Source organism: Nocardioides convexus (assembly GCF_011090295.1).
In genome coordinates this window covers 1,408,057-2,263,184 of record NZ_JAAMYA010000001.1, presented here as the reverse complement: position 1 = coordinate 2,263,184, position 855,128 = coordinate 1,408,057, and the positions used below count along the sequence as shown (strand labels likewise).

Genomic DNA, 855,128 nt, shown 5'->3' with positions numbered 1-855,128 from the left:
GTCGGCAAGGTCGCGCACCCGGTGTGGATCGGGCTGTCCGCGAGCCTGCTCGCCGCCTGGCTGGTCGCCTGCCGGCTGATGGTCCGCCGCGAGCGCGCGTCGCGCGTCGCCGCGGTCCGCAAGCGCCGTCGTACCCTCGCCGAGGAGGAGATCGAGGCCGAGGACGTCGCCTCCGACGTCGCCGAGGAGCCGGTGGCCCTCAGCGACGACACCGACGAGATCCCCGTCGTGGTCGCGGAGGTGGTCGACGAGGTGCCCGTCGTCGGCCCGGCCGTCGAGGGCTGGACGCCGGTCCCGGTCACCCTGCCGACCTACGTCGCCAAGGCGCCCGCCGGCCGCACCGTGCGCACCATCGACCTCGACTCCACCGGCGTGTGGAGCTCGGGTCGCAACGACGCCGACAGCCAGGCTCGCCCGCGAGGCCGACGCCCAGCGCGCCCAGGCCGACGCGGACGCCGACGTCGAGCGACGCGCCTCCGGCTCCTGACCCGGCTGGCGTCGTACCGGTCGGGTAACGCCCGGCCATGACCGAAGAGAGCGCAGCCGACCGGCAGGCCGCCCAGCAGGCCCGCGAGCAGGAGAAGAGGTACGGCGACTCCGCGACCGCCGTCTCGCCCGACACCCAGCGTGCCGACCCCACCACCGCGGCCGACGGCGACACCGCCAGCGGCGAGTCCGCGCGTGGGGAGTCCACCGTCTTCGAGGAGCCCGGCGAGGACGCCGAGCCACCCACGGCCGGCTACGGCGAGCGGCCCGAGACCGTCGACGACAGCGGGTCGTGACCCACGACCCGGATTCGGTGCCGCCGAGACGCTGGTGCTAACGTTTCCCCTCGCTTGGGGCTGTGGCGCAGTTGGTAGCGCGTCTCGTTCGCAATGAGAAGGTCAGGGGTTCGAATCCCCTCAGGCTCCACCAATGAAGAAGAGTTCAAACCCGTGACCGGTTCAACGCCCGGAACGGGCTGGCTCAACGAAAGCAGGGCTTCCTCGATGAGGGAGCCCTGTTTCGTTTCCTGTCCGTCGTTCGTCGGGACGCGAGTTGCGGTGCAGTCTACGAAGTTGCAGCCACGTGCTGTGGATAGCGCGGAGTTCGACGAACGGGCTGGTCCAGGTGGCGTCGTCAATCTCTGCTTGCTCGTCGAGGTACAGCGCGGTGAAGAACGCCTGGTTGATGTGTCCGCGTGAGGTGTCGTCTGCGGCCTTGTAGAGGCTGTGGGGATCGTGGGCGAGGTTGAGGCTGCGCTGGAGGAGTTCAGCGCCAGCGGCGAGGTCAGCGGTCACGGCTTCCAGACGCTCAGCCAAGGCTGGCTCGCTTGCGCTGCAGGCTGGCGAGGCGCTCGTGAATCTTCTCGACGGGAAAGGTGCCGTCCTGGACGAGGTCGAGGAGTCGGTCTTGTTGCTCGGAGACCTTCTTGGTCTCGGATTCGAGCCTGGGTGGCCAGGTCGCGCTCGGTTCGCTGCTGGTCGGCCAGCGCGTCCTCGATGGCCGTTTGAAACTCAGCGACGTAGTTGGGCGTGAGGGCGACCTGCGTGTAGAAGTCGACGATCTTCTGCTCAACCTTGCCCACCGGCAGGTGCGGAAGGTCGCACTGGCCGGTCTGCTTGGCGCGGCACTTGTAGTAGCCGTAGGTGCCGCCGTTGCCCTTGACCTCGGTGTAGATCAGGCGGGAGGTGCGCCCCGTGCGCTGGCATCGTCCGCAGGAGAGGATGCCCTTGAGGTAGTGGGTCGGACTTCTGCTCGTGGACGGCCGGGCTTGATCGCAGGCTCGAGGATGCGTTGTACCCGGTCGAAGAGGTCGTGGCTGACGATGGCGTCATGGCGGCCATCGAACTGCTCGCCGTCGTACATCGTGTAGCCGGCGTAGTAGGGATCGCCGAGGATGCGGTGCACCGTGTTGCGTGAGAGCGGTCGTCCGGCCTTCCACTGGCTCGATGGCCGGGCGCGGAGACCCATGTCCTCTGCAGCCTCCACCAGGTCGGTCAGGGTGTAGTCGCCGGTGGAGTAGAGCCGAAGAGAGTGCGGACGAGGTGGGCTCGCGCAGGGTCGAGGTCGACGGTGTTGACCTGCTTGCCGTCGATGTCTTTGCGGACGTTGAGGTAGCCGATCGGGGCTCGTCCGATGGTGCCGCCGTTCCTCGCCTTGTGGGCCATCTTGAGCCTTGATGTCTTGGCCGTTCTTCTTGTTCTGCAGGTCGTTCATCGAGTCGGAGATTGTCTCCATGAACTCGGCTTCGAGGCTGTCGCCGAAGTCTTCCTTGGTGCTGATGATCTTCACTCCCAGACCGCGCAGGTGCTTGCGGGTCAGGATGGCGTCTTCGATGTTGCGGAAGGCTCGTGAGCGTGAGTAGACGAAGACGTAGCCGACCTCAGGGTGCTCGGCGAGGTAGGCCAGGAGGCGCCTGAACTCGGGCCGCTTGTCGATGGTCTGAGCACTCTTCCCCGGCTCGACGAAGACCTGCTGCACCGGCACGTCCATCGCCCGAGCTTTCGCATCGCACTCCTCGCGCTGCGTCTCGATCGAGTTGCCGTCGCCGCCGGCGTCGGCCGCGGTGTGCGTCTGCCGGACGCCGCTGACCCGGAGGTAGTGGACACCGACCTTGGTCTCCGTCACCTTCGAGGCGACGGCCTTGGCGCGCGAGGTTGCCGTCTGGGTGGCTCGACGTCGACTGCTCATAGGTTGCTCCGATCTATTGGGCTCTGAGAAATCTCGGACGCGGTTGATTGCTATTGGCGATAGTGCGCGAATATGAGAAAATGGATACGTATGACAAATGACGAGCTTCTAGAAGATTTGAAACAGTTTGTGCGAGATTCTGTTTCTGGCCCGGCCGCACAAACAGATGTGAACGCAAGGTTTGATGCCCTCCACACCGAGATGCGTGACCTTCATAGCGAGGTCGTCGATGGCATGAGCCAGCAAACCGAAACCATCGTGGCTTCGATCGAGACGCTTGACCGCCGGCATACAGCGCGTCTCGAAGACCATGAGGGGCGGATCTCAACCCTGGAGCGGCACGCCGCATGACACGGGACCGAGCATGACTATGACTCGCAAAGAGATCCTGCGCGAACTGGCCTACGTCAAGGCTGCTCTTGAGATTGTGCGGAAGCGAAGCGACGCCATGGTCCTGGCGCTTGAAGAGGATGCCATGCGTCCGTCGGGGCCTGACGGAGAAACCGATGTTGATCCGTTCCTGGTTGGCGAAGAATCGGATATCGCTGAGGCTGCTCGACGGTATGGCGAGGCTGAGGTGTCGCTTACCTCGTTGGCCCAGGAGGCTCGGGCTGAGCGTCAAGGAGATGAAGAAGGCGCTCGCACGGAGTGGCGTGAACGTCTCGCGACACCCCAACGACATAGATCAGAAGGAAATGCGCAGGCGCTTCGAGGCCGGTGAGTCGCTGGCACGGATTGGTCGCGAACTGGGGTTCAGCCGTTCGGTCGCGGAGTCGAGCTTGGTGCTTCAGGGAGTGGACGTCCAGAACGCCGAGCAAGTTGAAGAGGATGAGGACGAGAGCGCGGATGGGCATGGAGATGCCCGTGCCGTTCGTCGCTGGGCACTCGATGCCGGGTACGAAGTTGGTGTCCGTGGGCGCATTGCTGCCGACGTGCGTCAGGCGTATCAGGCGGCGCATCCCGGTGCGTAAACTTCGATTGTTGCGTATGAGGATCCGCCGCGCGACGCGCGAGCCGGGTCTGAGTGGCCCAGGATCCCGTGATCACGCGGCGCGCTCGATTGTTGCGGCGCCGGCGTCGGTGATGAGGTTGTACGGGAATGAGGCACTAGAGAGCCTCTTCGAACACCTGGCGTCGGAGTGCGTCGAGCAGGTCGAACTCGGCGGCCAGCGCGCCGTGGTCGTAGACGATGTCGCTGGGCCGTGTGGTTTGACAGCAGTTCGTGACAGCAACAAGGCCAAGAATGTACGTGTTCGTGCGTGTGCGTAGGTGCTGGATTACAGAGGCGCCAGGGGCCACCAGGGGTGTCTGAGCGCACCTCTTAAGCAGGGTGTCGAGGGTTCGAGCCCCTCCTGGCCCTCCAGAGGTCAGAGCAGCGATTTCGCTGCCTTGACCTGTGGAAAATTCACCGTTGACAGCACTTCTGACAGCAATACCGGCTGCCGGACGCTGTTGTGTGCCGCCGTCATGCGCCTGTGCGAGCAGCGTCATCGCTTGGCGTTGACCGTCTTGATCGCCGTGTTGGTAGATCTGCTGGGTCGTGGTGATGTGGGCGTGGCCGAGAATGAGTTGAGCGTCTTTGGGATTCAGCCCAGCGTTCTTCATGCCGGTAGGCTGCGGTGTGACGGGTGTCGTGGAACCGGATCCATCGCAGGCCGGCCTTCTCGCGGATCTGGTGGAAGACGCGGCCGAAGTTCCGCGGCTCGACGGGTGTGCCGACCTGGCTGACGAAGATGAGGTTGTGACCGGTCCGGTCAGGCAGGAAGCGCCGCACACCGCCCAAGGCGTCGGCGACGTAGCCGACGAGAGCGATGCTTCGCTGAGACGCCTCGGTCTTGAGCGGAACCAGGCTGGAGGCTGCCGCGGATGCGTTGGGCCTGGCGTTCGAGGGTGATCAGGTTGCGCGTGCGGTCGAGGTCGTCCCAGGACAGGCCCAGGACCTCGCCGCGGCGTAACCCGACACGTAGTACGAGCACGAAGGCGGCGTACCAGCGATGGCTCTTTGCGGCCTCGAGGAAGCGGTTGGTCTCCTCGCTGTCCCATGGCGTCACCGGGCGAGGTTGCGAGGCGGTGATCTGGACGAGCTGGCGACGTTGCGCAGCACCAGTTCTTCGCGTTCGGCGTGGGAGAGCACAGCACGCAGCAGGGACCTGGCTGCTTCGACGGTCCGTTCCCCGGTCCCGTTGGTCGCCATGGTGTTGAAGTGCCGCTGGAGGCGCGGCACGGTCAGACTTCGGCAACGGGATCTGTGCGAGGTCGGCGAGATGGTTGCGTGCCAGGCCGCGGTAGTTGTCGATGGTGTTGGGCCGGTTCTTCTCGCCGACGACGTCGGTGAGCCAGTACTCGATGTAGGCGCCGATGGTCCAGGTTCGAGCGGGGGTTGGTACGCCGCGTCGTTCGCGGCGGATCAGTTCGGAAAGGGCGTCGTGGGCTTCGGCTCGAGTCTTGCGGTAGACGTGGACGCGTTTGCGGGTACCGGCCGTGGTGTCGACGAAGACCGAACCCGCCCATCTGCCGTCCTTGCGGCGGTAGATGCTGCCTTCACCGCGGGCGTTGCGACTCATGACAGCGCCCCGTAAGCGGTGCTGTTGCGACGCTGTGCGAGGTAGGTCTCGATGGCTTCGAGTGGGATGAGGCGACGTCGACCGATCTTGATCGAACCGAGTCTCGCGCTTGTTGATTAGCCTGGTAGACCTGCCACCTGCTGACGCGAAGCATCGCGCAGGTCTCAGGCACCGTGCACAGTTGTAGCGCTGTCGCACCGAGTCGCTGGGCGTGGGTGCCGCCAGGGATCCCTGAGCCCTCGTTGGTAGAAGCCCAGTTCAACGGGACGCCGCTCACGCCAAACTCCAGGTCCTGCGGTGCGCCGGCACGAATCGCTGCGGCTCAGTGCGTGGCGTTCGGATCGGGCGGGCGCATCGGGTCGTCGGTCGGACGTCCGGGTCTCGGTCGATGGCCCGGCTGAGGCCGGTTTGGTCCAGTCGGATGCGCATGGCTTCGGGGCTGACGCCGAAGTGGTCTGCGAGGGCAGTCTGCCTTCTGCAGGCCACTTCCCCAGGCTGACTTGAGTTCGCGCCTCGGCATCAGGACGCAGGCGGCGAAGTAGTCGGCCGCGCGTTCGATGAACTCTTCACGCGGCGTTCCCTGCTGGTGTGGCCGGATTCTGTGGTTGTGGCCGTGCCAGATGACATGTCCCAGGCTCGTGCAGCAGGGTGTACCGCTGCCTGGTGAGGCTGTCGCCCGAGTTGAGGCTGATGACCCACTCGCGGCCGTTCCAGTGGCTGCTGCCAGAGGTGGCCATTGGCTCGTGGACGACGTTGATCCGGGGGAGGGAGGCGATGTGGGCCTCGGTGAGGTCGGTCGTATTGAGCAGACTGCGCAGTCTGGTGGCCTGAAGGTCAACGATGCGCCGTACCTCGTCGTGGCTGAGGTCGCTGCGGTGAGGGATCAGGCGACGGAGTTCAGTGAGTACCGACGTTGATCGGGCCGACGTCTTTCTGGCGTGACGTCCGTCGTGCGGTGGCACCCATGTGGGGGATTGGTTTGCTCGAGCGTAGGTCGGCGCTGCCGCTGTCCGAGCTCGGTGGGTGGTTGATGTGTTCATGGGTGCCTCCTTTCGTTAGGGCTGATGTTGGGGTTGGGGGGTTTGCTAGGGCTGTTCGTCTTCTCCTGGTCGGGGGCCGTGTTCGTCGTAGCCGTACTTCTTGGTGATCCGTTCGACGGATGCTTCGATCTCGCTGCGGGCCTGGGCGGGAAGGTGTCGGTACTTGCTCCGTAGGTACGGCGCGAAGGTTGGGAGGCTCTTCTTTGGGGATCCACTCGGCGGTGACGAACAGGTCGCTGGTCGGGATCCTGAGCACACCTCCGATAGCCCGTAGGGTGTCAGCGCTGGGTCGGGCGATCTCTGCCTTCTCGATCCGGGTCACGGTCGATGTCGTTACGCCGGCGAGCCTCGCGACGTCCCGGGCATCGAGCCCAGCCGCGAGGCGTCGTTCGCGGATAAGGCGACCGAGGCTATGTATATCTGATATCTGCATTCAATTTGACTCCCAATTACTATTCAATTCTCTACCTCCCATTTTCGCTCCCTATTTGCATAAATGCAAGAGGAAAGTACAATTCCGCAACATATTTTGGGCCTGCTGGACCATCTTTCGAAATTGAGAGCCAAGGGATTTGTTTGCCCAGTTGGGGCGCGGCTCGCTCGGCTGGTTTGCCGAGGAGCACGCGCTCCAACTGGGGCTAGCGGATGGGGCTGGACGTCTGCGGCTACTTGCCGGAGGTCCGGGACGACCGCCGCGAGGAAGTCGCCTTCTTGGCGGGGGTCGTCGCCGTCGACTCATCAGCGTCGGCATCTCCGGTGGCGGTGCCGCTGACGGTGCTCTCCTCGGCATCGTCCGGGGCTTCCGGGCCGGCAGCGTCGGTCAGGTCGGTTCGAGGCTCGTCCCGGCCGTTGTCGCTGAACTCCCCGACGGGGCCGTCGACGTCGGCGTCCGTGCCGTCGAGGCCGGTCGCAGCGTCGGGTTCCCCGATGCCGAACATGGCGTTGACGGCAGCCTGGCGGGCATCGGCTTCCTTGCGGATCTCGGCGACGTGGTCGTCCACGCGCGCCCGAACCTCGGGGTCGACCGACGAACTCGTCGAGCAGTCGGATGGTGCCCTCGCGGACGATGTCCGTGGCCGACCGGTTCGTGGTACTGCGCGAGCAGATCGAGCCGCTCACGCTGAACCGGGTCGAACCTGACCGGGAACGGTCGGAGGTCGCCACTGGTGGTGATGGACATGATGGTCCCTTCCTTCTGAGGGTTTCGCCTCGCCTCTGGTGCCCTCGATCCCTGCGAAAGGATCGAGAACGGGCGAGCCACCTCCTCGGGGTGGTGCACCACACGAACCTTTGATGGTTCCTGTCGGCGCAGGCTCCCGAGGGGCAGAACTCGGCTCAGATGGCAGTGCTCGGATCGAGCGGCGGCATCTGGGTGAAGTCGAACCCGAGTGTGTGCTTCTGGTGCTTCTCGCACTGCCACTCGATGCCGTTGTTGGTCTCGACCAGGTGCATGAAGCCGGCGCGACCTTCCGGGCAGAAGGGGCAGAGGCTGATCGGCTTCGTCAGCCAGATCGCCCGCCTGTCGCCACGTTCCAGCGCGCCGAGGCCGAGAGGCAGAAGTGCGAATCCATGGCGAGCCACGGCTTGCGATGCCTGGGCCAACAAGATCGCGATGCAGGCGAACGCGAGCGAGATCCCCGCGACCGCCAGCATGGGGTAGAGCGGCAGGTCGAGGCGGGTGATGCCGAAGAGCCCGCCAACGGAGATGAGCGCCGACAGCACCGAAAGCACGTCGGGTGGGAAGACCAGCCGTCGCAGACTGGTCCGCTCGTGCGGAATCCGAACGCGCTGATCCCACGTTGTGGGCGAGTTGTAGGTGACCGTGGAGCCTGGACTGCCGGCAATGTTGATGCCTCCCTTGTTCTTGCTCTGATCGATCGTGGTGGGCCCGCTGAGCCTGCTGACCGCAGTTGGAGCAGAACTTCGCGTCCGCGGGAACCGCAGCGCCACAGGTGCAGGAATTCATTGGTGTGCTGGTCATGATCTTCGCCAATCTGTCGTTGGCCCCGAGATGGTTTAGGGGCGCGGTGCGAAGAAGGTAAATGAGCGGTCCGACACCATTGCAAGTTTGATTCGCGACCGTTGGAACATTCCGTCGATATTTCTGTCCTGTCTCCGTCAATTCTGAGCGCTACTTCATAGGCGGGGTATTTGTGTCGGACCCCCGGTGCAGACTTCTGGCGGAGGTGATGGCACAGGTCGTTGCCCGGAGACGAAGGGATTGCAGTGAACAAGAACGAGAAGCCCCTGCTGGGGCTCGCAGGCGGGCTGGCACTAACGGTGGTGGCGCGACAGGTGGTCTTCGCCAGCGGCCGCGGGCTCGGGCTGACGCCGCCGCAGATCGGCGGTCTGGTCGTGACCGCCGGCGTGATGGGCCCGCACCTGATCGCGAAGGGTGGCCGGCGATGAGCCTCTTCATCACGGCGGTGCACATGGAGCCGACGTACGGTAGCGGCCACGAGCACATCGCTCTGGTGCGTTGGGTGGACACCGCCGCTGATGCCACCGACACCTCTACGCGGCAGCAGATGGTCGATTTCCTCAACAGGGGTGGTCAGGCGTGGGTTGCTGACGCGCAGGGCTCGGTCCAGGTTGGCGTGGTGAATGCCAACCCGCCGTACCTCCGAACCTTCGCTGATGGCCGGTACACGGACAATCTGCTGTCGCTGCCGCGCTTCTGACATCAACGGGGTCATACGTCTTCGCTCCCTGACTCCGGCAGGTCGCTCGGCACGGGATAGCCGTCGAGCCTGGATGTCGGAGTCGATCTGGTTGCCCCAGACCGACCAGTCCGCGTTGCTCGGTGGTCGACGCCTGGCGAAGAGTTCGAGATATGGCCCGGGGAGACCCGCTCGATGATCGCGAACTGCTCTTCGGGCTTGTGGCTGTGCTCTTGCAGCGGACCGGTGAACCAGGTGGGCTGACCCTTGAACTGGACGGGTGCCTTGCCTCTGGTGGCGAACAACAGGTGCTCGGTGGAGTTGCGGAGGTAGACGCCGAGACCGAGTCGCCATTTGACCCAGGTCAGGGGCGAGCGGACTTGGAAGCCCCAGGCTTCAGCGACCTCGTAGCCCTGGCGCAGGGTGCCGTTGGTGACCCACAGCCATAGATGAGCGTCATCGGCGATGAACGGTGCTAGCGCCTTCCCCATGCCTTTGATGCGATCCAGTGTCATGAGGTCGTAGTGCCTTGCGGCACCAAAATTGCCGCGCTGCAAGATGTCCCATGGGCAGTCAGCAAGGATGGTCCGGACCTTCCGCGGAGTCGTTGACCCGGCGGTCGGCGGCCTTGGAGCCGCTGGCGGGCTCAGTAGAGGCGTCATCGGTCGACTCCTTGAGGTGCGGCCTCGTGATCCGGGCCGTCGTCGGTGCCGCTGAGGTGGCTCGTGAGACCGTCGAGCGTGGTGATCTGGAACAGGCTCGTTCGGCAGAGCAGAGCGAGTGATGGTGTCGCGGAGTCGATCGGCTTGCCCGGCCTCGTCCATGACCCAGAGCACGATCGGCATGACGCCTTCGGTGTCGCTCGGGTTGGTGTGGCTGTTGGCTCCGTGGGTGTTGTCGGTGATCTGCCAAGCGCCGGAGTTGTAGTAGTCGACGTACACCTGGCACTTCTTTAGGAGCGTCGAGAGAGACTCCGTGCCGCGGTCGACCTCGAGGAAGTATTCGTCGTGGTAGGAGCCGTGCTCGTCGCTGGCCTGGATAGCCGCCGACAGGTCGGGCTTCAGCGTCAGACGCTCGCCGGCAACGCCGTGGTAGGCTGCGCCAGGAGTGTGGTTCGACCGTGATGTCGATGCTGGTCGCCTGAATGCTGGCGGCGTAGCCGATGAGCCTGCAGGTGGGCTTCGGCGACCGCGACGGAGTGCAGCAGGTGTCGCAGACTGGGGGTGCGGCGTCGGTAGCCAGCGGTCTGGCTGCTGAGGAAGCGTGCGCCGCCGGGGGAGAGGTGCCAGGTGGTTGGAGCGCTGCCGCCGAGTAGGCCGCCTTGGCGTCGTCGGAGGCTCCCGATGAGCCCGGCTTGTTCGAGCCGACCGAGTACTCGTCGGGTGATGCGTCCGGCGGTGTCATCGGAGGCGTGGTCGGTGAAGACGAAGCGCTGGACCTGGTCGGTGGTCAGGTAGCCGTGCTGGCCGATCCGCTGCAGGATCTGGTGCTCCCGTTGGGGGAGTTCTTCGCGAAGCCTGGCGAGCCGGGACTGGCTGAGCCGCTGCACACGGGTGGGCTCGGTCGCTTGTCCCTTCGACCGTTTGGTCGGTCCCTTACCGGTCGACGGGCGCTCGGCTACTACGGCTTCCACGCCAGGCCGTTGGCCCGCCTGCGGGCCGGGCTGGCGCCCGTTCGCTGCAAGGCCGGTCGAGCCCCCAGCGGCCCCCTGAGCGGCCTGGGTGGCCGCTGTGGCGGGCATGGCGGCCGGTCGAGTGCAGAGGGAGGAGCCGGGGGAGACGCGCACCGAAGGTGCAGCGTCTTTCGGGTCCCTTATGGGGAAGAGGAGCCGGTTGACCTGCCAGAACGGGTGGTGGAGACGATTGGCGACCGGGTAGGCGGACGGGTAGGCAAGTAGCAGTGGTTGGGGGTGCAGGTGCAAGCCAACGTGCCTGCCATGGCGCACGGCGGGGGAGGCGGGGTCGCGGTCGACTGGAGACCTGAGGGAGAGATCTGAAGTCATTGGTGTGATGTTGGGTTCGGGATGTGGTCGGTTGGTCATGGCTGGCCTCCTTTCGGCGTGCGGTTGATAGATGTGGTGCTCGTTGACGGTCGGTGCTGTGGTGCGTCCGCTCGGGTGGTGGCCGGTGGCGACTCAGCAACGGACGGCTCGAAGACTCCAGGCGCGACGGCTTTGTCGGAGGGCTCTGCTGGTTCTCTTGGATCCGTGTGGCCGGATGCGTCGGGTGTCGTATGGCGTCTCCCGATCCGGCTCGGTCCGCCTGAGGTGCTGGACGGCCCGGGTGGTGTGGTCAGGGCGATGAGTTCGTCGTCGATCTCCTCTCTGGGTCGGCCGTAGCGCTGGCTGGAAGCGAGGCGCAGGGCCTGTCCGTCGTGGCGTCGCGGGGGGAGCGGGCGAGTGCGGATGGAGCACCACGGTGCAGTGGTGCCGTCGGCCAGGATCCGGGCGTAGGCGTGGAAGGCGGGCAGGCTGCGGAAGTCGTCAGCATCGAGCAGCGGCGTGGTGGCAGCCATCTCGCGGGCGTCAGCGTCGCTGAGGGCGAACATGACCTTGGTCTGGGTGTTCGCAGCGACCGCCTCGCGGAGCCTGCCTCGGTGCCTGCGAAAAATGCTGCTGGGCAATGGTGAGCGACACGCCGAGTCCGCGAGCCTTGGGCCAGGGCGTCGCCAAGGTCGGTGCCGAGCCGGAGGACATCGACGAACTCATCGACGATGACGTGCACCGGGTGACGCTGGTTGGCGGGCAGGGCACTACGTCCGAGCGCGGTCTGCCAGAGCAGCCCGATCAGGACGGAGCCAAGCAGCGAGGCGGCCTCTGGCCCCAGGGTGCCTTTGCTGAGCGGGACAAACAGGATGCGCCTCTTCGTGAAGACGTCGCTCAGGCTGAAGCGCGGTTCGGACTGCCCGAAGACAGCGCGTAGCCCGGGGCGCATCAGGATGGGGCGGAGACGGCGTAGTAGCGGCGCGATCGTCTGCTGCTTCTGGGGCTCGGAGAGAGCCTCGAAACTGGCCCAGAAGCCACCGACACCGAGGGGATCAGCGGCGCGAATCGGGCCAACGATCTGGCGTCTGACGGCCGGACTTGCCAGCAGGCTCGGCACCATCGCCAGCGTGCTGTTGCCGCGACGGGCCAAGGTGACCAGCGCGGCGTGCAGGACGTCGGCAGTCATCGGGCCGAAGGCGTCGGGGTACAGGCCCTTGATGATGCCGAGCATGACCTCAGCCGAGAGGTCGGCTTCCTCAAGCGTGCGGCCACCAAGCGCCTGCAAGCCGATGACCTGATCCGCCAGTGGGTCCAGGACGACCACGTCATCGCGCCGATGCTCAGGGATCCGAGCCAGGATGTCGCTGACGAGATCGGATTTCGGGTCAACGATGACGACGCCATGGCCGGCCTCGATGTCTTGCAAAGCCAGGTTGGCGAGCAGGGTGGACTTTCCGGTGCCGGGTGGCCCAACGATGTGGCTGTGCCGGAGGGTGTCGACGGGCTTGGTAGCGACTGGCCGCTGGGGTGCGGCAGCGTCGCCGAGCACTCGCCCGGTCTTCGAGATCCGCGGTGAGGCGGGAAGCAGACGCGGATGCGTTGGCGCTACCGACGGGAGGTCGGCGCGTGCGTCTCTGGAGAGCGGCCACGACAAGAGGGCGGCTACCTCGGCCGTGGTCAGTTCCAAGGCTCCACCAGAGCGGCGTGCGAGCGTCGCGGAGCCTTGCGCGGCTTCTCGCGTCGAAGGGTCAGGCGGATGCCAGGGACTTCGAGTCCACGGAGTGCGGAGATGACGCCTTCGATGAGACGACTTGCTCGCGCCTGCGCCTGGATCTGGAGTTCCACCTGATGGCCGGCTGGCCCGGTCGCGGGCGTCCGCGCTGAGCGCCCGGTCGTGCTGGCTGCTGGTAGGTCGACGCCGATACGGACGATGCAAGCGAAGCGATGGTGGTCGTACTTGCTCTGTGCCCGCGCGAGGTCGGTGTGCTCGGGGAACTGACTGGCCTGAGCAATGCGTGGGCCGTCATGCGGGCCGAGGATGAGCCTGCAGCCGAAGCGTCTCGCCAGGTCGGGTCATGCCGAGCGCAGTCAGCAGTCGACGGGTGACGGGTTCGATCCGGTCGACGTCGAGCCTGTTGCTGTCGGTGCCCGCGAATGCGAAGTCGCCTCGCGAGTTGGGTCGTCGAAGGCTTCGACGCTTGCACCGTCAGTGGCCGCTACGGGGTTCGGCGAAGGAGCGCCCACGGTGGCGACTGTGGTGTCGCCACCGCTATCTGTGTCCTTTGCGGCGTCGGCTGGGGGAGTGGTGGCCAGCAGGCCAGGCACATGAGCGCGGATTGCGGCCAGTACGCGCCGGATGTCGCTACGCCGGCAGCCCAGCCACCAGGTGACCTGGCCGGCTGATCCTCGGGATTCGAGCACCAGTCGCGGGTGGTGCGACAGCCCGGCCAGCGCTTGGACCGCGTCGATGGCGGCGTCCGGGGCGGTCGGGATCGGGAGCCTGCAGCTGGAGCCACGTCATGTCGTCGGCAAGACGGTCTCGGGGGAAGAGCGGGCGAAGATCAGGCACGGTTGCCCTTCAGCGCGTTCGCGGTCTCGACGTTCGCGTTGCTCTGGCCGTTCGTCGGCTCCTGCTGATCGAGCGCCATGTGGATGACGGCTCGGGCGATCTTGGAGACGTCCGGGGAATCGCGGAGCCTGGCCGCGTACGACGAGGTTCAGATCGCGGCGGCGACTGCGCTGCACCGCGCCCGAACGACGCTGCCTGCCGTTCTTCGGCGGACGCGTGCTTGACGCGTTCCCCGGGGACTTCTGGGTCCTCGGCGCCTGGTTGCGTCGGACTCTCGCTGCTTGCCGCTCTCGACGTTCGCTCTTAAGGCCGCTGTGCTTGAGCTCAAACTCCTCTGATGCTCCGATAGCCGGACGACCGGTCTTGTGAATAGGTGTATCCATAACGTGCCTCCTTTTTGGTTAGATGCTTTGGTGCCTGCGCCTGCTTTTGCGTGTGCGCAAATGACTGCATCTACTTATGACTTGCATGAATGCAAATGGCAATGCCATACGTGATATCTACAACGGCGGCCGGTACTAGGCGACCGAGGAGCAAAACTCGCGGGTTTTCCTGACAACATTCCGGCCGCGCCGCACTCGAAATGAGGCGCGCGCGCCGATGGGTTGACTGCTGCCAAACGTCGGCCTAGAGACCGTCTCGGTGGATCCAAAGCCACCAGCCGAGCCTTGGACAGGGCGTAGATCGTGAAGCCGATCACGAGCCAGACCCAGACGGCCTTGAGGAGCAGCGCCGCTCCGTAGAGCAGAAGGCAGGCGAAGAAGATCGTGATGGCGGTCTGCAGGAAACGCCGGCTGCCGCTAGGGGGAAGTCATCCATCACGAGGCCCGCTCCTCGGCGACGGCGCCCGCGATCCTGACTGTGGGGGAGAGCGGCGACGGCGTGCTGGGCGTAGGGTTGAACATGGACATGGGTGATCCTCCTTGTTGCTGGTGCTTCTCTTGGCGGAGTGGTGCAGGCGAACGGTGGGACGGCCGATCCGAGCGGCCTGGCCGGAGCGTTACAGCGCCCCGACCAGGCCCACCTAGACGATTGAGTTGGGGTACCGCGGCGGCTCTACCTGCGCGGCCCGGTCTTCTTCGTCGTCTTCGGTTTGGGCCAGACGATGGCCCCCGCGTGCTCGGAGTGAGCCCCGGCCTGGCGAGGCGGGAAACGTCGGCCGCAAGCGACGCACAGTGGACGTCGCTTCCGGCGCATGTCGGTGAAAGGCTGCATGTAAGGCTCCTTGAGTGGGTCGGATGAGGGATCGCGCGTGATTGCTACTTCCGGGGACTGGCCTTCTTGGGCGTGGGCCAGACGATGGCCCTGGCGTGCACGGAGTGCGCCCGAGCCTGGGCCGGCGTGAGGAACCGGCAGCACGGCACACAGAACGGCTGCCGCTTCTTGTAGAGGTCGGTGAGAGATGCCATGGGGTCTCCTTCGAAGGGTCGGGTGGGGATGCGCGAACGAACGGCAATCGCGTTGGGCGGCGCTCGAGCTCGCCGACGTACTGCCGTCACGAGACCTTCTTCAAGTCGCGCTTGAGGTCGCGCATGATCTGCCGATGCAGCCGGGCGACGACGGCGAGCGCGGCAAGCACGCTGAAGAACTCGATGACCTCCTTGTGGTAGATCACGAGGTAGGCGGCAGCGATGAGCAGCAACAACAGCCAGGCAGTCACGAGGGCCTACTTGAGCCTTCAGCGGACGAGCGATGCGTCGGTAGGCCGTATTGACCGCTAGGTCATATTGGGCCATGTACTGTCCGGCGCGGCCGGCCAGCAACTGGTCGCCATCCGGGTTGATGGCCCGAGTCTGCCTCCTCCTGAGCGGCCGCGTGCCGGATCGCCATCTGGGTCAGCACGTGCGCCCCGTTGGCTGAGATCCGGGCCAGCGTCGTATCGCGAACGACATCGAGGGTGCCCTTCTCGACCATCTGCGGTCCGTCGGGCTCCCGCGGTGGGTTGATCGGGACGATGATCGGGGCCGGCGCGGGCACCGACACCTGGGTGGACTTGGACATGGGGGTGTTCCTTCCGTTGGGTCGCTCAGTCGACGGTGATGGCATCAAGGTGGTCGCGGAGCCTGCTCGATCCACTCCTCGATGTCCTGGCGGTGCAGCCCGTGGCTGTTGACGGGCTGGGCCAACAGGCGGCGGACCTCGCCGAGCATGTAGTCGGCGGCGAGAAGGTGGTCGAGGAGCAGGGTCTTCATGGCTCGTGGCCTCCCGTGATCGGCGGTGGGGCGCCACCGAATCACGGACGCAACCGACGCAGGGTCGTCATGACAGGCGGCTTTCGTCACGCGCTGTCACGGGCTGTCAGGGCGTGAAAACCCGCTTCTCGTCAGAGAAGCGGGCATGGGTTGGCCCCGTTTGATAGGTGTACATCCGGGCCCGAGTCGGGCCGGAGGGTGCTACTGCTCGGTCGGCCTTGTTGGCGAAGCCTGGATCATCGCGTGCCGCTCTTGGGACTGCTGCCGAGCGCTGACGACGTCCCACAAGGTCCGACTCAGCGCGGGGTGTGTCAGCAGGCCATCCCAGCCTGTACTCCTCGTCGCAGAACTGCGTGACGTCACCTGGCTCGCGCCAGAAGTAGCGGTGGTCCGCCAGTCCGCGCATCGGACTGTATTGCCACTGCTCGGAGATGATGATGACGGCGAGAAGGAACATCTCGTACGATCCGCAGGTATGCGTCGCGTCGCCTTCGGTCACCCAGAGCCGATGAGATCCATCAGCGTGGGCGGCTCCGCTTCATCCCAGAACGGCCGAAGACTGGGGCCGTTGAGCAGACGTACGTGCTCTTGCTCGAGGAAGTTGTCGAAGCCGACCGCCAGCCAGGCGGTTGCGTCATTGATTCCGGTATGGGCCATGAGTCGGCCTCCCTTCATGGTGGGGGCCAACCCAATAAGCATATTGTAGCAGAATATAGTTGATGTGTCAACTATCTCGGATCGGTTTGACCCACATAGTGCGCTGCTACTGGCGCAATTGGACGAGCTCCCTCACTGCTCGTGGGCGCGTCGCCAGATCGACGGAGCCTGTGTCCCGAACTCGACAGGCAACTCGCGCGAGTGCTCGATCTGGAAAGCCGCCAGGAGCCCAGTCGGGCAGCCTTGGCGCCTTCTAGAGTTGGCGGTACTCGACGCGGAGGCGCGTCCGAATCTCGATGAGAACCCACTCTTGGCTGGGCGTTACTTGCTGGCTCTCGGCGACCTGCCAAAGTCCAGAAGCGAACGAGTGCACGTAGCGAAGGACAATGGCCCGAGGCAGGTCGGTGAGGTTCTCAAGCGCGGCGGAGCCGGAGATGCAGCGCCCAACTTGATCGAGACACTGACGCATCGATTTGCTCTGGCGGCGACGGCCTACTCCGCGTGGGGGTCGCGAACGAGCCTGGTACGGGAATGCGCCGCTGCGTGCGCTGACGATAGAGGGCGTAGCGCGGCGGATGGCGGAGCTCGTCGAGGACGAGAACGTGATCGCCGAGCTCCGGCGGATCGATCTCACGCAGTCGCCCGCTTCGAAACTGGGGGATGGGTTGCGGCGACGTCGAGGCGGTGGTCCGGGGCCGGGAACCGCAGGCTACGGCGCTGGAGCAGGGATCGAGCCGTTCGGCGACGAGTCGCGCACAGACCTAACTAGGGCCGAGCCTTCGCTGGGGAAAGTCGACCGACCGGCGGAGACAACTGCGGTTGCCAATCGGAACCAAGGTAAGTCTCCGCCTGAGTCCACGCGCGACATCGAGCAAGCCGCCGAGGCAGCAAAACCTCATCGCGTGGAAAAGGGTGCGGATGACTCTGATCGCGCGGCGATTCGTGCGCGACTCGCAAGGGACCGTGCAGAGGAGCGAGTACGGCGACGCAAGAAGCGGTGGAGGATCCTCGTTCGCGACTCGCCGTTCTACCTTCTCGTCGGCGTCGTTGTGGTGGTCGCCGGTTGGCTCGAACTGCGGTCGCCGACTGGTGGCGGAACGGAGCCGACCTCGTCACCCTTGCCCATCAAGATTGACTCGGTTCAGACCGACGCGCGCCCCAAAGACGTGCCACCCGGGTGGAACGAACGAGGCCCCGGTGTCGGCGAGAGTGTCCGGTTTATCGTCAAGTTGAAGAACCCAGGACGCAAGAGCCTAGAGATGGCCTACCTCGCCGCGAATATCTACCGCGACAAGGACTATGAACCAGGCTCGATGGGCCATTCTCCGTTCTACGTCGTGTTCACCTTGGCGGATGCCCAGGGCTGGCTTGAACGTCCAGAGAAGGGATCGACTGAGCCCCTGGCGGAATCCCACTCCACCTTCGTCTCAGTCCTCTACGACGACCGGTGCGCGGAGTCGGCCAAACCTCGCATTGAGAAGATGACCGAGTCTCGACTCGACGACGGCAAGACGAACGCTCGGGCGATCAGCGCTGATAAGTTTCGCCCAACTCAATGGTCGGCGAGGATGCCCTATCTACCGCAGGCATGATCATGCGTGGATGGGACGACGAGGTCCGGACGTTCGCTGTCGACGTCGACCTGCGTCCAGGCGAGGTCGCGGAGGTCTCGGATCTCCAGAGGGGTAGCGACGTGCTATCTGTTGCGCAGGGCAGGGGAGTGCCCGGCCCCACGGCAGTTGCCGGCCGCGGCGACGAAGTCGTGGTCACCCTGCGTCTCGAGGACAGGTCGTGCAGTGCGGAGTCGACCGGCATGTCGCCAGTCGTCCGAGTCGGCCAGGCTCCCGACAAGACGACACGCAGCGTACGGCTAACAGCAATGGCCATAGACTCAAAGGCACCTAGTGCGAGTCCGCTGGAACTCGGCGCCGCCGCGGTGAACTATTCAGATTCCAACCCCTACAGGCTGGCCGTGGTGCCGGGCAGCACCGACCTTCTCGCTCCTGACCAGAGGAGCCTGCGAGAAACTGACTCGGCTTCGCACCCTGCCCGACGGAATCCTCCAGGCAGGTATCTCTGTAGGTCCGGTCTTCGGCTACGTGCCGCGTGACCAATGCGACGGCACTGGCTCGCAACGATGGGTTCGCTTTCGAGTGCGGGTCGTTCCCTGATGACGAGGCGTCCTTTGAAGCCTGCCCGTGATCCCGCCGGGCGATCTCCGGCTGAAGCACAAAGTCTTCGTGATCGCTTTGGCGCCTGACGAGTACGAGGGACTGACCGAAATCCAGTATCGCGGGAAGTTCTCGGTCACTGTTCCCGCGTCGGCGGGAACGGCCGGTCAAGGTCGTTGGGCGATCATCGTTCAGCGCGAAGGCCGCAAGCGGACTATCACGCATCTCGGCTTTGCCCGATCGACCGGGCGGGTGTCATCGATCGACCGTCGCATCACCGTGGAACCGATCGAAGGCTCTCGCAGGCTCCGGTCCCGCTCGACTCATTGCAGCCGAACATGGCCGCTATTCACTTCGGTTCGCTGCGACGAGGGTCGAACGCGCGAGGTGCGGAACTGACAGCCAACGCGAGCCGGGATCTGATCCGAGCTCTGACGGAGTACGTCTCTGAAGGGCTCTGGCTCTCGATGCTGCCTACCGGCGGTCGACCTACCGATATCGAGACGATTCATGCACAGTACGACGCCCTCGGCACCGGCCTCGCGATCGCCGGCATCGATCCAGGCATCCTGCAAGACAGGGCCTACCGAGGCATCGAGTACTCGGTCCTCGAGATCATCCGCCCCTCTCCGACTGAACCCGACCTGATCGCCCAAGACATGCAGCACTTTGGTTGGACGCGCTCCCGCGAGGTGAACGAACACGTCCGCCGAATCGAGGACAACGGACGCATCCTCGACGTCGTGAACCTCAACGCCACTAAGCAAGAGGCGGCAACGGGCGTTGACCTCCTCTACTACAACGAGACATTCGAGAGCCTTCATCGGCGTTCAATACAAGGTCGGCCGATGCGCACGGCGACAGGCTCTCGGGAGTCGATGAGCGGATGACGTCACAGATCGCGCGGATGCTTCGCGTCGAATCCTTGGGTCGAGCTCCGGTTTCACCGACCGAGCATCGCCTCGGCGGGTCCTTGATGATGTTCATGAAGTTCGCTAGGCCCGCTGACGTACGTGTCCAAGTCTCGGGCATGGCCAAGGGCTGGTACGTGCCCGCGGTCTACGCGGACGCACTCATTGAAGCCGGCCGTGCCATCGGATCCCGTGGCGGCGCGACCTTTACCCTGAAGAATCTCGACCGCTGGCTCAGCAACGAACAGTTCACCCACCTGGCGCGGGATGGCTGGATCGGCAGTGTCGGGGTCCGCGCTGCGGCTCTTCGCGACTACATCGACACCGCACTCGCCGAGCGGCGCTCGGTCATGCTTATGGAGTCGTCGACGACTTACCCGACCTGACGCGCAACGGTGAGCCCGTCGACTGCGGGCACCCAGGTCACTAGCCGGTCACGTGGACTCCGGAAGGGGACTAGTTTGACGGGCAACCCATTGACCAACTCACCCGGCTCAACCCCGAGCCCAGCGGCCACCTTCAAGATGTTGTCCAACCGGATGCTGCGCTGGCCGCGTTCGACCTGGCCGAGGAACGTCCAGTGCACGCCGCACCGATCGGCCAACATCTCCTGGGATAGCCCCTGCGCCTCCCGGTGCTGGCGAACCCGCTTCCCGAACTCGACCGTGGCGGGGGATGGGGGTTGTTTGGGCGGGGGCATGGGCCCAACCCCATCCGCCTCATGCGCAAGTATCCAGAGAACTATCGCCCCATGCGTAATCGTCCTGTAGGGTCCGTGCGCACCCGGCTGGCCCAAAGCGGCGGCCAGCCCTACGTCCCTGGGGGATAGATGCGCACGGTTCTCGGTCGTCTCCATTGTCTGGCGGTACCCCTTGCCGCTGGCCCACTCCTACTCGCCGGCTGCAGCAATACGTCTGCAGACGACCCACCCGCTTCGGTTCCATCTGGTGCGGAGTCCTTCGACATGGACACCCCGAGCTTCTCGGCCTCGGAGTCATCGTCCTTTCTGCCGCCTCCGCCCCTGGAAGGTCAGCAGGACTACGTCGGCATCCAAGAAGACAGCCAAGGCTTCAAGATGCGCGCCAACATCACCGTCTACGACGCCATCCCGGGTGCCGACACCGAAGCCATCCAGGCCGGCTGGGAGGAGGTTGGCGGCACCGGGGAACCTCCCTGCCTCGATGCCGATCTGGGTGGTGGCGACACCATCGACACCCAGACGGCTGCCTATGCCTTCGGCACCGTAGAGATCTCCAACCAGACCACTGACTTCGCTTCACCCAAGATGTGGTGGAACTTCAGTGTCCGCCGAGTCTGCTGGTGCCGCTATGGGTGTCGGTTTCACCGATGGGGCTGACTGCGGCGAGATGGAGTACCGCCTCCAGCCGGACATGACCACCATCACCGACAACACCTGGGGACCCGTGCCAGTGGTGTTCGCCTACGACGACGTCTACACCCCCAACCACCCCGAAGGCGACACCAGTCAGATCGAGGCGTTCCCGATCTACGTGGGCGGGCTGTCGGTCCCGGTCGACCTGACCAACAGCACCGGTGAGGAGATCGAGACACTCCCGATCCGCCTCGCGCCGCTGCGGGGGCTTTCGTCATGAGCAGACTTGACCTCGAGGCGATCCAGGCTGGTGGCTGGGGGAGTGCTTGCCCTGGCTCTGCTGGCTGGTGGCTGCGGCGGCAGCAGCGACGAAGGGTCGTCATCGTCATCTGATGACGACCGGGCCGGCTACCGACGGCCGGGCAGCGATCTCGACCTGAGTCAGTTCGACAAGCCGTGCCCGCTCCTCCTCCCTGACCCCGTGGTCGAGTTCTTGGACAGTGACGTCTATGTCGAGCACATGGGGCCAGACCTCTGTCGGCTCTATGACTCCGACAACGAGGACTACGTCAGCGTGTGGCTGGGCTTCCTGGTCGGTGACGAAGGAACCCCCGCACAAGCCTTCACAGAGATGCAGGCCCGGGTGGCCAAGCCGGAGGACTTGGAGGGCATCGGCGATGCAGCCATCTACGTGCCTTACGACTTCGGCGAGGGCGACGGTGGCCCCTTCGCCGCAGCGCTCGTCGGTGAGGTCATCGTGAAGATAAAGACCAGCAAGGGCACGCGGGACTCACCCGAAGCCAAGGCGATGCTCATCGAAGAGCCTGAAGCACGCGGCGAAAGCGGCACCGACCTTGGGCTACTAGGCAGCCCTATGGTGAGCGGCAGAACTCCGCCAAAAGATCGCGCCAACACAAACTGTCAGATATGTACATACTCCACTTGACAACCCAATCGCCGCCAGTGACGATCAGCACCCTTGTGGTCGCGCTCGGAGATGGCCGCAACAACGAAAGGCACATAGATGAAGTACTCCTTCGACCGCAAAGCTCATCGCGGCTGCGGTTCTCTGCGGCGCCGGTCTGGCGATCGTTCCGGCCGCGGACGCCCTGGCGTTCTCGGAGAACTGGTACAGCAGGACCAACCCGCTCAAGGCAGACGGTGACGGTCAGGCCGCCGCCTACGGCACCGTCTACACCAAGGACGGCTACGTCAAGAACCACACCTACTACCGCGACCTCGCACCGGGCGGCAACGGCGTCTACACCCAGACCGGTTACAAGTACCTGGTGATCGGTTCGGGGGGAACGCCCGTCTGGGCCACCCGCGTATACACGGACCAGAGCGCGCGCACGACCAGCAGCACCTGGCAGGACCAGTACGACGCGGACGACTACACCTCGCGTACCCACGAGGGCAAGGTCCGCGTCCACTACAAGGTCTGCGAGGACCAGTCGCTGGAGCCCGACGCCTGTAGCCGCAACCCCTACATTCTGGTCAGCCCGATCTGATCGCCGTCTCACCTAAGATCCCACAAGTGACTCTCTCGGCGGTCAGCCTTCGATGCCGTTATTCCGGCTCCTCTAGCGACGCGGTGCACATCGAGGATCTGACAATCGGGGCCGGTACCACCGGTCTCGTCGGCGTCAACGGCGCCGGCAAGTCAACCCTGCTCGCCACTCTGGCTGGTGCACGCCGGCCAGAGGGCGGGCAGGTCACGCTCAACGAGCAGAACCTGTACGGTCGCGGGCGAGACTCGGGTGCTGCCGCAGGTCGGCTACATGCCGCAGGCCTTGCACCTTCCCGCAGAGATGACCGCCGTAGATGCGCTGACCTACTACGCATGGTTGCGCGGAATATCCGCCCGCGATGCAGCGAAGCGTGCGGCCTCGCTCCTTGATCAGGTTGAGTTTCAGCAGTCGACAGAAGGACCGCGTCGGACGACTATCTGGCGGAATGCAGCGCCGGCTGGCTTTCGCGGCCAGCCTGGTCACTGACCCCACGGTGCTGCTGCTCGACGAGCCGACCACCGGCCTCGATCCCGAACAGCGAGCCAACCTGCGCCGCCTCGTCCAGGAACTGCCCGCGAGTGCCAGCGTCTTCATCAGCAGCCACGTCATGGAGGACGTCGAGAAGATGACCGACCAGATCGTGGTGCTTGCCGAGGGGCAGGTACTTCACCACGGTCCGACTCGCGCGTTCGTAGAGGACCACGGAGGACCGGAGCAGTCCGCCGAGTCTGGCATTCCTCAGCACGGTCTCGCGAGGCGCCCGGTGATCGCACGCTTCTTCGCCTGGCTCGGCCGGCCGCCCGTCGTGGCGTTGCAGTTCCTGGTCCTGTTGGCGGCAGCGAGTGTTGCGGCCGCCGCACGTGGCACTGAGTGGACTGGTTCGTGGAAGATGGCGCTCGACTGGGGCACCTTCAGCGTCGCCTTGGTCGGTCCCGTGGTCGCGGGCATGGCCTGCGCGGCATATGTGCGGATGACCAATGCTGGTGTGGCATCAGCGACGCTGACAAGCAGCCGTCCACTGCGCGCGTGGCTGCAGCCGGCGATCGCCGTTTGGTTCCTGGGGTCGGCGGCCGTCGTGGTCACCTGTTTCGTCACAACCTCGACCGCCGGTATCGCGGGGGCGCACGCCTTCCCGTCAACCTATTGGGTGATCGTGCCTGCGATCTGTCTCGTCGCGGCCAACGTGGCGGTTGGCGTGTTCGTCGGCAGTGTGGGAAAGCGTCGGTGGCTCGTACCGGTCGCCGCCGCGGTTTCGTTCGCGCTCGGCGTCTTGTCGGCCACCGGTGCAGTCCCTGAGGTGTTTCGAATCGGCGGGGTGACCGGACCGCTGGTCGGCGAGACCTTCGCCGTGTGGCCCCTCGTCCTCGAGGCCGTTGCGGCGCTCGGTACCGCCGTTGTGCTGTGCTGGGCTGCCAACCTGCCGTGGGCGCGCACCTCAACTGCCGCTCAAGTTGTTGGGCTCGCGGTCGTATTGCCAGCCGTGGTCGCCGTCGTCGCGCTCACTGTTGGCGATCAGGAACGGTATGAGGCAGTCGACGGGGATCTTCGGCTGGACTGTGCCGGATCGGCGCCACAGGTCTGCATGGCAACCGAGACCAGTCGCGGCCTCGACGAACTCGCTCCTCGCGTCGACCGGCAAGCCGCGCTTCTCGAGTCAGCAGGGGTGAGCCTGCCGAACCGCTTTGTTCAGTTGGTGCCGGTGCGGACTGCGGAGTACCTCGAATCGTCTGACGGCATCATTGACCTGCCGACAGAGCAGTTGTTGGCCGGTGACGTCAATGACGGCACTGCTACCCAAGCCCTCACGATGCCGCGGCTATGCAAGCAGTTCATGGGAAACGCCGGCCCACCCGATGCGTGGTTCGACGTGCGCCGGCAGATCGGCCGATGGCTACTGCAACGCGACGGCAGTTTGACCGTCAAGCAGACCGATGCTGATGCAGGCTTGGCTTTCTCTGCCGGTCTCCGAGCAGCGAAAGTGGCTGATCACCACCTACGCCCAGGCTCAGGAACTGCGAGATCGACGAGGTCAAGTTGCCCTGGTGAACACCTACCGGACCTGCTTGGCCATCTCGCGAGCCTGGGGGTTGCCGCGCAGCCTGCTGTTCGCGGGCCTATTGGCAGCCTGCGGTCTTTTTGCTTTCTGGGGAGACTGTGCCGCTGCCCGCGTTCGAGCAGGCGGTCATCTTGACGAACCTGGCGCCCCCGCTGACTGCGCTTCTGCTCGGCCACGCCTTGATCGACTCCACCGAAGATCTGAACCGGTTGTCGCAGCGCCCCGTGGTCTGGCTTCGCACCGCGCGCTACGTCCTGATCCAGATCGCCGCCATACCGGCGGCCGTCACACTGAGCGCCGCAGTCGACAGCGCGCTCTACGCCACGGTTCCACTGTTCGTCGCCGCTGCAGCCGTACTCGTGGTGCTGCTCGGCGACTGGTACTGGCCACCCATTCTGATCGGCATCTACGGCTGGCTTCGTTTCACGCAAGCGGAGGCGTTCCTGACCGCTGTCGATGTCGGCCCGATCCTGCTGGCCGGCGCCGTCCTGTTAGGCGGCGTGGCCTACGTGTTCGGTGAGCGCCTTCGGTCCCAGTTGTGAGCCCGATCTGGGCGGAACGGAAAACGTCCCTGAACGGTCTGACGGCCGGCGCACTGCCGTGTAAGTAGTGTGCCCCACCATCGCGACTCACCGACTCTTGAGGCGACCGGCGTGCACGCGCAGCCTGCAAGGCTCGATGTATGCGATCCGCGGCGAGTCGGTGAAGCACACCCGACCCTCGTCGCAACGCTCCACGACGACAGCCGCCGGGCAAGTACCGTCGACGCCGATCTTCCGATGGTCGACCCACCTTACCGACTTCTTTGACCCGTCGAGCCCGAACGCAACTACTGTTTGTGAGGGTTGATGTACGGCTAGTCGCGTACGCCGACCTTCTCGTGGATTTCGACGCTTAGCCCCTCAGCGATCGGGTTCTGCGGGTCAATCATTTGGGCGTTGGCGGTCGCAAAGATCGACGCGTACAGACTTCGCCAAGCCTGCGGTAGCGGCATCGGGGTGAACCGAGTACTTCAGGGCATAGCCAGCCCAGTGCTGGACCCACAACCGGCGAAGTTCGAGGGAGGGGCCGCGGCCGGCCAAGCCTGCACCTGAGTTTTCCGCATTGACGCTCGCGTTGATGGCCGCCAGTCGGAACCTTGCACCTGGCGGGAGGTCCTTGGGGACGTTGTCACCGGTCCGGATGGTCGCCTCGCTGAGGTGGGCGTCGTTGTCCAGGCTCAGCGAGTTCGAGGAGCCGTAGGGACACCCACTGCGAAACCGAGCGTTGCCGCACATCTGCAAGACGGTCAACGGCTGCGGCGAGTCCGGGATCGCGCGAGTTGAGTGGCGTGGATTCGAGAGAGTCGATGATGACGGAGGGCGGCTTGGGTACGACTGGCACGAAGGTCTGCTCACCGTCGAGCATCGGCTCCGCGAGGGCGACGTCGGTGAACTCGCAGGCCATTGCGATCCCGCTTGAGATGGGATCTGCTATGACGTCTTCTATGTGGTTTGTGGCCCAGTTCCGGAGGGCCTTCGGCAAGGTCGCGGTATCCTCCTCGCACCAGCCGCTGAGGTCGACCTGACCGCATTTCTTGCGCTCTGCGTATGCAAAGAAGACTGCGCCGTGGATGTTCCAGTGGACGCTGGCGCTGCGGCCCCCTCGGCGAGCCTGAGCAAGGTCGACGAGAACCTCTGGTCTGCTTCCTTGGTAGCCGCCGTTGGGTTCGGCCGCGATTGCCCCGCCGTCCATTGCGGCCTGAAGCACCGCTACCTGCTCTGTGGCGCCAAGAGGGGAGCCGGCCTCCGGCTCCAAAATCGCCCCGAAGGCGTGGAGAACCGAGGCACTGTCGTTCCGCTTGACGAAGGAGACGCAGCCCCCGCCTGCTAGGGGCGGCCAGGAGGTCAACCAAGAGAATCGGTCCGACAGGCTTGACGACGCAGTCATCAGAACCCCGGCGGCAGGTCTTCGTTCATGAGTTCACTCTCAAGAGCTTGATCGCGCTCCAGGCAGGGAGTGGCGTCCGCCCGCTGAAACGTGACTGCAGCGACGGATTCGGCGCGCGCCGCGCCGGGCGTGAGTGAACGAGCGAGTCTCGTCGCCGGCGTAGATGCGAGGAGACGCTGCGGGAGGGCCTACCAACCAAGCGGCCGTGCCGCTGTCGTAGCGAGCAACTACCCAGGCCCATTGCGGGTTCGTATCCGCGACGCGGGCGGCCTGAACCGGCACTGCAGCCTTGCTTGGCTTCACGATCGATCGGAATCGTTTAAGCCGCAGCGGCTCACACACCACGGCCGCGACCCTGACATCGTCGGCGCCTGCGCTAAATGGGGTTCCCGGTGTGCCCGTCGGCCGCGAGACTCGTGTCGGCTGCAGTACTTTGCTCGGCAGAGCGCGTGGCTTTCGAGGGCTCATTGCCGCAGGCGGAGACGCCGATCAGTAAGGCAGCGGCCGCAACCGGGATCATGGGGCTTCTCTTCATCACGGAACAATCCTTACCCAGTATGCGTCGCCGTCGAGAACTCGGAATGGCCTATAGAGCAACAAGTTCAATTGTCGTCCGCCAGCCTTGTTGTCTTCGAGGTCGATTCGGTCGACACTGCAGGTCATGAAGTAGCAGCCCTGGTAGGTCGAGGCGAAAGCGTACTCGTCACATGAACCCGACTTCTTCATTGCGCGACACTTGCGTCGCATTTCTCGCCGGTTCAAGTTCGGCTGGTTGCGCGGCCAGTACTTGCGAACTAACGGGTAGCCGGTTCCGCTCGCATTTCGCCGACCAGGATTGTTCCACAACTTGGACTGGGCCCGCTGGATGTGAGCAGCGGTCTCAGGAGCATCTCCGGTAAGTGACATCGTCAGGGTGGGCCTGTAACCAGGCAACACGCATCCCGCGCTGGAGGTCTGAAGGTAATGCAGGTAATCGCACCTCACGACGTTGTAGGTCGGCACGCTGGAAACAGGGGGAAGAATTTGGCAACTGGACGCGCCGCACACTCGTTGTTTAAACAGCAATCTCGGCTTAAAACCTGGTTCGGCCGAATGTCGATGTCAATGTCTTCGAAGTAGAAGTCTGGACTTCTTCGACGTAGAGGTGAGCACAGGACCGATTTGCCAGCCTGCGAGTGTCCGGGGCGCATCCGTCGGTGCACGTCATGTCATGGGTGATCCCGAAGGCTCGTTCCCGTGCCCCATGACTTATCGCTCCGGACGTACCGCACAGCCATGGTGACACGTGGCGTGAGCCAGTATGTCCTGAGCAATCGCTGCACCGTGAAGTAGGCGACCCCCGTGGTCCGAGAGTTTCGCCCGACCGTGCGGAAGATGTTCGCCCAATACTCGAATCTGCAGCCCGTAAACCGTGTTTTCGACACCCACCGGCTCGAATTTTCGAAGCACTTCGTGCCGACCGCCTGCGCGAACCGTGGGTCGACACGCCCGGTGACGTCAGACGTCGGCGGGTCACTCAGAGTCGCTTTGGTGGCTGCAATATCTTCGGCTGTCGGGGATACAGGTACAAGGCTCGCTGGAACAGGCAGCGTTGGGGTCGCCGTCCTCCGGGCAGGCCCAAGTCTGAGTTGCGGCCGGGGCTCCGTGACCGCAGCCTCTTCAGCCTGGACCATTGATTCGCGGCTCGAGTTCGTGACGAGTTTGGTCGTTGCCTCCACGTCCTCGTAGTCGGACGGGTCGTTCTCGATGGCGGTCTCAGCGGCGGCATCGTCAACGGAGTCCTCGGCGGCGTCGAGAGCAGCGTCGGTTGCCGTATCGATCGGCACCACGGCATTCAGAACCAGTCGGACACGAGCGCTGGCGTCGCCGTTGTTAGCGATCGTGATGGCGTCTGCGTCGTAGGAGGGGTAGACCTCAGCGGTGCCGGTGACCGGCGAATCGGTGCCGTACGCGAATGACGCTGGGTCCGTGGCGGCGTAGTCCGCATCTGCGATCGTGACTGACCCGGCCGCGCTCCAGTCGCTGATGGTTGCCGTTGTCTGAACTCTGTCGACGGCGCCTTGCTCGTAACCGGGTACCACGACGGCCACCGCCCTCGTCGTCCTAGCCGGCACTACCTCATCAAAGAGCACTTGATCAGCGACCGCGGTGCATGGTGCTGTGCACGTCGGCGCGGGGATGCTGGTTAACGCCGGCTTGACTTGGAAGGTTGACCGCGGAGAGACCGAGGAACTCAGTGACCCGTCGCTGGCCTGCGCATCGAAGGAGAACGTGGCATTGGCGGAGAGTACGTCTTCGGGAACCGTGACGGCTGCTGTTTCCCCGCTCGCAACCGGGTCCGACTCCAAGGTGGTGAGCAACTGGTCGGCGTCATTGAAGATCCGGAACTTCGCTGTGATCTGGTCGGAGTCGGTGTCGGTAACCGTGGCGCGCAACGCCGGCGTCCCAGTCGCCGTCACCTTGCCCCGAGACGGAGTGACATTCAGGCCCGAGGGAACGCCGGGCCGGAGTCGATAGGTGATTACCAACTTGGGGTGGTACGAAGTGTCAGTGGGGCTGAGTTCGGAGGAGCGGAACTCCCGGTAGCTCGCCGTTCCAGGTGGGAGTAGCCGCAGAAAGCCTGGAAGCCGTACTGTCCGGCGCCCGCCTGCCACGCTTGAACGGCCGACGTCACGTCCCACGATGCCCAGCCATGCGCCTCGCAGGCTCGAACCTACGGGCCCACCGTGTGGCAGGGAGTACTGAGGTGGTGAAGAGTTGGCCGCGACCGTCGGCATGTTCGACCACGTAATCGTTGACGGTGACCACGACTCGGTCAGGCGGTGCGCGACTGTTGAGCCGTTCGTGCACGACAACGACTTCACCACGCGCGTCTTGAGGGCGGCGTCGTCCACCACCCACGCGGACAGGGCAGATTGCGCAATCGTGTTGAACCGAACGAAAGTTCGCGCGATGTGGTCCCCAGAGTCTTGCGTGCCGACGCGAAGAGTCGACCAGTTGTCAACCGTTCCACCCGAGGTGTAGGCTCCCAGCGTTCTGCACGAAGGTGTCGGCAGCGGGTGACGGAATCGTGAAAGTTGGGTCGATCGTTACGGGGTAGGTCGTCGCAGGAGAGGCGAGGACGGCCGGGTCGGGACGCAGCATCAGGACGGCGTCGGCTCCGGCGACTGATGCGTCGGCAGGGTCGTGTTCGATCGTGACGTCGACAGGGCGAACATTCTCCGGAAGGCCCGCGGCATCGTTCTCGGAGTCCCACATCACCGGCCGGGGCGCGGTCAGCGCCGTGTCCCCGGGGTTACTGATGCGAACGCCGCCGGACGCCGTCTCCTGAATTTTTCGTTCCGTCCAGGTTCACCGGGATAGGCACCTCGAACCGCTGCCCCTGCGGGGGGCGCCTTCCTTAACACGACAGAGTGCGTGAAACCCGTAGGCTAAGGCGGTCACCACCAGGTCACCGGATGGAAGGGCGTCCCGGTATGTCAGAGTTGCGCCGTCGACGGTCGGTTCTGGGAGGTCGCTCGGCCATGCCAGCGATACAGAATCGCCACCCTCGCGCTCCAACGCAGCGAAAGGGTCATCCCCCCCCATCGGAGAACCGAAGGCTCAAGCGGGGACGCCTTCGGTACCCAAGCACCATCGCGGTGGACGAGCGTGGTGTCGATGTCTTGCCAGGTGCCGCCTTCGAGGAACCGCACCGGCCCAGGCTTCAAGGCTCGGTCGTGAGGCTGCCGTCGGGGTTCTGATAGGTGATGCTGTCGGCTGTGGTCTCGACCGGCACAGGGGAGCCCTGGTCGGCAACGGGTACCTCGCCCTCATTCGCATCAGGCTCCCGGCGAAATCGCTAGGCCACCGCCGGTGGCAGCAAGCACGAAAGCCACAAAACCGATCGCATGACGCCGAACAATCATCTGGATCCTCACCCAAACCCACTTACCCGGACAGCGCGGATGCGCTGCCTTCCGGTTTCCCTCCCGGATCGTGATGCGGCGCTCCTTCGAGGCACATCGACGCGGAGTCTAGGCAGGAGTAACCCCACGGCGGGGCTCTTTGCGGGAAAAAGCGGTGTCGACGGTTCGTGCCGGACAAGTTTCCGTCACCGTCTCGGGAGGCGTCATGGACCGTCCAATGGAACTCCCGACGCCTTGGCGCTGCCCCTCACGCGCCCCTTCGTCGCTGCAGGATTGCACCTACAATGACCCAGTGACAACCCGCGACACAGGCAGCCTGCCATTCTCATTTGAGGAGTTCACCAGCCTGGTACGAGGTCTACTCGCGGGCGGCGCTCGAGCCAGCAAGGCAGACGCTCTGCCGGATTCTCGTCGACCTAACGTCGAGGATCGAGGCAGAGTATGGGACGGGACGCTTTCGTCCTCCACAGAGCCGGATCAAGGATCCGGTCCGGCTTTGGACCAAGATGAACTCGTCTCGCTATGTTGAGACGATCGGGTCGGTCGCCGCGGTCCCTGACGTCATTGACGATCTCGTGGGGGTTCGGGTCGTGTGCACCAACAAGTCCGACGTGCGCCGACTACAGGCCCAGTTGAACAGCCGTCTCGAAAAGTCGAGTCTGGAACCAAGAGTCGCATCAATTTGGCGTTGCCTTCGAAACGGGGTCGGAGCGTGACTACGTCACGACGCCGAAACCGTCGGGCTACCGGGCCTACCACGCCAACCTCGTCGCAGAGGTCCCCGGCATCGGCGGCAGCAGCAACGTCCGCGGCGAGCTCCAGGTTCGGACCCTGCTGCAGGAAGGTTGGGGCGAACTCACCCACGAGGACACCTACAAGCCCGGCCAGGACGTCCCTCCGCTCGTTGACGTGCTGTCGCTACGCATGGGCGAATTGCTCGGCACGGTCGACGACATCGCAGAAGACATTCAAATAGAACTTGCTCGCGCAAGCCAGGTAGACGCCGGCTTTGCGCCCGAGGAAGCCAATCTGCGTCAACAGGAAGAGAAGCGGCCGGCCTCGGTGTCGCCTGAGATCATCAGGGCGGAGACGAGGCGAATCGTCGATGAGTTGCACAAGCCGACGTCGCTGGCCACTATCGCGGCGAGGCTACGTTCGACGTTTGGCCAAGATAATGTGACCGGCTGGTTGGGCCATCCCTCTTTCAAGGCTTTCCTCGTGGACGCTGTTCCTGGGATAAGAATCGTCCATGTAGGCCCGAGTTTACGTCGTCCCGGCTGCTATCGAACCGGATGAATCGTGGCCGCAATCACTGCTCGATGCCTTGCAGCAAGGAGAGTCGGACTGCTGACCGCGCAGTGCGTACCGTCACGTTGCACGTCATAGATTGCCAAAATGAACTTGTTAGTGCGAGGCTCGGCCGCATGGCTCAGAAGATCATCACCCTGCTCGAAGACGACCTTGACGGCGGTGAAGCAACCGAGACGGTTTCCTTCAGCCTTGACGGCTCGAACTACGAGATCGATCTGAACGACAAGAACGCCGAGAAGGCTCCGTAAGGCGCTGTCCTCTTACGTCGAGCGCGCTCGCCGCGTTGCTTCATCTCAGCGCCGTGGAAAGCGGGCCCCCCAAGCCGGCCCCTCAGCCAGCGACATCCGTGAGTGGGCGACCAAGCAGGGTCTCGACGTCCCGGCGCGTGGTCGCATTCCCGCTAGTGTGCGCACGGCCTACGACGCCGCGCGTTGACCGCGGAATACTCGAGGCGACTTCGTTCGCGCCCTAGCCGGTGTGGCCACAGTTCTACCGCAGACTCCTTCGCGGGATTAGGCCAGTTGCAGGACCCTCACGGTTGCCCTCGCGGAGTCCGCCCTCACCTTCAGGCGCCGAGAGCGGACAAGAGTTCGTCGTACTTCTGCGGCTCTACCCACGCATCTTTCAGCCCGAGCATTTCTTGCGCCGAAGCAAACTTGCGCCGCGCCGCCTCGACCTCGGTGCTTGCGTCAACAAGAAGCCTCCAGTTCGACGAACGCTCCGGACTGGTCTACGACGTCAAGCGTGAGCGTGACTCCGTCAAGATGTGCAGTCCTGCGGAGTTTCGAGACATGCACCACGCGGTGCCAACCGATCAGTTCAAGGAGGTTATGAGCCTTCCTCCTCCGAGGAGACTCCAAGGTCAAGTTCGTTTGAGGCGCCTTCAGGGATCCGCTGCTTAGCCGTCATGGTGACAGAGTCGCCTTCGGACCGAAGGCGAAGGACCGGCGAACCAGCAACGAACTCGCCGAAGGACTCTACTTCGAGATAGACCGCGTCTACTTGCCGAATTGGTGCCGACCATTCAAGTTCTACACGCTTTTCCAACTCCCTGCGAAGATCCGGTGTGATGCGAAACTTCTGTTCGACCTCAATCATGCCAACTCGCTTGCCGGGGGAGTGCGGATGTTGCCAGGAGCCAGTCCTCGCTCGCGGTCGGTGATCGCCCACGAGTCCCCTTGCACGGCCTTGGGAGCGCCTACCTCGTCCCAGCCGCTCTGGATGATAGTGCCGACGCAACTACGTGCGTGCGACCGGAGAAAGTCATGAAACTTTGTTGGCGCCCCGTTCAACTGATCAAGTTCGACTATTACGTCAGCATTCTCAAGTGCCCAAATCCACCCCTGTGCTAGCCAATGGGCCTGCAAACTGTCGCCAGAATCGAACGCGAGCGTGGGAACGATTGGCGCCATGCGGAGGCGAAGAATCCAATCGCGAAGCCACCCATCGTACTTCGCGTCGGGAAGTGCGTGAAGTGCTACTCCGACCTTCTTGGGCTCCTCTGCGGCTAGTTTCTCGCATAGAGCAAGCACTTCGGGAAGGTCATCCTGTAGCGCGCTGCGCAAGTCTTGGATCGAGACATCAACGCGCACCGGCGCGGCGTGGTCGCCCGCGACTACCCGCCCGATATCAACAAAAGAGACCAAGTTTCGTCGCCCGGCAATCGCAGAACGAATCGCATGCCAGACGACTTCGACCAAAACGCCTTCTGCCATGGATGACCATGCCGGGCTGCAAGGATCTTGATCGGTATAGACCCAAACTTCATCGGCTTTACCAAGGAGCGCGACGTCGTACCGGAGCACGTTCTCCTTCGTAGCAAGGTGAACAACGGCGTCCTTGTATCCCAAACAGGATTCTGGGTTGATGGGAATATTCCCGGTCGAGAACACGTGGCGGGCCATAGCGTCTGTGAAATAGAAGAGATCACCGTCGAAAGCGGTGTAGATGGCTGCGCAGCGGCGACGAGAGGCTAGGGCGAAGGCCCCTTCTACTGTTGCGATCCCGAGATCGGAGAGAAGAAGGCCGAACGCCTTCCTGACGGTCGATGATTTCACCGCGTATATCCCTCTCGCTGTGTCTCCGACAACTCGTCAGCGTGCCGCTTCTTCAATCCTTCCAACTCGTCGATCGCCATATCAACAGTATAATTGCTGTTGAATCCCAAGGCAATTGAATCAACCCATCGAACAATATATGCAGGCGTTAGTCCGTCAAGTTTGTTGATCAAAGAGGTCCGCCGGGCGATGTCCTCCCAAAGTTGGTCCCAGTTGTTGCCGTGTCCGACCGCATTGATCGGAAGGACGTGCTTAGCGACGGTTCGCGATATGTTCAAGGCTATTTGGAGAGCCGCCTTGCCATCGGGAGGTCCAACCTCGATATGCTCATCAATGCGCCCGGGGCGGTATGCCGCCGGGTCAATGGCGCGACGGTCGTTGGTGGCGATAATGAAGACGATGCGTTCGGAGTCTCTGAGGTGGTGAAGACGAGGTAGCATCGAGGTCGTAAGGAAGCGACTCATGTCGGTGACGCTGCTCGCCCGTTTGAGGAATACACCTTCAAACTCATCAAACAGCACGACGACATTGCGGAGGTGCGGGAGCAACTCGAAGAGGTTTTCGGCTTCGGTGGCGATCCCATCGACACCTGACGACAGTAGCCTTGACGGATCCAACTTTAGAAGCGGCCATTGCAACTCTGCGGCGATTCGTTCTGCGATGGTCGTCTTGGCGGTGCCGGGCGGGCCATAGAGCAGTAGGGACATCGACGCCAGGCTGCGGCGGCCGTCTCGGATTGGCTTAATCGTTTTGGTTTGGATGCGCTCGGCAACCGCCGCGGGCAATTCTCTAGTTCGGTTTAGCGATGGCGGATCTCCAAGTTTCAGGGCGACCCCGGCGCGAGCAAACTCGGATGTCTTCCCAAGTTGCGCTGTACTCGATAAGGAGTGCGATCGACGAGACACAATCGAAAACAGAGCGCCGGCTGGGCGAGTCCTTCGCGTCCACACCCCAGCCACGGAGACCGGAGGCGCGCTCGCTCGTTAGACGAACTGCGGGGACGAACGCAATCGCGCAACTTTCGTCAAGGACATCGGTGGCTGCGCTGAGCAGCAGACTCGCCGAGTTCTGCGGACGAAATGACGACTTGAGTGTGGTTGCTGTCGACGAGGGGCGCGGACTTGGGAACAAAGGTTCCGTCGCGATGCAAGTAGTCGGACAGGAGCACCGATATCCCGCGGCGGGCCATAGCCTTGGTTTGAAGATCGACTGCCTTCAGTGCCTTGGCGGCGCGGAGAAGAGTCGCGGTGCACGTGGCGAGGTCGAGAGCGTCAAACATCCCACCCATACTCGATTCCTGCAGTGCGAGCATGCGAGCGACGCCGAGCATCGCACCTGAGTGCGCTGGTCTCAGTGCATCGCGTAGTTGCCCAGCAAGGGGCTCGTCCAGCGTTTCGTCGTGCTCTAGCCAAGCAGCGAGCGAGTCGACCAGCAAGTAGGTGAGATACCAGTTGACGCGGCCGTCAACGAGCGCAGTCGCGCCGTCGGGATGAGGCTCGACATCTGCTTCGTAGGTATCGGTCGCCGTCATGAATCCGCGGGCTCGCAAGATTCTGGCAAGTTGTGCGGCGACGGTGCGACCGGGCCGTACGCCGTCATCTGTTGCAGTCATCGCGAGGGCACTGGACAAGCCACGAAGATGCAGTGAGACGGTGTAAATCGGGCTGGCCGACTGTTTATCCGCCAAGCGTTGATCGTCGTGCTTCTGAGGGATCGGTGAGCCTGCCGTACCAAGAGTTGAAGTCGGCGACGAAGCCGCGAGCAAGGGAGGCCCAGTTCACAGCCTCCGGGAGGGGAAAGTCGTGCCAGGTGCCGGTTTGCGTGGTTCGACCATGGGTGAGTGCCCGTTCCACCCTGGAGAGGCAGAACGCAGTGGTGGTCATTCCCTCCGTCTCGTCCTCGCCGTTGGGGCGGGCACGATCGATTTCAAGAACACCGGAGTTCCAGACTCGCGGACTCCGATGTAGTGCGACAGCGCGCTTCGCTGACGATCGATGGTTTGGCCGGCCCGGAAGGCAGCACGATCGGCGGGTCGCCGGGGGTCGGGGTGATCAACGCTGGCCGCCGCCTGACTTGGAGTCACGGCTCGTAGGCTAGCGCCGATTTGTTTCTGACGGCGCGTGTTGCTATCGAGTGTGGCTTGCCAGGTTGCAACTTGTGATCAACCAGCAAGTCGGCTGCTGGCGTGGCTTTCGCTAGAGGCGAAGGTGGAGCGGGACGGTGGGTGGTCGGCGCCGGTGACATTCACTGCCGCGGCACCACCGCGGAGTCGCTCCTCAGCCACCCACGCTCGGATCGGCAGAGCGCCGCCGAGCAGTCACAGGCGCGCAATCTAGGAGATCTCGTGGCTCGCTGTAGGCTTCAGGCATGGGCGCGGACGAGTGGTCGGCGGCGCTCGGCGCCAGTTGCGCGCAGGCGGCGAGGCTAATCGCCGGTCCTAACGAGGCGCTTCTTCCTGGCCTTCTTGGCGCGCTCAGGCTCGTGCCTTCGCTTCAGCCTCGACCATCGCCCCTGGCCGAGCATCTCCGATCAGCCTGTAGGTGTTCCGCACTCGTTCCCGGCTGAAGGTCGGCGATGTCGAACTGGTGACGGACTCCTTGCGGACGTCGACCAGAAACCGCAACTCGGTTCTCAGTTGTCCCTTGTGACCGGATTGCCGGCGAGAGGTTGAAGAGGCTCGGGAACCGTTCGGTGCTCCACCAGGTGCGCCGCCCGTCAACGTTCCGCTCCGCGAGCAGGACTAGAAGCATGGCGAGCGCGGCGGCGGACATGGACTGTATGTGGCCCTCGGTCCACAAGCTTCAAAGGGATCTTGAAGTACAGGTGAGGGGCGGCTTGCTCCGGGCCGCTTGCCTTGGCGTAGGCGGTTGACGGCAACGTGTACCTCGCGTTCAGGCCAGACTCCTCGCGCAGTGTGATCAGCGTCGACTCGCCCCTGCGCTTCTCCAACTTGACCAGTCGCAGATCTTCGAGAACGTCGAGGGCCCGAGTGACTCGCCGAGCACCGAGGGTGTTGGGCTCGTCGAGGCCGAGAAGGGCAGCCCATTGCCGGGCGAGGATGTCTGTCGTGAAGGGCTCACCCGAGCAGCGCCAGATAAGCGCGAGATAGAGCCTTGAGTGGTACCTGCCCGCCGCGTCCGCCGGCTGAAATGAGGCGCGCGAGCGGCGGCTCGACGCTTGGGTCATTGTTCCGCACGAACGATCGACGCAAGGGGATCTCATCGCGCCGTCCGGACTCGCTGGCCAGCAGTTTTGCGGTTCTCGATGGACCAAGGAGGAGCGCTCGCGAGGATGACTTTTGCCTCAGCCACTGACTCGGATCCTTTCGCTTCCTACCCGCAACTGCATGGAGTCCTACATTGTTCTACGCACAGCGACGGTTGTGCTTTGCGCTACCGGGTGAGTCTAGCGTGCAGAAAAGTGTTGGTGTCTATCTGGCTACAACTAGGCTTTTTCGACGCCTCGCCATCGTCGCCGCAGGTCAATGCTATGCGCGGCCTGGTGAGGAGGGGTACGCTCGCTGCAAGTTCTTCAGCAAGGCGTCAGGGGTACAGGAACTAGGGCTCGGCAGCCAGTCGAGATCCCGGGTTGTTGGCCCGCTGGGCACGGAGGAGTGATCCGAACAGCCAGTTCGGACCGAGACTGGCCCGAGCCTGGCGCGTCACGAGAAGGACCAGCCTGTGAACCGCGATGCTGATTCCGCAAGCAGCACGCTACCTCAGTACCCGATGGTGACGCTTGGTCATCGGAGGGGCTCAGGCCTGAGGGGTTCCGGTGGCGTGGGGCCGCGCTGGAACCGCGGCCCCACGCTTCTTCATCGGCGCCGACGTCTTCGGCGTACCCACCCCTGAAGCGAGAGGAGCAACCAACTGTGGAAGACGATGTCGAGGATGACGGTGGCGTTCGCCTTCGAGATCTCACCCAGGAGGGCGAGGTTGGCAAACTCATCGATCGTGAAGTCGAGCAGGAAACGGCAGCGCTGAATCGGAAGGTTGACGCCTACAGGGAAGCGGCTATCGATCGGCAGATGCAGGCTCGAAGAGCGGCGAGCGGCCGAGGAAGACATCGACGCTGAGGCCGCAAGGCGGTCAAGGCGTCACCTGCGGTCGGTTGGACAGGACTGAGGATCTGGGGTTGGTGTTGCGCACTCTTTCCGGGTGACAGTTATCGCTTAATGCGCCCTGCGGTCCGCAGACGTCTCGAAAGCCAACGTGCCTGGCGCGTTACGCTATTCGCGGAGAGCCTACAATCCGGGATCGCCGGCCACCGTCAGCGAGCCGGACTACATCATTGTCACCGACCTGGCTGCAACGCTCTTGCGCAGTGAAGCGTGCCTCACAGATCGGCTGGTCCTGTGAGCGAGAGTCGGCCGCAGACATCTGGCCACGGGGTTGCGGGTTCCGGCCCCGTGGCCGCTTGCCGGTCGAATGTGCGTGAGGTTTGCGGCGCTCCGCCCTGGTCTAGGCCTAGTGGTCGACGACCCGCGCCGCGCTGATCCTCGCGGTCGTATGCTCAGAGGGCAATGGCGGACTCATGGGCATCGAGCGAGGCGATCCGCCGGACGATGGAGGGGAACCGCGGACGCGATACCACGGCTGAGTTGGCGGTTCGGCGTCTGGTCCATGCGCGGGGTCTGCGGTACCGCATCAACTACCGACCGGAGCCGACGCTCAGGCGGACGGGTGATTTGGTGTTCACCAAGGCACGCGTTGTTGTCTTCATCGACGGGTGCTACTGGCACGGATGCCCAGAGCACTTCGTCATGCCGGTACGGAATCGGGAGTTCTGGGAGTCGAAGATCCGACGAAATCAGGAGCGGGACGCTGAGACCACGTCTGCCCTTCGGCAGTGCGGTTGGACGGTGCTTCGGTTCTGGGAACACGAGTCGCCGGAAGCTTGTCGCGGATGGCGTCTGTGCGGCCGTAGTCGGTCCCAAGCAGCGCCGCTGAGCGTTGCTTGGAAGTTGACTGGTCTGTGTCCCATATTGGCGAGTTTCTGTCGCCTAGGTCGCTCAGAAGTCAGTAGTGTCTACAGAACGTTTGCCGGGCACGAGCGCGGGCGCAAAACGTGTCCCGACGGTGTAGCGAAGGAGCGGTGGAGTGGCGGCGTACGGCGTGCCCCTGAAGCGATCAGATCGGCTGGTCCTCCCGACGCACCCTGACGCGCCCAGCGAAGAAAGCCTTCGTGGAGTGGTGTAGGAGCGAGAAGGCGGCCGGGCGCCTGCTGGCGATCGATCTTTTTCTCGGGGGCAGGAGGGCTCGGTGCTGGCGTAGAGTCCGCCGGTTGGACCGTTGTCGCTGCTGTGGATCACGACAGTCGAGCGCTGGAGACCCACCGTGCGAACTTCAGAGGTCTCGCGTTGGACGTTGACATGTCTGACGGCGATGCCGTCAAGGACCTCATCGCTCTGATCGCGCCAGCCGGCATCGACCTCGTCGTTGGCGGTCCTCCCTGCCAGCCGTTCAGCCGAGCGGGCCGCGCCAAGATCCGAAGCCTTGTGGATGACGGAGTCCGCGAGGAAGTGGATGCCCGAAAGGAGTTGTGGCGCTCATTCATCGAGGTCGTTCGGGCGATACGCCCGCGGGCGGTGATCATGGAGAATGTCCCTGACATGGCGATCGGGGACGACTTGGTCGTTGTGCGTGAGCTCGCGGACATCCTTGAGTCACAGGGCTACGCCGTGGACTATCGGCTTCTGGACGCGTGGCGGTACGGCGTTCCGCAACACCGCAAGCGTTTCATCCTCCAAGCGAGGAATGACGGTAGCGCTCCACTCTGGCCGGCGGCGAGCAGTGAGCGTCCGACCGTTCGCCATGCAATTGAGGACTTGCCCCAGTTGGGTGACACCACCGGCGAGCGTGAACTCGTCTACAAGGGTTCGCCGGAGCACTCCCTTGCACGCCATCTGCGGGGGGCAGCCTCGTCGAAGGTCATCCACGATCACATGACGCGAGCAGTGCGTGAGGATGACCGGGAGGCGTTCGGTTTGATGACGTCTACGACGCTCTACTCGGACCTCCCGAAGCATCTGCAGCGGTACCGGACGGATTCGTTCAACGACAAGTACAAGCGGCTGGACTGGGACGATCTTTCCCGGACCATCACGGCACATATCGCGAAGGACGGCTACTGGTACATCCACCCGTCAGAAGCCCGAACGCTGACCGTACGCGAGGCTGCTCGCATCCAGACCTTCCCCGACTCCTTCCGGTTCGCGGGCACTCGAAGCGATGCCTTCCGGCAGATCGGGAACGCCGTGCCGCCCCTTCTTGGGCGAGACTGTAGCGACTGTGGCAGCGCCGGATCAGGTTGGTGCGCCAGGTACCACGGGACTGCTTCGAGCAGCGCTGGACGACTGGGCGATGCAAGCGCGCGCCGACCGCTGGTGGCTGTTCCCGGGACCAGACATGACCCCTGTGGCGGCAATCATCGCGGCGGCACTGGACCTGCACCGACTTCCGCAGGACGCAGCCGGAAACATCATGGAGTCGGTACGCGGGGCAACAGTGCTGCGAGGTGCGCTGGAGGTGCCGACGCAGTACCTCAGTGCGTCGCGTCGGCGGGCGCTGGAGGAACTTGAGCCGCTGCGTTCAGAGGCGGGGCGGGATCATGTCGTCGCCTCGGCAGCGGCGCTGTCGCCGGCCCAGCAACGGCTGTTCCGCCTTCTCGCGGGACACAGCCAGTTGCTTGTGAGCAGCCGGGTCGCGCAGATCGTGAGTCGTCTGTTGGACCTTCCAGACCACCATCAGGGTCTTGGGACTGATATCAAGGTGGGGCTCGCGCAGGCTGGTCGGCGTTGGTGACAGGGCGGCTCTGCGTATGGCGGCCATTCGGACCATGCCGCTCGAGTCAGTCGATGGTCTCTGTCAGCGACTTGAGTCGGCTGATTCTCCTAGTGATCGTAAGGTGTCGTAGCCCACCACTTCTCCAAGTAGTGTTAATGCACCGCAGACACTGAACGGAGCAGAGCGATTGGCTAAGTCTGATTCGGAGGGCGAGCGCTTCCGCCCGCGAGCCCGCCTGCTCCAACTCCTCGGCGACCAGCCTGATCGGTAGCCCACGCCTCGCGATCTTCGAGTTGGTGAAGAACGCCTACGACGCCGACGCATCCATCGTCACGGTGACGATGGCGCGCCTCGACAAGCCTGACGCTTGGATCCGCGTCGAGGACGACGGACTTGGCATGTCGTACGAGACGATCCGCGACATCTGGCTGGTTCCCGGACACGACCACAAGGCGAAGAACCGCAAGGCAGGCAAGCGCTCACCGAAGGGTCGCCTGCCGCTCGGTGAGAAGGGCGTCGGGCGCTTCGCGGTTCACAAGGCTCGGCGGCGTCGTCGAGGTCGTATCGCGCGAGCCTGGCGGCGCCGAAGTCGTCCTGTCGGTCGACTGGGAGGAGGTCGCTCGTTCTGAGTACCTCGAGGATGCTCGGGTCGAGATCATCACTCGAGAGCCCGAAGTCTTCACTGGACGGCGCAAGGGCACTCGTGTCACCGTCACCTCGCTACGGGGGACACCTTGGACCCGAGGAGAGGTTCGACGGCTCTACCGGCAGATTACCTCAATCTCCTCGCCCTTCTCAGAGCGATCGGACAAGTTCAAGACAATTCTAAAACTGCCGAACCAGCGCTCTTGGTTGAAGGACTTGCCCAACGCTGAGACTCTTCTTGCGAGCGCACCGTGGGAGTTCTCGTTCGAGCCTAGAGAACAACAAGGCTCAGTTGGAGTTACCATTTTCGTGGGTTCAGGGGAATCCCAATCGCCCCGCGCCTCGTCAGTGATGATCGAGACGGCGTGTTGCTGGACCCAAAGGACCTTCCAGAAGCCGATTTCTCGGCTCTTAAAGAGACCAAGAAGCCGCCCCGCGCCGTCAAGAGTCTGCGCAAGTACCAAGACGGAATTGGAAAAATCACAGGTCGTTTCCTCGTGTATGACCGCGACAGAGACGTCATCGCGAAGATCGGCCACAGTGCTTCGCTGCAGGAATTCCTCAACGAGAGCGGTGGAGTCCGTGTCTACCGCGACGGCATCCGCGTCTACAACTACGGTGAGCCGAACAACGACTGGTTAGGGCTCGACCTTCGGCGCATCAACTCTCCGTCGAAGCGAATCAGCAACAACATTGTGGTGGGCGCCGTTGATCTTTCCCTCGAAGAAAGCAACGGCCTTGAGGAGAAGACCAACCGCGAGGGCTTTGTTGAGGGCATCGAGCTCGAGCGACTTCGTGCGCTGATCATTGGCGCCATTTCTGTATTCGAAGCCGAGCGGAACAAGGACAAGGCGAACCTTCGAAAGTTGCTTTCGAAGAAGCGCGACTCACTCGGCGGGGGTATCGAGAAGCCGCTGCTCAGCATCAAGAAGGTCGGCAAAGAAGCACGGTCTATCGGACAAGATCGACCCGCTGATCGTGAAGGCGCAGAAGGCCTACGACGACATGCGCGAGATCATGCTGAGAGCCTGGCACCTCGAGCATGTCCCTGGTGATCGTCTACCACGAGGTAGACCACGGGGTGCGGCTGCTGAACGCGGCGCTCCGTGGTGGCGCCGACCCGGAGGTGGTCTTAAGTCAGGCACGCGACCTCGTGGGCGTCCTAGACAGGCTTTGGGGATCTCCTACGCCGTGGCGAGTCCAAAGATCACGATGTCCGTCGTCTCGCTGAGCGCGCCGCAGAACTGAACGCCGTCAGGCTCTCGAACCACGACATTGCCTTGGAACTCCGGGTCGATCACGGGCCCAGCGCAGACCCGGTTCCGTCGCACTTTCCACTGGGTCTCGTTCTAGGTGCCGTCACAAACCTGATCGACAACAGCGTGTACTGGTTATCGTCCCGATGGCCAGAGGTCGAATCTGACACATCGCGGCGGCTACTGATGGCCGTAGACTCGGAATCTTTCGATGGACCAGCGCTGATCATCGCCGACAATGGTCCTGGATTTTTCCGACGAACTCGAGGACATGACCGAGCCCTTCTTTACGCGGCGGCCTGACGGCATCGGGGTTGGTCTGTACTATGTGAACCTGATCATGCAAGCCATCGGTGGCTCGCTTCAGATGATTGATCCTGATCTTGTTCCGCTCGGCGAGGACTACGATGGCGCAGCCCTTGCCTTGGTTTTCCCAAGGGGATGAATGTTCACGCCTCCGCGCTTCGTTGTGGTAGACGACGATCTAAGTGACCTACACCAGATTGCGGATGCGATCCAGGGACTCGGAACATCGTGCGCACGCGTGCACTACAGTTCGGAACAGGATCCAGCCAAGGAACTTTTCGTCAATTCGCGTGCGATCTTCATGGATCTTCACTCATCGAGGGCGTGGCGGCGAGCCAGTTCAATAAGCACTACGTCGAGATCCAGCGGCTGCTGACCAACTTGATTGATCCGACGAACGGCCCCTTCCTGCTTGTCCTCTGGACGGATGCAACGGAGCGGGTAGAGGAACTGCAGCAGTACCTGACAGACCACGCATACGAGGGTCGTCCTCACCTGCGACCAGTTTCCATCCTGCCGCTCTCGAAGAACGACTTCATGAACGGTGCTGGCGATCTTGTCGGCGCAGTCCGCGAGTGTCTCGCTGGCTCGCCGGCGCTGGCCGCGCTCCTTGACTGGGAGGTCGACGTTGCCGGCGCGGCAGCGCGGGTGATTTCCGGCGCACTCGCTTTAGCCACCTCGCCCCGAGTGACGGACGCCGAGGCTGGGCCGACCGGAAATCTGGCGACCTTGCTCAAGAAGATCTCCACCGAGGCGGTTGGCAAGGAAAACCTCGACGCACATCCGCGCTTGGCGATCCATGCCGCATTCCTGCCGCTCCTCCAAGATCATCTGCAGCACATTGCTCACTCTGACGGCAACATATGGAGTGAGGCGTTCAGCGAGGTAGTCGAGCCCATGCAAGAGACTCAGCAAGGCGCAGGTGGCAGACCTCAATACTCGTCTGCACGTGATGTCCGGCGATATGTTGGAATCGATCTCTCCGACAGACTGGGGAGCCATCTGCGAGGTTGAAGAAGGTTTTACATGGGAGGAGTTTGGCGTCAATTCGCAGGATGACTTCTTCGCGCACATCGAGAAGGTCGTCAAAATCAACTGGGGTAAGCACGCCGTTGGCGCTCGAGCCGTACAGATCCGGATTGGCGCCGCATGCGATTATGCTCAGAAGAGCTCGGGCCCTGTGCCGTATTTGTTTGCTGCGATGCTGCCTTCTCGAACGGATAAGGACGACGCTTACAGCCTGACGCCACGTTCCACAGGCTGGATATCCCCAGAACTCATCATTGACGGCAGTCCGGTCCAACTCTGCGCCGATCCTCGGTTTGTTCGGGTTCGTGGAGCCGCTCAGACGTCGAGTTTCAAGGTCCTTGGTCGAATCAGAGAACAACTCTTGATGGAGTTGGTCTCGTCCGTCAGCCAGCACGGTTCGCGGCCAGGGATCGTTCAGTTCCGGGCGAAGTGAAGATCCGACGCCAAAACTTTAGATAAACAAGCCAAAATGGTCCGAAGCTCGAACTCATGTGCGATCTTCTGAGGTGCGCTGCCTGTTTTGCCGTTCGAGAGACGGCAAGCGCTCCAATGAACACGTGTTCCGACGCGCGTTTAAAGAGACATACCCTCATTCGGCTGGATTAACGTTCTCACATCGGACGGCTGATGGACTGGTCGTCGAGGAGCGTCCGATATCCCAATTTGATATGACAATCAATAGGGTCTGTCGAGACTGTAATCAGGGGTGGCTCAACGACCTCGAGGAATCTGCTTACTCGGTGATCCATGAACTGACTGCAGGTAACGAGCGTGCACGTCTCTCTCGTGCGGAGGTCATCGATCTCGGCTTCTGGGCGTACATTCGGGCTCTACTGCGTACGTACGTGAGCCCAGCGGGTCGTGCTCCCGAGCAGGCTCTTCGCTGACGCCTACAGCACGCGGTCGGTTCCTGCCGGGTGTCACGTGGCTCTAGGTGGGTCGCGCAACTACGTACTTGAGGTCGGCGCGCATCAGTCCCTCCGGCTCGGTCGCGGCCGGAACTATCTGGGCTTCGTCGCGTTCGGGTTGGGAGGTCTTGTCTTTTTGGTGGGGATCTCCGATTCCTCGCCAGAGGCGGCAGAGCGTGCTCGAGACGTTGTTGAGCAACCAAGACTCTGGTTTCCGGGACGGTTCCGAAATCTGGCCCCAGTCGAGCCTGCCGGCCGGCGGTCTGCGGCTGCTCACTTCCGACCAGGCCCGAGCCGCGGCCGTGAGCCTGCTGCTACGGGTCGGTGCGTGGGATGCCGTCGACCACAAAGGGGAACGATTCGACCCGCTCGAAGTCATACCGATTCGATTCCATGACTCATTGGCATGGTCGGATCTGTCTGTCCGCGTCTCGAGCAAGTAGCCGACCCACCCGGCGCGATCCTAAGCGGTAGGCACCGCCGCGTCCCATCCGCGAAGATTCGCGCGGGGCTCAGTCCGGGCGGGGCGTGGCGCTCGGACTCGCTTGCCTGCGACCTCATTGCCGTCCTCTGACGTAGAGACAGCATCACCGGGGGCATCGTCCGACATATCCGGTTCTCCGGCGGTCTTAATCACTGGTCACTGAGCAACGGTCCGCACCAGCGCCGGCACTCCAAGTGAGCATGCATCAGCGAGCCTGTGGTCTGCGCCGTTGAATGCCTGCCCCTATAAGCGCGTTCCTGACCGTCGCGGCGTCGCAACTCAGTGCGTCGCCGACTGCGGCGAGCGACTGTCCCGATCGGTAGAGATCGACTGCGTGCTCCTTGTCTCGCGGCGTCAGGCGTGTGTTGCGGCGCGGGAGTTCGGAGTCAGCGGCCAATCGGTTCACGGCATTCCTGCTGATGGCGAACCGCGCGGCGATCGCGTTGGCCGGTTCTCCGGAGCGGTAGGCATCCAGGATCTCGTCGACTGCGGCTGCGCCGAGTCGATCCTTGAGCCGGTGCACGCGCGGTTGGCGCGGTGGCTCCTGAGCGCGAGCGGAAGGCTTGGCTGCTCGGCGAAGGGCGCTGAGTCGGTCGCGCTGGTTTGAACACCGTGCGATGAGCTCCACCATCACGAGAACCCGTGACCGGCACCGCCGGTCACGGGTTCTTCTCGTTCCGGGACGTCGACCCGGCACCGGCTCCCGGGGGCGTGGAGGGGCTGCGCCGCTGAATCGAATCTGGACAGTCGTCAAGAAAAACCTTGACAACTGTCCAGGGACCGGTAGCGTCCGAAGCCCAGCACGGACGGGGCCGGGGCGAGCACCGACCCGGCGGCGGGCCCGCCTCCTCGGTGCAGACCGCCCGTCCCCACGACAGACACGAAGGTGTGAGCATGATCGTCGCCTCTCTTCCCGCCACCCGCGCCGCCGCGGCGCCGGACGCGCCGGCGCTGCGCGACGACGAGCTCGAGCTCGACAACGCCGGCCTCGACGCCGCCGTCACGGCGGCCGCTGCCCGCCTCCGCGACGCCGGCGTCGGCCGGGGGGACGTCGTCGGCCTGCTGCTCCCCAACCGTGCGGCGCTGATCATCGCGCTGCTCGCGTCGTGGCGCCTGGGCGCGGCCGTGACCCCGATCAACCCCGTGCTCACCGGCGCCGAGGTCACCCACCAGGCGACCGACGCCGGCGCCAAGGTGCTCGTCACCGGCGACGGCGGCTCGCCGGTCGGCGGCATCGCGGGGATCGGCGTCGACGAGCTCGGCATCGGCGGCCCGGCCCCGGCCGACCCGCCGCCTGCCGTCGACGTGGCGCCCACCGACCTCGCCCTGCTGATCTACACCGCCGGCACGACCGGCAAGCCCAAGGGCGTGATGACCACGCACGGCAACATCGACGCGATGACGGGGTCGTTCATCGAGCACTTCTCCTTCACCGCCGAGGACCACAGCCTGCTGGTGCTGCCGCTCTTCCACGCCAACGGCGTCGTGCTCGGCACGCTCACCCCGCTCCGCGCGGGCGGGCAGGCGACCATCGTGGGCCGGTTCAAGGCCGACACCTTCTTCGCCGCGGTCGAGAAGCACCGGCCGACCTACTTCTCGGCGGTGCCGGCGATCTACGCCATGCTCACCGCCCTGCCCGCCGACGTGCAGCCGGACACCAGGCTCGCTGCGGCTGGTCATCTGCGGGGCGGCGCCGATGCCGGCGGAGCTCATCGCCAGGTTCGAGCACCGGTACGGCGTACCGCTGGTCGAGGGCTACGGCCTCTCCGAGACCACCACCGCCTCGTCGATCAACCCGGTCGAGGGCCCGCGCAAGCCGGGGACGGTGGGCACGGTGCTGCCCGGCCAGGAGATCAGGATCGTCGCCGAGAACGGTGCCGACGCCGCCCAGGGCGAGCCGGGCGAGGTGCTGATCAAGGGCCCGGTGGTCATGCAGGGCTACCTCAACCGGCCCGAGGACACCGCCAGGGTGCTGGTCGACGGGTGGCTGCACACCGGCGACGTGGGCCGGTTCGACGAGGACGGCTACCTGGTGCTGGTCGACCGGGTGAAGGACATGATCATCCGCGGTGGGGAGAACATCTACCCCAAGGAGATCGAGGCCGCGATCTACGAGAACCCCGACGTCTTCGAGGCGGCCGTGGTCGCCCGGCCGCACGACGTCTTCGGTGAGGTGCCGCTGGCGTACGTCGCCCTCAACGAGGGCGCCACGACGACCCCGGAGAGCCTGCTGGAGGAGCCTGACCGGCAAGGCTCGGTAGGTTCAAGGCGCCCGTCGAGATCCTGGTGCTCGAGGAGATCCCGAAGAACCCGGTCGGCAAGATCGACAAGCCGACCCTGCGCCGGCTGCCGCAGACCGCGGGCTGACCCCGCGCCGGTGCCCCGCGGCGTCGGTCCCGGATCCGATAACGCTGTCCATGGTGTGGATGCCGCGGGGGGTGTCCAATGGGGAGGACGGCTCGGGGCTGTGCGATCGCGCACGCGCCGACGCTCACCGGGTGGCGTGGGGCGTCGCCCAGGTGGAGCATGACGAAGGTGGAGCGGGGACAGTTGGACGGTCGTGGAGTCGGGCCGCAGGGGGCGCGTGCCCAGTTCCTGTGGACCGTGGTGAAGGACGCTGTCGATCGGCGCGAGGAGTTCCGCGCTGCCCGCCCGGACTGGCCGTGGGCACAGATCCTGCCGCCGCCCGACGGCGCCGCCGAGGTGCGGGGCGAGTGGGTCCGTCTCCGTGACAGCGCGGTCGTCTGCAACCTGGCGAGCCTGGCCGTCGCCCCACGACCCGAGGACTACGACGTCCTGGAGGAGCCTGGTCGCCCAGACTCGGGGGGATGGCGGTCGCCAAGATCCAGCACGACCGGACCTTCCCGCTCGAGCCGGACCCGGACCTCCCGATCGGGACCGCCTTCACCCTCGCCCTGACGCCGGCCGTCTACCGGTCGCTGTCCGCGAGCGCGGACCAGGACCTCGCCGAGCCTGTGTGCCTGCGCCTCCATGCGGTTCCTCCTGCAGGGGATGGACGACGTCGAGCCGGCACCGCCGATCGAGACGGTCGAGGAGTTCCTGCACTGCTTCGAGACCGGGTCCCTGGCGGAGTGGCGCCGCCAGGCTCATGCACTACGCGCTGGAGCCGTGGTCGCCCTACACCCGAGAGCCTGGTCGAGCCTCGCCGAGCAGGCCGGCCACCAGGACTACCTCGACGGGATGCGCCTGTTCCTCGACGCCCTGCGCGAGGAGACGAACCAGGGGGAACGGCAGACGATCGCGGCCGAGGTGCGGCGCCTCGTCGACGAGTCCGGCCTGAGCCGGCGCGAGTTCGCGCGACGGGTGGGGACCTCGGCGTCCCGGCTGTCGTCGTACGCCGTCGGTGGGACCACGCCCTCTGCGGCGATGTTCCTCCGGATCCGCCGCGCCGCCTCGCAGCCTGCGCGCGGAGGCCGCCGGCCGGCCGGCCGGCACCCCGGTGCCGCCGTCGCGCCGGCAGACCGGCTAGCCCGGCAGCCGCACCGTCACCTGCAGGCCTCCGCCCGGACGTGGCGCGAGGACCAGGCTTCGCCGTCGTGCGCCTCCGCGATGCTGCGCACGATCGCGAGACCGAGGCCCACGCCGGAGTGGTCGGTGCGGATCCGCCCGGTGCCGCGCTGGAACGGCTCGACGAGCGTGCCGACCAGACTCGGGGGAGAGCGGCGGCCCGGTGTTCGCGACCGTCAGCACCGCGCCGCCCGGCCCGGCCGCCGTGGCCACCTCGACCCGACCGCCCTCGGGCAGGTTGTGCACGATCGCGTTGTGCACCAGGTTCGTCGTCAGCCTGCAGGAGCAGCGCGGGTGAGCCCGCGGCGGTGACCGGGTCGCCGGTGACCTCGACGGTCGTGCCGCGCTTCTCGGCCAGCGGCAGCAGGGTCTCGGCGGCCTCCTCGGCGAGCAGCGAGAGGTCGACCGGCGTACGGACGAAGGCGCGGCGGTCCGCCTTGCTCAGCAGGAGCAGGGCCTCGGTGAGGTCGATGGCACGCTGGTTGACCGCGTACAGGCGCTCGACCAGGCTCGCCGTCGTCGTGGCCGGGATCCGTGCGGGCGACCTCCAGCAGGGTCTGGGTGACCGCGAGCGGTGTCCGCAGGCTCGTGCGAGGCGTTGGCCGCGAAGCGCTGCTGCTCGGCGACCTGGGCCTCGATCTGCCCGAGCATGGTGTCGAAGGCGTCGGCGAGTCTCGCGGAACTCGTCCTGCCGGCCCTCCAGGTGGATCCGGTGCCCGAGCGCGCCGGCCCCGGCGCGGCGGGTGGCGTCGGTGATCCGGTTCAGCGGGGCCAGCATCCGGCCGGCAAGCCACCAGCCGCCGACCAGGCCGAGCACCAGCACGACGCCCAGCATCATCGCGGCCTTCGGGGCGAAGGCGTCGATCAGGTCGGTCCGGTTCGGGGTGTGCGGCCACGGCCGGCCGTCCTCGGGCCCGATGATCTGGCCGTCCGGAACGTAGCGCAGCAGGAACGCCCACACCACGGCCAGCAACAGGAAGGCCGCCAGCATCAGGAAGCCGGCGTAGGCTGAGCGTGAGCCGGGCGCGGACGCTCAGACCCGGCCTCCTACCCATCACCGCCCTCCGGTACGTCGATCCGGTAGCCGACCCCCGGCACGGTCGCGATCAGCCCCGGCTCGCCCAGTCGCTTGCGCAGGGCCGAGACGGTGATCCGCACGGCGTTCGTGAACGGGTCGGCGTTCTCGTCCCAGGCCCTCTCCAGCAGGCTCCTCGGCGCTCACCACCCCGCCCTGGGCGGCGACCAGGACCTCCAGCACCGCGAACTGCTTGCGGGTCAGGGCGACGTACCGGTCCGCGCGGTAGACCTCGCGGCGGAACGGGTCGACGCGCAGCCCGGCGATCTCCCACACCGGCGGGCGGTTGTGGGCGCGCCGGCGGTCCAGGGCGCGCAGCCGGAGCACCAGGCTCGCGCAGACTCGAAGGGCTTGGTGAGGTAGTCGTCGGCGCCGATCTCGAAGCCGGACTCCTTGTCGTCGAGGCGGTCCGCTGCGGTGAGCATGATGATCGGCGTCGCGGTGCCCGAGGCGACGATCCGGCGGGCGACCTCGTCGCCGGACGGCCCGGGGATGTCGCGGTCCAGCACGGCGATGTCGTAGGCGTTGACGCTCAGCAGACCCAGTGCGGTGTCGCCGTCGCCGGCGATGTCCGCGGCGATCGCCTCCAGGCGCAGGCCGTCGCGGATGGCCTCGGCCAGGTAGGGCTCGTCCTCGACGATCAGCACGCGCATAGCAGTCCCGATGCTAGGGCGTGGGGGTGTATCGCCGGCGTATCGAAAAGTGCATACGCCGTGGCAACGCCGTTCTTCCTTGACTGGGCACATGTCCACCAGCACCGCTGTCCGCACCCTCGGCGCGCTCGTCCTCGCGGCGCTCGCGCTGTCCCTCCTCGTCGCCTGGTCCGGACCCTCCTCCGCCGACCTCGACGACGGTGAGCCTGCCCGACGGGGCCACCGCCTTCGACGACGACGCGGGCATCACCCGGCTCGACCCGGACCTGCTCGACGCGCTGCGCCGGGCCGGCCGCGACGCCGCCGCCGACGGGGTCGAGCCTGGGCGTCAACAGCGGCTGGCGATCGCGCGCCTACCAGGAGCGGCTCCTGCACGAGGCCGTCGCCGAGCACGGCTCGCGGGAGGAGGCCGCGCGCTGGGTCGCCACCCCCGACACCTCCCCGCACGTGCGCGGCCAGGCGGTCGACGTCGGTGGCGCCGGGGCGAGGTCGTGGCTGGCGGCGCACGGTGCGTCCTACGGGCTGTGCCGGATCTACGACAACGAGCCGTGGCACTACGAGCTGCGGCCGGCGGCGGTGCGCCGCGGCTGCCCGCAGCGGTACGCCGACCCCACCCACGACCCGCGGACCCGGCGATGAGCGCGGTCACCGTCTTCGGCTGCGACGCCGACGAGGCCGCGCTGGCGCGCCGGTTGGCGCCCCGGCTGGGGGTGCACGTCACGGTCACCACCGCACCCGTCTCCGCCGCGACCGTCGCGCTCGCGGCCGGGCGGCGGTGCATCAGCGTCGACCACCGCGCCCCGGTGGACGCGGCCGCCCTCGACGCCCTCGCGGCGGTCGGCGTGCGGCTGGTCTCGACCCGGAGCATCGGCACCGACCACATCGACGTCGCGCACGCCGCGCGGGCCGGGATCGAGGTCGCGAACGTGGAGTACGCGCCGGACGGGGTCGCCGACTACACCGTGATGCTGATCCTGATGGCGGTCCGGCACGCCGGGGCCACGCTGCGCCGTACCGACACCCACGACTACCGGCCGGGCGCGCGTGGGCGCGAGCCTGCGCGACCTCACCGTGGGCGTCGTCGGCACCGGTCGGATCGGGTCGGCGGTCCTCGCGCGGCTGCGCGGCTTCGGCTGCCGGGTGCTGACGTTCGATCGCGCCGACCCGGCCGGCCGGCTCGACGAGCCTGCTGCGGAGCAGCGACGTGGTCACCCTGCACACCCCCTGGTGCGCGAGCACCCACCACCTGCTGGACGCGCGGCGGATCGGGCTGCTCCGGCCGGGTGCCTGTCTCGTCAACACCGGTCGCGGGCCGCTCGTCGACACCTCCGCCCTGCTCGCCGCGCTCGAGTCCGGCCGCCTCGGCGGCGCGGCGCTGGACGTCGTCGAGGGCGAGGAGCACGTCTTCTACACCGCCCACGACGACCCGCCCGGCGACACCTGGGCACGCCTGCAGCGGCTGCCGAACGTCGTGGTCACCCCCCACACCGCCTACGCCACCGACCGGGTCCTGCGCGCCACGGTCGAGCACTCCCCTCATCCACTGCGCAGAGCTCGCGAAGGAGGCGGCATGGACCGGCTGAAGGTCGGGATCCTCTTCGGAGGACCCTCGGAGGAGCACCCGATCGCGGTGAAGTCCGCGTTGCAGGTGGTGGGACACCTCGACCCGGACCGGTACGAACCGGTCCTGGTCGCGATCACCCCGGACGGACGCTGGCGCCGGGTCGACCACCTGGCGGCGGATCCTGGGTCCGCGCCGCCGGCCGTGCTCTCCCCGGACCGCTCCGTGCACGGTCTGCTGGTGCTCGGGCCGACGGGCGTCGAGGAGGTGCGTCTCGACGTGGTGCTGCCCGTGCTGCACGGTCGCTGCGGCGAGGACGGCGCGATCCAGGGGCTGCTCGAGCTCGCCGGGATCCCCTACGCCGGCTGCGGCATCGCGGCCTCCGCCCTGGCCATGGACAAGTCGCTCACCTACCTCGTCGCGGGTGCGGCGGGGATCCGCACGCCGTCGTACCGGGTGGTGGAGGCGGGGGAGGAGCCGGATCCCGCGTCGTTCGCCTACCCCGTCTTCGTCAAGCCGGCCCGCTCCGGCTCGTCCTTCGGGGTCAGCAAGGTCGTCGCGCCTGCCGGCCTGGCCGCGGCGATCGCCACCGCCCGGCGGTACGACGCGAAGGTGCTCGTCGAGGACGCCGTACCGGGTGCGGAGGTGGGTTGCGCGATCCTCGGCGCCGGCGACGACCTGACCCTCGGCGAGGCTCGACCGGATCGGGCTCTCCGGCGGGTTCTTCCGGATCCACCAGGAGGACGCGCCCGAGCAGGGCTCGGACAACGCCACCGTGACGGTGCCGGCGGACATCTCCGAGGTGGCGCGGCAGTGCGTCCGGGAGACCGCGCGGGCGACGTACCGGGCTCTGGGGTGCGGGGGCCTGGCCCGCGTGGACCTCTTCCTGCTGGCCGACGACACCGTCGTGCTCAACGAGGTCAACACCTTCCCCGGGCTGACGTCGTACAGCCGCTACCCGCGGATGATGCAGGCCGCCGGCATCCCGCTGTCCGTCGTGCTCGACCGCTTGATCGCGGAGGCTCTCGCGCGATGAGGGACGGTTTCGCCTTCGTCGACGAGCCTGGTGCCGGGGATCCGCTGGGATGCGAAGTACGCCACCTGGGACAACTTCGTCGGCCGGCCGGTCGACGGCTACCTGGTCAACCGCATCGTCGGCACGCGGGCGCTGTGCACCGCCCTGGCGCGGGCGCAGCGCGCGGCCGCCGTACGCGGCTTCGGGCTGGTGCTGTGGGACGCCTACCGGCCGCAGCGCGCCGTCGACCACTTCCTGCGCTGGTCGGCGGAGTGGGAGGACGGGCGCACCAAGCCCCGCCACTACCCACACCTGGGCCGGGTGCAGATGTTCCAGCGCGGGTACGTCGCGACCCGCTCCGGTCACAGCCGCGGGAGCACCGTCGACCTGACCCTCTACGACCTCGCCTCCGGCGAGCTCGTGCCGATGGGCGGCGGCCACGACCTGATGGACCCGGTCTCCCACCACGACGCCCCGGGGCTGGACCCGGTCGCCGCCGAGAACCGCCGTCACCTGAGGGACGTCATGGCGGCGGCGCGGTTCCGCGCCCACCAACGCGAGTGGTGGCACTACACGCTCCTCGACGAGCCCTACCCGCGCACCTACTTCGACTTCCCGATCGCCCAGAGCCCCTCGGTGCCCTGGCCCGAGTGCTGACCTCCCGACACCGCTCCACCTGAAGGCCCCGGTCGACGACCGGGGTCTTCGTCATCTCTGCCCTCGGCGACGCGATCCGCCCACGCTCCCGAGTATCAGAAATGACTCGTCCTGACGCCTCATTGGCATCAGAAGACAACAAAACTGCCATTCCCGCGATTTCCGGACATGTCGATCCATTGCTTCGTATGGCAACACATCTGCCCAGGTGTGTCTGCCAACGAAGGAGATTGTCATGCTCAACAAGAAGTTCGCGGTTCGGATCGGTGCCCTCGTCCTCGCAGCCGTCACGGTCACAGGGCTGGCTTCTGTCGAGGCCGGTTCCGCTGGCGGCTCGATCGGGGCCGACCGGTCCGTCTGTTGCTGAAGGCCGCCGGACGCGACAGGGCGGCCGGCTCGATGCCGGCCGCCCTGCGCCGCGATGGCGTCGTCGCGTCGGCTCTTGTGCAGTGCCGCACTGGGGCGGACCGGCAGGCTGAAGTCCAGTCGAAGCCCCGGCGCTGCGGAAGGCCTGCACGGCGCCTTCGTGGTCCCCGACCTCGGCCAGCAGGTCGGCGAGCTCGAACCAGAGCCTGGGCGGCCCCCCGGTCCGAGCCCGCACCGCTGAGGGCGTGCACGCCGGCCTGGAACAGGCGCCGGGCCTCGTCGCGATCGCCGCCGGCGAAGGCCACGCGGCCATGGAGCACGTGGGCCTGCGCCTCGAGGGTGGGGGCCCCGGTCGGACGCGTCGCGATGACCTTCTGCGCGTAGTCGCGAGCAAGGTCGTGCTCGCCGCGCAGGTAGTGGGCGCGGCCGCGCAGCAGGTTGAGATAGGCGATGTCCCACGCCGAGGCGCCGGACCAGCCTGAGCCTCCTGCTCGTGGCTCTCGAGGAGGGCGAGGGCGGCCTCGGGATCCGGCGGGTCCTGGACCAGGTGAAGATTCGCCACCTCGGAGCGGAGGCGGGCGAGATTCCGGCTGTCGTCACTCTGCTCGAACAGGGCTAGGGCCTTCTGGGCCGACTCGAAGGCCGACAGGTGGGCGCCGCGCGTCGACTCGACGATGCTCGCGTTCCAGTAGGCGGAGGCCTTGCCGATGACGGAGTCGTACTTCTCGGCGGCCTCGAGCGCGCGCATGCACGTGCGCATGGCCTGGCCCGTGTCGCCCTGGAAGATGTAGGCGCCGGCCGTCGTGACAGTGGTCTGGATCGCCTCGGCGAGGCCACCGATGCCCAGACTCGTCGATGATGGTCTGCGCCTCTTCGCCCACCGCGATAGCGCGCGCGTGCTCACCGCTGTCGCGGTAGCAGCGGCTCAGTGCGATGAGTGCCTTGAGCCAGTTCGCGTCCGGCGAGGGCTGTGCGGTGAGCCTCCTCGAGCAGCACGATCGCCGCGTCCAGGTCGCCGGTGACCTCGAGGGCGCCGGCCCGCACCAGCCTGGGCCGCCCGCAGCACCGGGGGCACGTTGGCGGTCGCCTCGTCGGCGAGGACCTTGTCGATCGCCTTGAGCGCGCCGGCGCCGTCGCCGGAGACCAGCGAGAGACTCGGCGTAGTCCACGGCGAGCCGGAGTTCTTGGACGCGGTCCCGGGGGACGGTGAGGAGCAGGTCCTCGAGGGAGACGCCCATCCGGCCGGCCATCCGCTCGAGCAGTCCGGCCTCGGGGCGGCGCTGGCCGTCCTCGATCCGGGAGAGGTAGGCGGCGGAGACGTCCTCGGCGGCCACCTGGGCCTGGGTCATCCCGGCCGCGACGCGGGCGGTCCGGATCCGTCGCCCGGACCCGGCGGCGTCGATACTGCGGCTCAATTCGGCTAGATACAGGTCCACCTGACCCATTGTGCCTCCCTGGGGGTTGTCATGGTCAGCGGTGGGGGGTGCGTGTCGGGGGTCGCGCTGGCGAGCAGTCTGCTCGACGCGATCGTTGCCGTCGCCGATCTCGGCGAGCGCCAGCGCCATCGACGCCAGCCTGTACGGCGGCCGGGGTCGCGCCGCCCACCGCTGCCTCCGCCGTGCTCGCGCGCCAGTACGACGCCGCGCGGTCCAGCTCCGAGGGCGCGCTCGCGTAGGCGCTCAGCGCCTCGCGGCAGACCCGCTCGGCGGTGCCCAGGCTGCCGCAGCGCAGGTGGGCGTCGGCGACCGCAGCGGCCAGGCGGAGGGTCTCGGCGAGCCCGTCGGCGCGCAGGTCGCGCATCTGGCGCTGGGCCACCTCACCGATCGCGATCGCGCGACCGGGCTCGCCGCGGGCGCCGTAGCAACTGCACAGGGTGATGAGGGAGCGCAGGGTGTTCATGTCCGGGTTGGGTCCGGCGACGAGCTTCTCCAGGATCTCGATGGCCTCGTCGAGACGGCCGAGGGCCAGCAGGGCCTCGGCGCGGACTCGCAGGGCGGTGGCGTGCAGCGCGTCGTCGCGGTAGGTGACCACGACCGCGAGCACGGCGTCGGCCGTCGACAGCGCCCTCTCGGCGTCGCCGAGGGTGAGGGCGATCGCCGCGTGCTCGATCTGCGGCTCCAGCGAGCGGGCCTCGTGGGTGGAGAAGCCGGTCAGCAGGCTGGTGGCCGGTGGTGCCCATCCGCGCGGCGAGCGCCTCGAGCAGGTTGGCCGCGGGACGGCGCTGGCCGCGCTCGATCCGGGAGACGTACGCGGCGGTCACGGTGCCGTCGGCGAGCTCGGACTGCGTGAGCCCGGCCGCGACGCGCGAGGCGCGGATCCGGCGGCCGAGCTCGGCCGGGTCGATGGTGCGGCTCAGGCCCGCGAGATCTACGTCCACCCACACGAGTATGCCCTGAGACTGAATATGGTGACAGATATAGCGATGATTCACAGGCAATTTCCAGATTCGGTCACGGTGGCCGAGAGTGGGAGTTGACTCGGATATGAAGTGTCGTAGTAATCTACGACCACAATCATCTGAGTTTGGAGGCGGACATGCGGATCGTGATCTTCGGGGCCGGGCTGATCGGGAGCAGGCTGGCAGCACACCTCGCCGAGCGGGGGTACGACGCCGTCGCGCTCGGTCGCGGCGACGGGATCGACGTCACCACGGGGCAGGGCGTGGCGGCGGCCGTCGCCGGGGCCGAGGTGGTCGTCGATGTGACGAACTCGCCCACCTGGGCGGACGAGGAGGTGCTCGCCTTCTTCCGCGACTCGACTGCGCACCTGGTCGCCGCGGGCGCGGCGGCGGGGGTCAAGCACCACGTGATCCTGTCCATCGTCGGCCTCGACCGGCTCACCGACGCGGGTTACATGCGGGCCAAAGGCTGGCCCAGGAGGCGGGCGTCGAGGCGGGGGAGGTGCCGTTCACGATCGTGCGGGCCACCCAGTTCCACGAGTTCGTGGCGGGCATCGCCGACGCCAGCACCCGGGGTGACACCGTCCACGCGACCCCCGGCAAAGCCTGCAGACCATCGCCGCCGACGACGTCGTGGCTCGTCTCGCCGAGGTCGTCACCGGCCCGCCCGTCGGCGGCGTCGTCGAGATCGCCGGGCCCGACGTGCTGGGCATCGACGGTTCGGTCCGCCGCCTGTTCGCAGCCACCGGGGACCCGCGCCGCGTGGTCACCGATCCGGAGGCGGGCTACTTCGGCGCGGCGCTGGACGACACCGCGCTCATCGCCACGCCGGGTGCGGGGGCCTGGATCGCCCCCACGTCGTACGACGCGTGGCTGGCCACGCACTAGGGTCCGTGACGTGAAGCCTGAGCGCCGGGGTCGAGTGGGCGGTGCACTGCTGCGTCGTGCTCAGCCAGGCGAGCCGGCCGGTGCCGGCCGCCCGGCTGGCGGACCTGCACGGCGTCTCCCGCTCCTACCTCGCCAAGCACCTGCTGGCGCTGGCCAAGGCGGACATCGTGCGCGCTGTGGAGGGCCGCGACGGTGGGTACGTCCTCACCCGGCCCGCCGCCGAGATCAGCGTGCACGAGGTGGTCCGCGCGGTGGACGGGCCGGAGCCGGCGTTCCGGTGCACCGAGATCCGTCAGCAGGGCGAGCCTGGCCGCGCCCCCGGAGCAGTGCCGCACACCCTGCGGGATCGCCCGGGTGATGGCGGAGGCGGAGCGGGCCTGGCGCCGCACCCTGGCCGGTACCTCGGTCGCGGACCTCGCCGCGGGCTTCGACACCTCCCGGATCATCGAGCCTGGTCGGAGATGCGCCCGGCGGTGCTGCTGCGGACTGAGTCCCCGCACCCGCTTGAACGCCGCGCTCAGCGCGAACCCGCTGCCGTAGCCGACCTGGCGGGCGACCACCTCGATCGCGTCGTCGGAGGCGACGAGCAGGTCCGCGGCCAGCGCGAGCCGCCAGGAGGTGAGGTAGGTCATCGGCGGCTCCCCGACGAGCTTCGCCGAAGCGGCGGGCCAGGGCGGCGCGGGAGACGCCCACCTCGGCGGCGAGCGAGGCGATCGTCCAGCCGCGCTCGGGATGGTGGTGCATCAACCGCAACGCCTCGCCGACGACCGGGTCGGTGGTCGCGAGCCCGCGGGTGACCTGCTCCTCGCCGGCCAGCCAGTCGCGCAGCACGGTCACCAGGACGAGGTCGAGGAGCCGGTCGAGGACGACCTCCTGGCCGGGCTCCTCGCGGGTGATCTCCTCGGCGAGCACGCCCAGCAGGGGCGAGGTGGAGCGGCGTTGGACGATGAGACGCGGCATCGCCGCCAGCAGTGGACGGCCGGCCTCGGTCTCGGCCTCCCACGTGCCGACCAGCAGCACGTCGGAGCCGTCGCGGCTGTTGCCCCAGGTGCGCACGCCGAGCGCCATGGGCTGGGCGAGCAACCGGCCGTCCGGGTCCACGCACACGTTCCCCCGGGCGATCGTGATGCCTGGCCGTGTGCCGGGGTGGTCGGCGACGGAGTACACCGGTCCGCCGCGGATCACCGCGACGTCGCCCTCGCGCAGGCTCCCGCGGCGGCCCGAGCTCACCGGTGATCCACACCGACCCGCGGGCCACGGCGACCAGCGTCAGGGCCGGGTCGTCCTCGATCCGCACGCCCCAGGGCGGCTCCATCACCATCCGCAGGGCGAAGGCCTGACGCGCGCGGGGGCCGGAGAGGAGGTGCCCGATGCCGTCCATCGCGCCACTGTGCTGGACGATGGCACATGGAATCAAGACCTCTGGCCATGGAGAGTCTCGCTGGGTCGCGATGAGGTGGGGTCATGAGCAGCCACCCCCTCGTCCTGGTCGGCACCGCCGGCACCGGCCTCGTCGCCGGGATCTTCCTCGCCTTCGCCACCGCGGTCATGCCGGGGCTGGCGCGCGGCGACGACCGCACGTTCGTCGCGGCGATGCAGCAGGTCAACCTCGCGATCGTGAACCCGCTCTTCGTGAGCCTGTTCGTCACACCTCTGCTGGTGCTCGGCACCGCGTTCTTCACCGCTCCTGCCCGCTGGTGGGTGCTCGCCGCGCTCCTCCTGTACGTCGCCACCGTGCTCCTCACCGGGGCCGGCAACATCCCGCTCAACGACGCCCTGGCGGCGGCCGGCTCGAGCGACCCCAGTACGGCGCGGGCAGCCTTCGAGGACCCGTGGAACCGGCTGCACCTCGTGCGCACGGTCGCCGTCCTGGCGTCCTTCGGCTGCTGCCTGGTCGCGCTGGTGCGTGGGGCGTGATCGGATGCGGCGTGTGACGTGGGCCACAGGAAGCAGTTCGCCCGGAGTGCTTGCGCGCGCTAGCGGCGTACCTACTGTCGGTATCCGCAACTGCTAGTTGCACATAGACGTCGCACCAGCGTCGGTGCGCGGAATCGAGGTCACCATGCTCGCCCACGAACGCATCGGCTCCGGAGAGCCGCTGGTCCTCGTCCACGGGATCGGCCACCGCCGCCAGGCGTGGTACCCGGTCGTCGACCGGCTGGCCGAGCACCGCGAGGTGGTCCTCATCGACCTGCCCGGCCACGGCGAGTCGCCGGCGCTGGTCCCCGACGAGCGGCCGATCAAGGAGCACCTGCGCGACGTCCTCGAGGAGACCTTCGCCGCCCTCGACCTCGACCGCCCGCACATCGCCGGCAACTCCCTCGGCGGCCGGATCGCCCTGGAGGCGGCCGCCGACAACCTCGTCAGCAGCGCCACCACCCTGGCCCCGGCCGGCTTCTGGCGCGGCAGCCTGGACTTCCTCTACATCCGCGCGGTCTTCGTCGCCCTGACCGGCGCGGCGACCCTCGCCCAGCCGATCGCCCCGGCCCTGCTCAGGACCGCGCCCGGACGTGCCGCCGCGATGGGCCTGCTGATGACCCACGGCGGGCGCCTGGCTCCCGAGCTCGCGCTCGGCGACCTGCGCGGCCTGGTCGCCGCGAAGCCCGCCCTGCGCACGATCATGGACGGCGGCGAGCCCTTCGACCGGACGATCGACCCCTCGATCCCGGTCACCGTCGCGTGGGGCACCCGCGACCTCGTCCTGCTGCCCTACCAGGCCGGTCGCGCCCGCAAGGCGCTCCCGCACGCCGCGCACGTCAGCCTGCCCAAGTGCGGCCACGTGCCGATGATCGACGACGTCGACCTCGTCGTGGACGTGCTGCTCGAGGGCTCCAACCACCCCCGCCTCGGCCAGCCCCGGTACGACGTGGCCTGAGGCCCACTACGGTGAGGCTCGTGAGCCCCACCGAGGAGATGACCGCCCACGTCCGCCGGATGATCCCGATCTTCGGCGCGATGGAGCCTGGAGGTCGTCGAGGCCGGGCGGACCGCCGTGGCCGCGCGGATCCCGGCGGGTCCCAACGGCAACCACTTCGGTGCGACGTACGCCGGCTGCCTGTTCTCGGTCGCCGAGGTGCTCGGCGGCATCTTCGCCAGCACCTCCCTGGTCCTGGAGGGCGCCGTGCCGCTGGTCAAGCAGGTGACCATCGACTTCCTGCGCCCGGCGACGACCGCGGTGACCGCCCGAGCGAGCCTCACCGAGGAGACCATCGCGCGGGTGCTCACCGAGACCGCGGAGCGCGGCAAGGCGGACTTCCTGCTCGAGACCGAGGTCAGCGACGAGCAGGGCACGGTCGTCGCGCGGACCTCCGGCACCTACCAGCCTGCGTCGTCTCTGACTCCCTCCCCACGATGGGGCCTGGGTACCTCGTCCCGACTTCTCAGGTCCTTGGTCCCGGTGCCGATCGGGTTGCCGGGTACCGCTGGAAGGTGAAGGGATAGCCTGAGGGCCCACCGATCGCTCGGGAGGGGGACGACGCGGATGCACCTGGAGTCTGCCGCCGGAGGCGCACGCGCTGCTGGACGCGGTGGTCGCGATCGGGTCCGACCTCGACCTGCGCGGTGTGCTGTCGCGGATCGTCGAGGCCTCGTGCCGTCTCACCGACGCCGAGTACGGCGTCCTGGGCATCGTCGACGAGCACGGCCACTTCACCGACCTGGTCCCCAACGACGCGGCGTCCGGCCAGTTCGACCGGATCGGGATGATGCCGCAGGGCCACGGCCTGCTCGGGCTGGTGCCGCGAGAGCGGCGCGCGATCCGCGTCGACCACGTGGCCGAGCACCCGGTGTCGACCGGCGCCTTCCCGCACGAGCACCCCACGATCGACAGACTTCCTCGGCGCTCCCGTGCTGGTCGGCGAGCAGGCCTTCGGGCACCTCTACCTCGGCAACAAGCGCGACGGGGCGGAGTTCACCCCCACCGACCAGGCGCTGGTCGAGGCGCTCGCCCGCGCGGCTGGCGTGATGATCGACAACGCGCGCGCCTACGAGCAGGTCGAGTGGCGCCGCCGCTGGCTCGCCAGCACCGCCGAGGTCGGCAGCGACGTCTCCGGGACGCTGCGGGTGCAGGAGGCGCTCGACGAGCCTGGTCGTGTCGCTGCGCGAGCCTGTGCGGCGCCCAGGCTGGTCGCCTACGTCCGCCGCGACGGCGACCTGATGGAGATCCGCCAGGTCGCCGGCGACGGTGACGCGGGGGAGGTCGTCGAGCGGCTGACCGAGGAGATCCGCGAGGTGGACCGCACCCACCAGGCCGTGCGGCTGCCGCACGAGCACGGTCGCGCCACGCTCGTCGTCCCCGTGCACACCCGGCTCGCCGGATCCGGTGTCATCGTCGTCGACCAGGCCGAGGAGACGCCCTCGCTGCGCGGGATCATGCTCGACCTGGTCGCCGTCACCGCGGTGCAGGTGGCGCTGATCCTGGACCGCGACCAGGCGTTGCGCGACCGGGCCCAGCCTGCTCGTCGCCAAGGACCGCGACCGGATCGCCCGCGACCTCCACGACCTCGTCATCCAGCGGCTCTTCGCCACCGGCATGCAGCCTGCAGGGCGCCCGGGGGCTGGACGTCGCCGCTCTGCGCACCCGCGTCGACGACGCCGTCTCCGACCTCGACGTCGCCATCAAGGAGCCTGCGCGCCGCCATCTTCGAGCCTGGGCACCGGCAGCGGCCGTCCGCTGCTCGACGAGGTGCGCACCCTGCTGGGGGAGTACTCCGCGCTGCTCGGCTTCCAGCCGCTGCTGCGCGTCGCCGGGCCGGTCGATCGGGCGCTCGTCCCCGAGGCGGGCACCCACGTGCTGCTGACCCTGCGCGAGGCGCTGTCCAACGTCGTGCGGCACGCCCGCGCCGCGTCCGTGACCGTCGAGCCTGACGGCGTCCTCGGCGTGGTTCCGGATCCGGGTGTCCGACGACGGTCGGGGCTTCGACCCGGCCACCGTCCAGCCGGGCAGCGGCACCGGCAACCTGCGCACCCGCGCCGGCGACCTCGGCGGCCACGTCTCGGTCGTCTCCGCCCCGGGTGAGGGCACCACCCTCGAGTGGGTCATTCCGGCGGTGGGCTGAGGCTCCGTCTCGGTCTCCGCCTCCGGCGCCGACGCCGACGCCGGCGCCGGCGCCGGCGCGACCACCGGCCACAGCGCGCGCAGCATCCCGGTGACCGCCGCGCAGGCCAGCAGCACCAGCCCGAACCGGGTCAGCGCCTGGTCGAGGGTGAGCAGCCCCTGGGAGGCGCGGTACGCCGCGGGGGAGGCCATCACCGCCGCCACCAGGATCACCCGCACGTCGATGAGCGCGGGGGTGTCCGGCGCGGGGCGCCGCTTGCGGGCCATCAGGCACCCGCTCCGGCGAGGGCCGGGCGAGCGCCGGCGGCGCCGACCACCCCGGCCGAGCGGACCTCACGGGCCGCACCCAGGCTCGGAGTAGGCCAGCACGGGGAGGCGTTCGACGGCCGGGGCCACCAGGCGTCGTACGGCGGCGCGGATCTGGGGCGCGCAGACGAGCACCGGCCGCACGCCGGTGTTCTCGGCGGCCTGGGCGGACTGGACCAGCCCGAGCAGCACCTGTTGCGCGACGTCCGGGTCCAGCACGATGATCGCGCCCTGCTCGGTGGGTCGCAGCCCCTCCAGCATCTGCTGCTCCAGCAGCGGCTCGAGGCTGATCGCGTGCAGGGCGCCGTCCGCGACGTAGGGCGCGGCGAGGGAGGGCTCCAGCGCCGCCCGGGCCGCGTCGACGAGCCCGTCGTGCTCCTTGGAGACGGTCGCGCGCACCGAGAGCGCCTCGAAGATCGAGACCAGGTCGCGGATCGGGACCCGCTCCTCCAGCAGCGCGCGGAGCACCCGCTGCACCTCGCCGAGCGGCAGCCTGGGCCGGGGTGAGCTCCTCGATCACGACCGGGTGGCTGCGCTTGACGATGTCGGTGAGCAGGCGGACGTCCTCGCGGCCGAGCAGGCGACCGGCGTGCTGGTGCACGACCTCGGAGAGGTGCGTGGTGACGACCGAGGCGCGGTCCACCACGGTGGCGCCGCCGATCTCGGCCTGGTGCCGCAGACTCGGCCGGGATCCACTTGGCCTCCAGGCCGAACACCGGCTCCTGGGTGGGTGTCCCGGGCAGCGAGCCGAGGAAGTCGCCGATCGCGAGCACGGTGCCGCGCGGCGCCTCGCCGCGGGCGACCTCGGCGCCGAAGAGGGTGATGGCGTAGGTGTTCGGCGGCGACTCCAGGTTGTCCCGGGTGCGGACCGGCGGGATCACGATGCCCAGGCTCGCCGGCCACCTTGCGGCGCAGCGCCTTGACCCGGTCGAGCAGGTCGCCGCCCGTACGGGTGTCGACGAGGTCGATGAGGTCGGCCGACGACTCCAGCCCGAGCGGGTCGACCCGGATCTCGGCGACCAGCGCCTCGGGGGAGTCGGGGGACTCGACGAGCTCGGCGGCGGCCGCGGACTCGGTGGCCTCCTTCGCCGTCCCGTCCTCGATCCGGCTGGCGGCCATCAGCATGGCGCCGCCCGCGACGAGGAAGGGCGACTTCGGCAGACCCGGGATCACGCACAGCGCGAGGGCGCCGAATCCGGCGACGCGCAGCGGCATCTTGCGGGCGAACATCTGGCCGACGATGTCGGAGCCCATGTCGGAGTCGGCGACCGAGCGGGTGACGATGAGGCCGGTGGCGACCGAGAGCAGCAGGGCCGGGATCTGCGAGACCAGGCCGTCGCCGATGGACAGCAGCGAGTAGGTGCTGATCGCATCGCCGAAGGGCATGCCGTACTGCGCGACGCCGATCGCGAAGCCGCCGAGCAGGTTGACCAGGGTGATCACGATGGCTGCGATCGCGTCGCCCTTGACGAACTTCGAGGCGCCGTCCATCGCGCCGTGGAAGTCCGCCTCGGCGTGGACCTCGGCCCGGCGCCGGCGGGCCTCCTCCTCGTCGATGAGGCCGGAGTTCAGGTCGGCGTCGATCGCCATCTGCTTGCCCGGCATCGCGTCGAGGGTGAACCGGGCGCCGACCTCGGCGACCCGGCCGGCGCCGTTGGTGATGACGACGAACTGGATGACGAGCAGGATGGCGAAGACGATCAGGCCGACGATGAGGGAGCCACCGACGACGAAGTGGCCGAAGGTGTCGATCACCTTGCCGGCGTACCCGTCGAGGAGGACCAGGCGGGTCGCGCTGACGTTGAGGGCCGGGCGGAACAGGGTCATCACCAGGATGACGGACGGGAAGGCCGCGAACTCCAGCGGCTTGTGGATGAACATCGCCGTCATCAGCACGAGCAGCGCACCGGTGATGTTGAGCGCGATGAGCAGGTCCAGCACCATCGCCGGCAGCGGGACCACGAGCATCACGACGATGAACACGATGCCCAGGGGGACACCGAGCTTTGGTCAGCGACTTCACGGGCATGCGGCGGTCGGCCTCTCGGAGCGAGGGAGCGCCGTCCGTGGCGCTGCGGGTGGCGCCGTCCTGTCGCCGTGCCTCTGATCGGCGGCGTCCGGCGCGACCTGAGCGGTCACGTGGCGGCTCGCCGCCGCCGGGCGTGCGCGAGGACCTCCGGCGACTCGTCGGTACGACGCGGGGTGCGGTGCTCCCCACCGTGGTGGCCGGCGTTGCGGCGGCTCAGCACGAAGGCAAGGACCTGCGCGACGGCCGCCCACAGGCTCGCGCGGGATCTCCTGGCCGACCTGGCAGTGGCGGTAGATCGCCCGTGCCAGGGGGACGTCCTGCACCAGCGGGACCCGCTCCTCGGCGGCCCGCTCGCGGATCTTCGCGGCGATCGCGCCGGCGCCGCGGGCGACGACGCGGGGCGCCCCCTGCTCGGGGTCGTAGCGCAGCGCGACGGCCACGTGCGTGGGGTTGACCAGCAGCACGTCGGCCTCGGCGACGTCGGCGAGCATCCGGTTGCGTGCGGTGGCGAGCCTGGCGGCTGCGGATCGCGCTCTTGACCATCGGGTCGCCCTCGGCCTGCTTGTGCTCCTGCTTGATCTCGCTGTGGCTCATCCGGGTCTGCTTGCCGATCCGGCGGCGCATCATCGCGTAGTCCGCGGCAGCCATCCCCAGCCCGGCGATCGAGACGGTCAGCATCAGGTGGGAGACCTCGGAGGTCGCCGTCCGCAGGACGGTGTCGATCGGCAGCAGGCCGCCGACGAGCGGCATGATCGAGCGGATCCCGGACCACGCCAGCAGCGCGACGACGGAGCTCTTGCCGAGCACTTTCACGCCCTCCCACAGGGCGTGTGGGCCGAAGAGCCGCTTGGCGCCCTGCAGCGGGTTGAGCTTCTTGGGGTCGGGCTTGGCGAGCTTGGGCGAGAGGTAGAAGCCGCCCTGCGCCAGGGCCGAGAGCACGCCGACGACGAGCACCATCGAGCCGAGCAGGACCAGGGTGAGCAGGACGTGCCGCGCGCCGTCGCCCAGCATGGTCAGCGCCAGCGGGACCGACGGGTGCTCCGCGGCGCGCAGGTGGGTGCTCATCATGGTGCGTAGCGCGTCACCCTCGTGGTCGAGCAGCGGACCCATCGCGAGGGTTACCACGAGCAGGGCCAGCCAGCCGCCGAGCTCGGGGGTGCGCGGGACCTGGCCGTCCTTGCGGGCCTGCTTCTTCCGCTTCGGGGTGGGCTTCTCGGTCTTCTCCTGGTCCGCCATCAGCCGGCGCCCGTCATCGTGGCCATCGCCTGGTTGGAGAGCGAGACGAGCCGCTCGACGGCGCCCGGCAGCATCGGGAAGGACATCCCGAGCAGGAGCAGGGTCAGCCCGACCTTGGCCGGGAACATCACGTTGAGCGCGTTGGCCTGCGGCGCCACCTTCGTCAGCAGGGCGAGCGCGAGGTCGGCCACGAAGAGCACCGCGATCATCGGCAGCGCCATCTGAACCGCGACGGTGAAGAACATCGAGAACGCCGTCACCAGCACCTTGTCCCAGCCGGAGACCTGCGGCGTGCCGGTCAGCGGGAGGTACTTGAAGGTGCTCAGCAGGCCGCCGATCACCAGCAGGTGCCCGCCGGACACGAGCAGCAGCACGGTCGCGAGCATCTGGTGGAAGCGTCCAAAGACAGTGTTCATGTTCATGCCGAGCGGGTCCCAGGCCGAGGCCAGTGCGAAGCCGCCGAAGAGGTCGATCAGCGAGCCGGCCGCGCCCACGGCGGAGAACAGCAGCATCGTCACGTAGCCCATCGCGACCCCGACGAAGGCCTGGGTCGCGGTCGCCATGAGCATCCCGGGCGTCGTACCGGGCAGGGCCTGGGTGGCCAGCGTCGGTGCCATCGCCATCGAGAGGCCGAGCGCGAGGACCACCTTGGCCATCGACGGGATGCCCCGGGTCGCGAACGGCGGTACGACGGCCAGCCACGCGACGACGCGCACCGACGCGAGGAGCAGAGCGGTCAGCCTGCGCACCGTCGACGGACAGGACCACGATGCCGCCTAAACCAGCAGGCCGGGCAGGCGCGCGAACAGACTCGTTCGTGAAGGACATCAGGGTGTGCAGCATCCAGTTGCCGCAGACGAGCAGCGCGACGCCGACGCCCACCAGACTTGGGGACGAAGGACAGCGTGAACTCCTGGATCTGCGTCATCGACTGGAAGAGCGAGATCGTGAAGCCGATGACGAGCGAGGTCGCCAGGATCGGCGCCGACAGACTTCAGCGCCACCAGCATCGTCTTGAGGGCGATCTCGATGATCGCGGTGTCGGTCATCGCTAGCCCCCTCCGTACGACGCGACGAGGGACTTGATCACCAGGGCCCACCCGTCGACCATCACGAAGAGCAGCAGGCTTGAACGGCAGGGACACCATCACCGGCGGCATCATCATCATGCCGAGACTCATCAACGCCCCGCTGACGACGATGTCGATCACCAGGAACGGGATGAAGATGATGAACCCGATGATGAAGGCGTCCTTGAGCTCCGACAGCACGAACGCCGGGATCAGGGTGGCGGTCGAGACGTCCTCGCGGTTGTCGGGGAGGCTTTCGGTCGGCGACGTTGGTGAGCAGCATCGACTCGTCGTCGTCGGTGTTGTCGAGCATGAACCCGCGCAGCGGCTCCATCCCGTCGTGGAAGGCCTGCGCGTTTGTCTTGGTGCCGTCGAGGTAGGGCTGCACGCCCGCGTCGTTGATGCTGCTCAGCACCGGCGCCATGATGAAGAGGCTGAGGAAGAGCGCGAGCCCGGCGAGCACCTGGTTGTTCGGCGTCTGCTGCAGGCCGAGCGCGTTGCGGGTCAGGCCGAGCACGACGAGCACCTTGGTGAAGCCTGGTGCAGGTCAGCATGATCGCGGGCAGCAGGCTGAGCAGGGTCAGCGCGAGGAAGACGACCAGGCTGTGGCTGGGCTTGTCGGTGAGGCCGGACAGGTCGATCTGCACGCTGCCGCCGCCGTCGGGGCCGTTCGGGCCGGCGGGGCCGCCGGGCTTCGCGAGCACCAGGGCCACCTGGGGGAGCCTGGGAGAGGAGGTTCACGACGCTCGCTTCCCGGTGACGGCCGCGAGGGTCTGCTTCCAGGTCTGCGCCGAGAGCACGGAGCCGGCGAGCGGGCCGGCGGGCGCCGGCGCCGTACGGGCGGGGCGTCGGTCCTCGTCCTGGTCGTCGTTCTCGTCGTCGCTCGGCACCGGGCCGAGGCCGCCGTCGTCGAGCACGTCGAGGCCGACCTCGTCGGGCTCCACCTCGGTGAGCAGGGTGACCTGCTGCTCGGTGGTCCCGAGCACGAGCACCCGGGTGCCGACGGAGACGACCGCGACGCTCTGCCCGCGGCCGAGCGCCCGGCGGTGCACGACCTGGATGGCGGCCCCGGCGGGCGCCTTGAAGCGGCGGTTGACGCCGCGGGCGATGAGCAGGAGCAGTCCGACGACGACCGCGAGCGAGCCGAGCAGGCGGAAGGCCAGCGCGCCGAGGCTCGGGTCCGAGGCGGACAGGGCGATCATCGGCGTCAGGCCGTGGCCGCGGCGTCGAGGATCTCGGTGACGCGCAGTCCGAAGTCCTCGTCCACGACGACGACCTCGCCGCGCGCGACCAGCCGCCCGTTGACGAGCAGGTCGGCCGGGCTGCCGGCGGCGCGGTCCAGGCTCCAGCACGGCACCCGGGGTGAGCGCGAGCAGGTCGCGCACGGTCATCCGGGTGCGGCCCAGGCTCGACGGTCACCTCCATGTCGACGCCGTGGAGCAGGCTCCAGGCCCCGCGGCACGACGGGGGTGGGCGCGCTCGCGAAGGCGGGCACGAAGGGCTCGTCCGCGGCCGCCAGGTCGACCGGTTCCTCGGCGGTGATCGGCTCGCGGGCACCCGCCAGGGTCGCTTCCGGCACCAGCACCGCACCGGCGATCCCGGTGCCGATGAGCGGCACGGTGGTGAACTGCCCGCCGAGCAGGGCGGTGATGTCGAAGTCGTCGGCGCCGAGCTCGAGCGTGCTCGCGCTGCGGGCCCGGGCACCGAGCCGGTGCGCGGCGGCGTCGAGCGCAGGCTGCACGGCGGCGGCCACCTCGAGCGCGCCGATCGGGCTGGCGGCCGGGGCGTCGACGAGCCTCCTTGCCGACGAGCACCGCCACGACACCGGGTACGCCGCCGTCGAGTACCGGCGACCGCGCCGCCTGCGAAGGCGGCGGCCACGTGCGGCGAGCCGGGCTGGGCCGGCCCGAGCACGAGCGGGCTCACCGACGGCAGGACGGCCGCGGCGGCCTCGGCGACCGCCTCGGCGAGGGTCGGGGTGGCGTCGGTCATGAGTTCTCCTCGGGCGTGGTGACGATGAGCGCGGCCGGGCGCTGGCCGCGGGCTCCGGGGGTGGCGTGGGCGAAGGTGTTGCCGTCGACGGTGACGTCGAGGGGCGCGGACGCGGGGTGGCTCAGCCGCACCACGGAGCCGGGCTTCAGGTCGGCGAGCAGGCCGGGATCCAGGGTGATCGGGCGGAAGCGCACCGACACCGCCACCGGCACCCGGTGGAACTGCTCGTGCAGCAGCACGGCCGACTCCGCGCGCTGGGCCCGCTCGCGGTCGGACATGGCGCCGCTGCCGGAGGCGTTGGCGAGGTGGGGGAGCAGCCCGCTGAACGGCAGGCACACCGACATCGGGTGTGCGCGCTCGCCGATGCGCAGACCCAGGGTGACCACGACCATCACGTCGGCGGCCGCGGCGACCTGGGCGAACTGGGGGCTGTACTCGATCCCGGTGACCGTCGGCTCGAGCGCGACCAGGCCCTCCAGGGAGTAGCGCATCTCGCCGAGCAGGCGCTCGACCAGCCCGCGGAAGACGCCATCCTCGATCTCGGTGAGCGGGCGGTCCGGCTGCTCGTCGGAGCCCGGCCCGCCGAGCATGTGGTCGAGGCAGGACATCGTCGCGAAGAGCGGGATCTCCAGCACGCCGGTGCCCGGCATCGGGTCGGCGGAGAACAGCGTCATGTACGTCGACGGGCCGAGGCTGTCGACGTACTCGGCGTAGGTGCGCTGCTCGATGCCCGCCAGCGTCACCGTGCACACGGTGCGCAGCGAGACTGGTGAAGACGGTCGTCGCCTGCCGCGCGAAGCCGTCGAAGCCCAGCCTGCAGCGTGCGCTGGTGCTCGCGGCTGAGCCTGGATGGGCCGCCGGAAGTCGTACGGCGTCGGCTCGGTCGTCCGGGGACGACGCCGCGGCCGGTGCGGGGCGAGGGTCACGCAACGCCCCATCGTCGGCGCACGGGAGGACCTGAGAGGTCGTCCCGCCACCGGACGGTCAGGGTCCCGTAGTACCGATGGACTACGGAGGGTCCCGAGGACGGTCCCAGGTGGGTGCTCCGGCGGAGCGCCCCTACTGCGTGACGAACTCGGTGAAGAGCACCTCCATGACGTCACCGTGGTAGCGGTGGTCGAGGCTCCTTCTGCAGGCTCCTGGCGCAGACTTCTCGCGGGTCGCGGGGGCGGTCACCTGACCCACCGGCAGGCCGCTGAACACACCGATCGCTGCGTCCAGCGCCTGGCTCCCGTCGGTCTCCGTGGCGCCCTCGACCAGCCTGCAGGGCCATCCCGAGGCGGAGGTAGTGGCCACCGGCGAGGTTGACCTGGATCGCCTCCAGGGTCAGCACGTCGCCGGGCTTGGGAGCCGTGTCGCCCTTGGGCTTGAGGACGAGGAACCAGGCGGCGCCGGCGGCGAGGGCGAGGACGACGACGGCGATCAGGATCTTCTTGCCCTTGCCGCCCTTCGCGGGTGCCGCGGTCTCGGCGGAGGCCGGGCTCGGGGCGATCGTGGTGCTCACGGGAGGTCCTCTCGGGTGGTGACGTGGCGGCCGGAGGCACTGGCGTGCGGGTCGCTCGGGCTGGTCGGGGTGGTCGGGGTGGTCGGGGTGGTCGGGCTGGTGCCGGAGGCGTCGAGGCCGGCCTGGCGGCGTACCTCGTCGTAGGCGTCGTCCATCAGCGCCCGGGTCTCGGCGGGGGCCTGGCTCAGGACCACGATGTCGACGCGCTTGTTGATGTTCTGCGACCCGGCGCGGGCCGGGTCGACGAGCGGCTTGGTGTGACCGAAGCCGGTGGCGCGCAACCGGCCGGCGGCGATGCCGTGCACCTCCTCGAGCCGGCGCAGCACGTGCGCGGCGCGGGCCAGCGACAGGCTCCCAGTCGGTCGGGTAGTACCTCGGCTTCACCTTCTCCTGGTTGGTGTGCCCGTCGAGTCTCGATCGGCTCGGTGAGCGCCTTCAGCACCGGTGCCATGGTGTCGACGACCTGCTGCCCGCGGGCCGTCAGCACCGCCACGTCCGGCTCGAAGACGACGTGCTGGGAGACCAGGCTGACCACGAGCCCGCGGTCGTCGATGGTCGCCCGCACGTCGTCGCGCAGGCCCTTGCTGCGCAGCGCCCGGTCGATCTTCTGCCAGACCTTCAGCAGCCGCTCGACCTCGACCCGGGCCTCGCCCGCGGCCCGCTCGTTCTTGAGCCGGTCGGACTCCTGCAGGATCTTGGTGACCGTCGCGCGCTGCGGCTCGGGGACCTGCGCGAGCAGCATCTGGTACGACGCCTCGCCCGGGTCGCTCGCGCCCTTGTGGTTGCTCACCGGACTCGCGCCGTCGAGGATCGACTGCTCGCGGCCGAAGCCGACGGCGAGTCCCTCCTTGAGTCTGCTCGTACTTCTTCTCGTCCACCGTCGACATCGCGAACATCACGATGAACAGCACCATCAGCAGGGTCACCATGTCGGCGTAGGTGACCAGCCAGCGCTCGTCGGCGTGCGCCTCGTCGTGCTCCTCGTCGTGGTGACGCTTGCGCGGCGGATGGCCCTTGTTCCCGCCGGCGGACATCACGCGGCCTCCTGCTCGGGCGCGCCGGTCGGCAGCAGCGAGCGCAGGCTTTCTCCGCCACCAGGCGGGGGTTGGCGCCGGCCTGGATGGCGGCGACGCCCTCGATGGCGACCTCCATCCGGGCGCACTCCAGGCTCGCCCAGCCGCTTGAGCCGGCTCGACAGGGGCAGCCAGATCACGTTCGCGGACATCACGCCCCACAGCGTCGCGACGAAGGCGCCGGCGATCAGGTGGCCCAGGCTCCTCGGGGGTGGCGAGGTTCTCCAGCACGTGCACCAGGCCCATGACGGTGCCGATGATGCCGATCGTGGGGGCATAGCCGCCGGCGTCGCTGAAGAACTTCGCGGCCTGCTTGTCGTCGCGCTTCTTCGCGCGCAGGCTCGGCCTCGAGGATGTCGCGCACGTCCTCGGGATCGGTGCCGTCGATCGCCATCGTGACGCCCTTGACGAGGAACGGGTCGTCGATCTCGCGCAGGCTGTCCTCCAACGCCAGCAGCCCTTCGCGGCGGGCCCGCTCGGCCAGGCTCACCACCTGGGGCACCAGCGTGTCGGCCGGCTCCACGGAGCCGGAGATCGCCCGCTTGATGTTGCCGACCGCGGACTTCGCGTCGGCCATCGTGCCGCCGGCGACGGTGACCATGATCGTCGTACCGAGCACCAGCAGGATGGGCGGCAGGAGCAGCAGGCTCATCGGGTTGCCGCCCTCGAGCACGTTGGCCGCGACGATGATCACCAGGCCGAGGACGATCCCGACCGGGGTGGCGATGTCCTTCACGGCGTTACTCCTCGCTGGCGATCGGCGCGCGGTACGGCGGCCAGGCGGGTCGGGCGCGGGCGCACCGGCGGCAGGCTGGCCGCGTCGGGCAGGGCGGCGCGGGCGACGATGGAGGCGCGGTAGTCGACGACCGCGGCGAGCACCTCGTCGAGGGACTCCGACACCAGGTACTTCGTGCCGTCCACCAGCGTCACCACGGTGTCGGGTGTGCAGTCCACACGTTCGACGAGGTCCGCGTTCAGCAGGAACGTGGTCCCCGAGAGTCGGGTCAACGAGATCACCGCGGCACCTCCATGTGCGTGGTTCGTGCGGTCGTGCCGTCCGTGGCACTCCGCCGCTCCCATCGGCCGGGGAGGTGGTCCCTGACGAAAAGCACTGATTTACCGCGTGTCGGCGTGCTTTTCGTCAGGGCCACCGCCCGGAGACGGTCAGCGCTTGATGTTCACGGTTCCTCGAGCACCTGGTCGCTCGTGGTGATGACGCGCGAGCCTGGCCTGGAAGCCCCGCTGCGCGAGGATCAGGTTGGTGAACTCGGCCGACAGGTCGACGTTCGACATCTCCAGGGCGCCGGCCATGATCTGGCCGCGCTGGCCCTGGCCGGCGACGCCGAGCCTGCACGGCGCCGGAGTTGGCGGACTCGCGGAAGGCGGTGTCGCCGATCTTCTCCAGGCCCATCGGGTTGGTGAAGTCCGCCACGGCCAGCCTGGCAGATGTCGCGCTGCACGCCGTCGGAGAAGACGCCGCGGACCTTGCCGTCCGCCGCGATGGAGTACGACGTGAGTCTCGGTCCCCGCGGGCAGCGAGCCGTCGATCATGTGCAGGTCGACGTCGGTGGCCCCGCCGGTGGGCAGGCCGGCAGCGTCGAGGGCGTAGCCCTGCACCCGCATGCCGTTGGGCGCGACGAGCACGCCGGTCTGGTCGAAGGTGAAGGCGCCCGCGCGGGAGTAGACGTTCTCCGCGCCGTCGCGCAGCACGAAGAAGCCGTCGCCCTGCAGCATGATGTCGGTCGGCCGGCCGGTGAGCCTGCGCCGAGCCCTGCCCGAAGTTGGTGGACGTCGCCGCGAGCCTGGACGCCCAGGCCGATCTGGATCGGGTTGGTGCCGCCGCGCTCGGCGTTGCCGCCCGACGCCGCGGTGAGCATCTGGCTGAGGGTGTCGGAGAAGACGGTGGTGCTCGCCTTGAAGCCGGTGGTGTTGGCGTTGGCGATGTTGTTGCCGGTGACGTCGAGCATGGTCTGGTTGACCCGGAGGCCGGAGATTCCGGCGAACAGCGAACGAAGCATGGTGGTTCCCCTTCGGTGGTGGTGCTGGTGGTCAGGCGGATGCTGATCAGGTGGTCGTGCTGGGCGTCCCGCTCGGCGGGACGTAGGTGCTGCCGGAGCCGCCCGTGGCGGGGGCCGGGATCGTGGGTGCGTCGCCGACGCTGAGCACGTCGGTGATCGGCACCTTCTTGCCGTCGACGCTGAGCACCGGCCCCGAGGCGAGGTACGTCGTGCCCTGCACCTTCCCGCTCTGCTCGACGCCCTTCTCGTCGTACCAGCGCACGGTCTGGCCGATCATCGAGCCTGGCGCCGAAGGCGAAGCCTGGGTGCTCAGGATCATCGCGTTCTGGTCGGCGATCGAGCCGAGCTTCTCCAGCGAGGTGAACTGCGCGGTCTGCGCGAGCATCTGCGAGGAGTCGGTCGGGTTGAGCGGGTCCTGGTACTTCATCTGGGTCACCATCAGGCTCGAGGAACATGTTCTTGTCCTCGGCGGGGGCGGCCTTCGTCGTACCGTTGCTGGCGGTGCCGGTGACGCCGTAGCCGACGCCTTCGGTGGATCCGATGGACATGGGTGCCTCCTCAGACGGTCCGGTCGAGGCGACCGGTGGCCGGGGTCGGTTCGGTGAGGTACGACGGCTGCCGCGGCTCCTGGCGCCGGGGCTCCTCACGGGTGGGCTGCTCGCGCGGGGCCTGCTCGCGCGGCTGGCCCTCACGGGCCTGCGCGTCCGGGCCGGTGTGCAGGCCGGGCTGGGCCGAGCTCGTGGTGCCGGGGACGCTCGTCGCAGACGCCGGGCTGGACGGGAGCAGGGGCGCGAACGGGTCGCGCACGCTGACCCGGGCCTCGGCCCCGGTGCGCTCCAGCAACCGCTGCGAACTCGGGCGCGCCGCCCGCCAGCGCGCGGTGCACCGCGGCGCCCTCGACCCCGTCGCCACCGGCGAGCCGGACGTGGACCGAGCCGTCGCGGACCACGAGCGTCACCCGGACCTCGCCGAGTCTGCTCGGGCTGCAGGGTGAGGGTGATCCGGTGGGTGCCGTTCGTGGCGGTGCTCGCCATCCGGCTCACCTCCGGGAACACCTGCTGCACGACCGCCCTCCCCACCGCCGAGCCTGGGGCTTCCCCCGTCGAGTTGGGGGTTCCCACCGTCGAGTTGGGGTTTGCCACCGTCGAGTTGGGGTTTCCGCCCGTCGAGTCGGCACTTTCCACCGTGGGCGGGCTCGGAAGGGGTGCGTCCGTGGCGCGGTCGGCGGGCCGAGAGCCATCCGTCGGCCGCGCCGGTACGGCGAGGTCGACCGGGCCGGGCGCTGCCGCCGGCGACGGGCTGGCCACCGCCGGTGCGGTCGTGGAGGTCGGAAGTGCCCACTCGACGGGGGAAAGTCCCGACTCGAGGGGGGAAAGTCCCAAGTCGCGGGTGGGAAGTCCCAAGTCGCGGGTGGGAAGTCCCCAGTCGACGGGCGGGGAGGTCGGAGCGGGCGCCGCTACCCCGGCCTGCCCGGTGCTCGGCTCCTCCGCCTTCGGCGGTGAGGGTGCGGCGACGGCGGCGACCGAGGTCAGCACCGGCAGCGGCGCGGTGGGCACGGCGAGGGCTCCGGCGAGGGCGGCCGCGAAGGCGTCCCCGAAGCCGGGCTGACCCTCGGCGTCGCCGTCGGTCGCCTGGCCGGTCGCCTGGCCGGTCGCCTGGCCCTCGGCCGGAACGAGTGCCGGAAGTCCCGGCAGGAAGGGCGCGATGCTCAACTCAGGCTCCTCACCATCGCCATGATGTTGCGGACGTAGTTCTGGGTCTCCCGGTACGGCGGGATGCCGTCGTAGCGCGTGACCGCGCCCGGCCCGGCGTTGTACGCCGCGAGGGCGAGATCGGTGCGGCCGAACTTGTCGAGCAGCGAGCGCAGCAGCCGCGCCCCGCCGTCGATCGCCTGCGCCGGGTCGAGCGGGTTCTCGACGCCGAGGCCGAGGGCGGTGCCGGGCATGAGCCTGCATCAGCCCCTGCGCACCGGCCGGGCTGACTGCTCGCGGGTTGAAGCCGGACTCCTGCTTGGCGACCGCGGCGAGCAGACTCGCCGGGGACGCCCGTGCGGGCGGCGGCGGCGTTGATCAGGTCGGCGTACGGCGTGGAGGCGGAGACCCGTGCGGAGATCCCCGCGGTGGCGGCGGTTCCCGAGGTGGGCGACGCGGAGCCTGGGGATGATCCGGCGGATCATGTCCGGCTCCGACGGGACGTCCACGATGCGCACCTTGAGCCCGGTGCGCGGCGCCTCGATCATCTTGCCGTCGCCGATGTAGATCGCGATGTGGTCGGCGCCGTTGTTGCGGCTGGAGTTGTCCCAGGCGATCAGGTCGCCGGGCTGCGCCTCGGCGAGGCTCTTGACCGGCGTGCCGGAGCGGGCCTGGTCGGCGGAGAGTCGCGGCAGGTCGTAGCCCAGGGTCTTGTAGACCGACTGCACCAGGCCGGAGCAGTCGACGCCCTTCTCCTTGCTGGTGCCGCCCCAGACATAGGGGAGACCGAGGTACTTCTTGGCCTCCTCGACCACGGCCTGGCCCGCGGTGCCGCTGCTCGTGGTCGTCGTCCCGGCGGCGCTGAGCGCCTCGGAGAAGGCGGTGCCCGAGGTGGCGGTCGCCGCGGTGGTGGCGAACTGTGCGAGCTGGGCCTGGATCTGGCCGATCCGTGCGGTGACGACGTCGATGCTCATCGCGTCCCCCTCGCCCAGCGCTGGGCGGCCAGGTCGTCGGCCTCGCGGGCCTCCCGCCGCGCCGCGTCGGTACGACGCCGCTCGGCACGTGCCGCGAGCAGGTGCTCGACCGCGGCGAGCCGGGCCTTGTCGGCGCCCCAGCGCGTCCGGGCCTCGGCCGCGACGACCTCGGTGGTGACGACCGCGGTGCGGGTCTCGGCGACCAGCACACCGGCGCTCGCCAGGGCGGCCCGCTGCGCGACCAGCGCGCCGGGCGTGCTCGCGGCAGGCACGGTCGCGCCGGCGAGGACGCCGGTCAGACCGTCGAGCCGCGCGGTGAGCGCGGCCTGCTCGGCGAGCACCTGCTGCAGGCCGATCCGGCTGTCGGTCTCCCGGACCTCGCGGACCCGTACGACGGCGGCCAGGCCGCGGTCGGCGCGGTGGCCGCGCCGGTTCGTGGGGGCGCTCACGAGGCCACCAGTCCGGCGAGCCGGTCCCAGGTCTCGGCCGGCGGGGTCAGGCTCGTCCATGCCCTGGCGCAGGAACGCCTCGATGCGGGGCAGCCGCACCAGGGCGGCGTCGGCGTGCTCGTCGGCCCCGGCGACGTACGCGCCGATCTCGACGGCTCCTTGACCGAGCGGTGCGCGGCGAGCATCCGGCGCAGCCGGGCGGCGTCGCCCTGCTGGTCGAGCGTGGTCACGGCGCGGTGCACGCGGGAGATGGACTCCAGCACGTCGATCGCGGGGAAGTGCCCGGCGGTGGCGAGCCTCCCGGGTGAGCACGACGTGGCCGTCGAGGATCGAGCGGGCGGTGTCGCCGATCGGGTCCTGGAGGTCGTCGCCCTCGACGAGGACGGTGTAGAGCCCGGTGATGGATCCGTGGGCGGAGGTGCCCGCGCGCTCGAGGAGGCGGGGGAGGAGACCGAACACGCTGGGCGGGTAGCCGCGGGTTGCGGGCGGCTCGCCCGCGGACAGGCCGATCTCGCGCTGGGCCATCGCGACCCGGGTGAGGGAGTCCATCATCAGCAGCACGTCACGACCGGAGTCGCGGAACCACTCCGCGATCCGGGTCGCGGTGAACGCCGCGCGCAGCCGCTCGACCGCAGGTGCGTCGGAGGTCGCGACGACGACCACCGAGCGGGCCAGGCCCTCGGGACCGAGGTCGCCGTCGATGAACTCGCGCACCTCGCGGCCACGCTCGCCGACGAGCGCGATCACGTTGACCTCCGCGTCGGTGCCGCGCGCGATCATCGACAGCAGCGAGGACTTGCCGACGCCGGAGCCCGCCATGATGCCGAGGCGCTGGCCGCGGCCGGCGGGGACCAGTGCGTCGAGGGCCCGTACGCCGAGCCCGAGCGGCTCGGTGATCCGTGGGCGGGACAGGGCGTTCGGTGCGGCGTGCTCGGTCGAGACCGTGTGCAGTCCCTCGAGCGGTGCACCGCCGTCGATCGGGCGGCCGAGGCCGTCGAGCACCCGGCCGCGCAGTGCGTCGCCGACGTGGATGCGCAGCGGACCCCCGGTGGCGTGGACGTGGTCGCCGACGCGGACCCCCGTCGTCGTACCGAGCGGGAGGCAGACGGCCGCACCGTCGCGCAGGGCGGCGACCTCGGCGAGCAGCGGTCCACCGGCGGTGCGGATCTCCACCAGGTCGCCGGCGGCCGCCGACGGCAGGCCGCGGACCTCCAGGTGCAGGCCGACCAGCCCGGCCACGGTGCCCAGCCGCAACGGACGGGCCGCGGCGACGGCACGGTCGAGCACGGGTGCGGTGATCCTCACGACAGCACCTCCCGGACCCGCTCCATCGCGGCGTCGATGCGCAGGTCGGTGACCGAGCCGTCCGGCGACTCGACCAGCGCGTCCGCGCGGCCGAGCGAGGGGTCGGCGAGGACCTCCACGCCCCGGGCAGCGAGGTCGCGCGCCGCCTCGGCCGTCACCACGGCGGGGTGCAGCCGCACCCGGCCGACCGGTACGGCGGGCAGCACCTGCAGCACGCGCGCGACCACGTCCGCGGACGCCACCTGCGCCCCCAGGATCTCGGCGGTGAGCGCGCAGGCGAGTCTCGCTCGCCTGCTGCTCGACCGCGGCGGAGAGGTCGTCGAGCAGCCCCCTGACCTGCTCGGCGGCCCTGCCCAGCGCGGCCACGGCGTCGTCGTGCTCCGCCTGCCGGCGGGACTCGGCAGCCTGGTGCCGGGCGGTGCGCCCGGCCTCCTCGGCGGCCGCCTCCTCGGCAGCCGCGCGGCGGCCCTCGGCCCACCCCACGGCGTACCCCTGCGCCCGGGCGGCCTCGCGCGCCTTGCTCGCGAGCCCGTCCAGCATCGTCTCGGTGACGGCGTCGCCGAGCACCGACGAGCCGCCGAGGCGGGTCCACCGACCCACCCGCAGGCTCCGGCGTCGCGACGCCGCCGCGCGGCTCAGACGACGAACTCATCGTCGCTCCCTCGGCGGACCATGATCTGGCCCTGCTCCTCGAGCCTGGCGGATGGTGCGGATGACGCCCTGCTGGGCCTCCTCGACCTGGGCGAGGCGCACGGCGCCGAGCATCTCGACCTCGTCGAGGAGGTTCTCCGCGGCCCGCTCGGACAGGTTGCCGGTGATCTTCGTGCGGACCGCGTCGCTGACGCCCTTGAGCGCGAGCGCCAGGTCGGCGGTGTCGACCTGGCGCAGCACCTGCTGCACCGAGCGGTCGTCGAGGCCGACGATGTCCTCGAACATGAACATCCGGCTCTTGACCTCGTCGGCCAGCGAGGGGTCGAGGCCCTCGAGGCCTTCGACGATCTGCCGCTCCGTGGGGCGGTCCGAGCGGTTGATGATGTTGACGAGCGGGTCCACACCGCCGACCCGGGAGACCTCCGCGGGCTGGAGCATCGAGGAGAGCTTTGCGCTCCAAGATGGCCTCGACGGTGCGCACGATCTCCGGCGACGTGCGGTCCATCACCGCGATCCGGTGCGCGACCACGGCCTGCTGGTGGGCGGGCAGGCCGCTCAGCAGCAGGGACGCCTTGTCGGCGGCCATGTGGGCCAGCACCAGGGCGATCACCTGCGGGTGCTCGTCGGCGATGAAGGACCGCAGCCTGCGCGGGATCCGCGCGGTGCAGGAACTGGAAGGGCATCTGCACGGCCGCTGCGTGCAGCCGCTCCATGATCTCCTTCGCGCGCTCCGGGCCGAGCGACTGCTCCAGCAGGCTGCTGGGCGAAGCCGAAGCCGCCCTGGGTGACGTGCGCGTGCGCCGTCGCCAGGTCGTGGAACTCGCTGAGCACCTGGGTGGTCTCGTCCGCGGTCACCGCGTCGAGCCGGGCGATCTCGGCGGAGATCGCCTCGACCTCGGCGTCGGAGAGGTGCGCCATCACCTGCGCGGCGCGCTCCTTGCCGAGTCTGGATGAGGAGGACGGCGGCCTTGCGCACGCCCAGGCTGGGCGATCGCCGAGGTGGCGCCGGTGGTCATGATCGTCATTTGCGCGGCTCCACCAGCCAGCCGCGCAGCAGCGCGGCCACGTCGTCGGGCTGCTTGTCGACGAGCGCGATGAGCTCCTCACGCATCGACTCGTCCTCGTCGGCCTCCGCGGCCTCCAGCGCCGCCAGCGCGGGCGACTCCAGGGCCGGGGTGCGGTTGGCCGCGTCCAGGCGGAGCCTGCTCGACGACGTACGACGTCGCCTCGTCGCGGGCCTTGGCCCGGCGCCGGGCCTGCCACCAGGCCATCAGCGCCACCAGCATCACGCCGCCGCCGATGCCGAGGTTGCGCAGCAGCGCGTTCTTGCGGTCCGCTGCCTCGGCGGCCTTGGCCGCGGCGAGCCTCCTTGGCGTTGGCGTCCGCCACGCTGCGGTCGAAGGGCAGCACCGAGACCTCGATCGTGTCCCCGCGGGTCGGCTCGATGCCGGCCGCGCTGCTGATCTGGTCCTTGATGACCTGCGGCTGGATCTTCGCGGCGGCCGTCGCGTCGAGGGCCACGCCCACCGTGAGCCGCTTGATCGAGCCGGGCGCGGTCTCCCGGGTCTCCACGACCTCGTCGAGGGTGTTGTCGCGGGTGGTGCTGGTGTTCTCGTACGCCGAGTCTGCCGTTGCCTGCCGCCGCCGACGGGTCCATCTGGCCGTCCGGGCCGACCACGCCGCCGGCGCCGTTGGTGCCGGAGCCCGCCGGACCGTTGTACTTCTCGGTCGTCGTGGTCTCCGACAGCGGCGGGTTCTTCTTGTCGTTGGTGTACTTGCGGCTCTTGACCACGGCCTTGTCGAAGTCGAGGTCCGCGGTGACCGTGGCGGTGGAGTTGCCCGGGCCGACCCACTTGTCGAGCGCGGCCTGGATCTTGGCCTGCATCGAGTCCTCGAAGGAGGTGACCTCCTTGGCCCGCGTCGAGGCGGCGCCCGTGCCGGACTCGGTGCCGCCGGCGGTGAGCAAGCTTGCCGGAGGCGTCGGAGATGGTGACGTTCTTCGGGTCCAGCCCGTCGATGCTGCGCGCGACCAGGCTGACCATCGACTGGACCTGCTCGTCGTCCAGGCCTTCGCGCCGGGCGCGGTCTCGACGAGCACCGAGGCCGTGGTCGGCTTCTGCTCGTCGCTGAAGACCTGCTGCTCCGGCATCGCCAGGTGGACGATCGCGGTGTCGACGCCGTCCATCGCCTCCAGCGTCTTGGCGACCTCGCCCTCCATGGCGCGCTTGAAGTTCGTGCGCTCCTGGGACTCCGAGGTGGACAGGCTCTGGCCGTCGAGCCTGCTCGTAGCCGCCGGTGCCGGAGTCGCCCGGCAGCCCCTTGCCCTGCAGACTTCACCCGGTTGGCGTACACGTCGTTGCGCGGCACCATGATCGTGCTGCCGCCGTCGGTGAGCCTGGTACTGCACGCCCTCGGAGTCGAGCTCGTCGACGATCGCGCTGGCGTCCTTCCCCGAGAGGTTGGAGTACAGCGGGGCGTAGGCTGGGCGCGGACACCCAGCGGAAGACCAGGAAGGCCGCGATGAGGAGGGCCGCCGTGCCGATGACGGCGACGGCCTTCTGCCCGGCGGTGAACGCCGCGAAGGTGTCGCGGGCGCGGGCGAGTGCGTTGGAGAGTCGTTGCTGCATCGTTCAGTCCCTCAGACCTGCATCCGCATGATCTCGTTGAACGCCTCGATGCCCTTGTTGCGCAGGGCGACCGTCAGGCTGGCTGGCGACCGAGGCCTCGCTCGCGGCGATCGTGTAGTCGTGGATGTTCTCGAGCTTTGCCGGTGGCGGCCTGCACGGCGAGCCCGTCGGCCTTGTCCGTCAGGCCCTCCAGCCGGTCGAGCCCGTCGAGCACCATCGAGCCGAACTCGGTGTCCGTGCCGGCCGGTGCCTGGACCGCCGCGGGCGGCGTGATCGAGGTGGCCGGGTTGATGCTCGCCGCACCGGAGAGCGACGGGAAGCCTGAGCGGTACGACGTCCATCACCGCGCCCCGATCTGCAGCGCCGCGGTGTAGGTGTCCTGCGCGGTCTTCGTGACCTGGACCGAGGCCTGGTAGCCGCGCTGGGCCATGACCAGGCTGGCTCATCTGGGAGGACATGTCGGTGTCGGGCATCCGGACGTAGCCGTCGGCGTCCGCGAGCGGGCTGTCCGGTGAGACTCACCAAGCGGCCCTCGGCGCTGGACCGGGCGAAGCCCTCGACGTCGACACCCCCGTCCTCGCGCGGGTCCAGGACGACGTACGTCGCCCGGAAGGCCTCCTGGTCGGTGGAGCGCACCGTGTTGACGTTGGCGATGTTGTCGGCGAGCGCGTCGAGCCAGACCTGGTGGGCGCCGAGCGAGGTGTTCGCAATGCGCAGCGTGTCGAAGGCGCCCATCACGCACCGCCGCCGATCATCGCGCTCAGGCGGGACTGCCGGTCGCTGATCGCGCGGCCCATGATCTGGTACTGGTACTGGGTCTGCACCGCGGCGATCGACTCCTTGCGGAGGTCGACGTTGTTGTCGTTGGCACCGACCGGGGTGTTCGTGGCCTCGGTGGTCGCAGCCAGCGCTCCGGGGCCGGCGGTGCGCGCCGTGCCGCGCTCGATCGCCTTCTCCAGCGCGGACTCGAACTCCACGCTGCGGGCCCGGAAGCCGGGGGTGTCGACGTTGGCGATGTTGTCGGCGATCACGTTCTGCCGCGTGGACAGTCCGGTGATCGCGGTGTGCAACACGAAGTCGACGCCGTCGGACGCTGCGAAGGACACGAGCGAACTCCTCGGGGAGCACCGACCGGGGTCGGTGCATGCGGTGCCGGTCCTTCGGCGGGGGTGAGCAATCCGTCGCTCACGGGGCCTGATCGGTCTCCTGCTCGACGACCTGAGCCGGGACGGGTGGGACTTGGTCCCGAGTAGTTCGCCCGATCGGCGCTCCCTGGGCTCCGGGCGCGCGTCGTCCCTGACGCAACGGTGGGCAAGCAGGCGCTCCGGCGACCGATGCGTCAGGGACGACGGTGGCCGGAGCGGCGTCTGCCCGGGTCCACGACCCCGGCGTCACCAGCCGCTCAGAGCAGCACGATCGAGAGCACGCCGTCGCCGTACCCGGCGATGGAGACGGCGAGGTCCTCGCGCCGGCCGAGCGTCAGCGTGCTGATCCGCAGCTGGGGGTCGAGCGGCGGGCCGGCGGGGTGGAGGGCGTGCAGGCTTGAGGTGGTCGGCGCCCACGACGTTGAACATGGACGCGGCGATGTTCAGCACCTCGTAGAGGTTCTCGGCGAGGGTGTCGGTGAGCTTGCCGTCCTCGATGGCCGCCTCGGCGCCGCCGACGGGCACGAGGCCGATCGCCGCGCCGGCATGGGCGGAGAAGGTCAGGTCGCACGCGATCAGGGCGCGCATGTGGAGCCTGGTCGTCGACGTAGACGGCGACGGAGGCGGGGGTGTCCGGCCCGGGGGCGTACGGCGCGCCCGGGGACAGGGTGACCTCCCGGCCGAGCAGGTCGGTGAGCAGGTCGCGGACCTGCTTGGGCTGGGGGAGGTGGACGACCACAGCGAGCCTCAGAGCACGCTGCGGAGGGCGTCGTCGAACGCCTCCGGGGTGAACGGCTTGGCGATGAGGAAGGCGGCACCGGCCGACGCGGCGCGCTGACGCATCTCCTCGGAGCCCTCGGAGGTGACGAAGCCGAAGGCGACCTCGGAGCCGGAGGCGCGCAGCGCGGCGAGGCAGTCGATGCCGTTCATCTCCGGCATGTTCCAGTCCGAGAGGACAAGGTCGGGCGACTCGGCCCGCACCATCTCCAGCGCTTCGCGGCCGTTCTCGGCCTCGACGATGTCGTGGCCGCCGTGGCCCGCCTGGCGCAGGGTGCGGATGACGATCTGCCGCATCACGCGGCTGTCGTCGGCGATCAGGATCTTCATCGGGAGCCTCCGGAGGAGCCTGGGCTGGGGGACGTGGACGCACACGCGGACCGGGCCGCCGCGCCACGCGAGGTCGAGGCGGCAGACCTCGGCGACATCGCTGGCGAAGACCGCGCGACCGGCGGCCACGACGGGCAGCGACAGCACGCTGGGGCCGGGCATCAGGCTCTTGAGGTTGCCGCCGACCATGTTGACGAGTCTCACCGACCGCGTCGGCGACGTCGGCGTCGGCGACGTCGGCCGCGGGCAGGTCGAGCATGCCCGCGCCGAGCAGCCGGGCGGCGTCCTCGTCCAGGCTCGACGGTGACGACGCCCTGCCAGCCGCCGCTGACCGTGACGGCGGCGGACCAGGTGCCGGACGCGTCGAACGGCGAGCCCGGCGGCACCGGCCGCGGCAGGAGCACCTCCTCCTCGCCGAGCAGGGAGAGCCAGACGTCCTCGGTGACGGCGCGGACGTCGTCCTCGGCCGGGGCCTCGACCTCGTCGGCGAGCACGCTCATGCCGGCACCCCCTGGTCACCCGCCGGCACCAGGCCGAGCAGCGAGAGCCTTCTCGACGATCGCGTCCGGTGTGAAGGGCTTGATGACGTACTCGTGCGCGCCGGCGGCGAGCGCCCGCACGATGTTGCGCTGCTCGCTCTCGGTCGTGACCATCATCAGCGTCACGTCGCGCCACTCCGGGTTCGACCGGACCTCGGTGATGAACGTGTAGCCGTCCATCACCGGCATGTTCCAGTCCACCAGGCACACGTCGGGCACGACGCCCGCCCGCATCTGGTCGAGGGCGGCCTGGCCGTGCTCGGCCTCGGTGGTCTCGAAGTCGAGACCCGCGACGATGCGGCGCAGGATGCTGCGCATCGCCCGGGAGTCGTCGATGATCATGGCTCGCACGATCAGGCTCCTGTCCTGGAGAGGGTCATGGCGGTCGCGCGCCGGTACGCCGGCACCCGCCCGATCTGGTCGCGCCGCCAGGAGGCGGCGAGGTCGGCCGGCATGTCGAGGGTGGTCTCCGACGAGCCGAGCAGCAGGAATCCGTCGACGGCGAGCATCGGCAGCATCCGGCGCAGGATGTCGGCCTTGGTCTCGGCGTCGAAGTAGATGAGCACGTTGCGCAGCCAGATCACGTCGAAGGCTGCCCAGCATCGGGAACGGCGCCGCGAGGTTCATGTGCCTGACGCTCACCCGCTCGCGCAGCCGCTCGGCGATCTCCCACTCGCGGCCGACCCGGGTGAAGTAGCGCACGAGGCTGGTCGCGGGCAGCCCGCGGTTGACCTCGACCTGGCTGTAGCGCCCGGCGCGCACCCGCTCCAGCATCTGGGTGGAGATGTCGGTGCAGACGATCTCGTACTCCCAGCCGGCCGGCAGGTGCTGGTCGAGCAGCATCGCGATGGAGTAGGCCTCCTGGCCGCTGGAGCAGGCCGCGCTCCAGATCCGCAGCCGGCGGGTCATCGCCCGTTCCTCCAGCAGCGGCGGGAGCATGGCGTCGGTGAAGGCCTGGTAGGGCGTGTGGTCGCGGAAGAAGTCTGGTCTCGTTGATGGTCAGCGCGTCGACCACCTTGCGGCGCTCGTCGGCGTCGAAGGCCAGCCGGGCGACGTACTGCTCGAGGTCCAGGCCCTTGGCGTTCGCCAGCGGGGTGAGCCGGGCCTCGACGAGGTACTCCTTGCCCTCGTCGTACACCATCGACGTCTCTCGGCGTACCAGCGCCGAGACGGACGCGAAGGCGGTGGGGGCGGTCATGCCGCTTCCTTCGGCGCTCCTGGGGGCTTCCTGAGGCCTCAGACAGGTGAAGAATCGGCCGATGGGCGGGCCGTGACCAAGATCAGGGTTCTCGTCGTCGACGACTCGGCACTCGTACGACGCCTGGTGACCACCGCGCTGAGCGGAGCCTGCCGACATCGAGGTGGCCGGCGTGGCCCGGGACGGCCTGGAGGCCGTGCGGATGGTCGATGAGCCTGCGGCCCGACGTGGTCACCCTCGACATCGAGATGCCGAACCTGGACGGCCTGGGCGCGCTCACCCGGATCCGGGACAAGCACGCGCGGCTGCCGGTCATCATGTTCTCCACGTTGACCGAGCGCGGTGCCACCGCGACCCTCGACGCCCTCTCCCGTGGGGCGTCGGACTACGTCACGAAGCCCTCCAACACCGGCCAGATCGCCGACGGCATCGCCGCCGTGCGAGACCAGGCTGGTGCCGCGGATCCGCGCCCTGGCGGGCCTGCGCAAGCTGACGCCTGGCGCGGGTGGGCCGGTCGTGCGCCGCGCGCGTCCGGCCTCGGCACCGCCGGCCGGGCCGGTGAGCGCGCTGCTCATCGGCTGCTCGACGGGCGGGCCGGACGCGCTGGCCCGGCTGCTGCCGCGCCTGCCCGGCGACCTCGGCGTGCCGGTGCTCGTGGTGCAGCACATGCCGCCGGTGTTCACCGCGATGCTCGCCCAGCGTCTCGACAAGGTCTCCCAGGCTCTCCGTCCGCGAGGCCGCCGACGGAGACGAGGTGCGCCCGGGCGAGGTGCTGATCGCGCCCGGCGACTTCCACCTGCGGGTACGACGCGGCGCGGGCGCCGTGCGCGTCGTCCTCGACCAGGGCCCGCAGGAGAACTTCTGCCGGCCCGCCGTGGACGTGATGTTCCGCTCCGCGCTGGAGGTCTGGGGCGGTTCGGCGCTGGCGACGGTGCTCACCGGGATGGGCCAGGACGGCCTCGCCGGAGCGCGGCTGCTGGCGAGCGCCGGTGCGCGGGTCCTCGCCCAGGACGAGGACTCCTCGGTGGTGTGGGGGATGCCGGGCGCGGTGGCGAGCGCCGGGATCGCGGACGACGTACTGCCGCTGGAGGCGCTGGCCGACCGCATCGTCGGCACGGTCCGCCGCTCGCACGCCGCCTGAGGCCGGGGGTTACGGCTGCCGACGGCATCGGAAGCGAGGATTGAGACGGACCCGCGGCGGGGCGTTCCATGGACGGACCATCCGTCTCCTGGAGGCCTCCCTTGTCCCGTCATCGCTCCCTCCGGCGCTCTCCTCGCGTCCTCACCCGCCTGGGCTCGGCCGGGCTGCTCGTCGCCGGCGCGGCACTCGTCGCGACGACGGCGTCGCCACCGATCGCCCACGCTGCCGGGCAGTCGATCTCGACGACGACCAACGTCGGCGCCTCCACGGGGAACGGCACCTGCCTGCACCCGAACGCAGCGACCGACCCGACCAACTGCAACGCCTACACCTCGCGTGAGGACGTCTGGCTCAGCAACCTGCCGCAGGGCCTCCCCCGACGGCGACTACTTCTTCGCGGTCTCGGTTCCCGGCGCCCAGTCGGACCCGAACGACGGAGCGGCCGGCCTGCTGTCGACGGACAGCCACGCCGACCGCTCCTTCCGGGTCGCCGGCGGCACGGTGACCGCCCTCGGCACGCACCTGGTCGAGAACCAGCGTCTCCAGGTGTTCCCCTTCGACGAGACGACGAACGGCGGCGGTGTCTACATCGCCAGCGTGTGCAGTCTCGCGGACTACCCGGTGAGCGGTTCGGACTGCACGCACGACGCCTTCAAGGTCGGCCCGGACGACCCGGCGGTGGCCTTCCCGCCGACCGTGCTCAAGGACGCCGCCGGTGACTACACCCGCACCTTCGCCTGGAGCGTGGACAAGGCGGCCGACCAGACCACGGTGCAGGGCACGGGCGGCAGCGCGACGGTGAACTACACCGTGAGCGTGGGCCATGACGCGGGCACGGTCTCCGGCGTCGTGGTCGGTGGCACCATCACCGCTTTCAACCCGAACGCCGACCCGGTGGTCGCCGACGTGACCGACCAGGCTTCTCCGACGGCACCGTCTGCACCGTGACCGGTGGCGCGTCGGCCGTGCTGCAGCCCGGTGGCAACGACTTCGCCTACACCTGCGCGCTGGCCGCGCTTCCGCAGGCGCAGACTCGACAATACCGCGACCGCCACCTGGGCCGACCAGTCCGTCGGCGGCGCGCAGGCTCGCGGCCGGGAGCACGGACTTCCTGTTCAGCGACGTGTCCTTCACCGCGGCCCTGGTCGACGACTGCGCGGCGGTGACCGACAGCGCGGTGGGTGCGCTCGGCACCGTGTGCGTGGGCGACGCCAACCCGACGGCGTACCACTACGCCCGGATCTTCCCGTTCGACACCCCCGGCTGCGTCGTGCACCCGAACACCGCGACGGCCACCGCGGACGACAGCGGTACGACGAGCGGGGACAGCGCCGACGTGACGGTCTGCAAGGTCCCGCTGGCCACCGGTGCCCACACGATCGGCTTCTGGTCCAACAAGAACGGCCAGGGCGTGATCAAGGGCGGGGCGGCGCCGGGCGGCGTGTGCGCCTCGGGCGCCTACCTGCGCACCTTCGCGCCGTTCAAGGACCTGGCGGCCAACGCGAGCCTGCGCCACCGTGGCGTCGTACGTCTCGGGGGTGATCGCCAAGGCCACGGCCAGCACGATGAACCCGATGCTCAAGGCGCAGATGCTCGCGACCGCGCTGGACGTGTGGTTCACCGGGCCGGGCAGCACCGTGGCGAGCCGGCAGTTCCTGCCGCACAGCATCCTCGGTGGCGTCGTCATCGACCTCACCCACGTCAAGGGCACCAACGTCAGCAGCGCCTTCGGCGGTGCGACCAGCCTGACGGTGAGCCAGATGCTGACCTACGCGGCCTCGCAGTCGAACACCGGCGGCAGCGTCTGGTACGCCAACGTCAAGGCGACCCAGACCAAGGCCAAGGACGCCTTCGACGCGATCAACAACCAGGTGGCCTACGGCCCCTGAGATCCGTCAGGCGGTGATGTCGAGGTAGACCGGAGTGGTCGGCGCGGTCGTCGCGCCGGCCACCCGGTCGGCCACCTGGCGCTGCTGGTGCTTGTCGGAGAGCATCGCCGGGATCGCCTCGATCAACGCCTGCTGCCGGGCGAGCAGGCTGACGGGCCCGCGGCACGAACTCGTCGGGGATCGGGCCCAGGTCGGTCGGCGGCAGCCAGGGCGCGTCGCCGGGGTCGGCCTCGCCACCGATCATCTCCTCGGCGCGCTCGGCGTGCGCCTCCAGGCGGTCCAGCGCCTCGCGCCAGGACAGCGGCCGGCGCGGGGCGATGCCGTCGGGGACGGGCGGGGGCAGGGGTGCGGAGGTCATCCCGTCACCGCCGCCGCCATCGCGGCCTCGCGCCAGGTGTCGCACAGGCTGGCGCGACAGGTCGAGGGCCTGGCGGGTGGTCTCCGGGTCGCGCTTGACGTTGGCGTCGACGTAGCAGCCGCGGAGGTACTGGTAGAGCGCGGCGAGTCTGCTTGCCCGCGGGCATCTTCTCGACGTCGAGGCTCGACTCCAGACTCGATCACGATGTCCTGCGCGTGCAGCAGGTGCCGGTGCGCCTCGGTCCAGGCGCCCGCCTCCTGGGCGGCGAGCGCGCGCTCGCCGTCGAGGACGAGCCGCTCCACGAGCATCACGAGCAGCCGGGCCGGGGAGGCCGTGGCCACTGCGTTCTCGCGGTAGGCGGACTGGGCGTTGTGCACCGTTCGGGTGGCATACATCGGGGTCAGGTCCTCACTGGGTGGATGCGGACAGGGAGTCGAGGCTGGCTGGTGAGCCACGATGACTGGCTGTTCAGCCTGCGAGAGCGCGGTCTCGAGCGCGGTGTACTGCCGCTCGAGGGTCTTCCGGCGCAGGCTCCAGCCGGTCGTCCCAGTCCGCGATGCTCGCGTTCAGGCGGGTGATCGTGGTGGTGTGGCTGGTGATGGCGTTGGTGACGGAGCCGGAGTACTTGTCGCTGGCGTCGTTGGCGGCCTTCTGCACCCGCGCCGCGAAGCCGGTGGTGCCGGTGAACGCCGCTGCGACGGCGTCCGGGTCCTCGGCGTACGCCGCGGCAAAGCCTTGTCGGCGTCGAAGGTGAGACTTTGCCGTAGCGGTCGATCTGGACGCCGAACTTCGCCATCGAGGTGCCGTCGCCGGGGTAGATCGCGTCCTGCAGGGCACTCGCGACGCGGCGCAGCGTGCTGTCGCCGGCGAGCGTGCCCTTGGCGTCGGTCGTGTTGGTGGTCAGCGCGGCGATCGAGGTGAGGGCCGCGTTCACCTGGTCCACGAAGGACTTCACCGCGTCGGACCGGCCCTGTGCGTCGCGGCTGAGGGTGAGGTCGGCCGAGCCGGTGGCGTTGGTCCCGAGCGTCACCGTCACGCCCGGTACGACGTTCGCGAAGGTGTTGCTCGTCGAGGTCGCCGTGATCCCGCCGATCTCGATGCTCGCGTCCCGGCCGGCCCGGACGCTGCCGCCGCCGAGCAGAGGTGCGCTCGTGCTGTCGGTGGACTCGAAGGCCTGCGCCTCACCGGTCGCGGTGGACTCGACGAGGAGCCGGTACTGGTCGGTGCCGCCGCTCGTGCCGGTACGCACCAGGGTGGCCCGGACGCCGGCGTTCGCACCGTTGATCGCGGTGGCGAGCTCCTCCAGGGTGCCGTTCGCGGTGCTGATGGCCACGTCCGGCTGACCGTCGCGCTTGAGCAGCACGCCGGTCGTCGTACCGGTGACGCTGTCGGACTTGGCGTGCGCCTCGGTGAAGACGACCTGGTGGCTGAGCGCGGTCTGGCCGACGGTGACGGTGAAGCCGCCGGGCGCGGCGGCGGAGGTGGCGGACACGGACACGCCGGTGTTGCTGGAGGTGGCCTTGAGCGTCGACCAGCCTGCCGGTCGTCGGCTTGGCCATGGCGGCGGAGGCGGTGGCGAGGGACTGCAGCGCGGTGTTGAGCTTCTGCAGCGCGCTGACCTTGGACTGCTCGGTCGTGACCTGCGACTTCAGCCTTGGTCTGCGACTGGGACTCCAGGGTCATCAGGCTGCTCGATGATGCTGGAGGTGTTGAGGCCGCTGGCGAGGCCGCCGACGCTGGTGGTGCCTGCCATGTCGTCCTCCGTGGGTGAGCCTGGTCGGGAAACACGTGAGTGCCGGTGGGCCGGTCGGGCCCACCGGCACTCAGCCTGTGTGCGGATGCCGCGGGATCAGCCGCGGAGCAGCCTGCAGCACGCCGTTCGGGGCCGAGTTGGCCTGGGCGAGCATGGCGGTGCCGGCCTGGGAGAGGATCTGCGAGCGGGTGAGGCTCATCATCTCCTGGGCCATGTCGGTGTCGCGGATCCGCGACTCGGAGGCGGACAGGTTCTCGATCGCGACGTTGACGTTGTTGATCGTGTGCTCGAACCGGTTCTGCACCGCACCGAGTCTCGGCACGCTGGGTGGAGACCTCGGTCACCGCGGCCTGCAGCGTGTTGCTGTCGGTGATGTCGATCGCCGACACCGCGGCACCCGCGGTGAAGTCGGCGAGCGCGGTGGCGGAGATCGCGATCGTGTCGGCGTTGTCGTAGCCGACCTGGAAGGTCTGCGCGGTGCCGCCGAACAGGGCCACACCGTTGAACTTGGTGTTGTCCTTGATCCGGGTGATCTCGGTGTTGAGCGCGTCGAACTCCGCCTGCAGAGCGGCCTGCGACTCGGTGTTCTGGGTGCCGTTGTTGTACTGCACCGAGAGGTCGTTCATGCGCTGCAGCATGGAGTGGACCTCGGTGAGCGCACCTTCAGCGGTCTGCGCGACCGAGACGCCGTCCTGGGCGTTGCGGACCGCGACCTTCAGGCCACCGACCTGCGAGCGCAGGCCCTCGGAGATCGCGAGACCGGCGGCGTCGTCGGCGGCCCGGTTGATCCGGAAGCCGGACGACAGCTTTCTCCATCGACTTCGAGAGCCTGACCCTGCGTGACCGACAGGTTGCGGTACGAGTTGGTGGCCTCGATGTTCTGGTTGATGCGAAGACCCATGATATTTCCCTCCTGGAATCAGGTGTCATTGGTGGTTCTCGGGTGACCGTCCGTGGTCTCCCGTCGCGGTGGTGATCGGTACGCCGGCCGCGAGCCTGAGAGGTTTTCTCAGCAGTTTCGGGGGAGATTCAGCCGACCGCGTCCAGCGGGGCGACCGTCCCGCGACGCGCGCCGTCCGCGTGCCGGGCGGCGACGGCGGCGAAGTAGGACTCGCGGCGGCGCTGGGCGACGCCGCCGGCCTTGCCGGTGCTCTGCACCAGCGCGGGCTCCAGGGCGTGGTTGAGCGCGTCGCGCAGCAGGGTGAGCGCCTCGGCCCGCATCTGCGAGATCCGCGAGTCGGTCACGCCGAGTTCGGCGGCGATCTCCGCCATCGGCCGCTCGGCGAAGAAGTAGTCGCGAACGACGACGCGCAGCCGCTCGGGCAGGCTCCTCGATCGCCTCGCGCAGGTAGGTCAGCCGCTCGGCGTGCTCGACGAGGTCCTCCGGCGAGGGGGCGCGGGTCGGGACCAGGCTCCTCGATCGGGGTGGTGGCCGAGCCCTGCAGGGAGAGCACCTGCGCCCGCGAGACGTCGTCGTCGTTGGCGGCGACCTCGTCGGGGGACATGCCGGCCGCCTGGGCGACCTCGGCGACGCTGGGGGTGCGGCCGAGCACGTTCGCGAGCCGGCTGCGGGTCTCGGCGAGGTCGCGGGCCCGGCGCCGCACGGAGCGGGAGGCCCAGTCGACCGAGCGGAGCTCGTCCAGCAGCGCGCCGCGGATCCGGGTGGCGGCGTACCGGTCGAAGGGGACACCGCGCTCGGCGTCGTACGCCCGGGCGGCGAGGACGAGCGCGGTGAGACCGGCGGAGGTGAGGTCGTCGCGACTGACGTGCGAGGGGACCCGGCCCATCGTCTCCCGGACGATGTGGCCGACCAGAGGCATGTGGGTGGTGATCGGCTCGTCCGTCTCGCCGGCGACGGTGCCCTCGTACTCGTTCACGTCCACGAGATTCCTGGTTTCCGTCGGCGTGTCGCAGAGAAATGCGGTCCGACTGACCGCTCGGTCGGCCAATACAGGACCGAGGTCCCGGTTCTGCCTGGTCCCAAGGAGCGTCCGGACACGGGCCTTTGGGCGGAACTCCTCAGGTCCGCCCCGTCGCGAACGATGGGCGAGGTCACGAACCCCGCACCTCGGGGGCTAGGGAGAGACCGGAGAACACGATCGACATGGACAGGCTTTCGCAGATCCTGTGGCGCGAGCGCGAGTCTGCTCGAGACCCTCGCCTACAAGGCTCGACGTCGAGCGGATGGTGCTCGCCTCCGGGCGCACCCGCTGGCTCGTCAACGCGACTCGCGAGGTCGAGTCGGTCCTGGAGGACATCCGCGCCACCGAGGTGCTGCGCGCCACCGCCGCCGACGAGGCCGCCGAGGCGCTCGGCCTGACGCCCAACCCGTCGCTGGGCGCCCTCGCCGAGTCCGCGCCGGACCCGTGGCGGGGCATCCTGCTGGACCACCGCGACGCGATGGTCGCCCTGGCCCGGGAGATCGCCGAGACCTCCGAGGACGCCAAGGGCCTGATCACCGCGGGCTACCGCTCCGCGCGCGAGACCCTGCTCGCCCTGGGCAGCACGACGACCGCGAGTCTACACCCCGTCCGGCGACGCCGTCGTCGAGCCGGCCGCGCCGCGCCTGGTCGACCGGAGCCTGTGATGGCGGGGTCCTTCGGCGGGATCTCTGCCGCCAGCGCGGCCCTGCGCTTCCAGCAGGTCGCCCTCGACGTCGCCGGCAGCAACATCTCCAACGCGAGCACCGACGGCTACGTCCGGCGCCGCGTCGTCGGGGAGACGATCAGCACCAACGTCCCGGCCGTGTGGTCCCGCTCGGACAGACTTCGGCGGCACCGTCGGCATCGGCGAGGTGCGCCGGATGGTCGACCCCCTGCTCGACACCCGGGTACGCCGCGAGCACGCCACGCTCTCGGGCCTGCAGACCACCCAGACGATCCTCTCCCGGGTCGAGGAGGGCATCGGCGAGCCGGGCAAGAACGGCGTCTACGCCGCCCTGCTCGACTTCCGCAACGCCTGGCAGGACCTCTCGACCAACCCCGGCGGTGACGCCGCGCGCCAGCAGGTGCTCGGCAGCGCGGAGACGCTGGCCCAGGCGCTGCGGATCCAGGTCGGCAACGTCGCCGGCGAGGAGGCCGACCAGCGGGTGCACGTCAACAACGTGGTCTCCGAGGTCAACACGGCCGCCGCCGGCATCGCCGAGCTCAACCACAACATCCTCGTCACCGAGCAGAACGGCACCGACGCGGGCACCCTGCGCGACCAGCGGGACCAGGCTCGCGCTGCGCCTCGCCGAGTCTCACCGGTGCGGTCACCACGGTCCGTGCCGACGGGCAGTTCGACGTCTCCGTCGGCGGCGAGCCCCTGGTCTCCGGCAAGGAGGCGGGCGCCTTCGTCGTGGCCTCCGGCATCACCGCCGCCGGCGACGCCGACGGTTCGCCGATCACCTTCCGCATCGACGCCGGCTGGGGGAGCACGGTGCTGCCCACCGGCGCCGCCGGCGCCGGCGGTGAGCTGGGCGCGGTCACCGACGTGCTCACGACCGTGCTCCCGTCGTACCGGGCGGGACTGGACGCGATCGCCGCCGACCTGGCCACGGCCGTCAACACCCAGCACGCCCTCGGGTACGACGCGAGCGGTGCCCCGGGCGGGACGTTCTTCTCCTACGACCCGACCGTCGGCGCGGCCAGCCTGCAGGTCGCGATCACCGACCCGGCGCTGGTCGCCGCGTCCTCGGTGACCGGTGGCGCGCGCGACGGCGCCAACGCCGACGCGCTGAGCCGGGCCGGCGACGCCGCGAACGCCTACCAGCGCCTGGTCAACGGCTTCGGCACCAAGGTGGCCTCGCTCGACCGCCAGGTCGCCAACCAGAGCGCCCTCGCGGGCTCCCTCGACGACGCGTGGGAGCAGCAGGCGGGGGTCAACCTCGACGAGGAGACCGTCAACATGATGACCGCCCAGCGTTCGTACGAGGCCGCGGCGCGCCTGCTCACCACCCTCGACGAGGTGCTGGACACGCTGATCAACCGGACCGGGCTGGTGGGTCGCTGATGAGCATCGGACGTGTCACCCAGCGGATGCTCACGCAGAGCTCGCTGTCGAACCTGCAGACTCGGCCTCGGCCGGCTCGCCAAGGTCCAGGAGCAGCCTGTCCACCGGCCGCGTGATCAACCGGCCCTCCGACAACCCGACCGGGACGACCGCGTCGATGCGGCTGCGCAGACTCCCTGGCCGACCAGGCGCAGTACTCCCGCAACGCCCAGGACGGCATCGGCTGGCTCACCCAGGTCGACTCCGCCCTCGACTCGGTCACCACCTCGGTCAAGCGTGCTCGCGATCTCGCCCTGCAGGGCGCGAACGCCTCGGCCTCGGGCCCGGTCGCCCGCGAGGCGCTGGCCACCGAGGTCGACGGCATCAAGGCCGAGTCTGCTGTCCCGGGCCAACACCAAGTACCTCGACAGCCCGGTGTTCGGCGGGGTCACCGCCGGCAACCAGGCCTACGACGCCACCGGCGCCTACGTCGGCACGCTCGGTGACGTGAACCGCCGGGTCGCCGACGGCGTCCTGGTCAAGGTCGACGTCGACGGTCCCAGCGTCTTCGGCAACGGCGCCACGTCGGCGTTCGCCGAGCCTGGACGCGCTGGCGACCGCCCTGCGGGCCGGTGACCAGACCGGGATCAGCAACGCGATCAACACGCTCAACAGCCGGATCGACACCGTCACCAGCGCCCGCACCGCCGCCGGTACCCGGTACCAGCGCCTCGAGCAGGCCGACCAGACCGCCTCGGACGCCGGGATCTCGCTCGACAAGCAGCTGAGCACCATCGAGAACGCCGACCTCGCCAAGACCACCGTCGACCTCAAGGCTCCAGGAGGTCGCCTACCAGGCGGCGCTCGGGGCCACCTCACGGGTGATGCAGCCGAGCCTGCTCGACTTCCTGCGATGAGCGCCACTGCCACAATGACCCGCATGGACATCCCCGTCATCGAGTCTCGCCCACCCGATGCCCGGCTTCCCCGACGACGCCCGGTTCGCGCTGGTGCGTCTCGACGAGGACGGCCTGCTGCTCGGGTTCCGCTCGCTCGACAGCGCGGACCTGCAGTTCGTGGTGGTCCCGCCCGCGCCGTTCTACCCCGACTACGCACCGGAGATCGGTGACGACGTGGTGAGCGAGCTCGGCATCGAGGAGGCGGCAGCGGACGACGTCCTGGTGCTGCTGGTGGTGCACGCCGGCGCCACCCTCGCCGAGACCACCGTCAACCTGCGCGCCCCGCTCGTGGTCAACCCGGCCACCCGCAGGGCCAGCCAGGTGATCCTGGACGACACGGACCTGCCACTCGCCGCCCCACTGGTCGCCTGAGGCACTAGCCTGCTGCTGTGCTGGTTCTCTCCCGACGTGTGGGCGAAAGCGTCGTCATCGGCGACGGATCGCCCGAGGCCGTGACCGTCACCGTGCTCGAGGTGCGCGGCGACGTCGTACGGATCGGGATCGACGCGCCCCGCTCGGTCGCGGTCCACCGCGCCGAGTCTGCTGGCCGAGCTCGCCGACGCCAACGCCGAGGCCGCCTCACCCGCGCCCGACGCCGTGGCGTCGCTCTCCGAGGCCCTGCGCACCCGCAAGTAGCCACCCTCGACGGCTCCGGGGTTGCGGCGCAACTACCGAATTTGTCGTGAATCCGCGCCCGCGACGACAATTTCGGTAGTTGCGACGAGCGCCGGAGCGCCCCCCGATCCACCCGTCGGGACGGGTCTGCCGGGATCGTGTCCCGACTGTCTTTACCCGGCTCATCCGACCCCCGCCCGCGCCGATGGACTGCGCGGAAGGGAGGGACGATGGACGACGACGCAGAGATCATCGCCGAGTTCCTCGTGGAGTCCCACGAGAACCTCGACCAGGCCTGGACCGCGACCTGGTCGAGCTCGAGCAGCAGCCCGACTCGCGGGAGCGGCTCTCGAGCATCTTCCGCACGATCCACACCATCAAGGGCACCAGCGGCTTCCTGGCGTTCAACCGCCTGGAGCAGACTGACCCACGTGGGGGAGACCCTGCTGTCGCGGCTGCGCGACGGCGAGGCGGTGATGACCCCGGCGATCGCCGAGGCGCTGCTGTCGATGGTCGACACCGTCCGTGCCCTCCTCGACGTGATCGAGCGGACCAGCAGCGACACCGACCCCGCGGTCGACGTGGCGCCGGTGGTCGCCGTCATCGAAGGCCTGCTGACCGGGTCCGGTGAGGTCGCGGAGGAGCCGGTCGTGTCCCCGGCGGTCTCCTCCGTGCCCTCGCCGGCCGAGCCGGAGCCCGCGCCCGAGCCGGTCGCCGAGACCGAGCCGGAGCCGGAGCCGGTGCGCGTGGAGTCCCGGGTCGAGTCCTCGGTCCGTGTCGACGTGGACCTGCTCGACGACCTCGTCGACCTGGTCGGCGAGCCTGGTGCTCACCCGCAACCAGATCCTGCAGCGCACCGGCGGTGCCGAGGACATCGAGTCTGGTCCGCGCCAGCCAGCGCCTCGACCCGGTGGCCAGCGAGCCTGCAGGAGTCGGTGATGAAGACCCGCATGCAACCGATCGGCCAGGTCTGGTCGAAGATGCCGCGCGTCGTGCGCGACCTGTCCCACCAGGCTCGGTCGCGAGGTCGAGTCTGGTCATGGACGGCCACGAGACCGAGACTCGATCGCAGCCTGCTGGAGGCGGTCAAGGACCCGCTGACCCACCTGGTGCGCAACTCCCTCGACCACGGGATCGAGCCCCCCCGGCGTCCGTACGGCGGCCGGCAAGCCGGGCAAGGGAATACTCAGCCTGCGGGCGTACCACGAGTCCGGGCAGGTGGTCGTCGAGATCGCCGACGACGGCAAGGGCATCGACCCCGAGCGGATCGCCGCGGTGGCGCTGGAGCGCGGCGTCGTGACCCGCGAGCAAACTTGTCCCGGATGGATGCCCGCGAGGTGCTGGGGCTGATCTTCCGGCCCGGTTTCTCCACCGCGGCGGCGGTCTCCAACATCTCCGGCCGTGGCGTCGGCATGGACGTCGTGCGCACCAACATCGAGCGGATCGGCGGCAGCGTCGACGTCGCCTCCGAGCCCGGGCGCGGTACGACGACACGGGTCCGCATCCCGCTGACGCTCGCCATCATCCCGGCGCTGGTCGTGGGCGAGGGCGTCGAACGCTACGCCATCCCGCAGGCCAACCTGGTCGAGCTCGTCCGGATCGAGGGCGAGGACCTGCAGCGCCGGGTCGAGGACCTGGCCGGCGCCCCGGTGCTGCGGCTGCGCGGCAAGCCTGCTGCCGCTGGTCTCGCTGTCCGGCGTCCTGACCGGTGACCAACCGGCGAACGGCGAGCCGCTGACGGTCGTCGTGCTGCAGTCCGACGACGTCCGCTTCGGGCTGTGCGTCTCGACGGTGCACGACACCCAGGAGATCGTCGTCAAGCCGGTCGGCCGCCGACTCAAGAGCCTGGCCGTCTACGCCGGCGCCACGATCATGGGCGACGGGCGGGTCGCGCTCATCCTCGATGTCGCGGGCATCGCCGCGACCGCGGGCGTGGGCGCCGCGCAGGCCGAGACCGCCGACCAGCGCACCACCGCCACCGATGACCGCACCGCCCTGCTGGTGCTCGAGGTCGCCGACGGCCGCCGCGCAGCCCTCCCGCTCGCGGCGGTCGCTCGGCTCGAGGAGTTCGAGCGGGACCGGATCGAGCGCAGCGGCACGGCCGAGGTCGTGCAGTACCGCGAGGGGATCCTGCCCCTGGTGCGCCTCGCGACCGCGATCGGGCTGCCCGACACCAGCGACCGCAGCGAGCAGGTCAGCGTCGTCGTCCACGAGACGGGCGACGCCGGGGGAGCGGTCGGGATCGTCATCGACCGGGTCCTCGACGTGGTCGAGGTCGCGGTGAGCGCGAGCCGGGTGGGGCGTCGTACCGGCGTCACGGGCAGTGCCGTCGTGCAGGACCGGGTCACCGACCTGGTCGACCTCGAGGCCGTCGTCGCCTGGTCGGGGGTCGGCGCATGAGTGCCACCGCCACCCGCACCGCCGAGCAGTACTGCACCTTCTGGGTCGCCGACCTCTTCTTCGGGGTCGCCGTCGACGAGGTGCAGGAGGTGCTGCGCCACCAGCCGATGACGCCGGTGCCGCGCGCCGACGAGGCCGTGACCGGCCTCATCAACCTGCGGGGCCAGATCGTCACCGCCGTCGACCTGCGGGTGCGTCTCGGGCTCCCGCCCCGGGCCGCCGAGCAGGTCCCCATGAACGTGATCGTCCGCAGTCGCGGCGAGGTGGTCAGCCTCCTCGTCGACGACATCGGGGACGTGATCGACCCCGGCCGGATGGGTGGCGTGGATGCCCAGCCGGTCCCCTCGAACATGCCGCGAGGCGTGCAGGACGTCGTCCGCGGGGTCCGCCCGCTGCCCGACGCCATCTTGCTCGTCCTCGACGCAGACCGCGCGGTCGACGTAGCGACCGCGCCCGACAACCCCGGAGGAAACCCGTGACCGAGATCCTGGACGCGCCGGTGAACGGCACCGGTCCCGCCAAGAGCACCCGCACCGCCCGGCCGCGCGCCGCCGCGCCCGCCGTCGACGCGGCGCCCGCGCCCGTCGCGACCGAGGCCGACACGGCGTCGTTCGCGCTGTCGATGATGGAGAACAGCCCGACGAACATGATGTTCGCCGACCTCGACTTCGTCATCCGCTACATGAACCCGGCCTCGCTGCGGACCCTGCGCGGCCTCGAGTCCGCGCTTCCCGTCAACGCCGACCAGGTGGTGGGCTCCAGCCTGGACATCTTCCACAAGAACCCGGCGTACCAGCGCGGGCTGCTGGAGACCGCCGAGCACCTGCCCCGCCGCGCCGACATCAAGGTCGGTGAGGAGACCCTCGACCTGCTGGTCAGCGCGATCACCGACGCCGAGGGCCGCTACGTCGGCGCGATGGCGACCTGGGAGGTCATCACCGAGCGGCTGCGCTTCGAGCGCGAGCGGACCGAGGCGGAGGCCGACACCACGGCGGTCAACAAGCTCCTGTCGACCCTGAGCGCCGCGACCGACGTCGAGCAGGCCGTGCAGACCGCACTCGACACGGTGCGGGGCGAGTTCGGCTGGGCCTACGGCTCGTTCTGGAAGATCGACCCGGCCGACCGGACGCTGAAGTTCGACCGCGAGTCCGGCGACGCCGGACCGGAGTTCCGCCGGGTCACGCTGCAGGCGTCGTTCGCCGAGGGCGTCGGCCTGTCCGGCCGGGCGTGGGCGCAGCGCGACCTCTACTTCACCCCCGACATCGGCGAGATGACCGACTGCGTCCGCGCGCCGGTCGCCCAGCAGGTGGGCGTGAAGTCGGGCGTCTGCTTCCCGATCATCGTCTCCGGCGAGGTCGTCGGCACGATGGACTTCTTCGCGACCGAGACCCTCCAGCCGAGCAACCAGCGGCTCGAGGCGCTGCGCAACGTCGGCCGCCTGGTCTCCCAGGCGATCGCCCGGATCGAGCGCGAGAGCGCCGAGCGGGAGGCGGCCGCGGTGATCGCCGCCAAGGTCGCGCAGATCCTCGACGTCGTCTCCGCGGCCGCCGCCGGAGACCTCACCCGGGAGCCTGGACATCGACGGCGACGACGCCGTCGGCCAGGTGGCCTCCGGCCTGCGCACCCTGCTCGGCACGCTGCGCGAGTCGATGGGCAACATCGGCGGCACGGCCGAGTCGCTCGCCGCGGCCGCCGACCAGGCTCACCTCCCTGTCCGAGGGGATGGGCGAGGGCGCCTCGACGACCTCCGACCGCGCGGCCTCCGCCTCGAGCGCGTCGGTGCAGGTGTCCGCCTCGATCCAGACCGTCGCCACGGCGGCGGAGGAGATGACCGCCTCGATCCGCGAGATCGCCAAGAACGCGACCGAGGCGGCGACCGTCGCCACCGACGCGGTCACCGTGGCCTCGGAGGCGCAGGGCACCGTCGCCTCGTTGGGTGAGTCCTCCGCGGAGATCGGACAGGTCATCAAGGTGATCACCTCGATCGCGCAGCAGACCAACCTGCTGGCCCTCAACGCGACCATCGAGGCCGCCCGTGCCGGGGACGCTGGCAAGGGCTTCGCGGTCGTCGCCAACGAGGTCAAGGAGCCCGCGAAGGAGACCGCCAAGGCCACCGAGGAGATCGGCCAGAAGATCGAGGCGATCCAGAGCGACACCCAGGGCGCGGTCTCCGCGATCAGCCGGATCGCCGACGTCATCGCCAAGATCAACGACATCCAGTCCACGATCGCCTCGGCCGTGGAGGAGCAGACCGCCACGACCAACGAGATCGCCCGCTCGGTCACCGAGGCCGCCGCCGGCGCCAACGGCATCGCCGAGGACGTCACCCAGGTCGCCACCGCGGCGGCCGACACCCGTGAGGGTGCGCAGAACACGCTCACCTCGGCCACCGCACTGACCGGCATGGCCGGCGAGACTGCGGGACCTCGTGGGGCGCTTCGCCCTCTGAGCGGGCTGCAGGAATCCCCGCTTACCGGGGGATTCCTGCGGTTCCCGCCCGTTGCAACGGTCAAGAACCGCGAGAAGACATCAAGAACCCCTGAGGGCCTCCGCCGCCGGCGGAGGCCCTCAGGGTGCTCTCGCTTCGTCGGCCGCGTCCCCGGTGCGGCCCCGAAGCGAGGAGTGGGCTCAGCCGACCTGACGGGCCGGCATCGGCGCGGCCGTGTCCCCGCCCCGCAGCCGTACGGCGAGCAGGGCCGCCTGGGTGCGGTGCTGGAGACCGAGGCGCGAGAGCAGCCCGGTGACGTGGTTCTTCACGGTCTTCTCGGCGAGGTAGAGGCTCCTCGGCGATCTGCCGGTTGGTCATGCCCTCGGCGATGAGGAAGAAGATCTTGCGCTGCTGCGGGGTGAGACTCGCAGATGACGTCGAGCGACTTGCGCTGCATCTCCATCTGCTCCACGACCCGGCTGGCGACCGTCGGGTCGATGAGCGAGTGGCCGCCGGCGACGAGCTGATGCCGCTGAGCAGCGAGTTGCCCTCGATCCGCTTGAGCACGTAGCCCGAGGCGCCGGCGAGGATCGCGGCGGAGATCGCGTCCGGGTCGTCGTACGTCGTGAGGATGAGCCCCTTGATGTCGGGGTCCACCGAGCGCATCTCCCGGCAGATGTCGACGCCGGTGCCATCGGCGAGGTGGGCGTCGAGGATCGCGACGTCGGGGCGCAGGCTCGAGGATCTCGCGCAGCGCGACGGTGGCGCTGCCGGACTGGCCGACCACCTCGATGGTGTCGTCGGTCGCAAGGAGGGCGGCCACCCCCCGCCGGACTACTTCGTGGTCGTCGACGAGATACACGCGGATCGGGCTCTGCTCAGTCACCTAGCGATTGTCGGGCGCACCGGACCCGGAAACGGGCACTTCTACCCAGGACCGTCCGGAGGATCTGCGGGCATGGCCCGTTGGGACCAGACCCTGCCGGCCGATCGGAGGAGCCTGCGCTCAGCGGGCCCGCAGACTCGGCCAGGGCGGTGGAGATGTCGCGCTCGCTGCGGCGCGACCCGGCGAGCAGGGCGACGATCTCACCGGTGGTGAGGTGGCCGCTGTCGCCGGAGGGCTCCAGCCACTCGTCCGCCTCGGCCGCGGTGATCCGCCCCCCGACCTCGAGCCGGTACGACGTGTCGGTCAGGTCGAACTCGACGTCCGCCACGACCGCGCTGAAGTGCTCGTCGGCGACGGGGTCGTGCAGCACGACGTGCTCACCGGGCTCCAGGCCGCGGATCAGGCCCTGCTCGACGTGGCTGACGGCCAACGATCGGCTGCGCCGGGTGAACGGGCTCAGCGGGACGACGATCTGCTCCATGGGAACTCCTGCACTTGCGGTGGCGGCACCGTGCCGACATCATCAACAACACCCCGGCAGGCGGAGTGTTATGGCTGGCCCGGTCCTCTCGACCCTAGTCAATTGGGACTAGCCAACCTGATCATTTCGGCTAAGATGTGTATGCAACGTCTCCGCTCGGGTAGAGGCGTTTCACAGATGAAGTCACGTGGCCAAGCCCACCGCCACAGCACTCTCGTTCACGGGAGTAGTCAAAGTGTCCATCGTTCTTGAAGTACCCACCATCCCGACCACGCACACCGTTCGGCGTACCGCATCCTCTTCCGGGGATGACCCGCTGACCTTGAGCCCGGAGGAGCGGAAGTCCCGTACTTCCGACCTGCTCGACCGGGCCACCCGGGAGACCGGAGCCGCACGCGAGGTCCTGCTCGAGCAGGTCATCGTGATGAACATCCCGGTCGCCCGCTCGCTGGCCTCGCGCTACCGCAACCGCGGACAGAGCCAGGAGGAGCTCGAGCAGGTCGCCTGCCTCGCGCTCACGCGGGCGGTCCAGGGGTTCGATCCCGAGCGGGGTGACGACCTCCTGGTCTTCGCGGTCCCGACCATCCTCGGCGAGCCTGAAGCGGCACTTCCGCTCGGCGAGTCTGGGCGGTGCGTCCGCCGCGCCGGGTCCAGGAGATCCGTCCGCGGCTCGCGGCCGCGGAGGAGGAGCTCGCCCAGTCGCTGGGCCGGCCGCCGACGGCGACCGAGCCTGGCGGCCGAGGTCGACGCTCCGGTGGACGAGGTCGAGGAGGCGCTGTCCTGCGGCGACCTCGCGCACGCCTCGTCGCTCGACGAGCCGGTCTCGGAGACGGGGAGCACGCTCGCCGAGCCTGCTGCCCACCGCCGACGCGGGCTTCGAGCACAGCGAGGCCGTCGTCCTGCTCGGTCCCGCGTGCCGCAAGGCTCAAGCCGCGCGACCGCTGGATCCTGCGGATGCGCTTCTACGAGCAGATGACCCAGCAGCAGATCGCCGACGAGACTCGGCGTGACGCAGGTGCAGGTCTCGCGGCTGCTGCAGCGCATCTTCACCGACCTCCGCCGTGCGGTCGCTGGCTCCGCCAGCAGCAGCGCGGCCTGAGGGATACCCGCCGCCGGGCGACCGGCGGCGACTCGTGATCAGGCGGACCGCCCGAACCCACCCCCCGGGTGGTCCGCCGTCACGACGACGGTCCACCGATATAGATCTGGCCGACACGCTCGCCGGATCGAGTCGGTGGACCGCTGTCGTGCGTCGCGACCGAGGCGCCGACCGACGACTGGTCACGGGTGGAAGAGCACCTTGACCATGCCGTCGCGCTTGTCCCGGAAGTCGGCGTACGCCGCGGGGGCGTCCGCCAGCGGCAGGTGGTGGGTCGCGAAGGACTCCACGCCCAGGTGGTCCTCGGGCTCCATCAGCAGGTCGAGGATCTCGTCGCTCCAGTGCCGCACGTTGGCCTGGCCCATCCGGATCTGGACCTGCTTGTCGAACAGACTCCATCAACGGCATCGGGTCCATCGCTCCGCCGTAGACCCCGACGACGGAGATGACGCCGCCGCGACGCACCGCGTCGATCGCCAGGTGCAGTGCGGCCAGCCGGTCCACACCGGCCGAGCGCATGAGCGGCTGGGACATCCGGTCCGGCAGCAGGCCGACCACCTTGGCCATGCCCTCCGCGATCGGCGAGCCGTGCGCCTCCATGCCGACCGCGTCGATGACCGCGTCCGCGCCGCGGCCCTTGGTGGCTGCTGGACCTGCAGCAGGGCGTCGTCGTCGAGCGGGATCACCTCGGCGCCGTAGGACGCCACGCGGGCCCGGCGCTCCGGCACCGGGTCCACGACGAGCACTCGGTGACCGCGGTGGATCGCGATCCGGGCGGCCATGTCCCCGATCGGCCCTGCGCCGAGCACCAGCACCGTGTCGCCGGGGCGTAGGGCGGCGTACTCCACGGCCTGCCAGGCGGTCGGCAGCACGTCGGAGAGGAAGACGAACCGGTCGTCGCTCGGTCCCTCGGGAACCTTGATGGGCAGCGTGTCGGCGAACGGGACGCGCAGGTACTCCGCCTGCGCCCCGGGGACCTGCCCGTAGAGCCTTGCTGTAGCCGAACAGGCTGGCGCCGGTGCCGTGCTCGCGGTTCTGGGTGGTCTCGCACTGGCTGTGCAATCCGCGCGAGCACATCCAGCAGCCTGCCGCAGGCTGAGGTTGAACGGCACGACCACCCGGTCGCCGGCCCTCAGCGTGGAGACTCCCCGTCCCACCTCCTCGACGATCCCGATCGGCTCGTGGCCGACCACGTCGCCCTCCTCCATGTACGGCGCGAGGGGGTCGTAGAGGTGCAGGTCGGACCCGCACAGTCCGGTCGAGGTGACGCGCACGACGATGTCGTCCGGTCGCTGGATGGTCGGGTCCGGCACCTCCTCGACCGACATCGTGCCCTTGCCCTGCCAGGTCACTGCCTTCATGGGGTGTCCCGCCTCCTCGGCGTCATCGCTCCTGGTCGGTCTGCTTCTTCTTCCTCTTGCGCGGCGCACGGTGGCTGCTGTCGCACCACGGCAGCCGCTCTGAGCGGCCGCAGCGGCACAGCGCGACCACCGCGTGGTCCACGGGCGTGGGCTCGCCGTCGATGCCCACGACCTCGTCGGCACCACGCACGAGCAGCGGCCCGCCCGGGCACTCCGTGACGGTGACCCGGCGCCCGCTCATCCGGCGGCCCGCGTCGTCGGGTCGTGCCGGCGGTGCGAGCGGCGGCCTCCGCGCCACCGCTCCAGGAGCACCTGCCCGGCCAGCCCGTCGAGGGTCAGGCACGCCGTCGCGCCGAACAGCACGTCGTCGGCCAGCGCGGGCTCGTCGGTCACCAGCGCCCCGCAGATGGTGCGGATCGCCAGCTTGCTCGTGCACCGCGTCGGCGAGCACGTGCTCCTCGTAGTAGTCGGCCACCTCGTCGGGGAGGCCGAGCCGCCGTGCGCCCTTCGCGATCCGGTCGCAGGGCAGCGAGCTGGTCGCCTCGAAGGCCGCGAGGTGACCCAGCGCCGCCCCGCGCAGCCGGCGGTTCAGCGCGAACAGCGACATCACGTTCACCGAGGCGAGGGTCTCCCCGCCCGCCCGCTCGGCGTACGTCGCGACGTCGTCGGGCATCTCCAGGGACCGCAGCCCGCGGGCGAACAGGCTCCTGGTGCAGCCGGTCGGGCTGTCCGGAGCCGTACTCGTCGTACTGAAGGCTCCGCGAGGCCGACCTTGGCGGCGCCGTCGAGGCGCGGCAGCAGGAAGCCTGTGCGGGTCGGACTCGCGCAGGTGGTGCACGGCGCGCTCGGTGAGGTAGTCGCGGAACTCCTCCTCGCTCGCGTGGCGCTCCAGGAAGCGGGTGACCTCGGAGGGCCCCTCGGAGACCGTCATCCGGCGCAGCGCGTTGATCACCCGCTCGGCCGGGTCGTCGCCGAGATGGCCGAGGTCGTCGGCGGGCGCTGCGTCGCGCAGCAGGCTCGCGCAGGGCGTGCTCGAAGGTGCGCTCCAGAGCGGCCCGGCTCACGATGAGCAGCGGGTCCCACTCGGCGTCGGGGTCGACGCCGTCGAAGCCGCGGTAGTGCAGGCTCGTAGAGGGTCCACAGCGCGAGCCTGGAAGTCGCGATCGGTGAGCGGGTCGAGGTCGCTCACCGCGTGCGGCAGTCCGACCGGCTGGGGGCCGGTGGGCTCGGCGGTGAGAGCCCGGACGACACCCTCGCTGAGGGGGCCGCACGGCTGGGGGATCCGCATCGGCGGTTGCCTTCCTGTCGGGGGGGATGAGGGGGACCTGTGTTGTGTCCCTCGGTGGCGGTCCGAGATACTTCTGCTTGCAGACGAACGGTTCCGCCGCTGCCGCCTCGTGTGGTTGCGGAGTACCCGGACGCGCTGTGGGCACACGGGATCCCGCGGGTGACGCGGACGTTCGTTGGTGGAGGGCAGATGGAGCAGGTGGGTCCCCTGGACCTGGCTGAGGGTCACCAGACCGGGCGTTTCGTCTACGACGTCAAGGCCGGCACCTGGGAGTGGGACGACGACGTCTACGCCCTCCACGGCTACCGCCCGGGTGAGGTGCAGGTCACCACGGAGCCTGGTGCTGCGGCACAAGCACGAGCAGGACCGCGACCGGGTCGAGTCCCGGCTCCGGGAGGCGATGGCGGACGGCGCGCCGTTCAACATCTACTACCGGATCCTGGTCGGCGGTGACGTACGACGCGTGGTGCTGGTCGGCGAGGGGGAGCACGACCAGGAGGACGCCCCGCCGGGCGCCCCGGTCGACCGCCTGGTGGGCTACTACCTCGACCTGAGCCCCGAGCCTGGAGGCCGAGACCAGCGCTGCCGCCTCGGCGGCGGTCGCCGCGTCGGCCGCGGCCCGGGACACCATCGAGCAGGCCAAGGGCATCTTGATGCTGGGCTACGGGCTCGACGCCGACGCGGCCTTCGCGATGCTCAAGTGGTGGTCGCGCAACCGCAACGTCAAGGTGCGCGACGTCGCCGACCGGCTGATCCAGGTCGCCCGCGAGGGCCACGTCAGCCACCCCGGTCTGCGCCGCCTGCTCGACAGCCTGCTCGACGACCTCACCGCCCGGCGGATCACCGAGGGCTGAGCCGGGTACCACCCGGCCATGACCGACAATGGATTCCCCCGCCCAGCAGCAGACCCCGCCGGGACTGACCGGCGCGATGGACCCCGAGCCCGACCACGGTGAGCGCTCCTACGTCGGGCACGCTCGCCTGGAGGGCCAGGTCGCCCTGGTCACCGGAGGTGACTCCGGCATCGGCCGGGCGGTCGCCCTCGCCTACGCCCGGGAGGGCGCGGACGTGGCGTTCACCTACCTGCCCGAGGAGCAGCCCGACGCAGAGGCGACTGCCGCGCTCGTCGCCGACGCCGGCCGCCGGGCGCTGCCGATGGCGCTGGACCTGACCGAGCGCGAGGGGTGCGACGAGGCGGTACGCCGCACGGTCGAGGAGCCTGGGGGCGCTCGACGTGCTGGTCAACAACGCGGGGTTCCAGATGGCCCGTGACCACGCCCTCGAGGACCTCAGCGACGACCGGATCGACCGCACCTTCAAGACCAACCTCTACGCCCTGATGTGGCTCACCCGCGCGGCCGTCCCGCACCTGCGGAAGCGCCCCGGCTGCGTCGTCAACAACACCTCCATCCAGGCCTTCGAGCCGTCCACGACGCTGCTCGACTACGCCGCCACGAAGGCCGCGATCAACAACCTCACCGTCAACCTGGCGGCCTCGCTCGGCCCGGACGGGATCCGGGTCAACGCGGTCGCGCCGGGCCCGATCTGGACGCCCCTGCAGCCGGCCACCCAGGAGACGGAGAAGATCGAGCAGTTCGGCAGCGACACCCCGCTCGGACGGGCCGGGCAGCCGGCCGAGGTCGCGCCGGCGTTCGTGTTCCTCGCCTCGCCGGCCGAGGCGTCGTACGTGTCGGGGACGGTGCTCGGCGTGACCGGCGGCAAGCCCGTCTTCTAGGCCGAATGGCCCCTCGGGACCGGGGTACCGCCAGCGCATGGTTGACGAAGCGGAAGAGAACGAAGGCCAGCTTGTCCGAGGTCGCCAGCCGCAAGAGCGCGGGCGAGGTGACGCCCGGCGACGCGGTCGCGGGGCATCCCAGCGACCGCGGCGTGCAGGAGGGCTCGACCGGGCCCAACGCACGCACGGGCGACGACTACGACCCAGCCGACGTGGACCGCGAGGCCGTGGTCGACGAGACGGCCGACGACGAGCCCGAGATCGCGGAGGAGGCCGACCAGGACCAGTACCCCCGCGTGGAGGACGTGGAGGAGGACCGGGCGTGAGAACGCCGCCGGCGCTGCATGAGCGACCGCGACCTGCGGAGCAGATCACGCGCAACCTCGCCGAGTCTCCTGCAGGAGCCTGCGGGTCATGCAGACCGGCGTCCAGATCCTCACCGGCTTCCTGCTGACGGTGCCGTTCACCGAGCGGTTCCGCAGCCTGACGGACGCCCAGCAGAGCCTCTACCTCTGCGTCCTGATCGGCGCCGTGCTGACGACCCTCGTCATCGTGGCGCCGGTCTGCTACCACCGCCTGCTCTTCCGTCAGGGGGAGCGGCCCTGGCTGGTGACCGCGGCGCACGTGTGCTGCCTCGCCGGACTGGTCGGCCTCGGCGTGGTCTCCGCCGCCGTCGTGTACCTCGTCTTCGACGTGGTCCTCGGCGGACCGGCGGCACCGATCGCCGCGGCGGCGGTCGCGCTGGCCTTCATCACACTGTGGGCCGTGGTCCCTCTTACCCTCCGGGACCACGAGTGATGAGCGGAGCCTGGCGTACGACCGTCGTCGCGGTCTCCCTGACCGCGACGCTGACCGGCTGCTCGCTGGTCTCCCAGCCGGACGCGACCTCCTGGGACGACCAGGCCACGCAGGCGCTCAGCGACGCCGCCGGGCAGGTCGGCACGGCGCGGATGGCGCTGGACTCCGCCCGCAAGGGACGCACCTGGTCGTCGTACACCGTCGTGCTGGTGGCACAGGCCGAGGAGGCCATGGGCACCACGCAGGACAAGGTCTCCACGTTGCAGGTCCCGGCCGGCCGGGAGAAGAGGGCGGCGCACGTCGAGCAGCCTGCTCGACGACGCGGGCAGGGCCGTGCAGGACGCGCGCGCCGACGCCGTCGCCGGGCGGTACGACGACCCGGGGCTGCGCCGGCAGCCTGACCGACCTCGGCGACCGGCTGGAGAGCGAGGCCGGCCGGTGAAGCGCTACCTGGCCGTCCTGCTGGGCGTCCTGACCGCCATCGGCGGCTTCGTCGACATCGGCGACCTGGTCACCAACGCCCAGGTGGGTGCGCGGTTCGGGCTCGGCATGGTGTGGGTGGTGGTCGTCGGCGTCGTGGGGATCTGCCTGTTCGCCGAGATGTCCGGGCGGATCGCCGCGGTCAGCCACCGAGCCACCTTCGACCTGGTCCGCGAGCGGCTGGGGCCCCGGATGGGACTGCTCAACCTGGTCGGCTCGATGCTGGTGACCCTGCTGACCTTCATCGCCGAGATCGGCGGCGTCGCGCTGGCGCTGCAGGCTGGTCAGGCTCGGTGAACCACGTGCTGATCGTGCCCTTCGTCGCGGTCGCGGTGTGGCTGGTGCTGTGGCGTGCGAAGTTCTCCGCGATCGAGAACGTGCTCGGCCTGATGGGCCTGGCGCTGATCGCGTTCGCGGTGGCGCTGTGGCAGGCTCGGCCCGGACTGGGGCGACCTGGCCCGCACCCTGTCGCCCGGGGAGAAGCCCGCGCACGAGAGCCTGGGCGACCTACGCCTACTTCACCGTCGCGCTGTTCGGTGCCGCGATGACGCCGTACGAGGTGTTCTTCTTCTCCAGCGGCGGGGTCGAGGAGCGCTGGAGCGAGAAGGACATCGGAGTGATGCGCGCCAACGTGCTCGTCGGCTTCCCGCTCGGCGGGCTGCTCTCGGTCGCGATCGCGGCCTGCGCCGCGGTGGTCTACCTGCCGCAGGGCATCAGCGTGGACACCCTGGGCCAGGTCGGTCTCCCGGTGGGGATGGCGCTGGGCAAGATCGGGCTGGCGATCCTGGTCCTCGGCTTCTTCGCCGCGACCTTCGGTGCCGCGTGCGAGACCGGGCTGTCGACCGGCTACAGCCTGGCGCAGTACGGCGGCTTCCAGTGGGGCAAGTACGTCAAGGCCCGCGACGCCGCCGGCTTCCACGTGGTGATCCTGCTCGCCACGGTGATCGCCGCCGGGGTGCTGCTGACCGGCGTGGACCCCGTCCTGGTCACCGAGATGTCGGTGGTCTTCTCGGCGATCGCGCTGCCGCTGACCTACTTCCCGATCCTTGTGGTCGCCAACGACCCGGACTACCTCGGCGAGCACGTCAACGGACCGGTCGCCAACGCCCTCGGCCTGGCCTACCTCGTCGTCATCGTGGTCTCCGCGGTCGCGGCGATCCCGCTGATGATCATCACCAAGATGGGACAGGGCTGATGGACCTCGAGGGCTACGTCCCGCCGCCGCACCGCTCGCCCCGCTTCCACGGCTGGCCCGACGTCGAGTACGACGCCGCACTGCACCTGCTCGACCGCCGGTCGTCGACGTCGCCGGCCGCCAGGTCGCCAAGGTCGACGACGTCGAGCCTGACCCTGGACCTCGACGGCGACCTGGTGCCGACCGGGCTGCTCGTCGGCCTCCCGGCCCTGCTTCCGCGCCTCGGTCCGCGGCTCGGCGCGCTGCTGACCCGCACCCACGCCCAGGTGTACGACGCCCAGGCCGACCGGTCGCGCCCGGACGTGATCGACATGGGGCTGGTCGCCGACGTCAGCAGCGAGCCTGCACCTCTCCGTCCCGCGCGCCGGTCTGCTGCGTCCTCGCGAGGAGGTCGAGCCGCACGCCGAGAGGTGGCGGCTCGGCACGCTGCTGGGCATGCCGGTGGTCGCCTCGCCCGAGACCGGCGTCGTGGCGCGCAGCCGGCTGCTCGACGTACGGCTGGTACCGACCGACGACGGCCGTCGCCACGTGGTCGGTGCTCTCATCGTCGGCCCCGGCCGGCCGGGTGCACTGCTCGGCTACGACCGCCACGACCACCCCGGGCCGTGGGCCCTCGCGCACCTGGTGCGCTGGCTGCACCGCCACGCCCGGGTCGTGGAGACGGGCCCGGCTGTGCACATCGACCACTACGCCGGGGAGCCTGCGGATCGACCGCGAGGCGTCTTGCACGCCCCTGGCCGGGTAGTTCCCGGGTACCGATTCCCACCTCAGGAAGGGGAGCCACCATGCCCGCCAAGAAGCACGGTCCCGGCATCAAGAACCCGGACGTCTACGAGGAGCCTGCGTGACGACGGCGCCAGCAAGGAGAAGGCCGCCCGGATCTCCAACGCGATGAAGTCCGAGGGCGCCTCCACGGTCGGTCGTCGCGGCGGGAAGGCCGGGGACTACGAGGACTGGACGGTCGAGGAGCCTGCGCAAGCGGGCGGCGGAGATCGGCATCGACGGCCGCTCCGAGATGCGCAAGAGCGAGCCTGATCGACGCCCTGCGCAACCACTGAGCCGAGTTGGGGTTTCCCACCGTCGAGTCGGGGTTTCCCACCGTCGAGTTGGGGGTTTGCGCCGTTGAGTCGGGGGTTTGCGCCGTCGAGTTGGGGGTTTGCGCCGCCGGCGACAAGTGCCAACTCACGGGTGGGAAACCCCAACTCGCGGGTGGGAAACCCCAAGCCGCGGGTGGGAAACCCCAACTCGCGGGTGGGAAACCCCAACTCGCGGGTGGGAAACCCCAAGTCGCGGGTCAGACCCAGCGGGAGAACCAGATCCGGTTCAGCCACTCGCCCTTGGTCAGCAAGCTTGGTTGGTCCAGATCGGCCAGAACCACGCGAAGTTCATCGCGACCAGGATGAAGAACGCGCCGGCCACGATCACCCCCGTCGTACGACGGGTGGAGGGTTGTCGTGAGGGCCCGATCAGCGTGCCCATCGCCAAGGTGAGGGCGATGATGGTGAACGGCAGGATCGCGATCGCGTAGAAGATGAAGATCGGCCGGTCGTCGTACTGGAACCAGGGCAGCCACGTCGAGAGCGCTCCCACCACCGCGAGCCCGTAGCGCCAGTCCCGGGCGCCGATCCACATCACCACGGAGAACAGCAGCGCCACCAGCCCGCCCCACCACAGCACCGGCGTCGGCAGCAGCAGCACCTGCTTGATGCAGGTGCTGCCCTTGGCCGCGTCGCAGCCGTCGGTGCCGGGCTGGATGTCGTTGGTGACGGCGACGCCGACCGGGCGGTTGACGAGCAGCCGACTCGACGGCTTGGACTGGTAGAAGTGCGTCGAGCAGTTCAGGAAGTGGGAGTGGAAGGTGTAGACGTCCTGGTGGTAGTAGTACAGCGAGCGCATTGACTGCCACACCTCGCCGAGGCCGGTGGCGTCCTTCTCGTCCGCGGTCGGCCACTTCTTGGTGGTGTCGAGGTTGTCGGCGACGTAGGAGTCGTCCTTGCAGTGGCCCTGGCCGGTGTACTGCCGGTACTGCGTCGAGCCTGAGGTGCTCCTCGTACTCCTTGGCGTGGACCAGCCAGCCGCCCCAGGTGGCGACGTAGACCAGGCCGGCGACGACGACGAGGTGCACGAAGGCGGGGATGCCGTCGGCGATCGCGCCCTTGACGACCGCCCACCGGATGCCGAGCATCCGCCGGGCCCCGGCGCTCCAGAACCAGCACAGCAGGCCGAAGACGCCGAGGGCGGGGAGCGCGGTCCACTTCGTGCCGATCGCGAGACCGAAGCAGACCCCGCCGGCGAGCAGCCAGGGGCGGAACAGGATCCGTCCGCCCCAGCCGGTCAGCGTGCCGTCCTCGCTCGCCGCGGCGCGCCCGGCCAGCCGGGCCCGGAGCCACTGGCGGTCGGCGACGATGCAGTGCACCCCGCAGAGCAGGAAGAGCGCGAGGAAGATGTCGAGCAGGGCCAGCCGGGAGAGCACGAAGTGCAGGCCGTCGAGCATGAGCAGCAGGCCCGCGACGCAGCCGAGCAGGGTGGAGCCGGTCAGGCGTCGTACCAGTCGGCACATGACGAGGACCATCAGCGCCCCGGCGACGACCGAGGCGATCCGCCAGCCGACGGGGTCCATCCCGAAGGCCTTCTCGCCGAGCGCGATCAGCCACTTGCCGACGTCGGGGTGGACGGCCAGCGAGGGCTCGCCGGTCCACACGTTCTGGGTGTGCCCGGCCAGGATGTCGGCGTTGATGTCGGTCTTGGCGTTGCCGTCGACGTCGGTCAGGTAGGTCTCGATGTAGCCGTTGTTCAGCAGCGACCACGCGTCCTTGGCGTAGTACGTCTCGTCGAAGGAGAAGCGCCGCGGGTTGCCGAGCCCGATCAGCCGCAGGCCCAGCGCGAGCAGGCTGACCGCGATCGGGCCGAGCCAGCCGACCAGCCGCTCCCGCCCGCGCAGCCGGTGCAGCGGGCCGAGGGCGCGGGTGATCGCGTGCGGGACGCGGCGCCCGGTCGCCGTGGTGGAGAGCGTCGTCAGGTTGCGGGGTGCCGCGGTGGCGCGGGTCTCCTCGTCGACGGCGGTCACGGATCGGAAGCCTACGCGGAGGCCGTGCGAGGATCGTGGCGTGACTGGAGTCCTCGTGCTCGCGGGTACGCCGATCGGGCAGGCCGGCGACGCCCCGCCCCGGCTCGCCGCGGAGCCTGGCCGGTGCCGACGTGGTCGCCGCGGAGGACACCCGCCGGCTGCGGCGGCTGACCACCGACCTCGGCATCGAGCCTGACCGGGCGGGTGGTGTCCTACTTCGAGGGCAACGAGTCCGCGCGGACGCCGGCGCTGGTCGAGGCGCTGACCGGCGGTGAGCGGGTCGTGCTGGTGACCGACGCCGGGATGCCGAGCGTCTCGGACCCGGGCTACCGGCTGGTGGCGGCGGCCGTCGAGGCGGGGATCCGGGTGACCGCCGTACCAGGGCCGTCTGCGGTGCTCACCGCGCTCGCGGTCTCGGGCCTGCCGGTGGACCGGTTCTGCTTCGAGGGATTCCTGCCGCGCAAGGCCGGCGAGCGCGCCCGCCGGCTTGCCGACCTCGGCGCCGAGCAGCGCACGATGGTGTTCTTCGAGGCGCCGCACCGCACGGAGGCCGCGCTAGCGGCGATGCGCGACGTCTTCGGCGCCGACCGCGCGGCCGCCGTGTGCCGCGAGCCTGACCAAGACCCACGAGGAGGTACGCCGCGGCCCCCTCGCCGAGTCTCACCGGCTGGGCCGCCGAGGGCATCCGCGGCGAGGTCACCATCGTCGTCAGCGGTGCCGGCCCCGATGCGGCCGTGGCCGCCGACCCCGACAGCCTCCGCGCCGCCGTGGCCGAGCCTGGAGGAGTCCGGCATGCGGCGCAAGGACGCGATCGCAGCGGTCGCCGTCCAGGCGGGGGTCCCCAAGCGCGACGTCTACCAGGTGGTGCACATCGATGGCTGAGACGACGACCCGGATCACCAGCGTCACCCGCGACGGGCTCGTGCTCGACGTACGCGACGAGGGGCCGGTGGACGGCGAGGTCGTCGTGCTCCTGCACGGCTTCCCCGAGCGCGCCACCTGCTGGCGCTACGTCGCGCCGATCCTGCACCAGGCGGGCTACCGCACCCTGGCGATGGACCAGCGCGGCTACGCCCCGGGTGCCCGCCCGCGCGGCCGTCGCGCCTACCGGATGCGCGAGTCTGCTCGGCGACGCCCGGGTCCTCGCCGAGGCCGCGGGCGGAGGGGTGCACGTCGTCGGGCACGACTGGGGTGCGATGCCGGCGTGGCTGCTCGCCGCGCACCACCCCGAGTCTGGTCCGCACCCTGACGGCCGTCTCCGTGCCGCACCCGATGGCCTTCCTGACCGCGATGGTGCGCTCCTCGCAGGCTGCTCCACTCCTGGTACATGGGCCTCTTCCAGCTGCCCGTGCTGCCCGAGCGCCTGCTGAGCAGCCGGGGCCGGGTCGCGGACCGCCTGATCGCCGGCTTCGGGATGACCGAGGAGGACGTGGACCGCTTCCGGGCGGAGGTCGTCGACGACGGTGCCCTGCCGACGGCGCTGGGCTGGTACCGCGCGATGGCCCTGGAGGACCCGCGCCTGCTGCGGGTCAAGGTCACCGTGCCGACGACGATGGTGTGGAGCGACGGGGACGTCGCGGTCGAGGGCTGGGGCCCGCGGAGCTCCGGGCGCTGGGTCGAGGGCCCGTTCCGCTTCGTGCCGCTCGCCGGCGTCTCGCACTGGATCCCCACGCACGCCCCGGACGCGCTGGCCGCGGCGATCCTGGACCGGGTCCGCACGGCATGAGCGGCGCGAGCGAGGAGCGACCGCCTGTCCCGGAGCCGCTGCCGCACCCGGTCGTCGACAACCACTGCCACCTCGACATCGGCCGCGGCGGGGAGCCGTGGGCGACCGAGGAAGCGCTCGCGGCAGCCGCCGCGGTCGGCGTACGACGCATCGTGCAGATCGGCTGCGACCTGCCCGGCGCGCGCTGGGCGGTGGCCGCGGCGGCCGAGCACGACGCACTGGTGGCCGGGGTCGCGCTGCACCCCAACGAGGCGCCCCGGATCCACGCCGAGGGCGGCCGGCCCGCGCTGGAGGCCGCGTGGGAGGAGATCGAGCAGGCTCGCCGGCGCGCACGCCAAGGTGCGCGCGGTGGGGGAGACCGGGCTGGACGCCTTCCGCACCGGCGAGGAGGGCCGGGCCGTGCAGGTGGAGTCCTTCGCCCGGCACGTCGACATCGCCAAGCGGCTCGGCAAGACCCTGGTCATCCATGACCGGGACACCCACGACGAGGTGCTGGAGGTGCTCGACGCCGAGGGCGCGCCCGAGCGCTGGGTGATGCACTGCTTCTCCGGCGACGCGGACTTCGCCCGCGCCTGCCTGGACCGCGGGGCGTACCTCTCCTTCGCCGGCACGGTCACCTTCAAGAACGCCGCGCCCCTGCGCGAGGCGCTGCGGCTCGTTCCGCTCGACCGGGTGCTGGTGGAGACCGATGCGCCGTACCTGACGCCGAGCCCCTACCGGGGGCGGACCAATGCGTCGTACCTCGTGCCGGTGACGGTGCGCGCCATGGCTGCCGAGCGCGGTGACGACCTCACCGCGCTGTGCGCGGCGATCGAGGCGAACACCGAGCGCGCGTTCGGGGGGACGTGGTGAGTGCTTGCTCCAGCAAGCACAACCGTGTGACGCATGTGACGGATGTGACGATCATCGGGTGAGCCCGCTCACGCGCCCAGGCGGGGAACGGCGTTGCGAGTTTGCAATCGGGCGCTTGCTCTTGTTCTGGTAGGGGACATCGGCCGGGATCGGGAAGCACCGTCACGGCCAGTCCTCACGGGGTCTGAGGCCGCACGTCGTACGCGCGCGGGCTGAGGTCGGACTGGTCGCCCGAGGCCCGGGGACCACGACGTTCGGAGCACCGTGCGACTTGCGCACCTTTCCCTCACCCAGTCCCTCCGGGGAGCCGTCCAGAAGGCTGATCCAGAGCCGGATCGCCCTCGTCGCCACCGTCGCCGGGGTCCTCCTCGCCGTCTCCGCGGTGACCTTCGGCTACTCCTCGCTCACGACCGAGGTCACCTTGACGGTCGACGGCAAGGACCGCACCGTCAGCACCATGGGCGACACCGTCCAGGACGTGCTCGACGCCGAGGGCATCAAGGTGTCCGCCCGCGACGTGCTGCAGCCCGGACCGGACGAGAAGATCGAGGGTGGGGACCACATCTCGGTGCGCTACAGCCGCCCGGTGGAGCCTGACCGTCGACGGCAAGGAGAGCACCCACTGGGTGACCGCGACCGACGTCGACGGCGCGCTCACCCAGATCGGCGTCCTGTACGCCGACAGCCGGCTCTCCACGAGCCGCAGCGCGGACATCGACCGCGGCGGCGCCTCGATCGAGGTGATCACGCCCAAGACGCTGACCTTCCGGTTGGCTGGCCGCAAGCCGATCACCCGGACCGTGCCCGCCCTGACCGTGCAGGACGCGCTCGCCCAGGCTCGGCGTCCAGGTCGACGCCCTGGACCAGGTGCGCCCGGCGCGGACCGCCGCCGTGACCGACGGCGACAAGATCGTCTTCACCGACATCGTGCACCGCCAGAAGTCCGTCACCGGCGAGACCGTGCCCGCGCCGGTCAAGAAGGTCGAGGACGACTCGATGTACGACGGCGAGACCAAGGTCGTCACCGAGGGCGTCGACGGGAAGCGCAACGTGGTCTACCGGGTGATCGTCCGCAACGGCGACGTCGTGCGCCGCGTGGTGATCAGCCAGGACGTGACCCAGGCGCCGCGCACGGAGGTCGTGCACGTCGGCACCAAGACCGTCGAGGCCAACTACGCCGGCGGGAGCTCGGTGTGGGACAAGGCTCGCGCAGTGCGAGTCCGGTGGCAACTGGGCGACCAACACCGGCAACGGCTACTACGGCGGCCTGCAGTTCAACGCCAGCACCTGGCACTCCTACGGCGGCAGCGGCCTCCCGCACCAGGCCTCCCGTGAGACCCAGATCGCGATCGCGACCAAGGTCCGCGACGCCTCCGGCGGGTACGGCGCCTGGCCGGCCTGCGCCGCGTCGCTCGGCCTGCCGCGCTGACCGCGCGCGCCGCCGCTGCCACTAGGCTGGGTGGCGTGCCTGAGACGTCTGCCGTGCGACTGCTGGGTCCCGCGGAGGTCCGGGCGCTCGCGGCGCGCCTGGACCTGCGGCCCACCAAGCAGCGCGGGCAGAACTTCGTCATCGACGCCAACACGGTGCGCCGGATCGTCCGCGAGTCCGGTGTCACCGCCGACGACGTGGTGCTGGAGGTCGGCCCCGGCCTCGGCTCGCTGACCCTGGCGCTGCTCGAGGTGGGCGCCACCGTCACCGCGATCGAGGTGGACCCGGTGCTCGCCGGCGAGCCTGCCCGCGACCATCGAGGCCCACGCCCCCGGGCAGGCCGCGCGCTTCTCGGTGGTGCTCGACGACGCGCTCGCCGTCACCGAGGTCCCCGGCCCGGCGCCGACGGCCCTGGTCGCGAACCTGCCCTACAACATCTCGGTCCCCGTCCTGCTGCACCTGATGGCGCTGCTGCCCTCGCTGCGGCACGGGCTGGTGATGGTGCAGGCCGAGGTCGCCGACCGGCTGGCCGCGCCGCCGGGGTCGAAGACCTACGGCGTGCCCTCGGCGAAGGCCGCCTGGTTCGCCGACGTACGACGGGCGGGGGCGATCGGGCGCAACGTCTTCTGGCCCGCACCCAACGTCGACTCCGGGCTGGTCGCCTGGACCTCGCACGAGCCGCCGACCGACCGGGTCACCCGGCAGCAGGTGTTCGCCGTCATCGACGCCTCCTTCGCCCAGCGGCGCAAGGCGCTGCGCGGTGCGCTGCGCACCCTCGCCGGGAGGCTCGGAGGCGGCCGAGGCCGCCCTGCGCGCGGCCGGCATCGACCCGCTGACCCGCGGCGAGGCGCTGGGCATCGACGAGTTCATCGCGCTGACCGTCGCCCTCCACGAGGGCGGTGCTGCATGAGCGAGGCCATGGTGGAGCCGGTCCCGCGGGTCACTGTCCGCGCCCCCGCGAAGATCAACCTGCACCTCGGGGTCGGCTCGCCGCGCCCGGACGGGATGCACCCGCTGGCGACCGTCTACCAGGCCGTCGGTCTCTACGACGACGTCACGGTGACCGACGCCCCGGCCTGGTCGGTCGGGCTGACCTCGCCCATCGACGGCGTACCGCTCGACGGGTCGAACATCGCCGTCCGGGCCGGTCGTGCGCTGGTCGCCCACCACGGCATCGACCTCGCCGCCCGGATCACCATCGCCAAGGGCATCCCGGTGATGGGCGGGATGGCCGGTGGCTCGGCCGACGCCGCCGCGACCCTGCTCGCCCTCGACCGGCTGTGGGACCTGCAGACCAGCGACGAGGACCTGCTGCGGATCGCGGGCACGCTCGGCAGCGACGTACCGTTCGCGTTGCTCGGGGGCACCGCCCTCGGCACCGGCCGCGGCGAGTCTCGTCACGCCGCTGGAGGACCGCTCGTCGGTGTGGTGGGTCGTCGTCCTCTCCGACGAGGGGCTGTCCACGCCCTCGGTCTACCAGCGCTTCGACGTCCTCGCGCCCGACGCCGCCGCCGAGCCGGCGCTGCCGGACGCGCTGATCGCGGCCCTCGCCGAGGGGTACGCCGACGAGGTCGGCGCCCTGCTCCACAACGACCTGTGGCCGGCGGCCCGCGACCTGCGCCCGGACCTGGTCGACACCGAGGAGCAGCTGCGGCTCCTCGGCCCCGACGGGGTCCTGCTGTCCGGCTCCGGGCCGACGCTGCTGATGCTGCACGAGGACGTCGAGGAGGCGCGCAACGCGGTGGCCGAGCCTGACCGAGCGCGGGCTGCGCTGCACGATCGCCCCCGGGCCGGTCGCCGGCGCGCACGTGGTGACCTATGCCTGAGGCCGGCCGCAGCCTGCTCAACCTGGAGCGGGTCTCGAAGTCCTACGGCGTCCGCCCGCTGCTCACCGACGTCTCGCTCGGCATCGCGGCCGGCGAGCGGATCGGCATCGTCGGGCGCAACGGCGACGGCAAGACCACCCTGCTGCGGATCATGACCGGTGCCGAGGAGCCCGACACCGGCCGGGTCTCGCGCCAGCGCGGCCTCCTGATCGGGGTGCTCAGCCAGCAGGACGACTTCGACGACGCCCACACCGTGCGCGAGGTGGTCCTGCAGGGCATGGCCGACCACGAGTGGGCGGCCGACGCCCGGCTGCGCGAGATCGTCGACGTCCTGCTCGCGGGGGTGGACCTCGACCGCGCCGTCCACGGGCTTTCCGGTGGCGAGCGCCGGCGCTGCGCCCTCGCCGGCCTGCTGCTCGGCGAGCACGACCTGGTCATCCTCGACGAGCCGACCAACCACCTCGACGTCGAGGCCGTGGCCTGGCTCGCCGCGCACCTCGCCGCCCGGCCCTCCGCACTCGTCGTGGTCACCCACGACCGCTGGTTCCTCGACGCGGTCTGCCAGCAGACCTGGGAGGTGCACGACGGCATGGTGGACGGCTACGAGGGCGGCTACGCCGCCTTCGTGCTCGCCAAGGCCGAGCGCACCCGCCAGGCGGCCGCCTCCGAGGCGCGCCGCCAGAACCTGGTCCGCAAGGAGCTCGCCTGGCTGCGCCGCGGCGCCCCGGCCCGTACCTCCAAACCGAAGTTCCGCATCGACGCCGCCAACGCCCTCATCGAGGACGTGCCCCCGCCCCGCGACCGGATGGAGGCTCCAGCGCTTCGCCGCCCAGCGGCTCGGCAAGGACGTGATCGACGTCGAGGACGTCGACTTCTCGCGGGGCACGCGCTCGCTGCTCTCGCACGCCACCTGGCGGCTCGGGCCCGGCGACCGGGTCGGCCTGGTCGGCGTCAACGGCGCCGGGAAGACCTCGGTCCTCTCGCTGCTCGCGGGCGAGGCGGCACCGCAGGTCGGCCGGGTCCGCCACGGCCGCACCGTCGCCCTCCAGCACCTCTCCCAGGACGTCGACTTCGAGGACCCGGAGGCGCGCGTGCTCGCCACGGTGGAAGGCATCCGCCGGGTCACCAAGACCGTCGACGGCGAGATCTCCGCGACCTCCATGCTGGAGCGCTTCGGCTTCACCGGCGACAAGGCTCACCGCGCGCCTCGGTGACCTCTCCGGCGGCGAGCGGCGCCGCTTCCAAGCTGCTCCGGCTGCTGCTCACCGAGCCGAACGTGCTGCTCCTCGACGAGCCCACCAACGACCTCGACATCGAGACCCTCAACGTCCTCGAGGACTTCCTCGACGGCTGGCCCGGCACGCTCGTGGTCGTCTCCCACGACCGGTACTTCCTCGAGCGTGTCACCGACTCCGTCTGGGCGCTGCTCGGCGACGGCCGGTCGTCATGCTCCCGCGCGGGGTCGACGAGTACCTCGAGCGCCGTCGTGCCTCGCTGCGCGCCGCCTCCGCCGCTCCGGCGTCGTCGCCGGCGCCGTCGAGCGCCCCGTCCGCCACCGCCGCCCCCGCCGCGCCCAAGGCCAAGACCGGCTCGGCCGAGGAGCGCTCCGCCCGCAAGACGCTGGCCCGCCTCGACAAGGTCCTCGAGCGTCTCGCCGAGCGCGAGGCCGAGTCGACCACCGCGCTCACCGAGCACGCCACCGACCCGGACCGGCTGGCCACCATCGCCGCCGACCTGACCGCGCTGCAGGAGGAGAAGGAGAGCGCCGAGTCTGGAGTGGCTGGAGGCCGCCGAGATCCTCGGCTGACCACGTCGCCGTGCCTCGGGGGAGGGGAGCGCATGAGCCTGGATCGCGATGCTGGACCCGCGCCGTCTGCGGACGCCCGGGCAGTGGACCGCCGCCGTCGTCCTGGTGGTGGGGTTGACGGTCGCGCTGGTCGCATGGGGACTCGGTCACCGTGTGCGAGTCGCCGAGTCTGGAGGCGCTCGACGTGTGCGCGGAGGCCGCGACGTCGAGCCCGGACTGCCTGACCCCCGTCGTCGGGCGCTTTGCCCGGCACGCCTCGCGGGGGCGCCACCACCAGTCGTTCCAGCGCGACCCCGAGGGCTCCGTGACCGGCCTGTTCCGGGACGGCCACTACGTCGGCTACCTCGGCAGGCTCGGGGACGCGCCACTACGACGACGAGATCGACGACATCCCCGCTGCCTACCTCGCGGTGAGCATCGCCGGCCTGGTCGGCTTCGGCCTCGCGATGCCGGTGCTGGGCTACCTGGTGCGGCGCGACCGCACCGCACGGCGCCCGATCATTCGGCGAACGGGACCAGCAGACGACGCAGCAGGTCCGCCAGGTCCCGCTGGTCCTTCGCCGACAGGCCCGTGAGCAGGTCCCGCTCGGCGTCGAGCAGGGCCGCGAACGCGCCGTCCACCGCGTCCTTGCCCTCCGGGGTGAGCCGGACCAGGACGCCCCGCCGGTCACTCGGGTCGGGGTGTCGCTCGACGAGGCCGCGCGTCGTCAGCCGGTCGACCCGGTTGGTCATCGTCCCGCTCGTCACCAGGGTCTCGCGCAGGAGCCGACCGGGGAGAGGCTCGTAGGGCTCGCCGGCCCGGCGCAGGGCCGCCAGCACGTCGAACTCCCACGACTCGATCTCGTGGGTCGTGAACGCGTGGCGCCGGGCGCGGTCGACGTGGTGGGCGAGCCGGGCGATCCGGCTGAACACCGCCACCGGGCCGAGGTCGAGGTCGCTGCGCTCGCGCGCCCACGCCTCGACCAGACTCGTCCACCTCGTCCCGCATGAGACTCACCTTATCGGACCAGTCGAGAATCTTGACGTCAAGATAAATCGGTCGTACGCTCGGCTCCGACCGCCGACAGACTGGAGACTCCTCGATGAGCACCGTGTGGGACCCCGAGCGCTACCTCGCCTTCGCCGGAGAGCGGGGACGCCCCTTCGTCGACCTGGTCGCGCTCATCGACACGACCAACCCGCGGGTCGTGGTCGATCTCGGCTGTGGTCCCGGCAACCTCACCGCCCTCCTCGCCGACCGCTGGCCGGGTGCCGCGATCACGGGAGTCGACTCCAGTGCGGACATGGTGCGCGCGACGTCCGGCACGAAGGCCGCGGAGCGGATCGCGTTCCGTCAGGCCGACCTGCGCGACTGGCTGCGCGAGGCCGGTCCCGGCTCTGTCGACGTCCTCGTCTCGAACGCCACGCTGCAGTGGCTGCCCGAGCACCTCGACCTGCTCCCCGCGCTGGTGGCGGCGGTCGCCCCCGGTGGCCGGCTGGCCTTCCAGGTGCCCGGCAACCACCGCGCGCCGAGCCACACGATCCTCGCGGACCTGGCGGCGCAGCCGCCCTACGCCGAGCACGCCGCGGGAGCCGCCCGGGTGAGCTCGTACGACGCGGCGACGTACCTGCGCGCGTTGCAGGCCCTGGGGTGCACGGTCGACGCGTGGGAGACGACCTACCTGCACGTGCTCCACGGCGCGGACCCGGTGTTCACCTGGGTGTCGGGCACCGGCGCGCGGCCGACCCTGCAGGCCCTGCCGGGCGACCTCCGCCCGCGCTTCGAGGAGGAGTACAAGGCGCGCCTGCGGGCGGCGTACCCGGACGAGCGGCATGGGGTCGTGCTGCCGTTCCGCCGGATCTTCGTGGTGGCCGAGGTGGCGTAGCGCACCTTGCCGGGCTTGTTACTCGCGAGTAATGTCCTCGCCATGACCCAGGTCCAGAACCTCTGGAAGACGACCACCGGCCTGCCCGTCGTGGGCGGCACGATCGGCAAGCGCGTCTTCTCGCTCGCCTTCGCGCAGAAGGCGCCGTACTTCGCCACGATCCACCCGCGGGTGGTGGACCTGCGGCCGAACTACGCCGAGGTCGTGATCCCCAAGCGGCGCAGCGTGCAGAACCACATCGGCACCGTGCACGCCATCGCGCTGTGCAACGGCCTGGAGATGGCCATGGGCGGCCTGGCCGAGTCCACCCTCCCGAAGGGCAAGCGCTGGATCCCCAAGGGGATGACGGTCAGCCTACACCGCCAAGGCGACCGGCGACGTCACCTGCATCGCGGAGACCGACCAGGAGCAGTGGGACACCGCCGAGGGCGACCTGCCCGTGCGGGTGCGCGGGCAGGCTCGCCGACGGCACGGTCGTCATCGAGGGCGTCATCAACCTCTGGGTGACCTCGAAGAGGTGAGCCCGGCCTCCTGAGGCCTCAGGAGGCGCGGGACTCGGCGTCGATGCCGGCCGCGGCCGCCACCACGTCGATCTTGTTCTCCCCGACGTAGCGGCGCTGGACCCAGGTGGCGAGCGCGGTGAGCAGCAGGTTGAGCCCGACGTACAGGACGGCCATCACGATCGCGGCCTGCACCTGGTTGTGGAACTCCTTGTAGATCTGCTGGCCCACCTTGGTGAGGCCGGGCGCCGCGACGGCGAAGCCCAGGCTGGTGTCCTTCAGCGCGACGACCATCTGGCTGATCATCGCGGGCAGCATCACCTTCACCGCCTGCGGCAGCAGGATGATGCGCATCACCTGGGACTTGCTCATGCCGACGGCGTACGCCGCCTCGGCCTGGCCCTTCGGCACCGCGTTGACGCCGGCGCGAACCACCTCGGCGAGCACCGCCCCGTTGTAGCAGGCCAGGGCGATGACGACGGTCAGGAACCCGCCGCGGTCGTCGATCCACAGGAAGCCGCCACCCCGTGAGACGAACCACGCGAAGAACACGAAGATCATCAGCAGCAGGACCGGCATCGCGCGGAAGAACTCGACCACGACCCAGGCCGGCCAGCGGATGAAGGCGTGGTCGGACATCTTGGCGACGCCGAACACGAACCCGAAGATCACCGCGCCGATGATGGCGAAGACCGCCATCGTCACCGTGACGAGCAGCCCGTCGACGAGCAGGGCCCGGATGTACTCGGGAGTCACGAAGGGCTCCCACAGGCGGTACTCGAACTGCCCGTCGTCGTTCGAGCTTCCACAGCACGTAGGCGATCGCGGCGACGATGGCCGCCGCGGCCAGCACGGAGTAGATCCGGTGCCGGCGCCGGGTGGCGGGGCCGGGGGCGTCGAAGAGGACACTGGCACTCATCAGGCGGTCCTCCAACGGCGCTCGAGCGTGAGCGAGATCAGGGACACGACCTCGACGATGACGATGTAGCCGATGGCGAAGCAGAGGAAGATGCCGAAGCGCTGGCTGGCGTTGTCGTTGGTCAGCCCGCGCATGACGGCCAGGGCCTCGGCGAGGAAGAAGACGCCGGCCACCGAGGTGTTCTTGACCATCGCGATGAGGGCGCTGGCGACCGGCGGCACGGACGCGCGGATCGCCTGGGGGAGCACGACCTGGGTCATCACCCCGCCGAACGGGAGCCCGATGGCGCGGGCCGCCTCCGCCTGGCCGAGGGGAACGGCGTTCACCCCGGAGCGCAGGCCCTCGCAGACGAAGCAGGCGGTGTAGAGGCTGAGCGCGACGAAGGCCGTCGCGAACGCGGAGGTGAAGTCGAAGCCGCCGACGTGGATCTGCACCCACCGGAAGTTGATGCCGAGGATCGGGGCCGCGAAGTGGAAGAAGATGAAGATCAGGATCAGCGGGGTGTTGCGGACGACGGACACGTAGACCGCGGCCAGCGACCGCAGGATCGCGATCGGCCCGACGCGCATCGCGACCAGGATCGTGCCGAGGACCAGCGAGGCGACGGCGCACACGAGGAACAGGAAGATCGTGTAGCTGAATCCCTTGAGGACCTCGTCGAGGTTGTCGAGAACCGCCTGCAACGGCGTCCCCTCTCCATCCGGGGGAGCCGGGGCCTGTCGTACGACGGACCCCGGCTCCGCGGTCGTGTGTGGACTACTTGCAGGGCTGCAGCGCCGGCGGCTCGGGCGTCTTCACGCCGGACGGCCCGAGGGTGAGGTCGAATGCCTTGGCCCACGACCCGTCCTTGAACGCGTCGGTCAGCACGCCGTCGATCCACTGGCACAGACTCGGGGTGGTCCTTGCCGTAGCCGACACCGATGTTCTCGGTCGAGAACTGGTCGCCCACGACCTTCAGGCTCGCCCTCGTTCTGCGCGGCCAGGCCGGCGAGGATCGTGCCGTCGGTCGACATGGCCGGGTAGGTGCCGTCGAGCACCTTCTCGGCACACTCGGAGTAGGAGTCGGCGCCGACGCCCTTGGCGCCCTTCGCCTTGACGTTCTCCAGCGAGGTGGACCCGGTCACCGAGCACACCTCCTTGCCCTTGAGGTCGTCGATGCTCTTGACGCTGCTGTCCGACTTCACCAGGATCTGCTGGCCGGTGACCATGTAGGGACCGGCCTGGCCGACCACCTTCTGGCGGTCGTCGGTGATGGAGTACGACGCGAGGACCAGGTCGACCCGGCCCGCCTGCAGGTAGGGCTCGCGGTTGTCGGAGATGGTCTCCTCCCACTTCACGTCGTCGCTCGCCGGGTCGATGCACAGGTCGGCGATCAGCGAGCTTCGCGACCTCGATGTCGAAACCGCTCGGCACCTTGTCGGTCGCGCCCTGGAAGCCGACGCCCGGCTGATCGGTCTTGTGGCCGATGGTGATCTTGCCCGCCTTGGCGAGCTCGGCCATCCGGGTGCCGTCCTTGAACTTGCCGTCGCAGTCCTTCTTGGCCTCGACCTTCACGCCTTCCTTGTCGCCGCCCGCGTCGCCGCACGCGGCGAGTCCGGCTGCCACGGCGATGGCGGTGGCCGTGACGGCCAGCGTCTTCCTGAGTCGCATCTACTGCTCCTTTGTTCTCAGCCCGAGTTGACGAGCGGTCAGTGGCGGAGGATCTTGCCGAGGAAGTCCTTGGCGCGATCGCTCTGGGGGTTGGTGAAGAAGGACTCCGGGTCGGACGTCTCGACGATCCGGCCGTCGGCCATGAACACGACGCGGTTGGCGGCAGTGCGGGCGAAGCCCATCTCGTGGGTGACCACGATCATCGTCATGCCGCGCTCCGCGAGGTCGACCATGACCTCGAGGACCTCCGAGATCATCTCGGGGTCGAGGGCGGAGGTGGGCTCGTCGAAGAGCATCACCTTCGGCTCCATCGCGAGCGCACGGGCGATCGCCACCCGCTGCTGCTGGCCGCCGGAGAGCCTGGGCGGGGTACTTCGCCGCCTGGTGACCCACGCCGACCCGGTCGAGCAGGCTCCTGGGCGCGCTTCTCCGCCTCGGCCTTCGACTGCTTGCGGACCTTGATCGGGCCGAGGGTGACGTTCTCGAGGATCGTCTTGTGGGCGAACAGGTTGAAGGCTCTGGAACACCATCCCGACGTCCGCGCGGTGCGCCGCGAGCGCCTTGCCCTCCTCGGGGAGCGGGGCACCGTCGACGCGGATCTCGCCCTTGTCGACGGTCTCGAGGCGGTTGATGGTGCGGCACAGGGTGGACTTGCCGGACCCGGAGGGCCCGATCACCACGACCACCTCACCCCGCCCGACGGTGGAACTCGATGTCCTGGAGAACGTGGAGGTCGCCGTACCACTTCTGGACGCCGTGCAGACTCGACCAGGGGATCGCCGGGTCGCCCAGCGGGCTTCCCGACCGCAGCATCATCGGTGACGGTCATGCAGCGGGACGCTAGTCGCGACAGGTGCGGTCCGGCTAGTGCCGCGTCGCGCCGAGACCAATTCGTGACGCAAGAACCACTCAGAAGATGGCGGGTACGACGCTCAGGGCCAGCCCCACCACGATCGCCCCCACCGCCACCGGTACGGCGAGCCGGCCGCTCTGCTCCGGGGTCTCCTCCTCGTCCGCGGAGATCCCCATCTGTCGCCGCCAGTCGGCCTCCTCCTGCTCCCACTGGGCGTCCGGGGTGATCGCGCGCAGGCTGCGCCCGATCACCTGCAGCAGCAGCGTGAAGGTGCCTCCGGCGATGGTGAGCACGGTCAGGATCGCGCGCACGCCCCGGGTGTCGGTGCCGAACATCAGCCCCGCGCCCAGCAGGACCGCCACGACGAGGGCGGCGATGCTCAGGACGCTGCCGACGACCTCGTTGTTGCGGGCGACGAATCCGGTCGAGGCGGGCTCAGGCATGGGTCGAGCCTAGGTGATTGCGATTCGGGCGGGGGACGCCGCCGCCGTACCCTGGACCGGTCATGAGCACCGCATCCCAGCCCCAGCAGCACAGGACCTACGAGGTCCGCACCTACGGGTGCCAGATGAACGTGCACGACTCCGAGCGCCTCTCGGGGCTGCTCGAGGACGCGGGCTACGTCCCCTTTGTCGCCGCCCCCGAGGGCGAGCAGGCCAGTCACCCGGACGTGGTCGTCTTCAACACCTGCGCCGTGCGGGAGAACGCCGACAACCGGCTCTACGGCAACCTCGGCCACCTCGCGCCGGTCAAGGCGAGCCGGCCGGGGATGCAGATCGCGGTCGGCGGGTGCATGGCGCAGAAGGACCGCGACACGGTGGTGAAGAGGGCGCCGTGGGTGGACGTCGTCTTCGGCACGCACAACATCGGCTCGCTGCCTGCGCTGCTGGACCGCGCGCGCGTCCAGCAGGAGGCGCAGGTCGAGATCCTCGAGTCGCTCGACGTCTTCCCCTCGACGCTGCCGACCAAGCGCGAGTCGGCGTACGCCGCATGGGTGTCAGTGAGTGTGGGGTGCAACAACACCTGCACGTTCTGCATCGTGCCGAGCCTGCGGGGCAAGGAGAAGGACCGCCGGCCCGGCGAGATCCTCGCCGAGATCGAGGCGCTGGTCGCCGAAGGCGTCTCCGAGGTCACCCTGCTGGGCCAGAACGTCAACGCCTACGGCGTGGAGTTCGGCGACCGGCAGGCGTTCTCGAAGCTCGCTGCGCGCGTGCGGGGAGATCGAGGGACTGGAGCGGGTGCGCTTCACCAGCCCGCACCCGGCGGAGTTCACCGACGACGTGATCGAGGCGATGGCCGAGACGCCGAACGTGATGCCGAGCCTGCACATGCCGCTGCAGTCGGGCTCCTCGAAGGTGCTCAAGGACATGCGCCGCTCCTACCGCCAGGAGAAGTTCCTCGGCATCATCGAGCGGGTGCGTGCGGCCCTGCCGGACGCGGCGATCACCACCGACATCATCGTGGGCTTCCCCGGCGAGACCGAGGAGGACTTCCAGGAGACCCTCAAGGTCGTGCGGGAGGCCCGGTTCTCCGGGGCGTTCACCTTCCAGTACTCCAAGCGGCCCGGTACGCCGGCCGCCGAGCTCGAGAACCAGGTTCCTCAGGCCGACGTCACCGACCGCTACAACCGGCTCGTCGACCTCGTCAACGAGATCACCTGGGACGAGAACAAGCGCCTCGTGGGCCGCGAGCTGGGTCGATGGTCGCCGAGGGCGAGGGCCGCAAGGACGCCGAGACGCGGCGCCTGTCGGGACGCGCGCCCGACAACCGGCTGGTGCACTTCGAGGCCGACTTCTCCCAGGTGGACGGGGAGCCCCGGCCCGGCGACATGGTCACCGTCGAGGTCACCTACGCCGCCCCACACCACCTGGTGGCGGACGGGCCGGTGCGCGCGGTGCGTCGTACCCGCTCGGGGGACGCGTGGGAGCGCCGCGTCGCCGGACCGGCCGACGACAAGCCCACGGTGGGCCTGGGGATGCCGGGCGTCGGCGTACCGGCACCGCTGCCCGACGCCCCCGTCTGCGGCTGAGGCGGCACGACGTGCCCGCCGACGCGCCGACCATCCTCGCCACCTCGGGCGGGGTCGTCGCGAGCCCGCGCAACAAGTGGTCCGTCGGTCCGCTGACCCGCTACGCCGTGGACCTGGCCGGCGTCGAGGGTCGCGCCCCGCGGGTGAGCCTTCCTGGCGACCGCGTGCGGCGACCAGCCGGCGGTGATCCGCGACTTCTACGACATGGCGCAGGAGGCGGGGTTCCACGGCAACCACCTCTCGCTGTTCACCATGCCCAACGTCGACGACATCCGCGAGCACCTGCTCGGCCAGGACGTGATCTGGGTCTGGGGCGGAAGCGTCGCGGGCCTGCTGGCGATGTGGGAGCCTGCACGGCGTGGGCGAGGTGATGCGCGAGGCGTGGCAGGCGGGTGTCGTCCTCACCGGGGTCTCGGCGGGCTCGATCTGCTGGCACACCAGCGGCACGACGGACTCCTTCGGTCCCGATCTGCGCCCGGTCACCAACGGCCTCGGCCTGGTGCCGTGGTCCAACGGCGTGCACTACGACTCCGAGGAGCAGCGCCGCCCGCTGTTCCAGGAGCCTGATCGGGGACGGGACGCTGCCGCCGGGCTACGCCACCGACGACGGCGTGGGCGTTCTCTACCGCGGAGCGGAGTACGCCGGTGCCTTCTCCGAGGTGCCCGGCAAGGCGGCGTACTTCGTCGAGCGTGCGGCGGACGGCGGGGTCGTGGAGACCCCGCTGGACACCGAGCTCGCTGCGCTGAGCGACCGGGCTCAAAGGGGACTCAGGCGGGGGACTCCGCCTCGGGCGGCACCTCGGGGTTGTCCTTGGTCGCCTCGGTGTCGGTGTCCTCGCCGGTCGTCGTCTCCTCCGGGAGGTCGTCCGTGGCGGGGTTGTCCGCGGGGTTCGGGTCGCGCGGCTCGGTCGTGTAGGCGCCGTCGCCACCCACACCCTCCAGCCGGTTCGGGCCGCCCGGCGGCGGCGCCTGGGGCTCGGAATGGGGCTCGGGCTGCGGAGGCAACGATTCGCTCATCCCGCTGCGGTATCCCGTGCCGGGCGAATCATCCGGGCTCAGAAGCCGAACGAGGTGAGAGCCGGCAGCCCGCCGGTGCGCAGCCCGTCGAGCACGAACCGCTCGTGGGGCACGACCGGGTCGGGCAGGGCCTCGAGGGCGAACCAGCGCAGGTCTGCGCACTTGGCCGGCTCCACGATGCGCGGCTCGCCGCTCCAGGAGCGGGCGGTGAAGAAGAAGTCGACGCGCTCGTCGATGGGCAGGTCGTGGGCGGTGCGCTGCATCGCGGTGACGAAGGTGAGTGCCAGGTCGTCGACCGCCACCTCCTCACGCACCTCGCGGCGCGCGGCCTGCTCGGCGGTCTCGCCGCGCTCGACGTGCCCGGCGGCGGCGGCCCAGTGGCCGTCCATGTAGCCGGTGCCCTGCCGCAATTGCAGGAGCACCTCGGTGCCCGCCGCGCCCTCCCGCAGGAGGTAGACGTACGACGCGGGGACCACTGCGAAGCGGGTCTTGCCGGTCGCGGGGTCCTGGACGGTCACCGAGGTGCTCGAGGCTGACGTTCGCGGAACGTCAGTTGATGTCGTCGTCCTGGCCGTCGAGACCGTCGAGCGCGTCCTTGGCCTTGTCCACGCCGGTCTCGATCTTGTCGTCGAACTTGCCGCCGGTCTTGTCGGAGGCGAAGTCGGCGGCCTTGTCCAGACCGTCGCTGATCTTGTCGCCCTGGCTGTCGACCGCGTCGGTCAGGCTTGTTCTTGGCGTCGTCGAGAAAGCCCACGAGAAACCCCCATTGCTTGATGGACGCGACCCCGACCGGGCCGCGCGGAACACCTTGCCACACTAGTCCCATGCCTGTGAGCCCCTCCGCGTCCGCGCTGCCGGTGGTGGCCATCGTGGGGCCGACGGCGAGCGGGAAGACGGCGCTCTCCCTCGACCTGGCCGAGACACTGGGCGGCGAGATCGTCAACACCGATGCGATGCAGGTCTACCGCGGCATGGACATCGGTACGGCGAAGCTCCCGGCCGCCGAGCGCCGCGGCATCCCGCACCACCTGCTCGACACCCGCTCGGTGCGCGAGGTCGCGACCGTCGCGGACTTCCAGGCCTGGGCGCGCGCCGCCATCGGCGAGATCCGCGGGCGGGGCCGGATCCCCGTCCTGGTGGGCGGTTCCGCGCTCTACACCCGCGCGATCCTGGACCGCTTCGAGTTCCCCGGCACCGACGCCGAGGTCCGCGCGCGGCTGGAGGCGGAGCCGACGCCGTCGGCTCGCCGGCCCTCCACCGGCGGCTGGCCGGGCTGGACCCGGCGGCCGCGGAGCGGATCGAGCCGGAGAACGGCCGTCGCGTCGTACGCGCGCTGGAGGTGATCGAGTCGACCGGCGAGCCGTTCAGCGCCACCCTGCCCGTCCGGGAGTACGCCGACCCGGCCACCGTGCAGGTCGGCGTCGCCATCGAGCGCGACGTGCTGGAGGAGCGGATCCGGCAGCGGGTGCGGCAGATGTTCGACGAGGGCCTGCTCGACGAGGTCGCCGCGCTGCTGGCCGACGGCCTGGCCGAGGGCCGCACGGCCGCCGCCGCGATCGGCTACCGCCAGGCAGCGGCGGTGCTCGCCGGTGAGCCTGTCCGTGGAGGAGGCGATCGAGCGGACGGTCATCGCAACCCGGAGGTTCGCGCGCCGCCAGATGGCGTGGTGGAAGGACGACCCACGCATCACCTGGGTGCGCTACGACGACCCGGATCGGGTCGCCCACGCGCTGGCAGCGGTTGCTCAGCGCACGTAGACGCGGACCGTGGTGCGGGTGGGCGCCGCCCGGGTCGAGCCGGTGTAGGTCAGGACGAGCGTCTTCCAGCCCCGCCGCAGCCCGCGGTAGGTCCAGGTCGCCGACCGCGGCGTGCTGCCGATCGCGATCCTCTTCACCGCACGACCGCCGTCGCTGATCGTCACCGTCCCGGCCGGCCGGGACGCGCCAGGCGTGGTCAGGCTGCAGGGAGACCACCGCTCGGTGGCGGTAGCCCGTCGCACGGGCCCGCAGCGAGGAACGGGCGACGACCGCCGGGCTGGCGACGGTCGTGCTGGTCGCGGTCGCGCCCTCCTGCGCACGGTAGGCGGTGAGTCGCACCGCCATGCGGTGGCCCACGTCGGCCGTGGTCGCGACGTACGACGCCGCCGTGGCTCCGCGTACCGGCGAGCCGTCGCGCAGCCACTGGTAGACTCACTCGGCTCGGCGCGAGGTTCCACGTCACGCCCGCGGGCGCCATCCGCTGACCCGCTACGGCAGCCCGGACGGATCCGGGGGTGAGGGCGCGCAGCGACCGGACGGTGACCGGTGCCGAGACAGCGACGCTGCTCGCGTAGCCGTCGAGGGTGGAGGTCTGCTGGACCGACACCTGGCACCCGTCGAGGTAGTCGGCGAGGTAGAGGCGAGGGCCCTTGGTGCCGAGGAGCGAGCTCCCGCAGCGCCACTGGAACTCGACCTTCCCGGGAGCGGGGACGACCGTGCCCGGGGCCGCCTCCATCCAGGTGCTGACGAAGCCGGAGCCGGTGACGGTCGGAGGCGCGGAGGTCTGCAGCCGGTAGGCGGCGTCGTGCTCCACGCGCTGACGCGGCCAGGTGGTGGCGTTCACGGTCGCTGCCTGCGCCTGGTCGGGCTGATCTCCGGACCACACGGTGGTGAGGTGCTCCCCGCTGTAGCGCAGCGTCAGCGGCCCCGTCTCTCCTTCGCCGATGCCGGGGATCGCGTAGCGGCCGTCAGCAGTGCTGATAGCGGTCCCCAGGATCTCGCTCGTACGGCTGCGGAAAGTTCGTGACGGTGACGCCCGGGACCGGGAGCCCGTTGCCGTCCACGACGACGCCACGGGTCGGGTTGCCGCCTGGCACGACCAGGTCGCCGGCTGCGTACGACTCCCCGGGGGCGAGCGTGAGCGTGGTCGGCGCGGACGGGTCCGCGGTCCCGCCGAGCCAGGTGACGCCGAAACCGCCGGTGCCACTGGTGGCGACCGAGACGGGAGCACCGGCAGGAGCACGCGTGCTGAACTCGCCGTCGCCCGACCAGGTGGCGCCGGTGACCCGCACCCATTCCCCGTCCTCGCGCACGACGGTGCGCACGCCCGCCTTGATCAAGAAGCCCGCGGTGGTGAGGGTCCGGCCGGTGATGGTCGCCCACTCGGGGAAGTCGATGTGCGCGTCGACGACCTCGCCACTGTCGACCTGGACCGGGGTGGAGTGCTCGACGGCGTACTTCTGCCCGAGCCAGATCTGCGGAATGCTGCGCCCCGACGGCTTCAGGCCGATGAGGAGCGGGGCCTCGGTCGTCATCCAGAGCCGCACCCGCTGGTCCTCGCGTTCAACCGGGACCGTGGTCATGGTCGTCGGGGACACCCTGACTTCGACGCTGACGCTCGTCGCGCCCGCGTAGGTGATCACCACCTGGCCCGCCGGCTTGACCACCGGGTCGAGGTGGAGGTCCTGGCTGACCGGCACCACCACGGCCGAGGCTCTTGGACTCCCCGCCGCCGTACCAACGGCTCACGGTGCGGTCGGAATCGGTCTCGAACAGGTAGGAGCCGGCCGGGAGCCCGGTGATCTCGTAGCGGCCGTCGGAGCTCGTCGTTGCGCTCCAGCCTGCCGGTGATGGTGCCGAGGGCGAGGACCCGGGCGTCGGCAACCGGCGTGCCGTCCGGCAACGTGACGATGCCGCTCACCGTGACCGTGGCGGCCTGCGCCGGCGCGACGAGGGCAGGCGTGGCGAGGAGGGCGAGGACGAGGGCGCACCAGGCGGCGCGCCACCCCGAGAGTCGAGTCACCCGCGGATGTTAACCCGAGGCAAGCCGTTTCAGTGCAGGCTTCGGCTGCATGGAATCCGCCCATACCGTGCACGCCTGCGCCGGGCGGGGTCGCCGCCGAGCACAGGTAGACCCCGGCCACGCCGAGGGAGTAGGGATTCAGCGCCGGCCGGGGGCGGAAGGCCGTCTGCAGCGCGGTGTTGGCGCCGGCCGCGATGTCGCCGCCGACGTAGTTGGGGTTGTAGGCCTCCCAGTCGCCGGGCCGCCTGGTGGAGACCGCCAGGACCCGGTCGCGGAAGCCGGGGGCGAAGCGCTCGACCTGCCCGATGACGGCGTCGGTGGCGTCGCCGTCGTAGCCGCGGGGGACGTGGGCGTAGGCGTAGACCGGGTTCGCGGCGGCGGAGGAACGCGACGGGTCGGCGAGGTACTGCTGGCCGAGCAGCACGTAGGGCTGCTCCGGCATCCGGCCCCGGGTGGTCGCGAGACTCGACGGCGGCGACCTGCTCCGCCGTACCGCCGAGGTGGACGGTGCCGGCGCGGCGGACGTCCGGGTTGGTCCAGGGGATGTCCCCCTCGATGGCGAGGTCGACCTTGAACGCTGCGGGGCCGTAGGAGTAGCGCTCCAGCGCGCGGCGCACCCGCCCGGGCAGCCGGTCGCCGACGATCTCGAGGGCGCCCGCCGGTGCCGTGTCGAGCAGCACGACGTCCGGCGCTCCGCCCGCGTGCTCGCGCAGGCTCCTCCAGCGAGCGGACGTGGATGCCCGTGCGGACGGTGCCGCCGTGCTCGGCGAGCTCGGCAAGCAGGGCCCGGGTGATCGACTCCGAGCCGCCCTCGGCGACCGGCCAGCCCACGGCGTGGGCGGTGCCGGTGAGCATCAGCCCGACGGCGCTGCTGAGCGGGGTGTCGAGACGGTGGAAGGCGTGCGCGGCGACCCCGGTGAAGAGCGCGCGTGCGGGGGCGTCGTGGAACCGGGCCGCGCCCCAGGTGGCGGGCAGCAGTGCCTTCATGCCGAAGCGGCCGAGCACGAGGGGGTGCCGGGGGACGTGCACCACGGGTTGGAGGACCTCGGCCATCAGGCTCGTCGAAGCGGCGTACGACGGGTGCGAAGATCCGCTCCCAGTGCGGGCCGTCTCTCCCCAGGGACGCGACGGTGGCGGCCATGTCGCGGGTGGCGATGCCGGCCCGGCCGTCGTCGAGCGGGTGGGCGAGGTCGACCTCCGGCCAGCGCCAGCGCAGGCCGTGCCGCTCCAGGCCGAGGGCGGTGAACCACGGCGAGGCGACCCCGGTCGGGTGGAAGGCGGCGCAGTCGTCGTGCAGCACGCCGGGCAGGGTGAGCTCGCTGGTGCGGGTCCCCCCGCCGGGCCGGTCGTGTGCCTCGAGGACGGTCACCTCGAGCCCGGCGCGGGCGAGGCGGATGGCCCCGGCCAGTCCGTTGGGGCCGCTGCCGACGACGACGGCGGTGGTCACGCCAGCGACGTTACCCCGCAGGCCGAGTCCTCAGCGCCCTCAGCGCTCGACCTGGGTGGACCACAGGCTCCCTCGTGTACGGCGGCCCGCCGCCCTCCTGCGACGGCAGGTTGACGTCCGGGCTGAAGATCACCAGGAGCCTGGTGGCCCTCGGTGGGGTTCCAGCCCACCCAGCGCACGTCGAGGTCCTCCTCGGGATAGGGCGCCGCTTCGCTGGCCACGCGGAAGGGTGCGCGCAGCGCGCTGTCGGTGAAGGAGCGTGCCCACAGGCTCGTCGGAGTCGTCGGCCGGCTCGCCCGGGCTCACCCGGGCGTTGACCTTCCACAGGACGATCCCGTGCCCCCGGGCGTCCATCGCGGGGTGGACGTCGATCAGGCTGCCCAGCGCGAGGACGCCCCCGGCGCGTGGGCGCACGACCTGGGTCCAAGCAGCGCTCGCGCCGCGGCTCCCGCGGACCTGCCAGGTGAGCCGGAGCCGGCCGCCGCCGACGGCCGCTCTCGCGACCACAGCGGTGCGGCGCCACACCGTGCGCAGGCTGCCGCCGACCGTCTCCTGGCGCAGCACGCGGGCCTCGGCGCCGGTGTTGACGACGAGGGTCTGCCGGCCGGTCCGCTCGACGAGGTAGGTCCAGGTGGTGGGTGCGGCGGGCAGCACGACGGCGGGGGAGAGTGCCCGTCCGGGCCGCTTGATGCGGCGCACGGTCGTGGTCGCTCGGGTGCGTCCGTAGTCGCGCACCACGTAGACCGCGCCGGTCGCGTCCATGGCCGCGCTGAACCCGCCCACGACCGGACCGATCGTGGTGGTGCGCCACCGGTCGCCGCGCAGCCGGACGGCGGCGTACAGCGTCGGTCGTGACACGCCGCTGCGGGCGTACACGACGGCGTAGTCGCCGTCGTCGTTGCCGAGCACGCGCTCGGTCCAGCCGGCGCGGGGGATGGCTGTGGTCAACGGGTGCGGCGCGGACCAGGTCCGGTCGGGAGCGCGGACCTGGACGACGAGGCGGTTCGGGCCGTCCATCGGTGCGGAGAGGTAGGCCGCGAGCGCGGTGCCGGGGCGTCCGGCGGCCACCTGCACGGCCGCGGGGCTCTGGCTGCGAGGGATCTTGCGAGGCGCGCTCCAGGAACCGCCGGCCCTGCTTTCCCGGATCTCGCCGTCGAAGGATGTCGCGATCCGCGTGCCGGCGGCATCGACCGCGACCACCGCAGGATCGACGCTGTCGAACTGCGTGCCGACGCGGGTCAGCGGTGCGCCGGGTGCGGGCACCGGGTCGGCGATCGCGGGTGCGCCGCTGAGCGCGAGCGCCCCGGCCAGCGGCAGGGTGAGCAGTCCGAGACGTCGCATGGGTTCCTCCCTCGATGGACCTTCCTGACCGTAGGACGGGTTGAGAGGCCAAGAAGGGTCAAGCCGGATCCGGACGAATCGCGCGAGGATGACGGCATGACCGGCCGTGACCGCCTTCGCGAGCCTCCTCGACGCGGTGCTCGACGAGGACAACCGGACGCTCGACGCCATGGCACGCGGGGCGTTCGCCTCGCCGTACCACCTGAGCCGGGTGCTCTCCCGCGATGCCGGCGAGGCACCGGTGGCGTTACGGCGGCGGGTGCTGCTGGAGCGCGCGGCTTGGCGGTTGCGGGAGGGCACGAGCGTGACGGATGCCGCCTGGGAGGCGGGTTATGAGTCCCTCGAGGGCTTCAGCCGGGCGTTCAGCCGGGTCTACGGTCACCCCCGAGCGAGACCGCCGGCCGGGTCGGCGGCACGTGGCTGCCGGCCGCGAACGGCATCCACTTCCACCCGCCCACCAGCCTGTGGGTGCACAGCACGGAGCACACCATGAACCCGCTGACCGACCAGACTCGTCCGCCACGACCTCGACGACACCCGGGTCCTGCTGGACCTCGCGAAGGGGCTGCCCGAGGACGCCTTCCAGGCCGCCCGGCTGCCGGGGCACGAGGTGACCTCGTGGGAAGGCCCCGAGGAGTCGGTGGCCGCGGTGCTGGAGCACCAGGTCGGCACCAAGGAGGTCTGGCTCGCCGCCATCGAGGGCGGCGACGTCCCGTCCCGGCCGCCGGCCTTCACCGCGGCCGACCTCCTCGTGCGGCACGACGCGGTGGCCCCGCGCTGGCTGGCGTTCGTGCGCGACGTGGACCGTCGCGGCGGGTGGGACGACCTGCTGGTCGACGCGCTCTGCGAGCCCCCGGAGAGCCTTCCGAACCGGCAGCGTCATCACCCATGTCCTGACCTACGCCGCGCACCGGCGCCGACTCGCCCGGCACCTGCTCCGGCTGGCCGGAGTGAGCGCCGACGACGGCGACCCGATCAACTGGCTGCGCGCCGAGGGAGAGGCCCGATGACCACGACGTACTACACAGCGACCACGCTGGACGGCTTCATCGCCGACCCCGACGACTCGTTGGCCTGGCTCCTGCGCCAGCCGCAGGACAAGGGCGGCGCGCAGGACTACGACGCCTTCTACCGCGGCATCGGCGCGCTGGTCATGGGCTCGACGACCTACGAGTGGGTGCTCGCGCACCTCCGCGAGACCGGAGCGGCCTGGTTCTACGACGTGCCGACCTGGGTGCTGAGCACCCGCACCCTCCCGTCGTACGACGGGGCGGACGTCCGCTTCGCGAGCGGCCCGGTTGCCGGCCTCCACCCCGCCCTCACCGCCGCGGCGGGGGAACGGGGCGTGTGGGTGGTCGGGGGAGGCGACCTCGCGGGTCAGTTCGCGGACGCGGGCCTGCTCGACGAGGTGGTGGTCTCGATCGCGCCCCTCACCCTCGGTGCGGGCCGCCCGTTGCTGCCCCGCCGCCTGGAGCCTGCGGCTGCTGGAGACCGCGCCCAACGGCGCCTTCGTGACCGCGCGCTATGCCGTCGACGGGCCGCTTCTGGAGGATCGAACGGCTTGACAGGGGGTACAGGGTGGAGGAATCGGACTGTCTCGGGAGGACATCGTGCGCCGTACCCTCACCCTCGTCCTGGTCGCCTCGACCGCCACCGCGCTGAGCGCCGCGCCCGCCCCGGCGAAGCCCTCGCCGCACGCGCCGCGGCCGCCGGCCAAGACCGCGACCGCGACCGGATACGGCGGTGCGGTCAGGCTCCGTCGACGCCGACGCCACCGCGGTGGGCCTGGAGGTGCTGCGCCGCGGCGGCAACGCCGTGGACGCGGCGGTCGCGACGGGTGCCGCCCTGGGCGTGACCGAGCCCTACAGCGCGGGCGTGGGTGGAGGCGGCTACTTCGTCGTCTACGACGCCCGCACCCGCAAGGTCAGCACCATCGACGGCCGCGAGACCGCACCGGCCGGCATCGAGCCCGACGCCTTCGTCGACCCGGCGACCGGCAAGCCCTACCCGTTCACGCCGGACCTGGTCACCAGCGGCGTCTCGGTCGGCGTCCCCGGCACACCGGCGACCTGGGAGACCGCGCTCGACCGCTGGGGCACCCTCTCGCTCGCCCAGGCGCTGCGCCCGGCCGCGCAGGCTGGCCCAGCGCGGCTTCCGCGTCGACGACACCTTCGCGCTGCAGACGCGGGAGAACGCCGAGCGCTTCCGCACCTTCACCAGGCTCCGCGGACCTGTTCCTGCGCGGCGGCGTGCCGGCCGTCGGCAGCACCTTCCGCAACCCCGACCTCGCCCGCACCTACCGTCAGGCTCGGCGCCCGCGGCACCGACTGGCTCTACCGCGGCCGGCTCGGTGCGGAGGTCGCCGCCACCGTGCAGCACCCGCCGGTGAGCGGCGCCACCGACCTGCCGGTGCCCGTCGGCAGCATGACCACCGCCGACCTGGCCCGCTACCGCGCGCTGCTGCAGAAGCCCACCCGCACCGGCTACCGCGGATACGACGTCTACGGAATGGCGCCCTCCTCCTCCGGCGGCACGACCGTGGGGGAGTCCCTCAACATCCTCGAGCAGTCTGCCCGCGCCGGCCACCCCGGTCGCCGCGCTGCACCAGTACCTCGAGGCCTCCGCGCTCGCCTTCGCCGACCGTGCCAAGTACGTCGGCGACCCCGCCTTCACCGCTGTGCCCACGGGGACGTTGCTCGACGACACCTTTGCCAAGGAGCGGGCCTGCCGGGTCGACCCCGCGAGGGCCGCGTCCAAGCCGGTGGCGGCCGGTGACGTCTCGTCGTACGACGGGCGCTGCGACGCCGCTCCCGCGCCCGGGAAGGCCGACACCGACACCGAGAACCTCTCGACCACCCACCTGACGACGGCCGACCGCTGGGGCAACGTGGTGTCCTACACGCTGACCATCGAGCAGACCGGGGGATCGGGCATCGTCGTGCCGGACCGGGGGTTCCTGCTCAACAACGAGCTCACCGACTTCACCACGGTCTACGACCCGGCCGACCCGAACCGGATCCAACCCGGCAAGCGCCCGCGCAGACTCGATGTCACCGACGATCCTGCTGCGCGGCGGCAAGCCGGTGCTGGCGCTCGGCTCGCCCGGCGGCTCCACGATCATCACCACCGTGCTGCAGGTGCTGCGCAACCGGCTCGACGGTGGGATGTCCCTGCCCGCCGCGGTCGCCGCTCCGCGGGCCTCGCAGCGCAACACCGCGGCGGTGACGGCGGAGCAGTCCTTCATCGACCGCTACGGCGCCGCGCTGGCGGCGTATGGACACACGTTCTCCCCGGCCGGGGCGCCCGGCACCAGCGCGGCCGAGATCGGTGCCGTGGAGGCGATCGAGCCTGGGGCCGGACGGGCGGCTCACGGCAGTGGCGGAGCCCACGCGCCGCGGGGGCGGCGCGGCCGGGGTGGTGCGGCCTACCCTGGGCAGGTGACCTGGACCGAGATCGCCGACGAGGAGACCCTGACCGCGCTGCTCGGGGAGCCGACGGCCGCGGCATCCGGCAAGGAGCGCGCCGCGCTCACGGACGTGGACCGCGACTGGCTCGCCGCCTCGCCGTTCTGCTTCCTCGGGACCGCCGACGCGGACGGGCGCTGCGACGTCTCCCCGAAGGGAGACCCGGCCGGGCACCTGGTCCACGTGGTCGACGAGCACACCGTCGCGATCGCCGAGCGGCCGGGCAACCGCCGTGCCGACGGCTACCGCAACATCCTCGCCAACCCGCACGTCGGGCTGAACTTCCTCATCCCCGGCCGCGGCGACACCCTGCGCATCAACGGCCGCGCCCGGCTGGTCAGCGAGGCGCCCTTCTTCGACGCGATGGTCGTCAAGGGGCACCGCCCGATCCTGGCGGTGGTCGTCGAGATCGAGACGATCTTCTTCCACTGCGCGAAGGCCTTCCTGCGCTCGCAGCCTGTGGCAGCCGGAGACCTGGGACCCCGACGGCAACGTCCCGCGCCGGGCGGTGCTGGCCCACCGGCTCGAGCGGCCGGAGACCCCGGTCGAGGAGCCTGGACGCCTACTACGGCCCGTCCTACGCCGAGCACCTCTACGGCTGAGCCGCGAGGAAGGCCCGCAGCGCCGGACCGGGGTCGGCGACGGTGGTGATGTTGGCGTAGGTCACCACCAGCAGCACCACGGCAGCCGTCGCGGGCACCCAGCGCCGGGTCCGCACCGCCACCACCGCGAGGCCCAGCGCGGCGATCCCGGCGAGCACCACCATCGCCAGGTGGTACGTCGCGAAGTCGTCCACCAGCCCCGCGAACCCGGGCGTCCCGTCGGTCGCGAGCACGGTGCGCGCCGCGTCGCCCGGCAGCATCGAGAGCAGCGACGAGACGGGCGCGACCATGCCCTGCAGGTTGGCGAGCACGACCACGAGCGCGAGCCCCGCGAGCCCGACGACCGCCCCGCGCGCCACGCCCCGGCTGCGCCGCAGCGCCGCGACGAGGACGACCAGGAGGAGTGCGGCGAGCGCGGCCTTGGTCCCGTGGAAGGCCGCCCACCAGTCGGCCGATCGGTCCAGCGTGCCGTCGGCGGCGAAGGCGCCGGGCAGGCCGTCGCGCAGGGCCCCCACCCCGTCGTACCCGGGGACCAGGAGGCGCGCCACCAGGCTCGGCGCGAGGAGGACGGCGGCGATCAGGGCGGCCGTGGCGGCGGTGAGGCGGGCGTTCGAGGTCATGGCTCGACGCTAGGCGCGCCCGGCCGCGGAGGCGTCCACCGGCGGGCTGATCCGTCCGTCCGCCCGCAGGCGGATGCGTAGGCTGGGAGCGTGTACCCCTTCCTCAAGGGCCACGGCACCGAGAACGACTTCGTGCTGCTGCCCGACCACGACGGCACGGTCCACGGCAACCTCGCCGCCGACCGGGTGCGCGCGCTGTGCGAGCGTCGCGCGGGCGTCGGTGCCGACGGCGTCCTCCGGGTGGTCCGCACCGCCGTCATGGGCGAGGCCGGCTCCGGCCAGGACGCGGAGTGGTTCATGGACTACCGCAACGCCGACGGCTCGATCTCGGAGATGTGCGGCAACGGCATCCGGGTCTTCGGCCGCCACCTCGCGCAGCAGGGCCTCGTCGACCCGGCGGTTCCGGTGCCCGTCGCCACTCGTGCCGGGGTGAAGGTGCTGACCTTCGCCGGGGGCGCCGTGGACGGCGAGGTCACCGTCGACATGGGCATCCCGAAGGTCCTGGAGCAGACCGAGGTCGCGGTGGGGGAGCGGTCCTGGCCGGCCCTGCACGTGGACATGGGCAACCCGCACGCCGTCGCCTTCGTCGACGACCTCGCCGACGCCGGGCACCTCTACGACGCGCCGGCCCACGACCCGGCGGTCTACCCGCAGGGGGTCAACGTCGAGTTCGTCGTACGACGCGGGCCGCGCCACGTCGCGATGCGGGTCCACGAGCGCGGCTCCGGCGAGACCCGCTCCTGCGGCACGGGCGCCTGCGCGGTGATGGTTGCCAGCGCGCTGGCGGACGGCGCGGCGCGGGACACCGAGTACCGCATCGACCTGCCGGGCGGCACCCTGCGGATCACCTGGACGACCGACGACCGGATCCTGATGGCCGGGCCCGCCGTGGTCGTCGCGGAGGGCACCACGGATCTCTGAGGGCTCAGTCGGCCGCGGTCGGGTCCCACAGGTGGGCCGGCTCGCCGGTGGCGAGGTACTCGCGGTAGCGGTCGACCTTCGAGGTGACCTGTGCGAGCGCCTGGTCGAGTCTCGGCCGGCTGATGACGGATCCGCCGCTGGTGGCGGACCAGCAGCGCGAGCCGTTCGGGCTCGGTGCCGGCGCCCGCGCGGATCAGGCCGGCGAACTCACGGATCTCCTCCAGCGGCATCCGCGACTCGCGTAAGCTTTGGTGCACAGCCCGATCCACTCCAGGTCGGCAGCGCTGTAGCGCCGCCGACCGGCGCCGTCGCGGGCGATCTCCCCGAGCAGCAGGCGCTCGCGCTCGTAGAAGCGGAGCGTGTGGTGGCTCAGCCCGGTCTGCTCGACCACCTCGCCGATGGGATGGGTGGCAGCGGTCATGTCTTCCTCCCGAGCGCTTGACCTCGACCTCACTCTAGGCTCCTAGCGTCGGCGCCATGACCTCCTCCACCAGCACCCAGCAGACCCCGATCGGCTCCGGATTCGGCGCGAGCACCACCGCCGAGGAGGTGATCGCCGGCCACGACCTGCACGGCCGCACGGCGGTGGTGACGGGCGGCTACTCGGGACTCGGCCTGGAGACCGTGCGGCACCTGGTCGCCGCGGGAGCGCGGGTGATCGTCCCCGCGCGGCGTCCCGACCTCGCCGAGGCGAACCTGGCCGCGCTCACCGGCGTCGAGGTGGTCGCGTGTGACCTCGCCGATCTCGCGAGCATCGCCCGCGCGGGCGAGGCGGTGGCCGCCCTGACCGCGCGCGTCGACCTGTTCTTCGCCACCGCCGGAGTGATGGCTTCCCCCCTGTTCCGGGTCGGCCCGGGCTGGGAGGGCCAGGCTCGGAGTCAACCACCTCGGCCACGTCGCCCTCACTCGCCGGCTCGAGCCGCTGCTGCGCGCGCAGGGCGCGCGCGTGGTGGTCTTCTCCTCCGCCGGCCACTTCTTGTCGCCGATCCGGTGGGAGGACCCGGACTTCGCCGTCGAGTACGACAAGTGGGCGGCGTACGGCCAGTCGAAGACGGCGAACGTTCTCTTCGCCTTGGAGCCTGGACCGGCGGTGGAGCGCGGACGGCGTCCGGGCGTTCTCGCTGCACCCGGGCGCGATCATGACGCCGCTCCAGCGCCACCTCCCGCTCGCTGAGATGGTGGCGCTGGGCTGGGCCGACGAGGACGGGAACCCCGTCGACCCGGCGGCGCTCAAGAGCCTCAGCCAGGGTGCCGCGACCGGCCTGTGGGCCGCCGTCGCGCCCGAGCTCGCCGACCGGGGCGGTCTCTACCTGCAAGACGTCGACGTCGCCCCGCTGGTGACCACCGATCCCGACATGGCGATCGGCGGGGTCCGCGACTACGCGGTCGACACCGACCAGGCCGTCCGGCTCTGGGAGGAGTCCGCGCGCCGGATCGGCTGGACCACGGGCTGAAACGGGTTCCACAGGTCGCTACAGTCCGACGCATGGAACTCACCGGATCCTCCGCCATCGTCACCGGCGCCGCCTCGGGCATCGGCGCCGCCGTGGCCCGCCAGCTCGCCGCCCAGGGCGCGACCGTCGTCGTCGCCGACCTCCAGGCCGACAAGGGCGAGGCCCTCGCCGCCGAGATCAACGGCGTCTTCGCCCAGGTCGACGTCACCAACACCGAGCAGATCGCCGGGGCCGTCAAGGCCGCCGCCGAGATCGCCCCGCTGCGTGCGGTCGTCAACTCCGCCGGCATCGGCTGGGCCCAGCGCACGATCGGCCGCGACGGCCGACTCGAGTCCGCGCACTCGCTGGAGGCCTTCACCAAGGTGATCGCGATCAACCTGATCGGCACCTTCGACGTGGTCCGCCAGGCCGCCACGGTGATGAGCCAGAACGAGCCCGACGAGGACGGCGCACGCGGTGCCATCGTCAACCTCGCCAGCGTCGCCGCCTTCGACGGCCAGATCGGCCAGGCGTCGTACTCCGCGTCCAAGGGTGGCGTCGTCGGCATGACCCTCCCGGTCGCCCGCGACCTGTCCGCCTCCGGCATCCGCCTCAACACCGTCGCGCCCGGCCTGATCGACACCCCGATCTACGGCGAGGGCGAGGCGTCGGAGGCGTTCAAGGCCAACCTCGGTCAGAACGTGCTCTTCCCCAAGCGCCTCGGCACCGGTGCGGAGCTGGCCTCGATGGTCATCGAGTGCCTGACGAACTCCTACATGAACGGCGAGGTCATCCGCGTCGACGGCGGCATCCGGATGCCCCCGAAGTAGGCACCGAACTCGTCGCGATCGGTTCATCCGCGCGTCGACCGGCGATCCCTCGCCCGTCGGCGCGCGGCGCTTTTCTGGCTCTGTGACGCTGCTCTGGGACGACCAGACCCGGCTCGGTGAGCTCCGCGTGGGCCGCCGCTCCACCATCGTCGCCGGCCTGGCCGGCGCCTCGATCCCGGCGCTCGGGGTGATGCGCGGGTTCCCCGGCCTCGTGGAGAACCGCCGGGACCTGACCACCGGGGTGCGCAGCGGGGAGGTGACGACCAGGCTCGGCGATCCTGTGGTCGCGCGCCGTCGTACCGAGCCGGATGATGGTGCGCCTGCGCACCGGCGCGCGCCAGCAGGTCCTGCGCGGACGGTGGACCGACCCGCGCACCGACCTCACCGCCCGGATGCAGCCTGACCGGCCTCGGACCCGGGCGCGAGTACGCCGCCGAGGTCTGGTTCGAGACCCCCGAGGGCGAGCGCAGCGCACCGCAGGGCCTCACCTTCCGCACCGCGCCGATCCACGCCGCCGCGCAGTCGATCGTGTGGTCCGGAGACGTCAACGGCCAGGGTTGGGGGATCGACCGCTCCCGGGGCGGGATGGCGGCGTTCCGCACCATGCTGGACCTGCGCCCGGACCTGTTCGTCCACGTCGGCGACACGATCTACGCCGACGAGCCGATGCCCGAGACCCACCGGGTCGTCGAGGACGGCTCGCTGTGGCGCAACGAGCTCGACCGAGGACGTCGTCGTGCCCGCCGAGACCCTCGCGAACTTCCGCGGCCGGCACCGCTACTCGCTGCGCGACGACAGCGTGCGCGACTTCCACGCCGCCGTTCCGTCCGTCGTGCAGTGGGACGACCACGAGACCTGCAACAACTGGTACCCCGGCGAGATCGTCGACGACGACCACTACAGCGGGCAGTCGGCCGACGTGCTGGCGGTGCGTGGACGGCGGGCTTGGCAGGAGTACCAGCCGGTGCCGGTGAAGCGCCTGGTCCCCGCCGACGGCGACGGCTTCGCGCCGCGCCGGATCTACCGCAAGGTCCCGCGCGGGCAGCACCTCGACCTCTTCCTCATGGACATGCGCAGGCTGGCGCGGGCCCAACCCGGACGCCGATCCCGCGCGGCACAAGGGCGAGGCCGGGCTGCTCGGGCCCACCCAGGAGGCCTGGCTGATCGAGGGCCTGCGTCGCTCGAGGGCGACCTGGAAGGTGATCTCCATCGACCAGCCGCTGTCCGCGCCGGCCAGCCGGACCTACGACCTCGACGGCGTCTCGAACGGCGACGACGGGCCGCCGCTGGGCCGCGAGCCGGAGATCGCCCGGGTGCTGTCGGCGATCAAGCGCCACGGCATCCGCAACGTCGTGTGGATCACCGCCGACGTGCACTACACCGCGGCGAACCACTACTCCCCGGAGCGGGCGTCGTTCACCGACTTCGAGCCGTTCTGGGAGTTCATCTCCGGGCCGCTGCACTGCTCGCCGTTCACCGCCAAGCCGACCGAGCCTGGACCGGACCTTCGGCCCGCTGGTGCACTTCACCCACGGCAAGGACGAGCCGCTGCCGGTCAAGATCGCCCCGCGGCCCGACAACCAGCACATCGGCCAGGCTCGACATCGCCGCCACCGGCCAGGCTCACCGTGCGCCTCTACGACGGCGGCGGCACCGTGCTGTGGCAGAAGACCCTCGACCCCGACGAGGTCGCCGTCTAGCCCGTGCGACGCGTCCCGCTCAGCCCTGGCACCACATCGCCCCCTGCGGCCCGATGATCGTGCGTCGTTCCGTCTCGCGGCCGCCGACCGTGATCACGCAGGTGACCTTCACCCCGGGCCAGAACGCCTGGACGAACACCGCGGCGTAGTCGGGCCTGCCCCAGACCCGGGTGGTGTGCGACCACGTGCTCCCGACACCGTCGTCCTGGCCGTAGCGCTGGTCGTCGCTGGTCGGGATGATGTACGACACCCGGTAGAGCGGCTGCGTGGAGAAGACCCGGATCTTCAAGGTGGTGCGCGGCAGCGAGCGGCCGCTGCCGCTGCCACCGAGGCCGGCGGGCAGGGCGACGCCGGCCGGCAGGCTCAGGGCGGAGGCGTCGGGCTGGGTCGCGTCGACCGGCTCGGCGGTGGCCGACGGCTCCTGCGCGGGGCGCTTGCTCGGCCGCGGGCTGGGCGTCGGCATGGCGGTCGCGTCCGGACGGGCCGTCGTGTCCGTGGCGGATTCTGGGGAGGGGCCGGGGCGGGTGACGAAGGCGAAGATGCCCAACCCGACCGCGACGATCGTGATGATCCAGATCCACCGGCTCTCGCCCCCGGCTTACGAGCACGCATGCCCTCTCAACGACGCCAGAGGGCCCGGGGCTATCCCTCGGGCTGAAAACGGGAAGCATCGGGCGGGCCCGGTGGTTAGGCTGGACGACGCTTATGACGAACTCTGCTGAGAACTTCTCCCTCGCTGACGCCCTTCGTGCCACCGAGGGGTGGGACGACCCCGACGACCTGGTCGACGACCTCGACGAGCCGGACGACGCTGCCGACGACGGCTTCGTGTCCGGGTACGCCGACACCGACCCCACCACCGGCGACCTCGACCTGGTCGAGCGCCACGAGCCTGCGCCGCGTCGCCGGCCTGCGCACCGGACTCGAGGACATCACCGAGGTCGAGTACCGCCAGGCTCCGCCCGGAGCGCGTGGTCCTCGTCGGGGTGTGGACCGAGGGCACGCAGCAGGACGTCGAGAACGCCATGGCCGAGCCTGGCCCTGCTCGCCGAGACGGCCGGCTCGGAGGTGCTCGACGCGATCTACCAGCGCCGCCAGTCGCCCGACCCGGCGACGTACATCGGCCGTGGCAAGGTGGAGGGCCTGCGCGAGATCGTGCAGGCGACCGGCGCCGACACCGTCATCTGCGACGGTGAGTCTCGCGCCCAGCCAGCCTGCGCAACCTGGAGGACCGGGTCAAGGTCAAGGTGGTCGACCGGACCGCGCTGATCCTCGACATCTTCGCCCAGCACGCGAAGTCCAAGGAGGGCCAGGCGCAGGTCGAGCCTGGCCCAGACCAACTACATGAAGCAGCGCCTGCGCGGCTGGGGCGGCAACCTCTCCCGGCAGGCCGGTGGCCGGGTCGGCGCGGACGGCGGCGGCATCGGTGGCCGTGGTCCCGGTGAGACCAAGATCGAGACCGACCGGCGCCGGATCAACGACAAGATCGCCAAGTGCGCCGCGAGCTCAAGGCGATGAAGGGCACTCGCGACACCAAGCGCCAGGAGCGCCGCCGCAACGAGGTGCCCTCGGTCGCGATCGCCGGCTACACCAACGCCGGCAAGTCCTCGCTGCTCAACCGGCTCACCGGTGCGGGCGTGCTCGTCGAGGACGCGCTGTTCGCGACGCTGGACCCCACCACGCGTCGTACCCAGACCCCGGACGGGCGCGTCTACACGATGAGCGACACCGTCGGCTTCGTCCGGCACCTGCCGCACCAGACTCGTCGAGGCGTTCCGCTCCACCCTGGAGGAGGTCGCCGACGCCGACCTGATCGTGCACGTCGTGGACGGCTCGCACCCCGACCCCGAGGGCCAGCCTGACCGCCGTGCGCGAGGTGCTGGCCGACGTCGATGCCGCGGGCATCCCCGAGCTGGTCGTCATCAACAAGGTCGACGCCGCCGACCCGCTCGTGGTCGACCGGGTGCTGCGCCGTGAGCCACACTCCGTCGCGGTCTCCGCGCGCACCGGCGAGGGCATCGCCGCAGCGCTGGCCGCGATCGAGGCCGACCTGCCGCGCCCGCGGGTGGAGTTCACCGTGCTGGTGCCCTACGCCCGCGGCGACCTGATCGACCGGATCCACAAGGACGGCGAGATCAACACCCTCGAGCACACCGCCGAGGGCACCCACGTCACCGGACGCGCCACCGAGGCCCTGGCGGGCGACCTCGCGGCGTACGCCGTGTGAGTTCCGCGGTTTTTCGGCGAATTCTCTCCTGAGGACGGATGATCTCCCCGTGACTCGGCACCGCCTCGTTCTCGCTGTGCTCGTCGTGCTCCTCGCCGCCACGGTGACGGGCACGGTCTGGGCGCGTGCCGGCGCCCGTCCCGACCGCTGCGGGCTCACCGCCGAGCGCGCCGACGCCCGCGCCGCGCTGGTCACCGGCAAGGGCCCCGAGGTGCTCGTCGTGGGCGACTCCTACTCCGTCGGCGCCGGCCTGCCCTACGCCGACTCCTGGCCCACCCGGCTGCCCGGCCGGGTCCGGGTGGACGGGTTCTCCGGCAGCGGGTTCAGCGTCGGAGCGAGCGCCTGCGGCGACCGCTCGTACGCCACCCGCCTCCCGCGCTCGCTGCGCCCCGGCACCCGGCTCGTCGTGGTCGAGGGTGGTCTCAACGACTTCGACCAGCCGCAGGCCGACATCGAGGCGGGCTTCACCCGGTTGCTCGCCGCGCTCGGCGACACCCCGGTCCTCGTGGTCGGCCCGCCCGAGGTCCCGCACCGCCCGGCCGGCACGGTCCGCGCGGTCGACGCGACGCTGTCCCGGCTCGCGACCGAGCACCACACGCCGTACCTGTCGATGGTGGGGGTGGACCTCACCCTCCTCGACGACGGCGTGCACCCCGACGCGGCGGGCCAGCGGGTCTTCGGCGACGTGGTCGCGGCGAGAGTGCGGAGCCTGCTCGCGGCTTCGTGAGGGGCACCACGGGCGTGCCTGTGGAGGGGCGCCGCGGAGCGTCGGACCCGGCGTCTAGGGTTTCCCGGTGACCACCGAAGCCGCCGCCGACTCCACGCCCGTCCGCGACCTGCTCGCGGCCGCGGTGGCCGCGCTCGGCGGCCAGGAGCGCGCCGGTCAGGTCGCGATGGCCGAGGCGGTCGCGCAGGCCTTCGCCGACCGCGAGCACCTGCTGGTCCAGGCGGGCACGGGCACCGGCAAGTCGCTGGGCTACCTCGTGCCGGCGCTGCTGCACGACAAGCGGGTCGTGGTCGCCACCGCGACCCTCGCGCTCCAGCACCAAGCTCGTCGAGCGAGACCTGCCCCGCCTGGTCAAGGCGGTCGGTACGACGCCCGGGCTCGACGCGTCGTACGCCGTGCTCAAGGGGCGTTCCAACTACGCCTGCCTCCACCGCATCCGCGAGGGCGCGCCGGACGAGCAGGGCGAGCCTGATCCAGGTCCCCGAGGGCTCGATGGGGGCCAAGGTGATCGAGCCTGCGCAAGTGGGCCGAGTCGGCCGCCGAGGACGCCGGCAGCGGTGAGCGTGACGACGCCCCGCGCCACACCGAGAAGGAGTGGCGCCAGGTCAGCGTCTCCGCCCGGGAGTGCCTCGGCGCGAGCAAGTGCCGCTTCGGCCAGGAGTGCTTCGCCGAGCGGGCGAAGGAGAAGGCGCACAAGTCGCACCTCATCGTCACCAACCACTCGCTGCTCGCGATCGACGCGATCGAGGGCATCCCCATGATCCCGGAGTACGACGCCGTCGTCATCGACGAGGCCCACGAGCTCGCCGCGCGGGTCACCCAGGCCGCGACCGACGAGTCCGTGGGCCGCCGAGGTCGAGCGGGCCGCCCGGCGCAGCGTGCGCCACGTCGAGGGCAACGAGGCCGACGACCTCGCCGACGCCGGCGACGCCCTGCGGGCCGCGGTCGCCGACGCCCCGGCCGGGCGCTTCGAGCGGTTGCCCGAGGACCTCGCCGACGCGCTGGCCCTGGTCCGTGACGCGGCTCGCGCCTGCATCTCGGCCTTCCCCAAGGGTGAGGCCAAGTCCGGCCAGGAGCCGGACCCGGCGATGACCCAGGCCAAGGGCATGGTGCAGGAGGTCTTCGCGACCGCCGAGCGGATGGCCGCCAACTCCGAGCACGACGTGCTGTGGCGCACCGAGGGCAGCGACCGGATGCCGCCGACGTTGGCGATCGCCCCGCTGCAGGTGTGGGGGCAGGTGCGCGACAAAGCTGCTCGCCGACAACACCGTGGTGATGACCTCGGCCACCCTCATGCTCGGCGGCGACTTCAACGCCGTGGCCCGCACCGTCGGGCTCAAGCCGATGCCCGACCCCGAGCAGCCCTGGCGGGGCATCGACGTCGGCAGCCCCTTCGACTACGGCAAGCAGGGCATCCTCTACGTCGCCCGGCACCTGCCCCCGCCGGGCCGCGACGGCCTCGGGCCGGCCCAGCTCGACGAGATCGCCGAGCCTGGTCGATGCCGCCGACGGCCGGACCCTCGGGCTCTTCTCCAGCCGCCGCGCCGCCGAGGCGGCCGCCGAGCACGTGCGCAAGGCTCTGCCGCACCTGACCACGCTCGCCCAGGGCGAGGCGCAGGCTGCCCGAGCCTGGCCCGGCAGTTCGTCGAGGACCCGCACACCTGCCTGTTCGGCACCCTCGGGCTCTGGCAGGGGCTCGACGTCCCCGGCGACACCTGCCGGCTGGTGCTGATCGACCGGATCCCGTTCCCGCGGCCCGACGACCCGTTGATGAGCGCCCGCCAGAAGGCCGCCGACCAGGCGGGCGGCAACGGCTTCATGCAGGTCGCCGCGACCCACTCGGCGCTCCTGCTCGCACAGGGCGCCGGGCGGCTGATCCGCACGACGAGCGACCGGGGCGTCGTCGCCGTGCTGGACCCGCGGCTGGCGACCGCCCGCTACGGCTCGTTCCTGAAGGCCAGCCTGCCGCCCATGTGGACGACGACCGACCCCCAGGTCGTCCGGCAGGCGCTGAGCCGGCTCAGCCAGTCGCCTTCGCGGTGATCACCTGGCGCAGCGAGTCTCGCCACCGGCGTGCCCTGGCAGGTCTGCAGGTAGGTCCCGCCCAGCCAGCAGCGGTAGCGGGTGTCGCCGTTGACCACGCTGACCTCGATCCACTGGGTGGTGCTGCCGAAGGCGTAGCTGAGCGTGTTGTCGCCGTTGGCGTTCAGCGCGACGTACGTCGAGGTGGGGTTGCGGTTCTTGCGCTTGATCGTGACGATCGCGGCGCCACCGATCGCCTTGCTGTTGACGTTGATGCCGAAGGTGATCTTCGAGCCGGCGCCTTGGCCGCGGGTCCAGCGGTAGGTGCCCGCCGACAGCCGCGGCAGCGAGAAGACCGCGTTCGCGGCCCGCGTCGACGAGCCTGAGGGTGAAGGAGCGTCGCACGGGAGCCCGCCGGTAGGCCGCGCCCTCCTCGTAGACCCCGGGGCGCCGGTTCCACACCGCGAACCAGGCGAGCCTGCGCGGTGATGTTGGTGCCGCGTGCCGCCAGCGCCCCCTGGAGGCCCTGCAGCGAGTACACGTTGCCGGCGTCGGTGGACCCGCCGGAGCCGAGCCGGCGCCAGATGTCGAGCACGACCGTCGGCAGGCCCGCCGTCGAGGCCGGGAAGCGCTCGCTGAGGTAGCGGAAGAAGATCCACGCACCGTAGGGCTCCGCGCCGCCGTCGCTGAACGCGTCGAGCGCCTGCGAGGGCCGGCCGAGCGGACCGTAGGGCAGGTAGGAGCGGTTGTCGTTGATGCCGTCGTACATCTCGTCCTCGACCCAGCCTGGCCGTGGCCTCCATGATCCAGGCGTCCTCGTTGACGTCGTAGGCGAACTGGACGGCGTGGAAGTACTCGTGCGCCGCGGTCACCCGCAGGGCCGAGCGCGGGGAGATGCCGAACTCGGCGTAGTTGTTGTCGAGCACGCAGTAGGCCGGCGCCGCGACATGGCCCTTGATCTCGCGGTCCGTCGTGCAGTAGCCGTAGACGCCGGCGTTGCCCACGTTGCCGAGGTAGACGTCGGGCAGCGACGAGCCGCCGGCGGTGCCGTCGGAGACCGGCTTCTTGTAGCCGGCCCGGGCGTAGGTGACCGCGATCTGGGTCATCGTCGTCAAGGTGAACTCGACGTAGTCCGGCAGCCCGCCGCGGGTGCCGGGGAACAGGCCGCCGGGACCGTCGTTCTCGGTGGGGATCGCGTTGGTGCCGCTGGTCACCCAGTGCACGCAGACGAAGGCGTTGCAGGTCTTCTTCGTGGTGTGCGTGCCGTAGCAGGCGAGGTCGCCGTCACTGAAGCACTCGCTGGCCGAGTCGTCCGGGCGCGCGAGCAGCCGGGAGGCGACCTTGCGCTGGGACTTGGGCAGGTCGCGCTGGGCAGCGGCGAGGTCACGCAGCGCCAGGGTCAGGTCCTTGCCCTGCACGGGGCTCTCCGGCGTCGGGTCGGCCGGCGTGGCCGGGGCCTCCACCAGGTCCTGCACGGTCTCCAGCGCCTGCTGCGCGAGCTCGCGCGCGCTGCTGGGGTCGGGGTCCGGGTCGCCGCCGACCGCCTGGGCGGGCACGGCGAGCGCGGGCACCACCAGCACGGCGGCGAGCAGGGAGAGGAACAGCGCGGCCCAGCGGGCGCGGCGTGACGTCATGGGGAAGCCCTTACGAACGATCGGTGGGGGGCGAACCCTCCGACCATACGACAGACCCCCGACGAATCCCTCAGACCCGGCGCAGGACGGCGGTGACCTTGCCGAGGATCGTCGCGTGGGTGCCGTCGATCGGCTCGAACGCCGGGTTGTGCGGCAGCAGCCAGATCCGGCCGTCCTTGCGCTGGAAGGTCTTCACCGTGGCCTCGCCGTCGATCATGGCCGCGACGATCTCGCCGTTCTCGGCGGTCGGCTGCTGGCGGATCACGACGTAGTCGCCGTTGCAGATCGCGGCGTCGATCATCGACTCGCCGCTGACCTCGAGCAGGAACAAGCTGGCCGTCGCCGACCAGGCTGGCGGGGGAGCGGGAAGACGTCCTCGACCCGCTCCTCGGCGAGGATCGGGCCACCGGCGGCGATCCGGCCGACGACCGGCACGTTGGCCGGGACGGGAGCGGCGTCGCCGATGCCCGTCTCGTCGTAGGTGCTCTCCTCGGCGGAGCCCATCGCCTTGCGCGCGGCCATCACCTCGGGCAGGAAGACCTCCAGGGCGCGCGGGCGGTTGGGGTCGCGCTTGAGGTAGCCCTTCTCCTCCAGCACGCGCAGACTGGTGGGCCACGCTCGAGGTGCTGGTGAGGCCGACCGCCTGGCCGATCTCGCGCATGCTCGGCGGGTAGCCGCGCTTCTCGATGCTGTCCTTGATGTGGGCCAGCACCCGCTGCTGGCGGGGGGTCAGGCCGGTCGCGTCCGGGGGACCGTCCGGCGACTCGGTGACGCCGCGGCCTGCCTTGCGCTCCGTCATGGGGATGCCTCCAGGCTCTCTGCGGATCGCGGCCCGTCTCCGTCCGGTGGAGGTCCGAGCCCGTGGCCCGACGCTAACCGATCGTCTCCCGCTGTTTCAAACATCTGTTCGAACGGCGTGTCGCCGACACGCCGTCGAACAGGATTTCGAACCGGTGCTGGATTTGTTCGAACACCTGATCTAGTCTCGTACACATGTTCGATCGAACGTCTGGTCGAACCCTTTGTGTCGGACCCCCTCGATAGACAACTCCTCGACAGGATCCGCCCCCTTCCCCTCGGAGGTCACCATGAGCACGATCAGCATCGCCCCGCACCGCGTCGCCGCCCCCCGCGCCACCGCGCGTCCGGCCGCCACGCCAGCCCGGCGTTCTGGTTCGGTCCGGCTCACCCGCCGGGGCCGGGCGGTCGTGTTCCTCCTCGCCTCCGTGGCGGTCGCCGCGGTCGCCATCTGGCTGGCCGCCGGCTCCGCGGCCACCCGCGACGCCGGTGACGCCGGCGCGGTCACCGTGGTCACCGTCGCCCCGGGCGAGACGCTGTGGGACATCGCCAGCGACGTCGCCGCGAGCACCGACGACGACGTGCGCGGCGCGATGGACCGGATCCAGGACCTCAACACCCTCGACGGCAGCGTGGTCTACGCCGGCCAGGAGCTCCGGGTGCCCACCGCCACCGACTGATCCGTCGCCGACGGATGTCGGCCCACCAGCCTCTCCGCCGCTTCGACCCCGGCGGAGTGGGGAAGACGGAGGGCGGGATCCGGCTCAGTGCCGGCTCCCGCCCTTCGCGCTTTCCGGAGGCGAGCGCTTCGGCAGTGCGACCGGTGCAGCCGGTGTGGCCGGAGCAGCAGTGCGGCCCGTGTGGTCGGGCTCAGCGTGCGGCGCGCTTGCCGCCCTTCGGAGCGTCCGGGTCGCGCTTCGGCTTGGGCTCGGGGGCGGCGGTGAGGCCGATCGCCCGGGAGAGCCGGACGGCCAGCATGAACGCGAGGAAGAGGCACAGCATGCCGCCGACGGCCGCGATCGCCAGGAACGCCCAGGCGCTGGTCTTGCCGTCGTGGCGGGCGGTGGCGCCGAAGTCGATGGCGGCGAGGACGAGGTACCCCCACGCCACGAGGGCGAAGGTGATGCCGACGGCGAGGCCGAGCAGATCAGGGCGGAATCGCGCCCTGGTGCGGTCGCCTGCGCGCTTTCCTCCTGTCACGGCGGTCATTGTGGCTGATGGCTGGTTGCGACGCGCCGGCAACCCGGGAAACCGCCCGCGACGACGATCTCCGACCGCCTCCCGGAAGGTCTCGACACGCCGCGTTGTTGAACTCTCCGGGAGGACTTTCGGGCCGTTGACCTGCGCAAACGCGACAGGAGTGGGACCTTCCGAGATCTGCCCCGATCCCGGTCTTGCACCTGTGGTGGTCGCGGCGTACGGTTACCACTACATCTAGTAGTTACAAGGATGTAGTTCTCCACATCTAGTCCACAAGACGGGGTGTGGGGTTGCACAGATCACGCCCGTTTCCCCACAGCCGGACGCCGGTTGTGCACAGCGGAACCGCCCCGGGAGGAGGAGCCATGCACTGTCCGTACTGCAAGCACAACGACACGAAGGTCCTGGACTCCCGGGTCTCCGAGGACGGATGTTCGATCCGCCGCCGTCGGGTGTGCCAGTCGGCCGCCTGCGAGAAGCGTTTCACCACCGTCGAGCCTGATGCGACTCACGGTGCTCAAGCGTTCCGGGGCGACCGAGCCGTTCACCCGTGAGAAGGCCGTGTCCGGCGTGCGGAAGGCCTGCAAGGGCCGCCCCGTCGACGAGGACGACCTGGCCCGGCTGGGCCAGGAGGTCGAGGACCAGGCTCCGGCTGGCCGGTAGCCCCGAGATCGCCGCCCACGAGGTGGGCCTGGCGATCCTCCCGCCCCTGCGACGCCTCGACGAGGTCGCCTACCTCCGCTTCGCCTCGGTCTACCGCGGGTTCGACTCCGCGGCGGACTTCGAGAACGAGATCGCTCTCCTGCGCGCCGAGCGCCAGCCTGCAGAGCGAGCCGGCCCCGACGGGCTGACCACAGACGCCCGGCAGGTAGTGGGGAAGCCTGCCTGCCGGGCCACCAACCTTCCCCTGCACGCTGCGGCGTGCGTCGTACCCACCACCGACATCCGCACCGCACCGACACCAGGAGAGTCATGACCGAGACGGCCAGCAACCCGACGGCCACGCAGAAGGGGCTGAAGATCGAGCGCATCTTCAGCACCGAGGGCGTGCACCCCTACGACGAGATCACCTGGGAGCGGCGCGACGTCGTCCAGACCAACTGGAAGACCGGCGAGACCGTCTTCGAGCAAACTCGGCGTGGAGTTCCCGGACTTCTGGTCGCTGAACGCCTCCACCATCGTCACCACCAAGTACTTCCGCGGCGCCGTCGGTACGCCCGAGCGGGAGACCGGCCTGCGCCAGGCTCATCGACCGGGTGGTCTCGCGCTACGTCCAGGCGGGCATCGACAACGACTACTTCGCGACCTCGGTGGACGCGGAGGTCTTCGAGCAGGAGCCTGACCTGGCTGCTGGCCCACCAGTACTTCTCGTTCAACTCCCCGGTGTGGTTCAACGTCGGCACGCAGTCCCCGCAGCAGGTGTCGGCCTGCTTCATCCTGTCGGTGGATGACTCGATGGACTCGATCCTCAACTGGTACAAGGAGGAGGGCTTCATCTTCAAGGGCGGCTCCGGTGCCGGTCTGAACCTCTCCCGCATCCGCTCCTCCAAGGAGCCTGCTGTCCTCCGGTGGCACCGCGTCGGGCCCGGTCTCCTTCATGCGCGGCGCGGACGCCTCCGCCGGCACCATCAAGTCCGGTGGCGCCACCCGTCGCGCGGCCAAGATGGTCGTCCTCGACGTCGACCACCCCGACATCGAGGAGTTCGTCGAGACCAAGTGGCGCGAGGAGGACAAGATCCGCGCCCTGCGCGACGCCGGCTTCGACATGGACCTCGGCGGCAAGGACATCACCTCGGTCCAGTACCAGAACGCCAACAACTCGGTCCGCGTCAACGACGAGTTCATGAAGGCCGTCGAGAACGGCACCGAGTTCGGCCTGCGCTCGCGCAAGGACGGCTCGGTCATCGAGACCGTCGACGCCCGCAGCCTGTTCCGCAAGATCAGCGAGGCCGCCTGGGCCTGCGCCGACCCGGGCCTGCAGTACGACGACACGATCAACGACTGGCACACCAACCCCGAGACCGGCCGGATCACCGCGTCCAACCCGTGCTCGGAGTACATGTCGCTCGACAACTCCTCGTGCAACCTCGCCTCGCTCAACCTGCTCAAGTTCCTGCGCGAGGACGACACCTTCGACGCGCCGCTGTTCGCCAAGGCCGTCGAGCCTGATCATCACCGCGATGGACATCTCGATCTGCTTCGCCGACTTCCCGACCGAGCCGATCGGCCAGACCACCCGCGACTACCGCCAGGCTCGGCATCGGCTACGCCAACCTGGGCGCGCTGCTCATGGCGATGGGCCTGGGCTACGACTCCGACGGCGGTCGTGCGATGGCGGCCACCATCACCTCGCTGATGACCGGCACGTCGTACCGTCGCTCGGCGGAGCCTGGCCTCGATCGTCGGCCCGTACGCCGGCTACGCCCGCAACGCCGAGGCGCACAACCGGGTGATGCGCAAGCACCAGGCCGCCAACGACGACGTGCGTCCGCTGCACATCGCCGACGCCGAGGTGCATAAGGCTGGCGACCGAGGAGTGGGCCAAGGTCGTCGACCTCGGCAAGACCAACGGCTTCCGCAACGCGCAGGCCTCGGTGCTCGCGCCGACCGGCACCATCGGCTTCATGATGGACTGCGACACCACCGGCATCGAGCCTGACTTCTCCCTGGTGAAGTTCAAGAAGGCTCGTCGGCGGCGGCTCGCTGCAGATCGTCAACCAGACCATCCCGCGGGCGCTGAAGAAGCTCGGCTACGACTCCGAGAAGGTCGAGGCGATCGTCGCCTACATCGGCGAGCACGGCCACGTCGTCGACGCCCCCGGCCTCAAGCCGGAGCACTACGAGGTCTTCGACACCGCCATGGGCGAGCGTGCGCTCAAGCCGATGGGCCACGTCAAGATGATGGCCGCCTGCCAGCCGTTCCTCTCCGGCGCCATCTCCAAGACCGTCAACCTGCCGGAGTCGGCGACGGTCGAGGAGATCGAGCAGATCTACCTGGAGTCGTGGAAGGCTCGGCCTCAAGGCCACCGCGATCTACCGCGACAACTGCAAGGTCGGCCAGCCGCTCGCCGACGGTGGCGGCAAGGCCAAGAAGGACGCCGCTGCCGCGGACGCCGCGGCTGCCGAGGCCGAGACCAAGGTCGTCGAGAAGGTCGTGGAGAAGGTCGTCTACGCCCCGACCCGCAAGCGTCTGCCGAAGTCCCGCCTGGCCCGCACCACCTCCTTCACGGTGGCCGGCGCCGAGGGCTACATGACCTCCGGTGCGCACGACGACCAGACCCTCGGCGAGATCTTCCTCAAGACTCGGCAAGCAGGGCTCGACCCTCGCCGGCGTGATGGACGCCTTCTCGATCGCGGTCTCGATCGGCCTGCAGTACGGCGTCCCGCTGGAGACCTACGTCTCGAAGTTCACCAACCTGCGCTTCGAGCCCGCCGGCCTCACCGACGACCCGGACGTCCGGATGGCGCAGTCGATCATGGACTACGTCTTCCGCCGCCCGGCGCTGGACTACCTGTCCTTCGACGAGCGCTCCGCCCTCGGCATCTACTCCGCCGAGGAGCGCCAGCGCCACCTCGAGACCGGCTCCTACGAGCCCGTCGAGGAGACCGGCTCGGCCTCCGAGCTCGTCGACGCCCCCGTCGCGAAGGCCACCCCGGCCGTCGAGGACGTCGTCGAGGCCGAGGTCGACGAGGACCCGCTCGCCGGTGCCCCCGTCGTCGAGGCCAAGACCGCCAAGACCACGGCCGAGGCTCCTCGAGCAGATCACCGGCCACGCGGTCGACAGCCCGCTGTGCATGACCTGCGGCACGAAGATGCGCCCCGCCGGGTCGTGCTACGTGTGCGAGGGCTGCGGCAGCACCAGCGGCTGCAAATGACCGAGAACCCACGGCAAGGGCGGGTCGCGACGCGGCCCGCCCTTTGTCCACAACACGCCGTACCACGTTGCTTCCCCCTGGCTCGATTGGCGTAGATTTCGAACATGAGACCGAGCTCTGAAGCCTCGTTCACCTTCTCAGACCTCTTCGCCGGCATCGGCGGTTTCCACGCGGCGCTGCACGCTGCTGGCGGACGCTGGGCGTTCGCCAGCGAGATCGACGGCGACGCCGCGCGCGTCTACGACCACAACTGGCTGCGCCCCCTGCGCGAGTCCGGTGCACCGCTCCCGCCAGGCGTCTCGGAGTTCAAGGTCAACGGCGACATCGTTGCGCTGACCGATCCCGAGGTGACCGTCCCGCACGCGGACGTGCTCGCCGCAGGCTTCCCTTGCCAGCCCTTCTCCAAGAGCGGCTTCCAGCGGGGCATGGACGAGACGCGCGGCACCCTGTTCTGGAACATCGCCCGGATCCTGGCCGAGCCGTCGGTCCGGCCCTCGGTCGTGCTCCTGGAGAACGTGCGCAACCTTGCCGGGCCACGGCACCGCGACACCACGTTCCGCACGATCGTCCGGACGTTGCGAGAGCTCGGCTACCGCACTGCGGACGAGCCCGCCATCTTCTCGCCGCACCTGCTGCCTCCCACGCTGGGGGGCCGGCCTCAGGTGCGCGAGCGCGTGTTCATCCTCGCTCACTACGTGGGACCCGAGTCGGCTCAGGACCCGGCGAGCCCTCGACGACCCGATCGTGTCGCCCAAGGGGCTCGACCTGGGCTGGTCGAAGGTGCAGTGGGACCTCGGTCGACACCTGCCTCTCGAGAAGGACAGCGAGGTGGACGGCAAGTATCTTCTCGAATCCGCCGAGTCTCAAGATGATCGACACCTGGGACCGATTGCTGACGGACGTGGCCGATCGCCTCGCACCGGGCGAGCGCTTGCCAGGCTTCCCGATCTGGTACGACGAGTTTCGCTCACTCGCCGACGCGGAGGACATCATTGAGGCCGCCTCGTTGGGGGGCGCCCCGATCCCACGGTGGAAGCAGGACTTCCTCCGCAAGAACGCTATCTTCTGGCAGCGTCACCGAGAGGTCATCGCGCGCTACGAACACCTGCTCGACGCCTTTCCGCCCTCTCGCCGCAAGTTCGAGTGGCAGGCGGGAGAGCACCGGCCGCTCGCCGAGACGATCATGCACTTCCGGCCCTCGGGGATTCGAGCGAAGCGGCCTGACTACGTCCCTGCGCTGGTGGCCATCACTCAGACCTCGATCCTGGGCAACCGCCGACGGCTCACGCCGCGGGAGACCGCCCGCCTTCAGGGCCTCCCCGACACCTTCGAGTTCCGGCGGTCCGTGCCGGGCTCCAAGGATGGCGAGCCGCAGAAGGACGCGGCCTCCTACAAGCAGATGGGCAACGGGGTGAATGTCGGCGCGGCGTACCACGTGTTCCAGAAGTACGTGCGGGAGCACGCGGAAGAGATCGCAGCGGTCGCGCCCCAGGTCGTGCGCGCGGTGGAGCGATCCCCGGACAACCCCGATGACTCGTTCGCCTGAGGTCTCCGGCGCATCACAGACCGCATCGGGAGCGGTGCTGGTCCAGTGCATCCTTCGACGGGCAGTCGGCGGCCGCGGTCGGGCGACGAAATCGAGCTCCCGCTAGCGCTCTTCCCGACACGGTGTCGCGAATGCTCGCGTGCACGAGCACGGTCCAGGTCTCGGTGTTGATCGCGATCAGACCGAGGTCGAACAGGGTGTGGAGATCGGAGCGCAGCAAGACTCCGTTGGTGGTTTCCATGGAGCCGCCCGCGGCGTGTGCATGGATGTGGCACGCGTCGAGTGCGCCACTGATGTCGTCGCCGGTGATGGCGCAACGCCCGCCGTACGCCCGGAGCAACCGGTTGCGGAATGCCGGTTGTCCTTGGCGAAGGCGGATGTTGCGATAGGCCCAGACCAGGCTCGCCGGGCAAGGCTCTCGTCCCGGCCGGCCAGGTGGTCGCCGCCGGGCTGGGCCGCCCCGCCCTCGGCGATGCCTCCCGGTCGGGTCAGGTAGTCCCAGAGATCCTCGAAGGCCTCACGGCGCACGTTGCCGCCCGGAATCTTCCCGGTGCCCTTCGAGTCTGTGTCGACCCTCGTTCCAGACCCCGCCGGCGGCGGTGATGATCGCCTCCATCGCGCGAATGCGCTCACCCGGATAGTCGATGCCGAGGTAGTCGCACAACGCATGGAACCAGGCGAGATCAGTTGTGTCGCCCGTGGAGTGCCACGGGCCGCCCTTGCCCATGATCGCGGGAATCCCCAGCGCGTCCGTGATGTGGGCGGGCCACTCGGTCTTCTTCAGCTTGTGGTGCCACGTCACTCCACCCCGGTCAGCCTTGTTGACTGCCGCCCGGTACTGGTCGTCGTCGAGCGCACCCGAGTCCTTCAGCGAGCGAAGGTCGCGCAGGCTGGGTGACGAGCGAGACGTCCTGCCGTGCCGCTGCGTCGGCGAACATGGTGCGCAGTCGAGGGAAGTTCACGTTGTCGACCAGGAGGCTTGACGGCTTCCAACGCGGGGTCGCGGACGGTGGCACCTGGGTTGACGGGCATCTGGAGCGGGATGACGCACTCGGGGCGTTCCGCAGCGTGATGGACGATCGCCGCCTTCGCCAGGCTTGGTGGAGTCACGCGCGACCTCGACGAGGGCCACCATGTCGGGGTGGATCGCCGGGTCGACCAGGACGATGCCCGGCAGGCTCGGGTGACAGGAAGATGGTGGACACCACCAGCCCCGCGCCTGGGCCGCCCTGTCCGTTGGTGATGGTGAACTTGCCGCCCGGCTTATACGAGGTCTTGACCGACCACAGCCCACGAGCCTGGCTCAGCAGGTCGACGGTGTCGTGACCGTCAGCGTTGTGACCGTCGGGCAGGGTAACGATGCCGGCCCGGTAGGCGGCCAACGTGACGATCCACTCGCCAATGCCGCCCGTGATGAATCGCAGGCCCCGGTCGGAGGGGTTGTACGTCTCGACCGCGAGCCGGTACGCCCACTCCGTCTCCTGCCGCAAGCCGGCGTCGCGGTGGAAAGTGCCGCGGAGCCGGTCGAACTGCGCGAGGCTGTCCGAGTAGGTCGCCGGGGCGGGCGGGCTGGCTGCGGGCGCGCTGCCAGGCTCGGCCGCACCAGCGGGCGCCACGCTGAACAAGCCGTCCTCGGTCACGACGGGTTCGCCTTTCTCGCCTCTTGGCAGTTGCCGACAAGTAGTAGCACGCTGCTGCCGTGGTCGTCCCCGGTACGGGAGTTCAGGGAGCGGGTAGCAACTGCTCGCGCGCACGCGCGACGGCATCGGCAGCCTCGTCGACAGGAACATGCTCCCAGAGCCGTAGGACGTACCAATCGGCGTCACGGAGAGCCGATTCGGTGTCGGCGTCTCGGGCCTGGTTGCGGCTGATCTTCCACTGCCACCACTCCGCGTTGGTTCGCGGAGGGTGGTAGTGCTCAGGGCAACCGTGCCAGAAACACCCGTCGACGTAGACCGCGAGCCGGACCCGGGTGAACGCGATGTCGATCGTCCGGCGGTTGTTCCCGGGGACCTTGAACTGGACACGGAAGCGCAACCCGCGGCGGTGCAGGCTCGTGACGGAGAGCCATCTCGGGAGCAGTGCCCCTGCGAGCCAAGGTGGACATCTTCTCAGAGAGTGCACCCCCAGGACTTGTGCGGGACGGCTCCTTCTTCATGTTCCGCCCACCCTAACAAGCGCTACTTTTTCTTGCGTCGGGGCGCAGTAATGCTGACCCCCGATCCTCCCGAGAACTCACCGCGCCGACGCGTCTCGTCGATTTCCTCGGCTACGAAAGCCGCGAGCCTGTCCCACTCAGGCCACGTGGTCGGGTCCTCGTGCTGCAGGACACTAAGGAGACGACCGCGATCCAACGGCAGGTGGGCCACGTCCACTACGTCCTGCCACCAGATGTCACCCTGCTCGACACTGAAGGGGATTGCGAATCCGATCATGGGAGCGGCGCCGATGTCGAGCCACTTGGCCCACTGGTGGGGGCGGACGTCCCGGGGCTTTCGCGAGTACGTCAACTGAACGGTGTTCTGAGCGAGCACGATTTGGAAGCCCGACTTTCCGTCGGGGAACGGGCGCCACATGACCACATCGACGCCGCCATCCGTGTAGTGGTCTGGGACAAGTCTGCACCTGTGGCGGGTACGCCCATCAGATTGGCCACCCACGTTATGGCTTCGTCGAACTTAGTCGGACGCCCATCGCGGGCAGGATGAGCAAAGACCACTGCACGGGCATCCATTCCTCCCCAGGCCCGAAAGGCTTCCCTGCAGATCGCATCGAATAGGACGTCTGAACGAGGGAAGGTGCGGTCCACTCTTACGGGCGTGCCGCGAAGGCTCATGATGGCGAGGAATTGGTAAAGCGCGCTGTGAGATCCACGCTCGAAGTAAACGCCTCGCTGGTCGGCCAGAAAGGGATACATTGGCCCGAAGACCGTAGTGCGTCGCTCAATCTCTTGCAGAGCGAAGGAAAACTGGTCGTCGGTTGGCTGCCGACCAGAAGAAAACAATCCCCGCAACTCAGAGATAGAGAAGTACTCGTCCTCCGAGAATGTCGCTTCTGCTTCGATGAAGTCGGCCAGTTGATTGGGCGAGAACTCGCCCGGCGGCTCAATCCAGGTCATCGCTTGCCGCCCTCCAGAATATCGACCAATCGCTGGATCCTCCGCAGGTGCTCGAGGGTGGTTTCGTCCAGGCTCGTCGATGTCGAGCGCGATCGCTTTCTCCAGTTGTTGGCGCGCCGACCTAACCGCTCGACGTAGTTGATCGGTCGGATCTGACGCGGCATCGAGGGCATCGTCGAGATCTTGGGTCTTCTTCAGTACGGCAACAGACTCGGCCGCTAGGTTCGGCGAGGACTGAAGCCAAGCGACCGATCTGACGCGAATCTGAGATGACTCGTCCCTCGCCTTTCGTGTTTCCAAAAGCATGATGAGCAAGTCTGCAAGTTTCGTCCGAAATTCATCGGGGATCGGCCACACGTCGGGATCGACGTTCCGCGGGTCGGGTGCACCGATGAATCCGCGAATCGCGGTTCGACCCATGGCATTGCTGAAGACGCCGAAGGAACCGCGGGCGCGCGCCGTGGAGATGCGAAACACGGTGTCGACTTTGTTCTAGAATGTCGTGATCCCTATATCGAGACTTGATCTCCGTTGGAGTGCGACCCACGAGATCTGCTATCTCATTCAGGGTTCTGCCGGTGTCGTGAACGAGCCGCGCAATATACCTGGCTTGGGCGTAGGGATCCCAAGGTTCGATGCCTGAGATGTGCCGAAATCCAAGGAGCGGCGCAACAACCTCCGGATTTTTCCACCACGACCACGGGGAGTGTTTCTGGCAATTGTGCGTGCGGAAGTCTTCGCCACCCGCTGTTCTCATTGGCAAATTCTTGCCGCAGGCTAGGGTCGTCGAGTCCCATCAAGGCCGTCAGCCTTCGATTTCCCTCAACGGCCGTGTAATCCCCATTGCCGGAGGGCACGGCAATCAAGGCTTCGCTCTCGAAGAAACCATGCTCGGCGATTGACTCTGCGATCTTCAGTGGATCGTAATGCTGATTGATGTAGAGTGCGATGTCTCGCTGGCTGTGTCCACCGCCCTGCATTTCGGGCGGGAGGCGAGGATTGTCGGGATCAAGGCGCAGATCCGCAAGAGGGATTCGCTGGATCTGTCCGCTGCTAGTGGTCGACACGGGCCGAACATTAACAGTACATGTCAGAGCCCTGTGTCAGTTTGAAGGAACGCCTACGCGCGTGAGTCAGGAAGCGCTATCTTTGACGCGACGTGCCCCGACCCCACCGCCTTCACTGCCCAGTCCAAAGCGAGACTCGCCTAGGTGTGATGTCCGGGGAGGTTGGTCAGCCGGGTGACCGGTGGGCGACCTCCAATGGCGGAGTGGGTGCGGTGGTGATTGTAGAAGTGGAGCCAGGCGGGCAGCGCGGCGTTGCGTTGCTCGGTTGACTCATTGAGCCGGGCGTAGGCCCATCCGTCGGCGAGGGTTCGGTGGAAACGCTCGATCTTCCCGTTGGTCTGGGGCCGGTAGGGCCGGGTCCGCTTGTGGATGATGGCTAGGCTCAGCGCACGCGTCGCGCCAGGCGTAGGACCAGTAGGCCGGGCCGTTGTCGGATAGGACTCGTTCGATGGTGACGCCGTGATCGGCGAACCAGGCCACCGCACGCTGTAGGACACCGATCGCGGTGGCGGCCTTCTCGTCGGTACAGATCTCGGCGTAGGCGATGCGTGAGTGGTCGTCGATGACGGTGTGCACGAACGCGGTCCCGATCAATGGTCGATAGTGCTTCCCACGTTCGCCTGTGCGGAGTGCTGTCGCGATGCCGTTGGCTCGACTCTGTTGGCGGCTGAGGAACTTGTGCCCGCCGCCGTTGGGGATGTTGCCGAACTTGGTGACGTCGACGTGGATCAGCGAGCCGGGGTGCGGATGCTCGTAGCGTCGCAGCGGCTCGCCGGTAACGCGGTCGATGTGGGAGAGCCGGTTGATCCGGCAGCGGACGAGCACGGCGTGCACGGTCGAGGCCTGCATGCCGAGCCTGGCCGGCGATCTGGACCGGACCGAGTCGCTGGCGCCATCGCAGTCGCACGATCTGGCGCACCACCTCCGGCCTGGTCCTGTTCGGACACGTCTTCGGTCGTGAGCCTGCGGTCGACCATCCCGCCCGGGCCTTCGGTGCGGTAGCGGTCGGCCCACTTCTTCGCGGTGCGTGGGGCGACCGTGAACATCTTGGCCGCTGCAGCGTAGGTCCAGCCGCGGTCGACGACGAGCCTGGGCGAGCCGCAAACGGGCACGTGGGGTCAGAGCAGCGTTAGCGTGGGACACGAGGGCCTCCGGTCAGTGAAGCGTTGAACTAGACAGACTCCACTTCACAACCGGAGGCCTTCGCCTGTCAGACAGGCTCACCGGTGCCGGGCGGTACAACCTCCCTGGACATCACAACTAGGGCGACTCGGCGTAGGTCAACTCCTCGGTTCGCCCGCGGTCACGGCCCACTCCGTTCTGCTGCGTGCCGCCGTTGGCTCAGGGGGTGACGGTGATGCCGCGCGCGGCGAACGCGTCCCGGACGACCTTCGCGGCAGCGGCGCCGTCCCGCGTGAGTGCCTTGCGGTAGATCGCCGTGGCGGCGGCGTCGAAGGAGGTGTCCGGTGCGAAGTCGAACTGGGCGTCGATGACGGTGGTGTCGAAGGCGCGGGAGGACAGGCCGAGGGCCTCGTAGCCCGCGCGGGCGTCCCACAGGCCCCCGCTCCAGATCTGGCCGTCGAAGTGGACCTCGCCCTCGCGGTCGGCGACCGTCAGGTCGGTGTCGAGACGGCGCAGGCAGTGCACCGGACCGGCGGTGTACGCCGTGGAGTCCCAGTCCATGACGCACGCCTCGGGCGCCTTGACCGGCCAGCCGTACTGCTGCGCCGCGTCGAGGCCGACCGAGACGGCGAGGTAGTCACCCCAGGCCTCGCCGATCGAGCCGGCGTCCAGCGAGCCTGCCGTAGCCCGGCACCTGGGAGGCGTGGACGGCGTGGCCGTACTCGTGCACGATCACCTCGGCGTCCTCGGCGTCGTCGACCCCGCCCTTGCCCAGACGGATCCGGTAGGGCTTGTCGGTCTGGTAGCTCGTTGTCGCCGCCGTACTGGTCGATCTTGACGCTGAACGACTGCTTCACGACCGGGCGCAGCGTCGAGCCGAAGCCGAGCGACTGGATGTACTCCTGCGCCTGGTTGACCCAGAAGTAGGCCATCACCTGCTCGAACTGGTCGTCCTTGCGGTTGTAGTTGAACACCCCGGAGGCCGAGTACGCCGGCGTGCCGGTTGCGGAGTCGACGGTGACCCACCGTCCGCGCAGGTAGCCCGAGCCGTCGAGGTTGCGCAGCGGAACGGTGGCGTACTCGCCGGCCGGGACCGCGCTCGCGGAGTCCTTGGCGTCGACGAGTGACTGGTCGCCGCTGGACTGCACCGGGTTGACCTTGAAGACCAGTCCGCTCCCGGTCGTCACACCACCTCCGGGCTTGGCGCCGGCCGGGGCGGCCGACGCGGTGATCGCAAGGACGACGGCGACAGCGGCGTGAGCCGGACGAATCTGCATGCTCGGGACACTAACACCGCACGACCTTCGAGTGGAGGCCCCGAATGGGCGCATCCAAGTCGCTGACCCATCGTCGGATCGACTCAGTTTGTCCGAACTCCTGCGCACCGTGGCAAGACGTCCTAGTGTCCGTGGCATGCAGGCAAGCGCTCGTCGTCTCGTGGCTGTCGTCCTCGGAGTCCTCGTCGTCGTGGCGGGCATCGGTCTCCTCGTTCCGCAGGCCGGAGCCTCGCCCGGACGCGTCGTCAAGGACCTCGACTGCGGCGACTTCGGCTCGCAGGCCTCGGCCCAGGACTACTTCCTCAGCATCGGTGGCCCCTACAGCGACCCGGACAACCTGGACTCCGACGGCGACGGCATCGCCTGCGAGAGCCTGCCGTGCCCGTGCAGCGACGCCACGGGTGGCGGCGGTGGGGGCGGCGGTACGACGACGCCCCCGCCTCCGGCGGCACCCACGACTCTTCGCACCACGGCGCGCATCATCTCCGTCATCGACGGCGACACGGTCCTGGTGAGGGCGAGCGGCGTGAAGCGGCGGGTGCGGCTGATCGGCGTCGCGGCGCCGGCGCTGAGCCCGCGCCAGTGCGGTGGTCCGGCGGCGACCAGACTCGGCACGCAAGATGCTCCCGCGCGGCACCCGCGTGACCCTGGTGTCGGACCCCACCCAACCGCGCAAGGACGGCAGCGGCCGTCTCCTTCGCTACGTGATCAAGGGGTCGAGCGACATCGGCTACGTCCAGGTCCTGCGAGGCTGGGCGAAGGTCCAGCCCACTCGCAAGCCGTTCAAGCGGGTGACCCGCTACCGCAACGCCCAGGCCTCGGCCCAGGCCGCGCCGCGTGGGATCTGGCGCGCCTGCTGATCAGCGGCCGAGCGCGGCGCCGACCGCCTCCACCGCCGGTACGTCGGCGGGAGCCCAGTCCAGGCTCACCCAGGCTCGCCCGGCGCGACCCAGCGCAGGCTCGGCGTGCTCGGTGAGCCTGAGGGGTGCCGGAGGCGAGGGTGCACCAGTAGGTCGTGAGCACGACGACGACCCGGCCGTCGTCGTACCGGGTGGTGGCGACGCGCTCGCCGACCTCGACGACGCAGTGCAGGCTCCTCGGCGATCTCCCTCTCCAGGGCCGCGACGGGCGCCTCCCCGGGCTCCACCTTGCCGCCGGGGAACTCCCACCTGCCGGCGAGCGAGCCACCGGGGCCGCGCTGGGCGCACAGGACGAGTCCCTCGCGCAGGACGACGGCGCCGACCACCTCGATCTCCACGGCGTGATCCTGCCACCGGTGGCGGTTGCTAGCGTCGGTGCCGTGCCAGCCACCGCCCGCGCCGACGTCGTACGACGCGCCAAGGAGCCTGCTCGGACGCACGGTCGTCGGCCACGGGGTGACGGTGCGGATCACCGAGGTCGAGGCGTACGGCGGCCAGGAGGACCCGGCGTCGCACGCGTTCACCCGGACGGCGCGCTCGGAGATCATGTACGGCCCGGCGTACCGGCTCTACGTGTACCGCTCCTACGGCATCCACTTCTGCGCGAACGTCGTCACCGGGCCGGCCGAGATCGGGGCGGCGGTGCTGCTGCGTTCCGGTGAGGTGGTCGAGGGCATCGACCTGGCCCGGCTCCGCCGCAACCACCCGGCCAATGACGTGCAGGCTCGCGCGCGGACCGGGAAACCTGGCGCAGGCGCTGGGGATCACGCTCGCCGACCTCGGCGCCGACCTGCTGGCCGAGCACCCGCCGGGCGAGGACTTCACCGGGGTCCGCCTCGGTCCGGAGCGTCGTACCCGTCCGCGGATCGCGGCCGGGCCGAGGGTCGGGGTGTCGAAGGCGGCGGACGTGCCCTGGCGGTTCTGGGTGGTCGGGGACCCGGCCGTCTCGGCGTACCGGCGCAGCCCGCGGGCACCGGCGCCCGGCACTACGCTTCCGGCCCGTGAGCACTGAGCCGACGAACGAGCCGACGAACGAGCCGACGTTCGAGAACGTCACCCTGGACCCGCGCGCCAACGTCTACTTCGACGGTGCCTGCGTGAGCCACACCTTCTTCCTCGCCGACGGCACGCGGAAGTCGGCGGGCGTGATCTTCCCGGCGCGCCTGACCTTCGGAACCGCCGCTCCCGAGGTGATGGAGACCAACGCGGGCGCGTGCCGGATCAGGCTCGCGGGCTCGGAAGAGTGGGCGTCGTACGCCGCGGGGGAGTCGTTCAGGGTCCCGGGCGAGTCGTCCTTCGAGATCGAGGTGACCGAGACCCTCGGGTACGTCTGCCACTACGGCTGACGCACCCGAGGGCCATCGGGGTTGCGGGCTCAGGCCACGCCGGCCAGGCTCCGGCTCGACCTCGGCGAGGGCGGGGTCCGGCGCCCGACGGGTGCGCCGCTCCCACACCAGCCCGGCGATCGCCGCGACCGCGCCGAGCGCGGACGCCGCGGTCGCGAAGCCCAGGCCCGGCCGGAAGCCGTCGAGCAGCGCCGCCGGTGTGGTCGCCTCCGCCGTACCGGAGCCTGATGATCGCGGTGGTGATCGCCAGGACGATCGCCGCACCGACCTGCATCGAGGTCTGCAGCACGCCGGCAGCCAGCCCCTGCTCGTCGTCCTCGATCCCGCTCGTGGCCTGGATGTTGATGGCCGGGAAGCCGACCCAGCCGATGCCGATGAGGACCAGGGCGGGCAGCACCATCCCGAGGTACGACGGATCGGTGCTCAGCGTGAGCGTGAAGAGCAGGTAGCCCAGGGCCATCACCGTGGTGGTCACCGCGATGATCGGCCCGGTGCCGACGCGGTCCACCAGGCTTTGTCGGAGAAGATCGCCGAGGTGGTGACCATCAGGCCGATGGGCAGCAGGGCGAGGGCCGGTGCAGCGGCGACCAGCCGAGGCCGTCCTGCAGGAAGAGGGTCACGATGAACTGCCAGGCTGAAGTAGGAGCCGGCGAGCGCGACGATCACGATGCTGGCGCGAACCAGGCTGGCCTTGCGCAGGATGCCGAGCCGGACCAGCGGGTGCGCGATCCGGCGCTCGATCGCGACGAAGGCGGCGAACAGCGCGGCCACGCCGACGAAGGAGAGCACCGTGCGTGCCGAGCCCAGCCGGCCTCGGGTGCGGAGACGACGGTGTAGACGAGCAGCAGCATCGCGGCCCCGGAGGTCAGCGCACCGAGCAGGTCGTGACCGCCCTCCTCGGCCGGCTCGTCGCGGGGGACCAGGGCCCAGGCGGCGACCAGCGCGAGCAGCGCGATCGGGACGGGCAGCAGGAAGGTCCAGCGCCAGCCGACGCCGGTCATCAGGCCACCGAAGAGCAGGCCGGAGGAGTAGCCGCCCGCGCCGAAGACCGTGTAGATCGACAGCGCCTTGTTGCGCGCCGGACCCTCGGCGAAGTTCGTGGTGATGATGGACAGCCCGGTCGGCGCGGTGAACGCGGCGGCGAGGCCCTTGATGAAGCGGGTCGCGATGAGCAGCGGGCCCGAGCCTGACCAGGCCGCCCAGCAGGGAGGCGACGGCGAAGACCGCGAGCGCGATCAGGAAGACCCGGCGGCGCCCCAGGAGGTCGGCGGTGCGTCCGCCGACGAGCAGCAGGCCGCCGTAGCCGAGGACGTAGCCGCTGATCAGCCACTGCAGCGAGGAGGTGGACAGGTCGAGACTCGGCACCGATCGAGGGCAGCGCCACGCCGATCATCGAGACGTCGAGGCCATCGAGGAAGAGGACCACGCACAGCGTGATCAGCAGGCCCCAGGTGCGAGCGGACCAGGTAGCGGAGGAGAGGGACATGACGGCTACAGTTCCATGCGCGTGCATTCAATGCAAGAGCAAATAATGCGTTTGCATGAAATTCACGTGACGGCTAGGATGCGAGTGTGTCGAAGGCTCCCGTGTCCGCCCCGCTGGTCGCCGAGTGGCGCCAGCCTGCTGGACCGGCACGCCGCCGTGAGCCTGCGCTCTGGAGAAGGCGCTGCAGGACGAGCACGGCCTGGGCCTGAGCGAGTTCGAGACGCTCGACCGGATCGTCGACGCCAACTGCGGCAAGTACCGCATGGCCGAGGCTGGCCGGCGACATCCACCTCAGCCAGAGCGCGCTCTCCCGCGCGATCACCCGGCTGGAGAAGGACGGCCTCGTCGAGCGCTCCTCGTGCGAGTCCGACCGGCGCAGCGTCTTCGTCTGCCTGACCCCGCGGGGCCGCGCGGCCTACGACGCGGCGCTGCCCACGCACCGCGCGGTGCTCGAGGGCACCTGGGGCGCGTAAGGCCCGCTAGCCCGAGGTCAGCCCACCGGGGTCGTCCGGTACGTCGACGGAGTGCTCCCGGAGCAGGCTCGAGCGGGATCAGGCTCCAGGGCCCGCTCGTTGGTCGAGGCGAGCACGACCGGGGCGGCCGCCCCCTCGGCGTACGACTGCAGCCAGCGCGCCGCCACCACGCACCACCGGTCACCGGGGTGCAGGCCGGGAAAGGCCCACTCCGGGCGGGGAGTGGACAGGTCGTTGCCGACCGAGCGCTGGTGGGCGAGGAACTCCTCGGTCATCACCGCGCAGATCGCGTGCAGCCCGACGTCCTGCGGGCCGCACGAGCAGACTGCCGTCGCGCAAGAAGCCGGTGAGCGGGTCCGTGCCGCACGGCTGCAGCACGTCACCGAGGACGTTGCGCTCGCCCGGGCCGTCCGTGGCAGGCATGCTCAGGCCTCGTCGCGGAGCAGGACCCGGGCGAAGCGGGTCCGGTTGGCGGCCGCGTTGACGAGCAGGATCACCGCGAGCCCGATCAGGGCGTAGAGGCCGAGGACGACGAAGGCGCCGCCGGTCGCCGCATCGGGGAAGTACATCGCGTCCCGGGCGACCGTCGCGCCGGCACCCGGCGGCAGCAAGCTGGCCGATCGCGTGTCCCGCCTTCGGCAGCATCTCCGGGGCGATCGAGGAGCCGGAGATGATGAGCCCGACGGTGAAGTACAGCGCGCCGATCAGCGAGCCCGCGGGGCCGATCAGGGCGACGAACGCCGCGGTCGAGGCCGTGACCGCGAGCGAGATCAGCGCCAGTCCCCAGAAGAGCGTGAAGTGGTCGGCGCCGTCGCCGACGCCGAAGAGCGACATCGCCAGCAGGGCGACCGCGGAGGACGCCACGGCGTAGACGACGAGCAGTGCGGCGTGCCCGAGGCCGCGCAGCGCGGAGCGCTCGGTGAGCCCGCGCAGCCGGCCTAGCGCGAGCGAGGCGATCGAGCCGCCGAGGCAGAGCGCCTGGATGACGAAGCCGAGGGAGTCTGCCGGCGCTGTCGTCCTTCGGCAGGGGTACGACGTCGGTGACCGGTGGCGGGGTCGTGAGTGCCGCGACGGTCGCCACCGGCACGGGCTGCTTCGCCGCGGTGGTCTGCTGGACCTGCTGCTGCACCTGCTGCTGGTAGACCTTCGTGTACTCCGCCTTGAACAGGTTGGCCACCGCCGGCGAGGCCGCGCTCGCGACGTACAGGGTGGGTGCCTGGCCCTCGAAGGCGACGCCGCCGTAGGCCTTGCGCTCGCGGATCGCCTGCTGCAGGGCGGCCGCGTCGTCGTACGGCTCGACCTTGAACTCGCCGTCCTTCTCCAGGCTTGCTTCGCCTGCGTCTGCTGCTCGGCGCTGCCCACGACGCCGACGGACAGGTCGTGCGGGGAGGGGGAGTGCGCCATCGCCAGGTAGTAGACCGCCAGCACGAGCTGGATCAGCGCGCCGGCGACGGCGATCGCGAGGCCGAGCTTCGACAGCGTGCGCATCCCGAGGGGAGCGGAGGTGGAGTCGCTCATGGACTCAGCATCGCACCGGTGGGCGCCCGAGGGCGGGTCGACGCGTGCGTCACCCGTGTCACAGGATCGACCGGTCGCCCGGCGAGCCGATCCTCAGCCGCAGTTGTCGCAGATCCCGGTCGCGGGGATCGCCATGAAGCAGGTCGGGCAGACCGCGACGACCGGCTCGGGCTTGGCCGGCTTGGCGGGCGCCTTGGGTGCGCGCGGCGCGGCGACCCGCTTGGGCTTGGCCGCCGCGACCGTCGACTCGCGGACGACCGGCGCCTCGACGACGGGCGGCACCCAGCCGGGCGGCGGCGCGTCGGCGATCCCGAAGCGCTCGAGCAGGTCGCGTGCGGCCTGGGTCGGCTGGTGCTTGGGGCGGGTGACGATGTCGAACGGCGAGGAGGCGCCCTCGAGGAAGGTCTGCGCGTCCGGTCGGAGCGTCGCCGGGAGGGTGCGGTGCCGCCAGCGCTGCGGGGTCGCGCCCTTCTGGGTGATGGTCACCAGGTCCGGTCGGCTCCACGCGACGAGCGCCCAGTCGTCGTGATGGCTGGTCGCCCAGACCGCGACGGCGAGGTCGCCGGCGTCGGCCGCGGCGCGCAGCGCGATCCGCTCCGGGTTGGAGAAGCGGCCGCGGACGTGGAGGACACCGGGAAGGGGCTCGGTGACGTCGTACTCCTCGCCCTGGAGCCGGTCGATCAGGGGGCTGGTCTCAGGCGTGATGTCCATCGTCAACCGAGCGTAGTCGAGTCCTCCGCGACGGCATCGGTCGCCTCCGCGATGATCGCGCCCATCGCGGCGCGTGCGGCACCCGCGTCGCCGGAGCGTACGGCGCGGGCCACCTCGACGTGCAGGTCGACGGCCTCCTGCTTGGGGTGCGCCGGCATCAGGTCGTGGTGGGTGCGCCCGGCCAGCACCTCCGCGACGACCTCGTCGAGCGCGGCCAGCATCTCGTTGCCGGAGGACTCCAGCAACACCCGGTGGAAGGCGACGTCGGCGGCCAGGAAGGACTCCAGGTCGCCCGATCGCGCGTGCACCACCATGTCGTTGACGGCGGCGGTGAGGGCCGCGCACTGCTCGGGGGTCGCCCGCTGGGCCGCGAGCCCGGCGGCCACCGGCTCGAAGCCGCTGCGCAGGCTCGCCGAGCGAGCGCAGGCTGGGCCGCGCGGTCCGCGGAGTCCAGGCGCCACCGGATCAGCCGTGGGTCGAAGACGTGCCAGGTCGCCCGCGGCTGCACCGTCACCCCGACCCGGCGCCGTGAGGTGACCATGCCCATCGACTCCAGCACCCGCACCGCCTCGCGCGAGACCGATCGGCTGACGTCGTGCTCGGTGTCGATGGCGTCGAGGGTGAGCACCGCGCCGGCCGCGAGCGCGCCGTCCACGATCCGTCGCCCGAGCGCCTCGAGCACGTCGTCGTGAAGCGCGGTGCGGGCCACGAGAGCCTCCAAAGATCAGATTTATCGGGTGAAAGGGTTGTTAAAAGCAGATTAATACTTGCAGACTGTGATGGCCACCACAGCAGCAGGAGGATCCATGAGCAGCACGATGCCGTACGACGGGGGCGCGCCCCTGCTCGTCGTCATGGGCGTGTCGGGCTCCGGCAAGTCGACGGTCGGCGCGGCGCTCGCGCAACGCCTCGGCGTTCCCTTCGCCGATGCCGACGACTTCCACCCGCCCGCCAACATCGCCAAGATGACGGCCGGCCACCCGCTCGACGACGAGGACCGCCGGCCCTGGCTGGAGGCGATCGGGGAGTGGCTCGCGGCCCAGGACCGGCGAGGCGGCGTGATCAGCCTGCTCGGCGCTCAAGCACTCCTACCGCGACCGGATCCGGGCGCACGCGCCGCGGGCCTTCTTCGTCCACCTGCACGGAACCCGCGAGGTCATCGCCCGCCGTCAGGCCAGCCGTCCCGGCCACTTCATGCCCGCCTCGCTGCTCGACTCGCAGTTCGCCACGCTCGAGCCGCTCGCCGAGGACGAGGCCGGTGTCGTCCTCGACGTCGACCAGTCGGTCGACGCCATCGTCCAGCAGTACGCCGATCTCTCCGCCTGAGGAGCACCCCGACATGTCCGCACAGGCTCGTCCTCGCCGGCACCGACCTGGTGAAGCCGGTCGCCTCCGAAGGCCGCCTCGTCCTCGCCGCCCTGCTGGGCATCGGCGTCATCGTCGCGCTCATCATCGGCGCACGGCTGCATCCCTTCCTCGCCCTCACCGCGGGCGCGCTGACCGTCGGCGTCACCGCCGGGGTCAGCGTGGAGACCGCGCTCACCAGCCTACACCACCGGCTTCGGCACGACCGCAGCCGGAGTCGGCATCCTGATCGCGCTGGGAGCGATGTTCGGCAAAGCTTGCTCGCCGACAGCGGCGGTGCCGACCAGATCGTCGACACCATCATCGGCGCCGCCTCACCGCGGATGCTGCCGTGGGCGATGGCGGTCGTCGGCGCGATCATCGGACTGCCGATGTTCTTCGAGATCGGCCTGGTGCTGCTGATGCCGGTGATCTACCTGGTCGCGCGCCGCTCCGGGCAGTCCCTGGTCACCATCGGGATCCCCGCCCTGGCGGGCCTCTCGGCCATGCACGGCCTGGTGCCGCCGCACCCGGGCCCGCTGACCGCGATCGACTACCTCGGTGCGGACCTCGGCACCACGCTCGCCCTCGGCGTCGCCGTCGCGATCCCGACCGTGATCATCGCCGGCCCGGTGTTCGGCCTCGTCGGACGGTACGTCGCCGTGCCGGTCCCCGACCGCTTCGAGGGCGCCGGCGACGAGGACACCTCCCGGCGGCCGTCCTTCGCGATCACCCTCGCCTCGGTGCTCCTGCCGGTGGTGCTGATGATGGGCAAGGCGCTCGCCGACATCTTCGTCGACGACGAGGGGGACCCGCTGCGTCGTACCCTCGACATCCTCGGCACCCCGCTCATCGCGCTGCTCATCGCCGTCGTGGTCGGCATGTTCACCCTGGGGCACGGCATGGGCCGCGACGGGGTCGCAAAGTCCCTGGAGTCCTCGCTGCCCGGTGTCGCGGGCATCCTGCTCATCGTGTCCGCGGGCGGCGGCTTCAAGCAGTCCCTCGTCGACACCGGCATCGGCACGATCGTCGCCGAGCGGGTGGCGGACTCGAACATCTCGGTCCTGCTGCTCGCCTGGTTCGTCGCGGTCCTCATCCGACTCGCCACCGGGTCCGCGACGGTCGCGACCGTCACCGCCTCCGGCCTGCTCGCGCCGCTCACCGACCAGGCTCTCCAGCGGTGAGGTCTCGCTGATGGTGCTCGCGATCGGCGCCGGCTCGGTGTTCTTCTCGCACGTCAACGACGCCGGCTTCTGGCTCGTCAAGGAGTACTTCGGGATGACGGTCGGCCAGACCCTCAAGACCTGGTCGGCGATGGAGACGCTGCTCTCGGTGACCGGCCTGGTCTTCGTGATGGCGCTGAACCTGGTGATCTGACCCGCGGGTCACATCGCTCAGTCGGCGTCGATCGTCACCCGGTCGGGGTAGAAGGCCAGGTGCCCGGCGATCGGCGCCACTGCGTCGTACGGCTGCTCGTAGGACCACACCGCGTCGGTCAGGCTCCTCGCCCTCGCCGCGGATGGACAGGTACGACGCATCGCCCTTGTAGGGGCAGTAGGTCTGCGTCGTGCTGGCGGTGAACGCCTCGGCGTCGGCGTCCTCGCGGGGCACGTAGAGCACCGGCGGGTACGACGCCTCGCGCAGGCTCCAGGGCCCGCTCGGTGTCGACGAGCACCCGCTCCCCGAGGCGGACGGTGACGCGCCCTTCGTGGGGCGTGACGGTGATCGGGTGGTCGGGGCCGGGGGTCAGGCTGCGGGCGGGCCATGGTTTTCACGCTACGCGCGTGGGGTCCGCGGTGCCAGACTTGCCGCCATGAACGCCCCGGCGCCCGTGATCCTGCTGGTCTCCGCCGACGAGATCGCCACCCTGACCGACCAGTTCCGCCGATACGAGCACGACTACGACGTGCGCCCGGCGACCAGCGCCGCCGAGGCGACCGCGATCCTCAAGCAGGCACGCACGCTCGGACAGCCGGTCGCGATGATCGTGACGGACTCGCTGCTGCCCGACGAGAACGTGCTGCTCGCCATGCACGACTGGCGCACCCTGGTGCCGACCGCGCGCCGGATCGTGGCGATCCCGATCAGCCGCTTCGCCGAGGAGACCGCGGCGCTGCGGCCCTACCTGGCCAAGGGCAAGTTCGACACCTACCTCGTGCTGCCGCAGGGCCGCCGCGACGAGGAGTTCCACTACGCCGTGGTCGAGTCTGCTCAGCGACTGGGGCGCCACCGTCGCCTCGTCGGTCATCGACACGGTCCGCATCATCACGCCCGGCGCCACGCCGCTGTCGCTGGCGGTGCGCGACTTCCTGGACCGGATCGGCTTCCCGCACCGCACCTACGCACCCGACTCGCCGCAGGGGGAGGAGGCGATCGCCCTGCACGCCGAGCGGGTGGGCGGCGCGGCGACGTACCCCTTGGTGCACCTGACGTCCAAGCCCTTCGCGGACCGGCCGATCGTCGCGCCCACCTCGGTGCGCGACCTGTCGGCGCTGATGTACGGCCGGCCCTCGGACGTCGACGTGGACACCGTCGTCGACCTCGCGGTCGTCGGCGCCGGCCCGGCAGGTCTCGCCGCCGCCGTGTACGGCGCCTCCGAGGGCTTGAACACGGTCGTGCTCGAGTCCGAGGTGATCGGCGGACAGGCCGGCACCAGACTCGATGATCCGCAACTACCTCGGCTTCCCGCGCGGTATCTCGGGGATGCGCCTGGGCCAGCGTGCGCGGACCCAGGCGATCCGCTTCGGCGCCCGCTTCTTCACCGGCTGGTCCGTGGTGGAGCCTGCGGCCCGGCACCGACGGCGCACCGCACGTGCTGGTCACCGAGGGCGGCGAGGTGCACGCCCGCTCGGTGCTCGTCGCCTCCGGCGTGGCCTACCGCCGGCTCGGCGTCCAGGCGTTGGAGGACCTGGTCGGCGCCGGGGTGAACTACGGCGCCGCGATGACGGCCGCGCGCGAGATGGAGGACCGTGACGTCTACGTCGTCGGCGGCGGCAACTCCGCCGGCCAGGCGGCCGTGCACCTGGCCCGCTTCGCGCGCTCGGTCACCCTCCTGATCCGGCGCGAGGACCTGGCAGCCACCATGTCGAAGTACCTCATCGACGAGATCTCGTGGAACCCGCGGATCACCGTCCGTCCGTGCACGGAGATCATCGACGGCGGAGCCGACGAGAGCGGGCAGGCTGGGCTGGCTGCAGGCTGTGCGACGTACGGACCCGCGAGGAGGAGCGGGTCCTGGCCGGTGGGCTGTTCCTGCTCATCGGTGCCGCGCCGCACTGCGACTGGCTCGGTGAGGACGTGCTGCGCGACGAGCGCGGCTTCGTGCTGACCGGGCGCGACGTACCGACAGAGTGCTGGGTCGACGGCCTCCCGCCGGAGAACCTCGCCACCTGCGTGCCGGGGGTCTTCGCCGCCGGGGACATCCGGGCGGGCTCGATGAAGCGGGTCGCGGCGGCCAGCGGGGAGGGCGCCTCGGCGGTCTCGCTCGTCCACGGTTACCTGGAGACGCAGCGGGTATCGGCGACCTCATGACGACTGGAATCGACCTGGGCCGGCCCACCTCGGGTGACGTCATCGACCTGATCACCGACGACCACCGCCGCTTCGAGCACCTGCTCGCCCAGGCGCGGCTCGCCACGGCCGACCGGGACAACGTGCGCCGCGCCTTCGCGGACGTGCTGATCGCGCACGGGCAGGCGGAGGAGGAGGCTCGTCTACTCCGTGCTGCGACGTACGGCCGAGGACGTGGACGGCCACGACGTCGAGCACGGCAAGGAGGAGCACGCCGAGGGCAACCAGGCGCTGCTGGCCGTGCTGGAGCTCAAGGGCACCGACACCCAGGCCTTCACCGATGCCGTCGAGAAGGCTGAGCAACCTGATCTCCCACCACATCGCCGAGGAGGAGCCTGAGCATCCTCGAGCCGGCGCGGACCGAGACCTCGATCCGGGTGCGCTTCGACCTCGGCGCGAAGTGGGCGGCGCGCCGCAACGAGGCGATCGACCAGGGCTGTGGCTCGCTGGAGAACGTGCGCCGCGTCGTCGCCGAGGCCGAGTCCGAGGGGCTGCTCGACGACGAGGAGTGACCTCCACCTCATCGGGTGGACGCGGGTACGACGGGGGAGTAGACCCGGTGCATGGCGCATCCCCGAGCCGCAGCCGCGCGTGAGGTCTGGACCCTGGCCGAGCCGTTGCACGCGATCACCTACTTCTCGCCGGAGCCACTCGGGGCGTTGAGGGAGGCGGGCTACCGCGGCTTCTGGATGGGCTACTTCGCCGGCCGGGCCGCACCCCTCGGCGCTGCCGCGCCGGACCTGGTGCACGCCCTGTTCCACAACTTCGCCTACCCGCAGGTGGCCCGCGCCCTCCCGGACGCCTGGTCCTTCGCCGGTCCCGCGGCGGCCCTCGACGCCCGGCTGGGCGGCTCCGTGGCGACCCTGCGCCGGCTGCTCGGCGACGCCGATGTCGCTCGCGCCGCCGAGGCTCGCCACCCGCGCCGCCACCACCGCGCCTCTCGAGGGCCGGGCGCTGTTCGCCGCCAACCGCGCCCTCCCTGTCCCCGACGAGCCCCTCGCCCGGCTGTGGCACGCCGCGACCCTGCTGCGCGAGCACCGTGGTGACGGGCACGTCGCCGCACTGACCGTCGCCGGAATCGGTGGCCGCGAGGCGCACGTGCTGCACGCCCTCGCGACCGGCACGCCTGCCGCTCTCTACGAGACCGCGCGCAGGCTTCACCGCCGAGGAGTGGGCCGCGGTGCTCGACGGCTTCCACGCCCGCGGCCTGGCCGACGCCGCCGGTGCCGCCGGGGCGCTGACCAAGACCGGACGGCACCTCAAGCGCACCGTCGAGAAGCAGACCGACGACCTCGCCGCCGCCGCCCTCGACGCGCTCGCCGACGACGAGATCGCCGAGTCGGTGGGGCTCCTGCGCCCGCTCGCGGCTGCGGTCGTCGCGTCCGGGGAGATCCCCGCGCAGTCACCGATGGGCCTGGACCTGACGGAGGTCAGCCCCGCGCCGCCACCAGCGTGACCAGCGCGCAGGCTCCTACGAGGAAGCCGATGGCCGCCGGCAGCGGAAGCAGGTTCGCCGCGGCCAGACCGATGCCGAGCACCCCCAGCACCAGACCGGTACGACGGCTGCGGGTCGTCCGATGGGCCGCGGCGCGGACCAGGCCGAGCGCCGTCGCGATCCGTCCGACGTCGAGGTCGGTGAGCCGGATTCCCCGCACCTGCGGGGATTCGGGCGCCGAGGCGGAGAAGGTGAGGTCTGCCGAGGCACTGCCCGAGGGGCTGGCGACGGCGACGACCCGGCCTCGGCCGCGGTAGTCGGAGACGAGTCGCTCGCGAGCGTCGAGGGGGGACTCGGCGTACCACCGATCGATGCCGCAGGTCTCCGCCAGCCTGCCGGGTGTTGCGCTCGGTGTCCTCGGAGACGAGGACCGGCTCGACGCCGTCGGCCAGCAGGCGTCGTACGCCGTCGGCAGCGGTGGGCCGCACGTCGTCGGCCACGGTGATGTAGCCGATCGGGCGGGCATCGACCTGGACCCCGACGGTGACGCCGACGTCGTCGCGCGCGGCCATGCCGAGCCAGTCCGGCCGGCCGACCCGGACCGGGTGCCGGTCGACCGAGCCGCTGATGCCGCCGTCCGCGTGCTGCTGCACCTGGCTGAGCTTTGCCGCGCGCGGAGAGCCGGGCGATGGCCCGGCTGACCGGATCGTCGGCGGCGTGGCCGAGCGCGCCGGCGAACCACCGCAGGTTGCGCTCGTGATCGGGCTCGACGGGCTCGACGTTGACGACGCGGAGCCTGCCCGGTCGTGACGGTGCCCCAGCGGTCGAGCAGGACGGTGTCGACCCGGGGACCGACGGTGAGCGCGGTGCGGTCGTCGAGGAACACCCCGGCCGCCCGCGCCCGCGCGCGGGTGAACCACAAGGAGAGCGGCGTTGCGTAGGCGAAGAGGGCCGGGAGCGCGGCGATCAGCACGCAGACGACGGTCTCCGGCGACATCAACCAGCCTCCTGCTCTCGATAGCGCTGGAAGTCGCTCTGGTCGCCGGCGATCCACAGCGGCACGCTCGCCTTGAGCAGCAGGGTGAGTCTGGATGACGAAGTCCGGGTCGTGCAGGGACTCCCCGAACAGGCTCGTTGATCCGCTTCCACCGGTAGCGGACCGTCTGCGGGTGCACGCCGAGCTTGGCCGCGATCGCCGGCGCGCTGTCACGCGTCTCCAGCCACACGAGCAGCGTCTCGGACAGGATCTCGCGGGAGTTCTCGGTCTCCCCGAACAGCGGCTGCAGCAGGCTCCTGCGCGAGCCTGGCGGCGCAGCACCGGCTCCGCGTGCAGCCAGATCTCGGTGCGGAAGCGGACGCAGTCGATGACCGGGCGGGCCGGGATCACCTTGGCGGTGACCAGGTCGAGCGCGCGGTTGGCCCAGGTCCACGCGACCGGTGCGTCCGCGCGGGGGACCGGCCAGCAGACCGCGATCCGGGTCTTGGGCACGGCGGCCCGGATCGCCGCCACGACGTCGTCGGCGTCCGCGGTGGCGCACACCACCGGCTGCGGCTCGCGGCCGGGCCGGGTCAGCGCCTCCGGACCGAGTGCCTCCGCCGTCAGCGGCTCGTCGGAGCGTGACTCGACGGCGATCACCGTCACCGAGTCGGGCACCTCCCAGCCGGCGATCGCCGCCTGGGTCTCGACCTCGTCGTCCGCCCCGCCGTTCAGCAGGGCGGTGATCAGCCGCGCCCGGGCCAGCCCGGTGTCGGTGCTGCGCGCCTCGGCACCGGCGCGGTAGCCGACACCGATCTGCGAGGTCAGGTGGCCGACGAAGGCGGCCACCGCCTCGTTGATGGCGTTGAGCGCCCCGGCGGAGAGACTCGTTCTCCGCGGCACGCGCGCCGAGCTCGTTGGAGAGCGCGGCGACGGCGACCGTCATCCCCTGGTCGATCAGGCTCCTGGTCGCGCCCGCGCACGCCGACGCGGTACCCGACCTTGCGGAACATGTCCTCCACGGGCATGTACGAGACCTCGCGGCCCAGCGCCTCGTCGACGAACAGGTGCATGGCGTTGTGGATCGCGGTGAAGACGAGTCTGCCGCAGGCGGCCGTCACCGGGCGCGTCGAGCTCGGGCACGGCAGTACGCACCTGCTCGCTCACCCGCTCGGCGACCGGCCGCACCTCGCTCTCGAGGCTGCTGATCATCCACTGGGCAGAGCCCGGCAGGGACACCCGCGTCGGAGCCGGTGCCCTGCTCATGTCGTTCTGTCCTGCCTCGTCGCTGGCGCGCCCACCTCGCTGCGTCCGGGTCACCGCCTCGAGACTCGTCGTGAATGTGATGCCCACGTGTCCCACGTGCATCGTGAATCCCTCCCCTCACCGGCACACCGGTGTGAGGTGGAACATACCGCCGGAGCGGGAACAACGGGGAAATTGTCACCCAGGTGATAAGTACCGCGCTCTCCGGTGACGACCGGGGCGGGTGGCTGCGGTCCATGGCCGCCCGCTCGCGACCACCCCGGACCCCGTTGTCACCCGGCTGACAAGGCAGCACCGGTTTTGGTCACGCCTGCCCGAATCCTCTTGCGACACGTCGTCACGCTGTGAGGTCTTTGTGTGGCGGCCGTCACTATCGGCTGCTCAGGGAGGGAGGTCGTGGTGCTCGTGAGCGCGATCCGCGGGTGGGCAGGCATCGCCGACGGCGATGCCCTGGTCGCCGAGCCTGTGCCGCGACCTCGACGCCGCCGCCGTGCTCCCTCCCGCCGTCGCCCACTCGGTGCTGGTCGCGACCCGCGCCTTCGTCTCGGCCGAGGGGCGCACCGACGACGCCGCCCGCCAGGCGGGGCCGACCCTGATGCGCCTGGGCCGTCGCGCCGCCGTCCGTGGCCACAGCGCCGGCAAAGCTCGACCCGACCTGCAGCGCGTCCTCGAGGACCGCGCCCGGCTCGCGGACCCCGTCATCGCGCGGGTGCGGCCGGCCGAGCAGCGCGACGCGATCCGATGTCGGCTGCGCCAGTTCCTGCACCAGATCCACCACGCCGCGCTCGCGGGACACCGTCAGGCGCACACCATGATGGCGCTCGCGCCGAAGGCGCGCCGGGACATGGTCTCCCGGGCGCTCTTCGCCTCCGAGTCCGTTCCCGAGGAGCCTGCTCGCCCTCGCCGGTGTCGAGGCGGACGCCCGCTACACGCCGGTGGTCTGGGTCGACGGGAGCGCCGCGCGAGCGGTGAGCGACCTCCCCGACGTGCTCGTCGACGGGGCCGGGCGGATCGCGCTGGTGCCCACCGACCGCCTGCCCGACCTGGTGCTGACGCCGGAGGAGCGCGCGATCAGCGGGCCCTCCCGGCCGGCGTACGACGTCGGGGACGCGCTGGCGCTGTGCCGCCAGGCCGCAGCCGCCGTCCGGGCGGGGATCATCTCGACCGACGTACCCCTCACCTCGTGCGCGGACGTCGCCGGCGAGCCTGCTGCTGGCCGGGCGTCCCGCGTTGACCGAGCCTGCTCGTCGACAAGTACCTCGCCGCGCTGCGCGACCTGCGGCCCACGCGGAGGGTTGAGGTCGGCGAGGTGCTGCTGACCTGGCTGGAGTCGCGCGAGCCGTTGTCGGTCATCGCGCAGCGCCACCACGTCGCGCGGCAGACCGCGCACGATCGGCTCCGCGTCGGCAAGCGGCTTGCTCGGCGAGGCGCTCGACGAGCCCGCCGCGCACGCCGCGATCGTCGTCGCACTGCACGCCAGCCTCCCTGGCTGGCGCGAGGAGGTGGCTGCTCGTGCGGCCCGCTCCTAACTCCGGTTCTCCGGACGGACGTCCGGATTTCGGGCTTCTGCCCGGCTCTTCCGTTGACCCTGGAAGTCGCTCGCTTCCACGGTGGCGGTGATCACAACACGACGGCTCGGGACAGTCGCGGTTCGCGCCACGACGCCATCCGTCCCCACCCCCAGGAGGCACTGTGAACATCCTTTCCAAGACGCGCCGGAGGTCCGCGCTGGTGCTGAGCGCCTTCGCGCTCGTCGCCGGTTCTGCCGCCGCCGTGCAGCCGGCCGCCAACGCCGTCGACACCGACCCCAACCACCTGACCGTCATCTACGACGCCGAGGGCACCACCCACGTCGGCAACCAGGTCGACGCCGACATGCCGATCGGCCCCACCACGATCTCCGTCACGATCGACACGATCGCGCCGCTGCCGACGCCGATCATCGACGGCACGATGGTGATCCCGGCGAAGACCATCAACTTCGACATCCTCGGCATCCCGGCCCGGGCCAAGGTCACCATGACCCAGGTCGGCAAGATCACCGGCACCCTGACGAAGTCTGCCCTCGCCGCGCCAGGCGCTCGACCTCAAGTCGCAGGTCAAGTACGACATCAAGGCTCAGCAACGTCGAGGCCCGCGTCTTCGGCGTGTGGTGGCCGCTCGCCGTCGGCAGCAACTGCCACACCGTCAACCCGGTCACGATCAACGCCGACAGCGTGATCGACAACAGCACCACCCCGCCGACCGGCTACTTCACCATCAACGGCGGCGGCACGCTCAAGGACACCTACACCATCGGGAACTTCACCGGCTGCACGCCGCTGAACTTCTTCGACATCCCCGGCTTCTTCCCGACCTTCGGCTCGATCCCGATCAACGCCCTGGTGCCGGGCAGCGACAACACCCTGTCGCTGACCCTCAGCAACCCGCGCGCGCCGGAGTGACCCGCACACCGGTTCACCCGCCGACCCGCAGACCTGCTCTCACCTCAACCCGCAACACCCCAACCCCCATGAAGGAGATTCGAATGAACAAGCGCATCAACCGTCTCACCGGTGGTCTCATCGCGACGGCTGCTGCCGGCGCCGCTGTGGTGTCGATGACGACGACGGCTGCCCACGCGGCCACGACGTTCACCCCCTCGGGTGGTCCGAACGCCAACTTCGTGGCGTCCCGCACGGTCGGCACCAGCACCGTCACCGGTGCGAAGTTCACCGACATCCCGGCCGGCCAGGCGCTGACCTGCACCGGCTTCGGGGTGAGCGGCTCGATCGTCAACCCCGGCGTCAGCCGCCTCTACGGCGCGAACGCCGGCAACCTCTCGTCGCTCTCCGCCACCGGTTGCACCAACCCGCTCGCGGGTGCGACCACGGTCACCCCGGTCGGCACCTGGGGCGTCACCGTGACCGGCGACGCCGTGAGTGGCCTGTGGCCCGCCAAGCCTGACGAACGTCAAGGCCAACCTGGCCGCGGCGAACTGCACCTTCTCCATCGAGGGTGTCGTCAACGGCAAGTTCTCCAACACCACGCAGCGCTTCACCCCCAACAGCACCACCGCCGCGTCGGGCCTGGTCGTGTCCGCCAGCCCCGCCCCGACCGGCTCGATGTGCGTCACGCTGGACATCCAGCCCGGCGACGACATCGCCATCGACGGCTACTTCACCAACACGCCGCCGTCCGGCAGCACCAACCTGACCGTCGCCAACCCGTGACAGTCTGACCGCACCGGTGGGGCGGAGCGCACGACGCGTCCCGTCCCACCGGTGGGGTCGAACCCCGCAGCACCCGTCGTCACCCATCCTGCTCGGAGGCCAGCAGTCCATGCGAACGCGTTCCCTGCGTCCCGCTCTCACGATCAAGCGCGTGCTCACCGTGGCGTGCTTGGTCGCTGTCGTGTCGGCGCTGCTCTCGACCTCGAGCAGCAGCGCTCCGGGCGACCCGCCGGGATCGGACGACCTGCTTCCTCCCGGGAAGTACAGCCTCACCCAAGGAGTCACGAGCCTCACCCAGGGCACGGTGGTACGGCGCTCCAAGATGTACATCACCATCAACTCCAACGCCCCGATGTGGGCGGCCATCTACCCGTACCTCTACAACACACCGGTTGACAACCCGACGAGCCTACGGGGCTGGCTGCACGCGCGGTCGTCCCTGCATCCCGAATCCGTTCTACCAGCCGCCGTGCGCCACCGATGACCTCAGCACCCAGCGCCGCGGCCAGTACTCCCGCAACCCGATCTACCCGATGACCCCGCTCAAGAGCGGTGGGGTCGAGATGGGCCTCCTTGCGAAGGTTCGCGTCAACCTGATCGCGTTCGGCTCGATCCCAGCGAGTGCGACCTTGACCCTGCGGGTTCCCCGTGTCAACGGCAAGATCCAGCCACTGATGGCCCACATCTGGTTGCGGACCGAAGGAGCTTTCGGATGCGACGCGGACTACGACAGGACCGTCCCGGAGGTGGATGCCTATGTCGAGGGCAAGGTCCAGATCTCGCTGAGCGACCTGAAGGTCGACGGCGTGCCCGTTGCGCTCGGCCCTGACTGCCGGACGGAGCGTCCCGCGAACGTGGCGATGTGGGGGAGACGGCCAACGGTGGCTACTTCCCGGCCGACGGCGGTTACCTGGGTGCCTACGACGGACTGCACGCCGGATCGATCAAGGCGCTGGATTCCCCGTATTACTCAGAGCCTGCAAGGTCGGGTCATCCCGCCCTCGACTGGCCTCACGGTCCCGCCCTTCACCGGCTGCGGCGTGGCGGAGGACCTCAGCCCCTTGGTCACCGCCATGGCGTCCGGTCCGAACAATCCGGTGCGTGTGGGACAGGGCCAGCCTGGCCTTCCGCGACGACGGCATCGACCTCAACAACCTCAAGCCCTGCGACCCCAACGGCCACTGTCCGCTCCCTGCCCCGGACATCTCGGACATGCCGCCGCTGCCGAAGGGTGACCGGTGACGCGCCGCTGCTCTGCGGGCGACACGGTCGCCCTCGACGGATCCTTCGTCAACACTCCACCCGCGGGCGGCTCCGGGCTCGTGATCGCCAATCCGTGACCGGCCGGAAGGAGAGCCACATGGCAACCAGCGCTGTCCGACTCATCGTGAGTCTCGTGCTCGCGTGCGGCCTCGTCACCGCGGGCGCCGTCGAGGCTCGAGCCGGTACGACCTTTACCCCCTCAGGAGGTCCGGCCGTCAATCTGGTGGGAACGAACGTCGTCTTCCACTTCGACGAGATCGGTCAGGACTTCAGGTGTTCGCCGTTCAACATCGCCGGGCAGGTGACGTCGCCGGGAACTGGGCGAGCGTTCGGTAGCGAGGCGGTCGACCTCGGTGGGCTCACCGACACTTGCTCCAACCCGATCTGGGGGCTGACCGACTTCTCGGCCGACCCCGCGTGGCGACTCACCGTGACGGGCGCTGCCACCGGTCCGACGTGGCCGGTCCGGCTCGAGCAGATGGCCATGAGCCTCAGCGCCCTCAACTGCACCGTCAAGTTCGGCGGAGCCGTGGACGGCACCTTCGACACCTCGACGCAGAGGTTCACCCCCAGCACCTCGGCCCTGCTCGTCTCGTCGGTGACGGGATCGATGTGCGTGATGCTCGACTTCCAGGTCGGCGACCACGCGTTGCTGCAGGGCTACTTCACCAACCTCCCTCCTGCGGGCAGCGGCCCGCTCTCCATCTCCTGAGGAGACGACCATGAGACTCGGCTCGACCCGCCTGCTTGCCATCGCCGTCCTCGCACTGGGACTCGTCGGATCAGCGTCCGGCGCGGACGCGACCCAGGCGACCGTCAGTGACTACACGCCCAGCGGTGGTCCGAGCCTGAACCTGATTGGCACGAACGTCGCGGTCTGGTTCGAGGGCGGACAAGCCATCAACTGCGCGGACTTCGACCCGTCCGGCACGCTCACCAACCCCGGTGCGGCGCGGCCGGTCGGCGCACCTGCCGGCTCCATCGTCTCCCTCGCGAGCGCGTGCACCACCGACACCGGCGCGAGCCTCACGTTCATCAGCGGCACGTGGTCCTTCGAGGTCACCGGCCTCGCCACCGGGACCGCGTGGCCCGCGCGGTTCACGGGCGTCGAGCCTGGACTGGAACGCTGGCGGCTGCCAGGTGGACATGGCGGGCGACCTGGGAGGCGTGTTCGACACCGCGACCCAGCGCTTCATGCCGACGAGCTCGACGATCACTCCGACCTCCGTGGTCGGTGCAGGCTGCGCCAGCCTCGGCATCTCACCGGGCGACACCACCGAGTTCGGTGGCTACCTCACCAACACCCCGTCCGCCGGCAGCACTGCGCTGTCGCTCTCCTGAGGCGATGACGATGGGACGCCTTGTCCGCCTGCTCGCCACGACCGCGCTCGCCCTGGGTCTGGTGGCGACCGCTGCCGTCGAGGCCCGGGCCGGCACGACGTACACGCCGGCGGGCGGTCCGTCGGTGCGTCTGGTGGGCACGAGTATCTCCATCACCGACGTGCCAGCGGGGCAGACCATCACCTGCAACCAGTTCGACATCGCGGGAACGGTCGAGAGCCCCGGCTCGGTCCGTACCTTCGGCAGCGCGGCCGTCGATCTCGGTGCGCTCACGTACTTCCGGTGCACGAATCCCGTCATGGGCCCGATGCCGGTCACCGTCGATCCCGCGTGGAGCCTGGACATCACCGGCCCGGCGACGGGAACCACGTGGCCGGCCGTGGTGAACCACGTCAACATGCGCCTCGCGATGGCGAACTGCGACCTGCGGCTGGCCGGCACGATGCCCGGCGTCTTCGACACCGCGACCCAACGGTTCACGCCGACGTACGCCGCCTCGACCCTGGTGCTGACCTCGGTCGTCGGGTCGATGTGCGTGACGCTGGACTGGCAGGTGGGCGACCAGATGTCCTTCGGCGGCTACCTCACCAACGTCCCACCCGCGGGCAGCACGCCGCTGTCCCTCACCTGACCCCCATGAATCGGAGCCGCCGGTCCCGTCGGGGACCGGCGGCTCCACCCTTTCCCGGGTACGACGCCAGGCGCACCTTGTCACGCGGTTGACAACGCCCCGAGGGCACTCTCGGACGGGTGCCCGGCCCGAGGGGGAGGGGGAGGACGAAGTCCCGAAAAGTTGTCACCCGCATCACAACATCTGTGTGGCCCCCTGATGAATTGCCCCGGACCACTAGCCGCGACAGCGCGTCCCGCATTGACTGTGCGCGGAGTCATGTGACCGTAGTCACGGGAGGGAGGAAGGCCATGTCTCGGGGAGGACGGTCGATCCGCGGGCGGCACGTCGCCGTGGTGCTCGCGGGCGTCACGCTCGCAGCGGCCGGCGTGGCCGGGGGAGCGGCGCAGGTGATGCACCTGGCTGCCTCCGACACCGCGCCACCGGCGCCCGAGCGCACCGAGGAGACCTCGGCGGCCGCTCCGCTCACCACGGCTGCGGTGCCCGTCGTGGCACCCGATCCCGCGGTCGCCGTACGACGCCAGCAGGTCGGGGGACCGAGCGACTTCCCGGGGTCGCTCGGCTCCACCCCGGTCGTGGTGGTGGCGTCCTACCAGCGCGCGGCGACGATCATGACGACCGCCTCGACGTGCGGGATCCAGTGGACGACGCTGGCCGCGATCGGGCGGGTGGAGTCCAACCACAACCGCGGGCCGGCGCTGCTGGCGCCGCTGGACGGCAAGGGCGGGCGTGGCGAGCTGCCCGACACCGACCTCGGCAAGGTCGACGGCAACCTCACCTGGGACGCCCCGGTGGGACCGATGGCGCTGCTGCCGAGCACCTGGAGCGCGGTCGCGGTCGACGCGGACGCCGACGGCAGGCGCAACCCCCACGACATCGACGACGCGGCCCTCGCGGCGGCGGTGCTGCTGTGCTCCAAGGGCGACCTGACCAAGCCCGCGACACTGCGCGCCGCGCTCACGTCGTACCACCGGGCGCCGGGCTTCGTGCCCACCGTCCTGGCGCTCGCGAAGCGCTACGAGCGGCAGGCCGCGCAGGTGCCGCCGCCCCCGGCGATCACCGGCCCGCTGCCGGTCCTGCCCGACCTGTGCCGCTGCGCGGCCCGACCGGTGCTGGGCGCGAGCGCGACGCCGTCCTTCGGCACCGCACCGGGTGGCCGACCTTCTCTCGTCCCGCCGGCGGCTTCTGCGACCGCCGGCGGGACGAGCCCCACGCCCGGTCGTACGCCGAGCGCGACCCCCAGCACGACACCAAGCGCCACCCCGAGCGCCACCCCGAGCGCCACGGGGACGCCGACACCGAGCCCGTCCGGCTCGGCGACGGCGACCGAGACCCCGACCGACGCCACCAGCGCCACGGCGACCCCCACCGGCACGCCTGACGCATCGGCGCAGGAAACCCCATGAGCATGTGCAGTACCAGCGAGAGGCAGGAGGTCCGCCATGGGCGGCACCGTTGAGGTCACCGGACTCACCAAGAGCCTTCGGCTCCCAGAACATCTGGAGCGACGTCACCCTGACGTTGGCCCCCGGTGAGATCACCGCGCTCCTCGGGCCGTCCGGCACGGGCAAGTCGGTCTTCCTCAAGTCCCTGATGGGCCTGCTCCGCCCGGAGGCCGGGAGCCTGCCTGGTCAACGGCGTCGACATGGTGACGGCGAAGGAGTCGCACCGCCTGGAGTCTGCGCAAGAAGTTCGGCGTGCTCTTCCAGGACGGCGCGCTCTTCGGATCGATGAGCGTCTACGACAACGTCGCCTTCCCGCTGCGCGCGCACACCAAGAAGGGCGAGACCGAGGTCCGCGAGATCGCCATGCAGAAGCTCGACATGGTCGGGCTGCTCGGCCAGGAGCACAAGGCTGCCCGGCGAGATCTCCGGCGGCATGCGCAAGCGCGCCGGCCTGGCCCGCTCGCTGGTCACCGAGCCGGAGATCATCCTGTGCGACGAGCCGGACTCCGGCCTCGACCCGGTGCGCACGGCGAACCTCGCCCAGCCTGCTCCTCGACGTGAACGCGCAGACCGACGCCACGATGCTCGTCGTCACCCACAACATCGAGCTGGCGCGCACTCTGCCCGACAACCTCGGCATGCTCTACCGCCGCCAGGCTGGTGATGTACGGACCGCGCGAGCAGTTCCTGCTCACCGACCACCCGGTCGTCTCGCAGTTCATGGCCGGCGACCCGGTCGGCCCGATCGGGATGAGCGAGGAGGTCGACCACTCCAGCAACGCCCCGGTGCTCGACGACTACGGCTACCCCGTCGACGCGGTCGGCGCACCGACGATGGTCCGTGCCGGTGCTCGCGCGATCGAGGTCCTGCCGCGCCAGCCTGCTGCCCGCCAGCGGACTGCCGCGGCCCGCGACCGACCGGCACGCCCGTCGGGTGGCGAGCGGCGAGTCATCGCTGTACGTCGCCGACGACGAGGAGGCAGACCGACCACCTGTCGTAGCCAAGCCGGACCCCCTCACCCGCGCCCTCGACCAGACCGGCGCCTTCTTCGCCCTCGGCATGGACACGATCCGTGCCACCTTCCGCCGCCCGTTCGCGGCGCGGGAGTCTGCTCGACCAGTTCTGGTTCGTCACCAGCGTCTCGTGGATCCCCGCGATGCTCATCGCGATCCCCTTCGGCGCCGTGATCGCCCTCCGACTCGGCACCCTGACCGTCCAGGTCGGTGCGCAGTCCTTCACCGGCGCCGCCTCGGTGCTCGCCGTCGTGCAGCAGGCCGCACCGATCGTGACCACGCTGGTGATCGCGGGAGCAGGCGGTGCGGCCATCTGCGCCGACCTCGGCTCGCGGACCATCCGCGACGAGATCGACGCGACCCGGGTGATGGGTGTCGACCCGGTCCAGCAAACTCGTCGTCCCCCGCGTGATCGCCTGTGTCATCGCCGCCGTCCTGCTCAACGGGCTGGTCTCGGTGGTCGGCGTCCTCGGTGGCTACTTCTTCAACGTCGTCGTCCAGGGCGGTACGCCGGGTGCCTACCTCGCCAGGCTTCACCGCCCTCGCCCAGATCTCCGACCTGATCGTCGGCGAGACTCAAGGCCGTGGTCTTCGGCTTCCTCGCGGGCACCGTCGCGGCGTACCGCGGGCTCAACACCAAGCCCGGCCCGAAGGGTGTGGGCGAGGCGGTCAACCAGTCGGTGGTCGTGACCTTCCTGCTGCTCTTCTTCGTCAACTTCGTCGTCACCACGCTGTACCTGCAGGCTGGTGCCTGGAAAGGGGGCCTGATGAGCACCGTCGCCGGCGAGCACACCGCCCCGCGTCCGCCCAAGCCCCGACCGCCGCACCCGGTCGTCGTCAAGCGCCCGTGGTGGGACCGCCAGCCTGGACCGCGTCGTCCAGGCCGGGCGGGACATCCGGTTCTACGGCCGCGTCCTGGCCGGCATCCCGACCGCGATCCGCCTCTACCCCAAGGAGATCTGGCGGGTCCTGTCCGAGGTCGAGCTTCGGCACCGGCGCGCTCGCCGTGATCGGCGGCACCGTCGGCGTGATGACCGGGATGAGCCTGTTCGTCGGCACGGTCGTCGGCCTGCAGGGGTACGCCGCGCTCGACCAGATCGGCACCGCGGCCCTCAACGGCTTCATCTCCGCCTACTTCAACACCCGTGAGATCGCCCCGCTGGTGGCGGCGCTCGCGATGTCCGCGACCGTCGGCGCCGGGTTCACCGCGCAGGCTCGGCGCGATGCGGATCAGCGAGGAGATCGACGCGGTGAAGGTGATCGGCCTCGACGCCGTGCCCTTCCTCGTCTCCACCCGGGTGGTGGCGGGCTTCGTCGCGATCATCCCGCTCTACGTCATCGGCCTGCTCACGTCGTACTTCGGCAGCAGGCTGGTCACCGTGCAGACTGCGCGGTCAGTCCGCGGGCACCTACGACCACTACTTCCAGGCTCTTCCTGCCACCGGTCGACATCCTCCTGTCGTTCGGCAAGGTGCTCGTCTTCGCGGTGCTGATCATCCTGATCCACTGCCGCCTCGGCTTCTTCGCCAAGGGCGGGCCGGCGGGCGTGGGCCTGGCCGTGGGTCGTTCGGTACGACGCACGCTGGTCGTCGTCGCGCTGCTCGACCTGGCGCTGTCGATGGGCATGTGGGGCACCACCGTGACCGTGCGGATCGCCGGATGAGCGGGGGCATGGGCCGGCTGCGCGACGCCCTCCTCGGGGTCGGCTACGGCGTGCTGGTGCTCGCCATCGGCCTGGGCACGTGGCTCGCCTACAACCAGGTCTTCACCGACCGCAGCGACATCACCCTGACCACCGGCACCCTCGGCAACGCCCTGCAGAAGGGCTCCGACGTCAAGGCTCAACGGCGTGCCGGTCGGCAAGGTGAGCGAGATCGAGCCCCGCGACGGCGGCGCGCGGCTGACCCTGGCGCTGCAGCCCGACGTGCTCGACAAGTTCGCCGAAGACCACCACGGCGCGGCTGCTGCCGAAGACGCTCTTCGGCGAGCGGTACGTCGCCCTGGTGCTGCCCGGCTCGGGCGGACCGACCCTGGACGCCGGCGACACCATCCGGCAGGACGCCTCGGCCTCCGCGGTCGAGCCTGGAGGAGGTCTTCGACCAGCCTGCTGCCGGTGCTCAAGGCGATCAAGCCGGACAAGGCTCTCCGCGACGCTCGGCGAGCCTGGCCCTGGCCCTGCGCGGCAACGGCGCGGACATCGGCGAGGCGATGGCGTCGTGGGGCGACTACCTCACCAAGATCAACCCGCTGACCCCGAAGGCGGCCGACGACCTGGCCTCCTTCGGCCGGGTGGCGAACACCTACGCCGACGCGGCGCCGGACCTGCTCGACGCGCTCGACAGCATGACCGTCACCTCGAAGACACTGGTCGACCAGCAGAGCCAGGTGAACGCGCTGTTCGCCTCGGTGATCGCGGCCGCGGACGAGACGAACTCCTGGCTGATCGCCAACTCCGACACGATCATCACGCTGTCGAAGCAGAGCCGGCGGGCGCTGGCCGCGGTGGCGCCGTACGCCACCGAGTTCCCGTGCCTGTTCCGCTCGCTGCGCGACTTCATCCCGGTGATGGACAAGACCCTGGGCAAGGGCACGAAGGAGCCGGGCGTGCACGTCGTCCTCAACGTCACCCCGAGCCGGGGCAAGTACGTCATCGGCCGGGACGACCCGAAGTTCGCGACCAAGGGCGCGCCGCGCTGTCCCTACCAGGACGGCAGCGTCCGGCCGGCGCGGGCCACGGGCGAGGACGACGAGCCGGAGCGGATCCTGCCGCCGCCGTCGGACCGGACCCGGGCGATGTTCGCCGAGAACAACGGCCTGGGCGAGGCGAACTCCCCGGCCGAGAACCAGGCTGATCGCGGAGCCTGATGGCGCCGGAGGCGGGGATCTCCCCGTCGGCGTACCCGGCCTGGGGCAGCCTGCTGGTCGGCCCCCTCCTGCGCGGTGCGGAGGTGGAGGTCCGATGAGCAGCACGACCACGACGCGTGGGGTCGTCGTCACCCTGACCAAGTCGCTGGTGTTCGCCCTGGCCACGGTCCTCGCGACGCTCGCGCTGGCCGGCACGATCCGCAACAGCAGCGAGGGTGCGCGTGACGAGTACGTCGCCTACTTCAGCGACGTCACCAGCCTCAACAAGGGCGACGACGTCCGGATGGCCGGCGTCAAGGTCGGCACGGTCAGGCTCGGTCGAGGTGAGCCGCAAGCGGCTGGCCAAGGTGACCTTCACGGTCAGCGAGAACGCTCCGCTGGGCCAGGGTGCGCGGGCCGAGCCTGTTCTTCCGCAACCTCGTCGGACAGCGCTACATCGCGCTGGAGCCCGGCGACGTCACCGGCACCCGGTTGAAGCCGGGCTATGTCTTCGATCTCGACCACACGCAGGCCGCGCTCGACCTGACGGTGCTCTTCAACGGCTTCCAGCCGCTGTTCCGCCTGCTCGACCCGGCCGACATCAACGAGTCTGAGCGCCCAGATCGTCGCGGTCTTCCAGGGCGAGGGCCCGACGGTGGAGGGCCTGCTCAAGAGCACGGCCAGCCTGACCTCGACCCTCGCGGACCGCGACCAGGTGATCGGCGACCTGATCACGAACCTCAGGCTCCGTGCTGGGCGTGGTCAACGAGCGCTCCGACCAGACTCGACACGACGCTGGTGACCCTGCAGCAGGCTCGTGAGCGGGCTGTCCGCGGACCGCACCACCATCGGCAACACGATCGAGGGCCTGGGCGACCTGTCCCAGAGCGTGGCCTCGCTGCTGGAGGAGGGCCGGGCGCCGCTCAAGGCTTCCATCAAGTCCCTCGGCGACCTCTCGGGCATCCTCGCCGACAACGAGGACGTGATCTCCCGGTCGCTGCGGATCCTGCCGACGAAGGCTCGAGCGGTTGGCCAAGACCGCCAGCCTACGGCTCCTGGGTGAACTTCTACGTCTGCTCGATCAACGGCCGGATCCCGGACCCCGTCGGCTACTACGGCGACCGTGGCGTCAAGCCGGTCGCAGGGAGGTGCAAGTGATGGCCGGACGGGCCAGGCGCTACCCCACCGCGTTCGCCGAGCGCAACCGGGTGATCATCGCGCTGATCGGCATCGCCGCCCTGGTGGGCGTCTTCTTCGCTACCTTCTACGCCGACGACCTGCCGGTGGTCGGTGGTGGGGAGAAGCACGAGGCCTACATCGCCGAGACCGCCGGCCTGCGGGCCGGCGACGAGGTCCGCGTGGCGGGTGTGAAGGTCGGCAAGGTGACCTCCATCGGGTCTCGACGGCAACAAGGTGCTCGTCGGCTTCCGGGTCAAGGGCGTCAGTCTCGGCAAGGAGACGACGGCCGCGGTGAAGATCAAGACGCTGCTCGGCAAGAAGTACCTCTCCGTCGACCCGCTGGGCGCCGGCGAGCCTGGACGGGCCGATCGCGCTCGACCACACCACCACGCCGTACGACGTCCAGGCGGCCTTCTCCGACCTGTCCTCCACGCTCACCGAGATCGACACCGACCAGGCTCGAGAAGAGCCTGGCCACGATGTCCGCGGTCTTCAAGAACACCCCGGAGTCCGTGCGCGGGCTGGTCGACGGGCTGAGCCGGCTCTCGCGCACGATCTCCAGCCGCGACGACGAGCTGGCCTCGCTCTTCAAGTCCACGAGCAAGGTCACCGGCACGCTGTCGGCGCGCAACGAGGAGCTCGGCAAGGCTGGTCGACGACGGCAACGCGTTGCTCACCGAGCCTGGCGAACCGGCGCGAGTCGATCCGGCAGGCTCCTGCGCAGCACGACGTCCCTGGGCCGTGGTACGCAGGGCCTGGTGCGCGACAACGAGAAGCAGCCTGCGCCCGGCACTGCTGAAGGCTCGACCGGGTGGCGACCCTGCTGCAGAAGAACCAGCGCCACCTCAACGACGCCATCTCCGTCCTCGGCCCCTACTACCGGATGCTGACCGCCGCCATGGGCAACGGCCGCTGGATCGACTCCTACATCTGTGGGCTCTTCGACCCCAAGGACGCACCGGAGCCTGCACAACGACGTGGTCCGCGACTGCCGACCTGGAGGTGGGCGATGAAGTCCCCGACGATGCGCTTCCTCGCGATCGTGCTCGGCCTGGCCCTGGTGCTCGGCGGCATCGTGACCGGGATGAAGGCTGCTGCGCGACCCGGTCACCTTCACCGCCGAGTTCGACTCCGCGGTCGGGCTCTACGCCGGCTCCGACGTGCAGGTGCTCGGCGTCCCGGTCGGCAGGGTCACCAAGGTCGAGCCGGTCGGCGAGAAGGTCCGGGTCAGCATGGAGCTCGACAAGGGTGAGAAGGTCGCGGCCGACACCGGCGCGGTCATCGTGGCGCCCACCCTGGTCAGCGACCGCTACGTCCAGACTCACCGAGCCGTGGACCCGCGGCCCGGAGCCTGAAGAGCGGCGCGAAGATCACCACGACCGCCGTACCGGTGGAGATCGACGAGATGTACAAGAGCCTGGTCGACGTGGGCCAGCAGACTCGGCCCCAACGGTGCCAACAAGAACGGCGCGCTCTCGGACTTCCTCAAGACGCTGGCCGCCAACCTGGACGGCCAGGGCGCCGACCTCAACCAGATGATCAGCAAGTTCTCCGACGCCTCGGCGACCGTGTCCGGCTTCGACAAGGACTTCTTCCAGACCATCAAGAACCTCGACACCCTCAACAGCACGCTGCTGGAGCACGACAGCGGGGTCGCCGGTGCCAACAAGCAGTCTCGCCGTCGTGGCGCGCTACCTGTCGGAGGACCGGGAGAACCTCTCCTCGGCGATCACCGAGACTCGGTGACGCGCTGGCCCTGCTGGAGGGATTCATCAAGGACAACCGCAACGCCCTCAAGCACAGCGTGGACGGCCTTCGCGGGCCCACCCAGGTGCTGGTGAAGCAGCGCAAGTCGCTGGAGGAGGCCGTGCGCACGATCCCGCTGGCGCTGCAGAACTTCATCAAGGCCTACGACCCGTCCAGCAACACGATCAGCGGTCGCGGCAACCTCAACGAGTCTCACCATCTGGAGCAACGACGGCAACCGGGCCCGTACCTCGCCCGACGCGCCGCCGGTGCTGCTCCCCGGTCAGGACGGAGGGCAGTGATGGCGATCCGGCGTGCGGTCGCGGCCGGTCTGGTCGCGGCGAGCCTCGGCCTCAGCGGCTGCGGCATCCTCTCCGGCGGGGTGTACGACGCCCCGCTGCCCGGCGGCGCGGACGTGGGCGACGACCCCATCACCGTGACCGCCGACTTCACCGACGTGCTGGACCTGGTGCCCCAGTCGAGCGTCAAGGTCGACAACGTGCCGGTCGGGCGGGTCACCGACATCACCCTGTCCAAGGACGGCCGCACGGCCGAGGTGGAGATGCTGGTGCGCGGCGACCTCGACCTGCCGCGCGACACCGAGGCTCGGTTGCAGCAGACCTCGTTGCTCGGTGAGAAGTACGTCGCCCTGATCCGCCCGCAGGGCTCCACCGCGCCGGTCGCGAGCGGACGGCTCGCCGACGGCGCGGAGTTCTCGACCGGCTCGACCGACGCGGCCGCGACGGCCGAGCAGGTGCTCGGTGCGCTCTCGCTGGTCCTCAACGGCGGCGGCATCGCGCAGTTCCAGGAGATCTCCCGCGAGCCCAGCAGGTCGGCAGCGGCCGGACCGAGGAGATCCGCGGGTTCCTGGTCCAGGCTCAACCGCTTCGTCAGCGTGCTCGACCGCAAGCGCGGCGCGATCACCGGCGCCATCGACGGTCTGGCCCGGCTGGGCAAGACCCTCGACGGGGACCGCGACCAGATCGCGAAGGTCCTCGACAAGGCTCTCACCCGGCCTCAAGGTGCTGGCCGAGCAGCGTCCTCAGGCTGACCAAGATGCTGACCTCGCTGGACCGGCTCTCCCGGGTCACCGTGCGCACGCTGAATGCCTCCCAGGCCGACATGGTGCGCGACTTCCAGCCTGCTCGACCCGATCCTCACCCAGGCTCGCCAAGGCCGGCTCGGCGCTCCCGCGCTCGATGGAGATCCTGCTGACCTACCCGTTCCCGGACTCGGTGCTGGGCGCGATCAAGGGCGACTACCTCAATGTCTTCATGCTCACCAACTTCCGCACCCTCCCAGCCTGACAATCCGTGCGCGGTGGGCATCGAAGAGAAGGATAAGTGCACGTGGCCGCAACCCACGGGCACTGATGTGGCGTCGGGGCGCACCTCTCCCCGCATCCCGGCGCCACCCCTTCTCCCTCCGGCGGACAGCGGAACGACGGGCATCCCCTCGCCCAGCGTGACCGGCCCGTCGATCCTTCCCAGTGACCGGGCGAGCAGGCTCCTCGTCCGCCTCGTCCTCGCCGTCCGGCACGCCGAGCGGGACGCCGTCGGGCTCCGGCTCCACCGCCACGCCCGAGTCGTCCGGCAGCGCCAGCACCGCAGGGGGTCAGTGATGCAGCAGGCTCACTCGCAGCGTCCACACCAAGCTCGGCCTGTTCGCGCTGGTGGCCCTGCTGGGCACCAGCCTACCTCGGCGCGTCGTACGTCGGGATCACACCGTTCAGCAGCGGCTACGAGGTCAAGGTGTCCCTGCCGGACGCCGGCGGCCTGTTCGTGAACTCCGAGGTGACCTACCGCGGGGTGCAGGTCGGCGAGGTGACCGACATGGACGCCACGGCCAAGGGTGTGGACGTGACCGTGGAGATCAAGTCCGGCGCGCCGGACATCCCCGCCGACTCGACGGTCCAGGTGCGCAACCGCTCGGCGATCGGCGAGCAGTACCTCGACCTCCAGGGCAACGACTCCAAGGACCTGCTCGCCGACGGCGACCGCCTGCACGGCGGTGAGGACGCGCTGCCGCAGGAGTCTGTCCGAGGTGCTGCGCACCGGCCGGGACTTCGTGGCCTCGGTGCCCTCCGACGCGCTCAACACCGTGATCGACGAGTCCTACGACCTGTCGAAGGGCCTCAGTGGCGACGTGAGCCGCCTGGTGCGCACGTCGCTGGAGTTCCAGAAGGCCGCCGACGACAACTTCCTCGTCACCGCCTCGCTGATCCGCAACTCCCGCCAGGTGCTGCAGACCCAGGAGGACTCGGCGAGTGCGATCACGGCGTACAGCAACGACCTCGCGCTGTTCTCCCAGACCCTCGCCGACTCCGACGCCGACCTGCGCACGCTGATCGGCGCGACGCCCGGCGCGGCCCGCGAACTCGGTGTGCTGATCAAGGACGTCGGCCAGCCGCTGGCGATCTTGATGAACAACCTGGTCTCGACCGCCACGATCTTCGGCGTCAACGCCTACGGCGTGCGCGACGCGCTGATCAAGGCTCCCCGAGGCCGTCAGCATCGGCTGGGCGACCACGAGCGCCCGCGGGATCGACCTGGGCCTGGTGCCCACCTTCTTCGACCCGCTGCCCTGCACGTCCGGCTACAGTGGCACGACCCGTCACCGGGGGACCGACCTCACCGACGGTCCGCTCAACCGGAAGGCGGGCTGTACCGCCCCGCGCAGCCAGGGCAACGTGCGTGGACCGCAGGCGGTCCCGTCGAAGCCTGGCGCGGCCGGCGGTGCCCGGGGTGGCCGACATCGACGCGGCCGACGACCTCGGGGACCTGATGGGAGGCGCCCGGTGATCGGGCAGGACGTGGAGGAGAGGGCCATCGACAGTCAGGAGCCGGAGCCGGCCGAGGACACCCCCAGCGAGAGCGCGCCGCCCGAGGATGGGTCCGCTGACGACGAGGGGACGCGGGGCGGCGAGCCTGGGCCGGGTGCTCGAGCTCGCGGTGCTGCTCCTCGCCGTGGTGTTGCTGGCCTGGGGAACGGTCTCGTGGGTCCGCGCCAGCGGCCACGACGACGCCGACGTCGCCCGCGCCGAGTCTGCGTGACAAGGTGCTGATCACCGCGCGCAGCCACGTCGAGACGCTCAACACCCTCGACTCCCGCGACCTCGCCGGTGGACTGGCGAAGTGGGAGGCGGTCTCGACCGGCACCTTCAAGGACCAGACTCGCGGCCACCACCAAGGAGACCCGCGACCTGCTGGCCAGCCAGGGCAAGAGCAGCACCGCGAAGGTCGTCGACGCCGGCGTGATCGACCTCAAGGACGACTCCGCCACGGTGATCGCCGTGGCCGAGGTGAGCGTCGCCGATGCCGAGGACCCCTCGGTCAAGCCGACCGTCAAGCGCAACCGGTTCACCGTCGACCTGACCAAGGTGGGCGGCAAGTGGCTCGTCGAGTCGCTGATCTTCGTCGGGGTGGACGTCCAGTGAGCGCCGTACGACGCCACGGGGCGCTGCTCCTGGCCGTGCTGCTGCTCGCCGGCGCGGGCGTCGCCTTCTGGCAGGCCCACCGCGAGCGGGACACCGACAACGTCGGCAACTTCGCGCAGGTGGACGACGTCGGCACGGAGAAGGTGGTCGCTGCGGTCTCGACGGCGCTGGTGCGCTCGTTCAGGCTTCGACTACAGCAACCCCGACGCGACCGAGCAGGCCGCCGACGAGGTGCTGCGCGGCAAGGCGCGCAAGGACTACGACGTGCTCTTCGCGACGCTGCGCAAGAAGGCCCCCGGTCAGCAGGCTGGTGCTCTCCGCGAAGGTCCAGGTCGCCTCGGTCCAGGGAGCTCGAGGGCGACCACGCACGGCTGCTCGTCTTCATGGACCAGGCCTCGCAGCGGGTCTCCGACAAGGCGGCGTCGTACTACGCCGCGCAGGCTCTCGATCGAGGCGCAGAAGATCGACGGCGACTGGCGGGTCATCGGGATGCGTACCCTCTGACCAGGCGAGACTCGGGGAAGCGCCGCTTTGTAGGCTGCGCGCATGGCGAGGAAGAGGCGGTGGAGCCGCTACCAGCCGCCGGCCGAGCGTCGTACCGAGGCCGGGCACCCGCTCGACCCGCCGGCGACCGTGCCGGTGCCGAAGGCCAAGCCCAAGCCGAAGCCGAAGCCCAAGCCGAAGCCGGGTGGGTCCGGCCGCTCCAAGCCCTGGGTCGTGCTGGGCATCGTGGTGGCGGTGGTGGTCGCCATCGTGCTCGCGGTCCGGGCCGGCGACGACGGTGACGACGGCTCCGGCGAGGTGGAGCGCAAGGCTCGCTCGACGAGTCCTTCGTCCGCAAGGGTCTCGCCGACGCCGCGGCCGAGCCTGCCCGGACAGCAGCCGGTGGCGGTGCGCCTCGACGAGTACAGCCTGACCGTGGAGTTCTACGACCCCAACGCCGACGTGACGCGCTACGCCGAGCGCAACAGATCTACTCCGACGACCTCACCATCCGGGTGTCGAAGAACCGCTACACCGAGTACAAGCCGGTGCCCTTCGCGCTGTCCGAGGTCGACCCGGCCCGGATGGTCGCCGCAGCCGAGCAGGCCATCGACCGGGCCCAGGACCCCTACACCTGGGACGTGGTGATCCGGGTCGAGCAGGGTGAGGACCACCCGCAGATGGTCGCCCACGCGGGCGGCAAGGAGAGCGTCGACATCACGGGCGCGCCGTGAGCGAGGGGCGCGGCAGCAGGGGGCAGCGGTTCTTCGCGCGCTGGTACCCCTCGGTGATGGGCCGTGCCGAGGAGGCCGGGCAGTCCGCGATCCGGGCGCGGCACCTGGCCCGGGCCGGCGGCCGCACCCTCGACCTCGGCACGGGCAACGGCTTCTCCGTGCCGCACTACCCGCCCGCCGTCACCGAGCCTGGTGATGGTCGAGCCGAACCCGGCGCTGCGTGCGCAGTCTGCACCGCCGGACGGCGGACGTGCGGGCGCGCGCCTGGCGCATCGTCGACGGCGACGCCTACGCCCTGCCGTTCGAGGACGCCACCTTCGACACCGTCGCCGCGTCGCTGGTCTTCTGCTCCCTGGACCGGCCCGAGGCGGCGCTGGCCGAGCCTGGCCCGCGTGCTGCGTCCGGGCGGCAGCCTTCCTGTTCCACGAGCACGTCCGCGGGACCGGGCTGCGCCGGGTGCTGCAGGAGGTCGCGACCCCGGTGCAGGTGCGCGTCGCCGACGGGTGCCACCCGAACCGGGACTTCCTCGGCGCGCTGTGGCGCTCGCCGTTCACCGTGACCGAGGTCGAGCACCTGCGGATGCCCGGGGGAGCGGCGACCGTCGTACCGATGGTCGTGGGTCGCGCTCAGACGATCCCCGCCGCGACACCGACCTCGCGGTAGGCCGCGGCCAGCGACTCGACGGTCTCGTGGGCGTTGAGGCCGCTCGGGTTGGGGACGACCCACGACTCGGATCCCGACCACAGGTCGTCGAGTGTCTCCGGCTGACGGCCCGGCTTCGCCTTCGGCAGGCCGAAGGCCGCCCGGTAGGCGGTGATCCCGGCGATCGCGACCACGCGGGGCCGCTCCCGCGCGACCAGCGCGGTGAGTTCGGCGCCGCCGGCCTTGAGCTCGGCGTCGCTCAGACTCGGAGGCCTTGGCGGTCGCGCGGTGCACGACGTTGGTGATGCCGATGCCCCGCTCGCGCAGCACGTCGCGCTGGGCGTCGTCCATCCCGTCGGCAGGGTCGATCGGCCGGGTGATCACGCCGGCGCGCAGCAGCGCGGGGTAGAAGCGGTTGCCCGGGTGCGCGAAGTGGGTGCTGGTCGCGGCGGTCCACAGCCCGGGGTTGATGCCGACGAACAGCAGGCGCAGCCGCTGGCCGGGCTTCGTCGGCAGGAGGTCGGGGACGACGGCGTCGCGGAAGGACTCGAGCTCGGCCCGGGTGAAGGTACGGCGTGCCACCCTCCGAGCCTGTCACGATGAGCGCGTGAGTGCCGAGCCAGCACCGTGGAACACCTTCGTCGAGGGCGACAACCTCGACGTCCTGGCCACCCTGCCCGCCGGCTCGGCGGACCTGGTCTACATCGACCCGCCGTACAACACCGGCAACGACTTCGCCTACCGCGACGACTTCCGCGGCAAGCGCGGTGCCGGCGCCCGCGGGCGGCACGCGGCCTGGGTGGAGTTCATGCGCCCGCGGCTGGAGGCCGGGCACCGGGTGCTCGCCGAGACCGGCGCGCTCTTCGTCAGCATCGACGACCACGAGGTGGCGCACCTGCGGCTGCTGCTGGACGAGGTGCACGGCGAGGACGCCTTCCTGGCGCAGGTCGTCGTCAACCTCAACGCCAAGGGACGCCAGGCTGGGCAAGGGTTTCGCCACCTCCCACGAGTACGTCCTCGTCTACGCCAAGGACCCCGCGCGCTGCGTGCTCGACGCCACCACCGCGACGACCGTGGTCGAGGCGGACTTCCCGCTCGTGGCCGAGGACGGACGCCGCTACCGTCGCCTGCCGCTGCGCAACACCAACAAGAGGTTCAACCCGCTGACCGCGCCCACCCTGCACTTCCCGGTGTACGGCGACCCGGAGTCCGGCCGCGTCGCGACCGCGCCCTTCGCCGGCTCGGTGGAGGTCAAGCCGGTCTTCGGAGACGGAGCGCCCGCGGTCTGGCGCTGGTCGCGGCCGCGGATGGACGAGCGGCGCGACGACCTGGAGTGCCGGCTGGTGCGCGGGCCCGGTGGCGAGCGGGTGGACGTCTTCCAGCGCGACTGGCGGCACCCGGTGGGCGGGCGCCGCAAGAAGCCTGCGCACCATCTGGCTCGCCGAGGAGGTCGGCTCGACCGACACCGCGGTCGCCGGTTCAAGGACCTGCTCGGGCACGTCTTCGAGTCGCCGAAGCCGACCGGTCTGCTCCGCCGGATCCTGGAGACCATGCCCGCGGACGTGCGGGTCCTCGACTACTTCGCGGGCAGCGGGACCACCGGTCACGCGGTGGCACTGGCGAACGCCGCCGACGGCGGGCGTCGTACCTGCCTCTCGGTGAACGCCCCCGAGCCCACCCGGGTCGGCTCGAACGCCGAGCGGGCGGGCTACGCCACGGTCTCGGCGATCACCCGGGCGCGGCTGCAGGCCGTCGCCGAGCGGGTCGGCGGCGGCTTCCGCGAGCTCAGCCTGACGCCGGCCGCGCGCTCCAGGGCTGCGAGTCTCGCCGTCGAGGAAGGTGAGCAGGCGCTGCAGGTGCGGGACGGTGCGGCGGCAGCCGGTCAGCCCGAAGCCCATGTTGCCGGCGTACGACGTGCAGGTGATGTTGAGTGCCTGGCCGTTGATCGGGATGGAGACGGGGTAGTTGCCGACGAGCCTGCGCGCCGTTCCAGTAGTGCGGCACCCGGGGCCCGGGCACGTTGCTGATGATCAGGTTGAACGGAGGGCGCACCATGCCCTGCATCCCCAGCGCCGGTACGACGATCGAGGGCGCCATCCCGATGGCGCTCATCGCGACGATCTGGGTCGGCGTCATCGAGGACAGCGCCTCCTTGCCGTCCTTCATCGACCGGTTGATCGTGCGCAGCCGCTCGGCGGGGTCGGCCAGGTCGGTGGCGAGACGGACCATCACCGCGCCGATCGCGTTGCCGCCCGCGGCCGAGGCGGTACCGGCCTGCTTGGCGTTGAGGCCGACCGGGACCATCGAGACGAGGGACTTCTCGGGCAGCGCGTCCAGACTCGGCCAGGTAGGTCCGCATCGCACCGCTGCACATGGCGAGCACGACGTCGTTGATCGTCGTACCGGTCGCCTTGCCCACGCCGCGCAGCCGCTCGACCGGCCAGTCCTGGGCGGCGAAGCGGCGGGCGCCGGTGATGGACTGGTTGAAGATCGTGCGCGGCGCGGACAGGGACACCGCCGAGGTCTCGTTCCTGATGCCCTTGCGCAGCGTCTTGACCAGCGCGAGCGGCATCCCGGCGGCCTCGGCGCTGATGCTGAGCGCCCCGCGCAGGGCGTCGGCGGGCAGGTCGGCCAGCGTGCGGGCCGCGGTGGTGGCGGCGTCGACGGCAGCCGCTGGGAGCGAGTCTGCCGCCGGCTCCTCGGTACGCCGCCTCCGGGCGGCTCCCTCGGCGAAGGGCGCCGGCATGTTGCGGCGCTCGGGGTCGGAGGACAGCACGCTCGCCATCAGCCGCATCGCCGAGATGCCGTCGACGAGGGAGTGGTGGAGCTTGGTGTACATCGCCACCCGGCCGTCGGCGAGGCCCTCGATGACGTGGGTCTCCCACAGCGGGCGCTCCCAGGCCAGGCGGGTGGAGTGCAGCCGCCCGACCAGGCTCCAGCAGACTCGCGGACCCGGCCCGGCTGCGGCAGCGCGCTGTGCCGGACGTGGTGCTCGATGTCGAACTGCTCGTCGTCGCGCCACACCAGCGTGCCGCCGGTCTTCACCGAGCGGTGCGGGTGCTTGAGGAAGAGCGGGGCGATCCGCTCGGTGTCGCGCATCGACTCGAACATCTCCCGGACGTAGCCCGGACCGGCGTCCGCCGGCGGCTCGAAGAGTTCGCAGCCCGCCCACGTGCATCGGCTGGCTGCGGTTCTCGGCGAGCAGGAACGCCGCGGAGGTCGGATCGATCGGACGGAAACCGGGTACGGACACCACGCGGAGCCACCTTTCGTCGCCGGAGCCTGATCCTTGCGCGTCGTGACGCTCCTCACAAGCCGATCGCGCGTTTCGGCACCCCCACTTCCGGGGGAAGAAGGTCTGGAATGCTCCTCATGGTGGAAAGGACGCGGGCGTGAGCGATTTCTCGACCCCGGCCGGGTGGTACCCCGACGGCGACGGATGGGAGCGTCGTTGGGACGGCACCGGCTGGACCGACGAGCGACGCCGGATGGCCGAGCCCACGCAGGTCCGGCCCCCGCAGCCGCCCGCGGCTCCTCCCGCCGCCCCGCCGGCCGGCCCCCCGCCGCAGGCGCCGCAGCAGTTCTCCCCGCAGCCTCCCCAGCAGCACTGGTCCCCGCAGCCGCCGCCGGGCTATGGTCACATCCCCTCGGGCGGCGTGCCGCAGCACGCGGCGCCGCAGCACGGCTACGGCGGCTATCCGCCGGCCACCAGCCCGCCCCGCAAGAGCCGGCTCGGGCTCTGGATCGGTCTCGCCGTCGTGCTGCTGCTGGTGGCGGGCACCGCGATCACCCTGGTCGCGCTCAAGCCGTGGGACGACGGGAGCACGAGCGCCGACGACCCGAAGGACCCCGGTGGCGGCGGCTCGTCGAAGGCCGCGATCCAGGGCGACATCGACGGCGACGGCAAGGGCGACGCGCGCTACTACGTCTACCAGGACTACGACGACGTCAAGAAGGTCCGGGCGCTGAGCACCGGCAACGGCTTCAAGGCTGAGCGAGGTCGCCGTCGACCCCTACAAGGAGCCGAAGGACCTCTACTTCGACTGGGACGGTGACGGCGTCAACGAGCACCTCACCTGGGCGTTCGTGGCCTCCGGCAAGCAGATCACGCTGTCCTCCGACGACAAGGACTTCCCCGAGCAGCAGAACTTCACGCTGTCCGTCTCCAGCCTGCGCAAGTACGGCGACCCCGACATCCAGGCTCGTCGCGGGCGACTTCGACGGCGACGGTGACCAGGACCTCGCGGTCGCCGGGCCGAACGACCGCGTCGTCGACATCTCGGTGCTCGCCAACGACGGCAAGGGCACCTTCTCCGACCCCACCCTGTGGGTCTCGATCCCCAACGCGGTGATCGACGTGGTGCGGCTCTACCCCGGCGACTTCGACAAGGACGGCGACACCGACCTGTGGGCCCAGCCTGCCCGCCGAGCGCCTGGACGACAAGGCCTACAGCAGCCTACTACGCCGGTGACCGCGGCTACGCCCTGCTCACGTCCAGCGGCAAGAACTTCGAGGCCGGTGCGGTCGCCAAGTCCAGCGACTACTTCGAGGCCCTGCTCGTCGGCGACGTCACCGGTGACGGCACCGCCCACCTGGTCGGGGTGAAGACCAACTCCTACGACCAGGAGACCACCGCCCAGGTCTACGACGTCTCCAGCGGCCGTCTGCAGCCGGTCTCCGGCTTCACCGGCACCTCCAAGATCGGCCAGCGCAGCCTGCAGGGCGCGGTCCTGAGCGACGTGGACGGCGACGGCAAGGGCGACCTGGTGTTCGTGGTGAAGGCCTACAAGGAGGCCAAGTTCACCGGCGTGCAGGTGATGAAGTCGACCGGTGCGGTGCTCGACCCCGCCCTGGTGTGGGCCGAGACGCCCGCGTGCAAGGACGACGACTGCCGGATCGAGTTCATCGGCTCCCGGCGCTACTAGCCTCCTCCGGCCGAGCGCGTCGTCGGCGCGCCGGTCGGCAGGATGCTGCTCAGGACTCCAGGTCCGCCCGCAGACTCGGTGACCACGGAGTCCACCACGGCGACCAGGTCGCCGCCGGTGCGCTCGGCGACCGCCCGCTGGCGGGTGTACGACGCCCCGCGGACCGGGATGTCGAGCACCGAGGCCAGGCTCGGCCTCGCAGCCGAGGCGGCGTGCGGTGGGCAGGAGGCTGCTCGACCAGGTCGGCGAGGTCGTCGGTGACGAGCCGCTCGTTGGACTCCGCGTCCAGGATCACGATCGCGTCGACGCCGTAGCGGGCGGCGCGCCACTTGTTCTCCTGCACGTGCCACGGCGGCATCGTGGGGAGGCTTCTCGCCCGCCGCGGCGCGGCCGTCGAGCCAGACCACGAGGCAGTGCATGAGGGCGACCAGCGCGGCCATGTCGGTCAGGGTGGAGACGCCGTCGCAGATGCGGTTCTCGAGGGTGCCGTGCTTGACGGCGGGGCGCAGGTCCCAGCGGATCTCGCTGAGGTCGTCGATCACGCCGGTGGTGACCTGGTCGTGGGCGAAGGCCTCGAACTCCTCCCACCGCTCGAACTGGAAGGGCAGGCCGGCGGTGGGGAGCCTGCTGGAACATCAGCGCCCGGTTCGAGGCGTACCCGGTGTCCACGCCCATCCAGATCGGCGAGGAGGCCGAGAGCGCCTGCAGGTGCGGGTAGTAGGTCAGCAGTGCGGAGAGTACCGGCATGACCCGGCTCTGCTCGGGCAGGCCGACGTGCACGTGCACGCCCCAGATCAGCATCTGGCGGCCCCACCACTGGGTGCGGTTGATCAGGCTCCTCGTAGCGGTGGCCCTCGGTGAGCCTGCTGGCCGGTCCAGTCGGCGAAGGGGTGCGTCCCGGCGCCGTACAGGTCGATGTCGAGTCTCGTCGGCCGCGGCGGTGACGTAGCGCAGCGTCGTGCGCAGGTCGTCCATCGCGGCGGCGACGGTCGGGTTGATCCCGGTGACCACCTCGACGGTGTTGCGCAGCAGGCTCCTTGTGCAGACTTTGCCGGGGTCGGGCATCCGCGGCTTGGCCCGGGCGAAGAGGTGGGCGGCCTCGTTGCGGAGGTCGCGAGTCCGCCGGTCCACCAGCGCGAACTCCCACTCCACCCCGATCGTCGGCTCCTGCGAGCCGTGGAAGTCGATGCGCACGCGTTCAGCGTAGGGCGTGGGACCACCCTGGGCACCCTCACCGCGCACCTGCCAGCATGAGCGGATGGACGACCCGCGGACCCTCAACCGCACGCTCGACCTGTGCCTGCGCGTCGGCGAGGTGCTGCTGTCCTCCGGTGCGGGAGCCGCCGACGTGGTCGCCACGATGCGCGCGCTGGCCCGGGCGCTCGGCGTGCGCCACTCGCAGGTGGACGTCACCTTCACCTCGCTGGCGATGAGCGTGCAGCAGGGGGCCGACGAGCCGCCGGTGGTGCAGATCCGGCAGGTCACCCAGCGCGAGATCGACTACGAGGACCTGACCCGGGTCGACCACCTCGTCCGTGCCGTCGTGGGCGGCACGGCGGACCTGGAGGGCGCGCGCACCGAGCCTGGCCCAGATCGTCTCCTCCGGCCACGCGCGCCCGCGCTGGGCGGCGACCCTCGGCGTGGGTGCGATGTGCGCGGGCGTGGCGCTGCGTACCGGTGGTGGCCCGATCGTGGTGCTCGTCGCGCTGCTCGCCGCGGTGTGCATCGACCGGCTGCAGTCTGCTGATGACCCGCCGCCGCCTGCCGGGGTTCTACCAGCAGGTCGCCGGCGGTGTGGTCGCCACCGTGCTCGCGGCGCTCGGCACCCGGCTGGCCGAGCCGTGGGTGCACCTCAACGCCTCGCTCGTCGTCACCGCGAACATCGTCATGCTGCTGGCGGGCATCGGCTTCATGGGTGCCATCCAGGACGCCCTCTCCGGCTTCTTCGTCACCGGCGGCGCTCGCGTGCTGGAGGCGGTGCTGGCGACCGCCGGCATCCTCGCCGGGGTCAGCGGCGGGCTCTCGCTGTGCTCGCGGGTCGGCCTGGAGATCCCGCGACTGGTGCTGCCCCGCTTCGACCTGGTCGGGGTGAGACTCGGCCGCGCTCGGTGCCGCGATCGCTGCGGCCGCCTTCGCCTTCTCCTCCTACGCACCCAAGCGCACGCTGCTGCCGGTCGCCGTGCTCGGGGGCGGGGCGATCGCCGCCACCGAGCCTGATCGCGCAGGCGGGCTTCGGCCGGCCCTGGGCGGTCGGGGTCGCGGCGTTCGGGATCGGCCTGTTCGGCTACACCGTGGGCCGCCGGTTCCGGGTGCCGCCGCTCGTGGTCGTGGTCTCGGCCGTCGTACCGCTGCTGCCGGGGCTCACGATCTACCGCGGCCTCTTCCTGCTCGGCGAGCAGGGCGGGCAGCAGGCCGCGCAGGGGCTGCTCGCGATGGTCACCGCGGCGTCGGTCGCGATCGCGCTGGCCTCCGGGGTGATCCTCGGCGAGTACGTCGCCCAGCCGGTCATGCGCGAGGCCCGACGGGTCGAGGCGCGGCTCGCCGGCCCGCGCCTGGTCGGCGTCACGCGGTCGGTCCGCAAGCGACGGGGGAGCCGCGAGCCCGAGGGCTGAGACGGAGGGTTTCGCGAGATGGTCCTGGGGAAGTCTCACCAACCGTTCGTCCCCACTGACTCAGGAGCACCCCCATGAAGAAGACCACGCTCGGCCTCGCCAGCATCGCCCTGGCTGCCGTGTTCTCGCTGACCGCCTGCGGCGCCGACGAGGACAAGGCTGGCCAAGGAGTTCTGCGACCTCAACAAGGACCTCACCGCCGCGACCAAGTCCGGCGACGCGGACAAGGTGAACAAGGCGTCCAAGGCGCTCACCGACTGGGCCGACAAGAACAAGGACGTCAAGGGCGACGAGGACAAGTTCACCGACGCCGTCAAGAAGGAGTGCGGCGACGACGTGCCCACCCTGCCCTGATCGCTTCAGGTCTCCACGAGCCGGGTCCCCGCACGGGGGCCCGGCTCGTGGTGTCTCACGGGAGCGTGTCGATGATCGCCGGCAGCGCCGAGGTGATCACCACGACCAGGTCCTCGCGGGTCAGGCCCGCGGGATGGGCGCACCAGGTGAGCACCAGGTCCTCGACCATGGCCTGCCAGGCGTGGATGACCAGCCGGACGGCGGGGGTGTCGGGCAGGCTCGAGGGTGCCGGTCTCCTCGGTGAAGAACCGGTCGGCGAGAGCGCGGAAGGTCGCCTCGTAGATCGCACGCAGCGCCTCGTTGCTGCCCGCGGCGGTCTTGAGCAGGGAGCGGTAGGCGTCCTGGTTCTCGATGACGTAGTCGACGTAGCCGGTGATGGAGCCGAGCAGGCGCTCCAGCGGCTCGCCGTCGGACGGGGGAGCGGTGCGCCGGTAGAGGTCGTCGGCCGCGTGCTGGACGACGGCCTCGAAGTAGCCCTGCTTGCCGCCGAAGTAGTGGTAGAGCAGGCCGCGCGAGATGCCGGCCTCCTCGGCCAGGGTGTCGATCGACAGGCTCCTCCAGGGAGCGGTTGGTCAGCAGCCGGATGCCCAGGCTCGAGGAGCCTGCTGGCGCCGCTCGTCCGGCGCGAGCCGGGTGCGCGGGGAGGGGGTGGTGGCCGTCACGTGACCCACTCTATTGACAGATGTTCAATAGCGCCAATAGCGTCCTTCCCATGAGCGTTACTCCCGGTCGCACCAACGTGGACCACCTCGTCGTGGGCGCCGGCTTCGCCGGTCTCGCCGCCGCGATCAAGCTCGACGAGGCCGCCGAGCGCGACTTCGTGGTGATCGAGAAGGACAGCGACGTCGGCGGCACGTGGCACATCAACACCTACCCGGGTGCGGAGTGCGACGTCCCGAGCCAGGCTCTACTCCTACTCCTTCGCGCTCAACCCGGACTGGTCCAAGGTCTACTCCCCGCAGCAGGAGATCTGGGCCTACACCCGCAAGGTCGCCGAGCGCTCCGGCACGCTGGACCGCTTCGTGTTCGACACCGCCGTGCTCGACGCCGCCTGGGACGAGGACGCGCAGCGCTGGATCGTGCGCACCGAGGGCCCCGACGGCACCAAGGAGTACGCCGCCCGCACCGTCATCTCCGGCTCCGGCGGGCTCTCGGAGCCCCGGCTGCCCGAGATCGAGGGCATCGAGGACTTCCAGGGCGAGATCTTCCACTCCGCGCGGTGGGACCACGACGTCGACCTCGCCGGCAAGCGCGTCGCCGTGATCGGCACCGGCGCCTCCGCCGTCCAGGCTCGTCCCCGAGCCTGCAGCAGGTCGCCGGCCACGTGGACGTCTACCAGCGCACCCCGAACTGGATCATCCCCCGCAACGAGCGCGCCTTCAGCGGCCTGGAGAAGGCCGTCTTCAAGCACGTCCCCGGCGTCCAGCGCGCGCTGCGCGGTCTCGTCTACGGCACGCTCGAGGCGCGGGTCCCGGCGTTCGCCCGGTTCCCGCAGACTGATGCGCGCGGTCGAGCCTGCAGGGCAAGCGCAACATCGCCAAGGGCATCACCGACCCGGCGCTGCGGGCGAAGGTCACCCCGGACTACCGGGCCGGCTGCAAGCGGATCCTGATCTCCAACAAGTGGTACCCCGCGCTCGACGCCGACAACGTCGACCTGGTCACCGACCCGATTGCCAAGGTCACCGGCGACGCGGTCGTCACCGCGGACGGCGTGGAGCGGCCGATCGACGTGCTCGTGGTCGCCACCGGCTTCTACGTCACCGAGCCGCCGATCGCCCAGCACATCACCGGCCGGGAGGGCCGCACGCTGGCCGACGTCTGGGACGAGGGCGGCATGGCGGCGTACAAGGGGACGACCATCCACGGCTTCCCCAACCTGTTCCAGATCGTCGGGCCGAACACCGCGCTCGGTCACAGCAGCATGATCTTCATCATCGAGTCCCAGGTCCGCTACGTCGTCGAGGCAGCCAAGGCGATGCGCCGCGAGGGCCTCGCGGTGCTCGAGCCGACGCAGGCCGCGCAGGACGCGTGGACCGCCCAGATCCGCCGCAAGATGAAGCCCACCGTGTGGCAGACCGGCGGCTGCGCGAGCCTGGTACCTCGACAAGTTCGGCAACAACACCACGCTCTGGCCGGGACAGACGTTCACGTTCCGGCAGCACCTGTCCCAGTTCGACATCGACAAGTACGACGTCCGGGCGGCCCACCCCGCCCCGTCGGCACCCGCCAAGGAGAAGGTCAGGCTCGTGAAGAACCTCAGCAACAAGGTCGTCGTCATCACCGGAGCCGGCTCCGGCATCGGCCGCGCCCTCGCCGTGAACCTCGCCGGGAAGGGCGCCCGCCCGGCGCTCTCCGACGTCAACGAGGCCGGTCTCGGCGAGACCGTCGAGCTCGCGGTCAAGGCCGGCTCGCCGGACGTGCACACCGCGCGGCTCGACGTGGCGGACAAGGCGGCCTTCGCGTCGTACGCGACCGAGGTGGCCGAGCACTTCGGCCAGGTCAACGTGGTCATCAACAACGCGGGCGTCGCGCTCGCCGGTGACGCGGTGGACCTGACCTACGAGGACATGGAGTGGATCGTCGGGATCAACTTCTGGGGAGTCGTCTACGGCACCAAGGAGTTCCTGCCGCACCTGATCGCCTCCGGCGACGGGCACGTCGTCAACCTGTCCTCGCTGTTCGGCCTGCTCGCGATGCCCGGCCAGAGCGCCTACAACGCCACCAAGTTCGCGGTGCGCGGCTTCACCGAGGCGCTCCGCGAGGAGATGCTGATCGCCGGTCACAAGGTCGGCGTCACCTCGGTGCACCCCGGCGGCATCAAGACCGCGATCGCGCGCAGCGCCCGGGTCTCCGACAAGGAGGACCAGGCCGCGACGGCGAAGTCTGTTCGACGAGAAGCTCGCGCGGATGACCCCGGACCGCGCCGCCGAGATCATCGTCAAGGGCATCACCAAGAACCAGGCCCGCGTCCTGGTCGGCCTCGACGCGCACGCGCTGCACAACTTCCAGAAGTTCACCGGCTCGCGCTACGAGGACATCGTCGCGGTGCTCTCGAAGCGGGTGCTCCCGACCAAGGTGGTCTGAGCCCACTAGTCTCGCCTCCGTGGAGGCGTCGCTCGATCGGATGTGGTCGCGCAGCCGCCTGTCGCTGCGCGGCCGCATCGAGCGCTGGAAGTCCAAGCGCTACGTCGTGCTCCAGTGCGCCGTCGCCGCGGCGGTCGCCTGGTTCGTCGCCGCCGACCTGATCGGTCACCAGCGCCCGTTCTTCGCGCCCATCGCCGCGGTGGTCTCCCTCGGCACGTCGTACGGCCAGCGGCTGCGGCGCGTCGCCGAGGTCACCATCGGCGTCGCGATCGGGGTCTTCGTCGCGGACGTGCTCGTCGCCGGCATCGGCTCGGGCGCCTGGCAGGCTCGGGCTGATCGTCTTCCTCGCGATGTCGACGGCGCTGCTGCTCGACGCCGGCATCCTCTTCGTCACCCAGGCCGCGGTGCAGTCCATCGTCGTCGCCTCGCTGCTGCCCGGTGCCAACGGCGCCTTCCTGCGCTGGACCGACGCCCTCATCGGCGGCGCCGTGGCCCTCGTCGCCGCCATGGTCGTGCCGGCCGCGCCGCTGCGGCGTCCGCGGGAGCAGGCCGCCGCCGTCGCTCGCAAGATCGCCGAGCCTGCTCCGGGCGGCCTCCGACCTGATGGTCGACGGCGAGGTCACCCCCGCGCTCGAGTCTGCTCGCCGACGCCCGCGCCACCGACCGGATGATCCGCGAGCCTGCAGGCCGCCGCCGAGGAGGGCATGTCGGTCGTCAGGCTCCTCGCCCTTCCGGGTGCGCCACCGCGAGCCGCTGCGCCGGATGGTCGAGACTCGTCGACCCGCTCGACCGCGCCCTGCGCAGCACCCGCGTGCTGGTGCGGCAGACCTCGATCGCGGCCTACCGCCGCCGGCCCGTCCCCGCGTCGTACGCCGTGCTGGCGGCCGACCTCGCCGACGCCGCCGACGCGGTGGCCGACGAGCCTGGCCGCCGACCGGCTGGCCGCCACCGCCCGCGACGACGTGCTCGCCGTCGGTGCGGCGACCGGGGTGGTCGAGCGCAGCGAGGTGCTCACCGCCGAGGCGATCCTGGCCCAGCCTGCGCGCGATCGTCGCCGACCTGCTGATGGTCACCGGGATGGGCCAGGCTGGAGGCGACGGACGCGCTCCCGCCGCCGCGTTGAGAGGATGCTCGCGTGAGCAACGTCGTGGAGCACAGTGTCGAGATCGACGCGCCCGTCAGCAAGGTGTTCGCCTACGTCGACGACTTCACCCACACCAAGGACTGGATGTACGGGCTGTCCCGGATCGACCCGGTCACCGACCAGGCTCACCGGCGTCGGCGCCCAGTACGACGGGACGATGAAGGTCGGGGTGCCGCTCAAGGCGCGCATCGAGTGCACCGGCTGGGAGCGGGACCGGCTGATCGAGCCTGACCTCGGTCAAGGGCATCCAGACCACCCAGCGCTGGTCGTTCACCGACCTCGGCGACGACCGGACCCGCGTGGCGGCGTGGATCGACCACACGCTGCCGGGCGGGCCGGCGGGCCGGACCATCGCGAGCGCCGTGAGGCCCGTGGTGGGCGTCGCGGTCCGGCACACCAGCGACGCGCTGGTGCGCAACGTGCTCGCGTTGCCCTAGACCTGGGCCGCGTAGAGCGCGTAGGGGTCGTGCAGCGCGCGCCCGAGGGCGTCCTGCAGCCACGCCGCGTCACGAGCGGCCGCGCGCTGGGCCGCGTCGACCGCACCGTCGGAGGTGAGGTTCGAGGCGAAGATGCCGGCGGCGGACTTCGGCAGGAAGTCCTCGTAGACGATCGGCTGGAGCAGCCCGTCGGCGTCCCGTCGGTAGTAGGCCAGCCCCGCGTCGTGCAGGCCCTGCTCGGTGCCGGGGAAGGCGTCGATGCCCTGGGCGTCGTACAGCGCGCGGCCCTCGGGGGTCAGCGCGACCCCGCGTGCCTCGACCTCGCCGAAGCGGACGCTCAGGCTCACCGCGCACGACCGACCCGTCGGCCTCGCGGAAGGCACGCGGCTCGGCGAGCGCGCGGAAGGACGTCTGGCGCAGCAGCACGGCGGGCTTCGTGGTGAGCGGAGGGCCCTGGATCCGGTCGATCATGGTGATCCCGCGCTCGGTCATCCGGCGGTAGAGGTCGTCGATGTCGAGCACCCGCGGGGTCAGGTGGTTGATGTGGGTCGAGGCGACGCCACCGATGTCCGCGGCGACCGAGGAGATCGCCTGCAGGCGGTCGTACCAGGCCCGGTCGACCGGCTCGGGCGAGAGCGCGAAGGCCCCGGTGGCCAGGCTCCAGGAACCGGTCGGCGTCGGCGTCCTCGAGGCCACCGGCCTTCTCCGCGAGGTCGGCCAGGTCGAGCAGACTCGGCGGGGAAGAGCCGCCTCGCGCCGAGGAACTCCTCGAGCCTGTGCTTGGGTGGCGGCGTCGAAGAAGCGCCGGTCGTCCACCACGAGCAGCGAGGTGAACACCCGGAACGGGTTGGCCGCCAGGCTCCGCGCCGTCGATCGGGCGGAACGCCGTGGAGACCACCGGGATGGGCGGGCTCGCCTCGCGCAGGTCGTAGAACCCGACGGGGTACATCCCGCAGGCACCGAAGATCCGGCCCACCTGCGCGAGACTCGTCCGGCGTACCGACCCGGATGGCGCCGTGCCGCTCCGCCGTCACCCGCGCGATGGAGCCGAGGCGCTCGGCCTCGGGCCCCATCGCGGCGAGGACGTCGGTGTTCACGGCCTCGGAGACCTCCACCAGCGTGGTGTACGCCGGGACCTCCGAGCCGTAGAGCGCCGAGAGCGAGCGGGCGAACCGCGCCCGCAAGCTCGGTCGCGCCGATCATCCGAACTCGACCCCCTGCGCCAGCGGCGACTCGGTGGAGTAGTTGATCGTGTTGGTCGTGCGGCGCATGTAGGACTTCCACGCGTCCGAGCCGGACTCGCGCCCGCCGCCGGTCTCCTTCTCGCCGCCGAAGGCGCCGCCGATCTCCGCGCCGGACGTACCGATGTTGACGTTGGCGATGCCGCAGTCGGAGCCGGTCGCGGAGGTGAAGGTCTCGGCCTCGCGCACGTCGAGGGTGAAGATCGCCGAGGACAGCCCCTGGGCGACCTCGTTGTGCAGCGCGATCGCCTCGTCCAGGCTCGCGGTAGGTCAGCACGTAGAGCAGGGGAGCGAAGGTCTCCTGCTTGACGATGTCGGTCTGCGCCGGCATGTCCACGACGGCGGGTACGACGTACTGCCCACCGGTCACGCCGTCGGCACGCATGCCTCCGGTGACCAGGCGGCCACCGTCGGCCTGGGCCTGCTCGACCGCGGCCAGGAAGCCCTTCGTCGCCGCCTCGTCGACGAGCGGGCCGACGAGCGTCGATGGCTCCAGCGGCGAGCCGATGGACAGCGTGCCGTAGGCCTTGGAGAGCCGGTCGACCAGACTCGTCGTGGATCGACTCGTGCACGATCACCCGGCGCAGCGAGGTGCAGCGCTGGCCGGCGGTGCCCACGGCGGAGAACACGATGCCGCGCACGGCGAGATCGAGGTCGGCCGAGGGCGCGATCACGGCGGCGTTGTTGCCACCGAGCTCGAGCAGGCAGCGGCCCAGGCGGGCGGCGACCCGCGGGGCGACCAGGCTTGCCCATCCGGGTCGAGCCGGTGGCCGAGACGAGCGGCACGCGCGGGTCGTCGACCAGCACCTCGCCGACCGCGCTCCCGCCCAGGACCACCTGGGACAGCGCCTGCGGCGCCCCCACACGGCGGGCAGCCTCCGCGGCCAGGGCCTGGCACGCGAGCGCGGTCAGCAGGGTCTTCTCCGAGGGCTTCCAGACCACGGCGTCGCCCGCGACGAGCGCGAGGGCGGCGTTCCAGGACCAGACCGCGACGGGGAAGTTGAAGGCCGAGATGACGCCGACGACACCGAGCGGGTGCCACTGCTCCATCATCCGGTGGCCCGGGCGCTCGGAAGCGATGGTCAGGCCGTGCAGGCTGGCGGGAGAGGCCCACCGCGAACTCGCAGATGTCGATCATCTCCTCGGACCTCGCCGAGGCCCTCGGAGCGGATCTTGCCGGCCTCGATGGAGACCAGGCTCGCCGAGCACCTCCTTGTGCTCGCGCAGCGCTCGCCGAGCTCGCGGACCAGGTGGCCGCGGACCGGCGCGGGCACCGTGCGCCACTCCTCGAAGGCAGCCTGGGCAGTGCCGATCGCGGCGGTCACCTCGTCGGGGGTGTGGGAGGTCAGCCGGCCCAGACTCGGAGCCGTCGACGGGCGAGGTGGCGACCAGGTCGCCACCGTCGGCGAACGGGTCGGCCGCGCCGAGCTCGGCGAGGATCTGGCGGGCGCGGGCGGACAGGTCGGTCGTGGTGCTCATCAGGCGATCTTTCCGTAGTCGGCGAAACGGCGACCGGAGTGGGTCGCGTACAGGTCCTCCAGGGCGATGTCCTCCTGGCGCACGAAGCCCTCCTGGGGCAGCTTTGCCCTCGGCGACCAGGCTCCACCACGGCGACCGCGGAGGCCGCGGTCGTCCAGGAGATGGCCCGCCAGGTGCGATCGGTGCCCTCAGCATCGGTGAGCGTGATCGGGAGGTAGCCGCGCACGTGGTTCTCGCGGAACGGCATGCCGTTCTTGACGCCCTCGACGGCGGCGTGGAGGTAGACGATGTCGTCGTTGACCGGCGGCTTGGCCTCGACCAGGATCCGGCCCACCTCCTCGCGCCGCTCGCGCAGGCCGAGTCTCGTCGAAGAGGAAGTGCATCTGCTCGAAGTGGCCGGGGTAGCGCATGGTCTTGTAGTCGAGGCGCTGCACACGGCCCTCGTAGGTCTGGCACATCGTGCCGAGGCCGCCGGAGGTCAGCGCCGCCTCCAGACTCGATGCCGCCGATGACGACGCGCTCCTTCTCCTCCATGGCCGGCACCATCTGGCGGCGACCGGAGCGGAGCACCTCGCAGTCGTTGAGGTACTCGTTGACGACGCCCTCCGCGGACCAGTTGAAGGCGTAGCCCAGCAGCCCGGTGGGGTTCTGCGGCAGCGCGCCGACCTTGAGACCGATCGAGCGGATCGTCTCGAAGCCCTTGGCCAACGAGGCGCCGACGATGCCGATCAGGCCCGGGGCCAGGCCGCACTGCGGCACGAACGCGACGCCCGGGTGCTCCTGGGCGAGACTCGACCACGCGCTGCGTGGTGGGCACGTCCTCGGTGAGGTCGAAGTAGTGGCAGCCGACGCTGGCGGCCGCCTCGGCGACGTCGATGTTCTTGTCGTAGGGCAGGCAGGACACGACGGCGTCCACCCCGCGCAGCGCCTCGCGCAGGGCGTGGGCGTCGCTGACGTCCAGACTCGGTGGTCTCGAAGCGCAGGCCGGGGCGGGCCTGGGCGTCGTACCCGCTGACCTTGAAGCCGGCGTCGGTCAGCAGCCCGGCGACGAGCTCGCCGACCTTGCCGAGTCCGATCACGCCGACCTGGTTGATGCTTCGCTTCATCGCAGTGTCTCCTCGAGCCTGGTCCAGTCCCCGGTGCAGGTCGTCGGCCGAGATGACCAGCGGCGGGGCGAGCCGGATGGTCGAGCCGTGGGTGTCCTTGGCGAGCACGCCGCGCGCCAAGAGCCGCTCGCAGACCTCGCGGCCGGTGCCGAGCGCGGGGTCGATGTCGACCCCGGCCCACAGGCCGCGCGAGCGGAAGGAGACGACGCCGTTGCCGACCATCGCTCCGAGTCGATCGGCCAGGACGGCGCCGAGCGCGTCCGCGTGCCGCTGGTGCTCGCCGGTCGCGAGCATGGTGACGACCTCCAGGCCCACCGCGCACGCGAGCGGGTTGCCGCCGAAGGTCGAGCCGTGCTGGCCCGGGTGCAGGACGCCGAGCACGTCGCGGTCGCCGACCACGGCCGAGACCGGGACGACGCCGCCGCCGAGTGCCTTGCCGAGCACGTAGAGGTCGGGCACGACGTCCTCGTGGTCGCACGCGAACGTCCGCCCGGTCCGCCCCAGACCCGCCTGGATCTCGTCGGCGACGAAGAGCACGCTCTCGCGGGTGCACGCCTCGCGCACCCCGCGCAGGTAGCCCTCGGGCGGGATGACCACGCCGCCCTCGCCCTGGATCGGCTCGATCAGCACCGCCACCGTGCTCGGCGTGATCGCCGCCTCCAGGGCCGCCAGGTCGCCGTAGGGGACCAGGTCGAAGCCGGGGGTGAACGGACCGAAGCCACCGCGGGCGTCGGGGTCGTCGGAGAAGCCGACGATGGTCGTCGTCCGGCCGTGGAAGTTGCCGGCCGCCACGACGATCCGAGCGGTCTCGGCGGGGACCCCCTTGACGTCGTAGCCCCACTTGCGGGCGACCTTGACCGCCGTCTCGACCGCCTCGGCGCCGGTGTTCATCGGCAGCACCATGTCCTTGCCGCACAGGTCGCCGAGCGCGGCGCAGAAGTCCGCGAACCGGTCGTGCACGAAAGCCCGGCTGGTCAGCGTCAGCCGGTCCAGGCTGGGCGTGCGCCGCAGCGAGCAGGCGCGGGTTGCCGTGGCCGAAGTTGAGGGCGGAGTAGCCGGCGAGGAAGTCGAGGAAGCGGCGCCCGTCGACATCGGTCAGCCAGGCTCCCTCCGCCTCGCTGAGGACCACCGGCAGCGGGTGGTAGTTGTGGGCGGTGCGCTCCTCGGCGCGGGCCACCTCCGCGGCGGTGCGCTGCGGCGTGACATCGGGTCGCTCGGTCGCGAGACTCATGCTGTACCTCCTCTGAGGCAGGAAGATTTCCGGTGAGACCGGCTTTTGTCCGACAATCCTTCTCCACTGTAACCCAGGACACACCCCCCTCTGTCAAGCCGACGACGCGGCACGCCGCGCCCGATCGAGCGCCGGGCCCAACCGATCCGGCGCCCGTTGCGTCATCTCGGTGAAGGATGACGACGAGGAGGCGGTCGATGGCCCGGCGCGACGAGGCGTTCGCGACGTACGTCGCCCAGCGACGCCCGCAGGCTGTTCCGGACGGCATGGCTGCTGTGCGGTGACCCGCATCGCGCCGAGGACGTGGTCCAGGCCGCCCTCACCCGGTTGTACGTCGCCTGGCCGCGTGTGCAGCGCGCGGACTCCGTCGACGCCTACGTGCGGCGCGCGGTGGTCAACGCGCATCTCGACGAGCGCCGGCGACCCTGGCGGCGCGAGTCGGCGGCGGGGGACGACCTGCCCGAGCGGGTGGCGCCGGAGCCGGCGGAGCACGGGGACCTGTGGGCGGCGCTGCGGGCGCTGCCGCCGGGCCAGCGCCGGGTGGTGGTGCTGCGGCACTGGTGGGGGGCTCAGCGTGGAGGAGACCGCCGCCGACCTCGGCATCAGCCCAGGGACCGTGAAGAGCCAGACGTCCGCCGCCCTCGCGGCGCTGCGGACCAGCCTGCAAGGAGAGAACGCATGATCGAGATCGAGGAGCGGCTCGCCGCGCTCGCCCAGGACGCGCCGCTGCCCGGTGGAGCAGTCGCCGACGACGTACGACGGGGCCGGCAGCGGCTGCGGGCGCGGCGCCTCGCCGTCACCGGCGGAGTGGTCGCGGCGGCGGTGGTCGCCGGGCTCGCCTGGAGCGGTCCGGCAAGCGAGCCGGCCGACCGGCAGGCCGTCGAGCCGCCCCCGGCCACGAAGCCGGCGCTCGCGGCCGTGGTCGACGGACTGACCCGTGCCGCCGACGACGACGGCGACGGGTCGGTGGACGCGAGCGAGATGATCGCGCTGGCCCAGCGCAGCCAGCCCGGCCGCAAGGGCGGGACGGTGTTCCGCTTCGACACCGGCACGCAGTGGGCGACGGTGGTCGGCAGGCCCTGCCCGCCCGGCTGGACCTGCGGTCCGGCGACGCTGCCGGGTGCGGACCGCGCGGCCGTCGCGGTGTCGCGGGACTTCACCCAGGTCGCCGCCGCGTACGGCGACGACGTCTACGTGATCACCCTGCTCGAACGGGACTCGCTCACCCTGGAGCAGGTACGCCGCGCCGTGCTCGCCTACGTGGTGCCACGCTCCTGACCCGAATCCGATTGCGCCGGGCTGGCCCTGACCCGGGACAATGGTCGGGCTGTGAAGATCACCTACCCGCCCGGCCTGCCGGTCAGCGCCCGCCGCGACGACATCGCCGCCGCGATCCGCGACCACCAGGTCGTCATCGTCGCCGGCGAGACGGGCTCGGGGAAGACCACCCAGCTGCCGAAGATCTGCCTGGAGTCTGGGACGCGGCACACCCGACGAACGCGGCCGCCCGCGGATGATCGGCCACACCCAGCCGCGCCGGATCGCGGCCCGGTCGGTGGCGGAGCGGATCGCGGAGGAGCCTGGGGACCGAGCCTGGGGGACCTGGTCGGCTACCAGGTGCGATTCACCGACAAGACCTCGAAGCAGAGCCGGGTCAAGGCTGATGACCGACGGCATCCTGCTCGCGGAGCCTGCAGCGTGACCGGATGCTGCGCCGCTACGACACGATCATCATCGACGAGGCTCACGAGCGCAGTCTCAACATCGACTTCCTGCTGGGCTACCTGCGCCAGCCTGCTGCCCAAGCGGCCGGACCTCAAGGCTGGTCATCACCTCCGCGACCATCGACGTCGAGCGCTTCGCGAAGCACTTCGACGCGCCCGTGGTGGAGGTGAGCGGGCGGACCTACCCGGTCGAGGTGCGGTACCGGCCGCTGGTCGACCATGCGGGCCTGGCGGAGGACGACAGCGTCGACGGAGAAGGCGAGCCGATCGTCCGGGACCAGACCGAGGCGATCGTGGAGGCGGTCCAGGAGCTCGCGGCGGAGGGCCCGGGCGACGTGCTGGTGTTCCTTCCGGGGGAGCGGGAGATCCGCGACACCGCGGAGGCGCTCGCGCCGCTGGCCGAAGGCATCCGGGGCATCGACGTGCTGCCGCTGTTCTCGCGGTTGTCCGCGGCTGAGCAGCACCGGGTGTTCGCCCCCGCCCACGGCTCGCGGCGCCGGGTGGTGCTGGCGACCAATGTCGCCGAGACCTCGCTGACCGTCCCCGGCATCCGGTACGTCGTGGACACCGGCGTCGCCCGGATCTCCCGCTACTCCGCACGCACCAAGGTGCAGCGGCTCCCGATCGAGCCGATCAGCCGGGCCTCGGCCAACCAGCGCTCGGGCCGCTGCGGACGGGTCGCCGCCGGCATCGCGATCCGGCTCTACTCCGAGGAGGACTTCGAGGCGCGCCCGGAGTTCACCGACCCGGAGATCCTGCGGACCAACCTGGCGTCGGTGATCCTCCAGATGACCTCGCTGGGGCTCGGCGACATCGCCCGCTTCCCGTTCGTGGAGCCGCCGGACCGCCGCAACGTGCAGGCCGGCGTCCAGGCTGCTCGAGGAGACCCGGGGCGGTGTCGGGGAAGCAGGAGCTCACCAAGACCGGCCGCCGCCTGGCCCGGCTCCCGATCGACCCCCGGCTGGGCCGGATGCTGCTGGAGGCCGAGCAGGCTGGGCTGCGTGCGCGACGTGCTGGTCATCGTGGCCGCCCTCTCGCTGCAGGACCCGCGCGAGCGGCCCGGCGCCGAGCAGCCCAAGGAGCGCGCCCACGCCGACCAGCCTGCATGCCCGCTTCAAGGCCGAGGGCTCGGACTTCCTCACCCTGCTCAACCTGATGAACCACCTGCGCCAGCAGCAGAAGGAGGCTCTCCGGCAGCGCCTTCCGCCGGATGTGCAAGCGGGAGCACCTCAACTACGTGCGGGTGCGCGAGTGGCAGGAGCCTGGTCTCCCAGGCTGCGCCAGGTCACCAAGGAGATGGGCCTGCGGCTGGAGGCGCCCACCGACACCCCCGACGCCGACGGCATCCACCAGGCACTCCTGTCCGGCCTGCTCTCGCACGTCGGCGTGCTGGAGGAGCGGGAGAAGCCCAAGCCGGGTGCGCGCAAGGACGGCCGGCGCCCCGGCCCGCGGGAGTACCTCGGCGCGCGCGGCGCCAAGTTCGCGATCTTCCCCGGCAGCGGCCTGGCCCGGCAGAACCCGCCCTTCGTGATGGCCGGCGAGGCTGGTCGAGACCGGCCGGCTGTGGGCCCGGCAGAACGCCGCGATCCAGCCGCAGTGGGCCGAGCGGCTCGGCGCGCACCTGGTCAAGCGGACCTACTCCGAGCCGCACTGGTCGCGCAGGCGGCAGGCGGTGATGGCGAAGGAACGGGTCACCCTCTACGGCGTACCGCTCGCCAGCGACCGCTCGGTCAACTACGCGAAGATCGACCCCGAGCTCTCCCGGGAGTCTGTTCATCCGGCACGCGCTGGTCTACGGCGAGTGGGACACCCGCCACCACTTCTTCCGCGACAACCGCCGGCTGCTGGAGCAGGCCGAGGAGGCTCGAGCACCGCGCCCGTCGGCGCGACCTGGTCGTCGACGAGCACACCCTCTTCGACTTCTACGACGCGCGCGTCCCCGCGACCGCCGTCAGCGGCGCGCACTTCGACCGCTGGTGGCGCGACGAGCGCCGCAAGCAGCCCGGCCTGCTCACCTTCGACCCCGCGATGCTCACCCACGACGCGGCCGAGGAGGTCACCGAGACCGACTACCCGGAGCAGTGGTCGGTGTCCGGTGGGCTCACCTTCCCGATCAGCCTACCACTTCGAGCCGGGCGCGAAGGACGACGGGCTGACGATCGACATCCCGGTCTCCACGCTCAACCGCGTGGACGACGACGACTTCTCCTGGATCGTGCCCGGGCTGCGCGAGGAGGCTGGTGGTCGAGGCTGATCCGCGGGCTGCCGAAGCGGCTGCGGGTGAGACTTCGTGCCGGCGCCCAACACGGCGCGGGAGTTCCTGGCCGCCGTACCGCCGGGGGAGGAGGCGCTGCTGCCCGCCCTGGAGCGCTACCTGCGCTCCACGACGGGCGTGCACGTGCCGCGCGAGGAGTGGGACCTGGCCGCGCTGCCCGCGCACCTCACCCCGACCTACCGCGTGGTGGACGAGGCGGGGAAGGTGCAGGGCCGCGGCAAGTCGCTGGCCGCTCTCAAGGAGCCGCTGCAGCCACAGACTCGACCGGGCCCTTGCGGCGGTCGCCAGCGACTCCGGCGTCGCCCGCACCGGCGAGACCGACTGGGTCTTCGACGAGATCCCCGCCGCCGCGACCTGGACCCGGGCCGGGCACGAGGTCGAGGCCTTCCCCGGCCTGGTCGACGAGGGGACGACGGTGGGCCTCCAGGTCGCCGGCTCCGCCGACGAGCGCGACGCCCGGCACCGCCTCGGCGTCGTCCGGCTGCTGCTGCTCGCGCTCGGCGACGCGCCCGTCAAGGGCATCGCCGAGGGGCTGTCGAACGCCGACAAAGCTCGGCCTCTCCGGGACGCCCTACGCCGGTGTACCGGCGCTGTTGGCGGACTGCCTGCGCGCCGTCGTCGTCGACGCGGTGGACGCGCGCGAGCCCGTCCGCACCCGGGAGCAGCACGACGCCCTGCTCGCCGCCCTGCGCGGCACCGCCGCCACCGAGGTGCGCACCACGCTGGCCGAGTCTGCTGCGGGTGCTCGCCGAGTGGCGCGAGGTCGAGCGGCTGCTGAGCGGTCGCGCCGACCTGCCGCTGCTGCCGGCGCTCACCGACCTGCAGGCCCAGACTCGGGCGGCTGGTGCACGACGGCTTCGTCGGTGAGGCGGGCGCCGCCCGGCTGCGCCGCTACCGCACCTACCTGCACGCGATGCGCGAGCGTCGTACCGCGCTGGGGACCGGCGGCCCGGCCGCGCTCGCCAAGGACCGGCAGCGGCTCGACCAGCCTGCAGCCGCTGCAGGACGCCTACCTCGACCGGGTCGCGGCGCTGCCGCAGGGCCGGCCGCCGGGCGCGGGGCTGCGCGCGATCCGCTGGATGCTGGAGGAGTACCGGGTCTCGCTGTGGGCCCAGCGAACCGGTGTCGACGGACCCGTCTCCGACGTACGCCTGCGCAAGGCGTTCGACGGGCTAGCCTGAACGGATGGCCGATCGCCCCCACCACAAGCCCGTGCCGCGGGAGGCCGCCTTCTTCGACGAGCAGCAGGACGGCGTCGACCCGGCGCTGGTGACCGAGGCCGCCGAGCGGGCGGCGGTGCTCCTGGTGCGCGGCGCGCACGACAGCGCCGACGCGGGCGTCGCCGAGCGACTGGTCCACCTCGCCGACACCGAGGGCATCGAGGCGATCGCCCAGGTCTGGTCGCACGCCGCGGCCGACTCGCTCGCCGGCTGCCTGTGGCGGCTCTACCTGCTCCGGTCGTGGGTGTACGCCGACCCGGCCGGCGTCGCGCGCCAGTTCGAGGCCGGACGGGGCCGGGCGGAGTTCGCCCGGGTGGTCGCCGGGGTCGCCGACCCGCCGGGGCCCGATGAGCTTCGTCACATGGTCGACGAGGTGCTGCGGGGGATCGCCACGAGCGAGTTCGCCGACGTGCTCCTGCGCGCCGCCGCGTTCGCGCGGGTGGTGGCGGCCGGCCGCGCCGCGTCGAGCGAGGTCCCCGACGCCGACGTACGCCGGATGCTGGTCCTGGCGGAGCAGCCTGGAGGCCGCCGGTCACCTCGAGCCTGTCCCGCGGACTCGGGTGAGACCCGTACACTAGGAACCAGGAGCACGCCGGGTCGCGGCAGCCCCGGGTCCCAAAACAAGCCGCTACGAGCGGCCCTGCGCCGTGAGGCGCTCCCGGCCCGGCGTGCTCCCTCTTCCCGGGTAGGGTGACGGGGTTCCGCCGTCGGGCGGGGGAAGCGAGGGTGACGCGCGTGGCTCGGATGGGCTGGCGGACCGGTGCGGTCGTCGTCGTGGTGGCGGTGAGCGTCCTGGTCGGCATGATGGTGCTGGCCCGCGGGGCGGAGGAGGACAAGCCGCACCCCAAGCCGCCCGCGAAGCCGACGCTCACCGAGCTCGACTTCGCCGTGTGGGGCAGCAAGGAGGAGATCGCCGCCTACCAGTCGGTGGTCGACGACTACAACGCCGCCAGCAAGGACACCCGGGTCAAGGTCTCGTCCCGGCCGAGTGCGGAGTCCATGCTCGCCGACGTGCGCGCCGGCAAGGCCAAGCCCGACCTGTACCTGCTCCCGCGCTCGGAGTCTGGCCGCCACGATGGCGGAGAAGCGCAACCAGCCGCTCCTGGACCTCGTCAACGAGCGGGAGATCCCGATCGGCGACGACTTCGCCCGGGAGGCCGTCGCGGCGTTCTCGGTCGACGACGACCTGCAGTGCATGCCGTACACGGTCTCGCCGATGGTCATCTACTACAACAAGGCGCTCGTCGACTTCGACGCGATGAAGGCCCAGGACCTGCCGGTCCCGAAGCCGGACCACTCGGGGTGGAACTTCAGCGAGTTCCGGGCCGCGGCGGAGTTCGCCAGCCGGCCGCGCGCCGGCACCCGCGGGGTCTACATCGAGCCCACCCTGCGCGGCCTCGCGCCGTTCATCTACTCCGGCGGCGGCGAGGTCTTCGACGACGACACCCAGCCGACCAGTCTCGCGCTCGGCGAGGACGGCTCGACCGACGCGCTGCGCCAGACCCTGGAGTCTGCTGCGCGACCCGCGGCTGACGCTGTCGTCCAAGCAGGCTCGCCGCCCGTACGCCGCTGTCGTGGTTCAAGCGCGGCAAAGCTCGCCATGATCGCCGGCTTCCGGGGGCTGACCCCGGAGCTGCGCGCCGCCGGCATCGACTTCGACGTGATGCCGATGCCCTCGCTCGGCGCGGCCAAGACGGTCGGCGAGACCAGCGGCGTCTGCCTCGCCCCCGGGCGGCCCAGCCGCGCGGAGGCCTCGGCGAACTTCCTCAGCCTACCTCGTCGACGACGACTCGGTGCGCACCCTGGTGCAGACCGGCTACATCCAGCCGACCCGGCTCACCGTCGCACTGACCGATGCCTTCCTGCAGCCCGACCAGGCGCCCGAGCACGCCACGGTCTTCACCCAGGGCGTGCGATCCATCGTGCTGCCGCCGCTGATGACGAAGAACCACGAGCTCGCGACGCTGGTGACCCCGGACATCCGGGCGCTGGTGCTGACCCTGCCCGACGTACCGGACCTGCAGGCGGCGCTCGCGGCGATCGACGAGAAGTCGCGCTCGTTGCTCGACCCGGACTACGAGCCCTCGGAGTCCCCGTCCGGCTCGGCCACGCCCTCCGGCTCGGCGTCGCCCTCCGGCTCGGTGTCGCCCTCCGGCTCGGCCACCGACGACCGCAAGCGCGACTGACGCTTCGCGGTCTGCTCGGCCTCCAGGATCGCGCGGCTGAGCGCGGGGGCGGTGAGCCCCACCTGCCAGCCTGCGCGCGCCCAGGGCGTGCAGGCTGGTCGATGACCGCCTCCAGCAGACTCGACCGGCTCGCGGGTCGACGGCGGGGTCCACATCGTGCGGCGCAGGGTGTCGGGGGTGAGCAGGTTCTCGAGCGGGACCTGGTGCTCCTCGGCGAGCTCGCCGACGGCCGCCCGGGCGAGCTCGAGCCGCCGGGCCGCGACCGGGTCCTTGTCGGCCCAGGCGCGCGGGGCGGGCGGGCCGTCGCCGTGCGAGACCCGGGTCGGCAGGCTCCTCCTCGGGCATCTCGGCGGCGGTGCGGACCGCCGCCAGCCACTCGTTGGCGTAGCGGGAGGCGCCGCGCCCGTGGAAGCCCGGGGTGGACATGAGCGCACCGCGGCTGGCCGGCATCGCGGTGGCCGCCGCGACCAGGGCGGAGTCCGGGATCAGCCGGCCGGGCGTCACGTCGCGCTCCTGGGCGATCCGGTCGCGGGTCTCCCACAGGGAGCGCACCGCACCGAGGGTACGACGCCCACGGACCTTGTGCAGGCCCGACGTCCGCCGCCACGCGTCCACCCGGACCGTCGGCTCGAAGCCGCGCAGGTTCTCGAACTCCTGGCGCGCCCAGTCGGCCTTGCCCGCCTCGTCCAGGCCTGGGCAGCCAGCAGGTTGCGCAGGCTCCACCAGCACCTCGACGTCGAGGGCGGCGTACTCCAGCCACGGTTCGGGCAGCGGCCGGGTGGACCAGTCCACGGCGGAGTGCTCCTTGAGCAGCCTGCCGCTCCAGCAGGACCTCGACCAGGGTCGCGAGCCCGACGCGCGGGTAGTTCAGCAGCCGGCCCGCCGAACCGGTGTCGAAGAGCGCCGCGGGGCGCAGGCCGACCTCGGCCAGGCACGGCAGGTCCTGGGTGGCGGCGTGCAGGATCCACTCGCTGTCGCCGATCGCCTCGGCGAGGGGGGAGAGGTCCTCGAACGGGATCGGGTCGATCAGCCCGATGCCGGCGCCCTCGCGCTTGACCTGGATCAGGTAGGCGCGGTTGGAGTAGCGGTAGCCGGAGGCGCGCTCGGCGTCGATGGCGACCGGGCCGGAGCCCGCGGCGATCGCCGCGCAGTACGCCGCGAGCGCGTCCGGGGTGTCGATGACCGGCGGCAGCCCGCCGGCGAGGGTCAGCAGACTCGACGGGGGAGTCTCCTCCGCCTCGGTTCCCTGCTCGTCCGGCTGGTCCACCATCAGCCGGCGCCGCCCCGCTGGCCACGGCGCGACGGCATCACGGCCACCCCGTCCGGCACCGGCTCCAGGCCCCCGGCGGTGCACATCAGGCTCACCCCACGCCTCGGCGTGGGAGGACAGGTCGGCGCTGTCGACCGGCGTCCAGGACGCCCGGATCTCCAGCCTGCGCGTTGCCGGGCTCACCCTCCATCGAGCCGTAGGCTCTCGGTGGCCACCCGCGTCACGGTGCCCGACTCGGCGACGTACTCGGCCCCGTGGGCGGCGAGCGCGTCGGTCAGCCACGTCCAGCCCACGTCGGTCAGCAGCGGGTCGGTCGCCAGGTCGCTGTCGATCTCGGCGCGGCAGTAGGCCACGCAGCGGAAGGTGCCGGCCCACGCGTCGTTGCCGGCGGGGTCGTGCAGCACCACCAGGCGCCCGGTCGCGACCTCCTCGTCGTCGACGGTGACGTCGGCCGACAGGGCGGTGGCGTACGGCGCGATGCGCTGCGGCGCGGGCATCTCCTCGCAGAAGACCTCCGGGCGGAAGGTCGCCGCGCGCAGGCTGTCCACTGCCTGGGTGAACTCCCGCGGGGTCCCGGCAGCGCCGGACCCCGGGTGCGTCTCTTGCCGAGCGACCATGAGGTCACCCTAGGCCTGCGAGGGCGGATCGATGTGCGTCCCACGCCGGTCACCTGAGACCCTTGCTCCGTGACGACCGCGCCCGCCGACTCCTCCCTCAGCAACAGCGCCTTCCTGAAGGCCGCTCGCGGGGAGGCCGTGCCGCACACGCCCGTTTGGTTCATGCGCCAGGCGGGCCGCTCGCTGCCGGAGTACCTCAAGGTGCGCGAGGGCGTCGGCATGCTCGAGTCCTGCATGAACGCCGAGTCGATCACCGAGATCACGCTCCAGCCCGTGCGCCGTTACGGCGTGGACGCGGCGATCTTCTTCTCCGACATCGTGCTGCCGCTCAAGGCCGTCGGGGTCGACCTCGACATCGTGCCCGGTGTCGGTCCGGTGGTCGCGAACCCGGTCCGCACGCTCGACGACGTCGCCGCGATCCCGGACCTGACCCCGGAGCAGATCCCGTTCATCACCGAGGCGGTCCGAGCGCTGACCGGTGAGACTCGCCGGGATCAACGGGGGCACCCCGCTGATCGGGTTCGCGGGCGCGCCGTTCACCGTGGCGTCGTACCTCGTCGAGGGCGGGCCGTCGAAGGAGCACGCCAAGACCAAGGCGCTGATGTTCGGCGCGCCGGAGGTCTGGGACGCGCTGATGAGGAAGATCGCCGACATCGCGGCGGTCTTCCTGGAGACCCAGGTGGCGGCGGGCGCGTCCGCGATCCAGGCTCTTCGACTCCTGGGCCGGCGCGCTCACGCCCGCCGACTACGTCCGACACGTCCAACAGCACTCCGCCCGGGTGCTCGCCCGTGTCGGCGAGCCTGGGTGTGCCGAGGATCCACTTCGGCGTCGGTACGACGAACCTGCTCGACCTGATGGGGGAGGCCGGTGCCGACGTGGTCGGCGTCGACTGGCGCACCCCGCTGGACCGGGCGATCCCGGTCGTCGGCGACCGCGCCGTGCAGGGGAACCTCGACCCGACCCTCGTCTTCGCGCCGACCGAGGTGATGACCGCCCGCGCCGCCGAGGTGATCGAGGCCGGCCGGGCCGCCCGTGGGCACGTGTTCAACCTGGGCCACGGGGTGATCCCGAGCACCGACCCCGATCAGGCTCGCGCGGCTGACGGAGTTCGTGCAGACCTACCCGCTGGGCTGAGTCGCGGGCTCCACAGGGAGCCCACAGCCGCCCGACAGGGCGGTCCCACAGACGGCTCCGACACTGGGGCCATGGACGAGAAGAACCCCACTCCCGAGACCGAGCCGCTGCGTGCCGGTGCCTCCGGCAACCGCTGGGAGCAGCCCGAGGACACCGCGGCCGAGACGCCCGCCCCACCTGCGGCCCCCGCCGACGTACCCCCGCCGCCGGAGACCGGCGCCTACCCGGTCCTCGCCGCGCCCGTCGCGAAGCGGCGCCGGGCCCGGGCGGCCGCTGCCGTCGCGGCCGCCGCGGTCGTCGCCGGGGTGGCCGGCGCGGGCGGCTTCGCGATCGGCCACGTCACGGCCGGGGACGATGCCCAGAGCACCGGGCAGGACGCCGGACAGGACGGCGGGCGCTTCGGCGACCACCGGTTCGGCGACGGCGACCGGCCCGCGCCGCCGGGTGGTCAGCAGGGCGGCGTGCTCCCCGGCCAGCAGCAGGACCAGCAGCAGGACCAGCAGGCGCCCGACCAGGGCTCTGGCGCGGCGACCTCATGACCACGGCCGCGCCCGGCTGGGCTCCCGCGACCGGCCTGCCGGCCCGGCCCCGCGCGGCGAGCCTCGATGCCGGGATCCGGCTCGGCGCGGGGCTCGCCCTGTGGGCGGGCCTGCTGCTCGTCACCTACTGGTGGGTCGCCGACGGCGGCCTGTCCGCCCTCAACAGCGCCGGTGCCCTGCTCACCGGGCTGGGCCAGGCTCTCCGGCCTCGCCGGCTCGGTCCTGCTGCTCGCGCAGGTGGTGCTGATGGCCCGGGTGCCGGTCCTGGAGCGGGCCTTCGGCCAGGACCGGCTCACCGCGCTGCACCGGACGGTCGGCTTCACCTCGTTCAACCTGGTGCTGGTGCACGTCCTCACCGTCACGTGGGGGTACGCCGCGGGCTCGCTCGCCGCCGTGCCGCGCACCGCGTGGAGGCTGACCTGGGACGAGCCGGGCATGCTGCTGGCGCTCGCGGGCCTCGTCTGCCTGGTTCTCGTCGTGGTGACCAGCGTGCGGGCGGCCCGGCGCCGGCTGCGCTACGCCTCCTGGCACCTGATGCACCTCTACGCCTACCTCGGCGTCGGGCTGGCCCTGCCGCACCAGGCTCTGGACCGGTCAGCAGGCTCGCGACCTCTGCCTCGCGCACCGTCTTCTGGTGGGGCGCGTGGGGGCTCGCGGTGGCCGCCGTGCTGCTCTGGCGGGTCGGGCTGCCGGTGCTCGTCAACGTCCGGCACCGGTTGCGGGTCACCTCGGTCGCCGTCGAGGCGCCCGGCGTCTGGTCGGTCTACCTGACCGGCCGCCGCCTGGACAAGCCTGCGGATCGAGCCGGGCCAGTTCCTCGGCTGGCGCTTCCTCGGCGTGCCGGGGCAGTCGCGCTCCCACCCGTACTCCCTCTCCGCCGCCCCCGACGGCCGCTCCCTGCGGATCACCGTCGCCGGCGCCGGTGTCGACAGCCGCGCGGTCGCCGGGCTGCGGCCAGGCACGCGCGCCCTCGTGGAGGGGCCCTACGGCCGGCTCACCCCGCGCGCCCGGGTGGCCCGCCGGGTCGCCTTCCTCGGCGCGGGCGTCGGTGTCACGCCGCTGCGCGCCCTGCTGGAGGGCATGGCCTACGCGCCCGGCGAGGCGGTGTACGTCGAGCGCCACCAGCAGCACCCCCTCTTCGCCGCCGAGGTCGACCGGATCGCCCGCGAGCGCGGCGTCCAGGTGCTCCGGCTGCCCGGCCCGCGCCGTGCCGACGACTCCTGGCTGCCGCACCTGTCCGCCCCGGTGGACGACGTGAGCGCGCTCCGCGGCTGGATCCCCGACATCGCCGAGCGCGACGTCTACCTCTGCGGGCCTCCGGGCTGGACCGCCCTGGTCCGTTCCGCTGCCGTCGCAGCCGGCGTCCCCGACGACCAGCCTGCACATCGAGACCTTCGAGTGGTGACCTCCATGCGCCGTATCGCCCTCTGGGCCGCCAGCACCGTCTCGGTGCTCGTGCTGCTCCTCGGCTACCACACCTCGACCAGCGGCCCGAGCGACCTCGCCGCCGGTGACCGTACGACGGTCGCGGGCTCGCTCCCGGTCGCCGGGAGCGGAACGACGGGCTCCTCCGGCTCGACCGGCTCCTCCGGGTCCTCCGGCTCCTCCGGCTCCTCCGGCTCGTCCGTCACGGGAGACAGCGTGGACACCCGCTGGGGCCCGGTCCAGGTCGCGCTCACCGTGTCCGGTGGGAGGATCACCGCGGTGGACGTGCCGGTCTACCCCTCGGGCAACGGGCGGGACCTGGAGATCAACTCCTCCGCCCTGCCGATCCTGGTCCAGGAGACGCTGGACGCGCAGAGCGCCTCGATCGACATGGTCAGCGGCGCGACGGTGACCAGCGAGGGCTACCGCGAGTCCCTGCAGAGCGCGCTCGACGCGGCGGGCCTGTGACCACCCGCCGCCGCGCCGTGGAGGTGATGGGCACCGTCGTCAGCCTGGCCGTCCGCGGCCCGGTGACCGACGACGCGCTCGACGCCGCCTGGGCGGAGGCGGTCGCCGGGCTGCGCCGGGCCGACGAGGTGTTCAGCACCTACCGGCCGGACTCGGTGATCAACCGCTGGGGGAGGGGCGAGCCTGGCGCTCGCGGACGCTCCGCCCGAGGTGGCCGAGGTGCTCGCCCTGGCCGAGGACGCGCGGCTCGCCTCCGGCGGTGCCTTCGACATCGCCGCCGTCCGGTCGTCGTACGGCGGCGGGCCGGACCCGTCCGGGGTGGTGAAGGGCTGGGCGGTGGCCCGGGCGGCCGCGGTCCTCGACGCCCTCCCGGGCATCGACTACTGCCTGTCCGCCGGGGGCGACCTGGTCGGCCGGACCCGGGTGCCGGGGGCGGCGCCGTGGCGGATCGGCATCGAGGACCCGCGGGACGTGACGCGGGTGCTGGCCGTCGTACCGGTGGGGGAGGGGGCGGTCGCGACGTCGGGCACGGTGCACCGCGGCCCGCACATCCTCGACCCGCGCACCGGACGGCCCGCGACGGCGCTGCGCCAGGTGAGCGTGCTCGCGCCGGACGTGGTGAGTGCGGACATCGAGGCGACCACCGCCTTCGTGCTCGGCGCGGACGCCGCCGGGTGGCTGGCCGCGCGCGGGCGGACCGCGCTCCTCGTCGACGCGGCAGGCGCTACTTCTTGGGTGCGGCCTTCTTCGCCGGCGCCTTCTTCTTGGGCGCGGCCTTCCTCGCCGGCGGCTCGTCCGGCACCTTGCCCTTGAGGCCCACCCGGGTGCTGCCGCCGCTGCCGGCCGTCGTCAGATAGGCCTGCGCCTCGACCAGCGGCAGCAGCCGCGGGAAGCCGTAGAGCCGCGGGTCGAAGGCCGGGCTCGCCGTGCGCAGGTAGTTGCTCAGCGTCCCCAGCGGGATCCACCCCTCGTCGTCGGAGGCGTTGTTGACGGCGCGGGTGAGCAGGCTCTGCAGGTTCGGCAGGGTGGCCGGCTCGGCGGTGCGCTCGTCGTCGGTCCCGGCGGACTCCTCGGGGGAGGGGTCGAGCAGACTCGAGCCGGATGAACCGGTCGCACGCCTCCTGCAGCGCGATCGGGGTGTTGGAGCGCCCGACGGCGTACACCGTCTTGCCGGACTCGCGCAGCCGCGTCGCCAGCCGGGTGAAGTCGCTGTCGCTGGACACGATCGCGAAGGCGTCGACGTTGCCGGAGTAGAGCAGGTCCATCGCGTCGATGATCAGCGCCGAGTCGGTGGAGTTCTTGCCGACGGTGTAGGCGAAGGTCTGCTCCGGGCTGATCGCGTGCCGGTTGAGCTTGGCCTTCCAGCCGCGCAGCCCGTCGGCGGTCCAGTCGCCGTAGGCACGCTTGACGGTCGGCCGGCCGTACTTCGCCAGGCTCGGCGAGCAGGTCGCCGACGTAGCGGTGGGAGGTGTTGTCGGCGTCGATGAGCACGGCGAGGCGGTCGGTCACCGCCCCATTCTCACCGACGTCGCTCAGGACGCCGCGCTGGCGCTGGTCCCCGCGGTCGAGGCGCGGTACTCCGCGGCGCGCGCGGCCAGCGCGTTCTGCGTACTCGCGCACGGGGAGCGGCTGCTGCAGCGTCTTGCGCTGGCGCAGGCTGCAGGGTGACGAAGGTCTGGTTGCCGGCGATCGGGCGGGACTCGATCATCCCGACCCGGTGCAGCGGGCAGCCGATGACGGAGTAGTCGGGCAGGATCGTCACGCCGACGCCCTCGGCGACCAGGGCCTTGCCCATCTCCGCGCCGTCGGTGCTGTGGGCGGCGGGCGGCACCTCGGGCCCGAAGGCGCGATGGACGTAGCGGTGCATGACGTAGCCGGCGCGCATCATCACGAAGCGCTCCAGGCGCAGGCTCGTCGATCGTCACCTGCGGGCGGGCGGTGAGCGCGTGGCCCGCCGGCAGCACGGCCACCGGCCGGCCGTGCAGGAGGTCGGTCCCGTCGAGGCCGATCGGCGCGTCGTCCCCGTCGAGCACGTTGACGAGGCCGAGGTCGAGGGTGCCCTCGGCGAGCCTGCTCGTCGATCTGCGCCTGCTGGAGGGTGAGCACCTCGACGGTGGTGCCGGGGTGCCGCTCCTGGAAGTTGCGCACGGCGGGCACGAGCAGGGTCGAGGTCGCGGCGTGCACGGTGCCGACCCGGATCACCCGGGTGTCGACGCGCTGGTCGCCCGCGGCGGTGCGCAGCCGGTCGACGGCGGCGAGCACCTCGGTCATGTAGGGCAGCAGACTCACGGCCCTCGCGGCTGATCCGGGCGCCGGAGCGGCGCCGGTCGAGCAGGGTGACCCGGAGCTCGCGCTCGAGCCTTGGTGATCGCCTCGCTCAGGGCGGGCTGGGACAGGTGCAGGCTTTCTCGCTGGCGCGGCGGAGCGAGCCGTGCTGCGTCACCGCGGCGAGGTACTCCAGGCTGTTCGATCCGCATGTCGTGCTCCTGATTCCTGGCCCTGAGTGCTCCGGCCGATACCGCGATCGGCGAATCCTGCCGCGGCAGGGGTTGTCGCTCCCGCTAAGTCAAGTAAGTCTGTAGACAAACAGTAACACGAACCCGGACCTGAGGAGAGATCGTCCATGACCGCAGACCTGACTGCTCCCCGCGGCACCGCCGCCGGCGGCTGGACCGAACGCCCGAGCCTCCCCCGAGGAGTGGGTCGAGCGCGCCCGCCAGGTGGCCACCACGCTGGCGGCCGACGCGGTCGAGCGCGACCGCGCGCTCGCCGTACCGACCGCGGAGGTGCGGCTGCTCAAGGAGTCCGGCCTGGTGACCCTGCTCGGCCCGGCCGAGCACGGCGGGGGCGGTCAGGACTGGACGACCGCGCTGCGGGTCATCCGTGCGGTCAGCGCCGGTGACGGCTCGATCGGCCAGGCTGCTGGGCTACCACCTGCTGTGGTTCTGGGCCGTGCGCCTGGTCGGCACGCCGGAGCAGATCGCCGCGGTCGAGGAGCAGGCGACCAAGGAGCAGTGGTTCTTCGGCGGCGCGGTCAACCCGCGCGACGCGGACCTGCTCATCACCGACGAGGGCGAGGAGATCGTCTTCCGCGGCGAGAAGTCCTTCTCCACCGGCGGCCGGATCTCGGACGTCACCGTGCTGGAGGGTGTGCTGGAGGGCGCTGGTCACGAGGGCAAGCACGTCTTCGCGATCGTCCCGACCGACCAGGAGGCGATCCGCTTCAAGGGCGACTGGGACACCCTGGGCCAGCGCCTCACCGAGAGCGGCGGGGTCGTGATCGACGGCGTCCGGGTGCCCTGGGAGGCCGCCGCGGGCTACGTGCGGACCGACGCCGGCTGGGAGTTCCAGCCGCGGGTCTACAACACCCTCAACGTGCCGCTGATCCAGTCTCATCTTCGCCAACATCTACCTCGGCATCGCCGAGGGTGCGCTGGCGACCGCCGCGACGTACACCCGGGAGAAGACCCGGCCCTGGCCCTACACGCCGGACCTCAAGGAGTCGGCGACCCAGGAGTTCTACATCCTGGAGACCTACGGCGACCTGCGCTCCAAGGCTCTGGGCCGCCGAGGCGCTGGCCGAACGGGCCGCCACCTTGATCGAGGCGATCAACGCGCACGCCGACACCGTCACCGAGGCCGAGCGCGGCGAGGCGGAGGTCGTCATCGCCGCGGCCAAGCAGGTCGCGATCGACACCGGCCTGGAGATCGGCACCCGGGTCTACGACGTCACCGGGGCCCGGGCGACCGCGAGCTCGGTCGGCCTCGACATCTTCTGGCGCAACATCCGCACGCACAGCCTGCACGACCCGGTCGCGCACAAGCGCGCGGAGGTGGGCCGCTACGCGCTGCTCGGCGAGTCTGCCCGAGCCGACCTGGTACACGTGAGGAGGCGGCGATGAGCATCACGGACTCCCGCACCCTGCTCGAGGAGCCTCCGCGCGTCGTACGGGCCGGTGTTCGAGGAGATCGGCCTCGGCACGCTGCAGCGCGAGACCGACGACGTGCTGCCCGACCAGGAGGTGCGCCGGCTCAAGGAGCGCGGCTTCGGGGCGCTGCGCGTCCCGACCCAGTACGGCGGCCGCGGGGTGACGGTGCCCGAGCTCACGCAGGCTCTGGATCGACCTCGCGGCCGCGGACAGCAACCTGCCGCAGGCGCTGCGCGGGCACGCCGCCCTGGTCGAGGACCGGCTCTGGCAGCACGCCCGGGGCCGCGACCAGCGGGCCTGGTTCGAGCGCTTCGCGGACGGCGAGATCGCCGGCAACGCGTGGTCGGAGGTCGGCGCCACCTCGATCGACACCCAGTCGACGGTGCTCTCCGCGCAGCCGGACGGCTCCTACCGGCTGACGGGCAGCAAGTTCTACACGACCGGCACGATCTACGCCGAGTGGGCCGACGTGTACGCGAAGCGGGAGCGGCCCGGGCAGGAGCCCGACTTCGCGATCGCGCTGGTGGACACCCGCGAGCCGGAGGTCACCGTCACCGACGACTGGGACGGTTTCGGCCAGCGCGGCACGGGCAGCGGCACGACGAGCTTCGACGCCGCGATCGTGCCGGCGGAGCACGTGCTGGCCTTCGGCGAGCGCTTCCCGTACCAGACCGCGCTCTACCAGCCTGAACCTGCTGGCGGTGCTGACCGGCATCGGCAAGGCCGCGCTCGCGGACTTCGTCGAGCACGTGCGCAACCGGGAGCGGAACTACTCCCACGCCAACGCCGCGCGGGTCCGCGACGACCCGCAGGTGCTGGCCCGGATCGGTGAGGCCTCCGCCGCGGTGTTCGCCGCCGAGGCGGCCACCCTGCGGGTGGCGGGGACGATCCAGGAGGTCGCCGACCTGGCCCCGCTCGCGGAGGGACTGCCCGAGCAGGTGGCGGCCGCCAACGAGCGCGCCGAGATCGAGTCCTCGGCCGCCCAGGTCGTCGTCACCCAGGCTCGTCCTGGACCTGACGACCGACCTGTTCGACACCCTCGGCGCGTCGGGCACGGCGCTGTCGAAGGGCCTGGACCGGCACTGGCGCAACGCCCGCACGGTCTCCTCGCACAACCCGCGCATCCTCAAGGCGCGGGTGGTGGGCGGCCATCTCGTCAACGGCACCCCGCCGCCGTACGCATGGGCGATCGGGCGCACCGCAGGGTGAAAGGTCCCGCCTTTCACGGGGTCGTCGGTTCCACGGGGCCGGCGACCCCTCTGCGTCTTGCCAGACGCCGATCTTCCAGTAATGTCTATTGAACTACTCGACTTATGCTCGACCGATTCCCTGGAGACGCACCATGACCGAGATCTTCGACCGCGAGGCCTTCGCGCAGCCGCTCAAGTTCGCCTACTGGGTCCCCAACGTCAGCGGGGGGCTGGTGGTCAGCAAGATCGAGCAGCGCACCGACTGGGTTTACGACTACAACGTCCAGGCTCGCCCGTCTCGCCGAGAACAACGGCTTCGAGTACGCCCTCTCCCAGGTGCGCTACATCGCGTCGTACGGCGCGGCGTACCAGCACGAGTCGACCAGGCTTCAGCCTCGCGCTGCTGCTCGCCACCGAGCGGCTCAAGGTCATCGCCGCGGTCCACCCGGGTCTGTGGCAGCCCGGCGTGCTCGCCAAGTTCATCGCCACCGCCGACCAGATCTCGGGTGGCCGGGCGGCGATCAACGTCGTCAGCGGCTGGTTCAAGGACGAGTTCACCAGCTCCGGCGAGCCGTGGCTCGAGCACGGCGAGCGCTACCGCCGCGCGGAGGAGTTCATCCGCTACGTGCGCGAGATCTGGACCTCCGAGCACGCCGGTACTCAACGGCGACTTCTACCGCCTGCACGACTTCGACCTGAAGCCGAAGCCGCTCAGGCTCGCCGGACCGGCCGCACCCGGAGATCTTCCAGGGCGGCAACTCCACCGACGCCCGCGGCATGGCCGGCCGGGTCTCGGACTGGTACTTCGCCAACGGCAACACCCCCGAGGGCATCTCCGAGCAGATCAACGACGTCACCGACGTCGCCACCGTGCACGGGCGCAAGGTGCGCTTCGGCCTCAACGGGTTCTTCATCGGCCGCGACACCGAGACCGAGGCCCGCGACGTGCTGCGCGAGATCGTCGACAAGGCCGACCGCGAGGCCGTCGAGGGCTTCGGTGCCGCCGTCAAGCAGGCCGGCCAGAGCACCGGTGACAAGAAGGGCATGTGGCAGGACTCGGAGTTCGCCGACCTGGTGCAGTACAACGACGGCTTCCGCACCGGCCTGATCGGCACGCCCGAGCAGATCGCCACCCGGATCATCGAGTACAAGAAGCGCGGCGTGAACCTGTTCCTGCTGGGCTTCCTGCACTACCTGGAGGACGTGGAGTACTTCGGCCGCGAGGTGCTGCCGCTCGTGCGCGAGCCTGGAGGCCGCGGAGCCTGGAGCGGGTCTGATGACCGTCGAGGCACCCCCTCGCCACACCGCCGAGTCCGCCGTCGCTGCCGCCGCCGGGCTGGCGGAGCGCTTTGCGGAGGAGTCGGCGCTGCGCGACCGGGAGCGCCGGCTGCCGGTCGCCGAGGTCGAGGCGCTCTCCGCCTCCGGCCTGCTGGCGATCACCGTCCCGGTCGCGTACGGCGGTCCCGGGCTCGGTGCCGCGGTGCTCACCGAGGTGGTGCGGCTGGTCGCGACCGGCGACCCGAACGTCGCGCAGATCCCGCACAGCCACTGGGTCTACGTCAACGCGCTCGTCGAGCAGGGCACCGAGGAGCAGAAGTCCTTCCTGCTCGGGGAGGTGCTCGCCGGCAAGAGGTTCGGCAACGCGCAGTCGGAGGTCAAGAGCGCCCACGTGCGCGAGCACGCCACCACCCTGCGACCCGACCCCGAGCGTGCCGGCAGGCTGGCTGCTGGACGGCGAGAAGGGCTACGCGACGGGCGCCTACCTCGCGCACTGGATCCCCGTGCTGGCCCACCAGGGCGAGGGCGGTCCGCTCGTCGTCGCCTGGGTCGAGCGCGATGCCGACGGGGTGACGGTGATCGACGACTGGGACGGCCTCGGCCAGCGCACGACGGCCAGCGGCACGGTCCGCCTCGAGCGGGTCCGGGTCGCGGGGGAGCGCGTCACGCCGTACCACCTGACGTTCGAGCGGCCCCAGGTCTACGGCGCCTTCGCCCAGGCTCCTGCACGCCGCGATCGATGCCGGCATCGCCCGCGCCGCGCTGCGGGACGCGGCATCCTTCGTCACCACGAGGAGCCGGCCCTACCCGGACGCGCTGGCGCTCTACGACACCGACGGTGCCGCCGGCGACCCGCTCGTCGTGCAGGCCTTCGGCGAGGTCGGTCTGCAGGTGCGTGCCGCCGAGGCGCTGCTCGCCGAGGCCGGTCGCGCGGTCGACCGGGCCCGGGCGGACCTCACCGCGGCCACCGCTGCGGAGGCCAGCCTGGCCGTCGCGGCCGCCCGTGCGTCCACGACCGCCGCCTCGCTCGAGGCCTCCAGCCGGCTGTTCGAGGTCGCGGGCACCCGCTCGGCGCTGCGCTCCCTCGACCTCGACCGGCACTGGCGCAACGCGCGCACGCACACCCTGCACGACCCCGCCGGCTGGAAGGTGCACCACCTCGGTCGCTTCGCCATCGACGGCACCCCGCCCCCCAACCACGGCCAGATCTGAGCCAGACCCGAGAAAGATCGCGATGTCCCTGAAGTTCCACTGGTTCCTGCCCACCAACGGCGGCGACGGTCGCCACGTCGTCGGCGGCGGCCACGGCGTCAACACCGGCACCGCCGGACGCCCGGCCGACGTCGCCTACCTGACCCAGGTCGCCCGGGCCGCCGAGGACAACGGCTTCGAGGCGGCGCTGACACCCACCGGCGCCTGGTGCGAGGACGCCTGGCTGAGCACGGCCATGCTCAGCCAGACCAGCGAGCGGCTCAAGTTCCTGGTCGCCTTCCGGCCGGGGATCGTCGCGCCGTACCTCGCGGCGCAGATGGCGGGCACCTTCCAGAACCTCACCAACGGGCGACTGCTGCTCAACGTCGTCACCGGCGGCGAGAGTCACGAGCAGCGCATGTTCGGCGACTTCCTGGACAAGCAGGAGCGCTACGAGCGCTGCGGGGAGTTCCTGGAGATCGTGCGCCGGCTGTGGACCGGTGAGACCGTCGACTTCACCGGCAAGCACCTCTCGGTCGAGTCGGCCAGGCTCGGCCAGGCTCCCGGACCCGGTGCCGGACATCTACTTCGGCGGCTCCTCGCCCGCGGCCGGCAAGGTCGCGGCCGAGCACGCCGACGTCTACCTCACCTGGGGCGAGCCGCCGCAGGCCGTCGCGGAGAAGATCGCGTGGATCCGCGAGCTCGCCGCCGCCGAGGGCCGCGGCCCCGACCACCGGCCGATCCGCTTCGGGATCCGGATGCACGTCATCACCCGGGACACCTCCGAGGAGGCGTGGGCCGAGGCCGACCGGCTGCTGAAGGGCATCGACCCGGAGACCATCAAGCAGGTGCAGGACGGGCTGCGGCGCAGCGAGTCCGAGGGCCAGCGCCGGATGCTCGACCTGCACAGCGGGCGGACCGACGACCTGGAGATCTACCCCAACGTCTGGGCCGGCGTCGGCCTGGTCCGCGGCGGGGCGGGCACTGCGCTCGTCGGCAGCCACGAGGAGGTCGCCGACCGGATCCAGGAGTACGCCGCGCTCGGCCTGGACGAGTTCGTGCTGTCGGCCTACCCGCACCTGGAGGGCGCCTACTGGTTCGGCGAGGGCGTGCTGCCGATCCTCGCCGAGCGCGGGCTGTGGAAGGACGAGCGCCCGCAGCGGCACCACTCCTCCTCCGTTCCGTTCGCCAGCGTCGGGCGGGCCGCCAGGTGAGCGCGATCAGCACCGCCGTCGTCGTCGGCAACCCCAAGCCGGCCAGCCGCACCCTGGCGGCGGCGCTGCACCTGCACGGCGCGCTCGTGGACCGCGAGCCGGACCTCGTCGTCGACATCGCCACGCTCGGCGCCGGCCTGGTCGACTGGAGCGACCCGAGCATCGACGAGCCTGGTCACGCAGGTCGGCCGGGCGGACCTCGTCGTGGTCGCGTGCCCGACCTACAAGGCGACGTACACCGGGCTGTTGAAGGCTCTTCCTCGACCGTTTCGCGGCCGGCCAGGCTCACCGGGATCGCGGTGCCGCTCATGCTCGGCGGCGGTCCGGGTCACGCGCTGGCGCCGGAGCACGGCCTGGTGCCCCTGCTCAGCCACCTCGGCGCGGTCGTGCCGGGCGCCCCGCTCTACGTCCTCGACAAGCAGCACGACGACCCGGCGGCGTACGACGCGTGGCTGCAGCGCAGCCGGCCGGTCGTGGACAAGCCTGCTGCGGCCTGTCGCCTGATGACCGGCCCCGCGGCCGGTCCCAGCCCCCGTCGCGTCGCGGTCGCGGCGGCGGTCGGCGCGACCATCGAGTGGTACGACTTCTTCCTCTACGGCACCGCGGCCGGGCTGGTCTTCGACAAGGCTCTACTTCAACGGCCTCAGCGGCTCGGCCGCGACCTTCGCCGCCTTCGGCACCTTCGCGGTCGGCTTCCTCGCCCGGCCGGTCGGCGGACTGGTCTTCGGCCACTTCGGCGACCGGGTCGGCCGCAAGGCGATGCTGATCTGGACCCTCGTCATCATGGGGGCCGGTACGGCGCTGATCGGTCTGCTCCCGTCGTACGACTCGATCGGGGTGGCCGCGCCCATCCTGCTCGTCGTGCTGCGGGTGCTGCAGGGCATCGGCGTGGGCGGGGAGTACGGCGGCGCGGTGCTCCTCGCCGTCGAGTTCGCCCCGCCCGAGCGACGCGGCTTCTTCGGCTCCTTCGCGCACATCGGGGTCCCCGGCGGGCTCTTCCTCGCCTCCGGCGCCTTCGCGATCGCCAGCCGGCTGCCGGACGAGCAGTTCCTCGCATGGGGCTGGCGGGCCTGCTTCCTGCTCAGCATCGTGCTGCTCGCGATCGGCGCCTGGATCCGGCTCTCGGTGATGGAGACGCCCGCCTTCCGCGAGGTGCAGCAGCGCAAGGAGGTCAGGCTCGGTCCCGGTGCGCGAGCTTGTTCCAGCGTCAGCCGCGCACCCTGCTGCTGGGGATGGGCACCCGCTTCATCGAGGGCTTCACCTTCAACCTCTACTCCGTCTTCCTGCTCGCCTACGCCGTCAACACCGTCGGCGTCGCGAAGTCGCTCGTGCTCAACGCGATCATGGTCGGCGCGGTGCTCGGCGTGGTGCTCACGCTGGCGGCCGGCGCGCTGAGCGACCGCTTCGGCCGGCGACCGGTCTACCGGGTCGGTGCGATCGCGGGCCTGGTCCTCGCCTTCCCCGTCGCCGCGGCCGTGCAGTCGGGCGGCGGGCTCGCCGTCAGCGCCGCCTTCATCGGCGGGCTGGGCCTGGTCTACGGCACGGTCTACGGGCCGCTCGCGGCCTTCTGGAGCGAAGTCTGTTCGACACCCGCTACCGCTACTCCGCGCTCAGCGCGCTCTACCAGGCTCTCCGGCATCGTGGCCTCCGGGCTGACCCCGCTCATCGCCGCCTGGCTGGTGGAGTCTGGGCGACGACTCGCTGTGGCTCGTTGCGTCGTACAACGTCGCGGTGGCGGTGCTCAGCCTGGTCTGCATGGCCCTGCTCCCGGAGACCCGCGGGCGGGACCTCACGGCGTCGCCGGAGTCACCGGACCGGGGGCAGCCGGCCGGCGGGCGGCACGCCGCCGCAGCGCCCACCACAGCGGGACGCCCAACGCCGCAACGAGGATGAGCCAGGGCAGGGCGAAGCCGAGCACGGTCAGGGTCACCACGACCCCGCCGGTGAACGCGTCCCACCCGTCGCGCAGGCCGCCGAGGAAGCCGCCCGCGGTGTCGTCGTCCTTCGTCGTACCGTCCCGGTCGGCCTGCTCGATGGACACCGTGATCGTCGACAGGCTGGTCTTGTCGGCGAGGTCGCGCTGGCGCGCGACGAGGGCGTCGAGGTTCGCCTGACGGTCGGCGAGCCTGACGCTCGATCGAGACCACCTCGGCGAGGTTCTGCGCCCGGTCGAGCAGCGCCTCGATCCGCTCCACGCTGGCCCGCTGCGCCCGCACCCGGGCGGCGACGTCGACGACCTGCGCCGAGACGTCCTCCTCCGAGGAGCCTGGAGTCGGTCAGCGTGCCGACCTCCTCCAGCGCGTCCTTGGTCGCCTGGAAGCGGGCGCTCGGCACCCGGACGACGAGCCGGGCCGCGTCGACCTCGCCCTCGTCGTCGGTGCTGGTCTCCTGCGAGGTCAGCCGGCCCTGCTGCAGGTCCACGACCCTGCGGACGTCTCGTTGCGCCTTCGTCACGTCCTCCGCCTCCAGCGCGACGGTGCCGGTGGCGATGATCGCGACGTCCGGCTCCGATGCGGGGGCCCCCTGCGCCGTGCGCGCGCCGGCCTCGTCGGCGACGCCCAGCGCGGCGGGCGCCGACGACTCCGCCTTCAGGCTCGGCCGAGCCGGCCGAGTCGGCCGAGGTGCGGGCCGGGGTGGAGGAGCCGGACGAGCCGGAGGAGCAGCCGGTCAGCGCGACCAGGGCGGCGGCTCCGGCGAGGGACAGGGCGAGGCGGGTGCGGGTCGGGTGCATGCCGGTGCGACGCGGGGGCGCGCGGATCGGTTCCCGGGCTCTGGCAGGCTGGTGCCGTGGGTCGAGCAGTCGTGGTGGGTGCCGGGATCGCCGGGCTGACGGCCGCGCGCGACCTCGCCGAGTCCGGCGCCGACCTCCTCGTCCTGGAGGGCACCGACCGGGCCGGCGGCAAGCCTGCGTGGCGGCGAGGTCGCCGGGGTCACCGTCGACGTGGGCGCCGAGGCGATGCTGCACCGCCGGCCCGAGGGCAGCGCCCTCGCCACCGCGCTCGGCCTGCCGCTGACCCACCCGACGCGCGCCACCTCGCGGATCTGGACGCACGGCGCCCTGCGCCCGCTGCCGCGCTCGGTCATGGGGGCACCGCTCGACCTCGACCAGGCTCGAGTCCAGCGGCATCCTCACCGCCGACGGACTGGCCCGGGCCCGTGCGGGGCGGCCGGTGGACGCCGCCGCGGACGCCTCGGTGGGTGACCTCGTCGCCGCCCGCTTCGGCGAGGAGGTCGTGGACCGGTTGGTCGAGCCGCTCCTCGGGGGTGTGTACGCCGGACAGGCCCGCCGGATCTCGGTCCGCTCCGCCGTCCCGCAGGCTCGCTGGCCTGCTCGCCCAGCCCGCCTTCACCGCCCCGGCCCCGGCCGCCGACGCACCGCCGGTCTTCGCCGGGGTCGACGGGGGCATGTGGCGGCTGGCCGCCGCGCTCGCCGACGACCTGGCGGGGCGCCCCCGCGCCGAGGTCCGCTACGACGCGGCGGTGACCGCGATCCGCCGTACCGGCGCGGGTTTCGTCGTCACCACCCCCACCGGCGAGGAGATCGCGGACCAGGTCGTGCTCGCCACCCCGGCCGCCCCGAGCGCGCGGCTGCTGCACGAGTCGGCCCCCGCCGCGGCGAGCGAGACTCGCGGAGATCGCCTACGCCTCGGTCGCGCTGGTGACCCTCGCCTTCCGCGCCGAGGACGCCGCCGAGGCGCTCGACCGCGGCGCCGCGGGCTTCCTCGTCCCGCCCGTGGACGGGCGCCGGATCAAGGCCTCGACCTTCTCCTTCGCCAAGTGGGACTGGGTCCGCGCCGCCGGCGACGGGCTGCTCGTGCTCCGCACCTCCCTGGGCCGGTACGGCGAGGAGGCCAGCCTCCGGGTCCCCGACGCCGCCCTCGTGGAGGCCTCCCTGGCCGACCTCGCCGCGGCCACCGGCCTGTCCGCACGCCCGGTCGAGGCCGTCGTGCAGCGCTGGGGCGGGGGACTGCCGCAGTACTGGGTCGGCCACGCCGACCGGGTCGCCCGGGTCCGGGCCGCGGTCGCGGCGGTCCCGGGGCTCGCGGTCTGCGGGGCGTCGTACGACGGCGTGGGCATCCCGGCCACGATCGGCTCGGCCCACCGCGCGGTCGCCGACCTGCTCGACGGCACAATGGGGGCATGACCGATCCCCAGGCGCACCTGAAGACCAACGCGGCGAAGATCAACGGAACCAACGACACGATCCGCTTCACCATGTGGTCGGTCTTCAAGCCTGGACCGGCCGCTCGGTGCCGACGAGGTGGTCCGCAAGGGCGAGACTCGACGAGTCTGGAGGCGCTCGCCGCCGGTACTCGCGGAGCAGGACGTCGTCATCCGCGGCGTCTACGACGTCGCCGGGCTCCGCGCCGACGCCGACGTGATGGTCTGGTGGCACGCCGTGAGCAGCGACCAGCCTGCAGGACGCCTACCACCGGCTGCGTCGTACCGCCTTCGGTGCGCGGCTGGCACCGGTCTGGTCGCAGATGGCGCTGCACCGCCCGGCGGAGTTCAACCGCAGCCACCTGCCGGCCTTCCTGGCCGAGGAGCGCGCGCACGACTACGTCGCGGTCTACCCCTTCATCCGCTCCTACGAGTGGTACCTCCCGGAGGACGCCGAGCGCCGCCGCCTGCTCGCCGAGCACGGCCAGATGGCGCGCGACTACCCCGACGTGCGGGCCAACACGGTGCCCAGGCTTCGCGCTCGGCGACTACGAGTGGATCCTCGCCTTCGAGGCCGACGACCTCACCCGGATCGTCGACCTGATGCGGCACCTGCGCGGCTCGGAGACCCGGCGCCACGTGCGCGAGGAGGTCCCGTTCTACACCGGCCGTCGGGTCTCGCTGGCCGAGCCTGGTGTCCCGGCTGCCCTGATCGCGGCTGTCGATCAGCAGCAACCAGGACGGCGCCGCGGCCAGCCACAGAGCGGTCAGCGAGACGCTCAGCCGCTGCACGAGGCCCAGTCCGACGGCGTCGCCGTGCAGGAGCAGGGTGGCGGTGAGCACGGCGTCGACCGCACCGGCGACGGCGGCCACCACGCCGACGGTGAGCAGCACCCGGCGCCACCGCGGCGCGGCACCGGCCCGGCGGAGCGCGAGCGTGCAGGTCACCAGCGCCACCAGGAAGGCGACGGTCTCCACGAAGCTCGCCACCCCGTGCGGCTCGGTCACCTTGGCCCACCAGGAGCCGGTGCCGGGCGGCGGCAGGTCGGCGTCGAAGGTGTAGGAGCCCGACAGCGGTGCCGCCGTCTCGAAGACCGCGCACGCGGCGAGCAGGACCAGCGGCCCCCACACCGAGGTGTCGCGCCGTGCGAGCACCCACCCGAAGGCCACGCCCAGGCCGAGCAGGATCGCCGCGACCAGGTCGGAGATCCGGAACACGTCGGCATAGGGCTGGCCGGCCGCGGACAAGCTCGCTGATGAAGTCTGGTGCTGATGTCGGCGCGGACCGGCAGGACGAGCCTGGAGCACCCAGTCGGCGTACCCCAGCCCACCGAGGACGATCAGGGCCACCGCGACCCAGCGCAGACGGCGGCTCACTCGGCACACCCCGAGCTCTCCGGGCGCACCATCGGGAACGCGATCGTGGAGCGGATCGGGTCGCCCGACAGCAGCATCAGCAGCCGGTCCACGCCCAGGCCGAGACCGCCGGTCGGCGGCATGCCGAGCTCCAGGGCCTGCAGGAACTGCTCGTCCACGACCATCGCCTCCGGGTCGCCGCCGGCGGCCAGCAGGGACTGGTGCTCGAGGCGGCGGCGCTGCTCGACCGGGTCGGTCAGGCTCGCTGTACGCCGTCGCGAGCTCCATCCCGAACGCCACGAGGTCCCAGCGCTCCGCCAGTGCGGGCACGTCCTCGCGAGCCCGGGTCAGCGGGCAGACCGAGGTGGGGAAGTCGACGTAGAAGGTGGGCACGACGGTGGCCGGCTCGACCAGGCTCCTCGTAGAGGCTCGAGCACGAGCCTGGTCCGCGCTCAGGCTCGGCGCCGGTGATGCCGTGGGCGTCGGCGATCTCGCGCAGCCGTTCGCGCGGGGTGTCCCAGGCGACGGGTACGCCGACCGCGGCCGCCACCGCGTCGTGGACCGCGACCACCGGCCACTCGCCGCCGACGGCGACCCGCTCCTCGGTGCCGTCCTCGCCGCGTCGTACCAGCGTGGGCTCGCCGTGGACGGCCCTCGCCGCGTCCACCACGAGCGCCCGGCACAGGTGCCGCATGGAGGTGTAGTCGCCGAACGCGGCGTAGGCCTCCAGCGCGGTGAACTCCGGGTTGTGGGTGCGGTCGACGCCCTCGTTGCGGAAGACACGGCCGAGCTCGTAGACCCGCTCGACGCCGCCGACGCAGAGCCGCTTGAGGTAGAGACTCGGGAGCGATCCGCAGCGACAGCGGCAGGTCGTAGGCGTTGCTGTGGGTGACGAACGGGCGGGCGTTCGCGCCGCCGTGGACGGTGTGCAGGACCGGCGTCTCCACCTCCAGGAAGCCTTGGCGGTGCAGCGACTCGCGGATCTCGCGCAGCACCAGGCCGCGCCGGCGCAGGTGGTCGCGGGCGGTGTCGCTCATGGCGAGGTCGAGCTCGCGCTGGCGCACCCGCAGACTCCGGGGCGAGCGCGCCGTTGACCCGGCCGGGCAGCGGGTGCAGGCACTTGGCGAGCATCCGCCACGAGGTCGCGACCACCGAGCGTTCACCGGCCCGGCTGCGGCCCAGCGCGCCACTGACCTCGACGAGGTCGCCGAGGTCGCACAGGCTCCACGAAGTCGTCGAGGTCCGCCCCCAGGTCGTCGACCTGCAGGAGGCACTGCACCGTGCCGTCCCAGTCGCGGACGTCGGCGAAGACCACCCCGCCGTGGTCACGGATCGCGACCAGCCGGCCCGCGACGCTGACCGCGGTGCCGTCCTCGGCCGCCAGGGCGGCGGCGGTGCGCACCGGAGGCTCCCCGCTGCCCGGGTACGGCGGGTGGCCGGCCTCGGCGAGTGCGTTCATCCGCTCCATCCGGATCCGCACCTGCTCGGGCCGGCGGCGGCCGCGGGCCACCTGCTCCTGGTGGGCGCGGACGGCCGCCACGATCTCGTCCGCGCGCTGCTCGGGCAGGTGCTGGGGGTGCAGCGGGCGCCGGGTGCGGATCCACTCGGGGACGTCGAGGTAGCCCTCGGCGATGCCGGCGGCGATGCCGATCCGGAGCACCATCCGGGCGTCGTCGTAGCACATGAAGCGGGGGAACCAGATCGGCTCGAACTTCACGTTAGAGCGGTACAGCGCCTCCAGCCTGCCACCACCGGGAGAGCACCAGCAGCACCCGTCGCCAGCCGCGCAGCACCGGCCCGGCGCCGATCCGGCCGCCCTCCTCGAAGACCGAGCGGAGCACCGCGAAGTTGAGCGAGATCCGCGAGATCCGGTGCTCGGCACCGCGCTCGGCGAGCATGCTGACGATCAGGCTCGATGACGCCGTTGGGCGCGGCCGGGTCGCGGCGCATCAGGTCCAGCGAGATGCCGGAGCGGCCCCACGGCACGAAGGACAGCAGCGCCAGCACCGTGCCGTCGGGCGCGAGGGCCTCGGCGAGCAGGCAGTCGGCGTCGGCGGGGTCGCCGAGCCGGCCCAGGGCCATGGAGAAACCGCGCTCGGGCTCGTCGCCGCGCCACTCCTCGGCGAGCCGCTGGACCCGCGCCATGTCCTCGGCGCTGATCTGGCCGTGGCGGCGGATCCGGACGGTGATCCCCAGCCGCTGGGTACGGCGCACCGCGCGCTGGATCGGGCGCAGCCGGGGCCGGCGCCGGTGGAAGTCGGCGACGTCGATGATCGCCTCGTCGCCGAGCCTGCAGGGCGTTGAGCCCGGCGCGCTCGAAGGCGTGCGCGCCTCGCTCGCTCGCGCCGAGCACCGCCTGGGACCAGCCGTGCTCCTCGGCGTACTCCTGCCAGCCTGGCGATCGCGCTGTCCCACGAGCCCGGGTCGCCGATCGGGTCGCCGCTGACGAGGCAGACGCCGGCCTCGACCCGGAAGAGCACCACCGCTCGGCCGTTGTCGGAGAAGATCGCGGTCTTGTCGCGGCGGGTGGCGAAGTAGCCGAGGGAGTCGTGGCGGCCGTACTCCTCCAGGAGCGCGCGCACCGCCCGCTCCTCGGGCGCCGAGAGCGCCGAGCGCAGCGCCTGGGACTGGAAGACGACGGCGAAGGAGCCGAGCAGGGAGACCGCGCCGAGGAAGCCGATCAGGTCGCTGACCCAGTCCTCGGGACGGCCGCCGAAGGCGCGCGGTCCGATCACGCCGCCGGTGGCGCGGTTGACCGACCAGAGCAGCCGCTCGTTCATCGGCAGGGTGCCGTGGAAGACCTGGAGCAGGCCGAACCCGATCGCGATGCTCACCAGCAGGCAGGGGAGGAGGATCGCGATCGCCTTGACGACCGAGCGGGAGCGGACCCGGGTGGTGAACCCGCCCCGGGCCATCACCACGACCCACAGCAGCACGAGTGCGACGACGACCGCGACGTGGCTGCGCGGCCGGGTGGTCAGGCTCGCCCGCGGCGTCGGCGAGGTTGACGAGCAGGACGATGACCAGGATCCGCCAGCCGGCGCGCTTGCGGGCGCTCAGCGCGGCGGCGAGCAGACCCAGGAAGGTGGCGTAGGCGAGGTTCGGCAGGATCAGCAGGACGTTCTCACCGATGCCGATGAACAGCGGGGCGAGTCTCGTGACGCAGGGGCCGGACCAGGGCGATGAGGGCGCACAGGGCAGCCCAGCAGCCGACGACGGTGGCCGCGATGGACGGCACCCGACGCTCCAAGACCTCGATCGCGCGTCCCACGCCACCGGTGACCAGGGGTCCGGAGGGGTTCGACACCCCGGAACCCTAACCGGGCAGCACTCGGCACTCACGGATTGAACGTTTGCAATCTCTATCGACTTAGTGCACTATGGCGTCATGACTCCTCGCACTCCCGGCTCGCGCGGCGCGCTCCGCTCCGGCGAGCCTGTGTCGTCCCTGCTGTTGATCTCCCGCCACCCGATCCAGCCCGACACCTTCGAGGAATCCCCGATGACCCAGGCTCGCCGTCCTGCCCCTGCTCGAGGCCGTGCGCAACCACGCCGCCGACCCCGACCTGCTCCACCTGCTCGACCCCGCTCCCGAGGAGCGCTCCTGGATCCGCCTGCTCCGCACCGACGACTACGAGCTCTGGCTGATCTCGTGGCCCGCCGGTGCCGCGACCGACTGGCACGACCACGGCTCCTCCTCCGGCGCGTTCACCGTCCTGCGCGGCACGCTCACCGAGCACCGCTTCGACGGTGGCCTCCAGGCTCACCGACCTCGGCGTCGGCGACGGCAAGGCCTTCGGCGCGGGCTACGCCCACGACGTCCGCAACCCCACCGACCAGCCCGCGCTCTCGCTGCACGCCTACTCGCCGCGGCTGTCCACCATGACCCGCTTCCGGTTCCGTGGCGACCGCCTCGAGGCGCTCGGCGTGGAGCGGGCGGGGGAGGAGTGGTGAGCGCGCTCGCTACTGTCGTGCCCATGCACCGCCCCCGCTACGACGGCGTCGACGCCCTGCTCGCCGACGCCCGCTCCCGGCTGGACCGGGTCTCCGCCCCGGCCGCCTTCCAGGAGCCTGGTCGCCGGCGAAGCCGTGATCGTCGACATCCGTCCCGCCGCCCAGCGTGCCGCCGAGGGCGAGGTCGCCTCCTGGCTGCCGCTGCTGGTCATCGAGCGCAACGTGCTCGAGTGGCGCTTCGACCCGCGCAGCGAGGCCCGCATCCCCGAGGCGTCGTACGACGCCCGGGTGATCGTGCTGTGCCAGGAGGGCTACACCTCCTCGCTGGCCGCCGATGCGCTGCAGAGCATCGGCATCCCCGGCGCCACCGACGTCGTCGGCGGGTTCGCCGCTTGGCGCGAGGCCGGACTGCCGGTCGCCGACGACGCTGCCTGAGCCCGAGGTGACGCGAACGGCAGGTGCGCCGGGGGTTCGCCCCTGCCGTTCGTGTCACCGTGCTGTGGAACGCTGAGTAGGCTCGGAGACATGGCATACGAGGTCGAGAAGACGGAGGAGGAGTGGCGCTCCGAGTCTCACTCCCGAGGAGTACCAGGTGCTCCGCCAGGCCGGCACCGAGCGGGCCTTCACCGGCGAGTACACCGACACCGAGACCACCGGCGTCTACCGCTGCAAGGCCTGCCAGGCCAAGGCTCTTCGAGTCCGACACGAAGTTCCACTCCGGCTGCGGCTGGCCGAGCTTCTACCAGCCGATCTCGGACACCATCGAGTACCTCGAGGACGACTCGCACGGGATGAAGCGCACCGAGGTGCGCTGCGCGAACTGCGGTTCGCACCTGGGCCACGTCTTCCCCGACGGCTACGGCACGCCGACCGGCGACCGCTACTGCATCAACTCGATCAGCCTCACCCTGGAGCCGAAGGCCGGCTGATCGCCCGAGCGGTGAGTGCCGAGGGTCCTCGGCGCTAGGGTCGGGCCATGGCGAAGACCGCTGCGGCGATGGTGCAGGCCGGCGAGCGCGAGGTCCGGGTGTCCAGCCCGGACCGGGTGATCTACGAGGCCACCGAGCGCACGCCCGAGGTGACCAAGGCTGATGGTCGCGGAGTACGTCGCCGCGGTCGGCCCCGGTCTGATGCGCGCTCTCGGCGAGCGGCCCACCGCGCTGGAGCGCTGGCCGTCGGGGGTCCGCGAGGGCTTCCGGCTGGCCACCGGGCCGCGCGACAACGACGCCGAGGCGTTCTACCAGAAGCGGGTCCCCAAGGGCGCTCCCGACTACCTGGAGTCGGTCGCGATCACCTTCCCGTCGGGGCGCACCGCCGACGAGATCTGCCCGACCGAGATCGCCGTACCCGTGTGGTGCGCGCAGATGGGCACGCTGACCTTCCACCCCTGGCCGGTACGCCGCGTGGACGTCGACCACCCCGACGAGCTCCGCATCGACTTCGACCCCCAGCCCGGCACCACGTTCACCGACGCGGTGCGGGTCGCGGGGGTCGCGCGGGAGCCTGCTGGAGGAGCCTGGGCCTGAAGGGCTACCCGAAGACCTCGGGGAACCGCGGGGTGCACGTCTACGTGCGGATCGAGCCGCGTTGGGAGTTCACCGACGTGCGGCACGCCGCGATCGCGTTCGGCCGCGAGACTCGCTGTGCGCGACGACCAGGTCACCACGGCGTGGTGGAAGGAGGAGCGCGGCGAGCGCATCTTCATCGACTACAACCAGAACAACCGGGACCGGACCATCGCCTCGGCGTACTCCCTGCGGCCGCTGCCGGGCGCCCCGGTCTCGACGCCGATGACCTGGGCGGAGCCTGGCCGGGGTCACCGACCCGAAGGAGTTCAACCTCTTCACCGTCCCCGATCGCGTCGCCGACGGCGACCCGTGGGCGGACATCGACGAGGAGGCGTTCTCGCTGCAGCCGCTGCTGGACCTGTGGGACGCCCAGGCTCGCCGAGGGGGCGGGGGAGCTCAACTTCCCGCCGGACTACCCCAAGATGCCGGGGGAGCCGCCGCGGGTGCAGCCGAGCAAGAAGGTCGCCGAGCACTGGGACGACCAGGGCAACCGGATCGAGTAGGGCTCAGAGGCCCTTCACCACGGCGACCTCGCAGAGTCGCGCGAGGTCGCTGCGCACCCGCGGGTCGAGGCCCGGTACGCCGTCGGCGAGCAGCAGGTGCGCGCCGCAGCGCGCGGCCTGGCCGGGATGCCCGAGGTCCAGGTCCGGCACCATCGCCACGATGCTCTCGCACAGGTCGATCGCGCGGTCCCGCTCGGCCGGGGACAGGCGCGTGCCCGCGAGCGCCTCGAAGAGGCGGACGTCGAGGGTGTGCAGGGCCGACATGACCGCTCAACGACCGGGCGCTCCCGGCTGTTACGGCTCAGACGCCGGTGACGCCCTCGCCGCCGCCGGCCGACTGCTCCTCGAGCGACTCGTGCTCGAGCAGGTGCAGGACGGGGACGCCGAGCTTTGCGGCGCGCCCGCGAGGTCCAGTCGACGTGGAAGAACTCCGCCACCAGGTGCGGCCGGGTCAAGATGATGGCCTCGCGGCCGTCGACCTCCTTGACCTTGCGGGCCAGCGCGTCGACCGGCGGATCGGTCACGACGGCGCTGCTGCCCACGTGCGCACCGCTCGCGGTGAGCGCCTCGGCGGTCGCCCGCACGTCGTGGTCGGCCTGCTCGCGGTTCTGCTCGCGCAGGCTGTCGATCTCGTCCGGTGAGGGCGTGATCGGCGCCGCGATCAGGTCCGCCCCGCCGATGACCCCGAGCGAGGCCTCGACCGCCGCGGCGGCATCCGCCATCGGCAGCAGGACGTGGTAGACGACCTCGATCGTCGGGTCGTCGTCGAGCTCGACGTGCAGGTTCCGGACCTGGGCGGCGTCGGCGGGGGTCAGCGCCTGCTCGACGAGGAGAATGACGTCGTACGGCTCCTCGCGAGGAGCGGGGTCGGTGCTCATGGCACCATCCTGCCCCCACCCTCCCCGGCGGTCGAGGCTCACCCCCCGAGCACGTCCGCCAGGTCGTACTTCACGGGCTGCTCGAGCCTGGTCGTAGCCGCACGAGGCGGGGTCGCGATCCTCGCGCCAGCGCTTGAAGTGCGCGGTGTGCCGGAAGCGCCGGCCCTCCATCGCGTCGTACTTGACCTCGATGACGCGCTCGGGGCGCAGCGGCGTGAACGACAGGTCCTTGCCCGCGCTCCACCGGCTCTGCGTGCCCGGCTGGCGCCCCGGGTTGGCGACGAGGAACTCCTGCCACCGGCCCCACGGGTGCTCCTCGATCGGGACGACGAGGGCCTGCAGGCTCCTGCCACAGGCTCGGCCCGGCGCGCGGCGGTGAACGACGCGCTGACCCCGACGTGCTGGAGCTCGCCGCCGTCGTACAGGCCGAGGAGGAGGCTGCCGATCAGCGGCTTCTCCGGCGTGCTGGTCTTGTGCTCGCGGTAGCCCGCCAGCACCACGTCCGCGGTCCGCTCGTGCTTGATCTTCAGCATCGTGCGGGCGTTCTCGGCGTACGGCGCGCTCAGCGGCTTCGCCACCACCCCGTCGAGCCCGGCGCCCTCGAACTGGTGGAACCACTCCGCGGCGACGGCCGGGTCGGTGCTCGTGCGGGTCAGGTGGCAGCGTCCCGCGTCGGCGGACAGGCCGGCCAGCGCCTCCTCCAGGGCCGCGCGCCGATCGGCGAACGGCCGCTCGACGTACGACTCGTCGCCGAGTGCGAGCAGGTCGAAGGCCACGAAGTCCGCGGGGGTCTGCTCGGCCAGCAGGCTCGATCCGTGAGGCCGCCGGGTGGATCCGCTCCTGCAGCACCTCGAACTGCAGCCGCCCCTTGCCGTCGCTGCCGTCCTGCGCCACGAAGATCTCCCCGTCGAGCACGCACCGCTCGGGCAGGCTCGGCCCGGGCGGCCTCCACCAGGCTCGGGGAAGTAGCGGGTCAGCGGCTTGGTGTTGCGGCTCGCCAGGCTCCACCTCGTCGCCGTCCTTGAACAGGATGCAGCGGAAGCCGTCCCACTTGGGCTCGAAGGCTCAGGCCGAGCGGGTCGTGCTTGGCCGGGTCGGGCACGCCGGACACCGCCTTGGCGAGCATCGGCTGGACGGGTGGCATCACCGGAAGGTCCACGGCGCCCATCCTAGGAGCGAGCACCGACCCTCCGGGGCCGGCGCGAGGAGGGCAGGCCCTCAGGGCGCCGGGACGCCGGCAGTCGCCCGCACCCAGGCCTCGATGCCGTCGGCGTCGATGGGCAGCGCGGCGGAGAGCACCTCGCTTCCCGTGGAGGTGACGAGCAGGTCGTCCTCCGGGCGCACGCCGACGCCGCGCAGGCTCGGGCGGGACGGTGAGGTCGTGGGCGTGGAAGTACAGCCCCGGCTCGACGGTGAGGGCCATGCCGGGGGCGAGCGTGCCGTCGGCGTGCGCCTCGCGCGGCGTGCCGAGGCAGTCGTGGACGTCGAGCCCGAGGTGGTGCCCGACGCCGCAGGCCAGGTAGCGGCGGTGGTGCTGGCCGGTGGGGGAGAGCGCCTCGTCGACGGAGACCGGCAGCAGGCCCCAGTCGCTCAGGCCCGTCGCGACCACCTCCATCGAGGCGTGGTGGAAGTCGGAGAAGGAGACGCCGGGACGCACGGCGGCCAGGCCGGCGCGGTGCGCGCGCTCGACCAGGTCGTGCACCGCGCGCTGAACGGGGCTGAACCGGCCCGACGGTGGGACGGTGCGCGTCACGTCGGCCGTGTAGAGGCTGTCGACCTCGACGCCGAGGTCCAGCAGGAGTGCCTGGCCGGGGAGGATCGGCCCGTCGCAGCGGGTCCAGTGCAGGGTCGGTGCGTGCGGCCCGGACGCGACGATGCTGGCGTAGCCGGGGCCGTTGCCGAGGGTGCGGGCGTGCCGGTCGAAGGTGCCCTGCAGCCAGCGCTCGCCCCGCGCGTGGGTCATCGCGGCCGGCACCTCGGCGACCACGGCGTGGAAGCCCGCCAGGGTCGCCTCGACCGCGGCGCGCAGCTGCGCGACCTCCCACGCGTCCTTGACCATCCGCAGACTCGGCGAGGACAGCGCGCAGGCTCGGGACCGTCGGTGGGCGCGAGAGTCAGGCTCGGCGAGCGGGCGGACCGTCAGGTCGAGGGCGGCCGACCACGCGGCCAGGCCCGGCTGTGGCCCGATCCAGAGCTCGCCGTGGTCGGGATCGGCGAAGAACCCGGCCTCGCCGGGTCCTGCCGGCGGCGGCAGGTAGAGGGTGGCCTCGTGGCCCGTCGCGGTCGGCTCCAGCACGACGACGGCGCTCTCCGCGGCGCACCCGGTCAGCCAGAAGACGTCGCTGTCGGCCCGGAACTCATACGACGTGTCGCCGCTGCGGCGCGGGGCGGTCCCCGAGGCAAGGACGACCCGCTGGCCCGGCAGCCGCGCGCCCAGCGCCGCGCGGTGCCCGGCGGCGGCCGCGGCCGCACCCGGGACCACGGGCACCGGGGCGTCGGCGTCGGCCCAGTCGGAGGCGATCGCGGCGCGGAAGGCGGGGACGTCGGCGAGGCGGGGTGGGCGGCCGTGGCGCAGGGTGCGGGTCATCGATTTCCTTCGCGGGGGTGCTTGCGTGATCAGTACAATGTCACATACTATCACCAGGTGAGCGACCTCGAGAGCACCACCGACCGACCCTGGCGCGGGATCCACGTGGCGACCGCCCTGCCCTTCCGTGACGACCTCTCGGTCGACTACGACGCCTTCGCCGAGCACGTGCGGTGGCTCGCGGACAGTGGCATGGACGGGGTCACCCCCAACGGCTCCCTCGGTGAGTACCACACGCTCACCGACGAGGAGCGCGCCCGCGTGGTGGAGGTCGCCGTCGAGGCCTCGCCCGAGGGCTTCGGCGTGATGCCGGGCGTCGCGGCGTACGGGTCCCAGGAGACGGTGCGCTGGATCGAGCAGGCCGGCGAGGCGGGCGCGCAGTCGGTGCTGCTGCTGCCGCCCAACGCCTACCGCGCCGACCGCGAGACCGTCGTCGAGCACTACCGCGCCGCCGCGAGCGTCGGCGTGCCGGTGGTGGCCTACAACAACCCCTACGACACCAAGGTCGACCTGACCCCCGACCTCCTCGCCGAGTCTGTACGACGAGGGCCTCGTCGTCGCCGTCAAGGAGTTCACCGGGGACGTCCGCCGGGCCTACGAGATCCGCGAGCAGGCGCCCGGCCTGGACCTGCTGATCGGCTCCGACGACGTGCTCCTCGAGCTCGGCCTGGCCGGCGCGGTGGGCTGGATCGCGGGATACCCGAACGCCGTGCCGGAGGTGTGCCGTCGGCTCTACGACCTCGCCACCTCCGGCAGGGTCACCGACATCGCCGAGGCGCTGCCGCTCTACCGCGACCTGCACCCGCTGCTGCGCTGGGACTCCAAGACCGAGTTCGTGCAGGCGATCAAGCTCTCGATGGACGTGCTCGGCCGGCCCGGCGGCGCGTGCCGCCCGCCGCGCCGGCCGCTGTCGCCGGAGATCGCGGAGCGGGTCGGCGCGGACACCAAGCGGGTGCTCGCGCAGGGCTACCGCTGAGCCGGCTCGGTCACCATGACTGCGAGGAGGACGCGATGACATCCGTGGGCACCGAGACGGTGACCGACCTGGTGACCGCCGCGGTGGACGCCGGCTGGGTCTGGGCGGCCCTGCTGGGCACCGAGCGTGCCCGCGTGCTCGCCGCGGTGGCCGACGCGCTGGACGCCGAGGCCGACCGGCTGGTCCCGCTCGCGCAGGCCGAGACCCGGCTGCCGGAGGCCCGGCTGCGCGGTGAGCCTGACCCGCACCACCTTCCAGCTGCGCCTGCTCGGGGAGACGGTGGCGGAGGGCGCCCACCTGGGCGTGCGGATCGACCATGCCGACCCCGACTGGCCGATGGGTGCGCCGCGACCGGACCTGCGGCGCAGCGCCGTGCCGGTGGGACCGGTGCTGGTCTTCGCGGCGTCGAACTTCCCCTTCGCCTTCAGCGTCGCGGGCGGGGACACCGCCTCCGCGCTGGCCGCCGGCTGCCCCGTGCTCGTCAAGGTCCACGAGGGCCACCCCGAGCTCTCGGCCGCCGTCGGCGAGGTCGTCGCGACCGCGCTGGCCGCGGCCGGTGCCCCGCGCGGCGTCTTCGCGCTGGTCCACGACCGGGCGGACGCCCGCGCCCTCCTCGTCCACCCCGGCATCCGGGCCGCCGCCTTCACCGGGTCGGTCCCGGCCGGCCGCGCGCTCTTCGACCTCGCCCAGTCGCGGCCGGACCCGATCCCCTTCTTCGGCGAGACTCGGCAGCGTCAACCCCGTCTTCGTGACCGAGCGCGCCGCGGCGGCCCGCGCCGAGGAGATCGCCGACGGCTTCATCGCCTCCTTCACCCTGGGCGCCGGCCAGTTCTGCACCAAGCCGGGTGTGCTGCTCGCGCCGGCGGGCTCCGCGCTCACCGCACGTCTGGCCACTGCCGAGTCGCCCGGTCCGGTGCCGCTGCTCAACGACCGGATCGCGGAGGGTCACCGACGTTCCCGGGCTGCCCTGGCCGACCGCCCGGGCGTGGCGGTGCTGGGCGCGCCGGAGGCGCCGGGCGACGTACCGACGCTGCTCGTGACGACCGCCGCGACCCTGCTCGCCGACCTCGAGGGGCTGTTCGTGGAGTGCTTCGGACCCACCGCTCTCGTCGCGACGTACGCCGACGAGCGGGAGCTGGTCGATGTCGCCGAGGCCATCGACGGCCGACTCACCGCCACCTTGCAGGCCGAGCCCGACGACGTGGTCGTGCCGGTGCTGACCGAGGTGCTGGCGCACAAGGCCGGGCGCCTGCTGTGGAACCATTGGCCCACCGGTGTCTCGGTGACCGCCGCCCAGCAGCACGGCGGTCCCTACCCCGCGAGCACCGCCCCGGGCACCACCTCGGTCGGCACGGCCGCGATCGAGAGGTTCGTCCGGCCGGTTGCCTGGCAGGGCTTCCCCGACCACCTGCTGCCCCCCGAGCTGCGCGAGGAGCCCGCCCGATGAGGAGCAACCGGCTGATCCAGACGGTCGAGTCGCACACCGAGGGCATGCCCACCCGGGTGGTGACCGGCGGGGTCGGAGTCTTCCCGGGTGCCACGATGGCCGAGCGCCGCGAGTGGTTCATCGCGCACAGCGACCACCTGCGCACGTTCTTGATGTGCGAGCCGCGCGGGCACGCCGCGATGAGCGGCGCCATCCTGCAGCCGCCGACCCGGCCGGACGCCGACGTGGGCGTGCTCTTCATCGAGGTGTCCGGCGTGCTGCCGATGTGCGGGCACGGCACCATCGGCGTCGCGACCGTCCTCGTCGAGACGGGCTTGGTGCCGGTCGTGGAGCCGGTCACGACGATCCGGCTGGACACCCCGGCCGGGCTGGTCGTCGTGGACGTTCAGGTCGACGACGGACGGGCACTCGCGGTGACCCTGCGCAACGTGCCGTCCTTCGTGCTCGGGCTCGATCGCGTCGTCGACGTACCAGGGCTGGGGGAGGTGGCCTACGACCTCGCCTTCGGCGGCAACTTCTACGCGATCGTCGACCTGGAGCGCCTCGGTCTGCCCTTCGAGCGGGCCGCGAAGCAGCAAGCTGCTCGACGCGGGTCTGGCGATCATGGCCGCGATCGACGAGGACGACGAGCCGCGGCACCCGTTGCGCGAGGACATCCGCGGCTGCCATCACGTCTACCTGAAGGCCCCGGGCTCCACCGCGCGGCACTCCCGGCACGCGATGGCCATCCACCCCGGGTGGTTCGACCGCTCGCCGTGCGGCACCGGCACCAGCGCGCGGATGGCCCAGTCTGCACGCGCGCGGCGAGCTCCCGCTGGACACCGACTTCGTCAACGAGTCCTTCATCGGCACCACCTTCACCGGCCGGCTGGTCGAGCGCACCGAGGTCGCCGGGTACGACGCCGTCGTGCCCACCCTCACCGGCCGGGCCTGGGTCACCGGCACCGCGCAGTTCCAGCTCGACCCCCGGGACCCGTTCCCGGCAGGCTTCGAGTCGTGACCCGGGCGCCCGACGTCGTCGTGGTCGGTGCCGGCGCACTGGGCGCCGCCACCGCGTGGTTCGCCACGCGCGCCGGGCTCCGGGTCGAGGTCGTCGAGCGCGGCCAGGTCGTCAGTGGCACGACCAGCGCGTGCGAGGGCAACCTCCTGGTCTCCGACAAGGAGGCCGGTCCCGAGCCTGGACCTCGCCCTGCTCTCCCACCGGATCTGGCAGGAGGACCTCGGCGAGCACGGTCACCTCTGGGAGCCTGGAGCACAAGGGCGGGCTCGTCGTCGCGTCCTCGGCCGAGGGCGCCCGGGGGCTGCTGGAGCTGACCGAGCGCCAGCGCGCCGCCGGGATCGACGTCAGCCCGGTGGCCGCCGACCGGATCGCCGAGTCTGGAGCCGCACCTGCGGCCGGACCTGGCGGGAGCCTGCGTTCTACCCGCAGGACTGCCAGGTGCAGCCGATGCTGATGGCCGCGCACCTGCTCCGGCTCGCGCGCGAGCGCGGGGCGCGCGTGCGTACGGGCACCACGGTCACCGGCTTCCTCCGCGACGGCGAGCGGGTCGTCGGCGTCCGCACGGACCGCGGCGACATCGCCGCAGGCCACGTCGTCAACGCCGCCGGCACCTGGGCCGGTGAGACCGCCGCCCTCGCCGGGGTGCACGTGCCGATCCTGCCGCGGCGCGGCTTCATCCTCGTCACCGAGCCGCTGCCGCCCACCGTCTTCCACAAGGTCTACGCCGGCGAGTACGTCGCGAGCACGCAGAGCGCCGACGAGGGACTGCAGACCTCCACCGTCATCGAGGGCACCCCGGCCGGCACGATCCTGATCGGGTCCTCACGCGAGCGGGTCGGCTTCGACCGGACCGTCGCGCTCCCGGTGCTGCGCGAGACTCGCCCGCAAGGCGCTGGCCCTCTACCCCTCGCTCGACAAGGTCGCCGTGCTGCGCTCCTACCTCGGCTTCCGGCCCTACTGCCCCGACCACCTGCCGGTCATCGGCCCCGATCCGCGCGCCCCCGGCCTGTGGCACGCGGCGGGCCACGAGGGTGCCGGGATCGGCCTGTCGGTGGGCACCGCCAAGGTGCTCGTCCAGACGATGACGGGCGAGGTGCCGGAGCTCGACCTGGCGCCGTTCGCGCCCGCGCGGTTCGCGAAGGCGTCATGAGACTGACCCTCGACGGTGTCCCGCTCCCGGCCGAGCCCGGCCAGAGCGTCGGCGCAGCCCTCACCGCAGCCGGCATCCGCTCGTGGCGCACCACCCGCACCGGGGGCCGCCCGCGGGGTCTGTTCTGCGGGATCGGGGTGTGCTTCGACTGCCTCGTCACCGTCGACGGACGGCCGAACCAGCGCGCCTGCCTGACGCCCGTGCGTGACGGGATGGTGCTGGAGAGCGGAGGATCCGATGGCTGAGCCCGATCTCGCCGTGGTCGGCGCCGGGCCCGCGGGCCTGGCCGCCGCCGTCACCGCGGCCGAGCACGGCCTGCGGGTGTCCCTCGTCGACGGCGCCGCCCGCCCCGGTGGGCAGTACTGGCGCCATGCCGACGACACGGTCTCCCTCGGCCGCCGCTACGACGACCTGCGCGAGCGGCTCCGCGCGGTCGAGTCGGCGGGCAGGCTGGAGCGCGTGAACAGGCACCAGGTGTGGTTCGTCGAGCCCGGCGAGATCCCCGCGCTGCACCTCACCCCGCGCCGGGAGCCGGTCCGGGCGCGGGCGCTGGTGCTGGCGCCCGGCGGCTACGACCGGCGAGCTTCCCGTTCCCGGCTGGGACCTGCCCGGTGTGCTCGCCGCGGGCGGCGCGCAGGCGCTGCTCAAGGGCAGCCAGGTCGTCCCGGGGCGTCGTGCGGTCGTCGCCGGGACCGGGCCCTTCCTGCTGCCCGTCGCCACCGGTCTCGCCGAGGCCGGCGTCGAGGTGGTCGCGGTCTGCGAGGCCGGCTCGCTCGGCGGTTGGGCCCGCTCGCCCCTGGGCACGGCCGCCGTGCCGTCGAAGAGCGTCGAGGCGGCCCGGTACGCCGCCGCGCTCGCCCGCCACCGGATCCCGTTCCACACCCGCACCGCCGTCACCGAGGTCCACGGCGACGACGCGGTCAGTGCGGTCACCCTGTCCCGGCTCGACCGTGCGGGCCGGGTCCGGGCCGGCGTACGGCCCCGCCGCGTGGAGGCCGACGTCGTCGCGCTCGGCTGGGGCTTCACCCCCTCCCTCGACCTGTTCACCACGCTCGGTGCGCGGCTGAGGGTCGACACCGACGAGTCGCTCGTGGTCGAGGTCGACGCCGGGCAGCGCACCGACGTCCCCGGTGTGTACGCCGCCGGAGAGGTCACCGGGGTCGGCGGCGCCCTGCTGGCCTTGGCCGAGGGCGAAGCTCGCCGCGCTCAGCGTGGTGTCCGACGCGGGACGCCCGGTCGCCGAGCGCCGGGTGCGCGCCCTGCGCCGCACGGTGGGGCGCGGGCGCCGGTTCGCCGGAGCGATGCACCGGGCGCACCCCGTGCCCCCGTCCTGGGAGACCTGGCTGCGCCCCGGCACGGTCGTCTGCCGCTGCGAGGAGGTCACCTACGCCACCTTGTGCGCGGCGCGCGACGAGCTCGGTGCGGCCGACGCCCGCACGCTCAAGCCTGCTCGCCCGTCCCGGCATGGGCTGGTGCCAGGGCCGGGTCTGCGGCTTCGCGACCGCCCGGCTCGCCGCCGGCGATCGGCCGCTCACCGTGGACGACCTGGCCTCGACCTGCCGGCGCAACATCGCCGTACCCGTGCCGCTGGGGGAGCCTGGCCGACTCCTGACGGTGCCATGGCACGAGCACTAGACTCGCCGCGTGCGAGGGTCCCCGTGAGCAGCATCAGGAGCATCCGGCCGGTCGAGAAGACCAGCCTGCGCGAGCGCGTCTCGCACGGGCTGCGCGCGGCGATCGTCTCCGGCGAGCCTGGAGCCCGGGGTCGTCTACTCGGCACCCGCGCTGGGCGAGCGCTTCGGTGTCTCCGCCACGCCGGTGCGGGAGGCGATGCTCGACCTGGTGCGGGAGAAGCTCGTCGAGACCGTGCCCAACAAGGGTTACCGGGTCACCGAGATCGACGAGTCGGACCTCGACGAGATCACCGAGCTGCGCCTGCTCCTCGAGCCGCGCCTGGTCGCACAGGTGACCCCCGAGATCCCGGATGCCGACCTGCCGCGGCTGCGCGCGATGGCACAGGCGATCGTGGACGGCGCCCTCGCCGGTGACCTGATCGCCTACACCGACACCGACCGGGCCTTCCACCTGCGCCTGCTCGCCTACGCCGGCAACCGGCGGATCAGCGCCCTGGTCGAGGAGCCTGCGCGCGCACACCCGGCTCTACGGCCTGGCCTCGCTGCTGGAGCGGGGCGAGCCTGGTCGGCTGTGCGGAGGAGCACCACACGATCCTGGACGCGATCGAGGCGCGCGACGCCGTGCTGGTCGAGCGCCTGCTCGTCAGCCACATCCAGCAGGCCCGCGGTCGCTGGGCCCACCCCGCCGCCGACTGAGCGCGACCGCGCCGGGACCCGGGACGGCGGAGCCGGTGACAGGATTCGAACCCGCGACATCCTCTTTACAAGAGAGGCGCTCTACCAACTGAGTTTACACCGGCGCGCGCCCGGCGGCCCGAGCGCGCGCCCATCGTAGTCAGCGCAGGCTGCCGCACCTCGAACCGCTCGTCCGGTACGGCGATCGCCTCCTGCGCCGCGATCAGTCGCAGGCTCGCGCTCGCCCGACTCGAGCGTGGCCTTCAGCACGTCGTACACCGAGGCGACGGTGCGGCCCAGCGCGAGGGCGGGGGAGCCGGTGTCGTGGAGGTGGGCGGTGAAGAGAGCCGCGGTGATGTCGCCGGAGCCGTTGGCCTTCATCGGCAGGCGCGGGGTCTGCACGATCCAGGCCCCGTCGCCGGTGACGGCGACCATCTCGATCACGTCGGCGGGGGCGTCGTCGCGCTCCACGGAGGTGACCAGGACGGTGGAGGGACCCATCGCCCGGACCTCGTCGGCGGCGGCGAGGACGTCGGCGATGGGCGAGGGCCCGCCGAGGGCGTCGTGGCCGGTGATGAAGCCGAGCTCGAACTGGTTCGGGGTGAGGATGTCGGCGACCGGGACCACCTCGGTGCGGATGATCGGCGGGATCTCCGGGTTCACGAAGCAGCCGGACTTGGCGTTGCCCATCACCGGGTCGCAGGTGTACGTCGCCGCGGGGTTCGCGGCCTTGACCTTGCGCACCGCCTCCACGATCACCGAGGCGACCGCGGGGGAGCCCTGGTAGCCCGAGAGCACCGCGTCACAGGTCGGCAGGACGCCGCGGTCCTCGATCCCCGCGATCACCTCGGCGACGTCGGCGGGGTCGAGCAGCGGGCCGCGCCAGGCGCCGTAGCCGGTGTGGTTGGAGAAGTGCACCGTGAACACGGGCCACACCTCGTGGCCGAGGCGCTGGAGGGGGAAGACGGCGGCCGAGTTGCCGACGTGGCCGTAGGCGACCGAGGACTGGATGGACAGGATCCGCACGGAGCCATTCTCTCACCGACGAAACATGAAACCCTTTCGTGACGAAACTAGAACGCGTTACAGTGAGCCCGCCGGGCCGCCGTATGACCCCGGTCACTCGATCGAAGGATGGGAAGCGCGCATGGCGAAGCGTCCGGCAGGCAACAACTCGCGCAGCAACGAGGCCGACTACGTGGTGGTGGGATCCGGGAGGCTCGGGGGCGATCGTCGCCGGCCGGCTCGCCCAGTCCGGTGCGAGCGTGATCCTGCTCGAGGCCGGCAAGTCCGACGACAAGGGCATGCACCGCTACTTCACCAAGAAGCCCGGGATGATCGGCCCGATGCACTCCGAGCCGAAGCTCGAGCGGCTCTTCGACTGGGGCTACCGCTCGGTGCCGCAGGCGGGACTCGACGGGCGGCGGATGCCCGCGCCGCGCGGCAAGGTCGGCGGCGGCTCCAGACTCGGTCAACGGGATGGTCTACGTGCGGGGCAATCGCGCGAACTACGACTCCTGGGCGGCCGAGGGCAACGCCGGGTGGGGTGCCGACGACGTCAACGCGGCCTTCAAGCGCTTCGAGGACTTCGAGGACGGCGAGAACGCCTACCGCGGCGCCGGCGGCCCGATCCGGATCTCCCGCAAGGACAAGCCGCAGGAGGCCACCCTCCAGTTCATCCAGGCCACCGCCGACACCCTCGGCGTGAAGATCCTCGACGACTACAACGCCGCCGAGCAGGAGGGCATCGCGCGGATGCAGCAGAACGCCGCCGACGGCGTGCGCTACTCCTCCACCCGCGGCTACGTGCACAGCCTCGCTCCGCGCACGCTGGAGTTCCAGACCGAGGTGCACGCCGCCAAGATCGTCATCGAGAACGGCCGCGCGACCGGCGTCGAGGTCATCGACCAGGGCAAGGGCGGGGGCACCCGTCGTTTCATCAAGGCCGGCAAGGAGGTCATCGTCTCCGCCGGCTTCGCCAACAGCCCGCAGCCTGCTCATGCTCTCCGGCATCGGCCACGCCGAGCACCTCGCCAGCGTCGGCATCGACTGCGTCGCGGACCTGCCGGTCGGCGACAACCTGCACGACCACCTCTTCCACCCGCTGTCCTTCCACGTCCCGAGCGTCACCTTCCGCGGCAACCCGTGGACCTTCCTCAAGGGCATGGCCCGCGACCTGACCTTCGGCGGCTCCTTCCTCGACCACTCGGTCTTCGAGTCGGTCGGCTTCGTGCGCACCTCGCACGCCACCGACGTACCGGACCTGCAGCTGCACGCCCTGCCGTGGACCTATCCGAGCCCCAACCAGGACGAGCCGGTCCGGCACATGCCCGACCCGCGTCCGGGGCTCACGGTGTTCTCGACGCTGATCTACCCCAAGAGCCGCGGGACCCTGCGTCTGGCCTCGGCCGACCCGACGGCCGCGCCGCTCATCGACTACGGCTTCTTCACCGACCCGAACGACGTCGAGGTGCTCGCCGAGGGCACCGAGATGATCCGCGAGATCATGGCCTCCGCCGCGTTCGGTGGTGGCGTGAAGGCCGAGATCCACCCCGGCCCCGGAATCCCCAACGGCCCGGAGCCTGCGGCACGCGCTGCGCGAGCGCTCGACGTCGGTCTACCACGGCGTCGGCACCTGCCGGATGGGCGTGGACGACCGTGCGGTCGTCGGCCCGGACCTGAAGGTCCGCGGCATCGAGGGCCTGCGCGTCGCCGACGCCTCGATCATGCCGAGCATCACCGGCGGCAACACCAACGCGCCGTGCTACATGATCGGCGAGAAGGCCGCCGAGCCTGATCCTGGGCGGTGTGCGGTGACGACGAGCCGGCCCGCCTCGGTCACCGACGCCCTGCTGGAGCAGTCTGGTCGCCCGGGTGCCGGGCCGCACCGGCGCCACCTGGAGGCTGACCGAGGTCTACACGGGCGAGGTCCTCGTCGAGCCTGCCGCAGTCCACGCCCGAGGACATCGAGCAGGCCTTCGCCGAGGCCCGTGCGGCGCAGGCGCTGTGGGCGCAGTGGCCGGTCGCGAAGCGGCTGGAGGTCTTCGAGCGGGCGCACACGCTGCTCATCGACAACGCCCACACCACCGCGGACCTGATCCAGGTCGAGAGCGGCAAGAACCGGCGGATGGCGATCGAGGAGACCTGCGACCCGCCGATGGTGATGTCGTACTACCTCAAGCGCGCCAAGAAGGCTGCTCGCGCCCGCCAAGCACGGCGGCCCGATCCCGTTCCTGTCCAGGCTCGACCGAGGTCCGCGTCCCCAAGGGCGTCGTCGGGATCATCGCGCCCTGGAACTTCCCCTTCGCCACCGGTCTCTCCGACGCGATCCCGGCGCTCATCGCCGGCAACGCGGTCGTGGTCAAGCCCGACAACAAGACCGCGCTGTCGCCGCTCTACGGCATCTCGTTGCTGGAGGAGGCGGGCCTGCCGAAGGGCCTGTTCCAGGTCGTGTGCGGGGAGGGCCCCGACATCGGCCCGACGCTGATCGACAACGCGGACTACGTGATGTTCACCGGCTCCACGGCCACCGGCCGGGTGATCGGCGAGCGCGCCGGGCGCAACCTGATCGGCTGCTGCCTGGTTCCGGCGGCAAGAACCCGATGGTCGTGCTCGACGACGTGGACGCCGCGGAGTGGGTGGAGGGCGCGATGTTCGGCGTCTTCGGCAACACCGGCCAGATCTGCATGCACATCGAGCGGATCTACCTCCCCGAGAGCCGGTACGACGAGCTCAGGGCCGCGTTCGTGGAGCGGGCCGAGCGGCTGAGCATCGGGGCGTCGTACGACTTCGGGCCGGAGCCTGGGATCCCTCGTCAGCGTCGAGCACCGCGACCGGGTCGCCTCCCACGTCGAGGACGCCGTCGCGAAGGGCGCGACCGTGCTGACCGGTGGTCGCGCACGCCCGGACATCGGCCCGGCGTTCTTCGAGCCGACCGTGCTGGAAGGCGTCACCAAGGAGATGCTCGCCGGCGCGACGGAGACCTTCGGCCCGGTGGTCGGGCTCTACCCGTACCGCACGGTGGACGAGGCCGTCGCCCTCGCCAACGACACCGACTACGGCCTCAACGCCTCGGTGTGGAGTGCCGACATCGCACGCGCGGAGGCGGTCGCGGCGCGGATCGAGTCGGGCAACGTCAACATCAACGACTCCCTCGCCACGGCGTACGCCTCGAAGGCCTCGCCGTCGGGCGGGGTGAAGCAGTCCGGGGTGGGCGCACGGCACGGCGACCAGGGCCTGTTGAAGTACACCGACGCCAAGAACGTCGCGGTGCTCAAGAAGCAGGTGATGGGCGCGCGGCCGGGCCAGGACTACGACGCCTACGTCAAGCAGATGCTGTCGTCGCTGAAGGCTGATGCGCAGGCTCCGCGTCCGCTGAGCGTGTCCGCGGACGCGGAGCCTGCGGCGTCTGAGGGCCTCAGGCCTCGATCGCCTCGGTGCGGTCGGCGCCGCCGACCTGGATCTTGCGCGGCTTGGCCTTCTCCGCGACCGGGATCACCAGCCGCAGCACGCCGTTGTCGTACGACGCGTCGATCCGCTCCAGGTCGAGGTTGTCGCCGAGGACGAGCCTGGCGCGAGAACTGGCCGTGGGTGCGCTCGGAGGCGAGCCGCTGCCAGTCGCCGTTCTGCGGCAGGCGCTCGGCGCGGATCGTGAGCACGTTGCGCTCGACGTCGATGTCGATGCTCTCGCGGCTCACGCCGGGCAGGTCGAGCTCGAGGACGAACTCCTCGCCCCGGCGCCAGGCGTCCATGGGCATCGCGGCGGGGCGGTTGGTGGTGCCCACGCCGGACCCGAGGAGCCTGGGCGGTCAGCCGGTCGAAGTCGCGGAACGGGTCGGTGGTGCGCAGCAACATGACATGTCTCCCTTCGGATCCGCCGGCGGGATGCCGGGCGTTCGGTAGATCTGCAACACCCGTTATAGATAATCTGATCCCATGAATCAAGAGGACGGCGGCCGCGGAGTCTTCGCGATCTCGGTCGCGGCCGACCTGACCTCGTTGGCGATCCAGAACATCCGGGTCTACGAGCGCCGGGGACTGCTCGCGCCCGCCCGCAGCGAGGGCGGCACCCGGCTCTACAGCCGCGCCGACATCGAGACCCTGCACCGCATCCGTGACCTGCTCGCCGAGGGACTCAACCTCGCCGGTATCGCGCGGGTGCTGGAGCCTGGAGGCCGAGGTGGCCCACCTGCGCGCGCGTCTGCGTGCCTAGCACATTTCCGGGCGTTATCAGGTGTGAAAACAGACAGGAGGGGAATCGTCTGCGGTAACCCCCGAGGAAGGAGGTCCCCATGATCCTCGACACCGTGCTCCTCGCACTGAGCGCCGTGGGTCTCCTGAGTGCGGCCCTGGCCGGTTGCTTCGTGGTGGCGATGGCTCTGCGGGGCCGCCAGCACGTGAGCGACGTGTGGGTCGCCCCGCGGAGCGTCAGGCGACCTGCAATGACCGCTTCGACAGGCCCATCCAGAATCCGTCGATGACCTGCTGACCGGGCGCGCCCGGGTCGCTGGCCGCGCCGAGGGTGACGAACAGCGGGCTGTAGTGCTCCACCGTCGGGTGGGCGAAGGGCATCCCCGGCGCCTTGTCCTTGAACGACGCCAGGCTCGTCGACGTCGCCGCGCGCCATCGCCTCGCCGGCCCAGGCGTCGAAGTCGCTCGACCAGCCCGGCGCCTCGGCGTCGATCTGCCACGAGGTGAGGAACGGCAGGCCGTGGGTGAGGAAGCCGGAGCCGATGATCAGCACGCCCTCGTCGCGCAGCGGCCGGAGCCGGCGGCCGATCTCCATCAACCGTCCGGGGTCGGAGGTCGGCAGCGACATCTGCAGGACCGGTACGTCGGCCGCGGGGTACATGATCCTCAGTGGCACCCAGGCGCCGTGGTCGAGGCCGCGGGAGGTGTGCTGGTGGACCGGCTCGGTGCGCGGCATCATGGCCGCGACCCGGGCCGCGAGCGCCGTGGCGTCGGGCGTCTCGTAGGTCATCGCGTAGTACTTGGGCGCGAACCCGCCGAAGTCGTAGACCAGCGGAGCGCCGCTGGCGGTGAGCGAGAGCGGTGCGGACTCCCAGTGCGCACTGACGATCAGGATCGCCTTCGGTCGCGGCAGGTCGCGCGCCCAGGCGGCGAGCCTGCCCGGACCAGACCGGGTCGTCGAGGAGCGGCGGGGCGCCGTGGCCGATGTAGAGGGCCGGCATCCGTCCGGTGCTGCTGTCAGTGCTCATGTCCACCTCAACTAGTTGAGGTTTCAACTTTATTCCGGATGGGTCAGTCCAGCAAGGCCCAGTCGATCGGCTCCGCGCCGCGCTCGGTGAGCAAGCTGGTTCACCTGGCTGAACGGGCGCGAGCCGAAGAAGCCGCGCGAGGCCGAGAGCGGCGAGGGGTGCGGCGACTCCACGGCGGGGATCGGCCCGAGGTGCGCCTTGAGCGAGCGGGCGGCATTGCCCCACAGCACGGCGACGATCGGGGCACCCGACTCCGCGCGTCGTACGACGGCCTGGATCGCCGCCGCCGTGACGTGCTCCCAGCCCTGGTTCTTGTGCGAGTCCGAGGCGCCGGGGCGCACGGTCAGCACCCGGTTGAGCAGCATCACGCCCTGCTCGGTCCAGGCGCCGAGGTCCCCGTGGGCGGGCGGGACGACGCCGACGTCGTTCGCCAGGCTCCTGGTAGATGTTGCGCAGGCTGGCCGGCAGCGGCCGCACGTGCCGCTCGACGGCGAAGCACAGGCCGATCGGGTGCCCGGGCGTGGGATAGGGGTCCTGGCCGACGATCAGCACGCGGACCTCGGCGAGCGGGCGCTGGAAGGCGCGGAAGACCTGCTCCCCGGCGGGCTGGTAGCCGCGGCCCGCGGCGACCTCCTCGCGCAGGAACTGCCCGAGCGCGGCGACCCGGTCCTCGACGGGAGCGAGGGCCTCCGCCCAGTCGGCGGCCATCAGGCCCTGGTCGACGAGTCCGGCGAGCGCTCCCACGGCACGACCCTAACGGCGTGCCGGGGTTTCGCCCGGTGCCGAGGGTGGCACAACGGTGACGCGAGCCCCCCAGAGAAGCACCGACGCGAGGAGACGACATGAGCAGGACAGGTGAGACGCTCGGAGGCGACCTGGCCCTGATCTACCAGACCGGGGCGCAGCTTGCTGCCCCACCTGGCGGACCAGTTCGAGCAGGCGGAGGACGTGATCGGGCCGATCAGCGACGAGCAGTGGGCCTGGCAGCGTCACGCGGACTTCGGGCAGGGCGACTTCGGCTCCCACGTCCAGTTCAACGCCTACTGCGACGCCATCGTGGCTCACCTCAAGACGACCGCGGCCAACCTCGACGACACCGGCGCGGCGCTGTGCTACGCCGCGACCGACTACGCCGCGACCGACGCAGCCGCGCGGGCGGCGTTCGACAAGCACAAGAACGACGTGGTGCTCTGATGAGCGATGTCGTGGCCAAGGCCAACCACCTGCGCGACCGCTGCAAGGACGTGATGCTGGCGCTGGAGCAGACCGACGGCGCCCCACGGCCCAACGGCGGCACCTTCGACAAGCTTACTTCGACGAGATCCCCGGCTGGTTCCGGCCCTTCAACACCATGCCCGACACTGCACGGCTGCGGATGCGCGCGGACCGGTTGGTGCAGGAGGCCGCGAAGTACCTCAACCGCGACTGGCCGGCGCCCGCGGGCTACGAGGGCGGGCTGGCCAACGTCAACCCCGAGCCTGGCCGTCATCGACACCATCAAGGACAACCTCGCCGGGTGGGAGGGACTGGCCGCGCGCAACTTCCGGACCAACTACGCGGAGAAGTTCGAGGGCTACACCCGCAACCTCTACACCGCGACCTACGTCGGCTACCAGTCGGTCGCCGCGGTCGCGAAGGCTGTGGGAGACCGCGGACAAGGACGTCAACAAAGGCTGCTGGACGACGCCACCAAGGCCGTCGACGCGATCATCGGGATCAGCCTGGGCACGAGCCTGGAGATCGTGCTGACCCTGCTCCCGTCGGTCATCTCCATCGGCACGGCCAAGGCGGGCGAGACCGGGCTGACCGTCATCAAGGAGGCTCGCGGGAGCCGGCAAGACGGCCGTGCAGACGAGCCAGAAGATCCTGACGCCGGTCCAGGTCGTCCAGCCGCTCAAGACGGCCGTCGACAAGGCTCAAGGCGGACGTGAAGGCGAAGGAGGACGAGATCGCCCGGACGATGTCGGCGAACCTCACCTACCTCAACGCGCACCCCGACGAGTACGCCGCGCGACCGGTCGCCTGGAACCTCGCGGCGAGCGACCCGGGCACCGACCAGCAGGGACACCCGACCGACGGGCAGTCGGGCCACGACACCCTCGGCGCCGACGAGCGCACCGCATGAGCACCGAGACCTCGCCCGACGCGCAGATCCCCGACCTGCACGGCCCGATCGCCGAGTCTGGAGACCGAGGCGGTGGTCGCCGGGGGCAACGTCGTGCTGACCCTGCGCGGCCTGCGCGAGCTCACCGTCTGGGTCGCCGACGGCTACTACCGCGGGACCGAGCCCGCCGTCCTCGGCGCCGACCTCGCCCGGGCGATCCGCTTGCTGCTCGCGCGGCGGCACGACGCGCTCGTCTCGATCGGCGCCCTCGGTCCGCCGGCCATCGCGGGCTCCCGACTGGCGCGCGAGCTCGATGACTTCAACGCCGTGCAGGACACCTTCGAGGCCGAGGCGAGCACGGCGGACGGCGCGATCCGGCTGCGCACCGTGGGGATGCGGGAGTTCGTGGTCGACCTCGTTCCCGACCTCCAGCGCAGGTACGACGCGGCGGGGTTCTGCGCGGCGGCGCGCCAGGTGGGTCTCCAGGCTCGTGGGCCAGCGGGTCCAGTCGAGCCTGCGCACCCGGATGGAGCCTGTTCCGTCAGGAGCAGGCCGAGGGCGGCAGCCCGTGGTGAAGGCCGTCAGCAGGATCTTCGCCGGGCTGGGCCTGGTCCTCCTCGCCATGGCGATCACGAGCGCGGTCGCCGCGACCTTCGTCGGGCCACTGACCACGGCGGGCGACACCGGCGACGTCATCGCGGTCGGTCATCGACTGACCAGCCTCGCCGAGCGTGGCTTCGGATGGCTGGCGGTGGTCCTGCTGGCCGGCTCGCTCGCGTCGTTCCTCTTCGCGGCCATCTCGCGGCAGGACCCGACGGCCGGCTGAGCGGTGACACCCTCCCGTGGCGCCCCTCTCCCTCCCAGGGGCGCCACGCGGTGGTGCTGGCTCCGACGCGGATCTCGAGCCTTCTGGTCCTCCGGGGGCACACACCCATCGGGGTGCTCGCCCGGCGGGGCTCCCTCCAGCGCGCTGCGAGGTCCGCGTCGGTACCGAGAAAACTACGCAGCGCGCCGGCCCGGGGAATCGGGAACGCGGCCGAGGTGCGCTAGTCCTTTGGTACTAGAGGTCACCGGCGATCGACGCCGGGGCGGGCCGCGCCAGCCGGTCGAGGAAGGCGACGAGAACGGCCTCGCGCAGCCGCGGCGGAGCGACGTCGAGCAGGGCGTTGACCGGCGCCATCCGCTCCGGCAAGCCGAGTTCCGCCGCCATCGCCGGCGAGCCCGCCGGCGGCCAGCAGCAGGTCGAACTCCGCATCGCCCAGGCTCGCCGGGTCGAGGGTGCGCAGCAGGTCGGCGACGCCCGGGTCGACCGGCACCGGGCCGGCGGCGCGGGCCACGGCGACGGACTCGCCGAGCGCGGCGAGGAAGCCCACCGGGTCGGTCGTGGCGCTGACCGCCAGGTGCAGCGAGGGCGGCTGGTCGTCGTAGGAGAGCCTGCGGCTGGACGAACCAGTCGCGGGCCGCCATCTCGTCGCAGACCGTGAACACGTCGAGACCGGCGTCCGCGGTCGCCGCGACGAGCGTCGAGTCGGGCAGCGCGACCAGGCTCAGCCCGGCCAGGGCGTCGATGCCGGCGGCGATCGCGTCGGTCGCCTCCAGCGCACGCCGGACCAGGTCGAGGTAGCCGTCGTCCCCGATCGCCTGCACGGTCGCCCAGGCGCCCGCGACGGGGCCGCCGGAGCGGGTGGACTGGAGGGTGGCGTTGAGCATCGTGTAGCCGGGCCAGCCGGCGTGCGCGAAGTACTGCGGGCGGCGCAGGCTCCGGCGTGCGGTGCAGCAGCAGCGAGGCACCCTTGGGGGCGTAGGCGTACTTGTGCAGGTCGGTCGAGATCGACGTGACGCCCTCGACGGCGAAGGTCCACGGGCTGACCGCGCGGCCCAGCCGGGCGGCGTACGGCAGCACCCAGCCGCCGATGCAGGCGTCCACGTGGCAGCGCACGCCGCGCTCGCCGGCCGCGGCGGCGATCTCGGTGACGGGGTCCACCACGCCGTGGGCGTACGACGGCGCGCTGGCCACCACCAGCACGGTGCTCGCATCGATCGCGGCCGCCATGGCCGCGGCGTCCGCGCGGTGGCCGGGACCGGCCGGCACCACCCGTGCCTCCACCCCGAAGTAGTGCGCCGCCTTGTGGAAGGCCGCGTGCACGGTGTCGGCGACCACGATGTTCGGGCGCTCCACGCCGGGGTGCGCGTCGCGCGCGCCCTGGACGGCGAGCAGGCAGGACTCGGTGCCACCGGAGGTGAGCGTGCCGACCATCGTCTCCGGGCCGTCGAGGAGGTCGCGGGCGAACCCGACGAGGTCGTTCTCCATCGTCAGCAGGCTCGGGAAGGCCGTCGGGTCGAGGCCGTTGCTGCCGGCGAAGGCGGCGACGGCCTCCCGGGCGAGCGCGTCGACCTCGGCCAGGCCGCCGTCGTAGACGTAGGCCAGGGTGCGGCCGCCGTGGACCGGCAGGTCGTCGGCCTGCAGCGCCGCCAGCCGGGCGCGGATCTCATCGGGCGTCACGATCGACCTCCGTCTCGTCCAGGGTGTAGCCGCGCAGCCACCACAGGCTGAGCAGCACCAGCGCGGCGGGCAGCAGCGAGAAGCCGAGCGTGATCGCGGTGACCGCCGAGTCCGGCTGGAGCACGTCACCGGAGTCGCTCGAACGGTAGCCGCCCAGCGCGAGCACCACCGCGAACAGGCCCGGGCCGAGCGCCGGGCCGAGGGTCTCGCCCGCGGTCCAGACGCCGGTGTAGACACCCACCCTGGAGGAGCCGGTGCGACGCGCGTCCACGGCCGCCGCGTCAGGGAGCATCGCGAGCGGGAAGACCTGCACGCCGGCGTACCCGACCCCGACGAGCGCCACCGCGGCGAACACCACCGCGCTGGGGGCGTGCCCGGCGAGCACCGCGAGCGCGGCGCCGAGCGCGAGGACGAGGGAAGCGGCGACGTAGCCCTGCCTCTTGCCGATGCGCCGTCCGGCGGCCGCCCACGCCGGCGTCAGCAGCAGGGCCGGGCCGACGAAGCACACGAAGAGGATCGTGGCCGCGCCGTCGCGCTCCAGCACGTCGCCGGCGAGGTAGTCGACGCCGGCGAGCATGCAGCCGGTCGCGAGCGCCTGCACCACGAAGGTCGCCAGCAGCACACGGAAGTCGCGGGCCCCGGCGACCAGGCGCAGGCTGGTCGCGCAGGGCCGCCGGCGCCGGGGGAGATGTCGCCGACGGGTGCGTCCCGGGTGCCGCGGTAGGCGAGCAGTGCGCCGGCGAGGATGACCAGCGCCATCGCCGCGCCCATCGCCCGGTAGCCCTCGCGGCCACCGATCGCGTCGCGGATCGCGGGTGCGCTCGCGCCGGCCAGCAGGATCGTGAACGCCAGGATCGCGACCCGCCAGGTCATCAGTCGGGTGCGCTCGGCGTAGGAGTCGGTGATCTCGGCGGGCATGGCGACGTAGGGCACCTGGAAGAAGGCGTACGCCGTCGCGCAGGCGAGGAACGCCACCAGCACCCACGCGGCGTTCGCCGCCTGCGTGCCCAGGTCGGGCGCGGCGAAGAGCAGCGCGAAGCACACCGCCAGCGCGATCCCCGCCCGAAGCAGCCACGGGCGGCGCGGCCCGCGCGGGTCCACCGAGCGGTCGCTGATCCGGCCGGCGAGCGGGTTGAGGACGACGTCCCACGCCTTCGGCAGGAAGACGATCGCGCCGGCCGCCAGCGCGGGGACGGCGAGGGTGTCGGTGAGGTACGGCAGCAGCATCAGCCCCGGCACGGTGCCGAACGCGCCGGTGGCGACCGACCCGGCGCCGTACCCGGCGCGGGTGCGGGGACCCAGGCTCACTTCGCCAGCGAGCGCGAGGCCGCCGACGACGTACGACGCTTGCGGTTGGTGCCGATCGGCACGACCGGCTTGTTGTCGGTGGACCACTCGGTGATCCACTCGTCCATCGCGATCCAGGTGGTGGTGCGCGCGGCGCGGCCGGTGAGCATGCCGAGGTGGCCGCCCGGCACGACCTCGAAGCGGACCTCCTCCGCGTTCTGCAGCAGCGGGACGACGGCCCGCACCGCCGGCACCGGCGCGATCCCGTCGGTGGCGCCGCCGAAGACCAGCACGGGCACGGTGATGTCGGCCGGGTCGATGGTCCGGTCGTCGAGCTCGAAGGTGCCGGTCGCGAGCCTGGTTGCCCTTGGCGAAGCGGTGGTAGAGCCTGACCGAAGGTGCGGCCGGGGTAGGCGATCATGTTGGCGGTGAAGTGGTCGACCGCCTCGATCTGCGCCAGGAACTCCCGGTCGTCGACGTGGGTCGCGAGCGCGATCGGCTTGGTGACGAGCTTCTGGAAGGCGCTGAGCCTGGAAGGCCCACTTCACCAGCGGCTTCGGCGCCCCGCCGAGCACCTGGTAGCCCTTGGTGATCGGTCCGTTGCCGTTGAACAGGTTGAGCAGCGGGCGGAAGGGCGCGAGCAGCGGCACCAGCGAGATGTCGATGGGGGAGCCGACGACGGTGAGCGAGGCGACGGGCAGACTCACCCGAGCGCTTGTCGGCCAGCGAGAGCAGGGAGAAGATCCCGCCGAGGCTCCACCCGATGACGTGCACCGGCCGGCCGCCGGCGTGCTCGGAGACCTCGCGGATCGCGGTCGGGACGACCTCGTCGATCCAGTGCTCCATGCCGAGGTTGCGGTCGCGGAAGGAGACCTCGCCGTACTCCACGAGGTAGGTGGGGCGCCCCTCCGTCACGAAGTGCTCCACCAGCGAGCACCCCCGGCGCAGGTCGTAGCGACTCGAGGGAGCCGCGAGCGGGGTCACGAGCAGGACCGGGTCGCCCTTCTCCTGCACGTGCCCCGAGGGCCGGTAGTGGTAGACCTCGCGCAGCACGCCGTCGTCGATGAGCGTGCGCGGCATCGGACGCAGGTCGGCGATGCCGCCGTAGAGCAGGCTTTCTGCGCGACGTTGCTCGCCGCGGCGACGACCTGGTCGGGACCCGGCAGCAGGCTCACCCCGGGGACCGAGCGCAGGGGCACCAGTTCCATGGCCGCACTCTACGGCGCCGCGGGGCTCCTCGGGTGCCTCGTCCGGTGGGGGAGCGGGCTCAGGATCGCTCGGCGGGGCGCAGGGCCTTGGTGTGGCCGTCGTGCGACTCGTCCTCCAGGCTCGGTCATGAAGTCTGTCGGCCCAGGCCTTCACGTCGTGCTGGGCGATCTGCTTGCGCATCGCCCTCATCCGGCGGGTGAGCTCCTTGGGCTCGGCCTGGTAGGCCTCCAGCAGGGCGCCCTTCATGCCGTTCATGTCGTAGGGGTTGACCAGCCAGGCCTGGCGCAGGCTCGTCGGCCGCCCCGGCGAACTCCGAGAGCACCGGGGCGCCGTCGTCCTCGATCCGGCAGGCGACGTACTCCTTGGCGACGAGGTTCATCCCGTCGCGGTACGGCGTCACGACCATCACGTCCGCAGCGCGGTAGAGCGCGGCCATCTCCTCGCGGGGGTAGGACGTGTGCAGGTAGGCGATCGCCGGGCGGCCGATCCGGCCGAGGTCGCCGTTGAGGCGGCCGACGAGCCGCTCGATGTCGTCGCGCAGGTTGCGGTAGTGCTCGACACGCTCGCGGGAGGGCACGGCCACCTGGACGAAGACGGCGTCCTCGACGGTGAGCCGGCCGTCGCTGATCAGGCTCGCCGAAGGCGCGCAGCCGGGCGTAGATGCCCTTGGTGTAGTCGAGCCGGTCGATGCCGAGGAAGATCTTCTTCGGGTTGCCCAGCGCCTCGCGGATCGCGGCCGCGCGCTCGACGACGGCCTCCGAGCCGGCCAGGCTCCTCGAAGCCGGCGGCGTCGATCGAGATCGGGAAGGCGGCGGCTCGCACGGTGCGCCCGTCGGGCAGGTAGACCAGGTCGCGGTGCGTCTTGTGGCCCACCCGCTGGCGGACCAGGCGGATGAAGTTCTGCGCGGCGCCGGGCGGCTGGAAGCCGACCAGGTCCGCGCCGAGCAGGCCCTCCAGGATCTGGCGGCGCCACGGGAGCCTGCTGGAAGAGCTCGGCCGGCGGGAACGGGATGTGCAGGTAGAAGCCGATCCGCAGGTCCGGGCGCAGGCTCGCGCAGCATCTGCGGGACCAGCTGGAGTCGGTAGTCGTGCACCCACACGGTCGCGCCCTTGGCCGCCAGGCCCGCGGCCTTCTCGGCGAAGCGGCGGTTGACCTTGACGTAGGTGTCCCACCACTCGCGGTGGAACTCCGGCTTCGCGACGACGTCGTGGTAGAGCGGCCACAGGGTGCCGTTGGAGAAGCCCTCGTAGTGCTCCTCGATCTCCTCCGCGCTCATCGAGAGCGGGACCAGCGACAGCCCGTCGTCCTTGAAGGCCCGCAGCCGCTGCTCGGTGCCGCCGGGCCAGCCGACCCACACCCCGTCGTGGGCGCGCATCACGGGCTCGATCGCGGAGACCAGGCCGCCGGGGGAGCGGCGCCAGGACGGCTTCCCGTCCGGCCCGGTCACGCGGTCGACGGGCAGGCGGTTGGCGACGATCACCAGGTCGTGGGCCACGTCGTCACCCTAGCGGTGGGGGTGGTGGTCGGGCTGGCCCGACAACCGTTGTCCTGCTGGCAGGATTCCGGGTACGACGCCCGGCGACCAGGCTGGACGTCATGACCGAGAGCCTGACCGAGACCCTGCTGATGAGCCCGAGCCCGCCGCCCGATCCCGCCGTGGACCTCGATGCCGTCGCCGACGACAGCGCGCCGCGGCCCGTGCGCCGCGGGCTGGTGGCGCGCACCCTCCACGACTCCGGGTACGCACTGTCGGCCTTCCCGCTCGCCCTCGTTGCTCACGTCGTCGTCATTACCCTGCTCGCCCTCGGAGCAGCCCTGTCGATCCTGATCGGGGGCGTCCTCGTGGTCGTCGTGGCGGCGCTCGTGGCGCGGGCCTTCGCCGTGCTGGAGCGGGTCCGGCTGCGCGCCCTGCGCGGGCAGGAGGTGCCGGCGCCGGCGTACCTGCGGGCGGGGGAGGGTGACCGGTTCTGGCGGCGCACGCTCACCCCGCTGCGCGACCCGCAGTCCTGGCTCGACGTGGTGTGGTCGCTGGTCGGCCTGCTGACCGGCACGATCGCGTTCGGGATCGCGCTGGTGTGGTGGGCCGCGGTGGGCACCGGGGCGTCGTACTGGTTCTGGGAGCGCTTCCTGCCGCGCGACAGCGACCAGCAGGGCCTCGCCGACCTGGTCGGCCTCGGGGACAGCCGGTCCACCGACGTCTGGTTCAACACCGCCATCGGGCTGGTCGCGCTGCTGACCCTGCCGCTGGCCGTGCGCCTCGCGGCCGTGCTGCACAGCAGCCTGGCGTCCGTGCTGCTCACCAGCCGTGCCGAGTCTGCAGGGCCGGGTCGCCCGGGTCGAGCAGAGCCGCGAGTCCGCGCACCGGGCCGAGGCGGAGTCGCTGCGCCGCCTGGAGCGCGACATCCACGACGGCCCGCAGCAGCGCCTGATCCGGCTCGGCATGGACCTGGGCCGCGCCCGGATCCAGGCTCTCCCAGGACCCCGACCACGCCGCCCGCACGCTGGACGCCGCCGTCGCGCAGACCCGGGCCGCGGTCGAGGAGCCTGCGCGCCCTCTCCCGCGGCATCGCCCCGCCGCTGCTGGTCGACCGCGGCCTCGCCGCCGCGGTGGGGGAGATGGCCGACGGCCAGCCGGTGCCGGTGCGGGTCGTGGCCGACGTACCGAGGGGACTGCCGCTGGCGGTCGAGACCGCGGCCTACTTCGTGGTCGCCGAGGCGCTCACCAACGTGGTCAAGCACAGCGGTGCCAGCCGGGCCGATGTCACCCTGGTCGTCGTGGACGGCGCGCTGCAGGTGACGATCGACGACGACGGACGTGGCGGTGCGTCCGCGCGCCCCGGCCACGGCCTGTCCGGGCTCCAGGAGCGGCTCGACGGCGTGGACGGACGACTGCTGCTCGCCTCGCCCGAGGGCGGGCCGACCCGGCTGCGAGCGGAGGTGCCGCTGCGTTGAGGATCGTGGTAGCCGACGACTCGGTGCTGCTGCGTGAAGGCCTCCAGACTGTTGCTGGCGGAGGCCGGTCACGAGGTGGTCGCCGCCGTCGGCGACGGCCCGGCCCTCGTCGAGGCGGTGCTGGAGCACCGTCCGGACCTCGCGCTGGTCGACGTCCGGATGCCGCCGAGCCACACCGACGAGGGCCTGCGCGCCGCGGTCGCGGTCCGGACCCGGTGGCCCGGTGCGCGGGTGCTCGTGCTGTCGCAGTACGTCGTCGCGTCGTACGCCGACGGTCTGCTCGCCACCGGCGAGGGCGGCGTGGGCTACCTGCTCAAGGACCGGGTCAGCGAGGTCGCGGAGTTCCTCGACGCGCTGGAGAGCGTGCGCTCGGGTGGGACGGTGCTCGACCCGCTGGTCGTGCGGCACCTCATGGGCCGGCGCCGGGACCCGCTGGAGGAGCCTGACCCCGCGCGAGCGCGAGGTGCTGGCACTGATGGCCGAGGGGCGCTCCAACGCCGCGGTCGCCGACGCGCTGGTCGTCTCGCTGGCGGGCGTGGAGAAGCACACCCAGCGGATCTTCGCCAAGGCTCGGTCTCTCACCCGACGACGACCAGTCGCACCGGCGGGTGCTGGCGGTGGTGCGCTACCTCAGCGCGGGTCAGGCCGGGTCGTCCGGGTAGCGGATCCCGGTGCTCGCGCGCAGCGCGTCCATCTGCCGCAGGACGGTGAGGGTCTGCGCGTGCGGCACCAGCGGGCTCTCCCGCAAGCCGGCGGCCAGGCAGCCCTGCACCTCCAGGATCTCGTTGCCGTATCCGCGTCCGACCACCGGCTCGGTCCCGGCGAGGGTGACGGCGTCCTCGGGCCGGCCGACCGGGGTGAAGACGGCGGCGGTGGGGTGGTGGAAGTCGCCCTGCGACTCGATCCGGCCCAGGTCGGTGGCGATCGCGGCGCCGCGCGAGGACCAGGACGTCATCGAGGCGTTCAGCGTGGCGAGCGCACCTCCCGGGTAGCGTCCGGCGATCGCGATGTCCAGGTCGATCCCGCTCGGCGCCAGGCTCGCGGTCGCGGTCAGGCTCCTCGGCCTCGCCGAGCATCAGGTGGGCGAAGGTCAGCGGGTAGATGCCCATGTCCAGCAGCGCCCCACCGCCGGACTCGGGGGCGAACATCCGGTCCGCGGGTCCGGCGTCCACCCGGAAGCCCAGACTCGGCTGCCACGTGGCGGGGCGTGCCGAAGCGGCCGCTCGCCAGGCTCCGTGCGCAGGCTCGCGGATCACCGGGTGGCAGGCCATCCACATCGCCTCCATCAGGAAGCGGTCGTGCTCCTGGGCCAGCCGGACCATCTCCTCGGCGTCCGGGGCCCGCAGCGTCAGCGCCTTCTCGCACAGCACGTGCTTGCCGGCGGCGAAGGCCGCGCGGACGTTCTCCAGGTGCAGGGCGTGCGGCGTGGCGACGTAGACGACGTCGACGTCGGGGTCGGCCAGCAGGGCGTCGTAGGCTGCCGTGCGCCCGGGTCTGCGGCGTGCCGTGCTCGGCCACGAACGCCTCCGCACCGTCGGCCGAGCGGGAGCCGACCGCCGCCAGCCGGGCGCCCGGCACCAGGGCCAGGTCCGTCGCGAAGGAGCGGGCGATCTTGCCGGTCGCCAGGATGCCCCAGCCGGTGGTCTCGCTGTTCGCCATGGCCTCGAGCCTACGGGGCGGCGCGCGGAGGCCCGAGCGAATGACATCCGTGTGATTCGCGGGTTACAGTGGCGTCGTCCACCTGTCGAGAGTGTCGAGGAGACCTCATGAGCGCCGAGCGCAGCCACCAGGACGCCACCCCGGCCGTTCCGGGTGACCTCAGCGAGCGGGACCGCGGGATCCTCGAGTTCGAGCGCCAGTGGTGGAAGTACGCCGGCGCCAAGGAGACCGCGGTGCGCGAGCAGTTCGACATGAGCGCCACCCGCTACTACCAGGTGCTCAACGCCCTCATCGACCGCCCCGAGGCCCTCGCGCACGACCCGCTGCTCGTGCGCCGGCTGCGTCGCCTGCGCTCTCAGCGCCAGCGCCAGCGCTCCGCCCGGCGCCTCGGCTTCGAGATCTGACCCACGCCACGAGAGAGGCGGCCATGACCTTCCCCACCTGGCCTGCTCGCCCCACCCGCCCCGGTGACCAGCGCGGTGCCGTGCTGCCCTCGCCCGTCGTACTGCTGAGCGTGGTGGCGGTCGTCCTCGCCGTCGTCGCCTTCGTCGCGACCCGCGGTGACAAGCCCGCCGAGCGCGACATCTCCGCGACCACCGCCGCCAGCACCCCGGACCCCACCGACACCGCCTCCTCCGGCGGCTCGTCGTCCGCCTCGCCGACGCAGAAGGCCTCGGACAAGCCCAAGCCGAAGCCGGTCAACCGCGCGAACCAGCCGGTCGTGGTCTTCAACAACACCGCGATCAAGGGCCTCGCCGGCCGGGTCTCGGAGAAGGTCAAGGAGGCCGGCTGGCCGGTCGCCGCCGCCGACAACTGGTACGGCACCGTCCCGGCGACCACGGTCTACTACCCGCAGGGCAAGAAGGCCGCGGCCCAGGCTGCTCGCGCTCGACCTGGGCATCGCCCGGATCAAGCCCGCCGACACCGGCTCCGACATGTCGGACAAGAACCTCACGCTCATCCTCACCGGCGAGACTGGACTGAGTCTGTCTGGGCCGAGCGCGTCGCTCCTTCGTCGCGCCGCGCTGCCGGCCTCGCTGTTGGCTCGCGTAGGTCCGCCTCCGCCCGGCGGCAAGCCTGCCGGCGCGCGGAACGGCGCCTCCCTGCGCCTGCGGTCGCTCGTTCCTCGCTTCCTCCGGTTCCGGGCCGGCTTCGTCCCGCGCTGCCGGCACCTTTGGCTGGCCGGCGGGCGGGGTGAGGGTCACAGGGTTGAGTTTTCACCTGGCGGACACCGTCGTCATGTGGAGACGTGGTGGGATGGGGCAGTGAGGTTCACGACGGCCGAGGGTGAGCAGCGGTACGACACCGTGGTCGGTGTCGCTTCCCGGACGGTGGTCGGGCTCGACTTCGACGGCACGCTGGCCCCGATCGTCGACGACCCGGCGAAGGCGCACATCCACCCCGATGCCGCTGCTGCGCTGGTGGACCTCGCCTCCGAGGTGGCGGCGATCGCGGTGATCACCGGTCGCCCGGCCCGGCAGGCGCTGGACCTGGGCGGGCTGGAGGAGGTCGGCGACGCGCTGCAGGCGGCCGGCAAGGAGCCTGTTCGTGTTCGGCCAGTACGGCAACGAGCGGTGGAGGCTCGGGCCGGCGCCGGATCCTGGGAGCGCGGCCGCCGCGTGGGCTGGCGACCTTCGAGCGGGACCTGCCACGCACCTTGCGCCTGGCCGGTGCCGACGACGCCTTCGTGGAGGACAAGGGACTCGCGGTGGCGGTGCACACGCGCCGGCTGCCGGACCCCGAGGCGGCCTTCGACCGGCTGCTGCCGCCGATGCGGGAGACTCGCCCGCCAGCACGGACTGGTGCTGGAGCCGGGGCGGTCGGTGATCGAGGTCCGCTCGGCGGGCTCGCACAAGGGCCTGGTCGTGGACCGGCTGGCGGCCGTGCTCGACGCGCAGGGCTTCGTCTTCGCCGGTGACGACCTCGGCGACGTGGAGGCCTTCGAGGCGGTCGAGGAGCCTGGCCAATCAGGGCGTCGCGCCGCTGCGGGTGTGCTCGGCCTCGGACGAGCAGAGCGCGCTCGTGGAGGCTCTCCGACGTCGTCGTCCGAGGGCCGGAGGGCGTGATCGCGCTGCTCAGCCGGCTGGCCGCCGACGCGCGTGCGCGCCGCTGAGCGTCGTACCGTCTCGAATCCTGGACGACAGTCTCGCCATCCGGGATCTCGATTCGTAGTGGGTGACCTGTCACCCGTACGCTGATCCTGCTCATCCAGAGGGACTGAGGGAACGGCCCGAAGAAGTCCCGGCAACCGCCGCGAACTCCCGGACGCGCCAGCGCAAGTGACGCGGACGTCGCGGAAAACGGTGCCAAATCCGACCCGGCGAAAGTCGCACGGGACAGATGAGAAGGAGGAATCCATGAGCGCCGTTGTGACCGAGCGGGACACGACCACCGAGACGACGACCGGCTTGCGTGAGGGCGCCTTCGGGCACGCCACCGCCCTGTCCTGTCGCGAGTGCGGCCACCGGGTCGACCTGGGCCCGTTCTACGCGTGCCCGGAGTGCTTCGGCCCGCTGGAGATCGCCTACGACTTCCCGCAGGTGACCCGCGAGGAGATCGAGGCCGGACCGCGCAACATCTGGCGCTACAAGGCGCTGCTGCCGGTGCCAGCGGACATCGAGTCCAGCCCCAACACCGAGCCCGGCTTCACCCGGCTGCTCGACGCCAAGAACCTCGCCGCCGGAACTCGGTGTCGCGAAGATCTGGGTCAAGGACGACTCGACCAACCCGACGAACTCCTTCAAGGACCGGGTCGTCGCCTGCGCGCTGAGCGCCGCTCGCGAGCTCGGTGCCACCACCTTCGCCTGCCCCTCCACCGGCAACCTCGCCAACGCCGTGGCCGCCGCCGGTGCCCGCGCCGGGATCAAGACCGTGGTCTTCATCCCGAGCAACCTGGAGCAGCCCAAGCAGGTCAACTCGGCGATCTTCACCGAGAACCTGGTCGCCGTCGACGGCAACTACGACGACGTCAACAAGGCTCGCCTCCGAGATCGCCGGCGAGGAGGAGGGCTGGGCGTTCGTCAACGTCAACGTGCGGCCCTACTACGCCGAGGGTTCGAAGACCCTGGGCTACGAGATCGCCGAGCAGGCTCGGCTGGCGCCTGCCCGACCAGGTCGTCATCCCGGTCGCCTCCGGCTCGCAGGTCGACCAAGGTCGACAAGGCCTTCCAGGAGCCTGATCAAGGCTCGGCCTCGTCGAGGACAAGCCGTACCGGATCTTCGGTGCGCAGGCCGAGGGCTGCGGCCCGGTCGCCACCGCCTACAAGGCCGGCACCGACGCGATCCGCCCGGTCAAGCCCGACACGATCGCCAAGAGCCTGGCGATCGGCAACCCGGCGGACGGGATCTACGTGCTCGACATCGCCCGTCGTACCGGCGGTGCGGTCGAGGAGGTCACCGACGAGGAGATCCGCGCCGGGATCGTCCTGCTCGCGCGCACCGAGGGCATCTTCACCGAGACCGCCGGCGGTACGACGCTCGCCGTCACCAAGAAGCTCGTCGAGACCGGCCAGGCTCGACCCCACGCTCGAGACCGTCGTCATCAACACCGGCCACGGCCTGAAGACCCTCGACGCGGTCTCCGGCCAGGTCGGCGCCGCCGCGACCATCGCCCCGACCTACGCCGCCTTCAAGGCCACGGGTCTCTGATCAACCCCTCCCGCACCCGCAGCACTCGCAGAATCGAAGGAACTCCCATGGCAGTCAGCGTCCGGATCCCGACCATCCTCCGCACCTACACCGGCGGTGACTCCGAGGTGAGCGCGACCGGCGCCACCCTCGCGGAGATCCTCGACGACCTCGACGCGCGCTTCGCCGGGATCAAGGGCCGGATCGTCGACGAGGACGGCAAAGCTGCGCCGGTTCGTCAACGTCTACGTCAACAACGACGACGTCCGCTTCGAGCAGGACCTCGCCACCCCGACGCCCGACGGCGCCGAGGTGTCGGTGATCCCGGCCGTCGCGGGGGGTTGCTGAGGCGAGAGGTCTCAGCCGACGGGGGCCGGGAAGACGATCCGGCCCTCGACGTCGACGGTCGCACCGTCGCTGAGCTCCGAGCCGAGCGTCCCCTTCACCGTCAGGCTCGACCGTGACCGGGTCGCACGAGGCGCGCACGACCGTCAGCGCCCCGCTCGACTCCTCCTCGCTGGTGGCGGTCTCCACGTCGGGCCGGACGGCGACGAAGAGGTAGAGGTTCTTCGGGCCGACCTCCTGGTCACCGGTCTCGATGGGCAGGCTCGAAGGCACGACCGCCGTCGACGTCGTCCGGGAGGATCTCCCCGATGAGCCGTGCGCCGCCCACGGTGCCCCGCAGCTGCAGCATCTCGGTGTCGGGGTACTCCTCGCTGGGGCCGCAGGTGGCGGTGATGTCGTCGAGCACGACCTCGCTGCCGTCGGCCTTGGTCACCACGAGCCGGGTGGGCCCGGCCGAGCGCTCGTCCTCCGGCGCGTCCGTGTCGTCCCCGCACCCGGCGGCGAGCACGAGCAGCGGGAGCAGGAGAACGGCGGCGCGCCTCACAGGTCCCGCCAGACCCACTTGTCGATGCGGACGCCGACCCAGTCGACGCGACCCGTCCTCGCGAAGGTGCCGGTCCACAGCACCCGGAAGCGCACGGTCCCGTCCGGGCGGATCAGGCTCGGGGGGACCTGGAAGCCGAGGTAGCCGGGACCGCCCTCGTCGTAGATGTCGAGGTTGCGGACCTTGCCGCCCGGGGCGACGACCTCCAGGTCGACGTCGCTGTACTTCCAGCGACCGCGGATGATCAGCAGCGCCCGCGAGCCTGGGATGCGATCGCGGGGGATCCGTACGCCGTGCGCCGTGCGGACGAGCGAGGTCTTGCGCCAGTTGGAGGTGGTCCGGCGGTAGCGCAGGCTGCCGTCCACCACCCGCATGCGGGCGTGCCGCCGGGTCAGGGTCGCGGACCGGGTCGCGTTGGCCCGCTGGACGCTCGTGCGCTGGCTGAAGACCCGGTAGGCGCGGGAGACCCCGAACGGCTCTGACAGGGGCCCGTCCTTGGGCCCCTGGTCGTCGTCGACCGTGAGGCGCATGCGGTAGACGCCCGGAGCGACCGTGTCGCCGTTGGAGTCTCTGCCGTTCCAGCGCAGGAACGGGTCCCGGGCGTCGACGTTCCAAGGCCCGTAGACGGCGCCTCCAGGGCCGACCACCTCGAACCGGATCCCGCCCCAGGCGAGGGTGGTGGCATCGAGACCGTGCCGGAAGGCGATCTCCTGCGCGACACCGGGGTTGAGGTCGTTGGGGAAGATGACGGTCGCGCTCCGCGCCATGGAGGTCAGTGGGCGCGCCGTGCTGACATGGATGTCGGTGGCCCGGGTCGTGGGGGCCTGGTCGGCGGCGGTGGCCGTCACGGTGAACCGGTAGGTGCCGGCGGCGAGCGTCGCACCGGTGGTCAGCGAGACCACCGCGATCTCCGCGGGATGGCCCACGTGGGCGGCCTCGAGCCTGCTCGTCGGTGAGATCGCCCTCCGCGACGGTCTTGCCCAGGCCGGCGAGGACCCAGTGTGCGGAGTCGGCGTTGGTGCTCACGTGCACGGTGGCCGACTCCCAGTAGCCGTCACCGTTCTCGCTCAGCAGCGCGCCGCCGTTGACGTACAACCAGAGCGGCGCGGCCGAGGCCGGCTGGGCGCCGAGCACGGTCAGGCCCAGCGCCGCAGCGCAGAGCAGGATCAGGAAGCGACGCACGAGTCCCCCGGAGAGCGATGGGCGCGGACTCCCGCCACGCCGGTCAGCGGATCTTATGTTGCCTAGACCTGCCCTGTCGACAACAGGGTGGCCGCGAGCGCGGCGCTGGCGGGGTAGTCGACCTTGCTGACCGGCGTGCGCGGCACCTCGTCCACGAAGAACACGGTCTTGGGCACCTTGTAGTTCGAGATCAGCGCCCGGCAGTGGGCGCGCACGCCCTCCTCGTCGAGCGTCGAGCCCTCGCGGCGCTGGACGAGCGCGGTGACCTGCTGGCCCCAACGCTCGTGCGGCGTTCCGACGACGACGGCGTCGAACACCTCGTCGTGGCGCAGCAGCACCGCCTCGACCTCCTCGGGGTGCACCTTCTCGCCGCCGGTGTTGATGCAGACCGAGCCGCGCCCGAGCACGGTGACCGAGCCGTCCTCCTCGCGGCGGGCGAAGTCGCCCGGGATCGCCCAGCGCACGCCGTCGATCTCCTTGAACGTCGCGGCGGACTTCACCGGGTCCTTGTAGTAGCCCAGCGGCACCGCGCCGCGCCGGCCGAGCAGGCCCTCCACGCCGACCGGGCAGGGCGTCAGGTCGGGGGCGAACACCTCCACCTTGTCGTCCACGGTGAACCGGGGCGCGCCGGTGGGTGCCTCGGAGCCGTCGTCGATGCGGGATCCTGCGGCGCCCGACTCGGAGGCGCCGTAGGTGTCCAGGACGAAGCGGCCGGGCAGGGCCCGCCGGATCTCCTCCCGTACGCCGTCCGAGAGCGGTGCCGCGCCGTTGGACACCGCCGCGAGGCTGCTCAGGTCCCACCGGTCCGGCTCGGCGAGGATCGCCTCGGCGACCGGGCGGCCCATCGCGTCGCCGAGGAAGGTCAGGGAGACGACCCGGGCCTGCTCGACCAGGTCGAGCACACCCTCGGCGCTGAACGTCGGCTCGGTGTAGAGCGCGACGGTCTGGCCGGCGACGTGGCCGTTGCCGAGGATCCACTGACTGCCGCCGTGCATCATCGGCCCGCACGCGAGCAGCACCATCGGCGCCTCGACGGCGAGCGCCTCCTCCACGGGTCTGCTCGACCGAGTCGAGCGGTGCGCCGTAGCGGGCGGCGTTGAGGGCGGCGCGCATCAGGTCCTCGTTGCGCCACACCACGCCCTTGGGGTTGCCGGTGGTGCCGCCGGTGTAGAGCACGTAGTGGTCGTCGGCGCTGCGTCCGTTGACCGGGCGCTCGGGGGAGGCGGCGGCGAGCGCGGCGTCGTAGCCCTCGCCGAGGACGACCAGGCTCCCGCAGGCTCGGTACGTCGAGCGCGCGCACCGCCTCGACGTACTCGGGGGCGATGATCGCGGCGACGCAGTCGGCGTTGTCGTAGAGGTAGGCCAGGCTCGTCGCGCAGGTACTTGTAGTTGATGTTGATCGGCACCGCCCGCGCCTTGAGGCAGCCGTAGAGCGCGTCCACCCACTCGATCCGGTTGGTCGCGTGCACCGCGACGTGCTCGCCGGGACGGACGCCGAGACCGATCAGGTGGTTGGCCAGCCGGGTCGAGCGGTCGTCGATCTCGGCGAAGGTCCACGCCCGGTCGCGGGTGAAGATGGCGACGCGGTCGGGCAGGGCGTCGGCCATCGCCTCGAGCACGTCGGCCAGGTTGAGCGGGCGCTGCACGGTCGCTGTGGTGGGGGTCACACCGGACAGACTGCCAAACTAGAACGCGTTCTCGCTACAGAATGGGTCGAGTGACCGATCACCACTACGCGCTCGACCTGGTCTGGCAGGGCAACCGGGGCAGCGGTACGACGGGCTACCGCGACTACGGCCGCGACGTCCTGCTCACCGCCGCCGGAAAGCCCGACCTCGCCGGCTCGGCCGATCCCACCTTCCGCGGCGACGCGACCCGCTGGAACCCCGAGGAGCTGCTGCTGGCCGCGCTCGCCCAGTGCCACCTGCTGTCCTACCTGCACAGCGCGGTCACGCACGGCGTCGTCGTCACGGCCTACGACGACAGCCCGGTCGGCACGATGGCCCAGGCCGGTCAGGGTGGGCACTTCACCGAGGTGGTGCTGCGACCGCGGGTCACCGTCGCCGATCCCGCGCACGTGCAGGCTGGCCCGGGAGATCCACCACGAGGCGAGCGAGAACTGCTTCATCGCCGCGTCGGTGAACTTCCCCGTGCGCCACGAGCCGGTGATCGAGGTCGCGGGCTCCTGACACCGACCCGCCACCGCAGGGCCACCGTCCGTTCAGGGGGCTCTGGTTCAAAGCAGGCATGAGCCGCACCCGCAGGACCCTGGTCGCCGTCGGCGTCGCCCTCGCGGGCGTCGGGGTCACCACCGGCGGGGGACGCGAGTCTGCTGCGCCGCCAGGCCGCGATCGCCCGGGCCCGGATCGGCAAGCCGCTGGGGGAGCAGGCGGTCCCGGCCGACAAGACGTGGAAGAAGAAGTACGCCGGCGTACCGCTGGACCTGCTGGTGCTGGGCGACTCGATCGCCGCGGGCCTGGGCGCCGAGCGCCCGAAGGACACCCTCGGCGCGCGCGTCGCCCGCGGCCTCGCGGGCGAGCCTGCACCGCCCGGTCCGGCTGCGCACCGCCGCGATCGTCGGCTCGGAGACCTCGGCGCTGGCGGGCCAGGCTCGACGGGCTCCCGCCGGGGTACCGCGCGGACGTGGCGGTCATCGTGGTCGGCGGCAACGACGTGACCCACCGGATCCCGGTGGCGACCTCCGCGGCGCAGGCCTGGAGGAGGCGGTGGTCCGGCTGCGGGAGCAGGGGACCGAGGTCGTCGTCGGCACCTGCCCGGACCTGGGCGCGCTGCGGCCGGTGCCACAGCCGCTGCGCTCGCTGGGCTCGCGGATGTCGCGCCAGGCTCGCCGGTGCCCAGGCCGAGGTGACGGTGCGCAACGGCGCGCACGCGGTCTCGCTGGCCCGGGTGGTGGGGCCCTTCTTCATCACCAACCCCGACGAGATGTTCAGCCTCGACCGCTTCCACCCCAGTGCGCTGGGCTACAAGCGCACGGCGAAGGCGCTGCTGCCCTCGGTGCTCCTGGCGCTGGGTCATGCCCAGGACGTCCCCTTCGGGCACCACGCGCCGGCGCCGGGCGGAGGCTCGCCGGAGCGCCGAGGCCCCGCCGGTTAGCCTCGCGGGCGTGACCACGGTGCTGCTCGCGACCTACGACCTGATGCCCGACGGCGAGCCGGGCGGCGACCTGCTCGTCGAGGCCTTCGCCGAGCGCGGGGTGGACGCGCGCTGGGCGCGCTGGGACGACCCGTCCGTCGACTGGGCGGGCGCCGACCTCGTCGCGGCCCGGTCGGTGTGGGACTACCACCGCCGCCTGCCGGAGTTCCTCGCCTGGGCGTCCCGCGTCGAGGCCACGACCCCGCTGCTCAACGGAGCCGAGGTGTTCGGCTGGAACGCCGACAAGATCTACCTGGCCGAGACTCGCGGACGTCGTGCCCATGGTCCCGACGGCGCCCCTCGACGACACCGAGCTGGCCCTCGGCCTGCGCGCCGGCCTGGAGCGGTGGGGGAGCGTGGTGATCAAGCCGCGCACCGGCGCCGGCGGCAACGGGCTCGTCGTGGCGGAGAGCCTTCACCGACTACCGGCTCGAGGGCCTGGCCCGTGGGCCCTGGATCATCCAGCCGGTCGTGGAGACGGTGCGCACGGTCGGGGAGTCCTCGGTCTACGTCCTCGGCGGCGCCGCGGTGAGCCAGGTGGACAAGTCTGCCGGCCGGCGGGGCGAGCGGCGAGGTCCGCGTCCACGAGCCTGTACGGCGGCAGCACCCGCCCGGTCCCGCTCGACCCGATCCGGGCCGGTGTCGCGGTGGAGGCGGTGCGTGCCGTGGAGCGGCGCACCGGCGCCGACCTGGCCTATGCGCGGATCGACCTGATGGTCTGGCGCGACGCCTGGGTGGTCAGCGAGCCTGGAGTCGATCGAGCCGGGCCTCTACCTCGACGTCGAGCCGGCGAACGCCGCGCACTTCGCCGAGGCCGTCGTACGGCGGCTGAGCCGAGGCTGAGAAGAGCACCCCGCTCCTTGCACTCGCCATGGTCGAGTGCTAAACATGATGCTGGCACTCTCGCCTTGAGAGTGATAACGGACATCGCGAAGGAATCGCAGGAGTTATGTCGAAGGCTGATTGCTTTCAACGAGGAGGCCCGGCGTGGCCTCGAGCGTGGCATGAACACGCTCGCCGACGCCGTCAAGGTCACCCTTGGCCCCAAGGGCCGCAACGTCGTCCTGGAGAAGAAGTGGGGCGCCCCCACGATCACCAACGACGGTGTCTCCATCGCCAAGGAGATCGAGCTCGAGGACCCCTACGAGAAGATCGGCGCCGAGGCTGGTCAAGGAGGTCGCCAAGAAGACCGACGACGTCGCCGGTGACGGTACGACGACCGCCACGGTCCTCGCCCAGGCGCTCGTCAAGGAGGGCCTGCGCAACGTGGCCGCCGGCGCGAACCCGATGGGTCTCAAGCGCGGCATCGAGGCGGCCGTGAGCGCCGTCTCCGAGCAGGCTCCTCGGCCCGGCCAAGGACGTCGAGACCCGCGAGCAGATCGCCGCCACCGCCACCATCTCCGCCGGCGGCGACGCCACCGTCGGCGACGCCATCGCCGAGGCGATGGACAAGGTCGGCAAGGAGGGCGTGATCACGGTCGAGGAGTCGAACACCTTCGGCATCGACCTGGAGCTCACCGAGGGCATGCGCTTCGACAAGGGCTACATCTCGGCGTACTTCGTCACCGACCCCGAGCGCATGGAGACCGTCCTCGAGGACGCCTACGTGCTCATCGCCAACTCCAAGATCAGCAACGTCAAGGACCTGCTGCCGCTGCTGGAGAAGGTCATGCAGTCGGGCAAGCCGCTCGTCATCCTCGCCGAGGACGTCGACGGCGAGGCGCTGTCGACCCTGGTCGTCAACAAGATCCGCGGCACGTTCAAGTCGGTCGCCGTCAAGGCCCCCGGCTTCGGCGACCGCCGCAAGGCCATGCTGCAGGACATCGCGATCCTGACCGGCGGCCAGGTCATCTCCGAGGAGGTCGGCCTCAGCTCGGAGTCGGCCGGCATCGAGTTCGCTCGGCCAGGCCCGCAAGGTCGTCATCACCAAGGACGAGACCACCATCGTCGAGGGTGCCGGCGACCAGGCCCAGATCGAGGGCCGGGTCAACCAGATCCGCGCCGAGATCGAGAACAGCGACTCCGACTACGACCGCGAGAAGCCTGCAGGAGCGCCTCGCCAAGGCTGGCCGGCGGCGTGGCCGTCATCAAGGTCGGCGCGGCCACCGAGGTCGAGCCTCAAGGAGCGCAAGCACCGCATCGAGGACGCCGTCCGCAACGCGAAGGCTGCCGTCGAGGAGGGCATCCTGCCCGGTGGTGGCGTCGCGCTCGTCCAGGCCGGTGCCACGGCCTTCGACAAGGCTCGAGCTCGAGGGCGACGAGGCCACCGGTGCCAACATCGTCAAGGTGGCGCTGTCCGCTCCGCTCAAGCAGATCGCGATCAACGCCGGTCTCGAGGGTGGCGTCGTGGCGGAGAAGGTCGCGAACCTTCCCGCCGGCCAGGGCCTCAACGCCGCGACCGGTGAGTACGTCGACCTGCTGGCCAACGGCATCATCGACCCGGCCAAGGTGACCCGCTCTGCGCTGCAGAACGCCGCGTCGATCGCCGCGCTGTTCCTCACCACCGAGGCCGTCGTGGCCGACAAGCCGGAGAAGGCCGCCCCCGCGGGCGACCCGACCGGCGGCATGGGCGGCATGGACTTCTGAGTCCCGCCGCTCGACCGAGCACAGCCCACAGGGCCCCCGCGCACCGCGCGGGGGCCCTGTGGCATGTTCGGGGCATGAGCGTGACCGGGCTCCTCCTCGCCGCCGGCGCCGGCTCCCGGATGGGCATGCCCAAGGCACTGGTGCACGACGAGCACGGGTCGTGGCTGGTCCGCGCGGTGCGGGTGCTGCGCGAGGGTGGCTGCCCGCGGGTGGTGGTCGTGCTCGGCGCGGGCGCCGACGAGGCGGAGCCACTGGTCGCCGGACTCTCGGGCGTCACGGTCGTGCGCAGTGACGACTGGGCCAGCGGGATGGGCGCCTCGCTCGCGACCGGGCTGGCCGCGGCCGAGGGGGAAGCCGCGCTGGTCCACCTCGTCGACCTGCCCGACGTCACCTCGGCGGTGGTGGCCCGGGTCCTCGCACCCGGAGCGGAGGCGAGCACGCTCGCCCGGGCGTCGTACGACGGGCGGCCGGGGCATCCCGTCCTGCTCGGCCGGGACCACTGGGCCGGCGTCGCGGCCAGTGCGACCGGCGACCGTGGTGCGCGGGAGTACCTCGCCCGCCACGACCCCGTGCTGGTCGAGTGCGGCGACCTGGCGCAGGGTCACGACGTCGACACCCGCTGATTCGGCAACAGTTGCCAACCTCGGACCAACGGCGGCGGCCTAGCCTTGGTGCATGGACACCCGTGTCGCCGACCTCGCGCGCCGGCTGGGCGAGACCGGGTACCTCTGCGACGACGACCTCGCCACCGTGCTGTTCCTCTCCCTGGAGATGGGCCGCCCGCTGCTGCTGGAGGGCGAGCCCGGCACCGGCAAGACGGCCCTCGCCGAGGCGGTCGCGGTGGCGCTGGACCGGCCGCTGATCCGGCTGCAGTGCTACGAGGGGATCGATGCCACCCAGGCGCTCTACGACTGGGACTTCCCGCGCCAGATCCTGCACCTGCGGGCGCTGGAGGCACTCTCCGGCGGAGAGCGGGGTGACCTGGCCGAGGCCGAGAAGAGCCTGTACGACGAGCGGTTCCTGCTCGCGCGCCCGGTGCTCGCCGCGCTGCAGCAGTCCCCGGTCGTGCTGCTCATCGACGAGGTGGACCGCGCGGACGACGAGTTCGAGGCGTTCCTGCTGGAGGTGCTGTCCACCTTCCAGGTGACCATCCCCGAGCTCGGCACGATCCAGGCGAGCACCCCGCCGACCGTCGTGCTGACCTCCAACCGGACCCGCGAGCCTGCACGACGCGCTCAAGCGGCGCTGCCTCTACCACTGGATCGACCACCCGGGCCTGGACCGCGAGATCGCCGTGGTCCGCTCCCGGGCGCCCGAGGTCAGCGAGGCGCTCGCCCGCCAGGTCGTGGGCGTCGTCCAGCAGGCTGCGCGCCGGCAACGACCTGCTCAAGCCGCCGGGCGTCGCGGAGACCCTGGACTGGGCGCGCGCCCTGCAGCACCTCGGCACCGTCGAGTCCGAGGTGGAGACCGCGGCGCGCACGCTCGGCGCGCTGGTGAAGTACCGCGACGACGCCGAGCGCGTCCGCGCCGCCCTCGACCGGATGTTGGCCCGATGACGACGCTGCACGCCGCCGACGAGATCCTGCTCGGCTTCGCCACCGCGCTCCGCGCCGCCGGGGTCGGGGTCACCCCGGACCGGGCGCAGGCCTACCTCGACGCCGTCTCCCTGGTCGGCCTCGGCGACCGCGCGGCCACCCGCACTGCCGGGCGGGCCACGCTGTGCGCGACCCGCGACGACCTGGAGCGGCACGACCGGGTGTTCGAGGAGTGGTTCAGCCGCGACCTCGCCGCCCCGGTACGACGCCAGCGGGTCGAGCAGCCCCGTCCCGCGGCCAGCCTGCTCCCCGACGACCACGGGGGTGGCGCGGGCGAGGCCGAGGAGGACCCGGTCCGTGCGGCGGCCAGCGCCGCGGAGGTGCTGCGGCACCGCGATGTCGCCGCGCTCGACCCGGCGGAGCGGGCCCGGCTCGCGGGCATGTTCGCCGGGCTGCCGGTCCGGTTGCCGACCCGAACCGCCGCGCGTCGTACGCCGCACCGGCGGGGGGCCGTCGACGCCTCCCGCACCCTGCGCGCCAGCCTGCGCCGGATGGGCGAGCCGGCACGGATCCACCGCCGGGAGCGCGCGACCCGCAGCCGCCGGGTGGTGCTGCTGGTCGACGTGTCCGGCTCGATGAGCGGGTACGCCGACGCGCTGCTGCGCCTCGCGCACCGGATCACCGCGGCGGGCGGCGACGTGGAGACCTTCACCCTCGGCACCCGGCTGACCCGGATCACCCGGCCGCTGCGGCTGCGGGACGCGGAGCGGGCGATCGCTGCGGCGGGCCAGGCCGTGCCCGACTGGTCGGGCGGGACCCGGCTCGGGGAGACCCTGCAGGCCTTCCTCGACCGGCACGGCCAGCGCGGGATGGCGCGCGGCGCCGTCGTGGTCGTGCTCAGCGACGGCTGGGAGCGCGGCGACACCACCCTGCTCGGCGAGCAGGTCGCCCGGCTGCACCGGCTCGCGCACCGCGTCGTGTGGGTCAACCCGCACCGCGGCAAGGGAGGGCTACGCCCCGGTCCAGCAGGGGATCGTCGCGGTGCTGCCGTACGTCGACGCCTTCCTCGCCGGCCACTCGCTGGCGACCTTCGCCGCCCTGACCGAGGTGCTGGCCGATGCGTGAGGTGCTGCCCCAGTCTGCTCGCCTGGTGGGAGGCCGGCGAGAGCGTCGGCATGGGCACGGTCGTCGCGACCTTCCGCTCCGCTCCGCGCCCGCCCGGAGCCTCGATGCTCGTCGGGCCGGACGCCTCCGCGGTCGGCTCGGTCTCCGGCGGCTGTGTCGAGGGCGCGGTCTACGACCTCGCCCAGTCCGTCGTCGCGACCGACGAGCCGACCCTCCAGCGCTACGGCGTCTCCGACGACGACGCCTTCGCCGTCGGACTCACCTGCGGCGGCATCCTCGACGTGTACGTCGAGAAGGTCAGCAAGCAGACCTTCCCCGAGCCCGGCGAGATCGCCGCCGACATCGACGCGGGCCGCCCGGTCGCGGTCGCGACCGTCGTGGACCACCCCGACCCCGCGTTCGTCGGACGCCGCGTGGTGATCCGCCCCGACACCCCCACCAGTGCCAGCCTCGGGAGCCCGCGGATCGACGACGCGGTGCGCGACGACGCGCTCGGGCTGCTCGCCGCCGGCCACCACGGCACCCTGTCCTACGGGCCCGACGGCGAGCGTCGGGGGGAGGGGATGCGCGTGTTCGTGTGGGCCTTCGCGCCGGCCGCCCGGCTGCTGGTCTTCGGCGCGATCGACTTCGCCGCCGCGGTCGCCCGGGTCGGCGGCTTCCTCGGCTACCGGGTCACCGTGTGCGACGCGCGCCCGGTCTTCGCCACCGCGAGCCGGTTCCCCGGCGCCGACGAGGTGGTCGTCGACTGGCCGCACCGCTACCTCACCGCCGAGGCGGAGGCCGGCCGGATCGACCGCCGGACCGTGATCTGCGTGCTGACGCACGACCCGAAGTTCGACGTACCGCTGCTGGAGGTGGCGCTGCGCCTGCCGGAGGTCGGCTACGTCGGGGCGATGGGCTCGCGTCGTACCCACGACGACCGGCTGGCCCGCCTGCGCGAGGCGGGCGTCACCGAGGACGAGCCTGGCCCGGCTGCGCAGCCCGATCGGGCTCGACCTCGGCGCCCGGACGCCGGAGGAGACCGCGATCAGCATCGCCGCCGAGATCGTCGCCGGGCGCTGGGGCGGCTCGGGCGAGCCGCTGGCCGCACGGGAGGGCCGCATCCACGCGTGACGGCGGTCACACCCACGGGGGTAGGGTGCGGTCATGGGTGAGTCTCGCCGAGCGCCGCCGCGCCGCGCTGTCCGCATGGACGACCTTCGTCGAGGAGGGCGACCGGGCCGCGTCGCTGGTGCGTCCCGAGATCCTGGACAGCCTGGACCCGCTCGGGCGCCTCGCTGAGCCACGACGTCGTCGAGGCGCCGCTGGCCGACGAGTCCGAGACCCGCTCGTTCTGGCAGGGCTCGGCGCTGCAGGTCGCCGTCGAGCGCGTCGAGGAGGAGCCTGCGTCGTACCGCCGAGGACGGGGACCTCGTGCTCGCCGTCACCGACCCGGACACCCGCGTGCTGTGGACCTACGGCGGCCGGGTGATGCGCCGCAAGGCCGAGACGGTGAACTTCGTGCCCGGCGGCCGCTGGGACGACGCCTCGGTCGGCACCAACGCGCTGGACCTCGCCAACCGGCTGGACCGGCCCTCGATGGTGTTCAGCGCCGAGCACTACGCCCCCTTCGTGCACAGGCTGGGTGTGCTGGGCCGCGCCCCTGCACGACCCGGTCAGCGGCGCCAAGCTCGGCGTCCTCGACATCTCCACGACCTGGGAGCGCACCCACCCGATCGGGCTCGCGACCGCCCGGGTGCTGGCCCGGCTGGTCGAGCAGGCCCTGCCGCGCACCGCCGAGCACCAGCGGCCCCCGGCCGTGGAGGACCTCGTCGAGCCCGGCCTCGTGCTCAGCCTCCTCGGCACCGCAGAGGCGCGCGTCGACGGCCAGCGGCTGCTGCTCAACCGCCGCCAGACCGAGATCCTCGCGCTGCTCGCCCTGCACCCCGACGGGCTCTCGCTCGACCAGCCTGCACGCCCTGCTCTACGGCGACCACGCCGTCACCTTCTCCACCCTCAAGGCCGAGGTCTCGCACCTGCGCCACGCCCTCGCCGGCCAGGCTCGCCTCGCGTCCCTACCGCCTGCTGATGCCGATCGCCACCGACGTCGACCACGTCCTCGGCCTGCTGCGCGGGGGCAACGTCGCTGCAGCCGTCGACGCCTACGGCGGCGACCTGCTCCCCGGCACCGAGAGCCCGGCCCTGGTCGAGATGGGGGAGTACGTCGCCGTCGCCGTCCGCGAGGCCCTGCTCGCCGACCCCCAGCCCGACGCCGTCCTGCGCTACGTCGAGTCTCGCCCCCTACGACACGGCTGTCGTGGAGGCCTGCCTGCTGCGGTTGGGCCGAGACGGCCGGGCCGGGCACCCCGCCGTACCGCTGCTGAAGGCGCGGCTCGCGGTCGCGGACTAGTCCCGCAGCCGGAAACCCGGGTGGGCGTCGTCGGTCAGCCACTCCTCGTCGATCGGCACGCCGGTGAGCCGCTCGAGCAGCGTGAAGGACGCGGCCCACGTGTCGTTCTCGAGGTCGAGCCCCTTCTCCTGCGGCAGCGGCCCGCCGGGGGCGTAGACGTCACCGGTGAAGGGGTCGAAGCTGCGCACGACCCTGCCGTCGCGGACGACGAGGACGTGGTCGTCCCCCTCCACCGTGTTCGAGTACGACGCCGCGAGGCGCCCGCCGCGGCTCAGCGCCCGCACGGAGCGGTCCGCCACGAACCACGTCGTGAACAGCACGACACCCTCGGGGCGCTCGATGACGGCGACCCGCTCGTACTCCTCCGACGTAGCGCCCCGCACCGGCCGTAACGCCTGGATCGCCTGGTCGGCGGTGATTCCGGGGACCACGACGACCTGGTAGCCCTCGGGGAGGGCGCCGTCGACCCAGGCGTAGGGGCGGCCGGGATCCTGGGGCGCCTCGTGCGCCCGGGTGAAGGGGAGCCGGGCGTTGAGGGCGGCGAGCGTGCGCGGGTCGAGGATCCAGCCGTCCGACTCCGACATCGTGTAGTCCGGCTGGCCCGACGACACCGTCACCGAGATCGAAGCGGTGCCCTCGCAGCGGGCGATCGGTGCGTAGTAGTCGTCCTCGTCCTCGTGGGGGCCGTTGATGAGGAGGGTCGCCTCGGCATCGGACGAGCGGCCGGGACGGACCACGACGACGTCCCCCGCCATGTATCCGACGGTCGTCGACCCGGAGCAGTGCGACTCCAGGTCCGGCAGCGCGAGGGGCTTGTCGCCCTGGTTCTCCACGTGCATCGTCGCCGACAGCCACGGACCGTCCTCGTCGCCACCGACCTCGCCGGCCCGCACGCTCACGCGCAGGCCGCCGACGTCGATCGGCCGGCCGATCGGTTGCAGCGAGGTGCCGGGGGAGGCGGTGGTGCCCGTGGATGCGCCGTCGTACGCCCCTGCGGTCGAGGGGTCGTTCACCTCGCCGCACGCGGTCGGGACCAGCAGCACGATCCCCAGCAGCCAGGTCCCTCGCCTCATGAGGCGAGACGGTAGTCGTGGCGCCGCCGTCTCGGGTGACAACCACCGACCAACCTTCGCTGCCTAGCGTGAGCCAGGTCACAGCCACCTCGTCCCAGGGAGCGTCATGGCCCGGATCAACCTCACCGTCGACGGGCAGCGGGTGTCCGACGACGTCGAACCGCGGATGCTGCTGGTGCAGTACCTCCGCGAGAAGCTCGGCAAGACCGGCACCGTGGTCGGCTGCGACACCAGCAGGCTGCGGTGCCTGCACGGTCCACCTCGGCGGCCGCAGCGTGAAGTCCTGCAACGTGCTGGCGGTCCAGGCCGACGGCCGGAGGTCACCACGGTCGAGGGGCTGGCGGGCGAGGACGGCACGCTGCACCCGGTGCAGGAGGCCTTCCGGGAGTGCCACGGCCTGCAGTGCGGGTTCTGCACGCCGGGGATGATCATGCAGACCGTCGACCTGCTCGCGGAGAACCCGAGCCCGTCGGAGGAGGCCATCCGGCTCGGCCTGGAGGGCAACCTGTGCCGGTGCACGGGCTACCACAACATCGTGCGCGCGGTTCAGCACGCCGCCGGGGTCTCGACAGGCTCGACCAACGAGGGGGCGTCGGCATGACCGCCACCCAGGAGCCGACGACCCAGCACGAGATCGGCCGGGACCGCCGCCGCAAGGAGGACCAGCGCCTCATCACCGGTCGCACCCGGTGGACCGACAACATCACCCTGCCGGGGATGCTGCACCTGGCGATGGTGCGCAGCCCGTTCCCGCACGCCCGGATCACCGGCATCGAGACCAGCGAGGCGAAGAACGCCCCCAACGTGGTCGCCGTGCTCACCGGTGCCGACCTCGGCGAGGGCCGGGCGCGTGCATCAACGCCTGGCCGGTCGTGGAGGACCAGGTCACCCCCGCGCACGTGCCGATGCCGACCGACCGGGTCGCCTTCGCCGGCGAGACCGTAGCCGTGGTCGTGGCCCGCAGCGCGGCCGAGGCCCGCGACGCCGCCGAGCTGGTCGAGGTGGACTACGAGGAGCCTGCCGGCGGCGCTCGACCTCAAGGAGGCCGCGGCCGCCCACGAGAACGGCGGGACGATCGCGCACCCCGACCTCGGCACCAACGTCAGCGCGGTGTGGCGCTTCGACTCCGCGGAGGCCGGCACGGGCGGCGACGTCGAGGCGGCCATCGCCGAGGCGCGCAGCAACGGGATCGTGATCGAGCGGGAGTACCGCCAGCAGCGGCTGATCCCGGCGTTCATGGAGCCGCGCAGCGTGGTGGTCGACCCGACCGGCGAGCAGATCACCATGTGGTCGGCGACCCAGGTGCCGCACATCCTGCGCTTCGCGCTGGCGGCCACGACCGGCGTACCGGAGTCCAAGATCCGGGTGATCGCCCCCGACGTGGGCGGCGGCTTCGGCGGCAAGCTGCAGCAGACGCCGGAGGAGATGATCGCCTTCGCGGTCGCCCGCCGGCTCGGCAAGCCGGTGAAGTTCACCGAGACCCGCAGCGAGTCCCTGCTCACCGCCCACCACGGCCGCGACCAGTGGCAGCGGCTCACCCTGGCCGCCACCAAGGACGGCACGGTCACCGGCCTCAAGGTGGACCTGCTCGCCGACCTCGGCGCCTACGTCGCGATCGTCGGCGGGGGTGTGCCGGTGCTCGGGGCGTTCATGTTCAACGCGATCTACAAGTTCCCGGCGTACCAGTTCCAGACCACCAACGTGCTGACCAACAAGACCTGGACCGACGCCTACCGCGGCGCCGGCCGGCCGGAGGCGACGTTCGCGATCGAGCGGCTGATGGACGAGTCTCGCGGTCGAGGTCGGCGTGGACCCGCTGGTGATCCGGGAGAAGAACTGGATCACCCACGAGGAGTTCCCGTTCACCACGGTCGCCGGCCTGGAGTACGACTCCGGGAACTACGAGGCCGCCACGGCGCGCGCCAAGGAGATGTTCGGCTACGACGAGCTGCGCGCTGAGCAGGCCGAGCGCCGCGCCCGCGGCGACAAGGTCCAGACTCGGCCTGGGGGTCTCGACCTTCACCGAGATGTGCGGACTGGCGCCGTCGCGGGTGCTCGGGTCCCTCAACTACGGCGCCGGCGGCTGGGAGCACGCCGAGGTGCGGATGCTCGCGACCGGCAAGGTCGAGGTCGTGACCGGGGCGTCGGCGCACGGGCAGGGGCACGAGACGGCGTTCAGCCAGATCGTGGCCGACCGCCTCGGCGTGCCGTTCGAGGACGTCGAGGTGCTGCACGGCGACACGCAGATCTCCCACAAGGGCCTGGACACCTACGGCTCCCGCAGTCTGGTCGTCGGCGGTGAGGCCCTGGTGCGGGCCGTCGACAAGGTCATCGAGAAGGCCAAGCCGATCGCGGCGCACCTGCTCGAGGCCTCCGCCGACGACCTCGAGTTCGCCGACGGGCGGTTCACCGTCCGCGGCACCGACCAGGGGATGGCGGTCACCGAGATCGCGACCGCCGTCTTCGCCGCCCACAACCTCCCCGACGGGGTGGAGCCCTCGCTGGACTCCGAGGCGACGTACGACCCGGTGAACTTCAACTACCCTCACGGCACGCACCTGTGCGCCGTCGAGGTGGACACCGAGACCGGGCAGGTCAAGCTTGCGCAAGTACGTCTGCTGCGACGACATCGGCGTGGTCATCAACCCGCTCATCGTCGCCGGCCAGGTGCACGGCGGGCTGGTGCAGGGCATCGCGCAGGCGCTGTGGGAGGAGGCGGTGTACGACGAGAACGGCACCCTGGTGACCGGCTCGTTCGTGGACTACCTGCTGCCGACGGCGGCCGACACGATCAGGCTTCGAGATCGACCACACCACCTCGCCCGCGACCACCAACTCGCTCGGCACCAAGGGAGTCGGCGAGGCCGGCACCATCGCCTCCACACCGGCCGTCGTGAACGCCGTCGTCGACGCGGTGCGCCACCTGGGCGTCGACGACATCACCATGCCGTGCACCCCCGAGCGGGTGTGGCGCGCGATCAACGAGGGCACCTCCGGCGGCACGACCACGGAGGCCGCGATGCCCCACTTCGACGAGACGGAAGGAGGGGACCGGTGATCCCCGCAGCCTTCGAGTACGTCGCACCGGCCTCCGTCGAGGAGGCGCTCGCCGCGCTGGCCGAGCACGGTGACGACGCCAAGATCATCGCCGGCGGGCAGAGCCTGCTCCCGGTGCTCCGGATGCGCCTCAACGCCCCCGAGTGGGTGATCGACCTGGGCCGGATCGAGAGCCTGCGCGGCGTGCGCGACGGCGGGGACCACCTCGTCATCGGTGCGATGACCACCCACCACGACGTCGGCCAGGACCCGCTCGTGCACGAGCACGCCCTGCTGATCAGCAAGGCGATCACGCACCTGGCCGACGCGCAGGTGCGGCACCGCGGCACCTTCGGCGGGGCGCTCGCCCATGCCGACCCGGCCGGCGACCTGGGGGCGCCGGCCCGGGCGCTGGGCGCGACCTTCGTGGTCCAGGGCCCGGGCGGGACCCGCGAGGTGCCGGCGGAGGAGTTCTTCGTCGACCTGTTCGAGACGGCGATCTCCGACGACGAGATCCTGGTGGAGGTGCGGGTGCCGAAGCACGACGGCTGGGGGGCGTCGTACGAGAAGTTCGTGCGGATCGCCCACCAGTGGCCGATCGTGGCGGTCGCCGCGAGCGTGCGGATGGACGGCGACACCATCGCCGAGGCGCGGGTGGGGCTGACCAACATGGGTTCCACCCCGCTGCGCGCGCACTCGGTGGAGGAGGCGCTCGTGGGCCGGCCGGCGACGGAGGAGGCGGTGGCCGGTGCCGCCGCGCTCGTCTCCGACGGCACCAACCCGCCGAGCGACCTCAACGGCGACGCCGACTACCGCCGTCACCTCGCGACCGTGCTCACCCGGCGCGCGGTGCTCGCGGCCGCGGGGCGGAGCCTGAGCCCGTGGACCTCACCCACTCCTTCACCGTCCCGATCGGCGTCGAGGCAACCTGGGAGCACTTCCAGGACATCGGCGCGCTCGCGGAGTGCTTCCCCGGCGCGCAGGTCAGCGCCGTCGGGGAGGACGCCGAGGGCAACCCGACCTTCGAGGGGACCTGCAAGGTCAAGGCTCGGCCCGATCGCCCTGGTGTACGCCGGCGCCGGATCCTTCGTCGAGAGCGACCCTGCCGCCCACCGCTTCGTCGTGGACGCCAAGGGCCGGGACAAGCGGGGCAACGGCACCGCCGGTGCCAAGGTCGTCGTCTCGATGGCGGCCGACGGGGAGAGCACCCGCGTCGAGGTGGTCACCGACCTCGCCATCACCGGCAAGCCGGCGCAGTTCGGCCGTGGGGTGATGCAGGACGTCTCGGACAAGTCTGCTCGGCCAGTTCGTCGCCTGCCTGGAGCAGCGGCTTGCCGTGGAGGCGCCGGCTCCGGTGGCTGCGGTTCAACGACCGAATTCGTCGTCGGAAGGGCCGGTCGACGACAAATTCGGTAGTGACGACGCCCGCCCGGAGCCCCCGAGACCGTCCCCGACACCTCCCGCACCCCCGGCCGACGACGCGCTGGACCTCGGCTCGGCGGTGCTGCCGGTGCTGCTCAAGACCTACGGCAAGCAGGCGGCCCTCGTGCTCGGCGTGCTCGCCGGGGTGCTCCTGCTGCGCCGCTGGCGCCGCCGCTGAGGGACTCAGGAGCGCAGGAAGCCGGTGTCGGCGTACTCCTCGACGAGGGAGGACAGCGTCGCGATCCGCTCCTTGCCGGCCTCGACCAGCCGCTCGCCGGCCGCGGCCCAGCGCTCGGTGTCGGGACACATCGGCGGGATGTCGGCGAGGATCGCCGCGCTCTCGGCCAGGGTCAGCCCGACGCCCTGCGCGGCGACGGCGAGCTGATCCGGCAGATCGCGTCGATGCCGAAGCGGCGCGCGTTGCCGGAGGTCCGCTCGCTGGTGACCACGCCGTAGCGCTCGTAGTGGCGCACGGCGTTGGCCGACACGTTCGCCCGGCGCGCGACCTCGCCGATGCCCAGGCCCGTGCGCTGCTCGCTCACCGCGCCTGCTCCACCAGGATGCGAGCGGGCGCCGGTCGGGCGAGCCGGACGGCCAGTGCGAGTGCCATGACGACGACGGTAGCCCCCACCGTGATCCGGTACGCCGACATCGGGTCCGTGTGCGCGCCCAGGCCCGCCCACAGCGCGCCCACCGACGCGGTGCCGATCGCGGTCGCGATCGTGCTGAGGATCGGCAGCAGCGCGCTCCCCGAGGCGAGGTCCGCGCCGTGCAGGTCGCGCCCGGCGCTGGCGATCGTCGGCAGCATCACCGCGCCGGTCCCGGCACCCTGGAGCAGGGCCAGCGCCGCCACCACCGGGTACGGCGTGTCCAGGCGCAGCACCGTCGCCAGCACCACGCCCTGCGCGATCGCCACGGCCAGCCCGGTGCCGACGACGCGGCGCGCGCCGTGGCGCTCCAGCAGCCGCGCGGCGACCTGGATGGTCAGCCCCATGCCGAGCGCGCTCGGCACCATCAGGCCCGCACTGACCAGCGGGCTGTCGCCACGGAGCACCTGGACGTAGGTCGGCAGCAGGATCATCGCGCCGAAGTACGGCGCGGCGTAGCAGACCAGCACGGCCGCGTTGCGGGCGAAGACGGGGTCGGCCAGGAGCCGCACGCGCAGCAGCGGCTCCGGCCGCGACCACGAGCGCCGCACGAAGGCCGCGACGAGCACCATGCCCGCCGTGGCCAGCGCCGCGCGGGCCACCGCTGCGAGCTCGTGACCCCCGATCCCGAGGGTCGCCCCCACGACCCCGGGCGTCAGCAGCAGCGCGCCGAGCACGTCGAGGGGTGGGCGGTGACCGGCCGGTGGGTCGGCGGGGATCCAGCGCAGCGCACCGGCGACGGCGAGCAGCGCGGGTGGGACGGTGACGAAGAACAGAGCACGCCACGAGCCCGCGTCGAGCAGCAGCCCGCCGGCCAGCGGACCGGCGATCGGGCCGAGCAGCAGGGGTAGTCCGGTCACTGCGGTCACCCGGGCCCGCCGTTCCGGCGCGGTCGTGCCGAACCCGATCGCCATCCCGATCGGGTTGACCAGGCCACCGGCGATGCCCTGCACGGCCCGGGCCGCGATCAGCCCACCGAGGCTGCCGGTGACCCCGGCCGCGACCGAGGCGAGCGCGAACAGGACCAGCGCCCCGACGTACGAGCGCCGGGGGCCCCAGCGCGCCGCGGCCGCCGGAGCCAGCGGGAGCGCCGCCACCATCCCGAGCGCGTACGCCGTCACGATCCACTGCGCCGAGCCGAGCGGTACGTCGAAGGCGCTCATGAAGCGCGGCAGGGCGACCGCCACGATGGTGGTGTCGAGCACGGCCAGCAGGCCGCCGAGGGCCACCACGGAGGCGACGCGCAGGCTCGGTGCCGGTGAGCGTGCTCACGACGCGCCCGCCCGGGCCGTCTGCAGGGCGCGCGCCCACCAGGAGAGGCTCGGCGGCGGTGGCCTCCAGCGCGGCCTCCTCGCCGGTGGACGGCTGGAAGCCGCCGTCGGCGGCGAGCGACTCCCACGGCTGGCTGAGCAGGACGGCCTCGCGCACGGTCGTCGCCCGCAGGCTCCGGGAAGACCTGGCGCAGGCTGCTCGACGGCGCGAGCACCGCCGGCCCCGGCGCCGTAGCCCACGAAGGCGACGGGCTTGCGCGCCCACTCGGTGAAGTGCCAGTCGATGGCGTGCTTGAGGGCGGCCGGGAAGGCTGTGGTTGTACTCCGGGGTCAGCACCACGAAGCCGTCCGCCGCGGCCAGCCGGTCGCTCACCGGGCTCGGCGCGCCGCCGGGCCGGATGCCGTGCGCGGGCAGGTCGACCTCGGCGAGGTCGACGACATCAAGGGTCCAGCCGGGCACGGCGGACAGCCGTACCCGCAGCCAGGCGGTCAGTGCGTCGGCCAGTCGGGGCTGCCGGACACTGCCGACGACGAGAGCGATCCGGAGCGAGGAGAGGGTCATGCCGGCGACGCTAGGAGGCTCGCCTATGGGCGAGTCTCAAGTCACCAGGTCTCGGGCTGGGTGTAGTCGTCGTCGCCGAGCAGGTCCTGGTCCTCGCCGCGCTGGTCGGCACCGCGCTCGTTGTTGCGCTCCAGCCGCTCCTTGCGGGGATCGTCGTCGCCAGGCTTCTGCTCGGGCGGCTGCTGCGGCTCCTGCTGCTGCGGCGGCGGGTCCTGCTGCTGTTGCTGTTGCTGCTGGGACTGCTGCCTCTTGTCCCGCAGCCGCTTCTCGACGCCCGCCGCGTCCTTGCTCTGCTCCTCGCCACGGCCCGCGTCGGAGGGGCAGTCGCCCTCCTGCAGCACGTCGATGCCCTTCTGCCAGGCCTCCATCGCGCCGTCGTGGTCCTGGGCCGCCTCCCGCTCGTCGCCGACCGCCTCGTGCGCGAGCGCGAGGTCGATCCGCACGGTGCACTCCTCCCGGTCCGGTACGACGCGCAGCGCGGCGCCGTAGGCCGCGATCGCCTCGTCCAGGGAGCCCTGGGCGTGCAGCGCGGTGCCCTGGTCGAAGGGCGCGATCCAGGGCTCGAACCAGTTCAGGCTGCGCGTGTCGAAGAACTCGGCGGCGGCGCCGTCGTAGTCGCCGCGCTCGAAGGCATCCCGCCCGGCGGCGTTGTGGTGCAGCATCAGGCCGACCTTGACGGTGAAGGCCACCACGAGGAGGGCGGGCAGCAGGCCGCCGACCATGAGGGCCAGCCGCAGGCGGGCGCGCGGGTTCACCGGGCAGCCTCCTTCCGCGGCGTCTTCCGGGGGGCCAGCACGTCGGGCGTGCGCCACAGCGCCCGCCAACCCTCGCGCAGGCTCCAGCAGGAGGAGTCCGAGCAGGATCAGGCCGAAGACCCACGTCAGGTCGTGCTTCGCGGGCGGGCCGTCGCCGCGCTCGCCGTCGACGTACGACGCCCGGAAGGACTTCACCACCTGGTCCATCCCGCCGCTGCTCGTGCGGTGCAGGAACTCGACGTCGAGGTCGCCGGCGATCTCGCGCAGGTGGTCGAGGTCGGCCCGGGAGACGGCGCTCTCGCCGGTCTCGGGGTCCTCGACGTACCCGGCGTCGAGGGACAGGTCGTTCGCCGCGGGCATCCGGGCGCCGTCCTCGGTGCCGTAGCCGAGGACCGCCCCGCCGACCACGTGGTCGGCCACCTCGCCGAAGTCGGAGTCGGACCCGCCGGAGGTGGTGTCCTCGCCGTCGCCGACGTAGACGACGACCCGGCGGCGCTCGGGGTGCTGCTCCTCGGCGCGCTCCAGCACGCTCAGCACCTCCTCGACCGGCCGGTCCGCCCGTGAGCCGTCGCCCTGCCGCGGCAGACTCCAGGTCGAGGGTGTCGACGGCGGAGCGGAAGGCTGTCGCGTCGGTGCTGAACGGCAGCATCAGCCGGGCCTGCGCGCCGAAGCCGAGCATCGCGAACCGTGCCCCGGGCAGGTCATCGGCGAGCGCGGCCGGTCGTCGCGCACGCCCTCGATCCGGGGCTTGTTCCCGGCGTAGTCGAGTGCCGCCATCGAGCGGGTCCGGTCGACGACCACGAGCACGTCGATGTCGCTGAGCTGGGTGGTGACGTCGGCCTGGCCCACGCCGGGGCGCAGCAGGATGATCACGAAGGTGAGCGCGATCGCCACCCGTCGTACGACGACCAGGGTGGTGCGCCGGCTCATCGCCCCGCCTCCTGACGCGCGCGCAGCGCCAGCAGGGCCTGGAGCAGCCAGATCACGCCGAGCCCGCCGAGGCCGACGCCCGCGAGGAGCGTGCCGAGGTGCGGCCGGTCGTAGACCTGCACCACCGGAGGCCGCTCGATCCGCTTGGCCTCCAGGGCCCCGATCGCGTCGACGACCTTGCCCGCGCTGCCGTCGGCGCCGAGGACCGCGAAGGTGCCGCCGGTGCTGGTCACCGCCTCCTGGAACTGGCGTGCGGCGCTGGGCCGGGTCGCGGTCGCCGGGGCGGCGATGCCGTGCACGACCACGTGGTCCTGGCGGGCCAGGCTCCGCGGCGCCGGGCAGGTCGTAGATCCCGGTTCCGATCGGCTCGTTGTCCGAGGCCAGCACCACGGCGCGGCTGCGGTCCTCGTCCTTGTGGTCGAAGCGCTGCACGCACGACGCCAGCCCGTCGCCGGTCTGGGACTGCACCTCCCAGTCGACGACCGTGCCGGCGGTGTACGTCGCGTAGTCGTCGTCGAGCACCGCGCCGGAGGCGAACGCCTTCTCCGCCTCGTGCAGTCTGCTCCAGCACGAAGTCGTAGTCGTCGGTCAGCGGGAAGATCGTGATCGCCACCCCGCTCCAGATCGTCAGCCCGACCCGCTCGCCGCGCAGTCCGCCGACGATGGTGCGGAACTCGCGGACCACCTCGGCGTCCACCTCGGCCATCGAGCCCGAGGCGTCGAGGCAGAGCACGATGTCGCGGCTGCGCTCGTCGGCCGTCAGCGTCTGCCGCTCCTGGACCCGGCCGCCGAGCACGATCGCGCCGGCGCACGCGACCAGCGCGGCCAGGCTCAGGCAGGCGCCGATCGCGACCTGGCGGCGGACCAGGGCACGGTAGCGGGGGAGCGCGCGCAGGCGGGCCGCGTGCGCGACGAGCGCGCCGCCGCTCGTCGTCGCGCGGCCACGGGTCAGCGCCCACAGCACGAGCAGCACCAGCACGCCGAGCGCCAGCAGCACCACGACCCACGGCCAGTGGAAGCCGGTCGCTCCGCCGTTCCAGGTCAGGTCCATGCGCCCACCAGCCTCCGCGAGGCCGTGAGCGCCTCGTCGAACCGGTCGGCCGTGTCGGTCTCCGGCGCGAACTCCGGCGGGTACATCAGGGCGATCGCCTCGACCAGGCTCCGCCGGGGCCCGCTGCTGCAGGTCGGCGAGCGTCATGGTGCGGGCGGGCAGCGTGGTCACCTCGGCGACGTAGGAGCGGACCAGGTCGCTCAGGCTGCTGGTGGCCCACCCGTGGGGTGGTCCGTCCGCTGTGGACGTCCTCGGCGAGCGCGTCGATCCGGGCCAGGTGCGCCCGCCGGACATCGGGTACGTCGACCACGGCCGCCGTCACGACCGACGGCCTCGGCCTCCGGGTGAACCACCACGCGGCCAGGTAGTAGAGGACCACCAGGACCGGGAGCGCGACCGCGATCCACAGCCACCGGTCGGCGTACCCGACCGGCCCGGTGAACTCCTCCGGCATCCCCGGGACGGGCTCACCTGCGGCGCGCATGGCGTTGCCTCTCCAGCAGGCGGAAGACCGCGGTGACGGCGGAGTCGAGGTCGCGCACCCGCTCGTGGACCACCCCGAGCCTGGTCGAGGCGGCGGCGCATCCGCCGCTCCTCCTCGCCGACGAGCGCGGCCAGGCTCCTCGCGCAGCTGCCGGTCCTGGCGCAACCAGCCGGGGACCTCCTCCGCGGCGTCGACATCGACGACGTCGCGCCCGGCCAGGTCGGGCAGGGTCGGGTCGAGATCGCTGACACTCAGCAGCAGCACCTCGTGCTGGACCGTCAGCCGGCGCAGCAGGTCCGCGCTCTCCTCGGGCACGAAGGTGTCGTCGCAGACCACGACGAGGATCGTGCGGCGCCGGACCGTGCGGATGACGTAGCGCAGCAGGGCGGTGAGGTCGGCCGGCGCCCCGCTCGGGGTGATGGCGTCGTGGACGGTGCCCAGCAGCCGCTCCAGGTGCAGGCTCGCCGCCGCGCGGGCGCTCGGCGTGCTGGGCTGCCGCGTCGCCGTGGACCAGGCTCACCAGGTCGCCGTGCTGCACCGCGAGCAGGCCCATCAGCCCGCTGACGAGCACCGCGAGACTCGCGCTTGGAGACGGCCGCGTCGTTGAGCGCCGCCATGCTGCGCCCGGTCGAGACGCAGAGCAGCACGGTGTGCTTGCGCTCGGCGACGTACCTCTTGACGAGGAGCCTGGCGGCTGCGGGCCGAGGCCTTCCAGTCGATGTCCTTCACGTCGTCCCCGCGGACGTACTCCCGCAGGTCGTTGAAGTCGATCCCGCGCCCGACGTGGACCGCGGCGTACTCGCCCTCGAGCAGCCCGCGCACCTTGCGGTGGGCGTGGATCGAGAGGCGGGCCTTGATCCGGGGGAGGTGGGCGGGCATCGCAGGCGGGTCCGGCCGGTCAGGGGGTGGGGACGGCGCGGAAGACGGCGTCGATCACGGTCTCCGGGCGGACCCGGTCGGCGAGTGCCTCGAAGGCTGAGGTGGATCCGGTGCCGGAGCACGCTGTGCCGCAGGCTCGCGCACGTCCTCCGGGATGACGTAGTGACGGCCCTGGACGACAGCCATCGCGCGGGCGGCCTGGAAGAAGGCGATCGAGCCGCGGGGGCTGGCGCCGATCTCGACGTACCCGCCCAGGCTCGGGGCCGAGCAGACTCGGTGGCGTGGCGGGTGGCCCGGACCAGGCCGACGACGTAGCGGCGGATCGCCGGGTCGACGTACACACGGCGGACCAGGCCCTGCAGACTCGACCACGTCGGCGGTGCTGGCGACCGCGGCGACGCCGGTCATGTGCTGGCCCAGGGTGCCGTCGTCGATGCGCTCGAGGACCATCAGGCTCGTCGTCCTCGCTCGGGTAGTCGACGACCTCCTTGAGGAGGAACCGGTCCATCTGGGCGTGCGGGAGGACGTAGGTGCCCTCCTCCTCGATGGGGTTCTGCGTGGCCAGCACGAGGAAGGGGTCGGGCAGCGGGTGCACCGTGCCGGCGATCGAGGTCTGCCGCTCCTGCATCGCCTCCAGCAGCGCGGACTGGGTCTTGGCGCTGGCGCGGTTGATCTCGTCGAGGAGCACGAAGTTGGCGTGCACCGGGCCGAGCCTGGGTCTCGAACTCGTGACGGCGCGGGTCGTAGACCTGGGTGCCGATGATGTCGTTGGGCAGCAGGTCCGGCGTGCACTGGATCCGTGCGAAGCGGGCGTCCACGGCCTGCGCCAGGGTCGAGGCGGCCAGCGTCTTGGCCAGGCCCGGCACGCTCTCCAGCAGCACGTGCCCCTCGGCGAGCAGGGTGACCAGCAGCGCCGTACGGACGCGGTGCTGGCCCACGACCCGGCTGGAGAAGGCGGTCGAGATCCGCTCGATGCGCTCGCGCGCGGCGTCCAGGCTCGCCCTCGCTCAGCGGGACGGTCGAGTCGACGGGCGCGCGGCGCAGGCTCGGTCATGCGAGCCAACCTACCCAGCAGGCGGGCGGGCTATCCCTGACTTCAGGCTCAGCGGTCGAGCAGCCGGGTGCGCAGCGCGTCGTCGCGCTGCAGCCGCTCCAGGTCGCGCCGGCGCCGCTCGGCGACGACCGCCATCAGGACGTACTCCGGGGGAGCGTCGGCCGGGGGAGCCGGGGCCACGTGCGGGAGCACGTCGGCCAGCAGCCCGCGCGCCACCCGGTCCCGCGACACCGGGTCCAGGGTGGGCAGCCGGCCGAGGAACTGACGGACCGCGAGCGCCGTACCTGTCGGGAGTGCTGTCAGGTCGGTACGTCGCGCCCACCCCGCCAGCGGCACGGGCACCTCCGGCGGCACCGGGAGCCGCAGCGGCACCCGGTCGCGCACGACGTAGGTCCCGGCGGCGTAGTCGCCCAGCCGCTTGCCCTTGCTGCTCAGCAGGATCGAGAAGAAGGCCGGCGCACCGCTGAACCCGTAGATCTCCACGATCCCGATCAGGGAGCGGACCAGCGCGTGGTGGAAGGAGATGGCGCCGCCGTCGTCGCGCACCGTGCGCAGGCCCAGGGCGAGCTTTGCCGAGCGAGCGACCGCGCGAGAGCGTCTCGACCGTCGTCGGGATGACCAGGAACGCCAGGATCGTCGCCAGCACGATGCCCGCCCCGATCGCGGCCTCGTCGCCGATGAGCAGTCCCGAGATCACGAAGAGGAGGTAGAGCAGGACCATCGACACGAGCGTGACGAGCACGTCGATCAGGCCGCTCGCCAGCCGCAGGCCGAGCGAGGCGGCGGGCAGGTCGAGCGCGACGCCCTCGCCGGTGACGAGGTCGTCGGCGGTGACGGTGGCGAAGTCGGGCGTGGACATCGGGGACAGCCTAGGCGCTCGTCGTAGGGTGAGCGGCGTGCCGCGCATCGACCTCGACGCCTACGTGGCGGCCCACGCGCACTCGTGGGCCCGCCTCGAGCAGGCTGGTGCGCCAGCGGCGCCGTACCGGTGCGGAGGCGGACGAGCTCGTCGACCGCTACCAGCAGGTCGCCACCCACCTCTCGGTCGTGCGGACCTCGGCGCCCGACGCCGAGACTCATCGCCCACCTCTCCTCGCTGCTCGGCCGTGCCCGGATCTCGATGCTCGCCGCGCGGGTCCCGGCCTGGCGCGGTGTCGCGCACTTCTTCACCGACCGCTTCCCCGCCGCGCTCTACCGGATGCGCTGGTGGTGGATCGGCTGCCTCGCCGGAAACGTCGCGGTCACCGGCATCATGATGTGGTGGCTCGCCGGGCACCCGGAGGTCGAGCAGAACCTGCTCGACCCGCAGGCGGTGGACCAGGCTCGTCAAGAGCGACTTCGAGAGCCTACTACAGCGAGAACGCCGCCAGCGCCTTCGCCACCCACGTCTGGCTCAACAACACCTGGGTCTCGGGGCTCTGCATCGCGCTCGGGATCCTGGGCCTGCCCGTGCTGTGGCTGCTCTTCCAGAACATCGCCAACCTCGCCATCGTCGGCTCGATCATGATGCGCCACGACCGCGGCGAGGTCTTCTGGGGCCTGATCCTCCCGCACGGACTGCTGGAGCTGACCTGCGTCTTCGTCGCCGGCGGGGTCGGGATCCGGCTCTTCTGGTCGTGGGTCGAACCCGGCTCGCTCTCGCGCGCCTCCGCCCTCGCCCAGGCCGGCCGGACCGCCGTCACCGTCGCCCTCGGGCTCGGGGTGGTGCTCGCGATCAGCGGCGTGATCGAGGCCTTCGTGACACCCTCCCCGCTGCCCACCTGGGCGCGGATCGCGATCGGCGTGCTGGCCGAGCCTGACCTTCCTGGCCTACGTCTTCGTGATCGGGCGGCAGGCCGTCGCCCGGGGCGCGACCGGCGACATCGGCGCCGAGCTCCTCGAGGATCGAGTCGCGACCCAGGCTTGATGGCGCGAGCGCGACTCCGCGTGCCGACGGGCTCGCGCCATCAGAGCAGGCCTTGGGCCTTGAGGTGGAGGTAGTGGTCGGCGAGGGCCGGGGGCAGGCGCTCGGCGTCGGCGTCCACGACGTCCACGCCGAGCTTCGCGATCACCTCCCGCATCCGGGTACGACGGTCCAGGCTCGTGCTCGGCCGCGGCGGCGTCGTACACCGCATCGGCGGTGGGCCGCTCGGTGCTGCCGGCGTCGGCGAGCCGGCCCAGGCTCGGGGTCGCGGACCGAGGCGAGCACCACCCGGTGGTGGCGGGTCAGCGCGGGGAGCACGGGGAGCAGGCCGTCGGCGATCGCGGAGGGCTCGAGCGCGGTGAGCAGGACGACCAGCGCGCGCTGGCGGCCGAAGCCCTGGACGGCACCGGCGAGGGCGTCCCAGTCGGCCTCGACGAGGACCGGGTCGAGATCGGCCATCTGCTCCTGCAGCCGCGCGGCGACGTCGCGCACCCCGTGGATCCGCTGGCGGGCCCGGACCCGGCGGTCGCCGGCGAGGAAGTCGATCCGGTCACCGGCCCGGGAGGCCAGCGCGCCGAGCAGGAGAGCGGCGTCCATGGCGGCGTCGAGGCGCGGCATCCCGTCGGCGGCGTCCTCGCCCGGGGTACGGGCGACCCGCCCGGCCGAGGTGCGCGAGGTGTCGAGGACCAGGACGACCCGGCGGTCCCGCTCGGGCTGCCACGTGCGGACCACGACATGCGCGGTGCGGGCCGAGGCGCGCCAGTCGATCGAGCGCACGTCGTCGCCGCGCACGTACTCCCGCAGCGAGTCGAACTCGGTGCCCTGCCCCCGCACCCGTACGGCGGCGCGCCCGTCCAGGTCACGCAGCCGCGCCAGTCGCGAGGGCAGGTGCTTGCGCGACTCGAAGGGCGGCAGCGCGCGCACGGTGCCGGGGACGTCGTACGTGCGCTGACGGGCGGCGAAGCCGAGCGGGCCCCAGGAGCGCACTGTCACGCCGGCGGCGCGCAGGTCGCCGCGCCGACGGGGGAGCAGCACGGTGGACAGGGCTCGGGAGTCACCGCCGCGCAGCCGGAGGCGGTGCCGGTTGTCGCTGGCGCCGGCGGAGGGCTGCCAGGCGTCGCGCACCTGGAGGTGCACGCCGCGCGTCGCCTCGACGAGCAGCCCGCCGGTCGCCGGGTCACCGAGGCGGACCGTGCCGGGCGCGCGCCGGGTCAGGCGGATCGTGCCGGGTGCGGGCGCCACGGCCAGGTCGATGCCGACCAGGACGATCACCCCGAGCAGCCACAGCAGCACCGTGCTGGCCTCCGGGCGCAGCACGACGCCCACGAGGCCCAGCAGGAGCAGCAGCGGTACCCGCCCGGAGATCGCCACGAGGACTACCGCGGGACCGGGACCGAGGCGATGGCCGACTGCAGCACCTGCGCGACGTCGACGCCCTCCAGGCTCCGCCTCCGGCCGCAGCCCGAGCCGGTGCACCAGCGCGGCCTGCGCGAGCGCCTTGACGTCGTCGGGGGTGACGAAGTCACGCCCCGAGAGCCACGCCCACGCCCGGGCGGCGCGCAGCAGGGCGGTCGCTCCACGTGGGCTGACGCCCAGCGACAGGCTCGGCGACTGGCGGGTGGCCCGCGCGACGTCGACGATGTACGCCGCCACCTCGGGCGCGACCTGCACCCGCTTGACCGCCGCCTGGCCGGCCTCGATGTCGGCACCCGTCGCCACCGCCGAGACGCCCGCGGCGGCCACGTCGCGCGGGTCGAAGCCCGCGGCGTGCCGGGACAGGATGGTCACCTCGTCCTCGCGCGGGGGCACCGGCAGCACGACCTTGAGCAGGAAGCGGTCCAGGCTGGGCCTCGGGCAGCGGGTAGGTGCCCTCGAACTCGACCGGGTTCTGCGTCGCGGCGACCAGGAAGGGCCGGGGGAGCGTCCGGGTGACGCCGTCGGCGGAGACCTGGCCCTCCTCCATCGCCTCCAGCAGCGCGGACTGCGTCTTCGGCGGTGTCCGGTTGATCTCGTCGGCCAGCAGCAGGTTGGTGAAGATCGGGCCCTCGCGGAAGGACAGGCTGCCCCGCGCTGGAGTCGATCACCATCGAGCCGGTGATGTCGCCGGGCATCAGGTCGGGCGTGAACTGCACCCGCCGGGTCTCCACCGACAGGCTGGACGCCAGGGTGCGCACCAGCAGGGTCTTGGCCGTGCCGGGCACCCCCTCCATCAGCACGTGGCCGCCGCACAGCAGCGCGACGAGCAGGCCGGACACGGCGGCGTCCTGGCCCACGACGGCCTTCGCCACCTCCTGGCGCACGGCGAGCAGGCGCTCGCGCAGGGCCGCATCGTCCGGTGCGGGTGGGGTTGTCTGGGTCATCCTCGTCGTACCTCTCTCCTGAGCCGGGCGAGGCTCCTGGGCGAGCCGGACCAGGTCCTGGTCGGTCGCGGGTGGGTGGGCGTCGTCGAGCAGGGGGCCGACCTGCTCGACGGGAGTCTCCAGGTGCCGCGCGGCGGCCTGGGCCACCTCGTCGGTCCCGGCACGGCGGTCGAGGCCGAGGCGCGCGGCCAGGTCGGTGCGGGCGGCGCGACGCAGGGCCCGGGCGGCGTGCACCCGGTCGCCGCTCTTGCGGTACATCCGGCCGCGGCTGCGTGCGGTCTCCACCGCGCGGACCACGACGGGCAGCGGCTCGGTCGACAGCGGCCCGAGCCGCCGGGCACGCCAGAGCACGAGCGCCAGCAGCGCGAGGACGCCGACCCACAGGCCCGGGCCGATCCAGCGCGGCAGCAGGGAGGAGAGGGTGACCGCCTCGTCGGCGCTCGCGTCGGCGGGGTCCGGGACGTACCAGACCAGCCGCTTGCCGGCGCCCGCCAGCCGCAGTGCCACCGCCGCGTTGTCCGCGCGCAGCACCTGGTCGTTGGTCAGCGCCTGGCCGGCGCCGAAGAGCACCACGTCGGCGGCGTCGGACTCGGCCAGCACCGCACCACCGCTGTCGGCGAAGCAGCGCGCACCGTCGAGGGTGTCGTCGGGGTCTGCTGAACACGGTGACCTGGTCGGCCTCGATCCGCAGGTCGCCGAGGTCGATCCCGGCCGCGCCGTCGCCGCGCTGGCAGGAGGCCGCGAGCGCGTCGGGGAACACCGTGGTCGCGCGCAGGTTGCTGTCCACCTCCTGCACCAGGGCGTACGACGGCTCGACCAGCACCAGCCGCCCGGGCCGCGCGTGCCGGCGCAGCCGGTCGAGCGTCTTGGGGGAGAGGGCGTCGGTGCGGGTGACCAGCACGGTCGTGCGGGCGTCGACCTTCGTGTCCTCCAGCGCATCGGCCGAGCGCACCACGTCGACGTCGACACCCTGGTCGCCGAGCACCTCGGCCAGGGCCTGCGCGCCGTCGGGGCCGGGGTTGCGGGGGTCGAGCGGCTCGGGGTACTGCTCGGAGCCGGCGGTCGTCCACACGGCCAGTGCGAGCGCGGCCGCGAGGGCCAGCCCGATCGCCAGCCAGGTGCGGCTCGGGCGGAAGCGGCTCATCGGCGGGCCGCCCGTCCGGCGAGGGTGTCGTCGAGCGCCAGCAGGCTCACGGGCCTGCTCGTAGGTGGCCACCCGCTCGCCGTACAGGGTCTGGTCGAAGAGGTCGGCGCCGTGGTGGATCGCGGTGGTGTGCTGCACGAACGCCGCAGCCAGGGCACGCGCGAGCTCGTGCGCCGTCGCCTGCGGGACGTCCTCGATCCGCCCGCGCTCGACCTGGCGCACGGCCGCGGCGCGGTAGGCGTCGACGAGGGCCGCCGACGCGTCGCCGCCGGCCAGCGCGGCCTCCGCCCGGGCGCGCAGGCTCGTCGGCGCTGATCACCTCGCCGGTCAGTGCGGCGGGTCCGGGCCGCTCCGCACGGGCGGTACGACGCGCCCGGGACAGCACCAGCGCCAGCGCCGCGACCAGCCCGAGCACCACCACCGTCAGCGCCAGCCAGGACACCGCGCCGGAGCCGGAGGCACCCTCGACGGTCTTGTCGATCAAGCGCTGCAGCCAGTCCATGAGCCGCTGGACGAGGTTGTCCTGGTAGTACTTCGGGTCGGCCAGGCTCACGCCGCATCAGCCGGCGCCCCTCGTCGCCGCTGGGGTCCAGCGGCGGGTCGAGACGTCCGGCGAGCAGGGCGAGGGCCGAGGGCGTCATTCGCTGATGATCCCCGCCTCACGCAACAGGCTCCACGTCGTAGGCCTCCTTGCGCATGCGCAGGTCGAGGTACTGCATGGAGGTCACGGTCGCGAGGAAGGGGGCGGTGAAGGCGTTCTGGATCACCGAGTCGACCGCCTGGGTGAGCACGAGCAGGAGCACGGCGTACTGCGGGGCGGCCAGGACCGAGACCTGGCCCACGATCGAGAACGGAGCCGACAGCATGCTGCCGGCGATGCTGCCGATGAGCAGGGTCAGCAGCCCGATCCCGAAGGTGCGCCAGAACGCCCGGCGGGTCAGCGTCCAGGCTCCGCTCGATCGCGGCGAAGACACCGATCCCCTCGAGCATGAGCGGCGGGACGGCGAGGTAGTAGAGCCGGGTGTAGAGCCAGCACACCAGCGCGATGAACGCCGGCACCGTCACGATGCCCCACAGCACGATCGGGCCCGCGCCGGGGGAGACGACGACGACCAGCACCCACAGGACGACGTAGACGGCGAGCAGGACCGTGAACGCCAGGTAGTAGAGCGTCACCAGTCCGAGCAGGCGCCAGCGCCGCCCGTGCGTCGCCGCCCAGGCCTCGGCCAGGGTGAGCTTTGCGCCCGACCGCGGCGGCGCGGGTGACGTGCACGACCATCCCGGTCACCAGGGTGATCCCGATCTGGGCCAGCACCAGCGATGCGAACAGCGAGCCGTACGCCGCCAGCAGGGCCAGCGCGTCGCCGGTGCTCAGGTCCTGCTCGACGTCGCCGGAGGCGTCCATCGCCAGGCCGACGGTGAAGGCTGAGGACCGCCGTGATGAGCAGCGGGATCAGCATCGCGGCGGCGGTGACCAGCACGGCTGCCCCGACCGTCGCCCTCGGGTTAAAGCGGATGATCCGGAAGGCGCCGTCGTACATGTCGCCGAGGCCGAGGGGGCGCAGCGCGAACGCGCCCGGCTTGTGGGCCGCCCCGAGCACCATCCCGGGCCGGGGGCCGCCGGGCGTGGTCGGGTAGGGCGCCCAGCCGGGGGGCGCCGTCGTGCCGAAGGGGGGAAGGGCGGGCGTGCCCGGCGGCGCCGCTCCGGGTGCGGGGTGACCCGAGCCGGCCGCCGGCTCCTGCGGCGGCGGCGCGCCCGGAGGTGGGTACATCGGCCCCTCGCTCATCGATCCCCCTTGTCGGTCGCGCTCGGTCGGTGGCGGGTGCGCACATCCTTGCATCCAGGTCCGATTCATCCTGGATTTGGCGGAGGCCCCGATCTCTGCGAAGATCGTCCGGTTGCCCCGAGAAGGTTCGTCGGGGTGCGCCACACCTTGACTACTGAATCGTGTCTCCCACGCGGAGCCTGGCAAACCGGGTTTCCGGGGCGTCCGCAGCCGTGGCGAGCGTGCCGGTGGTCGACGTTTGGTCGCACCGCGCCGAGACCCGATGCAGCCGAGAAGAACAGGCTCCACTTCCCCTGCGGGAGACGTGTGTGCCTGGAACCAGGTGCGACACGCCCGACCTCGGGGGTCGGGGAGCCTGGCCCAGAGAACGAGCCAACACGGCACGGTCGTACGACGAGTAAGGACGAGAGAGACCTATGGCGGGACAGAAGATCCGCATCAGGCTCAAGGCCTATGACCACGAGGTGATCGACACCTCGGCGCGCAAGATCGTGGACACGGTCACCCGGACGGGTGCCAAGGTCGCCGGCCCGGTGCCGCTGCCGACCGAGAAGAACGTCTTCTGTGTCATCCGCTCGCCGCACAAGTACAAGGACTCGCGCGAGCACTTCGAGATGCGCACCCACAAGCGACTCATCGACATCATCGACCCCACGCCGAAGACCGTCGACAGCCTGATGCGCCTCGACCTGCCGGCCGGTGTCGACATCGAGATCAGGCTCTGAGGTTTGCCGACATGACTATTGAGCGCAACGTGAAGGGCCTGCTGGGCACCAAAGCTCGGCATGACCCAGGCTGTGGGACGAGAACAACCGCGTCGTCCCGGTGACCGTGGTCGCCGCTGGCACCAATGTCGTCACCCAGGTCCGCCAGCCCGAGCCGGACGGCTACAACGCCATCCAGATCGGCTTCGGCGAGATCGAGGGCCGCAAGGTCAACAAGCCGCAGGCGGGCCACTTCGCCAAGGCCGGCACGACGCCGCGCCGCCACGTGGTCGAGATCCGCACCGCGGACGCCTCCGAGTACACCGTGGGCCAGGAGGCTGGCCGTCGACACGTTCGAGGCCGGCCAGGCCATCGACGTGACCGGCACCAGCAAGGGCAAGGGCTTCGCCGGTGTCATGAAGCGTCACGGCTTCGCCGGCGTGAGCGCCTCGCACGGTGCCCACCGCAACCACCGCAAGCCCGGCTCGATCGGCGCCTGCGCCACCCCGGGCCGCGTCTTCAAGGGTCTGCGGATGGCCGGCCGGATGGGCTCGGACACCGTCACCACCCAGAACGTCACCGTCCACGCCGTCGACGTCGAGAAGGGCCTGGTCCTGATCAAGGGCGCCGTTCCCGGCCCCAAGGGCGGCCTCGTCGTCCTGCGCACGGCTGCGAAGAAGGGCTGATTCCACCATGGCCAAGACTGTTTCCGTTGAGTTCCCCGCTGCGATCTTCGACGCCGAGGTCAGCATTCCGCTGATCCACCAGGTCGTCGTCGCGCAGCAGGCGGCCGCTCGCCAGGGCACGCACGCGACCAAGCGTCGCGGCGAGGTCCGGGGTGGCGGCAAGAAGCCGTACAAGCAGAAGGGCACCGGCCGCGCGCGCCAGGGCTCGACCCGCGCGCCGCAGTTCGCCGGCGGTGGCATCGTGCACGGCCCGCAGCCGCGTGACTACTCGCAGCGCACCCCCAAGAAGATGAAGGCCGCCGCCCTGCGCGGTGCCCTCACCGACCGGGCGCGCAACGAGCGGGTCCACGTCGTCGAGGGTCTGGTCGAGGGCGGCAAGCCGTCCACCAAGGCCGCGCTCGCCTCGCTCTTCGAGTCGACCACCCGCCGCAAGTTCCTCCTGGTGCTGGAGCGCGCCGACAGCCTCACCTGGCTCTCGCTGCGCAACGCGCCCGAGGTGCACATCGTGGCCGTCGACCAGGCTCAACACCTACGACGTGCTCGCGAGCGACGACGTGGTGTTCAGCAAGGCCGCGTTCGACGCGCTCGTCTCCGGCACCACCGGGACCAGCGAGGCCACCGCGCCCGCTGCCCTGGCGGAGGTGCCGGTGGCCGCCGAGTCGCCCGCGGGTGCGAAGGCGCCGCTGAAGAGCGGTGGCGCGCCGAAGGGCTACGAGGTCAAGGGCAACGCCGACTCGGGCCTCTACCACGAGCCCGACGGCCAGTGGTACGACGCCACGGTCGCCGAGTTCTACTTCAAGTCCGCCGAGGACGCCGAGGCCGCTGGCTTCAAGCGTGCCGGCTCGAAGGAGGCCTGAGCATGAGCACCCTGCACAAGGACCACCGCGACATCCTGATCGCGCCGGTCGTGTCGGAGAAGAGCCTACAGCCTTCTCGACAACAACAAGTACACGTTCCTGGTGCGCCCCGACGCCAACAAGACCGAGATCAAGATCGCGGTCGAGAAGGTCTTCGGCGTGAAGGTCACCTCGGTCAACACCCTCAACCGGCCTGGCAAGGTCCGCCGTACCCGCAACGGTCTCGGCAAGCGCAAGGACACCAAGCGCGCGATCGTCAGCCTGGCCGAGGGTCACCGCATCGACATCTTCGGAGGTCCGGTCTCCTGACCGGGCTAGGTAGAGGAATCTGACTATGGCTATCCGCAAGTACAAGCCGACCACCCCGGGCCGTCGTGGCTCCTCGGTGGCCGACTTCGCCGAGATCACCCGCACCACGCCGGAGAAGTCGCTGACCCGTCCGCTCCCGAAGAAGGGCGGCCGCAACAACCAGGGCCGGATCACCACCCGGCACCAGGGTGGCGGTCACAAGCGGGCCTACCGGATCATCGACTTCCGTCGCTACGACAAGGACGGCGTCCCGGCCAAGGTCGCGCACATCGAGTACGACCCCAACCGCACCGCGCGCATCGCGCTGCTGCACTACGCCGACGGCGAGAAGCGCTACATCGTGGCGCCGAAGGACCTGACGCAGGGCATGCGGGTGGAGTCGGGCGTCGGCGCCGACATCAAGCCGGGCAACAACCTGCCGCTGCGCAACATCCCGGTCGGTACGACGATCCACTGCGTCGAGTCTCCGCCCCGGCGGTGGCGCCAAGGCGGCCCGCTCGGCCGGCAACAGCGCGCAGGCTCGTCGCCCGTGAGGGCTCCCGTGCCACGCTGCGTCTGCCCTCGGGCGAGATGCGCTACGTCGACGTGCGCTGCCGCGCCACCGTCGGCGAGGTGGGCAACGCCGAGCAGTCCAACATCAACTGGGGCAAGGCCGGCCGCATGCGCTGGAAGGGCAAGCGCCCGACCGTCCGCGGTGTCGTCATGAACCCGGTCGACCACCCGCACGGTGGTGGTGAGGGCAAGACCTCCGGTGGTCGCCACCCGGTCTCGCCGTGGGGCAAGCCCGAGGGCCGTACGCGCAAGCGCAAGGCCAGCGACTCCCAGATCATCCGTCGCCGCAAGTCCGGCAAGAACAAGCGCTGATAGGAACGCCAGAGATGCCTCGCAGCCTGAAGAAGGGCCCCTTCATCGACGGCCACCTTCTCAAGAAGGTGGACGCCGAGAACGACAAGGGCACCCACAACGTCATCAAGACCTGGTCGCGCCGGTCGATGATCATCCCCTCGATGATCGGTCACACCATCGCCGTCCACGACGGTCGCAAGCACGTCCCGGTCTTCATCTCCGACTCCATGGTCGGCCACAAGGCTCGGTGAGTTCGCTCCCACGCGCACCTACCGCGGCCACGTGAAGGAAGACCGGAAGGGACGCCGTCGATGAGCACCACCGAGCGTCAGCGCACCAGCGCGCGTCGCGAGTCGCTCCTGGGTGACCAGCCCGGCGCGTTCGCCACCGCCCGCTTCGTGCGGATCACCCCGATGAAGGCGCGCCGCGTCATCGACCTGGTCCGTGGCCTGCCCGCGGACGAGGCGCTGACCCTGCTGCAGTTCGCGCCGCAGTCGGCCTCCGAGACCGTCGCGAAGGTGCTCGCCAGCGCCGTCGCGAACGCCGAGAGCACCGAGGGCCTCGCCGCTGGTGACCTCGTCGTGTCGGTCGCGCGGGTCGACGAGGGCCCGACGATGAAGCGTTGGCGTCCGCGTGCGCAGGGCCGGGCCACCCGGATCAACAAGCGCACCAGCCACATCACCATCGCGGTCCAGCCGGCCGACGTCGTCGCGAAGAAGGGCAAGAAGTAATGGGTCAGAAGATCAACCCGAACGGCTTCCGCCTCGGCATCTCGACCGACCACAAGTCGCGTTGGTACGCCGACAAGGCTGTACAAGTCCTACGTCGGTGAGGACGTCGCGATCCGCAAAGTCTGCTCAGCAAGGGCATGGAGCGGGCCGGCATCGCCAAGGTGGAGATCGAGCGCACCCGGGACCGGGTCCGCGTCGACATCCACACCGCGCGTCCGGGCATCGTCATCGGTCGCCGTGGCGCCGAGGCGGACCGGATCCGTGGCGAGCTCGAGAAGGCTCACCGGCAAGCAGGTCCAGCCTGAACATCCTCGAGGTCAAGAACCCCGAGATCGACGCCCAGGCTCGTCGCGCAGGGTGTCGCCGAGCAGCCTGTCCGGCCGCGTCCAGTTCCGCCGCGCGATGCGCAAGGCCATGCAGACCTCGATGCGTTCGGGTGCCAAGGGCATCCGGATCCAGTGCTCGGGCCGCCTCAACGGCGCCGAGATGTCGCGCACCGAGTTCTACCGCGAGGGCCGCGTCCCGCTGCACACGCTGCGTGCCGACATCGACTACGGCTTCTACGAGGCCCGCACGACCTTCGGCCGCATCGGCGTGAAGGTCTGGATCTACAAGGGCGAGGTCGCCGGCTCCCGTGCCGAGCGCCAGGCCCAGGCCGCTGCCCGCGCCGGTGTCCCCGGCCGCGGTGGCCGTCCCAGCCGTGGTGGCGACCGTCCGACCCGTGGGTCGCGCGGCGACCGCCCGAACCGCTCGGACCGCAACGCCGAGGCTGCTGCTCCCGCCGTGGAGGGCAACCCCGAGGCCGTCGCGGCGGAGCCGACCACCGGAACGGAGTCCTGACCCATGTTGATGCCGCGTCGCGTCAAGCACCGCAAGCAGCACCACCCCAAGCGTCGGGGCGCTGCCAAGGGCGGTACGTCGCTCGCGTTCGGTGACTTCGGTATCCAGGCGATCGAGGGTCACTACGTGACCAACCGTCAGATCGAGTCCGCTCGTATCGCGATGACCCGCCACATCAAGCGTGGCGGCAAGGTCTGGATCAACATCTACCCGGACCGCCCGCTCACCAAGAAGCCCGCCGAGACCCGCATGGGCTCCGGCAAGGGCTCCCCGGAGTGGTGGGTCGCCAACGTCAAGCCCGGTCGCGTCATGTTCGAGCCTGTCGGGTGTCCCGGAGGACGTGGCCCGCGAGGCCATGCGCCGTGCGATCCACAAGGCTCCCCATGAAGTGCCGTTTCATCACGCGAGAGGCGGGTGAGTTCTGATGGCGAACGTCATCCACGCCCACGAGTTCGGACGAGTCTCAACGACGTCGACCTCGAGGCCAAGCCTGCGCGAGGCCAAGGAGGAGCCTGTTCAACCTGCGCTTCCAGGCGGCCACCGGCCAGCCTGGAGAGCCACGGTCGGCTCCGCACGGTCAAGAAGGACATCGCCCGGATCTACACCGTGGTGCGCGAGCGCGAGCTCGGCATTCGCACGGCCCCGGGTGCCGAGGAGGAGAACTGATGACCGAGTCCACCGAGACCCAGCGCAACGCCCGCAAGACCCGTGAGGGTCTCGTGGTCAGCGACAAGATGGACAAGACCGTGGTCGTGTCCGTCGAGGACCGCGTGAAGCACGCGCTCTACGGCAAGGTCATGCGCCGCAACACGCGGCTCAAGGCCCACGACGAGCAGAACGACTGCGGCGTCGGCGACCGTGTCCTCATCATGGAGACCCGCCCGCTGTCGGCCACCAAGCGCTGGCGCGTGGTGGAGATCCTCGAGCGCGCGAAGTAAATCCGTTCGGCCAGGCTCTGCCGCCTACTGAGCGACAGAGAACCGGCACGACAACCAGGAGAAATCGATGATTCAGCAGGAGTCGCGACTCAAGGTCGCCGACAACACCGGTGCCAAGGAGATCCTTTGCATCCGCGTGCTCGGCGGCTCCGGTCGCCGCTACGCGGGGATCGGCGACGTCATCGTCGCCACCGTCAAGGACGCCATCCCCGGCGGCAACGTGAAGAAGGGCGACGTCGTCAAGGCGGTCGTCGTGCGCACCGTCAAGGAGCGCCGTCGTCCCGACGGTTCCTACATCCGCTTCGACGAGAACGCCGCGGTGATCCTCAAGAACGACGGCGAGCCCCGTGGCACGCGCATCTTCGGCCCCGTGGGCCGCGAGCCTGCGCGAGAAGAAGTTCATGAAGATCATCTCGCTCGCCCCGGAGGTGCTGTGATGGCTGCCCGCAAGAAGTCCGAGCAGGACCGCCAGAAGCCCAACCTGCACGTCAAGAAGGGCGACACCGTCAAGGTCATCGCCGGCAAGGACAAGGGCGCCGAGGGCAAGATCATCAAGGTTCTCCGCGAGGAGCACCGGGTGATCGTCGAGGGCGTCAACCGGATCAAGAAGCACACCAAGGTCGTCGACCAGGGTGGTCGCGCCGGCAACACCGGCGGCATCATCACCACCGAGGCGCCGATCCACGTGTCCAACGTGATGCTGGTCGAGGGTGACGGCGTCACCCGCGTCGGCCACAAGCGGGTCGAGGTCACCAAGCGTCGTCCCGACGGCTCCGAGTACACCTCGACGCGCAGCGTCCGCATCTCCCGCAAGACCGGGAAGGAAATCTGATGACCGAGAGCACCATCGAGAAGGTCACGCCCCGGCTCAAGACCAAGTACCGCGAGGAGATCCTCCCGGCGCTCAAGTCGGAGTTCGAGATCGCCAACGTCATGCAGGTCCCCGGTCTGGTGAAGATCGTGGTCAACATGGGTGTCGGCGAGGCTGCTCGCGACTCGAAGGCTGATCGAGGGCGCGATCCGCGACCTCACCGCGATCACCGGTCAGAAGCCGGCGGTCACCAAGGCCCGCAAGTCCATCGCGCAGTTCAAGGCTGCGTGAGGGCATGCCGATCGGCACGCACGTCACGCTGCGCGGCGACCGCATGTGGGAGTTCCTGGACCGCCTGCTGTCCCTCGCGCTGCCGCGTATCCGCGACTTCCGCGGTCTCTCGCCCAAGCAGTTCGACGGCCGTGGCAACTACACCTTCGGCCTCACCGAGCAGGTCATGTTCCACGAGATCGACCAGGACAAGGTCGACCGCCAGCGGGGCATGGACATCACCATCGTCACCACGGCGACCAACGACGAGCAGGGGCGCGCGCTGCTGAAGCAGACTCGGCTTCCCGTTCAAGGAGAACTGACATGGCGAAGACCGCGCTGAAGGTCAAGGCTGCACGCAAGCCGAAGTTCGCGGTGCGGGGCTACACCCGCTGCCAGCGCTGCGGCCGCCCCAAGGCCGTCTACCGCAAGTTCGGCCTGTGCCGCATCTGCCTGCGCGAGATGGCGCACCGGGGCGAGCCTGCCCGGCGTGACCAAGTCGAGCCTGGTAACACCCAACCGTTGCAGGTCCGCGCGCCGGTGAGCGAGCGGAAACCACAGCAGAAAGAACACACATCATGACGATGACTGACCCGATCGCAGACATGCTCACGCGTCTGCGCAACGCCAACCAGGCGTACCACGACGCGGTGACCATGCCGTACAGCAAGGCTCAAGGAGGGGGTGGCCGAGATCCTCAAGCAGGAGGGCTACATCACCTCCTACGGGGTCGCGGACAACGAGAACGGCGTCGGCAAGGCTGCTGACCGTCACCCTCAAGTACGGCCGCAACCGCGAGCGTTCCATCGCCGGCGTCCGCCGGATCAGCAAGCCCGGCCTCCGCGTGTACGCCAAGCACACCGGTCTGCCGAAGGTGCTCGGCGGCCTCGGCGTCGCGATCATCTCGACGAGCCAGGGTCTGCTGACCGACCGCCAGGCCAACCAGAAGGGCGTGGGTGGGGAAGTCCTCGCCTACGTCTGGTGACAAGGGAAGGAGAGAGAAGAACATGTCGCGCATCGGCAAAGCTCCCCGTCCCGGTCCCCGCGGGCGTCGACGTCCAGGTGGACGGCCCCGTCGTCACGGTGAAGGGGCCCAAGGGCACCCTGAGCCACACCGTGGTCGCTCCGATCACGGTCGAGAAGGGCGAGGGCGTCCTCGACGTCAAGCGTCCCGACGACGAGCGCCTCTCGAAGGCCTACCACGGCCTGTCGCGCACCCTGATCAACAACATGGTCGTGGGTGTGACCGAGGGCTACGAGAAGAAGCTCGAGATCGTGGGCGTGGGTTACCGCGTCCTGTCCAAGGGCCCGACCCAGGCTGGAGTTCCAGACTCGGTTACTCCCACCCGATCATCTTCGACGCTCCCGAGGGCATCACCTTCACGGTGGATGGCCCCACGAAGCCTGGGCGTCGTCGGGATCGACAAGCAGCCTGGTCGGCGAGGTCGCCGCCAACATCCGCAAGCCTTCGCAAGCCCGAGCCCTACAAGGGCAAGGGTGTGCGGTACTCCGGCGAGCACGTCCGCCGCAAGGTCGGAAAGGCTGGTAAGTGACCATGGCGATCACCCTCAAGCACCAGCGGAACCTCTCGGCTCGCGCCAGGCTCCAAGCCTGCGCCGCCAGATCCGCGGTCGCAAGAAGATCTCCGGAACCGCCGAGCGTCCGCGCCTGGTGGTCACCCGGTCGACGAAGCACATCACCGCCCAGGTCGTCGACGACCTGGTCGGCAAGACCCTGGCGTCCGCCTCGACGCTCGAGGGAGACCTGCGCTCCTTCGACGGCGACAAGACCGCCAAGGCCAAGAAGGTCGGCGAGCTTTGTCGCCGCCCGCGCCAAGGAGCAGGGCGTGGAGTCGGTCGTCTTCGACCGGTCCGGCAACAAGTATCACGGTCGCATCGCGGCCCTGGCAGATGGCGCCCGTGAGGGCGGCCTGACCCTCTGAGCGCGAACAGGACTGAGGAGAGATCATGAGCGGACCCCAGCGCGGACAGCGTTCGGGCGGCGACCGTGGCGGCCGTGGAGGCCGTGACGGTGGTCGTGGCGCCGAGAAGAGCCAGTACGTCGAGCGCGTCGTTGCCATCAACCGTGTCGCGAAGGTCGTGAAGGGTGGTCGTCGCTTCAGGCTTCACCGCCCTCGTGATCGTCGGTGACGGCGACGGTCTGGTCGGCGTCGGCTACGGCAAGGCCAAGGAAGTTCCCGCGGCGATCGCCAAGGGTGTCGAGGAGGCGAAGAAGAACTTCTTCCGCGTCCCCCGCATCCAGGGCACGATCCCGCACCCGGTCCAGGGTGAGAAGGCCGCCGGCGTGGTGTTCCTGCGCCCGGCCGCCCCCGGTACCGGTGTCATCGCCGGTGGTCCGGTGCGCGCCGTCCTGGAGTGCGCCGGCATCCACGACGTCCTCAGCAAGTCGCTGGGCTCGTCGAACCAGATCAACATCGTGCACGCGACCGTCGAGGCTCTCCGTCTGCTGGAGATGCCCGAGACGGTGGCCGCGCGTCGTGGTCTGCCGGTCGAGCACGTCGCCCCGGCGGCGCTGCTCAAGGCCAAGGCCGAGGGCGAGGCCGCTGCGGCCGCGTCCAAGTCGGCTGCGCCCGAGGCGGTGAACGCCTGATGGCTCAGGCTCAAGGTCCAGCAGACCAAGTCGAAGATCGGCACGAAGGCCAACCAGCGCGAGACCCTGCGCACCCTGGGCCTCAAGCGGATCGGCGATGTCGTGATCAAGGAGGACCGTCCCGAGATCCGGGGCATGGTCCACACCGTCCGTCACCTGGTGACGGTCGAGGTTGTCGGAGGCGAGTGACGATGACGCTGAAGCCTGCACCACCTGCGCCCGGCCCCGGGCGCCAAGACCGCCAAGACCCGCGTGGGTCGTGGTGAGGGCTCCAAGGGCAAGACCGCCGGTCGTGGTACGAAGGGCACCAAGGCCCGCTACCAGGTCCCGGTCGCGTTCGAGGGTGGCCAGATGCCGCTGCACATGCGGCTCCCGAAGGCTCAAGGGCTTCAAGAACCCCTTCAAGGTGACCTTCCAGGTCGTCAACCTCGACCGGATCAGCGCGCTGTTCCCCGAGGGCGGCGACGTCACCCCGGAGACGCTGGTCGCCAAGGGCGCCGTCCGCAAGGGCGAGCCCGTCAAGGTGCTCGGCCAGGGTGACCTGACGGTCAAGGTCGCGGTGAGCGCGAACGCGTTCTCCACCTCGGCCAAGGAGAAGATCGAGAGCGCCGGCGGGACCGTCACGGTCCTGTGAGTGCGTTCGCAAGGGGCGCGTCGGTCGATGGCCGGCGCGCCCCTTGCGTATTTGCGCAGCTCGCTGTGTTGATATCTGACAATTGTTGATTGACTCCATCGGTCGTCGCGTGGTCGGTTACGAAGGCTCGGTCTCTCCGGGCGCACTCGACGAAGGGAAGAACGATGAGGAAGCGAATTCTCGGGATCCTTGGGGCGGGGCTGGCCGTGCTGGCCGGCCTGGGGGTAGCCAGGGTGGCGCCGGCCGCTGCGGCCGCAGCCAACGACCCGGACGGCTGGAACTGGACGTACAGCGCCGTGATCGGCAGCGAGACCTACCAGATCCGGTGGAAGGAGGGCGTGCGCGCTGCCAGCACGGCGAAGTCGAGCGCCACGATCACCGTGACCGACCGTTCCGCAGACGGGCTGGGCCAGCGCGTCCAGTGGCGCGTGTACGGCGCGACCTCATGGAACTACTGCTACAACACGACCGGCGCTGGCACCTCCAAGGTCTGCTCGGTGAGCAAGGGCAAGTTCATCCAGTACAAGGCTCTGCTTGAAGGACGGGTCCGTGATCGGCTACTGCGCCCCGCAGGACGGCTTCCAGACCTGAGGCCTCTGGCGTGGGGCGACGGTCTGTGCCGTCGCCCCACTACGCGCCTGATCGGAGGCGACAGATCGCCGGTGGTAGGCCGCCGGATGAGCCCTCGCTTCGGGCTTGCTGTTAGTCTTCAGGTCGCCTGAGGCAGTGTTGTCGTGTGCACCGCAGGTCTCGCCAGAACGGGAGGCCGGGTGCACAGTGGGGCCACGCGCCTTTCGTCACCGCTGGGATCGCATCCCGCGCCTGCAAGCTACCAAGTGTTAGAAAGAGGTCTCGAGTGCTCAGCGCGTTCGTGAACGCCTTCCGGACCCCGGATCTGCGGCGCAAGTTGTTGTTCGTCCTGCTCATCATCGTGATCTTCCGGGCCGGATCGCAGATCCCGGCACCCGGTGTGCACGTCTCCAACGTGGAGGCCTGCCTCAACATCGCCAAGGACGGCGAGAACGCCGGGCTCTACAGCCTGGTGAACCTCTTCTCCGGGGGTGCGCTGCTGCAGACTCACCATCTTCGCGCTCGGGATCATGCCGTACATCACGGCCAGCATCATCCTGCAGGCTGCTGGTGGTCGTGATCCCGCGGCTGGAGGCCCTCAAGAAGGAGGGTCAGTCCGGGCAGACGAAGATCACGCAGTACACCCGTTACCTCACGCTCGGCCTCGCCGTGCTGCAGGCGACCGGCATCGTTGCCCTGGCTCGCTCGCGCAACCTGCTGCAGGGCTGCGACAAGGACTTGCTGCACCACGACGACACCAAGACCTTCCTGGTCATGGTCGTCACCATGACCGCGGGCACCGCGGTCATCATGTGGCTCGGTGAGTCTGATCACCGAGCGCGGCGTCGGCAACGGCATGTCGATCCTCATCTTCACCCAGGTCGTGGCGACCTTCCCGACCGCTCTGTGGCAGGTCAAGATCACCCAGGGCTGGTGGACCTTCGGGATCGTGATCGCGATCGGGCTCGTGCTCATCGCGGCCGTCATCTTCATCGAGCAGGCGCAGCGCCGGATCCCGGTGCAGTACGCCCGCCGGATGGTGGGCCGCAAGATGTTCGGCGGCGACTCGACGTACATCCCGCTCAAGGTGAACCAGGCCGGCATCATCCCGGTCATCTTCGCCTCGTCGCTGCTCTACCTGCCGGCGATGGCGGTGCAGTTCAACCAGAACTCGCAGAACCCCAACAAGGTGATCCGCTGGCTCAACGAGTACCTCGTCGACCAGAGCCACCCGGTGCACATGATCGCCTACGTGCTCCTCATCGTCTTCTTCACCTACTTCTACGTCTCGATCACCTTCAACCCTGAAGAGGTGGCGGACAACATGAAGAAGTACGGCGGCTTCATCCCCGGGATCCGGGCGGGCAAGCCGACCCAGGACTATCTGTCCTACGTCCTGTCCCGCATCACGCTGCCGGGCTCGCTCTACCTGGCCCTGATCGCCATCGTGCCGCTGATCGCGTTCGTGATGATCGACGCCAGCCAGAACTTCCCGTTCGGCGGTACGTCCATCCTGATCATGGTCGGCGTCGCACTCGACACGGTGAAGCAGATCGAGAGCCGACTCCAGCAGCGCAACTATGAAGGATTCCTGCGTTGAGGCTTCTCATCATGGGCCCCCCGGGCGCCGGCAAGGGCACCCAGGCGGCCGCTGTCGCGTCCCACTTCGGCGTCCCGGCGATCTCCACCGGTGACATCTTCCGGGCCAACGTCGGCGAGGGCACCCCGCTCGGCATCGAGGCCAAGCGCTACATGGATGCCGGGGAGTACGTCCCCGACGAGGTCACCAACAACATGGTGCGTGACCGGATCGCCGAGCCGGACGCCACTCAGGGCTTCCTGCTCGACGGCTACCCGCGCACCCTGGCCCAGGTCACCGAGCCTGGACGCGATGATCGAGCCTGACCGGGCACAAAGCTGGACGCCGTGCTCGTGCTGACCGTGGACCAGGAGGCCGTGATCGGCCGCCTGCTCAAGCGTGCCGAGATCGAGGGCCGCACCGACGACACCGAAGAAGTCATCCGGCGTCGCCAGGAGGTCTACGCCGAGGAGACCGAGCCGCTCATCGCCGTCTACGCACAGCGCGGCCTGGTGGTCGCTGTCGACGGCATGGGCGAGGTCGCCGAGGTCCAGCAGCGGATCTTCGACGCGCTCGACAACATCGACCAGAGCCTGACGCCCGGCGCACGTGCTGTTCAGCCCCCGGATCGAGGTCAAGAGCCCCGAGCAGGTCCGCGCCATGCGCGCGGCCGGGCTCGTGGTCGGCCGCACGCTGGAGCGGCTGCGCGCGGCCGTGCGCCCCGGTGTGAGCACCGGCGAGCCTGGACGCGCTCGCGGAGCAGAGCATCCGGGAGCAGGGCGGCGTGCCCTCCTTCCTCGGGTACGGCGAGCCGCCGTTCCCGGCGAGCATCTGCGCCTCGGTCAACGACGAGGTCGTCCACGGCATCCCCGGCTCCCGGGTGCTGGCCGAGGGCGACGTCCTCTCGATCGACTGCGGCGCGATCGTGGCCGGGTGGCACGGCGACTCCGCGATCACGGTCCCGGTCGGCACGGTGGCGCCGGAGGTCGCGGAGCCTGCTGCGGGTCACCGAGGACGCGCTGTGGCGAGGTCTCGCCGCGGCGCGGGCCGGCGGCCGGGTCGGGGACATCTCGCACGCCGTCGAGGCCTTCGTCGAGTCGCAGGGCCGCTACGGCATCACCGACGGCTACACCGGTCACGGCATCGGCACCGCGATGCACATGGACCCCGACGTACCGAACCGCGGGAGGACGGGGCGCGGTCCGCGGCTCAAGACCGGCATGGCGCTCGCGGTCGAGCCGATGATCACGCTGGGGACCGACGACTCGGTCCTCGCTCCCGACGAGTGGACGGTGCTCACCGCCGACGGGACCTGGGCAGCGCACTTCGAGCACACCCTGGCGCTGACCGAGGCCGGCGTCTGGGTGCTCACCGCCGAGGACGGCGGCCGTGAGCGGCTGGCGGCGCTCGGCGTACCGTGCGGGGCCGAGGACTAGGCTGAGGACCATGGCGCGGCAACCGATCACCCCGGCCGCTCTGGCCGCGCGGCCGCTGCTCTTCGCCTCCGGCGAGGAGGCCTACGTCGCCGCGCAGGTGCTCGACACCCTGCAGACCCCGGACGGCGCGAACGCCGTGTGGGCCGAGGAGGTCGTGGCGACGCTCGGGCCGGGGGAGCGGGCGCTGTGCGCGCTCTCCTTCGCCGCCGGCGCACCGGGCCTGGCGCACCGGGTGACCGGCTCCGAGCACCCGCTGCAGCGTCCCGAGCGCGACGCGGAGGTCGAGCGGACCTACCAGGTCACCGAGTTCCCCACCGCCGACGAGTACGCCGCCATGGTGGAGACCGCGCTCGCCCGGATCGCCGACGGCTCGCTCCACAAGGTCGTGCTCGGCCGCTGCCTCGACGTGCTCAGCGATCCGCCCCTGGTGCCGGCCGAGATCATCGACCGGCTGCTGACCACGCGCCCCGGGCGCTACGTCTTCAGCGTCCCCCTGGTGCCGGGACCGGACGAGGGCCCGATCCTGGTCGGCGCCAGCCCCGAGCCTGCTGGTGCGTCGCGACGGCCTGGAGATCTCCTGCACGCCCCTGGCCGGCTCGGTTCCCCGCTCGACGGACCCCGCCGAGGACGCCCGCCGCGCGGCCGCGCTGCAGCAGTCCGGCAAGGACCTCGCCGAGCACGCCTTCGTGGTGGAGGCGATCGTGCACGCGCTCAAGGAGGTGTGCGAGGAGATCGAGTACCCCGCGACCCCGGAGCTGCTCTCCACCGACACCGTGTGGCACCTCGCCACGCCGATCTCGGCACGTCTCGCCGACGGCGCCGACGGCCCCAGCGCCCTGCGCCTGGCCCAGCTGCTCCACCCCACGCCCGCGGTCGGCGGGGTCCCGACGGCGGCGGCCAACGCGGTCATCGCGGACCTCGAGGGGGACCTGCGCGACTGGTTCGCGGGCTGCGTCGGCTGGGTCGACGCCAGCGGCGACGGCGAGTTCGCGATCACCATCCGTGCCGCGGTGATGGACGGCCCGCGGCTGCGCCTGTTCGCCGGTGCGGGCATCGTCGCGGGCTCCGACCCTGCCTCGGAGGTCCGCGAGACCGGCGCCAAGGCTGGCGACGATGGCCCGGGTGACCGGGCTGCCGTGAGGCCGGCTCGTCGTCGTACCTCCGGGTGGGTCGATTGGCCCGGCACTGACGGCACGTGCAAGGATGACGCCCACCAGGGGGGGAGTATTCCTTCGCCGCGGGCTCGTCATCACGATCGGACATCGCTGTCCGGTCCGGACCCGCAGGTCGCCCGGTTCGGGCGGCGGAAGAGACCTCGGGCGATCTGCTGACGCTCTACGCCCCCTGAAAGGGACGCCTCCATGGACGTGACCACCCTCGAATGGACCATCACGATCGGCGCCACGCTGGCCGTGCTGCTCTTCGACGTCGTCGTGATCGCACGCGACCCGCACGAGCCGACGATGAAGGAGTGCGCGGTCGCACTGGCCTTCTACGTCGGCGCCGCGGTCGCGTTCGGCGCCTTCATCTGGATCCACCACGGCCACGACTACGGGATCGAGTTCTACACCGGCTGGTTGACCGAGTACTCGCTCTCGATCGACAACCTGTTCGTCTTCATCATCTTGATGTCGGCGCTCAAGGTGCCGCGCAAGTACCAGCAGGAGGCGCTGCTCGTCGGCATCGTGCTGGCCCTCGTCTTCCGCGGCATCTTCATCGCCCTCGGCTATGCGCTGATCCAGAACTTCAGCCTGGATCTTCTACCTCTTCGGCGCCTTCCTGGTCTACACCGCCGTCAGGCTGGTGCAGTCCTACGGCTCGCACGACGACGAGCACCCCGAGGAGAACGGCGTCGTCACCTTCGCCCGCAAGCACATGAAGGTCGGCGAGACCTACCACGGCCTCAAGGCTCTGGTACCACGAGAACGGCGTCCGCTTCGTGTCGCCGATCGTCATCGTGATCATCGCCCTCGGCGTCACCGACATCCTCTTCGCGCTCGACTCGATCCCGGCCATCTTCGGCATCACTCAGGAGCCGTACCTGGTCTTCACGGCCAACGTCTTCGCGCTGATGGGCCTGCGGCAGCTGTACTTCCTGCTCGGCGGCCTGCTGCAGAAGCTCGTCTACCTCTCGCTCGGCCTGGCCTTCATCCTCGCCTTCATCGGCGTGAAGCCTGGTCCTGCACGCGCTGCACGAGAACGAGTCGCCGTTCATCAACGGCGGTGAGCACCTCAAGGTCTGGGACATGCCGTCGCTGTTCAGCCTCGGCGTCATCATCGTGACGCTGGTCGTCACCGCGGTGGCCAGCCTGTGGAAGACCCGGCACGAGGGCGACGACCACGTGCCGGACCACGCCACGGCGGCGCGCGAGCCGGGCGACGTGGACGACACCCCGGGGCCCGACTGGCGCTGACCGGCCGCCGGTCCGGGTTTGCGGAGCGGCTGATCGGTTAGGGTCTCTGACCGTCAGCCTGCTCCGCACCCCCGAAGGATCGCCCGTGGACCGACTCCAGGTGCAGTGGTCGGGAACGACCCGGATCTTCGACGGGCCGCGGGTCGTGGTCGGGCGCGAGTCCGACTGCGACGTACCGGTCTCCGACGGGCGGGCCTCCCGGCACCACCTCACCCTGCTGCGCGAGGGCAGCGCCTGGGTGGCGGTCGACTCCAGCAGCAACGGCACCTACGTCGCCGGCCAGCGGATCACCCGCACGCCGCTCCCGGCCGGCCCGCTCAACCTGCACCTCGGCGGCCCGGACGGGGAGACCGTGGTGGTCACCGTGCTGGCGAGCCAGCCCGCGCCACCCGCCCCCGCAGACTCCGGCTGCCCCGCAGCGGCCGGTGGCCCCGGTCTCCTCCCGTCCGGTGCCGGCCCCGGCGCCGCCGACCCCGCAGCAGCAGCCGCTCGGCGGTGAGTTCTGGAAGAACCTGCCCCCGCCGCAGGCTGCCCTCGCAGGGCGCTCCGGCCGATGCCTGGCGCCCGGTCGGCGTGCTCCCGCCCGGTCAGGCTGCCGCACGGCCACTCCGTGGTCCTGCCCCAGCGAACCCAGGCCGGCCGCTCGCTGTCGATCGGGCGCGAGCACACCAACGACATCGTCCTCGACGACCCGTTGGTCAGCCGTCACCACGCCCGCCTGGACCCGCCGACCGGCCGGTGCTCGCGGTGCTGCACGACCTCGGCTCGTTCAACGGCACCTTCGTCAACGGCCACCGGGTGCAGGGCGCCGTGCAGGCTGCCGGTCGGCGCCGAGGTGATCTTCGGCAACCAGACCTTCCGCTGGGACGGCCAGCAGGCTGGTCGCCTCGGCGACCGCCCACGAGTTCACCCTGTACGCCGACGGGCTCACCCAGGTCGTCGGCGGCGGCAAGCGGCTGATCGAGAACATCTCCTTCAAGCCTGGAGCCGAAGAGCCTCACCGCCGTCATCGGCCCCTCCGGTGCGGGCAAGTCCACCCTGCTCGGCGCGCTGACCGGCCTCAAGCCGGCCAGCCACGGCCGGGTGATCTGGCAGGGCCACGACCTGTACCAGCACTACGACCAGGCTCCGCTTCCAGATCGGGCTGGTGCCGCAGCAGGACATCCTGCACCCGCAGGCTCAAGGTCAAGCAGGGCCTGCGCTTCGCCGCGCAGGCTCCGGCTCCCGCCCGACACCACGGCGCAGGAGTGGGACGCGCGGGTCAACCACGTGGCGAACCGAACCGGACTCGTGCAGCGGATGGACAACCGGATCGGCACCCAGGCTCTCCGGCGGCCAGCGCAAGCGGGTCTCCATCGCCACCGAGTCTGCTCACCGCGCCGCCGCTGCTCTTCCTCGACGAGCCCACCTCCGGCCTCGACCCGGGCCTGGACCTGGAGGTGATGCGCCAGGCTGCGGAGCCTGGCCGACGACGGCCGCGTCGTCATGGTGGTGACCCACTCGGTGCTCGCGCTCGACGTCTGCGACAACGTGCTGGTGCTCGCCCCCGGGGGCCGGATCGCCTACTTCGGGCCGCCCGACGGCGTGCTCGCGCACTTCGGCAAGACCAACTACCCCGAGGTCTTCGACCTGCTCGACGACGCCGACCTGTGGCAGCGGATCCCGGCACCCCAGCACGCCGTGGACACCTCCCAGGCTCGCCCGGCAGGGGTACGCCGCCGTACCTGCCCCGCCGCGCCAGTCCACCTCCCGCCAGGCTCTCCACCCTGGTCAAGCGCAACCTGGCCGTCGTCTTCGCCGACCGGCTCCTGCTGGGGATGCTCGTCCTGCTGCCGCTCATCCTGGGCGGGCTCAGCCGCGTCGTCCCCGGCAGCGACGGGATCTCCATCGCCGCGGCCGGCGGCAAGATCGGCGAGTCCCAGCAGCGGGTGACCGTCCTCATCGTCGCGGCCTGCCTGATGGGCACCGCCCTGGCGATCCGCGAGCCTGGTGGGGGAGAGACCGATCTTCCAGCGTGAGTACGCCGTCGGCCTCTCACCCGGCGTTTACTTCACCAGCAAGGTGCTGGTCCTCGGCAGCGCCGCCTTCGTCCAGGGCCTGGTGGTCACCTTCCTCGCGACGGTGGGCCTGCCCGGTGCCGACGGCAGCGGCGGGACCTTCCGGGTCGCGATCGCGATCGCCCTGCTGTCGTGGACGATGGTGGTGATCGGCCTGGCGCTCTCGGCACTGGTGACCAGACTCGGAGCAGACCATGCCCGCCCTGGTCGGACTGGTGATGCTGCAGGCTCGTGCTCTCCGGCGCGCTCTTCCAGATCGCCGGCCGGTTCGGCCTGGAGCAGATCGCCTGGCTCTCGCCGTCGCGCTGGGGCTATGCCGCGGCCGCCTCGGCGATCCAGGCTCACCGACGGCTTCTCCGGCACCGACAAGGAGGACTGGATCGCCGAGAGCGGGGCCGCGCACTACCTGATGGACCTGATGGTGCTGGGGCTGCTCGGCGTGCTCGCCTTCGGGGTCGGGCTCCTGCTGGTGCGCCGCAGCGCGACCTCCGACGGCTGAGCCCGGGAATGCGTGGGGGCCGCGCGGCCTTGGGCTTTCGATGACCGCGCTCGCCCTCTCCGTCCTTGACCTCGTCCCCGTCCGCAGCGACCAGTCCACCGGCGATGCCATCGCCGCCTCCGTGGAGCCTGGCCCGCAGCGCCGACCGGCTCGGCTACCGCCGCTACTGGATCGCCGAGCACCACAACATGCCGGCGGTCGCCGCGACCAACCCACCGATCCTGATCGGGATGATCGCCGGCGCCACCGAGCGGATCCGGGTGGGTTCCGGCGGCGTGATGCTGCCCAACCACGCCCCGCTCGTGGTGGCCGAGCAGTTCGCGCTCCTCGAGGCGGCGTACCCGGGCCGGGTGGACCTGGGCATCGGCCGGGCTCCGGGCAGCGACCCGGTCACCAGCCTGGGCCCTGCGGCACGGCGGCGGGGGAGTGGAGGAGGACGCGGTGGCCCGCTTCCCGGAGTACGTCGACAACGTGCTCGCGATGATGGAGCCGGCCGGTGTCGGGCTGGCCCTGCGTGGTGGCCAGCACGTGCTGCGCGCGACCCCGTCCGCGCGGTCGGTGCCCGAGGTCTGGCTGCTGGGGTCCTCGGACTACTCCGCGCGGCTCGCCGCGGCGAAGGGGCTGCCCTACGTCTTCGCCCACCACTTCTCCGGCTCCGGCACCGCCGAGGCCCTCGAGGCTCTACCGCTCCACCTTCCAGGCCTCGCCCGAGGCGGAGGCCCCGCGGACCTTCCTCACGGTCAACGCCTCCGTCGCCGACACCGCCGAGGAGGCGCACCGCCGAGCCCTGCCGCAGCCTGCTGCAGATGCTCGCGCTGCGCACCGGCCAGCCGCTCATCGCGCAGCGCACGATCGAGGACGCCGAGACGATCGTCGCCGCCGGGCTCACCGAGGCCCAGGAGGGGGATCATCGAGGCGATGCGCGCCAAGTGGGTGATCGGCGACGCGGCCACGGCACGTGAGCAGACTCGCGGCCCTCACGGCGTCGTACGGCGTCGACGAGGTGATGGTGAACCCGGTCGGAGGCGCGCTCGCCGGCACCGACCCGCGCACCGCCCCGGCGCGGGTGCGCACCCTGGAGCTCCTCGCCGAGCCTGCCGCGGTTTGAACCCACCCCGCCGGGGGACGCTGCTCGCTGACACGGATGACGGCGCGGGCGAGGTGAGGTAGGCATGGGGGGCGAGAAGTCGCCGGCGGAGATCGGCGTCATGTGGATCAAGTGGGAGCCTGATGCAGCGCCTGCTCACCGACATGGACACGGTCGGCGGGCAGATCGACGACGTCGCCACCTACGGCACGGACGAGGTGTTCAACTCCACCGCCTTCGAGTACGAGATCCCGCTGACCGGCGTCAGCGTCCTCAAGCCGATCTCCGACGCGCTGAAGGAGTGCGGCGGCGTCATCGACGAGGTCAAGACCGGCTTCCAGGAGAAGTGGAAGGGCCTCACGGCAGCGGTCGCCCTCTCGGCGAAGGACTACGAGACCGCCGACGGCGAGCAGATGCACACCTTCCTGCAGGCCTACCTCGACCTGGTGGACAAGCCATGACCTGGACGACGATCGAGGCGGAGCCCCGCTCGACCCGCCCGCCGAGCAGAGCCGCGGCAAGGGCCACGACCCGGCGTTCATCACCGCCGCGGACACCTTCGACACCGTGCGCGACGGCTGCAACTCCGCGATCGACTGGGTCAACGGCGTCGCCGACAGCGTGGGCCTCGGGCGACCGATCGCGACCCTGCCGACCAAGAGCCTCGACCAGTACGTCGTCTACCCGCTCTCGGGCGACTACCTGCGGATCAAGCAGAACGCCGAGGCCTGCCGCACCTTCGGCAAGGCCATGCAGACCTGGGGCCACAACTTCGGCGTCATCGGTCTCAACCAGGCCCTCGCGGTCGGCGGCAGGGTCGGCGTCTCGATGGGCGCGCAGGCTCGGCCTCTACGACCTCGCCGTGCGCGGCATGGGCGGGGTGGTGTCGAAGGGCTCGGTCGTCTTCGACTACGTCGCCCGGGTCTCGGAGAAGATCGCGATCCGTGTCGAGAAGGCGCTGGTCGAGCTCGGCGAGCGCCTGCTGCGGCTCTCCTCAAGCTTGCTGCGCTGGGGTCGCGGCTGGTTCGGTGCGCTGTCGCTGGCCAAGGACCTCATCGACAAGGGCGTCGGCGCGCTCACCGAGGTGATCGACGACGTCAAGTACGTCATCGACGCGATCAACGCCTGCTTCGACCTCAAGGACGCCGTCGAGGCGTGGTGCCGCACGCAGGGCGAGCGGTTGAAGGCGTTCAAGGAGATCCTGGAGTTCGTCCAGGGCGCTCCCGGGGGTGCAAGCTTGGGCACGCCGCTGGGCGAGGCGCCGGACATCGACCCCGCCAAGATCAAGAAGACGATCGAGGACATCGTGCCGGAGTTCGGCAAGGACGGTGGCGCGGCCGAGAAGGACCTCGACGCGGCGACCAGTGGCCTGGTCGAGGACTCCGGCTACACCGACCCCGCCGACTGCGCACCCGCCGGCGGCGGGAACACGCCCCGGCCGCCGGGCTGGACCCCGGAGAACGGCGCGCCCGGCTGGATGATCACGACCGACACCAACGACGACCCCCTGCCCGCCCGATGACCGGGCACTACGACGCCTCGGCGGCCGGGCCGGACGACCGCCCGCCCAGCCTCATCGACCTGGAGTCGGTCGACGTCGACCGGAGGCTGATGGACGTCCTGGAGGCCGTCGACGAGCTGGCGGCGTCCGGCGAGGAGCGCCGGCTCGCCGAGGGGATCGATCCCGAGACGGCCGCGCTGCTCGATGCCATCGCGGGCGCCGAAGACGCGCCCCTGACCCTGCGCTCGCTGCACCAGCGGGTCCACGAGGGGCGGATGACCTGGTCCGAGGTGTGGGCCCGCCCCTCCGACTACGACGACGGCAGCCGCCTGATCTTCGCCGCGATGTCCGCGCAGGGCCGCGGGCTGCACGCGGAGGTTGCCCGCCTGGCCCAGGACGACGACGGGACCGGGAGTGCGCGCTGAGACTCGCCGCCGCGGTCGCGGTCGCGGTCCTCGGCCTCGCCGCCTGCTCGGACGACACCGACCCCCTGCGGCGCCGGCTCCCACCGCCACGACGTCGCAGGCCGCGCTCGCCTGCGAGCGGGTGCGGGGTGCCGACCTGAGCACGTGGCTCGGCGTACCGCTGGAGGTGGCGGCGAACCCGACCGACGGCGGCGGCACCGGCTGCTCCGCGCAGCACCTCGGCGACGTGCTGGTCCAGGTGCAGTGGTCCCGGGTCGACGGCGCGGACAGCCTGGAGATGGCCGCCGGCCAGGTGTTCGCGGGACGGAGCCCGCGACCCACCGTCGAGGAGACCACCCTGCCCGGGGGCGCTCCGGCGCGGACGGTCGTCACCGAGGACCCGGGTGCCCAGGTCCAGGTCGACCTGGTCACGATGTCGGACGGCGACGGGCTGCACGTCCTCGTCTCGGCCGGCAGCACGACCGGGAGGCTGAGCATCACCCGCGCCCGGCTCGAGGGCGCCGCCACGAGGATCGCCGCGGCCTACGCGGACCCGGCCGGCTGAGTGCGGGCTCTCGTCGATTGGGTTTCGTCTCTCACTTACCCATAGACTGGCGTGTCGGTCCAACGTGGGTTCCGTGTGTGGTGCACGAGCGCACGAGGTCCACTCCGCTCCCGCGGAGAGGTTCCCGGGCCGAACGGTAGACATCATCCCCGAGCAGATTGTGAGACATGGCGAAGAAAGAAGGCGTCATCGAGATGGAGGGCTCCGTCGTGGAGGCCCTTCCGAACGCCATGTTCCGCGTGGAGCCTGAGCAACGGCCACAAGGTCCTTGCCCACATCAGCGGCAAGATGCGCCAGCACTACATCCGGATCCTCCCCGAGGACCGCGTAGTGGTGGAGTCTCTCGCCGTACGACCTCTCCCGGGGACGGATCGTCTACCGCTACAAGTGACGCCCACCGGCATCACTTCCCGCCACTAGCAAGAAAGGGCTGACATGAAGGTCAACCCGAGCGTGAAGAAGATCTGTGACAAGTGCAAGGTGATCCGTCGCCACGGCCGCGTCATGGTGATCTGCGAGAACCCTCGCCACAAGCAGCGCCAGGGCTGAGCCGAACCGGCCGAGCGCGTCTCCGGACGCCGCCGGCCCAGGCCCGGCGCCACAACTGAATACCTCATCAACGTGATCGCTTAGCCGTCGTACGACGGCGAACCACCTCCGGAGCGGATGGCCGGAGCCTGGGCACCACGAACAACCGCCCGGACGCATCACGACCACACCACCGTGATCCATCGAAAGGAAGCCACTCATGGCTCGCCTCGTCGGAGTCGACCTGCCGCGCGACAAGCGCATCGAGGTCGCTCTCACCTACATCTACGGCATCGGCCGTACCCGCGCCCAGCAAGCTTGCTGAAGGCCACCGGCGTCAGCCCGGACCTTCGCGTCCACGAGTCTGGGTGACGAGGAGCCTGGTCAAGGCTCCGTGACGAGATCGAAGCGAACTTCAAGATCGAGGGTGACCTCCGTCGCGAGGTCCAGGCCGACATCCGTCGCAAGATCGAGATCGGCAGCTTACCAGGGTCGCCGTCACCGCATGGGCCTTCCGGTCCGCGGTCAGCGCACCAAGACCAACGCTCGTACCCGCAAGGGCCCGAAGCGCACGGTTGCCGGCAAGAAGAAGGCCAAGTGATCGATCGCCTCGTGCGATCTCACTGAGCCTCACGACCAGTTCCTGTTAGGAGATAGCGAATGCCTCCCAAGGCTCGCGCGGGTGCCAAGAAGGTGCGCCGCAAGGAGAAGAAGAACGTCGCTCAGGGCGAGGCCCACATCAAGAGCACGTTCAACAACACGATCGTCACGATCACCGACCCGACCGGTGCGGTGATCTCGTGGGCCTCTGCCGGCACCGTCGGCTTCAAGGGCTCCCGCAAGTCCACCCCGTACGCCGCTCAGATGGCCGCCGAGGCCGCGGGTCGCCGGGCGATGGATCACGGCATGAAGAAGATCGACGTCTTCGTCAAGGGCCCGGGCTCGGGCCGCGAGACGGCGATCCGCTCGCTGGGTGCGATCGGCCTCGAGGTCGGCACCATCCAGGACGTGACCCCCGCCCCGCACAACGGCTGCCGCCCGCCGAAGCGCCGCCGCGTCTGACGCGCACGACAAAGACTTAGAGGAGAACCGACATGGCCCGTTACACCGGACCCCTGACCAAGAAGTCGCGCCGTCTCGGCGTCGACCTCGTGGGTGGCGACGCCGCCTTCGAGAAGCGCCCCTACCCGCCGGGCCAGCACGGCCGCGCGCGGATCAAGGAGAGCGAGTACCGCAACCAGGCTCCAGGAGAAGCAGAAGGCCCGTTACACCTACGGCGTCCTGGAGAAGCAGTTCCACAAGTACTACGTGGAGGCCGCCCGTCGCCAGGGCAAGACCGGCGACAACCTGGTCCAGCTTGCTCGAGTGCCGCCTCGACAACGTGGTCTACCGTGCCGGCTTCGCCCGCACCCGCCGCCACGCCCGCCAGCCTGGTGACCCACGGTCACTTCCTGGTCAACGGCAAGAAGGTCGACATCCCGTCCTTCCAGGTCACCCAGTACGACATCATCGACGTGCGCGAGAAGTCGCTCGAGATGACGCCGTTCATCGTGGCCCGCGAGACGCACGGCGAGCGGATCGTCCCGGCCTGGCTCGAGGCGCTCCCGACCCGCATGCGGATCCTGGTGCACTCGGTGCCCGTGCGCGAGCAGATCGACCTGCCCATCCAGGAGCAGTCTCATCGTGGAGTACTACTCCAAGAAGTGATCGCCAGCCCGTCCCGGCCGCCTCTCCACGAGAGGATGCCGGGGCGGGCACGCGGCACCCCGCAGTCCCTCTTCTCCTGTTCGCAACAGGCTCTGGGTCCTCATATAGCGGTCGACCCGGAAAGGAAAGAAACCAGTGCTCATCGCACAGCGCCCCAGCCTCTCGGAGGAGAGCGTCGACCAGTTCCGGTCGCGCTTCGTCATCGAGCCGCTCGAGCCCGGCTTCGGCTACACGCTCGGCAACTCGCTTCGTCGTACCCTCCTCTCCTCGATCCCCGGTGCCTCGGTCACGAGCATCAAGATCGACGGAGTCCTCCACGAGTTCTCCACGATCGACGGCGTCAAGGAAGACGTCACCGAGATCATCCTCAACCTCAAGGGCCTCGTCGTCTCCTCCGAGCACGACGAGCCGGTCACCATGTACCTGCGCAAGTCGGGTGCCGGTGACGTCACCGCCGCGGACATCGCGCCGCCGGCCGGTGTCGAGGTGCACAACCCCGACCTGAAGATCGCCACCCTGTCGGACAACGGCGAAGCTCGAGCCGGAACCGTCGTCGAGCGCGGTCGCGGCTACGTCTCCGCCGTGCAGAACAAGGGCGCCGACAACGAGATCGGCCGGATCCCGGTCGACTCCATCTACAGCCCCGTGCTGAAGGTGACCTACAAGGTCGAGGCCACCCGTGTCGAGCAGCGCACCGACTTCGACAAAGCTCGTCATCGACGTCGAGACCAAGCCGTCGATCCTGCCCCGCGACGCGATCGCGTCGGCCGGCAAGACGCTGGTCGAGGCTCTTCGGCCTGGCCCGTGAGACCAACGTCGAGGCCGAGGGCATCGACATCGGCCCGTCGCCCGTCGACGAGCAGACTCGCCGCCGACCTCGCCCTCCCGGTCGAGGACCTGCAGGCTGACCGTCCGGTCCTACAACTGCCTCAAGCGCGAGGGCATCCACACCGTGGGTGAGACTCATCAGCCGCTCGGAGCAGGACCTGCTGGACATCCGCAACTTCGGCGCGAAGTCCATCGACGAGGTCAAGGCCAAGGCTGCACGAGATGGGTCTGTCCCTCAAGGACAGCGCTCCGGGCTTCGACCCGTCGGCGGCCCTCGCCAACTACTCCGACGACGAGGACGACGACGAGTCGTTCGTCGAGGACGAGCAGTTCTAGTCGGGCCGAGCGTGTCGCCGCCGGAACGAGCGGGCAGCAAGCTCGCCATCGGTCCGGCTCCCGGCACGCTGCCGGCCTCGCAGTTGGCTTCCGTAGGACGACCGTCCGCACGGCGGCAAGACCCAGTGAAAATCCCCGGTACCTAGTACGGCCGGATCTACGCCCGGTACCTCGTACGGCCGGGGAGAAACGAGAGAGCAATGCCCAAGCCCAAGAAGGGTCCCCGCCTCGGCGGTGGCGCCGCGCACCAGCGCCTCATCCTGTCGAACCTGGCCACCGCGCTCTTCGAGCACGGCAAGATCACGACGACCGAGGCCAAGGCGCGCACCCTGCGTCCGTACGCCGAGAAGGCTGATCACCAAGGCGAAGAAGGCCCACGCCGGCGAGAACCCGCTGCACCAGCGCCGCGAGGTCCTCAAGGTCATCCGGGACAAGGGTGTCGTGCACACCCTCTTCACCGAGATCGCGCCGACCTTCGCCGAGCGCCCGGGCGGCTACACCCGGATCACCAAGATCGGTCCGCGCCAGGGTGACAACGCGCCCATGGCCGTGATCGAGCCTGGTGACCGGTGAGTTCACGCCCTCCGCGCCGAAGGCGGAGAAGGCTGCTCCGGCGGCCGAGGTCAGCAAGCCGGCCGAGGACGCCCCGGCCGAGGTCGAGGCTCCGGTCGAGACCGGCGAGACCGAGGTCGTCGACACCTCCTCGACCGACGTCGAGACCGCCGAGGCCGAGACCGAGGTCACCGAGGAGGCTCCTTCCGAGGAGACCGCCGAGGAGTCCGACGAGGACAAGGCCTGAGCGAAGGCTCTACCGACGGCCCGTCACCCGCGAGGGTGGCGGGCCGTCGTCGTTCCCGGGGCCCATCGTCCGCCAGCGGCCGCACAGGCCGCCATCGCGGCGAGCACCGGGAGCAGGCGCCAGCACCACGAGAGCAGCCCCGGCCCGAAGGTGTCCTGGTCGGCGGCGCTCGCCCGGGCAAGCAGCATCTGGACGAGCACCACGGCCGGAGCCACGAGGATCCCGCGTCGCCACGGCCCGTCGAGCAGTGCCACGCCCCACGCGGCGACCAGCACCGGGCTCACCAGCAGCGCCTCGAGGAGCAGCAGGGGAGAGGTCGCGTCGATCCAGGCGCTCGCGGCGAGGGACTCGACGAGCGCGCGGGCCACGAAGTGCAGCGGGACCGCGGTCAGCGCGAGCGCGGCGGCAGGCACCCGCCGGTGCGGTCGCGGCTGACGAGGGCCAGCCAGCCGGCGTACAGCACGACGGGGAGGCTGGAGCGCCGCCTCCGGGGGCCCGGAGACGTCGACGCCGTCCGCGCTGGCGCACCACACGTGCAGCACCAGGTCGCTCAGCAGGACGATCGCGAGCAGCAGGCGGGACACCCCGGCAGGGTGCCACGCGCGAACTCGGCTGCGGCGGTGCCGGTCCGTAGACTGGGCTCATGAGCATCGACCTGGGTACGCCGCGCCTGCTCGAGGACAGCGAGCGTGAGGTGCTGCTCGCCGCCCCGCGCGGCTACTGCGCCGGCGTCGACCGGGCGGTCGTGACGGTGGAGCAGGCGCTGGACCTCTACGGCGCGCCGGTCTACGTCCGCAAGCAGATCGTCCACAACAAGCACGTGGTGTCGAACCTGGAGTCGCGCGGCGCGATCTTCGTCGAGGAGACTCACCGAGGTGCCGCCGGGCGCGACCGTCGTCTTCTCCGCGCACGGGGTGTCCCCGGCCGTCGTCAGCGAGGCCGCCGAGCGCGACCTCAAGACCATCGACGCCACCTGCCCGCTGGTCACCAAGGTGCACCGCGAGGCCGTCCGCTTCGCCGCCGACGGCTACACCATCCTGCTGATCGGGCACGCCGGTCACGAGGAGGTCGAGGGCACCGCGGGCGAGGCGCCGGAGCAGACCGTCCTGGTCGAGCACCCCGATGACGTCGCGCGCCTGGAGTTCCCGCCCGACGCCAAGGCTCGCCTGGCTCTCCCAGACCACGCTGAGCGTGGACGAGACGATGGAGACCGTACGCCGCCTGCGGGCCAAGTTCCCCCAGGCTGGAGGACCCGCCGAGCGACGACATCTGCTACGCCACCCAGAACCGCCAGGTCGCGGTCAAGGAGATCGGTGCGGCCGCGGACCTGGTGATCGTCGTCGGCAGCGCCAACTCCTCGAACTCCGTGCGTCTCGTGGAGGTCGCTCTCGAGGCGGGCGCCAAGGCGTCGTACCGCATCGACGACGTCTCCGAGACTCGACGAGTCCTGGCTCGACGGCGCCGCGACCGTCAGCGTCACCTCGGGCGCCTCGGTCCCCGACCACCTCGTCACCGAGGTGCTGGCCTACCTGGCCGAGCGCGGCTACCCCGACGCCCGCGCCGTGCAGACCGCCGAGGAGACGCTCGCCTTCTCGCTGCCCAAGGAGCCTGCACCGCGACCTCAAGGCCGCCGGGCGCAGCACCAAGACCGCCGTGCGGCTGTGATGGCCCGCTACCTCGACGTCCACCCGGACAACCCGCAACCGCGACTGCTGCAGCAGATCGTCGCCGCACTGCGCGACGAGGACGCGCTGATCGCCTATCCGACGGACTCCGGCTACGCGCTGGGCTGCCGGGTCGGCAACCGCGACGGCCGCGACCGGATCCTCAAGATCCGCGGGCTCGACGACAAGCACCACTTCACCCTGGTGTGCCGCGACTTCTCCCAGGCTCGGTCAGGCTGGTGCACGTCGACAACGCCGCCTTCCGCGCGATCCGCGCGGCGACGCCCGGGCCCTACACGTTCATCCTGCCGGGCATGCCGGAGGTGCCGCGGCGGCTGCTGCACCCGAAGAAGAAGACCGTCGGCGTGCGCATCCCCGACCACACCTTCGTCCAGGCGCTGCTCGCCGAGGCTCGGCGAGCCGCTGCTGACCTCCACCCTGATCCTGCCCGGTGAGACCGAGCCGCGGACGATGGGCTGGGAGATCAAGGAGGACCTCGACCACGAGGTCGACATCGTCGTCGAGGCAGGGGAGACCCCGGCCGAGCCGACGACCGTGGTCGACTGGTCGGAGGGTGCGCCGGAGGTGCTGCGCCGCGGCGCGGGGGATCCCGACCGCTTCTAGGGCGTCCCGGACGGGCGTCCGCTTTCTCGGTCGGATGAGGGCCGCCGCCCTTGGCGCGCCGGGCCGCCGGTGTGAGGCTGCCGAGCATGAACCCCGCCTCCCCCCGGGCGCTGGCCACCGCCGCGCTCGCGGTCGCCGTCGTCGCGACCGCCGCTCCCGCTTCCGCGACCGACCCGTACCGGCCGGGCGGAGGACCGTCCCTGCGGATGGTCGTCGGCGGCGCGGGCGCGACCTTCTCCTCGCCGGGCGTGACGGCGACCTGCACGACCTTCACCCTCGGCGGCGTCGTGGAGAACCCGGGGACGCCCCGGGCCCACTCGGTGCGCGCCGGCTACCTGAGCACGCTGAGACTCGTCGGGTTGCGGTACGACGACCCTCACCCCGACCGGCACCTGGAACGTGATCGTGCCGGGCGACGCCGCCGGAACCGTGTGGCCGATGGTCCTCGCCAACGCCTCCGCGCACGGAGCGAGCAGCGGCTGCGCCTTCGACGTCACCGGGACCATCAACGGTGCGTTCAACACGACCACCCAGCAGTTCAAGGCGGCGACCTCGACACTGACGATCAGCAACGTGGTCGGTCCGCTGTGCGCGCTGCTCGACGTCCAGGCCGGTGACCCGGTCGCGGTCGCCGGCACCTGGACGAACACGCCGCCGATCGGGTCGGGCCCGCTCACCCTGACGCACTGAGCACTGTCAGCGCGGGTGGGTCGCCGCCCACTGCCGTCGGACGGCGAGCAGGCCCAGGCAGGCGGCGTACCCCAGGGCCAGGGCCGATCGCGTGGCTCGACAGCCCCGACACGGTGGCCTGGACGACGCCGTCGGTGGCACGGGCGACCGCCTCGGGACGGCTGATCGCGAGCAGGACGACGACGCCCAGCATCGCCAGCGGCGGGAAGACGCCGACGGGGAAGAAGTCACTCGGGCGGACGGCGAGCGCGAGCCCCACGCTGAGCGTGACGAAGACCAGGTCGAAGAAGAGCCCGAGCCGGTCGGAGAGCAGCAGGTCCAGGACGGCCGCGGTGATCAGCAGCGCCGCCGCGAGCCGCAGCACCGCGGGGGCGCGGCGGTTGCCGGCCTCCCAGAGGGTGGCGGGCCGGGTGTGCACGGTGCTCACGTCCCCCACGCTAGGTCGTGGAGGGCCCCGTCCCGGGGATTTCAGCCCAGCCGTCGCCCGGTGGTGCTGTCGAAGACGTGCGCCGCGCCGGCCGGTACGGCGAGGTGGAGCACGTCGTCGGCCGCGACCTGCCCCCGTTCGGGCACCCGGACGGCGACCGCCGCCTCGCGTCCGCCGAGGTCGGCGGTGCCGTGGGCGAAGCCCTCGGAGCCGAGCTCCTCGACCAGGTGCACCCGCATCGCGATGCCCTCGCCGGGTGCGGCCAGGCGCCACGCCTCGGGACGCACGCCGAGGGTGACCTCGGCGGTGAGCGCCGCGGCCGTGGCGGGGTCGAGAGGGACCTCGTGGCCGCCGAGGTGGACCCGGCCACCGTCGACCCGGCCGGGGAGCAGGTTCATCTGCGGGGAGCCGATGAAGCCGGCGACGAAGAGGTTGGCAGGCCGGTCGTAGAGAGCGAGCGGGCTGTCGACCTGCTGGATCTCGCCGCGGTTCATCACCGCGACCCGGTCGCCCATCGTCATCGCCTCGACCTGGTCGTGGGTGACGTAGACCGTGGTGACGCCGAGGCTGCGCTGCAGCCGGGCGATGTCGCTGCGGGTCTGCACCCGCATCTTGGCGTCCAGGTTGGACAGCGGCTCGTCCATGCAGAAGACCTGCGGCTCGCGCACGATCGCCCGGCCCATCGCCACCCGCTGGCGCTGGCCACCCGACAGGGCGCGGGGCTTGCGGTCGAGCAGACCCGGTCAGGCCGAGCAGTGCGGCGGCGTCCTCGACCCGGCGCTCGCGCTCCTCGCGCGGCGTCCGGGCCATCTTGAGGGCGAAGCCGAGGTTCTCGCGCACCGTCTTGTGCGGGTAGAGCGCGTAGGCTCTGGAAGACCATCGCGATGTCGCGGTCCTTGGGGGCGAGCCGGGTGACGTCGCGCTCGCCGATCAGGATGCGGCCGGCGTCGACCTCCTCCAGGCCTGCGAGCATCCGCAGGGTGGTGGTCTTGCCACAGCCGGACGGGCCGACGAGCACGAGGAGGCTCGCCGTCCTCGACGACCAGGTCGATGCCGGGCACGGCGGGGGACTCGGCCCCGTCGTACCACCGCTGGGCGGCCTCGAAGGTGATGCGGGCCATCGCTGCTCCTGCCGGGTCGGGGCCACCGAGGTGTGACCTGGATCGCACGGAATGCTTGCACCTTATATGTAAGTATGGTGAACTAACAAACATGTCCTGGCGCAGTCCCACCTCGCAGGCCCCGCGTGACCGGATCAGGCTCCGGCGGGCCGACTCCCGTCGCCACCACCGCGCGATGCTCCTGCAGGAGGCTCTTCGCCGACGGTCCCGCCAGCCGCGCGGACCTGGCACGCAGCAGCGGCCTGACCCGGGTGACGGTCTCGGACCTGGTCGCCGAGTCGATCGGCGAGGGCCTGCTGGAGGAGCTCGGCGCACCCGTCGAGACCCGGGTCGGCAAGCCGCCCACGCTGGTCGGGCTGGTGCCCGACGCCAAGCAGGTGGTCGCCATCGACCTCTCCGTCGACGACCAGGTCGTCGGCGCCGTGCTCACCCTCGCCGGCGAGGTCGTGCTGCGCGACGCCCGGCCGCTCGACGGGCGCCGGGGCGCCGAGGCGGCCGCTCTGGTCGAGGAGTTCGCCGCCGACCTCGCCGGACGCAGCAGCCGTCCGCTGCTCGGTGTCGCGGTCGCCACGCCCGGCGTGGTGAGTCCCGAGGGCGTGGTGCTCGACGCACCCAACCTGGGCTGGCGCGACGTACCGCTCGCGGAGACGCTGGGTGCCACCCTCGACCTGCCGGTGTACGTCGCGAACGACGCCAACACCGCCGTGATGGGGGAGTACACCTTCGGCGGGGGCGGCGAGGGTGGGCTCCTGCTGCTCCGGCTCAGCACCGGCGTCGGCGCCGGGCTGGTGCTCGGCGGCGCGGTGCTCCACGGCAACGGCGGCGCCGCGGGCGAGATCGGCCACGTCCAGGTCGACCCCGCCGGCGAGACCTGCGGCTGCGGGCGGCCCGGCTGCCTGGAGACCTTTGTCGCGGTGCCCCGGCTGCGCCGCCGGGTCGCCGACGGCACCGCCGACGAGGTGCTCCGCGACGCCGGCGACCGGCTCGGCCAGGGCGCTCGCGCCGGTCGTGGCCACCCTCAACCTCGCCGAGGTCGTGCTCAGCGGCCCGGCCGACCTCGTCGAGCCCCTGGCGTCGTACGCCGAGGCGGCCGTCCGGGACCGGGTCATGCCGGTCTCCTCCGCCGGCTTCGCCGTCCGGGTCTCGACCCTCGGCGACGACGGCGTCCTCGTCGGTGCGACCGGCGTCGTCCTCTCGGGCGAGTCTCGGCGTCTCCTGACCCCCCGCATCACCACCAAGAAAGATCGAAGGGAACTAGCTGTGCGAATCAAGAAGACCCTGGCGGTCGCGGCCACCACCGCGCTCCTGGCCGCAACCGCCGCGTGCGGCTCGGAGAACGACGGCGACAGCAAGGACGGTGGGCCGGCGAAGGCCGACCTCGTCGTCTGGCTCAACGGAACCGACACCCCGCAGCCGGCCCGGGACTGGCTGAAGAAGACCTTCGAGGAGCAGAACCCGGGCTCCACCCTGACCATCGAGCAGCAGGAGTGGGAGGGCCTCGTCGAGCGGCTCACCACCGCGCTGACCTCGGCGGACCAGACGCCCGACGTGGTCGAGGTGGGCAACACCCAGGCACCGACCTTCACCACGGTCGGCGCGTTCAGCGACCTGACCGGCGACCTCGACGACCTCGGCGGCGACGACCTGCTGACCGGCTTCGTCGAGGGGGCCACGGTCGACGACAAGACCTTCGCCGTGCCGTACTACGCCGGCTCGACCTACGTGTTCTACCGCAAGGACCTCTTCGCCCAGGCCGGGATCACCGCCGTGCCGACCACGATGGAGGAGTTCACCAGCGCAGCCGCGAAGGCTGAAGCAGAAGAGCGGCAAGGCCGACTTCTCCGGCTACTGGCTGCCCGGCAAGGACTGGCGCGACGGTGCCGCCCTGCTCTGGGACGCCGGCGGCGACTTCGCCGCGCCGGACGGCGACGGCTGGAAGGGCACGCTCTCGACCCCGGAGTCACTTGCCGGGCTCACCGCCTTCCAGGACTTGTACGACGCTGCGTCCGGCGCCCCCGCCGACGCCAACGAGTCCGACCCGGTCACCCCGTTCTGCGCCGGCAAGATCGGCATGATGTCGCGCCCCGGCTGGGTCTACGGCATGCTCACCGACCCGAAGAGCGGCTGCCCGAAGGCTCGCCAAGCAGGTGGGCGTCTTCGCCCTGCCCGGCTCCGACGGCGGTCCCGCGCCGGTGCTGCTCGGAGGGTCCGACCTGGCCGTCTCGGCGAAGTCGCCCAACCAGGCGCTGTCGCGCAAGGTGCTCGACCTCATGCTCAGCGAGGACTACCAGACCATCCTGGCCGAGGCCGGGCTGACGCCCGCCAAGCAGTCGCTGGCCACCAAGGCTCGGTGACGACGAGTTCGCGAAGGCCACCGTCGAGGCGGCGTCGAACGCGAAGGCTGACCCCGGCCGCGGCTGCATGGGCCACGGTGGAGGGCAAGTTCGTGCTGGAGGACCTCTACAGCGAGATCGCCCAGGGTGGCGACGTGAAGAAGCTCGCCGCCGAGGCCGACGACAAGATCACCGCCGAGCCTCAACTGACCCACGGGTCAACCTGACTGCGACGCCCGGCCGGACCGAGACCGGCCGGGCGTCGTACCGGAGAGGAGAAGACGTGGCACGCGGTTCCGCACGCCGCTCGTCGCTGCCGTTCGGCCTGGTGCTCCCGGCGACGCTGGTCCTCGGGCTTGCCCTGGGCTACCCGCTGGTGCGCCAGGTGGTGCTGTCGCTGCAGGAGTTCGGCCTCGCCCAGCAGTTCGGGCAGGCGCCGACCTGGATCGGGCTCGGCAACTACCGCGACCTCCTCGGAGACGGAGAGCCTGTGGCCGGTCGTGGCGCGCACCGTCGCCTTCTGCCTCGTCAACGCCGGGCTGACCTTCGGCATCGGGCTGGGCCTCGCGCTCTTGATGACCCGGATGAGCAAGGTGACCCGCGTGCTCACCCAGTGCGGGCTGCTGCTCGCCTGGGCGATGCCCGTGGTCGCGGCGATGACGGTGTGGCAGTTCCTCTTCGACACCGAGTACGGCGTGGTCAACTGGCTCCTCAGCGCGCTCGGCGGCGACTTCGAGGGCCACAGGCTGGCTGATCGACCCGTGGTCCTTCTTCTTCATCGCCACCGTGGTCGTGGTCTGGATGAGCGTGCCCTTCGTCGCCTTCACCCTGTACGCCGCGCTCACCCAGGTCCCCGAGGACGTCGTCGAGGCCGCACAGATCGACGGCGCCGGGCCGCGGCAGCGGTTCGTCCACGTGGTGCTTCCGTCGATCCGCTCGGTGCTGCTCGTGGTGGTCCTGCTGCAGGTGATCTGGGACCTGCGCGTGTTCACGCAGATCTACACGCTGCAGAAGGCCGGCGGGATCAGCAAGGACACCAACCTGCTGGGTACCTACATCTACACGCTCGGCATCAAGGGCGGCGACTTCGGCATGGCCGCCGCGGCCGCGATGTTCATGCTCGTCCTGACGATCGTGCTCACCGCGCCGTACGTCCGGATGATGCTCAAGCAGGAGGAGGACTGAGGCGCATGGCTCGCAAGACATCCCTCCCGGCGCGGATCGGCGCCGACGCGATCGGCGTGCTCGTCTTCCTCGTCTGCGTCTTCCCGGTCTACTGGATGGTCAGCCGCTCGTTCCTGCCGCGCAACCGGATCAAGGGCGAGCACCCCGAGGTGGTGCCGACGCACGGCACCCTCGACAACTACCGCCGCGTCTTCGCCGACGGCTCGTTCACCGACGCGCTGGTGACCAGCCTGACGGTCACCCTGCTCACCGTGACGGTGGCGCTGCTGTTCGCCTTCCTGGCGGCGGTGGCGGTGAGCCGGTTCCGGTTCCGCGGGCGTCGTACCTTCATCCTGGCGCTGCTCGTCATCCAGATGATCCCCGCCGAGGCGCTGTTCATCAGCCAGTACAAGATGCTCGACGGGATGAGCCTGCTCAACTCCGTCGTCGGCCTCACCCTCGTCTACGTCGCCAGCGTGCTGCCCTTCACCGTGTGGACCCTGCGCGGCTTCGTCGCCGGGGTGCCGCGGGGCTCGAGGAGGCCGCGATGATGGACGGCTGCTCGCGCACCCAGGCGTTCTTCAAGGTCACCCTGCCGCTGCTCGCACCCGGACTGGTGGCGACCGGCGTGTTCGGCTTCATCCAGGCCTGGAACGAGTTCACGCTCGCGGTGGTGGTGATGACCGACCCGTCGAAGGAGACCCTGCCGGTGTGGCTGGTGGCGTTCACCGACTCGCGCAGTCGCGGGGTCGACTGGGGCGCGATCATGGCGTCCTCGACCCTGATCACGATCCCGGTGATCCTCTTCTTCCTCGTCGTCCAGCGCCGGATGGTCTCCGGCATCACCGCGGGGGCGGTGAAGGGATGAGGGGCGTGGTCGCGGAGCCTGGCGCTGAGGGTCCAGGCTCGGCTCCTTCGCCGGACCGGCGCTGCCCCCGGAGTGGGGCGCCCTGCTCGACGAGGGCCTGGGCGGGATCTGCCTGTTCGGCTCGAACCTGCCCGGCGACCCCGCCTCCGTGCGCGCCCTGGTCGGTGCGATCCGTCAGCGGCGGCCACGGGCACTGGTCGCCACCGACGAGGAGGGCGGCGACGTCACCCGGCTGCACCGCGAGGACGCGAGCCCGGTGCCCGGTCCGGCCGTGCTCGGAGCAGCCGACGACCTCGACCTCACCGCGGCGGTCGGTCGTGCGGTGGGGGCGGAGCCGCGTCGTACGGCATCGACCTGGACCTCGGGCCGGTCGCCGACGTCAACAGCAACCCGGACAACCCGGTGATCGGCACGCGCAGGCTTCGGTGCCGAGCCGGACCTCGTGGCCCGCCACGTCGCGGCCTGGGTGAGAGGGCTGCAGTCCGCGGGCGTCGCCGCGTGCGTGAAGCACTTCCCGGGGCACGGCGACACGGCCCAGGACAGCCACCTCACCCTGCCGGTGCTCGACGCCGACCCGGCGACGCTGCGGGCCCGAGAGCCTGGTGCCCTTCGCCGCAGCCGTCGAGGCGGGCGCCGCGTCGGTCATGACCTCGCACCTGATGGTCCCGGCGATCGACCCGAGGCACCCGGCGACGCTGAGCGCGCCGGTGCTCGACCTGCTCCGCAGCGGGCTGGGCTACGACGGCGCGATCGTCAGCGACGCCCTGGACATGGCCGGCGCCTCCGGCGAGCGCTCGATCCCCGAGGCCGCGGTGGCGGCGTTGCTCGCCGGCGTGGACCTGCTCTGCACCGGGCCGGACAAGGATGCCGCGCTGGTGCGGGAGATCCAGGCCGCGATCGTGCGCGCGGTCCGCGTTGGGCGGCTGCCGCTGGAGCGGCTGGTCGACGCCGCCGACCGGGTGGACCGCCTCCCACGAACCGTGGCTCGTGGCACCACGAGCTCCGGCTCGTGGCACCTCGAGCCGCGACAGATGGTTGCGGTCGCCCGGCGGGCCTGCATCGTCGAGGGTCCGCTGCCCGACCTCACCGGTGCGGTGGTCGTGAGTGTCGCGACCGAGGCCAACATCGCCGTCGGTGCGGGACGTTGGGGAATCGACCCTGAGGTCACCGTGCGCGAGGGCGAGGCGCTGCCGGACGGACCGCTCGTGGTCCAGGTGCGCGACGGGCACCGGCGGCCGCAGGTGGCGGCGATGCTCGCCGCGGCCTCCGGACCCGTGGTCGTGGTGGAGTGGGGCTGGCCCGGTCCGCGGACCGGGTGGGAGGACGCACCGCACCCGCGGTTGTGCACCCGCGGCAACGGACGCCCGTCCATCGCCGCGGTGGAGGAGATCTTGCGAGAGGCAGGTTGGCAGCGGTGACGGGGTTGCTCGTGGGGCTGGACATCGGCGCCACCAAGATCCTCGGCGTGGTCGCGCGCCCCGACGGCGAGGTGCTCGCCGAGGTGCGCTCGGTCAGCCCGGCCGGCGGTGACGAGGTCGTCGCGGCGGCGGCCGGCGTGGTCGCGCGCCTGCGCACCGACTCGGGCCACGACCTCGACGGCGTCGTCGGTGTCGGGATCCCCGGCCTCGTCGACACCGAGCGAGGCACGGTGCGGCACGCGGTCAACCTCGGCGTGGACGACGGCTTCGCCTTCAGCGAGCGGCTCGGTACGGCGACCGGCCTGCGCGTCGTGCTCGACAACGACACCAACGCGGCCGCACTCGGCGTGGCGACCCTGCTCGGCCGGGACGACCTGGCCTACCTGAGCATCGGCACCGGCCTCGCCGTCGCCACGGTCCTCGACGGCGTGCTGCGCCGCGGTGCCCGCAACGCGGCCGGCGAGATCGGCCACATCCCGGTCGACCCCGCGGGTCTGGCGTGCGAGTGCGGGCAGGTGGGCTGCCTGGAGACGGTCGCGTCCGGCTCGGCGCTGGCCGCACGCTGGCCCTCCGCCGACACCCCACCGGCACAGGCGCTCTTCGACGCGGCCGCGACCGGTGACGCGAAGGCTGCTCGTGTGCGGGACGTCTTCGCGGCCCATGTCGCCGACGCCGTCCGCCTGGTCGCGCTGACGGTCGACCCGGAGGTCGTCGTCCTCGGCGGCGGAGTGGCGCACGTCGGCGAGCGGCTGCGGGTCGCGGTGGCGCACGCCCTGGCCGAGCAGGCCACCGGGTCGCCGTTCCTGGCCTCGCTGGACCTCGCCGGGCGGCTACGGCTGGTGCCGCGCGACGTACCGGTCGCGGCGCTCGGCGCCGCTCTCCTGGGGCGACGCGATGGCTGACCTGCTCGTCACCGGGGGATCGCAGGACGTGGCGATCGCCGACGGCCGGATCGTGGCGGAGGCCGAGCCCGGGACGCGGATCCTCGATGCCACCGGCCTCCACGTGCTGCCTGGCTTCCTCGACCTGCAGGTCAACGGCGCCGCCGGGATCGACCTGACCCGGGAGCCGGAGCGGCTGTGGGAGGTCGCTGCCGCGCTGCCGCGCTTCGGCGTGACGGCCTTCCTGCCCACGATCATCACCTCCGCGCCCGAGCAGCGTCAGCGTGCACTCGCCACGCTCGCTGCCGGGCCACCGGCGGACTGGTCCGGCGCGGTGCCGCTCGGGCTGCACCTGGAGGGGCCGATGATCGCGCCCGCGCGCAAGGGTGCGCACCCGGAGACCTGGCTCCGCCCGCCCGCGCCGGAGATCACCGACGGCTGGTCGCGCGCGGCCGGCGTCGCGATGGTCACCCTCGCACCGGAGGCTGCCCGGCGCGCTCGAGGTCGTGGTCGGCCTCGTCGCCCGGGGCGTGGTCGTCGCGGTCGGCCACACGGAGGCGACCCCCGCACAGGTCGCGGCCGCCGTCGCGCGCGGTGCCCGCGCCGTCACCCACCTCGGCAACGCGATGCCGCCGCTGGCCGGGCGCACGCCCGGACCGGTCGGCGCCGCCCTCGCCGACGGCAGGCTGGTCGCCGGAGTCATCGCCGACGGCCACCACCTCGACGACACCACCCTCGCGGCGTACGCCGCCGCGCTGGGCGACCGCCTGCTCCTCGTCACCGACACCACCGCCGCGCTCGGCACGGCCGACGGCCCGGCCCGGCTGGGGGAGCAGGAGGTTGAGGTCCGCGACGGCACCGTGCGTCTCGCCGACGGCACGCTTGCCGGCTCCGCCGCCGACCTCGGCCAGTGCCTGCGGGTGCTGCGCCGGGCGACCGGGCGCTCGCTCGCCGGCGCCGTCGCGGCCTGCACGAGCGTGCCCGCGGGCCTGCTCGGTGACGACAGCCGCGGCCGGATCGCCCCCGGCGCCCGCGGCGACCTCACCCTCGTCGACGACGACCTGCGCGTCGTCGCCACCGTCGTCGGTGGCCGGCTGCTGCACGGAGGCACCTGATGGAGATCGTCCCCCTCGAGACCGCCGAGCAGGTCGCCGTGCTCGCCGCCGACGTGCTGGAGACGGCCGTCCGCGCCCGCGGCGACGCGGTGCTCGGCCTCGCGACCGGATCGACCCCGCTGCCCACCTACCGCGAGCCTGGTACGACGCCACGAGGCCGGCTCCGGCCCGTCGTACGACGGCGTGCGGTGCTTCACCCTCGACGAGTACATCGGCCTGCCCGCCGGCCACCCGGAGAGCCTACCGCGCGACGATCGCCCGTGAGCCTGACCGACGCCCTCGGCATCCCGGCCGGCCGGGTGCACGGCCCGGACCCCGACCCGGACGCCCTGCCGACGGCGGGGGAGCGCTACGAGGCCGCGCTGGAGCAGGCCGGCGGCGTCGACGTGCAGGTGCTGGGCATCGGCAGCGACGGGCACCTGGCGTTCAACGAGCCGGGCTCCTCGCTCGGCTCGCGGACCCGGATGAAGACGCTCACCGAGGAGACCCGGCGCGACAACGCCCGGTTCTTCGGCTCGGTCGAGGACGTGCCGCGCCACGTGCTCACGCAGGGCCTGGGCACCATCCTGCGCGCCCGTCACCTGCTGCTGCTCGTGACCGGTCCGGGCAAGGCCGCCGCGCTGGCCGCCGCCGTCGAGGGGCCGCTCACCGCGTCCTGCCCGGCCTCGGTGCTGCAGGCTGCACCCGCACGTCACCGTGCTGGCCGACGCGTCGGCGGCGGGGGCGCTCACCCGGTGCGCCCACTACCGCGAGGTCTACGACGCCAAGCCCGCCTGGCAGGTTCTCTGAGTCACGCCGGCGCGAACCGGCTGCCCTCGCGCAGCCGGGCCAGCAGCTCCTCGGGCCGCATCGGCCGGCAGATCACCCAGCCCTGGATCCACTCGATGCCGAGGCTCCTCGACGAAGTCCCACTGCTGCTCGTCCTCGATGCCCTCGGCGACCATCGCGAAGCCGAGGTCGCGCAGCAGGTACGACACGTGTGCCAGCAGCCGCCGCTCGGGCGGGCTGTCCCCGACGACCAGGCTCCGGTCGAGCCTTCACCAGGTCCCAGGACCAGTGGTTGAGCAGGGCGTAGGTCGAGTAGCCCGCGCCGAAGTCGTCGATCGCCAGCGAGATCCCGGCCGTGCGCAGCCACCGCGCGATCTCGTCGATCTCGTCGGTCCAGCCGTCGAAGGCGCGCTCGGAGACCTCCAGCGCCAGCGACACGCGGTGCTCGGCGACCAGGTCGACGAGGGTCTGCAGCAGCGGGCTGTCGCGACGCAGGCTGGCTGAACTCGACGTTGACGGTGAGCAGGTGCTGGCGCCCGAGCAGTGCGTCGATGCGTCGTACGGCGTCGATGGCCTGGCGCGCGACGGTCTCGGTCATCTCGTCGAGCAGGTCGGCGCGCTCGGCGGAGTCGACGACGACCAGGGGGGGAGAGCCGGCCGAAGACCTGGTCCTCGCTGCGCAGCAGTGCCTCGACGCCCTCGAGCTCGCCGGTGCCGGTCGCGACGAGCGGGTGCAGGACCACCTCGAAGCCGCGCTCGTCGAGCAGGCGCTGGATCACCTCGGCCTGCTGCTCGGCCTTCGGGCGTCGCCTGCCGCGCTTGGCCTCGCGCATCCGCGCCTCGGCGCGGCGGAGCACCGAGTCGATGCTCTCCAGCCGGCTGTGCGAGACTCGCCACGCCGAGCGAGGCGGTGACCTGCAGGATCTGGTCCCCGACGGCCATCGGCTCCTCGACCAGCGCACGCAGGTTCCGCTCGAGTCTGCTGGGTCGCCGCGTCGTCGGGGCAGGTCGCCATCACCACGAACTCGTCGCTGCCGAAGCGGCACATCTCGACCTTCTCCGGCAGCCGGGTGCGCAGCCGCTCGCCGATCTCGCGCAGCACCAGGTCGGAGTCGAGGTGCCCGATCCGCTCGGTCAGCCCTGCGAACCCGTCGAGGTCCAGGAACATCACCACCATCCGCTGCTCGGCGCTGCGGCCCAGGCCGTGCGCCTCGACCTTGAGCCGGAACTGCGCGTAGGTCTGCAACCCGGTCAGGTCGTCGGTCGTCGCCTGGCGCAGCAGTCGCGACTGCTGGACCGCCTGCGTGCGCGCGGTGCTCGCCAGGCGGGCCAGCGAGCGCAGCAGCCCGGCCTCGCTGCGGTTGAACGGCAGGTCGCCGCGCGTCCGCTCGACCACCAGGTGCGTCCCGCCCTCCAGCGGGACGCTCAGCACGCCCGGCCCGGTGCCGGAAGCCGAGGCGATCCGTACGTCGCCGGCCCGGACCGCCGTCCGCACGAAGCGCACCAGCAGCGCGTCGATCTGCGGCCCGGGCCACGGCATGGCCTCTCCCGCCGCGGTCAGCGCCTCCACGCCGCGCACGTTCGCCTGCAGCCGCGCCATCAGGATCTGCGCCGTCACGAAGGCCGCCAGGCACCCCGCCCCGAGCAGCCCGGTGACCACCTTCGGGGTGTCGTTGTAGGCCGTCCGCAGCACCACCACGACGACGCACGCGAGGAAGAGGCCGCCGATCACGAGCCGCAGGTCGGAGCGTCGTACGCCGTCGAGGAGCCGGGCCGGAACGCCCCCCCGCGCGCAGCAGGCTCCAGGACCGCCACCGTCGCGCAGAACGCGACCGTCGCACTGAGCACCCGGTCCAGCGGCCACAGCCCGACGTCCACCCGGTGCGCGACCGCGACCATCGCCGCCCCCGCCAGCACCTCGACGCTGCCGCGCCCGATCCCACGCCGGCCGAAGAACGCGACATGGCTCGCCAGCACCACGATCGCCCAGCAGGGCAGGAAGAGCCTGCGGCTCGCGCAGGTCGTAGGCGAACAGGATCGCCGGTGCCGTGCTCGCCCGCAGCGCGCCGGACGCGGACTCCACGACCATCCCGAACCGGATGAGCACCGGCACGCACGCCAGCGCCACCAGACTGAACGGATTCCACTCGGGCGCGGTCAGGTCGTGGACCCACGCGGTCCCGGCGATGACCGCGACGGCCGCTGCGAGCAGGGCCAGGTCGAGGCCGGGCGGGCGCTCGACACGGCCCGCGCGGCGGCTCATCACCACCCCGCGCCGAGGAACCCGAGCGGCCGGCACATGCACGCATTACCCCTGCGGGCAAGGACGCAGACGCAGGTCCGGGAGGCCATCTCTCCAGGCTATCGGCCCGGAGCCGCGCCGGGTCAGCAAAGCGGGCGCACCCAGCGTCGCCACTCCTGCTGCGGTGCGTACCCCGCCTCGCGCCAGATCGTCCGCCCCAGTGCGTCGTCGTCGAGCACCATCGCCTCGATCCGGGTGGCGCCCAGGGCCCGCAGCCGGGCCCCCGCCTCGGGATCGCGCTCCACCAGGGCCGCGACCGTCGCCGTGGAGTCGGCCGGCCGCGCGTCGTTCTCGGCGGCGGCCTCCCACAGCGCCAGCAGGGCCGGTACGTCGGCCGGCGTCGCGCGCCGCACGAGCATGGCGGTCAGCCTCCGGTCAGGACCGGCGCGCCCGGAGCGCCCGGCGCAGGTAGGTGCCACGCCAGCCGGCCATGCCGAGCGCGAGGCAGGCGCCGGCGACGAGGAACGCCCGGTTGCCCGGGTCGGCCTCGCCGGGCAGCAGGGCCGCGAAGATCGCGGCGAGGACCACGAAGAACAGGACGCCGGTCGCGGCGTGGCCGGTGCTGGGCTGGTAGGCGTCGGTAGTGCTCATCGCCGGCACAGTCTGCCAGGCCCACGGGCCGCCCCGGCGCAGGCGGGGCCTTCTAGTCGGCCAGGTCCACGACGACCGGCGCGTGGTCGGAGGCGCCCTTCCCGGCCCGCTCCTCGCGGTCGACGAAGGCGCCGGTGACCCGCTCGGCGAGCCCGGCCGAGCCGAGGACGAAGTCGATCTTGAGCCCGCGGTCGCGCTCGAAGCGCTGCCGGTAGTAGTCCCAGTACGTGTAGCCCGGCGCGTGCGCGCGGGTCACCTCGGCCCAGCCCTCGTCGAGGAAGCGCTGGAAGGCGGCCCGCTCGGCGGGGGTGACGTGGGTGGAGGCTCTTGAACTGCGCGACGTCGAAGACGTCGTCGTCGGTGGGGCAGATGTTCCAGTCGCCGACCAGTGCGGTCGGGGTGTCCAGCCAGGCCGAGGAGGCCTCGCTCAGCCGGGACAGCCAGTCCAGGCTTTGTAGACGTAGTGCGGGTCGTCGGGCTTGCGGCCGTTGGGCACGTAGAGGCTCCAGATCCGGATCCCGCCGCAGGTCGCGCCGAGGGCCCGCGCCTCCACCACCCCGGGGTCGCCCCAGCCGGGCTGCCCGGGGAAGCCGACCGCGACGTCGTCCAGCCCGACCCGGCTGATCAGCGCGACGCCGTTCCACTGGTCGAGGCCGTGGGCCGCGACGTCGTACCCGCGCGCCTGCAGGCCCATCAGGGGCAGCCTGGTCCTCGCGGGCCTTGGTCTCCTGCACCGCGAGCACGTCGACGTCGTGGCGTTCGAGGAAGGCCTCGACGCGGTCGATGCGCGAGCGCAGGGAGTTGACGTTCCAGGTGGCGATGCGCACCCCTAGAGGCTAGGCCAGCGCCTGGCTCAGGCTTCCTGCAGCCTCCAGGCTCTGCGGATTTGTGAGGCGGAGGATCTCTTGTCGGACGCCGTGGCGTGCCACTTCGATATGACGAAGGCGTTCTTCGATGAAAGGTTCTTCCATGTTCTCCTCCAAGACCAGCAGGATCTCCGTGGGCGTCATGTGCCTGATGGCGGCGGTCGCCGGCGCGGGCTCCTCGGCCGGAGCGGCCGAGAGCGACACCTCCGCGATCCCGACGTACAAGGAGTTCAAGGCCTCGACGTACCAGGACGTCGACGGCGCCTACGTCGTCAACGGCGACGAGATCGTCTCCGGCAACAAGGAGCTCAAGGAGTTCTACGACAAGGTCGTGGCGCCCGAGTCGTCGATGCACGAGGGGCTGATCGTCAACACCGTCGGCGGTGCCGACGACAAGTGGAGCGCCAGCCAGGTCGCCAACCTGACCTACTGCGTCAGCACCAAGTTCGGCACCCGCCACGACGACATCGTCGCCGCGATGGCCGCCGGCTCCGGGCTCTGGGAGGCCGCGTCCTCCAAGGTGAACTTCGTCTACGTCCCCGCTCAGGACGGCAAGTGCACCACGCGCAACAACAACGTTCTCTTCTCCGTCGAGCCGGTCAACACCACCCAGTACATCGCCCGGGCGTTCTTCCCGAGCACCCCGAAGAGCCAGCGCAACGTCCTCGTGGACGACTCGATCTGGTCCTCCGGCGCCTGGGAGCCCGGCGACATCCTCGGCCACGAACCGGCCACACGCTCGGCTTCCGCCACGAGCACACCCGGCCCGAGTCCGGCACCTGCTTCGAGGACAACAACTGGCGCCCGCTGACGCCGTACGACTCGGCGTCGATCATGCACTACCCGCAGTGCAACGGCAGGCTCCTCCGACCTGGAGTTCCAGGCCTCCGACGCCACCGGCGTCCGCGCGCTCTACGGTTCGTGACGATCGGCTGACGTACGCCGACGAGGGGGCCCGGGCGGAGATTCGGGTCCCCTCGTCGTACGCCCCTAGACTCGCGCTCCGTGGCACTCACCATCGGCATCGTCGGTCTCCCCAACGCGGGCAAGTCGACGCTCTTCAACGCGCTGACCAAGAACGACGTCCTCGCGGCGAACTACCCGTTCGCCACCATCGAGCCGAACGTCGGCGTGGTCGGCGTCCCCGACCCGCGGCTGGGCAAGCTCGCGGAGATCTTCTCCTCCGAGCGGCAAGCTGCCCGCGACCGTCGAGTTCGTCGACATCGCCGGCATCGTGCGCGGGGCCTCGCAGGGTGAGGGCCTCGGCAACAAGTTCCTCGCGCACATCCGCGAGTCCGCCGCCATCTGCCAGGTGACCCGCGTCTTCCGCGACGAGGACGTCACCCACGTCGACGGCGAGGTCAACCCCGGCAACGACATCTCGACCATCCAGACCGAGCCTGATCCTCGCCGACCTGGAGACCGTCGAGCGGGCCGTCGTACGGCTGGAGAAGGAGGCGCGGAAGAACAAGGACCTCGCCGTCCAGGCTCGACGCCGCCAAGGAGGCCAAGGAGGCCCTGGAGGCCGGTACGCCGATCATCGCCACCGCGATCGACCGCACCCTGCTGCGCGAGCTCTCGCTGCTCACCGCCAAGCCGTTCATCTACGTCTTCAACTGCGACGCCGACGAGTCTGCACGACGACGAGTCTCAAGGCGAGGATGCGCGAGCTCGTCGCCCCCGCCGAGGCGATCTTCCTCGACGCGAAGTTCGAGTCCGAGCCTGATCGAGTCTCGACGACGACGAGGCGGCCGAGTTCCTCGCCGAGGCCGGCGTCACCGAGCCCGGCCTGGAGGTGCTGGCCCGGGTCGGCTTCGCCACCCTCGGCCTGCAGACCTACCTCACCGCCGGTCCCAAGGAGTCGCGCGCCTGGACGATCCCGCAGGGCGCCACCGCCCCGCAGGCCGCCGGCGTCATCCACACCGACTTCGAGAAGGGCTTCATCAAGGCCGAGATCGTCTCCTTCGACGACCTGGTCGCCGCCGGCTCGATGGCGAAGGCCAAGGAGGCCGGCAAGGTCCGGATGGAGGGCAAGGACTACGTCATGGCCGACGGTGACGTGGTGGAGTTCCGCTTCAACGTCTAGACTCCGAATCAACGTCAGGGCCATGAGACGTGGCCTGGCGACTCGGTTGTCGTGCGCTGCTGGGTGGGGTGCAGGTGCTGACGCTGGATCGGGTCCTCGAACGGCTGCCGTGATGCACGCATGGCTTGGTTCGCGGTGCGCAGCATCTTCGTCCACGACGCCTCTCGCGAGGGCGAGCACCGCGTCTACGAGGAGCGGGTGCGCCTCTTCGCCGCACCCGACGCCGACGCGGGGATCGCGCGCGGCGAGGTCGAGGCCGCCGAGTACGCCGGGTACCTCGACGACTGCACCGCGCTGGGTCTCCACCAGTCCTTCGAGTCTGTTCGACGTCCCGGCGACGGCGCCGAGGTGTTCTCGCTGTGCGGGGCAGTGCGCTGGAGCCGGGCGACTACCTCGACAGACTTCTTCGACACCGGCACCGAGCGACAGGGCCGCGTCGGGTGATCCAGTACCTGCCGCGGGACCGCGCTCAGACCGCGGTGCGCAGGTGTGCGGTGGGCAGGTAGTCGATCTTCCAGTCGGCGTAGCAGCCGAGGTTCCCGTCGGTGGTGCAGCGCAGCCCGAGGTAGACCCAGCACACCTCGCCGTCGGCGTGGTCGGCGAAGCCGACGGCGACCTCGAAGATGTCGCCGCCGCACGGGCACTCGGCCGGCACGAGGTCGGCCTCGTCGGCGTACTCGGCCGAGTCGAGCATCAGCACGACCGAGCCGCAGGCCACACAGGTGCGCTCGGCGCAGCCCTCCTCGTCGTCGACCCGGAGCCGAAAGGCCGTCCCGCCGCAGGAGCACCGGGCGTGCACGACCGAGGAGACGGGGTAGCCGTCCGCGCTGAAGTGGGCGAGCACGCCGTCGATGTCGGTGACCACCGGCACAGCGTAGGGTCGCCGCGTGCCCGTGACCATCGCCGAGATCCACGTCGCCGATCCGCCGGACGCGTGGCGGGCGGCGGGGTTCGCGGTGGACGACGACGGCGGCTGTCGGGTCGGGACGGTGCGGATCCGGCTGGGGACCGAGGGCACGGGCGTGGTGGGGTGGAGCCTCCGCGACCTCCCGGACGGTACGACCGACCTCGACGGCGTCCCCACCACCGTCACCGCCGAGCAGCCGGATGAGCCGGCGAGCCACCCGAACGGCGTCACGCACATCGACCACGTCGTCCTGCTCAGCCCGCACGTCGCGAGGACCGTCGCGGCGCTCGAGGCGATCGGCCTCGACGTACGACGGGAGCGGGACGGGGCCCTGGGCGAGTCACCGGTGCGCCAGGTGTTCTTCCGCCTCGGCGAGGTGATCCTCGAGGTCGTCGGCTCGCCGGACGCGACCGGCGACGGGCCGTCGAGCATCTGGGGGCTGACCCACGCGGTCGCCGACATCGACGCGGCCGCGGCCCTGCTGGGCGAGCACACGACGCCGGTCAAGGACGCGGTGCAGCCCGGTCGGCGGATCACGACGGTGCGCACCCGGGAGCCTGGGCATCTCGGTGCGCACGGCGCTGATCTCGTCGTAGGCTCACCCGAGGGCGAGCCTTGGCGGCGACGAGGACCATCGTCACGGCGATGGCGACCTCCACCACCTGCCAGGCCCGGGGCCGGGCCAGCAGGGGAGCGAGCACCCGGGCGCCGAAGCCGAGGCTGGTGAACCACAGCACGCTGCCGAGCGCGGCGCCCACGCCGAACCACCAGCGCCCGGCGACCGCGCCACCGTCGTGGGCCGCCGCGATCGAGCCGAGGAGCAGGGTGTCGAGGTAGACGTGCGGGTTCAGCCAGGTCAACGCGATCGTGCGGCCCACCACGAGGCGGCGGGACTCGGCGACGGCGTTGCCGGGGTCCAGGGCCTCGGGGCGCAGCGCGCGGCGGAGCGAGGCTGGCGGCGTACCCGAGCAGGAACGCGACGCCCAGCCACCGCACCACCTCGATCATCCACTCGGCGCGGTCGACCAGCGTGCCGACGCCGGCGATGCCCGCGGAGATGAGGACCGCGTCGGACACGGCGCACACCGCCACCACCGGGCCGACGTGGGAGCGCAGCAGACCCTGGCGCAGGACCAGCGCGTTCTGCGCGCCGATGGCGACGATGAGGGACAGCAGGGTCAGCAGGCCCGCCGCGGCCGGGGCGATCACGTGTCCACGCTAGAGCCGGCATCAGATGCAGAACAGCGAATGTTCCTACAGAACATGAACCAATGCTTAACTCGATGGGTGCGCTTCGACCCGAGTCACCTGGAGACCCTGCTCGCCATCACCGAGGAGGGCACCTTCGACGCGGCCGCGCGACGGCTGCACCTCACGCCGAGTGCCGTCAGCCAACGGGTGCGGGCGCTGGAGCAGGCGGCGGGCCAGGTGCTCGTGCGCCGTACGACGCCCGCGACGGTCACCAGTGCCGGGGAGCCGCTGCTGCGGCTGGCCCGGCAGGCTGCGGCTGCTCGCCGCCGAGGCCGTCGCCTCGCTCGGCGAGCCGGAGGTGGCCGAGCCGGCGGTCGCGGTCAACGCCGACTCGCTGGCCACCTGGTTCCGGCCGGTGCTGGACGCGGTCGCCGGCCGCGGCGGCACGGCACTGCGGCTGCACGTCGAGGACCAGGCCTACGCGCACGACCTGCTCCGCCGGGGCGACGTCCTGGCCGCGACCACCAGCGAGCCGCTGCCGGTGCAGGGCTGCGTGGTCGAGCCGCTGGGCAGCATCCGCTACACACCGGCCGCCGCGCCGGCCTTCGTCGAGGCACACCGCCGGGGGCGCGGCCTGGCGTGGAGCAGCGCACCGATGGTGGTGTTCAACGAGAAGGACCACCTGCAGGACCGGGTGCTCGCCGCGCACGGTGCCACGCGTCCGCCCGTCGTGCACCGGGTGCCGAGCACCGCCGACTTCCACGAGGCGGTACGACGCGGCCTCGGCTGGGGGATGATCCTCGATCCCCAGCCTGGAGCCGGACCTGGCCGCGGGCGCGCTGGTGCGGCTGCCCGGGTCCCGCTCGGTCGACGTACCGCTCCACTGGCAGCGGTGGCGCCTCGACAGCCCGGTCCTCGCTGCCCTCACCGACGACGTACGACGCGCGGCCGGCGCGCTGCGCCGGATGCGGCCCGCTGTCGGTGGCACCCGGTAGGAACGGCGCATGAGCGACGTGTGGCCCTTCGTGCATGCCGAGCGCCGAGCGCTGGCCGACGACCTCGCCCTGTTGAGCGAGGAGCAGTGGCGCACACCCTCCCTCTGCGCGGGCTGGACGGTCGAGGACGTCGTCGCGCACGTCGTCGACACGGCACGCACCTCGCGGCTGCGCTTCGTGGCAGAGATGGTGCGCCACCGCTTCGACTTCGACCGGCAGAACCAGCGTGGGATGGAGCGCTTCCGCGGGGCCACCCCCGCTGGGACCCTCGACGGCCTGCGCGCCGCCGTCGAGCCTGCGGCTCACCCCGCCCGCGCCGCTGGACACCCGGCTGGTCGAGGCGATCGTCCACGGCGAGGACGTACGACGCCCGTTGGGCCTGGTCCGCGACTACGACACCGACGCGGTGGTCGCCGCCTTCCGGTGGCAGGCGCGCACGTCGCCCGCGATGGGCGGCGCGAAGGCGTGGTTCGAGGGGTTGAGCCTGCGGGCGACCGACGCGGACCTCGTCCACGGCACCGGGCCGGAGGTGTCCGGACCGGCGCTGGAGCTCCTGCTGGCCTCCTGCGGGCGCCCGGCCGCCGTGGCCGGTCTGACCGGGCCGGGCCTGGCGACCCTCGCCGAACGGATCGGCTGAACCTGTCGTCACCTATCGTCGGAGCCATGCTCGAGTCTCTTCGCCGGGATCCCGGTGACCGACCACGACCGGGCGCTGGCCTGGTACGAGCGGCTGCTCGGTGAGCCGCCGTCCTTCCTGCCGAACGAGATCGAGGCGGTCTGGGAGCCTGGCCGAGCACCGCTACGTGTTCACCGAGGTGCTGCCGGAGCACGCCGGGCACGCGCGGCACACCCTCTTCGTCGACGACCTCGACCGGTGGGTGGAGGCGATCGCGGACCGGGGGATCGAGCCGGCCGGCGACGAGACCTACGGCAACGGGGTGCGCAAGGTGACCTATCGCGACCCGGACGGCAACGAGATCGGGTTCGGGGGCGAGCAGGCCTCGGCCTGACCCTGCTCAGGAGGCCGAGCGGGCGTGCGCCGCGCGGACCAGGTCCACCACGGAGCGGTCGTCGGCGATGCCGAGCCGGCCCTGGCGGTCCATCCACATGGCGGCGTCGAGGGCGTCGGTCGCCAGCCGGCGCAGGTCCTCCGCGCCGAGTCTCGCCCGCCTCGGACAGGGCCTCGACGAGGGTGGCGCTGAACACCGGGACCGGGCCGTCCAGGCACCAGGTGCGGAGCAGGCCGAAGGTGGGGCCCTCGTGCAGCCAGGCGCCCGCGTCGTCGTACTCGTGCTCGGCGGCGGTGGTCACGCACCAGGGCGGGCAGGGGTGGGGCTCCTCCATGCTCGCCCCATCGGCAGGCATCCGGGCTTGCTGAAGCGCTCTAGGGTCGCGTTCATGGGAATCGGGTCGGCACTCGCGCACGTCGTGGACGCATCGATGGACCGCACGGTCGTGCTGGGCTACACCCGGCTCGGCAGCGGGCTGCGTGCCCGGTGGTGGCCCGACGACCCCGCGCCGGACGCGCTCGCGGGCCGGCGGGTGCTGGTCACGGGCGCCACCTCGGGCATCGGGAAGGCGGCGGTGGTGGGCTACCTGCGCCTGGGCGCCGCGGTCCACGTGCTCGGCCGCAACGCGGCCAAGGTCTCCGCGACGGTCGACGAGGCGCGTTCGCTGGTCCCCGGCGCGGAGGTGGTCGGTGAGACCTGCGACGTCGGCGACCTCGACGCCGTACGGCGCTGGGCGGACGACTTCACCGCTCGCGTCGACCGGCTCGACGCGATCCTGCACAACGCGGGCACGATGACGGGCGAGCGGCGCGAGACCAGCCCGCAGGGGCACGAGCCTGACGCTGGCCGTGCACGTCCTCGGGCCGCACCTGATGACCGCCCTGCTCGGTGACGGGCTGCGGGCGTCCCCGGCCCCGAGCCTGGTGTGGATGAGTCTCGGGCGGCATGTACGGCGCGCGGCTGCACGCGGACGACGCCGACGACATCGAGTACCGCCGCGGCAGCTACGACGGCGTGCGCGCCTACGCGCGGACCAAGCGGATGCAGGTGGTGCTCGCCGAGGAGTGGGCCCGTCGGGACAGCACGGGCCGCGCGCTCGTCGTGAGCATGCACCCGGGCTGGGTGGCGACGCCCGGCGTCCAGGAGCACCTGCCCCGCTTCGAGCGGCTGACCCGGCCGCTCCTGCGCCGCGACGACGACGGTGCCGACACCGCCGTCTGGCTCGTCGCCACCCGGCCCACGTCGCGGCCGCCGCACTTCTGGCACGACCGGGCGCAGCGGCCGGTGGTGCTTCCCGGGCAGCGGGCGCCCTCCCCGGATGCCGTACGACGTCTCGTCGCCCACGTCACGGAGGCCACGGGCGCCGTCATCGGCCTCTGACGGCGCCTCGAACCCGCTCGCCATCGGGCTCCCGCTGGCGCACAATGCCCTCATGCCGTCGACCAGCCAGGCTCGCCGCCTTCGCGATCGCCTCGTTCCTGTTCATCCAGGTGCCGGGGCCGAGCCTGCTGTTCACGATCGGCCGTGCGCTGACCGTCGGGCGCCGCGACGCGCTGCTGTCCGTCGTGGGCAACGGCCTCGGACTGGTCGCCCAGGTCGCGCTCGTGGCCGTCGGCCTCGGCGCGGTCGTGGCCGCCTCGACGACCGCGTTCACCGTGCTCAAGATCGCCGGCGCGGCCTACGTCGCCTATCTCGGCGTCCAGGCGATCCGGCACCGCAGTGACGCCCGTGCGGCGCTGACCGCCTCGGGTGCGGGCGACGATGCTCCGGCGCGCAGCGGCCTGACGTCGGTCCGGACCGGCCTCCTGGTCGGCACGACCAACCCGAAGACGATCGTCTTCTTCGTCGCCTTCCTGCCGCAGTTCATCGACGACGGCGCTGCCGCCGCACCGCAGCCTGCTGCTCCTCGGCGTGCTCTTCGGCGTCATGGCCGTGTGCTCGGACACGTGCTGGGCGCTGGTCGCCGGACGGGCGCGGGACTGGTTCGCCCGCAAGCCGCAGCGCCTCGACGGCCTCGGCGCGGCCGGCGGGGTGATGATGGTCGGCCTCGGCCTCACCCTGGTGACCGCCGGCAACACGCACTGAGCACGGCCGGCCGCCCGCTCAGGTCTGCTGCTGGGTCATCCCCATCCGGGCCAGCACGACGTTCTCCAGCAGCTGCACGAGGTTGTAGAGCAGCAGCGTGATCGCGGTGATGATCGCGACCGATGCCCAGAGGTCGTCGAAGCGCGCGGCCGCGCTGAACTTCTGGATCGACCCGCCGATGCCCTTGCCGGTCGAGAGCCACTCGGCGAGCAGCGCGCCGGTGACCGCGCCGGGGACGGACACCCGCGCCGCGGCGAACAGCGACGGCAGGGCGCCGGGGACGGCGACCTTGCGCAGCGCCATCGCGCTCCCGCCGCCGTAGACGCGGACCAGGTCGAGGCTCTCGCGGCTGGCTCGGCCCAGCCCGAACAACGCCGACGCCAGCGCGGGGAAGAGCACCACGATGCTCCCGATCACGGCCACCGAGGCGGTGGTGCCGCGCCCGGTGATCAGGATGATCACGGGGGAGATCGAGACCAGGGGCACGCTGCGCAGGAGCAGCGCCAGGGGGGAGCACCCCGGCCTCGACCGTCTTGGACAGCGAGAACGCCAGGGCCAGCAGCACGGCGATCGCCATGCCCACGGCGAACCCCAGTCCGGCGTCCTGCAGGGTCTGCACCGTCAGCGGGCGCAGCGCCGCGCGGTGGTCCGCGGCGAGTCGGCCCGCCGGCGCGCCGGCCTCGTCGACGAAGAGGAAGCCGAACACGTCCGCGGGTCCCTTGGCGACGTACGGCGAGACGCCGGCCAGGCTCACCACGGCCTGCCAGAGGCCGAGCACCACCAGCACGGTGACCAGGGCGTTGAGCAGCGAGCGCCCGATCGCGCGGCTCATGCGGTGCCTCGTCCCGACACCCAGGGGGTGACCAGGCGGGCGAGCAGGCCGAACACGGCGTACCCGGCCAGGGCCACCAGCGCGCACAGCAGGAACACCGCCCACACCCGCACCGAGTCGAGCCTGGCCCTGCAGCCGGATCAGGGTGATCCCGACGCTGCGGTCGGTGGCGCCCATGTACTCGCCCAGCACCGCCCCCAGCAGCGACGTCGGCACCGCGACCTGGAGGGCGTTGAGGATCGCCGGCAGGGCGGCCACCAGGCGCACGGTGAAGAGCCTGGCGGACCCGGCCGCCGCCGAAGACCCGGACCACGTCGAGACTGGCCTTGTCCGCGGCCTTGAAGCCGAGCAGCGCGCCGACCACGGTGGTGAAGAAGACCGAGAGCGCGGCCAGGAAGATCGCGGTGGCCGAGGGGTCGCCGGGCTCGGTCGCGCCGCCGAGAGCGACGATCGAGATCCCGCCGACGGCGACGAGCGGCAGGCAGTAGGTCACCACGGCGACCTGCACCACCACGGGCTCGAGCCGTGGCACGAGCAGCACGGTGGCAGCGAGCAGCAGCGCCAGCCCGTTGCCCCACAGGAAGCCGACCGCGGCCTCGTGGATGGTCACAGAGAAGAAGTCCCAGTACGCCGAGAACCCGTCGTCGGCGATCTGGCGGGCCACGGCCAGCGGTGAGGGCACCGGGTCGTACGTCGTGCCCGCGTCGGGACGGAAGGCGAGCACCGAGAACAGCCACCAGGCCAGCACCAGGACCACGGTGCCGATCAGGGCCGCCAGCCAGCCCGGCACGCGGCGGCGGGGCGTCACGACTCGGCGTCCACGCGGCCGTCGGCGCCGAAGAGCAGGCTCCGAGGCCTGGTCGACGAGGGCGTGGAACTCCGGGGTGCGCATCAGGTCCGGCGTGCGGGGGCGGGGCAGGTCCACGTCGATGACCGCCTTGATCCGTCCCGGTCGCGGTGACATCACCGCCACCTGGTCGGACAGGAAGATCGCCTCCGAGATGCCGTGGGTGACGAGCAGCGTCGTGGCGGGCTTCTCGGTCCAGATCCGCAGCAGACTCCAGGTTGAGGTTCTGCCGGGTCATGTCGTCGAGGGCGCCGAAGGGCTCGTCGAGCAGCAGCACCGACGGCTTGAGGGGCCAGCGCGCGGGCGATCGAGACGCGTTGCCGCATGCCGCCCGAGAGCCTGGGCCGGCTTGCTGTCCTCGAAGCCGCGCAGGCCGACGAGGGCGATCGACCCTCGACGTACTCCTTGTCGACGGGCCGGCCCGCGACCTCGAAGGGCAGCCGGATGTTCTTGGTGACGCTGCGCCACGGCAGCAGGGCGTGGTCCTGGAAGGCGATGCCCAGGCTCACTGGCTCGGCGCAGGCTCCGCCGGGGTGCGGCCGTCGACCAGCGCGGTGCCGGAGGAGGGGTGCTCCAGGTCGGCGAGGATCCGCAGGATGGTCGACTTGCCGCACCCCGAGGGGCCGAGCAGTGCCAGGAACGAGCCCTGCGCGCTGTGCAGGTCCGCGTCCTCGAGGGCGGTCACCGAGCGACCGCGACCCGCCGAGAAGGTCTTGGTCAGCCCGGTGACCTGGATGCCGGTGCTCATCGTCAGGGGAGGTAGTCCTTGAGCCTCCGGCTGCTCCTCGTAGATCCCGTCGATGATGCTGGTGTCGAACAGGTCGTCGGCGCTCACCTCCCAGCCGGCCGCCTTCAGCGAGGCCACGGTCTGCTGCTTGAGCTCGTCGGTGATCGTGAAGAGCCCGTTGGTCTGGGTGTCGGGGGTGGAGATGAGCTTCTTCTCCGCCTCCAGGCCCAGCCCGGTCTTCTTGGGGTCGAGTGCGCCGAAGGTCGCCTCGAGCCCGTCGCTGTTGTCGGACGCCGCCTTGTTGTAGAACTTCGTGATCAGGGAGACGGTGTCGTCCGCGCTGTTCTTGAAGACGTCGGTCCAGCCCTTGATCTCGGCGATGAGGAAGTCCTTGAGGAGGCTCCTTGTTCTCGGCCAGGTACTGGTCGGTGACGCTGAAGGTCTCGGCGACGTAGGGCACGCCGTTGTCGGCGTACGGCAGGTTGGTGACAGCGTGCCCGGCCAGGCTCGACGGTGATCGCCTCGTTGGTCAGGTAGGCCATGAAGCCGTCGACCTTGCCCTCCATCAACGGGGTGGGGTCGAAGTCGACCGGGACCACCTCGACGTCGTCCTTGGAGATGCCGTTGGCGTTGAGGATGGCCTCGAAGACGCTGGCGTTGGAGTCCTGGACGCCGATCTTCTTGCCCTTGAGGTCCTCGGGCTTGGTGATGTTCGCGCCGTCCTTGAGGGACAGGATGGTGAAGGGGTTCTTCTGGAAGGTCGCCCCGATGATCTTCAGCGGCGCCTTCTCGTTCGCGATGGCTGCGCCGATCGAGGCCGCGTCGCTGAGCGCGACCTGGACCGAGCCGCTGAGCAGGCTTGGCCACACCGGTGTCGGGACCCGAGATGCCGTTGACCTTGGTGAAGCCGGCGTCGTCGTAGTAGCCCTTGTCCTCGGCGTAGAACTCGCCCGCGAACTCTTCGTTCTTGATCCAGGAGTACTGGACGCTGATCGTGCCGTGGCCGCTGCCGCCCTCGTCCCCGGCGTCGTCGCTGCCGCAGGCGGCGAGGCCGAGCAGGCCGACGGAGGTGGCCAGGCCTGCCGCGGCGAGGCGCAGCACGCGGCGAGGTCGGTGGGAGGCGTGGGTCATCGGGTCTCCTGGTGCGCGGATGTCGGTGGCTCCGAGACGCAACGGCGGTTGCTGGGCGGTGACGCTATGAGACCGGCGTTTCAGGGACGGGTCGGTCGGTTTCCACCTCGTTAATTCCGCGCGGACGCTCCCGGAGGGCTGGTGGGCAGGCCTACGGTGGCGGTGATGAGCACCTCTCCGGACCTCGAACCGACCGCCGTCGTCAACGGCGCCGCACGGTCGCTCGCGGGCGCGCAGCCCGAGGACAACGCCCTGGACTGGCTGCGCGCGAGCGGCCTGACCGGCGCGAAGGAAGGCTGTGCCGAGGGGGAGTGCGGTGCGTGCGCCGTGCTGCTCGCGCGCCCCGGGACCGCCACCGCCACCGAGTGGACGGCCCTGAACTCCTGCCTCCTCCCGGCTGCCGCTCTCGCCGGCCAGGAGGTCGTCACCGCCGAGGGGATCGGGGCGGGCGGCGAGCTCCACCCCGTGCAGGAGGAGCTCGCCGTGCGCGGCGGCTCGCAGTGCGGCTTCTGCACCCCGGGCTTCGTGTGCAGCATGGCCGCGGAGTACTACCGGCCCGGTCGCACGTCGTTCGACCACCACGCGCTGTCGGGCAACCTGTGCCGCTGCACGGGCTACCGCCCGATCCTGGAGGCGGCCGAGGCGCTGGGGACACCCGCCGCCGACGACCCCCTCGCCGCCCGTACGACGGCGCCGGCGCCCCGCGTCGTTCCCGGCCGTGCCGACCGCTGGCTCCGGCCGGCCTCCCTCGACGAGGCGCTGTCCGCGCTCGGCGAGCCCGGTGCGGTCGCGGTCGCGGGATCGACCGACCTCGGCGTCGAGGCCAACCTGCGCGGCGCCCGCCCGGCCCTCCGGGTCGCCGTCGACCGGCTCGCCGAGCCTGCGCGCGCTCCACGTCGGGGAGAGCGTGGTGGAGATCGGCGCGGCGCTGAGCCTGAGCGAGGCCGAACGCCTCCTCGCCGGCCGCGTCCCGCTGCTCGACGCGGTGTTCCCGCAGTTCGCCTCACGACTGATCCGCAACGCCGCCACCATCGGAGGCAACCTCGGCACCGGCTCGCCGATCGGCGACCTGCCGCCCGCCCTGCTCGCGCTCGACGCCTCCGTGGTGCTGGTGTCCTCCACCGGGGAGCGGGAGGTCGCGCTCGCGGACTACTTCACCGGCTATCGCGAGAGCGTGCGTGAGCCCGGGGAGCTCATCGCCCGGGTCCGGGTGCCGCTGCCGCTGGCCGGCACCACGGCCTTCCACAAGATCGCCAAGCGCCGCTTCGACGACATCTCCTCGGTGGCGCTCGCCTTCGCGCTGGAGGTGAGCGACGGCGTGGTCACCCGGGCCGCGATCGGGCTCGGCGGGGTGGCGGCCACGCCACTGCGCGCGACCGCGGCCGAGGACCTGCTCACCGGCGCGGCCTGGACGGCCGCCGGCGTCGCGCCCGCGGCCGAGGCGCTGGCCGCGACGGGGACGCCCATCGACGACCACCGGGCCAGCGCGGCGTACCGGCGGGCGATGCTCGGCCAGGCCCTGCCCCGACTGGTGGCCGGGCGATGAGCGGGCTCGCCCGTCGTCCTCCGCGTGCGGCCGTCGGCCGGGCTCGGCCGCACGAGGCTGCTGCGCTGCACGTCACCGGACGCGCGCTCTACACCGACGACGTCGCCCTGCGCACGTCCGGCGTGCTGCACGCCCACCCGGTGGTCGCCCCGCACGCGCACGCCCGGGTCGTCGCGCTCGACCCCGCCCCGGCGTACGACGTCGTGGGGGTCGTGCGGGTGCTGACCGCCGCCGACGTACCCGGGGTGAACGATGCCGGGGTCAAGCACGACGAGCCGCTCTTCCCCGACGAGGCGATGTTCCACGGGCACGCGGTCGCGTGGGTGCTCGGGGAGAGCCTGGAGGCGGCCCGGCTCGGAGCCGCCGCCGTGGCGGTCAGGCTGGGAGCCCCTGCCGTCGGTGCTCACCCTGGCCGAGGCGATCGCGCAGGAGAGGCTTCCAGGGCGCGCGGCCCTGGCTGGCGCGCGGCTCCGTCGACGACGGCTTCGCCGCGTCCACCCGGGTGTTCGAGGGCCAGGCTCGAGATGGCGGGCCAGGAGCACTTCTACCTGGAGACGCACGCCTCGCTGGCCCTGGTCGAGGACGACGGCCAGGTGTTCGTCCAGTGCAGCACGCAGCACCCCACCGAGACCCAGGAGATCGTGGCCCACGTGCTGGGCCTGGACAGCCACCAGGTCACCGTCCAGTGCCTGCGGATGGGAGGGGGCTTCGGTGGCAAGGAGATGCAGCCGCACGGCTTCGCGGCCGTCGCGGCCCTCGGCGCACGGCTGACCGGGCGACCGGTGCGGGTTCGGCTCACCCGCCAGCAGGACATGACGATGACCGGCAAGAGGCACGGCTTCCACGCGGCCTGGAGGGTCGGCTTCGACGACGACGGCCGGATCCAGGCGCTCGAGGCCACGCTCACCTCCGACGGCGGCTGGAGCCTCGACCTCTCCGAGCCGGTGCTCTCCCGCGCGCTGTGCCACGTCGACAACGCGTACTGGATCCCGCACCTCGCCGTCGCGGGTCGGATCGCGCGCACCCACAAGACCTCGCAGACCGCCTTCCGCGGCTTCGGCGGTCCCCAGGGGATGCTGGTGATCGAGGACCTCCTCGGGCGCTGCGCCCCCCTGCTCGGGCTACCGGCCGACGAGCCTGCGCCGTCGGAACTTCTACGTCGAGGGCCAGACCACGCCGTACGGCCAGCCGGTGCGGCACGCCGAGCGGCTCGCCCGGGCGTGGCAGCAGGTGCTCGACTCTTCCGAGGCTCGCTGCCCGCACGGCCGACATCGCGGCCGCCAACGCCCAGGACCCCCACCGCAAGCGGGGTCTGGCGATCACGCCGGTGAAGTTCGGCATCTCCTTCAACTTCACCGCCTTCAACCAGGCCGGTGCGCTCGTGCACGTCTACAAGGACGGATCCGTGCTCGTCAACCACGGCGGCACCGAGATGGGGCAGGGGCTGCACACCAAGATGCTGCAGGTCGCCGCCACCGCGTTGGGACTGCCGATCGAACGGGTGCGGCTCGCGCCGACCCGCACGGACAAGGTGCCCAACACCTCCGCGACCGCCGCCGACTCCGGCGCCGACCTCAACGGCGCCGCGGTCAAGGACGCCTGCGAGCAGATCCTCGCGCGCCTGGTGCCGGTGCGGGAGCGGCTGGGCGCGGGAGCGACCTGGGAGGAGGTCGTGCGGACGGCGTACCTCGACCGGGTGCAGGCTCTGGGCCGCCGGCTTCTACCGCACCGAGGGGCTGACCTGGGACGCCGCCGCGATGCGCGGCAGCCCGTTCAAGTACTTTGCCTGGGGCGTCGCCGCCGCCGAGGTCGAGGTCGACGGGTTCACCGGCGCCTACGACGTCACCCGCGTCGACATCGTCCACGACGTCGGCGACAGTCTCTCGCCGCTCATCGATGTCGGGCAGATCGAGGGCGGCTTCGTCCAGGGGCTGGGCTGGCTGACCCTGGAGGACCTGCGCTGGGACGACTCCGACGGCGCGGGTCGCGGGAGGCTCGCGACCCAGTCCGCGTCGACGTACAAGATCCCGAGCCTGTCGGAGATGCCCGGCACGATGCGGATCGCGCTGCTGGAGCAGGCGACCGAGGACGGTGCCGTCTACGGCTCCAAGGCCGTCGGCGAGCCACCGCTGATGCTGGCGTTCTCGGTGCGCGAGGCGATCCGCGAGGCGGTCGCGGCGTTCGGCCCGGCCGGGCACGCCGTCGACCTGCCCTCGCCCGCGACCCCGGAGGCCGTGTGGTGGGCGATCGAGGAGGCGCGAGGCTGATGGACTGGCTGCACGCCCTGCAGCACCTGCGCGCGACCCGCGTCCCCGCGGTGCTCGTCACCGTCGCGGAGGCGCGCGGCCACACCCCGCGTGAGGCCGGCGCCAAGGCTGGTGGTCGCCACCGACGAGGTCTGGGGGAGCGTCGGCGGCGGCAACCTCGAGGAGTCGGCGGTACGCCGCGCGCGTGCCCTGCTGCGCGAGGGCGCCACCGCGGCGGTGACCGAGCGGCACGACCTCTCCGACAAGGCGCCCGCCGCGCACGGCGTCCAGTGCTGCGGCGGCCAGGTCACCTTGCTCTACGAACCGCAGCCCGTCCGACCGGCCATCGCGATCTTCGGTCTCGGTCACGTCGGCTTCGAGCCTGGCCCTGCTGCTGAGCCGGCACGACCTCGACCTCCACCTCGTCGACTCGCGCGCCGACCGAACTCGGCGACGACCGGCTGACGCCGTTGCTGGGCGGCCCGGCCGTCGTACGGGTGCACCGGGAGCCGGTCCTCCCCGAGCCTGGCCATCGCCGCGCTGCCCCGCGGGGTGCAGGCGCTGGTGCTCACCCACGACCACGCCGAGGACCTCGCCCTGCTCGACGCGCTGCTCCGCTCCGACGTACCGGGGTCGGTGGGGGTGATCGGCTCCTCGGCCAAGTGGACCCGCTTCCGGGCCCGGCTCGCCGACCTCGGCCACGCGCCGCAGGAGATCGCCCGGGTGCGTACGCCGATCGGCGACCCCGCCGTTACCGGCCTGGCCGGCAAGCAGCCCGCCGTGATCGCGCTGTCGGTGGCCGTCGAGCTTCTTGCCCCCGCCCGACTTGGCACTTCCCACCCGTGACTTGGGGGTTCCCACCCGCGAGTTGGGACTTCCCACCCGTGACTTGGGGGTTCCCACCCGCGAGTTGGGACTTCCCACCCGCGAGTTGGGACTTCCCGCCCGTGAGTTGGGGCAACTCGACGGTGGAAACCCCCCCAACTCGACGGTGGAAACCCCCCAACTCGACGGTGGAAACCCCCAACTCGACGGTGGAAACCCCCAACTCGACGGGTCAGTAGGCCGTGCGGGCCTCGTTCGCGAGCCAGGTGTCGAAGGGCTGCGCGGAGGAGTCCAGGCGGAGGTTCTCGATCGCCATCGACCACTCCGAGCGGGGGGCGCTCGAAGAGCCTCGTAGAACGCGCGGTCGTCGAATCCGCCGCGGGCGGCGTCCTCGCGGTCGGCGGCGTACACGACCCGCTCGAGACGTGCCCACAGCGCCGAGGACAGGCACAGCGGGCAGGGCTCGCAGGAGGTGTAGAGCGTGGACCCGGCGAGGCTGAAGTCCCCGACCTGGAGGCAGGCGGCGCGGATCGCGACCACCTCGGCATGGGCGGTGGGGTCGAGGTCGCGGGTGACCCGGTTCTGGCCGGAGGCCAGCAGGACGCCGTCCCGCACGACCACCGCCCCGAAGGGACCACCTCCCTCGGCCACGTTGGCGCTCGCCAGGTCGACGGCGCGGGCCAGCCACGTGCTGTCGTCGCTCACTCGACTTCTCCCAGTCGTTCGTAGGTCTCGGTGATGGCGCGCACCCGCGCCGGGCCGCGGCGGCGGTTCGCGGCGAGCACACCGTCGGCGAGCAGGCTGACCATCGCCATCGGTGCGGCGTAGGCTGTCGAAGGCGAGCGTGTGCTGCAACGGGCACTCGACCCACACGCTCGCCCGCGAGGCGTGGGCGACGGCGCTCGGGTCGCCGATGAGCACGACGCTCGCCCCGGTCGCGCGGGCCGCGTCCAGGAAGGCGCCGAGGTGCGCGGGCCGGCGCCGGAAGGCGACCACCACGATCACGTCCTCCGCGCCCAGGCCCACCAGGCTCCTCACCGGTGGTCTGGCCCGGCACCGGCGCGATCCGTACGTCGTCGCGGGCCTGGGCGAGTCTGTCCGCGCAGGTGCAGGGCGACCGGGTAGGCTGTTGCGCCAGCCCACCACCAGCACCCGCTGGGCGAGCGCGAGCAGGCCCGCGACCTCCGGCAGGCGGGGGTGCTCAAGCGCCCGCAGGATGGCCGCGTGCTCGGCACCGGCCAGCGTCTCGACGTTCGGGGCCCCGTCGACGCGGCGGGGCTCACCGGCGCCGCGCAGGCCGCGCAGGTGCTCGCGCACCTCGTCGAAGTCCTCGAAACCCAGGCTGCGGAACAGCCGGCTCATCGTCGCCCGCGAGACCCCGGCGAGGTCCGCCAGGCTCCGCCGCACGGTACGTCGCCAGGTCGTCCAGGTGCTCCAGCAGGGTCGCCGCCGCCCGGCGCTCCTGCGGCGTCAGCGCGTCGTGGTGGGTGGCGATCCGCTCGTCGATCCTCATGCCGGTGCCCCCGCCGTGCGCCGCGCGACCTCGAGGACCGCCTGCTCGAAGGCGTCCAGCCCGCGCGCGACGTCGATCTCGCGCACCGACTCCGCGGGGTGGTGGCTGATGCCGTCGTGGCAGCGCACGAAGAGCATCGCGACGTCCGTGATCTCGGCCATCGCCATCGCGTCGTGCCCGGCGCGGCTCCACAGCCCGCGTGGCTGGTCGTCACCGGTCGCGCGGATGCCCGCGACCACCGCGTCGGTGAGCCACCCGGCGCAGTGCGCGGCCGCGGCCCGGTGCGTCTCGACGACGTCGAGGTGCAGGCCGCGGGTCTCGCAGACGGCGAGCAGGGCCCGCTCGATCTCCTGCCACGAGCGGTCCCGCTCGGCATCGCTCGCCGCGCGCAGGTCCAGGCTCAGGCTCGGCCCGCCCGGCGATCACGTTGACCGCGCCCGGCTGCACGTCGATCCGGCCGACGGTGGCGATGGTGCCGGCCGCGCGGGCGAGCCGTTCGACGGCCACCACCATCTCGGCGGCGCCGAGCAGCGCGTCCCTCCGGCGCTCGTACGGCGTCCCGCCGGCGTGCCGCGCCTCGCCGGTCACCGTCAGGTGGAACCGGCGTGCGCCCGCGATGGTGGTGACGTAGCCGAGCGAGGCGTCGGCCTCCTCCAGGTAGGGGCCCTGCTCGATGTGCGCCTCGAGGTAGCCGACCAGGCTCCTCCGGTCGGCGGGCGGCCTCGCCGACCCGGCGCGGGTCGAGCCCGAACGCCTCGAACGCCTCCCGCAGGCTGACGTCGTCGCGGTCGCGCAGGTCCCACCACGCCTCGTCCCAGTGGCCCGCGACGGCCTGGCTTCCGAGCAGTGCCTTGCCGAAGCGGGCGCCCTCCTCGTCGCTGAAGCCGATCACCTCCAGCGCGAAGGGGAGCGGGGTCGCGCGCAGCCGCTCGGCGACGGCGACGGCCATGAGCACGCCCAGCATGCCGTCGTACGCGCCGGCGTCCGGGACGGTGTCGAGGTGCGAGCCGAGCAGCAGCGCGGGCAGGCCGGGGGTGCTGCCCTCGCGCCGGCCGCGGACGTTGCCGGCTGCGTCCTGGTCCACCTCCAGGCCGGCCGCGCGCATCCACTCCGCGGTGACCGCGTTGGCCCGCCGGTGCTCGGGGGTCAGGTGCGTGCGCTCCAGCCAGTCCGGGGAGGCCGAGATGGTGGCGAGACTCGGCGCAGCGCGCCAGGACGACGGCGGCGCTCGTCATGCGTAGACCTCCTGGGCCGCCGCGACGCCCCCGCCCGCCGGCACTCGTACGCCGGCCGCCCGCAGCACCTGCTCCAGGGCCGCCAGCGTCGTCAGCACCGCATCCTTGCGGGCGTTGTAGCCCATCGTCCCGATCCGCCAGACCTTGCCGTGCAGCGGGCCGAACGAGGTGCCGATCTCGATGCCGAAGTCCTCCAGCAGGCGTCCGCGCACGGCGTCACCGCCGGCCGCGCCGAGCTCCTCGGGGATCTCGACGGCGACGACGTTGTTCATCTTGTGCGCGAGGTCGCCGAAGACGCCGAGGCCGAGACCCCGCACGCCCTGCAGCATCGCCCGGCCGTGCAGGCTCGTGCCTGGCCACGGCGGCCTCGACGCCCTCGGCGTCGAGCAGGCGGGCGCACTCGCGGGCGGCGTAGAGCATGGAGGTGGCCTCGGTGTGGTGGTTGAGCCGGCGGCGGCCCCAGTAGTCCATGACCATGGCGAGGTCGAAGTAGTTGGAGGCGATCACCCGACCGGTCGGCTCGTCGCCGTCCTCGCGGATGCCCTGCTCGACGTGGCGGCGCCCGCCGACGACCTCCACCGCGCGCGGTGACAGCGTGATCGGCGCGGAGCCGGACGGCCCGCCCAGGCACTTCTGCAGACCGGCGGTGGCGATGTCGAGGTGCCAGGCATCAGCCCGGAACTCGTTGCCGCCGAGCGAGGCGGTGGCGTCGCAGTAGAACAGCACGTCGTGCTCGCGGCACAGCGCGCCGATCTCGGCGAGCGGCTGGCACATCGTGGTGGAGGTGTCGCCCTGCACGCAGGCGAGCACCTTGGGCCGGACCGCGCGCATCGCGGCCTCGACCTGCTCGGGAGCCACGACCTGGCCCCACGGCACCTCGACGGTGTGCACCTCCGCGCCGCAGCGCCGCGCGATCTCGGTGAGCAGGTGCCCGAACCGCCCGAACACCGGCACCAGCACGCGGTCGCCCGGCTCGATCAGCGACACCAGCGCCGCCTCGATCCCGGCCCGTGCGGTGCCGTCGACCACGAACGTCTGCTCGTTGCCGGTGGCGAAGACCTCGCGGTAGAGCGCCATCACCTCGTTCATGGTGGCGGTCATGAACGGGTCGAACTGCCCGACCAGGGGCGCCGCCATCGCCCGCAGCACCCGCGGGTCCACGCTGATCGGGCCGGGGCCCATCAGCAGCCGCGGCGGGGGTGCGATCTCGTCCATCAGGCCGTCCTCTCCAGCAGCACGCCGCGTCGCGTGCCCTCCTCGACCGGCTCTCCCCGCAGCAGGGTGTGGGTCACCGATCCTGCGAGCCTCCGGCCGTCGTACGCCGAGCCGGGGTTGCGATGCGCCAGCCGGCCCGCGTCCACGGTCAGCGGCACCGTGGTGTCGTAGGCGACCAGGTCGGCGTCGGCGCCGACGGCGATGCGGCCCTTGGCGGCGAGCCCGACCAGGTCCGCCGTACCGGTCGCCATCCAGCCGGCGACCTGCTCCAGGCCGTGGCCGCGGCGCAGCGCCTCGTCGGCCACGGCGGCGAAGCCGACCTGCAGCCCGGCGATCCCGCCCCAGGCCTGCTGGAGGTCGCCGCCACCGGCTCCCTTCATCGCCGGCGTCGTGGGGGAGTGGTCGCTCACCACGACGTCGATCACCCCGTCGGCGAGGCCCGCCCACAGCGCGGACCGGTTGCCCTCGTCGCGGATGGGCGGGCAGCACTTGAACTCGGGCGCGGCGTCGGGGATCTCGCCGGCGGCCAGGCACAGGTAGTGCGGGCAGGTCTCCACCGTCACGTGCAGCCCCTCGGCCCGGGCGCCGGCGAGCAGGTCGAGCGCCCGCGCGCTGGACAGGTGCAGCACGTGCACCCGGCAGCCGGTCTCCCGCGCCCCGTCGAGCAGCCGCCGGATCGCCGCCAGGCTCGGCCTCGTCGGGACGGCTGAGCAGGAAGTCGGCGTACGCCCGGCTCGGGGGTGGGGCGCCGCGTCGAGCACCGCGGCGTCCTCCGCGTGCACGATCAACAGGCCGTCGAAGGAGGCGACCTCCTTCAGTGCGACGAGCAGGCTGGCCGGCGTCGAGCGCGGGGAACTCCTCCACGCCGCTCGGTGACAGGAAGCACTTGAAGCCGAACACCCCCGCCTCCCACAGCCGCTCCAGGCCACCCAGGCTGTCCGGCACCGCACCGCCCCAGAAGCCGACGTCCACCGCCGCCTGCGCCGCGGCGGCCGCGCGCTTGCGCTCCAGCGCCTCGACGGTGGTCGTCGGCGGCACGGAGTTCAGCGGCATGTCGACGAGCGTGGTCACCCCGCCGAGCGCCGCCGCCCGTGTCGCCGTCGCGAAGCCCTCCCACTCCGTGCGGCCCGGCTCGTTGACGTGGACGTGGGTGTCCACCACCCCCGGCAGCAGGGACGACGTGCCGGGCAGCACCAGCGCCGCGCCCGCGTCGTACGGGGTGATCGCGGTGATCCTGCCGTCCGCGAGGTGCAGGGTGGCGGGCGCGAAGGCGCCCTCGACGAGCACCCGGCGCGCGGCGACGGTCTCGGTCACGGCGCGATCCCGGCCCATGCCTGCGGCGCCGCGGGCGCGTCGGCGCGCGAGAGCGTCGCGGAGATCAGCCCGTAGGGCCGGTCCGCGGCGACGAACACCTCGCCCGGGTTGTCGAGCCCGAAGGGGCTCAGGTCGACGAGGAAGTGGTGCTTGTTGGGGCAGGAGATGCGGATCTCCACGGCCTCGGGGCAGGCGTCGAGCGCGGCCTCGCCCATGGCGTGGATGGTCTGCTGGAGAGCGAGGCTGTGCGTGCGGGCGAACGCCTCGACGAGCGCCTCGCGCACCGTCTCGTGCCGCGCGTCCCACGCGCCGGCGGCGTCGGCGTAGCGCCAGGTGGCGGTGACGCTGGTCGCCAGGATCCGGTCGTCGGTCTCGCCGAGCGTCGTGTAGCGGTCGCGGGGGAAGCCGTGGAACTCGCTGCCGGTGCTCTTGAGGAGCACGAGGTCGCGCACGCCCGCCAGGACGTGGGTCTCCTCGCCCCAGGTCTGCACCCACGCGGTGCGGGTAGCGCCGCCGGTACGGGCGAAGGAGTGCCCGTTGGTGGGCAGCCGGTCCCAGGTGTGCTGCTCGGCGCCGAACCAGGTGCCGTTGACCCACTCCTGCGCGCGCCAGTGGCCCGCCAGGGTGAGCAGGAAGTCCTCGGTCGCGCCCACGCCGTGCTCGCGGGCGAGGGCGAAGACGGTGTTCTTCTGGGTGTCGGTGGCGTGCACGTGGCTGTTGTCGCCGTCGGTGTAGGCCGCGGCGAAGTCGCCGCGCAGGCTGGGTGGTCACGGTGAGGTCGCGCAGGACGTGGTCGGCCGTGGCGCGCTCGACGGTGACCAGCCGGCACTCGGCCTTGCCGTGCTGGAGGTCGGAGAGCTCGTAGCCGCCCATCAGGACCCCCGGTAGGTCGTGTAGGAGAACGGGCTGAGGAGCAGCGCCACGTGGTGGTGCTCGCCGTCGGTCACCGCGAAGGTGATCTCGACCCGCGGGTGGAAGGCTCGCCCGGTCCTGGGCGGCGAACCACGCACCGGTCACGAAGGACAGGCGGTGCTCGCCCGAGGCGAGGTCGGCGGCGAAGCGGACCCGGCCGTCGGCGTCGGTCACGGCCTCCTCGACCGGTACGCCGGAGGCGTCGGCGAGGACGACCGCGACGCCCGCCGCGGGACGGCCCAGCACCGCGTCGAGAACGTGGGTGGAGGCCGTGCTCACCGCAGCACCTCCGCGTCCGCGCCGACCAGGTCCGCGAGCCGGAGCAGGGCGATCTCCCCGAGTCTGCTGCCGGGTGACGTCGAGCTCGGTGGCCGGGTCGTTGCCGAGCCGCTGCTCCGGGAGCGCGAGCAGGCTCCTCGCCGTCGCGGCCCTTGGCGCGGACCAGGTAGATCCGGCCGAAGCGCTGCTCGTAGGCGGCGTTGCCCGCAGCGAGCCGGGCGGCGAGGCCGGTGTCGGCGGCGTCGACGCCGGCCTGCTCGCGGCGCGAGTGGGCGGCCGTCGTACCGGCTCCGGTGGGGCGCTCGCCGATCCGCGGGTGGTCGGCGAGCGCCCCCTCGACCTCGGCCGGCGTCCATCCCGCCACCTGCTCACGAGCGGTGTCGAGCAGGCTCGCGGCCGTGGCGTAGGGCCGCCCGGCGGACAGCGCGCCCACCCACCCGTCGATGGCCACGCAGGCCCGCAGCGCCTCCGCCGCCTCCGCGTCCGGCAGGGCGTTGAACTCCTCGATCAGCACAGGGCCTCCTCGCTCACGGCTCTGAAACTAGATCCTCCCTGTGAAGCGAGATCGAAACAATCGTTTCAGTCAGGTCAATTCGCGGGCGAGGTCGAGCAGGTCGTGGTCGCGCCCGGGCGCCGCGAGCAGGCACGCGCCGCACGGCAGGCCCGTGGAGGTGCGCAGCGGCACGGTCACCGCGGGCAGCCCCCCGATGCCCGCGACGCAGGTCAGCGCGAGGGTCGCCTCCCGCGTCTCCTGCAGCCGCGCGGCCAGCCCGTCGCCGAGCAGGGGGGCCACCGTGGGAGCCTGCGGGCAGGACGACGACCTGGTCGCCGACCAGGCTCACGGATCGTGTCCCGCGCGGCGTCGACCACCGCGCGTGCCGTCGCCGCCTCGTCCGCGCCGATCGTGCGGGCACGCTCGAACCGGCCGCGCACGTCCGGGCCCAGGGTGCCGAGCCGCTCCGCCAGCCACGTGCCGTGCTCGCGCCAGGCCTCCCACGCCTGGAGGGTGACGAAGGCGTCGCGCCAGCCCGCCAGCCTCCTGCACCGGCCAGCCGACCGGTCGCAGCGTCCGCGGCTGCCAGCCGGCGACCGCCGCGGCCACCTCGACCTCGGCGAGCTCCAGCAGTGCCGGCACGGTGACCAGGCTTTCCGGCCGGCGGCGGTGGTCGTGCCCGGCACCAGGACGGCGCCGACGCGGGCCAGCAGGCCCGCGTCGCGGGTCAGCCACCCCACCGCGTCGAAGGTCGGTGCCAGCGGAAGAACGCCGTCGCGGGGGAGCACTCCGTGGGTGGTGCGGATGCCGAACAGCCCCTGGTACGCCGCCGGGACCCGGATCGAGCCACCGGTGTCGGTGCCCAGGCCGATCGAGGCCTCACCCAGCGCCACGGCGGCTGCCGACCCCGACGAGGAGCCGCCGCTGATCCGGCCCGGCGCGGCCGGGTTCGGCGGCGTCCCGTAGTGGGCGTTGGTGCCGGCCAGGGAGTAGGCGAACTCGTCGGTCTGGGTGATCCCGCGCAGCGACGCGCCCGCGGCGAGCAACGCCGCCACGACGGGCGCGTCCGCCTCGGCCGGCGTGGTGGCGGCCAGCCGGGCCGGGTTGCCCGCGCCGACGGAGAGCCCGGCGACGTCGTAGAGATCCTTGACGGCGACGCTCTCGCCGGCCAGCGGACCGGTCGGGCTCCCGTGCAGCAGCGGGTCGCCGCGCAGGCTGCCAGACCCGCTCGTCCCAGCGGCTCACGGCCCTGCCGGGAAGTCGCTCTTGCGGATCCGGGCGTGCACGCCCTTGACCACGTCGACGACCTGGGAGATGTCGAAGTCGGTGGCGGCGCTGAGGTAGGCGTAGGCCAGGTGCGGCGCCATGCCGTAGCGGGCGCCGAGCAGCCCGATCGCCGCGCGCACGCAGTTCTGCACCGCGACGTCGAGGTCCGGGTCGAGCCCGGTCGGGACGAGGTGCTCGGCGGTCTCCGCCAACGGGCCCGCGAGCTCGCCGAAGCGGCGCACCGCGTCCTCGCGGGGCACCACGTCGAGCCGGACCGTCGCGCGCAGGGAGGCCTCCAGCGCGGTCAGCGAGACCTCGCCGTCGCCCTGCGCGAAGTGCGGGTCGCCGACGTAGGCGAGGGCGCCGTCGACCTGCACCGGGAGGTAGAGCGTGGCGCCGGCCGTCAGCAGGTTGATGTCGAGGTTCCCGCCGTAGGGACCCGGTGGCACCGAGTGGGGACGCTCGGGCGCGGCCGTCGCGACGCCCATGATCCCGAGGAAGGGCGCCAGCGGGAAGGACACCACGGGTTCACCACCCTCCCGCAGCGGGAGCAGGGCGCGGGTGCCGTCGTCGGACACCTCCGCGAAGACCGAGACGGTGCGACCGTCCGCCGGCAGGCTCACCGGGCAGCGCGCCCTTGCCGTGACGGTTGGACACCACGCCGTACGCCACCCGGGGCAGGGTCTCGACGACGGTCATCGCGAGCAGGTCGCCGGCTCGTGCCCCGCGCACCCGCACCGGGCGGGACACCACGTGCGGCCCGTCCACGCCGAACGTGCGCGGCAGCGCGGACGCCGCGAGCGCCACCGCGTCGTCGAGCACCTCCCCGTCCGGTACGCCGTGCCGGCCGAAGAAGGTACGCGGGTCGCGGCCCTGGTCCTCCAGGATCCCCTCGTGGCTGACGGTGTCGAAGGTGACCTCCGTGCCCGGGTCGACGCTCAGCACCGGGGTGTCGGTGGCGCAGGGCAGCCGGCCCCAGTGCACCGTGCCGGGCTCGGCCGGCAGGTACGTCGCCGACCGGATCGGTCCGGCCCCGGGCTGCAGGATCACCCGGCGCAGCCTAGGAGCGGTGTGCGTCGGGCGTGTTACGTCCCGGTTCGGGTCAGGAACCGAGTCCGGAGCGGCGCATCCCGAAGATCCAGCGCCGGTGCGGGTGCTCGGTCACCGACCACAGGGACTCGGTCTCCGGCCACCAGACCAGGTCCTCGGGGCCGATCGGGGTGGCCCAGCGGTGCTCGCGGAAGCCGCCCGGCGTGCCGACGTACATCGAGCCGGGGAAGACGGGCGTGCGCGAGGCCGTCGCGTAGAAGCGCCCGTCCACGACCGCGACGCCCTGCATCCGCGCCTGGCCGCGCTCGTCGATCTCCGGCACGTAGCGGCCCTCGGCGTCGCCGGTCAGCAGGTGCGTGGCCGGGTCGATCTCGAAGCGGGCGAAGCGGCGGGTCTGCTTCGGCGAGCCGTACTCGCCGACCACCAGCGCCGGGTCCTCACGGCTGCGGTCGATGGTGAAGAAGGAGAACCGGAGCCGGGAGACGCCCTCGTCGCTCACGCCCTTGTAGATGAACCGGACCGGCAGGACGTACCGGTGCCCCCAGGTCTCGTACGACGAGCCGGCGGGCACCCGCAGCAGGTCCTCCCACCGGCAGGTGTAGAGCCCCTTGCCGGTTCCGCCGACGTGCAGGTAGCCGCCGTGCCACACGATCCCCCCCGGCGTGCACCTTCAACGGGCTGAGCCCGGGCACGCCGTTCTTCACGGTCGGGGTCACCAGGAGCACGTGCCCGTAGCGACGGCGCTCCACGTCGACGACGCTGATCCGCGAGCCGGAGCCCTGCTTGGAGTACCACGACGTCGCCAGCACGTCGCGCCCGTGCCGTGCCCGGAAGCCGGTCTCGGCCGAGGTGGTGATGCCCTGGGGCATCCAGGCCGGGTCGCGCCGGTCGTGGGCGTCCCAGGTGTAGGCCGCGGTGACCTTGCGTCCGAGCAGCCGCGGGCTGGGTGCCCAGGTACGGCGCAAGCGGCCTGCCAGGTCCGGGACCATGCCGTCGATGCCCACCCGGCCGCCGCCGTCGGCCGCGAGCGCCGCCGCCAGGGCGTCGATCTCCGCGACGTTCTCCTCGGTGCGGGTCAGGTGCAGTCCGGCCACGGCGGTCAACCTAGCCGACGTCCCGAGGAGGCCTGCGCCAGAATGGAGCCGTGAGGGGCATCTTCTTCGAGGAGGAGCAGGCGCGCTCGGCCGCGCTCGCGCTGGTGCGCGGCGGCTACCAGGCCGAGGTCGTGCGCGAGCGGCTGGCCGGCGAGGACGACGACGAGGACCACCCGTGGGCGGTGCTCACCGACGCGCCCGAGGTGCAGACTCGACCTGCTCGTGGAGATGTACGACGGCTGGCTGGACGACGAGAGCGACGAGCCCTCCACCCCGGCGCCGCCGCTCGTGCTGCCCGAGGCCCCGAAGCGGATCAAGCGGCCGGAGTAGCGCTCAGCGCGCCGCGCAGGCGAACGGACCCTCGCCGCGGGCCCAGGCTGCGACGAGCGGCTGCCGGTCCGCCCAAGGCGCCTCGGCCCGCACCGCGTGGCCGTCGCGGGAGACCGTGAGGTCGACGTCGAGCCCGGTGCGCGCGGCGCTGTCCTCCAGGAAGGTCCCGAGGGCCTTCTCGTCCTGCTCGGCGCCGTCGCCCTCGAACAGCCGGACCGCGCGGACCGGGTCGCCGGGCCGGGCGAACAGCGCCAGGCCGTCGGGCGTGCCGAGGTCGCCGTACAGTCTGCTCGGCCTGGGCGGGGGTGGTCCGCCCGCCGGCACCGCACAGCGGCTGGACCGAGACGGCGGCGTAGGCGAGGCCGTCCTGGTCCCCGGCCTGGTCGAGCAGGTCGCCGAAGCCGCCGTCGTCGGCGAGCGAGTCCTTCTCGTCGGTCGTCGCCTCGGCCGCCGCCTCCACGTCGCCGCCGGTGACGATGACCGACTCGTCGGCGACCAGGGCGATGTCGAGCAGGCTGGGAGGGGTAGCGCCCGCCGACGAGGCCGTCGGCGTCGGCCTTCTGGAGATCGGCGTGGAAGACCGGCCGGTCCTTCGGGCCGGAGCGCTCGTAGCCCGCGTCGAGGAGGTCCTTCGCGACCTTGTCGAAGTCGAGGTCGCGCGACATCTTCCACACCCGGGCCAGCCCGTCGTCGCCGGTGCCCGTGGCCTCCCACTCGATGTCCTTGTCGTGGAAGGCTGCGCCGTCCATCGCCCGGTCCCAGACGGTGAGCGCCGTGCCGAAGTCGTCGCCCGCCTCGCCGCGGTCGACGAAGGTGACCGAGGTCGTGCCCGCCGGCAGGTACTCCAGCGACTCCTCCAGGTGGGAGCCTGCCGTCGAGCAGGCCGCAGCCGGCCAGCGTGGAGGCCATCAGGACCAGGGCCGGGACCGGAACCAGGCGCCCGAGGGTGTGCGTCATGGGCCCCATCATTACGCTCCAGATCATGAGCGAAACCGCAGCACACCGACTGCTGCTCGTCCACGCCCACCCTGACGACGAGTCGATCGGCCAGGGCGCGACCATGGCCCAGTACGTCGCCGAGGGCCGCGGCGTCACCCTGGTGACCTGCACGGCGGGCGAGATGGGCGAGATCCTGGTGCCCGAGTCTGGAGCACCTGGCCGCTGACAAGGAGGACCGGCTCGGCGAGCACCGGCGCGGTGAGACTCGACGCGGCGATGAAGGCGCTCGGCGTGACGGACCACCGCTTCCTCGGCGGTTTCGGCACCTACCGCGACTCGGGGATGAAGTGGCACGAGGACGGCCACGCGATCGCGGCGGACGACATCCACGACAACGCCTTCTGGAACGCCGACCTCACCGAGGCCGCGACGCACCTGGTGGAGATCATCCGCGAGGTGCGCCCGCAGGTGCTGGTGACCTACGACGAGTTCGGCGGCTACGGCCACCCGGACCACATCCAGGCCCACCGGGTGGCGATGTACGGCGCCCAGGCGGCCGCCGCGCCGTCGTACCGACGGGACCTGGGGGAGGCCTGGGAGATCAGCAAGATCTACTGGGGCGCCATCTCGGAGAGCCGGATCCGCGAGGGTCTGCGCCGGATCCGCGCGTCGGGGGACACCACGACCTTCGAGGGGATGGACCCCGACGGCGACCTGCCGCCGATGTTCCGTCCCGACGAAGACATCTCGTGCGAGGTCGACGCGAGCGCGCAGGTGGAGCGCAAAGCTCGACGCCCTGCGCGCCCACGCCACCCAGATCACCACCGACGGTCCGTTCTTCGCGCTGTCCAACAACCAGGGCGCGGAGGCCTTCGGGCGCGAGCAGTACCGTCTGGTCAAGGGCACCCCCGGCGACCTCGACCCGGACACCGGCTGGGAGAGCGACCTCTTCGCCGGCATCCCCGGCTGACCGGTCCGGTACGACGCCATGACGCTGCTGCGACGCGGCGTGCTCGCCGTGCTCGCGCTCCTCGCCGGCGCAGCGGTGTCGGTGTGCACCGTCGCGCTGCACGGCTACACCTGGGGCCTGGTCCTCGGCACGGTGACCACGGCCGCGGCCCTGGTCGCGCTGCCGCCGGGCTGGTGGGCCCGGCTTCCGTTCGCGCTCGGCTGGGTGGGCGTGCTGTGGCTGGCCACCACCCGGCGCCCGGAGGGGGACTACCTGGTCGCCTCCGACGCACACGGCTACACGTTGCTGGTCGTGGGGATGCTGGTGCTCGCCGGGGGATGCCTCGGCCTGGTCCGCCGGCGACCGGCGGACCAGGCGGACCAGGCGGAGGAGGCCTGAGACTCCCGGCTCAGAAAGCTCGTCGCGACGTCGTCGACGACGAAGGCTCGTCTGGAGCGAGGAGTCCTCGGTCGCGGCGAACCTCAAGGTGATCGTCGTGCCCTTGTAGGCACTCAGGTCGATCGTCTTCTGCGACCAGGTGGCCTTCGGGGTGGAGGCGTTGGAGTAGGAGTGCTTCGTGGTCCCGTTGACCTGCACCGTCGCCTTGTCGTAGGCCGTGCTGCCGCTCTCGGCGGTGTCGATGCGGATCCAGTAGGTCAGCGTCGGACTGGTGGCGCTGGCGGGCACGGCGAAGGACTGGGAGGCCTCCTCGTTGGCGGGGCTGCCGTTGCCGCCGAGCCACAGGCTTCCACGAGCCGGTGTGCGCGGGCTTGCTGGCGCTGCTGGTGATCGCGCCGGTGGTGCCCGTCCAACCCGTCGCACCGGACTCGAAGCCGCCGTTGGTCAGCGCGCCACCGGCGGGCGGCGTGCCGCCGCCGTCGACCGCGGTGTGCCAGATCGTGTAGGCGAGGCCGTCGGCGGACCGGTCGAGCCCGGTGGCGTTGATGTTCGAGGGGTACTTGTCGCACGCCGAGTGGTAGCAGGGGTCGTACGACGCGCCGGACGTGCCGCCCCACTTGGCGGCCTGCGCGGAGGTCTTGCGGGCGCTGGCGCCCATCGCGTAGCCGGAGGTGGGGATGCCGTAGTTCTCGAACGAGTAGTCGTCCGAGCGGCCCGCGCCCTCGACGTTCTCCTCCGGCTGCAGCCCGAGGGAGTCCCAGTAGGCCTTCATCGGCGCGGCGGCGGCACTGGTGATGTGGTTGATGAAGTAACCGCCGTTGGTGGAGGCGACCATGTCGAAGTTGTAGTACGCCTTGATCTGGCCGCGCTGGGTGGCGGTCAGGCTCTTGGCGTAGAACGCCGATCCGTTCAGGCCCTGCTCTTCGTCGGTCCACCAGGTGAAGCGCGCGTGCCCGGTCATGGCGGGGTTGGCCTTGGCGAGCTGGAGCGCGTTCTCGAGCAGGATCGCCGACCCGGAACCGTTGTCGTTGATGCCCGGCCCGGCCGAGACGCTGTCGAGGTGGGCGCCGTAGACGTAGGTCTTGGTCGCGTCGCCGCCGGGCCAGTCGGCGATGACGTTGTCGGAGGGGTAGGTGCAGGTGGTGCAGCGCTGCAGGGTGACGGTGTAGCCGGCCGCCTCCAGGGTGGACTTCACGTAGGCTCGTCGAGGCCGTGTAGCCCGCGCTCCCGGCACGCCGGTTGCCGCCGTTGGCCGTCGCGACGTCCTGCAGACTTCTGCAGGTGGGCCTGGACGTTGGCGACGGGTACGTCGGGCGCGTCGGCCGTGGGCGCGGCCTGGGCCGGCAGACCGGTGAGGCCGGCCAGGCCGGTCAGGCCGGTCAGGCCGAGCAGGCCGAGCAGGGCGGTCGCCGAGGCGGCGAGCAGGGCCGCCGGACGGCGACGGGGGGTGGGGTTCATCCCGAGAACTTCCCTTCGATGGACGTGCGTTGATGGAGATGAAGCGACGTCCGATGTCCCCGGGCAGGAAATTCTTATCCGATGAGGGGGTCCGAGCGGAAGACCTGGAGCAGACCTGGATCAGGCTCCGGAGGCGGCGAAGTGCGCGAGGGTGTCCCGGCGCAGCCCGGCGACGGTGTGCGCGACCATCCGCGCGGCCAGCCGGCGGGCCGGCTCCGGGCCGTTCGGCTCGATCACGAGCTCCCAGGTGAAGGTGCTCGATCCCGCCGACGGGACGACCGTGTAGCGCTCGCCGAGCCGGCGGAAGAGCGGCACGGTCGCGGACTCGACGACGAAGGCGTTGACGTAGCCGCGCTCGGGGTCCTCCTCCCAGCGGAAGTACCGCTCGTGGATGGTGACCCGGTTGGCCAGCGTGACCGTGCGGGTGGTGCCGACGCCGTACGGGGCGGGGGAGGTCCAGCGCACGCTGTGCAGGCCCTTGCACCAGCGCAGCGGCCGCTCCCCGTGCAGGTCCGCCCACACCTCCGCGGCCGGGCGCGGGGTCGTCAGCGAGAAGACGTAGTAGTGCGGGTTCTCGTCGTCGAACGGGTTCGCACCGAGAGGCTGCAGCGGGAAGGACGCCACGGGAGGTCTCCTGGGCTCGGGGGCACGCCGCATCCTAGGGAATCCCCCACCCCGGCCACCGGCGATTCCGGAGCATTCGCGAGCCCTCCCTAGGATGGCGCGCGTGACGATGTGGCACGGGATCTCGGGCGACGGCGCCGAGAAGCGCGAACGCCCCGGCGGCAAGGCCGTGGTGGCGGTCGTCGTCGTGCTCCTGCTGCTCGTCGTCGGCGGGTACGCCGCCGCGCACGCCGTCGCAGGCGACAAAGCCTCCCGCGTGGCGCGAAGGTCTCCGGCGTCGACGTGGGCGGGATGAGCCGCTCCGCCGCGATCGACAAAGCTCGAGCGCGAGCCTGGGCCCGCGGGCCGACGCGCCGGTGAAGGTGCGGGTGGAGCACGAGCCTGCCCGGCGAGGACGCCGCCGACGACACCACCGTGCGGCCGTCCGCGATCGGCATGAGCATCGACTACGCCGCCTCGGTGGACGCGGCGGGTGCGGGGTCGAGCTGGAGCCCGAAGCGGCAGTGGGACTACTTCGCCGGCGGCGAGGACACCGCCGCCGTCGTACGGGTCGACCAGGCGCGCTTCGACGACCGCCTCGCCGCGCTCTCGAAGGGCCTGGGCACGCCGCCCAAGGACGGTCAGGTGCGCTTCTCGGCCGACGGCGTGGACACCGTCCCGCCCGTCGCCGGCCAGGCGATCGACGCCGACGCCGCCCGCGAGACGCTCACCGACGCCTTCCTCTCGGGCAAGGACGACGTGACCCTGGAGGTCACCAAGGCCCAGCCGGACGTGGACGCCGCCGAGGTCGCCGAGGCGGTCAAGACCTTCGCCGAGCCCGCGATGGCCGCGCCGGTCACCCTCGCCTTCGGCAAGAACAACGTCGTCCTCGCGCCGGCGAGGTTCGCCGCGGCGCTGTCGATGAAGCCCGAGAACGGCGCCCTGGTCCCGGTCGTCGACCAGGCCGTGCTCACCCGGCTGGTGGCGAGCGCGACCTCCGACGGCAAGCCGGTCGACGCGACCGTGCGCCTGGTGAAGGGCAAGCCGCGCGTGGTGCCGGCCAAGCCGGGGGTCGAGTTCGACCCGGCGCAGGTGGCCGACGTCTTCCAGGGCCTGCTCACCCAGCCCGCCGGCAAGCGCAGCGGCACCGTGGACGCGAAGGTCAAGGAGGCCGCGTTCACCACCGAGGACGCGACCAACCTCAAGATCGTCGAGAAGGTCTCGGAGTTCTCCACGCACTACCCGCACGCCGACTACCGCAACACCAACATCGGCCGCGCGGCGAAGCCTGATCGACGGCACGGTGCTCAAGCCGGGCGAGGAGTTCTCCCTCAACAAAGCCTGGTGGGGGAGCGCACCGCCGAGAACGGCTTCACCGAGGGCTACGTCATCAGCAACGGCATCCTCAAGGCCTGGACCTCGGCGGCGGCGTCTCGCAGATGGCGACGACGACCTTCAACGCGATGTTCTTCGCCGGCCTCAAGGACATCCAGCACAAGCCGCACTCGTTCTACATCGACCGCTACCCGGTCGGCCGCGAGGCCACGGTGGCCTGGCCGACGGTCGACCTGCGCTTCCAGAACGACACCGACCACGGCGTCCTCATCCACGCCTGGATCGAGCCGAGCAGGCTCCTCCCGCCAGGGCACGGTCACCGTGCAGATGTGGTCCACCAAGGTCTGGGACATCGACTCCAAGACCTCCGCGCGCTACGCCTACGTCGCCCCCGCGACCCGCACGCTGACCACCTCCGACTGCGAGCCGCACACGGGCTCCTCCGGCTTCCAGGTCGACGTCACCCGGATCTTCCGCAAGCACGGCTCCTCGGCGATCGACCACACCGAGAAGTTCCACACGAACTACACGCCGGCCGACACCGTGATCTGCAAGCAGCCCGCGCCGCCGCCGAAGCAGAAGCCCGGCGACGACTGATCCCGACCGAGGTGATCCGGGCCGGGGCGTGACAGCGGTCACGTTCGCGCGTTGAATGCTGCCGTGCGCTCCCTCCTCGTCTCCCTGCTCATCGTCCTCGGCGTCCTCACCGCCGCACCCGCGCAGGCGGACACGATCCTGCCGGCCCTGCCGACCGCCCCCGAGGGCGACATCCCCGGCACCAACGACTGGTCCTGCCGGCCGACCGCGGCCCGGCCCACGCCGGTCGTGCTCGTCCACGGCACCTTCGGCGACCGGCGCCACCTGCTCGAGCCGCTCGCGAAGGCGATCAAGGCCCGGGGCTTCTGCGTCTTCTCCCTCGACTACGGCAACCGCGGCACCGGCGACATCGTGAGGTCCGCCGGCGAGCCTGAAGGCCTACGTCGCCAAGGTGCGCGCCGCGACCGGCGCCGCCAGGGTCTCGCTGGTCGGGCACTCGCAGGGCGGGATGATGCCGCGCTACTACATCAAGTTCCTGGGTGGCGCCTCCTTCGTCGACGACCTGGTCGGGATCGCGCCCTCCAACCACGGCACGCGCCTGCTCCCGGCGTTCAACCCGATCGCCGACCTGCTGCCCGGCGCGGTCTGCGTCGCCTGCAACCAGCAGGCCTGGGGCTCGGCGTTCCTGGCCCACCTCAACGCCGGCGACGAGACGCCGGGCGCGGTGAGCCTACACCCAGATCACCACCCGGTACGACGAGGTGGTCGTCCCGCACACGTCCGGCTACCTCGCCGCCGGCCCGCTGACCACCAACCTCACCATCCAGGCGAAGTGCCCGCTCGCGATCGCCGACCATCTGCTCGTGCCGACCAACCGCACGACCATCGCGCTCACGCTGGACGCGCTGACGCACCGTGGTCCGGCGCGCGCGGCGTACCAGCCCCCTTGCTAGGGTGTAGAACACGTTCTAGTTCAGGAGGTCCCGTGACCGCCACCCCCGTCGTCGAGGGCTGGTTCACCACCGGCACGGAGCCCACGCTCCTCGCCTCGCGGTGCACCGCGTGCAGCAACGTCGTGTTCCCGCCGGTCGCGGAGGACGCCCTGTCCTTCTGCCGCAACCCGGCCTGCGCCGGCGAGGAGCACGCCTCCGTCGCCCTCTCGCGGCGCGGGACCGTGTGGTCCTACACCGACGCGCAGTACCAGCCCCCGGCGCCGTACGTCCCCGCCGCGGACCCGTATGTCCCCTTCGCGCTGGCCGCGGTCGAGCCTGCCCGAGGGCCTGGTCGTGCTCGGCCAGGTCGCCGACGGCTTCGGCGTCGCCGACCTGCGCGTCGGGGCCGAGGTCGAGCTCGTGGTCGAGACGCTGCACACCGACGAGACCGGCGAGCGCACGACCTACCGCTGGAAGCCGGTCGCCGGGCAGGGGGGCGTCATGAGCGTCGCGATCGCCGGGGTGGGCATGCACCCGTGGGGCAAGTGGGGCCGCAACTTCACCGAGTACGGCGTGCACGCGGCCCGCGCCGCGCTCGCCGACGCCGGCATCGCCTGGGCCGACGTGGACCTCGTGGTCGGCGGGGAGACGGTGCGCAACGGCTACGCCGGCTATGTCGCCGGCTCGACCTTCGCCCAGGCGCTGGGCTGGAACGGCGCGCGGATCGCGACGTCGTACGCCGCCTGCGCGACCGGCGCCCAGGCCATCGACACCGCTCGCGCCCGGATCCTCGCCGGGCTGTCCGAGGTCGCGCTCGTCGTCGGCGCGGACACCACGCCCAAGGGCTTCCTCGCGCCGAACGCCGGCGAGCGCTGGAGCGACCCGGACTGGCTGCGCTTCCGGCTGCTCGGGATGACGAACCCGGCGTACTTCGCGCTCTACGCCCGGCGCCGGATGGACCTCTACGGCGCGACCAACGAGGACTTCGCGCAGGTGAAGGTCAAGAACGCCCGGCACGGCCTGGCCAACCCCAACGCCCGCTTCCGCAAGGAGGCGAGCGTCGAGGACGTGCTCGCCTCGCCCGTGGTCTCCGACCCGCTGCACCTGCTCGACATCTGCGCGACCTCCGACGGCGCGGCCGCCGTGGTGCTGTGCAGCGAGGAGTACGCACGCGGGCACGGCATCGCCAAGCCGGTGCGGGTCGCCGCCGTCTCGACGGTCACCCCGACCTTCCCGAACACCGTCATCGACATGCCGCTGCTCGCGACCGACTGCTCTGCGGTGGCCGGCGCGCCGGAGCGGACGTTCAAGGAGGCGATCGGACAGGCGGCGTACGACGAGGCGGGGATCGGGCCCGAGGACGTCGACGTCGCCGAGGTCTACGACCTGTCCACCGCACTGGAGCTGGACTGGATCGAGGACCTGCAGGCTGTGCAAGCGCGGCGAGGCCGAGGTGCTGCTCCGGGCGGGGGAGACGACGATCGGCGGCCGGATCCCGGTCAACCCGTCCGGCGGCCTGGCCTGCTTCGGCGAGGCCGTCCCGGCGCAGGCGATCGCGCAGGTCTGCGAGACTCACCTGGCAGTTTGCGCGGGCAGGCGACCGGTCGCCAGGTCGAGGGCGCGAAGGTCGGGATCACCGCCAACCAGGGGCTCTTCGGGCACGGCTCGTCGGTGCTGCTCTCCGTATGATCGGCTGAATGGCACGACTCGACGCGCACCGTCTCGGGCGCCGGCTCGCGGAGCCTGGTGGCGACGTACGACGTGCCGGGGGCCTCGGTCGCGGTGCTGACCGACGGCGAGGTGGTCGAGGCCGCCGCCGGTGTGGTCAACCTGCGCACCGGCGTCGCGACGACGCCGGACTCGCCCTTCCAGGTCCAGTCGGTCACGAAGGCTGTGGACCGCGACCCTGGTGCTGCAGGCTCGTGGACGAGGGCCGGCTCTCCCTCGACGACCCGGTGAGCCGCCACCTGCCGCGCTTCCGCACGGCGGACGAGGAGCAGAGCGCGGCGATCACGGTGCGCCACCTGCTCACCCACACCGGCGGCTTCGAGGGAGACCTGTGGCCCGACGTGCGCGACGACCGGCGCCGCCTGGGCGAGACTCGTCGACCTGCACGTCGCCAATGCCCCGCAGCACCTGCCGCCCGGCCACCTGTACTCCTACTGCAGCGCCGGGATGGGCGTGCTCGGCCGCCTGGTCGAGGTCACCCTGGGGCTGTCGTACGACGAGGCGCTGCGCCGTCGTCTCGCCGACCCGCTCGGCGTGCGCGGCCTCGCGGTGGACGCCGGGGAGGCCCTGGCACACCGCAGCGCGATCGGCCACGTGGACGCCCGGGCCGGGCAGCCCGCGCGCCCGTTGCGAACCTGGGCGCAGATGCCCGCCTCCAACCCCGCCGCCGGCAACTCGCTGGCGATGCCGGCGCGCGGCCTGGTCGCCCTGGCCCGCATGCACCTCGGCGACGGGGTCGGCCCCGGCGGGGCGCGGCTGCTGTCGCGCGACAGCGCCCGGCTGATGCGCACCGCGCAGGTGCCGGTGCCGGCGAGCGCCGGTGCCCAGCAGGGACTGGGCTGGCGGCTGCCGGCGCCGGGTGTGGCCGAGCACGGTGGCGACGCGATCGGCTGCGGCGCGATGCTGCGCACCGTCCCCGACGCGGGGGTCGCGGTGGCCGTGCTGGTCAACGGCGGCCAGATGTCCGCGCTGATCTCGACGTTGTGCGCGGAGCCTGCTGGACGGCGTGGCCGAGCTGCCTCCGCCCCCGCGGGTGCCCGCTGGGACGGGGGCCGACCCGGCGCCGTACGTCGGGACGTATGCGCTGCGCAACGAGGTCTCCGAGGTCACCACCGACGACGCGGGACGGCTGTGGCTGACCCACACCGAGCGCGGCGAGGCCGTCACGATGGCGACCCGCGCGGGTGCGGTGCTCGAGCCGGTCACCCACGGCCTGCGCCGCCTGGACGGCGAGCAGTTCGTGCGGGTCGACGGCAACGGCGCCGCCGCGGGCCGGGTGGAGTTCGTCGAGGGCGGGCGGTTCCTGCACAGCGGGCGGGCCGCGCCCCGGGTCTAGGGCTTGGGCAGGATCTCCCACACCACGTGCTCGCCGGGCAGGCCCTTGAGACTCGACGGTGTCGTGCTCCTCCAGGACGACCGCCGCGTCGTCGTCCAGCGCCTCGCGCACGGCGTCGCTGACCAGCACCTCCCCGCCCCGGGCGAGGTCGGCCACCCGTGCCGCCATCGCGACGTTGCGGCCGAAGTAGTCGCCGTCGCGGGCGACCACCTGGCCGGTGTGGATGCCGATCCGCACCTGGATCGGGCCGTGCCGGCGCAGCGTCGGGTCGCGCGGCAGGTCCCGCTGGATGCCGAGCGCTGCCCGGCAGGCCGCCTCCGCGTCGCGGAAGGCGACCATGAACCCGTCGCCGGCGGTCTTGACCACCTGGCCGCGGTACTTCTCGATCCGCGCCCGCAGCACCCGGTCGTGGGCGGCCAGCACCTTGACCCAGGTCGAGTCGCCGAGGCGGTCGTTGAGCGGCGTGGAGTTCTCGATGTCGGAGAAGAACAGGGTGACCGTGCCGTCGGAGGCGGCCATGTTGAGGATGTCCGCACGCTCCTCGGTGGCCCAGGCTCTGCAGGTCCTCCACCGTGCCCTGGATGAGCCCGGTGATGCCGCGCTCGCGCACCCGCGAGGCCGTGCGCAGCATCCGGCGCATCGCCCGCTCGGCCGACGTGGAGGGCGGCGGGGGACGCAGGGCGGCGTCCAGGTCCGACTCCAGGCTGGGTGATGTGCGCGCCCAGCGCCTCCAGCTCGGCCTGCAGCCGCGCCCGGTCCCGGGCGAAGAGCCCGACGAGCACGACGAGCGCCACGCAGAGCACTCCCAGCACGATCGCCACGGCCGTCACGATCGAAAGCGTAGAGCGGCGACAGCCGTTGTGCGTCCGCAGTAGCGTGAGATGGTGACCACTCCGGCTCCCGGCATCTCCACCCTCGGCGCCCTGCGTGCCTCCGGCCACCAGCAGAAGTCGCTGCGTGCCGAGCCTGCGCGCCAACCTCCTCGACAAGGCTCGCCCGTGGCGAGGATCCCTGGCCCGGCCTCCACGGGCTGCAGGACACCGTGATCCCGCAGGCTGGAGCGGGCCATCATCGCCGGCCACGACCTGGTCCTGCTCGGCGAGCGCGGCCAGGGCAAGACCCGGCTGCTGCGCTCGCTGGCCGGCCTGCTCGACGAGTGGACGCCGGTCATCTCCGGCTCCGAGCTCGGCGAGCACCCCTACGAGCCGATCACCGTGACCTCGAAGGCCGCCGCCGCGTCGTACGGCGAGGGGCTGCGGGTCTCCTGGCGCCACCGCGACGAGCGGTACGCCGAGAAGCTCGCCACCCCGGACACCTCGGTCGCGGACCTGATCGGCGACGTGGACCCGATGAAGGTCGCCGAGGGCCGCTCGCTGGGCGACCCGGAGACCATCCACTTCGGGCTGATCCCGCGCTCGCACCGGGGGATCGTGGCCATCAACGAGCCTGCCCGACCTCGCCGAGCGGATCCAGGTCGCGATGCTCAACGTGATGGAGGAGCGCGACATCCAGATCCGCGGGTACGTCCTGCGGCTCCCGCTCGACGTGTTCGTCGTCGCCTCGGCCAATCCCGAGGACTACACCAACCGCGGGCGCATCATCACCCCGCTCAAGGACCGCTTCGGCGCGGAGATCCGCACCCACTACCCCCGTGCGCTGGACGCCGAGATCGCCGTCGTGCGCCAGGAGGCGGACCTGCTCGAGGGGCAGGTCGACGTCCCGGACTTCCTGGTCGAGATCCTGGCCCGGTTCACCCGCAACCTGCGCGAGTCCAGCGCCGTCGACCAGCGCTCGGGCGTCTCCGCGCGGTTCGCGATCGCGGGTGCCGAGACGATCGCCGCGGCGGCGCTGCGGCGGGCGACCATCGCGGGCGAGGACCGTGCGGTGGCGCGCGTCGTGGACCTGGAGACCGCGGTCGACGTGCTCGGCGGGAAGATCGAGTTCGAGTCCGGTGAGGAGGGCCGCGAGGCCGAGATCCTCACCCACCTGCTGCGCACCGCGACCGCCGAGACCGTCCGCGAGCGCTTCCGCGGGCTCGACTTCGCGCTGCTGGTGGAGGTGGTCGAGGACGGCGCCACGATCACGACCGGCGCCGCGGTGACCGCGCGCGACGTCCTGGCCGGGCTGCCGGTGCTCGGCGAGTCCGACCTCTACGACCAGGTCTGCGAGCGGGTCTTCGGCCCCGGTGGCGGCGCCTCGGACGGCGAGCGGGCGGCCGCGATCGAGCCTGGCCCTCGAGGGCCTGTTCCTCGCCCGCCGGATCGGCAAGGACAGCGACGGGTCCGAGACGGTCTACGGATGAGCCGCTACCGCCGGTACGACGGCGGCGACCCGCTCGCCCCGCCCGTCGACATCGCCGAGGCGCTGGACGCCATCGGCGAGGACGTGATGGCCGGCTACAGCCCCGAGCGGGCGATGCGGGAGTTCCTGCGCCGCGGCGGGCAGGACCAGGCCGGCCTGGACGACCTCGCCCGCCGGGTCGCCGAACGGCGCCGCGAGCCTGCTCCAGCAGCACAACCTCGACGGCACGCTCAACGAGGTCCGCGAGTACGCTGGAGAAGGCCGTGCTGGAGGAGCGCAAGCAGGCTGGCTCGCGACGCGATGATGGACGACGGCGACCGGGCCTTCCGCGAGATGCGGATGGAGAACCTGCCCGGCTCGCCGGCCGCGGCGGTCACCGAGCCTCGGCGACTACGACTGGCAGTCGAGCGAGGCCCGGGAGGCGTTCGAGCAGATCAAGGACCTGCTCGGCCGCGAGTCTGCTGGACCAGCGCTTCGCAGGCATGAAGCAGGCCCTGGAGAACGCCACCGACGAGGACCGGCAGGCCATCAACGAGATGCTCTCCGACCTCAACGACCTGCTGGAGAAGCACGCGCGCGGCGCGGACACCCCCGAGGACTTCGCGGAGTTCATGGCCAAGCACGGCCAGCACTTCCCCGAGAACCCGCAGGACATCGACGAGCCTGCTCGACGCGCTCGCCCAGCGCTCGGCGGCCGCGCAGCGGATGCTCGAACTCGATGAGCCCCGAGCAGCGCGCCGAGGCTGATGGAGGCTCTCTGCGCAGGCCTTCGGCTCACCGGCGCTGATGGACCAGGCTGGCCCGGCTCGACCAGAACCTGATGGGCCTGCGTCCCGGAGAGGACTGGGGTGGGTCCGAGCAGTTCGGTGGGGGCGAGGGACTCGGTCTCGGCGACGGCACCGGCGTCCTGCAGGACCTCGCCGACCTCGACGCCCTGGCCGACCAGGCTCGCCCAGTCGTACGGCGGAGCGCGGCTCGATGACGTGGACTTGGACAAGGCTCGCCAAGCGGACTCGGCAACGAGGCCGCCGTCGACGCCCGCACCCTGCAGGAGCCTGGAGAAGGCGCTGCGCGAGTCCGGGGCGATGGAGCGCGGCTTCGACGGCGAGCTCCGGCTCACGCCGAAGGCCATGCGCCAGGCTCGGCAAGGCGCTGCTGCGCGACGTCGCCGAGAAGATGTCGGGCCGGCAGGGCCAGCGCGACCTGCGCCAGGCCGGTGCGGCCGGCGACCTGTCCGGGGCGACCCGGGCCTGGGAGTTCGGTGACACCGAGCCCTGGGACCTCCCGCGGACGATCCTCAACGGCGTGCTGCGGCGGGCGGGCGACCCCGAGGGCCGGCTGCTCGCGATCGACGACGTCGAGGTCGCCGAGACCGAGGCGCGCACCCAGGCGGCCGTGGCGCTGTGCGTGGACACGTCGTTCTCGATGGCGATGGACGGGCGCTGGGTGCCGATGAAGCAGACCGCGCTGGCGCTGCACACCCTGATCGGCCAGCGCTTCCGCGGCGACAGCCTGGAGCCGATCGGCTTCGGCCGCCACGCCCAGACGATGCGGATCGAGGAGCCTGACGGCCCTCGACGCGCGCTGGGCCAAGGGCACGAACCTGCACCACGCGCTGCTGCTGGCCAACCGCCACTTCCGCAAGCACCCCAACGCCCAGCCGGTGCTGCTGATCGTCACCGACGGCGAGCCGACCTCGCACCTGGAGTCCAGCGGCGACGTCTTCTTCTCCTACCCGCCGCACCCGGCGACCATCGCGCTCGCCGTCCGCGAGACTCGACAACGCCCGCCGGATCGGTGCGCACACCACCTTCTTCCGCCTCGGCGAGGACCCGGGGCTGGCGCAGTTCATCGACGCGATGGCGCGCCGGGTCGACGGCTCCGTGGTGGCGCCCGAGGCCGGGGACCTGGGCGCCGCGGTCGTCGGCTCCTACCTCGGCTCGCGCCGCGGCGGCCGCTCCGGTGGCCCGGGCTCCTACGGCGACTTCTTCGGCTCCCGGGGATTCTGGGTGGGCTGAGCGGCCCGGAGTAGGCGCCGCAGGCCGACGCACGCGAGAATCGCGGGCGATGTCCGATCTCGGTGCCGACGTGCTCGCCCTGCTGGCGCTGGCCGCGGTGACGGCCGGCTTCGTCGACGCGGTCGTCGGCGGGGGCGGCCTGGTCCAGCTTGCCCGCGCTCCTGCTCGGCCTCCCCGGCGCCTCGCCGGTGCAGGTGCTGGCGACCAACAAGATCGCCGCGGTCTGCGGGACGGCGGCCAGGCTCCGCGACGTACTACCGCCGGATCCGCCCCGATCCGCGCACCTTCGTCCCGCTCATGGCGCTCGCCCTCGCCGGCGCCTTCACCGGTGCGCTCGCCGCTTCCCGGATCCCGCGGGAGGCCTTCGAGCCGATCGTGCTGGTGGCCCTCGTCCTCGTCGGCGGGTACGTCGTGCTGCGCCCCCGGCTCGGCGAGGGCACCGAGCCTGCGCTTCTCCGGGCGCCGTCACCTGGCCGCAGCGATGGCCGTCGGCTTCGTGATCGGCCTCTACGACGGCGTCCTCGGCCCCGGCACCGGCAGGCTTCTTCGTCTTCGCGCTGGTCGGCCTGCTCGGCTACGACTTCCTGCAGGCCAGCGCCAAGGCCCGGCTGGCGAACCTGGCGACCAACCTCGGTGCGCTGCTGCTGTTCGTCCCCAGCGGCGCGGTGCTCTGGGACGTCGGGCTGCTGATGGGCGCCTGCAACCTGCTCGGCGGCTACCTCGGCGCCCGCACCGCGGTGGCCCGGGGCGCCCGCTTCGTGCGGGTGTTCTTCATCCTCGTGGTGAGCGCCTTCGTCGTACGGATCGGTGGTGGTGTGCTCGGGCTGTGGTGAGCCGTAGGCTCGGCGGGTGAGCATCCCCGTCGACCCCGCCGACCTCCGCACGGCCCTGGCCGGCTTCGGCAGCGGCTACCTCCTCAGCACGGCCTCGACCCGGGTCAAGGTGGTCACCGTCGACCCGGCCGTCGACGACGCCGGCCGGCTCCGCGTCGCCGGGCCCGGCCGCGGCACGTTGGCCAACCTGGCCGCCAACGCTGAGGTCACCGTCGTCTTCCCGCCCGCCGAGCGGCACGGTCACACCCTGCTCGTCGACGGCACCGGTGCGGTCGAGGGTGAGGATGTCGTCGTCACCGCCACCGCCGCCGTGCTGCACCGGCCGGCCGCGCACGCCGACGGCCCGCTGCCCGACGACGGGTGCGGTCACGACTGCGCGCCGGTGGGCGAATGAGTCCGTTCTGGGTCTCGGCGTTCCTCGACAGCGCCCCCGAGCACCACCAGGAGGGCGTGGGCTTCTGGCAGGCCGCGACCGGGTACGCCGTCTCGGCGCCCCGCGGCGACGGTGCCGAGTTCGCGACCCTGGTGCCGCCCGACGGCGACGACTTCCTGCGCGTGCAGCGACTGCGCCAGGGCCCGGACCGGGTGCACCTCGACCTGCACGTCACCGATCCCCGCGCGGCGGCCGACGCGGCCGTGGTGGCCGGGGCGGTGGAGCTCGTGGACCGCGGGTACGTCGTGCTCGCCTCGCCCGGCGGCCTGGTGTTCTGCTTCGTGGACCACCCGGCGACGCACCGTCCCGCCGCGACGACCCATGCCGACGGGTCGGCGTCAAGGGTGCGCCAGGTCGCGATCGACGTCCCCCGGGCGGCGTACGACGTGGAGTGGAGGTTCTGGGCGGCGCTCACCGGCTGGGAGCACCGCGTGTCGACGATCTCCGAGGCGTTCCGCGTCTTCGACGCGCCGGAGGGCCAGCCGCTGGGCCTGCTGCTCCAGCGCCTCGGCGAGGACGACGGCCCGGTGCGGGCGCACCTCGACTGGGGCACCACGGACCGCGCGGCGGAGACCGAGCGACACCTCGCGCTGGGCGCGCGGGTGCTCGCCGTGCACTCCCACTGGACGGTGCTCAGCGACCCGGTCGGCCGCACCTACTGCCTCACCGACGGAGACCCCCGATGACCGAGTCTGAGCGACCTGCGCGCCTTCCTCGATGCCCAGCGCACCACCCTGCGGCGCCAGGTCGCCGGGCTCGACGCCGCCCAGGCTCACCCAGCGGCTCGCGCCGTCGACGATGACCCTCGGCGGGATGCTCAAGCACCTGGCCTACGTCGAGGACTTCTGGCTGCACGTGATCCTGCTCGACCAGCCGCCCACCCCGCCGTTCGAGGCCGTCGACTGGGCGCGGAACCGCGACTGGGACTGGGACAGTGCCGCCGAGGACGGCCCGGGGAGCCTGCACGCCCTCTTCGAGGGCGCCGTGGCCCGCTCCGACGCGGCGCTGGACGCGGTGGACGACCCGGAGGCGCGGGCCGCGCGCGGGCGGCGTCGTACCTCCGAGCCGCCGACGGTGCGCTGGCTGCTGCTGCACATGCTCGAGGAGTACGCCCGGCACTGCGGGCACGCCGACCTCATCCGCGAGAGCATCGACGGCACGACCGGTCTCTAGGCAGGGGTGAAGCCGGGCAGGAACTCCTGCAGCAGTGCCCGGAACGGCGCTTCGGCCTCGAGCCTGGCTGAGCACGCCGACGCCACCGAGCCAGGTGCGGTGGATGAGGACGTACGACGGCGGCAGGTTGAGCCTTGATGCTCACCGTGTACGCCGGGTCCTTCGGGTTGTTGATCCGCTGGAACTGCTCGCGCATCCACACCCGGCTGAACCGGAAGCGCTCGACCAGCGTGGGATCGACGAACGGCGAGAGGTAGTCCATGAGCAGGCTGCGGCTCGATCCGGATCCGGTCCTTGAGGAAGCCCTCCTCGCGCAGGCCCTCGATCAGCGCGTCGCCGTCGCCCGCCGCGCACAGCGTGATCAGCCGGCCCATCGGCTCGGGCAGCCCGCGCTGCGGCAGGCGCGCCACGGCGCCGTAGTCGAGGACGCCGATCCGCCCCGGGCTGCCGTCGTCGTTCGGGATCACCCGGAAGTTCCCCGGGTGCGGGTCCGCGTGCAGCAGGCCGGTGCGCGCCGGCCCGGAGAACAGGAAGCGGGTGAAGATCTCGCCGTAGTGGTCGCGCTCGGCCTGGGTGCCATTGGCGATGATCGTCGCCAGCGAGCCCGCGGAGTCCAGCCACTCGGTGATCAGCACCCGGGGGCCGACCGCGACCACGTCCGGGACGTCGATGGCCGGGTCGTCACGGAAGGCCGCCGCGAACTCCCGCTGCGCCTCCGCCTCGAGCCTGGTAGTCCAGGCTCCTCCTTGGCGCGGGCCTGGACCTCCTCGACCAGCGGCTTCATGTCGACACCGGGGATGAGCGGGCCGATCGCGCGGGCCGCCCGGGCCAGGGTGCGGAGGTCGGCCATCAGCGCGTCGCCCGCGTTGGGGTACTGCACCTTGACGGCGACCCGGCGGCCGTCGTGCCAGCGGCCCTCGTGCACCTGACCGATCGACGCGGCGGCCGTGGGGGCTCCGTCGAGCCAGGTCAACCGGTCCTTCCAGTCCGCGCCGAGGTCCGTGGCGAGGATGTCGCGCACGGTCTGGGTGGGCATCGGGGGAGCGGAGTCCTGCAGGCTTGGTGAGCCTGCTCGCGGTACGGCGCCGCCATCTCCTCCGGCAGTGCCGACTCCAGCACCGAGAGCGCCCGGCCGAACTTCATCGCCCCGCCCTTGAGACTCCCCGAGGGTGCGGAAGAGGCTGCTCGGCGGTGCGCTGCTGGATCTCGCTCATCACCGCCTCGGCGGGCGCACCGCCCAGGCGCTTGCCGAACCCGACAGCGGTCCGTCCGGCGTACCCGAGCGGGAGCGCCGCGAGCCGCGCGGTGCGCGCGGCCGCCTTGCGGGGGAGGTCAGCCATGGGTCCATTGTCGCGGCGACCGCAAGCGGGCGGGGCCCGGCGTCACCGGTAGGCCTCGACGCGCACCTCGCCGGCCCGCTGCTCCTGCTGGTCGCGCACGCACTTGGCGAGGGCGAAGGAGGAGTTCACGAGGAAGAGCGCGCCTAGGCAGAGGAAGGCGCGGATCCACCCGTCGACCGGGAGGAAGTAGATGCCGCCGACCATGAAGATCATCGCGGCGGCGAAGGAGATCGCGGACTGGAGGTAGAAGGCGTAGGTCGTCTTGGTCATGCCGAGAAGGCTGGCCTGCGCGGCGGCCCGGGGTCGTGAGTCGGGCTACTCAACCGCCCCTGCAGCCCGGCACTCGAGGAGAGCCCGTCTCGCCCCGGGGGCGCTGGGTAACACCCGTCCATGACCGACCAGAACCGCATCGAAGCGATCCAGGCCGTCGTCGACCGCGTCAGGCTCGTGGCAGGACGGCGCGACCGAGGGCACCGTGGCCGAGGAGGCTCCGCAAGGGCGCCGACGAGGTCGGGGTCGACCTGTCCCAGGACGACCTCCGCAAGGCTCGCCGACGCCATCGAGGACGAGCACGGCGCCGTCGACGCCCAGGCGGTGCTCGGCGCCTGACCCGGGCGCGCGACGCAACTACCGAATTCGTCGTCCGAACGGTGATCCGGCGACAAATTCGGTAGTTGCGACGCGCACCCGGAGGTCTCAGTCCGTTGCGGGGAAGGGCACGCCGGTGTTGGCGTGGCAGCGGTACCCGTGCGGGTTCTTGTGCAGGTACTGCTGGTGGTGCGGCTCGGCGTAGTAGTACGCACCCGCCGGCTCGATCTCGGTGGTGATCGGGCCGAGGCCGCGCCGGTCCAGGCTCCTCGCCGTAGACCTTCGTCAGGCTCCCGGGCGGTGGTCTCCTGCTCGGGGGAGTGGAAGTAGATCGCGGAGCGGTACTGCGTCCCGATGTCGTTGCCCTGGCGCATGCCCTGGGTCGGGTCGTGGACCTCGAAGAACTGCTTGACGAGGTCGGCGTACGACACCTTCGCGGGGTCGAAGACGATCCGCACGGCCTCGGTGTGCCCGGTGCGCCCGCTGCACACCTCCTCGTACGTCGGGTGCGGGGTCGTGCCGCCGGCGTAGCCGACCGAGGTGGACCACACCCCCGGCACCTGCCAGTAGATCTCCTCGGCGCCCCAGAAGCAGCCGAGACCGAACTCGGCGACCTCGAGGCCGTCGGGGACCTCGTCGGTGACGAGGGGGGTGTGCAGCACCTCGTGCTCCGCGGGGAGCGGGAACGCGGGGGTGGCGCGGCCGGGCAGCGCCTCGGCGGGGTCGACCAGAACCGGTCTTGCGACGGGAGAACATGGCTCCATTGTCTCCCCGCGGGCAAGGCCGGCACGTCGGCGGTGAGTAGGCTCGACGGGTGAGCGACAACCACCTCGACGCAGCAGGGTTCGAGACCCGCGCCATCCACGCCGGCTACCGACCCGACCCCACGACCGGTGCGGTGATCCCGCCCATCTACGCGACCTCGACGTATGCCCAGGACGGCGTCGGCGGGCTCCGCAACGGCTACGAGTACAGCCGTTCGGCGAACCCGACCCGCACCGCGCTGGAGTCCACGCTCGCCGCGCTGGAGGGTGCGGCGCACGGCTTCGCGTTCGCCTCCGGGCTCGCGGCCGAGGACACCTTGATCCGCGCACTGTGCCGGCCGGGTGACCACGTGGTGCTGCCCAACGACGCCTACGGCGGCACCTTCCGCCTCTTCGACAAGGTCGCCACCAACTGGGGCCTGCAGCACAGCCCGGCGCCGGTGACCGACCCGGACGCCGTCCGCGCGGCCATCCGGCCCGGTGAGACCAAGGCTGGTGTGGCTGGAGACGCCCACCAACCCGCTGCTCTCGATCGGTGACATCGAGGCGCTGGCCGCGGTGGCGCACGACGCCGGCGCGCGGCTGGTCGTCGACAACACGTTCGCCTCGTCGTACCTCCAGCAGCCGTTGGCGCTCGGCGCCGACATCGTCGTGCACTCCACGACCAAGTACGCCGGGGGGCACTCCGACGTCGTCGGCGGCGCGCTCGTCGTGGACGACGCCGAGTCTGGCCGAGACGATCACCTTCCACCAGAACTCCATCGGCGGCGTGGCCGGCCCGTTCGACTCCTGGCTGGTGCTGCGCGGGCTCAAGACGCTCGCGCTGCGCATGGAGCGGCACAGCGACAACGCCGAGCGGATCGCGGAGTTCCTCGGCAGCCACCCCGCCGTGAGCCAGGTGATCTACCCCGGTCTCGCCGACCACCCGGGGCACGCGGTGGCCGCGCGCCAGATGAAGCGGTACGGCGGCATGGTCTCCTTCCGCGTCAAGGGCGGCGAGGCGCAGGCGCTCGCCATCTGCGGCGCGACCGAGGTCTTCACCCTGGGTGAGTCGCTGGGCGGCGTGGAGTCGCTCATCGAGCACCCGGGCCGGATGACCCACGCCAGCGTCGCCGGCACGGACCTGGAGGTCCCCGCGGACCTGGTCCGGCTCAGCGTCGGCATCGAGACCTCCGAGGACCAGGCTCGCCGATCTCGACCGCGCCCTGTCGGTCACCGGCTGATTCCCGGCTAGGGTCGGGCAGGTGAGCAGCGACGGCCCCACCGAGCCCGACCCGACCGAGCCCCGCCCGCCCCGGGACGGCGAAGAGGCCGAGCCGGAGGCGATGCAGGACCCGCCCGCCGGTCCGGACACCGACGAGCGCGAGGAGCGGCTGTTCCGCCGTTTCGCGCACCAGTGGTCGCAGCTGCGCGAGGAGCGGCGGCACGAGGCCATCCCGACGTTCAGCACCGGGCCCTCGAACTTCCGGCGCGCGGAGGTCCCCTTCGGGCTGGACCTCGCCGCGGGCTGGGCATGGCGGCTGCTGCTGATCGCGGCGGCGGGCTACCTGCTGCTGTGGCTGATCGGGTACTTCGCCGTGGTCACGGTGCCGATCGCCGTTGCGCTGCTGATCAGCGCGCTGGCGGCGCCGTTCGTGAACTTCCTGACCAGGATCGGCGTACCACGGGGGATCTCGGCGCTGCTGGTCGTGATCCTCGGGTTCGTCGTCGTCGGCGCCCTGCTCACCTTCGCCGGCAACCAGGTCGCCAGCGGCGCCCAGGACCTCGCCGACTCCGCGGTCAAGGGCCTGCAGGAGATCCGCAACTGGCTCAAGACCGGGCCGCTGCACGCGAGCGACTCCCAGATCGACCACTGGATCAAGCAGGCCCAGGACACCATCCAGTCCCGCTCGCAGGGCGGCGAGGTGGTGACCCAGGTGACCGAGGTGGGCGCTGCCCTCGGGCACGTCGTCGCGGGCTTCTTCATCGCGCTCTTCTCGACGTACTTCTTCCTCGCCGACGGCGGCCGGATCTGGTCCTGGCTGGTCCGGCTCGCCCCCCGCGCGGCCCGCGCGCGGGTCGACAGACTCGGGCCGGGTGGCCTGGATCTCGCTCGTGCAGTTCGTCCGCGCGACCGTGCTCGTGGCGCTGGTCGACGCGGCCGGGATCGCCATCGGCGCGGCGGTCCTCGACGTGCCCTTCGTCCTCGCGATCGGCGTGCTGGTCTTCCTCGGCGCCTTCGTGCCGATGATCGGTGCGACCATCGCCGGCAGCGTGGCGATCCTGGTGGCGCTGGTGGACCAGGGCCCGTGGACCGCCGTGCTCATGCTCGCCGTGGTGATCGGCGTGCAGCAGGCTGGAGGGGCACATCCTGCAGCCGTTCCTGCTCGGGCGCTGGGTCTCGGTGCACCCGCTCGGCGTGATCCTGGCGATCGCCTGCGGTGTGCTGGTCGCGGGCGTGGCGGGCGCGCTGGTCGCCGTACCGGTGGCGGCGGCGGCGAACGCCGTCGTGCTGCACCTGGCCGAGCCTGGCCGAGATGCCGGAGGAGGAAGCAGAACCGCCGGCCTCCCCGGGGGAGACCGGCGGCTCGGAAGCGGAACCTCAGCCGGTGTAGGGCTTGGCGTCCAAGATGGTCACCGTCTGGGACTTGCCGTTGACCTCGTAGGAGACGGTCTCGCCCTTGCTGCGGCCGTTGATGGCCTGGCCTAGCGGCGACTGCGGGGAGTAGACGGTCAGGCCCTCGGACTCGATCTCGCGGGCGCCGAGCAGGAAGGCTCTCCGCCTCGTCGTCGTCATCGCCCTCGAACTTGTAGGTGACGACCATGCCCGGCTCGACGACGCCGTCGTCGGGCGGGGTCTCGCCGATCTCCGCGCGGCGGAGCATGTCCTCGAGCTGGAGGATCCGGGCCTCGTTCTTGCCCTGCTCCTCGCGCGCGGCGTGGTAGCCGCCGTTCTCCTTCAGGTCGCCCTCGTCGCGCGCCGCACTGATCTCCGCCACGATCTCTGCGCGGCGGGGGCCCTTGAGGTGGTCCAGGCTCCGCCTTGAGACTTGTCGTAGGCGTCCTGGGTCAGCCAGACGGTGTTGCCGCTGGTCTGCTCGGTCTGAGACATGAAAGAAGAACTCCTGAGTTTGCTGGTCGCGTACCCGTAGGTACATGAACGGAGCAGTTTAGCGGTAGCGCGGCTGACCGGGCGCTTTGCAGCCGAGCCACTCCACCGTCGTCGCCCGGCGCTCGGTGCGGACCTCGATGTCGTAGACCTCGCTCTTGCCGGGCTTGGGGACGTACGTCGTCTCGCCCACCACGGCCTTGTCGTGCGAGATCGCGCGCAGCGAGCAGGTCGGGTCCTCGATGTCGTCGTCCATCTGGATCCGGACCTGGATGGTCGCGGTGTGGTCGTCGACGACCTCGTGGCCGATCTCCTCCGAGGAGATCTCCGGGTTGGAGTGGAACAGGATCGCCCAGGCCAGCCAGGCAAGGAAGGCGACCACGACGGTGCCTGCCAGCGCGAGGAGCCCGGCGCGCCGGAGGCGGGACGGGGCGCCGTACCGCACGGCCAGGGAATCGTCGGTCCTGCTCACCGGTTCATGGTCCCACGATGGCTTTTTCTACGATGGGCGGCATGCCCTCCTCGCACGCGCCCCTGGTCGACCGCACCGGGCTGCGGTTGATGCACGTCCACGCCCACCCCGACGACGAGTCGAGCAAGGGTGCCGCCTCCACCGCACGGTACGTCGCCGAGGGCGCCGACGTGCGCGTGGTGACCTGCACGGGTGGTGAGCGGGGCTCGATCCTGAACCCGAAGATGGACCGCCCGGAGATCCTCGAGAACATCACCGAGGTCCGCCGCCAGGAGATGGAGCGGGCCCGCGACATCCTCGGGATCTCCCAGTCCTGGCTGGGCTTCGTGGACTCCGGGTGGCCCGACGGCGACCCGAAGCCCCCGCTGCCCGAGGGCTGCTTCGGCCTGGTCCCGCTGGAGGAGGCGACCGAGCGGCTGGTGCGCCTGGTCCGGGAGTTCCGCCCCCACGTCATGACGACGTACGACGAGCGCGGCGGCTACCCCCACCCCGACCACATCCGCTGCCACGAGGTGAGCGTCGCGGCCTTCGAGGCGGCCGGCGACCCGGAGCGCTTCCCCGACGCGGGGGAGCCGTGGCAGCCGCTCAAGGCTCTACTACCACCACTCCTTCAACCGGCCCCGGATGGAGGCGCTGCACGAGGCAATGCTGGCGCACGGCCTGGAGTCGCCGTGGGAGGAGCGGCTGCGGGAGTGGAAGCCGGAGCCGGAGTGGGACGCCCGGATCACCACGCGGGTGCCCTGCGCGGACTGGTTCGGCGTCCGCGACCAGGCGCTGCTCGCCCACGCGACGCAGATCGACCCCGACGGCTTCTGGTTCGCGGTGCCGCGCGAGCCTGCAGGAGCGGGTCTGGCCGACCGAGGACTTCGAGACCGTGACGAGCCACGTCGACTCCCCGGTGCCCGAGGACGACCTGTTCGCCGGGGTCACCCCGGACGCCTGACGCGGCGGCCTGCGACACTGGAGCCATGCACGCCTTCGCCGTCTCCGTCGTCAACGCTCTCGTCCTCGCCGAGGACAAGAAGCCGGAGGACAACGACGTCGTCGCCGGGTGGACGGCGTTCTGGATCTTCATCGGCCTCATCGTCGCGGTCGTGGTGATCGGCTTCGCGCTGACCCGCAGCCTGCGCACCGCCCAGCGGGCCAAGGACGAGGGCGTCTACGGCGACGAGCCGGCGCCCGCCGACAAGCCCGAGTAGACTCCCGCTCCCCGGTCGAGTGGGGGCTTTCCGCCCACGAGTGGGCATCTTCCGCCGCGGGCCTGGTGGATGGCGACCGGTGGAGAAGTGCCGACTCACGGGTGGGAACCCCCAACTCGCGGGTGGAAACCCCCAACTCGCGGGTGGAAACCCCCAAGTCACGCCGAGAGGTAGCCGCCCACCAGCGCGACCATCTCGTCGAGCAGGCTGGTCCCGGCTGACGGCGGGCGGCTGGTCGAGGACCCAGCGCAGGGCCAGGTTCTCCACCGCCAGCACGACGACCCAGGCCGCGACCGCGGGCGAGGGCCGGCTGCTGGCGTCGGGCCGGGCGGCGAGCAGCATCGTGGCGAGACTCGCGGACCCGGCGCTCCAGGTCGGCCCGGCGGTCCCGGTTGCGGCCGATCGGCAGGCTCCTCGGCGACCACGCGCAGCACGACCGGATCGGCCTCCAGGGCGCTGACGAGAGCGTCGGCGGTGTCGCGGACCATCGCCGGGCCGAGATCGCCGATCCGGTCGCTCAACGAGGCGGCGACGTTCTCGGCGACCTCGCTCCAGTAGCGGTCGATGACGACGTCGAGGATCGCGGCCTTGTCGGGGAAGTACTGGTAGAGCGAGCCCGGGCTCACCCCGGCGGCGGCCGCGACGCGGTTGGTGGAGAAGGCGTCGTAGCCGGAGGCGACGAGGACCTCGCGGCCGGCGGTGACGATCCGCTCGACCATGTCACGCGAGCGCGCCTGCTGGGGTGACTTGCGCACCACGGTCCTCCGGATCGCGAGTTGAAAGCGAGCGAAGACTCGCGTCACGATCATGACATGACCGCAGACCTCGCCACCACCCCCGGTACGCCGCCCCGGCCGGCGTACCCACGCCGCTTCCGGGCCGGCGCCGACCGCAATCGGCGGATGGGCCGCCCGCTCAAGGTGGTCGGCCGGGTCAAGGGCGTGGACGAGGAGCCTGATGGACCGGATCGGGCGGGCGATGCACGAGCGCGACGAGCCGGCGCGCGCCTCGCGGACGCGATCCGGTTGCGAGCAGGTGCGCCCGGCAAGGTCGAGATGGGCCAGTTCCGGCAGGCGCTCGCCCACGGCATCGCCTCCGTCCCGGACGCCCCGCCAGCCCTGGCGGACTTCTTCGCCGAGGTCGAGGCGGAGCCCGCCTGGCTGGACCGGGGCCGGCTGGAGGAGGGCGCCCGGGTGTTCCGCCGGCTCGGGCAGAACGCCCAGGACGTGCTGCTCCAGGCTCTCCCTCGTCGGTGGCTACCGCTTCGGCGGCCCGACCGACCTGCTCGTCGCCACCGGTGGGCTGACCGGCGGGCAGACCCGGCGCCGGCTCGCCGAGACCCAGAAGTGGGGCGCCGCGCTCACCGACCCCGGCTCGCTCGTGCCGGTCACCGGCGAGGGCTGGCGGCTCACCGTGCACGTCCGGCTGATGCACGCCCTCGTCAACGCCGCCTTCGAGGACCGTTGGGACACCGAGCAGTGGGGGCTGCCGATCAACCAGGCCGACCAGGCCTCCACCCTCGGGCTCTTCGACGGCGTGCTGATCATCGGCTCCCGGGCGCTCGGCGTACCGATCAGCGGGCGCGAGTCGCGCGACCTCATGCACCTGTGGCGCTACGTCGGCCGGGTGATGGGCGTGCACGAGGACTTCCTCGTCGACGACGAGTGGAAGCGCCACCACATCGACTACCACGTGCTGCTGGCGCAGGGCCCGCTCACCGAGGCCGGTCCCCAGGCTCGCGCAGGCGGTCGTCGCGGCCCAGGCGGAGCGGCACTACCCGGGCTGGCCGGCACCGCTGCAAGGCCTCCGGGCGCGCTACGAGCGCGAGCGGCTGCTCTCCATGCTCACCGTCTTCCTCGGTCCCGAGAGCATGCGCGAGCTCGGCCTGCCGATGCGCCCGCCGTGGGCGCACGCCTACCTGGTCGCGCTCAACTCCTGGCGCTACCGCGTGCTGCGCCGCCTGCCCGGCGGGGACGAGCGGCTCGAGCGCTGGGGCGCCCGGCGGGCGCAGTGGCTGCTGGACGAAGCTACTTCCAGGGCGAGCGCGAGGACGTCGGTGTGCTCAACGGGTGACGCCGAGCTCGGTGAGCGTCGTCGGCAGGGTCGCCTCCTGGCCGAACCCGGTCCAGGTGAGATGGCCGCACCCGCTGTCGTTCAGGGTGAGCACGTCCGCCTCGTCGGTCACCACGGTGAGGTACTGCGGGCGCGGTGAGCACTCGCCGTCGTCGCCCCGCGAGGCCCTCGGGTGCCGCCAGGCCCGGTCCAGGGCCGCGACCTGGGCCTTGCTGAGCGGCGTGCCGTTGCCGTTGGGGCCGCAGCGCAGGGCATCGACGACGTGGCCACGCCCGGGCTCCGCCGGGGTGGGGACCCGGTACGTCTCGTCGCAGTCGAGACGCGCCGTGCTCGGTGCGGGGGCGCCGAGCACGGCGCGCTGGGCCCGCAGGCCGCGCAGGTAGGCGCCCACGAGCGCGGCCCCGTCGACCTCGTGGCCGGCCACCTCGACCGGCCCGCAGGCGACGGCGCGGACGAGCCGGGTGCGTCCGTCGTCGTACTGGAGGCTGGAGGGCGCGACCGGAGTCGACCGGGTGGAGGCCGCCGCAGGCAGCAGGGGAGGGGCCGTCGAGGGTGGCGACCCGGTCGCGGAAGTCGTCGAGCCCGCTCACCAGGGCATCCATCGACGCGACGATCCGGCGCGCGGCCTCGACGCCCCCGGGGAGGTCGGCGACGGGCAGATCGGGGCACACCCGCACGCTGACCAGCCCGTCGAGGCTGTCGACGACCTCGGGCTCGTCCGCGCCCGTCGTGGAGGCCGGCAGGGGCACGGGGCAGGCCGGCGCGCTGTAGGGGTCGGGCACGATGCGGTCGGCGACGTGGTCGTCGTGGTCGCGGGTGGTCACCGTCCCGAGTGCCGCGCCGGTGACGAGCACCGCTGCCGCGACGCCCCCGGTCAGGACGCGCCTGCGGCGGCGGGCGCGGCGCGCGGCGGCGACGACGGTGCCGGGGTCGAGGGCCACCACGTCGTCAGGGACGGCCTGCCACAGCAGGTCGTGGAGCCTGGTCACTCATCGCGGTCCTCCAGGAGTCCTGAGGTGCGCAGCGCGCGGAGGGCGCGCGCGGTCTGGCTCTTGACGGTGCCGACGCTCACGCCGAGGGTCGCGGCGGCCCGGGCCTCGGTGAGGTCGTCGAAGTAGCGCAGCACGATCACGGCGCGCTGCCCGCGCGGGAGACCGGCGAGGGCGGCGAGGACGTCGCGTCGTACGTCGGGGTCGGGGGGCTCGACGGCCCGGTCGGGCAGGTCCGCGGTGGGGAGACTCGCCGTTCCAGCGCCGTCGCCACCAGTCGGTGTAGGTCGTGACCATGGCGCGGCGGACGTAGGCGTCCACGGCCGCGGGGTCCTTGATCCGGTGCCAGCGGCGCCGAATCTTCATGAGCGCGGTCTGGACGAGGTCCTCGGCGCGGTGGCGGTCGCCGGTCAGCAGCCACGCGCTGCGCCAGAGCGCGGGGCTCCGCGCGGCGACGTACTCCTCGAACGCGGGCGCGCCTGTCGTCCCCTCCACGCTCCCGAGCACGGGGCCAGCCTCGCGCATGCACCCACCTCCCGGAGGAACGACGGGGTGGTGGCGCCGTACGGTTGTCGCTACCCGGCGACTTCCTCGGCGACGGGCAGCCCGGTGTCGCGCACGAGGTAGACCCAGGGAAAGGCGCGGCAGCCCAGGCTGCCACCCCTCGCGGGTGTGCCGGGCCAGCGAGCCGGTCCACACGACCCGCTTGTGCTCCCACTGGGTGGGGGTGCGGACCACCCGGTGGCGCAGCAGGCCGGCGCCGACCGTGTGCCAGCCCAGCCGGCCCGCGCGAGCCAGGCTCGTCCATCTCGTCGAAGGCGGTCACCGGCCCGAGCCAGCGCTCCTCGGTGTCGCCGGGCTCCTCGCCGTCGTCCTTGCCGAAGCGCTGCTGGGCGGCCTGGCGGGTCAGGCCGAGCACCTCGCCGATGGCCTGCCAGGAGTGTCCGCCCGCGCGGGCCGCCGCGACCGAGCGGTGGAGCAGCGTGCCGGCGACCCGGTCCGCCTCGGCGGCCCGGCGGACGAGGGCGAGCTGGTCCTCGGGGTCGGCGCCCGCCAGGATGGCGCGGCCGATCGCCTCGTCGAGGTCGCTCACCGCTCGTCCTCGTCGCGGCTGGGCAGCCACAGGCCGTCCTTGCCGCGCGCGCCCTTCTTGGCGCGGCCGACGAGCACGACCGCGCCGATCAGCACGAGGACGACGCCGACGGCCTGGACGATGATCCGGGCGGTGGTGGGCAGGGCGGACGCGACGGCGACAGTGAGGCAGAGGCCGACGGCGAGGACGAGTGCGCTCTTCTGGGCTTCCATGTGTCAATCCTGCGTTGACGTCCACCAGATGTCAAGAAAGAGTTGACGGCCGGCGGCTGTCGGTGCGATGTGCGAGATTCCTCCCGTGGCCCGCACGACCCGACCCGACGTCCCCGGGGAGTACGTCGCCCGCCTCCGCGCGCTCTTCGGCAGGCTCCCGGAGTGCCGGGAGGAGGATGCCTGGGTCGGCGTGCGGTGGCGGGTCGCCGGCACGACCGCGACGGTCGCGCACGTCTTCGGCGGCGAGGACCAGGCTGTTCCGCATCATCTTCCGGGCCGAGCCGGACGAGGTGATGGCCTTCCAGCACCTCGGTCCGCCGTACTTCCGGGCGGAGTGGGGCGGCAACGTCGTCGGCCTGCTCCTCGACGACGACACCGACTGGGAGGAGACTCGGCGAGCCTGCTCACCGACTCCTTCTGCCTGCAGGCTCCGCAGCGGCTGGTGGACCGCGTCGATCGGCCCTAGGTTGGCGCGGGTGAGCACCGAGGAGATCGCCGTCCGCACCATCCGTCACGAGCGGGTGCTCATCATCGGCCTGGACCGCCCGGCCAAGCGCAACGCCATCAACGCCGCCGTCACCCGCGGTCTCGACGAGGCGCTCAACCTGCTCGAGGACGACGAGTCCCTGTGGTGCGGGGTGCTGGCCGGCGGGCCGGCGGTGTTCTGCGCCGGTGCCGACCTCGCCGAGGGGCCTGGCCAGCCGACCGAGCGCGGCGGCATCGCCGGGATCATGTCGCGGGTGCGGCCCAAGCCGCTCGTCGCGGCGGTCGAGGGGTCGGCGCTCGGTGGTGGCTTCGAGTCTGGTCCTGGCCTGTGACCTGGTCGTCGCCTCGCGGGCCGCGTCCTTCGGCTTTCCGGAGGTCAGGCGGGGGTTGCTGCCGGACTTCGGCGGTGTGTTCCGCGCGCCCCGCGTCCTGCCTGCGAACGTCGCCCGCGAGATACTGCTGACCGGCGACCCGATCGACGCGGAGCGCGCCGAGCGGTTCGGCCTGGTCAACCGGCTGGTCGAGCCCGGTGCCGCGCTCGACGTGGCGCTCGGCCTGGCGTCCCGGATCTGCGCGAACGCGCCGCTCGCCGTGCGCGAGTCCCTGGCGCTGGCGCAGCGCGAGATCAACGGCGACGAGAGCGAGGACTGGGCCGCGAGCCACGCCGCGCTCGACCGGCTGCTGGTCACCGAGGACCTCGCCGAGGGCGTGCAGGCGTTCTTCGACCGGCGCGACCCGGTCTGGCGCGGTCGCTAGGGGCGCAGGGCCCGGCCCAGCCGCTGGACGACCTCGGTGGCCTCGCGGACCATCCCCGCGAAGAGGTGGGTCACGTGCCAGTGCCCCTCCAGGCGCTCGGCCTCGACCTCTACACCGGCCGCCCGGGCCGCCGCCACGAAGCGCTCCACGTCCGCGCGGAACGAACTCGTCGCTGGCCCACTGCACCACCAGCCGCGGCAGGCCGGTCAGGTCCGCCCGCAGCGGGGAGACCTCGGGGAGCGCCACCTCTCCGCCGGCGTACGACGACGCGCCGAGCTCGAGCCAGCCGCGGCTCAGCAGCGGGTCGTCCACCGTCTCGTCCAGCCCGTCGAGGCCCAGGTCGACCCACGGCGAGACGAGGCCGAGCGCGCGCGGCTGCGGCAGGCCGAGGTCGCGCAGGCGCAGGGCGAGCGCGAGGGCGAGCCCGCCGCCCGCGGAGTCCCCGGCGACCACGACGTCGACACCGGTGGCGAGCAGGTCCTGATACGCCGCGAGCGCGTCCTCGACCGCCGCGGGATAGGGGTGCTCGGGCGCGAGCCGGTAGTCGAGGACGTGCGCGACCGTTCCGGCCGCGTGCGTGAGGTGCGCCGCGGCGGCGCGGTGGGTCCGCGGCGAGCCGACCAGGTAGGCGCCGCCGTGCAGGTAGAGCAGCGCGCGGCCCGGGTTGCTCGCGGCGGTCGTGATCCGCTCGGTCGGCACGCCGCCGAGGATCGTCGTCTCGGTGACAGTGCCCTTCGGGAGCACCGGGAAGCGCATCAGCGCGTCGATCGCGGCGCGTTGGCGCTGCGGGCTCAGCCGGGTGCCGAGCACCGGCTTCACGACGCGGCGGGTCAGGAGGCGGGCCAGGGGGAGCGGGACCTGCATGGCCGCCATCCAACCAGCAGGACGCGGTCAGCCGTGCAGCAACCGGAGGCGGTCGGGAAAGACCTCGTCGGGATCGCGGGCGGCCCGCACTCGCCGGTAGCGCTCCCGGGCCGCGTCGCTGAGGAAGCGGTCCGGATGGGCGGCCTCGTCGCGGTCTCCGGTGTAGGAGCCGGCGGAGTACGGCGTCAAGCCGCTCATGGTGGTGTCCAGCCAGGCACGGCAGCGGGCGTCATCGGCCGCCGACTCCCCGATGACGTACGCCGCGAAGTACAGGCTCGGCCCGCAGGGAGAACGCCATGTCGGGCCAGGTCCGTGCGCGCTGCGGGCCGAGGTCGCCCAGGACCACGAAGGCTGGCCGGCGTCGGCAGTGCGGTGAAGGCCGGGAGCAGTGCATCGACGGGCTCGTCGAGAAAGACGTTGTCGACGAAGTAGCGGTGCCCCTCCGGGTTGGCGCGCGTCTGGGCCATCATCAGGCTCCGGCAGGTCCGCCGGGGCCGGGCCCGTGACCGCGAGCGCGCGGTCGGCCATCGGGCAGGCCAGCAGTGCCGCGAGGGACTCGGGACCCCCGTCGAAGGAGAGCCCGTCGACCACGACCACCGCCCCGTCGCCGCCCGGCGGGGTGCACGCGACGGCAGCGAGACCGACGCACGTGGGCACGTCGTTGCGGATGGCGTCGAACCACCTCAGCACCTCTCGGGCCAGCCCCGCCGGGAAGGTGAGCGACGCGTGCGTGAGCGACCGGTGCCGGGCTCGGGTGTGCAAGCGCAGGCTCGGTGACGATGCCGGGAAAGCCCGGCCCGCTGCCGCGTGCGGCCCAGAACAGGTCGGCGTTCTCGGTCGCCGAGCAGCGCACCTGCTCCCCGGACGCGAGGACCACGTCGACCGACTCCACCTGCTCCGCTGACCAACCCCAGCCGCGACAGCCCCAGCCCAAGCCGCCCTGCAGGAGGAACCCGCCCAGGGCGACGGTCGGAGCATGGCCTACCGGGAAGAAGCGGTCGTGCCCGGCGAGAAAGGCGTCCAGGTCGCCCCCGAGCACGGCGGGTCCGGCGGTGACCAGCCCCGTCGTCGCGTCGTACGTCGTCCGGGTGAGGGCGCCCAGGTCGATGACGAGGGCGTCGTCGTGCACCGACCAGGCCGGCCAGCCTGTGGCCGCCCGAGCGCACGGTGACCTGCCAGCCCTCGGCCCGCGCGCGTCGTACGCCGGCGGCGACGTCGGCGACGCCGGCCGCTCGCAGCACCGCCGCCGGCCAGCGATCGGGTCGGCGGCCGTTGAACAGCCGCGCCGCGACCGCCTCCGGGAACCCGGCCTCGCCTGGCCGCAGGTACGACCCGGTGGTGTCCGTCATCGACTCAGTCGCCGGGCGTGGCTCGCTGCTCGTCCAGGAAGGCCGACAGGCCGCGCGGCGTGGGATAGGTGAACACCTGGCGCAGCGGGACGTCGACGCCGAGGGTGTCGTAGATCTGGCCGGTGATCCGCAGGACGTGCAGCGAGGTGCCGCCGCTCTCGAAGATGTCCGAGGTCTCGTCGAGTCCTGGGTTGCCCAGGACCTGCCGCCAGATCTCGGTCAGTGCGGCCACGCGGTCCAGTGTCTCCACGAGGTGGAGGCTAGGCAGGCCGGTTCCGGAACGCTCCTGACAGCGGTCAGGATCAGATCTGCACCCGCACCTGGCAGTAGGCGTGGTCGGAGGCGGTGGCGACCACCGACGCGGTGATCAACCGGGTGTGGTGGTCGTGCAGGAGGAAGTCGCGCTGCGCGCCGCTGGCTGTCGTGGGCGTCTCGACGATGGCCTCGGTGAAGCGGCCGGGTCCGAGGACCTCGCCGAGGACGTCGCCGACGGGGGAGTGGTTGAGGTCGAACCCGGCCACGGCCGGTCCGGCCTCGGCCAGCGCTCGCAGGTCGGCGGCGAACGCCTGCCACAGCGGCCGGAAGCGGGGTTCGGCCGCACTCGCCCCGAAGCGGTGCAACGGGAAGAAGTGGCCGGTGGCGATGCCGATGTCGCCGCCGGGCAGCGCCACTCGGCCCACGACGTATCCCTTGTCGTGCAGGGTCCACTGCTCGCCGGCCGGGCCGGTGGCCGTGAGCGCCGGCGCGGGCACCGGGTGGAACGCCAGGTTGTGGAGCGGGTACCGCGACAGGATGCCGAGGGCGAGCGAGGCGCCATGGAGGAGGTGCGATTCGCTGAGCGGGTACGCCGCCCAGTGCGCGAGTCCCGCGCGCTCGGCCAGTTCTCGGGTCTGCCCGGGCCGGCCGTCCTCGTGCTCGTGGGCCTCCCGGAGGAACACCAGGTCCGGTGCGTTCGCGCGCAGCACCGCGACGTAGGGATCGAGCGACGGTGTCGCGGCCCGCTGGTGGGAGGGGCCGGTGATCCCGCCGCCGATGTTCCAGGTGGCGACGGTCAGCGGCCGGTCCGTCATCGCGTGCTCACGGGGCGGCGGCAGGACTGCGGCGCGGCACCGCGAGTCTCGCGCAGGGTGCGGCGGTCGAGCCTTGCCGGTGCTGGTGGTCGGCAAGCCGGGCAGGAACCGGTAGCGGTCAGGCACCAGGAAGCGCGGCACCGTCGCGAGCATGTGCTGGCGCAGCGCGGACTCCGGTCGCTCGGGGGCACCGGTCGCGGGCACGACGCAGGCGACGAGGAACTGCGCCCCCGCCGCGGTGTCGACGACCGTGGCAGCCGCGTCGGCGACCAGGCCGGAGGAGCGCAACGCGGCCTCGACCTCGCCGAGCTCGACGCGGACCCCGCGCACCTTGACCTGGTCGTCCTCGCGGCCGAGGTGCTCGAAGGAGCCGTCGGGCAGTCGGCGGACCCGGTCTCCGGTGCGATAGCCGCGTGTCGGGCCGTCCGGGCCGTCGAGCTCGACGAAGCGCTCCGCGGTCAGCGCCGGTCGGCCGATGTAGCCGCGGGCGACGCCGGGGCCGGTGACGACGAGACCACCCACCTCGCCGTCGCGCACCGGCGCGAGCCCGGCGTCACGCACCTCGGCTCGCAGGTGGTCCAGGACCTCGCCGATCGGGGACCGGACCGGCCCGGCGATGTCCGCCGGGCTGAGGAACCGGCAGGTGCTGACGCAGGTGGCCTCCGTCGGCCCGTAGGCGTTGACCACCTGGGGGCCGGGCGCCGGGTGCTGGGCCAAGAAGGTGGCGACGTCGTCGAGGTCGATGCTCTCGCCTCCGAGGACCAGGTGGCGCAGCGCGAGCGCGGGACGGCCGGCGTCGTCGTGGGCCTGCACCAGGGCGCGGAAGGACGTCGGGACCTGTGAGTTGAAGGTGACCCGCTCTCGCACCAGGAGGTCGAGGAAGTCCGGCATCGACTGGGCCACTCGCGGCGGGACGACCACCGCGGTGGCGCCCGCGGCCAGCGCCGTCCACAGACTCGAACACCGAGGCGTCGAAGACGAACGGGTGGAAGAGCGAGACCCGGTCGTCCTCGTCCAGCGCGAAGCGCGCGTCGACGGCCCGGAGGAACGCCAGCACGTTGGCGTGGGTGACCATGCAGCCCTTGGGCTCTCCAGTGGAGCCCGAGGTGTGGATGACGTACGCGAGGTCGTCGCCGGACAAGGGGGCCTGCTCCGGCGCCGGTACGTCGTGGGGCGTCTCGATCGCGACCAGGTGCACCGCCTCCATCCCGGCCACCGCCGCCTCGGTCGCTGCCTCTGCCCCGGCGTGCACCGCGACCGCAAGCCCGGCGTCCTCGACGAGGTAGCGCAGGCGAGCGGCGGGGTAGGACGGGTCGAGCGGCACGTAGGCTGCGCCGGCCTTGAGCACCGCGAGCACCGCGACCGGCATCTCGAGGGACCGGTCGAGCAGCACACCGACCCGGTCCCCGCGCCGCACGCCCGCAGCGGTCAGCACCGTGGCGAGACGGTCGGACCAGGCATCCAGGCTGCCGGTAGTCCAGCGTGCGCGCGCCGTCGCGGACGGCCGTCGCCCCGGCCCGTTCCTGGGCCACCCGCCCGAACAGACTCGGGCAAGGAGGAGACGCCCTCCCAGCGGTGCCGGCGCCTCGCGCCGGGCAGGCCGGCAGAGGTGTCGTCGCGGCTGTCGTCACGCACGGAATCGCCCCTCGGACTGGCTGTTCGTCGACGGATCGTCGACGGATGCGGTTACGCTACTGCGCCGGCGCGAGGGGCGATCCTGACACCGGCGAGGGTCATCGGAAAGCTTCGCGCACGACGATTGTGGGGGGTGGAGGGCTGTTGTATCTTGCAGCCGTCTGGCCATTATCGGGGTGGCCACTGTTGCCAGGGTGGACTCTCTTGTCCGACTTATCCGGGGCTTCCAGCGCCCCTCTCCCTCCGTCCGCGCCGGTCACGCTGGCCGACGTCGTCGCGGGCCACGCTGCCGCGCGCCCGTCGGCGCCGGCGATCCGGGCGGGTGCTCGCGAGACTCACCTATCGGGCCCTCGACGAGGCCGTGGGACGACTTGCGCGCGAGACTCGTCGCCCGCGGCGTACGACGCGGCGACGTGGTCGCCGTGGTGCTGCCCCGCTCCGAGCAGCAGGCCGTCGCCCTGCTCGCGGTGGCCCGTGCCGGCGGGGTCTACCTCCCGATCGACCAGCGTCACCCGGAGGCCCGACGGGCGGCCCTGGTCGCCGACAGCGGTGCCCGCTGCGTCGTCGACCTCGACGTGGTCGGGGCCGCGGACCGGGGGAGCGACCTGCAGGTGCCCAGGAGGTCGTCGGCGGTCCCGTGCGGCCGGGCGATGCGTCGTACCTCATCTACACCTCGGGCACGACCGGGCGGCCCAAGGGGGTGGTGGTGCCGCACGCTGGGTTGCTCGCCCTGGCCAGGGTCGAGGCGCAGGCTGCTCGGCGTCACCTCCTCCTCGCGCGTGCTGCGCTTCGCCTCGGCGGGCTTCGACGCGTCGATGCACGAGGTCGCGAAGACGTGGTGGGCCGGTGCCACGCTGGTCGTGCCGCCCGAGGACGTCCGGCTGATCGGGCCCGACCTGACCGAGGTGCTGCGCCGCGAACGGATCACGCACGCCACGCTGCCGCCGACCGCGATCGTCGAGACCGACCTGCCGTCCGACGTCGTGGCCGGGCTGACCCTGATGACCGCGGGCGAGGCATGCACACCCGCCGTCGTTGCCGCGACCCGGCGAGCCGGCCGGGTGCTCAACGGCTACGGGCCGACCGAGGCCACCGTGTGTGCCACCGTGCACGAGCTCGGGCCCGACACCGACGAACGAGCAGTGCCGATCGGCACGCCGATCGAGGGCACCGAGGTGCACCTTCTCGACGACGACCTGCAACCGGTGCCCCTGGGCCGGCGGGGCGAGATCTACCTGAGTGGGGACAAGGCTGGCGTGGGGCTACCTCGGCCGCGCGCTCGCCACCGCCGAGCGCTTCGTCGCCAACCCGTTCGGGCCGCCCGGCAGCCGGATGTACCGCACCGGCGATCTCGGCCACCGGCTGCCCGACGGCTCGCTCGTCTACGACGGCCGGGTGGACCACCAGGTCAAGGTCCGCGGGCACCGCGTCGAGCCCGAGGAGGTCGCCGCCGTACTGGAGACGCTGCCCGGGGTCCGGCGCTCGGTGGTGCTCGGGGTCCGTCCTGGGGAGGGCCGGGTGCCGGCGGAGCGCACCGATGTCGAGCCTGGCGGCCTTCGTCGTGCCGCAGGGTGAGGGTGTCGACCCCGTGACCTTGCGAGCGGCCCTGGCCACCCGGCTGCCCGCGCACCTCGTGCCGAGCACGGTGAGCCTGGTGGGGGAGATCCCGGTGACCACCAACGCCAAGGTCGACCGGGCCGCGCTGCTCGCCGTCCACTCCGCGCCGGCCGCGGCGGTGGCCGAACCGGGGGACGGCGATCTCCTCGCCACGCTCGGCGCCGCGTTCGCCGACGTGCTCGGGGTCGAGGTGTGCGGGCCGGACGAGTCGTTCTTCGACCTCGGTGGGCACTCGGTGCTGGCCGTGCGGCTGGTGAAGCGGCTGCGGGCCGAGCACGACGTGGAGCTCGGCGTCACCGCTCTCTTCGACGCCCCGACGCCTCGCGCGATGGCCGCGGTGCTCACCGGAGAGCCGAACGGCCGGCTGGACGGGCTCCGCGCGAGCTTCGCCGACGTGCTCGGCCTGGCGGACTGTGGGCCCGACGAGTCGTTCTTCGACCTCGGTGGGCACTCGGTGCTGGCCGTGCGGCTGGTGAAGCGGCTGCGGGCCGAGCACGACGTGGAGCTCGGTGTCACCGCACTCTTCGACGCCCCGACCCCGCGCTCCATGGCGGACGCGCTCGACCGTGCCCGGCCGCAGGCTGTCCGAAGGAGGCTCCTCGTGACCCATCCGTTCGACGACGAGGCCCGCACCTACCTGGTGCTCGTCAACGCCGAGGAGCAGCGATCGCTGTGGCCGGCCGACCTCGCGGTCCCCTCCGGCTGGACTGTCGAGCACGGTCCCGGACCGCGCCCCGCGTGTGCCGCGCACGTGGAGCGGACCTGGAACGACATCACACCAGCGACCCTGCGTGCCGCCCGCTGACGCCGTGCCCGGTCCGAGCGAGGCGACGACGGTCGTCGTGGCCACCGCGATGCCGTTGTCGACGGTGGCGCGCGCCGAGCTCAGCGAGCCTGCTCGGGCCCGGGTACGCCGTGGTCGACATCAAGTCCGCCCCTCGCAGCACGAACATCGTGCTCACCCCGGTCGTCAGCGCCCAGGCTCCTCGCCAGCCTGCGGGGCATCTTCCCGGACGCGCGCATCCTCTACACCGAGCCTGCACGACGTCGCACACGGGATCAGGCTTCGCCGGGCCACTGTCACGGATCGTCGCGCAGGGCCCGGACGGCTACTTCGTCGCGCACACCCTCGACGCCCTCGGTCCCGTGGTGCAGTCGGAGGCTCAGCTGCAGCCTGTCCGGCAGTCCCCGGCGCACCCCGCCGATGCTGGCCTCGGCGGACCCTGCGCCCGCACCGGTTGCGCCACCACGGGAGCCTCCGGAGAGACCGATGGCGACGGTGCTCTGGGTGGACCGGGCCGCGGCGGTCACTGCGCCGGCGGGGCAGTGGCTCGACCTCGCCCCGGTCGACGAGACTCGTCGCACAGGTGACCGGCTCTACGCGTCCGCGCCACGACCTCCTGTGGCCCGCGGTGGCTTCCGAGTGCGTCGTACGACGCGCCGCGATGCCGGGCACCCTGCTCGTCGACATCGGCGGGCTGGAGCCGGCCATCCGAGCCGAGTTCGCAGGTGCGGGTCGCCAGCGAGCGCATCGACCACGCCACCTGGTCGGGGGAGTTCAGCCCACCAGCGCCATGACCTCGCGCACGCCGTCGAGCCGCGAGGCCTCCAGGCCGATGTGCACCTGGTCTGCGCCGCGCTCCCGCAGGACGCCCAGCCGGGCACCGACCTGGGCCGGTGTGCCGGCCACCAGGTAGCGCTCGGCCAGGTGGTCCCAGGCGCCGGAGGCATGGGCGGCATCCAGGTAGCGCCGCTTCGACAGACTCCGACTGCATCCCGTGCCGGTCGAGGTCGTAGGAACGGGCCAGGTCCCTCACGCCCGCACGCAGCCGCGCCGGCACCGAGTCGAGACCCGCCCGGCCGTTGACCAGGTGATGTGCGGCCCACACCACCAGCCACCCGGCGCGCGCCAGGGCGCGCTCCTCGTCCTGGTCGACGACGATCCCGCCGGCGTTCCACCACAGGTCGAGCGGCGGCAGGTCGTCGGGCCGCGGGGCCTGCGCGACCACCTCGTGGACGCGCTCGACCGATGCCGCGTCGAAACCGATCCCGACCACGGCGGCGTCCGCGAGCCGCGCGGCCAGGGCGAGGGCGCGGGGCCCGTGGGCGGCAAAGCCTGGATCGCGGGGTGGTCGGTGCGCTCCCGTTCGAGGACCAGGCTCCTGGCCCCGCCAGTGCGCCTTCCCGTCGTGGAGGAGGGCACGGACGCAGCGCACGTACGCCTCCAGGCTCGGCGAGGCTCGCGCGTCGCTCACCGAGGTTGAGAACGCCGCTGTCCCCGGTGCCGATGCCGAGGTAGGCCCCGGAGGGGCAGGCGTCGTGCAGGCTGGCGACCGCGGACGCGGTGACCAGGGGGTGGCGTGTGACCGGATTGGTGACCCCCACGCCGAGCGCACGGTCGGGCACGTGCTGCGAGAGGGCGCCGAGCGTGGTCCAGCACTCGGCGTACCGGCTGGGGGAGTCCCAGACGCTGATCCGGCTCACTCCCCAGGAGGACAGCGCGCGTGCCTCCTCGAGGGTGCGCTCGATGCCCCGCGGGTTGACGCTCACCTCGATGCGGGTGCTCACCGGCCGACCACCCGGATGATGTCGTCGATCAGGCTCCGCGGGTGGGTCGCGGACCACGAAGTGGTCGCCCTCGACCCAGGTGGCCCAGGTGCGCCCGGTGGTCTCCGAGCCCAGTCCGCCCCCCGCCAGGCGGTCGCCGCGCGCGAAGTAGGAGACGATGTCGCACCTCAGTCGCGGCTCCCGGGGCCGGTACGTCGCCAGCAGGGCCAGGTCTGCGGCCAGCCGCTCGCCCGCGAGGACGGTCAGGCTCCCGCACCAGGCTCGGCGTCCAGTCTCGCCGTGCTCCTGCAGTGCGACGTGCACGACGCTCGGCAGACTCGTCGAGCAGGCGTTGGTCGTGCTCGTGGTGCCGGGCGATCCACCCGGTTCCCGGGGAGGCCGTGGCGACGGTGACCATCAGGTCCGGCTCGCGGTGGCGGGCGACCTCCCGGGCCAGGACCGAGCCCATGCTGTGGCCGAGGAACACCACGCGCGGGGAGCAGGCGGTGGCGTCCAGCGCGGCGGCGACCTCCTCGCCGAGCGCGGTCATGTCCGTGGCGTACGCCGTGGAGAGCCGCGTCTCCCGGCCGGGCAGGCACACCCCGCGCAGCCGCCACGCGGAGGGCAGTCGCCCTCCCCAGCGGGCGAACATGCTCGGTCCGCCGCCGGCGCAGGGGAAGGCGACGACGTCGACCGTGGAGCGCTCCGGTCCGGCGATGTCGGTGAGCAGCGGTGTCGTCCCCACCTCGGTGGCGTCCACGACGTTGCCCTCCCTCCAGCCGCGTGCAACCGAGGCACGTCGGCTCCCGAAAACCGATCTGGCGGTGCGTCCGACGCACTCTCTCAGGGCGTCCGCGGTGCTGACAAGGCCGATGACCCGCTCCGACACCCGGCAGATGACAGGGTCGGCGGCCGCCGCGGTTGTGGCAGGGTTCGGCCCGGCTGCGGACACCCTCAGCCATGGATCGGGGGCGCCATGACGGATGACGGCGCGCGGGCGCGCGTGCTCGTTCCCTATGGCCGGAGCGTGGCGCGTCCGCTGCAGGTGATGCCGGCGGCGGCGTCGGTGTGCGACGTGGTCTACCTGCTCCTGGAGCCGGCAGCGCCCGACGTCGCGGAGATCCTCCCTCACTTCGGCGAGGTGCTGGTGGCCGAGGATCCACAGCACGCCCTGGAGCCTGGCGAGCGCCGCGAGGATCGACGGCATCATCACCTTCAGCGAGGACCTGCTCGCCCTGACGGCGATGCTCGCGGCGCGACTCGGACTGCGCCACGCCAGCGAGGAGTCGGTGGCACGGGTGCTCTCCAAGCCCGCCCAGCGTGCGGCCCTGCACGTGGCCGGTCTCGACCCCACGCCCTTCCGCGTCGCCGAGGCGCCCGCGGCCCTGCCGGCCGCGGTCGCGGCCGTCGGCGTGCCGGCCGTGGTGAAGCCGGTCCGCGGCGCGGGCGGTGCAGCGACGTACCGGGTCACCTCGCCGGCCGAGGCGCGGGTGCTCGCCGAGCGGATCGATCCGGCACGCTTCCCCTACGTCGCCGAGCACGAGCTCCAGCCCCATCCCGACCTCGTCGGCGCACCCTGGGGCGACTACGTGTCGGTGGAGTCCGTCGTGGTCGACGGCGTCGCGCACGCGTTGGCCGTGACGGGCAAGGCGCCGCTCGCCCCGCCGTACCGCGAGCAGGGCGGGTTCGTCCCCGCAGCCCTCGACGCCGACGCCGAGCGAGACGTCGTCGACCTGGCCGCACGCGCCGTCGTGGCGCTCGGGTTCGAGCACGGGCTCGTGCACACGGAGCCTGAAGCCTGACCCCCGACGGTCCCCGGCTGATCGAGGTCAACGGCCGGCTCGGCGGCTACGCCGAGGAGCTCGTGCACGAGGCCACCGGCACCTCGCTGGTTCGGATCGGCCTCGAGTCGGCGCTGGGCCGTCCCGTCCCGACCGGGCTGCTGCCGTGCGCGGGCGTCGCGTGGTTCCACGCCCCCGAGCCGCCGTACGACGCCCGGCGGGTCCTGTCCTACGCCGGAACCGATCGGGTCGCCGCCCTCGACGACGTCGTCCAGGCGCGGGCCCGGGTTGCTGCCGGCTCGGTCCTCCAGCCGGATCTCGGCACCGGCCAGCACGTGCTCTACACCCAGGGGCGCTCGGCAGATCATGCGTCGTACCTCGCCACCTGCCGTGCGGTCGAGGAGCCTCTTCGAGGTGACCTACGAACGGCCGGCCGGGCCCTCCTGACCAATGTCAGTAGGACCGGGCTCCCGGGGCTGGTTAGCCTCGCCGCGCCGAAGTAGTGCGTGTGCGTGACGAGACTCGGGCCCCGGTCGCACCCAGGCCTGACGAGTCCTGCCGTCTCCGCAGGCACGTCCGTCTCTGGTTTGGAGTGGTCATCATGCAAGGGCTGCACCCCCGCGTCACCGATCGGGACTACGAGCCTGCGCCGCGGCGAGATCGCGACGCTCTCCAGCGACCTCACGGCCACCAGTGCGATCCCGCTGGTGCACTACACCGAGCGCGAGCACGACATGTGGCGCACCGTGTGCGGCGATCTCACGGTGCGGCACCGGGCCGACGCCGCCACCGAGTACCTCGAGTCCGCCGAGGAGCCTGGCGATCCCCCTCGAGCACGTGCCCCAGGCTGCGTGAGGTGAGCGGGCGGCTCGAGGACCTCTCCGGCTTTCGGTTCCAGGCCGCACCGGCGCTGGTGCCGCTGCGCGAGTTCTGCGGTGGGCTGGCCGGGTCGGTCTTTCACTCCACCCAGTTCCTCCGGCACCCCGACACCCCGTTCTACACCGAGGAGCCGGACATGCTGCACGACCTGGTCGGGCACGGCAACATCCTCGCCAGCGAGCGGTTCGCCCGGCTCTACCGGCTCGCCGGAGAGGCCGCCGGACGGGTCCAGACCGAGGAGGCCCTGCAGTTCATCGGCAAGGTCTTCTGGTTCACGCTGGAGTGCGGTGTGGTCCGCGAGCACGGTGAGCGCAAGGTCTACGGCGCGACGCTGGTGTCGTCGTACGGCGAGCCTGGACCACTACCCAAGCGCGGAGTTTCGGCCCCTCGACATCGCCGGCATGGTCGGCGTCGACTACGACATCACGCACTTCCAGCCGATCCTCTTCGAGGCCTCCTCGATGACGGAGGTCGAGGACGTGGTGGGGTCGTTCTGGGACGGCTGCGACGACGAGTCGATCGCGTCGCTGCTCGCCGGGGTGCGGTGAACGCGCCGCGCACGGTGGGCCCGACCTCGCTGGTGGAGCAGGCGCGGCTGACCGGGGAGTTCGCCGACTGGCACAACATCCTCTACCGCGTGACCTGGGTGCACGGGCCTCTCGACCTCAGCGCGCTGGCCGCCGCCTGGCGCGACACGTGCCGACGACACGACGTGTTGCGCCGTACGTTCGCCTCGGCCGAGGAGGCCCACACCGCGACGGACCCGCTGAGCGAGCCTGCAGGTCTACGACGCCGACGACGACACCGCCGCGCTCGACATCGTGCAGCGGGTCGTCGGGGTGCCCTTCGAGCCGATCGACTCTGCGCTGTCGCGGATCCTGGTCGTTCGGCGTGACGAGCAGCGTCACCTGTTCGCCTTCGCCGTGGACCACATCATCAACGACCAGATCTCAGGTGCACTGCTGGAGCAGACCCTCGCGACGTACTACCGCCGCCATCTGGCGGGTGCACCGGTCGACGTCACCGCGCCGCACACTTATGCCGCCTTCGCCGCGCGCCAGCAGGCGGCCTTCGCGGGGCTCTGGGGCGAGCAGTGCCGGGCGTACTGGGAGCGGCACGTCGCGGACCACGGCCTCTACCCACCGACGCTCGCCGAGGACGGCCCGCGCACCGGGACGCCAGTCCTGGCGTCGCTGCGGCGCGATCTGCCGGCCGACGCCCAGGCGCGGGTGCACGCCTTCGCGCTCGCGACCCGGACCACGCCCTTCACGGTGACGACCGCCAGCGTGCTGTCCGCTCTCCTGGAGATCACCGGTGACAGGTCGGTGGGTGTCACCGTCAACCACCACGGCCGGATGCTGCCCGGCACGGCGGAGACGCTCGGCCTGTTCGTGCAGACGGTGCCGATCCACCTGCGCGCCGCGGACCACAGCCCGGCTGCGACCGCGCGCGAGGTGCTGGGTGCCAGCCTCGACGCCTTCGAGCGCTTCGTCCCGCTGCGGGTCGCGGGACGGGCGTGGGGCATCGACCTGGTCGCTCCGGACCGCGACGCCGGCATCTACGTCAGCCACGGCGAGGAGGTGCCTGCCGACGCGGTGCTCCAGCCGTTCGAGGGCACCACCTCGGTGCACCCCGAGTTCCGGGTCCCCGGCGGCAAGCAGTGGACCGACACGGTCGCGATCGACTGGCACCTCACTGCGCGAGGACCGCAGATCGGGGCGCACTTCAACGCCGACACGTTCTCGGAGTCAGCCTGTGGAAGCGCTGCTGGCCGGCGCGGAGAAGGCGGCGCTGGCGGACCCGTCTTGAGCGCCGTCGCTCACTCGGGGGCGTGCTCGAAGAGCAGGGCGTCGTAGAACACCCCGTCCGGCGAGGGCACCACACACCGCTCCTGCCACTGCGGGCGCTGCTGGGCGGCGGCTGCCGCCACCGGTGGGCTGTCGGCCTCGCCCTCGGTGCCGTCGGGCTGGCCGCGACCGGTGAAGCACAGCACCACCGCGCGGGGGTGCTGCCGGACCGACGCCTCGATGTTGTCGAGGACCGCCTCGCAGACCTCGGTCGAGAACGGCTCGTAGAAGTAGAAGAGCCCTGCGTCCGCGGGGATGTCGAAGGTGGTGGCGTCGGCGTGGACGACCTCCAGGTGCTCGTGACCGCCGCGTGCGCGTCGTACCGCCTCGATGTTGGCGCGGGCGATGTCGCACAGGGTCGCCGACGCCTCGACGCCGACGACTCGGCGGAACGGAAGGCTCCGCGGCCAGCAGCAGCACGCGGCCCTTGCCGCACCCGACGTCGACAAAGGTCACTTCCTCGGGGACCACCCCGGTGGACGCGAGTGCGTTCCGGACGGTGCGCACCGGGGTCGCGGCGTAGCGGGCGTTGCGGCCGATCGGCATCTCCGCCGCCTCGGGCAGACTCCCACAGGCTCGACCGGCGCCCCGGTGTCGACGTCGAGGACGCTGTCGAAGGGGGCCTCGCGGTCGAGCGCCGCGAACCGGTCGTCGAAGGCCTTGCGGTACTCGAGGATCCTCAGCAGGCTCTCCCTGCCGCTCTGCTCGGTCATCGGGGCTCCTCCTCGCTGGGGGCTGTGGGTCGGACTACGGCCGGCCGGCCGTCGCCTCGCTCGGCCGGGCCCGCGCGCCGAGCTCCTCGGCCCGCCGGCGCAAGCTCGATCCGGTCGACCTTGCGGTTGGCGTTCAGCGGCAGCGTGTCCAGGGAGACGTACTGGCTGGGCAGGATGCTGTGCGGAAGGACCGCCGCGACGTCCGCCTCCAGGTCGCCCGCGGGGGAGCCGGTGTAGAACACGACCAGGCTCCGCGCCGTGCCGCTCGTCGCGGACCACCGCGACCGCGTCGTCGACGCCGGCGCACTGCCGCACCGCGTGCTCGACCTCGGCCGACTCGACGCGCCAGCCGTGCACCTTGACCTGCGCGTCCAGCCGGCCGACGTAGGCTGAGGTCGCCGGAGGCACTGGCACGCACCCGGTCACCGGTGCGGTACCAGCGCCGGCCGTCGTGCTCGACGAACCTGCCGGCGTCGTCGGCGGGGTCGAGGTAGCCGGCCGAGAGCCTGTGGGCCGCTGATCCACAGACTCGCCCTCGTCGGTGCTGTCCGCTCCCTCGTCGTCGACGAGCCGGAAGTCGAGGTGCCCGTGCACCTTGCCGATCGGGACTGTGCCGTTGGTGCCGGCCCGCACCGACTCCTCGCCGGCCCAGCGGTGCCAGCACACGCCGATCGAGCACTCCGTCGGCCCGTACAGGTTCTCCAGGCGCGAGTGCGGTGCGGCGGCCAACCAGTCCTGGACGTCGCGCACCTTCAGCGCCTCGCCGCCGAAGTAGGACCAACGCAGGCCGCCGAACGCACCCGGCTCGAGGCCGCCCATCTCGCGCGCCATCCAGATGCCGCTGGGCGTGGAGTGCCACACGCTGATGTCGTGCTCGACGAGGTAGCCGGGCAGGTCGCGGTACGCCGCCGGTGGGACCGCCTGCAGCATCGAGCCCGATCCCCAGGCGGCGAACATGTCGTGGATGCCGGGATCGAAGTTCAGGTCGTAGGTCTGCGCGAAGACGTCCTCGGGCTGGAAGTCGGCCCGGCCGTCCAGGCTCGGCGAAGTAGTGCGCGAAGCCGCCGTGGGCGACCGGAACCCCCTTGGGGATCCCGGTGGAGCCGGAGGTGAACAGGATGTAGGCCGTGTCGCCGGGAAGGGTTTGCGCGGGTGTGGTGCCCCCGGCACTGTCGAGCACCGGGACCGACGGGAGATCCGGGTGCTCCCCGTCGGTGGCGAGCAGGCCGATGCCGGCCGTGCTCGCGTCGAGCACCTGCGGAAGCACCCCGAGGCCCTGGGCGTCGGCGACCAGCGTGCTGACGCCGGCGACGCGCAGGGCGCGACGGACGACCTCGGGCGGGAAGTTCGGCTGCAGCGGGACCACGGTACGCCCCGCGTAGAGGACGGCCAGCGGTGCGACGTACGCCGTCGGGCTCTTGCCGGCGAGCACGCCGACCGGCCCGGTGGTGCCCTCGGCCAGCAACGAGGCCGCCCAACGCAGGGCGGTCTCGTGCACCTGCTCGTAGGTGAGCACGTCGGTTCCGATGCGCACCGCCGGCCGGAGCGGCGCGCGCTCCAGGCCGCGGCGGAATCGAGCGACGAGGCTCAGCGGCATGATCGTCTCCCCCTCGGTCTCGGCAAGGAGGCCGTCTCACGGGCGGCCCGCGCACGACACTCACCGATCGTCGGGCCGAGCGGGTACTGACATCCGTCAGGTCCCGGAAATGGCCCGGCGGCGGAGCCTGGACGCGTGCCCCGCGAGGGTGCGCTGAGCGGGCCGGCAGGTCCGTCGCTGAGCGCTGCCCGGAACCGGAGGGGAGCCCCCTGGAGGAGGGCGATGTTTCAGATTCGGGCGCTTTGGAAGCGTGGTTATCGTAGCCGCGCATCACCGCCCGAAGACCTTTCTCACGCTGTCGATCACTCGGGGAGACACGCATGACCGAGCCACTTACCTGCGCCACACCGCCGCCCGCCGCCGGACCGTCCCGGCCGAGATGTGGCCGAAGGTGAAGGACGTCGCAGTCACCGTGACCTGGCGTCGTTGCGGGGCGGACCACGGTGCACTCGCAGGAGCGACCGAGCGCGTCGACCTGAGCGACGGCGAGGTCCTGGAGTTCGGCATCGCGCGCCGGGGCGGCACCTTCCAACCGGGCGGTACGCCGGGCATCGGCGTCTTCGAGGTGGTCGACGGTCACCTGCTCGTCTCGAACCTGACCAGCACCTCGACCTTCGTGCTCGAGAACCTCGAGGACGGCACCGAGCTGGTCAAGGTCCGCCCGCGACACCTGCGGGTCGCGTTGCCCTTCGAGATGGCCCGGTTGCTCGTCCCGATGGGCAGCGAGATGGGCGAGATGACCCTCTTCGGCGCCTCGCCGCGGCTGCTCGCGCTGGAGAACAGGCTCCCGCGCGCCGCAGGCACGGATGTCGAAGCCTGGACACGGACACCAAGTACTTCGCCGTGCTGGTCGCGCTCTGCGAGCCCCGCCTGCGTGGTTCGTCGATGGCCGCGGTCCCGTCGGTCCAGGAGGTGGTCGCCCGTCTGCGTGGCAGCGAGCAGTTCCGGCGCGCCAACCGCAGCAGCATCAACTACCACATCGACTACCTGGCCGACCAGAAGTCGCCCGTCGGGCAGTGGGCGAAGTACGACGACGGTGGGCGGATGCACTCCCGCCGCGAGGCGCTGGTGGCCTTCGCGCTCCGCTTCGACCTCGTCGGCGAGGAGCACCTTGCTCTGTTGCCCGACCGGATCGCCGCCGACCCGCACGGCGACGACCCCGGCGGGCACGGCGGGCACGGCGACGGTCAGGTGGCCTGAGGCTCGCCTGCCGTCGTCGGCCCGGCCTCGGGCAGCGGTACGTCACGCAGGTGGCGCAGCGGCGAGAAGAACACCAGCCAGCCCGCGGCCCGAGCTGCCCACGAAGGCGATCCACAGCGTCGGCCGGATGCCGATCCAGGAGCCGAGCGCGCCGCCCAGCACCGCGCCGACGGGCATCGTTCCCCACACGATCCAGCGCACCGCGGCGGTCATCCGCCCCATCAGGCTCCGGCGGCGTGACGGCCTGGCGGTAGCTGCCCTGGCCGACGTTGTAGATCATTCCGGCGAAGTACGAGATCGCCCAGCCGAGCGGGAAGAGCAGCACCCCCCAGCCCGGGGTGGCGGCAGCAGCGACGACCTGGGGCGCGCTGAAGACGAGCATCGAGACCCAGATGATCCGCGCCGAGCCGACCCGCCGCGCGAGCCGCCCGGCGACGAGGCCGCCCACGAAGCCGCCGATCGCAGCCACCGCCAGGATGACGCCGGTCCAGGCTGGCGGCACGTCGAGGACCCGGACCAGGAAGACGATGGCCAGGGCCGAGCCCATGCCGGAGAACAGGTTCGCGACCGCGGTGCAGGCGACGATGTTGCGCAGGATCGGGTGCCGGACGACGAAGGACAGACCCTCGATCATCTGTCGGCGCAGGGTCTCCTCGGGCGTGCGCGGGGCGGGTGGCTGCTCCCGGGTGCGGATGCCGAGCAGGGAGAGCACGGAGACGGCATACGAAACGACGTCGGCGAAGATCGCGCCGACCGCCCCGACCAGCGCGACCAGCGCCGCGCCGAGGTTCGGCCCGGCCAGGAAGGCCATCGCCTGGGTGGTCCCCAGCCTTGCCGTTGGCGTCCATGAGCCTGGTCGGAGCGCACGATCGAGGGCAGGTAGTCGCCGTAGGAGACGTCGAAGAAGACCGCACACACGCCGGCCGCGATCGCGACGACGTAGAGACTGTTCCATGGTGAGCGCGTCGAACAGGGCTGCCAGCGGGATCGAGGCGATCAGGGCCAGGCGCAGCAGGTCGCAGGCGATCATGATCGGCCGCTTCGTGCTCCGGTCGACCAGGACGCCGGCGGGCAGGGCGATCAGCGCGAAGGCAGCGGTCGAGGCCGCCGTCAGCAGGCCTACCTCGAAGGTGCTGGCCTGCAAGGTCACCACCGCGATCAGTGGCAGGGTCACCCGGAGCACCGCGGAGCCGACCTCGCTGGTGGCCTGGCCGAGCCACAGGCGGAGGAAGTCGTGGTGCTTCCAGAGGCTCCCGGTGGTCGTCTCGGACGCGCCGGACGGTGCTTCCTCAACGGTCTCTGCCACACGGGAATGCTGCCCCGGTGGGGCCGGGTCCTCTCCTGCCAACTGCTAGGACGACGCGTCCTCGGCGCCGGGGCATCATGAGCCGACCCGGGAAGGGGGTGGCGGCGATGCCAAGGCAGGCTCGGGCTGTCTGACCGGCGAACGACAGTGACGAGGCGGCTCCCGCTCTCGAGCGCCCAGGCTCGCGTTCGCGCTGCAGGCGCAGCGCACAGGACGACGCGCGAGCGTCGCACTCACCTTCGCAGCGCCGTCCGGACGCTGGTCGGCCGACACCGTACGACGCGTGCTGGACGCGCTCGTGCGCCGCCACCCGGCGCTGGCCCACCGCTCGTCGTTCGCCCGGGGAGAGGCCTTCCAGGTGGCACGGCCCGCGGAGCCCGACATCGAGGAGCCTGCGGGCCGGCGTGGCCGCGGCGGTGGCCCCTCTGGTGACCGAATTCGTGGCGGCCTTCGAGGCTGACGTCGACGGACCTGCCATGGCGGCCCGTCTGGTCCGCGCCCCCGAGGTCGACCGCCTCGTCCTGGTGTTCGACCACGCGATGGTCGACGAGCGGTCGCTGCTGCTGGTGCGCCGACGAACTCGCCACTCCCGCGGTGGTGACCGGCGACGAGGCCGCCCGCTACGAGGCGGCGGTGCTGGACCGGATCGCGTTCGAGGCGGTCGCCACCGGTGAGGCCGGGCTGGCCTTCTGGGACGAGCGCCTGCGCAGGGTCGACGGTGTGCTGCCGGCTCTCCGCAGCGCTGCCGTCCCCGCGCCGATGACCACCCCGCCCGCCGTTCCTGTGCCCGCGGGGGCGCGCGGGTCGCTCTTCCCCGCCGTGCTGTTCTCGCTGCACCGCGCGGTCCGGGACGTGACGACGCACGGCGTCGTCCTCGGCTACCCGTGGGGTGGTCGCGAGGGTGGCTTCGCCGACGTCGCCGGCTGCTTCATGAACACCGTGGTCTCGGTGGACACCACGGGCCCGGGACGCGACGCCACGGCGCTGCAGGAGTTCGTGGCCGACTGGCGGCGCGAGCTCGGCCATGCCGACGTCCCGTTCACGGCCCTGACCGGCCTCGGGGGCGGGTTCACCGGCGCGGTCACCGCCCAGGCTGAGCCTTCTCGCACGCCCGGGAGCAGGTGGTCGACGTGGCCGGTGTCGAGGCCCGTCTCGAGCCGACCCGGCGCACCGACGAGATCCCGGGCATCGCGAGCTTCCTGGCCGCGGCGACCGTCGCCGACGGCGAGCCTGCGGCTGCGCCTCTACGTCGACCCGGGGTTGCTCGGCGCCGACGCCGAGGAGCTCGGCGCGCGCTGGGGCCACTGGCTCGGCGCCGTCCTGGCAGGCGTCCCCGCGTCGCCCGCACCCCGCACGCAGACGACTGGCACGCACACGACCGGAGGGTGAAGACCATGCAGGTTCCCAGGCTCAGGCAACGCACTGTGGCGACCGTGGACGCCGATCACGCAGCAGGCCGGCGCCCTGCGCATCGTCGAGGCGCACGGCAACAAGGTCCGCGACGCCGACGGCAAGTGGTACGTCGACGGCATCTCCGGAGTCCTGAACGCCTCCTGTGGCCACGGCCACCCGCGGCTCATCGACGCCGTCACACGCCGGCTCCAGCAAACTCGTCCACTACGACCCGATGGTCACCAGCCACGATCCGGGCGAGACCCTGGCGGCCCGCCTGGCCGGCGTCCTGCCCGGCGAGACTCGACGAGATCGTCCTGCTCAACAGCGGCTCGGAGGCGACCGAGGCGGCGGTGCGCATCGCGCAGCACTACTGGCGCAACATCGGCGAGGAGCGCAACCGGGTGATCGCCTTCGAGGCGGGCTACCACGGCTCGACGTTCCTCGCGCAGAAGCTCGTCCGGCCTCCCGTTCACCGTCAGCGAGTGGCAGGAGCCCTTCCCGATCGACCGGGTCGCCCTGCCGCTGCCCGCCCGCGAGCCTGCGCACCGGCGCCGCGACCGACCTCTTGGTCGACTTGTTCGCTCGTGCCCTGGCGGACGGCCCGCCGGCCGCGGCCGTGATCGTCGAGCCGCTGCTCGGGCTCGGTGGGTGCGTGGTCCTCCCGAAGGGCTTCCTGGCCCGGCTGCGCGCGCTCTGCGACGAGCACGGCGCGCTCCTCATCCTCGACGAGGTGTTCTGCGGGTTCGGTCGCACGGGGCGGATGTTCGGCTTCGACCACGATGAGATCGCTCCCGATCTCGTCACCCTGAGCAAGGGGATCAGCGGCGGCTATTTGCCGCTCGCCGCGGTGGGGGCGACCTCGACGATCAAGCGGTCCTTCCTCGCCGAGCCGATCGCCCAAGGCCTGCGCTACGGCCACACGACCGGCGGCCACGCCGTCGCTGCCGCCGTCGCCAACGCGGTCCTCGACGTGATGGCCGACGAGCGGCTCGTCGAGAACTCCGCCGCCCAGGGCGCCCGCCTGCTCGCCGGGCTGAAGTCTGCTGGAGGCCAGCGACGTCGTCACCGACGTGCGTGGTCTCGGGCTGGTGGTCGCCATCGAGGCCGACAGCCCGGAGTCCGGCGCCGCCATCGCGGACCTCGCTGTGGAGGCGGGGGTGATGGCCCGCCACGAGCGCGGCGTCATCCGGATCGCGCCCCCGCTCACCATCACCACCGAGGAGGTCGACACGATGGTCGCGGCCTTCACCTCCGCCGTCGAGCGACTGGTTGCCTCGGCGCAGCCGGTCGGCTGACGGAGTCGGCGCCGTGACCCGGACTGTGCCGTCGCCGGCCGCCACGCCGGGGGCGGCACCTGAGCACCTCTCGTCGTACGACGTGCCGGTGGAGGAGCCGATGGACTGGCTGCGCGCCCACGCCACCGCCGTGCGCGCGGAGGTGCGCACGGGCGGGGCCGTTCTGCTGCGCGGCCTGCCCCTGCGCGACGCCACGGACCTCGCCGCGGTCCGGGACGCCCTGGAGATCGGGGCGCACGTGCCGCGGGAGGCATTCGCGCTGCGCGAGGACCACGGCGACGGCATCGTGTCGCCGATCCCGTGGCCGGAGGACCTGGCGCTGTGCGCCCGTCAGGAGAGCGTGTTCAGCCACCACCCACCCGCACTCGTCCTCACCGCCTGCGTCGCAGCCTCCCGAGCCCAGCAACCGTCAGCAGGTTGCCGACACGCGGCGGGTGCTCGGGCAGACTCCCTGAGGCCTTGGCCGAGCGGGTGCGGACCCACGGCTGGACCATGCGGCGCTCCTTCCACGAGGGCTTCGGGATCACCTGGCGCGAGGCCTTCGCGGTCGCCGACCGGGACGAGTCTGGAGGCGCTACTCGAGGGCGAGGACATCGACCACGTCTGGTTGCCCGGTGGGATGCTGCGCACCTCACGGCGCCTGCCCGCGGTGATCGCGCACCCCGCGACCGACGAGCAGTGCTGGTTCAACGACCTGGTGTTCCTCAACGCCGGCAGCCTCGACCCACGCGAGCGCGACGTGCTGGTGCGCGCCTTCGGAGCCGACCTGCCCGTCGACACCTCCTTCGGCGACGGCTCGCCGGTCACCCCCGACGAGTCTCGCCGTCCTGCGTGCCGCCTACGAGGCGGTCACCCGAACGGTCCACTGGCGGGCCGGCGACCTGCTCGTGGCCGACAACCGCTCCACTGCCCAGGGCCGCTCGGCCCTCGTCGGGTCACCCGCCTTCCTGGTGGCGCTCGGCGACGAGCCGGCTGCCGGCCCGGCCGCACATCCACCCACCACAGATCGAGGAGAAGCAAGGCCATGATGCAGATCGATCCGGGCGCGAGCCTGCAGGAGATCAAGAGCCAGGCTGGACGTCGTGATCGACAAGACCGAGGGCACCGGCTTCGAGGGGACGGTCTCGGTGCTGCGCAGCCTCGCCGCGCCCGAGGGCATCCGGAACCTGCTCGATCGGATCGTCGAGGACGATGCGGCCCTGGCCGAGATCTCGGCCCGGTCCTACTACCACGCCAACAACTTCCTCAAGCTGGTCCTGCTCGCGGGCGACGCCGCACCGTGGAAGCCTGCGGCTGCACGTGTGGCACCCCCAGCCGGACGTGACCGAGGAGGTCACCGAGGACGTCCACTCGCACCGGTGGGACTTCACCACCGCGCTGCTGCTGGGGGAGTACTGCGCCCGGGAGTTCCGGGTCGGCGAGGGTGATGAGTACTACCACCTCAAGTACCTCCCGGTCGGCACGGACCAGGCGTTCACCCTCGAGGAGCAGGGCAAGGACCGGCTGGCCAACGTCTTCGAGGCGAACCTGCCCGCCGGCACGGTCTACCACATCGACCACTCCGTGCTGCACAGCATCTCCCGCTCGGGCGGGCAGGCCGCGGCCTCCCTCGTCCTGCAGCGACCGGCCGTGACGGAGTACACCAACGTCTACCGCCGCACGCCGATCGGTGACGAGGCCAAGGTCGAGGTGCCCGTCGAGCGGCCCTCCGTGGACCAGCCTGCGCGGGGAGCCTCACCCAGTTCCGCACCTGGCTCTGAGCAGCGACATCTCGGAAAGGAAGGTGGCGTCGTGACCGATCAGGCACCGGCAGTCCTCGCGGAGCAGGCGTACGGCGAGGGCGTGATCCGGCCGCTGCCCCCGCACCGGCCGCACGAGGCTCTTCGAGGAGCACGCCCGGCGTACACCGACAGCGCTCGCCGCGGTCCACCGCGACGAGCGTTGGACGTACGCCGAGCTCGACGCCGCCGCGGACCGCGTGGCGGACGCGCTGCTCGCCGCCGGCCTCGAGCCGGAGGGCGTGGTGGCGGTCATCAGCCACCGCTCGCTGCCGTGGGTCGCCGCCATCCTCGGCATCCTCAAGGCCGGCGGCGTCTACCTGCCGATCGACCCGGCCTACCCCGACGGGCGCATCGAGGAGATGCTGCGTCGCAGCGGCACCCGGATCGCCCTCGTCGAGGACGTCGTCTCATCGGTCCCGCTCGAGGCGACCGGGGTCCGCGTCCTGCCGATGAGACCGGCCGCGGCGGACACCAGCGCACCGCGGCCCACGGTGCCCGCTGGCGCGCTCGCCTACATCTACTTCACCTCAGGCTCCACCGGTGCGCCGAAGGGCGCTGCCTGCGAGCACGCCGGCATGCTCAACCACCTGCTGGCCAAGCTCGAGACGTTCGAGTCTGGGTCCCGGCTCGGTCGTCGCGCAGACCGCGTCGCAGTGCTTCGACATCTCGTTGTGGCAGGCTCTGGCCCCGCTCCTCGTCGGGGGCGCGACCCTCGTCGTCGACCCGGAGGTCATGCTCGACGTCCCCGGCCTGCTGCGCCTGCTCGAGCTCGAGCAGGTCGACGTCCTGCAGGTGGTGCCGAGCCTACCTCGATGTCCTGGTGACTCGCCTGGAACGGGGTGACCGGGTGCCGGGCGGCCTGCGCTTCGTTGGTGTCACGGGCGAGGCGGTCGGCCGTGAGGTGCTGACGCGATGGTTCGCGTGCTGCCCCGGCGTCCCCGTCGTCAACGCCTACGGCGCCACCGAGGCCTCCGACGACACCACCCACGAGGTGATCCGGGCGATGGGTCCCGACGACCAGGTCACGGTCGGCACCCCGATCCAGAACGTCCTGGTCGACGTCGTCGGCGACGACGGTCGCGCGCTCGGCGTGGGCGAGGTCGGCGAGGTGACCTTCTCCGGGGTCTGCGTCGGCCGCGGCTACGTCAACGACCCGGAGCGGACGGCGGAGGCGTTCGAGGACGACCCGCTGCGCCCGGGCCTGCGCCGCTACCGCACCGGCGACTTCGGTTCCTGGCTGCCCGACGGCCGTCTGCGCTTCGTCGGTCGCCGCGACGAGCAGGTCAAGATCAGCGGGGTCCGCGTCGAGGTCGGCGAGGTCGAGTCGATGCTGCTGCGCGTGCCCGGCGTCACCACGGCGTGCGTGGTCGTGATGCCCGACGGAGCGAGCAAGCGGCTGGCCGGCTTCTACACCGCCGAAGCGCCGATCGAGGACGCCGGCGAGCGACTGGCCGAGTCTGCTGCCGCGACCGATCGTGCCGCGTACGCTGCGCTGGCTGCCGAGGCTTCCGCTCACCGACAACGGCAAGGTCGACAAACGGGCACTGGCCGACCTGGAGACCGGCGTCGGCAGCGGCAACAGCGTGGTGCCGCCGGAGACCGCGACGGAACGCCGGATCGCGACCGCGTGGGCCGAGGTGCTCGGCCTCCCGCTGGACGAGGTCGGCCGCTACGACGACTTCTTCGCCCACGGCGGAGGCTCGCTCGCCGGGGTGCGGCTGATCATCGAGACTCGCCGGGTTGATCTCGCTGGTGGACCTGATGAACCACCCTGTCCTCGCCGACCTGGCCGCGGTCGCGGACGGCGCCGGCGGCGAGGACCCAGACCTGCTGCAGGCACTCGCCGAGCCGCCCGGTGCCGGTGCCGCGCTGGTGTGCCTGCCCTACGAGGCGGGCAATGCGCTCAACTTCGAGGCCGTCGCCCGCGCGCTGTCGGCCACCTCGCCCGTCGCCGTGTACGCCGCCGAGTACGCCGGGCCACGACGTCGCCCGCCCCGACGACGCCCTCCTCACCGTGGACGAGTCTCGCCCGTCGGCTGGCCCGCGAGGTGCAGGACCGGATCGACGTTCCGGTGTCGCTGTGGGGCCACGGCGCGGGCGCCGCCCTCGCGCTCGAGGTCACCCGCGTCCTGCGTCTCTCCGGACGGGCGCCCGCGCACGTGGTCCTCGCCGTCGGCACGGGCGACGCCGTGGCTGCGGGCGTCGACGCCGGGTCCTGGCTCCGCGACGCCGGCGCCCTCACCGACGTCGACCAGTCCCGCTCGGAGCGGGGCGCGTTGATCGAGCGGGCCTTCCACCACGACCTGGAGCAGGCGGCGTCGTACCGCCTCCCGGGCGAACCGGGCGTCCCGGTGACGCTGGTCCCGCTGCCACGGGCGCCCGGCGAGCCCGACGTCGTCGAGGAGTGGGCCGCCGCGCTGCCGGACGCGCGCACGGTGACCCTCCCGGGTGCCGGTCGCTACCTCCTGCGCAGCCACGCCGCCGAGGTGGCCGAGCTGGTGCGCGAGGTCGTCGGCGTCCCCGAGGGGGAGTGGGGCCCGTTGAGCCTGACGGGACGGCTCACCGCGACCCCGGCGGACTTCGTGACCCGGGAGTTCCTCGAGCCGCAGCCTGCGGCACGAGTCTGGACAACCTGCTGCCCTGGTACGTCCTGATCGAGAAGGCGTTGCTGGGGGAGTACCTTCGCCTCGAGATCCTCGGGGAGCGGGACGTGGCGCGACTGGCCGACGGTCTGCGGGGCTTGACTCGCGAAGGCCTCGCCGCCGGTGCAGGTACGACGCTCAGCGACATCGCTCTGGCCATCGAGACCCAGGTCGCGGCCACCCTCCCCGAGCGTGTGGTCGCCTGGCACGTCGACCGCAGCCGCAACGACCTGCAGGCCTGTGCGCAGGTGCTCTACGTCCGCGAGGAGGTGCGCGGGATCGGGGAGGCGCTGGGCGAGGCTGGCGGAGGTGGCTCACGCCCGCGCCGCCGAGGACGTCACCTCGCCGATGCCGGGCTACACCCACTTGCAGGCGGCACAGGTGATCACGCCCGGCTTCTACCTCAGCGCGGTGGCCGAGCAGGTCGTCCAGGTGTCCGAGCGGCTGTTGTCCACCCACGACCGGCTCAACCGCTCGCCGCTGGGCGCGGGCCCGATGTCGGGCCAGGAGCCTGGACTGGGACCGCGACCGGCTGGCCCGCGCCGTGGGCTGCACCGGGCCGGTGCCGCATGCCCTGGTCGCCGTCGCCTCGCGCCAGTGGCTGCTGGACGTCGCCGCGGACCTCGCCGGTGCGGGCGTCGTGCTCAGCCGGTTCCTGACCGACCTGATGTCGTGGTCCTCCAGCGCGCTCGGCCTGGTCGAGTTCGCCGGACGAGCCTGGCCGGGATCTCCGCAGCGATGCCGCAGAAGAAGAACTACCCCGTCCTGGAGCGGTTGCGCGGGCGCACCGCCCACCTCCTCGCCTTCCACGTCGACATCGCGACCGGCCAGCGCAACACCGCCTTCAGCAACTCCGTCGAGGTCTCCAAGGAGGCGGGGCTGCACGCCGCGACCCTGTTCGCCGAGACCCGGTCGGTGCTGGCCGGGACGACCCTGGTGCTCGACCGTCTGCATTGGCGCGTCGACCGGATGCGCGCGGCGTGCGCGGGGGACCACTTCGGGGGACTCACCCTCGCCAACGAGTCTCACTCTCCGCGCGGGGGTGCCGTGGCGCACCGCTCAGGTCCTCGCCGGGCGCTACGTCGCTGCGGTGCTCGCCGGGGGAGCGGACCTCGCCGACCCGGCCTTGCTGGGCTCCGTCGCCGCGGCGGAGGGCTACCCGCTCGACGACCCGGCGTCGTACCTCAGCGCGAGCCTGGACGTCGACGGACAGGTGCGGGCGAAGGTCTCTGCCGGGTCGACCCACCCCGACGCGGTCACCGCTCTGCTGGGCGAGCAGCGCGCACGACTCGACGTGCTGGAGGAGGAGTGGGCCGCACGCCGGGCCTTGGTCACGGACGCGGTCGCGGCCACCGACGCCGCGCTCGGCACGACCCTCGAGGTCCAGGAGTGGGCCGGGTGACCCGCCAGGTGGTGCCCGTGGCGCCGCGCCCGGAGCGGACGGGCCGTGCGTCGGCGGTCAGGCTCGGCCTTCGGCACCTTCGGTGAGTCTGCTCCAGGGTGCCCTGCCCGACGGCCCGGACTTCCTGGTGACGTTGCCGATCGCGCGCTGGGCGACGGCGGTGTTCGACTACGACGGCACGCGGACGGACGTCGAGGTGCTGCCCGCCACGAAGACCAAGGCCCGTCAGGTCGCGGAGGCCGTGCTCGCGCGGCAGGGCGGGGGCGGTGGGGTGCTGCGGCTGGCCGGGTCGCTGCCGGAGGGAAAGGGACTCGCCAGGCTCCTCGGCGGACCTGGTGGCCACCGCCCGGGCGGTCGGCAGCGCGGTCGGACTGGCGATGCCGCCCGTGCTGGTCGAGGACCTGCTCCGCCCGGTCGAGCCGACAGACGGGGTGATGTACCCCGGCACGGTCGTGTTCGAGCACCGCAACGTGGTGTGCCGCGACCGGCTGGGCGTGGTCCCGCCGATGACGGTCGTCGCGATCGACGAGGGCGGGACCGTCGACACGGTGGCGTTCAACGCGATCCCGAAGAACTTCACCGACGCCGAGCGGCACGAGTACGCCGCCCTGCTGACCGAGACTCACCGCGGCCGTCGCCGCCGGGGACGCTGCCGCGATCGGCCGGGTGACGACCCGCAGCGCCCACCTCAACCAGCGGTTGTGCCCGAAGCGGACGTTGAGCGCGATGACCTCCCTCAGCGCCGACGTGGGTGGGGTGGGCGTGGTGACCGCGCACAGCGGTTCCACGGTCGGGCTCCTCCTGCCGCACGACGTACCGGACTTCAGGGCGCGGCTCGCCGAGGCGATCGGTCGCTGCGGTCAGGCTCGTGGACCGCGCCCAGGTGAGCTTGTTTCCAGACCCTCGGCTTCGGCCAGCAAGGATCGCGATGACGACCTACGACTCCCTCCTCGACGCCATCGGTCACACCCCTGTGGTGCGGCTACGCACCGCGCCCGCGGAGGTGGAGGTGTTCGCCAAGCTCGAGTCTGCAGAACGTGTTCGCGATGAAGGACCGCGTGGCGCGCCGGGTCCTCACCGAAGCACGGGAGAGCGGCGTGCTGGCCGAGGGCGCGCCGGTCATCGAGAGCTCGTCGGGGACGATGGCACTGGGCCTGGCGCTGGCGGGCAGCCTGCTCGGCCACCCGGTGCACATCGTGACCGACCCGCGGATCGACCCGATCACCCTGGCGAAGGCTCGAGGCCCTGGGCTGCTCGGTGCACGTCGTCGACGCGATGACGGCCAACGGGTGGCAGAGCGCCCGGATCGAGCGGCTGACCGCGTTGCGGAACGAGCACCCGGACGCCTTCTGGCCGCGTCAGTACTACAACCCGCAGAACCCGCTCGCCTACGCCTCGCTCGCCGAGGAGGCTGGTGAGCGACCTGGGCGAGGTCGACGTCCTCGTCGGCGCCGTCGGCAGTGGTGGTTCGCTGTGCGGTACCGCCCGGGCGCTGCGCCGGGCGCTGCGTGCCGCGGGCCGCACGCGGCCCCTGCGCGTCATCGGTGTGGACGCCGTCGGCAGTGTGCTGTTCGCCCAGCCCGACCTGCCCGGGCGCCGCCAGAGCGGACTGGGCAACAGCCTCATCCCGCGCAACCTCGACCTCGCCCAGATCGACGAGGTTCACTGGCTCAACGACCACGAGGCCTTCGCCGCGACGCGCGACCTGGCCCGGGAGCAGTCGCTCTTCGCGGGCAACACCTCCGGCTCGGTCTACCAGGTGCTGCGCCACGTCGCGGCCACAGCGGCGCCCGGCACCCGGGTGGTCGGGATCCTCCCCGACCGCGGCGACCGGTACGTCGACACGGTGCACAGTGCGCGCTACTGGGCCGAGTCCGGGCTGGACCGCCTCGGCGTCCGGTCCACGCCGGTGGAGGTCGCCTACGGCACCGAGGTGAGCGACTGGTCCTGGGCGCGCGTGCCCTCGACACCGCGCCGACGGCTGCTCTTCGTGGAGTCCAACACGACCGGCACCGGCTTGCTGGCACTGGCGCGCACCCACGAGCCTGGGCCTGGCCCCGGTGTTGCTGACGAGCCGCGCGGACCGCTACCCGGGTGTCGGTGAGGCGGACTGCGAGATCATCCGTTGCGACACCAACGACGACGCCGCGGTCCTCGCTGCCGTCCGTGCCGCCTTCGCGGACGGAGAGGTCGCGGGGGTCACCACGACCGGTGAGTTCTACCTGGAGGCGGCGGCCGCGCTCGCGGCAGCCCTGGAGTCTGCCGGGCAACCCGCCCGCAGCAGTGCGGGCCTGCCGGCTCAAGTCCCAGACGCGGCGTGTGCTCGCCGGGGCCGGGGTGCCCCAGCCGCGCGCGGTCGCGGTCTCGCTGGCGGCCGAGGTGCCGGCCGCGGTCGAGCAGGTCGGCCTGCCCTGCGTGGTGAAGCCCGCCGCCGACTCCGCGTCGACCGGGGTGCTGGCCTGCGCGAACCTGGCCCAGGCCGAGGCGCAGGTGGCCCGGCTCCTGACGCTCTCCCACAACGTGCGGGGGCAGCGCGCTCCCTCCCACGTCCTGGTCGAGGAGCCTGGTCGAGGGTCCCGAGTCGAGCGTCGAGACGCTCTTCGCCGATGGCAGGTGGCACCCGGTCGGCATCACCCGCAAGACGGTCTCGCCTCCGCCGACCTTCGTCGAGCCTGCGCCACGTCTTCCCGGCCCCGCTGGACGACGCGACGGCTGCCGAGGTGACCGGGGTGGTGCGTGCGGCGCTGGAGGCGACCGGATTGCGCCACGGCGCCGCCCACACCGAGGTGCGGCTCTCGGAGCGAGGCCCGGTCGTCATCGAGATCAACGCCCGGCCCGCCGGAGGCATGATCCCTGAGGCGATCCGGCTCGCTGGAGGACCGGACCTGCTCCTCCAGCAGCCTGCGCGCCGCGGCCGGTCTCCCCGTGGAGGTGGGCGCCGCGGCGCTGCGTCCCGCCGGCATCGCCTTCGTGACGAGCCCGGCGGCGGGTGAGCCTGGAGGGGGTGACCGGCGCCGAAGACGTACGACGCCGCGAGGGTGTCGCCGAGGTGCGCCTCACCCGCGCCGCCGGCGACCCGGTGCGGCCTCCGGCCGATGCCTACGACCGGCTTGGGTACGTGATCGCGACCGCCGACTCCGTGGCGGAGCCTGGACGACGTGCTGGACGACGCCCTGGACCGGATCACGGTCCACGTGGCCCACGAGGAAGCGAGGACCGCCTGATGATCGAGATGCGCAGCGACACCTTCACCCTGCCGTCGCCGGAGATGCTGGAGGCGATGACGAGCGCCGCCCTCGGCGACGACGTCTACGGCGAGGATCCGACCGTGCGACGGCTGGAGGAGCCTGGCCGCGGAGAGGGTCGGGAAGCCGGCTGCCTGCCTGATGCCGAGCGGGACGATGGCCAACCTGGCGGCGCTGATGACGCACGTGCCGCGCGGGGGCCAGGTGCTGGTCGGCGACGAGAGCGACATCTACCTCTACGAGGCCGGCGGGGCGAGCGTCCTCGGCGGGATCGTCTACGGCCCGATCGCCACCCAGCCGGACGGCACCCTCGACCTCGCCGACCTGGCTGCCGGTTGGCCGCCGGACCTCGACGACCCGCAGTTCGCGCTGCCCGCCCTGATCTGTGTCGAGAACACCCACAATCGAACGGGCGGGCAGGTGCTCGCCACGTCCTACCTGGCCGAGCTGCGCCGCTTCGCCGACGACCGTGGCGTCCCGGTCCACCTGGACGGAGCGCGAATCTTCAACGCCGCCGTGGCCAGCGGCGTCGATGCGGCGGAGATCGCGCAGCACGCCGACTCCCTGCAGTTCTGCCTCTCCAAGGGGCTCTCGGCGCCCATCGGTTCCATCCTCGCGGGGGAGGAGGCGTTCGTCGAGCGGGCCCGGCGGCTGCGCAAGATGCTCGGTGGCGGGATGCGCCAGGCGGGCGTCGTCGCGGCCGCCGGGATCGTGGCCCTCACCTCCATGGTCGACCGGCTCGCCGACGACCACGTGCTCGCGGCGCGGCTCGCCGCCGGCCTCGACGAGACTCGACGGGGTCGAGGTCGACCAGCCCCGCGTCGACACCAACATCGTGCTCTTCCGGCCCACGGTCCCGGGCCTGGACGAGAACAAAGCTCCTGCACGCGGCGGGTCAGCGCGGTCTCGCGCTGACCGAGTTCGGCCACGGCCGGGTGCGCGCGGTCACCCACCGCGGCCTGGCCGCCTCCGACGTGGACGACGCGCTGAACATCCTGCGCGACGTGCTGCGCGGGGCGGGCTGATCTGCCGTCGTACCCCTGTCCCGCCTCCCGACCACCAAGGAGAACCATGTTCCCGCTCAGTGACGCCCAGCAGGCTCATCTGGCTGCAGCACCGGATCGCCCCCGACAGCAGGGCCTACTACTCCACGGCGGTGCTCAACCTGCACGGGCCGATCGACGCGGCGCTGCTGCGCGTCTGTGTCGTCAACGCCGTACGACGCCACGACGCCATGCGGCTGCGGCTGTGCGACGTCGGCGCCGCGGTCCCGCGCCAGGAGGTCGTGGCCGACGTCGAGGTGGTCGTGCCCGAGCACGACCTGCGCCGGGTCGCCGACCCCGAGCAGGTCCGGTCCGACCTGCTCTTCCACCAGATGCAGGACGAGTTCGACCTGCAGACGGCGCCCCTCGCGCGCTGGTCCGTGCTGCGCCTGGACGAGGAGGAGTGGCGAGCTTGCTGATGACCGAGCACCATCTCGTCCACGACGGTAAGTCCGCGCTGGCCTTCCTCAGCGAGGTGCTCGACGAGTACGTCGCGACGCTCGCAGGGGAGACCTTCGTCCCGGTGCCCGCGCCGTCGTACGAGGACTACATCGCGCACCTGAGGCTCCGCCGAGCACCGGGCGGTCGCCGAACCGGCGGTCGAGTGGTGGCGCCGGGAGCCTGGAGGACGCGTCGTTCACCACGGAGTTCCCCGGCCTGACCGCGGAGCGCTCGGCGCTCTTCGACTACCGCGGCGGTCAGGCTGCGCCAGGTGCTGCCCGCCGACCTGATGACCGCGCTCGCCGGTGTCGCCCGTGCCGAGCGGCACACCGTGTTCGCCGCCCTGCTCGGGATCTACGCCGAGCCTGTGCCGGCGCCACTCCGGGCAGGAGGACCTGGTCCTCGGCGTACCGCTGGCCAACCGGCCCTCCGAGTTCGAGCGCACGGTCGGGATGATGATCTCGACCCTGCCGGTCCGGCTGCGGGTCTCTCCGCAAGCGCCGGCGTCGGACCTGGCCCGGCAGGCGATGACCCGGGTCTTCGAGGCCGTCGAGCACGAGGCCGCGCCGATCCAGGAGATCGTCAAGGCCGTCGGGCGCAGCGGGCGCGGTCTCGACAACCCGCTGTTCAACCTCGCGTTCGGGATGCACGACCGGCAGTTCCCGGACGCCGAGATCCCCGGGGTGAGCATGGACCTGGTGGTCGGGCCGAGCACGGCCAGTGCGCGCTTCGACCTCACGGTGGTCGTCCTCCCCGCGAGCGTGCGGCGTGCCGACACCGCCGACGAGAGCCTACCACATGTCCTGGGACTGGTCCTCCCAGCGCTTCGGTCGCGCCGACGTCGAGTCTGCTCGCCACCCGTTTCCAGGCCCTGCTGCGCTCCTACGTCGACAACCCGGCGACACCGGCCGGCGAGCCTGGACATGACCGTGACCGAGCCGCTGGTGCTGGAGAGCGTGACCGAGGGACGGGAGCGGGAGGTGCCGCAGCCCGTGCCGCCGGCCGTGCCGGTGCCGGTGGCGCCCGCCGCGGACGGCGACGTCGCGCGGTGGGTGGAGGCCTTCCAGGACGTGCTCGAGAGCGACGACGTCGACGCGGACACCGACTTCTTCAACGCCGGCGGCTATTCGTTGCTGGTCCCGCAGCCTGCTCGCCCGCTACCAGCAGGCTCGCCGGCTGGCGCCCTCCGACGAGCCTGCTCTTCGAGGCGTCCTCCCCAGCCGAGCTGACGCTCGCCTGCGCGGGCCTGCGCCAGGACGCGGCGGTCTGAGCGCACGATGAGCGAGCACGTCTACTCGGCCGCCGGAGCCGACCGCTTCGCCAAGCACGGCATCGAGTCTCGCCGTCCACGGCTACGACGCCGCCGCGGCCGGCGCCACCGTGGTGCAGGTGGACGTGGCTCGCGGGCATTTCCAGGAGTTCCGCAACGTCGCCAGCAGCTACCTGTACGCCGTGGTGGACGGCCGCGGCACCTTCGTCCTCGACGACGAGCGGGTCGAGGTGGGCCCGGGAGACCTGGTGGTTGCACCGCCCGGCACGCGGATCCACTACTTCGGGACGATGCGGCTGGTCCTCACGGTGACGCCTGCCTTCGACGAGTCCGACGAGGAGCACGTCCGGTTCGTGGCGGAGTCGGAGTCGCCCTACACCTGAGCGACGCCGGCGCCGGGCGGCCTCGGTCGCGGATCCATCCGGTGCCCGAGCCTCACACGCTGCTCGCGCAGTCGATGCAGAGCCGAGCCACGGGACGCGCCTCGAGCCGGCCTTCCGCGATCGGCTCACCGCACCGCTCGCAGGTCCCGTAGGTGCCCTCGTCCAGGCGCCGCTCCGCCGCGTCGATCTCCTCCAAGTGGCGCCGCGCCTGGCGCACGAGCGCGCCCACCTGGGAGCGCTCGAAGGCGATCGTGGCGCCCTCGGGGTCGTGCTCGTCGTCGGCGTTGGTGTCGCGGGAGGCCGCGACGACCGCGCCGTAGTCGTCGGTCAGGTCCGCGAGCCGGCGCAGGGTCTGCGCGCGCTCCTCGGCCAGGCGGCGTCGTACGGCGTCCATGGGGTCATGCTCCCGCCCGGCACCGACATCGGCGGAAGTCCTGGCCGGATTGGTAGAACACGTTCTACCCTGCGGGCATGGACCTTGCCGCGATCGAGGAGATCAAGCGCCTCAAGCACCGCTACTTCCGCACCCTCGACCTCAAGCGGTGGGACGAGTTCGGCGACTGCCTCGCCGAGGACGTCACCGCGCGCTACGGCACCCAGGCGATGAGCGAGCCGCTGCACTACGACAACCGGGCCGACGTCGTCGCCTTCATGACCGAGAACCTCGGCGGCGGGATCATCACCGTGCACATCGCCAACCACCCCGAGATCGACGTGGAGGGCGACACCGCCACCGGGTCCTGGGCGTTCGAGGACACGGTGGTGGTGCCGGACTTCAAGGTGCAGATCCGCGGCGCCGGCTACTACCGCGACACCTACCGCCGCGACGCCGACGGAAAGTGGCGGATCGCCTCGACCCGGTACGAGCGGATCTACGAGGCGATGACCTCGCTCGAGGACACGCCCAGGCTTCCAGGCTCATCGCCAACCGCTGGGACCCCTCGCTCAAGCACTGACCTCCGGGGTGCTCGCGCCGAGGGCGCGCAGCGCGGCGACGTACTGCTCGACGTTGCCGAGCTTGACGTGCTCGTAGCCGCGGACCATGTCCGGCAGGCCGGCGATCTCGACCGCGCGGTCGTAGCCGTCGAGCGTCAGGCTCGCGGGCCAGCCTCGCTCACCAGGGCGCGGTAGTGGTCGCGCAGGCTCACGCTCGACCTTGCGCACGTGGGCGTAGCCGAAGACGTCGGCGCGGGTGCCGCGCAGGCGCTTCATCCTCGCCAGGGCACGCAGCGAGCCGTGGCTGCGCGGGCCGAACGACATCTTCTTGTCGCGGCCCATCGCCCGCAGCATCGGCGGGTGCAGGCTTGAACGCGACGGTGCCGCCGGGGAAGGCGTCGCCGGTGGAGGCGAGGAAGGCCGGGTCGGTGAGCAGGCGAGCCACCTCGTACTCGTCCTTGTACGCCGTCAGGCTTGAACAGGTGGCGCGCCACCGACTCGCTGAAGCGGGTCTCGGTGGTCACCGCACGCTCGGCGGCGGCGACCTCGCGGACCAGGGCGACGTAGGAGTCGGCCAGCCTTCTCGTCCTGGTAGGCGACCAGGTCCGCGGCGCGCTGGCTCACCAGGCGCAGCAGACTCGCCCTCCAGCCCGGAGGCCGCGACCGACGCAGGCGGTACGACGACCGGCGCCTCGTGCGTCGCCGCGGCGGTGCCCGCCGCGCGGAAGGCCGCCGGGTCGGCGACCGCGACGCGACCCCAGCGGAAGGCGGCGACGTTCGCCGCGACCGCGGTGCCATTGATCTCGATGGCCTCCTCGATGGCGGCGGCCGGGAGCAGCAGGGCGCCGGCCTGGTGGGCGGCACCGACGAGCAGGAAGTTCGCGGCGAGGGTGTTGCCGAAGATCCGCTCGGCCGCCTCCAGGGCGTCGAAGTCGAACAGCGCGAGGCTCGCGGTGCGGACCCGCTCGAGCAGGCCGGACTCGTCCGGGTGCTGCACGGTGGGGTCGTTGACCATGGCGCCCGTGGGGGTGCGGCTGGTGGAGACCACCGTGCGGGTGCGGGAGGCGTCGCCGTAGGTGAGGTTGCGGTCCTCGGCGAGGGTCAGCAGGTCGAAGCCGAGGAAGCAGTCCGCCGAGCCCGGGGTGAGCCGGTTGGCGGGCTCCAGATCACCGGCCGCGAACCGCAGGTGACCGACGACCGGCCCCGCCTTCTGGCTCATGCCCGTCTGGTCGAGCGACTCGACGGCGTACCCGGCCCGCAGGGCGGCGGTCGCCAGCACCTGGTTGACGGTCACGATGCCGGTGCCGCCGATGCCGACCATGAAGACGTTCTGGGTCGAGGCGACCCGCTCCTCGGCGGGGCTCGCGGCGACCGGGGGCGGCGTCGGGATGGTCTTGCGGGCGGGCTTGGTGGCCTTCGCCTTGTCCTTGGTACGGCGCTTGGAGGGCGCCGTCTCGACGGTGACGAAGGACGGGCAGTCGCCGTCGAGGCAAACTGTAGTCGGTGTTGCAGGAGGTCTGGTCGATCCGCGTCTTGCGGCCGTACTCCGTCTCGACCGGCTGCACCGAGAGGCAGTTGGACTTCATGCCGCAGTCGCCGCAGCCCTCGCAGACCGCCTCGTTGATGACGACGCGCTGGGTGCGCTGGGGGAGTGCGCCCCGCTTGCGCTGGCGGCGGGCGTCGGCGGCGCAGTGCTGGTCGTAGATCAGCACGGTCACGCCGGGGACGTCGCGGAGCAGGCGCTGGGCCTCGTCGAGGCGGTCGCGGTCCCACAGCAGCGTGCCGGCGGCAAAGCTCGCGGCGGCGGTAGCGGCCGGGCTCGTCGGCGCAGACGATGATCTTCTTGACGCCCTCGGTGGTCAGGCATTGTGCGTCAGGCTGCGGCACGGTGAGCGCGCCCTCGGCGTCCTGCGCGCCGGTCATCGCGACGACGTCGTTGTGCAGGATCTTGTAGGTGATGTTCACCCCCGCCGCGATGCAGGCCTGCACGGCGAGGCTGGGCGGAGTGGAAGAAGGTGCCGTCGCCGACGTTCTGGAACATGTGGTCGGCGTCGGTGAACCAGGCCTGGCCGATCCACTGCGCGCCTTCGCCGCCCATCTGGGTCACGCCGGTCACGGCGCTCTCCGGACGGTCGGAGATGGTGACCATGACGTGGCAGCCGATGCCGCCGCCGCCCATCGAGCCCTCGGGCAGGACGGTCGAGCGGTTGTGCGGGCAGCCGGAGCAGAAGTACGCCGAGCGGCTGGCCGAGAGCAGCGGCAGGACCGTGCGCGGACGCTGCGGCGGAGCCACCGTCACCCAGTTCTCCAGGGCGTGGCGCAGCGGCGCCAGCAGGCGGCCCGCGGTGAGACTCGCCGTCGGCCGGCACGAGCAGGCTGGCCAGTCGCGTCCTTCTTGCCGAGGATCCGCGGCGCGTTCTCGGTGCCGTAGAGCAGGTCCCGGATCTGGGTCTCCATGAAGGACGTCTTGTCCTCGATGACGACGATCTCCTCCAGGCCGGCCGCGAAGCGTCGTACGGCCTCGGGCTCGACGGGGCTCATCATGCCCAGCCGCATCACCCGGACGCCGACCTCGGCCAGCGCCTCGTCCTTCACGCCGAGGTCCTTCAGCGCCTGGCGCAGCGAGTCGAAGCAGGAGCCCGACGCGACCAGTCCGAGCTTTGGCGCCGGGGGCGTCGACCTCGGTGACGCTGAGGTCGTTGCGCGCGGAGTACTCGTGCACCAGCGCGGTCCGCGGGCCCACCAGGCTCCGCCTCCGCGCCGACGATCATCGCCGGGCGCAGCACGATCGGGCTCTGCGTGTAGGCGTAGGGGTTGCCGTTCCAGTCGATCGCGGGGGCGATCGGGTTGACCTGCAGGTCCTTGCTGTCGACGACCCACGCGCCGTCCGCGACGTCCGCGACGATCTTGAGCGCGACGACGCAGCCGGACGCGCGCGACATCTCGATGGCGTGCAGGCCCAGCGTGACGATCTCGGTCGCGTTGCGTGGGAAGAGGACGGGGATGCCCAGCGCGGCGAGCGAGCGCTCGCTGACCGCCGGCACGGTCGAGGACTTCGACGCCGGGTCGTCGCCCACGAGGAGGACGGCGCCACCGCGGCGGTTCACGCCGTACATGTTGGCGTGGCGCAGGGCATCCGTCGCCCGGTCGACGCCGGGGCCCTTGCCGTACCAGAAGCCCGTCACGCCGTCGTACTTCGCGGGGGCGGCCGGCAGGTCGATCTGGCTGCCCCACACCGCCGTCGCCGCCAGGCTCCTCGTTGAGCCCCGGCACGAACCGGATGTCGTTGGCGTCGAGCACGTCGCGCATGTCGCCGAGCATCTTGTCCAGACCGCCGAGCGGGCTGCCCTGGTAGCCCGACACGAAGGCTCGCGGTCTTGAGCCCGCGGCGCCGGTCCAGCGCCCGGTGCTCCACCAGCAGCCGCGCGATCGCCTGCACGCCGGTCAGCAGCATCGGCGGGGCGTCCGTGCGGAACCGGTCCGCCAGGTCGTACGGCGTCGCCGGCTCCGGCGTGGTCGGGCGGTTGAGCAGGACTCGGTCATGCGGGGCTCTCCTCGTGCGTGCGCGTACGTGCGGGTGCGCGAGAAGCGTGTCCTCTGCGTGCTCCCGGTCACAACACTCGCCGTCGAGTTGAGCGAAGATCCGCAACCATCCGGCTGTTTCGTCTGCTTTGTGAGCAACGATCGTGGTGTATCGCTTATCGTTTGTTGCGTGACCGACGCCGCCGTCATCGACGCCACCGACCGCGCCATCCTCGACCTCCTGCGCGAGAACGCCCGCCGCCCCCTGCGCGAGATCGCCCAGTCCGTCGGCCTCACCGTCGCCCCCGTCCAACGCCGCATCGCCCGCCTGGAGAAGCTCGGCGTGATCGAGCGCTACACGGTCCAGATCAACCACGGCCGGATCGCCACCGGCATCGAGGCCGTCATGGAGCCTGCGCTTCTCCGACGACCTCGACCTGGCGCAGGTGCTCGAGTTCGTCGCCGGCGTACCGGAGGTGGAGGAGGTGCTCACTCTCGCCGGTGACCCGGACGCCCTGGTCCGTCTGCGAGTAGAAGGCGTCGAGGACCTGCGGCGGGTGGTGGAACTCGCTCCGGTCGGGTGGGGCGGTGGCCAGCACCAAGACGCTCGTCGTACTGGAGGGGTGGACGCGGTTCGGGTGAGACCGCAAACCGTCACTCGCGCAATTCTCGCTCGCGTTAAGTATCCTCGGAGGGTGTCTACTCGCGATGAAGAGAACGAGCGGGCGTTTGCGGCCCTGGGCAGGTACGTTTACGAGTTCTCGTCGCTCTGCCAATCGATGCAGCGAGCGATAATCAGTCTCTCTGACCTAGTAGGTCCGGCATTTGAGGTATCTCGTCTTCTTATGGGAGAGATCACTGCGCGTCCACTTGCAAATGTTTGCTTCGCTGTACTGGAGAGGGCAGTTGAAGGATCATCCGACTCGGAAAAACTCGTAAAGGCCCTAAAAAGCAGGTCTTCGACGAGATTGAGCGCCGAAACGATTTTATGCACGGCGACTGGATGATCGGTTGGAACGAGTCCACTGGCATGGACGGTCCGGATGGAACTGTTGAAGTAGTAAATCGGGCATTGCCTCCAACTCTAGAGCGCCTGAAACCGGGCAGGGCCGGAAGTGACAAGTCGCGTCGAGAGGAAATAGAGGTCGCTGACCTGGAAGCCGAAGCGACCCGCTTGAGGTTGGTCCGACACACTCTAGAAGAGTTCGTCTTCGTCACTCGTGGAACATCAATGTCGCTGCCTCCCGAGATTTCCACTGAGACTCGCGAAATTGTACACGGTCTCGGCCGGGGTGCTACTCAGAAATGGGCCAGACGCCGACCGAATTCGGCCGTGGAGCGATCACTGACGTTGCCGGCTAGTAGTCTTCCTCAGACGCAGCCGCAATTGGGAGAACTTTGCCGGCCGATATGAAGTAACGCCCGGAAACCCGGCGCGCACTCGTTGCAGGCTGTGCCGAACGTTTTGGAGTCAGTCGCCGTGTCATCTCAACTGAGGCTTCGTCGGTAGGCGGTCTCGGCGGTTTGTTCATCCTCACGGCGAGGCATTGCGGCTTAGAGACGTGAGACCGTAGGGCCGTGAACCGCCTCGGCTCCGCCACGTCCCCCTACTTGCTCCAGCACGCCGACAACCCCGTCGACTGGTGGGAGTGGGGGCCGGAGGCGTTCGCGGAGGCGAAGCGCCGCAACGTGCCGATCCTCCTCAGCGTCGGGTACGCCGCCTGCCACTGGTGCCACGTGATGGCGCACGAGTCGTTCGAGGACCAGGCGACGGCGGACTACCTCAACGAGCACTACGTGAGCATCAAGGTCGACCGCGAGGAGCGGCCGGACGTGGATGCGGTCTACATGCAGGCGACGACCGCGATGACCGGCCAGGGTGGGTGGCCGATGACGGTGGTGATGGACCACGAGGGGGCGCCGTTCTTCGCCGGGACCTACCTGCCGGACCAGCCGCGGCACGGGTCGCCGTCGTTCACGCAGGTGCTGCGGGCGCTGAGCAACGCGTGGGAGACCAAGGGCGACGACGTGCGCACGACGGCGAGCAATGTCGCCGAGCACCTACGGCGGGAGGCGAGCCTGCCGTCGTACGCCATCACCAGCGAGCGGATCGACGCCGCCGTCGCGACGCTGAGCAGCGAGTTCGACGCGATGGCGGGCGGGTTCGGCAACGCGCCGAAGTTCCCGCCGTCCATGGTGCTGGAGTTCCTACGGCGCCAGGGCGGCCAGCAGGCTCGCCACATGTTGGCCCGTACGAAGGCCGCGATGGCCGGGAGTGGGATGTACGACCAGGTGGGCGGCGGGTTCGCTCGGTACGCCGTGGACCGCGGCTGGGTGGTGCCGCACTTCGAGAAGATGCTGTACGACAACGCCCAGGCTGCTGGGGCTCTACGCGCGCCTCGGTACCGAGCAGGGCGACCGCGTCGCGACCGAGACCGCCGACTTCCTGCTCCGCGAGCCTGCGCACCGAGCAGGGCGGGTTCGCCTCGGCGCTCGACGCGGACAGCCCGATCGAGCCGGGCGGGCACGCGGAGGAGGGGCTGTTCTACGTCTGGACGCCCACCCGGCTGGTCGCCGAGCTCGGGCCCGACGAGGGGGCGTGGGCGGCGGAGCCTGTTCGGGGTGACGGCGGAGGGCACCTTCGAACACGGTACGTCGACCCTGCAGGCTGCGCCACTACCCGGCGGACGAGGACGGCCGGCAGCGCTTGGCCCACGTCCGCCAGGTGCTGTACGCCGCCCGCGAGAAGCGTCCGCGCCCGGCGCGCGACGACAAGGTGGTCGCCGCCTGGAACGGCCTGGCGATCAGCGGGCTGGTGGACGCGGCCCGCCGGCTGGGCCGCCCGGACTACCTCGACGCAGCCCAGGAGGCGGGCGAGGCTCCTGCTGCGCCTCCACGTGCACGACAACCGGCTGCTCCGGGTGTCCCGCGATGGCACCGCCGGCGCGCACGCGGGCGTGCTGGAGGACTACGGGTGCGTGGCGTCGGGCTTCCTGGCCCTCGCGCAGGCGACCGCCGACCCGCGCTGGCTCACCGCGGCGACCGCCCTCCTCGACACCGCGCTGGACGGGTTCACCGCCGAGGACGGCGGGTTCTTCGACACCCACCGCGACGCGGAGACCCTGGTGACCCGGCCCCGCGACCCGGGCGACAACGCCAGCCCGAGCGGGTTCAGCGCCCTGGTGCACGCGCTCGTCGAGGCGCACGCGCTGACGGGGGAGGGCCGCTACCGCGATGCCGCGGAGGCGGCGGTCAGCACCGTCGCGGTGCTCGCGGAGAAGGCGCCGCGGTTCGCGGGCTGGTCGCTGGCGGCCGCCACGACGATGCTCGACGGGCCGCTGGAGATCGCCGTCGTCGGCCCGGCGGGAGCCGAGCGGGACGCCCTGGAGCGCAAGGCGCTGACGATCCCCGGCGCCGTCGTGGTCGCCGCCGACGGCCCGGTCGAGGGCATCCCGCTGCTCGACGCGCGCGAGGCGGTCGAGGGCCGCCCGGCGGCGTACGTGTGCCGGGGCTTCGTGTGCGAGCGGCCGGTGACCCGCCCCGAGGAGATCGGGTGAGCGAGCGCTGGCGCTCCGGGCTGGCGCTGGTCATCAGCACCGTGGTGCTGGCCGCGATGATCATGGTCGGCCCGGGCGACGAGCTCGCGGCCATCCGCCGCGTGTTCGGGATCGGTCAGGACCCGCTGGGCGCGCCGGCCGACGTACCGCCCGGCGGGACCTATGCCTTCCTGCAGACCCAGCCGCACGACACCGGCACCCCGGTGGCGTGGAGCCCGTGCCGCGAGATCCGTTACCAGGTCAACCCCGACGGCGCCCCGGGCAGCGCGAACGACGCCGAGGAGACCGTCGCCGACGCGATCGCCGAGGTCTCGCAGATCACCGGCCTGCGCTTCGACTACCTCGGCCGCACCGACCGCCGCCCGTCCTGGAAGGCCCGGCTCGTCCCGATGGGCCGCAAGGAGCCGGTGCTGATCGCGTGGGCCACCGCGGACGAGGTCGAGGAGGCTGAAGGGCGACGTCGCCGGCGTCGGCGGCGCGGTCGCGCTGGGGAACGGCACCGACGGCTGGATGCGGTACGTCACCGGGCAGGTCACCCTCGACACCGACGTGTACGACGACCTGGCCGACGAGCGCGACGGCGACGTCCGGGCGCGGGCGATCCTGCTGCACGAGCTGGGTCACCTCGTCGGCCTCGACCACGTCGACTCCCGCGCCGAGCCGATGTACGCCGACAACGTCGGCCAGCCCGACTTCGCCACCGGCGACCGCAACGGCCTGGTCGCGCTCGGCGAGGGCCGGTGCTGATGCACCCGATCGCCGCCGAGCCGGACCGGTTCCACGACGGCGGCACGGACGCCGAGCCCCCGGACCCGGCCAGCCCGCCGCGGATCGTGCTCGAGCGCGTCGAGTCCGGTGACCTGCAGCGGCGCACGGAGAGCCTTCCGGATGCTGCGCCGGATCGCCTACCGCGACCGCGAGCACGGCGTCCTGCTCGTCCCGAAGGACCTCGGCAGGCTTCGAGACCGACCTGACCTCGGTGCCGACGCTCTTCACCTGGCTGGTGCCGCGCACCGGTCGCCACCTGCCGCCCGCGCTGCTCCACGACGGTCTGGTGCACGGGCGCCACGAGCCGCCGACGTACGTCGCGACCGCGGGCGACGTGATCGACCGGGTCGAGGCCGACCGGGTGTTCCGCGCCGCGATGCGCGACACCGACACCGGGCTGGTCCGCTCGTGGCTGATCTGGTCGGCGGTCACCCTCGGCACGATCGCCGCCGGCTCGGCGTCCTGGTCGCCGGCCCGCCACCTGCGCTACCGGCTCACCGCGGGCATCACCCTGCTGCTGATCGTCGTGCTGGGCGTGCTCGCGACGCTGGACCTCTTCGACGTGCTCGACGTGCTGCCGTGGATGGGCGAGCGCTCGACCGGGCTGGAGACTCGCCGGCGGGCTGGCGGGCGCGGTCGTCGTACCGCTGCTGCTCGGGCTGACCTGGGGTCGTTTCGCCGTCGCCGGTGTGGTCAGCGGGGTCGCGCTGGCGGTGCTGCTGCACGTCACGGTGGTGCTGGCGCTGCTCACCGCGGCGTACCAGGCGGCGGAGTGGCTGGCCCGGCGCCGCCCGCTCGCGGCCGCGACGGCCGCGGGGATCGTGGTGGCCGCCTTCTTCGTCCTCGTGGTCCTGCTGGTGGGACCGTTCCGCTAGGGGTACGTCGGGCAGTACCGTCAGTATGTGACCAGCACCGAGGCTCCGGCCGCCACGACGTTCGACTCGCTGAACCCCGCCACCGGCGAGGTCGTCGGCACCCACCCGATCCACGACGCCGCGCAGGTCCGGGCGGCCGTGGACACCGCCCGCAAGGAGGCCGAGCGCTGGCGTGCCCTCGGCTTCGACGGCCGCAAGAAGGCGCTCGTGAAGTGGCGCAAGGTGATCGCGCGCCGGATGGACGAGACTCGCCGCGCTGATGGCGCGCGAGACGGGCAAGCCGACCGGTGACGCGCTGCTCGAGACCGCGCTGGCGATCGACCACCTCGCGTGGGCCGCGGGCCACGCCGAGAAGGTGCTCAAGCGGCGCAGCGTCTCCCCGGGCCTGCTGATGGTCAACCAGGCCGCCAGCGTGGAGTACCGCCCGCTCGGCGTCGTCGGCGTGATCGGCCCGTGGAACTACCCCGTCTTCACCCCGATGGGCTCGATCGCCTACGCCCTCGCGGCGGGCAACGCGGTCGTCTTCAAGCCCTCGGAGTACACCCCCGGCGTCGGCGAGTGGCTCGCCGCGACCTTCCGCGAGGCCGTCGGCCGTCCGGTCCTCCAGGTCGTCACCGGCTACGGCGAGACCGGCGCCGCGCTCACCGCGGCCGGCGTCGACAAGGTCGCCTTCACCGGCTCCACCGCCACCGGCAAGCGGGTGATGGCCTCCTGCGCGGAGACCCTGACCCCCGTCGTGATCGAGGCCGGCGGCAAGGACGCGCTGCTCGTCGCCGAGGACGCCGACCTCGACGAGGCGGCCGAGGCCGCGCTGTGGGGCGCCGCCGCCAATGCCGGGCAGACCTGCGCGGGCGTCGAGCGGGTCTACGTCCACGACCGGGTGTACGACGCCTTCCTGGACCGGCTCGTCGTGGAGGCACGCAAGGCTCAAGGCCGAGCCCGGTGGCCAGGTCGGCCCGATCACCATGCCGTCGCAGGTGGACATCATCCGTCGCCACATCGACGACGCCCTGGCCCGGGGCGGCCGGGCTCTGGTCGGCGGTCCGGTGCCCGAGGGCGCCCGCTTCGTGCAGCCGACCGTGCTGGTCGACGTACCGGAGGACTCGGCGGCGGTGCAGGAGGAGACCTTCGGCCCGACCGTCACCGTCAGCCGCGTCGCGAGCATGGACGAGGCGATCGAGCGCGCCAACGGCACCCGCTACGCCCTCGGCTCCACGGTGTTCTCCAAGGAGCACGGCATGGAGATCGCCGAGCGGCTGCGGGCCGGGATGACCGCGATCAACGGCGTGATCTCCTTCGCGGGCATCCCGACGCTGCCCTTCGGCGGCGTCGGCGACTCCGGCTTCGGCCGGATCCACGGCCCGGACGGGCTGCGCGAGTTCACCTACCCGCACGCGATCGCGCGGCAGCGGTTCAAGCCGGCGATCGCGCTGACCACCTTCCGCCGTACGGCCAAGGAGGAGCAGCAGGCTCACGAAGGTGGTGCGGGGGCTCTACGGCCGCGGGAAGAAGTAGCGCCACCCGCCAGCGCGATCACCAGGAGCCCGCCGAGCACCGTGGCGAGGCCGATGTGCTCGCCCAGCAGCAGGCCCGCCCACAGCAGGCTGAGCACCGGCTGGCCGAGCTGCACCTGGCTGACCTGTGCCATCGGCCCGAGCGCGAGACCTCGGTACCAGGCGAAGAAGCCGAGGTACATGCTCACCACCGCGAGGTAGGCGAAGGCTCGCCCAGGCCGCCGGCGAGCCCGTCGGCGGCTCCCGCAGCACGCTGACCAGCGTCAGCGTCGCCATCACCGGGCTCGCCACGACGAGCGCCCAGGAGATGGTCTGCCAGGAGCCGAGCTCCCGGGTGAGCAGCCCGCCCTCGGCGTACGCCATCGCGCAGACGAGGACGGCCGCGAACAGCAGCAGGTCCGCGCGGTGCACCTGCCCCAGGCCACCGCCCTGGGCGAGCGCGAAGCCGACGGCGGCGAGTGCACCGAGCGCGGAGAACGCCCAGAACGCGCGCACCGGCCGCTCGCCGGTGCGCAGCACCGCGAGCACCGCGGTGGCCGCCGGCAGCAGCGCGATCACGACGATGCCGTGGCTGGCGGGCACCTCGGTGAGGGCGTACGTCGTCAACAGTGGGAAGCCCGCCACCACGCCGGCCGCGACCACGGCCAGACGAAGCCACTGGCGACCGCGGGGGAGCGCCTGCCGGGTGAGCGTGAGCGCCGTGGTGGCGAGGGCCGCGGCGACGACGGCCCGGCCCGCGCCGATGAAGAGCGGGGAGAGGTCCGCGACCGCGAGCCGGCTCAGCGGCACGGTGAAGGAGAAGGCGGCGACACCGAGGACGCCCCAGCCGAGGCCGGCCGGAAGGCTGGATAGCAGGTGCCGTCGAGAGACGATAGCGCTACTCTGTACTGACATGACTAGCGATAGCAGCGATCGGATCCTGCAGGCGCTGCGCACCTGGATCCACGACGCGCCCACCGGTGCGCAGGCTGCCGTCGAGCCGCGCCCTCGTCAGCGAGCACGCCGCCAGCCCGGTCACCGTGCAGAAGGCGCTGCGCCGGCTGGTGGCCGAGGGCCTCGTCGAGTCCCGGCCCGGCGTCGGCAGGCTTCGTGCGCGCCGTACGGCCCAGCCGCGGCGCGGACTTCGGCTGGCAGACCGCAGCGCTGCGCACGCCGCGCGCCCGGCTCGGCACCCTGCCCGGCCCGCTGCGCGACGCGCCGCCCGGCGCGATCGCCCTGCACGGCGGCTATCCCGGGCCCGAGTCTGCTGCCCGAGCGCCTGGTCCGCTCCGCGCTGGTGCGCGCCTCCCGCAGCGCCGCGGCGACCGGCCGCGCGCCCTCCGCCGGGCTGCCGGAGCCTGCGGGCGTGGTTCGCGGCCGAGCTCGCCGACGCGACGCCGGCCCACCTCGCGGCCGTGAGCGCCGCGGACGTCGCGATCGCCCCGGGCAGCCAGAGCGCGCTGTCCTCGATCTTCCGTGCACTCGTGGCGCCGGGCGCGGCGCTGCTGGTCGAGTCGCCGACGTACTGGGGCGCGATCCTCGCGGCGCAGCAGGCGGGCGTCGTACCGGTCCCGGTGCCGGCGCGCCCCGACGGTCCCGACCCCGAGGACCTCGACCGGGCGTTCCGGGAGACCGGGGCGCGGGCGTTCTACGCGCAGCCGAACTTCGCCAACCCCACCGGCGTGCAGTGGAGCCCGGAGCGGGCCGAGGAGGTGCTGGAGGTGGTCCGCCACCACGGTGCCTTCCTCGTCGACGACGACTGGGCGCACGACCTGGCCATCGACAGCGCGTCGCGCCCGGTCGCCGCGCTCGACGACGCCGGGCACGTGGTCTACCTGCGCACGCTGACCAAGAGCGTCTCGCCGGCCGTGCGGGTGGCGGCGGTGATCGCGCGCGGGCCGGCACGGGAGCGGATCCTGGGGGACCGGGCGGCGGAGTCGATGTACGTCAGCGGGCTGCTCCAGCAGGCCGCGCTGGAGGTGGTCAGCGACCCCGGCTGGCGCAGCCACCTGCGCCGGCTGCGGGTGCAAGCTGCGCGAGCGGCGGGGGCTGCTGCTGGACGCGTTGCGGCCGGTGCCGGGGATCTCCGTGGGCGTCGTACCGACCGGGGGACTGCACCTGTGGGCCCGGCTGCCCGACGGCACGGACGTCGAGCGCCTGGTCCGCGACTGCGCGGCCCGCGGCGTGTGGGTCTCCGGCGGGGACGAGTGGTTCCCGGCCGAGCCGTCGGGGGCCTTCCTGCGGCTCACCTTCACCGGCCCGGAGCCCGCGAGCCTACCCGGAAGCGGCCCGGGTCATCGGGGAGGTGGTGGCGGCCGACCCGGGCTCAGCGCACGCCTAGGGGGTCCAGGGCGCCCGCGCGTTTCAGGAGCGGCGCGCCGAGGGTTCCGTGCACGAGGACCGAGGCGGCGATGGTGAAGCCCACCGTCGCCCACATCCAGTCCGAGACCAGCGCGGGCGCCTCGCCCGCGGCGTAGGCGAGGTAGTAGACCGAGCCGATCCCGCGGACGCCGAAGAAGGCGATCGTCCAGCGCTGGGGGCGGTCGAGGCGCGGGTCCCGGACCAGGGCGAGGACCCCGGCCGCGGGCCGGACGAGGAGGATGAGCGCCAGGCCGGCGGCGACCCCGCGCCCGTCCAGGTCGGCGAGCAGCCCGCGGCTGATCGCGATGCCGAGGACCAGCAGGAGCAGCAGGGTGAGCAGCCGCTCCAGCCGCTCGACGACCTCGTGCATGGCGGCGTGGTAGTCGTGACTGCGCTCGGCGGAGCGGAAGGTCATCGCGCAGGCGAAGACGGCGAGGAAGCCGTAGCCGTGCGCGACCTCCGCGGCGCCGTACGCCGTGACGAGGGCGGCGAGCGCCGTCAGGGACTCGCCCCGCTCGGCGACCCGGAGCGAGGCCAGGCGAGAGCGGAAGGCGACCCGGGCCAGGGTGTGGCCGACCGCGATGCCGATCGCGATGCCGACGACGACCTTGCCGATGCCCTGCCAGGCGAGCCAGCCGGCCCACTCGGCGGGGCTGGTGTGCCCGAGCGCGAGGAAGAGGGCGGCGTAGACGAAGGGGAAGGCGAGGGCGTCGTTGAGACCGGCCTCGCTGGTGAGGGTGAAGCGGAGCTCGTCGGGCTCCTCGATCTCGTGCTCGACCGCCGTCTGGGGACCGGCGACCTGGACGTCGGAGGCCAGCACCGGGTCGGTGGGTGCCAGTGCCGAGCCGAGCAGCAGGGCCGCGGCGAGGCCGAGGCCCAGCGTCAGGCCCAGCACTGTCATCGCCGCGATGGTGAGCGGCATGGCGATGCCGAGCATCCGCCACGTCGAGCCCCACGAGCGCCAGGTGCTCCTCCTGAGCAGGCTCAGCGGCCGGTCGAGGGCGAGGCCCACGCCCATCAGCGACACGATCACCGCGAGACTCGGTGACGTGCTCGATGACGCCCCGGTTGGCGGCCGGGTCGAGCGGCATGCCGTCGGGCAGCGGCGTCAGGCCGATGAGGAGCCCGACCGCCAGCAGCACCATCGGTGCCGAGATCGCCCAGCGGTGCAGGAGCGCGGGCAGGACGATGGCGAGCAGGAGGCTGACGCCGGCGACGAGGTAGACGACGTCCGCCGTCACGGGCGGCCCCTCGCAGGCGTGTGGTCGTGGCTCATGGACGGGTGTTACCCGATCGGCACGAACTCCACCGTGTGAACGATCAGACGGTGTAGGCTCTTGAAGACGTGCACTCCGTCGTGGGCGCCGGAGGAGTTCGCCCGGTTGGTGTTGAAATAGAGCCGCCCGCCGCTGAGACCGACGCCCTCGATCTCGAACTTGGAGTACGTCGAGGAGGTGATCCGGAAGGAGAGGTTCTGGTCGGCGGTGGCGGTCGCCGTCCGGGCAGGGGTGATCGCGCGGTAGACGAGGACGATGCTGCGGTTGGCCTTGGTCAGCGGCACGTACAGCGTCTGCTTCGCGGCGTCGTAGAAGAAGCCCTGGTGCAGGAAGGTACCGATGTCCGAGACCGTCGCACCGTTGACACGGGCACTGGCGACATCGATCACGAAGGCCTTGGTGAGCGCGATCGTCCCGGTGTTCGCCCGCAGCGGCAGCGTGCCGTTGTAGACCTGGCGGCTGCTCTTGAAGAAGAACCGGATGGTGGTGCTGCTCACCGCGACCCGGGTGACACCCGAGGGCGCCGCGACCGCGCCGTTCAGCGTGATCTTGTAGGAGCCGACCTTGTAGTACGTCGTGCCGTCGTAGCGCAGGCTTCACCAGGCTGGGCGCCGGTCTTCTCCATGGTCACGACGAAGAAGTGGTGCTTGCCGTCGATGTCGACGATGGTCATGTCGTTGGCGTGCCCGAGCCAGGTGTTGTAGGCCCGCTTGTCGGTGCCGTTGGTCATCACGACCCGGGCGCCGGTCGTCTTGTTCACCCGGTAGATCACCGCGCGGCCGTCGTCGCTGGTCCGGTTCTTGATCGAGTAGAGGTACGTCGAGCCGGCCGCGAAGCCCTGGGCGCCCGTCGTGCCGCTGGTGTCGGGCGTGGGTGCGACGTCGCCGTAGGTGTTGTAGTACGCCGCCTGGGCGGCCGGGCCGGGCAGGACGGTCAGTCCGGCGAGGACCGCGACGAGGGCGAGGACCCGAGAGAGGATGCGCATGACGGTGCTCGTGCCCGCCCGGCCGACTACCCAAACGGCTCAGGCAGCGCCGCTCGGTCCCCGGCCGTCGTTGAGGATCGAGATCTTCTGCCAGATCTTCCGCTCCAGCGACACGGTCAGCGTCTCGACCGTGCTCACCGTGTCGAGCACGATCGCGTCGCGCGACTCCTCCGCACACAGGGCGGCGGCCTTGCCGATGAGGCTCAGCGCCTCGGAGCAGTAGTCGAGGTAGTGCTCGAGACTCGTCGGGCGTGAGGTCCATCGCGACGCTGCGCTCGGTCGGGCTGAACGACGAGCGCAGGCGCTCGGGGTCCTTGGTGGCTGGTGCATGTCGACGATGTGCGCCATCGAGCGGAGCCGGTGCAGGAGGTCGAGCAGTCCGGCACGCTGCAGGCGCTCGGGCACCGAGTAGAGGAACCAGATCGCCAGCGCGGCGAACACCAGGTCGTTGACGCCGCTCTCCAGCAGCGGCACCCACTCCAGGCCCTGGTCGGGGGCGTCGGCGACGGCCGCACGGGCCGCGAGGACGAGCAGCGCGACGGTGGCGGCGAGCACGGCCAGGATGCCGACCCGGGACGCCGGACGCAGCCAGCCACGGCGCCCACGGGCGCTCGCGGTGGAGGAGGCGACCTCGGAGACCAGACTCGGCGAGGCTGGCCGACGACGCGGTGCAGCCCGCGGCCGGGGAAGCGCGCCTCGATCCGCTGCTCCAGGCGATGCACGGTGGCCAGGACCGGGGCGGCCTGCACCTTCTCCAGGGACGACACGAGGCGTAAGCCTACGATGGTCGGCATGGCTCTCGCCGTGCTCGACTGTGCCCACTTCGCGGCCGGGGAGTGCCGGTCCTGCACCTGGCTCGGGCGCCGGTACGACGACCAGGCTGGTCGCCAAGGATGCCGCCGCCCGCACGCTCGTGGGCACCCCGGGCCCGGCCTGGGAGGTGCCGGTCACCAGCCGGCCGCACGGCTTCCGCAACAAGGCCAAGATGGTCGTCGGCGGCACGGTCGAGGCGCCGACCCTCGGCATCCTCGACCCCACCGGCGTGGGCGTGGACCTGCGCGACTGCGCGCTGCACACGCCGGGGATCGAGGCCGCGCTGCCGGTGCTCGCCGAGCTGGTCACCCGAGCCGGGCTGACGCCCTACGACGTGGCGTCCACGGTGCCCGTGAGCCAGCGCGGCGAGCTCAAGCACGTGCTGGTGACCGAGTCCCCGGACGGGGAGCCTGATGGTGCGCCTGGTGCTGCGCTCGACCGCCACCGAGGCACGGGTGCGCAAGCACCTGCCGTGGCTGCGCGAGCGGCTGCCTGCGCTGCGGGTGCTGACGCTCAACATCCAGCCCGAGCACCGCGCCGTCCTCGAGGGCGAGCGGGAGGTCGTGCTCACCGAGGAGGAGACGCTGCCGATGCGGCTGGGTGGTCCGGGTGGTCCGGGTGGCCCGGCTGGTCCGGGCGGCATCGTGCTGCACCTGCGCCCGCGCAGGCTTCTTCCAGACCAACACCGACGTGGCCGCCGAGGCTCTACGCGCTGGCGGCCAAGTGGACCGCGGACCTCGCTCCGCGCCGCGTGGTCGACCTCTACTGCGGGGTCGGCGGCTTCGCGTTGCACCTGGCCGCGCCCGGCCGCGCCGTCACCGGGATCGAGATCAGCGCCGACGCGATCGCCAGTGCCGAGCGCTCCCGCGACGAGGCGGGCCTGCCCGGTGAGATCGCGTTCGCCACGGGCGATGCGACCTCACCCGAGCACGCGGCGCTCCTAGCCGGCGCCGACCTGGTCGTGGTCAACCCGCCGCGACGTGGGCTTGGTGCGGACCTGGTGGGCCGGTTGGAGGAGTCCGGGGCCGGTCACGTGCTCTACTCCAGCCTGCAACCCCGAGACCCTGGCGCGCGACCTGGCCGGCCTCGCGTCGTACCGCGTCGTGCGGGGACGGCTGCTCGACATGTTCCCGCAGACCCCGCACGCCGAGGTGCTGGTGCTGCTGAGCCGCTCCTGAGCGCCACGCAACTACCGAATTCGTCACGGAACGGGCCGGGACACGACAAATTCGGTAGTTGCGTCGCCGGGCCCGAGTCAGCGCAGCGAGTACGTCGCGAGCGAGACGCCGACGTAGTGCGCCACGAAGGCGGCGATGGTGAAGCCGTGGAAGATCTCGTGGAAGCCGAACACGCGCGGCGAGGGGTTCGGCCACTGGAAGCCGTAGACCAGGCCGCCCAGCGTGTAGAGCGCCCCACCGACCGCGATCAGCACGAAGATGGCGATGCCGATGCCCAGCCCGAGCGCGGTCGCACCGTCGAAGAAGGCCGGGATGAAGAAGATCGCGGCCCACCCGAGCGCGATGTAGATGGGGGCGGAGAGCCAGCGCGGCGCGGTCGGCCAGAACAAGCTTGAAGCCGATGCCGAGCAGCGCCCCGGTCCACACCGTCGAGAGCATCACCACCCGCGAGGTGCCGTCGAGCAGGATCAGCGCGAACGGCGTGTAGGAGCCGGCGATGAACAAGAAGATGTTGGAGTGGTCGAACCGGTTGAGGATCTGCCAGACCTTCGGTGACCAGGTGCCGCGGTGGTAGAGCGCGGAGGTGCCGAAGAGCAGGAGCGCCGAGCCGGCGTACAGCGCCGATCCGATCTTGGTGGTCGCCGTGGGAGACAGGCAGATCAGCACGATGCCGGCGGCGAGGACGAGGGGAGTGGACACGAGATGGATCCAGCCCCGGAGCCTTCGGCTTGATGTCCGCGATGGTCTCGCTGGTTTGCTCGCCGAGGTCGTCCAGCCGGGAGCGGACCTTGCCGTTCGCGTGGTGGATGGCCTGGTTCATGCCCCGAGCCTAGCGGTCACCGCGAGACGCCACGCCGGCCGGACGAGCGTGATCTCACGCTCATCCGGCCGCCGAGAACCGACCGGTCGGAGGTGGTGTCAGTGCGTGTGCGGAGGCACCGTGGCGCCCTCGGACGGCTGCACGATGACGAAGCCCTGCCCCTGGAAGGCGACCTGGAACGCCTCGCCCGAGCCGCGGCCGATGAGCGAGCCGGCGGTGAACGTCGAGCGGATCGACGTCTGCAGGTGGACCGACCAGGCGACCAGCGCCTGGGCGTCGGCGAAGGTCGGCGCCTCGGCCGGGTTGAGCACGACCGGGTCACCGTCGGTGGTGATCGCCACCCAGCCGGTGCCGCGCAGGGTGGTGTTGAACAGGCCGCCCGCGGCGATGCTGCCGCCCTTGACCCGCTCCACGTTCCAGTCCAGGCCGGCCGAGAAGGCGAGCACGTTCTTGCCGTTGACCGACAGGCCGCTGTTCTGCAGGCTGCAGGATGTGCACCTCGTCGGCGGCGTCGGCGAGGAAGACGTCGCCCGGCCCTCGACCCGCATGAGGGACAGGCCCTCACCGGTGAAGGCCTTCTTGAGGAACTTGGCCGCTCCGCCGCCCTGGTAGGCGAAGTTCACGTTGCCCTGGTAGGCGACCATCGCGCCCTGCTTGGCCATGAACGGCTCGGTGATGCGCACCCGGAGCAGACGCTTGTTCTGCAGCACCGCGCCGGCGCCCTCGACCTCGGTGAAGCGGCCGTCGATCAGGCTGCCGGAGATGCCGGCGAAGGCGTCCGCGGGCACCTGCACGTTCGCCGGTCCGCCGAACGACGGCGCGGGCTGCTGCTGCGCCCACGGCTGCTCGGCCGGCTGGTGGCCCTGCGGCTGGAACTGCGGCTGCTCCTGCTGGAACGGGGGCTGCTCCTGGGGCTGCTCCTGGGGCTGGCCCTGGGGCTGGCCCTGGTCGGCGTAGGCCGCCTCGGTCGCCGGCTGCTCGGACTGCGCCTGACCCGCGTCGGCACCGCCCGCGGCCGGGTCGCCGTTGAGCGGCGAGGTCGACTGGACCCCGCTGTCGGAGACGTGGTCGGTCCACTGGGAGCCGTCCCAGTAGCGGAGCTCGTGGCGGCCGGTGGGGTCCGGATGCCAGGCAGGCTGCGGTCATCGTCGTGGTACCTCTCTGGTTGTGGTGCCGGTCGGCCGCGGCACGGCGCGGCCGTTGCGGCTCATCGTGTCAGCCCGGTGGTCGCCCTGGAAGGGCGCGGGCGCCGGATCCGGTTCGGCGCCCCACGGACGGAGGCCGGGTGGCCTACGATCGAGAGGTGGCGGACTGGAAGCGGGGTCTACGGCGGGTGCTCTACCCCGCCTACGAGGCGCGCATGCTTCGGCGGATGCCCGACAGCCTCCCGCAGCACATCGGGGTGATGCTCGACGGCAACCGCCGGTGGGCCAAGGCCGTGGGCCGCGACACCGCCCACGGGCACCGCGCCGGCGCCGCCAACATCGAGCCGCTGCTGACCTGGTGCGACGAGGTCGGCATCAAGGTGGTCACCCTGTGGCTGCTGTCCACCGACAACCTCAACCGTCCCGCCCGTGAGCTCGAGCCGCTGCTCGAGATCATCGTCGAGGCGGTCGACTCCCTGGCCGACCAGCGCCGCTGGCGGCTGCACCCGGTGGGTGCCCTCGACCTGCTGCCCGACTCGGCCGCCAAGCGGCTCAAGACCGCCGCGGAGGCCACTGCCGACGTCGAGGGGATGATCGTCAACGTCGCCGTCGCCTACGGCGGGCGCCGCGAGATCGCCGACGCCGTGCGCTCCCTGCTCTCCGAGCACGCCGCGAAGGGCACCCCGCTCGACGAGCTCGCGCAGGCTCATCGACATCGAGCACATCGAGGACCACCTCTACACCAAGGGACAGCCCGACCCCGACCTCGTCATCCGTACGTCGGGGGAGCAGCGCCTCGGTGGCTTCCTGCTCTGGCAGAGCGCGAAGTCGGAGTTCTACTTCTGCGAGGCCTACTGGCCCGACTTCCGCCGCGTCGACTTCCTCCGCGCGATCCGGGCCTATGCCCAGCGGGAGCGCCGCTTCGGCTCCTAGCGCCGCTCGCGCGGGACGACGGCGTCGAGCAGGCCGGGAAAGGCCGCGTCCAGCGCGTCCTCCCGCAAGGTGTTGAGCGCGGCCGTGCCCTCGCGCGTGGTGCTGATCACCCCGGCCTCGCGCAGGGTCTTGAAGTGGTGGCTCAGCGTGTTCTTCGCGACAGCGACGTCGAAGGTGCCGCAGGCGACGGGAGCCTCGCTCGACCGGAGCCTGGCGGACCAGACCCAACCGGACGGGGTCGGCCAGCGCCCGCAGCACGGTCACGACGTCGAGTCTCCATGACGCGAGCCTACTGTGTTGTTCCATGAATGTGGAACAACGGCTACGTTAGTTCTATGACAGTCGAACAACGGCGGATCTCGGTCGTCGTGCTCGCCCCGGCCGCGTCCTTCCTGGTGTACGCGGACAGCACGATCGTCAACCTCACGCTCACCCGGCTCACCGGCGATCTCGGTGCCACCCGCGCCGAGCCTGGAGTGGACCATCAACGCCTACACCCTCGGCTTCGGGGCAGCGATGCTCGGCGCGGGCGCCCTCACCGACGCGCTCGGCGCCCGGCGGGCCTTCGTCGCCGGGCTGGTCGTGCTCACCGCGGCGTCGGCGGCCTGTGCCGCCGCGCCGACGATGCTCGTGCTCGACGTGTCGCGGGCGGTCCAGGGTGTCGGTGCCGCCCTGCTCCTGCCCAGGCTCGCTGGTGCTCGCCACGTCCACCGCCGCCGACGAGCACGCGCGGCACCGCGCGCTCGGCTGGTGGGCCGCGGCCGGCGGGATCGGGATGGCGGCCGGACCGCTGCTCGGCGGCCTGCTCGTGTCCGCGCTGGACTGGCGTGCGGTGTTCGGCGTCAACGTGGTCGTCGGTCTGCCGGCCGTGGTCGTGGCCCTGCGCGTCGTACCCGACCTCGCGCGTCGCCCGCGACGGGCCGACGTGCAGGGGATGGCCGCGGCCACGCTCCTCATCGGCGGCCTCGTGTTCGGGCTGATCGAGGCGCCCGCCCAGGGCTGGAGCGCGCCGGGCGTGCTCGTCGCCCTCGGGCTGGCGGTGGCCGGGCTCGCCGCCTTCGTGCACACCGCGCGCACCTCGGCGGCGCCCCTGCTGCCCGCCGCGGTGTACGCCGACCGGGGGTTCGGCTCGTCGGCCGTCCAGGGGGTGCTGCTCAACTTCACCTTCTACGGCCTGCTCTTCGGGCTCAGCCTGACGCTCCAGCAGGGCCGTGGCCTCGACGCCGTGACCACCGGGCTGCTCTTCCTGCCGCTGACCGGGCTGATCTCCCTCGGCAACCTGCGGGCCGCGGCGGCCAGCCGACGCTTCGGGCGGGGCGCCGTCGTCGCCGCCGGACAAGCAGGCCTCGCCGTGTCGCTGGTGGCCGTCGCCCTCACCAGTCGGGCGGAGGCGGAGTGGCCGCTCGTGCTGGCCCTGCTGCCGGTCGGCCTGACGGCCGGGCTGGTGGTGCCGACGCTGACCGCGCAGTCCCTCGCCGCCGTGCCCGTCGCACTGCACGGCGCCGCCTCGGCCGTCTTCAACTCCTCCCGGCAGGTCGGCGCCGCCGTGGGTGTCGCCGTCTTCGGTCCGCTCCTCGGCACCGGCCGCGCGCTGCACGACGGGTTCGAGCGCTGCGTGCTGATCGGCGCCGGTGCGATCCTCGTCTCGTTGCTGGTCGGCCTGGCCGTGGGCAGCGGGGGCCGGCTGCGAGGCGGTGGCTACGCTCGGGAGTCGTGAGCACCACCCCCCAGCCGGCGAGCAAGCCCTCCAAGCCGATCACGCTGCTGACCGTCGAGCGCACGCACCGGCTGACGCCGGGCATGGTCCGCATCGACTTCTCCGGCGACCTCGCAGCCTTCGCCGGCAGCGACTTCACCGACCGCTACGTCGAAGCTCGTCTTCGGCGACCCGGCCGAGCCTGGAGAACGGCGGCCGGCCGACCCTGCGCACCTACACCGCACTGGCGCCCGACGTCGCCGCCGGGACCCTGTCCATCGACTTCGTCGTGCACGGCGACGAGGGGATCGCCGGCCCGTGGGCTGCGGCCGCGCAGCCGGGCGACACCATCGCGGTGCGTGGTCCCGGGGGCGCCTACGCTCCCGACCCGGCCGCCGACTGGCACCTGCTCGCCGGCGACGAGGCCGCGATCCCGGCCATCCGCCAGGCACTCGCCGCGCTGCCCGCCGACGCGCAGGGGTACGTCGTGCTGCAGGTCGACGGAGCGTCGTACCAGCAGGACGTGGAGGTGCCCGCCGGTGTCGAGCCTGACCTGGCTGCACCGCTCCGACCCCGCGCACCCCTCGCTCGCCGACGCCGTCCGCGCGCTGCCGTGGCGTGAGGGCCGCGTGCACGCCTTCGTGCACGGCGAGGGCCAGCAGGTGATGCGCGAGATCCGTCCGTACCTGCTCAAGGAGCGCGCCGTCCCGCGCGACGACGTCTCCGTCTCGGCGTACTGGAAGCAGGGCCGCACCGAGGAGACCTTCCGCGAGTGGAAGTCCGCGCTAGCCGCAGAGGAGAGCACCGCATGAGCACCCCCACCCGTCTGTTCCGCACGGTCGCGATCGCCGAGGCGATCACCTGGACCGGCCTGCTGGTCGGGATGTTCCTCAAGTACGTCACCGAGACCACCGAGCCTGGGGGTGCGCGTCTTCGGCATGCTCCACGGCGTCGTCTTCGTCGCCTACGTCGTCACGACCGCCGTCGTGTGGGTGGACCGTCGCTGGTCCGCCGGCCGGGGGCTGCTCGCGCTGGTCGCGGCGGTCCCGCCGCTGGCGACCCTGCCGCTGGAGTGGTGGGCGGCGCGCAAGGGCTGGCTCGGCGACACGTGGCGGCTCCCGCAGGGTGCGGGCAGGCTCTGCCCCGGACCGCGCGGTCGGCTGGCTGCTCACGAACCCGCTGCGCGGGCTGGCCGTGGCGGTGGCCGTCGTGGCCGTGCTGACCGGGGCCGCCCTGGTCGTGGGTCCGCCCGGGTCCTGACGGAACCGGTCCGGCTCGGCCTCCGTCGCACGAGCATGATGGATCGTCGCGACACCCTCCGCCTGGTCCTGCTCGCCCTGGGGGCGACCGCGCTGACCTCCTGCTCGGGCGGCGGCACGCCGCGGCCCGCGGGGACGGACATCGAGTCTGGTGTCCTCCGACGTACGGCGTGCAGCCGGCGATCCCAGCCTGGTCCCCGCGGTGGTGGCGGGCCTCGACACCCTGGCCGGCGGTCTGTACGACGGCCTGCGCACCACCGGCGCCAACGTGGTCCTCTCGCCGTACTCCGTCCTGGTCGCACTGGGCATGACGCTCGCGGGCGCGGCCGGCACGACGGCGGCCGAGATGCGCCACGTCCTCGGAGCCGGTGCCCTCGGCGAGCGGTGGCACAAGGGTCTCAACGCGCTCACCTCCGGGATCGACGCGCTGGCGGGGGAGCAGGAGCGTGGAGACGGCTCGAAGGCCGAGCTCGCCCTGGCGACGGCGAACCAGGCTCTTCGGCCAGCGCGGCGTGGCCTGGTCGGCGGACTTCGTGGACCTGCTGGCGAAGGAGTACGGCGCAGCGCTGCGCGGCGTCGACTTCCGGGGCGCGACCGAGGAGGCGCGGGTCCTCGTCAACGACTGGGTCGAGGAGCGGACCGAGGACCGGATCGTCGACCTGCTCGCGGAGGGCGTGCTGACCACCGACACCCGGCTGGTCCTGGTGAACGCGATCTACCTCAAGGCGCCGTGGGAGGAGCCCTTCGAGAAGGGCCTGACCGCGAGGGGCGACTTCCACCGCGCCGACGGCTCGAGCGTGGCGGCCGACCTGATGCGCAACCCGTCGGCCTCCGGCACCCTCCGGACGGGCCCGGGCTGGCGCGCGCTCACCGTGCCGTACGCCGGGCGGGGGACCGCGATGACGATCGTGCTGCCCGACCCGGGGCGGTTCGCCGCGGTCGAGCGGCAGGCGGCGGAGCACGGCTTCGCGGCGTTCACGACCGGCGGGAGGCACGCCGCGGTCGACCTGACCCTGCCGCGCTGGACCTCTCGCACGAGCGCCTCGCTCGTCGAGAGCCTGCAGTCGCTCGGGATGCGGACCGCCTTCACCGACGCCGCGGACCTCAGCCCGATGACGCAGCAGCACCTCGACCTCGTCGTCTCCGACGTGGTGCACCAGGCCTTCGTCGCCGTCGACGAGGAGGGCACCGAGGCTGCGGCCGCGACGGCGGCGGTGGTCGCGGCGACCGCGGTCCCGGTGACCGAAGAATTCAGGGTGGACCGTCCCTTCCTCTTCACGATCCACGACATCGAGCACGGCACGCCGTTGTTCGTCGGGCGCGTGACCGACCCCACCTCCGCGGGGTCCTAAACCCCTGCCCGGCCTCATTTCAGCGAAAGACGGGTTTACGTTCCCCGGCCGTTCACCTGGGACCACCCGATCGGCCTTCCACCGCCGTCACCGTTCCGGAGGTCGCGCTGCCCGGCGCGCCATCTCCACAGGCCCACTCGGGGTGCCACGACTGAGGACGACGTGTGACGAGCCTGCCCCTTTCGGATCCGAGCGCGCCCGAAGCGTCCCCGCGCCGCATCTCGCGCAGGCCTTCGGGCGGGGACGCCGTCTTCGTCAACGTCTTCCGCGTCGTCGGCGCCTCCATGCTGGTGATCACCGGCGGCGTCGGCATCTTCCTCGCCGCGCAGATGGTGCCGACCTTCCGGCACTACGGCATCCAGTTCCTCACCACCGCTCGCTGGCAGCCGGAGTTCGACCTGCTCGGCATCGCCGGCGTCCTGGTCGGCACCGTCACGATCGCGCTCCTGGCCATGTCCGTGGCCTTCCCGCTGGCCCTGCTGACGGCGCTGTTCATCACCGAGTACGCGCCCAACCGGATCAAGGGCTTCCTGGTCTCCCTGGTGGACCTGATGGCGGCGGTGCCGTCGATCGTCTACGGCCTGTGGGGCTTCTTCCTGATGATGCCGCACGTCGCGGAGCCTGGCGTACTGGCTGCAGCGCAACTTCGGCTGGATCCCGTTCTTCGAGGTCAGCGGCACCGACCCGGACAGCCCCGTCTGGCTGCCGTCGCGGTACGTCGCGAGCTCGCTCTGCGCCGCCGTACCGGTCGCCATGATGGTGCTGCCGATGGCCTGCGCGATCATGCGGCAGGTCTTCTCGCAGACCCCGCCGGGTGAGCGGGAGGCCGCACTGGCGCTGGGCGCGACCCGCTGGGGCGTGATCACCTCGGTCGTCCTGCCCTTCGGCCGCGGCGGCATCATCGGCGGCACCATGCTCGGCCTGGGCCGGGCGCTCGGTGAGACGATCGCGGTCGCGCTGATCATCTCCCCGGCCTTCGAGATCAAGTGGCACGTGCTGGAGGTCGGTGCGATCTCGGTCAGGCTCGCTCATCGCGATCCAGTTCAGCGAGGCCAGCCCCTCGCAGGCTCTCGGCCCTGCTGGCCGCCGGCTTCGTGCTCTTCCTGCTGACCCTGGTCGTCAACACCTGCGCGGCGATGATCGTCAACCGCAGCCGGTCCGGAGCGGACGCCGACGCATGAGCACCACGACCACGACGCACACCGGCACGACCGGCACCACGCACCTGCCCGTCCGCGACGACGACGCCCCGCCCGCCGTACCCCGGCTGGCGATCGGCTCTCCCAACGCCGACGAGTCTCTACGTCCGGATCGGCGCCTGGGTCGCCGCGGCCGCCGTCGCCTGGCTGATCACCCAGCGCTTCCTGCCGCTGGCGGGCGTGCCCTGGTTCCTCATCGTCTTCTTCGTCGCCGGCGTGGTGATGACCGCGCTGCTCACCACGATGACGAGCACCTGGGTCGAGGTGAAGGACCGGGTCGCCGGAACGATCGTCACCGGTGCCGCGCTCGTCGTCGGTGCCGCGCTGGTCTCGACGATCGTGTTCGTGCTGCTGCGCGGGCGCCACGCGCTGCCGCACCCGAACTTCTTCTTCGACGACATGGCCGGCGTCGACCCCAAGGCAGGCTTCGACCGCGGCGGCGTCGCCCACGCGATCACCGGCTCGCTCATCCAGCCTCGGCCTCGCGCTGCTCGTCACGCTGCCGCTCGGCATCGGCACGGCCGTCTTCATGACCGAGGTCGGCGGCCGGTTCGCCCGGATCGTGCGCACCGTCGTCGAGGCGATGACGGCGCTGCCGTCCATCGTTGCGGGCCTGTTCATCTACGCGGTGCTGATCCTCACCCTGGACGTCCCTCCGTCGGGTTTCGCTGCGGGCATGGCGATCTCGGTGATGATGCTGCCGATCATCGCCCGCGCCTCCGACGTGGTGCTCCGGGTCGTCCCGGGCACGCTGCGCGAGGCCAGCCTGGCGCTGGGCGCGAGCCGCTGGCGCACCGTGTGGCACGTCGTGCTGCCGACCGCCCGGCCCGGCCTCGCCACGGCGGTGATCCTCGGCGTGGCCCGCGGCATCGGCGAGACGAGCCCGGTGCTGCTCACCTCGGGCGCGGCCAACTTCATGGTCTCCAACCCGTTCGGCGGGGCGATGAACTCGCTGCCGCTCTACATCTACAACGGCGCCCGCAGCGGCGAGCCGGCGCTCATCGACCGCGCCTTCGGGGCCGCGGCGGTGCTGATGCTGCTCGTCCTCGTGCTGTTCGTCATCGCCCGGCTCATCGCCCGCCCCGCCGGCAACCGGTCGGGCCCGGGCCTCCTCAAGCGCGCGGCGCGCGCCCTCACCGCACCTCTGAACAACCGGAGCAGGCTCATGATGTCCGCCCGCCGTACGACGCTCGCGATCCTCGCCGCCGTCGGGCTCCTCACCGTCCTCACCGGCCCGGCCGGGACCAGCGCCACGGGCGCGCCCGCCCAGCGGGCCGCGGCGTACGCGACGATCGAGGGGAAGGGCTCGACCTGGTCCAAGCCGATGGTCGACAAGTGGATCGGCGACGTCGACAGCAAGGGCATGAAGGTCGTCTACAGCGGCGTCGGCTCGAGCGCCGGCCGCAAGGCCTTCGCCGACGGCACCGTCGACTACGCCATCTCCGAGATCCCCTACCAGGGCAACGACGAGAAGAGCGGCCAGGCCGACAAGAGCGACCGGCCCTACGCCTACCTGCCCATCGTCGCGGGCGGCACGTCGTTCACCTACCAGGCTCAAGATCGGCAACCAGCAGGTCCGCAACCTGCGCCTGTCCGGCGAGACGATCACCAAGATCTTCACCAACCAGATCACCAACTGGTCCGACGCCGCGATCAGCAAGGACAACAACGGCCGGAAGTTCCCCAGCCTGCCGATCACCCCCCGTCGTCCGCTCCGACGGCTCCGGCACCACGGCCCAGTTCACCCGCTGGATGGACGCCGAGTACCCCTCGATCTGGCGCCCCTACTTCGGCAAGTCCGGCCTCACGTCGTACTTCCCCAAGAAGGGCAACCAGACCGCGCAGGCCGGCTCGGACCAGGTGATGAACACGATCAAGGGCTTCGCGGGCAACGGCACGATCGGCTACGTCGAGTACGCCTACCCGAAGAACGCCGGCTACCCGGTGGTCAAGGTGCTCAACAAGGGCGGCTTCTTCGTCGAGCCCACGACCTTCAACGTGGCTGTGGCGCTGACGAAGGCGACCATCGACAGGACCACGCTGACCCAGCGAACTCGACGGGGTCTACCGCAACCCGGACCCGCGGGCCTACCCGCTGTCGTCGTACTCCTACATGATCATCCCGACCGGGGCCGACGACCCGCGGATGACGACCGCGAAGCGCCAGACGCTGGCGGACTTCCTCTACCACTCGCTGTGCCAGGGGCAGGGCGACGCCGGTGACTACGGCTACTCGCCGCTGACGCTCAACCTGGTCTCGGCCGGCTTCGACCAGGTCAAGAAGCTCAAGGCCGCCGACAACGGCGTGGTGCTGACCAACCGCGACGTGAAGTCCTGCAACAACCCGACCTTCGACGGCAAGAACCTCAGCCACAACGTGCTGACCGACAAGGCACCGCAACCGGCCGCCTGCGACAAGGTCGGGCAGGGCCCCTGCACGACGGGGACCGGGACCGGCGCCCCGTCGACGGACCAGAAAGGCGGTCCGGGCACGACGGGCGGCACCGGCACCGGCGGCGCGACCGGATCAGGAGGCACCGGGACAGCCGGCGCGGGCGGACCGGCGACGGGCACCGCACCCGTCGTTGACCCGGAGACCGGTGCCGTCATCCCGGGCTCCGGCACGACCGGCGTCACCGTCGCCGGTGGCGACGTCTACGCCAACCCGCTGCTCGTCTCCGACCGGCCCTCGGACAGCCGGACCTTCGGCTGGCTGGCGGTGATCGAGTCGATCGCGCTGGTGGTGCTGCCGGGTCTCTTCGTGTCGGTGCTGCGCCGGCGCCGCGCGGCCGGAGCGGGCCGGTGAGCGCGCGCCGCCGCGTGCTCGGCGTCCTCGCCGTGGCCGCCGTCGCGCTCGCCGTCCTGCCCGGCGCCCCCTCGGCCGACGCCGGTCCCGCCTCGTCCGCCGTCACCGTCGCCGCCGCGGGCGGCTACACCCGGACCAAGACGGTGAGCCGCGACGTGCTCGACGTCAACGGCAACCCGGACGCGGGCCTGTCGTCGTCGTACGACATGACGGTCAGGGCGGACCGCACCACCGACCTGCGCGGTCGCGAGCGGGTGCACATCTCCTGGAGCGGCGCCCGGCCCAGCGCCGGCCGCGCCAGCAACCCCTACGGCGAGAAGGGGCTCCTGCAGGAGTACCCCGTCGTGATCATGCAGTGCCGGGGGCGCGACGACGCCGACCTGCCCCTCAAGGACCGGGTCCGCCCGGAGACCTGCTGGACCTCCTCGGTCGCGCAGCGCAGCCAACGGCTGACCTCGCGGGCGGAGTCCACCTGGCTGGCCGACCGGTACGCCGACCCGGCGGACCGGCAGCCGGTCTCGGGCATCGACCCGTTCCCCGCGGACGCCTGCAAGGGCCTCGACTCACCCGTGGCCAACACCCACCTGACCGCCTTCGTCGCCAAGTCCGGCAAGTCCTACCCGGCGTGCGCGGCGGACAAGATGCCGCCGGAGGCAGGCATCGACGCGGCCTTCCCGCCCTCGGAGCTGGCGGCCTTCACCGACCCCGAGGGCAACGGATCGGTGCAGTTCGAGGTGCGCTCCGACGTCGAGAACGAGTCGCTCGGCTGCTCCGACAAGGTGGCTTGCTCGATCGTCGTCGTACCGATCCTCGGGATCAGCCTGCGACAAGCCGGCCGGCACCACGCTGACCTCGACCGACCGCGCCTGCCGCAAGGGCGGCCGGCTTCCGGTGGGCTCCAGCAACTTCGCCGACGAGGGCGTCGACCAGGCCGTCTCGCCGTCGCTGTGGTGGTCGGCGTCCAACTGGCGCAACCGCTTCAGCATCCCGGTCACCTTCGGCCTGCCGGCCGGCGTGTGCGACATCCTCGACCCGCGCGCGCCCACCAAGTTCTTCGGCTCCGGCTGATGGCTCAGGCCGCGCTGCAGTGGGCGCCGGCGTACTGCCTGCGCAAGGACCGGTTCAACTTCGCGCTCAGCCAGATGCCCGACAACGCGGGCTGGGAGAACATGGAGGGCGGCTCGGGCCCGGCCGCGTTCGTCTCCTCCGAGCACGCCCAGGCTCGGCGCCGACCCCGTCGGGTACGCCCCGACCGCGATCACCGGCTTCAGCGTCGGCTACACCATCGACCGGCCCGACAACGGCGGCGAGTACGACCGGCTGCGGCTCAACGCACGCCTGATCGCCAAGTCTGCTCACCCAGAGCCTACCTCGGCTCCGACCTCGGTCGCGGGCATCCCGGCATGTCCGGCAACCCCCTGGCGCTGATGTCGGACCCCGAGTTCGTCTCCCTCAACAAGGGGCTGAGCCAGAACGCGCAGGAGGCCGGCGCGACGCTGCTGTCGCTCTCGGTGTCCTCGGACCTGATCCGCCAGATCACCGCGTACATCGCCCAGGACGCCGACGCGATGGACTTCATCGCCGGCAAGCCCGACCCGTGGGGGATGAAGATCAACCCGTCGTACCAGGGCCTGGAGTCGCCGCGCGACGAGTGGCCGCTGCTCGACACCTACGTCCCGCAGACGCAGAACGAGTGCCTGAAGCAGAACCCGACGGTCTACTTCACCCAGTCTCGCCTCGCCGGTCTCGACGCTGCGCACGATCGCGGACGCGCTCATCGACTCCTGGCCGAACGTGCAGACCCGCTGCGACTACGACACCGCGACCGCGACGTACAAGCCTGGGCCGCAAGGACCGCCAGAACTACGGCACCCGCTTCATGCTCGGCCTGGTGAGCCTCGGTGACGCCGACCGCTTCGGGATGCGCTCCGCGGCCCTGCAGACGACCGCCGGGACGTACGTCGCGCCCAGCCCGGGCACGCTCGCCAAGGCGGTCTCGCTGATGCACCAGGCCAAGAAGTACGAGCCCTTCGCGGTGTCCCAGAAGGACGTCGTCGCCGCCGGCACCGCCTACCCGGGCACGATGGTGGTCTACACGACCGCGCGGATGCGCAACCTGGACAAGGCCCAGGCCAAGCAGGTCGCGAGCCTTCGTCCGGATCGCGACGACCGAGGGCCAGGTGCCCGGTCGCGGCAACGGCGACCTGCCGGGTGGCTACCTGCCTCTGCGCAAGTCCGGTGTGACCGCGCAGATGTGGCGCGCCGCGCAGGAGACGGCCGACGCGATCGAGGCGCAGCGGGTGCCCGCGACGACGAAGCCGCCGACGAAGACCCCCGACGGCACCAAGAACCCCGCCACCGGCACGCCGCCCTCCGGCGCGGCCGGTGACGCTCCCGCCACCGCCGCCGGAGGCGACCCCGCCAAGACCGCGGCGGGCAAGCCCACGACCACGACCGACCAGGCTCGTCGAGACCGCGGCGACCCCGCGGAAGAAGTCGGACCTCGGCAACGTGCTGCTGCCCGCCCTGTTCGTCGTGGGTGCGCTCGCCATCGCCAGGCTCCGTGGTGTCCCAGGCTCGTCGGTCGCCGCCGGAGCGCCGGATGACCGCGACCGTGACGCCTCCGGAGACCCCGGAGACCCCGGAGGTCCCGGAGCAGGCGAGCCTGCGGGTGGCGCCCGCGCGGCGGGCCGAGCGCCCGCCGCGGGCCCCGCGCCCACCCGCGCAGGGCACGGCCGCGATGTGGTCGAGCATCTCCACGATGATCGCGCTGCTGTGCGTGTGGGCCCTCCTGCACGTGCTCGTGCTCGCCCAGATCTCCCACGCCCGCTCGCAGGACCTGCTGTTCAAGGAGTTCCGGGTCGAGTCTCGCGGCAGCGACGGCGCCGATCGACGGCACCGCGGAGCCCGGATCGCCCGTGGCGATCCTGCGGATCCCCAAGGCTGGACGTGGAGCAGGTCGTCGTCGAGGGAACCGCACCCGGCGACCTGTTCGCCGGGCCCGGGCACCTGCGCAGCACCGTGCTCCCCGGCCAGGCCGGGACGTCGCTCGTCTACGGCCGCGCGGCGACGTACGGCGGCCCGTTCGGGCGCCTCGACGAGCCTGCGCGCGGGGGACCGGATCGAGGTCACCATGGGGCAGGGCGAGGTGGCCTTCACCGTGCTCGGCCTGCGCCGCTCCGGTGACCCCAGCCCGCAGCCGGCCAAGCCCGGTGCAGCCCGGCTCACCCTGGTGAGCGCCGAGGGTGCGGGGCGGTTCTCCGGGCTCCGCCCGGGCGAGGCGATCTACGTCGACGCCGAGGCGCCGAAGGGACAACCGGCGTCGGGCAGGTACGGGCCCGCCGTACCGGACTCGGAGAAGGTGATGGCCCGCGGCGTGGAGTCCCTCCCGTCGGTCTGCCTCGGTCTGCTCCTCCTCCTCGCCCTGACGCTCGGCGTCATCGCGGCGCGGCTGCGGTGGTCGGTGGGCCTGGTGTGGGTCGTCGCCGCACCGGTCGCCATCGCGCTCGCGTGGTTCACGACGGACGCCGCCATGCGGCTGATCCCCAACCTGATCTGACCGACCGCACCGACTGCTCCACCTGCACCACCCATCCGAGAAGTACCCAACATCCCGAGGAAGAGAAAAAGATGTCTGTACGCAGAACTGTCGCGGGTGCGCTGACCGGCGCCCTCGTGACCAGCGCGCTGCTCGCGGCAAACGCGCCGTCCGCGCACGCCGCGGACCCGGACGACACCACCTTCACCCCCGTGGCGGCCGACCTGATCGGTGTGGGTTCGGACACGAGCCAGCACGCGGTGTTCTCGTTGGCGAACGCGTGGAACGCGAAGACTCCGGCGCCGGCGTTCAAGGTGGCCTCGTTCGCTGCGACCGGTGGTGGCACGATCACGCTGCCCGGTGGTGCGATCACGCGTCCGAACGGTTCGGGTGCGGGCAAGAACCTGCTGCACGCGGGCACGAACAACCCTGATGTGGACTTCGCGCGGGCGTCGAGTCTCGTTGAACGACGCGGAGAAGTCCGATGGTCTGCAGCAGTTCCCGTTCGCGGTGGACGAGTCTGTCGATGGCGGTGTCGAAGAACGTCGTCTCGAACGCTCCGGCGACGTTGACGCCGGCCCAGATCGTGGGGATCTACAAGGGTGAGATCACGAACTGGTCGCAGGTCGGTGGCACTGCTGGTGTGATCGCGCCGAAGATCCCGCAGGGTGGTTCGGGCACGCGGTCGTTCTTCGTGGCGCAGGCTGAAGGCGATGAACGGTGGTGTGGACGTCACGCTGGCTGCTTCGGTCGCGGAGGTCCAGGAGCACGACGACACCGCGATCAAGAGCGACCCGAACGCGGTCGCGCCGTTCTCGGTGGGTCGTGCCTCGCTGCTGGGTGACACCCTGCGGATCGAGGGTGGCTGGACCGCGCAGCGTGCGTTGTACAACGTGGTGCGTGGTGCCGATGTGGCCAACGACAAGGTCCAGGCCGTGTTCGGCTCGACGGGCTTCTTCTGCTCCGACGCCGCCCGCGCCCTGATCCGCGACGCCGGCTTCAAGCAGGCTCGCGACCGACGCCCGTGGCGGCGTCTGCGGCGAGCAGACCCAGAACCCCACCAGCAACTTCACGGTGAACCCCGGCAACGCCGACGACACCGACTTCACCCCGGCCTCCGCCGACCTGATCGGTGTGGGTTCGGACACGAGCCAGCACGCGGTGTACTCGTTGGCGAACGCGTGGAACGCGAAGACTCCGGCGCCGGCGTTCAAGGTGGCCTCGTTCGCTGCGACCGGTGGTGGCACGATCACGCTGCCCGGTGGTGCGATCACGCGTCCGAACGGTTCGGGTGCGGGCAAGAACCTGCTGCACGCGGGCACGAACAACCCTGATGTGGACTTCGCGCGGGCGTCGGTACTCGTTGAACGACGCGGAGAAGTCCGATGGTCTGCAGCAGTTCCCGTTCGCGGTGGACGAGTTTGTCGATGGCGGTGTCGAAGAACGTCGTCTCGAACGCTCCGGCGACGTTGACGCCGGCCCAGATCGTGGGGATCTACAAGGGTGAGATCACGAACTGGTCGCAGGTCGGTGGCACTGCTGGTGTGATCGCGCCGAAGATCCCGCAGGGTGGTTCGGGCACGCGGTCGTTCTTCGTGGCGCAGCTGAAGGCGATGAACGGTGGTGTGGACGTCACGCTGGCTGCTTCGGTCGCGGAGGTCCAGGAGCACGACGACACCGCGATCAAGAGCGACCCGAACGCGGTCGCGCCGTTCTCGGTGGGTCGTGCCTCGCTGCTGGGTGACACCCTGCGGATCGAGGGTGGCTGGACCGCGCAGCGTGCGTTGTACAACGTGGTGCGTGGTGCCGATGTGGCCAACGACAAGGTCCAGGCCGTGTTCGGCTCGACGGGCTTCTTCTGCTCCGACGCCGCCCGCGCGCCGATCGAGGCCGCCGGCTTCAAGCAAGCTCGACATCGAGGCCGACGGCGGTGTCTGCGGTGAGCAGACCCAGAACCCGACGACCAACTTCACCTACAACGGTCACGAGAACGCCGCGGTCGCCACGACCTCCACGCTCGAGGCCAGCAGCAACACCCCCGGCCAGGTGGTCCTGACCGCGACCGTGTCGTCCGACCCGGCCGCCCAGGGCACGTTCACCTTCAAGGAGGGCAGCACCACGCTGCAGAGCGGTGTCGCGCTGACGAGCGGCCACGCCACCCAGACGCTCACCGGCGTCGCCGGCGGCTCGCACACCTACACCGCGCTGTTCGTCCCGAACGACGGCTTCCTCGCCTCGGACGCCACCGCGACGGTCAGCGTGACCGCCGTCCCGGTCGCCGTCGCGACCTCGGTGAACACCCTCGCCACGAGCACCTCGGCCCGCCGGGTGACCCTCAGGGCGACGGTGGCCCCGGCTGGTGCCACCGGCACGGTCACCTTCCGCGACGGCGCCACCGTCGTCGCCTCCGGTGTCCCGGTCTCCGGTGGCTCCGCCACCCGGCTGGTCAGCGCCGCCCCGGGCACGCACCGGTACGCCGCGCAGTTCGTGCCGGCCAACCCGGGTGCCTTCAAGGGCTCGACGGACGCCACCCCGGCGGTCGTCGCGGTCAAGACCACCGCGTCGATCACCGAGTCCTTCCCGGCCACGGTCGCCAAGGGCAAGCGCGCCCGCGGCACGGTCGCCGTCACCCTCGTGGGGACGACGGCCAAGGCCACCGGCAAGGTCGTGGTGAAGGCTCGGCGCCAAGGTGGTCGGCCAGGGCACCCTCGTCGGCGGCAAGGCGACCTTCACGCTGGCGCGCCTGCCCAAGGGCAAGAAGACGCTCGTCATCACCTGGGCGGGCAACGCGCTCGCCCCGAAGGCCACGAAGGCCTTCGTCATCACCCAGAAGTGACCCGTCGGACCCGGGCGGCCGTCGTACGGCGGCCGCCCGGGCTCCGCCCTGAACCATCCGAAGGACATCCGCATGACCCTCTCGCCGCCCCCCGCCGGGCCACGACTCCTTCTCGGCCGACACCGAGACCCTGCCGCCGGTGCCCCGGCTCGACCCGGCGACCTCGGTCGACGGACCGGCCCCGGCGGCGTTGGCCGAGCCTGCAGGCGCGCGACATCACCGCCTGGTTCGGCACGCACAAGGTGCTCGACCGGGTCTCGCTGACCATGCCCGCCGGCGGCATCACCGCCCTGATCGGCCCCTCCGGCTGCGGCAAGTCGACCTTCCTGCGCATCCTCAACCGCATGCACGAGCTTGGTGCCCTCGGCCCGGCTCGCTGGTGAGGTGCTTCTCGACGGCGAGGACATCTACGACCCCGGCAAGCGACTGATCGACGCCCGCCGCTCGATCGGCATGGTGTTCCAGAAGCCCAACCCGTTCCCCGCGATGTCCATCCGCGAGAACGTGCTCGCCGGCCTCAAGGCTCACCGGCACCCGGATGCAGAGGAGCGACAAGGAGAGCCTCGTCGAGTCCTGCTTGGTCAAGGGCGGTCTCTGGAACGAGGTGAAGGACCGGCTCGACGCCCCCGGCGGCGGGCTGTCCGGCGGTCAGCAGCAGCGCCTGTGCATCGCCCGCTCGCTGGCGATCCGCCCGCGGGTGCTGCTCATGGACGAGCCCTGCTCGGCCCTCGACCCGACCTCGACCCGGGTCATCGAGGAGACGATGCTGGAGCCTGGCGCGGGAGGTGACGATCGTGATCGTCACCCACAACATGCAGCAGGCCGCCCGGGTCTCCGGCCAGTGCGCCTTCTTCCTCGCCTCCCAGGGCACGCCCGGGGTGATCGTCGAGCACGGCGACACCACGGCGATGTTCCAGAGCCCGCAGGACCCGCGGACCTACGACTACGTCAACGGCCGCTTCGGCTGATCTCGGCTGACCCCGGCGACCGGCCGGGTTGTCGGCGGGACTCAGTACGCTGGAAGCACACCCCCGGTCCTCACCGACCGGGGGCGCTCGTGCTGTCCCACCCCCGGAAGTGAGCTCCCGTGCACCTCGCCGGCATCGCCGACGCCGTCCTCGCCGACCCTGCCCTGGCCACCGCGCTGGCCGAGGCGACGCAGGCCCGCCAGCCGACCGGTGAGCCTGACCGGGCCGGAGGCATTGCGACCGTTCCTGGTGGCGGGTCTGGCCCGCTCGGGCCGCACCGTGCTGGTGGTCACCGCGACGACCCGCGAGGCCGAGCAAGCTGGTGGCCGAGGTGGGGGACCTGGTGGACCCGGGCGGGGTGGCCTACTACCCGAGCCTGGGAGACCCTCCCGCACGAGCGGCTGAGCCCGCGCAGCGACACGGTCGGCCGCCGGCTCGCGGTGCTGCGGCGGCTGTGCCACCCCGGGGCGGCGGGTACGACGGCCGCGCCGGTCAACGTCCTGGTCGCCCCGGTGCGCTCGGTCCTGCAGCCGCAGGTCAAGGGCCTGGGGGACCTGACGCCGGTGGAGCCTGGCGACCGGGGACACCGCCGAGATCGAGGACGTGGTCGCGGGGCTCGCCGGGGCGGCGTACTCCCGGGTGGACCTGGTCGAGAAGCGCGGCGAGTTCGCGGTGCGCGGCGGCATCGTGGACGTGTTCCCGCCGACGGAGGAGCACCCGCTGCGGGTGGAGTTCTTCGGGGACGAGGTGGACGAGATCCGCTCGTTCGCGGTGGCCGACCAGCGCACCATCGAGAAGGTGGACCGGCTGTGGGCGCCGCCGTGCCGCGAGCTCGCTGCTGACCGACGAGGTGCGGGCCCGGGCCGCCGAGCCTGGGCCGCACCCACCCGCAAGCTGCTGGAGATCACCGACAAGGCTCGCCCAGGGCATCGCCGTGGAGGGCATGGAGGCGCTGATCCCGGCGCTCGTCGACGAGCTCGAGCCTGCTCGTGGACCTGCTGCCGGCCGACACCCAGGTGCTCGTGCTCGACCCCGAGCGGGCGCGCGCCCGGGCCCACGACCTGGTGGCGACGAGCGAGGAGTTCCTGGCGGCGTCCTGGGCGACCGCGGCGAGCGGGGGACAGGCGCCGATCGACCTGCAGGCGGCGTCGTACCACTCCCTGGGCGACGTGCGGGCGCACGCGCGGGGGCGCGGGCAGAGGCTGGTGGACGTTCAGCCCGTTCGGGCTCGACGAGGAGGTGCCGTCCTCGGCACAGCCCGCGCCGTCGTACCGCGGCGACGTGGCGAAGGCCTTCGCCGACATCGCCGGCTGGCACCGCGCCGGCCGGCCCGTCGTGGTGGTGCACGCGGGGCACGGGCCCGCGCACCGGATGGTCGAGGCACTGGGCGAGCAGGACGTCCCCGCCCGGCTGGTCGAGGAGATCCCCGCCGGGGCGAGCCTCGACCCGGCGGTCGTCACGATCACCTGCGGCGCGCTCGCGCACGGCCTCGTCGAGGAGACGCGCGGCCTGGTCGTGCTCACCGGCGAGGACGTGGTCGGCGCCAAGGCCAGCACGCGCGACAAGGGCGCGATGCCCGTACGACGCAAGCGGCAGATCGACCCGCTGGAGTTCAAGGCTGGCGACTACGTCGTGCACGAGCAGCACGGCGTCGGGCGGTTCGTGGAGATGAAGCAGCGCGAGGTGCAGGGTGCGGTGCGGGAGTACCTCGTGCTGGAGTACGGCCCCTCCAAGCGCGGCGGGCCGCCGGACCGGCTGTTCGTGCCGGCCGACACCCTCGACCAGGTCACCCGGTACGTCGGCGGCGAGCAGCCCAGCCTCGACCGGCTCGGTGGCGGCGACTGGACCAAGCGCAAGAACCGCGCCCGCAAGGCGGTGCGCGAGATCGCCTCCGAGCCTGATCAAGGCTGTACGCCGCGCGCCAGGCCACCCAGGGCCACGCCTTCGGCCCGGACAGCCCGTGGCAGCGCGAGCTCGAGGACGCCTTCCCCTTCCACGAGACCCCCGACCAGCCTGACGACGGTCGATGAGGTCAAGCGGGACATGGAGCGCACGGTGCCGATGGACCGCCTGGTGTGCGGCGACGTGGGCTACGGCAAGACCGAGATCGCCGTGCGGGCGGCGTTCAAGGCGGTGCAGGACGGCAAGCAGGTGGCGGTCCTCGTGCCGACGACGCTGCTCGTCAACCAGCACCTGGCGACTTTCAGCGAGCGGATGAGCGGCTTCCCGGTGATCCTCAAGCCGCTGAGCCGCTTCCAGACCGACAAGGAGGCCGCGGAGACGATCGCCGGCCTCGCCGACGGCACGGTCGACGTGGTCGTGGGCACGCACCGGCTCTTCAACGCCGAGACCACGTTCAAGGACCTCGGCCTGATCATCGTCGACGAGGAGCAGCGCTTCGGTGTCGAGCACAAGGAGGCGATGAAGCGGCTGCGCACCTCCGTCGACGTGCTGTCGATGTCCGCGACGCCGATCCCACGGACGCTGGAGATGGCGATCACGGGGATCCGCGAGATGTCGACGATCACCACGCCGCCCGAGGAGCGCCATCCGGTGCTGACCTACGTCGGGGGCTACGAGGACCGCCGGTCGTCGCCGCCGTACGGCGCGAGCCTGCTCCGTGACGGCCAGGTGTTCTACATCCACAACCGGGTCAGGCTCGATCGAGAAGGCCGCGGCGAAGATCCGCGAGCCTGGTGCCCGAGGCGCGGGTCGCCACGGCGCACGGCCAGATGGGGGAGCACCAGCCTGGAGCAGGTGATGCTCGACTTCTGGGAGAAGCGCTTCGACGTCCTCGTCTGCACGACCATCGTCGAGTCCGGCATCGACGTCTCCAACGCGAACACGATGATCATCGAGCGCTCGGACACCCTGGGGCTGAGCCAGCTGCACCAGCTGCGCGGCCGGGTGGGTCGTTCGCGGGAGCGGGCCTACGCCTACTTCCTCTACCCGACGGAGAAGCCGCTCACCGAGACCGCGCACGAGCGGCTGGCAACCCTGGCCCAGCACTCCGACCTCGGTGGCGGCATGGCGATCGCGATGAAGGACCTGGAGATCCGCGGCGCCGGCAACCTGCTCGGCGGCGAGCAGTCCGGGCACATCGCCGACGTCGGCTTCGACCTCTACGTCCGCCTCGTCGGCGAGGCCGTCCGCGACTTCCGCGACGACGGCGGCGCCCCGGAGCAGCCTGGAGGAGGTCCGCATCGAGTTCGCCGGTGGAGGCCCACCTGCCGCACGACTACATCCCCAGCGAGCGGCTTCGCCTGGAGATCTACAAGCGCCTCGCCGAGGTCCGCACCGACGCCGACGTGGACGAGGTGGTCGCCGAGTCTGCAGGACCGCTACGGCGAGCCGCCCGAGCAGGTCACCGCGCTGCTGCTCGTCGCCCGGTTCCGGGCCCGGGTGCGTGCGGCAGGCGTCAAGGAGGTCACCACGGTGGGCAAGAACGTCCGCTTCCACCCGGTGGTGCTGCCGGAGTCGCGGCAGATCCGGCTCAACCGGCTCTACCCGAAGTCGATCGTCAAGCACCAGGCTCGAGTCGGTGCTGGTGCCGCGTCCGGGCACTCCGGGACGAACGGGAACGCCGCTGGAGGGGGTCGCCCTGCTTGAATGGGCGCGACTCGTCCTCGACTCGGTCATCGACCCCAAGGAGTAGGCACCGTGCGCCGTCGTACCTCTCTCGTGTCCGCTGTCGCCGCGGCGGCCCTGCTGGCCGGCTGCGGCCCGACCGACGACGCGCCGGAGCCCGGCGTGGCGGCGTCCGTGCAGGGCGAGTCGGTGCGGCTGTCCCGGGTGGACGACACGGTCGCGGCGTTCTGCTCGCTACTGGCCACCGAGGACGGCGCCCCCGTCTACGCCAAGGCCAGCGTCCGCTCGCAGGCTGGCGTGGAACTGGGCGCAGGCGATCGCGGTCGAGAAGCTCGCCGGCAAGTACGACGTCACGCTGCCCTCCGGCACGATCGACCCCGACCTGGTGAAGCGCTCCTGGAACATCGGCAACGGTGTCGACGACGAGGACTTCGACTCCTTCGAGTGGCTGACCTGGATCCAGGCTGCGGCTCAGCGACCCGCTGCTCGCGATCGGCAACAAGGAGCCTGGTGGCGCAGACCGGCCAGCCCGGTAGCCAGGACGCGGCGCTCGCCGCCGGCACCCAGGTCGTCGACACCTGGCTCGACGGGCACGACGTCCACCTCAACCCCAGCCTCGGCACCCGGGACCCGAAGCAGAACGGCTTCCTCGGCGACGACCTGTCCGTCGCGGTGAGCGGTGCCGCCCGCCAGGGCAACGAGCCTCGCCCGGTTGACGGCCCAGCAGGCCGCCCAGCCGCCCGCCGCCCAGCGCTGCGGCGCCGCGAGCGCCCCGCAGGCACAGCCCGGCGCATGAGCCCGCGCACGGCCCGGCGATGAGTGAGCCCGGCGCGGTCGACGAGTCTCGTCGCAGTGATGCGGCGGCTGCGGGCCGAGTGCCCGTGGAAGCGCGAGCAGACCCACCGCTCGCTGGTGCGCTACCTGCTCGAGGAGACCTACGAGACGGTCGAGGCGGTCGACGACGGCGAGGCGTCGGGGGACTGGTCGCACCTGGCCGAGGAGCCCGGCGACCTGTTGCTGCAGGTGGTCTTCCACGCGGCCATCGCCGAGGAGCGCGGCGAGTTCGGCCTCGACGAGGTCGCCCGCGGGATCACCGCCAAGATGATCCGCCGCAACGTGCACGTCTTCGGCGACGTCGACGCCGGCGAGACTCGACGCCGCGGCCGTCAACGACCTGTGGCAGCAGGTGAAGGCCACCGAGAAGGCCGGCCGGCGCCTCGACGACGGCATCCCGCCCGCCCTCCCCGCCCTGCTGTACGCCGACAAGGTGCTCGACCGGCTGGAGCGGGCCGGCACGCCGGCGCCGCTCGAGCCCGCCTCCGCCGACATCGGCGAGCGGCTGCTGGGGCTGGTCGCCGAGGCCCGGGCGGCCGGGGTCGACCCGGAGCAGGCGCTGCGCGACGCGGTCCGCACCCGGCTCTGAGGATCGCGGGTTTCCCCGTCGCCCCTGCGCGGTAGGTGTGCCGGTGGCCGCGCCCGCGGCCCGTGATGACTCGGCATCCGGAGGCCCCCCATGCGTCGTACCCGTCCGTCCTGGCCGGTCACCCTCGTGACCGCCCTGCTCCTGACCTTCCTCCCCGCGGGCCTGGTGGTCACCGCGTCCGCGCCGGCCCAGGCCGACGAGTGCTACACGTGGGGGCGCACGCTGCGCGAGGGCGCCTCGGGCGCGGACGTGACCCAGCCTGCAGATCCGGGTGGCCGGGTGGATCGGCTACGACCAGGGGTTCACCGTCGACGGGCAGTACGGCCCGGCGACCGCGACCGCGGTGCGCGGGTTCCAGGCGGCGTACGGGCTGGGTGCCGACGGCATCGCCGGGCCGGCCACCTTCAGCAAGATCTACGCCCTGCAGGACGCCGACTGCACGCCGGTCCACTTCGACTGGAGCGAGGTCGACGACGTGTGCTTCGGCGGGTTCCCGACGCCGGTGTCCGGCACGACGGTGGCCCAGGTCAAGGCCAACCTGATGCAGGTGATGTGGCGGGCCGAGGCGTTGCGGCACCGCCTCGGCGACCAGCCGCTCCGGGTCACCTCGGCCTACCGCAGCGCCGAGTGCAACCGCCGCGTCGGCGGCGCCTCCAACAGCAACCACCTCTACGGACGGGCGATCGACCTGGTCCCGGGCAGCAGCGCCACGACGATCTGCGGGATCGCCCGCGCTGCCCGCTCCACGGCGTTCCGGCAGGTGCTCGGGCCGGGCTATCCCGACCACGACGACCACGCGCACCTGGCGATCCAGTCGACGCGCTCCTGGTCGGCGCCCACCTGCGGGATCTGACGCCTTCCGCCGCGCCGCGCCGGGCACTAGCGTCGGCGCCGAGGGCCGGGCACCGGGTCCGGCCGGCTTCGAAGGGTGGGTTCGTGATGGCGGGCAAGTTCGAGGTGTACGAGGACAAGGCCGGGAAGTTCCGCTTCCGGCTCAAGGCGTCCAACGGCCGGGTCGTCGCCGTGGGCGAGGACTACGAGACCAAGTCGGCGGCGATCAAGGGCACCGAGGCCGTGCAGCGTGCCGCCGCCGGCGCGACGATCGACGACCAGACCGACTGAGGATCACAGCAGGCGGAGCAGCGCGGCCCACGCGGCCCGGCCCAACCGGCGGTCGGCTTCCTCCGTGCCGCCGCGCTGCATCCGCTGGCCGGCGAGGACCACCGGCTCGCCCGGAAGCACGGTCCGGTGCCCGGCCCCGGCGTCGGTGACCAGGACGGTCTCGTGCCCGTGGGCCGTACGACGCGCACGGATCGCCGTCGCGTGCTCGACCGCCGGCCAGACCCGGTCGTCGCCGCCGGCGACCAGCAGCAGCGCGGGGATCCGCTCGACCGGGATGATCGCGGCGGGCACCCGATCGGCGAAGCGCTCCCGGGAGACCCGGTAGAGGCCGTCGTAGGCGGGCGGGTCGGTGGCAGGCTCCCAGTCCGGGTCGAAGGGGACGAAGGGGAGCGGCTCGCCGCCGAGCGTCCAGTGCGAGGTGGTCCGGCCCTCGCTGGTGATGTCCGCCCACACCACGTCGCTCGGCGCGAACGCCGCCACGGCCGCCACGACGGGGGAGTGCGCGCCGGTCAGCAGCGCCGCCTCCGCGCCGAACGAGACGCCCGCGACCAGCACCCGGTCGTGGTCGCGGCGCAGCGCGGCGACCCGGTCCAGGAACGTCTCCAGCGGGATCTCCCAGGGTCCGTCGTGCTGGCCGGGGCCGCCGAACCAGCGCACCGACTCCGCCGTCACGCCGTGGGTGGCCAGCAGCCGCGCCCGGGCCGCGTCGACCCGCCCGCTCGACCCGCCGAGCACCAGCGCGGCCGTACCGGACGGCTCGTCGGGGACGAACCGCACGCCCTCGATGCCCGTGGTGGGCTCCTCGCGGGTCACTCGTCCTCCATGACGCCAGCCTAGGTTGCGGCGCTCCGCGCTGGGCACCTGCGAGACGTGAGCACCCTCGCGAGTCCCTCCCGCACGCCCGGCTGGCTGAGCCTGGCTCCCTTCGTCGCCGCTGTGGCGGCGGTAGCGGTGCTCGGCGGCCTCGCGGCCAGCGGCTCCGCCCAGACCTACCGCGCCCTCGACCTGCCGCCGTTCGCGCCGCCGTCGTGGCTCTTCGGCCCGGTCTGGACGGTGCTCTACGTGATGATCGCCGTCTCCGGATGGCTCGCCTGGCGGGCCGGCGCGGGTCGCGCGGCGCTCGGCGCGTGGGTCGTCCAGGCTCCTGCTCAACCTGGCCTGGACGCCGCTCTTCTTCGCCGCCGATCGCTACGGCTGGGCGCTCGTCGACATCGTCGCGCTCCTCGTCGGGGTGGGCGTGACGATCGCGCTCTTCGCCCGGCGCTCGCCGCTGGCCGCGTGGCTGCTGGTGCCGTACGTCGCGTGGGTGGCCTTCGCGACCGCGCTGAACCTGGCGATCGTCGTCCTCAACTGACCTGCCCGCGGTTTGTCCACATGTGACATCTACGCCCTATCAATTGTTGACTCGGCGGGCTAGCGTGCGTGCCGACCACCGTCGTCCGCTCGGGAGTCCGCCATGGTCGTGTCCGCGCACGCCTCCGACGACGTCCTGGCGCGCCCGGACGACGACCTCCGGGCGGCGGTACGACGCGACGGGCTCGACCCGCAGGCAGAGGTCGCCACGGTGCGGCAAGCTGGCGAGGGACCTGGTGCGCGCCCACGACGAGCGCAGCCTCACCGGCGTCGTACCTCCGGTGGGGGACCAGGACACGGTGGTCAGCGAGTCTGGTCGCGCGGGTGGCCGGGTTCGGGCCGCTGCAGCCTTTCCTCGACGACCCGACGGTCGAGGAGATCTGGATCAACGCACCGGACCGCGTGTTCCTGGCCCGCCGCGGCCGGCACGAGTCGACCAACCTGGTGCTCGGCGAGGCCGAGGTCGGCGACCTGGTCGAGCGGATGCTCAAGTCGACCGGGCGGCGGATCGACCTGAGCCGTCCGTTCGTGGACGCGATGCTCCCGGCCGGGCACCGGCTGCACGTGGTGCTGCAGGGCATCTCGCGGGGCTTCATGGCCGTCAACATCCGCAAGTTCGTGGTCCGTGCGCACCGGCTCTCCGGTTCGGTGGAGGCTCGGCACGCTGCCGCCGGGGGCGGCGCGGTTGCTGGAGGCCTCGGTGCGGGCCGGGCTCAACATCCTCGTCACGGGCGGCACCCAGGCGGGCAAGACGACGCTCCTGAACTGCCTGGCCGCCGCGATCCCCGGCGGGGAGCGGGTGATCTCCGCGGAGGAGGTCTTCGAGATCCGGTTCCCGCACCCGGACTGGGTCGCCCTGCAGACCCGGCAGGAGGGGCTCGAGGGCACCGGCGAGGTGCGGCTGCGGGACCTGGTGAAGGAGTCGCTGCGGACACACATGTCCAGTTGTCGCACCATGAAGATGGCTGCCGCCTGAGGGTCAGCGCCAGCCCGCCGGACCGTCGTCGAACTCGTCGTAGAGGTCGTCTTCCTCGTCCGGGTCCCACCTCGCGTCCACGATGCCGGGGTGGCCGGTCGGCAGCGAGTGCGGGTCGCCTCGCCGCCGTGCCTCGTGCTGGCGCCTCTCCCACGCCCTTAGAGCCCGGGAGCCATCGAGGATGACCCTCTCCTCGCAGTCATCGGCAGGTTTCCCGCAGCGGCACCGGCCGGAGCCCGTCTCGAAGTGGAGGAGGTGGAGCATCGTCATGTCTCGCAGCACGCGGTCTCGGCTACGGAACGCGCGGTTCTGCTCGGAGATGGCGTCGTCCAGCACCTGTCGGTCGACGTTCTCGTAGACGACCTGAACGGGGCGCTCTTCGAGTTCCTGCCGGAGCCCGGCGATGGTCTCGTCGAGCGCAGCCACCTCGCGGAGACGCTGCTCGGTCAGGCGCTCCTCCTGCTCGAGCAAGTCCTCCTGATACATCTCGATGTGGCAGGCATTGCGGCGCTTGAGGTCGATCTCGTGGCTGCCCTGGTGCTTCGAGCAGAGGCCGCACACGACGGCGCGCGATGGCAGGCCGTCGGGAGCGCGGACCTGTGCGTAGATCGCGTTGGTCCGTCCGCAGCATGTACACCCCGCCATAGCGGCAGAGTCTCATGCGGCACCGACAGATCTAGGCTGCGTCTATGTCCCGGTGGCAACTGCGTCGGCTACCCGTTGGGCCGCCTCTTCGATCGACTCGTGCTCCCAGATCCTTACGACGGTCCAGCCCTCCGCCGTGAGTAGAGCGTCCTGCTCTCGGTCGCGCTCGACGTTCCGGCGGAGCCTTCGGCGTCCAATAGTCGGCGTTGCTCCTCGGCTGCGTCCCATGGACGGGGCAGGCGTGCCAGAAACAGCCGTCTACGAAGACAGCCACCTTGGCTCGCGTGAACGCGATGTCCGGCCTGAGTCTGGCGCCGCCCAAGTCGAGCCGGTAGTCCTTGCGGAAGCGAAGACCTGCGCGATGCAGGGCGCTCCGAATCGCTACCTCGGGCTTGGTGTCGACCCGGCGATTGCCGAGCATCGTGCGCCGCGTGGCGGGCGACGACGCCCACGATTCTGGAGCCACGCGGCAAGCCTATGCAGCGTCAGGCATGGCCGAGTTGATGCCACCTGGCCCGAGGAATGAGAGACTCGAACACATGAGCGATCGACACGGCTCCTGGATGCGGCGAGCGCCGAGGTCGAGTAGGTAGTGTTCGCGGCATGACCACAGATGCTCCGGCGTTTCGTTTCATTGACCTCTTCGCCGGGGTTGGTGGCTTCCACGCCGCGCTGAGGGCTTACGGCGGAGAGTGTGTCTACGCCGTCGAGATCGACAAGGCTGCCGCATCGACCTACGAGCGGAACTGGGGCCACAGTGCACTCGGCGACATCACTGAGGACGCGAACGACGACGTGATGAACGTCCCCGCACACGAGATCCTGGCAGCAGGTTTCCCGTGCCAGCCGTTCAGTAAGTCGGGAGCGCAGCGCGGGATGGACGAGGCGCGCGGCACGCTCTACTGGAACATCCTGCAGATCATCACGAAGCGGAAGCCGAAGGTCGTCCTCCTCGAGAACGTCCGCAATCTCGCCGGGCCTCGCCATGCTCACGAGTGGCAGGTCATCATCGAGACCCTGCGCGACGAGGGGTACCGCGTCTCGGAGACTCCGGCAATCTTCTCGCCCCATCTGCTGCCGCCCGAGCGTGGCGGGCGCCCCCAGGTTCGCGAGCGCGTGTTCATCACGGCGACCCACAACCCCACCGGCTTGGGCGACGACCTCCCGGTTCACCCTGTAGCGCTTCCGAGCGACCGCATCGACGGGTGGGAGCCGAAGCAGGAGTGGCACCTCGAGGACCTCCTCGACGACTCCCACAACATCGACGGCTGCGACCTGACGGACTCTGAGCGCCTGTGGATCAACGCATGGGACGAGTGGGTGCAGAACTGGTACGAGGCGACCAACGGTCGGCGGCCCCCAGGGGTACCGATCTGGGCCGACGCCTGGACCGAGTTCGCGGCCGTGAAGAAGGCGTTCCACGGCATCCCCGACTACCGCGACCTCATGGAGGCCGACCCCGACCTTCCGCAATGGAAGGCAGGCCACCTCGCCAAGAACTACGCCCTCTACGCCGAACACAAGCAGTGGATCGACAAGTGGGCCAAGCGCTGGAAGGTCTACACCGATGCGTTCCCGGCCTCGCGCCGCAAGCCTGGAATGGCAGGCGCAAGACACCCCTCGGCTGTGGGACACGGTGATGCACTTCCGGCCATCGGGGATCCGGGCCAAGCGGCCGACGTACCTTCCGGCTCTCGTGGCGATCACCCAGACCAGCATCGTCGGCCCTCGCGAGCGTCGCCTGTCTCCTCGAGAGACGGCGCGGCTGCAGGGCCTGCCTGACTGGTTCGACTTCGGCGACCAGCGCCCTGCTGCGAGTTACAAGCAGATGGGCAACGGCGTGAACGTCGGCGCCGTGTGGCACGTCCTGCGGGAGCACGTCCTCCGCGACGAGGACGTGCTCAAGCGCACTGCCGCCGGTCGGCGAATCCTCGATGCCGTGTGGAGTGCGCCGCTCTCACCGGACGCACGCCTCGAGGCGATGGCGCCAACTAAGCCGTGATGCGCTCCTCGAGCGACCTCGTGTAGATCAAGAAGTTGTCGATGTCGGCCTTGCGGATCGACACCTTCGGCTTGCGTGGCGCGCCATCGGGCTGCCTGAAGTCTGTCTGGAACTCCTTCAGGACGAAGTCGACGTTGGCTTGGTTGACCTCAAGGACCTTCACACGAACGAAGCGCACAAACTTCCTTGAACTTCCCGGCGTACGACAGCGGGTCGTACGCCTTGCGTCCGACATGGCCGACCGACTTGCGCCACTCGTTCCAGGCGATTGTGGCGAGGTTCTCGTTGTCGCGGCCGTGCCAGGTCTCGTGCTCGTAGATCACGTACCAGAACCGGCCGTACTCATCGAGGCACTGGAAGAACTTCTCCGCCGCATTGCCTGGTGAGTCGTCCACAGCGATGTTGCTGGCCTTGAGGTCGCCGAAGTGCTCGGTGACGCCGCCACGAAGGAGCCGCAGGTCGTAGTCGTACTCCGACTTGCGCTTCTCCTTCTGGACGACCAAGAGGTGCTCGAGGCCGTGCTCCTTCACGAAGCCGCTGAGGCGGTACTCGAGGTAGAAGCCCTGCCACTCGTTCTGGAACTTGTCCGGCCAGTTGGCGGCATGCATCTCCTGGACGGCCGCAAGCCCGTCGATCCTGCTGCCGTTCAAGAACTCTGTCGTGAAGCGATCGAGAACGTCGATGTGCGGGTTCTTCTCCTCGTAGCCAAAGCGCATATACGTCTCGAACTGATCCGCTCGAATGCTGGTCAGTCGGTTGTCGTTCTGGTCTACCCGCGAGAACTGGCCGAGGGTCTGGGCCTGGAAGAGATCGTTCGTCGACACGTGTGCCGAGGAGTTGTTGAGTCCGTGCTCGATGTACGTCGTCGGGTCGAAGTCAACGAAGATCGTGGTGCCGTCGTAGTGGTAGACGCCGACGAATCGGGGCGTCAGCCCTAGGTACGTGGCGTGCGCATGGGCTGCCATCCATTCCTTCGGCATCTGGATGCGCTTCTTGTAGGCCTCCCAAGGGTTTCCGAGGTAGGTGATCTGCCTGCTCAGAATTGCTTGATCTCCGTACAACACGATCTTGTCGCCAGCGAGCGGTTCGAGCGTCGCGCCGGGCAGAGCATCGAGGATCAAGCCGAGCCGACGCTTCTGCGACGAGCCTTCTTGTCGACGTCATGAAGGAGGGCTCCATCAGGAGCGATCTGGTCGACGACGGTGTTGCCCATGCAGGTATTCGTACCAGCCGATGCCGGACGCCGTGGCCGGATTGAGCACCGTCGGCGAGGCGCACATGCGGAACACGAAAGGCCCCGCCCTCCGAAGAGAGCGGGGCCTGACTGGCTACCTGGGTAGTCAGTGCGTTTACACGCGGTCGGATCGACCGGCGATCTTGTCCTTCTTCCACTTGTAGCGCTCGGCGAGGAAGTCGCGGACCACCTCTGAGAGGACATCGCCGTCGGCCTCGACCTTCTCCCGGACGTGGGCCAGGAAGTCCTTGTGGAGCACGACCGTGAACTGCGAGTTGTCCGGCGAGCGCCTAGAACCGGTGCGGGGCTTCGGTGTCATGTCACCAGCCTAGAGCCTGGGCACCTCCGGCTCGGTGCCGACGACGAACGCCTCGCCTGGATCGAAGCCGTGGGACCTGGCGAACTCCTCACGCGTCCCCAGAGCCTCGACGAGGTACGGCATCGGCTCGCCGTCCCTGCCTGTGACGCGTTCTCCGTCCGCCGTGACGACGTCGAGCAGGTCGAAGCCGAGCACCTCGAACAACTCGGTCATGATCTCGACCAGCACGTTCGGCTCGCGGTCGGTGAAGATGGCGAGGATGCCCTGCGTCACGCTGTGCCGACGGAATCGCTCGACCACCTCGTGAGCGCTGGCGAGCATGTCGTGTCCGATGTCGAATCGGGCCGCCGGAGTGATGGGGCCGAGCCCCAGCACCACGACGCTGTCGGTGGGCACGAAGCCGAGCAGGCCGCAGACCGTCCGGGGGACGTCGGCCGCGCTGCGGATGACGACGGCGGCCATCAGTCGACCTGCTCGACGTCGAAGGTGCTCGAGTCCTGGGCAGAGCCCTCCTCGATGGCCTCCCGCGCGTTGTAGTCGCGGTCGGTCCACAGACTGCGCCACTCGTTGTCGGCGATCTGGCGAGCGTCGTCCTCGTCGTACGCCTCGACGGTCACCGGGACCGAGACGAGCACCTGCACCGACACGTCGAAGGTGCGACGCGGCGGCGTGAGTCTCACCATGCAGGGTGCGGTTCAGGTCGCGGATGAACTCGTCGGCCTCCTCGCACCATCCCCGGTCGATGGCCTCGCGACGGAACGCGGCCGAGATCTCGCGGATGTCCGAGTCCCAGTTGGTCCGGATCAACTGGACCTCCCCTCGGAGCCGGTTGACCTCGCGCTGCAGGTCCTCGACCTTGACCTCGGCGCCGGTCTTCTCCCGGATGAGGGCGGTCACGCGCTCCTTCTCGAGCCGGAGTTCCGACCGGGCGGAGTCGAGCAGGTCGACGGCGATCTTGCGCTGCTGGTCGCACAGGGCCAGGGCCTCGCGGAGTTGGTCGGGGGTGTGGTTGTCGTACATTGGGGTCACTTCCTTCTTTGGCGAGTTGGGAGTTCGGGCGGCCTCGACCTCGTTGTCGAGGCCGCCCTTCTGGCTACTTGGGTAGTCAGTCGGTGAAGACGGTTCGGGCGTGCTCGTCGGTCCAGCGCTGCTCGACGCCCCGCAGGAGCATCGAGACGAGCACGGGCGCCTCGGAGTTGATGTCGGCGACGACGAGCGCGAGACGGCCGCGCACGATGCGATGGCGGCCCTGGTGGGGCTCGACGACCCATGGCTGCCGGAGCGCGGCCGCGACGGCCTCCCAAGGGATGCATCGACGTTCTCGGACGTCCCCCGCGTGGCGGGTCACGACGACATCGGCGAGGTCCCAGCCCCTCACTGCCACGTCCTCCTGACGACGAGTTCCAGGTGAGCTAGCCGGGCCTCAGCGCGGACCAGGCGGTGCGAGAGGACCAGGACGACCGGGATCGGGAACAGGAGCGCGCCCACCGTCCAGAGCAGGAATCGAGTGCGACGGGCAGCAAGGCTCATCACGCCGACACCTCGAACGGCAGGTACGCGCCCGTGTCGATGTAGTGCTGGCGAGACGCCGACGATGCCGTGTCGAGCGACGGCAGGCCCGACAGGCTCGCCCCGTAGCGGGCGATGCCCTGGTGCTTGCTCGTGGTCGTCGAGAATCGACGCGACGTGAAGAGCCAACCCTCGTCGATCGTCAGGACGGCAATCGGCGTCGAGTACGACAGGACGACGTACGCCGCGCGGCGCTCGAGGATCGCGACCGCAACCGGGTCGGATGGCTCGAGTCGACCGATGGTGTCGACGTCCCGGCCCTCGCGGCCGGTCAGCGACCCATGGGTGCGGAACGGGCGACGCTCGGCGACCTCGTGGTGCGCGAGTCTGGTCGGGATGGTGGACATTGCTTCCTCCTCGACTGGCTACCCGGGTAGTCAGTCCGACGAGCGAGCCAGGGCATGCCGAGGAGAGGTCTCGGCGCGACCGAGCGCGCGGATGGTTGGCGAGTTGGGACGGCATCGAGCGATGCCGCTAGGTCGTCCGGGCGACCTCGACCGCCCACCAGTGCCGCGACTGGTGGGGATCGGCTACGTCCGGGTACGACGAGCAGGCCCGCGACGATCCAAGGTCGCGGGCCTGCGGTGTCGTGTCATGCGGCCTTGGCGGCCTTGGGCGCGTCAGCGGCCTCGATGGCCTGCAGGAGGGCCTGGGCCTGGGCGATCGACTCGCGCAGGTTCTTGGCGGCCGTGGCGCGCTCCGTGGCGCTGGCCTTGAGGATCTGGGCGCGCTTCGCCTTGGCGTCGCTCACGGCGGCCTTGATGGCGCCCGTGGCCTTGATCGCGGGGGAGACCTTGACCGCGACCGATCCGGCCGACGAGCCGTTGCCCGTGGCCTTGCTGCTCTTGGCGGAGGTCGAGCGCGACGCGCGGGCCGTCTTCCGCTTGGTGCCATCGGCGCCCGTGCTGGCCTCGGGCACCTCGGCGTCGCCGTTGGCGATGGCCGCGCGCACCGCCTTGGACACACCAGCGGGCGACTTGCCGACGATGGGCGCGATAGCCCGGACGCTCATGCCCTCCTCAGCGCAGGCCACGGCGACGATGGTCCAGTCGATCGCGGCCGTGTTCTTGGGCAGGGCCTTGCCGATCACCTCAGCGGCGAACGTGGTCCAAGACTTGTGCTCGGTGGCGGTCCAGTCGCCTGCCTCGCGGATGGCCTTGATGCTGGCACGGAACGCGAGGCGAGCCGCGCGGATGTCCTTGACGGCGTCGGTCAGGTCGGCGGCCAGTGCGGACAGGGTCTCAGCGGTGATGGTGCTCATGTGTCTTCCTTCTGGTGATGGCTAGTCAGGCCGTTGGGTTGGGCCGTCTGGCCCGTGGCGAGTTGGTGACTGGACACCATCCTGAGGCATGGCAAGCCGTGGTGTCAAGTCACCACGTCAACGCAATCTGAGGACTGGCTACTGAGGTAGTCACTGCCAGCCCTGACCCCATGGCCTGCCCTGACCCCATGGCCTGCCGCGCGTGCCCTGACCCCTCAGGCCTTGGCTTGGCCTGCCCTGTCTGCCCTGCCCTCAGGCCCGCAGGGGTGGCGGGGGTCCCCTTGCCCTCAGCGCGGGCCGAGCCGGTCGCAATAGCCACCCTGGCCCTGTACGGGTTCCAACGTTTGTCAGCCTACCTGGTTGAGCACCAGGCTGGGGGCCTCCTGGGGCCGTTTACACCCACCATCTCGGCGCCGTCGGCAGTGCTCGACCTGGCCTGCCTCTTCCTCAACCATCGAAGTGTGCGAAGTGTGCGGAAGTGTGCGAAGGCCTCTCGTCCGCACGCTTGGCAGTGAAGTGTGCGAGTGTGCGACAGCGTACGGAGTACGCACGCTCCGCACGGTTCACGCCCCCAGCGGCCGGACGGTTTCAGGTCTTGAAGTGTGCGGGGTTTTGATCTCTCCCCATCCCGGCGGCGACGGTGCTCTGGTTCGCCCCCGGCACCCTCGCCCCCTTGGTCCGTGTGAACGACCGGTGCCTACACCCACATGACGGGGCGCCAGACTTTTTCGGCCTCATCTGCACTTCGAGCCTTCGAGGCTCGGTAATCTTGTTAGCAGTGAAGGAGCAAGGTCTCCTTCGCCCGCTCGATTCCCATCCGGGACCTTCAGCAGCGGTGACTCAGATTGCCTGTCACCCAACTGGAGGTAACCCCCGTGATCGACCGCAGCAAGTGCCGCCAACTCCCCGACGGAACCGACCTGATCGGCACCCTCGGCGCCGCACACGAGTACAAGACCACCCCGCCCGCCTTCATCGAGGCGGCCAAGAAGGCTGGCCTCAAGCGCTACGCCACCCGCACCGTTCGCGGCCAGGTCGCGCACCTGTGGGAGGTCGACGCCGTCGAGGAACTGGCCCGCCAGCGCTTCGCCAACTCCCTCGTCGTCGACACCCACGACATCGTCGAGGCCCCGTACGAGTCCGAGGGCAACTGACCCATGGACACCGCTCTCGCAAACGAGAATGGCGCCACCCCGGCACAGGGTGACGCCAACGCTCTCGCGCTCTCAAGTCTACTCGGCGACGTCGACACTTCTGGTGCGTCGTCGTGGGAGCCCGAGGACGCCGACGAGATGGAGCGTCGGCGCCAGGAGCGCAACCGCCTCCGGGACCTGCAGTGGGAGGCTGACCAGCGCAGGCTCAAGCAGGCCGAGGAGAAGGCCGCCGAGGAGCAGAAGGCCGAAGAGGCCCGCAAGGCTTTCATCGAGCGGGAGGTGAGGCACGCTCGGCTGCAGGCCGAGGCCAAGGCCGCCATCGCCGCCGACAAGGCGGGATCGCTCGACCTGCCGGAGATCCCGACGCTGGCCGAGTTCCTGACCGCCGACTTCGACACCCCCAAGTACGTCGTCGGCGACCTCTGGCCCGCCGGTGGTCGTGTCGTGTTCGCCGCGTACCAGAAGTCCGGCAAGTCGACGACGACCCACAACCTCGTCGCCGCCCCGGCCGACGGCAAGCCGTTCCTAGGCGAGTTCGACATCGAGCGTCCGCACAAGGTGGCGCTGCTCGACGCGGAGCCTCCCGCAGCAGACCCTGCAGGAGTGGCTGCGCGACCAGGCCATCGAGAACACCGAGAACGTCCTGCCGATCTCGCTGCGTGGCCGTGAGGCGGCGTTCAACATCCTGGACGACGCGACCCGTGGACGCTGGGCCGAGACCCTGGGTGGCCTCGACGTGGACGTCCTGATCCTGGACTGCCTGAGCCCGATGCTGACCGCGTTCGGCCTCGACGAGGACGGCGCCGCTCGGCCCTTCCTCGACGCCCTCGGCGTGCTCTGCGAGGAGGCCGGGATCGCCAACTTGCTCGTCGTCCATCACATGGGCCACGGTGCGAACCGTGCTCGCGGTGACTCCCGCATCCAGGACTGGCCCGACGCCAACTGGAAGCAGGAGCGTGTAAACGCTCGCAAGGAGGACTCGCCCCGGGTCTTCTCGGCGTTCGGCCGCGACGTCAGCGTGGGCGAGTCCCGATTGGACTTCGACGCCCACACCCGGAAGACGACCATCGCCCTCGCCACCGGATCACGCAAGGACGTGAAGATCGCGGCGGCCGTGGATGACGTCGTCGGCTTCGTGACGGAGCACCCCGGCGCTTCGGTGCGCGGGATCCAGGACGGACTCAAGGAGTCGGGCCACGCTCGCGACCGCATCCGCGACGCGATCAAGCAGGCCATCGAGGACGGCTACGTCGAGGCCCGGCCCAACGAGGGTCGCGGTGGCGGTCTGCGCCACTTCGCCGTCGAGGACGAGTCATGACGTGCTGGTGCTGCGGCCTCTGGCTGCACCTCGACGAGTGCACGGGCGAGGTCCCGGAGTTCTGCCCGGCGTGTGGTGAGCCGACGTCCGGCCGCGACGACGACAACCCTCACGGCGGCTGCGGCGACGACGAGTGCTCGTTCCACACGGGCCACTGCCTGCTCGAGGAGCCCCGCTACCGGCCCGACGAGTGCGACTACTGCCGGGAGGCGTTGTGACCACCCTCGCCCTCGCCGCGCTCCTGGGGGCCTGGCTCTACATCCTGTTCAGCGGAAGGACTATCCCGTGACCGACCAGCCGTACGAGGTCGCCCGGCGCGGCTACCCGACCATCGACGAGCCACCCGCACCGCCCACCGGTGACGAGTTCACCAACGCCCGGATCATCATCAACAGCGCCCGCCTCGTGCTGCTCCCTGGCATGCCGAGCCCGAAGCTCACCGGGACCGACACCGCCGAGGACCGGCGCATCCTCGCCGCGTTCCTCCGGGAGCACGGTGTGCCGACGCCGGACTTCGTGCCCGTCGTGTACGGCTGGCTGGACTGCTACACGGGAGTCCTCGCCAACCCGGCCCATGAGCCCGGCGCCAACGGCCGGAGGGTCGCCTGATGGCCTCCGGGAAGTGGGCCGACAGTGACCGGCGCAAGCGGCTCCCGGGCGACTGGCCCGCTCGACGTGAGGCCACGAAGAAGCGCGCCGGTGGACGGTGCGAGGCCCGCCTGCCTCGCACCGGTGCTCGCTGCCCGCACCCCGGCTCTGACTGCGACCACATCGAGGCGGGCGACAACCACGACCTCTCGAACCTGCAGTGGCTCTGCCGCCACCACCACAAGCAGAAGACGAGTGGCGAGGCCATCGCAGGTCGGGCCGCCAAGAAGACCAACCCCCGCCGGAACCGCCGCACCGAACAGCACCCCGGCCTTCGCCGCAACCAGGAGGAAGCATGACCGTCGCCGCCAGCCCCGAGCGCCAGACCTTCAACGGCGCCATGGTCCGAGTCCGGCCCGCTCGAATCGAGAGCCTCGTCACCGAGGGTCGCGTCCGCGTCGCTCGCGTGCTCTGCTGCTACTGCAGCAAGATCCACGAGCACGTCGTTCCGGAGGACATCGTCCAGAGCGCACCTCTGGTCCGCACGGCTCGATGTAAGGGAGCCCCCGACTACCGGCTGATCCTCCCCGGCGACTGGACCGAGGAGCACGAGCTCCAGGCTCAGGGCACACGCCCGAAGGCCGCCGGACCCCGCGAGTACGTCCGCAAGTCCCTCGAGGGCACGATGCTGGGCGGCCTCCCGGTCCTCTGCGACGGCCCGGACTTCATCCGCGAGAGTGACCCCAAGGGCAAGAAGCGCCGCCGGATCTTCGGGCGCTGCGAGTGCGGCAACGTCGCCCTGGTCGAGGTCCAGGCCAAGGCCCAGTCCTGCGGCTGCAAGAGGGGTCGCCCCACCGACGACACGGCGCAGTACGACGCCTGGGTCGCCAGCCAGGGGCAGACCGCTAAGGCCTGAGCACCAGACATTCGAGTCCGTCGACGAATTGGAAGGAGAGGGCACATTGAGCCCGGCCACGAGGCGCCGGGACGCCCAGAACAGGTCGCCATGTGGAGCGGCCAAGAAAGGAACCATCGTGACCAACATCCTGATCGGCGGCCAGACCGCCATCGAAGAGGGCGACGCCGAGCGCATCGTCCGCACCTACACCCCCTCCGTCCAGGAGACCGCCGAGGAGCAGGCCGACGAGGCCCCCGACAAGGCCCCGATCTCCGACGCCGAGCGTCAGCGTCTCGACGAGTCGACGGCCAGCACCTTCCAGAGCGTGTTCGACAGCGACAACCAGTCCCAGGGCGAGCGCGCCGAGACCTACGTCGTTCCTGGCGAGTGGGTCAGCCCCGTCGTGAAGCAGCGCCGCAAGCAGGCGATGCTCCTCCCGCCGTTCGGCCAGATCAAGGATCTGAGCGAGCGCCTGTCCTTCGTCACGCAGTTCGACGGGATGCCCAAGCACGTCGCCGAACTCGCCCAGAAGGCCCGTCTCGCGATCGGCGCCGCCACTGAGGCCCACGAAAGCGCGAGGCACCCCGACAACCGCCGGTACGCCATCAGCACGGCCGCCAAGGACTCTGTCGTCCTGGCGATTGCCGAGGCCACCGCCGCCGTCGGTGCGTTCCAGGCCGCCGTCGATGAGTCGGTGGACGAGTGGTTCGACGGTCTGACCGCGAGCGTCGACAAGCAGCGGGCGGATGCCCTCAAGGCACTCCGCGCTGCAGAGAAGGCCTACGCCGCCTTCCGCTCGACCGTGAGCGCCGCCAACATGCTCGCGATCGAGACCGGGCGCTGGGACAAGTCCTGGCACTCCTCGACGATCCGGGAGCACGACCTGGACGTCCCCACGTCGTCGATCCGGGACGCGATCGGATTCCTCGAGGGTGACGACGACTTCGCCTCTGGTGCGTTCCTGACGGCCGACTACGGCGACTCGATCCCGCCGCACACCCTGGCGAAGACTCAAGCGCGGCGCCGAGGTCTCTGGTGGTGGCTCGTACGCCCAGCAGGTCTACCTCCGCGCCGTCAGCCCGACGGACTTCGAGGCTCGCCTCGCGGTCGAGACCAAGCACCTCATCCCGTTCCTCAACTCGGCCCCGACGGCTCCCGACCAGGCGGCTCCGGGCGAGAACGTGGCCGGTCGCAGCACCGGCGGCCCCCAGTGACCGTCGCGGCCGAGGCCGACGTGGCCCACGAGGAGTTCAAGCGCCGGATGCAGGCTCTCGAGGTCGAGGTCGCCACGCTCGTACGCGAGACGGTCACCCGCGACTTCCCGGACGTGATCGACGTCTCGGCCGAGCCTCAGGCCTGGGTGCCCTACAACACCCGCGCCTTCGCCCGCTGGTTCACCGTGGCCCTCCGGAGCCAGGCCGACCGGCTCGTGGACGTCCAGCCCACCGGAGCGGCTGGATAGGTCCGGCTCCTAGGCTGGCGTGCCAGACCGGACCAAGAGAGGCCCCATCGAGTTTCGCTCGGCGGGGCCTCTCGCCGTCTCTTCGCTGTCACAATGGTGTCGTGCCCCTCGATATGGCGTAGGGGCGCACCGGCACCGGCTCCTATGGTCAGGGTTTGGTCGGCCCGGAAACGCAGAAGCCCCTCGATCGAGACCGAACATAGCGATCTCGCACGGGGGGCTCTTGCATGTCCACTACGCAGGAGGGACACCTCTAGGGTACGGGGCGGCTACGCGGGCTCCGGCTCGTCGGCGAACCAGTCCACCTTGATCCGATCGAGGTTGACGACCTTGCCGCGTCCTGGCCCCTGCTTGGGCTTGCCGCGTACGACGACGATGGGCCTCGCGAGGTTCTCAGCGAGCATCTGGCGGCGTCCCTCGAGGTTGCTCGTCGCCCATCGCTCGGCGACCGTCTCCCCGGTCAGGTGGATGGTGTCCATGCGCTGCACGGGCGTCGCCTGGGCCGCTTCCAGTGCCGCCCTGGCCTTCTGCGCGGCCTCGAAGTTCTCGGCAGTCAGTGCCTCACCCAGAGCCTTCTGGGCAGCGGCGTCGGCCTCCCTGGCGGCCTCGAGTTCCTCGCCGCCCATGAGCACCGTTCGGATCTCGCTGTAGGGCTCGTCGCCGAACCGCTCGAGGAACCGGCGCTCGATCTCGTCGTCACAGGCCTTGGCTCCGATGGTGGCGCCACCTGGGCATGTGCCGTTCTGGCCCTGTCGGAGGCAGACGTACCGGGTCGGATAGTTGGTGCCGTCGCCCTTGGGTCGTCCTCCGGCCGTTGTCAGGTTGCCGCCGCAGCCACCGCAGCGCCCGAGGCCGCTAACGAGCAGATGGGCAGCCGGTCGACCGCCGTTGTGCTTCTTCACCCCGTGCCGCGAGGGCTGCAGCCGCTCCCCGAGAGCGCGGTACGTCGCGGCGTTGAAGATGTGCTCCCTCGACGGCTCGCTCAGGAGGGTGTTGATCAGCGTGGTGCGCTGCCACTCGAAGCCGCGCCGCGTCTTGTGGCCCTCGCGATTCAGCCAGAAGACCGTCTGCCGGAGCGAGTCTCCCCGGAGCACTCGGGCAGCCGCCTCCTCGAGGACGACCGCCTCGGCGTCGTCGCGCTCGAGGTACTTGCCGACCTTGCCGCCGTCCATCGGGTCGGGGCGCTCAACGACCCGGCAGCCGAACGGGATGGCGCCACCCGGGAAGCGCTTGGAGTTGGCGAGGCGCTGCTTGGTGTCGATGTTCCGCTGCTTGATCCGCTCGCGCTCTGCTCGGGCGACCTCGGCGGCGATGACGAAGCGCCAGCGGAAAGCCTCGGCGTCGCGCTCGGAGTCGAGGCCGTCCACGGTGACCAGCCGGGCGGGGGAGCGGACGACAGCGCCGGTCGTGGAGTCCTTGCCCTCGACGACGTCGAGCACCATGGCGGCGGCGTTCACACCCTCTCGCGTGAGCCGGTCGCTGTGGCTCGCGATGAGGGTCCCGACGTGGCCCTTCCGTGCGTCGGCCAGCCAGGCCAGGAACTCGGGCCGGTTTCGGATGGCGCCGCTGGTGCCGTTGTCGACGTGGACGGCGTACACGTCCAGCCCCAGGCTCGCGGCGAGCCTTGTGACAGTCGTCGATCATGCCCTCGAGGCTGAGGTTGGACCCCTTGGCCTGCCGAGACAGACGGATGTAGAGCGAGGCGCTCCCAGCGGCATTCTTCATGCGAAAAGTATATCTGTGTGCAGATGCGGCCGAGCCGGATCGTCGTCGGCGAGGTGCGCGCCGAGGAGTGCCTTGACCTGCTGCTCGCCCTCAACGCCGGCCTGCCGGGGATGTGCACGCTGCACGCCAACAGCGCGCGGGAGGCGCTGACCAAGGCGTGCACGCTGCCCCTGCTCGCCGGCGAGAACATCTCAGCCCGCTTCGTCGTGCCGACGGTCGCGGCGTCGATCGACCTCGTCGTGCACCTCGCGCTCGACCCGAGCGGCGCGCGCCGGGTGGTGGAGATCGTCGCGGTGCCGGGACGGATGGAGGGCGACGTCATCGAGACCGAGTCCGTCTTCGAGTGGCACGACGGGCGGCTGCGCCGCGGGATCGGGCTGCCGCCGCGCCTCGACCGCTTCCGCCGGATCGGGATCGACGTGGTCCGGCTGCTCGGCGAGGCAGACTGATGGGCGCGCTGGTGGGGCTGGGCTTCGGGCTGGGCTGCCTGCTCGTCTGGTCCGCGTTCAGCGCCTCGCCGGCACCACCGGCCGTGCGCCGGCCCGGCCGTCTGGAGCGGATCCTCGCGGAGGCCGGGATGCGGGAGGTCGCGCCCCGCTCGGTGCTGATCCTGTGCGCGGGCTGCGGCCTGCTCGCGGTGGTGCTCGTGCTGGGCCTGACCCGCACGGCCACCCTCGCCGTGGTGCTGGGGGCGCTGGCCGCTGGCCTGCCCGTCGTGGTGGTGCGCGGGCGTGCCCGGCGGCGCCGGCGCGAGCCTGGCCGAGGTGTGGCCGGAGGCGGTGGACGACCTCGCGTCCGCCGTACGCGCGGGGATGTCGTTGCCCGACGCGGTCGCCGCCCTGGCGGGGCGGGGTCCGGAGGCGCTGCGCCCGGCGTTCGCCGCCTTCGCGCTGGACTACCAGGTCTCGGGACGCTTCGGTGATTGCCTCGACCGGCTCAAGGATCGCCTGGCCGACCCGGTCGGCGACCGTGTGGTCGAGGGCCTGCGGATCGCGCGCGAGGTCGGTGGGGGCGAGCCTGGGGCGGCTGTTGCGCAACCTGTCCGGCTACCTGCGCGACGACCTCCGGATCCGCTCCGAGTCGGAGGCCCGGCAGTCCTGGACGGTCAACGGCGCGCGGGTGGCGGTCGGTGCGCCGTGGGTCGTGCTGCTGCTGATGGCCACCCGGCCGGAGGTGATCGAGCGCTACCAGTCGCCCGCGGGCGCGCTGGTCCTCGTGCTCGGTGCGGGCCTGTGCGTGCTGGCCTACCGGCTGATGATCCGGCTCGGCCGGCTCCCCGTCGAGCGCAGGGTGCTGCGATGAGCCCGGTGCTGAGCGGCGCCCTCCTCGGCCTGGGTGCGGCGACCGGTCTGCTCCTGGTCGGGGCCCGGCTCCTCGCGCTGCGTCGTCCCCGGCTGCGGCTGCGGGTGCTGCCCTACGTCCGCGACCTGGTGCCCGCCGACCGCGCGCCGGTGCCGGGGTCCACCCGCGCGGTGACGGCGGTGTTCGGCCCGGCGCTGTGGCGCGCGGCCGGGCTGGTGGACCGGGCGGTGGGTGGCGCGCCGTCGGTACGACGCCGGCTGGGCCGGGCGGGTCTCGACCTCGCTCTTCCGGAGTTCCGCGTGCAGCAGGTCCGGTGGGGGCTGGCCGGCTTCGCGATCGCGGCCGCCTACGGCCTGCTCCGGACCTGGTCTGCGCCGGGCGACGCGCTGCCGCTGGTCGTGGTCTGCGCCGGCGCGTTCGTGCTGGGCGTGCTGCTGCGCGACCAGCGGCTCACCGCGCAGGTGAAGCGGCGTGAGGACGCGATCGTGGCGGAGTTCCCGACCGTGGCCGAGCCTGCTGGCGCTGAGCGTCGCCGCCGGGGAGGCGCCGGTCGCCGCCCTGCAGCGAGTGGTCCGGCGCAGCGGCGGCGAGCTTGTCGCGCGACCTGGTCGAGGTGCTGGCCCGGATCCGCACGGGCGAGCCGGTGGCCGATGCCTTCGACCGGCTGGCGGCCGCGACCGGCGTACCGGTGGTGGCGCGCTTCGCCCGTGCCGTCGCGGTCGCCGTCGAGCGCGGCACCCCGCTCGCCGACGTGCTGCACGCCCAGGCCGCCGACGTCCGCGAGGCCGGTCGCCGCGCGCTGATCGAGCAGGCCTCGCGCAAGGAGATCGCGATGACGGTCCCGGTGGTGTTCCTGGTCCTGCCGGTGACGATCGTCTTCGCCTTCTGGCCCGGCTACGTCGGGCTCACCCTGACCTCTTGAGATCTCGGAAGGAACCCACCATGAGGATCACCCGACGCATCCGCCGGCGGCGACCCGACGAGCGCGGCGACGTGCCGGGCTGGGTGCTGGTCACCATCATGACCGTGTCCATCGGCATGGCGATCTGGACGATGGCCAAGCCGCAGCCTGGTCGGCATGCTCGAGACCGCGCTGAGTCCGGTGAAGTGAGCGCCCGGCGCGACCAGCGCGGCTCGGCGCTCGTCGACCTGACCCTGGTCGTGCTGGTCCTGCTGCCGGCCGTGCTGGGCATCGTCCAGGTCGCCCTCGTCCTGCACGTGCGTACGACGCTCGCGGCCGCCGCCTCCGAGGGCGCCCGGCTCGCCGCCACCGCGGGGGCGGGTCCGGAGGCCGGGATCCGGCGCACTCGCGAGTCTCGTCGCCGACGGCATCGGTGGCCGGTTCGCGACCGACATCGAGGTGCACCGGGCGATGCTCGGCGGCGCGCCGGCCGTCGAGATCACCGTGCGCGCGGAGGTGCCGGCCCTCGGTCTGGGCGGACCCGCGGTGCGGTTGAGCGTGACCGGGCGGGCGGTCGAGGAGGCGCCGCCGTGACCGCTCGCGACGAGCGGGGGAGCGGCCTGGTCGAGATCGTCTGGCTCGGCCTGCTCCTGCTGCTCCCGCTGCTGTGGGTGGTGCTCTCAGCGGCCGAGGTGCAGCGCGGGTCGTTCGGCGTGAGCGGAGCGGCGCGGGCGGCCGCGCGGGCGTTCGCTCTCGCCCCCGACGACGCGACGGGCGCTCGTCGCGCGGAGGCCGTCGCACGCCAGGCCCTCGCCGACCAGGGGCTGCACGAGGTGCCGGTCCGGGTGGTGGTGTCGTGCACGCCGTACCCGCACGCGTGCCACCGGGGAACCTCGGTGATCACCGTGCGCGTGGAGTCCGCGGTCGACCTGCCGCTGCTACCCGACGTGCTCGGCGCCGGAGCGCCGACGTTCCAGGCTCAGCGCCGAGCAGTCCGTCCCGATCGGGCGCTACCGGGAGGGCGGCCGGTGAGGACCGAGCGCGGCAGCGCGGCGCCGCTCATCCTCGCCTTCATGGTGGTGGTGCTGATGCTGGTCGCGGTGGTGGTGGACACCAGTGCGGCGTACCTCACCCGGCAGCGGCTCGACGAGACTCGCCGACGGCGCCGCCCTGCAGGGTGCCGACCTCGGTGCCCAGGGCCGTGAGGTCTACGGAAGCGGCCTGGGCGAAGGTCCGCTGAGGGTCTCGCGGCGTGAGGCGGAGCGGGCGGTGCGGTCGTACCTGCGCGACGCGGGTGCCTCCCGCGACCACCCGGGCCTGCGGGTCACCGTGCGCGTCGACCGCGGCCGGGTCCTGGTCGACCTGGCCGCGCCGATGGACCTCCCGCTCGGGCTGCCCGGCGCGGCCGACCGGGCGACGGTGCGGGCCCGTGGGTCGGCGGTGGTGCAGCCCGAGGGGTGAGTCACCGCAAGCCTCGCCTGGCGGTCGCGCCCCGTTGACCGTTGGTTCACCGGCCGTTGGCCGGACCTCGTGAGGGTGCAGGCGAACTGCTCGCCACGCCGGCGCTCGGGCCCGGCCGCACCCCCGAGGAACGCCACCCCGTGCGCACCCCATCCCGCGGCCTGTCCGCCGCCCTCTCTGCTGGCCTGGCCGCCGTCGTCGGCCTCGTCCCGCTCTCGCTCGCCGTGTCCGCGGTCCCGGCCCACGCCGCGTCGCCGACGGAGGTGAAGATCAACGAGATCATCACCAACAGCCCGACCAAGGCCGACGCGATCGAGTCTCACCAACATCGGCACCGAGCCGGTCGACGTCTCCGGCTGGGTCGTCAAGGACAACAACGACGCGCGGACCCTCGCCATCGCGGCCGGTACGACGCTCGCGCCCGGCGCGTTCGTGACGGTCACCGTCGACGGCGTCCCGAACGGCTTCGGCCTCGGCAACGGCGACGCCGCCCGGATCTTCCTGCCCGACGGCACCACCCTCGTCGACGGGCACACCTTCGCCAGCCACTCGGCGCCGTCGTGGTCGCGCTGCCCCGACGGCACCGGTCCGTTCGTCCAGGCCAGGTCCGAGACGCTCGGCGCGGCCAACGACTGCCCGGGCGTGGGCGACCTGGTGATCAACGAGGTGGAGTCGAGCGGCGACAGCACCAACGGCGACTGGATCGAGATCGGCAACCCGACCGGCGTGGCGATCGACGCCTCCGGCCTGGTGCTCAAGGACAACGACGACACCCATGCCGTGACCGTCCCCGCCGGCACCCTGATCCCGGCGGGCGGACGCAGTGCCGTCGTCGTGGAGAACCCCGCCGGCACCGCCCCGGCCGGCCACTTCGGCCTCGGCGGCGCGGACTCGGCGCGGATCTTCCGGGCCGACGGGACGACGCTCATCGCGTCGTACTCCTGGACGGCGCACGCCACCACGACGTACGGCCGCTGCCCGGACCTCACCGGTGCGCTGACGACGACCGGCGCCCCGACCTTCGGCACGGCGAACACCTGCGCGGACCCGGCCACGCCCGGCGACGTGCGGCTCAACGAGGTGGAGTCCAACGGCGACACCGTCGGCGACTGGGTCGAGATCACCAACGCCGGTGGGACGCCGGTCGACGTGTCCGGCTGGAAGGTCCGCGACTCCGACGCCGTCCACCCGTTCGCGGTCATCCCGGCCGGTACGACGCTGGCGCCCGGTGGTTTCTACGCGCTCTACACCGAGTTCCCCGCCCCGGGCTTCGGCCTCGGTGTCGACGACAGCGTCACCCTCTTCAAGGCCGACGGCACCACGACCGTCGACACCTACGCCTGGACCAGCCACGCCGCGACGACCTACGGCCGCTGCCCCGACGCCACCGGCGCGTGGCAGGTGACCACGGTCGCGACCCGCGGCGGGGCCAATGCGTGCAGCCCGATCCGGGTCAACGAGGTCGAGTCCAGCGACGCCGCCGGCGGGCCGGACTGGGTCGAGCCTGGTCAACCTCTCGGCCAGTGACGTCGACGTGGCCGGCTGGGTCGTCAAGGACAGCACGGACACGGACCCGACGACGCTGCCGGCGCCGAGCGTCGTACCGGCCGGTGGTCACCTGGTCGTCCACCCCCTCGCCGGCCTGGGCGGCTCGGACGCGGTGCGGCTCCTCGACCCGAGTGGGAAGGCTCATCGACTCCTACGCCTGGACCGCGCACGCGACGCAGACCTACGGCCGCTGCAAGGACGGTGTCGGCACCTTCGTCGACAACGTCGCGCCGACCCCGGGAGCCGTCAACAGCTGCCCGGGCCTCGACACCCAGGCCTGGCCCGGCTCGCCGACCGTGCGCACCGCGGACCTCGCCGAGACCTTCAACCAGGACGCCAGCGGTCTCGTGCTCGACCCGGCCGACCCGGGCGTGCTCTGGGTCGCGCAGAACAAGGCGGGCACCCTCAACAAGGCTCGTCCAGGACGGCGACGGCTACGTGCGTGCGGCGGACTGGCCGACCGGGCGCAACCCGAGGTACCACGACGGCACCGGCTCGCCCGACACCGAGGGCATCACCTTCGGCCCGGACGGCGCGGTCTACCTCGCCGCCGAGCGCGACAACGAGGTCAGCGGCGTCAGCAAGAACACCGTGCTGCGCTACGAGCCGGGCACGTCGATGAACGCCACCGACGAGTGGGCGCTCAACGGCTTGCTGCCCAGCCTCGGCGCGAACCTCGGGCTCGAGGGCATCACCTGGATCCCCGACAGCGTGCTCGTGGCCGGCGGCCTGAAGGACCAGAGCACCACGCAGGCCTACGACCCCGCGCACTACCCGGCGCACGGCACCGGCCTCTACGTCGTCGCCGTGGAGGGCACCGGCCTGCTCTACGTCCTCGCGCTCGACCAGACCGCCGCGGTGCAGGAGAGCGCGCACCTCGTCGCCACGATCGACCCGCAGACTCAAGACCAACGCCGGCCCGCCCGGGGTGATGGACGTCGTGTGGGACCCGGAGACGGCGAGGCTGTGGGCGGTCTGCGACGACTCGTGCGACGGCACCACCGTCAACCTCGGCCTCGCCGACGGCACCTGGTCGATCACGGCGGCCTACGACCGGCCCGCCGGGATGCCGAACCTCAACAACGAGGGCTTCGCGCTCGCGCCGCAGTCCAGCCTGCGTCGGCGGCGCCAAGACGGTGCTGTGGAGCGACGACGGCGACACCGACGGGCACTCGCTGCGCGCCGGCACCTTCCCGTGCACCGTGCTGCCCGACCCGGCGATCGTCAACGACGCGAAACCGGCGATCACCGGTACGCCGACGGTGGGCGCCACGTTGTCAGGGACCGCGGGCTCGTGGACGCCCACGCCGACCCGCACGTCGTACCAGTGGTTCGCCGGGGACGCCGAGATCGCGGGCGCCACCTCGGCGACGTACACGCTGACGACCGCGGAGACCGGCAAGCCGATCACGCTGCGGGTCACCGCCGGGGCGGACGGGCACACCGACGCGGTTGCCGTCTCCGACCCCACGGCGCCGGTCGCGAAGGCCGCCGTCGCCAGCACGCTCGCGCCGCGGATCACCGGGACCGCCAAGGTGGGCCGGACACTCACCGGCACCGCCGGCACCTGGAGCCCGTCGGCGGGCTCGCGGGCCTACCAGTGGCTGGCGAACGGCGTACCGATCGCCGGGGCGCGGGCGACGACGCTCAAGGTCGGCCCGGCCCTCGTCGGCAAGCGGATGAGCCTGCGCGTCACCGCCTCGGCGACGGGCTACCTCGACGGCGTCGCGACCTCCGCCGCGACCGCCCCGGTCGTGCGCGCCGCCTTCGGCCTGGGCAGGGCACCGCGCCTCCTCGGCACGCCGAAGGTGGGGCGCACCCTGACGGTCCAGCCCGGAGTCCTGAGCCCGGCGGCGACGACGGTGACCTTCGCCTGGTACGTCGACGGCAAGCGGGTCTCGACCGCACCGCGGCTGAGGCTGAAGCGCGGCTGGGTCGGCGACCGGGTCACCGTGAAGGTGGTCCTCGCCCGGCCCGGCTACACGACCCTCGTGCGAGCCACGAAGGCGGTGAAGGTGCGCCGCTGACCCGGCGCAGCACGCACAACGGGCCCCGGTCGACGACCGGGGCCCGTTGGCGTGGGGGTGGGTGAGGTCAGGCTCGCCGCGTACGGCGTCTCGGCGAACGCCGGCGCGTAAGCTCGTGTTGCCCGCGAAGGCTGACCTGGAAGCCCTGCAGGACCAGGGCTCCCGTGCGCAGCGGCACGTCGCACTTGGCGTAGCCGTTCGCGTCGGTGACCGCCGTGCACATGTCGGTGACCCCGCCGTTGAGGACCGGACCCGTGGTGAAGACGAGCGTCTGCCCGGCGAGCGGCGCGCCGCCCAGCCCGGTCAGGGTCGCCTCCACGCGCGAGTAGTTGTCCGGGGGTGTGTCGGCGATGTGGTGGGCGACCAGCGTGGGCGCGGCCCTCTCCACGACCTGGACGAGCACGGGGGAGGTGCTCGGGGCGTGGCTCTCGTCGCCGGCGTACGACGCGGTGATCGCGTGGCTGCCGGCGGCGAGACCCGGGACGGCGAGCGTCGCGTGGCCGTCGGTGAGGGTCGCGGTGCCGAGGACGGTGCTGCCGTTCCTGAAGACCACGGAACCGGTCGGCGCGGAGACGCCCGGGGCGCCGTTCGCGACGGTGGCGGTGAGCGTCACCGTCTGCCCGTACGTCGCCGGGCTGCTCCCTGACGCCACCCCGGTCACGGTCGACACCGCTCCGACGGTCTGGGAGGTCGTGCCGACCTGACCGTCGAAGTTGAAGCTCGCCGACGTACACCGCACGGATCTCGTGCTGGCCGGGGGCGAGCGTGGAGACAGCGAAGGAGGCCGTGCTGGTGGCGGCCGTGGCCGACGGCGTCAGGCCGACCGCGCCGAGCAGCGTGCCGCCGCGCCAGAGCCTGCACCGTGCCGGTGGGCTTGCCGGTGGCCGGGGCGAGCGCCGCGACCGTGGCGGTGAAGGTCACCGTCTGGCCGTGCTCGGAGACCGGGTCGTCGGAGTCGAGCGCGAGGGTGGTCGCGCCCTTGGTGACCGCCTGGCCGTTGCCCTGGTCGAGCACCCCGGTGCTGGCGACGAACCGGGCGTCGCCGCTGTAGGTGGCGGAGATCCGGTAGGTGCCCGGCGACAGCGAGTCTGAACGCACCGCTCGTCGCCCTGCCGTCCACGAGGGCGACGGAGCCTGCCGAGGGTGGCGCCGTTGACGGTGAACTGCACCGTGCCACCCGCGACCCCCGCACCCGGCGCCACCGGCGAGACGGTCGCCGTGAAGCGGACGCCCTGGCCGGACTGCGACGGGTTCACCGAGGAGGTCAGCAGGGTCCCGGTCTGGGCGCGCTGGACCTTCTGCGCGACCGAGCCGTTGCTGCCGTTGAACGAGTCGTCGCCGTCGTACGTCGCGACCACGGCGTGCTGGCCGACCCCGAGGTCGTCGACGGTGATGGAGGCGACGCCGCCGGTCCCGGAACCGACGGGAGCGGTGCCGAGGACGGTGGGGCCGTCGGTGAAGGTGATCGTGCCGGACGGCGCGCCGGCGCCGGGTGCGAGCACCGCGACGGAGGCGGTGAACGTCACCGGCTGGCCGTAGGACGACACCGGCGCCGAGTCTGGTCACGACGGTCCTGGTGGCGGCCTTGTTGACGGTGTGGCTCGCGGCGGCCGACGTGCTGGTGACGAAGTTCGGGTCCGCGCTGAGGTACCGGGCCTTCACCTGGTGGGTGCCACGGCCGAGCGTGGCGAGACTCGATCGAGGCGGTGCCGCCGGCGAGCGTGACGTAGGCGCCGGGCTCGCCGTCGATCTCGAACTGGACCGCACCGGCCGGCGTACCGGTCGCGGGGCTGACGGGGCTGACCGTCGCGGTGACCGTCACCGGCTGGCCGACGACCGACGGGTTCGGCGAGGAGGACACGGTCGTCGTGGTGTGCGCCGCGGCGACCTCCTGCTCGAGGCTGTCCGAGCCGCCGGCGAACTTCTCGTCGCCCTCGTAGTTCGCGGTGATCACGTGCTCGCCGGCGTCCAGGCCGACGGCCGGGGAGACCGCTGTGCCGTTGTTGAGCGGGACCGGCTGGCCGATCGGGTGACCGTCGGCCGCGAACTGCACCGTGCCGGTCGGCTCACCCGCGCCGGGCGCGACCACGTCGACGTCGGCGGTGAAGGTGAGCGGCTCGCCCGCGACCGCGTCCGGGTGGGACGTGGCGAGGCTGACGGTGGTGTCGGCGCGGTTGACGCCGTGGGTCGTGGCGGCCGAGTCTGCTGGAGGCGAAGTCCCCGTTGCCGTTGTACGTCGCCTGCACGTCGTGGTTGCCCGGGCGCAGGTTGCTCACGGTCAGGCTCGGCGGTGTCGCCGGCCAGGGGAACCGCGGTGCCGTAGGGCTCGCCGTCGATGTTGAACTGCACGCCTCCGGCGGGCTGGCCGACGCCGGGCGAGACCACGCCGACGGTGGCCGTGAAGGTCACCGCCTGCCCGGTCACCGTGGGCGAGCCGGTGCTGGTGAGCACCGTCGAGGTCGGCGCCTTGCCGACGACGAGCTCCTTGGTGGTGGCCGTGCTGGTGAGCAGGTTGGCGTCCCCGGCGAAGCGGGCGCCGATCGTGTGCGTGCCCGTGCTCAGGTCGTCGGTGGCCACCGAGGTCGCCACCCCGCCGGAGACCGCGACCGGGGCGCCGAGGTCGGCACCGTCGACGGTGAACTGGACGTTCCCGCTCGGGGTGCTCGTGCCGTTGACCCGCTCGACCTGGGCGGTGAAGGCGACGGCCCGGCCGTGCACGACCGGTCCGGGCTGGACCAGCGTGGTCGTCGACGGGTTCTTCTCGACCGTGAACGGCGTCGACGCCGAGGAGGCCTTGTAGAAGGTCGTCGCCGCGAACGACGCGGTGACCGTGGCCGTGCGCGGGGGCCCGCCACCGGGAGCGAGGCGGTGGCGATGCCGCTGGCGTTGGTGGTGGCGTTGACCGACGTACCGCCCGACAGGGAGAAGGTGACCGTGCGGTTCGGCAGCACGGACGCCGACAGGTTCGGGTCGGTCAGCGTGGCCCGGACCGTGACGGAGGTGTTCTGCGCACCCTCGGTCGCGCCGGAGTAGGCCAGCCTGGGTGAGGTTGTCGATGGTGACCGCGCGGTCGGTGGTGGTCGTGCTGTTGGTGCAGTAGAGGAAGCCCGAGCGCTTCCGCTCGATCGCGCGGGCCGTGTAGGCCCCGTTGGCGTAAGCTGTGCGAGTCGACGGTGACGCTCTTGGCGCCGGTGCCGCCCTGCACGCTCTCGAACACGACCGAGCCGCCGCTGAGCAGCCTGCAGCGTCGTCTGCGGTCCGCTCGCGTTGAGGCAGCCGGTGCCGTCCGAGGCGCCGCCCGCCGACAGCGTGAAGCCTGCCGCGCAGGACGGCGCCGGAGGACGGCGCGGTGATGTCGGCGGAGGCCGACGAGGCCAGGACGACGGGGATCCCCAGCGTCAGGGTGGAGGCCGCGAGAGCAGCGATCATTCGGCGCACGGCAGTTCCTTTCATCGGAGCCGGGCTCACTTGAGGATGGCGCCGGGCGCCGTGGACGAGAGGTGGTTGGCGTCCCCGAGGAAGGTGGCCGTGTAGCCGCCGTTGAGCAGCAGGGCCAGCAGGCTGTGCGGCGCCGTTGCAGGTCGCCGCGCCGGTGCCGTTGGTCACCGAGGTGCACACGAGCTTGCCGCCCACCCGGAACTCCACCGGTACGCCGGCCAGCGGCCCGCCACCGGCGGTGACCGTCGCGCGGAGCAGGCCCAGCGGCAGGCCCAGCGGATTCAGCGAGACCACCGCCGCGTCCGCCTTGGTCACCGTCGCCCGCTTGGCGATCGTCAGGCTCTTGGCGGCGGAGGTGCTGCCGTCGAAGGCCGGCGCCCCGCTGTAGACCGCCCGCAGCCTGGTGGGTGCCTGCCGGGAGCGCGGCAGTGCTGAGCCTGCGCGGTGCCGGTCGTGGACAGCGGCACGGTGCCGAGGTCGGTGGTGCCGGCCCGGAAGGTGACCGTGCCGCCGGGCACGCCGAGGCTGTCGTTCGCCGCGGTGACCTTCGCGGTGAGGGCCACGGTGTCGCCGTAGGTGGCGCTGCCGGGGGCCACCGTGAGGGTGGTCGTGGTGGCGACCTTCGAGACCCGCTGGGTGAGCCTCGGCGAGCTCCGGGGTGAAGTGCACGTCTCCGGAGTAGAGCGCCGTCACCGTGTGCGTGCCGGGTGCGAGGTCGGAGACCGCCGGGCCGGTGACGGTGCCGTCCACCGACTCGAGGGCGTCGCCCAGCGGCTGGCCGTCGACCGCGAGCCTGGACGTAGCCGGTCGGCGAACCGGTCCCGGCGACCTGGGAGCGGACGTCGACGCGGAACCGGACCGTGTCACCCACCTGTGCGTCGGCCTTCGTCGAGGTCAGGTCGACGTCGACCCCGGCCGCCCGGACGGTCTGGACGAGGATGTCCCCGCTGCCCGCGAAGCCAGGCTCCGGCGTGAAGGCCGCGATGACCGTGTGGTCGCCCGGGTCGGGCGAGGCGAGGGTCGCGCTCTCCGCGACACCGTCCTCGACCTCCACCGGGTCCCCGAGGTCCTGGCCGTCCACGGAGAACTGCACCGTGCCGTGGGGGCTGCTGTCGCCGGCGGCGACCTCCGCGCGGAAGGTGATCAGGTCGCCGTACGTCGACGGGTCGGCGCTGGAGGACAGCGTGGTCGTCGTCGCGACGACCGCCGTGCCCTCGATCACCGTGTGGCTGATCGGGGAGGCCGCGCTGCCGGTGTAGTCGTCGTCGCCGGCGTAGGTGGCGGTGAGCTGGTAGGAGCCCGGAGCCAGGTCGGAGACCTCCAGCACGGCGCTGCCCCCGGACAGCGGCGCCGAGCCGATCGACTCGCCGTTGGCGGCGAAGTCGACCGTGCCGGTCGGCGAGCCGGAGCCGGGGCTGAGGGCCGCGACGCTCGCGGTCAGCCGGACCTCCTGGTCCTGCAGCGACGGCGACGGGCTGGCGACCAGCGCGACGGTCGTGCCGGCCGGGCCGACCTGCTGCTGCACCTGGTCAGTGCCCGGCAGGTAGCGCCCGCTGCCGGCGTACGACGCCGCGAGGGTGTGGGTGCCCGCCGTGAGCGAGGTCAGCGGTGCGAAGCTCGCCGCGCCGTTGACCAGTGCTACCGGGGAGCCGACGGGGTTGCCGTCGACGAGCAGCCTGGACCGCGCCGTCCGGCGTACCGCCACCGGGGGAGAGGACGTCGACCGTCGCGGTGACACCCACGGCCTCGCCGGTGACCGTGCTGTCGTCGGTGGCGCTCAGGGTGATCGCGACCGACGCCTTGCTGACGGTCACGGTGCGCGGGGAGGCCGAGCTCGGACCGAACACGTCGTCGCCGGCGTAGGTCGCCACGACGGGGTTGCTGCCCACCGGCAGGGTGGTGACCGTCGTGCTGGCAGCGCCGTTGCTCGCGACCGCGGCGCGGGCGACCTCGGTGCCGTCGACGGTGAAGACCACCTCGCCGGTCGGCGTGCCGCCGCTGGCGGAGACGTTCGCGCCCAGGGTGACCGGCTGCCCGGTGACCGCGGCGGCGGGGTCCACCGTCGAGGTGGTGGCAGTCGGCTTGAGCGGCTCGCGGACCCGGAAGGAGACCGCTGCCGAGGTGCTGCCGGTGTGGTCGCTCGTGCCGAGGTAGACCGCCGTCACGGTGTGCTCGCCCAGGCCCAGCGTGGAGAGTGCGGCACTGGTGGCCGAGCCGTCGGTGAGCGCGACCGCGGCGCCGAAGTCGGAGCCGTCCACGCGGAACTGCACGCTGCCGGCCGGGGTGCCGCCGTGGCTCGGGGTGACCCTCGCGTCGAAGCGCACCGGGTCGCCGACGGTGACGACCGCCGGGTCGGCCGCGACGGTGGTCGTGGTGGTGATCGTGCCGACGCTGAACGCGGAGGTGGTGCTCGCCGCCTCCAGGCCCCCGTCGCCGGCGTACGACGCGGTGAGGGTGGCGTTGCGCGGCGGCCCGGCCACGGCGAGGGTGGTCGTCGCGACGCCCTGCGCGTCGGTGGTCGCCGTGGCGGTGGCCCCACCGGAGAGCGCGAAGGTGATCGTCTTGCCCGCGACGTTGCCGCCGGCCCGGTCCAGGAGCGTGGCCGAGACGGTGGCGCTGCTGCCCTGGGCCGCGCCCGCGTCACCGGTCGAGGTGATCGCCGAGCAGTTCTTCGGCGTGACGAGGAGCGTCGAGGTGCTGGACGCCCCGCCGACGGTGGTGACGACGCCCCAGGCTGCCGCGGACGCCGCTGCGCTGGTAGCCGTCGGGCTCGGCCGGTGCCTGCAGCGTCGCGCTGTAGCCGCCGCCCGCCGTGGTGGTCGTGCTCGTGGTCGCGCTGGCGCCCGGCGTGACCGGCGAGCGGTCGAGGGCCACGTTGACCGGGATGCCGGCCGCGCCGCTGCTCAGCCGGCCAGTGATCGTCACGTCGCCGCCCGCGCACGTGAGCGAGGGGGTGATCGTGCTGGTCAACGTGGTGGCGGGGGTGGGAGTGCTGGCCGAGGAGAGCCTTCTGGTCGAGCGTGAGCGACCCGCCGTCGAGCGGGATCTCCAGCAGCAGGCGGGCGGCCGAGCGGTGCGTGGGGGAGTACCAGAAGGTCTCCCGGGTGGCGCCGTCCGCGCTCTGCTGGCGGGCCTTGCGGGTGCTGATGGTGCCGGCCGGGACGGCGACGTTCTCGTCCACCACCGTGGTCGGGCCGTCGAAGGCGAGCAGGCCGTCGAAGTCGGAGGAGCCGCTGCCGCCGAGCGAGCCGGCGTCGTAACTGAAGCCGCCGGTGTAGTCGACGTCCGTGTCGTTGACCCACGAGTTCGCCCGCCTCGGTCGGGAACTGGGTCAGCCGCCAGCCGCGGCGCGGGTCCATCGAGAGGTTGATGGTCGCGGTGATGTTCGTGGAGAGGATGGAGACCTGCGCCTTCGCCGAGAGCGACTGGTTCTGGGTCTCCTTGAGCAGCGCGAGGTCGGAGCGCCGCATGAAGCGGGTGCCGGTGACGCTGCCGGAGAAGTTCGAGAGCGTCGCGTTGCCGACGCCGTCGACGGCCGCCGTGCCGTTGCCGCCGGTGATCGTCCCGGTCAGGTTGAGCCTGTACGCCGGCTGGCCCTGGTAGGTCTCGACGCCCGCGACCGTGTAGGTCACGTTCTCGTTGATCGTCACGTTGGTGCCGTCGGCGGTGTAGTTGAACACCGTGGCGTAGGTCCACGCCCAGCCGGTCGACCAGGCGGGGACCTCGTCGCCGCTCGCCTGGGCCGCCTGGGCGGGTGCGGAACCGGACGCCGCCAAGGTGGCGACCACGGTCGCGAGGACGCTCAGCCAGGCCATCCGTCGGCGGAAGGCGCGAGCCGCGCGGTGGCGGTCTCGGGGCTGAAGAGGCTGGTCGATCGGCGCTGGGAGCATGCGTCACCGTCCCGTGAGTGGGGGGTGCCACCCGAGAGGAACGGACACGGGAGCCCGTGTGGCGGAGGGAGTGGCGGGAGTCAACCAGGTCTGTGACGACCCGCACAGTCCTTTTGTGAAAGTCGTTCATGTTTTTTCGCCAAAGGGTCTCCAGAGCGAGCCCGAGGGGTTACCGAATCGCCGCACGGCAGGGCGCCCCGTAACCTTGCTCCTTGTGGCAGGCCCCGACTACGACGCCGAGATCAAGCAGCCTGACTGCGACGATGCACACCATCGAGCAGGTCCTCGACCTGCCCAGGATGGAGCAGGAGATCGCGGACCTCGGCGTCCAGGTCGCCGCACCCGACCTGTGGGACGACCAGGACAACGCCACTCGGGTGACCGGGCGGCTGTCCTCCCTGCAGGGCCAGGTGGAGCGCTTCCGCGGCCTCCAGCAGCGCATCGACGACCTCGCGGTGCTCGCCGAGTCTCGCGGTCGAGGAGGGCGACGCCGACACGCTCGCCGAGGCCGACACCGAGCCTGGCCCGGATCAAGAAGGCCGTCGAGGGCCTCGAGGTGCGCACCCTGCTCTCCGGCGAGTACGACGAGCGCGAGGCCATCGTGACCATCCGATCCGGCGCGGGCGGGGTCGACGCGGCGGACTTCGCCGAGATGCTGATGCGGATGTACACCCGCTGGGCCGAGCGCAACAAGTACCCCGTCGAGGTCTACGACGTCTCCTACGCCGAGGAGGCCGGCATCAAGTCGGCCGAGTTCGCGATCCACGCGCCGTACGCCTACGGCACGCTCTCCGTCGACGCCGGCACGCACCGACTGGTCCGGATCAGCCCGTTCGACAACCAGGGCCGGCGGCAGACCTCCTTCGCCGCCGTCGAGGTCGTGCCGCAGCCTGGAGCAGACCGACGAGATCGAGGTCGACGAGAACGACATCCGCACCGACGTCTTCCGCTCCGGCGGTCCCGGCGGTCAGTCGGTCAACACCACCGACTCGGCCGTCCGCCTGACCCACATCCCGACCGGCATCGTGGTGTCCTGCCAGAACGAGAAGTCGCAGCCTGCAGAACAAGGCGGCCGCGATGATCGTGCTCAAGGCCAAGGCTCCTCGCGAAGAAGAAGGCCGAGGAGGCCGCGCTCAAGAAGGACCTCAAGGGCGACGTCGCGGCGAGCCTGGGGCGACCAGATGCGCAACTACGTGCTCAACCCGTACCAGATCGTCAAGGACCTGCGCACCGGCTTCGAGACCGGCAACCCGCAGGCCGTCTTCGACGGCGAGATCGACGGCTTCCTGGAGGCCGGCATCCGCTGGCGCCGTGGCGCGGAGACCGCCGACGCCTGAGTCTCACCGCTCCCGCCGCCGCCAGGCCTCCTGCGCGGCGGCGTCGAAGACCACCTCCGCGCTGGTGAACGCGACGACGGCGCCGAGCGCGCCCACCACCTCGCCGGCGAGGAGCAGCACGCCGGCCGTGGCGGCGCCGAGCCCGCGCCAGGCCCAGCGGTGCTCGAGCGAGAAGTGCACCAAGCAAGTCAACATCATCGACATGCTCGATGAGAAGGCTCAGCGCGCGGTGACCCGCACCGATGCGCTGCTGTAGGGCCCCCAGCCCATCCGGTTGCACGCGCGCACCCGCACGACCCAGCGCCCCTTGGGCAGGGCGAGGGAGATCTTGTGGGTGCCCGCGCCCAGCGTCTTGGCGGTCGCCGTGCGGGCGACGACGCGACCCCGCGCCCCCACCCGGTACGCCGAGACGAGGTACCGCGTCACGGGCGCCCCGCCGAGTGCCTGGGGCGGGCGCCGGGCGGCCACGATCGTGCGCCGGCCACCCCGGGCGCCGGACGCCGCGGCGGGGCGGCGCGGGGCTCCGGGCCGGGTGGTCGTGGTCGGCGTGCTCCGCGGCGGCGGGCTCGGGCTGCCGACGGACGGGTCGACATTGCCCGTGCAACCGGAGACGAGCACCCGGTAGGCGCCGATGCTGCCGTAGGCGTCGTACCCGCCGGCGGACCAGGCCTTGCCGGAGCCGGTGCCCGACACGACGAGGTGGTAGGGCCCGCCGCTGAGCGGCATCGAGATCGTCGCGGAGAGCCCGGTGACCCCGCTGGTGGCGCGGTAGGTGTCCGGCGCGGCCGCGGCGAGCACCGTGCCGGCCGCGTTGCGGACCTGCAGCCCGACGTCGAGGTTCGCCCCCACGTCGGCGGGCTCGGCCTGCACGGTGACGGTGCCGGAGCAGTCGGTCACCGTCATCCAGTCGGTGTCGGCGGCGCTGGTGATCACGCCGCGACCGCCGCTGAGGGAGGAGAGCGGCACGGCGGTCGCGGCGTTGCCACCGGCCTCGTCAGGGCGCGGGCCGATGCCGTTGGAGCGCATCACGGCGAGGTCGTCCTCGTGGTTGTTGGCGCCGTTGTAGGCTGCCGCGCGACCACTGGCTCACCCCCGAGGTGTACGGCGCCCCCATGATCGGCCCCCACAGCGACGTACCGCTGTAGTAGCCGCTCGAGGAGGTCCCGTCGTGGTTGAGGCCCAGGGTGTGCCCGGCCTCGTGGCTGCCGGCCTCGGCGAGGTTCTTGGCGCGGTTGCCCAGCGAGCCGGGGAACACCCAGGCGGGGCTACGGGTCTCGCCGCTGGTGATCGCGTCGTAGGTGCCGATCCAGGCGATGCCGCCGCACCCGCCGCCGCACAGTGCGTCCTGCACCTTGCTGCCGGAGGTGAACGCCACCCGGGTCCCGTACGTCGGGTCGTCGACCGAGCCCCGGAACAACCCGCCGTAGGCCGGCTCCTCGGTGGTGACGTCGACGTCGAAGGGCGCGAAGTCCTCGGCCATCCGCTGCCAGGTCTCGATCACGACGGCCCGTTCGGTCGCGGAGAAGGCCGCGGAGCCGTCGAGGGACCACCCGGGGTAGAGCACACTGGCCAGGCCGTTCTTGAGCCAGGCGTTGGTGGACAGCAGACTGCCCGCCGTCGAAGTCGAGGTACACCGTCTTCGCCGCTCCGCGCCGGCTGTGCAGCCGGAACGCGTCCGTGGTGGCGTACGACGCCCCCGCCGCGGTCGTCGCACGGGTGAGCAGGCTCGGCCCGACCGGCCCGACCGGCGGGGCCGGCCAGTCGTCGACGGCGAAGGTGGTGCCGTCCACGGCGCTCACGATCGACGGGTCGGGGTCGGGGGCCTGCTCCAGTGCCGTGGCGGGCACTGCGAGACCGGCCGCCGAGACGGCCAGGGCCGTCAGAGCAAGGAGACCAGGACGCAGCATGCCTGGTCATTCGGCGCTGCGCGGTCCTGCTTGATGAGGGACCCGGGTCCTGACTTTCGGCGGTGCGCTCAGGCGTCGGGGGCGGACGCTGCCCGTGCCACCGCGACGCACCACCGGCCGGTCCGGGCGACCAGGTCGGCCTGCGGCACCGCGACCGGCTGGGTGAGGGAGCAGGCTGAGCCACGCGTCACCGAAGAGGCCGCGGTAGGACGCCGTGCGCGCCGTGCCCGCGGTGCACACCAGCGCCACCGACGGCGCGCCGAAGTCCGGCGCGCCCGGGGTGGCCGCGCAACCCTTGGCGGGCGCTGCCTTGGCGATCTCCTGCGCCCGGGCACCGGTCACCGGGGGAGCGAAGACCCAGGCCCGGGCGTCGCCACCGTCGGCCGCGGTCCACACACAGCCGTACTCGTGGGCCACGTCACCCTGGGGGAGCGGCTTGGCCTGCTGGCCGTTGCCGTACTCGGTGAGGTCGCCCGCTCCGCCGAGGGCCTCGGTGACGCCCTCACGGGGCACCACCGAGCAGAACGGCGCACGGCGCACGACGGCGGTGGCGGTGTCGAAGTCGGCGAGGTCGGTGCCCTGGTACGACGCGACCTCCGGGGCCGGCGTACGGTCGCCCGCGACCCCGACGCCGATGCCCACCGGCACGAGCGTGAGGAGTGCTGAGAGACCCAGCGCGCGCAGGACGGTCGACACGTCGGTCCACCCTAGGACATGGCTCCCAGGCCGACGCACCGGAGCCCGGGCCTCCCCGGCCGGCACAGGTCCGTGGCGTACCGTCAGGTCAGTGATTCGCTTCGAGAAGGTCACCAAACGCTATGCCGGTCCGGGGAAGCCTGCACTCGAGCAGTGCACCCTGGACATCGACAAGGGGGAGTTCGTCTACCTCGTCGGACAGTCCGGCTCCGGGAAGTCGACCGCCCTCCGGCTGGTCCTCCGCGAGCCTGCGTCCCACGACCGGCCGGGTCTACGTCGCCGGCAAGGAGATCAACCGGATGGCCGGCTGGAAGGTGCCGCGGCTGCGTCGCCAGATCGGCACCGTCTTCCAGGACTTCCGCCTGCTCCCCAACAAGACCGTCCGCGAGAACGTCGCTTTCGCCCAGCAGGTGATCGGCAAGTCCCAGCGCGACATCGACAAGGTCGTGCCCGCCACCCTCGAGCCTGGTGGGCCTCAAGGACAAGGCCGACCGGATGCCCGACGAGGCTCTCCGGTGGTGAGCAGCAGCGCGTCGCCGTCGCCCGGGCCTACGTCAACCGGCCGATGATCCTCATCGCCGACGAGCCCACGGGCAACCTCGACCCGCAGACCTCGGTCGGCATCATGAACCTGCTCAGCGACATCAACCAGACCGGTACGACGGTGGTCATGGCCACCCACGACCACGGCATCGTCGACCAGTTCACCCGCCGGGTGATCGAGCTCGAGCACGGCCGCGTCGTGCGTGACGAGGCCGGCGGGAGCCTACGGCTTCCAGCACGAGGAGGGCTGAGCGATGCAGGCTGCGCTATGTCTTCACCGAGGCTCCGCAACGGCCTGCGGCGCAACCTGTCCATGCACCTGGCCGTCATCGTCACCCTCTTCGTGTCGCTGACACTGGCCGGGATCGGGATCCTGGTCCAGCGCGAGGCCTCGATCACCGTCGACGACCTCGGCAACGAGCCTGCAGATCCAGGTCAACCTCTGCGCGCCGGACGACCCGTCCCTGCGCCGCGGCGTGGCCAACTGCTCCAGCGGCGAGACCACCGACGCCCAGAAGCAGCGCATCGAGCAGGAGCCTGAAGGCCAGCCCCGAGGTCGAGAGCCTTCGCGTTCCAGACCAAGGAGGAGGGCTTCCGGCTCGCCTACGAGCGCGCCAAGCGCAAGGACCAGGCCTCGGCGTTCGAGGGCGACAACCCCGTCGTGACGCCCCAGAAGTGGCCCGCCGCCTACAAGGTCACCTTGAAGTCGCCCGAGCGCGCCGACGGCGTGATCAGCGCCGTGGAGGGCCTCGACGGCGTCTCCGGCATCGTCGACCAGCGCGAGGTGCTGCGCCAGGTCTTCGGCATCATGACCGTGCTCAAGTACGGCTCCTGGATCGGCTCGGGCCTGCTGCTCTTCGCCGCGCTGCTGCAGGTGGCCAACACGATCCGGCTGGCCGCGCTGGCGCGCCGCCGGGAGATCGGCATCATGCGCCTGGTGGGCGCCTCGACGCTCTACATCGCCCTCCCCTTCCTCCTGGAGGCCCTGGTCACGGCCATCATCGGCGTCGGCCCGGCCGCCGGTGCGCTCGCGGCCTTCCAGGTCCTCGGCGTGGAGCGGGGGATGGCCGAGCGGGTCACCTTCCTGCCCTGGGTCGACTGGGGCGACTACGGCGAGGCGCTGATCGGCGTCTTCCCGCCCGGCATCGTGATCCTCGGCCCGGCGCTCACGCTGATCCCGACACTCCTGCTGACGAGGAAATACGTCAAAGTCTGATCCTCGGCGGTTACCGTCGGTTCGTTCACTTCCCCGAACACTGATTGGTCGTACCGTGCGCTTCTTCCCCAGCGCCCCCTGGCTCCGCCGTACCCTCGATCGGATGCCGGCTTGGGCTCATCCCCAGTGGCTCGTCACGATCCTCGCCGCCCTCGTGGCCGTGGTGGGACTCACCGTCCCGCTCGCCCACGCGGACGACGACCGTGACGACCTCAAGCACAAGCAGAGCCAGGTCAAGGGCCAGATCTCCTCCGTCAAGGGCGAGATCCACGAGGCCAGCGCCCAGGTCGCGAAGATCTCGGGGCAGGCTGGCGAACGCGCAGAAGCAGGCTCACCGCGGCCCGCACCCGCTACACCGCGGTCCGTGGCCAGTCTCGCCACCGCGCAGGCCGCGGCCGCGGCGCTGGCGACGAAGCCTGGCGGGTGCGCAGGCCAAGGCTCGTCGCGGCCCAGGCCGCGCTGGACAAGGCCAAGGCCGCCGTCGCCGGTCAGCGCGAGGCGAGCCGGGACACGATCATCACGATGGCCACGGGGGAGAACCCGGACCTGGCCCTGCTGTCGGCGTACGCCGACGGGGAGTCGATGGACGAGGTGCTGCGCAGCCTGACGGCCAACGGCGTCATCACCGGCCGCCAGCAGCAGACCCTCGACCAGGCTGGTCGTGGTGCAGAAGCGACTCACCACCCAGGAGGCCGCGGTCCGCGACGCCCGCAACGACGTGGCGGCCGCCAAGTCCGCCGCGGACGCCAACGTCGTCAAGGTCGCCGGGCTCGTCAACCAGGCCTCCACCGCTGCCGTCCAGGTCAGGCTCGCTGGTCAACCGCACCTCCAGCGCCCGGGCGGCGGTGGTCCGCGCCCGTGCCGCCGACCAGGCCGCGCTGCGCCGGCTCCAGGCGCGCGAGGCCTCGATCAAGCGCAAGATCATGGCGCTGTCCCGCAAGCAGGGCGGCAGCCTACAACGGCGACACTGGCGGGCTGCTCGCCAAGCCCGGCCCGGGGCCGGTCACCTCGCCGTACGGATGGCGGATCCACCCGATCTACGGCTACTACGGCCTCCACAACGGCATCGACTTCGGCACCGGCTGCGGCGCGCGGCTGGTCGCGGGGGAGTCCGGCACCGTCGTCGACAAGTACTTCGACGAGGTCTACGGCAACCGTCTCTACCTCGCCATCGGCAAGGTCAACGGTGCCTCGATCGTGCTGGTCTACAACCACATGAGCGGGTACGCCGTGGGCGAGGGCCAGCACGTCAAGCGCGGCCAGGTCGTCGGGTACTCCGGCTCCACCGGCTGGTCCACCGGCTGCCACCTGCACTTCATCGTGATGCGCAACGGCGAGGCCGTGAACCCCGCCCCCTACCTCTGACCAAACCCGTTGCGCCGCTCTGGGAGAATGGCGGAATGGCCAAGGCGAAGTCGGGAGCGACCCTCAACAAGGGGGACGACAACGGGCACAAAGCTCGTCGCGTCCAACAAGAAGGCGCGCCACGACTACCACATCGAGGACACCTTCGAGGCCGGGATGGTGCTCCAGGGCACCGAGGTGAAGTCGTTGCGGATGGGCCGGGCCAGCCTGGTCGACGGCTTCGTCGACATCGACGGCGGGGAGGCGTGGCTGCACGGGGTGCACATCCCGGAGTACGCCCAGGGCACCTGGACCAACCACGCCGCCCGGCGCAAGCGGAAGCCTGCTCCTGCACCGCGACGAGATCGACAAGATCGAGCGCAAGGTCAGCGAGAAGGGGCACACCGTGATCCCGCTGGCGCTGTACTTCGTCAAGGGGCGGGCCAAGATCGAGATCGGCCTCGCCAAGGGCAAGAAGTCCTGGGACAAGCGGCAGGCCATCGCCGAGCGCACCGCCGACCGCGAGAAGGAAGAGGCGATCGGCCGCCGGCTCAAGGGCATGCGTGACTGACGCCCCCGAGGTCCGGGCCTTCTGGGAGGCGCTCGGGCTTCCCGGGCTGATGGACCTGCACGTGCACTTCCTGCCGCCGAACATCCAGCGCGCGGTGTGGGCGGTCTTCGACGAGGCCGGCCCGAAGATCGGCCGGCCGTGGCCGATCCGCTACCGGCAGTCCCACGAGGAGCGGGTCGCGCTGCTGCGCGAGTTCGGGGTCCGGGCCTTCCCGACGCATCCCTACGCGCACAAGCCGGGCGTCGCGTCGTACCTCAACGACTGGTCGCGGGAGTTCGCCGCGACCGCGCCGGACATCCTGCGCTCGGCCACCTTCTACCCCGAGCCCGAGGCGGCGTCGTACGTCGCCGAGGGGATCGCCGACGGCGTCCGGATGTTCAAGATCCACCTGCAGGTGGGCGAGTTCGTCGCCGACGACCCGCTCCTCGACCCGGTCTGGGGCGTGCTCGAGGACGCCGGCACCCCGGTGACCGTGCACGCCGGTTCCGGTCCGGTCGGCAACGCCTTCACCGGACCCGACTCGGTGGCCCGGCTGCTGCGCCGCTTCCCGCGGCTGTGCCTGGTGATCGCGCACATGGGCGCCCCGGAGTACGACGACTTCCTCGTCCTCGCCGAGACCTACGCGAACGTCCACCTCGACACCACGATGGTCTTCACCGACTTCTTCGACGAGGGCGGCGCCTACCCGGCGGAGCCTCCTGCCGCGGTTGGTGGACCTCCAGGGCGAAGGTGCTGCTCGGCTCGGACTTCCCGACCATTCCCTACCCGTACCACCACCAGGCTCACCGGGCTGGCCCGGCTGGACCTGGGGGACGACTGGCTGCGCGACGTGTGCTGGCACAACGCCGTACGGCTGCTGCAGACTCCTTGAAAGCGAGGGGTTCCGCACGGGTGGGCCTCGTGCTGGACTGACGCGCATGCGCGCCCGTCTCCTCGGTCCTCGCCGCCCTCCTCCTGTCCCCCCTCGGCCTCGTCGCCCCCGCCTCCGCCAGCACCGGCGGGACGCCGGACGGCGACCTCCACCCGAACGTCGGTCTGATCGCGTTCTACGACGCCGGCGGCCGCTTCCGCTGCTCGGCCACCCTGGTCAGCCCCACCGTCCTGCTCACCGCCGCGCACTGCACGTCCGGCACCCTCGGCAAGACGCTGGTGACCTTCGACAGCGTGATCGCCCTGGCGCCGCCCTCGCCGCTGCCCGTCGCCGCCGACCCCGCCGCGGGGTACACCTCCGCCGAGTCTCGCCGCGGCCGGCTACCTCTCCGGCACGGCGTACACCCACCCGGCGTACAGCGACTTCACCGACCTCGACAACTGGAACGACGTCGGCGTGATCGTCCTCGACCAGCCGGTCACCGGCATCGCCCCCGCTCCCCTCGCCGGCCTCCACGCGGCCGACGCGGTCAAGGTGCCGCGCAAGACCCTCTTCCGCGCCGTCGGCTACGGCACCGAGGTGCGCAAGCCCGAGTCCGGCCCGCAGAAGCCCACGCCGATGAGCCTACCCGCTGCTGCGCCGCTACGTCGACATGCCCGGGCAGAAGATCACCGCGCAGATCATCCAGGCCAACGGCAACGAGAAGGACCCCTTCGGCACCGGAGGCACCTGCTTCGGTGACTCCGGCGGCTCGGTCTGGCTCGACGGCAAGGTCGTCGCCGTCACGTCGTACGGCTACACCGACAACTGCCGCTACCTCGGCGGCTACCAGCGCGTCGACATCCCCGTCGTCCGCGACTGGCTGGCGGGCTTCGGCCTCTGAGGACCGCTCCCGCGGGCCTGCCGGGAGTAACCGGTGGGCCCGCGGCGTTGCGGACCGGTAGACTGACGTCTTCACAACTCAAGAGGGGCTGATCGGTTTCGACTTGGGACGTTTGTCCCAGGGGAAGCGGGTCGAGGAGCCAGCGTCATCTCGTAAACGATCGCTGGAAACCAATAACTGCCAACGCTAAGCGCAGTTCCTTCGCTCTCGCTGCCTGAGCAGTGATCGAAGCGTCTGACCGGGCATCCGTCTCCGTCCCGGACCCAGGCGTCATCTAGGAGACTCGCTGCGTCACTCTCGCCGGGAGGGTGGCGCGGGACTCAAACCCGGCTGGGCCTGTCGGCGACGTGTCAGTGCGAGCGCCGGGGCCGAGAAAATGCCAGCACTGACTGCACCCGGAGAAGACCTGGCTCGACGCTCGAGGACCGGGGTTCGATTCCCCGCAGGCTCCACTCTTCACCATGCCGCTCACGGGCCTCGTCCCGTGGGCGGCGTGCGTGTTTCCGGCCCCTGCACGCCGCAGGTCGGCAGGGCGGAACATCCGCGATGTGAGACGTTCCTCCGCAAGTCTTCCGGTCATCGGTGTGATCCGGTTAACAATTTGTCGATCCGGGGACAGCGGACGTCGACTCATCTCCCTCACATCGAAAGGAAGTTCTCGGGATGAATCGTTCCCTGACCCGTCGTCTCCCGGCCCTGGTGGCCGCGACGGCGATCGCCGCACTGGGCCTCGGTGCCCCTGCCCAGGCGCAGTACGACGCCGACCACGCGCCGACCGCGCAGCCCTGCCTCGAGCGCGACGGCCACGGCGGCGCCGCGCGCGGGCGCCACGAGGACCACGCACCGGTGAGCGCGGCGAAGCGAGCCGCGATCGAGAAGCAGACCGCCGCCCGGCTGAAGAAGAAGGGCATCTCGTCGAGCCGTGCGGCGCTGACGGCCGCCGTCACCATCCCGGTCTACGTGCACGTGATCCGCGACGCCAACGGCAACGGCAACGTCACCGACGCGACGATCGCCCAGCAGATCGCCGTCCTCAACAACACCTACGCCGGCGGCGAGTCGTCCCAGGCCGCGAACACCGGCTTCACCTTCCAGCTGGCCAGCACCGACCGGTTCAACAACACCACCTGGCACAACGACCCGGGCGAGGAGGAGTCGGGCATCGGCTACCGCCAGCAGACCCGCAAGGGCGGTCGCAACGCGCTGAACATCTGGTTCATCGACATGGACGGCTACGGGATCGCGACCTTCCCCTTCGAGTACGACTCGCGCGACTCCCAGGGCAACCTGATCGGCAGCTACGACGGCATCCGCGTCGACTACGCCACCGTCCCCGGTGGCTCGGAGACCAACTTCAACCTCGGTGAGACCGCCACCCACGAGGCCGGTCACTGGCTCGGGCTCTTCCACACCTTCGAGGGCGGCTGCACCGGCGGCGACGACGTCGCGGACACGCCCGCCCAGCGCAGGCTCGAGCAGCGGGTGCCCGACCGGACGTGACTCGTGCACCGCTCCGGGCCTGGACCCGATCCACAACTACATGGACTACAGCCTACGACTCCTGCTACAACCAGTTCACCCCGGGCCAGAGCGCCCGGATGGCGACGTACTGGCAGGCCTGGCGGGCCTGACCCCGCGTGAGCTGCGGCCCGCTCGGCACTTCGGTGCCGGGCGGGCCGTCTGTGCGTCGTGCTGACGGGTACCTCACGAGAACCCACACCGAGGTGGGCGAACGAAAGGAAGCGTCATGGGCACTCTGTTGTGGATCGCCGCGGTGGTCCTGGTCATCGCCGGCATCGTCACCCTGATCCAGGGAAGCATCCTGCTCGGCATCGTGCTGATCGTCGTCGGCCTCCTGGTCGGCCCCGGAGGTGTCTCGATCTTCAACGGGCGCGGGGGCCGGACGGTCTGACCGCGCGACCGGGCGGCCGGGGCTAGCCCCTCGCCGCCCGGTCCACCGCCTCGTCGACCGGTACGTCGCCGCCGACCAGGTTCCACTGCCGCCCGACCGTGTCCGGGCGGTCCAGCACCGCGGCCAGGACGGCGGCGACGTCGGCGCGGGTGACGTCGCCGCGCTCGACGTCCGGGCCGAGCGCGACCCGGCCGGTGGCGGGATCGTCGGTGAGCCGACCGGGGCGGATGATCGTCCAGGCGAGCCGGCTCTCGCGCAGGGCGATGTCAGCGTCGCGCTTGGCCTCGACGTAGGCCGCCCACACCTCGTCCGTGCCCGCGGGCACCGGCTCGTCCACGCTGATGGCGGAGACCTGCACGAACCGGCGGATGCCCGCCCGAGTGGCTGCCTCGATCGACTTGACGGACCCGCCGAGGTCGACGGTGCGCTTGCGCTCCTTGTTGCCGTCCGGGCCGCCGCCCGCGGCGAAGACGATCGCCGAGCAGTCGGCGAAGGCCGCCTCGAAGTCCTCGAGTGAGGCGTTCTCGATGTCGAGCAGGCGCACCTCCGCCCCGAGCTCCTCCAGCGCGGTGCGCTGCTCCTCCGAGCGGACGAGGGCGACGGGCACGTGGCCCTGGGCGACGACGAGGGGTGCAGCAGCCGGGCGATCTGGCCGTTGCCTCCGACGATGGCGACGAGCATGGATCCAATCTACGGAGGGGCCGGTGAGGGGGTGAGAGACGCTGCCTTGCAGCGTCCTCCCAGGAGATCTTCAGGTTCCGCCAAGGTTTTACACAGAATTCGGTGACAGTTCCTGCCTCACCGTGGCATCGTTCGGGCGTTACGAGCGCGGACTGCAGGGGCACGGGGCCCGGCGCGAGCTCGTTGGGGGTTCTCGGGCATGGGTCATCTGTCGGGTCGTTCGTCGCGCGCGCTCTTCGCGCTCATCCTCGTTGTCCTGGTCGCCCTGGTCCTGCAGCAGGCACCGGCCCTCGGCGAGCCGGCGGCCGGCGCGGGTGTCGCCGCGCACAAGCCCAAGCCGGCGCCGAGGCAGTCCGACCGCGGCACGGCGGCGGGCAAGTCCCATCGCGTCGACGGCAAGAAGAACACCCACGTCCCGCGTTCCCTGCGCTCCTACTTCCCGGTGGCCAAGCCTGCGACCGGGCGCAACGTCGGCAAGGTCGAGACGGCTCCTGCGCCGACCACCGGGCGGTTCGACCCGAGGACGAGCAAGGAGATCGCGTCGCGTCGTACCGCGACGACGAAGACCTTCGCCAACGCTGACGGCACCGAGACGACCGCGATCGCTCCCGGTCCGCTGAACTACCAGGACGCCGATGGTGACTGGAAGCCGATCGACCCGTCGTTCGAGAAGGACTCCTCCGGCGACTGGGCCTCGACCGGCGGCGGGCTCGACATCGCGGTCGGCGGTGACCGGCTGGCTGAGGTCACCCTCGACGGCGACCGCTCGATCGGGTGGAGCCTCGCCGGTGCCCGGGGCGTGCCGCCCGCCGTCGACGGTGACGTGGCGACCTACCGCGACGTGCTGCGCGACACCGACGTCCAGATCCAGGCGCAGGCCGCCGGCGCCAAGGAGACGATCGTCCTGCGCTCGGCCCGCGCCCCGCGCGTCTTCGACTTCGACCTGCACCTGAACGGGTTGACCGCGCGCCTGGCCGACGGTCAGGTGAACCTGGAGGACGCCGACGGCGCGGTCGTGGCGACCATCCCGAGCGGCTACGCCACGGATGCCGCCGGGGTGACCTCGACCGCGGTGGACTACCGCCTCGTCGGTGACGACGTGCTCCGCGTGAGCGTCGACGCGGACTGGCTCGCCGCCCCCGAGCGGGCATACCCGGTGCAGGTCGACCCGACGGTGCTGACCCCGAAGCAGGCTCAAGGACGCCAGCGCGATGACCGTCCAGTCCGGCGGCGCCTACAACGGCTCGGCCGACTTCGAGGTCGGCGGGTCCAACAACGCGCGCACGTACCTGCGCTGGGACGTCTCGGCGCTGACCAACAACACGATCTACGGCGTCAACATGAGCCTGGTCAACTTCAAGTCCAACAGTTTGCACCCCTCGCGCCGTCGCGATCAACGAGGTCACCGAGAACTGGTCGATGACGCCGGGCTCCTACAACCTCGGGAACGCACCCGCGCTCGGCAGCAAAGCTCGACTCCACCTCCTTCGCCTACGGCTACGTGCCGGACCTCGGCACGTCGACCGACTGCCCGGTGCAGGGCTCGCTCTTCGAGCTCGGCGTCAAGGGCCGCGACATCGTGCAGGGCTGGGTCAACGGCGGCGCCAACAAGGGCTTCGCCGTCACCGGGTCGGGCTGGAAGAAGTTCGTCGGCCCGGGCTCGACGGCCAACAAGCCGACCCTGTACGTCACGCACAGCCCCTACAACGCGGCGTACAAGATCTCGAACCCCACGCCGAACCCGATTGTCATGCAGAACCAGAACGGCGCCATCAAGGTCACCGTCACCAACAAGAGCGCCTTCGCCTGGGCCGCGGGCGACTACTCGCTGCGGTACCGGGTCTTCGACGGCAAGGGCAAGTCGTACGCCGCGCTGACGAGCCTTCAACGCAGCGACGATGCCGGCCCTGGCCCGTGGCGCCACGACCACGGTGTCGGCGAACCTCAAGGCGATGCCCGCGGGGATGTACTTCCTCGACTTCTCGGTCGTTCGCAACAGCCCGCTGATCTGGTTCACCGACCAGCAGGTGGCGCCGGTACGGCTCGCCCTGCAGGTCTTCGACGTGCCCCCGGTCGTCACCCAGATGTACCCGCAGAACGGCTACTCCGCGCCCACCCTGCAGCCCGAGTCTGTTCGCGAAGGCCATCGACGTCGACGCGACGCCGGGCACCACGACGTACAGGCTTCAAGGTCTGCACCAACAGCGCGATGTCCGCCGGCTGCTTCACCTCGGGCACGGCGACGACCGCCTCCGGCTGGGTGGTGCCGTCCGGCAAGCCTGGTCTGGAGCACGCAGTACTTCTGGAACTTCACCTCCGGGCCGACCACCTCGCCGACGCTGACCTTCTTCACCGACGCTCCGCAGCCGGCGCTCACCTCGCACCTGGCAGGTGCGGCGTACGGCGCGCAGGAGCGCGAGTTCGACCCCTCGCTCGGCAACTACTCGACCGCCGCCATCGACGCCGCGGTGGCCACCTCGGGCCCGGACCTGACGGTCGCGCGGACCTACAACAGCGTCGACCCGCGTGCCGACGGGATCTTCGGTGCCGGCTGGTCGACCAAGTACGACGTCAAGGCCGAGAACGCGACCGGCAGCGCGCTGGTCACCATGCCCGACGGCCAGCAGGCGCGCTTCGGCCGCAACTCCAACGGCACCTACGCCGCGCCCCGGGGACGCAACGTCTCGTTCGTCGCCAACGGCACGACCACCTGGACGATGACCGACCAGGCCGGATCGGTCTACACCTTCGACCAAGCCAGCGGGCGGCTCCAGTCGGTGAAGGCGGTCACCGGGCGCGCCGAGACCTTCACCTACGACGCGGGCGGCAAGACCGACAAGGTCGTCAGCGGCAACAGCGGCCGCGGCCTGAAGTTCGGCTGGAACGCCGCCGGACGGGTGGGCACGGTCTCCACCCTCGACGCCGCGGGTGCCGTGGTGACGACCTGGACCTACACCTACGACGGCGCCCTGCTCACGAAGGTGTGCTCGCCGACCAACAAGCTGCACCGCCTACGAGTACGCCGACGGCTCGCACTACCGGACCTCCGTCCTCGACACGAAGCCCGACTCCTACTGGCGTCTGGGCGAGTCGACGGGCGACACCAAGGCCGTCAGCGAGGTCGCGGTCAACCTCGGCAAGGACGAGGCGACCTACGACGCCGGCGTCACCTTCGGCGCGCCCGGCGTCGTGGCCAACAGCACCAACACCGCCGCGACCCTGAGCGGCGCGCAGGCGATCCGGCTGCCCGGCGGGACGTCGAAGAAGAGCCGTGACATGACCGTCGAGTCTGTGGTTCAAGGCGGGCGCCTCCACGACGGCGATGCCGCTGGTCGGCTACCAGAACAAGGTCTTCGACGGCGCCACCGCGCCGACGACCGGCGTCCCGCTGCTCTACATCGGCGCCGACGGAAAGCCTGCGCGGCCAGTTCGCGGACGGAACGTTCGCCCCGACCACGTCGGTGGCCGCGGTCACCGACAACGCCTGGCACCACGCGGCCCTCACCTCGGTCGGCACCTCGACCACCCTGTACGTCGACGGCGTCAAGCAGGGTGCCTCGAAGACCTCGACGATCAACCACGTCGCGCTGACCTTCAACCAGGCTGGGTGCCGCCTTCGCGACCACGCCGGGCTCGTGGCCGTCGTACGGCACGGTGTCGAAGCGCTACTTCAAGGGTTCGATGGACGAGGTCGCGGTCTACTCCCACGGCCTCAGCGCCGGTGAGGTGACCGACCACTTCAAGGCCGCTGCCGGCACCAAGCAGGCTCACCAAGGTCACCCTGCCGAGCGGCAAGGTCACCTCGGAGGTGAGCTACGACGTCGAGACCGACCGCGTCAAGGAGTACACCGACCAGCAGGGCGGCACCTGGACGCTCGGCGCACCCCTGGTCTCCGGCACCACGACCGACATGCGCCGCACGGTCGTCGTGAAGGACCCGGCCGACCGCGTCTACCTCTACGAGTACGACGCGCTCGCCGGCTACCTGCTGCGCTCTGCGCTGCCCAACGGCAACGGGGTGCGCCCGCAGGACGCCGAGCGGTGTGCGGCTCCCTCGGCGCAGGACCCGCGGTTCTGCGCGCCCGCACCGGACGACCCGGACAACATCCAGGCTCTGGGACATCTCCGGCTCCGACATCCGCTCGATGGACTACAACGCCGACGGCCAGATGACGGCGGTCTACAACGAGATCGGCGATGTCGTCACGATGAAGTACGACGCGCGCGGCAACGTCACGGAGCGGACCACCTGCCGCACGGCGCCGGGCGTCTCGCCGGCGGACTGCTCGACGTCGTACACGACCTACCCGACGTCCACGTCGGGCTACGGTGCGCTGGACCCGCGCTGGGACAAGCCGCTGACGAAGGTCGACCCGCGGGCCGGCCTCTACTGGGCGCCCAGCTACATCACGGAGTACACCTACAACGAGGCCGGTCAGCCTGCTCACGCAGACCACGCCCTCGCCCGAGCCTGGGCAAGGTCACCAACACCTACGCGGGTGCCAGCGAGCCGGCGGTCGACGGCGGCTTCATCCCCCTCCGGGCTGCCCCTGACGACCACCGACGCGTCGTCGGCGAAGACCAGGCTTCGCCTACTTCCAGTCCGGTGACCTCGCGAAGGTGACCGAGCCCGGCGGCCTGGTCACGAGCCTTCACCTACGACGCGCTCGGCCGGACGAAGACGAAGACCGAGGCGTGGTCCGGTCGTCAGACGACCACCACCTACACCTACGACGAGATTCGTCCCGGGTCTCCAAGACGCTGCTCCCGGCGAGTCGGGACGCGATCACCGGGACCAGCCACCAGCAGCAGGTGGTGCAGACCTACGACGTGGACGGCAACGTTGCCACGACCGAGGTCAGTGACGCGCTCGGCGGTGACCCCGCGCGGCTGACGACCTACGAGTACGACGACCACAACCGGATGACCTCGGTCACCGACCCGTCGGGCAACCAGGTCTCCTACGAGTACGACCAGTTCGGCAACCAGACCTCGATGGTCGACGCCAAGGGGACCCGCACGGAGTTCGCCTACACCGCGCGCAACAAGATCGCCGAGGTTCGTCTGCGCGACCCGGACCAGAACGGCGCCGCGGGCTTCCTGGTCACCATGGCCTACGCCTACGACCCGGCCGGCCGGCTGGTGGCGACGTACGACGCGATGGGCCGCAAGGTCACCATCGACTACTTCCACGACGACCTGGTCGCGAAGAAGACGCTGACGACCTTCAAGCGCCCGGGGGAGACCCAGGAGACGCCGTACGTCCTGGAGCAGTACACCTACGACAAGGCCGGCGGGGTCGTCACCGAGAAGACCGGCAACGGCACGCGGCAGGTGACCTACACCCGCGACGAGCAGGGTCGCGTGAAGACGCAGACCGTCGGCGTCGCGCCGCTGACCCGCAAGACCACCTACACCTACGACAGACTCCGGGAACGTGAGCCGGGTCGACACCACGGGCGACAAGTCGAACGCCTCCTGGACGACGACCGACACCTCGAGCGTGTCCTACGGCTACGACGCCGCGGGCCGCCCGACGAGCGAGACGGTGACGCTGCCGTCGGGCACGGCCACCACCACCACGGCCTACGACGAGACCCGGCAACATCACCAAGGTGGTCTCCCCGCGCGGCAACGTCGCCGGTGCCAACCCCGACGACTACGCGACCACCTTCGCCTACGACGATGCGGGCAATCGCACCAAGGTGACGGCTCCGCCGACGCTTCGTGAGGAGTACGGCGCGAGTGCCACCACGGGGAGCGGGACCGAGGAGGTCGGCTACGACGCCTTCGGCGCGCCGGTGACCTCCCGCGACGCGCTCGGCCGGGTGAGCTCCGCGGAGTACGACAAGCGCGGCCTCGTCGTGAAGCAGGTCGCTCCGTCGTACACCGCCCCGGGAACGACGACCCCGGTCGTGCCGACCACGACCTTCGAGTACGACGCGAACGGCAACCAGACCAAGGTCACCGACCCGCGCGGGGTCGAGACCCGCTACGGCTACGACCGGCTGGGCCGGGTCGTGAAGGTCGACGCGGCCTCGCACGACAACGACGACCGCGCGGTGACGACCTACGCCTACACCCGCACCGGCCAGGTCAGCCGGATCGAGGGACCGCTGGGCACGAAGGTGGAGAGCACCTACGACGACCTGGACCGGCCGATCACCTCGACGCTCTTCGAGACGACGCCGGTGGCGGACACGTTCACCACCTCCTACGCCTACGACGACGCGAGCAACGTCACCGAGGTGACCTCGCCGGGGCTGAACAAGACCACCTCGACGTACGACGCGCTGGGCCAGCCTGCTCACCGTCAAGGACCCCGCCGGCGTGCAGTCGAGCTTCGGCTACGACGGCGCGGGGCGCCAGGTGATGGTCAAGGACGCCCTGGGCCGCACCTCGCGCACCGACTACGACGTCGCCGGCCGGATGACGGCGAGCGTGCAGGCTCAGTGCGGCCGGCGCGGAGGGCCCGAAGCAGACCTACGGCTACGACGTGGAGGGCAACCTGACCACCTCGACGCCGAGCGGCCTGCCCGCCTCGACGTACGAGTGGGACGCGGCGGGACGGCTCAAGAAGCAGGTGGAGCCGGCGACGGCGGGCTCGACGATCACCACCAGGCCTTCGGCTACGACGCCGCAGGGAACCGCACCCGGTTCACCGACGGGCGCGGCAACGACACGTGGTACCAGTACGGCACGTTCGGCCTGGAGTCGGTGATCGAACCGTCCACGTTGGCCCACCCGGCGCTGACGGATCGGCGCTGGCAGACCCGGTACGACCCGACGGGGCTGCCGGTCCAGCCTGACCGCGCCCGGCGGGGTGACCCGCCAGCGGGCGTACGACGCCGCGGGACGTCTGATCAGCGAGACCGGTGCGGGCGCGGAGGCGACCACCTCATCGCGGACGCTGACCTACGACCTGCTCGGCCGGCTCACGTCGGCCTCGACGCCGACCGGCACCGACACCTACTCCTACGACCAGCGCGGCCAGCTGCTGGAGGCCACCGGACCCTCGGGCGCGGCGAGCTTCGCCTACGACCGTGACGGCCAGGCTCACGCAGCGCAGCGACTCCTCGGGAACGTCGCTCTTCGGCTACACCAAGGGCCAGGCTGACCAGCGTCACCGACGGTTCCTCGGGGGCGCAGGTCGGCCTGACCTACGACAGTGCGGGGTCGCCGTCCACGATCGACTACGGTGCCGGCCGGGTACGGACCTTCGGCTACGACGCGTTCGGGCGGCAGGCCAGTGACGTGCTGAAGAACAGCGGCGGCCAGACGGTGGCCTCGACGTCGTACGAGTACAACGCCAAGGGCAGCGTGAGCCGCAAGGTCACCACTGGTGTCTCGGGGGCCTCGGACAACTCCTACACCTACGACGACGCGGCACGGCTGACGTCGTGGTCGGTGGCTGGGGGTGCGACCACGACCTACGCCTGGGACGCCTCGGGGAACCGGACGAAGGTCAACGGCGCGACCGCGACGTACGACCAGCGGAACCGGTTGATCTCCGACAACGGCACCGACTACAGCCTACAGCCCGCGGGGCTCGTTGAAGTCGCGGACCAACGGCAGCACGACCGAGGCGTTCACGTTCGACGCGTTCGACCGGATGATCAGCCAGGGTTCGAAGACCTACTCCTACGACGCGTTCGACCGGATCGCGCAGACCGGTGGGAAGAACTTCACCTACGCCGGTCTGGACGACGACGTCGTCGGAGACGGCACGTCGACCTTCGGTCGTGGTCCCGGTGGCGGGGTGCTGTCGGAGAGGTCCGGGACCCGCAACCGCATGTTGGTCTCGGACCAGCACGGTGACGTGACCGGTGCCTTCGACCCCGCGGACACCGCGCTCGCCGGGCTGCCGGACTCGCGGACGTTCGATCCGTGGGGCAAGAAGGTCGCCACGCAGGGCGCGAGACCGGCGGTGGGCTTCCAGGGCTCGTGGACCGACCCGGCGACGGGCGAGGTCAACATGAAGGCGCGGTGGTACAGCACCACCAGCGGCTCCTTCGACTCCCGCGACACCGCGTCGTACTCCTCGGGTCCCTCGATCCTGGCGAACAAGTACACCTATGGCGCAGGCGACCCGGTCACGCTGAACGACCCCGACGGCAACTGGCCCAGTCTGCGGCATCTGCAACAAGGTCAAGGACAAGGTCTCCAGCACCGTCTCCTCGGCGGTCTCCACGGCCAAGCACTACGCGAGCAATGCGTACGGCTACGCCTCGTCGGCGGCCTCCAAGGTCTACGGCTACGGCAAGGCGGCCGTGAGCGCGATCGCCGACGCCGGGCGCTGGGCCTACGACAAGGCCAAGCAGGGGCTGAACGCGATCAAGAACGCGATCGGTGCCACGATCAACTGGGCCAAGGACAGGATCTCCGACGGCATCGAGTGGGCGAAGCAGAAGGCGGCCGAGGCCGCCGCAGCCGCCCACCGTGCGGCGGTGGCCCTCACCGAGAAGACCCGTGCCGTCATCGAGCACGCGGCCAAGTACAACCCGCTGCCGGCCATCAAGGCGGCGGTCGCCCCGGTCTACGCCGGCCTGAAGACCGTGGTCTCCGCGGTCGCCAGCGCCCCGGCGCGGATCGTCCAGGCCACGGTCGACGTGGTGAAGACGACCGCCAAGCAGGTCCAGGCCATCTACGAGACGACGGTCAAGGCGGTCGGCAAGGTCGTCGAGTCCGTGTCCACCGCGGTGTCCGCGGCCGGTGACTGGGTCAAGGACAACTGGAAGACCATCGCCTCGGTCGCCGCCGGCATCGCCGTCGGTGCCGCGTGCACCGCGGTCACCGCGGGAGCCGGCAGCGTCGCCTGCGCGATGCTCGGCACGGCCGTGACCGGCGCGGTCGGCGGGGCCCTCGAGTGCCCGCAGGGCAAGTCGATGTCCGCCTGCATCGCCAAGGGCGCGGTCGACGCGGTCGTCGCCCCGGTCAAGGACGCGATCGGCTGCGTCACCGACCCGACGATCTCCGGCTGCGTCTCGACCGCCCTGTCGGTCCTGCCCGCCGCCGGCAGCAAGATCGGCGGCAAGGCGGCCGAGCGGTACCTCGGCAAGGCTCAAGGGCGGCTGCAGGCTGCTTCGCCGCGGGCACGAAGGTCGACACGGCCCAGGGCGACAAGCCGATCGAGAAGGTGGAGGTCGGCGACAAGGTCTGGGCCAAGGACATGGTCACGGGCAAGAAGCGCCTGCGGACCGTCAAGGCCGTCTCCAGCCACGTCGACACCCGGATGATGACGCTCGTCGTCGGCGGGGAGCGGATCCGGGTCACCACCGAGCACCCGTTCCACACCTCGCAGGGTTGGGTCCGCTCGGGCGACCTCAAGGCCGGCGACCGGGTGAGCCTGATCGACGGTGGCACGGCTGCGGTCACCTCGATCACCTACGACGCGAAGCCGACCCGGGTCTACAACTTCGAGGTCGAGGGCGACCACAACTACGCGGTCACCGAGACCGGCGTCCTGGTCCACAACTCATCGTGCGGCGCTGGAAGCGTCCGCTACGGCGAGCTCGACGACCTCGACCGTCCGACGGGCATGTCTGCCACGCTGACGCCCGACATGGTCGGCACGGGGACCCGGGCCAAGCAAGCGATCAGCCCCGCGGGCTTCGGTGGACGCAGTGCCGGACACGCACGAGGTCACCTTCTCGGCAAGCGACTCGGCGGGGACGGCGGCGACGCGCGCAACCTCATGACGCTCTACCAGAACCCGGTGAACAACCCCGCGATGCGTGGGTTCGAGAACCAGGTGCGTTCCGCCCTCGACGCGGGGGAGACGGTCAGCTACGCCGTGACCCCGATCTACCGTGGTTCGGAGCTCATGCCGATAGGCGTCACGATGAGCGCCCAGAGCGAGAGTCTGGACTTCTACGTCAGCATCGTGAACCGAAGGTAGGTGTGTGAAGAATGAGCGCGCTCGATCAGGCTCACCGAAATCGTGACCCCGCCGCACGACCCAAGAGCGGTGGCCTCGTGGGGACCAGTGGAAGAGGCTCTCGGCACCCCGCTGCCGGCGGACTTCAAGATCTTGGTGGACACCTACGGCGCGGGCGCCTTCGACGGCTTCCTGTGGCCGCTGCAACCCGGCAACGCCGGTCCGTTCCCTGGACATGGTGCAGCAGGCGACCGAGCAAGCTGGACGCGCTGCGCACTCTCCGGTCGACGATGGCGATTCCCTACGACGTCGCGGAGGAGAGCGCGGAGATCCTGCCCTGGGCGATCAGCGACAACGGCGACGTCTGCTACTGGGTCCGCCGGCCGGAATCGCCCCCTGACCTGTGGACGGTCGTCGTCAACGACAACGGCGGGCCGGACTGGGAGCCCTTCGACGGCACCGCGACCGAGTTCCTCGCCGCCGTGTTCACGCGTCGGCTGCGGAGCGAGATCTTTCCCGACGACTTTCCCGGCGAGGACCCCGAGTTCTCGGTGCTCGACGACTGACCTGGCTCCGCGGAGCCGAACCCGATCAACGCAAGGCGCTGGAGTACACACATGAACATCGTCCGTCGCACGCCCTTCCTCGCGCTCGTCCTCGCCCTCGTGGCCGGGTTCCTGGTCGCCCTCGCCCAGCCGGCTCCGCCGGCTCACGCGGGGGAGACGAGCACGACCAAGGGCAACTACGTCCCGCTCGCCACGCCGACCCGGCTGCTCACCAAGGCGCTCGGCACCAACGCCTCGGCTGCCTTCACCGCGGTCGGCGTCACCAACGTCCCCCGCGCCGGTACGACGGCCGTGGTGCTCACGGTGACCCTGACCAACACCGGTGCCAACTGGGGAGAGGTCTACATCGAGAGCAACTGCGGGACGGGCTGCAACGGAAACTCGGTGAAGGCGGGCTCGATGGAGGGCGGCAAGGGCCCGATGTCGAACACGGTCGTGGCCGAGATCGACCCGGCGAAGGCGACCGGTCACCTCACGGCGAGGGCCTTCACCTACACCTCCACGACGATGTCCGTGCAGGTCGACGTGGTCGGCTACTACACGACGGCCAGCGCGGGCGGCGGGTTCGTCGCGACCCGGCCGGTGACGTTGTTCGACACCCGTGCGAACGGCGGTGCCGCCATCCCCGCCGGTGGTACGACGACCCGCACCCTGACCGGCACCTCGATCCCGGCGGGAGCGACCTCGGCGTACATCGACCTGATCGCGACCGGGATCACCGCGGCCGGCACGGTGGTTGCCGTCCCGACGGGGACGGCCACGACCGGCTATCCCGCGCTCACCTTCTGGGCGGCCGCGTCGAGCAGGTCCGGACTCGTCTCGGTGAAGCCTGAGTGCCGCGGGACAGGTGACGTTCAAGAACACCAGCACCAAGCCGGTGCACCTGGTGGCCCGTTCGGAGGGCTACACGACGAGACTCGCCGACGACCGGTGCGGACCTGCGACCGTTGACCAGTGAGCCTGTGGCAGAAGAGCATGACCGCCACCAAGAAGATCGACATCCAGATCGCGGGCTACGCCGGCAGCAGCATCCCGGCCAACGCGGCGGGCGTCTTCGTGAACCTCGAGATCTTCGCGCCCAAGGGCGGCGGCAGCATCCGGATCTACCCGACCGGGCAGGCCGCCAACACCGCGTCGTACATCAACTTCACCTCCGACGGCACCTACGACCGCAGCAGCGGAGCCATCGTCGTACCCGGCGAGGGCGGGAAGATCACGGTCGAGGGCGCCGCCAACGGCGACTTCTGGATGAGCCTGCAGACCCTGGCGTACTTCGCGGCGCCGTCGGGCTACGCGAGCGCGGGTGGGACGCCGGCGTTCTCGGTGGTGCACACGAGCCTGGGCGACTGCTACGGCTACCTCGACCCGGCGGCGTCGAACGTGCGGGTGGGGTGTGATCCGCAGGACGGCACGGAGCCGATCTACGCGGTGATCTCGCCGGCGGGGCACACGTTCCGTGGTCCGTTCTCGATGGTTGCTCGTCCTGGCGGCCGGTACGTCGTGGTGGCGACCCACGCTCCGGACGGCGAGGTCTGGACCTGGGACCTGCCGTACTCGCCCGGTGCGCCGCCGGTGACCACCGCGGTCCGCACATTCCGCTACTCGCGCACCCCGGTCGCGACGGCGACCTTACCGACGGGTGCTCCGGTGGGCTTCACGGCTGATGGCCAGGGCCGGTTCTGGGCGATCGACCTCAGCATCGCCGCTCCGGAGCAGCCGCGGTGGAAGCCGCTCGACATCCCGGCCCTCGCGCCCGCGGCCGGCAACGAGGCTGACGGCGTTGAGCACGCCCGCCGGCATCCGGCTCTTCGGGGTCACGAGCACCGGTGACGTGGTCACCGGCCTGTACGCCTCGGCGACCTCGACCACGCTGGACTGGCAGAGCCTGGGGACGGCCGGGGTGGTCAACCGGGTCGCGGTCGCGTTGTCGCAGTCGGGGGAGCCGCGGCTCGCCGTACGGCACGGTGACGGCACGATCTGGAGCGCGAACCTGACCGCGGCGGGTCAGACGGCCGATGGCTGGCACCAGGTGGGCATGACGTACAACGGCGCCGCGGTGGAGCCGTCGGGCTCGCCGACGGTGCTCTACGACCCGCAGACCCAGGCTCAACGGGGTGCTCGTGTGGTCGGGCTCCGTCGGGACGGGTGCGCTGTACCGGGTGTGGGAGACCGCGCCGAACTCGGGTGACTTCGCGGGTCCGGCGGGTGGGATCTCGCTGGAGACCGGTGGGATCGCCTCGGACGTGACGGCCTGGGACTACCGCACGGAGGAGCCGTTGTACCGCCGGTTCAGGCTTCCTCTACCTCGATGCCAACTACTCCCGGAAGATCGCAACCAGCTATGCGTCCTGACCCGCAGAACCGCACGAGGAGCCGCGCAGCAGCCCTGCTGGCGGTCCTGCTGCTGGCCGGCCTGCTGGTCACGGCGGCACCGAGCGTTACGCCGCCCGCGGAGGCGGGGGAGAGCGGGGCCACCGTCCAGGGGAACTACGTGCCGCTGACCAAGCCGGCGCGGGTGCTGAGCAAGACGTTCACCGCGACGACCGCGAGCGAGAACGTGGTCTCCTTCACGGCGCTCGGTGTCCAGGGCATCCCGCGCACGGGCACGACGGCGCTGGTGCTGGTCGCCAGCCTCAAGACCACCGATCCCTACTCCTACCTCTGGTTGTGCTCGGTCTTCCTCTCCGACGGCTCGTGCCGCCAGAACTACGTCTCGCAGACCGACGGGGTCGTGGGGAACGTCAGCGGTGTGCTCACGCTGCCGGTCGACGCCTCGAAGACGACCAACCAGGTGCGGTTGACGACCACCAGGAAGGCGGCCACGGTCACCGTCGACGTGGCGGGCTACTACACCTCGACCGCCACGGGCGGCGGCTTCGTTCCGACCCGCCAGACGACCGTGCTCGACACCCGGTCGGCGCCTGAGGTGATCGTGCCGGCAGGCGGGGTGATCACCCGCAAGGCCGACGGGCGGGATCATCCCGGATGGCTCGACAGCGGCGTACCTCAACGTGTCCGTCAGGCTCGATCACGGCGGCGGGCACCGTCATCGCGGTCCCGGCGCCGGTGGACCCGGCGACGGCGTATCCGGTGATGACGTTCTGGAACGGCGCCAGGCTCCCGCAACGACCTGGCGATCGTCGATGCGCCCGCCGACGGACGGGTGACGTTCAAGAACACCAGCACCAAGCCCGTCCACCTGATCGTGCGGGCGCAGGGTTACACGACGAGCTTCGCCGGCGACCGGCGCGGACTACCAGCCGATCACCAACCACAACAGCAAGGGATCCAACGTCACGGTCGAGCCGGGCCAGAAGATGGATCTCCCGGTGGCCGGGCTGGCGGTGTGGATGATCCCGCTGAACGGCACGGCTGCCGTGCCGGCCAAGATCAGCGTCTGGCCGGTGCCCTACGACGCCACCCCCGTGTCGGGGTACATCCGGGTCTATCCGAAGGACCAGGCCGCGCCCACCACGTCCGCCCTCACCTTCAACGCGTCGATGGCAGGCTTCCGTGAGGCCACCGCGATGCTGGTGCCGGGACACAAGGTCAGCCAGTCGACGCGCTGGGTGACGGTCGAGAACGTCTCGACGATCTCCGTCAGCGTCGCGATCGACATCCACGGCTACTTCCTCGGCCCGCAGAACTACGCGACCGCCGGCGGTGAGCCGATGGTCGGGGTCGCTCGCACGAGCCTGGGGCCCTGCTACGGCTACCTCGACCCGGCCAACCAGGGGATCACCGCGGGCTGCGCGGACGACTACGACCAGGCCGGGCTGGAAACCGTGTGGTCGCCGATCGGCGCGCTGGGGGAGAAGTTCCGAGGCCCGGTGGCGGTGGCCTCCCGGTCGGGAGGCCGGTTCGCGGTCGCGGCCGTCCACGCGACCGACGGCGAAGCCTGTGGACCTGGGAGTTCGCGCACAGCGCGGGGGCTCTGCCCGACACGCCTCCCATCCGGTCCTTCCGGCGGGTCAAGAGCAACGTGGTCGCCGCCAACCTGCCCGACGGCAAGCCGGTCGGCTTCGTCACCGACGTGCAGGGCCGCTTCTGGGCGATCGACCTCGACGTCAAGGCGCCCGAGCAGCCGCACTGGAAGCAGACTCGACATCCCGGCGGCGGATCTCGCGCCCGTCGGCGACCTGACGGCCGTCACCACGGCCTCGGGCATCCAGGCTCGCCGCCCGCGCCGCGTCGGGCGACGTGGTCACCGGCTCGTACGCCGCGGGCGCGACCAGCCTGGGCTGGCACAGCCTCGGTGCGGTCGACACGGTCAGCAAGGTCGGTCTCGGGGTCGCGCAGTCGGGTGACATCCGGCTCGCGGTGCGGCACTCGGACGAACTCGGTGTGGAGCGCCTCGCTCGACCCGGCGACCGGGCTGACGGTGGACGGGTGGCACCCGGTCGGCGTACCGGACCCGGCGGTCGCGCCGGTCGGGACGCCGTCGGTGGTCTACGACCCGCAGACCCAGCGCAACGGGATCCTCGTCCGTTCGGGCGCGACGTCGACCGGTGCGTTGTACCGGGTGTGGGAGAGCACGCCGGGCTCCGGCGACTTCTCCGGTGCCTTCACCGGCGTCAGCCTGGAGTCGAGCGGGGTCGCCTCGGACCTGACGACGTGGGACTACCGCACCGAGGAGCCGCTCTACCGCCGGTGGAGCCTTCCTGTACCTCGACGGCAGCCTCTCCCGACGACTGGGGACCAGCTATGCGTCGTGACCGGTTCCACCGGTTCGCCGGTCTTCTCGCCCTCGCGTTGCTGGCTTCCGTGCTGGTGGGCTTCGCGCCGAGTGCCGTGCCGCCCGCCCACGCGGGGGAGAGCAGCACGTCGACCCAGGGCAACTACGTCGCGCTGAGCAAGCCGGCGCGGGTGTTGAGCAAGACCTTCACCGAGGCCGTCTACTGGAACAGCGCGAACGTCACCGCGCTCGGGGTGCAGGGGATCCCGCGCGCCGGCACCCGGGCCCTGGTGGTCGTCGCGACCGTCAAGAGCAGCGACGCCGAGGCTTACGTCCAGGTGGACACCAACTGGGCGAACGGCAAACGGACGCACTGGGGCGGTGTCACCGGCACGAACGGCGTGACGACGGCCGTGAGCGGCATGACCGTCGTGCCGGTCGACGAAGGCCTCGCGACCGAGCAGACTCTACCTGCGCACCACCGAGCAGCCCGCCACCGTGACGTTGGACGTGGTCGGCTACTACACGGCGAACGCAGTGGGCGGCGGGTTCGTGGCGACCCGCCCGGCGACGCTGTTCGACACCCGCAACGCCCCGGAGGTCATCGTGCCCGCGGGCGGTGTGGTCACCCGCAAGCCCGACCGGCGGGGTCATCCCCGAGGGTGCCACCGCGGCGTACCTCAACCTCGCGGTCGGCTCGATCACCGCGGCGGGTTCGGTGGTCGCCGTGCCGGCGCCGGTGGACCCGGCGACGGCGAACCCGGTGATGACGTTCTGGAACGGTGCCACCACCCACGTCGACATGGCGGTGGTGAAGCCTGCCGGCCGACGGCAGGGTGACCTTCAAGAACACCAGCAGCAAACCCGCGCACCTGATGGTGCGGGCGCAGGGCTACAGCACGAGTCTCGCCGGCGACGGGGGCGGACTTCCAGCCCTATACGTGGATCACCGGCTATCCGGGGAACTCCACGCGGGTCGAGCCCAATTCGAGCGCAGAGCCTCCCCGTCACCGGAGTCGACGTCCTCGGCATCCCCAACGACGCTGTGGCGGTACCGGTCGCCATCGGCGTGCACATCCCCGACGGCACGACCCCGGCCTATGGATCCCTCCGGATCCATCCCAAGGGCGAGGCGGGCGGTTCGACGATCTCCTCGGTCACGTTCAACGCATCGGGGGACGGTGGCCGCTCTGCAGGGGGAGTTCTCGTCCCCGGTCGCGAGGGCGTGTGGTCCAACGGGAAGGCTGAGGCAACGGCGGGTCGTGGTGGAGAACGTCTCGTCGGTCCCGGTGACGGTCTCGATCGAGGTCCGGGGCCACTTCGCGGTGTCCGGCAACGCCGTCGCCGCCGGAGGCGACCCTCTCGTCGGCCTCGCGCGCACCAGCGCCGGACCTTGCTACGGCTACGTCGACCCCACCAGCCAGGGCGTCGCGGCCACCTGCACGGACGACTACGACGACACCGGTCTCGGCGCGGTGTGGTCGCCGCTGGGCGCGGCGGACGAGAGGTTCCGCGCGCCCGTCGCGATCGCCTCGCGGACCGGAGGACGGTTCGTGGTGGCCGCGGTGCACGCACCGGACGGCGAGGTCTGGACGTGGCAGCGCGCGCACGGCGCGGGTGCCCTGCCCGACACGCCGCCCGTGCGCACCTACCGACGGGTCCGGACCGCCGTCACCACCGCCAACTCGCCCGACGGCAAGCCGGTCGGCTTCGCCGCGGACGCCGAGGGCCGCTGGTGGGCGATCGACCTCGACGTCCCCGCCCCCGAGCAGCCGGTCTGGAAGCCGCTGGGGGTTCCTGCGGCCGCGGTGGCTCCCGTTGGCGACGTGACCGCTGTCGAGACACCCACCGGCATCCGGCTCGCCGCCCGCACCGCGTCGGGCGATGTCGTCACCGGCACGTACGCCGCGGGCGCGACGAGCCTCGGCTGGCGCAGCCTGGGCGCGGTCGACACGGTCAGCAAGGTCGGTCTGGGGGTCGCGCAGTCCGGGGACATCCGGCTCGCCGTGCGCCACAGTGACAGCACGGTGTGGAGCGCCCGTCTGGACCCGGCGACCGGTGTCACCGTCGACGGGTGGCACCCGGTCGGCGTACCGGACCCGGCGGTCGCGCCGGTCGGGACGCCGTCGGTGGTCTACGACCCGCTCACCCAGCGCAACGGCATCCTGGTGCGCTCGGGTGCGACGTCGGGTGGCGCGTTGTACCGGGTGTGGGAGAGCGCGCCGGGCTCCGGCGACTTCTCCGGTTCGTTCACCGGCGTCAGCCTGGAGTCGAGCGGGATCTCCTCCGACCTGACCACCTGGGACCACCGCACCGAGGAGCCGTTGTACCGCCGATGGGGCTTCCTCTACGTCGACGGGGCCGGCTCGAAGCGGATCGGCAGCAGCCTCGTCCCCTAGGCTCTCCGGACGCACGGTGAGGGTCTGCGCGGACGTGCCGAGCGGACCCTCCTCGTCGTGCAGCACCGAGCCTGGTCACGCCGACCCCGCCGGGCCCGAAGGAGACGGTGGTGTCCAGCCCGAGCCAGCCCTCGGCCGGCGGGCGCAGCAGGTGGGCGGTGAGGTCGAGGTTGGGGAAGGCGACCTTCGCCGGGTCGGTGCGCACGGCGATGCCGTTGGTGATGTCGAGCAGGCCGGCGACGGCGGCGAGGCGGGTCACCGGCTCATCGGCGACGAGCGGGTGGTCGGTGCGCACCCAGCAGGTCGAGCGGCCGGGGCCGAAGTCCTTGCGGCGCACCTCCACCGAGGCGATGAAGCCACCGGGCCACAGGCTGCTCATGTCCCACGGCTGCAGGCTCCTCGGGCCCCGGTACGGCGGGCAGGTCGGAGCCCGCGAGGGCGGCGGTGTCGTAGGGCTCGGCGAGCCAGGCGCGCAGGATCACCACCGCCCGCCCGCCGTACGACGCGGTGGCCTGCACCAGGCTCGATGGTGCGCCCCGGCCGGAGCACCTCCACGGCGACGTCGATCGGCTCGATCGGGACGGTGCCGAGGATGTCGTAGGACAGGCGGCTGACGACGAGGTCGCCGCCGCGCCGGGCGGCCAGGTCCCGCTCGACCTCGTGGGCCAGGACGCCGAGGGCGGGCGCGATGTGCTGGGTGGCGCGGTCCCACGCGCCGCCGACGTGCTCGGTCGGGGTGAAGGTGTGCGGGGAAGTCCGGTGCCAGTACGCCACGGGTCCCATTGTCGCGGGCCGCGGGTGCGCGCCGTACCTCCGAAGGAGGGGCTGCGTTCACCTCGGCCTCTCCATCGCGCCACCTGCGACTGGTCGGCTTCCGGGCATGACTCGGAAGACCACTCTCCCCAGCCTCCTCACGCGCTCGCTCGTCGCCGCCACGACCACCGCCGTCGTCGCCCTCGGTGCGGCGACCGCCCCCGCGACCGCCGCCCCCGGCCACGGCGGCCCGCAGGCGGGCCACCACCGCGCGAGCACGCCGCTGGTGTTCGCTCACCGCGGCGCGTCCGGCTACCGCCCGGAGCACACCCTGGCGGCGTACAAGGCTGGCGATCGCGATGGGCGCCGACTACGTCGAGCCCGACCTCGTCTCCACCAAGGACGGCGTCCTCGTGGCCCGCCACGAGAACGAGATCAGCGGCACCACCGACGTCGCCGCGCACCCGGAGTTCGCGGCCCGCAAGACCACCAAGGTCATCGACGGCACCGCGATCACCGGCTGGTTCACCGAGGACTTCACGCTGCGTGAGACCAAGACCCTGCGCGCCAAGGAGCGCCTGCCGCAGGTGCGCCCGGGCAACACCGTCTACGACGGCAAGTTCGAGATCCCGACCTTCCAAGAGGTCATCGACCTGGTGAAGACCGAGTCGCGCCGCAACCACCGCGCCATCGGGATCGCGCCGGAGACCAAGCACCCCACCTACTTCGACTCGATCGGGCTCTCGCTGGAGGAGCCGCTGGTGCGCACCCTGCGCCGCAACGGCCTCGACCGCCGCGACGCCAAGGTCGTCATCCAGTCCTTCGAGACCACCAACCTGCGCCAGGCTCGACCGGCTCACGCGGGTGCCGCTGGCCCAGGCTCGTCGACGCCGCGGGCCAGCCCTTCGACCTCAAGTCGGCGGGCAAGGCCACGACCTACGCCGACCTGGTCACGAAGGCGGGCCTGGCCGGCATCGCGTCGTACGCCGACTGGGTCGCGCCGGCGAAGAACCTGATCCTGCCCCGCGACGCCGCCGGCGCCATCGGCACGCCGAGCAGCCTGGTTCCCGACGCGCACCGCGTTGGTCTGCAGGTGGTGACCTGGACGCTGCGGGTGGAGAACCAGTTCCTCCCGGCCAACTACCGCCGGGGCACCGACCCGAACGCCCACGGCGACCTCGTCGGCGAGACCCAGGCCTTCCTGGACGCCGGTGTGGACGCGGTCTTCTCCGACCAGGCCGACATCGCCGTGACCGCGCGCGACGCCTGGCTCGCGCGACGCGCCGCGGCCTGACCCGGTTCAGGGACCCGGCAGGGGGCACCATGGCGGCATGCGCCTGGGCCCCCTGCTGGCATCCCTGTCGGTCGTCCTCGCCGGAACGCTGCTCGCCGCGCCGCCCGTCGCGGCCGAGCCGAGCGCCCCGGTGCTCACCGCCCCGGCGTCGTACGCCGACCGGACGACCCCGCTGAGCATCACCGCCGCGCCGGAGACGCCGGTGAGCGTGGAGCGCATGCTCGACGGCACGTGGGTCTCCGCCGGCTCGGCCACGACCGACGCCGCGGGGCACGCGACGCTCGCCGTCGCGGTCAGCCGGGTGCCCGCACGCAACGCGCTGCGGGCCACGGCGGGCGGCCTGACCGGGCAGTACCAGGCTCGCGCTCCGGGCGATGCCCACCTGGACCCGGGTGATCGGCCCGGCCACCGTGGTCGACGAGCGGACGATCCCGCTCGCCGTCGTACGACGCACGGCAGAGGGGGTCGCGGTGCCCGGACCGGTGCTCCTGCAGCGGGTGGTGGGCGGTGCCTGGCGCACCGTGCAGACCCTGCGCGTGGACGCCACGGGGGTGGCCCGCACCCGCACCACGCCGCGCGAGGACAGCCGCTGGCGTGCGATCAGCCCGGCACAGCCGTGGGCCGCGTCGTCGGTGAGCCCGCAGGCTCGCGATCGACAACCTGCCGCCCGCCCGTGCGGTGGTGCTGCCGCGCTCGGCCCCGAAGCCCCGCGCGCTGCCCGCCCAGGCCCGCGCGACCGGCGCCGGCGCCCGGCCGGTGATCACCACCATCCCGAACGCGGTGTGGCGCAGCATGGTCGGGCGCACCTGGCACCAGGGCTGCCCGGTCGGGCGCTCCGGGCTGCGCCTGCTGAGGATCAACTACTGGGACTACTCCGGCTACCGGCGTCGCGGAGAGACTCGTCGCCGCCGCCTCCGTCGTGCGCCAGATGGCCGGCGCCCTCACCGACATGTACGACGCGAGGCTGCCCATCCGCTCGATGTACCGGGTCGACCGCTTCGGCTGGTCGAAGCGGGTCCAGGGCGGCAACGACTACGCCTCGATGGCCGCCGGCAACACCTCGGCGTTCAACTGCCGCTGGGTCGTCGGGCGTCCCGGCGTGCGCAGCCCGCACGCCTACGGCCGCGCACTCGACGTGAACACCTTCGAGAACCCCTACCTCTCCCGCGAGGGCTGGGTGCCGAACTCGTGGTGGCCCAGCCACTCCGACCCCCGAGTGGCCTGGCGCAGCAGCAGCCACGCGGTGGTGCGGATCATGAACCGCCACGGCCTGCGCTGGACCTACCGGGTCTCGGACTCCCAGCACTTCGACGCGGTGCCGCGCGGTGGCCGGCCGATCGTCGTACCGGGCTGCGAGGTCGTGGTCTGCCACTAGTCCGGTAGGTCCCGGTCTAGCCTGAGGCCGTGGCCGACTGCATCTTCTGCGCCATCGTCGCCGGGGACGCCCCGGCGGACGTGGTGCTCGACGAACCGGACTTCCTGGCCTTCCTGGACCGGCGCCCGGTGTTCAAGGGGCACGTGCTGCTCGTCCCGCGCACCCACGTGGTGACCCTGCCGGACCTGCCGGCCGAGCCTGCGCGACGGCTTCCTCGGCGCCGCGCAGCGGCTGGCGACCGCCGTCGTGGAGGGGCTCGGAGCGCAGGGCGGCTTCGTGGCGATGAACAACATCGTCAGCCAGTCCGTGCCGCACCTGCACCTGCACGTCGTCCCCCGCACCAAGGGCGACGGGCTGCGCGGCTTCTTCTGGCCCCGGCGCAAGTACGCCGAGGGGGGAGTCCGCGGAGCATGCCGCCCGGCTCCGCGCGGCCTTGGCGTCATAGGCTGCGCCTGATCGTCACCACCGACTTGAAGAGGTAGAGACACATGGGTCGTTTCGACGGGCGGGTCGCCGTCATCACCGGAGCAGCGCGCGGGATCGGGTTCGGCACCGCCACCCGCTTCGCCGAGGAGGGCGCGTCGGTCGCGATCGTCGACCTCGACGAGGCCGCCGCCGCGGAGGCCGCCGCCAAGCTGCCGCTGGCCGAGGGCGCGAAGGCCGTCGGCGTGGGCGCCAACGTGTCCGACGGGGCCTCGGTCGACGCCGCGATCGAGCGGGTGGTCGCCGAGCCGGCGGCATCCACGTGCTGGTCAACAACGCGGGCATCACCCGCGACAACCTCCTGTTCAAGATGACCGAGGAGGACTGGGACCTGGTCATGGGCGTGCACCTCAAGGGCGCCTTCTTGATGACCAAGGCCGCACAGAAGCACTTCGTGGAGCAGAAGTACGGCAAGGTCGTGAACATCTCCTCGATCTCGGCCCTGGGCAACCGCGGCCAGGCCAACTACTCCGCAGCCAAGATGGGCGTGCAGGGCTTCACCCGCACCCTCGGCATCGAGACTCGGCCCGTTCGGCATCAACGTCAACGCGGTCGCCCCGGGCTTCATCGCCACCGAGATGACCGACGCCACCGCCGCCCGGCTCAAGATGGACGTCGACGAGTTCCGCCGGCTCAACGCCGAGGCCAACCCGGTGCGCCGGGTGGGCTTCCCCGAGGACATCGCCGCCGCGGTGACCTTCCTCGCCGCCGACGAGTCGTCGTACATCACCGGCCAGACCATCTACGTCGACGGCGGCATCAGCCTGGGGACCTGACGCGCCCGGCACGCACGCTGGCGGCGCTTGACGACGGCTCCGCCCTCCAGGTCGCCGTCGCGCCGCCGCCTTGCCATCGCACGCACCGGACGCGTCAGGAACTGAGAACCCCGCAAGGCAAAGCCTCGGAGCCGTCCCCGCGACACGCGGGGGCGGCTCCGTCGTACGCCGCGGGGCTGCGCCACACTTGACGCGTGCGTCTGACTTCCCTTCGCTCCGCCCTGCCCGCCTCGCTCGTCGTGATGAGCCTCGTCCTCGCCGGCTGCGGCGACGACAAGGGTGGTGACAAGCCGGAGAGCAAGGACTCGCCGAGCCAGTCGGCCGCGCCGGACGTGCCGCAGACCTGGCCGCTGACCGGCATCCAGGCCAAGGCGGGGGAGTCGGTGGCCCAGGACCACCCGGTCATCGTCACCAAGATCGACAACTCGCCGGCCAGCGCGCCGCAGGTCGGGCTGAGCAAGGCGGACCTGATCGTCGAGGAGCCTGGTCGAGGGCGGGATCACCCGGCTGGCGGCGTTCTACTACTCCCAGGCTGCCCGGCGACATCGGCCCGGTCCGCTCGATGCGCGCCAGCGACATCGGCATCGTCTCGCCGGTCAAGGGCGTGATCACGACCAGCGGCGCCGCGGGCGTCACCATCGACCGGATCAACCGCGCGAAGATCAAGTTCTTCGCCGAGGGCGGCCCGGGCTTCTACCGCGACAGCAGCCGCCACGCGCCGTACAACCTCTTCACCAGCCTCAAGAAGGTCGCCAAGAAGACCGAGGACGGCAAGGACCAGCGTCCCGCCGACTACCTGCCGTGGGGCTCGGCGGCCGACCTCCCGGCGGGCAAGCCGGCGTCGTCGCTGTCGGCGCACTTCGGCAGCCGGACGACGAACTGGTCCTTCCAGGGCGGCAAGTACGTCAACACCAACTCCAACGCCGCCAAGGGCGACCGCTTCCAGCCCGACACCGTGCTGGTGCTGCGGGTGAAGGTCGTGGACGCGGGCTACCGCGACCCGGCGGGCAACTTCGTGCCGGAGAGCAAGTTCAAGGGCACCGGCGCCGCGCAGATCTTCCACAACGGCCGGTCGTCGACGGCACCTGGACGAAGGCGAAGTCCGACTCCGAGACTCACCCTGTCCACTGCCGCCGGCGCGCTCAAGGTGCCGGCGGGCAAGGTGTGGATCGAGTCTGGTGCCGGTCGACGGCAACGGCGGATCGGTGACCTTCGGGAAGTAGCCCCTCAGGCGTCGTCGGCCCCGGGGAGCGGGATCTCCCCGGTGTCGGCGAAGGCGTTGGGGTTGTCGAGGCCCTGCTCGACCAGGCTCTGCACGCCGGCGAGCAGGAACCCGATCGCCCCCTCGACCCGCATCGCGGCGGCCTCGGGGTCCTCCGAGGTCGCCACCGACTCCCCGGCCGAGGACATCGCGCCGAAGAAGATCCGCGAGAAGGTCTGCAGCATCGGCTCGTCGAGCTCCCAGGAGCCCGCGGCCAGCGTGGAGCGGACGATCTCCACGATGTTGGCGTACGTCGAGCGCTCCTCCTGCTCGCGGAAGCGCTCGTAGCCCAGCACGGCCGGGCCGTCCTGGATCACGATCCGGCGGTAGCGCGACTCCTGGACGACCTCCAGGAACGAGCGGAGGCCCTGCAGCGCCTTGCGCCACGGGTCCTTCTCGTTGCGCAGCGCCTTCTGGATCCGCTTCGAGGACTCCTGCTCGACCCGCTCGAAGACGGCCTCGAAGAGCGCCTGCTTGCCGGAGTAGTGGTGGTAGAGCGCGCCCTTGGTCACCCGGGCGCCGGCGACGACGGCGTCGAGCGAGGTGGCGGCGTAGCCCTTCTCGGCGAAGAGCTTCTCCGCGACGTCGACCAGGGCGCGCTTGGTCGAGGCGGAGTACGCCGCACGGCGGGTCGCGCCGGGGACCCCGGGGACCTTGGGGACCAGGCTTGGAGACCGACGCCTTCGCCACCGCCTCAGCATAGGCAGAACCGGCGCTCAGGCGTGACACCGGTCACCCCCCGAGGTGGGCGGGATCACGGTGCCGTTCCGTTTGGCATACCCCCTAGTCTGCGCCATACTCGTAGTACGTACCAGCGGTATGTCAGGTACCCACAGTCTTGCTCCCGAGAGCCTGACAGCCGCCGAGCACCAAGGGAGCCTGACCATGACCTGGAAGGCCTACCACAACCGGGGCGAGACCCTGCGCGCCGTCATCGCGACCTCATCCGTCCGTCGCGACGGGCGCCTGCCCATGGACGTCGCCGGCGTCTCGGAGACCTTCCGCGACGAGACTCGACCTGCTGGCCGCGCTCACGCTGAAGTGGCACACCCGTCTCTCCGGCAACATCGAGCAGATGCTCGCCCACCAGCCCACCGACCTCGACGAGGCCGTCACCGTCGCGTGGAGCAACACCGCGCACGAGCCTGCCCGGCGTCCGGATGATCATCGACCATTACCTCGCGCAGCCGCTCGACGCGGCGATGGGCGAGGCCATGAAGACCGCTGCCGACAAGGAGCACTACCTGCTCGCCGTGATGGCCGGCCGCTCGAGCCTGCTCAGCGAGGAGGCCGCCCGCCGCGTCGGTGCCGGCCTGGAGGAGCGGGCTCGCCTGCTCCACCGCGGCATCCCGGTCATCACCCCGGACGCGGCCTACGAGGAGCCGATCGTGCGCGGCTCGCTCCTCGAGCGGCTGCGGGCCGTGCTCGCCGCCTGACCACATCCCTCCCTCCCGGGCCCCGGGCCCGACGCGACCTCCCTCCCTTTTCGCGTCGGACCCGGGGCCCTTCCTCGTCTGGGGGATGATGGCGCCATGGCGCGCGCAACCGGATCCGGGTCGGGGAGATCGCGGCGGGCAGCCTGCTGCTGGCCTCCGCCGGCCTGCTCGACCCGAACTTCGCCGACACCGTCGTGCTGCTGCTCGACGTCAACGACGAGGGTGCACTCGGGGTCGTCCTGAACCGCCCCTCGGCGCTCCCGGTCTCGGAGGTGCTGGGGGAGTGGGGCGACGTCGTCGACGAGCCGGAGGTGCTCTTCCAGGGCGGCCCGGTCGCGACCGACGGCGCGCTCGCGGTGGCGCTGGCCGCGCCCGGCGGCGAGGGCGGCGCCGGCTTCCGCCCGGTGTGGGGGCGGCTCGGGCTGCTGGACCTCGACACCCCGCGCGAGCCTGGTCGAGGGCACGGTCGACCGGCTGCGGATCTTCGCCGGGTACGCCGGCTGGGGTGTCGGGCAGCCTGGAGGCGGAGGTCGCCGAGGGGAGCCTGGTACGTCGTCCCGGGGGAGGTGGAGGACGTCTTCGGCGACGAGGCGCCGGACCTGCGCCGTCAGGTGCTGCGCCGCCAACCGGGCGACCTGGCACTGCACGCGACCCGGCCGATGGACCCGGAGACCAACTGATTTGAGACATCGATGTCTCGTGTGAGACAGTGAAGTCTCACTCAAGGAGGCCTCATGTCCACCCGGGACACCGTGCTCGCTGCCGCGCAGCGCCTGCTCACCACCGACCCCACCGCGTCCATGGCGCAGATCGCCGCCGCCGCGGGCGTGGGCCGGGCGACCGTGCACCGCCACTTCGCCAGCCGAGAGGACCTGCTGCACGAGATCGGCCGCCGCTCGCTGGACACCTGGGGGACCAGCCTGGCGACGGTCGCGGACGCGGGCCGCTCCGGTGACGCCGATCGGATCCGCACCGCCCTGGAGGAGCCTGCTCGGCCTGTTCGTGGCCGACGCCGAGGAGGCCGGCATCGCGCTGACCGACCCGACGGTGCTCAACGAGCCGAGCCTCAAGGCGCGCGCCGACGTGCTCTTCGCCGAGGAGGTCGCGCTGTACGCCGCCGCCCAGGAGGCGGGCGTGCTGCGCTCCGACGTACCGGCGCGGTGGTTGGGGCACGCGGTCTACGGCCTGCTCGTCTCGGTCCGCGACGCGCTGGTGGCCGGTGACGTGGCCCGCCGCGACGCGGCCGACCTCGTCCGCTCGATGTTCTTCGAGGGAGGTGCCGCGCGATGACCGCCCTGCTCCCCACCGCACCCGCCACGGACCGCCGCCGGTGGGCCGGCCTGGCCGTGCTGGCCGCGAGCCTGCTCGTCGTGGTCATGGACATGACCGTGCTCAACGTGGCGTTGCCCGACCTCACCGAGGACCTGCACGCCGGCGCGCTCGCGCAGGCTGTGGATCGTCGACGTCTACTCGCTCGTCCTCGCCGGCCTGCTCGTGCCCGTTGCCGCGCTCGCCGACCGCTGGGGCCGGCGCCGGATGCTTCTGACCGGCTTCACGATCTTCGCGGTGGCCTCGCTCGCCGCGCTCCTTGCCGGCTCGTCCGGGGAGGTGATCGCGATCCGCGCGCTGCTCGGCATCGGCGGCGCGATGATCATGCCCGCGACCCTGTCGCTGATCCGCGCGCTCTTCCCCGACGCCCGCGAGCGCGCCTTCGCGCTCGGGCTGTGGGCGGCGACCGCGGCGGTCGGCGGTGCGGTCGGCCCGATCGTCGGTGGCGCGCTGCTCAGCGCGTTCAGGCTGGCACGCGGCCTTCCTCGTCAACGTCCCGCTCATGGTCGTCGCCTTCGTGGCCGGCCGGGCGCTGCTGCCGGAGAGCCGCTCGGAGCGGCCGGGCCGCGTCGACGCGGCCGGTGTGCTGCTGTCGGTCGGCGGCATGGTCGCCGCCGTGTATGCCGTCAAGCACCTCGGCAAGGAGGGCCCGGACCTGACGACGCTCGTCGTGCTCGCCGCCGGCGCCGCGCTGCTGACCACCTTCGTGCGGCGCTGCCAGCGCCAGGAGAACCCGATGCTGGCGGTCGGGCTGTTCGCGAACCCGGTCTTCCGGGCCGGTGTGCTCACCGCGCTGGTCAGCAGCACGGTGATGATCGCGCTCCTCTTCGTCGGCTCGCAGTGGTTGCAGGCTGGTCCAGGGCTGGAGCCCGCTCGTCGCGGGCGTCGCGCTGCTCCCGATGGCCCTCGGCGGCCTGGTCGGCCCGCCCCTGGCGCCCGCGGTCGCGGCCCGCCTCGGCGCCCGCAACGTGATCGTCGCCGGCCTCGTCGTGCTCGCCCTCGGCCTGCTCACGCTGTGGCTGCTGCCGCGCCCGCTGCCGTACGCCGGCGTGGCGCTCGCGCTCCTGCTCGTCGGCTTCGGCACCGCCGCCCTCGGCCTGGCGTCCGCGCTCATCATGGGCGCCGCTCCGGCGCACCAGGCCGGCTCGGCGGCCGCGGTGGAGGAGATGTCCTACGAGGTCGGTGGCGTGCTCGGCGTCGCCGTGCTCGGCAGCCTGGCTGGGGTGGTCTACCGCGGCGGGCTGCCGGCGGGTGCCGCACCGGAGGCCGTGGAGTCGATCTCCGGGGCGCTGGGCACCCCGGTCGAGGGCGCCGCCCTCGCGTCGTACGCCGATGCGTTCGGGGCGGTCGGCCTCGCCGGCGCGCTGATCACGCTGGTCGTCGCGGTGATCGTGTGGCGTGGCCTGCCGGGGGACGTGGATGTCTCCGGCGGCCACTAGACTGCACCTGTGACCACGATCGGATTCTCGACAGACACGGACGTCCGCGAGGACCGCCGTACCGTCCCGACCGACGAGGGCGACCACGAGCGGTTCTCGCACTACGTGGACAAGGACAAAGCTCACCGAGGCGATGGTCATGGGCACGCCGGTGGTGGCCCTGTGCGGCAAGGTCTGGGTGCCGAGCCGGGCGCCGGAGAAGTTCCCGGTCTGCCCGGACTGCAAGGAAGTCTGGGAGTCGATGTCCGACGACAACGACGGGTCCGGTCCCGACGCATGACCTCGCTCGGTCCGGCGTGGCCGGAGCGGGCAGCCTGGGGCACGGCGCCGTCGCTGCGTGCCTGGCAGAGCGCCGCGCTCCAGGACTACCTCGCCCGCAACCCTCGCGACTTCCTCGCCGTGGCGACCCCCGGCGCCGGCAAGACGACCTTCGCGCTGACCGTGGCCGCCGAGCCTGATCGGCCGCCGGGTCGTGGACCGGCTGATCATCGTCGCGCCCACCGAGCACCTCAAGATGCAGTGGGCCGAGGCGGCGGCGCGGGCCGGGATCCCGGTCGACCCGACGTACTCCGCGGGGGCCGGCAAGATCTCCAGCGACTACGTCGGCGTCGCGGTCACCTACGCCGGCGTGGGCGTCAACCCGCTCGCCATGCGGATCCGCACGGAGCGCTTCCGGACCCTGGTCATCCTCGACGAGGTGCACCACGCCGGTGACTCGCTGAGCCTGGGGTGAGGGCGTGCGCGAGGCCTTCGAACCGGCCGCCCGCCGGCTCGCGCTGACCGGTACGCCGTTCCGCTCCGACGTGAACCCGATCCCGTTCGTGACCTACGCACCCGGCGAGGACGGCGTGCCGACCTCGGTGGCCGACTACACCTACGGCTACGCCGAGGCGCTGGCCGACCACGTCGTACGCCCCGTCCTCTTCCTCGCCTACTCCGGGCAGATGAGCCTGGCGCACCCGGGCCGGCGACGAGGTCGCCGCCTCGCTCGGCGAGCCGCTGACCAAGGACATGACCTCGCAGGCGCTGCGCACCGCGCTCGACCCGCAGGGCTCCTGGATCCCCTCGGTCCTCCAGGCCGCCGACAAGCGGCTCTCCGAGGTCCGCCGTCACGTCCCCGACGCCGGTGGCCTGGTGATCGCCACCGACCAGGACTCCGCGCGGGCCTACGCCAAGACGCTCAAGCAGATCACCGGTGAGTCCGCGACCGTCGTGCTCTCCGACGAGAAGGCCGCCTCGAAGAAGATCTCCGCCTTCAGCGCCGACGAGAGCCGCTGGATGGTGGCCGTGCGGATGGTGTCCGAGGGTGTCGACGTCCCACGGCTGGCGGTCGGGGTGTGGGCGACCACCACCTCGACCCCGCTGTTCTTCGCCCAGGCCGTCGGCCGCTTCGTGCGTGCCCGGACCCGCGGCGAGATCGCCTCGGTCTTCCTGCCGTCCGTGCCCGGCCTGCTGACCTACGCCGCGGAGCCTGGAGGTCCAGCGCGACCACGTGCTCGGACGCAAGGTCACCGACGACGGCGACATCTTCGCCGCTGAGGACGACCTGATGAACCAGGCGAACGCCGGCGAGGCGGCCTCCGACGAGCCTGGAGGCACTGCCCTTCGAGGCGCTCGGCTCCGAGGCCCGCTTCGACCACGCGCTCTACGACGGCGCGCAGTTCGGCCACGAGGGCGAGGTCCACGTGGGCTCGGAGGAGGAGATGGACTTCCTCGGCATCCCCGGCCTGCTCGAGCCGGACCAGATGCGCTCGCTGCTGCGCCAGCGCCAGGAGGACCGGCGTCGTACCAAGCCCCGGGTGGAGGTCGAGGAGCGCGCCGCCGACACCCTCGCCGACGTCACCACCCACGAGCACCTGGCGCTGCTGCGTCGCGAGACTCAACGGCCTGGTCGCCTCCTGGAACCACCGCACCGGGCAGGCGCACGGGATCACCCACGCCGCGCTGCGCAAGGAGTGCGGGGGGCCGGCCGCCGCCGTCGCGAACGCCGAGCAGTCTGCGCAAGCGGATCGACCGGATCCGCGAGTGGTCGGTGCGCAAGTCCTCCTGATCCGCGACGAACCGCGGCTCTCGGCACCACGAACCGTGGCTCGTGGCTCCACCAAACGTGGCTAGGGGTGCTCCGAGGTGATGGGTGGTGGCAACCACGAGCCGAACCTCGATGCACCACGAGCCAGACTTCGTGGTGCCACGAGCCAGACTTCGTGCTCAGCCCTCGAACGGCCGCACGCCCGGCCCCGGCCGGGTGGCCACCTGGCGGGGGTCCTCGATGCGATGCCCGCCGGCGCAGTGCACCTCGACGTGCACGTCCTCCTCGCAGTCGCCGCGGTGCACGAACCTGGTCGGCGGGCCGCCGGGGTCGGCGAGGTGGCGGTCGCCCCACTGCCCGATCGCGAGCAGGACCGGCTGGAGCTCGAGGCCCCTGTCGGTGAGCCGGTACTCGTGCCGGGTGCGGGCGCCGTCGTCGCGGTAGGGCTCCTGGCGCAGGATGCCGTGCTCGACCAGCGTGGTGAGCCGGGCGGAGAGCACCTGGCGGGGGATGCCGGTGTGGCGTCGGATGTCGTCGAAGCGTCGTACGCCGAGGAAGACCTCGCGCAGCACGACGACCGTCCACCGCTCGCCCAGGATGGCCATGGTGCGGCCGAGGGTGCAGTTCTCGACCGACCAGGCGAGCGCCGGCGGGGTGGACATGGGGCCACTATAGGCGACCTAGGTCTCATTGACAGACCCAGGCTTGGCGCTGATCAGATGAGCCCATGACTGAGTCCGCGATCCAGACCCAGGTCGACCCGAGCGCGCTCGACGGGTTCGAGCAGGCTGCAGGCGATGCGCGAGGGCCGGCTGCCGGCCGCGCCCATCGCCGAGACCCTCGGCTTCGTGGGCTTCGACGTCCCCGAGCGGGGGACGGCGATCTTCGAGCTCGACCCCGAGTCGCGCCACTACAACCCGATCGGCAGCATGCACGGCGGCGTCTTCGCGACCCTGCTCGACTCCGCGTGCGGCTGCGCGGTGCACTCCACGCTCGCCGTGGGGGAGGGCTACACCTCGCTCGACCTCACCGTGAAGTTCCTCAAGGCGGTCACCGTGGAGTCCGGCCGGTTGCGCGCGGTGGGCACGGTGATGCAGCGCGGCCGCCGTACCGCCCTCGCCGAGGCGAAGGCTGTACGACGGCCGCGACCGGCTGGTGGCCTACGCCTCCAGCAAGCTGCCTCATCTTCTAGCGGGTCCTCAGCCGGCGTCGCCGACCAGGCTCGGCCTCCGCCTCCGCGGGGGAGTGCGGGGCGGGTGCGCCGTGCAGGGCCGTGGTGATCGTGCGCGCACCGAGGATCATCACGACGACGCCCACCGCGACCGCGATGCCGCCGAACCAGAACGGCGCCGCAGCGCCCTGGTGCTCGGCGAGCTTCAGCGCGACGTAGGGTCCGACGGCCCCACCGGTGAAGCGCACGAAGGAGTACGCCGCCGACGCGACCGGCCGCTCGACCGGGGCCGCGCCCATCACCGCCTCGGTGACCAGGGTGTTGATGACGCCGAGGAAGGCACCGGCCACGATGATGCCGACCTTGACGACCGTGCTGGTGTCGGCGCCGAGGGCCATCAGGAGCAGGTCGACGGCGAAGAGCGCGAGCGCGCCGATCAATGCGGGCACGGTGCCGAGGTGGCGCTGCACCCAGGGCGCCGCGACGACCGAGGTGAAGGCGAGCAGCAGGCCCCAGCCGAAGAAGATCCAGCCGATCTGCATGATGCCGGCGTCCGGCAGTGCGAACGGGCCGGCGGCGAGCAGCGAGAAGAAGCCGAGGTTGTAGCAGACCGCGACGACGGCGATCACGGCCAGCGCGGGGTGGCGCAGGGCGCGGAACGGGTCCGCCAGCGTCGTACGACGGGCGGCGGGCGGTGTCGCGGGCAGGAAGACCGCGGTCGCGACGAGCGCGATCGTCATCAGCACCGAGACGCCGAAGAAGGGCCCGCGCCACGAGCGCTCGCCGAGCAGGCCGCCGACGAGCGGGCCGGAGGCGATGCCGAGGCCCAGTGCGGCCTCGAAGAGGATGATCGCCTGCGCGAGGGAGCCCTTGGAGGCGCTCACGATCGTCGACAGCGCGGTCGCGATGAACAGCGCGTTGCCCAGGCCCCAGCCGGCGCGGAAGCCGATCACGGCGCCCACCGAGCCGGACATCCCGGCCAGGCCGGCGAAGACGATGATGAGGAAGAGCCCCAGCAGCAGGGTCTTCTTGGCGCCGATCCGGGTCGAGACGACGCCGGTCACCAGCATGGCGACGCCCATGACGGCCATGTAGGCTGGTGAACAGCAGGGAGACCTGGCTGGGCGAGGCCTCGAGCCTTGGCTGCGATCTCCTTGAGGATCGGGTCGACGAGGCCGATGCCCATGAAGGCGATGACGCAGGCGAAGGCGACGGCCCACACGGCGCGGGGCTGACGCAGGAACGAGCCGGAGCCGGTGTCGGTCTCGGCGGGGAGGGTGGCGGTCACGCAATTCCTTCCGAAGGAGGTTCGACGACGGCACTGGAGCACGGCCACGGCGGTCGCGAGGTCGTCGGGGGTGAGATCGGTACGACGGGAGAGGCGCTCCGCGACGAGCACGGAGACTCAGCCGGCGGATCCGGCGCAGGCTCCTCTCGCCCGGCGTCGGTGAGGGCGACCAGGCTGCCGCGCGCGTCGGCGGGGTTGCGCTCCTTGGTGACCCAGCCCAGGTCCACGAGTCTGGTGGACCTGGCCGGTCATCGTCGGCTGCGAGCAGCGGTCGACCTGGGCCAGCGCCGAGACGCCGAGCGGGCCGAGACTCGTCGAGGATCGAGAGCACCCGGGTGCCGGCGGACGGCGCGTGCTCGCGTCGTACCAACCGGACGAGGCGGGCGGCCTGGACGGACAGACTCGCCGCTCAGGTGCTCGGTGTCAGGGGTGCTCACGTCGTCCCACATTACATCGGAAACCTATGTAATGTCACGTGTCCGTGGCTCACGCCACAATGGGCGCATGCCGACCTACGTCGCCTTCCTCCGCGCCATCAACCTCGGGCCGAACCGCAAGTTCGCCAAGGCCGACATCGTCGCCGCGACCGAGGCGGCGGGCGGCACCGACGTGCTCACCCACATCAACACCGGCAACGTCCGGCTGACCAGCACGATGCGCTCGCTCGCCAAGGTGAGCGCCGCGCTGGAGAAGGCCTACGAGGAGCGAGCCGGTTTCGCGATCCCGACCGTGGTCTACACCCCGGCCGAGTCTGGTCGCGATCGCCGAGGACGCCCGCGAGGCTGACCGAGGAGCGCCCGGACCTGGAGCGGCACTACGTCTACCTGCTGCGCGAGGAGCCGGACGCCGCGAAGGCCGCCGAGGTGGAGGCGCGCAGCGACGACGTCAACCAGGTCGTCGTACGACGCCGGGCGGCGCACGTGCTGCTCGGGCCCGGCTACGAGGCGGGCGGGGTGGACCCGTTCAAGGTGGAGAAGGCCCTCGGCGTGGCCGCCACCAACCGCAACTTCAACGTGGTGACCACGCTCGCGGACAAGTGGTGCTCGTGAGTCCGCGCGCCCGCTGTGCCACCATGGAGCCGTGACCACCGCGAGCCCGGAGACGACCGATCCGGGGGTCCAGCAGGACCTCGTGCCGGAAGGGATCACGATCGCCGACACCCCCTGGGTGACGGTGGTGTGGAACGACCCGGTGAACCTGATGTCGTACGTCTCGTTCGTCTTCCAGAAGCACTTCGGCTACGACAAGCGCAAGGCCGAGAAGGCTGATGATGGAGGTGCACGAGGACGGGAGGTCGGCCGTCGACTCCGGCAGTCGCGAGGAGATGGAGCGCGACGTGCAGGCGATGCACGAGTACGGCCTGTGGGCGACCCTGTCGAAGTCCGAGTGAGCCGATGACCTCCGCCACGTCCGGCTTCGTCCGGCACCGCCGCAGCAAGCGCGCCATCGCGACCTTCTCGGTCTTCGAGGCCGACCTGCTGCGCTCGCTGGCCGCCCAGGCTCGTCGAGTCTGCTCCACAACGAGTCCGCGGTGGTCGCCACCGACCGGGACCCGCTGGAGGCGCTGCTCGACTTCTCCGGCCCGACCACCGAGCCCGAGGACCCGGTGCTGCGCCGGCTCTTCCCCAACGCCTACCGCGACGACGACGAGTCGGCGGCGGAGTTCCGCCGGTTCACCGAGGGCGGGCTGCGCGACGGCAAGGCCCGTGCCGCGGGCACCGTCATCGACGTCCTGGAGGAGGCCGGGCTGCCGTCCGAGCCGACGGAGGAGGACCTCGTCATCGACGTCGAGCCTGGACCCGCCCACGGCGCTGGTCTGGCTGCGCGCCCTCACCGACCTGCGGCTCGCGCTCGGCACCCGGCTGGGCGTCGAGGAGGGCGACGAGGAGTACTGGTACGCCCTCCCCGACGAGGACCCGCGGGCTCAGGCGCACCACATCTTCGAGTGGCTCGCCTTCCTCCAGGAGACCCTGGTCAGGACGCAGGCTTGACCGCCAGCACCGGGCAGTGCGCCTCCAGGATGATCCGCTGAGCGACGCTGCCGAGCAGCAGACTTGCCGACCGGCGTCCGGTGCCGGATCCCGACGACGACGAGCGTGGCCCGCTCCTCGTCGGCGACCGCGACCACGGCGTCGGCGACGTCGTCCACCATCTCGTGGCGCACGACGACGTCGATCCCGTCGGCGACCAGCCGGTCGTGCAGGGCCACGATCTCCGCGTCCTGCGCGAACCGGCTGTCCACCAGGCTTGCCGCCGAGGGTGGCGTTGACGACGACCAGGCGGGTGCCGTCCTTGCGGGCCAGGTCGGCGGCGTGCTCCAGTGCGGCCGCGCCGTAGCGGTCGGCGCTGTAGGCGACGACGATGCTCATCGGTTCACCAGGCTCCTCGGTCTCGTCGGTCTGCTCGGTGCTCGGGGCGATCGGCGCCCGCCGGCGGCGTACGGCGCCGACCACCATGGCGATCAGCATCAGCGCGATCACCGCGTAGACGGCCTTCGCGGCCGGCTCGCTCCACAGGGTGCTCACGTCGCCCTGCGAGATCTGCAGAGCCTGGGTCGGCTGGAGCTCCATCGCCGGGCCGAGGATGACGCCGACGATGAGCGGCAGCACCGGCAGCCCGAAGCGCCGCATCGCCAGTCCCAGCAGGCCGAGCAGCACGAGCAGGCCGAGGTCGAAGGCGGAGAAGTTGGCGGTGTAGGCGCCGAGTGTCGCGAAGAAGAGGATGCCGGCGTAGAGTTGGGGCCGGGGGATCTGCAGCGAGCTTGGCCCACAGCGGCGCCATCGGCAGGTTGATGACCAGCAGCAGCGCGTTGGCGATGACCAGGCTGGCGAGCAGGCCCCAGACCAGGCCGGGCTCGTTGTCGAGCAGGCTGCGGGCCGGGCTGGATGCCGTAGGACTGCAGCGCCACCAGCATGATCGTCGCGGTCGCGGTCGTCGGCAGGCCCAGGGTGAGCAGCGGGAGCAGGGTGCCGGCGGCCGAGGCGTTGTTGGCGGCCTCCGGGCCGGCGTCGCCCTCGATGGCGCCCTTGCCGAACTCCTCGGGGTGCTTCGAGAGCTTCTGCTCCGCGGCGTAGGACAGGAAGGTCGGGACCTCCGCGCCTCCGGCGGGCACGGCGCCGAAGGGGAAACCCAGCGCCGTGCCGCGCAGCCACGGCTTCCACGAGCGCTTCCAGTCGTTGCGGCTCATCCAGGGCTGGCCCACGGGGATGATCTCGAGCGGCTTGCGGCGCAGGTGCGCGGCGACCCACAGGGCCTCGCCGATCGCGAAGATGCCGACCGCGACGACGACCACGTCGATGCCGTCGGCGAGCCTGGGCGTTGCCGAAGGTGATCCGCGCCTGTCCCGTGCTCGTGCCGACGAGGGCGATGGTCAGGCCGAGGAAGAGCGAGATGAAGCCGCGCAGCCTTCGAGGAGCCCAGCACCATGGTGACGGCGAAGAAGGCCAGCACCATCACCGCGAAGTACGACGGCGCGCCGAGTCCGGACCACGACGTCGGCGACCCGCGGGACGAGCACCCACAGCAGCACCGTGCCGATCGTGCCGGCCACGAACGAGCCGATCGCGGCGGTGGCGAGCGCCTGGGCGGCTCGCCCGGACTTGGCCATCTTGTTGCCCTCGATGGCGGTGATCACCGAGGAGGACTCACCCGGTGTGTTCAGCAGGATCGAGGTCGTCGAACCGCCGTACATGCCGCCGTAGTAGATGCCGGCGAACATGATGATCGCGCTGTCCACCCCGACGCTGTAGGTCACCGGCAACAGCAGGGCCAGCGCCATGGCGGGCCCGATGCCGGGGAGCACGCCGACGGCGGTGCCGAGCAGCACGCCGATCAGCGCGAAGAGCAGGTTCTCGGGGGTGACGGCGGTCTGGAAACCGTCGAGCAGCAGGTCCATCAGAGCACTCCGTCCAGGATGCCGGCGGGGATGGGCAGGCCCAGGCCGACGTAGAAGCCGTACCAGGTGCCGACCGAGAGAGCGGCGCCGATCGCGAGGTTGCGCACCCACGTCCGGCTGCCGAGGACGTACGTCGTGCCGGCGAACAGCAGCGCGCCGGTGATCGCCCAGCCGAGGAAGTCGATGAGCAGCATGTTGGCGAGCAGCACGGCCACCAGCAGGCCGATCGTGCGCAGGTCGGTGCCCTGGGTGAGGTCGACGTCCTCGCCCTCCTCGGCCTCGGGTCGGTCGCCGCGGGCGGTGGCGATCGCGAGCAGCACGCCGAGCAGCAGCAGGGCGCCGCCGACGACGAAGGGCAGTGCCCAGGGCTGCACGTGCTGGTCGTTGAAGCCGTTCTCGAGCGTGGAGCCGTCGTAGACGACGTACCCGCCGACGAGGACCAGGAAGGCGGCGAGGCCGTACTGCGCCTTGTCGACCGTCCGGGGTCCGGTGGTCATGGTGCTCATGCGAATCCCAGGCTCCTTGAGGGTGTCGGCGACGCGGCTGTCCTGCTCGACGAGGAAGTCCTCGAACTCCTTGCCGGTCGCGAAGTTGTCGGTCCAGCCGTTGTCGGCGAGCGCTTCCTTCCACTCCTTCGTGCCGTGCATCTCGGTGAGGACGCCGGTCAGGTAGTCGCGCTGCTCGTCGCTGATGTCCGGCGGGGCGAGCACGCCGCGCCAGTTGGTGAAGACCAGGTCGACGCCGGCCTCGGTGAGGGTCGGGGCGTCGATGTCCTCGAGGCGCTTCTCGCCGGACACGGCGAGGACGCGCAGCTTGCCCTCCGCGATCTGCGCCTCGAACTCGCCGAGGCCGGACATGCCGACGTCGATCTTCGAGCCGAGGAGGGCCGTGGTGAGCGGGCCGCCACCGTCGTAGGAGATGTAGTTGACCTTCTTGGGGTCGATGCCCAGCGTGTCCGCGAGCCTGCATCGGGAAGAGGTGGTCGGGACCGCCGGGGCTGGAGCCGCCGCCGACGACGACACCGCCGGGGTCCTTCCGCCACGCCGCGGCCAGGTCGTCGACGGTCTTGAACGGCGAGTCGGCGGGCACGAGGATGCCCTCCTGCTCCTCGACCAGACGGGCGATCGGGGTCATCTTCAGCGGCGTGGCCGCGGACTTGTTGGTGTAGACCGCGCCGACGACCCCGAGACCCATCACCATCATCAGGTCGTCGTTGCCCTTCTCGTTGAGCAGCCGCTGCATCGCCACGGTGCCGCTCGCGCCGAGGACGTTGCGGATCTCGAAGCGCCCGGTCAGGTGGTTCTCCTGCATCGCGCGGGCCGCGGCACGGCCGGTCAGGTCGTAGCCGCCGCCGGGGCTGTTGGGGATGAACATGCGCAGGCGCCGCTTGTCGGGGTCGTCGGAGCCGCGGGTGACCCCGCAGCCGGCCGCGAGCACGGTCAGCGCCAGCACGGTGATGAGCGCCAGTAGGCGTTTCATGGAGGAACCTCCGGATCAGGTCGTGACCGCCGTCACGTGCGAACCGTGCCAGCATTGCGGCAGGCTGTGGCGCCCGTCACGCTTGCGGACGCAAAGGAGGTTGTGGTCGTTGTGGTCGCCGTTCCGCCGAGGTGAGCCTGACGCTCGCGGCGAAGGTGCTGCTCCTGCAGACTCGCCGTCATCGCGACGCTGCTCGTCGCCGTCGGCGTGCTGAGCATCCGCCAGTCCACCGCGGACTTCGCCGACGAGAGCGGCGCCCAGATGCGCAACTCCGCCGAGTACGTGGCCGCGCTCCCGCAGGTGCGCGACCAAGCCCAGGCCGCACGGGACGGCGGCCTGTCGGCCAGCAGCCTGCCGCGGGCGCTGGAGATCTACGTCGTCTACGGCGTCGACTTCTACGAGGCATCGGACGTCTCGATCGTCTCCCCGGAGGGCACGGTGCTCGCGGCGACCCAGCCGGACCTGGTGGGGGAGCGGGCCCAGACTCGGGGCCAGCGACGCGCTGCAGGGCCGCGGCTGGTCGGGCGACATCGACCACGGCGACCACCGGGCCGTCGCCGCGCACGCGCCGATCATCTCGGCGAGGGACGGCACGCTGCTCGCGATCGTGACCGCCGAGGTGGAGTACCCCACGCTCGCCGACCAGGCTCGCCCAGGCCGCGCCGGACCTCGTGCTCTACCTGGGGCTCGGCGCCCTGCTCGGTCTCGCCGGGACCTGGGTGGTCGCTCGCGTCGTACGGCGCTCGACACGGGGACTCGGCACCACCGAGTCTCGCCAACCTCGCCGACCACCGCGAGGCGCTGCTGCACGCCATCCGCGAGGGCGTGGTCGGGGTCGGCACCGACCGCCGCGTCACCGCGATGAACGACGCCGCGCGCACCACCCTCGGTCTCGACGGCGGTCCGGACCCGGTCGGCCGGCCGGTCGACGCGCTGGGCCTGGACCCGCACGTGGTCGCCCTGCTCGCCGACGAGGCCACCGACGCCCGCGACGCCCTCGCGCTCGTCGGCTCCCGGGTCGTGGTCTTCAACCGCGGCCGGGCCTCCGCGGGTGGTCGCGGCATCGGCACGGTCACCACGCTGCGCGACCGCACCGAGCTGGCCTCGCTGCAGAGCCAGGCTCGACTCGAACCTCTCCATCACCGACACCCTCCGCGCGCAGACCCACGAGTTCGACAACCGGCTGCACACGATCTCGGGCCTGGTCCAGGCTGGGGGAGTACGACGAGGTCGCCACCCTCGTCGGCACGCTCACCCGCCGCCGCGCGGAGGTCGAGGAGTACGTCGCCCAGCGGATCGCCGATCCCGCCGTCGCCGCCCTCGTCATCGCCAAGCACGCCGTCGCCGAGGAGCGCGGGGTCGTCCTGGAGGTCGATCCCGGCTCCCGCCTGCCGGCGCTGCCGCCGGACCTGGGCGCCGACCTCACGGCCGTCCTCGGCAACCTCGTCGACAACGCCATCGACGCCGCCGCCGGCACTGCCGGTGCCGCCGGGCCCCTGGTCGAGTCTGTGGCTGCACGCCGACGCCGGCGCCGTGCACCTGCGGGTGCGCGACACCGGCCCGGGCATCGCGCCGGAGCAGCGCGAGGCGGTCTTCGTCCGCGGCTTCTCCACCAAGGAGGCCGTGCCCGGTGGCCGCGGCATCGGGCTGGCCCTGGTCCGGCTGATCTGCACCCAGCGCGGCGGCGAGGTGGTCGTGGACGACGCCGAGGAGGCCGGCGGCGGGGGAGCGGAGTTCCGGGTGGTGCTCCCGCTCAGCGCCGAACTGCGGAAGGATGCGGGATCGTGACGCTGCGGGTGCTCGTCGTCGACGACGACTTCATGGTCGCCCGGATCCATGCCCGCTTCGTCGAGCAGACCGACGGCTTCGAGGTGGTCGGTACGGCCCGCAGCGGCGCCGAGGCCCTCGACCTGGCCGCGACCACGGAGCCGGACCTGCTGCTCCTGGACGTGCACCTGCCGGACTTCTCCGGCCTCGAGGTCCTCGAACGGCTGCGCGGCACCGGGCGGGACGTCGCCGTGGTGATGGTGACCGCGGAGCGCGGGTCGGCCGCGGTGCGGGCGGCGCTGCACGGTGGCGCGCTGCAGTACCTGGTCAAGCCCTTCGAGTACGACGACCTGGCCGACCGCCTGCGCCGGGTCGCCGCCACCCTCGCCAGCCTCGACGACGAGGTGGACCAGGCGACGATCGACCAGGTCTTCGGCACCGGCCGGCCCCTCGACGTACCGACCGGGCTGCCGAAGGGCCTGAGCCCGGAGACCGCGGACCTGGTCCTGGAGGCCGCGCGGCGGGCCGGGGACATCTCCGCCTCGGAGGCCGCGGAGCAGGTCGGGCTGTCCCGGGTGACCGCCCGCCGCTACCTCGAGCACTTCGTCGACACCGGCGCTGCCGAGGTCCGGTTGCGGTACGGCGGGACGGGTCGTCCCGAACGGCGGTACCGGGTGGTGGCGTGAGCGCGGTCTCGGCTTAGGCTTGCCTCAGCCCGTCCGACGACCGCCGCCGCTGGGAGCACTGCATGACCGCGATCGACGACCGCCCCGAGCCCACGGAGCCCACCGAGCCCACGGAGCCCACCGAGCCCGTGGCCCTGCGCGCCACCATGGGCGGCGACGAGCAGTCCTGGATCGAGCGCCTCGCCCTCGGCCTCTTCATCGCCGTGCCCTTCGTCGCGTTCGTCGCGGCGATCCCGGTCGCCTGGGGCGGGTGGCTGGGCTGGAGCGACGTCGTCATCACCTTCGTGATGTACGCCCTCACCCTGCACGGCATCACCGTGGGCTACCACCGGCTCTTCACGCACAAGTCGTTCAAGCCCAACCGCGCCGTCAAGATCACCTTCGCGGTCCTCGGCTCGATGGCGGTGGAGGGTCCGGTGATCCGCTGGGTCGCCGACCACCGCAAGCACCACAAGTACTCCGACAAGGACGGCGACCCGCACTCGCCGTGGCGCTACGGCAACAGCCTGCGCGGGCTGACCAAGGGATTCGTGTGGGCCCACGTCGGTTGGCTGTTCGACCCCGAGCAGACCCCGATCGACAAGTACGCCCCGGACCTCGCCAAGGACCGCGACCTGATCCGCATCTCGCGGCTGTTCTGGCTGTGGGTGCTCACCTCGATCTTCCTGCCGCCGCTGCTCGGCGCGCTGCTGACCTGGAGCCTGGCAGGGTGCGCTGACCGCGTTCTTCTGGGGCACCGTGGTCCGGATCGGCCTGATCCACCACGTCACCTGGTCCATCAACTCCATCTGCCACACCCTCGGCGACCGCCCCTTCGCCTCCCGCGACTTCTCCGGCAACGTGTGGTGGCTGGCCATCCCCCTCGGGCGGGGAGTCCTGGCACAACCTCCACCACGCCGACCCCACCTCCGCGCGCCACGGCGTCAAGCGCTTCCAGGCTCGACACCTCGGCCCGGGTGATCTGGGTGCTGGAGAAGCTCGGCTGGGTGCGCGACGTGCGTTGGCCGAGCGCGGAGCGGATCCGCGCGAAGTCGGTCACCCCCGCCGCCTGACACCTCCTCCGCCCGGCAGCGGTCTCGTCCGCGCCGTGAACCCGATTCCGGGGCCGGGCGCCGCACGCCATACCCTGGACGGCGTGCTGACGATCGACCAGGCGACGTACGACGCCCTCGTGGCGCACGCCAAGCGGGACCACCCCGTGGAGGCGTGCGGGATGGTGGCCGGCCCGGCCGGCAGCGACCGCCCTGCGCGGCACATCGAGATGGTGAACGCCGCGGGCAGTCCCACGTTCTACGAGTACGACTCGACGGACCTCTTCCAGGCTTCTACAAGGAGCCTCGACGACAACGACGAGGAGCCGGTGGTGATCTACCACTCGCACTCGGCGACCGAGGCCTACCCCAGCGTCACCGACATCAACCTGGCGAGCGAGCCGGGCGCGCACTACGTGCTCGTCAGCACGCGCGAGCACGGGAATAACCCGGGTCCCGTGGAGTTCAGGTCGTACAGAATCATCGACGGCGTCGTGACCGAGGAAGAGGTCCGCGTCATCCCTTCAGAGGAGAGCAGACTGACATGGCCATCGAGGTCCGGATCCCGACCATCCTGCGCACCTACACCGGTGGCGAGAAGGCCGTCGACGCCGACGGCACGTCGCTGAGCGCGCTCATCGACTCCCTCGAGGCCAACCACCCCGGCATCAAGGAGCGGCTCGTCGAGGACAAGGGCAACGGTGCCGAGTCTGCGCCGCTTCGTCAACGTCTACATCAACGACGAGGACGTCCGCTTCATCGGCAGCCTGGAGGCCGCGCTCTCCGACGGCGACCAGGTCGTCATCCTCCCGGCCGTCGCCGGCGGCCAGTGACCCGCTTCGACTCACTCCTCACCTCCGTCGGCGGTACGCCGCTGGTGGGGCTGCCGCGGCTCTCGGCGCCGTTCAACGCCGACGGTGCCGCTGACGGCCGCGGGGTCCGGATCTGGGCGAAGCTCGAGGACCGCAACCCGACCGGCTCGATCAAGGACCGTCCGGCCCTGAAGATGATCGAGGAGGCGGAGAAGGACGGCACCCTCCGCCCGGGCTGCACGATCCTGGAGCCCACCTCGGGCAACACCGGCATCTCGATCGCCATGGCGGCCAAGGCTCAAGGGCTACCGCACGGTCTTCGTGATGCCGGAGAACACCTCCGAGGAGCGCCGCCAGCTGCTGCGGATGTGGGGTGCGGAGATCGTCTCCAGCCCGGCCGCGGGCGGGTCCAACGAGGCCGTGCGCGTCGCCAAGCAGATTGCCGCGGAGCACCCCGACTGGGTGATGCTCTACCAGTACGGCAACGCCGCCAACGCGCTCGCGCACGAGGAGGGCACCGGCCCGGAGATCCTGGCCGACCTGCCCTCGATCACCCACTTCGTCGCCGGGCTGGGCACCACCGGCACCCTGATGGGCGTCTCCCGCTTCTTCCGCCGCGCCAAGCCCGAGGTGCGCATCGTCGCCGCCGAGCCGCGCTACGGCGAGCCTCGTCTACGGCCTGCGCAACCTCGACGAGGGCTTCGTCCCCGAGCCTGTACGACGCCGAGGCTGATCGACAGCCGCTTCTCGGTCGGCCCCCGCGACGCCGTACGACGGGTGCGGGAGCCTGCTGGAGTCGGAGGGCATCTTCGCCGGCATCTCGACCGGCGCGATCCTGCACGCCGCGCTCGGCCAGGCCGCGAAGGCCGCGAAGGCAGGTGAGGCCGCGGACATCGCGTTCGTCGTGGCCGACGGCGGCTGGAAGTACCTCTCGACGGGTGCCTACGAGGGCACCATCGACCGAGCCGAGGACCGGCTCGAGGGCCAGGCTCTGGGCCTGACGCCCTTGGGGCCGGGCCGCCGGGCCCCGTAGCCTGGGCAGGCATGACCCGGTTCCTCGGACTCGCCCTGGCCCTGTGCTGCCTGCTCGCGACAGGCCCGGCGCCCTCGGCGTCAGCCGCCCAGCCCGGCGAACTCCCGGCCTTCACGCAGGTGCAGGCCCCCAGCGTCGCGGGCGTACGACGCTACGGCCACCGCCTCGTCGTCTCCCCGGGCCGGTGGAGCCCGACCCCGGCGACGAGCCGCTACCAGTGGTACCGCGACGGGCAGCCGCTGGCCGGCGCCACCACCCGGGTCCGTGACATCGCGCCCGGCGACGTGGGCCACCGGCTCGCCGTACGGGTCACCGTCACGCACCCGACCCGGACGCCGGGCACGGCCGTCGTGCAGGCTGGGCGTGGTCAAGCACCGCGTCGACACCCGCCGCGTGGTCCGCTACTCGGTGCGCACCAAGGGCCGGGTGCCCGCCGACCTGGCGAGGTTCAAGACCCTCGCCCAGCAGACCTACGACGACCCGCGCGGCTGGCGCGGCCGGGGCGTGAAGTTCGTCCGGGTCGCCTCCGGCGGCGCCTTCACCCTGTGGCTCTCCGAGGCCGCCCGGGTGCCCGGCTTCTCCTCGGTGTGCAGCGCGCAGTGGTCGTGCCGGGTGGGCCGCAACGTCGTCATCAACGTCGAGCGCTGGCAGCACGCCTCACCCGCGTGGAACCGCGCCGGTCGCTCGCTGCGCGACTACCGGCACATGGTCGTCAACCACGAGACCGGTCACTGGCTCGGCAAGGGGCACGCGTCCTGCCCGCGCCCGGGCGCGCTCGCACCGGTCATGCAGCAGCAGTCGAAGGGCACCCAGGGCTGCCGGCTCAACCCGTGGCCGACGCTCGGCGAGTCTGCGCCGCCGCTGATCCAGTCGCCGGCTCAGCGGTGCCAGGTGAGCCGCTGCGAGCGGTTCCAGAGGCTGCCGGGCACCGGCCCGAGGCCGAGCACCCGGGTGGCCAGGTTGGCGAGGTCGCCGTTGCGGATCGGCTGGGGGCCGGAGAACCCCGGGCGCGACCGGCCCGGGTCCTTGATGAACCGCGGGTCGTTGAGCCGGTACAGGTTGGCGTGGGTGACCCCGCGACCCCACACCACGAACGGGATCCGGTAGTTGTCCCACCGCGTCGCCACGTCGTGGCCCTTGGTCCCCGGCGTGCCCCCGTGGTCGGCCGTGAGCACGACGACGGTGGAGCGGCGCAGCCGGGCGTTGTTGCGGATCGTCGTCAGCACGCCGCCGACGAGCCGGTCGAGCTTCACCACCGCCCGCAGGTACGCCGGGCTGAGCCAGCCGTAGGCGTGGCCGGTCTGGTCGGCCAGACCCAGGTGCAGGAAGGCGAAGGAGCGCTTCGTCGCGAGCAGGTCGCGACGAAAGAGCGTGGTCAGCGTGGCGTCGTCCTCCTTGCGGATGACGGTGCGCGCGATGTCCCGGGGCCACGACCGGGTGAAGAGGGTGAATTTCGTCTTCGTCGAGAACAGCGACGTCGAGCCGCCGGCCGCGTGCACCACCCGGAACACCGAGGAGACGTCGTGCCCGGCGGCCCTCTGCACGCTCGAGCCGGCGACGTCGGTGTTCCAGGTGACGCCGTGACCGCCGTGGAGCCTTGTCGATGCGGCGCCCGGTCACCATGCTGGTGTGGTTGGGCAGGGTGACGGTCTGCTCGATCTGTGCGCGCGCGTTGAGCGTGCCGGCGCCCTCGCGGAGGAGCCGGTAGAGGTTCGGCAGGCGGGCCGCGCCGAGGCGGGTGATCGCGGTGGGGTTGAGCCCGTCGAGCGAGATGGCGACGACCCGGAGGTCGGCCGCCGCGGCGGCGACCTGTCGTGCCTCGGAGGAGCCGGCCCGCTCCGCGGCGGGGGCACCGCACCCGGTCAGCAGGCCGAGCAGCAGGGCCAGGACGAGGGAGAGGGCGACGGCGCTGGCACGCCCGAGCCGGCTCGCGGTGGTCACCGTCCGAGCATAGGCCTCCGACGTGATCTCGGTCCCTGAATGCCGACTGCGGGGGTGCCGACGCCGTAGTCTGGCCCGGTGCGGCACCAGGACCACCACGACGTCGACGTCGACGCCCCGATCGGGATCTTCGACTCCGGGTTCGGTGGACTGACGGTCGCGCGGTCGGTGATCGACCAGCCTGCCGCACGAGTCGATCACCTATGTCGGCGACACCGCCCGCCAGCCCTACGGCTCCAAGCCGATCGGCGAGGTGCGGGAGTACGCCCTGGAGTGTCTGGACCACCTCGTCGACCAGGGCGTCAAGGCGCTGGTGATCGCGTGCAACTCCGCCTCGGCGGCGATGCTGCGCGACGCCCGGGAGCGGTACGACGTCCCAGTGGTCGAGGTGATCTTCCCGGCTGCCCGCCGCGCGGTGGCCGCCTCGCGCAGCAACCGGATCGGCGTCATCTGCACCCGTGCCACCGCGGAGTCGTTGGCCTACGAGGACGCCTTCGCCGCGGCGCCGCACATCGACCTCACCGTTCGCGCCTGCCCGCGCTTCGTCGACTTCGTGGAGGCGGGGGTGACCGGTGGCGAGGAGCCTGATCGCGCTCGCCCACGAGTACCTCGACCCGCTGAGCGAGACTCGGCGTCGACACCCTGGTCCTGGGCTGCACGCACTACCCGCTGCTGACCGGCGTCATCTCCTACGTCATGGGCGACGAGGTGAGCCTGGTGAGCAGCGCCGAGGAGTGCGCCAAGGACGTCTACCGGATGCTCGCGGACCGGAGCCTGATGCGCCCGGGCGGCGACCCGGCGTACTCCTTCGCGACGACCGGCTCCCCGGCGGAGTTCGAGACGATCGGGCGCCGCTTCCTCGGCCCCGAGTTCGGTGGCGGCCGGACAGTTCGCAGGGGGTCTCGCATGAGCCAGGACGTGGCACCGGAGACGACCCTGCTCAAGACCGCGGCGGCGTCGGCGGCCGAGCACTCCGTGAAGGTCACCGTGGTGGGCTGCTCGGGCTCCTACCCGGGCCCGGACTCGCCGGCCAGGCTGCTACCTGGTCCAGGCCACCGACGCGCTGCGCACGTGGAGCCTGGTGCTCGACATGGGCAACGGCGCGCTCGGCACGCTGCAGCGCTACGTCGACCCGCTCAAGGTGGACGCGGTGCTGCTCAGCCACCTCCACGCCGACCACTGCGTCGACATGACCAGCCTACTACGTCCTGCGCAAGTACCACCCCTCCGGCACCCAGCCGCGGATCCCGGTGTGGGGACCCAAGGGCACCGCCAAGCGGCTCGCCAAGGCCTACGACCTGCCCCGCAAGCCGGGGATGCGCGAGGAGTTCTCCTTCCGCGTCTACGCCAAGCCGATCGCGCTCGGCCCGTTCACGATCGAGCCCTTCGAGGTCGACCACCCGGTGCCGGCGTACGGGCTGCGGGTGAGCGCGTTCGGCAAGGTGCTGGCCTACAGCGGCGACACCGGCCCGACCGACGCGCTGTTCGAGTCTCGCCGCCGACGCCGACCTGTTCCTGTGCGAGGCGTCCTTCCGCGAGTGCGACGACAACCCGCCGAGCCTGCACCTGACGGGCAAGGAGGCCGGCGAGATCGCGACCCAGGCCCGCGCGAAGCGGCTCGTCGTCACCCACGTGCCGCCCTGGCACGACGCGCAGGAGATCCTCGCCGAGGCCAAGGACGCCTACGGCGGCCCGTTGCAGCCTGGCCGCGCAGGGCGACGTCTACGAGCCTCTGAGCCCTACTCCACCGGGTGCCCGGCGTCGCGGATGCACAACGCGATCTGCACCCGGTTGGTCGTCTCCAGGCTTCTCGAAGAGCCGCGAGACGTGGCCCTTCACCGTCGGCACCGACAGGTGCAGGCTCGCTGGCGATCTCGGCGTTCGACAGCCCGCGCCCGACGGCCGTGGCGACCTCCGGCTCCCGCTCGGTGAGCCGCTCCAGCCGGCGCTGCGCCTCCGCGGTGCGGCTGTCGCCGGAGTCGGTGCGGACCCGCTCGATCAGGGTGCGGGTGACCGAGGGGGAGAGCATCGGGTCGCCGTCGGCGACCTTGCGGATCGCGGCCACGATCTCGCCGGGCGGGGTGTCCTTGAGCAGGAACCCGTCGGCGCCGGCGGCGAGCGCACCCACGACGTAGTCGTCGGCGTCGAAGGTGGTCAGCACGATCACCCGCGGCGGGTCCGCCTCGCCGTGCAGGAGCCGGGTCGCGGCCAGGCCGTCGAGCACCGGCATCCGGATGTCCATCAGCACCACGTCCGGCGCCAGGCTCCCGGGCCATCCGGACGCCGGCCCGGCCGTCGGGAGCCTCGCCCACCACCGCGATGTCGGGCTGCCCACCCAGCATCAGCGCCAGCGCGGAGCGCACCAGCGGGTCGTCGTCGACGATCAGCACGTCCGTCACGTCACTCGCCCTCCACCCTCGCCGGCTCCTCGAACGCCCACGGTAGCCAGGCCCGGAGCACGAACGACGGCACCTGCTGCCCGTCCGGCGAGGCGGGCTCGATCCCGTGCACCAGGGTGCCGCCGCGCAGGCTCGGCGCGCTCGGTGAGGCCGACCAGGCCCAGCCCGGCGCCCGGGGTCCGGGTCGGGCCGAAGCCGATGGCGTTGCGGAGCACCACGTCGACGCCCTCGGTGGCAGAGCCGGCGACGAGCACGTGCAGCGCGGCGGCCGGGGCGTGCTTGGTCGCGTTAGTGATCCCCTCCTGCACGATCCGGTAGATCGTGCGGCCCACGGCGGCGGGCGGCGACTCGTGACCGGCCAGCCGGTCGTCGTACTCGATGGAGGCGCCGGCGAGACGCGCGTCGGCGACCAGCGTGCCCAGGTCGTCGTACGTCGGCTGGGGACCGGTGAGAGGAGCGCCGTCCCCGGTCTCGCGGAGCACCCCCAGCACCTCGCGCAGGTCGGTGAGCGCCTCGTGGGCCTTGGCCTGGATGACCGCGACGCTGCTGCGCATCTCGTCGGCGCTGAGGTCCTCGCGGAAGGTCAGGGCCCCCGCGTGCAGGGAGATCTGCGAGATCCGGTGCGCCAGCACGTCGTGCATCTCGCGGGCGATCCGGGCGCGCTCGGTGGAGCGGGCCTGCTGGGCGCGCAGGTCGCGCTCGGCCTCGGCGGTCTCGGCGCGCTGGCGCAGCGTCCACAGCAGGCTCGCGGCGCGAGCCGATGTACATGCCCCACGCCATGGTCGCGGCGACGGCGGCGATGGTGATCAGGGTGAGCAACCACCACGGGTCGGTGTCGTGCACCGGCTGCACCTGGTAGTACACCCAGGTCATCGCCAGGTTGAGCGAGGCGGCGGTGAGGATCTGCCACCACCGGCGGTGGGTGGCGAGCGAGACCACGGCGAGGGTGGAGGCGCCGCCGGACAGCGGACTCAGCGGCGTCGCCAGCAGGGTGATCACCGCGACGGCCATCGGCCAGCGCCGGCGCCAGAAGACGAGCACGAAGCACGCCAGCCCGACGGTGAGGTCGGTCCAGAACAGCGCGGGGTGCTCGTCGGCCTGGGCGTCCATCACCGGCGCCCACACCACGAAGCCGACGACCAGTGCCAGAAGGTAGCGCCACACGTGGCTCCACAGCCGCAGCGGCGGCTGGAGGTCGGCGGAGCCTGTCCATGGCCCGAGACTAGGGCTCTCGGCGGCCCGCGCGGCAGTGACCCCGGGACCGGGCACCCCCTACTTAAGTCCGTGGGGTTCGGGACGCAGGTCCGATGTGCCGGGCTGCCCGATCGGGCAGGGTGGAGGCATGATCACAGTTGATCGACTCACGGTCTCCTACGGCGGGTTCACCGCCGTCGACGACGTCGACTTCGTCGCCCAGCCGGGTCGCGTCACCGGCTTCCTGGGCCCGAACGGCGCCGGCAAGTCCACCACGATGCGCGTGATGGTCGGCCTGACGCCGCCGACCCACGGCCAGGTCACCATCGGTGGCCTGCGCTACGCCGACATCCCGAACCCCGGCCGCCACGTCGGCTCGCTGCTCGACGCCTCGGCCCAGCACGCCGGCCGCACGGGCCGCGAGATCCTCACCATCGGCGCGCAGACGATGGGCCTGCCCAAGGCCCGCGTCGACGAGATGCTCGCCCTGGTCGGTCTCACCGACGACGAGTCCAGTCGCCGGCTGCGCAACTACTCGCTCGGCATGAAGCAGCGCCTCGGCATCGCGCACGCGCTGCTCGGCGACCCGTCGGTGCTCATCCTCGACGAGCCCGCCAACGGCCTCGACCCGGCGGGCATCCGCTGGATGCGCGGGCTGCTCAAGGGCTACGCCGACCGCGGCGGCACCGTGCTGCTCTCCAGCCACCTGCTGCACGAGGTGGAGATGATCGCCGACGAGATGATCCTCATCGGCCACGGCCGGATCGTCGCGCAGGGCGACAAGAAGTCCCTGCTCGCCGGTGCCCAGGGCGCCGGTACCAGCCTGGTGACCTCGCTCGACAACGCGACGCTCACCAGCGCGCTCACCTCCGCCGGGCACGCCGTCGAGCAGGCCGGCGAGGGCCTCAAGGTCACCGCCTCGACCGAGCAGGTCGGCCGGATCGCGCTGTCCTCCGGCGTCGTGCTCACCGACCTCCGGTCCGGCGGCGTCGGCCTGGAGGACCTGTTCCTCGAGCCTGACCTCGTCGACCGCCCGCGAGGCGGTCCCCGGCGTCGCGACCGCCCCGACCCACGGAGGTATCCCGGCATGAGCACCACCGTCCCCTCGGCGCCCGGAGCGCCGGTCACCCTCGACCTGTCGAAGAGCGGCCCCACGCCGTTCGGCCGCCTCGTGCGCGTGGAGTGGCGCAAGATGGTCGACACCCGCGGCGGCTTCTGGCTGCTCGCCGTCACCGCCGGCCTGATCGGCCTGACCGTTGCGCTGACCCTGCTGATCGTGGGCCTCAACGACCTCGGGGTGACCTTCAACGGCCTCATCTCGAACGTGATGGTCATCCCGGTCTCGCTGCTCGTCCCGGTCTTCGCGGTCCTGATCGTGACCAGCGAGTGGAGCCAGCGCTCGGCGCTGACCACCTTCACCCTGGAGCCGCACCGCCTGCGCGTGATCTGGGCGAAGGCTCGTCGCGGTCTCCGCCCTCGCGGTGACCACGATCGTGGTCGCCTTCCTCTTCGGTGCGCTCACCAACGTGCTCTGCGGCGCGATCACGGGCAACGACGTGGTCTGGGACCTGGAGCCCGACCGGATGTTCTGGCTGGCCGTCAACCAGGCTCATCTACTTCGCGATCGGCTTCGCACTCGGGATGCTGCTGCTCAACACCCCGGCCGCGATCGCGCTGTACTACGTCGTCTCGCTCATCTTGCCGATGATCGTGTGGGGCGTGCTCTACAGCCTCTTCGAGTGGGCGCGCGACCTCATCCCGTGGATCGATCCCGGCTACGCCCTGCAGCCGCTGATCAGCGACATCGACCCGATGGGCGACGCGACGGTCGTGGACGCGATGACCTTCGTGCGCGTGCTGTTCACGATCGTGCTGTGGGTGGTCATCCCGGTCACGCTCGGGGCGCTGCGCCTCAAGCGCGCCGAGGTGAAGTAGCCCGGACCCGCTCCCTGCGGATCCCGGGCCCGCAGGGATCGACCTGAAACGGTCACCGGTCGTTGTCGGACACGACACCGGCCGGTGACCGTCTGCTTTCCCGCCCCCGCGACCTTTGCCGCCGTGGGCAACGGATACCTGCGCTTCGCCGCTCTCGGCGACAGCACCACCGTCGGCCTCGGGGACCCGGTCCCCGGCGGTCGCTGGCGGGGCTGGGCCCGGTTGCTGAGCGAGGCCCTGCAAGCGTCGTACGACGTGTCGTTCTGCAATGTCGCGATCTCCGGCGCCACCGCCGCGGTCGTGCGCGAGGAGCAGGCTCGCGGAGGCGGTCGCGCACCGCCCCGACCTGGCCTCGCTGCTGGTGGGCGTCAACGACACCCTGCGCTCCACCTGGTGCCCGGACCGGTTGCACGACGACCTCCACCACATCGCCGGCGAGCCTGAGCGCGGCCGGGGCGACGCTGATGACGGTGCGCTGGCACGACCACGGCACGATCCTCGGCCTGCCGCGGGTGGTGGTCCGGCCGATCAGCGAGCGGATCGCCCTCCTCAACGACGTCTACGACGACGTGCACGCGACCTACGGCGGCCTGCGTCTCGACCTCGCCCTGATGCCGGAGGTGCTCGACCGGGGGAACTGGTCGATCGACCGCTTCCACCCCTCCGAGATCGGCCACCGCGCGCTGGCGCGGGCGTGGGCCGAGCGGCTGCGGGTGGCCGGCTTCGACCTGCCGCTGCCCAGCCTCGACCCGGAGGGCGGCTGCCCGCCGAGTCGGCGCCGCGACGTGGCCTGGATGGTCACCGAGGGCGCGCCGTGGGTGGGCCGCCGGGCCCGCGACCTGGGCCCGTGGGCCGTTCGGCGGGTCTGGGCGGTCGCTCGGTAGGTTGGCTCCATGAGCACCCGCGAGGACGGCCGCGCCGACGACGAGCCTGCGACCCATCAAGATCACCCGGAACTGGCTGGACCACCCGGCGGGCTCGGTGCTCGTCGAGTTCGGCAAGACCCGCGTGCTGTGCGCCGCCTCGGCCTCCGAGGGCGTGCCGCGCTGGCGCAAGGGCTCCGGGCTGGGCTGGGTGACCGCGGAGTACGCCATGCTCCCGGCCTCCACCAACACCCGCTCCGACCGCGAGTCCGTCAAGGGCCGCATCGGTGGGCGCACCCACGAGATCAGCCGCCTGATCGGCCGCTCCCTGCGTGCGATCATCGACGACAAGGCGCTCGGCGAGAACACCATCCAGATCGACTGCGACGTCCTCCGGGCCGACGGCGGCACCCGCACGGCCGCCATCACCGGGGCCTACGTCGCCCTGGCCGACGCCTGCGCCAAGCCTGAACGTCCCGGCGGCCCTCACCGGCTCGGTCGCGGCGGTCAGCGTCGGCATCATCGACGGCACGCCGCGCCTGGACCTGCCCTACGTCGAGGACGTGCGCGCCGAGACCGACATGAACGTCGTGATGACCGGCGACGGCAAGTTCGTCGAGGTGCAGGGCACCGCCGAGGGCGCCGCCTTCGACCGCGCCGAGACTCGACGCGCTGCTCGCGCTCGCCGAGAAGGGTTGCGCCGACCTCACCCGCCTGCAGCGCGAGGCGCTGTCGGCGTGAGGCTCTTCGTCGCCTCCCGCAACGCCAAGAAGATCGCGGAGATGCAGCGGATCCTCGCCGCGCACCTCCCCGGCGCCGAGGTGGTCGGGCTCGACGACGTCGCCCCGTACGACGAGCCGGTCGAGGACCAGCCCACGTTCGCGGGCAACGCCCTGCTCAAGGCCCGCGCCGGCGTCGCCGCCACCGGCCTGCCCTCGATCGCCGACGACTCCGGCCTCTGCGTCGACGCGCTCAACGGGATGCCGGGCGTGCTCTCCGCACGCTGGTCGGGACAGCCGAGGTCCGACGAGCGGAACAACCGGCTGCTGCTCGACCAGACTCGCCGACGTACCGGACGAGCGGCGGGGTGCCCACTTCCTGTGCGCCATCGCGCTGGCCCACCCCGACGGGCGCGAGTCTGGTCGTCGAGGGCCGGATGGACGGCAGCGTGGCCCGCGAGGTGCGGGGGAGCGGCGGCTTCGGCTACGACGTGCTCTTCGTCGCCGACGAGCGCCCCGGCCTGACCACGGCCGAGTCTCAGCCGCGAGGAGAAGGACGCGATCTCCCACCGCGGCAAGGCGCTGCGCGAGATCGCGCCGCTCGCCGCGGACCTGCTGGGCTGACCCGCTCGGTGCCGGAGGCGGGACTCGAACCCGCACACCCGAAGGCACAGGTACCTAAAACCTGCGTGTCTGCCAGTTCCACCACTCCGGCTGAAGCGGCACGAGTCTAGGCGGGTGCCTGCCGGACGCCGTTGCCAGATCCGGCTTCGCGCCCTCGAAAGCCCACCGCCCCCGGGGCAGGATCGAGCCATGACGATCGACCTGGACGCCCTGACCGCGCTCTACGAGGACCTGCACCGGCACCCGGACTCGGCACCCAGGAGCGCCGGACGGCGGGGATCGTCGCGGATCGCCTCAGCGCCCTCGGGTACGACGTGACGGCCGGCGTCGGAGGCACGGGGGTCGTCGGGGTGCTGGCGCGCGGCGAGGGGCCGAGCGTGATGCTGCGGGCCGACATGGACGCGCTGCCGGTGCGCGAGGAGACCGGGCTGGCCTACGCCAGCACCGACACCGCGACCGCGGCGGACGGCACCGAGGTGCCGGTGATGCACGCGTGCGGGCACGACGTGCACGTCTCCTGCCTGCTGGGCGCGGCAGAGCAGGCTGGCGGGCGAGGACGACTGGCGGGGCCGGGTGGTGCTGGTCTTCCAGCCCGACGAGGAGGGCGGCACGGGGGCGCGCTCGCTGATCGCGGACGGCCTCTTCGAGCGGTTCGGCACCCCGGCCGTCGTGCTCGGGCAGCACGTCGCGCCGCTGCCGGCGGGCGTGCTCGGCGTGACGCCCGGACCGGCGTTCGCGGCGACCGACATGATCCGGGTGGTGCTGCACGGGGAGGGCGGGCACGGCTCGCGCCCGGAGTCCGCGGTGGACCCGGTGGTGATGGGCGCCTCGCTGGTGCTGCGGCTGCAGACGGTCGTCTCGCGCGAGGTCGGCGGCAGCGACATGGTGGTGCTGACGGTGGGCACCTTCCACGCCGGCACCCGCGGCAACATCATCCCGGACCGGGCGGTGCTCGAGATCAGCCTGCGCACCACCGACCCCGCCGTGCGGGACAAGGCGGTGGCCGCGATCGAGCGGATGGCGAAGGCCGAGGCGCTGGCGGCGGGTGCACCGCGCGAGCCCGAGGTGGAGGTGCTCTTCTCGCTGCCGGCGGTGGTCAACGACGCCGGTGCGTGCGAGCAGGTGGCGGCGGCGTTCGCCGCGACGGGGCGGTTCCTGGTCGTCGACCCGGGCGCGGTGACCGGCAGCGAGGACGTCGGGATCCTCTCCGACACGGCCGGGGTGCCCGGCGCCTACTGGCTGCTCGGCGGGGCCGACCCGGCGACCTTCGCGGGCGCGACCACGGTCGAGGAGCCTGACCGCCCGGGTGGCGGCGCTGCCGGCCAACCACTCGCCGTACTTCGCCCCGGTGGCGCGCCCGACCCTGGAGTCGGGCGTGGCGGCGCTGGTCAGCGCCGCCCGCGCCTACCTGGGCTGAGCCTCACTCGGCCCAGCGCCAGGTCGTCAGCATCTCGTCGAACTTGTCGAGCACGTCGCTGTCGCCGTCCTTGAGCGAGACGGTGAGCGAGTAGCCCTTGTCGCCGTTGATGACGAGGTACGAGCGCTGCTGCACCTTGACGTCGTTGTCGTTGGTCCGGGCGATGTCGACCGACAGCGCCGTCTGGCCGTCGATGGTGATGTTGGCGCCGTCGGTGATCTCGGCACCGGTGTCGGAGGAGACCAGGGCCTTCTTCCAGTTGTCCTTGAGGTCGTTGGGGTCGGTGTAGCCGTAGGACGACTGGGTCTCCACGATCACGTTGCCGCGCGCGGTGTTGAAGCTTGTCGCCCCACAGGAAGACCTTGTCGAGGGTCGGCACGTCCTTGTTCTGCGCGAGGAACTCGGTGGTCCCGTCGGTCCAGCCCTTGGGGAGCCTGCACGGTGTAGCCCTTGCCCTCGACCTGCGGGCCGCCGATGTCGGGGACCTCGGTGCTCGGGTCGTCGGTGGGCTCGTCGGTGGTCTTGCTGGTCGGGTCGTCGGCCTTCTTCGGGTCGTCCTTGCCGTCCCCGCTGAGCGCGACCGCGGCGATGACGCCGCCGACGATGAGCACTAGCGCGGCCACGACGCCGGCGATGATCAGGCCGGTCCTGCTCTTCTTGGGCGGCGGCTGCTGCGACCACCCGCCGGCGTACGCCGGGGCGGGCGGCGCGTAGCCACCCGGGCCGCCGGGCTGGTGCGGCGGGGAGACGATCGGCTGCTGCGGGGAGGCCACCGGCGAGGTGACCGGCGGCAGCGGCGGGCGCACCGGCGAGGCCACCGGCGGGTACGACGGCGCGGGCGGTGCCGGGGGAGCGGAGGTCTGCGCGTCGGGGTCGAGCCCGGTCACCAGCGGCTCGGGCACCTTGCCGAGCGCGAAGCCGAGCACGGCGACCGCCCACTGGCACCCGCGCACGTCCGCGCTGCCGCGGTCGCGAGCCAGCCGCTGGCCCGCGGACTCGACGGCGTCGGCGGGGTTGGCACCGCTGTCGAGCATGGTGACCAGCCCGTCGAGGGCGCCGAGCCGGACGGCGTCGGTGAGGAGGTTGATGGTGCCGCTGGAGGCCTGGCCCTCGTCGAGGTAGTCGTCGAGCGAGCCGCGGAACGCGCCGGCGTCACGGAACGAGCTCGTGGCCGTGGTCGCGGGCGAGGTTGGCGAGCGACTGGTGGAGCGAAGTCATCGGGTGTCCTTCGAGTGGTCGGGGCGGTCAGGCCGCGAGGCCGAGATCCCTGCGGAGCCTTGGCGACGTGTCCGGTCGCCTTGACGTTGTACTGCGCGAGACTCGATCCGGCCGTCCGTGCCGACGACGAAGGTGGAGCGGATGACGCCTTCGACCACCTTGCCGTAGAGCTTCTTCTCGCCGAAGGCGCCGTAGGCCCGGTGGACCTCCGACTCGGGGTCGGAGAGCAGGGTGATGCCGAGACCGTCGCGCTCGCGGAACTTCGCCAGGCTTGGCCGGGGCGTCCTTGGAGACCCCGACGACGGTGTAGCCCGCCGCCTGGAGCGCGTCGAGGGAGTCGGTGAAGTCGCAGGCCTGCTTCGTGCAGCCGGGCGTCATCGCGGCCGGGTAGAAGTAGACGATCACCTTCTTGCCCTCGCCGAGGAGGGACGCGAGGGAGACCTCCGCACCGGTGTCCGTGGGCAGGGTGAACGCGGGGGCGGTGTCGCCGGCGGCGAGGCGGGCCTGGTCGCTCATGGGATGCGGGCTCCTGACGGGCTGGTGCTGTTGCAAACGGCATGCAATAAGGTGGGATCTGCTCGGAACCATCTAACTACCCCTCTCGCCCGCTGCCGAACACCGGACGACCAAGGAGCCTGTGCCATGCACGTCCCCGACGGATTCCTCGACGCGCCCACCTCGGTCGCGACAGGGGTGATCGCGGCCGCCGGCGTGGGGGTGGCGCTGCGCAAGGCGCGCGCCGAGCTCGACGACCGCACCGCGCCGATGGCGGGCCTCGTCGCGGCCTTCGTGTTCGCCGGGCAGATGATCAACTTCCCGGTCGGCGCGGGCACCAGCGGGCACCTGCTCGGCGGCGCGCTCGCCGCGGTGCTGGTCGGTCCCTGGACGGCCACGCTGTGCATCAGCGTCGTCCTGCTCGTGCAGGGGCTGTTCATGGCCGACGGCGGGCTGACCGCGCTCGGCACCAACATCACCTTGATGGCGATCGTCGGCGTCGCGGTCGGGTACGCCGTGTTCCGGCTCGTGCTCGCGGTCCTCCCGCGCAAAGCTCGGCTCGGTACCGGTCGCCGCCGCGGTGGGCGCCCTGGTCTCGGTGCCGGCCGCCGCCACCGTCTTCACCCTGCTCTTCGCGATCGGCGGCACCGCCGACGTCGCCACCGGCAAGGTGCTCACCGCGATGGTCGGCTGGCACCTGGTCATCGGCGTCGGCGAGGCGATCGTGACGGGCCTGGTGGTGAGCGCGGTGCTCGCCTCCCGCCCGGACCTGGTGCACGGAGCCCGGGGCCCGGCCGCCCGCAAGCCCCTGCTCACCTCGGAGGCCGCCGCATGAGCGCGCACCGCAAGTTCCTCCTCGCCGGTCTCCTGGTGGCGCTGCTCGTCGCCGGCGTCGGCAAGCTACTACGCCAGCAGCCATCCCGACGGCCTCAACTACGTCGCGGAGAAGACCGGCTTCATCGAGAAGGAGAAGACCGACGGCCCCGCGTCGGACAGCCCGCTCGCGGGCTACAGCACCAAGGGCGTCGACAACGACCGACTCAGCGGGGGTATCGCCGGTGTCGCGGGCGTGCTGCTGACCCTGCTGATCGGTGGAGGCCTGTTCTACGGCCTCCGGCGTCGCGGCGGCTCCGTGGAGGATGTGGCCTCCACGGAGCCTGCCGCGACGGCAGACGTGGACTGATGGGCGCCGGCTGATGGGCGCCGGGCACGGCCACCGGCTGCACTTCCACGGGCACTCCGTCGTCCACCGGGCGCCCGCGCACCTCAAGGTGCTGGCGCTGCTGGGGTTCGTGCTGCTCGTCGTGGCCACGCCCCGGGAGTGGTACGCCGCCTTCGCGGTGCACCTCGCGATCCTGCTCGGGGTCCTCGCCCTGGCCCGGGTGCCCTTCACCTACGTGCTGCCGCGGATGGTGATCGAGGTCCCCTTCCTGCTGTTCGCGGCCCTGATCCCGTTCGTCGCGGAGGGCCCCCGGGTCGCCGTACCGCTGCCGTGGGGGTGGGACGTCACGGTCTCCTCCTCCGGTCTGGAGGCGGCCTTCGGGCTGGCGGTCAAGGGCACCCTCGGCGTGCTCGCCTCGCTGACCCTGGCCGCGACCACCGAGCCGACCGAGGTGCTGCGCGGGCTGCAGCGGCTGCACTTCCCGGACCTGCTGGTGCAGATCATGTCGTTCATGGTGCGCTACCTCGACGTGGTCACCGCCGACCTCGGCCGGATGACCACCGCGATGCGCTCGCGCGGGGTGGACCCGAGGTCGCCCCGGCACTGGCCGGCCCTGGCCCGTACGCTCGGGGCGCTGTTCGTGCGGTCCTACGAGAGGGGGGAGCGGGTGCACCTCGCCATGCTGTCGCGCGGGTACGACGGCCGCCTCCCCGAGCCCGAGCGGTCCCTCCGATGACCCCGGTGCTCGACCTGCGCGGCGTCGCCTTCGCCTACCCCGACGGCCACCAGGCCCTGTTCGGGGTGGACCTGCACGTCCACCACGGCGAGCGGGTCGCGCTGCTCGGCCCCAACGGCGCCGGCAAGACGACCCTGGTGCTGCACCTCAACGGCATCCTCTCGGCGGAGTCCGGGCACGGCGAGGGCAGCGTCGCGGTGAGCGGGCTGCCGGTGACGAGGAAGAACCTGCTGGAGATCCGCCGCCGGGTCGGCATCGTCTTCCAGGACCCCGACGACCAGGCTCTTCATGGGCTCGGTGCGCGCCGACGTCGCCTTCGGCCCGGCCAACCTCGGGCTCAAGGGTGCCGCGCTGGAGAAGCGGGTGATGGCCGCGCTGGAGCAGGTCGGGATGGCGGAGTTCGCCGACCGGCCGCCGCACCACCTCTCCTTCGGCCAGCGCCGGCGGGTCGCGGTGGCGACCGTGCTGGCGATGGAGCCGGAGATCCTGGTGCTCGACGAGCCCAGACTCGAACCTCGACCCCGCCTCGCGCCGCGAGCTCGCCGACATCCTGCGCGGGCTGGACGTGACCGTGCTGATGGTGACCCACGACCTGCCCTACGCCCTCGAGTCTCTGCCCGCGCTCGGTGGTGCTCAGCAGCGGCCGGGTGGTGGCCGACGGACGCACCTACGACGTGCTGACCGACGAGGCCCTGATGCGTGCCCACCGGTTGGAACTGCCCTGGGGCTTCGACCCCCGCACCGTGCCGGTTGATAGCCTGCCAGGGTGAGTGACACTCCCTCTGACATCGAGCGCGAGATCGAGGAGGCCCGTGAGCGTCTGGCGGGCACCATCGACCAGGCTGCTCTACCGGTCGCACCCCAAGACGATCGTGAGCCGCGAGGTCGCCCAGGTGAAGGCGCACTACGTCGACGCCGGCACCGGCGAGCCGCGCACGGACAACATCTTGAAGACCGTGGGCGCCGTCGTCGGCGTGATCGCGCTCTTCGTGGTGGTCCGCAAGATCACCCGCTGATCCCGGGACCGTGTCCGACAAGACACCGATCAAGATGCTGCACGACCGCATCTTGTGCGAGATCGACACCGAGGCCGGTGAGCGGCGCTCCTCCGGCGGCATCGTCATCCCCGCCACCGCGGCGATGGGCGCGCGCCGGCTGGCCTGGTCGCGCGTCGTCGCGGTCGGACCGCACGCCCGCGCCGTCGCGGTCGGCGACAAGGTCCTCTTCGACCCCGAGGACAAGGCGGAGGTCGAGGTCGCCGGCGAGGTCTACGTCGTGATGCGCGAGCGCGACATCCACGCCGTGGCCGCCGAGCGGCTCGGCGACGAGGCCGCGGGCCTCTACCTGTAGCGCCTGGCCCCGTCGTGCCCGCCGGGGTGGAGCCGGGTGGACCCACTAGCCTCGCCGCATGACGGTCGAGGTCGAGAAGCACGGTCCGGTCACGCTGGTCACGCTGTCGCGCCCGGAGGTGCGCAACGCCGTCGACGCCGAGCACGCACGGCTGCTGACCGAGGCCTTCACCGCGTTCGACGCCGACGACTCCGCCTCCGTCGCGGTGCTCCACGGCGCGGGTGGGGTCTTCTGCGCCGGTGCGGACCTCAAGGCGGTCTCCGAGGGCCGGGTCGACGTGGGCGCGCCGGGCGAGGGGCCGGCCGGGATGGGCCCGACCCGGATGCTGCTGTCGAAGCCGGTCATCGCCGCCGTCGACGGGTACGCCGTGGCGGGCGGCCTCGAGCTCGCGATCTGGTGCGACCTGCGGGTGGTCGACCCGGCCGCCGCCCTCGGCGTCTTCTGCCGGCGCTGGGGCGTGCCGCTCATCGACGGTGGCACGGTGCGCCTGCCGCGGCTGATCGGCCACTCCCACGCGCTCGACCTGATCCTCACCGGCCGCGAGGTCGGGGCCGAGGAGGCGTTGCGGATGGGCCTGGCCAACCGGGTGGCGGCGCCGGGCGCGGCACGCGAGGAGGCGCTGGCCCTGGCCGCACAGACTCGCCGCCTTCCCGCAGACCTGCCTGCGCCAGGACCGGCTGTCGTCGTACGGGCAGCACGAGACTCGGCCTGGACGAGGCGATCGCGGCGGAGTGGCGGCACGGCCTGGTCTCGCTGGCCGCCGATACCCTCGACGGTGCGTCCCGATTCGCCGGGGGCGCCGGGCGCCACGGGGCGTTCGACCAGCCGTAGGAGAGGGACGTCGTGGTCAACCGGGTCGGTCGTGGTTCACGTGAGCCGATGGAGCGCCTGGTCCGGATCGCGGCCCTGCTGCAGGCCCGTGCCGACGCCGGCGTGAGCGCGGAGGCACTGATCCGGGCCGCCGGGTTCGACGGCAGCGCGGATCCCGGCACCCAGATCAGCCGTGAGATCCGGCACCTGGAGAACCAGGGCTGGCACATCGAGAACCTCGCCGGGATCGGCGAGGTCGCCCACTACCGGATGACCACCGTCGACAACCGGCTGCGGGTCCGGCTCACGCCCGGCCAGCAGGCCGCCCTGCGCCGGGCGGTGCAGGCTCGCCGACCGCAGCGACCTGGCGCGCCGGCTCGGGCTCCCGGAGCCGGCGGCCGCGCCGACCCCCGCCGGCGCCGCACTGGACGCGGTCCCGCCGCCCGCACTGAGCCTGGTCGTGGACGCGGTGCGCGACCACCGGTGCTGCGCTTCGGCTACAAGGGCATCCCGCGGGTGGTGCACCCGGAGTCGCTGCGCAACCAGGTCGGCACCTGGTACCTGCGCGGCGTCGAGGACGGCGACCCGGATGCCCGGCTGAAGACCTTCGTGGTGTCCCGGATGGTCGACGCCGATGCCGACGAGGTCGGCTCGGCCCGCCGCCTGCCCGCCGCGCGGCACCACGGGCTGCACCCGATGGAGTGGGAGGTGGACCCGCCCGTCGAGGTCACCCTCGCCGCGCCGGCCCACTACGCCCCCGACGTACGACGCTGGCTGGGCGAGCCGCTGGCCGTCGTACCGGGTGCGGACGACACGGTGCTGCTGCGCTACCGGATCACGAACCGCGAGGCCCTGCGCAGCCGCCTGATCGAGCTCGGCCGCCGGGTGAGCGTCGTCGCGCCCGACGAGGTGCGCGCCGAGTCTGGTGGCGGCCCTGGAGGCGGCACGGTGAGCACCCCGCCGCGCTACGTCGCCCGGATCGCCCGGCTGCCCCAGGTCTTCGAGCAGGCTCGCCCGCCACCCCGAGGGAGTCGCGCTGGAGACCCTGGCCGCCGACTTCGGGACGACGGTCGCCGAGCCTGCGCGAGGACCTGCTCGCCTTCTACACCGCCGACCTGGCGGGGGAGTGGCTCTCCGCGCGGCCCGAGGTGCTGGAGTTTCTCGGTCCCGAGGGCACCGCCGAGGACCCGGGCACCGCGGGGATCGTGCGGATCGCGGCCGACGGCCCGGTCGACCTCGGGGTGGAGTACGTCGACGCCGGCGAGACTCGGCCACGTCTACACCGCCGCGCTGGCCCTGCTGGACATCGAGCCCGACAACGCCGAGTCGGCCGACGCGATCGACGTGCTCGCCGAGACGATGTTCGGGGAGGGTGACGCGGGCGAGGCCCCCGAGCCCGCGGTGGCGGACTGGAACCGGCTGCTCCCGCAGTTCCAGCGCGCCCGCGAGCAGCGCCGTGCGGTCCGCGTGGTCTACTCCCGGGCCTGGCAGCCGGGGGTCTCGGAGCGGGAGATCGAGCCGTACCACCTGGTCCAGACCCGGCGAGGCTGGGAGGTCGACGCCGGCCCGGTCGGCCCCGACGGCAGCCTGCGGACCTACCTGCTCTCCAACATCCGCTCCGTCGAGGTGCTCGAGCGCACCTTCGAGGTGCCCGCCGGCCTGGAGGAGCCTGCTGGCGGCGCAGCGCGCGACCACGCGGGTCAAGGTGGTGCTGCCGCAGAGCGCGCGCTGGGTGGCCGACTTCTACGCCGAGCGGGTCACCTTCGTGCGCGACGACCACGAGCACGCCGAGGTCGACCTCGGTACTGCTGCCGCCGGTCGGGCCGCGGGTGGGCCGGCTGCTGCTCGTCGCCGGCCCGGACGCCTTCGTCGTCGACCCGCCGCAGGCTGCAGGAGGAGGCCGCCGCGGCCGCCGAGGACCTGATCGCGCACCACACGGCGTCGCCGCCGGGTCAGTCGGGCACCGCGTCGTAGAGCGCCTCCGTGGCGCCGGTCGCCAGCGCCCAGTAGCGGTCGCCGTAGGACCAGTGCCACCACTCGGTGGGGTAGTTGACCAGCCCGGCCGCTCCGAGCGCGCCGGCCAGCACCCGGCGGTGGGCCAGCGCCTCGCCGGTCACCTCGGGATGCCAGGTGTAGCAGCGTCCGCCGCTCTCCTCCGGTGACGCGTCGATCGGTGTGCCCAGGTCGAGTCTCGATCCCGTCGGTGGTCTCCAGGGTGAGGTCGACGGCCGCGCCGGCGGAGTGCGGGGCGATGGCCGGGGGAGAGACGAAACGGCTCGCGAGCGCGTCGAGTCTCGGCCTCGTCCAGGTGCGGCCGGGCGGTGCGGAGGCGGCCCCGGTAGCCGTGGAAGTAGCGAGCCTGGAGGGAGGGTGGTCGGTAGCCCTCCACGAAGCGCAGCCGCAGGCCGTCGGGCAGCGCGGCGGCGGCCTCCGCGAGCCGCTCCCGGACGGGGGCGCGCAGGAGGCGCCAGGCGCCCGCGGCGTCGTGGGCCCGGGGGTCGACGGAGAGCCGCGGGACCCCCGTGACGTCGACGAGCGGCAGCGGTCCGTCGGTCCGGGTTGAGATCGAGGTCACCCGAGGGTCCGCCATCAGCACGACGTCCGGGGTCATGTCGCAGGAGCCTAGTAGGGTTCTCTTGAGCGGTTCAGGAAGCGGGCTGCCCGGCGGGTCTCGGTGACCCACGATGTCCGGGGGACCCCGTGCAACCCAACAGCCCTGTCCTGGTCGAGTTCGACGGCGAGTCCGTCCCCGGCCTCCTGCTCAAGGTCAAGGACGACGGCACGTCGCTGCTGGTCACCTTCGAGCGCGAAGGCCGCGTCTCGACGTCGTGGCTGCCCGCGGACACGGTCCGGGCGGCGCCCTGACTCAGGTCGCGTCGAGTTCGGAGTTGAGCGAGTCGACGACCTCCTGGGCGACCTCGCGCAGGCTTCACGTTGCTCGTGGAGGAGGCGCGCACGAGGAACTGGAAGGCACGCGTCTCGGAGATCCGGTAGCGCTCCATGATGATCCCCACGGCGGTCCCGATCGCCTGGCGTGAGGCCACCGACTCCTTGAGCTGGTGCTCGTGCCGCGCGCGGCCGAGGGCGATCGCCGCGTGCGCCGCGAAGAGCTCGGCCAGCCTGGATCGCGTCCGGGTCCACCCCGGGCTCGAGCGCGTAGAAGTTGAGCCCGCCCAGGGCGCCGTCGGCGGTGTAGAGCCTGCAGTCCCATCTGCGCCTTCAGCCCGAGCCGGCCCACCTCGACGACGTACTGCGGCCAGCGATCCTCGGTCGCGATGTCGTCCATGACGGTGACGCCGCCGTTGGTGATGGCGTCGTAGCAGGGGCCCTCGTGGAGCCTTGTACTGCAGCCTGGTCGACCTCCCACACCAGCGAACCGGTCCCGGCCCGCGTCTCGATCCGACCGCCGTCGCCGTTGTTGGGGCCGTGGACGATGGAGATGCCGACGTGGTCGAAGCCGGGCACGGTCTGCTGGGCCACCCGCACGATCGCGTCCAGGGTCTGGTCGAGCGAGTGATGGCTGTTGATCGACTGTGCCGCCTCGGTCAGAGCGGCAGCGAGGTCGGCAGTGCGGTCGGATTCCACGAGCGAACGATACCGGGCCCGGTTCCCGGGGCGCGACGGAACGGGTGCCTCAGCAGGCGTGGAGCAGGGCCACCCCGGCCGGCGGTCCGCTCGGGCGGCCTGCGCGCCCCTCGGCGTCGATCGGCACGACCACGTCGCCGGTCTCGGTGTCGAGCACGAGGTCTCGTCCGCGCCAGGCCAGCCCTTCCAGGGAGGCCGTGCAGCCCACGCTGTGCCAGTGGTTCGGCCAACGGCCGCGCTGCTCGACCCGGACCTCCCAGATCGGGTCGACGATCCCTCCGATCAGCACCATCGTGCGCAGCGAGCCGTCCTCGACGCTCCGGTAGGAGTACTCGTCGTCGACCCCGGGGGAGAAGACCACGTAGGTCGCCGCGAGCCCGCACCAGGCCAGGGTCACCACGGTGCCCGCCAGGGCAGCCAGCACCCGGCGCAGCGTGGTGCGCACCAGCACGACGCACCCGCTCGCCACCAGTGCCAGGCCCGGGCCGCCGAGCAGCAGCGGGTGGTCCATCCACCGGTAGGACAGCACCAGGCCGACGTTGTCGCCGGCCCAGCCGACGGTGCCGACGGCGAACAGGACGGCGCCCACCACGACCAGGAGCAGGGCGGTACGTCGCGGGGACATGCCGGGAGGATAGGTGAAAAGGCCAAGAGGCCCGGTCGGACGACCGGGCCTCTTGCTTGTCTGTACGCCATCAGGGACTCGAACCCCGAACCCGCTGATTAAGAGTCAGCTTGCTCTGCCAATTGAGTCTAATGGCGCATGCGGTGAATGCGAGGTGAAACATTACCAGCGCCCTGCGCGACCAGCGAAATCGGGAGTGCCCTCAGCGCAGGCTCCAGCACGGCCTGGGCCGCGTTGTGCCCGCCCAGCGCGCTGACCGCGCCGCCGCGACGGGCGCCGGAGCCGCACACCAGCACCCCGTCGTACGACGTCTGCACGCCCCAGCGCTCGGCCGGCGTCTCCAGCCGGGCACGGGCCGGCGCCCAGGGCCACTCCAGGTCGCCGTGGAAGATGTGGCCGCCGGGCATGGCCAGGTCCGCCTCGACGTCCTGCGGGATCTTGGCCTCGATGCAGGGCTCGCCGGACGGGGTCCGCAGCACGACCGACTCGATCGGCTCGGCCAGCACGGCGTCGAGGGAGGCGATCGCCCGGCGGAGCGCCTCGGCCTTGGCGGCAGCGGGATCGGCGGCGAAGAGCCGGGCGGGGGTGTGCAGCCCGAAGTAGGTCAGGGTGTGCGTGCCGGGCGGGACGTCGCCGAGGATCGAGGGGTCGGTGAGGGAGTGGCAGTAGACCTCGCCGGGCAGCGGGTCGGGGAGCACGCCGCCGTCCGCGGCCGCCCAGGCGGCCTCCAGGCCGGTGGCGGACTCGGCGAGGTGCAGGGTGCCGGCGAACGCGCGCTCGGGATCCACCCCGGAGCGCAGCCGGGGCAGCCGGGAGAGCAGGAAGTTGATCTTGAGCTGGGCTCCCTCGGGCTTGGTGGCGGGGTCCTCGCCCTCGCCGAGCAGGATCCGCAGCACCCACGGCGCGACGTTGGCGAGCACGAACCGCGCCGAGGCGCTGTGCTCGCGGGCTCCGTCGTGCCAGCGGACCTCGGCGCCGCCGTCGGCGCCGGGCGCGATCGCGCTCACCCCGGCACCGGTGACGATGGAGGCGCCGGCCCCGGCGGCCGCCCGCCACAGGGCGTCGGTGACCGCGCCCATGCCGCCGACCGGCACCCGCCACTCGCCGGTGCCGTTGCCGATGAGGTGGTAGAGGAAGCACCGGTTCTGCACCAGGCTCGGGTCGTGCAGGGAGGCGAAGGTCCCGATGAGGGCGTCGGTGGCGACCACGCCGCGGACCAGGTCGTCGTGGAAGCGGCGCTCGATGGCCTCGCCGATCGGCCGCTCGACCACGTCGCGCCAGACCTCCGGGTCGACCTGCGCGCGCAGCGCGGCGTCGGTGGCGAGCGGCTGGGTCAGGGTCGGGGCGACGGCCGCGGCGAGGCCAGTGAGCCCGGCGTAGAAGGCACGCCAGGCGTCGTGCTCGTCCTCGGAGCCGGTGACCTCGCGGAAGGAGGCCCGGGTGGCCTCGCCCTCGTCGCGCTCGACGTAGAGCCCGGTGGCGCGACCGCCCCGCACCACCGGTGAGTACGACGCGGTGGGCCGGCTCGCCAGCGCCAGGTCCAGGCCGAGGTCGCTCGCCACCTGCTCCGGGAGCAGGGAGACCAGGTAGGAGTAGCGCGAGAGCCGGGTCGGGAAGTCCGGGAACGCCCGGGCCGAGACCGCCGCTCCGCCGACGTGGGGGAGCCGTTCGAGGACGAGCACGGAGAGGCCCGCGCGGGCGAGGTACGCGGCAGCGGTCAGGCCGTTGTGGCCGGCGCCGACGACAACGACGTCGTAGCGGGTCATGCTCCCGACCCTATGCGGAATGGATCGGCAGGGGATATAGTTGACACGGCAACCAACATCGGTTGAAACCCCAGGAGGTGGGCGAGATGCCCGCGATCACCGTTGACGACCTGACCGTCCTGCCGCGCCTGAGCGCGCCGGGGCTCGGCGACCAGCCGCGCCCGGTCTGGCAGGTGAGCACCGCGCCGCAGGGCTACGAGGGGGAGGGCTTCCCGGTCCGCCGCGCGTTCGCCGGGATCGACATCAAGCACCTCGACCCGTTCATCATGATGGACCAGATGGGCGAGGTGGAGTACGCACCGGGCGAGCCCAAGGGCACCCCGTGGCACCCCCACCGCGGCTTCGAGACGGTGACCTACATGATCGACGGGGTCATGGAACACCAGGACAACCACGGCGGCGGCGGGACGATCACCGACGGCGACACCCAGTGGATGACCGCCGGCCGCGGCCTCCTGCACATCGAGACGCCGCCGGAGTGGCTGGTGCAGCAGGGCGGCCTCTTCCACGGCATCCAGGCTCTGGGTGAACCTGCCGCGCGACTCCAAGGCCAACGACCCGCGCTACCAGGACATCCGCTCCGGTGAGGTCGCCCTGCTCACCTCCCCCGACGCGGGTGCGCTGGTGCGGGTGATCGCCGGCAGTGTCGCCGGGCACGACGGCCCCGGCTCGACGTACACCCCGATGACGCTGGTGCACGCCACGATCGAGCCCGGTGCTCGGCTGGACCTGCCCTGGAACGTCGAGCACAACGCGCTCATCTACGTCCTCAACGGCTCCGGCACGGTCGGCGCGACCGGCGCCCAGCCGCTGCGCACCGGCCAGACCGCGGTCCTCGGAGCGGGTGACTTCGTCACCGTCACCGCCGACGCGCGCCAGGAGAGCCGCTCGCCGAGGCTCGACGTGATCGTCGTGGGCGGGCAGCCGATCCGCGAGCCGATCGCCTGGGCCGGGCCGTTCGTGATGAACACCAAGGCCGAGGTGCTCGCGGCGTACGAGGACTTCCAGAAGGGGCGCTTCGGGCTGCCGGTTGCCTGATTGACAGGTGCCTGTCAATATGGTGAGCATGACCGCGCTGCACCGGGTGATCGTGTCCGTCGCCTCGACCGAGGCCGCGCTGGGTTTCTACGGCGACCTGCTCGGCCTCGCGGTCGCGCGGCAGGGCCCGATGACCCGGCTCGGCGATGGCCCGGTCGAGTCTGCTCCTGCACGAGCGGCCGAGCGCGCCGAGCGACCTCGCCGTCGCGCTGAGCCTCCGGGTCCCGGACGTCGACGCGACGTCCGGGGCGTGGGCGGGCGCCGGCGGGATCGTGGTGGACCCCCCGGCCGACCAGCCGTGGGGGAGCGGCAGGCCGTCGTCCGCGATCCCGACGGGCACCTCGTCTGCCTGGTGGGCGAGCGTGGCTGAGCCCGACGACCTGCTCACGGAGGTGGTCGACCACGTCTTCGCGCTGGCCGGCCGGTTCACCGAGGCCGGCGACGAGATCACTGCCCCGGAGGGGCTGAGCGCTGCGCGCTGGCTGGTGCTCGGCGCGCTCCAGGACGGCCCGCTGAGCCCCGCGGAGATCGCCCGCCGCCGCGGCCTGACCCGGCAGTCGATCCGGGAGAGCGTGGCCCGCCTGGAGCGCAGCGGGCACCTGGCGCGGACCGCGGGCGCGGACCAGCGGACCTTCCTGGTCGCACTCACCGCGCGCGGTCGGGAGGCGCTGGCGCGGATCGAGCCGCGGCGTCGTACCTGGGCGGAGGAGAGGGCGGCCGCGGTGGACGTCGAGGAGCCTGCGGCGCGCGGTGGCGGTCCTGGCCCGGCTGCGGGCGCCGTAGCCTTCGGCCCATGGCCCGCCTCTTCCGCGACGCGTACGGGGTCCCGCACCTGCGCGCCGCGGCAGTCACCGACCTCGGGCACGCCCAGGGCCGGGTCACCGTCGCGGACCGGGCCTGGCAGGCTGGAGTGGCTGCGGCTGCGCGCGACCAGCGGGACGGCCGCGGTCGTCGGCGGCGAGACTCGCCGAGGCGTGGGACGACTTCGCCCGCCGGATGGAGATCGAGGAGACCGCCCGGCGTGCCTTCGCGGCGTGCACCCCGCAGACCCGGGCCTTCACCGCGTCGTACGCCGACGGGGTGAACGCCGCCCTCGCCCGGCTCGACCCGGCGGACGTCCCCGAGCCTGGCCCACCTCGGCCACCGGCCGGGGGAGTGGGAGCCGTGGACGCCGATGGCGACGCACCTCGCGCAGCAGGTGCTCTTCGGCAGTCTCGGCGAGGCGCTGTGGCTGCGGCTGGCGCACGAGGTGCTCGGCGACGACGCGCGGCTGCTGAGCCACGAGGGCCTGCGGATCGCGGGCAGCAACGCCTGGGTCGCCGGCGGGGAGCGCACCGCGAGCGGCCTGCCGATGATCGGTGGTGACCCGCACCGGACGATCGAGCAGCCGGGGATCTACCAGCAGGTGCGGCTGGTCTGCGAGGACCCGGACGACGGCTTCGACGTGCTCGGCTACACCTTCGTCGGGATGCCCGGTGTGCAGCACTTCGCGCACGCGGGCGAGGTCGCCTGGGCGATCACCAACGCCTGCGCGGACTACCAGGACCTGGTCGAGGACGGGCTGCCCCTCGCCCACGGGCTGAGCGTGCGCACGGCCTCCTGGGTGCTCGGCGAGCTCGGCTTCGACGCGCTGCTGCCGCTGCTGCGGGCGCGCACCGTGGACGACGTCGACGCGGCGTTCGAGCACTGGGTGGAGCCGGTCAACAACCTGGTGATCGCCGACCGCTCCGGAGCGGTGCGCTACCGCGTCGCCGGCCGGGTGCCGGTCCGCGCCGCCGACGGGACCTGGACCGGCTGGCTGGAGGCGCCGAACCGGGCCGACGCCGGTCCCGGCGAGGTGGTCGTCACCGCGAACGAGCGGCGCGGGCCGGAGAGCGAGGCGATCGGGTCGTCCTTCGCGCCGCCGTACCGTGCCGAGCGGATCCGGGCCCTGCTCGGTGAGCGCCGGGGCCTGACGACCGAGGACTTCGCCGCGATCCACGACGACGCGCTGCTGCCGACGGTTGCGATCCTGACGCGGCTGGTGCCCGGCGCCTTCGACGACTTCGACGGGGTGATGGCGGCCGGCTCTGCCCAGGCGGCGCGCTTCGCGGCCTGGCGCTCCCGGCTGGTACGACGCCTCGCCGCCCATCCCGCGCTCGCACCCCTCGCGACGCCCGGACCGGCACACGACCACGGTCCGCTGCTGAACCCCTCCCTCGACCCGGTCGCGCAGATCGGGCTCGCGCTGCCCACGCTCGCGCAGGAGGCCCTCGCCGGCCGGCCTCCCTTCGGCATCGACCTGCCCGCGCTGGCCCGGGCGGCGCTGGACGACCTGGCCGACGTGCCGGGCACGTGGGGGAGACCCACCGCGCGTCCCCGGCGCACGCGCTCGCGTCGGACGGCTTCGACGCGGGCATCCCGTTCCTCCCGGTCTCCGGCGACCAGGAGGCCGTGCGCACGATGGGGTCGTGGCCGGCGATCAGCGACGCGGCGACCCGCGGCGCCGTGGCCCGCTACGTGTGGGACCTGGCCGACCGCGAGGCCGGCGGCTGGGTGGTCCCGACCGGGGCGTCCGGCCGGCCCGGCGCCCACTACGCCGACCAGGCTGGACGCGTGGATCGAGGGCCGGCTGCTGCCCATCGTGACCGCGTGGGATCAGGCTGGTCGAGGACAGACTCCTTCGCGAAGAACGCCTCCGCGTAGGGGTTGTCGTTGTAGCGCTCGATGCGCGCGTAGCCGGCCCGCTCGTACATCGCGACGGCCTCGGTGAGCGAGCCGTTCGTGTCCAGCACCACCCGGCCGTAGCCGCGGGCGCGGGCCAGGTCCTCCAGGTGCCGCAGCATCCGGGCGCCCAGCCCGGCACCGCGCCAGCCGCCGTCGACCCACATCCGCTTGATCTCGGCGGTCCGCTCGTCGAGCACCGGGCGGATGCCGCCGTAGGCCACGGGAGCACCGTCCGAGGTCGCCACGACGTACGTCGCCCCGGGCTCCGGCGCGTCCGGGCCGCCGGGGTCGAAGCCGCCGGGGAAGCGGCTGTCCAGGCTCGGCGACGTAGCGCCGGGTGGCCTCGCGCGCCACCGCGTCGTCGGAGGCGACCTCGCGGAGGCGCACGGTCGCGGCCCGGACCAGCAGGTCGGCGGTGCCCAGCGCCGCGGCGAGGCGCTCCTGCTGGCGCGGGGTCAGCGGCGCGACCAGGGCGGCGGCCCGGTCCTCGGAGCGGTGCTCCAGGTCGTCGTAGGCCCGGCGCCCGGCGTCACTCAGGCTCGACCAGCCGGCGCCGCCGGTCGGCGGGATCCGCGACGGTGGCGACCAGGCCCTCCTCCTCCAGGCGCCGCAGCATCCGGGACAGGTGACCCGAGTCGAGCTCCAGCCGCTCGCGCAGGTCCCGGACGCCCACGGGCCCGTCGCTGCCGATCTCGAACAGCAGCCGCGAGACAGCCAGCGGCCGGCCGGTGCCGAGGAAGGAGTCGTCGAGCACCCCGATCCGCTGGGTGTAGGTGCGGTTGAAGCGGCGCAGCACGGCGGTGAGCATTCTCTGACTCTAGTCAGACAAACAGGGGCAATCAAGGAGAGACAAGGGCGCCTCCGTCTCGTAGGCTGACCTCCCGCACACTCGGAAAGCAGGTGGGCGTCATGAATGCCTTCACCATCGGGCTCATCGTCTTCTTCGGGCTGCTCGCCGTCGGCGCCGTGGTGACCATGATCCGTCGCCCCACGACCCGGCACGACGCCGCCCGCCACCAGGCCGTCACCGACGAGGCGCTCTACCGCCACGGGCCGCCCAACCTGCCCGGCGCCCCCCGGTGGCGGCTAGTCCGCACGTGCGAACCGGCCGGACTCGATCGAGTCCGGCCGGTTCGTTGGGGTGAGTAACGGGACTTGAACCCGCGACATCCGCGACCACAACGCGGCGCTCTACCAGGCTGAGTTTATACCCACCAGGGGCCCGAAGGCCGTGGACGAGTGTAGACGCACCCGCTCCCGAACTAGGAATCGGTATCCGTCCCGGGCACCCCGAGCCCGGTGATCGAGCCGCCGTGCCGCGCCGCGGCGGCCTTGGCGGCCTCGGCGTCGGGGCCGGGGAGCGGGACGAAGACGGTGTCGCGGTAGTAGCGCAGGCTCCTCGATGCTCTCCTGGATGTCGGCGAGGGCGCGGTGGTTGCCGCGCTTGGTGGGCGCGTTGAAGTAGGCCCGGGGGAACCAGCGCTTGGAGAGCCTCCTTGATCGAGGAGACGTCCACGATCCGGTAGTGCAGGAAGCCGTCCAGGCTCCGCCATGTCGCGGGCCACGAAGCCCCGGTCGGTCGCCACCGAGTTGCCGGCGAGCGGCGGGCGGGAGTCCGGCGGGCAGTGCTCGCGGAGGTAGGACATCACCTGCTCCTCGGCCTCGCGCAGGCTCACCCCGTTGTCGAGCTCGGCGAGCAGCCCCGAGGACTCGTGCATGTTCCGGACGAACTCGATCATCTGGTCCAGCGCCTCCGCGGGCGGCTTGACGATGACGTCCACGCCCTCGCCGAGGACGTTGAGGTCGAAGTCGGTCACCAGTGCCGCGATCTCGATGAGGGCGTCGTTCTCGAGGTCGAGCCCGGTCATCTCGCAGTCGATCCAGACCAGTCGTTCGTTCACGAGGGTGCACCCTACGCCTGCCCGGGGACGGCGCCGCCGGGCGCTTCTCAGGAGCCGCTCAGTGGCGGCCACTAGTCTCGGCGGCGTGAACGGAGGACTGGCCTGGGCGGGTCTGCTCGCCCGGCTGGTGACCGGAGGCGTGTGGATCGTCGCCGGCGCGCTGAAGATCACCGAGCCGGACGCGAGCATCGCGGCCGTGCGGGCCTACCAGCCTGCTGCCCTCCTCGCTCGCCGAGACGGTCGGCCTGGTGCTCCCCGGGGTCGAGCCTGGTCATCGGCCTGGCCCTGGTGCTCGGCATCCTGACCCGGGGTGCCGCGGTGCTCTCGTCGCTGCTGTTCGTGGCCTTCATCGTCGGCATCGCCTCGGTGTGGGCCCGCGGCATCGAGATCGACTGCGGCTGCTTCGGCGGTGGCGGCTCCGACCCGGGGGCGGCCTCGTCGTACCCCTGGGAGATCGCGCGCGACACCGCGTTGCTGGCTGCCTCCCTGCTGATCGTGTACGCCGGCCGGACCCGCCTCGCGCTGGACTCCGTGCTGTTCCCGTCGCGCGCCGCCGGCGTGCCCCAAGGAGAGGAAGACTGATGTCGAAGGCTGACGACCGGGCGCGGAGGGTCGCCGCGGAGCGTGCCGCACAGGCCAAGCGGGAGTCCCGTCGCCGGATGCTGACGATCGCGGGCGTGGCGGTGGCGATGGTCGTCATCGTGGGCGGCGCGATCCTGGTCACCGTCCTCACCAAGAAGGACGTCACCGTCAGCGACGCCGGGTCCAGCCGCTACGGGGTCACCATCGGCAAGAAGGACGCCCCGCACACCGTCGTGATCTACGAGGACTTCATCTGCCCCTTCTGCGGCGAGACTGGAGTCGCGCACCCGCGACGACCTCGCGAAGGCTCGCCGAGGACGGCAAGGTCCAGGTCGAGTACCGCCCCTTCGACCTGCTCAGCGGCCGCGTCGGCGACTACCCGATCCGCGCAGCCAGCGCGTTCTCCGTCGTGCTGGAGAAGTCCGGCCCGGAGGTCGCGAAGAAGTTCCACGACCTGCTCTACGAGAACCAGCCCTCCGAGGAGGCCGGCGACTCCGTCAGCAACGAGGACCTGCTCACGCTCGCGGTGAAGGCCGGTGCCACCGAGTCCGAGGTCAAGGACGCGATCGTGAACGTCAGCAACAAGGACTGGGTCACGAAGGCGACCGCCGAGGCGCAGAGCAACAACGTCAGCAGCACGCCGACGATCCTGCTCGACGGCAAGGTGTTCGACGACGGGCGAACCGTCGACGATCTTGCGAAGAACCTGGTGGACGCGCTTGAGTGACGACCGTGCTGAGCAACTTCATCGCGGGACTCCCCAAGGCCGAGTCTGCACGTCCACCACGTCGGCTCGGCGTCGCCGCGGATCGTCTCGGAGCTGGCCGAGCGGCACCCGGGCACGGTGCCCTCCGACCCCGCGCTGCTGCGTGACTTCTTCGCCTTCCGCGACTTCGCGCACTTCATCGAGGTCTACCTCGCGGTGGTCGACCTGGTCCGCACGCCGGAGGACGTGCGCTACCTGACCTACGAGATCGGGCGGGAGGCTCGCCGAGGGGCAGGCGGTGCGCTACGCCGAGTCTCACCTGCACCCCGTACACCTCGGTGCTGCCGGACGACCCCGAGCGGGGCATGCCGATCGAGGCCTACACGGAGGCGATCGAGGACGCCCGGGTCGCAGCCGAGCGAGACTTCGGCCTCGTGCTGCGCTGGATCTACGACGTGCCGGGCGAGTCCGGCGTACCGGCCGCCGACGCGACGCTGGGCTACGCCCTCGACCACGCCCCCGAGGGCCTGGTCGCCTTCGGCCTGGGCGGACCGGAGATCGGCGTGCCGCGCGAGTGGTTCGTGCCGCACTTCGCCGCGGCCAGGGCCGCAGGCCTGCGCTCCGTGCCGCACGCGGGGGAGACGACCGGCCCGGAGACGATCTGGACCTCGCTGCGCGACCTGGGCGCCGAGCGGATCGGGCACGGCACCTCCGCGGCCCATGACCCCGCGCTCCTCGCCCACCTCGCCGAGCACGGCATCCCCCTGGAGGTGTGCCCGTCGTCCAACGTCGCGACCCGGGCGGTCGCCTCGCTGGCCGAGCACCCGCTGCCGGTCTTCGTCGAGGCCGGGGTCGTGGTGACGATCAACTCCGACGACCCGCCGATGTTCTCCACCACGCTCAACCGGGAGTACGAGATCGCGGCCGACCTGCTCGGCATCGGCGAGGCCGGCCTGGCCGACCTGTCGCGGGCGGCGGTCCGCGCCTCCTTCGCCCCTGAGGACGTGAAGACGCGCCTGCTCGGGGAGATCGACGCCTACGCGGACCGTTCATGAGCCGCACCCCCTTCGAGGCTCTTCGACATCGACTCCCTCCTCTCCGAGGAGGAGCGGGCGATCCGCGACACCGTGCGCGACTTCGTGGCGGCCAAGGCCCGCCCGCACCTCGCCGGGTGGTACGAGCAGGCCGCCATCCCGGCGCGCGAGCCTGGCCCGCGAGCTCGGCGGGCTGGGGGTGCTCGGGATGCACCTGGAGGGCTACGGGTGCGCGGGGACCAGCGCCACGGCGTACGGACTGGCCTGCCTGGAGTCTGGAGGCCGGTGACTCGGGGCTGCGCTCGCTGGTCTCCGTGCAGGGCTCGCTGGCGATGTTCGCGATCCACCGGTGGGGCTCGGAGGAGCACCGGGAGACCTGGCTGCCGCGGATGGCGGCGGGCGAGGCGATCGGCTGCTTCGGCCTCACCGAGCCGGACTTCGGCTCCAACCCGGCGGGCATGCGCACCCGCGCGGTGCGCGACGGCGACGGCTGGGTGCTCACGGGCACCAAGATGTGGATCACCAACGGCTCGGTCGCCGACGTCGCGGTGGTGTGGGCGCAGACCGAGGAGGGCATCCGCGGGTTCGTCGTTCCCACCGACAGCGAGGGCTTCTCGGCGCCCGAGATCAAGCAGAAGATGTCGCTGCGCGCCTCGGTCACCAGCGAGCCTGGTGCTCGACGGCGTCCGCCTGCCCGACACCGCGGCCTTCCCCGACGTGCGCGGACTGCGGGGGCCGCTGTCGTGCCTCGACGAGGCCCGGTTCGGGATCGTGTTCGGCGCGCTGGGTGCGGCGCGGGACTGCCTGCAGACCGCGATCACCTACGCCGGTGAGAGGGAGATCTTCGACAAGCCGCTCGCGGCGTACCAGACTCACCCAGGCCAAGGCTCGCCGACATGACCCTCGAGCCGGCAAGGGGATGCTGCTCGCGCTGCACCTCGGCAGGCTCAAGGACGCCGGCCGGCTCGAGCCGGACCAGGTCAGCCTCGGCAAGGCTCAACAACGTGCGGGAGGCCATCGCGATCGCACGGGAGTGCCGCACGATCCTCGGCGCCGCGGGGATCACCCTGGAGCACCCGGTGATGCGGCACGCCAACAACCTGGAGTCGGTGCTGACCTACGAGGGCACCTCCGAGGTGCACCAGACTCGTCATCGGCCGGGCGCTGACCGGCGAGTCCGCCTTCCGCTGAGAAGGCCTCGGCCCCACGAGGCTCATACCTCCCGCGGGGCCGTGCTCCTTTTCTACGGCGTCCGGCGTCGCCGGCGGTGGAGGCGCGCCGCTCAGGCCGCCTCGTCGGGGCGCAACGCCCGTGCCGCCCAGCGCCCGCCCTCGCGGCTGACCTCGATGGGGTGCTCGAAGGCGCGGGTGATCGTGCTCGTGGTGACCGCGCTCGCGACCTCGCCCGAGGCGATCGTGCGGCCGTGGCTGATCAGCAGTGCGTGGCTGGTGGAGACCGGCAGACTCCTCCAGGTGGTGGGTGACGAGCACCGAGGCCACCTCGGGTGCGGTGCGGGCCAGGCGGTCGAGCACCTCGAGCAGGCTGCTCGCGCGCGGCGACGTCGAGACCGGTCGTCGGCTCGTCGAGCAGCAGCAGCCGCGGCTCGGCGACCAGCCCGCGGGCGATCAGCGCGCGGCCGCGCTCGCCCTGTGACAGCCCGGGCCACTGCGCGTCGGCGCGGTGGGTGAGGCCGACCTCGTCGATGAGCGCGTTCGCGCGCTCCAGGTCGTCGGCCGAGGGCTCCCAGCGCATCTTGGTCTCGACGGTGCCGGTCAGCCCGGTGAGGACCACCTCGCGGACGGTGAGGCGCGACTGCAGCGGGTGTCGCGGGTTGACGTGCCCGATCACCCGGCGCAGGCTCCTGCAGGCTCGACCCGGCCCAGCCGCTTGCCGAGCACGTCGACGGTGCCGCTCGTCGGGTGCACCTGCGCGCCGCAGAAGCCCAGCAGCGTGGACTTGCCCGCGCCGTTCGGCCCGAGCAGTGCCCAGTGCTCACCGGCCCGCACCTGCAGGTCGATGCCGTGCAGGATCTGGGTGCCGCCGCGGCGGAAGGTCACCTTGGCCAGGTCGAGGACGACGGGGTGGTTCACGCGATGCTCTCCTTCAGGGACGTCAGGTGGTGCCGGCTGAGGTCGGCCGCCGCGGCGGTGTCGCGCGCCGCGATCGCCTCGTGCAGCAGTCGGTGCAGGGTGTGGTCGGCGTCCTCGTCGAAGTCGGCGCGCATCCGCAGCATCTCGACCATCGTCTGGCGCACCCGCGGCACGAAGCCGTCGAACAGGCCCACCAGCAGGGGGTTGTGGGCCGCGAGGACGACCGCGCGGTGGAAGGCCATGTCGGCGTCCACGTGCTCCTCCAGGCTCTCTGGACCGCGGGCCCGCTCGGCCAGGGCGCGGCCGACGGCCCGCGAACTCGGCAGGGGTACGACGCTGGGCGGCCAGCCCCGCCGCCTCCGCCTCGATCGCGATGCGCGCCTCCAGCACGGAGGCGATGTCGGCCCGGCGCAGCACCAGGTCCCAGTCCTCCCGCGCGTCCAGCGCGGTCACGAACACGCCCGCGCCCTGCCGGCTCGCCAGCACCCCGCGGCCGGCGAGCCTGGCGGATCGCCTCGCGCACGGTCGAGCGGCCGACGCCGAGCCTGCGGCGCCAGGGTGGTCTCGCCGGGCAGGCGCTGGCCCAGCCTGCCACTCGCCCGCGCGGATCCGGTCGAGGAGCAGGCCGGCCGCCTGCTCGGCGAGCGGCTCGCGTCGTACCTGGGGCATGGGGACCTGTCTACTTGTCTGAGGAGTCCGCCCCAGTGTACGAGCCCTCAGCCACCGCGCCGGCGCCGGGCGGTCGCGTAGGACCGCTCCCGCAGGTGGCTCACCCACGCGTACTGCTCGAGCCCCGGCAGCGGGTTCGTCACCGGGTCGTACGACGCCTCGGCGTCGTCGGGCAGGGGCAGGCTCCGTCGTCAGGCTCGCCCAGGTGTCGCCAGGCCCCGCCGACCGGAGCCCAGCAGAGCCCCAGCCTGCGCTCGTCCGCCGGCCGCGCCCCGATCACGACGGGCCCGACCGGGCTGCGGTAGGGGAGCAGGGTCGTCAACGGCTGGTTCGTGCGCCAGGCCGGCACCAGCAGGTGCCGGGTGACCGGGTCCCAGCCGGTGCTGGCGAGCAGCAGGTCGCCGTGCCGGCTCCGGCCCTCGCGGATCCGCACCGCCAGCCCCGCGACGTCCGGCAGCGGCCCGGGCAGCCCGATCGCCCGCGAGGTGCGCACCAGCACCTCGTCCTCGCCGGGCTCGTCGAGCCAGGGCACGCCGGTGCGCTCCTCGCTCCCGCCGCGGGTCAGCCGGCCCGCCCAGGTCTGCCCGTCGGGGTGCAGCGGCTTGTCCGCCGGGCGCAGCGTCGCGATGCCGGTCGTCGCGGCCGCGAGCGCGCGACCGGCGAGGTCGGCAGCGGTGGTCAGCACGGGGTTCGCCATCTCCGGGCGGTACCCGGGGTGGCGCCGGCAAACGGTGGTGCCCCCGGCAGGACTCGAACCTGCAACGGCCGACTTAGAAGGACGGTGCTCTATCCATTGAGCTTACGGGGGCCGCGGACGAGGTTATCGTCCCGCTCTCGAAGCCTGTGGATGAGCGCCGACGCCGATCGTCCCGATGGGGGAGGCTGCTCTCATGGCGGCGCACCACACCAAGGACAAGGGTGATCTCGGCGTCGCCAAGGCCCTTGCCGACCTCGTCGACAAGGGCTGTCTGGTGCTTCTTCCGCTCACGGAGCACGCAGCCTTCGACCTCGTGGCCTATCGGGACGGTGTCTTCCGGCGGGTCCAGGTGAAGTACCGCGCGGCGAACGCGACGGGCGCGGTCGAGGTCGCCTTCACCTCGACGTGGTCGGACCGTCACGGAGTCCACAAGCGGAGGGTGGACCTGGCCGAGGTCGACCTCTACTGCATCTACTGCCCGGACACGGACCGTTGCTACTACGTCCGCCCGCCCGCCGGTCAGGTGTCGGTGAAGCCTGCGGATCACCCCAAGTCGCAACAACCAGCGCGCGCGAGTGTGGTTTGCCGACGACTTCGTCGACCTTCCGGAATAAACCCCCAGGGGGTATGTTGGGCCGACATGAACCCCCGCAACCGCCTCGCGGCCAGCGCGACCCTCCACTGCCTCACCGGCTGTGCCGTCGGCGAGGTCCTCGGCCTGCTGATCGGTACGACGGCCGGCCTCTCCAACGTCCAGACCATCGTCCTGGCGACCGCCCTGGCCTTCGTCTTCGGCTACGGCCTCTCCTCGCTCCCGCTGGTCCGCTCCGGGATGCCGCTCGCGGGCGCGCTCAAGCCTGGTGCTGGCCGCGGACACCATCTCGATCCTGGTCATGGAGCTCGTGGACAACGCGGTGATGGCGGTGGTCCCCGGCGCGATGGACGCCGGGCTGGGGGACGCGATCTTCTGGGGCTCGATGGTGGTGGCGCTCGCGGCGGCCTTCGTGGCGGCGTTCCCGGTCAACCGGTGGCTGATCGACCGCGGCAAGGGGCATGCCCTGCACCACGCCCACCACGGGCACGACGCTCACCGCTGAGCAGGCGTCACTCCGGCTGGTGGGCGATGGCGGTCGCGACCGCCTGGTGCACCTCGGGGTGGAAGACCGAGGGCATGATGAAGGCTCGCGTTGAGACTCCTCGTCCCCGACGACGTGCGCGATCGCGTCCGCCGCGCGAAGGCACATCTCCACGGTGACCTCGTGCGCGCGGGCGTCGAGCAGGCCGCGGAAGACCCCGGGGAAGGCCAGCACGTTGTTGATCTGGTTGGGGAAGTCGGAGCGGCCGGAGGCCACCACGGCGGCGTACTTGGCGGCCCGGGCGGGGTCCACCTCCGGGTCCGGGTTGGCGAGTGCGAAGACGACCGGGTCGGTGGCCATGTCCGCGATCCACTCCGGCTGCAGGATGCCCGGGGCGCTCACGCCGATGAACACGTCGGCGCCCACGAGGACGTCCTTCAGCCCGCCGCTGCGGCCGTCGCGGTTGGTGAGCGAGGCCAGCCTCCTGGTGGGTCAGGGACAGCGAGGAGTCGCCGCGGACGAGGGCGCCGGCGCGGTCGACGACCACGACGTCCTCGACGCCCGCGGCCAGCAGCAGACTTGACGATGGCCGTGCCGGCGGCGCCCGCGCCGGAGACGACGACCCGGGCCTGGCCGATCTCCTTCTTCACCACGCGCAGCGCGTTGGTGAGCGCCGCGAGGACGACGATCGCGGTGCCGTGCTGGTCGTCGTGGAAGACCGGGATGTCGAGACGCTCGCGCAGCCGGGCCTCGATCTCGAAGCAGCGCGGCGCGGCGATGTCCTCGAGGTTGATCCCGCCGAAGCCGGGCGCGATCAGGCTCGACCGCGCGCACGATCTCGTCGGTGTCCTGGGTGTCGAGGCAGATCGGCCAGGCGTCGATCTCGCCGAACCGCTTGAACAGCGCGGCCTTGCCCTCCATCACGGGCAGCGCGGCGCCGGGCCCGATGTTGCCCAGGCCCAGCACGGCCGAGCCGTCGGTGACGACGGCGACGGTGTTGCCCTTGATCGTCAGGCGTCGTACGTCCTCGGGGTTCTCCGCGATCGCCATCGAGACCCGCCCCACGCCGGGGGTGTAGGCCAGCGACATGTCGTCGCGGGTGCGCAGCGGGACCTTCGAGGCGACCTCGATCTTGCCGCCGAGGTGGATGAGGAAGGTCCGGTCGGAGACCTTGTGCACCTCGACACCCTCGACCGCCGCGACCGCGCTCTGCAGGCTCCGCGGCGTGCTCGGCGTCGGCCGCCGAGCAGGTCACGTCCACGGTCAGCCGGGTCGGGCTGGACTCGGCGACGTCGATCGCGGTCACCATCCCGCCGGCCCCGGCGATCGCCGTGGCGACCTCGCCGACCACGCCGTGGTCGATCGAGGTGTGCAGACGCATGGTGATGGAGTACGACGAGGCGGTGGCGGTCTTGGAAGGCACGGTCTCCAGTCAACTCCCGTGCGGGGGTTACTCGGAAGTCGCAAGCTCGCCGAACTCAACGAACACAAGTGCTGGACACGTGTCCAGTCGAGTGTCATGCTGCGCCGGTGATGCCTGAGATCGGCTGCTACGGACTGGCCGGCCACACCTCCTCGCCGCGCGACCTGCTGGCCGAGGCGGGCCTCGCCGAGGAGCCTCGGGATCGGTGCGGTCTTCCTCTCCGAGCGGTTCAACGTCAAGGACGCCGGCGTGCTCGCGGGTGCGGCCGCGGCCGCCACCGAGCGGATCGGCATCGCCACCGCGGCCACCAACCACAACACCCGCCACCCGCTGGTGACCGCGACGATGGCCAGCACGCTGCACCGGCTCAGCGAGGGCCGCTACGCCTTCGGCCTGGGGCGCGGCTTCGACCTGCTCTTCGACGTGATGGGCCTGCCCCGGGTGACCGGCGCGCAGATGCGGGACGCGATCGGGATCTACCGGCGGCTGTGGCACGGCGAGGCCTTCGGCCACACCGGGCCGGCCGGGGAGTACCCCTACCTCTCCCAGGGCGCCGACCTCGACGAGGACGTCCCGGTGCTGATGATGGCGATCGGCGAGCGCTCGCTGCGCCTGGCCGGCCAGGTCGCGGACGGCGTCGTGCTGCACACCTTCCTCACCGACGAGACGCTCGCCCGCTCGGTCGCGACGATCCGCGCCGCCGCCGAGCAGGCCGGCCGCGACCCCGCGGCCGTCCGGGTCTGGTCGGTGCTGGCCACCGTGGACGACGACATCGCCGAGGAGGCCCGGCTGCGCAAGGCTGGTCGGCCGGCTCGCGACCTACCTCCAGGGGTACGGCGAGGTGCTGGTCCGCGCCAACGGCTGGTCCCTGGAGGACCTGGCGCGCTTTCGCGAGCACCCGCTCGTGCAGGGCTACCCGGGCGCCTTCGACGCGATCGGCACCGTCGAGGAGACTCACCCGGCTGCGCGAGGAGGCGCTGCCCGCGCACTGGCTCGCGGCGTCCGCGACCGGGTCGGCCGGGCAGTGCGCGAGCAGGATCCAGGACCAGGCTCGACGCGGGCGCCGACTCGGTCGTGCTGCACGGGGCGACCCCGGCGGAGCTCGCGGGCGTCGTACGGGCATGGGGTGAGGTGCGCGACCCGGCCCGCGACGCGTTGCCCGCCAACCCCGGGTGGGTACGACGATGAGCGTCGTCGCGACCGTCGAGGAGCCTGACCCCGGCGTGGCTCTCCGCAGTCCTCGGTGCCCGGGTGGAGGAGGTGGCCGTCGCGCCGGTCGGCACCGGACAGATCGGCACCTGCTACCGGCTCACCCTCGCCGGCGACCCCGCGCTCCCGGCCACCGTGCTCGCCAAGCTGCCGGCGGTCGACCCCGCGGCGCGGGCGCTGCTGGCCAACCCGTACCGCACCGAGGTCCGGTTCTACCGCGAGATCCTGCCGACCGTCGCGGTCCGCACACCCCGGCTGCACCACGCCGCGATCGCCGAGGAGGGTGGCGACTTCGTGCTGCTGCTGGAGGACCTCGCGCCGTCCGTCCAGGGCGACCAGGTGGCGGGCTGCTCCGCGGACCAGGTCGAGGACGCGGTGGTCAACCTGGCCGGTCTGCACGGGCCGCGCTGGTGCGACCCGAGCCTGCTCGACGTCGAGGGCCCGGCGCTCAACGGGCCCGAGGACGCGGCGCTGATGGCTGGTTTGTTCGGCCCGGCCGTGGACCTCTTCGTCGCGAACCTCGACGGGCTCCTGGGCGAGGAGGACATCGCGACCGTGCGCGCCGTCCCGGCGGTGATCGAGGCGTGGGCGCTCGCGCGCACCGAGCGGTTCGGGCTGGTCCACGGCGACTACCGCCTCGACAACCTGCTCTTCCCGCCCGCCGGTCGCGGGGTCGCGGCCGTGGACTGGCAGACGCTGAGCCTCGCGCTGCCCGCGCGGGACCTGGCCTACGTGGTCGCCACCAGCCTGGATCCCGACGAGCGCCGGGCCACCGAGCGCGACCTCGTCGCGGCCTACCACCGGGCGCTGCAGGCGCACGGCGTCGCGTCGTACTCCCTCGCGCACTGCTGGGACGACTACCGCTTCGCCCAGGCTCCAGGCACCGCTGGTCGCCGTCTTCGGCCAGGCCTACGGCGCCCGCACCGAGCGCGGCGACCGGATGTTCGCGGCGATGACCGCTCGCTCCTGCGCGGCGATCCGCGACCTCGCGACGCTCGAGTCTGCTCGATGCAAGGAGTTTGTAAACTCAGCGCCCCGAGCGGTCCGTTGTGACCGTCGCCACTCCTACGGTCGTCCGGTCGCGGGTCCTCCTCGGACCCGCCCGAACCCCGAGGAGTCTGCTGCCGATGGCCGCCATCGTCGCCACCACCCAGCGCCCGCCGTCCACGCGGCGCGCGATCCTGAACACCGTCCGCGGATCGCTGGGCAACCTCGTCGAGTGGTACGACGTGTACGTCTACACCGTCTTCGCGTCGTACTTCGAGTCGCACTTCTTCGGCGGTGACGAGCCCAACGCGGGCGTCTACACGATGGCGATCTTCGCGGTCACCTTCCTCATGCGCCCGATCGGCTCGTGGTACTTCGGCCGCTTCGCCGACCGGCACGGCCGCCGCCCCGCCCTGGTGTTCAGCGTCAGCCTCATGGCGACCGCCTCGCTGGTCATCGCGGTCGCACCGACGGCGGCGACGGTGGGCAGCGGCGCGATCGTGATCCTCGTGCTGTGCCGGCTGCTCCAGGGCTTCGCGACGGGTGGGGAGTACGGCACGTCCGCGACGTACATGTCGGAGGCGGCGACGCCCGAGCGACGCGGCTTCTTCTCCTCCTTCCAGTACGTCACCCTCGTCGGCGGCCACGTGCTCGCCCAGGCTCATGCTGCTGCTCCAGCAGGCCTTCCTCAGCGACGAGCAGATCAGCGACTTCGGCTGGCGGATCGCGTTCGGCTTCGGCGCCGTCGCCGCGGTCGTCGTGCTCTGGCTGCGCTCCTCGATGGACGAGTCGCTGCAGGTCGAGGACGGCGAGGGTGCCCGCCGCTCCGGCTCGATGCGCGAGCCTGCTGACGAACTACCCGCGCCAGCCTGGCGCTCTGCTTCCTGGTCACCCTCGGCGGCACCGTGGCGTTCTACACCTACAGCGTCAACGGCCCCAGCACCGTCAAGAGCGTGTACGCCGACCAGGGCATGACCGCGACCTGGATCAACCTCGCCGCCCTGGTGGTCCTCATGCTGCTGCAGCCGGTCGGTGGGCTGGTCAGCGACCGGGTCGGCCGCAAGCCGCTGCTGGTCTTCTTCGGCATCGGCGGCGTGCTGTTCACCTACCTGTTCATCACCACGCTGCCGGACGTGAGCACGCCGATGGGGAGGCTTCGCGTTGCTGGTCGTGAGCTTACGTCCTGCTCACCGGCTACACCTCGATCAACGCGGTGGTGAAGGCCGAGATGTTCCCGGCGCACGTCCGCGCCCTCGGGGTCGGGCTGGGCTACGCGCTGGCGAACTCCGCCTTCGGCGGCACCGCCCCGCTGATCTACGAGGCGGCCAAGAAGCACGACCACGTCGGGCTGTTCGCGGTCTACGTCACGATCGCGGTCGGGGTCTCCCTCGCGGTCTACGTCTTCGGGCTGCGCAACCGCCGCGACACCTACCTCGACCGGGAGCAGGCCCGCACCTGAGGCCACGCCCTACGATGGCAGCGCGATGCGGATCCTGCTGGTGGAGGACGACCCCGGTGTCGCCGAGGCGCTCACCCAGGCCCTGCGGCGCAACGGCTACCAGGTCTGCCACGCGGCGACCGCGGCCGCTGCCCTGGAGGCCCATGCCGACGCCGAGTCTGCTGCTGCTCGACATGGGCCTGCCGGACCGCGACGGTCTCTGGGTCTGCCAGGAGGTCCGCAAGGTCTCGGCCGTCCCGATCGTGGCGCTGACCGCCCGCCGTGCCGAGCGGGCGGTCGTCGCCGCGCTGCGCGCCGGGGTCGACGACTACGTCACCAAGCCCTACAGCCTCGACGTCCTGCTCGCCCGGGTCGAGGCGGTGCTGCGTCGCGCGACCCCCGTCGTGGCGCCGCCCGCCGCGGACCTCGGTGTGGAGCCTGCTCGCCGAGTCCCGCGAGGTGCGGACCGCGGACGGCGTCGTGGCGCTGACCGCCAAGGAGTTCGAGCCTGCTGCGGGCCCTGGCCCGCACGCCCGGTCGCCCGGTCAGCCGCGCGGCCCTGATGGAGGAGGTCTGGGACACCACCTGGGTCGGCGCCTCGCGCACCCTCGACGTGCACGTCGCCGGACTGCGGGCCGAACTCGGCGAGAGACTGCTCATCGAGACCGTCCGCGGGATCGGCTACCGGGTGGTGCCCGAGCCGTGAGGCGGCGGCTGCTCGTGCTCACCGTCGCCGTGATCGGCGTGCTGCTGGCGGCGCTGCTGGTGCCGACCGTCGTCAGCGACGCCTCGGCCCGGACCCGCGAGTCTGCACGAGCGCCGGCTCGCCGCCGCCACCCGGCTCGCGGCGCTCGCGGGCGACGCGTCCACCGAGCAGCAGGTGCGCGCCCTGCAGCCGGACCTGCGCCGCTTCCACGAGGTCTACGGCGCCGCGGTGGTCGTGCTCGACGCCGACGGCACCGTGCTCGCCGGATCCGGCACGGCCCGCGGCCCGGCGGTCGACGCCGCCGTGGCGGCGGCCCTCGACGGCAACCCGTCCACCGCACCCGACCCGGTCTGGCCCTGGCACAGCGACCCGATGGTGATCGCGACCCCGATCGGGCGCGACGCCCAGGTGCTCGGTGCGGTGGTCGTCGTGCAGCCCACCGGCGACGTACGACGGGCGGTGGCCTGGCGGCTCGGGCTCGTCGTCGCGCTCGGCCTGGCCGCGCTGGCGGTGGTCGCGCTGCTCGTCGCCCTCCCGCTCGTCGGCTGGATCCTGCGCCCGGTGCGGGACCTGGAGCGCAGTGCGCGGCGTCTCGGCGAGGGCGACACCACGGCCCGGGTGCCGGGAGCGGGACCGCCCGAGCCTGCGGCAGCCTGGCGACGACGTTCAACACGATGGCGGAGAGCGTCGAGGTCTCCCAGCGCCAGCAGCGCGACCTCGTCGCCGACGTCTCCCACCAGCCTGGCCAACCCGGTGACCGCGCTCCGGCTGCGCCTGGAGGCGCTCGCCGAGGAGCGGGCCGGCGAGGACCTGGGCGCCGCGATCGAGGAGACCGACCGGATCGCGCGAGCGCTGGAGGGCCTGATCGAGGTGAGCAGCGCGGGCTCCCGCGACCGGGAGCGCACCGCGGTGGACCTCGTGGCGCAGGTGCGCGACCGGATCGCCCTGTGGGAGCCGCTGTTCGGTCACCTGCTCAGCGTCCGGCTCGAGCCGGGCACGGCGAGCGTCGTGGTCGAGCCGGACCTCGCGCCGGTGGTGGTCGACGCCCTGCTGGACAACGCGCTCAAGTACGCACCCGGTGCCGCGGTCGAGTCTCGGCCTGCGCGCCGACGCCGACGACTGGCTGCTGCTCTTTCGCGACCACGGTCCCGAGCCTGAGCACGGCCGAGGTGGACGAGCTCGGGCGCCGCTTCCACCGGCTGCCCCGGCACGCGGACGTCGAGGGCACCGGCCTCGGCCTGGCGATCGCCGCGGGCCGGCTGCGGGACGCGGGCGGCTCGCTGCGCCTGGCCGCCGCCGGCCCCGGGCTGCGCGCGGAGGTCAGGATCCCGCGCGGTCGCGCCTCCTGAAGTACGCCAGCGCGCCCGGGTGCAGCGGCAGCGGCTCGGTGAAGATGCCGGCCGCCGCGGTCGGCTGACGCACGTCGGGCACCAGCCGCGCGATCCGCTCCTGCTCGTCGAAGATGACCGACGCGACCCCGGCGGCCAGGTCGTCGGACAGTGCTGGGCTGGCCACCAGGTGCGTCTTCACGCTGACGGTCTGCACCGCCGCCGGCAACCGGTACGGCGAGGCGGGCAGCGGCCCCGCGACGTACTGCGCCCCGTGCTCGGCCACCAGCGACGGCACCAGCGCACCGAGGTCGAGCACCCGCACCGGCGTACCCACGGCGAAGTCGGCGATCGGGCGGATCGGGAAGCCGCTCACGAAGCACACGGCGTCCACCCGCCGCGTGGCCAGGGCGGCGAGCGCGTCGGCGAGCACCGCGTGGGAGACCTCGACCCCGGCCAGGTCCACCCCGGCCGCGGCGAGGGTGCGGGACACGGTGAGCAGGGTGCCCGAGAGACGTTCGCCGACCGCCACCCGGCGCCCGCGCAGGCCGGCGAGCGTGCGGACGGGGGAGTCCGCGCGCACGACCACCTGCAGGAAGCTCGTCGTAGAGCCGCGCCAGCGCCACCAGCCCGGTCGCGCCCTCGAAGGGCGCGCTCCCGGCCACCGCCACCGCGGCCGTGTCGCCGAGGCAGAAGCCGATCTCGGCCCGCCCGGCGACGATCTGCAGCACGTTGTCGACCGAGCCCCCGGTGGTGACGGTGCCCGCCGAGGTCGCCGGCATGAGGTCGCCGACGACCCGGGCCAGCGCGGCGCCGTACTGGTCGAAGACGGCGCCTCGGGTGCCGGTCGCCAGCCGGACCCGGCCGGACGCCTCGGACCACGGCCGGGCGTCGGAGCAGCCGGCCAGGCCGATGGCCGCCGTGCTGGCGAGCAGCGCGCGCCGGGTGAGCACGGTGCTCAGCCGCGCAGGCGGCCCATCCACTCCTCGATGGCCTCCGGCGTGCGGGGGAGGGCGGCGGACAGGTTGCGCACGCCGTCGGCGGTGACCACGACGTCGTCCTCGATCCGGATCCCGATGCCGCGCAGGCTCCTCGGGCACGAGCAGGTCGTCGGCCTGGAAGTACAGCCCCGGCTCGACGGTGAGCACCATGCCCTCGACCAGGTCGGCGTCGCGGTAGGTCTCCGGTGCCGCGTGCCCGCAGTCGTGCACGTCCATGCCGAGCATGTGGCTGGTGCCGTGCAGCGTCCAGCGGGCGTAGACCCGGGAGTCGGGGGAGAGGGCCTCCTCGACCGGCACCGGCAGCAGGCCGAGGTCGTCGAGGCCGTGCGCGAGGACGCCCATCGCGGCGTCGTGCCCGGCGAGGAACTTCGCACCCGGGCGCAGCGCCGCGAGCGCGGCGTCCTGGGCCTGCAGGACCAGCGTGTAGAGGTCGCGCTGGAGCGTGGTGAAGTCTGCCGCTCACCGGCAGGGTGCGGGTGATGTCGGCGGTGTAGAGGTTGGCGTTCTCGACGCCCATGTCGAGCAGGATCAGCTCACCGGGAACGACGGCGCCGGAGTTCTCGATCCAGTGCAGGGTCGTGGCGTGCGAGCCGTTGGCGACGATCGAGTCGTAGCCGAGGTCGTTGCCCATCGTCCGTGCCCGGCGGAAGAAGGTGCCCTCCAGCCAGCGCTCGCCGTGCTCGATCACCCGGTCCCACTCGCGCACGCAGTCCTCGAAGCCGAGCGTGGTCGCGTCGACGGCGGACTGCAGGCTCGCCGACCTCCCACTCGTCCTTGACCAGGCGCATCTCCGAGAGCACCCGGGCCGACTCGGTGTCGCGGGCCTCGTCGGCGGCGACCAGGCCGTCGACGGCCGCGGAGACCTGGCGGTGCACGCGGGTCTTGGTGCCGCTGCCGAGCGCCCCTGCGAGGTCGTCGACGTGGCGGACCTCGACGCCGAGGGCAGCCTCCAGGCTCCTCGGCCGAGGGGCGCTTGCCGGCCCACAGCGCGCCGTACTGGCGGTCACGGAAGAACTCGTCGCTGTCGCGGCCCGAGCGCGGGCGCGCGTAGAGCACGCAGGAGCCGTCGGGCTCGACCACCAGCGTGGCGTCGGAGGTGTGGTTGCCGGAGAAGTAGGCGTGCGCGGTGTCGGCGCGGAAGCGGTAGTCGGTGTCGAAGGCACGCACCTGGTAGCCGCCGCCCGGCAGCACCAGCCGCTCACCCGGGAAGGCCTCCGCGAGCCGCTGCCGGCGCGCCGCCGCGAGGTCCGCCACCGGATGCCGCTGCACGTCGCTGGGACGGTCGTCCCAGCCGGTGCGCATGAAGGCCGCATAGGCCTCGGGGACGGCGGGGTCGTGCTGCTCGGTCTTCGGCTCGGTGGGGGTGTCCTCGGTCACCTTTCCCACTCTACGCCGCGGCGTACAGTTGGCGATCAGGGCTTGACCCGAGCCTCCCGATAGGCTTCCGCTCATGTCAGGAAGCCCGCGCAACAGTGTTGCCTTCACGGTCGTGGTGACCGTGGCGGTGACCGTCGGCGCACTCCTGACCCTCGTCCTGCTCGCGCTCTCCGGCGCGCCCGGCACCACGGTGCTCGCCGTCGGGCTGGCGGCCGTGCCGGTGGGGCCGGTGCTGGCGGCGTACCTGTGGCTGGACCGCTACGAGCCCGAGCCGCGCCCGCTGCTGGTCGCCGGACTGGGCTGGGGCGCCTTCGTGGCGACGATGGCGGCGCTGGTCATTCAGGGCATCGGCGGCCTCGTCGTACCGGTCACCGACAACACCTCGCTCGCGATCGTCGCGCCGGTCGTGGAGGAGGCCAGCAAGGGCCTCTTCCTCGTGCTGCTGCTGTGGTGGCGCCGGGCCGAGGTCGACGGGATCCTCGACGGCATCGTCTACGCCGGCATGGTCGGCGTCGGCTTCGCCTTCACCGAGAACGTCCTCTACCTGATCGCCGCCTACAACGGCACCGACGGCGTGGGGCCCGGCGGCCTGGAGGCGGTCACCGGCACCTTCGTGCTGCGCTGCCTGTTCAGCCCCTTCGCCCACCCGCTCTTCACCGCCTTCACCGGCATCGGCATCGGCATCGCCGTCGACTCGCGCAGCAGGTCGGTGCGTTGGATCGCGCCGCTCGGCGGGTACCTCCTGGCCGTGCTCGCCCACGGCATCTGGAACGGCTCGACGGTGTTCGGCTTCGGCAGCCTTCGTCGTCGTGTACGTCGTCATCATGGCGCCGGCCTTCATCGGCATGGTCGCACTGGCCTGGTGGGCGCGCGAGACCGAGGCGCACGTGCTGCGGATGGCGCTCACCGACGCCGCCGACCGCGGCCTGCTCCCGGCGACCGACATCGGCTGGGTGGTGGACCTGCGGGCCCGCCGCACGGCCCGCAAGCACGCCCGCCAGCAGGGCGGCCCGGCGGCGGAGCGCGCCATGCGCGACTACCAGCAGGCGGCCATCGAGCACCGGCTACCTGCACCACCGGCTGCTGCGCGGCACCGCTCCGCGTGACTGGCAGGCGCGTGGACAGGACTTCCTCGGTCGCATCCAGGCGGCCCGGCCTCGGATCGCGTTCCCCGGACAGGTGGTACCCCAGCGATGACCCCCGGACACCCATCGCCGCTCAGCGGCGACCTCACCAGCAGCCGAATGCTGACCGAGGTCGTCCGGCTGCACGGATCCCTCAAGGCGGCACCGCTGCCGCTCGACCTGCCCGGCGTCGCCGCGCTGCGGGTCGGGCGCGACCACGTCATCGAGCAGACTCGAGGACTACGTGATCCCCCGGCTGACCGAGATCGAGGCGCCGATGCTCGTCGTCGTCGGCGGCTCCACCGGCGCGGGCAAGTCGACGCTCGTCAACACCCTCGTCGGGCACAAGGTCACCACGCCCGGCATCCTGCGCCCCACCACGAAGTCGCCGGTGCTCGTGCACCACCCCGACGACGCACGCTGGTTCGGTGCCGACCGGCTGCTGCCGGAGCTCTCCCGGGTGCAGCAGGCCACGAACGACCAGTCCGCGATCCAGGCTCGTCGCGCACCCGCACGTGCCGCGCGGGCTGGCGATCCTGGACGCTCCCGACGTGGACTCCGTCGACGAGCGCAACCGCGAGACTGGCCTCCCAGGCTGCTCGCCGCCGCGGACCTGTGGCTCTTCGTCACCTCCGCCGCGCGCTACTCCGACCAGGTCCCGTGGGACCACCTCAAGGCTCGCGGTCGACCGCAACACCGCGGTCGCGCTGGTGCTGAGCCGCACCCCGGCCGACGACGTCGCGACGGTCTCGGTCCACCTGGCCCGGATGATGGCGGCCCGGGGGCTCAAGGACAGTCCGCTGTTCGCCGTGCCGCAGGGGACGGTCAGCGACGAGGGGCTGCTTCCCGCGTCGTACGCCGCGGAGGTGCGGGGCTGGCTGGATGCGCTCGCCGCCGACGCCGCCGCCCGGCGCGACGTGGTCAACCAGACCGTCGCCGGTGCCGTCCGCACGGTGACCCGCAAGGCGTTCCCGATCGCCGACGCCGCCGCGCAGCAGGTGGCCGCGGTCTCGGGTCTGCTCGCCGCCGCCGACCAGGTCTACGACGACGCCGAGTCCTCGCTGGTCACCGCGGGCGGCGACGGCACCCTCCTGCGGGGCGACCTGCTGGCGCGCTGGCAGGAGTTCGTCGGCAGCGGGGAGCCTGGTCCGCTCCCTGGAGGCCAAGGTCGGCTTCGTGCGGGAGCGCCTGGTCAACGCCATCAAGGGCAAGCCGCAGCAGGCCGAGCGGGTCGCCGTCGCCGTCGAGATGGCGCTGGAGTCCCTGGTCGCCGACCACGCCGAGCGGGCCGCCGAGCGCGCGTCCGCCGCGTGGCGCGAGGAGGGCTACGGCGAGGCGCTGCTCGCAGCGACGCCCGACGACCTGACCCGGGCCGGGCGCGGGCTGCGCTCGCGCTCCGAGCAGGACGTCCGCGCGTGGCTGGAGGAGCCTGCAGGAGCCTGGTGCGCACCGAGGCGGGCGACGCCCGGCACAGCGCACGCTTCCTGGCGCTCGGCGTCCGAGGGCTGTCGGTGACGCTCGCCGTCGTCGCGCTCGCCGGCGAGGACCCGCGCGGCCAGGCTGCGGAGTCGGTGCGGCTCGGGCGCTCGCTGCTCGACACGATCCTCGGTGAGGCCGGTGCGCGCCGGGCGGTGGAGCAGGCGCGCGCCGGCCTCCTCCAGCGGCTGCGGGCCCTGATGGGCGCCGAGCGCGCCCGCTACCTCGCGCCGGCGGCGCAGTGGGAGCTCAAGCCCGACGCCGCCGACCAGCCTGCGCCAGGCGGCGCGACGTGTGGACGACCTGCGGTTCGCCGCGGCGAAGAAGGGAACGGGTGGACACCTGTGACGCAAGGCAGCGACACCTCGACGACCGGGACGAGCGGGACGAGCGGGCTGGGCGACCTCGCGACCCGCGGCACCCCGGTGGGTGACCGGGTCGCCGGGCTCACCGCCGCCGTCACCGCGGCCCGGGGCCGTGTCCCCGACCCGCTCCTCGACGAGGTGAGCACCGCCGCCGAGCGCGCGACCGGCCGGCTGCGGCTCTCCGCGCGGCACACCGTGGTCGCGATCGCCGGGGCGACGGGCTCGGGCAAGTCCTCGACGTACAACGCGCTCACCGGCCTGGAGGCTCTCCTCCGTCGGCATCCGCCGGCCCACCACCTCCTGGGCGACCGCGGTCGTGTGGGGGAGCGAGGGCGCCGGTGAGCCTGCTCGACTGGATCGGCATCCCGCCGCGGCACCAGACGATGCGCGACTCGATGCTCGACACCCGGCGCGAGGACAACGCGCTCGACGGCGTCGTGCTGCTCGACCTGCCCGACCACGACTCCACCGAGGTGTCCCACCACCTCGAGGTCGACCGGCTGGTGGCCGTCGCCGACCTGATGGTGTGGATCCTCGACCCGCAGAAGTACGCCGACGCGGCCGTCCACGACCGCTACTTCAAGCCGATGGCGACCCACCAGGACGTCATCCTGGTCGCGCTCAACCACATCGACACCGTGCCCGTCGAGCGACGCCAGGCGATGATCGACGACGTCCGCCGGCTGCTGGCCGAGGACGGCCTGCCGAACGTCCAGGTGCTCGCGATCTCTGCCAAGGAGGGGATCGGCATGGCCGAGCTCCGCGGCGAGATCCAGCGCCGGGTGCGGGACAAGGCGAGCACCACGGCCAGGGTCGAGGCGGACGTGGCCGCGGCCGCCGCCCGCCTGGAGGCCGCGGGCGGCGACGTACCCGCTCGTGAGCCTGCCGGCCCAGCGCTACCGCGACCTCGAGGAGGCCGTCGCCGACGCGGCGGGCGTCTCCGCGGTCGTCGACAGCATCGAGCGCAGCGTCGGCTCGCGCGCCCGCAGCGCCGTGACCTGGCCACCCCTGCTGCTCGGCGGCAAGGGCGACCCGGACGTCGCGGCGCTCGACCGTGAGCCGCGCGTCGCGCCGCTGGACCGGGCGCGGGTCGACACCACCGTGCGCGGGCTCGCCGACGAGGCCGGTGACAGCGTCGGCAAGGGCTGGGCGCCGCACGTGCGCACGGCGGCGACCGGCCGTCTCGCCGAGACCGGCGACGAGCTCGACCGCGAGACCGGCAAGGTCGATCTCGGTGGCCGGCTGCCCGTCTGGCTGCCCGTCGTGCGGGTCCTGCACTGGCTGCTCCTGCTCGCCTTCGTCGGTGGGCTGGTGTGGTGGGGCTACGCCGCGATCGCCGGCAAGAGCGACGACCTGTCGAAGGTCGCCGGGCTCCCGCTGCCGCTGGTGCTGGCGATCGCCGGGCTGGTGCTCGGGCTGGTGCTGCACGTCGTCGGCCGGGCGCTGGTCGGCGGCTTGGCCCGGGCTCGTGCCGAGGAGGCCGACGAGCGGCTGCGGGCGGTCGTGCACCGGGTGGTCGACGCCGAGGTCGCCCAGCCGGTGACCCGGGAGCCTGGCCGCCTACGGCGCCTTCCGCCGGGGGATCACGGCTGCCAGGCCGTAGCCCTCCTCGGGCGTCGCTCCTGTCACGAGGGGCGCCACTTCCTCTCCACAACCCGGTCCCACCGGGTGCACTGTCCACAAGCGCGGGCCGCGCCGGGGCGGTTCGTCGCGTGCCTGCGCTGAACTGTCCCCGATCGGTCGCACGGGCGACCGGCGCGGACAGGAGGTGCGGGTGATGGCGAACGAGACGATCGTGACGGTGCAGGGCTGGGTGGCCGGCGTGCCGGTGCTGCGGGAGGCGGGTGGTGCGCCCGTCCTGAACTTCCGGATCGGGTGCACCCCACGGCACTTCAACCGGGCCAGCGGGCAGTGGGTCGACAGCGAGACCCAGTGGTACGGCGTGAGTGCCTGGCGCCGGCTCGCGGCCCACGCGGGCGACTCGCTGCGCCAGGGGGGACGCGGTGATCGTGCACGGCCGGCTCAACCACCGGCCCTACGTCAACAAGAGCGGCATCGAGGTCGTGGCGATGGAGATCGACGCGTTCAGCATCGGTCACGACCTCAACCGGGGGACGGCGACCTTCGTGAAGTCGTCACCGGCGGCCGAGAGCTCTTCGGCAGCCGACCCCGCGCAAGGGGGTGCCACCGCCGCTGCGTAGCCTTGGTCCCATGGCGGAATACGTTCTCTCCCTGCGCAACGTCCGCAAGGCCCACGGCGACAAGGTCGTCCTGGACAACGTGACGCTGTCGTTCCTGCACGGCGCCAAGATCGGCGTCGTCGGCCCGAACGGCATGGGCAAGTCGTCGCTGCTCAAGGCTGATGGCCGGCCTCGACGTGCCCAACAACGGCGACATCGTGCGCGACCCCGACGCCACGGTCGGGATGCTCCAGCAGGAGCCGCCGCTGACCGAGGGCAAGACGGTGCTGGAGAACGTCGAGGAGGCGGTCGCCGACACCAAGGCGAAGATGAAGCGCCTCGAGGACGCCTACATGGAGATGGGCGACCCCGACGCCGACCAGGACGCCCTGATGGCCGAGACGGGCGAGCCTGCAGACCGAGCTCGACAACATCAACGCCTGGGACCTCGACAGCCGCCCGGAGCAGGCGATGGACGCGCTGCGCTGCCCGCCCTCGGACGCGCTCGTCGACAACCTCTCCGGTGGTGAGCGCCGCCGCGTCGCGCTGTGCAAGCTTGCTGCTCCAGCAGCCCGACCTGCTGCTCCTCGACGAGCCGACCAACCACCTGGACGCCGAGTCGGTGCAGTGGCTGGAGGGGCACCTCAAGTCCTACCCCGGCGCCGTCCTGGCCGTCACCCACGACCGGTACTTCCTCGACAACGTCGCCCAGTGGATCGCCGAGGTCGACCGCGGCTCCATCCACGGTTACGAGGGCAACTACTCGACGTACCTGGAGACGAAGAAGGAGCGGCTCAAGGTCGAGGGCGCCAAGGACGCCAAGCGGGCGAAGATGCTGGAGAAGGAGCCTGGAGTGGGTCCGCTCGAACGCCAAGGCCCGCCAGACCAAGTCCAAGTCGCGCCTGGCGCGCTACGAGGAGATGGCCGCCGAGGCCGACAAGGCCCGCAAGATCGACGCCGCCGACATCAACATCCCGCCCGGCCCGCGGCTGGGTGACGTCGTCCTCGAGGCCGAGCACCTCACCAAGGGCTTCGAGGGCCGGACCCTGTGGAACGACATCTCCTTCACGCTGCCGCGCGCCGGCATCGTGGGCGTCGTCGGCCCCAACGGCGTCGGCAAGACCACCCTGTTCCGGATGATCACCGGCGGCGAGGAGCCCGACTCGGGCAAGGCTCAACGTCGGCCAGACCGTGAAGATCTCCTACGTCGACCAGAGCCGCGGTGGCATCGACCCGAACAAGAACGTCTGGGAGGTCGTCTCCGACGGCCTGGACTTCATCAAGGTCGCCAACTTCGAGATGAACAGCCGCGCCTACGTCGCCTCGTTCGGCTTCAAGGGCCCGGACCAGCAGAAGAAGGCCGGCGTCCTGTCCGGTGGCGAGCGCAACCGCCTCAACCTCGCGCTCACCCTGAAGCAGGGCGGCAACATGCTCCTGCTCGACGAGCCCACCAACGACCCGGACGTCGAGACCCTGTCCTCGCTCGAGGACGCCCTGCTCGACTTCCCGGGCTGTGCCGTGGTCACCTCCCACGACCGCTGGTTCCTCGACCGCGTCGCCACCCACATCCTCGCCTGGGAGGGCACCGAGGACAACGAGGGCGAGTGGTTCTGGTTCGAGGGGAACTTCGCGTCGTACGAGGAGAACAAGATCGAGCGCCTCGGCGTCGAGGCCGCCCGTCCCCACCGCGTCACCCACCGCCGCCTCACCCGCGACTGAGCCGGTCGGCGTCGGCGCGCCCTCGACCGGCACACCACGCGAGGTCGAGCCGGGCGACGCCGGACGCGACGCCTGCCCGCGGGCCGGTCGGGGTGCCGCCGGCGTCAGGACCGGTGCCTCTCGGGCGAAGCAGGGAGGCGCCGGCGGCGGGGTCCCGTCTTCCGGCCCGCGGGCAGGTGGCGGGGGAGGCGGCGCCCGGCACGACGTCTGCCGGCGGCGGAGCCGGGGTCAGCGGAGCTCGCGCTCCGGGTGCGCCGCGATCAGGCTGGTCGCAGACCGCGTCCATGACGCGGCCCAAGGCCATCAGGTCGTCGTTCGGGACCAGGTCGATCAGTGACTGCCGCACGGTCTCGACGTGGTCGGGGGCGGCGGTGCGCAGCATCTCCAGGCCGGCGTCGGTGAGCCGGCACACCACGCCGCGGCCGTCCTCCGTGGAGCCGCCGCGCCGGACCAGTCCGGCGCTCTCCATCCGCTTGACGGTGTGCGTGACCCGGCTGCGGCTGTGGGCGAGCGACGCGGCGAGCCTGGGCCATCCGGAGCCTGGCCGTCGGCCTCGGAGAGGCGGACCAGGATCTCGTACTCGACGGCCGAGAGACCGTGGTCGCGGCGCAGGTCCTCGTCGAGCCGGTCCAGCAGCAGGGTGGTCCCGAGGAGGAAGGCGCGCCAGGCGCGCTGTTGTTCCTCGTCGAGCCACCGCGGGTCAGTCACCGGGGCAGTCTAGGAGATCGTCGCGGCCGCTCACCGCAGGTCGTGCCGCAGCACGACGCGGGGATGGCCGGCGAGCACGGAGGTCGTGTCGGCGGCCCACCGGAAGCCGGCCGCCTCGAAGGCTGGCGCGGATGCCGGCGTAGGCCATCGTGAGGTCCACCTGGGCGCCGCCGTTGTCGAGCGGGTAGGCCTCCAACGCGGGGGCACCCTGGTCGCGAGCCCACTCGACGGCACCGGTGATGAGGGCGTGCGAGATGCCCTGTCCGCGGTGCCCCGGTCGCACCCGGATGCACCACAGCGACCACACCGGCAGGTCGTCGACGTGCGGGATCTTGCGGTTGCGGGCGAAGGTGGTGGCCGAGCGGGGCGCGACCGCGGCCCAGCCGACCGGCTCCTCGCCGTCGTAGGCGATCACCCCGAGCGGCCCGTCGGCGAGCAGGCTCTCGACGTAGGCGCCGCGCTCGCGCCCGCGCATCGCGTTGTTGACCTTCGAGGGGATCCGGTAGGCTCAGGCACCAGCAGACGCTGGCGTCCGGGCGCTTCGGCCCGACCAGTGCGCGGACGTCCTCGAAGACGGTGGCGGGCCGCACCTCGATGCTCATGCAGCGAAGGTACGGCCCGCGACCGACAACCGGCGAAGACTCGGGTCAGGCTCAGGAGAGGCGCTCCAGGATGAGCGCCATGCCCTGGCCGCCACCGACGCACATGGTGATCAGGCCGGTGGTCTTGTCGTGCCAGTCCAGCGAGTTCAGCAGGGTGTTCTGGAGGCGGGCGCCGGTCATGCCGAAGGGGTGGCCCACGGCGATCGCGCCGCCGTTGACGTTGAGCTTCTCCAGCGGGATGCCGAGGTCCTCGGCGGAGGGCAGCACCTGAGCGGCGAAGGCCTCGTTGATCTCGGCGAGGTCGATGTCGTCGATGGTCATCCCGGCGTGCTTGAGGGCGTTGCGGGTGGCCTCGACCGGGCCGAGGCCCATGATCTCGGGGGAGAGGCCGGAGACGCCGGTGGAGACGATCCGGGCGAGCGGGGTCAGGCCCAGACTCGGCGGCCTTGGTGTCGGACATGATGACGACCGCGGCCGCGCCGTCGTTGAGCGGGCAGCAGTTGCCGGCGGTCACGACGCCGTCCGGGCGGAAGACCGGCTGCAGCCTGGGAGATCGCGTCGTAGGTGACCCCGGCGCGCGGGCCGTCGTCGGCGGAGACGACGGTCCCGTCGGCGAGGGTGACCGGGGTGATCTCCCGCGCCCAGAAGCCGTCGGCGATGGCCTTCTCGGCGAGGTTCTGCGAGCGCACGGCGAAGTGGTCGAGGTCCTCGCGCTTGAGGCCGCGGATGGAGGCGACGTTCTCGGCGGTCTGGCCCATCGCGATGTAGACGTCGGGGAGCAGGTCGTCCTCGCGCGGGTCGTGCCACACCTTGCCGCCCTGGGCGTACTCCTCGGTGCGCACCTGGGCGTCGGCGAAGAGCGGGTTCTTGGTGTTGGGGATGTGGTCCGACGTACCGAACTGGAAGCGGGAGACCGCCTCGACGCCGGCGGAGATGAACACGTCGCCCTCGCCGGCCTTGATCGCGTGGAAGGCCATCCGCGTGGTCTGGACCGAGGAGGAGCAGTAGCGGGTGATCGTCGCGCCGGGGATCTCGTAGCCCATGAGCGAGGTGACGATGCGGGCCATGTTGTTGCCGGCCTCGCCGCCGGGCAGGCCGCAGCCGAGCAGGAAGTCGTCGACGTCGTTGGGGTCGAGCGCGGGGATCTTGTCGAGCGCCGCCTTCGCGATGAGCGCGGTCAGGTCGTCGGGGCGGAAGTCCTTGAGCGAGCCCTTGTTCGCGCGGCCGATCGGCGTACGAGCAGCGGAAACGATGACGGCCTCGGGCATGGGCACTCCTCGGGAGGTGGTGAGCCGGTGACGGCAGAACCCGCTCAGCGTAGTAGGCCAGGACTGGAACAGGTTGCAGTGGTGTCGGATGCCACATCGGGCGGACCGTCCCTCGATCCACCGGCCGGTACGGCGCGCGAGCGTGACAGCATGCCCGTCGTGCGGCACCGCTACGACTGCCCCTTGCGCTGGGCTGACCTCGACCTGCTCGGCCACGTCAACAACGTCCGGTACGTCGACTACCTCCGGGAGGCGCGCGGTGCCCTCCTCCGTGCCTGTCTCGAGGCCGCCGGGGTGGAGCGGCACGAGGGCGACGGGTACGTCGTGGTGCGCCACGAGGTCTCCTTCGTCGCCCCGCTGCTGTTCCGCACCAGGCTCGGTCGCCATCGACTCCTGGGTCACCGAGGTCCGCGGGGCGAGACTTCACCCTGGGCCACGAGATCTACCTGGAGAGCGAGACCGGGGAGCGCGTCGTCTACCTGCGAGCGCGCACCGTGCTGGCGCCGTTCGTGCACGCCAGCGGCGAGCCGCGCCGGATGAGCGAGGCGGAGCGGGCCGCGCTGGCGCCGTACCTGGAGGAGACGGGGGAGCGCTCGCGCCCGGTGCTCGTCGACGTCCCCCGCGAGGACGCCGCGCACTATCCCGTCACGGTGCGCTTCTCCGACCTCGACATCTACCGCCACGTGAACAACGTGACCTACTTCGAGTACTTCCAGGAGGCGCGGATCGCGCTGTTCTCCCGGCTCCGCAAGGCGCTCAAGGAGTTCCCCCGGATCAACGTCGTGGTCGCCCAGACCGACCTGGAGTACGTCGCCCCGGTCACCCTCCGCGTCGAGCCCTACGACTGCTGGTCGGTGGTCACCCGGATGGGCACCAAGTCGATGACGATCGAGTCGGAGTCTGGTCGACACCTCGGGCGCGACGCCGCGCGGGGGCGTGCTGGCCCGCTCGCGCACGGTGCTGGTGTTCTTCGACCTCACCACGCAGACCTCGGTGGTCCCGCCGCCGGGCTACCGCGAGGCGATCGTGGACGCGCTCGGCGGTCCGCTCGCGCGGGCCTGAGGCTCACAGCCCGGTGAAGTCCGGGGCGCGGCCCTCGGCGAAGGCGGTCAGCGCCTCCCGGTTGGCCGGCCCGCCCATCAACTCGGCGAAGGCGGCGTTCTCGCGCTCGCGGGCCGCGCGGACCGCTGCACGGTGCGGCTCGGTCATCGTCCGCTTCACCGCGACGAGCGAGGAGATCGGCCGCCGGGCGAGCAGCGTGGCGTGCTCGCGCGCCGTCGGCAGCAGGCTCCTCGCCGGGGCAGACCCGCCACACCAGGCCCATCGCCAGCGCCTCCTCGGCGGAGATCCACTCGGCGGAGAGCAGCGCCCAGGCGGCGTTCTGACGGCCCACCAGTGCCGGCAGGAGGTACGACGACGCGGCCTCCGGCGCGACCCCGAGCGAGGTGAACGGGCACTTGAGCCGGGCGTCGGCCGCCATGAAGGCGAGGTCCGCGAAGCCGAGGATCGTCGCGCCGATGCCGAGCCCGAGACCGTTGACCGCCACCACCAGCGGCTTGGGGAAGTCCACGAGGGCGTCGATGAGTCCGGGGAAGCCGTGCCGGCCGTGCTCGAACGCCGGGTCGGTGGTCATCCGGTGCATCTCGAGCAGGTCCGTGCCCGCGCTGAAGGCCCGGCCGGCGCCGGTCAGGAGCACGACGGCCACCTGCGGGTCCTCGGCGGCGGCGAGCAGGGCGTCGGTGGTGGCGTCGTACAGCGCCTCGTCGAAGGCGTTGAGGGCGTCGGGGCGGTCGAGCACGAGGGTGCGCACCCGGTCGGCGTCGGAGACGTGCAGGCTCATGCGCCCAGAATAGAACGTGTTCTAGAGATCGAGGCTCGCGCAGCCGGCGCAGCGCCCGGTGCCGGGCCACCCGGACGGCGACGGCACTCATCTCCAGCGTGCTCGCGGTGGTCGCCACGTCCATGTCGAGCACCTCGGTGCACGCGATGACGTCCCGCTCGCGCGGGGGCAGCGCGGCGAGCGCACGGTGCACCCACTCGTCGGCGATCAGGCTTCCCTCCGGCCCCGGTACGACGGGCGGCGCGTCCGCCTCGAGGAGCTCCCTGCCCCCGCGCCCGGCTGCCCGAACGACGCCAGGCGTTGGCACCGTGGTTGCGGGCGATGCCGAAGAGCCAGCCGCCGAAGTCGGAGGAGCCTGCCGTGGAAGTCGGCGATCCGCTCCGCGGCGACCATCCAGGCGGCGGCGGCGAGGTCCTCGGGAGACTCGGTGCCCGGCGCCGCCCGCGCCTCGAGCCACGGCTGCAGGCGGCCGGCGTGGGCGCGGTACAGGCTCGCTCCACGCCAGCGCCTCACCGCGCTTGGCCGCGGCGACTCGATCGTCGTCGGCGCGCACCGCTCGTCCCCACCCCTACCCTCGCCAACGGCCTGACCACGTGGCTTCGTGGCCGGGCGCCATTGTCCCCGAACTCCGCCCCCCTCCGGGCGGGAATCAGCGGGTTTTCTTTACCTTCCCCGGCCGGCGGTCCGGGGTGTCCTCGCCCCGGGCCTGCTGGTCCCGCCCCTGCTGCTCCCGCCCCGGCTGGTCCCGGCGCCCGTCGTCCCGGCCCTGGTCGTCGCTCCGGCGCAGGTCGCTGTCGGCGGTGTCCGCGGGAGAACCGTGCCGGCGCTCGTCCGCGGAGTCGTCGCGGGGGTCGCGGCCGTGGTCCTCGTCGTTCTTGGCGTTGTCCTCGCCCCGCGTCGAGCGGGGGGCGTCGCCGGAGCGGCCGGGTGCGGTGCCGCGAGGCGTCTCGAACCCGTGCCCGCGTTCGAGGCCGCGGTCGGAGGCGTGCTCGGAGCCGGACGTCGACGCGCCCGGCAGCCCCGGGGACAGGGGGCTGCCGGGCGAGACGATGGAGACGTCGGGTTGTGGGGTTCCGACGTCTCCGTGACTCGGCGGACCGGAGGGCTCCAGGCTGGGTCGGGCCGTCGGCAGGGGACAGTGGGATGTCCGTGCCGTGCGGTGCGCCCGCGGCCCAGGTCGCCGTCGCGATGGCAGCCACGGTGGCTGTCGCGACGGCGATGCGGAGTCCAGCCGTCCGAGTCGTCCGGGGGCGGCCGGTTGCGAGTCTCGCTCCGAGCTCCGCCAGCACACCCAGGAACACCGGGTCGGGCTCGAGCGTCGGCGGGGCGACGCGGAGCCGTTCGGTCCGGTGGTTCGTCATGACTCGTCTCTCGGGTGGGGAGTCAGTCCTCCCCCCCCCAGAGGGGGACTGCCTTCACCGAGTACATGTAGGCGCCCGGCCCCGGTGTTACGTCGTGGCGCGAGTTTCTTTCACTCGACACCGACCTCGGCTCGGCCCAGGTCCCGGCGCAGCCGCTTGAGGGCGCGGTGGTGCGCCACCCGGACGGCGACCGCGCTGATCTCGAGCGCCTCCGCGGTCGTCGGCACGTCCATGTCCAGCACCTCGCGGCACACCACGACGTCGCGCTCCCGCTCCGGCAGGGTGGCGAGCAGGCGCCGTGCCCAGTCGCCGCCACTGGTGCCGGCCTCGGGGCCGGGGTCGCCGCGGCCGGTGTCACCGTCGAGAGGGATCCGCTCGCGTCGTACCGCTCGGCGCTGGGCGTTGAGGGAGAGCTTGCGGGCGATGCCGAACAGCCAGCCCGCGAAGTCCTCGGAGCCTGCCGGTGAAGCCGGCGATCTTCTCCGCCGCGACCAGCCAGGCGCTCGACGCGATGTCCTCGGGGCTCTCCTCGCCGGAGGGCCGGCCGCGCAGCCAGACGACAAGCCGAGAGGCGTGGGCTCGGTAGAGCTCACGCCACGCATCGGGGTCGCCCCGCTTGGCTGCGGCGACGACGTCGTCGTCCGTCGTCACCGCGCCTGGTCCACCAGCGCTTCCTGCGGCCGGGGGAGCGGTGGGTGGCACCGCTGTCGCTGTCGGGGTGGGGAACGGAGCCGAGGGAGGGCGTCGGAAGGTCCGGAACGCGATCGAGTCCCGGCGGTGAGGGAACCGCCGGGACACCGGGAATCGTGGGAAGTGAGGGGAGCGGCGACTCCACCTTGCCGGGTGGGTCGCCCGTGGGTGGCGCCGGTTCTGGGCCCCTCGGAGGGCCGGCCCGACGGGGGATCGGTCGCGGTGGGCGCGCTCGAGGGCGCCGGCACGCCCGACTGGCCACCCGCGGGAGCCGTGGGAGCCCGGCTCCCGGCGGGTGGCGTCGGCGTCTCGGAGGATGGGGCCCCCTCGTCGCCGGGTGTCGGGTCGGTCGGCTGCTGCGTCACACGATCCTCGGGACCGAACGGAGACTCCGTCCCGGGCAGGGCACCCGCTGCCCACGAGGTCGCACCGACGGCGATCGCACCCCCAGCACCATCGCAAGCCGCGCACCAGCCGACCGACCCGGTCGCGCGGCGGGCGTCGTCGAGCCGGACTCAACTGCGTCAGTCTGCGCGAGCAGTACCGGATCCGGATCGACGGGGCGCACCTCGGCGCGCAGCGTCTCGATCCAGTCCGGGCGGGTCATGGTTCACTCTCTCCAGATGTCCGAGGCGACCGGGCCCGGTCGCGACGGGAGGGTGTCCCCTCGTGCAGTACCTGTCACGAGGTCGGCGGCGCGTTACATCTTCGCCGGAAAGTTTTCCGGCGCACCCGATCGGCGGGATCGGAGCCGATCAGCCGGCGGTGTTGACCATGAAGGTCGCGGCATGGGTGACGTACTCCCAGAACCGCGCGTCCTGCTCGGGGGTCAGGCTCGACGCTGTCGAGGCCGGCCCGGAAGTGGGTGAGCCAACGGTCCCGGGCCTCGGTGTCCACGGCGAAGGGCGCGTGCCGCATCCGCAGCCGCGGGTGCCCGCGCTGTGCGGAGTACGTCGTGGGGCCGCCCCAGTACTGCACCAGGAAGTGCAGGAAGCGCTCCTCGGCCGGGCCGAGGTCCGCCTCGGGGTACATCGGCCGCAGCACCTCGTCGCCCGCGACGCCCTCGTAGAAGCGCGCCACGATGCGCCGGAAGGTCTCGAACCCGCCGATCTCCTCGTAGAAGGTGGTCTCCTCGCTCACCCGGCCATCATCCCTCGGTGTCCGTGGCGCCCGACGGCGCCCCGGGCGGAGCGGTCTCCTCGTGGCGGCGGTCCTCGCGGTGCCACACCACCCGCTGGGCGAACGGGATCTCGATGCCCTCGTGGTCGAAGCGGGCCTTGATCCGCTGGCGCAGGGCGCGCGCGACGGCCCACTGCTCCAGCGGCGCGGTCTTGACCAGCACCCGGATGGTGATCGCGTCGGGCGTCAGCATCTCCACGCCGGTGACCTCCGGCTCCTCGATGATGACGTGCTTGAAGTCCTCGTCGTCCCACAGGTCGTGGGCGACGTCGCGCAGCACCCGCTGCACGCGGGCCAGGTCCTCGCCGTAGCCGACGCCGACGTCGACGACGGCCCGCGACCAGTTCTGGCTCTTGTTGCCGACCCGCTGGACGGCGCCGTTGGGGACGTACCAGACCGTGCCGTCGAGGTCGCGCAGCCGCGTCATCCGCAGCGTGACGGCCTCGACGGTTCCGTTGGCCTCGCCGACGTCGACGACGTCGCCGACGCCGTACTGGTCCTCGATGAACACGAAGATGCCCGCCAGGAAGTCCTTGACCAGGGACTGGGCGCCGAAGCCCAGCGCGATGCCGATGATGCCGGCGCTGGCGATGATCGGGGCGATGTCGACGCCCATCTCGCTGAGCACCATCGTGCCGGCGATCGCGACGATGACGAAGGTGACGATGCTCTTGAGCAGCCCGGCCATCGTGGCGGCGCGCTGCTTGCGGCGGGCGGCCACGGCCGACTCGACCCGCTCGGGCATCACGCCGCGCTCGGCGCGGGCGGCGACCCGGTCGATCAGCCGGTGCAGCAGCCAGCGGGCGACGAGGCCGAGCAGGATCAACCCGATGATCGCCAGCGGCTTGCCGATAAGCACGTCGGACCACTGCGCGAGGCGGCGGTTCCCCGTGACGTCCCAGGTCAGGTCGCACACCTGCTCGCCGTCGGCGCAGGGGCTCGTGGTGGCCGTTGCCGTCAGGAGTTGCGCAAGCATCCCGCCAGTGTCCCAAAGTGCCGGTGAGACGTTCACCGCCCACCACCTGCCCCCGCGGGCGCGGGAGCCGATATCCTCTGTCCGTGACCACTGCTGTACGACGTGTCCTCGCCCTGTGCACCCTCCTCGGCGCAGGCGCGGTCCTGCTCGTGGCCGGCGCCGGCTCGGCCTCCGCCGACACCCCCGTGCCGCGGCCGGGCAGCTGGGAGCCCAAGCCGGACATCGACGTGCTGCACGCCTTCCTCGTGCTCGGCGGCATCCCGCTGCTGGCCTTCGTCGTCATCACCCTGCTCTACGTCGCCCCGGCGCTGGCTCGCGGCGAGAACCTCAGCGTGAACGCGCTCGAGCCGGAGAGCCAGTGGCTCGGCGGCCCGCGCAAGGCGGCCGGCGAGCCTGGCCGCGCCGGACTCCGAGGACTCCAAGGCCGGCGGCGCCGGCGGCGGCTGGTAGCCCGCGATGAGCAGCACGGGCCTGAGCGCCACCGAGCGGGCGAGCCTCGACGTCACGATCCGCACCGCCGAGCAGACTTGTGCCGTGCGGAGATCTCGGTGTTCGTGGGGCCCGTGACGGGCGAGCCGCGCGACTTCGCGACCAGCCTTGCACAACACCTTGGTGCTGCCCGCGCGCAGCATCCTGATCATGGTCGACCCCGCCCGGCGGGTCGTCGAGATCGTCACCGGTGGTCACACCCGCCAGCCTGCTCACCGACGACGAGTCGGCACAGGCCGTCGCGGCGATGACCGAGCGCTTCGCCGCCGGCGACCTGGCCGGTGGCCTGAACCGCGGCATCGAGCTCCTGGGCGAGACTCGCCAAGGACTGACCGGCGACACGACGCCTGCACGCACGACGGCCCGGCACCCCGAGGGGTGCCGGGCCGTGCTGCGTCCGGGGCGCCTGAGCGTCAGCGCTGCGCGTCGCGCGCCTGCGCGGCCAGCGCCCGGGCGACGTCGGCGCGGCCCTCGCGCACGTAGCGCACCGCGCCCGGGTTGACCGTCTCGGCGTTCTCGGCGAGCCAGGCGTCCACCGTGTCCAGGGTCGCCTGCGTCGCCACCCGGCGCGGGAAGATGAACTCCAGCGCCACCGAGGCCTTGTGCGCGCCCAGCCGCTCCCAGGAGCCGGCGACCTCGGCGAGGTAGCGCTCGACGTACGGCGCCAGGACCTCCTCCTGGCCGGCCTGCCAGAACGCGTGGACCACGCTGCGCTGGGTCTCGTTGGGCACCGACGGGTCGAGCAGGGCCTGGGTCCAGGCGCGCTCCTTGGCCTGCGGCGTGCCGATCGCGGCGCGGGCGGCCGCGGACATCTCCTGGCCGGAGATGGTGTTGTCGCCGGCCAGGCTCGGCGTCGATCCGGGCGTCGTCGGCCTTGCCGAGTCGGGCCAGCGCGCTGAGCAACGCCCAGCGCAGGTCCTGGTCGACGGCGAGGCCCTCGAAGACCAGGCTGCCGTCGAGCAGCCCCTCCAGGTCCGCCACGGCGGCCTCGCTGCGCGCCGCGGCGGCGTAGGACCGGGCGAAGGTGAGTCTGGTGGTCGGTGCCCGGCTCGGCGTCGGCCAGCAGCCCCCGCAGGCCCTGCTCCCAGCGGGTGGCGAGGCTCGTCGCGGGTGGTGGGGTCGCTGTAGAGGGCGACCGCCTGCGCGGCGTAGACCGGGATCCGGCTGACGCCCCACGCGTCGGACTCGCTGCCGATGTTGCCGAGCACCAGGTCGACGTACTCGGTGGCGGACAGGCTCGGCGTCGCGGGTCATGTCCCAGGCCGCGCTCCACACCAGGGCCCGGGCCAGGGAGTCGTCGAGGTCGGAGAGCCGGGCGCTCGCGGTGGCGCGAGAGTGCTCGTCGAGGCGGATCTTGGCGAAGGCCAGGTCCTGGTCGTTGAGCAGGAGCAGGCTCGGGCTGCGCCTTGCCGACCAGGCTCGGGCAGGCTCGGTGCGCGCGCCCTCGACGTCGACCTCGACGGAGTCGGTGCGGACCAGGCGGCCCTCGACGGTGTTGTAGAAACCGATGCCCACCCGGTGGCGTCGCAGCGTCGGGTGCTCCTCGGGCGCCGCCTGCTCGATCGCGAACGAGGCGTAGGTGCCCTCCGCGGTCAGGCTCGAAGGCGGGGGAGAGGGTGTTCGTGCCGGCGGTCTGCAGCCACTCCTGTGCCCAGCCGCTCAGGCTCGCGCCCGGACGCCTTCTCCAGCGCGGTCAGCAGGTCGGTGAACTCGGTGTTGGCGAACTCGTGGTCGTGGAAGTACTGCTTGAGACCGGCCAGGAAGGGCTCCAGGCCCACCCAGGCGACCAGGCTGCTTGAGCACCGCCGCACCCTTGGCGTAGGTGATCATGTCGAAGTTGACCTCGACCGCGTGCAGGTCGAAGTTGTCGGCCGCGATGGGGTGCGTCGAGGGCAGCGAGTCGGCGCGGTAGCCGGTCTGCTTGCGGGCATTGGTGAATCCCGTCCACGCATCGTCGTACGACGTCGCGAGGGCCTCGGCGTGGTAGCAGGCCCACTCGGCGAACGACTCGTTGAGCCACAGGTCGTCCCACCACTTCATGGTCACCAGGTCGCCGAACCACATGTGCGCCATCTCGTGCAGGATCACCGAGGCGCGGAACTCGTAGAACGAGCGCGGCTGGCGCGAGCGGGGGAGGTACTCGTCGCGCAGGGTCACCGCGCCGGCGTTCTCCATCGCGCCCATGTTGTACTCCGGCACGTAGAGCTTGGTCGTACTTGCCGAACGGGTAGGGGTAGCCGAAGGCCTCCTCGAAGAAGGCGAAGCCCTGCTTGGTGAGGGTGACGATCTCCTCGCGGTCGCGCTCGAGGTAGTCCTTGAGGGACTGGCGGGAGTAGTGGCCGAGCGGGATGGTGCCGTGCGCGCCCTCGTAGACGTCCTGGACCTCGTAGTAGTCGCCCGCCACGATCGCGGTGATGTACGTCGACATCGGCTTGGTCGCCGGGAAGCTCCAGACCGCCACGCCCTCGCCGGCCGGGGTCGGCTCCGGAGTCGGGGCGTTCGAGACGACCTTCCAGTGCGCCGGCGCGGTCACGGTGAAGGTGAACGGCGCCTTGAGGTCGGGCTGCTCGAAGGTGGTGAAGACCCGGCGCGCGTCGGGGACCTCGAACTGGGAGTAGAGGTAGACCCGGTCGTCGGCCGGGTCGACGAAGTGGTGCAGGCCCTCACCGGTGTGGGAGTAGGTGCAGTCCGCGCGGACGACCAGGACGTTGTCGGCCTGCAGGTCCGGGAGCGCGATCCGGCTGTCGGCGTACGCCGTGGCGGGGTCGAGCGCCACGCCGTTGAGCGTGATCTCGTGCACCGTCGCGCCGACCAGGTCGGCGAACGTGCTGCTGCCGGGCTGGCGGCAGGTGAAGGTCAGGGTGGTGGTCGATCCGAATGTCTCGACACCGGCGCGGGTCGCGTCGCTGAGGTCGAGGTCGACGGCGTACGAGGTCACGTCGACGAGGGCGGCGCGGGTGGCCGCCTCGTCGCGGGTGAGGTTGGTGCCAGGCATGCCGTCCATCCTTGCACCAGGCCTGCATTGTCAGACAACTCGGGATCGACGGCGCGAATGACAACGGTGTAACTTCCAAAAGTCAACGCGACACGCCAGTGATTCGTGAGTTTTTCGGGGTTTTGTTGCGTCGTGGGGTCGATGTGGCCGATGGTGTTCGACATGCGCAACCGGGCTGTGGTGATGCGCTGGGGGACGTCCGTCGTCGCCAGCGCCCTGTTCGCGACCCTCTTGGTCCTCGTGGGGATCGCGGGACGGGTCGACGCTCCTGTCAACCGATCGGCAGGGGTGACCGATCTCTGCAGTGGTTGGAGCGGGTGCAACAGCGCGGGCTACTCCGACGCCGGCTACGGCGCCGTGAGCGGCCGGATGTACTGGAACATGTACGCCGGGCACAACTGCACCAACTACGTGGCCTACCGGATGATCAAGGCCGGCATGTCCACCACCCGGCCCTGGGTCGGCGGCGGCAACGCCAGCGAGTGGGGCTTGCAGATGAAGTCGATCACCGACCAGGTGCCGAGCGTCGGCTCCGTCGCCTGGTGGGGCCGCTACAGCAACGGCAGCGGCTCGGCCGGCCACGTCGGCTACGTCGAGCGGGTCGTGTCGCCCAACGAGATCATCATCTCGATGGACAGGCTGGGGCGGCACCTTCCACTGGCGCCGGATCACCAAGGACAGCGGTCGCTGGCCGACCGGGTTCATCCACTTCACCGACAAGAAGTCGACCACCACCGTCGCGCCCGCCGTCACCGGCACCGCGCAGGTCGGCACCGTCCTGCAGGCCGACCCCGGCACCTGGAGCCCCACCGCCGCGCGCAGCGTGCAGTGGCTCGCCAACGGAGTCGCGGTGCCCGGCGCGACCGGGCTGCGCCTTGCCGTGACCCCCGCGCTGCTCGGCAAGACGATCGCGGCGCGGGTCACCGGCAACCGCGCCGGCTACAAGCCGGTCACCGTGACCTCCAAGGCCACCAAGGCGGTCGCCCCCGGCGTGATCACGCCGAGCGAGCCGCCGGTCCTCTCCGGCGAGCCCTTCGTCGACGGCACCCTCACCGCGACCGCCGGCCGCTGGAGCGTCGCCGGTACCGCGATCGAGTGGCGCTGGTACGCCGACGACGTCCGGATCCGCGCCAACGGCGGGCCGAGCCTGGCCCTGACCCCGGCGTACGACGGCAAGACGATCAAGGTCGTCGCCGTGGCCCGCAAGGCCGGCTACAACGACGCGACCGCCCCCGCCACGGGGAAGGCCGGCCCGGTCCTCGCCGGCAAGATCACGGTCAGCAAGCCGATCACGGTCACCGGCACCCGCCGGGTGGGCTACCAGGTCCTCGCCGTGCCGGGCACCTACGACCCCGCGAGCGTCGCCGTGTCGTACCAGTGGCTGCGCAACGGGGTGCCGATCCCCGGCGCCACCGGGATCCGCTACGTCCAGACTGCCGCCGACGTGGGCCGGGTGCTGACCGTGCGCGCCTCGCTCAGCAAGGCCCGCTACATCCCGGCCAGCCAGGTCGCCGGTGCCGCCCTGCGGACCCAGGCGGTCCCGACCGTTGCCGTCACCCCGATCGGCCTCAAGGGCTCGGCGCTGGTCTCCCTCCGGGTCACCGCGCCGGGCGCCAACCCGGTCGTCGGCTGGGTCGACGTCACCGTCGGCCGGCACACGAGGACCGTCCAGACTCGTCAACGGCAACGCCCGGGTGACGATCGAGGACCTCGCCGCCGGCAGCCGCGACGTGCGGGTCTACTTCCGCGGCAGCACCGTGGCGCTGGCCAAGCGCTGGACCGGCTCGGTCGTCGTCAAGTGACTTCGTGGGTGGTGGCGGGAACAACCCGCCGCCGCCCGGGAGTTGTCCGGTCATGACCAAGAACCGCGCGGACCTCTGGTTCGACCCGCTCTGCCCCTTCGCCTGGATCACGTCCCGCTGGATCCTCGAGGTCGAGGAGGTGCGCGACATCGAGGTGCACTGGCACGTGATGAGCCTGGCCTACCTCAACAAGGACCGGGACATCCCCGAGGCCTACCGCGAGATGCTGGCGCCCGCGTGGGGTCCGGTCCGGGTGCTGCTCGCCGCCCAGGAGAAGTACGGCGAGAAGGTGCTCCGCCCGATGTACGACGCCTTCGGCCAGCGGATCCACCTCGAGGGCCGCAAGGCTGCACGAGCAGCCCGACGGTGGCCTCGCGCTGATCGCCGAGGTGCTGGAGGAGACCGGCCTGGACGCCTCCCTCATCGAGGCGGCCACTGACACGTCGTACGACGAGGCGGTGGCGCGCTCGCACCACGAGGGCATGGACGCCGTCGGCGACGACGTCGGCACGCCCACCATCCACGTCAACGGCTCGGCCTTCTTCGGCCCGGTGCTCTCGAAGATCCCGCGCGGCGAGGACGCCGGCCGACTGTGGGACGGCACCGTCGCGGTCGCGGCCTTCCCGTACTTCTACGAGCTCAAGCGCACCCGCACCGGAGACCTCGACTTCTCCTGAGTCGACGGGCCGAGCCGGCCACGCGGTCGAGTCGCGCAGGGCCTGAGTGGACGTGGCGGCAAGCCGGGCGGCGCGCGGGAAGTCCCGTCCGCCGCCGCTCCGGTCGCGCGTCCCTGGCTCCCTGCGCTCCGGCGGCCGCGGTTCCTGCGCTGGCCGCCGGAGCGGCGCTGGTGCCTCCCGGTTCGCCATGGGCCCGCGGTCAATAGGATCCTCCCCATGACGCATGTCCTCTCCGCCGTCGCCTGGCCCTACGCCAACGGCCCGCGCCACATCGGCCACGTGGCCGGCTTCGGCGTGCCCTCCGACGTGTTCAGCCGGTACCAGCGGATGGCGGGCAACGACGTCCTCATGGTCTCCGGCTCCGACGAGCACGGCACCCCGATCCTGATCGCCGCCGACGAGGCCGGGCTCACGCCGCAGGAGCTCGCCGACAGGAACCACCGGCTGATCGCGGAGGACCTGGTCGGGCTGGGCATCGCCTACGACCTCTACACCCGCACCACGACCCGCAACCACCACGCGGTCGTGCAGGAGCCTCTTCCTCGGGGTCTACGAGAACGGCTACTTCGTCGAGCAGACGACCTACGGCGCGATCTCCCCGTCCACGGGACGCACGCTGCCCGACCGCTACATCGAGGGCACCTGCCCGATCTGCGGCTACGACGGCGCGCGCGGCGACCAGTGCGACAACTGCGGCAACCAGACTCGACCCGCACGACCTGATCGACCCGCGCTCGAAGATCAACGGCGAGACGCCCGAGTTCATCGAGACCCAGCACTTCTTCCTCGACCTGCCGGCCCTCGCCGACGCGCTGCAGGAGTGGCTGGACGGCCGCGAGGCGACCGGGTTGTGGCGGCCGAACGTGATCCGCTTCTCCAAGAACATCCTGGAGGAGATCCGGCCGCGGGCGATGACCCGCGACATCGACTGGGGCATCGCCGTACCGCTCGAGGGGTGGCGGGAGAACCCCACGAAGAAGGCTCTACGTCTGGTTCGACGCGGTCATCGGCTACCTCTCGGCCTCGATCGAGTGGGCCCGCCGCTCCGGGAACCCGGACGCCTGGCGCGACTGGTGGAACGACCCGGGGGCGCTGTCCTACTACTTCATGGGCAAGGACAACATCACCTTCCACTCCCAGATCTGGCCGGCCGAGTCTGCTGGCCTACGCCGGGAAGGGCGACAAGGGCGGCTCCCCGCGGGAGTACGGCGAGCCTGAACCTGCCCACCGAGGTGGTCTCCAGCGAGTTCCTCACGATGGAGGGCAAGAAGTTCTCCTCCTCGAAGAAGATCGTCATCTACGTCCGCGACCTGCTGGCCCGCTACCAGCCGGACGCCTTCCGCTACTTCGTCGCCGCCGCGGGTCCGGAGAACCAGGACTCCGACTTCACGTGGGCGGAGTTCGTGCGCCGTACCAACGACGAGCCTGGTGGCCGGGTGGGGCAACCTGGTCAACCGCACCGCCAACCTGATCGCGAAGAACTTCGGCGAGATCCCGGCGGCGGCGGCGCTGACCGCCGAGGACCAGGCCGTGCTCGACGCGACCGAGGCCGCGTTCGGCGTGGTCGGCGACCTGATCGGCCGGCACCGCCAGAAGCAGGCGATCGGTGAGGCGATGCGCGCCGTGGCCGAGGTCAACAAGTACGTCTCCGACACCGAGCCGTGGAAGATCAAGGACGATCCCGAGCGTCTCGGCACGGTCCTGCACGTGATGGCGCAGTGCGTCGCGGACCTCAACCTGGTGCTCAGCCCGTTCCTGCCGTTCTCCGCCAACGAGGTCGACAGGGCCTTCGGCGGCGCCGGCGCGATCTCCCCGATGCCGCGCATCGAGGAGGTCGCCGACCTCGACGACCCGTCGCGGTCCTACCCCGTCATCACCGGCGACTACGCCGGCTTCCCGTCCTGGCAGCGGCACCCCGTCGCGGTCGGCACGCCGGTCGCCAAGCCGACCCCGGTCTTCACCAAGGCTCGACACGGCGATCGTGGAGGAGGAGCCTGGCGAGGCTGGAGGGGTGAGGCTCGCCGCTCGACCTCGCGACGCGCAAGGCTCTGGCGCGGCGTCGGCCGCGCGGTCGACCTCACCGGCGAGCACTCCTGGCTGCGGGCGCCGACCAGTGCCGGCCCGGTCGTGCGCGACGGCTGGCTGGCGGCGGAGGCTGCCCTCCACGACGGCTACGTCGAGGAGGCCACCGCCGGCGCCGGGCTGCTCGCCTCCATGGCCGAGCTCGACGGGCCCGGCTTCCGCGCGGCGGACCTCCGCCCGGAGGTCCGAGCGTTCTACGAGCACACCGCCGACTGGCACGTCGAGGTGTGGAGCCCGTGGGCACCCTGGGCCTGGCCCGGCGGGGAGCCTGGTCTCCCGGCTCTTCGGCAAGCGGGTCGAGCAGGCTGGCCCTGCCGATGCGCCCCCTCGACGTGGCGCGCGGGATGGACTCGCGGGTCTCGGTGATCCGCGACGCCGGCGGACGCCAGGTCGGCGCGGGCTGGCTGCGCACGCTGCGCGCGACGGGGGAGTTCGTCTTCTCCGGCTGCTACGGCCACCGCACCCTGCCCGGCGCGGACCGGCCCTCGGTGCACGTCGCCTTCCCGCTGGAGTCGGGCAACGTCCAGGTGTTCCTGCGCCCGCAGGTGCTCGCCGACGGATCGCTGCTCCTGGAGTCCCCGGCCGGACGGTTCGGCGCGGACGGCGCCTATGTCGTGGTCGAGGACGGCGGCGCGACGTACGCCTCCCGGGCGCCGGTGCACGAGACCTTCCACGTCCACCTCGACGACCGCGACGTGCTGCGCACCGACCACGTGCTGCGGCTGGGGCGGGCGACGGCGATGCGACTGCACTACAAGCTTGCTGCCGCCGGCGTAGGCTCGCGGCCATGAGCACGGCCTTCCTGCTCACCTCCCTGGTGATCGTCGCGACGCCGGGCACCGGCGCGCTCTACGCCATCGCCGCGGGCCTGACCCGCGGCGCCCGCGCCGCGGTCCTCGCCGCCCTCGCCGGGACGCTCGGCACGGTCCCGCACATGGTCGCCGCGATCACCGGCCTGGCCGCGCTGCTGCACGCGAGCGGGGTGGCCTTCGCGGTGCTGAAGTACGCCGGCGTCGCGTACCTGCTCCTCATGGCCTGGTCGACCTGGCGCGACCGCGGTGTGCTCACCGTGGACGAGGCGACGGCCCCGGCCTCGACCCGGGCGGTGCTCGTCTCGGGGATCACCCTGAACCTGCTCAACCCGAAGTCGACGATCTTCTTCTTCGCCTTCCTGCCGCAGTTCGTGCCGGCCGGGGCCGGTGCGGTCCCGGCGATGCTGGGGCTGAGCGCGGTCTTCATGGCGATGACCTTCGCCGTCTTCGCGGCCTACGGCGCCTGTGCCGCCGCGTTGCGCGACCGGGTGCTGTCGCGGCCGAGGGTCGTGGACCGGCTGCGCAAGGCGTTCGCCGCGAGCTTCGCGCTGCTGGCCGGACGGCTGGCGCTGGAGTCGCGCTGAAATCCGGTTGAGCGCCGTCGGGAGCGCTGCGAGCATCGGCGCCATGGCGGACAGGCTCGACGTGTGGTTCACCGACGACCCGGTGGCCTTCCTGGCACGCGCGGGTGAGGCGCTGGCGGCCGAGCCGGTCACCGGCACGGTGCTGACCACCAACGCCCGTCGGATCGCCGACCACGGCTACCCGCGCGGCCTGCCGGACCGGTGGTTCGCCCTGGTCACCGGCCCGGCCGGCGACATCCGGGGGATCGCGATGCGGACCATGCCCTTCGCGCCATGGGCGCCGTACCTGCTGGCGATGAGTGAGCAGGCCGCCGTCGCGCTCGCCGACGCCGCGCTGGCCCGGGGCGCGGAGATCGGTGGGGCCACGGGCCTGCGACCGGCGACCGACGTGTTCGCCGCGCGGGTGGCGGCGGCGTGTGGAGCCGAGGTCACCGTGCACCTGCACCACCGCCTCTTCGGCCTGCGGACCCTGCTCGAGCCGCGCACCGTGCCGGGCCGCCTGCGCGAGGTCCGCGCCGACGAGGAGGAGCCTGGCCCTGACCTGGATCCACCGGTTCTTCGCCGACGCCGACGAGCAGGCGGGTCGCGCGGCCGGGCACCTCGGCGAGGCCTCCGCGTTCGGCATCGACGACGTGCGGCGCAAGCGCGCCGAGGGTGTGCTGTGGGTGTGGGTCGACGCCGAGGACCGGCCGGTCCACCTCGTGGGGGCCAACCCGCCGTCGTACGGCGTGGTGCGGATCGGTCCCGTCTTCACCCCGCTCGCCGAGCGCGGCCGGGGCTGGGCCGGCGCTGCGGTCGCGGAGGTCTCGCGCCGGGTGCTGGCCCGCGGTGAGCGGCCGGTGCTCTTCACCGACCAGGCGAACCCGACCTCCAACCGGCTCTACCTGGCGCTCGGCTACGAGCCGGTGGCCGACACCGTGCAGGCTCGACATCACCTCCTAGCCTGCAGCCATGGCCCTGCACCCCCAGGCCCGCCGGGCGGTCGAGAACGCCGCCGGCGCGCTGCCCGTCACCGACCCCGCCTTCGACGTCGCCGCGGCCCGCGCCGCCGACCGGGAGGCCGCGGCCGCCCAGGAGAGGGTGCCGGTCGCGCAGGTGCGCGACGTCGACGCGGGCGGGGTGCCGGCGCGTCTCTACCTCCCCGAGGGCTACGACGCGGTGGTCGTCCACGCGCACGGCGGCGGCTTCGTGCTCAACGACGTGGAGGTCCACGACGCGGCGGTGCGGCGGTTCGCGACGATCGCCCGCGCGGCCGTGCTGAGCGTGGACTACCGGCGCCCGCCGGAGCACCCCTTCCCGGCCGCCCCCGACGACGTCGGTGCCGCGGTCGCCTGGCTGGGCACGCAGCCCGGGCTCGCGGACCTGCCGACGTTCGCCCACGGTGACAGCGCCGGCGGCAACCTCGCGCTGGTCACCGCGCTGCGTCACCCGGACCGGTTCACCGGCGTCGCGCTGGTCTACCCCTTCCTCGACCCGACGGCGGCCTTCGACTCCTACACCAGCGCCGCCGAGGGCTTCGACCCGAGCGAGGCGGCCTGGTACTGGCAGCAGTACGCCGCCACGCCCGCCGACCTCACCGACCCGGACCTCGCGCCGCTGCTCTCCGACCGGCTCGGCACCCTCCCACCGACACTGGTCACCACCGCCGAGCACGACCCGCTGCGCGACGAGGGCGAGCACTGGTGCTGCTGCTCGCCGAGGCGGGCGTCGAGGTGGTCGGCACCCGCTACCTCGGCCAGGTCCACGGCTACTGGCGCCACGCCTCGGTCTTCGACGCGGCCGAGCCGACCATGCGTCAGGTGGCGGGGTGGATCCGGATGCTCGTCGAGCGCGTCACGGGTGCAGCGCCGCGCCCTTGAGGACCTTGTCCACGGCGTTGCGCGGGCCGTGCAGCGCGATCCCGACCAGGTCCAGGTCGGCCGTGGCGACGGCCGCGACGGCGGCGCGGTTCGCCTCGTCGTACCCGGTCCGGAACATGTCGGCGGTGTAGACCGCCAGCGGGATCTCCCGCCGCACCGCCCGCTCCCGCGCGGCGGACAGCACCTGCGCGGACGCCTCGAAGACCAGCACGGGCATCCCCAGCAACGGCAGGTACGACGTGCCGTCGGCGTCGGCGTAGGGCGAGCCCACGAGCCGTGGGCTCGCCGCCGCGATCCCGCTGGTGAGGAAGGCGGTCACGTTCAGCCGCTGCCAGGTGAGCAGGTCGTCGCGGACGGCGACGGCGATCTTGGTGTCGAACGGAGGCGTGAGGATCTCGGTCACCGTCCTATCGTGGCCGCGGCGCCGGCGCCGGTCTTGTACGTTCCTGACATGGCGAGCGGACCGCGGATCCGGGCCTGGCGACCGGAGGTCCCCGGGCTCGCCGAGGTGCTGCACGGGCACTTCCCGCGCCACGCCTATCCCGCGCACACCCACGACACCTGGACCGTGCTGCTCGTCGACGAGGGCACCGTGCGCTACGACCTGGGCCGCCACGAGCGGGCCACGGCGCGCGCCCGGGTGACCGTCCTGCCGCCGCACGTGGCCCACGACGGGCGCAGCGTGGAGGCCGGCGGGTTCCGCAAGCGGGTGCTCTACCTCGACGCCGACCGGCTCGACGCGGAGCGGGTCGGGCGGTGGGTGGACGATCCGGACGTGAGCGACCCGGTGCTGTGGCGCGCGGTGGACCGGGTGCACCGGGTGCTCGCGCACCCGGGCGACGAGCTCGCCGCCGAGTCGGGCATCGCCCTGCTCGGCGAGCGGCTGGGCCGGCACGCGGCCCGGGTCGCGCCCGTCGCCGAGGCCCGGGCGGCCGGCCTGGCCCGGCGGATGCGGGAGTCTGCTCGACGCGCGGGTGGTCGAGGGGATCACCCTCGCGGAGGCGGCGCGCGTGCTGGGTGCGGACCCGGCGTACCTGGTCCGGGTGTTCGGGGCCGAGGTCGGCGTGCCCCCGCACCGCTACCTCGTCGGGCGCCGGATCGACGCCGCCCGCCGGGCCCTGCTGCGCGGGGAGCGGCCCGCTGACGTGGCCGCGGCCGTCGGCTTCCACGACCAGGCGCACCTGCACCGGCACTTCCGCCGGATGCTCGGGGTGACGCCGGGGAGTACGCCCGCTCGGCGTAGGCCTCGCCGGGTGCTAGCCCGGGTCGACGACCTCGAGGGTCCCGTCCGGGCGCTGCCACAGGCCCGCGACGTGCAGCCGGCGCAGCCCGCCGAGGTGGTCCCAGGCGTGGTAGATCAGCCGCAGCGACGTGCCGTCCACGAACGCGCTCGCGCCGCCGGGGCCGATGTTGCCGGTGGAGGCGGTGGAGAGCAGCGGGTTGCCGTGGTTCTGCCGCACGCAGGGCCCCTCCGGGCCGGCGCAGATGGCGTACCCGGTGGCGTAGCGCCCGTCCTCGTAGGAGTTGCCGGAGTAGAAGAGGTAGGTCACCCCGCGGAACTGCACCATGCTCGGGTTCTCGATGGTGATGCCCTCCCACCCCCGCACCAGGGTCAGCAGGCTCGACGGTCCGCGAGCCCTCCTGGAAGCCGGTGCCCTGCCGGTTGAGCCTGGCGGATGAAAAGGCCCGCGGGGCGCCCGCGGACGATCCCGGAGAACTTCCACAGCAGCCACGGGACGCCGGTGCTGTCGACGAAGACGTCCGGGTCGATGACGCCGAGTCCGGGCCCGGCCGTAGCAGAGCGGCTCGCCCACCGCCCGGAACGGGCCGGCGGGGGAGGAGGCCCGCGACAGGCCGATGCAGTTGTGCCGCTCGCCGCCGGTGGTGCCGGCCGGCGCGGCGTACGCCGCCGTCCAGCCGTCGCCGACCTTGTCGACCCCGGGCGCCCACAGGCTCTGCCCGCCGTTGCGGGCGCTCACCCACGACGCCGGCTGCAGCGGGTCGACCCGCGCGCCCCCGGCATCGGTCAGCGGGGTCCAGGTGCGCAGGTCGCGGGAGACGAGGGTGGGCAGGCGCAGGTGCGAGGTGTTCGTCGCGTAGGCGAACCACCGGTCGCCGTAGCGGAGGATGTCGGGATCGGCGAAGTAGCCGCGGTACGCCGTACCGGGTCGCCAGTCGGTGCTTCCCGGCGCCACCGCGATCGGGGTGGGCCGCTTCTGGGCGGGCAGGCTTCTGCGCGAGCCGCTCCGCGAGCCTGGGCGAGGTCCTGCATCTCCCCGGCCGCGACGTCGCTGGGCAGCACGGTCGGCACGGCGGTCGGCTCCGGGATCAGCGGCGCCTCCGTGCTGCCGGAGGCCGAGGGCGCGGCGGCAGGCGCGCTGTCGCCGTCGGTGCACGCCGACAGCGACAGCGCGGCCACGACGAGCGCGGCCGCGAGTGCGCGGGCTCCCATGCTTTCACTCCCTCCCCCGAGCACAGCCTAGACTCAGCGACGCCATGAGTGAGCCTGTTGCGCGACCTGCCCAGACCTTCGCCGAGGCGGAGGACGCCCTGCTGTCCCGCTGGCCCGAGACCCGGCTGGAGCCCTCGCTCGACCGGATCCGTGCGTTCACCGAGCCTGCTCGGTGACCCGCAGCGCTCCTACCGCTCGATCCACCTCACCGGGACCAACGGCAAGACGTCGACCTCGCGGATGATCGACGCCCTGCTGCGCGCCCTCGACCTACGCACCGGGCGCTTCACCAGCCCGCACGTGGAGAAGATGAGCGAGCGGATCAGCATCGACGGCGAGCCGCTGGACGACGAGGCCTTCGTGCGGGCGTTCAACGACATCGCGCCGTACACCCACCTGGTGGACCAGGCCGAGGCGCACCCGCTGAGCTTCTTCGAGACCGTCGTCGGGATGGCCTACGCCGCCTTCGCCGACGCTCCCGTCGACGCCGCCGTCGTCGAGGTCGGGATGGGCGGCTCGTGGGATGCCACCAACGTCATCGACGCCGACGTCGCGGTGGTCACCCCGATCGCCGTCGACCACGCGAGCCTACCTCGGTGGCACGCCCGTCGAGATCGCCCGCGAGAAGGCCGGCATCATCAAGGCGGGCTCGGTCGCCGTGCTGGCCCAGCAGAGCGCCGACGTCGCGGCGGTGCTGCTCGAGCGCGCGGCCGAGGTCGGCGCGACGGTCGCCCGCGAGGGCCTGGAGTTCGGCGTCGTCGCCCGGGTGCCGGCCGTCGGCGGCCAGGCGATCACCCTCCAGGGCCTCCGCGGCCGGTACGACGACGTCTTCCTCCCGCTCTACGGTGCCCACCAGGCGCAGAACGCCGCCGCCGCGCTCGCCGCCGTCGAGGCCTTCGTGGGAGGCGAGGAGCCGCTGGGCGACGACATCGTCCGCGGCGCCTTCGCCGAGATCACCTCGCCGGGCCGGCTGGAGATCGTGCGCCGCAGCCCCACCATCGTGCTCGACGCCGCCCACAACCCGCACGGCGCGGAGGCGGTGGCCGCCGCGCTGGAGGACTCCTTCCAGTTCGACCCGCTCATCGGTGTCGTCGGGGTGATGGGGGACAAGGACGCCGAGGGCCTGCTCGCCGCCTTCGAGCCGCACCTCGCGCACGTCGTGGTCACCCAGAACTCCACCGCCCGGGCCATGCCCGCCGACCGGCTGGCCGTCGTCGCGCGGGAGGTCTTCGGGGAGGACCGCGTCTCCGTCGTACCGTTCCTCGCCGACGCCATCGACGAGGCCGCCGGGCGGGCCGAGTCGGCCGGCAGCGACGCCCTCAGGCTCGGGCGCGGTGCTGGTGACCGGCTCCGTGGTCACCGTGGGCGAGGCGCGGCTGCTGCTCGGCGGCCGCAAGTGAGCGAGCGCGAGAAGTCCCCGCGCCGCGGGATGTGCGCGGCCGTGCTGTCGCTGGAGGCAATCGCGGTCGCGCTCTCGACGCCGGTCATGATCACCATCTCCGAGGTCAGCGCGCCGCTGGCGCTCTCCCTCGGCCTCGGCCTCGCCGTGGTGTGCGTCCTCGCGGCGGGGATGCTGCGCCGGGAGTCGGGGTACTACGTCGGTCACGCCGTCCAGGTGGGCGCGATCGCGCTGGGCTTCCTGGCCCCCATGATGTTCGTCGTCGGGGGCCTGTTCGCGCTGCTCTGGGGCTCGGCCTACGGCCTCGGGCTCAAGATCGAGCGGGAGCGGGCGGAGGCCTTCGCGGAGTACGACCGGCGCCACGGCTCGGTTGACTAGATACCGCTGGGTAGAGTGACCGCGTGCCTGTGATCATCGACAAGGCTCCTCCGCATCGGCGAGGGCAAGATCCTTCGCCGACTCGAGGGCATCGCGAAGGCCGTCAACGCCATCGAGGACGACTTCAAGGCGATGTCGGACGACGAGTGCGCGGGGGATGACGGACGAGTTCCGCAAGCGTCTCGCCGACGGCGAGGACCTCGACGACATCATGCCCGAGGCGTTCGCCACGGTGCGCGAGGCGGCCCGCCGCGTGCTCGGCCAGCGTCACTTCGACGTCCAGGTCATGGGCGGCGCGGCGCTGCACCTCGGCAACATCGCGGAGATGAAGACCGGTGAGGGAAAGACGCTCGTCTCGACCCTCCCGGCGTACCTCAACGCGCTCGAGGGCAAGGGCGTCCACGTCGTCACGGTCAACGACTACCTGGCCAAGTTCCAGTCCGAGATGATGGGCCGCGTCCACCACTTCCTCGGCCTGAGCGTCGGCGTGATCCTGCCGTCGATGCGTCCCGCCGAGCGGCGCGAGGCCTACGCCTGCGACATCACCTACGGCACCAACAACGAGACTCGGCTTCGACTACCTGCGCGACAACATGGCCTCCTCGCTGGAGGAGTGCGTGCAGCGCGGCCACAACTTCGCCGTCGTCGACGAGGTCGACTCGATCCTCATCGACGAGGCCCGGACCCCGCTGATCATCAGCGGTCCGACCCAGGACGAGGTGAAGTGGTACGACGAGTTCGCCAAGATCGCGCAGAAGGCTCACCAAGGACGTCGACTACGAGGTCGACGAGAAGAAGCGCACGATCTCCGTCCTCGAGGCCGGCATCACCCGGGTCGAGGACCACCTCGGCATCGAGAACCTCTACGAGTCGGCCAACACCCCGCTCATCTCCTTCCTGCACAACTCCATCAAGGCCAAGGAGCCTGTTCCGCAACGACAAGGAGTACGTCGTCATGGAGGGCGAGGTGCTCATCGTCGACGAGCACACCGGCCGCATGCTCGCGGGGCGCCGCTACAACGACGGTCTCCACCAGGCCATCGAGGCCAAGGAGGGCGTGAAGGTCCGCGAGGAGTACCAGACGCTCGCGACCGTCACCTTGCAGAACTACTTCCGCCTCTACGACAAGGCTCTCCGGGATGACCGGTACGGCGCTCACCGAGGCCTCGGAGTTCGACAAGATCTACGGCCTCGGCGTGGTCCCGATCCCGACCAACAAGCCGATGCTGCGCAAGGACCAGGCCGACCTGGTCTACCGCACCGAGGAGGCCAAGTACGACGCCGTGGTCGACGACATCGTCGAGCGCCACGAGAAGGGCCAGCCGGTCCTGGTCGGCACGGTCTCGGTGGAGAAGTCGGAGTACCTCCACCAGGCGCTCACCAAGCGCGGCGTGCCGCACTCGGTCCTCAACGCCAAGGTGCACGCCGAGGAGGCCAAGATCGTGGCCCTCGCCGGCCACAAGGGCGCGGTCACCGTGGCCACCAACATGGCCGGTCGCGGCACCGACATCATGCTCGGCGGATCGGTGGAGTTCCTCGCCGACCAGGAGCCTGCGCAAGAAGGGCCTGGAGCCGACCGGCGAGACCGCCGACGAGTACGAGGCCGCGTGGCCCGCGACGGTCGAGCGGTTCAAGGAAGAGGTCGCCAAGGAGCACGACGAGGTCCGCGGACTCGGCGGCCTCTACGTCATCGGCACCGAGCGCCACGAGTCGCGCCGCATCGACAACCAGGCTCCGCGGTCGCTCCGGCCGTCAGGGCGACCCGGGCGAGAGCCGGTTCTACCTCTCGCTGCAGGACGAGCCTGATGCGCCTGTTCAAGTCCGACTGGGTCGACCGGGTGCTGGTCATGCTCAAGATCCCGGACGACGTCCCGATCGAGAACAAGCGGGTCACCAACGCCATCGCCAACGCGCAGGGCCAGGTCGAGTCGCAGAACTTCGAGTCCCGCAAGAACGTCCTCAAGTACGACGACGTGATGGACCGCCAGCGCAAGGTGATCTACGGCGAGCGCCGCGAGGTGCTCGAGGGCGTCGACCTCGAGGAGCAGGTCCGCACCTTCATCGACGACGTCGTCACCGGCTTCGTCGGCGGCGCGCTCGACGAGTTCTCCGAGGAGTGGGACCTCGAGCAGGCTGTGGACCGACCTCAAGCAGTTCTGGCCGGTCTCGATCTCCTGGAAGGACATCGTCGAGGACGCCGGCTCGCAGGCCGCGCTGGAGAAGTCCGAGTCGATCGAGAAGCTCAAGGCGGACGCGCACGCGGCGTACGACCGCCGCGAGGAGGAGGTCGGCGAGGAGGTCGCTCGCGAGCTCGAGCGCCGCGTGCTGCTCTCCGTGCTCGACCGCAAGTGGCGTGAGCACCTCTACGAGATGGACTACCTGCGCGAGGGCATCTACCTGCGGGCCTACTCCCAGCGCGACCCGCTGGTGGAGTACCAGCGCGAGGGCTTCGACATGTTCGCCGCCATGATGGACGGCATCAAGGAGGAGACCGTCGGGTTCCTCTTCAACCTGGAGGTCCAGGTCGAGGAGGAGCAGGAGGTCCACTACCACGCCGACGGCACGGCCCACGCCGGCCCGATGCACGAGGGTGCCTTCGCCGAGCCGCCCGTCCAGGCTCGGCGCCGGCGGCGGGGTGGACCTGTCCACCATCTCCGAGGAGGCTCAAGGGCACGCCGAAGGTCACCGCCAAGGGCCTCGACACCCCGAAGCAGCCGCAGAACCTCTCCTACTCCGCCCCGGACGAGACCGGGCACGAGGAGGTCCGCGGGAGCACCGCGTCCAACGCCGACGACGAGTTCGCCGACGTCGGCCGCAACGCGCTGTGCCCCTGCGGCTCGGGCAAGAAGTACAAGCGCTGCCACGGTGCCCCCGGCGGTCCGACGGGTGTCGCCCTCCGAGGTTGAGTGGGGGTTTCCCACCCGCGAGTTGTGACTTCCCACCCGGAACCCGGGTGGGAAGTCCCATTTCAACGGTGGGAACTGCCAAGTCGAGGGTGGGAAACCCCCACTCGACCTATTGGAGGCCCATCCGCGGCTCGCCGCCGAGCAGGCCGGTGCCGGTCCGCACGCAGGAGCCGCCCCTCGGCGTACCGGCGTTGTAGGCCTGGCGCACGCACGAGCGGACGGCGAGACTGGCCCCAGTAGTTCGGGTGCAGCGACTCCTGGACGTAGTACGGGCTGGAGGAGCCGATGGTGCTCACCGTGCGGATCTGGTTGACCCACTCGGTGCGGTCGACGGCGCCCGCCGACGTCCAGGCTCGCCAGGCCGACCTCCTCGTAGAGCCCGACGCCGCTCTCGCACAACCGGCGGCCGGTGAAGGCGCTCGTCAGGTTGAGGACCTTGGCGTTGGTGATCCCGGCCGAGGTGATCGCCCCGGTCACCGCGTTGTTGATGGTCGGCAGCGCGGTGTTGTTGGCCCACGCGGCGTCGCTGTCCCAGAAGCCGCAGCCGCCGGTGCTCTGCCGGGAGTAGCCGCTCTGGCTGTAGCGCAGGGTGTTGGGCAGCGGCGAGGGGTAGTTCTGCACGAGCATGGTCCACTGCGTGTCGGCGTACCCGGCGTTGCGCATGGCGGTGCGCACGTTGCCCAGCGCTCCGGCGATCCTCGCCTTCACGGCGGCGATGTTGGCGCTGGAGAAGTTCGCCGTGACCGAGGAGTCGTCGGAGCAGTAGTCCTTCCACCAGGTCGGCGAGAGCAGGAAGTCCTGCACGCACTGCTGGACGATGCTGGCGAAGTTGAAGTCGTTGCCGCCGATGGAGACCACGACCATCCGCACGTTGTGGGTGCCGGCGAAGGTCTGCAGGGCGCGAGCCTGGCCGACCCCCTCGGTGCCGCTGTAGAAGTCCAGGCCGGGCTTGAAGGTGTCACCGGTGGCGGTGGCGGACTTCGCGCCGGAGCAGGCGAGGTTGAGGCTGCTCACGCCGCCGCCGATGTGGATCTCCGCGCTCCGGGAGCGGTGGCAGCGCTCGATCGCCTCGCCGGTGCCGCTGGCGTTGTCGTAGTACGCCGTCGGGCCGAGCGCGTCGGCGCGGGCACTGCTGTCGTTGGAGGAGCCGGCCCAGCGGCCCGCCTCCCCGGAGATGTAGGAGTCGCCGACCGAGACGACCCAGGGGGAGCCGGCCCCGGGGCCGTCGGCGTGCGCGGGGGAGGCGGTGAGCGGAGCGACGAGGGTCGCGCTGACGGCGGCGAGGGTGGCCGCGAGCGAACGGATCATGACCAGCAACGTAGTGACCTGGGTCACAGGTGAACAAGAGTCAGGTTCCCTAGGCGAAGTCGAGCGCGGTGCAGATCCAGTGCTGCTGGCTGCGCTCGAAGCGCACTGCGAGGGCTCGGGAGCGCTCGCCGTGGCGCACGTGCACCCCGCACTCGACGACGTCGTGGGTCACGAAGCAGGCGTGCACGCTGTGCACCCGCGGTCGCACCGCCTGCACCCGGGCCAGGCCGGGCTGGTGCCCGCCGGCCCGGGCCACCAGGTGGGCGCGGCGGCGCAGGTCGGCGTACACCTCGGGGTCGGTCCAGCGCACCAGCCTGCGAGGCCGGGCGGTCGCCACCGACGATCTCGACCGCCGCCTGGACGAAGCGCGTCGTCCACTCCTCGATGCTGCGCCGCACCCGCCGGTCGATCGGTACGACGGCCGCCCCCGGCCGGGTCGGTGGTGGCTGCGCGACCGGTGGGCCCTGCCGGGGGAGCAGGCTGAGCGCGAGGCTGCCCTGCGCGGACGCCACGGGCACGGCCAGCCGCACCCCGGTGGGCGGTGGTGGCGCGAGGCTCATCGGCGCTCCCGGGGAGGCTGGCAGGCGGAGCCGCTGGCCGGGATGGAGCAGGTCGGGGTCCGCGCCCACCACCTCGACGTTGAGCGCGTGCACCCGGCGCCCGTACGACGCCACGTCGCTCGCGCTCGCGCCGGCCCCCAGCGCCCGCGCGGAGATCGCCCAGAGGCTGTCGCCGGGCCGGACGAGCACCGTGCGTGCGGGCTCGGTGGTGCCGGCCGCCCGGTCGGGGAGCGGCAGCCCGGCAAGGCTCGCCGGCGCGGGCGGGTCCGGGTGCGCGCTCGCCGGCCCGGCGAGCACCGCCACGCCGCAGAGCGCGAGCAGCAGGGCCCGGACCGGGCCGACGGGGTGCGCGGGGGCGCCGGGCCGGCGGAGCCTGCCCCGCGACGGTGCTCCAGGTGGTGGTCACCAGCAGCGCGGTCGCGAGCAGGGCGAGGGCGGCGCAGGCCTGGACGAGCAGCCCGGGGAAGTCGCCGGCCGGGTCGCGCGCCAGCGCGGCGGCGGGAGCGGCGGCGAGCCGCACGAGGGCGGCGGCGCCGAGGGTGACGAGGAGGCCGAGCAGGGCAGCGCGGCGTCGTACGGAGGTGGTGTGCATCCCGAGAACCTTTGCGTTTGCTTCCGTTTGCCTCAGGATGCGTTGATTAGACAAGGATCGTCAAGTGGTCAGTGTGCAGCCGTTGCCGGAAGCGGGACGGCGGCGTGCGAGGGTGTCGGCCATGGGCTGGGAGGACGAGTCTGTTCGCGGTGTTCGACGACCTCGAGGCACAGGCGAGCGCGCTCTACGCGGGCGACCGGAGCGCCGAGGTCGCCGACCGGAGCCGCGCGGAGTACCAACAGGTCAGCCTGGCCAGCCGGCTGATGGCCAGCACCGGCACGAGCCTCACGCTCCGCGTGCGCGGCGCCGGACCGGTCACGGGCACCGTCGAGCGGGTGGCCGAGGGCTGGCTGCTGCTCGCCGCGGGGGAGCACGACTGGGTCGTCCACCTCGCGGCCGTGAGCACCGTCGAGGGTGCCTCGGTGCGCTCGGTCCCCGAGGTCGCCTGGTCGCCGCTGACCCGCCTGGGGCTGGCCTCTGCGCTGCGCCGGCTCGCCGAGGCGGGGGAGCGCTGCGTGCTGCACCTGGTCGACGGCTCCCGGCACGACGGCGTGCTGCGCCGGGTGGGCGCCGACTTCTGCGAGCCTGGTCGAGGGGGAGGACCGGCGGACCGTGCTGGTCGCCTTCGACGCCCTCGCCGCGGCCCAGTCGCGGCCCTAGGCTCCTAGGTCGCTTCCTCGTCGTACGGCGGGCGCTCGCCGGGCGCGAGCGGCTCGTGCCGCACGGCCGGCTCGTTGTCGCGCACCGCGTCCTCGAGTTCGTCGAGACTCGGCCATCGCCTCGGCGATGTGCTTGCGGACGATCGCGCGCGGGTCGAGGTCGCGCAGACTCCAGGTCGGCGTACTCCGGGCCGAGCTCCGAGCGCAGGCTCGTCGCGGGCGTTGTTGGCGAACGTGCGCAGGCTGGCGCACGAACCGGCCCGCCTGCTGGGCGAGACTCGGGCAGACGGTCGGGACCGAAGACGAGGACGGCGAGGACCGCGATGACGACGAGCTCGCCGAAGCCGATTCCGAACACGTCGTCCCGCCGGCGACTAGAACTTGTTGGTCGGCGTCAGGCCGAGCCTGGAGGCCGGCGAGCCCGCGGCCGCGGCCGTCGAGGCGCTCGGCGACCGCGCTCAGTGCGGTGGCGGCGGGGGCGGTCGGGTCGGACTCGACGATCGGCTTGCCCACGTCGCCGCCCTCGCGAAGGGAGACGTCGAGCGGGACCTGCCCGAGCAGCGGCACGTCGTAGCCGAAGCGCTCGGACAGCGTGGCCGCGACCCGCTCGCCTCCGCCGCTGCCGAAGATCTCGAGGCGGTGCTCCTTGCCCTCCTCCGCGCAGTGCGGGCAGGGCAGGTAGACTCATGTTCTCCACGACACCGACCACCCGCTGGTGCATCATCGAGGCCATCGTGCCGGCGCGCTCGGCGACCTCGGCGGCCGCCTCCTGCGGCGTGGTGACCACGACGACCTCGGCGCCGGGCAGGTGCTGGCCCAGCGAGATCGCCACGTCGCCGGTGCCCGGCGGCAGGTCGAGGAGCAGGACGTCGAGGTCGCCCCAGTAGACGTCGGCGAGCATCTGCACCAGCGCCCGGTCGAGCATCGGTCCGCGCCAGGCGACGACCTGGTCGCGGCGCGGCTTGAGCCTGCCCGATGGAGATCACCGAGACGCCCGAGGGGGTCGGCACCGGCATGATCAGGTCGTCGACCTGGGTCGGGCGGGAGTCGGCGACGCCGAGCATGGCGGGCACCGAGTGCCCGTAGATGTCGGCGTCCACGACGCCCACCTTGCGTCCGGCCTTGGCCAGCGCGAGGGCGAGGTTGACGGTGACCGAGGACTTGCCGACGCCGCCCTTGCCGGAGGCGATGGCGTAGACCTTGGTGAGCGAGCCGGGCTGGGCGAAGGGGATCTCGCGCTGGGCCCGGCCGCCGCGCAGCGTGTCGTGCAGGCCGGAGCGCTGCTCGGCGCTCATCACGCCCAGGCTCCACCTCGACGCCGGTCACGCCGTCGAGCGCGACCACCGCGGCCGTCACGTCACGGGTGATGGTGTCCTTGAGCGGGCAGCCGGCCACCGTCAGCAGCGCCTTGACGGTGACCACCGAGCCGCCGTCTCCGGGGGCGATGTCGACCGAGTCGACCATGCCGAGTCTCGGTGATGGGCCGCTTGATCTCCGGGTCGTTGACCTTGCTCAGGGCCGTCATGACCTGCTCGACGGAGGGGGACTGCTGCGTGCTGCTCACAACGCCCGAGTCTAGTTCGTGGGCGGCTGCGGGCGGTCGTCGGCGCCCTCGTGAGACGCCGCACGGTCCTCCTCGTCGCGGTCCTCGAGCCTGGGCGAGCAGGGTGCGCAGACTCGGAGCGGACGTAGTCGCGGGTGGCGACCTCGCCGACCGCCATCCGCAGCGCGGCCATCTCCCGCGCCAGGAACTCCATGTCGGCGTGCGCCCGGGCATCGGCCTGGCGGTCCTGCTCGGCGACCACCCGGTCGCGCGCCTCCTGGCGGTTCTGCGCGAGCAGGATCAGCGGGGCGGCGTACGACGCCTGGAGGCTGAGCATCAGCGTCAGGAAGATGAACGGGTACTCGTCGAAGCGGGCGCTCGCGGGTGCGACGAGGTTCCAGCCGACCCACACCACGACGAAGAGGGTCATGTAGATCAAGAAGGTCGCGGTGCCCATGAACCGCGCGAACTCCTCGGCGAAGACCCCGAAGGCGTCGCGGTTGAACGTGGGCCGCTTGACGATCTTGCGCCGCTCCTCGCGGGGCGTGTCCAGCCGCTCGGTACGCCGCGGGGTGCTCATCGCTCTCCGCCGTTGCGGTGGCGGGCGCGGTCGCGCCAGTTGGCCGGGAGCATGTGGTCGAGCAGGTCGTCGACGGTGACCGCGCCGATCAGCCGCTTGTCCTCGTCGACGACGGGCGCGGCGACCAGGTTGTAGGTCGCCAGGTGGGCGGCGACCTCGGCGGTCGAGGCCTCCGGGCGCAGCGGCTCGAGGGAGTCGTCGAGGGCGCCGGCGACCAGCGTGGAGGGCGGCTCGCGCAGCAGCCGCTGGATGTGGGCGACGCCGACCAGCCTTGCCGGTCGGGGTCTCCAGGGGCGGGCGGCACACGTAGACCAGCGCCGCCAGCGAGGGCGTCGACCGGGGTTGCGCACGTGCGCGAGGGCGTCGGCGATGGTGGCGTCGGGGCCGAGGATGACCGGCTCGGAGGTCATCATCGCGCCGGCGGTGTCCTCGACGTAGGACATCAGCCGCCGCACGTCCTCGGCCTCCTCCGGCTCCATCAGGCTCGAGCAGGATCTCGGCGGTCTCCGGCGGCGGACTCGCGGACCAGGTCGGCCGCGTCGTCGGGGGACATCTCCTCCAGCACGTCGGCGGCGCGCTCGGAGTCCAGCCCCTTGAGGATCTCGACCTGGTCGTCCTCGGGCAGGCTCCTCGAGGACGTCGGCGAGCCGCTCGTCGTCGAGCGCCAGGGCCACGGCCGTACGACGATCGACCGGGAGGTCGTGCAGGATGCTCGCCGCGTCGGCAGGGCGCATCTCGTTGAGCGCGGCGATCAGGTGGGTCGCCCCCTGGTCGCCGGTCTGGCGGTGCAGGCCGACGACGTCGCGCCACTCCACGACGTGGGTCTGGCCGCGCCGGCGGAAGCCCTTGGACGCCTCGCGCACCGCGACCCGGCTGAGCACCCAGTCCCGGTTGCGCGCGGGCTCCATCGCGACGTCGTAGACCGTGCCGGTGACGTCGGAGCCCTTGATGGTGACCGTCCGGTCGAGCATCTGGCCGATCACCAGGGTCTCGGTCGAGCGCTGCTCGAAGCGACGCATGTTGAGCAGACCGGTGGTGTAGACGTGCCCGCTGTCGATATTGGTGACACGGGTCATCGGGACGAAGATCCGTCGCCGGCCGAAGACCTCGGCGACCATCCCGAGCACGCGCGGCTGGGTGCCCTCGGTGCGCATGGCGACGACGAGGTCGCGGACCTTCCCGACCTGGTCCCCCTGGGGGTCGAAGATCGGGAGTCCGACCAGCCTTGCCGCGAACACGCGGGACGGGGTGGTGCTCACGTGGGTCAACGCTAGGCCATCGGCCCGCCGATCACCCGCCGGACCGGTCCCGCGGGTCTACCCTGGCCGCATGGGTGCACGAGGGATGGCAGGAGCGGGAGCGCTCGCCGCGGCGGTCCTGCTGCTCGCGGGCTGCGGCTCCGACGACGGCGACGACCGGGCCGGCGACACCGCCTCGCCCTCCGCGAGCGACACCACGAGCGACGCCACGAGCGCCACCACGAGCGCCACCACCGCGCCGGGGGCGACCACGACGCCGGCGCCGGCCGGCACCCCGGCCTGCGCCACCGTGTGGCGGACCGGCCGCACCCTGCCGCCCGGGTACGACGGCTGTGCCGACGCCGGGCTGCTGGTCGCGCCCGACGTCCTGGGCTGCTCCTCGGGCCAGGGACTGGTGCGCTACGGCGAGCGGTTCTGGGCCGTTCCCGGCGGTCCGGTGCAGGGCGGGAAGGGCACGCTGGCGAGCCTCCCGGGATTATCAGAAGGTGGTCTCGACCTGCCGCGGATGACGGTTTCGCCTCGCACCGTGCGTTAAAGTGACCGCACGCGAGAAGGGACCGGTCCGGCCCTTCGGGGCAGCAACGATGTTGCCGATCCACCCAAGACCCGACCGGACCCTCGGAGGTTGCTCATCGTGCGTCGTCTGCTCCTGGTGCTGGTCACCGCTGTCCTCTGCCTGCCGCTCGCCGCGGCGCTCCCGGCCGCCGAGGCGGCGCCGGCCGCGCCCGCCGCGGTCGCGCAGGCGCCCGTCGCGGCGCAGGTCGCCGCGAAGCGCGGCCCCTACGCCTGCTGGCGTGCTGCCAACGCGACCTGCCGCATCAACGGCGGTGTCACGTTCAGGCTCGGCCAACGGCTCCGACGCCCAGAAGTGGGCGATCATCAACCGGATCGTGTCCACGATCCGTCGGACGCCGTCCACCGCCACGATCCAGATCATGAGCCTGGAACATCATGTCCCGGGGCGGGGTCAGCGCGCTGATCGACGCGGCCAACCGCGGCGTGCGCGTGCGGGTGCTGATGGACGGCGCCAACCGCAGCAAGGACGTCCCGAACCCGGGCTTCACCCGTCTGGTCAAGGGCCTGCGCGCGGCCAACCGCGCCAAGAGCGCGAGCCTTCCCGAAGACCCGCTACAGCCTACGCGAAGACCTGCCAGGGCTCGTGCCGCCGCGGCAACGCCGCCTCCGCGCACGCCAAGTACTACATGTTCTCCAAGGTCGGCGCGACGCGGAACGTCGTCATGCAGGGCTCGGCCAACCTCACCGCGGCCGCGGCGTCGAACCAGTGGAACGACCTGGTGACCTACACCGACAACGCCCCGCTCTACGGCTTCTTCAACACCACCTTCGTGCAGATGTGGCAGGACCGCTACGTCTCGCCGAGCTGGCGCCAGTTCAAGGGCTCGACCTACGAGATGTACTTCTCGCCGCGCCTCAACGGCGACGTCGACCCGCTGACCTACCAGGCTCCAGCGCGTGCGCTGCACCGGCACGACCGCCGGCCGCAACGGGCGCACCGTGATCCGGGCGGCTCCCGACGTCTTCCGCGGCACCTGGGGCATGACCGTGGCCAGGCTCCTGCGCAAGGCTGTGGAACGAGGGTTGCGACATCAAGATCGGCTACACCGTCATCGGCGTGGACGTGAAGAGGTACATCAGCGCCCCCCGGTGGCCGTGGCCCGGTCCCGCACCGCCAGGCTCGCCCAGGACGTCGACGGCGACAAGGTGCTGGACAAGTACTTCCACCTCAAGGCGTGGACGATCAACGGCCGCTCGATCGCCAACGGCAAGGACCAGAAGTCCTACTACTGGATGATGCAGGGCTCCTCGAACGTCTCGGACCTGTCGAAGATCTCGGACGAGAACATCGGTGTCTTCAAGTACGCCTCGGTCACCTTGAAGTACCAGAACTACATCGACCGCTGGTTCACGAACCCGCCGCGCAGCCGGCCGGTCATCCCCTCGCGGGTGCCGAAGAACGTGGACCCGTACGCCAAGATGGAGATGGACTGACGCCGTGAGCGACCTGACCGGGCGGGCCGTCGCGACGGCCCGCCGGGTCGTCGCGACAGTCGGGCGCACGCGGGTGACCCGCGTGGACGGCGACGGCATCGACCTCGTCGTCCACGGCGAGGACCGGGTCGTGGACGTGCTCTTCGACGGCCGGCGGATCTGGTCGTTCTGGCTGTGGCGCGACACCGAGCGGCCGCACCGCAGCCTCAACCGTCGTACGGTCGCGTGGCCGGAGCGGATGAAGCCCTACCTCAAGGGCGAGACCGAGTCTGGTCTTCCGCGACCACGTGCTCGGCGCCGACATCGGCCGCTTCGAGCAGCGCTTCGGTGAGGACTCGGGCCGGGTCGCCTTCGTCAACAGCCAGGGCCTGGAGATCAGCCTCGACAAGTCGGGCCGGTTCAGCCCGACCTTCGGCGGTCGTACGCCGGAGCAGACTCGCGCCGTTGCTGGACGCCATGGACAGCGTCATCGCGATGCTCGCCGAGCTCGACGTCCAGGCGTTCCCGGCGTACGGCACCCTGCTCGGCGCGGTCCGCGAGGGCGACTTCCTCGGCCACGACTCCGACGCCGACCTCGGCTACGTCTCGCGCCACCACACGCCGGTGGACGTGATCACCGAGTCCTACCGGCTGCAGCGCGCGGTCAGCGAGCGCGGCTTCGCGACCTACCGCTACAGCGGCGCCGCCTTCCGGATCGACGTGCAGGAGGCCGACGGCTCGGTCCGCGGCCTGGACCTGTTCGGCGGCTTTCACGACTCCGGGCGGCTCTACCTGATGGGCGAGGTCGGCACCGACTTCGAGGAGAGCCTGGCTCTACCCGTTCACGACCTGCACGCTCGCCGGGCGCGAGTACCCCGCACCGGCGCGGCCGGAGAAGCTCCTCGAGGCGATGTACGGCGCGGCGTGGAAGGTCCCGGACCCGGCGTTCAAGTTCGAGACGCCCCGCTCGACCACCCAGCGCCTCAACGACTGGTTCCGCGGGATGACCTTCTTCCGCCGCGAGTGGGAGCGGCGGATGATCCGTGCCGGCGCCCGGGTCCCGCAGGGCAAGCCCTCGGGCCTGGCCCGCTACGTCGCCCAGGAGGCCCCGGCGGGTGCCACCATCTTCGACGTCGGCGCCGGCCTCGGCACCGACGCGCTGTGGCTGGCCGGCGAGGGCCGCACCGTGCGTGCCTACGACTACGTGCCCCGGGCCAGCCGCGGCGCGCTGCGCGGGGCGACCCAGCGCGGGCACGACCTGAGCGTGCGCGCGCTCAACCTCACCGACTACCGCTCGGTGCTCAGCGAGGGCGCCCGGGTGGTGCGCGAGCCGGGGGAGCGGGTGATCCTGGCGCGGCACGTGCTCGACGCCACCAACGGACCCGGCCGCGACGGCCTGCTCCGCTTCGCCGCCCTCGCGCTGCGCGGCGGCGGGACGCTCTATGCTGACGTCTGGACCGGGGGCGGTGAGCAGCCGTACGGGCTCCGTCCGCTCGACATCGACCAGGCTGGTCGAGACTCACCACGCGGCACGGCGGCACGGTGGTGTCCGTGAGCCCGGTGAAGGTCAAGGACGCGGACAAGCAGATCAAGCGATTGGTGGCGCAGTGGGCATGAGGGGCGGCCGAGCGGCCAAGGACGAGCTCCAGGAGCCTGCGGACCCGGGTCGAGAGCATCGAGGGCTCGATCGCCGAGCCTGCGCCGGCACCACCTGCGCCTGGCCGGGCCTGACCGACCTGGTCCAGGAGCCTGCTGGTGCCGATCGCGAAGCGGGACGAGGAGAAGGTCGCCGCCGCGATCGACAAGTTCCAGCAGGGACTCTGACCCCGTGGCGCGCCGCGTCTTCCTCCACATCGGACTGCCCAAGACGGCGACGAGCCTACCTGCAGACCATCCTGTGGTCCTCGCGGGACCAGACTGCGCGCCGAGGGACTGCTGCTGCCGGGCACCGAGCGCCGTGACCACCTGTGGGCCTCCCGCGTCGTGCGCGAGGGGGAGAAGATCCGCAAGCGCCCCGAGCGCGAGCAGACCTCCTGGGACCGGCTGCGCACCGAGCTCGCCGGGTGGGACCGCGACGGCCTGGTCAGCCACGAGTTCTTCGCCGCTGCGAGTGCCGAGCAGGCCGTGGCCATGGTCGAGGCGCTCGCCCCGGCGCAGGTCGAGGTCGTGGTCACCGCCCGCGAGCCGCTGGGCCTGTTCACCGCCAGGCTGGCAGGAGAGCCTGAAGAACAAGAGCACCACCCCGATGGCGGAGTACTCCCGGGCCGTCTCCCCGCACCCGACCGCGATCTGGAACTGGCGCACCCTCGACCTGCGACTGGTCCTGGAGCGCTGGTCCCAGGCCGTGCCGCACGAGCGGATCCACGTGCTGCCGCTGGACCGTACCGCCGCCCGCGAGGAGATCTGGCACCGCTTCGGTGGCCTGCTCGGTCTCGACACCGCGGCCTACGACCTCTCGCAGTCCTTCCCCAACGAGTCGATGGGCGTGGTCGAGGCGGAGCCTGTTGCGCCGCGTCAACGGCCACCTCGACGGCTTCGACAAGGCCTTCGACCGCGGCGTCTACATCCGCACCTTCCTCGCCGACGAGCGCCTGGTGCCGCGCAGGGGTGAGCCCTTCTGGCCCTTCCCGGACCAGGTCGAGGACTGCCGCGAGCGCTCCCGCGCCGCGATCGCCTACCTGCGCGAGCACCGCGTGGACGTGGTCGGCGACGTCGAGCACCTGCGGGTGCCCGACGAGCCTGCCCGAGCGCCGTACGCCGGACAGCGTCACCGACGCCGAGGTCGCCGACGCCGCCACGGAGCTGGTCGCCACCCTGCTCGGCGACGTGCGGGCACTGCGCACGGCGGCGCCGGCGGCGAGCGTCAGCCCGCGCTCCGCACGGTTGCCGTGGCGTAGACGTAGTGGTGGTCGCTGACCTGGCGCGACACGGGGGAGCGGTCCTCGACGTAGTCGCTGAAGGCGACGTCGGGGGTGGCCGTCACCCAGTCGACCGCCAGCGCCCGCGCGGGGTGGCAGCCGCCGGCGGTGGAGCCGCCGATCGCGGCGACCATGCCGGTGGGCGGCATCACCCGGCAGAAGAACTCCTCGCGGCCGTTCATGTCGCCGGTGAGGAAGATCGGGATGCCGTCGGCCTTGAGCCGGTTGATCACCGAGACCGCGGTGTCGAGACCGGCGGCACGGCTGCCGGCGTACTTCCCGCCACCCGCGGAGGTGTGCATGTTGAGGAAGTAGAACTCGAGCTTGGTCTGCTTGTGGCGCAGCCGGACGATGGTCTGCGGCCGCACGCTGTGCATGAAGGTGATCGCGAAGGAGTCGGTCGAGACGAGGTCGAAGACCTTCGGGTCCCAGATGATCGAGTTGTCCGGGTCCGAGCCGCCCGGCCAGGCCTGGAAGCCGAGCCCGTTGGTGATGCCCGCGAGCCTGGCTCGACTTGACCTCCTGCAGGCCCGCCACGGCGACGCCGGAGCGGCGCAGGTAGTCGATGGTCTGGGGGTGCGCCAGGCTCGCGCTCGGCCACGAGGCGTGCTGGCCGCCGGGGTCGGTGTGCTGGGTGGCCAGCACGTTGAAGGTGCCGATCTTGAACGAGACGTCGCGGATGCGGGTCCGCTGGGACTCCGCGGCGATCCTCAGGCTTCTCCAGGTCCGGGTTCACCGGGGTGCCCGCGGACGGGCTCGCCTTCGGTGCCGCGGGGGCGGTCGCGGTGAGGGGCTCGATCAGGCTCGCCGTCGACCTCGCGCTCCTCGGCGTCGTGCCGCGGACGGGACGGGTCGGCGGCCTGTGCGATGTCGGCGCGGGCCGCGACCGGGTCGGTCGCGGCGTCCGGAGCGCCACCGTCCCACAGTGTCGCGACGCCGAGCAGGATCGCGCCGAGCAGCACCACCGCCACCACCGGGAGGAGCCTCCGAACGCGCGGCAGAGCGGCGTGGTCCGGAGTGGTCGGGCATGGCGGGTATCGTACCGGAGGCCCTGCGCATCGGCGGGGTTGTCGGACAAGGCCCGGAGGAGGATCGCGGTGAGCGGCACGCGGTCCTTCCGCTCCGACATCCAGGGTCTGCGTGCCCTGGCCGTCGGCCTGGTGATCCTCGCCCACGCGGGCTTCCGCACCGCCTCCGGCGGGTTCGTCGGGGTCGACGTCTTCTTCGTGATCTCCGGCTTCCTGATCATCGGGCTGCTGCTGCGCGAGGCGGGTGAGTCGGGGCGGATCTCGATCCTCGACTTCTACGCCCGCCGGGCCCGGCGGGTGATCCCGGCGGCGACGGTCGTGCTGGTCGCGACGGCCGCCGCGTCGGCGTACCTGCTGCCGTTGACGCGAGGCCAGGAGGTCATCAAGGACTCGGTCTGGGCGGCCTTCTTCGCCGCCAACATCCGCTTCCGCCTCGTCGAGACCGACTACTTCTCCCAGGGCGAGCCGCCGTCGCCGGTGCAGCACTACTGGTCGCTGTCGGTGGAGGAGCAGTTCTACATCGTCATCCCGCTGCTCCTGCTCCTCGTCGCCGTGCTGGTACGACGCCAGGTGCTGCGCCGCGCGACCTTCGCCGTGCTCGGGGTGGTCGCCCTCGGCTCGCTCGCGTGGTCGGTCCACGTGACCTCGACCGACCCGACCGGCGCCTACTTCTCGACCGCCGCCCGGGCCTGGGAGACTCGGCATCGGCGGGCTCGCCGCGGTGCTGGTGTGGGGCCGCTCGCCGCGGCTGGGGCGGTGGGCCAGCGAGGGGCTGCTCGCGCTCGGCCTGGCCCTGGTCGCCTACGCGACGCTGACGTTCGACGCGCGCACGGCGATGCCCGGCAGCGCCGGCCTGGTGCCGGTGCTGGGGGCGGCGCTGATGCTGGCGGCGGGCAGCACGACGGGCGCACCCTCGACGTACCTGTTCCGGCTGTTCTCGATCGCCCCGGCGCGGGTGGTGGGGGACTGGTCGTACTCCCTCTACCTGTGGCACTTCCCGGTGCTGCGCCTGGCCGAGGAGCACTGGGGCGAGCAGCGGCTCTCCAAGCCGCACCTGCTCCTCGCGCTGGTGCTGATCTTCGCGCTGAGCGCGGCGAGCCTACTACTTCGTCGAGCAGCCCTTCCGCAAGGGCGTGCGCTGGCGGCCGCGGCTGCGTGCGATCGCGCTCTACCCGGTCAGCCTGGCCCTGGTGGTCGTGACCGCCGTGGGCGCGCACGCCTGGGTCGACCGCCAGGCTCGCCGCGCTGGACGACAACCCCGAGATCGCGGTCTCCGACTACGCCAAGGACGGGCTGGACCGCGACCCGGCGGTCGCCCTGGTCGAGGCATCGGTGCTGGCCGCGCAGGCGGACCGGCCGATCCCCGGGGGCCTGCGGCCCGAGCCTGGGCGCGGTGCGCGAGTCGGTGGCCCCGCTCGGCGAGTGCGACTACCGCACCGAGACCCGGGAGCCTGTGCGCCTTCGGCGACCCCGACGCCGAGCGCACCATCGTGGTCACCGGCGACTCGCACGCCCGGCACTGGGGCCCGGCGCTGACGACGATCGGGAAGAAGTACGGCTACCGGGTCTACCAGGCTGGTCTACAGCGGCTGCCCGGCGATGACCTACACCCGGCTCACTGACGGCGGCCGGCCGTGGACGGTGTGCGCGGACTTCAAGGAGTGGGCGCGCGAGCAGGTCCGCGACCTGCATCCCGACCTCGTGGTGATCGCCAACAACGCCTACGAGTCGAAGCCCATGAAGGCCAACCAGGTGCGGGGCCTGCGCGAGGAGCCTGGGTCTGCTGCGCCCGCTCGCCGGCAAGGTGGCGATGATCGGCAACAGCCCGAAGGTGGCGAAGTCGCCGGGCAACTGCCTCTCGGTGCGCGACGCCGACCTCGGCGACTGCCTGCAGGAGCCCGAGGCCGAGAGCACCCGGATCCAGGGTCAGTTCCGCGCCGCGGTCACCGCCCTGGGGATGACCTACGTCGACGCGCACCGGTGGTTCTGCGCCGAGGACCGCTGCCCGGCGGTGATCGGCGACATCGTCCCGCTGCGCGATCGCGAGCACGTCACGGTGGAGTACTCCACCCAGGCTCGCCGAGCCGCTCGCCGCGGCGCTCGGCCTCGCCCGCTGAGTCGCCCCGCTCAGGTCGGCCGGCCCCGTGCCGATCGGCCGGAGGCCGAAAGTCGCGCGCGTTATCGGATATTCCGAAATGACACCGTTGTTATTCACAGAATTACGCGGTTGTAGTTATTCCGAATGTCTTGCGGGGCTGTCGAGTGACTGATGAGATTCGTGTGACTTTTGTGATTTCAGCGGTTTTCGCTGTCGAGGGGAATTCAGAATGCGCCACCGGTTCACCGGAGTACGACGACTGCTCGCGGCCGTGGCCGCCGGAGGCCTGGCACTCACGCTGGCCCCGGGGCTGACGCACGCCGGGGACCCGTTGCGGCTCGCCGCGAAGAACTGCGCGACCCTGCGCGGCATGCAGATGGTCGAGGCCAACATCAAGTCCGGCATGACCGCCGCACAGACCCGCTCGGACCTGCTCAAGGTCTATGCCGACCGGCCCGACTTCGTCGCCCTCAACGAGATCGCCGGACGCACCGACGCCGTGCTCGCCCCGGTCGGCTACCAGCCTCTTCCGCACCCCGGGCCGCTACACCGGATCCAACGCCGTCGTGTGGCGCACCGACCGCTGGAGCGCCATCGCCCAGGGGACGATCTACGTCAGCGCCGTCCCCGGCAAGACCGCCAGCCAGACCACCGAGTCTCGGCCTGCGCTACGCCAACTGGGCGACCCTGCGCTCGGTCGACGGCTGCCAGACGATCTCCGTGGTGGCCTACCACGTGGCGCCGCGGACCGCGCCGATCGGCGACCTGCTGCTCCCGTCGGTCTACAAGATCGGCGGCCCGGCCAACCAGGCTCGCGGCCGACGGGCCGGTGCTGCTGGCCGGTGACCTGAACCGCCACGTCGGCGACCGGTCCTACCCGCGGGCCGCGCTGTCGGCGTTCCAGGCTGAAGTCGACCTGGGACCTGGCCGGCAAGGCGCTGCCGACCCACGACCCGCGCGACGCGACGATCGACTACATCTTCGTGCGCAACGCCGCACAGTTCGCCGTCACCCGTCAGGCTGACCCGCGAGGCTCTTCTCCGACCACGACGCGGTGGTGACCAACCTCGCCATCAACAACCGGATCGCGGTCGCGCGCACCGCGCCGACCTTCGTCCGCGGGCACGTCGTGAACCTGCCCTACTCCACCAGCGGGGTCTCGCGTCGCGCCGTGCTGAGCCGGATCATCCGGGCGATCGGCCTGGCGCCCAAGGGCGCCATCGTGCAGGTCGCCACCGACCGGCTCGGCGACCCCGTCGTGCTCAACGCGCTGCGCAACGCCTACCGGCGCGGCGTGACCGTGCAGCCTGGTCACCACCAACACCAAGTTTGTCGCCGCAGGAGAACGCCCTGCGCTCGCTGCTCGGCACGGTACGACGCGGCGGCTCCTGGGCCATCCAGCGCCCGAAGCGCGCTGCCGCCGGCCTGCCGCCGACGGTGGTCATGGTCAACCACACGGCGAATGTGTCGATGCTCGGCGTCCAGGTCGACCAGCCGCTGGACTACCGGATGGCGTCGAGCCCCGCCCGCGGCCAGTTCACCCTGGAGAAGCCGGACTTCCTGGCGCTGCGGACGAAGTTCGCCCGCCAGATCGGCTAGCGCTCAGGCGCGCTGGGTCAGGCCCTTGCCGGCCGCGACGCCGCGCTTGACGGCGGCGCTGGCGACCAGCCTGGGCGACCCCGGCCACCTGGCCGGCGGCCTGACCCGCGGCCTGGCTGGCTGCCTGGCCGGCGGTCTTGAGCTCGGTCTCCGACCTGCTGGGTCGCGGCCAGCGGGGCGAGCAGGCCCTGCAGCCCGACCACGCTCTGGTTGGTCTCGCGCACGGCGGCGGTCAGGTCCACCAGCAGCACCTCGAGGGCGGGCGCGACGTCGTAGGGCGTGGGGTGCTCGGTGGGGTGCTCGGTCGTCATGGGCGCGATGGTGGCACAGGGGGTCCGCGTGACGTCCCTCACGTCCCGGTCTCGCCCCTCCTTCGAGGGCGGCTGGGGAGGCTACTCGCGGGTAGAGTTCGGCCGGTACACCACCTGTCAGGCTGAAAGGGAACCGATGTCGCGCCTGTGCCAGACCGAAGGACTCAACGAGGACCAGGTCGAGATCCTCAAGGCCGTCCGCCAGTTCGTGGACGAGCAGATCATCCCGGTCGCCCAGGACCTCGAGCACGCCGACGAGTACCCGCAGGAGATCGTCGACGGGCTCAAGGAGGCTCGGCGTCTTCGGCCTGACCATCCCCGAGGAGTTCGGCGGCCTGGGCGAGTCCCTGCTGACCTACGCCCTCGTCGTGGAGGAGATCGCCCGCGGCTGGATGAGCGTCTCCGGCGTCATCAACACCCACTTCATCGTGGCCTACCTGCTCATGCAGCACGGCACCGAGGAGCAGAAGCAGAAGTACCTGCCCCGGATGGCCACCGGCGAGGTGCGCGGCGCCTTCTCGATGTCCGAGCCGGGTCTGGGCTCCGACGTCTCCGCCGTCTCCACCAAGGCGACGAAGAAGGACGACGGCTCCTACTCCATCACCGGCCAGAAGATGTGGCTGACCAACGGCGCCTCGTCCACCCTGGTGGCGCTGCTGACCAAGACCGACGAGGGTGCCGAGTCGGTCTACAAGAACATGACCACCTTCCTCGTCGAGAAGGAGGCCGGGTTCGGCGAGACCGCCCAGGGCGTCACCGTCCCCGGCAAGATCGACAAGATGGGCTACAAGGGCGTCGAGACGACCGAGTCTCATCCTCGACGGCCACGAGATCTCCGCCGACCAGATCCTCGGCGGCGAGCCGGGCAAGGGCTTCTTCCAGATGATGGACGGTGTCGAGGTCGGCCGCGTCAACGTGGCCGCCCGCGCCTGCGGTCTGGCCTGGCGCGGCTTCGAGCTCGGCGTCGCCTACGCCCAGCAGCGCAAGACCTTCGGCAAGGTCATCGCCGAGCACCAGGCGATCCTCTTCCGCATCGCCGACATGGCGACCAAGGTCGAGACCGCGCACACGATGATGGTCCGCGCCGCGCGCCTCAAGGACACCGGCCAGCGGATGGACGTCGAGGCCGGCATGGCCAAGATGGTCGCCTCGGAGTACGCCAACGAGGTCGTCGAGGACTCCTTCCGGATCCACGGCGGCTACGGCTACTCCAAGGAGTACGAGATCGAGCGGCTGATGCGCGAGGTCAAGTTCATGCTGATCGGCGAGGGCACCTCCGACATCCAGAAGATGATCATCGGACGCGCGCTCCTCAAGGACTACAAGGCTCAAGTGAGCTTGAGCGCACGACGGGCCGCCCTCCGAGGGCGGCCCGTCGTCGTTTTCCGGCTCCCGCGATGGCCTAGGGTCGTCGCGTGATCGCGACCGTCAGCACCGTCAAGGACACGCTCGCCAACGTCCAGCGCTTCGTGCGCGGCAACCTGGCCGGGGGAGTGGACCACATGGTCGTCTTCCTCGACGGGCCCGACGCCGAGGTCGAGGCGTGGCTGGCGGACCAGGAGCACGTGACCTGCCTGGTCGCCGACGACGCGTGGTGGGGCGGCAAGCGGCCCGCGGACCTCAACGACCGGCAGCGGCTGCACGCCAACATCACCAAGGCGGTGCTGACCGTCGTCCCGGGGGTCGACTGGCTCTTCCACGTCGACGCCGACGAGATCTGCCAGATCGACCGGGCCGCGATCGCGAGCGTCCCCGCGTCGTACGACGCCGTGCGGCTCGCGCCGCTGGAGGCGGTCAGCCGCAAGCACTGGGACGCCAGCCCGACCTGGTTCAAGCGCCTGCTCGGGGAGTCGGACCTCAAGGCTGCTGGAGGTGCTGGGGGTGATCGAGAAGCCGGCGAACGGGCAGTACTTCCACGGCCACGTGGAGGGCAAGACGGCGACCCGGCCCCGGCTGGACCGGTGGCTGACCATCCACCGCACGGTGGACGAGAAGCGCGACGAGGTGCCGCACTTCAAGGCGCCCGGGCTCAACGTGCTGCACTACGAGTCCTACTCCGGCGAGGACTTCGTGCGGAAGTGGAGCGCGATGCTCGCGGCCGGCCCGGAGATCAGCCTGCGCCCGGTGCGGGAGCGGACCAAGGCCGCGGTGCAGGCGCTGATCGGCAAGCCGCTGGGCGCGGAGCCTGCGCGAGCGCTACCTGTTCCGCATCTTCGAGGCGACGACCGAGGACGACTTCGACACCCTGCGTGAGCCTGGGCCTGCTCGTCGAGGCGGACCCCACCCGGGGCACGCACACGCCGGAGCCCTTCGCCGGCAAGGACGACCTGGCGGCCGCGCTGGCCGCGCTCGCCGACCAGCCCAAGGACGTCTTCGGGGTGTGCAAGCCGGTCGGTCCCGCGCAGGAGGTCCTCTCACGTCTTGGAGCCGGTGACGGCAAGAAGTCGTGGTGGCGGAAGAATGGCCGCTCGTGAGCAGCAAGACACTGAGCGCGAAGACGAACCCGGGCAACTTCTTCGAGGACTTCACCATCGGTCAGCGCATCGTCCACGCGACGCCGCGCACCGTGACCGAGGGCGACCGGGCCGTCTACGGCTCGCTCTACCCCACCCGCTTCGCGATCCCGTCGTCGGCGTCCTTCGCCGCGGCCGTCGGCCTCGACCCGCACCCGGTGGAGGAGCCTGATCGCCTTCCACATCGCCTTCGGCAAGACCGTGCCGGACATCTCGCTCAACGCCGTCGCCAACCTCGGCTACGCCGAGTGCCGCTTCCACCAGCCCGTCGTGCCCGGTGACACGCTGGCCACCACCTCCGAGGTGATCGGTCTCAAGCAGAACTCCAACGGGAAGTCGGGCGTGGTCTACGTCCGCTCCACCGCCACCAACCAGCGAGGTGAGGTCGCCCTGGAGTGGGCCCGCTGGGTGATGGTCCACAAGCGCGACACCGGCGCCGCGGCGCCCGAGACCGTCGTGCCCGAGCCTGGCGCCGGTGGTCGACGCGAGCGACCTGGTGCTGCCCGAAGGCCTGGACTTCTCCGGCTACGACTTCGCCGCCGCCGGTGAGCCGCACCGCTACGACGACTACACGGTCGGGGAGAAGATCGACCACGTCGACGGGGTGACCCTCACCGACTCCGAGCACCAGCAGGCCACCCGGCTGTGGCAGAACACCGCCAAGGTGCACTTCAACACCGAGGCCCGCCCCGACGGCCGCAACCTGGTCTACGGCGGCCACGTCATCTCGCTGGCGCGTGCACTGTCGTTCAACGGTCTCGCCAACGCCCAGGCTGGTCGCGGCGATCAACGCGGGCGCGCACACCGCGCCGGCGTTCGCGGGCGACACGATCTATGCCTGGTCCGAGGTGCTCGACAAGGCCGAGACGTCCGTGCCGAGCGTGGGAGCGCTGCGCCTGCGGCTGGTGGCGACCAAGGGCCGCGACGAGTCGACGACCCTGCGCGGCGAGGACGGCAAGTACGCCGAGGGCGTGCTGCTCGACCTGGACTACTGGGCGCTCATCCCGCGCTGACCTTCACGTCCTTGATCAGGTAGGTCACCTCGTCGTCGGTGGCCCGCTCGACCTGGTCGAGCCTGACCTGCGTCGGGTGGTCCTGGCCCTCGGGCCAGGTCACCTCGGCGTCGGCGATGCCCGGGGCGTTGGCCTTGGCGATGATGTCGTTGATGCTCAGCCGGGCGAAGGCGGCAGCCTGCTTGCCCTGTGCGGGCTTCTCCAGCCGGGTCGCGGAGGTGACCTTGCCGCCGGCGACGGTGACCTCGACCGGGCCCACCATTGGGCAGAAGCAGATCACCTCGAGCCGGTAGGTGTAGTTGGCCGGCGTGAACTCCGGGTAGGTCTCTCGGGTCGGCGACGCGCTCGGGCTGGGCGAGCCGGTGGCCGAGTCTCGCCGGGTCGGCGGCCTTGTCGTCGTTCTCGCGTCCGCACGCGGACAGGCCGAGCGCGAGGACGGCGGAGAGCGCGGGCAGGACGACACGGCGCGGATGCATGGGGCTCATGATGCCTGGGACGGCCACAGGGGAGTGGAGGTTCCCCGGCCGCGGGCGCGGCGCACTGAAACGTGTTCCACCTTTTCGGTTTCAACACGTGACCCCGATCACACTGCGCCGTTACTCTGATAGAGGTCTCATCGAGACTTCGGATCCCGGCGTTGCTCCCGGAAGGGTTCTGGTCTTGTCACTGGTACGTCTCGCGCGCGTGGTCTGTGCGGCGCTGCTCGTCCTGCTCGTCGCCGCCTGCGGCTCCCGACTCGACCCCGACACGGTCGCCCGGGCCGGAGGCGGCTCCGGCGGCAACGGCTCCGGCGACGGCTCCCTGGCCGGTGCCGACACCGGGACCACCGGTGGCTCCGGTGACACCGGCGCGGTCGGCGGGACCTCCGCCGGCGGCGACACCGGCACCGGGTCCGGCGGGTCGGCCGGCACCTCCGGCGGAGGTACGTCGGCCGGAGGCTCCACCGGCGGGGGCGCCTCGACCGGCGGCGGCTCCACGGGAGGCGGCGCCAAGGGCTCGGCCACCGGCGGGGTCAAGGCCGGCTCCTGCACGGGCTTCAAGAACCAGAAGGGGATCACCGACAAGACGATCACCCTGGCGAACATCTCCGACATCTCCGGCCCCGTGCCCGGCATCTTCGAGTCCGCCCAGCAGGCGACCCAGGCCTACGTGAAGTACTTCAACTCCACCGGCAGCATCTGCGGGCGCAAAGCTGGACGTGGTGCTCCTGGACAGCCGCGCCGACGCGGGCGCCGACCAGCAGGCCTACGTCAAGGCGTGCGACAACGCCTTCGCCGCGGTCGGCTCGATGTCGGCCTTCGACAGCGGGGGCGCGGGCACGGCCAACAGGCTGCGGCATCCCGGACCTGCGCTCGGTGATCGTCAACCCGGAGCGCCAGGCCTGCAAGACCTGCTTCGCGGCGTACTCCATCCGGACCAACTTGATCCCGGACTCCGCGTCCAAGTGGTTCGCGCAGAAGTTCCCGAGCGCGGTCAAGAACGCCGCGGTCCTCTACGTCAACGCCGGCGCCGCGCCGGTCAACGCCAAGAGCATGGCGGCGGGCTACGAGAAGGGCGCGGGCTGGAAGGTCAACTACCTGCAGGGCATCGACGTCGCGGAGTTCAACTACGCGCCGTACGTGCAGCAGATGAAGGACAAGGGCATCAAGGCGGTCGCCTACCAGGGGCCGTACCAGTACGCCGTGAAGGCTCAAGCAGGCCATGCAGCAGCAGGGCTTCAAGCCGGACTTCTACCTGCAGGACCCCACGATCTACGACAAGCGCTACCTCGACCAGGCGGGCGGGCTCGCCGAGGGCGACTACATCTACGCCGCGAACGACCTGTTCGAGAACAAGGGCAACGCCGAGGTGCAGGCTCTACCTGTCCTACCTGCAGCAGGTGAAGCCCGGCGCGATCCCCAACTACTACGGGCTCTACGCGTGGTCGGCCACCCGGCTCTTCGTCGAGAAGGCGATCGCGCTCGGCGGCAAGCTCGACCGGGCATCCCTGGTCCAGGCGGTCCGCGCGACGACGGCCTGGACCGGCAACGGCGCGCACACGGCGATGAACCTCGGCACCGCGAACACCCCGCCCTGCCTCAAGGTCGCCCAGTACAAGGGCGGTCGCTGGCAGCAGGTCTCGCCCGGCTCCTACCTGTGCGGCCGGGTCGTGAACTCCGGCATCGGCGGCTGAGGAGGCAGGCGTGGGCTCCCTGTTCGCCTTCACGCTGCTGGGCCTGTTCACCGGCGCGGCGTACGCGATCATGGCCTCGGGGCTGGTGCTGACCTACACCACGACCCGGGTCTTCAACATCGCGCACGGCGCCTTCGGCATGGTGCTGGCCTTCACCTTCTGGGACTTCACCCAGCGCCAGGGCCTGCCGACGCTGCTCTCGCTGTTCCTCGTGCTCGGCGTGGTCGCCCCGGCGATCGGCTGGTTCATCCAGCGCTTCGTCACGCGGGGGCTGGGGGAGGGGCCGGTCTCGGTCGCGCTGGTCGTCACCGTCGGCCTGCTCGTCGGCCTGATCGGCCTGGCCCAGCAGATCTGGAAGCCCGAGGCGCGGGTGCTGCTGCCGTTCTACGCCGACACCGGCTGGCGACTCGGCGACACCTACATCACCGCGCACCAGGTCGTCACCATCGTGTGCTCGATCGTCGTCGCGATCGGCCTGTACCTGCTGCTCAACCGGACCCGGATCGGCGTCGCCATGCGGGCCTCGGTCGACAACCCCGACCTGCTCCGGCTCTTCGGCGGCAAGCCGGACACCGTCGCCGCGCTGGCCTGGGCGATCGGCATGTCCCTGGCCGCGCTCGGCGGCATCCTGCTCACCCCGGTGGTCGGGCTGGACTACTACGCCCTGACCCTGCTGGTCATCAACGCCTACGCCGCCGCGATGCTCGGGCGCCTCAAGAGCCTCCCGCTGACCTTCGCCGGCGCGATGGGTCTGGGCATCCTGGAGTCCCTGGCGGTGGCCTACCTGCCCACCCAGGGCTTCTGGTCCACTGTCCGCCCGGTCATCCCGGCACTCTTCCTCTTCGCGATCGTGGTGATGATGCCGCAGGCCCAGCCTGCGCATCGGCCAGGTCAAGGGCATCGTCGCGGCCCCGGTGCCGCACGTGCGCAAGGCGGTCGGCTCCGGCGGCGCACTGCTCGCCGTGGCCTTCGTGCTGATCGGCCTGGTCTCCCGGGCCGACGTGCTGCTGATCGGCGTCGCGGCGACGTACGCGATGGTGATGCTCTCCCTGGTCCTGCTGACCGGGTACGGCGGCCACGTCTCCCTCGCGCAGTTCACCTTCGCCGGGGTGGGCGCGCTGGCCTACGCCAGACTCGACGAGCCCAACCTGCTCGGGCTGGCGCTGGCGGCGCTGATCGCCGCGGGGGTCGGCGCCCTGGTGGCGCTGCCCGTGCTGCGGCTGACCGGGCTCTACCTCGCCCTGTCGACGCTCGCCTTCGCCGTGCTGATGGACAAGATGATCTTCCAGGCGGAGTTCGCCTTCAAGTTCAACGGGACGCTGGCGACCGAGCGGGTCTCGGTGCTCGGCGTGCGGATCGGCAGTGACACCTCCTACGTGTGGTTCATGGTGCTCTGCTTCGTGCTGATGGGGCTCTTCCTGCTCTGGCTGCGCCGCGGCGCGCTGGGCCGGATCCTGATCGCGATGCGCGACAGCCCGTCCGGCTGCGGCACCCTCGGCCTGGACCTGCGCTGGTTCCGGGTCGGGCTGTTCTCGCTGTCGGCCGGCATGGCCGGCCTCGCCGGTGGCCTCTTCGCCGGCCTGCGCGGCACGGTCGGTGCCGCGGACTTCCTGTACTTCCAGTCCCTGCTGGTGCTGCTGCTCGCCGTGGTCTTCGGGGTCACCTCGGTGACCGGGGCGCTGCTCGGTGGCACCGCGCTGATGCTGCTCCCGGTGTGGCAGTCCTCGCAGCCGGAGCTCGCCGGGCTGCTCTTCGCGGTGCTCGGCTTCGGCGCGGTGCTGCTGGGCCGCGACCCCAACGGCATCGCCAACCACCTGTTCCGGCTGGGGCGCTGGGCGGACGGGCGCGTCGTACCGCAGCCTGCAGGAGCGCTTCCGCGAGCGGATGGACGGGCTGCTCGAGGCCCGCAAGCCCGAGCGCGCACGCTCGGTCGACGAGCCGGTCACCGAGCCGGTCACCGAGCAGATCAAGCCGATCAACCAGGGGGTGAGCCTGAGATGGCCGCACTGCTCGAGGTCGAGGACGTCGTGGTCCGCTTCGGCGGCGTGACGGCCGTCGACAGCGCCCGGTTCAGTGCCGAGCGGGGCCAGATCACCGGCCTGATCGGTCCCAACGGCGCGGGCAAGACCACCTGCTTCAACGTGATCACCGGGTTGCAGCGGCCGACCTCCGGACGGGTCCGCTACCGCGACCGCGACGTCACCCGGTGGCCGGTCCACCGCCGCGCCCAGCACGGCATCGGGCGCACCTTCCAGCGGTTGGAGGCCTTCGGCTCGCTGTCGGTGCGCGACAACGTCCGGGTCGCCCGCGACATCGCCGGTGGGCCGCTGGCCTGGGTCCGGCCGTCGGGGCGCGGTGCGGTGGAGATCGACGCGCTGCTGGACCGCGTGGGCATCGGGGAGTACGCCGAGGAGCGGGCCGACGCCGTACCGACCGGCACGGCGCGGCTGCTGGAGCCTGGCCCGCGCACTGGCCTGCGACCCGCAGGCTCCTGCTGCTCGACGAGCCCTCCTCGGGCCTGGACGAGACCGAGACCGAGGCCTTCGGCGCGCTGCTCACGGAGCCTGGCCGGCGAGGGCGTGGCGATCCTCATGGTGGAGCACGACATGGACCTGGTGATGGCGGTCTGCGACGACATCCACGTCCTCGACTTCGGCCGGATCATCGCCTCCGGCACGCCGGCCCTGATCCGCGACGACCCGGCCGTGCAACGGGCCTACCTCGGCTACGCCGAGACCGACCACACGACCGAGATCCAGGCCGTCCCGGACATCGCACTGGAGGTGGCGCCGTGAGCGTCCCGATCCTCGACGTCGTCGACCTGCACGCCGCCTACGGACGGATCGAGGTGCTCCGCGGCGTCGACCGGCCGTCCCCAAGGGCGCGGTGATGGCGCTGCTCGGTCCCAACGGCGCCGGCAAGTCCACCCTGGTCAAGGTGATCAGCGGGCAGAAGGCCGCCACGTCCGGCGACCTGCACCTGGCCGGCATCCACGTGAAGGGTGCGAAGTCCGAGGAGCCTGGCGCGGGTCGGGCTGTGCACCGTCCCCGAGGGCCGCTCGGTCTTCCCGAACCTCACGGTGGAGGAGAACCTGCGGCTGATGTCCTACGCCGGCGTACCGGCCGCGGCGGTGCTGGAGACCGCGTTCAGCCTACTTCCCGCGGCTGCACGAGCGGCGCCACCAGGCTCGCCGGCACGATGTCGGGCGGTGAGCAGCAGATGCTCGCCATGTCGCGGGCCCTGGCCTCCGACCCGGCTCTGCTGCTGCTCGACGAGCCTGTCGATGGGCCTCGCCCCGCTGATCGTCGAGGAGGCTCTACGAGACGGTCGCCCGGATCGCCGAGTCCGGGGTCTCCATCTTGTGCATCGAGCAGTTCGCCCGCACCGCACTGCGGGTCTCCGACTACGCCGCCGTCATGACCGGCGGCCGGATCGTCGCCACCGGCGAGCCCGGCGAGATCCTCGCGACCATGGCCGACGTCATCCTGGGAGGGGCAGCATGACCCGCGCACCACACCGCACCCGTCTTCTCGTCGTCGGCGGAGTCGTCGCCTCGGCGCTGCCGCTGGTCGGCCCGCCGGGGCAGTCCGCGCAGGCGGCCGACAGTGCACCGGCCTACGGCGGCTTCACGGCCGCCGCGTCCTCGACCCCGGTCCGGATCGAGGTCTTCGAGCCGAGCCTGCCGATCCCGGTGGACGCCGGGAAGGCGCAGGCTGGAGTTCGACCTCGGCTACAGCCGGGTGAAGTCCGACTCCGGGCAGTCGACCGGGCGGGCCAGCCTGTTCTGGCCGGGCGACCCGATCGGCGAGGGCCTGAAGACCTTCGCCGAGCAGGCTCGGCCTGCCGGCCACGCCGCTCACCGAGAACGGCTACCCGGTGCAGGTGAACTCCCAGTACCCCGGCGACCCGAGCACCCAGAAGGACAACAAGATCCCCGGGTCGATCCAGCAGACCACCTCCGGGGACCGCACGGCGATCGCGGAGACCGGCTTCTCGCCCGACGGTGCCGTCCTCGGCCCGGACGCCGACGAGGGCTCCGGCGGCTCCGCGCCGGCCAACCCGCTCACCGGGCTGACCGAGCAGACTCAAGGGCCTGCTCACCGGCGGCCTCGGGGCCAAGGCGGGCGGCGCCCCGGCCAACCCGCTGGGCCTGCTCGTCGACGTCGACGGCTACGTCTCGGTGTCGAAGATGGACGCCAGCAAGGGCCCGGTCACCGCGGTGTCCCGCTCACTGCTCGGTGAGGTCCGCCTGCTCGGCGGCCTGGTCACCCTCGGCGGTGTCGAGACGATCGCCCGCACCACCAGCGACGGGAAGACCGGCAAGGCCACCGGCAAGGCGGTCTACGGGAAGATGGCCGTCGCCGGGCAGGAGTTCGGCCTCGGCCCGGACGGCGCGATCGTCAGCGGCAAGACGATGCCGATCCCCGGTCTGAGCGACCTGCCGGGCGACGCACTCAAGCGAACTCGGCATCACCATCACCGTCCCGAAGCCGGTGCGCACCGTCGACGGCGACCTCGCCACCAGCGAGTCCGCCGGGCTGCAGATCACCATCGACACCAAGGCTCCTCGCGCCCGTGCTCAAGGCGCTGCCCGTCAGCGCGCTGGGTCAGCCTGATCCCGGCCGAGGCCGGGCCGCTCAAGAGCGTGGTCCTCGGCCTCGGCGCGCTCTCGCCGCGGATCGTGCTGACGATCGGCGCCGCGCAGGCCACCGTCGACACGGTCCCGCCGATCGACGTCGTCCCCGTCACCCCGCCCGGTACGGCGCCCGCCGGCACCCCGCCCGCCACCGCGACCGGCGCCGTCCCGAAGCCGGCGGCCGGCTCGGTCGGCGTACCCCCTGCCGCGGGTGCGCCTGCACCCGCCGGTGCCGCACCGGCACCCACCGCCGGCGCCCCGGTCGGCGACCTGGTCGACGCGGCTCCGGCCAGCGCCGGGCTGCCCCAGCCTGTTCTCGATCCCGGGGATGCTCCTGATCGGTGCCTTCGCGCTCGCGGCGGTCGCCGGGGCTCGGTTCCGCCGGCTCGGCGCGGCCGCGCTCGGTGGTGGCGCCCCCTGTCCGCACGGCCTCGAAAGCGGCCTTCCCGACCTCCGAAAGGCCTGAGCCATGACCGCTGTGCCCTCCTCCCGCACCACCGGCCTCCCGCGCGCCGGGGAGTCCCGCTCCGGCATCGCCCCGCTCAAGGGCGACAACGCCGCCCTGCTGCAGGTGGTGCTGTTCTGGGTCGGCGCGATCCTGCTGCCGCTCGGTCTCGTGGTCATCGTCCTGGGCTGGTACGGCGCCGCCAACACGCCGTACCAGTACGACCAGCTTGTCCTACCTCGTCTCCGGCGGCCTGCTCGGCCTCGGGCTGACCTTCTGCGGCGGCTTCCTCTACTTCGGGGCCTGGCTGGCACGGATCGCCGCCGACGGCCGGGAGTCCTCGAAGCGGCTGGCCGACACCCTGCTCCTGCTCGCCGAGATCAGCGGCACCAGCACGGCCGAGGCGGTCGACCTCGGTGCCATCCCCGTCGTCGCCGGGGACGGCACGACCATGCACCGCCGCGACTGCGCCCTCATCGCGCACCGCGACGACCTGCGCCCCGTCGGCGAGGCGAACGCTCACCTCACCGCGTGTCGCGTGTGCCGTCCCGGCAGCCGGGGATGACACGATGCCGGGCGTGGACCTCTCGGCGGAGTCCGTTCCCGGGACCGTGCTGAGCGCGAAGGGCACCCGGCTCAACCGGCGTGGCCGCGAGACGCGACGCCTGCTGCTGCGCGCGGCGGTGCACTGCCTCGCGGAGGGTGGCCCGGAGGCGGTGAGCGCCAACGCGGTCGCCCGGCGCGTCGGTGCGACCTGGGGCACGATCCAGCACCAGTTCGGCGACGCGGACGGCCTGTGGGCCGCCGTGCTCGACTACATCGGGTCACAGGCCGGGTTCACCGCGCTGCCGGCGCCGACCCAGCCGGACGTCGGCGAGCGGGTCAAGGCGGTCATCGACCTGATGGGCCACGCCGTGCAGCCTGCCGAGCGCGATCGCGTTCTACCAGGCTCCGTGCCGGCCTGCCGCACCGCCGCGACCAGGCTGGAGGAGGCCTTCCCGCACACCGCCCGGGCGATCGCCCGCTGGGACGAGGAGTGGGCGGCGCTGTGCGAGCGCTCGTTCGCCGGGCTGGGCATCGAGGCGAGCAAGGCTGATGCGGGTGCGCCACCTGCTGCCTGGCGCGCTGCGCGGGCTCTTCGCCGAGGGGGACCTCGGCGGCTACGTCGACGTCGAGGAGGCCCGGCGCGGCCTCACCGACGCGCTGACGGCCTACCTGCGCTGACCCCGTCGCCGTCACCGGAGTCGCCGGGGACCGCGAACCACCGTGCGAGCGGCAGCAGCGCGAGCACCAGGACCGCCGGGATCACGAAGCCCGGGCGCAGGCTCGTCCTGCCCGACCACGCCGGTGAGCACGGCGCCGAGCAGGCCGCCGACGTAGTTGAACTGGTTGAACCGCGCGATCACCGCGTCCACCCGCTCGACCGAGCCACCGGCGATCCGCGCCGCGGCGGAGAAGCTCAGCGGCGCCACCACCGAGATCCCGGTGCCGACGATCGTGAAGCCGAGCACCGCGACCGGCCAGGTCGGCGCCGTGGTGACCACGACGAGCCCCGCCGAGGCGACGACCGCGCCGATGCGCAGGACCGGCACGGCGCCGTACCGCTGGACGAGGGAGTCGCCGGCCAGCCGCAGGACCAGGCTGGCCGCGAGGTAGGGGAGCGTGGCGAGGGCGACCCACCGCGACGGGGCGTCGAGCACCTCGTCGAGGTAGACCGCGCCCCAGGTCTGCGCGGCGGTGTCGACCATGTAGAACACCACCATCCCCAGGCCTACCAGGAGGATCGGGCGCCACGGCACGCCGGGCAGGTCAGCCGGCGCGGCCTGGTCGAAGGCGTGGCTCTCGGCGCGCGGCAGGAAGGCCGCCGCCGCCATCGCGACCGGTACGACGGCGAGCAGCGCCGACCAGGACAGGTCGAGGTCGGCGGTCGCCAGGGTGAGGCCCGCGCCCAGCAGCCCGCCGAGGGTCCAGCCGCCGTGGAAGCTCGGCAGGATCGGGCGGCCGTACTGCCGCTCGATCGCCACCGCCTGCATGTTCGTGGAGGCGTCGACCACGCCGAGCGCGATGCCGTACACCCCCACCCCGAGCAGGTACGCCGCCCAGGCCGGTGCCGCGAGCATGAGCGCCGCGCCCGCGCCGATCGCGACCAGGCCCACCCGGAGCAAGCTGGGCGCTGGAGGTCCGCGCCGCGAAGCGCTCGGCCAGCACCGAGCCCAGGCCCGCGAGCAGCACGATCCCGAGCAGGACCAGGGAGACGCCGAGGCTCGCCGAGGTCCCAGCGGTCCTTGATGTCGGGCAGCCGCGTGGTGAGGCCGATGAAGACGAAGCCCTGCGTGGCGAAGGCCGCGGCGACGGCCAGGCGGCGGCGGGCGAGCGAGACCGTCGGTGTCATGGCCGGATCCTAGGCTGGCAGGATGGTGTCATGGCCGATTCCGTGACCCTGGTCCGCCACGGCGCCACCGAGTGGAGCGTCTCGGGACAGCACACCTCGACGACCGACCTGCCGCTGCTGCCCGAGGGCGAGGCCGCGGCGCGCGCGGTCGCCGGGCGGCTGGCCGGGAGCACCTTCGCGGAGGTGCTCACCAGCCCGCTGCGGCGCGCCCGGCACACCGCCGAGTCTCGCCGGCTACCCCGACGCCGAGGTCTGCCCCGACCTCACCGAGTGGGCCTACGGCGACTACGAGGGCCGCACCACCGCGCAGATCCGCGAGCACGATCCCGGCTGGACGATCTGGACGCACCCCACGCCCGGCGGGGAGAGCGCGGAGCAGGTCGCGGCCCGCTGCGACCGGGTGATCGAGCGGGTGCGCGCCGCCACCGGCCCGGTCCTCGTCGTCGCCCACGGCCACGTCCTGCGGGTGCTCACCGCCCGCTGGCTCGGCCTCGGTCCCGCGGAGGGACGGCTGTTCCGGCTGGACACCGCGACCGTCTCCGTGCTCGGTCACGAGCGCGAGACGGCGGCCCTCCTGCGCTGGAACGCTTGACGGCGAGCGGCTGGGCGCAGCACGGTGTCGGACATGCCGAGCGAGGAGCAGGGCCCCGGAGCGGGGGGCGTGCGGGTGGAGTGCCCGCGCTGTCCCGTCCCGGTGGCCGAGACCGGTGACGGTCGCTGGTCGTGCCCGGACCACGGGGTCGTCGTACCGCTGTGGCGCACGGTGGAGGCGTCGTACGACGCCTTCGCGGCCCACCTGCAGCGGGTGGACTCCTTCCCGACGTACCTGCCCTGGCCGCTCGGCCCCGGCTGGAGCGTCAGCGACTTCGCGGCGGTCGCCCCCACCGAGGGGCCCGCGCACGCCACGATGACCTGCGTCTCGGGCACCAGTCAGGCTCGACGGCCCGGTCGACGTGATGGTGGTCAGCGAGGAGCCCGGCACCGGCTTCGGCGCCCGCATCGCCGGGCTGGCCGGCGCGGACGGCGCCGAGTTCTGCTCGACCCGGGCCACGAGATCGACGGCCCCGCACCGGTGCGCGTGCGCGCGGACCAGTACCCCGTCGGCCTGTGGCCGGTCTCGGTCAGCACCTCGCCGGGGGAGTGGGACCGCTCGGTGCTCGCCGGTGAGGCCGGCGGCCGATGGCTGTGGCTGGTGCTGCGGCCGGCCTCGGCGATCCTGCTGCTGCGCGACGACTGGATCCTGCGCGACGTCTCCGCGACGGGCCCGCGACTCGTCGCGCTGCCGTTCGGGGGTGCCACGCCGTCCTGGTGAGTCCGCTGCGCGGACATTCCCGGGAATTTGCGGCGTTCCGCCGCGCGCCCCCGCCTCGATGGTCCAGCCTTCGGGGGACACCAGGAGGCAGCGATGGGACGCACAGGGCAGAGCCTGCGCCGCAAGACCGCCCAGACGATCGGGCAGCGCTCGTCGGGCACCGGCCAGGCACACGGCAGCGGCAGCGGCTGGGGCGCGCGCCTGCGTTACGGCTTCGACAACACGATGTCCCGTGGTACGCCGGCCCTGGTGGGCTGGCTCTTCGTCGTCACCGTCGCGCTGGTGCTCCTCTTCGCCGTCATCGACGTGGTGTTCCGCCTGCGCGAGGGCGGGATCGGCTTCGCCGATGCCTCCTTCCAGGCGCTCATGCACGCGCTCGACCCGGGCACGGTCGCCGGCGACACCGGCTCGTGGCGCTTCAAGATCACCATGCTGGTGCTCACCATCGCCGGCCTGTTCATCGTCAGCGCCCTGATCGGCGTCATCGCCGCCGGCATCGACGCGCGGATCGCGGACCTGCGCCGTGGCCGCTCGGTGGTGCTGGAGAAGGAGCACACCGTGATCCTGGGCTGGTCGGACTCGGTGTTCACCGTGATCAGCGAGCCTGACCATCGCCAACGAGAGCCGCCGCAAGCCGGTGATCGCCGTCCTCGCACCGCTCGACAAGGTGGACATGGAGGACGAGATCCGGGCCAAGGTGCCGGACCTCAAGGGCACGCGCGTCGTCGTCCGCTCCGGCTCGCCGACCGACATCGACGACCTCGCCCTGGTCAGCCCGTCGACCGCGCGCTCGGTCGTCGTGCTCTCGCCCAGCGGCGTGGGCGAGGAGAGCCTTCGAGCCCGACCGCGAGGTCATCAAGACCCTGCTCGCGCTGCGCACCTCCGACGGAGACGACGAGGGCCCGCGCGTGGTCGCCCGGCTCCGCGACCCCGCGAACCTCGAGGTCGCCCGGCTGATCGGGCGCGACCGTCCTGGCCGGACCGCGTTGCTCGACATCCGCGAGACCGTCGCCAGGCTCGTGGTCCAGACCTCGCGCCAGTCCGGCGCCGCGGCGGTCTACCGCGAGTCTGTTCGACTACGACGGCGACGAGATCTACTTCCTCGCCGAGCACGGCCTCTCTGCCTCGACGTACGCCGACGCCCAGGCTGCGCTACGAGAGCGTCTCGGTGATCGGCCTCTCCGACGGCACCGGTGCGCTGCTCAACCCGCCCGCCGACACCGTGATCGGCGATCGCGCCCTCATCGTCGTCGCCGAGGACGACTCCGTGCTCGCCACCGCACCTCAGTCCACCAGCACGGTCGACACCGGTGCCTTCGCCGACGCGCACGTCGAGGAGCCCCGTCCCTCGCACGCGGTCCTCATCGGCTGGAACGAGCGCGCCCCGGTGGTCATCAGCGGTTCGACCGCTACGCGGCACCCGGCTCGACGCTGACCGTGCTGTCGTCGTACGACGTGCCGGAGACGCCGGCGCTGACCCACCTCACCGTGACCGTGGTGGCCGCCAGCACGACCCAGCGCTCGGTGCTCGACGAGCACGTGCCGCCGGACGCCGACCAGGTGCTGGTGCTGTGCTACTCCGACCACCTCGACGCGGAGGCCGCCGACGCGACGACGCTGATCACCCTGCTCCACGTGCGCGACATCCTCGCCCGCTCCGACAGCAGCACGCCGGTGGTCAGCGAGATGATCGACGACCGCAACCGCGCGCTCGCCCAGGTCGCCGACATCGACGACGTCGTGGTGAGCGGTGAGATCGTCAGCCTGATCGTCGCCCAGGCTCTCCGAGGACGCCCGGATCGAGCCGGTGCTCGCGGACCTGCTCGACTCCGACGGCAGCGAGATCTACCTGCGCCCCGCCGAGTGGTACGTCGCACCGGGCCGCGAGATCACCTGGGCCACCGTCGTCGCCTCGGCCTCGCGGCGCGGCGAGACGGCCATCGGCTTCTCCTCCCCGGCGCTCGCCGAGCCGGGCTCGCGGGTGGGCGTCGTGGTGAACCCGGCCAAGAGCGAGCCGCTGTGCGTGGAGCCGGGCGACCGGGTGGTCGTGCTCGCCGGTCTCTGAGCGCATGGCCGGTGGGGGGTGACGGGGATGACACCGTCCTCGGCTCGTTGTCTGACAATCCGCGGCACTAACCTTCTTCGGTGACGATCGACCTCCACACCCACTCGCGCGTCAGCGACGGCACCGCGTCCCCGCGCGACCTGGTGCACGCCGCGGCGACCGCCGGGCTGGACGTCGTCGCGCTCACCGACCACGACACCACGCTCGGCTGGGACGAGGCCGCCGCGGCCGCCGTCGACGCCGGCATCGCGCTGGTGCGCGGCATCGAGATCAGCACCCGCTTCCGCGGCGCCGGCGTGCACCTGCTGGCCTACCTGCCGGACGCCTCCGACGTACCGCTCCAGGAGGAGCCTGGCCCGGATCGTCGCCGGCCGTGAGGACCGGGTGCCGACCATGCTCGCCCGCCTGCGCGAGCTCGGCATCCCCGCCACGCGGGAGGCGCTCGCCGAGGCCACCGGTGGCAGCGAGGTCACCGGGCGTCCGCACATCGCGGACCTGCTGGTGCACCTGGGCGTCGTACGCGACCGGGACCAGGCGTTCGCGGAATACCTCGCCGAGGGCGGCCCCGCCTTCGTCGACCGGTACGCCGCCGAGTCTGGTCACCATGATCGGCCTGGTCCGGGGCGCCGGCGGGGTGCCGGTGATCGCCCACCCGTGGGGCCGCGGCTCCGCGCACGTCCTCGACGAGCCCGCGATCGTCGTGCTCAAGGAGTCGGGGCTGGCCGGCCTGGAGGTCGACCACCTCGACCACGCCCCGCACACCCGCGCGCGGCTGCGGGAGATCGCCGGCCGGCTGGACCTGGTGGTCACCGGCTCCAGCGACCACCATGGGACCGGGAAGACCGGTCACGACCTCGGCTGCGAGACCACCGCACCGGACCAGGCTGGCCCGGATCCTCGACCAGGCTGCCGGCTCACCCACCACGATCGTCGGAAAGGCGGGCTGACATGGTCGAGCACGTGCTGTTCGTCGAGGTCTTCGTGACCCTCTTCGTCATCATGGACCCGGTCGGCACCGTCCCGATCTTCCTGTCGCTGACGGCCGGCCGCTCGCCGGCCACGGCCAAGCGCGCCGCCTGGCAGGCGGTCGCGGTGTCCTTCCTGGTGATCACGCTGTTCGCCTTCTTCGGCCAGCAGATCTTCAACTACCTGCACATCTCGCTGCCCGCGCTGCAGGCCGCCGGCGGCCTCCTGCTGCTGCTGGTCGCGCTCGAGCCTGCTGACCGGCAACGAGCAGGAGCACGTCGCCAACGGCGACGCCAACATCGCCCTCGTCCCGCTCGGCACCCCGCTGCTCGCCGGACCCGGCGCGATCGTCGCGACGATGCTGTTCGTCCAGGACATCGACGGCTGGTCCAGCGGCATCTCGGTCGCCCTCGGCATCATCGCGGTGCACCTCGCGCTGTGGGCGGCGATGCGCTACTCGCTGCCGATCCTGCGGCTGATCCGCGAGAGCGGCGTCCTGCTGGTCACCCGGATCGCCGGTCTGCTGCTCTCCGCGATCGCGGTGCGACTCGTCGCCGACGCCGTGCGCGCCTTCATCGCCGGCGAAGGCTGACCCGCGAGTTGTGGGTTTCCACCCGCGAGTTGTGGGTTTCCACCGCACCGGGAGTCGCAAAGTCCCAACTCGCGGGTGGGAACCCCCAAGTCGACTACTTGCGGCCGAGCGACTGCAGCCGCTGCAGCGCCGGGCGGGGGACCAGGCGGCTCGCGGTGACGATGGTCTTGTAGCGCTTCGACGGGATCGAGACGGCCTTGCCCTTGTCGAAGTCGGCGAGCGCCTCGCGCACCAGGCGGTCCGCCTCCAGCCACAGCGGCTTGGGGGCCGAGGAGTCGCGGTCGATGCCCAGCCGCTCGTGGAACTCGGTCCTCACGAAGCCCGGGCACAGCGCCATCACGGTGACGCCCTGGCCGGCGTACTCGTCGTGGGCCCAGCGGCTGAACGAGTTCACCCACGCCTTCGCCGCGCTGTAGGTCCCGCGCGGGAAGAACGCCGCCACGCTCGACACGTTGATCACCCCGCCGCGGCCGCGCTCGACCATGCCGCCGAGCGCCGCGTGGGTGAGCCGGAGCACCGCGCGCACGAGCACGTCCTGCTGGGCCTGCTCGACCTCCAGCGGGTTGTCGAGGAAGCGCTCCTTGAGCCCGAAGCCCGCGTTGTTGACCAGCAGGTCGACGCCCTGCGCGCGGTCGGCCAGCCGGGCCTCGACCCGGGCCAGCCTGGTCGCTGTCGGTGAGGTCGGCGGGCAGCACCTCCACCGCCACGTCGTACGACGCCCGGAGGTCGGCCGCGACGGCCTCCAGCCGCGCGACGTCCCGCGCGACGAGGACCAGGTCGTCGCCGCGGGCGGCGAGCCTGGCGAGCGAATTCCAGGCCGATGCCGGCGGTGGCGCCGGTCACGAGTGCGGTGCTGCGTGCAGACGACATGGCGCCAGTGAACCATTCGGTCCCGCGCCACGTGTGCCCACTCCGCCCGCGGCGTGGTCGGTTCCGGCATGATGGCCCTGATGAACAGCGCGAAGGCTCCCGGCACCACGATCCTGGCTGTCGCCAACCAGAAGGGTGGCGTGGCCAAGACGACGTCCGTGGCGTCGATCGGTGCGGCCCTCGCGGAGCGCGGTCAGTCGGTGCTCCTGGTCGACCTCGACCCGCAGGCCTGCCTGACCTTCTCGCTCGGCATCGACCCCGAGGACCTGGAGTCGTCGGTCCACCACGTGCTGACCAAGGGCACGGCGGTCGAGGAGGTCATCCTCACCACCGACGACGGCGTCGACCTGCTGCCGGCCACCATCGAGCCTCGCCCGGGCCGAGGCCGACCTGCTCACCCGCACCGGCCGCGAGCACGTGCTGCGCGGCGTCATGGAGGACCTCGCCGCCTCCGGCACCCACTACGACTGGGTGCTCCTGGACTGCCCGCCCTCGCTCGGGGTGCTCACGGTCGCGGCGCTGACCGCCGCCAGCGGCGTGCTCATCCCGCTGCAGTGCGAGACCCTGTCGCACCGCGGCGTCGGCCAGCCTGCTCGACACCGTCCACGACGTCCGCCGCTTCACCAACCGCGACCTCGCCGTGTGGGGCGTCCTCCCGACCTTGTACGACGGGCGGACCAACCACGCGCGGGCGGTGCTCGACACCATCTCCGAGACCTACGACCTCGAGGTCGTCGAGCCGCCGATCCCGAAGACGATCAAGTTCGCCGAGGCGCCTGCCGCCGGCCGCTCGATCCTCGCCACCAGCCGCACCAGCAAGGGCGCGCAGGCCTACCGCGAGGTGGCCGGCGCCCTGCTCGCCCGGGCGGCGCGCTGAGTCGTGGGCGCACACCGAGCAGGCTCCGCAGGGCCGGCACCGGGCGCCGGTGGCCGGCAAGCGGCGGGCCGCCGTACGCCCCCGCTACGGCCGGATCACCGCCTTCGGCGCTGCCGTCGCGGTGACCGCGATCGCCGTCGCCGGTGGTTTCGGGCTGCTGCCCACCGGCGGTGAGCGCCCCGATGCCGCGAGCGCGCTGACCAAGGTCCCCGCGTCCTCCGCCAGTGCCACGCCGCGCGCGGACGCGCGCTCGGCGGAGACCAGCCCGGCGCTGGACGCCGACGCCGCACCGACGGCCGCGCTCAGCGAGTCCACGGCGCTGCCGCCGGCCTCCGGCAAGGGCCGGCGGATCGTGTTCAGCCAGGGCCGGCAGCGGGTCTGGCTGGTCGAGGGGACCGGCGACGTGGCGCGCACCTACCTGGTCTCCGGCAGCGTCACCGACAACCTCGCGCGCGGCACCTTCGCGGTCTACTCCCGCAGCCGCAACGCCGTCGGCATCGACGACTCCGGCACGATGGAGTACTTCGTCCGCTTCACCCACGGCACCGGCGGCTCGGCCATCGGCTTCCACACCATCCCGGTCGACGACGGCAAGCCGGTGCAGACGCTGAAGCAGCTCGGCACCCCGCTCTCGCACGGTTGCATCCGCCAGGAGCGGAGCAACGCGATCGCGCTGTGGGACTTCGCGCCGATCGGCACGAAGGTCGTCGTCACCGCCTGATCGGCCCTCGGCCCCCGGGAACGCCGATCGGCAGGGACCCCGGAGGGTTCCTGCCGATCGAGGAGATGTGACCCGAGGGTCAGGCGGGCTGCGTCTCCGCGCCGCCCTGCGGCTGATCGCCGGCCTGGCCGCCCGGGCCGCCCGAGCCGCCCCGGCGACGGCGGCGGCGGTTGCGGCTCGCGCCAGCCGGACGCTCGGCGCCCTCAGCAGCAGGGGCCGAGCCCTCGGCCGCCGTGGCCTCGCCCTTGACCGGCTTGCCGCCACGGGTGCGGGTGCGGGTCCGGGTGCGCTCGCTCGTACGACGCTCGCCGGAGCGCTCGCCGCCACGGCCACCACGCTCGCCACGCTCGCCGCGGTCGGCCCGCGGGGCCGGGGGAGCGGGCGGGACGATCCGGCCCTTGGTCCCCGGCGCGATGCCCTGGTCGTGGAAGAGATGCTCGGAGGTGGAGTAGGTCTCGACCGGCTCGTCGAAGGGCAGGTCGAGCGCCTTGTTGATCATCTTCCAGCGGTGCACGTCGGTCGCGTCGACCAGCGTGATCGCGATGCCGGAGGCGCCGGCCCGGCCGGTGCGGCCGATCCGGTGGACGTAGGTCTTGTCGTCCTCGGGGCAGGTGTAGTTGACCACGTGGCTGACGCCGGAGACGTCGATGCCGCGGGCCGCGACGTCGGTCGCGACGAGGACCTTGATCTTGTCCTCGCGGAACTTCGTCAGCGCCTTCTCGCGCGCGACCTGCGCCATGTCGCCGTGCAGCGGGCTGGCCTTGAAGCCGCGCTCGACCAGGTCGTCGGCGACGCGCTGCGCCTGACGCTTGGTGCGGGTGAAGACGATCATCTTGTCGGCGTCCTCGGCCTGCAGCAGGCGGCCGATGATCTCGGGCTTGTCGAGGTCGTGGGCGAGGTAGATGAACTGCGCGGTGGCGGGCACCGTCGCGTTCTCGTACGACGACTCGGCGCGGATGTTCATCGGGTGCCGCATGTGCATCCGGGCCAGCGAGACGATCGCCGACGGCATGGTGGCCGAGAACAGCATGGTCTGGCGGGTCTCCGGCGTCATCCGGAGCAGGCTTTCTCCACGTCGGGCAGGAAGCCGAGGTCGAGCATCTCGTCGGCCTCGTCGAGCACCAGGGCGTGCACGTGGGACAGGTCGAGCACGCGGCGGTTGGCGAGGTCGATCAGCCGGCCCGGCGTACCGATGACGATGTCGACGCCGGTCTCGAGCGCCTCGATCTGCGGCTCGTAGCCCACGCCGCCGTAGATGGTCAGCACGCGCAGGCCGCGGTCGCGGCTGGCGATCTCGAGGTCGCTGGAGACCTGGATCGCGAGCTCGCGGGTCGGCGCGACGATCAGTGCCTGCGGCTTGCCCTGCGGGATCTCGGCGTAGTCGGGGTCGCTGGGCGCGACGCTGCGCTGGATGACCGGGATGCCGAACGCCAGGGTCTTGCCCGTGCCGGTGCGGGCCTGACCGATCAGGTCGGTGCCCATCAGTGCCACGGAGAGGGTCATCTCCTGGATGGCGAAGGGGTGGGTGATCCCGGCGCGGTCGAGCGCGTCGCAGATCTGCGGCATGACGCCCAGGTCACGGAAGGTGGGCGCAGCAGTGGTCTCGTTGGAAGTCAGTGTTCTGTTCGCTTTCGTGAGTGTCGTCGGCCGGTCGGCAGGCGCCAGAATCAAAGCGGCCGATTCACACTCAGCCGCGCACATACGTGGGCGGGTGCCCTGCGGGCCGTCGCGCTCCCGGGGGAGGCGGACAGGCTCTCGCTGGGGTCCATGCTACTTGTACGCTGCCGACATGGCTGAATCCGCCGACGCGACCGCCCTCGCCGCCGACTCCGACCCGGCGTACCGCGAGGCGGTCGTCGACCTCCTCGCCGCGATCGCCTACGGCGAGATCTCCGCCTTCGAGCGGCTGGCCGAGGACGCGAAGGCTGGCGCCGAGCCTGGCCGACAAGGTCGACCTCGCCACGATGGCCAGCGGTGAGCCTGACCAAGGTGCACGCGCTCTCGGACCGGATCCGCGCCTTCGGTGCCGACCCGTTCGCCGCGATGGCCCCCTTCCGCGAGCCCCTCGACGAGTTCCACCGCCACACCGCGCCCGCGGACTGGTACGAGGGCCTCGTCAAGGCCTACGTCGGCGACGGGCTCGCCAACGACTTCTACCGCGAGATCGCGGCGTACCTCGACCCGGAGACGCGTGACCTCGTCATCACCTCGATGGAGGAGGGCACCCACGCCGCCTTCGTCGTCGACCGGGTCCGCTCGGCGATCTCGGCCGACCCACGCCTCGGCGGTCGACTGGCCCTGTGGGGCCGCCGGCTGATGGGCGAGGCGCTCACCCAGGCGCAGCGGGTCGCCGCCGACCGCGACGCGCTCACCGCGCTGCTCGCCGGTGGAGTGGACCGGCCGGGTCTCGACCTGGCCGCGCTGGGCCGGATGTTCACCCGGCTCACCGAGCGTCACATGGCACGGATGGGTGAGGCTCGGGCTCGACGCCTGATCCTCGGCCCGCGGTGTCCAGCCGGGCGGCCCGAAGAGGTAGCCCATCCGCTCGCGCCAGGCTCGTGGCGTTGCGGACGTTGCGGGTGATCTGCGCGTAGTCGCCGTACTGCAGGCTTGATGAGGTGGTGGGTCTCCACCGGCTTCGTGAGCCCGTACGTCGGGCGGTGCAGGCTCGGCCTGGAAGGTGCCGAGCATCCGGTCCCAGACGATGAGCATCCCGGCGTAGTTCTTGTCGAGGTACTCCGGGTCCGAGCCGTGGTGCACCCGGTGGTGCGACGGGGTGTTGAAGACCAGGCTCGATCGGGCGGGGCAGGCGGCCGATCGTCTCGGTGTGCACGAAGAACTGGAAGACCAGGTTGACGCCGAAGGCGACGTAGATCGTCCACGGCGAGAAGCCCAGGAAGGGCAGCGGCAGCCAGAAGAAGAACTCGAACCACGGGTTCCACTTCTGCCGCAGCGCGGTGCCGAAGTTCATGTACTCCGAGGAGTGGTGCGCCTGGTGGGCCGCCCAGCCGACGTTCACGCGGTGCACGAAGCGGTGCGAGCCGTAGAAGCCGAGGTCGACCGCGACCAGGACGAGCGGCCAGTACCACCAGGCGTCGGTCGGCAGGTGGAAGGGCGCGAGGTGCACGAAGGCCAGCGTGTAGACGAGGAACGAGCCGACCTTGAAGGCCAGCGTGAAGGCCAGGGAGATCAGACCCATGCTGAGGCTGGTGCGGGTGTCCTTGCCCAGGTAGCCCGTGGGCGGCCGGCCGGTGACCGGGTCGTCGTGGTCGAGCCACCTCAGTGCGGCGAGACTCGACCAGGATCGTGAGGACGAAGAACGGGATGGCGTAGGTCACCGGGTTCTTCATCGGGTCGAGCAGGTCGTGCACGGCGCCTCCTTCGAATTGACTCGCTGGTAAGTTACTACGCAGTCAATTCGGTTGGCTAGGGTTCGCCCATGACCTCGGTACGACGCTCGGGCACCAAGGGCGTCGCGCGCGCCGACCGCGAGGAGCAGATCCTCGACGTGGCGGGACGGGTCTTCGGTGAGCGCGGCTTCGCGGCGACCTCGGTGGCGGACGTGGCGCACGAGGCAGGGATCTCCAAGCCGCTCATCTACAACTACTTCGGGTCCAAGGAGGGGCTCTACGAGCGCTGCCTCGAGCACGCGCTGGACCTGGTCCTCGGCGAGATCGAGCGCTCCGCCGACCTCGGCGCCGTGGGTCTGCAGCGGGCGCTGGTGACCCTCGACGGGATGTTCCGCGTGCTCGACGGCCGTCCGTGGGTCTGGGCCGTCGCCAACGACGCGACCGCGCCGGAGAGCACCGCCGCGCTGCGCGCCACCTACGAGCAGCGCCTCGACGGTCTGGCTCGCGAGGGGGTCGGCGAGTCTGCTGAGCCTCGCCGGTGACGACGACGCGCTCGACGTCGACGCCATGACAGCCGTGTGGAGCAGCGTGTTCGCCTCGCTGGTCACCTGGTGGTGTGCGCACCCGGGAGAGAGCGCGGAGGCGATGAGCCGGCGTTGCGAGCGGCTCTTCGACGCGGTCTTCGGGGTCAGCCTCGACGCCTGATCCCGCGCCGGGCTCAGTGCGGGACGACCGCGGAGACCAGCGCACCGGCCATCAGCACGCCGATCGCCGCCAGGACCACGATCCCGCCGGTGAACCCCGGCAGGCTCGTGTGCGTGCGCAGCGCGATCTCGGTCCGGGTCCAGCGGTGCCAGCCGACGCCGAGCGCCACGGCGGCCACCAGGACCAGGCCGAGGGAGAGCGCCAGCCGTGCGGTCGTGGAGAACTCCAGGGCGGGTGAGCCTGACCGCGACCGCGCCCGCCACGAGGGCGAGCGAGGTCCGCACCCAGGCCAGGAAGGTGCGCTCGTTGGCGAGGGAGTCGCGCGGCTCGGGCTCCTGGCCCACGTCGTACACCCGGTGCGGGCGGCGCTGGGGGCGTGCGCCCGGAGGGATGGTCACAGGGCCAGCATGCCGGAACCGGTGAACGCGCGGTGGGCGCTGCCCGGATCCACCTCACCGGCGCACTAGGCTGACCGGGACGTCCCCCGTACCGGAAGGCGACTCTAGACGTGGCAGCGATCGAAGCCGTCGGCGCCCGCGAGATCCTCGACTCGCGCGGCAACCCCACCGTCGAGGTGGAGGTCCTCCTCGAGGACGGGTCCTTCGCCCGGGCCGCAGTGCCCAGCGGCGCGTCCACCGGCGCGTTCGAGGCGGTGGAGCCTGCGCGACGGCGGCGACCGCTACGCCGGCAAGGGCGTCCAGCAGGCGGTCACTGCTGTGATCCAGGTCCTCGGCCCGGCGATCGAGGGCCTCGACGCCGCCGACCAGCGCCTGATCGACCAGACCCTGCTCGAGGTCGACGGCACGCCCAACAAGGCCAAGGTCGGCGCCAACGCGATCCTCGGCGTCTCGCTCGCGGTCGCCCGCGCGGCGGCCGACTCCGCGGACCTCCCGCTCTACCGCTACGTCGGTGGCCCCAACGCCCACCTGCTGCCGGTGCCGATGATGAACATCCTCAACGGCGGCTCGCACGCGGACTCCAACGTCGACATCCAGGAGTTCATGATCGCGCCGATCGGGGCGCCGACCTTCCGCGAGGCGCTGCGCGTCGGCGCGGAGGTCTACCACGCGCTCAAGTCCGTGCTCAAGGACAAGGGCCTGGCCACCGGGCTGGGCGACGAGGGCGGCTTCGCGCCGAACCTGGAATCCAACCGTGCGGCCCTCGACCTGATCGGCGAGGCGATCGCCAAGGCGGGCTACGAGCTCGGCAAGGACGTCGTGCTCGCGCTCGACGTGGCGGCCAGCGAGTTCTACGACGACGGCAAGCTTACACCTTCGAGGGCGCGAAGAAGTCCGCGGAGGAGATGACGGCCTACTACGCCGAGACTCGTCGCGAGCCTACCCGATCGTCAGCATCGAGGACCCGCTCAACGAGGACGACTGGGACGGCTGGAAGGCCATCACCGACGCTCTCGGTGACAAGACCCAGGCTCGTCGGCGACGACCTCTTCGTCACCAACGTGGAGCGCCTGCAGCGCGGCATCGCCGAGGGCCGGGCCAACGCGCTGCTGGTGAAGGTCAACCAGATCGGCTCGTTGACCGAGACCCTCGACTCCGTCGACCTCGCCCACCGCAACGGCTTCCGCTGCATGATGAGCCACCGCTCGGGCGAGACCGAGGACACCACGATCGCCGACCTCGCGGTGGCGACCAACTGCGGCCAGATCAAGACCGGCGCCCCGGCGCGCTCGGAGCGCGTGGCGAAGTACAACCAGGCTGCTGCGCATCGAGGACGAGACCGGCGACGCGGCACGGTACGCCGGCGCTGCGGCCTTCCCGCGCTACCAGGGCTGATCCCGGAGGATCCTCATGGCTGACGAGCGCCGAACGTCCCGCAAGCCGGGCCGCCCCGCGGCGGGGCGGTCCGGGCCGCGGTACGCCGAGCGCCTCAAGGCCCAGCGCAAGCAGGCGGCCCGCGACCGCCAGGCCGCGCTGGTCCGAGCCCGCGCCGAGCACCAGCGCAAGTCCCGGCTGACCGGTCGGGCCGCTGTCCTGGTGCTCGTCCTGGCGGTGCTCGCGGTGTCGTACGCCTCCTCGCTGCGCGCCTACCTCCAGCAGCGTGAGCAGATCGACGCGCTGCAGGAGACGGTCGCCCAGCGCACGGACAACATCGACGAGCTCCAGCGCAAGGTGGAACGCTGGAACGACCCGGCGTACGTCAGCCAGCAGGCCCGCGAGCGCTTCGGGTACGTCCCGAAGGGGGAGACCCCCTTCGTCACCGTTCGCAACGGCAAGCCGCTGGACGCCTCGGCGAAGCCTGGCGGACCCCTCGACGGTGGCCGACCCCGACCGCCGCGCCTGGTACGTCGACGCGTGGGACTCGGTGAAGGCTCGCCGGCCACCCGCCGACCCGGGTCCCGGCGCCCAAGAACGAGATCCAGGCGCCCCAGCAGGACCTCGCCGAGTGACCGAGCGCGCGAACGACGAGGCGGTCATGGCCGCTCAGGCTCGGCCGGCCCGTCCGCGGGGTGCACGCCATCGGGCACCGTTGCCCGTGCGGCAACCCCGACGTGGTGACCACCGAGCCGCGGCTGCCCAACGGCACGCCCTTCCCGACGACCTACTACCTCACCTGCCCGCGGGCGGCGTCCCGGATCGGGACCCTCGAGGGCACCGGGGTGATGAAGGAGATGCAGGAGCGGCTGGGCACCGACCCGGAGCTCGCGGCGTCGTACCGTGCCGCGCACGAGGCGTACCTGGCCGACCGTGCCGCGGTCGCGGAGGCCGGCGGCTTCGACGTCCCCGAGATCGAGGGCATCTCCGCCGGCGGCATGCCCGACCGGGTCAAGTGCCTGCACGTGCTGGCCGGGCACGCGCTCGCCGCGGGCCCGGGCGTGAACCCGCTCGGCGACGAGGTGCTGGAGTCTGCTCGGCGACTGGTGGGCCAAGGGCCCGTGCGTCACCGTCGCCGAGGAGTGAGCGGCCGGTGAGCGAGGCGCCGATCGCCGCGATCGACTGCGGCACCAACACCATCAAGCCTGCTGGTCGGCAACCCGGCGGTGCATCCCGACGGCGTACGTCGCGAGAGCCGGATGATCCGGCTCGGCCAGGGCGTGGACGCGACCGGGATGCTCGCGCCGGAGGCGCTCGAGCGGGCTTGGGCCGCGCTCGACGAGTTCGCCGTGATCATCGCCGACGCGGGCGTGCGGAGGGTTCGCTTCTGCGCGACCTCCGCGACCCGGGACGCCGCCAATGCGGCGCAGTTCGCCGCCGGTGTCCTCGCTCGGCTCGGGGTCGCGCCGGAGGTGCTCTCGGGCGAGGAGGAGGCGCGGCTCGCGTTCGACGGCGCGGTGCGCGGGGTCGGTGCGGGGCTCACCGGCCCGGTTCTCGTCGTCGACATCGGTGGCGGCTCGACGGAGCCTGATCCTCGGCGACCCGGCGAGCGGCCCGAGCGCCGCGCACTCGATGGACATCGGCTCGGTGCGCCTGCACGAGCGGCACGTGCGCCACGATCCCATCGACGCGGTCGAGATCGCGGCGGTCGTCGCCGACGTCGACGCGGCCCTCGACGCCTGCCCGGTCGATCCCGCGGCGGCGGCCACCGTCATCGGCGTCGCCGGCACGAACACCACCATCGCGGCCGGCACCCTCGGCCTCGAGGTCTACGACCGCGCCGCCATCCACGGCCAGGTGCTGGCGATCCCCGACGTCCAGCGACTCGTCGGCCGGCTGCTCGGCATGAGCGTCGCCGAGCGGCGTGCCCTGGGCTGGATGCACCCCGGCCGCGCCGACGTGATCGACGCCGGCGCGCTGATCGTCTCGCGGGTGCTGGGGCGGGTCGCCGTGCCCGACCTGGTGGTGGCGGAGACCGACATCCTCGACGGGATCGCCTGGTCCCTGCTGCGATGAGCGACCCGGCGGAGGCGATGGCGCAGCCTGGACGCGCGCGTCGTCGCGTGCCGGGCCTGTCCGCGGCTGGTCGCGTGGCGCGAGCTCGCGGGTGCGGAGCCGCGGGCGTCGTACGCCGGGGAGGACTACTGGTCGCGCCCGGTGCCCGGGTTCGGCCCGGCCGACGCCCGGATCTTCGTGCTCGGGTTGGCACCCGCCGCGCACGGCTCCAACCGGACCGGCCGGATGTTCACCGGGGACCGCTCGGGGGACTGGCTGTTCGCCTCCCTGCACCGCACCGGATTCGCGAGCCAGGCGAGCAGCACGCACCGCGGCGACGGGCTGGAGTTCGTGCGACCTGCGGATGGCGGCGCCGGTGCGCTGCGCGCCGCCCGCCAACAAGCCCACGCCCGAGGAACGCGCCACCTGCGCCCCCTGGCTCGACGAGGAGCTCGCGATCCTCGCGCCGACGCTGCGCGTCGTCGTCACCCTCGGTGCCATCGGCTGGCGGCGGCGCTGGTGGCGCTCGGCCGCGCCGGATGGGCCGTCCCGCGGCCCCGGCCACGCTTCGGCCACGGCGCCGAGGTGTCGTTGACGCGGGCCGACGGGCGGGGCGTCGTGCTGCTCGGCTGCTTCCACCCCAGCCCCCACAACACCTTCACCGGGCGGCTGACGGAGCCGATGACCGACGAGGTGTTCGGCCGGGCGCGCGAGCCTGGCTGGGATAGTGGGGCCGTGAGCAACGACCTGTACGCCGTCACCGTCCTCGGCCACGACCGGCCCGGCATCATCGCGGAGACCACCGCGGGCCTGGCCGGGCTAGGCCTCAACATCGAGGACTCGACGATGACCCTGCTGCGCGGGCACTTCGCGATGATGCTGCTGTGCCGCGGCGAGGTCGAGGCGTCCGCCGTCGAGTCGGCGCTCGCCTCCCTCGCGGCCGGGGGAGACCTGGACGTCGCGGTGCGCCCGGTGCGCGACGAGGTGGCACCCGGTGCCGGCGGCACGTCCTGGGTCCTCACCGTCCACGGCGGCGACCGGCCAGGCATCGTCTCCGAGGTCGTCGCCCAGGTGGCGACCGCCGGCGGCAACATCACCGACCTGACGACCCGCCTGGCCGGTGGGCTGTACCTGCTCGTCGCCGAGATCGCGCTGCCCGACGGGGCCGACGCCGAGGCGGTCGGCGCCGCGATCCGGTCCGCCGCCGAGCGGGTCGGCGTCACCGCCACCCTGCGCGCCGCCGAGACCGACGAGTTCGTGAGCCCCGAGCAGGGCAGCGTCCGGGTCGCGGCCTGGACCGAGGCGGAGCCTGGGTGTCGAGGGGCGGGTCCGCGACGTCGTACGTGCGCCGGAGGGGGTGCTCTCCGCCCGCGGCGCCGACGTCGAGCCGACCGACCCCGAGGTCGTGCAGGCTCGCCGCCGACCTCGTCGCCACCATGCGGGTGAGCCCGGGGTGCGTGGGCCTGGCGGCGAACCAGGTCGGCGTCGGCGTACGGGTCTTCTGCGTGGACGTCACCCAGCACCCCAAGGCCCGTACGACGCACGGCACCTTCGTGCTCTGTAACGCCGTCGTGGAGGAGTCGAGCCGCAACGAGAAGGCCCGCGAGGGCTGCATGAGCGTGCCCGACCTCACCGGCGACGTGAAGCGCGCCTCGCGGTTGACGGTGCGCGGATGGCTGCCCGGCACCGGCGAGGAGGTCGTGCTCGCCACCGACGCCTTCGAGGCGCGCGCCCTGCAGCACGAGATCGACCACACCGACGGCTTCCTGTTCCTCGACCGGGTGGCGGGGGCGCACGCCATCTATCCTCGCCAGACCTACCTGTAGCCCGGCTGCAGGCCCCCGTATCCCAACCGGCAGAGGAAGCCGCCTTAAAAGCGGCGCAGTCTGGGTTCGAGTCCCAGCGGGGGCACTCCTAGAGGATGTTGCGCAGCGCCGCGCCGACCTCGTCGCTCGTGGTGGCCGCGGCCAGACCGGCGCCGACCGCGACGTTCTTGCGGGCGTTCTCCTCGGCTGCCTCCTTGCCGGCGCTCCCGGCCTGGACGCCGAAGTAGGCAGCGACGATCGTGGCGATCGGGGAGACGACGGCGCCGAGGACGAGCCCGATGTCGGAGGCCTCGTCGAACTTCCACAGCGCGACCGCGAAGACGACGACGATCGCGATCACCCCGGCGATCACCGCCGTGATGCCGTACTTCCAGCGGTCCGCTGAGTCGGGAGCGGTCATGGCAGGCCTCCTTCGCCGTCCTCTTGATTTGACTGCGTGTGATAAGTCGAGTCAATAGTCTCTTCGGATGGTTGCGCTTCTGCCGAGAGCAGAACTCCGCGCCGACCCGTCCGACGTGCCGCCGAGGCGCCCTACGATGAGGCATGGCCGAGGACCAGGACGAGACCGAGCCGCTGTGGCGGGACCTGCTGGGGCGCCAGCCTGCGCCGGGCCCGGCGCGAGCGCGGTGCGACGCTGACCGAGATCTCGCGGCGCGCGGGGATCTCGCCGCAGTACCTCTCCGAGATCGAGCGCGGCGTCAAGGAGCCCAGCAGCGAGATGATCGCGGCGGTGGCGGGCGCGCTCGGGCTGACCCTGCTGGACCTCACCTCCGCCGTCACCGGGGACCTGTACGTCGCCGCGCCCACCCGTGAGTCTGCGCCCGGTCTCGACCGCGCTGGCCCTGGTCGCCTAGCCGGAGTCAGGCCCGTCCGGGGAGGACCCGCTCCTCGAGCACCCGGTCGATCAGCCCGTAGGCCTGCGCGGCCTCGGCGGTGAACACCCGGTCGTGATCGGTGTCCGCCCGCAGGCGCGCGACGTCCTGGCCGGTGTGGCGGGACAGGATCCGCTCGATGTCCGCGCGCACCCGGACCACCTCGTCGGCCTGCAGGATCAGGTCGGGGATCGGCCCACGCCCCGACGCGGCGGGCTGGTGCAGGACCACGCGGGCGTGGGGGAGCGCGGACCGCTTGCCGGGCGCCCCGGCGGCGAGCAGCACCGCACCGACGGCCACGGCCCGGCCGATGCAGGTGGTCGCGACCTGCGGGCGGATGTACTGCAGGGTGTCGTGGACGGCGAGCATCGCGCTGGGGTCGCCGCCCTCGCAGTTGATGTAGAGTCTGGATGTCGCGCTCGGGGTTGTCGGCCTCGAGGAAGAGCAGGCTGGGCGACGAGCGCGTTGGCGACCCCCGCGTCGACGGCTGTGCCGAGGTAGACGATCCGCTCGGTGAGCAGGTGGGAGTAGACGTCCATGATCCGCTCGCCGCGCGGGTGCTGGGCGATGACGTTGGGGATCGTGTAGGCTGCTCATCGGGCTGCTCCCGTCGTGAACGCGCCCAGCCCGGCGGTACGGCGCACGGGCGGCGCCACCTCGTCGTACGACGCCACGATCGCGTCGAGGAAGCCGTAGTCGAGTGCCTCCTGCGCGGTGTACCACCGGTCGCGCAGCGAGTCCTCGAAGACCCGCTCGACCGGCTGGCCGGTGTCGGAGGCGATCAGGCCGAGCACGGTGTCGCGCATGTGGCGCAGGTCCTCGGCCTGCAGGCTCCACGTCGGCCGCGGTGCCGCCGATGCCGGCCGAGCCCTGGTGCATGAGGATCCGCGCGTGGGGCAGCGCGCGGCGGCGGCCGGGCTCGCCGGAGGACAGCAGGAACTGCCCGGCGCTGCAGGCGATCCCGAGTGCGAGCGTGGAGACCGGGCAGGGCACCAGCCGCATCACGTCGCGGATCGCCAGCATCGCGGGCACCGAGCCGCCGGGGGAGTGGATCCACAGTGCGATCTCCGCCGAGGCGTCCTCGCCGGCCAGGCTCATCAGGTGGGTGGCGAGCACCGTGCCGTTGTCGTCGTCGAGCACTCCGTCGAGGACCAGGACGCGCTGCTGGTAGAGACTCGCGCCGTCGCCGGTCGTCGAAGAGCCGGGGCTTGTTGTCGTCGGTCATGACGCCACCTTGCGGCGGTGGTGCGCCACGGTCCAGGGTGCGCTGCCGAGAGCGGAGAAGCGCTGCTGGGAGCAGCAGTTGACTTCATGTCCACCTGAAGCGGCACAGTGGTCCCCATGCATCGTCACCACCGCGACCACGCGCACGACAGACTCCCTCGACACGCTCCGGGAGGCGCTCACCGCCGGCTTCTGGGACGAGCGCTACGCCGGCAGCGACCGGGTCTGGAGCGGACGCCCCAACCAGCGCCTGACCGAGCAGGTCGCCGACCTGGCGCCGGGGACGGCTCTCGACGTGGCGTGCGGTGAGGGCGGTGACGCGATCTGGCTGGCGAAGCAGGGGTGGAAGGTCACCGCGGTGGACGTCTCGCAGGTCGCGCTCGCGCGGGTCGCGGACCATGCCGAGGACGAGGGTGTCTCGGAACGGCTCAGGCTCGGCTTCTACGACGCCCTCGAGGACCCGCGCCCGGCCGGGCGGCACACCTTCGACCTGGTCACCGTGAGACTTCCTGCACGTCCCCGTCGAGGACTTCGACGCGATCTACCGGGGCATCGCGGCGGCCGTCGCACCCGGCGGCCGGCTGCTCGTCACCGCCCACCACCCGCACGACGTCGCCAGCGGCGCGCGCCACGACCACGGACCCGGCCTGCTCTTCGAGCCGGACCGGGTGCTGGCGGCGCTCGGCGCCGAGGAGCCCGGCTCCGACTGGGAGGTCGAGGTCGCCGACACCCCCGAGCGCGTGCAGCAGACGGCCGACGGCCCGCTGGAGGTGCGCGACACGGTGGTGCGGCTGCGGCGTCGTACGACCTGAGGGGGCAGAGGGGCCTGCGGGAACCTTCGGCGCACGCCGGGCGTTCCACCGGCATGAGGCCCCTAGACTGGGGGCCTGATCGTCGCAACCCCCGCGGAGGAGACATGCAGAGCAACAACCCGGTGTTCCGGCGCTCGGAGGAGTTCAACCGGAGCGGTGCTGGGGCGTACCAGCAGTTCGGACAGCCGCAGTACAGCGGCCAGCCGGGCTACCCCGCTCCGCAGGCTCCCGTCCAGCAGGGCCGGATGACCATCGACTCGGTCGTTCAGTCCACCGCCATCACCCTCGGCATCACCATCATCGCTGCCGCGGCGACGTGGTTCCTCACCCCCGACGTCGACAGCACTGAGGCAGTCAGCACCCTCTCGGCGTTCCTGATCATCGGCTCGGGTGCCGCCTTCATCCTGTCGCTGGTCAACTCGTTCAAGCGGGTCATCAGCCCTGCGTTGGTGATGGTCTTCGCCCCGGCCGAAGGTGTCGCACTGGGCGCGCTGAGCAAGTTCTACGACGCCGCCTTCGGTGCGAACGCCGACATGGGCGGCATCGTCGTCCAGGCCGTCGTCGGCACCTTCGCCGCCTTCGGCGGCACGCTCGCGGCGTACAAGTTCTTCGACATCAAGGTCGGCCAGAAGTTCCGCACCTTCGTCATCGCCGCGATGTTCGGCATGGTCGCCCTCAGCCTCATGGAGGTCGTGCTCGGCCTCTTCGGCAACCAGATGGGCCTCTTCGGCTTCGGCCCGCTCGGCCTGGTCTTCGCCATCGGCGGCCTGGTGCTCGGTGTGTTCATGCTGATCCTCGACTTCGACTTCGTCGAGCAGGGCATCGCCAACGGCCTGCCGGAGCGCGAGTCGTGGCGGGCCTCCTTCGGCCTGCTCGTCAGCCTGGTCTGGATCTACACCAACCTGCTGCGCATTCTCGCGATCCTGCAACAGGATTGATTCAGTCCGGCTACAAGCCTGGTTGGCTGGCGATCTGGCCAGGACTATGACGTTCAGGCACTCTCGGGAGGTTTCTTAGTATGCGGCGATCCGCAGTCTTGTTTGGTTGGACCGCGACCACGGTGGTGGTCCTGTTGTTGGCAATGACTGCACGTGCTGAGGCAGTCGCAACGCTGGAGTACAACCTTGCCAACGGCGACAATGGCATCGGGAGTCTGCTACCGGGTGAGTGGATGTAGTGCCGAGGCCAAGAGTAGTCACGGGGCAGTTAGTTTTTATCCGCGTGGCGACACTTTCAAGATCCAAGATCGGGACAACGACGGCAGGCGAGTCGGCGCGTATTGGGAACTGACCGATGGATCGCGCCGGGGTCTGTGTGTGAGGGCCGGCGGAACGGTGTGGACCCCAACGGGACATCGCGGCGCGTATGGGTACTGCAACAAGAACTTTCCTGAGGGCAAGCGGGTACGGTTCAAGATCGGCACCTGCGACGCAGATGTGTCACCTTGCAATAAGCCAAGCCAGTACGGCCAGTGGTCAGCCTATGCGTCGATAAGCACCTCGCCCTGACGGTCGTAGGTCCCCGATCAGGCCGCAGGATGCGCGCTACTCACTGTCGCCAATTTCCCGCATCTCGTGCTCGTCGGGCGCCTCGCCGGGGACGTGCTGGCGGCTGCGGCGGTGGCGCAGGCTCCACCCACAGGCCTCGTACGCCGGCCCGGCGGCCGCCGATCTCGGTGCCGTCGAGTTCCGGTGCCCGGCTCGTTGACGGCCTGGACCGCGGCGCGGGTGATGGGCAGGACGCCCTCGCCGCGGAAGGCCTCCAGGGCGACTTCGTCGGCGGGGACCTGCTCGAGCGCGGCGAGCACCGAGGGGACCAGGACGCCGGCCAGCCTTGCGGTAGCCGACGACCGAGGGGTGGAACTGGTCGGGGCCGAAGAGCAGGGCGGGGGCGGCGGCGAACTCCGGGCCGAGCACGTCGCCGAGGGAGACGGTCCGGCCGCCCTCCTCGATGACGGCGATGGTCTGGGCCGCGGCGAGCCGGCGCGACCAGGCGCGGGCGACCTGGCGCAGGGGAGGGGCGATCGGCTGGACGGTGCCGAGGTCGGGGCAGGTGCCGACGACGACCTTGGCGCCGGAGGCCATCAGGCGTCGTACGCCGTCGGAGAGGTAACGCACCGACTGCGAGGGCCGCATCGTGTGGGTGACGTCGTTGCCGCCGATCAGGATGACGACGACCTCGGGCTCGATGGGCAGTGCCCGGTCCACCTGGGCGGCGAGGTCGGAGGACTTCGCGCCGACGACGCAGAACTCGCGCAGGTAGACCCGCCGGTTCGCGTGCTCGGCGAGCGCGGAGGCGATGAGGGCGCCGGGGGTCTCCTCGACCCGGTCGACGCCGTAGCCGGCGGCGCTGGAGTCGCCGAGCAGTGCGATCCGCAGGGCCGGGCCGGGGCGCCCGCGGCCGTACCAGCCGGTCGCGTCCGGCGGCGGCTCCTCGCGGGCGGGGCCGATCGTCTTGCGCGCCAGCCGGGCCTCGGCGGTCAGCACGCCGTAGAGGCCGGCGCCGAGCGCGGACAGACCGCCGCCGCCGTACAAGGCCGCGGCGGCCAGCCTTGCGGGCTGCGGACGCCTTGCTCACGGCGGTAACTCTACGGAGGCACCGATACGGTGAGCACATGGAGTACGTCGAGTCCCTGCTGGAGTCGATCGGCAACACCCCGCTGGTCCGGCTCAACCGTTCCCTCGACCTGCCCGCCGACGGACCGTTGGTGCTGGCGAAGGTCGAATACCTCAACCCCGGCGGGTCGGTGAAGGACCGCATCGCCACCCGCATGATCGAGGCCGCCGAGAAGTCCGGCGCCCTCCAGCCCGGCGGCACGATCGTCGAGCCGACGTCCGGAAACACCGGCGTCGGGCTCGCGATGGTGGCCCAGCAGAAGGGCTACCAGTGCATCTTCGTGTGCCCCGACAAGGTGAGCGAGGACAAGCGCAACGTCCTGCGCGCCTACGGCGCCGAGGTGGTCGTCTGCCCGACGGCCGTCGCGCCCGAGCACCCCGACTCCTACTACAACGTGTCCGACCGGCTGGCGAGCCAGCCGGGGGCGTGGAAGCCCGACCAGTACTCCAACCCGCACAACCCGCGCTCGCACTACGAGGAGACCGGGCCCGAGGTCTGGCGCCAGACGGAGGGCCGGATCACCCACTTCGTCGCGGGTGTCGGCACCGGCGGCACGATCAGCGGCATCGGTCGCTACCTCAAGGAGCAGAACGGCGGCGTCCGGGTCGTCGGCGCGGACCCGGCCGGGTCGGTCTACTCCGGAGGCACCGGGCGCCCGTACCTCGTCGAGGGCGTCGGTGAGGACTTCTGGCCCGAGACCTACGACCGCGACATCGCGGACCGGATCATCGAGGTCTCCGACGCCGACTCGTTCGCCTTCACCCGTCGCCTGGCCCGTGAGGAGCAGATGCTCGTCGGCGGCTCGTCGGGCATGGCGGCGTACGCCGCGCGCCAGGCTCGCGCAGGAGCCTGGCGGCCGAGGGCCGGAACGACGCGGTCATCGTCGTCCTGCTGCCCGACTCGGGCCGCGGCTACCTGAGCAAGGTCTTCAACGACGACTGGCTCGCGCAGTACGGCTTCAGCACGGGCCAGCCGCAGCCGGCCCGCACCGTGGGGGAGATCCTGCGCACGAAGACCGGGCCGCTCCCGGCGCTCGTGCACACCCACCCGAACGAGACCATCGCCGAGGCGATCGGCATCCTGCAGGAGTACGGCGTCTCGCAGATGCCGGTCGTGCGGGCCGAGCCGCCCGTGGTGGCAGCCGAGGTGGCCGGCTCGGTCTCCGAGCGGGCACTGCTCGACGCCCTGTTCACCGGCAAGGCGCGGCTCAGCGACTCCGTCGAGCAGCACATGTCGCCGGCGCTGCCGACGATCGGCTCGACCGAGGACGCGCAGGCCGCCGTACCCCTGCTGGAGGGGGCCGACGGTGTGCTCGTGCACGAGGACGGCAAGCCGGTCGGCGTGCTCACCCGGCACGACCTGCTGCTCTTCCTCGCGCGCGGCTGAGAGTGTGACTCACCTCACAACGTCCGTTTGAGAACCGGCCGGGCCGGGTACCTGCGCCCGACAACGTGTCGGCGGGGGTGGCCGGCCCGGACCCGATCCGGACGGAGGTGTGTCCCCATGTGGGACTTCATCGTCGAGCGCCGTGAGGCGATCGCGTTCAACACCTACCAGCACGCGCTGCTGGTGGCCGAGGCCGTGCTCCTGGCGACCCTGATCGGGGTCGCCCTGGCGGTGCTCGTGACGCGGGTGCCGCGGCTGAGCACGGCCGCGGGACTGATCAGTGCCGTGGGGCTCACGCTGCCGTCGTTCGCGCTCATCGGCCTGCTGCTCCCGGTCGCCTCGATCGGGCCCACGACCGCGCTCATCGCGGTCACCTTCTACGCCGTGCTGCCGATCCTGCGCAACGCCGTCACCGGGCTGCAGGGCGTCGACCCCGCGCTGCTGGAGTCCGCCCGCGGGATGGGCCTCAGCGAGCCTGGCGGTCCTGTGGCGGGTGCGCCTGCCGCTGGCCTGGCCGGTGATCCACGCCGGCATCCGCACCTCGACCCAGATGTCGATGGGCGTGGCCGCGATCGCCGCCTACGCGCTCGGGCCCGGCCTGGGCGCCTACATCTACACCGGCCTGACCCAGATCGGCGGCGTCAACGCCGTCCGGTACGCCGTGGTCGGCACCGTGGGCATCGTGATCGTCGCTCTGCTCGCCGACCTGTTCCTGCTCCTGCTGGGGCGCCTGACGATCTCGAGGGGGGATCCGCGCATGACCACCACCGAACACCCCGAGCAGTCCGAGCAGTCCGAGCAGTCCGCCGAGGGGGCCGGGTCCGCGCGGTCGGTCAGCGGTGCCGAGATCGTCCTCACCGACGTCGTCAAGCGCTACCCGGGGCAGAAGGCCGCCGCCGTCGACGGGCTCAGCCTGAGCATCCCGGCCGGTGAGATCGTCATGTTCGTCGGCCCGTCCGGCTGCGGCAAGACCACCTCGCTGAAGATGATCAACCGGCTGATCGAGCCGACCTCGGGCACGATCACCATCGACGGCGTCGACATCCGCAAGCAGAGCGAGAACGAGCCTGCGCCGGCGCATTGGCTACGTCATCCAGGGCGGCAGCCTCTTCCCGCACATGACGGTGGAGCGCAACATCGCCGTCGTGCCGCGCCTCCTCGGCTGGGACTCCGGGCGGATCCACGACCGGGTGACCGAGCCTGCTGGACCTGGTCGGCCTCGACCCCGACCGCTACCGCGGCCGCTACCCCAAGGAGGCTCTCCGGCGGCCAGCAGCAGCGCGTCGGCGTCGCCCGCGGCCTCGCCGCCGACCCGCCGGTCATCTTGATGGACGAGCCCTTCGGTGCCGTCGACCCGATCACCCGCCAGCGGCTGCAGGACGAGCCTGCTCAGCATCCAGCGCGAGACCGGCAAGACGATCGTGTGCGTCACGCACGACATCGACGAGGCGATCAGGCTCGGGGACCGGATCCTGATCTTGCGCGAGGGCGCGCAGGTCGCCCAGTACGACACCCCGGAGGCCGTCCTCTCGGCGCCGGCCGACGACTTCGTGGCCGACTTCGTCGGTGCCGGCTCCTCGCTCAAGGCGCTCACCCTCGCCCGGGTCGGCGAGGTCGAGCTCCGCGAGACCGTGACCGCACGCATCGGCGAGTCCGTCGAGGAGGTCAAGCGGCGTGCCGAGGCAGCGGGGGAGAACTGCGTGGTCGTGCTCGACGAGCGCGGCCGTCCGGTGGGCTGGCCCTTCCTGCGCCAGGCTCCGCGGGACGAGCATCATGCGCCCCGAGGGTGACCTCGTCGACGTCGACGTCCGCGCCACGCTCAACGACGCGCTCGACACCATGCTCTCCAGGCTCCCACGGCGGGGCCGTCGTGACGGGGGACCGCGACCAGTTCCTCGGCGTCATCGACTTCGCCTCCGTCACCGACCACATCCGGGCCCTGGAGGCCGAGCAGTGAGCGCGGTGGCGGCGCCGGCCCCACCGGACGCCGGCGCCCGGCCCGCGAAGCCCTCGCGCTGGCGCAGCATCCCGCGCGACGACCGCGGCATGCTCGTGCTGCCGCCGGTCATGGTGGTGCTGATCCTCGGCGGCTACCTGCTGTGGCGTTCCTCCGCCGACCTCGACGACACCGAGCAGCGCCAGCCTGCGCTGGTCGACGGTGCGCACCCAGTTCGTCGAGCACCTGGAGCTCACGCTCGCGGCGTCCGCGCTCGTCGTGCTGGTCGCGGTTCCGTTGGGCGTCCTGCTCACCCGGGGCCGTCTGCGCCGGCTGGCGCCCGTGGTCGTCGGCGTCGCGAACGTCGGCCAGGCGGCGCCCTCGATCGGCCTGCTCGTGCTGCTCTACATCTGGCTCAACGACTACGGCTGGACCGGCTTCGGCGTCGCGGTGCTGACCCTGACGCTCTACGGCCTGCTGCCGGTGCTGCGCAACACCATCACCGGCCTCCAGGGCGTCGACCCGACCCTGGTCGAGGCGGGGCGTGGCATCGGCATGTCGCAGGCTCGCCGTCCTGGTGCGGGTCGAGTCTGCCGCTCGCGCTGCCGGTGATCATGACCGGTGTCCGCACCGCCCTCGTCCTGGTCGTCGGTACGGCGGCCCTGGCCACGTTCATCAACGGCGGCGGCCTCGGCGGCATCATCAACTCCGGGATCACCCTGTTCCGCTTCGAGGTGATGGTCGCGGGCGCCCTGCTCGTCGCCGCGCTCGCGCTCGCCGTCGAGTGGGTCGGCCGTCTCCTCGAGCTCCTCGTCCGGCCGAAGGGTCTGTGATGCGACACCTGCGCCCCCGCGTCCTCGCGGCCACCCTCGCCGCCAGCCTGGTGCTGGCGGGCTGCGGCCTGCGCACCGCCGGCGGCATCGTCCCCGACGCCACGCTGGCAGGGCCGCTGGCCGACGCGCCGAGCCTCGACGGCGTCGAGATCAAGGTGGGCTCGAAGAACTTCTCCGAGAACATCATCCTCGGCAAGATCGTGCTCATCCTCTTCAACGCCGCCGGCGCCTCGGTCAGCGACCTGACCAACATCCCCGGCAGCGCGTCCGCGCGACAGGCCCAGGCTCTCCGGCGCCATCGACGCGATGTGGGAGTACACCGGCACCGGCTGGCTGCAGTACCTCGCCCAGCCGACGGCGATCAAGGACCAGCAGCGCCAGTACGACGCCGTCCGCGACCTCGACCTGAAGCGCAACGACCTGGTGTGGCTGCCACCGGCGCCGATGAACAACACCTACGCCTTCGCGATCACCCAGGCCAGCGCGAAGAAGTACGGCATCACCAAGTTCGTCGCAGATCAAGAAGGTCCCGGCCGCCGAGCGCACCTTCTGCGTGGAGTCGGAGTTCCGCGACCGCAACGACGGCCTGGAGGGGATGCTGAAGACCTACGACGTCCCGCTCGACGAGGCCGGCGGGGTGCCGACGAAGAACCTGCGCACCTTCCAGACCGGAGCGATCTACGACGCCACCGCGTCGGGCAACTGCACCTTCGGCGAGGTGTTCACCACCGACGGCCGGATTCTCGCGCTCGACCTGAAGGTGCTCCAGGACGATCGCCGGTACTTCCCGAACTACAACGTCTCGCTCGTCCTGGGCAAGAAGGCTGCACGACGAGCACCCCGAGATCGAGGACCTGCTCGCTCCGGTCACCGAGAAGTCTCACCGACAAGGTGCTGATCAAGGCTCAACGCCGAGGTCGACGTGGACGGGCGCGAGCCCACCGACGTGGCCCGCGACTGGCTCGCGGACCAGGGCTTCATCGAGTGACGCTCAGGGTGACGGGCTCCAGGTAGCGCATCACGTGGTGGGGCGCGAGACCGAGCGCGTCCCACAGGGCGAGGCCGCCCGGATTCGCGGTCTCCACGTGCAGCCACACGGTGGTCGCACCCTGCTCGGCACCCCAGTCGAGCAGGCTCCGCGAGCACGTCGCCGGCGAGCCCGCGGCGGCGGTGCCCGGGCTCGACGGTGACGCCGTAGATGCCGAGCCAGTCCCCGTCGAGCGTGGCCTGGGCCTCGGCGAGCGGGTCGCAGCCGGTGCCGATCGTTGCGTGCGCCCGGAGGCCGGTGACGGCGAGCTCGGCGTCCTGGCGGCGCCGGCCCAGCGCGCGCCGTACGACGGCCAGGCCGGCCAGCCGCAGGCTCGGACTCGCCGTGGTCGAGCGGCACCCAGCCGGCGGCCCGCGCCTCGTCCTCGACGGAGGAGCCGGCCTCCACCTGGATGAGCGGGTCCCGCTCGCGGGCGGCGTAGAAGGCGACCACCTCGGCGAGGGCATCGGCCACCGGGCGGCCCGGGTCGCCGACCGCGAGGCAGGAGTTGGCCCGCTTGCGCAGCCGCCCCACCGGCGCGGGCTCTCGGCGCAGGCTCCCACTCGCCGAGCGGGACCCGCTCCAGGTCCGGCCACAGCACGCCGGTGCGTGCCTCGGACTCCCGCACGCCGACCCGCTGGCGCACCGAGGGGCGGGGCGGGACCGGCTTGCCGGAGACGATGTCGGCGAGCGCGATCTCGACCGCCGTACCGGTCTCCGGCTGCACGACGCAGGACGCGGCGTTCCAGGACAGGCAGACCCCGAGCAGGTCGGTGAAGGCCGGACCGCCGGTAGGGCCGGTCTCGCCGCGCACCAGGCGCCGGACCACGACACGCTGGCCGACGACGTGCGGACCGAGCAGGTGGCGTCCAGATTCGGGGGTCTGCGCGCATCCGCCACGGCCGGGATACTAGGCTGACCTCCGGTACGAAACCTATTCGTGCACATCTTTCGCAGAGCACCGTCTGGCCAGGAGGAACCGATGACCTACGTCATCTCGCAGCCGTGCGTCGACGTCAAGGACCGCGCGTGCGTGGACGAGTGTCCGGTCGACTGCATCTACGAGGGCAAGCGGATGCTCTACATCCACCCCGACGAGTGCGTCGACTGTGGTGCGTGCGAGCCGGTGTGCCCGGTGGAGGCCATCTTCTACGAGGACGACGTCCCGGAGGAGTGGAAGGAGTACTACGACGCGAACGTGAAGTTCTTCGACGACCTCGGCTCGCCCGGTGGCGCGGCCAAGATGGGTGAGATCGACAAGGACGCCGCGTTCGTGGCCGGCCTCGAGCCCCAGAACCAGGATCACTGAGCCTGACGTGATCGAGTCTGGGAGCCGTCTCGGGCCGGCTGCCCGACTTCCCCTGGGACCGCCTCACGGACCACGCCGCCACGGCGCGCGCCCACCCCGACGGCATCGTCGACCTCTCGATCGGCACCCCGGTCGACCCGACGCCCGAGGTGGCGCGGGCGGCACTGGCCGCGGCCGCGGACTCGCCGGGCTACCCGCTCACGGTCGGCACGACCGAGGTGCGCCAGGCCGTGGTCGACTGGCTCGCGCGCCAGCACGGCGTCACCGGGCTGGACCTGGACCAGGTGCTGCCGCTGATCGGCTCCAAGGAGTCTCATCGCCTCGCTGCCCTCCTTCCTGGGGCTGGGCGCGGACGACCTGATCGGCTACCCGGCACTGGCCTACCCGACGTACGAGGTCGGTGCGGCGCTGGTCGGCGCGAAGGCCGTCGCGACGGACGCGCTGACCGCCTTCGGCCCGGAGACGCCCGCACTGCTGTGGGTGAACTCCCCGTCCAACCCCTCGGGGCGGATCCTGCCCAAGGAGCACCTCAAGAAGGTCGTGGACTGGTGCCGCGAGCGCGGGGTGCTGCTCGTCTCCGACGAGTGCTACCTCGACTGCGTCTGGGAGGGCGAGGCGCACTCCGTCCTGCACCCGGACATCTGCGGCGGGTCCGCCGAGGGCATCCTCGTCGTGCACTCGCTGTCGAAGCGCTCCAACCTCGCGGGCTACCGCTGCGCCTTCGTCGCCGGCGACCGCGCGGTGATCGCCGGTTCGCTGGCGGTGCGCAAGAACCTCGGCCTGCTCATGCCCGGCCCCACCCAGCACGCGATGGCCGCCGCGCTCGGCGACGAGACGCACGTGGCCGAGCAGCACGAGCGCTACCGCGCGCGTCGTACCCGGCTCCGGGGGGCGCTGGAGGCGGCCGGCTACACGATCGACCACTCCGAGGCCTCGCTCTACCTGTGGACCACGAAGGGTCCCGACGGCCCGGACTCCTGGCGACTCGTCGCCGAGTCTCGCCGAGAAGGGGATCCTCGTCGCGCCGGGTGCGTTCTACGGCACCGCCGGCGAGCGGCACGTGCGGATCGCGCTCACGGCGACCGACGAGCGGATCGACGCCGCCGTCGCCCGCCTCACCGCCTGACCGGGAGCCGGGGTCAGCGGAACACGTCGATGTGGACGTGGTCGCGGTGCTCCAGGATCGCCCGGTCCCCGGGGGAGTCCGGCGGGTCGTAGTCGCGCCAGCCGTCCCGGCCGGCGGTCCAGATCCGGTCGTCGAAGATGACGGTGCGGACGTCGAGGCGGGCGGCGTTGGCGACCGCCCACTGCGCCATCGCCCAGCCCCGGGCGTTGTTGGCGGCGTTGACGGGGCGCACGAAGACGTCGATCGCGCGGCCGTCGTAGTGGGCCGAGCCCTCCATGTGCCCGGTGCTCACGCCGTCGGGGTCGAATCCTCCGAGGGAGAGCCGCCCGAAGCGCTCCAGCAGATCCTTGCGGACGGCATCGGCGCGCGGGGTCAGGCCCATGCCGGTCGGCTCGGTGTCCGCCTCCGGAGCCCCGCCGTCGAGGTCACAGGTGAAGGCTCGCGGGGGAGTGGCCGGTCAGGGCGGAGGCCAGGGCCCGGCCGTCCTCCTCGTGGTCGGCGTAGGCGTCCGGGTACGCCGAGCGCTGCACCCGCTGCGCCGCCACCGTGATCTCCATCGACTCATAGCCTCGCACCCGGGCCAGTGCGTCGTAGAAGGCGTTGGTGGCGTAGACCGGGTCCAGGATCTGCTCACGGCTGCCCCAGCCCTGGGAGGGCCGCTGCTGGAAGAGGCCGAGGGAGTCGCGGTCGCCGTAGTCGATGTTGGTGAGCTTGGACTCCTGGAACGCGGTGGCCAGGGCGATCGAGGCCGCCCGTGCGGGCATCCCGCGCCGGACCGCCACCGCGGCGATCAGGGCGGCGTTCTCGGCCTGCTCGCCGCTGATGTCGACGGTGTGCCCGTTGACGGTCACCGTGCAGTCGCCGGAGGGGCCGCCGACGATGGAGTCGGTGGCCTTGAGCACGGCGAAGCCGACGGCCACCACGGTCGCGACGACCGCCAGGCCGACGACCATCGCCAGAGCACCCCGCTTCACGGCTCCCAGTGTCCGGCCCTGGCCAAGCGCGAGGTCAGTTCGCGTGCAGCGCGGCGTTCAGGGCGATGCCCTCGCCCTGCCACGGAACCGCCTCGATCGCACCCGAGACGGAGTTGCGGCGGAAGAGCACGTTGCTGGCACCGGAGAGGCTCGGCGGCCTTCACGACCCGCGCCTCCTGGCCGGGCTCCAGCACGGTGACCTTGGTGCCGGCGGTGACGTAGCAGCCCGCCTCGACGACGCAGTCGTCGCCGAGGGAGATGCCGATGCCGGCGTTCGCGCCGAGCAGGCAGCGCTCGCCGACGGAGATGACCTGCTTGCCGCCGCCGGACAGGGTGCCCATGATCGAGGCGCCGCCGCCGACGTCGGAGCCGTCGCCGACCACCACGCCGGCCGAGATCCGGCCCTCGACCATGGAGGTGCCGAGGGTGCCGGCGTTGAAGTTCACGAAGCCCTCGTGCATCACGGTGGTGCCGGAGGCGAGGTGGGCGCCCAGGCGCACCCGGTCGGCGTCGGCGATCCGCACACCCCCCGGGAGGACGTAGTCGACCAGGCGCGGGAACTTGTCGACGCCGTAGACGGTCACGTGCTGGCCGGCGGCCTGCAACCGGGCCCGGGTGGTCTCGAAGCCCTCGACCGCGCAGGGGCCGGCAGAGGTCCACACGACGTTGGTGAGCAGGCCGAACTGGCCGTCCAGGTTGAGCCCGTGGGGCTGCACGAGGCGGTGCGAGAGCAGGTGCAGGCGCAGCCACACCTCGGCGGTGTCGGCGGGGGCGGCGTCGAGGTCGGCGATCGCGACGAGGTTGACCTTGCGGGTGACCCCGCGGGCCTCGTCGGAGCCCTCCAGCGCGGTGAGCTCCGCAGGAGCCTGCGCGTCGGCGGGCTGCTCGCCCAGCGCGGGCGCGGGGAACCAGGTGTCGAGGACGGTCTCCCCGTCGGCGGCGTACGTCGTCAGGCCGAAGCCCCATGCGGCAGTCACGTGAGCAGAGTCTAGGCGCTGGGGAACCGACGGCACGCCGCCGCCGTCCGAGCGGGCATGACTCGTCGTGTGACCTTGCCCGCAGCCGGGCTGGCCGTGCTCGCCCTCGTCGTCCCGGCCGGCATCTCGGTCGCTGCCGCGCTCGGCGGTGACCACGGACCGGTCGGTCTGGAGGTCACCGTGCAGGACTGGACCGGCTGGTCGCGCGAGCAGCCCGCGCCGTCCACCCGGACGGTGCGGGTGGACGAGGACGACCACTTCACCGTCGACGCGGTCGGCGGTGACATCACGATCACGGTCGTGGCGATCAGCGGCGGCGAGGTCCGGGTCGAGACGGACGCCAACCTCGCCTCGGGCGGGAGCCTACGACGACCTCGACGACAGCCTTCCGCCTGGACCGCCCCGGCTCGGTGGAGCCTGCAGACCCCCACCATGGACGGCGGTACGACGATCAGGCTCGCCGCGCGCTGAAACCCTCCGGGTCAGCCGTTGGCGAGGATCGCCAGCTGCCGGCCCTGTGCGACCAGCCGGCCCTGGTCGTCCCACGACTCGACGTCCTCGTCGTGGTAGCCCGCGATCACGTGCCGCGAGACGACGTGGCCCAGGGCCCACACGGTCTCCGGGCGGCGCCGGTAGTGCACGGTCAGCCTGGATCGTCGCCGACGCGAGGTGGCCGATCTCCGCGGTGACCGGCGGGAAGGCGTCGACCATCGCGCCGGCCAGCAGGGCGTCGACCGGTCGCTCGTCCGCGGCGCGGATCCAGCACAGCGACTCGGTGGTGCCGCTCGGCTCGCCGGTCAACCACCCCGGTGCCTGCGGCGCACGGTAGGCGTAGCGGTCCAGGATCGGCACCATCCCCTCCGGCACGAGCGCGCTGACGTCCACGCAGTCCTCCGGTGCGGGCGCCGGCGGCGCGCCGTGCGGGGTGTGGGTGAAGTCTGCCGGTCGCGTCCCAGTCGTGGGTGCTCACCACGGCGTGGGCGATCTCCTTGCCCTCCTGGACCAGCACCGCGTCGTACGTCGAGATGCGGCGGCCCTTGCGCACCTCGCGGACCCGGATCTCGCCGGGTCCGGGCAGGCCCGGGCGGAAGTAGGTGATCGAGATGCTCAGCGCGTCCGGGTGGGCGGACTCCTGGAGCACGGCGTGCTGCAGGAGGGCGAGCACGTAGCCGCCGTTCGGCGTCCGGTTGGCGGTGTTCCAGTCGGCGGTGAGCCGGACCAGGTGCACCCCGTCGCCGGTGCGCTCGGAGGCGACGGCCTCGTCGAGGAGGTAGCCCATCGTCACTCGCCGGTCACGCCGTCGATGCACTCGCGGAGCAGGTCCGCGTGCCCGCAGTGCCGGGCGTACTCCTCGATCATGTGCACCAGGACGTCGCGCACGCTGGCGGTCTCGGTGCCCTGGCGGAAGGTCACCTCGCGGGCCAGGTCGTCGTCGGTGGCGGCGTCCAGCCAGGCGTCGGCCCGGGCGACCTGCTCGTGCCAGGCGGCCCAGGCCGCGGCGACGGCCTCGTCGGTCGGCTCGACCTGGGCGAAGCCGGCGTCGCCGTCGTCGTAGATCCGGTCCTGCTCGACCTCCACCAGCGCGCACTGGAACCAGAAGTGCTCCACGCGCGCCAGGTGCCGCACCATCCCGAGCAGGCTCAGCGAGCTCGGCGGCACCGAGCGGGTCGCGAGCCTGCGCGGGGGACAGGCCCGCGCACTTGCGCACCAGGGTCGCGCGGTACTGGGAGAGGTAGTCACGGTAGTTCGCCAGGCTCGCCGGTCATGGCGCTCAGCCAACGCCAGGACCACTGCTCCCGGCAAGTTAGCCTGGGCGGGAACCGCTCGGGACGGGAGAGACGATGGACGTGGCACCGGGACGAATGCTGGGGCGCTACCGCATCGAGTCCCTGCTGGGTCGCGGTGGCATGGGGAGCGTGTACGTCGCCACGGACACCGAGCCTGGGCCGGTCGGTCGCGCTGAAGGTGATCAGTGCGGAGTACGCCGAGGACCCCGAGCTCGCCTCCCGCTTCCGCCGTGAGGCAGAGGTGCTGGCCAGTCTCGACTCACCGCACGTCATCGCGATCTTCGACCACGGTGTCTCCGACGGCACGCCGTACCTGGTGACGCAGGCTGGTGCGTGGCGGTGACCTGGAGGCGCTGGTGCGGGCCCGGGGACCGCTGCCGGCCGAGTCTCGCCGTTCCCGTGGTGGCCCAGGTGGCCGGTGCGCTCGACGACGCGCACCGCGCCGGTGTGCTGCACCGCGACATCAAGCCGGGCAACGTCTTGCTGCGCGACGCCGACGACCGGCCCCTCTTCGCCTACCTGTGCGACTTCGGGATCGCGCAGCCCGCTACCGGCACCCGGCACACCCTGCCCGGTGACCTCGTCGGCACGGTCGCCTATCTCGCGCCCGAGCCTGTCCGCGGGGGAGCCGGCCAGCCCGGCGAGCGACGTCTACGCGCTCGGCTGCCTGCTCTGGTACGTCGTCGCGGGCTGGCCGCCGTACGAGGGAAGCATCGCGGCTCTGCTCGAGGCCCACCGCAGCGCCCCGGTGCCGCAGACTCGCGGAGGACGTCGCCGACGCCGCCCGGATCAACGCGGTGCTGCGCATCGCCATGGCCAAGGACCCCCGCCAACGGTTCGCCAGTGCCGCCGACGTGGCGGCCGCGCTGACCGCTCCGGAGCCGCTCCCTTCGGCTCGCGCCGCGCTCGCGGCACCGCCTGCGCGGCGCCGGCGCCGCCGGAGAGCACTGGCCGTCGGCGTGCCGGTCGTGGCCGGTGTCACCGCCCTCACCCTCGCCCTCACCCTGCGGCCGTGGGCCGACGACGCAGACCCCTCGGCGACCGGTGGGGAGCGCGACGCCCCGGCCGCGCGGGAGCCCGCCCCGGCGCCGTACGACGGGCCGGTGGCATTCGACCTCGACGGCAACGGCTTCGGCGACCTCGTCGCCTTCGACGGGGACGAGGCGCCCGGCTTCGGCGTGACCTACTACTCCGACGGCACCTCGCTCACCCGACGCCCGCGCACGGACCCGGAACGGCGCCTCGCCTCCGCCTGGGGCGACATCGCGCCCGGCACCCGCGGGCTCGAGCAGGTCTCGATCGTCTACCGCGGCAGTCTCTCAGAAGATCGTCGTGCTGGTGACCGACGATGCCGGGCGCACACTCAGCACCCGGCCGACCTCGATCGAGTCTCGACACTGCCAGCGGTGTGGACCTCGTGACCGGGGACTTCGACGGCGACGACGACGCGGACGTGGCGCTGCTCCTCCAGGACGCCCGGAAGAGGACCCGGCTCGTCGTGCTCCGTGCGACCGGCAACGGCGTGCTGGCCGCACCCGCGGGATGGGGCACCCCGGCCGACGCCGTGCCGGACGCCAGCGGCCTGTGGGCCGAGGACGCGGACCGCGACGGCCGCGACGACCTGCTCCTCGCCGCCCCGACCCAGCCGATTCCCGACGGCGTCGACCCGGCCCGGTACGAAGGCGCGACCGGCTTCCAGGTGATGCGCTCGACCGGCACGGCGTTCGACGTGGGGGGCGAGCGGGTGCCCGAGCCGCTGATCGACGTCGGTGTGAGCGTGCTCGACGACTTCCTCGCGACGGGCGGGGTCTCCGACGCGACCGTGGTGATCCGTGACGGCAAGGTCCAGGTCCGTCTCTTCGAGTACGACGGCCAGCGCTTCGCCGCCCGCGGGAATCCGCAGGTCTTCGACTGGGAGGGTGGCGACGTCAGCGACCACGAGGCCGAGCCGGGCGTCGCGGCGCCGCGGGTCACCCGCGCCGACTTCGACGGTGACGGATACGTCGACCTGGCGTTCGCGTTCACCGCCACCGCGACCGGCGACGAGCCGATCTGGGTGATGTCGAACCGCGCAGGCACCTTCGAGGCGCCGCGGCGCTGGGGCGTGCTCGGCGCCTGCGAGAGCGCTGGGTTCTGCGTGAACGCGATCGACGACCAACGCGCCTGAGCGAATCCGATTCGCGGGCACGGCCCGTGCGCCGTACGCTTTCCCCACAGCGTTCGAGCCGTCATCAGCGGCGAGCTCCGGGAAGAAAGCCCGACAGGGCAAGTAGAACCCGGCGGGCAGGCCCGTCACAGCCGTAACGAGGGGCCCGTGAGGGCAAGCAGGGTGGTACCGCGGTCCGAGGATCGTCCCTGCGGCACAGCCGCAGACGCAGACGAACCCAGGAGAGCGAAGCCCGATGACCTACCCGAAGGTCAGCACCGACCCGACGACCGACCAGGGCGCCGTGCCCGGCTCCCCGCGCTTCCCCGCGATCGAGGAGCGGGTCCTGGCCTACTGGGCCGAGGACGACACCTTCCGCGCGTCCGTGGAGCAGCGTGACCCCGGGGCGAACGGCGAGAACGAGTTCGTCTTCTACGACGGCCCGCCGTTCGCCAACGGCCTGCCGCACTACGGCCACCTGCTGACCGGCTACGTCAAGGACATCGTGCCGCGCTACCAGACGATGCGCGGCAAGCGGGTCGAGCGCCGCTTCGGCTGGGACACCCACGGCCTGCCTGCCGAGTCTGGAGGCGATGCGCCTCAACGGGATCAAGACCACCGACGAGATCGTCGAGATGGGCATCGACAAGTTCAACGACGCCTGCCGGGCCTCGGTGCTCAAGTACACCGGCGAGTGGCGCGAGTACGTCACGCGCCAGGCGCGCTGGGTCGACTTCGACAACGACTACAAGACCATGAACCCGGAGTTCATGGAGTCGGTGCTGTGGGCCTTCAAGAGCCTCTTCGACAAGGGCCTGGTCTACGAGGGCTTCCGCGTCCTGCCCTACTGCTGGAACGACGAGACCCCGCTGTCGAACCACGAGCCTGCGCATGGACGACGACGTCTACAAGATGCGTCAGGACCCGGCCGTCACGGTCGGCTTCGAGGTCACCACGCCCGGCGAGCCTGCAGGGCGTGAAGCCTGCTGATCTGGACCACGACGCCCTGGACCCTGCCGAGCAACCTCGCGGTGATGGTCGGCTCCGAGATCGACTACGTCGTCGTGGACCACGAGGGTCAGCGCCTCGTGCTCGCCGAGGCCCGCCTGGCGGCGTACGCCCGCGAGCCTGGGCGACGAGCCGACGATCACCTGGCGGGGCACCGGCGCCGACCTCGTCGGGCTCGTCTACGCACCGCCGTTCACCTACTTCGCCGACCACGCGAACGCCTTCCGCGTCGTCCCCGCCGACGAGGCCGTGACCACGACCGACGGCACCGGGCTGGTGCACAGCGCCGGCGCCTTCGGTGAGGTCGACAAGGAGGTGACCGACCGTGAGGGCATCGAGCCGGTCATGCCGGTGGGCAAGGACGGCCGGTTCACCCACCCCGTCACCGAGTACGCCGGGATGCTGGTCTTCGACGCCAACCCGCACATCATCGACGACCTGAAGGCCGCCGGTGGCGCGGTCACGCCCGGCACCGTGCTGCTGCGCCGCGAGACCTACGACCACTCCTACCCGCACTGCTGGCGCTGCCGCGAGCCCCTGATCTACAAGGGCGTGAGCAGGCTGGTTCGTCGAGGTCACCGCGATCAAGGCGCGGATGGCCGAGACTGAACCAGGAGATCCGCTGGGTCCCCGAGCACATCAGGGACGGGCAGTTCGGCAAGTGGGTCGACAACGCCCGCGACTGGTCGATCACCCGCAACCGCTTCTGGGGCTCGCCCGTGCCGGTGTGGAAGTCGGACAGCGAGGAGTACCCGCGGATCGACGTCTACGGCTCGTTCGAGGAGATCGAGCGTGACTTCGGCCGGTTGCCGCGCAACGCGCAGGGCCTGCCGGACCTGCACCGGCCGTGGGTGGACGACCTCACCCGGCCGAACCCCGACGACCCGACCGGGCAGTCGACGATGCGCCGCGTCCCCGACGTGCTGGACGTGTGGTTCGACTCCGGCTCGATGAGGCTTCGGGCAGGTGCACTACCCCTTCGAGAACAAGGAGTGGTTCGAGGAGCACTTCCCGGCGGACTTCATCGTCGAGTACATCGGCCAGACCCGCGGGTGGTTCTACACGCTGCACATCCTGGCGACCGCGCTCTTCGACAAGCCTGCCTTCTCCTCCTGCATCAGCCACGGCATCGTGCTCGGCTCCGACGGCAACAAGATGTCGAAGTCGCTGCGCAACTACCCCGACGTGGCCGAGGTGTTCGACCGCGACGGGGCCGACGCGATGCGCTGGTTCCTCATGGCCTCGCCGATCCTGCGCGGCGGGAACCTGGTCGTCACCGAGCAGGGGATCCGCGACGCCGTGCGCCAGGTGATGATCCCGCTCTGGAACACCTGGTACTTCTTCTCGCTCTACGCCAACGCCGAGAACTACGAGGCCAACGTCGGCCGCGCGGAGTCGCTGGGCTCGACCGACCCGCTCGACCGCTACCTGCTGGCCAAGACCCGGCAGTTCGTGGAGAAAGTCTGTCGGCGGAGATGGACGACTACGCCATCGCGGACGCCTGCGAGACCACCCGCACCTTCCTCGACGTGCTGACCAACTGGTACGTCCGGCGCTCGCGCGAGCGCTTCTGGGAGGGCAAGCCGGAGGCCTTCGAGACGCTGGCCGCCGTGCTCGACGTGGTCTGCCGCGCCGTGGCGCCGCTGCTGCCGCTGACGACCGAGGAGATCTGGCGCGGGCTGACCGGCGGCCGCTCGGTGCACCTGACCGACTGGCCCGATGTCGCCGGCCTTCCGGCCGACGACGCCCTGGTGGCGGCGATGGACCAGGTCCGCGAGGTCTGCTCGGCCACCTCCGCGCTGCGCAAGGCCGCCCGCCTGCGCAACCGGTTGCCGCTGTCGGCGCTCACCGTCGTGGTGGACGACCCGGCCGCGCTGGAGCCCTTCGCCGCGATCGTCGCCGACGAGGTCAACGTGAAGACGGTCCGGCTGCTGGCCGCGGACTCCACGGAGGCCGCGGGCTTCGGTGTCGAGCAGAAGCTCACCGTCAACGCACGGGCCGCGGGTCCCCGCCTCGGCAAGGACGTCCAGGTCGCCATCAAGGGCGCCAAGTCCGGTGACTGGGCGCTCGATGCATCCGGTGCGGTCGTCGCCGGTGGCCTCGCGCTGGTCGAGGGCGAGTACACCCTGGAGACCGTCGTCGGCTCCGCCACCGCGGACGTCGCGACCGGGATGCTGCCGGGCGGCGGCTTCGTCGTGCTCGACACGGTCGTCACCCCCGAGCCTGGCCGAGGAGGGCCTCGCGCGCGACCTGGTGCGGGCCGTCCAGCAGGCCCGACGCGACGCGGACTACGACGTGACCGACCGGATCGAGCCTGACCATCGGCGGCAGCCCGGCGGTGCTCGCGGCGGCCCGCACCCACGAGGCGCTGATCGCGGGGGAGACCCTGGCGACGTCGTACCGGGTGACGGAGCAGGCGGATGCCGGCGGGGTCGAGGTCGTGGTCGGCGAGGGGGAGAGGGCCGCGATCTCGCTCGTGCTCGCCTGACCGGGGCGAGCCGGGCGTAGGATGCCTGGGCACGACCGCGGGGGGCGGTCGGCGTCTGGTCGGAGGATGACGTCGATGAAGGTTTCCAGCCCAGAGCCGGACAGCGAGCCTGGCGCAGGTGTTCGCCGCCATCGCGGCGCTGACCTATGCGGGTGCCTCGACCGAGGACGTGCACCAGGCGGTCGTGGACGCAGGCTCTGCGCCTGGTCACCGGCGTCGACCACGCCAGCCTGATGATGGTGCGCGACTCCGCGTTCGTCACGGCCGCCGCCACCGACACGGTCGCGCTCGGTGTCGACCAGGCGGAGATCCGCCTCGGGGAGGGCCCGTGCCTCGACGCGATCGTGGAGGACACGATGTACCTCGACCCCGACCTCGCGACCGGCTGCGACTGGCCGCGGCTGGCCGAGTTCGTGCTCGCGCGGACACCGGTGCGCGGCGGCGCCGGCATCCGCATCGTCGTCGACGGCCAGAAGGTCGGCGCCCTCAACCTGTGGAGCGACGAGCCGGGGCGGCTCGACGCGCGCTCGGCGGACGAGGCGATGGTGCTCGCGGCGTTCGCCTCCCAGGCGGTCGCCGCGGCCCACCACCGCGAGCAGGCGGCGTCGCTGCGCGAGGGCCTGCACAGCAACCGTGAGATCGGCAAGGCGGTCGGGCTGCTGATGGCCTTCCACAAGGTGGACGACGCGAAGGCGTGGGAGATCCTGCGCAAGACCAGCCGGGACCTGAACCGGAAGGTCACGGCGATCGCCGAGGAGATCGTCGACTACCACAACTCGCCCTGGTGAGAGGGCGGGCGCCGAACCGGAGCCGAACCCTCGGCTGGTTGACTGTCACCCGTGCCCTCCCTCGACCTGTCCGCCGACGTCGTCACCCTGACCCGCCAGCCTGGTCGACATCGAGTCGGTCAGCCGTGACGAGCAGGAGATCGCCGACGCCGTCGAGGCCGCGCTGCGCGCCCTGCCGCACCTGAGCGTCGTACGACGTGGGCACACCCTCGTCGCCCGCACGGACCTCGGCCGGCCGAGCCGGGTGGTGGTCGCCGGTCACCTCGACACGGTGCCGCTCAACGACAACCTCCCGAGCCGCCTGGACGCCGAGGCGGGGATCCTGCACGGGCTGGGGACCTGCGACATGAAGGGTGGCGACGCCGTCATCCTGCGCCTCGCGGAGACGGTGACCGAGCCGGTGCACGACGTGACCTACGTGCTCTACGAGGCCGAGGAGATCGACTCCGCGTTCAACGGGCTGCGCCTGCTCAGCGAGTCCGACCCGGACCTGCTGGCGGCGGACTTCGCGATCTTGATGGAGCCGTCCAACGCGGTCGTCGAGGCGGGCTGCCAGGGCACGCTGCGGGTCGAGGTCCGCACCCGCGGCGAGCGGGCGCACTCCGCGCGGAGCCTGGCGGGGCGTCAACGCGATCCACGGCGCGGGCGAGGTGCTCGCCCGGCTCAACGCCTACGACGCGCGGCGCCCCGTCATCGACGGGCTGGAGTACCACGAGGGTCTCAACGCGGTCGGCATCAGCGGCGGGGTCGCGGGCAACGTGATCCCCGACGAGTGCGTGGTGACGGTGAACTTCCGCTTCGCCCCGGACCGCTCGGAGGCCGAGGCGCTGGCCTTCGTCGAGGACTTCTTCGACGGCTTCGAGGTCACCCTCACCGACAGCGCCCCGGGTGCACTTCCCGGGCTGGAGCAGCCCGCGGCGCGGGCGTTCATCGAGGCCGTCGGCGGCGAGGTCAACCCGAAATCCGGGTGGACGGATGTCGCGCGGTTCACCACTCTCGGCGTGCCTGCCGTCAACTACGGGCCCGGTGACCCGATGCTGGCGCACAAGCAGGAGGAGCACGTCGAGACCGCACAGATCGAGCGGTGCGAGGCGCAGCTGCGGACATGGCTGCTCGCCCCCACCGAGAAGACCGAGGAGACGGCATGACCAGGCGCAACGGCCCCGGACCCCGGCCCAGCAAGGGTCGTCCGGAGGGCTCGACCACCGATCAGCGGCTGCTCGACAGCCGCGGCGACGGCGGATGGGTGCACACCGACACGTGGCGCGTGCTCAAGATCCAGGCCGAGTTCGTCGAGGGCTTCAACGACCTCGCCGAGCCTGGGCCCGGCGATCTCCGTGTTCGGCTCGGCGCGGCTCCCGGCCACCCACCCGGCGTACGACATCGGGGTGCGGGTGGGCGCCGCGCTGGCGAAGGCCGGCTTCGCGGTGATCACGGGTGGTGGCCCCGGCGCCATGGAGGCGGCCAACAAGGGTGCGACCGAGGCCGGGGGCGAGTCGATCGGGCTCGGCATCGAGCCTGCCCTGGGAGGCCAAGGCTCAACGACTACGTCGGCTTCGGGCTCAACTTCCGCTACTTCTTCGTGCGCAAGACGATGTTCGTGAAGTACAGCCAGGGCTACGTCGTGCTCCCCGGTGGCCTCGGCACGCTGGACGAGTCTGTTCGAGGCGATGACCCTGGCCCAGACCCTCAAGATCACCCAGTTCCCGATCGTGCTGATGGGCGTGGAGCACTGGCAGGGCCTCATCGACTGGATGAAGGGCTCGATGCTCGAGGACGCCCGGATCAAGCAGTCCGACCTCGACATGCTCACCCTGACCGACGACGTCGACGAGGCCGTGGCGCTGATGGTGGCCGCCCGCGACCGGCACGCCTGAGCCGCCATGTCGCACCTGATGATGTGGGTCTTCGCGCTGCTGATCGTGCTCGCCATGGGCGGGGTCGCGATGCTGGCCGCGGGCTACGGCGAGCCGATGGCGCCGGCGTACGACGACCGGCCGGACGCCGTCGTGCCCGCTGCGCGACCGATCGAGGCCGGCGACCTGCGCACGGTCCGCTTCTCGCTGGCGCTGCGGGGCTACCGGATGAACGAGGTGGACGCACTGCTCGCCCGGCTCGCGACCGAGATGGAGGCGAGGTCCCCGGCCGCGGCCGAACCGGGCGAGGCCGGTGAGGCGAGCGCGCCGGAGGACCCCACCGTGCGCCGTACCGCCGAGGAGTGGGCGGCCGCGCACCCCGTCGGCACCGACATCCTGGACTTCTCGATCGAGAGCGTGGACCAGGTCGAGTCCTTCCTCGACCAGTGGTCGCGCCGGCTCGACCACGTCACCGCGGAGGAGAACGACGACGTCCGGGCCGCGGGCGCCTACGTCGGCGAGGTCCTGGTCCGCGCGGTGCCCGGCGCGCGGTGGGTCCGGCACCCCGCCTTCACGCCCACGCCGGTGGTCGCAATGCCCTCGGGACGCTTGGAGAACCCCATCGGCAAGGCGATGAACCGCTACGACGGCGACGAGAGCGACAGCATCGCGTCGTGGCTCGACGCCGCCCTGGCGAGCGAGCCGGACGAGACCGCGCGCGGCTGATCCGCGAGGGTCGCTGCACGGTTTGTGCGGCATGGGCGATAATGGTCCGCGCACAGCGGGGTGCACAGGGCCCCCCAGCACGCTTGAGGTAGTGGAAGAGGGGTGCCGCATGGCGGCGATGAAGCCTCGGACCGGCGACGGTCCGCTCGAGGTCACCAAGGAGGGACGCGGCATCGTGATGCGCGTTCCGCTGGAGGGCGGTGGCCGGCTCGTGGTCGAGTCTCAATGCCGAGGAGGCTTCCGCGCTCGGCGAAGCGCTCAAGAACGTGGTCGGGTGACCTCACCCGCTGCTCAGCCCGCTGCCCCGGTGCTGCCGGGGCAGGTCGACCCGCCCGGGTTCGCGCTCAGCGAGTCTGCTGCCCGGCGCCATCAAGGGCGTCGAGGTGGTCGCGCTGCCGGTGCTGCCCGGTGAGGACGGCGAGCCCGTCCTGCTCGGTCCCGGCGCGGCCGAGCTCGCCGACGAGCTCGGCATCGACCTGGTCGGCGCCGCCGAGGTGCACGGCCTGACCGGTGCCACGGCCGAGGTCGGCGTCGTTCCCGTGCCCGGGGGGACGGCCGCCAATCCCGACCTGCGACTGGTCCTGCTCGTCGGGGTGGGCGCGGCCCGCGCCATCGACCTGCGCCGCGCAGGCGCCGCCCTGGCCCGCGCGACCCGGGACCGCGACGCCGTCGCCACCTCGATCCCGCTCGTCCACCTCGACGCGGACGAGGCCGTCGAGGCCTTCGTCGTCGGGGCCATGCTCGGCAGCCTTCGTCTTCCACTGGCGCTCCACCGGCGCCGAGCACCAGCCGGTACGACGCGTGGTGCTCGCCGGCCCGACCGTCACCGCCGACCGGGCCGTCCTCGAGCGCGCGGTCGCGCTGGGCGGGGCCGGCTGGCGCTCGCGCCTGCTCGCCACCGTCCCCTCGAACCTGAAGAACCCCGCCTGGCTGGCCGAGCAGGCCCGTGACATCGCCGCAGCCTCCGGCCTCGGCATCGACGTCTGGGACGAGGAGCGGCTCGCCGCGGAGGGCTTCGGCGGGATCCTCGCCGTGGGCGCCGCCTCCGCGACCCCGCCGCGGCTGATCCGGCTCGACTACACCCCCGCCGGTGTGTCCGCCCGGGCCGCGAAGAAGCCTGCCCCTGGTCGTGCTCGTCGGCAAGGGCATCACCTTCGACACCGGCGGCCTCTCGATCAAGCCGAGCGCCTCGATGGCCTCGATGAAGCGCGACATGACCGGCGGCGCCGTGGTGCTGGCGACCATGGCCGCGCTCGCCGACGTCGACTGCCCGGTCCGGGTCGTCGGCCTGGTCGCCGCCGCCGAGAACGCCATCTCCGGCACCGCGCTGCGTCCCGGCGACGTCATCACGCACTGGGGCGGGCGCACCACCGAGGTCGGCAACACCGACGCCGAGGGCCGCCTCGTCCTCGGCGACGCGCTCGCCTACGCCGTCGAGAAGCTCGACCCCGCCGTCGTCGTCGACATCGCCACCCTCACCGGGGCGGTCAAGGTCGCGCTGGGCCAGCAGGTCGGTGGGCTCTTCGCGACCGACGACGCGCTCGCCGGCGCCCTGGCCGGTGCGGGCGAGCGGGCTGGGGAGCCGCTGTGGCGCTTCCCGCTCTACGCCGGTTACGAGGACAGGCTCGCCTCGAAGGTCGCCGACGCGAGCAACGACCCGGGCGGGGCCGGCGCGATCACGGCGGCTCTGTTCCTGCAGCACTTCGTGGGTGACGTGCCGTGGGCGCACCTCGACGTCGCCTCGGTCGGCGACACCGAGAAGGAGTGGCACGAGTGGACCGTGGGTCCCTCGGGCTTCGGCTCCCGGCTGCTGCTGACCTGGCTCGGCTCGCCCGATCCGGTCGCGGAGATCGGCGCCTAGGCGCCGATCACTCGCCGATCACTCGCCGCTCACTGCCCGGTCACTCGCCGGTCTCGGGGATCCAGACCTTCTTCGCCACCAGCAGGCCGTCCCCGACGGGCAGCAGGGCCGGGACCAGGCCGTCGGTCTCGGCGACCTGCTGGACCAGGTCGCGGATCGCGACCGTCTCCTCGTCGCGCTGGGCGGGGTCGGCCACCCGGCCGTGCCACAGCGCGTTGTCGAAGACCACCACGCCGCCAGGGCGGAGCAGGCGCAGCGCCTCGCCGAGGTACGCGCCGTACTCCCGCTTGTCGCCGTCGGCGAAGACGATGTCGTAGTGGCCGTCGGTCAGCCGGGGCAGCACGTCGAGCGCCGAGCCCGCGATGGTGCGCACCCGCTGCGGCGTGACGCCGGCCTCCTTGAACGACTCCCGTGCCAGGCGCTGGTGCTCGGCCTCCACGTCGACGGTCGTCAGCACGCCGTCGGGGCGCATGCCGCGCAGCAGCCACACGCCGGACACGCCGGTGCCGGTGCCGATCTCCACCACCGCGCGCGCCTCGAGCACCGCGGCGAGCAGGCGCAGCGCGGCGCCCGCGCCGGCGCCGATCGGCGTGACGCCGACCTCCTCGGCGCGCGCTCGCGCCGCCGCCAGGACGTCGTCCTCACCGACGTAGGAGTCGGCGAAGGTCCAGGCTGGTCGCGGTGATCGGTGTCGGAGCCACGACCCACACCCTAGGCCGTCGGCGGCCCGGGGTGTCGGAGGCCGGGAACAGAGCCTCCATGCCGTTCGTTGACCTTCTTCACAGGGAACGTTCAGGACGGACCCCTACCGTGAGAGGAGCCAGGAGACCTTGGCACTGATCCAGCGGAAGAAGGCCACGATGAGGGAGCCCGTCGATCCCCAGCCTCAGGACCTCGCCTGGGAGAGCATCGTCGAGCAGCACTCCGATCGTGTCTACCGCCTCGCCCTGCGCCTGACGGGCAACCGCCACGACGCCGAGGACCTCACCCAGGAGGTCTTCGTCCGGGTGTTCCGCTCGTTGCACACCTACACGCCCGGCACCTTCGAGGGCTGGCTGCACCGGATCACCACCAACCTCTTCCTGGACCAGGCCCGTCGCAAGCAGCGGATCCGCTTCGACGCGCTCTCCGAGGAGCGGGCCGCGCGGATCGCGAGCGCCTCGCCGGCGCCCGAGGCGGCGTACTCCGACCAGACCTTCGACGACGACGTCGAGGCGGCGCTCGCCGCGCTGCCCCCTGACTTCCGTGCCGCCGTCGTGCTGTGCGACATCGAGGGGCTCAGCTACGAGGAGATCGCCGAGATCCTCGGCGCGAAGCTCGGCACCGTCCGCTCGCGGATCCACCGTGGCCGGGCGCTGCTGCGCACCGCGCTGGCCCACCGCGCCCCCGCCGGCGGTCGCACCCAGTACGCCGGCCCGGCGCCCGTCGCGGCCGGAGGGACCTCGTGATCGGGCACCTCGGCAACCGGGTCAGCGCACTGCTCGACGGTCAGGCTCTCCGCCAAGGAGACCGAGGAGGCGTGGGCACACGTCTACTCCTGCCACGCCTGCCGTGACCTCGTCGAGCGCGAGGGCTGGGTGAAGACCCGGCTCGCCGCCTCTTGCGGTGGTGACCGGGAGGCGCCGTCCGGGCTCAAGGGATCGCTGATGAGCCTGCCGCCGGGGATGCCTCCGGGGGAGGCCCTGCTCGCCGGCTCCGGCGCCGGGACGGCCCCGCGTCGTACCGGCGCCGTGATGATCGGCGGCGGTGCCGTCGGCGCGGCGATCCTCGGCGTCGTGGCGCTCGGGTTCACCTCGGGCAGCACCCCGCCCGCCGACCGGCGCCCCCCGGTCACCCAGATCAATTCCTCGGTACCGACCGCGCCGCCAACCCCGACGCCGACGTCCTCGACGTCGGAGATCCCGCGCCTGGGACGGCCGATCCCGATCGGCCGCGTCCTGCCCTGAGACCCCCCGGTGTGGGTGGATCGGCAATGATGTGCAGGTGAACGACGAGTACGACGGCGAACCCACCGAGCCGATCGCCCAGGCGCGCACGCCGGAGCCGGCCTCGCAGTGGGCTCCGCCCGGCCCGGGCGCCGAGCGACTGCCGGTGAGCGAGCCCGAGCGGGCCGCGGCACCGGACGCGGCGCCGGAGCCGACCGCCGTCCTCCCGTCCGAGGCACTGATGGCGCCCTCGCTGCTCCCGCCCCCGCCCGCCACCCCGCCGAGCGCGGCGGACCTGTCCGTGCGCCGGCCCACCGGCGCCGGGCGTGGGCCGGCGTGGCGCTGGCCGCTGGTCGCGCTGGTCGCGCTCGTCGTCGGCCTCGGCGGCGGGCTCCTCGGCGCGCTGGGCTACGACAAGGCTCGCTCAACGACGACCCGCAGGGGCCGGGGTACACCGACACCGGGCTCTCCGGCGTCGACCTGAAGGACCAGGCTCCGCTGGCCGCGCCCGGCTCGGTCGCCGCCGTCGCGAAGGCGCTGCTGCCCAGCACCGTCCAGATCCTCGCCGAGTACGACGGTCAGGAGGCCGGCGCGACCGGCTCCGGCTGGGTGATGGACGGCGACGGGCACATCGTCACCAACAACCACGTCGTCGCCGAGGCCGCCAAGGACAACGGCCCGATCGTCGTCATCGACCACGACCGCAACCGCTACGACGCCGAGGTGGTCGGCCGCAGACCGGTCTACGACCTGGCGATCCTCTACGTCAAGAAGCACGACAAGGTCGACCCCGGCGAAGGCTCGGACGGTCCGCGACGCTCCAGGTCGGCGAGCCCGTGGTCGCGATCGGCTCCCCGCTGAGCCTGCCCGACACGGTGACCTCGGGCATCGTGAGTCTACCTGCACCGTCCGGTGACGACCGGGTCGTCGGCCGACGAGTCGTCGTACATCGACGCGGTGCAGACCGACGCCGCGATCAACCCCGGCAACTCCGGTGGTCCGCTGGTCAACCAGCGCGGTGAGGTGATCGGGGTGAACTCCGCGATCGCCACCGCGGGCGGCGGCTCCACCGACAAGGAGGCCGGCAACATCGGCGTCGGCTTCGCGATCCCGGTCGAGCAGGTGCGGGTCACCGCGGACCAGATCCTCAAGACCGGCAAGGCGCAGTACCCGGTGATCGGGGCCAAGGTGAAGACCGGCGGCATCCCGACCGGCGACGGTGCCACCCTCGACGAGATCATCGCCAAGAGCCCGGCCCAGAAGGCGGGGTTGAAGAAGGGCGACCTGATCACCCGCGTCAACGACCAGCGGGTCACCGACGGGATCGCGCTCATCGTCGCGATCCGGACCTACCAGCCGGGGCAGACGATCGAGTTCACCGTCGAGCGCGGCTCGGGCTCGCAGAAGATCAAGGTCACCCTCGACGGCGAGGACGGCTGAGCCCGCTCAGCGGTCCTCGGACTCGACGAAGGGGTGCTCGGCGACGTACTGCTCGGCATGGCGGTACTGCTCGGCGATGTAGTCCTCGAGGCGTGATCGCTCCACCCGCCACTGCCCGCGACCGCCGATCTTGATCGCGGGAAGCTCGCCGCGGCGCACGAGCGCGTAGACCTGCGCGCTCGAGGTGTTGAGCACCTCGGCGACGTCGGCGAGGGTGAGGAACCTCGAGGTCTCCGGCATGGGCCCATCGTCGCATCCGGTAGCGCCGTTGCCGAGTCCGCCGCGCGCGCCTGTGGAGGACGGTGGCGGAGGCACCCACCGAGCCTGCATGATGTGCACGTGTCCAGGGATCTCGGGATTTCCCCGGTCACGCCCGCCCCACCGCCCGCGCTCCGCGCGGCTCGGCGAGGCTGGCGTGACCCGCGGTTGTGGCTCGGCGTGCTGCTGATCGCCGGTTCGGTCGTCCTCGGTGCCCGCCTGCTGGCGGCCGCCGACGACACGGTGACGGTGTGGGGGATGGCAGCGGACCGGGGGAGCGGCACGCCGGTCGCGGCCGGCGACCTGGCGGTGCAGCGGGTGCGCTTCTCCGACGGTGCCGCGCTCGCGCACTACTTCCCAGCCGACCAGCCGGTGCCCGACGACCTCGTGCTCACCCGGGCGGTGGGGGCCGGCGAGCCTGCTGGCCCGCTCGGCGGTGGGCGCCGCGGGCGACGTACCGGAGCCTGGAGGTGCCGCTCGCGGTCGACCCGCAGCGGGTGCCTCCCGACGTGGGGACCGGTTCCGTCGTCGACGTGTGGGTGACCGGCTCGGACCGCCCGGCGCTCAGCGGCGTGACGGTCGTCGCCGCGCCGTCGTACGACGACGGGCTCGCGCTCTCCGGCACCCGGCAGGTCGTGGTCGCGGTCGACGACGAGCGGGCCGCGGCGTTCGAGCGGGCGCTCGGCAAAGCTCGACGACCCGGTCATCCGGATCCTCCAGCGCTCATGACCCCGACCGTCGTCGTCCTCGTGTCGACCGGAGCCGCCTGGGAGGCGCGGGCGCTCGAGCCTGCTGCAGCAGGACCGTCGTACCGTCGTGCTCAAGCGGTGCGTCGATGTCGACGACCTGCTCGCCACGGCCAGCCGCGGTCAGGCCGAGGTGGCCGTGGTCGGGGCGGACCTACCGGGACTGGACCGGAACGTGCTCGACGACGTCACCCGGTGGGGCATGCGGGTGGTCGCCGTCGCGACCGAGATCGAGCGCGCCCAGCCACGTGCGGAGCAGATCGGCATCGCCACCGTGCTCGACGCGACGCGGGTCGAGGAGCCTGGTCGCGACCGTGGTGGCGGCGCCGCCGTCGGAGGACACCGTGCCGACCCTCCCGATGGCCCCGGCACCGGTCGCCGCCCGTGGCCAGCCCGGCCGCGTCATCACGATCTGGGGTCCCGGCGGCGGGCCGGGGCGGACCACCCTCGCGACCGCCCTCGCCGGGGAGCCTGGCCCGGCGCGGTCTCGACACGCTGCTCGTCGACGCCGACCCGCACGGTGGCTCGGTGGCCCAGCGAACTCGGCATCCTCGACGAGGCATCCGGGCTGCTAACCGCGGCCCGGTTCGTGGCGGCCGGGACGGTTGCCGAGCGGTTCCCGGGAGCACAGCGCCGGCTCTCCGAGCGACTGCGGGTGCTCACCGGGCTCCCACGGCCGGACCGGTGGTCCGAGATCCGCGCCGGCGCGCTGACCGCGCTCGTCGAGCACGCTCGCCTCGAGGGTCAGGTGGTCCTCGACACCGGCTTCTCCCTCGAGCAGGACCCGGCCGCCGACCTGGGCCGGCCCTCGCGCAGCGACCTGACTCGCGAAGCCCTGGAGATCGCCGACGAGGTGCTGCTCGTCGGCGCCGCGGACCCGGTCGGGCTGGCCCGGCTGGCCCGGGCGGTCAGCGAGCCTGCACGAGCCTCCGGCCGGACCCGCCGATGCGGGTCGTCGTCAACCGGATGCGCTCCAGCCTCGGCTGGCGGGAGGGAGACGTCGCCGCCATGCTCGCCGAGTTCGGTGCGAGCCGCGGTGTGCACTTCCTGCCCGACGACCAGGCGGCCGTCGACCGGGCGCTGGTCGCCGGCCGCCTGCTCCTGGAGTCCGGTGACGGCGCGCTCACCCGCGCCGTCGGTGCCCTGCTCGACGCGATGGTCAGGCGCTGAACAGCAGCATCAGGCCGCCCGCCGTGAACGCCACCATGACCACCAGCAGCGGGAGCCGACCGGTGATCTGGTCCTTCTTCGGCAGCAGGGTCAGCGCGCGGTCGTGCGCCGCGACGGCTGCCACGACGTGGCCGATCACCACTGCGAGCACCTTGATGGTGGCGAGCACCGTCGGGTGGTAGGAGAACCAGTACGACGGCTCCACGCCCGCCGTACCGAGGATGTCCCAGCCCTTGCCCAGCGGGTCGCTCGCGCGCGCGAGCGTCTGCGTGCCGACATCGACGAACAGCGTGAGGTAGTGCGCGACGATGTAGCCGAGGATGATCGGCACGATCGAGTGGGCGTACTGACGTGGCAGCCTGACGCCGGGACATGCCGTCGACGGCCGGCGTCAGGGCGCTGCCGAGGCTGAACAGCAGCCCCGCCGTGCACACGAAGACCAGCAACGCGACGTTGTCGAGGTAGACCTTGTCGATGCTGGAGTTCTGGAAGAACTTCACCCAGGGCGAGGACTCGCGGAACGAGTCGAAGGCGGTGCTCCCGAAGAGCACGCCGACGACACCGACCAGGCCGGGGGTCGGCTCGATCGTCGACAGGTTCGCCAGCGGGCTGCGCACCACCAGACGGCCCTCGTGGCGGGCCCACGGGGAGAGCCTTCGCGATCAGCGACGAGTACACCTCGAACGGGTCGGCCCGCTCGTAGAAGCGGTTGCCGAAGACCGCGCCCCCGACGAGCATCACGCCGACGTACACCGCACACCAGAAGCGGACCGAGCCCGACTCGGTGGGGTACTTGTAGGCGAGCTCCAACCACACGAACGCGTAGAGGCCGAGCGCCGCCGGCCAGTAGCCGAGCCGCTCCGGGTAGGGCACGACCCCCTTGTCGGGGTCGCTGCCGGCGAGCCTTCGCGATGCCCGCGTTCAGCGTGCGGACCGGGCTGATGGCCTTCCAGACCGGACCCAGCAGCGCCGAGGCGAAGACGAGGCCGACCCACCACCACACGTAGAAGATCCCGAAGAACGGGTTCGTCAGGACGTTCTGCCCGGCGACGGCGCAGAAGATCGTGTAGAGGGCGAGGACCATGCCGACCACGCGGAGCGCGATCGCGAAGGCGGGGGAGCCGGTGACCCGGTCCAGGAAGGACGAGGCGACGCGGCCGGGGTGCTGGCCCCCGTCGTACCGGGGGCGCCTCCAGGCGACGACGAGGACGGTGAACGAGACCACGAGCGCGGCCACCGCGCCCGAGACGGCCAGGCTCCAGGGAGATCGGGAGATCCGCCTGGCCACCGATGCCGTGGGCCTCGACGACGCCGTTCACCTGACTTCGAGTCTGGACGACGATCTGGTCCAGGCTCGTGCGACTCGACGGCGACGACGCCGGGCCGGTCGATCTCGATCTTCAGAGTCGTCTCGCCGACGCCGTACTCGGTCTGTTGCTCCGGCTCCGAGTGGACGTGCAGGCTCGCCGGGCTTGTCGGCGGTGACCTTGAGGTCGATCGGCTGACCGGTGCCGACGTCGACACGGTCACCGCTCGGGTCGACCTTGCCGTCCTTGACGGTGATGTTCACGACGACCGGCTTGTCGGAGCTCGCCTTGTCGTCGCCACCGCAGGCGGTGACGGACGCGAGCAGTGCGACACCGGTGAGCACGGCGCCGACAGCGCGCAGGCGTTGCATGGATCCTCCTCGTCGGGGAGCCGACATGCAGTGGACCGTGCAGGCCCGGCTCCCGGTTCTCTGCCAGAATCTCACGGTGACCCCAGGGCGTCCGGAATGGGGCCGGACGTCGTTCGCCGGGGGGTCCTGCAGAGTCTGGAGCATGACGTGGTGGATCGGGTGCGGCCGCGCGACCTGACGTTCCTCGCTGAGGAGACGCCGGAGACGCCCCTGCACAACGCCACGATCGAGATCTTCGACCCCGGCGAGGGCGAGGGCGCCTTCGACCACGCGCGACTGATCGCGTTGATCCGCGACCGGATCGCCTTCGTCCCGCGGTACCGCCAGCGGCTGCAGTCCGTGCCCGGACATCTCGCCAACCCGGTGTGGGTCGACGACGAGAACTTCGACCTCGGCTTCCACGTGCGACGCTCCGCCCTGCCCCGTCCCGGTACGTCGGCCCAGGCTCCTCGAGCTCGTGTCGCGGATCGTGTCGCGCCCGCTGGACCGGACCCGGCCGCTGTGGGAGATCTACTACGTCGAGGGACTCGAGGGCGGGCGGGTCGCACTGCTCTCCAAGACCCACCAGGCGCTCGTCGACGGAGTGCACACCGTCGACCTCGGGCGCCTGCTCCTCGACCTCCAACCGGAGGCGCGCGAGCTCGATCCCGACGACTGGGCGCCTCGTCGCTCGCCGAACCCGGCGCGGCTGCTCGGCGGCGCGGTGCGGGAGAGCCTCACCGACCCCGGCGTGCTGCTCGACACGGTGCGGACCGGGTCGCGTGCCGTGGCCCGAACGACGGACCGGCGCAGCGAGCGGGCGCGCTCCTTCGTCGCCGCGGCGACAGGGCGGCGGCCGAAGAGCCGGCGCGGGGCGATCACCGGTCCGCTCTCGCAACAGCGCCGGGTGGTCACCGTGGAGACCCGGCTGTCGGACTACCGCGCGGTGCGGCAGGCGCACGGTGGGACGGTCAACGACGTGATTCTGGCGACCGTGACCGGTGCGCTGCGCGGTTGGCTGATGACTCGTGCGGAGTCGCTCGGCGGGATGCGGCAGGTTCGTGCGGTCGTCCCGGTCTCGGTCATCGACGAGGAGCTCGAGGCGACCTCGCTGGGCAGCCAGATCGCCGCCCACTTCGTGGACCTGCCGGTCGGCGAGCCCAGCCCGGTGGTGCGCCTGCACCAGGTGTCGTACTCCTTCCAGGCGCACAAGGACACCGGTCGCAGCGTCGCCGCGAACCGGCTTGCCGGCATCGCCGGGTTCGCGCCAACGACCTTCCACGCGATCGGCTCGCGGGTCGCGGCCGCAGAGCCTGCGGCGCGGCTACCAGGCTCTCGGTGACCAACGTGCCTGGCCCGCAGGCGCCGCTCTACGCGGCGGGCGCGCGGATGCTGGCCAGCCTACCCGGTGCCGCCGCTCACGCCCGGCCACCCGCTGGCGATCAGCGTGACGTCCTACGACGGCGGCGTGTTCTACGGGATCACCGCGGACCGCGACTGGATCCCGGACGCCGAGCTCCTCGGCGTCTGCGTCCGCGAAGCACTCGACGAGGCTCCTGGACCTCTCCTCGGCGACGCGGGAGCAGGCTCCGCGAGGGCGCCGCGCAACCAAGCCCAAGCCCAAGCCCGGCGGCAGGACCAGCCTGACCGGACCAGGCTGACCGGAGCGGAGCCGTCGCTCAGGCGACGAGCGGCGGCGGTGCGCCGCGCGGGTCGGGGGAGCGGGCCGGGACGTAGGTGATCCGGCCCTCGGCATGGGAGAGGGTCAGTCTCGGCGGTGGAGTCCACACCGGCCGGCCGGTCTCGCCGTCGATGTGCAGACTTCCACGGCGTGCGGTGGGTCAGGGTGTGATGGTGCCGGCAGAGCAGCACCAGGTTGTCGAGGCTGGTCGCGCCGCCGTCGGCCCAGTGGACGACGTGGTGCGCGTCGCAGGCGAGAGGCAGCCGGGTGCACCCGGGAAGGCGCAGTGCCGGTCGCGCACGAGCAGGGCCGACCAGATCGCGGGGGTGACCAGGCGCTGTGCGCGGCCGACGTCGAGGACCTGGCTCTCGCTGCCGAGGACGGCCGGGAGGATCTCGGCGTCGCAGGCCAAGCGGCGTACGGACTGCGCCGACAGCCGGGCATCGGCGCCTGTCCGGCCCTCCTGAGACCGGCCCTGGTCGATGACGCCCTGGCTGAGGCTGGCGTGGTCGATCGTCACCACGACCCGCGGCAGCGACCCGTGGTCGCGCGGCAGGGTGTCGGTGGCGCGGAGCCTGGTCGCAGGCGTCGACGAGCGCGTCCCAGAGCCGGGCGTCCGGCTGGCGCGGGTCTCGGCCGTCGTGCGGGCAGCCAGCTTGTCGGGCAGGGGATGGTGGTGGCCCGGCCCTCGGCGTCGAACATCGGCTGGTCGCGACCCGAGGCACCGCCGCAGGACCCGGGCTCGGTGACCTGGGGCGCAGCCAACGGCAGGAGCACGCTCTTGATCCGCTCGGCGTCCTCGACGGTGCCGTAGCCACGCACCCGCACGCCACCCAGGCCGTCCTCGGCGAAGGACAGGTAGCGCGCGTGGTGCGCGCCCCGCTCCGCCTTGTCGCGCAGCAGGTCGGCGGCCACGGCCAGCCCGTCGGGGTCGACCTCTCGCACGACGTCGGCGAAGGCGGTCTGCAGGGCGGTGGCGTTGTGGCCGTGCTCCTCGACCAGCGCGAGCATCCGGTCGGCGACGGCGGCGCGGAGCCTCGGGATGGCGGGGGAGGGTCTGGACCTGGCCGGCGATGACCCGGGCCTGGGGAAGGGTGACCCGGCCGGTCTCGAGGGCCTCGCGCACGGCCGGGAGGCTCCTGCAGTCGCGCGGCGGCGCGGACCAGGCCGCCGCCGGTGCCCTGGTGCCCGCCGGTGAGGTGGGTGAGGAAATCCTTGGTCGAGGCCCAGCCGAGGTCCATGGCGGCACCGGTGGCCTCGAGCCTGCGTCGTCGCTCCCAGCAGCGCGGCGTCGAGGAGGCTGCGGGCGCTGGCGATCGCCATCGCCGCCTCGACCGCGTCCGGTCCGGCTACCGTGGACCAGTCGGTCGCGGCCAGGTGCGCGACGCGCTCGGCCACGGCGGAGGCCTCGGCGAGTGCGTTGGAAGAGCTCATGCCCGCACGTTACTCGAACACATGTTCGAATGACAAGGGCCGAGGCAAGCCCGCGAGGCACGGGGCTCGGATCCGAGACTGCCGGCGGCGCAGCGTCGTGCGGGTGGGAGGATGGGGCCGTGATCCCGCTCCACATGGGCGCTCTGCATCCGGTCGAGCAGGTCGCCACCATCGTCCTGGCCTTCGGGCCGTTCGTCGTGCTCGGGATCGTGATCGCCATCCGCCGCCGCTCCGAGCTCGCCGAGGAGCGGGAGGAGGAGCGGGAGGAGCGGGAGGAGCGGAAAGAGGAAGAGGCCCGGCTCCGTGCGGAACCGGACCTCGACGAGGACTGAGTGCTCAGCGCGCGACTAGCGCGCCAGCCAGGCCTTGCCGGTGCGCTCCTCGGCCCGCAGCGCACTGCCGAGCAGACTTGGCGATCAGCCTGCTCGATCTTGCCCGCGACGAGCGGGATCTTGACGGTGATGTCGAGGGTGACGGTCTCGGTCGTGACGCCGTCCTTCTCGACGAGCACCGCAGTACCGGCCATCTCGCCGGGCTTGCCGGGGATGGTGACCCGGACCTCGGCGTGCGAGGGGCTGGACCAGGTCTCGGTCTGCACGATGGTCGTGGAGTCGCCCACGATCTTCTTCGCGAAGGACGGCACCTTGTCGGTCGGCTGGGTCATCTCGATCCGCACGGCCTTGGCGTCGACGTTTCCCTCGATCTCCGCTGCGTACGAGGTGGCCCGCTGGTTGCGGCAGACCTCCTGCCGGAACTCCGGGTCGGACAGCATGGCTGCCACCTCGATCAACGTTGCGTCGTACGTCATCTCGTGGACGAGACGTGTTGCCATGTCAGCGATCTCCCCTCAGCCAGGCCGTGCCCACGGAGTGCTCCACGGACAGGCCTGCATCGATGTTGTCGGCCATGAGCGCCTCGAGCTTCCCGCCGATCAGCGGGACCTTGACGCTCACGTCGAGTCTCCTGGACGTAGGTCGTACCCGCACCTGCCGGGACCAGCCGCACGGTGCCGGTGGCCCTGGTGGGCTTGCCCGGCGCGGTGATCTCGATCGTCGCGGTCCCAGCGGCATCCGGCCACTGCTCCCGTACGACGGCGCGCGTGGTCTCGCCCGCGATCTTCTTGGCGATCGCCGGCAGCCCCGCGGTGTCCTGGACCTGGTCGCTGACCAGGGTGAACCCCGCCCCGGAGGGGGTGATGCTCACCTCGATCGAGACCACGCCCTGCTCCGCGGCGACCTTCTCCCGGAACGCGGGGTCCGCGAGCATCGCGAACACCTCGCCGGGACCCGCCTCGTAGGCGAGTCTCACGTCGGAACCTCATGGGCGCCATCATGGCGCACCGGCAGCCCGCACGGAGGTGACCGGCCGGTAACTGCGTCATGTTGTCCGCGTCACGCGTTCGCCCTACGTTGAGGGGGTGTCAATGACGACGCTGCTGCCCTCGGCCTCGGGGGCCGACCGTGACCGTATCTTCGCGCAGGCCGCCGCCGCGGCCGGTCCTCCGAAGGGGACGGGCGGACCGCCACGCGATGCGCTCCCGGAGATGCTGCAGGCCTACTACCGGCACGTCGCGACCGAGGAGCCTGGCCGCGCGCAGCGACGTCGACGTCTACGGCGCCTACGCCTCCCACCACCACCTGGCCCAGGATCGCGAGCCGGGGCAGGCGAAGGTGCGGGTGTTCACCCCGACGGTGGCCGAGCACGGCTGGTCGGCGGCCGGGCACTCGGTGGTCGAGGTCGTCGTCGACGACATGCCCTTCCTCGTCGACTCCCTGACGATGCTCCTGGCCCGCCTGGTGCACGACGTGCGCACGGTGGTGCACCCGACGTTCGACGTACGACGCGACGTGGCCGGGCGCCTGCAGTCGGCCGAGCCCGTCGTCTCCGGCTCGGTCACCGCTCCCGAGGGCGCGGTCCGCGAGTCCTGGATGCACGTCGAGGTGGGCCGCCTGGGCGGCGACGGGGACGACCACCCCGAGCAGGTCGCGGCGGCGTGCCGGCGGGTGCTGGCCGACGTGCGGGCCGCGGTCGACGACTGGTCCGGCATGCACGAGCAGGTGACCGACATCGTCGCGGGCCTGGCGACGAGCCCGCCGCCCCTCGACACCGACGAGGTACGACGCGCCCGCGAGCCTGCTGGAGTGGCTGGCCGACGAGCACTTCACCTTCCTGGGCTACCGCGAGTACGTCCTCGACAAGGTCGCCCTGCCGGGCTCGCAGGAGGCCGAGGACGTGCTGCGCCCGGTCGCCGGCACCGGGCTGGGCATCCTGCGCGAAGGGCCGAGCAGCGGCGAGTCCTCGGTGGCCTTCAGCCGGCTGCCCGACGCGGTGAAGGCGAAGGCGCGCGAGAAGACCCTGCTGGTGCTGGCGAAGGCGAACTCCCGCTCGACGGTGCACCGTCCGGCCTACCTCGACTATGTCAGCGTCAAGACCTTCGACGAGTCTGGCGAGGTCGTCGGCGAGCGCCGCTTCCTCGGCCTCCTGTCCAGCGCGGCCTACACCGAGTCGCTGCTGCACATCCCGCTGCTGCGGGAGAAGGTCGAGGAGGTCCTGCGCCGCAGCGGCTACGACGCCCGCAGCCACGACGGGGCCGCGCTCCTCGACACGTTGGAGACCTATCCGCGCGACGAGCTCTTCCACACCCCGGTCGACGAGCCTGGCCCCGATCGTCGAGGCCGCCATGCAGGCCCGGGAGCGCCGTGCGGTGCGGCTGTTCATCCGCCGCGACACCTACGCGCGCTATCTCTCGGTGCTCGTCTACCTGCCGCGCGACCGCTACAACACCGGGGTCCGCCAGCGGTTCGTGCAGATCCTGGCCGAGCAGATCGGCCGCGGCCGGATCCGTCCGGACGACGTCGAGTTCAACGTCAGCATCAACGAGTCCACCACCGCCCGGGTGCACTTCGTGGTGCACATGCCCAAGGGCGAGCCTGATCCCCGAGGACATCGACACCGCGGACCTGGAGCGGCGCCTGGTCGAGTCGTCGCGCTCGTGGCACGAGGACTTCCTCCAGGGCCGTCATCGCCGAGTACGGCGAGGAGGCCGGCGCCCTGCTCGGCCGCCGCTACGCCGACGCCTTCCCCGAGGCCTACAAGGAGGACTTCAGCCCCCGCACCGCGGCGGTGGACCTCGGCCGGGTGGAGGCGATCGAGGGCGAGTCCGGCACGGACCAGTCGCTGTACGCCGACCTGGACGCCGCCGACGGCGAGGCCCGGCTCAAGGTGTTCCGGGTGGGCGAGCCGCTCTCGTTGAGCCGGGTCCTGCCGATGCTGTCCTCGATGGGCGTGGAGGTCGTCGACGAGCGGCCCTACGCGCTGACGGGCCTGGAGCGCCGTACCCACGTCTACGACTTCGGCCTGCGCTACGGCGAGGCCCTGCCCGACCACGCGCGCGAGTCTGTTCGCGGACGCGCTGCGGGCGATGTGGGACGGCTACACCGAGACCGACGGCTTCAACCGACTGGTGCTGCGCGCCCAGGCTGACCTGGCGCCAGGCGATGGTGCTGCGGGCGTACGCGAAGTACATGCGCCAGGGCAACAGCCCGTTCGCGCTCGACTCCATCGAGCAGGCCCTGCTCGACAACGCCGAGTCTCGCGCGGCTGATCGTGCTGCTCTTCGAGACCCGCTTCGACCCGGGTGCCGGGCAGGGCCGCGAGGAGCGCGAGGCCGGGTTGGTCACCAAGATCCGCACCGCGCTGGACGATGTGGTCAGCCTCGACCACGACCGGATCCTGCGCTCCTACCTCACCCACGTCCAGGCCACGCTGCGCACCAACTACTTCCAGGACGACGACGGTGCGCCGAAGCAGTACCTCTCGCTGAAGCCTGGAGCCCTCGGCGATCCCGGACCTGCCGGAGCCACGGCCGAAGTTCGAGATCTTCGTGTACTCCCCGCGGGTCGAGGGTGTGCACCTGCGCTTCGGCGCCGTCGCTCGCGGCGGGCTGCGCTGGTCGGACCGGCGCGACGACTTCCGCACCGAGATCCTGGGTCTGGTGAAGGCGCAGATGGTGAAGAACACCGTCATCGTGCCGGTCGGTGCGAAGGGCGGCTTCTACGCCAAGCAGACTGCCCGACAGCAGCGACCGCGAGGCCTGGCTGGCCGAGGGCGTGGCCTGCTACAAGACGTTCATCCGCGGCCTGCTCGACGTCACCGACAACCTGGTGGGCGGGGAGACGGTGCCGCCGCCGTCGGTCGTGCGGCACGACGCGGACGACTCCTACCTGGTGGTGGCCGCCGACAAGGGCACCGCGACCTTCTCCGACATCGCCAACGGGGTGGCGGCCGACTACGGCTTCTGGTTGGGCGACGCCTTCGCCAGCGGCGGGTCGGTGGGCTACGACCACAAGGCGATGGGCATCACGGCCAAGGGCGCCTGGGTGTCGGTACGACGCCACTTCCGCGAGATGGGCGTCGACTGCCAGAACGAGGACATCACCGTCGTCGGCATCGGCGACATGTCCGGAGACGTGTTCGGCAACGGGATGCTCTGCTCGGAGCACATCCGGCTGGTGGCGGCCTTCGACCACCGCGACATCTTCCTCGACCCGGACCCCGACGCCGCGACGTCGTACGCCGAGCGGAAGCGGCTCTTCGACCTGCCGCGCTCGAGTCCGGCAGGACTACGACAAGTCCCTGATCTCCAAGGGCGGCGGGGTCTACCCCCGCAGCGCGAAGTCGATCCCGATCAGCGCGGAGGTCCGCTCGGCGCTGGGGATCGCGGGCGCGGTCGAGCGGATCACGCCGGCCGAGCCTGATGCGGGCGATCCTGCTGGCGCCGGTCGACCTGCTGTGGAACGGCGGTATCGGCACCTACGTCAAGGCCGCCTCCGAGACCCACGCCGAGGCCGGTGACAAGTCCAACGACGCGATCCGCGTCGACGGCGGCGACCTGCGGGTGCGCTGCGTGGGCGAGGGCGGCAACCTCGGGTTCACCCAGCGCGGCCGGATCGAGTACGCCGTCGACGGCGGCCGGATCAACACCGACTTCATCGACAACTCCGCCGGTGTGGACACCTCCGACCACGAGGTGAACCTCAAGATCCTGCTCGATCGCGTCGTGGCCGACGGCGACCTCACCGGCAAGCAGCGCAACGAGTCTGCTGGCGTCGATGACCGACGAGGTCGCCGAGTCGGTGCTGCGCGACAACTACGAGCAGAACCTCGCCCTCGCGAACGCCGCGAAGAACGCGCCCTCCCTGCTGCACGTGCACGAGCAGTGGATGGCGCACCTGGAGTCCGAGGGGCTGCTCGACCGCGAGCCTGGAGGCGCTGCCGCCGACGCGCGAGGTGAAGCGCCGGATCGAGGCGGGTGGGGTGCTCAGCCAGCCCGAGTCTGGCGGTGCTGATGGCCTACACGAAGATCGTGCTCGCCGAGGAGCCTGCTGGCCTCCGACCTGCCCGAGGACCCGTACCTCTCGATCGACCTGCAGTCCTACTTCCCGGCGCCGGTCCAGGCCGGGTTCATGGACCAGGTCGACGACCACCCGCTGCGCCGGGAGATCATCGTGACCCAGGTCGTCAACGACCTGGTCAACGGTGCGGGGATGACGTACTGGCCGCGACTGTGGGGGAGACCGGCGCGAGCCCCGCCGAGCCTGACCAGGGCGAACTTCGTGGCGCGGGAGATCTTCGACTCCCTGGAGTTGCGCCGCGAGCCTGGAGGAGTACGACAACGTGCTCGACGCCGCGCTGCAGACCCGGATGCGCGTGGAGATGCGCACCCTGGTGGAGCGGGCCTCGCGCTGGCTGGTCACCAACCGCCGCCCCCCCGCTGGACAGCCAGGGCAACGTGGAGTTCTTCGCCGCGCCCGTCCAGGACACGATGCTGCAGGCTCCCCGAGTCTGTTGACCGGCACCGAGTCTGGCGTCGTACGAGGCCCGCAAGAAGATGCTCGTCGGCCAGGACGTGCCGGAGGACCTGGCCTCGCGGGTGGCGTCCTTCGACGTCGCCTACACGCTGCTCAACGTGGTCGAGATCGCCGACGCCGCGGGCCTGGAGCCGGCCGAGGTCGCCCGCGTGCACTTCGCGCTCGGCGAGCGCCTGGGCGTCTCGGCCCTGCAGCAGCGGATCGTCGACCTGCCGCGGGCGGACCAGTGGCAGACGATGGCCCGGGCAGCCCTGCGCGACGACCTGCACGCGGTGCACGCGCAGCTGACCGGGGAGGTGCTGGAGGCGACGGCGGACCTCGCGGTGGCCGACGGCGACGACCCGCAGGAGGTCGCCGCACGCCGGGTGGCCGCCTGGGAGGAGAGCGTCGGTGGCGTCGAGAAGGCCGTCAGCGCACTCACCGCGGTGTGCACCGACGAGCCGACCGACATCGCCAAGGTGTCCGTGGGATTGCGGGTGGTGCGTGGGCTGCTCGCGTAGCAGCCCGTGCGATGCTGGCCCGCATGGAGCTCCACGATGCCCTCCGCGACGTCGTCACGCGCCACGGCGAGTCGATGCTGGCCGACAGCATGGGCTTCCGTGGCGTCCTCGACGACGTGCTCGAGGAGGACCAGGCGAGCACCGGTGACATCAACCTGCTGACCGACGCGGTCCGCTTCGACGTGCTCACCCCGTTGAAGGCGATGATCGACAGCGGTGCCGACGCCGGACGCGCGGTCGAGGAGGCCGGTGCCCGCCTCGCGCGCGACCGCGGGGGCGACCCGTTGTCGTCGAGCCTGGGCGGCCGCCGTTCTTGGGTACGCCGTGGGCCGGGTCCCCGCCGCGATCGTGCTCCGCTACCGCTCGCAGCGCCCGCCGTCGTACCTGCCGCCGCCGGCCGGCGCTCCGCGCCCGCCCGTCGTCAGCCCGCCGCCCCCGCCGGTGACGAGCCCCCCGCCGGCCGGGGCACCACACCCCCACTTCGTCAGCGCGATGCCGAGCCCGACCACGCCACCGCGCAAGCGCCGGAGCGGACTGGTCGCGGTCGCCGCGGCGGTCGCCGGGGTCGTGGTGGTCGGTGGCGGCGTGACCGCCATCGTGCTCGCGAACGGCGGCGACGATCCCACGCCGAAGTACCCCGGGTCGAGCGGCTCCACGGAGGTCGACGTCAGCCCCGCCGCCCTCGACCGCCGGTACGACGCGCTCGCCTCCTCGATCAGCAAGGGCGCCACCGAGTGCAAGGCCGGCGCGCCCACCAGCGGCCAGAGCGAGGTCGTGGACTGCACGGTCAACGCCGGCACCCTGCGGCTGGTGACCTACGCCGACGAGGACGCCGCGAAGGCAGCCCGCACCGCGCGCCTGGACTACCGCGCCGGCACGCTGACCGCGGACACCGGCACGACCGCCCTCTACGAGTACGACCCCGAGCGGGGCGGCACCTCCGACCCGGCGGTCGTCTACTGGGACAGCACGAGCGCCCGGCAGTCGGCGACGCTCACCGGCGGCGGCACCGCGGAGATCGCCTCGCTGACCGAGGCTCTACACGGCGACCTCGCCGCGGGTCGCCGTCCCGACCGCGCCGGCCGACCCGGTGCTGCGCGAGTTCGTCGACCTCAACCTGGAGTCTGTCCGGCTGCACCCGCCAGCGCACCTTCTTCGCCGGTGAGACCGAGGAGAGCAAGTGCGAGGCGGGGGAGTCCGGCATCGTCGTCAACGTCGGGCGCTACCAGGACCGCAAGGGGATGCTCGACGACCGGGCTTACTACAAGAGCCAGTTCGACAAGGCCGGCAAGCGCAAGGGCAAGGGGACCTGGCGCTTCGGCACGGGCAAGGCCGAGGGCGCCTACTACGCCTACCTCGACAGCAGCGGCAAGACGGCCACGCTCTACTGGGACTGGGACAAGGCCGACTGCAACTGCTACGGCGTCGCGTGGAGCCTTCCAGGGCGACCTGGCGAAGCTCGAGAAGTGGTGGCCCGGCGAGGACGACTGACCTGTCAGGTCAGTCGGGCACCGGCACGGTGTCGGCGAGGTCGGGTCGCGCGATCCCGGCCACGTCGGAGCGCACCAGCAGCGCCATCGTGGTGTCGTCGCCGCCGACCTTCGCGGGCTCGGCGAGCCAGTCGGGCAGCCTGGTCGCGGACCCAGGCTCAGCCCGTGGGTGCGGCAGAAGCCCAGCAGTCTGCTCACCGGTCTCGCGCCACCACCCGGACGCATCGACCCGAGGCTTCCCGAAGCCGTCGGTGGTGAGGTAGACCAGCGCCACGTCCCGCTCCGCCACGTCGAGGACGGCGATCCGCAGGGCCTCCAGCGGCCGCGGCTGGCACAGCGAGCCTGGTGTGCACGCCGTCGAGGTCCCCGTCCTCCGGCAGCGGGCGGGCGGCCTCGCCCGCCGAGGAGACCAGGACCGTGTCGCCGTCGCCGATCTGCAGCAGGAGCACCAGCCCGGGCAGGGCCGCGGCGGCCAGGATCGTGCTGCCGTAGGGCCGCAGCGGGTCCCGGGCCGCGCTCAGCGTGAGCTCGGGCGCGGTGAACGGGTGCGCCTCGGCGTGGTGGCGCACCTTCGCGGTCCAGGTCTCGACCAGTCCGGCCGCGGCGCCCCGGAGGAGACCCCGCACCGCGTCCTGGTCCGGGCCCGCCTCGGCCGCTGCGGGCAGGATCCGGCGCAGGCTCCTCGACGGCACTGACCACGGCCATCGCCGCACCGGTGTCGCTGCGGAAGTGCGCGCGGTGCCCGTGCCCGTCGGCGACCGCGGCGACGGCGTACCCCCGCTCGGGATCGCTCCAGGTGAGCACCGCGTCCTGCAGCGGCAGACTCGTCGCGCACGTGCACGGAGCCGATCGAGGAGCCGGACAGCGTCGTCCAGCGCACGGTCATCCGAGGGTGCTCCAGATCGGGTCGCCGACCGGGCTCGGGGGCGCGGCGCCGACACCGGTGCCGGGGCCGACGACCGGGCGCGAGGCGACCTTGCTGGCGGCCTTGGAGGCCCAGACGATGTACTCGACGAGTCTGCTCGGGATTGTCGGCGCGCAGCAGCGGCACGTCCTCGTCGCCGATGAAGCGGCGCATCGAGTGCATGTCGGCGTCGCGGCCCACGCCGAGCGCCAGCCGGACCGCGGTGGCGCCCCAGCGGTTGTTGAGCAGTGCCTGCAGGCCTTCGGCGAAGGTGACCCCGCTGCTCTGCGTGGGCCGCCCGTCGGAGACCAGGATGATCGCGGGCGGGAAGGCGCTGTGCGACTCGTCGAGGCTCGTCGAGGGCGCCGGCGAGGGTCTGCAGCGCACTGCCCAGGCTCGGTGAACCCGCGCGGCACGGCCTCCAGCCGGGTCCAGTGCACCTGGTCCACCGGGGTCGGTTGCTCGATGACCCACTGCGGTTCGTTGGCGAAGGCCAGCACCCGCACCAGCAGACTCGGCGTGCGGGTTGGCCCGGGCCTCGTCCTTGAGGTGGGGGAGCACCTCGGTGATCGCGTTGTTGAGCGCCTGGATGCGCCCGCCGCGCAGCATCGAGCCCGAGACGTCGAGGACGAAGATGAAGTGCAGTGGCTTGCGGGCCAGCGCCCCACCGAGTCGGTCGCTCATCGGGTGCTCCTTGGGTCCAACGTGGGCGGGTCGGGTTTCAACTTCCCGTGTTCTGCCGAGGCTATACATTGTCACGCAGTCCAGAGCAGCGGATTTACCCACGGATCACGGAGGTCGGGCCACCCATGGTGCTGGCAGAGGGCGTCGAGGTGGACCTCGGCCCGTTGGGGCGCGCCTGGGTGACCTCGCTGCTCGGCCAGGGCGGGCAGGGCTACGTCTTCGAGGTGCGCCGCGACTCCGGCGAGCCGCTGGCGCTGAAGTGGTACAAGCCGGAGAGCGCCACCGCCCAGCAGTACGACGAGATGCAGCAGACTCGTCGAGATCGGCTCCCCGCACGGGCGGTTCCTGTGGCCGCTCAGCATGGCGCGGGTCGCGACCGAGCCGAGCTTCGGCTACGTCATGCACCTGCGCCACCCGCGCTTCCTCGGTTGAGCTTCCTGCTGCTCAACGCCGATCGCGACGGCAACCCGCTCGACGTCTCCTTCGCCTCGATCATCGAGCCTGTGCCGTCAGGCTGAGCTACAGGCTTCCTGCGCCTGCACGCGCGCGGTCTGTGCTACCGCGACATCTCCTTCGGCAACGTCTTCTTCGACCCCGGCAACGGCAACGTGCTGATCTGCGACAACGACAACGTCGGCATCGACAACGGCACCGGCCGGGTGCTCGGCACGCCGTACTTCATGGCGCCGGAGGTGGTGCGCGACACGACGTACCGCACGCTGCCGAACACCGACACCGACCGTCACTCGCTGGCGGTGCTGCTGTTCTACGCGCTCTTCCTCGGCCACCCGCTGGAGGGCGCTCGCACCGACTCCGGGATGCGCGACGCGCAGTGGCTGATGACGCACTTCGGCACGGACCCGCTGTTCTGCATGCACCCGACGCGCTCGGACAACCGTCCGGCGCAGATCGTGCAGCAGTACTGGAAGATCTACCCGCAGTTCGTGCGCGACCTCTTCGTCCAGGCCTTCGTCGAGGGCCTCGACCAGCCGGGCGCGCGGGTCACCGAGGGGCAGTGGATCAAGGCCCTGGACCGGTTGCGGGACGGCATGCTCGCCTGCCCGGCGTGCGGCACGACGAACTTCTGGGCCCCGGGCGCGGAGTCGGTGACCTGCTGGCAGGACGGCACGGAGTTCCGTCCGCCGTACCTGCTGGACCTGGGGCGGCGCACCATCGCCGTCGGCCCGCAGTCGACCATCCGCTCCGACCACCTCACCTCCGGCATCGACCAGCCGACCGTGCTCGCGCGGGTGCGCCAGCACCCCGAGGCCAAGGACCGGTGGGGTCTCCACAACGCCTCGGACTTCTCCTGGCCGGTCGCCTACCCGGGCGGCCAGAGCTTCCTGCTGCAGCCCGACCGGACGATCGAGCCTGGTCGAGGGTGCGAAGATCCAGATCCGAAATCCCACCGTGCAGGTGCGGCGCCCGTCCGTCCCGGCACCCGGTCCGCAAGGATGACGCCCATGTCCCTGGTGGTCGAGGTCGACGGACGCGTGCTCCGGCTCGACGGCAAGTCGTCGTACCGGATCGGTCGCGCTATCGAGGCCGACGTCGTGCTCACGGCGGGCTCGGTGTCGCGCCAGCACGCCGAGATCCGCCGCTCCGGAGACGGCTGGGTGCTGGTCGACGCGGGCAGCCAGTTCGGCACCTTCGCCGACGGGCAGCAGATCTCCGAGCAGCCGATCACCCGCCGGACCGCGGTCCGCTGCGGGCCGCCCGCGCCGGGCGCTGAGCCTGGTCGTCGTCCCCGCGGACCAGTACGACGCCCCGCAGTCCTCCAGCGCCACCGCGGCTCCCGTCTCCGCGCCGGTGCCGCCCGCCCCGGTGCCTCCGGCTCCCGTCCCGCCGCCCGCCGTCCCGCCCGCGCAGCCTGCCGCCGCCGGCCCCGGGCGCGCGACCCGCGGGTGCGCCCGGCCTGCCGCCGCCGATCGCCGGCAACGACGCCACCCAGATCCTCGCGGCCGCTCCGCAGGCCGGCCCGCCCGGTTTCGGCGGCCCGCCGCCTCCGCGCACCGGGCCCGACCTGCTGCTGGTCGCGGAGGGCCGGGAGCACCGCTTCCGCCACCCGGCCCAGATCACCGTGGGGCGTCGTAGCGACTGCACGGTGGTGATCGCCGATCCCGCCTGCTCCCGGGTGCACGGCCGGGTCGACGCCCACCCGGGTGGGTGGACCTGGACGAACCTGTCCAACGAGGGCACCTACCTCGACGGCCGCAAGGTCGGCACCCAGCACTTCGACGAGCGGATCTCGCTGCGCCTCGGGCACCCGGTCGCGGGGCCCGAGCCTGACCCTCGTGCCGATCCTCTCGGCGGCCGAGGAGGAGCGCCGGATCGGGCGCCGCCGGCTGCGCAAGCGGCTCGTGATCGCCGGGGCGGTGCTGGCGACGCTGGTGCTCATCGGCGGCGTGCTCGGCGCGGCCTTCCTGATCGGGCGCGACGACAACGGCGACCGGCGGGCCGACGGCGGGGGCGACGACCCGACCACCGCCTCGATGGAGGTCCTCACCGCCGCCGAGCCTGGAGTCGGCCAAGGCGGCCACGGTGAAGATCACCGCCGACACGGTCTCGGCCAGCGAGGGCCGGATCAGCCTACGGCGGCTCGGGCTCGATCATCCGCAAGGACGGCCTGATCCTGACCAACGCCCACGTCGCCGCACCGGCCTCGCCGGGGCTGGACGCGCTCTACCCGGACCTCGACTTCGAGAACCCGGACTACCTGCTCATCCACCTGACCGACGGCCGCACGGACACGAACGCCCCGGCGGCGTACCGGGCCAAGGTGGTGGAGGCCGACGGCTCCCTCGACGTCGCGGTGATCCAGGTCTACGCCAACGCCGACGGTAGCGACCTCGACGACGACCTCGACCTCCCGACGGTGCCGGTCGGCGACTCCGGCGACCTCCGCGCGGGGGACGACGTGACCGTGCTGGGCTTCCCGGCGGTCGCGCGGTCGCAGGACTCGATCACGGTCACCACCGGCGTCGTCTCCACGATCATCAACGACCCGCAGGCTCGGGCCGCGCTCGGAGCCTGGACACCGACGCGCGGATCGCGCCCGGCAACTCCGGCGGCATGGCGATCAACAACGACGCGCAGGCTGATCGGCATCCCGACGGCCCTGGTCTCCGACCGCAGGCTCGCCGGTGCTGAGCGGGCGGATCCGCTCGATCGACGCGGTGAAGAAGGCTGATCGAGAAGGCCGAGGAGGAGGTCGGCTGATCAGGCTGGCCTTCTTGACCGCCTTCTTCGCGGTCTTCTTGGCGGCGCTCTTCTTCGCCGTGGTCTTCTTGGCCGGAGCCTTCTTCGCGGTCTTCTTCGCGGCGCTCTTCTTGGCGGCCGTCTTCTTGGCCGGAGCCTCCTCGCCGCGGCTGGTCTTCGCCGCCTCGACGGAGCGTTGCAGGGCGGCCAGCAGGTCGACGACCTCGCCACCGGTCTTGGCGGAGGTCTCGGTGCGCTGGACCTCGCCGCCCTCGATCTTCGCCTTCACCACGGCGTCGACCGCGTCGGCGTAGTCGTCCTCGAACTCCTCCGGGTCGAAGTCGCCGGCGAGCGTCTCGATGAGCATCTCCGCCATCTTGACCTCTGCGGGCTTCACGTCGCCGACCTCGACCTGGAAGTCGGGCTGGCGGATCTCGTCGGGCCACATCATCGTCTGCAGCACGATCACGTCGCCGGCCGCGGTCTCGCGCACGCGCAGCACCGCGGTCGTGGTGCGCTGGCGCAGCGCCACGGTCACCACGGCCATCCGCTTCGAGTCCCGCAGGGCCTGGCGGAGCAGGGCGTACGGCTTGGCGCCGGTGCCCTCGGGCTCGAGGTAGTAGGACTTCTCGAACAGCAGCGGGTCGATCTGCTCGGCCGGCACGAACTTCTCGACCGCGATCTCGCGGGAGGAGGTCGTCGGCAGGTTGGCCATGTCCTCCTCGGTGAGGATGACCATCTCGCCGTCCTCGGTCTCGTAGCCCTTGGCGATGTCGGAGTAGGGCACCTCCTCGCCGTCGATCGAGCACACCCGCTGGTACTTGATCCGGCCGCCGTCCTTGGCGTGCACCTGCCGGAACGAGACGTCGTGGCTCTCGGTCGCGCTGTAGAGCCTTCACCGGGACGCTGACCAGGCCGAAGGAGACGGCACCCTTCCAGATCGCACGCATGTGCCGAGGGTACCCCTGAGAACCCCCTCCAGCCGCCTGCGAACATGTCCGGGTGGACCAGACCTTCGGCATCGTCGGCGGCGGGATCGTGGGCCTCGCCGTGGCCCGCGAGATCACCCGCCGCCGCCCCGGCGCGCGCGTCGTCGTGCTGGAGAAGGAGGCCCGCGTCGGCCAGCACCAGACCGGTCACAACTCCGGGGTCGTGCACGCCGGGATCTACTACCGCCCGGGCAGCCTCAAGGCCGAGTCTGTGCACCCGCGGGCGTCTGCTGCTGCGCGACTACTGCGCCGAGCACCGGTTGCCCTACGACGCGTGCGGCAAGGTCGTCGTCGCCGTCGACCCCGGCGAGGCGGCCCGCTTCGACGCCCTGGAGCGCACCGCGCGGGACAACGGCGTGCCCGGCCTGCGCCGGCTCGACCCGGCCGGTCTCGCCGAGGTCGAGCCGCACGCCGCGGGCTACGCCGCCCTGCACTCGCCCCACACCGCGATCACCGACTACGTCGCGATCACCCGAAGCCTCGCGGCGGAGGTGGGCGTCGCCGGCGGTGAGGTGCACTGCTCCAGCCCGGTCACCGGGATCGGGCGCACCGCTGGGCGGGTCCGGGTGAGGACCCCCGCGGCGTCGTACGACGTCGACCGGCTGGTGCTCTGCGCCGGCCTCCAGTCCGACCGGCTCGGCCGCCTGGCCGGCGGCGGCGCGGACCCGCGCATCGTGCCCTTCCGCGGGGAGTACCTGCGGGTGCGGCCCGAGAAGCAGGCGCTCGTGCGCGGCATGGTCTATCCGGTGCCCGACCCGCGCTACCCCTTCCTCGGCGTGCACTTCACCCGCCGGGTGGACGGAGCGCTGGAGGTGGGTCCGAACGCCGTCCTGGCGCCGCACCGCGACGCCTACCGCCGCCGCTCGGTCAGCGCCGCCGACCTCGCCAGCATCGTGTCCTGGCCGGGCTTCTGGCGGATGGCGGGCCGGCACTGGCGCACGGGCGTGACCGAGGTGCGCGGCTCGCTGTCCGTGCGGTCCTACCTGCGCGCGGCCCAGCGCTACGTGCCGGACATCGGTCCCGACGACGTCGAGCGCGCCGGCTTCGGCATCCGCGCCCAGGCCGTGGAGCGCGACGGCACCCTCGTCGACGACTTCCGGATCGAGCACGCCCACGGCGTCACCAGCGTCCGCAACGCCCCCTCGCCGGCCGCCACGTCGAGCCTGGCGATCGCCGAGCACGTCGTGGAAGCGATCTTCTCGGCATGATGGATACCGTGCCCGACCTGCTCCCGATGCTCGCGACCGTGGCAGACTCGATCCCGCTCGGCGACGAGTGGTCCCACGAGGTCAAGTGGGACGGCATGCGGGCGCTCGCCTTCGTGAGCTCCGCGGGCGTGCGTGTGATCAGCCGCAACGGCAACGACATCTCGCCGGCCTGGCCAGAGCTCGCGGTGGCACCGTCGTCGCAGATGGTGATCGACGGCGAGATCATCGGGCTGAACGAACGCGGGGTGCCCGACTTCCGGGTGCTGGCGGAGCGCCTCCACGTGCGCAACCCGGCAACGGTGTCCCGGCTGGCCCGGCAGACCCCGGCCACCTTCATGGCGTTCGACGTGCTGAGTGCCGACGGCCACGACCTGTGCGACCGCCCGCTCGACGAGCGACGCGAGATCCTGGCGGGGCTCGACCTGGGAGCCTCGGGGTGGCAGGTGCCGCCCGCCTACGACGACGGCCGCATGCTGTGGGACGCCACGGCCGCACAGGGCTTCGAAGGTGTCGTCAGCAAGCGCCGCGGATCGGCCTACCGCCCAGGTCAACGGACCCGCGACTGGCTCAAGAAGGCCCGCCGTCACCGCGGCTCCTACGTCATCGGCGGCTGGCGTCCCCAGGTCGGCACGGCCGATCGCCTCGCCGCCGTCCTCGTCGGCGAGCCGACCGCCGACGGGCTGCGCTACCGGGGCCGTGTCGGCAGCGGTATCGGACCCAGGCAGTCCCGGGTCCTGGCCGATCTGCTCGCTGCGCTGGCCCGAACGACGAGCCCCTTCGCCGATGAGGTGCCGCGCGCCGATGCCGACGGCACCCGGTGGGTGGAGCCGGTGGTCGTGGTGGACGTCGAGACCCACGGTGTCGGCTACGAGCGGCTGCGTCAGCCCGCTTACCAAGGCGTTCGGAGCGACCTCACGCCGGAGGACCTCGCCTGATGCCGAAGAAGGCCGAGCACCCGCAGACCGAGGTGCACGTCGACGTCGAGGGCCGCACGCTGCGCCTGACCAACCTGGAGAAGGTGCTCTACCCGCAGACCGGTACGACGAAGGGCGAGGTCCTCGACTACTACGCCCGGGTCGCACCGGTGCTGCTGCCGCACCTCGCCGGCCGCCCGGTGACCCGGATCCGGTGGCCGCACGGTGTGGGGGACAAGAGCCTTCTTCGAGAAGAACGCCCCCGCCGGCACCCCCTCCTGGGTCCGCACCGCCGACGTGCCGACCACCGGGAGCCGGGGCCCGAGCCGGCACGGCGACACCCTCCGGTTCCCGATCATCGACCAGGCTCGCCACCCTGGTGTGGGCGGTCAACCTGGCCGCGCTCGAGCCTGCACGTCCACCAGTGGACGGTGGACGAGGACGACGAGCCGGTCGGTGCGGACCGGGTCGTCATCGACCTCGACCCGGGCGAGCCGGCGGGGCTGCACGAGTGCTGCGCGGTGGCCCTGCTCGCCCGCGACGCGCTGGCCGAGCGCGGCCTGGACGCGCTGCCGGTCACCAGCGGCAGCAAGGGCCTGCACCTCTACGCGCCGCTCGAGCAACCGCTGCCGTCCACGGAGACCAGTGAGACTCGCCAAGGAGATCGCCGAGGAGCCTGCAGGCCGCGCACGGCGAACTGGTCACCGCGACGATGACGAAGTCCCGGCGCCGCGGCAAGGTGTTCCTCGACTGGTCGCAGAACGCCGGCTCGAAGACCACCGTGGCGCCGTACTCGCTCCGGGGGACCGCACGCCCGCAGGTCGCCACCCCGATCGGCTGGGACGAGGTCGAGGCCGGTGCCGAGGACCCGCTGGGCCTGGAGCAGTTCTCGATGGCGCAGGTGCTCGAACGGGTCGAGACCTACGGCGACCTCTTCAGGCTGACCCGGCGGCGCATCGCGTAGACGTCGAACTCGGTCACCGCGCCGGCCGGGTCGCCGCTGGTGCCCACCGCGCTGGCGAGACTCGTCGGGGGAGGTGGCGTGGTCGGCCTCGTCGAGCGTGGCGTCGATGAGCAGTCTGGATCTCCGACGTGGCGTGGCTGACCCGCAGCGCGGTCTGCTCGATCCGCCAGCCCGCCCGGCCCAGGCTCGTTGAACAGCCCCATCAGCGTGGTGTTCTTCTCCGCGGCGATCCCCCTCGAAGCCGTCGGCGGCCTCGATCAGGTAGACCGGCCGGGTGACGGCGAGCGCGGCGGCGTCGTACAGCGGCACCCAGAGGCGCGCGTACTCGTGGACCCGCTTCGTGCTCACCCCTCCAGTGTAGGACCCTCAGGCCGAGCGCAGCGGTCGTACGGCGACGGGGTCCACCACGTTGCGCAGGTCCGCACCCGCACCGAGGACCAGCCCGTTGCCGACCACCGCGGGCGCGTCGACCACGTCGGCGACCACCACGGTCACGTTGTCGCGGGTGCCGGCGTCGACGGCGGCGCGGACCAGTCGCTCGGCGGCCATGCTTCGCGAGTCGCCGCTCAGCAGGGGAGCGATGCGCGCGTGGGGGAGCACGTCGCTCATCCCGTCGCTGCACAGCAGCAGCCGGTCACCGGGACGCAGGTCGAGCGGCTGGACCACCGGCACGGGCACGTGCTCGCCGTCGACGGCCTGCAGCACCACGTTCTTGTACGGCGAGGCGGCCGCCTCCTCCGGCGTCAGCCGGCCGGCGTCCACCCAGGCCTGGACCAGGGTCTGGTCGTGCGAGAGCCTGGGTGAGCCGGCCCGCGCGCAGCAGGTAGGCCCGGGAGTCGCCGACCTGGGCCAGCGCGGCGGAGATCCCGTCGGTGAGGAGCGCGGTGAGGGTGGTGCCCATCCCGGTGCGGGCCGGGTCCGCGGCGATGCCCGCGACGAGCCTGGTCGTGCGCGTCGGCGACCGCGGCGCGCAGCAGGCGGTCCGGGTCGTAGCCGGGCGCGGCGAGCGAGCGGGCGCTGACGATGTAGGCGGTGGTGGCCGAGGCGATCTCCCCGGCGGCCGCCCCTCCGACGCCGTCGGCGACGCAGAGCAGGTAGGGACCCGCGAAACCGGCGTCCTCGTTGTGCTCGCGCACCGGGCCGGTCTCGCTCAGCGCGGCGAAGCGGAACTGGAGCATCAGGGCACCTCCCGGTCGACGACGGCGACCCCGGCGGGTCACCGCCGAGTCTCGCCCCTGTCCCTGTGCAACGCCTGGCAGCCGCCTGCGGGTTCCCGGTGCTCGGGAGGCGTCAGGAGCGGAAGCCGACCTGTCCGCTGGTGCTGCGGCCGATCTCGACGTACGCCAGGCTTGGCGACGGGGACGACGGTGACCTTGCCCTTGGTGTCGGTCAGCGTCAGGACGCCGTCGTTGGCGAGCGCCTCGGAGACCAGCGCGGTGACGCCGTCGTTGGTCTCGTCGGTCTCGATGACCAGGCTTCGCGGGCGGTGTTCTGCACACCGATCTTGACCTCGACGGTCATGGTTCTCTCCTCGGGTCCGGGGCCGGCCCGCGCCTGCGGGCCGTTCGCGTCGCCAGCCTAGTCAGCCGGCGGTCGTACGACGGGTCGGGCCCGTCTCACTCCTCGTGCTCGTCGGTGAGCGGGTACCCACCGATGCCGCGCCAGGCCAGGCCGGACACCAACGTGGTGGCCTGGTCGCGGGTGAGCCCGGCGAGGCCGTTGTCGGTGTCGGTCATCCAGAACCGGGCACTGACCTGCGCCATTCCCACCAGGGAGACCGCGAGCAGGCTGCGAGGCGGCCGGCGGCAGCGAGGTGTCGTCCTCGATGACCGCCGCGATCAGGCTCCGCGCACTCGGTGGTCACCCGGTCGACGTGCCCGCGCACGGCCGGCTCGTTGGTCAGGTCGGACTCGAAGACGAGGCGGAAGGCACCGGTGTCGTGACCGACGTAAGCGTAGAACGCGTCGATCGCCGCAGCCACCCGCTGCTTGTTGTCCTGGGTGGACTGCAGGGCCTTGCGGCAGTTGTCGATGATCGCGTCGCAGGCCGCGTCGAGGATCGCGAGGTAGAGACCGAGCTTTGCCGGGGAAGTGTTGGTAGAGCACCGGCTTGGACACCCCGGCGCGCTCGGCGATGTCGTCCATCGCCGCCGCGTGGTAGCCCTGGGCGACGAACACCTCGAGCGCGGCAGCCAGCAGGCTGCGCGCGTCGTTCCCGTCGCGGCAGCCGTACGCCGCGCGGCCGTGTCTCGTCCAGGTCGAACCGCTCCGTCACCACCCCCTGAGCCTACTCGCTGGTAGCCGCGGGCTTGGCGCCGAGGCCCCGTCCAGACGGTGGGACGTGGCGCGTCCGGGTTGGGCGGGGCGGGGACCATGGGGGAGCGGGGAACACCCGGGCGTCCGGCAGCGTTGTCGCCGAGACCATCCCCGCGCCGCACCGACGACTGAGGAGTCAATCCCGTGAGCTTTCCCGCGCTGGTCGAGCCGGCCGACGAGCCTGACCATCGACGAGGTCCGCCGCTACAGCCGGCACCTGATCATCCCCGACGTCGCGATGGACGGCCAGAAGCGGCTCAAGAACGCCAAGGTGCTGGTCATCGGCGCCGGCGGCCTCGGCAGCCCCGCGCTGCTCTACCTGGCCGCGGCGGGCGTCGGCACTCTCGGCATCGCCGAGTTCGACGAGGTCGACGAGTCGAACCTGCAGCGCCAGGTCATCCACGGCATGTCGGACCTCGGCAAGCCGAAGGGCCAGTCCGCGAAGGAGTCGATCCACGAGATCAACCCGCTCGTGAACGTGATCCTTCACAACGAGCGTCTCGACAACGACAACGTGCTCGAGATCTTCAAGGGCTACGACCTCATCGTCGACGGCACCGACAACTTCGCGACCCGCTACATGGTCAACGACGCGGCGTACTTCCTCGGGATCCCCTACGTCTGGGGCTCGATCTACCGCTTCGACGGCCAGGCCTCGGTCTTCGCGCCCACGATGGCCGACGACGCGCCCTGCTACCGCTGCCTCTACCCCGAGCCGCCGCCGCCGGGCATGGTTCCCTCGTGCGCCGAGGGCGGCGTGCTGGGCGTGCTCTGCGCGTCCATCGGCTCGATCCAGGTCAACGAGGCGATCAAGGCTGCTGATCGGTGCCGGTGAGCCGGCCATCGGCAAAGCTGGTCATCTACGACGCCCTGGAGTCTGGAGTGGCGCAAGGCTCAAGGTCCGCAAGGACCCGAACTGCGCACTGTGCGGTGAGAACCCCACCGTCACCGGTCTGATCGACTACGAGACCTTCTGCGGCGCGATCTCCGAGGAGGCCGCGGACGCGGCCGTCGATGCGACCATCTCGGTCACCCAGGCTCGCCTCGATGCTCAAGGAGAAGGAGGAGGGCAGCCGCGACTTCGTCCTCGTCGACGTCCGTGAGCCCGCCGAGGCCGAGATCAACCACATCCCCGGTGCGGTCCTCATCCCCAAGGGCGAGTTCCTCAACGGCAACGCGCTCGGCCAGGCTCCCCCCCGGTCGACTCCGGCAAGCAGGTCGTCCTGCACTGCAAGAGCGGTGTCCGCTCGGCCGAGTGCCTGGCGATCGTCAAGGGCGCCGGCTACGACGACGCGGTGCACGTCGGCGGCGGCGTGGTGGCCTGGGTCAACCAGATCGACCCGAGCCAGCCGTCGTACTGATCCGTCGCACTGGTCGGCCGCCGAGCCCTCCGCTCACGGCACGAGGCCCCGCGATCCTCTCCGGATCGCGGGGCCTCGTCGTTCCCGGAGGTCAGGGGTTGCGGACGTCCACGGTGATCGAGCCGTCGGTGTTCTCCGCGGTGACGGTGGCCTTCACGCCCGCACCGGCGACCTTGACCGAGTTGGTCGGGTTGGTCGCCGTCCAGTAGGCGTTCGGGTCGGTGTCGTCGAAGGTCGGCACGCCCGGCACCGAGGGGGCGCAGGCCGCCAGGGTGTCGTAGCCGCTCGCCGTCGCGACCTGCTTGTGCAGGCAGACCGGGTCGGTCGCGGACAGCCCGAAGGTGGCGTCGAAGGGCTCGCGCCGGTTGCTCGGGCTGGTGCCGTCCGGGTAGGTCAGCGAGTCCGGCCGCACGTCCACCGGCAGCGCGTAGCCCACGCCCGGGTGGGTGGTCGTGTTGTTGTCGGCGTAGGCCAGGTCGACCAGCCACACCAGCATGCCGTTCTGGTAGGGGAAGCGCTCGGCCCACTTCGGCCGGGTGACCCCCTCGGAGTACTGGTACGGGCCCTGCTGCAGCGTGGTGTCGTAGCCGACGTACTGCCGGTTCTCGATGAGGTAGTAGCGCGGGGTCACCTTGGTCTCGGTGCCGGTGGAGCGGGTGAAGCCGTAGGCGGTCCAGCCGGACCTCGCGCTCTCCGCGCCGTCCTTGAACGGCTTGCCCTTGCCCTTGATCACCACGTTGTCGACGAAGGCGCCGGCGCCGTTGGTGCCGCCGTCGGAGCGGTAGCGGATCCGGAACAGCGACGCCTTGCCGCCGGGCCGGTAGGTCCAGGTGTGGTGCGCCCAGTCGGACGTGCCGTCGAAGGCGGCCAGGCTCGGTCCACTCGGTGCCGCCGTCGAGGGAGTACTCGGCGTAGACGTGGTCGTAGTCCGCCTCGGTGTCGTACCAGAGGTCGGCGTCGACCCGCACCGACGGGCTCTTGGGCACCGCGCGGGTCAGCGTGGCCCGGCGGTTGTTGCTCGTGCCGCTGTACCAGGAGTACCGGCCCGTGCGGGGCGTGGTGAGACTTGGTGACGGTCGTCTTGTCCGGGAGGTCGACCTTGACCGCCTGGTCCTGCCCGGAGACGGTGTTCTGGGACGGGTTGGTCTGGAGCCTGCCCTGCTGCCCGGCCCTCACCTCGGAGTAGTCGAGCCAGCCGAGGAAGAGCCTTCTCCTCCGGGCCCATCAGGCTCGGGGTGGTGCCGTTCTCGTGGCCGTGGCTCAGCCACGAGCCCGCCGACATCAACGTCCAGAAGCCGGTGCTGTTCTCACCCGTGTTGGTGGTGTCGTAGAAGTCCGGCAGGCCGAGGTCGTGGCCGAACTCGTGGGTGAACACGCCGAGACCGCCGTTCTCCGGCTCCACGGTGTAGTCGCCGATGAAGTACTTCGACTGGCCGATCCGGGCGCCGCCGGACAGGTTGCGAGCGCTGCCGACCGCCGGGCCGACCTTGCCGTCGAGGTCGCCGTTGACGTACCAGCGGTGCGACCAGATCGCGTCCTCGCCGAAGCCGCCGTCCTCACCGCCGCCGGCGTGCACCGCCTGGAAGTGGTCGAGGTAGCCGTCGGGCTCGTTGAAGTCGCCGTCGCTGTCGTAGTCGTAGCGGTCCCACACGTCGAACTGCGCGAGGTAGGCGTCGACCTGCGCGGGCGTCTTCCCGGCCTTGAGTCGCGCGTCGTACCAGGCGTTGCCGGTGTCGGCGATGAACTTCCAGGCGCCGCCCTTGTTCTCGACCGCGTTGTCGCCGTACGTCGAGGCGTTGCCGGGCACGGTCACCCAGTCCTCGGTGGTGATGCTGACGTCGTACCGGCCGCTCGACGAGCTTCTTGTAGTAGTTGCGGAAGGACTCGCCGTCGCCGTTGAACATCTGGTCGTAGTGGCCGACGTTGAAGTCGGGGACCCAGTACGTCGAGTTGTCCTTCGCCGGGTCCGGCTGCGGGATCTGGTTGTGCTGCGGGCCCGGGTCGGTGCCGGACTCGGGGGTGCTCTGGGTGCCGAAGTCGGCGAGCATGGTGAGGATCTTCTCGCTCTTCTCGACCGGGAACTCGACGTAGTCACCCGCACCGAGCTTCACGGTCGCGCCGCCGTCGGCGCGCTGCACGGCCTTCGCGCTGCCCGCGTCGATCAGCGCGCGGGCCTTGCGCTTCTTGGCCCGCTCCTCGGCGGTGCGCGGACCGGGACGGTCGTCGCGCTGGGGCTTGACGGCCGGGTGGCTGGCGTCGTCGGTCGGGGGGTTCGCCTCCGCCGGGTGCAGCATGGTCCCGCCGAGGGCCAGGGCGGCGCCGAGCGCGAGACCGGATGCCAGTTTCTTCACGTGATCCTCCGAGATGTGGGTAGGCCCGGGCGCCGGACGATGTGGGCGCCGTGGGTCACCTCACCGGAGATCCGCCGGTGTGGCAAGAGATCTGCACAAAGATGAGGCAAGTCCGATCACGGTGTGCCGCGGTCCCACCAGCACCGCACGTAACCGCGACGGGCTGTCCTCGTTGATCCGAGCATCTCCACAGGCGTTTTTCACCGAGGGAGCACCTGAGAGCCCCGTCCCGCCGGACGGGGCTCTCGGCGTCTGCGCTGCCGGGCGTGCGGTGTTGAATGGCGCCCGTGGACGAGGGGTACGTCGAGACGGTGCTCGACCTGGTCGAGCGGATCCCGCCCGGCCGGGTGACGACCTACGGCGCGCTCGCGGCGGTCGTCGGCGGTGGCCCGCGCCAGGTCGGCTCGGTGATGGCCCGGTACGGCGCACCGGTGCCCTGGTGGCGCGTGGTGCGCGCCGACGGCACGCTCCCACCGAGCCACGACGAGCGGGCGCGGGAGACCTACCTCGCCGAGGGCACCCCGCTCCGGGGGAGCGGGGGCCTCGACATGACGCGGGCGTTCTGGGATCCCGCGACGGGGGACTGAGCCCAGCCCGTGATCAGCCGTTGATCAGCCCAGGGCGGCGACGGCGGCGTCGTAGTCCGGCTCGGAGCCGATCTGCGGCACCAGACCGGTGTGGAGCACCGAGCCGTCGGTGTCGACCACGACGACCGCGCGGGCCAGCAGACCCTCGAACTTGCCGTCGGTGAGACTTCACGCCGTAGTCCTCGCCGAAGGAGGTGCGGAAGCCCGAGGCGGTCGTGACGTTCTCGATGCCCTCGGCGCCGCAGAAGCGGGCCTGCGCGAACGGCAGGTCCTGCGAGACGTTGATGACGGTGGTGTTCTCCAGGCCCGCGGCCAGGCTCGTTGAACTTGCGCACGCTGGCCGCGCAGACGCCGGTGTCGACGCTGGGGAAGATGTTCAGCACGGCGCGCTGGCCCTGCGGCAGCGAGACGGCGGCGAAGTCGGAGCCGACCAGGTCGAAGGCCGGGGCGGGAGTGCCGACGGCCGGGAGCTCGCCGACGGTGTGGACGGGGGTGTCCCCGAGTGCAGTGGTAGCCATGTCCAGATGTCTAGCAGGTCCGTCCCCGCCGGCGCGCCGCGGTCCGCTCAGCGGAGCCGGCCGAGCACGCCGACGGCGCGTCGTACGTCGACCAGGCGGCGCTCCCAGGTGATCCCGACGGTGGTAAGGAGCAGCCCGGCCAGCCCGATCCAGACCCACTTCGGGAAGTCCCCGGCGTAGGGACCGAGCTCGCGCAGCACCACGATGGCGCCCACGCTCGCCCCGGCCAGGAGCGGCGCGCTCCACCGGACGGCCGCGCCCGCGACGGTCAGCACCAGGCAGGCGGCACCGAGGACCAGCGCGCGCAGCGAGACCGGGTCGCCGAGGACCCACAGCAGCGAGGGGATCGTGCCGAGCAGCAGCCCCGGCAGCAGCGCCTCGGCGGTGCCCACCTGCGGCGAGCGGCGCATCCGCCAGCCGCCGATGGCGAGCAGAGCGGCGGCCAGCGGCAGGGTGTAGGCCTCCGGCTGGTGGACCTCCAGGTCGGCGAGGCGGACCCACGAGGCGAGCAGGAGCAGGCCGGCACCGACCCAGGCGAGACTCGCGGCGGGAGTCGTGCACGAGAGCGGTCGCGGTGACCAGGGCGCCGGCGACCGTCAGCCACAGCGCGGTGAGGCCACCCAGGTCGCTGGTGGTCGCCAGCGAGCCCGTCAGCGCGAGCAGCGCGGTCAGGACGGCCGGCACCTCGACCTCCTCCTCGGCGAAGGCGATCGCCAGCAGGCCCACCGCCACCAGGACCGGTACGGCGAACCACGCCGGCCCGCCGCCGAGGACGTCCACCAGCGCGACCACCGCGGTGCCCAGCAGGGGCGCGGCGGCGATCTTGCCGCCGACCCGGGCCAGCACGGTGCGACCGACGAGCGCCAGTCCGAGCGCGAGCACGGTGCCGGCGGCCGCGACCAGCGCGGTGAGCGCGGCGCTCGGCAGCGCGGCGAAGGCCGCCGCGGCCGCGAGGACGAGGGCCACCACCGACAGGGCAGCGGAGCGGGCGGCCGCGCTGGCGATCGCGGTGAGCACGACCACGGTGACGGGCAGGGCGAGCGGCACGTCGTACGACGCGAGGGTGACGGCGAGTGCCAGACCGGTCGTCACGCCGGCGGCCTGCAACCAGGCCCGGCGCGATCCGCCGGCGAGCAGCGCGACCAGGGCGAGCGGCACGAGCACCGAGGGCGCCAGCAGCAGCGGCTCGGTCACCGGAGCCGGGCCGGCGAGGCGGGTGGCCAGGGCCTGGCTGAACGCGCGGTTGTCGGTGCCCCAGCGGGCCAGCGCGACCGTCAGGGTCACCAGCGAGAGCCCGGTCAGCACGAGGCTGCCGAGGGCGGACGGCGCGATCGCGACGACCCGCATCGCGCGGGGGAGCAGGGCCAGGGCGCCCACCCAGACCGCGGTCACGAGCAGGGCGACGACGTTGAGGGTCGCGGTGCCGGTGTCGATGCACGGCAGGGTGAGCACGAGGGTGACCACCATGGCGGCCCCGCTCGCACCGACGAGCGTCAGGGTGCGGTGCCGCAGCACCACGCCGGGAGCGAGAAGGACCGCGGCACTCACGAGCAGCGACCAGCCCGAGCCCTCGACCCACAGGCTGGTGCAGGTTCGGCGAGATGAGGGCGTCGGTGGCGGCGGCGCCGGCGGCGACGAGAGCGGCGAGCCCACCGGCGACGGTGGCCGACCACTGCAGGGGCACCAGGCCCGTCGTGCGGCCCAGCAGGACCAGGCCCAGCGCCGCGGCGGTGACGACGTGCGCGACGGGCAACGAGTGGGAGGTGAGGGTGGCGAGGCCGGACCAGGCGACGACGAGGGCGATGCCGGTGATCACCTGAGGGGCGACCAGCCGGGGCTGGCCGCCGACCCGGACCAGGGCCAGGAGGAGCGAGGCGACCAGCACGACGCCGCCGGTCACGACGGCGGTGACGTCGTCGGAGTCCCCGCCCAGCCACCCGGCCGCGCCGGCACCGACCACGTCGAGCGCGAGCAGCCCGAGCGCCACCACGACCAGGGACTCACCGGCGATGCGCAGACCGCCGCGGTGCAGGAGCAGGGCGCCGCCGCCGGCCGCGAGCGTGAGCCCGCCGAGCACCGCCGTACGCCCGCCGACCCCGAGCGCCGACCACGACACCGCGAGGAAGACGACCGCCGCCACCAGCAGGCAGAAGGCGCCGAGCCCGAGCAGGATCTTCGGCACCGAGGTGGACGCGACTCCGGTGCGCGCCGGGGCTGGTGCCGGCGCCGGGGCCGGGTACGACGGCAGCGGCGCCTGCTTCGCCACCGGCGGCGTGCTCGGCGGCGCGAGCGGTCCACCCACGGGCGTGGTCACCGCGGCCGCGGGTGCGGGCACGTCGTGGAAGGCGTCACTGGCACCGCGCAGGGCGCCGACGAGCTCGTCGGCACGCCGCAGGGTGCGGAACAGACTCGACGGCGATCGGGTGCCGTACCAGGAGGTCGCAGGCGGGGCAGACCGGGGCGCGGAGGGGCAGCGCGGAGCGGCAGTCGGGGCAGAGCGTCGAGTCGGCGTAGCGCATGCACCCATTCCCTCAGCCGGCGTGGCCGGCGGGGATCGTGCGCGGACTCAGCAGCGCTGAGTGCTCGTACTCAGCCCGGGAAGCGGAAAAAGGTGAAGGGCCCTCGTGAGTATGAGTCACAAGGGCCCTTCGGGTTGACCGGTACTGGTGACGCTCCCGGTCCACCCGCCTGCTGCTCGGATCCCGCGAGCCTCGTCACCCGGCTCGCGCGGCCGGCGTCCCCGTGGGGCCGCCTCGACCTCGCCCCGAAGGGCTCCGTCATGGCCGTGCGGATCCTCGCCTTCCGGCGGATCCCGCTCTCCCGGAGGAGTGCGTGGGAGAAGTTCTACGCCTGTCGCTGGAGCGTTGGCAAGCGTTTTCCCCTGGTTTTTCGGGGGTTTTCGTTCCTCCACCGAACCTCGGCGTGTCGTCCACAGACACGCCAAGTCCCCCTCCACAGAAAGCGGCCGTTCGTCCCCAGGTCCGTCCACGGCCTGTGGAGGAGGGACCCGGCAGACTGGTGCCATGGACCGACCGCCGCTCGCCGAGCGCCACGACCTGCTCCCGCACCCCGAGGGCGGCTGGTACCGCCAGACCTGGGCGGCGCCGACCACGGTCACACTGCCCGACGGACGGGTCCGGGCGACCGCGACGCTCATCTACTTCCTGCTGCCCGCCGGGGAGTCCTCGGCCTGGCACCGGGTGCGCTCCGACGAGTCTGTGGCTGGCCCACACCGGCTCGGTGATGCTGGAGGCTCGGCGGCGACGGCGCCACCCCGGACGTCGTACGACGGGTGGAGGTGGGTGCTGAGGAGCCCCAGGCCCTCGTCCCGGCCGGCGTCTGGCAGCGCACCGTGCCGTCCGGCGCCGACGCGCTGGTGAGCCTGCGTGGTCTCACCCGGCTTCGACTTCGCCGACTTCGAGCTCGCCTGAGCCCCTCTCCCGGGACGCCTGCGGGGTTTCCGTCGGACCCTGGTGGTTGAGTGGCGTCCGTGGAGAAGGGGAGCAGCACGCAGGCGCGGTACGTCCTCCGGGCGGGGCCGCCGCCCGGCCCTGCGCCGGAGCTCGACGAGCAGCAGCGCCGCGTCGTCGACCACCCGGGCGGTCCGCTGCTCGTCCTCGCCGGTCCGGGCACCGGCAAGACGACCACCCTCGTGGAGGCGGTCGTCGAGCGCATCGAGCGGCGCGGCGCCCGGCCCGACCAGGTGCTCGCGCTGACCTTCTCCCGCAAGGCCGCCGACCAGGCTCCGGGACCGGGTCAGCGCGCGGCTGGGCCGCACGACCGGCCACCAGGCTCAGCTCGACCTTCCACTCCTTCGCCTACGCGCTGGTGCGCCGCTACGCCCCGGCCGAGGCTCTACGAGGCGCCCCTGCGCCTGCTCTCGGCCCCCGAGCAGGACGTGGTGCTGCGCGAGCCTGCTGGCCGACCACCCCGAGTCCGTCTCCTGGCCGGACCGGTTCCGCCAGGCCACCGCGACCCGCGGCTTCGCCCGCGAGGTGCACGCGGTGCTCGGCCGGGCTCGGGAGAAGGGGCTGGACGGGGAGGAGCCTGCGCCGGCTGGGAGAGGCCGAGGGCATCGAGGAGTACGTCGCCGCCGGGCTCTTCCTCGAGCAGTACCTCGACTCCCTCGACAGCCTCGGCGCCACCGACTACGCCGACCTGATCCGCCGCGCGGTGATCGAGGCGGAGGCCAACCGAGCCGAGTCTGCGCGAGCAGTTCCGGCACGTGTTCGTCGACGAGTACCAGGACACCGACCCCGGTCAGGTGGCCCTGCTCCGCGCGCTGGCCGGCGACGGCCGCGACCTGGTCGCGGTGGGCGATCCGCACCAGTCGATCTACGGCTTCCGCGGGGCCGAGGTGCGCGGCATCCTCGAGTTCCCCACGCAGTTCCCGCAGGCCGACGGGCGGCCCGCCGAGGTCGTCGCGCTGCGCACCATCCGCCGCTTCGGCCCCGGCATCCTCGCCCCGGCGCAGCGGGTCGCCGGCCGGATCGGTCTGCCCGGCACGATCCCGGAGGCGGCGCGCGAGCCTGTTCCTCGCCCCCGAGGCGGCGCCCGGCCCGCAAGGTCGTGGCCAGGTGCAGGTGCGCACCTTCGACACCGAGCGCGCCGAGTCCGAGCACCTCGCCGACCTGCTGCGCCGCGCCCACCTGGAGGACGGGATCGGCTGGGACGAGATGGCGGTCCTGGTCCGCTCGGGCCGGGCGAGCATCGGTCCGCTGCGGCGGGCGCTGGGCGCGGCCGGCGTACCGGTCGAGGTGGCGCGGGACGAGGTGCCCCTGGTGCGCGACCCGGCGGTGCTGCCGCTGCTCGATGCCCTGCGCGCGGTGGTCAACGCCGACAACGACGATCCCGAGGACGTCGAGCACCTCGACGCGGCCCGGGCCGAGGCGCTGCTGACCGGCCCGCTGGGCGGCCTCGACGCGGGCGACGTCCGACGCCTGGCGCGGGTGCTGCGCCAGCGGGAGAAGGACACCGTCCCGGCCGGGGGCACGCCGCGCAGGCTCGCGCGCGCTGGTGCGGCTCGCGGTGCTCGACGGCACCTTCCTCGACGGGCTGGAGGGGCCCGACCTGGACCGGGCCCGTGCGCTGGCGCAGTCTGCTGGCCCGGGTGCGAGCCGGCCTGGAGTCCGGCGCCGGGGCCGAGGAGCCTGCTGTGGGGCTGTGGTCCGGCACGACCTGGCCGCAGCGGCTGCGCCGTGCCGTGGAGAGCGGCGGCGGCGCGGCCCGGCGCGCGCACCGCGACCTGGACTCGATCTGCGCCCTGTTCGACATCGCCGCCCGCGCCGGTGAGCGACGCGAGCACCTGGGCGTGCAGCCCTTCCTCGAGGAGCCTGGTGCAGCAGGAGATCCCCGCCGACACTCTCGCCGAGCGCGGCGCCCGGGGCGCCGCCGTTCGGCTGCTGACCGCCCACCGCAGCAAGGGGCTGGAGTGGCGCCCGGCCGTCGTCGCGCACGTGCAGGCCGAGGGCTGGCCGGACCTGCGGCGCCGTTCGACCCTGCTCCAGGCCGACCGGATCGGCACCGACGGCGTACTGCCTCCGGTCTCCACCCGGGAGTCTGCTGATGGAGGAGCGCCGGCTCTTCTACGTCGCGTGCACACGGGCGCGCGAGCGGCTCGTCGTCACCGCGGTCCGCTCCGGGGAGGACGAGGGTGAGCAGCCGTCGCGGTTCCTGGAGGAGCCTGGGCAGCACGGTCGAGCACGTGGTCGGCCGCCCCCCGCGGCCGCTGTCGCTCGACGGACTGGTCGCGGAGCCTGCGTCGTACGGTCGCCGAACCGGAGGCCGACCCGGGCCTGCGCGACGCGGCCGCTCGCCGGCTGGCCCGGCTGGCGGGGGAGCGGCTCGGCCGGCGCGCGCTGGTGCCGGCCGCCGATCCCGGCACCTGGTGGGGCACGCGAGCGGTCAGCCGCTCCGAGCAGCCGGTGCGCGAGGCGGACCGGCCGGTGCCGATCTCGGCGAGCATGCTGGAGGCGCTCGCCGTCTGCCCTACCCAGTGGTTCCTGACGCGCGAGGCGGGGGGCGCCGGGCGGGCCCACCAGTCGGCCAACCTCGGCGAGCCTGGTGCACGCCCTGGCCGAGCGGGTGGCCGCCGGGGACGCGCCACCGGATCCCGACGCCCTGATGACCTACGTCGACGAGGTGTGGGACCGCCTCGACTTCCGCACCCCGTGGTCCAAGCAGCGCGAGCACGACCGCGTCCGGGCGGCGCTGGAGCGCTTCGTCGACTGGCACGAGGCCAACCCGCGGGAGCCTGGTCGGCCGCGAGGCACGGTTCTCGACCGTGGTCGAGGTGGACGGCGAGCAGGTCCAGGCTGACGGGCTACGCCGACCGGGTCGAGCTCGACACCGACGGCCGGGTGGTGGTCGTCGACCTCAAGACCGGCCGCGGCAAGCCCAGTGACACCTCCGTGCGCACCCACGTGCAGGCTCGCGCTCTACCAGTACGCCGTCGACCACGGTGCCCTCGACACCGACCCCGCGCTGCCTCCGCGCCAGGCGGGCGGGGCCGAGCCTGGTCCAGGCTCGGGCTGACCGACGGCGGGCCGGACGCGACCGTGCAGCCGCAGCCCGTGCAGGACGAGGACGGGCCCGAGCGAGCCGAGTCTGCGTGCCCGGCTGGCGCACGCGGCGTCGTTGATCCGGGAGGAGCGCTTCCCGGCGGTGGCCGGCCAGCAGTGCCGCACCTGCACCTTCGTCTCGCTCTGCCCGGCCAAGAGCGCCGGATCGGTGGTGGCCCAGTGAGCACCGACGCCCGGATGCGGATCGAGAGCCCGGCCGACCTGCAGCGCGCGATGAAGGCGGCCTTCCCGCCGAGCGAGGAGCAGTGGGCCGCGATCAGCGCGCCGCTGGAGCCGGCCGTCGTCATCGCCGGAGCCGGCTCCGGCAAGACCACGTTGATGGCCGCGCGGGTCGTCTACCTCGTGCTCACCGGTCAGGTGCGGCCCGAGGAGGTGCTCGGCCTGACGTTCACCACCAAGGCGGCGGCCGAGCCTGCGCCAGCGGATCCGGACCGCCCTGCGCGACGCGGGCGCCCTCGACCTCGACGTGATCGGCGCCGACGGCGAGGAGGTGCTGGAGCCGACGGTCGCGACCTACAACGCCTACGCCGCCGGGCTGCTCACCGACCACGGCCTGCGGATCGGGCACGAGCCCGACACCCGGGTGATCACCGACGCGGCCCGCTACCGGCTCGGCGCCCGGGCCGTGGACCGCTTCACCGGCGACATCGAGCACCTCACCGACCACCCCGAGACGGCCATCCAGAACCTGCTCGCCCTCGACTCCGCGATGAGCGAGCACCTGGTCGCGCCCGACCGGGTGCTCGGCCACGACGCCGAGGCCCGCCGCGGCTTCGAGCGGGCGCGCGCCGAGGAGGCTGGCCGGCAAGGCCCGCAAGACCTACGTCGAGGTGATCGACAAGGCGATCTCCGCGATCGACCGGCGTGCCGAGTCTGCTGCAGGCTCGTGGCGGCGTACCGGCGGCTCAAGCGGGACCTCGGCCTGATGGACTTCTCCGACCAGATCGAGTCTGGGTGCCCGGCTCGCGGCCGAGCGACCCGAGGTCGGCGAGGTCGAGCGCGGACGCTTCAAGGTGGTGCTCCTCGACGAGTACCAGGACACCTCCGTCGCCCAGGCGATCATGCTGTCGCGGCTGTTCTCCGGTCCCGATCCCGCGCACGGCCTCGGCCACGCGGTGACCGCGGTCGGCGACCCCAACCAGGCGATCTACGGCTGGCGCGGAGCGTCGGTGGCCAACATCCTCAACTTCGCGGAGACCTTCCCGACGGTGGCGGGCTCGCCCGCGTCGTACCCGCTGACGATCAACCGGCGCTCCGACCGCCGGATCCTGGAGGTGGCCGGCCACCTCGCCGAGCCGCTGTACGACGCGCTCGAGTCGAGGGGCGCCGGCGTGGCCCGGCTGCGGGCGCCCGAGGGCGCCGCCGACGGGGTGGTCGAGGCGCAGGTGTTCGAGACCCAGCGCGAGGAGCCTGGCGTGGCTGGCCGACGCCGTGCGCGCGACCCACGGCGGCGAGCCCGGCGACTGGGCCCGGATGGGGGTGCTGACCCGCGAAAACGCGCACGCCGAGCTCGTCTTCGACGCACTGACCCAGGCCGGCGTGCCGGTCGAGATCGTCGGCCTGTCCGGGCTGCTTCGGCTGCCGGAGATCGCCGAGGTGGTGGCGGTGCTGCGACTGCTCCACGACGTGACCGACAACGCCGCGCTCCTCACCCTGCTGGCCGGTCCGCGCTGGGGGATCGGCGCGCGCGACCTGCGGCTGCTCGGGCAGCGTGCCGGCGAGCCTGGCCGGACGGCGTGGGCGGGCCGAGGATGCGGTCTCGGTCAGCGAGCAGGCTGGTCGCGATCGCCGATGGCATCGACCCGGCCGAGATCGCCTGTCTCGACGACGCCCTGGCGGACCCGGGCGAGGCGGCGTACTCCGCCGAGGCCCGGGAGCGCTTCGCCCTGCTCCGCGACGAGTCTGCGCCACCTGCGCGCGGCTGTCGGCGAGCCGCTGCTGGACCTGGTCCGCCGCATCGTCGACGTCACCGGTGTCGACGTCGAGCCTGGCCTCCGCGGTCAGCCCGGCTGCGGGAGCCCGGCGTGACAACCTCGACCTGTTCGTGAAGGCGGTGGCCGACTTCCAGGCCGTCGACGGCGACGTGACCCTGCCGGCCCTGCTGGCCTACCTCACCGCCGAGGACGACCAGGGCAACGGCCTCGACATCGCCACGCCGACCGAGGCCGACTCGGTCAAGCCTGCTGACCGTGCACCGCTCCAAGGGCCTGGAGTGGGACACGGTCTTCTGCGTCGGGGTGTGCGAGTCGCGCTTCCCCTCCGCGCAGGGGCGCACGCTGTGGGTCTCCTCGCCGGCCGTGCTGCCGGCCGCGCTCCGCGGAGACGCCGCCGACCTGCCTCAGGCTGCAGGGCTTCGACAAGGCGGCGCTCGACGACTACCGCGCCCGGGCCAAGGCGCACGAGGCCGACGAGGAGCTCCGGCTGGGCTACGTCGCCTTCACCCGCGCCGCGCACCGGCTCGCCGTGACGTCCTTCCAGTGGGGGCCGCGCAAGACGCCGTACGGGCCGTCGGCGTACCAGGAGGTGGTGCGGGAGCGCCTCGAGGCCTGGGGCATCCCGCCCGAGCCGTGGCTGCTGCGCCCGGGCAAGGGCGCGGAGAACCCGTATGCCGCCGAGGACCCCGCCCAACCCTGGCCCGTCGAGGGCTACGGCGAGGAGGCCCGCCTCCGGCGCGAGGCAGCCACCCGTGTCCTCGCCGCCGATCCCGGGCAGCCCGATCCCGACCTCGACATCGTCACCGCCGCGCGGGTGGCGGAGTGGGACGCCGAGATCGACCAGCCTGCTCGCCGAGGCGCGTCTCGCCGGCGCCCAGGGCACCAGCGAGGTCGCCGTGGCACTGCCGTCCTCGCTGTCGGCGACCGCGCTCGGCCGGATGCGCGAGGACCCCGAGGCCTTCGCCCGCGAGCCTGGCCCGGCCGATGCCCCGCCCACCCGCTCCCGCCGCGCGCTTCGGGACCCGGTTCCACGCGTGGGTGGAGACCCGGTTCGGCCAGCAGGGGCTCTTCGAGCCCGACGACCTCGCCGGGCGTGCCGACGCCGGCATCGAGGACGACGCCGACCTCAAGGAGCCTGGTCGCCCGCTTCGAGGAGGGGCCGTTCGGCTCGCGGGTGCCGCTCGCCGTCGAGGCCCCCTTCGCGCTCGTGCTGAGCACGATGGGCGGCGGCCGGCAGGTGATCCGGGGCCGGATCGACGCGGTCTACGCCGAGCCGGACGGCGGGTTCCTGGTCGTCGACTGGAAGACGAGCGCGCGGCAGGACGCCGATCCGCTGCAGGCTCGCCCTCTACCGCCTGGCCTGGTCGGAGTCTGCGCGGCGTACCGCTCGACCAGGTGCGGGCCGGCTTCCACTACGTCCGCAGCGGAGCGCTGGTGCTGCCCGACGACCTGCCCGACCGTGCGGGCATCGAGGCGCTGCTGGAGTGAGCGAGACACGGGGGTCCTAGGCTCGGGACGTGACCTTCCCGCACCTGTCCCTGGTGGCCGACCCGCACGACCGGCAGGGCCTGCTCCGCACCGACGACGCCTGGCTGCAGCAGCGCTGGGAGGACCCGGCGAGCCGGGTGCTGGTCATCGCAGGGACCCGGGTGCGCCCCGGCGAGGGCGGGCTGGAGTGGGTGCCGAGCGCCCAGGCGCCGGACGGGCTGCGGATCCTGCTCGGCGAGCGGGACGGGACCACGTGGTGGGCGGTCATCGTGCCCGGTGACGTCGTGAAGGCCGAGCCCGAGCGCTGGCTGCCGCTGCGCGGCCTGCTGCCCCACCTCGCCGGCGACACGGTGCGTCAGGCGCCGCTGGTGTTCCACGCGATGGGGCTGGCGGAGTGGCACTGGGCGACCCGGCACTGCCCGCGCTGCGGTGGCACGCTGACGCCGCGCGCGGCCGGGCACGAGCTGGTGTGCACGCAGTGCGGCAAGCCGCAGTTCCCGCGCTCGGACCCGGCGGTGATCATGCTGATCGCGGCGGGCGAGCCGGGCAGCCCGGAGGAGCGCTGCCTGCTCGGGCGCGGGCCGACCTGGCCGGAGGGCCGGTTCAGCACCCTCGCGGGCTTCTGCGAGCCGGGGGAGACCCTGGAGGACGCGGTCCGGCGCGAGGTGCTGGAGGAGACCGGCGTGGCGGTGGGCGAGGTGACCTACTTCGGCAACCAGCCCTGGCCGCTGCCTGCCAGCCTGATGATCGGCTTCCACGGGCGGGCGATGAGCGAGGAGATCGTCCTCGACGACGCGGACGTCGAGGACGCCGCGTGGTTCACCCGCGAGCAGATGCGCGCCGGGGCCGAGGACGGCTCCCTGGTGCTGCCGGGCGGGGTCTCGATCAGCCGCTCCCTCGTCGAGGACTGGTACGGCGGAGCGCTGCCCGGCAGTCTGGTGAGTCTCAGGCGCCGAGCCTGCTCCAGGCTCGTCGAGCCTTGGCCTTGACCTGCGCGACGCTGGGGTTCGTCTGGGCGGTGCCGTCGGTGTAGACCAGCGTCGGCACGGTCTGGTTGCCGTTGTTGGCCGACTCCACGATCGCGGCGGTCTCCGGCTGCTGCTCGATGTCGACGATGTCGTAGGCGATGCCCTCGCGGTCGAGCCTGGCTCTTGAGCCGCTTGCAGTAACCGCACCACGGGGTGGTGTACATGACGAACTGGGCGTCGGACATCGATCGACCTCTCTGCCGGGGCCCGCGCGGACCTGCGCGGCCTTCGTCCCTCCAACCTAGCCAGCCGGTCCCGCATTCCCCCGGGGGATTGCGTCGGACCTCCGGTCTAGGGTCGGAGACGCCGTACCGGACCGCCCACCGACTCCACTCGCAGAGGAGCCCTCCGCCCCGATGACCGCGACGACCGACCCCATCGAGCGGCTGCTGTCCGCGCTCGACCCCGAGCAGCGGCAGGTGGCCGAGACGTTGCGCGGACCGGTGCGGGTGCTGGCCGGTGCCGGGACGGGCAAGACCCGTGCGATCACCCACCGGATCGCGCACGGGGTGCTGGCGGGGGTCTACGCGCCGACCGAGGTCCTGGCGGTCACCTTCACCACCCGCGCGGCCGGCGAGCCTGCGTCAGCGGCTGCGGCGACTCGGCGCGCCGGGGGTGCAGGCGCGGACCTTCCACAGCGCGGCGCTGCGCCAGCCTGCGCTACTTCTGGCCGCACGTGCACGGCACGGAGCCTGCCCGAGCCTGGTCGAGTCCAAGATCGGCATGCTGGCCGCGGCCTGCCGCACCATCGGCGTCCGGACCGACCAGGCGCTGCTGCGCGACCTCGCCTCCGAGATCGAGTGGTCCAAGGTGAGCAACATCGGCGCCGACGACTACGCCCGGCTGGCACCGGCCAAGGGCCGGGCGGTGGCGGACCAGACGCCGGAGACGATCGGCCGGGTCTTCGCGGCCTACGAGGACGTCAAGCGCGACCAGGGCCGGATGGACATGGAGGACGTGCTGCTGCTGACCGCGGGCGTGCTGGCCTCCGACGAGCGGGTGGCGGCGCAGGTGCGCCGGCAGTACAAGTGGTTCGTCGTCGACGAGTTCCAGGACGTCTCGCCGCTGCAGTCCGCGCTGCTCGACCTGTGGCTCGGCGGGCGCGACGAGCCTGTGCGTGGTCGGTGACCCGGCGCAGACGATCTACTCCTTCGCCGGCGCCGACGCGGGCTACCTGCGCGACTTCCCGAAGCGCTACCCCGGGACGACGTCGATCGAGCTCGTCCGCAACTACCGCTCCACCCCGCAGGTGGTCTCCGCGGCCAACCAGGCTGCTCGCCGGCACGACGAGCGCCGGCGTGGAGCTGCGCTCGCAGCAGGCCTCGGGCTCGTCGGTTCGGTACGTCGGGGAGCCCGACGAGGTGGCCGAGGCACGCAGCGTCGCGGACCGGGCTGCGCGGCTGCACCGGGCCGGCACGCCCTACGGCGAGATGGCGGTGCTGTTCCGCATCAACGCCCAGTCGGAGACCTTCGAGGACGCGCTGACCGACCGCGGCATCCCCTACGTCGTGCGCGGAGCCGCGCGCTTCTTCGAGCGCCGCGAGGTGCGCGAGGCGGTGACCCGCCTGCGCGGCGCGGCCCGCTCGGGCGAGGCCGAGGGACTGCCGTGGGTGGGCGTGGTCCGCGACGTGCTCGGCGGCATGGGCTGGACGCCCGAGCCACCGACGACACGCGGCCAGGCGCGCGATCGCTGGGAGTCCTTCCAGGCGCTGGTGGACCAGGCCGAGGACTTCGCGACCGAGCGCGGGATCGAGGCATCGGTGGCGGCCTTCGTGGAGGACCTCGACCGGCGCGCGAACGAGCAGCACGCGCCGACGGCCGACGGGGTCACCCTGGCCACCTTCCACGCGGCCAAGGGCCTGGAGTGGGACGCGGTCTTCTGCTGCGGAGTGCAGGACGGCACGGTGCCGATCAGCCTACGCCAGCCAGGAGGGGGCGCCGCCGGGCGCGGTCGAGGAAGAGCGCCGGCTGCTGTACGTCGGCATGACCCGTGCGCGCCAGGAGCCTGATGGTCTCCTGGGCGGCCGCCCGCAACCCCGGTCAGGCGCCGCGCCGCCAGCCCTCGCGCTTCCTCCTCCCCCCTGCTGCCGGAGTCCCAGCAGCCGCAGGCCACCCGAGGCCGGTCCAAGGTCGCCCGGTGCCGGGACTGCCTGCAGCCGCTGGGCAGCGCGGCGGAGAAGAAGCGCGGACGTTGTGCCCACCACCCGGTGCGCTACGACGAGGCGCTCTTCGACCGGCTCAAGGCATGGCGGCTGGAGACGGCCCGGGAGGCGGGGGAGGACGGCAAGCCGCTGCCGGCGTACGTCGTGTTCACCGACGCCACGCTGGAGTCGATCGCCGAGCACAAGCCGGCCTCGATCAGTGCCCTGGCGAAGGTCAACGGCGTCGGCCCGAACAAGATCGAGAAGTACGGCGAGGCGGTGCTCGCACTCGTCTCCGAAAATCTTTGAGAAACCCCGATAAATGATTTGCACGCCCTGATACGCGCCCGTTACGGTCATCAGGCAAACATCGATCTGCGCATCACAGCCCTGGCACGGCTGGCGCCCTCAAGGCCCCGAAGGAGGTGGCGAACGTGAAGAACATCGTGATGATCCCGATGACCGACGTGAACGTCGAGCAGGCTCGCGCTGTCCGCGCTCGCCTGCGCCACCTCCGCTCTCGCGACCCTCGAGGTCTGGGGCACTGCGGTGCGCCCGAGCACGACCGCCGCTGCCGCTTTCGCGCCGTTCGCCGCCAATGGTGGCGACGTCGCGCCGGCTGACGGCCCGTTCGTCAAGCGGGAGCGCGGCATTGCCGCCCACGTCCCGGGTCCGCCCGCCTGGAGCCATCCCAGGCTGATCCTTCCATCGCCCCGGCAGCCTCCAGGCCGCGGAACCCGACAGACCGGGATCCGCGGCCTTCGTCTTTCTCAGGACCTGAGAAGAGCGAAGTCGCAGATCCCTCGAGGAAATACGACCAACGCGATCAGGTCATCGAAGAGGAGGTGAAAGCAGATGACGACCAGTGTTCTCGAGCCGACGCTGGACGAGCTTGCTGCCGTGCCGGCTGAACGACGCGGAGCCTGTGGTTCGCCGAGTCCCCGTCGGACGTCGAGTCCGCCAAGGCGCTGTGCCAGGCGTGCCCGGTCCAGGCCCTGTGCCTGGCCGGCGCCCTGGAGCGGCGGGAGCCGTGGGGCGTGTGGGGTGGCGAGCTTGTTCCTGGCCGGCGTGGTGATCCCGCGCAAGCGGCCGCGGGGCCGGCCCCGCAAGGACGCCACCGTCACCGCCGCGTAGGCACCGCACCCGCTCGCCGAGCGAACAGACCAGACCCATCTGAACGAACCTGAACGAAGGATCCGACATGTACAACATGCTGAACGAAGACCTGGCGCGCGCGCAGATGTCCGCGCGCCTGGGAGAGGCGCACCAGCCTGCGCGAGGCCGCCCAGGTGGCCCGCGCCCGCCGCTTGAGCCGCAAGGCCGAGCGTGCAGCGCAGCAGGCTCGTCTCGCCCTCGCTCGCGCTCTCTGATCCGGACCGGGTCCCGATGACCCGCCCGGCAGCGAGGCAGAACGTCCTCGGAGGCCTCCTCTGGGGCACACCTGATCGCGGGTGAAGATGAAGGGCCGGAACCGACCACCGTCGGTTCCGGCCCTTCGCATCTTTTCGGTCACGACGCCGCGCGCGAACCGTCCGGGCTCCTACCCTGGGGGCATGCCCGTCTCCTGTGACTTCTGTGGCCGGCGCGCCGACGGTGACACGCCGCCGCTGACCTGGACGTCCGCAGTCGAGCGCGGCCGGGTGCGCCGCTACTGCGACGAGTGCTCCCGGGCCCACCTCCGGGCGATGGAGGCCAAGGCTCGACAGCGAGTGGTGGTGACCGGGCCCGCTCACGGCAGCAGGCCGAGTCTGGTCCCATGCGCAACCGCAGTCGGGATGGCGTCCCCAGGAGGTCGCGACCGGAGCGTCGCGCGGCCCGAGGTCGAAGGTCGCCGACCAGGTGCTCGGCGTGTCGCCCTCCAGGTAGCGGCACAGGTCTCGCACCGCCCAGGCGAGCGCGAAGGTGTCGAGGACCGGGTCCGACGGCGGCGGCCGGGTCCGGGCACCCCGTGCGGCCTGGGCGAGCAGCAGCGGCCGGCGTACGTCGGCCACGGCCTCGTGCGCGTCCACGCAGCGCAGGCACGCGGTCCGTCCAGGCTCGACGAAGGGCCCGACCCGACGGCCGGTGGCGGCACCGCTGACGACCAGGTGCGGGACCGCGTCGCGCACCCACGGGTCCAGCAGACTCGCGGTCCAGCGGACCGGCGCTCACGACGAGGTGCACCGCAGCGGTCCCGGCACGCCGCAGCCCCGCCTGGTCCAGCAGGGGCCCGAGGAGCTCCTCGAGCGCGGGCGGTGCGTCGACGGCGATCGTCGCGCCCGCCCGGGCCGCCTGGCGTCGTACGGCGTCCGGGCCGGCCTGCGCCCGCAGCACCTGGTCGGCGCTGCCCACCTCCCCGTCCGGCACGACGACCAGCAGCCCCGCGGCGCGCAGCCGCTCGAGCAGCGCGGGCTCCGCGTCCGTCTCCTCGGGCAGTCCGCGCGGGCGGGCCAGCGCCGTGAGCAGGTCGCGGACCCCCGGTGCGTCGGCGGCGCGGACCACCGGCTCGTCGAGCCCGACCTGCACGACCCCGGGGGAGCGGGTGAGGATCGGCGTCCCGGGACGCAGGACCAGGCGCCGGGGCCCGGGTGCGGAGGTCATGGCAGCAGCGTGCCACTGCTCGGCGTGGCGTGCGCCGGGCTCTCCACAGGCTCGCGGGCCCGTGGAGAGCGGCGCGGGAGAAACGGCCGCGGGCGGCACCACCGATGGTGGTGCCGCCCGCGACGGGTCGGTCTGTGGGCCGGGAGATCAGGCCTTGCCGAGGATGCGGTTGAGGTTGGTGCCGCACTCGGGGCAGACGGCCTTGGCCATCCGGGTGCCCTTGTCGTTCACCTTGACCTCGCCCTCAGCCTCACGCTTGGCCTTGCACTTCACGCAGTAGAACTCGCCGCTCCAGGTCTCCGCCATGACGGCCTCCTTGCCATGTTTCATCTGTTGGTCGTCGCGACGGGGGTCTTTGGGGGAAGCCCGCCGGGGCTCGGAGCCGGACTCCGAACCTCCATGACCCTACGGCACGCCGCCACACGGGCGCAGTAGCGTGCCCCGCATGTCTGAAACGGCCTCGAAATCCTCCACCCCGCCGGAGCCTGACCCACCTGCGCCTCGAACGACCCGCCGAGGGGGTCGCGCTGCTGGTCCTGGACCAGCCCGAGCCTGCGCAACGCGATGAGCGACGAGATGACCGCCTCCTGGGTCGCGGCGGTCGACCACCTGGCCGCGGACCCGTCCGTGCGGGTGGTCGTGGTGACGGGGGAGGGCAAGGCCTTCTGCTCCGGCGGCAACCTGTCCTGGCTGGCCTCGGAGCCGGACGCGAGCGTCGCGGACCTACGTGCCCGGATGCTGCCGTTCTACCGCGCCTGGCTCTCGATCCGGCGCCTGGAGGTGCCCACGATCGCCGCGCTCAACGGCGCCGCGATCGGAGCCGGCCTGTGCCTGGCCCTGGCCTGCGACATCCGGTACGCCGCGCGCGGGGCCCGGCTCGGGGTGCCGTTCACGAAGCCTGGGGATCCACCCCGGCATGGCCGGGACCTACCTGCTGCCCGACGTGGTCGGCTCCGCCGCCGCCCGCGACCTCTTCCTCACCGGTCGTGTCGTGGAGGCCGACGAGGCGCTGGGACTGGGTCTGGTCTCGCGGGTGCTGGACCCGGAGACCTTCCGCGCCGAGGTGCTGGCGAGCGCCGGCGCCATCGCGGAGGCCGCGCCGATCGCGACCCGGCTCACCAAGCGGGCGCTGCAGTGCCCGCACGCCAGCATCGAGGCGGCGCTGGAGTGGGAGGGCCTGGCCCAGCCGGTGACCCTGGCGACCGAGGACCTGCTCGAGGGGATCCGGGCCGCGCAGGAGAAGCGGCCGCCGGTCTTCCGCGACCGCTGAGCGTGCCGCGGACGCCCCGGCACGCAACGAGGCCCCCGGTGCGCAGCGACCCTCGCTTGCCTTCCCCTTGCGAGCGAGGACTGCGACCCGGGGGCCCGTCGGAGGAGACGCTAGGCAGCCGTGACGGCGGGGTCAATCCGGCGCGGGGTGTCGCTGTGGAGGATGCTGTGGACGCACTTGTGGATGAGGTGCGCAGCCGGTGGACGACGGTGCCGGATCGGTGAGTTCGATGTGGACGGATGGGGGAAAATGAGCGAGCGGAGGGCGCCGTACCGCGAGGTGACCTGCGGAAACACTGCCCACAGGTTCTTCCACTGGCTGTGGAGAACAAATACTTCAGTCCCGAAGGGAGCGTGACCGGGGTCACATGACCGACCAGGTGTACGACGGCAGTCCCGTGGCGGCGCTGCGCCGGATCGCGTTCCTGCTCGAGCGCGGGCGCGCCGACAAGCCTACAAGGTGAAGGCCTACCGCGGGGCCGCGGCGGCGATCCTGCCGCTGCCGGCCGACGAGGTGGCCGAGCGGGCGCGCACCCGGACCCTCACCGAGCTTCGCCGGCGTCGGGTCCAGCACCGCCCGGGTGATCACCCAGGCGGTCGAGGGGCGGGTGCCGGACAAGGCTCGCCGAGACCGAGGAGGAGTACGGCGCCCCGCTCACGGCCGACGGCGCGGGCACCACCCTGCGCGCCGCCCTTCGCGGCGACCTGCACTCCCACTCCGACTGGTCCGACGGTGGCTCGCCGATCGAGGAGATGGCGATGACGGCGATGGAGCCTGGGCCACGACTACCTCGTGCTCACCGACCACTCGCCGCGGCTCAAGGTCGCCCGCGGGCTGTCAGCGGAGCGGCTGAGCCGCCGACCCGGCGTCGTCGCGGCCGTCAACGAGCACCTCGCCGGGGCCGGCTTCCGGCTGCTGCGTGGGATCGAGGTCGACATCCTCGACGACGGCGGGCTCGACCAGTCCGAGGAGATGCTGGCGCAGGCTCGACGTACGGGTCGCCAGCGTGCACTCCAAGGCTGCAGATGGAGCCTGAGCAGATGACGCGGCGGATGGTCGCCGCCGTCCGCAACCCCTTCACCAACGTGCTCGGTCACTGCACCGGCCGCCTGGTCACCGGCAACCGCGGGACGCGGGCGCAGTCCCGCTTCGACGCCCGCGCCGTCTTCGAGGCCTGTGCGGAGGAGGGCGTGGCCGTCGAGATCAACTCCCGGCCCGAGCGCCGCGACCCGCCGACGAAGTCTGCTGGAGTCTGGCCCGCGACATCGGCTGCGTGTTCTCCATCGACTCCGACGCCCACGCACCGGGGCAGTCTGGACTACCCGCTGCTCGGCTGCGAGCGCGCCGAGGCGGCCGGCATCGACGCCGACCGGATCGTCAACACCTGGCCTGTCGAACGCCTCCTGACCTGGGCGAACCCCTAGGTTGTGGCCATGGGTGCGCGGAGCAAGCCGCGAGTGGAGGTACGACGGTCGGGTCGCCGCCGTCGTACCGTCTCGGCGTACCGCGACGGCACCAAGATCATCGTCCTCGTCCCGGACAACCTCACCGGCGAGGAGGAGCGCGCCTGGGTGACGAAGATGGTCGCCCGCGTGGAGCGCAAGGAGTCGCGCGCCGCCGCACCCCGCAAGTGGGACGACGCGGCGCTGATGGAGCGCGCCCAGCGGCTCAGCGACGCCTATCTCGGCGGCCTGGCGGTGCCGGACTCGGTGCGCTGGGTCGGCAACCAGCGCGCCCGCTGGGGCTCCTGCACGCCGCGGGACCGCTCGATCCGGCTCTCGGAGCGGCTGCAGCGGATGCCGGAGTGGGTGCTCGACTACGTCATCGTGCACGAGCTCGCGCACCTGATCGAGCCGCAGCACGACGAGAAGTTCTGGGGCTGGGTGGCGCACTACCCGGCCGCGGAGAAGGCCAAGGGCTACCTCGCCGGCTGGTCGGACGCGGCCCGGATGCCGCGACCGCCGTCGGAGGAGGTCTATCCCGCCGGCGACGCGGTCGACTGAGTCAGCCCAGCACGGCCCGGGCGCGCGCGATCAGGGTGTGCATCTCGGGCTCGAGCTCCGGCAGGTCATCCACCGGCCACCAGCGCACGGCCAGGGACTCGTCGCTGACGACGGCCTGGGCGCCGGGGCGGGCCGCGGCGGCGTAGCGGACGTCGAGGTGGCGCACGTCCCCACGCTCACCGCAGAAGGCCACCGTGTGCAGGTCGAGCCTGCACCGGCTCGGGGTGGAGGTCCAGGTCGGTCAGACCGCTCTCCTCGTGGGCCTCGCGCAGCGCGACCCCGGCGAGGCTCGCGTCACCCTCCTCGGCGTGACCGCCGAAGTGGAACCAGCGCTGCGCCTTGCGGTGCAGGTTGAGCAGCACGTGCTCGCCGGTGGCGTCGAGGACGAGGGTGCCCGCCGTCACGTGGTCCGGGTACGACGAGCGCCACATCCCGTCCGGGGCCGACTCCAGGTGCGCGACGTAGCGCCGGCGCAGGCTCCTCCTCCGCCGGGTCCGGTGCGCGCCAGGACTCCAGGACGCGCAGGGCGTCCGCGTGGAGGCTCACTCCTCGGGGGCGTCGGTGGTGCCGGGCTCGTCGAGCAGGCTTTGCGCAGGCTCGGCGTCGAACTCGTCCGCGGACAGGCTCCTCCGGCGGGGTCGCCTCGGCGCGGAAGGACAGCGGGTCGTCCAGGTCCGCGGCGCTCGGCAGCAGGTCGGGGTGCATCCACACACCGTCGCGGGCCTCCGGGCCGGAGCGGGCGCGCAGGCCGCCCCACAGGGTGGAGGCGTCGCGCAGCCGGCGCGGGCGCGACTCCAGGCCGACGAGGGCGGCGAAGGTCTGCTCGGCGGGGCCACCGGCGGCCCGGCGGCGTCGTACGGCCTCGCGGAGTCTGGCCGCGGCAGGCATCCGCTCCTCGGTGGCCTGGCCGACGACCTCGTCGACCCAGCCCTCGACGAGGGCGAGGGCGATCTCGAGGCGGCCGAGCGCGGCGGTCTGCGCGGGCGTCTGCGGCGCCTCGAAGAGCCCGCCCTCGAGCAGGCCCTGGATCGCCTCGGGGTTGGTGGGGTCGATGCCGCGCAGGCTGCTCCTGGACCCGGTCCTGGATCTGCTGGGCGTTGATCTCCAACCCGCGGGCGTAGTCGGTCACGGCACCGATCAGGTGCTCGCGCAGCCACGGCACGTGCGCGAACAGCCGCTGGTGCGCGGCCTCGCGCAGCGCGAGGTAGAGCAGTACATCGTCCTCGGAGACGTCGAGGCCCTCGGCGAAGGCGCGCACGTTGCTCAGCACCAGCCCGGCCTTGCCGGGCGCGCCGAGCGGCAGGCCGATGTCGGAGGCGGTCAGCACGTCGCCGGCCAGCGCGCCGAGGCCCTGGCCGACCTGCATCGCGAGCATCCCGCCCACGGCCCGGCCGATCATGCCGACGAAGGGCCCCGCCGCCGCCCGCATCTCCTCCGGCAGACCGCTGGACAGGCTGGCGACCGAGCGGGCGGCGACCGGCTCGACGAGCACCTTCCACACCGGCTGCGTCTCGACCAGCCACTCCGCTCGCGACCACGCGGCCGTCGTGCTGACCCCGGAGGGGAACTCGGTGGTGGCGTCGAGCCAGTGGTCGGCCAGCCGTACGGCGTCGGCGACCCGGTCCTGGTCGCGCTGGCCGGGGGAGGGGTCGGGCTCCTGCGCGGCGTGCTGGCGGGCGATGTCGCCGGCGGCGTTCCAGTTGAGCGGGCCGTCGTAGGGCTGCATCAGGGACTGCAGGCTGCTGGAGGAAGGCCGCCCCGCCTCCGGGCCCGAACGGGCTCGCCCCGCCGGGGAGGCCACCGCCGCCGAGCATCCCGAAGAGCCTGCTCGAAGGGCGTGCCCTTGAACGGGTTCGGCTGGTCGTCGCCCGGGTTGCCCGGCTCGTTGCTCATGCCTCCGAATTTACGCCCGATCGCCAACCGGCGGTGTCGGGGAAGGCCCTGGAATCACCCCTAGACTCCTCATCCATGACCTCTCCCGCCGTCCGCCTGGTCGCGATCTCGGAGGAGCCGCTGTCGGTCGCCGGCGTGCTCGACAGCCTCGAGGACCCGACCGCGGGCGGTCTGGTGCTCTTCGTGGGCCGGGTCCGCGACCACGACCACGGGCAGGGGGTCACCGGGTTGTCGTACTCCGCGCACCCCAGCGCCCTCGACCGGCTGCGGGAGGTCTGCGAGCGCGTCGCCGAGGAGCACGACGTGACCGGCGTGGCCGCCGTGCACCGGGTCGGCGACCTGGACATCGGCGACCTTGCGGTCGTGGTCGCCACCACCGCGGGGCACCGCGGGTCCTCCTTCGAGGCCAGCCGGGCGCTGATCGACACGCTCAAGGCGGAAGTGCCGATCTGGAAGCACCAGCGCTTCGCCGACGGCTCGGACGAGTGGGTCGGGAGTCCCTGACCCGCGTGTCCTGACCGATCCGTCCCCGGGGCCGACCTACGCTCGGAGGATGGAGATCCTGCTCTGGCTCGTGCCTGCCGGCGTCGCGACGGTCGTCGCGATGCTGTGGGTCGGCTGGTGGGGTCGTGAGGGCCGCGGCCAGGTCGACCGCGAGACCGCTGCCCGCCGGCTCGGCGAGGCGCTCTCCCGCGAGCGCGGCCAGCGGCCCGGGTACGCCGTGCCCGAGCGCGAGGAGGACCGCTCCACCGGGGTGGCCCTGCGCGCCTCGCGCCGCCGTCCGGTGGTGCTGCCCGGCAGCGCCCTGCCGGAGCAGGCGGCCGAGGAGCCCGAGGTGCGCATCGTGGAGCCGCCGTCCGCCGGCGAGCAGACCGCGCGGGACCGCCGCGCGTCGTGACCACCCTCACCCACGGGCACGTTGGCGCGGTCTGAGAGGGTAGGCGCCATGAGCCAGCGCCTGATCGCCGTGTGCATCGCGGGTCCGCTGGCGCTCATCCTGGGCGGGATCGCGCTCGCGGTGCCGCTGCCGTACGCGTCGTACAGCCCGGGGCCGACGTTCGACATCCTCGGCAAGGACGTCAACGACGCCGAGGTCATCCAGGTCGACGGCCACCAGGCCTACTACGACAAGGGCCAGGCTCCGGTTCACGACCGTGGTCGCGTCGTCGTACGGGCAGAAGGCGACCCTCGGCGACGCGCTGACTCGTTGGGTCGACCCCGACAAGGCGGTCGTGCCCTACGACGTGGTCCACCCCAAGGACCAGTCCGCGGAGCAGGAGGAGGCCGACGGCGCGGTCCAGATGACCACCTCCCAGGACACCGCGAAGGCGGTCGCGCTCAAGGAGATCGGCATCGACCCGCCGACCGCCGTCCAGGTCGCCTACGTCGACCCGAAGGGCCCGGCGAAGAACAGCCTGCTCGTGCGCGACATCTTCAAGGAGGTCGATGGCCAGCCGGTCACCACCCCCGACCAGATCGTCGCCGCGGTGAAGAAGCACAAGGACCTCACCAACGTCGAGTTCCGCATCGAGCGGGACAAGAAGGAGACTCACCGTCCGGGTGAAGCCCGTCCTGCAGGACGGGACGGTCCGGGTGGGCGTCACCCTCGGCCTGGGCTACGAGTTCCCCTTCGACATCCAGGCTCCACGTCGACCCGAGCGTCGGCGGCCCGAGCGCGGGGCTGATGTTCTCGCTCGCGATCTACGACACCCTGACGCCCGGCTCATTGACCGGCGGGGCGACCGTGGCCGGCACCGGCGAGTCTGCTCGCCGACGGCAAGGTCGGCCCGATCGGCGGGATCGCCCAGAAGATCGCCGGTGCCCAGGACGCGGGCGCCGAGTCGTTCTTCGTGCCCAAGGAGAACTGCCCCGACGTCAAGGGCCTCGACCCCGACCTGCGCCTGGTCAAGGCGACCACGATGCACGAGGCGCGCCAGGCCCTGGAGAAGTGGGCCGGCGACCACGACGCCAAGCCTGCCGACCTGCTGACCCTCCGAGCCTGCACCCGAGAGCGAGCCCATGGACTACGAGCCTGGACGTCGACCCGGCCCTCGCGGCTGCCGTGCTGGAGGTCGAGAAACACCTCGCCCGTGCCGGGTGGGACCAGCCGGCGCGCCTCTACGCGCTCGTCGACACCGCACAGGCTGGTCGAGCAGGAGCCGGCCCTGGCCGCGCAAGCTCGGCCTCGACCAGCCGATCGAGCGCGGCTCGCTGACGCCGATCGAGCAGGAGGAGCCTGCCCCCGGGACGACAAGCTTGGAGGAGGTGCTGCCGGGCATCGTGTGGCCCGGCGTGGTCACCGGCTGCGCCGCGGTGGTGGAGCGGCTGGTGCTGCCGCCGGCCGCCGACGGCCAGGTGCCCGAGGACCCGGAGGCGGCGCTGCAGTTCGCCCGGGAGCACCCGGACGCCGAGGAGGTACGCATCGTGGCCGGGGTGACCCGGCACGGTGCGGCGTACTGCGCACTGCGCATGCGCAGCCAGGACGACGACATGGCGGTGATGGGCGGACCGGACCTGGTGCCGGGCCTGCTCGAGTCTGTTGCGGGCCACGCTGGACGACGCGGAGGACGACGATGAGTGACCTGTTCGACGAGGACCCGGAGCGCCCCGCGCCCGAACGACCCGGCCGGCGCGCTCGCGCGCTGGTGATCACCGGGGTCATCCTGGTGCTCGGCTTCTTCCTGCTGACCGCGTTCGCGTCGGTCTACACCGACCGCCTCTGGTACAAGGAGGTCGGCTACGGCCGGTGTTCAGCACGATGCTGTGGACCAAGGTCGGGCTGTTCGTCGCCTTCGCGCTGCTCATGGCCGCCATGGTCGCGGTCAACATGCACCTGGCGTACCGCTTCCGCCCGCTCTTCCGGATGACGCCCAGCGACGCCAGCGTCGACCGCTACCGTGACGCCGTCACCCCGATCCGCGGCTGGCTCCTCGCCGGTGTCGGGATCGTGGTCGGGATCTTCGCCGGCACCTCCGCCGTCGGTCAGTGGCGCACCTTCCAGGCTGTGGCACAACGGCGAGCAGTTCGGCCGTCAGGACCCGTTCTTCCACAAGGACATCGGCTTCTACCTCTTCGAGCCTGCCCTGGTGGAACTTCGTCGTCGACTTCGTGATGGCCGCGACCGTCGTCGCCCTGATCGGCACCGCCGTCGTCCACTACCTCTACGGCGGCATCCGCCTCCAGCAGGCGCACGACCGGCTCTCCGGGGCGGCGCAGGTGCAGGCTCTCGGTGCTGCTCGGGATCTTCGTGCTGGCCAAGTCGGTCGACTACTGGCTCGACCGCTACGACCTGGTCACCGACGACCACCGGCTGTTCACCGGCATGAACTACACCGCCGAGAACGCGCTGCTCCCGGCCCGCAACATCCTGGTCGGCGTGGCGCTGATCTGCGCGGTGCTCTTCTTCCTCAACGTCTGGCGCAAGACCTGGCAGGCTGCCCTCGGTCGGCCTGGCCCTGCTCGCCCTCTCGGCCGTGCTGCTCGGCATGATCTGGCCGGCCATCGTGCAGAACTTCCAGGTCAAGCCGTCCGAGGCGGACAAGGAGAAGACCTACATCCAGACCAACATCGACGCCACCCGCCAGGCCTACGGCCTCGACGACATCTCCACCGAGACGAACTTCCAGGGTGTGCCCACGGGCGCGGCGACCCAGGCCCGTGGCCTGGAGGTCCTCCAGCAGGCTGACCACCACGCCGGTGGTCGACCCGCTGCAGGTGCGCGACACCTTCCAGCAGCGCCAGCGGGTGCGCGGCTACTACTCCGTACCGGCCGTGCTCGACGTCGACCGCTACACCATCGACAAGCAGGAGGTCCCGCTCGTGCTCGGGCTGCGCGAGCTCGACCAGGCAGGCATCCAGTCCTCGGACCAGAACTGGTCCAACCTGCACACCGAGTACACCCACGGCGAGGGCCTGATCGCGGCGTACGGCAATCGCATCAACATCGACGACCAGGCCAACGGTCGCATCCAGTGGGCCGAGGGCATCCGCGGCGAGGGCAACGGCGGCGGCGACGACCTCACCAAGGCCGGCAAGTTCGAGACCCGCATCTACTACGGCGAGAAGAGCCCGTCGTACTCCATCGTGGGCAAGGCCGACGCCAAGGCCAACGACGTCGAGCCTGAGCCTGCCGAGCACCGGCGACGAGAAGGACTCCGAGCGCCAGACCACGACGTACGACGGCAAGGGCGGCGTGCCGGTCGGCGGCACCTTCAACCAGGCGATGTACGCCATCAAGTTCGGCGAGCCGAACTTCCTGCTCTCCGGGCGGGTCAACAAGAACTCCAAGGTGCTCTACAACCGCACGCCCATCGAGCGCGTGGAGAAGGTCGCGCCGTGGCTGACGCTCGACGGCGACCCGTACCCCGCGGTGGTGGACGGCAAGATCGTGTGGATCCTCGACGGCTACACGACCTCGGACAAGTACCCCAACGCGCAGCGTGAGTCCTTCGACTCGATGACCGACGACTCGCTGCAGCAGACCACCGGGCTGCAGACCATCCCGACCGACGAGATCAACTACATGCGCTCGGCGGTCAAGGCCACCGTCGACGCCTACGACGGCACGGTCACCCTGTACCAGTGGGACGAGGACGACCCGATCCTCAAGACCTGGATGAAGGTCTTCCCCGGCGCCGTGAAGGACAAGTCGGAGATCAGCGACCAGGCTGATGGCCCACCTGCGCTACCCCGAGGACCTCTTCAAGGTGCAGCGCTTCCAGACTCGCGAAGTACCACGTCGACGACGCGGGCGAGTTCTACTCCGGCGACAACCGCTGGGAGGTGCCGGAGGACCCGAACGCCTCGCGGGCGGTCTTCCAGCCGCCGTACCGGCTGTTCTCGACGGGGGTCGATGGCACGACGGACTGGTCGCTCACCTCGGTGTTCAAGCCGCGCGGTGAGCAGAACACCCTGGCGTCGTACCTCCAGGTGAACTCGGACGCCACCTCCGACCACTTCGGCCAGGCTCCGGTTGCTGGAGATGGCCGACGAGAACACGCCCGGCCCCGGCCAGGTCGCCAACGAGATGCAGGGCAACGACGCGGTCGCCAAGGAGCTCGCGCAGTACCGCGTGGCCGGTGCGACTCCGCCGCGCTTCGGCAACCTGCTGACGCTCCCGGTCAAGGGCGGGCTGATCTACATCCAGCCGGTGTACGCCGCCCGGAGCGCCACCTCGGCCTTCCCGATCCTGCAGTACGTGATCGTGAAGTACGGCGCCGGCGTCGGCATGGACCGCAACGTGGTCAAGGCGCTGGGCAAGGCCCTCGGGGTCGACCTCGAGGACGGCACGACGCCCACCACGCCCCCGACGACACCGCCGACGACCCCGGAGCCCGGCACCGGCACGCCGCCGACGACGGGCACGGACCAGACGCTGAACGCCCAGATCGCGACCGCGCTGCGCAACGCCGACACTGCCTTCAAGGCGGCCGAGACGGCGCAGAAGGCCAACGACACCGCGGAGTGGGTGCGCCAGGCTCGGCCTCGCCCAGGCCGCGGTCGAGAGGGCCGTGCAGGCTGGCGAACCAGCGCGACAAGCAGTGAGGGGAGCGCACCGGTGAGCGAGATCGAGGTCGTCCACCGTTTCCTCGGCCGGCTCCAGGAGCCTGGACGTCGCCGGCGCGCTCGCCCTGTGCGCCGACGACGTCGTCTACCAGAACGTCCCGCTGCCGCCCGCGCGCGGGCGACGGGCGGTGGCGCGTCAGCTGCGGACGATGACCAAGGTCGGCACCGGCTTCGAGGTGGAGATGGTCAACATCGCCGCCAACGGCCCGGTCGTGCTCACCGAGCGGATCGACGTGCTGCGCCGCGGGGGCTTCCGGATGGAGTTCTGGGTGTGTGGCACGTTCGAGGTCCGAGACGACAAGATCGTCCTGTGGCGCGACTACTTCGACTGGACGACCTTCCTGACCGCAGGCGTGCGCGGCGCGGGGCGGGCGCTCGTCGGCGCCGCCCGCCGGCGCCGGCGCTGACCTCCTGCCGGGCGGTGGCGTCGTGCTGCTGACCCTCGACCTCGTCGGCATCTTCGTCTTCGCCATCTCCGGCGGCCTGGTCGCCGTGCGCAACCAGACTCGACATCGTCGGGGTGGTGGTGCTCGCCATGGCCACCGGGCTCGGCGGGGGAGTGATCCGCGACGTGGTGATCGGCGCCGTGCCGCCGCCCGCCGTCCAGGACTGGCGCTACCTCGTCGTACCGGTCGTGGGGGGCCTGGTCACCTTCTGGCTGCACCCGGCCGTCGGTCGCCTGGAGCGGATCGTCAACGTCTTCGACGCCTTCGGCCTCGGCCTCTTCTGCGTCGCCGGCGCCCTCAAGGCCCACGACCTCGGCCTCGGCCCGGTCCCCGGCGCCGCGCTCGGGATGGTCACCGGGGTCGGCGGCGGCATCATCCGCGACCTCCTCGCCGGCCGGGTGCCGGTCATCTTCCGCAAGGGCGAGCCTGTACGCCATCCCCGCCCTCGCCGGGGCGGCCGTCGCCGCGACGGGGGTCGAGACTCGGCGTACCGGCGGCGGTGATCGTCGGCCCGGCCGCCGCGGTCACCATCGCCTGGCGCCTCCTTGCCCTCTCGCGCGGCTGGACCGCCCCGCTGCCCCGCACGTAGACCCCGATTTGGTGGCCTTCGGCCCCATGTCGTAACGTTGGGTTCACCGACGCGGGGTGGAGCAGACTCGGTAGGCTCGCTGGGCTCATAACCCAGAGGTCGCAGGTTCAAATCCTGCCCCCGCTACAAAGAACAGGGCCTGGTTCGTGGAGACACGAACCAGGCCCTGTTGCTTTCCCCCGGGCCACCGTGGCGACGGAGTCTCAGTCAGGCGGCCCCAGCACCGAGCCGCGCCGCGGGTCCAGCAGACTCGCTGACACCGTGCTCGTCGAGACCGTCGAGGAGCACGTCGGCGCCGTGCTCGATCTTCGCCACGAGCTCGTCGGGCAGCAGCGGGAGGACTGCGAGCAGCGTGATCTCCCGGCCGTCCTCGGTGCGCAGCGTGCCGAACTCCGGTGGGAAGCGCAGGGGCGGGGCCAGCATCACGCCGCAGAAGCCGGTGTCGTCGGCGTACGGCTTCGCCGGGTCGCCGTTCGGCACGGAGTGCCACGCGCCCAGCCAGGTGTCGTACTCGTGCGGAAGGCGGGCGAGGACCTTGAGCGTCCGGATCGGCCAGTAGTGACGCTCGTCCTGCCAGGAGGCCTGGTCGATCGGCCAGTCCGCAGGCAGCAGGATCATCACCTCGGCACGGTCCGGGACCTGGCCGACGAGGTCGGGCGGCACCGTCATGGGCCGGTCGCTCATGCCCGAGGTGACGAGCGCGTGGTACGGGCGCTGCGCCGTCGCCGGCACCAGGTGCACGTCGATGTGGACCAGGTCGGAGACGAGCTCGTGGAAGACGGTCGCCACCGGTCCGATGTGCGCCTCCAGGTGAGCGTCGATCGCCTCGATCGTCTCGCTGCACCCGCCCCCGACCAGGCTCCGGACCGCTCTCGCGTGCCGGATGGCGCAGGACGTTGCCGCCCTGGTCCTTCTTCTTCCTGATGCGCATGCGTGGGCCGCCGCCTTCCGAGCAGGTGTCGTCGACACGTGGACGTGCTGCGAGCCAGGGTGCCAGACGGCGGTGACGTCAGGGGGTTGCCGGCCGAACGCCGCGCAGGTGGCGCCCCTGTGCCCGGCTGGCGCGCACCAGCGCGTCGAGCACGGGCGGGAGCAGCGGGTTCGGGTCGTCGGTACGACGCAGCACGTGCACCTGCCGGCCCGCGTCCACCGCGCTGAGGGGGAGCGGGCGGACGCCCTGGTCGCTGGTGTGGGAGAGGGCGGGGACCAGGGCGACGCAGACGCCGGCCGCGACGATGCCGCGCAGCACGGTGTAGTCGTTGCTGCGGTAGTCGACGCGGGGTGCGAAGCCGCGTGCGGCGCAGAGCCGGTCGAGGGTGCGCGACCCGGCGGTGCCCTCCAGGCTGCTGGCCCAGCGCTCGCCGGCGAGACTCGGCGAGGTCGACCGACGGTGCGTCGGCGAGGCGGTGGCCGCGGGGGAGCAGGACGAGCAGGCTCCTCGCGCAGCAGGCCGGTGCGGGTGAGCTGGCCGGGCCACGGGGTGGGGACGGCGTCGTACTCGTAGACGAGGGCGAGGTCGAGCGCGCCGCCGAGCAGCCGGGGGACCAGGTCGGCGGGCTCGGCCTCGTCGAGGAGCACCTCGACACGGGCGCGAGAGCGGGCGAGCCGGGCCAGGGCCTGCGGCAGGAGGCTCGCGCTGGCACTGGGGAAGGCTGCCGATCCGGACCGCGCCCTGCCCGCCCGCCGCCATCACCCGCACCTCGCGCTCGAGCAGGTCGAGGCTGGTCGAGCAGCGAGCCGGCGCGCCGGGCCAGCGCCTCCGCGGCCGGGGTGGGCTGGACCGAGCGCGGCCCGCGCTCGAGCAGGGTCAGGCCGGTGGCGCGCTCGAGCGCGGCCATCTGCTGGGAGACCGCCGAGGCGGTGAACCGGAGGCGGGCGCCGGCGCCGGCGAGCGAGCCCGTGGCCAGGACGGCCCGGAGGGTGCGGAGGTGGGTCGGTTGGAGCACCAGGAGAACTTAGCCCAGCCACAGCGTTGTCTGTTGCTCGCGCCCTGGGGCGGTCCTGGCGACGAAGCGAGGATGGGCGGGTGACCAACGACCTCCTCGACCACAGCCCGCTCGACCTGATGGACCAGTGGGGGCCGGAGAAGGTCGTCTGCGTCTCCGACAGTCGTACCGGCATGCGCGGCGTGCTCGTCATCGACAACACCGCGCGGGGCATGGGCAAGGGCGGCACGCGGATGGCGCCGACGGTCACCGTCCGCGAGATCGCCCGCCTGGCGCGGGTGATGACGCTCAAGTGGGCGGCCGTCGACATGTTCTACGGCGGCGCGAAGGCCGGCATCGTCGCCGACCCGGCCGCGCCCGACAAGGAGGCGGTGCTGCGCGCCTTCGCCCGTGCGCTCAGCAACGAGGTGCCCGCGGAGTACGTCTTCGGCCTCGACATGGGCCTCACCGAGGACGACGGCGCCATCCTGCTCGACGAGCCGGCCGCGGTACGGCGGTCGGCACCCCGCACAGCCTCGGCGGCATGCCCTACGACCGAACTCGGCGTGACCGGCTTCGGCGTCGCCGAGTCGGTGTCCGCGGCGGCGCAGTGGTGCGGCGACGACCTGCGCGGTGCCCGGGTGGTGGTCCAGGGCTTCGGTGCCGTCGGCGTGGCGGCCGCGGAGCGGCTGAGCGCCCTCGGGGCGTCGGTCGTCGCCATCAGCACCGGCACGGGTGCCCTGCACGACCCGACCGGCCTGGACGTGGCGGAGCCTGGTGGCGCTGCGGCGTACCCACGGAGACGACCTGGTGCGCCACCACGACGCGACGCCGGTCCCGCTGGGCGGCGAGTCTGGGCTCGACTGCGACGTCCTCGTCCCGGCCGCGACCCAGGACGTCATCGACGAGGAGGCTCGCCGGCCGGGTCAAGGCGCGGATCCTCGTCGAGGGCGCGAACCTGCCCACCTCACCGGCGGCGCAGCAGGTGCTGCGCGAGCGGGGCGTGGTCGTGGTGCCGGACTTCATCGCGAACGCCGGTGGTGTGATCGCGGCGGGCTTCGCGATGGACGCCCGCCTCTCCGCCTTCCGGCCCGACCCGGCGCCGGTGCTCGACACCGTCGCGACCCGGCTGCGGGCGAACACCGCGACGGTCCTGGACAGCGCTCGGGACCGGGAGGAGACCTCGCACCGCAGTGCCCGCCGGCTCGCCGAGGAGCGGGTCCGCGGCGCGATGGCCGCGCGCCGTCGGCTGCCCGTCGGCTGAGCGGCCGTCGGGCTCAGCCCGTCAGCCCGTCAACGCCGGGATCCGGCGCAGCCCGTGCGCCAGGATCCCCACCCCCGCGAACAGTGCGAGGGCGAGGAGCGCCGGCCCGGTCCAGCCGTACGCCGACCACGCGCCGCTGCCGAGGTTGCCGAACACCGACGACCCGACGTAGTAGGAGAACAGGTAGAACGCCGCGGCCTGGCTCGCGCTGGCGCCGGCCGCGTGCGCCCGCACCGCCACCCAGCCGCTGGCGATGCCGTGCACGACGAAGAACCCGGCGGTCAGCAGGCCCAGCCCGACGACGATGACCGGCAGCGACGAGGAGAGCGTCAGTGCGACCCCGGCGAGCGCGGCGAGGCAGCCGATCGGCAGCACGGTACGACGCCCGACCCGGTCCGCCCACGCGCCGGAGACCGTCGCGCTGATCGTGCCGAGCGGGTAGACGAGGTAGAGCAGGCTGATGGCGCCGAGGCTGAGGTGGTGCGGCGCGGCGGTCAGCCGGAAGCCGAGCGCGTTGAAGACCACGACGAGCGCCCCGACGGAGAGACCGCCGAGCACGTAGAGCCGGCGCAGCGCGGGATCGGCGAGCGCCGCCCGCGACATCGCACCGAGCGCGAGGTCGTCGCGGCGCCGTGCGGTGAAGTGCTGTGACGGCGGGAGCGCCAGGGTGACGGCGACGGCGCACACCACGGCGAGCCCCGCCGCGGCGGCCAGCCCCCAGCGCCAGTCGAGCAGATCGGTCACCGGAGCGGTGAGCAGGCGGCCGACCATGCCGCCGAGCGCGGTGCCGCCGATGTAGAGCCCGGCGGCACGGGCCTGGGCGGAGGCGTGCAGGCTCCTCGCGCAGGTACGCCGTGGCGACGGCCGGCAGCCCCGCGAGCACCACGCCCTGGACGAAGCGCAGCACCAGCAGGGCGTGCCACGACCAGGCGAACGGGCACAGCAGGGCCACCAGGCTGGCGAGCCACACCGCGCCGACGATCATCCGGGTCCGGCCGAGCACCTCGGACGCAGGCCCGGCGACGAGCAGCCCGACCGCGAGCCCGGCCGTCGTCAGGGACATCGACAGCGTGGCCTGGGTGGGGGAGACGTGGAAGTCGGTGGAGAACGCCGGCAGGAGCGCCTGGATGTCGTAGAGCAGGACGAAGGTGACCATGCCGGCACAGACCATCGCGGTCATGATCCGGCGGTACCCGAGGGAGCCCCGCTGGTGGCCGTCGAGGGCAGCGGGCGGGGCGGCGAACACAGTCACCGGACCAGCGTGCGTCGCCGAACGTCATACGTCCAATGTCTGCTTCGGCGCTTCATCATGCGTGATGCGTATGATGATCGCCATGCGTGTCCGCGACCTCGAGTGGCTCGTCGCCCTGGCCGAGCACCGGCACGTCACGGACACCGCCGCCGTGCTCGGCGTCAGCCAGCCGACGCTCTCCCGGGCGCTGTCCCGGGTCGAGGCCGAGCCTGGGCGTGCGGCTGTTCGAGCGCGTGCCGGAGGGCCTGGTGACCTCGCCGCACGGGGCGTACGTCGTCGAGGCGAGCCGGGACCTGGTGGCGCGCTACCGGCGAACCACCGCCGAGGTCGCAGCCCGCCTCGACCCCGACCGTGGCGTGGTCCGTCTCGCGTTCCTCGACTCGATGGCGACCTCGCTCGTGCCCAAGCTGCTGCGCGGCTTCCACCAGGAGGCGCCGGGGGTGCGGGTCGAGCCTGTCCCAGGAGCCGGGGCACCGGATCCGCGACGACTTCGCCGCCGGAGCCGTCGACCTCGCGGTCACCTCGGGCCGGCCGGGCGAGCACTTCGGGTGGTTGCCGCTGCAGCACGAGCGGCTCGTCCTCGTCGTCCCGCCCTCGCACCGGCTGCGTCACCGCAAGCGGATCGGCCTTGTCGAGTCTCGCGGGGGAGGAGATGGTGATGACGCCGCTGGGCTTCGGCTTCCGCTCCCTCGTGGACGGGCTGCTCGCCGATGCCGGGGTCGCGGTGAAGGTGTCCTTCGAGAGCGTGGACCTCGCCACGATCGAGGGCCTGGTCGCGGCGGGCCTGGGCGTCGCGATCGTCCCGGAGGCCTTCGCCGGTCTCTCGGGGACGGTCGGCATCGCGCTCGCCAGCCGGGGTGCGCGTCGTACCGTCGGGCTGACCTGGCGCACCGACCGCGAGCCTGGAGCCCGCGGCCGCGCGCTTCCGGGACTTCGTCGCCGCGTTCAGCCGAGCGCCGCTCCCCGGCTGATCAGGTACTGCCCGGCTGTGTAGGTCGCCATCACCCCCGACTCCACCCACGGCGCCGGTGCTCGCAGCAGGAAGGTGCGTGCCCCGAGCAGCGAGTCCGACAGCAGGAACAACCCGGCGCCGGTCGCGGTGCGCACCCGCGCCCGCCGGGGGACGTCGTTCCCGAGCCGCGTGGCGGCGGCGGTCATCGTGGCGAGCAGCCCGGAGTAGGCCAGCACGGTGGGGCCGAGTGCCCGCTCCTGGCGAGCCGCCGCGATCGCCACGACCGGCGCGGTGGCCGCCCAGACGCCGGCGATCGCCCGCACCGCCGGGCTGCTCCGGGCCGGCGTACGACGCTCGCGGAGCCGGTGCAGTCCGTGCAGGTAGGCGAGGTGGCCGATCCCGAAGGACCCGGCGCCGGCCGCGAACCGGCCCGTGCCCTCGCCGAGCAGCAGCACGTCCCCACCCCAGCCGGCGACCTCGCCGGCCAGCGTCGAGGCGCGCAGCGGCGAGCCCGCCGCCCGCGGGTCGGTGGCCAGCGAGGCGGCGAGCAGGGGCATCAGCAGCGGCTTGGTCACCCGGCGCGCGCCGTGCGCCCAGATCCGGGACGACCCGGCCACCACGGTGTCGGTCGCCGCGAGGGCGCCGTAGGCGAGCCTGGAGCCGGTTCGTCGTCCGCATCCCGCCAATCTAGGCCCACCGTGCCCGGCTAGGCTCGCCGCCAGCCTGTGCCCGGGTCGGGGCGTAGGGCACCACGAGCAGTCGCATGCCGGCCTCGACGGGGGTGCGGTCGGCCTTGCGGCCGTTGCACGTGTGGCACGCGGCCACGGTGTTCAGCCAGGTCCAGCCGCCACCGCGGCTCTGCGGGAGCAGGTGGTCGACGGTGGAGGCGTGCCGGTGGCAGTAGGCGCACCGGTGGCGGTCGCGCTTGAGGACCCCCGAGCGGGAGTACGCCGCCGGGCGGTACATCCACTTCGCCGCGACGTACCGGACCAGGCGGATGACGCGCGGCCACGGGTGCGGCCCGATCATCCGGTCGTCGTGCGCCTCCTCGACGGTGGCGACCTCGCGGAAGAGCATCCGCACCGCGTGCTGGAAGCTCGACCGTGCCGAGCGGCTCGTAGGAGGCGTTGAGCAGCATCACGGCGGTCATGGCGCCGCCACCTCCTTTCCGCGAGGGACTGGTCGTGGTCCTCCTCGATCGTGGGCGAAGCGTGGGCAGCCGGTGTTTCCGGCGGGCCACGAGGGCGTGAAATGCAGAAGACCACTGGGCGGTGGCCCCTGGCAGGACGGTACGCCTGGCGACGGGTCACCGCCCAGCGGTTTTCGATCAGGTGCGCCGCGGACTCACCGGGCGAAGCGGGTGTACGTCGCCATCCGGACGGTGCGGACCTCGGTCCGGGAGTCGCTGCCGCCCTGCTGCATCCAGCGCCAGCCGCGGCCGAACCAGAGCAGGGCGTCGACGTAGACCTGGGCCTGGCGGCGCAGGGCCGGGCTGGCGGTGCCGAGGCCGAGCTTGGCCGCCTCGGCGTCGACCGGGTTCCAGGTGGGCTTGTGGCCGATGGTCTGGCAGACCTGCTCGGTGCGGGAGAAGCAGGTGGGGGTGTTGTCGAACTGGTAGTACTCGTTGCCCGTGGCCCGGAACCGGGCGCCCCAGCGGGCGTTCCACTGGGCCCAGGTGAAGGGCGTGCCGTTGTCGGCGGTGTCGATGACCGCGCGCTTGCCGGGGATCCCGGTCCTGGTCAGGGCCGCGCTCACCTTGGCGGCGAAGGCGACATTGCTCGCGACCGCGTCGTAGTGGGTGGCGCCGAGGGCGAACCCGCGGGTGTACTGGACGCCGCTGGCGCGCAGCAACCGGACCGCCTCGTCGACGGTGAGCCAGTCGGCCGAGCCGGCGTCGAGGTAGACCGTGGTGCGTGGAAGGCGGGAGAGGTACGCCGCGGCCCAGCGGGCCATCGCCGTGCGGGTGCCGGGCGTCGGGTCGGGCATGGTGCGCCCGTCGGCGCCGTGGTTGGCGGAGATCGCCAGGTCCGGCTCCAGGACGACGACCGCGCGGGCAGTGCCGATGCCGGCGCCGATCTGCTTGATCCAGGCCTGGTAGCGCGCCATCGACCAGGACATCGCGGGCCGCTTGCCGCCCACCACCTCGCCGTCGGGCCACAGCCCGAAGACGGCGAGCCTGGACCAGGGCATCGGGGTCGCTGCGGCGCGCGTCGGCGACGTAGGCCGCCACGGAGCGCTGCGCCGTCGTGGGGTTGCAGGTGCCGCAGTTGGCGAACCAGCGGGCCTTCGGCGTGAGCGCGACCCGGCCCAGCAGGTACTTGCGGGTCGGGTCGGTCGCGGCGAGGTAGTTGAGCAGGCTCCGGGTTGGCCTTGGTCCGGATCAGGGAGTAGCGCCAGGTCCCGCTGTTCGCGAGCGGGTTCGCCGGGTTGAGCGGGTCCGCGCCGGCGGGACCGGTGAGGAGCCCGAGCGCGCCGAGCAGGAGGCAGAGGAACGTGAGACGACGCATTGGCTCCTGATCGGCACGCCCGGTGTGCGGCTTAGGAGACCGGTGCCTCGCCCAGGGTCGCCGTCGCGGTGTGCGACCGGCCGTCGGTGCCGGTCCAGGTCAGGCTGACCCGGTCGCCGGCGTCCTTCGCGGCGATCGCCTTCTGCAGCGCCTCGGCGGTCGGCACGGCGACGCCGTCCACCTTGGTGATGGTGTCGCCGACGGCGACCCCGCGTCCGCGGCGGCGGAGCCCTCCATCAGCCTGCGCCACGAGCGGCGTCGTCGCCGACGGGTCGAGCCCCACGCCGAGGTAGCCGTGGTAGCCCGAACCGACGTTGCCGCTCTCGTCTCCGTCCTCGATCTTGCGCACGACCGACTCGACGGTGGCGATCGGGATCGCGTAGCCGACGACCTGGCGGCTGCCGGAGGACGCGGCGACGTTCATCCCGACGACCTGGCCGTCGCTGTCGAGCACCGCGCCACCGGAGTCGCCGGGCACGACGTAGGCGTCCATCTGGATCAGGTCGGTGAGCTCCGTGCCGCCGCTGCCGTCGGTGGACTCGACGGTGATGTCCTGACCGAGCGCGGAGACGGTGCCGGGGGAGGCGGTCAGCGAGCCGCCGTCGCCGCCCGCGTCACCCACGGCGGTGATCTCGTCGCCGACCTGCGCGGCGTCGCCGGACAGGTCGGCCGGGGTGAGCCCGCTGGCGTCCTCGAGTTGCAGGACGGCGACGTCGGTGACGGCGTCGCCGCCGACGTACCGGGCGGTGTAGGTCCTGCCCGTGGAGACGTCGGTGACCTTGATGGCGGTGGCGCCCTCGACGACGTGGTGGTTGGTCACGACCTCCCCGTCGGAGGTGAGGACCAGGCCGGTGCCGGCGCCGGTCCCGTCGGTGAGGGTGGAGGTGATCTGGACGATGCCTGCCGACTGCTCCGCGGTGGCGTCGCTCGCGGTCTCGGCCGAGGTGGACCCGAGCCCCTGGTCCGGTACGACGAAGCCCTGGCCTCGCTGCGCGTAGGGCGACGTCGGCGCGACGCCGGTGCCGTCCTGCGCGGTCGTGGAGGGCCCCTGCTCCGTCGTACCGGCGCTGGGGGTGGGCCCGTCGTCGAGCAGCCGGGTCGCGACGGCGGCGCCCGCAGCGCCGGTGCCGACGAGCAGCACGGACGCGGCCACGCCTGCTGCCACGAGACGACGGGTACGGCGCGCCGGGACGGGCGGCGGTGGGGGCGGCAGGTAGGGCGGCGGCGGGGGAGGAGTCAGGCTGCTCATGCCGTCGAGCGTGCGTCGCGATCCTGTGCGTTCGTTGTGGAAGGGCCAAGGAGTGGCCACGAAGCTCAGGCGAGCGTGCGGCCGATGCCCTGGGCCGCCACCTGCAGGGCGCTGAGCAGGCGGGCGCGCTCCCGCTTGAGGTTCGGGACGACGATCCCGAGCGCGGCGAGCACCGGCCGGTCGAGCGGGTCGCCGTCGCCGGCCGGGCCCCGGCCGCGGACCGGGACCGCGATCGAGCACGCGCCGAGGGTCATCTCCTCGACGGTGGTGGCGTAGCCCTCCTCGCGGACCTTCTCGAGTCTGGTCGAGCAGACGCCCCGGCTGCGTGATCGTGTACGCCGTCTGCCGGGTCAGCCGGGCCAGGGCCCGCTCCCGCACGTCGTCCGGTGCGTGGGCGAGGAGCACCTTGCCGACCCCGGTGGCGTGCAGCGGCAGCCGGGAGCCGGCGCGGCTGACGACGGGGACCGAGACGCGCCCGGAGAGCCGTTCGACGTACAGCACCTCGATGTCGTCGCGCACCGCCAGGTGCACGGTTGCGCGGGTGGCGGCGTGGAGGTCGTTGAGGAAGGGCGACGCCGCCTGCTGCAGGCCGGCCTGCACCGGCGCGAGCATGCCGACGTCCCACAGCCGCCGGCCGATCACGAAGTGACCGGTCGGGGTGCGGGACAGCGCGCCCCAGGCGACCAGGCTCGCCGGCCAGCCGGTGGCAGGTCGGCAGCGGCAGGCTCCGCACGGCCGGCGAGACTCGGTCAGGCTGAGCCGGCGGTGGCGGTCGTCGAAGGCCGCCAGGATCGCGAGGGCCCGGCTGGTGACGGTCGCGCCGGGGCGGGACACGTTGCCGGACATGCTCGACAGTGTCCCACTCCGGCCGCGTCGGTCAGTGCGTCTCGGGCGCGGTGTGCACGTGCGCGGGGACGGTGGCCAGGGCGGCGACCGCCAGCACCGCGGCGACCGCGAAGGCGTAGAAGCCCCACGGGTAGGCGATCCCGGCCGTGACGAGGGCGCCGCCGAGCGAGGGCCCGACGATCGCGCCGACCCGGCCGATGCCCGCGGACATGCCGAGCGCGGTGCCGCGGATCTCCGGCGGGTAGAGGTGGCCGACGAAGGCGTAGACGAGCACCTGCGCGCTGAACACGAAGATGCCGGTGAGCATCACGGCGGCGTAGACGAGCAGCGAGGAGTCGAGCCGGATCGACAGCACGGCCAAGAAGGCGGCCGCGAGGCCGAACCAGGCCAGCACCGTGGGCTTGTTGCCGCGCGAGTCGGAGATGACGCCGGCCGCGAGCAGGCCGATCACGGCGCCGACGTTGAGCACCAGGAGCAGGCCGGTGCCGGCCTTGATGGAGTAGCCCGCCTCGCCCATGATCTTCGGCAGCCAGGTGTTGAGCCCGTAGACGAGCAGCAGGCCCATGAAGGAGGCGACCCACAGGCCGAGGCTGACCCGCAGGTAGCGGCCGCGGACCACGTCCGCGCTGCGCGGGGCCGTGGCGGCCTGCGTCGTACCGGCGGCGCGGAGGTAGGCCTCGGACTCGGGCAGACTTCGCCCACATCACCGGCAAGGTGAGCAGCCCGGCGACACCGCCGACCACGAACATCGCCTCCCAGCCGAAGGCGTCGATCACCCACAGGCCCAGCAGGGCGGTGAGCACCGCGCCGACGTGGTAGCCGGTCATCATCCGGGTCACCGCGGATCCACCGCGCCCGGCGCTGGCGTGCTCGCTCATGTAGGCCAGGGCGGTGGGCAGGCACGCACCGAGGCCCAGGCCGGCGAGGAAGCGCAGGATGGTGAACTGGGTGACGTCCTGCGCGAACGCCACCGCCACGGTGAGCACGGAGAAGATCGCGATGCTCGCGATCAGGCTGGTACGACGCCCGAACCGGTCGGTCAGGGGACCGATCGCCACGGCGCCGATGCCCACGCCGACCAGGCCGATCGTGGAGGCGGTGGTGAGCGAGGCGTCGGTGAAGCCGAGCGCGCCGGTCTTGGAGAGGGTGGGGATGACCGCGCCGAGGACGACCAGGTCGAAGCCGTCGAGCGCGACCGCCATCCAGCACAGCGCGACCGGCCAGAAGCCGCCGCTGGCGGGCGTCGTGCGGCCGGGAGCCGCGGGAGCGGAGGTGAGGTTCATGGCCGGACCGTGACACGCGTCACCCGCCGTCGACCACACGCGACTTCCGTTCAGTGGAAGTGCGATGAGGCGGCGGTCACAACCCCCGGCGTACCTTGCCGGCATGGCCCCGACCACTCCCGGCGTTCCCCGGCTCAGCACGCAGACCGAGGTGAGCGACGAGATCGCCGCCCTCGCCAAGGCGTACGACGCGGCCGGCGTCGTCGAGCGCTCCCCGCGCCTCGACTACCCGCCGTACCGGAGCTCCGTGCTCCGGCACCCCACCGAGGACCCGCGGCACGCGGACCCGGAGGGCATCGAGTCTGGTGGCGCCGGTCTTCGGCCACTCCGACGTGCACCCGCTGGAGGCGGACCTCACCATCCAGGGCAGCGGCGAGCCCATCGGTGAGCGCACCGTGCTCACCGGCCGGGTGCTCGACGGCGCGGGCCGCCCGGTGCGCCACCAGGCTCGTCGAGATCTGGCAGGCCAACGCCGGTGGGCGCTACGTCCACAAGCGCGACCAGCACCCCGCCGCGCTCGACCCCAACTTCACCGGGACCGGTCGCTGCCTCACCGACGACGACGGCTGGTACCGCTTCACCACGATCAAGCCGGGCCCCTACCCGTGGGGCAACCACCGCAACGCCTGGCGCCCGGCGCACGTGCACTTCTCGCTGTTCGGCACCGAGTTCACCCAGCGGCTGATCACCCAGATGTACTTCCCCGGCGACCCGCTCTTCGCGCTCGACCCGATCTTCCAGGCGATCACCGACCCGGCCGCCCGGGACCGGCTCGTCGCGACGTACGACCACGACGTGACCACGCACGAGTGGTCGACCGCCTACCGGTGGGACATCGTGCTGACCGGCACGCACTCCACCCCGATGGAGCAGGAGGGCCACGATGACTGAGTCCCTGGTGCCGACGCCGGGCCAGACCGTCGGCCCGTTCTTCCACTTCGCGCTGCCCTTCGAGCGCGGCCACCAGCCTGGTCCCGCCCGGTACGACGGGCGCGCTCCGCCTCCACGGCACGGTCCACGACGGCGCGGGCGAGCCGGTCGCCGACGCCCTCGTCGAGATCCGGCAGGCCGGTCCCGACGGCCACCTGCCGCGCGTGGAGGGCTCGTTGTGCCGCGAGCACACGGCCTTCACCGGCTGGGGCCGCGCGGCCACCGACGCCGCCGGACGCTACTCGTTCACGACCGTCGAGCCCGGCGGCGACCGGCCCTTCTTCTCGGTGCTCGTGCTGGCCCGCGGACTGCTCGACCGGCTCTTCACCCGGGCCTACCTGCCGGAGGTGGACCAGGACGACCCGACGCTCGCCGTGGTCCGCGAGACCGACGGCAGCCTGCGCTTCGACATCCACCTGCAGGGACCGCGGGAGACCACCTTCCTCACCTTCCCGGGGCACCGGCGGTGAGCCTGCTGACGCCGGGCGCGCACCGCAGTGCCGATGCCTTCGGCGACGACGCCCTCGTCGCGGCGATGGTCGCCGTCGAGGTCGCCTGGCTGCGCGCGCTGGAGGAGGTGGGCGCCGCGGAGCCGGGCGACGCCGACCGGCTCGCCGCGGCGGAGCCCGACCTGTCCGGCCTCCTCGCGGCGACCGAGGACGCCGGCAACCCGGTCGTGCCGCTCGTGGCCCGGCTCCGTACGGCGGTCGGTGACGACGGGCTCGCCGCCAGGGTCCACCGCGGCCTCACCAGCCAGGACGTCCTCGACACCGCGTTGGTGCTGCTCTCCCAGGACGCCCTGGGCCGGGTGCACGCCGACCTGAGCGCCGCCACGGAGGCGCTCGCCGCGCACGCGGACCGGCACCGCGGCACGGTCATGGCCGGCCGGACGCTCACCCAGCACGCGGTGCCCGTGACCTTCGGGCTCAAGGCCGCACAGTGGCTCGCCGGGGTGCTCGACGCGCGCGACGCGGTCGAGGAGGCCCTGGCCGCGCTGCCCGTGCAGTGCGGCGGCGCCGCCGGGACGTTGGCGCTGGTGGGGGAGCCTGGGCGCCGAGCCGGTCGCGGCCGCCGAGGCGTTCGCCCGCGCGTGCGGGCTGGCGTGGCCGGGACTGCCGTGGCACACGAACCGCTCGCCCGTCGTACGGATCGGTGGGGCGGTGGCCGGCGCGGTCGCCGCCGTCGGCGTGATCGGCACCGACGTGGCGCTGCTGGCGCGGCCCGAGATCGCCGAGCCTGCGCGAGGCCTCCGTCCCCGGCCGGGGCGGGTCCTCGACCATGCCGCACAAGCAGAACCCCGTGCTCAGCATCCTGGTGCGCAGCGCGGCGCTGCAGGCACCGCTGCTCCAGGCCCAGCCTGCAGTCTCGCCGCCGGGCAGGCCGCCGACGAGCGGCCCGACGGTGCCTGGCACAGCGAGTGGCCCGCACTGGTGCGTCTCCTGGACCTCGCGGTGGTCGCCACCGCGCAGGCGGCCGAGTCTGGTCGCCGGCCTGCAGGTCGACGCCGGCGCGATGGCCCGCCGGGTGGACGCGGCGTCGGCCGACCTGCTGGCCGAGCGTGGCGGCGGCGGCGCCCCGCGCGACTACCTCGGCGTTGCCGATGCCTTCGTGGACACCGTCCTCGCGCGGGTGCGCCGTGGTTGAGCCGACCGCGACCCGCCTCGCCGGCGGCCCGGGCTCGCCCCGTCTGCTCGTCGTCGGCCCCTCGCTCGGCACGTCCGTCGAGGCGCTGTGGGACCGCGCGGCGGCCCTGCTCGCGGCCGAGGGCTACGAGGTCGTCGGCTGGGACCTGCCCGGGCACGGGCGGAGCACGCCGACGACGGAGGCCTTCACGATCGCCGGCCTCGCGGACGCCGTACGACGCCGGGCGGAGGCTCGTCCGAGCTTCTACGCCGGTGTCTCCCTGGGCGGCGCCGTGGCACTGGAGCCGGCGGTCGACCCCGGGGCGTTCCGGCACTCCGCCTGCCTGGCGAGCGCGATGCGGATCGGCGAGCCGGAGGGCTGGCACGACCGCGCTGCACTCGTGCGCCGCGCCGGCACCCCGGTGATGGTGGCCGGCTCCGCGCAGCGCTGGTTCGCGCCCGGCTTCGTCGAGCGCGAGCCGGCCGTCGCGGCCCGGCTGCTCGACGGGCTCCAGCACACCGACGCCGAGTCCTACGCCCGTGCCTGCGAGGCGCTGGCTGGGTTCGACCTGTCCGGGCGCCTCGCCGAGGCCCGGATCCCGCTGCTCGTCGCGCCGGGCGAGCACGACGAGGTCGTCACCGCCGCGACCGCGGGCGAGACCGCGGCGGCCGCCCCCGGGACCACCCTGCGGGTGCTCGCCGGCTGCGGTCACCTGCCACCCGCCGAGGCACCGGCCGCCGTCGTCGCCGCCCTGCTGGAGGCCCATGCGTCCGTCGTACCCGAGAGCACGCCCGAGAGCCGAGGAGCACTGTCATGAGCGAGATCCACCAGGCCGGGATGAAGGTGCGCCGTGAGGTGCTCGGCGACGCGCACGTCGACCGTGCCGAGGCCGCGACGACGCCGTTCACCAGCGACTTCCAGGAGTCTCATCACCGAGTACGCCTGGGGAAAGGTGTGGACCCGGCCCGGCCTGGACCGGCGCAGCCGGAGCATCGCGACGCTGACGGCCCTGCTCGCCCTGCGGCACTGGGGAGAGTTCGCGATGCACGTGCGCGCGGCCCGCACCAACGGCCTCAGCGACGAGGAGATCGCCGAGGTGATCCTGCAGAGCGCGGTCTACTGCGGCGTACCGGTCGCCAACCACGGCTTCGCCGTGGCGCGCGAGGTGCTGGAGGAGCCTGGACGCCGATGCCTGAGCAGCCCGCACGCACCGTCGAGAGCACCCGCGTCGGCATCGTCGGCGGCGGGCCGGCGGGGCTGATGCTGTCCCACCTGCTTCACGTCGCCGGCATCGAGTCGGTCGTCGTCGAGACGCGCACCCGGCACGAGATCGAGAACACCCACCGCGCCGGCATCCTCGAGCGCGACAGCGTCCGGCTGCTCGTCGACTCCGGCGTCTCGGACCGCGTGCTGCGCGAGGGGCACGAGCACCAGGGGGATCGACCTGCGCTTCGACGGCGTCAGCCACCGCATCGACTTCGCGGCACTGGTGGGGGCCTCGACCTGGCTCTACCCGCAGACCGATGTCTTCGTCGACCTGGCCGACGCGCGGGAGCGGGACGGCGGTGATGTCCGCTTCGCGGTCACCGACACCTCGGTGGTGGACCTGACCAGCGACCGGCCGGCGATGCGCTTCACCGACGCCGCCGGTGTGCCGCGCGAGGTGCGCTGCGAGGTGCTGGTCGGCGCCGACGGCTCGCGCAGCACCACCCGCGGTCACGTCACCGGTCGCGCCGAGGCTCTTCCGGACCTACCCCTTCGCCTGGTTCGGGATCCTCTGCGAGGCACCCCCGAGCGCCGAGGAGCCTGGTCTACGCCCGCTCCGAGCGGGGCTTCGCGCTGATCAGCCAGCGCACCGAGACCGTGCAGCGGATGTACTTCCAGTGCGACCCCGGCACCGACGTCGCGGACTGGTCCGACGACCGGATCTGGGCCGAGCTCCAGGCCCGGGTCGCGGGCGAGGACGGGCTGCGGCTGCAGGAGGGGCCGATCATCTCCCGCACGGTGCTGCCCTTCCGCTCCTTCGTCTGCGAGCCGATGCGGCACGGCAACCTGGTGCTCGCCGGCGACGCCGCGCACACCGTCCCGCCGACGGGGGCCAAGGGGCTCAACCTCGCCCTCGCCGACGTGCGGGTGCTGGCGGAGGTGCTCGAGCGGGTCGTGCTCAAGGGGGACCGCGACGCGCTGGACGACTACACCGCGCTCGCGCTGGAGCGGGTGTGGAAGGCCCAGCACTTCTCGTACTGGATGACCACGCTGCTGCACCGGGTCGAGGACGCCTCGGAGTTCGACGTACGACGCCAGGCTCGGTGAGCCTGTCCTCGATCGTCTCCTCCGCGCACGGCTCCCGGTGGCTGGCCGAGGGCTACACGGGCTGGCCGTCGGCCTGAGCCATCTCCGGCACGGGCGTGCGCAGCCGGCCGGTCTCCAGCCAGAGGTCGAGGTTGTCGAGGGTGAGTCTCACGCATCGCGGCGCGGGTCTCCTCGGTGCCGGAGCCGACGTGGGGGAGCAGCACGACGTTGTCGAGCGCGGTGAGCGCCGCCGGCACCTCCGGCTCGTGCGCGTAGACGTCGAGCCCGGCCGCGCCGAGCCGGCCCTCCTGCAGCGCGGCGACGAGCGCGTCCTCGTCCACCACCGAGCCGCGGGCGACGTTGACGAGCACGCCGTCAGGCCCCAGGGCGTCGAGCACGGCGCGGCCGACCAGGCCGTCGGTGGCGGGACCGCCCGGCACGATCGCGACCAGGTTGTCGACACCGGCCGCGAGGTCCCGCGCGCTCGGGGCGTAGGTGTAGGGGACACCGGGCACCTCGTGCCGGGAGTGGTAGGAGACCGTGCAGCCCAGGGCGAGGAGGATCTCAGCGAGCCGGCGGCCGATCCGTCCCAGGCCGAGGATGCCGACCGTGCTGCCCGCGACCTGCCCGGTGAGGGGGAAGGCCCCGGCCTCGGGCCAGCGACCCTGGCGGACGAAGCGGTCGGCCTCGACCATCCGCCGCCGGGTCGCGATCAGCAGCCCCAGGGCGGTCTCCGCGACCGCGTCGTCGAGCACCCCGGGGGTGTGGCTGACCAGGATGCCGCGCTCCAGGCAGGCAGGGATGTCGATGTTGTCGTAGCCCACGCCGTGGTTGACGATCACACCCAGCCGGGGCAGGGCGGCGATCAGGTCCGCACCCACCTGCCCGGTGTTCGTGCACACGATCGCGACCACGTCCGCGCCGTGCTCGGCGAGGAAGGCGGACCGCCCCTGCGCCGGCAGGTCGAGGGCGTCGTACCGCTCGCCGGCGGCGTCGTGGAGCCTGGGGGCTCAGGGGCGGGACACGGAGGACGGTGGGGCGGCTCACCCCTCCAACATAGAGGCGGCCCGCAGCATCTCCGCACGGGTGGCGACCTTGACCCGGACCCGCTCCTGCGGAGCGCCCAGGGCGATCTCGTGCGCGTCCAGGCGCTCCCACCCGGTGTGGGTGACGACGTCGACGTCGCGCTCGGCGAAGTAGGCGTCCACGTCCTCGGGAGCCCGGGCGCTCGCGGTCCGCTGCGTCTCGGCGAGCAGGTGGCCGACGGTCTCGGCGGCGTCGCTCTTGGTGTGCCCGATCAGGCCGACCGGGCCGCGCTTGATCCAGCCCGTGACGAACGTCCCGGGGAGCGGGTCGCCGTCGAGGTCGAGGACGCGGCCGCCGTCGTTCGGGATGACCGCGGCGCGCTCGTCGAAGGGCAGGCCCGGCAGGGCGCTGCTGCGGTAGCCGATCGCCCGGTAGACCTGCTGCACCTCCCAGTCAGTCACCTCGCCGGTGCCCTCGACGTTGCCGTCGGCGTTCGGCGAGTGGGTGCGCTCGGTGCGCAGGGTGGTGACCCTGCCGGCCTCGTCGGTGACGATCTCGACCGGTGCCTCGGCGAAGTGCAGGTGGATCCGGTGCGGCTTGCCGACGGGGTCCGCGCCGACCCAGCCTGGTCAGCGTGTTGAGCACCATCTTCTGTGCCTTGTGCTGGGCGATGTGCGCCATCCCGTGGGCGTCCACGTCGAAGCCCTCGGGGTGCACGACCACCTCGACGTTCGGCGAGTGGTTGAGTCTCGCGCAGACTCCAGCGGTGAGAACTTCGCGTACGCCGGGCCGCGACGCGCGAACACGTGGACGTCGGTGATCGTCTTGGCCACCAGGCCGGCGTGGACGTGCGGCGGGATGTCGGTCACGAGCATCTCCTCGCCGGTCTTCGCCAGCACCCGGGCGACGTCCAGGGCGACGTTGCCCACGCCCAGCACGGCGACGCTCGTGGCGTCGAGCGGCCACTCCTGCGGCACGTCGGGGTGGGCGTCGTACCAGGACACGAAGTCGGCGGCGCCGAGCGAGTGCTCCTCGCCGGGGATGCCGAGGTCCCGGTCGGTCATCGCGCCGGTCGCGACCACGACGGCGTCGTAGAACTCGCGCAGGTCCTCCAGGCTTCACGTCCACGCCGTACTCCACGTTGCCGAGGAAGCGGACCTCCGGCTTGGCGAGCACGCGCTGCAGTGCCTTGATGATCTCCTTGATCCGCGGGTGGTCCGGCGCGACGCCGTAGCGGACCAGACCGAAGGGCGCGGGCAGGCGCTCGAGGATGTCCACCGACACGGGGGTCTCGGACTTGGTGAGGATGTCGGCGGCGTAGATGCCGGCCGGACCACCGCCCACGATGGCGACGCGAAGAGTCATGCCGACGAGTCTGGCCGGGGCGCCGCCCTCACAGAACGAGGTTGTGGTTGGGTGCTCACAAGGTACGGTTGTGACCATGTTGGGACCGCACGTGCCGGAGCTCCGAGCCCTCGAGCCTGCTCGTCACCGTCGCGCGCACGGGCTCGCTCGGCGCAGCCGCGGCCGAGCCTGGGGATCACCCAGCAGGCGGCATCATCCCGGGTGCGCACGATGGAGGCACTGGTGGGGGAGCCGCTCGTCGCGCGGAGCAAGCGCGGCTCCGAGTCGACCCCGACCGGCGAGCTCGTCGTGCAGTGGGCCGGTCGGGTGCTCGACGCCGCCCAGGAGCTCGACGCCGGCATCACCGCCGTCCGGGCCGATCGCCGGGGGCACCTCGACATCGCCGCCAGCCTCACCATCGCCGAGCACCTGCTGCCGGGCTGGCTGGTCGGACTGCGCGCCCAGCAGGTGCAGCGCGGCCAGCAGCCCACCGACATCACCATGACCGCCACCAACACCCAGCGGGTCACCGCGATGGTCGAGGCGGGCGAGGTGAGCGTCGGCTTCGTCGAGGGTCCCGATGCCCCGCGCGGGCTGCGGCACCGGCTCGTCGGCACCGACGAGCCTGCTCGTGGTCGTCGGCCCCGGGCACCCGTGGGCCCAGCGGTCCCGGCGCCGGGTGAGCGCGTCGACCCTGGCGGCCACCCCGCTCGTCGTGCGGGAGGTGGGGTCGGGGACGCGGACCGTCCTGGAACGCGCGCTCGCCGACCTGCCGATGGCCGCCCCGGTGCTGGAGTCTCTCCAGCACCGCCGCCGTCCGGGCGGCCGTCGCGGCCGGAGCCGGGCCCGCGGCGGTCGGGGCGCACGCCGTACGGGACGACCTGGCGACCGGCCGCCTGGTGCGGGTCACGGTGACCGGGCTGGACCTCACCCGCCGCCTGCACGCGGTGTGGAAGGGCGGCGCGCAACCGCCGGAGGGACCGGCGCGGGAGCCTGGTCGCCTGGGCCGCGCGGCGCTCCTGACTCAGGTGTGCGCGGGGTGCCGCGCGGAGAGCCGGGCGATCGAGTCGTCGGTGCACTCGGCCCAGAAGGAGCCGACGACGTCCTCGACCTGGCTGAACGAGTCGGCGACGTAGAGCACGTCCTGGTAGTCGGTGATGTCGTACTGCATGCTGCCCATCTCGCCGATGTCGAGGGGGCGGATGGTCATCCCGCGGAAGGCCTCGATCTCGCCGGGGGAGGACAGGATGCCGGCGCCGTAGGCCTTGAGACTCGCCGGACTCCCAGAGCACGCCGAACTCCAGGGTGAACCAGAAGACCTTGCTGACGAACTCCAGCGCGGCGGCGCTCTCGACCCGGCGCGAGGCGTGGCCGGCCGCCTCGTAGAGCGCGGTGAAGCGGGGGTTGGCGAGGGTGTTGCCGTGGCCCACGACCTCGTGGAGCACGTCCGGCTCGGGTGTGTAGAGCGGGACGGAGTGGTGGCGGACGTACTGGGTGGACCAGAACGCCTTGTCGGCGAGCGAGCCGTAGAACTCGCGGAGCGGGACCAGGCCGGCGGCCGGCTGGTAGCGGTAGCCGGTCAGCGGCTGCAGCCACTCGCTGACCTCGGCGAGCCTGGGGGATCCGGTCGATGGGCAGGCCCAGCGACTCCTTGCCGTCGAGGAACTCCCGGCAGGCGTAGGCCCGGTGCTTGGTCACGAGCGCCTCGCTGACGACCTTCCAGACCTCGTGCTCCGCCGCCGTGTACGACGCCACGGGCGCCGGCGTGCCGGGGACCCACGCGCTGGCGAGGGTGGCGAGGGCGTCGCGGCGGGCGCGGTACTCGGGGTCGGCGAAGCCCGGGTGGCCGGCGCCGAGGTGGACCTTGAGCGAGCCGTCCTCGTCGGCGGTGACGGGCGCGAAGTACTGACCTTCCTCGAACATGCCTGCAGTGTGTGACCTGGTCCACAGAAATGCCAGTCTGGTCGGACAAATGGCTGGCGATTGCGCCGATCGGTGGCACGATGTCCAGCATGGACACCGTCGACCGAGCGATCTTGGACATTCTGCGTGCCGACGCCCGGACCTCGATCCGAGAGGTCGCCGCACAGGCCGGGATCAGCCGCGCGAGCGCCTACGCGCGGGTCAAGCGGATGACCGAGGAGAAGGTGATCCGCCGGTTCACCGTCGACGTGGACCCGGCGGCGGTGGGGCTGGGCCTGTCGGCGTACGTCCACGTGCGGACCAAGCAGAACTCCTGGAAGTCCTTCCGCACCAAGGCCTGGCAGCTGGAGGAGGCCGCGCACGTCGCACTCGTCACCGGCGACTTCGACTGCGTGATCCTGGTCCGCGCCCGCGACGCCGACCACCTGCGCGAGCCTGGTGCTGGAGCGGATCCAGGCGCTGCCCGAGGTGGTCGCCACGCAGACCGTGCTCGTCTTCGAGGAGCACGTCGGCGCGCTGTGAGCGAGCTCAGCGGCGCTTGCGGTCGTGCCGCTCCAGGAACTCGTGGAGGTAGGTCCAGGTGGTCTCCGGCGCCTTGGTCCCGGTCAGCACGCCGAGGTGACCTCCCGGAGCGAGCGGGAGGACCACGTCGGGGGAGTGCGGCAGCAGCGTGCCGACGTGGTGCGCGGCAGCGGGCGGGACGAGCACGTCGGTGCGCCCGGCGACGTTCATCACCGGGACGGTGACCTTCGCCAGGTCGACCAGGTGGTTCGGGCCCTGGACCTTGCCCGTGGCGAGCTCGTTGCGCAGCGCGAGGCGCTGGTAGACCTGCAGCGTCGCCCGGCCGGGGTAGGCCAGCATGTTGTTCATGATGTGGTCGACGGCCTGCACCTGACCGAGGAACTCCCGGTCCTCGCGCTTGTTCCACAGCGTCCGCGGCTTCTTCAGGTACGTCGGCAGGGCGGTCGCCTTGAACCCGATGCTCACCAGCGGGGCGGGCACCGATCCGGCCGCCTTGAGCGCGCCGCCGACCAGCCGGCCACCGGTCACCTTCGCCACGGCCTGCACCGGCCGGAGCAGCGGCTGCTGGGAGAGGTCGAAGGGACTGGCCACCATCGCGACCGAGCGGATCGGCAGGTCCTGGTGGACGGCCGTCGTGCCCAGGGACAGGAGGCCACCCATGCACCAGCCGACCAGGTGCACGTCCCGACCGCCGGCGTCCTCGGACACCTTGCGGATCGCGGGCGGCAGCACGTCGTTGATGAAGTGCTCGATGCCGACCTTGCGGTCCACGCCCTTCAGCGGTCCGTAGTCGAGGAGGTACGTCGGGCGGCCGCGGCCGACGAGGTCCTCGGCCAGCGACAGCCCGCGACGCAGGTCGAAGCAGGTGGCCTGCGAGCCGAGCGGCGGCACCAGCAGCACCGGGATCCCCTTGCTGCGCACGCCCTTGACCTTCGCGTAGCGGTGCAGGCTCGCGGGTGCGCCCGCTGTCGATGACCTCCGAGGGCGTCCGGGTCAGGTCGGCGATCCCGCGCCGGACCAGGAAGTCCCAGAGGTTGAGCACGGACTGTGCGGTGGGAGCCTTCGGTGATGCCACGGGGCACAGTGTGGACCCGGTCGTGCCGCCGCGTGGCAGAACCATCGGATCCGATGGTTGCGGCGCGAACCATACATCGGATCGCCGAGCAGAGAAAGTAAAGAAAGCCGCATTGCCGTGACGGAGCGTCGCGGAGTGACGTTTCCTGAACTCAGTGGCTCGGGACCGCTCACCCCGTTCATCCACTCTCCTCTGAAGAGGTACTGCCATGCTTCGAACCCTCGAGCGTCTGCGCGCGGCGCGGCGCGACCAGAACGGCTTCACGCTCATCGAGTCCCCTGATCGTCATCATCATCCTGGGCATCCTCGCCGCGATCGTCGTCTTCTCGGTCCGCGGCATCACCAACCGGGGCGACACGGCTGCCTGCAAGGCGAACGTCAAGTCGGCGCAGACCGCGGTCGAGGCGTACTACGCCCAGGCGAACCAGTACCCGACGGCGATCGGCCAGATCACCACGCAGGCGCCCACCGCGACGCCGCCGAGTCTACAGTGCTGCTGCAGGAGGCCCCTCCGGCCGGCATCATCACCTTCGGCGCCACCTCCTCCGACGAGCCGACCTACAAGTCGCTCGCGTCCTGCTGAGCGGGCCCTGAGCTCTTCCGGAGGGCCGCCGTCCGGCGGCGGCCCTCCGTTCGGCATCCATCGCGTCGACACCTGAGGGGTCTCCCGTGTACCACCACCTCCACCGCATCGGTGACCGCATCGACCAGTCTGCTCGCTGCGCTGTGGGAGGTGCGGGGAACCGACCTGCTGCTGACGGTCGGCCTCCCGCCGATGCTGCGCGTCGACGGCGCACTCACCGCGGTGCCCGGTCAGTCGGCGCTCACCGCCGAGGAGACCGACGCTCTGCTGGCGGAGATCCTCACCGCCGAGCAGCAGACGGCGTGGGAGTCCCAGCACGAGTACGACTTCTCCTTCTCCTGGCGCGAGCACGCCCGGATCCGCGGCAACGCCTTCACCCAGCGCGGGCTCACCGCCGTCGCGCTGCGGATGATCCCGCGCACCGTGCCGACCCCGGACGAGCCTGGGCCTGCCGCCCGCGCTGCGCGAGCCTGTCGATGCGGCACCAGGGGCTGATCTTGATGACCGGGCCGACCGGGTCGGGCAAGTCGACGACCCTCGCCTCGCTGATCGACCTGATCAACACCCACCGCGGCTGCCACATCATCACCGTCGAGGACCCGATCGAGTACGTCCACGACCACAAGCGGGCGGCCGTCAACCAGCGCGAGGTCGGCACCGACACCGCGACGTTCAGCGACGCGCTGCGCTCGGTCCTGCGCGAGGACCCCGACGTGCTGCTCGTCGGCGAGATGCGCGACCTGGAGTCCATCCAGTTCGCGCTGACCGTGGCCGAGACCGGGCACCTCGTCTTCGCGACCCTGCACACCAACGACACCGCCCAGTCGCTGGGCCGCATGATCGACGTCTTCCCCGCCGAGCAGCAGGCCCAGATCCGGGTGCAGGCTCGCTGCCGCGCTGTCGTGCGTGGTCTACCAGCGGCTGATCCCCAAGGTCGGCGGCGGCATGACGGCGGCGTACGAGGTCCTGGTGGCCACGCCCGCTGTGCGCAACCTGATCAAGGAGGGCAAGACGCACCAGCCTGCGCAACTCGCTGGTGACCGGCGCCCAGGACGGGATGCTCACCCTCGAGCAGTCGCTCTCGCACCTGGTCCAGACCGGGGTGGTGAGCCTGGAGGACGCGGCGGCGCGCAGCCTCTACCCCAAGGACATCGACGCCCGGCCGCGGTACGCCGCGGGCGTGGGCCGCTGAGGCGCATGCCCGCCGCCACGGCGGAGCGCTACTCGCGGCTGATCCACTCGCCGTTCGGCATGGTGATCTGCGCCGGCCCCACCGGTGGCGGCAAGACGACGACGCTCTACGCCTCGCTCGGCGAGTCTCAACAGCCCCGAGAAGAACCTGATGACGATCGAGGACCCGGTGGAGTACACCTTCGACTCGATCAACCAGATCCAGATCAACGAGCAGGCCGGCATCACCTTCGCCGGCGGGCTGAAGTCCATCCTGCGCCAGGACCCTGACGTGATCCTGGTCGGCGAGATCCGTGACGTCGACACCGCGCGGATCGCCGTGCAGTCGGCGCTCACCGGCCACCTCGTGCTCTCCTCGCTGCACGCCACGGAGGCGGTCTCCGCGCTCTACCGCCTGCTCGACATGGGCATCGAGGCCTTCCTCATCGCCTCCTCGGTGACCGCGGTCGTCGCCCAGCGCCTGGTACGCCGCACCTGCACGTCCTGCCTCGCGCCGTACCAGCCCTCCCCGGACGAGCCTGGCGTTCCTGCACACCTTCGGCGGGCAGGAGCCGATCGGCGGCTTCCAGCACGGCACCGGCTGCCACTTCTGCGCCCACACGGGCTACCTGGAGCGGATCGGCGTCTACGAGATGCTCGTGGTCACCGACGAGGTGCGCGAGGCTGATCGTGGACCGCGCCCCGCACGACCAGATGCGGAAGCCGGCCCGCAGCCAGGGCATGCGCACCCTGCAGGAGCAGGCCGCCCAGCCTGGTCACCCACGGCACCACGACCGCGGCCGAGGTCATGCGCTCGATCTACGTGGCAGGAGTCTGAGATGCCCAAGTTCGCCTACGTCGGCGTCGACCTGACCGGCGACCGGGTCAAGGGGACGCAGAAGGCCGCGAGCCGCGGCGACGCCGAGGTGGCGCTCTACGAGCAGAACCTGCGCGACCTGCGGGTGCACGAGAAGAAGAGCATCCTGCAGTACGAGATCTCCGGGCCGCGGATCAAGCGGGAGCAGGTCATGCACCTGTCCCGCCAGATCGCGGCCTTCCTGCGGGCCGGCCTGCCGATCCTCGACGCCGTGCACGCCATCGGCGCCGAGAGCGAGAACTCCTCGGTGCGCCGGATGATGCACGACATCGAGGACGGGCTGCGCACCGGCGAGCGGTTCTCCGACACCCTGGAGCGCTATCCCAAGGTGTTCCCGGAGTTCTACCGCGGGATCGTGCGCTCGGCCGAGCCTGACCGGCGAGCCTGGACACGGTGCTCTCCCGCCTGGCGATCTACATCGGCCGCGACCTGGAGGCGCGGCGCAAGATCAAGTCCGCGCTCATGTACCCGCTCGCGGTGGCGGGCATGTCGGTCGTGACGGTGCTCGTGCTGGCGATCTACGTGCTTCCGAAGTTCAAGGACTTCTTCGCCGATCTCGATGCCGAGTTCGCCGCTCCCGACACGCATCCTGCTGGGCATCACCGACTTCCTCGGCGAGTGGTGGTGGGCGATCGTGGGCGGCCTGGCGATCCTCGCGCTGCTCTTCGTCGTCTCCCAGCGCTTCGAGCGCGGAAAGTACGCCTGGCACGCCTTCCTGCTCAAGGTGCCGGTGCTGGGCGAGACCATCCAGTACGCGCTGGTGGAGCGGTTCTGCCGGGTGATGGCCTCGATGGTGAGCGCGGGCGTCAACCTGCCGGAGGCGATCGCCGTCTCCACCGACTCGCTGCGCAACCGGGTGTTCATGAGACGCCTCAACGGCGTGACCGAGCAGATGCTCGAGGGCCAGGGCCTTGCGGGCCCGCTCGCCCGGACCCGGCTCTTCCCCGGCACGGCGACCTCGATGCTCCGCGTCGGCGAGGACACCGGGTCGATGGACACCCAGACTCGAGGTCACCGCGGAGTACTACGAGGACGAGTCTGGACTACAAGATCGCCAAGTCGACCGCACTCTTCGAGCCGGTCGTGATCATCGTGATGGGCGCCATCGTGGGCTTCGTCGCGGTCGCCCTGGTCTCGGCGATGTACGGCATCTTCAACCAGGTGGACATCTGATGGACTGGCTCGAGCGCCGACGCCGGGCCGCGCGCTCGGACGCCGGCGTGACGCTGATCGAGACGCTGGCGGCCGTTGTCATCCTCGGCATCGCCGGCGTCGCGGTCATGGCCGGGCTGCAGGCTGAGTGTCAAGGCCTCGGACATCCACCGCAAGCAGGCGACGGGCGGCGCCTACGTGCGCAAGCTACGCCGAGGCGATCGAGAAGTACCTCGACACCACGGGCAACTACGTCCCGTGCGCAGGCACGGGTGCCTACACCCCGGCGGTGGTCGGGTTCAGCGCCCCGGCCGGCTACACGGCGAGCGCGACCGTGGCCACGCCGCTCGACGGCAGCGGGGCGGCGATCACGACCGGCTCCTGCCCGGGGCGGGACAAGGGCGTCCAGCGAGTCACCCTCACCGTCACGAGCAACGACAGCCGCGCGGCCGAGCGGCTGACCGTGGTGCTCCGCAAGGCCTGCGGGACGGGGACGTCGTGCAGGCTGAGGGAGCGCCTGCGGGCGGCAGGTTCCGACGACGAGGGCCTGACCCTGCCCGAGCCTGGTCATCACCGTCGCCATCATCGGCATCGTGCTGACGGCTCTCGTCGGCGTGGTGATGGGCTACCTGCGCAACACCGTGGACACCCAGTCGCGGCTGACCGAGTCCCAGGACGTCCAGTTCGTGGCGACGTACTGGCAGCGCGACGTGGCGAGCATCGGGGTGCGCAGCTACGACGCGGTGACCAAGACCTTCCCGCTCCAGCAGTCCGTCAACGTGGCGCCGGCGTGCGCCCTGCCGGCCGGCGCGCCGGTCGTGACCCTCGCCTGGAGCGAGTACGCCTCGGCGGACTCCACCGCGACGCCCACCCGGATGACCGTCACCTACCTCGCCCGCTCGGCAGGCTCGGCCTACGAGCCTGGTCCGGGTGCGCTGCAACGGAGCGACGGTGAAGTCCACGGTGCAGGTCGCGCACAGCCTGCGCTCGTTGCCCACGGTGACCTGCGACGTCGCCTGCACCGGGAGCGGGAGCAACGTGCCGTCCGTCGTGAACCTCGCGCTCGCGGTGCTCGACCCGAACGGCCACGGCACCGTCGCCTACACCGCAACCCTCTCGGGCGAACGGAGGCAGTCATGAGGCAGTGGCGGGTGCGACTGCGGCGACCGCGCGGCGACGAGGGCGCTCTGCTGATCTTCGCCATCATCATCATCACGACCGTCGCCCTGGTGACCGGCATCGTGCTCACCCGGGGCGACGGCAGCCTGCGGGCGACCGTCGCGCTGCGCGACGTCACCCGGACGTCGTACGCCGCCGACGGGGCCGCGCAGGTGGCGATCAACGCGCTGCGCACGGGATACAACACAGGCAACGGCGAGCCCGACCCGTGGTACTACACGAACGTCTCCGGGACGGGCTGCTTCGGCTACAACGGCGTCGCGCCGACCACGACCCCGATCAGGCTCCCTCGTCCTGAACAACCTCATGCCGTTGGTCTCCGGCGAGAACACCCAGGCGCTGTCGGCACGGGTGGAGTGCACGCCGGACGACGCGACCGGCGCCCAGGGCTCGGCGGTGCCGATCAACAGCAGCAACAAGCCCGGCTACGCCATCGTCACGCTGGGCGACCCGAGCACCCACACCGGCGGCACCGTGACCGCGACCGACCCGCTGCGGGTGCACGGCGGCATCTACGCCAACGGGGCGATCAGCGGCCAGGTGACCGTCGACGCGGGCACGGTCCGCGCGACGGGCAGCTGTGCCGGGACCACCGTGACCGGAACCGCGACGAAGTCCTGCGGCACGGGTCCGGCCATCGACGACCCGAACTACGGCCACGAGTCTGGGCACCACGGTGCCGGACCTGCGGACGCCGCCGACCTCCTGCACCGCCGGGGTCGCCACCTTCAACCCCGGCTACTACGACAACGCGCAGGCACTCAACACCGCGATGGGCCTGTGCCGGGTGATGTGGTTCAAGCCGGGCAACTACTACTTCGACTTCCACGACGAGGCCTGCGCGGACGTGTGCCCGGACGGGGTCTACGCCGGAACGACCAACCGGTGGACGATCCCGCGCGGGGTCGACGTCATCGGCGGGACCCCGACCAACCCGAGCACGGGAGCCGTGCTGGCTCGGCCGCCGTCGCCGCTGCCCTCCGACGCCGACGGGCTGGTCCCGGGCAACTGCCAGAGCCCGATCACCGACGTGAACGCCGTCGGCGTGCAGTTCGTGTTCGGTGGCAACAGCCGGATGTACCTCGACGGCAACGGGGGCACGGGCGCACGGATGGAGGCTCTGCGGGACCTACCACGCCGATCGTCCGCCGATCGGTCTCTACGGGCTCAAGACCGGGGCCACGCCGACGGTCACCAACGACACCCCCCGCGACATCAGCAACGGCGGCAGCGTCGTCGCGCCCGGCTCGTTCACCGGCGCCACGGTCGCCAACCTCAAGGCGGGCGGCGCTGGCGCGACCTGGACGACCACCAACGGGAACGCTGTCTCGACCACGCTCAAGATCGACGGCTTCCAGCCCAGCGCGACGGTGCCCGCGGGATCGGTGCTCACCGAGGCGACCCTGCGGGTCACCCACAAGGAGCCCGCGACCGGGGCCAATTTCGCTGGCAGCGCGAAGGCTCACCGTCGGCAGCCTGGAGCCTGACCACCGCGGTCACTGCCGCGACCTCGGCCACCACCACGGCCATCCCGGTCACCGGCGCCAACCTGACCGCGCTGCAGAACGCCGTCCACGACGCGGGCTACACCGGGGCGGCGGTCGAGTACACCGCCACCGCGAAGCAGAACAACGCGACCACGACGGTCGGTCCGATCACCCTGGACCTCAAGTACGCCGTGCCGGTGCTCCGGGGCCAGAGCGGGACCTGCGTGGCCTCGGGCACGTCCTGCCCGCTGCTCTCCACCGACCCGTCGGGCAACAACAAGATCAACATGTACCTCCAGGGCACGACCTACGCGCCGCTGGCGGACTTCAACATCGTGCTCAGCAACTTCAGCGCCGAGGTCGCCAAGTTCGGCATCGTCGCCCGGCAGCCTGGAGTTCGACGTCAACACCGGGAACCCCCGCTACACCGGGCCGGTCTTCGAGATCCCGGACAACTCGCCCGGCTTCGGGTTCGAGACCACCCTGCTCCGGCTCGACGTCTACGTCTGTCCCGGCACGACCTGCACCAGCGGCGGCGAGCCTGGCACTGCGGTCGAAGGTCCGGCTCTTCGACCAGGGCGGCACGCCCGGCCCACCGAACCGGCAGGTCTCGGTCCTGAGCCTGGAGCCACACCCGCTGAGCGAGCAGGCCTTCCTCGATCTCGCCGTCCCGGTCATCGCCGGCATCCTCGGGCTGGCGATCGGGTCGTTCCTCAACGTCGTCGTGCACCGGGTCCCGGCGGGGGAGTCGGTGGTGCACCCGCCGTCCGCCTGCCCCCGGTGCGGTACGCCGATCCGGGCGCGTCACAACGTCCCGGTGCTCGGGTGGCTGGTGCTCCGCGGGCGCTGCTTCGACTGCGCGGAGCCGATCAGTCCCCGCTACCCGCTGGTCGAGGCGGGCACCGGGGTGGCCTTCGCGCTGGTGGCGCTGCGTCTCGGGGCGGACGAGACGGGTCTGCGGCTGCTGCCGGCGTACCTGTTCTTCGCCGGCGCCGGGATCGCGCTCGCGCTGATCGACCTCGACGTGCGCCGGCTGCCGGACGCGATCGTGCTGCCGTCGTACCCGGTCCTGGCGGTGCTGCTGGCGCTCGGCGGCGACGGGCACGCGCTGGTGCGGGCGGGGCTGGGCGCGCTGGTCCTCGGCGCCTTCTTCCTCACCGTCTGGCTGCTGGTGCCGGGCGGGATGGGCTTCGGCGACGTGAAGGCTGGCGGGTCTGGTGGGCGCGATGACGGCCTACCTGACCTGGGGCACCTTCCTCGTCGGAGCCTTCCTCGGCTTCCTGCTCGGTGCGGTGGCCGGGGTGCTGCTCATGGCGGGCGGCCGGGCCGGGCGCAAGAGCGCGGTCCCCTTCGGGCCGTTCATGATCCTCGGCGCGTGGGCGGCGATCCTCGGTGCCGGTGGCCTCGGCGACTACTACCTGGAGTCGATCGGCTTCTGAGGCGGGGCGCTCACGCCGTGAAGCAGACCAGGCAGGAGTGCGGGTCGTGCTGGATGCCGCTGGCGTGCAGCCGGTCGGCGCGGTGCAGCAGGTCGTCGAGGGCCCGCTCGGAGGCGGCGATCTCGACGATCGCGTCGGCGAGCTCGGGCGCGATCCGCGGCCCGGCCTCCTGCGGCTGCTCGGCCAGGCGGGTGGCGGTGGCGTTCATGGTTCCTCCCCAGAGTCATGACCGAGACCTGCTGTGGCGTCGAGCATGACCGCGCGTGCGGGCGTACGGCAATGGCTGCGGCGAAGGTCGGCACGAAGGAATTCGACGCCTCGCCCGAACGGACTAGGTGACCGGGACCCCCGTCACTGGAGCGCGGCGGTGAGCCTCATGACGTTGTCGACGTACCGGCTGCGGGGTGGGCGCTCGCCCCACTCCTCGAGCGTCAGGCTCCTTGGAGATCGCCCGGTAGTCGTCCTCCACCTCCCGCAGCCGTACGACGACCGCCGGGTCCGGCAGCATCAGGGACACCTCGTAGTTGAGCCCGAACGAGCGCATGTCCATGTTGCTGGAGCCGATCACGGCGACGTCGTCGTCGATCGTGAAGTGCTTGGCGTGCAGGATGAACGGCGCCGGGTAGCGGTAGATCCGCACCCCGGCCTCCAGCAGCGCCTTGTAGTACGACGCCTGCGCGTGCCCGACCATGAACTGGTCGGAGACCTCGCTGACGAACAGGCTCCACGTCCACCCCGCGCTCGGCGGCGGTGGTGACGGCGTAGAGCAGCGACTCGTCGGGGACGAAGTACGGCGAGGTCAGCGAGATCCGCTGCGTGGCGGCGTAGATCAGCGTGGTGAACATGCGCAGGTTGTTCTCCGCGACGATGCCGGGGCCACTGGGGACCACCTGGCACGGGACGTCGAGCACCTCGTCGGGTCGCTGGTCGGGCTCGCCGAAGACGGCGATGAGACCCGACGACCTCGCCCGTCTCGACGTACCAGTCCGAGGCGAAGACGGCGTTGAGGCCGGCCACGACCGGGCCCTCCAGGCGGACCATCGACTCGACCCACTCGCGCCCGGCCCTGTGGTTCTTGGGCTTGTTGTAGCCGGGCTCGGTGAGGTTGAGCGAGCCGGTGAAGCCGACGGCTCCGTCGACGACGAGGATCTTGCGGTGGTTGCGCAGGTCCGGGCGGCGGAAGCGGCCCTGCAGCGGCTTGATCGGCAGCATCGGGTGCCACCGGATGTCGGTCGCGCGGAGCCTTCTTCAGCAGCAGGCTTGTAGGCTCGGCAGGCCGCGGGAGCCGAGGTGGTCGAAGAGCAGCCGTACGTCGACCCCGCGCCGGGTCGCGCGCACCATCGCCTGGAACAGCGGGTCGGTCACCTCGTCCCAGGCGGTGATGTAGAACTCCACGTGCACGTGGCTGCGCGCCCGGTCGACCTCGCGGGCCATCTCCTCGATGACGCCGCGGTAGTCCGGCCACAGCCTGCACCTCGTTGCCGCCGGTGAGCGGGAGCGCGCCGAGGTGGTGGTTGAGCGCGGCGACCCGGGCGATCGGTGCGGGCAGCCGCGCACTGTCGAAGGACAGCGGCAGGCTGGTCGGCGCGCTCGCGGATCGCGGCGATCGCGCGGCGCTGGCGCTTGACCCGGCGGTTGCCGAGGCGGGTGCGGCCGAACAGCAGGAAGATCGAGAACCCGATGATCGGCTCGATCATGATCAGCAGCAGCCAGGCCATCCCGGTCGACGGCTTGCGGTTGCCGGGGATGATCCCGAGGGCCACGAAGCGCAGGGCGATGTCGATGCCGAGCACGGTCCAGCCCAGGGTCGAGGTCGGATCGGGCCAGGTCATGGCTGCACCCTATGGAATCCTGGCGCGATGACGCCTCCAGAGCACGGCCTGATCGGCCGCGTCGCCGGCGCGGTGACCGGGCGGGTGGCCGGTGCGGTGCCCGTCGAGGAGATCCTCGACCAGATCGACGTCAACGCGCTGCTCGACCGGGTCGACGTGGACCACCTGCTCGAGCGGGTGGACGTCAACCGCCTGCTGGACCGGGTGGACGTGGACCGGCTGCTCGCGCGGGCCGACGTCGAGACGCTGGTGCAGCGTGCCGGGATCCCGGACATCGTCGCCGACACCACCGGCGACCTGGCCGGACGGACCCTCGACGTCGCCCGCCGCCAGGTGGTCGGTCTGGACGCGGTGGTCGGCGGGATCGTGGACCGGCTGCTGCGTCGCACCGGTCCCGCACCGGCCGGCCCGCCCGCGCTGGTGGGGGAGTCGTGAGCCGCCGCGCGTCGGTCACCGGACGGTACGCCGGCCCGGTCAGCCGCGCGCTGGCCGCGGCGATCGACGTCGGGGTGGTCCTGGCGTCGTACTCGCTCGGGGTGGCGACGGCCGGCTTCCTCAGCCGGGCGCTGCTCGACGTCTCGCTGGAGAAGGGCACCGGTGTCGTGGCGACGCTGGTGCTGCTCGCCTGGGGCGCGGTCTACCTCGCGGCGAGCACCACGGTCACCGGCCGCACCGTCGGCAAGGCGGTCGTCGGGCTCAAGGTCGTCTCCCGCACCGGCCACCCGGTGCGCCCGCGGGCGTGCCTGGTCCGCGTCCTGGTGCTCCCGCTGAGCACGTCCTTCTTCGCGATCGGGCTGCTGCTGATCGTGCTGCGCCGCGACCACCGGGCGCTGCACGACCTGCTGGCCCGGACCGCGGTCGTCTACGACTGGGGCGACCGGCAGGCCGAGCCTGCCGGGACCGCTGGCGGCGTACCTGCGGGCGCACGAGGCGGGCTGACGGAACCTCCACGGTAGAATTCAACAGCCTGTTGAAGTTCCTGTGGACAAAGGAGTTCCAGATGCGCCCGCAGCACCCCGTCGTGATCGTCGGCGCCGGCCTGGCCGGCCTCGCGTGCGCCCGCACGCTCACCGCCCAGGGCCGGGAGGTGGTGCTCCTCGAGGCCTCCGACGCGGTCGGCGGCCGGGTCCGCACGGACGTCGTCGACGGGTTCACCGTCGACCGCGGCTTCCAGGTCCTCAACACCGCCTATCCCGCCCTGCGCCGCGAGGTCGACCTCGGCGCGCTCGACCTGCGGCCGCTGCCGCGCGGGGTCCGGGTCCGGCGCGAGGGCGCCGTGCACGAGGTGCCGCACCCGCTCGCCGGTCCGGCGGCGCCCTGGCGGGCGCTCGCCTCGGGTGCGACCGGGCTGCGCGGCAAGGCGGCCGTGGCGTCGTACGCCGGGCGGGTGGTGGTGTCCTCGGCCGACGGGCTGAAGCGGCGCCCGGACCGGCCCGCGAGCGAGGTGTGGCGTGAGTCCGTGGGGGAGGAGGTGGCCCGCGACGTGCTGGTGCCCTTCTTCTCCGGCGTGGTGCTGGAGCGGGAGGTGAGGACCTCGCGGGTGTTCACCGACCTGATGATGAGGTGCTTCGCGCGGGGCTCCTCGGCGGTCCCGGCGCGCGGGATGCAGCGGCTGCCGGAGGCGATCGCGGACGGGCTCCCGCCCGGGGTGCTGCGTCGGGAGACGCCGGTCGCCGAGGTGGCGGCGCACGGGGTGGTGCTGGCCGACGGTGCCGAGGTCCCGGCCGCGGCGGTCGTGGTCGCCGCCGACCCGCTCGCCGCTCACCGCCTGGTGGCGGGCCTGGGGGAGCCGCCGGCGATGCGCGGCGTGCGCACCCACTACTTCGCGACGCCGCCGTGGACGGGCCAGAGCGGCACGCTCGTCGTGGACGCCGACGGCTCGGGCGTGGTGACCTCGGTGGTGCTCACCGCCTCCGCCCCCGAGTACGCCGCCGACGGGCGCTCGCTCGTCGCGACCTCCGTGCTCGGCGATCTCGCTCCTGCCGATGTCGAGCGGGTGGCCCGCGAGCCTTCACCAGACGCCGGAGGGGGACTGGGAGCCGGTGGCGGTGTGCGACGTACCGGCCGCGTTGCCGGCCATGACCGCGCCGCACGAGCTTGCTGCCGCCGTTGCGGGTGGATGGCGTACTGGTGGCTGGGGACCACCGCGCGACCAGACTCGATCCAGGGCGCGCTGGCCTCGGGGCGGCGGGCCGCCCGGGCGGTGCTGGCGGGCTAGGACCCCAGCCGGTCGACGTAGGCGACGACGCGGTTGAACAGCGCGGTCACTCCGGAGGGGTGGTGGTGCGCGGCACGGGTGCCTCGGCGAGCTCGTAGAGCAGCGGCCGCGCGGCCAGCACGCCGGCGGACTCCGCGACCCCGGCGGCGACCCGTGCGGCGTCGCGCACGGCCACCGGGTCGACGGTCCACAGTGCCTCGAAGATGCGCTGGCGGTCGGGGACCTCGCTCTGCCCGGGGATCTCCCACGCGGTCAGGCAGGCGACGCTGTCGGGCGCGTCGCACACGACCGCCCACTCGCGGCGCATCGGCGCGTCCTCGGCGAGGGTCGCGCGGACCGGGCCGCTCGCCTCGTCGGCGGTGTCGGGCCAGTGATCGGCGAAGACGACCGCGGCACGGGCGACCCGGCTCAGGCTCGTTCCACCGAGGCGCGGAGGGGCGGTAGAACTCCGCGCGCTGGAAGGCGCCGAAGAGCACCGGGCGGTCGGCGACCGCGCAGCACTCGTCCTCGATCGCCCACGACAGCGCGATGAGGGTCGACTTGCGCAGCCGGTGCGTGGCCAGCGTGGGGTGGCGGCGGCGCAGACTCGGCGAAGATCGACGGGTTCGCCGGCGCGCGCGTGGCGGAGGCCTCGGCGATCGCGACCTCGAGCCGGATCCCGGCGTCGCGGCGGCGGGCGACCTGGCGCACCAGCTCGACGTCGGCGTCGGTGTAGCGCCGGTGCCCGCTCGGCAGGCGCTGGGGGACCGGGAAGCCGTGCCGGCTCTCCCACATGCGCAGCACCGCGGTGCTCACGCCGGTGCGGTGGGCGAGGTCGCCGATGGTGAGCTCGGCCGGCTGCGAGGAGGCAGCCTCGGGGGCTTGCGCCGGGGCCTCGGGATGGTCCATGCTCACCAGTGTAAATCTAAACAAGCCGTTGAATTAGTCTGTTGAAGTATTTGAGCGAGGAGAGCGCGATGAGCACCGAGCCGGACCGGAGTGCACTGGTCGCCCTCCTGAGGCGGGCGGCGACGGGCGACGTCGACGCCTTCGCCGCGTTCTACGACGCCACCTGCGGCCCCGTCTACCGCCTGGCTCGCGGTCTCACCGGCGCCGCGGAGCCGGCCGAGCACCTGTGCCGGATCGGGTACGTGCGTGCCTGGCGCCACGCCGCGTCGTACGACGCCCGGGCCGGCTCGCCCCTGGTGTGGCTGCTCCTGCTGACCCGCTCGGTCAGCGAGGAGCCTGGCGGCCGCCGCCTGAGCGCTCGGCGGCTCAGCCGAGCAGACTCGCGCACGCCGGCCACGGCGAAGGCGTTCCAGCGCGGGACGCCGCGCAGCAGGTAGTGCCCCAGCCCGCCCATGTCGGTGAACCCCGCGTCGGCGACCTCGGCCGCGCGCTCGACGTAGCGCCGGGTGGCGCGCGCGGAGGTGATCTTGTCGCGGCGCCCGTGCGCGGCGCGCAGCACCTTGCCCTTCAACGGCTCGACCGGCTCGTCGGCGGGCAGCCACGGCGCCAGTGCGACGACACCGACCACGCCCGGCTCGTCGGCGACCGCGACCCCGGTGCGGGCGCCCATGGAGTGCCCGACCAGCACGAACGGCAGGTCGTGCTCGCGGCGCAGCGTGTCGAGCGCCCACCGCGCGTCGGGCACCGGCGAGGGCTCGCGGTCCGGCGCGGCGTTCCAGCCGCGGACGGCGTACCGGATCACCGCGACGCCGACGCCGTCGGCGGCCAGGCTCCTCGTGGAGGTGACGGCCCAGCGCGCGGGCGCGGCGCCAGGACAGGCTGCGGCCGTCGATCGGGGAGGTCCCGTGCTCGGCGCCGCCGTGCAGCACCAGGGCGATCGCGCGCGGCTCCACCGGGAGCCAGGTGTCGGTCAGGGTCGGTTCACTCACGGTGCCTCCGCAGCAGGCTGGTAGGCCTCCAGCGCCTCCGCGCGCTGCGTGGCGTGGTCGACCAGGGGTTCCGGATAGCCATTCGGAGTCCCCGCCCGCCACGGATGGTGCACGTCCGGCTTGCCCAGCCCGGCGAGCTCGGGCACCCAGCGGCGGATGTAGTCCCCGTCGGGGTCGAACTTCGCGCCCTGGGTGATCGGGTTGAAGATCCGGAAGTACGGCGCCGCGTCGGTCCCGCACCCCGCCACCCACTGCCAGTTGTGCTGGTTGCTCGCCAGGTCCCCGTCGACGAGGTGGGTCATGAAGTGCCGCGCGCCGTGCTGCCACTCCACGCCGAGATCCTTGACCAGGAAGGACGCCACGATCATCCGCACCCGGTTGTGGATCCAGCCCTCGCCGAGCAAGCTGGCGCATCCCGGCGTCCACGATCGGGAACCCGGTGCGGCCCTCCGCCCAGGCCTGCAGCCGCGCGTCCCGCTCCTTGCCGGTGACGTAGGGCAGGTCGCGCAGGCTCGGGCCGGAAGTACTCCCGCGCCGAGTCCGGCCAGGCGTGCAGGACGTGCGCGTAGAACTCCCGCCACGCCAGGCTCGCGCCGGTAGGTCGCCGCGTGCGGGTTGCGCGCGTCGAGGTCGGCGAGCATCGTCCGCGGGTGGATCGCCCCCCAGCGCAGGTACGTCGACATCCGCGAGGTCTCGTCCAGGTCCGGCCGGTCCCGGACGTCGTCGTAGGGCGTGCCGCGCCACTGCTCCCACGCGGCGAGCGCAGCCGCCTCGCCCGCCTCGGGCAGGCTCACCTCGCCGAGGTCCGGCTCGTCCGGCAGGTCGTGGCCGTCCGCGGAGATCCAGTCCACGGAGGCCGGGTCGGACTCCGCCGGCTTGCGCCAGCCGTGCTCGGCCCACGCCCGCGCGAAGGGCGTGTAGACCTTGTAAGGGTCGCCCGTCCTCGTGTGCAGCCGCCCCGGTGCCACGGCGTACGGCGACCCGGTGCGGACCAGCGGCACCTCGCCCAGGGCCTCCTCCACCCGCTCGTCGCGGGTGGCGCCGTAGGGCGCGAAGTCCGCGCTGACGTGCACCGCGCCCGCGCCGACCTCCTCGACCAGGGCTGGCAGCACGTCCTCGGGCCGCCCGCGTCGTACGACGAGACCGGGGCCGTGCCTGCGCAGGTCGGCGTCCAGCGCCCTCAGCGAGCGGAGCAGGAAGGCCGTGCGCGGCGCGCCCGACGGGCTCAGCAGGGCCTCGTCGAGGACGAAGAGGGGCAGGACCGGCCCCTCGGCCGCAGCGGCCAGGGAGCGCCGGGTGGTCGCCGAGCCGGAGGTCGCGCCGGAACCAGAGGATGCTCGGGGTCACCCCTTCATGCTGGCAGACGGGCGGTGGGCGGGCCAGGAGCGCCGGGAGCCGCTCTCCGCGGGCCCCGTCGCGGGCGCGTTAACGTTGCGGCATGCGGGTCCCCGAGTACTCCGACGACCGGCTCGCGGCGGACCTCGTGGCCGCCGCGGCCGAGCCTGGGTGAACCCCTCACCGCCGCGTCGTACGACGCCTGGCAGCGTGCGCACGACGCGGCCTCCCCGGCCCTGCTGATCCGGAGGTTCGGGTCGTGGAAGCAGGCCTGCGCGCAGGCCGGCCTGGCGAGCAACAAGACCCGGTCGACGACCCGGCGGTGGAGCGACGAGGACGTCGTGGCGATCGTGGCCGACTACCTGGCGGCTCCGGGCAGCACGGGCAGCCTTCGCGGACTACACCGCCTGGGCGCGTGAGCGCCCGGACACCCCGAGCGGGGCGACCCTGCGCCAGCGGTTCCCGTGGGCGGAGGTCAAGAAGCGGGCACAGGCACACGACCCGGGAGCGGATGCGCGACAATGACAGCATGACTGTCATTCCCGGCGACCGGCTGGCGGCGCTCGAGCCCGCCTGCGCCCTCGACGACGCCCTGGCCCTCTTCGACAGCCTGCCGGCGGTGCGGGCCGAGGAGGTCACCGGCCGGTGGCACGGCCGGGAGGCTGGCGACCGGGCACCCGATGGACGGGCTGCTGGAGGCCTCGGGCTGGTACGGCAAGCAGTTCGACTCCGTCGACGCGGTGCACCCGCTGCTCTTCTGCACCCCGGGCGGATCGATCGTGTCGGTGGACCCGCGGCGGATCCCGTTCGGGATCGTGGACCGGATCCCCGAGGGTGTGGTCGCACGGGGCCGCGCGGTGATGGGCGCGGCGCTGCCGGTGCTGCGCACCCGCAAGCCGCGGGCGCGGCTGCGCAACGTGGAGTACCGCGGGGTGGTGACCGCGGGGATGAGCCTACGACCACCTGCCGATCATCGACTTGTTCCGGCGAGTCGACGAGCGCACGCTGCTGGGCTGCATGGACCTGCGCGGCGCGCCGCCGTACTTCTTCGTGCTGGAGCGCGACTGACCCGCCCCGGCCTCAGGCCGGGGGATAGGGCGCGTCCCGGAGCAGCCGGGCCAGGTGCGCGGCATTGCTCGCCAGGGTCTTCGTGGTGCCGGCGGTCTTCTCCGGCTCGGGGTCGAGGTCCTGGTAGTCGATGCCCTGCATGGCCTCACCGACCCAGTAGGTGACCGCGTTGGCGGGGATGGTGAAGCCGACGTCGGACAGTGCCTGGTAGACCTCAGCGCTGACGTGGTGCGCGCCGTCCTCGTTGCCGACGACCGCGACCGCACCGACCTTGCCCGAGGTGAGCGTCCGGCCCTCGTCGTCGGTCTCGCCCAGGCTCGGCGTCGAGACGCTCCAGGACCATCTTGCACACCGCCGTTGGCTGACCCATCCAGATCGGCGTCGCGATCACCAGGATCTCGGCGTCCAGCATCTTCTGCCGCAGCGCCGGCCAGCCGTCGCCGTCGCCCTCGTCGGTGCTCACCCCGAAGGCCACCGGGTGGTCGACCACCCGGACCAGGCTCGCCCTCGACGTCGTGCTCGCGCAGCGCGGCGAGCAGCCGGTTGCCGAGCAGACCCGAGACTCGACTCCGAGGGGGACTTCCGCAGGGTGCAGCAGAGCACCAGGGCACGCAGGGATCCGGTCGTCTCGTTGTCTGCCATGGCGGGCCGGTACCCGCGCCGCGCGCCCCCACCCGGGCCACCATCCCCGCCATATAGCCCGCAGGACGTTCCTGAAATGTCCGATCGGTCATTCTGCGGGCCCTTCCGCCGCACCTACGCTCCGAGCACACGGGTGGTTCGTCAGCCAGGGGGGATGGAACGCGATGGCCTACACACCTCGGGCGTGGACCGGCACGGCGATCCCGAACACCCTGCTGTGGCACTACCTGCGCCGCTTCACCGCCGGCTACACCCCGGCCCTCAACCAGCAGGTCAACGCCGCCGGTGGCTTCACCAAGTGGTTCGAGCGGCAGGCTGACGTCGTACTACAGCGACTCCTGGTACGGCGCCACGGCGGCCTGGTGGCCCTCGGTCAACGCCAGCCCGGCGACGCTGTGGAAGCGCGACCAGGACGGGGTCGAGTCGATCGGGATGGCGGATGCCAACTACGAGCGCTGGGCGCTGGTACGACGCCTCGGCTCCCAACGGCAGGTGCTGGAGACCATGGCCGGTGCGTGGGAGCACCACCTGCACGTGCCGGCCACCGGCGAGGTCGGGCCCTTCCGCACGGCGTACGGCAAGGTGATCCGGGCCTACTCGCTGGCGCGCTACGAGGACCTGCTCAAGGCGGCGATCACGCACCCGGCGATGTCGGTCTACCTCGGCAACGCGAACTCCTCCAAGAGCGCCCCCAACGAGAACCTCGGCCGTGAGTCTGCTGGAGCCTGCACACCGTCGGGCGCGGTGCCTACACCGAGGCGGACGTGAAGGCCTCGGCCCGCATCCTCACCGGCTACCGGGTCGACTCCTGGCGCACCTGGGCGGTGTCCTACGACCCCGGCCAGCACTGGACCGGGCCGGTGAAGGTGATGGGCTTCAGCCACGCCAACAGCGCGCCGGACGGGCGTCCCGTGGTCGCGGCCTACCTCAAGTACCTCGCCCACCACCCGCTGACCGCACGCCGGGTGGCGACCAAGCCTGGCCCGGCGCTTCGTCTCCGACGACCCGCCGGCCGCACTGATCAACCGGCTGGCGGCGGTCTACCTCGCCAACGACACCCAGATCCGGCCGGTCCTGCGCTACCTGATGGCCTCGGTGGAGATGCGCTCGGCGTACGCCGTCGGGACGAAGGTGCGCACGCCGACCGACGACGTGGTGGCCACCTGGCGCGCGCTCGGCGCGCAGGCTCACCGCACGCCCGGCCGACAGCGATGCTCCCGCCGGCGCGAACGCGATCCTGTGGCAGACCGACGGCGTGGGCCTGCGGCCCTTCTGCTGGCAGCCGCCGGACGGCCGGCCGGACACCGCGGCCGCCTGGTCCGGCGCCTCCCGCTTCCTCAACTCCCTCGACGTGCACTACACGATGTCCGGCGGCTGGTGGCCGACGGTCGGAGTGAAGTACCGGACCGCGGCCTCCTGGCTGCCCGCCAGCCGGATCCGCTTCGACCAGGCTCGTCGACCACCTGGCCCGCACCCTGCACGGCCGCGGGTCCACGGCCGTGCTGCTGCAGGCGGCCTGCGAGGCCACCGGCCTCGGCCCGGCCACGATCATCACCGCGAGCAGCGACCTGGTCCGCTGGGAGATGCCGCGACTGCTCACGGTCTTCCTCGACTGCCCGACCCACATGACGAGGTGAGTGCGATGGACAACTGCGGATGCCCCGAGTTCTCGGGCCTCTCGCGGCGCGGCCTGCTGCGCGGCGCGCTGGCCGTCGGTGCCGGGATCAGCGCCACCGCGACCTTCGGCACCGCCTTCGTCGAGACGTCGTACGCCGCCACCCGCTCGGCCCCGAGGGTGCTCGTCGTGCTGTCGATGCGCGGTGCCGCCGACGGGATGAGCATCGTGGTGCCGCACGGTGACCCGGTCTACTACGCCGCGCGGCCCGACATCGCCATCCCCGCGGCCCAGCCTGCTCGCCAAGGACGGCTTCTTCGGCCTGCACCCGCACCTCGCGCCGCTGCTGCCGCTGTGGAACGCCGGCAAGATGGCGGCGGTGCACGCGACCGGCCTGCCCGCGCCGAACCGCTCGCACTTCTCCGCGATGGAGCAGGTGGAGGACGCCGCGCCCGGCTCGACCACCCGCTCGGGCTGGCTGAACCGGCTGATCGGGCGCGACACCTACGCCAGTCCCCTCCAGGCCCTGCAGATCGGTACGGCGATGCCGCCCACCTCCCTCGCCGGCCCGGAGCGCAGCATCGCCATCGAGAGCGTCGACGACATGCGGATGTCCGGGGTCGACGAGTGGGACACCAACGGGCGGCGGACCCGCTCGATGAAGACGATCTGGGGCAGCGCGCCCGGCCCGCTCGGTGCGGCTGCCCGCGCCACGATGTCGGCCATCGACGACTTCGCGCCGGTGAAGCGGACGGCGGAGGCACCGGCCAACGGCGCGTCGTACCCGGACGGGGACTTCGGGCGCGCGATGCGGGCCGTGGCCCGGACCATCCGCGGGGACGTCGGCGCGGAGGTGATCACCGTCGACTTCGGCACGTGGGACCACCACGTCGACCTCGGCACCCTGGAGTGGGGCGCCATGGAGCGCATGACCACGGAGCCTGGCGAAGGTGCTCAGCGCGTTCTTCACCGACCTGGGCGCGCTGGGCGAGAAGGTCACCGTGGTGAGCCTCTCGGAGTTCGGCCGGCGCACGAAGCAGAACTCCAGCCTACGGACTCGACCACGGCTGGGGCAACGTCATGCTGCTGCTCGGCGCGGGCGTCAAGGGCGGTTACCACGGCACCTGGCCCGGTCTGGTCGACGACAACGACGGCGACCTCAAGGTGACCACCGACTACCGCAGCGTGCTCGCCGAGGTGGTGACCAAGCGGCTCGGCGCCTCCTCGGCCACGGTGTTCCCGGGCTTCACGCCCGAGACGGTCGGGGCGCTGGTCTAGAGCGCCACCAGCAGCAGGACCACCGCGACCAGCGGCAGGCTCAGGCTGCGTGAGCGCCGCCCGTGCCTTGTCGGGCGAGGAGAGCAGCAGCACCAGGCCGGCCGCCACCATCGAGCCGGCGCCGGTGAGGACCAGCGTGCTGCCGACGGTCTCCTCGTCGGCCAGGTGCGCGCCGACGCCGGCGAAGGTCACCACGGCGAGGAAGAGGTTGTAGAAGCCCTGGTTGAAGGCCATCTCCCTGGTCGCCTCGGCCTCCGCCGCGGTGATGCCGAAGGTGGCCCGGGTGCGGGCGCTGGTCCAGGTCAGGGACTCCATCACCCAGATGTAGACGTGCAGCAGGGCCGCGAGCGCGGCGAGGACGAGTGCGGCGGCGGTCATCGCCCCTCCTCGGCGAGGTACGACGCGAGCCCGGTCGGCGCGCGCCCGGTGAGCCGCTCCACGTGGTCGGTCACGGTGGCCAGGCTCGCCGGCGGCGATCGCGGTGTAGGTGGAGACCCAGGCGTCGTACTGCCACTGCGGGGCGGGCCAGCGCAGCCGGGAGGCGTAGGCCTCCTCCACGCTCTCGTCGTGGTAGGTCACCGTGCGTCCGGTGTGCTCGGTGAGCAGGGCGGCCACCTCGGCGAAGGACAGCGCCTCGGGGCCGGTCAGGTCGTAGGTCGCGTCGCGGTGCGCGCTGGGGTCGGTGAGCACCTCCACCGCGCTGCGGGCGATGTCGGCACGGGTGACCGCGGAGACCCGGCCGTCACCGGCGGGTCCGCGGATCACTCCGTCCTCGCCGACCAGGTCGGGCAGGAAGTCGAGGTAGAAGGCTGTCGCGCAGGAAGGTGTGCCCCAGCCCGCGGGCACGGATGTGCTCCTCGGTGGCCCAGTGGTCGCGGCCGAGGGTGAACGTGCAGTCCGCGGCCGCGCCGAGGAACGAGGTGTAGACGACGTGGCGGACCCCTGCGTCGGCGGCGGCGTCGACGAAGGTCCGGTGCTGCTCCAACCGGTCCTCGGCCTCCGCGCCGGACACCATGAAGAGGGTCGTCACGCCGTCGAGCGAGGCACGCGCCGACTCCGGGTCGGCGTACGACGTGCGCGCGACGCTCGCGCCGGCCAGGCTCGGGGGCCCGGGCCGGGTCCCGGACGAGCAGGCGCTGCTCGACGCCGCGCTCCGAGAGCGCTCGGGCGACCAGTCGCCCGAGCGCTCCCGTGGAGCCGGTGATCCCGAGGACCGTCAAGAGAGGTCCTTCTCCTTCAGCCAGTCCTTGGCGATGGTCGCTGCGGGCAAGCTTCTCGTCGACGCTGCGCGCGTTGAGCGCGATCAGGTCCTCCGAGGTGAGCGCGGCGCTGACCTCGTCGATGACCTTCTCGGCGTCCTTGTCGACATCGCCGCTCGCGACCGGGACGACGGCGGAGGCCAGGAAGAGACCCTTGGTGTCCTCGAGGGTGACCAGGTCGTTCTTCTTGATCGAGGGATCGGCGGTGTAGATCAGGCCGACCTGGATGTCGCCGTCCTTGAGCGCCTTGACGGTGAGCGGGCCGCCGCTGTCCTCGATCGGGGTGAACTTCACGTCCACGCCGTAGGTCTTCTTCAGGCCCTTCGGGCCGTTGGGGCGGCTCTCCGCCTCGGAGTTGGCGCCGAAGACGATCGGGTCGGTGACCTTCGCGAGGTCCTCGATGGTCTTCAGGCCCCACTTGTCGGCGTACTCCTTGGTGACGACGTAGGAGTCCTGGTCGGTCGCGGGGGACTGCTCCAGGAGCCGCTCGCCCTTGGGCAGGGCCGCCTCCAGCGCGGTGTAGACCTCGTCGGGCTTGGTGGCGCTGGCCTTCGGGTCGAGCGCGATGAGCAGCGGGCCGGTGTACTCGGGGAACAGGTCGATCGAGCCGTTCTTGATGTCGGCGAGGTAGACCTCGCGCTGGCCGATGCGGAAGTTCCGCTCGACCTTCACGTCGTGCGACTCCAGGGCTTGGGCGTAGATCTCGGCGATGATCTCGTTGGAGTAGTAGTCCTGCGAGCCGATGACGATGGTGCCGCCGTCGCCGCCCCCGGAGGCGAGCGGGTCGGAGTCACCGCCGCCGCACGCGCTCAGGGCGAGTGCGCTGGCGGCGACGAGGACGAGGCCCCTGCGGAAACGGGTCATGGTCAACCTTTCGACGGTGCGGCCCCGGCGGGGTCGCTGGTCCGGGTGCCGGTGGCACGAGTATGCCCGCGGCTGGCGCGCTGGAGGGCTCCCAGCGCGAGATCGAGGATGAGTGCGAGCGCGGCGACGAGGAGCGCGCCGGCCAGCATCTGCGGGTAGTCACGGCTCTTGAGACCCGCGAAGAGGTAGCGGCCCAGCCCCGTGTCGGAGATGTACGCCGCCAGGGTGGCCGTCGCCACGATCTGCAGGGTCGCCGCGCGCAGGCCGCCGATGAGCACGTCGGCGCCGAGCGGGATCTCGACTCGGGTGATGATCTGCCACTCGCTGAGACCGATCGCGCGCGCCGCGTCGACCGCGCCGGGATCGGCCGCCTCGACGCCGGCGTAAGCACCCGCGAGCAGGGAGGGGAAGCCCAGCGCGACCAGGGCGAGCAGCGGCGCCTCCACCCCGATGCCGAGCCACAGCCCGAGCAGGGTGAGCAGGCCCAGGGTGGGGACCGCGCGGACCGCGCCGGCCAGCGCGACCACGACCAGCCGGCCGCGGCCGGTGTGCCCGATCAGGATCCCGAGCGGGACGGCGAGCACGGCGGCCACGGCCACCGCGGCGAAGGTGACCCACAGGTGCTGCAGGAGGCGGGTGTCGATGCCGCTCGGGCCACCCCAGTGGCTGCCGTCGGCGATCCAGGACAGCGCGTCGCTGAACAGGTTCACGCGCCCGCTCCTGCCGTCGTCCGGGAGGAGCGCTGCCACGGGGTGAGCAGCGCACCGGCAGTGACCACGAGCAGGTCGAGGACGACGGCGAGCAGCATCGTGAGGAGGACGCCGGTCAGCACCTCCTCGCGGATGTCGCGCTGGAAGCCGTCGGTCAGCAGGCTGCCCAGGCTGGAGATGCCGACCAGGGCGCCGATCGTGACCAGGCTGACCGAGACTCACCGTGACCACCCGGATCCCGGAGACGAGGACGGGCAGCGACAGCGGCAGGTCCACTCGCCAGAAGATCCCGGTGGGGGAGTAGCCCATCGCCTCGGCCGCCTCCCGCACGCGCGGGTCGACGGAGCGGAAGGCGTCGGCGGCCGTGCCGGCCAGCAGTGCGGTGCCGTAGACGGCCAGCGCGACGACGAGGTTCGTCTCGCTGCGCAGAGGGATCGACAGCAGCACCGGGACGACGATGAGCAGCGGCAGCGCGGGCACGGAGTAGAGCAGGCTGGCGACCCCGAGCACCACGGTGCCGACGCGCGGCCAGCGGTAGGCGACCCGGCCGAGGACGACCGCGACGACCACGCTGATCAGGACGGCCGGCACGGCGAGCAGCAGGTGCTGCCACAGCAGACTCGACGACCTGCTCGTGGTTGAGGCGGAGCCAGGTCAAGAGAGCACTCCCACCGGCCGGTCGTCGCCGTCCACCACGACCCGGCGGCCGCCGTGGTCGACGGTGCGCAGGCTCCGCTCGGCGCGGTCCACGCCGACGAAGTCGCGCACGAAGTCGTCGGCCGGAGCGGCCACGATCTCCTGCGGGGTGCCGACCTGGGCGATGATCCCGCCCGTCTTGAGGATGACCACCTGGTCGCCGAGCTGAAGGCCTCGTCGATGTCGTGGGTGACCAGCACGATGGTCTTGCCGAGGCTCGGACTGCAGCGCGACGAGCTGGTCCTGCAGGTCGCGGCGCACGATCGGGTCGACCGCACCGAAGGGCTCGTCCATGAGCAGCACGTTGGGGTCGGCGGCGAGCGCGCGGGCGACCGCGACCCGCTGCTGCTGGCCGCCGGAGAAGCCTGGCCGGGGTAGCGCTTGCCGAGGGCGGGGTCGAGGCCGACCTTCTCCAGCAGGCTCGTTGGCGCTCGCGCGGGCGGTGGACCGGGCGACCCCGTTGAGGACCGGCACGGTGGCGACGTTGTCGAGCACCCGTCGGTGCGGCAGCAGGCCGCCGGCCTGCGGGACGTAGCCGATCGAGCGGCGCAGCGCGACCTTGTCGAGTCTCGCGCACGTCGCGCTCGTCGATGAGCACCTCGCCGAGCGTCGGCTCGATCATCCGGTTGACCATCCGCATCAGCGTGGTCTTGCCGGACCCGGACGTGCCGACCAGGGCCAGCGTGCGGTGCGAGGGCACCGTGCAGGAGAACTCCGCGACCGCCACCGTCCCGTCGGGGTAGGTCTTGCTGACGCCTCGGAACTCGATCCCCATCGTTCACCCTCTCGGTGCTGTCCGGGCAGGTCGCCCGTGGGTGGAGACACCCTACGGGCCCCTACGGACAACGCTCGGTCGGTGAGACGGCGTGCGACGCAGGTCCGCGCACGGTGAGAGGCCGGACGAGGATCCCGGACCGGGCCCGTATCGGCTGGCGCACACGGGTACCGCCGGGAGGAACCGAACGAGAGGAGCCTTGACATGAGCACGATCGAGAAGAGCGTCGTCGTGGACGTGCCCGTCCGCACGGCGTACGACCAGTGGACCCAGTTCGAGAGCCTTCCCCCAGTTCATGGAGGGTGTCGAGCAGGTCACCCAGACTCGACACCACCCACCTGCACTGGCGTGCCGACATCGCCGGCGTGCACCGCGAGTGGGACGCCGAGATCGTGGACCAGACGCCGGACGAGCGGATCACCTGGCGCGCGACGGACGGTACGACGAACGCCGGCACCGTCTCCTTCGCGCCCGAGGACGGCGCGCTCGCCACCCGCGTGACGCTGCGGATGGATTTCGAGCCGGAGGGGATCGTGGAGAAGGTCGGCGACGCGCTGAACATCGTCGACCGCCGCACGGCGGGCGACCTCGACCGCTTCAAGACCTTCATCGAGGCGCGCGGCACCGAGACCGGTGGCTGGCGCGGCGAGGTGAAGCCCTCAGGTGCGGACGACCCGGCGCTCTGAGCGTGACGCGGGCCGCCCGGGGAGTCAGCCCTGGGCGGCCTGCGTGACGATCCGGTCGAACCGGGCACCCATCTCCTCGGCCAGCGCCTGCGCGGCCTTGAGCGGGCGGACCATCACCATGAAGTCGGTGATCAGGCCGTCGGCGTCGAGCACGAGGAAGTCGCAGCCGGTGATCTCCAGACCTGCGACCTGCGCCTCGAACACCAGCGCGTGCCCGTCCTGGTCGCCGAGTCTCGCGCACGTAGCGGAAGTCCTCGAACACCTCGATCACCTGGCCGAGGATGGCGGCCGTGATCGCCTTGCCGGGATAGGGCTTGTGCGCGACCGGGCTGCGGAACACCACGTCCTCGGCGAGGCAGGCCCGCATCGCCTCGACGTCCTGGGCCTCGACGGCCGCGCGGAAGCCACCCGGCGTCGTGCTCACAGCGCTGCCGCCGACTCGGTGCCCTGCTTGATCGCACGCTTCGCGTCGAGCTCGGCCGCGAGGTCCGCGCCACCGATCAGGTGAACGGCGCCCGGGAAGCCGGACGCGGTCAGGCTCGTCGTAGAGGCCGCGGACCGACTCCTGACCGGTGCACAGCACGACGTGGTCCACGTCGAGCACCCGCGCCTGGCCGTCGACGGTGATGTGCAGGCCGTCGTCGTCCACCCTGTCGTAGGACACGCCGCTGACCTGGTGCACGCCGAGGTCCTTCACCGTGGTGCGGTGCACCCAGCCGCTGGTCTTGCCCAGGCCCTTGCCCTGCGCGGACTCCTTGCGCTGCAGCAGCCACACCTCGCGCCTCGGGGTGCGCGGCGCCTTGTCGGTCACACCACCGCGGACGACGGCCGGGTCGGCCACGCCCCAGTGCGCCTTCCACTCCGCGACGGTCTCCGGGGTGTGCGCCAGCAGACTCGGTGACGTCGAACCCGATCCCGCCGGCACCCATCACGGCGACCTTGGCGCCGATCTTGACCCGGCCGGTGATGGCGTCGGGGTAGGACACCACCTTGGGGTGGGTGATGCCGGGGATCGCCGGGGTGCGGGGCTCCACGCCGGTCGCGACGACGACCTCGTCGTACCCGGTGAGGGAGCTCGGGGGTGGCGCGGGTGGAGAGGCTTGACGTTGACGCCGAGCACCTCCATCCGGCGGCGGTAGTAGCGCAGCGTCTCGGCGAACTCCTCCTTGCCGGGGATCTGCATCGCCAGCCGGAACTGGCCGCCGAGCTTCTCACCGGCCTCGAAGAGGGTCACGTCGTGGCCGCGCTCGGCCGCGCTCACCGCGGTCGCGAGGCCGGCCGGCCCACCGCCGACGACCGCGACGCGCTTGGCGCTGCGGGTCGGGCCGAGCACCAGCGTGGTCTCGTGGCAGGCGCGCGGGTTGACCAGGCAGGAGGCCCGCTGTGCCTTGAAGGTGTGGTCCAGGCAGGCCTGGTTGCAGCCGATGCAGGTGTTGATCTCGTCGGCGCGCCCGTCGCGGGCCTTGGCCACCAGGTCCGGGTCGGCCAGGAACGGCCGGGCCATCGAGACCAGGTCGACGCCCTGCTCCAGCAGTGTCTCGGCGACGTCGGGGGTGTTGATCCGGTTGCTCGCGCAGACCGGGATCGTCACCTCGGCCTTGAGCCGCAGCGTGCTGTCGGCCCACGCCGCGCGCGGCACGCTGGTGACGATGGTGGGCACCCGCGCCTCGTGCCAGCCGATGCCGGTGTTGAGGACGCTCGCGCCCGCGTCGGTGATGCGGTGCGCCAGGCTCGACGGTCTCCTCCCAGGTCTGCCCGTCGGGGACCAGGTCGAGCAGAGAGATCCGGTACATCACGAAGAAGTCGGGCAGGCTCCTGGCGGATCCGGCGCACGATCTCCACCGGGAAGCGCATCCGGTTCTCCGCCGTACCGCCCCACTTGTCCGTACGACGGTTGGTGCGCGCCGCGAGGAACTGGTTGATCAGGTAGCCCTCGGACCCCATGATCTCGACGCCGTCGTAGCCCGCCTTCTGCGCCAGGCTTGGCGGAGGCGACGAAGTCGTCGATGGTCCGATCCACGGCGCGCGTGGACAGGGCCGAGGCCTTGAACGGCGTGATCGGCGACTTGGTCGCGCTGGCGGAGACACTGAACGGGGTGTAGCCGTAGCGGCCCGCGTGCAGCAAGCTGCAGCGCGATCCTGCCGCCGTTCTCGTGCACCGCGCTGGTGACCCGCTGGTGGCGGTGCGCGTTGAGGCGCGTGGTCATCTGCGAGCCGAAGGGCAGCAGCCAGCCGCGGATGTTGGGGGCGTAGCCGCCGGTGACGATGAGGCCGACGCCGCCGGCCGCGCGCTCGGCGAAGTACGCCGCCGACTCGTCGACGTGCCAGGGCCGGTCCTCCAGGCCGGTGTGCATCGAGCCCATGACCGCGCGGGACTGGAGCTCCAGGCCGCCGACGACGGCGGGGGAGGTGAGCAGCGGGTAGTTCATCGGTTCTCCTCGGTGTGGGCGTCGAGGTACTCGGTCAGCCAGCGGATCCAGAACTGCTCCATGAGCAGACCGCCGCGGAGCACCAGGTAGATGTCCAGGTCGGCGCCGGCGAGGGCGCCCGGGTCGGGGAAGTCGCGGGCCTCGAGGAACTCGTAGAGCGAGAGCCGCTTGGTGTGGTCGTCGAGTCTGCCGGCGCAGGTCGTCCAGCAGGGCCGCGCGGGTGGAGTCACCACCGAGCGATGCCCCGCGCATCTTTACCCCGAGGCTGCTGCGCACCGGGTCCGGCACGGTCGGCTCGGCGATCCAGCGGGTCGGCTCGGCGCGGCCGGCGTCGGTGACGGCGTAGACCTTCTTGGTGGGGCGGTCGGCCTGGGGCACCGTCTCCGCGGTGATCCACCCGTCGCCCTCCATCCGCGCGAGCACGCGGTAGATCTGCTGGTGGGTCGCGGTCCAGAAGAAGCCGATCGAGGCGTCGAAGCGCCGGGTCGGCTCCGAGCCGGACGCGGCGCGCTCGCTGAGCGAGACCAGGATCGCGTGCTCGAGGGCCATGGCAGCAGCATGCCCCGCTCGGACCGGCTATGCAACTAGTTGCGCAACTTGTTTCAGGTGTCCTGCCTCACCCCGACGAGGCGTGGGAGAGGGCACCACGAGAAGTGGGAGATGGCACGACGAAGAGTGGGGAATGGCACCACGAGGCGTGGGAGAAGGCACCGCGAAGCGTCGGGGATGGCAGGACGAGGAGTGCGGGATGGCACACGAGGTGCTGATCGCGGCTGTGGATCAGCCAGGAGCCAAGGCTCGAACTGCCATGAGCCAGGGTTCGTGGTGCCACGAGCCACGGTTCGTGGGGGAGGGGGTCAGCGCTGGGCTCGGAACTCCTTCATCCGCGCGATGTAGCGGCGCAGCCCGCGGGCGGGCACCGGGCGCGGCCAGTCGGTTGCGCGGAACCAGGCGTCCGAGCCGCCGTCGACGAAGACCACGCTGCCGCACAGGAAGTCGGCCGCGTCGGAGAGCATGAACACCACCCACGCGGCGAGCCTGGCCGGCATCGCCGAAGCCGCCGATGGGCACCGGGAAGGCCTTGATCCGGCGCGCCTCGGCGGGCGTGGCGAGTCTGCTGCTCCAGCAGCGGGGTCATGATCGCGCCGGGCGCGAGCGCGTTGAGCCGGATGCCGGCTCCGGCCCAGGCGGGAGTGACGGCGTTGCGTCGTACCCAGTGGGCGAGGGCGGTCTTGCTCGCCGCGTAGGCGAAGGTCGGCGCCGCCTTGCCGAGCAGGCGCAGGGTGCGCACCGCCCGCTCGACGTCCCCCTCCGCCAGCGCCCGTACGACGCGGCCGGGCACCAGCGGGACGGTGGTGGTCGAGTTGCTGGCGAAGACCACCACCTTGGCCCGGTCGGCCGCGGCGAGCGCGGGCCGCCAGGCCTCTAGCGACTCGGTCACGCCCAGCACGTTGACCTCGGCGATCAGCCGAGCCCGGTCGCGTCCGGGTGCCGGGCCGAGGCCGGCGGCGAGGACCGCGCCGTCGAGGACGCCGCCTGCCTTCTCCAGCACCGCCGCCGCGGCGGCGCGCCGGCCCGCAGGAGTGGAGAGGTCGGCGGTGACGTCGGCCTGCTGGATGTCGATGCCGATGACACGGTGGCCGTCGCCGACCAGACGGTCGACGACGGCCGCGCCCATGCCGGAGGCCGAGCCGGTGACTGCGTAGGTGCCCACGGCCCGAACTCTAGAACGTGTTCTCGTTCAGCGGGGCCCGCCGAGCACCCCCGCGTCGTACGCCTTGAGGACCGACGCCTTGTCGCCGGCTGTCAGGCTTTGCCGTCCTTCACCGCGGTGTCGAGCCGGTCCGACAGGTCGGTACGACGCTCCGCGTCCCGCGCCGCGCGCACGGTCTCCAGCGCCTTGGTGACCTTCGCCTGGTCGACGCCGAGCTCCTTGGCCAGCGCCTTCGCAAAGGCGGCCTCGCGGGCCGTCCGCTCGGCCTCGGTCGGCGGTGTGGGCTTCTCCCCGGCCGCCGGCTTCTCGGCGTCGTCGGGCCGGGTCGCCTCCCGTGCCGCGTCGATCGCGTCGGACACCTTGGACTCGCTGACGCCCAGCGCCTTGGCGAGCGCGGCGGCGTCCTCGCCGGGACCGCGGCCGTGACCGGGGCCGCCGGGCCCGCGGTCGCCGGCAGGGGCGCTGGACGAACTCGAGGAACCGGTGTCGTCCGCGGCGTGCGCGGAGAGGGTCGCGGCGGTGGCGCCGCCGGCGACGGCTCCTGCGGCGAGCAGGGCGGCCGCCCGGGTGCGGTACTTCGTCATCTGTTGTCTCCTCTCGTGACCCGCCTCGTCGCGGGACTGCTCCCGACGGTGGCGCGCCCGGTTGGGAGCGCGCTGCGGCGGAACTGGCAGGTCGCTGTGAATCGCGTGAGGTGCGCTACCCTGGAGGCACCACCGAGCGCCGTCGTCACGACGCCGCCCCCGGTGACGTTCACCAGATCGGCGCCTCCCGCAGCAGCGCGAGCCGCCGGCGAACCTGGCGGATCCGTCCGCCTTGGAAGGACACCTGTGGCTCGAGGAGGCCAGCGGGGCGCGACGCAGCAGCGTCGGAACCCCCAGGCGGCGCGACAGCGCCGCAACGAGGAAGGCATCATCCCGCAGGCTCGCGCGCGCCGTGCGCGAGGTCGAGGCGGCGGTCGCTCGTCGCTCGGCGATGCCGGAGGTGCGGGCGAAGTTCCAGGTCGTCGCGCTCCTGGCCCGCGAGGAGCGGGCCCGGGTCAAGGCCGACGAGAGCCTGTCGGACAGCCGGCGCGGCGAGGAGCTCAAGCGCCTCGACGGCATCGCCACGATCCTCGCCCAGACCGCAGCGCGGGACAGCACGCTGTTCACCCTGCTCGACGAGAACGCCGAGATGTCGGAGTCGGCCAAGGCCCTGCGCCGCGAGCTCGCTCCGCAAGGCCGGCGTCGACGAGCCCGAGCCCGAGCCCGAGCCGCAGACCGAGAGCCCCGAGGTGATCGCCCTGCTGGAGAAGCGAGTCATCCCGCTCTCCGTGCAGGCCCGTCAGGCTCGCCAACCCCTTCCTCGCCCCCGACTTCGAGCACGCCCGCGCCAAGGTCCGTCCGCGCCGCCTCGCCGGGTGGGAGCCTGCTGGAGCCGCTGTTCCGCTCCTTCGAGCGCGCGGCCCCTGACGCCCCGGCGTGCATGCCGCTGCCGGACGCCGACCAGCCTGACCACCCTCACCGGCCTGCACGGCCCGGTCGGACGCGAGTCGATGCACCACCAGGCGCAGGCGATCGGCTCGGCCGCGCTCGGCCACCGCACCTACCTGCTCGCCGACGAGCCCGGCCTCGGCAAGACCGCGCAGGCGCTGCTCGCGGCCGAGGCCGCCGGCGCGTTCCCGCTCCTGGCCGTCGTGCCGAACGTGGTGAAGACCAACTGGGCGCGCGAGGTCGAGATCTGGACGCCGCACCGCAAGGCCACCGTGCTGCACGGTGACGGCGACGACGCCGACGGCTTCGCCGACGTGTTCATCGTCAACTACGAGATCCTCGACCGGCACGTGGGCTGGCTCGGCAACCACGGCTTCCGCGGGATGATCGTGGACGAGGCGCACTACATCAAGAACAAGTCCTCCCAGCGCTCCCAGAACGTCCTGGAGATCTCGAGCCGGATCCGTGCCCGGATCGCGCGGCCGCTGCTCATGGCGCTGACCGGCACCCCGCTGATCAACGACATCGAGGACTTCCGGGCGATCTGGCAGTTCCTCGGCTGGATCGACGACGTCGTGCCGCAGGGCGACCTGATGGAGGCGCTGGAGGAGACCGGGCTGACCCCGGCCGACCCGGCGTTCTACCCCGCCGCCCGGCGTGCCGTCATCGACGAGGGCATCGTGCGCCGTCGCAAGATCGACGTCGCCGCCGACATCCCGGCCCGCCGGGTCGCCGACATGCCCGTCGAGCTCGAGGGCGAGGCCGGTCGCTCGATCCGCAAGGCCGAGCAGGAGCTCGCGCGCCGCATGGTGGAGCGGTACGACGCAGCGCTCTCCACGCGCCGCGCCGGTGCCGTGGTCGAGGGCATCGACCACCACCTGGTCCGCCAGGTCGCGGGCTGGGAGCGCGAGGACAACTCGGCCAAGACCGGCGAGAACGTCTTCACGATGATGCGCCGCATCGGCCGGGCCAAGGCCGGGCTCGCGGCGGACTACACCGCGCAGGCTGGCCCGCAACGTCGGCAAGGTGGTCTTCTTCGCCAAGCACATCGACGTCATGGACACCGCCGAGAAGACCTTCGCCGAGCGGGGGATCAAGTACAGGCTCGATCCGCGGCGACCAGTCCTCGACGGCCCGGCAGAAGTCGATCGACGCCTTCGTCAACGACCCCGAGGTGCAGATCGCGGTCTGCTCGCTCACCGCCGCGGGCGTCGGCCTCAACCTGCAGGTCGCCTCCAACCTGGTGCTGGCCGAGGCTCTCCTGGACCGACGCCGAGCAGACCCAGGCGATCGACCGGGTGCACCGGATCGGCCAGGCCGAGCCGGTCACCGCGTGGCGGGTGATCGCGACGCAGACCCTCGACACCCGCATCGCCGAGCCTGATCGACAAGAAGGCCGGGCTCGCGGCCCGCGCCCTCGACGGCGCCGGCGAGGAGGTCGAGGGCGGCTCGATCGACCTGCAGACCGAGGCGCTGGTCGCGCTGCTGACCGCGGCACTGGAGGCCCGGGGGGCCTGATGTCCCCGATGTCACAGTCCGGCCCGCTGCCTCGTCCTCCTGCCATGAGCACCCTGATCGCAGTCGCAGGAGGAACGGGCCTGGTCGGCCGCCTGGTCGTGGACGAGGTACGACGCGCGGGCGCGACGCCTGTCGTCGTCGCCCGGTCCGCGGGCGTCGACCTGACCACCGGAGCGGGCCTGGACGCCGCGCTGGCGGGCGTGGACGCCGTCATCGACGCCAGCAACGTGGAGACGATGAGCGGTCCCACCTCCGTCGCCTTCTTCGAGGCCGCCACCGGGCACCTGCTCGCGGCGGGGGAGCGGGCCGGGGTGCGCCACCACGTCGCACTCTCGATCGTCGGCTGCGACCGGGTGGACCTGCCCTACTACCTGGGCAAGCGCCGCCAGGAGGAGCCTGGTCGCGGCCGGCCCGGTGCCGTGGACGGTGCTGCGGGCCACCCAGTTCCACGAGTTCGCCGGGCAGGCTGATCGACCGCAGCCCCGGCCCGCTGGCGATCGCGCCGCGCATGCTCAGCCAGCCCATCGCGGCGGCCGAGGTCGCCGCCGCGCTGGTCGCCCGGGCCCTCGGTGAGCCGGCCGGCCTCGCGCCGGACCTCGGCGGGCCGCAGCCGGAGCGGATGGACCGGCTCGTGCGCCGCGAGCTGCGCCGGCGCGGGGCGCGCCGGCTCGTCGTACCGGTGCCGATGGCGGGGCGGACCGGTCGCCAGGTCAAGGACGGGGGTCTGCTGCCGGGACGCGGCGCGACGCTGGGCACGCAGACCTTCGACGCGTGGGCGCGTGGCTGACCGGCAGGCCGAGCTCGCCGAGCAGTACGACGCACTGCGCCCCCGCATGGTGCGCGTCGCCTACGCCATCCTCGGCTCGCGCGCCGAGGCCGAGGACGTCGTCGCCGACTGCTGGACCCGGCTGGTCGAGGCGGACCGCCGCGACCCGGTGCGCGACCTCACCGGCTGGCTGACCGTCGCCGTCGCCCGGGCGGCCACCGACGTGCTCCGCTCGGCCCGGGTGCGGCGCGAGGAGTACGTCGGACCCTGGCTCCCCGAGCCCTTCGTCGTCGCCGACCCGGCCGACCGGGTCACCCTCGACGAGACCGTCGGCTACGCGCTGCTGGTGGTGCTGGAGTCGCTCACCCCGGCCGAGCGCACGGCGTTCGTGCTGCACGACGTCTTCGGGCTGGGCTTCCCCGAGGTCGCCACGGTGGTCGGCCGTACGCCCGCCGCGGTGCGCCAGGCTCGCCTCCCGGGCCCGCGCGCACCTGGCCGCGCACGCGCCGCGCTTCGAGGTCGACCGCGGTGCCCACGAGGAGGTGCTCGGCCGCTTCCTCGCGGCCGCCGCCGGCGGTGACCTGGCCGCCCTCGTCGCCACCCTCGACCCGGACGTGGTGCTCACCTCCGACGGCGGGGGCGTGGTCAGGCTCCGCGCGCCGTCCGGTGCTCGGCGCCGACCGCTCCGCCCGCTTCCTGGTCGGCCTCGTCACCAAGTACGTCGCCGCGCAGGCCGAGGTCGACCTGGTGCTCGCCAACGGGCTGCCCGCGGTCGCCGTACGGCAGGAGGGGGTGCTGACCTCCCTGGTGCTCCTGACCGTGGCCGAGGACCGGGTCCGTCGCATCGACATCGTCCGGGCGCCGGCGAAGGCTGGCGGCGGCCGACCCTCGGCGGGGACTACCTCGATGAGGGCCGCGGAGCGAGCCGCCGGTCGGCGTACCGGAATCCGGCGACGAGGGCCGCGAAGAGCAGGGTGATGCCCGCGCTGACGACCGCGACGTGGCCCCAGCCCTTCTCACGGAAGTCCAGGAACGGGTAGGGCACCCAGCGGGTGCCGGCCTCGACGGCCAGGGTCACCGCGAGCCACGCGAGCGGCCGGGCGAAGGCCCACGTGAGGGCACGTCCGTCGACGCGGGGCCGTGGGCCGAAGGCGAGCCAGCCCACGACCGCGAGCAGCGGCACCGCCATGTGGAGCAGGCTTTGTCGGCGAGCCAGTCGGCGCCCTGGAGGTCGAGCAGCGGGCGGAGCAGGAAGAAGTGGACCAGGCCGGTGACGGTGATCCCGACCGCGCCCGCGAGACGCAGTGACCGGAAGGCGGCGCCGTCGCGGCCGGGGTCGCGGGCCAGCAGGACCGTGCAGATCGCGACCAGGAGGTTGCTCTGGATGGTGAAGTAGGCGACCAGTCGCGCCAGCCGGATGCCGAGCCCCGGCTGGTCCTCCTCGGCCAGCACCCGGCCGCCGTCCAGCACCAGGCCGAGTCTGGAGCAGCAGTGCCGCGAGCACCACGACGGCCGTCGTGGTGTGCCAGGCCCGGGCGGCTGTCACGGGGTGAGGATCCGCTGGATCGCGTCGCCGTAGAGCGCGACGAGGTCCTCGGTGGCGGCGCCGGTGACGATCGGGTCCTCCCGGCGGAAGACCAGGTTGAGCAGTCCACCGAGCCTGGGCGACGGCGAGCGCGACCCGCAGACTCGCGGTGCTCGCCGCTCAGCCGGGGGGCGAGCGGGGCGACGTAGGTCTCGGCGGTGTGCCGGACCATCTCCTCGCGCACCTGGTCGAGGTGGGCAGCCTGGGCCAGGGCGAGGTACCGCTGGCGCAGCAGCGGGCGGGCGGGGTCGAGGAAGTAGGCGACCAGGGCGTCGGCCGACGGTCTCCAGCGGACCGTCGAGGACCGCGCCGATGCCGCCGGCGGTGTCGACGCAGCGCAGGAACAGCGCCTCCTTGGAGCCGAAGTGCCGGATCACCAGGGCCGGGTCGACGCCCGCCTCGGTGGCGATGGCGCGGACCGAGGCATCGAACCCGCGCTCGGCGAAGAGCCGTCGGGCGGCCTCCTCGATGGCGGCCCGGGTGGCGCGGCCGGCGGGGCGCAGGTGGCTCTCGTCCGCGGGGCGGGCGGGCGAGGAGGTCTTCGTCACACCGCAACCGTAGGCCATCGGGCGAGAAGGTCAACGGTGTTGACAGTCACGTGGTCAACGCCGTTGACTCAGCGCTCGTGACCTCGACCACCCCTGCCCCCACGCCGGCCGTCACCGGCCGGGCCGGCTCCCCGCTGGTGACCGTCGCCGTGCTCTGCTTCGGCGGCCTGGTCGCGGCGCTCACCCAGACCATGGTGATCCCGATCCAGGGCGAGACTCGGCATGCTGCTGCACACCAGCGAGGCCAACGCCTCCTGGGTGGTCACCGCGACCCTGGTCGCCGGCGCGGTGGCGATGCCGATCTCCGGGCGCCTCGGCGACCTGTTCGGCAAGCAGCGGGTGCTCGTGGTCAGCGCCGTGCTGCTCGTGCTCGGCTCCCTGGTCTGCGCGCTCAGCAGACTCGCTCGCCCCGATGCTCGCCGGCCGGGTGCTGCAGGGCTTCGCGATGGGCTTCATCCCGGTCGGCATCGCGCTGATGCGCGAGGTCGTCCCGCCGCAGTACGCCGCCACCGGCATGGCGGCGATGAGCGCGACCCTCGGCGTGGGCGGTGCCATCGGCCTGCCGTTGTCGGCGTGGATCGTGCAGGACTTCAGGTGGCACACCCTGTTCTGGGTCTCCACCGTGCTCGCCGCCCTGGTCGCGGCCGCCGCGATCGTGCTCGTCCCGCACGTGCGCGACGCCGTCCCCGGCCGCTTCGACGTCGTCGGCGCGGTCGGCCTCGCCCTCGGCCTGGTCGCCCTGCTCGTGGCCGTCTCCAAGGGCAACGAGTGGGGCTGGGCGCACGGGCGCACCATCGGACTGCTCGCCGCGGGCGTCGTGGTGCTCCTCGCCTGGGGCAGCTACGAGTCGCGGGTCGCGGACCCGCTGTGCGACCTCCGCGTCACCTCGCGCCGCCCGGTGCTGCTGACCAACGTCGCGGCCATCGCGATCGGCTTCGGGATGATGGCCCAGGCCATCGTCGTCCCGCGGTTGCTGCAGTCGCCCGAGGCGACCGGCTACGGCCTGGGCCAGAGCCTGCTCGAGACCGGCCTGTGGATGGCCCCCGGCGGACTCGTGATGATGGCCTTCTCCCCGGTCTCGGGTCGTCTCATCGGGCTGCTCGGCGCGCGTCGTACGCTCATGATCGGGGCGGGCGTGCTCGGCCTCGGCTACGTCTTCGCGATCTTCCTCACTGACGCGCCGTGGCAGCTTGCTGGTCTCCAACTGCATCACCTCCGCCGGCATCGGGATCGGGTACGCCGCCATGCCGACCCTCATCCTGGAGTCGGTCCCGATCAGCGAGGCCGGCTCGGGCGTGGGCATCAACGGACTGATGCGCTCCATCGGCACCAGCGTCTCCTCCGCCGTGATGGCCGCGATCCTCACCTCCGCCACGATCGACCTCGGCGGGCACGAGATCCCCGACGCCGACGCCTTCCGGATCTGCTTCGTCGTCGGCGCCGCCGCGGCCTTCCTCGGCGTCGTCCTGGCCGCCCTGGTCCCGGCCCGGCAGGCTGCGCCGAGCCGCTGAGCGCGCGGCGTTATCGGATCTGTTTCCCGCGACAACGAATCACGGGTAACCGGAACCTCCGCCGCACCGGTTCGTTGACCGGTGTGCGAGGTTGCGGTGACTGGGGGTTCCGCGACACGCGCGGAGCGGCCCCGGGGCACCGACCGGGGCCGCTCCACTCATCTGCGCAAGGATGGTGCGGTGTCCGGCCCGCTGATCTCCACCGACCCTTCCGCCGACGAGGCACGACGCGCCGCGCTCCGCCGGATGCGCACCGTCGCGGTCTCCCTGCTCCTGCTCGCCGCCGCGGTCTACGTCACCACCCTCGGCGAGGACGGCGCCTGGGGCTTCGTCAACGCAGGCGCCGAGGCCTCGATGGTCGGCGCCATCGCGGACTGGTTCGCGGTGACGGCGCTGTTCAAGCACCCGCTCGGGCTGCCGATCCCGCACACCGCGCTGATCCCCAAGCGCAAGGACGACCTGGGCCGCGGACTGGAGGAGTTCGTGGGGGAGAACTTCTTGCAGGAGGAGATCATCCGCGAGCGCGTCCTCGGCGTGGAGATCGCCCAGCGGGCGGGGGACTGGCTCGCCGTGCCGGCCAACGCGGAGCGGGTCGTGACCGAGGGCTCCGAGATCGCCGCGCTCGCGCTCGGCAAGGTCCGCGACGAGCACATCGAGGCGCTGGTGACCGAGGCGCTGGTGCCGCGCTTCCGCGAGGAGCCGATCGCGCCGCTGCTCGGTGGGCTGCTGGCCGAGGCGCTGCGCGACGACCTCCACCACGGCCTGGTCGACCTGATGCTGGAGGAGATGCACGACTGGCTGATCGCCAACCCCGACACCGTGCACGAGGTGATCGGCGAGCGGGCCCCGTGGTGGGCGCCGGAGTCGGTCAACACCTACGTCATCGGCCGCCTGCACCTGGAGATGGTCCGCTGGGTCGGGGAGATCCGCAGCAACCCCGACCACCGGGCCCGGCGGGCGCTGGACTCGATGCTCACCCAGGCTCTCCGCGGACCTGCTGGAGAACGACGCCACCCAGGCCCGCGCGGAACGGCTCAAGGAGCGCGTGCTCGACCACCCGGCCGTGATCGCGACCGCCATCTCGCTCTGGAAGGCGCTGCGCCGCGCCCTGCTCACCTCCCTCGACGACCCCCAGGGCGCCGTACGACGGCGGCTGCTGACCGAGATCGAGGCCGCCTCCGCGCGGTTGCGCTCGGACGCCGGCCTGCGCGCCCGGATCGACCGGCTGGCCGCCGACGCGGCCGTCTTCGCCGTCGAGCGGTACGGCGCCGAGTCGACCGCCGTGATCACCCACACCATCGAGCGCTGGGACGGCAAGGAGGCCGCCCGCCGCATCGAGCCTGCACGTGGGCCGGGACCTGCAGTTCATCCGGATCAACGGCACGATCGTCGGCGGCCTGGTGGGGGTCCTCATCCACACGGCCTCGGTGATGATTCACTGAGGCCCATGTTCGGCCGCAAGCGCAAGGAGCCCGAGCCCACGGGGCCGGTGCCCGTCGACGTACCGATCCGGGACGAGGTGATCCGGCTCGGTCAGTTCCTCAAGGCTCGCCAACCTCGTCGACTCCGGGGCCGAGGCCAAGCCGGTGATCGCCGACGGGCTGGTGAGGGTCAACGGCGAGGTCGACACCCGCCGGGGGCGCCAGACTCCGCGTCGGGGACGTGGTGGAGCTGGCCGGGCAGGCCGCCCGGGTGTCGGACTCCGACGCCCCGGACGACCTGCCCTGGTAGGCTCACTTCACGTCGAGCAGGTCCACCACGAAGATCAGCGTCTCGCCGGGCTTGATCACACCGCCGGCGCCGCGGTCGCCGTAGCCCAGGTGCGGCGGGATGACGAGCTGGCGGCGGCCGCCGACCTTCATGCCCTGCACGCCGGTGTCCCAGCCCTGGATGACCTGGCCGATGCCGAGGCGGAAGTCCAGCGGGGCGCCGCGGTTGTACGACGCGTCGAACTCCTCACCGGTGGAGTGGGCGACGCCCACGTAGTGCACCGACACCGTGCTGCCGGCGGTCGCCTCGGCGCCGTCGCCGACGGTCAGGTCGGTGATGACGAGGTCGGTGGGCGGGGTGGGGTCGACGAAGTCGACTTCAGGCTTCTGGCTCATCCCGCCAGCCTATGCCGGGAAGCGGTGCTCCCGTCCGGCAGGTCGGGGTAGGCTGCGCGCAGCGCACCCCACGGGAGGTGGGGCGCCCGAACGCGTCTCGGGGGGATCGGTGCGGGGCAACGCCACAGGGGCCGAGACCTGGTCGTCCCCGGAGTCTGCCACGGGGCTGGTCTACGCCGCGGGCAGCCACCCCGGCCGGGTGCGCACCGTCAACGAGGACTCCTCCCTCGTCGCCCCGCCGATCTTCCTGGTGGCCGACGGCATGGGCGGCTACGCCCGCGGTGACGTCGCGAGCCGGCTGGTGGCGGAGTCCTTCGAGCCGCTGGCGGCGCTGAGCACCGTGCAGCCGCGCGACGTCGAGGCCGCGATCGGCGCCGCCCAGCGGCAGGTGGCCGCGCTGGCCTCGGAGTTCACCTCCGCCCCGGGCTCGACGCTGGTCGCGGCGGCGTACGTCCTCCAGGACGGGCACGCCTACTGGCTGCTGGCGAACATCGGCGACTCCCGGGTCTACTCCTGG

1043 protein-coding genes, 8 tRNA genes, 1 other RNA gene, 276 pseudogenes and 1 riboswitch (2 of these 1329 only partly in view) are annotated in these 855,128 nt (G+C 71.9%); of the genes and pseudogenes, 838 read left to right on the top strand and 490 right to left on the bottom strand.

Features of this window, described 5'->3' with window-relative positions; translation table 11 throughout:
* The 3 genes from G5V59_RS16915 to G5V59_RS16905 form a co-directional block, all read left to right on the top strand.
* Positions 1-528, top strand: the 3' portion of a protein-coding gene (locus G5V59_RS16915; RefSeq protein WP_278257251.1) for a hypothetical protein. The gene continues 336 nt to the left of window position 1, outside the view; the window shows 528 of its 864 coding nt (coding positions 337-864); its start codon lies off the left edge, out of view; it ends in the stop codon at positions 526-528.
* Positions 525-782 (top strand): hypothetical protein, encoded by a 258-nt coding sequence (locus G5V59_RS16910; RefSeq protein WP_278257250.1) that lies wholly within the window; start codon positions 525-527, stop codon positions 780-782. The genes G5V59_RS16915 and G5V59_RS16910 overlap by 4 nt, the downstream gene beginning before the upstream one ends.
* 56 nt (positions 783-838) lie before the next feature.
* Positions 839-915, top strand: a tRNA-Ala gene (locus tag G5V59_RS16905).
* 29 nt (positions 916-944) lie between these two features.
* Here the strand turns inward: G5V59_RS16905 and G5V59_RS16900 are convergent.
* The 4 genes from G5V59_RS16900 to G5V59_RS16885 are packed head-to-tail and all read right to left on the bottom strand — an operon-like array spanning position 945 to position 2,610.
* Complete coding sequence (locus tag G5V59_RS16900; RefSeq protein ID WP_278257249.1) at positions 945-1,280, bottom strand: hypothetical protein; 336 nt, start codon at positions 1,278-1,280, stop codon at positions 945-947.
* On the bottom strand, positions 1,277-1,567 hold the full coding sequence (locus tag G5V59_RS16895; RefSeq protein WP_278257248.1) for a hypothetical protein: 291 nt from the start codon (positions 1,565-1,567) through the stop codon (positions 1,277-1,279). The genes G5V59_RS16900 and G5V59_RS16895 overlap by 4 nt, the downstream gene beginning before the upstream one ends.
* Positions 1,554-1,691, bottom strand: coding sequence for a hypothetical protein (locus G5V59_RS16890; RefSeq protein WP_278257247.1), 138 nt, complete (start codon positions 1,689-1,691; stop codon positions 1,554-1,556). Before G5V59_RS16890 ends, G5V59_RS16895 begins: the two co-directional genes overlap by 14 nt.
* The gene (locus G5V59_RS16885; RefSeq protein WP_278257246.1) at positions 1,660-2,610 is read right to left on the bottom strand and encodes a recombinase family protein; all 951 of its coding nucleotides are present in this window, start codon (positions 2,608-2,610) and stop codon (positions 1,660-1,662) included. Before G5V59_RS16885 ends, G5V59_RS16890 begins: the two co-directional genes overlap by 32 nt.
* 153 nt (positions 2,611-2,763) lie before the next feature.
* Between G5V59_RS16885 and G5V59_RS16880 the strand changes: the two genes are divergently transcribed.
* Positions 2,764-3,024: a hypothetical protein gene (locus G5V59_RS16880; protein ID WP_278257245.1), complete on the top strand. Its 261-nt coding sequence runs from the start codon at positions 2,764-2,766 to the stop codon at positions 3,022-3,024.
* Positions 3,025-3,299: 275 nt separating this feature from the next.
* Entirely contained in the window at positions 3,300-3,644 is a 345-nt protein-coding gene (locus G5V59_RS16875) for a histone-like nucleoid-structuring protein Lsr2 (protein ID WP_278257244.1), read from the top strand.
* Between the two features lie 136 nt (positions 3,645-3,780).
* Here G5V59_RS16875 and G5V59_RS16870 read toward each other — a convergent pair whose 3' ends face one another.
* The 4 genes from G5V59_RS16870 to G5V59_RS16855 all read right to left on the bottom strand — a co-directional run bounded on the left by G5V59_RS16870 (position 3,781) and on the right by G5V59_RS16855 (position 8,008).
* Entirely contained in the window at positions 3,781-4,278 is a 498-nt protein-coding gene (locus G5V59_RS16870; RefSeq protein ID WP_278257243.1) for a hypothetical protein, read from the bottom strand.
* A gap of 149 nt (positions 4,279-4,427) precedes the next feature.
* Positions 4,428-5,237, bottom strand: a complete 810-nt coding sequence (locus G5V59_RS16865; RefSeq protein ID WP_278257242.1) for a hypothetical protein — start codon at positions 5,235-5,237, stop codon at positions 4,428-4,430.
* Positions 5,238-6,942: 1,705 nt separating this feature from the next.
* Positions 6,943-7,278 (bottom strand): hypothetical protein, encoded by a 336-nt coding sequence (locus tag G5V59_RS16860; RefSeq protein ID WP_278257241.1) that lies wholly within the window; start codon positions 7,276-7,278, stop codon positions 6,943-6,945.
* Between the two features lie 334 nt (positions 7,279-7,612).
* Positions 7,613-8,008, bottom strand: coding sequence for a hypothetical protein (locus G5V59_RS16855; RefSeq protein ID WP_278257240.1), 396 nt, complete (start codon positions 8,006-8,008; stop codon positions 7,613-7,615).
* Between the two features lie 674 nt (positions 8,009-8,682).
* On the opposite strand from G5V59_RS16855, the gene G5V59_RS16850 reads away from it, so the two are divergent.
* A complete protein-coding gene (locus tag G5V59_RS16850; RefSeq protein WP_278257239.1) occupies positions 8,683-8,958 on the top strand; it encodes a DUF3892 domain-containing protein in 276 nt (91 codons plus the stop codon).
* Between the two features lie 11 nt (positions 8,959-8,969).
* On the opposite strand, the gene G5V59_RS16845 is transcribed toward G5V59_RS16850, so the two are convergent.
* Positions 8,970-9,599 (bottom strand): MT-A70 family methyltransferase, encoded by a 630-nt coding sequence (locus G5V59_RS16845; protein WP_278257238.1) that lies wholly within the window; start codon positions 9,597-9,599, stop codon positions 8,970-8,972.
* Positions 9,600-10,003: 404 nt separating this feature from the next.
* Positions 10,004-10,486 (bottom strand): replication-relaxation family protein, encoded by a 483-nt coding sequence (locus tag G5V59_RS16840; protein ID WP_278257237.1) that lies wholly within the window; start codon positions 10,484-10,486, stop codon positions 10,004-10,006.
* 1,102 nt (positions 10,487-11,588) lie between these two features.
* Between G5V59_RS16840 and G5V59_RS16835 the strand changes: the two genes are divergently transcribed.
* On the top strand, positions 11,589-11,858 hold the full coding sequence (locus tag G5V59_RS16835) for a hypothetical protein (RefSeq protein WP_278257236.1): 270 nt from the start codon (positions 11,589-11,591) through the stop codon (positions 11,856-11,858).
* 228 nt (positions 11,859-12,086) lie between these two features.
* Positions 12,087-12,497 carry a hypothetical protein gene (locus G5V59_RS16830; protein ID WP_278257235.1) on the top strand — a complete coding sequence of 137 codons (411 nt, stop codon included), beginning with the start codon at positions 12,087-12,089 and terminating at the stop codon, positions 12,495-12,497.
* 786 nt (positions 12,498-13,283) lie between these two features.
* Here G5V59_RS16830 and G5V59_RS16825 read toward each other — a convergent pair.
* The 6 genes from G5V59_RS16825 to G5V59_RS16800 all read right to left on the bottom strand — a co-directional run bounded on the left by G5V59_RS16825 (position 13,284) and on the right by G5V59_RS16800 (position 16,339).
* The gene (locus tag G5V59_RS16825) at positions 13,284-13,442 is read right to left on the bottom strand and encodes a hypothetical protein (protein ID WP_278257234.1); all 159 of its coding nucleotides are present in this window, start codon (positions 13,440-13,442) and stop codon (positions 13,284-13,286) included.
* Between the two features lie 1,307 nt (positions 13,443-14,749).
* Positions 14,750-14,899, bottom strand: a complete 150-nt coding sequence (locus G5V59_RS16820) for a hypothetical protein (protein WP_278257233.1) — start codon at positions 14,897-14,899, stop codon at positions 14,750-14,752.
* 86 nt (positions 14,900-14,985) lie between these two features.
* Positions 14,986-15,150, bottom strand: a complete 165-nt coding sequence (locus G5V59_RS16815) for a hypothetical protein (protein ID WP_278257232.1) — start codon at positions 15,148-15,150, stop codon at positions 14,986-14,988.
* Between the two features lie 62 nt (positions 15,151-15,212).
* Positions 15,213-15,491 (bottom strand): hypothetical protein, encoded by a 279-nt coding sequence (locus G5V59_RS16810; RefSeq protein WP_278257231.1) that lies wholly within the window; start codon positions 15,489-15,491, stop codon positions 15,213-15,215.
* A 44-nt stretch (positions 15,492-15,535) separates the two neighbouring features.
* The gene (locus tag G5V59_RS16805) at positions 15,536-15,682 is read right to left on the bottom strand and encodes a hypothetical protein (protein WP_278257230.1); all 147 of its coding nucleotides are present in this window, start codon (positions 15,680-15,682) and stop codon (positions 15,536-15,538) included.
* Positions 15,683-16,177: 495 nt separating this feature from the next.
* A complete protein-coding gene (locus G5V59_RS16800) occupies positions 16,178-16,339 on the bottom strand; it encodes a hypothetical protein (protein ID WP_278257229.1) in 162 nt (53 codons plus the stop codon).
* A 575-nt stretch (positions 16,340-16,914) separates the two neighbouring features.
* Here G5V59_RS16800 and G5V59_RS16795 point away from each other — a divergent pair.
* The 4 genes from G5V59_RS16795 (at position 16,915) to G5V59_RS16780 (ending at position 19,807) form a co-directional block, all read left to right on the top strand.
* A complete protein-coding gene (locus G5V59_RS16795; protein WP_278257228.1) occupies positions 16,915-17,931 on the top strand; it encodes a hypothetical protein in 1,017 nt (338 codons plus the stop codon).
* Between the two features lie 606 nt (positions 17,932-18,537).
* On the top strand, positions 18,538-18,909 hold the full coding sequence (locus tag G5V59_RS16790) for a hypothetical protein (protein WP_278257227.1): 372 nt from the start codon (positions 18,538-18,540) through the stop codon (positions 18,907-18,909).
* 68 nt (positions 18,910-18,977) lie between these two features.
* Positions 18,978-19,400: a hypothetical protein gene (locus tag G5V59_RS16785; RefSeq protein ID WP_278257226.1), complete on the top strand. Its 423-nt coding sequence runs from the start codon at positions 18,978-18,980 to the stop codon at positions 19,398-19,400.
* Positions 19,397-19,807 (top strand): hypothetical protein, encoded by a 411-nt coding sequence (locus G5V59_RS16780; protein ID WP_278257225.1) that lies wholly within the window; start codon positions 19,397-19,399, stop codon positions 19,805-19,807. Before G5V59_RS16785 ends, G5V59_RS16780 begins: the two co-directional genes overlap by 4 nt.
* On the opposite strand, the gene G5V59_RS16775 is transcribed toward G5V59_RS16780, so the two are convergent.
* Positions 19,795-20,121, bottom strand: a complete 327-nt coding sequence (locus tag G5V59_RS16775) for a helix-turn-helix transcriptional regulator (protein ID WP_278259888.1) — start codon at positions 20,119-20,121, stop codon at positions 19,795-19,797. The two genes, G5V59_RS16780 and G5V59_RS16775, sit on opposite strands and share 13 nt — an antisense overlap.
* A gap of 264 nt (positions 20,122-20,385) precedes the next feature.
* Here G5V59_RS16775 and G5V59_RS16770 point away from each other — a divergent pair, with 264 nt between their 5' ends.
* The 8 genes from G5V59_RS16770 (at position 20,386) to G5V59_RS16735 (ending at position 24,863) form a co-directional block, all read left to right on the top strand.
* On the top strand, positions 20,386-20,778 hold the full coding sequence (locus tag G5V59_RS16770) for a hypothetical protein (RefSeq protein ID WP_278257224.1): 393 nt from the start codon (positions 20,386-20,388) through the stop codon (positions 20,776-20,778).
* Positions 20,779-20,812: 34 nt separating this feature from the next.
* The gene (locus G5V59_RS16765) at positions 20,813-21,034 is read left to right on the top strand and encodes a hypothetical protein (protein WP_278257223.1); all 222 of its coding nucleotides are present in this window, start codon (positions 20,813-20,815) and stop codon (positions 21,032-21,034) included.
* Between the two features lie 30 nt (positions 21,035-21,064).
* A complete protein-coding gene (locus G5V59_RS16760) occupies positions 21,065-21,700 on the top strand; it encodes a hypothetical protein (RefSeq protein WP_278257222.1) in 636 nt (211 codons plus the stop codon).
* A gap of 215 nt (positions 21,701-21,915) precedes the next feature.
* Positions 21,916-22,047, top strand: coding sequence for a hypothetical protein (locus G5V59_RS16755; RefSeq protein WP_278257221.1), 132 nt, complete (start codon positions 21,916-21,918; stop codon positions 22,045-22,047).
* A complete protein-coding gene (locus G5V59_RS16750) occupies positions 22,044-22,265 on the top strand; it encodes a hypothetical protein (RefSeq protein ID WP_278257220.1) in 222 nt (73 codons plus the stop codon). Before G5V59_RS16755 ends, G5V59_RS16750 begins: the two co-directional genes overlap by 4 nt.
* 249 nt (positions 22,266-22,514) lie before the next feature.
* Positions 22,515-22,751, top strand: a complete 237-nt coding sequence (locus G5V59_RS16745) for a hypothetical protein (RefSeq protein ID WP_278260306.1) — start codon at positions 22,515-22,517, stop codon at positions 22,749-22,751.
* Positions 22,636-24,456, top strand: a complete 1,821-nt coding sequence (locus tag G5V59_RS16740) for an AAA family ATPase (RefSeq protein ID WP_278257219.1) — start codon at positions 22,636-22,638, stop codon at positions 24,454-24,456. The genes G5V59_RS16745 and G5V59_RS16740 overlap by 116 nt, the downstream gene beginning before the upstream one ends.
* Positions 24,420-24,863 (top strand): hypothetical protein, encoded by a 444-nt coding sequence (locus tag G5V59_RS16735; protein WP_278257218.1) that lies wholly within the window; start codon positions 24,420-24,422, stop codon positions 24,861-24,863. Before G5V59_RS16740 ends, G5V59_RS16735 begins: the two co-directional genes overlap by 37 nt.
* 628 nt (positions 24,864-25,491) lie before the next feature.
* On the opposite strand, the gene G5V59_RS16730 is transcribed toward G5V59_RS16735, so the two are convergent.
* Both G5V59_RS16730 and G5V59_RS16725 read right to left on the bottom strand, forming a co-directional pair.
* Positions 25,492-26,070 (bottom strand): hypothetical protein, encoded by a 579-nt coding sequence (locus G5V59_RS16730; protein WP_278257217.1) that lies wholly within the window; start codon positions 26,068-26,070, stop codon positions 25,492-25,494.
* Between the two features lie 1,388 nt (positions 26,071-27,458).
* On the bottom strand, positions 27,459-28,709 hold the full coding sequence (locus tag G5V59_RS16725; protein WP_278257216.1) for a hypothetical protein: 1,251 nt from the start codon (positions 28,707-28,709) through the stop codon (positions 27,459-27,461).
* Between the two features lie 2,358 nt (positions 28,710-31,067).
* Here G5V59_RS16725 and G5V59_RS16720 point away from each other — a divergent pair.
* Together G5V59_RS16720 and G5V59_RS16715 are read left to right on the top strand one after the other, a co-directional pair.
* Entirely contained in the window at positions 31,068-31,454 is a 387-nt protein-coding gene (locus G5V59_RS16720; protein ID WP_278257215.1) for a hypothetical protein, read from the top strand.
* 128 nt (positions 31,455-31,582) lie between these two features.
* Positions 31,583-31,904, top strand: a pseudogene (locus tag G5V59_RS16715) (Lsr2 family protein).
* Positions 31,905-32,563: 659 nt separating this feature from the next.
* On the opposite strand, the gene G5V59_RS16710 reads toward G5V59_RS16715, so the two are convergent.
* From G5V59_RS16710 to G5V59_RS16695, 4 genes are all read right to left on the bottom strand, one after another.
* Positions 32,564-33,526: a hypothetical protein gene (locus G5V59_RS16710; protein ID WP_278257214.1), complete on the bottom strand. Its 963-nt coding sequence runs from the start codon at positions 33,524-33,526 to the stop codon at positions 32,564-32,566.
* Complete coding sequence (locus G5V59_RS16705; RefSeq protein WP_278257213.1) at positions 33,523-34,233, bottom strand: ATP-binding protein; 711 nt, start codon at positions 34,231-34,233, stop codon at positions 33,523-33,525. Before G5V59_RS16705 ends, G5V59_RS16710 begins: the two co-directional genes overlap by 4 nt.
* Before the next feature lie 317 nt (positions 34,234-34,550).
* Positions 34,551-35,291, bottom strand: a complete 741-nt coding sequence (locus G5V59_RS16700; protein ID WP_278257212.1) for a hypothetical protein — start codon at positions 35,289-35,291, stop codon at positions 34,551-34,553.
* A 2,049-nt stretch (positions 35,292-37,340) separates the two neighbouring features.
* Positions 37,341-37,592 carry a hypothetical protein gene (locus tag G5V59_RS16695; protein ID WP_278257211.1) on the bottom strand — a complete coding sequence of 84 codons (252 nt, stop codon included), beginning with the start codon at positions 37,590-37,592 and terminating at the stop codon, positions 37,341-37,343.
* A gap of 456 nt (positions 37,593-38,048) precedes the next feature.
* Between G5V59_RS16695 and G5V59_RS16690 the strand changes: the two genes are divergently transcribed.
* From G5V59_RS16690 to G5V59_RS16660, 7 genes are all read left to right on the top strand, one after another.
* The gene (locus tag G5V59_RS16690) at positions 38,049-38,687 is read left to right on the top strand and encodes a very short patch repair endonuclease (RefSeq protein WP_278257210.1); all 639 of its coding nucleotides are present in this window, start codon (positions 38,049-38,051) and stop codon (positions 38,685-38,687) included.
* A 72-nt stretch (positions 38,688-38,759) separates the two neighbouring features.
* A complete protein-coding gene (locus tag G5V59_RS16685) occupies positions 38,760-40,106 on the top strand; it encodes a DNA cytosine methyltransferase (RefSeq protein WP_278259887.1) in 1,347 nt (448 codons plus the stop codon).
* A gap of 402 nt (positions 40,107-40,508) precedes the next feature.
* Positions 40,509-40,940 carry an ATP-binding protein gene (locus G5V59_RS16680; RefSeq protein WP_341351232.1) on the top strand — a complete coding sequence of 144 codons (432 nt, stop codon included), beginning with the start codon at positions 40,509-40,511 and terminating at the stop codon, positions 40,938-40,940.
* A 381-nt stretch (positions 40,941-41,321) separates the two neighbouring features.
* Entirely contained in the window at positions 41,322-42,011 is a 690-nt protein-coding gene (locus G5V59_RS16675) for a hypothetical protein (protein WP_278257209.1), read from the top strand.
* A 472-nt stretch (positions 42,012-42,483) separates the two neighbouring features.
* Entirely contained in the window at positions 42,484-42,657 is a 174-nt protein-coding gene (locus G5V59_RS16670) for a hypothetical protein (protein WP_278257208.1), read from the top strand.
* An 89-nt stretch (positions 42,658-42,746) separates the two neighbouring features.
* Positions 42,747-43,532 carry a hypothetical protein gene (locus G5V59_RS16665; protein ID WP_278257207.1) on the top strand — a complete coding sequence of 262 codons (786 nt, stop codon included), beginning with the start codon at positions 42,747-42,749 and terminating at the stop codon, positions 43,530-43,532.
* The gene (locus G5V59_RS16660) at positions 43,471-43,980 is read left to right on the top strand and encodes a hypothetical protein (RefSeq protein WP_278257206.1); all 510 of its coding nucleotides are present in this window, start codon (positions 43,471-43,473) and stop codon (positions 43,978-43,980) included. Before G5V59_RS16665 ends, G5V59_RS16660 begins: the two co-directional genes overlap by 62 nt.
* A 1,164-nt stretch (positions 43,981-45,144) precedes the next feature.
* On the opposite strand, the gene G5V59_RS16655 is transcribed toward G5V59_RS16660, so the two are convergent.
* On the bottom strand, positions 45,145-45,462 hold the full coding sequence (locus G5V59_RS16655; RefSeq protein WP_278257205.1) for a hypothetical protein: 318 nt from the start codon (positions 45,460-45,462) through the stop codon (positions 45,145-45,147).
* A gap of 371 nt (positions 45,463-45,833) precedes the next feature.
* Here G5V59_RS16655 and G5V59_RS16650 point away from each other — a divergent pair, with 371 nt between their 5' ends.
* The 4 genes and pseudogenes from G5V59_RS16650 to G5V59_RS36880 all read left to right on the top strand — a co-directional run.
* Positions 45,834-47,111, top strand: a complete 1,278-nt coding sequence (locus G5V59_RS16650; RefSeq protein ID WP_278257204.1) for an AMP-binding protein — start codon at positions 45,834-45,836, stop codon at positions 47,109-47,111.
* Entirely contained in the window at positions 46,996-47,469 is a 474-nt protein-coding gene (locus G5V59_RS16645) for a hypothetical protein (RefSeq protein ID WP_278259885.1), read from the top strand. The genes G5V59_RS16650 and G5V59_RS16645 overlap by 116 nt, the downstream gene beginning before the upstream one ends.
* A 77-nt stretch (positions 47,470-47,546) precedes the next feature.
* Complete coding sequence (locus tag G5V59_RS16640) at positions 47,547-47,858, top strand: hypothetical protein (RefSeq protein WP_278257203.1); 312 nt, start codon at positions 47,547-47,549, stop codon at positions 47,856-47,858.
* Between the two features lie 72 nt (positions 47,859-47,930).
* A pseudogene (locus G5V59_RS36880) lies at positions 47,931-48,335 on the top strand (helix-turn-helix transcriptional regulator); the annotation flags it as partial.
* Between the two features lie 110 nt (positions 48,336-48,445).
* Here G5V59_RS36880 and G5V59_RS16630 read toward each other — a convergent pair.
* From G5V59_RS16630 to G5V59_RS16620, 3 genes and pseudogenes are all read right to left on the bottom strand, one after another.
* Positions 48,446-48,607, bottom strand: a complete 162-nt coding sequence (locus G5V59_RS16630; RefSeq protein WP_278259884.1) for an ATP-binding protein — start codon at positions 48,605-48,607, stop codon at positions 48,446-48,448.
* Positions 48,608-49,194: 587 nt separating this feature from the next.
* Positions 49,195-49,245 (bottom strand): annotated as a pseudogene (locus G5V59_RS16625) (hypothetical protein); the annotation flags it as partial.
* 269 nt (positions 49,246-49,514) lie between these two features.
* Positions 49,515-50,195: pseudogene (locus G5V59_RS16620) on the bottom strand (response regulator transcription factor).
* Between the two features lie 321 nt (positions 50,196-50,516).
* On the opposite strand from G5V59_RS16620, the gene G5V59_RS16615 reads away from it, so the two are divergent.
* The 5 genes and pseudogenes from G5V59_RS16615 (at position 50,517) to vanX (ending at position 53,428) form a co-directional block, all read left to right on the top strand.
* Entirely contained in the window at positions 50,517-50,834 is a 318-nt protein-coding gene (locus G5V59_RS16615) for a D-alanyl-D-alanine carboxypeptidase family protein (protein WP_341351231.1), read from the top strand.
* Positions 50,831-51,729: pseudogene (locus tag G5V59_RS16610) on the top strand (NAD(P)-dependent oxidoreductase); the annotation flags it as partial. The gene G5V59_RS16615 and the pseudogene G5V59_RS16610, both read left to right, overlap by 4 nt.
* Before the next feature lie 36 nt (positions 51,730-51,765).
* Positions 51,766-52,371, top strand: a pseudogene (locus G5V59_RS36875) (D-alanine--(R)-lactate ligase); the annotation flags it as partial.
* A gap of 88 nt (positions 52,372-52,459) precedes the next feature.
* On the top strand, positions 52,460-52,792 hold the full coding sequence (locus G5V59_RS36870) for a hypothetical protein (protein WP_341351230.1): 333 nt from the start codon (positions 52,460-52,462) through the stop codon (positions 52,790-52,792).
* Positions 52,789-53,428, top strand: a pseudogene (vanX, locus tag G5V59_RS16600) (D-Ala-D-Ala dipeptidase VanX). Before G5V59_RS36870 ends, vanX begins: the two are co-directional and overlap by 4 nt.
* 293 nt (positions 53,429-53,721) lie before the next feature.
* On the opposite strand, the gene G5V59_RS16595 reads toward vanX, so the two are convergent.
* The 4 genes from G5V59_RS16595 to G5V59_RS16580 all read right to left on the bottom strand — a co-directional run bounded on the left by G5V59_RS16595 (position 53,722) and on the right by G5V59_RS16580 (position 56,171).
* On the bottom strand, positions 53,722-54,114 hold the full coding sequence (locus G5V59_RS16595) for a hypothetical protein (RefSeq protein WP_278257202.1): 393 nt from the start codon (positions 54,112-54,114) through the stop codon (positions 53,722-53,724).
* Between the two features lie 276 nt (positions 54,115-54,390).
* Entirely contained in the window at positions 54,391-55,209 is an 819-nt protein-coding gene (locus G5V59_RS16590; RefSeq protein WP_278257201.1) for a helix-turn-helix transcriptional regulator, read from the bottom strand.
* A gap of 55 nt (positions 55,210-55,264) precedes the next feature.
* Positions 55,265-55,609, bottom strand: coding sequence for a hypothetical protein (locus G5V59_RS16585; RefSeq protein ID WP_278257200.1), 345 nt, complete (start codon positions 55,607-55,609; stop codon positions 55,265-55,267).
* A gap of 1 nt (position 55,610) precedes the next feature.
* Positions 55,611-56,171 (bottom strand): helix-turn-helix transcriptional regulator, encoded by a 561-nt coding sequence (locus G5V59_RS16580; RefSeq protein ID WP_278257199.1) that lies wholly within the window; start codon positions 56,169-56,171, stop codon positions 55,611-55,613.
* Positions 56,172-56,329: 158 nt separating this feature from the next.
* Between G5V59_RS16580 and G5V59_RS16575 the strand changes: the two genes are divergently transcribed.
* Entirely contained in the window at positions 56,330-57,094 is a 765-nt protein-coding gene (locus tag G5V59_RS16575; protein ID WP_278257198.1) for a hypothetical protein, read from the top strand.
* Positions 57,091-57,438, top strand: coding sequence for a hypothetical protein (locus G5V59_RS36865; protein WP_341351369.1), 348 nt, complete (start codon positions 57,091-57,093; stop codon positions 57,436-57,438). The genes G5V59_RS16575 and G5V59_RS36865 overlap by 4 nt, the downstream gene beginning before the upstream one ends.
* Positions 57,439-57,607: 169 nt before the next feature.
* Here the strand turns inward: G5V59_RS36865 and G5V59_RS36860 are convergent.
* Positions 57,608-57,712, bottom strand: a pseudogene (locus G5V59_RS36860) (AraC family transcriptional regulator); the annotation flags it as partial.
* A gap of 238 nt (positions 57,713-57,950) precedes the next feature.
* Positions 57,951-58,247 (bottom strand): annotated as a pseudogene (locus tag G5V59_RS36855) (cupin domain-containing protein); the annotation flags it as partial.
* Positions 58,248-58,544: 297 nt separating this feature from the next.
* On the opposite strand from G5V59_RS36855, the gene G5V59_RS16565 reads away from it, so the two are divergent.
* From G5V59_RS16565 to G5V59_RS16540, 7 genes are all read left to right on the top strand, one after another.
* Positions 58,545-58,997 (top strand): anthrone oxygenase family protein, encoded by a 453-nt coding sequence (locus G5V59_RS16565; protein WP_278257196.1) that lies wholly within the window; start codon positions 58,545-58,547, stop codon positions 58,995-58,997.
* Between the two features lie 145 nt (positions 58,998-59,142).
* A complete protein-coding gene (locus G5V59_RS16560) occupies positions 59,143-59,955 on the top strand; it encodes an alpha/beta fold hydrolase (RefSeq protein WP_278257195.1) in 813 nt (270 codons plus the stop codon).
* 38 nt (positions 59,956-59,993) lie between these two features.
* A complete protein-coding gene (locus tag G5V59_RS16555) occupies positions 59,994-60,521 on the top strand; it encodes a hypothetical protein (RefSeq protein WP_278257194.1) in 528 nt (175 codons plus the stop codon).
* Between the two features lie 86 nt (positions 60,522-60,607).
* Positions 60,608-61,267 carry a GAF domain-containing protein gene (locus tag G5V59_RS16550; RefSeq protein WP_278257193.1) on the top strand — a complete coding sequence of 220 codons (660 nt, stop codon included), beginning with the start codon at positions 60,608-60,610 and terminating at the stop codon, positions 61,265-61,267.
* The gene (locus G5V59_RS36850) at positions 61,236-61,946 is read left to right on the top strand and encodes a hypothetical protein (protein ID WP_341351229.1); all 711 of its coding nucleotides are present in this window, start codon (positions 61,236-61,238) and stop codon (positions 61,944-61,946) included. The genes G5V59_RS16550 and G5V59_RS36850 overlap by 32 nt, the downstream gene beginning before the upstream one ends.
* The gene (locus G5V59_RS16545) at positions 61,943-62,137 is read left to right on the top strand and encodes a hypothetical protein (protein WP_341351228.1); all 195 of its coding nucleotides are present in this window, start codon (positions 61,943-61,945) and stop codon (positions 62,135-62,137) included. The genes G5V59_RS36850 and G5V59_RS16545 overlap by 4 nt, the downstream gene beginning before the upstream one ends.
* A gap of 90 nt (positions 62,138-62,227) precedes the next feature.
* Positions 62,228-62,497 carry a hypothetical protein gene (locus tag G5V59_RS16540; RefSeq protein WP_278257191.1) on the top strand — a complete coding sequence of 90 codons (270 nt, stop codon included), beginning with the start codon at positions 62,228-62,230 and terminating at the stop codon, positions 62,495-62,497.
* On the opposite strand, the gene G5V59_RS16535 is transcribed toward G5V59_RS16540, so the two are convergent.
* The 23 genes and pseudogenes from G5V59_RS16535 to G5V59_RS16425 form a co-directional block, all read right to left on the bottom strand.
* Entirely contained in the window at positions 62,470-62,919 is a 450-nt protein-coding gene (locus G5V59_RS16535) for an FHIPEP family type III secretion protein (protein WP_278257190.1), read from the bottom strand. The genes G5V59_RS16540 and G5V59_RS16535 overlap by 28 nt on opposite strands.
* Positions 62,920-62,995: 76 nt before the next feature.
* Positions 62,996-63,085 (bottom strand): annotated as a pseudogene (locus G5V59_RS16530) (hypothetical protein); the annotation flags it as partial.
* 103 nt (positions 63,086-63,188) lie between these two features.
* A pseudogene (locus G5V59_RS16525) lies at positions 63,189-63,323 on the bottom strand (hypothetical protein); the annotation flags it as partial.
* Positions 63,324-63,399: 76 nt separating this feature from the next.
* Positions 63,400-64,386 (bottom strand): annotated as a pseudogene (locus G5V59_RS16520) (flagellar biosynthesis protein FlhA); the annotation flags it as partial.
* A gap of 298 nt (positions 64,387-64,684) precedes the next feature.
* Complete coding sequence (locus G5V59_RS16515; protein WP_278257189.1) at positions 64,685-65,707, bottom strand: EscU/YscU/HrcU family type III secretion system export apparatus switch protein; 1,023 nt, start codon at positions 65,705-65,707, stop codon at positions 64,685-64,687.
* The gene (locus G5V59_RS16510) at positions 65,707-66,456 is read right to left on the bottom strand and encodes a flagellar biosynthetic protein FliR (RefSeq protein ID WP_278257188.1); all 750 of its coding nucleotides are present in this window, start codon (positions 66,454-66,456) and stop codon (positions 65,707-65,709) included. The genes G5V59_RS16515 and G5V59_RS16510 overlap by 1 nt, the downstream gene beginning before the upstream one ends.
* Positions 66,444-66,653 carry a flagellar biosynthetic protein FliQ gene (locus G5V59_RS36845; RefSeq protein WP_341351227.1) on the bottom strand — a complete coding sequence of 70 codons (210 nt, stop codon included), beginning with the start codon at positions 66,651-66,653 and terminating at the stop codon, positions 66,444-66,446. Before G5V59_RS36845 ends, G5V59_RS16510 begins: the two co-directional genes overlap by 13 nt.
* Before the next feature lie 241 nt (positions 66,654-66,894).
* Positions 66,895-66,978 (bottom strand): annotated as a pseudogene (locus G5V59_RS16500) (EscR/YscR/HrcR family type III secretion system export apparatus protein); the annotation flags it as partial.
* Between the two features lie 115 nt (positions 66,979-67,093).
* Positions 67,094-67,294: pseudogene (locus G5V59_RS16495) on the bottom strand (EscR/YscR/HrcR family type III secretion system export apparatus protein); the annotation flags it as partial.
* Positions 67,282-67,518, bottom strand: coding sequence for a hypothetical protein (locus G5V59_RS16490; protein ID WP_278257187.1), 237 nt, complete (start codon positions 67,516-67,518; stop codon positions 67,282-67,284). The gene G5V59_RS16490 and the pseudogene G5V59_RS16495, both read right to left, overlap by 13 nt.
* A complete protein-coding gene (locus G5V59_RS16485) occupies positions 67,515-67,979 on the bottom strand; it encodes a flagellar biosynthetic protein FliO (RefSeq protein WP_278257186.1) in 465 nt (154 codons plus the stop codon). The genes G5V59_RS16490 and G5V59_RS16485 overlap by 4 nt, the downstream gene beginning before the upstream one ends.
* Positions 67,980-67,984: 5 nt before the next feature.
* Positions 67,985-68,134 carry a FliM/FliN family flagellar motor switch protein gene (locus G5V59_RS16480; RefSeq protein ID WP_278257185.1) on the bottom strand — a complete coding sequence of 50 codons (150 nt, stop codon included), beginning with the start codon at positions 68,132-68,134 and terminating at the stop codon, positions 67,985-67,987.
* A gap of 30 nt (positions 68,135-68,164) precedes the next feature.
* Positions 68,165-68,602: a hypothetical protein gene (locus G5V59_RS16475; protein ID WP_278257184.1), complete on the bottom strand. Its 438-nt coding sequence runs from the start codon at positions 68,600-68,602 to the stop codon at positions 68,165-68,167.
* Positions 68,603-68,765: 163 nt separating this feature from the next.
* Positions 68,766-69,695: a flagellar motor switch protein FliM gene (locus G5V59_RS16470; protein ID WP_278257183.1), complete on the bottom strand. Its 930-nt coding sequence runs from the start codon at positions 69,693-69,695 to the stop codon at positions 68,766-68,768.
* A 173-nt stretch (positions 69,696-69,868) separates the two neighbouring features.
* Positions 69,869-70,273 (bottom strand): hypothetical protein, encoded by a 405-nt coding sequence (locus tag G5V59_RS16465; protein WP_278257182.1) that lies wholly within the window; start codon positions 70,271-70,273, stop codon positions 69,869-69,871.
* Positions 70,270-70,599, bottom strand: a complete 330-nt coding sequence (locus G5V59_RS16460) for a hypothetical protein (RefSeq protein ID WP_278257181.1) — start codon at positions 70,597-70,599, stop codon at positions 70,270-70,272. The genes G5V59_RS16465 and G5V59_RS16460 overlap by 4 nt, the downstream gene beginning before the upstream one ends.
* A gap of 54 nt (positions 70,600-70,653) precedes the next feature.
* The gene (locus G5V59_RS16455) at positions 70,654-71,592 is read right to left on the bottom strand and encodes a flagellar motor protein MotB (RefSeq protein WP_278257180.1); all 939 of its coding nucleotides are present in this window, start codon (positions 71,590-71,592) and stop codon (positions 70,654-70,656) included.
* A gap of 24 nt (positions 71,593-71,616) precedes the next feature.
* Positions 71,617-71,685 (bottom strand): annotated as a pseudogene (locus tag G5V59_RS16450) (hypothetical protein); the annotation flags it as partial.
* Positions 71,686-72,078: 393 nt separating this feature from the next.
* Positions 72,079-72,363: a flagellar FlbD family protein gene (locus G5V59_RS16445; RefSeq protein WP_278257179.1), complete on the bottom strand. Its 285-nt coding sequence runs from the start codon at positions 72,361-72,363 to the stop codon at positions 72,079-72,081.
* A gap of 147 nt (positions 72,364-72,510) precedes the next feature.
* Complete coding sequence (locus G5V59_RS16440) at positions 72,511-72,639, bottom strand: flagellar basal body rod C-terminal domain-containing protein (RefSeq protein WP_278259882.1); 129 nt, start codon at positions 72,637-72,639, stop codon at positions 72,511-72,513.
* Between the two features lie 254 nt (positions 72,640-72,893).
* A complete protein-coding gene (locus G5V59_RS16435; protein WP_278257178.1) occupies positions 72,894-73,364 on the bottom strand; it encodes a flagellar basal body protein in 471 nt (156 codons plus the stop codon).
* A gap of 46 nt (positions 73,365-73,410) precedes the next feature.
* Positions 73,411-73,803, bottom strand: coding sequence for a flagellar hook capping FlgD N-terminal domain-containing protein (locus G5V59_RS16430; RefSeq protein WP_278257177.1), 393 nt, complete (start codon positions 73,801-73,803; stop codon positions 73,411-73,413).
* A gap of 119 nt (positions 73,804-73,922) precedes the next feature.
* Positions 73,923-74,207: a hypothetical protein gene (locus G5V59_RS16425; protein ID WP_278257176.1), complete on the bottom strand. Its 285-nt coding sequence runs from the start codon at positions 74,205-74,207 to the stop codon at positions 73,923-73,925.
* Between the two features lie 630 nt (positions 74,208-74,837).
* Between G5V59_RS16425 and G5V59_RS16420 the strand changes: the two genes are divergently transcribed.
* A complete protein-coding gene (locus G5V59_RS16420) occupies positions 74,838-74,972 on the top strand; it encodes a hypothetical protein (RefSeq protein ID WP_278257175.1) in 135 nt (44 codons plus the stop codon).
* A 100-nt stretch (positions 74,973-75,072) separates the two neighbouring features.
* Here G5V59_RS16420 and G5V59_RS16415 read toward each other — a convergent pair whose 3' ends face one another.
* From G5V59_RS16415 to G5V59_RS16325, 18 genes and pseudogenes are all read right to left on the bottom strand, one after another.
* A complete protein-coding gene (locus G5V59_RS16415; protein WP_278257174.1) occupies positions 75,073-75,309 on the bottom strand; it encodes a lytic transglycosylase domain-containing protein in 237 nt (78 codons plus the stop codon).
* A gap of 9 nt (positions 75,310-75,318) precedes the next feature.
* Positions 75,319-76,029 carry a C40 family peptidase gene (locus G5V59_RS16410; protein ID WP_278257173.1) on the bottom strand — a complete coding sequence of 237 codons (711 nt, stop codon included), beginning with the start codon at positions 76,027-76,029 and terminating at the stop codon, positions 75,319-75,321.
* Positions 76,026-78,383 carry a FliI/YscN family ATPase gene (locus G5V59_RS16405; protein WP_278257172.1) on the bottom strand — a complete coding sequence of 786 codons (2,358 nt, stop codon included), beginning with the start codon at positions 78,381-78,383 and terminating at the stop codon, positions 76,026-76,028. Before G5V59_RS16405 ends, G5V59_RS16410 begins: the two co-directional genes overlap by 4 nt.
* A gap of 48 nt (positions 78,384-78,431) precedes the next feature.
* Positions 78,432-78,872, bottom strand: a complete 441-nt coding sequence (locus G5V59_RS16400; protein WP_278257171.1) for a FliG C-terminal domain-containing protein — start codon at positions 78,870-78,872, stop codon at positions 78,432-78,434.
* 67 nt (positions 78,873-78,939) lie between these two features.
* Positions 78,940-79,032, bottom strand: a pseudogene (locus G5V59_RS16395) (hypothetical protein); the annotation flags it as partial.
* An 8-nt stretch (positions 79,033-79,040) separates the two neighbouring features.
* The gene (locus G5V59_RS16390) at positions 79,041-79,352 is read right to left on the bottom strand and encodes a hypothetical protein (RefSeq protein WP_278259881.1); all 312 of its coding nucleotides are present in this window, start codon (positions 79,350-79,352) and stop codon (positions 79,041-79,043) included.
* 185 nt (positions 79,353-79,537) lie between these two features.
* Positions 79,538-79,723 carry a hypothetical protein gene (locus tag G5V59_RS16385; protein WP_278260304.1) on the bottom strand — a complete coding sequence of 62 codons (186 nt, stop codon included), beginning with the start codon at positions 79,721-79,723 and terminating at the stop codon, positions 79,538-79,540.
* An 845-nt stretch (positions 79,724-80,568) separates the two neighbouring features.
* Positions 80,569-80,868 (bottom strand): annotated as a pseudogene (locus G5V59_RS16375) (flagellar M-ring protein FliF); the annotation flags it as partial.
* Positions 80,768-81,061 carry a hypothetical protein gene (locus tag G5V59_RS16370; protein ID WP_278257170.1) on the bottom strand — a complete coding sequence of 98 codons (294 nt, stop codon included), beginning with the start codon at positions 81,059-81,061 and terminating at the stop codon, positions 80,768-80,770. The pseudogene G5V59_RS16375 and the gene G5V59_RS16370, both read right to left, overlap by 101 nt.
* 11 nt (positions 81,062-81,072) lie before the next feature.
* A complete protein-coding gene (locus tag G5V59_RS16365) occupies positions 81,073-81,534 on the bottom strand; it encodes a flagellar hook-basal body complex protein FliE (RefSeq protein ID WP_278257169.1) in 462 nt (153 codons plus the stop codon).
* Positions 81,504-81,803, bottom strand: coding sequence for a hypothetical protein (locus tag G5V59_RS16360; protein ID WP_278257168.1), 300 nt, complete (start codon positions 81,801-81,803; stop codon positions 81,504-81,506). The genes G5V59_RS16365 and G5V59_RS16360 overlap by 31 nt, the downstream gene beginning before the upstream one ends.
* Complete coding sequence (gene flgB, locus G5V59_RS16355; RefSeq protein ID WP_278257167.1) at positions 81,796-82,167, bottom strand: flagellar basal body rod protein FlgB; 372 nt, start codon at positions 82,165-82,167, stop codon at positions 81,796-81,798. The genes G5V59_RS16360 and flgB overlap by 8 nt, the downstream gene beginning before the upstream one ends.
* 285 nt (positions 82,168-82,452) lie before the next feature.
* A complete protein-coding gene (locus tag G5V59_RS16350) occupies positions 82,453-82,794 on the bottom strand; it encodes a hypothetical protein (protein WP_278257166.1) in 342 nt (113 codons plus the stop codon).
* 159 nt (positions 82,795-82,953) lie between these two features.
* Positions 82,954-83,313, bottom strand: coding sequence for a response regulator (locus tag G5V59_RS16345; protein ID WP_278257165.1), 360 nt, complete (start codon positions 83,311-83,313; stop codon positions 82,954-82,956).
* Positions 83,314-83,513: 200 nt separating this feature from the next.
* Complete coding sequence (locus G5V59_RS16340; protein WP_278257164.1) at positions 83,514-83,813, bottom strand: hypothetical protein; 300 nt, start codon at positions 83,811-83,813, stop codon at positions 83,514-83,516.
* A gap of 15 nt (positions 83,814-83,828) precedes the next feature.
* Entirely contained in the window at positions 83,829-84,194 is a 366-nt protein-coding gene (locus G5V59_RS16335; RefSeq protein WP_278257163.1) for a response regulator, read from the bottom strand.
* A gap of 11 nt (positions 84,195-84,205) precedes the next feature.
* On the bottom strand, positions 84,206-84,436 hold the full coding sequence (locus G5V59_RS16330; RefSeq protein WP_278257162.1) for a CheR family methyltransferase: 231 nt from the start codon (positions 84,434-84,436) through the stop codon (positions 84,206-84,208).
* On the bottom strand, positions 84,433-85,050 hold the full coding sequence (locus tag G5V59_RS16325) for a hypothetical protein (RefSeq protein ID WP_278257161.1): 618 nt from the start codon (positions 85,048-85,050) through the stop codon (positions 84,433-84,435). Before G5V59_RS16325 ends, G5V59_RS16330 begins: the two co-directional genes overlap by 4 nt.
* A gap of 72 nt (positions 85,051-85,122) precedes the next feature.
* On the opposite strand from G5V59_RS16325, the gene G5V59_RS16320 reads away from it, so the two are divergent.
* From G5V59_RS16320 to G5V59_RS16310, 3 genes are read left to right on the top strand one after another with little or no spacing between them, the layout of a single operon-like run.
* Positions 85,123-85,263: a hypothetical protein gene (locus G5V59_RS16320; RefSeq protein WP_278257160.1), complete on the top strand. Its 141-nt coding sequence runs from the start codon at positions 85,123-85,125 to the stop codon at positions 85,261-85,263.
* Positions 85,260-85,826 (top strand): response regulator, encoded by a 567-nt coding sequence (locus tag G5V59_RS16315; protein WP_278257159.1) that lies wholly within the window; start codon positions 85,260-85,262, stop codon positions 85,824-85,826. The genes G5V59_RS16320 and G5V59_RS16315 overlap by 4 nt, the downstream gene beginning before the upstream one ends.
* Positions 85,805-86,191 carry a CheB methylesterase domain-containing protein gene (locus tag G5V59_RS16310; protein WP_278257158.1) on the top strand — a complete coding sequence of 129 codons (387 nt, stop codon included), beginning with the start codon at positions 85,805-85,807 and terminating at the stop codon, positions 86,189-86,191. The genes G5V59_RS16315 and G5V59_RS16310 overlap by 22 nt, the downstream gene beginning before the upstream one ends.
* Positions 86,192-86,300: 109 nt before the next feature.
* On the opposite strand, the gene G5V59_RS16305 is transcribed toward G5V59_RS16310, so the two are convergent.
* On the bottom strand, positions 86,301-86,471 hold the full coding sequence (locus G5V59_RS16305; RefSeq protein ID WP_278257157.1) for a hypothetical protein: 171 nt from the start codon (positions 86,469-86,471) through the stop codon (positions 86,301-86,303).
* Positions 86,472-86,527: 56 nt separating this feature from the next.
* Here G5V59_RS16305 and G5V59_RS16300 point away from each other — a divergent pair, with 56 nt between their 5' ends.
* The 3 genes from G5V59_RS16300 to G5V59_RS16290 are packed head-to-tail and all read left to right on the top strand — an operon-like array spanning position 86,528 to position 88,080.
* Entirely contained in the window at positions 86,528-87,139 is a 612-nt protein-coding gene (locus tag G5V59_RS16300; RefSeq protein WP_278257156.1) for a hypothetical protein, read from the top strand.
* A 3-nt stretch (positions 87,140-87,142) separates the two neighbouring features.
* Positions 87,143-87,733, top strand: a complete 591-nt coding sequence (locus G5V59_RS16295) for a hypothetical protein (protein ID WP_278257155.1) — start codon at positions 87,143-87,145, stop codon at positions 87,731-87,733.
* Complete coding sequence (locus G5V59_RS16290) at positions 87,730-88,080, top strand: hypothetical protein (RefSeq protein ID WP_278257154.1); 351 nt, start codon at positions 87,730-87,732, stop codon at positions 88,078-88,080. The genes G5V59_RS16295 and G5V59_RS16290 overlap by 4 nt, the downstream gene beginning before the upstream one ends.
* On the opposite strand, the gene G5V59_RS16285 is transcribed toward G5V59_RS16290, so the two are convergent.
* The 4 genes from G5V59_RS16285 to G5V59_RS16270 all read right to left on the bottom strand — a co-directional run bounded on the left by G5V59_RS16285 (position 88,052) and on the right by G5V59_RS16270 (position 90,495).
* On the bottom strand, positions 88,052-88,438 hold the full coding sequence (locus G5V59_RS16285; protein ID WP_278257153.1) for a hypothetical protein: 387 nt from the start codon (positions 88,436-88,438) through the stop codon (positions 88,052-88,054). The two genes, G5V59_RS16290 and G5V59_RS16285, sit on opposite strands and share 29 nt — an antisense overlap.
* Positions 88,435-88,833 (bottom strand): flagellar protein FliS, encoded by a 399-nt coding sequence (locus G5V59_RS16280; RefSeq protein ID WP_278257152.1) that lies wholly within the window; start codon positions 88,831-88,833, stop codon positions 88,435-88,437. The genes G5V59_RS16285 and G5V59_RS16280 overlap by 4 nt, the downstream gene beginning before the upstream one ends.
* Before the next feature lie 5 nt (positions 88,834-88,838).
* A complete protein-coding gene (gene fliD, locus G5V59_RS16275; protein ID WP_278257151.1) occupies positions 88,839-89,930 on the bottom strand; it encodes a flagellar filament capping protein FliD in 1,092 nt (363 codons plus the stop codon).
* Between the two features lie 331 nt (positions 89,931-90,261).
* The gene (locus tag G5V59_RS16270) at positions 90,262-90,495 is read right to left on the bottom strand and encodes a flagellin (protein ID WP_278257150.1); all 234 of its coding nucleotides are present in this window, start codon (positions 90,493-90,495) and stop codon (positions 90,262-90,264) included.
* A 23-nt stretch (positions 90,496-90,518) separates the two neighbouring features.
* On the opposite strand from G5V59_RS16270, the gene G5V59_RS16265 reads away from it, so the two are divergent.
* On the top strand, positions 90,519-90,647 hold the full coding sequence (locus G5V59_RS16265; protein WP_278257149.1) for a hypothetical protein: 129 nt from the start codon (positions 90,519-90,521) through the stop codon (positions 90,645-90,647).
* A gap of 207 nt (positions 90,648-90,854) precedes the next feature.
* Here G5V59_RS16265 and G5V59_RS16260 read toward each other — a convergent pair whose 3' ends face one another.
* From G5V59_RS16260 to G5V59_RS16250, 3 genes are all read right to left on the bottom strand, one after another.
* Positions 90,855-91,007 carry a hypothetical protein gene (locus tag G5V59_RS16260; RefSeq protein WP_278257148.1) on the bottom strand — a complete coding sequence of 51 codons (153 nt, stop codon included), beginning with the start codon at positions 91,005-91,007 and terminating at the stop codon, positions 90,855-90,857.
* Positions 91,008-91,220: 213 nt separating this feature from the next.
* Positions 91,221-91,463, bottom strand: a complete 243-nt coding sequence (locus tag G5V59_RS16255; protein WP_278257147.1) for a hypothetical protein — start codon at positions 91,461-91,463, stop codon at positions 91,221-91,223.
* Positions 91,433-92,068 (bottom strand): sigma factor, encoded by a 636-nt coding sequence (locus G5V59_RS16250; protein WP_278257146.1) that lies wholly within the window; start codon positions 92,066-92,068, stop codon positions 91,433-91,435. The genes G5V59_RS16255 and G5V59_RS16250 overlap by 31 nt, the downstream gene beginning before the upstream one ends.
* Positions 92,069-92,375: 307 nt before the next feature.
* Here G5V59_RS16250 and G5V59_RS16245 point away from each other — a divergent pair, with 307 nt between their 5' ends.
* The 12 genes and pseudogenes from G5V59_RS16245 to G5V59_RS16190 all read left to right on the top strand — a co-directional run.
* Positions 92,376-93,182, top strand: a complete 807-nt coding sequence (locus tag G5V59_RS16245) for a flagellar basal body protein (protein ID WP_278257145.1) — start codon at positions 92,376-92,378, stop codon at positions 93,180-93,182.
* A gap of 687 nt (positions 93,183-93,869) precedes the next feature.
* Positions 93,870-94,184, top strand: a complete 315-nt coding sequence (locus G5V59_RS16240) for a flagellar basal body rod C-terminal domain-containing protein (RefSeq protein WP_278257144.1) — start codon at positions 93,870-93,872, stop codon at positions 94,182-94,184.
* Between the two features lie 112 nt (positions 94,185-94,296).
* Positions 94,297-94,674: a hypothetical protein gene (locus tag G5V59_RS16235; protein ID WP_278257143.1), complete on the top strand. Its 378-nt coding sequence runs from the start codon at positions 94,297-94,299 to the stop codon at positions 94,672-94,674.
* Positions 94,671-94,799, top strand: coding sequence for a hypothetical protein (locus tag G5V59_RS16230; protein WP_278257142.1), 129 nt, complete (start codon positions 94,671-94,673; stop codon positions 94,797-94,799). Before G5V59_RS16235 ends, G5V59_RS16230 begins: the two co-directional genes overlap by 4 nt.
* A gap of 338 nt (positions 94,800-95,137) precedes the next feature.
* On the top strand, positions 95,138-95,494 hold the full coding sequence (locus G5V59_RS16225) for a flagellar assembly protein FliW (protein ID WP_278257141.1): 357 nt from the start codon (positions 95,138-95,140) through the stop codon (positions 95,492-95,494).
* Positions 95,495-95,511: 17 nt separating this feature from the next.
* A pseudogene (locus G5V59_RS16220) lies at positions 95,512-95,661 on the top strand (carbon storage regulator); the annotation flags it as partial.
* Between the two features lie 281 nt (positions 95,662-95,942).
* Positions 95,943-96,368 (top strand): Hpt domain-containing protein, encoded by a 426-nt coding sequence (locus G5V59_RS16215; protein WP_278257140.1) that lies wholly within the window; start codon positions 95,943-95,945, stop codon positions 96,366-96,368.
* A 307-nt stretch (positions 96,369-96,675) separates the two neighbouring features.
* The gene (locus G5V59_RS36840; protein WP_341351226.1) at positions 96,676-97,449 is read left to right on the top strand and encodes an ATP-binding protein; all 774 of its coding nucleotides are present in this window, start codon (positions 96,676-96,678) and stop codon (positions 97,447-97,449) included.
* A complete protein-coding gene (locus G5V59_RS16205) occupies positions 97,409-98,137 on the top strand; it encodes a chemotaxis protein CheW (RefSeq protein WP_341351225.1) in 729 nt (242 codons plus the stop codon). The genes G5V59_RS36840 and G5V59_RS16205 overlap by 41 nt, the downstream gene beginning before the upstream one ends.
* Positions 98,134-98,616, top strand: a complete 483-nt coding sequence (locus G5V59_RS16200; protein WP_278257139.1) for a chemotaxis protein CheW — start codon at positions 98,134-98,136, stop codon at positions 98,614-98,616. The genes G5V59_RS16205 and G5V59_RS16200 overlap by 4 nt, the downstream gene beginning before the upstream one ends.
* A complete protein-coding gene (locus G5V59_RS16195) occupies positions 98,613-99,968 on the top strand; it encodes a GAF domain-containing protein (protein ID WP_278257138.1) in 1,356 nt (451 codons plus the stop codon). The genes G5V59_RS16200 and G5V59_RS16195 overlap by 4 nt, the downstream gene beginning before the upstream one ends.
* Positions 99,860-100,426: pseudogene (locus G5V59_RS16190) on the top strand (methyl-accepting chemotaxis protein); the annotation flags it as partial. The gene G5V59_RS16195 and the pseudogene G5V59_RS16190, both read left to right, overlap by 109 nt.
* A gap of 339 nt (positions 100,427-100,765) precedes the next feature.
* On the opposite strand, the gene G5V59_RS16185 reads toward G5V59_RS16190, so the two are convergent.
* The 3 genes and pseudogenes from G5V59_RS16185 to G5V59_RS16175 all read right to left on the bottom strand — a co-directional run bounded on the left by G5V59_RS16185 (position 100,766) and on the right by G5V59_RS16175 (position 101,932).
* Positions 100,766-100,894, bottom strand: coding sequence for a hypothetical protein (locus G5V59_RS16185; protein WP_278259877.1), 129 nt, complete (start codon positions 100,892-100,894; stop codon positions 100,766-100,768).
* A gap of 262 nt (positions 100,895-101,156) precedes the next feature.
* Positions 101,157-101,375, bottom strand: a pseudogene (locus G5V59_RS16180) (hypothetical protein); the annotation flags it as partial.
* 68 nt (positions 101,376-101,443) lie between these two features.
* Complete coding sequence (locus tag G5V59_RS16175) at positions 101,444-101,932, bottom strand: hypothetical protein (protein ID WP_278257137.1); 489 nt, start codon at positions 101,930-101,932, stop codon at positions 101,444-101,446.
* 322 nt (positions 101,933-102,254) lie between these two features.
* Between G5V59_RS16175 and G5V59_RS16170 the strand changes: the two genes are divergently transcribed.
* Positions 102,255-102,908, top strand: a complete 654-nt coding sequence (locus G5V59_RS16170) for a sigma factor (RefSeq protein ID WP_278257136.1) — start codon at positions 102,255-102,257, stop codon at positions 102,906-102,908.
* Positions 102,887-103,069 carry a hypothetical protein gene (locus G5V59_RS16165; protein ID WP_278257135.1) on the top strand — a complete coding sequence of 61 codons (183 nt, stop codon included), beginning with the start codon at positions 102,887-102,889 and terminating at the stop codon, positions 103,067-103,069. The genes G5V59_RS16170 and G5V59_RS16165 overlap by 22 nt, the downstream gene beginning before the upstream one ends.
* Positions 103,070-103,213: 144 nt before the next feature.
* Here G5V59_RS16165 and G5V59_RS16160 read toward each other — a convergent pair whose 3' ends face one another.
* From G5V59_RS16160 to G5V59_RS16145, 4 genes are all read right to left on the bottom strand, one after another.
* Positions 103,214-103,396, bottom strand: a complete 183-nt coding sequence (locus G5V59_RS16160) for a hypothetical protein (RefSeq protein WP_278257134.1) — start codon at positions 103,394-103,396, stop codon at positions 103,214-103,216.
* 33 nt (positions 103,397-103,429) lie between these two features.
* Positions 103,430-104,392, bottom strand: a complete 963-nt coding sequence (locus G5V59_RS16155) for an alcohol dehydrogenase catalytic domain-containing protein (RefSeq protein ID WP_278257133.1) — start codon at positions 104,390-104,392, stop codon at positions 103,430-103,432.
* A gap of 22 nt (positions 104,393-104,414) precedes the next feature.
* Positions 104,415-105,344, bottom strand: coding sequence for an iron-containing redox enzyme family protein (locus tag G5V59_RS16150; RefSeq protein ID WP_278257132.1), 930 nt, complete (start codon positions 105,342-105,344; stop codon positions 104,415-104,417).
* Between the two features lie 108 nt (positions 105,345-105,452).
* Complete coding sequence (locus tag G5V59_RS16145) at positions 105,453-105,581, bottom strand: hypothetical protein (protein WP_278257131.1); 129 nt, start codon at positions 105,579-105,581, stop codon at positions 105,453-105,455.
* Positions 105,582-105,878: 297 nt separating this feature from the next.
* On the opposite strand from G5V59_RS16145, the gene G5V59_RS16140 reads away from it, so the two are divergent.
* The 13 genes from G5V59_RS16140 to G5V59_RS16080 all read left to right on the top strand — a co-directional run bounded on the left by G5V59_RS16140 (position 105,879) and on the right by G5V59_RS16080 (position 110,923).
* Complete coding sequence (locus tag G5V59_RS16140) at positions 105,879-106,133, top strand: hypothetical protein (RefSeq protein WP_278257130.1); 255 nt, start codon at positions 105,879-105,881, stop codon at positions 106,131-106,133.
* Positions 106,081-106,602, top strand: a complete 522-nt coding sequence (locus G5V59_RS16135; protein ID WP_278257129.1) for a hypothetical protein — start codon at positions 106,081-106,083, stop codon at positions 106,600-106,602. The genes G5V59_RS16140 and G5V59_RS16135 overlap by 53 nt, the downstream gene beginning before the upstream one ends.
* Positions 106,603-106,610: 8 nt before the next feature.
* The gene (locus G5V59_RS16130; RefSeq protein WP_278257128.1) at positions 106,611-106,952 is read left to right on the top strand and encodes an SDR family NAD(P)-dependent oxidoreductase; all 342 of its coding nucleotides are present in this window, start codon (positions 106,611-106,613) and stop codon (positions 106,950-106,952) included.
* On the top strand, positions 106,915-107,415 hold the full coding sequence (locus G5V59_RS16125) for an SDR family oxidoreductase (RefSeq protein ID WP_278257127.1): 501 nt from the start codon (positions 106,915-106,917) through the stop codon (positions 107,413-107,415). The genes G5V59_RS16130 and G5V59_RS16125 overlap by 38 nt, the downstream gene beginning before the upstream one ends.
* Before the next feature lie 71 nt (positions 107,416-107,486).
* Positions 107,487-107,741, top strand: a complete 255-nt coding sequence (locus G5V59_RS16120) for a hypothetical protein (protein ID WP_278257126.1) — start codon at positions 107,487-107,489, stop codon at positions 107,739-107,741.
* A complete protein-coding gene (locus G5V59_RS16115; protein WP_278257125.1) occupies positions 107,738-107,869 on the top strand; it encodes a hypothetical protein in 132 nt (43 codons plus the stop codon). Before G5V59_RS16120 ends, G5V59_RS16115 begins: the two co-directional genes overlap by 4 nt.
* Positions 107,830-108,213, top strand: coding sequence for a DUF6328 family protein (locus tag G5V59_RS16110; protein ID WP_278257124.1), 384 nt, complete (start codon positions 107,830-107,832; stop codon positions 108,211-108,213). Before G5V59_RS16115 ends, G5V59_RS16110 begins: the two co-directional genes overlap by 40 nt.
* Complete coding sequence (locus G5V59_RS16105; RefSeq protein ID WP_278257123.1) at positions 108,213-108,614, top strand: hypothetical protein; 402 nt, start codon at positions 108,213-108,215, stop codon at positions 108,612-108,614. The genes G5V59_RS16110 and G5V59_RS16105 overlap by 1 nt, the downstream gene beginning before the upstream one ends.
* Positions 108,547-108,990 carry a divalent metal cation transporter gene (locus G5V59_RS16100; RefSeq protein ID WP_278257122.1) on the top strand — a complete coding sequence of 148 codons (444 nt, stop codon included), beginning with the start codon at positions 108,547-108,549 and terminating at the stop codon, positions 108,988-108,990. The genes G5V59_RS16105 and G5V59_RS16100 overlap by 68 nt, the downstream gene beginning before the upstream one ends.
* A 5-nt stretch (positions 108,991-108,995) precedes the next feature.
* Entirely contained in the window at positions 108,996-109,241 is a 246-nt protein-coding gene (locus tag G5V59_RS16095) for a hypothetical protein (protein ID WP_278257121.1), read from the top strand.
* Entirely contained in the window at positions 109,238-109,888 is a 651-nt protein-coding gene (locus G5V59_RS16090) for a divalent metal cation transporter (RefSeq protein ID WP_278257120.1), read from the top strand. The genes G5V59_RS16095 and G5V59_RS16090 overlap by 4 nt, the downstream gene beginning before the upstream one ends.
* A complete protein-coding gene (locus tag G5V59_RS16085; RefSeq protein ID WP_278257119.1) occupies positions 109,888-110,736 on the top strand; it encodes a hypothetical protein in 849 nt (282 codons plus the stop codon). Before G5V59_RS16090 ends, G5V59_RS16085 begins: the two co-directional genes overlap by 1 nt.
* A gap of 43 nt (positions 110,737-110,779) precedes the next feature.
* Positions 110,780-110,923, top strand: coding sequence for a hypothetical protein (locus G5V59_RS16080; RefSeq protein ID WP_278257118.1), 144 nt, complete (start codon positions 110,780-110,782; stop codon positions 110,921-110,923).
* A 259-nt stretch (positions 110,924-111,182) separates the two neighbouring features.
* Here the strand turns inward: G5V59_RS16080 and G5V59_RS16075 are convergent, their stop codons facing one another.
* Entirely contained in the window at positions 111,183-112,955 is a 1,773-nt protein-coding gene (locus G5V59_RS16075; RefSeq protein WP_278257117.1) for a phospholipid carrier-dependent glycosyltransferase, read from the bottom strand.
* 55 nt (positions 112,956-113,010) lie between these two features.
* Here G5V59_RS16075 and rsmI point away from each other — a divergent pair.
* From rsmI to G5V59_RS16020, 13 genes and pseudogenes are all read left to right on the top strand, one after another.
* Positions 113,011-113,837: pseudogene (rsmI, locus tag G5V59_RS16070) on the top strand (16S rRNA (cytidine(1402)-2'-O)-methyltransferase).
* On the top strand, positions 113,830-114,204 hold the full coding sequence (locus G5V59_RS16065) for an alpha/beta fold hydrolase (protein WP_278257116.1): 375 nt from the start codon (positions 113,830-113,832) through the stop codon (positions 114,202-114,204). Before rsmI ends, G5V59_RS16065 begins: the two are co-directional and overlap by 8 nt.
* Positions 114,205-114,282: 78 nt before the next feature.
* Entirely contained in the window at positions 114,283-114,681 is a 399-nt protein-coding gene (locus G5V59_RS16060) for a hypothetical protein (RefSeq protein WP_278257115.1), read from the top strand.
* Complete coding sequence (locus tag G5V59_RS36835; RefSeq protein WP_341350961.1) at positions 114,678-115,151, top strand: TatD family hydrolase; 474 nt, start codon at positions 114,678-114,680, stop codon at positions 115,149-115,151. Before G5V59_RS16060 ends, G5V59_RS36835 begins: the two co-directional genes overlap by 4 nt.
* Entirely contained in the window at positions 115,045-115,533 is a 489-nt protein-coding gene (locus G5V59_RS36830; RefSeq protein ID WP_341351224.1) for a TatD family hydrolase, read from the top strand. Before G5V59_RS36835 ends, G5V59_RS36830 begins: the two co-directional genes overlap by 107 nt.
* Before the next feature lie 271 nt (positions 115,534-115,804).
* Complete coding sequence (locus G5V59_RS16050; protein WP_278257114.1) at positions 115,805-116,428, top strand: ubiquitin-like domain-containing protein; 624 nt, start codon at positions 115,805-115,807, stop codon at positions 116,426-116,428.
* Positions 116,401-116,868, top strand: coding sequence for a G5 domain-containing protein (locus G5V59_RS16045; RefSeq protein WP_341350960.1), 468 nt, complete (start codon positions 116,401-116,403; stop codon positions 116,866-116,868). Before G5V59_RS16050 ends, G5V59_RS16045 begins: the two co-directional genes overlap by 28 nt.
* Positions 116,795-116,962: pseudogene (locus G5V59_RS16040) on the top strand (transglycosylase family protein); the annotation flags it as partial. The gene G5V59_RS16045 and the pseudogene G5V59_RS16040, both read left to right, overlap by 74 nt.
* A gap of 35 nt (positions 116,963-116,997) precedes the next feature.
* A pseudogene (rsmA, locus tag G5V59_RS16035) lies at positions 116,998-117,872 on the top strand (16S rRNA (adenine(1518)-N(6)/adenine(1519)-N(6))-dimethyltransferase RsmA).
* A pseudogene (locus tag G5V59_RS36825) lies at positions 117,869-118,267 on the top strand (4-(cytidine 5'-diphospho)-2-C-methyl-D-erythritol kinase); the annotation flags it as partial. The pseudogenes rsmA and G5V59_RS36825, both read left to right, overlap by 4 nt.
* Positions 118,197-118,943: a hypothetical protein gene (locus G5V59_RS16030; protein WP_341351223.1), complete on the top strand. Its 747-nt coding sequence runs from the start codon at positions 118,197-118,199 to the stop codon at positions 118,941-118,943. The pseudogene G5V59_RS36825 and the gene G5V59_RS16030, both read left to right, overlap by 71 nt.
* A pseudogene (locus tag G5V59_RS16025) lies at positions 118,847-120,595 on the top strand (ABC-F family ATP-binding cassette domain-containing protein). Before G5V59_RS16030 ends, G5V59_RS16025 begins: the two are co-directional and overlap by 97 nt.
* 48 nt (positions 120,596-120,643) lie before the next feature.
* A complete protein-coding gene (locus G5V59_RS16020) occupies positions 120,644-121,009 on the top strand; it encodes a hypothetical protein (RefSeq protein WP_278257113.1) in 366 nt (121 codons plus the stop codon).
* An 84-nt stretch (positions 121,010-121,093) separates the two neighbouring features.
* On the opposite strand, the gene G5V59_RS16015 is transcribed toward G5V59_RS16020, so the two are convergent.
* Entirely contained in the window at positions 121,094-121,513 is a 420-nt protein-coding gene (locus tag G5V59_RS16015; RefSeq protein ID WP_341350959.1) for a MarR family transcriptional regulator, read from the bottom strand.
* Between the two features lie 164 nt (positions 121,514-121,677).
* Here G5V59_RS16015 and G5V59_RS16010 point away from each other — a divergent pair, with 164 nt between their 5' ends.
* From G5V59_RS16010 to G5V59_RS16000, 3 genes and pseudogenes are all read left to right on the top strand, one after another.
* The gene (locus tag G5V59_RS16010) at positions 121,678-122,460 is read left to right on the top strand and encodes a methyltransferase domain-containing protein (RefSeq protein ID WP_278257112.1); all 783 of its coding nucleotides are present in this window, start codon (positions 121,678-121,680) and stop codon (positions 122,458-122,460) included.
* 42 nt (positions 122,461-122,502) lie between these two features.
* A pseudogene (locus G5V59_RS16005) lies at positions 122,503-122,766 on the top strand (DUF4442 domain-containing protein); the annotation flags it as partial.
* Positions 122,767-122,848: 82 nt separating this feature from the next.
* Entirely contained in the window at positions 122,849-122,995 is a 147-nt protein-coding gene (locus tag G5V59_RS16000) for a hypothetical protein (RefSeq protein WP_278259874.1), read from the top strand.
* Between the two features lie 4 nt (positions 122,996-122,999).
* On the opposite strand, the gene G5V59_RS15995 is transcribed toward G5V59_RS16000, so the two are convergent.
* The 7 genes from G5V59_RS15995 to G5V59_RS15965 form a co-directional block, all read right to left on the bottom strand.
* Complete coding sequence (locus G5V59_RS15995; protein WP_278257111.1) at positions 123,000-123,869, bottom strand: amino acid ABC transporter permease; 870 nt, start codon at positions 123,867-123,869, stop codon at positions 123,000-123,002.
* Between the two features lie 9 nt (positions 123,870-123,878).
* Complete coding sequence (locus G5V59_RS15990; protein ID WP_278257110.1) at positions 123,879-124,562, bottom strand: amino acid ABC transporter permease; 684 nt, start codon at positions 124,560-124,562, stop codon at positions 123,879-123,881.
* A 177-nt stretch (positions 124,563-124,739) separates the two neighbouring features.
* Positions 124,740-125,216: a transporter substrate-binding domain-containing protein gene (locus tag G5V59_RS15985; RefSeq protein WP_278257109.1), complete on the bottom strand. Its 477-nt coding sequence runs from the start codon at positions 125,214-125,216 to the stop codon at positions 124,740-124,742.
* 35 nt (positions 125,217-125,251) lie between these two features.
* Complete coding sequence (locus G5V59_RS15980; RefSeq protein WP_278257108.1) at positions 125,252-125,464, bottom strand: hypothetical protein; 213 nt, start codon at positions 125,462-125,464, stop codon at positions 125,252-125,254.
* A 103-nt stretch (positions 125,465-125,567) separates the two neighbouring features.
* On the bottom strand, positions 125,568-126,206 hold the full coding sequence (locus tag G5V59_RS15975; protein ID WP_278257107.1) for an ATP-binding cassette domain-containing protein: 639 nt from the start codon (positions 126,204-126,206) through the stop codon (positions 125,568-125,570).
* Positions 126,207-126,216: 10 nt separating this feature from the next.
* Positions 126,217-126,345, bottom strand: coding sequence for a hypothetical protein (locus G5V59_RS15970; protein ID WP_278257106.1), 129 nt, complete (start codon positions 126,343-126,345; stop codon positions 126,217-126,219).
* A gap of 93 nt (positions 126,346-126,438) precedes the next feature.
* Complete coding sequence (locus G5V59_RS15965) at positions 126,439-126,825, bottom strand: hypothetical protein (protein WP_278257105.1); 387 nt, start codon at positions 126,823-126,825, stop codon at positions 126,439-126,441.
* A gap of 62 nt (positions 126,826-126,887) precedes the next feature.
* Here G5V59_RS15965 and miaB point away from each other — a divergent pair.
* The 3 genes and pseudogenes from miaB to G5V59_RS15950 all read left to right on the top strand — a co-directional run bounded on the left by miaB (position 126,888) and on the right by G5V59_RS15950 (position 129,327).
* Positions 126,888-128,411: pseudogene (miaB, locus tag G5V59_RS15960) on the top strand (tRNA (N6-isopentenyl adenosine(37)-C2)-methylthiotransferase MiaB).
* Positions 128,412-128,422: 11 nt separating this feature from the next.
* Positions 128,423-128,782 carry a hypothetical protein gene (locus tag G5V59_RS15955; RefSeq protein WP_278257104.1) on the top strand — a complete coding sequence of 120 codons (360 nt, stop codon included), beginning with the start codon at positions 128,423-128,425 and terminating at the stop codon, positions 128,780-128,782.
* Positions 128,770-129,327 carry a Type 1 glutamine amidotransferase-like domain-containing protein gene (locus tag G5V59_RS15950; protein WP_278257103.1) on the top strand — a complete coding sequence of 186 codons (558 nt, stop codon included), beginning with the start codon at positions 128,770-128,772 and terminating at the stop codon, positions 129,325-129,327. The genes G5V59_RS15955 and G5V59_RS15950 overlap by 13 nt, the downstream gene beginning before the upstream one ends.
* Positions 129,328-129,466: 139 nt before the next feature.
* Here G5V59_RS15950 and G5V59_RS15945 read toward each other — a convergent pair whose 3' ends face one another.
* Both G5V59_RS15945 and G5V59_RS15940 read right to left on the bottom strand, forming a co-directional pair.
* Positions 129,467-129,946 (bottom strand): NUDIX domain-containing protein, encoded by a 480-nt coding sequence (locus tag G5V59_RS15945; protein ID WP_278257102.1) that lies wholly within the window; start codon positions 129,944-129,946, stop codon positions 129,467-129,469.
* A gap of 31 nt (positions 129,947-129,977) precedes the next feature.
* Entirely contained in the window at positions 129,978-130,235 is a 258-nt protein-coding gene (locus G5V59_RS15940) for an antitoxin (RefSeq protein ID WP_278257101.1), read from the bottom strand.
* 23 nt (positions 130,236-130,258) lie between these two features.
* Here G5V59_RS15940 and G5V59_RS36820 point away from each other — a divergent pair, with 23 nt between their 5' ends.
* The 3 genes and pseudogenes from G5V59_RS36820 (at position 130,259) to G5V59_RS36810 (ending at position 131,185) form a co-directional block, all read left to right on the top strand.
* Positions 130,259-130,771 carry an isopentenyl transferase family protein gene (locus tag G5V59_RS36820; RefSeq protein ID WP_341350958.1) on the top strand — a complete coding sequence of 171 codons (513 nt, stop codon included), beginning with the start codon at positions 130,259-130,261 and terminating at the stop codon, positions 130,769-130,771.
* Positions 130,693-130,962 (top strand): annotated as a pseudogene (locus G5V59_RS36815) (tRNA dimethylallyltransferase); the annotation flags it as partial. The gene G5V59_RS36820 and the pseudogene G5V59_RS36815, both read left to right, overlap by 79 nt.
* A gap of 67 nt (positions 130,963-131,029) precedes the next feature.
* Positions 131,030-131,185: a hypothetical protein gene (locus G5V59_RS36810; protein WP_341350957.1), complete on the top strand. Its 156-nt coding sequence runs from the start codon at positions 131,030-131,032 to the stop codon at positions 131,183-131,185.
* On the opposite strand, the gene G5V59_RS15930 is transcribed toward G5V59_RS36810, so the two are convergent.
* From G5V59_RS15930 to G5V59_RS15905, 6 genes are all read right to left on the bottom strand, one after another.
* Positions 131,173-131,322 (bottom strand): hypothetical protein, encoded by a 150-nt coding sequence (locus tag G5V59_RS15930; RefSeq protein WP_278257100.1) that lies wholly within the window; start codon positions 131,320-131,322, stop codon positions 131,173-131,175. The two genes, G5V59_RS36810 and G5V59_RS15930, sit on opposite strands and share 13 nt — an antisense overlap.
* Before the next feature lie 59 nt (positions 131,323-131,381).
* Entirely contained in the window at positions 131,382-132,029 is a 648-nt protein-coding gene (locus G5V59_RS15925; RefSeq protein ID WP_278257099.1) for a hypothetical protein, read from the bottom strand.
* A gap of 124 nt (positions 132,030-132,153) precedes the next feature.
* A complete protein-coding gene (locus G5V59_RS15920; protein WP_278257098.1) occupies positions 132,154-132,891 on the bottom strand; it encodes a hypothetical protein in 738 nt (245 codons plus the stop codon).
* Positions 132,892-132,930: 39 nt separating this feature from the next.
* Positions 132,931-134,655, bottom strand: coding sequence for an NAD(P)/FAD-dependent oxidoreductase (locus tag G5V59_RS15915; protein ID WP_278257097.1), 1,725 nt, complete (start codon positions 134,653-134,655; stop codon positions 132,931-132,933).
* A 10-nt stretch (positions 134,656-134,665) separates the two neighbouring features.
* Positions 134,666-134,788 (bottom strand): hypothetical protein, encoded by a 123-nt coding sequence (locus G5V59_RS15910; RefSeq protein ID WP_278257096.1) that lies wholly within the window; start codon positions 134,786-134,788, stop codon positions 134,666-134,668.
* On the bottom strand, positions 134,785-135,996 hold the full coding sequence (locus G5V59_RS15905) for a hypothetical protein (RefSeq protein ID WP_278257095.1): 1,212 nt from the start codon (positions 135,994-135,996) through the stop codon (positions 134,785-134,787). Before G5V59_RS15905 ends, G5V59_RS15910 begins: the two co-directional genes overlap by 4 nt.
* Positions 135,997-136,102: 106 nt before the next feature.
* Between G5V59_RS15905 and G5V59_RS15900 the strand changes: the two genes are divergently transcribed.
* The 5 genes and pseudogenes from G5V59_RS15900 (at position 136,103) to G5V59_RS36805 (ending at position 140,111) form a co-directional block, all read left to right on the top strand.
* Positions 136,103-136,489: a helix-turn-helix transcriptional regulator gene (locus G5V59_RS15900; protein WP_278257094.1), complete on the top strand. Its 387-nt coding sequence runs from the start codon at positions 136,103-136,105 to the stop codon at positions 136,487-136,489.
* A 51-nt stretch (positions 136,490-136,540) separates the two neighbouring features.
* Positions 136,541-137,851: a dihydrofolate reductase family protein gene (locus tag G5V59_RS15895; RefSeq protein ID WP_341351222.1), complete on the top strand. Its 1,311-nt coding sequence runs from the start codon at positions 136,541-136,543 to the stop codon at positions 137,849-137,851.
* Positions 137,740-138,510, top strand: a pseudogene (locus tag G5V59_RS15890) (gamma-glutamyltransferase); the annotation flags it as partial. The gene G5V59_RS15895 and the pseudogene G5V59_RS15890, both read left to right, overlap by 112 nt.
* A 55-nt stretch (positions 138,511-138,565) precedes the next feature.
* Positions 138,566-138,976, top strand: a pseudogene (locus G5V59_RS15885) (gamma-glutamyltransferase); the annotation flags it as partial.
* Positions 138,977-139,043: 67 nt separating this feature from the next.
* Positions 139,044-140,111: an MSMEG_1061 family FMN-dependent PPOX-type flavoprotein gene (locus tag G5V59_RS36805; protein ID WP_341350956.1), complete on the top strand. Its 1,068-nt coding sequence runs from the start codon at positions 139,044-139,046 to the stop codon at positions 140,109-140,111.
* Here the strand turns inward: G5V59_RS36805 and G5V59_RS15870 are convergent.
* On the bottom strand, positions 140,053-140,682 hold the full coding sequence (locus G5V59_RS15870; RefSeq protein WP_278257092.1) for a hypothetical protein: 630 nt from the start codon (positions 140,680-140,682) through the stop codon (positions 140,053-140,055). The genes G5V59_RS36805 and G5V59_RS15870 overlap by 59 nt on opposite strands.
* A gap of 90 nt (positions 140,683-140,772) precedes the next feature.
* Between G5V59_RS15870 and dapF the strand changes: the two genes are divergently transcribed.
* Complete coding sequence (gene dapF, locus G5V59_RS15865; protein ID WP_278257091.1) at positions 140,773-141,603, top strand: diaminopimelate epimerase; 831 nt, start codon at positions 140,773-140,775, stop codon at positions 141,601-141,603.
* A gap of 193 nt (positions 141,604-141,796) precedes the next feature.
* On the opposite strand, the gene G5V59_RS15860 is transcribed toward dapF, so the two are convergent.
* Positions 141,797-142,024 (bottom strand): MerR family transcriptional regulator, encoded by a 228-nt coding sequence (locus G5V59_RS15860; RefSeq protein WP_278257090.1) that lies wholly within the window; start codon positions 142,022-142,024, stop codon positions 141,797-141,799.
* A 56-nt stretch (positions 142,025-142,080) separates the two neighbouring features.
* On the opposite strand from G5V59_RS15860, the gene G5V59_RS15855 reads away from it, so the two are divergent.
* From G5V59_RS15855 to G5V59_RS15830, 6 genes and pseudogenes are all read left to right on the top strand, one after another.
* Entirely contained in the window at positions 142,081-142,746 is a 666-nt protein-coding gene (locus G5V59_RS15855; protein WP_278257089.1) for an SDR family NAD(P)-dependent oxidoreductase, read from the top strand.
* Positions 142,743-143,057, top strand: coding sequence for a hypothetical protein (locus G5V59_RS15850; RefSeq protein ID WP_278257088.1), 315 nt, complete (start codon positions 142,743-142,745; stop codon positions 143,055-143,057). The genes G5V59_RS15855 and G5V59_RS15850 overlap by 4 nt, the downstream gene beginning before the upstream one ends.
* A 32-nt stretch (positions 143,058-143,089) precedes the next feature.
* Entirely contained in the window at positions 143,090-143,866 is a 777-nt protein-coding gene (locus tag G5V59_RS15845) for an SDR family NAD(P)-dependent oxidoreductase (RefSeq protein WP_278257087.1), read from the top strand.
* A gap of 82 nt (positions 143,867-143,948) precedes the next feature.
* Positions 143,949-144,269, top strand: a complete 321-nt coding sequence (locus G5V59_RS15840; protein ID WP_278257086.1) for a hypothetical protein — start codon at positions 143,949-143,951, stop codon at positions 144,267-144,269.
* 125 nt (positions 144,270-144,394) lie between these two features.
* Positions 144,395-144,580, top strand: a pseudogene (locus tag G5V59_RS15835) (alkaline phosphatase D family protein); the annotation flags it as partial.
* A gap of 22 nt (positions 144,581-144,602) precedes the next feature.
* Positions 144,603-145,566 (top strand): annotated as a pseudogene (locus tag G5V59_RS15830) (alkaline phosphatase D family protein).
* Between the two features lie 19 nt (positions 145,567-145,585).
* On the opposite strand, the gene G5V59_RS15825 reads toward G5V59_RS15830, so the two are convergent.
* On the bottom strand, positions 145,586-146,029 hold the full coding sequence (locus G5V59_RS15825; protein ID WP_278257085.1) for a hypothetical protein: 444 nt from the start codon (positions 146,027-146,029) through the stop codon (positions 145,586-145,588).
* A gap of 242 nt (positions 146,030-146,271) precedes the next feature.
* Between G5V59_RS15825 and hflX the strand changes: the two are divergent.
* The 3 genes and pseudogenes from hflX (at position 146,272) to G5V59_RS15810 (ending at position 150,563) form a co-directional block, all read left to right on the top strand.
* A pseudogene (gene hflX / locus G5V59_RS15820) lies at positions 146,272-147,793 on the top strand (GTPase HflX).
* A 49-nt stretch (positions 147,794-147,842) separates the two neighbouring features.
* On the top strand, positions 147,843-148,520 hold the full coding sequence (locus G5V59_RS15815; protein WP_278257084.1) for a GDSL-type esterase/lipase family protein: 678 nt from the start codon (positions 147,843-147,845) through the stop codon (positions 148,518-148,520).
* Between the two features lie 67 nt (positions 148,521-148,587).
* Positions 148,588-150,563 (top strand): annotated as a pseudogene (locus G5V59_RS15810) (ATP-dependent DNA helicase).
* Here G5V59_RS15810 and G5V59_RS15805 read toward each other — a convergent pair.
* Positions 150,458-152,176 (bottom strand): MXAN_6640 family putative metalloprotease, encoded by a 1,719-nt coding sequence (locus G5V59_RS15805; protein WP_278257083.1) that lies wholly within the window; start codon positions 152,174-152,176, stop codon positions 150,458-150,460. The pseudogene G5V59_RS15810 and the gene G5V59_RS15805 overlap by 106 nt on opposite strands.
* A gap of 70 nt (positions 152,177-152,246) precedes the next feature.
* On the bottom strand, positions 152,247-152,975 hold the full coding sequence (lexA, locus tag G5V59_RS15800) for a transcriptional repressor LexA (RefSeq protein WP_278257082.1): 729 nt from the start codon (positions 152,973-152,975) through the stop codon (positions 152,247-152,249).
* Between the two features lie 289 nt (positions 152,976-153,264).
* On the opposite strand from lexA, the gene G5V59_RS15795 reads away from it, so the two are divergent.
* Positions 153,265-153,654, top strand: coding sequence for a LysM peptidoglycan-binding domain-containing protein (locus tag G5V59_RS15795; protein ID WP_278257081.1), 390 nt, complete (start codon positions 153,265-153,267; stop codon positions 153,652-153,654).
* A gap of 190 nt (positions 153,655-153,844) precedes the next feature.
* Here the strand turns inward: G5V59_RS15795 and G5V59_RS15790 are convergent, their stop codons facing one another.
* Positions 153,845-154,174, bottom strand: coding sequence for a hypothetical protein (locus G5V59_RS15790; protein ID WP_278257080.1), 330 nt, complete (start codon positions 154,172-154,174; stop codon positions 153,845-153,847).
* Between the two features lie 365 nt (positions 154,175-154,539).
* On the opposite strand from G5V59_RS15790, the pseudogene nrdR reads away from it, so the two are divergent.
* The 4 genes and pseudogenes from nrdR (at position 154,540) to G5V59_RS15770 (ending at position 159,596) form a co-directional block, all read left to right on the top strand.
* Positions 154,540-155,150, top strand: a pseudogene (gene nrdR / locus G5V59_RS15785) (transcriptional regulator NrdR).
* Positions 155,147-158,050, top strand: a pseudogene (locus G5V59_RS15780) (vitamin B12-dependent ribonucleotide reductase). The pseudogenes nrdR and G5V59_RS15780 overlap by 4 nt, the downstream one beginning before the upstream one ends.
* 104 nt (positions 158,051-158,154) lie before the next feature.
* Positions 158,155-158,922: a DNA (cytosine-5-)-methyltransferase gene (dcm, locus tag G5V59_RS15775; RefSeq protein ID WP_278257079.1), complete on the top strand. Its 768-nt coding sequence runs from the start codon at positions 158,155-158,157 to the stop codon at positions 158,920-158,922.
* Positions 158,919-159,596 (top strand): DNA cytosine methyltransferase, encoded by a 678-nt coding sequence (locus G5V59_RS15770; RefSeq protein WP_278257078.1) that lies wholly within the window; start codon positions 158,919-158,921, stop codon positions 159,594-159,596. Before dcm (G5V59_RS15775) ends, G5V59_RS15770 begins: the two co-directional genes overlap by 4 nt.
* Before the next feature lie 13 nt (positions 159,597-159,609).
* Here the strand turns inward: G5V59_RS15770 and G5V59_RS15765 are convergent, their stop codons facing one another.
* From G5V59_RS15765 to G5V59_RS15720, 10 genes and pseudogenes are all read right to left on the bottom strand, one after another.
* A complete protein-coding gene (locus G5V59_RS15765) occupies positions 159,610-159,936 on the bottom strand; it encodes an HNH endonuclease signature motif containing protein (protein WP_278257077.1) in 327 nt (108 codons plus the stop codon).
* A 177-nt stretch (positions 159,937-160,113) separates the two neighbouring features.
* Positions 160,114-160,398, bottom strand: a complete 285-nt coding sequence (locus tag G5V59_RS15760) for a hypothetical protein (RefSeq protein ID WP_278257076.1) — start codon at positions 160,396-160,398, stop codon at positions 160,114-160,116.
* A gap of 10 nt (positions 160,399-160,408) precedes the next feature.
* Positions 160,409-160,558 carry a hypothetical protein gene (locus tag G5V59_RS15755; RefSeq protein WP_278257075.1) on the bottom strand — a complete coding sequence of 50 codons (150 nt, stop codon included), beginning with the start codon at positions 160,556-160,558 and terminating at the stop codon, positions 160,409-160,411.
* 144 nt (positions 160,559-160,702) lie between these two features.
* A complete protein-coding gene (locus tag G5V59_RS15750) occupies positions 160,703-161,236 on the bottom strand; it encodes a hypothetical protein (RefSeq protein ID WP_278257074.1) in 534 nt (177 codons plus the stop codon).
* Between the two features lie 82 nt (positions 161,237-161,318).
* Complete coding sequence (locus G5V59_RS15745) at positions 161,319-161,720, bottom strand: very short patch repair endonuclease (RefSeq protein ID WP_278257073.1); 402 nt, start codon at positions 161,718-161,720, stop codon at positions 161,319-161,321.
* Between the two features lie 382 nt (positions 161,721-162,102).
* Entirely contained in the window at positions 162,103-163,191 is a 1,089-nt protein-coding gene (locus tag G5V59_RS15740) for a hypothetical protein (RefSeq protein ID WP_278257072.1), read from the bottom strand.
* An 83-nt stretch (positions 163,192-163,274) separates the two neighbouring features.
* Positions 163,275-163,781 (bottom strand): hypothetical protein, encoded by a 507-nt coding sequence (locus tag G5V59_RS15735; protein ID WP_278257071.1) that lies wholly within the window; start codon positions 163,779-163,781, stop codon positions 163,275-163,277.
* Positions 163,782-163,921: 140 nt separating this feature from the next.
* Positions 163,922-164,924 (bottom strand): annotated as a pseudogene (locus G5V59_RS15730) (IS481 family transposase).
* Between the two features lie 198 nt (positions 164,925-165,122).
* Positions 165,123-165,428 (bottom strand): hypothetical protein, encoded by a 306-nt coding sequence (locus tag G5V59_RS15725; RefSeq protein WP_278257070.1) that lies wholly within the window; start codon positions 165,426-165,428, stop codon positions 165,123-165,125.
* Positions 165,395-166,180, bottom strand: coding sequence for a hypothetical protein (locus tag G5V59_RS15720; RefSeq protein WP_278257069.1), 786 nt, complete (start codon positions 166,178-166,180; stop codon positions 165,395-165,397). Before G5V59_RS15720 ends, G5V59_RS15725 begins: the two co-directional genes overlap by 34 nt.
* Before the next feature lie 136 nt (positions 166,181-166,316).
* Between G5V59_RS15720 and G5V59_RS15715 the strand changes: the two genes are divergently transcribed.
* The gene (locus G5V59_RS15715; RefSeq protein WP_278257068.1) at positions 166,317-167,156 is read left to right on the top strand and encodes an excalibur calcium-binding domain-containing protein; all 840 of its coding nucleotides are present in this window, start codon (positions 166,317-166,319) and stop codon (positions 167,154-167,156) included.
* On the opposite strand, the gene G5V59_RS15710 is transcribed toward G5V59_RS15715, so the two are convergent.
* The gene (locus G5V59_RS15710) at positions 167,106-167,438 is read right to left on the bottom strand and encodes an NUDIX domain-containing protein (RefSeq protein ID WP_278257067.1); all 333 of its coding nucleotides are present in this window, start codon (positions 167,436-167,438) and stop codon (positions 167,106-167,108) included. The two genes, G5V59_RS15715 and G5V59_RS15710, sit on opposite strands and share 51 nt — an antisense overlap.
* Positions 167,439-167,475: 37 nt before the next feature.
* Here G5V59_RS15710 and G5V59_RS15705 point away from each other — a divergent pair.
* The 3 genes and pseudogenes from G5V59_RS15705 to G5V59_RS15695 all read left to right on the top strand — a co-directional run.
* Positions 167,476-167,751, top strand: a pseudogene (locus tag G5V59_RS15705) (DNA-3-methyladenine glycosylase); the annotation flags it as partial.
* Positions 167,752-167,812: 61 nt separating this feature from the next.
* Positions 167,813-168,112, top strand: coding sequence for a DNA-3-methyladenine glycosylase (locus G5V59_RS15700; protein WP_278259873.1), 300 nt, complete (start codon positions 167,813-167,815; stop codon positions 168,110-168,112).
* Positions 168,102-168,446 carry a pyrimidine/purine nucleoside phosphorylase gene (locus tag G5V59_RS15695; protein WP_278257066.1) on the top strand — a complete coding sequence of 115 codons (345 nt, stop codon included), beginning with the start codon at positions 168,102-168,104 and terminating at the stop codon, positions 168,444-168,446. Before G5V59_RS15700 ends, G5V59_RS15695 begins: the two co-directional genes overlap by 11 nt.
* Here the strand turns inward: G5V59_RS15695 and G5V59_RS15690 are convergent.
* The gene (locus tag G5V59_RS15690; protein WP_278257065.1) at positions 168,373-168,921 is read right to left on the bottom strand and encodes a hypothetical protein; all 549 of its coding nucleotides are present in this window, start codon (positions 168,919-168,921) and stop codon (positions 168,373-168,375) included. The genes G5V59_RS15695 and G5V59_RS15690 overlap by 74 nt on opposite strands.
* Positions 168,918-169,811 carry an MFS transporter gene (locus G5V59_RS15685; protein WP_278257064.1) on the bottom strand — a complete coding sequence of 298 codons (894 nt, stop codon included), beginning with the start codon at positions 169,809-169,811 and terminating at the stop codon, positions 168,918-168,920. The genes G5V59_RS15690 and G5V59_RS15685 overlap by 4 nt, the downstream gene beginning before the upstream one ends.
* A gap of 207 nt (positions 169,812-170,018) precedes the next feature.
* Between G5V59_RS15685 and G5V59_RS15680 the strand changes: the two genes are divergently transcribed.
* Positions 170,019-170,141, top strand: a complete 123-nt coding sequence (locus tag G5V59_RS15680) for a hypothetical protein (protein WP_278257063.1) — start codon at positions 170,019-170,021, stop codon at positions 170,139-170,141.
* A gap of 281 nt (positions 170,142-170,422) precedes the next feature.
* Here G5V59_RS15680 and G5V59_RS15675 read toward each other — a convergent pair whose 3' ends face one another.
* From G5V59_RS15675 to G5V59_RS15655, 5 genes and pseudogenes are all read right to left on the bottom strand, one after another.
* A complete protein-coding gene (locus G5V59_RS15675) occupies positions 170,423-170,680 on the bottom strand; it encodes a DUF2237 domain-containing protein (RefSeq protein ID WP_278257062.1) in 258 nt (85 codons plus the stop codon).
* Positions 170,586-171,923 (bottom strand): hypothetical protein, encoded by a 1,338-nt coding sequence (locus G5V59_RS15670; RefSeq protein ID WP_278257061.1) that lies wholly within the window; start codon positions 171,921-171,923, stop codon positions 170,586-170,588. The genes G5V59_RS15675 and G5V59_RS15670 overlap by 95 nt, the downstream gene beginning before the upstream one ends.
* A 93-nt stretch (positions 171,924-172,016) precedes the next feature.
* Entirely contained in the window at positions 172,017-172,634 is a 618-nt protein-coding gene (locus G5V59_RS15665) for a hypothetical protein (protein WP_278257060.1), read from the bottom strand.
* A 2-nt stretch (positions 172,635-172,636) separates the two neighbouring features.
* Complete coding sequence (locus G5V59_RS15660; protein ID WP_278257059.1) at positions 172,637-173,095, bottom strand: FCD domain-containing protein; 459 nt, start codon at positions 173,093-173,095, stop codon at positions 172,637-172,639.
* 104 nt (positions 173,096-173,199) lie between these two features.
* Positions 173,200-173,262, bottom strand: a pseudogene (locus G5V59_RS15655) (hypothetical protein); the annotation flags it as partial.
* Between the two features lie 226 nt (positions 173,263-173,488).
* Between G5V59_RS15655 and G5V59_RS15650 the strand changes: the two are divergent.
* From G5V59_RS15650 to G5V59_RS15640, 3 genes and pseudogenes are all read left to right on the top strand, one after another.
* Positions 173,489-173,960: pseudogene (locus G5V59_RS15650) on the top strand (gluconokinase).
* Between the two features lie 50 nt (positions 173,961-174,010).
* Positions 174,011-175,162: an SLC13 family permease gene (locus G5V59_RS15645; protein WP_278257058.1), complete on the top strand. Its 1,152-nt coding sequence runs from the start codon at positions 174,011-174,013 to the stop codon at positions 175,160-175,162.
* Positions 175,163-175,172: 10 nt separating this feature from the next.
* Positions 175,173-175,355, top strand: coding sequence for a hypothetical protein (locus tag G5V59_RS15640; protein ID WP_278257057.1), 183 nt, complete (start codon positions 175,173-175,175; stop codon positions 175,353-175,355).
* Between the two features lie 17 nt (positions 175,356-175,372).
* Here G5V59_RS15640 and G5V59_RS15635 read toward each other — a convergent pair whose 3' ends face one another.
* A complete protein-coding gene (locus G5V59_RS15635; protein WP_278257056.1) occupies positions 175,373-175,465 on the bottom strand; it encodes a DUF427 domain-containing protein in 93 nt (30 codons plus the stop codon).
* 326 nt (positions 175,466-175,791) lie between these two features.
* On the opposite strand from G5V59_RS15635, the gene G5V59_RS15630 reads away from it, so the two are divergent.
* The 8 genes from G5V59_RS15630 to G5V59_RS15595 all read left to right on the top strand — a co-directional run bounded on the left by G5V59_RS15630 (position 175,792) and on the right by G5V59_RS15595 (position 179,004).
* Entirely contained in the window at positions 175,792-176,643 is an 852-nt protein-coding gene (locus G5V59_RS15630; protein ID WP_278257055.1) for a hypothetical protein, read from the top strand.
* On the top strand, positions 176,561-176,905 hold the full coding sequence (locus tag G5V59_RS15625; RefSeq protein WP_278257054.1) for a hypothetical protein: 345 nt from the start codon (positions 176,561-176,563) through the stop codon (positions 176,903-176,905). The genes G5V59_RS15630 and G5V59_RS15625 overlap by 83 nt, the downstream gene beginning before the upstream one ends.
* Positions 176,791-177,306, top strand: coding sequence for an NAD(P)-binding domain-containing protein (locus G5V59_RS15620; protein ID WP_341350955.1), 516 nt, complete (start codon positions 176,791-176,793; stop codon positions 177,304-177,306). Before G5V59_RS15625 ends, G5V59_RS15620 begins: the two co-directional genes overlap by 115 nt.
* On the top strand, positions 177,276-177,509 hold the full coding sequence (locus tag G5V59_RS15615; protein ID WP_278257053.1) for a hypothetical protein: 234 nt from the start codon (positions 177,276-177,278) through the stop codon (positions 177,507-177,509). Before G5V59_RS15620 ends, G5V59_RS15615 begins: the two co-directional genes overlap by 31 nt.
* On the top strand, positions 177,506-177,847 hold the full coding sequence (locus G5V59_RS15610; protein ID WP_278257052.1) for a hypothetical protein: 342 nt from the start codon (positions 177,506-177,508) through the stop codon (positions 177,845-177,847). The genes G5V59_RS15615 and G5V59_RS15610 overlap by 4 nt, the downstream gene beginning before the upstream one ends.
* 78 nt (positions 177,848-177,925) lie before the next feature.
* On the top strand, positions 177,926-178,060 hold the full coding sequence (locus G5V59_RS15605) for a hypothetical protein (RefSeq protein ID WP_278257051.1): 135 nt from the start codon (positions 177,926-177,928) through the stop codon (positions 178,058-178,060).
* Between the two features lie 51 nt (positions 178,061-178,111).
* Complete coding sequence (locus G5V59_RS15600; RefSeq protein ID WP_278257050.1) at positions 178,112-178,594, top strand: hypothetical protein; 483 nt, start codon at positions 178,112-178,114, stop codon at positions 178,592-178,594.
* Between the two features lie 35 nt (positions 178,595-178,629).
* On the top strand, positions 178,630-179,004 hold the full coding sequence (locus G5V59_RS15595) for a hypothetical protein (RefSeq protein ID WP_278257049.1): 375 nt from the start codon (positions 178,630-178,632) through the stop codon (positions 179,002-179,004).
* Here the strand turns inward: G5V59_RS15595 and G5V59_RS15590 are convergent.
* From G5V59_RS15590 to G5V59_RS15580, 3 genes are read right to left on the bottom strand one after another with little or no spacing between them, the layout of a single operon-like run.
* Positions 178,979-180,808 (bottom strand): hypothetical protein, encoded by a 1,830-nt coding sequence (locus G5V59_RS15590; RefSeq protein ID WP_278257048.1) that lies wholly within the window; start codon positions 180,806-180,808, stop codon positions 178,979-178,981. The genes G5V59_RS15595 and G5V59_RS15590 overlap by 26 nt on opposite strands.
* The gene (locus G5V59_RS15585; protein WP_278257047.1) at positions 180,784-180,942 is read right to left on the bottom strand and encodes a hypothetical protein; all 159 of its coding nucleotides are present in this window, start codon (positions 180,940-180,942) and stop codon (positions 180,784-180,786) included. Before G5V59_RS15585 ends, G5V59_RS15590 begins: the two co-directional genes overlap by 25 nt.
* Positions 180,917-181,312, bottom strand: coding sequence for a hypothetical protein (locus G5V59_RS15580; protein ID WP_278257046.1), 396 nt, complete (start codon positions 181,310-181,312; stop codon positions 180,917-180,919). Before G5V59_RS15580 ends, G5V59_RS15585 begins: the two co-directional genes overlap by 26 nt.
* Positions 181,313-181,670: 358 nt before the next feature.
* Between G5V59_RS15580 and G5V59_RS15575 the strand changes: the two genes are divergently transcribed.
* From G5V59_RS15575 to G5V59_RS15425, 31 genes and pseudogenes are all read left to right on the top strand, one after another.
* The gene (locus G5V59_RS15575; RefSeq protein ID WP_278257045.1) at positions 181,671-182,459 is read left to right on the top strand and encodes a hypothetical protein; all 789 of its coding nucleotides are present in this window, start codon (positions 181,671-181,673) and stop codon (positions 182,457-182,459) included.
* Positions 182,460-182,534: 75 nt separating this feature from the next.
* Positions 182,535-182,921: a hypothetical protein gene (locus G5V59_RS15570; protein ID WP_278257044.1), complete on the top strand. Its 387-nt coding sequence runs from the start codon at positions 182,535-182,537 to the stop codon at positions 182,919-182,921.
* 35 nt (positions 182,922-182,956) lie between these two features.
* Entirely contained in the window at positions 182,957-183,445 is a 489-nt protein-coding gene (locus tag G5V59_RS15565) for a hypothetical protein (RefSeq protein WP_278257043.1), read from the top strand.
* Entirely contained in the window at positions 183,442-183,669 is a 228-nt protein-coding gene (locus tag G5V59_RS15560) for a hypothetical protein (RefSeq protein WP_278257042.1), read from the top strand. The genes G5V59_RS15565 and G5V59_RS15560 overlap by 4 nt, the downstream gene beginning before the upstream one ends.
* 83 nt (positions 183,670-183,752) lie before the next feature.
* A complete protein-coding gene (locus tag G5V59_RS15555; RefSeq protein ID WP_278257041.1) occupies positions 183,753-184,445 on the top strand; it encodes a hypothetical protein in 693 nt (230 codons plus the stop codon).
* Positions 184,446-184,618: 173 nt separating this feature from the next.
* On the top strand, positions 184,619-184,921 hold the full coding sequence (locus tag G5V59_RS15550) for a hypothetical protein (RefSeq protein WP_278257040.1): 303 nt from the start codon (positions 184,619-184,621) through the stop codon (positions 184,919-184,921).
* A 617-nt stretch (positions 184,922-185,538) separates the two neighbouring features.
* On the top strand, positions 185,539-185,679 hold the full coding sequence (locus G5V59_RS15545; RefSeq protein ID WP_278257039.1) for a hypothetical protein: 141 nt from the start codon (positions 185,539-185,541) through the stop codon (positions 185,677-185,679).
* Between the two features lie 145 nt (positions 185,680-185,824).
* Positions 185,825-186,412, top strand: coding sequence for a hypothetical protein (locus tag G5V59_RS15540; protein WP_278257038.1), 588 nt, complete (start codon positions 185,825-185,827; stop codon positions 186,410-186,412).
* A 10-nt stretch (positions 186,413-186,422) separates the two neighbouring features.
* Positions 186,423-187,049, top strand: coding sequence for a hypothetical protein (locus G5V59_RS15535; protein ID WP_278257037.1), 627 nt, complete (start codon positions 186,423-186,425; stop codon positions 187,047-187,049).
* A gap of 53 nt (positions 187,050-187,102) precedes the next feature.
* Complete coding sequence (locus tag G5V59_RS15530; RefSeq protein WP_278257036.1) at positions 187,103-187,672, top strand: hypothetical protein; 570 nt, start codon at positions 187,103-187,105, stop codon at positions 187,670-187,672.
* Between the two features lie 335 nt (positions 187,673-188,007).
* Complete coding sequence (locus tag G5V59_RS15525) at positions 188,008-189,078, top strand: hypothetical protein (RefSeq protein ID WP_278257035.1); 1,071 nt, start codon at positions 188,008-188,010, stop codon at positions 189,076-189,078.
* A gap of 49 nt (positions 189,079-189,127) precedes the next feature.
* Positions 189,128-189,406 (top strand): ATP-binding cassette domain-containing protein, encoded by a 279-nt coding sequence (locus tag G5V59_RS15520; RefSeq protein WP_278257034.1) that lies wholly within the window; start codon positions 189,128-189,130, stop codon positions 189,404-189,406.
* A gap of 231 nt (positions 189,407-189,637) precedes the next feature.
* On the top strand, positions 189,638-189,781 hold the full coding sequence (locus G5V59_RS36800; RefSeq protein ID WP_341351368.1) for a hypothetical protein: 144 nt from the start codon (positions 189,638-189,640) through the stop codon (positions 189,779-189,781).
* Positions 189,756-190,118, top strand: a complete 363-nt coding sequence (locus G5V59_RS15510; RefSeq protein WP_341350954.1) for a hypothetical protein — start codon at positions 189,756-189,758, stop codon at positions 190,116-190,118. The genes G5V59_RS36800 and G5V59_RS15510 overlap by 26 nt, the downstream gene beginning before the upstream one ends.
* A 59-nt stretch (positions 190,119-190,177) precedes the next feature.
* Positions 190,178-190,874 (top strand): annotated as a pseudogene (locus G5V59_RS15505) (ABC transporter permease); the annotation flags it as partial.
* Positions 190,875-190,995: 121 nt separating this feature from the next.
* Positions 190,996-191,794, top strand: a pseudogene (locus tag G5V59_RS15500) (ABC transporter permease).
* The gene (locus G5V59_RS15495; RefSeq protein ID WP_278257031.1) at positions 191,791-192,996 is read left to right on the top strand and encodes an MCE family protein; all 1,206 of its coding nucleotides are present in this window, start codon (positions 191,791-191,793) and stop codon (positions 192,994-192,996) included. The pseudogene G5V59_RS15500 and the gene G5V59_RS15495 overlap by 4 nt, the downstream one beginning before the upstream one ends.
* A 94-nt stretch (positions 192,997-193,090) precedes the next feature.
* Positions 193,091-193,471 (top strand): MlaD family protein, encoded by a 381-nt coding sequence (locus tag G5V59_RS15490; RefSeq protein ID WP_278257030.1) that lies wholly within the window; start codon positions 193,091-193,093, stop codon positions 193,469-193,471.
* A complete protein-coding gene (locus G5V59_RS15485; RefSeq protein ID WP_278257029.1) occupies positions 193,384-194,133 on the top strand; it encodes a hypothetical protein in 750 nt (249 codons plus the stop codon). The genes G5V59_RS15490 and G5V59_RS15485 overlap by 88 nt, the downstream gene beginning before the upstream one ends.
* Positions 194,133-195,044, top strand: coding sequence for an MlaD family protein (locus G5V59_RS15480; protein ID WP_278257028.1), 912 nt, complete (start codon positions 194,133-194,135; stop codon positions 195,042-195,044). Before G5V59_RS15485 ends, G5V59_RS15480 begins: the two co-directional genes overlap by 1 nt.
* A complete protein-coding gene (locus G5V59_RS15475) occupies positions 194,966-195,406 on the top strand; it encodes a hypothetical protein (protein WP_278257027.1) in 441 nt (146 codons plus the stop codon). Before G5V59_RS15480 ends, G5V59_RS15475 begins: the two co-directional genes overlap by 79 nt.
* Positions 195,315-195,509, top strand: a complete 195-nt coding sequence (locus G5V59_RS15470; RefSeq protein ID WP_278257026.1) for an MlaD family protein — start codon at positions 195,315-195,317, stop codon at positions 195,507-195,509. The genes G5V59_RS15475 and G5V59_RS15470 overlap by 92 nt, the downstream gene beginning before the upstream one ends.
* 35 nt (positions 195,510-195,544) lie before the next feature.
* Positions 195,545-196,951 (top strand): MlaD family protein, encoded by a 1,407-nt coding sequence (locus G5V59_RS15465; protein ID WP_278257025.1) that lies wholly within the window; start codon positions 195,545-195,547, stop codon positions 196,949-196,951.
* Positions 196,923-197,207 (top strand): hypothetical protein, encoded by a 285-nt coding sequence (locus G5V59_RS15460; RefSeq protein WP_278260303.1) that lies wholly within the window; start codon positions 196,923-196,925, stop codon positions 197,205-197,207. Before G5V59_RS15465 ends, G5V59_RS15460 begins: the two co-directional genes overlap by 29 nt.
* Positions 197,208-197,572: 365 nt before the next feature.
* Positions 197,573-197,914: a hypothetical protein gene (locus G5V59_RS15455; RefSeq protein ID WP_278257024.1), complete on the top strand. Its 342-nt coding sequence runs from the start codon at positions 197,573-197,575 to the stop codon at positions 197,912-197,914.
* Between the two features lie 29 nt (positions 197,915-197,943).
* Positions 197,944-198,684 (top strand): hypothetical protein, encoded by a 741-nt coding sequence (locus G5V59_RS15450; RefSeq protein ID WP_278257023.1) that lies wholly within the window; start codon positions 197,944-197,946, stop codon positions 198,682-198,684.
* 273 nt (positions 198,685-198,957) lie between these two features.
* Positions 198,958-200,121 carry a hypothetical protein gene (locus G5V59_RS15445; protein ID WP_278257022.1) on the top strand — a complete coding sequence of 388 codons (1,164 nt, stop codon included), beginning with the start codon at positions 198,958-198,960 and terminating at the stop codon, positions 200,119-200,121.
* A complete protein-coding gene (locus G5V59_RS15440) occupies positions 200,118-200,252 on the top strand; it encodes a hypothetical protein (RefSeq protein WP_278257021.1) in 135 nt (44 codons plus the stop codon). The genes G5V59_RS15445 and G5V59_RS15440 overlap by 4 nt, the downstream gene beginning before the upstream one ends.
* Positions 200,253-200,334: 82 nt before the next feature.
* Positions 200,335-200,553, top strand: coding sequence for a hypothetical protein (locus G5V59_RS15435; protein WP_278257020.1), 219 nt, complete (start codon positions 200,335-200,337; stop codon positions 200,551-200,553).
* The gene (locus G5V59_RS15430; protein ID WP_278257019.1) at positions 200,483-200,749 is read left to right on the top strand and encodes a hypothetical protein; all 267 of its coding nucleotides are present in this window, start codon (positions 200,483-200,485) and stop codon (positions 200,747-200,749) included. Before G5V59_RS15435 ends, G5V59_RS15430 begins: the two co-directional genes overlap by 71 nt.
* Complete coding sequence (locus G5V59_RS15425) at positions 200,746-201,216, top strand: hypothetical protein (RefSeq protein WP_278257018.1); 471 nt, start codon at positions 200,746-200,748, stop codon at positions 201,214-201,216. Before G5V59_RS15430 ends, G5V59_RS15425 begins: the two co-directional genes overlap by 4 nt.
* Here the strand turns inward: G5V59_RS15425 and G5V59_RS36795 are convergent.
* Both G5V59_RS36795 and G5V59_RS36790 read right to left on the bottom strand, forming a co-directional pair.
* The gene (locus G5V59_RS36795; protein WP_341351221.1) at positions 201,180-201,458 is read right to left on the bottom strand and encodes a hypothetical protein; all 279 of its coding nucleotides are present in this window, start codon (positions 201,456-201,458) and stop codon (positions 201,180-201,182) included. The genes G5V59_RS15425 and G5V59_RS36795 overlap by 37 nt on opposite strands.
* Positions 201,459-201,537: 79 nt before the next feature.
* Positions 201,538-201,777: pseudogene (locus G5V59_RS36790) on the bottom strand (uracil-DNA glycosylase family protein); the annotation flags it as partial.
* Positions 201,778-201,802: 25 nt separating this feature from the next.
* Here G5V59_RS36790 and G5V59_RS15415 point away from each other — a divergent pair.
* Positions 201,803-203,038: a DNA methyltransferase gene (locus G5V59_RS15415; protein WP_278257017.1), complete on the top strand. Its 1,236-nt coding sequence runs from the start codon at positions 201,803-201,805 to the stop codon at positions 203,036-203,038.
* Between the two features lie 39 nt (positions 203,039-203,077).
* On the opposite strand, the gene G5V59_RS15410 is transcribed toward G5V59_RS15415, so the two are convergent.
* Complete coding sequence (locus G5V59_RS15410) at positions 203,078-204,448, bottom strand: wax ester/triacylglycerol synthase domain-containing protein (protein ID WP_278259871.1); 1,371 nt, start codon at positions 204,446-204,448, stop codon at positions 203,078-203,080.
* 139 nt (positions 204,449-204,587) lie between these two features.
* On the opposite strand from G5V59_RS15410, the gene G5V59_RS15405 reads away from it, so the two are divergent.
* From G5V59_RS15405 to G5V59_RS15395, 3 genes are all read left to right on the top strand, one after another.
* Positions 204,588-205,250, top strand: coding sequence for a hypothetical protein (locus tag G5V59_RS15405; RefSeq protein WP_278257016.1), 663 nt, complete (start codon positions 204,588-204,590; stop codon positions 205,248-205,250).
* Between the two features lie 31 nt (positions 205,251-205,281).
* Entirely contained in the window at positions 205,282-205,428 is a 147-nt protein-coding gene (locus tag G5V59_RS15400) for a hypothetical protein (protein ID WP_278257015.1), read from the top strand.
* 93 nt (positions 205,429-205,521) lie between these two features.
* Complete coding sequence (locus G5V59_RS15395; RefSeq protein ID WP_278257014.1) at positions 205,522-206,121, top strand: hypothetical protein; 600 nt, start codon at positions 205,522-205,524, stop codon at positions 206,119-206,121.
* On the opposite strand, the gene G5V59_RS15390 is transcribed toward G5V59_RS15395, so the two are convergent.
* The 3 genes and pseudogenes from G5V59_RS15390 to G5V59_RS15380 form a co-directional block, all read right to left on the bottom strand.
* Complete coding sequence (locus G5V59_RS15390) at positions 206,118-206,450, bottom strand: hypothetical protein (RefSeq protein WP_278257013.1); 333 nt, start codon at positions 206,448-206,450, stop codon at positions 206,118-206,120. The two genes, G5V59_RS15395 and G5V59_RS15390, sit on opposite strands and share 4 nt — an antisense overlap.
* 93 nt (positions 206,451-206,543) lie before the next feature.
* Positions 206,544-206,729: pseudogene (locus G5V59_RS15385) on the bottom strand (glutamate-cysteine ligase family protein); the annotation flags it as partial.
* Positions 206,730-206,808: 79 nt separating this feature from the next.
* A pseudogene (locus G5V59_RS15380) lies at positions 206,809-207,252 on the bottom strand (glutamate-cysteine ligase family protein); the annotation flags it as partial.
* Positions 207,253-207,379: 127 nt separating this feature from the next.
* Between G5V59_RS15380 and G5V59_RS15375 the strand changes: the two are divergent.
* The 5 genes and pseudogenes from G5V59_RS15375 to G5V59_RS15360 form a co-directional block, all read left to right on the top strand.
* A pseudogene (locus G5V59_RS15375) lies at positions 207,380-207,640 on the top strand (threonine/serine exporter family protein); the annotation flags it as partial.
* A gap of 16 nt (positions 207,641-207,656) precedes the next feature.
* Positions 207,657-207,803: pseudogene (locus tag G5V59_RS36785) on the top strand (hypothetical protein); the annotation flags it as partial.
* Positions 207,804-207,867: 64 nt separating this feature from the next.
* Entirely contained in the window at positions 207,868-208,338 is a 471-nt protein-coding gene (locus tag G5V59_RS15370; RefSeq protein WP_278259870.1) for a threonine/serine exporter family protein, read from the top strand.
* A complete protein-coding gene (locus G5V59_RS15365) occupies positions 208,230-208,733 on the top strand; it encodes a threonine/serine exporter family protein (RefSeq protein ID WP_278259869.1) in 504 nt (167 codons plus the stop codon). The genes G5V59_RS15370 and G5V59_RS15365 overlap by 109 nt, the downstream gene beginning before the upstream one ends.
* Before the next feature lie 228 nt (positions 208,734-208,961).
* A complete protein-coding gene (locus tag G5V59_RS15360; RefSeq protein WP_278257012.1) occupies positions 208,962-209,087 on the top strand; it encodes a hypothetical protein in 126 nt (41 codons plus the stop codon).
* A 55-nt stretch (positions 209,088-209,142) separates the two neighbouring features.
* Here the strand turns inward: G5V59_RS15360 and G5V59_RS15355 are convergent, their stop codons facing one another.
* Positions 209,143-209,376 (bottom strand): hypothetical protein, encoded by a 234-nt coding sequence (locus G5V59_RS15355; RefSeq protein WP_278257011.1) that lies wholly within the window; start codon positions 209,374-209,376, stop codon positions 209,143-209,145.
* A gap of 393 nt (positions 209,377-209,769) precedes the next feature.
* Here G5V59_RS15355 and G5V59_RS15350 point away from each other — a divergent pair.
* From G5V59_RS15350 to G5V59_RS15320, 7 genes and pseudogenes are all read left to right on the top strand, one after another.
* A pseudogene (locus tag G5V59_RS15350) lies at positions 209,770-209,985 on the top strand (NAD(P)-binding protein); the annotation flags it as partial.
* Positions 209,966-211,339: an NAD(P)/FAD-dependent oxidoreductase gene (locus G5V59_RS15345; protein WP_278257010.1), complete on the top strand. Its 1,374-nt coding sequence runs from the start codon at positions 209,966-209,968 to the stop codon at positions 211,337-211,339. The pseudogene G5V59_RS15350 and the gene G5V59_RS15345, both read left to right, overlap by 20 nt.
* 65 nt (positions 211,340-211,404) lie before the next feature.
* Positions 211,405-212,334, top strand: a complete 930-nt coding sequence (locus G5V59_RS15340; RefSeq protein ID WP_278259868.1) for an SDR family oxidoreductase — start codon at positions 211,405-211,407, stop codon at positions 212,332-212,334.
* A complete protein-coding gene (locus tag G5V59_RS15335; RefSeq protein WP_278257009.1) occupies positions 212,280-212,777 on the top strand; it encodes an FUSC family protein in 498 nt (165 codons plus the stop codon). The genes G5V59_RS15340 and G5V59_RS15335 overlap by 55 nt, the downstream gene beginning before the upstream one ends.
* 63 nt (positions 212,778-212,840) lie before the next feature.
* Positions 212,841-213,239, top strand: a complete 399-nt coding sequence (locus tag G5V59_RS15330; RefSeq protein WP_278257008.1) for a hypothetical protein — start codon at positions 212,841-212,843, stop codon at positions 213,237-213,239.
* Positions 213,240-213,308: 69 nt separating this feature from the next.
* The gene (locus G5V59_RS15325) at positions 213,309-213,548 is read left to right on the top strand and encodes an SRPBCC family protein (RefSeq protein ID WP_278257007.1); all 240 of its coding nucleotides are present in this window, start codon (positions 213,309-213,311) and stop codon (positions 213,546-213,548) included.
* 68 nt (positions 213,549-213,616) lie between these two features.
* Complete coding sequence (locus G5V59_RS15320) at positions 213,617-213,754, top strand: hypothetical protein (RefSeq protein ID WP_278257006.1); 138 nt, start codon at positions 213,617-213,619, stop codon at positions 213,752-213,754.
* On the opposite strand, the gene G5V59_RS15315 is transcribed toward G5V59_RS15320, so the two are convergent.
* The 13 genes and pseudogenes from G5V59_RS15315 to rocD (G5V59_RS36760) form a co-directional block, all read right to left on the bottom strand.
* Positions 213,751-214,101 carry a DUF1338 family protein gene (locus G5V59_RS15315; RefSeq protein WP_278257005.1) on the bottom strand — a complete coding sequence of 117 codons (351 nt, stop codon included), beginning with the start codon at positions 214,099-214,101 and terminating at the stop codon, positions 213,751-213,753. The two genes, G5V59_RS15320 and G5V59_RS15315, sit on opposite strands and share 4 nt — an antisense overlap.
* 67 nt (positions 214,102-214,168) lie before the next feature.
* Positions 214,169-214,321 (bottom strand): annotated as a pseudogene (locus G5V59_RS36780) (DUF1338 family protein); the annotation flags it as partial.
* Positions 214,285-214,938 (bottom strand): hypothetical protein, encoded by a 654-nt coding sequence (locus tag G5V59_RS36775; protein ID WP_341350953.1) that lies wholly within the window; start codon positions 214,936-214,938, stop codon positions 214,285-214,287. The gene G5V59_RS36775 and the pseudogene G5V59_RS36780, both read right to left, overlap by 37 nt.
* 15 nt (positions 214,939-214,953) lie before the next feature.
* Positions 214,954-215,199: an aldehyde dehydrogenase family protein gene (locus G5V59_RS15300; RefSeq protein WP_278259867.1), complete on the bottom strand. Its 246-nt coding sequence runs from the start codon at positions 215,197-215,199 to the stop codon at positions 214,954-214,956.
* A gap of 121 nt (positions 215,200-215,320) precedes the next feature.
* Positions 215,321-215,491: pseudogene (locus G5V59_RS36770) on the bottom strand (aldehyde dehydrogenase family protein); the annotation flags it as partial.
* A gap of 118 nt (positions 215,492-215,609) precedes the next feature.
* Positions 215,610-215,861: pseudogene (locus G5V59_RS36765) on the bottom strand (aldehyde dehydrogenase family protein); the annotation flags it as partial.
* Positions 215,752-216,081 (bottom strand): annotated as a pseudogene (locus G5V59_RS15290) (aldehyde dehydrogenase family protein); the annotation flags it as partial. The pseudogenes G5V59_RS15290 and G5V59_RS36765, both read right to left, overlap by 110 nt.
* Positions 216,078-216,320 carry an aldehyde dehydrogenase family protein gene (locus tag G5V59_RS15285; protein WP_278257004.1) on the bottom strand — a complete coding sequence of 81 codons (243 nt, stop codon included), beginning with the start codon at positions 216,318-216,320 and terminating at the stop codon, positions 216,078-216,080. The gene G5V59_RS15285 and the pseudogene G5V59_RS15290, both read right to left, overlap by 4 nt.
* A gap of 20 nt (positions 216,321-216,340) precedes the next feature.
* On the bottom strand, positions 216,341-216,721 hold the full coding sequence (locus G5V59_RS15280) for a hypothetical protein (RefSeq protein ID WP_278257003.1): 381 nt from the start codon (positions 216,719-216,721) through the stop codon (positions 216,341-216,343).
* On the bottom strand, positions 216,663-216,932 hold the full coding sequence (locus G5V59_RS15275) for a hypothetical protein (RefSeq protein ID WP_278257002.1): 270 nt from the start codon (positions 216,930-216,932) through the stop codon (positions 216,663-216,665). The genes G5V59_RS15280 and G5V59_RS15275 overlap by 59 nt, the downstream gene beginning before the upstream one ends.
* A gap of 20 nt (positions 216,933-216,952) precedes the next feature.
* Positions 216,953-217,291, bottom strand: coding sequence for a hypothetical protein (locus G5V59_RS15270; RefSeq protein ID WP_278257001.1), 339 nt, complete (start codon positions 217,289-217,291; stop codon positions 216,953-216,955).
* Entirely contained in the window at positions 217,203-218,672 is a 1,470-nt protein-coding gene (gene rocD / locus G5V59_RS15265; protein WP_341350952.1) for an ornithine--oxo-acid transaminase, read from the bottom strand. Before rocD (G5V59_RS15265) ends, G5V59_RS15270 begins: the two co-directional genes overlap by 89 nt.
* Positions 218,635-218,811 (bottom strand): annotated as a pseudogene (gene rocD, locus G5V59_RS36760) (ornithine--oxo-acid transaminase); the annotation flags it as partial. The pseudogene rocD (G5V59_RS36760) and the gene rocD (G5V59_RS15265), both read right to left, overlap by 38 nt.
* A gap of 303 nt (positions 218,812-219,114) precedes the next feature.
* On the opposite strand from rocD (G5V59_RS36760), the gene G5V59_RS15260 reads away from it, so the two are divergent.
* The 9 genes and pseudogenes from G5V59_RS15260 to G5V59_RS15215 all read left to right on the top strand — a co-directional run bounded on the left by G5V59_RS15260 (position 219,115) and on the right by G5V59_RS15215 (position 225,563).
* On the top strand, positions 219,115-220,089 hold the full coding sequence (locus G5V59_RS15260; RefSeq protein WP_278257000.1) for a hypothetical protein: 975 nt from the start codon (positions 219,115-219,117) through the stop codon (positions 220,087-220,089).
* Between the two features lie 51 nt (positions 220,090-220,140).
* Positions 220,141-220,992: a hypothetical protein gene (locus G5V59_RS15255; RefSeq protein WP_278256999.1), complete on the top strand. Its 852-nt coding sequence runs from the start codon at positions 220,141-220,143 to the stop codon at positions 220,990-220,992.
* Positions 220,877-222,211: a helicase-related protein gene (locus tag G5V59_RS36755; RefSeq protein ID WP_341351220.1), complete on the top strand. Its 1,335-nt coding sequence runs from the start codon at positions 220,877-220,879 to the stop codon at positions 222,209-222,211. The genes G5V59_RS15255 and G5V59_RS36755 overlap by 116 nt, the downstream gene beginning before the upstream one ends.
* Before the next feature lie 214 nt (positions 222,212-222,425).
* Positions 222,426-222,593: pseudogene (locus G5V59_RS15240) on the top strand (DUF3418 domain-containing protein); the annotation flags it as partial.
* Between the two features lie 37 nt (positions 222,594-222,630).
* Positions 222,631-223,014 (top strand): annotated as a pseudogene (locus tag G5V59_RS15235) (DUF3418 domain-containing protein); the annotation flags it as partial.
* Between the two features lie 97 nt (positions 223,015-223,111).
* Positions 223,112-223,303, top strand: a pseudogene (locus tag G5V59_RS15230) (DUF3418 domain-containing protein); the annotation flags it as partial.
* A gap of 79 nt (positions 223,304-223,382) precedes the next feature.
* Positions 223,383-223,991 (top strand): annotated as a pseudogene (locus tag G5V59_RS15225) (DUF3418 domain-containing protein); the annotation flags it as partial.
* Positions 223,992-223,995: 4 nt separating this feature from the next.
* Positions 223,996-224,724: a hypothetical protein gene (locus G5V59_RS15220; RefSeq protein WP_278256998.1), complete on the top strand. Its 729-nt coding sequence runs from the start codon at positions 223,996-223,998 to the stop codon at positions 224,722-224,724.
* Positions 224,725-224,774: 50 nt separating this feature from the next.
* The gene (locus G5V59_RS15215; RefSeq protein ID WP_278256997.1) at positions 224,775-225,563 is read left to right on the top strand and encodes a hypothetical protein; all 789 of its coding nucleotides are present in this window, start codon (positions 224,775-224,777) and stop codon (positions 225,561-225,563) included.
* 541 nt (positions 225,564-226,104) lie between these two features.
* Here the strand turns inward: G5V59_RS15215 and G5V59_RS15210 are convergent.
* The 4 genes and pseudogenes from G5V59_RS15210 to G5V59_RS15195 form a co-directional block, all read right to left on the bottom strand.
* Positions 226,105-226,650: a hypothetical protein gene (locus tag G5V59_RS15210; protein ID WP_278259865.1), complete on the bottom strand. Its 546-nt coding sequence runs from the start codon at positions 226,648-226,650 to the stop codon at positions 226,105-226,107.
* A pseudogene (locus G5V59_RS36750) lies at positions 226,637-227,008 on the bottom strand (HRDC domain-containing protein); the annotation flags it as partial. The gene G5V59_RS15210 and the pseudogene G5V59_RS36750, both read right to left, overlap by 14 nt.
* An 82-nt stretch (positions 227,009-227,090) precedes the next feature.
* Positions 227,091-227,486 (bottom strand): annotated as a pseudogene (locus G5V59_RS15200) (ribonuclease D); the annotation flags it as partial.
* A gap of 179 nt (positions 227,487-227,665) precedes the next feature.
* Positions 227,666-228,103: a DUF3000 family protein gene (locus G5V59_RS15195; protein ID WP_278256996.1), complete on the bottom strand. Its 438-nt coding sequence runs from the start codon at positions 228,101-228,103 to the stop codon at positions 227,666-227,668.
* 69 nt (positions 228,104-228,172) lie between these two features.
* Here G5V59_RS15195 and G5V59_RS15190 point away from each other — a divergent pair.
* From G5V59_RS15190 to G5V59_RS15165, 6 genes and pseudogenes are all read left to right on the top strand, one after another.
* Positions 228,173-228,526 (top strand): annotated as a pseudogene (locus tag G5V59_RS15190) (uroporphyrinogen decarboxylase family protein); the annotation flags it as partial.
* Between the two features lie 55 nt (positions 228,527-228,581).
* Positions 228,582-228,959, top strand: a complete 378-nt coding sequence (locus G5V59_RS15185; RefSeq protein ID WP_341351219.1) for a uroporphyrinogen decarboxylase family protein — start codon at positions 228,582-228,584, stop codon at positions 228,957-228,959.
* Positions 228,959-229,777 carry a uroporphyrinogen decarboxylase family protein gene (locus G5V59_RS15180; RefSeq protein ID WP_278259863.1) on the top strand — a complete coding sequence of 273 codons (819 nt, stop codon included), beginning with the start codon at positions 228,959-228,961 and terminating at the stop codon, positions 229,775-229,777. Before G5V59_RS15185 ends, G5V59_RS15180 begins: the two co-directional genes overlap by 1 nt.
* Positions 229,774-231,291 carry a hypothetical protein gene (locus G5V59_RS15175; RefSeq protein WP_278256995.1) on the top strand — a complete coding sequence of 506 codons (1,518 nt, stop codon included), beginning with the start codon at positions 229,774-229,776 and terminating at the stop codon, positions 231,289-231,291. The genes G5V59_RS15180 and G5V59_RS15175 overlap by 4 nt, the downstream gene beginning before the upstream one ends.
* Positions 231,227-231,670, top strand: a complete 444-nt coding sequence (locus tag G5V59_RS15170) for an FMN-binding protein (protein WP_278256994.1) — start codon at positions 231,227-231,229, stop codon at positions 231,668-231,670. Before G5V59_RS15175 ends, G5V59_RS15170 begins: the two co-directional genes overlap by 65 nt.
* A gap of 26 nt (positions 231,671-231,696) precedes the next feature.
* Positions 231,697-232,527, top strand: coding sequence for a hypothetical protein (locus G5V59_RS15165; RefSeq protein WP_278256993.1), 831 nt, complete (start codon positions 231,697-231,699; stop codon positions 232,525-232,527).
* Between the two features lie 85 nt (positions 232,528-232,612).
* Here G5V59_RS15165 and G5V59_RS15160 read toward each other — a convergent pair whose 3' ends face one another.
* The 4 genes from G5V59_RS15160 to G5V59_RS15145 are packed head-to-tail and all read right to left on the bottom strand — an operon-like array spanning position 232,613 to position 234,147.
* The gene (locus G5V59_RS15160) at positions 232,613-233,179 is read right to left on the bottom strand and encodes a hypothetical protein (RefSeq protein ID WP_278256992.1); all 567 of its coding nucleotides are present in this window, start codon (positions 233,177-233,179) and stop codon (positions 232,613-232,615) included.
* A 10-nt stretch (positions 233,180-233,189) separates the two neighbouring features.
* Entirely contained in the window at positions 233,190-233,561 is a 372-nt protein-coding gene (locus G5V59_RS15155; RefSeq protein ID WP_341350951.1) for a hypothetical protein, read from the bottom strand.
* On the bottom strand, positions 233,558-233,959 hold the full coding sequence (locus G5V59_RS15150; RefSeq protein ID WP_278256991.1) for a LysR substrate-binding domain-containing protein: 402 nt from the start codon (positions 233,957-233,959) through the stop codon (positions 233,558-233,560). The genes G5V59_RS15155 and G5V59_RS15150 overlap by 4 nt, the downstream gene beginning before the upstream one ends.
* Entirely contained in the window at positions 233,956-234,147 is a 192-nt protein-coding gene (locus G5V59_RS15145; protein WP_278256990.1) for a hypothetical protein, read from the bottom strand. Before G5V59_RS15145 ends, G5V59_RS15150 begins: the two co-directional genes overlap by 4 nt.
* A gap of 146 nt (positions 234,148-234,293) precedes the next feature.
* Between G5V59_RS15145 and G5V59_RS15140 the strand changes: the two genes are divergently transcribed.
* The 12 genes and pseudogenes from G5V59_RS15140 to G5V59_RS36740 all read left to right on the top strand — a co-directional run.
* Positions 234,294-234,572, top strand: coding sequence for a hypothetical protein (locus tag G5V59_RS15140; protein ID WP_278256989.1), 279 nt, complete (start codon positions 234,294-234,296; stop codon positions 234,570-234,572).
* Entirely contained in the window at positions 234,569-235,270 is a 702-nt protein-coding gene (locus G5V59_RS15135) for a hypothetical protein (RefSeq protein WP_278256988.1), read from the top strand. The genes G5V59_RS15140 and G5V59_RS15135 overlap by 4 nt, the downstream gene beginning before the upstream one ends.
* Positions 235,267-235,572 (top strand): hypothetical protein, encoded by a 306-nt coding sequence (locus tag G5V59_RS15130; protein WP_278256987.1) that lies wholly within the window; start codon positions 235,267-235,269, stop codon positions 235,570-235,572. Before G5V59_RS15135 ends, G5V59_RS15130 begins: the two co-directional genes overlap by 4 nt.
* Positions 235,569-236,018, top strand: a complete 450-nt coding sequence (locus G5V59_RS15125; RefSeq protein ID WP_278256986.1) for a hypothetical protein — start codon at positions 235,569-235,571, stop codon at positions 236,016-236,018. Before G5V59_RS15130 ends, G5V59_RS15125 begins: the two co-directional genes overlap by 4 nt.
* A complete protein-coding gene (locus tag G5V59_RS15120) occupies positions 235,982-236,431 on the top strand; it encodes an acyl-CoA dehydrogenase family protein (RefSeq protein WP_278256985.1) in 450 nt (149 codons plus the stop codon). The genes G5V59_RS15125 and G5V59_RS15120 overlap by 37 nt, the downstream gene beginning before the upstream one ends.
* Positions 236,349-236,900 carry a hypothetical protein gene (locus tag G5V59_RS15115; protein ID WP_278259861.1) on the top strand — a complete coding sequence of 184 codons (552 nt, stop codon included), beginning with the start codon at positions 236,349-236,351 and terminating at the stop codon, positions 236,898-236,900. Before G5V59_RS15120 ends, G5V59_RS15115 begins: the two co-directional genes overlap by 83 nt.
* Positions 236,890-237,432: pseudogene (locus tag G5V59_RS36745) on the top strand (LLM class flavin-dependent oxidoreductase); the annotation flags it as partial. The gene G5V59_RS15115 and the pseudogene G5V59_RS36745, both read left to right, overlap by 11 nt.
* A gap of 134 nt (positions 237,433-237,566) precedes the next feature.
* Positions 237,567-238,640 carry an LLM class flavin-dependent oxidoreductase gene (locus tag G5V59_RS15110; protein ID WP_278256984.1) on the top strand — a complete coding sequence of 358 codons (1,074 nt, stop codon included), beginning with the start codon at positions 237,567-237,569 and terminating at the stop codon, positions 238,638-238,640.
* Complete coding sequence (locus G5V59_RS15105; protein WP_278256983.1) at positions 238,571-239,311, top strand: hypothetical protein; 741 nt, start codon at positions 238,571-238,573, stop codon at positions 239,309-239,311. The genes G5V59_RS15110 and G5V59_RS15105 overlap by 70 nt, the downstream gene beginning before the upstream one ends.
* Positions 239,302-239,769: pseudogene (locus G5V59_RS15100) on the top strand (LLM class flavin-dependent oxidoreductase); the annotation flags it as partial. The gene G5V59_RS15105 and the pseudogene G5V59_RS15100, both read left to right, overlap by 10 nt.
* Positions 239,759-240,472: an LLM class flavin-dependent oxidoreductase gene (locus tag G5V59_RS15095; RefSeq protein WP_341351218.1), complete on the top strand. Its 714-nt coding sequence runs from the start codon at positions 239,759-239,761 to the stop codon at positions 240,470-240,472. The pseudogene G5V59_RS15100 and the gene G5V59_RS15095, both read left to right, overlap by 11 nt.
* A 308-nt stretch (positions 240,473-240,780) precedes the next feature.
* Positions 240,781-242,055 (top strand): annotated as a pseudogene (locus G5V59_RS36740) (MFS transporter); the annotation flags it as partial.
* A gap of 206 nt (positions 242,056-242,261) precedes the next feature.
* Here the strand turns inward: G5V59_RS36740 and G5V59_RS15085 are convergent.
* Complete coding sequence (locus G5V59_RS15085; protein ID WP_278256982.1) at positions 242,262-243,203, bottom strand: DUF4349 domain-containing protein; 942 nt, start codon at positions 243,201-243,203, stop codon at positions 242,262-242,264.
* A 56-nt stretch (positions 243,204-243,259) separates the two neighbouring features.
* On the opposite strand from G5V59_RS15085, the pseudogene G5V59_RS15080 reads away from it, so the two are divergent.
* From G5V59_RS15080 to G5V59_RS15055, 6 genes and pseudogenes are all read left to right on the top strand, one after another.
* Positions 243,260-243,328 (top strand): annotated as a pseudogene (locus tag G5V59_RS15080) (hypothetical protein); the annotation flags it as partial.
* A 100-nt stretch (positions 243,329-243,428) separates the two neighbouring features.
* A complete protein-coding gene (locus G5V59_RS15075) occupies positions 243,429-243,674 on the top strand; it encodes a hypothetical protein (RefSeq protein ID WP_278260302.1) in 246 nt (81 codons plus the stop codon).
* Between the two features lie 203 nt (positions 243,675-243,877).
* A pseudogene (locus G5V59_RS15070) lies at positions 243,878-244,012 on the top strand (hypothetical protein); the annotation flags it as partial.
* Positions 244,013-244,130: 118 nt separating this feature from the next.
* Positions 244,131-244,616, top strand: coding sequence for a hypothetical protein (locus tag G5V59_RS15065; protein ID WP_278260301.1), 486 nt, complete (start codon positions 244,131-244,133; stop codon positions 244,614-244,616).
* Positions 244,617-244,887: 271 nt separating this feature from the next.
* Positions 244,888-245,100, top strand: a pseudogene (locus G5V59_RS15060) (chlorite dismutase family protein); the annotation flags it as partial.
* Between the two features lie 91 nt (positions 245,101-245,191).
* Entirely contained in the window at positions 245,192-245,890 is a 699-nt protein-coding gene (locus G5V59_RS15055) for a chlorite dismutase family protein (RefSeq protein WP_278259859.1), read from the top strand.
* 116 nt (positions 245,891-246,006) lie between these two features.
* Here G5V59_RS15055 and G5V59_RS15050 read toward each other — a convergent pair whose 3' ends face one another.
* The 5 genes from G5V59_RS15050 to G5V59_RS15030 are packed head-to-tail and all read right to left on the bottom strand — an operon-like array spanning position 246,007 to position 249,265.
* Positions 246,007-246,201, bottom strand: coding sequence for an amino acid--tRNA ligase-related protein (locus G5V59_RS15050; RefSeq protein WP_341351217.1), 195 nt, complete (start codon positions 246,199-246,201; stop codon positions 246,007-246,009).
* Positions 246,202-246,245: 44 nt separating this feature from the next.
* A complete protein-coding gene (locus G5V59_RS15045; protein WP_278256981.1) occupies positions 246,246-246,539 on the bottom strand; it encodes a hypothetical protein in 294 nt (97 codons plus the stop codon).
* The gene (locus tag G5V59_RS15040) at positions 246,442-247,152 is read right to left on the bottom strand and encodes an amino acid--tRNA ligase-related protein (RefSeq protein WP_278256980.1); all 711 of its coding nucleotides are present in this window, start codon (positions 247,150-247,152) and stop codon (positions 246,442-246,444) included. Before G5V59_RS15040 ends, G5V59_RS15045 begins: the two co-directional genes overlap by 98 nt.
* The gene (locus G5V59_RS15035; RefSeq protein WP_278256979.1) at positions 247,149-247,706 is read right to left on the bottom strand and encodes an OB-fold nucleic acid binding domain-containing protein; all 558 of its coding nucleotides are present in this window, start codon (positions 247,704-247,706) and stop codon (positions 247,149-247,151) included. The genes G5V59_RS15040 and G5V59_RS15035 overlap by 4 nt, the downstream gene beginning before the upstream one ends.
* Positions 247,703-249,265: a phosphatidylglycerol lysyltransferase domain-containing protein gene (locus G5V59_RS15030; RefSeq protein WP_278256978.1), complete on the bottom strand. Its 1,563-nt coding sequence runs from the start codon at positions 249,263-249,265 to the stop codon at positions 247,703-247,705. Before G5V59_RS15030 ends, G5V59_RS15035 begins: the two co-directional genes overlap by 4 nt.
* A gap of 263 nt (positions 249,266-249,528) precedes the next feature.
* Between G5V59_RS15030 and G5V59_RS36735 the strand changes: the two are divergent.
* The 5 genes and pseudogenes from G5V59_RS36735 to G5V59_RS36720 form a co-directional block, all read left to right on the top strand.
* A pseudogene (locus G5V59_RS36735) lies at positions 249,529-249,738 on the top strand (hypothetical protein); the annotation flags it as partial.
* Between the two features lie 340 nt (positions 249,739-250,078).
* Positions 250,079-250,378, top strand: coding sequence for a rhodanese-like domain-containing protein (locus G5V59_RS36730; protein WP_341351216.1), 300 nt, complete (start codon positions 250,079-250,081; stop codon positions 250,376-250,378).
* A 90-nt stretch (positions 250,379-250,468) separates the two neighbouring features.
* Positions 250,469-250,872 (top strand): annotated as a pseudogene (msrB, locus tag G5V59_RS15020) (peptide-methionine (R)-S-oxide reductase MsrB).
* Between the two features lie 162 nt (positions 250,873-251,034).
* Positions 251,035-251,469, top strand: coding sequence for a hypothetical protein (locus G5V59_RS36725; protein WP_341350950.1), 435 nt, complete (start codon positions 251,035-251,037; stop codon positions 251,467-251,469).
* Between the two features lie 117 nt (positions 251,470-251,586).
* Entirely contained in the window at positions 251,587-252,474 is an 888-nt protein-coding gene (locus tag G5V59_RS36720; protein ID WP_341351215.1) for a hypothetical protein, read from the top strand.
* A gap of 456 nt (positions 252,475-252,930) precedes the next feature.
* Here G5V59_RS36720 and G5V59_RS15010 read toward each other — a convergent pair whose 3' ends face one another.
* Positions 252,931-253,668 (bottom strand): hypothetical protein, encoded by a 738-nt coding sequence (locus G5V59_RS15010; RefSeq protein ID WP_278256976.1) that lies wholly within the window; start codon positions 253,666-253,668, stop codon positions 252,931-252,933.
* A 197-nt stretch (positions 253,669-253,865) separates the two neighbouring features.
* Positions 253,866-255,479 (bottom strand): aminopeptidase P N-terminal domain-containing protein, encoded by a 1,614-nt coding sequence (locus G5V59_RS15005; RefSeq protein ID WP_278256975.1) that lies wholly within the window; start codon positions 255,477-255,479, stop codon positions 253,866-253,868.
* On the opposite strand from G5V59_RS15005, the pseudogene G5V59_RS15000 reads away from it, so the two are divergent.
* The 15 genes and pseudogenes from G5V59_RS15000 to G5V59_RS14925 form a co-directional block, all read left to right on the top strand.
* A pseudogene (locus G5V59_RS15000) lies at positions 255,459-255,947 on the top strand (dihydrodipicolinate synthase family protein); the annotation flags it as partial. The gene G5V59_RS15005 and the pseudogene G5V59_RS15000 sit on opposite strands and share 21 nt — an antisense overlap.
* Positions 255,948-256,014: 67 nt before the next feature.
* Positions 256,015-256,455, top strand: coding sequence for a dihydrodipicolinate synthase family protein (locus G5V59_RS14995; RefSeq protein WP_341351214.1), 441 nt, complete (start codon positions 256,015-256,017; stop codon positions 256,453-256,455).
* 336 nt (positions 256,456-256,791) lie between these two features.
* A pseudogene (locus tag G5V59_RS14990) lies at positions 256,792-257,085 on the top strand (aldehyde dehydrogenase family protein); the annotation flags it as partial.
* A gap of 118 nt (positions 257,086-257,203) precedes the next feature.
* Positions 257,204-257,902 (top strand): hypothetical protein, encoded by a 699-nt coding sequence (locus G5V59_RS14985; protein WP_278256974.1) that lies wholly within the window; start codon positions 257,204-257,206, stop codon positions 257,900-257,902.
* Positions 257,899-258,426, top strand: a pseudogene (locus G5V59_RS14980) (proline racemase family protein); the annotation flags it as partial. The gene G5V59_RS14985 and the pseudogene G5V59_RS14980, both read left to right, overlap by 4 nt.
* A gap of 79 nt (positions 258,427-258,505) precedes the next feature.
* A pseudogene (locus G5V59_RS14975) lies at positions 258,506-258,676 on the top strand (proline racemase family protein); the annotation flags it as partial.
* A gap of 16 nt (positions 258,677-258,692) precedes the next feature.
* Positions 258,693-258,902, top strand: a complete 210-nt coding sequence (locus G5V59_RS14970; protein WP_341351213.1) for a proline racemase family protein — start codon at positions 258,693-258,695, stop codon at positions 258,900-258,902.
* Positions 258,899-259,829, top strand: a pseudogene (locus G5V59_RS14960) (FAD-binding oxidoreductase); the annotation flags it as partial. The gene G5V59_RS14970 and the pseudogene G5V59_RS14960, both read left to right, overlap by 4 nt.
* On the top strand, positions 259,828-260,052 hold the full coding sequence (locus G5V59_RS14955; protein ID WP_341350949.1) for an FAD-dependent oxidoreductase: 225 nt from the start codon (positions 259,828-259,830) through the stop codon (positions 260,050-260,052). The pseudogene G5V59_RS14960 and the gene G5V59_RS14955, both read left to right, overlap by 2 nt.
* Positions 260,049-260,297 (top strand): (2Fe-2S)-binding protein, encoded by a 249-nt coding sequence (locus G5V59_RS14950; protein WP_278259854.1) that lies wholly within the window; start codon positions 260,049-260,051, stop codon positions 260,295-260,297. The genes G5V59_RS14955 and G5V59_RS14950 overlap by 4 nt, the downstream gene beginning before the upstream one ends.
* A gap of 4 nt (positions 260,298-260,301) precedes the next feature.
* Positions 260,302-260,622 (top strand): annotated as a pseudogene (locus G5V59_RS14945) (FAD-dependent oxidoreductase); the annotation flags it as partial.
* Between the two features lie 43 nt (positions 260,623-260,665).
* Positions 260,666-261,664: an FAD-dependent oxidoreductase gene (locus G5V59_RS14940; protein ID WP_278256973.1), complete on the top strand. Its 999-nt coding sequence runs from the start codon at positions 260,666-260,668 to the stop codon at positions 261,662-261,664.
* Positions 261,665-261,671: 7 nt separating this feature from the next.
* A pseudogene (locus G5V59_RS14935) lies at positions 261,672-261,890 on the top strand (hypothetical protein); the annotation flags it as partial.
* Positions 261,883-262,140, top strand: a pseudogene (locus G5V59_RS14930) (FCD domain-containing protein); the annotation flags it as partial. The pseudogenes G5V59_RS14935 and G5V59_RS14930, both read left to right, overlap by 8 nt.
* A gap of 107 nt (positions 262,141-262,247) precedes the next feature.
* A complete protein-coding gene (locus G5V59_RS14925; protein ID WP_341351212.1) occupies positions 262,248-262,382 on the top strand; it encodes an FCD domain-containing protein in 135 nt (44 codons plus the stop codon).
* Positions 262,383-262,412: 30 nt separating this feature from the next.
* On the opposite strand, the gene G5V59_RS14920 is transcribed toward G5V59_RS14925, so the two are convergent.
* Both G5V59_RS14920 and pdxY read right to left on the bottom strand, forming a co-directional pair.
* Positions 262,413-262,486, bottom strand: a tRNA-Thr gene (locus G5V59_RS14920).
* On the bottom strand, positions 262,464-263,387 hold the full coding sequence (gene pdxY, locus G5V59_RS14915; protein ID WP_341350948.1) for a pyridoxal kinase PdxY: 924 nt from the start codon (positions 263,385-263,387) through the stop codon (positions 262,464-262,466). Before pdxY ends, G5V59_RS14920 begins: the two co-directional genes overlap by 23 nt.
* A gap of 453 nt (positions 263,388-263,840) precedes the next feature.
* On the opposite strand from pdxY, the pseudogene G5V59_RS14905 reads away from it, so the two are divergent.
* The 7 pseudogenes from G5V59_RS14905 to G5V59_RS14875 form a co-directional block, all read left to right on the top strand.
* Positions 263,841-264,293 (top strand): annotated as a pseudogene (locus G5V59_RS14905) (GMC family oxidoreductase N-terminal domain-containing protein); the annotation flags it as partial.
* 67 nt (positions 264,294-264,360) lie between these two features.
* Positions 264,361-264,861: pseudogene (locus G5V59_RS36715) on the top strand (GMC oxidoreductase); the annotation flags it as partial.
* An 82-nt stretch (positions 264,862-264,943) separates the two neighbouring features.
* A pseudogene (locus G5V59_RS14895) lies at positions 264,944-265,087 on the top strand (GMC oxidoreductase); the annotation flags it as partial.
* Between the two features lie 215 nt (positions 265,088-265,302).
* Positions 265,303-265,503: pseudogene (locus G5V59_RS14890) on the top strand (aldehyde dehydrogenase family protein); the annotation flags it as partial.
* Between the two features lie 2 nt (positions 265,504-265,505).
* Positions 265,506-265,880, top strand: a pseudogene (locus G5V59_RS14885) (aldehyde dehydrogenase family protein); the annotation flags it as partial.
* Positions 265,881-265,963: 83 nt separating this feature from the next.
* Positions 265,964-266,089: pseudogene (locus tag G5V59_RS14880) on the top strand (aldehyde dehydrogenase family protein); the annotation flags it as partial.
* A gap of 73 nt (positions 266,090-266,162) precedes the next feature.
* Positions 266,163-266,567: pseudogene (locus G5V59_RS14875) on the top strand (aldehyde dehydrogenase family protein); the annotation flags it as partial.
* Between the two features lie 211 nt (positions 266,568-266,778).
* Here the strand turns inward: G5V59_RS14875 and G5V59_RS14870 are convergent.
* Together G5V59_RS14870 and G5V59_RS14865 are read right to left on the bottom strand one after the other, a co-directional pair.
* A complete protein-coding gene (locus tag G5V59_RS14870; protein ID WP_278259852.1) occupies positions 266,779-266,895 on the bottom strand; it encodes a hypothetical protein in 117 nt (38 codons plus the stop codon).
* A gap of 100 nt (positions 266,896-266,995) precedes the next feature.
* Positions 266,996-267,112: pseudogene (locus tag G5V59_RS14865) on the bottom strand (Hsp20/alpha crystallin family protein); the annotation flags it as partial.
* Between the two features lie 184 nt (positions 267,113-267,296).
* On the opposite strand from G5V59_RS14865, the gene G5V59_RS14860 reads away from it, so the two are divergent.
* A complete protein-coding gene (locus G5V59_RS14860) occupies positions 267,297-267,656 on the top strand; it encodes a MerR family transcriptional regulator (RefSeq protein WP_278256972.1) in 360 nt (119 codons plus the stop codon).
* Positions 267,657-267,788: 132 nt separating this feature from the next.
* Here G5V59_RS14860 and G5V59_RS14855 read toward each other — a convergent pair whose 3' ends face one another.
* Together G5V59_RS14855 and G5V59_RS14850 are read right to left on the bottom strand one after the other, a co-directional pair.
* On the bottom strand, positions 267,789-267,932 hold the full coding sequence (locus tag G5V59_RS14855; RefSeq protein ID WP_278256971.1) for a hypothetical protein: 144 nt from the start codon (positions 267,930-267,932) through the stop codon (positions 267,789-267,791).
* Between the two features lie 94 nt (positions 267,933-268,026).
* Positions 268,027-268,440, bottom strand: a pseudogene (locus G5V59_RS14850) (class III extradiol ring-cleavage dioxygenase); the annotation flags it as partial.
* Here G5V59_RS14850 and G5V59_RS14845 point away from each other — a divergent pair.
* On the top strand, positions 268,400-268,594 hold the full coding sequence (locus G5V59_RS14845; RefSeq protein ID WP_278256970.1) for a hypothetical protein: 195 nt from the start codon (positions 268,400-268,402) through the stop codon (positions 268,592-268,594). The pseudogene G5V59_RS14850 and the gene G5V59_RS14845 sit on opposite strands and share 41 nt — an antisense overlap.
* A 28-nt stretch (positions 268,595-268,622) precedes the next feature.
* Here the strand turns inward: G5V59_RS14845 and G5V59_RS14840 are convergent.
* Positions 268,623-269,287, bottom strand: a pseudogene (locus G5V59_RS14840) (uracil-DNA glycosylase).
* Between the two features lie 198 nt (positions 269,288-269,485).
* Between G5V59_RS14840 and G5V59_RS14835 the strand changes: the two are divergent.
* Genes G5V59_RS14835 through G5V59_RS14815 form a run of 5 tightly spaced genes read left to right on the top strand, consistent with a single transcriptional unit; the run spans position 269,486 to position 271,509 of the window.
* The gene (locus tag G5V59_RS14835) at positions 269,486-269,773 is read left to right on the top strand and encodes a hypothetical protein (RefSeq protein ID WP_278256969.1); all 288 of its coding nucleotides are present in this window, start codon (positions 269,486-269,488) and stop codon (positions 269,771-269,773) included.
* Complete coding sequence (locus G5V59_RS14830) at positions 269,773-270,510, top strand: hypothetical protein (RefSeq protein WP_278256968.1); 738 nt, start codon at positions 269,773-269,775, stop codon at positions 270,508-270,510. Before G5V59_RS14835 ends, G5V59_RS14830 begins: the two co-directional genes overlap by 1 nt.
* Complete coding sequence (locus G5V59_RS14825; protein ID WP_278256967.1) at positions 270,507-270,704, top strand: hypothetical protein; 198 nt, start codon at positions 270,507-270,509, stop codon at positions 270,702-270,704. Before G5V59_RS14830 ends, G5V59_RS14825 begins: the two co-directional genes overlap by 4 nt.
* Positions 270,701-271,000 (top strand): hypothetical protein, encoded by a 300-nt coding sequence (locus G5V59_RS14820; RefSeq protein WP_278256966.1) that lies wholly within the window; start codon positions 270,701-270,703, stop codon positions 270,998-271,000. The genes G5V59_RS14825 and G5V59_RS14820 overlap by 4 nt, the downstream gene beginning before the upstream one ends.
* Entirely contained in the window at positions 270,997-271,509 is a 513-nt protein-coding gene (locus G5V59_RS14815) for a hypothetical protein (protein ID WP_278256965.1), read from the top strand. Before G5V59_RS14820 ends, G5V59_RS14815 begins: the two co-directional genes overlap by 4 nt.
* 234 nt (positions 271,510-271,743) lie before the next feature.
* Here the strand turns inward: G5V59_RS14815 and G5V59_RS14810 are convergent, their stop codons facing one another.
* The 6 genes and pseudogenes from G5V59_RS14810 to G5V59_RS14785 all read right to left on the bottom strand — a co-directional run bounded on the left by G5V59_RS14810 (position 271,744) and on the right by G5V59_RS14785 (position 277,178).
* On the bottom strand, positions 271,744-273,186 hold the full coding sequence (locus G5V59_RS14810; protein WP_278256964.1) for an aminotransferase class V-fold PLP-dependent enzyme: 1,443 nt from the start codon (positions 273,184-273,186) through the stop codon (positions 271,744-271,746).
* Positions 273,173-273,808, bottom strand: coding sequence for an MFS transporter (locus tag G5V59_RS14805; protein WP_278256963.1), 636 nt, complete (start codon positions 273,806-273,808; stop codon positions 273,173-273,175). The genes G5V59_RS14810 and G5V59_RS14805 overlap by 14 nt, the downstream gene beginning before the upstream one ends.
* A gap of 95 nt (positions 273,809-273,903) precedes the next feature.
* A pseudogene (locus G5V59_RS14800) lies at positions 273,904-274,413 on the bottom strand (MFS transporter); the annotation flags it as partial.
* 77 nt (positions 274,414-274,490) lie between these two features.
* Positions 274,491-275,180, bottom strand: coding sequence for a hypothetical protein (locus G5V59_RS14795; RefSeq protein WP_278256962.1), 690 nt, complete (start codon positions 275,178-275,180; stop codon positions 274,491-274,493).
* A gap of 273 nt (positions 275,181-275,453) precedes the next feature.
* On the bottom strand, positions 275,454-275,681 hold the full coding sequence (locus G5V59_RS14790; protein WP_278256961.1) for a hypothetical protein: 228 nt from the start codon (positions 275,679-275,681) through the stop codon (positions 275,454-275,456).
* Positions 275,682-275,690: 9 nt separating this feature from the next.
* A pseudogene (locus tag G5V59_RS14785) lies at positions 275,691-277,178 on the bottom strand (trehalose-6-phosphate synthase).
* Between the two features lie 101 nt (positions 277,179-277,279).
* On the opposite strand from G5V59_RS14785, the gene G5V59_RS14780 reads away from it, so the two are divergent.
* Both G5V59_RS14780 and G5V59_RS14775 read left to right on the top strand, forming a co-directional pair.
* Positions 277,280-278,635 carry a sensor domain-containing protein gene (locus tag G5V59_RS14780; RefSeq protein ID WP_278256960.1) on the top strand — a complete coding sequence of 452 codons (1,356 nt, stop codon included), beginning with the start codon at positions 277,280-277,282 and terminating at the stop codon, positions 278,633-278,635.
* Positions 278,632-279,297: pseudogene (locus G5V59_RS14775) on the top strand (response regulator transcription factor). Before G5V59_RS14780 ends, G5V59_RS14775 begins: the two are co-directional and overlap by 4 nt.
* Here G5V59_RS14775 and G5V59_RS14770 read toward each other — a convergent pair.
* Positions 279,276-279,590 carry a hypothetical protein gene (locus G5V59_RS14770; protein WP_278260300.1) on the bottom strand — a complete coding sequence of 105 codons (315 nt, stop codon included), beginning with the start codon at positions 279,588-279,590 and terminating at the stop codon, positions 279,276-279,278. The pseudogene G5V59_RS14775 and the gene G5V59_RS14770 overlap by 22 nt on opposite strands.
* A gap of 388 nt (positions 279,591-279,978) precedes the next feature.
* Positions 279,979-280,341 (bottom strand): annotated as a pseudogene (locus G5V59_RS14765) (Gfo/Idh/MocA family oxidoreductase); the annotation flags it as partial.
* Between the two features lie 60 nt (positions 280,342-280,401).
* Here G5V59_RS14765 and G5V59_RS14760 point away from each other — a divergent pair.
* The 5 genes and pseudogenes from G5V59_RS14760 (at position 280,402) to G5V59_RS14740 (ending at position 284,269) form a co-directional block, all read left to right on the top strand.
* Positions 280,402-280,698 carry a DUF3263 domain-containing protein gene (locus G5V59_RS14760; protein ID WP_278256959.1) on the top strand — a complete coding sequence of 99 codons (297 nt, stop codon included), beginning with the start codon at positions 280,402-280,404 and terminating at the stop codon, positions 280,696-280,698.
* Between the two features lie 23 nt (positions 280,699-280,721).
* A complete protein-coding gene (locus G5V59_RS14755) occupies positions 280,722-281,492 on the top strand; it encodes a LytR C-terminal domain-containing protein (RefSeq protein ID WP_278256958.1) in 771 nt (256 codons plus the stop codon).
* A gap of 67 nt (positions 281,493-281,559) precedes the next feature.
* The gene (locus G5V59_RS14750) at positions 281,560-282,360 is read left to right on the top strand and encodes a trehalose-phosphatase (protein WP_278256957.1); all 801 of its coding nucleotides are present in this window, start codon (positions 281,560-281,562) and stop codon (positions 282,358-282,360) included.
* A gap of 135 nt (positions 282,361-282,495) precedes the next feature.
* Positions 282,496-282,641: riboswitch (SAM riboswitch) on the top strand.
* A 10-nt stretch (positions 282,642-282,651) separates the two neighbouring features.
* Positions 282,652-283,942: pseudogene (gene thrC / locus G5V59_RS14745) on the top strand (threonine synthase).
* A 47-nt stretch (positions 283,943-283,989) separates the two neighbouring features.
* Positions 283,990-284,269 (top strand): annotated as a pseudogene (locus G5V59_RS14740) (MoaD/ThiS family protein).
* Between the two features lie 238 nt (positions 284,270-284,507).
* On the opposite strand, the gene G5V59_RS14735 reads toward G5V59_RS14740, so the two are convergent.
* The 4 genes from G5V59_RS14735 to G5V59_RS14720 form a co-directional block, all read right to left on the bottom strand.
* The gene (locus G5V59_RS14735) at positions 284,508-284,810 is read right to left on the bottom strand and encodes a hypothetical protein (RefSeq protein WP_278256956.1); all 303 of its coding nucleotides are present in this window, start codon (positions 284,808-284,810) and stop codon (positions 284,508-284,510) included.
* The gene (locus tag G5V59_RS14730) at positions 284,807-285,736 is read right to left on the bottom strand and encodes a hypothetical protein (protein ID WP_278256955.1); all 930 of its coding nucleotides are present in this window, start codon (positions 285,734-285,736) and stop codon (positions 284,807-284,809) included. Before G5V59_RS14730 ends, G5V59_RS14735 begins: the two co-directional genes overlap by 4 nt.
* 318 nt (positions 285,737-286,054) lie before the next feature.
* Complete coding sequence (locus G5V59_RS14725) at positions 286,055-287,044, bottom strand: AMP-binding protein (protein ID WP_278256954.1); 990 nt, start codon at positions 287,042-287,044, stop codon at positions 286,055-286,057.
* A 60-nt stretch (positions 287,045-287,104) separates the two neighbouring features.
* Positions 287,105-287,638, bottom strand: a complete 534-nt coding sequence (locus G5V59_RS14720) for an AMP-binding protein (protein WP_278256953.1) — start codon at positions 287,636-287,638, stop codon at positions 287,105-287,107.
* A gap of 71 nt (positions 287,639-287,709) precedes the next feature.
* On the opposite strand from G5V59_RS14720, the gene G5V59_RS14715 reads away from it, so the two are divergent.
* The 10 genes and pseudogenes from G5V59_RS14715 to G5V59_RS14670 all read left to right on the top strand — a co-directional run bounded on the left by G5V59_RS14715 (position 287,710) and on the right by G5V59_RS14670 (position 296,754).
* The gene (locus tag G5V59_RS14715) at positions 287,710-288,243 is read left to right on the top strand and encodes an OsmC family protein (protein WP_278256952.1); all 534 of its coding nucleotides are present in this window, start codon (positions 287,710-287,712) and stop codon (positions 288,241-288,243) included.
* Positions 288,240-289,106: a GDSL-type esterase/lipase family protein gene (locus tag G5V59_RS14710; protein ID WP_278256951.1), complete on the top strand. Its 867-nt coding sequence runs from the start codon at positions 288,240-288,242 to the stop codon at positions 289,104-289,106. Before G5V59_RS14715 ends, G5V59_RS14710 begins: the two co-directional genes overlap by 4 nt.
* Positions 289,107-289,116: 10 nt before the next feature.
* Positions 289,117-289,677 (top strand): hypothetical protein, encoded by a 561-nt coding sequence (locus G5V59_RS14705; RefSeq protein ID WP_278256950.1) that lies wholly within the window; start codon positions 289,117-289,119, stop codon positions 289,675-289,677.
* A gap of 472 nt (positions 289,678-290,149) precedes the next feature.
* A pseudogene (gene groL / locus G5V59_RS14700) lies at positions 290,150-291,731 on the top strand (chaperonin GroEL).
* Between the two features lie 74 nt (positions 291,732-291,805).
* Positions 291,806-292,354: a nucleotidyltransferase family protein gene (locus tag G5V59_RS14695; protein WP_278256949.1), complete on the top strand. Its 549-nt coding sequence runs from the start codon at positions 291,806-291,808 to the stop codon at positions 292,352-292,354.
* A gap of 52 nt (positions 292,355-292,406) precedes the next feature.
* Positions 292,407-293,228, top strand: coding sequence for an AAA family ATPase (locus G5V59_RS14690; RefSeq protein ID WP_278256948.1), 822 nt, complete (start codon positions 292,407-292,409; stop codon positions 293,226-293,228).
* Positions 293,229-293,283: 55 nt separating this feature from the next.
* Positions 293,284-295,293 (top strand): annotated as a pseudogene (locus tag G5V59_RS14685) (VWA domain-containing protein); the annotation flags it as partial.
* 61 nt (positions 295,294-295,354) lie between these two features.
* Positions 295,355-295,504 (top strand): XdhC family protein, encoded by a 150-nt coding sequence (locus G5V59_RS14680; RefSeq protein ID WP_341351211.1) that lies wholly within the window; start codon positions 295,355-295,357, stop codon positions 295,502-295,504.
* Between the two features lie 37 nt (positions 295,505-295,541).
* On the top strand, positions 295,542-295,862 hold the full coding sequence (locus G5V59_RS14675; RefSeq protein WP_278256947.1) for a hypothetical protein: 321 nt from the start codon (positions 295,542-295,544) through the stop codon (positions 295,860-295,862).
* A complete protein-coding gene (locus tag G5V59_RS14670; protein WP_278256946.1) occupies positions 295,840-296,754 on the top strand; it encodes a hypothetical protein in 915 nt (304 codons plus the stop codon). Before G5V59_RS14675 ends, G5V59_RS14670 begins: the two co-directional genes overlap by 23 nt.
* A gap of 22 nt (positions 296,755-296,776) precedes the next feature.
* On the opposite strand, the gene G5V59_RS14665 is transcribed toward G5V59_RS14670, so the two are convergent.
* Entirely contained in the window at positions 296,777-297,823 is a 1,047-nt protein-coding gene (locus tag G5V59_RS14665) for a DUF6461 domain-containing protein (RefSeq protein WP_278256945.1), read from the bottom strand.
* A 136-nt stretch (positions 297,824-297,959) separates the two neighbouring features.
* On the opposite strand from G5V59_RS14665, the gene G5V59_RS14660 reads away from it, so the two are divergent.
* From G5V59_RS14660 to G5V59_RS14635, 5 genes and pseudogenes are all read left to right on the top strand, one after another.
* Complete coding sequence (locus G5V59_RS14660; RefSeq protein ID WP_341350947.1) at positions 297,960-298,454, top strand: (2Fe-2S)-binding protein; 495 nt, start codon at positions 297,960-297,962, stop codon at positions 298,452-298,454.
* Positions 298,451-298,798, top strand: coding sequence for a hypothetical protein (locus G5V59_RS14655; RefSeq protein ID WP_278256944.1), 348 nt, complete (start codon positions 298,451-298,453; stop codon positions 298,796-298,798). The genes G5V59_RS14660 and G5V59_RS14655 overlap by 4 nt, the downstream gene beginning before the upstream one ends.
* Before the next feature lie 165 nt (positions 298,799-298,963).
* On the top strand, positions 298,964-299,812 hold the full coding sequence (locus G5V59_RS36710) for a molybdopterin cofactor-binding domain-containing protein (RefSeq protein ID WP_341350946.1): 849 nt from the start codon (positions 298,964-298,966) through the stop codon (positions 299,810-299,812).
* Positions 299,813-299,880: 68 nt separating this feature from the next.
* Positions 299,881-300,405, top strand: a pseudogene (locus tag G5V59_RS14640) (molybdopterin cofactor-binding domain-containing protein); the annotation flags it as partial.
* 82 nt (positions 300,406-300,487) lie between these two features.
* Positions 300,488-302,305: an FAD binding domain-containing protein gene (locus tag G5V59_RS14635; RefSeq protein ID WP_278256943.1), complete on the top strand. Its 1,818-nt coding sequence runs from the start codon at positions 300,488-300,490 to the stop codon at positions 302,303-302,305.
* 189 nt (positions 302,306-302,494) lie between these two features.
* On the opposite strand, the gene G5V59_RS14630 is transcribed toward G5V59_RS14635, so the two are convergent.
* The 13 genes and pseudogenes from G5V59_RS14630 to G5V59_RS14570 form a co-directional block, all read right to left on the bottom strand.
* Positions 302,495-302,620 (bottom strand): hypothetical protein, encoded by a 126-nt coding sequence (locus G5V59_RS14630; RefSeq protein ID WP_278256942.1) that lies wholly within the window; start codon positions 302,618-302,620, stop codon positions 302,495-302,497.
* A gap of 41 nt (positions 302,621-302,661) precedes the next feature.
* Positions 302,662-302,853: a MerR family transcriptional regulator gene (locus tag G5V59_RS14625; protein WP_278256941.1), complete on the bottom strand. Its 192-nt coding sequence runs from the start codon at positions 302,851-302,853 to the stop codon at positions 302,662-302,664.
* Entirely contained in the window at positions 302,850-304,190 is a 1,341-nt protein-coding gene (locus G5V59_RS14620) for an MFS transporter (RefSeq protein WP_278256940.1), read from the bottom strand. Before G5V59_RS14620 ends, G5V59_RS14625 begins: the two co-directional genes overlap by 4 nt.
* Entirely contained in the window at positions 304,118-304,444 is a 327-nt protein-coding gene (locus tag G5V59_RS14615) for a hypothetical protein (protein WP_278256939.1), read from the bottom strand. Before G5V59_RS14615 ends, G5V59_RS14620 begins: the two co-directional genes overlap by 73 nt.
* A gap of 388 nt (positions 304,445-304,832) precedes the next feature.
* Positions 304,833-306,083 (bottom strand): hypothetical protein, encoded by a 1,251-nt coding sequence (locus G5V59_RS14610; RefSeq protein WP_278256938.1) that lies wholly within the window; start codon positions 306,081-306,083, stop codon positions 304,833-304,835.
* Positions 306,084-306,194: 111 nt separating this feature from the next.
* Positions 306,195-306,476 carry a hypothetical protein gene (locus G5V59_RS14605; protein ID WP_278256937.1) on the bottom strand — a complete coding sequence of 94 codons (282 nt, stop codon included), beginning with the start codon at positions 306,474-306,476 and terminating at the stop codon, positions 306,195-306,197.
* Positions 306,473-306,709, bottom strand: coding sequence for a hypothetical protein (locus tag G5V59_RS14600; protein WP_278256936.1), 237 nt, complete (start codon positions 306,707-306,709; stop codon positions 306,473-306,475). The genes G5V59_RS14605 and G5V59_RS14600 overlap by 4 nt, the downstream gene beginning before the upstream one ends.
* Positions 306,706-307,698 carry a hypothetical protein gene (locus tag G5V59_RS14595; protein WP_278256935.1) on the bottom strand — a complete coding sequence of 331 codons (993 nt, stop codon included), beginning with the start codon at positions 307,696-307,698 and terminating at the stop codon, positions 306,706-306,708. The genes G5V59_RS14600 and G5V59_RS14595 overlap by 4 nt, the downstream gene beginning before the upstream one ends.
* Entirely contained in the window at positions 307,613-308,011 is a 399-nt protein-coding gene (locus tag G5V59_RS14590; RefSeq protein ID WP_278256934.1) for a hypothetical protein, read from the bottom strand. The genes G5V59_RS14595 and G5V59_RS14590 overlap by 86 nt, the downstream gene beginning before the upstream one ends.
* Positions 307,995-308,582 carry a hypothetical protein gene (locus tag G5V59_RS14585; protein ID WP_278256933.1) on the bottom strand — a complete coding sequence of 196 codons (588 nt, stop codon included), beginning with the start codon at positions 308,580-308,582 and terminating at the stop codon, positions 307,995-307,997. Before G5V59_RS14585 ends, G5V59_RS14590 begins: the two co-directional genes overlap by 17 nt.
* Entirely contained in the window at positions 308,564-308,890 is a 327-nt protein-coding gene (locus G5V59_RS14580; RefSeq protein ID WP_278256932.1) for a DUF58 domain-containing protein, read from the bottom strand. Before G5V59_RS14580 ends, G5V59_RS14585 begins: the two co-directional genes overlap by 19 nt.
* A 19-nt stretch (positions 308,891-308,909) precedes the next feature.
* A pseudogene (locus tag G5V59_RS14575) lies at positions 308,910-309,885 on the bottom strand (AAA family ATPase).
* Positions 309,886-309,992: 107 nt separating this feature from the next.
* Positions 309,993-310,490, bottom strand: coding sequence for an RDD family protein (locus G5V59_RS14570; RefSeq protein WP_278256931.1), 498 nt, complete (start codon positions 310,488-310,490; stop codon positions 309,993-309,995).
* A gap of 420 nt (positions 310,491-310,910) precedes the next feature.
* Here G5V59_RS14570 and G5V59_RS14565 point away from each other — a divergent pair, with 420 nt between their 5' ends.
* Positions 310,911-311,924: a stage II sporulation protein M gene (locus G5V59_RS14565; RefSeq protein WP_278256930.1), complete on the top strand. Its 1,014-nt coding sequence runs from the start codon at positions 310,911-310,913 to the stop codon at positions 311,922-311,924.
* Between the two features lie 67 nt (positions 311,925-311,991).
* On the opposite strand, the gene G5V59_RS14560 is transcribed toward G5V59_RS14565, so the two are convergent.
* The 7 genes and pseudogenes from G5V59_RS14560 to G5V59_RS14530 all read right to left on the bottom strand — a co-directional run bounded on the left by G5V59_RS14560 (position 311,992) and on the right by G5V59_RS14530 (position 317,138).
* Positions 311,992-313,665: a DUF58 domain-containing protein gene (locus G5V59_RS14560; RefSeq protein ID WP_278256929.1), complete on the bottom strand. Its 1,674-nt coding sequence runs from the start codon at positions 313,663-313,665 to the stop codon at positions 311,992-311,994.
* An 85-nt stretch (positions 313,666-313,750) separates the two neighbouring features.
* Positions 313,751-313,855: pseudogene (locus tag G5V59_RS14555) on the bottom strand (AAA family ATPase); the annotation flags it as partial.
* 118 nt (positions 313,856-313,973) lie between these two features.
* Positions 313,974-314,207: pseudogene (locus G5V59_RS14550) on the bottom strand (MoxR family ATPase); the annotation flags it as partial.
* 542 nt (positions 314,208-314,749) lie between these two features.
* A complete protein-coding gene (locus tag G5V59_RS14545; protein ID WP_278256928.1) occupies positions 314,750-315,277 on the bottom strand; it encodes a hypothetical protein in 528 nt (175 codons plus the stop codon).
* 120 nt (positions 315,278-315,397) lie between these two features.
* Positions 315,398-315,904: a hypothetical protein gene (locus G5V59_RS14540; protein ID WP_278256927.1), complete on the bottom strand. Its 507-nt coding sequence runs from the start codon at positions 315,902-315,904 to the stop codon at positions 315,398-315,400.
* The gene (locus tag G5V59_RS14535) at positions 315,901-316,527 is read right to left on the bottom strand and encodes a hypothetical protein (RefSeq protein WP_278256926.1); all 627 of its coding nucleotides are present in this window, start codon (positions 316,525-316,527) and stop codon (positions 315,901-315,903) included. Before G5V59_RS14535 ends, G5V59_RS14540 begins: the two co-directional genes overlap by 4 nt.
* On the bottom strand, positions 316,524-317,138 hold the full coding sequence (locus G5V59_RS14530) for a hypothetical protein (RefSeq protein WP_278256925.1): 615 nt from the start codon (positions 317,136-317,138) through the stop codon (positions 316,524-316,526). Before G5V59_RS14530 ends, G5V59_RS14535 begins: the two co-directional genes overlap by 4 nt.
* A gap of 416 nt (positions 317,139-317,554) precedes the next feature.
* Here G5V59_RS14530 and rpsJ point away from each other — a divergent pair, with 416 nt between their 5' ends.
* The 47 genes and pseudogenes from rpsJ to rplQ all read left to right on the top strand — a co-directional run bounded on the left by rpsJ (position 317,555) and on the right by rplQ (position 343,684).
* Positions 317,555-317,863, top strand: coding sequence for a 30S ribosomal protein S10 (gene rpsJ / locus G5V59_RS14525; RefSeq protein ID WP_278256924.1), 309 nt, complete (start codon positions 317,555-317,557; stop codon positions 317,861-317,863).
* A gap of 11 nt (positions 317,864-317,874) precedes the next feature.
* Positions 317,875-318,528, top strand: a pseudogene (gene rplC / locus G5V59_RS14520) (50S ribosomal protein L3).
* A gap of 7 nt (positions 318,529-318,535) precedes the next feature.
* A pseudogene (rplD, locus tag G5V59_RS14515) lies at positions 318,536-319,124 on the top strand (50S ribosomal protein L4); the annotation flags it as partial.
* A gap of 263 nt (positions 319,125-319,387) precedes the next feature.
* A pseudogene (gene rplW, locus G5V59_RS14510) lies at positions 319,388-319,694 on the top strand (50S ribosomal protein L23).
* A 25-nt stretch (positions 319,695-319,719) separates the two neighbouring features.
* Positions 319,720-320,558 (top strand): annotated as a pseudogene (gene rplB / locus G5V59_RS14505) (50S ribosomal protein L2).
* A 14-nt stretch (positions 320,559-320,572) separates the two neighbouring features.
* Positions 320,573-320,855 (top strand): annotated as a pseudogene (gene rpsS, locus G5V59_RS14500) (30S ribosomal protein S19).
* Positions 320,852-321,271 carry a 50S ribosomal protein L22 gene (gene rplV / locus G5V59_RS14495; RefSeq protein ID WP_278256923.1) on the top strand — a complete coding sequence of 140 codons (420 nt, stop codon included), beginning with the start codon at positions 320,852-320,854 and terminating at the stop codon, positions 321,269-321,271. The pseudogene rpsS and the gene rplV overlap by 4 nt, the downstream one beginning before the upstream one ends.
* A pseudogene (gene rpsC, locus G5V59_RS14490) lies at positions 321,271-322,111 on the top strand (30S ribosomal protein S3). Before rplV ends, rpsC begins: the two are co-directional and overlap by 1 nt.
* 3 nt (positions 322,112-322,114) lie before the next feature.
* Positions 322,115-322,536, top strand: a pseudogene (rplP, locus tag G5V59_RS14485) (50S ribosomal protein L16).
* A gap of 87 nt (positions 322,537-322,623) precedes the next feature.
* A pseudogene (gene rpmC, locus G5V59_RS14480) lies at positions 322,624-322,777 on the top strand (50S ribosomal protein L29); the annotation flags it as partial.
* Positions 322,777-323,049 carry a 30S ribosomal protein S17 gene (gene rpsQ, locus G5V59_RS14475; RefSeq protein ID WP_036547886.1) on the top strand — a complete coding sequence of 91 codons (273 nt, stop codon included), beginning with the start codon at positions 322,777-322,779 and terminating at the stop codon, positions 323,047-323,049. The pseudogene rpmC and the gene rpsQ, both read left to right, overlap by 1 nt.
* 67 nt (positions 323,050-323,116) lie before the next feature.
* Positions 323,117-323,486, top strand: a pseudogene (gene rplN / locus G5V59_RS14470) (50S ribosomal protein L14).
* A complete protein-coding gene (rplX, locus tag G5V59_RS14465) occupies positions 323,486-323,881 on the top strand; it encodes a 50S ribosomal protein L24 (protein WP_278256922.1) in 396 nt (131 codons plus the stop codon). Before rplN ends, rplX begins: the two are co-directional and overlap by 1 nt.
* Positions 323,881-324,453, top strand: a pseudogene (rplE, locus tag G5V59_RS14460) (50S ribosomal protein L5). Before rplX ends, rplE begins: the two are co-directional and overlap by 1 nt.
* 1 nt (position 324,454) lies before the next feature.
* Positions 324,455-324,674 (top strand): annotated as a pseudogene (locus G5V59_RS14455) (type Z 30S ribosomal protein S14).
* A 34-nt stretch (positions 324,675-324,708) separates the two neighbouring features.
* Positions 324,709-325,115: pseudogene (gene rpsH, locus G5V59_RS14450) on the top strand (30S ribosomal protein S8).
* Positions 325,112-325,683 (top strand): annotated as a pseudogene (gene rplF / locus G5V59_RS14445) (50S ribosomal protein L6). Before rpsH ends, rplF begins: the two co-directional pseudogenes overlap by 4 nt.
* Before the next feature lie 2 nt (positions 325,684-325,685).
* Positions 325,686-326,072 (top strand): annotated as a pseudogene (gene rplR, locus G5V59_RS36705) (50S ribosomal protein L18).
* A 25-nt stretch (positions 326,073-326,097) separates the two neighbouring features.
* Positions 326,098-326,740 (top strand): annotated as a pseudogene (rpsE, locus tag G5V59_RS14430) (30S ribosomal protein S5).
* Positions 326,741-326,746: 6 nt separating this feature from the next.
* Positions 326,747-326,929: pseudogene (gene rpmD / locus G5V59_RS14425) on the top strand (50S ribosomal protein L30); the annotation flags it as partial.
* A 15-nt stretch (positions 326,930-326,944) separates the two neighbouring features.
* A pseudogene (gene rplO, locus G5V59_RS14420) lies at positions 326,945-327,374 on the top strand (50S ribosomal protein L15).
* Between the two features lie 206 nt (positions 327,375-327,580).
* Positions 327,581-328,096: a hypothetical protein gene (locus tag G5V59_RS14415; protein WP_278256920.1), complete on the top strand. Its 516-nt coding sequence runs from the start codon at positions 327,581-327,583 to the stop codon at positions 328,094-328,096.
* Between the two features lie 134 nt (positions 328,097-328,230).
* Positions 328,231-329,544 (top strand): annotated as a pseudogene (gene secY, locus G5V59_RS14410) (preprotein translocase subunit SecY).
* Positions 329,541-330,110, top strand: a pseudogene (locus tag G5V59_RS14405) (adenylate kinase); the annotation flags it as partial. The pseudogenes secY and G5V59_RS14405, both read left to right, overlap by 4 nt.
* Positions 330,111-330,132: 22 nt before the next feature.
* A pseudogene (gene map / locus G5V59_RS14400) lies at positions 330,133-330,959 on the top strand (type I methionyl aminopeptidase).
* 10 nt (positions 330,960-330,969) lie between these two features.
* Positions 330,970-332,085 carry a chorismate-binding protein gene (locus G5V59_RS14395; protein ID WP_278256919.1) on the top strand — a complete coding sequence of 372 codons (1,116 nt, stop codon included), beginning with the start codon at positions 330,970-330,972 and terminating at the stop codon, positions 332,083-332,085.
* A gap of 235 nt (positions 332,086-332,320) precedes the next feature.
* Positions 332,321-332,920, top strand: a complete 600-nt coding sequence (locus tag G5V59_RS36700; RefSeq protein ID WP_341350945.1) for a hypothetical protein — start codon at positions 332,321-332,323, stop codon at positions 332,918-332,920.
* Entirely contained in the window at positions 332,899-333,186 is a 288-nt protein-coding gene (locus G5V59_RS36695; protein WP_341350944.1) for a hypothetical protein, read from the top strand. The genes G5V59_RS36700 and G5V59_RS36695 overlap by 22 nt, the downstream gene beginning before the upstream one ends.
* A 19-nt stretch (positions 333,187-333,205) precedes the next feature.
* Positions 333,206-333,373 carry a hypothetical protein gene (locus tag G5V59_RS36690; RefSeq protein ID WP_341350943.1) on the top strand — a complete coding sequence of 56 codons (168 nt, stop codon included), beginning with the start codon at positions 333,206-333,208 and terminating at the stop codon, positions 333,371-333,373.
* 85 nt (positions 333,374-333,458) lie between these two features.
* Entirely contained in the window at positions 333,459-333,872 is a 414-nt protein-coding gene (locus G5V59_RS14385) for an FHA domain-containing protein (RefSeq protein WP_278256918.1), read from the top strand.
* Between the two features lie 111 nt (positions 333,873-333,983).
* Complete coding sequence (locus G5V59_RS14380) at positions 333,984-334,427, top strand: FHA domain-containing protein (RefSeq protein ID WP_278256917.1); 444 nt, start codon at positions 333,984-333,986, stop codon at positions 334,425-334,427.
* On the top strand, positions 334,355-334,816 hold the full coding sequence (locus G5V59_RS14375; protein ID WP_341351210.1) for an ATP-binding cassette domain-containing protein: 462 nt from the start codon (positions 334,355-334,357) through the stop codon (positions 334,814-334,816). The genes G5V59_RS14380 and G5V59_RS14375 overlap by 73 nt, the downstream gene beginning before the upstream one ends.
* The gene (locus G5V59_RS14370) at positions 334,816-335,391 is read left to right on the top strand and encodes a hypothetical protein (protein ID WP_278256916.1); all 576 of its coding nucleotides are present in this window, start codon (positions 334,816-334,818) and stop codon (positions 335,389-335,391) included. The genes G5V59_RS14375 and G5V59_RS14370 overlap by 1 nt, the downstream gene beginning before the upstream one ends.
* Entirely contained in the window at positions 335,363-335,929 is a 567-nt protein-coding gene (locus tag G5V59_RS14365) for an ABC transporter permease (protein WP_278256915.1), read from the top strand. Before G5V59_RS14370 ends, G5V59_RS14365 begins: the two co-directional genes overlap by 29 nt.
* 104 nt (positions 335,930-336,033) lie before the next feature.
* Positions 336,034-336,891 carry an MsnO8 family LLM class oxidoreductase gene (locus tag G5V59_RS14360; RefSeq protein WP_278256914.1) on the top strand — a complete coding sequence of 286 codons (858 nt, stop codon included), beginning with the start codon at positions 336,034-336,036 and terminating at the stop codon, positions 336,889-336,891.
* Positions 336,888-337,037 (top strand): hypothetical protein, encoded by a 150-nt coding sequence (locus tag G5V59_RS14355; RefSeq protein WP_278256913.1) that lies wholly within the window; start codon positions 336,888-336,890, stop codon positions 337,035-337,037. The genes G5V59_RS14360 and G5V59_RS14355 overlap by 4 nt, the downstream gene beginning before the upstream one ends.
* Positions 337,038-337,159: 122 nt before the next feature.
* Positions 337,160-337,477 (top strand): hypothetical protein, encoded by a 318-nt coding sequence (locus G5V59_RS14350; RefSeq protein ID WP_278256912.1) that lies wholly within the window; start codon positions 337,160-337,162, stop codon positions 337,475-337,477.
* Positions 337,478-337,583: 106 nt separating this feature from the next.
* Positions 337,584-338,942: a hypothetical protein gene (locus tag G5V59_RS14345; RefSeq protein WP_278256911.1), complete on the top strand. Its 1,359-nt coding sequence runs from the start codon at positions 337,584-337,586 to the stop codon at positions 338,940-338,942.
* Positions 338,932-339,486, top strand: a complete 555-nt coding sequence (locus tag G5V59_RS14340) for a hypothetical protein (RefSeq protein ID WP_278256910.1) — start codon at positions 338,932-338,934, stop codon at positions 339,484-339,486. Before G5V59_RS14345 ends, G5V59_RS14340 begins: the two co-directional genes overlap by 11 nt.
* A gap of 167 nt (positions 339,487-339,653) precedes the next feature.
* Positions 339,654-339,877: pseudogene (gene infA / locus G5V59_RS14335) on the top strand (translation initiation factor IF-1).
* 44 nt (positions 339,878-339,921) lie between these two features.
* Positions 339,922-340,035 (top strand): 50S ribosomal protein L36, encoded by a 114-nt coding sequence (gene rpmJ / locus G5V59_RS14330; protein WP_008361054.1) that lies wholly within the window; start codon positions 339,922-339,924, stop codon positions 340,033-340,035.
* A gap of 199 nt (positions 340,036-340,234) precedes the next feature.
* A complete protein-coding gene (gene rpsM / locus G5V59_RS14325) occupies positions 340,235-340,339 on the top strand; it encodes a 30S ribosomal protein S13 (RefSeq protein ID WP_278256909.1) in 105 nt (34 codons plus the stop codon).
* A gap of 69 nt (positions 340,340-340,408) precedes the next feature.
* Positions 340,409-340,615: a 30S ribosomal protein S13 gene (rpsM, locus tag G5V59_RS14320; RefSeq protein ID WP_278256908.1), complete on the top strand. Its 207-nt coding sequence runs from the start codon at positions 340,409-340,411 to the stop codon at positions 340,613-340,615.
* A 59-nt stretch (positions 340,616-340,674) separates the two neighbouring features.
* On the top strand, positions 340,675-341,076 hold the full coding sequence (gene rpsK, locus G5V59_RS14315) for a 30S ribosomal protein S11 (protein ID WP_056750442.1): 402 nt from the start codon (positions 340,675-340,677) through the stop codon (positions 341,074-341,076).
* A 32-nt stretch (positions 341,077-341,108) separates the two neighbouring features.
* A pseudogene (rpsD, locus tag G5V59_RS14310) lies at positions 341,109-341,721 on the top strand (30S ribosomal protein S4).
* A 135-nt stretch (positions 341,722-341,856) separates the two neighbouring features.
* Positions 341,857-342,885, top strand: a pseudogene (locus tag G5V59_RS14305) (DNA-directed RNA polymerase subunit alpha).
* Between the two features lie 200 nt (positions 342,886-343,085).
* A pseudogene (gene rplQ, locus G5V59_RS14300) lies at positions 343,086-343,684 on the top strand (50S ribosomal protein L17).
* Between the two features lie 23 nt (positions 343,685-343,707).
* Here the strand turns inward: rplQ and G5V59_RS14295 are convergent.
* Positions 343,708-344,268, bottom strand: a complete 561-nt coding sequence (locus G5V59_RS14295; RefSeq protein WP_278256907.1) for a hypothetical protein — start codon at positions 344,266-344,268, stop codon at positions 343,708-343,710.
* Positions 344,269-344,327: 59 nt separating this feature from the next.
* On the opposite strand from G5V59_RS14295, the pseudogene G5V59_RS14290 reads away from it, so the two are divergent.
* The 5 genes and pseudogenes from G5V59_RS14290 to G5V59_RS14270 all read left to right on the top strand — a co-directional run.
* A pseudogene (locus tag G5V59_RS14290) lies at positions 344,328-344,555 on the top strand (4-hydroxy-3-methylbut-2-enyl diphosphate reductase); the annotation flags it as partial.
* A gap of 4 nt (positions 344,556-344,559) precedes the next feature.
* Positions 344,560-345,018: a hypothetical protein gene (locus G5V59_RS14285; protein ID WP_341350942.1), complete on the top strand. Its 459-nt coding sequence runs from the start codon at positions 344,560-344,562 to the stop codon at positions 345,016-345,018.
* Positions 344,994-345,065, top strand: a pseudogene (locus tag G5V59_RS14280) (hypothetical protein); the annotation flags it as partial. The gene G5V59_RS14285 and the pseudogene G5V59_RS14280, both read left to right, overlap by 25 nt.
* Positions 345,066-345,348: 283 nt before the next feature.
* Positions 345,349-345,972, top strand: a pseudogene (locus tag G5V59_RS14275) (L-threonylcarbamoyladenylate synthase).
* 86 nt (positions 345,973-346,058) lie between these two features.
* Entirely contained in the window at positions 346,059-346,589 is a 531-nt protein-coding gene (locus G5V59_RS14270) for a hypothetical protein (protein ID WP_278256905.1), read from the top strand.
* 56 nt (positions 346,590-346,645) lie between these two features.
* On the opposite strand, the gene G5V59_RS14265 is transcribed toward G5V59_RS14270, so the two are convergent.
* Both G5V59_RS14265 and ugpC read right to left on the bottom strand, forming a co-directional pair.
* Entirely contained in the window at positions 346,646-347,089 is a 444-nt protein-coding gene (locus G5V59_RS14265) for a DUF6542 domain-containing protein (RefSeq protein WP_278256904.1), read from the bottom strand.
* A gap of 41 nt (positions 347,090-347,130) precedes the next feature.
* Positions 347,131-348,210 (bottom strand): annotated as a pseudogene (gene ugpC, locus G5V59_RS14260) (sn-glycerol-3-phosphate ABC transporter ATP-binding protein UgpC).
* Between the two features lie 125 nt (positions 348,211-348,335).
* Here ugpC and G5V59_RS14255 point away from each other — a divergent pair.
* The 10 genes and pseudogenes from G5V59_RS14255 to G5V59_RS14205 all read left to right on the top strand — a co-directional run bounded on the left by G5V59_RS14255 (position 348,336) and on the right by G5V59_RS14205 (position 357,053).
* Positions 348,336-350,024 carry an ROK family protein gene (locus G5V59_RS14255; protein ID WP_278256903.1) on the top strand — a complete coding sequence of 563 codons (1,689 nt, stop codon included), beginning with the start codon at positions 348,336-348,338 and terminating at the stop codon, positions 350,022-350,024.
* A gap of 607 nt (positions 350,025-350,631) precedes the next feature.
* Positions 350,632-351,297 carry a hypothetical protein gene (locus G5V59_RS14250; protein ID WP_278256902.1) on the top strand — a complete coding sequence of 222 codons (666 nt, stop codon included), beginning with the start codon at positions 350,632-350,634 and terminating at the stop codon, positions 351,295-351,297.
* Between the two features lie 47 nt (positions 351,298-351,344).
* A complete protein-coding gene (locus tag G5V59_RS14245; RefSeq protein ID WP_278256901.1) occupies positions 351,345-351,728 on the top strand; it encodes an ABC transporter permease subunit in 384 nt (127 codons plus the stop codon).
* 5 nt (positions 351,729-351,733) lie between these two features.
* Positions 351,734-352,258: a hypothetical protein gene (locus tag G5V59_RS14240; protein WP_278256900.1), complete on the top strand. Its 525-nt coding sequence runs from the start codon at positions 351,734-351,736 to the stop codon at positions 352,256-352,258.
* Positions 352,255-352,575 (top strand): carbohydrate ABC transporter permease, encoded by a 321-nt coding sequence (locus tag G5V59_RS14235; protein ID WP_278256899.1) that lies wholly within the window; start codon positions 352,255-352,257, stop codon positions 352,573-352,575. Before G5V59_RS14240 ends, G5V59_RS14235 begins: the two co-directional genes overlap by 4 nt.
* A 442-nt stretch (positions 352,576-353,017) precedes the next feature.
* Positions 353,018-353,110: pseudogene (locus tag G5V59_RS14225) on the top strand (glycoside hydrolase family 3 N-terminal domain-containing protein); the annotation flags it as partial.
* 67 nt (positions 353,111-353,177) lie between these two features.
* Entirely contained in the window at positions 353,178-353,993 is an 816-nt protein-coding gene (locus G5V59_RS14220; RefSeq protein ID WP_278256898.1) for a glycoside hydrolase family 3 N-terminal domain-containing protein, read from the top strand.
* Complete coding sequence (locus tag G5V59_RS14215) at positions 353,990-354,895, top strand: ROK family protein (protein WP_278256897.1); 906 nt, start codon at positions 353,990-353,992, stop codon at positions 354,893-354,895. The genes G5V59_RS14220 and G5V59_RS14215 overlap by 4 nt, the downstream gene beginning before the upstream one ends.
* A gap of 365 nt (positions 354,896-355,260) precedes the next feature.
* On the top strand, positions 355,261-355,989 hold the full coding sequence (locus G5V59_RS14210) for an amidohydrolase family protein (protein ID WP_341350941.1): 729 nt from the start codon (positions 355,261-355,263) through the stop codon (positions 355,987-355,989).
* Positions 355,989-357,053 carry a glucosamine-6-phosphate deaminase gene (locus tag G5V59_RS14205; RefSeq protein WP_278256896.1) on the top strand — a complete coding sequence of 355 codons (1,065 nt, stop codon included), beginning with the start codon at positions 355,989-355,991 and terminating at the stop codon, positions 357,051-357,053. The genes G5V59_RS14210 and G5V59_RS14205 overlap by 1 nt, the downstream gene beginning before the upstream one ends.
* Here the strand turns inward: G5V59_RS14205 and G5V59_RS14200 are convergent.
* The 6 genes from G5V59_RS14200 to G5V59_RS14175 all read right to left on the bottom strand — a co-directional run bounded on the left by G5V59_RS14200 (position 357,027) and on the right by G5V59_RS14175 (position 360,660).
* Positions 357,027-357,590 carry a hypothetical protein gene (locus tag G5V59_RS14200; protein ID WP_278256895.1) on the bottom strand — a complete coding sequence of 188 codons (564 nt, stop codon included), beginning with the start codon at positions 357,588-357,590 and terminating at the stop codon, positions 357,027-357,029. The genes G5V59_RS14205 and G5V59_RS14200 overlap by 27 nt on opposite strands.
* Positions 357,533-359,056 carry a GGDEF domain-containing protein gene (locus tag G5V59_RS14195; RefSeq protein WP_278256894.1) on the bottom strand — a complete coding sequence of 508 codons (1,524 nt, stop codon included), beginning with the start codon at positions 359,054-359,056 and terminating at the stop codon, positions 357,533-357,535. Before G5V59_RS14195 ends, G5V59_RS14200 begins: the two co-directional genes overlap by 58 nt.
* An 86-nt stretch (positions 359,057-359,142) precedes the next feature.
* Positions 359,143-359,418 carry a hypothetical protein gene (locus tag G5V59_RS14190; RefSeq protein WP_278256893.1) on the bottom strand — a complete coding sequence of 92 codons (276 nt, stop codon included), beginning with the start codon at positions 359,416-359,418 and terminating at the stop codon, positions 359,143-359,145.
* Positions 359,419-359,434: 16 nt separating this feature from the next.
* Complete coding sequence (locus tag G5V59_RS14185) at positions 359,435-359,650, bottom strand: hypothetical protein (RefSeq protein WP_278256892.1); 216 nt, start codon at positions 359,648-359,650, stop codon at positions 359,435-359,437.
* Positions 359,647-360,477: an endonuclease/exonuclease/phosphatase family protein gene (locus G5V59_RS14180; RefSeq protein ID WP_278256891.1), complete on the bottom strand. Its 831-nt coding sequence runs from the start codon at positions 360,475-360,477 to the stop codon at positions 359,647-359,649. Before G5V59_RS14180 ends, G5V59_RS14185 begins: the two co-directional genes overlap by 4 nt.
* A 9-nt stretch (positions 360,478-360,486) precedes the next feature.
* Positions 360,487-360,660, bottom strand: a complete 174-nt coding sequence (locus G5V59_RS14175) for a hypothetical protein (protein ID WP_278256890.1) — start codon at positions 360,658-360,660, stop codon at positions 360,487-360,489.
* Here G5V59_RS14175 and G5V59_RS14170 point away from each other — a divergent pair.
* From G5V59_RS14170 to G5V59_RS14160, 3 genes and pseudogenes are all read left to right on the top strand, one after another.
* A complete protein-coding gene (locus tag G5V59_RS14170) occupies positions 360,650-361,327 on the top strand; it encodes a hypothetical protein (protein WP_278256889.1) in 678 nt (225 codons plus the stop codon). The genes G5V59_RS14175 and G5V59_RS14170 overlap by 11 nt on opposite strands.
* Positions 361,328-361,521: 194 nt before the next feature.
* Positions 361,522-362,602: pseudogene (ychF, locus tag G5V59_RS14165) on the top strand (redox-regulated ATPase YchF).
* 135 nt (positions 362,603-362,737) lie between these two features.
* A complete protein-coding gene (locus G5V59_RS14160; protein ID WP_278256888.1) occupies positions 362,738-363,046 on the top strand; it encodes a hypothetical protein in 309 nt (102 codons plus the stop codon).
* A gap of 996 nt (positions 363,047-364,042) precedes the next feature.
* On the opposite strand, the gene G5V59_RS36685 is transcribed toward G5V59_RS14160, so the two are convergent.
* Complete coding sequence (locus tag G5V59_RS36685; protein WP_341351209.1) at positions 364,043-364,429, bottom strand: LysE family transporter; 387 nt, start codon at positions 364,427-364,429, stop codon at positions 364,043-364,045.
* Between the two features lie 91 nt (positions 364,430-364,520).
* Positions 364,521-364,718, bottom strand: a pseudogene (locus tag G5V59_RS36680) (LysE family transporter); the annotation flags it as partial.
* 78 nt (positions 364,719-364,796) lie between these two features.
* Here G5V59_RS36680 and G5V59_RS14145 point away from each other — a divergent pair.
* The 5 genes from G5V59_RS14145 (at position 364,797) to G5V59_RS14125 (ending at position 368,891) form a co-directional block, all read left to right on the top strand.
* The gene (locus tag G5V59_RS14145; RefSeq protein WP_278256886.1) at positions 364,797-365,708 is read left to right on the top strand and encodes a LysR family transcriptional regulator; all 912 of its coding nucleotides are present in this window, start codon (positions 364,797-364,799) and stop codon (positions 365,706-365,708) included.
* A complete protein-coding gene (locus tag G5V59_RS14140) occupies positions 365,705-366,436 on the top strand; it encodes a maleylpyruvate isomerase family mycothiol-dependent enzyme (protein WP_278256885.1) in 732 nt (243 codons plus the stop codon). The genes G5V59_RS14145 and G5V59_RS14140 overlap by 4 nt, the downstream gene beginning before the upstream one ends.
* Positions 366,433-366,705, top strand: a complete 273-nt coding sequence (locus G5V59_RS14135) for a VOC family protein (protein WP_278256884.1) — start codon at positions 366,433-366,435, stop codon at positions 366,703-366,705. The genes G5V59_RS14140 and G5V59_RS14135 overlap by 4 nt, the downstream gene beginning before the upstream one ends.
* Positions 366,706-367,135: 430 nt before the next feature.
* The gene (locus G5V59_RS14130; RefSeq protein ID WP_278256883.1) at positions 367,136-367,597 is read left to right on the top strand and encodes an SDR family NAD(P)-dependent oxidoreductase; all 462 of its coding nucleotides are present in this window, start codon (positions 367,136-367,138) and stop codon (positions 367,595-367,597) included.
* Complete coding sequence (locus G5V59_RS14125) at positions 367,554-368,891, top strand: LysE family translocator (protein ID WP_278256882.1); 1,338 nt, start codon at positions 367,554-367,556, stop codon at positions 368,889-368,891. The genes G5V59_RS14130 and G5V59_RS14125 overlap by 44 nt, the downstream gene beginning before the upstream one ends.
* Here the strand turns inward: G5V59_RS14125 and G5V59_RS14120 are convergent.
* From G5V59_RS14120 to G5V59_RS14105, 4 genes are read right to left on the bottom strand one after another with little or no spacing between them, the layout of a single operon-like run.
* Positions 368,809-369,276 carry an ABC transporter permease subunit gene (locus G5V59_RS14120; protein ID WP_278256881.1) on the bottom strand — a complete coding sequence of 156 codons (468 nt, stop codon included), beginning with the start codon at positions 369,274-369,276 and terminating at the stop codon, positions 368,809-368,811. The two genes, G5V59_RS14125 and G5V59_RS14120, sit on opposite strands and share 83 nt — an antisense overlap.
* Positions 369,249-370,586 (bottom strand): hypothetical protein, encoded by a 1,338-nt coding sequence (locus G5V59_RS14115; protein ID WP_278256880.1) that lies wholly within the window; start codon positions 370,584-370,586, stop codon positions 369,249-369,251. The genes G5V59_RS14120 and G5V59_RS14115 overlap by 28 nt, the downstream gene beginning before the upstream one ends.
* Complete coding sequence (locus G5V59_RS14110) at positions 370,586-370,978, bottom strand: hypothetical protein (protein ID WP_278256879.1); 393 nt, start codon at positions 370,976-370,978, stop codon at positions 370,586-370,588. The genes G5V59_RS14115 and G5V59_RS14110 overlap by 1 nt, the downstream gene beginning before the upstream one ends.
* Complete coding sequence (locus G5V59_RS14105; RefSeq protein ID WP_278256878.1) at positions 370,975-372,327, bottom strand: ATP-binding cassette domain-containing protein; 1,353 nt, start codon at positions 372,325-372,327, stop codon at positions 370,975-370,977. Before G5V59_RS14105 ends, G5V59_RS14110 begins: the two co-directional genes overlap by 4 nt.
* 165 nt (positions 372,328-372,492) lie before the next feature.
* Here G5V59_RS14105 and G5V59_RS36675 point away from each other — a divergent pair.
* The 6 genes and pseudogenes from G5V59_RS36675 to G5V59_RS14070 all read left to right on the top strand — a co-directional run.
* Positions 372,493-372,906, top strand: a pseudogene (locus G5V59_RS36675) (2Fe-2S iron-sulfur cluster-binding protein); the annotation flags it as partial.
* 139 nt (positions 372,907-373,045) lie between these two features.
* Positions 373,046-373,486 (top strand): annotated as a pseudogene (locus G5V59_RS36670) (FAD binding domain-containing protein); the annotation flags it as partial.
* Between the two features lie 15 nt (positions 373,487-373,501).
* Positions 373,502-373,873, top strand: a complete 372-nt coding sequence (locus tag G5V59_RS14090; RefSeq protein WP_278259847.1) for a hypothetical protein — start codon at positions 373,502-373,504, stop codon at positions 373,871-373,873.
* Entirely contained in the window at positions 373,870-375,204 is a 1,335-nt protein-coding gene (locus tag G5V59_RS14085; protein ID WP_341350940.1) for a molybdopterin cofactor-binding domain-containing protein, read from the top strand. Before G5V59_RS14090 ends, G5V59_RS14085 begins: the two co-directional genes overlap by 4 nt.
* Positions 375,144-375,518: pseudogene (locus G5V59_RS14075) on the top strand (molybdopterin cofactor-binding domain-containing protein); the annotation flags it as partial. The gene G5V59_RS14085 and the pseudogene G5V59_RS14075, both read left to right, overlap by 61 nt.
* A gap of 91 nt (positions 375,519-375,609) precedes the next feature.
* Positions 375,610-376,140: a molybdopterin cofactor-binding domain-containing protein gene (locus G5V59_RS14070; RefSeq protein ID WP_278259846.1), complete on the top strand. Its 531-nt coding sequence runs from the start codon at positions 375,610-375,612 to the stop codon at positions 376,138-376,140.
* A 344-nt stretch (positions 376,141-376,484) separates the two neighbouring features.
* On the opposite strand, the gene G5V59_RS14065 is transcribed toward G5V59_RS14070, so the two are convergent.
* Positions 376,485-376,691: a hypothetical protein gene (locus tag G5V59_RS14065; protein ID WP_278256877.1), complete on the bottom strand. Its 207-nt coding sequence runs from the start codon at positions 376,689-376,691 to the stop codon at positions 376,485-376,487.
* On the opposite strand from G5V59_RS14065, the gene G5V59_RS14060 reads away from it, so the two are divergent.
* Positions 376,684-376,965 (top strand): XdhC family protein, encoded by a 282-nt coding sequence (locus tag G5V59_RS14060; protein WP_278256876.1) that lies wholly within the window; start codon positions 376,684-376,686, stop codon positions 376,963-376,965. The two genes, G5V59_RS14065 and G5V59_RS14060, sit on opposite strands and share 8 nt — an antisense overlap.
* A 423-nt stretch (positions 376,966-377,388) precedes the next feature.
* Here G5V59_RS14060 and G5V59_RS14055 read toward each other — a convergent pair.
* From G5V59_RS14055 to G5V59_RS13965, 19 genes and pseudogenes are all read right to left on the bottom strand, one after another.
* A pseudogene (locus G5V59_RS14055) lies at positions 377,389-377,595 on the bottom strand (nucleoside deaminase); the annotation flags it as partial.
* A 383-nt stretch (positions 377,596-377,978) separates the two neighbouring features.
* The gene (locus G5V59_RS14050; RefSeq protein ID WP_278256875.1) at positions 377,979-378,149 is read right to left on the bottom strand and encodes a hypothetical protein; all 171 of its coding nucleotides are present in this window, start codon (positions 378,147-378,149) and stop codon (positions 377,979-377,981) included.
* A gap of 74 nt (positions 378,150-378,223) precedes the next feature.
* Entirely contained in the window at positions 378,224-378,457 is a 234-nt protein-coding gene (locus G5V59_RS14045; protein ID WP_278256874.1) for a hypothetical protein, read from the bottom strand.
* Complete coding sequence (locus tag G5V59_RS14040) at positions 378,454-378,696, bottom strand: M20/M25/M40 family metallo-hydrolase (RefSeq protein WP_278256873.1); 243 nt, start codon at positions 378,694-378,696, stop codon at positions 378,454-378,456. The genes G5V59_RS14045 and G5V59_RS14040 overlap by 4 nt, the downstream gene beginning before the upstream one ends.
* The gene (locus G5V59_RS14035) at positions 378,668-378,904 is read right to left on the bottom strand and encodes a hypothetical protein (RefSeq protein WP_278256872.1); all 237 of its coding nucleotides are present in this window, start codon (positions 378,902-378,904) and stop codon (positions 378,668-378,670) included. Before G5V59_RS14035 ends, G5V59_RS14040 begins: the two co-directional genes overlap by 29 nt.
* Entirely contained in the window at positions 378,858-379,562 is a 705-nt protein-coding gene (locus G5V59_RS14030) for a M20/M25/M40 family metallo-hydrolase (RefSeq protein ID WP_278256871.1), read from the bottom strand. The genes G5V59_RS14035 and G5V59_RS14030 overlap by 47 nt, the downstream gene beginning before the upstream one ends.
* Positions 379,563-379,688: 126 nt before the next feature.
* Positions 379,689-379,964, bottom strand: coding sequence for a hypothetical protein (locus tag G5V59_RS14025; RefSeq protein WP_278256870.1), 276 nt, complete (start codon positions 379,962-379,964; stop codon positions 379,689-379,691).
* A pseudogene (locus tag G5V59_RS14020) lies at positions 379,909-380,733 on the bottom strand (aminotransferase class V-fold PLP-dependent enzyme); the annotation flags it as partial. The gene G5V59_RS14025 and the pseudogene G5V59_RS14020, both read right to left, overlap by 56 nt.
* A gap of 173 nt (positions 380,734-380,906) precedes the next feature.
* Positions 380,907-381,470: an amidohydrolase family protein gene (locus G5V59_RS14015; RefSeq protein WP_278259844.1), complete on the bottom strand. Its 564-nt coding sequence runs from the start codon at positions 381,468-381,470 to the stop codon at positions 380,907-380,909.
* 439 nt (positions 381,471-381,909) lie between these two features.
* A pseudogene (locus tag G5V59_RS36665) lies at positions 381,910-382,020 on the bottom strand (hypothetical protein); the annotation flags it as partial.
* 197 nt (positions 382,021-382,217) lie between these two features.
* Complete coding sequence (gene pucL, locus G5V59_RS14005) at positions 382,218-382,931, bottom strand: factor-independent urate hydroxylase (RefSeq protein WP_278256869.1); 714 nt, start codon at positions 382,929-382,931, stop codon at positions 382,218-382,220.
* 162 nt (positions 382,932-383,093) lie between these two features.
* Entirely contained in the window at positions 383,094-383,168 is a 75-nt protein-coding gene (locus tag G5V59_RS14000; RefSeq protein ID WP_278259843.1) for a hydroxyisourate hydrolase, read from the bottom strand.
* A 97-nt stretch (positions 383,169-383,265) separates the two neighbouring features.
* Positions 383,266-383,379, bottom strand: a pseudogene (locus tag G5V59_RS13995) (hydroxyisourate hydrolase); the annotation flags it as partial.
* Between the two features lie 226 nt (positions 383,380-383,605).
* Positions 383,606-383,863 (bottom strand): annotated as a pseudogene (locus G5V59_RS13990) (2-oxo-4-hydroxy-4-carboxy-5-ureidoimidazoline decarboxylase); the annotation flags it as partial.
* A gap of 272 nt (positions 383,864-384,135) precedes the next feature.
* Positions 384,136-385,077, bottom strand: a complete 942-nt coding sequence (locus G5V59_RS13985) for an amidase family protein (protein WP_278259842.1) — start codon at positions 385,075-385,077, stop codon at positions 384,136-384,138.
* A 69-nt stretch (positions 385,078-385,146) separates the two neighbouring features.
* Positions 385,147-385,749 (bottom strand): acetamidase/formamidase family protein, encoded by a 603-nt coding sequence (locus G5V59_RS13980; protein WP_278256868.1) that lies wholly within the window; start codon positions 385,747-385,749, stop codon positions 385,147-385,149.
* Entirely contained in the window at positions 385,700-386,221 is a 522-nt protein-coding gene (locus tag G5V59_RS13975; RefSeq protein WP_278256867.1) for a hypothetical protein, read from the bottom strand. The genes G5V59_RS13980 and G5V59_RS13975 overlap by 50 nt, the downstream gene beginning before the upstream one ends.
* A 52-nt stretch (positions 386,222-386,273) precedes the next feature.
* A complete protein-coding gene (locus tag G5V59_RS13970; RefSeq protein WP_278256866.1) occupies positions 386,274-386,720 on the bottom strand; it encodes a hypothetical protein in 447 nt (148 codons plus the stop codon).
* Positions 386,659-387,315: a hypothetical protein gene (locus G5V59_RS13965; protein WP_278256865.1), complete on the bottom strand. Its 657-nt coding sequence runs from the start codon at positions 387,313-387,315 to the stop codon at positions 386,659-386,661. The genes G5V59_RS13970 and G5V59_RS13965 overlap by 62 nt, the downstream gene beginning before the upstream one ends.
* Positions 387,316-387,365: 50 nt before the next feature.
* On the opposite strand from G5V59_RS13965, the gene G5V59_RS13960 reads away from it, so the two are divergent.
* A complete protein-coding gene (locus G5V59_RS13960) occupies positions 387,366-387,764 on the top strand; it encodes a hypothetical protein (protein ID WP_278256864.1) in 399 nt (132 codons plus the stop codon).
* Here the strand turns inward: G5V59_RS13960 and G5V59_RS13955 are convergent.
* The gene (locus G5V59_RS13955; protein WP_278256863.1) at positions 387,649-388,602 is read right to left on the bottom strand and encodes a hypothetical protein; all 954 of its coding nucleotides are present in this window, start codon (positions 388,600-388,602) and stop codon (positions 387,649-387,651) included. The two genes, G5V59_RS13960 and G5V59_RS13955, sit on opposite strands and share 116 nt — an antisense overlap.
* Positions 388,603-388,627: 25 nt before the next feature.
* On the opposite strand from G5V59_RS13955, the pseudogene mshB reads away from it, so the two are divergent.
* A pseudogene (gene mshB / locus G5V59_RS13950) lies at positions 388,628-389,554 on the top strand (N-acetyl-1-D-myo-inositol-2-amino-2-deoxy-alpha-D-glucopyranoside deacetylase).
* Positions 389,555-389,572: 18 nt separating this feature from the next.
* Positions 389,573-389,932 carry a hypothetical protein gene (locus G5V59_RS13945; RefSeq protein WP_278256862.1) on the top strand — a complete coding sequence of 120 codons (360 nt, stop codon included), beginning with the start codon at positions 389,573-389,575 and terminating at the stop codon, positions 389,930-389,932.
* Positions 389,933-389,942: 10 nt separating this feature from the next.
* Here G5V59_RS13945 and G5V59_RS13940 read toward each other — a convergent pair whose 3' ends face one another.
* From G5V59_RS13940 to G5V59_RS13930, 3 genes are all read right to left on the bottom strand, one after another.
* On the bottom strand, positions 389,943-391,127 hold the full coding sequence (locus tag G5V59_RS13940; protein WP_278256861.1) for a M28 family peptidase: 1,185 nt from the start codon (positions 391,125-391,127) through the stop codon (positions 389,943-389,945).
* A complete protein-coding gene (locus G5V59_RS13935) occupies positions 391,124-391,390 on the bottom strand; it encodes a hypothetical protein (RefSeq protein ID WP_278256860.1) in 267 nt (88 codons plus the stop codon). Before G5V59_RS13935 ends, G5V59_RS13940 begins: the two co-directional genes overlap by 4 nt.
* Positions 391,391-391,510: 120 nt before the next feature.
* Complete coding sequence (locus G5V59_RS13930) at positions 391,511-392,014, bottom strand: SRPBCC family protein (RefSeq protein WP_278256859.1); 504 nt, start codon at positions 392,012-392,014, stop codon at positions 391,511-391,513.
* A 111-nt stretch (positions 392,015-392,125) separates the two neighbouring features.
* Between G5V59_RS13930 and G5V59_RS13925 the strand changes: the two genes are divergently transcribed.
* The 7 genes and pseudogenes from G5V59_RS13925 to G5V59_RS13895 all read left to right on the top strand — a co-directional run bounded on the left by G5V59_RS13925 (position 392,126) and on the right by G5V59_RS13895 (position 397,861).
* Positions 392,126-392,374 carry a hypothetical protein gene (locus G5V59_RS13925; RefSeq protein ID WP_278256858.1) on the top strand — a complete coding sequence of 83 codons (249 nt, stop codon included), beginning with the start codon at positions 392,126-392,128 and terminating at the stop codon, positions 392,372-392,374.
* A 54-nt stretch (positions 392,375-392,428) separates the two neighbouring features.
* Positions 392,429-393,925, top strand: a complete 1,497-nt coding sequence (locus tag G5V59_RS13920) for a peptidoglycan binding domain-containing protein (RefSeq protein ID WP_278256857.1) — start codon at positions 392,429-392,431, stop codon at positions 393,923-393,925.
* Between the two features lie 391 nt (positions 393,926-394,316).
* Positions 394,317-394,526, top strand: a pseudogene (locus tag G5V59_RS13915) (lipase); the annotation flags it as partial.
* A 100-nt stretch (positions 394,527-394,626) separates the two neighbouring features.
* Complete coding sequence (locus G5V59_RS13910; RefSeq protein WP_278256856.1) at positions 394,627-394,818, top strand: hypothetical protein; 192 nt, start codon at positions 394,627-394,629, stop codon at positions 394,816-394,818.
* A gap of 285 nt (positions 394,819-395,103) precedes the next feature.
* A complete protein-coding gene (locus tag G5V59_RS13905) occupies positions 395,104-396,486 on the top strand; it encodes a lipid-transfer protein (RefSeq protein ID WP_278256855.1) in 1,383 nt (460 codons plus the stop codon).
* An 8-nt stretch (positions 396,487-396,494) separates the two neighbouring features.
* Entirely contained in the window at positions 396,495-397,664 is a 1,170-nt protein-coding gene (locus G5V59_RS13900) for a serine hydrolase domain-containing protein (RefSeq protein ID WP_278256854.1), read from the top strand.
* A 29-nt stretch (positions 397,665-397,693) separates the two neighbouring features.
* Positions 397,694-397,861, top strand: a complete 168-nt coding sequence (locus G5V59_RS13895; protein WP_278256853.1) for a hypothetical protein — start codon at positions 397,694-397,696, stop codon at positions 397,859-397,861.
* On the opposite strand, the gene G5V59_RS13890 is transcribed toward G5V59_RS13895, so the two are convergent.
* Positions 397,858-398,691: a hypothetical protein gene (locus G5V59_RS13890; protein WP_278256852.1), complete on the bottom strand. Its 834-nt coding sequence runs from the start codon at positions 398,689-398,691 to the stop codon at positions 397,858-397,860. The genes G5V59_RS13895 and G5V59_RS13890 overlap by 4 nt on opposite strands.
* A gap of 51 nt (positions 398,692-398,742) precedes the next feature.
* Between G5V59_RS13890 and G5V59_RS13885 the strand changes: the two are divergent.
* From G5V59_RS13885 to G5V59_RS13830, 12 genes and pseudogenes are all read left to right on the top strand, one after another.
* Positions 398,743-400,163: pseudogene (locus tag G5V59_RS13885) on the top strand (magnesium chelatase).
* Complete coding sequence (locus G5V59_RS13880; protein ID WP_278256851.1) at positions 400,160-400,648, top strand: hypothetical protein; 489 nt, start codon at positions 400,160-400,162, stop codon at positions 400,646-400,648. Before G5V59_RS13885 ends, G5V59_RS13880 begins: the two are co-directional and overlap by 4 nt.
* Entirely contained in the window at positions 400,645-400,884 is a 240-nt protein-coding gene (locus G5V59_RS13875) for a hypothetical protein (RefSeq protein ID WP_278256850.1), read from the top strand. Before G5V59_RS13880 ends, G5V59_RS13875 begins: the two co-directional genes overlap by 4 nt.
* Before the next feature lie 98 nt (positions 400,885-400,982).
* Positions 400,983-401,144, top strand: coding sequence for a hypothetical protein (locus G5V59_RS13870; RefSeq protein WP_278256849.1), 162 nt, complete (start codon positions 400,983-400,985; stop codon positions 401,142-401,144).
* 1 nt (position 401,145) lies between these two features.
* Positions 401,146-401,427, top strand: a complete 282-nt coding sequence (locus G5V59_RS13865) for a hypothetical protein (protein ID WP_278256848.1) — start codon at positions 401,146-401,148, stop codon at positions 401,425-401,427.
* Positions 401,428-401,565: 138 nt separating this feature from the next.
* Entirely contained in the window at positions 401,566-401,730 is a 165-nt protein-coding gene (locus G5V59_RS13860; protein ID WP_278256847.1) for a hypothetical protein, read from the top strand.
* A 95-nt stretch (positions 401,731-401,825) separates the two neighbouring features.
* Positions 401,826-402,194 (top strand): hypothetical protein, encoded by a 369-nt coding sequence (locus G5V59_RS13855; RefSeq protein WP_278256846.1) that lies wholly within the window; start codon positions 401,826-401,828, stop codon positions 402,192-402,194.
* Between the two features lie 283 nt (positions 402,195-402,477).
* The gene (locus G5V59_RS13850) at positions 402,478-402,870 is read left to right on the top strand and encodes a hypothetical protein (protein ID WP_278256845.1); all 393 of its coding nucleotides are present in this window, start codon (positions 402,478-402,480) and stop codon (positions 402,868-402,870) included.
* A complete protein-coding gene (locus G5V59_RS13845) occupies positions 402,765-403,013 on the top strand; it encodes a TSUP family transporter (protein ID WP_278259841.1) in 249 nt (82 codons plus the stop codon). The genes G5V59_RS13850 and G5V59_RS13845 overlap by 106 nt, the downstream gene beginning before the upstream one ends.
* A gap of 16 nt (positions 403,014-403,029) precedes the next feature.
* Complete coding sequence (locus G5V59_RS13840; protein ID WP_278256844.1) at positions 403,030-403,407, top strand: pyridoxamine 5'-phosphate oxidase; 378 nt, start codon at positions 403,030-403,032, stop codon at positions 403,405-403,407.
* Positions 403,404-404,132, top strand: a complete 729-nt coding sequence (locus G5V59_RS13835; RefSeq protein WP_278256843.1) for a VOC family protein — start codon at positions 403,404-403,406, stop codon at positions 404,130-404,132. The genes G5V59_RS13840 and G5V59_RS13835 overlap by 4 nt, the downstream gene beginning before the upstream one ends.
* A 112-nt stretch (positions 404,133-404,244) precedes the next feature.
* Positions 404,245-404,619: a DUF664 domain-containing protein gene (locus tag G5V59_RS13830; RefSeq protein ID WP_278256842.1), complete on the top strand. Its 375-nt coding sequence runs from the start codon at positions 404,245-404,247 to the stop codon at positions 404,617-404,619.
* On the opposite strand, the gene G5V59_RS13825 is transcribed toward G5V59_RS13830, so the two are convergent.
* From G5V59_RS13825 to G5V59_RS13805, 5 genes are read right to left on the bottom strand one after another with little or no spacing between them, the layout of a single operon-like run.
* On the bottom strand, positions 404,616-405,290 hold the full coding sequence (locus G5V59_RS13825; protein ID WP_278259840.1) for an AarF/UbiB family protein: 675 nt from the start codon (positions 405,288-405,290) through the stop codon (positions 404,616-404,618). The genes G5V59_RS13830 and G5V59_RS13825 overlap by 4 nt on opposite strands.
* Entirely contained in the window at positions 405,248-405,655 is a 408-nt protein-coding gene (locus tag G5V59_RS13820; protein WP_278256841.1) for an AarF/UbiB family protein, read from the bottom strand. The genes G5V59_RS13825 and G5V59_RS13820 overlap by 43 nt, the downstream gene beginning before the upstream one ends.
* Entirely contained in the window at positions 405,589-405,762 is a 174-nt protein-coding gene (locus G5V59_RS13815) for a hypothetical protein (RefSeq protein WP_278256840.1), read from the bottom strand. Before G5V59_RS13815 ends, G5V59_RS13820 begins: the two co-directional genes overlap by 67 nt.
* Positions 405,759-405,959: a hypothetical protein gene (locus G5V59_RS13810; protein ID WP_278256839.1), complete on the bottom strand. Its 201-nt coding sequence runs from the start codon at positions 405,957-405,959 to the stop codon at positions 405,759-405,761. Before G5V59_RS13810 ends, G5V59_RS13815 begins: the two co-directional genes overlap by 4 nt.
* A 42-nt stretch (positions 405,960-406,001) precedes the next feature.
* Entirely contained in the window at positions 406,002-406,229 is a 228-nt protein-coding gene (locus G5V59_RS13805; RefSeq protein WP_278256838.1) for a YiaA/YiaB family inner membrane protein, read from the bottom strand.
* A 120-nt stretch (positions 406,230-406,349) separates the two neighbouring features.
* Between G5V59_RS13805 and G5V59_RS13800 the strand changes: the two genes are divergently transcribed.
* Positions 406,350-406,568, top strand: coding sequence for a hypothetical protein (locus G5V59_RS13800; RefSeq protein WP_278260299.1), 219 nt, complete (start codon positions 406,350-406,352; stop codon positions 406,566-406,568).
* Positions 406,569-406,655: 87 nt separating this feature from the next.
* Here the strand turns inward: G5V59_RS13800 and G5V59_RS13795 are convergent, their stop codons facing one another.
* Together G5V59_RS13795 and msrA are read right to left on the bottom strand one after the other, a co-directional pair.
* The gene (locus G5V59_RS13795; RefSeq protein ID WP_278259839.1) at positions 406,656-406,775 is read right to left on the bottom strand and encodes a peptide-methionine (S)-S-oxide reductase; all 120 of its coding nucleotides are present in this window, start codon (positions 406,773-406,775) and stop codon (positions 406,656-406,658) included.
* Positions 406,776-406,876: 101 nt separating this feature from the next.
* Positions 406,877-407,311 (bottom strand): annotated as a pseudogene (msrA, locus tag G5V59_RS13790) (peptide-methionine (S)-S-oxide reductase MsrA); the annotation flags it as partial.
* A gap of 50 nt (positions 407,312-407,361) precedes the next feature.
* Here msrA and G5V59_RS13785 point away from each other — a divergent pair.
* The 4 genes and pseudogenes from G5V59_RS13785 to G5V59_RS13770 all read left to right on the top strand — a co-directional run bounded on the left by G5V59_RS13785 (position 407,362) and on the right by G5V59_RS13770 (position 410,000).
* Positions 407,362-408,534 (top strand): annotated as a pseudogene (locus G5V59_RS13785) (cystathionine gamma-synthase).
* 102 nt (positions 408,535-408,636) lie between these two features.
* Positions 408,637-409,317 (top strand): annotated as a pseudogene (locus G5V59_RS13780) (AI-2E family transporter); the annotation flags it as partial.
* 70 nt (positions 409,318-409,387) lie between these two features.
* Positions 409,388-409,588: pseudogene (locus G5V59_RS13775) on the top strand (AI-2E family transporter); the annotation flags it as partial.
* A gap of 106 nt (positions 409,589-409,694) precedes the next feature.
* Positions 409,695-410,000: a hypothetical protein gene (locus G5V59_RS13770; protein WP_278256837.1), complete on the top strand. Its 306-nt coding sequence runs from the start codon at positions 409,695-409,697 to the stop codon at positions 409,998-410,000.
* Here the strand turns inward: G5V59_RS13770 and greA are convergent.
* Together greA and G5V59_RS13760 are read right to left on the bottom strand one after the other, a co-directional pair.
* Positions 409,893-410,402, bottom strand: a pseudogene (gene greA, locus G5V59_RS13765) (transcription elongation factor GreA). The gene G5V59_RS13770 and the pseudogene greA overlap by 108 nt on opposite strands.
* Positions 410,403-410,460: 58 nt before the next feature.
* Complete coding sequence (locus G5V59_RS13760; protein WP_278256836.1) at positions 410,461-410,871, bottom strand: DUF4307 domain-containing protein; 411 nt, start codon at positions 410,869-410,871, stop codon at positions 410,461-410,463.
* Between the two features lie 41 nt (positions 410,872-410,912).
* On the opposite strand from G5V59_RS13760, the pseudogene mca reads away from it, so the two are divergent.
* Positions 410,913-411,814, top strand: a pseudogene (mca, locus tag G5V59_RS13755) (mycothiol conjugate amidase Mca).
* A 25-nt stretch (positions 411,815-411,839) separates the two neighbouring features.
* Positions 411,840-412,070 carry a hypothetical protein gene (locus tag G5V59_RS13750; RefSeq protein ID WP_278256835.1) on the top strand — a complete coding sequence of 77 codons (231 nt, stop codon included), beginning with the start codon at positions 411,840-411,842 and terminating at the stop codon, positions 412,068-412,070.
* A 158-nt stretch (positions 412,071-412,228) separates the two neighbouring features.
* Here the strand turns inward: G5V59_RS13750 and G5V59_RS13745 are convergent, their stop codons facing one another.
* Positions 412,229-412,825, bottom strand: a complete 597-nt coding sequence (locus tag G5V59_RS13745) for a TetR/AcrR family transcriptional regulator (RefSeq protein ID WP_278256834.1) — start codon at positions 412,823-412,825, stop codon at positions 412,229-412,231.
* Positions 412,826-413,027: 202 nt separating this feature from the next.
* Here G5V59_RS13745 and G5V59_RS13740 point away from each other — a divergent pair, with 202 nt between their 5' ends.
* Positions 413,028-414,143 (top strand): oxygenase MpaB family protein, encoded by a 1,116-nt coding sequence (locus G5V59_RS13740; protein ID WP_278256833.1) that lies wholly within the window; start codon positions 413,028-413,030, stop codon positions 414,141-414,143.
* On the opposite strand, the gene G5V59_RS13735 is transcribed toward G5V59_RS13740, so the two are convergent.
* From G5V59_RS13735 to G5V59_RS13725, 4 genes and pseudogenes are all read right to left on the bottom strand, one after another.
* Positions 414,098-415,132, bottom strand: a complete 1,035-nt coding sequence (locus G5V59_RS13735; RefSeq protein ID WP_278256832.1) for a hypothetical protein — start codon at positions 415,130-415,132, stop codon at positions 414,098-414,100. The two genes, G5V59_RS13740 and G5V59_RS13735, sit on opposite strands and share 46 nt — an antisense overlap.
* The gene (locus tag G5V59_RS36660; RefSeq protein ID WP_341350939.1) at positions 415,129-415,275 is read right to left on the bottom strand and encodes a sigma factor-like helix-turn-helix DNA-binding protein; all 147 of its coding nucleotides are present in this window, start codon (positions 415,273-415,275) and stop codon (positions 415,129-415,131) included. The genes G5V59_RS13735 and G5V59_RS36660 overlap by 4 nt, the downstream gene beginning before the upstream one ends.
* A gap of 175 nt (positions 415,276-415,450) precedes the next feature.
* Positions 415,451-415,657, bottom strand: a pseudogene (locus G5V59_RS36655) (sigma factor); the annotation flags it as partial.
* Positions 415,658-416,221: 564 nt separating this feature from the next.
* On the bottom strand, positions 416,222-416,437 hold the full coding sequence (locus G5V59_RS13725; RefSeq protein ID WP_278256831.1) for a hypothetical protein: 216 nt from the start codon (positions 416,435-416,437) through the stop codon (positions 416,222-416,224).
* Between the two features lie 85 nt (positions 416,438-416,522).
* Between G5V59_RS13725 and G5V59_RS13720 the strand changes: the two genes are divergently transcribed.
* Both G5V59_RS13720 and G5V59_RS13715 read left to right on the top strand, forming a co-directional pair.
* Positions 416,523-416,903: an MmcQ/YjbR family DNA-binding protein gene (locus G5V59_RS13720; protein WP_278256830.1), complete on the top strand. Its 381-nt coding sequence runs from the start codon at positions 416,523-416,525 to the stop codon at positions 416,901-416,903.
* Between the two features lie 10 nt (positions 416,904-416,913).
* Complete coding sequence (locus G5V59_RS13715; RefSeq protein ID WP_278256829.1) at positions 416,914-417,255, top strand: enoyl-CoA hydratase-related protein; 342 nt, start codon at positions 416,914-416,916, stop codon at positions 417,253-417,255.
* On the opposite strand, the gene G5V59_RS13710 is transcribed toward G5V59_RS13715, so the two are convergent.
* The 7 genes and pseudogenes from G5V59_RS13710 to G5V59_RS13680 all read right to left on the bottom strand — a co-directional run bounded on the left by G5V59_RS13710 (position 417,167) and on the right by G5V59_RS13680 (position 422,597).
* On the bottom strand, positions 417,167-418,543 hold the full coding sequence (locus G5V59_RS13710; protein WP_278256828.1) for an alpha/beta hydrolase fold domain-containing protein: 1,377 nt from the start codon (positions 418,541-418,543) through the stop codon (positions 417,167-417,169). The two genes, G5V59_RS13715 and G5V59_RS13710, sit on opposite strands and share 89 nt — an antisense overlap.
* Before the next feature lie 27 nt (positions 418,544-418,570).
* Positions 418,571-419,200 (bottom strand): hypothetical protein, encoded by a 630-nt coding sequence (locus G5V59_RS13705; protein WP_278256827.1) that lies wholly within the window; start codon positions 419,198-419,200, stop codon positions 418,571-418,573.
* 26 nt (positions 419,201-419,226) lie between these two features.
* On the bottom strand, positions 419,227-419,892 hold the full coding sequence (locus tag G5V59_RS13700; RefSeq protein ID WP_278256826.1) for a hypothetical protein: 666 nt from the start codon (positions 419,890-419,892) through the stop codon (positions 419,227-419,229).
* A gap of 4 nt (positions 419,893-419,896) precedes the next feature.
* A complete protein-coding gene (locus G5V59_RS13695) occupies positions 419,897-420,142 on the bottom strand; it encodes an acyl carrier protein (RefSeq protein WP_278256825.1) in 246 nt (81 codons plus the stop codon).
* A 52-nt stretch (positions 420,143-420,194) separates the two neighbouring features.
* On the bottom strand, positions 420,195-421,865 hold the full coding sequence (locus G5V59_RS13690; protein WP_278256824.1) for an AMP-binding protein: 1,671 nt from the start codon (positions 421,863-421,865) through the stop codon (positions 420,195-420,197).
* A gap of 118 nt (positions 421,866-421,983) precedes the next feature.
* Positions 421,984-422,397, bottom strand: a pseudogene (locus tag G5V59_RS13685) (AMP-binding protein); the annotation flags it as partial.
* On the bottom strand, positions 422,391-422,597 hold the full coding sequence (locus tag G5V59_RS13680; RefSeq protein WP_278256823.1) for a hypothetical protein: 207 nt from the start codon (positions 422,595-422,597) through the stop codon (positions 422,391-422,393). The gene G5V59_RS13680 and the pseudogene G5V59_RS13685, both read right to left, overlap by 7 nt.
* A gap of 371 nt (positions 422,598-422,968) precedes the next feature.
* On the opposite strand from G5V59_RS13680, the gene G5V59_RS13675 reads away from it, so the two are divergent.
* Together G5V59_RS13675 and G5V59_RS13670 are read left to right on the top strand one after the other, a co-directional pair.
* Complete coding sequence (locus tag G5V59_RS13675) at positions 422,969-424,189, top strand: AMP-binding protein (RefSeq protein ID WP_278256822.1); 1,221 nt, start codon at positions 422,969-422,971, stop codon at positions 424,187-424,189.
* Positions 424,186-425,019, top strand: a complete 834-nt coding sequence (locus tag G5V59_RS13670; protein WP_278256821.1) for a phosphopantetheine-binding protein — start codon at positions 424,186-424,188, stop codon at positions 425,017-425,019. The genes G5V59_RS13675 and G5V59_RS13670 overlap by 4 nt, the downstream gene beginning before the upstream one ends.
* On the opposite strand, the gene G5V59_RS13665 is transcribed toward G5V59_RS13670, so the two are convergent.
* Positions 424,988-425,176 carry a hypothetical protein gene (locus G5V59_RS13665; RefSeq protein WP_278256820.1) on the bottom strand — a complete coding sequence of 63 codons (189 nt, stop codon included), beginning with the start codon at positions 425,174-425,176 and terminating at the stop codon, positions 424,988-424,990. The two genes, G5V59_RS13670 and G5V59_RS13665, sit on opposite strands and share 32 nt — an antisense overlap.
* Between G5V59_RS13665 and G5V59_RS13660 the strand changes: the two genes are divergently transcribed.
* Positions 425,169-425,585, top strand: a complete 417-nt coding sequence (locus tag G5V59_RS13660) for a hypothetical protein (RefSeq protein WP_278256819.1) — start codon at positions 425,169-425,171, stop codon at positions 425,583-425,585. The genes G5V59_RS13665 and G5V59_RS13660 overlap by 8 nt on opposite strands.
* On the opposite strand, the gene G5V59_RS13655 is transcribed toward G5V59_RS13660, so the two are convergent.
* Positions 425,522-426,469 carry an LLM class flavin-dependent oxidoreductase gene (locus tag G5V59_RS13655; protein ID WP_278256818.1) on the bottom strand — a complete coding sequence of 316 codons (948 nt, stop codon included), beginning with the start codon at positions 426,467-426,469 and terminating at the stop codon, positions 425,522-425,524. The genes G5V59_RS13660 and G5V59_RS13655 overlap by 64 nt on opposite strands.
* 173 nt (positions 426,470-426,642) lie before the next feature.
* On the opposite strand from G5V59_RS13655, the gene G5V59_RS13650 reads away from it, so the two are divergent.
* Positions 426,643-426,801, top strand: a complete 159-nt coding sequence (locus tag G5V59_RS13650; protein ID WP_278256817.1) for a hypothetical protein — start codon at positions 426,643-426,645, stop codon at positions 426,799-426,801.
* 9 nt (positions 426,802-426,810) lie between these two features.
* Here the strand turns inward: G5V59_RS13650 and G5V59_RS13645 are convergent, their stop codons facing one another.
* Entirely contained in the window at positions 426,811-427,521 is a 711-nt protein-coding gene (locus G5V59_RS13645; protein WP_278256816.1) for a thioesterase domain-containing protein, read from the bottom strand.
* Between the two features lie 484 nt (positions 427,522-428,005).
* On the opposite strand from G5V59_RS13645, the gene G5V59_RS13640 reads away from it, so the two are divergent.
* From G5V59_RS13640 to G5V59_RS13620, 5 genes are all read left to right on the top strand, one after another.
* Complete coding sequence (locus G5V59_RS13640; RefSeq protein ID WP_278256815.1) at positions 428,006-428,563, top strand: hypothetical protein; 558 nt, start codon at positions 428,006-428,008, stop codon at positions 428,561-428,563.
* Positions 428,564-428,625: 62 nt separating this feature from the next.
* Positions 428,626-429,045, top strand: coding sequence for a hypothetical protein (locus G5V59_RS13635; protein WP_278256814.1), 420 nt, complete (start codon positions 428,626-428,628; stop codon positions 429,043-429,045).
* 204 nt (positions 429,046-429,249) lie between these two features.
* Positions 429,250-429,402 (top strand): hypothetical protein, encoded by a 153-nt coding sequence (locus tag G5V59_RS13630; protein ID WP_278256813.1) that lies wholly within the window; start codon positions 429,250-429,252, stop codon positions 429,400-429,402.
* The gene (locus tag G5V59_RS13625) at positions 429,399-430,316 is read left to right on the top strand and encodes a hypothetical protein (protein ID WP_278256812.1); all 918 of its coding nucleotides are present in this window, start codon (positions 429,399-429,401) and stop codon (positions 430,314-430,316) included. Before G5V59_RS13630 ends, G5V59_RS13625 begins: the two co-directional genes overlap by 4 nt.
* Positions 430,243-431,277, top strand: a complete 1,035-nt coding sequence (locus tag G5V59_RS13620; protein ID WP_278256811.1) for a condensation domain-containing protein — start codon at positions 430,243-430,245, stop codon at positions 431,275-431,277. The genes G5V59_RS13625 and G5V59_RS13620 overlap by 74 nt, the downstream gene beginning before the upstream one ends.
* Here the strand turns inward: G5V59_RS13620 and G5V59_RS13615 are convergent.
* The 4 genes from G5V59_RS13615 to G5V59_RS13600 all read right to left on the bottom strand — a co-directional run bounded on the left by G5V59_RS13615 (position 431,241) and on the right by G5V59_RS13600 (position 436,084).
* Positions 431,241-431,717 (bottom strand): class I SAM-dependent methyltransferase, encoded by a 477-nt coding sequence (locus tag G5V59_RS13615; RefSeq protein WP_278256810.1) that lies wholly within the window; start codon positions 431,715-431,717, stop codon positions 431,241-431,243. The genes G5V59_RS13620 and G5V59_RS13615 overlap by 37 nt on opposite strands.
* 3 nt (positions 431,718-431,720) lie before the next feature.
* Positions 431,721-431,981: a hypothetical protein gene (locus G5V59_RS13610; protein WP_278256809.1), complete on the bottom strand. Its 261-nt coding sequence runs from the start codon at positions 431,979-431,981 to the stop codon at positions 431,721-431,723.
* Positions 431,982-432,114: 133 nt separating this feature from the next.
* Positions 432,115-433,578 (bottom strand): AMP-binding protein, encoded by a 1,464-nt coding sequence (locus tag G5V59_RS13605; protein ID WP_278256808.1) that lies wholly within the window; start codon positions 433,576-433,578, stop codon positions 432,115-432,117.
* Between the two features lie 967 nt (positions 433,579-434,545).
* On the bottom strand, positions 434,546-436,084 hold the full coding sequence (locus G5V59_RS13600) for an MFS transporter (protein ID WP_278256807.1): 1,539 nt from the start codon (positions 436,082-436,084) through the stop codon (positions 434,546-434,548).
* A gap of 283 nt (positions 436,085-436,367) precedes the next feature.
* Between G5V59_RS13600 and G5V59_RS13595 the strand changes: the two genes are divergently transcribed.
* From G5V59_RS13595 to G5V59_RS13500, 20 genes are all read left to right on the top strand, one after another.
* The gene (locus tag G5V59_RS13595) at positions 436,368-436,544 is read left to right on the top strand and encodes a hypothetical protein (RefSeq protein ID WP_278256806.1); all 177 of its coding nucleotides are present in this window, start codon (positions 436,368-436,370) and stop codon (positions 436,542-436,544) included.
* Positions 436,545-436,560: 16 nt separating this feature from the next.
* A complete protein-coding gene (locus tag G5V59_RS13590; protein WP_278256805.1) occupies positions 436,561-436,758 on the top strand; it encodes a hypothetical protein in 198 nt (65 codons plus the stop codon).
* Positions 436,718-437,473 carry a hypothetical protein gene (locus G5V59_RS13585; protein WP_278256804.1) on the top strand — a complete coding sequence of 252 codons (756 nt, stop codon included), beginning with the start codon at positions 436,718-436,720 and terminating at the stop codon, positions 437,471-437,473. Before G5V59_RS13590 ends, G5V59_RS13585 begins: the two co-directional genes overlap by 41 nt.
* Before the next feature lie 44 nt (positions 437,474-437,517).
* Entirely contained in the window at positions 437,518-438,099 is a 582-nt protein-coding gene (locus G5V59_RS13580) for an aminotransferase class III-fold pyridoxal phosphate-dependent enzyme (protein ID WP_278256803.1), read from the top strand.
* Positions 438,096-438,791: an aminotransferase class III-fold pyridoxal phosphate-dependent enzyme gene (locus G5V59_RS13575; protein WP_278256802.1), complete on the top strand. Its 696-nt coding sequence runs from the start codon at positions 438,096-438,098 to the stop codon at positions 438,789-438,791. The genes G5V59_RS13580 and G5V59_RS13575 overlap by 4 nt, the downstream gene beginning before the upstream one ends.
* Complete coding sequence (locus G5V59_RS13570) at positions 438,788-440,098, top strand: hypothetical protein (protein WP_278256801.1); 1,311 nt, start codon at positions 438,788-438,790, stop codon at positions 440,096-440,098. The genes G5V59_RS13575 and G5V59_RS13570 overlap by 4 nt, the downstream gene beginning before the upstream one ends.
* The gene (locus tag G5V59_RS13565) at positions 440,074-442,299 is read left to right on the top strand and encodes an AMP-binding protein (RefSeq protein WP_278256800.1); all 2,226 of its coding nucleotides are present in this window, start codon (positions 440,074-440,076) and stop codon (positions 442,297-442,299) included. Before G5V59_RS13570 ends, G5V59_RS13565 begins: the two co-directional genes overlap by 25 nt.
* Positions 442,193-443,209, top strand: coding sequence for a thioesterase domain-containing protein (locus G5V59_RS13560; protein ID WP_278256799.1), 1,017 nt, complete (start codon positions 442,193-442,195; stop codon positions 443,207-443,209). Before G5V59_RS13565 ends, G5V59_RS13560 begins: the two co-directional genes overlap by 107 nt.
* A gap of 111 nt (positions 443,210-443,320) precedes the next feature.
* Positions 443,321-444,685, top strand: coding sequence for a lyase family protein (locus G5V59_RS13555; RefSeq protein WP_341350938.1), 1,365 nt, complete (start codon positions 443,321-443,323; stop codon positions 444,683-444,685).
* Entirely contained in the window at positions 444,682-445,269 is a 588-nt protein-coding gene (locus G5V59_RS13550; protein WP_278256798.1) for a hypothetical protein, read from the top strand. Before G5V59_RS13555 ends, G5V59_RS13550 begins: the two co-directional genes overlap by 4 nt.
* Before the next feature lie 56 nt (positions 445,270-445,325).
* The gene (locus G5V59_RS13545) at positions 445,326-445,649 is read left to right on the top strand and encodes a hypothetical protein (RefSeq protein WP_278256797.1); all 324 of its coding nucleotides are present in this window, start codon (positions 445,326-445,328) and stop codon (positions 445,647-445,649) included.
* The gene (locus G5V59_RS13540; RefSeq protein ID WP_278256796.1) at positions 445,646-446,017 is read left to right on the top strand and encodes a pyridoxal-phosphate dependent enzyme; all 372 of its coding nucleotides are present in this window, start codon (positions 445,646-445,648) and stop codon (positions 446,015-446,017) included. The genes G5V59_RS13545 and G5V59_RS13540 overlap by 4 nt, the downstream gene beginning before the upstream one ends.
* Positions 446,014-446,703, top strand: coding sequence for a pyridoxal-phosphate dependent enzyme (locus tag G5V59_RS13535; RefSeq protein WP_278256795.1), 690 nt, complete (start codon positions 446,014-446,016; stop codon positions 446,701-446,703). The genes G5V59_RS13540 and G5V59_RS13535 overlap by 4 nt, the downstream gene beginning before the upstream one ends.
* Positions 446,660-447,592, top strand: coding sequence for an ATP-grasp domain-containing protein (locus G5V59_RS13530; RefSeq protein WP_278256794.1), 933 nt, complete (start codon positions 446,660-446,662; stop codon positions 447,590-447,592). Before G5V59_RS13535 ends, G5V59_RS13530 begins: the two co-directional genes overlap by 44 nt.
* Positions 447,570-447,986: a hypothetical protein gene (locus G5V59_RS13525; RefSeq protein WP_278256793.1), complete on the top strand. Its 417-nt coding sequence runs from the start codon at positions 447,570-447,572 to the stop codon at positions 447,984-447,986. The genes G5V59_RS13530 and G5V59_RS13525 overlap by 23 nt, the downstream gene beginning before the upstream one ends.
* Complete coding sequence (locus tag G5V59_RS13520; RefSeq protein ID WP_278256792.1) at positions 447,986-448,759, top strand: threonine aldolase family protein; 774 nt, start codon at positions 447,986-447,988, stop codon at positions 448,757-448,759. Before G5V59_RS13525 ends, G5V59_RS13520 begins: the two co-directional genes overlap by 1 nt.
* Positions 448,680-449,306 (top strand): condensation domain-containing protein, encoded by a 627-nt coding sequence (locus G5V59_RS13515; RefSeq protein WP_278256791.1) that lies wholly within the window; start codon positions 448,680-448,682, stop codon positions 449,304-449,306. Before G5V59_RS13520 ends, G5V59_RS13515 begins: the two co-directional genes overlap by 80 nt.
* Entirely contained in the window at positions 449,300-449,548 is a 249-nt protein-coding gene (locus G5V59_RS13510; protein WP_278256790.1) for a hypothetical protein, read from the top strand. The genes G5V59_RS13515 and G5V59_RS13510 overlap by 7 nt, the downstream gene beginning before the upstream one ends.
* Positions 449,549-449,633: 85 nt before the next feature.
* Entirely contained in the window at positions 449,634-450,557 is a 924-nt protein-coding gene (locus G5V59_RS13505) for a condensation domain-containing protein (RefSeq protein WP_278256789.1), read from the top strand.
* Between the two features lie 154 nt (positions 450,558-450,711).
* On the top strand, positions 450,712-450,981 hold the full coding sequence (locus G5V59_RS13500) for a cupin domain-containing protein (protein WP_278256788.1): 270 nt from the start codon (positions 450,712-450,714) through the stop codon (positions 450,979-450,981).
* A 52-nt stretch (positions 450,982-451,033) separates the two neighbouring features.
* Here the strand turns inward: G5V59_RS13500 and G5V59_RS13495 are convergent, their stop codons facing one another.
* On the bottom strand, positions 451,034-451,375 hold the full coding sequence (locus tag G5V59_RS13495; protein ID WP_278256787.1) for a TraR/DksA C4-type zinc finger protein: 342 nt from the start codon (positions 451,373-451,375) through the stop codon (positions 451,034-451,036).
* A 77-nt stretch (positions 451,376-451,452) separates the two neighbouring features.
* Here G5V59_RS13495 and G5V59_RS36650 point away from each other — a divergent pair.
* Positions 451,453-451,779 (top strand): annotated as a pseudogene (locus G5V59_RS36650) (nuclear transport factor 2 family protein); the annotation flags it as partial.
* 147 nt (positions 451,780-451,926) lie between these two features.
* Here the strand turns inward: G5V59_RS36650 and G5V59_RS13485 are convergent.
* From G5V59_RS13485 to G5V59_RS13450, 8 genes are all read right to left on the bottom strand, one after another.
* Entirely contained in the window at positions 451,927-452,241 is a 315-nt protein-coding gene (locus G5V59_RS13485) for a DUF6537 domain-containing protein (RefSeq protein WP_341350937.1), read from the bottom strand.
* Positions 452,126-452,362 carry a hypothetical protein gene (locus tag G5V59_RS13480; RefSeq protein ID WP_341350936.1) on the bottom strand — a complete coding sequence of 79 codons (237 nt, stop codon included), beginning with the start codon at positions 452,360-452,362 and terminating at the stop codon, positions 452,126-452,128. Before G5V59_RS13480 ends, G5V59_RS13485 begins: the two co-directional genes overlap by 116 nt.
* A gap of 75 nt (positions 452,363-452,437) precedes the next feature.
* Entirely contained in the window at positions 452,438-453,196 is a 759-nt protein-coding gene (locus G5V59_RS13475) for a 2-oxoacid:acceptor oxidoreductase family protein (protein ID WP_278259837.1), read from the bottom strand.
* Positions 453,084-453,635 (bottom strand): hypothetical protein, encoded by a 552-nt coding sequence (locus G5V59_RS13470; protein WP_278256783.1) that lies wholly within the window; start codon positions 453,633-453,635, stop codon positions 453,084-453,086. Before G5V59_RS13470 ends, G5V59_RS13475 begins: the two co-directional genes overlap by 113 nt.
* Before the next feature lie 155 nt (positions 453,636-453,790).
* The gene (locus G5V59_RS13465; protein WP_278256782.1) at positions 453,791-454,210 is read right to left on the bottom strand and encodes a hypothetical protein; all 420 of its coding nucleotides are present in this window, start codon (positions 454,208-454,210) and stop codon (positions 453,791-453,793) included.
* Between the two features lie 2 nt (positions 454,211-454,212).
* Positions 454,213-454,512, bottom strand: coding sequence for a hypothetical protein (locus G5V59_RS13460; RefSeq protein WP_278256781.1), 300 nt, complete (start codon positions 454,510-454,512; stop codon positions 454,213-454,215).
* An 11-nt stretch (positions 454,513-454,523) separates the two neighbouring features.
* A complete protein-coding gene (locus tag G5V59_RS13455) occupies positions 454,524-455,153 on the bottom strand; it encodes a hypothetical protein (protein ID WP_278256780.1) in 630 nt (209 codons plus the stop codon).
* A complete protein-coding gene (locus G5V59_RS13450; RefSeq protein ID WP_278256779.1) occupies positions 455,099-455,371 on the bottom strand; it encodes a hypothetical protein in 273 nt (90 codons plus the stop codon). Before G5V59_RS13450 ends, G5V59_RS13455 begins: the two co-directional genes overlap by 55 nt.
* A gap of 258 nt (positions 455,372-455,629) precedes the next feature.
* On the opposite strand from G5V59_RS13450, the gene G5V59_RS13445 reads away from it, so the two are divergent.
* From G5V59_RS13445 to G5V59_RS13390, 12 genes and pseudogenes are all read left to right on the top strand, one after another.
* Entirely contained in the window at positions 455,630-455,944 is a 315-nt protein-coding gene (locus G5V59_RS13445) for an AsnC family transcriptional regulator (RefSeq protein WP_278256778.1), read from the top strand.
* Positions 455,886-456,446, top strand: a complete 561-nt coding sequence (locus G5V59_RS13440) for an Lrp/AsnC ligand binding domain-containing protein (protein WP_278256777.1) — start codon at positions 455,886-455,888, stop codon at positions 456,444-456,446. The genes G5V59_RS13445 and G5V59_RS13440 overlap by 59 nt, the downstream gene beginning before the upstream one ends.
* 604 nt (positions 456,447-457,050) lie before the next feature.
* Positions 457,051-458,568, top strand: coding sequence for a DUF255 domain-containing protein (locus tag G5V59_RS13435; protein ID WP_278256776.1), 1,518 nt, complete (start codon positions 457,051-457,053; stop codon positions 458,566-458,568).
* On the top strand, positions 458,565-458,996 hold the full coding sequence (locus G5V59_RS13430) for a hypothetical protein (RefSeq protein WP_278256775.1): 432 nt from the start codon (positions 458,565-458,567) through the stop codon (positions 458,994-458,996). The genes G5V59_RS13435 and G5V59_RS13430 overlap by 4 nt, the downstream gene beginning before the upstream one ends.
* Entirely contained in the window at positions 458,993-459,970 is a 978-nt protein-coding gene (locus G5V59_RS13425) for a hypothetical protein (RefSeq protein WP_278256774.1), read from the top strand. Before G5V59_RS13430 ends, G5V59_RS13425 begins: the two co-directional genes overlap by 4 nt.
* On the top strand, positions 459,885-460,427 hold the full coding sequence (locus G5V59_RS13420) for a hypothetical protein (RefSeq protein ID WP_278256773.1): 543 nt from the start codon (positions 459,885-459,887) through the stop codon (positions 460,425-460,427). The genes G5V59_RS13425 and G5V59_RS13420 overlap by 86 nt, the downstream gene beginning before the upstream one ends.
* Before the next feature lie 26 nt (positions 460,428-460,453).
* Positions 460,454-460,639, top strand: coding sequence for a hypothetical protein (locus G5V59_RS13415; protein ID WP_278256772.1), 186 nt, complete (start codon positions 460,454-460,456; stop codon positions 460,637-460,639).
* A 27-nt stretch (positions 460,640-460,666) separates the two neighbouring features.
* Entirely contained in the window at positions 460,667-460,930 is a 264-nt protein-coding gene (locus G5V59_RS13410) for an aldehyde dehydrogenase family protein (protein WP_278256771.1), read from the top strand.
* Positions 460,899-461,507, top strand: a pseudogene (locus tag G5V59_RS13405) (aldehyde dehydrogenase family protein); the annotation flags it as partial. The gene G5V59_RS13410 and the pseudogene G5V59_RS13405, both read left to right, overlap by 32 nt.
* The gene (locus G5V59_RS13400; protein WP_341351208.1) at positions 461,470-462,354 is read left to right on the top strand and encodes an aldehyde dehydrogenase family protein; all 885 of its coding nucleotides are present in this window, start codon (positions 461,470-461,472) and stop codon (positions 462,352-462,354) included. The pseudogene G5V59_RS13405 and the gene G5V59_RS13400, both read left to right, overlap by 38 nt.
* A 204-nt stretch (positions 462,355-462,558) precedes the next feature.
* Positions 462,559-463,005, top strand: a complete 447-nt coding sequence (locus tag G5V59_RS13395; RefSeq protein ID WP_278256770.1) for a hypothetical protein — start codon at positions 462,559-462,561, stop codon at positions 463,003-463,005.
* Positions 463,006-463,112: 107 nt separating this feature from the next.
* A pseudogene (locus tag G5V59_RS13390) lies at positions 463,113-464,072 on the top strand (aminotransferase class I/II-fold pyridoxal phosphate-dependent enzyme); the annotation flags it as partial.
* A 386-nt stretch (positions 464,073-464,458) separates the two neighbouring features.
* Here the strand turns inward: G5V59_RS13390 and G5V59_RS13385 are convergent.
* From G5V59_RS13385 to G5V59_RS13370, 4 genes are all read right to left on the bottom strand, one after another.
* Positions 464,459-465,511: a cation:proton antiporter gene (locus G5V59_RS13385; protein WP_278259835.1), complete on the bottom strand. Its 1,053-nt coding sequence runs from the start codon at positions 465,509-465,511 to the stop codon at positions 464,459-464,461.
* A gap of 267 nt (positions 465,512-465,778) precedes the next feature.
* Positions 465,779-466,267, bottom strand: a complete 489-nt coding sequence (locus tag G5V59_RS13380; protein ID WP_278256769.1) for a hypothetical protein — start codon at positions 466,265-466,267, stop codon at positions 465,779-465,781.
* 41 nt (positions 466,268-466,308) lie between these two features.
* Positions 466,309-466,755, bottom strand: coding sequence for a hypothetical protein (locus tag G5V59_RS13375; protein WP_278256768.1), 447 nt, complete (start codon positions 466,753-466,755; stop codon positions 466,309-466,311).
* A 39-nt stretch (positions 466,756-466,794) separates the two neighbouring features.
* Entirely contained in the window at positions 466,795-467,310 is a 516-nt protein-coding gene (locus G5V59_RS13370; RefSeq protein WP_278256767.1) for a hypothetical protein, read from the bottom strand.
* Between the two features lie 237 nt (positions 467,311-467,547).
* Between G5V59_RS13370 and G5V59_RS13365 the strand changes: the two genes are divergently transcribed.
* Genes G5V59_RS13365 through G5V59_RS13355 form a run of 3 tightly spaced genes read left to right on the top strand, consistent with a single transcriptional unit; the run spans position 467,548 to position 468,746 of the window.
* On the top strand, positions 467,548-467,982 hold the full coding sequence (locus G5V59_RS13365) for a hypothetical protein (protein WP_278256766.1): 435 nt from the start codon (positions 467,548-467,550) through the stop codon (positions 467,980-467,982).
* The gene (locus G5V59_RS13360; protein ID WP_278256765.1) at positions 467,982-468,512 is read left to right on the top strand and encodes a hypothetical protein; all 531 of its coding nucleotides are present in this window, start codon (positions 467,982-467,984) and stop codon (positions 468,510-468,512) included. Before G5V59_RS13365 ends, G5V59_RS13360 begins: the two co-directional genes overlap by 1 nt.
* Before the next feature lie 45 nt (positions 468,513-468,557).
* Complete coding sequence (locus G5V59_RS13355; protein WP_278256764.1) at positions 468,558-468,746, top strand: hypothetical protein; 189 nt, start codon at positions 468,558-468,560, stop codon at positions 468,744-468,746.
* Between the two features lie 77 nt (positions 468,747-468,823).
* On the opposite strand, the gene G5V59_RS13350 is transcribed toward G5V59_RS13355, so the two are convergent.
* The 4 genes and pseudogenes from G5V59_RS13350 to G5V59_RS13335 all read right to left on the bottom strand — a co-directional run bounded on the left by G5V59_RS13350 (position 468,824) and on the right by G5V59_RS13335 (position 470,712).
* A complete protein-coding gene (locus G5V59_RS13350; RefSeq protein ID WP_278256763.1) occupies positions 468,824-469,135 on the bottom strand; it encodes a hemolysin III family protein in 312 nt (103 codons plus the stop codon).
* A 70-nt stretch (positions 469,136-469,205) separates the two neighbouring features.
* Positions 469,206-469,412 (bottom strand): annotated as a pseudogene (locus G5V59_RS13345) (hemolysin III family protein); the annotation flags it as partial.
* A gap of 252 nt (positions 469,413-469,664) precedes the next feature.
* Positions 469,665-470,210, bottom strand: a complete 546-nt coding sequence (locus tag G5V59_RS13340; RefSeq protein ID WP_278259834.1) for an AIM24 family protein — start codon at positions 470,208-470,210, stop codon at positions 469,665-469,667.
* Positions 470,128-470,712, bottom strand: a complete 585-nt coding sequence (locus G5V59_RS13335) for a hypothetical protein (protein ID WP_278256762.1) — start codon at positions 470,710-470,712, stop codon at positions 470,128-470,130. Before G5V59_RS13335 ends, G5V59_RS13340 begins: the two co-directional genes overlap by 83 nt.
* A gap of 214 nt (positions 470,713-470,926) precedes the next feature.
* Between G5V59_RS13335 and G5V59_RS13330 the strand changes: the two are divergent.
* Positions 470,927-471,644: pseudogene (locus G5V59_RS13330) on the top strand (isoprenyl transferase).
* A 147-nt stretch (positions 471,645-471,791) separates the two neighbouring features.
* Positions 471,792-471,926 (top strand): hypothetical protein, encoded by a 135-nt coding sequence (locus tag G5V59_RS13325; RefSeq protein ID WP_278256761.1) that lies wholly within the window; start codon positions 471,792-471,794, stop codon positions 471,924-471,926.
* Positions 471,927-472,082: 156 nt separating this feature from the next.
* Here the strand turns inward: G5V59_RS13325 and G5V59_RS13320 are convergent, their stop codons facing one another.
* Positions 472,083-472,349, bottom strand: a complete 267-nt coding sequence (locus G5V59_RS13320; protein WP_278256760.1) for a hypothetical protein — start codon at positions 472,347-472,349, stop codon at positions 472,083-472,085.
* Here G5V59_RS13320 and G5V59_RS13315 point away from each other — a divergent pair.
* The 25 genes and pseudogenes from G5V59_RS13315 to G5V59_RS13195 all read left to right on the top strand — a co-directional run bounded on the left by G5V59_RS13315 (position 472,339) and on the right by G5V59_RS13195 (position 493,431).
* On the top strand, positions 472,339-473,361 hold the full coding sequence (locus G5V59_RS13315; RefSeq protein WP_278256759.1) for an MFS transporter: 1,023 nt from the start codon (positions 472,339-472,341) through the stop codon (positions 473,359-473,361). The two genes, G5V59_RS13320 and G5V59_RS13315, sit on opposite strands and share 11 nt — an antisense overlap.
* Positions 473,276-473,962, top strand: coding sequence for a siderophore-interacting protein (locus tag G5V59_RS13310; protein WP_341350935.1), 687 nt, complete (start codon positions 473,276-473,278; stop codon positions 473,960-473,962). The genes G5V59_RS13315 and G5V59_RS13310 overlap by 86 nt, the downstream gene beginning before the upstream one ends.
* Positions 473,862-474,152, top strand: a pseudogene (locus tag G5V59_RS13305) (SIP domain-containing protein); the annotation flags it as partial. The gene G5V59_RS13310 and the pseudogene G5V59_RS13305, both read left to right, overlap by 101 nt.
* 126 nt (positions 474,153-474,278) lie before the next feature.
* Positions 474,279-474,368 (top strand): annotated as a pseudogene (locus tag G5V59_RS13300) (DUF3817 domain-containing protein); the annotation flags it as partial.
* 599 nt (positions 474,369-474,967) lie between these two features.
* A complete protein-coding gene (locus tag G5V59_RS13295) occupies positions 474,968-475,951 on the top strand; it encodes a serpin family protein (RefSeq protein WP_341350934.1) in 984 nt (327 codons plus the stop codon).
* A 284-nt stretch (positions 475,952-476,235) separates the two neighbouring features.
* A complete protein-coding gene (locus G5V59_RS13290) occupies positions 476,236-476,769 on the top strand; it encodes a hypothetical protein (protein WP_278256756.1) in 534 nt (177 codons plus the stop codon).
* The gene (locus G5V59_RS13285) at positions 476,735-477,061 is read left to right on the top strand and encodes an ABC transporter permease subunit (RefSeq protein WP_278256755.1); all 327 of its coding nucleotides are present in this window, start codon (positions 476,735-476,737) and stop codon (positions 477,059-477,061) included. Before G5V59_RS13290 ends, G5V59_RS13285 begins: the two co-directional genes overlap by 35 nt.
* Entirely contained in the window at positions 476,958-477,683 is a 726-nt protein-coding gene (locus tag G5V59_RS13280; protein WP_278256754.1) for a hypothetical protein, read from the top strand. The genes G5V59_RS13285 and G5V59_RS13280 overlap by 104 nt, the downstream gene beginning before the upstream one ends.
* Positions 477,680-479,014: an ABC transporter permease subunit gene (locus tag G5V59_RS13275; RefSeq protein ID WP_278256753.1), complete on the top strand. Its 1,335-nt coding sequence runs from the start codon at positions 477,680-477,682 to the stop codon at positions 479,012-479,014. The genes G5V59_RS13280 and G5V59_RS13275 overlap by 4 nt, the downstream gene beginning before the upstream one ends.
* A complete protein-coding gene (locus G5V59_RS13270) occupies positions 478,903-479,373 on the top strand; it encodes a substrate-binding domain-containing protein (protein ID WP_278256752.1) in 471 nt (156 codons plus the stop codon). Before G5V59_RS13275 ends, G5V59_RS13270 begins: the two co-directional genes overlap by 112 nt.
* Positions 479,297-479,956, top strand: a complete 660-nt coding sequence (locus tag G5V59_RS13265) for a hypothetical protein (protein ID WP_278256751.1) — start codon at positions 479,297-479,299, stop codon at positions 479,954-479,956. The genes G5V59_RS13270 and G5V59_RS13265 overlap by 77 nt, the downstream gene beginning before the upstream one ends.
* Positions 479,953-481,851, top strand: coding sequence for a hypothetical protein (locus G5V59_RS13260; RefSeq protein WP_278256750.1), 1,899 nt, complete (start codon positions 479,953-479,955; stop codon positions 481,849-481,851). Before G5V59_RS13265 ends, G5V59_RS13260 begins: the two co-directional genes overlap by 4 nt.
* A complete protein-coding gene (locus G5V59_RS13255) occupies positions 481,848-482,345 on the top strand; it encodes a hypothetical protein (protein ID WP_278256749.1) in 498 nt (165 codons plus the stop codon). The genes G5V59_RS13260 and G5V59_RS13255 overlap by 4 nt, the downstream gene beginning before the upstream one ends.
* The gene (locus tag G5V59_RS13250) at positions 482,342-483,142 is read left to right on the top strand and encodes a hypothetical protein (RefSeq protein ID WP_278256748.1); all 801 of its coding nucleotides are present in this window, start codon (positions 482,342-482,344) and stop codon (positions 483,140-483,142) included. Before G5V59_RS13255 ends, G5V59_RS13250 begins: the two co-directional genes overlap by 4 nt.
* Positions 483,090-483,515: a hypothetical protein gene (locus G5V59_RS13245; RefSeq protein WP_278256747.1), complete on the top strand. Its 426-nt coding sequence runs from the start codon at positions 483,090-483,092 to the stop codon at positions 483,513-483,515. The genes G5V59_RS13250 and G5V59_RS13245 overlap by 53 nt, the downstream gene beginning before the upstream one ends.
* A 411-nt stretch (positions 483,516-483,926) precedes the next feature.
* Positions 483,927-484,100: a hypothetical protein gene (locus G5V59_RS13240; RefSeq protein WP_278256746.1), complete on the top strand. Its 174-nt coding sequence runs from the start codon at positions 483,927-483,929 to the stop codon at positions 484,098-484,100.
* Between the two features lie 107 nt (positions 484,101-484,207).
* Positions 484,208-484,828: a hypothetical protein gene (locus tag G5V59_RS13235; RefSeq protein ID WP_278256745.1), complete on the top strand. Its 621-nt coding sequence runs from the start codon at positions 484,208-484,210 to the stop codon at positions 484,826-484,828.
* Between the two features lie 93 nt (positions 484,829-484,921).
* Positions 484,922-485,437, top strand: a complete 516-nt coding sequence (locus tag G5V59_RS13230) for a substrate-binding domain-containing protein (protein ID WP_278256744.1) — start codon at positions 484,922-484,924, stop codon at positions 485,435-485,437.
* Positions 485,409-486,035, top strand: a pseudogene (locus tag G5V59_RS13225) (Ig-like domain repeat protein); the annotation flags it as partial. The gene G5V59_RS13230 and the pseudogene G5V59_RS13225, both read left to right, overlap by 29 nt.
* A gap of 495 nt (positions 486,036-486,530) precedes the next feature.
* Positions 486,531-487,298, top strand: a pseudogene (locus G5V59_RS13220) (phosphate ABC transporter ATP-binding protein).
* A 119-nt stretch (positions 487,299-487,417) separates the two neighbouring features.
* A pseudogene (gene mfd / locus G5V59_RS13215) lies at positions 487,418-490,953 on the top strand (transcription-repair coupling factor).
* A gap of 26 nt (positions 490,954-490,979) precedes the next feature.
* Complete coding sequence (locus G5V59_RS13210) at positions 490,980-491,705, top strand: hypothetical protein (protein ID WP_278256743.1); 726 nt, start codon at positions 490,980-490,982, stop codon at positions 491,703-491,705.
* Positions 491,706-491,741: 36 nt separating this feature from the next.
* A complete protein-coding gene (locus G5V59_RS13205) occupies positions 491,742-492,344 on the top strand; it encodes a MazG nucleotide pyrophosphohydrolase domain-containing protein (RefSeq protein WP_278256742.1) in 603 nt (200 codons plus the stop codon).
* Between the two features lie 236 nt (positions 492,345-492,580).
* Positions 492,581-493,162 (top strand): M15 family metallopeptidase, encoded by a 582-nt coding sequence (locus G5V59_RS13200; RefSeq protein ID WP_278256741.1) that lies wholly within the window; start codon positions 492,581-492,583, stop codon positions 493,160-493,162.
* Between the two features lie 86 nt (positions 493,163-493,248).
* Positions 493,249-493,431: a DUF1508 domain-containing protein gene (locus G5V59_RS13195; protein WP_278256740.1), complete on the top strand. Its 183-nt coding sequence runs from the start codon at positions 493,249-493,251 to the stop codon at positions 493,429-493,431.
* Positions 493,432-493,434: 3 nt separating this feature from the next.
* On the opposite strand, the gene G5V59_RS13190 is transcribed toward G5V59_RS13195, so the two are convergent.
* Positions 493,435-494,292: an acyl-CoA thioester hydrolase/BAAT C-terminal domain-containing protein gene (locus G5V59_RS13190; RefSeq protein ID WP_278256739.1), complete on the bottom strand. Its 858-nt coding sequence runs from the start codon at positions 494,290-494,292 to the stop codon at positions 493,435-493,437.
* Positions 494,293-494,301: 9 nt separating this feature from the next.
* Between G5V59_RS13190 and G5V59_RS36645 the strand changes: the two are divergent.
* From G5V59_RS36645 to G5V59_RS13170, 4 genes and pseudogenes are all read left to right on the top strand, one after another.
* Positions 494,302-494,514, top strand: a pseudogene (locus tag G5V59_RS36645) (TspO/MBR family protein); the annotation flags it as partial.
* 61 nt (positions 494,515-494,575) lie between these two features.
* Positions 494,576-494,785, top strand: coding sequence for a TspO/MBR family protein (locus G5V59_RS13180; protein WP_341351207.1), 210 nt, complete (start codon positions 494,576-494,578; stop codon positions 494,783-494,785).
* Positions 494,786-495,020: 235 nt separating this feature from the next.
* On the top strand, positions 495,021-495,548 hold the full coding sequence (locus G5V59_RS13175) for a hypothetical protein (protein WP_278256738.1): 528 nt from the start codon (positions 495,021-495,023) through the stop codon (positions 495,546-495,548).
* Positions 495,485-495,760, top strand: a complete 276-nt coding sequence (locus G5V59_RS13170) for an ATPase, T2SS/T4P/T4SS family (protein ID WP_278256737.1) — start codon at positions 495,485-495,487, stop codon at positions 495,758-495,760. Before G5V59_RS13175 ends, G5V59_RS13170 begins: the two co-directional genes overlap by 64 nt.
* A gap of 3 nt (positions 495,761-495,763) precedes the next feature.
* On the opposite strand, the gene G5V59_RS13165 is transcribed toward G5V59_RS13170, so the two are convergent.
* Together G5V59_RS13165 and G5V59_RS13160 are read right to left on the bottom strand one after the other, a co-directional pair.
* Positions 495,764-496,321 carry a hypothetical protein gene (locus tag G5V59_RS13165; RefSeq protein WP_278256736.1) on the bottom strand — a complete coding sequence of 186 codons (558 nt, stop codon included), beginning with the start codon at positions 496,319-496,321 and terminating at the stop codon, positions 495,764-495,766.
* A gap of 115 nt (positions 496,322-496,436) precedes the next feature.
* Entirely contained in the window at positions 496,437-496,826 is a 390-nt protein-coding gene (locus G5V59_RS13160) for a hypothetical protein (RefSeq protein ID WP_278256735.1), read from the bottom strand.
* 182 nt (positions 496,827-497,008) lie between these two features.
* On the opposite strand from G5V59_RS13160, the gene dcm (G5V59_RS13155) reads away from it, so the two are divergent.
* Both dcm (G5V59_RS13155) and G5V59_RS13150 read left to right on the top strand, forming a co-directional pair.
* Complete coding sequence (gene dcm / locus G5V59_RS13155; RefSeq protein WP_278256734.1) at positions 497,009-498,187, top strand: DNA (cytosine-5-)-methyltransferase; 1,179 nt, start codon at positions 497,009-497,011, stop codon at positions 498,185-498,187.
* Between the two features lie 46 nt (positions 498,188-498,233).
* Positions 498,234-498,407: a hypothetical protein gene (locus tag G5V59_RS13150; RefSeq protein WP_278256733.1), complete on the top strand. Its 174-nt coding sequence runs from the start codon at positions 498,234-498,236 to the stop codon at positions 498,405-498,407.
* Here G5V59_RS13150 and G5V59_RS13145 read toward each other — a convergent pair.
* From G5V59_RS13145 to G5V59_RS13125, 5 genes are all read right to left on the bottom strand, one after another.
* Entirely contained in the window at positions 498,397-498,570 is a 174-nt protein-coding gene (locus G5V59_RS13145) for a hypothetical protein (protein WP_278256732.1), read from the bottom strand. The genes G5V59_RS13150 and G5V59_RS13145 overlap by 11 nt on opposite strands.
* Positions 498,557-499,528, bottom strand: a complete 972-nt coding sequence (locus tag G5V59_RS13140) for a hypothetical protein (RefSeq protein ID WP_278256731.1) — start codon at positions 499,526-499,528, stop codon at positions 498,557-498,559. The genes G5V59_RS13145 and G5V59_RS13140 overlap by 14 nt, the downstream gene beginning before the upstream one ends.
* A gap of 228 nt (positions 499,529-499,756) precedes the next feature.
* Complete coding sequence (locus G5V59_RS13135; protein ID WP_278256730.1) at positions 499,757-499,960, bottom strand: hypothetical protein; 204 nt, start codon at positions 499,958-499,960, stop codon at positions 499,757-499,759.
* 9 nt (positions 499,961-499,969) lie between these two features.
* Positions 499,970-500,422: a DUF4192 family protein gene (locus G5V59_RS13130; RefSeq protein ID WP_278256729.1), complete on the bottom strand. Its 453-nt coding sequence runs from the start codon at positions 500,420-500,422 to the stop codon at positions 499,970-499,972.
* Positions 500,422-500,601 (bottom strand): hypothetical protein, encoded by a 180-nt coding sequence (locus tag G5V59_RS13125; RefSeq protein ID WP_278256728.1) that lies wholly within the window; start codon positions 500,599-500,601, stop codon positions 500,422-500,424. Before G5V59_RS13125 ends, G5V59_RS13130 begins: the two co-directional genes overlap by 1 nt.
* Before the next feature lie 28 nt (positions 500,602-500,629).
* On the opposite strand from G5V59_RS13125, the gene G5V59_RS13120 reads away from it, so the two are divergent.
* On the top strand, positions 500,630-501,076 hold the full coding sequence (locus G5V59_RS13120) for a hypothetical protein (protein WP_278256727.1): 447 nt from the start codon (positions 500,630-500,632) through the stop codon (positions 501,074-501,076).
* Here the strand turns inward: G5V59_RS13120 and G5V59_RS13115 are convergent.
* The 3 genes from G5V59_RS13115 to G5V59_RS13105 all read right to left on the bottom strand — a co-directional run bounded on the left by G5V59_RS13115 (position 501,066) and on the right by G5V59_RS13105 (position 502,790).
* On the bottom strand, positions 501,066-501,194 hold the full coding sequence (locus tag G5V59_RS13115; RefSeq protein ID WP_278256726.1) for a hypothetical protein: 129 nt from the start codon (positions 501,192-501,194) through the stop codon (positions 501,066-501,068). The two genes, G5V59_RS13120 and G5V59_RS13115, sit on opposite strands and share 11 nt — an antisense overlap.
* Positions 501,195-501,489: 295 nt before the next feature.
* Complete coding sequence (locus tag G5V59_RS13110; RefSeq protein WP_278256725.1) at positions 501,490-501,876, bottom strand: hypothetical protein; 387 nt, start codon at positions 501,874-501,876, stop codon at positions 501,490-501,492.
* A gap of 245 nt (positions 501,877-502,121) precedes the next feature.
* Positions 502,122-502,790, bottom strand: coding sequence for a hypothetical protein (locus G5V59_RS13105; protein ID WP_278256724.1), 669 nt, complete (start codon positions 502,788-502,790; stop codon positions 502,122-502,124).
* Between the two features lie 875 nt (positions 502,791-503,665).
* On the opposite strand from G5V59_RS13105, the gene G5V59_RS13100 reads away from it, so the two are divergent.
* From G5V59_RS13100 to G5V59_RS13065, 8 genes are all read left to right on the top strand, one after another.
* Positions 503,666-503,944, top strand: a complete 279-nt coding sequence (locus tag G5V59_RS13100; protein WP_278256723.1) for a hypothetical protein — start codon at positions 503,666-503,668, stop codon at positions 503,942-503,944.
* Between the two features lie 3 nt (positions 503,945-503,947).
* Complete coding sequence (locus tag G5V59_RS13095) at positions 503,948-504,613, top strand: AAA family ATPase (RefSeq protein ID WP_278256722.1); 666 nt, start codon at positions 503,948-503,950, stop codon at positions 504,611-504,613.
* Positions 504,540-505,262, top strand: coding sequence for an AAA family ATPase (locus G5V59_RS13090; protein WP_341351206.1), 723 nt, complete (start codon positions 504,540-504,542; stop codon positions 505,260-505,262). Before G5V59_RS13095 ends, G5V59_RS13090 begins: the two co-directional genes overlap by 74 nt.
* Positions 505,259-505,480, top strand: a complete 222-nt coding sequence (locus tag G5V59_RS13085) for a hypothetical protein (RefSeq protein ID WP_278256721.1) — start codon at positions 505,259-505,261, stop codon at positions 505,478-505,480. The genes G5V59_RS13090 and G5V59_RS13085 overlap by 4 nt, the downstream gene beginning before the upstream one ends.
* Positions 505,481-505,547: 67 nt before the next feature.
* Entirely contained in the window at positions 505,548-505,871 is a 324-nt protein-coding gene (locus G5V59_RS13080; protein ID WP_278256720.1) for a hypothetical protein, read from the top strand.
* Positions 505,871-506,209, top strand: coding sequence for an HNH endonuclease signature motif containing protein (locus G5V59_RS13075; RefSeq protein WP_278256719.1), 339 nt, complete (start codon positions 505,871-505,873; stop codon positions 506,207-506,209). Before G5V59_RS13080 ends, G5V59_RS13075 begins: the two co-directional genes overlap by 1 nt.
* Positions 506,206-506,766 (top strand): hypothetical protein, encoded by a 561-nt coding sequence (locus tag G5V59_RS13070; RefSeq protein ID WP_278256718.1) that lies wholly within the window; start codon positions 506,206-506,208, stop codon positions 506,764-506,766. Before G5V59_RS13075 ends, G5V59_RS13070 begins: the two co-directional genes overlap by 4 nt.
* Before the next feature lie 118 nt (positions 506,767-506,884).
* Complete coding sequence (locus G5V59_RS13065) at positions 506,885-508,210, top strand: hypothetical protein (RefSeq protein ID WP_278256717.1); 1,326 nt, start codon at positions 506,885-506,887, stop codon at positions 508,208-508,210.
* 269 nt (positions 508,211-508,479) lie between these two features.
* Here the strand turns inward: G5V59_RS13065 and G5V59_RS13060 are convergent.
* A pseudogene (locus G5V59_RS13060) lies at positions 508,480-509,829 on the bottom strand (recombinase family protein); the annotation flags it as partial.
* A gap of 129 nt (positions 509,830-509,958) precedes the next feature.
* Between G5V59_RS13060 and G5V59_RS13055 the strand changes: the two are divergent.
* The 10 genes from G5V59_RS13055 to G5V59_RS13015 all read left to right on the top strand — a co-directional run bounded on the left by G5V59_RS13055 (position 509,959) and on the right by G5V59_RS13015 (position 517,174).
* Positions 509,959-510,384 carry an ATPase, T2SS/T4P/T4SS family gene (locus tag G5V59_RS13055; protein WP_278256716.1) on the top strand — a complete coding sequence of 142 codons (426 nt, stop codon included), beginning with the start codon at positions 509,959-509,961 and terminating at the stop codon, positions 510,382-510,384.
* A complete protein-coding gene (locus G5V59_RS13050; protein WP_278256715.1) occupies positions 510,384-510,857 on the top strand; it encodes a hypothetical protein in 474 nt (157 codons plus the stop codon). Before G5V59_RS13055 ends, G5V59_RS13050 begins: the two co-directional genes overlap by 1 nt.
* A 107-nt stretch (positions 510,858-510,964) precedes the next feature.
* Positions 510,965-511,237, top strand: a complete 273-nt coding sequence (locus G5V59_RS13045; protein WP_278256714.1) for a hypothetical protein — start codon at positions 510,965-510,967, stop codon at positions 511,235-511,237.
* Positions 511,238-511,433: 196 nt separating this feature from the next.
* Entirely contained in the window at positions 511,434-511,712 is a 279-nt protein-coding gene (locus G5V59_RS36640; RefSeq protein WP_341350933.1) for a hypothetical protein, read from the top strand.
* A 138-nt stretch (positions 511,713-511,850) separates the two neighbouring features.
* Positions 511,851-512,159 (top strand): type II secretion system F family protein, encoded by a 309-nt coding sequence (locus G5V59_RS13040; protein ID WP_341350932.1) that lies wholly within the window; start codon positions 511,851-511,853, stop codon positions 512,157-512,159.
* Between the two features lie 20 nt (positions 512,160-512,179).
* Positions 512,180-513,343, top strand: a complete 1,164-nt coding sequence (locus G5V59_RS13035) for a TadE/TadG family type IV pilus assembly protein (protein WP_278256712.1) — start codon at positions 512,180-512,182, stop codon at positions 513,341-513,343.
* Between the two features lie 64 nt (positions 513,344-513,407).
* Positions 513,408-513,599: a hypothetical protein gene (locus G5V59_RS13030; RefSeq protein WP_278256711.1), complete on the top strand. Its 192-nt coding sequence runs from the start codon at positions 513,408-513,410 to the stop codon at positions 513,597-513,599.
* Between the two features lie 432 nt (positions 513,600-514,031).
* On the top strand, positions 514,032-515,126 hold the full coding sequence (locus tag G5V59_RS13025) for a lamin tail domain-containing protein (protein WP_278256710.1): 1,095 nt from the start codon (positions 514,032-514,034) through the stop codon (positions 515,124-515,126).
* Positions 515,036-516,079 (top strand): hypothetical protein, encoded by a 1,044-nt coding sequence (locus tag G5V59_RS13020; protein ID WP_278260298.1) that lies wholly within the window; start codon positions 515,036-515,038, stop codon positions 516,077-516,079. The genes G5V59_RS13025 and G5V59_RS13020 overlap by 91 nt, the downstream gene beginning before the upstream one ends.
* 342 nt (positions 516,080-516,421) lie before the next feature.
* The gene (locus G5V59_RS13015) at positions 516,422-517,174 is read left to right on the top strand and encodes a hypothetical protein (protein WP_278256709.1); all 753 of its coding nucleotides are present in this window, start codon (positions 516,422-516,424) and stop codon (positions 517,172-517,174) included.
* Between the two features lie 67 nt (positions 517,175-517,241).
* Here the strand turns inward: G5V59_RS13015 and G5V59_RS13010 are convergent, their stop codons facing one another.
* The 4 genes and pseudogenes from G5V59_RS13010 to G5V59_RS12995 all read right to left on the bottom strand — a co-directional run.
* Positions 517,242-517,826, bottom strand: coding sequence for an Ig-like domain-containing protein (locus G5V59_RS13010; RefSeq protein WP_278259831.1), 585 nt, complete (start codon positions 517,824-517,826; stop codon positions 517,242-517,244).
* Positions 517,827-517,831: 5 nt separating this feature from the next.
* Entirely contained in the window at positions 517,832-518,740 is a 909-nt protein-coding gene (locus G5V59_RS13005; protein WP_278256708.1) for an Ig-like domain-containing protein, read from the bottom strand.
* Positions 518,697-519,263, bottom strand: a complete 567-nt coding sequence (locus G5V59_RS13000; RefSeq protein WP_278256707.1) for an Ig-like domain-containing protein — start codon at positions 519,261-519,263, stop codon at positions 518,697-518,699. The genes G5V59_RS13005 and G5V59_RS13000 overlap by 44 nt, the downstream gene beginning before the upstream one ends.
* Positions 519,264-519,643: 380 nt before the next feature.
* A pseudogene (locus G5V59_RS12995) lies at positions 519,644-520,603 on the bottom strand (Ig-like domain-containing protein); the annotation flags it as partial.
* A gap of 947 nt (positions 520,604-521,550) precedes the next feature.
* On the opposite strand from G5V59_RS12995, the gene G5V59_RS12990 reads away from it, so the two are divergent.
* Positions 521,551-521,871, top strand: coding sequence for a hypothetical protein (locus tag G5V59_RS12990; RefSeq protein WP_278256706.1), 321 nt, complete (start codon positions 521,551-521,553; stop codon positions 521,869-521,871).
* A 111-nt stretch (positions 521,872-521,982) separates the two neighbouring features.
* Positions 521,983-522,159, top strand: a complete 177-nt coding sequence (locus G5V59_RS12985) for a hypothetical protein (RefSeq protein WP_278256705.1) — start codon at positions 521,983-521,985, stop codon at positions 522,157-522,159.
* On the opposite strand, the gene G5V59_RS12980 is transcribed toward G5V59_RS12985, so the two are convergent.
* Entirely contained in the window at positions 522,142-523,092 is a 951-nt protein-coding gene (locus G5V59_RS12980; protein ID WP_278256704.1) for an Ig-like domain-containing protein, read from the bottom strand. The two genes, G5V59_RS12985 and G5V59_RS12980, sit on opposite strands and share 18 nt — an antisense overlap.
* On the opposite strand from G5V59_RS12980, the gene G5V59_RS12975 reads away from it, so the two are divergent.
* Positions 523,067-523,636, top strand: a complete 570-nt coding sequence (locus tag G5V59_RS12975; RefSeq protein WP_278256703.1) for a hypothetical protein — start codon at positions 523,067-523,069, stop codon at positions 523,634-523,636. The genes G5V59_RS12980 and G5V59_RS12975 overlap by 26 nt on opposite strands.
* Here G5V59_RS12975 and G5V59_RS12970 read toward each other — a convergent pair.
* On the bottom strand, positions 523,579-524,502 hold the full coding sequence (locus G5V59_RS12970) for a hypothetical protein (RefSeq protein WP_278256702.1): 924 nt from the start codon (positions 524,500-524,502) through the stop codon (positions 523,579-523,581). The genes G5V59_RS12975 and G5V59_RS12970 overlap by 58 nt on opposite strands.
* A 263-nt stretch (positions 524,503-524,765) precedes the next feature.
* On the opposite strand from G5V59_RS12970, the pseudogene prfB reads away from it, so the two are divergent.
* Positions 524,766-525,839, top strand: a pseudogene (prfB, locus tag G5V59_RS12965) (peptide chain release factor 2).
* Between the two features lie 3 nt (positions 525,840-525,842).
* Here the strand turns inward: prfB and G5V59_RS12960 are convergent.
* From G5V59_RS12960 to G5V59_RS12945, 4 genes are all read right to left on the bottom strand, one after another.
* On the bottom strand, positions 525,843-526,019 hold the full coding sequence (locus tag G5V59_RS12960) for a hypothetical protein (protein ID WP_278256701.1): 177 nt from the start codon (positions 526,017-526,019) through the stop codon (positions 525,843-525,845).
* Positions 526,020-526,058: 39 nt separating this feature from the next.
* Positions 526,059-526,868, bottom strand: coding sequence for a hypothetical protein (locus tag G5V59_RS12955; protein WP_278256700.1), 810 nt, complete (start codon positions 526,866-526,868; stop codon positions 526,059-526,061).
* Positions 526,834-527,403: a M12 family metallo-peptidase gene (locus tag G5V59_RS12950; protein ID WP_278256699.1), complete on the bottom strand. Its 570-nt coding sequence runs from the start codon at positions 527,401-527,403 to the stop codon at positions 526,834-526,836. The genes G5V59_RS12955 and G5V59_RS12950 overlap by 35 nt, the downstream gene beginning before the upstream one ends.
* Positions 527,404-527,752: 349 nt before the next feature.
* A complete protein-coding gene (locus tag G5V59_RS12945) occupies positions 527,753-528,442 on the bottom strand; it encodes a hypothetical protein (RefSeq protein WP_278256698.1) in 690 nt (229 codons plus the stop codon).
* Between the two features lie 91 nt (positions 528,443-528,533).
* On the opposite strand from G5V59_RS12945, the pseudogene ftsE reads away from it, so the two are divergent.
* The 13 genes and pseudogenes from ftsE to G5V59_RS12880 all read left to right on the top strand — a co-directional run.
* Positions 528,534-529,196, top strand: a pseudogene (gene ftsE, locus G5V59_RS12940) (cell division ATP-binding protein FtsE); the annotation flags it as partial.
* Positions 529,197-529,646: 450 nt separating this feature from the next.
* Complete coding sequence (locus tag G5V59_RS12935; protein WP_278256697.1) at positions 529,647-530,201, top strand: FtsX-like permease family protein; 555 nt, start codon at positions 529,647-529,649, stop codon at positions 530,199-530,201.
* A gap of 103 nt (positions 530,202-530,304) precedes the next feature.
* The gene (locus G5V59_RS12930; protein ID WP_278256696.1) at positions 530,305-530,808 is read left to right on the top strand and encodes a hypothetical protein; all 504 of its coding nucleotides are present in this window, start codon (positions 530,305-530,307) and stop codon (positions 530,806-530,808) included.
* Positions 530,724-531,566, top strand: coding sequence for a M23 family metallopeptidase (locus G5V59_RS12925; RefSeq protein WP_278256695.1), 843 nt, complete (start codon positions 530,724-530,726; stop codon positions 531,564-531,566). The genes G5V59_RS12930 and G5V59_RS12925 overlap by 85 nt, the downstream gene beginning before the upstream one ends.
* A gap of 27 nt (positions 531,567-531,593) precedes the next feature.
* Positions 531,594-532,116: pseudogene (gene smpB, locus G5V59_RS12920) on the top strand (SsrA-binding protein SmpB).
* Entirely contained in the window at positions 532,109-532,987 is an 879-nt protein-coding gene (locus G5V59_RS12915) for an amidohydrolase family protein (protein ID WP_278256694.1), read from the top strand. The pseudogene smpB and the gene G5V59_RS12915 overlap by 8 nt, the downstream one beginning before the upstream one ends.
* A gap of 46 nt (positions 532,988-533,033) precedes the next feature.
* Positions 533,034-533,447 carry a hypothetical protein gene (locus tag G5V59_RS12910; RefSeq protein WP_278256693.1) on the top strand — a complete coding sequence of 138 codons (414 nt, stop codon included), beginning with the start codon at positions 533,034-533,036 and terminating at the stop codon, positions 533,445-533,447.
* A 74-nt stretch (positions 533,448-533,521) separates the two neighbouring features.
* A complete protein-coding gene (locus tag G5V59_RS12905) occupies positions 533,522-533,728 on the top strand; it encodes a hypothetical protein (RefSeq protein WP_278256692.1) in 207 nt (68 codons plus the stop codon).
* Positions 533,640-533,870 (top strand): trypsin-like serine protease, encoded by a 231-nt coding sequence (locus G5V59_RS12900; protein ID WP_278256691.1) that lies wholly within the window; start codon positions 533,640-533,642, stop codon positions 533,868-533,870. The genes G5V59_RS12905 and G5V59_RS12900 overlap by 89 nt, the downstream gene beginning before the upstream one ends.
* 84 nt (positions 533,871-533,954) lie before the next feature.
* Positions 533,955-534,325: a transfer-messenger RNA gene (gene ssrA, locus G5V59_RS12895) on the top strand.
* A 208-nt stretch (positions 534,326-534,533) separates the two neighbouring features.
* On the top strand, positions 534,534-535,370 hold the full coding sequence (locus G5V59_RS12890) for a zinc metalloprotease (RefSeq protein WP_278256690.1): 837 nt from the start codon (positions 534,534-534,536) through the stop codon (positions 535,368-535,370).
* On the top strand, positions 535,367-535,501 hold the full coding sequence (locus tag G5V59_RS12885) for a hypothetical protein (RefSeq protein WP_278256689.1): 135 nt from the start codon (positions 535,367-535,369) through the stop codon (positions 535,499-535,501). The genes G5V59_RS12890 and G5V59_RS12885 overlap by 4 nt, the downstream gene beginning before the upstream one ends.
* 116 nt (positions 535,502-535,617) lie before the next feature.
* Positions 535,618-535,782: a GPGG-motif small membrane protein gene (locus G5V59_RS12880; RefSeq protein ID WP_278256688.1), complete on the top strand. Its 165-nt coding sequence runs from the start codon at positions 535,618-535,620 to the stop codon at positions 535,780-535,782.
* 22 nt (positions 535,783-535,804) lie between these two features.
* Here G5V59_RS12880 and G5V59_RS12875 read toward each other — a convergent pair whose 3' ends face one another.
* Entirely contained in the window at positions 535,805-536,389 is a 585-nt protein-coding gene (locus tag G5V59_RS12875) for an NAD(P)H-binding protein (protein WP_278256687.1), read from the bottom strand.
* A gap of 273 nt (positions 536,390-536,662) precedes the next feature.
* On the opposite strand from G5V59_RS12875, the gene G5V59_RS12870 reads away from it, so the two are divergent.
* From G5V59_RS12870 to G5V59_RS12765, 22 genes are all read left to right on the top strand, one after another.
* On the top strand, positions 536,663-537,886 hold the full coding sequence (locus tag G5V59_RS12870) for a hypothetical protein (protein WP_278256686.1): 1,224 nt from the start codon (positions 536,663-536,665) through the stop codon (positions 537,884-537,886).
* Complete coding sequence (locus G5V59_RS12865; protein WP_278256685.1) at positions 537,883-538,470, top strand: hypothetical protein; 588 nt, start codon at positions 537,883-537,885, stop codon at positions 538,468-538,470. Before G5V59_RS12870 ends, G5V59_RS12865 begins: the two co-directional genes overlap by 4 nt.
* A complete protein-coding gene (locus tag G5V59_RS12860) occupies positions 538,362-539,738 on the top strand; it encodes a DUF6531 domain-containing protein (protein WP_278256684.1) in 1,377 nt (458 codons plus the stop codon). The genes G5V59_RS12865 and G5V59_RS12860 overlap by 109 nt, the downstream gene beginning before the upstream one ends.
* A gap of 47 nt (positions 539,739-539,785) precedes the next feature.
* On the top strand, positions 539,786-540,193 hold the full coding sequence (locus G5V59_RS12855) for a hypothetical protein (protein WP_278256683.1): 408 nt from the start codon (positions 539,786-539,788) through the stop codon (positions 540,191-540,193).
* Positions 540,145-540,636, top strand: coding sequence for a hypothetical protein (locus G5V59_RS12850; RefSeq protein WP_278256682.1), 492 nt, complete (start codon positions 540,145-540,147; stop codon positions 540,634-540,636). The genes G5V59_RS12855 and G5V59_RS12850 overlap by 49 nt, the downstream gene beginning before the upstream one ends.
* Positions 540,609-541,073 (top strand): RHS repeat domain-containing protein, encoded by a 465-nt coding sequence (locus tag G5V59_RS12845; RefSeq protein WP_278256681.1) that lies wholly within the window; start codon positions 540,609-540,611, stop codon positions 541,071-541,073. Before G5V59_RS12850 ends, G5V59_RS12845 begins: the two co-directional genes overlap by 28 nt.
* Before the next feature lie 10 nt (positions 541,074-541,083).
* Positions 541,084-542,172 carry a hypothetical protein gene (locus G5V59_RS12840; RefSeq protein ID WP_278256680.1) on the top strand — a complete coding sequence of 363 codons (1,089 nt, stop codon included), beginning with the start codon at positions 541,084-541,086 and terminating at the stop codon, positions 542,170-542,172.
* On the top strand, positions 542,079-542,975 hold the full coding sequence (locus G5V59_RS12835; protein WP_278256679.1) for a hypothetical protein: 897 nt from the start codon (positions 542,079-542,081) through the stop codon (positions 542,973-542,975). Before G5V59_RS12840 ends, G5V59_RS12835 begins: the two co-directional genes overlap by 94 nt.
* Positions 542,893-543,510: a hypothetical protein gene (locus tag G5V59_RS12830; protein WP_278256678.1), complete on the top strand. Its 618-nt coding sequence runs from the start codon at positions 542,893-542,895 to the stop codon at positions 543,508-543,510. Before G5V59_RS12835 ends, G5V59_RS12830 begins: the two co-directional genes overlap by 83 nt.
* A complete protein-coding gene (locus G5V59_RS12825) occupies positions 543,507-543,716 on the top strand; it encodes a hypothetical protein (protein ID WP_278256677.1) in 210 nt (69 codons plus the stop codon). Before G5V59_RS12830 ends, G5V59_RS12825 begins: the two co-directional genes overlap by 4 nt.
* Before the next feature lies 1 nt (position 543,717).
* The gene (locus G5V59_RS12820; protein WP_278256676.1) at positions 543,718-544,281 is read left to right on the top strand and encodes an RHS repeat domain-containing protein; all 564 of its coding nucleotides are present in this window, start codon (positions 543,718-543,720) and stop codon (positions 544,279-544,281) included.
* 1 nt (position 544,282) lies between these two features.
* Positions 544,283-545,179 carry an RHS repeat-associated core domain-containing protein gene (locus G5V59_RS12815; protein ID WP_278256675.1) on the top strand — a complete coding sequence of 299 codons (897 nt, stop codon included), beginning with the start codon at positions 544,283-544,285 and terminating at the stop codon, positions 545,177-545,179.
* Positions 545,151-545,699: a hypothetical protein gene (locus tag G5V59_RS12810; protein WP_278256674.1), complete on the top strand. Its 549-nt coding sequence runs from the start codon at positions 545,151-545,153 to the stop codon at positions 545,697-545,699. Before G5V59_RS12815 ends, G5V59_RS12810 begins: the two co-directional genes overlap by 29 nt.
* A complete protein-coding gene (locus tag G5V59_RS12805) occupies positions 545,600-546,361 on the top strand; it encodes a DNA/RNA non-specific endonuclease (protein WP_278256673.1) in 762 nt (253 codons plus the stop codon). The genes G5V59_RS12810 and G5V59_RS12805 overlap by 100 nt, the downstream gene beginning before the upstream one ends.
* A gap of 77 nt (positions 546,362-546,438) precedes the next feature.
* Positions 546,439-546,906 carry a hypothetical protein gene (locus G5V59_RS12800; RefSeq protein ID WP_278256672.1) on the top strand — a complete coding sequence of 156 codons (468 nt, stop codon included), beginning with the start codon at positions 546,439-546,441 and terminating at the stop codon, positions 546,904-546,906.
* 51 nt (positions 546,907-546,957) lie between these two features.
* On the top strand, positions 546,958-547,857 hold the full coding sequence (locus tag G5V59_RS12795) for a hypothetical protein (protein WP_278256671.1): 900 nt from the start codon (positions 546,958-546,960) through the stop codon (positions 547,855-547,857).
* A gap of 24 nt (positions 547,858-547,881) precedes the next feature.
* Entirely contained in the window at positions 547,882-548,736 is an 855-nt protein-coding gene (locus G5V59_RS12790) for a hypothetical protein (RefSeq protein ID WP_278256670.1), read from the top strand.
* Positions 548,687-549,094 carry a hypothetical protein gene (locus G5V59_RS12785; protein ID WP_278256669.1) on the top strand — a complete coding sequence of 136 codons (408 nt, stop codon included), beginning with the start codon at positions 548,687-548,689 and terminating at the stop codon, positions 549,092-549,094. The genes G5V59_RS12790 and G5V59_RS12785 overlap by 50 nt, the downstream gene beginning before the upstream one ends.
* A gap of 153 nt (positions 549,095-549,247) precedes the next feature.
* Positions 549,248-550,000, top strand: coding sequence for a hypothetical protein (locus G5V59_RS12780; protein ID WP_278256668.1), 753 nt, complete (start codon positions 549,248-549,250; stop codon positions 549,998-550,000).
* Positions 550,001-550,223: 223 nt separating this feature from the next.
* Complete coding sequence (locus G5V59_RS12775) at positions 550,224-551,213, top strand: hypothetical protein (protein WP_278256667.1); 990 nt, start codon at positions 550,224-550,226, stop codon at positions 551,211-551,213.
* Positions 551,214-551,248: 35 nt separating this feature from the next.
* Complete coding sequence (locus tag G5V59_RS12770) at positions 551,249-551,758, top strand: hypothetical protein (RefSeq protein ID WP_278256666.1); 510 nt, start codon at positions 551,249-551,251, stop codon at positions 551,756-551,758.
* Positions 551,698-552,348, top strand: a complete 651-nt coding sequence (locus G5V59_RS12765; protein WP_278256665.1) for a hypothetical protein — start codon at positions 551,698-551,700, stop codon at positions 552,346-552,348. The genes G5V59_RS12770 and G5V59_RS12765 overlap by 61 nt, the downstream gene beginning before the upstream one ends.
* Positions 552,349-553,840: 1,492 nt before the next feature.
* On the opposite strand, the gene G5V59_RS36635 is transcribed toward G5V59_RS12765, so the two are convergent.
* Complete coding sequence (locus G5V59_RS36635; RefSeq protein WP_341350931.1) at positions 553,841-554,359, bottom strand: hypothetical protein; 519 nt, start codon at positions 554,357-554,359, stop codon at positions 553,841-553,843.
* The gene (locus G5V59_RS12750) at positions 554,356-554,754 is read right to left on the bottom strand and encodes an acyl-CoA thioesterase domain-containing protein (RefSeq protein WP_278256663.1); all 399 of its coding nucleotides are present in this window, start codon (positions 554,752-554,754) and stop codon (positions 554,356-554,358) included. The genes G5V59_RS36635 and G5V59_RS12750 overlap by 4 nt, the downstream gene beginning before the upstream one ends.
* 338 nt (positions 554,755-555,092) lie before the next feature.
* Here G5V59_RS12750 and G5V59_RS12745 point away from each other — a divergent pair, with 338 nt between their 5' ends.
* The 9 genes and pseudogenes from G5V59_RS12745 (at position 555,093) to G5V59_RS12705 (ending at position 559,870) form a co-directional block, all read left to right on the top strand.
* Positions 555,093-555,749 (top strand): glycerophosphodiester phosphodiesterase family protein, encoded by a 657-nt coding sequence (locus G5V59_RS12745; RefSeq protein WP_278256662.1) that lies wholly within the window; start codon positions 555,093-555,095, stop codon positions 555,747-555,749.
* Positions 555,750-555,829: 80 nt separating this feature from the next.
* Complete coding sequence (locus G5V59_RS12740) at positions 555,830-556,027, top strand: hypothetical protein (protein ID WP_278256661.1); 198 nt, start codon at positions 555,830-555,832, stop codon at positions 556,025-556,027.
* A 37-nt stretch (positions 556,028-556,064) separates the two neighbouring features.
* A complete protein-coding gene (locus G5V59_RS12735; protein ID WP_278256660.1) occupies positions 556,065-556,787 on the top strand; it encodes a hypothetical protein in 723 nt (240 codons plus the stop codon).
* Positions 556,788-556,955: 168 nt separating this feature from the next.
* Positions 556,956-557,402 (top strand): M15 family metallopeptidase, encoded by a 447-nt coding sequence (locus G5V59_RS12730; protein ID WP_278259830.1) that lies wholly within the window; start codon positions 556,956-556,958, stop codon positions 557,400-557,402.
* 29 nt (positions 557,403-557,431) lie between these two features.
* Positions 557,432-557,539: pseudogene (locus G5V59_RS36630) on the top strand (HIT family protein); the annotation flags it as partial.
* Between the two features lie 109 nt (positions 557,540-557,648).
* Positions 557,649-557,858: a hypothetical protein gene (locus G5V59_RS12720; protein WP_278259829.1), complete on the top strand. Its 210-nt coding sequence runs from the start codon at positions 557,649-557,651 to the stop codon at positions 557,856-557,858.
* Positions 557,859-557,890: 32 nt separating this feature from the next.
* Positions 557,891-558,661, top strand: a pseudogene (gene fabG, locus G5V59_RS12715) (3-oxoacyl-ACP reductase FabG).
* Positions 558,662-558,855: 194 nt separating this feature from the next.
* Entirely contained in the window at positions 558,856-559,269 is a 414-nt protein-coding gene (locus tag G5V59_RS12710) for a DUF3048 domain-containing protein (protein ID WP_278256659.1), read from the top strand.
* Positions 559,270-559,462: 193 nt separating this feature from the next.
* Positions 559,463-559,870 (top strand): hypothetical protein, encoded by a 408-nt coding sequence (locus G5V59_RS12705; RefSeq protein ID WP_278256658.1) that lies wholly within the window; start codon positions 559,463-559,465, stop codon positions 559,868-559,870.
* A gap of 18 nt (positions 559,871-559,888) precedes the next feature.
* On the opposite strand, the gene G5V59_RS12700 is transcribed toward G5V59_RS12705, so the two are convergent.
* Positions 559,889-560,623: a TetR/AcrR family transcriptional regulator gene (locus G5V59_RS12700; RefSeq protein WP_278256657.1), complete on the bottom strand. Its 735-nt coding sequence runs from the start codon at positions 560,621-560,623 to the stop codon at positions 559,889-559,891.
* Positions 560,624-560,807: 184 nt separating this feature from the next.
* Between G5V59_RS12700 and G5V59_RS12695 the strand changes: the two genes are divergently transcribed.
* The 9 genes and pseudogenes from G5V59_RS12695 (at position 560,808) to G5V59_RS12655 (ending at position 566,176) form a co-directional block, all read left to right on the top strand.
* On the top strand, positions 560,808-561,086 hold the full coding sequence (locus G5V59_RS12695) for a hypothetical protein (protein ID WP_278256656.1): 279 nt from the start codon (positions 560,808-560,810) through the stop codon (positions 561,084-561,086).
* Complete coding sequence (locus tag G5V59_RS12690; protein ID WP_278256655.1) at positions 561,083-561,358, top strand: hypothetical protein; 276 nt, start codon at positions 561,083-561,085, stop codon at positions 561,356-561,358. The genes G5V59_RS12695 and G5V59_RS12690 overlap by 4 nt, the downstream gene beginning before the upstream one ends.
* A gap of 113 nt (positions 561,359-561,471) precedes the next feature.
* Positions 561,472-562,038, top strand: a complete 567-nt coding sequence (locus G5V59_RS12685) for a YqgE/AlgH family protein (RefSeq protein ID WP_341351205.1) — start codon at positions 561,472-561,474, stop codon at positions 562,036-562,038.
* A gap of 54 nt (positions 562,039-562,092) precedes the next feature.
* Complete coding sequence (locus tag G5V59_RS12680; RefSeq protein ID WP_278256654.1) at positions 562,093-562,581, top strand: TetR family transcriptional regulator; 489 nt, start codon at positions 562,093-562,095, stop codon at positions 562,579-562,581.
* Complete coding sequence (locus tag G5V59_RS12675) at positions 562,578-562,904, top strand: hypothetical protein (RefSeq protein WP_278256653.1); 327 nt, start codon at positions 562,578-562,580, stop codon at positions 562,902-562,904. Before G5V59_RS12680 ends, G5V59_RS12675 begins: the two co-directional genes overlap by 4 nt.
* Positions 562,853-563,659: an MFS transporter gene (locus tag G5V59_RS12670; protein WP_278256652.1), complete on the top strand. Its 807-nt coding sequence runs from the start codon at positions 562,853-562,855 to the stop codon at positions 563,657-563,659. The genes G5V59_RS12675 and G5V59_RS12670 overlap by 52 nt, the downstream gene beginning before the upstream one ends.
* Positions 563,587-564,126, top strand: coding sequence for a hypothetical protein (locus tag G5V59_RS12665; protein WP_278256651.1), 540 nt, complete (start codon positions 563,587-563,589; stop codon positions 564,124-564,126). Before G5V59_RS12670 ends, G5V59_RS12665 begins: the two co-directional genes overlap by 73 nt.
* Positions 564,127-564,144: 18 nt before the next feature.
* Positions 564,145-564,406 (top strand): annotated as a pseudogene (locus tag G5V59_RS12660) (DUF3039 domain-containing protein).
* Positions 564,403-566,176, top strand: a pseudogene (locus G5V59_RS12655) (DEAD/DEAH box helicase). The pseudogenes G5V59_RS12660 and G5V59_RS12655 overlap by 4 nt, the downstream one beginning before the upstream one ends.
* A 158-nt stretch (positions 566,177-566,334) precedes the next feature.
* Here the strand turns inward: G5V59_RS12655 and G5V59_RS12650 are convergent.
* A complete protein-coding gene (locus tag G5V59_RS12650) occupies positions 566,335-566,817 on the bottom strand; it encodes a helix-turn-helix domain-containing protein (RefSeq protein ID WP_278256650.1) in 483 nt (160 codons plus the stop codon).
* A gap of 65 nt (positions 566,818-566,882) precedes the next feature.
* Here G5V59_RS12650 and G5V59_RS12645 point away from each other — a divergent pair, with 65 nt between their 5' ends.
* On the top strand, positions 566,883-567,347 hold the full coding sequence (locus G5V59_RS12645) for a hypothetical protein (RefSeq protein ID WP_278256649.1): 465 nt from the start codon (positions 566,883-566,885) through the stop codon (positions 567,345-567,347).
* Here G5V59_RS12645 and G5V59_RS12640 read toward each other — a convergent pair.
* From G5V59_RS12640 to G5V59_RS12625, 4 genes are all read right to left on the bottom strand, one after another.
* Positions 567,344-568,408 (bottom strand): MFS transporter, encoded by a 1,065-nt coding sequence (locus tag G5V59_RS12640; protein WP_278256648.1) that lies wholly within the window; start codon positions 568,406-568,408, stop codon positions 567,344-567,346. The genes G5V59_RS12645 and G5V59_RS12640 overlap by 4 nt on opposite strands.
* Positions 568,387-568,614: a hypothetical protein gene (locus tag G5V59_RS12635; protein WP_278256647.1), complete on the bottom strand. Its 228-nt coding sequence runs from the start codon at positions 568,612-568,614 to the stop codon at positions 568,387-568,389. The genes G5V59_RS12640 and G5V59_RS12635 overlap by 22 nt, the downstream gene beginning before the upstream one ends.
* 117 nt (positions 568,615-568,731) lie before the next feature.
* Positions 568,732-568,866, bottom strand: coding sequence for a hypothetical protein (locus G5V59_RS12630; protein ID WP_278256646.1), 135 nt, complete (start codon positions 568,864-568,866; stop codon positions 568,732-568,734).
* Complete coding sequence (locus tag G5V59_RS12625; protein WP_278256645.1) at positions 568,863-569,051, bottom strand: hypothetical protein; 189 nt, start codon at positions 569,049-569,051, stop codon at positions 568,863-568,865. The genes G5V59_RS12630 and G5V59_RS12625 overlap by 4 nt, the downstream gene beginning before the upstream one ends.
* Positions 569,052-569,118: 67 nt before the next feature.
* Between G5V59_RS12625 and G5V59_RS12620 the strand changes: the two genes are divergently transcribed.
* From G5V59_RS12620 to G5V59_RS12600, 5 genes and pseudogenes are all read left to right on the top strand, one after another.
* A complete protein-coding gene (locus G5V59_RS12620) occupies positions 569,119-569,400 on the top strand; it encodes a DUF1697 domain-containing protein (RefSeq protein WP_278256644.1) in 282 nt (93 codons plus the stop codon).
* A 77-nt stretch (positions 569,401-569,477) separates the two neighbouring features.
* Positions 569,478-569,663, top strand: a complete 186-nt coding sequence (locus G5V59_RS12615; protein ID WP_278256643.1) for a hypothetical protein — start codon at positions 569,478-569,480, stop codon at positions 569,661-569,663.
* Positions 569,664-569,745: 82 nt separating this feature from the next.
* Positions 569,746-570,004 (top strand): annotated as a pseudogene (gene clpS / locus G5V59_RS12610) (ATP-dependent Clp protease adapter ClpS).
* A gap of 141 nt (positions 570,005-570,145) precedes the next feature.
* Positions 570,146-570,301: pseudogene (locus G5V59_RS12605) on the top strand (DUF2017 family protein); the annotation flags it as partial.
* A 19-nt stretch (positions 570,302-570,320) separates the two neighbouring features.
* Positions 570,321-570,605, top strand: coding sequence for a DUF2017 family protein (locus tag G5V59_RS12600; RefSeq protein ID WP_278259827.1), 285 nt, complete (start codon positions 570,321-570,323; stop codon positions 570,603-570,605).
* Here G5V59_RS12600 and G5V59_RS36625 read toward each other — a convergent pair.
* The 8 genes and pseudogenes from G5V59_RS36625 to G5V59_RS36610 form a co-directional block, all read right to left on the bottom strand.
* The gene (locus G5V59_RS36625) at positions 570,589-570,663 is read right to left on the bottom strand and encodes a hypothetical protein (protein WP_341351204.1); all 75 of its coding nucleotides are present in this window, start codon (positions 570,661-570,663) and stop codon (positions 570,589-570,591) included. The genes G5V59_RS12600 and G5V59_RS36625 overlap by 17 nt on opposite strands.
* 85 nt (positions 570,664-570,748) lie before the next feature.
* A pseudogene (locus G5V59_RS36620) lies at positions 570,749-570,823 on the bottom strand (hypothetical protein); the annotation flags it as partial.
* Positions 570,824-570,987: 164 nt separating this feature from the next.
* The gene (locus G5V59_RS36615; RefSeq protein WP_341350930.1) at positions 570,988-571,128 is read right to left on the bottom strand and encodes a hypothetical protein; all 141 of its coding nucleotides are present in this window, start codon (positions 571,126-571,128) and stop codon (positions 570,988-570,990) included.
* A gap of 140 nt (positions 571,129-571,268) precedes the next feature.
* A pseudogene (locus G5V59_RS12595) lies at positions 571,269-571,337 on the bottom strand (hypothetical protein); the annotation flags it as partial.
* A 206-nt stretch (positions 571,338-571,543) separates the two neighbouring features.
* A pseudogene (locus G5V59_RS12590) lies at positions 571,544-571,906 on the bottom strand (tripartite tricarboxylate transporter permease); the annotation flags it as partial.
* A 78-nt stretch (positions 571,907-571,984) separates the two neighbouring features.
* On the bottom strand, positions 571,985-572,509 hold the full coding sequence (locus G5V59_RS12585) for a tripartite tricarboxylate transporter permease (protein WP_278259826.1): 525 nt from the start codon (positions 572,507-572,509) through the stop codon (positions 571,985-571,987).
* Positions 572,509-573,006, bottom strand: a complete 498-nt coding sequence (locus tag G5V59_RS12580; protein WP_278259825.1) for a tripartite tricarboxylate transporter TctB family protein — start codon at positions 573,004-573,006, stop codon at positions 572,509-572,511. The genes G5V59_RS12585 and G5V59_RS12580 overlap by 1 nt, the downstream gene beginning before the upstream one ends.
* 167 nt (positions 573,007-573,173) lie before the next feature.
* Entirely contained in the window at positions 573,174-574,043 is an 870-nt protein-coding gene (locus G5V59_RS36610; protein ID WP_341350929.1) for a hypothetical protein, read from the bottom strand.
* A gap of 152 nt (positions 574,044-574,195) precedes the next feature.
* Between G5V59_RS36610 and G5V59_RS12570 the strand changes: the two genes are divergently transcribed.
* From G5V59_RS12570 to G5V59_RS12545, 6 genes and pseudogenes are all read left to right on the top strand, one after another.
* Positions 574,196-575,776, top strand: a complete 1,581-nt coding sequence (locus tag G5V59_RS12570; protein ID WP_278256642.1) for an ATP-binding protein — start codon at positions 574,196-574,198, stop codon at positions 575,774-575,776.
* Positions 575,773-576,441: a response regulator gene (locus G5V59_RS12565; RefSeq protein WP_278256641.1), complete on the top strand. Its 669-nt coding sequence runs from the start codon at positions 575,773-575,775 to the stop codon at positions 576,439-576,441. The genes G5V59_RS12570 and G5V59_RS12565 overlap by 4 nt, the downstream gene beginning before the upstream one ends.
* Positions 576,442-576,503: 62 nt before the next feature.
* Positions 576,504-577,493: an acyl-CoA desaturase gene (locus tag G5V59_RS12560; protein WP_278256640.1), complete on the top strand. Its 990-nt coding sequence runs from the start codon at positions 576,504-576,506 to the stop codon at positions 577,491-577,493.
* Positions 577,494-577,576: 83 nt separating this feature from the next.
* A pseudogene (locus G5V59_RS12555) lies at positions 577,577-577,993 on the top strand (M67 family metallopeptidase); the annotation flags it as partial.
* A 23-nt stretch (positions 577,994-578,016) separates the two neighbouring features.
* A pseudogene (locus G5V59_RS12550) lies at positions 578,017-578,305 on the top strand (MoaD/ThiS family protein).
* Positions 578,302-579,317 (top strand): annotated as a pseudogene (locus G5V59_RS12545) (pyridoxal-phosphate dependent enzyme). Before G5V59_RS12550 ends, G5V59_RS12545 begins: the two co-directional pseudogenes overlap by 4 nt.
* Positions 579,318-579,397: 80 nt before the next feature.
* Here G5V59_RS12545 and G5V59_RS12540 read toward each other — a convergent pair.
* The gene (locus tag G5V59_RS12540; RefSeq protein WP_278256639.1) at positions 579,398-579,688 is read right to left on the bottom strand and encodes a hypothetical protein; all 291 of its coding nucleotides are present in this window, start codon (positions 579,686-579,688) and stop codon (positions 579,398-579,400) included.
* A gap of 286 nt (positions 579,689-579,974) precedes the next feature.
* Positions 579,975-581,258 carry an alkaline phosphatase family protein gene (locus G5V59_RS12535; RefSeq protein ID WP_278256638.1) on the bottom strand — a complete coding sequence of 428 codons (1,284 nt, stop codon included), beginning with the start codon at positions 581,256-581,258 and terminating at the stop codon, positions 579,975-579,977.
* A gap of 78 nt (positions 581,259-581,336) precedes the next feature.
* Here G5V59_RS12535 and murI point away from each other — a divergent pair.
* Both murI and G5V59_RS12525 read left to right on the top strand, forming a co-directional pair.
* Positions 581,337-582,119, top strand: a pseudogene (murI, locus tag G5V59_RS12530) (glutamate racemase); the annotation flags it as partial.
* A gap of 389 nt (positions 582,120-582,508) precedes the next feature.
* Positions 582,509-582,994 carry a hypothetical protein gene (locus G5V59_RS12525; protein ID WP_278260297.1) on the top strand — a complete coding sequence of 162 codons (486 nt, stop codon included), beginning with the start codon at positions 582,509-582,511 and terminating at the stop codon, positions 582,992-582,994.
* Positions 582,995-582,997: 3 nt separating this feature from the next.
* On the opposite strand, the pseudogene G5V59_RS12520 reads toward G5V59_RS12525, so the two are convergent.
* The 3 genes and pseudogenes from G5V59_RS12520 to G5V59_RS12510 all read right to left on the bottom strand — a co-directional run.
* A pseudogene (locus G5V59_RS12520) lies at positions 582,998-583,600 on the bottom strand (response regulator transcription factor).
* A 53-nt stretch (positions 583,601-583,653) separates the two neighbouring features.
* Positions 583,654-583,965, bottom strand: coding sequence for a hypothetical protein (locus G5V59_RS12515; protein ID WP_278260296.1), 312 nt, complete (start codon positions 583,963-583,965; stop codon positions 583,654-583,656).
* 219 nt (positions 583,966-584,184) lie between these two features.
* Positions 584,185-584,298 (bottom strand): annotated as a pseudogene (locus G5V59_RS12510) (sensor histidine kinase); the annotation flags it as partial.
* A gap of 701 nt (positions 584,299-584,999) precedes the next feature.
* Between G5V59_RS12510 and G5V59_RS36605 the strand changes: the two are divergent.
* The 7 genes and pseudogenes from G5V59_RS36605 to G5V59_RS36595 form a co-directional block, all read left to right on the top strand.
* Positions 585,000-586,559: an ATP-binding cassette domain-containing protein gene (locus G5V59_RS36605; RefSeq protein ID WP_341350928.1), complete on the top strand. Its 1,560-nt coding sequence runs from the start codon at positions 585,000-585,002 to the stop codon at positions 586,557-586,559.
* Positions 586,493-586,786, top strand: a complete 294-nt coding sequence (locus G5V59_RS12495) for a hypothetical protein (protein ID WP_278256636.1) — start codon at positions 586,493-586,495, stop codon at positions 586,784-586,786. Before G5V59_RS36605 ends, G5V59_RS12495 begins: the two co-directional genes overlap by 67 nt.
* Positions 586,787-586,909: 123 nt before the next feature.
* Positions 586,910-587,230, top strand: a complete 321-nt coding sequence (locus tag G5V59_RS12490) for a GDSL-type esterase/lipase family protein (RefSeq protein WP_278256635.1) — start codon at positions 586,910-586,912, stop codon at positions 587,228-587,230.
* 20 nt (positions 587,231-587,250) lie between these two features.
* Complete coding sequence (locus G5V59_RS12485; protein WP_278256634.1) at positions 587,251-587,670, top strand: hypothetical protein; 420 nt, start codon at positions 587,251-587,253, stop codon at positions 587,668-587,670.
* Positions 587,671-587,767: 97 nt separating this feature from the next.
* Positions 587,768-588,055 (top strand): annotated as a pseudogene (rph, locus tag G5V59_RS12480) (ribonuclease PH); the annotation flags it as partial.
* Positions 587,982-588,716: pseudogene (locus G5V59_RS36600) on the top strand (non-canonical purine NTP pyrophosphatase); the annotation flags it as partial. The pseudogenes rph and G5V59_RS36600, both read left to right, overlap by 74 nt.
* 89 nt (positions 588,717-588,805) lie before the next feature.
* Positions 588,806-588,853: pseudogene (locus G5V59_RS36595) on the top strand (hypothetical protein); the annotation flags it as partial.
* 148 nt (positions 588,854-589,001) lie between these two features.
* Here G5V59_RS36595 and G5V59_RS12465 read toward each other — a convergent pair.
* Positions 589,002-589,083: transfer RNA gene (locus G5V59_RS12465), tRNA-Leu, on the bottom strand.
* Positions 589,084-589,181: 98 nt separating this feature from the next.
* On the opposite strand from G5V59_RS12465, the gene G5V59_RS12460 reads away from it, so the two are divergent.
* Both G5V59_RS12460 and G5V59_RS12455 read left to right on the top strand, forming a co-directional pair.
* Positions 589,182-589,310, top strand: a complete 129-nt coding sequence (locus G5V59_RS12460) for a hypothetical protein (protein ID WP_278256633.1) — start codon at positions 589,182-589,184, stop codon at positions 589,308-589,310.
* A gap of 255 nt (positions 589,311-589,565) precedes the next feature.
* Complete coding sequence (locus G5V59_RS12455; protein WP_278256632.1) at positions 589,566-590,483, top strand: M20/M25/M40 family metallo-hydrolase; 918 nt, start codon at positions 589,566-589,568, stop codon at positions 590,481-590,483.
* Here the strand turns inward: G5V59_RS12455 and G5V59_RS12450 are convergent.
* The 3 genes and pseudogenes from G5V59_RS12450 to bcp all read right to left on the bottom strand — a co-directional run bounded on the left by G5V59_RS12450 (position 590,413) and on the right by bcp (position 592,143).
* Complete coding sequence (locus tag G5V59_RS12450) at positions 590,413-590,721, bottom strand: hypothetical protein (RefSeq protein WP_278256631.1); 309 nt, start codon at positions 590,719-590,721, stop codon at positions 590,413-590,415. The two genes, G5V59_RS12455 and G5V59_RS12450, sit on opposite strands and share 71 nt — an antisense overlap.
* A gap of 2 nt (positions 590,722-590,723) precedes the next feature.
* The gene (locus G5V59_RS12445) at positions 590,724-591,443 is read right to left on the bottom strand and encodes a hypothetical protein (protein ID WP_278256630.1); all 720 of its coding nucleotides are present in this window, start codon (positions 591,441-591,443) and stop codon (positions 590,724-590,726) included.
* Between the two features lie 211 nt (positions 591,444-591,654).
* Positions 591,655-592,143: pseudogene (bcp, locus tag G5V59_RS12440) on the bottom strand (thioredoxin-dependent thiol peroxidase).
* A 3-nt stretch (positions 592,144-592,146) separates the two neighbouring features.
* On the opposite strand from bcp, the pseudogene G5V59_RS12435 reads away from it, so the two are divergent.
* The 12 genes and pseudogenes from G5V59_RS12435 to G5V59_RS12380 all read left to right on the top strand — a co-directional run.
* Positions 592,147-592,605: pseudogene (locus tag G5V59_RS12435) on the top strand (energy-coupling factor ABC transporter permease); the annotation flags it as partial.
* Between the two features lie 97 nt (positions 592,606-592,702).
* The gene (locus tag G5V59_RS12430; protein ID WP_341351203.1) at positions 592,703-592,957 is read left to right on the top strand and encodes an energy-coupling factor ABC transporter permease; all 255 of its coding nucleotides are present in this window, start codon (positions 592,703-592,705) and stop codon (positions 592,955-592,957) included.
* 120 nt (positions 592,958-593,077) lie between these two features.
* Positions 593,078-593,305: pseudogene (locus G5V59_RS12425) on the top strand (PDGLE domain-containing protein); the annotation flags it as partial.
* Between the two features lie 13 nt (positions 593,306-593,318).
* A complete protein-coding gene (gene cbiQ / locus G5V59_RS12420) occupies positions 593,319-594,020 on the top strand; it encodes a cobalt ECF transporter T component CbiQ (RefSeq protein ID WP_278256629.1) in 702 nt (233 codons plus the stop codon).
* Positions 594,017-594,286 (top strand): annotated as a pseudogene (locus G5V59_RS12415) (ATP-binding cassette domain-containing protein); the annotation flags it as partial. The gene cbiQ and the pseudogene G5V59_RS12415, both read left to right, overlap by 4 nt.
* Before the next feature lie 22 nt (positions 594,287-594,308).
* Positions 594,309-594,464 (top strand): annotated as a pseudogene (locus G5V59_RS36590) (cobalt ABC transporter ATP-binding protein); the annotation flags it as partial.
* A 127-nt stretch (positions 594,465-594,591) separates the two neighbouring features.
* On the top strand, positions 594,592-594,774 hold the full coding sequence (locus G5V59_RS12405; RefSeq protein WP_278260295.1) for a hypothetical protein: 183 nt from the start codon (positions 594,592-594,594) through the stop codon (positions 594,772-594,774).
* 12 nt (positions 594,775-594,786) lie between these two features.
* Positions 594,787-594,831 (top strand): annotated as a pseudogene (locus G5V59_RS12400) (hypothetical protein); the annotation flags it as partial.
* Position 594,832: 1 nt separating this feature from the next.
* Complete coding sequence (locus G5V59_RS12395; protein ID WP_278256628.1) at positions 594,833-595,036, top strand: hypothetical protein; 204 nt, start codon at positions 594,833-594,835, stop codon at positions 595,034-595,036.
* 34 nt (positions 595,037-595,070) lie between these two features.
* The gene (locus G5V59_RS12390) at positions 595,071-595,370 is read left to right on the top strand and encodes a co-chaperone GroES (RefSeq protein ID WP_278256627.1); all 300 of its coding nucleotides are present in this window, start codon (positions 595,071-595,073) and stop codon (positions 595,368-595,370) included.
* 58 nt (positions 595,371-595,428) lie between these two features.
* Entirely contained in the window at positions 595,429-596,307 is an 879-nt protein-coding gene (locus G5V59_RS12385; protein ID WP_278256626.1) for a crotonase/enoyl-CoA hydratase family protein, read from the top strand.
* Entirely contained in the window at positions 596,250-598,154 is a 1,905-nt protein-coding gene (locus G5V59_RS12380; RefSeq protein ID WP_278256625.1) for a WYL domain-containing protein, read from the top strand. Before G5V59_RS12385 ends, G5V59_RS12380 begins: the two co-directional genes overlap by 58 nt.
* Here G5V59_RS12380 and G5V59_RS12375 read toward each other — a convergent pair.
* Positions 598,133-598,351 (bottom strand): M15 family metallopeptidase, encoded by a 219-nt coding sequence (locus G5V59_RS12375; protein ID WP_278259823.1) that lies wholly within the window; start codon positions 598,349-598,351, stop codon positions 598,133-598,135. The two genes, G5V59_RS12380 and G5V59_RS12375, sit on opposite strands and share 22 nt — an antisense overlap.
* The gene (locus G5V59_RS12370) at positions 598,294-598,791 is read right to left on the bottom strand and encodes a hypothetical protein (protein ID WP_278256624.1); all 498 of its coding nucleotides are present in this window, start codon (positions 598,789-598,791) and stop codon (positions 598,294-598,296) included. Before G5V59_RS12370 ends, G5V59_RS12375 begins: the two co-directional genes overlap by 58 nt.
* A gap of 89 nt (positions 598,792-598,880) precedes the next feature.
* Here G5V59_RS12370 and G5V59_RS12365 point away from each other — a divergent pair, with 89 nt between their 5' ends.
* Positions 598,881-599,045 carry a hypothetical protein gene (locus G5V59_RS12365; RefSeq protein WP_278256623.1) on the top strand — a complete coding sequence of 55 codons (165 nt, stop codon included), beginning with the start codon at positions 598,881-598,883 and terminating at the stop codon, positions 599,043-599,045.
* 354 nt (positions 599,046-599,399) lie between these two features.
* Here the strand turns inward: G5V59_RS12365 and G5V59_RS12360 are convergent, their stop codons facing one another.
* From G5V59_RS12360 to G5V59_RS12345, 4 genes are all read right to left on the bottom strand, one after another.
* Complete coding sequence (locus G5V59_RS12360) at positions 599,400-599,765, bottom strand: hypothetical protein (RefSeq protein WP_278256622.1); 366 nt, start codon at positions 599,763-599,765, stop codon at positions 599,400-599,402.
* Between the two features lie 49 nt (positions 599,766-599,814).
* Positions 599,815-600,390 carry a hypothetical protein gene (locus tag G5V59_RS12355; RefSeq protein WP_278256621.1) on the bottom strand — a complete coding sequence of 192 codons (576 nt, stop codon included), beginning with the start codon at positions 600,388-600,390 and terminating at the stop codon, positions 599,815-599,817.
* A 63-nt stretch (positions 600,391-600,453) separates the two neighbouring features.
* A tRNA-Lys gene (locus G5V59_RS12350) sits at positions 600,454-600,528 on the bottom strand.
* Positions 600,519-602,156 carry an NAD(P)/FAD-dependent oxidoreductase gene (locus G5V59_RS12345; protein WP_278256620.1) on the bottom strand — a complete coding sequence of 546 codons (1,638 nt, stop codon included), beginning with the start codon at positions 602,154-602,156 and terminating at the stop codon, positions 600,519-600,521. The genes G5V59_RS12350 and G5V59_RS12345 overlap by 10 nt, the downstream gene beginning before the upstream one ends.
* 86 nt (positions 602,157-602,242) lie before the next feature.
* Between G5V59_RS12345 and G5V59_RS12340 the strand changes: the two genes are divergently transcribed.
* Genes G5V59_RS12340 through G5V59_RS12320 form a run of 5 tightly spaced genes read left to right on the top strand, consistent with a single transcriptional unit; the run spans position 602,243 to position 605,946 of the window.
* Entirely contained in the window at positions 602,243-602,743 is a 501-nt protein-coding gene (locus G5V59_RS12340; protein WP_278256619.1) for a pirin family protein, read from the top strand.
* Positions 602,682-603,194, top strand: coding sequence for a pirin-like C-terminal cupin domain-containing protein (locus G5V59_RS12335; protein ID WP_278256618.1), 513 nt, complete (start codon positions 602,682-602,684; stop codon positions 603,192-603,194). Before G5V59_RS12340 ends, G5V59_RS12335 begins: the two co-directional genes overlap by 62 nt.
* A 28-nt stretch (positions 603,195-603,222) precedes the next feature.
* A complete protein-coding gene (locus tag G5V59_RS12330; protein ID WP_278256617.1) occupies positions 603,223-603,564 on the top strand; it encodes a VOC family protein in 342 nt (113 codons plus the stop codon).
* On the top strand, positions 603,557-604,471 hold the full coding sequence (locus G5V59_RS12325) for a MarR family transcriptional regulator (protein ID WP_278256616.1): 915 nt from the start codon (positions 603,557-603,559) through the stop codon (positions 604,469-604,471). Before G5V59_RS12330 ends, G5V59_RS12325 begins: the two co-directional genes overlap by 8 nt.
* Positions 604,369-605,946 (top strand): penicillin acylase family protein, encoded by a 1,578-nt coding sequence (locus tag G5V59_RS12320; protein WP_278256615.1) that lies wholly within the window; start codon positions 604,369-604,371, stop codon positions 605,944-605,946. Before G5V59_RS12325 ends, G5V59_RS12320 begins: the two co-directional genes overlap by 103 nt.
* Positions 605,947-605,953: 7 nt before the next feature.
* Here the strand turns inward: G5V59_RS12320 and G5V59_RS12315 are convergent.
* Together G5V59_RS12315 and G5V59_RS12310 are read right to left on the bottom strand one after the other, a co-directional pair.
* Positions 605,954-606,121, bottom strand: a pseudogene (locus G5V59_RS12315) (GNAT family N-acetyltransferase); the annotation flags it as partial.
* A gap of 308 nt (positions 606,122-606,429) precedes the next feature.
* Positions 606,430-606,708 carry a helix-turn-helix domain-containing protein gene (locus G5V59_RS12310; RefSeq protein WP_278256614.1) on the bottom strand — a complete coding sequence of 93 codons (279 nt, stop codon included), beginning with the start codon at positions 606,706-606,708 and terminating at the stop codon, positions 606,430-606,432.
* A gap of 101 nt (positions 606,709-606,809) precedes the next feature.
* Between G5V59_RS12310 and G5V59_RS12305 the strand changes: the two genes are divergently transcribed.
* Complete coding sequence (locus tag G5V59_RS12305; protein ID WP_278256613.1) at positions 606,810-607,049, top strand: hypothetical protein; 240 nt, start codon at positions 606,810-606,812, stop codon at positions 607,047-607,049.
* Here G5V59_RS12305 and G5V59_RS12300 read toward each other — a convergent pair.
* Positions 607,038-607,115 (bottom strand) — tRNA-His (locus tag G5V59_RS12300). The genes G5V59_RS12305 and G5V59_RS12300 overlap by 12 nt on opposite strands.
* Before the next feature lie 47 nt (positions 607,116-607,162).
* Positions 607,163-607,801 (bottom strand): annotated as a pseudogene (orn, locus tag G5V59_RS12295) (oligoribonuclease).
* Between the two features lie 85 nt (positions 607,802-607,886).
* Here orn and G5V59_RS12290 point away from each other — a divergent pair.
* The 7 genes and pseudogenes from G5V59_RS12290 (at position 607,887) to G5V59_RS12260 (ending at position 611,314) form a co-directional block, all read left to right on the top strand.
* Positions 607,887-608,105, top strand: coding sequence for a hypothetical protein (locus G5V59_RS12290; protein ID WP_278256612.1), 219 nt, complete (start codon positions 607,887-607,889; stop codon positions 608,103-608,105).
* On the top strand, positions 608,090-608,383 hold the full coding sequence (locus G5V59_RS12285) for a MauE/DoxX family redox-associated membrane protein (protein ID WP_278256611.1): 294 nt from the start codon (positions 608,090-608,092) through the stop codon (positions 608,381-608,383). Before G5V59_RS12290 ends, G5V59_RS12285 begins: the two co-directional genes overlap by 16 nt.
* Positions 608,384-608,636: 253 nt before the next feature.
* Positions 608,637-609,110, top strand: a complete 474-nt coding sequence (locus G5V59_RS12280; protein WP_341351202.1) for a thioredoxin domain-containing protein — start codon at positions 608,637-608,639, stop codon at positions 609,108-609,110.
* A 5-nt stretch (positions 609,111-609,115) separates the two neighbouring features.
* The gene (locus tag G5V59_RS12275; protein ID WP_278256610.1) at positions 609,116-609,256 is read left to right on the top strand and encodes a hypothetical protein; all 141 of its coding nucleotides are present in this window, start codon (positions 609,116-609,118) and stop codon (positions 609,254-609,256) included.
* Positions 609,204-609,317 (top strand): annotated as a pseudogene (locus G5V59_RS12270) (adenosine deaminase); the annotation flags it as partial. The gene G5V59_RS12275 and the pseudogene G5V59_RS12270, both read left to right, overlap by 53 nt.
* 110 nt (positions 609,318-609,427) lie before the next feature.
* The gene (locus G5V59_RS12265) at positions 609,428-610,144 is read left to right on the top strand and encodes an adenosine deaminase family protein (RefSeq protein WP_278256609.1); all 717 of its coding nucleotides are present in this window, start codon (positions 609,428-609,430) and stop codon (positions 610,142-610,144) included.
* A 27-nt stretch (positions 610,145-610,171) separates the two neighbouring features.
* Positions 610,172-611,314: pseudogene (locus G5V59_RS12260) on the top strand (acyl-CoA dehydrogenase family protein).
* Positions 611,315-611,554: 240 nt separating this feature from the next.
* On the opposite strand, the gene G5V59_RS12255 reads toward G5V59_RS12260, so the two are convergent.
* The 3 genes from G5V59_RS12255 to G5V59_RS36580 form a co-directional block, all read right to left on the bottom strand.
* Positions 611,555-611,971 carry an ATP-binding cassette domain-containing protein gene (locus G5V59_RS12255; RefSeq protein WP_278256608.1) on the bottom strand — a complete coding sequence of 139 codons (417 nt, stop codon included), beginning with the start codon at positions 611,969-611,971 and terminating at the stop codon, positions 611,555-611,557.
* Positions 611,968-612,129 carry an ATP-binding cassette domain-containing protein gene (locus G5V59_RS36585; RefSeq protein ID WP_341351201.1) on the bottom strand — a complete coding sequence of 54 codons (162 nt, stop codon included), beginning with the start codon at positions 612,127-612,129 and terminating at the stop codon, positions 611,968-611,970. Before G5V59_RS36585 ends, G5V59_RS12255 begins: the two co-directional genes overlap by 4 nt.
* Before the next feature lie 80 nt (positions 612,130-612,209).
* On the bottom strand, positions 612,210-612,455 hold the full coding sequence (locus tag G5V59_RS36580) for an FCD domain-containing protein (protein WP_341351200.1): 246 nt from the start codon (positions 612,453-612,455) through the stop codon (positions 612,210-612,212).
* A gap of 131 nt (positions 612,456-612,586) precedes the next feature.
* Between G5V59_RS36580 and G5V59_RS36575 the strand changes: the two genes are divergently transcribed.
* A complete protein-coding gene (locus G5V59_RS36575; RefSeq protein WP_341350927.1) occupies positions 612,587-612,904 on the top strand; it encodes a hypothetical protein in 318 nt (105 codons plus the stop codon).
* A gap of 117 nt (positions 612,905-613,021) precedes the next feature.
* Here the strand turns inward: G5V59_RS36575 and G5V59_RS12245 are convergent, their stop codons facing one another.
* Positions 613,022-613,579: a hypothetical protein gene (locus G5V59_RS12245; RefSeq protein ID WP_278256606.1), complete on the bottom strand. Its 558-nt coding sequence runs from the start codon at positions 613,577-613,579 to the stop codon at positions 613,022-613,024.
* A 35-nt stretch (positions 613,580-613,614) separates the two neighbouring features.
* Positions 613,615-613,691 (bottom strand) — tRNA-Arg (locus G5V59_RS12240).
* A gap of 63 nt (positions 613,692-613,754) precedes the next feature.
* Between G5V59_RS12240 and G5V59_RS36570 the strand changes: the two are divergent.
* Both G5V59_RS36570 and G5V59_RS12235 read left to right on the top strand, forming a co-directional pair.
* Positions 613,755-614,375: pseudogene (locus G5V59_RS36570) on the top strand (group I intron-associated PD-(D/E)XK endonuclease); the annotation flags it as partial.
* A gap of 64 nt (positions 614,376-614,439) precedes the next feature.
* Positions 614,440-614,676: a DUF4396 domain-containing protein gene (locus G5V59_RS12235; protein WP_278256605.1), complete on the top strand. Its 237-nt coding sequence runs from the start codon at positions 614,440-614,442 to the stop codon at positions 614,674-614,676.
* Between the two features lie 7 nt (positions 614,677-614,683).
* Here the strand turns inward: G5V59_RS12235 and G5V59_RS12230 are convergent.
* Positions 614,684-616,036: pseudogene (locus tag G5V59_RS12230) on the bottom strand (NAD-dependent malic enzyme).
* 156 nt (positions 616,037-616,192) lie between these two features.
* On the opposite strand from G5V59_RS12230, the gene G5V59_RS12225 reads away from it, so the two are divergent.
* The 8 genes from G5V59_RS12225 to G5V59_RS12190 all read left to right on the top strand — a co-directional run bounded on the left by G5V59_RS12225 (position 616,193) and on the right by G5V59_RS12190 (position 621,767).
* A complete protein-coding gene (locus G5V59_RS12225; protein WP_341351199.1) occupies positions 616,193-617,266 on the top strand; it encodes a TIGR03857 family LLM class F420-dependent oxidoreductase in 1,074 nt (357 codons plus the stop codon).
* Positions 617,267-617,338: 72 nt separating this feature from the next.
* Positions 617,339-618,340: a phosphotransferase gene (locus G5V59_RS12220; protein ID WP_278256604.1), complete on the top strand. Its 1,002-nt coding sequence runs from the start codon at positions 617,339-617,341 to the stop codon at positions 618,338-618,340.
* A 74-nt stretch (positions 618,341-618,414) separates the two neighbouring features.
* A complete protein-coding gene (locus G5V59_RS12215; protein WP_278256603.1) occupies positions 618,415-619,125 on the top strand; it encodes an MFS transporter in 711 nt (236 codons plus the stop codon).
* Between the two features lie 54 nt (positions 619,126-619,179).
* Positions 619,180-619,494, top strand: coding sequence for a general substrate transporter (locus G5V59_RS12210; RefSeq protein WP_278256602.1), 315 nt, complete (start codon positions 619,180-619,182; stop codon positions 619,492-619,494).
* Entirely contained in the window at positions 619,488-619,733 is a 246-nt protein-coding gene (locus tag G5V59_RS12205; RefSeq protein ID WP_278256601.1) for a hypothetical protein, read from the top strand. Before G5V59_RS12210 ends, G5V59_RS12205 begins: the two co-directional genes overlap by 7 nt.
* A 14-nt stretch (positions 619,734-619,747) precedes the next feature.
* The gene (locus G5V59_RS12200; RefSeq protein WP_341350926.1) at positions 619,748-620,275 is read left to right on the top strand and encodes a response regulator transcription factor; all 528 of its coding nucleotides are present in this window, start codon (positions 619,748-619,750) and stop codon (positions 620,273-620,275) included.
* Positions 620,221-620,418: a winged helix-turn-helix domain-containing protein gene (locus G5V59_RS12195; RefSeq protein ID WP_341351198.1), complete on the top strand. Its 198-nt coding sequence runs from the start codon at positions 620,221-620,223 to the stop codon at positions 620,416-620,418. Before G5V59_RS12200 ends, G5V59_RS12195 begins: the two co-directional genes overlap by 55 nt.
* Positions 620,415-621,767: a hypothetical protein gene (locus G5V59_RS12190; protein WP_341351197.1), complete on the top strand. Its 1,353-nt coding sequence runs from the start codon at positions 620,415-620,417 to the stop codon at positions 621,765-621,767. Before G5V59_RS12195 ends, G5V59_RS12190 begins: the two co-directional genes overlap by 4 nt.
* On the opposite strand, the gene G5V59_RS12185 is transcribed toward G5V59_RS12190, so the two are convergent.
* The 4 genes and pseudogenes from G5V59_RS12185 to G5V59_RS12170 form a co-directional block, all read right to left on the bottom strand.
* The gene (locus G5V59_RS12185) at positions 621,739-622,329 is read right to left on the bottom strand and encodes a TAXI family TRAP transporter solute-binding subunit (protein WP_278256600.1); all 591 of its coding nucleotides are present in this window, start codon (positions 622,327-622,329) and stop codon (positions 621,739-621,741) included. The genes G5V59_RS12190 and G5V59_RS12185 overlap by 29 nt on opposite strands.
* A 589-nt stretch (positions 622,330-622,918) precedes the next feature.
* Positions 622,919-623,161 (bottom strand): annotated as a pseudogene (locus tag G5V59_RS12180) (M24 family metallopeptidase); the annotation flags it as partial.
* Positions 623,162-623,261: 100 nt separating this feature from the next.
* Positions 623,262-623,378, bottom strand: a pseudogene (locus tag G5V59_RS12175) (hypothetical protein); the annotation flags it as partial.
* A gap of 53 nt (positions 623,379-623,431) precedes the next feature.
* The gene (locus G5V59_RS12170; protein WP_278256599.1) at positions 623,432-624,124 is read right to left on the bottom strand and encodes an aminopeptidase P N-terminal domain-containing protein; all 693 of its coding nucleotides are present in this window, start codon (positions 624,122-624,124) and stop codon (positions 623,432-623,434) included.
* A gap of 115 nt (positions 624,125-624,239) precedes the next feature.
* On the opposite strand from G5V59_RS12170, the gene G5V59_RS12165 reads away from it, so the two are divergent.
* The 5 genes and pseudogenes from G5V59_RS12165 (at position 624,240) to ettA (ending at position 630,988) form a co-directional block, all read left to right on the top strand.
* Positions 624,240-625,496, top strand: a complete 1,257-nt coding sequence (locus G5V59_RS12165; RefSeq protein ID WP_278256598.1) for a PrsW family intramembrane metalloprotease — start codon at positions 624,240-624,242, stop codon at positions 625,494-625,496.
* A gap of 462 nt (positions 625,497-625,958) precedes the next feature.
* On the top strand, positions 625,959-627,431 hold the full coding sequence (locus G5V59_RS12160; protein WP_278256597.1) for a hypothetical protein: 1,473 nt from the start codon (positions 625,959-625,961) through the stop codon (positions 627,429-627,431).
* Between the two features lie 534 nt (positions 627,432-627,965).
* A complete protein-coding gene (locus G5V59_RS12155) occupies positions 627,966-628,814 on the top strand; it encodes a hypothetical protein (RefSeq protein WP_278256596.1) in 849 nt (282 codons plus the stop codon).
* A gap of 278 nt (positions 628,815-629,092) precedes the next feature.
* Complete coding sequence (locus G5V59_RS12150) at positions 629,093-629,290, top strand: hypothetical protein (protein ID WP_278256595.1); 198 nt, start codon at positions 629,093-629,095, stop codon at positions 629,288-629,290.
* A 10-nt stretch (positions 629,291-629,300) separates the two neighbouring features.
* Positions 629,301-630,988, top strand: a pseudogene (ettA, locus tag G5V59_RS12145) (energy-dependent translational throttle protein EttA).
* Here ettA and G5V59_RS12140 read toward each other — a convergent pair.
* The 3 genes and pseudogenes from G5V59_RS12140 to G5V59_RS12130 all read right to left on the bottom strand — a co-directional run bounded on the left by G5V59_RS12140 (position 630,975) and on the right by G5V59_RS12130 (position 633,566).
* Positions 630,975-631,682, bottom strand: a complete 708-nt coding sequence (locus G5V59_RS12140; RefSeq protein WP_278256594.1) for a MarR family winged helix-turn-helix transcriptional regulator — start codon at positions 631,680-631,682, stop codon at positions 630,975-630,977. The pseudogene ettA and the gene G5V59_RS12140 overlap by 14 nt on opposite strands.
* Before the next feature lie 6 nt (positions 631,683-631,688).
* Positions 631,689-632,171 (bottom strand): GNAT family N-acetyltransferase, encoded by a 483-nt coding sequence (locus G5V59_RS12135; RefSeq protein ID WP_278256593.1) that lies wholly within the window; start codon positions 632,169-632,171, stop codon positions 631,689-631,691.
* 178 nt (positions 632,172-632,349) lie between these two features.
* A pseudogene (locus tag G5V59_RS12130) lies at positions 632,350-633,566 on the bottom strand (acetyl-CoA C-acetyltransferase).
* Between the two features lie 150 nt (positions 633,567-633,716).
* Between G5V59_RS12130 and G5V59_RS12125 the strand changes: the two are divergent.
* Both G5V59_RS12125 and G5V59_RS12120 read left to right on the top strand, forming a co-directional pair.
* Positions 633,717-634,106 (top strand): acyl-CoA thioesterase, encoded by a 390-nt coding sequence (locus G5V59_RS12125; protein ID WP_278256592.1) that lies wholly within the window; start codon positions 633,717-633,719, stop codon positions 634,104-634,106.
* Complete coding sequence (locus tag G5V59_RS12120; RefSeq protein WP_278256591.1) at positions 634,061-634,645, top strand: thioesterase family protein; 585 nt, start codon at positions 634,061-634,063, stop codon at positions 634,643-634,645. The genes G5V59_RS12125 and G5V59_RS12120 overlap by 46 nt, the downstream gene beginning before the upstream one ends.
* On the opposite strand, the gene G5V59_RS12115 is transcribed toward G5V59_RS12120, so the two are convergent.
* The 5 genes from G5V59_RS12115 to G5V59_RS12095 form a co-directional block, all read right to left on the bottom strand.
* Positions 634,632-634,775 (bottom strand): hypothetical protein, encoded by a 144-nt coding sequence (locus tag G5V59_RS12115; protein WP_278256590.1) that lies wholly within the window; start codon positions 634,773-634,775, stop codon positions 634,632-634,634. The two genes, G5V59_RS12120 and G5V59_RS12115, sit on opposite strands and share 14 nt — an antisense overlap.
* Before the next feature lie 8 nt (positions 634,776-634,783).
* The gene (locus tag G5V59_RS12110) at positions 634,784-635,959 is read right to left on the bottom strand and encodes a sigma factor-like helix-turn-helix DNA-binding protein (RefSeq protein WP_278256589.1); all 1,176 of its coding nucleotides are present in this window, start codon (positions 635,957-635,959) and stop codon (positions 634,784-634,786) included.
* 918 nt (positions 635,960-636,877) lie between these two features.
* Positions 636,878-637,330, bottom strand: coding sequence for a sigma factor-like helix-turn-helix DNA-binding protein (locus G5V59_RS12105; RefSeq protein ID WP_278256588.1), 453 nt, complete (start codon positions 637,328-637,330; stop codon positions 636,878-636,880).
* 808 nt (positions 637,331-638,138) lie between these two features.
* Positions 638,139-638,597 carry a hypothetical protein gene (locus G5V59_RS12100; protein WP_341350925.1) on the bottom strand — a complete coding sequence of 153 codons (459 nt, stop codon included), beginning with the start codon at positions 638,595-638,597 and terminating at the stop codon, positions 638,139-638,141.
* Between the two features lie 7 nt (positions 638,598-638,604).
* Positions 638,605-639,612: a mechanosensitive ion channel family protein gene (locus tag G5V59_RS12095; protein WP_278256587.1), complete on the bottom strand. Its 1,008-nt coding sequence runs from the start codon at positions 639,610-639,612 to the stop codon at positions 638,605-638,607.
* Between the two features lie 83 nt (positions 639,613-639,695).
* On the opposite strand from G5V59_RS12095, the gene G5V59_RS12090 reads away from it, so the two are divergent.
* Positions 639,696-640,352, top strand: coding sequence for a hypothetical protein (locus G5V59_RS12090; protein ID WP_278256586.1), 657 nt, complete (start codon positions 639,696-639,698; stop codon positions 640,350-640,352).
* 162 nt (positions 640,353-640,514) lie between these two features.
* On the opposite strand, the gene G5V59_RS12085 is transcribed toward G5V59_RS12090, so the two are convergent.
* From G5V59_RS12085 to G5V59_RS12065, 4 genes and pseudogenes are all read right to left on the bottom strand, one after another.
* A complete protein-coding gene (locus tag G5V59_RS12085; protein WP_278256585.1) occupies positions 640,515-641,309 on the bottom strand; it encodes an ERAP1-like C-terminal domain-containing protein in 795 nt (264 codons plus the stop codon).
* A gap of 384 nt (positions 641,310-641,693) precedes the next feature.
* Positions 641,694-641,879 carry a hypothetical protein gene (locus G5V59_RS12075; RefSeq protein WP_278256584.1) on the bottom strand — a complete coding sequence of 62 codons (186 nt, stop codon included), beginning with the start codon at positions 641,877-641,879 and terminating at the stop codon, positions 641,694-641,696.
* Positions 641,880-641,955: 76 nt separating this feature from the next.
* Positions 641,956-642,276 (bottom strand): annotated as a pseudogene (locus G5V59_RS12070) (M1 family aminopeptidase); the annotation flags it as partial.
* 298 nt (positions 642,277-642,574) lie between these two features.
* Positions 642,575-643,096: pseudogene (locus G5V59_RS12065) on the bottom strand (aminopeptidase N); the annotation flags it as partial.
* A 308-nt stretch (positions 643,097-643,404) separates the two neighbouring features.
* Here G5V59_RS12065 and G5V59_RS12060 point away from each other — a divergent pair.
* The 10 genes and pseudogenes from G5V59_RS12060 (at position 643,405) to G5V59_RS12020 (ending at position 650,912) form a co-directional block, all read left to right on the top strand.
* On the top strand, positions 643,405-643,980 hold the full coding sequence (locus tag G5V59_RS12060; RefSeq protein WP_278256583.1) for a hypothetical protein: 576 nt from the start codon (positions 643,405-643,407) through the stop codon (positions 643,978-643,980).
* A complete protein-coding gene (locus tag G5V59_RS12055) occupies positions 643,947-644,954 on the top strand; it encodes a hypothetical protein (protein WP_278256582.1) in 1,008 nt (335 codons plus the stop codon). The genes G5V59_RS12060 and G5V59_RS12055 overlap by 34 nt, the downstream gene beginning before the upstream one ends.
* Positions 644,951-645,337: a DsbA family protein gene (locus G5V59_RS36565; protein ID WP_341350924.1), complete on the top strand. Its 387-nt coding sequence runs from the start codon at positions 644,951-644,953 to the stop codon at positions 645,335-645,337. The genes G5V59_RS12055 and G5V59_RS36565 overlap by 4 nt, the downstream gene beginning before the upstream one ends.
* A complete protein-coding gene (locus G5V59_RS36560) occupies positions 645,288-645,575 on the top strand; it encodes a hypothetical protein (RefSeq protein ID WP_341350923.1) in 288 nt (95 codons plus the stop codon). The genes G5V59_RS36565 and G5V59_RS36560 overlap by 50 nt, the downstream gene beginning before the upstream one ends.
* A 216-nt stretch (positions 645,576-645,791) precedes the next feature.
* A pseudogene (gene metG, locus G5V59_RS12045) lies at positions 645,792-647,540 on the top strand (methionine--tRNA ligase); the annotation flags it as partial.
* Between the two features lie 434 nt (positions 647,541-647,974).
* A complete protein-coding gene (locus G5V59_RS12040) occupies positions 647,975-648,448 on the top strand; it encodes a hypothetical protein (protein ID WP_278256581.1) in 474 nt (157 codons plus the stop codon).
* Complete coding sequence (locus tag G5V59_RS12035; RefSeq protein ID WP_278256580.1) at positions 648,445-649,053, top strand: LysE family translocator; 609 nt, start codon at positions 648,445-648,447, stop codon at positions 649,051-649,053. Before G5V59_RS12040 ends, G5V59_RS12035 begins: the two co-directional genes overlap by 4 nt.
* A 299-nt stretch (positions 649,054-649,352) precedes the next feature.
* A pseudogene (locus G5V59_RS36555) lies at positions 649,353-649,901 on the top strand (hypothetical protein); the annotation flags it as partial.
* Positions 649,902-650,004: 103 nt separating this feature from the next.
* A pseudogene (locus G5V59_RS12025) lies at positions 650,005-650,673 on the top strand (alpha/beta hydrolase fold domain-containing protein); the annotation flags it as partial.
* Between the two features lie 62 nt (positions 650,674-650,735).
* Complete coding sequence (locus tag G5V59_RS12020) at positions 650,736-650,912, top strand: hypothetical protein (RefSeq protein ID WP_278260294.1); 177 nt, start codon at positions 650,736-650,738, stop codon at positions 650,910-650,912.
* On the opposite strand, the gene G5V59_RS12015 is transcribed toward G5V59_RS12020, so the two are convergent.
* A complete protein-coding gene (locus G5V59_RS12015) occupies positions 650,887-651,306 on the bottom strand; it encodes a DUF2000 domain-containing protein (protein ID WP_278259817.1) in 420 nt (139 codons plus the stop codon). The genes G5V59_RS12020 and G5V59_RS12015 overlap by 26 nt on opposite strands.
* Positions 651,307-651,363: 57 nt before the next feature.
* Here G5V59_RS12015 and G5V59_RS12010 point away from each other — a divergent pair, with 57 nt between their 5' ends.
* Together G5V59_RS12010 and G5V59_RS12005 are read left to right on the top strand one after the other, a co-directional pair.
* Positions 651,364-652,056, top strand: a complete 693-nt coding sequence (locus tag G5V59_RS12010; RefSeq protein ID WP_278259816.1) for an AraC family ligand binding domain-containing protein — start codon at positions 651,364-651,366, stop codon at positions 652,054-652,056.
* On the top strand, positions 651,956-652,579 hold the full coding sequence (locus tag G5V59_RS12005) for a helix-turn-helix transcriptional regulator (protein WP_341351196.1): 624 nt from the start codon (positions 651,956-651,958) through the stop codon (positions 652,577-652,579). The genes G5V59_RS12010 and G5V59_RS12005 overlap by 101 nt, the downstream gene beginning before the upstream one ends.
* Positions 652,580-652,732: 153 nt before the next feature.
* Here G5V59_RS12005 and G5V59_RS12000 read toward each other — a convergent pair.
* A pseudogene (locus G5V59_RS12000) lies at positions 652,733-653,107 on the bottom strand (family 43 glycosylhydrolase); the annotation flags it as partial.
* 301 nt (positions 653,108-653,408) lie between these two features.
* Between G5V59_RS12000 and G5V59_RS36550 the strand changes: the two are divergent.
* The 6 genes and pseudogenes from G5V59_RS36550 to G5V59_RS11980 all read left to right on the top strand — a co-directional run bounded on the left by G5V59_RS36550 (position 653,409) and on the right by G5V59_RS11980 (position 658,047).
* Positions 653,409-653,540 carry a hypothetical protein gene (locus G5V59_RS36550; RefSeq protein WP_341350922.1) on the top strand — a complete coding sequence of 44 codons (132 nt, stop codon included), beginning with the start codon at positions 653,409-653,411 and terminating at the stop codon, positions 653,538-653,540.
* A pseudogene (locus G5V59_RS36545) lies at positions 653,515-653,892 on the top strand (dihydrofolate synthase); the annotation flags it as partial. The gene G5V59_RS36550 and the pseudogene G5V59_RS36545, both read left to right, overlap by 26 nt.
* Positions 653,888-654,499: pseudogene (locus G5V59_RS36540) on the top strand (cyanophycin synthetase); the annotation flags it as partial. The pseudogenes G5V59_RS36545 and G5V59_RS36540, both read left to right, overlap by 5 nt.
* 54 nt (positions 654,500-654,553) lie before the next feature.
* Positions 654,554-655,141, top strand: coding sequence for a DUF4233 domain-containing protein (locus G5V59_RS36535; RefSeq protein WP_341351195.1), 588 nt, complete (start codon positions 654,554-654,556; stop codon positions 655,139-655,141).
* 54 nt (positions 655,142-655,195) lie between these two features.
* Positions 655,196-657,664, top strand: a pseudogene (gene secA / locus G5V59_RS11985) (preprotein translocase subunit SecA); the annotation flags it as partial.
* A gap of 299 nt (positions 657,665-657,963) precedes the next feature.
* Positions 657,964-658,047, top strand: coding sequence for an SEC-C metal-binding domain-containing protein (locus tag G5V59_RS11980; protein ID WP_278259813.1), 84 nt, complete (start codon positions 657,964-657,966; stop codon positions 658,045-658,047).
* A gap of 1,357 nt (positions 658,048-659,404) precedes the next feature.
* Here G5V59_RS11980 and G5V59_RS11975 read toward each other — a convergent pair.
* A complete protein-coding gene (locus G5V59_RS11975) occupies positions 659,405-659,632 on the bottom strand; it encodes an Rv3235 family protein (protein WP_278259812.1) in 228 nt (75 codons plus the stop codon).
* Positions 659,524-660,507, bottom strand: coding sequence for a hypothetical protein (locus tag G5V59_RS11970; RefSeq protein WP_278256579.1), 984 nt, complete (start codon positions 660,505-660,507; stop codon positions 659,524-659,526). The genes G5V59_RS11975 and G5V59_RS11970 overlap by 109 nt, the downstream gene beginning before the upstream one ends.
* A gap of 149 nt (positions 660,508-660,656) precedes the next feature.
* Between G5V59_RS11970 and G5V59_RS11965 the strand changes: the two genes are divergently transcribed.
* Entirely contained in the window at positions 660,657-661,175 is a 519-nt protein-coding gene (locus G5V59_RS11965) for a hypothetical protein (protein ID WP_278260293.1), read from the top strand.
* A gap of 301 nt (positions 661,176-661,476) precedes the next feature.
* Here the strand turns inward: G5V59_RS11965 and G5V59_RS11960 are convergent.
* The 6 genes and pseudogenes from G5V59_RS11960 to G5V59_RS11935 all read right to left on the bottom strand — a co-directional run.
* A pseudogene (locus G5V59_RS11960) lies at positions 661,477-661,524 on the bottom strand (hypothetical protein); the annotation flags it as partial.
* Between the two features lie 16 nt (positions 661,525-661,540).
* Positions 661,541-662,691, bottom strand: a pseudogene (locus tag G5V59_RS11955) (P-loop NTPase).
* A gap of 151 nt (positions 662,692-662,842) precedes the next feature.
* Positions 662,843-663,289, bottom strand: a pseudogene (locus G5V59_RS11950) (DUF1003 domain-containing protein); the annotation flags it as partial.
* A complete protein-coding gene (locus G5V59_RS11945) occupies positions 663,286-663,699 on the bottom strand; it encodes a CBS domain-containing protein (RefSeq protein ID WP_278259811.1) in 414 nt (137 codons plus the stop codon). The pseudogene G5V59_RS11950 and the gene G5V59_RS11945, both read right to left, overlap by 4 nt.
* A 68-nt stretch (positions 663,700-663,767) precedes the next feature.
* Positions 663,768-663,878: a hypothetical protein gene (locus G5V59_RS11940; protein WP_278259810.1), complete on the bottom strand. Its 111-nt coding sequence runs from the start codon at positions 663,876-663,878 to the stop codon at positions 663,768-663,770.
* A 463-nt stretch (positions 663,879-664,341) separates the two neighbouring features.
* A pseudogene (locus tag G5V59_RS11935) lies at positions 664,342-664,527 on the bottom strand (PRC-barrel domain-containing protein); the annotation flags it as partial.
* Between the two features lie 91 nt (positions 664,528-664,618).
* Here G5V59_RS11935 and G5V59_RS11930 point away from each other — a divergent pair.
* The 11 genes from G5V59_RS11930 to G5V59_RS11880 all read left to right on the top strand — a co-directional run bounded on the left by G5V59_RS11930 (position 664,619) and on the right by G5V59_RS11880 (position 669,434).
* Entirely contained in the window at positions 664,619-665,083 is a 465-nt protein-coding gene (locus G5V59_RS11930; protein WP_278256578.1) for a hypothetical protein, read from the top strand.
* Positions 665,084-665,182: 99 nt separating this feature from the next.
* A complete protein-coding gene (locus G5V59_RS11925; protein WP_278256577.1) occupies positions 665,183-665,527 on the top strand; it encodes a hypothetical protein in 345 nt (114 codons plus the stop codon).
* A complete protein-coding gene (locus tag G5V59_RS11920; RefSeq protein ID WP_278256576.1) occupies positions 665,439-666,191 on the top strand; it encodes a hypothetical protein in 753 nt (250 codons plus the stop codon). Before G5V59_RS11925 ends, G5V59_RS11920 begins: the two co-directional genes overlap by 89 nt.
* Positions 666,112-666,558, top strand: coding sequence for a hypothetical protein (locus G5V59_RS11915; protein ID WP_278256575.1), 447 nt, complete (start codon positions 666,112-666,114; stop codon positions 666,556-666,558). The genes G5V59_RS11920 and G5V59_RS11915 overlap by 80 nt, the downstream gene beginning before the upstream one ends.
* 4 nt (positions 666,559-666,562) lie before the next feature.
* Complete coding sequence (locus G5V59_RS11910) at positions 666,563-666,889, top strand: hypothetical protein (protein WP_278256574.1); 327 nt, start codon at positions 666,563-666,565, stop codon at positions 666,887-666,889.
* A complete protein-coding gene (locus G5V59_RS11905; RefSeq protein ID WP_278256573.1) occupies positions 666,846-667,544 on the top strand; it encodes a hypothetical protein in 699 nt (232 codons plus the stop codon). Before G5V59_RS11910 ends, G5V59_RS11905 begins: the two co-directional genes overlap by 44 nt.
* On the top strand, positions 667,541-668,092 hold the full coding sequence (locus G5V59_RS11900) for a hypothetical protein (protein ID WP_278256572.1): 552 nt from the start codon (positions 667,541-667,543) through the stop codon (positions 668,090-668,092). Before G5V59_RS11905 ends, G5V59_RS11900 begins: the two co-directional genes overlap by 4 nt.
* Positions 668,004-668,498: a hypothetical protein gene (locus G5V59_RS11895; protein WP_278256571.1), complete on the top strand. Its 495-nt coding sequence runs from the start codon at positions 668,004-668,006 to the stop codon at positions 668,496-668,498. Before G5V59_RS11900 ends, G5V59_RS11895 begins: the two co-directional genes overlap by 89 nt.
* A 6-nt stretch (positions 668,499-668,504) precedes the next feature.
* A complete protein-coding gene (locus tag G5V59_RS11890) occupies positions 668,505-668,762 on the top strand; it encodes a hypothetical protein (protein ID WP_278256570.1) in 258 nt (85 codons plus the stop codon).
* A gap of 20 nt (positions 668,763-668,782) precedes the next feature.
* Positions 668,783-669,148 carry a hypothetical protein gene (locus G5V59_RS11885; protein WP_278256569.1) on the top strand — a complete coding sequence of 122 codons (366 nt, stop codon included), beginning with the start codon at positions 668,783-668,785 and terminating at the stop codon, positions 669,146-669,148.
* Positions 669,132-669,434, top strand: a complete 303-nt coding sequence (locus tag G5V59_RS11880) for a hypothetical protein (protein WP_278256568.1) — start codon at positions 669,132-669,134, stop codon at positions 669,432-669,434. Before G5V59_RS11885 ends, G5V59_RS11880 begins: the two co-directional genes overlap by 17 nt.
* Here G5V59_RS11880 and G5V59_RS11875 read toward each other — a convergent pair.
* Together G5V59_RS11875 and G5V59_RS11870 are read right to left on the bottom strand one after the other, a co-directional pair.
* Positions 669,401-669,832 (bottom strand): hypothetical protein, encoded by a 432-nt coding sequence (locus G5V59_RS11875; protein WP_278256567.1) that lies wholly within the window; start codon positions 669,830-669,832, stop codon positions 669,401-669,403. The two genes, G5V59_RS11880 and G5V59_RS11875, sit on opposite strands and share 34 nt — an antisense overlap.
* Before the next feature lie 333 nt (positions 669,833-670,165).
* The gene (locus tag G5V59_RS11870; protein WP_278256566.1) at positions 670,166-670,429 is read right to left on the bottom strand and encodes a hypothetical protein; all 264 of its coding nucleotides are present in this window, start codon (positions 670,427-670,429) and stop codon (positions 670,166-670,168) included.
* A gap of 123 nt (positions 670,430-670,552) precedes the next feature.
* Between G5V59_RS11870 and G5V59_RS11865 the strand changes: the two genes are divergently transcribed.
* From G5V59_RS11865 to G5V59_RS11845, 5 genes are all read left to right on the top strand, one after another.
* The gene (locus G5V59_RS11865; RefSeq protein ID WP_278256565.1) at positions 670,553-671,683 is read left to right on the top strand and encodes an acyltransferase; all 1,131 of its coding nucleotides are present in this window, start codon (positions 670,553-670,555) and stop codon (positions 671,681-671,683) included.
* A complete protein-coding gene (locus G5V59_RS11860; RefSeq protein WP_278256564.1) occupies positions 671,617-672,105 on the top strand; it encodes an SGNH hydrolase domain-containing protein in 489 nt (162 codons plus the stop codon). The genes G5V59_RS11865 and G5V59_RS11860 overlap by 67 nt, the downstream gene beginning before the upstream one ends.
* 12 nt (positions 672,106-672,117) lie before the next feature.
* Positions 672,118-672,297 (top strand): hypothetical protein, encoded by a 180-nt coding sequence (locus tag G5V59_RS11855; protein ID WP_278256563.1) that lies wholly within the window; start codon positions 672,118-672,120, stop codon positions 672,295-672,297.
* Positions 672,294-672,716 (top strand): hypothetical protein, encoded by a 423-nt coding sequence (locus tag G5V59_RS11850; protein WP_278256562.1) that lies wholly within the window; start codon positions 672,294-672,296, stop codon positions 672,714-672,716. Before G5V59_RS11855 ends, G5V59_RS11850 begins: the two co-directional genes overlap by 4 nt.
* 94 nt (positions 672,717-672,810) lie before the next feature.
* Positions 672,811-673,605, top strand: coding sequence for a hypothetical protein (locus tag G5V59_RS11845; RefSeq protein WP_278256561.1), 795 nt, complete (start codon positions 672,811-672,813; stop codon positions 673,603-673,605).
* On the opposite strand, the gene G5V59_RS11840 is transcribed toward G5V59_RS11845, so the two are convergent.
* Positions 673,597-673,896: a hypothetical protein gene (locus G5V59_RS11840; RefSeq protein WP_278256560.1), complete on the bottom strand. Its 300-nt coding sequence runs from the start codon at positions 673,894-673,896 to the stop codon at positions 673,597-673,599. The genes G5V59_RS11845 and G5V59_RS11840 overlap by 9 nt on opposite strands.
* Positions 673,897-673,910: 14 nt before the next feature.
* On the opposite strand from G5V59_RS11840, the gene G5V59_RS11835 reads away from it, so the two are divergent.
* Entirely contained in the window at positions 673,911-674,180 is a 270-nt protein-coding gene (locus G5V59_RS11835; RefSeq protein ID WP_278256559.1) for a hypothetical protein, read from the top strand.
* Positions 674,181-674,197: 17 nt separating this feature from the next.
* On the opposite strand, the gene G5V59_RS11830 is transcribed toward G5V59_RS11835, so the two are convergent.
* Positions 674,198-674,491: a hypothetical protein gene (locus G5V59_RS11830; RefSeq protein WP_278256558.1), complete on the bottom strand. Its 294-nt coding sequence runs from the start codon at positions 674,489-674,491 to the stop codon at positions 674,198-674,200.
* Between G5V59_RS11830 and G5V59_RS36530 the strand changes: the two are divergent.
* The 7 genes and pseudogenes from G5V59_RS36530 to G5V59_RS11795 form a co-directional block, all read left to right on the top strand.
* A pseudogene (locus G5V59_RS36530) lies at positions 674,490-674,729 on the top strand (hypothetical protein); the annotation flags it as partial. The gene G5V59_RS11830 and the pseudogene G5V59_RS36530 sit on opposite strands and share 2 nt — an antisense overlap.
* A pseudogene (locus G5V59_RS36525) lies at positions 674,614-675,240 on the top strand (acyl-CoA dehydrogenase family protein); the annotation flags it as partial. The pseudogenes G5V59_RS36530 and G5V59_RS36525, both read left to right, overlap by 116 nt.
* Positions 675,241-675,373: 133 nt before the next feature.
* Positions 675,374-675,910 carry an acyl-CoA dehydrogenase family protein gene (locus G5V59_RS11815; RefSeq protein ID WP_278256557.1) on the top strand — a complete coding sequence of 179 codons (537 nt, stop codon included), beginning with the start codon at positions 675,374-675,376 and terminating at the stop codon, positions 675,908-675,910.
* Entirely contained in the window at positions 675,907-676,965 is a 1,059-nt protein-coding gene (locus G5V59_RS11810) for a glycosyltransferase family 2 protein (RefSeq protein WP_278256556.1), read from the top strand. The genes G5V59_RS11815 and G5V59_RS11810 overlap by 4 nt, the downstream gene beginning before the upstream one ends.
* Entirely contained in the window at positions 676,962-677,285 is a 324-nt protein-coding gene (locus G5V59_RS11805) for a hypothetical protein (RefSeq protein WP_278256555.1), read from the top strand. The genes G5V59_RS11810 and G5V59_RS11805 overlap by 4 nt, the downstream gene beginning before the upstream one ends.
* The gene (locus G5V59_RS11800) at positions 677,206-677,553 is read left to right on the top strand and encodes a MaoC family dehydratase N-terminal domain-containing protein (protein ID WP_278256554.1); all 348 of its coding nucleotides are present in this window, start codon (positions 677,206-677,208) and stop codon (positions 677,551-677,553) included. Before G5V59_RS11805 ends, G5V59_RS11800 begins: the two co-directional genes overlap by 80 nt.
* A complete protein-coding gene (locus tag G5V59_RS11795; RefSeq protein ID WP_278256553.1) occupies positions 677,480-678,040 on the top strand; it encodes a hypothetical protein in 561 nt (186 codons plus the stop codon). The genes G5V59_RS11800 and G5V59_RS11795 overlap by 74 nt, the downstream gene beginning before the upstream one ends.
* Here G5V59_RS11795 and G5V59_RS11790 read toward each other — a convergent pair.
* The gene (locus tag G5V59_RS11790; RefSeq protein ID WP_278256552.1) at positions 678,004-678,480 is read right to left on the bottom strand and encodes a DUF6174 domain-containing protein; all 477 of its coding nucleotides are present in this window, start codon (positions 678,478-678,480) and stop codon (positions 678,004-678,006) included. The two genes, G5V59_RS11795 and G5V59_RS11790, sit on opposite strands and share 37 nt — an antisense overlap.
* 197 nt (positions 678,481-678,677) lie before the next feature.
* On the opposite strand from G5V59_RS11790, the gene G5V59_RS11785 reads away from it, so the two are divergent.
* From G5V59_RS11785 to G5V59_RS11740, 10 genes and pseudogenes are all read left to right on the top strand, one after another.
* Entirely contained in the window at positions 678,678-679,376 is a 699-nt protein-coding gene (locus tag G5V59_RS11785) for a hypothetical protein (protein WP_278256551.1), read from the top strand.
* A 342-nt stretch (positions 679,377-679,718) separates the two neighbouring features.
* Positions 679,719-680,282, top strand: a complete 564-nt coding sequence (locus tag G5V59_RS11780; protein WP_278256550.1) for a hypothetical protein — start codon at positions 679,719-679,721, stop codon at positions 680,280-680,282.
* Positions 680,261-680,947: pseudogene (locus G5V59_RS11775) on the top strand (branched-chain amino acid ABC transporter permease); the annotation flags it as partial. The gene G5V59_RS11780 and the pseudogene G5V59_RS11775, both read left to right, overlap by 22 nt.
* A gap of 205 nt (positions 680,948-681,152) precedes the next feature.
* Positions 681,153-682,985, top strand: coding sequence for an ATP-binding cassette domain-containing protein (locus G5V59_RS11770; protein WP_278256549.1), 1,833 nt, complete (start codon positions 681,153-681,155; stop codon positions 682,983-682,985).
* 94 nt (positions 682,986-683,079) lie between these two features.
* The gene (locus G5V59_RS11765; protein ID WP_278259809.1) at positions 683,080-683,610 is read left to right on the top strand and encodes an ATP-binding cassette domain-containing protein; all 531 of its coding nucleotides are present in this window, start codon (positions 683,080-683,082) and stop codon (positions 683,608-683,610) included.
* Positions 683,611-684,066: 456 nt separating this feature from the next.
* Positions 684,067-684,432: a hypothetical protein gene (locus tag G5V59_RS11760; protein WP_278256548.1), complete on the top strand. Its 366-nt coding sequence runs from the start codon at positions 684,067-684,069 to the stop codon at positions 684,430-684,432.
* The gene (locus G5V59_RS11755) at positions 684,335-685,543 is read left to right on the top strand and encodes a hypothetical protein (RefSeq protein ID WP_341351194.1); all 1,209 of its coding nucleotides are present in this window, start codon (positions 684,335-684,337) and stop codon (positions 685,541-685,543) included. Before G5V59_RS11760 ends, G5V59_RS11755 begins: the two co-directional genes overlap by 98 nt.
* Entirely contained in the window at positions 685,501-685,836 is a 336-nt protein-coding gene (locus G5V59_RS11750; RefSeq protein ID WP_278256547.1) for a hypothetical protein, read from the top strand. Before G5V59_RS11755 ends, G5V59_RS11750 begins: the two co-directional genes overlap by 43 nt.
* Before the next feature lie 231 nt (positions 685,837-686,067).
* Positions 686,068-686,367 carry a hypothetical protein gene (locus G5V59_RS11745; RefSeq protein WP_278256546.1) on the top strand — a complete coding sequence of 100 codons (300 nt, stop codon included), beginning with the start codon at positions 686,068-686,070 and terminating at the stop codon, positions 686,365-686,367.
* Positions 686,368-686,372: 5 nt separating this feature from the next.
* Positions 686,373-686,495, top strand: coding sequence for a hypothetical protein (locus tag G5V59_RS11740; RefSeq protein ID WP_278256545.1), 123 nt, complete (start codon positions 686,373-686,375; stop codon positions 686,493-686,495).
* A gap of 11 nt (positions 686,496-686,506) precedes the next feature.
* On the opposite strand, the gene G5V59_RS11735 is transcribed toward G5V59_RS11740, so the two are convergent.
* Positions 686,507-687,391, bottom strand: coding sequence for an MFS transporter (locus G5V59_RS11735; protein ID WP_278256544.1), 885 nt, complete (start codon positions 687,389-687,391; stop codon positions 686,507-686,509).
* On the opposite strand from G5V59_RS11735, the gene G5V59_RS11730 reads away from it, so the two are divergent.
* The 11 genes and pseudogenes from G5V59_RS11730 (at position 687,390) to G5V59_RS11685 (ending at position 692,598) form a co-directional block, all read left to right on the top strand.
* Positions 687,390-687,560: a hypothetical protein gene (locus tag G5V59_RS11730; RefSeq protein ID WP_278256543.1), complete on the top strand. Its 171-nt coding sequence runs from the start codon at positions 687,390-687,392 to the stop codon at positions 687,558-687,560. The two genes, G5V59_RS11735 and G5V59_RS11730, sit on opposite strands and share 2 nt — an antisense overlap.
* A 133-nt stretch (positions 687,561-687,693) precedes the next feature.
* A pseudogene (locus G5V59_RS36520) lies at positions 687,694-687,831 on the top strand (histidine phosphatase family protein); the annotation flags it as partial.
* Positions 687,832-687,964: 133 nt separating this feature from the next.
* Positions 687,965-688,255 (top strand): annotated as a pseudogene (locus tag G5V59_RS36515) (histidine phosphatase family protein); the annotation flags it as partial.
* Between the two features lie 33 nt (positions 688,256-688,288).
* Positions 688,289-688,975 (top strand): DUF6758 family protein, encoded by a 687-nt coding sequence (locus tag G5V59_RS11720; protein WP_278256542.1) that lies wholly within the window; start codon positions 688,289-688,291, stop codon positions 688,973-688,975.
* A gap of 93 nt (positions 688,976-689,068) precedes the next feature.
* Positions 689,069-689,932, top strand: a complete 864-nt coding sequence (locus G5V59_RS11715; protein ID WP_278256541.1) for a hypothetical protein — start codon at positions 689,069-689,071, stop codon at positions 689,930-689,932.
* Positions 689,884-690,147, top strand: a complete 264-nt coding sequence (locus G5V59_RS11710) for a hypothetical protein (RefSeq protein WP_278256540.1) — start codon at positions 689,884-689,886, stop codon at positions 690,145-690,147. The genes G5V59_RS11715 and G5V59_RS11710 overlap by 49 nt, the downstream gene beginning before the upstream one ends.
* Positions 690,144-690,410 (top strand): hypothetical protein, encoded by a 267-nt coding sequence (locus tag G5V59_RS11705; RefSeq protein ID WP_278256539.1) that lies wholly within the window; start codon positions 690,144-690,146, stop codon positions 690,408-690,410. Before G5V59_RS11710 ends, G5V59_RS11705 begins: the two co-directional genes overlap by 4 nt.
* Positions 690,411-690,412: 2 nt before the next feature.
* On the top strand, positions 690,413-691,111 hold the full coding sequence (locus tag G5V59_RS11700; protein ID WP_278256538.1) for a hypothetical protein: 699 nt from the start codon (positions 690,413-690,415) through the stop codon (positions 691,109-691,111).
* Positions 691,112-691,120: 9 nt separating this feature from the next.
* Positions 691,121-691,417 carry a PHP domain-containing protein gene (locus G5V59_RS11695; protein ID WP_278256537.1) on the top strand — a complete coding sequence of 99 codons (297 nt, stop codon included), beginning with the start codon at positions 691,121-691,123 and terminating at the stop codon, positions 691,415-691,417.
* A 16-nt stretch (positions 691,418-691,433) separates the two neighbouring features.
* Positions 691,434-692,204 (top strand): annotated as a pseudogene (locus tag G5V59_RS36510) (MarC family protein); the annotation flags it as partial.
* Positions 692,205-692,256: 52 nt separating this feature from the next.
* Positions 692,257-692,598: a MarC family protein gene (locus tag G5V59_RS11685; protein ID WP_341351193.1), complete on the top strand. Its 342-nt coding sequence runs from the start codon at positions 692,257-692,259 to the stop codon at positions 692,596-692,598.
* Between the two features lie 94 nt (positions 692,599-692,692).
* Here G5V59_RS11685 and G5V59_RS11680 read toward each other — a convergent pair whose 3' ends face one another.
* Positions 692,693-693,484, bottom strand: a complete 792-nt coding sequence (locus tag G5V59_RS11680) for an SDR family NAD(P)-dependent oxidoreductase (protein ID WP_341350921.1) — start codon at positions 693,482-693,484, stop codon at positions 692,693-692,695.
* Positions 693,485-693,536: 52 nt separating this feature from the next.
* Between G5V59_RS11680 and G5V59_RS11675 the strand changes: the two are divergent.
* The 3 genes and pseudogenes from G5V59_RS11675 to G5V59_RS11665 form a co-directional block, all read left to right on the top strand.
* Positions 693,537-693,773: pseudogene (locus tag G5V59_RS11675) on the top strand (AAA family ATPase); the annotation flags it as partial.
* A 112-nt stretch (positions 693,774-693,885) separates the two neighbouring features.
* Positions 693,886-694,470, top strand: a complete 585-nt coding sequence (locus tag G5V59_RS11670) for an AAA family ATPase (protein WP_278259806.1) — start codon at positions 693,886-693,888, stop codon at positions 694,468-694,470.
* Positions 694,395-695,066, top strand: coding sequence for a L,D-transpeptidase (locus G5V59_RS11665; protein ID WP_278259805.1), 672 nt, complete (start codon positions 694,395-694,397; stop codon positions 695,064-695,066). The genes G5V59_RS11670 and G5V59_RS11665 overlap by 76 nt, the downstream gene beginning before the upstream one ends.
* A 79-nt stretch (positions 695,067-695,145) precedes the next feature.
* Here G5V59_RS11665 and G5V59_RS11660 read toward each other — a convergent pair.
* Positions 695,146-696,632, bottom strand: a pseudogene (locus G5V59_RS11660) (DEAD/DEAH box helicase).
* A 223-nt stretch (positions 696,633-696,855) separates the two neighbouring features.
* Here G5V59_RS11660 and G5V59_RS11655 point away from each other — a divergent pair.
* Positions 696,856-697,044, top strand: a complete 189-nt coding sequence (locus G5V59_RS11655) for a ferritin-like fold-containing protein (protein ID WP_278256536.1) — start codon at positions 696,856-696,858, stop codon at positions 697,042-697,044.
* A complete protein-coding gene (locus G5V59_RS11650; RefSeq protein WP_278256535.1) occupies positions 697,041-697,649 on the top strand; it encodes a ferritin-like fold-containing protein in 609 nt (202 codons plus the stop codon). Before G5V59_RS11655 ends, G5V59_RS11650 begins: the two co-directional genes overlap by 4 nt.
* A 280-nt stretch (positions 697,650-697,929) precedes the next feature.
* Here G5V59_RS11650 and G5V59_RS11645 read toward each other — a convergent pair.
* A pseudogene (locus G5V59_RS11645) lies at positions 697,930-698,265 on the bottom strand (sterol desaturase family protein); the annotation flags it as partial.
* Between the two features lie 240 nt (positions 698,266-698,505).
* Between G5V59_RS11645 and G5V59_RS11640 the strand changes: the two are divergent.
* Together G5V59_RS11640 and G5V59_RS11635 are read left to right on the top strand one after the other, a co-directional pair.
* Complete coding sequence (locus G5V59_RS11640) at positions 698,506-698,958, top strand: TetR/AcrR family transcriptional regulator (RefSeq protein ID WP_278256534.1); 453 nt, start codon at positions 698,506-698,508, stop codon at positions 698,956-698,958.
* A 25-nt stretch (positions 698,959-698,983) separates the two neighbouring features.
* The gene (locus tag G5V59_RS11635) at positions 698,984-699,121 is read left to right on the top strand and encodes a hypothetical protein (protein WP_278256533.1); all 138 of its coding nucleotides are present in this window, start codon (positions 698,984-698,986) and stop codon (positions 699,119-699,121) included.
* A gap of 13 nt (positions 699,122-699,134) precedes the next feature.
* Here G5V59_RS11635 and G5V59_RS11630 read toward each other — a convergent pair whose 3' ends face one another.
* Complete coding sequence (locus G5V59_RS11630) at positions 699,135-699,299, bottom strand: hypothetical protein (protein ID WP_278256532.1); 165 nt, start codon at positions 699,297-699,299, stop codon at positions 699,135-699,137.
* A 330-nt stretch (positions 699,300-699,629) separates the two neighbouring features.
* On the opposite strand from G5V59_RS11630, the pseudogene eno reads away from it, so the two are divergent.
* From eno to G5V59_RS11595, 7 genes and pseudogenes are all read left to right on the top strand, one after another.
* Positions 699,630-700,914, top strand: a pseudogene (gene eno, locus G5V59_RS11625) (phosphopyruvate hydratase).
* A 15-nt stretch (positions 700,915-700,929) separates the two neighbouring features.
* Positions 700,930-701,637, top strand: a complete 708-nt coding sequence (locus tag G5V59_RS11620) for a septum formation initiator family protein (protein WP_278256531.1) — start codon at positions 700,930-700,932, stop codon at positions 701,635-701,637.
* Positions 701,565-702,039 (top strand): annotated as a pseudogene (locus G5V59_RS11615) (DUF501 domain-containing protein); the annotation flags it as partial. The gene G5V59_RS11620 and the pseudogene G5V59_RS11615, both read left to right, overlap by 73 nt.
* 7 nt (positions 702,040-702,046) lie before the next feature.
* Positions 702,047-702,969 (top strand): annotated as a pseudogene (locus tag G5V59_RS11610) (exopolyphosphatase).
* A 141-nt stretch (positions 702,970-703,110) separates the two neighbouring features.
* A complete protein-coding gene (locus G5V59_RS11605) occupies positions 703,111-704,394 on the top strand; it encodes an ACT domain-containing protein (protein ID WP_278256529.1) in 1,284 nt (427 codons plus the stop codon).
* Entirely contained in the window at positions 704,391-704,774 is a 384-nt protein-coding gene (locus G5V59_RS11600; protein ID WP_278256528.1) for a peptide deformylase, read from the top strand. Before G5V59_RS11605 ends, G5V59_RS11600 begins: the two co-directional genes overlap by 4 nt.
* An 11-nt stretch (positions 704,775-704,785) precedes the next feature.
* Positions 704,786-704,859, top strand: a tRNA-Leu gene (locus G5V59_RS11595).
* 3 nt (positions 704,860-704,862) lie between these two features.
* Here the strand turns inward: G5V59_RS11595 and G5V59_RS11590 are convergent.
* Positions 704,863-705,174: a hypothetical protein gene (locus tag G5V59_RS11590; protein WP_278256527.1), complete on the bottom strand. Its 312-nt coding sequence runs from the start codon at positions 705,172-705,174 to the stop codon at positions 704,863-704,865.
* A gap of 54 nt (positions 705,175-705,228) precedes the next feature.
* Here G5V59_RS11590 and G5V59_RS36505 point away from each other — a divergent pair, with 54 nt between their 5' ends.
* A complete protein-coding gene (locus G5V59_RS36505; RefSeq protein WP_341351192.1) occupies positions 705,229-705,711 on the top strand; it encodes a helix-turn-helix transcriptional regulator in 483 nt (160 codons plus the stop codon).
* On the opposite strand, the pseudogene G5V59_RS11580 reads toward G5V59_RS36505, so the two are convergent.
* From G5V59_RS11580 to G5V59_RS11565, 4 genes and pseudogenes are all read right to left on the bottom strand, one after another.
* Positions 705,635-705,994: pseudogene (locus G5V59_RS11580) on the bottom strand (ATP-dependent Clp protease proteolytic subunit); the annotation flags it as partial. The gene G5V59_RS36505 and the pseudogene G5V59_RS11580 overlap by 77 nt on opposite strands.
* A gap of 245 nt (positions 705,995-706,239) precedes the next feature.
* Entirely contained in the window at positions 706,240-706,452 is a 213-nt protein-coding gene (locus G5V59_RS11575) for an ATP-dependent Clp protease proteolytic subunit (protein WP_278256526.1), read from the bottom strand.
* 85 nt (positions 706,453-706,537) lie between these two features.
* A pseudogene (locus tag G5V59_RS11570) lies at positions 706,538-706,762 on the bottom strand (ATP-dependent Clp protease proteolytic subunit); the annotation flags it as partial.
* Positions 706,744-706,959, bottom strand: coding sequence for a hypothetical protein (locus tag G5V59_RS11565; protein WP_278260292.1), 216 nt, complete (start codon positions 706,957-706,959; stop codon positions 706,744-706,746). The pseudogene G5V59_RS11570 and the gene G5V59_RS11565, both read right to left, overlap by 19 nt.
* On the opposite strand from G5V59_RS11565, the gene G5V59_RS11560 reads away from it, so the two are divergent.
* On the top strand, positions 706,950-708,620 hold the full coding sequence (locus G5V59_RS11560) for a Bax inhibitor-1/YccA family protein (protein ID WP_278259803.1): 1,671 nt from the start codon (positions 706,950-706,952) through the stop codon (positions 708,618-708,620). The two genes, G5V59_RS11565 and G5V59_RS11560, sit on opposite strands and share 10 nt — an antisense overlap.
* 606 nt (positions 708,621-709,226) lie before the next feature.
* On the opposite strand, the gene G5V59_RS11555 is transcribed toward G5V59_RS11560, so the two are convergent.
* Entirely contained in the window at positions 709,227-710,216 is a 990-nt protein-coding gene (locus G5V59_RS11555; RefSeq protein WP_278256525.1) for an SGNH/GDSL hydrolase family protein, read from the bottom strand.
* Between the two features lie 80 nt (positions 710,217-710,296).
* On the opposite strand from G5V59_RS11555, the pseudogene G5V59_RS11550 reads away from it, so the two are divergent.
* From G5V59_RS11550 to G5V59_RS11515, 7 genes and pseudogenes are all read left to right on the top strand, one after another.
* Positions 710,297-711,684 (top strand): annotated as a pseudogene (locus G5V59_RS11550) (cystathionine beta-synthase).
* Positions 711,685-711,801: 117 nt separating this feature from the next.
* Positions 711,802-712,617, top strand: coding sequence for an ABC transporter permease subunit (locus G5V59_RS11540; RefSeq protein ID WP_278256522.1), 816 nt, complete (start codon positions 711,802-711,804; stop codon positions 712,615-712,617).
* A 7-nt stretch (positions 712,618-712,624) separates the two neighbouring features.
* Positions 712,625-713,641 carry an ATP-binding cassette domain-containing protein gene (locus G5V59_RS11535; protein ID WP_278259802.1) on the top strand — a complete coding sequence of 339 codons (1,017 nt, stop codon included), beginning with the start codon at positions 712,625-712,627 and terminating at the stop codon, positions 713,639-713,641.
* 201 nt (positions 713,642-713,842) lie between these two features.
* A complete protein-coding gene (locus G5V59_RS11530) occupies positions 713,843-714,232 on the top strand; it encodes an ABC transporter permease subunit (protein ID WP_341351191.1) in 390 nt (129 codons plus the stop codon).
* Complete coding sequence (locus G5V59_RS11525) at positions 714,211-714,453, top strand: ABC transporter permease subunit (RefSeq protein WP_278259800.1); 243 nt, start codon at positions 714,211-714,213, stop codon at positions 714,451-714,453. The genes G5V59_RS11530 and G5V59_RS11525 overlap by 22 nt, the downstream gene beginning before the upstream one ends.
* Complete coding sequence (locus G5V59_RS11520) at positions 714,453-715,055, top strand: glycine betaine ABC transporter substrate-binding protein (RefSeq protein WP_278256521.1); 603 nt, start codon at positions 714,453-714,455, stop codon at positions 715,053-715,055. Before G5V59_RS11525 ends, G5V59_RS11520 begins: the two co-directional genes overlap by 1 nt.
* Positions 715,007-715,351, top strand: coding sequence for a glycine betaine ABC transporter substrate-binding protein (locus tag G5V59_RS11515; protein ID WP_278256520.1), 345 nt, complete (start codon positions 715,007-715,009; stop codon positions 715,349-715,351). The genes G5V59_RS11520 and G5V59_RS11515 overlap by 49 nt, the downstream gene beginning before the upstream one ends.
* Before the next feature lie 79 nt (positions 715,352-715,430).
* Here G5V59_RS11515 and G5V59_RS11510 read toward each other — a convergent pair whose 3' ends face one another.
* On the bottom strand, positions 715,431-716,294 hold the full coding sequence (locus G5V59_RS11510) for a hypothetical protein (protein WP_278256519.1): 864 nt from the start codon (positions 716,292-716,294) through the stop codon (positions 715,431-715,433).
* A gap of 168 nt (positions 716,295-716,462) precedes the next feature.
* Here G5V59_RS11510 and fdxA point away from each other — a divergent pair, with 168 nt between their 5' ends.
* The 3 genes from fdxA to G5V59_RS11500 are packed head-to-tail and all read left to right on the top strand — an operon-like array spanning position 716,463 to position 718,007.
* A complete protein-coding gene (fdxA, locus tag G5V59_RS11505) occupies positions 716,463-716,789 on the top strand; it encodes a ferredoxin (protein WP_278256518.1) in 327 nt (108 codons plus the stop codon).
* 7 nt (positions 716,790-716,796) lie between these two features.
* Positions 716,797-717,150 (top strand): hypothetical protein, encoded by a 354-nt coding sequence (locus G5V59_RS36500; protein WP_341350920.1) that lies wholly within the window; start codon positions 716,797-716,799, stop codon positions 717,148-717,150.
* Positions 717,105-718,007: an aminotransferase class I/II-fold pyridoxal phosphate-dependent enzyme gene (locus G5V59_RS11500; protein WP_341351190.1), complete on the top strand. Its 903-nt coding sequence runs from the start codon at positions 717,105-717,107 to the stop codon at positions 718,005-718,007. The genes G5V59_RS36500 and G5V59_RS11500 overlap by 46 nt, the downstream gene beginning before the upstream one ends.
* Here G5V59_RS11500 and G5V59_RS11495 read toward each other — a convergent pair.
* The 3 genes and pseudogenes from G5V59_RS11495 to dapD all read right to left on the bottom strand — a co-directional run bounded on the left by G5V59_RS11495 (position 717,929) and on the right by dapD (position 719,866).
* On the bottom strand, positions 717,929-718,297 hold the full coding sequence (locus tag G5V59_RS11495) for a hypothetical protein (protein ID WP_278256517.1): 369 nt from the start codon (positions 718,295-718,297) through the stop codon (positions 717,929-717,931). The two genes, G5V59_RS11500 and G5V59_RS11495, sit on opposite strands and share 79 nt — an antisense overlap.
* Before the next feature lie 43 nt (positions 718,298-718,340).
* A complete protein-coding gene (locus tag G5V59_RS11490; RefSeq protein WP_278256516.1) occupies positions 718,341-718,889 on the bottom strand; it encodes a hypothetical protein in 549 nt (182 codons plus the stop codon).
* A 34-nt stretch (positions 718,890-718,923) separates the two neighbouring features.
* A pseudogene (dapD, locus tag G5V59_RS11485) lies at positions 718,924-719,866 on the bottom strand (2,3,4,5-tetrahydropyridine-2,6-dicarboxylate N-succinyltransferase).
* Positions 719,867-719,935: 69 nt separating this feature from the next.
* Here dapD and G5V59_RS11480 point away from each other — a divergent pair.
* Entirely contained in the window at positions 719,936-720,337 is a 402-nt protein-coding gene (locus G5V59_RS11480; protein WP_278256515.1) for a hypothetical protein, read from the top strand.
* Between the two features lie 11 nt (positions 720,338-720,348).
* Here G5V59_RS11480 and G5V59_RS11475 read toward each other — a convergent pair whose 3' ends face one another.
* Genes G5V59_RS11475 through G5V59_RS11465 form a run of 3 tightly spaced genes read right to left on the bottom strand, consistent with a single transcriptional unit; the run spans position 720,349 to position 721,606 of the window.
* Positions 720,349-720,507 carry an acyl-CoA thioesterase domain-containing protein gene (locus tag G5V59_RS11475; RefSeq protein ID WP_278256514.1) on the bottom strand — a complete coding sequence of 53 codons (159 nt, stop codon included), beginning with the start codon at positions 720,505-720,507 and terminating at the stop codon, positions 720,349-720,351.
* Positions 720,508-720,509: 2 nt separating this feature from the next.
* On the bottom strand, positions 720,510-721,145 hold the full coding sequence (locus tag G5V59_RS11470; RefSeq protein ID WP_278256513.1) for an acyl-CoA thioesterase domain-containing protein: 636 nt from the start codon (positions 721,143-721,145) through the stop codon (positions 720,510-720,512).
* 2 nt (positions 721,146-721,147) lie between these two features.
* On the bottom strand, positions 721,148-721,606 hold the full coding sequence (locus G5V59_RS11465) for a DUF664 domain-containing protein (protein ID WP_278256512.1): 459 nt from the start codon (positions 721,604-721,606) through the stop codon (positions 721,148-721,150).
* 122 nt (positions 721,607-721,728) lie between these two features.
* Between G5V59_RS11465 and G5V59_RS11460 the strand changes: the two genes are divergently transcribed.
* The 22 genes and pseudogenes from G5V59_RS11460 to G5V59_RS11360 all read left to right on the top strand — a co-directional run bounded on the left by G5V59_RS11460 (position 721,729) and on the right by G5V59_RS11360 (position 732,526).
* Complete coding sequence (locus tag G5V59_RS11460) at positions 721,729-721,887, top strand: hypothetical protein (RefSeq protein ID WP_278256511.1); 159 nt, start codon at positions 721,729-721,731, stop codon at positions 721,885-721,887.
* A 165-nt stretch (positions 721,888-722,052) separates the two neighbouring features.
* On the top strand, positions 722,053-722,523 hold the full coding sequence (locus tag G5V59_RS11455; RefSeq protein ID WP_278256510.1) for a hypothetical protein: 471 nt from the start codon (positions 722,053-722,055) through the stop codon (positions 722,521-722,523).
* Positions 722,451-723,074, top strand: coding sequence for a hypothetical protein (locus tag G5V59_RS11450; protein WP_278256509.1), 624 nt, complete (start codon positions 722,451-722,453; stop codon positions 723,072-723,074). Before G5V59_RS11455 ends, G5V59_RS11450 begins: the two co-directional genes overlap by 73 nt.
* The gene (locus G5V59_RS11445; RefSeq protein ID WP_278256508.1) at positions 723,062-723,820 is read left to right on the top strand and encodes a hypothetical protein; all 759 of its coding nucleotides are present in this window, start codon (positions 723,062-723,064) and stop codon (positions 723,818-723,820) included. Before G5V59_RS11450 ends, G5V59_RS11445 begins: the two co-directional genes overlap by 13 nt.
* 235 nt (positions 723,821-724,055) lie before the next feature.
* A pseudogene (locus G5V59_RS36495) lies at positions 724,056-724,325 on the top strand (class I tRNA ligase family protein); the annotation flags it as partial.
* Positions 724,326-724,392: 67 nt separating this feature from the next.
* The gene (locus G5V59_RS36490; RefSeq protein ID WP_341351189.1) at positions 724,393-724,779 is read left to right on the top strand and encodes a class I tRNA ligase family protein; all 387 of its coding nucleotides are present in this window, start codon (positions 724,393-724,395) and stop codon (positions 724,777-724,779) included.
* Positions 724,780-725,056: 277 nt separating this feature from the next.
* Positions 725,057-725,416 carry a hypothetical protein gene (locus tag G5V59_RS11435; RefSeq protein WP_341350919.1) on the top strand — a complete coding sequence of 120 codons (360 nt, stop codon included), beginning with the start codon at positions 725,057-725,059 and terminating at the stop codon, positions 725,414-725,416.
* A pseudogene (locus G5V59_RS11430) lies at positions 725,323-725,715 on the top strand (class I tRNA ligase family protein); the annotation flags it as partial. The gene G5V59_RS11435 and the pseudogene G5V59_RS11430, both read left to right, overlap by 94 nt.
* 58 nt (positions 725,716-725,773) lie before the next feature.
* Complete coding sequence (locus G5V59_RS11425; RefSeq protein ID WP_278256506.1) at positions 725,774-726,343, top strand: class I tRNA ligase family protein; 570 nt, start codon at positions 725,774-725,776, stop codon at positions 726,341-726,343.
* Entirely contained in the window at positions 726,283-727,125 is an 843-nt protein-coding gene (locus tag G5V59_RS11420) for a class I tRNA ligase family protein (protein ID WP_278256505.1), read from the top strand. The genes G5V59_RS11425 and G5V59_RS11420 overlap by 61 nt, the downstream gene beginning before the upstream one ends.
* On the top strand, positions 727,103-727,315 hold the full coding sequence (locus G5V59_RS11415) for a hypothetical protein (RefSeq protein WP_278260291.1): 213 nt from the start codon (positions 727,103-727,105) through the stop codon (positions 727,313-727,315). Before G5V59_RS11420 ends, G5V59_RS11415 begins: the two co-directional genes overlap by 23 nt.
* Before the next feature lie 55 nt (positions 727,316-727,370).
* Complete coding sequence (locus G5V59_RS11410) at positions 727,371-727,529, top strand: hypothetical protein (RefSeq protein WP_278256504.1); 159 nt, start codon at positions 727,371-727,373, stop codon at positions 727,527-727,529.
* The gene (locus G5V59_RS11405; RefSeq protein WP_278256503.1) at positions 727,529-728,083 is read left to right on the top strand and encodes a GAF and ANTAR domain-containing protein; all 555 of its coding nucleotides are present in this window, start codon (positions 727,529-727,531) and stop codon (positions 728,081-728,083) included. Before G5V59_RS11410 ends, G5V59_RS11405 begins: the two co-directional genes overlap by 1 nt.
* A gap of 51 nt (positions 728,084-728,134) precedes the next feature.
* A pseudogene (gene dapE / locus G5V59_RS11400) lies at positions 728,135-729,231 on the top strand (succinyl-diaminopimelate desuccinylase).
* Positions 729,228-729,960, top strand: a pseudogene (locus G5V59_RS11395) (TIGR00730 family Rossman fold protein). Before dapE ends, G5V59_RS11395 begins: the two co-directional pseudogenes overlap by 4 nt.
* 6 nt (positions 729,961-729,966) lie before the next feature.
* Positions 729,967-730,167, top strand: a pseudogene (locus G5V59_RS36485) (DivIVA domain-containing protein); the annotation flags it as partial.
* A 42-nt stretch (positions 730,168-730,209) separates the two neighbouring features.
* Positions 730,210-730,665 carry a DUF6278 family protein gene (locus G5V59_RS11385; RefSeq protein WP_278259798.1) on the top strand — a complete coding sequence of 152 codons (456 nt, stop codon included), beginning with the start codon at positions 730,210-730,212 and terminating at the stop codon, positions 730,663-730,665.
* A gap of 109 nt (positions 730,666-730,774) precedes the next feature.
* Positions 730,775-730,943 (top strand): annotated as a pseudogene (locus G5V59_RS11380) (DUF3117 domain-containing protein).
* A complete protein-coding gene (locus G5V59_RS11375; protein WP_278256502.1) occupies positions 730,940-731,077 on the top strand; it encodes a hypothetical protein in 138 nt (45 codons plus the stop codon). Before G5V59_RS11380 ends, G5V59_RS11375 begins: the two are co-directional and overlap by 4 nt.
* The gene (locus G5V59_RS11370; protein ID WP_278256501.1) at positions 731,049-731,615 is read left to right on the top strand and encodes a M17 family peptidase N-terminal domain-containing protein; all 567 of its coding nucleotides are present in this window, start codon (positions 731,049-731,051) and stop codon (positions 731,613-731,615) included. The genes G5V59_RS11375 and G5V59_RS11370 overlap by 29 nt, the downstream gene beginning before the upstream one ends.
* Positions 731,554-731,697 (top strand): annotated as a pseudogene (locus G5V59_RS11365) (hypothetical protein); the annotation flags it as partial. The gene G5V59_RS11370 and the pseudogene G5V59_RS11365, both read left to right, overlap by 62 nt.
* 58 nt (positions 731,698-731,755) lie before the next feature.
* A complete protein-coding gene (locus tag G5V59_RS11360; RefSeq protein WP_278256500.1) occupies positions 731,756-732,526 on the top strand; it encodes a M17 family metallopeptidase in 771 nt (256 codons plus the stop codon).
* Between the two features lie 40 nt (positions 732,527-732,566).
* Here the strand turns inward: G5V59_RS11360 and G5V59_RS11355 are convergent, their stop codons facing one another.
* Complete coding sequence (locus G5V59_RS11355; RefSeq protein ID WP_278259797.1) at positions 732,567-733,157, bottom strand: O-methyltransferase; 591 nt, start codon at positions 733,155-733,157, stop codon at positions 732,567-732,569.
* Between the two features lie 208 nt (positions 733,158-733,365).
* Between G5V59_RS11355 and sigE the strand changes: the two genes are divergently transcribed.
* The 5 genes and pseudogenes from sigE (at position 733,366) to G5V59_RS11330 (ending at position 735,891) form a co-directional block, all read left to right on the top strand.
* Positions 733,366-733,974 carry an RNA polymerase sigma factor SigE gene (sigE, locus tag G5V59_RS11350; RefSeq protein ID WP_278259796.1) on the top strand — a complete coding sequence of 203 codons (609 nt, stop codon included), beginning with the start codon at positions 733,366-733,368 and terminating at the stop codon, positions 733,972-733,974.
* Positions 733,975-734,103: 129 nt separating this feature from the next.
* The gene (locus G5V59_RS11345; protein ID WP_278256499.1) at positions 734,104-734,472 is read left to right on the top strand and encodes a hypothetical protein; all 369 of its coding nucleotides are present in this window, start codon (positions 734,104-734,106) and stop codon (positions 734,470-734,472) included.
* A gap of 37 nt (positions 734,473-734,509) precedes the next feature.
* Entirely contained in the window at positions 734,510-734,935 is a 426-nt protein-coding gene (locus tag G5V59_RS11340) for a hypothetical protein (protein ID WP_278256498.1), read from the top strand.
* 128 nt (positions 734,936-735,063) lie between these two features.
* A pseudogene (locus G5V59_RS11335) lies at positions 735,064-735,426 on the top strand (trypsin-like peptidase domain-containing protein); the annotation flags it as partial.
* Complete coding sequence (locus tag G5V59_RS11330) at positions 735,409-735,891, top strand: PDZ domain-containing protein (RefSeq protein WP_278259795.1); 483 nt, start codon at positions 735,409-735,411, stop codon at positions 735,889-735,891. The pseudogene G5V59_RS11335 and the gene G5V59_RS11330, both read left to right, overlap by 18 nt.
* Before the next feature lie 6 nt (positions 735,892-735,897).
* On the opposite strand, the gene G5V59_RS11325 is transcribed toward G5V59_RS11330, so the two are convergent.
* Complete coding sequence (locus tag G5V59_RS11325; RefSeq protein ID WP_278256497.1) at positions 735,898-736,131, bottom strand: helix-turn-helix domain-containing protein; 234 nt, start codon at positions 736,129-736,131, stop codon at positions 735,898-735,900.
* A gap of 99 nt (positions 736,132-736,230) precedes the next feature.
* Between G5V59_RS11325 and G5V59_RS11320 the strand changes: the two genes are divergently transcribed.
* Together G5V59_RS11320 and G5V59_RS11315 are read left to right on the top strand one after the other, a co-directional pair.
* Positions 736,231-736,692: a hypothetical protein gene (locus G5V59_RS11320; protein WP_278256496.1), complete on the top strand. Its 462-nt coding sequence runs from the start codon at positions 736,231-736,233 to the stop codon at positions 736,690-736,692.
* The gene (locus tag G5V59_RS11315; RefSeq protein WP_278256495.1) at positions 736,689-738,065 is read left to right on the top strand and encodes a hypothetical protein; all 1,377 of its coding nucleotides are present in this window, start codon (positions 736,689-736,691) and stop codon (positions 738,063-738,065) included. Before G5V59_RS11320 ends, G5V59_RS11315 begins: the two co-directional genes overlap by 4 nt.
* Here the strand turns inward: G5V59_RS11315 and G5V59_RS11310 are convergent.
* The 3 genes from G5V59_RS11310 to G5V59_RS11300 form a co-directional block, all read right to left on the bottom strand.
* Positions 738,055-738,396: a hypothetical protein gene (locus G5V59_RS11310; protein ID WP_278256494.1), complete on the bottom strand. Its 342-nt coding sequence runs from the start codon at positions 738,394-738,396 to the stop codon at positions 738,055-738,057. The genes G5V59_RS11315 and G5V59_RS11310 overlap by 11 nt on opposite strands.
* Positions 738,397-738,561: 165 nt before the next feature.
* Positions 738,562-739,353 carry a hypothetical protein gene (locus tag G5V59_RS11305; protein ID WP_278256493.1) on the bottom strand — a complete coding sequence of 264 codons (792 nt, stop codon included), beginning with the start codon at positions 739,351-739,353 and terminating at the stop codon, positions 738,562-738,564.
* Positions 739,354-739,380: 27 nt separating this feature from the next.
* Positions 739,381-739,743, bottom strand: a complete 363-nt coding sequence (locus G5V59_RS11300; RefSeq protein WP_278256492.1) for a hypothetical protein — start codon at positions 739,741-739,743, stop codon at positions 739,381-739,383.
* A 96-nt stretch (positions 739,744-739,839) separates the two neighbouring features.
* Here G5V59_RS11300 and G5V59_RS11295 point away from each other — a divergent pair.
* From G5V59_RS11295 to G5V59_RS36480, 3 genes and pseudogenes are all read left to right on the top strand, one after another.
* Positions 739,840-740,127, top strand: a pseudogene (locus G5V59_RS11295) (wax ester/triacylglycerol synthase domain-containing protein); the annotation flags it as partial.
* Positions 740,128-740,200: 73 nt separating this feature from the next.
* Positions 740,201-741,064 (top strand): wax ester/triacylglycerol synthase domain-containing protein, encoded by an 864-nt coding sequence (locus G5V59_RS11290; RefSeq protein WP_278256491.1) that lies wholly within the window; start codon positions 740,201-740,203, stop codon positions 741,062-741,064.
* Positions 741,065-741,130: 66 nt separating this feature from the next.
* Positions 741,131-741,214 (top strand): annotated as a pseudogene (locus tag G5V59_RS36480) (hypothetical protein); the annotation flags it as partial.
* On the opposite strand, the gene G5V59_RS36475 reads toward G5V59_RS36480, so the two are convergent.
* The 3 genes from G5V59_RS36475 to G5V59_RS11275 are packed head-to-tail and all read right to left on the bottom strand — an operon-like array spanning position 741,196 to position 742,837.
* Complete coding sequence (locus G5V59_RS36475) at positions 741,196-741,666, bottom strand: HNH endonuclease signature motif containing protein (RefSeq protein ID WP_341351188.1); 471 nt, start codon at positions 741,664-741,666, stop codon at positions 741,196-741,198. The pseudogene G5V59_RS36480 and the gene G5V59_RS36475 sit on opposite strands and share 19 nt — an antisense overlap.
* Positions 741,564-741,923: a DUF222 domain-containing protein gene (locus G5V59_RS36470; RefSeq protein WP_341350918.1), complete on the bottom strand. Its 360-nt coding sequence runs from the start codon at positions 741,921-741,923 to the stop codon at positions 741,564-741,566. Before G5V59_RS36470 ends, G5V59_RS36475 begins: the two co-directional genes overlap by 103 nt.
* Positions 741,920-742,837 (bottom strand): hypothetical protein, encoded by a 918-nt coding sequence (locus G5V59_RS11275; RefSeq protein WP_341350917.1) that lies wholly within the window; start codon positions 742,835-742,837, stop codon positions 741,920-741,922. Before G5V59_RS11275 ends, G5V59_RS36470 begins: the two co-directional genes overlap by 4 nt.
* A 119-nt stretch (positions 742,838-742,956) precedes the next feature.
* Between G5V59_RS11275 and G5V59_RS11270 the strand changes: the two genes are divergently transcribed.
* The gene (locus G5V59_RS11270) at positions 742,957-743,169 is read left to right on the top strand and encodes a hypothetical protein (protein ID WP_278260290.1); all 213 of its coding nucleotides are present in this window, start codon (positions 742,957-742,959) and stop codon (positions 743,167-743,169) included.
* A 472-nt stretch (positions 743,170-743,641) separates the two neighbouring features.
* Here G5V59_RS11270 and G5V59_RS11265 read toward each other — a convergent pair whose 3' ends face one another.
* On the bottom strand, positions 743,642-744,145 hold the full coding sequence (locus G5V59_RS11265) for a DUF2505 domain-containing protein (protein WP_278256489.1): 504 nt from the start codon (positions 744,143-744,145) through the stop codon (positions 743,642-743,644).
* 221 nt (positions 744,146-744,366) lie between these two features.
* Between G5V59_RS11265 and G5V59_RS11260 the strand changes: the two are divergent.
* From G5V59_RS11260 to G5V59_RS11200, 12 genes and pseudogenes are all read left to right on the top strand, one after another.
* Positions 744,367-744,729, top strand: a pseudogene (locus tag G5V59_RS11260) (hypothetical protein); the annotation flags it as partial.
* Between the two features lie 340 nt (positions 744,730-745,069).
* A pseudogene (locus G5V59_RS11255) lies at positions 745,070-745,432 on the top strand (hypothetical protein); the annotation flags it as partial.
* A gap of 85 nt (positions 745,433-745,517) precedes the next feature.
* Positions 745,518-745,709: pseudogene (locus tag G5V59_RS11250) on the top strand (hypothetical protein); the annotation flags it as partial.
* A gap of 149 nt (positions 745,710-745,858) precedes the next feature.
* Complete coding sequence (locus tag G5V59_RS11245) at positions 745,859-746,320, top strand: hypothetical protein (RefSeq protein ID WP_341351187.1); 462 nt, start codon at positions 745,859-745,861, stop codon at positions 746,318-746,320.
* 123 nt (positions 746,321-746,443) lie between these two features.
* Positions 746,444-746,602 (top strand): annotated as a pseudogene (locus G5V59_RS11240) (hypothetical protein); the annotation flags it as partial.
* A gap of 118 nt (positions 746,603-746,720) precedes the next feature.
* Positions 746,721-746,858, top strand: a pseudogene (locus G5V59_RS11235) (NAD-glutamate dehydrogenase domain-containing protein); the annotation flags it as partial.
* Between the two features lie 16 nt (positions 746,859-746,874).
* Positions 746,875-747,390: pseudogene (locus G5V59_RS11230) on the top strand (NAD-glutamate dehydrogenase domain-containing protein); the annotation flags it as partial.
* An 82-nt stretch (positions 747,391-747,472) separates the two neighbouring features.
* A complete protein-coding gene (locus G5V59_RS11225) occupies positions 747,473-747,691 on the top strand; it encodes an NAD-glutamate dehydrogenase domain-containing protein (protein WP_278259793.1) in 219 nt (72 codons plus the stop codon).
* Positions 747,594-748,130 (top strand): NAD-glutamate dehydrogenase domain-containing protein, encoded by a 537-nt coding sequence (locus G5V59_RS36465; RefSeq protein ID WP_341350916.1) that lies wholly within the window; start codon positions 747,594-747,596, stop codon positions 748,128-748,130. Before G5V59_RS11225 ends, G5V59_RS36465 begins: the two co-directional genes overlap by 98 nt.
* 88 nt (positions 748,131-748,218) lie before the next feature.
* A pseudogene (locus G5V59_RS11210) lies at positions 748,219-748,434 on the top strand (hypothetical protein); the annotation flags it as partial.
* Positions 748,435-748,727: 293 nt separating this feature from the next.
* On the top strand, positions 748,728-749,207 hold the full coding sequence (locus tag G5V59_RS11205) for an NAD-glutamate dehydrogenase domain-containing protein (protein ID WP_278256487.1): 480 nt from the start codon (positions 748,728-748,730) through the stop codon (positions 749,205-749,207).
* Between the two features lie 23 nt (positions 749,208-749,230).
* Entirely contained in the window at positions 749,231-750,955 is a 1,725-nt protein-coding gene (locus G5V59_RS11200; RefSeq protein ID WP_278256486.1) for a hypothetical protein, read from the top strand.
* On the opposite strand, the gene G5V59_RS11195 is transcribed toward G5V59_RS11200, so the two are convergent.
* Both G5V59_RS11195 and G5V59_RS11190 read right to left on the bottom strand, forming a co-directional pair.
* Positions 750,892-751,266, bottom strand: coding sequence for a protein phosphatase 2C domain-containing protein (locus G5V59_RS11195; protein WP_278256485.1), 375 nt, complete (start codon positions 751,264-751,266; stop codon positions 750,892-750,894). The genes G5V59_RS11200 and G5V59_RS11195 overlap by 64 nt on opposite strands.
* Complete coding sequence (locus tag G5V59_RS11190; protein WP_278256484.1) at positions 751,215-752,285, bottom strand: hypothetical protein; 1,071 nt, start codon at positions 752,283-752,285, stop codon at positions 751,215-751,217. Before G5V59_RS11190 ends, G5V59_RS11195 begins: the two co-directional genes overlap by 52 nt.
* A gap of 125 nt (positions 752,286-752,410) precedes the next feature.
* Between G5V59_RS11190 and G5V59_RS11185 the strand changes: the two genes are divergently transcribed.
* The 4 genes from G5V59_RS11185 (at position 752,411) to G5V59_RS11170 (ending at position 755,475) form a co-directional block, all read left to right on the top strand.
* The gene (locus tag G5V59_RS11185; RefSeq protein ID WP_278256483.1) at positions 752,411-752,803 is read left to right on the top strand and encodes a hypothetical protein; all 393 of its coding nucleotides are present in this window, start codon (positions 752,411-752,413) and stop codon (positions 752,801-752,803) included.
* Between the two features lie 12 nt (positions 752,804-752,815).
* Positions 752,816-754,396: an FHA domain-containing protein gene (locus G5V59_RS11180; protein WP_341351186.1), complete on the top strand. Its 1,581-nt coding sequence runs from the start codon at positions 752,816-752,818 to the stop codon at positions 754,394-754,396.
* Positions 754,393-754,830, top strand: coding sequence for an FHA domain-containing protein (locus G5V59_RS11175; RefSeq protein WP_278256482.1), 438 nt, complete (start codon positions 754,393-754,395; stop codon positions 754,828-754,830). Before G5V59_RS11180 ends, G5V59_RS11175 begins: the two co-directional genes overlap by 4 nt.
* Positions 754,831-754,893: 63 nt before the next feature.
* Positions 754,894-755,475 carry a serine protease gene (locus G5V59_RS11170; RefSeq protein WP_341351185.1) on the top strand — a complete coding sequence of 194 codons (582 nt, stop codon included), beginning with the start codon at positions 754,894-754,896 and terminating at the stop codon, positions 755,473-755,475.
* Here the strand turns inward: G5V59_RS11170 and G5V59_RS11165 are convergent.
* Positions 755,365-756,333 (bottom strand): Ku protein, encoded by a 969-nt coding sequence (locus tag G5V59_RS11165; protein ID WP_278256481.1) that lies wholly within the window; start codon positions 756,331-756,333, stop codon positions 755,365-755,367. The two genes, G5V59_RS11170 and G5V59_RS11165, sit on opposite strands and share 111 nt — an antisense overlap.
* Positions 756,334-756,485: 152 nt before the next feature.
* On the opposite strand from G5V59_RS11165, the pseudogene G5V59_RS11160 reads away from it, so the two are divergent.
* From G5V59_RS11160 to G5V59_RS36460, 5 genes and pseudogenes are all read left to right on the top strand, one after another.
* A pseudogene (locus G5V59_RS11160) lies at positions 756,486-756,695 on the top strand (FAD-dependent oxidoreductase); the annotation flags it as partial.
* Positions 756,616-757,680, top strand: a pseudogene (lhgO, locus tag G5V59_RS11155) (L-2-hydroxyglutarate oxidase); the annotation flags it as partial. The pseudogenes G5V59_RS11160 and lhgO, both read left to right, overlap by 80 nt.
* Before the next feature lie 26 nt (positions 757,681-757,706).
* On the top strand, positions 757,707-758,615 hold the full coding sequence (ligD, locus tag G5V59_RS11150; protein WP_278256480.1) for a non-homologous end-joining DNA ligase: 909 nt from the start codon (positions 757,707-757,709) through the stop codon (positions 758,613-758,615).
* Entirely contained in the window at positions 758,615-759,310 is a 696-nt protein-coding gene (locus G5V59_RS11145) for a hypothetical protein (RefSeq protein ID WP_278256479.1), read from the top strand. Before ligD ends, G5V59_RS11145 begins: the two co-directional genes overlap by 1 nt.
* Complete coding sequence (locus G5V59_RS36460; protein ID WP_341350915.1) at positions 759,307-759,558, top strand: hypothetical protein; 252 nt, start codon at positions 759,307-759,309, stop codon at positions 759,556-759,558. The genes G5V59_RS11145 and G5V59_RS36460 overlap by 4 nt, the downstream gene beginning before the upstream one ends.
* Here the strand turns inward: G5V59_RS36460 and G5V59_RS36455 are convergent.
* From G5V59_RS36455 to G5V59_RS11115, 6 genes are all read right to left on the bottom strand, one after another.
* Positions 759,516-759,761 (bottom strand): hypothetical protein, encoded by a 246-nt coding sequence (locus tag G5V59_RS36455; RefSeq protein WP_341350914.1) that lies wholly within the window; start codon positions 759,759-759,761, stop codon positions 759,516-759,518. The genes G5V59_RS36460 and G5V59_RS36455 overlap by 43 nt on opposite strands.
* Before the next feature lie 163 nt (positions 759,762-759,924).
* Positions 759,925-760,320 (bottom strand): hypothetical protein, encoded by a 396-nt coding sequence (locus G5V59_RS11135; RefSeq protein WP_278256477.1) that lies wholly within the window; start codon positions 760,318-760,320, stop codon positions 759,925-759,927.
* Positions 760,302-760,736, bottom strand: coding sequence for a hypothetical protein (locus G5V59_RS11130; RefSeq protein WP_278256476.1), 435 nt, complete (start codon positions 760,734-760,736; stop codon positions 760,302-760,304). Before G5V59_RS11130 ends, G5V59_RS11135 begins: the two co-directional genes overlap by 19 nt.
* A 38-nt stretch (positions 760,737-760,774) precedes the next feature.
* Complete coding sequence (locus tag G5V59_RS11125) at positions 760,775-760,990, bottom strand: hypothetical protein (protein ID WP_278259790.1); 216 nt, start codon at positions 760,988-760,990, stop codon at positions 760,775-760,777.
* On the bottom strand, positions 760,954-761,079 hold the full coding sequence (locus G5V59_RS11120) for a hypothetical protein (protein WP_278256475.1): 126 nt from the start codon (positions 761,077-761,079) through the stop codon (positions 760,954-760,956). The genes G5V59_RS11125 and G5V59_RS11120 overlap by 37 nt, the downstream gene beginning before the upstream one ends.
* 317 nt (positions 761,080-761,396) lie before the next feature.
* Positions 761,397-761,735 carry a helix-turn-helix domain-containing protein gene (locus G5V59_RS11115; RefSeq protein WP_278256474.1) on the bottom strand — a complete coding sequence of 113 codons (339 nt, stop codon included), beginning with the start codon at positions 761,733-761,735 and terminating at the stop codon, positions 761,397-761,399.
* Between the two features lie 376 nt (positions 761,736-762,111).
* On the opposite strand from G5V59_RS11115, the gene G5V59_RS11110 reads away from it, so the two are divergent.
* On the top strand, positions 762,112-762,708 hold the full coding sequence (locus G5V59_RS11110; protein ID WP_278256473.1) for a ThiF family adenylyltransferase: 597 nt from the start codon (positions 762,112-762,114) through the stop codon (positions 762,706-762,708).
* A gap of 617 nt (positions 762,709-763,325) precedes the next feature.
* Here G5V59_RS11110 and G5V59_RS11105 read toward each other — a convergent pair.
* Both G5V59_RS11105 and G5V59_RS11100 read right to left on the bottom strand, forming a co-directional pair.
* On the bottom strand, positions 763,326-764,105 hold the full coding sequence (locus G5V59_RS11105) for an immune inhibitor A domain-containing protein (protein WP_278259789.1): 780 nt from the start codon (positions 764,103-764,105) through the stop codon (positions 763,326-763,328).
* Between the two features lie 123 nt (positions 764,106-764,228).
* A complete protein-coding gene (locus G5V59_RS11100) occupies positions 764,229-765,041 on the bottom strand; it encodes an immune inhibitor A domain-containing protein (RefSeq protein WP_278256472.1) in 813 nt (270 codons plus the stop codon).
* 822 nt (positions 765,042-765,863) lie between these two features.
* On the opposite strand from G5V59_RS11100, the gene G5V59_RS11095 reads away from it, so the two are divergent.
* Complete coding sequence (locus tag G5V59_RS11095; RefSeq protein WP_278256471.1) at positions 765,864-766,172, top strand: MGMT family protein; 309 nt, start codon at positions 765,864-765,866, stop codon at positions 766,170-766,172.
* A 24-nt stretch (positions 766,173-766,196) separates the two neighbouring features.
* Here the strand turns inward: G5V59_RS11095 and tpx are convergent.
* Positions 766,197-766,690, bottom strand: a pseudogene (gene tpx / locus G5V59_RS11090) (thiol peroxidase).
* A gap of 1,544 nt (positions 766,691-768,234) precedes the next feature.
* Positions 768,235-768,627, bottom strand: a complete 393-nt coding sequence (locus G5V59_RS11085; RefSeq protein ID WP_278256470.1) for a hypothetical protein — start codon at positions 768,625-768,627, stop codon at positions 768,235-768,237.
* Positions 768,628-768,699: 72 nt separating this feature from the next.
* Between G5V59_RS11085 and G5V59_RS11080 the strand changes: the two genes are divergently transcribed.
* The 13 genes and pseudogenes from G5V59_RS11080 (at position 768,700) to nudC (ending at position 777,682) form a co-directional block, all read left to right on the top strand.
* Positions 768,700-769,269: a hypothetical protein gene (locus G5V59_RS11080; protein ID WP_278256469.1), complete on the top strand. Its 570-nt coding sequence runs from the start codon at positions 768,700-768,702 to the stop codon at positions 769,267-769,269.
* A 444-nt stretch (positions 769,270-769,713) separates the two neighbouring features.
* Positions 769,714-770,070 carry a cupin domain-containing protein gene (locus G5V59_RS11075; RefSeq protein ID WP_278256468.1) on the top strand — a complete coding sequence of 119 codons (357 nt, stop codon included), beginning with the start codon at positions 769,714-769,716 and terminating at the stop codon, positions 770,068-770,070.
* Positions 770,071-770,180: 110 nt separating this feature from the next.
* Entirely contained in the window at positions 770,181-770,852 is a 672-nt protein-coding gene (locus G5V59_RS11070) for a UvrD-helicase domain-containing protein (RefSeq protein ID WP_278256467.1), read from the top strand.
* 63 nt (positions 770,853-770,915) lie between these two features.
* The gene (locus G5V59_RS11065; RefSeq protein WP_278256466.1) at positions 770,916-772,256 is read left to right on the top strand and encodes a UvrD-helicase domain-containing protein; all 1,341 of its coding nucleotides are present in this window, start codon (positions 770,916-770,918) and stop codon (positions 772,254-772,256) included.
* 28 nt (positions 772,257-772,284) lie between these two features.
* Positions 772,285-772,347 (top strand): hypothetical protein, encoded by a 63-nt coding sequence (locus G5V59_RS11060; protein ID WP_278259788.1) that lies wholly within the window; start codon positions 772,285-772,287, stop codon positions 772,345-772,347.
* Positions 772,344-772,814, top strand: coding sequence for a hypothetical protein (locus G5V59_RS11055; protein ID WP_278256465.1), 471 nt, complete (start codon positions 772,344-772,346; stop codon positions 772,812-772,814). Before G5V59_RS11060 ends, G5V59_RS11055 begins: the two co-directional genes overlap by 4 nt.
* Positions 772,754-773,008: a PD-(D/E)XK nuclease family protein gene (locus G5V59_RS11050; protein WP_341350913.1), complete on the top strand. Its 255-nt coding sequence runs from the start codon at positions 772,754-772,756 to the stop codon at positions 773,006-773,008. Before G5V59_RS11055 ends, G5V59_RS11050 begins: the two co-directional genes overlap by 61 nt.
* Before the next feature lie 92 nt (positions 773,009-773,100).
* Positions 773,101-774,105: a UvrD-helicase domain-containing protein gene (locus tag G5V59_RS11040; protein ID WP_278259787.1), complete on the top strand. Its 1,005-nt coding sequence runs from the start codon at positions 773,101-773,103 to the stop codon at positions 774,103-774,105.
* A 179-nt stretch (positions 774,106-774,284) separates the two neighbouring features.
* Positions 774,285-774,416: pseudogene (locus G5V59_RS11035) on the top strand (UvrD-helicase domain-containing protein); the annotation flags it as partial.
* A gap of 328 nt (positions 774,417-774,744) precedes the next feature.
* A complete protein-coding gene (locus G5V59_RS11030; protein WP_278259786.1) occupies positions 774,745-775,299 on the top strand; it encodes a 3'-5' exonuclease in 555 nt (184 codons plus the stop codon).
* A 16-nt stretch (positions 775,300-775,315) separates the two neighbouring features.
* Complete coding sequence (locus G5V59_RS11025) at positions 775,316-775,738, top strand: hypothetical protein (protein WP_278256463.1); 423 nt, start codon at positions 775,316-775,318, stop codon at positions 775,736-775,738.
* A pseudogene (locus G5V59_RS36450) lies at positions 775,735-776,469 on the top strand (ATP-dependent helicase); the annotation flags it as partial. The gene G5V59_RS11025 and the pseudogene G5V59_RS36450, both read left to right, overlap by 4 nt.
* A gap of 253 nt (positions 776,470-776,722) precedes the next feature.
* Positions 776,723-777,682, top strand: coding sequence for an NAD(+) diphosphatase (gene nudC / locus G5V59_RS11010; RefSeq protein ID WP_278256461.1), 960 nt, complete (start codon positions 776,723-776,725; stop codon positions 777,680-777,682).
* Here nudC and G5V59_RS11005 read toward each other — a convergent pair.
* Positions 777,639-777,906, bottom strand: a pseudogene (locus G5V59_RS11005) (mycoredoxin). The gene nudC and the pseudogene G5V59_RS11005 sit on opposite strands and share 44 nt — an antisense overlap.
* Before the next feature lie 171 nt (positions 777,907-778,077).
* Between G5V59_RS11005 and G5V59_RS11000 the strand changes: the two are divergent.
* The 7 genes and pseudogenes from G5V59_RS11000 to G5V59_RS10970 form a co-directional block, all read left to right on the top strand.
* A pseudogene (locus G5V59_RS11000) lies at positions 778,078-778,287 on the top strand (UvrD-helicase domain-containing protein); the annotation flags it as partial.
* Positions 778,202-778,849 carry a UvrD-helicase domain-containing protein gene (locus G5V59_RS36445; protein WP_341351184.1) on the top strand — a complete coding sequence of 216 codons (648 nt, stop codon included), beginning with the start codon at positions 778,202-778,204 and terminating at the stop codon, positions 778,847-778,849. The pseudogene G5V59_RS11000 and the gene G5V59_RS36445, both read left to right, overlap by 86 nt.
* Positions 778,750-779,730 carry a 3'-5' exonuclease gene (locus G5V59_RS10990; protein WP_278259784.1) on the top strand — a complete coding sequence of 327 codons (981 nt, stop codon included), beginning with the start codon at positions 778,750-778,752 and terminating at the stop codon, positions 779,728-779,730. Before G5V59_RS36445 ends, G5V59_RS10990 begins: the two co-directional genes overlap by 100 nt.
* A 198-nt stretch (positions 779,731-779,928) precedes the next feature.
* On the top strand, positions 779,929-780,171 hold the full coding sequence (locus G5V59_RS10985; RefSeq protein ID WP_278256460.1) for an HRDC domain-containing protein: 243 nt from the start codon (positions 779,929-779,931) through the stop codon (positions 780,169-780,171).
* A 116-nt stretch (positions 780,172-780,287) separates the two neighbouring features.
* Positions 780,288-780,485: a hypothetical protein gene (locus tag G5V59_RS10980; RefSeq protein ID WP_278256459.1), complete on the top strand. Its 198-nt coding sequence runs from the start codon at positions 780,288-780,290 to the stop codon at positions 780,483-780,485.
* A gap of 242 nt (positions 780,486-780,727) precedes the next feature.
* Positions 780,728-780,996, top strand: a pseudogene (locus G5V59_RS10975) (WhiB family transcriptional regulator).
* A 76-nt stretch (positions 780,997-781,072) separates the two neighbouring features.
* Complete coding sequence (locus G5V59_RS10970; RefSeq protein WP_278256458.1) at positions 781,073-781,252, top strand: hypothetical protein; 180 nt, start codon at positions 781,073-781,075, stop codon at positions 781,250-781,252.
* A 119-nt stretch (positions 781,253-781,371) separates the two neighbouring features.
* Here G5V59_RS10970 and G5V59_RS10965 read toward each other — a convergent pair whose 3' ends face one another.
* A complete protein-coding gene (locus G5V59_RS10965) occupies positions 781,372-782,544 on the bottom strand; it encodes a hypothetical protein (RefSeq protein WP_278256457.1) in 1,173 nt (390 codons plus the stop codon).
* 45 nt (positions 782,545-782,589) lie between these two features.
* The gene (locus G5V59_RS10960) at positions 782,590-782,748 is read right to left on the bottom strand and encodes a DUF5679 domain-containing protein (protein ID WP_162851524.1); all 159 of its coding nucleotides are present in this window, start codon (positions 782,746-782,748) and stop codon (positions 782,590-782,592) included.
* 610 nt (positions 782,749-783,358) lie between these two features.
* On the opposite strand from G5V59_RS10960, the gene G5V59_RS10955 reads away from it, so the two are divergent.
* From G5V59_RS10955 to G5V59_RS10940, 4 genes are all read left to right on the top strand, one after another.
* Positions 783,359-783,712 carry an enoyl-CoA hydratase-related protein gene (locus tag G5V59_RS10955; protein WP_278256456.1) on the top strand — a complete coding sequence of 118 codons (354 nt, stop codon included), beginning with the start codon at positions 783,359-783,361 and terminating at the stop codon, positions 783,710-783,712.
* 459 nt (positions 783,713-784,171) lie between these two features.
* Positions 784,172-784,474, top strand: a complete 303-nt coding sequence (locus G5V59_RS10950) for a hypothetical protein (RefSeq protein ID WP_278256455.1) — start codon at positions 784,172-784,174, stop codon at positions 784,472-784,474.
* A complete protein-coding gene (locus G5V59_RS10945; protein ID WP_278256454.1) occupies positions 784,465-785,136 on the top strand; it encodes a hypothetical protein in 672 nt (223 codons plus the stop codon). Before G5V59_RS10950 ends, G5V59_RS10945 begins: the two co-directional genes overlap by 10 nt.
* Positions 785,137-785,145: 9 nt before the next feature.
* A complete protein-coding gene (locus tag G5V59_RS10940; protein WP_278256453.1) occupies positions 785,146-785,715 on the top strand; it encodes a M48 family metallopeptidase in 570 nt (189 codons plus the stop codon).
* Between the two features lies 1 nt (position 785,716).
* Here G5V59_RS10940 and G5V59_RS10935 read toward each other — a convergent pair whose 3' ends face one another.
* The 5 genes and pseudogenes from G5V59_RS10935 to G5V59_RS10915 form a co-directional block, all read right to left on the bottom strand.
* Positions 785,717-785,908, bottom strand: a complete 192-nt coding sequence (locus G5V59_RS10935) for a hypothetical protein (protein WP_278256452.1) — start codon at positions 785,906-785,908, stop codon at positions 785,717-785,719.
* Entirely contained in the window at positions 785,892-786,119 is a 228-nt protein-coding gene (locus G5V59_RS10930; RefSeq protein WP_278256451.1) for an NUDIX domain-containing protein, read from the bottom strand. The genes G5V59_RS10935 and G5V59_RS10930 overlap by 17 nt, the downstream gene beginning before the upstream one ends.
* Positions 786,010-786,735: a zinc-dependent metalloprotease gene (locus G5V59_RS10925; protein WP_278259783.1), complete on the bottom strand. Its 726-nt coding sequence runs from the start codon at positions 786,733-786,735 to the stop codon at positions 786,010-786,012. The genes G5V59_RS10930 and G5V59_RS10925 overlap by 110 nt, the downstream gene beginning before the upstream one ends.
* 115 nt (positions 786,736-786,850) lie before the next feature.
* A pseudogene (locus tag G5V59_RS10920) lies at positions 786,851-787,441 on the bottom strand (zinc-dependent metalloprotease); the annotation flags it as partial.
* Positions 787,441-787,608: a hypothetical protein gene (locus tag G5V59_RS10915; RefSeq protein WP_278256450.1), complete on the bottom strand. Its 168-nt coding sequence runs from the start codon at positions 787,606-787,608 to the stop codon at positions 787,441-787,443. The gene G5V59_RS10915 and the pseudogene G5V59_RS10920, both read right to left, overlap by 1 nt.
* 75 nt (positions 787,609-787,683) lie before the next feature.
* Here G5V59_RS10915 and G5V59_RS10910 point away from each other — a divergent pair, with 75 nt between their 5' ends.
* The 15 genes and pseudogenes from G5V59_RS10910 to G5V59_RS10840 all read left to right on the top strand — a co-directional run bounded on the left by G5V59_RS10910 (position 787,684) and on the right by G5V59_RS10840 (position 794,334).
* On the top strand, positions 787,684-788,112 hold the full coding sequence (locus G5V59_RS10910) for a molybdenum cofactor biosynthesis protein MoaE (RefSeq protein WP_278256449.1): 429 nt from the start codon (positions 787,684-787,686) through the stop codon (positions 788,110-788,112).
* A gap of 49 nt (positions 788,113-788,161) precedes the next feature.
* On the top strand, positions 788,162-788,506 hold the full coding sequence (locus G5V59_RS10905; protein ID WP_278256448.1) for a hypothetical protein: 345 nt from the start codon (positions 788,162-788,164) through the stop codon (positions 788,504-788,506).
* A gap of 48 nt (positions 788,507-788,554) precedes the next feature.
* Positions 788,555-789,172: a hypothetical protein gene (locus tag G5V59_RS36440; RefSeq protein ID WP_341350912.1), complete on the top strand. Its 618-nt coding sequence runs from the start codon at positions 788,555-788,557 to the stop codon at positions 789,170-789,172.
* Complete coding sequence (locus G5V59_RS36435; protein WP_341350911.1) at positions 789,096-789,293, top strand: hypothetical protein; 198 nt, start codon at positions 789,096-789,098, stop codon at positions 789,291-789,293. The genes G5V59_RS36440 and G5V59_RS36435 overlap by 77 nt, the downstream gene beginning before the upstream one ends.
* Complete coding sequence (locus G5V59_RS10890; RefSeq protein ID WP_278260289.1) at positions 789,293-789,823, top strand: hypothetical protein; 531 nt, start codon at positions 789,293-789,295, stop codon at positions 789,821-789,823. The genes G5V59_RS36435 and G5V59_RS10890 overlap by 1 nt, the downstream gene beginning before the upstream one ends.
* Complete coding sequence (locus G5V59_RS10885) at positions 789,706-790,185, top strand: PPA1309 family protein (protein WP_278259781.1); 480 nt, start codon at positions 789,706-789,708, stop codon at positions 790,183-790,185. The genes G5V59_RS10890 and G5V59_RS10885 overlap by 118 nt, the downstream gene beginning before the upstream one ends.
* Complete coding sequence (locus tag G5V59_RS10880; protein ID WP_278256446.1) at positions 790,182-790,475, top strand: hypothetical protein; 294 nt, start codon at positions 790,182-790,184, stop codon at positions 790,473-790,475. Before G5V59_RS10885 ends, G5V59_RS10880 begins: the two co-directional genes overlap by 4 nt.
* Positions 790,367-790,987, top strand: a pseudogene (locus G5V59_RS10875) (UPF0182 family protein); the annotation flags it as partial. The gene G5V59_RS10880 and the pseudogene G5V59_RS10875, both read left to right, overlap by 109 nt.
* A gap of 106 nt (positions 790,988-791,093) precedes the next feature.
* Positions 791,094-791,168: pseudogene (locus tag G5V59_RS10870) on the top strand (hypothetical protein); the annotation flags it as partial.
* A 67-nt stretch (positions 791,169-791,235) separates the two neighbouring features.
* Positions 791,236-791,661 (top strand): annotated as a pseudogene (locus G5V59_RS10865) (UPF0182 family protein); the annotation flags it as partial.
* Positions 791,662-791,800: 139 nt separating this feature from the next.
* Positions 791,801-792,214 (top strand): annotated as a pseudogene (locus G5V59_RS10860) (UPF0182 family protein); the annotation flags it as partial.
* A gap of 167 nt (positions 792,215-792,381) precedes the next feature.
* Positions 792,382-792,498: pseudogene (locus tag G5V59_RS10855) on the top strand (hypothetical protein); the annotation flags it as partial.
* Between the two features lie 91 nt (positions 792,499-792,589).
* Entirely contained in the window at positions 792,590-793,612 is a 1,023-nt protein-coding gene (locus G5V59_RS10850; RefSeq protein ID WP_278256445.1) for a hypothetical protein, read from the top strand.
* A gap of 96 nt (positions 793,613-793,708) precedes the next feature.
* Positions 793,709-794,122 carry a TRIC cation channel family protein gene (locus G5V59_RS10845; RefSeq protein ID WP_278259780.1) on the top strand — a complete coding sequence of 138 codons (414 nt, stop codon included), beginning with the start codon at positions 793,709-793,711 and terminating at the stop codon, positions 794,120-794,122.
* A gap of 136 nt (positions 794,123-794,258) precedes the next feature.
* Positions 794,259-794,334, top strand: a tRNA-Met gene (locus G5V59_RS10840).
* Between the two features lie 81 nt (positions 794,335-794,415).
* Here G5V59_RS10840 and G5V59_RS10835 read toward each other — a convergent pair.
* The 3 genes and pseudogenes from G5V59_RS10835 to G5V59_RS10825 all read right to left on the bottom strand — a co-directional run.
* Positions 794,416-794,997 carry a suppressor of fused domain protein gene (locus G5V59_RS10835; RefSeq protein ID WP_278256444.1) on the bottom strand — a complete coding sequence of 194 codons (582 nt, stop codon included), beginning with the start codon at positions 794,995-794,997 and terminating at the stop codon, positions 794,416-794,418.
* Between the two features lie 220 nt (positions 794,998-795,217).
* Entirely contained in the window at positions 795,218-795,898 is a 681-nt protein-coding gene (locus G5V59_RS10830; protein WP_278259779.1) for a LysR substrate-binding domain-containing protein, read from the bottom strand.
* 127 nt (positions 795,899-796,025) lie between these two features.
* Positions 796,026-796,154 (bottom strand): annotated as a pseudogene (locus G5V59_RS10825) (LysR family transcriptional regulator); the annotation flags it as partial.
* An 80-nt stretch (positions 796,155-796,234) separates the two neighbouring features.
* Between G5V59_RS10825 and G5V59_RS10820 the strand changes: the two are divergent.
* Together G5V59_RS10820 and G5V59_RS10815 are read left to right on the top strand one after the other, a co-directional pair.
* Entirely contained in the window at positions 796,235-797,179 is a 945-nt protein-coding gene (locus tag G5V59_RS10820) for a Glu/Leu/Phe/Val dehydrogenase dimerization domain-containing protein (RefSeq protein WP_278256443.1), read from the top strand.
* Positions 797,071-797,397 (top strand): hypothetical protein, encoded by a 327-nt coding sequence (locus tag G5V59_RS10815; RefSeq protein WP_278259778.1) that lies wholly within the window; start codon positions 797,071-797,073, stop codon positions 797,395-797,397. The genes G5V59_RS10820 and G5V59_RS10815 overlap by 109 nt, the downstream gene beginning before the upstream one ends.
* A 21-nt stretch (positions 797,398-797,418) precedes the next feature.
* On the opposite strand, the gene G5V59_RS10810 is transcribed toward G5V59_RS10815, so the two are convergent.
* Together G5V59_RS10810 and G5V59_RS10805 are read right to left on the bottom strand one after the other, a co-directional pair.
* Positions 797,419-798,141 (bottom strand): hypothetical protein, encoded by a 723-nt coding sequence (locus G5V59_RS10810; protein WP_278256442.1) that lies wholly within the window; start codon positions 798,139-798,141, stop codon positions 797,419-797,421.
* Positions 798,138-798,677 carry a hypothetical protein gene (locus G5V59_RS10805; RefSeq protein WP_278256441.1) on the bottom strand — a complete coding sequence of 180 codons (540 nt, stop codon included), beginning with the start codon at positions 798,675-798,677 and terminating at the stop codon, positions 798,138-798,140. The genes G5V59_RS10810 and G5V59_RS10805 overlap by 4 nt, the downstream gene beginning before the upstream one ends.
* 54 nt (positions 798,678-798,731) lie before the next feature.
* Between G5V59_RS10805 and G5V59_RS10800 the strand changes: the two genes are divergently transcribed.
* Positions 798,732-799,643 (top strand): LysR substrate-binding domain-containing protein, encoded by a 912-nt coding sequence (locus G5V59_RS10800; protein ID WP_278256440.1) that lies wholly within the window; start codon positions 798,732-798,734, stop codon positions 799,641-799,643.
* Here G5V59_RS10800 and G5V59_RS10795 read toward each other — a convergent pair.
* The 7 genes and pseudogenes from G5V59_RS10795 to G5V59_RS10765 all read right to left on the bottom strand — a co-directional run bounded on the left by G5V59_RS10795 (position 799,595) and on the right by G5V59_RS10765 (position 805,486).
* Positions 799,595-800,218, bottom strand: a complete 624-nt coding sequence (locus tag G5V59_RS10795; RefSeq protein WP_278256439.1) for a lysoplasmalogenase — start codon at positions 800,216-800,218, stop codon at positions 799,595-799,597. The genes G5V59_RS10800 and G5V59_RS10795 overlap by 49 nt on opposite strands.
* 70 nt (positions 800,219-800,288) lie before the next feature.
* Positions 800,289-800,678: an HNH endonuclease gene (locus G5V59_RS10790; RefSeq protein ID WP_278259777.1), complete on the bottom strand. Its 390-nt coding sequence runs from the start codon at positions 800,676-800,678 to the stop codon at positions 800,289-800,291.
* A gap of 267 nt (positions 800,679-800,945) precedes the next feature.
* A complete protein-coding gene (locus G5V59_RS10785) occupies positions 800,946-801,791 on the bottom strand; it encodes a glycoside hydrolase family 6 protein (RefSeq protein ID WP_278256438.1) in 846 nt (281 codons plus the stop codon).
* Positions 801,792-802,139: 348 nt separating this feature from the next.
* Positions 802,140-803,357, bottom strand: coding sequence for a trypsin-like peptidase domain-containing protein (locus G5V59_RS10780; RefSeq protein WP_278259776.1), 1,218 nt, complete (start codon positions 803,355-803,357; stop codon positions 802,140-802,142).
* A gap of 65 nt (positions 803,358-803,422) precedes the next feature.
* Positions 803,423-803,611 carry a hypothetical protein gene (locus tag G5V59_RS10775; RefSeq protein ID WP_278259775.1) on the bottom strand — a complete coding sequence of 63 codons (189 nt, stop codon included), beginning with the start codon at positions 803,609-803,611 and terminating at the stop codon, positions 803,423-803,425.
* A 112-nt stretch (positions 803,612-803,723) separates the two neighbouring features.
* Positions 803,724-803,969: pseudogene (locus G5V59_RS10770) on the bottom strand (IclR family transcriptional regulator C-terminal domain-containing protein); the annotation flags it as partial.
* A 137-nt stretch (positions 803,970-804,106) separates the two neighbouring features.
* A complete protein-coding gene (locus tag G5V59_RS10765; RefSeq protein ID WP_278256437.1) occupies positions 804,107-805,486 on the bottom strand; it encodes an MFS transporter in 1,380 nt (459 codons plus the stop codon).
* 103 nt (positions 805,487-805,589) lie between these two features.
* On the opposite strand from G5V59_RS10765, the gene G5V59_RS10760 reads away from it, so the two are divergent.
* The 8 genes and pseudogenes from G5V59_RS10760 to G5V59_RS10720 all read left to right on the top strand — a co-directional run.
* Positions 805,590-805,874 carry a hypothetical protein gene (locus tag G5V59_RS10760; protein WP_278256436.1) on the top strand — a complete coding sequence of 95 codons (285 nt, stop codon included), beginning with the start codon at positions 805,590-805,592 and terminating at the stop codon, positions 805,872-805,874.
* Positions 805,871-806,377 (top strand): hypothetical protein, encoded by a 507-nt coding sequence (locus G5V59_RS10755; RefSeq protein ID WP_278256435.1) that lies wholly within the window; start codon positions 805,871-805,873, stop codon positions 806,375-806,377. The genes G5V59_RS10760 and G5V59_RS10755 overlap by 4 nt, the downstream gene beginning before the upstream one ends.
* 203 nt (positions 806,378-806,580) lie before the next feature.
* Positions 806,581-806,886, top strand: coding sequence for a hypothetical protein (locus tag G5V59_RS36430; protein ID WP_341350910.1), 306 nt, complete (start codon positions 806,581-806,583; stop codon positions 806,884-806,886).
* Between the two features lie 65 nt (positions 806,887-806,951).
* On the top strand, positions 806,952-808,856 hold the full coding sequence (locus G5V59_RS36425) for an alpha/beta fold hydrolase (protein ID WP_341351183.1): 1,905 nt from the start codon (positions 806,952-806,954) through the stop codon (positions 808,854-808,856).
* A 33-nt stretch (positions 808,857-808,889) separates the two neighbouring features.
* A complete protein-coding gene (locus G5V59_RS10735) occupies positions 808,890-809,300 on the top strand; it encodes a carboxymuconolactone decarboxylase family protein (RefSeq protein WP_341350909.1) in 411 nt (136 codons plus the stop codon).
* Positions 809,228-809,446 (top strand): annotated as a pseudogene (locus tag G5V59_RS36420) (FAD-dependent monooxygenase); the annotation flags it as partial. The gene G5V59_RS10735 and the pseudogene G5V59_RS36420, both read left to right, overlap by 73 nt.
* A gap of 31 nt (positions 809,447-809,477) precedes the next feature.
* A complete protein-coding gene (locus G5V59_RS10725) occupies positions 809,478-809,882 on the top strand; it encodes an FAD-dependent monooxygenase (protein ID WP_341351182.1) in 405 nt (134 codons plus the stop codon).
* Positions 809,846-810,217: pseudogene (locus G5V59_RS10720) on the top strand (FAD-dependent monooxygenase); the annotation flags it as partial. The gene G5V59_RS10725 and the pseudogene G5V59_RS10720, both read left to right, overlap by 37 nt.
* Positions 810,218-810,231: 14 nt before the next feature.
* On the opposite strand, the gene G5V59_RS10715 reads toward G5V59_RS10720, so the two are convergent.
* The 4 genes and pseudogenes from G5V59_RS10715 to G5V59_RS36415 all read right to left on the bottom strand — a co-directional run.
* Complete coding sequence (locus G5V59_RS10715) at positions 810,232-811,245, bottom strand: 2-hydroxyacid dehydrogenase (protein ID WP_278256432.1); 1,014 nt, start codon at positions 811,243-811,245, stop codon at positions 810,232-810,234.
* A gap of 129 nt (positions 811,246-811,374) precedes the next feature.
* Positions 811,375-811,818, bottom strand: a complete 444-nt coding sequence (locus G5V59_RS10710; RefSeq protein WP_278256431.1) for a hypothetical protein — start codon at positions 811,816-811,818, stop codon at positions 811,375-811,377.
* Positions 811,819-811,986: 168 nt separating this feature from the next.
* Positions 811,987-812,421: a hypothetical protein gene (locus tag G5V59_RS10700; RefSeq protein ID WP_278259771.1), complete on the bottom strand. Its 435-nt coding sequence runs from the start codon at positions 812,419-812,421 to the stop codon at positions 811,987-811,989.
* Between the two features lie 211 nt (positions 812,422-812,632).
* Positions 812,633-812,722: pseudogene (locus tag G5V59_RS36415) on the bottom strand (hypothetical protein); the annotation flags it as partial.
* A gap of 51 nt (positions 812,723-812,773) precedes the next feature.
* Here G5V59_RS36415 and G5V59_RS10695 point away from each other — a divergent pair.
* A complete protein-coding gene (locus tag G5V59_RS10695) occupies positions 812,774-813,616 on the top strand; it encodes a LysR substrate-binding domain-containing protein (protein ID WP_278256429.1) in 843 nt (280 codons plus the stop codon).
* Positions 813,617-813,725: 109 nt separating this feature from the next.
* Here G5V59_RS10695 and G5V59_RS10690 read toward each other — a convergent pair whose 3' ends face one another.
* The 4 genes and pseudogenes from G5V59_RS10690 to G5V59_RS10675 form a co-directional block, all read right to left on the bottom strand.
* A complete protein-coding gene (locus G5V59_RS10690) occupies positions 813,726-813,929 on the bottom strand; it encodes a hypothetical protein (protein WP_278259770.1) in 204 nt (67 codons plus the stop codon).
* Between the two features lie 106 nt (positions 813,930-814,035).
* A pseudogene (locus G5V59_RS10685) lies at positions 814,036-814,284 on the bottom strand (phenylalanine 4-monooxygenase); the annotation flags it as partial.
* Between the two features lie 121 nt (positions 814,285-814,405).
* Positions 814,406-814,624: pseudogene (locus G5V59_RS10680) on the bottom strand (phenylalanine 4-monooxygenase); the annotation flags it as partial.
* Positions 814,625-815,152: 528 nt separating this feature from the next.
* Positions 815,153-816,067 carry an alpha/beta fold hydrolase gene (locus G5V59_RS10675; protein ID WP_278256428.1) on the bottom strand — a complete coding sequence of 305 codons (915 nt, stop codon included), beginning with the start codon at positions 816,065-816,067 and terminating at the stop codon, positions 815,153-815,155.
* Between the two features lie 362 nt (positions 816,068-816,429).
* Between G5V59_RS10675 and G5V59_RS10670 the strand changes: the two genes are divergently transcribed.
* The 13 genes and pseudogenes from G5V59_RS10670 to G5V59_RS10610 all read left to right on the top strand — a co-directional run bounded on the left by G5V59_RS10670 (position 816,430) and on the right by G5V59_RS10610 (position 824,108).
* Positions 816,430-816,804, top strand: a complete 375-nt coding sequence (locus G5V59_RS10670; RefSeq protein ID WP_278256427.1) for a hypothetical protein — start codon at positions 816,430-816,432, stop codon at positions 816,802-816,804.
* Positions 816,805-816,915: 111 nt separating this feature from the next.
* A complete protein-coding gene (locus G5V59_RS10665) occupies positions 816,916-817,299 on the top strand; it encodes a hypothetical protein (protein WP_278256426.1) in 384 nt (127 codons plus the stop codon).
* Positions 817,281-817,844: an ATPase, T2SS/T4P/T4SS family gene (locus G5V59_RS10660; RefSeq protein WP_278256425.1), complete on the top strand. Its 564-nt coding sequence runs from the start codon at positions 817,281-817,283 to the stop codon at positions 817,842-817,844. The genes G5V59_RS10665 and G5V59_RS10660 overlap by 19 nt, the downstream gene beginning before the upstream one ends.
* Positions 817,774-818,265, top strand: a complete 492-nt coding sequence (locus G5V59_RS10655; protein WP_278256424.1) for an ATPase, T2SS/T4P/T4SS family — start codon at positions 817,774-817,776, stop codon at positions 818,263-818,265. The genes G5V59_RS10660 and G5V59_RS10655 overlap by 71 nt, the downstream gene beginning before the upstream one ends.
* Positions 818,147-818,662, top strand: coding sequence for an ATPase, T2SS/T4P/T4SS family (locus tag G5V59_RS10650; protein ID WP_278256423.1), 516 nt, complete (start codon positions 818,147-818,149; stop codon positions 818,660-818,662). The genes G5V59_RS10655 and G5V59_RS10650 overlap by 119 nt, the downstream gene beginning before the upstream one ends.
* A pseudogene (locus G5V59_RS36410) lies at positions 818,628-819,161 on the top strand (type II secretion system F family protein); the annotation flags it as partial. The gene G5V59_RS10650 and the pseudogene G5V59_RS36410, both read left to right, overlap by 35 nt.
* 83 nt (positions 819,162-819,244) lie before the next feature.
* Positions 819,245-819,322, top strand: a pseudogene (locus tag G5V59_RS10640) (hypothetical protein); the annotation flags it as partial.
* Positions 819,323-819,410: 88 nt separating this feature from the next.
* The gene (locus G5V59_RS36405) at positions 819,411-819,938 is read left to right on the top strand and encodes a type II secretion system F family protein (protein ID WP_341351181.1); all 528 of its coding nucleotides are present in this window, start codon (positions 819,411-819,413) and stop codon (positions 819,936-819,938) included.
* Between the two features lie 263 nt (positions 819,939-820,201).
* Complete coding sequence (locus G5V59_RS10630) at positions 820,202-820,603, top strand: hypothetical protein (protein WP_278256422.1); 402 nt, start codon at positions 820,202-820,204, stop codon at positions 820,601-820,603.
* Entirely contained in the window at positions 820,597-821,973 is a 1,377-nt protein-coding gene (locus tag G5V59_RS10625; protein WP_278256421.1) for a hypothetical protein, read from the top strand. The genes G5V59_RS10630 and G5V59_RS10625 overlap by 7 nt, the downstream gene beginning before the upstream one ends.
* Positions 821,859-823,289, top strand: a complete 1,431-nt coding sequence (locus tag G5V59_RS10620) for a hypothetical protein (RefSeq protein ID WP_278256420.1) — start codon at positions 821,859-821,861, stop codon at positions 823,287-823,289. Before G5V59_RS10625 ends, G5V59_RS10620 begins: the two co-directional genes overlap by 115 nt.
* Before the next feature lie 160 nt (positions 823,290-823,449).
* Complete coding sequence (locus G5V59_RS10615) at positions 823,450-823,899, top strand: hypothetical protein (protein WP_278256419.1); 450 nt, start codon at positions 823,450-823,452, stop codon at positions 823,897-823,899.
* Complete coding sequence (locus G5V59_RS10610; RefSeq protein WP_278256418.1) at positions 823,896-824,108, top strand: hypothetical protein; 213 nt, start codon at positions 823,896-823,898, stop codon at positions 824,106-824,108. The genes G5V59_RS10615 and G5V59_RS10610 overlap by 4 nt, the downstream gene beginning before the upstream one ends.
* A gap of 10 nt (positions 824,109-824,118) precedes the next feature.
* Here the strand turns inward: G5V59_RS10610 and G5V59_RS10605 are convergent, their stop codons facing one another.
* The 4 genes from G5V59_RS10605 to G5V59_RS10590 form a co-directional block, all read right to left on the bottom strand.
* On the bottom strand, positions 824,119-824,316 hold the full coding sequence (locus G5V59_RS10605; RefSeq protein WP_278256417.1) for a hypothetical protein: 198 nt from the start codon (positions 824,314-824,316) through the stop codon (positions 824,119-824,121).
* Between the two features lie 123 nt (positions 824,317-824,439).
* The gene (locus G5V59_RS10600) at positions 824,440-824,760 is read right to left on the bottom strand and encodes a phospholipase D-like domain-containing protein (protein ID WP_278259768.1); all 321 of its coding nucleotides are present in this window, start codon (positions 824,758-824,760) and stop codon (positions 824,440-824,442) included.
* Positions 824,673-825,320 (bottom strand): hypothetical protein, encoded by a 648-nt coding sequence (locus G5V59_RS10595; protein WP_278256416.1) that lies wholly within the window; start codon positions 825,318-825,320, stop codon positions 824,673-824,675. The genes G5V59_RS10600 and G5V59_RS10595 overlap by 88 nt, the downstream gene beginning before the upstream one ends.
* Positions 825,321-825,469: 149 nt before the next feature.
* The gene (locus tag G5V59_RS10590) at positions 825,470-825,940 is read right to left on the bottom strand and encodes a PLDc N-terminal domain-containing protein (RefSeq protein ID WP_278256415.1); all 471 of its coding nucleotides are present in this window, start codon (positions 825,938-825,940) and stop codon (positions 825,470-825,472) included.
* 27 nt (positions 825,941-825,967) lie between these two features.
* On the opposite strand from G5V59_RS10590, the gene G5V59_RS10585 reads away from it, so the two are divergent.
* Genes G5V59_RS10585 through G5V59_RS10575 form a run of 3 tightly spaced genes read left to right on the top strand, consistent with a single transcriptional unit; the run spans position 825,968 to position 828,158 of the window.
* Positions 825,968-826,375: a hypothetical protein gene (locus G5V59_RS10585; RefSeq protein ID WP_278256414.1), complete on the top strand. Its 408-nt coding sequence runs from the start codon at positions 825,968-825,970 to the stop codon at positions 826,373-826,375.
* Positions 826,372-826,896, top strand: a complete 525-nt coding sequence (locus G5V59_RS10580; RefSeq protein WP_278256413.1) for an RDD family protein — start codon at positions 826,372-826,374, stop codon at positions 826,894-826,896. The genes G5V59_RS10585 and G5V59_RS10580 overlap by 4 nt, the downstream gene beginning before the upstream one ends.
* 44 nt (positions 826,897-826,940) lie before the next feature.
* Entirely contained in the window at positions 826,941-828,158 is a 1,218-nt protein-coding gene (locus G5V59_RS10575) for an FAD-dependent oxidoreductase (RefSeq protein ID WP_278256412.1), read from the top strand.
* A gap of 46 nt (positions 828,159-828,204) precedes the next feature.
* On the opposite strand, the gene G5V59_RS10570 is transcribed toward G5V59_RS10575, so the two are convergent.
* The 6 genes and pseudogenes from G5V59_RS10570 to G5V59_RS10545 all read right to left on the bottom strand — a co-directional run.
* Positions 828,205-828,465 (bottom strand): hypothetical protein, encoded by a 261-nt coding sequence (locus G5V59_RS10570; RefSeq protein ID WP_278256411.1) that lies wholly within the window; start codon positions 828,463-828,465, stop codon positions 828,205-828,207.
* Positions 828,466-828,566: 101 nt separating this feature from the next.
* Entirely contained in the window at positions 828,567-829,046 is a 480-nt protein-coding gene (locus tag G5V59_RS10565; RefSeq protein ID WP_278256410.1) for a MerR family transcriptional regulator, read from the bottom strand.
* A gap of 175 nt (positions 829,047-829,221) precedes the next feature.
* A complete protein-coding gene (locus G5V59_RS10560) occupies positions 829,222-829,875 on the bottom strand; it encodes an alpha/beta fold hydrolase (RefSeq protein ID WP_278259767.1) in 654 nt (217 codons plus the stop codon).
* A gap of 156 nt (positions 829,876-830,031) precedes the next feature.
* A complete protein-coding gene (locus G5V59_RS10555) occupies positions 830,032-830,403 on the bottom strand; it encodes an FAD-binding domain-containing protein (protein ID WP_278259766.1) in 372 nt (123 codons plus the stop codon).
* Between the two features lie 86 nt (positions 830,404-830,489).
* Positions 830,490-830,779, bottom strand: a pseudogene (locus G5V59_RS10550) (hypothetical protein); the annotation flags it as partial.
* A gap of 191 nt (positions 830,780-830,970) precedes the next feature.
* Positions 830,971-831,264 (bottom strand): annotated as a pseudogene (locus G5V59_RS10545) (deoxyribodipyrimidine photo-lyase); the annotation flags it as partial.
* Between G5V59_RS10545 and G5V59_RS36400 the strand changes: the two are divergent.
* Together G5V59_RS36400 and G5V59_RS10535 are read left to right on the top strand one after the other, a co-directional pair.
* Complete coding sequence (locus G5V59_RS36400) at positions 831,187-831,789, top strand: hypothetical protein (protein ID WP_341351180.1); 603 nt, start codon at positions 831,187-831,189, stop codon at positions 831,787-831,789. The pseudogene G5V59_RS10545 and the gene G5V59_RS36400 sit on opposite strands and share 78 nt — an antisense overlap.
* A 110-nt stretch (positions 831,790-831,899) precedes the next feature.
* On the top strand, positions 831,900-832,466 hold the full coding sequence (locus G5V59_RS10535; protein WP_278256409.1) for a hypothetical protein: 567 nt from the start codon (positions 831,900-831,902) through the stop codon (positions 832,464-832,466).
* Here G5V59_RS10535 and G5V59_RS10530 read toward each other — a convergent pair.
* From G5V59_RS10530 to G5V59_RS10520, 3 genes are all read right to left on the bottom strand, one after another.
* Positions 832,451-832,579: a hypothetical protein gene (locus G5V59_RS10530; RefSeq protein WP_278256408.1), complete on the bottom strand. Its 129-nt coding sequence runs from the start codon at positions 832,577-832,579 to the stop codon at positions 832,451-832,453. The genes G5V59_RS10535 and G5V59_RS10530 overlap by 16 nt on opposite strands.
* Before the next feature lie 73 nt (positions 832,580-832,652).
* A complete protein-coding gene (locus tag G5V59_RS10525; protein ID WP_278256407.1) occupies positions 832,653-832,928 on the bottom strand; it encodes an NAD(P)H-dependent oxidoreductase in 276 nt (91 codons plus the stop codon).
* Positions 832,898-833,080: a hypothetical protein gene (locus G5V59_RS10520; protein ID WP_278256406.1), complete on the bottom strand. Its 183-nt coding sequence runs from the start codon at positions 833,078-833,080 to the stop codon at positions 832,898-832,900. Before G5V59_RS10520 ends, G5V59_RS10525 begins: the two co-directional genes overlap by 31 nt.
* A 184-nt stretch (positions 833,081-833,264) precedes the next feature.
* On the opposite strand from G5V59_RS10520, the gene G5V59_RS10515 reads away from it, so the two are divergent.
* Genes G5V59_RS10515 through G5V59_RS10505 form a run of 3 tightly spaced genes read left to right on the top strand, consistent with a single transcriptional unit; the run spans position 833,265 to position 834,477 of the window.
* Positions 833,265-833,399 (top strand): hypothetical protein, encoded by a 135-nt coding sequence (locus G5V59_RS10515; protein ID WP_278256405.1) that lies wholly within the window; start codon positions 833,265-833,267, stop codon positions 833,397-833,399.
* Positions 833,366-833,848: a DUF1800 family protein gene (locus tag G5V59_RS10510; RefSeq protein WP_278256404.1), complete on the top strand. Its 483-nt coding sequence runs from the start codon at positions 833,366-833,368 to the stop codon at positions 833,846-833,848. Before G5V59_RS10515 ends, G5V59_RS10510 begins: the two co-directional genes overlap by 34 nt.
* Entirely contained in the window at positions 833,845-834,477 is a 633-nt protein-coding gene (locus G5V59_RS10505) for a DUF1800 family protein (protein WP_278256403.1), read from the top strand. The genes G5V59_RS10510 and G5V59_RS10505 overlap by 4 nt, the downstream gene beginning before the upstream one ends.
* Positions 834,478-835,691: 1,214 nt before the next feature.
* Here the strand turns inward: G5V59_RS10505 and G5V59_RS10500 are convergent.
* The 6 genes and pseudogenes from G5V59_RS10500 to G5V59_RS10475 form a co-directional block, all read right to left on the bottom strand.
* A complete protein-coding gene (locus G5V59_RS10500; RefSeq protein WP_278256402.1) occupies positions 835,692-836,819 on the bottom strand; it encodes a DUF1304 family protein in 1,128 nt (375 codons plus the stop codon).
* On the bottom strand, positions 836,716-837,072 hold the full coding sequence (locus G5V59_RS10495) for an NmrA family NAD(P)-binding protein (protein WP_278259764.1): 357 nt from the start codon (positions 837,070-837,072) through the stop codon (positions 836,716-836,718). The genes G5V59_RS10500 and G5V59_RS10495 overlap by 104 nt, the downstream gene beginning before the upstream one ends.
* Before the next feature lie 229 nt (positions 837,073-837,301).
* Positions 837,302-838,096 (bottom strand): annotated as a pseudogene (locus G5V59_RS10490) (ABC transporter substrate-binding protein); the annotation flags it as partial.
* Between the two features lie 2 nt (positions 838,097-838,098).
* On the bottom strand, positions 838,099-839,397 hold the full coding sequence (locus tag G5V59_RS10485) for an ABC transporter permease subunit (RefSeq protein WP_278256401.1): 1,299 nt from the start codon (positions 839,395-839,397) through the stop codon (positions 838,099-838,101).
* 63 nt (positions 839,398-839,460) lie between these two features.
* A complete protein-coding gene (locus tag G5V59_RS10480) occupies positions 839,461-840,012 on the bottom strand; it encodes an ATP-binding cassette domain-containing protein (RefSeq protein ID WP_278259763.1) in 552 nt (183 codons plus the stop codon).
* Between the two features lie 118 nt (positions 840,013-840,130).
* A pseudogene (locus G5V59_RS10475) lies at positions 840,131-840,277 on the bottom strand (ATP-binding cassette domain-containing protein); the annotation flags it as partial.
* A 365-nt stretch (positions 840,278-840,642) separates the two neighbouring features.
* On the opposite strand from G5V59_RS10475, the gene G5V59_RS10470 reads away from it, so the two are divergent.
* Positions 840,643-840,963 (top strand): SRPBCC family protein, encoded by a 321-nt coding sequence (locus G5V59_RS10470; protein ID WP_278256400.1) that lies wholly within the window; start codon positions 840,643-840,645, stop codon positions 840,961-840,963.
* On the opposite strand, the gene G5V59_RS10465 is transcribed toward G5V59_RS10470, so the two are convergent.
* From G5V59_RS10465 to G5V59_RS10425, 9 genes and pseudogenes are all read right to left on the bottom strand, one after another.
* On the bottom strand, positions 840,884-841,330 hold the full coding sequence (locus tag G5V59_RS10465) for a hypothetical protein (RefSeq protein ID WP_278259762.1): 447 nt from the start codon (positions 841,328-841,330) through the stop codon (positions 840,884-840,886). The two genes, G5V59_RS10470 and G5V59_RS10465, sit on opposite strands and share 80 nt — an antisense overlap.
* A 166-nt stretch (positions 841,331-841,496) precedes the next feature.
* Positions 841,497-841,949 carry a hypothetical protein gene (locus G5V59_RS10460; RefSeq protein ID WP_278256399.1) on the bottom strand — a complete coding sequence of 151 codons (453 nt, stop codon included), beginning with the start codon at positions 841,947-841,949 and terminating at the stop codon, positions 841,497-841,499.
* Positions 841,892-842,623, bottom strand: a complete 732-nt coding sequence (locus G5V59_RS10455) for an FAD-dependent oxidoreductase (protein ID WP_278256398.1) — start codon at positions 842,621-842,623, stop codon at positions 841,892-841,894. The genes G5V59_RS10460 and G5V59_RS10455 overlap by 58 nt, the downstream gene beginning before the upstream one ends.
* On the bottom strand, positions 842,551-842,907 hold the full coding sequence (locus G5V59_RS10450) for a hypothetical protein (protein ID WP_278256397.1): 357 nt from the start codon (positions 842,905-842,907) through the stop codon (positions 842,551-842,553). Before G5V59_RS10450 ends, G5V59_RS10455 begins: the two co-directional genes overlap by 73 nt.
* Positions 842,886-843,311: pseudogene (locus G5V59_RS10445) on the bottom strand (hypothetical protein); the annotation flags it as partial. The pseudogene G5V59_RS10445 and the gene G5V59_RS10450, both read right to left, overlap by 22 nt.
* A gap of 77 nt (positions 843,312-843,388) precedes the next feature.
* Complete coding sequence (locus G5V59_RS10440) at positions 843,389-843,622, bottom strand: hypothetical protein (protein WP_278259760.1); 234 nt, start codon at positions 843,620-843,622, stop codon at positions 843,389-843,391.
* Between the two features lie 145 nt (positions 843,623-843,767).
* A pseudogene (locus G5V59_RS10435) lies at positions 843,768-843,941 on the bottom strand (PadR family transcriptional regulator); the annotation flags it as partial.
* Positions 843,942-844,272: 331 nt separating this feature from the next.
* Complete coding sequence (locus G5V59_RS10430; RefSeq protein WP_278256396.1) at positions 844,273-845,106, bottom strand: NAD-dependent epimerase/dehydratase family protein; 834 nt, start codon at positions 845,104-845,106, stop codon at positions 844,273-844,275.
* Positions 845,107-845,198: 92 nt separating this feature from the next.
* Complete coding sequence (locus G5V59_RS10425; protein WP_278256395.1) at positions 845,199-845,690, bottom strand: hypothetical protein; 492 nt, start codon at positions 845,688-845,690, stop codon at positions 845,199-845,201.
* Between the two features lie 950 nt (positions 845,691-846,640).
* On the opposite strand from G5V59_RS10425, the gene G5V59_RS10420 reads away from it, so the two are divergent.
* The 4 genes from G5V59_RS10420 to G5V59_RS10405 are packed head-to-tail and all read left to right on the top strand — an operon-like array spanning position 846,641 to position 849,840.
* A complete protein-coding gene (locus G5V59_RS10420) occupies positions 846,641-848,566 on the top strand; it encodes an SNF2-related protein (protein ID WP_278256394.1) in 1,926 nt (641 codons plus the stop codon).
* 38 nt (positions 848,567-848,604) lie between these two features.
* Entirely contained in the window at positions 848,605-848,883 is a 279-nt protein-coding gene (locus G5V59_RS10415; RefSeq protein ID WP_278256393.1) for a hypothetical protein, read from the top strand.
* Entirely contained in the window at positions 848,876-849,442 is a 567-nt protein-coding gene (locus tag G5V59_RS10410) for a sigma-70 family RNA polymerase sigma factor (RefSeq protein WP_278256392.1), read from the top strand. The genes G5V59_RS10415 and G5V59_RS10410 overlap by 8 nt, the downstream gene beginning before the upstream one ends.
* Positions 849,439-849,840: a hypothetical protein gene (locus tag G5V59_RS10405; RefSeq protein ID WP_278256391.1), complete on the top strand. Its 402-nt coding sequence runs from the start codon at positions 849,439-849,441 to the stop codon at positions 849,838-849,840. Before G5V59_RS10410 ends, G5V59_RS10405 begins: the two co-directional genes overlap by 4 nt.
* Here G5V59_RS10405 and G5V59_RS10400 read toward each other — a convergent pair.
* On the bottom strand, positions 849,761-850,408 hold the full coding sequence (locus tag G5V59_RS10400) for a Pr6Pr family membrane protein (RefSeq protein ID WP_278256390.1): 648 nt from the start codon (positions 850,406-850,408) through the stop codon (positions 849,761-849,763). The genes G5V59_RS10405 and G5V59_RS10400 overlap by 80 nt on opposite strands.
* Positions 850,405-850,995 (bottom strand): TetR family transcriptional regulator, encoded by a 591-nt coding sequence (locus tag G5V59_RS10395; protein ID WP_278256389.1) that lies wholly within the window; start codon positions 850,993-850,995, stop codon positions 850,405-850,407. The genes G5V59_RS10400 and G5V59_RS10395 overlap by 4 nt, the downstream gene beginning before the upstream one ends.
* A 258-nt stretch (positions 850,996-851,253) precedes the next feature.
* Here G5V59_RS10395 and G5V59_RS10390 point away from each other — a divergent pair, with 258 nt between their 5' ends.
* The 5 genes and pseudogenes from G5V59_RS10390 to G5V59_RS10370 all read left to right on the top strand — a co-directional run bounded on the left by G5V59_RS10390 (position 851,254) and on the right by G5V59_RS10370 (position 854,237).
* Entirely contained in the window at positions 851,254-852,171 is a 918-nt protein-coding gene (locus G5V59_RS10390; RefSeq protein ID WP_278256388.1) for a hypothetical protein, read from the top strand.
* A 14-nt stretch (positions 852,172-852,185) separates the two neighbouring features.
* Positions 852,186-852,506 carry a hypothetical protein gene (locus tag G5V59_RS10385; RefSeq protein ID WP_278256387.1) on the top strand — a complete coding sequence of 107 codons (321 nt, stop codon included), beginning with the start codon at positions 852,186-852,188 and terminating at the stop codon, positions 852,504-852,506.
* A 246-nt stretch (positions 852,507-852,752) separates the two neighbouring features.
* Positions 852,753-853,430: pseudogene (locus G5V59_RS10380) on the top strand (DUF445 domain-containing protein); the annotation flags it as partial.
* 70 nt (positions 853,431-853,500) lie between these two features.
* Positions 853,501-853,788: pseudogene (locus tag G5V59_RS10375) on the top strand (DUF445 family protein); the annotation flags it as partial.
* A 237-nt stretch (positions 853,789-854,025) separates the two neighbouring features.
* Positions 854,026-854,237 (top strand): annotated as a pseudogene (locus G5V59_RS10370) (RNA-binding S4 domain-containing protein).
* Between the two features lie 2 nt (positions 854,238-854,239).
* Here the strand turns inward: G5V59_RS10370 and G5V59_RS10365 are convergent.
* Positions 854,240-854,611, bottom strand: coding sequence for an FKBP-type peptidyl-prolyl cis-trans isomerase (locus G5V59_RS10365; protein ID WP_278256386.1), 372 nt, complete (start codon positions 854,609-854,611; stop codon positions 854,240-854,242).
* Between the two features lie 109 nt (positions 854,612-854,720).
* Here G5V59_RS10365 and G5V59_RS10360 point away from each other — a divergent pair, with 109 nt between their 5' ends.
* Positions 854,721-855,128, top strand: the 5' end (the start) of a protein-coding gene (locus tag G5V59_RS10360) for a protein phosphatase 2C domain-containing protein (protein ID WP_278256385.1). It continues 504 nt past the right edge of the window; 408 of the gene's 912 nt are visible here — the first part of the coding sequence; its start codon is at positions 854,721-854,723; its stop codon lies off the right edge, out of view.

What these genes read in the sequence shown, in the direction of transcription:
- G5V59_RS14590 (WP_278256934.1), bottom strand. Translation starts at nt 308,011, where the DNA reads ATGCGCGCCGCAGGTGAGCCCGTCCCGGGGATGCCGGAGGAGTTCACC.
- G5V59_RS13110 (WP_278256725.1), bottom strand. Translation starts at nt 501,876, where the DNA reads ATGTCCACCATCCCGACCAGACTCGCGCACCACGAGGTCGCCGAGCGT.
- G5V59_RS13160 (WP_278256735.1), bottom strand. Translation starts at nt 496,826, where the DNA reads ATGCTCGGCAATCGCCGGGTCGACACCAAGCCCGAGGTAGCGATTCGG.
- G5V59_RS36535 (WP_341351195.1), top strand. Translation starts at nt 654,554, where the DNA reads ATGCCCGCCGACCGGCTGGCCGTCGTCGCGCGGGAGGTCTTCGGGGAG.
- G5V59_RS10530 (WP_278256408.1), bottom strand. Translation starts at nt 832,579, where the DNA reads ATGCAGGGCATCGACTACCAGGACCTCGACCCCGAGCCGGAGAAGACC.
- G5V59_RS14395 (WP_278256919.1), top strand. Translation starts at nt 330,970, where the DNA reads ATGGCGCGGCAACCGATCACCCCGGCCGCTCTGGCCGCGCGGCCGCTG.
- G5V59_RS10605 (WP_278256417.1), bottom strand. Translation starts at nt 824,316, where the DNA reads ATGAACGCCACCGCCACCCGCCTGGCCGAGCAGCCGCAGGAGGCCGGG.
- G5V59_RS36840 (WP_341351226.1), top strand. Translation starts at nt 96,676, where the DNA reads ATGAAGACCCGCATGCAACCGATCGGCCAGGTCTGGTCGAAGATGCCG.
- G5V59_RS12695 (WP_278256656.1), top strand. Translation starts at nt 560,808, where the DNA reads ATGACCTGGAAGGCCTACCACAACCGGGGCGAGACCCTGCGCGCCGTC.
- G5V59_RS11495 (WP_278256517.1), bottom strand. Translation starts at nt 718,297, where the DNA reads ATGGGCCTGACCCCGCGCGCCGATGCCGTCCGCAAGGATCTGCTGGAG.
- G5V59_RS12040 (WP_278256581.1), top strand. Translation starts at nt 647,975, where the DNA reads ATGCGCCCCCTCGACGTGGCGCGCGGGATGGACTCGCGGGTCTCGGTG.
- G5V59_RS14660 (WP_341350947.1), top strand. Translation starts at nt 297,960, where the DNA reads ATGGCCCGGATCAACCTCACCGTCGACGGGCAGCGGGTGTCCGACGAC.
- ligD (WP_278256480.1), top strand. Translation starts at nt 757,707, where the DNA reads ATGCTCGCGACCGTGGCAGACTCGATCCCGCTCGGCGACGAGTGGTCC.
- G5V59_RS16810 (WP_278257231.1), bottom strand. Translation starts at nt 15,491, where the DNA reads ATGTCCAAGTCCACCCAGGTGTCGGTGCCCGCGCCGGCCCCGATCATC.
- G5V59_RS16350 (WP_278257166.1), bottom strand. Translation starts at nt 82,794, where the DNA reads ATGCGCGCCCTGATCGCGTGCGACCTGACCTTCTCCGCCCATGCCGGC.
- G5V59_RS16090 (WP_278257120.1), top strand. Translation starts at nt 109,238, where the DNA reads ATGACGCCGTACGAGGTGTTCTTCTTCTCCAGCGGCGGGGTCGAGGAG.
- G5V59_RS10760 (WP_278256436.1), top strand. Translation starts at nt 805,590, where the DNA reads ATGGCCCCGACCACTCCCGGCGTTCCCCGGCTCAGCACGCAGACCGAG.
- cbiQ (WP_278256629.1), top strand. Translation starts at nt 593,319, where the DNA reads ATGGGCGCCGGGCACGGCCACCGGCTGCACTTCCACGGGCACTCCGTC.
- G5V59_RS12370 (WP_278256624.1), bottom strand. Translation starts at nt 598,791, where the DNA reads ATGACCCCGGACGTCGTGCTGATGGCGGACCCTCGGGTGACCTCGATC.
- G5V59_RS13850 (WP_278256845.1), top strand. Translation starts at nt 402,478, where the DNA reads ATGGCGCTCGCCCTCGCCGGCGCCTTCACCGGTGCGCTCGCCGCTTCC.
- G5V59_RS12580 (WP_278259825.1), bottom strand. Translation starts at nt 573,006, where the DNA reads ATGACCACCGGACCCCGGACGGTCGACAAGGCGCAGTACGGCCTCGCC.
- G5V59_RS16845 (WP_278257238.1), bottom strand. Translation starts at nt 9,599, where the DNA reads ATGACGCCTCTACTGAGCCCGCCAGCGGCTCCAAGGCCGCCGACCGCC.
- G5V59_RS13205 (WP_278256742.1), top strand. Translation starts at nt 491,742, where the DNA reads ATGCGGCGGCTGCGGGCCGAGTGCCCGTGGAAGCGCGAGCAGACCCAC.
- G5V59_RS12010 (WP_278259816.1), top strand. Translation starts at nt 651,364, where the DNA reads ATGGCGAGCGGACCGCGGATCCGGGCCTGGCGACCGGAGGTCCCCGGG.
- G5V59_RS16555 (WP_278257194.1), top strand. Translation starts at nt 59,994, where the DNA reads ATGACCGCCCACGTCCGCCGGATGATCCCGATCTTCGGCGCGATGGAG.
- G5V59_RS13540 (WP_278256796.1), top strand. Translation starts at nt 445,646, where the DNA reads ATGAAGGACCGCGTGGCGCGCCGGGTCCTCACCGAAGCACGGGAGAGC.
- G5V59_RS13265 (WP_278256751.1), top strand. Translation starts at nt 479,297, where the DNA reads ATGACGACCGCGAAGCGCCAGACGCTGGCGGACTTCCTCTACCACTCG.
- G5V59_RS14250 (WP_278256902.1), top strand. Translation starts at nt 350,632, where the DNA reads ATGGGCCACGGTGGAGGGCAAGTTCGTGCTGGAGGACCTCTACAGCGA.
- G5V59_RS11405 (WP_278256503.1), top strand. Translation starts at nt 727,529, where the DNA reads ATGATGGTGCGCGACTCCGCGTTCGTCACGGCCGCCGCCACCGACACG.
- G5V59_RS16780 (WP_278257225.1), top strand. Translation starts at nt 19,397, where the DNA reads ATGACGTCACAGATCGCGCGGATGCTTCGCGTCGAATCCTTGGGTCGA.
- G5V59_RS12215 (WP_278256603.1), top strand. Translation starts at nt 618,415, where the DNA reads ATGGCCGCCATCGTCGCCACCACCCAGCGCCCGCCGTCCACGCGGCGC.
- G5V59_RS16870 (WP_278257243.1), bottom strand. Translation starts at nt 4,278, where the DNA reads ATGAAGAACGCTGGGCTGAATCCCAAAGACGCTCAACTCATTCTCGGC.
- G5V59_RS10450 (WP_278256397.1), bottom strand. Translation starts at nt 842,907, where the DNA reads ATGGGGTCCGAGGGCTACCTGATCAACCAGTTCCTCGCGGCGCGCACC.
- G5V59_RS11575 (WP_278256526.1), bottom strand. Translation starts at nt 706,452, where the DNA reads ATGCGCGACACCGTGCTCGGCCTGATCGCCTCCGACACCGGCCAGCCG.
- G5V59_RS14860 (WP_278256972.1), top strand. Translation starts at nt 267,297, where the DNA reads ATGAATCAAGAGGACGGCGGCCGCGGAGTCTTCGCGATCTCGGTCGCG.
- G5V59_RS15855 (WP_278257089.1), top strand. Translation starts at nt 142,081, where the DNA reads ATGACCTCCTCCACCAGCACCCAGCAGACCCCGATCGGCTCCGGATTC.
- G5V59_RS11205 (WP_278256487.1), top strand. Translation starts at nt 748,728, where the DNA reads ATGCTCGTCGGCCAGGACGTGCCGGAGGACCTGGCCTCGCGGGTGGCG.
- rpsK (WP_056750442.1), top strand. Translation starts at nt 340,675, where the DNA reads ATGCCTCCCAAGGCTCGCGCGGGTGCCAAGAAGGTGCGCCGCAAGGAG.
- G5V59_RS12095 (WP_278256587.1), bottom strand. Translation starts at nt 639,612, where the DNA reads ATGCTTGCGCAACTCCTGACGGCAACGGCCACCACGAGCCCCTGCGCC.
- G5V59_RS36805 (WP_341350956.1), top strand. Translation starts at nt 139,044, where the DNA reads ATGTCACCGACGATCCTGCTGCGCGGCGGCAAGCCGGTGCTGGCGCTC.
- G5V59_RS15700 (WP_278259873.1), top strand. Translation starts at nt 167,813, where the DNA reads ATGACGTGCAGGCTCGCGCGCGGACCGGGAAACCTGGCGCAGGCGCTG.
- G5V59_RS12345 (WP_278256620.1), bottom strand. Translation starts at nt 602,156, where the DNA reads ATGACCCGCTACGACGTCGTTGTCGTCGGCGCCGGCCACAACGGCCTG.
- G5V59_RS16805 (WP_278257230.1), bottom strand. Translation starts at nt 15,682, where the DNA reads ATGAAGACCCTGCTCCTCGACCACCTTCTCGCCGCCGACTACATGCTC.
- G5V59_RS12865 (WP_278256685.1), top strand. Translation starts at nt 537,883, where the DNA reads ATGACGCCGGGCTCCTACAACCTCGGGAACGCACCCGCGCTCGGCAGC.
- G5V59_RS13895 (WP_278256853.1), top strand. Translation starts at nt 397,694, where the DNA reads ATGGCGACCCGCGCGGGTGCGGTGCTCGAGCCGGTCACCCACGGCCTG.
- G5V59_RS11930 (WP_278256578.1), top strand. Translation starts at nt 664,619, where the DNA reads ATGGGTGCACGAGGGATGGCAGGAGCGGGAGCGCTCGCCGCGGCGGTC.
- G5V59_RS16260 (WP_278257148.1), bottom strand. Translation starts at nt 91,007, where the DNA reads ATGGAGAAAGCTGTCGTCCGGCTTCCGGATCAACCGGGCCGCCGACGA.
- G5V59_RS16880 (WP_278257245.1), top strand. Translation starts at nt 2,764, where the DNA reads ATGACAAATGACGAGCTTCTAGAAGATTTGAAACAGTTTGTGCGAGAT.
- G5V59_RS12380 (WP_278256625.1), top strand. Translation starts at nt 596,250, where the DNA reads ATGGAGCGCCTGGTCCGGATCGCGGCCCTGCTGCAGGCCCGTGCCGAC.
- rpmJ (WP_008361054.1), top strand. Translation starts at nt 339,922, where the DNA reads ATGAAGGTCAACCCGAGCGTGAAGAAGATCTGTGACAAGTGCAAGGTG.
- G5V59_RS16110 (WP_278257124.1), top strand. Translation starts at nt 107,830, where the DNA reads ATGCAGACCGGCGTCCAGATCCTCACCGGCTTCCTGCTGACGGTGCCG.
- G5V59_RS14200 (WP_278256895.1), bottom strand. Translation starts at nt 357,590, where the DNA reads ATGCGCGAGGCCAAGCGCGGCAGGCGACGCCCGAAGGCCGAGCAGCAG.
- G5V59_RS13905 (WP_278256855.1), top strand. Translation starts at nt 395,104, where the DNA reads ATGTCCCCTTCGCGCTGGCCGCGGTCGAGCCTGCCCGAGGGCCTGGTC.
- G5V59_RS12390 (WP_278256627.1), top strand. Translation starts at nt 595,071, where the DNA reads ATGCTGCACGACCGCATCTTGTGCGAGATCGACACCGAGGCCGGTGAG.
- G5V59_RS11680 (WP_341350921.1), bottom strand. Translation starts at nt 693,484, where the DNA reads ATGGTTCACTGGCGCCATGTCGTCTGCACGCAGCACCGCACTCGTGAC.
- G5V59_RS13945 (WP_278256862.1), top strand. Translation starts at nt 389,573, where the DNA reads ATGACGCTGCTGCGACGCGGCGTGCTCGCCGTGCTCGCGCTCCTCGCC.
- G5V59_RS14760 (WP_278256959.1), top strand. Translation starts at nt 280,402, where the DNA reads ATGAGCGCCGAGCGCAGCCACCAGGACGCCACCCCGGCCGTTCCGGGT.
- G5V59_RS36635 (WP_341350931.1), bottom strand. Translation starts at nt 554,359, where the DNA reads ATGAGCAGCCTGTGGCCCGGTGGCTTCATCGCCTCGGTGGAGGTGCGC.
- G5V59_RS16060 (WP_278257115.1), top strand. Translation starts at nt 114,283, where the DNA reads ATGGGCCTCTTCCAGCTGCCCGTGCTGCCCGAGCGCCTGCTGAGCAGC.
- G5V59_RS11190 (WP_278256484.1), bottom strand. Translation starts at nt 752,285, where the DNA reads ATGAGCGACCGACTCGGTGGGGCGCTGGCCCGCAAGCCACTGCACTTC.
- G5V59_RS16695 (WP_278257211.1), bottom strand. Translation starts at nt 37,592, where the DNA reads ATGTCTTCCTCGGCCGCTCGCCGCTCTTCGAGCCTGCATCTGCCGATC.
- G5V59_RS13710 (WP_278256828.1), bottom strand. Translation starts at nt 418,543, where the DNA reads ATGCAGGTCCCGCTCCCCCTGGCCCGCCTCCTGACCCGCCGCGTCGTG.
- G5V59_RS13275 (WP_278256753.1), top strand. Translation starts at nt 477,680, where the DNA reads ATGACCGAGGTCGGCGGCCGGTTCGCCCGGATCGTGCGCACCGTCGTC.
- G5V59_RS10845 (WP_278259780.1), top strand. Translation starts at nt 793,709, where the DNA reads ATGGCCACCGGGCTCGGCGGGGGAGTGATCCGCGACGTGGTGATCGGC.
- G5V59_RS13385 (WP_278259835.1), bottom strand. Translation starts at nt 465,511, where the DNA reads ATGGGCGTGGGCCTCGCCCTCGACCGGCCGCTGAGCCTGCTCAGGAGG.
- G5V59_RS16650 (WP_278257204.1), top strand. Translation starts at nt 45,834, where the DNA reads ATGATCGTCGCCTCTCTTCCCGCCACCCGCGCCGCCGCGGCGCCGGAC.
- G5V59_RS14710 (WP_278256951.1), top strand. Translation starts at nt 288,240, where the DNA reads ATGAGCCGCACCCGCAGGACCCTGGTCGCCGTCGGCGTCGCCCTCGCG.
- fdxA (WP_278256518.1), top strand. Translation starts at nt 716,463, where the DNA reads ATGACCTACGTCATCTCGCAGCCGTGCGTCGACGTCAAGGACCGCGCG.
- G5V59_RS12320 (WP_278256615.1), top strand. Translation starts at nt 604,369, where the DNA reads ATGGCGACGCACCTCGCGCAGCAGGTGCTCTTCGGCAGTCTCGGCGAG.
- G5V59_RS13870 (WP_278256849.1), top strand. Translation starts at nt 400,983, where the DNA reads ATGGGCCTGCGTCCCGGAGAGGACTGGGGTGGGTCCGAGCAGTTCGGT.
- G5V59_RS10915 (WP_278256450.1), bottom strand. Translation starts at nt 787,608, where the DNA reads ATGAGCAACGAGCCGGGCAACCCGGGCGACGACCAGCCGAACCCGTTC.
- G5V59_RS13955 (WP_278256863.1), bottom strand. Translation starts at nt 388,602, where the DNA reads ATGACGCACACCCTCGGGCGCCTGGTTCCGGTCCCGGCCCTGGTCCTG.
- G5V59_RS16890 (WP_278257247.1), bottom strand. Translation starts at nt 1,691, where the DNA reads ATGCCAGCGCACGGGGCGCACCTCCCGCCTGATCTACACCGAGGTCAA.
- G5V59_RS16335 (WP_278257163.1), bottom strand. Translation starts at nt 84,194, where the DNA reads ATGATCATCGACGACTCCCGGGCGATGCGCAGCATCCTGCGCCGCATC.
- G5V59_RS15140 (WP_278256989.1), top strand. Translation starts at nt 234,294, where the DNA reads ATGACCGCAGACCTGACTGCTCCCCGCGGCACCGCCGCCGGCGGCTGG.
- G5V59_RS15370 (WP_278259870.1), top strand. Translation starts at nt 207,868, where the DNA reads ATGACCCGCCGCCGCCTGCCGGGGTTCTACCAGCAGGTCGCCGGCGGT.
- G5V59_RS16660 (WP_278257206.1), top strand. Translation starts at nt 43,471, where the DNA reads ATGTCCGGCGATATGTTGGAATCGATCTCTCCGACAGACTGGGGAGCC.
- rpsQ (WP_036547886.1), top strand. Translation starts at nt 322,777, where the DNA reads ATGACCGAGTCCACCGAGACCCAGCGCAACGCCCGCAAGACCCGTGAG.
- G5V59_RS14695 (WP_278256949.1), top strand. Translation starts at nt 291,806, where the DNA reads ATGAGCGTGACCGGGCTCCTCCTCGCCGCCGGCGCCGGCTCCCGGATG.
- G5V59_RS12845 (WP_278256681.1), top strand. Translation starts at nt 540,609, where the DNA reads ATGGACTACAACGCCGACGGCCAGATGACGGCGGTCTACAACGAGATC.
- G5V59_RS12460 (WP_278256633.1), top strand. Translation starts at nt 589,182, where the DNA reads ATGACGATCGACCTGGACGCCCTGACCGCGCTCTACGAGGACCTGCAC.
- G5V59_RS14245 (WP_278256901.1), top strand. Translation starts at nt 351,345, where the DNA reads ATGAGCGTGCCCTTCGTCGCCTTCACCCTGTACGCCGCGCTCACCCAG.
- G5V59_RS12900 (WP_278256691.1), top strand. Translation starts at nt 533,640, where the DNA reads ATGCCCGGGCAGAAGATCACCGCGCAGATCATCCAGGCCAACGGCAAC.
- G5V59_RS13640 (WP_278256815.1), top strand. Translation starts at nt 428,006, where the DNA reads ATGCTCGCGGCGCGACTCGGACTGCGCCACGCCAGCGAGGAGTCGGTG.
- G5V59_RS36550 (WP_341350922.1), top strand. Translation starts at nt 653,409, where the DNA reads ATGAGTGAGCCTGTTGCGCGACCTGCCCAGACCTTCGCCGAGGCGGAG.
- G5V59_RS12690 (WP_278256655.1), top strand. Translation starts at nt 561,083, where the DNA reads ATGATCATCGACCATTACCTCGCGCAGCCGCTCGACGCGGCGATGGGC.
- G5V59_RS36850 (WP_341351229.1), top strand. Translation starts at nt 61,236, where the DNA reads ATGGAGATCCGCCAGGTCGCCGGCGACGGTGACGCGGGGGAGGTCGTC.
- G5V59_RS10415 (WP_278256393.1), top strand. Translation starts at nt 848,605, where the DNA reads ATGCTCAGCCAGCCCATCGCGGCGGCCGAGGTCGCCGCCGCGCTGGTC.
- G5V59_RS15630 (WP_278257055.1), top strand. Translation starts at nt 175,792, where the DNA reads ATGAACGCCCCGGCGCCCGTGATCCTGCTGGTCTCCGCCGACGAGATC.
- G5V59_RS16245 (WP_278257145.1), top strand. Translation starts at nt 92,376, where the DNA reads ATGGTGCTCGCCTCCGGGCGCACCCGCTGGCTCGTCAACGCGACTCGC.
- G5V59_RS11815 (WP_278256557.1), top strand. Translation starts at nt 675,374, where the DNA reads ATGATGGACGGTGTCGAGGTCGGCCGCGTCAACGTGGCCGCCCGCGCC.
- G5V59_RS10670 (WP_278256427.1), top strand. Translation starts at nt 816,430, where the DNA reads ATGCTTCGAACCCTCGAGCGTCTGCGCGCGGCGCGGCGCGACCAGAAC.
- G5V59_RS11620 (WP_278256531.1), top strand. Translation starts at nt 700,930, where the DNA reads ATGGCTGACGAGCGCCGAACGTCCCGCAAGCCGGGCCGCCCCGCGGCG.
- G5V59_RS16435 (WP_278257178.1), bottom strand. Translation starts at nt 73,364, where the DNA reads ATGCTTCGTTCGCTGTTCGCCGGAATCTCCGGCCTCCGGGTCAACCAG.
- G5V59_RS15220 (WP_278256998.1), top strand. Translation starts at nt 223,996, where the DNA reads ATGGCCGATCGCCCCCACCACAAGCCCGTGCCGCGGGAGGCCGCCTTC.
- G5V59_RS36700 (WP_341350945.1), top strand. Translation starts at nt 332,321, where the DNA reads ATGGACGTGACCACCCTCGAATGGACCATCACGATCGGCGCCACGCTG.
- G5V59_RS10800 (WP_278256440.1), top strand. Translation starts at nt 798,732, where the DNA reads ATGCGTGTCCGCGACCTCGAGTGGCTCGTCGCCCTGGCCGAGCACCGG.
- G5V59_RS15275 (WP_278257002.1), bottom strand. Translation starts at nt 216,932, where the DNA reads ATGTGCCAGACCTACGAGGGCCGTGTGCAGCGCCTCGACTACAAGACC.
- G5V59_RS11780 (WP_278256550.1), top strand. Translation starts at nt 679,719, where the DNA reads ATGCAGCAGCAGGGCTTCAAGCCGGACTTCTACCTGCAGGACCCCACG.
- G5V59_RS10880 (WP_278256446.1), top strand. Translation starts at nt 790,182, where the DNA reads ATGAGTGACCTGTTCGACGAGGACCCGGAGCGCCCCGCGCCCGAACGA.
- G5V59_RS16225 (WP_278257141.1), top strand. Translation starts at nt 95,138, where the DNA reads ATGCCCGGCTTCCCCGACGACGCCCGGTTCGCGCTGGTGCGTCTCGAC.
- G5V59_RS16285 (WP_278257153.1), bottom strand. Translation starts at nt 88,438, where the DNA reads ATGACCTCCGCACCCCTGCCCCCGCCCGTCCCCGACGGCATCGCCCCG.
- G5V59_RS12560 (WP_278256640.1), top strand. Translation starts at nt 576,504, where the DNA reads ATGACCGCGATCGACGACCGCCCCGAGCCCACGGAGCCCACCGAGCCC.
- G5V59_RS14780 (WP_278256960.1), top strand. Translation starts at nt 277,280, where the DNA reads ATGACCGAGAGCCTGACCGAGACCCTGCTGATGAGCCCGAGCCCGCCG.
- G5V59_RS13605 (WP_278256808.1), bottom strand. Translation starts at nt 433,578, where the DNA reads ATGCCGCTGAGCCTCGTCGCTCGATTCCGCCGCGGCCTGGAGCGCGCG.
- G5V59_RS13340 (WP_278259834.1), bottom strand. Translation starts at nt 470,210, where the DNA reads ATGGTCGCCTACCAGGGCAACGTGAACTTCGCCTACCAGGGCGGCGGA.
- G5V59_RS11535 (WP_278259802.1), top strand. Translation starts at nt 712,625, where the DNA reads ATGTTCGTCGGCCCGTCCGGCTGCGGCAAGACCACCTCGCTGAAGATG.
- G5V59_RS15825 (WP_278257085.1), bottom strand. Translation starts at nt 146,029, where the DNA reads ATGCCGACGCCCAGCCCGCGGCCGAGCAAGCGCCCCGCGCAGGAGCCG.
- G5V59_RS16455 (WP_278257180.1), bottom strand. Translation starts at nt 71,592, where the DNA reads ATGGGCCTGGTGCACGTGCTGGAGAACCTCGCCACCCCCGAGGAGCCT.
- G5V59_RS15770 (WP_278257078.1), top strand. Translation starts at nt 158,919, where the DNA reads ATGATCGACACCTGGGACCGATTGCTGACGGACGTGGCCGATCGCCTC.
- G5V59_RS15665 (WP_278257060.1), bottom strand. Translation starts at nt 172,634, where the DNA reads ATGGACATCACGCCTGAGACCAGCCCCCTGATCGACCGGCTCCAGGGC.
- G5V59_RS10805 (WP_278256441.1), bottom strand. Translation starts at nt 798,677, where the DNA reads ATGACGTTCGGCGACGCACGCTGGTCCGGTGACTGTGTTCGCCGCCCC.
- G5V59_RS12990 (WP_278256706.1), top strand. Translation starts at nt 521,551, where the DNA reads ATGTCCCCGCTGCCCGCGAAGCCAGGCTCCGGCGTGAAGGCCGCGATG.
- G5V59_RS16315 (WP_278257159.1), top strand. Translation starts at nt 85,260, where the DNA reads ATGAGCCTGCGGCCCGACGTGGTCACCCTCGACATCGAGATGCCGAAC.
- G5V59_RS12200 (WP_341350926.1), top strand. Translation starts at nt 619,748, where the DNA reads ATGGCAGCGCGATGCGGATCCTGCTGGTGGAGGACGACCCCGGTGTCG.
- G5V59_RS12930 (WP_278256696.1), top strand. Translation starts at nt 530,305, where the DNA reads ATGCCGGCTTGGGCTCATCCCCAGTGGCTCGTCACGATCCTCGCCGCC.
- G5V59_RS13235 (WP_278256745.1), top strand. Translation starts at nt 484,208, where the DNA reads ATGAACGGTGGTGTGGACGTCACGCTGGCTGCTTCGGTCGCGGAGGTC.
- G5V59_RS15805 (WP_278257083.1), bottom strand. Translation starts at nt 152,176, where the DNA reads ATGACGTCACGCCGCGCCCGCTGGGCCGCGCTGTTCCTCTCCCTGCTC.
- G5V59_RS10700 (WP_278259771.1), bottom strand. Translation starts at nt 812,421, where the DNA reads ATGACCGACCGGGACCTCGGCATCCCCGGCGAGGAGCACTCGCTCGGC.
- G5V59_RS13835 (WP_278256843.1), top strand. Translation starts at nt 403,404, where the DNA reads ATGAGTCCGTTCTGGGTCTCGGCGTTCCTCGACAGCGCCCCCGAGCAC.
- G5V59_RS36690 (WP_341350943.1), top strand. Translation starts at nt 333,206, where the DNA reads ATGCCGTCGCTGTTCAGCCTCGGCGTCATCATCGTGACGCTGGTCGTC.
- G5V59_RS13800 (WP_278260299.1), top strand. Translation starts at nt 406,350, where the DNA reads ATGACCGACCAGAACCGCATCGAAGCGATCCAGGCCGTCGTCGACCGC.
- G5V59_RS16775 (WP_278259888.1), bottom strand. Translation starts at nt 20,121, where the DNA reads ATGCCCCCGCCCAAACAACCCCCATCCCCCGCCACGGTCGAGTTCGGG.
- rocD (WP_341350952.1), bottom strand. Translation starts at nt 218,672, where the DNA reads ATGTCGACGGGCGCCGCTTCCTCGACTTCCTCGCCGGCTACTCCGCCC.
- G5V59_RS11185 (WP_278256483.1), top strand. Translation starts at nt 752,411, where the DNA reads ATGGTGCTGGCAGAGGGCGTCGAGGTGGACCTCGGCCCGTTGGGGCGC.
- G5V59_RS13700 (WP_278256826.1), bottom strand. Translation starts at nt 419,892, where the DNA reads ATGACGGACACCACCGGGTCGTACCTGCGGCCAGGCGAGGCCGGGTTC.
- G5V59_RS15845 (WP_278257087.1), top strand. Translation starts at nt 143,090, where the DNA reads ATGGAACTCACCGGATCCTCCGCCATCGTCACCGGCGCCGCCTCGGGC.
- G5V59_RS13805 (WP_278256838.1), bottom strand. Translation starts at nt 406,229, where the DNA reads ATGACCAAGACGACCTACGCCTTCTACCTCCAGTCCGCGATCTCCTTC.
- G5V59_RS11765 (WP_278259809.1), top strand. Translation starts at nt 683,080, where the DNA reads ATGGCGCTGCTCGGTCCCAACGGCGCCGGCAAGTCCACCCTGGTCAAG.
- G5V59_RS16105 (WP_278257123.1), top strand. Translation starts at nt 108,213, where the DNA reads ATGAGCGGAGCCTGGCGTACGACCGTCGTCGCGGTCTCCCTGACCGCG.
- G5V59_RS13725 (WP_278256831.1), bottom strand. Translation starts at nt 416,437, where the DNA reads ATGGAAGCCCAGAAGAGCGCACTCGTCCTCGCCGTCGGCCTCTGCCTC.
- G5V59_RS13820 (WP_278256841.1), bottom strand. Translation starts at nt 405,655, where the DNA reads ATGCCCACCCAGACCGTGCGCGACATCCTCGCCACGGACCTCGGCGCG.
- G5V59_RS16440 (WP_278259882.1), bottom strand. Translation starts at nt 72,639, where the DNA reads ATGTCGAACGTCGACCTGTCGGCCGAGTTCACCAACCTGATCCTCGCG.
- G5V59_RS15125 (WP_278256986.1), top strand. Translation starts at nt 235,569, where the DNA reads ATGAGCATCACGGACTCCCGCACCCTGCTCGAGGAGCCTCCGCGCGTC.
- G5V59_RS14690 (WP_278256948.1), top strand. Translation starts at nt 292,407, where the DNA reads ATGGACACCCGTGTCGCCGACCTCGCGCGCCGGCTGGGCGAGACCGGG.
- G5V59_RS36490 (WP_341351189.1), top strand. Translation starts at nt 724,393, where the DNA reads ATGCGCCTCAACGGGATCAAGACCACCGACGAGATCGTCGAGATGGGC.
- G5V59_RS11030 (WP_278259786.1), top strand. Translation starts at nt 774,745, where the DNA reads ATGGGGGTGCTGACCCGCGAAAACGCGCACGCCGAGCTCGTCTTCGAC.
- G5V59_RS16400 (WP_278257171.1), bottom strand. Translation starts at nt 78,872, where the DNA reads ATGCTCCAGCCCGCGGAGGTCTCCCGGGTCGGCGGTGTGGACCCGCTC.
- G5V59_RS36405 (WP_341351181.1), top strand. Translation starts at nt 819,411, where the DNA reads ATGCCGAGTTCGCCGCTCCCGACACGCATCCTGCTGGGCATCACCGAC.
- G5V59_RS13105 (WP_278256724.1), bottom strand. Translation starts at nt 502,790, where the DNA reads ATGAGCACCATCACCGCTGAGACCCTGTCCGCACTGGCCGCCGACCTG.
- G5V59_RS16485 (WP_278257186.1), bottom strand. Translation starts at nt 67,979, where the DNA reads ATGATCGCCCTGTCCGCCTCGGACCCGAGCCTCGGCGCGCTGGCCTTC.
- G5V59_RS13290 (WP_278256756.1), top strand. Translation starts at nt 476,236, where the DNA reads ATGCTGGTGATCACCGGCGGCGTCGGCATCTTCCTCGCCGCGCAGATG.
- G5V59_RS36725 (WP_341350950.1), top strand. Translation starts at nt 251,035, where the DNA reads ATGGTCGCGGAGTACGTCGCCGCGGTCGGCCCCGGTCTGATGCGCGCT.
- G5V59_RS12700 (WP_278256657.1), bottom strand. Translation starts at nt 560,623, where the DNA reads ATGCTGAGGCGGTGGCGAAGGCGTCGGTCTCCAAGCCTGGTCCCCAAG.
- G5V59_RS11730 (WP_278256543.1), top strand. Translation starts at nt 687,390, where the DNA reads ATGAGCGCCGCGCCCGCGCCGATCGCGACCAGGCCCACCCGGAGCAAG.
- G5V59_RS13230 (WP_278256744.1), top strand. Translation starts at nt 484,922, where the DNA reads ATGGCGGTGTCGAAGAACGTCGTCTCGAACGCTCCGGCGACGTTGACG.
- G5V59_RS10590 (WP_278256415.1), bottom strand. Translation starts at nt 825,940, where the DNA reads ATGACCTGGCCCGATCCGACCTCGACCCTGGGCTGGACCGTGCTCGGC.
- G5V59_RS11120 (WP_278256475.1), bottom strand. Translation starts at nt 761,079, where the DNA reads ATGACCGTCGAGGTCAAGATCGGTGTGCAGAACACCGCCCGCGAAGCC.
- G5V59_RS36440 (WP_341350912.1), top strand. Translation starts at nt 788,555, where the DNA reads ATGAGCCAGCGCCTGATCGCCGTGTGCATCGCGGGTCCGCTGGCGCTC.
- G5V59_RS14085 (WP_341350940.1), top strand. Translation starts at nt 373,870, where the DNA reads ATGAGCGGGCTCGCCCGTCGTCCTCCGCGTGCGGCCGTCGGCCGGGCT.
- G5V59_RS12355 (WP_278256621.1), bottom strand. Translation starts at nt 600,390, where the DNA reads ATGTCCCCGCGACGTACCGCCCTGCTCCTGGTCGTGGTGGGCGCCGTC.
- G5V59_RS12970 (WP_278256702.1), bottom strand. Translation starts at nt 524,502, where the DNA reads ATGCTCCCAGCGCCGATCGACCAGCCTCTTCAGCCCCGAGACCGCCAC.
- G5V59_RS13610 (WP_278256809.1), bottom strand. Translation starts at nt 431,981, where the DNA reads ATGACCGAGCAGAGCGGCAGGGAGAGCCTGCTGAGGATCCTCGAGTAC.
- G5V59_RS12245 (WP_278256606.1), bottom strand. Translation starts at nt 613,579, where the DNA reads ATGGCGAACCCCGTGCTGACCACCGCTGCCGACCTCGCCGGTCGCGCG.
- G5V59_RS15495 (WP_278257031.1), top strand. Translation starts at nt 191,791, where the DNA reads ATGAGCGGGGGCATGGGCCGGCTGCGCGACGCCCTCCTCGGGGTCGGC.
- G5V59_RS14630 (WP_278256942.1), bottom strand. Translation starts at nt 302,620, where the DNA reads ATGTGTCCCGACACCGAGCGCTGGGCCGCGGCCGGCGAGCGGCTGGTC.
- G5V59_RS13195 (WP_278256740.1), top strand. Translation starts at nt 493,249, where the DNA reads ATGGCGGGCAAGTTCGAGGTGTACGAGGACAAGGCCGGGAAGTTCCGC.
- G5V59_RS16690 (WP_278257210.1), top strand. Translation starts at nt 38,049, where the DNA reads ATGGCGGACTCATGGGCATCGAGCGAGGCGATCCGCCGGACGATGGAG.
- G5V59_RS15795 (WP_278257081.1), top strand. Translation starts at nt 153,265, where the DNA reads ATGAGCACGATCAGCATCGCCCCGCACCGCGTCGCCGCCCCCCGCGCC.
- G5V59_RS36575 (WP_341350927.1), top strand. Translation starts at nt 612,587, where the DNA reads ATGCGCGCCTCCAGCACGGAGGCGATGTCGGCCCGGCGCAGCACCAGG.
- G5V59_RS16705 (WP_278257213.1), bottom strand. Translation starts at nt 34,233, where the DNA reads ATGTCCCTACTGCTCTATGGCCCGCCCGGCACCGCCAAGACGACCATC.
- G5V59_RS11635 (WP_278256533.1), top strand. Translation starts at nt 698,984, where the DNA reads ATGACAGCCGTGTGGAGCAGCGTGTTCGCCTCGCTGGTCACCTGGTGG.
- G5V59_RS15145 (WP_278256990.1), bottom strand. Translation starts at nt 234,147, where the DNA reads ATGCGGATCGAACAGCCTGGAGTACCTCGCCGCGGTGACGCAGCACGG.
- G5V59_RS15970 (WP_278257106.1), bottom strand. Translation starts at nt 126,345, where the DNA reads ATGATGCTGCGGTCGGGAAGCCCGCTGGGCGACCCGGCGATCCCCTGG.
- G5V59_RS11590 (WP_278256527.1), bottom strand. Translation starts at nt 705,174, where the DNA reads ATGACCGCTCCCGACTCAGCGGACCGCTGGAAGTACGGCATCACGGCG.
- G5V59_RS36605 (WP_341350928.1), top strand. Translation starts at nt 585,000, where the DNA reads ATGATCACAGTTGATCGACTCACGGTCTCCTACGGCGGGTTCACCGCC.
- G5V59_RS11325 (WP_278256497.1), bottom strand. Translation starts at nt 736,131, where the DNA reads ATGCCGGAGACCTCGAGGTTCCTCACCCTCGCCGACGTCGCCGAGGTG.
- rplX (WP_278256922.1), top strand. Translation starts at nt 323,486, where the DNA reads ATGGCTGCCCGCAAGAAGTCCGAGCAGGACCGCCAGAAGCCCAACCTG.
- G5V59_RS15175 (WP_278256995.1), top strand. Translation starts at nt 229,774, where the DNA reads ATGACCACGGCCGCGCCCGGCTGGGCTCCCGCGACCGGCCTGCCGGCC.
- G5V59_RS12880 (WP_278256688.1), top strand. Translation starts at nt 535,618, where the DNA reads ATGGGCACTCTGTTGTGGATCGCCGCGGTGGTCCTGGTCATCGCCGGC.
- G5V59_RS15490 (WP_278257030.1), top strand. Translation starts at nt 193,091, where the DNA reads ATGAGCAGCACGACCACGACGCGTGGGGTCGTCGTCACCCTGACCAAG.
- G5V59_RS13240 (WP_278256746.1), top strand. Translation starts at nt 483,927, where the DNA reads ATGTGGACTTCGCGCGGGCGTCGAGTCTCGTTGAACGACGCGGAGAAG.
- G5V59_RS14530 (WP_278256925.1), bottom strand. Translation starts at nt 317,138, where the DNA reads ATGAGCGAGGGGCCGATGTACCCACCTCCGGGCGCGCCGCCGCCGCAG.
- G5V59_RS13285 (WP_278256755.1), top strand. Translation starts at nt 476,735, where the DNA reads ATGCGGCAGGTCTTCTCGCAGACCCCGCCGGGTGAGCGGGAGGCCGCA.
- G5V59_RS15075 (WP_278260302.1), top strand. Translation starts at nt 243,429, where the DNA reads ATGCTGCACCGCCGGCCCGAGGGCAGCGCCCTCGCCACCGCGCTCGGC.
- G5V59_RS15905 (WP_278257095.1), bottom strand. Translation starts at nt 135,996, where the DNA reads ATGCGACGTCTCGGACTGCTCACCCTGCCGCTGGCCGGGGCGCTCGCG.
- G5V59_RS11095 (WP_278256471.1), top strand. Translation starts at nt 765,864, where the DNA reads ATGGCGCCCGTGGACGAGGGGTACGTCGAGACGGTGCTCGACCTGGTC.
- G5V59_RS16065 (WP_278257116.1), top strand. Translation starts at nt 113,830, where the DNA reads ATGGCTGAGACGACGACCCGGATCACCAGCGTCACCCGCGACGGGCTC.
- G5V59_RS13085 (WP_278256721.1), top strand. Translation starts at nt 505,259, where the DNA reads ATGACGTGCTGGTGCTGCGGCCTCTGGCTGCACCTCGACGAGTGCACG.
- G5V59_RS14350 (WP_278256912.1), top strand. Translation starts at nt 337,160, where the DNA reads ATGCAGCGCCTGCTCACCGACATGGACACGGTCGGCGGGCAGATCGAC.
- G5V59_RS13130 (WP_278256729.1), bottom strand. Translation starts at nt 500,422, where the DNA reads ATGGCCGCCGTCGTCATCCGCAGCGCGGCCGACGTCCCCCGGACGGTC.
- G5V59_RS10425 (WP_278256395.1), bottom strand. Translation starts at nt 845,690, where the DNA reads ATGACGAAGTACCGCACCCGGGCGGCCGCCCTGCTCGCCGCAGGAGCC.
- G5V59_RS11075 (WP_278256468.1), top strand. Translation starts at nt 769,714, where the DNA reads ATGGACCGACCGCCGCTCGCCGAGCGCCACGACCTGCTCCCGCACCCC.
- G5V59_RS12860 (WP_278256684.1), top strand. Translation starts at nt 538,362, where the DNA reads ATGCCGGCCCTGGCCCGTGGCGCCACGACCACGGTGTCGGCGAACCTC.
- G5V59_RS10650 (WP_278256423.1), top strand. Translation starts at nt 818,147, where the DNA reads ATGACGATCGAGGACCCGGTGGAGTACACCTTCGACTCGATCAACCAG.
- G5V59_RS13750 (WP_278256835.1), top strand. Translation starts at nt 411,840, where the DNA reads ATGCACGCCTTCGCCGTCTCCGTCGTCAACGCTCTCGTCCTCGCCGAG.
- G5V59_RS16175 (WP_278257137.1), bottom strand. Translation starts at nt 101,932, where the DNA reads ATGGAGCAGATCGTCGTCCCGCTGAGCCCGTTCACCCGGCGCAGCCGA.
- G5V59_RS12135 (WP_278256593.1), bottom strand. Translation starts at nt 632,171, where the DNA reads ATGCGCGGGCGCGAGCGCGGCGCCTACGTCGAGAGCCTGCTCGCCGAC.
- G5V59_RS15965 (WP_278257105.1), bottom strand. Translation starts at nt 126,825, where the DNA reads ATGCCTGAGCCCGCCTCGACCGGATTCGTCGCCCGCAACAACGAGGTC.
- G5V59_RS16255 (WP_278257147.1), bottom strand. Translation starts at nt 91,463, where the DNA reads ATGGCGGAGATCGCCGCCGAACTCGGCGTGACCGACTCGCGGATCTCG.
- G5V59_RS16765 (WP_278257223.1), top strand. Translation starts at nt 20,813, where the DNA reads ATGACCACCATCACCGACAACACCTGGGGACCCGTGCCAGTGGTGTTC.
- G5V59_RS10780 (WP_278259776.1), bottom strand. Translation starts at nt 803,357, where the DNA reads ATGAGCAGCCTGACTCCTCCCCCGCCGCCGCCCTACCTGCCGCCCCCA.
- G5V59_RS12645 (WP_278256649.1), top strand. Translation starts at nt 566,883, where the DNA reads ATGACTGAGTCCGCGATCCAGACCCAGGTCGACCCGAGCGCGCTCGAC.
- G5V59_RS10610 (WP_278256418.1), top strand. Translation starts at nt 823,896, where the DNA reads ATGACGGCCTACCTGACCTGGGGCACCTTCCTCGTCGGAGCCTTCCTC.
- dcm (WP_278257079.1), top strand. Translation starts at nt 158,155, where the DNA reads ATGAGACCGAGCTCTGAAGCCTCGTTCACCTTCTCAGACCTCTTCGCC.
- G5V59_RS12850 (WP_278256682.1), top strand. Translation starts at nt 540,145, where the DNA reads ATGGACGAGGTCGCGGTCTACTCCCACGGCCTCAGCGCCGGTGAGGTG.
- lexA (WP_278257082.1), bottom strand. Translation starts at nt 152,975, where the DNA reads ATGACGGAGCGCAAGGCAGGCCGCGGCGTCACCGAGTCGCCGGACGGT.
- G5V59_RS12035 (WP_278256580.1), top strand. Translation starts at nt 648,445, where the DNA reads ATGAGCACGGCCTTCCTGCTCACCTCCCTGGTGATCGTCGCGACGCCG.
- G5V59_RS14175 (WP_278256890.1), bottom strand. Translation starts at nt 360,660, where the DNA reads ATGACGCCCACGGAGATCCTGCTGGTCTTGGAGGAGAACATGGAAGAA.
- G5V59_RS12330 (WP_278256617.1), top strand. Translation starts at nt 603,223, where the DNA reads ATGACCGCGCTGCACCGGGTGATCGTGTCCGTCGCCTCGACCGAGGCC.
- G5V59_RS16215 (WP_278257140.1), top strand. Translation starts at nt 95,943, where the DNA reads ATGGACTGCGCGGAAGGGAGGGACGATGGACGACGACGCAGAGATCAT.
- G5V59_RS12870 (WP_278256686.1), top strand. Translation starts at nt 536,663, where the DNA reads ATGGGTCATCTGTCGGGTCGTTCGTCGCGCGCGCTCTTCGCGCTCATC.
- G5V59_RS13050 (WP_278256715.1), top strand. Translation starts at nt 510,384, where the DNA reads ATGGGCGCGCTGGTGGGGCTGGGCTTCGGGCTGGGCTGCCTGCTCGTC.
- G5V59_RS10830 (WP_278259779.1), bottom strand. Translation starts at nt 795,898, where the DNA reads ATGGCGGCGGGCGGGCAGGGCGCGGTCCGGATCGGCAGCCTTCCCCAG.
- G5V59_RS15850 (WP_278257088.1), top strand. Translation starts at nt 142,743, where the DNA reads ATGACGCCGCTCCAGCGCCACCTCCCGCTCGCTGAGATGGTGGCGCTG.
- G5V59_RS10970 (WP_278256458.1), top strand. Translation starts at nt 781,073, where the DNA reads ATGCTGAACGAAGACCTGGCGCGCGCGCAGATGTCCGCGCGCCTGGGA.
- G5V59_RS11850 (WP_278256562.1), top strand. Translation starts at nt 672,294, where the DNA reads ATGATCGGCAACAGCCCGAAGGTGGCGAAGTCGCCGGGCAACTGCCTC.
- G5V59_RS11470 (WP_278256513.1), bottom strand. Translation starts at nt 721,145, where the DNA reads ATGGGCTACCTCCTCGACGAGGCCGTCGCCTCCGAGCGCACCGGCGAC.
- G5V59_RS11130 (WP_278256476.1), bottom strand. Translation starts at nt 760,736, where the DNA reads ATGCTCCAGTTCCGCTTCGCCGCGCTGAGCGAGACCGGCCCGGTGCGC.
- G5V59_RS12340 (WP_278256619.1), top strand. Translation starts at nt 602,243, where the DNA reads ATGCCCGCGATCACCGTTGACGACCTGACCGTCCTGCCGCGCCTGAGC.
- G5V59_RS15600 (WP_278257050.1), top strand. Translation starts at nt 178,112, where the DNA reads ATGGCGCATCCCCGAGCCGCAGCCGCGCGTGAGGTCTGGACCCTGGCC.
- G5V59_RS15715 (WP_278257068.1), top strand. Translation starts at nt 166,317, where the DNA reads ATGCAGGCAAGCGCTCGTCGTCTCGTGGCTGTCGTCCTCGGAGTCCTC.
- G5V59_RS16875 (WP_278257244.1), top strand. Translation starts at nt 3,300, where the DNA reads ATGAAGAAGGCGCTCGCACGGAGTGGCGTGAACGTCTCGCGACACCCC.
- G5V59_RS12485 (WP_278256634.1), top strand. Translation starts at nt 587,251, where the DNA reads ATGACGGTGCGCTGGCACGACCACGGCACGATCCTCGGCCTGCCGCGG.
- G5V59_RS12730 (WP_278259830.1), top strand. Translation starts at nt 556,956, where the DNA reads ATGGCCGGCGCCCTCACCGACATGTACGACGCGAGGCTGCCCATCCGC.
- G5V59_RS14370 (WP_278256916.1), top strand. Translation starts at nt 334,816, where the DNA reads ATGCGCCAGGCTGCGGAGCCTGGCCGACGACGGCCGCGTCGTCATGGT.
- G5V59_RS14185 (WP_278256892.1), bottom strand. Translation starts at nt 359,650, where the DNA reads ATGAGCACTACCGACGCCTACCAGCCCAGCACCGGCCACGCCGCGACC.
- G5V59_RS13935 (WP_278256860.1), bottom strand. Translation starts at nt 391,390, where the DNA reads ATGAACCCCACCCCCCGTCGCCGTCCGGCGGCCCTGCTCGCCGCCTCG.
- G5V59_RS15510 (WP_341350954.1), top strand. Translation starts at nt 189,756, where the DNA reads ATGCTCTACCGCCGCCAGGCTGGTGATGTACGGACCGCGCGAGCAGTT.
- G5V59_RS14605 (WP_278256937.1), bottom strand. Translation starts at nt 306,476, where the DNA reads ATGAGCCGGCGCACCACCCTGGTCGTCGTACGACGGGTGGCGATCGCG.
- G5V59_RS16910 (WP_278257250.1), top strand. Translation starts at nt 525, where the DNA reads ATGACCGAAGAGAGCGCAGCCGACCGGCAGGCCGCCCAGCAGGCCCGC.
- G5V59_RS14830 (WP_278256968.1), top strand. Translation starts at nt 269,773, where the DNA reads ATGAGCGATGTCGTGGCCAAGGCCAACCACCTGCGCGACCGCTGCAAG.
- G5V59_RS15195 (WP_278256996.1), bottom strand. Translation starts at nt 228,103, where the DNA reads ATGGTCGCTCGGCAAGAGACGCACCCGGGGTCCGGCGCTGCCGGGACC.
- G5V59_RS12445 (WP_278256630.1), bottom strand. Translation starts at nt 591,443, where the DNA reads ATGCTCGACAGCGGTGCCAACCCCGCCGACGCCGTCGAGTCCGCGGGC.
- G5V59_RS10365 (WP_278256386.1), bottom strand. Translation starts at nt 854,611, where the DNA reads ATGAGCCAGAAGCCTGAAGTCGACTTCGTCGACCCCACCCCGCCCACC.
- G5V59_RS10575 (WP_278256412.1), top strand. Translation starts at nt 826,941, where the DNA reads ATGCGCCCGCAGCACCCCGTCGTGATCGTCGGCGCCGGCCTGGCCGGC.
- G5V59_RS14235 (WP_278256899.1), top strand. Translation starts at nt 352,255, where the DNA reads ATGATGGACGGCTGCTCGCGCACCCAGGCGTTCTTCAAGGTCACCCTG.
- G5V59_RS16155 (WP_278257133.1), bottom strand. Translation starts at nt 104,392, where the DNA reads ATGAAGGCAGTGACCTGGCAGGGCAAGGGCACGATGTCGGTCGAGGAG.
- G5V59_RS16345 (WP_278257165.1), bottom strand. Translation starts at nt 83,313, where the DNA reads ATGAAGATCCTGATCGCCGACGACAGCCGCGTGATGCGGCAGATCGTC.
- G5V59_RS10535 (WP_278256409.1), top strand. Translation starts at nt 831,900, where the DNA reads ATGACTGTCATTCCCGGCGACCGGCTGGCGGCGCTCGAGCCCGCCTGC.
- G5V59_RS36835 (WP_341350961.1), top strand. Translation starts at nt 114,678, where the DNA reads ATGAGCGGCGCGAGCGAGGAGCGACCGCCTGTCCCGGAGCCGCTGCCG.
- G5V59_RS12910 (WP_278256693.1), top strand. Translation starts at nt 533,034, where the DNA reads ATGCGCGCCCGTCTCCTCGGTCCTCGCCGCCCTCCTCCTGTCCCCCCT.
- G5V59_RS16430 (WP_278257177.1), bottom strand. Translation starts at nt 73,803, where the DNA reads ATGGTGACCCAGATGAAGTACCAGGACCCGCTCAACCCGACCGACTCC.
- G5V59_RS12385 (WP_278256626.1), top strand. Translation starts at nt 595,429, where the DNA reads ATGACGGTCGAGGTCGAGAAGCACGGTCCGGTCACGCTGGTCACGCTG.
- G5V59_RS16165 (WP_278257135.1), top strand. Translation starts at nt 102,887, where the DNA reads ATGCGCTTCTACGAGCAGATGACCCAGCAGCAGATCGCCGACGAGACT.
- G5V59_RS14205 (WP_278256896.1), top strand. Translation starts at nt 355,989, where the DNA reads ATGGAGATCGTCCCCCTCGAGACCGCCGAGCAGGTCGCCGTGCTCGCC.
- G5V59_RS11275 (WP_341350917.1), bottom strand. Translation starts at nt 742,837, where the DNA reads ATGAGCTCTTCCAACGCACTCGCCGAGGCCTCCGCCGTGGCCGAGCGC.
- G5V59_RS14025 (WP_278256870.1), bottom strand. Translation starts at nt 379,964, where the DNA reads ATGAACAACGTCGTCGCCGTCGAGATCCCCGAGGAGCTCGGCGCGGCC.
- G5V59_RS15110 (WP_278256984.1), top strand. Translation starts at nt 237,567, where the DNA reads ATGGCCGGCCGGGTCTCGGACTGGTACTTCGCCAACGGCAACACCCCC.
- G5V59_RS13900 (WP_278256854.1), top strand. Translation starts at nt 396,495, where the DNA reads ATGGCACGACTCGACGCGCACCGTCTCGGGCGCCGGCTCGCGGAGCCT.
- G5V59_RS10585 (WP_278256414.1), top strand. Translation starts at nt 825,968, where the DNA reads ATGACGCCTCCAGAGCACGGCCTGATCGGCCGCGTCGCCGGCGCGGTG.
- G5V59_RS10555 (WP_278259766.1), bottom strand. Translation starts at nt 830,403, where the DNA reads ATGATCGTGGCGTCCTTCCTGGTCAAGGATCTCGGCGTGGAGTGGCAG.
- G5V59_RS12855 (WP_278256683.1), top strand. Translation starts at nt 539,786, where the DNA reads ATGCCGCTGGTCGGCTACCAGAACAAGGTCTTCGACGGCGCCACCGCG.
- G5V59_RS12125 (WP_278256592.1), top strand. Translation starts at nt 633,717, where the DNA reads ATGCCCGTCGTGCGGCACCGCTACGACTGCCCCTTGCGCTGGGCTGAC.
- G5V59_RS36565 (WP_341350924.1), top strand. Translation starts at nt 644,951, where the DNA reads ATGACCAAGAACCGCGCGGACCTCTGGTTCGACCCGCTCTGCCCCTTC.
- G5V59_RS11970 (WP_278256579.1), bottom strand. Translation starts at nt 660,507, where the DNA reads ATGCACACCACCTCCGTACGACGCCGCGCTGCCCTGCTCGGCCTCCTC.
- G5V59_RS15165 (WP_278256993.1), top strand. Translation starts at nt 231,697, where the DNA reads ATGGGCACCGTCGTCAGCCTGGCCGTCCGCGGCCCGGTGACCGACGAC.
- G5V59_RS12795 (WP_278256671.1), top strand. Translation starts at nt 546,958, where the DNA reads ATGAACATCGTCCGTCGCACGCCCTTCCTCGCGCTCGTCCTCGCCCTC.
- G5V59_RS12585 (WP_278259826.1), bottom strand. Translation starts at nt 572,509, where the DNA reads ATGGACCTGCTGCTCGACGGTTTCCAGACCGCCGTCACCCCCGAGAAC.
- G5V59_RS16010 (WP_278257112.1), top strand. Translation starts at nt 121,678, where the DNA reads ATGAGCACCGTGTGGGACCCCGAGCGCTACCTCGCCTTCGCCGGAGAG.
- G5V59_RS16415 (WP_278257174.1), bottom strand. Translation starts at nt 75,309, where the DNA reads ATGCCCGGCACCGCCCTCGGCCTCGGCGTCGAGAACCCGCTCGACCCG.
- G5V59_RS10420 (WP_278256394.1), top strand. Translation starts at nt 846,641, where the DNA reads ATGCACCACCAGGCGCAGGCGATCGGCTCGGCCGCGCTCGGCCACCGC.
- G5V59_RS16085 (WP_278257119.1), top strand. Translation starts at nt 109,888, where the DNA reads ATGGACCTCGAGGGCTACGTCCCGCCGCCGCACCGCTCGCCCCGCTTC.
- G5V59_RS16560 (WP_278257195.1), top strand. Translation starts at nt 59,143, where the DNA reads ATGCTCGCCCACGAACGCATCGGCTCCGGAGAGCCGCTGGTCCTCGTC.
- G5V59_RS16160 (WP_278257134.1), bottom strand. Translation starts at nt 103,396, where the DNA reads ATGGGCCAGGCCAACGTGCGGCACTGGAGCGACGAGATCCTCGACCTG.
- G5V59_RS13420 (WP_278256773.1), top strand. Translation starts at nt 459,885, where the DNA reads ATGCTGCGCCGGATCGCCTACCGCGACCGCGAGCACGGCGTCCTGCTC.
- G5V59_RS10890 (WP_278260289.1), top strand. Translation starts at nt 789,293, where the DNA reads ATGTTCTCGCTCGCGATCTACGACACCCTGACGCCCGGCTCATTGACC.
- G5V59_RS16795 (WP_278257228.1), top strand. Translation starts at nt 16,915, where the DNA reads ATGGCGGAGCTCGTCGAGGACGAGAACGTGATCGCCGAGCTCCGGCGG.
- G5V59_RS14045 (WP_278256874.1), bottom strand. Translation starts at nt 378,457, where the DNA reads ATGAGGATCGACGAGCGGATCGCCACCCACCACGACGCGCTGACGCCG.
- G5V59_RS16850 (WP_278257239.1), top strand. Translation starts at nt 8,683, where the DNA reads ATGAGCCTCTTCATCACGGCGGTGCACATGGAGCCGACGTACGGTAGC.
- G5V59_RS16135 (WP_278257129.1), top strand. Translation starts at nt 106,081, where the DNA reads ATGGCGGACGGCGCGCCGTTCAACATCTACTACCGGATCCTGGTCGGC.
- G5V59_RS14360 (WP_278256914.1), top strand. Translation starts at nt 336,034, where the DNA reads ATGCCATCGCCGCCTCCGTGGAGCCTGGCCCGCAGCGCCGACCGGCTC.
- G5V59_RS14950 (WP_278259854.1), top strand. Translation starts at nt 260,049, where the DNA reads ATGAGACTGACCCTCGACGGTGTCCCGCTCCCGGCCGAGCCCGGCCAG.
- G5V59_RS12680 (WP_278256654.1), top strand. Translation starts at nt 562,093, where the DNA reads ATGTCCACCCGGGACACCGTGCTCGCTGCCGCGCAGCGCCTGCTCACC.
- G5V59_RS15555 (WP_278257041.1), top strand. Translation starts at nt 183,753, where the DNA reads ATGAACAAGCGCATCAACCGTCTCACCGGTGGTCTCATCGCGACGGCT.
- G5V59_RS10955 (WP_278256456.1), top strand. Translation starts at nt 783,359, where the DNA reads ATGGCCGGGACCTACCTGCTGCCCGACGTGGTCGGCTCCGCCGCCGCC.
- G5V59_RS11845 (WP_278256561.1), top strand. Translation starts at nt 672,811, where the DNA reads ATGCGCCACCGGTTCACCGGAGTACGACGACTGCTCGCGGCCGTGGCC.
- G5V59_RS11655 (WP_278256536.1), top strand. Translation starts at nt 696,856, where the DNA reads ATGGCTGAATCCGCCGACGCGACCGCCCTCGCCGCCGACTCCGACCCG.
- G5V59_RS12665 (WP_278256651.1), top strand. Translation starts at nt 563,587, where the DNA reads ATGGCCCTCGGCGGCCTGGTCGGCCCGCCCCTGGCGCCCGCGGTCGCG.
- G5V59_RS13815 (WP_278256840.1), bottom strand. Translation starts at nt 405,762, where the DNA reads ATGAAGTTCGGCCGGGCGCTCTCGGTGCTGGAGTCGGCACTGCCGGAG.
- G5V59_RS15280 (WP_278257003.1), bottom strand. Translation starts at nt 216,721, where the DNA reads ATGCCGTTCCGCGAGAACCACGTGCGCGGCTACCTCCCGATCACGCTC.
- G5V59_RS12780 (WP_278256668.1), top strand. Translation starts at nt 549,248, where the DNA reads ATGCGTCCTGACCCGCAGAACCGCACGAGGAGCCGCGCAGCAGCCCTG.
- G5V59_RS10790 (WP_278259777.1), bottom strand. Translation starts at nt 800,678, where the DNA reads ATGCTCTTCCGCGAGGTCGCCACCGTCGAGGAGGCGCACGACGACCGG.
- G5V59_RS16370 (WP_278257170.1), bottom strand. Translation starts at nt 81,061, where the DNA reads ATGCAGCAACGACTCTCCAACGCACTCGCCCGCGCCCGCGACACCTTC.
- G5V59_RS13095 (WP_278256722.1), top strand. Translation starts at nt 503,948, where the DNA reads ATGGACACCGCTCTCGCAAACGAGAATGGCGCCACCCCGGCACAGGGT.
- G5V59_RS10595 (WP_278256416.1), bottom strand. Translation starts at nt 825,320, where the DNA reads ATGCTGCCGATCAAGCCGCTGCAGGGCCGCTTCCGCCGCCCGGACCTG.
- G5V59_RS16130 (WP_278257128.1), top strand. Translation starts at nt 106,611, where the DNA reads ATGGACCCCGAGCCCGACCACGGTGAGCGCTCCTACGTCGGGCACGCT.
- G5V59_RS16800 (WP_278257229.1), bottom strand. Translation starts at nt 16,339, where the DNA reads ATGGCCCATACCGGAATCAATGACGCAACCGCCTGGCTGGCGGTCGGC.
- G5V59_RS14820 (WP_278256966.1), top strand. Translation starts at nt 270,701, where the DNA reads ATGAGCACCGAGACCTCGCCCGACGCGCAGATCCCCGACCTGCACGGC.
- G5V59_RS11830 (WP_278256558.1), bottom strand. Translation starts at nt 674,491, where the DNA reads ATGACGACCGAGCACCCCACCGAGCACCCCACGCCCTACGACGTCGCG.
- G5V59_RS14655 (WP_278256944.1), top strand. Translation starts at nt 298,451, where the DNA reads ATGACCGCCACCCAGGAGCCGACGACCCAGCACGAGATCGGCCGGGAC.
- G5V59_RS13360 (WP_278256765.1), top strand. Translation starts at nt 467,982, where the DNA reads ATGGTGCGCCTGGTGCTGCGCTCGACCGCCACCGAGGCACGGGTGCGC.
- G5V59_RS16280 (WP_278257152.1), bottom strand. Translation starts at nt 88,833, where the DNA reads ATGTATGCCACCCGAACGGTGCACAACGCCCAGTCCGCCTACCGCGAG.
- G5V59_RS13450 (WP_278256779.1), bottom strand. Translation starts at nt 455,371, where the DNA reads ATGCTGCTGACCGGCGTGCAGGCGATCGCGCGGCTGCTGGTGGAGCAC.
- G5V59_RS10765 (WP_278256437.1), bottom strand. Translation starts at nt 805,486, where the DNA reads ATGAACCTCACCTCCGCTCCCGCGGCTCCCGGCCGCACGACGCCCGCC.
- G5V59_RS16825 (WP_278257234.1), bottom strand. Translation starts at nt 13,442, where the DNA reads ATGACGTGGCTCCAGCTGCAGGCTCCCGATCCCGACCGCCCCGGACGC.
- G5V59_RS10660 (WP_278256425.1), top strand. Translation starts at nt 817,281, where the DNA reads ATGCGGCACCAGGGGCTGATCTTGATGACCGGGCCGACCGGGTCGGGC.
- G5V59_RS10570 (WP_278256411.1), bottom strand. Translation starts at nt 828,465, where the DNA reads ATGCGCCGCGAGTGGGCGGTCGTGTGCGACGCGCCCGACAGCGTCGCC.
- G5V59_RS11720 (WP_278256542.1), top strand. Translation starts at nt 688,289, where the DNA reads ATGCCGAGCGAGGAGCAGGGCCCCGGAGCGGGGGGCGTGCGGGTGGAG.
- G5V59_RS15670 (WP_278257061.1), bottom strand. Translation starts at nt 171,923, where the DNA reads ATGAGCGACTCCACCTCCGCTCCCCTCGGGATGCGCACGCTGTCGAAG.
- G5V59_RS11520 (WP_278256521.1), top strand. Translation starts at nt 714,453, where the DNA reads ATGCGACACCTGCGCCCCCGCGTCCTCGCGGCCACCCTCGCCGCCAGC.
- G5V59_RS13055 (WP_278256716.1), top strand. Translation starts at nt 509,959, where the DNA reads ATGCGGCCGAGCCGGATCGTCGTCGGCGAGGTGCGCGCCGAGGAGTGC.
- G5V59_RS10520 (WP_278256406.1), bottom strand. Translation starts at nt 833,080, where the DNA reads ATGGCAGACAACGAGACGACCGGATCCCTGCGTGCCCTGGTGCTCTGC.
- G5V59_RS10850 (WP_278256445.1), top strand. Translation starts at nt 792,590, where the DNA reads ATGGCCGACGAGAACACGCCCGGCCCCGGCCAGGTCGCCAACGAGATG.
- G5V59_RS36460 (WP_341350915.1), top strand. Translation starts at nt 759,307, where the DNA reads ATGACGAAGTCCCGGCGCCGCGGCAAGGTGTTCCTCGACTGGTCGCAG.
- G5V59_RS15870 (WP_278257092.1), bottom strand. Translation starts at nt 140,682, where the DNA reads ATGACCTCGAACGCCCGCCTCACCGCCGCCACGGCCGCCCTGATCGCC.
- G5V59_RS16200 (WP_278257139.1), top strand. Translation starts at nt 98,134, where the DNA reads ATGAGTGCCACCGCCACCCGCACCGCCGAGCAGTACTGCACCTTCTGG.
- G5V59_RS16575 (WP_278257198.1), top strand. Translation starts at nt 56,330, where the DNA reads ATGCGGATCGTGATCTTCGGGGCCGGGCTGATCGGGAGCAGGCTGGCA.
- G5V59_RS10775 (WP_278259775.1), bottom strand. Translation starts at nt 803,611, where the DNA reads ATGACCCTCGGCGCGTGCTCGATCGCGGTCCCGGTCCGCGGCCGGGGC.
- G5V59_RS10910 (WP_278256449.1), top strand. Translation starts at nt 787,684, where the DNA reads ATGACCTCTCCCGCCGTCCGCCTGGTCGCGATCTCGGAGGAGCCGCTG.
- G5V59_RS16390 (WP_278259881.1), bottom strand. Translation starts at nt 79,352, where the DNA reads ATGGCGCACCTCTCCGACGCCGAGGTCGAGGCGATCTCCGCCGAGATC.
- G5V59_RS13520 (WP_278256792.1), top strand. Translation starts at nt 447,986, where the DNA reads ATGCCGAGCGGGACGATGGCCAACCTGGCGGCGCTGATGACGCACGTG.
- G5V59_RS14770 (WP_278260300.1), bottom strand. Translation starts at nt 279,590, where the DNA reads ATGACGTCCTGGTCCTCGCGCGGCGCCGCGATCGCCACCGACCTGGGC.
- G5V59_RS13880 (WP_278256851.1), top strand. Translation starts at nt 400,160, where the DNA reads ATGAGCCGCTACCGCCGGTACGACGGCGGCGACCCGCTCGCCCCGCCC.
- G5V59_RS16785 (WP_278257226.1), top strand. Translation starts at nt 18,978, where the DNA reads ATGCTGCCTACCGGCGGTCGACCTACCGATATCGAGACGATTCATGCA.
- G5V59_RS16325 (WP_278257161.1), bottom strand. Translation starts at nt 85,050, where the DNA reads ATGACCGCCCCCACCGCCTTCGCGTCCGTCTCGGCGCTGGTACGCCGA.
- G5V59_RS11565 (WP_278260292.1), bottom strand. Translation starts at nt 706,959, where the DNA reads ATGAAGTCAACTGCTGCTCCCAGCAGCGCTTCTCCGCTCTCGGCAGCG.
- G5V59_RS14140 (WP_278256885.1), top strand. Translation starts at nt 365,705, where the DNA reads ATGAGCGACGTGTGGCCCTTCGTGCATGCCGAGCGCCGAGCGCTGGCC.
- G5V59_RS15180 (WP_278259863.1), top strand. Translation starts at nt 228,959, where the DNA reads ATGGGGGAGGCCGGTGCCGACGTGGTCGGCGTCGACTGGCGCACCCCG.
- G5V59_RS12115 (WP_278256590.1), bottom strand. Translation starts at nt 634,775, where the DNA reads ATGACCGAGCCGCACCGTGCAGCGGTCCGCGCGGCCCGCGAGCGCGAG.
- G5V59_RS14855 (WP_278256971.1), bottom strand. Translation starts at nt 267,932, where the DNA reads ATGCCCTTCGCCCACCCGACGGTGGAGCACTACAGCCCGCTGTTCGTC.
- rpsJ (WP_278256924.1), top strand. Translation starts at nt 317,555, where the DNA reads ATGGCGGGACAGAAGATCCGCATCAGGCTCAAGGCCTATGACCACGAG.
- G5V59_RS13245 (WP_278256747.1), top strand. Translation starts at nt 483,090, where the DNA reads ATGGGGCAGGGCGAGGTGGCCTTCACCGTGCTCGGCCTGCGCCGCTCC.
- G5V59_RS11715 (WP_278256541.1), top strand. Translation starts at nt 689,069, where the DNA reads ATGGGACGCACAGGGCAGAGCCTGCGCCGCAAGACCGCCCAGACGATC.
- G5V59_RS15085 (WP_278256982.1), bottom strand. Translation starts at nt 243,203, where the DNA reads ATGCACCCGACCCGCACCCGCCTCGCCCTGTCCCTCGCCGGAGCCGCC.
- G5V59_RS13150 (WP_278256733.1), top strand. Translation starts at nt 498,234, where the DNA reads ATGGGCAACGGCGTGAACGTCGGCGCCGTGTGGCACGTCCTGCGGGAG.
- G5V59_RS15860 (WP_278257090.1), bottom strand. Translation starts at nt 142,024, where the DNA reads ATGACCGCTGCCACCCATCCCATCGGCGAGGTGGTCGAGCAGACCGGG.
- G5V59_RS12305 (WP_278256613.1), top strand. Translation starts at nt 606,810, where the DNA reads ATGAATGCCTTCACCATCGGGCTCATCGTCTTCTTCGGGCTGCTCGCC.
- G5V59_RS10905 (WP_278256448.1), top strand. Translation starts at nt 788,162, where the DNA reads ATGGAGATCCTGCTCTGGCTCGTGCCTGCCGGCGTCGCGACGGTCGTC.
- G5V59_RS11410 (WP_278256504.1), top strand. Translation starts at nt 727,371, where the DNA reads ATGAAGGTTTCCAGCCCAGAGCCGGACAGCGAGCCTGGCGCAGGTGTT.
- G5V59_RS12640 (WP_278256648.1), bottom strand. Translation starts at nt 568,408, where the DNA reads ATGGGCGTCGCCATGCTGGTGACCGGCGTCGTCTCGACCCGGATCGGC.
- G5V59_RS11540 (WP_278256522.1), top strand. Translation starts at nt 711,802, where the DNA reads ATGTGGGACTTCATCGTCGAGCGCCGTGAGGCGATCGCGTTCAACACC.
- G5V59_RS14190 (WP_278256893.1), bottom strand. Translation starts at nt 359,418, where the DNA reads ATGCTCGTGCGGCGCGCGACGCCGGCCGACGTACCGGCCCTGCTGGCG.
- G5V59_RS12735 (WP_278256660.1), top strand. Translation starts at nt 556,065, where the DNA reads ATGCGCCTGGGCCCCCTGCTGGCATCCCTGTCGGTCGTCCTCGCCGGA.
- G5V59_RS36580 (WP_341351200.1), bottom strand. Translation starts at nt 612,455, where the DNA reads ATGGCCTTCCACCGCGCGGTCGTCCTCGCGGCCCACAACCCCCTGCTG.
- G5V59_RS10465 (WP_278259762.1), bottom strand. Translation starts at nt 841,330, where the DNA reads ATGCGGGCCTGCCTCGCCGAGGACGTGGTGTTCCGCAGCCCGGTCGCG.
- G5V59_RS16820 (WP_278257233.1), bottom strand. Translation starts at nt 14,899, where the DNA reads ATGGCATCTCTCACCGACCTCTACAAGAAGCGGCAGCCGTTCTGTGTG.
- dcm (WP_278256734.1), top strand. Translation starts at nt 497,009, where the DNA reads ATGACCACAGATGCTCCGGCGTTTCGTTTCATTGACCTCTTCGCCGGG.
- G5V59_RS13270 (WP_278256752.1), top strand. Translation starts at nt 478,903, where the DNA reads ATGGACGCCGAGTACCCCTCGATCTGGCGCCCCTACTTCGGCAAGTCC.
- G5V59_RS13590 (WP_278256805.1), top strand. Translation starts at nt 436,561, where the DNA reads ATGGCGGCCCGTCTGGTCCGCGCCCCCGAGGTCGACCGCCTCGTCCTG.
- G5V59_RS15330 (WP_278257008.1), top strand. Translation starts at nt 212,841, where the DNA reads ATGATCCGCGAGCCTGCAGGCCGCCGCCGAGGAGGGCATGTCGGTCGT.
- G5V59_RS15720 (WP_278257069.1), bottom strand. Translation starts at nt 166,180, where the DNA reads ATGCAGATTCGTCCGGCTCACGCCGCTGTCGCCGTCGTCCTTGCGATC.
- G5V59_RS36610 (WP_341350929.1), bottom strand. Translation starts at nt 574,043, where the DNA reads ATGCTGGCACGGTTCGCACGTGACGGCGGTCACGACCTGATCCGGAGG.
- G5V59_RS13830 (WP_278256842.1), top strand. Translation starts at nt 404,245, where the DNA reads ATGACCCTCGGCGGGATGCTCAAGCACCTGGCCTACGTCGAGGACTTC.
- G5V59_RS13335 (WP_278256762.1), bottom strand. Translation starts at nt 470,712, where the DNA reads ATGACCGCAGCCTGCCTGGCATCCGGACCCCACCGGCCGCCACGAGCT.
- rpsM (WP_278256909.1), top strand. Translation starts at nt 340,235, where the DNA reads ATGGCTCGCCTCGTCGGAGTCGACCTGCCGCGCGACAAGCGCATCGAG.
- G5V59_RS11640 (WP_278256534.1), top strand. Translation starts at nt 698,506, where the DNA reads ATGACCTCGGTACGACGCTCGGGCACCAAGGGCGTCGCGCGCGCCGAC.
- G5V59_RS36425 (WP_341351183.1), top strand. Translation starts at nt 806,952, where the DNA reads ATGGTCGCCGTCGAGGTCGCCTGGCTGCGCGCGCTGGAGGAGGTGGGC.
- G5V59_RS15535 (WP_278257037.1), top strand. Translation starts at nt 186,423, where the DNA reads ATGAGACTCGGCTCGACCCGCCTGCTTGCCATCGCCGTCCTCGCACTG.
- G5V59_RS15480 (WP_278257028.1), top strand. Translation starts at nt 194,133, where the DNA reads ATGGCCGGACGGGCCAGGCGCTACCCCACCGCGTTCGCCGAGCGCAAC.
- G5V59_RS14755 (WP_278256958.1), top strand. Translation starts at nt 280,722, where the DNA reads ATGACCTTCCCCACCTGGCCTGCTCGCCCCACCCGCCCCGGTGACCAG.
- G5V59_RS15675 (WP_278257062.1), bottom strand. Translation starts at nt 170,680, where the DNA reads ATGACCGAGGAGTTCCTCGCCCACCAGCGCTCGGTCGGCAACGACCTG.
- G5V59_RS16770 (WP_278257224.1), top strand. Translation starts at nt 20,386, where the DNA reads ATGGACACCCCGAGCTTCTCGGCCTCGGAGTCATCGTCCTTTCTGCCG.
- G5V59_RS13070 (WP_278256718.1), top strand. Translation starts at nt 506,206, where the DNA reads ATGACCGTCGCCGCCAGCCCCGAGCGCCAGACCTTCAACGGCGCCATG.
- G5V59_RS16670 (WP_278257208.1), top strand. Translation starts at nt 42,484, where the DNA reads ATGACCGAGCCCTTCTTTACGCGGCGGCCTGACGGCATCGGGGTTGGT.
- G5V59_RS11735 (WP_278256544.1), bottom strand. Translation starts at nt 687,391, where the DNA reads ATGCTCGCGGCACCGGCCTGGGCGGCGTACCTGCTCGGGGTGGGGGTG.
- G5V59_RS12745 (WP_278256662.1), top strand. Translation starts at nt 555,093, where the DNA reads ATGGGCGCCGACTACGTCGAGCCCGACCTCGTCTCCACCAAGGACGGC.
- G5V59_RS14130 (WP_278256883.1), top strand. Translation starts at nt 367,136, where the DNA reads ATGGACCGCACGGTCGTGCTGGGCTACACCCGGCTCGGCAGCGGGCTG.
- G5V59_RS10945 (WP_278256454.1), top strand. Translation starts at nt 784,465, where the DNA reads ATGGCGATGACGGCGATGGAGCCTGGGCCACGACTACCTCGTGCTCAC.
- G5V59_RS11080 (WP_278256469.1), top strand. Translation starts at nt 768,700, where the DNA reads ATGCGCAGACCGCCGCGGTGCAGGAGCAGGGCGCCGCCGCCGGCCGCG.
- G5V59_RS15575 (WP_278257045.1), top strand. Translation starts at nt 181,671, where the DNA reads ATGCCCTGGTCGCCGAGCCTGTGCCGCGACCTCGACGCCGCCGCCGTG.
- G5V59_RS13375 (WP_278256768.1), bottom strand. Translation starts at nt 466,755, where the DNA reads ATGCGCATCCTCTCTCGGGTCCTCGCCCTCGTCGCGGTCCTCGCCGGA.
- G5V59_RS12790 (WP_278256670.1), top strand. Translation starts at nt 547,882, where the DNA reads ATGACCGCCACCAAGAAGATCGACATCCAGATCGCGGGCTACGCCGGC.
- G5V59_RS10785 (WP_278256438.1), bottom strand. Translation starts at nt 801,791, where the DNA reads ATGCCCTGGTCCAGGCTCGCCGTCTTCGGGCTGTGGCCCGACGGCGAG.
- G5V59_RS16865 (WP_278257242.1), bottom strand. Translation starts at nt 5,237, where the DNA reads ATGAGTCGCAACGCCCGCGGTGAAGGCAGCATCTACCGCCGCAAGGAC.
- rplV (WP_278256923.1), top strand. Translation starts at nt 320,852, where the DNA reads ATGAGCACCACCGAGCGTCAGCGCACCAGCGCGCGTCGCGAGTCGCTC.
- G5V59_RS16410 (WP_278257173.1), bottom strand. Translation starts at nt 76,029, where the DNA reads ATGAGCATCGACGTCGTCACCGCACGGATCGGCCAGATCCAGGCCCAG.
- G5V59_RS11945 (WP_278259811.1), bottom strand. Translation starts at nt 663,699, where the DNA reads ATGACCTCCGAGCCGGTCATCCTCGGCCCCGACGCCACCATCGCCGAC.
- G5V59_RS11145 (WP_278256479.1), top strand. Translation starts at nt 758,615, where the DNA reads ATGCCGAAGAAGGCCGAGCACCCGCAGACCGAGGTGCACGTCGACGTC.
- G5V59_RS14270 (WP_278256905.1), top strand. Translation starts at nt 346,059, where the DNA reads ATGAACCCCGCCTCCCCCCGGGCGCTGGCCACCGCCGCGCTCGCGGTC.
- G5V59_RS36455 (WP_341350914.1), bottom strand. Translation starts at nt 759,761, where the DNA reads ATGGGGCTGTTCAACGAGCCTGGGCCGGGCGGGCTGGCGGATCGAGCA.
- G5V59_RS36465 (WP_341350916.1), top strand. Translation starts at nt 747,594, where the DNA reads ATGCGGGCGATCCTGCTGGCGCCGGTCGACCTGCTGTGGAACGGCGGT.
- G5V59_RS13400 (WP_341351208.1), top strand. Translation starts at nt 461,470, where the DNA reads ATGCCGGGCAGACCTGCGCGGGCGTCGAGCGGGTCTACGTCCACGACC.
- G5V59_RS11385 (WP_278259798.1), top strand. Translation starts at nt 730,210, where the DNA reads ATGGAGGCGAGGTCCCCGGCCGCGGCCGAACCGGGCGAGGCCGGTGAG.
- G5V59_RS14815 (WP_278256965.1), top strand. Translation starts at nt 270,997, where the DNA reads ATGACTTCAACGCCGTGCAGGACACCTTCGAGGCCGAGGCGAGCACGG.
- G5V59_RS12495 (WP_278256636.1), top strand. Translation starts at nt 586,493, where the DNA reads ATGCTGCTGCTCAACACCCCGGCCGCGATCGCGCTGTACTACGTCGTC.
- G5V59_RS14790 (WP_278256961.1), bottom strand. Translation starts at nt 275,681, where the DNA reads ATGGAACTGGTGCCCCTGCGCTCGGTCCCCGGGGTGAGCCTGCTGCCG.
- G5V59_RS14240 (WP_278256900.1), top strand. Translation starts at nt 351,734, where the DNA reads ATGGCTCGCAAGACATCCCTCCCGGCGCGGATCGGCGCCGACGCGATC.
- G5V59_RS11875 (WP_278256567.1), bottom strand. Translation starts at nt 669,832, where the DNA reads ATGCACAGCGTGCGGCCGCAGACCATCGTCCGGCTGCGCCACAAGCAG.
- G5V59_RS13545 (WP_278256797.1), top strand. Translation starts at nt 445,326, where the DNA reads ATGACCTCCCTCAGCGCCGACGTGGGTGGGGTGGGCGTGGTGACCGCG.
- G5V59_RS12890 (WP_278256690.1), top strand. Translation starts at nt 534,534, where the DNA reads ATGAATCGTTCCCTGACCCGTCGTCTCCCGGCCCTGGTGGCCGCGACG.
- G5V59_RS16515 (WP_278257189.1), bottom strand. Translation starts at nt 65,707, where the DNA reads ATGGCGGACCAGGAGAAGACCGAGAAGCCCACCCCGAAGCGGAAGAAG.
- G5V59_RS13035 (WP_278256712.1), top strand. Translation starts at nt 512,180, where the DNA reads ATGAGGATCACCCGACGCATCCGCCGGCGGCGACCCGACGAGCGCGGC.
- G5V59_RS12630 (WP_278256646.1), bottom strand. Translation starts at nt 568,866, where the DNA reads ATGACCGGCCAGGTCCACCAGACTCGTGGACCTGGGCTGGGTCACCAA.
- G5V59_RS10940 (WP_278256453.1), top strand. Translation starts at nt 785,146, where the DNA reads ATGGGTGCGCGGAGCAAGCCGCGAGTGGAGGTACGACGGTCGGGTCGC.
- G5V59_RS14105 (WP_278256878.1), bottom strand. Translation starts at nt 372,327, where the DNA reads ATGACCCACGCCTCCCACCGACCTCGCCGCGTGCTGCGCCTCGCCGCG.
- G5V59_RS15215 (WP_278256997.1), top strand. Translation starts at nt 224,775, where the DNA reads ATGGGCTGGCGGACCGGTGCGGTCGTCGTCGTGGTGGCGGTGAGCGTC.
- G5V59_RS10565 (WP_278256410.1), bottom strand. Translation starts at nt 829,046, where the DNA reads ATGGACCATCCCGAGGCCCCGGCGCAAGCCCCCGAGGCTGCCTCCTCG.
- G5V59_RS16365 (WP_278257169.1), bottom strand. Translation starts at nt 81,534, where the DNA reads ATGCCCGACACCGACATGTCCTCCCAGATGAGCCAGCCTGGTCATGGC.
- G5V59_RS12620 (WP_278256644.1), top strand. Translation starts at nt 569,119, where the DNA reads ATGCCGACCTACGTCGCCTTCCTCCGCGCCATCAACCTCGGGCCGAAC.
- G5V59_RS13875 (WP_278256850.1), top strand. Translation starts at nt 400,645, where the DNA reads ATGAAGCAGGCCCTGGAGAACGCCACCGACGAGGACCGGCAGGCCATC.
- G5V59_RS16020 (WP_278257113.1), top strand. Translation starts at nt 120,644, where the DNA reads ATGCTGGACCCGCGCCGTCTGCGGACGCCCGGGCAGTGGACCGCCGCC.
- G5V59_RS10960 (WP_162851524.1), bottom strand. Translation starts at nt 782,748, where the DNA reads ATGGCGGAGACCTGGAGCGGCGAGTTCTACTGCGTGAAGTGCAAGGCC.
- G5V59_RS11885 (WP_278256569.1), top strand. Translation starts at nt 668,783, where the DNA reads ATGGCGGAGTACTCCCGGGCCGTCTCCCCGCACCCGACCGCGATCTGG.
- G5V59_RS14115 (WP_278256880.1), bottom strand. Translation starts at nt 370,586, where the DNA reads ATGTCACCGCGACCGGGACGGATCAAGGCGGTCATCGACGTGGACCTG.
- G5V59_RS11900 (WP_278256572.1), top strand. Translation starts at nt 667,541, where the DNA reads ATGACCTTCTTCCGCCGCGAGTGGGAGCGGCGGATGATCCGTGCCGGC.
- G5V59_RS12925 (WP_278256695.1), top strand. Translation starts at nt 530,724, where the DNA reads ATGGCCACGGGGGAGAACCCGGACCTGGCCCTGCTGTCGGCGTACGCC.
- G5V59_RS12650 (WP_278256650.1), bottom strand. Translation starts at nt 566,817, where the DNA reads ATGTCCACCCCGCCGGCGCTCGCCTGGTCGGTCGAGAACTGCACCCTC.
- G5V59_RS13810 (WP_278256839.1), bottom strand. Translation starts at nt 405,959, where the DNA reads ATGGCTGACCTCCCCCGCAAGGCGGCCGCGCGCACCGCGCGGCTCGCG.
- G5V59_RS13075 (WP_278256719.1), top strand. Translation starts at nt 505,871, where the DNA reads ATGGCCTCCGGGAAGTGGGCCGACAGTGACCGGCGCAAGCGGCTCCCG.
- G5V59_RS11460 (WP_278256511.1), top strand. Translation starts at nt 721,729, where the DNA reads ATGCTGGGGCGCTACCGCATCGAGTCCCTGCTGGGTCGCGGTGGCATG.
- G5V59_RS15005 (WP_278256975.1), bottom strand. Translation starts at nt 255,479, where the DNA reads ATGACCCGCACCCTGCGCCACGGCCGCCCACCCCGCCTCGCCGACGTC.
- G5V59_RS11200 (WP_278256486.1), top strand. Translation starts at nt 749,231, where the DNA reads ATGGAGCTCCACGATGCCCTCCGCGACGTCGTCACGCGCCACGGCGAG.
- G5V59_RS13365 (WP_278256766.1), top strand. Translation starts at nt 467,548, where the DNA reads ATGGCTCTCGCCGTGCTCGACTGTGCCCACTTCGCGGCCGGGGAGTGC.
- G5V59_RS13485 (WP_341350937.1), bottom strand. Translation starts at nt 452,241, where the DNA reads ATGTCGTTCGGCCCGCGCAGCCACGGCTCGCTGCGTGCCCTGGCGAGG.
- G5V59_RS15640 (WP_278257057.1), top strand. Translation starts at nt 175,173, where the DNA reads ATGGTGCTCGCGATCGGCGCCGGCTCGGTGTTCTTCTCGCACGTCAAC.
- G5V59_RS16565 (WP_278257196.1), top strand. Translation starts at nt 58,545, where the DNA reads ATGAGCAGCCACCCCCTCGTCCTGGTCGGCACCGCCGGCACCGGCCTC.
- G5V59_RS15610 (WP_278257052.1), top strand. Translation starts at nt 177,506, where the DNA reads ATGACGACTGGAATCGACCTGGGCCGGCCCACCTCGGGTGACGTCATC.
- G5V59_RS11300 (WP_278256492.1), bottom strand. Translation starts at nt 739,743, where the DNA reads ATGCAACGCCTGCGCGCTGTCGGCGCCGTGCTCACCGGTGTCGCACTG.
- G5V59_RS11110 (WP_278256473.1), top strand. Translation starts at nt 762,112, where the DNA reads ATGGACGGCCAGAAGCGGCTCAAGAACGCCAAGGTGCTGGTCATCGGC.
- G5V59_RS13740 (WP_278256833.1), top strand. Translation starts at nt 413,028, where the DNA reads ATGGACCGGATCGGGCGGGCGATGCACGAGCGCGACGAGCCGGCGCGC.
- G5V59_RS16080 (WP_278257118.1), top strand. Translation starts at nt 110,780, where the DNA reads ATGAAGTCCGAGGGCGCCTCCACGGTCGGTCGTCGCGGCGGGAAGGCC.
- G5V59_RS13495 (WP_278256787.1), bottom strand. Translation starts at nt 451,375, where the DNA reads ATGGACGCCGTACGACGCCGCCTGGCCGAGGAGCGCGCGCAGACCCTG.
- G5V59_RS16645 (WP_278259885.1), top strand. Translation starts at nt 46,996, where the DNA reads ATGATCATCCGCGGTGGGGAGAACATCTACCCCAAGGAGATCGAGGCC.
- G5V59_RS14580 (WP_278256932.1), bottom strand. Translation starts at nt 308,890, where the DNA reads ATGCCCGCCCACCTCCCCCGGATCAAGGCCCGCCTCTCGATCCACGCC.
- G5V59_RS12310 (WP_278256614.1), bottom strand. Translation starts at nt 606,708, where the DNA reads ATGCTCACCGCCGTGCTGCGCCGCTTCAACCGCACCTACACCCAGCGG.
- G5V59_RS12830 (WP_278256678.1), top strand. Translation starts at nt 542,893, where the DNA reads ATGACGGCGAGCGTGCAGGCTCAGTGCGGCCGGCGCGGAGGGCCCGAA.
- G5V59_RS12775 (WP_278256667.1), top strand. Translation starts at nt 550,224, where the DNA reads ATGGATCTCCCGGTGGCCGGGCTGGCGGTGTGGATGATCCCGCTGAAC.
- G5V59_RS16340 (WP_278257164.1), bottom strand. Translation starts at nt 83,813, where the DNA reads ATGAGCGTGCTCGCCGACGAGGTCGAGGCCCCGGCCGAGGACGACGTC.
- G5V59_RS13135 (WP_278256730.1), bottom strand. Translation starts at nt 499,960, where the DNA reads ATGACACCGAAGCCCCGCACCGGTTCTAGGCGCTCGCCGGACAACTCG.
- G5V59_RS14030 (WP_278256871.1), bottom strand. Translation starts at nt 379,562, where the DNA reads ATGCGCGCGGCCGGCCTGGAGGTGGACCAGGACGCAGCCGGCAACGTC.
- G5V59_RS11420 (WP_278256505.1), top strand. Translation starts at nt 726,283, where the DNA reads ATGGACGACTACGCCATCGCGGACGCCTGCGAGACCACCCGCACCTTC.